Origin of the sequence: Chryseobacterium gleum, from assembly GCF_900636535.1 — a bacterium.
Lineage (GTDB): Bacteria > Bacteroidota > Bacteroidia > Flavobacteriales > Weeksellaceae > Chryseobacterium > Chryseobacterium gleum.
The window spans coordinates 3652267-4575012 of the sequence record NZ_LR134289.1 but is presented as its reverse complement, the minus strand read 5'-3'; the positions used below and the strand labels follow the sequence as shown (position 1 = coordinate 4575012).

General features: G+C 36.7%; 854 protein-coding genes, 32 tRNA genes, 9 rRNA genes, 6 pseudogenes and 3 riboswitches (2 of these 904 cut by a window edge). Of the genes and pseudogenes, 372 read left to right on the top strand and 529 right to left on the bottom strand.

Annotated features, from left to right (window positions below; all coding sequences use genetic code 11):
- The 14 genes from EL165_RS21040 to EL165_RS20975 all read right to left on the bottom strand — a co-directional run.
- Positions 1-684 carry the 5' portion of an SGNH/GDSL hydrolase family protein gene (locus EL165_RS21040; protein WP_002984495.1) on the bottom strand. Its footprint begins 939 nt before the window's first position, so only the first 684 of its 1623 coding nucleotides appear in the window; the start codon lies at positions 682-684; its stop codon lies beyond the left edge, outside the window.
- Between the two features lie 4 nt (positions 685-688).
- A complete protein-coding gene (locus EL165_RS21035; protein WP_002984498.1) occupies positions 689-1705 on the bottom strand; it encodes a phage tail family protein in 1017 nt (338 codons plus the stop codon).
- Positions 1696-2169 (bottom strand): hypothetical protein, encoded by a 474-nt coding sequence (locus tag EL165_RS21030; RefSeq protein ID WP_002984500.1) that lies wholly within the window; start codon positions 2167-2169, stop codon positions 1696-1698. The genes EL165_RS21035 and EL165_RS21030 overlap by 10 nt, the downstream gene beginning before the upstream one ends.
- Complete coding sequence (locus EL165_RS21025; protein ID WP_002984502.1) at positions 2169-6662, bottom strand: tape measure protein; 4494 nt, start codon at positions 6660-6662, stop codon at positions 2169-2171. Before EL165_RS21025 ends, EL165_RS21030 begins: the two co-directional genes overlap by 1 nt.
- Positions 6663-6668: 6 nt before the next feature.
- Complete coding sequence (locus tag EL165_RS21020) at positions 6669-6827, bottom strand: hypothetical protein (RefSeq protein ID WP_228370588.1); 159 nt, start codon at positions 6825-6827, stop codon at positions 6669-6671.
- A 71-nt stretch (positions 6828-6898) separates the two neighbouring features.
- Positions 6899-7393, bottom strand: coding sequence for a hypothetical protein (locus EL165_RS21015; protein ID WP_002984506.1), 495 nt, complete (start codon positions 7391-7393; stop codon positions 6899-6901).
- 65 nt (positions 7394-7458) lie between these two features.
- Complete coding sequence (locus EL165_RS21010) at positions 7459-7968, bottom strand: hypothetical protein (protein WP_002984508.1); 510 nt, start codon at positions 7966-7968, stop codon at positions 7459-7461.
- Positions 7969-7979: 11 nt separating this feature from the next.
- Positions 7980-8387 carry a hypothetical protein gene (locus tag EL165_RS21005; protein ID WP_002984510.1) on the bottom strand — a complete coding sequence of 136 codons (408 nt, stop codon included), beginning with the start codon at positions 8385-8387 and terminating at the stop codon, positions 7980-7982.
- Positions 8384-8833 carry a hypothetical protein gene (locus EL165_RS21000; protein WP_002984512.1) on the bottom strand — a complete coding sequence of 150 codons (450 nt, stop codon included), beginning with the start codon at positions 8831-8833 and terminating at the stop codon, positions 8384-8386. The genes EL165_RS21005 and EL165_RS21000 overlap by 4 nt, the downstream gene beginning before the upstream one ends.
- Positions 8824-9147 (bottom strand): hypothetical protein, encoded by a 324-nt coding sequence (locus EL165_RS20995; protein ID WP_002984513.1) that lies wholly within the window; start codon positions 9145-9147, stop codon positions 8824-8826. Before EL165_RS20995 ends, EL165_RS21000 begins: the two co-directional genes overlap by 10 nt.
- Positions 9148-9471, bottom strand: coding sequence for a DUF6706 family protein (locus EL165_RS20990; protein WP_002984515.1), 324 nt, complete (start codon positions 9469-9471; stop codon positions 9148-9150). It lies immediately after the preceding gene.
- A gap of 3 nt (positions 9472-9474) precedes the next feature.
- A complete protein-coding gene (locus EL165_RS20985) occupies positions 9475-10563 on the bottom strand; it encodes a major capsid protein (protein ID WP_002984517.1) in 1089 nt (362 codons plus the stop codon).
- A gap of 8 nt (positions 10564-10571) precedes the next feature.
- Entirely contained in the window at positions 10572-10913 is a 342-nt protein-coding gene (locus EL165_RS20980; RefSeq protein WP_002984518.1) for a hypothetical protein, read from the bottom strand.
- Positions 10914-10927: 14 nt separating this feature from the next.
- Positions 10928-11521 carry a hypothetical protein gene (locus EL165_RS20975; protein ID WP_041462131.1) on the bottom strand — a complete coding sequence of 198 codons (594 nt, stop codon included), beginning with the start codon at positions 11519-11521 and terminating at the stop codon, positions 10928-10930.
- Between the two features lie 122 nt (positions 11522-11643).
- Here EL165_RS20975 and EL165_RS20970 point away from each other — a divergent pair, with 122 nt between their 5' ends.
- The 6 genes from EL165_RS20970 to EL165_RS20945 all read left to right on the top strand — a co-directional run bounded on the left by EL165_RS20970 (position 11644) and on the right by EL165_RS20945 (position 13828).
- Entirely contained in the window at positions 11644-11913 is a 270-nt protein-coding gene (locus EL165_RS20970; protein ID WP_002984522.1) for a hypothetical protein, read from the top strand.
- Between the two features lie 34 nt (positions 11914-11947).
- On the top strand, positions 11948-12325 hold the full coding sequence (locus tag EL165_RS20965) for a ubiquitin family protein (protein ID WP_002984524.1): 378 nt from the start codon (positions 11948-11950) through the stop codon (positions 12323-12325).
- Positions 12326-12444: 119 nt separating this feature from the next.
- Positions 12445-12699, top strand: a complete 255-nt coding sequence (locus EL165_RS20960; protein ID WP_041462132.1) for a hypothetical protein — start codon at positions 12445-12447, stop codon at positions 12697-12699.
- 1 nt (position 12700) lies between these two features.
- Positions 12701-12994, top strand: a complete 294-nt coding sequence (locus EL165_RS20955) for a hypothetical protein (protein WP_126358688.1) — start codon at positions 12701-12703, stop codon at positions 12992-12994.
- Between the two features lie 212 nt (positions 12995-13206).
- Entirely contained in the window at positions 13207-13488 is a 282-nt protein-coding gene (locus tag EL165_RS20950; RefSeq protein WP_002984530.1) for a hypothetical protein, read from the top strand.
- 76 nt (positions 13489-13564) lie between these two features.
- Entirely contained in the window at positions 13565-13828 is a 264-nt protein-coding gene (locus EL165_RS20945; protein ID WP_002984533.1) for a hypothetical protein, read from the top strand.
- Between the two features lie 13 nt (positions 13829-13841).
- On the opposite strand, the gene EL165_RS20940 is transcribed toward EL165_RS20945, so the two are convergent.
- The gene (locus tag EL165_RS20940) at positions 13842-14351 is read right to left on the bottom strand and encodes a hypothetical protein (protein ID WP_002984535.1); all 510 of its coding nucleotides are present in this window, start codon (positions 14349-14351) and stop codon (positions 13842-13844) included.
- A 72-nt stretch (positions 14352-14423) separates the two neighbouring features.
- Positions 14424-14705, bottom strand: a complete 282-nt coding sequence (locus EL165_RS20935) for a hypothetical protein (RefSeq protein WP_002984536.1) — start codon at positions 14703-14705, stop codon at positions 14424-14426.
- A 187-nt stretch (positions 14706-14892) separates the two neighbouring features.
- On the opposite strand from EL165_RS20935, the gene EL165_RS20930 reads away from it, so the two are divergent.
- A complete protein-coding gene (locus EL165_RS20930; RefSeq protein ID WP_041462133.1) occupies positions 14893-15108 on the top strand; it encodes a hypothetical protein in 216 nt (71 codons plus the stop codon).
- A 1-nt stretch (position 15109) separates the two neighbouring features.
- Here EL165_RS20930 and EL165_RS20925 read toward each other — a convergent pair whose 3' ends face one another.
- The 40 genes from EL165_RS20925 to EL165_RS20760 form a co-directional block, all read right to left on the bottom strand.
- Positions 15110-15424, bottom strand: a complete 315-nt coding sequence (locus tag EL165_RS20925; RefSeq protein WP_126358687.1) for a hypothetical protein — start codon at positions 15422-15424, stop codon at positions 15110-15112.
- A 298-nt stretch (positions 15425-15722) separates the two neighbouring features.
- Complete coding sequence (locus EL165_RS20920; protein ID WP_002984542.1) at positions 15723-16760, bottom strand: hypothetical protein; 1038 nt, start codon at positions 16758-16760, stop codon at positions 15723-15725.
- Positions 16727-16984, bottom strand: coding sequence for a hypothetical protein (locus EL165_RS20915; RefSeq protein WP_002984546.1), 258 nt, complete (start codon positions 16982-16984; stop codon positions 16727-16729). Before EL165_RS20915 ends, EL165_RS20920 begins: the two co-directional genes overlap by 34 nt.
- Positions 16974-17342: a hypothetical protein gene (locus EL165_RS20910; protein WP_002984548.1), complete on the bottom strand. Its 369-nt coding sequence runs from the start codon at positions 17340-17342 to the stop codon at positions 16974-16976. Before EL165_RS20910 ends, EL165_RS20915 begins: the two co-directional genes overlap by 11 nt.
- Positions 17339-18670: a phage portal protein gene (locus EL165_RS20905; protein WP_002984550.1), complete on the bottom strand. Its 1332-nt coding sequence runs from the start codon at positions 18668-18670 to the stop codon at positions 17339-17341. Before EL165_RS20905 ends, EL165_RS20910 begins: the two co-directional genes overlap by 4 nt.
- A gap of 15 nt (positions 18671-18685) precedes the next feature.
- Positions 18686-20113 carry a terminase large subunit domain-containing protein gene (locus tag EL165_RS20900; protein WP_002984552.1) on the bottom strand — a complete coding sequence of 476 codons (1428 nt, stop codon included), beginning with the start codon at positions 20111-20113 and terminating at the stop codon, positions 18686-18688.
- Positions 20103-20564, bottom strand: a complete 462-nt coding sequence (locus EL165_RS20895; protein ID WP_002984554.1) for a hypothetical protein — start codon at positions 20562-20564, stop codon at positions 20103-20105. The genes EL165_RS20900 and EL165_RS20895 overlap by 11 nt, the downstream gene beginning before the upstream one ends.
- Positions 20564-20836, bottom strand: coding sequence for a hypothetical protein (locus EL165_RS20890; RefSeq protein WP_002984556.1), 273 nt, complete (start codon positions 20834-20836; stop codon positions 20564-20566). The genes EL165_RS20895 and EL165_RS20890 overlap by 1 nt, the downstream gene beginning before the upstream one ends.
- 62 nt (positions 20837-20898) lie before the next feature.
- Positions 20899-21165, bottom strand: a complete 267-nt coding sequence (locus EL165_RS20885) for a hypothetical protein (RefSeq protein WP_002984558.1) — start codon at positions 21163-21165, stop codon at positions 20899-20901.
- A gap of 30 nt (positions 21166-21195) precedes the next feature.
- Positions 21196-21495 (bottom strand): hypothetical protein, encoded by a 300-nt coding sequence (locus tag EL165_RS20880; protein ID WP_041462134.1) that lies wholly within the window; start codon positions 21493-21495, stop codon positions 21196-21198.
- Between the two features lie 24 nt (positions 21496-21519).
- Positions 21520-21663 (bottom strand): hypothetical protein, encoded by a 144-nt coding sequence (locus EL165_RS25955; protein ID WP_164720347.1) that lies wholly within the window; start codon positions 21661-21663, stop codon positions 21520-21522.
- Positions 21664-21689: 26 nt separating this feature from the next.
- Positions 21690-22541, bottom strand: coding sequence for a DNA-methyltransferase (locus EL165_RS20875; protein ID WP_228370589.1), 852 nt, complete (start codon positions 22539-22541; stop codon positions 21690-21692).
- Positions 22542-22680: 139 nt separating this feature from the next.
- Positions 22681-22866 (bottom strand): hypothetical protein, encoded by a 186-nt coding sequence (locus tag EL165_RS20870; protein WP_002984566.1) that lies wholly within the window; start codon positions 22864-22866, stop codon positions 22681-22683.
- A gap of 288 nt (positions 22867-23154) precedes the next feature.
- Positions 23155-23316, bottom strand: a complete 162-nt coding sequence (locus EL165_RS25950; protein WP_164720346.1) for a hypothetical protein — start codon at positions 23314-23316, stop codon at positions 23155-23157.
- Between the two features lie 47 nt (positions 23317-23363).
- Positions 23364-23552, bottom strand: coding sequence for a hypothetical protein (locus EL165_RS20865; RefSeq protein WP_126358686.1), 189 nt, complete (start codon positions 23550-23552; stop codon positions 23364-23366).
- A gap of 107 nt (positions 23553-23659) precedes the next feature.
- Positions 23660-24232, bottom strand: coding sequence for a recombination protein NinG (locus EL165_RS20860; protein WP_002984571.1), 573 nt, complete (start codon positions 24230-24232; stop codon positions 23660-23662).
- 149 nt (positions 24233-24381) lie between these two features.
- On the bottom strand, positions 24382-24591 hold the full coding sequence (locus EL165_RS20855; protein WP_126358685.1) for a hypothetical protein: 210 nt from the start codon (positions 24589-24591) through the stop codon (positions 24382-24384).
- Between the two features lie 8 nt (positions 24592-24599).
- Entirely contained in the window at positions 24600-24854 is a 255-nt protein-coding gene (locus EL165_RS20850; protein ID WP_002984575.1) for a hypothetical protein, read from the bottom strand.
- A 397-nt stretch (positions 24855-25251) separates the two neighbouring features.
- On the bottom strand, positions 25252-25728 hold the full coding sequence (locus tag EL165_RS20845; RefSeq protein WP_002984578.1) for a hypothetical protein: 477 nt from the start codon (positions 25726-25728) through the stop codon (positions 25252-25254).
- A 6-nt stretch (positions 25729-25734) separates the two neighbouring features.
- On the bottom strand, positions 25735-25986 hold the full coding sequence (locus EL165_RS20840) for a hypothetical protein (RefSeq protein ID WP_002984580.1): 252 nt from the start codon (positions 25984-25986) through the stop codon (positions 25735-25737).
- 39 nt (positions 25987-26025) lie between these two features.
- Complete coding sequence (locus tag EL165_RS20835) at positions 26026-26229, bottom strand: hypothetical protein (RefSeq protein ID WP_002984582.1); 204 nt, start codon at positions 26227-26229, stop codon at positions 26026-26028.
- A 4-nt stretch (positions 26230-26233) separates the two neighbouring features.
- The gene (locus tag EL165_RS20830; RefSeq protein WP_002984585.1) at positions 26234-26713 is read right to left on the bottom strand and encodes a hypothetical protein; all 480 of its coding nucleotides are present in this window, start codon (positions 26711-26713) and stop codon (positions 26234-26236) included.
- A gap of 283 nt (positions 26714-26996) precedes the next feature.
- A complete protein-coding gene (locus tag EL165_RS20825; RefSeq protein WP_002984587.1) occupies positions 26997-27182 on the bottom strand; it encodes a hypothetical protein in 186 nt (61 codons plus the stop codon).
- Positions 27179-27301 carry a hypothetical protein gene (locus EL165_RS26515; protein ID WP_002984589.1) on the bottom strand — a complete coding sequence of 41 codons (123 nt, stop codon included), beginning with the start codon at positions 27299-27301 and terminating at the stop codon, positions 27179-27181. Before EL165_RS26515 ends, EL165_RS20825 begins: the two co-directional genes overlap by 4 nt.
- A gap of 2 nt (positions 27302-27303) precedes the next feature.
- A complete protein-coding gene (locus tag EL165_RS20820) occupies positions 27304-27618 on the bottom strand; it encodes a hypothetical protein (RefSeq protein WP_002984590.1) in 315 nt (104 codons plus the stop codon).
- Positions 27619-27913: 295 nt separating this feature from the next.
- Complete coding sequence (locus tag EL165_RS20815; protein WP_002984593.1) at positions 27914-28555, bottom strand: helix-turn-helix domain-containing protein; 642 nt, start codon at positions 28553-28555, stop codon at positions 27914-27916.
- Entirely contained in the window at positions 28539-29264 is a 726-nt protein-coding gene (locus EL165_RS20810; RefSeq protein WP_126358684.1) for a hypothetical protein, read from the bottom strand. The genes EL165_RS20815 and EL165_RS20810 overlap by 17 nt, the downstream gene beginning before the upstream one ends.
- 7 nt (positions 29265-29271) lie before the next feature.
- Positions 29272-30183 carry a DUF1376 domain-containing protein gene (locus tag EL165_RS20805; protein ID WP_002984597.1) on the bottom strand — a complete coding sequence of 304 codons (912 nt, stop codon included), beginning with the start codon at positions 30181-30183 and terminating at the stop codon, positions 29272-29274.
- Between the two features lie 75 nt (positions 30184-30258).
- On the bottom strand, positions 30259-30687 hold the full coding sequence (locus EL165_RS20800) for a helix-turn-helix domain-containing protein (RefSeq protein WP_002984599.1): 429 nt from the start codon (positions 30685-30687) through the stop codon (positions 30259-30261).
- The gene (locus tag EL165_RS25945; protein ID WP_002984601.1) at positions 30647-30790 is read right to left on the bottom strand and encodes a hypothetical protein; all 144 of its coding nucleotides are present in this window, start codon (positions 30788-30790) and stop codon (positions 30647-30649) included. Before EL165_RS25945 ends, EL165_RS20800 begins: the two co-directional genes overlap by 41 nt.
- The gene (locus EL165_RS20795) at positions 30790-31707 is read right to left on the bottom strand and encodes a hypothetical protein (protein WP_002984603.1); all 918 of its coding nucleotides are present in this window, start codon (positions 31705-31707) and stop codon (positions 30790-30792) included. The genes EL165_RS25945 and EL165_RS20795 overlap by 1 nt, the downstream gene beginning before the upstream one ends.
- A 2-nt stretch (positions 31708-31709) precedes the next feature.
- A complete protein-coding gene (locus EL165_RS20790; RefSeq protein ID WP_002984605.1) occupies positions 31710-32579 on the bottom strand; it encodes a recombinase RecT in 870 nt (289 codons plus the stop codon).
- A 2-nt stretch (positions 32580-32581) separates the two neighbouring features.
- Positions 32582-32857 carry a hypothetical protein gene (locus EL165_RS20785; protein ID WP_002984607.1) on the bottom strand — a complete coding sequence of 92 codons (276 nt, stop codon included), beginning with the start codon at positions 32855-32857 and terminating at the stop codon, positions 32582-32584.
- Between the two features lie 6 nt (positions 32858-32863).
- Complete coding sequence (locus EL165_RS20780) at positions 32864-33658, bottom strand: pentapeptide repeat-containing protein (protein WP_126358683.1); 795 nt, start codon at positions 33656-33658, stop codon at positions 32864-32866.
- A gap of 2 nt (positions 33659-33660) precedes the next feature.
- Positions 33661-33807, bottom strand: a complete 147-nt coding sequence (locus EL165_RS25940; protein ID WP_002984611.1) for a hypothetical protein — start codon at positions 33805-33807, stop codon at positions 33661-33663.
- 292 nt (positions 33808-34099) lie between these two features.
- The gene (locus EL165_RS20775) at positions 34100-34285 is read right to left on the bottom strand and encodes a hypothetical protein (RefSeq protein ID WP_002984615.1); all 186 of its coding nucleotides are present in this window, start codon (positions 34283-34285) and stop codon (positions 34100-34102) included.
- The gene (locus EL165_RS20770) at positions 34282-34548 is read right to left on the bottom strand and encodes a hypothetical protein (RefSeq protein WP_002984617.1); all 267 of its coding nucleotides are present in this window, start codon (positions 34546-34548) and stop codon (positions 34282-34284) included. The genes EL165_RS20775 and EL165_RS20770 overlap by 4 nt, the downstream gene beginning before the upstream one ends.
- 82 nt (positions 34549-34630) lie before the next feature.
- Positions 34631-35023 (bottom strand): hypothetical protein, encoded by a 393-nt coding sequence (locus tag EL165_RS20765; protein WP_002984619.1) that lies wholly within the window; start codon positions 35021-35023, stop codon positions 34631-34633.
- 61 nt (positions 35024-35084) lie between these two features.
- The gene (locus EL165_RS25935) at positions 35085-35261 is read right to left on the bottom strand and encodes a hypothetical protein (protein WP_002984621.1); all 177 of its coding nucleotides are present in this window, start codon (positions 35259-35261) and stop codon (positions 35085-35087) included.
- Positions 35258-35530 carry a hypothetical protein gene (locus EL165_RS20760; protein ID WP_002984623.1) on the bottom strand — a complete coding sequence of 91 codons (273 nt, stop codon included), beginning with the start codon at positions 35528-35530 and terminating at the stop codon, positions 35258-35260. Before EL165_RS20760 ends, EL165_RS25935 begins: the two co-directional genes overlap by 4 nt.
- Before the next feature lie 182 nt (positions 35531-35712).
- Between EL165_RS20760 and EL165_RS20755 the strand changes: the two genes are divergently transcribed.
- Positions 35713-36183 carry a helix-turn-helix domain-containing protein gene (locus EL165_RS20755; RefSeq protein WP_002984624.1) on the top strand — a complete coding sequence of 157 codons (471 nt, stop codon included), beginning with the start codon at positions 35713-35715 and terminating at the stop codon, positions 36181-36183.
- 238 nt (positions 36184-36421) lie between these two features.
- Here EL165_RS20755 and EL165_RS20750 read toward each other — a convergent pair whose 3' ends face one another.
- Together EL165_RS20750 and EL165_RS20745 are read right to left on the bottom strand one after the other, a co-directional pair.
- On the bottom strand, positions 36422-36919 hold the full coding sequence (locus EL165_RS20750) for a hypothetical protein (RefSeq protein ID WP_126358682.1): 498 nt from the start codon (positions 36917-36919) through the stop codon (positions 36422-36424).
- Positions 36876-37169 carry a hypothetical protein gene (locus EL165_RS20745; protein ID WP_002984630.1) on the bottom strand — a complete coding sequence of 98 codons (294 nt, stop codon included), beginning with the start codon at positions 37167-37169 and terminating at the stop codon, positions 36876-36878. The genes EL165_RS20750 and EL165_RS20745 overlap by 44 nt, the downstream gene beginning before the upstream one ends.
- 192 nt (positions 37170-37361) lie before the next feature.
- Between EL165_RS20745 and EL165_RS20740 the strand changes: the two genes are divergently transcribed.
- The 3 genes from EL165_RS20740 (at position 37362) to EL165_RS20730 (ending at position 39570) form a co-directional block, all read left to right on the top strand.
- The gene (locus EL165_RS20740) at positions 37362-37892 is read left to right on the top strand and encodes a DUF4468 domain-containing protein (RefSeq protein ID WP_002984632.1); all 531 of its coding nucleotides are present in this window, start codon (positions 37362-37364) and stop codon (positions 37890-37892) included.
- Positions 37893-38222: 330 nt separating this feature from the next.
- Positions 38223-38972, top strand: coding sequence for a hypothetical protein (locus tag EL165_RS20735; RefSeq protein ID WP_002984634.1), 750 nt, complete (start codon positions 38223-38225; stop codon positions 38970-38972).
- A complete protein-coding gene (locus tag EL165_RS20730; RefSeq protein WP_002984635.1) occupies positions 38950-39570 on the top strand; it encodes a type II toxin-antitoxin system VapC family toxin in 621 nt (206 codons plus the stop codon). Before EL165_RS20735 ends, EL165_RS20730 begins: the two co-directional genes overlap by 23 nt.
- Positions 39571-39902: 332 nt before the next feature.
- Here the strand turns inward: EL165_RS20730 and EL165_RS20725 are convergent, their stop codons facing one another.
- The gene (locus EL165_RS20725) at positions 39903-40733 is read right to left on the bottom strand and encodes a GLPGLI family protein (RefSeq protein WP_002984637.1); all 831 of its coding nucleotides are present in this window, start codon (positions 40731-40733) and stop codon (positions 39903-39905) included.
- 68 nt (positions 40734-40801) lie between these two features.
- Positions 40802-41104, bottom strand: coding sequence for a hypothetical protein (locus EL165_RS20720; RefSeq protein ID WP_002984639.1), 303 nt, complete (start codon positions 41102-41104; stop codon positions 40802-40804).
- 318 nt (positions 41105-41422) lie between these two features.
- On the opposite strand from EL165_RS20720, the gene EL165_RS20715 reads away from it, so the two are divergent.
- Complete coding sequence (locus EL165_RS20715) at positions 41423-41839, top strand: hypothetical protein (protein ID WP_002984640.1); 417 nt, start codon at positions 41423-41425, stop codon at positions 41837-41839.
- A gap of 129 nt (positions 41840-41968) precedes the next feature.
- Here EL165_RS20715 and EL165_RS20710 read toward each other — a convergent pair whose 3' ends face one another.
- Complete coding sequence (locus EL165_RS20710; RefSeq protein WP_002984642.1) at positions 41969-44437, bottom strand: TonB-dependent receptor; 2469 nt, start codon at positions 44435-44437, stop codon at positions 41969-41971.
- Between the two features lie 451 nt (positions 44438-44888).
- Here EL165_RS20710 and EL165_RS20705 point away from each other — a divergent pair, with 451 nt between their 5' ends.
- Positions 44889-45680 carry a DUF2490 domain-containing protein gene (locus tag EL165_RS20705; protein WP_041462137.1) on the top strand — a complete coding sequence of 264 codons (792 nt, stop codon included), beginning with the start codon at positions 44889-44891 and terminating at the stop codon, positions 45678-45680.
- Positions 45681-45789: 109 nt separating this feature from the next.
- Here EL165_RS20705 and EL165_RS20700 read toward each other — a convergent pair whose 3' ends face one another.
- Positions 45790-46485, bottom strand: coding sequence for a hypothetical protein (locus EL165_RS20700; RefSeq protein ID WP_002984647.1), 696 nt, complete (start codon positions 46483-46485; stop codon positions 45790-45792).
- A 347-nt stretch (positions 46486-46832) separates the two neighbouring features.
- Entirely contained in the window at positions 46833-48365 is a 1533-nt protein-coding gene (locus EL165_RS20695) for a M20/M25/M40 family metallo-hydrolase (RefSeq protein ID WP_002984649.1), read from the bottom strand.
- Between the two features lie 166 nt (positions 48366-48531).
- Between EL165_RS20695 and EL165_RS20690 the strand changes: the two genes are divergently transcribed.
- Positions 48532-49140 (top strand): FMN-dependent NADH-azoreductase, encoded by a 609-nt coding sequence (locus EL165_RS20690; protein WP_002984651.1) that lies wholly within the window; start codon positions 48532-48534, stop codon positions 49138-49140.
- 565 nt (positions 49141-49705) lie between these two features.
- On the opposite strand, the gene map is transcribed toward EL165_RS20690, so the two are convergent.
- On the bottom strand, positions 49706-50470 hold the full coding sequence (gene map / locus EL165_RS20685; protein WP_002984652.1) for a type I methionyl aminopeptidase: 765 nt from the start codon (positions 50468-50470) through the stop codon (positions 49706-49708).
- A 209-nt stretch (positions 50471-50679) separates the two neighbouring features.
- On the opposite strand from map, the gene EL165_RS20680 reads away from it, so the two are divergent.
- The gene (locus EL165_RS20680) at positions 50680-51084 is read left to right on the top strand and encodes a helix-turn-helix domain-containing protein (protein WP_002984654.1); all 405 of its coding nucleotides are present in this window, start codon (positions 50680-50682) and stop codon (positions 51082-51084) included.
- A gap of 160 nt (positions 51085-51244) precedes the next feature.
- Here the strand turns inward: EL165_RS20680 and EL165_RS20675 are convergent, their stop codons facing one another.
- The 21 genes from EL165_RS20675 to EL165_RS20575 form a co-directional block, all read right to left on the bottom strand.
- Positions 51245-51637, bottom strand: coding sequence for a hypothetical protein (locus EL165_RS20675; protein ID WP_002984656.1), 393 nt, complete (start codon positions 51635-51637; stop codon positions 51245-51247).
- 98 nt (positions 51638-51735) lie between these two features.
- Positions 51736-52221: an RHS repeat-associated core domain-containing protein gene (locus EL165_RS20670; RefSeq protein WP_002984658.1), complete on the bottom strand. Its 486-nt coding sequence runs from the start codon at positions 52219-52221 to the stop codon at positions 51736-51738.
- 61 nt (positions 52222-52282) lie between these two features.
- Positions 52283-52807 carry a hypothetical protein gene (locus EL165_RS20665; RefSeq protein ID WP_002984659.1) on the bottom strand — a complete coding sequence of 175 codons (525 nt, stop codon included), beginning with the start codon at positions 52805-52807 and terminating at the stop codon, positions 52283-52285.
- A gap of 43 nt (positions 52808-52850) precedes the next feature.
- The gene (locus EL165_RS20660; protein ID WP_002984661.1) at positions 52851-53105 is read right to left on the bottom strand and encodes a hypothetical protein; all 255 of its coding nucleotides are present in this window, start codon (positions 53103-53105) and stop codon (positions 52851-52853) included.
- A 1007-nt stretch (positions 53106-54112) separates the two neighbouring features.
- Positions 54113-54469, bottom strand: a complete 357-nt coding sequence (locus EL165_RS20655) for an RHS repeat-associated core domain-containing protein (RefSeq protein ID WP_232529198.1) — start codon at positions 54467-54469, stop codon at positions 54113-54115.
- 236 nt (positions 54470-54705) lie between these two features.
- A complete protein-coding gene (locus EL165_RS20650) occupies positions 54706-55191 on the bottom strand; it encodes a hypothetical protein (protein WP_002984667.1) in 486 nt (161 codons plus the stop codon).
- 282 nt (positions 55192-55473) lie between these two features.
- Entirely contained in the window at positions 55474-55854 is a 381-nt protein-coding gene (locus tag EL165_RS20645) for a hypothetical protein (RefSeq protein ID WP_002984670.1), read from the bottom strand.
- 72 nt (positions 55855-55926) lie between these two features.
- Positions 55927-56193 carry a hypothetical protein gene (locus tag EL165_RS20640; protein WP_002984672.1) on the bottom strand — a complete coding sequence of 89 codons (267 nt, stop codon included), beginning with the start codon at positions 56191-56193 and terminating at the stop codon, positions 55927-55929.
- A gap of 138 nt (positions 56194-56331) precedes the next feature.
- The gene (locus EL165_RS20635; protein ID WP_002984675.1) at positions 56332-56682 is read right to left on the bottom strand and encodes a hypothetical protein; all 351 of its coding nucleotides are present in this window, start codon (positions 56680-56682) and stop codon (positions 56332-56334) included.
- Positions 56683-56747: 65 nt separating this feature from the next.
- Positions 56748-57293, bottom strand: coding sequence for a hypothetical protein (locus tag EL165_RS20630; RefSeq protein ID WP_002984676.1), 546 nt, complete (start codon positions 57291-57293; stop codon positions 56748-56750).
- Positions 57294-57295: 2 nt separating this feature from the next.
- Positions 57296-57667 carry a hypothetical protein gene (locus EL165_RS20625; protein ID WP_002984678.1) on the bottom strand — a complete coding sequence of 124 codons (372 nt, stop codon included), beginning with the start codon at positions 57665-57667 and terminating at the stop codon, positions 57296-57298.
- A 206-nt stretch (positions 57668-57873) separates the two neighbouring features.
- Positions 57874-58197: a hypothetical protein gene (locus tag EL165_RS20620; RefSeq protein WP_002984679.1), complete on the bottom strand. Its 324-nt coding sequence runs from the start codon at positions 58195-58197 to the stop codon at positions 57874-57876.
- Between the two features lie 99 nt (positions 58198-58296).
- A complete protein-coding gene (locus EL165_RS20615; RefSeq protein ID WP_002984681.1) occupies positions 58297-58647 on the bottom strand; it encodes a hypothetical protein in 351 nt (116 codons plus the stop codon).
- A gap of 166 nt (positions 58648-58813) precedes the next feature.
- On the bottom strand, positions 58814-59167 hold the full coding sequence (locus EL165_RS20610) for a hypothetical protein (protein WP_002984683.1): 354 nt from the start codon (positions 59165-59167) through the stop codon (positions 58814-58816).
- A gap of 17 nt (positions 59168-59184) precedes the next feature.
- Complete coding sequence (locus tag EL165_RS20605) at positions 59185-62871, bottom strand: DUF6443 domain-containing protein (RefSeq protein WP_228370590.1); 3687 nt, start codon at positions 62869-62871, stop codon at positions 59185-59187.
- 77 nt (positions 62872-62948) lie between these two features.
- Positions 62949-65738, bottom strand: coding sequence for an RHS repeat domain-containing protein (locus EL165_RS20600; protein ID WP_164720345.1), 2790 nt, complete (start codon positions 65736-65738; stop codon positions 62949-62951).
- A gap of 8 nt (positions 65739-65746) precedes the next feature.
- Positions 65747-67390 carry a T9SS type A sorting domain-containing protein gene (locus tag EL165_RS20595; protein ID WP_041462173.1) on the bottom strand — a complete coding sequence of 548 codons (1644 nt, stop codon included), beginning with the start codon at positions 67388-67390 and terminating at the stop codon, positions 65747-65749.
- 461 nt (positions 67391-67851) lie between these two features.
- Positions 67852-69309, bottom strand: a complete 1458-nt coding sequence (locus EL165_RS20590) for a TolC family protein (protein WP_002984690.1) — start codon at positions 69307-69309, stop codon at positions 67852-67854.
- On the bottom strand, positions 69281-72472 hold the full coding sequence (locus tag EL165_RS20585) for an efflux RND transporter permease subunit (RefSeq protein WP_002984692.1): 3192 nt from the start codon (positions 72470-72472) through the stop codon (positions 69281-69283). The genes EL165_RS20590 and EL165_RS20585 overlap by 29 nt, the downstream gene beginning before the upstream one ends.
- 21 nt (positions 72473-72493) lie before the next feature.
- Entirely contained in the window at positions 72494-73576 is a 1083-nt protein-coding gene (locus EL165_RS20580) for an efflux RND transporter periplasmic adaptor subunit (protein WP_041462174.1), read from the bottom strand.
- Between the two features lie 148 nt (positions 73577-73724).
- The gene (locus EL165_RS20575; protein ID WP_002984697.1) at positions 73725-74111 is read right to left on the bottom strand and encodes a hypothetical protein; all 387 of its coding nucleotides are present in this window, start codon (positions 74109-74111) and stop codon (positions 73725-73727) included.
- A 656-nt stretch (positions 74112-74767) separates the two neighbouring features.
- On the opposite strand from EL165_RS20575, the gene EL165_RS20570 reads away from it, so the two are divergent.
- Together EL165_RS20570 and EL165_RS20565 are read left to right on the top strand one after the other, a co-directional pair.
- A complete protein-coding gene (locus EL165_RS20570; RefSeq protein WP_002984701.1) occupies positions 74768-75160 on the top strand; it encodes a multicopper oxidase domain-containing protein in 393 nt (130 codons plus the stop codon).
- Between the two features lie 36 nt (positions 75161-75196).
- The gene (locus EL165_RS20565; RefSeq protein WP_002984703.1) at positions 75197-75631 is read left to right on the top strand and encodes an META domain-containing protein; all 435 of its coding nucleotides are present in this window, start codon (positions 75197-75199) and stop codon (positions 75629-75631) included.
- A 56-nt stretch (positions 75632-75687) separates the two neighbouring features.
- Here the strand turns inward: EL165_RS20565 and EL165_RS20560 are convergent, their stop codons facing one another.
- The 9 genes from EL165_RS20560 to EL165_RS20520 all read right to left on the bottom strand — a co-directional run bounded on the left by EL165_RS20560 (position 75688) and on the right by EL165_RS20520 (position 86362).
- Positions 75688-75951 (bottom strand): SemiSWEET transporter, encoded by a 264-nt coding sequence (locus EL165_RS20560; protein WP_002984706.1) that lies wholly within the window; start codon positions 75949-75951, stop codon positions 75688-75690.
- Positions 75952-75984: 33 nt separating this feature from the next.
- Complete coding sequence (locus tag EL165_RS20555) at positions 75985-77019, bottom strand: NAD(P)/FAD-dependent oxidoreductase (RefSeq protein WP_002984708.1); 1035 nt, start codon at positions 77017-77019, stop codon at positions 75985-75987.
- Positions 77020-77158: 139 nt separating this feature from the next.
- Positions 77159-78097: a type IX secretion system ring subunit PorN/GldN gene (gene porN, locus EL165_RS20550; protein WP_002984710.1), complete on the bottom strand. Its 939-nt coding sequence runs from the start codon at positions 78095-78097 to the stop codon at positions 77159-77161.
- Between the two features lie 22 nt (positions 78098-78119).
- Positions 78120-79712 carry a type IX secretion system motor protein PorM/GldM gene (porM, locus tag EL165_RS20545; protein ID WP_002984711.1) on the bottom strand — a complete coding sequence of 531 codons (1593 nt, stop codon included), beginning with the start codon at positions 79710-79712 and terminating at the stop codon, positions 78120-78122.
- A 51-nt stretch (positions 79713-79763) separates the two neighbouring features.
- Positions 79764-80456: a type IX secretion system motor protein PorL/GldL gene (gene porL / locus EL165_RS20540; RefSeq protein ID WP_002984713.1), complete on the bottom strand. Its 693-nt coding sequence runs from the start codon at positions 80454-80456 to the stop codon at positions 79764-79766.
- Between the two features lie 53 nt (positions 80457-80509).
- Positions 80510-81934, bottom strand: coding sequence for a T9SS ring complex lipoprotein PorK/GldK (gene porK / locus EL165_RS20535; RefSeq protein WP_002984714.1), 1425 nt, complete (start codon positions 81932-81934; stop codon positions 80510-80512).
- 108 nt (positions 81935-82042) lie between these two features.
- Positions 82043-83896, bottom strand: a complete 1854-nt coding sequence (glmS, locus tag EL165_RS20530; RefSeq protein ID WP_002984716.1) for a glutamine--fructose-6-phosphate transaminase (isomerizing) — start codon at positions 83894-83896, stop codon at positions 82043-82045.
- Between the two features lie 39 nt (positions 83897-83935).
- The gene (locus EL165_RS20525) at positions 83936-85579 is read right to left on the bottom strand and encodes a DUF4270 family protein (RefSeq protein ID WP_002984717.1); all 1644 of its coding nucleotides are present in this window, start codon (positions 85577-85579) and stop codon (positions 83936-83938) included.
- A 12-nt stretch (positions 85580-85591) separates the two neighbouring features.
- Positions 85592-86362 (bottom strand): glycogen/starch synthase, encoded by a 771-nt coding sequence (locus EL165_RS20520; protein WP_041462141.1) that lies wholly within the window; start codon positions 86360-86362, stop codon positions 85592-85594.
- Positions 86363-86533: 171 nt separating this feature from the next.
- On the opposite strand from EL165_RS20520, the gene panC reads away from it, so the two are divergent.
- Positions 86534-87382 carry a pantoate--beta-alanine ligase gene (panC, locus tag EL165_RS20515; RefSeq protein WP_002984721.1) on the top strand — a complete coding sequence of 283 codons (849 nt, stop codon included), beginning with the start codon at positions 86534-86536 and terminating at the stop codon, positions 87380-87382.
- A gap of 173 nt (positions 87383-87555) precedes the next feature.
- Here panC and EL165_RS20510 read toward each other — a convergent pair.
- From EL165_RS20510 to EL165_RS20500, 3 genes are all read right to left on the bottom strand, one after another.
- A tRNA-Lys gene (locus EL165_RS20510) sits at positions 87556-87628 on the bottom strand.
- A 55-nt stretch (positions 87629-87683) separates the two neighbouring features.
- Positions 87684-87766: transfer RNA gene (locus tag EL165_RS20505), tRNA-Leu, on the bottom strand.
- Positions 87767-87800: 34 nt separating this feature from the next.
- Positions 87801-87873: transfer RNA gene (locus EL165_RS20500), tRNA-Lys, on the bottom strand.
- 116 nt (positions 87874-87989) lie between these two features.
- On the opposite strand from EL165_RS20500, the gene EL165_RS20495 reads away from it, so the two are divergent.
- On the top strand, positions 87990-88505 hold the full coding sequence (locus EL165_RS20495) for a shikimate kinase (RefSeq protein WP_002984723.1): 516 nt from the start codon (positions 87990-87992) through the stop codon (positions 88503-88505).
- Positions 88506-88521: 16 nt separating this feature from the next.
- Here the strand turns inward: EL165_RS20495 and EL165_RS20490 are convergent, their stop codons facing one another.
- Positions 88522-88959 carry an RNA-binding S4 domain-containing protein gene (locus tag EL165_RS20490; protein ID WP_002984725.1) on the bottom strand — a complete coding sequence of 146 codons (438 nt, stop codon included), beginning with the start codon at positions 88957-88959 and terminating at the stop codon, positions 88522-88524.
- A 55-nt stretch (positions 88960-89014) separates the two neighbouring features.
- On the opposite strand from EL165_RS20490, the gene EL165_RS20485 reads away from it, so the two are divergent.
- Positions 89015-89770 (top strand): hypothetical protein, encoded by a 756-nt coding sequence (locus EL165_RS20485; RefSeq protein ID WP_002984727.1) that lies wholly within the window; start codon positions 89015-89017, stop codon positions 89768-89770.
- Positions 89771-89847: 77 nt separating this feature from the next.
- Here EL165_RS20485 and EL165_RS20480 read toward each other — a convergent pair whose 3' ends face one another.
- The 5 genes from EL165_RS20480 to EL165_RS20460 form a co-directional block, all read right to left on the bottom strand.
- Positions 89848-91365, bottom strand: a complete 1518-nt coding sequence (locus EL165_RS20480; RefSeq protein WP_002984729.1) for an FMN-binding glutamate synthase family protein — start codon at positions 91363-91365, stop codon at positions 89848-89850.
- Between the two features lie 53 nt (positions 91366-91418).
- Positions 91419-92765 (bottom strand): tRNA (N(6)-L-threonylcarbamoyladenosine(37)-C(2))-methylthiotransferase MtaB, encoded by a 1347-nt coding sequence (gene mtaB, locus EL165_RS20475; RefSeq protein WP_002984730.1) that lies wholly within the window; start codon positions 92763-92765, stop codon positions 91419-91421.
- Between the two features lie 66 nt (positions 92766-92831).
- Positions 92832-93422: a DUF1572 domain-containing protein gene (locus EL165_RS20470; protein ID WP_041462142.1), complete on the bottom strand. Its 591-nt coding sequence runs from the start codon at positions 93420-93422 to the stop codon at positions 92832-92834.
- An 84-nt stretch (positions 93423-93506) separates the two neighbouring features.
- Positions 93507-95609: a T9SS type B sorting domain-containing protein gene (locus EL165_RS20465; protein ID WP_002984733.1), complete on the bottom strand. Its 2103-nt coding sequence runs from the start codon at positions 95607-95609 to the stop codon at positions 93507-93509.
- A gap of 198 nt (positions 95610-95807) precedes the next feature.
- Positions 95808-96605 (bottom strand): hypothetical protein, encoded by a 798-nt coding sequence (locus EL165_RS20460; RefSeq protein ID WP_002984735.1) that lies wholly within the window; start codon positions 96603-96605, stop codon positions 95808-95810.
- Between the two features lie 204 nt (positions 96606-96809).
- Between EL165_RS20460 and glgP the strand changes: the two genes are divergently transcribed.
- On the top strand, positions 96810-98474 hold the full coding sequence (glgP, locus tag EL165_RS20455) for an alpha-glucan family phosphorylase (protein ID WP_002984737.1): 1665 nt from the start codon (positions 96810-96812) through the stop codon (positions 98472-98474).
- Positions 98475-98589: 115 nt separating this feature from the next.
- On the opposite strand, the gene EL165_RS20450 is transcribed toward glgP, so the two are convergent.
- Both EL165_RS20450 and EL165_RS20445 read right to left on the bottom strand, forming a co-directional pair.
- Positions 98590-98778: a DUF6496 domain-containing protein gene (locus EL165_RS20450; RefSeq protein ID WP_002984739.1), complete on the bottom strand. Its 189-nt coding sequence runs from the start codon at positions 98776-98778 to the stop codon at positions 98590-98592.
- 12 nt (positions 98779-98790) lie between these two features.
- Positions 98791-99264, bottom strand: a complete 474-nt coding sequence (locus EL165_RS20445) for a hypothetical protein (RefSeq protein WP_002984740.1) — start codon at positions 99262-99264, stop codon at positions 98791-98793.
- 120 nt (positions 99265-99384) lie between these two features.
- On the opposite strand from EL165_RS20445, the gene EL165_RS20440 reads away from it, so the two are divergent.
- Positions 99385-101514, top strand: coding sequence for a S9 family peptidase (locus EL165_RS20440; protein ID WP_041462143.1), 2130 nt, complete (start codon positions 99385-99387; stop codon positions 101512-101514).
- Positions 101515-101642: 128 nt separating this feature from the next.
- Here EL165_RS20440 and EL165_RS20435 read toward each other — a convergent pair whose 3' ends face one another.
- Positions 101643-102449, bottom strand: a complete 807-nt coding sequence (locus EL165_RS20435) for a GLPGLI family protein (RefSeq protein WP_002984744.1) — start codon at positions 102447-102449, stop codon at positions 101643-101645.
- 102 nt (positions 102450-102551) lie between these two features.
- The gene (locus tag EL165_RS20430; RefSeq protein ID WP_002984746.1) at positions 102552-102731 is read right to left on the bottom strand and encodes a bacteriocin-like protein; all 180 of its coding nucleotides are present in this window, start codon (positions 102729-102731) and stop codon (positions 102552-102554) included.
- Positions 102732-102992: 261 nt separating this feature from the next.
- On the opposite strand from EL165_RS20430, the gene EL165_RS20425 reads away from it, so the two are divergent.
- From EL165_RS20425 to recG, 6 genes and pseudogenes are all read left to right on the top strand, one after another.
- Entirely contained in the window at positions 102993-104648 is a 1656-nt protein-coding gene (locus EL165_RS20425; protein WP_041462144.1) for a peptide MFS transporter, read from the top strand.
- Between the two features lie 132 nt (positions 104649-104780).
- Positions 104781-106534: pseudogene (locus tag EL165_RS26590) on the top strand (peptide MFS transporter).
- Positions 106535-106592: 58 nt separating this feature from the next.
- On the top strand, positions 106593-106991 hold the full coding sequence (locus EL165_RS20415; protein ID WP_228370591.1) for a DUF1016 N-terminal domain-containing protein: 399 nt from the start codon (positions 106593-106595) through the stop codon (positions 106989-106991).
- 84 nt (positions 106992-107075) lie between these two features.
- Positions 107076-108587, top strand: coding sequence for a peptide MFS transporter (locus EL165_RS20410; protein WP_002984751.1), 1512 nt, complete (start codon positions 107076-107078; stop codon positions 108585-108587).
- A gap of 41 nt (positions 108588-108628) precedes the next feature.
- The gene (locus EL165_RS20405) at positions 108629-109162 is read left to right on the top strand and encodes a thioredoxin family protein (protein WP_002984752.1); all 534 of its coding nucleotides are present in this window, start codon (positions 108629-108631) and stop codon (positions 109160-109162) included.
- A gap of 131 nt (positions 109163-109293) precedes the next feature.
- Positions 109294-111381, top strand: a complete 2088-nt coding sequence (gene recG / locus EL165_RS20400) for an ATP-dependent DNA helicase RecG (RefSeq protein WP_002984753.1) — start codon at positions 109294-109296, stop codon at positions 111379-111381.
- 604 nt (positions 111382-111985) lie between these two features.
- Here recG and EL165_RS20395 read toward each other — a convergent pair.
- The 4 genes from EL165_RS20395 to dapA all read right to left on the bottom strand — a co-directional run bounded on the left by EL165_RS20395 (position 111986) and on the right by dapA (position 114794).
- Positions 111986-112432, bottom strand: coding sequence for a response regulator (locus EL165_RS20395; RefSeq protein ID WP_002984754.1), 447 nt, complete (start codon positions 112430-112432; stop codon positions 111986-111988).
- Complete coding sequence (locus tag EL165_RS20390) at positions 112425-113006, bottom strand: helix-turn-helix domain-containing protein (RefSeq protein ID WP_002984755.1); 582 nt, start codon at positions 113004-113006, stop codon at positions 112425-112427. Before EL165_RS20390 ends, EL165_RS20395 begins: the two co-directional genes overlap by 8 nt.
- A 296-nt stretch (positions 113007-113302) precedes the next feature.
- Positions 113303-113806 carry a GNAT family N-acetyltransferase gene (locus tag EL165_RS20385; protein ID WP_002984756.1) on the bottom strand — a complete coding sequence of 168 codons (504 nt, stop codon included), beginning with the start codon at positions 113804-113806 and terminating at the stop codon, positions 113303-113305.
- 115 nt (positions 113807-113921) lie between these two features.
- Positions 113922-114794, bottom strand: a complete 873-nt coding sequence (gene dapA, locus EL165_RS20380) for a 4-hydroxy-tetrahydrodipicolinate synthase (RefSeq protein WP_002984758.1) — start codon at positions 114792-114794, stop codon at positions 113922-113924.
- Positions 114795-114899: 105 nt separating this feature from the next.
- Here dapA and EL165_RS20375 point away from each other — a divergent pair, with 105 nt between their 5' ends.
- Genes EL165_RS20375 through recO form a run of 4 tightly spaced genes read left to right on the top strand, consistent with a single transcriptional unit; the run spans position 114900 to position 119557 of the window.
- Positions 114900-115658 (top strand): 5'-nucleotidase C-terminal domain-containing protein, encoded by a 759-nt coding sequence (locus EL165_RS20375; protein WP_002984759.1) that lies wholly within the window; start codon positions 114900-114902, stop codon positions 115656-115658.
- Positions 115658-116608: a bifunctional metallophosphatase/5'-nucleotidase gene (locus EL165_RS20370; RefSeq protein ID WP_002984760.1), complete on the top strand. Its 951-nt coding sequence runs from the start codon at positions 115658-115660 to the stop codon at positions 116606-116608. The genes EL165_RS20375 and EL165_RS20370 overlap by 1 nt, the downstream gene beginning before the upstream one ends.
- A gap of 1 nt (position 116609) precedes the next feature.
- Positions 116610-118871: a type IX secretion system anionic LPS delivery protein PorZ gene (gene porZ, locus EL165_RS20365; protein ID WP_002984762.1), complete on the top strand. Its 2262-nt coding sequence runs from the start codon at positions 116610-116612 to the stop codon at positions 118869-118871.
- Positions 118871-119557, top strand: coding sequence for a DNA repair protein RecO (gene recO, locus EL165_RS20360; RefSeq protein WP_002984764.1), 687 nt, complete (start codon positions 118871-118873; stop codon positions 119555-119557). The genes porZ and recO overlap by 1 nt, the downstream gene beginning before the upstream one ends.
- A 13-nt stretch (positions 119558-119570) precedes the next feature.
- On the opposite strand, the gene EL165_RS20355 is transcribed toward recO, so the two are convergent.
- From EL165_RS20355 to EL165_RS20340, 4 genes are all read right to left on the bottom strand, one after another.
- The gene (locus tag EL165_RS20355) at positions 119571-122246 is read right to left on the bottom strand and encodes an MGH1-like glycoside hydrolase domain-containing protein (RefSeq protein WP_002984766.1); all 2676 of its coding nucleotides are present in this window, start codon (positions 122244-122246) and stop codon (positions 119571-119573) included.
- 112 nt (positions 122247-122358) lie between these two features.
- Positions 122359-123168, bottom strand: coding sequence for a glucose 1-dehydrogenase (locus tag EL165_RS20350; protein ID WP_002984768.1), 810 nt, complete (start codon positions 123166-123168; stop codon positions 122359-122361).
- Positions 123169-123241: 73 nt separating this feature from the next.
- Positions 123242-123715 (bottom strand): GNAT family N-acetyltransferase, encoded by a 474-nt coding sequence (locus EL165_RS20345; RefSeq protein ID WP_041462145.1) that lies wholly within the window; start codon positions 123713-123715, stop codon positions 123242-123244.
- Between the two features lies 1 nt (position 123716).
- Positions 123717-124334, bottom strand: coding sequence for a DUF1684 domain-containing protein (locus EL165_RS20340; RefSeq protein ID WP_002984772.1), 618 nt, complete (start codon positions 124332-124334; stop codon positions 123717-123719).
- Positions 124335-124465: 131 nt separating this feature from the next.
- On the opposite strand from EL165_RS20340, the gene EL165_RS20335 reads away from it, so the two are divergent.
- The gene (locus EL165_RS20335) at positions 124466-126052 is read left to right on the top strand and encodes a GMC family oxidoreductase N-terminal domain-containing protein (protein WP_002984774.1); all 1587 of its coding nucleotides are present in this window, start codon (positions 124466-124468) and stop codon (positions 126050-126052) included.
- 26 nt (positions 126053-126078) lie between these two features.
- Here the strand turns inward: EL165_RS20335 and EL165_RS20330 are convergent, their stop codons facing one another.
- The 3 genes from EL165_RS20330 to EL165_RS20320 all read right to left on the bottom strand — a co-directional run bounded on the left by EL165_RS20330 (position 126079) and on the right by EL165_RS20320 (position 129335).
- Positions 126079-126480: a hypothetical protein gene (locus EL165_RS20330; RefSeq protein ID WP_002984777.1), complete on the bottom strand. Its 402-nt coding sequence runs from the start codon at positions 126478-126480 to the stop codon at positions 126079-126081.
- 64 nt (positions 126481-126544) lie between these two features.
- Positions 126545-128050, bottom strand: coding sequence for a malate dehydrogenase (quinone) (mqo, locus tag EL165_RS20325; RefSeq protein ID WP_041462146.1), 1506 nt, complete (start codon positions 128048-128050; stop codon positions 126545-126547).
- 244 nt (positions 128051-128294) lie between these two features.
- Positions 128295-129335, bottom strand: a complete 1041-nt coding sequence (locus EL165_RS20320; RefSeq protein ID WP_050791187.1) for an NAD(P)H-dependent glycerol-3-phosphate dehydrogenase — start codon at positions 129333-129335, stop codon at positions 128295-128297.
- 225 nt (positions 129336-129560) lie between these two features.
- Between EL165_RS20320 and EL165_RS20315 the strand changes: the two genes are divergently transcribed.
- Complete coding sequence (locus EL165_RS20315) at positions 129561-130589, top strand: peptidoglycan DD-metalloendopeptidase family protein (protein WP_002984782.1); 1029 nt, start codon at positions 129561-129563, stop codon at positions 130587-130589.
- 283 nt (positions 130590-130872) lie between these two features.
- Here the strand turns inward: EL165_RS20315 and EL165_RS20310 are convergent, their stop codons facing one another.
- The 5 genes from EL165_RS20310 to bamJ all read right to left on the bottom strand — a co-directional run bounded on the left by EL165_RS20310 (position 130873) and on the right by bamJ (position 134912).
- Positions 130873-132045, bottom strand: a complete 1173-nt coding sequence (locus EL165_RS20310) for an MBL fold metallo-hydrolase (RefSeq protein ID WP_002984786.1) — start codon at positions 132043-132045, stop codon at positions 130873-130875.
- 17 nt (positions 132046-132062) lie between these two features.
- Positions 132063-132716, bottom strand: coding sequence for an NAD(P)-dependent oxidoreductase (locus tag EL165_RS20305; protein ID WP_002984788.1), 654 nt, complete (start codon positions 132714-132716; stop codon positions 132063-132065).
- Between the two features lie 61 nt (positions 132717-132777).
- Positions 132778-133188 (bottom strand): Rrf2 family transcriptional regulator, encoded by a 411-nt coding sequence (locus EL165_RS20300; protein ID WP_002984789.1) that lies wholly within the window; start codon positions 133186-133188, stop codon positions 132778-132780.
- 65 nt (positions 133189-133253) lie between these two features.
- Complete coding sequence (locus EL165_RS20295; protein WP_002984790.1) at positions 133254-134204, bottom strand: hypothetical protein; 951 nt, start codon at positions 134202-134204, stop codon at positions 133254-133256.
- A 141-nt stretch (positions 134205-134345) separates the two neighbouring features.
- Positions 134346-134912: a BamJ family beta-barrel-assembly machinery protein gene (bamJ, locus tag EL165_RS20290; protein ID WP_002984792.1), complete on the bottom strand. Its 567-nt coding sequence runs from the start codon at positions 134910-134912 to the stop codon at positions 134346-134348.
- A gap of 129 nt (positions 134913-135041) precedes the next feature.
- Here bamJ and EL165_RS20285 point away from each other — a divergent pair, with 129 nt between their 5' ends.
- Positions 135042-136049 carry a catalase family protein gene (locus EL165_RS20285; protein WP_002984793.1) on the top strand — a complete coding sequence of 336 codons (1008 nt, stop codon included), beginning with the start codon at positions 135042-135044 and terminating at the stop codon, positions 136047-136049.
- A gap of 111 nt (positions 136050-136160) precedes the next feature.
- Here the strand turns inward: EL165_RS20285 and EL165_RS20280 are convergent, their stop codons facing one another.
- The 9 genes from EL165_RS20280 to EL165_RS20240 form a co-directional block, all read right to left on the bottom strand.
- Positions 136161-136574: a nuclear transport factor 2 family protein gene (locus tag EL165_RS20280; protein WP_002984795.1), complete on the bottom strand. Its 414-nt coding sequence runs from the start codon at positions 136572-136574 to the stop codon at positions 136161-136163.
- Positions 136575-136577: 3 nt separating this feature from the next.
- Positions 136578-137105 carry a TetR/AcrR family transcriptional regulator gene (locus EL165_RS20275; protein ID WP_041462179.1) on the bottom strand — a complete coding sequence of 176 codons (528 nt, stop codon included), beginning with the start codon at positions 137103-137105 and terminating at the stop codon, positions 136578-136580.
- Between the two features lie 331 nt (positions 137106-137436).
- Positions 137437-138480 (bottom strand): TerC/Alx family metal homeostasis membrane protein, encoded by a 1044-nt coding sequence (locus EL165_RS20270; RefSeq protein ID WP_002984798.1) that lies wholly within the window; start codon positions 138478-138480, stop codon positions 137437-137439.
- Between the two features lie 85 nt (positions 138481-138565).
- Positions 138566-139174 (bottom strand): TerD family protein, encoded by a 609-nt coding sequence (locus EL165_RS20265; RefSeq protein ID WP_002984800.1) that lies wholly within the window; start codon positions 139172-139174, stop codon positions 138566-138568.
- A gap of 100 nt (positions 139175-139274) precedes the next feature.
- Complete coding sequence (locus tag EL165_RS20260; protein ID WP_002984801.1) at positions 139275-140222, bottom strand: hypothetical protein; 948 nt, start codon at positions 140220-140222, stop codon at positions 139275-139277.
- A 16-nt stretch (positions 140223-140238) separates the two neighbouring features.
- A complete protein-coding gene (locus tag EL165_RS20255) occupies positions 140239-141414 on the bottom strand; it encodes a toxic anion resistance protein (protein ID WP_002984802.1) in 1176 nt (391 codons plus the stop codon).
- Between the two features lie 2 nt (positions 141415-141416).
- Entirely contained in the window at positions 141417-141974 is a 558-nt protein-coding gene (locus EL165_RS20250; RefSeq protein ID WP_002984804.1) for a TerD family protein, read from the bottom strand.
- Positions 141964-142788, bottom strand: a complete 825-nt coding sequence (locus tag EL165_RS20245) for a phosphoribosyltransferase family protein (RefSeq protein ID WP_002984806.1) — start codon at positions 142786-142788, stop codon at positions 141964-141966. The genes EL165_RS20250 and EL165_RS20245 overlap by 11 nt, the downstream gene beginning before the upstream one ends.
- Before the next feature lie 8 nt (positions 142789-142796).
- A complete protein-coding gene (locus tag EL165_RS20240; protein WP_002984808.1) occupies positions 142797-143465 on the bottom strand; it encodes an HAD family hydrolase in 669 nt (222 codons plus the stop codon).
- A gap of 614 nt (positions 143466-144079) precedes the next feature.
- Between EL165_RS20240 and fusA (EL165_RS20235) the strand changes: the two genes are divergently transcribed.
- Entirely contained in the window at positions 144080-146146 is a 2067-nt protein-coding gene (gene fusA / locus EL165_RS20235; protein WP_041462182.1) for an elongation factor G, read from the top strand.
- Between the two features lie 174 nt (positions 146147-146320).
- Here fusA (EL165_RS20235) and EL165_RS20230 read toward each other — a convergent pair whose 3' ends face one another.
- Positions 146321-147859: a SulP family inorganic anion transporter gene (locus tag EL165_RS20230; RefSeq protein WP_002984812.1), complete on the bottom strand. Its 1539-nt coding sequence runs from the start codon at positions 147857-147859 to the stop codon at positions 146321-146323.
- Between the two features lie 602 nt (positions 147860-148461).
- On the opposite strand from EL165_RS20230, the gene EL165_RS20225 reads away from it, so the two are divergent.
- From EL165_RS20225 to EL165_RS20210, 4 genes are all read left to right on the top strand, one after another.
- Positions 148462-148890, top strand: coding sequence for a hypothetical protein (locus tag EL165_RS20225; RefSeq protein WP_002984813.1), 429 nt, complete (start codon positions 148462-148464; stop codon positions 148888-148890).
- A gap of 11 nt (positions 148891-148901) precedes the next feature.
- Positions 148902-149240, top strand: a complete 339-nt coding sequence (locus EL165_RS20220; protein WP_002984816.1) for a hypothetical protein — start codon at positions 148902-148904, stop codon at positions 149238-149240.
- Between the two features lie 697 nt (positions 149241-149937).
- Entirely contained in the window at positions 149938-151188 is a 1251-nt protein-coding gene (locus EL165_RS20215; RefSeq protein WP_002984818.1) for a site-specific integrase, read from the top strand.
- Positions 151189-151272: 84 nt separating this feature from the next.
- Positions 151273-151842 carry a hypothetical protein gene (locus tag EL165_RS20210; protein WP_034868166.1) on the top strand — a complete coding sequence of 190 codons (570 nt, stop codon included), beginning with the start codon at positions 151273-151275 and terminating at the stop codon, positions 151840-151842.
- A 77-nt stretch (positions 151843-151919) separates the two neighbouring features.
- Here the strand turns inward: EL165_RS20210 and EL165_RS20205 are convergent, their stop codons facing one another.
- From EL165_RS20205 to EL165_RS20190, 4 genes are all read right to left on the bottom strand, one after another.
- Positions 151920-152201, bottom strand: coding sequence for a helix-turn-helix domain-containing protein (locus tag EL165_RS20205; RefSeq protein ID WP_002984822.1), 282 nt, complete (start codon positions 152199-152201; stop codon positions 151920-151922).
- A complete protein-coding gene (locus EL165_RS20200) occupies positions 152198-152494 on the bottom strand; it encodes a helix-turn-helix domain-containing protein (RefSeq protein ID WP_041462183.1) in 297 nt (98 codons plus the stop codon). The genes EL165_RS20205 and EL165_RS20200 overlap by 4 nt, the downstream gene beginning before the upstream one ends.
- Positions 152495-152665: 171 nt before the next feature.
- Positions 152666-152977, bottom strand: a complete 312-nt coding sequence (locus tag EL165_RS20195; protein ID WP_232529145.1) for a hypothetical protein — start codon at positions 152975-152977, stop codon at positions 152666-152668.
- A 504-nt stretch (positions 152978-153481) separates the two neighbouring features.
- The gene (locus tag EL165_RS20190) at positions 153482-153982 is read right to left on the bottom strand and encodes a DUF3408 domain-containing protein (protein WP_002984828.1); all 501 of its coding nucleotides are present in this window, start codon (positions 153980-153982) and stop codon (positions 153482-153484) included.
- A 548-nt stretch (positions 153983-154530) separates the two neighbouring features.
- Here EL165_RS20190 and mobA point away from each other — a divergent pair.
- Together mobA and mobB are read left to right on the top strand one after the other, a co-directional pair.
- On the top strand, positions 154531-154965 hold the full coding sequence (gene mobA / locus EL165_RS20185; RefSeq protein WP_034868169.1) for a conjugal transfer protein MobA: 435 nt from the start codon (positions 154531-154533) through the stop codon (positions 154963-154965).
- 4 nt (positions 154966-154969) lie between these two features.
- Positions 154970-156232 carry a conjugal transfer protein MobB gene (gene mobB / locus EL165_RS20180; RefSeq protein WP_002984832.1) on the top strand — a complete coding sequence of 421 codons (1263 nt, stop codon included), beginning with the start codon at positions 154970-154972 and terminating at the stop codon, positions 156230-156232.
- Positions 156233-156248: 16 nt separating this feature from the next.
- Here the strand turns inward: mobB and EL165_RS20175 are convergent, their stop codons facing one another.
- Entirely contained in the window at positions 156249-156629 is a 381-nt protein-coding gene (locus EL165_RS20175; protein ID WP_002984834.1) for a Fur family transcriptional regulator, read from the bottom strand.
- Between the two features lie 109 nt (positions 156630-156738).
- On the opposite strand from EL165_RS20175, the gene EL165_RS20170 reads away from it, so the two are divergent.
- Both EL165_RS20170 and EL165_RS20165 read left to right on the top strand, forming a co-directional pair.
- Complete coding sequence (locus EL165_RS20170; protein ID WP_002984835.1) at positions 156739-157014, top strand: hypothetical protein; 276 nt, start codon at positions 156739-156741, stop codon at positions 157012-157014.
- Positions 157015-157022: 8 nt separating this feature from the next.
- Positions 157023-157631, top strand: coding sequence for a class I SAM-dependent methyltransferase (locus EL165_RS20165; protein WP_002984837.1), 609 nt, complete (start codon positions 157023-157025; stop codon positions 157629-157631).
- A gap of 92 nt (positions 157632-157723) precedes the next feature.
- Here the strand turns inward: EL165_RS20165 and EL165_RS20160 are convergent, their stop codons facing one another.
- Positions 157724-158071, bottom strand: a complete 348-nt coding sequence (locus EL165_RS20160) for a winged helix-turn-helix transcriptional regulator (RefSeq protein WP_002984839.1) — start codon at positions 158069-158071, stop codon at positions 157724-157726.
- Between the two features lie 86 nt (positions 158072-158157).
- Between EL165_RS20160 and EL165_RS20155 the strand changes: the two genes are divergently transcribed.
- From EL165_RS20155 to EL165_RS20140, 4 genes are all read left to right on the top strand, one after another.
- Entirely contained in the window at positions 158158-158682 is a 525-nt protein-coding gene (locus EL165_RS20155) for a dihydrofolate reductase family protein (RefSeq protein WP_002984840.1), read from the top strand.
- A 138-nt stretch (positions 158683-158820) separates the two neighbouring features.
- On the top strand, positions 158821-159660 hold the full coding sequence (locus tag EL165_RS20150; RefSeq protein ID WP_002984842.1) for an RteC domain-containing protein: 840 nt from the start codon (positions 158821-158823) through the stop codon (positions 159658-159660).
- A 263-nt stretch (positions 159661-159923) separates the two neighbouring features.
- A complete protein-coding gene (locus EL165_RS20145) occupies positions 159924-161474 on the top strand; it encodes a type I restriction-modification system subunit M (protein ID WP_002984843.1) in 1551 nt (516 codons plus the stop codon).
- A 47-nt stretch (positions 161475-161521) separates the two neighbouring features.
- Positions 161522-162721, top strand: coding sequence for a restriction endonuclease subunit S (locus tag EL165_RS20140; protein ID WP_126358681.1), 1200 nt, complete (start codon positions 161522-161524; stop codon positions 162719-162721).
- 4 nt (positions 162722-162725) lie between these two features.
- Here the strand turns inward: EL165_RS20140 and EL165_RS20135 are convergent, their stop codons facing one another.
- A complete protein-coding gene (locus EL165_RS20135; protein WP_232529195.1) occupies positions 162726-163115 on the bottom strand; it encodes a restriction endonuclease subunit S in 390 nt (129 codons plus the stop codon).
- A gap of 166 nt (positions 163116-163281) precedes the next feature.
- Between EL165_RS20135 and EL165_RS25930 the strand changes: the two genes are divergently transcribed.
- Entirely contained in the window at positions 163282-163836 is a 555-nt protein-coding gene (locus tag EL165_RS25930; protein ID WP_158637601.1) for a restriction endonuclease subunit S, read from the top strand.
- Here the strand turns inward: EL165_RS25930 and EL165_RS25925 are convergent.
- Positions 163829-165019, bottom strand: a complete 1191-nt coding sequence (locus tag EL165_RS25925) for a restriction endonuclease subunit S (RefSeq protein ID WP_164720344.1) — start codon at positions 165017-165019, stop codon at positions 163829-163831. The genes EL165_RS25930 and EL165_RS25925 overlap by 8 nt on opposite strands.
- 91 nt (positions 165020-165110) lie before the next feature.
- Here EL165_RS25925 and EL165_RS20125 point away from each other — a divergent pair, with 91 nt between their 5' ends.
- Positions 165111-166037, top strand: coding sequence for a tyrosine-type recombinase/integrase (locus EL165_RS20125; protein ID WP_002983426.1), 927 nt, complete (start codon positions 165111-165113; stop codon positions 166035-166037).
- Positions 166038-166127: 90 nt separating this feature from the next.
- Complete coding sequence (locus EL165_RS20120; RefSeq protein ID WP_002983427.1) at positions 166128-169007, top strand: type I restriction endonuclease subunit R; 2880 nt, start codon at positions 166128-166130, stop codon at positions 169005-169007.
- A gap of 1096 nt (positions 169008-170103) precedes the next feature.
- Here EL165_RS20120 and EL165_RS20115 read toward each other — a convergent pair.
- From EL165_RS20115 to EL165_RS20100, 4 genes and pseudogenes are all read right to left on the bottom strand, one after another.
- Positions 170104-170325, bottom strand: coding sequence for a hypothetical protein (locus EL165_RS20115; protein ID WP_002983428.1), 222 nt, complete (start codon positions 170323-170325; stop codon positions 170104-170106).
- A gap of 198 nt (positions 170326-170523) precedes the next feature.
- Positions 170524-170613: pseudogene (locus EL165_RS26385) on the bottom strand (type III pantothenate kinase); the annotation flags it as partial.
- Positions 170614-170963: 350 nt separating this feature from the next.
- The gene (locus EL165_RS20105) at positions 170964-171623 is read right to left on the bottom strand and encodes a hypothetical protein (protein ID WP_002983430.1); all 660 of its coding nucleotides are present in this window, start codon (positions 171621-171623) and stop codon (positions 170964-170966) included.
- A gap of 148 nt (positions 171624-171771) precedes the next feature.
- Entirely contained in the window at positions 171772-173289 is a 1518-nt protein-coding gene (locus EL165_RS20100) for a TROVE domain-containing protein (RefSeq protein ID WP_002983433.1), read from the bottom strand.
- Between the two features lie 341 nt (positions 173290-173630).
- Between EL165_RS20100 and EL165_RS20095 the strand changes: the two genes are divergently transcribed.
- Entirely contained in the window at positions 173631-174086 is a 456-nt protein-coding gene (locus EL165_RS20095) for a VOC family protein (protein ID WP_002983434.1), read from the top strand.
- Positions 174087-174204: 118 nt separating this feature from the next.
- Here the strand turns inward: EL165_RS20095 and EL165_RS20090 are convergent, their stop codons facing one another.
- On the bottom strand, positions 174205-176901 hold the full coding sequence (locus EL165_RS20090) for a DUF6493 family protein (RefSeq protein ID WP_002983435.1): 2697 nt from the start codon (positions 176899-176901) through the stop codon (positions 174205-174207).
- 739 nt (positions 176902-177640) lie between these two features.
- On the opposite strand from EL165_RS20090, the gene EL165_RS20085 reads away from it, so the two are divergent.
- The 4 genes from EL165_RS20085 to EL165_RS20070 are packed head-to-tail and all read left to right on the top strand — an operon-like array spanning position 177641 to position 179739.
- Positions 177641-178066 carry a MarR family winged helix-turn-helix transcriptional regulator gene (locus EL165_RS20085; protein WP_002983438.1) on the top strand — a complete coding sequence of 142 codons (426 nt, stop codon included), beginning with the start codon at positions 177641-177643 and terminating at the stop codon, positions 178064-178066.
- 6 nt (positions 178067-178072) lie between these two features.
- Entirely contained in the window at positions 178073-178411 is a 339-nt protein-coding gene (locus EL165_RS20080) for a GIY-YIG nuclease family protein (protein WP_002983440.1), read from the top strand.
- Between the two features lie 4 nt (positions 178412-178415).
- Positions 178416-178853 carry a DUF1330 domain-containing protein gene (locus tag EL165_RS20075; protein WP_041462065.1) on the top strand — a complete coding sequence of 146 codons (438 nt, stop codon included), beginning with the start codon at positions 178416-178418 and terminating at the stop codon, positions 178851-178853.
- Positions 178837-179739: an alpha/beta fold hydrolase gene (locus EL165_RS20070; RefSeq protein ID WP_002983444.1), complete on the top strand. Its 903-nt coding sequence runs from the start codon at positions 178837-178839 to the stop codon at positions 179737-179739. Before EL165_RS20075 ends, EL165_RS20070 begins: the two co-directional genes overlap by 17 nt.
- A 54-nt stretch (positions 179740-179793) precedes the next feature.
- Here EL165_RS20070 and EL165_RS20065 read toward each other — a convergent pair whose 3' ends face one another.
- The 35 genes from EL165_RS20065 to EL165_RS19920 form a co-directional block, all read right to left on the bottom strand.
- Positions 179794-180345 (bottom strand): 3'-5' exonuclease, encoded by a 552-nt coding sequence (locus tag EL165_RS20065; protein ID WP_002983446.1) that lies wholly within the window; start codon positions 180343-180345, stop codon positions 179794-179796.
- A gap of 83 nt (positions 180346-180428) precedes the next feature.
- Positions 180429-180989, bottom strand: coding sequence for a metallophosphoesterase family protein (locus EL165_RS20060; protein WP_002983448.1), 561 nt, complete (start codon positions 180987-180989; stop codon positions 180429-180431).
- A 195-nt stretch (positions 180990-181184) separates the two neighbouring features.
- Entirely contained in the window at positions 181185-182201 is a 1017-nt protein-coding gene (locus tag EL165_RS20055; protein ID WP_002983451.1) for an RNA ligase, Rnl2 family, read from the bottom strand.
- Entirely contained in the window at positions 182198-182575 is a 378-nt protein-coding gene (locus EL165_RS20050; protein WP_002983453.1) for a cyclic-phosphate processing receiver domain-containing protein, read from the bottom strand. The genes EL165_RS20055 and EL165_RS20050 overlap by 4 nt, the downstream gene beginning before the upstream one ends.
- Positions 182576-182586: 11 nt before the next feature.
- On the bottom strand, positions 182587-183363 hold the full coding sequence (locus tag EL165_RS20045) for an ATP-grasp domain-containing protein (protein WP_002983456.1): 777 nt from the start codon (positions 183361-183363) through the stop codon (positions 182587-182589).
- 21 nt (positions 183364-183384) lie between these two features.
- Complete coding sequence (locus EL165_RS20040; RefSeq protein ID WP_002983457.1) at positions 183385-184197, bottom strand: ATP-grasp domain-containing protein; 813 nt, start codon at positions 184195-184197, stop codon at positions 183385-183387.
- A gap of 17 nt (positions 184198-184214) precedes the next feature.
- Positions 184215-184700 carry a ribonuclease H-like YkuK family protein gene (locus EL165_RS20035; protein WP_002983458.1) on the bottom strand — a complete coding sequence of 162 codons (486 nt, stop codon included), beginning with the start codon at positions 184698-184700 and terminating at the stop codon, positions 184215-184217.
- Positions 184701-184798: 98 nt separating this feature from the next.
- Positions 184799-184869 (bottom strand) — tRNA-Trp (locus EL165_RS20030).
- Positions 184870-184876: 7 nt separating this feature from the next.
- A tRNA-Gln gene (locus tag EL165_RS20025) sits at positions 184877-184947 on the bottom strand.
- Positions 184948-185030: 83 nt separating this feature from the next.
- Positions 185031-185103 (bottom strand) — tRNA-Phe (locus EL165_RS20020).
- 83 nt (positions 185104-185186) lie between these two features.
- Positions 185187-185262: transfer RNA gene (locus EL165_RS20015), tRNA-Leu, on the bottom strand.
- 295 nt (positions 185263-185557) lie between these two features.
- Positions 185558-185692 carry a hypothetical protein gene (locus tag EL165_RS26510; RefSeq protein ID WP_283205417.1) on the bottom strand — a complete coding sequence of 45 codons (135 nt, stop codon included), beginning with the start codon at positions 185690-185692 and terminating at the stop codon, positions 185558-185560.
- 93 nt (positions 185693-185785) lie between these two features.
- A tRNA-Glu gene (locus tag EL165_RS20010) sits at positions 185786-185857 on the bottom strand.
- A gap of 78 nt (positions 185858-185935) precedes the next feature.
- Positions 185936-186022: transfer RNA gene (locus EL165_RS20005), tRNA-Tyr, on the bottom strand.
- A 207-nt stretch (positions 186023-186229) separates the two neighbouring features.
- Positions 186230-186311, bottom strand: a tRNA-Cys gene (locus EL165_RS25920).
- A gap of 219 nt (positions 186312-186530) precedes the next feature.
- Positions 186531-186602: transfer RNA gene (locus tag EL165_RS20000), tRNA-Asn, on the bottom strand.
- A gap of 4 nt (positions 186603-186606) precedes the next feature.
- Positions 186607-186680, bottom strand: a tRNA-Ile gene (locus EL165_RS19995).
- Positions 186681-186685: 5 nt separating this feature from the next.
- Positions 186686-186757, bottom strand: a tRNA-Glu gene (locus EL165_RS19990).
- A gap of 3 nt (positions 186758-186760) precedes the next feature.
- A tRNA-Pro gene (locus tag EL165_RS19985) sits at positions 186761-186835 on the bottom strand.
- 65 nt (positions 186836-186900) lie between these two features.
- Positions 186901-186974: transfer RNA gene (locus tag EL165_RS19980), tRNA-Arg, on the bottom strand.
- A gap of 8 nt (positions 186975-186982) precedes the next feature.
- Positions 186983-187056, bottom strand: a tRNA-Lys gene (locus EL165_RS19975).
- Between the two features lie 65 nt (positions 187057-187121).
- Positions 187122-187195: transfer RNA gene (locus tag EL165_RS19970), tRNA-Arg, on the bottom strand.
- A gap of 8 nt (positions 187196-187203) precedes the next feature.
- Positions 187204-187271, bottom strand: a tRNA-His gene (locus EL165_RS19965).
- 577 nt (positions 187272-187848) lie between these two features.
- Complete coding sequence (locus tag EL165_RS19960) at positions 187849-187977, bottom strand: hypothetical protein (protein WP_041462067.1); 129 nt, start codon at positions 187975-187977, stop codon at positions 187849-187851.
- A gap of 290 nt (positions 187978-188267) precedes the next feature.
- Positions 188268-189287 carry a soluble NSF attachment family protein gene (locus tag EL165_RS19955; protein WP_002983461.1) on the bottom strand — a complete coding sequence of 340 codons (1020 nt, stop codon included), beginning with the start codon at positions 189285-189287 and terminating at the stop codon, positions 188268-188270.
- A complete protein-coding gene (locus EL165_RS19950) occupies positions 189280-190974 on the bottom strand; it encodes a hypothetical protein (RefSeq protein WP_002983462.1) in 1695 nt (564 codons plus the stop codon). The genes EL165_RS19955 and EL165_RS19950 overlap by 8 nt, the downstream gene beginning before the upstream one ends.
- Complete coding sequence (locus tag EL165_RS26380) at positions 190964-191572, bottom strand: hypothetical protein (RefSeq protein WP_232529144.1); 609 nt, start codon at positions 191570-191572, stop codon at positions 190964-190966. The genes EL165_RS19950 and EL165_RS26380 overlap by 11 nt, the downstream gene beginning before the upstream one ends.
- On the bottom strand, positions 191569-192597 hold the full coding sequence (locus EL165_RS26375; protein WP_232529143.1) for a hypothetical protein: 1029 nt from the start codon (positions 192595-192597) through the stop codon (positions 191569-191571). The genes EL165_RS26380 and EL165_RS26375 overlap by 4 nt, the downstream gene beginning before the upstream one ends.
- Before the next feature lie 8 nt (positions 192598-192605).
- Positions 192606-193340 (bottom strand): hypothetical protein, encoded by a 735-nt coding sequence (locus EL165_RS26370; protein WP_232529142.1) that lies wholly within the window; start codon positions 193338-193340, stop codon positions 192606-192608.
- On the bottom strand, positions 193331-194074 hold the full coding sequence (locus tag EL165_RS19940) for a hypothetical protein (protein WP_002983464.1): 744 nt from the start codon (positions 194072-194074) through the stop codon (positions 193331-193333). Before EL165_RS19940 ends, EL165_RS26370 begins: the two co-directional genes overlap by 10 nt.
- Positions 194047-195180 carry an AAA family ATPase gene (locus tag EL165_RS19935; protein ID WP_002983465.1) on the bottom strand — a complete coding sequence of 378 codons (1134 nt, stop codon included), beginning with the start codon at positions 195178-195180 and terminating at the stop codon, positions 194047-194049. Before EL165_RS19935 ends, EL165_RS19940 begins: the two co-directional genes overlap by 28 nt.
- Positions 195181-195192: 12 nt before the next feature.
- Positions 195193-195345 (bottom strand): hypothetical protein, encoded by a 153-nt coding sequence (locus tag EL165_RS25915; protein ID WP_164720343.1) that lies wholly within the window; start codon positions 195343-195345, stop codon positions 195193-195195.
- A gap of 17 nt (positions 195346-195362) precedes the next feature.
- On the bottom strand, positions 195363-195773 hold the full coding sequence (locus EL165_RS19930) for a hypothetical protein (protein WP_126358680.1): 411 nt from the start codon (positions 195771-195773) through the stop codon (positions 195363-195365).
- On the bottom strand, positions 195760-196416 hold the full coding sequence (locus tag EL165_RS19925) for a hypothetical protein (protein WP_050791177.1): 657 nt from the start codon (positions 196414-196416) through the stop codon (positions 195760-195762). The genes EL165_RS19930 and EL165_RS19925 overlap by 14 nt, the downstream gene beginning before the upstream one ends.
- Positions 196417-196662: 246 nt before the next feature.
- Positions 196663-197055 (bottom strand): VOC family protein, encoded by a 393-nt coding sequence (locus EL165_RS19920; RefSeq protein ID WP_002983469.1) that lies wholly within the window; start codon positions 197053-197055, stop codon positions 196663-196665.
- Between the two features lie 255 nt (positions 197056-197310).
- Here EL165_RS19920 and EL165_RS19915 point away from each other — a divergent pair, with 255 nt between their 5' ends.
- On the top strand, positions 197311-197916 hold the full coding sequence (locus tag EL165_RS19915; RefSeq protein ID WP_232529141.1) for a phosphorylase family protein: 606 nt from the start codon (positions 197311-197313) through the stop codon (positions 197914-197916).
- A 233-nt stretch (positions 197917-198149) separates the two neighbouring features.
- Here the strand turns inward: EL165_RS19915 and EL165_RS19910 are convergent, their stop codons facing one another.
- The 6 genes from EL165_RS19910 to EL165_RS19885 all read right to left on the bottom strand — a co-directional run bounded on the left by EL165_RS19910 (position 198150) and on the right by EL165_RS19885 (position 202226).
- Positions 198150-198935 carry a TatD family hydrolase gene (locus EL165_RS19910; RefSeq protein WP_002983472.1) on the bottom strand — a complete coding sequence of 262 codons (786 nt, stop codon included), beginning with the start codon at positions 198933-198935 and terminating at the stop codon, positions 198150-198152.
- Positions 198936-199054: 119 nt separating this feature from the next.
- A tRNA-Asp gene (locus tag EL165_RS19905) sits at positions 199055-199128 on the bottom strand.
- A 3-nt stretch (positions 199129-199131) separates the two neighbouring features.
- Positions 199132-199203, bottom strand: a tRNA-Gly gene (locus tag EL165_RS19900).
- A gap of 88 nt (positions 199204-199291) precedes the next feature.
- The gene (locus tag EL165_RS19895; protein WP_002983473.1) at positions 199292-200656 is read right to left on the bottom strand and encodes an SDR family NAD(P)-dependent oxidoreductase; all 1365 of its coding nucleotides are present in this window, start codon (positions 200654-200656) and stop codon (positions 199292-199294) included.
- Positions 200657-200859: 203 nt separating this feature from the next.
- A complete protein-coding gene (locus EL165_RS19890) occupies positions 200860-201510 on the bottom strand; it encodes a hypothetical protein (RefSeq protein WP_002983476.1) in 651 nt (216 codons plus the stop codon).
- Between the two features lie 2 nt (positions 201511-201512).
- Positions 201513-202226: a DUF434 domain-containing protein gene (locus EL165_RS19885; protein WP_041462069.1), complete on the bottom strand. Its 714-nt coding sequence runs from the start codon at positions 202224-202226 to the stop codon at positions 201513-201515.
- Between the two features lie 246 nt (positions 202227-202472).
- Between EL165_RS19885 and EL165_RS19880 the strand changes: the two genes are divergently transcribed.
- Positions 202473-203309: a DUF4822 domain-containing protein gene (locus tag EL165_RS19880; RefSeq protein WP_002983480.1), complete on the top strand. Its 837-nt coding sequence runs from the start codon at positions 202473-202475 to the stop codon at positions 203307-203309.
- 165 nt (positions 203310-203474) lie between these two features.
- Here the strand turns inward: EL165_RS19880 and EL165_RS19875 are convergent, their stop codons facing one another.
- The 10 genes from EL165_RS19875 to EL165_RS19820 all read right to left on the bottom strand — a co-directional run bounded on the left by EL165_RS19875 (position 203475) and on the right by EL165_RS19820 (position 217064).
- Complete coding sequence (locus tag EL165_RS19875) at positions 203475-204524, bottom strand: MBL fold metallo-hydrolase (protein WP_002983482.1); 1050 nt, start codon at positions 204522-204524, stop codon at positions 203475-203477.
- Positions 204525-204535: 11 nt separating this feature from the next.
- Entirely contained in the window at positions 204536-206116 is a 1581-nt protein-coding gene (locus tag EL165_RS19870) for a Na+/H+ antiporter (protein ID WP_002983484.1), read from the bottom strand.
- Between the two features lie 144 nt (positions 206117-206260).
- Positions 206261-206962, bottom strand: a complete 702-nt coding sequence (locus EL165_RS19865; RefSeq protein WP_002983487.1) for a hypothetical protein — start codon at positions 206960-206962, stop codon at positions 206261-206263.
- Between the two features lie 97 nt (positions 206963-207059).
- Positions 207060-208811 carry an alkaline phosphatase D family protein gene (locus EL165_RS19860; RefSeq protein WP_002983489.1) on the bottom strand — a complete coding sequence of 584 codons (1752 nt, stop codon included), beginning with the start codon at positions 208809-208811 and terminating at the stop codon, positions 207060-207062.
- Between the two features lie 226 nt (positions 208812-209037).
- On the bottom strand, positions 209038-211224 hold the full coding sequence (locus EL165_RS19855; protein WP_041462070.1) for a peptidase domain-containing ABC transporter: 2187 nt from the start codon (positions 211222-211224) through the stop codon (positions 209038-209040).
- A 9-nt stretch (positions 211225-211233) separates the two neighbouring features.
- Positions 211234-212151 carry a hypothetical protein gene (locus tag EL165_RS19850; RefSeq protein ID WP_002983495.1) on the bottom strand — a complete coding sequence of 306 codons (918 nt, stop codon included), beginning with the start codon at positions 212149-212151 and terminating at the stop codon, positions 211234-211236.
- Between the two features lie 10 nt (positions 212152-212161).
- The gene (locus tag EL165_RS19845; protein ID WP_002983497.1) at positions 212162-213517 is read right to left on the bottom strand and encodes a radical SAM/SPASM domain-containing protein; all 1356 of its coding nucleotides are present in this window, start codon (positions 213515-213517) and stop codon (positions 212162-212164) included.
- A gap of 348 nt (positions 213518-213865) precedes the next feature.
- Positions 213866-214066, bottom strand: a complete 201-nt coding sequence (locus EL165_RS19835) for a hypothetical protein (RefSeq protein ID WP_002983500.1) — start codon at positions 214064-214066, stop codon at positions 213866-213868.
- 628 nt (positions 214067-214694) lie between these two features.
- A complete protein-coding gene (locus EL165_RS19825; RefSeq protein WP_126358679.1) occupies positions 214695-214886 on the bottom strand; it encodes an ecotin in 192 nt (63 codons plus the stop codon).
- A gap of 51 nt (positions 214887-214937) precedes the next feature.
- Positions 214938-217064: an outer membrane beta-barrel family protein gene (locus EL165_RS19820; protein ID WP_002983506.1), complete on the bottom strand. Its 2127-nt coding sequence runs from the start codon at positions 217062-217064 to the stop codon at positions 214938-214940.
- A gap of 210 nt (positions 217065-217274) precedes the next feature.
- Between EL165_RS19820 and EL165_RS19815 the strand changes: the two genes are divergently transcribed.
- The 5 genes from EL165_RS19815 (at position 217275) to EL165_RS19800 (ending at position 224659) form a co-directional block, all read left to right on the top strand.
- The gene (locus EL165_RS19815; RefSeq protein ID WP_002983507.1) at positions 217275-219005 is read left to right on the top strand and encodes a helix-turn-helix domain-containing protein; all 1731 of its coding nucleotides are present in this window, start codon (positions 217275-217277) and stop codon (positions 219003-219005) included.
- Between the two features lie 148 nt (positions 219006-219153).
- Positions 219154-219324: a hypothetical protein gene (locus EL165_RS25910; protein WP_164720342.1), complete on the top strand. Its 171-nt coding sequence runs from the start codon at positions 219154-219156 to the stop codon at positions 219322-219324.
- A 57-nt stretch (positions 219325-219381) separates the two neighbouring features.
- Complete coding sequence (locus tag EL165_RS19810) at positions 219382-221607, top strand: CocE/NonD family hydrolase (RefSeq protein ID WP_002983510.1); 2226 nt, start codon at positions 219382-219384, stop codon at positions 221605-221607.
- Positions 221607-223802 (top strand): lantibiotic dehydratase family protein, encoded by a 2196-nt coding sequence (locus tag EL165_RS19805; RefSeq protein ID WP_002983512.1) that lies wholly within the window; start codon positions 221607-221609, stop codon positions 223800-223802. Before EL165_RS19810 ends, EL165_RS19805 begins: the two co-directional genes overlap by 1 nt.
- Before the next feature lie 5 nt (positions 223803-223807).
- Positions 223808-224659 (top strand): thiopeptide-type bacteriocin biosynthesis protein, encoded by an 852-nt coding sequence (locus EL165_RS19800; protein ID WP_002983514.1) that lies wholly within the window; start codon positions 223808-223810, stop codon positions 224657-224659.
- A 59-nt stretch (positions 224660-224718) separates the two neighbouring features.
- Here EL165_RS19800 and EL165_RS19795 read toward each other — a convergent pair.
- Together EL165_RS19795 and mce are read right to left on the bottom strand one after the other, a co-directional pair.
- Positions 224719-224792, bottom strand: a tRNA-Ile gene (locus EL165_RS19795).
- 62 nt (positions 224793-224854) lie between these two features.
- Positions 224855-225253: a methylmalonyl-CoA epimerase gene (gene mce / locus EL165_RS19790; protein ID WP_002983516.1), complete on the bottom strand. Its 399-nt coding sequence runs from the start codon at positions 225251-225253 to the stop codon at positions 224855-224857.
- 93 nt (positions 225254-225346) lie between these two features.
- Between mce and rbfA the strand changes: the two genes are divergently transcribed.
- The 7 genes from rbfA to EL165_RS19755 all read left to right on the top strand — a co-directional run bounded on the left by rbfA (position 225347) and on the right by EL165_RS19755 (position 233250).
- Positions 225347-225706 carry a 30S ribosome-binding factor RbfA gene (gene rbfA / locus EL165_RS19785; protein WP_002983518.1) on the top strand — a complete coding sequence of 120 codons (360 nt, stop codon included), beginning with the start codon at positions 225347-225349 and terminating at the stop codon, positions 225704-225706.
- 3 nt (positions 225707-225709) lie between these two features.
- Entirely contained in the window at positions 225710-226915 is a 1206-nt protein-coding gene (locus EL165_RS19780) for an ABC transporter permease (protein ID WP_002983520.1), read from the top strand.
- A 79-nt stretch (positions 226916-226994) separates the two neighbouring features.
- Complete coding sequence (locus EL165_RS19775; RefSeq protein ID WP_002983522.1) at positions 226995-228785, top strand: endonuclease; 1791 nt, start codon at positions 226995-226997, stop codon at positions 228783-228785.
- Positions 228786-228847: 62 nt separating this feature from the next.
- Entirely contained in the window at positions 228848-229585 is a 738-nt protein-coding gene (locus tag EL165_RS19770) for a shikimate dehydrogenase family protein (RefSeq protein ID WP_002983524.1), read from the top strand.
- A 74-nt stretch (positions 229586-229659) separates the two neighbouring features.
- Positions 229660-231462: a DUF349 domain-containing protein gene (locus EL165_RS19765; protein ID WP_002983527.1), complete on the top strand. Its 1803-nt coding sequence runs from the start codon at positions 229660-229662 to the stop codon at positions 231460-231462.
- Positions 231463-231524: 62 nt separating this feature from the next.
- Positions 231525-232550, top strand: coding sequence for a bifunctional diaminohydroxyphosphoribosylaminopyrimidine deaminase/5-amino-6-(5-phosphoribosylamino)uracil reductase RibD (gene ribD / locus EL165_RS19760; RefSeq protein WP_002983529.1), 1026 nt, complete (start codon positions 231525-231527; stop codon positions 232548-232550).
- A gap of 94 nt (positions 232551-232644) precedes the next feature.
- On the top strand, positions 232645-233250 hold the full coding sequence (locus tag EL165_RS19755) for an IMPACT family protein (protein WP_041462071.1): 606 nt from the start codon (positions 232645-232647) through the stop codon (positions 233248-233250).
- On the opposite strand, the gene EL165_RS19750 is transcribed toward EL165_RS19755, so the two are convergent.
- Positions 233247-233957: a zinc metallopeptidase gene (locus EL165_RS19750; RefSeq protein ID WP_002983532.1), complete on the bottom strand. Its 711-nt coding sequence runs from the start codon at positions 233955-233957 to the stop codon at positions 233247-233249. The genes EL165_RS19755 and EL165_RS19750 overlap by 4 nt on opposite strands.
- Positions 233958-234062: 105 nt before the next feature.
- Here EL165_RS19750 and EL165_RS19745 point away from each other — a divergent pair, with 105 nt between their 5' ends.
- From EL165_RS19745 to EL165_RS19665, 17 genes are all read left to right on the top strand, one after another.
- A complete protein-coding gene (locus EL165_RS19745; protein WP_002983533.1) occupies positions 234063-235193 on the top strand; it encodes a GNAT family N-acetyltransferase in 1131 nt (376 codons plus the stop codon).
- Between the two features lie 474 nt (positions 235194-235667).
- On the top strand, positions 235668-236039 hold the full coding sequence (locus tag EL165_RS19740; protein ID WP_002983537.1) for an NADH-quinone oxidoreductase subunit A: 372 nt from the start codon (positions 235668-235670) through the stop codon (positions 236037-236039).
- A 98-nt stretch (positions 236040-236137) separates the two neighbouring features.
- Positions 236138-236698 (top strand): NADH-quinone oxidoreductase subunit B, encoded by a 561-nt coding sequence (locus tag EL165_RS19735; RefSeq protein WP_002983540.1) that lies wholly within the window; start codon positions 236138-236140, stop codon positions 236696-236698.
- Positions 236699-236703: 5 nt separating this feature from the next.
- Entirely contained in the window at positions 236704-237198 is a 495-nt protein-coding gene (locus tag EL165_RS19730) for an NADH-quinone oxidoreductase subunit C (protein WP_002983541.1), read from the top strand.
- Between the two features lie 62 nt (positions 237199-237260).
- Entirely contained in the window at positions 237261-238484 is a 1224-nt protein-coding gene (gene nuoD / locus EL165_RS19725; RefSeq protein WP_002983543.1) for an NADH dehydrogenase (quinone) subunit D, read from the top strand.
- Between the two features lie 103 nt (positions 238485-238587).
- Complete coding sequence (locus EL165_RS19720; protein ID WP_002983545.1) at positions 238588-239097, top strand: NADH-quinone oxidoreductase subunit NuoE family protein; 510 nt, start codon at positions 238588-238590, stop codon at positions 239095-239097.
- Positions 239098-239199: 102 nt separating this feature from the next.
- Positions 239200-240558, top strand: coding sequence for an NADH-quinone oxidoreductase subunit NuoF (nuoF, locus tag EL165_RS19715; protein ID WP_002983547.1), 1359 nt, complete (start codon positions 239200-239202; stop codon positions 240556-240558).
- 5 nt (positions 240559-240563) lie between these two features.
- On the top strand, positions 240564-241439 hold the full coding sequence (locus tag EL165_RS19710; protein WP_002983548.1) for a hypothetical protein: 876 nt from the start codon (positions 240564-240566) through the stop codon (positions 241437-241439).
- Between the two features lie 41 nt (positions 241440-241480).
- A complete protein-coding gene (locus EL165_RS19705; RefSeq protein ID WP_002983549.1) occupies positions 241481-242479 on the top strand; it encodes an NADH-quinone oxidoreductase subunit G in 999 nt (332 codons plus the stop codon).
- A 177-nt stretch (positions 242480-242656) separates the two neighbouring features.
- The gene (gene nuoH / locus EL165_RS19700) at positions 242657-243721 is read left to right on the top strand and encodes an NADH-quinone oxidoreductase subunit NuoH (RefSeq protein ID WP_002983551.1); all 1065 of its coding nucleotides are present in this window, start codon (positions 242657-242659) and stop codon (positions 243719-243721) included.
- Between the two features lie 124 nt (positions 243722-243845).
- The gene (locus EL165_RS19695) at positions 243846-244403 is read left to right on the top strand and encodes a NuoI/complex I 23 kDa subunit family protein (RefSeq protein WP_002983553.1); all 558 of its coding nucleotides are present in this window, start codon (positions 243846-243848) and stop codon (positions 244401-244403) included.
- The gene (locus tag EL165_RS19690; protein WP_002983555.1) at positions 244403-244900 is read left to right on the top strand and encodes an NADH-quinone oxidoreductase subunit J family protein; all 498 of its coding nucleotides are present in this window, start codon (positions 244403-244405) and stop codon (positions 244898-244900) included. The genes EL165_RS19695 and EL165_RS19690 overlap by 1 nt, the downstream gene beginning before the upstream one ends.
- A gap of 4 nt (positions 244901-244904) precedes the next feature.
- The gene (gene nuoK / locus EL165_RS19685; RefSeq protein WP_002983557.1) at positions 244905-245234 is read left to right on the top strand and encodes an NADH-quinone oxidoreductase subunit NuoK; all 330 of its coding nucleotides are present in this window, start codon (positions 244905-244907) and stop codon (positions 245232-245234) included.
- 2 nt (positions 245235-245236) lie between these two features.
- Positions 245237-247150 carry an NADH-quinone oxidoreductase subunit L gene (nuoL, locus tag EL165_RS19680; RefSeq protein WP_002983559.1) on the top strand — a complete coding sequence of 638 codons (1914 nt, stop codon included), beginning with the start codon at positions 245237-245239 and terminating at the stop codon, positions 247148-247150.
- A 2-nt stretch (positions 247151-247152) separates the two neighbouring features.
- Positions 247153-248646 carry a complex I subunit 4 family protein gene (locus EL165_RS19675; protein WP_002983561.1) on the top strand — a complete coding sequence of 498 codons (1494 nt, stop codon included), beginning with the start codon at positions 247153-247155 and terminating at the stop codon, positions 248644-248646.
- Between the two features lie 16 nt (positions 248647-248662).
- Positions 248663-250042 carry an NADH-quinone oxidoreductase subunit N gene (locus tag EL165_RS19670; RefSeq protein ID WP_002983563.1) on the top strand — a complete coding sequence of 460 codons (1380 nt, stop codon included), beginning with the start codon at positions 248663-248665 and terminating at the stop codon, positions 250040-250042.
- Between the two features lie 266 nt (positions 250043-250308).
- The gene (locus tag EL165_RS19665; RefSeq protein ID WP_002983564.1) at positions 250309-252621 is read left to right on the top strand and encodes a GAF domain-containing protein; all 2313 of its coding nucleotides are present in this window, start codon (positions 250309-250311) and stop codon (positions 252619-252621) included.
- Positions 252622-252688: 67 nt separating this feature from the next.
- Here EL165_RS19665 and EL165_RS19660 read toward each other — a convergent pair whose 3' ends face one another.
- Positions 252689-253864 carry a Pycsar system effector family protein gene (locus EL165_RS19660; RefSeq protein ID WP_002983566.1) on the bottom strand — a complete coding sequence of 392 codons (1176 nt, stop codon included), beginning with the start codon at positions 253862-253864 and terminating at the stop codon, positions 252689-252691.
- 26 nt (positions 253865-253890) lie between these two features.
- On the opposite strand from EL165_RS19660, the gene EL165_RS19655 reads away from it, so the two are divergent.
- Together EL165_RS19655 and EL165_RS19650 are read left to right on the top strand one after the other, a co-directional pair.
- A complete protein-coding gene (locus tag EL165_RS19655) occupies positions 253891-257607 on the top strand; it encodes a metallophosphoesterase (protein ID WP_002983567.1) in 3717 nt (1238 codons plus the stop codon).
- Positions 257608-257920: 313 nt separating this feature from the next.
- Complete coding sequence (locus tag EL165_RS19650) at positions 257921-258643, top strand: hypothetical protein (protein ID WP_126358678.1); 723 nt, start codon at positions 257921-257923, stop codon at positions 258641-258643.
- 80 nt (positions 258644-258723) lie between these two features.
- Here the strand turns inward: EL165_RS19650 and EL165_RS19645 are convergent, their stop codons facing one another.
- The 5 genes from EL165_RS19645 to ruvX form a co-directional block, all read right to left on the bottom strand.
- Entirely contained in the window at positions 258724-259596 is an 873-nt protein-coding gene (locus EL165_RS19645) for an SdiA-regulated/phytase-like domain-containing protein (RefSeq protein ID WP_002983571.1), read from the bottom strand.
- Positions 259597-259652: 56 nt separating this feature from the next.
- Positions 259653-260420 carry a nucleoside triphosphate pyrophosphohydrolase gene (mazG, locus tag EL165_RS19640; protein ID WP_002983573.1) on the bottom strand — a complete coding sequence of 256 codons (768 nt, stop codon included), beginning with the start codon at positions 260418-260420 and terminating at the stop codon, positions 259653-259655.
- 237 nt (positions 260421-260657) lie between these two features.
- Positions 260658-261218, bottom strand: a complete 561-nt coding sequence (locus tag EL165_RS19635; protein ID WP_041462097.1) for a DUF5606 family protein — start codon at positions 261216-261218, stop codon at positions 260658-260660.
- Between the two features lie 75 nt (positions 261219-261293).
- The gene (gene def / locus EL165_RS19630; RefSeq protein WP_002983577.1) at positions 261294-261866 is read right to left on the bottom strand and encodes a peptide deformylase; all 573 of its coding nucleotides are present in this window, start codon (positions 261864-261866) and stop codon (positions 261294-261296) included.
- Positions 261863-262279, bottom strand: a complete 417-nt coding sequence (gene ruvX / locus EL165_RS19625; RefSeq protein WP_002983579.1) for a Holliday junction resolvase RuvX — start codon at positions 262277-262279, stop codon at positions 261863-261865. The genes def and ruvX overlap by 4 nt, the downstream gene beginning before the upstream one ends.
- A 115-nt stretch (positions 262280-262394) precedes the next feature.
- On the opposite strand from ruvX, the gene EL165_RS19620 reads away from it, so the two are divergent.
- Positions 262395-262871, top strand: coding sequence for a SixA phosphatase family protein (locus EL165_RS19620; RefSeq protein WP_002983581.1), 477 nt, complete (start codon positions 262395-262397; stop codon positions 262869-262871).
- A complete protein-coding gene (locus EL165_RS19615) occupies positions 262852-263745 on the top strand; it encodes an archaemetzincin (protein WP_002983583.1) in 894 nt (297 codons plus the stop codon). The genes EL165_RS19620 and EL165_RS19615 overlap by 20 nt, the downstream gene beginning before the upstream one ends.
- Before the next feature lie 10 nt (positions 263746-263755).
- Here EL165_RS19615 and EL165_RS19610 read toward each other — a convergent pair whose 3' ends face one another.
- Positions 263756-264964 carry a retropepsin-like aspartic protease gene (locus EL165_RS19610; protein WP_164720341.1) on the bottom strand — a complete coding sequence of 403 codons (1209 nt, stop codon included), beginning with the start codon at positions 264962-264964 and terminating at the stop codon, positions 263756-263758.
- Between the two features lie 120 nt (positions 264965-265084).
- A complete protein-coding gene (locus tag EL165_RS19605; protein WP_002983585.1) occupies positions 265085-266629 on the bottom strand; it encodes a serine hydrolase in 1545 nt (514 codons plus the stop codon).
- Positions 266630-266717: 88 nt separating this feature from the next.
- On the opposite strand from EL165_RS19605, the gene EL165_RS19600 reads away from it, so the two are divergent.
- The 6 genes from EL165_RS19600 to EL165_RS19575 all read left to right on the top strand — a co-directional run bounded on the left by EL165_RS19600 (position 266718) and on the right by EL165_RS19575 (position 270177).
- Positions 266718-267182 (top strand): hypothetical protein, encoded by a 465-nt coding sequence (locus EL165_RS19600; RefSeq protein WP_041462073.1) that lies wholly within the window; start codon positions 266718-266720, stop codon positions 267180-267182.
- Positions 267183-267237: 55 nt separating this feature from the next.
- Positions 267238-267687, top strand: a complete 450-nt coding sequence (locus EL165_RS19595) for a hypothetical protein (RefSeq protein ID WP_041462074.1) — start codon at positions 267238-267240, stop codon at positions 267685-267687.
- Positions 267687-268184: a metallophosphoesterase family protein gene (locus tag EL165_RS19590; RefSeq protein WP_002983590.1), complete on the top strand. Its 498-nt coding sequence runs from the start codon at positions 267687-267689 to the stop codon at positions 268182-268184. Before EL165_RS19595 ends, EL165_RS19590 begins: the two co-directional genes overlap by 1 nt.
- A 112-nt stretch (positions 268185-268296) precedes the next feature.
- The gene (locus EL165_RS19585; protein WP_002983593.1) at positions 268297-268791 is read left to right on the top strand and encodes a Smr/MutS family protein; all 495 of its coding nucleotides are present in this window, start codon (positions 268297-268299) and stop codon (positions 268789-268791) included.
- 18 nt (positions 268792-268809) lie between these two features.
- Positions 268810-269526, top strand: a complete 717-nt coding sequence (locus EL165_RS19580; RefSeq protein ID WP_002983594.1) for a DUF3822 family protein — start codon at positions 268810-268812, stop codon at positions 269524-269526.
- A 78-nt stretch (positions 269527-269604) separates the two neighbouring features.
- Positions 269605-270177, top strand: a complete 573-nt coding sequence (locus EL165_RS19575) for an RsmD family RNA methyltransferase (RefSeq protein WP_002983596.1) — start codon at positions 269605-269607, stop codon at positions 270175-270177.
- On the opposite strand, the gene EL165_RS19570 is transcribed toward EL165_RS19575, so the two are convergent.
- Positions 270174-270521 (bottom strand): winged helix-turn-helix transcriptional regulator, encoded by a 348-nt coding sequence (locus tag EL165_RS19570; RefSeq protein ID WP_041462075.1) that lies wholly within the window; start codon positions 270519-270521, stop codon positions 270174-270176. The genes EL165_RS19575 and EL165_RS19570 overlap by 4 nt on opposite strands.
- A gap of 84 nt (positions 270522-270605) precedes the next feature.
- On the opposite strand from EL165_RS19570, the gene EL165_RS19565 reads away from it, so the two are divergent.
- Positions 270606-271205, top strand: coding sequence for a nitroreductase family protein (locus tag EL165_RS19565; protein ID WP_002983599.1), 600 nt, complete (start codon positions 270606-270608; stop codon positions 271203-271205).
- A gap of 79 nt (positions 271206-271284) precedes the next feature.
- Here EL165_RS19565 and murI read toward each other — a convergent pair whose 3' ends face one another.
- The 5 genes from murI to EL165_RS19540 form a co-directional block, all read right to left on the bottom strand.
- On the bottom strand, positions 271285-272115 hold the full coding sequence (gene murI, locus EL165_RS19560; RefSeq protein WP_002983601.1) for a glutamate racemase: 831 nt from the start codon (positions 272113-272115) through the stop codon (positions 271285-271287).
- A gap of 60 nt (positions 272116-272175) precedes the next feature.
- A complete protein-coding gene (gene hemW / locus EL165_RS19555) occupies positions 272176-273300 on the bottom strand; it encodes a radical SAM family heme chaperone HemW (RefSeq protein WP_002983602.1) in 1125 nt (374 codons plus the stop codon).
- Positions 273301-273351: 51 nt separating this feature from the next.
- Positions 273352-274302, bottom strand: coding sequence for a PorP/SprF family type IX secretion system membrane protein (locus tag EL165_RS19550; RefSeq protein ID WP_002983604.1), 951 nt, complete (start codon positions 274300-274302; stop codon positions 273352-273354).
- Between the two features lie 51 nt (positions 274303-274353).
- Complete coding sequence (locus tag EL165_RS19545; RefSeq protein ID WP_002983606.1) at positions 274354-275427, bottom strand: RluA family pseudouridine synthase; 1074 nt, start codon at positions 275425-275427, stop codon at positions 274354-274356.
- Between the two features lie 73 nt (positions 275428-275500).
- The gene (locus EL165_RS19540; protein ID WP_041462077.1) at positions 275501-276601 is read right to left on the bottom strand and encodes a PASTA domain-containing protein; all 1101 of its coding nucleotides are present in this window, start codon (positions 276599-276601) and stop codon (positions 275501-275503) included.
- A gap of 156 nt (positions 276602-276757) precedes the next feature.
- Here EL165_RS19540 and EL165_RS19535 point away from each other — a divergent pair, with 156 nt between their 5' ends.
- The 4 genes from EL165_RS19535 to EL165_RS19520 all read left to right on the top strand — a co-directional run bounded on the left by EL165_RS19535 (position 276758) and on the right by EL165_RS19520 (position 279374).
- Positions 276758-277741 (top strand): D-alanine--D-alanine ligase, encoded by a 984-nt coding sequence (locus EL165_RS19535; RefSeq protein ID WP_041462099.1) that lies wholly within the window; start codon positions 276758-276760, stop codon positions 277739-277741.
- Positions 277742-277829: 88 nt separating this feature from the next.
- Positions 277830-278294, top strand: a complete 465-nt coding sequence (coaD, locus tag EL165_RS19530; protein ID WP_002983612.1) for a pantetheine-phosphate adenylyltransferase — start codon at positions 277830-277832, stop codon at positions 278292-278294.
- 23 nt (positions 278295-278317) lie between these two features.
- The gene (locus tag EL165_RS19525; protein WP_002983613.1) at positions 278318-278689 is read left to right on the top strand and encodes a four helix bundle protein; all 372 of its coding nucleotides are present in this window, start codon (positions 278318-278320) and stop codon (positions 278687-278689) included.
- A 52-nt stretch (positions 278690-278741) separates the two neighbouring features.
- On the top strand, positions 278742-279374 hold the full coding sequence (locus tag EL165_RS19520) for a trimeric intracellular cation channel family protein (protein ID WP_002983615.1): 633 nt from the start codon (positions 278742-278744) through the stop codon (positions 279372-279374).
- 59 nt (positions 279375-279433) lie between these two features.
- Here the strand turns inward: EL165_RS19520 and EL165_RS19515 are convergent, their stop codons facing one another.
- Positions 279434-280003: a hypothetical protein gene (locus EL165_RS19515; protein ID WP_002983617.1), complete on the bottom strand. Its 570-nt coding sequence runs from the start codon at positions 280001-280003 to the stop codon at positions 279434-279436.
- Positions 280004-280152: 149 nt separating this feature from the next.
- Positions 280153-280650 carry a dihydrofolate reductase gene (locus EL165_RS19510; RefSeq protein ID WP_002983619.1) on the bottom strand — a complete coding sequence of 166 codons (498 nt, stop codon included), beginning with the start codon at positions 280648-280650 and terminating at the stop codon, positions 280153-280155.
- A 73-nt stretch (positions 280651-280723) separates the two neighbouring features.
- Here EL165_RS19510 and EL165_RS19505 point away from each other — a divergent pair, with 73 nt between their 5' ends.
- The 5 genes from EL165_RS19505 (at position 280724) to EL165_RS19485 (ending at position 285161) form a co-directional block, all read left to right on the top strand.
- Complete coding sequence (locus EL165_RS19505; RefSeq protein ID WP_002983620.1) at positions 280724-281329, top strand: LemA family protein; 606 nt, start codon at positions 280724-280726, stop codon at positions 281327-281329.
- 2 nt (positions 281330-281331) lie between these two features.
- Entirely contained in the window at positions 281332-281760 is a 429-nt protein-coding gene (locus tag EL165_RS19500) for a TPM domain-containing protein (protein ID WP_002983621.1), read from the top strand.
- Entirely contained in the window at positions 281741-282553 is an 813-nt protein-coding gene (locus EL165_RS19495; protein WP_002983623.1) for a TPM domain-containing protein, read from the top strand. The genes EL165_RS19500 and EL165_RS19495 overlap by 20 nt, the downstream gene beginning before the upstream one ends.
- A 193-nt stretch (positions 282554-282746) precedes the next feature.
- Positions 282747-283268: an NAD(P)H-dependent oxidoreductase gene (locus EL165_RS19490; protein WP_002983625.1), complete on the top strand. Its 522-nt coding sequence runs from the start codon at positions 282747-282749 to the stop codon at positions 283266-283268.
- 3 nt (positions 283269-283271) lie between these two features.
- Complete coding sequence (locus tag EL165_RS19485; protein ID WP_002983628.1) at positions 283272-285161, top strand: monovalent cation:proton antiporter-2 (CPA2) family protein; 1890 nt, start codon at positions 283272-283274, stop codon at positions 285159-285161.
- A gap of 1 nt (position 285162) precedes the next feature.
- Here the strand turns inward: EL165_RS19485 and EL165_RS19480 are convergent, their stop codons facing one another.
- Positions 285163-285990, bottom strand: a complete 828-nt coding sequence (locus EL165_RS19480) for a GIN domain-containing protein (RefSeq protein ID WP_002983630.1) — start codon at positions 285988-285990, stop codon at positions 285163-285165.
- Between the two features lie 252 nt (positions 285991-286242).
- Between EL165_RS19480 and EL165_RS19475 the strand changes: the two genes are divergently transcribed.
- A complete protein-coding gene (locus tag EL165_RS19475; RefSeq protein WP_002983632.1) occupies positions 286243-288384 on the top strand; it encodes a M3 family metallopeptidase in 2142 nt (713 codons plus the stop codon).
- A gap of 232 nt (positions 288385-288616) precedes the next feature.
- Positions 288617-288994, top strand: coding sequence for a YchJ family protein (locus EL165_RS19470; protein ID WP_002983636.1), 378 nt, complete (start codon positions 288617-288619; stop codon positions 288992-288994).
- 158 nt (positions 288995-289152) lie between these two features.
- On the opposite strand, the gene EL165_RS19465 is transcribed toward EL165_RS19470, so the two are convergent.
- A complete protein-coding gene (locus EL165_RS19465; RefSeq protein WP_041462100.1) occupies positions 289153-289653 on the bottom strand; it encodes an FKBP-type peptidyl-prolyl cis-trans isomerase in 501 nt (166 codons plus the stop codon).
- 138 nt (positions 289654-289791) lie between these two features.
- A complete protein-coding gene (locus tag EL165_RS19460; protein WP_002983640.1) occupies positions 289792-290046 on the bottom strand; it encodes a VF530 family protein in 255 nt (84 codons plus the stop codon).
- A 117-nt stretch (positions 290047-290163) separates the two neighbouring features.
- On the opposite strand from EL165_RS19460, the gene EL165_RS25905 reads away from it, so the two are divergent.
- The 3 genes from EL165_RS25905 (at position 290164) to EL165_RS19450 (ending at position 294708) form a co-directional block, all read left to right on the top strand.
- On the top strand, positions 290164-290316 hold the full coding sequence (locus EL165_RS25905; RefSeq protein WP_002983641.1) for a hypothetical protein: 153 nt from the start codon (positions 290164-290166) through the stop codon (positions 290314-290316).
- A gap of 147 nt (positions 290317-290463) precedes the next feature.
- Positions 290464-291669: a metallophosphoesterase family protein gene (locus EL165_RS19455; RefSeq protein WP_002983643.1), complete on the top strand. Its 1206-nt coding sequence runs from the start codon at positions 290464-290466 to the stop codon at positions 291667-291669.
- 3 nt (positions 291670-291672) lie between these two features.
- Complete coding sequence (locus EL165_RS19450; RefSeq protein WP_002983646.1) at positions 291673-294708, top strand: AAA family ATPase; 3036 nt, start codon at positions 291673-291675, stop codon at positions 294706-294708.
- Positions 294709-294784: 76 nt separating this feature from the next.
- Here the strand turns inward: EL165_RS19450 and EL165_RS19445 are convergent, their stop codons facing one another.
- Together EL165_RS19445 and EL165_RS19440 are read right to left on the bottom strand one after the other, a co-directional pair.
- Positions 294785-295810: an Atu2307/SP_0267 family LLM class monooxygenase gene (locus EL165_RS19445; protein ID WP_002983648.1), complete on the bottom strand. Its 1026-nt coding sequence runs from the start codon at positions 295808-295810 to the stop codon at positions 294785-294787.
- A 383-nt stretch (positions 295811-296193) separates the two neighbouring features.
- On the bottom strand, positions 296194-298332 hold the full coding sequence (locus tag EL165_RS19440) for a S9 family peptidase (protein WP_041462101.1): 2139 nt from the start codon (positions 298330-298332) through the stop codon (positions 296194-296196).
- Between the two features lie 339 nt (positions 298333-298671).
- Here EL165_RS19440 and EL165_RS19435 point away from each other — a divergent pair, with 339 nt between their 5' ends.
- Both EL165_RS19435 and ygiD read left to right on the top strand, forming a co-directional pair.
- Entirely contained in the window at positions 298672-299184 is a 513-nt protein-coding gene (locus EL165_RS19435; protein ID WP_002983653.1) for a YceI family protein, read from the top strand.
- Positions 299185-299263: 79 nt separating this feature from the next.
- On the top strand, positions 299264-300091 hold the full coding sequence (gene ygiD, locus EL165_RS19430; protein ID WP_002983654.1) for a 4,5-DOPA-extradiol-dioxygenase: 828 nt from the start codon (positions 299264-299266) through the stop codon (positions 300089-300091).
- 64 nt (positions 300092-300155) lie between these two features.
- Here ygiD and EL165_RS19425 read toward each other — a convergent pair whose 3' ends face one another.
- The 3 genes from EL165_RS19425 to hutH all read right to left on the bottom strand — a co-directional run bounded on the left by EL165_RS19425 (position 300156) and on the right by hutH (position 303794).
- Entirely contained in the window at positions 300156-301637 is a 1482-nt protein-coding gene (locus EL165_RS19425) for a S8 family peptidase (protein WP_002983656.1), read from the bottom strand.
- Between the two features lie 91 nt (positions 301638-301728).
- Positions 301729-302175, bottom strand: a complete 447-nt coding sequence (locus EL165_RS19420) for a GNAT family N-acetyltransferase (RefSeq protein WP_002983658.1) — start codon at positions 302173-302175, stop codon at positions 301729-301731.
- A gap of 131 nt (positions 302176-302306) precedes the next feature.
- Positions 302307-303794 (bottom strand): histidine ammonia-lyase, encoded by a 1488-nt coding sequence (gene hutH, locus EL165_RS19415; RefSeq protein WP_002983659.1) that lies wholly within the window; start codon positions 303792-303794, stop codon positions 302307-302309.
- Between the two features lie 136 nt (positions 303795-303930).
- Between hutH and EL165_RS19410 the strand changes: the two genes are divergently transcribed.
- Entirely contained in the window at positions 303931-304686 is a 756-nt protein-coding gene (locus tag EL165_RS19410; protein ID WP_041462102.1) for a hypothetical protein, read from the top strand.
- A gap of 86 nt (positions 304687-304772) precedes the next feature.
- A complete protein-coding gene (uvrC, locus tag EL165_RS19405; protein ID WP_002983662.1) occupies positions 304773-306566 on the top strand; it encodes an excinuclease ABC subunit UvrC in 1794 nt (597 codons plus the stop codon).
- 399 nt (positions 306567-306965) lie between these two features.
- On the opposite strand, the gene EL165_RS19400 is transcribed toward uvrC, so the two are convergent.
- From EL165_RS19400 to EL165_RS19390, 3 genes are read right to left on the bottom strand one after another with little or no spacing between them, the layout of a single operon-like run.
- Positions 306966-307709 (bottom strand): hypothetical protein, encoded by a 744-nt coding sequence (locus EL165_RS19400; RefSeq protein ID WP_041462103.1) that lies wholly within the window; start codon positions 307707-307709, stop codon positions 306966-306968.
- A gap of 10 nt (positions 307710-307719) precedes the next feature.
- On the bottom strand, positions 307720-308802 hold the full coding sequence (locus tag EL165_RS19395) for a putative type IX sorting system protein PorV2 (RefSeq protein ID WP_002983666.1): 1083 nt from the start codon (positions 308800-308802) through the stop codon (positions 307720-307722).
- A 13-nt stretch (positions 308803-308815) separates the two neighbouring features.
- On the bottom strand, positions 308816-309694 hold the full coding sequence (locus EL165_RS19390) for a DMT family transporter (protein ID WP_002983668.1): 879 nt from the start codon (positions 309692-309694) through the stop codon (positions 308816-308818).
- Between the two features lie 384 nt (positions 309695-310078).
- Here EL165_RS19390 and EL165_RS19385 point away from each other — a divergent pair, with 384 nt between their 5' ends.
- Positions 310079-311707 carry an acyl-CoA carboxylase subunit beta gene (locus EL165_RS19385; protein WP_002983670.1) on the top strand — a complete coding sequence of 543 codons (1629 nt, stop codon included), beginning with the start codon at positions 310079-310081 and terminating at the stop codon, positions 311705-311707.
- 774 nt (positions 311708-312481) lie between these two features.
- On the opposite strand, the gene rrf (EL165_RS19380) is transcribed toward EL165_RS19385, so the two are convergent.
- The 12 genes from rrf (EL165_RS19380) to EL165_RS26365 form a co-directional block, all read right to left on the bottom strand.
- Positions 312482-312589, bottom strand: a 5S ribosomal RNA gene (gene rrf / locus EL165_RS19380).
- A 167-nt stretch (positions 312590-312756) separates the two neighbouring features.
- Positions 312757-315508: ribosomal RNA gene (locus tag EL165_RS19375) — 23S ribosomal RNA — on the bottom strand.
- A gap of 151 nt (positions 315509-315659) precedes the next feature.
- A tRNA-Ala gene (locus EL165_RS19370) sits at positions 315660-315733 on the bottom strand.
- Between the two features lie 80 nt (positions 315734-315813).
- Positions 315814-315887, bottom strand: a tRNA-Ile gene (locus EL165_RS19365).
- 207 nt (positions 315888-316094) lie between these two features.
- A 16S ribosomal RNA gene (locus tag EL165_RS19360) occupies positions 316095-317611 on the bottom strand.
- The 16S, 23S and 5S rRNA genes sit together here with 2 tRNA genes alongside, the layout of an rRNA operon.
- A 1254-nt stretch (positions 317612-318865) precedes the next feature.
- Positions 318866-319243, bottom strand: a complete 378-nt coding sequence (locus EL165_RS19355; protein WP_002981710.1) for a VanZ family protein — start codon at positions 319241-319243, stop codon at positions 318866-318868.
- The gene (gene gcvH / locus EL165_RS19350) at positions 319218-319595 is read right to left on the bottom strand and encodes a glycine cleavage system protein GcvH (protein ID WP_041461925.1); all 378 of its coding nucleotides are present in this window, start codon (positions 319593-319595) and stop codon (positions 319218-319220) included. Before gcvH ends, EL165_RS19355 begins: the two co-directional genes overlap by 26 nt.
- Before the next feature lie 106 nt (positions 319596-319701).
- Positions 319702-326739, bottom strand: a complete 7038-nt coding sequence (gene sov / locus EL165_RS19345; RefSeq protein WP_002981712.1) for a T9SS outer membrane translocon Sov/SprA — start codon at positions 326737-326739, stop codon at positions 319702-319704.
- 57 nt (positions 326740-326796) lie between these two features.
- Positions 326797-327381 carry a Holliday junction branch migration protein RuvA gene (gene ruvA / locus EL165_RS19340; RefSeq protein ID WP_002981713.1) on the bottom strand — a complete coding sequence of 195 codons (585 nt, stop codon included), beginning with the start codon at positions 327379-327381 and terminating at the stop codon, positions 326797-326799.
- Between the two features lie 227 nt (positions 327382-327608).
- Positions 327609-329897 carry an NADP-dependent malic enzyme gene (locus EL165_RS19335; RefSeq protein WP_002981714.1) on the bottom strand — a complete coding sequence of 763 codons (2289 nt, stop codon included), beginning with the start codon at positions 329895-329897 and terminating at the stop codon, positions 327609-327611.
- Positions 329898-329913: 16 nt separating this feature from the next.
- Complete coding sequence (locus tag EL165_RS19330; RefSeq protein WP_002981715.1) at positions 329914-330765, bottom strand: BadF/BadG/BcrA/BcrD ATPase family protein; 852 nt, start codon at positions 330763-330765, stop codon at positions 329914-329916.
- 84 nt (positions 330766-330849) lie between these two features.
- On the bottom strand, positions 330850-331005 hold the full coding sequence (locus EL165_RS26365; RefSeq protein ID WP_232529140.1) for a hypothetical protein: 156 nt from the start codon (positions 331003-331005) through the stop codon (positions 330850-330852).
- A 471-nt stretch (positions 331006-331476) separates the two neighbouring features.
- On the opposite strand from EL165_RS26365, the gene EL165_RS19320 reads away from it, so the two are divergent.
- From EL165_RS19320 to EL165_RS19290, 7 genes are all read left to right on the top strand, one after another.
- The gene (locus EL165_RS19320) at positions 331477-331935 is read left to right on the top strand and encodes a GtrA family protein (protein WP_002981717.1); all 459 of its coding nucleotides are present in this window, start codon (positions 331477-331479) and stop codon (positions 331933-331935) included.
- Positions 331936-331938: 3 nt separating this feature from the next.
- On the top strand, positions 331939-332676 hold the full coding sequence (locus EL165_RS19315; protein WP_002981718.1) for a lysophospholipid acyltransferase family protein: 738 nt from the start codon (positions 331939-331941) through the stop codon (positions 332674-332676).
- Positions 332677-332706: 30 nt separating this feature from the next.
- Positions 332707-334152 (top strand): MFS transporter, encoded by a 1446-nt coding sequence (locus tag EL165_RS19310; protein WP_002981719.1) that lies wholly within the window; start codon positions 332707-332709, stop codon positions 334150-334152.
- Between the two features lie 91 nt (positions 334153-334243).
- Positions 334244-335203, top strand: coding sequence for a DUF3810 domain-containing protein (locus tag EL165_RS19305; RefSeq protein ID WP_081457792.1), 960 nt, complete (start codon positions 334244-334246; stop codon positions 335201-335203).
- Between the two features lie 699 nt (positions 335204-335902).
- Complete coding sequence (locus EL165_RS19300; protein WP_002981722.1) at positions 335903-337417, top strand: vitamin K epoxide reductase family protein; 1515 nt, start codon at positions 335903-335905, stop codon at positions 337415-337417.
- Between the two features lie 190 nt (positions 337418-337607).
- Positions 337608-339803, top strand: coding sequence for a peptidase domain-containing ABC transporter (locus EL165_RS19295; RefSeq protein ID WP_002981723.1), 2196 nt, complete (start codon positions 337608-337610; stop codon positions 339801-339803).
- Between the two features lie 310 nt (positions 339804-340113).
- Positions 340114-341412 carry an HlyD family secretion protein gene (locus tag EL165_RS19290; RefSeq protein ID WP_002981725.1) on the top strand — a complete coding sequence of 433 codons (1299 nt, stop codon included), beginning with the start codon at positions 340114-340116 and terminating at the stop codon, positions 341410-341412.
- A gap of 384 nt (positions 341413-341796) precedes the next feature.
- On the opposite strand, the gene EL165_RS19285 is transcribed toward EL165_RS19290, so the two are convergent.
- The 7 genes from EL165_RS19285 to greA all read right to left on the bottom strand — a co-directional run bounded on the left by EL165_RS19285 (position 341797) and on the right by greA (position 347715).
- Positions 341797-341870, bottom strand: a tRNA-Met gene (locus EL165_RS19285).
- Between the two features lie 44 nt (positions 341871-341914).
- Entirely contained in the window at positions 341915-343207 is a 1293-nt protein-coding gene (locus tag EL165_RS19280; RefSeq protein ID WP_002981726.1) for a TlpA family protein disulfide reductase, read from the bottom strand.
- Between the two features lie 61 nt (positions 343208-343268).
- A complete protein-coding gene (locus EL165_RS19275) occupies positions 343269-343487 on the bottom strand; it encodes a hypothetical protein (RefSeq protein WP_002981727.1) in 219 nt (72 codons plus the stop codon).
- A gap of 5 nt (positions 343488-343492) precedes the next feature.
- On the bottom strand, positions 343493-345469 hold the full coding sequence (locus tag EL165_RS19270) for a T9SS type A sorting domain-containing protein (protein WP_002981728.1): 1977 nt from the start codon (positions 345467-345469) through the stop codon (positions 343493-343495).
- A 74-nt stretch (positions 345470-345543) separates the two neighbouring features.
- Entirely contained in the window at positions 345544-346731 is a 1188-nt protein-coding gene (gene clpX / locus EL165_RS19265) for an ATP-dependent Clp protease ATP-binding subunit ClpX (protein ID WP_041461926.1), read from the bottom strand.
- Positions 346732-346799: 68 nt separating this feature from the next.
- Positions 346800-347189 carry an HIT family protein gene (locus EL165_RS19260; RefSeq protein WP_002981730.1) on the bottom strand — a complete coding sequence of 130 codons (390 nt, stop codon included), beginning with the start codon at positions 347187-347189 and terminating at the stop codon, positions 346800-346802.
- A 55-nt stretch (positions 347190-347244) separates the two neighbouring features.
- Positions 347245-347715 carry a transcription elongation factor GreA gene (gene greA, locus EL165_RS19255; protein WP_002981731.1) on the bottom strand — a complete coding sequence of 157 codons (471 nt, stop codon included), beginning with the start codon at positions 347713-347715 and terminating at the stop codon, positions 347245-347247.
- 109 nt (positions 347716-347824) lie between these two features.
- Between greA and EL165_RS19250 the strand changes: the two genes are divergently transcribed.
- From EL165_RS19250 to EL165_RS19235, 4 genes are all read left to right on the top strand, one after another.
- Positions 347825-348280: a hypothetical protein gene (locus EL165_RS19250; protein ID WP_002981732.1), complete on the top strand. Its 456-nt coding sequence runs from the start codon at positions 347825-347827 to the stop codon at positions 348278-348280.
- Between the two features lie 8 nt (positions 348281-348288).
- Positions 348289-348738, top strand: coding sequence for a D-aminoacyl-tRNA deacylase (gene dtd, locus EL165_RS19245; RefSeq protein WP_002981733.1), 450 nt, complete (start codon positions 348289-348291; stop codon positions 348736-348738).
- A gap of 9 nt (positions 348739-348747) precedes the next feature.
- Complete coding sequence (locus EL165_RS19240; protein WP_002981734.1) at positions 348748-349344, top strand: hypothetical protein; 597 nt, start codon at positions 348748-348750, stop codon at positions 349342-349344.
- A gap of 195 nt (positions 349345-349539) precedes the next feature.
- The gene (locus tag EL165_RS19235) at positions 349540-351198 is read left to right on the top strand and encodes a S8/S53 family peptidase (RefSeq protein WP_002981735.1); all 1659 of its coding nucleotides are present in this window, start codon (positions 349540-349542) and stop codon (positions 351196-351198) included.
- Between the two features lie 86 nt (positions 351199-351284).
- Here the strand turns inward: EL165_RS19235 and EL165_RS19230 are convergent, their stop codons facing one another.
- The 11 genes from EL165_RS19230 to EL165_RS19180 form a co-directional block, all read right to left on the bottom strand.
- Positions 351285-351797: a hypothetical protein gene (locus EL165_RS19230; RefSeq protein ID WP_002981736.1), complete on the bottom strand. Its 513-nt coding sequence runs from the start codon at positions 351795-351797 to the stop codon at positions 351285-351287.
- Between the two features lie 60 nt (positions 351798-351857).
- Positions 351858-352397 carry a hypothetical protein gene (locus EL165_RS19225; RefSeq protein ID WP_002981737.1) on the bottom strand — a complete coding sequence of 180 codons (540 nt, stop codon included), beginning with the start codon at positions 352395-352397 and terminating at the stop codon, positions 351858-351860.
- A 53-nt stretch (positions 352398-352450) separates the two neighbouring features.
- Positions 352451-353155 (bottom strand): DUF1361 domain-containing protein, encoded by a 705-nt coding sequence (locus EL165_RS19220; protein WP_002981738.1) that lies wholly within the window; start codon positions 353153-353155, stop codon positions 352451-352453.
- Positions 353156-353161: 6 nt separating this feature from the next.
- Positions 353162-354532, bottom strand: coding sequence for a DUF4153 domain-containing protein (locus EL165_RS19215; protein WP_002981739.1), 1371 nt, complete (start codon positions 354530-354532; stop codon positions 353162-353164).
- A 74-nt stretch (positions 354533-354606) separates the two neighbouring features.
- Entirely contained in the window at positions 354607-354918 is a 312-nt protein-coding gene (locus tag EL165_RS19210) for a hypothetical protein (protein ID WP_002981740.1), read from the bottom strand.
- Positions 354919-354928: 10 nt separating this feature from the next.
- Positions 354929-355414, bottom strand: coding sequence for a Coq4 family protein (locus EL165_RS19205; protein ID WP_002981741.1), 486 nt, complete (start codon positions 355412-355414; stop codon positions 354929-354931).
- Positions 355415-355461: 47 nt separating this feature from the next.
- Complete coding sequence (locus EL165_RS19200) at positions 355462-355752, bottom strand: hypothetical protein (RefSeq protein ID WP_002981742.1); 291 nt, start codon at positions 355750-355752, stop codon at positions 355462-355464.
- Between the two features lie 65 nt (positions 355753-355817).
- Positions 355818-356108, bottom strand: a complete 291-nt coding sequence (locus tag EL165_RS19195; RefSeq protein WP_002981743.1) for a winged helix-turn-helix domain-containing protein — start codon at positions 356106-356108, stop codon at positions 355818-355820.
- Between the two features lie 93 nt (positions 356109-356201).
- Positions 356202-356822 (bottom strand): hypothetical protein, encoded by a 621-nt coding sequence (locus EL165_RS19190; RefSeq protein WP_002981744.1) that lies wholly within the window; start codon positions 356820-356822, stop codon positions 356202-356204.
- Positions 356822-357439: a hypothetical protein gene (locus EL165_RS19185; protein ID WP_002981745.1), complete on the bottom strand. Its 618-nt coding sequence runs from the start codon at positions 357437-357439 to the stop codon at positions 356822-356824. The genes EL165_RS19190 and EL165_RS19185 overlap by 1 nt, the downstream gene beginning before the upstream one ends.
- 213 nt (positions 357440-357652) lie before the next feature.
- Entirely contained in the window at positions 357653-358417 is a 765-nt protein-coding gene (locus EL165_RS19180) for an enoyl-CoA hydratase/isomerase family protein (RefSeq protein WP_002981746.1), read from the bottom strand.
- Positions 358418-358670: 253 nt separating this feature from the next.
- Here EL165_RS19180 and EL165_RS19175 point away from each other — a divergent pair, with 253 nt between their 5' ends.
- Positions 358671-359222, top strand: a complete 552-nt coding sequence (locus EL165_RS19175) for a phage tail protein (RefSeq protein ID WP_002981747.1) — start codon at positions 358671-358673, stop codon at positions 359220-359222.
- Positions 359223-359259: 37 nt separating this feature from the next.
- On the top strand, positions 359260-360081 hold the full coding sequence (locus EL165_RS19170) for a T9SS type A sorting domain-containing protein (RefSeq protein WP_002981748.1): 822 nt from the start codon (positions 359260-359262) through the stop codon (positions 360079-360081).
- Positions 360082-360164: 83 nt separating this feature from the next.
- Here EL165_RS19170 and EL165_RS19165 read toward each other — a convergent pair whose 3' ends face one another.
- The 3 genes from EL165_RS19165 to EL165_RS25900 all read right to left on the bottom strand — a co-directional run bounded on the left by EL165_RS19165 (position 360165) and on the right by EL165_RS25900 (position 361929).
- Positions 360165-360851 carry an SMUG2 DNA glycosylase family protein gene (locus EL165_RS19165; RefSeq protein ID WP_002981749.1) on the bottom strand — a complete coding sequence of 229 codons (687 nt, stop codon included), beginning with the start codon at positions 360849-360851 and terminating at the stop codon, positions 360165-360167.
- Positions 360852-360897: 46 nt separating this feature from the next.
- A complete protein-coding gene (locus tag EL165_RS19160; RefSeq protein WP_002981750.1) occupies positions 360898-361629 on the bottom strand; it encodes a DUF4241 domain-containing protein in 732 nt (243 codons plus the stop codon).
- Positions 361630-361767: 138 nt separating this feature from the next.
- The gene (locus tag EL165_RS25900; protein WP_002981751.1) at positions 361768-361929 is read right to left on the bottom strand and encodes a bacteriocin-like protein; all 162 of its coding nucleotides are present in this window, start codon (positions 361927-361929) and stop codon (positions 361768-361770) included.
- Between the two features lie 569 nt (positions 361930-362498).
- On the opposite strand from EL165_RS25900, the gene EL165_RS19155 reads away from it, so the two are divergent.
- Genes EL165_RS19155 through EL165_RS19145 form a run of 3 tightly spaced genes read left to right on the top strand, consistent with a single transcriptional unit; the run spans position 362499 to position 365169 of the window.
- Positions 362499-363392 (top strand): hypothetical protein, encoded by an 894-nt coding sequence (locus tag EL165_RS19155; RefSeq protein WP_002981753.1) that lies wholly within the window; start codon positions 362499-362501, stop codon positions 363390-363392.
- 10 nt (positions 363393-363402) lie between these two features.
- A complete protein-coding gene (locus EL165_RS19150) occupies positions 363403-364248 on the top strand; it encodes a hypothetical protein (RefSeq protein ID WP_002981754.1) in 846 nt (281 codons plus the stop codon).
- A gap of 9 nt (positions 364249-364257) precedes the next feature.
- On the top strand, positions 364258-365169 hold the full coding sequence (locus tag EL165_RS19145) for a hypothetical protein (RefSeq protein ID WP_002981756.1): 912 nt from the start codon (positions 364258-364260) through the stop codon (positions 365167-365169).
- Positions 365170-365285: 116 nt separating this feature from the next.
- Here the strand turns inward: EL165_RS19145 and paaZ are convergent, their stop codons facing one another.
- From paaZ to EL165_RS19045, 20 genes are all read right to left on the bottom strand, one after another.
- Positions 365286-367781: a phenylacetic acid degradation bifunctional protein PaaZ gene (gene paaZ / locus EL165_RS19140; RefSeq protein WP_002981758.1), complete on the bottom strand. Its 2496-nt coding sequence runs from the start codon at positions 367779-367781 to the stop codon at positions 365286-365288.
- An 8-nt stretch (positions 367782-367789) separates the two neighbouring features.
- Positions 367790-368065 (bottom strand): hypothetical protein, encoded by a 276-nt coding sequence (locus EL165_RS19135; protein ID WP_002981760.1) that lies wholly within the window; start codon positions 368063-368065, stop codon positions 367790-367792.
- An 11-nt stretch (positions 368066-368076) separates the two neighbouring features.
- Complete coding sequence (locus EL165_RS19130) at positions 368077-368904, bottom strand: alpha/beta hydrolase (RefSeq protein WP_002981762.1); 828 nt, start codon at positions 368902-368904, stop codon at positions 368077-368079.
- A gap of 18 nt (positions 368905-368922) precedes the next feature.
- Positions 368923-369516, bottom strand: a complete 594-nt coding sequence (locus EL165_RS19125) for an acyltransferase (protein WP_002981764.1) — start codon at positions 369514-369516, stop codon at positions 368923-368925.
- Positions 369517-369612: 96 nt separating this feature from the next.
- Positions 369613-370818: a 3-oxoadipyl-CoA thiolase gene (gene pcaF / locus EL165_RS19120; protein ID WP_002981766.1), complete on the bottom strand. Its 1206-nt coding sequence runs from the start codon at positions 370816-370818 to the stop codon at positions 369613-369615.
- 51 nt (positions 370819-370869) lie between these two features.
- The gene (locus EL165_RS19115) at positions 370870-371565 is read right to left on the bottom strand and encodes a DUF6624 domain-containing protein (RefSeq protein WP_002981767.1); all 696 of its coding nucleotides are present in this window, start codon (positions 371563-371565) and stop codon (positions 370870-370872) included.
- Between the two features lie 30 nt (positions 371566-371595).
- Entirely contained in the window at positions 371596-372009 is a 414-nt protein-coding gene (locus EL165_RS19110; RefSeq protein ID WP_002981769.1) for a PaaI family thioesterase, read from the bottom strand.
- Between the two features lie 9 nt (positions 372010-372018).
- On the bottom strand, positions 372019-372327 hold the full coding sequence (locus EL165_RS19105) for a hypothetical protein (RefSeq protein WP_002981771.1): 309 nt from the start codon (positions 372325-372327) through the stop codon (positions 372019-372021).
- A gap of 11 nt (positions 372328-372338) precedes the next feature.
- The gene (locus EL165_RS19100; protein ID WP_002981773.1) at positions 372339-372806 is read right to left on the bottom strand and encodes a DUF3021 family protein; all 468 of its coding nucleotides are present in this window, start codon (positions 372804-372806) and stop codon (positions 372339-372341) included.
- Position 372807: 1 nt separating this feature from the next.
- Complete coding sequence (locus tag EL165_RS19095; RefSeq protein ID WP_002981776.1) at positions 372808-373938, bottom strand: 3-hydroxyacyl-CoA dehydrogenase NAD-binding domain-containing protein; 1131 nt, start codon at positions 373936-373938, stop codon at positions 372808-372810.
- A 3-nt stretch (positions 373939-373941) separates the two neighbouring features.
- Complete coding sequence (locus EL165_RS19090; RefSeq protein ID WP_002981777.1) at positions 373942-374316, bottom strand: four helix bundle protein; 375 nt, start codon at positions 374314-374316, stop codon at positions 373942-373944.
- 35 nt (positions 374317-374351) lie between these two features.
- Complete coding sequence (locus tag EL165_RS19085) at positions 374352-375152, bottom strand: enoyl-CoA hydratase/isomerase family protein (RefSeq protein WP_002981778.1); 801 nt, start codon at positions 375150-375152, stop codon at positions 374352-374354.
- Between the two features lie 163 nt (positions 375153-375315).
- Positions 375316-375780, bottom strand: coding sequence for a 1,2-phenylacetyl-CoA epoxidase subunit PaaD (paaD, locus tag EL165_RS19080; protein WP_002981779.1), 465 nt, complete (start codon positions 375778-375780; stop codon positions 375316-375318).
- 3 nt (positions 375781-375783) lie between these two features.
- Positions 375784-376593, bottom strand: a complete 810-nt coding sequence (locus EL165_RS19075) for an alpha/beta hydrolase (RefSeq protein WP_002981780.1) — start codon at positions 376591-376593, stop codon at positions 375784-375786.
- 6 nt (positions 376594-376599) lie between these two features.
- Positions 376600-377349 carry a 1,2-phenylacetyl-CoA epoxidase subunit PaaC gene (gene paaC, locus EL165_RS19070; protein ID WP_041461927.1) on the bottom strand — a complete coding sequence of 250 codons (750 nt, stop codon included), beginning with the start codon at positions 377347-377349 and terminating at the stop codon, positions 376600-376602.
- Positions 377350-377418: 69 nt separating this feature from the next.
- A complete protein-coding gene (gene paaB / locus EL165_RS19065) occupies positions 377419-377700 on the bottom strand; it encodes a 1,2-phenylacetyl-CoA epoxidase subunit PaaB (RefSeq protein ID WP_002981782.1) in 282 nt (93 codons plus the stop codon).
- Positions 377701-377811: 111 nt separating this feature from the next.
- Positions 377812-378750, bottom strand: a complete 939-nt coding sequence (paaA, locus tag EL165_RS19060; protein ID WP_002981783.1) for a 1,2-phenylacetyl-CoA epoxidase subunit PaaA — start codon at positions 378748-378750, stop codon at positions 377812-377814.
- Between the two features lie 113 nt (positions 378751-378863).
- Entirely contained in the window at positions 378864-379949 is a 1086-nt protein-coding gene (locus EL165_RS19055; protein WP_002981784.1) for a 2Fe-2S iron-sulfur cluster-binding protein, read from the bottom strand.
- On the bottom strand, positions 379949-381265 hold the full coding sequence (locus EL165_RS19050; RefSeq protein WP_041461928.1) for a phenylacetate--CoA ligase family protein: 1317 nt from the start codon (positions 381263-381265) through the stop codon (positions 379949-379951). The genes EL165_RS19055 and EL165_RS19050 overlap by 1 nt, the downstream gene beginning before the upstream one ends.
- Before the next feature lie 172 nt (positions 381266-381437).
- On the bottom strand, positions 381438-382016 hold the full coding sequence (locus EL165_RS19045) for a TetR/AcrR family transcriptional regulator (protein WP_002981786.1): 579 nt from the start codon (positions 382014-382016) through the stop codon (positions 381438-381440).
- Positions 382017-382403: 387 nt separating this feature from the next.
- On the opposite strand from EL165_RS19045, the gene clpB reads away from it, so the two are divergent.
- The 7 genes from clpB to EL165_RS19010 all read left to right on the top strand — a co-directional run bounded on the left by clpB (position 382404) and on the right by EL165_RS19010 (position 390993).
- Positions 382404-384998: an ATP-dependent chaperone ClpB gene (gene clpB, locus EL165_RS19040; protein WP_002981787.1), complete on the top strand. Its 2595-nt coding sequence runs from the start codon at positions 382404-382406 to the stop codon at positions 384996-384998.
- Between the two features lie 139 nt (positions 384999-385137).
- Entirely contained in the window at positions 385138-385290 is a 153-nt protein-coding gene (locus EL165_RS25895; protein WP_002981788.1) for a hypothetical protein, read from the top strand.
- Positions 385291-385491: 201 nt separating this feature from the next.
- Entirely contained in the window at positions 385492-386022 is a 531-nt protein-coding gene (locus EL165_RS19035) for a hypothetical protein (RefSeq protein WP_002981789.1), read from the top strand.
- Positions 386023-386728: 706 nt separating this feature from the next.
- Positions 386729-387460: a sensor histidine kinase gene (locus tag EL165_RS19025; protein ID WP_228370569.1), complete on the top strand. Its 732-nt coding sequence runs from the start codon at positions 386729-386731 to the stop codon at positions 387458-387460.
- On the top strand, positions 387457-388098 hold the full coding sequence (locus EL165_RS19020) for a response regulator transcription factor (RefSeq protein ID WP_002981792.1): 642 nt from the start codon (positions 387457-387459) through the stop codon (positions 388096-388098). The genes EL165_RS19025 and EL165_RS19020 overlap by 4 nt, the downstream gene beginning before the upstream one ends.
- Before the next feature lie 250 nt (positions 388099-388348).
- Positions 388349-389353, top strand: coding sequence for a zinc metalloprotease (locus EL165_RS19015; protein ID WP_002981793.1), 1005 nt, complete (start codon positions 388349-388351; stop codon positions 389351-389353).
- A gap of 254 nt (positions 389354-389607) precedes the next feature.
- Positions 389608-390993: a phosphatase PAP2 family protein gene (locus tag EL165_RS19010; protein WP_002981794.1), complete on the top strand. Its 1386-nt coding sequence runs from the start codon at positions 389608-389610 to the stop codon at positions 390991-390993.
- A 35-nt stretch (positions 390994-391028) separates the two neighbouring features.
- Here EL165_RS19010 and EL165_RS19005 read toward each other — a convergent pair whose 3' ends face one another.
- On the bottom strand, positions 391029-392894 hold the full coding sequence (locus EL165_RS19005; RefSeq protein WP_041461930.1) for a M1 family metallopeptidase: 1866 nt from the start codon (positions 392892-392894) through the stop codon (positions 391029-391031).
- A gap of 106 nt (positions 392895-393000) precedes the next feature.
- Positions 393001-395370: an outer membrane beta-barrel family protein gene (locus EL165_RS19000; protein ID WP_002981796.1), complete on the bottom strand. Its 2370-nt coding sequence runs from the start codon at positions 395368-395370 to the stop codon at positions 393001-393003.
- A gap of 247 nt (positions 395371-395617) precedes the next feature.
- Here EL165_RS19000 and EL165_RS18995 point away from each other — a divergent pair, with 247 nt between their 5' ends.
- Both EL165_RS18995 and EL165_RS18990 read left to right on the top strand, forming a co-directional pair.
- Positions 395618-396931 carry a sensor histidine kinase gene (locus EL165_RS18995; RefSeq protein ID WP_002981797.1) on the top strand — a complete coding sequence of 438 codons (1314 nt, stop codon included), beginning with the start codon at positions 395618-395620 and terminating at the stop codon, positions 396929-396931.
- A complete protein-coding gene (locus EL165_RS18990; protein WP_002981798.1) occupies positions 396921-397607 on the top strand; it encodes a response regulator transcription factor in 687 nt (228 codons plus the stop codon). The genes EL165_RS18995 and EL165_RS18990 overlap by 11 nt, the downstream gene beginning before the upstream one ends.
- 4 nt (positions 397608-397611) lie before the next feature.
- Here EL165_RS18990 and EL165_RS18985 read toward each other — a convergent pair whose 3' ends face one another.
- The 9 genes from EL165_RS18985 to EL165_RS18945 form a co-directional block, all read right to left on the bottom strand.
- Entirely contained in the window at positions 397612-398439 is an 828-nt protein-coding gene (locus tag EL165_RS18985) for an endonuclease/exonuclease/phosphatase family protein (protein WP_041461931.1), read from the bottom strand.
- Positions 398440-398506: 67 nt separating this feature from the next.
- Positions 398507-398710, bottom strand: a complete 204-nt coding sequence (locus EL165_RS18980; RefSeq protein WP_002981800.1) for a hypothetical protein — start codon at positions 398708-398710, stop codon at positions 398507-398509.
- Positions 398707-399969, bottom strand: a complete 1263-nt coding sequence (locus EL165_RS18975) for a S8 family peptidase (protein WP_002981801.1) — start codon at positions 399967-399969, stop codon at positions 398707-398709. The genes EL165_RS18980 and EL165_RS18975 overlap by 4 nt, the downstream gene beginning before the upstream one ends.
- 11 nt (positions 399970-399980) lie before the next feature.
- Positions 399981-400559, bottom strand: coding sequence for a hypothetical protein (locus EL165_RS18970; protein WP_002981802.1), 579 nt, complete (start codon positions 400557-400559; stop codon positions 399981-399983).
- Positions 400559-401254, bottom strand: a complete 696-nt coding sequence (locus EL165_RS18965; RefSeq protein WP_002981803.1) for a hypothetical protein — start codon at positions 401252-401254, stop codon at positions 400559-400561. Before EL165_RS18965 ends, EL165_RS18970 begins: the two co-directional genes overlap by 1 nt.
- Before the next feature lie 15 nt (positions 401255-401269).
- Positions 401270-402157, bottom strand: coding sequence for a DUF2589 domain-containing protein (locus tag EL165_RS18960; RefSeq protein ID WP_002981804.1), 888 nt, complete (start codon positions 402155-402157; stop codon positions 401270-401272).
- 518 nt (positions 402158-402675) lie between these two features.
- Entirely contained in the window at positions 402676-404613 is a 1938-nt protein-coding gene (locus EL165_RS18955) for a M1 family metallopeptidase (RefSeq protein WP_002981805.1), read from the bottom strand.
- A gap of 85 nt (positions 404614-404698) precedes the next feature.
- Positions 404699-405580: an SDR family oxidoreductase gene (locus EL165_RS18950; RefSeq protein ID WP_002981806.1), complete on the bottom strand. Its 882-nt coding sequence runs from the start codon at positions 405578-405580 to the stop codon at positions 404699-404701.
- 172 nt (positions 405581-405752) lie between these two features.
- On the bottom strand, positions 405753-406166 hold the full coding sequence (locus EL165_RS18945; protein WP_002981807.1) for a DUF1573 domain-containing protein: 414 nt from the start codon (positions 406164-406166) through the stop codon (positions 405753-405755).
- Positions 406167-406325: 159 nt separating this feature from the next.
- Between EL165_RS18945 and EL165_RS18940 the strand changes: the two genes are divergently transcribed.
- The 3 genes from EL165_RS18940 to EL165_RS18930 all read left to right on the top strand — a co-directional run bounded on the left by EL165_RS18940 (position 406326) and on the right by EL165_RS18930 (position 410650).
- Entirely contained in the window at positions 406326-407588 is a 1263-nt protein-coding gene (locus EL165_RS18940; protein ID WP_002981808.1) for a sensor histidine kinase, read from the top strand.
- A 2-nt stretch (positions 407589-407590) separates the two neighbouring features.
- On the top strand, positions 407591-408274 hold the full coding sequence (locus EL165_RS18935; protein WP_002981809.1) for a response regulator transcription factor: 684 nt from the start codon (positions 407591-407593) through the stop codon (positions 408272-408274).
- Between the two features lie 78 nt (positions 408275-408352).
- Positions 408353-410650 carry a GH92 family glycosyl hydrolase gene (locus EL165_RS18930; RefSeq protein ID WP_002981810.1) on the top strand — a complete coding sequence of 766 codons (2298 nt, stop codon included), beginning with the start codon at positions 408353-408355 and terminating at the stop codon, positions 410648-410650.
- 242 nt (positions 410651-410892) lie between these two features.
- Here EL165_RS18930 and EL165_RS18925 read toward each other — a convergent pair whose 3' ends face one another.
- Complete coding sequence (locus EL165_RS18925; protein WP_126358677.1) at positions 410893-412230, bottom strand: dihydroorotase; 1338 nt, start codon at positions 412228-412230, stop codon at positions 410893-410895.
- A 101-nt stretch (positions 412231-412331) separates the two neighbouring features.
- On the opposite strand from EL165_RS18925, the gene EL165_RS18920 reads away from it, so the two are divergent.
- From EL165_RS18920 to ribA, 8 genes are all read left to right on the top strand, one after another.
- Positions 412332-413759: an oligosaccharide flippase family protein gene (locus tag EL165_RS18920; RefSeq protein WP_002981814.1), complete on the top strand. Its 1428-nt coding sequence runs from the start codon at positions 412332-412334 to the stop codon at positions 413757-413759.
- A 153-nt stretch (positions 413760-413912) separates the two neighbouring features.
- On the top strand, positions 413913-414929 hold the full coding sequence (locus EL165_RS18915) for a sugar phosphate nucleotidyltransferase (protein ID WP_002981815.1): 1017 nt from the start codon (positions 413913-413915) through the stop codon (positions 414927-414929).
- A gap of 103 nt (positions 414930-415032) precedes the next feature.
- On the top strand, positions 415033-415884 hold the full coding sequence (gene lolB1, locus EL165_RS18910; RefSeq protein WP_002981816.1) for a lipoprotein insertase outer membrane protein LolB1: 852 nt from the start codon (positions 415033-415035) through the stop codon (positions 415882-415884).
- Positions 415881-417443 carry a peptidoglycan DD-metalloendopeptidase family protein gene (locus EL165_RS18905; protein ID WP_002981817.1) on the top strand — a complete coding sequence of 521 codons (1563 nt, stop codon included), beginning with the start codon at positions 415881-415883 and terminating at the stop codon, positions 417441-417443. The genes lolB1 and EL165_RS18905 overlap by 4 nt, the downstream gene beginning before the upstream one ends.
- Before the next feature lie 31 nt (positions 417444-417474).
- On the top strand, positions 417475-417687 hold the full coding sequence (locus tag EL165_RS18900) for a Sec-independent protein translocase subunit TatA/TatB (RefSeq protein WP_002981818.1): 213 nt from the start codon (positions 417475-417477) through the stop codon (positions 417685-417687).
- 15 nt (positions 417688-417702) lie between these two features.
- A complete protein-coding gene (locus EL165_RS18895; RefSeq protein WP_002981819.1) occupies positions 417703-418317 on the top strand; it encodes a DUF4254 domain-containing protein in 615 nt (204 codons plus the stop codon).
- A complete protein-coding gene (locus tag EL165_RS18890; RefSeq protein WP_002981820.1) occupies positions 418314-418772 on the top strand; it encodes a hypothetical protein in 459 nt (152 codons plus the stop codon). The genes EL165_RS18895 and EL165_RS18890 overlap by 4 nt, the downstream gene beginning before the upstream one ends.
- Positions 418773-418790: 18 nt before the next feature.
- Positions 418791-419387, top strand: a complete 597-nt coding sequence (gene ribA, locus EL165_RS18885; protein WP_002981821.1) for a GTP cyclohydrolase II — start codon at positions 418791-418793, stop codon at positions 419385-419387.
- A gap of 221 nt (positions 419388-419608) precedes the next feature.
- Here ribA and EL165_RS18880 read toward each other — a convergent pair whose 3' ends face one another.
- A complete protein-coding gene (locus tag EL165_RS18880; protein ID WP_002981822.1) occupies positions 419609-420157 on the bottom strand; it encodes a hypothetical protein in 549 nt (182 codons plus the stop codon).
- A 115-nt stretch (positions 420158-420272) separates the two neighbouring features.
- Between EL165_RS18880 and EL165_RS18875 the strand changes: the two genes are divergently transcribed.
- From EL165_RS18875 to EL165_RS18855, 5 genes are all read left to right on the top strand, one after another.
- Positions 420273-421976: a glycoside hydrolase family 3 protein gene (locus tag EL165_RS18875; protein ID WP_002981823.1), complete on the top strand. Its 1704-nt coding sequence runs from the start codon at positions 420273-420275 to the stop codon at positions 421974-421976.
- Positions 421977-422001: 25 nt separating this feature from the next.
- Positions 422002-423150 (top strand): N-acetyl-alpha-D-glucosaminyl L-malate synthase BshA, encoded by a 1149-nt coding sequence (gene bshA, locus EL165_RS18870; RefSeq protein ID WP_002981824.1) that lies wholly within the window; start codon positions 422002-422004, stop codon positions 423148-423150.
- Positions 423151-423177: 27 nt separating this feature from the next.
- Positions 423178-424434, top strand: coding sequence for a DUF2851 family protein (locus EL165_RS18865; RefSeq protein WP_002981825.1), 1257 nt, complete (start codon positions 423178-423180; stop codon positions 424432-424434).
- Between the two features lie 91 nt (positions 424435-424525).
- Positions 424526-424747: a PspC family transcriptional regulator gene (locus EL165_RS18860; RefSeq protein ID WP_002981826.1), complete on the top strand. Its 222-nt coding sequence runs from the start codon at positions 424526-424528 to the stop codon at positions 424745-424747.
- A 3-nt stretch (positions 424748-424750) separates the two neighbouring features.
- Positions 424751-425263: a GNAT family N-acetyltransferase gene (locus tag EL165_RS18855; RefSeq protein ID WP_002981827.1), complete on the top strand. Its 513-nt coding sequence runs from the start codon at positions 424751-424753 to the stop codon at positions 425261-425263.
- A gap of 59 nt (positions 425264-425322) precedes the next feature.
- Here the strand turns inward: EL165_RS18855 and EL165_RS18850 are convergent, their stop codons facing one another.
- The 4 genes from EL165_RS18850 to EL165_RS18835 all read right to left on the bottom strand — a co-directional run bounded on the left by EL165_RS18850 (position 425323) and on the right by EL165_RS18835 (position 428524).
- Positions 425323-426057 carry an SIMPL domain-containing protein gene (locus EL165_RS18850; RefSeq protein WP_002981828.1) on the bottom strand — a complete coding sequence of 245 codons (735 nt, stop codon included), beginning with the start codon at positions 426055-426057 and terminating at the stop codon, positions 425323-425325.
- 77 nt (positions 426058-426134) lie between these two features.
- The gene (locus EL165_RS18845) at positions 426135-426950 is read right to left on the bottom strand and encodes a carboxypeptidase-like regulatory domain-containing protein (protein ID WP_228370568.1); all 816 of its coding nucleotides are present in this window, start codon (positions 426948-426950) and stop codon (positions 426135-426137) included.
- Positions 426951-426969: 19 nt separating this feature from the next.
- The gene (locus EL165_RS18840) at positions 426970-427776 is read right to left on the bottom strand and encodes a hypothetical protein (protein ID WP_002981830.1); all 807 of its coding nucleotides are present in this window, start codon (positions 427774-427776) and stop codon (positions 426970-426972) included.
- A gap of 1 nt (position 427777) precedes the next feature.
- Positions 427778-428524, bottom strand: a complete 747-nt coding sequence (locus EL165_RS18835) for a hypothetical protein (RefSeq protein WP_002981831.1) — start codon at positions 428522-428524, stop codon at positions 427778-427780.
- A gap of 182 nt (positions 428525-428706) precedes the next feature.
- On the opposite strand from EL165_RS18835, the gene EL165_RS18830 reads away from it, so the two are divergent.
- Both EL165_RS18830 and EL165_RS18825 read left to right on the top strand, forming a co-directional pair.
- Positions 428707-431847: a UvrD-helicase domain-containing protein gene (locus tag EL165_RS18830; RefSeq protein WP_002981832.1), complete on the top strand. Its 3141-nt coding sequence runs from the start codon at positions 428707-428709 to the stop codon at positions 431845-431847.
- A gap of 133 nt (positions 431848-431980) precedes the next feature.
- Entirely contained in the window at positions 431981-432205 is a 225-nt protein-coding gene (locus EL165_RS18825; protein ID WP_126358676.1) for a hypothetical protein, read from the top strand.
- 70 nt (positions 432206-432275) lie between these two features.
- Here EL165_RS18825 and EL165_RS18820 read toward each other — a convergent pair whose 3' ends face one another.
- From EL165_RS18820 to folE, 18 genes are all read right to left on the bottom strand, one after another.
- Positions 432276-432785, bottom strand: a complete 510-nt coding sequence (locus EL165_RS18820) for a ferritin (protein WP_002981834.1) — start codon at positions 432783-432785, stop codon at positions 432276-432278.
- A 127-nt stretch (positions 432786-432912) separates the two neighbouring features.
- Positions 432913-433371: a DUF4890 domain-containing protein gene (locus EL165_RS18815; protein ID WP_002981835.1), complete on the bottom strand. Its 459-nt coding sequence runs from the start codon at positions 433369-433371 to the stop codon at positions 432913-432915.
- Positions 433372-433548: 177 nt separating this feature from the next.
- Positions 433549-434538 carry a hypothetical protein gene (locus EL165_RS18810; RefSeq protein WP_002981836.1) on the bottom strand — a complete coding sequence of 330 codons (990 nt, stop codon included), beginning with the start codon at positions 434536-434538 and terminating at the stop codon, positions 433549-433551.
- 139 nt (positions 434539-434677) lie between these two features.
- Positions 434678-437329, bottom strand: a complete 2652-nt coding sequence (locus tag EL165_RS18805; protein ID WP_002981837.1) for a 4-alpha-glucanotransferase — start codon at positions 437327-437329, stop codon at positions 434678-434680.
- 126 nt (positions 437330-437455) lie between these two features.
- On the bottom strand, positions 437456-438619 hold the full coding sequence (locus EL165_RS18800; RefSeq protein ID WP_002981840.1) for a T9SS type A sorting domain-containing protein: 1164 nt from the start codon (positions 438617-438619) through the stop codon (positions 437456-437458).
- A 593-nt stretch (positions 438620-439212) separates the two neighbouring features.
- Positions 439213-439320: ribosomal RNA gene (rrf, locus tag EL165_RS18795) — 5S ribosomal RNA — on the bottom strand.
- 167 nt (positions 439321-439487) lie between these two features.
- A 23S ribosomal RNA gene (locus EL165_RS18790) occupies positions 439488-442239 on the bottom strand.
- A 151-nt stretch (positions 442240-442390) separates the two neighbouring features.
- A tRNA-Ala gene (locus EL165_RS18785) sits at positions 442391-442464 on the bottom strand.
- Positions 442465-442544: 80 nt separating this feature from the next.
- A tRNA-Ile gene (locus EL165_RS18780) sits at positions 442545-442618 on the bottom strand.
- Between the two features lie 207 nt (positions 442619-442825).
- A 16S ribosomal RNA gene (locus tag EL165_RS18775) occupies positions 442826-444342 on the bottom strand.
- Positions 444343-445622: 1280 nt separating this feature from the next.
- A 5S ribosomal RNA gene (gene rrf, locus EL165_RS18770) occupies positions 445623-445730 on the bottom strand.
- A gap of 167 nt (positions 445731-445897) precedes the next feature.
- Positions 445898-448649: ribosomal RNA gene (locus EL165_RS18765) — 23S ribosomal RNA — on the bottom strand.
- 151 nt (positions 448650-448800) lie between these two features.
- A tRNA-Ala gene (locus tag EL165_RS18760) sits at positions 448801-448874 on the bottom strand.
- A gap of 80 nt (positions 448875-448954) precedes the next feature.
- Positions 448955-449028, bottom strand: a tRNA-Ile gene (locus EL165_RS18755).
- 207 nt (positions 449029-449235) lie between these two features.
- Positions 449236-450752, bottom strand: a 16S ribosomal RNA gene (locus EL165_RS18750).
- 1304 nt (positions 450753-452056) lie between these two features.
- On the bottom strand, positions 452057-453523 hold the full coding sequence (cysS, locus tag EL165_RS18745; protein WP_002983396.1) for a cysteine--tRNA ligase: 1467 nt from the start codon (positions 453521-453523) through the stop codon (positions 452057-452059).
- A 121-nt stretch (positions 453524-453644) separates the two neighbouring features.
- The gene (locus tag EL165_RS18740; RefSeq protein WP_002983394.1) at positions 453645-454076 is read right to left on the bottom strand and encodes a DinB family protein; all 432 of its coding nucleotides are present in this window, start codon (positions 454074-454076) and stop codon (positions 453645-453647) included.
- Positions 454077-454081: 5 nt separating this feature from the next.
- Positions 454082-454747 (bottom strand): GTP cyclohydrolase I FolE, encoded by a 666-nt coding sequence (gene folE, locus EL165_RS18735; RefSeq protein WP_002983392.1) that lies wholly within the window; start codon positions 454745-454747, stop codon positions 454082-454084.
- A 102-nt stretch (positions 454748-454849) separates the two neighbouring features.
- On the opposite strand from folE, the gene EL165_RS18730 reads away from it, so the two are divergent.
- Positions 454850-456001, top strand: a complete 1152-nt coding sequence (locus EL165_RS18730) for a hypothetical protein (RefSeq protein ID WP_002983390.1) — start codon at positions 454850-454852, stop codon at positions 455999-456001.
- A gap of 146 nt (positions 456002-456147) precedes the next feature.
- Here the strand turns inward: EL165_RS18730 and metF are convergent, their stop codons facing one another.
- The 7 genes and pseudogenes from metF to EL165_RS18695 form a co-directional block, all read right to left on the bottom strand.
- A complete protein-coding gene (gene metF, locus EL165_RS18725) occupies positions 456148-457107 on the bottom strand; it encodes a methylenetetrahydrofolate reductase [NAD(P)H] (protein WP_002983388.1) in 960 nt (319 codons plus the stop codon).
- A gap of 7 nt (positions 457108-457114) precedes the next feature.
- Positions 457115-459774: pseudogene (gene metH, locus EL165_RS18720) on the bottom strand (methionine synthase).
- 1 nt (position 459775) lies between these two features.
- Positions 459776-460867, bottom strand: coding sequence for a fatty acid desaturase family protein (locus EL165_RS18715; protein WP_002983384.1), 1092 nt, complete (start codon positions 460865-460867; stop codon positions 459776-459778).
- A gap of 82 nt (positions 460868-460949) precedes the next feature.
- Positions 460950-461960, bottom strand: coding sequence for a homocysteine S-methyltransferase family protein (locus EL165_RS18710; protein WP_002983383.1), 1011 nt, complete (start codon positions 461958-461960; stop codon positions 460950-460952).
- A 37-nt stretch (positions 461961-461997) separates the two neighbouring features.
- Positions 461998-463158, bottom strand: coding sequence for an O-succinylhomoserine sulfhydrylase (locus tag EL165_RS18705; RefSeq protein WP_002983382.1), 1161 nt, complete (start codon positions 463156-463158; stop codon positions 461998-462000).
- A gap of 124 nt (positions 463159-463282) precedes the next feature.
- Entirely contained in the window at positions 463283-464821 is a 1539-nt protein-coding gene (locus EL165_RS18700; protein WP_002983380.1) for an ACT domain-containing protein, read from the bottom strand.
- Positions 464818-465765, bottom strand: coding sequence for an alpha/beta fold hydrolase (locus EL165_RS18695; RefSeq protein ID WP_164720340.1), 948 nt, complete (start codon positions 465763-465765; stop codon positions 464818-464820). Before EL165_RS18695 ends, EL165_RS18700 begins: the two co-directional genes overlap by 4 nt.
- 60 nt (positions 465766-465825) lie before the next feature.
- A riboswitch (SAM riboswitch) is annotated at positions 465826-465933 on the bottom strand.
- A gap of 188 nt (positions 465934-466121) precedes the next feature.
- Between EL165_RS18695 and EL165_RS18690 the strand changes: the two genes are divergently transcribed.
- The gene (locus tag EL165_RS18690) at positions 466122-468737 is read left to right on the top strand and encodes an MGH1-like glycoside hydrolase domain-containing protein (protein ID WP_002983377.1); all 2616 of its coding nucleotides are present in this window, start codon (positions 466122-466124) and stop codon (positions 468735-468737) included.
- Positions 468738-468801: 64 nt separating this feature from the next.
- On the opposite strand, the gene EL165_RS18685 is transcribed toward EL165_RS18690, so the two are convergent.
- The 8 genes from EL165_RS18685 to EL165_RS18650 form a co-directional block, all read right to left on the bottom strand.
- On the bottom strand, positions 468802-469221 hold the full coding sequence (locus EL165_RS18685; RefSeq protein WP_002983375.1) for an OsmC family protein: 420 nt from the start codon (positions 469219-469221) through the stop codon (positions 468802-468804).
- Between the two features lie 27 nt (positions 469222-469248).
- Positions 469249-470571 carry a DUF58 domain-containing protein gene (locus EL165_RS18680; RefSeq protein ID WP_002983374.1) on the bottom strand — a complete coding sequence of 441 codons (1323 nt, stop codon included), beginning with the start codon at positions 470569-470571 and terminating at the stop codon, positions 469249-469251.
- 67 nt (positions 470572-470638) lie between these two features.
- Positions 470639-470989 (bottom strand): four helix bundle protein, encoded by a 351-nt coding sequence (locus tag EL165_RS18675; protein ID WP_002983371.1) that lies wholly within the window; start codon positions 470987-470989, stop codon positions 470639-470641.
- Between the two features lie 62 nt (positions 470990-471051).
- Complete coding sequence (locus EL165_RS18670) at positions 471052-472083, bottom strand: AAA family ATPase (protein WP_002983370.1); 1032 nt, start codon at positions 472081-472083, stop codon at positions 471052-471054.
- Positions 472084-472170: 87 nt separating this feature from the next.
- Positions 472171-473328, bottom strand: a complete 1158-nt coding sequence (locus EL165_RS18665; RefSeq protein ID WP_002983368.1) for a DUF4350 domain-containing protein — start codon at positions 473326-473328, stop codon at positions 472171-472173.
- An 11-nt stretch (positions 473329-473339) separates the two neighbouring features.
- Positions 473340-474125 carry a DUF4129 domain-containing protein gene (locus EL165_RS18660; protein WP_002983365.1) on the bottom strand — a complete coding sequence of 262 codons (786 nt, stop codon included), beginning with the start codon at positions 474123-474125 and terminating at the stop codon, positions 473340-473342.
- Complete coding sequence (locus EL165_RS18655; protein WP_002983362.1) at positions 474118-475080, bottom strand: DUF4013 domain-containing protein; 963 nt, start codon at positions 475078-475080, stop codon at positions 474118-474120. Before EL165_RS18655 ends, EL165_RS18660 begins: the two co-directional genes overlap by 8 nt.
- Complete coding sequence (locus tag EL165_RS18650) at positions 475064-476047, bottom strand: stage II sporulation protein M (RefSeq protein WP_002983361.1); 984 nt, start codon at positions 476045-476047, stop codon at positions 475064-475066. Before EL165_RS18650 ends, EL165_RS18655 begins: the two co-directional genes overlap by 17 nt.
- Before the next feature lie 28 nt (positions 476048-476075).
- Between EL165_RS18650 and EL165_RS18645 the strand changes: the two genes are divergently transcribed.
- Positions 476076-476825, top strand: a complete 750-nt coding sequence (locus EL165_RS18645; RefSeq protein WP_002983359.1) for an RDD family protein — start codon at positions 476076-476078, stop codon at positions 476823-476825.
- 147 nt (positions 476826-476972) lie between these two features.
- Positions 476973-477263 carry a GNAT family N-acetyltransferase gene (locus tag EL165_RS18640; protein WP_002983358.1) on the top strand — a complete coding sequence of 97 codons (291 nt, stop codon included), beginning with the start codon at positions 476973-476975 and terminating at the stop codon, positions 477261-477263.
- Here the strand turns inward: EL165_RS18640 and EL165_RS18635 are convergent.
- From EL165_RS18635 to smpB, 5 genes are all read right to left on the bottom strand, one after another.
- Positions 477252-478223, bottom strand: a complete 972-nt coding sequence (locus EL165_RS18635) for a glycosyltransferase family protein (protein ID WP_002983357.1) — start codon at positions 478221-478223, stop codon at positions 477252-477254. The two genes, EL165_RS18640 and EL165_RS18635, sit on opposite strands and share 12 nt — an antisense overlap.
- The gene (locus EL165_RS18630; protein ID WP_002983355.1) at positions 478224-479048 is read right to left on the bottom strand and encodes a UDP-2,3-diacylglucosamine diphosphatase; all 825 of its coding nucleotides are present in this window, start codon (positions 479046-479048) and stop codon (positions 478224-478226) included.
- Between the two features lie 57 nt (positions 479049-479105).
- The gene (locus EL165_RS18625; RefSeq protein ID WP_002983354.1) at positions 479106-479846 is read right to left on the bottom strand and encodes a YebC/PmpR family DNA-binding transcriptional regulator; all 741 of its coding nucleotides are present in this window, start codon (positions 479844-479846) and stop codon (positions 479106-479108) included.
- Positions 479847-479940: 94 nt separating this feature from the next.
- Positions 479941-481452: an OmpA family protein gene (locus EL165_RS18620; protein WP_002983352.1), complete on the bottom strand. Its 1512-nt coding sequence runs from the start codon at positions 481450-481452 to the stop codon at positions 479941-479943.
- A gap of 77 nt (positions 481453-481529) precedes the next feature.
- Complete coding sequence (smpB, locus tag EL165_RS18615; protein WP_041462062.1) at positions 481530-481988, bottom strand: SsrA-binding protein SmpB; 459 nt, start codon at positions 481986-481988, stop codon at positions 481530-481532.
- Between the two features lie 121 nt (positions 481989-482109).
- Between smpB and EL165_RS18610 the strand changes: the two genes are divergently transcribed.
- Positions 482110-483732, top strand: a complete 1623-nt coding sequence (locus EL165_RS18610; RefSeq protein WP_002983348.1) for an ABC-F family ATP-binding cassette domain-containing protein — start codon at positions 482110-482112, stop codon at positions 483730-483732.
- Positions 483733-483803: 71 nt separating this feature from the next.
- Here EL165_RS18610 and EL165_RS18605 read toward each other — a convergent pair whose 3' ends face one another.
- Positions 483804-484601 (bottom strand): SDR family NAD(P)-dependent oxidoreductase, encoded by a 798-nt coding sequence (locus tag EL165_RS18605; protein WP_002983346.1) that lies wholly within the window; start codon positions 484599-484601, stop codon positions 483804-483806.
- Between the two features lie 302 nt (positions 484602-484903).
- On the opposite strand from EL165_RS18605, the gene recJ reads away from it, so the two are divergent.
- The 10 genes from recJ to EL165_RS18570 all read left to right on the top strand — a co-directional run bounded on the left by recJ (position 484904) and on the right by EL165_RS18570 (position 494358).
- On the top strand, positions 484904-486616 hold the full coding sequence (gene recJ, locus EL165_RS18600) for a single-stranded-DNA-specific exonuclease RecJ (RefSeq protein WP_041461986.1): 1713 nt from the start codon (positions 484904-484906) through the stop codon (positions 486614-486616).
- A 132-nt stretch (positions 486617-486748) separates the two neighbouring features.
- Positions 486749-487333: a nicotinate (nicotinamide) nucleotide adenylyltransferase gene (nadD, locus tag EL165_RS18595; protein ID WP_002983342.1), complete on the top strand. Its 585-nt coding sequence runs from the start codon at positions 486749-486751 to the stop codon at positions 487331-487333.
- Between the two features lie 3 nt (positions 487334-487336).
- Positions 487337-488140, top strand: a complete 804-nt coding sequence (locus EL165_RS18590) for a hypothetical protein (protein ID WP_002983340.1) — start codon at positions 487337-487339, stop codon at positions 488138-488140.
- 6 nt (positions 488141-488146) lie between these two features.
- Positions 488147-488485, top strand: coding sequence for a DUF3817 domain-containing protein (locus tag EL165_RS18585; protein ID WP_002983338.1), 339 nt, complete (start codon positions 488147-488149; stop codon positions 488483-488485).
- A gap of 368 nt (positions 488486-488853) precedes the next feature.
- Entirely contained in the window at positions 488854-489315 is a 462-nt protein-coding gene (locus EL165_RS26360) for a TonB-dependent receptor (RefSeq protein ID WP_232529139.1), read from the top strand.
- A gap of 2 nt (positions 489316-489317) precedes the next feature.
- Entirely contained in the window at positions 489318-491114 is a 1797-nt protein-coding gene (locus tag EL165_RS18580; protein WP_232529138.1) for an outer membrane beta-barrel family protein, read from the top strand.
- 46 nt (positions 491115-491160) lie between these two features.
- Positions 491161-491835: a TonB-dependent receptor gene (locus tag EL165_RS26355; protein WP_232529137.1), complete on the top strand. Its 675-nt coding sequence runs from the start codon at positions 491161-491163 to the stop codon at positions 491833-491835.
- Complete coding sequence (locus EL165_RS26350) at positions 491820-492920, top strand: outer membrane beta-barrel family protein (protein ID WP_346724700.1); 1101 nt, start codon at positions 491820-491822, stop codon at positions 492918-492920. The genes EL165_RS26355 and EL165_RS26350 overlap by 16 nt, the downstream gene beginning before the upstream one ends.
- Positions 492841-493419, top strand: a complete 579-nt coding sequence (locus EL165_RS26345) for an outer membrane beta-barrel protein (RefSeq protein WP_232529136.1) — start codon at positions 492841-492843, stop codon at positions 493417-493419. Before EL165_RS26350 ends, EL165_RS26345 begins: the two co-directional genes overlap by 80 nt.
- A 78-nt stretch (positions 493420-493497) precedes the next feature.
- Entirely contained in the window at positions 493498-494358 is an 861-nt protein-coding gene (locus EL165_RS18570; RefSeq protein WP_002983332.1) for an alpha/beta hydrolase, read from the top strand.
- A gap of 49 nt (positions 494359-494407) precedes the next feature.
- On the opposite strand, the gene EL165_RS18565 is transcribed toward EL165_RS18570, so the two are convergent.
- From EL165_RS18565 to EL165_RS18515, 11 genes are all read right to left on the bottom strand, one after another.
- A complete protein-coding gene (locus tag EL165_RS18565) occupies positions 494408-496162 on the bottom strand; it encodes a discoidin domain-containing protein (RefSeq protein ID WP_002983331.1) in 1755 nt (584 codons plus the stop codon).
- Between the two features lie 28 nt (positions 496163-496190).
- Positions 496191-497216 carry a hypothetical protein gene (locus tag EL165_RS18560; RefSeq protein WP_002983330.1) on the bottom strand — a complete coding sequence of 342 codons (1026 nt, stop codon included), beginning with the start codon at positions 497214-497216 and terminating at the stop codon, positions 496191-496193.
- Between the two features lie 9 nt (positions 497217-497225).
- Complete coding sequence (locus EL165_RS18555; RefSeq protein WP_041461984.1) at positions 497226-498752, bottom strand: NAD(P)-binding protein; 1527 nt, start codon at positions 498750-498752, stop codon at positions 497226-497228.
- A gap of 37 nt (positions 498753-498789) precedes the next feature.
- Positions 498790-500304 (bottom strand): polyamine aminopropyltransferase, encoded by a 1515-nt coding sequence (locus tag EL165_RS18550; protein ID WP_002983327.1) that lies wholly within the window; start codon positions 500302-500304, stop codon positions 498790-498792.
- A complete protein-coding gene (locus EL165_RS18545; protein WP_002983326.1) occupies positions 500297-500512 on the bottom strand; it encodes a DUF350 domain-containing protein in 216 nt (71 codons plus the stop codon). Before EL165_RS18545 ends, EL165_RS18550 begins: the two co-directional genes overlap by 8 nt.
- A gap of 13 nt (positions 500513-500525) precedes the next feature.
- Complete coding sequence (locus tag EL165_RS18540) at positions 500526-500708, bottom strand: hypothetical protein (RefSeq protein ID WP_002983324.1); 183 nt, start codon at positions 500706-500708, stop codon at positions 500526-500528.
- A gap of 1 nt (position 500709) precedes the next feature.
- Positions 500710-502176, bottom strand: coding sequence for a DUF4178 domain-containing protein (locus tag EL165_RS18535; RefSeq protein WP_002983322.1), 1467 nt, complete (start codon positions 502174-502176; stop codon positions 500710-500712).
- Between the two features lie 2 nt (positions 502177-502178).
- On the bottom strand, positions 502179-502538 hold the full coding sequence (locus tag EL165_RS18530) for an S-adenosylmethionine decarboxylase family protein (RefSeq protein ID WP_002983320.1): 360 nt from the start codon (positions 502536-502538) through the stop codon (positions 502179-502181).
- Positions 502539-502559: 21 nt separating this feature from the next.
- Positions 502560-503483, bottom strand: a complete 924-nt coding sequence (gene ctlX / locus EL165_RS18525; RefSeq protein WP_002983319.1) for a citrulline utilization hydrolase CtlX — start codon at positions 503481-503483, stop codon at positions 502560-502562.
- 55 nt (positions 503484-503538) lie between these two features.
- Positions 503539-503946 carry a four helix bundle protein gene (locus EL165_RS18520; RefSeq protein WP_041461983.1) on the bottom strand — a complete coding sequence of 136 codons (408 nt, stop codon included), beginning with the start codon at positions 503944-503946 and terminating at the stop codon, positions 503539-503541.
- Between the two features lie 106 nt (positions 503947-504052).
- A complete protein-coding gene (locus EL165_RS18515) occupies positions 504053-504967 on the bottom strand; it encodes a dimethylarginine dimethylaminohydrolase family protein (RefSeq protein WP_002983314.1) in 915 nt (304 codons plus the stop codon).
- A gap of 290 nt (positions 504968-505257) precedes the next feature.
- Between EL165_RS18515 and EL165_RS25890 the strand changes: the two genes are divergently transcribed.
- Positions 505258-505422 (top strand): hypothetical protein, encoded by a 165-nt coding sequence (locus EL165_RS25890; RefSeq protein ID WP_002983311.1) that lies wholly within the window; start codon positions 505258-505260, stop codon positions 505420-505422.
- 35 nt (positions 505423-505457) lie between these two features.
- Here EL165_RS25890 and EL165_RS18510 read toward each other — a convergent pair whose 3' ends face one another.
- The 3 genes from EL165_RS18510 to EL165_RS18500 all read right to left on the bottom strand — a co-directional run bounded on the left by EL165_RS18510 (position 505458) and on the right by EL165_RS18500 (position 509267).
- Positions 505458-507632 (bottom strand): TonB-dependent receptor domain-containing protein, encoded by a 2175-nt coding sequence (locus EL165_RS18510; RefSeq protein WP_002983308.1) that lies wholly within the window; start codon positions 507630-507632, stop codon positions 505458-505460.
- Positions 507633-507712: 80 nt separating this feature from the next.
- Positions 507713-508774 carry a helix-turn-helix domain-containing protein gene (locus EL165_RS18505; protein ID WP_002983305.1) on the bottom strand — a complete coding sequence of 354 codons (1062 nt, stop codon included), beginning with the start codon at positions 508772-508774 and terminating at the stop codon, positions 507713-507715.
- A gap of 115 nt (positions 508775-508889) precedes the next feature.
- Positions 508890-509267 (bottom strand): winged helix-turn-helix transcriptional regulator, encoded by a 378-nt coding sequence (locus EL165_RS18500; RefSeq protein ID WP_002983302.1) that lies wholly within the window; start codon positions 509265-509267, stop codon positions 508890-508892.
- A gap of 76 nt (positions 509268-509343) precedes the next feature.
- Here EL165_RS18500 and EL165_RS18495 point away from each other — a divergent pair, with 76 nt between their 5' ends.
- Positions 509344-510162 carry an alpha/beta hydrolase gene (locus tag EL165_RS18495; RefSeq protein WP_002983299.1) on the top strand — a complete coding sequence of 273 codons (819 nt, stop codon included), beginning with the start codon at positions 509344-509346 and terminating at the stop codon, positions 510160-510162.
- Positions 510163-510209: 47 nt separating this feature from the next.
- On the opposite strand, the gene EL165_RS18490 is transcribed toward EL165_RS18495, so the two are convergent.
- The 8 genes from EL165_RS18490 to EL165_RS18455 form a co-directional block, all read right to left on the bottom strand.
- Positions 510210-511496, bottom strand: a complete 1287-nt coding sequence (locus EL165_RS18490; protein ID WP_002983296.1) for a citrate synthase — start codon at positions 511494-511496, stop codon at positions 510210-510212.
- Between the two features lie 81 nt (positions 511497-511577).
- Positions 511578-512870, bottom strand: a complete 1293-nt coding sequence (gene eno, locus EL165_RS18485; RefSeq protein WP_002983293.1) for a phosphopyruvate hydratase — start codon at positions 512868-512870, stop codon at positions 511578-511580.
- Positions 512871-513114: 244 nt separating this feature from the next.
- Entirely contained in the window at positions 513115-513444 is a 330-nt protein-coding gene (locus EL165_RS18480) for a hypothetical protein (protein ID WP_002983291.1), read from the bottom strand.
- A 50-nt stretch (positions 513445-513494) separates the two neighbouring features.
- Positions 513495-514298 carry a sensor histidine kinase gene (locus EL165_RS18475; protein WP_002983288.1) on the bottom strand — a complete coding sequence of 268 codons (804 nt, stop codon included), beginning with the start codon at positions 514296-514298 and terminating at the stop codon, positions 513495-513497.
- A complete protein-coding gene (locus tag EL165_RS18470; protein WP_002983286.1) occupies positions 514295-514930 on the bottom strand; it encodes a hypothetical protein in 636 nt (211 codons plus the stop codon). The genes EL165_RS18475 and EL165_RS18470 overlap by 4 nt, the downstream gene beginning before the upstream one ends.
- 1 nt (position 514931) lies before the next feature.
- Positions 514932-515717: a hypothetical protein gene (locus EL165_RS18465; RefSeq protein WP_002983283.1), complete on the bottom strand. Its 786-nt coding sequence runs from the start codon at positions 515715-515717 to the stop codon at positions 514932-514934.
- Between the two features lie 6 nt (positions 515718-515723).
- Positions 515724-516356, bottom strand: a complete 633-nt coding sequence (locus EL165_RS18460) for a response regulator (RefSeq protein ID WP_002983279.1) — start codon at positions 516354-516356, stop codon at positions 515724-515726.
- Positions 516357-516573: 217 nt separating this feature from the next.
- The gene (locus EL165_RS18455) at positions 516574-518427 is read right to left on the bottom strand and encodes a glycoside hydrolase family 35 protein (protein ID WP_041462061.1); all 1854 of its coding nucleotides are present in this window, start codon (positions 518425-518427) and stop codon (positions 516574-516576) included.
- Positions 518428-518493: 66 nt separating this feature from the next.
- Between EL165_RS18455 and EL165_RS18450 the strand changes: the two genes are divergently transcribed.
- Positions 518494-518928, top strand: coding sequence for a hypothetical protein (locus tag EL165_RS18450; RefSeq protein ID WP_002983275.1), 435 nt, complete (start codon positions 518494-518496; stop codon positions 518926-518928).
- 68 nt (positions 518929-518996) lie between these two features.
- Here the strand turns inward: EL165_RS18450 and EL165_RS18445 are convergent, their stop codons facing one another.
- The 30 genes and pseudogenes from EL165_RS18445 to EL165_RS18300 form a co-directional block, all read right to left on the bottom strand.
- The gene (locus EL165_RS18445) at positions 518997-520949 is read right to left on the bottom strand and encodes a T9SS type A sorting domain-containing protein (RefSeq protein WP_126358674.1); all 1953 of its coding nucleotides are present in this window, start codon (positions 520947-520949) and stop codon (positions 518997-518999) included.
- Positions 520950-521142: 193 nt separating this feature from the next.
- Complete coding sequence (gene rplQ / locus EL165_RS18440; RefSeq protein ID WP_002983271.1) at positions 521143-521661, bottom strand: 50S ribosomal protein L17; 519 nt, start codon at positions 521659-521661, stop codon at positions 521143-521145.
- Positions 521662-521667: 6 nt separating this feature from the next.
- The gene (locus tag EL165_RS18435; protein ID WP_002983269.1) at positions 521668-522663 is read right to left on the bottom strand and encodes a DNA-directed RNA polymerase subunit alpha; all 996 of its coding nucleotides are present in this window, start codon (positions 522661-522663) and stop codon (positions 521668-521670) included.
- Between the two features lie 33 nt (positions 522664-522696).
- Entirely contained in the window at positions 522697-523305 is a 609-nt protein-coding gene (rpsD, locus tag EL165_RS18430) for a 30S ribosomal protein S4 (protein ID WP_002983266.1), read from the bottom strand.
- A 19-nt stretch (positions 523306-523324) separates the two neighbouring features.
- Entirely contained in the window at positions 523325-523714 is a 390-nt protein-coding gene (gene rpsK / locus EL165_RS18425; protein WP_002983263.1) for a 30S ribosomal protein S11, read from the bottom strand.
- Positions 523715-523726: 12 nt separating this feature from the next.
- Positions 523727-524104, bottom strand: a complete 378-nt coding sequence (gene rpsM / locus EL165_RS18420; protein WP_002983260.1) for a 30S ribosomal protein S13 — start codon at positions 524102-524104, stop codon at positions 523727-523729.
- Positions 524105-524113: 9 nt separating this feature from the next.
- The gene (gene rpmJ / locus EL165_RS18415; RefSeq protein ID WP_007839480.1) at positions 524114-524230 is read right to left on the bottom strand and encodes a 50S ribosomal protein L36; all 117 of its coding nucleotides are present in this window, start codon (positions 524228-524230) and stop codon (positions 524114-524116) included.
- 62 nt (positions 524231-524292) lie between these two features.
- Positions 524293-524508, bottom strand: coding sequence for a translation initiation factor IF-1 (gene infA, locus EL165_RS18410; protein ID WP_002983257.1), 216 nt, complete (start codon positions 524506-524508; stop codon positions 524293-524295).
- 3 nt (positions 524509-524511) lie between these two features.
- On the bottom strand, positions 524512-525891 hold the full coding sequence (secY, locus tag EL165_RS18405) for a preprotein translocase subunit SecY (RefSeq protein WP_002983253.1): 1380 nt from the start codon (positions 525889-525891) through the stop codon (positions 524512-524514).
- Between the two features lie 9 nt (positions 525892-525900).
- Positions 525901-526350: a 50S ribosomal protein L15 gene (rplO, locus tag EL165_RS18400; RefSeq protein WP_002983250.1), complete on the bottom strand. Its 450-nt coding sequence runs from the start codon at positions 526348-526350 to the stop codon at positions 525901-525903.
- 21 nt (positions 526351-526371) lie between these two features.
- The gene (gene rpmD, locus EL165_RS18395) at positions 526372-526548 is read right to left on the bottom strand and encodes a 50S ribosomal protein L30 (RefSeq protein ID WP_002983247.1); all 177 of its coding nucleotides are present in this window, start codon (positions 526546-526548) and stop codon (positions 526372-526374) included.
- Between the two features lie 11 nt (positions 526549-526559).
- On the bottom strand, positions 526560-527081 hold the full coding sequence (gene rpsE / locus EL165_RS18390) for a 30S ribosomal protein S5 (RefSeq protein ID WP_002983245.1): 522 nt from the start codon (positions 527079-527081) through the stop codon (positions 526560-526562).
- A 19-nt stretch (positions 527082-527100) separates the two neighbouring features.
- Positions 527101-527454: a 50S ribosomal protein L18 gene (rplR, locus tag EL165_RS18385; RefSeq protein ID WP_002983242.1), complete on the bottom strand. Its 354-nt coding sequence runs from the start codon at positions 527452-527454 to the stop codon at positions 527101-527103.
- 15 nt (positions 527455-527469) lie between these two features.
- A complete protein-coding gene (gene rplF / locus EL165_RS18380; RefSeq protein ID WP_002983238.1) occupies positions 527470-528015 on the bottom strand; it encodes a 50S ribosomal protein L6 in 546 nt (181 codons plus the stop codon).
- A gap of 17 nt (positions 528016-528032) precedes the next feature.
- A complete protein-coding gene (gene rpsH, locus EL165_RS18375; RefSeq protein WP_002983236.1) occupies positions 528033-528431 on the bottom strand; it encodes a 30S ribosomal protein S8 in 399 nt (132 codons plus the stop codon).
- 146 nt (positions 528432-528577) lie between these two features.
- Positions 528578-528847: a 30S ribosomal protein S14 gene (gene rpsN / locus EL165_RS18370; RefSeq protein WP_002983233.1), complete on the bottom strand. Its 270-nt coding sequence runs from the start codon at positions 528845-528847 to the stop codon at positions 528578-528580.
- A 3-nt stretch (positions 528848-528850) separates the two neighbouring features.
- Positions 528851-529402 carry a 50S ribosomal protein L5 gene (gene rplE, locus EL165_RS18365; protein WP_002983231.1) on the bottom strand — a complete coding sequence of 184 codons (552 nt, stop codon included), beginning with the start codon at positions 529400-529402 and terminating at the stop codon, positions 528851-528853.
- 13 nt (positions 529403-529415) lie between these two features.
- The gene (rplX, locus tag EL165_RS18360; protein ID WP_002983229.1) at positions 529416-529742 is read right to left on the bottom strand and encodes a 50S ribosomal protein L24; all 327 of its coding nucleotides are present in this window, start codon (positions 529740-529742) and stop codon (positions 529416-529418) included.
- Between the two features lie 21 nt (positions 529743-529763).
- Positions 529764-530132: a 50S ribosomal protein L14 gene (gene rplN, locus EL165_RS18355; protein WP_002983226.1), complete on the bottom strand. Its 369-nt coding sequence runs from the start codon at positions 530130-530132 to the stop codon at positions 529764-529766.
- A gap of 2 nt (positions 530133-530134) precedes the next feature.
- A complete protein-coding gene (gene rpsQ, locus EL165_RS18350; RefSeq protein WP_002661338.1) occupies positions 530135-530389 on the bottom strand; it encodes a 30S ribosomal protein S17 in 255 nt (84 codons plus the stop codon).
- Between the two features lie 12 nt (positions 530390-530401).
- Complete coding sequence (rpmC, locus tag EL165_RS18345) at positions 530402-530587, bottom strand: 50S ribosomal protein L29 (protein ID WP_002983223.1); 186 nt, start codon at positions 530585-530587, stop codon at positions 530402-530404.
- A 12-nt stretch (positions 530588-530599) separates the two neighbouring features.
- Complete coding sequence (gene rplP, locus EL165_RS18340) at positions 530600-531025, bottom strand: 50S ribosomal protein L16 (RefSeq protein ID WP_002983219.1); 426 nt, start codon at positions 531023-531025, stop codon at positions 530600-530602.
- 97 nt (positions 531026-531122) lie between these two features.
- Entirely contained in the window at positions 531123-531872 is a 750-nt protein-coding gene (gene rpsC / locus EL165_RS18335) for a 30S ribosomal protein S3 (protein WP_002983216.1), read from the bottom strand.
- 7 nt (positions 531873-531879) lie between these two features.
- Entirely contained in the window at positions 531880-532278 is a 399-nt protein-coding gene (gene rplV, locus EL165_RS18330) for a 50S ribosomal protein L22 (RefSeq protein WP_002983214.1), read from the bottom strand.
- 2 nt (positions 532279-532280) lie between these two features.
- Positions 532281-532559 carry a 30S ribosomal protein S19 gene (gene rpsS, locus EL165_RS18325; protein ID WP_002983209.1) on the bottom strand — a complete coding sequence of 93 codons (279 nt, stop codon included), beginning with the start codon at positions 532557-532559 and terminating at the stop codon, positions 532281-532283.
- A gap of 2 nt (positions 532560-532561) precedes the next feature.
- Positions 532562-533382 (bottom strand): annotated as a pseudogene (gene rplB, locus EL165_RS18320) (50S ribosomal protein L2).
- A 22-nt stretch (positions 533383-533404) separates the two neighbouring features.
- Positions 533405-533695, bottom strand: a complete 291-nt coding sequence (gene rplW / locus EL165_RS18315) for a 50S ribosomal protein L23 (protein WP_002983204.1) — start codon at positions 533693-533695, stop codon at positions 533405-533407.
- Positions 533696-533698: 3 nt separating this feature from the next.
- Entirely contained in the window at positions 533699-534328 is a 630-nt protein-coding gene (rplD, locus tag EL165_RS18310; protein WP_002983197.1) for a 50S ribosomal protein L4, read from the bottom strand.
- The gene (gene rplC / locus EL165_RS18305) at positions 534319-534945 is read right to left on the bottom strand and encodes a 50S ribosomal protein L3 (RefSeq protein WP_002983195.1); all 627 of its coding nucleotides are present in this window, start codon (positions 534943-534945) and stop codon (positions 534319-534321) included. Before rplC ends, rplD begins: the two co-directional genes overlap by 10 nt.
- A 191-nt stretch (positions 534946-535136) precedes the next feature.
- Positions 535137-536033 carry a LysR family transcriptional regulator gene (locus EL165_RS18300; RefSeq protein WP_002983192.1) on the bottom strand — a complete coding sequence of 299 codons (897 nt, stop codon included), beginning with the start codon at positions 536031-536033 and terminating at the stop codon, positions 535137-535139.
- 132 nt (positions 536034-536165) lie between these two features.
- On the opposite strand from EL165_RS18300, the gene EL165_RS18295 reads away from it, so the two are divergent.
- Positions 536166-536558, top strand: coding sequence for a rhodanese-like domain-containing protein (locus tag EL165_RS18295; RefSeq protein WP_002983190.1), 393 nt, complete (start codon positions 536166-536168; stop codon positions 536556-536558).
- A gap of 18 nt (positions 536559-536576) precedes the next feature.
- Positions 536577-537020, top strand: coding sequence for a GNAT family N-acetyltransferase (locus EL165_RS18290; RefSeq protein WP_002983187.1), 444 nt, complete (start codon positions 536577-536579; stop codon positions 537018-537020).
- An 82-nt stretch (positions 537021-537102) separates the two neighbouring features.
- On the opposite strand, the gene EL165_RS18285 is transcribed toward EL165_RS18290, so the two are convergent.
- Complete coding sequence (locus EL165_RS18285; protein ID WP_041462060.1) at positions 537103-537867, bottom strand: DeoR/GlpR family DNA-binding transcription regulator; 765 nt, start codon at positions 537865-537867, stop codon at positions 537103-537105.
- A gap of 116 nt (positions 537868-537983) precedes the next feature.
- Between EL165_RS18285 and EL165_RS18280 the strand changes: the two genes are divergently transcribed.
- The 7 genes from EL165_RS18280 to EL165_RS18250 all read left to right on the top strand — a co-directional run bounded on the left by EL165_RS18280 (position 537984) and on the right by EL165_RS18250 (position 547306).
- Positions 537984-539582, top strand: coding sequence for a glycerol-3-phosphate dehydrogenase/oxidase (locus tag EL165_RS18280; protein WP_002983182.1), 1599 nt, complete (start codon positions 537984-537986; stop codon positions 539580-539582).
- 10 nt (positions 539583-539592) lie between these two features.
- Positions 539593-541089: a glycerol kinase GlpK gene (gene glpK, locus EL165_RS18275; protein WP_002983179.1), complete on the top strand. Its 1497-nt coding sequence runs from the start codon at positions 539593-539595 to the stop codon at positions 541087-541089.
- Positions 541090-541112: 23 nt separating this feature from the next.
- Entirely contained in the window at positions 541113-541844 is a 732-nt protein-coding gene (locus EL165_RS18270) for an MIP/aquaporin family protein (RefSeq protein ID WP_002983176.1), read from the top strand.
- 5 nt (positions 541845-541849) lie between these two features.
- Positions 541850-542662, top strand: a complete 813-nt coding sequence (locus EL165_RS18265) for a hypothetical protein (RefSeq protein ID WP_002983173.1) — start codon at positions 541850-541852, stop codon at positions 542660-542662.
- 191 nt (positions 542663-542853) lie between these two features.
- Positions 542854-543276, top strand: a complete 423-nt coding sequence (locus tag EL165_RS18260; RefSeq protein WP_002983169.1) for a hypothetical protein — start codon at positions 542854-542856, stop codon at positions 543274-543276.
- A 249-nt stretch (positions 543277-543525) separates the two neighbouring features.
- On the top strand, positions 543526-544503 hold the full coding sequence (locus tag EL165_RS18255; RefSeq protein ID WP_002983166.1) for a hypothetical protein: 978 nt from the start codon (positions 543526-543528) through the stop codon (positions 544501-544503).
- Positions 544504-544582: 79 nt separating this feature from the next.
- Positions 544583-547306, top strand: a complete 2724-nt coding sequence (locus tag EL165_RS18250) for a hypothetical protein (RefSeq protein ID WP_002983164.1) — start codon at positions 544583-544585, stop codon at positions 547304-547306.
- Between the two features lie 30 nt (positions 547307-547336).
- On the opposite strand, the gene EL165_RS18245 is transcribed toward EL165_RS18250, so the two are convergent.
- The 7 genes from EL165_RS18245 to rpsL form a co-directional block, all read right to left on the bottom strand.
- Positions 547337-547837: a low affinity iron permease family protein gene (locus EL165_RS18245; protein ID WP_002983161.1), complete on the bottom strand. Its 501-nt coding sequence runs from the start codon at positions 547835-547837 to the stop codon at positions 547337-547339.
- Between the two features lie 134 nt (positions 547838-547971).
- Complete coding sequence (locus EL165_RS18240) at positions 547972-548259, bottom strand: hypothetical protein (RefSeq protein WP_002983160.1); 288 nt, start codon at positions 548257-548259, stop codon at positions 547972-547974.
- A 15-nt stretch (positions 548260-548274) separates the two neighbouring features.
- The gene (locus tag EL165_RS18235; protein ID WP_002983155.1) at positions 548275-550536 is read right to left on the bottom strand and encodes a TonB-dependent siderophore receptor; all 2262 of its coding nucleotides are present in this window, start codon (positions 550534-550536) and stop codon (positions 548275-548277) included.
- 314 nt (positions 550537-550850) lie between these two features.
- Entirely contained in the window at positions 550851-551156 is a 306-nt protein-coding gene (gene rpsJ, locus EL165_RS18230) for a 30S ribosomal protein S10 (RefSeq protein WP_002661363.1), read from the bottom strand.
- Positions 551157-551173: 17 nt separating this feature from the next.
- Positions 551174-553291 (bottom strand): elongation factor G, encoded by a 2118-nt coding sequence (fusA, locus tag EL165_RS18225; RefSeq protein ID WP_002983152.1) that lies wholly within the window; start codon positions 553289-553291, stop codon positions 551174-551176.
- Positions 553292-553297: 6 nt separating this feature from the next.
- Complete coding sequence (gene rpsG, locus EL165_RS18220; protein WP_002983149.1) at positions 553298-553774, bottom strand: 30S ribosomal protein S7; 477 nt, start codon at positions 553772-553774, stop codon at positions 553298-553300.
- A 23-nt stretch (positions 553775-553797) separates the two neighbouring features.
- Complete coding sequence (gene rpsL, locus EL165_RS18215) at positions 553798-554211, bottom strand: 30S ribosomal protein S12 (protein ID WP_002983146.1); 414 nt, start codon at positions 554209-554211, stop codon at positions 553798-553800.
- 448 nt (positions 554212-554659) lie between these two features.
- Here rpsL and EL165_RS18210 point away from each other — a divergent pair, with 448 nt between their 5' ends.
- The 5 genes and pseudogenes from EL165_RS18210 (at position 554660) to EL165_RS18190 (ending at position 558313) form a co-directional block, all read left to right on the top strand.
- Entirely contained in the window at positions 554660-555136 is a 477-nt protein-coding gene (locus tag EL165_RS18210) for a Dps family protein (RefSeq protein WP_002983141.1), read from the top strand.
- Between the two features lie 95 nt (positions 555137-555231).
- Positions 555232-556411, top strand: a pseudogene (gene pncB / locus EL165_RS18205) (nicotinate phosphoribosyltransferase).
- Between the two features lie 124 nt (positions 556412-556535).
- Positions 556536-557006 (top strand): YciI family protein, encoded by a 471-nt coding sequence (locus EL165_RS18200; protein WP_002983136.1) that lies wholly within the window; start codon positions 556536-556538, stop codon positions 557004-557006.
- Positions 556978-557907, top strand: a complete 930-nt coding sequence (locus EL165_RS18195) for a gliding motility protein GldB-related protein (RefSeq protein ID WP_002983134.1) — start codon at positions 556978-556980, stop codon at positions 557905-557907. Before EL165_RS18200 ends, EL165_RS18195 begins: the two co-directional genes overlap by 29 nt.
- Positions 557908-558076: 169 nt before the next feature.
- The gene (locus tag EL165_RS18190) at positions 558077-558313 is read left to right on the top strand and encodes a hypothetical protein (protein WP_002983131.1); all 237 of its coding nucleotides are present in this window, start codon (positions 558077-558079) and stop codon (positions 558311-558313) included.
- Between the two features lie 135 nt (positions 558314-558448).
- Here EL165_RS18190 and EL165_RS18185 read toward each other — a convergent pair whose 3' ends face one another.
- From EL165_RS18185 to EL165_RS18175, 3 genes are all read right to left on the bottom strand, one after another.
- On the bottom strand, positions 558449-558898 hold the full coding sequence (locus tag EL165_RS18185) for a hypothetical protein (RefSeq protein ID WP_126358673.1): 450 nt from the start codon (positions 558896-558898) through the stop codon (positions 558449-558451).
- 68 nt (positions 558899-558966) lie between these two features.
- A complete protein-coding gene (locus EL165_RS18180; protein ID WP_002983127.1) occupies positions 558967-559464 on the bottom strand; it encodes a hypothetical protein in 498 nt (165 codons plus the stop codon).
- Positions 559465-559478: 14 nt separating this feature from the next.
- Positions 559479-561083, bottom strand: coding sequence for a hypothetical protein (locus tag EL165_RS18175; RefSeq protein WP_002983125.1), 1605 nt, complete (start codon positions 561081-561083; stop codon positions 559479-559481).
- 164 nt (positions 561084-561247) lie between these two features.
- Here EL165_RS18175 and EL165_RS18170 point away from each other — a divergent pair, with 164 nt between their 5' ends.
- Positions 561248-561619 (top strand): helix-turn-helix domain-containing protein, encoded by a 372-nt coding sequence (locus tag EL165_RS18170; protein ID WP_002983124.1) that lies wholly within the window; start codon positions 561248-561250, stop codon positions 561617-561619.
- A 92-nt stretch (positions 561620-561711) separates the two neighbouring features.
- On the opposite strand, the gene EL165_RS18165 is transcribed toward EL165_RS18170, so the two are convergent.
- The 5 genes from EL165_RS18165 to EL165_RS18145 form a co-directional block, all read right to left on the bottom strand.
- Complete coding sequence (locus tag EL165_RS18165; protein ID WP_002983121.1) at positions 561712-564810, bottom strand: efflux RND transporter permease subunit; 3099 nt, start codon at positions 564808-564810, stop codon at positions 561712-561714.
- Positions 564810-565925, bottom strand: coding sequence for an efflux RND transporter periplasmic adaptor subunit (locus EL165_RS18160; RefSeq protein WP_002983120.1), 1116 nt, complete (start codon positions 565923-565925; stop codon positions 564810-564812). Before EL165_RS18160 ends, EL165_RS18165 begins: the two co-directional genes overlap by 1 nt.
- A gap of 3 nt (positions 565926-565928) precedes the next feature.
- Positions 565929-567203, bottom strand: coding sequence for a TolC family protein (locus tag EL165_RS18155; RefSeq protein ID WP_050791169.1), 1275 nt, complete (start codon positions 567201-567203; stop codon positions 565929-565931).
- A gap of 246 nt (positions 567204-567449) precedes the next feature.
- Positions 567450-568811, bottom strand: coding sequence for a HAMP domain-containing sensor histidine kinase (locus EL165_RS18150; RefSeq protein WP_002983114.1), 1362 nt, complete (start codon positions 568809-568811; stop codon positions 567450-567452).
- Positions 568812-568813: 2 nt separating this feature from the next.
- A complete protein-coding gene (locus tag EL165_RS18145; RefSeq protein ID WP_002983110.1) occupies positions 568814-569488 on the bottom strand; it encodes a response regulator transcription factor in 675 nt (224 codons plus the stop codon).
- 184 nt (positions 569489-569672) lie between these two features.
- Here EL165_RS18145 and EL165_RS18140 point away from each other — a divergent pair, with 184 nt between their 5' ends.
- The 3 genes from EL165_RS18140 to EL165_RS18130 all read left to right on the top strand — a co-directional run bounded on the left by EL165_RS18140 (position 569673) and on the right by EL165_RS18130 (position 572286).
- A complete protein-coding gene (locus EL165_RS18140) occupies positions 569673-571178 on the top strand; it encodes a DNA recombination protein RmuC (protein WP_041461979.1) in 1506 nt (501 codons plus the stop codon).
- A gap of 5 nt (positions 571179-571183) precedes the next feature.
- Positions 571184-571438 carry a hypothetical protein gene (locus tag EL165_RS18135; RefSeq protein ID WP_002983105.1) on the top strand — a complete coding sequence of 85 codons (255 nt, stop codon included), beginning with the start codon at positions 571184-571186 and terminating at the stop codon, positions 571436-571438.
- An 80-nt stretch (positions 571439-571518) separates the two neighbouring features.
- Positions 571519-572286 (top strand): TrmH family RNA methyltransferase, encoded by a 768-nt coding sequence (locus tag EL165_RS18130; RefSeq protein WP_002983104.1) that lies wholly within the window; start codon positions 571519-571521, stop codon positions 572284-572286.
- A 131-nt stretch (positions 572287-572417) separates the two neighbouring features.
- Here EL165_RS18130 and EL165_RS18125 read toward each other — a convergent pair whose 3' ends face one another.
- Entirely contained in the window at positions 572418-572759 is a 342-nt protein-coding gene (locus tag EL165_RS18125) for a hypothetical protein (protein WP_002983101.1), read from the bottom strand.
- Positions 572760-572942: 183 nt separating this feature from the next.
- Between EL165_RS18125 and EL165_RS18120 the strand changes: the two genes are divergently transcribed.
- A complete protein-coding gene (locus tag EL165_RS18120) occupies positions 572943-574124 on the top strand; it encodes a hypothetical protein (RefSeq protein ID WP_002983099.1) in 1182 nt (393 codons plus the stop codon).
- Entirely contained in the window at positions 574108-574689 is a 582-nt protein-coding gene (locus EL165_RS18115; RefSeq protein ID WP_002983097.1) for a hypothetical protein, read from the top strand. Before EL165_RS18120 ends, EL165_RS18115 begins: the two co-directional genes overlap by 17 nt.
- On the opposite strand, the gene EL165_RS18110 is transcribed toward EL165_RS18115, so the two are convergent.
- Positions 574638-575213 (bottom strand): 5-formyltetrahydrofolate cyclo-ligase, encoded by a 576-nt coding sequence (locus EL165_RS18110; RefSeq protein ID WP_002983095.1) that lies wholly within the window; start codon positions 575211-575213, stop codon positions 574638-574640. The genes EL165_RS18115 and EL165_RS18110 overlap by 52 nt on opposite strands.
- Positions 575214-575263: 50 nt before the next feature.
- On the bottom strand, positions 575264-576625 hold the full coding sequence (trhO, locus tag EL165_RS18105; protein WP_002983092.1) for an oxygen-dependent tRNA uridine(34) hydroxylase TrhO: 1362 nt from the start codon (positions 576623-576625) through the stop codon (positions 575264-575266).
- Positions 576626-576966: 341 nt separating this feature from the next.
- Here trhO and EL165_RS18100 point away from each other — a divergent pair, with 341 nt between their 5' ends.
- A complete protein-coding gene (locus tag EL165_RS18100) occupies positions 576967-578496 on the top strand; it encodes a trypsin-like peptidase domain-containing protein (RefSeq protein ID WP_002983088.1) in 1530 nt (509 codons plus the stop codon).
- A 76-nt stretch (positions 578497-578572) separates the two neighbouring features.
- On the opposite strand, the gene EL165_RS18095 is transcribed toward EL165_RS18100, so the two are convergent.
- From EL165_RS18095 to EL165_RS18085, 3 genes are all read right to left on the bottom strand, one after another.
- Positions 578573-579022 carry a hypothetical protein gene (locus tag EL165_RS18095; protein ID WP_002983085.1) on the bottom strand — a complete coding sequence of 150 codons (450 nt, stop codon included), beginning with the start codon at positions 579020-579022 and terminating at the stop codon, positions 578573-578575.
- Positions 579022-579402: a RidA family protein gene (locus EL165_RS18090; protein WP_041461978.1), complete on the bottom strand. Its 381-nt coding sequence runs from the start codon at positions 579400-579402 to the stop codon at positions 579022-579024. The genes EL165_RS18095 and EL165_RS18090 overlap by 1 nt, the downstream gene beginning before the upstream one ends.
- Positions 579403-579547: 145 nt before the next feature.
- The gene (locus EL165_RS18085; RefSeq protein ID WP_002983081.1) at positions 579548-582133 is read right to left on the bottom strand and encodes a putative LPS assembly protein LptD; all 2586 of its coding nucleotides are present in this window, start codon (positions 582131-582133) and stop codon (positions 579548-579550) included.
- Between the two features lie 53 nt (positions 582134-582186).
- On the opposite strand from EL165_RS18085, the gene EL165_RS18080 reads away from it, so the two are divergent.
- From EL165_RS18080 to EL165_RS18045, 8 genes are all read left to right on the top strand, one after another.
- Positions 582187-583473 carry an N-acetylmuramoyl-L-alanine amidase family protein gene (locus EL165_RS18080; RefSeq protein ID WP_002983078.1) on the top strand — a complete coding sequence of 429 codons (1287 nt, stop codon included), beginning with the start codon at positions 582187-582189 and terminating at the stop codon, positions 583471-583473.
- A 58-nt stretch (positions 583474-583531) separates the two neighbouring features.
- Positions 583532-583603, top strand: a tRNA-Glu gene (locus EL165_RS18075).
- A gap of 344 nt (positions 583604-583947) precedes the next feature.
- Positions 583948-584268, top strand: coding sequence for a hypothetical protein (locus tag EL165_RS18070; RefSeq protein WP_002983076.1), 321 nt, complete (start codon positions 583948-583950; stop codon positions 584266-584268).
- 66 nt (positions 584269-584334) lie between these two features.
- On the top strand, positions 584335-584589 hold the full coding sequence (gene rpsT / locus EL165_RS18065; protein ID WP_002983073.1) for a 30S ribosomal protein S20: 255 nt from the start codon (positions 584335-584337) through the stop codon (positions 584587-584589).
- Between the two features lie 10 nt (positions 584590-584599).
- Positions 584600-584671 (top strand) — tRNA-Glu (locus EL165_RS18060).
- A gap of 81 nt (positions 584672-584752) precedes the next feature.
- A tRNA-Glu gene (locus EL165_RS18055) sits at positions 584753-584824 on the top strand.
- A 63-nt stretch (positions 584825-584887) separates the two neighbouring features.
- Positions 584888-584959 (top strand) — tRNA-Glu (locus EL165_RS18050).
- A gap of 546 nt (positions 584960-585505) precedes the next feature.
- Positions 585506-586294 (top strand): T9SS type A sorting domain-containing protein, encoded by a 789-nt coding sequence (locus tag EL165_RS18045; protein WP_002983071.1) that lies wholly within the window; start codon positions 585506-585508, stop codon positions 586292-586294.
- 133 nt (positions 586295-586427) lie between these two features.
- On the opposite strand, the gene EL165_RS18040 is transcribed toward EL165_RS18045, so the two are convergent.
- The 19 genes from EL165_RS18040 to EL165_RS17950 form a co-directional block, all read right to left on the bottom strand.
- Positions 586428-588686 (bottom strand): DUF5074 domain-containing protein, encoded by a 2259-nt coding sequence (locus EL165_RS18040; RefSeq protein WP_002983068.1) that lies wholly within the window; start codon positions 588684-588686, stop codon positions 586428-586430.
- 36 nt (positions 588687-588722) lie between these two features.
- A complete protein-coding gene (locus EL165_RS18035) occupies positions 588723-589916 on the bottom strand; it encodes a hypothetical protein (protein WP_002983064.1) in 1194 nt (397 codons plus the stop codon).
- A gap of 15 nt (positions 589917-589931) precedes the next feature.
- Positions 589932-591065 (bottom strand): YncE family protein, encoded by a 1134-nt coding sequence (locus EL165_RS18030; RefSeq protein ID WP_002983061.1) that lies wholly within the window; start codon positions 591063-591065, stop codon positions 589932-589934.
- Positions 591062-593095: a TonB-dependent receptor plug domain-containing protein gene (locus tag EL165_RS18025; RefSeq protein ID WP_002983058.1), complete on the bottom strand. Its 2034-nt coding sequence runs from the start codon at positions 593093-593095 to the stop codon at positions 591062-591064. The genes EL165_RS18030 and EL165_RS18025 overlap by 4 nt, the downstream gene beginning before the upstream one ends.
- A 109-nt stretch (positions 593096-593204) precedes the next feature.
- A riboswitch (cobalamin riboswitch) is annotated at positions 593205-593391 on the bottom strand.
- Positions 593392-593482: 91 nt separating this feature from the next.
- Entirely contained in the window at positions 593483-594430 is a 948-nt protein-coding gene (locus EL165_RS18020) for a transporter (protein ID WP_002983054.1), read from the bottom strand.
- Positions 594431-594441: 11 nt separating this feature from the next.
- On the bottom strand, positions 594442-595491 hold the full coding sequence (locus tag EL165_RS18015; RefSeq protein ID WP_002983051.1) for a cytochrome-c peroxidase: 1050 nt from the start codon (positions 595489-595491) through the stop codon (positions 594442-594444).
- Positions 595484-596314 carry an MbnP family protein gene (locus EL165_RS18010; protein ID WP_050791176.1) on the bottom strand — a complete coding sequence of 277 codons (831 nt, stop codon included), beginning with the start codon at positions 596312-596314 and terminating at the stop codon, positions 595484-595486. Before EL165_RS18010 ends, EL165_RS18015 begins: the two co-directional genes overlap by 8 nt.
- Positions 596315-596518: 204 nt before the next feature.
- The gene (locus EL165_RS18005) at positions 596519-596887 is read right to left on the bottom strand and encodes a hypothetical protein (RefSeq protein ID WP_041461976.1); all 369 of its coding nucleotides are present in this window, start codon (positions 596885-596887) and stop codon (positions 596519-596521) included.
- 4 nt (positions 596888-596891) lie between these two features.
- The gene (locus EL165_RS18000) at positions 596892-597566 is read right to left on the bottom strand and encodes a superoxide dismutase (RefSeq protein ID WP_002983042.1); all 675 of its coding nucleotides are present in this window, start codon (positions 597564-597566) and stop codon (positions 596892-596894) included.
- A 180-nt stretch (positions 597567-597746) separates the two neighbouring features.
- Positions 597747-598424 (bottom strand): SCO family protein, encoded by a 678-nt coding sequence (locus tag EL165_RS17995; RefSeq protein WP_002983036.1) that lies wholly within the window; start codon positions 598422-598424, stop codon positions 597747-597749.
- Positions 598411-598686, bottom strand: a complete 276-nt coding sequence (locus tag EL165_RS17990) for a YHS domain-containing protein (protein ID WP_002983034.1) — start codon at positions 598684-598686, stop codon at positions 598411-598413. Before EL165_RS17990 ends, EL165_RS17995 begins: the two co-directional genes overlap by 14 nt.
- A gap of 228 nt (positions 598687-598914) precedes the next feature.
- Positions 598915-599277 carry a hypothetical protein gene (locus EL165_RS17985; protein WP_002983032.1) on the bottom strand — a complete coding sequence of 121 codons (363 nt, stop codon included), beginning with the start codon at positions 599275-599277 and terminating at the stop codon, positions 598915-598917.
- A gap of 596 nt (positions 599278-599873) precedes the next feature.
- Positions 599874-601856 carry a heavy metal translocating P-type ATPase gene (locus EL165_RS17980; RefSeq protein WP_002983027.1) on the bottom strand — a complete coding sequence of 661 codons (1983 nt, stop codon included), beginning with the start codon at positions 601854-601856 and terminating at the stop codon, positions 599874-599876.
- A gap of 44 nt (positions 601857-601900) precedes the next feature.
- A complete protein-coding gene (locus EL165_RS17975) occupies positions 601901-602320 on the bottom strand; it encodes a Fur family transcriptional regulator (protein WP_002983024.1) in 420 nt (139 codons plus the stop codon).
- A 17-nt stretch (positions 602321-602337) separates the two neighbouring features.
- Positions 602338-603234, bottom strand: coding sequence for a cation diffusion facilitator family transporter (locus EL165_RS17970; protein WP_002983020.1), 897 nt, complete (start codon positions 603232-603234; stop codon positions 602338-602340).
- Between the two features lie 15 nt (positions 603235-603249).
- Entirely contained in the window at positions 603250-604131 is an 882-nt protein-coding gene (locus EL165_RS17965) for a bestrophin family protein (RefSeq protein ID WP_002983017.1), read from the bottom strand.
- A gap of 123 nt (positions 604132-604254) precedes the next feature.
- Positions 604255-605484: an efflux RND transporter periplasmic adaptor subunit gene (locus EL165_RS17960; protein WP_002983014.1), complete on the bottom strand. Its 1230-nt coding sequence runs from the start codon at positions 605482-605484 to the stop codon at positions 604255-604257.
- A 1-nt stretch (position 605485) separates the two neighbouring features.
- Positions 605486-609847 carry a CusA/CzcA family heavy metal efflux RND transporter gene (locus EL165_RS17955; protein WP_002983012.1) on the bottom strand — a complete coding sequence of 1454 codons (4362 nt, stop codon included), beginning with the start codon at positions 609845-609847 and terminating at the stop codon, positions 605486-605488.
- A 148-nt stretch (positions 609848-609995) separates the two neighbouring features.
- Positions 609996-610316, bottom strand: a complete 321-nt coding sequence (locus EL165_RS17950; protein ID WP_002983009.1) for a DUF6660 family protein — start codon at positions 610314-610316, stop codon at positions 609996-609998.
- 380 nt (positions 610317-610696) lie between these two features.
- Here EL165_RS17950 and EL165_RS17945 point away from each other — a divergent pair, with 380 nt between their 5' ends.
- The 5 genes from EL165_RS17945 (at position 610697) to EL165_RS17920 (ending at position 620407) form a co-directional block, all read left to right on the top strand.
- Complete coding sequence (locus EL165_RS17945; RefSeq protein WP_002983006.1) at positions 610697-611710, top strand: coiled-coil domain-containing protein; 1014 nt, start codon at positions 610697-610699, stop codon at positions 611708-611710.
- 6 nt (positions 611711-611716) lie between these two features.
- Positions 611717-612184: a T9SS type A sorting domain-containing protein gene (locus EL165_RS17940; protein ID WP_041461975.1), complete on the top strand. Its 468-nt coding sequence runs from the start codon at positions 611717-611719 to the stop codon at positions 612182-612184.
- Positions 612147-619265, top strand: coding sequence for an RHS repeat-associated core domain-containing protein (locus EL165_RS17930; RefSeq protein ID WP_002983001.1), 7119 nt, complete (start codon positions 612147-612149; stop codon positions 619263-619265). The genes EL165_RS17940 and EL165_RS17930 overlap by 38 nt, the downstream gene beginning before the upstream one ends.
- The gene (locus tag EL165_RS17925; protein ID WP_002982999.1) at positions 619262-619813 is read left to right on the top strand and encodes a sel1 repeat family protein; all 552 of its coding nucleotides are present in this window, start codon (positions 619262-619264) and stop codon (positions 619811-619813) included. Before EL165_RS17930 ends, EL165_RS17925 begins: the two co-directional genes overlap by 4 nt.
- A 261-nt stretch (positions 619814-620074) precedes the next feature.
- Entirely contained in the window at positions 620075-620407 is a 333-nt protein-coding gene (locus EL165_RS17920; RefSeq protein ID WP_002982996.1) for a hypothetical protein, read from the top strand.
- Positions 620408-620507: 100 nt separating this feature from the next.
- On the opposite strand, the gene EL165_RS17915 is transcribed toward EL165_RS17920, so the two are convergent.
- Both EL165_RS17915 and EL165_RS17910 read right to left on the bottom strand, forming a co-directional pair.
- Entirely contained in the window at positions 620508-622001 is a 1494-nt protein-coding gene (locus EL165_RS17915) for a RagB/SusD family nutrient uptake outer membrane protein (RefSeq protein ID WP_002982992.1), read from the bottom strand.
- 19 nt (positions 622002-622020) lie between these two features.
- Positions 622021-624954 (bottom strand): SusC/RagA family TonB-linked outer membrane protein, encoded by a 2934-nt coding sequence (locus EL165_RS17910; RefSeq protein ID WP_002982988.1) that lies wholly within the window; start codon positions 624952-624954, stop codon positions 622021-622023.
- 83 nt (positions 624955-625037) lie between these two features.
- Positions 625038-625133: riboswitch (SAM riboswitch) on the bottom strand.
- A gap of 245 nt (positions 625134-625378) precedes the next feature.
- Here EL165_RS17910 and EL165_RS17905 point away from each other — a divergent pair.
- Positions 625379-625786: a type II 3-dehydroquinate dehydratase gene (locus EL165_RS17905; protein ID WP_002982985.1), complete on the top strand. Its 408-nt coding sequence runs from the start codon at positions 625379-625381 to the stop codon at positions 625784-625786.
- A 168-nt stretch (positions 625787-625954) separates the two neighbouring features.
- On the opposite strand, the gene pckA is transcribed toward EL165_RS17905, so the two are convergent.
- The 9 genes from pckA to EL165_RS17860 form a co-directional block, all read right to left on the bottom strand.
- Positions 625955-627571 carry a phosphoenolpyruvate carboxykinase (ATP) gene (gene pckA, locus EL165_RS17900; RefSeq protein ID WP_002982983.1) on the bottom strand — a complete coding sequence of 539 codons (1617 nt, stop codon included), beginning with the start codon at positions 627569-627571 and terminating at the stop codon, positions 625955-625957.
- Between the two features lie 127 nt (positions 627572-627698).
- Complete coding sequence (locus EL165_RS17895; protein WP_002982982.1) at positions 627699-628604, bottom strand: GYDIA family GHMP kinase; 906 nt, start codon at positions 628602-628604, stop codon at positions 627699-627701.
- Positions 628605-628614: 10 nt separating this feature from the next.
- Entirely contained in the window at positions 628615-629490 is an 876-nt protein-coding gene (fabD, locus tag EL165_RS17890) for an ACP S-malonyltransferase (protein WP_002982980.1), read from the bottom strand.
- A gap of 70 nt (positions 629491-629560) precedes the next feature.
- Positions 629561-631531, bottom strand: coding sequence for a LysM peptidoglycan-binding domain-containing protein (locus tag EL165_RS17885; RefSeq protein ID WP_050791168.1), 1971 nt, complete (start codon positions 631529-631531; stop codon positions 629561-629563).
- A 38-nt stretch (positions 631532-631569) separates the two neighbouring features.
- Positions 631570-633156, bottom strand: coding sequence for a bacillithiol biosynthesis cysteine-adding enzyme BshC (bshC, locus tag EL165_RS17880; RefSeq protein ID WP_002982977.1), 1587 nt, complete (start codon positions 633154-633156; stop codon positions 631570-631572).
- Between the two features lie 12 nt (positions 633157-633168).
- Complete coding sequence (locus EL165_RS17875; protein ID WP_002982974.1) at positions 633169-635106, bottom strand: putative porin; 1938 nt, start codon at positions 635104-635106, stop codon at positions 633169-633171.
- 91 nt (positions 635107-635197) lie between these two features.
- On the bottom strand, positions 635198-636004 hold the full coding sequence (locus EL165_RS17870; protein ID WP_002982971.1) for a DUF4843 domain-containing protein: 807 nt from the start codon (positions 636002-636004) through the stop codon (positions 635198-635200).
- A gap of 25 nt (positions 636005-636029) precedes the next feature.
- A complete protein-coding gene (locus EL165_RS17865; protein ID WP_002982968.1) occupies positions 636030-637547 on the bottom strand; it encodes a RagB/SusD family nutrient uptake outer membrane protein in 1518 nt (505 codons plus the stop codon).
- Between the two features lie 13 nt (positions 637548-637560).
- Entirely contained in the window at positions 637561-640434 is a 2874-nt protein-coding gene (locus tag EL165_RS17860) for a SusC/RagA family TonB-linked outer membrane protein (RefSeq protein ID WP_002982966.1), read from the bottom strand.
- Positions 640435-640917: 483 nt separating this feature from the next.
- Here EL165_RS17860 and EL165_RS17855 point away from each other — a divergent pair, with 483 nt between their 5' ends.
- The gene (locus tag EL165_RS17855; RefSeq protein WP_002982964.1) at positions 640918-641586 is read left to right on the top strand and encodes a hypothetical protein; all 669 of its coding nucleotides are present in this window, start codon (positions 640918-640920) and stop codon (positions 641584-641586) included.
- Positions 641587-641767: 181 nt separating this feature from the next.
- Here EL165_RS17855 and infB read toward each other — a convergent pair whose 3' ends face one another.
- The 3 genes from infB to rimP all read right to left on the bottom strand — a co-directional run bounded on the left by infB (position 641768) and on the right by rimP (position 646518).
- Positions 641768-644722: a translation initiation factor IF-2 gene (gene infB / locus EL165_RS17850; protein WP_002982962.1), complete on the bottom strand. Its 2955-nt coding sequence runs from the start codon at positions 644720-644722 to the stop codon at positions 641768-641770.
- 76 nt (positions 644723-644798) lie between these two features.
- On the bottom strand, positions 644799-646034 hold the full coding sequence (nusA, locus tag EL165_RS17845) for a transcription termination factor NusA (protein ID WP_002982960.1): 1236 nt from the start codon (positions 646032-646034) through the stop codon (positions 644799-644801).
- Between the two features lie 16 nt (positions 646035-646050).
- Positions 646051-646518: a ribosome assembly cofactor RimP gene (gene rimP, locus EL165_RS17840; RefSeq protein ID WP_002982957.1), complete on the bottom strand. Its 468-nt coding sequence runs from the start codon at positions 646516-646518 to the stop codon at positions 646051-646053.
- Between the two features lie 214 nt (positions 646519-646732).
- Between rimP and EL165_RS17835 the strand changes: the two genes are divergently transcribed.
- The 20 genes from EL165_RS17835 (at position 646733) to EL165_RS17740 (ending at position 667115) form a co-directional block, all read left to right on the top strand.
- The gene (locus EL165_RS17835; protein ID WP_002982953.1) at positions 646733-648046 is read left to right on the top strand and encodes a UDP-glucose dehydrogenase family protein; all 1314 of its coding nucleotides are present in this window, start codon (positions 646733-646735) and stop codon (positions 648044-648046) included.
- Positions 648047-648050: 4 nt separating this feature from the next.
- Positions 648051-649130, top strand: a complete 1080-nt coding sequence (rfbB, locus tag EL165_RS17830) for a dTDP-glucose 4,6-dehydratase (RefSeq protein WP_002982950.1) — start codon at positions 648051-648053, stop codon at positions 649128-649130.
- A gap of 2 nt (positions 649131-649132) precedes the next feature.
- On the top strand, positions 649133-649582 hold the full coding sequence (locus EL165_RS17825; RefSeq protein ID WP_002982947.1) for a hypothetical protein: 450 nt from the start codon (positions 649133-649135) through the stop codon (positions 649580-649582).
- Positions 649583-649585: 3 nt separating this feature from the next.
- A complete protein-coding gene (gene rfbA, locus EL165_RS17820; RefSeq protein ID WP_002982944.1) occupies positions 649586-650449 on the top strand; it encodes a glucose-1-phosphate thymidylyltransferase RfbA in 864 nt (287 codons plus the stop codon).
- A gap of 173 nt (positions 650450-650622) precedes the next feature.
- A complete protein-coding gene (locus EL165_RS17815; RefSeq protein ID WP_002982942.1) occupies positions 650623-651465 on the top strand; it encodes an ABC transporter permease in 843 nt (280 codons plus the stop codon).
- On the top strand, positions 651465-652661 hold the full coding sequence (locus EL165_RS17810; RefSeq protein ID WP_002982939.1) for an ABC transporter ATP-binding protein: 1197 nt from the start codon (positions 651465-651467) through the stop codon (positions 652659-652661). The genes EL165_RS17815 and EL165_RS17810 overlap by 1 nt, the downstream gene beginning before the upstream one ends.
- Positions 652662-652669: 8 nt before the next feature.
- Positions 652670-653752, top strand: a complete 1083-nt coding sequence (locus EL165_RS17805) for a DegT/DnrJ/EryC1/StrS family aminotransferase (RefSeq protein ID WP_002982936.1) — start codon at positions 652670-652672, stop codon at positions 653750-653752.
- A 1-nt stretch (position 653753) separates the two neighbouring features.
- Positions 653754-654470 (top strand): WbqC family protein, encoded by a 717-nt coding sequence (locus tag EL165_RS17800; protein WP_002982934.1) that lies wholly within the window; start codon positions 653754-653756, stop codon positions 654468-654470.
- Complete coding sequence (locus tag EL165_RS17795) at positions 654470-655156, top strand: hypothetical protein (RefSeq protein ID WP_126358672.1); 687 nt, start codon at positions 654470-654472, stop codon at positions 655154-655156. Before EL165_RS17800 ends, EL165_RS17795 begins: the two co-directional genes overlap by 1 nt.
- Positions 655157-655414: 258 nt before the next feature.
- Complete coding sequence (locus EL165_RS17790; protein ID WP_002982931.1) at positions 655415-656788, top strand: GNAT family N-acetyltransferase; 1374 nt, start codon at positions 655415-655417, stop codon at positions 656786-656788.
- 18 nt (positions 656789-656806) lie between these two features.
- Entirely contained in the window at positions 656807-657406 is a 600-nt protein-coding gene (locus EL165_RS17785; RefSeq protein ID WP_002982929.1) for an acyltransferase, read from the top strand.
- Positions 657399-658586, top strand: coding sequence for a glycosyltransferase family 4 protein (locus EL165_RS17780; protein ID WP_126358671.1), 1188 nt, complete (start codon positions 657399-657401; stop codon positions 658584-658586). Before EL165_RS17785 ends, EL165_RS17780 begins: the two co-directional genes overlap by 8 nt.
- A 4-nt stretch (positions 658587-658590) precedes the next feature.
- Positions 658591-659460: a glycosyltransferase gene (locus EL165_RS17775; protein ID WP_002982923.1), complete on the top strand. Its 870-nt coding sequence runs from the start codon at positions 658591-658593 to the stop codon at positions 659458-659460.
- 22 nt (positions 659461-659482) lie between these two features.
- A complete protein-coding gene (locus EL165_RS17770) occupies positions 659483-660151 on the top strand; it encodes an NAD-dependent epimerase/dehydratase family protein (protein WP_002982920.1) in 669 nt (222 codons plus the stop codon).
- 1 nt (position 660152) lies between these two features.
- On the top strand, positions 660153-661073 hold the full coding sequence (locus EL165_RS17765; protein ID WP_002982919.1) for a glycosyltransferase family 2 protein: 921 nt from the start codon (positions 660153-660155) through the stop codon (positions 661071-661073).
- A gap of 170 nt (positions 661074-661243) precedes the next feature.
- Positions 661244-662167 carry a glycosyltransferase family 2 protein gene (locus EL165_RS17760; protein WP_002982916.1) on the top strand — a complete coding sequence of 308 codons (924 nt, stop codon included), beginning with the start codon at positions 661244-661246 and terminating at the stop codon, positions 662165-662167.
- Positions 662168-662390: 223 nt separating this feature from the next.
- Positions 662391-664187, top strand: coding sequence for an asparagine synthase (glutamine-hydrolyzing) (asnB, locus tag EL165_RS17755; protein WP_002982914.1), 1797 nt, complete (start codon positions 662391-662393; stop codon positions 664185-664187).
- Positions 664187-665125 carry a glycosyltransferase family 2 protein gene (locus tag EL165_RS17750; RefSeq protein WP_002982911.1) on the top strand — a complete coding sequence of 313 codons (939 nt, stop codon included), beginning with the start codon at positions 664187-664189 and terminating at the stop codon, positions 665123-665125. The genes asnB and EL165_RS17750 overlap by 1 nt, the downstream gene beginning before the upstream one ends.
- Positions 665122-666120: an acyltransferase family protein gene (locus tag EL165_RS17745; RefSeq protein ID WP_002982908.1), complete on the top strand. Its 999-nt coding sequence runs from the start codon at positions 665122-665124 to the stop codon at positions 666118-666120. The genes EL165_RS17750 and EL165_RS17745 overlap by 4 nt, the downstream gene beginning before the upstream one ends.
- A gap of 53 nt (positions 666121-666173) precedes the next feature.
- Complete coding sequence (locus tag EL165_RS17740) at positions 666174-667115, top strand: glycosyltransferase family 2 protein (RefSeq protein WP_002982905.1); 942 nt, start codon at positions 666174-666176, stop codon at positions 667113-667115.
- A gap of 8 nt (positions 667116-667123) precedes the next feature.
- On the opposite strand, the gene EL165_RS17735 is transcribed toward EL165_RS17740, so the two are convergent.
- From EL165_RS17735 to EL165_RS17720, 4 genes are all read right to left on the bottom strand, one after another.
- Entirely contained in the window at positions 667124-668041 is a 918-nt protein-coding gene (locus EL165_RS17735) for an SGNH/GDSL hydrolase family protein (protein WP_041462044.1), read from the bottom strand.
- Position 668042: 1 nt separating this feature from the next.
- Positions 668043-669476 (bottom strand): MBOAT family O-acyltransferase, encoded by a 1434-nt coding sequence (locus EL165_RS17730; RefSeq protein WP_002982902.1) that lies wholly within the window; start codon positions 669474-669476, stop codon positions 668043-668045.
- Between the two features lie 127 nt (positions 669477-669603).
- Positions 669604-670632, bottom strand: a complete 1029-nt coding sequence (locus EL165_RS17725) for an acyltransferase family protein (RefSeq protein WP_002982900.1) — start codon at positions 670630-670632, stop codon at positions 669604-669606.
- 30 nt (positions 670633-670662) lie between these two features.
- The gene (locus tag EL165_RS17720; protein ID WP_041462042.1) at positions 670663-671433 is read right to left on the bottom strand and encodes a class I SAM-dependent methyltransferase; all 771 of its coding nucleotides are present in this window, start codon (positions 671431-671433) and stop codon (positions 670663-670665) included.
- 347 nt (positions 671434-671780) lie between these two features.
- Here EL165_RS17720 and EL165_RS17715 point away from each other — a divergent pair, with 347 nt between their 5' ends.
- The 3 genes from EL165_RS17715 to EL165_RS17705 are packed head-to-tail and all read left to right on the top strand — an operon-like array spanning position 671781 to position 674292.
- Positions 671781-672293 carry an acyltransferase gene (locus EL165_RS17715; RefSeq protein WP_228370575.1) on the top strand — a complete coding sequence of 171 codons (513 nt, stop codon included), beginning with the start codon at positions 671781-671783 and terminating at the stop codon, positions 672291-672293.
- Positions 672293-673129: a glycosyltransferase family 2 protein gene (locus EL165_RS17710; protein WP_002982890.1), complete on the top strand. Its 837-nt coding sequence runs from the start codon at positions 672293-672295 to the stop codon at positions 673127-673129. Before EL165_RS17715 ends, EL165_RS17710 begins: the two co-directional genes overlap by 1 nt.
- Before the next feature lie 2 nt (positions 673130-673131).
- Positions 673132-674292 (top strand): glycosyltransferase, encoded by a 1161-nt coding sequence (locus tag EL165_RS17705; RefSeq protein WP_002982887.1) that lies wholly within the window; start codon positions 673132-673134, stop codon positions 674290-674292.
- Position 674293: 1 nt separating this feature from the next.
- On the opposite strand, the gene EL165_RS17700 is transcribed toward EL165_RS17705, so the two are convergent.
- From EL165_RS17700 to EL165_RS17690, 3 genes are read right to left on the bottom strand one after another with little or no spacing between them, the layout of a single operon-like run.
- Positions 674294-675052: an SDR family NAD(P)-dependent oxidoreductase gene (locus tag EL165_RS17700; protein ID WP_002982885.1), complete on the bottom strand. Its 759-nt coding sequence runs from the start codon at positions 675050-675052 to the stop codon at positions 674294-674296.
- Positions 675052-675285: a phosphopantetheine-binding protein gene (locus EL165_RS17695; RefSeq protein ID WP_047422304.1), complete on the bottom strand. Its 234-nt coding sequence runs from the start codon at positions 675283-675285 to the stop codon at positions 675052-675054. Before EL165_RS17695 ends, EL165_RS17700 begins: the two co-directional genes overlap by 1 nt.
- A 26-nt stretch (positions 675286-675311) precedes the next feature.
- Positions 675312-676283: a 3-oxoacyl-ACP synthase III family protein gene (locus EL165_RS17690; protein ID WP_002982878.1), complete on the bottom strand. Its 972-nt coding sequence runs from the start codon at positions 676281-676283 to the stop codon at positions 675312-675314.
- Between the two features lie 53 nt (positions 676284-676336).
- On the opposite strand from EL165_RS17690, the gene EL165_RS17685 reads away from it, so the two are divergent.
- The 10 genes from EL165_RS17685 (at position 676337) to EL165_RS17640 (ending at position 690495) form a co-directional block, all read left to right on the top strand.
- Complete coding sequence (locus EL165_RS17685) at positions 676337-676906, top strand: acyltransferase (RefSeq protein ID WP_002982875.1); 570 nt, start codon at positions 676337-676339, stop codon at positions 676904-676906.
- A gap of 32 nt (positions 676907-676938) precedes the next feature.
- Entirely contained in the window at positions 676939-678087 is a 1149-nt protein-coding gene (locus EL165_RS17680; RefSeq protein ID WP_002982872.1) for a glycosyltransferase, read from the top strand.
- 10 nt (positions 678088-678097) lie between these two features.
- Positions 678098-678652 carry a serine acetyltransferase gene (locus tag EL165_RS17675; protein ID WP_041462041.1) on the top strand — a complete coding sequence of 185 codons (555 nt, stop codon included), beginning with the start codon at positions 678098-678100 and terminating at the stop codon, positions 678650-678652.
- 444 nt (positions 678653-679096) lie between these two features.
- Positions 679097-679765 (top strand): carbonic anhydrase, encoded by a 669-nt coding sequence (locus EL165_RS17670; protein WP_002982867.1) that lies wholly within the window; start codon positions 679097-679099, stop codon positions 679763-679765.
- 21 nt (positions 679766-679786) lie between these two features.
- Entirely contained in the window at positions 679787-680086 is a 300-nt protein-coding gene (locus EL165_RS17665) for a hypothetical protein (RefSeq protein ID WP_002982865.1), read from the top strand.
- A gap of 141 nt (positions 680087-680227) precedes the next feature.
- Positions 680228-681820: a SulP family inorganic anion transporter gene (locus EL165_RS17660; RefSeq protein WP_002982862.1), complete on the top strand. Its 1593-nt coding sequence runs from the start codon at positions 680228-680230 to the stop codon at positions 681818-681820.
- A gap of 51 nt (positions 681821-681871) precedes the next feature.
- On the top strand, positions 681872-682507 hold the full coding sequence (locus tag EL165_RS17655; RefSeq protein WP_002982859.1) for a carbonic anhydrase: 636 nt from the start codon (positions 681872-681874) through the stop codon (positions 682505-682507).
- Positions 682508-683267: 760 nt separating this feature from the next.
- A complete protein-coding gene (locus EL165_RS17650) occupies positions 683268-683789 on the top strand; it encodes a T9SS type A sorting domain-containing protein (RefSeq protein ID WP_002982857.1) in 522 nt (173 codons plus the stop codon).
- A gap of 8 nt (positions 683790-683797) precedes the next feature.
- On the top strand, positions 683798-690148 hold the full coding sequence (locus EL165_RS17645; protein ID WP_002982855.1) for an FG-GAP-like repeat-containing protein: 6351 nt from the start codon (positions 683798-683800) through the stop codon (positions 690146-690148).
- 2 nt (positions 690149-690150) lie between these two features.
- Positions 690151-690495: a hypothetical protein gene (locus EL165_RS17640; protein WP_002982852.1), complete on the top strand. Its 345-nt coding sequence runs from the start codon at positions 690151-690153 to the stop codon at positions 690493-690495.
- Positions 690496-690749: 254 nt separating this feature from the next.
- Here EL165_RS17640 and pth read toward each other — a convergent pair whose 3' ends face one another.
- The 7 genes from pth to mfd all read right to left on the bottom strand — a co-directional run bounded on the left by pth (position 690750) and on the right by mfd (position 699597).
- Entirely contained in the window at positions 690750-691313 is a 564-nt protein-coding gene (gene pth, locus EL165_RS17635; RefSeq protein WP_002982849.1) for an aminoacyl-tRNA hydrolase, read from the bottom strand.
- An 85-nt stretch (positions 691314-691398) separates the two neighbouring features.
- The gene (locus EL165_RS17630; RefSeq protein ID WP_002982846.1) at positions 691399-692340 is read right to left on the bottom strand and encodes a hypothetical protein; all 942 of its coding nucleotides are present in this window, start codon (positions 692338-692340) and stop codon (positions 691399-691401) included.
- A gap of 99 nt (positions 692341-692439) precedes the next feature.
- Positions 692440-693315 (bottom strand): hypothetical protein, encoded by an 876-nt coding sequence (locus tag EL165_RS17625; protein ID WP_002982844.1) that lies wholly within the window; start codon positions 693313-693315, stop codon positions 692440-692442.
- A 152-nt stretch (positions 693316-693467) separates the two neighbouring features.
- A complete protein-coding gene (locus tag EL165_RS17620; protein ID WP_002982841.1) occupies positions 693468-694205 on the bottom strand; it encodes a hypothetical protein in 738 nt (245 codons plus the stop codon).
- An 8-nt stretch (positions 694206-694213) separates the two neighbouring features.
- Positions 694214-695035 (bottom strand): hypothetical protein, encoded by an 822-nt coding sequence (locus EL165_RS17615; RefSeq protein WP_002982838.1) that lies wholly within the window; start codon positions 695033-695035, stop codon positions 694214-694216.
- Positions 695035-695856 (bottom strand): hypothetical protein, encoded by an 822-nt coding sequence (locus tag EL165_RS17610; RefSeq protein WP_002982836.1) that lies wholly within the window; start codon positions 695854-695856, stop codon positions 695035-695037. The genes EL165_RS17615 and EL165_RS17610 overlap by 1 nt, the downstream gene beginning before the upstream one ends.
- 372 nt (positions 695857-696228) lie before the next feature.
- A complete protein-coding gene (gene mfd / locus EL165_RS17605) occupies positions 696229-699597 on the bottom strand; it encodes a transcription-repair coupling factor (RefSeq protein WP_002982832.1) in 3369 nt (1122 codons plus the stop codon).
- A gap of 251 nt (positions 699598-699848) precedes the next feature.
- Between mfd and EL165_RS17600 the strand changes: the two genes are divergently transcribed.
- From EL165_RS17600 to EL165_RS17510, 19 genes are all read left to right on the top strand, one after another.
- Positions 699849-700244, top strand: a complete 396-nt coding sequence (locus tag EL165_RS17600) for a hypothetical protein (protein ID WP_041461973.1) — start codon at positions 699849-699851, stop codon at positions 700242-700244.
- A 181-nt stretch (positions 700245-700425) separates the two neighbouring features.
- On the top strand, positions 700426-700725 hold the full coding sequence (locus EL165_RS17595; RefSeq protein ID WP_002982826.1) for a hypothetical protein: 300 nt from the start codon (positions 700426-700428) through the stop codon (positions 700723-700725).
- A 135-nt stretch (positions 700726-700860) separates the two neighbouring features.
- Positions 700861-702360: a GH3 auxin-responsive promoter family protein gene (locus tag EL165_RS17590; protein ID WP_002982823.1), complete on the top strand. Its 1500-nt coding sequence runs from the start codon at positions 700861-700863 to the stop codon at positions 702358-702360.
- A gap of 69 nt (positions 702361-702429) precedes the next feature.
- Positions 702430-702792, top strand: coding sequence for a hypothetical protein (locus EL165_RS17585; RefSeq protein WP_002982820.1), 363 nt, complete (start codon positions 702430-702432; stop codon positions 702790-702792).
- A gap of 92 nt (positions 702793-702884) precedes the next feature.
- Entirely contained in the window at positions 702885-704120 is a 1236-nt protein-coding gene (locus EL165_RS17580) for an MFS transporter (RefSeq protein WP_002982818.1), read from the top strand.
- A 325-nt stretch (positions 704121-704445) separates the two neighbouring features.
- Entirely contained in the window at positions 704446-705033 is a 588-nt protein-coding gene (locus tag EL165_RS17575) for a hypothetical protein (RefSeq protein ID WP_126358670.1), read from the top strand.
- 68 nt (positions 705034-705101) lie between these two features.
- A complete protein-coding gene (locus tag EL165_RS17570) occupies positions 705102-707156 on the top strand; it encodes a T9SS type B sorting domain-containing protein (protein WP_232529135.1) in 2055 nt (684 codons plus the stop codon).
- A 99-nt stretch (positions 707157-707255) separates the two neighbouring features.
- Positions 707256-709403 (top strand): T9SS type B sorting domain-containing protein, encoded by a 2148-nt coding sequence (locus EL165_RS17565; RefSeq protein WP_041461972.1) that lies wholly within the window; start codon positions 707256-707258, stop codon positions 709401-709403.
- Positions 709404-709557: 154 nt separating this feature from the next.
- Positions 709558-711144, top strand: coding sequence for a replicative DNA helicase (gene dnaB, locus EL165_RS17560; protein ID WP_002982805.1), 1587 nt, complete (start codon positions 709558-709560; stop codon positions 711142-711144).
- Between the two features lie 66 nt (positions 711145-711210).
- Entirely contained in the window at positions 711211-711687 is a 477-nt protein-coding gene (gene rnhA / locus EL165_RS17555) for a ribonuclease HI (RefSeq protein WP_002982803.1), read from the top strand.
- Between the two features lie 164 nt (positions 711688-711851).
- Entirely contained in the window at positions 711852-714110 is a 2259-nt protein-coding gene (locus EL165_RS17550; RefSeq protein ID WP_002982800.1) for a T9SS type B sorting domain-containing protein, read from the top strand.
- Positions 714111-714267: 157 nt separating this feature from the next.
- A complete protein-coding gene (locus EL165_RS17545) occupies positions 714268-716526 on the top strand; it encodes a T9SS type B sorting domain-containing protein (protein ID WP_002982797.1) in 2259 nt (752 codons plus the stop codon).
- A gap of 121 nt (positions 716527-716647) precedes the next feature.
- On the top strand, positions 716648-717274 hold the full coding sequence (locus tag EL165_RS17540) for an NAD(P)H-dependent oxidoreductase (RefSeq protein WP_002982795.1): 627 nt from the start codon (positions 716648-716650) through the stop codon (positions 717272-717274).
- A gap of 31 nt (positions 717275-717305) precedes the next feature.
- Entirely contained in the window at positions 717306-718877 is a 1572-nt protein-coding gene (gene nadB / locus EL165_RS17535) for an L-aspartate oxidase (protein ID WP_002982792.1), read from the top strand.
- A 12-nt stretch (positions 718878-718889) separates the two neighbouring features.
- Entirely contained in the window at positions 718890-719750 is an 861-nt protein-coding gene (nadC, locus tag EL165_RS17530) for a carboxylating nicotinate-nucleotide diphosphorylase (RefSeq protein WP_002982789.1), read from the top strand.
- Between the two features lie 208 nt (positions 719751-719958).
- Positions 719959-722556: a TonB-dependent receptor gene (locus EL165_RS17525; RefSeq protein ID WP_002982785.1), complete on the top strand. Its 2598-nt coding sequence runs from the start codon at positions 719959-719961 to the stop codon at positions 722554-722556.
- A gap of 86 nt (positions 722557-722642) precedes the next feature.
- Complete coding sequence (locus EL165_RS17520) at positions 722643-723074, top strand: hypothetical protein (protein ID WP_002982782.1); 432 nt, start codon at positions 722643-722645, stop codon at positions 723072-723074.
- Positions 723075-723141: 67 nt separating this feature from the next.
- On the top strand, positions 723142-724134 hold the full coding sequence (locus tag EL165_RS17515; protein WP_002982780.1) for an aspartate-semialdehyde dehydrogenase: 993 nt from the start codon (positions 723142-723144) through the stop codon (positions 724132-724134).
- Positions 724135-724191: 57 nt separating this feature from the next.
- Complete coding sequence (locus tag EL165_RS17510; protein WP_002982777.1) at positions 724192-725199, top strand: cation diffusion facilitator family transporter; 1008 nt, start codon at positions 724192-724194, stop codon at positions 725197-725199.
- Positions 725200-725217: 18 nt separating this feature from the next.
- Here EL165_RS17510 and EL165_RS17505 read toward each other — a convergent pair whose 3' ends face one another.
- Both EL165_RS17505 and xrtF read right to left on the bottom strand, forming a co-directional pair.
- Positions 725218-725655: an exosortase F system-associated membrane protein gene (locus EL165_RS17505; RefSeq protein ID WP_002982774.1), complete on the bottom strand. Its 438-nt coding sequence runs from the start codon at positions 725653-725655 to the stop codon at positions 725218-725220.
- Entirely contained in the window at positions 725642-726172 is a 531-nt protein-coding gene (xrtF, locus tag EL165_RS17500) for an exosortase family protein XrtF (RefSeq protein WP_002982771.1), read from the bottom strand. The genes EL165_RS17505 and xrtF overlap by 14 nt, the downstream gene beginning before the upstream one ends.
- 226 nt (positions 726173-726398) lie before the next feature.
- Between xrtF and EL165_RS17495 the strand changes: the two genes are divergently transcribed.
- The 7 genes from EL165_RS17495 to EL165_RS17465 all read left to right on the top strand — a co-directional run bounded on the left by EL165_RS17495 (position 726399) and on the right by EL165_RS17465 (position 731070).
- Positions 726399-727424 carry an aminoglycoside phosphotransferase family protein gene (locus tag EL165_RS17495; protein WP_002982770.1) on the top strand — a complete coding sequence of 342 codons (1026 nt, stop codon included), beginning with the start codon at positions 726399-726401 and terminating at the stop codon, positions 727422-727424.
- Positions 727425-727456: 32 nt separating this feature from the next.
- Positions 727457-727861 carry a GxxExxY protein gene (locus EL165_RS17490; protein ID WP_002982769.1) on the top strand — a complete coding sequence of 135 codons (405 nt, stop codon included), beginning with the start codon at positions 727457-727459 and terminating at the stop codon, positions 727859-727861.
- Between the two features lie 77 nt (positions 727862-727938).
- Entirely contained in the window at positions 727939-728355 is a 417-nt protein-coding gene (locus EL165_RS17485) for a RapZ C-terminal domain-containing protein (RefSeq protein WP_002982767.1), read from the top strand.
- A 70-nt stretch (positions 728356-728425) separates the two neighbouring features.
- Positions 728426-729139 (top strand): nucleotidyltransferase family protein, encoded by a 714-nt coding sequence (locus tag EL165_RS17480; RefSeq protein WP_002982765.1) that lies wholly within the window; start codon positions 728426-728428, stop codon positions 729137-729139.
- A gap of 8 nt (positions 729140-729147) precedes the next feature.
- On the top strand, positions 729148-729900 hold the full coding sequence (locus EL165_RS17475) for an LOG family protein (protein WP_002982762.1): 753 nt from the start codon (positions 729148-729150) through the stop codon (positions 729898-729900).
- Between the two features lie 58 nt (positions 729901-729958).
- The gene (locus EL165_RS17470) at positions 729959-730429 is read left to right on the top strand and encodes a DUF6702 family protein (protein WP_228370574.1); all 471 of its coding nucleotides are present in this window, start codon (positions 729959-729961) and stop codon (positions 730427-730429) included.
- Between the two features lie 182 nt (positions 730430-730611).
- Positions 730612-731070, top strand: a complete 459-nt coding sequence (locus EL165_RS17465) for a hypothetical protein (protein WP_002982757.1) — start codon at positions 730612-730614, stop codon at positions 731068-731070.
- A gap of 111 nt (positions 731071-731181) precedes the next feature.
- Here EL165_RS17465 and EL165_RS17460 read toward each other — a convergent pair whose 3' ends face one another.
- Positions 731182-732588 carry a DUF5689 domain-containing protein gene (locus EL165_RS17460; protein ID WP_002982753.1) on the bottom strand — a complete coding sequence of 469 codons (1407 nt, stop codon included), beginning with the start codon at positions 732586-732588 and terminating at the stop codon, positions 731182-731184.
- Positions 732589-732615: 27 nt separating this feature from the next.
- On the bottom strand, positions 732616-735492 hold the full coding sequence (locus tag EL165_RS17455; RefSeq protein WP_002982750.1) for a carboxypeptidase-like regulatory domain-containing protein: 2877 nt from the start codon (positions 735490-735492) through the stop codon (positions 732616-732618).
- Between the two features lie 245 nt (positions 735493-735737).
- On the opposite strand from EL165_RS17455, the gene EL165_RS17450 reads away from it, so the two are divergent.
- The 4 genes from EL165_RS17450 (at position 735738) to EL165_RS17435 (ending at position 740321) form a co-directional block, all read left to right on the top strand.
- Complete coding sequence (locus EL165_RS17450) at positions 735738-736928, top strand: endonuclease/exonuclease/phosphatase family protein (protein ID WP_002982745.1); 1191 nt, start codon at positions 735738-735740, stop codon at positions 736926-736928.
- A gap of 51 nt (positions 736929-736979) precedes the next feature.
- On the top strand, positions 736980-737402 hold the full coding sequence (locus EL165_RS17445) for a DUF6146 family protein (protein ID WP_002982744.1): 423 nt from the start codon (positions 736980-736982) through the stop codon (positions 737400-737402).
- A 144-nt stretch (positions 737403-737546) separates the two neighbouring features.
- Entirely contained in the window at positions 737547-738446 is a 900-nt protein-coding gene (locus EL165_RS17440; protein ID WP_002982741.1) for a hypothetical protein, read from the top strand.
- Positions 738447-738458: 12 nt separating this feature from the next.
- Positions 738459-740321 (top strand): T9SS type A sorting domain-containing protein, encoded by a 1863-nt coding sequence (locus EL165_RS17435; RefSeq protein WP_002982739.1) that lies wholly within the window; start codon positions 738459-738461, stop codon positions 740319-740321.
- Positions 740322-740373: 52 nt separating this feature from the next.
- Here EL165_RS17435 and EL165_RS17430 read toward each other — a convergent pair whose 3' ends face one another.
- Positions 740374-740970 carry a superoxide dismutase gene (locus EL165_RS17430; RefSeq protein WP_002982736.1) on the bottom strand — a complete coding sequence of 199 codons (597 nt, stop codon included), beginning with the start codon at positions 740968-740970 and terminating at the stop codon, positions 740374-740376.
- Between the two features lie 210 nt (positions 740971-741180).
- A complete protein-coding gene (rho, locus tag EL165_RS17425) occupies positions 741181-742995 on the bottom strand; it encodes a transcription termination factor Rho (protein ID WP_002982733.1) in 1815 nt (604 codons plus the stop codon).
- A 144-nt stretch (positions 742996-743139) separates the two neighbouring features.
- On the opposite strand from rho, the gene EL165_RS17420 reads away from it, so the two are divergent.
- The 4 genes from EL165_RS17420 to EL165_RS17405 all read left to right on the top strand — a co-directional run bounded on the left by EL165_RS17420 (position 743140) and on the right by EL165_RS17405 (position 747031).
- Entirely contained in the window at positions 743140-743529 is a 390-nt protein-coding gene (locus EL165_RS17420; RefSeq protein ID WP_002982730.1) for a DUF4293 family protein, read from the top strand.
- Positions 743530-743671: 142 nt separating this feature from the next.
- Positions 743672-744592 carry a M28 family peptidase gene (locus tag EL165_RS17415; RefSeq protein WP_002982728.1) on the top strand — a complete coding sequence of 307 codons (921 nt, stop codon included), beginning with the start codon at positions 743672-743674 and terminating at the stop codon, positions 744590-744592.
- Positions 744593-744826: 234 nt separating this feature from the next.
- A complete protein-coding gene (locus tag EL165_RS17410) occupies positions 744827-746665 on the top strand; it encodes an ABC transporter ATP-binding protein (RefSeq protein WP_002982726.1) in 1839 nt (612 codons plus the stop codon).
- 18 nt (positions 746666-746683) lie between these two features.
- Positions 746684-747031: a DUF1801 domain-containing protein gene (locus EL165_RS17405; protein ID WP_002982724.1), complete on the top strand. Its 348-nt coding sequence runs from the start codon at positions 746684-746686 to the stop codon at positions 747029-747031.
- A gap of 50 nt (positions 747032-747081) precedes the next feature.
- On the opposite strand, the gene EL165_RS17400 is transcribed toward EL165_RS17405, so the two are convergent.
- The 9 genes from EL165_RS17400 to rsfS form a co-directional block, all read right to left on the bottom strand.
- A complete protein-coding gene (locus EL165_RS17400; RefSeq protein WP_002982721.1) occupies positions 747082-748884 on the bottom strand; it encodes a hypothetical protein in 1803 nt (600 codons plus the stop codon).
- 293 nt (positions 748885-749177) lie between these two features.
- On the bottom strand, positions 749178-749498 hold the full coding sequence (locus EL165_RS17395; protein ID WP_002982718.1) for a hypothetical protein: 321 nt from the start codon (positions 749496-749498) through the stop codon (positions 749178-749180).
- A gap of 1 nt (position 749499) precedes the next feature.
- Positions 749500-749913, bottom strand: a complete 414-nt coding sequence (locus tag EL165_RS17390; protein WP_002982715.1) for a hypothetical protein — start codon at positions 749911-749913, stop codon at positions 749500-749502.
- Positions 749914-750009: 96 nt separating this feature from the next.
- The gene (locus tag EL165_RS17385; RefSeq protein ID WP_002982713.1) at positions 750010-751002 is read right to left on the bottom strand and encodes a helix-turn-helix transcriptional regulator; all 993 of its coding nucleotides are present in this window, start codon (positions 751000-751002) and stop codon (positions 750010-750012) included.
- A 438-nt stretch (positions 751003-751440) separates the two neighbouring features.
- Complete coding sequence (locus tag EL165_RS17380) at positions 751441-752097, bottom strand: phosphatidylserine decarboxylase family protein (protein WP_002982711.1); 657 nt, start codon at positions 752095-752097, stop codon at positions 751441-751443.
- Between the two features lie 4 nt (positions 752098-752101).
- On the bottom strand, positions 752102-752974 hold the full coding sequence (locus EL165_RS17375) for a phosphatidate cytidylyltransferase (RefSeq protein ID WP_002982709.1): 873 nt from the start codon (positions 752972-752974) through the stop codon (positions 752102-752104).
- A gap of 24 nt (positions 752975-752998) precedes the next feature.
- A complete protein-coding gene (locus tag EL165_RS17370) occupies positions 752999-753580 on the bottom strand; it encodes an LUD domain-containing protein (RefSeq protein WP_002982707.1) in 582 nt (193 codons plus the stop codon).
- Between the two features lie 136 nt (positions 753581-753716).
- A complete protein-coding gene (gene ftsH / locus EL165_RS17365) occupies positions 753717-755738 on the bottom strand; it encodes an ATP-dependent zinc metalloprotease FtsH (RefSeq protein ID WP_002982705.1) in 2022 nt (673 codons plus the stop codon).
- Between the two features lie 21 nt (positions 755739-755759).
- A complete protein-coding gene (rsfS, locus tag EL165_RS17360) occupies positions 755760-756125 on the bottom strand; it encodes a ribosome silencing factor (protein WP_002982704.1) in 366 nt (121 codons plus the stop codon).
- 87 nt (positions 756126-756212) lie between these two features.
- On the opposite strand from rsfS, the gene EL165_RS17355 reads away from it, so the two are divergent.
- On the top strand, positions 756213-756926 hold the full coding sequence (locus tag EL165_RS17355; protein WP_002982702.1) for a biotin--[acetyl-CoA-carboxylase] ligase: 714 nt from the start codon (positions 756213-756215) through the stop codon (positions 756924-756926).
- On the opposite strand, the gene EL165_RS17350 is transcribed toward EL165_RS17355, so the two are convergent.
- The 4 genes from EL165_RS17350 to EL165_RS17335 form a co-directional block, all read right to left on the bottom strand.
- Complete coding sequence (locus tag EL165_RS17350; protein WP_002982700.1) at positions 756920-758032, bottom strand: LptF/LptG family permease; 1113 nt, start codon at positions 758030-758032, stop codon at positions 756920-756922. The two genes, EL165_RS17355 and EL165_RS17350, sit on opposite strands and share 7 nt — an antisense overlap.
- Positions 758033-758038: 6 nt before the next feature.
- Positions 758039-759169: a tRNA guanosine(34) transglycosylase Tgt gene (gene tgt / locus EL165_RS17345; RefSeq protein ID WP_002982698.1), complete on the bottom strand. Its 1131-nt coding sequence runs from the start codon at positions 759167-759169 to the stop codon at positions 758039-758041.
- 64 nt (positions 759170-759233) lie between these two features.
- A complete protein-coding gene (locus EL165_RS17340; RefSeq protein ID WP_002982697.1) occupies positions 759234-759635 on the bottom strand; it encodes a DUF4296 domain-containing protein in 402 nt (133 codons plus the stop codon).
- A complete protein-coding gene (locus tag EL165_RS17335) occupies positions 759608-760324 on the bottom strand; it encodes a polyprenol monophosphomannose synthase (protein WP_002982694.1) in 717 nt (238 codons plus the stop codon). The genes EL165_RS17340 and EL165_RS17335 overlap by 28 nt, the downstream gene beginning before the upstream one ends.
- Positions 760325-760666: 342 nt before the next feature.
- Here EL165_RS17335 and EL165_RS17330 point away from each other — a divergent pair, with 342 nt between their 5' ends.
- The 4 genes from EL165_RS17330 (at position 760667) to EL165_RS17315 (ending at position 764550) form a co-directional block, all read left to right on the top strand.
- Positions 760667-761236 carry a DUF4271 domain-containing protein gene (locus EL165_RS17330; protein WP_002982689.1) on the top strand — a complete coding sequence of 190 codons (570 nt, stop codon included), beginning with the start codon at positions 760667-760669 and terminating at the stop codon, positions 761234-761236.
- Between the two features lie 12 nt (positions 761237-761248).
- Complete coding sequence (locus tag EL165_RS17325; protein WP_041461971.1) at positions 761249-761989, top strand: uroporphyrinogen-III synthase; 741 nt, start codon at positions 761249-761251, stop codon at positions 761987-761989.
- Positions 761990-762158: 169 nt separating this feature from the next.
- A complete protein-coding gene (locus EL165_RS17320; protein ID WP_002982684.1) occupies positions 762159-764201 on the top strand; it encodes a S9 family peptidase in 2043 nt (680 codons plus the stop codon).
- Between the two features lie 7 nt (positions 764202-764208).
- Entirely contained in the window at positions 764209-764550 is a 342-nt protein-coding gene (locus EL165_RS17315; protein ID WP_041462031.1) for a hypothetical protein, read from the top strand.
- 112 nt (positions 764551-764662) lie between these two features.
- Here the strand turns inward: EL165_RS17315 and EL165_RS17310 are convergent, their stop codons facing one another.
- On the bottom strand, positions 764663-765148 hold the full coding sequence (locus EL165_RS17310) for an SRPBCC family protein (protein ID WP_002982679.1): 486 nt from the start codon (positions 765146-765148) through the stop codon (positions 764663-764665).
- A gap of 200 nt (positions 765149-765348) precedes the next feature.
- Between EL165_RS17310 and EL165_RS17305 the strand changes: the two genes are divergently transcribed.
- From EL165_RS17305 to EL165_RS17285, 5 genes are all read left to right on the top strand, one after another.
- Entirely contained in the window at positions 765349-766893 is a 1545-nt protein-coding gene (locus EL165_RS17305) for a sensor histidine kinase (protein WP_002982675.1), read from the top strand.
- 162 nt (positions 766894-767055) lie between these two features.
- Positions 767056-767742, top strand: coding sequence for a response regulator transcription factor (locus tag EL165_RS17300; protein ID WP_002982671.1), 687 nt, complete (start codon positions 767056-767058; stop codon positions 767740-767742).
- Positions 767743-767815: 73 nt separating this feature from the next.
- Positions 767816-768466 carry a polyadenylate binding domain-containing protein gene (locus EL165_RS17295; protein ID WP_002982669.1) on the top strand — a complete coding sequence of 217 codons (651 nt, stop codon included), beginning with the start codon at positions 767816-767818 and terminating at the stop codon, positions 768464-768466.
- Positions 768467-768485: 19 nt separating this feature from the next.
- Entirely contained in the window at positions 768486-768848 is a 363-nt protein-coding gene (locus EL165_RS17290; RefSeq protein WP_050791165.1) for a hypothetical protein, read from the top strand.
- Positions 768849-768916: 68 nt separating this feature from the next.
- Positions 768917-771622, top strand: a complete 2706-nt coding sequence (locus EL165_RS17285) for a TonB-dependent receptor domain-containing protein (protein WP_002982664.1) — start codon at positions 768917-768919, stop codon at positions 771620-771622.
- 267 nt (positions 771623-771889) lie between these two features.
- On the opposite strand, the gene EL165_RS17280 is transcribed toward EL165_RS17285, so the two are convergent.
- The 12 genes from EL165_RS17280 to EL165_RS17225 all read right to left on the bottom strand — a co-directional run bounded on the left by EL165_RS17280 (position 771890) and on the right by EL165_RS17225 (position 792582).
- Positions 771890-772387 carry a cupin domain-containing protein gene (locus tag EL165_RS17280; protein ID WP_002982662.1) on the bottom strand — a complete coding sequence of 166 codons (498 nt, stop codon included), beginning with the start codon at positions 772385-772387 and terminating at the stop codon, positions 771890-771892.
- A 24-nt stretch (positions 772388-772411) separates the two neighbouring features.
- The gene (locus tag EL165_RS17275) at positions 772412-774694 is read right to left on the bottom strand and encodes a GH92 family glycosyl hydrolase (RefSeq protein WP_002982659.1); all 2283 of its coding nucleotides are present in this window, start codon (positions 774692-774694) and stop codon (positions 772412-772414) included.
- 21 nt (positions 774695-774715) lie between these two features.
- Positions 774716-775576, bottom strand: coding sequence for an ROK family protein (locus EL165_RS17270; protein WP_002982655.1), 861 nt, complete (start codon positions 775574-775576; stop codon positions 774716-774718).
- A 123-nt stretch (positions 775577-775699) separates the two neighbouring features.
- Complete coding sequence (locus tag EL165_RS17265) at positions 775700-778108, bottom strand: endo-beta-N-acetylglucosaminidase H (RefSeq protein ID WP_002982652.1); 2409 nt, start codon at positions 778106-778108, stop codon at positions 775700-775702.
- Between the two features lie 57 nt (positions 778109-778165).
- Positions 778166-780319: an endo-beta-N-acetylglucosaminidase H gene (locus EL165_RS17260; RefSeq protein WP_002982649.1), complete on the bottom strand. Its 2154-nt coding sequence runs from the start codon at positions 780317-780319 to the stop codon at positions 778166-778168.
- A gap of 109 nt (positions 780320-780428) precedes the next feature.
- On the bottom strand, positions 780429-781856 hold the full coding sequence (locus EL165_RS17255) for a glycoside hydrolase family 125 protein (protein ID WP_002982646.1): 1428 nt from the start codon (positions 781854-781856) through the stop codon (positions 780429-780431).
- A 31-nt stretch (positions 781857-781887) separates the two neighbouring features.
- Positions 781888-784119: a GH92 family glycosyl hydrolase gene (locus tag EL165_RS17250; RefSeq protein WP_041462028.1), complete on the bottom strand. Its 2232-nt coding sequence runs from the start codon at positions 784117-784119 to the stop codon at positions 781888-781890.
- Between the two features lie 129 nt (positions 784120-784248).
- Positions 784249-785220: a glycoside hydrolase family 130 protein gene (locus EL165_RS17245; RefSeq protein WP_002982641.1), complete on the bottom strand. Its 972-nt coding sequence runs from the start codon at positions 785218-785220 to the stop codon at positions 784249-784251.
- A 33-nt stretch (positions 785221-785253) separates the two neighbouring features.
- The gene (locus EL165_RS17240; RefSeq protein WP_002982640.1) at positions 785254-786552 is read right to left on the bottom strand and encodes an MFS transporter; all 1299 of its coding nucleotides are present in this window, start codon (positions 786550-786552) and stop codon (positions 785254-785256) included.
- A gap of 174 nt (positions 786553-786726) precedes the next feature.
- Positions 786727-788349 carry a SusD/RagB family nutrient-binding outer membrane lipoprotein gene (locus EL165_RS17235; protein WP_002982638.1) on the bottom strand — a complete coding sequence of 541 codons (1623 nt, stop codon included), beginning with the start codon at positions 788347-788349 and terminating at the stop codon, positions 786727-786729.
- A 10-nt stretch (positions 788350-788359) separates the two neighbouring features.
- A complete protein-coding gene (locus EL165_RS17230) occupies positions 788360-791317 on the bottom strand; it encodes a SusC/RagA family TonB-linked outer membrane protein (protein WP_002982635.1) in 2958 nt (985 codons plus the stop codon).
- A gap of 386 nt (positions 791318-791703) precedes the next feature.
- The gene (locus EL165_RS17225) at positions 791704-792582 is read right to left on the bottom strand and encodes an AraC family transcriptional regulator (RefSeq protein WP_002982631.1); all 879 of its coding nucleotides are present in this window, start codon (positions 792580-792582) and stop codon (positions 791704-791706) included.
- A 202-nt stretch (positions 792583-792784) separates the two neighbouring features.
- Between EL165_RS17225 and EL165_RS17220 the strand changes: the two genes are divergently transcribed.
- The 6 genes from EL165_RS17220 to fabF all read left to right on the top strand — a co-directional run bounded on the left by EL165_RS17220 (position 792785) and on the right by fabF (position 797901).
- A complete protein-coding gene (locus EL165_RS17220) occupies positions 792785-793651 on the top strand; it encodes a helix-turn-helix domain-containing protein (RefSeq protein ID WP_002982625.1) in 867 nt (288 codons plus the stop codon).
- An 87-nt stretch (positions 793652-793738) separates the two neighbouring features.
- Complete coding sequence (locus tag EL165_RS17215) at positions 793739-794158, top strand: OsmC family protein (protein WP_002982623.1); 420 nt, start codon at positions 793739-793741, stop codon at positions 794156-794158.
- A 178-nt stretch (positions 794159-794336) separates the two neighbouring features.
- A complete protein-coding gene (locus EL165_RS17210) occupies positions 794337-794942 on the top strand; it encodes a TetR/AcrR family transcriptional regulator (protein WP_002982620.1) in 606 nt (201 codons plus the stop codon).
- A gap of 10 nt (positions 794943-794952) precedes the next feature.
- Positions 794953-796221 carry an acetyl-CoA C-acetyltransferase gene (locus EL165_RS17205; RefSeq protein ID WP_002982617.1) on the top strand — a complete coding sequence of 423 codons (1269 nt, stop codon included), beginning with the start codon at positions 794953-794955 and terminating at the stop codon, positions 796219-796221.
- A gap of 10 nt (positions 796222-796231) precedes the next feature.
- Positions 796232-796657: a PaaI family thioesterase gene (locus EL165_RS17200; protein WP_002982612.1), complete on the top strand. Its 426-nt coding sequence runs from the start codon at positions 796232-796234 to the stop codon at positions 796655-796657.
- Positions 796658-796659: 2 nt separating this feature from the next.
- Entirely contained in the window at positions 796660-797901 is a 1242-nt protein-coding gene (gene fabF / locus EL165_RS17195) for a beta-ketoacyl-ACP synthase II (protein WP_002982608.1), read from the top strand.
- 104 nt (positions 797902-798005) lie between these two features.
- Here fabF and EL165_RS17190 read toward each other — a convergent pair whose 3' ends face one another.
- Positions 798006-798761, bottom strand: a complete 756-nt coding sequence (locus EL165_RS17190) for a murein L,D-transpeptidase catalytic domain family protein (RefSeq protein WP_002982605.1) — start codon at positions 798759-798761, stop codon at positions 798006-798008.
- Positions 798762-798888: 127 nt separating this feature from the next.
- Positions 798889-799335, bottom strand: coding sequence for a peptide-methionine (R)-S-oxide reductase MsrB (gene msrB / locus EL165_RS17185; RefSeq protein WP_228370573.1), 447 nt, complete (start codon positions 799333-799335; stop codon positions 798889-798891).
- A 176-nt stretch (positions 799336-799511) separates the two neighbouring features.
- Between msrB and EL165_RS17180 the strand changes: the two genes are divergently transcribed.
- Positions 799512-800756 carry a DUF445 domain-containing protein gene (locus EL165_RS17180; protein ID WP_002982599.1) on the top strand — a complete coding sequence of 415 codons (1245 nt, stop codon included), beginning with the start codon at positions 799512-799514 and terminating at the stop codon, positions 800754-800756.
- Positions 800757-800892: 136 nt separating this feature from the next.
- On the opposite strand, the gene EL165_RS17175 is transcribed toward EL165_RS17180, so the two are convergent.
- Both EL165_RS17175 and EL165_RS17170 read right to left on the bottom strand, forming a co-directional pair.
- Entirely contained in the window at positions 800893-801930 is a 1038-nt protein-coding gene (locus EL165_RS17175) for a quinone-dependent dihydroorotate dehydrogenase (RefSeq protein ID WP_002982595.1), read from the bottom strand.
- Between the two features lie 429 nt (positions 801931-802359).
- A complete protein-coding gene (locus EL165_RS17170) occupies positions 802360-803055 on the bottom strand; it encodes a pseudouridine synthase (protein WP_002982593.1) in 696 nt (231 codons plus the stop codon).
- A gap of 303 nt (positions 803056-803358) precedes the next feature.
- Between EL165_RS17170 and EL165_RS17165 the strand changes: the two genes are divergently transcribed.
- On the top strand, positions 803359-804900 hold the full coding sequence (locus EL165_RS17165) for a glycine--tRNA ligase (RefSeq protein WP_041461970.1): 1542 nt from the start codon (positions 803359-803361) through the stop codon (positions 804898-804900).
- A gap of 81 nt (positions 804901-804981) precedes the next feature.
- A complete protein-coding gene (locus EL165_RS17160) occupies positions 804982-806511 on the top strand; it encodes a hypothetical protein (protein ID WP_002982584.1) in 1530 nt (509 codons plus the stop codon).
- 95 nt (positions 806512-806606) lie between these two features.
- On the opposite strand, the gene EL165_RS17155 is transcribed toward EL165_RS17160, so the two are convergent.
- A complete protein-coding gene (locus tag EL165_RS17155) occupies positions 806607-807935 on the bottom strand; it encodes a M48 family metalloprotease (protein WP_126358667.1) in 1329 nt (442 codons plus the stop codon).
- Positions 807936-808034: 99 nt separating this feature from the next.
- Between EL165_RS17155 and EL165_RS17150 the strand changes: the two genes are divergently transcribed.
- Together EL165_RS17150 and EL165_RS17145 are read left to right on the top strand one after the other, a co-directional pair.
- Entirely contained in the window at positions 808035-809168 is a 1134-nt protein-coding gene (locus EL165_RS17150; protein WP_002982577.1) for a serine hydrolase domain-containing protein, read from the top strand.
- A 5-nt stretch (positions 809169-809173) separates the two neighbouring features.
- On the top strand, positions 809174-809785 hold the full coding sequence (locus tag EL165_RS17145; RefSeq protein WP_002982572.1) for a YdeI/OmpD-associated family protein: 612 nt from the start codon (positions 809174-809176) through the stop codon (positions 809783-809785).
- Between the two features lie 57 nt (positions 809786-809842).
- On the opposite strand, the gene EL165_RS17140 is transcribed toward EL165_RS17145, so the two are convergent.
- Together EL165_RS17140 and EL165_RS17135 are read right to left on the bottom strand one after the other, a co-directional pair.
- Positions 809843-810082 carry a hypothetical protein gene (locus EL165_RS17140; RefSeq protein ID WP_002982568.1) on the bottom strand — a complete coding sequence of 80 codons (240 nt, stop codon included), beginning with the start codon at positions 810080-810082 and terminating at the stop codon, positions 809843-809845.
- A 55-nt stretch (positions 810083-810137) separates the two neighbouring features.
- Positions 810138-811409 (bottom strand): Y-family DNA polymerase, encoded by a 1272-nt coding sequence (locus EL165_RS17135; protein WP_002982566.1) that lies wholly within the window; start codon positions 811407-811409, stop codon positions 810138-810140.
- A 298-nt stretch (positions 811410-811707) separates the two neighbouring features.
- On the opposite strand from EL165_RS17135, the gene EL165_RS17130 reads away from it, so the two are divergent.
- The 26 genes from EL165_RS17130 to EL165_RS17010 all read left to right on the top strand — a co-directional run bounded on the left by EL165_RS17130 (position 811708) and on the right by EL165_RS17010 (position 833873).
- Positions 811708-812208, top strand: coding sequence for a M15 family metallopeptidase (locus EL165_RS17130; RefSeq protein ID WP_002982563.1), 501 nt, complete (start codon positions 811708-811710; stop codon positions 812206-812208).
- A 257-nt stretch (positions 812209-812465) separates the two neighbouring features.
- Entirely contained in the window at positions 812466-813503 is a 1038-nt protein-coding gene (locus tag EL165_RS17125; RefSeq protein ID WP_002982560.1) for a patatin-like phospholipase family protein, read from the top strand.
- A 233-nt stretch (positions 813504-813736) separates the two neighbouring features.
- Positions 813737-813907 carry a hypothetical protein gene (locus EL165_RS25885; protein WP_164720339.1) on the top strand — a complete coding sequence of 57 codons (171 nt, stop codon included), beginning with the start codon at positions 813737-813739 and terminating at the stop codon, positions 813905-813907.
- Positions 813908-814127: 220 nt separating this feature from the next.
- Positions 814128-814760, top strand: coding sequence for a leucine-rich repeat domain-containing protein (locus tag EL165_RS17120; protein ID WP_041461969.1), 633 nt, complete (start codon positions 814128-814130; stop codon positions 814758-814760).
- A 7-nt stretch (positions 814761-814767) separates the two neighbouring features.
- Entirely contained in the window at positions 814768-816951 is a 2184-nt protein-coding gene (locus EL165_RS17115; RefSeq protein ID WP_002982551.1) for a hypothetical protein, read from the top strand.
- Between the two features lie 6 nt (positions 816952-816957).
- A complete protein-coding gene (locus EL165_RS17110) occupies positions 816958-820785 on the top strand; it encodes a hypothetical protein (protein WP_002982549.1) in 3828 nt (1275 codons plus the stop codon).
- Between the two features lie 70 nt (positions 820786-820855).
- A complete protein-coding gene (locus EL165_RS17105; protein ID WP_126358666.1) occupies positions 820856-821137 on the top strand; it encodes a hypothetical protein in 282 nt (93 codons plus the stop codon).
- Between the two features lie 101 nt (positions 821138-821238).
- Positions 821239-821940 carry a hypothetical protein gene (locus tag EL165_RS17100; protein WP_126358665.1) on the top strand — a complete coding sequence of 234 codons (702 nt, stop codon included), beginning with the start codon at positions 821239-821241 and terminating at the stop codon, positions 821938-821940.
- Between the two features lie 3 nt (positions 821941-821943).
- On the top strand, positions 821944-822375 hold the full coding sequence (locus EL165_RS17095) for a hypothetical protein (RefSeq protein ID WP_002982543.1): 432 nt from the start codon (positions 821944-821946) through the stop codon (positions 822373-822375).
- A gap of 444 nt (positions 822376-822819) precedes the next feature.
- A complete protein-coding gene (locus EL165_RS17090) occupies positions 822820-823497 on the top strand; it encodes a hypothetical protein (protein WP_041461968.1) in 678 nt (225 codons plus the stop codon).
- Positions 823494-825368 carry a hypothetical protein gene (locus EL165_RS17085; RefSeq protein WP_002982536.1) on the top strand — a complete coding sequence of 625 codons (1875 nt, stop codon included), beginning with the start codon at positions 823494-823496 and terminating at the stop codon, positions 825366-825368. The genes EL165_RS17090 and EL165_RS17085 overlap by 4 nt, the downstream gene beginning before the upstream one ends.
- A gap of 8 nt (positions 825369-825376) precedes the next feature.
- Positions 825377-825565, top strand: coding sequence for a hypothetical protein (locus EL165_RS17080; protein ID WP_002982534.1), 189 nt, complete (start codon positions 825377-825379; stop codon positions 825563-825565).
- Between the two features lie 4 nt (positions 825566-825569).
- On the top strand, positions 825570-826112 hold the full coding sequence (locus EL165_RS17075; RefSeq protein WP_041461967.1) for a hypothetical protein: 543 nt from the start codon (positions 825570-825572) through the stop codon (positions 826110-826112).
- 166 nt (positions 826113-826278) lie between these two features.
- Entirely contained in the window at positions 826279-826551 is a 273-nt protein-coding gene (locus EL165_RS17070) for a toxin-antitoxin system YwqK family antitoxin (RefSeq protein WP_002982528.1), read from the top strand.
- Between the two features lie 10 nt (positions 826552-826561).
- Complete coding sequence (locus EL165_RS17065) at positions 826562-827050, top strand: SMI1/KNR4 family protein (protein WP_002982525.1); 489 nt, start codon at positions 826562-826564, stop codon at positions 827048-827050.
- Between the two features lie 535 nt (positions 827051-827585).
- Positions 827586-828041 carry a hypothetical protein gene (locus tag EL165_RS17060; protein ID WP_002982522.1) on the top strand — a complete coding sequence of 152 codons (456 nt, stop codon included), beginning with the start codon at positions 827586-827588 and terminating at the stop codon, positions 828039-828041.
- Between the two features lie 25 nt (positions 828042-828066).
- Positions 828067-828387, top strand: a complete 321-nt coding sequence (locus tag EL165_RS17055) for a YrhB family protein (RefSeq protein ID WP_232529134.1) — start codon at positions 828067-828069, stop codon at positions 828385-828387.
- A gap of 191 nt (positions 828388-828578) precedes the next feature.
- Positions 828579-828917, top strand: coding sequence for a YrhB domain-containing protein (locus tag EL165_RS17050; protein ID WP_002982516.1), 339 nt, complete (start codon positions 828579-828581; stop codon positions 828915-828917).
- 152 nt (positions 828918-829069) lie between these two features.
- Positions 829070-829447 (top strand): hypothetical protein, encoded by a 378-nt coding sequence (locus EL165_RS17045; protein WP_002982514.1) that lies wholly within the window; start codon positions 829070-829072, stop codon positions 829445-829447.
- 106 nt (positions 829448-829553) lie between these two features.
- The gene (locus EL165_RS17040) at positions 829554-829958 is read left to right on the top strand and encodes a hypothetical protein (RefSeq protein WP_002982512.1); all 405 of its coding nucleotides are present in this window, start codon (positions 829554-829556) and stop codon (positions 829956-829958) included.
- A 100-nt stretch (positions 829959-830058) separates the two neighbouring features.
- On the top strand, positions 830059-830415 hold the full coding sequence (locus EL165_RS17035) for a hypothetical protein (RefSeq protein ID WP_002982509.1): 357 nt from the start codon (positions 830059-830061) through the stop codon (positions 830413-830415).
- 203 nt (positions 830416-830618) lie between these two features.
- Positions 830619-831083 carry an SMI1/KNR4 family protein gene (locus EL165_RS17030; RefSeq protein ID WP_002982505.1) on the top strand — a complete coding sequence of 155 codons (465 nt, stop codon included), beginning with the start codon at positions 830619-830621 and terminating at the stop codon, positions 831081-831083.
- 187 nt (positions 831084-831270) lie between these two features.
- Positions 831271-831705 (top strand): hypothetical protein, encoded by a 435-nt coding sequence (locus EL165_RS17025; protein ID WP_002982503.1) that lies wholly within the window; start codon positions 831271-831273, stop codon positions 831703-831705.
- Positions 831706-831846: 141 nt separating this feature from the next.
- Entirely contained in the window at positions 831847-832767 is a 921-nt protein-coding gene (locus EL165_RS17020) for a helix-turn-helix transcriptional regulator (RefSeq protein ID WP_002982501.1), read from the top strand.
- Between the two features lie 53 nt (positions 832768-832820).
- A complete protein-coding gene (locus EL165_RS17015; RefSeq protein WP_228370572.1) occupies positions 832821-833441 on the top strand; it encodes a hypothetical protein in 621 nt (206 codons plus the stop codon).
- Positions 833442-833873, top strand: a complete 432-nt coding sequence (locus EL165_RS17010; protein WP_002982498.1) for a nucleoside deaminase — start codon at positions 833442-833444, stop codon at positions 833871-833873.
- A gap of 75 nt (positions 833874-833948) precedes the next feature.
- Here the strand turns inward: EL165_RS17010 and EL165_RS17005 are convergent, their stop codons facing one another.
- Complete coding sequence (locus tag EL165_RS17005; RefSeq protein ID WP_002982496.1) at positions 833949-834476, bottom strand: GNAT family N-acetyltransferase; 528 nt, start codon at positions 834474-834476, stop codon at positions 833949-833951.
- Positions 834477-834546: 70 nt separating this feature from the next.
- Positions 834547-835305 carry a type III pantothenate kinase gene (locus EL165_RS17000; RefSeq protein WP_002982494.1) on the bottom strand — a complete coding sequence of 253 codons (759 nt, stop codon included), beginning with the start codon at positions 835303-835305 and terminating at the stop codon, positions 834547-834549.
- Between the two features lie 115 nt (positions 835306-835420).
- Between EL165_RS17000 and EL165_RS16995 the strand changes: the two genes are divergently transcribed.
- A complete protein-coding gene (locus tag EL165_RS16995) occupies positions 835421-836098 on the top strand; it encodes a hypothetical protein (protein ID WP_002982492.1) in 678 nt (225 codons plus the stop codon).
- Between the two features lie 48 nt (positions 836099-836146).
- On the opposite strand, the gene EL165_RS16990 is transcribed toward EL165_RS16995, so the two are convergent.
- The 3 genes from EL165_RS16990 to EL165_RS16980 all read right to left on the bottom strand — a co-directional run bounded on the left by EL165_RS16990 (position 836147) and on the right by EL165_RS16980 (position 840566).
- The gene (locus EL165_RS16990; RefSeq protein ID WP_002982490.1) at positions 836147-837985 is read right to left on the bottom strand and encodes a M1 family metallopeptidase; all 1839 of its coding nucleotides are present in this window, start codon (positions 837983-837985) and stop codon (positions 836147-836149) included.
- 224 nt (positions 837986-838209) lie between these two features.
- Positions 838210-838680, bottom strand: coding sequence for a DinB family protein (locus EL165_RS16985; protein ID WP_002982487.1), 471 nt, complete (start codon positions 838678-838680; stop codon positions 838210-838212).
- 194 nt (positions 838681-838874) lie between these two features.
- Positions 838875-840566 (bottom strand): DUF6909 family protein, encoded by a 1692-nt coding sequence (locus tag EL165_RS16980; protein WP_041461966.1) that lies wholly within the window; start codon positions 840564-840566, stop codon positions 838875-838877.
- A 303-nt stretch (positions 840567-840869) separates the two neighbouring features.
- Between EL165_RS16980 and EL165_RS16975 the strand changes: the two genes are divergently transcribed.
- The 7 genes from EL165_RS16975 to EL165_RS16945 all read left to right on the top strand — a co-directional run bounded on the left by EL165_RS16975 (position 840870) and on the right by EL165_RS16945 (position 852165).
- Complete coding sequence (locus EL165_RS16975; RefSeq protein ID WP_002982482.1) at positions 840870-843065, top strand: glutamine synthetase III family protein; 2196 nt, start codon at positions 840870-840872, stop codon at positions 843063-843065.
- Positions 843066-843199: 134 nt separating this feature from the next.
- Positions 843200-843892: a response regulator transcription factor gene (locus EL165_RS16970; RefSeq protein WP_002982479.1), complete on the top strand. Its 693-nt coding sequence runs from the start codon at positions 843200-843202 to the stop codon at positions 843890-843892.
- Positions 843889-845241, top strand: coding sequence for a sensor histidine kinase (locus tag EL165_RS16965; RefSeq protein ID WP_002982476.1), 1353 nt, complete (start codon positions 843889-843891; stop codon positions 845239-845241). The genes EL165_RS16970 and EL165_RS16965 overlap by 4 nt, the downstream gene beginning before the upstream one ends.
- Before the next feature lie 79 nt (positions 845242-845320).
- Positions 845321-846712 (top strand): TolC family protein, encoded by a 1392-nt coding sequence (locus EL165_RS16960; RefSeq protein WP_002982473.1) that lies wholly within the window; start codon positions 845321-845323, stop codon positions 846710-846712.
- Between the two features lie 32 nt (positions 846713-846744).
- The gene (locus tag EL165_RS16955) at positions 846745-850014 is read left to right on the top strand and encodes an efflux RND transporter permease subunit (protein ID WP_002982470.1); all 3270 of its coding nucleotides are present in this window, start codon (positions 846745-846747) and stop codon (positions 850012-850014) included.
- A gap of 27 nt (positions 850015-850041) precedes the next feature.
- On the top strand, positions 850042-851148 hold the full coding sequence (locus EL165_RS16950) for an efflux RND transporter periplasmic adaptor subunit (protein ID WP_002982467.1): 1107 nt from the start codon (positions 850042-850044) through the stop codon (positions 851146-851148).
- Positions 851149-851454: 306 nt separating this feature from the next.
- Positions 851455-852165: a C40 family peptidase gene (locus tag EL165_RS16945; protein ID WP_002982464.1), complete on the top strand. Its 711-nt coding sequence runs from the start codon at positions 851455-851457 to the stop codon at positions 852163-852165.
- A 130-nt stretch (positions 852166-852295) separates the two neighbouring features.
- On the opposite strand, the gene EL165_RS16940 is transcribed toward EL165_RS16945, so the two are convergent.
- From EL165_RS16940 to EL165_RS16915, 6 genes are all read right to left on the bottom strand, one after another.
- The gene (locus EL165_RS16940; RefSeq protein ID WP_002982462.1) at positions 852296-852874 is read right to left on the bottom strand and encodes a pentapeptide repeat-containing protein; all 579 of its coding nucleotides are present in this window, start codon (positions 852872-852874) and stop codon (positions 852296-852298) included.
- Between the two features lie 95 nt (positions 852875-852969).
- Complete coding sequence (gene rodA / locus EL165_RS16935; RefSeq protein ID WP_002982459.1) at positions 852970-854199, bottom strand: rod shape-determining protein RodA; 1230 nt, start codon at positions 854197-854199, stop codon at positions 852970-852972.
- Positions 854196-856238 (bottom strand): peptidoglycan D,D-transpeptidase FtsI family protein, encoded by a 2043-nt coding sequence (locus EL165_RS16930; RefSeq protein ID WP_002982457.1) that lies wholly within the window; start codon positions 856236-856238, stop codon positions 854196-854198. The genes rodA and EL165_RS16930 overlap by 4 nt, the downstream gene beginning before the upstream one ends.
- Complete coding sequence (locus tag EL165_RS16925) at positions 856235-856741, bottom strand: hypothetical protein (protein ID WP_002982456.1); 507 nt, start codon at positions 856739-856741, stop codon at positions 856235-856237. Before EL165_RS16925 ends, EL165_RS16930 begins: the two co-directional genes overlap by 4 nt.
- Positions 856734-857588 carry a rod shape-determining protein MreC gene (gene mreC, locus EL165_RS16920; RefSeq protein ID WP_041461965.1) on the bottom strand — a complete coding sequence of 285 codons (855 nt, stop codon included), beginning with the start codon at positions 857586-857588 and terminating at the stop codon, positions 856734-856736. The genes EL165_RS16925 and mreC overlap by 8 nt, the downstream gene beginning before the upstream one ends.
- A 28-nt stretch (positions 857589-857616) precedes the next feature.
- Positions 857617-858642: a rod shape-determining protein gene (locus EL165_RS16915; protein ID WP_002982450.1), complete on the bottom strand. Its 1026-nt coding sequence runs from the start codon at positions 858640-858642 to the stop codon at positions 857617-857619.
- A 391-nt stretch (positions 858643-859033) separates the two neighbouring features.
- On the opposite strand from EL165_RS16915, the gene hemA reads away from it, so the two are divergent.
- The 5 genes from hemA (at position 859034) to EL165_RS16890 (ending at position 863259) form a co-directional block, all read left to right on the top strand.
- On the top strand, positions 859034-860308 hold the full coding sequence (hemA, locus tag EL165_RS16910) for a glutamyl-tRNA reductase (protein ID WP_002982448.1): 1275 nt from the start codon (positions 859034-859036) through the stop codon (positions 860306-860308).
- Positions 860295-861203 carry a hydroxymethylbilane synthase gene (gene hemC, locus EL165_RS16905; protein WP_002982446.1) on the top strand — a complete coding sequence of 303 codons (909 nt, stop codon included), beginning with the start codon at positions 860295-860297 and terminating at the stop codon, positions 861201-861203. Before hemA ends, hemC begins: the two co-directional genes overlap by 14 nt.
- Positions 861204-861258: 55 nt before the next feature.
- Positions 861259-861942 carry a uroporphyrinogen-III synthase gene (locus EL165_RS16900; protein ID WP_002982443.1) on the top strand — a complete coding sequence of 228 codons (684 nt, stop codon included), beginning with the start codon at positions 861259-861261 and terminating at the stop codon, positions 861940-861942.
- A gap of 53 nt (positions 861943-861995) precedes the next feature.
- On the top strand, positions 861996-863027 hold the full coding sequence (gene hemE / locus EL165_RS16895) for a uroporphyrinogen decarboxylase (protein WP_002982440.1): 1032 nt from the start codon (positions 861996-861998) through the stop codon (positions 863025-863027).
- A 106-nt stretch (positions 863028-863133) separates the two neighbouring features.
- Entirely contained in the window at positions 863134-863259 is a 126-nt protein-coding gene (locus tag EL165_RS16890) for a hypothetical protein (RefSeq protein ID WP_002982438.1), read from the top strand.
- 53 nt (positions 863260-863312) lie between these two features.
- On the opposite strand, the gene EL165_RS16885 is transcribed toward EL165_RS16890, so the two are convergent.
- From EL165_RS16885 to EL165_RS16865, 5 genes are all read right to left on the bottom strand, one after another.
- Positions 863313-864533 (bottom strand): cysteine desulfurase, encoded by a 1221-nt coding sequence (locus EL165_RS16885; protein ID WP_002982436.1) that lies wholly within the window; start codon positions 864531-864533, stop codon positions 863313-863315.
- A 246-nt stretch (positions 864534-864779) separates the two neighbouring features.
- Positions 864780-865424 carry a 50S ribosomal protein L25/general stress protein Ctc gene (locus EL165_RS16880; protein WP_002982433.1) on the bottom strand — a complete coding sequence of 215 codons (645 nt, stop codon included), beginning with the start codon at positions 865422-865424 and terminating at the stop codon, positions 864780-864782.
- Between the two features lie 56 nt (positions 865425-865480).
- Positions 865481-866419 carry a ribose-phosphate pyrophosphokinase gene (locus tag EL165_RS16875; protein ID WP_002982430.1) on the bottom strand — a complete coding sequence of 313 codons (939 nt, stop codon included), beginning with the start codon at positions 866417-866419 and terminating at the stop codon, positions 865481-865483.
- Between the two features lie 86 nt (positions 866420-866505).
- Complete coding sequence (locus EL165_RS16870) at positions 866506-868068, bottom strand: SGNH/GDSL hydrolase family protein (protein ID WP_002982428.1); 1563 nt, start codon at positions 868066-868068, stop codon at positions 866506-866508.
- 12 nt (positions 868069-868080) lie between these two features.
- Positions 868081-869319, bottom strand: a complete 1239-nt coding sequence (locus EL165_RS16865; protein ID WP_002982425.1) for an OmpP1/FadL family transporter — start codon at positions 869317-869319, stop codon at positions 868081-868083.
- A gap of 459 nt (positions 869320-869778) precedes the next feature.
- Here EL165_RS16865 and EL165_RS16860 point away from each other — a divergent pair, with 459 nt between their 5' ends.
- The 6 genes from EL165_RS16860 to EL165_RS16835 all read left to right on the top strand — a co-directional run bounded on the left by EL165_RS16860 (position 869779) and on the right by EL165_RS16835 (position 877886).
- Positions 869779-871170 carry a PSP1 domain-containing protein gene (locus EL165_RS16860; protein WP_002982422.1) on the top strand — a complete coding sequence of 464 codons (1392 nt, stop codon included), beginning with the start codon at positions 869779-869781 and terminating at the stop codon, positions 871168-871170.
- Positions 871163-871627, top strand: coding sequence for a gliding motility lipoprotein GldH (locus tag EL165_RS16855; RefSeq protein WP_002982420.1), 465 nt, complete (start codon positions 871163-871165; stop codon positions 871625-871627). The genes EL165_RS16860 and EL165_RS16855 overlap by 8 nt, the downstream gene beginning before the upstream one ends.
- 6 nt (positions 871628-871633) lie before the next feature.
- A complete protein-coding gene (locus tag EL165_RS16850) occupies positions 871634-874012 on the top strand; it encodes a transglycosylase domain-containing protein (protein ID WP_002982417.1) in 2379 nt (792 codons plus the stop codon).
- Positions 874013-874087: 75 nt separating this feature from the next.
- Positions 874088-875635: a protein adenylyltransferase SelO gene (locus tag EL165_RS16845; RefSeq protein ID WP_002982414.1), complete on the top strand. Its 1548-nt coding sequence runs from the start codon at positions 874088-874090 to the stop codon at positions 875633-875635.
- An 85-nt stretch (positions 875636-875720) separates the two neighbouring features.
- Positions 875721-876536 carry a T9SS type A sorting domain-containing protein gene (locus EL165_RS16840; protein ID WP_002982411.1) on the top strand — a complete coding sequence of 272 codons (816 nt, stop codon included), beginning with the start codon at positions 875721-875723 and terminating at the stop codon, positions 876534-876536.
- A gap of 72 nt (positions 876537-876608) precedes the next feature.
- On the top strand, positions 876609-877886 hold the full coding sequence (locus EL165_RS16835) for a DUF6080 domain-containing protein (protein WP_228370570.1): 1278 nt from the start codon (positions 876609-876611) through the stop codon (positions 877884-877886).
- Between the two features lie 53 nt (positions 877887-877939).
- Here EL165_RS16835 and EL165_RS16830 read toward each other — a convergent pair whose 3' ends face one another.
- Positions 877940-878497, bottom strand: coding sequence for a hypothetical protein (locus tag EL165_RS16830; RefSeq protein WP_002982407.1), 558 nt, complete (start codon positions 878495-878497; stop codon positions 877940-877942).
- 184 nt (positions 878498-878681) lie between these two features.
- On the opposite strand from EL165_RS16830, the gene EL165_RS16825 reads away from it, so the two are divergent.
- The 13 genes from EL165_RS16825 (at position 878682) to ypfJ (ending at position 894687) form a co-directional block, all read left to right on the top strand.
- Entirely contained in the window at positions 878682-880040 is a 1359-nt protein-coding gene (locus tag EL165_RS16825; protein WP_002982405.1) for a c-type cytochrome, read from the top strand.
- A 23-nt stretch (positions 880041-880063) separates the two neighbouring features.
- Positions 880064-883126 (top strand): TAT-variant-translocated molybdopterin oxidoreductase, encoded by a 3063-nt coding sequence (locus EL165_RS16820; protein ID WP_002982404.1) that lies wholly within the window; start codon positions 880064-880066, stop codon positions 883124-883126.
- A gap of 25 nt (positions 883127-883151) precedes the next feature.
- Positions 883152-884549, top strand: coding sequence for an NrfD/PsrC family molybdoenzyme membrane anchor subunit (nrfD, locus tag EL165_RS16815; RefSeq protein WP_002982402.1), 1398 nt, complete (start codon positions 883152-883154; stop codon positions 884547-884549).
- Positions 884536-885057: a DUF3341 domain-containing protein gene (locus tag EL165_RS16810; RefSeq protein WP_027371993.1), complete on the top strand. Its 522-nt coding sequence runs from the start codon at positions 884536-884538 to the stop codon at positions 885055-885057. The genes nrfD and EL165_RS16810 overlap by 14 nt, the downstream gene beginning before the upstream one ends.
- A 1-nt stretch (position 885058) precedes the next feature.
- Positions 885059-885748 (top strand): c-type cytochrome, encoded by a 690-nt coding sequence (locus tag EL165_RS16805; RefSeq protein ID WP_002982398.1) that lies wholly within the window; start codon positions 885059-885061, stop codon positions 885746-885748.
- Between the two features lie 8 nt (positions 885749-885756).
- A complete protein-coding gene (locus EL165_RS16800) occupies positions 885757-887088 on the top strand; it encodes a hypothetical protein (RefSeq protein WP_002982396.1) in 1332 nt (443 codons plus the stop codon).
- A gap of 94 nt (positions 887089-887182) precedes the next feature.
- On the top strand, positions 887183-888199 hold the full coding sequence (locus EL165_RS16795; RefSeq protein ID WP_002982394.1) for a hypothetical protein: 1017 nt from the start codon (positions 887183-887185) through the stop codon (positions 888197-888199).
- Between the two features lie 116 nt (positions 888200-888315).
- Complete coding sequence (locus tag EL165_RS16790) at positions 888316-889515, top strand: hypothetical protein (RefSeq protein ID WP_002982392.1); 1200 nt, start codon at positions 888316-888318, stop codon at positions 889513-889515.
- 3 nt (positions 889516-889518) lie between these two features.
- Positions 889519-890055, top strand: coding sequence for an adenine phosphoribosyltransferase (locus EL165_RS16785; protein WP_002982390.1), 537 nt, complete (start codon positions 889519-889521; stop codon positions 890053-890055).
- 227 nt (positions 890056-890282) lie between these two features.
- The gene (locus EL165_RS16780) at positions 890283-890990 is read left to right on the top strand and encodes a YfgM family protein (protein WP_002982387.1); all 708 of its coding nucleotides are present in this window, start codon (positions 890283-890285) and stop codon (positions 890988-890990) included.
- 3 nt (positions 890991-890993) lie between these two features.
- Positions 890994-891512, top strand: coding sequence for a 6,7-dimethyl-8-ribityllumazine synthase (ribH, locus tag EL165_RS16775; RefSeq protein ID WP_002982386.1), 519 nt, complete (start codon positions 890994-890996; stop codon positions 891510-891512).
- Positions 891513-891679: 167 nt separating this feature from the next.
- Entirely contained in the window at positions 891680-893758 is a 2079-nt protein-coding gene (locus tag EL165_RS16770) for an LTA synthase family protein (protein WP_002982383.1), read from the top strand.
- Between the two features lie 65 nt (positions 893759-893823).
- The gene (ypfJ, locus tag EL165_RS16765) at positions 893824-894687 is read left to right on the top strand and encodes a KPN_02809 family neutral zinc metallopeptidase (protein WP_002982380.1); all 864 of its coding nucleotides are present in this window, start codon (positions 893824-893826) and stop codon (positions 894685-894687) included.
- 56 nt (positions 894688-894743) lie between these two features.
- Here the strand turns inward: ypfJ and EL165_RS16760 are convergent, their stop codons facing one another.
- On the bottom strand, positions 894744-895583 hold the full coding sequence (locus EL165_RS16760; RefSeq protein ID WP_002982376.1) for a GLPGLI family protein: 840 nt from the start codon (positions 895581-895583) through the stop codon (positions 894744-894746).
- A gap of 12 nt (positions 895584-895595) precedes the next feature.
- Positions 895596-896522, bottom strand: coding sequence for a GLPGLI family protein (locus tag EL165_RS16755; RefSeq protein ID WP_002982372.1), 927 nt, complete (start codon positions 896520-896522; stop codon positions 895596-895598).
- 213 nt (positions 896523-896735) lie between these two features.
- Between EL165_RS16755 and EL165_RS16750 the strand changes: the two genes are divergently transcribed.
- The 5 genes and pseudogenes from EL165_RS16750 (at position 896736) to sufD (ending at position 901335) form a co-directional block, all read left to right on the top strand.
- A complete protein-coding gene (locus tag EL165_RS16750; protein ID WP_002982371.1) occupies positions 896736-897065 on the top strand; it encodes a HesB/IscA family protein in 330 nt (109 codons plus the stop codon).
- A gap of 83 nt (positions 897066-897148) precedes the next feature.
- Positions 897149-898597: a Fe-S cluster assembly protein SufB gene (sufB, locus tag EL165_RS16745; RefSeq protein WP_002982368.1), complete on the top strand. Its 1449-nt coding sequence runs from the start codon at positions 897149-897151 to the stop codon at positions 898595-898597.
- A gap of 4 nt (positions 898598-898601) precedes the next feature.
- The gene (locus EL165_RS16740) at positions 898602-899108 is read left to right on the top strand and encodes a GNAT family N-acetyltransferase (RefSeq protein ID WP_002982366.1); all 507 of its coding nucleotides are present in this window, start codon (positions 898602-898604) and stop codon (positions 899106-899108) included.
- Positions 899109-899126: 18 nt separating this feature from the next.
- Positions 899127-899869 (top strand): annotated as a pseudogene (gene sufC, locus EL165_RS16735) (Fe-S cluster assembly ATPase SufC).
- A gap of 158 nt (positions 899870-900027) precedes the next feature.
- Positions 900028-901335: a Fe-S cluster assembly protein SufD gene (gene sufD / locus EL165_RS16730; protein WP_041462021.1), complete on the top strand. Its 1308-nt coding sequence runs from the start codon at positions 900028-900030 to the stop codon at positions 901333-901335.
- A gap of 67 nt (positions 901336-901402) precedes the next feature.
- Here the strand turns inward: sufD and EL165_RS16725 are convergent, their stop codons facing one another.
- Together EL165_RS16725 and EL165_RS16720 are read right to left on the bottom strand one after the other, a co-directional pair.
- Complete coding sequence (locus tag EL165_RS16725) at positions 901403-902326, bottom strand: DUF3078 domain-containing protein (RefSeq protein ID WP_002982357.1); 924 nt, start codon at positions 902324-902326, stop codon at positions 901403-901405.
- A gap of 228 nt (positions 902327-902554) precedes the next feature.
- Positions 902555-903481 (bottom strand): DUF3078 domain-containing protein, encoded by a 927-nt coding sequence (locus EL165_RS16720; protein WP_002982354.1) that lies wholly within the window; start codon positions 903479-903481, stop codon positions 902555-902557.
- A gap of 248 nt (positions 903482-903729) precedes the next feature.
- On the opposite strand from EL165_RS16720, the gene EL165_RS16715 reads away from it, so the two are divergent.
- The 3 genes from EL165_RS16715 to gdhA all read left to right on the top strand — a co-directional run bounded on the left by EL165_RS16715 (position 903730) and on the right by gdhA (position 907189).
- The gene (locus tag EL165_RS16715; protein ID WP_002982351.1) at positions 903730-904497 is read left to right on the top strand and encodes a rhomboid family intramembrane serine protease; all 768 of its coding nucleotides are present in this window, start codon (positions 903730-903732) and stop codon (positions 904495-904497) included.
- Between the two features lie 33 nt (positions 904498-904530).
- The gene (gene dprA, locus EL165_RS16710; RefSeq protein ID WP_002982349.1) at positions 904531-905640 is read left to right on the top strand and encodes a DNA-processing protein DprA; all 1110 of its coding nucleotides are present in this window, start codon (positions 904531-904533) and stop codon (positions 905638-905640) included.
- Positions 905641-905830: 190 nt separating this feature from the next.
- On the top strand, positions 905831-907189 hold the full coding sequence (gdhA, locus tag EL165_RS16705) for an NADP-specific glutamate dehydrogenase (protein ID WP_002982346.1): 1359 nt from the start codon (positions 905831-905833) through the stop codon (positions 907187-907189).
- 246 nt (positions 907190-907435) lie between these two features.
- Here the strand turns inward: gdhA and EL165_RS16700 are convergent, their stop codons facing one another.
- From EL165_RS16700 to EL165_RS16690, 3 genes are all read right to left on the bottom strand, one after another.
- Positions 907436-907735, bottom strand: coding sequence for a hypothetical protein (locus EL165_RS16700; protein WP_041461964.1), 300 nt, complete (start codon positions 907733-907735; stop codon positions 907436-907438).
- 266 nt (positions 907736-908001) lie between these two features.
- Entirely contained in the window at positions 908002-908490 is a 489-nt protein-coding gene (locus EL165_RS16695; RefSeq protein ID WP_002982340.1) for a YkgJ family cysteine cluster protein, read from the bottom strand.
- Complete coding sequence (locus EL165_RS16690) at positions 908491-909462, bottom strand: ion channel (protein WP_002982338.1); 972 nt, start codon at positions 909460-909462, stop codon at positions 908491-908493.
- Between the two features lie 110 nt (positions 909463-909572).
- Between EL165_RS16690 and EL165_RS16685 the strand changes: the two genes are divergently transcribed.
- The gene (locus EL165_RS16685; RefSeq protein WP_002982336.1) at positions 909573-909953 is read left to right on the top strand and encodes a group III truncated hemoglobin; all 381 of its coding nucleotides are present in this window, start codon (positions 909573-909575) and stop codon (positions 909951-909953) included.
- Between the two features lie 82 nt (positions 909954-910035).
- Here EL165_RS16685 and EL165_RS16680 read toward each other — a convergent pair whose 3' ends face one another.
- From EL165_RS16680 to hflX, 9 genes are all read right to left on the bottom strand, one after another.
- Entirely contained in the window at positions 910036-911106 is a 1071-nt protein-coding gene (locus EL165_RS16680; RefSeq protein ID WP_002982331.1) for a calcium:cation antiporter, read from the bottom strand.
- 66 nt (positions 911107-911172) lie between these two features.
- Positions 911173-911511, bottom strand: coding sequence for a DUF6122 family protein (locus EL165_RS16675; protein WP_002982328.1), 339 nt, complete (start codon positions 911509-911511; stop codon positions 911173-911175).
- A gap of 23 nt (positions 911512-911534) precedes the next feature.
- A complete protein-coding gene (locus tag EL165_RS16670; protein WP_002982325.1) occupies positions 911535-912773 on the bottom strand; it encodes a hypothetical protein in 1239 nt (412 codons plus the stop codon).
- Positions 912774-914792: a hypothetical protein gene (locus EL165_RS16665; RefSeq protein ID WP_002982321.1), complete on the bottom strand. Its 2019-nt coding sequence runs from the start codon at positions 914790-914792 to the stop codon at positions 912774-912776.
- A 17-nt stretch (positions 914793-914809) separates the two neighbouring features.
- Positions 914810-915478, bottom strand: coding sequence for a hypothetical protein (locus EL165_RS16660; protein WP_002982318.1), 669 nt, complete (start codon positions 915476-915478; stop codon positions 914810-914812).
- Between the two features lie 133 nt (positions 915479-915611).
- Positions 915612-916328 (bottom strand): DNA alkylation repair protein, encoded by a 717-nt coding sequence (locus EL165_RS16655; protein WP_002982315.1) that lies wholly within the window; start codon positions 916326-916328, stop codon positions 915612-915614.
- A gap of 20 nt (positions 916329-916348) precedes the next feature.
- Positions 916349-917635 (bottom strand): cation:proton antiporter, encoded by a 1287-nt coding sequence (locus EL165_RS16650; protein WP_002982311.1) that lies wholly within the window; start codon positions 917633-917635, stop codon positions 916349-916351.
- A gap of 22 nt (positions 917636-917657) precedes the next feature.
- Positions 917658-918293 (bottom strand): DUF4919 domain-containing protein, encoded by a 636-nt coding sequence (locus EL165_RS16645; RefSeq protein ID WP_002982309.1) that lies wholly within the window; start codon positions 918291-918293, stop codon positions 917658-917660.
- Positions 918293-919516, bottom strand: a complete 1224-nt coding sequence (gene hflX / locus EL165_RS16640) for a GTPase HflX (protein ID WP_002982307.1) — start codon at positions 919514-919516, stop codon at positions 918293-918295. Before hflX ends, EL165_RS16645 begins: the two co-directional genes overlap by 1 nt.
- Positions 919517-919709: 193 nt before the next feature.
- Between hflX and EL165_RS16635 the strand changes: the two genes are divergently transcribed.
- The 3 genes from EL165_RS16635 to EL165_RS16625 form a co-directional block, all read left to right on the top strand.
- On the top strand, positions 919710-920417 hold the full coding sequence (locus EL165_RS16635; protein ID WP_041461963.1) for a LytR/AlgR family response regulator transcription factor: 708 nt from the start codon (positions 919710-919712) through the stop codon (positions 920415-920417).
- A 157-nt stretch (positions 920418-920574) separates the two neighbouring features.
- Positions 920575-921048 carry a T9SS type A sorting domain-containing protein gene (locus tag EL165_RS16630; RefSeq protein WP_002982301.1) on the top strand — a complete coding sequence of 158 codons (474 nt, stop codon included), beginning with the start codon at positions 920575-920577 and terminating at the stop codon, positions 921046-921048.
- A 6-nt stretch (positions 921049-921054) separates the two neighbouring features.
- A protein-coding gene (locus EL165_RS16625; protein ID WP_002982298.1) for a beta strand repeat-containing protein crosses the window boundary here: on the top strand, positions 921055-922746 show its 5' portion. The gene runs 831 nt beyond the window's last position; the window shows 1692 of its 2523 coding nt (coding positions 1-1692); its start codon is at positions 921055-921057; the stop codon falls past the right edge of the window.

The following is a 922746-nucleotide window of genomic DNA, read 5'->3' as shown; positions in this document are numbered from 1 at the left end:
GTATCTCCAAATCTCACCGCCTGTTACTGACATCTTTGGCGTGCATCTAAAGTCTACATGTGATGTAAATACTCCTGATGCATTATAATACCCTACAAGAGCTGTAGATGAACTGTACTTTTCATCATAGGTTGTCTCAACAATATAACTTCCTACAATTGGCTGCCAAATAGTTGAATTTATTGAAGGTATATCCGTTGCTGTTGCTTGCTGTCCAGACTTAACGGCCCACATGCTATTGTTATAAACCGTTTGGGTGCCAGCAACTGCAGGAAATTGTAAGGCTTCAAACGCTGTAATATTCTGTGAGGCCTGAGGCATTTCCTCTTCTGATTTAGTCCAAACAGTTCCTTTTTTGTAGAACATCGTTGAAAATCCCTTTATGGCTTTAAGGTTTCCAGCATTGGGATAATTTGTTCCAGGGTCAGCTGAAGAAATTGCTGGTTTGTAGCTTCCGTCTTCTGTCGGAGTCGGGTCAGTTGGCGATATAACTCCCTTGAAATCCGAATCGACCTTCTGTTTTATCTCAGCTAATTTTTTGTCAAAAGCTTCATCTTGATCTTTCTGCCCTTGTGTAAATTGCTCCTTTGAAATAGCATTACCTACTAAACTGTTTTTATCAATAGTAGCAACGTTTTCAGGAGGTATAAAATCTGTAACCACTACATTAACCTGTTCATCCATAGTTTTATATTTTTTCCCAAATTGTTTCCGCCGGTGTTTGAAGGTTTTTCAAGTCTTCGATGTTTCCAGCGATCATTATTATTTTTTCTTTACCTAACATGTTTTGCCATTCTCCAACAACCTCAGCGGTTTCAATGCGTGGATTACTGTAAACTATTCCCGGAATCCCATTCCCTTCAGAATCCAAAACTTTATAAATGAATTTTCCGTAGTCCGACATGTTTACTTCTTGAATTACTGAAACGGTGTTTTTGCCCGTTAACCCTTCGAAAACAGAACTTACAGCAACTGCCTCATATATATTATTTAGCTTTCGCCCGATAACGTAAAGTTTTATATTTTTCGGAGTCTGTAGAGCTACTTCAACAGATAATTGATAGGCTGTTGATTTTTCCGGAACTGAATACACTTCAAAATATTGATCATTTACACCACTTGCACTTACAATTGACAACCCTGAATTCTCATAAGAAGGTGCTGAGTAGTCTTTTGTAAGGCTTACATTTCCCCGGCCGGTTTGCTTGGTTCCGTCACCAAAGAAAATCTCTGTTTCAGAATCTATTTCATACGAAAGTTTAAAAGTGTCCAGTTCAGTTTTAAGAACCTTTTTGATCGGATTTGGCTCAATTAATTTCAAAGTAAAGGAACCAAACATATGGCCGTCTCTAAACTCTTTTGTAAGGTCTGCCGATCCATTCAGCAATACTTCATATGCTAATTCCTTATTACCAAAAGGTTCTATTAAGAATCGTTTTGTTGATTTTGTGTCGAATAAACTTAAAAAGGAATTGAAATTTTCCGTCAGCCTATTAGAATCAGATGCTCTTAACCAGCATTGAAGTTCCATTTCTCGCGCTTCAAAATATGGTTTAGATAGATCTATTTGTTTTCCGTGATATTCAGCCCAAGTGTAAGAATTTCTATCTCGTGGCTTTAATTTATCAAGAACCCCCTTAGACTCTGAAACATTAATTCCAAACTCCGCAAAATCCCTTCCATTAATTGACCACTTTAATCCCATGTTTTTTGTTTTACCACACAATCTCCATTAACCACTCCTCCATATTGGTAAACAAATACCTCAGCATTTTCACTCCTTTCAAGATTCAATTCCGAATCGTCTAAAATCGTCACAAATATTTTAGAATATCCGGATGCTTTTATTGTAATTTTAGACTTTCCACGAATAAAAATCTCTGAAACATCAAATCCCGTGAATTCTATTTCACATTCACTATCAAAGATAGCCAAATTAACAGCCTTGTTTATAGTACTTTGCCTGTAGTAAACACCGTATTTTTCATAATAACCACGGTATTTTTCAAGTACTTCTTTTGACGGGAAATTTTGCCTCAAAGCCCAATCCGAATTGGCAAAAAACAGTTCGCAAAGGCTCTTTATTGAATTGTCTTTGTAAGCTTTTTCAAAGCCCTCTTTACAAGGGCTGAAAGCTTTGATTTCTTTTAAAATATATTCTGTATTCATTAGATTCCGGCTAAGCTGTTTTTAACTTTTGAATTAAGTTCCGATAGATCTTTTCTCATTTGGACAAGATTCCTTGTATTGCTTTCAATTTGAGTTAATTGCATTAACTGATTCTTAAATACATTCTGATTTTCTCGGTGTATCTTCAATGCTTCAGCAACATTTATTCGCATGGCATTAAACTGCCCTTCCAATGCTCCGGCCGTCTTCTCAGTAATTCCTTTAATGTCTCCTTTCAGACCTTGGGCATTTTCAGCGGACTGCCCGAAAAGATCCTGGTATTGTTTCAAGGCCTCCAAGTATTTTTTCATGGCCTCCTCGCCCATTGCTTTTATTTTATCTCTTTCCTCTTTTGTTAATCCATCGAAACTTCCACCCACATCTGATTGGGCTAGTCTTTCTTTTAATTCATTGACTTTTTGTTGTAATTGCATTAGATAACCCTTCGCTCCTTTAACTTCCTGGAAATTTCCTGAGGTATCTATAATTAACTGCGTATCTTCAATTTCTTTTTCAAGTTGCTTAATTTCATTCGTAATCTGAGATGTATCGCCATTCCCATATCCCATTGAAGCATAAAGTTTATCGACCATAGACTGAACAGCTGGCTCAAGAATTTTAATCCTAAGAGCATTCGATACTGCATTTCGCATTACATCATTAACTACATTGTCGAAAGATTTCGCAGCATCTTCTCCCTGAGAAAAGGCGTCAATAAGAGACTGAGCGAGTTGCTTTGAAAGGTCTTTGAATTCTACAGTTGTAACAGACTGTTTGAAATTTTCTACTAAGTCCTCTATCTTTCTATTTATATCGTCTATTTGCTGTGTAAAAGAAGCTATCTTGTCATCATCTCTACGTTTTTTATTAAACTCAGAATCTCTCATCTGGTTTAATGTCTGCTGCTGTTGTTTAAGATTAGCAATTAAAGCTCTTTGTTGTGTTATTGATGCTTCCCCTGCCGTCTTCTCGATTGTTCTTTGAAGGTCTTCATATGCATTTTTCAATCCATCGATTGCCCTTTGCCATTCTCGAATATTTTTTTCTCTTGCATTATCACCGCTGATCAAACTTGAAATAGACATGACCATTTGAACAATTCCGCCAGCCATCTGACCATAGTTGCCACTGAAATACCCCGCTACAGCATTACTAACTCCTTCTACCAACTTTTCAACATCCTTTAAAGCTTGTTGTGATTCTTCTGATAGCATGCCTAAAGCTGATCCAAGTCCTGAAGCAAATCCAGCTACTCCTGAAACTGCTGCAGAAGAAACTTCAAATATTTCCTTAAGCGCTCCATTTGTTTCGTCTAGTTTTTCATTGTATTTATCTCCAGTTTTTCCTGAGGTTTTCTCAATTTCATTTAGTTCTTTCTTTTTTTGTTTATATCTATCTATTGCAACTCCAATTGCTTGGAAAGGATTTCTAGATTTTACAGTTTCATCAAGTTTTGTATAGACATCCTGAACTGTTTTCAGATCATCAGGTCTTAATGCCTTAGCAGCATCTGAATCTAGATAATTTTTAAATTCATCACGCATCTTACGAAGTGTCCTTGGACCGACCCTTTCAAGATCGCCAAAAGCCTTTACCCATAAATCTGTTTTCTGGAAAAGCTCAACTGACATTGAAGAAATATCCTTAGCCTGCGCTTTATTAGCTTCATCAGTTTGTCTTGTCTTTTCTAAATCAGAAACATTTGCTTTCTGAATCTTAAGACGGATGTCATCGTACTTCTTCGTAATTTCTGCCTTGCGCTGTTCAAATGTTTGATGATCATTTATAAATTGAGCATACTGTTCTTTTTGAGATTGTACAGCATTTCTTCTGAGTTCTTCCAGGTATTTTTTTTGATCAAGGAATTGCTTACTATTCCCACCCTCTTTCTGGAATGCATCATCTATTGCTTTATCGATAGCATCGATCTGATCCACATACGATGGCATTAGCTTCAAAGTATTTTCGAACTCACGCTTAAACGCTTCAATCGGTTCTTCAAAACCGTTCAAAGAATCCATTTCCTTTCTGAGCATAACTAAATACTCCTGATCAGATTTGGAAAGTTTTTCACCGGCTTCGATTCGTTTTTCAATAGCATTAACTTCTCCCTCTACATATTGAAGATAATTTCTAGATTTACTAACTAAAGGAGCATATTGTTTATCAGCTATTTCTTTTCCGTAATAGGAAGCAATAGAATAATAGTTTTCAAACTGGGTTTTAGTTTCATCCAGTCTATCTTTGTTAGACTTATACCTTTTCGAATCTATTTCATCCTGTAATTGCTGTAGTCTTCTATAAGCTTCTTCAGTTGAAACAGTTTCGCCAGTTAAAAACGGATTTCCTTTTTTGTCTTTATCATGCCCGAATTTATCTAACTTTCGAAGTTTAACTATACCATTAACCGATGTATCAATTGCATCATTTAGCAACTGAGCTCTTCTTTCAAGTTCTTTTATAGAACCTTCGGGTAATATTTCTGCAAGTTGATTTTCCTGCTTATTTTTTTTTGGATTTAATAATTCATTTAACTTGTCTATTCTGTTCCGAATTGCTTGATATGCTGCTTGAGTAGGTGCTTTTTGCGCCTGTGCTTCCAATTCTTCAATCTGAGCTTTAATCCTTTCAGCCCATCCTTCAGACTTTTTAATTTCTTCAGGTGTTTGAATAATCTGAGGTTTAAATCCACTTAGCTCATATGTAAGTTTTTCAATTTGTTTCTTTTTAAGTTCTAATTGTTCACCACTAAGCTTCCCAAGCTTTACTTCTTGCTCTAACTGTCTTAGAACTTTTGTTTTTTGATTAATTTCCTGCTGGTTACTTCTGATGATTGTGTTAGAAATACCGGTTTTCTCATTAGCTACCTTTCTCTGCTTTTCAAGTTGTTCAAGAAGCTTATCCCTTCTCTTCTCAGCATCATAAGCATTTTTCATGTACTCGAGGCTCGCTTTTCCAGCCTTCCTTGCATCCTCATCCATTTTCTTCCACTTATCAGCTTCTTTCTGAGCAGCATCAGCCTGGACTTTTAATGCATCACGTTTAAATTGCTCCTCAAATGATTGTTCAAGTATTTTCCGTGAAGCTGCAGCCTTTGCCTGAGCCATTGCAAATGCATCAATCTTAGATGTAACAAATTCTAATGCTTGGCCAAGTCTGTTTGTTGCTTTATACTGACCATCTAGAACACCAATGAAAGTCTGATCAATTTTGATTAGCTTTTCATAAGCAGCTTTACGCATTTCAAGAGTAGAAGACTCATTATTTATAATGCTTATTAACTCGGAGATATTAGCTTTAGTTTCATTTACTCCTTTTGCAAAATTTCTGTGATACTCAGACATTACCTCTTCCTGAGCTTTTTGAGAATTTGTTTGCTCTTCTATTAGCCCTGTTAACTCTCCCAGTTCTTGGCGGTAATTATATGTAATAGCGATTAGTGCGCCTATAACAGTAATTATAAGCGTGTAAGGATTAGCTTTTGCGGTAAGATTAAATAATGCCTGCGCATCTGCAGCAGTTCTAATACTTCTAGCCAATGAAATCCATGTCTTAATTGCTTCCACGGCAATTGAAGCTTTCTGAATCGCTGTTGTTACCAATAAAGCAGTTCGGTAAATACCATATATTTCAATAAGCGTTAATAGAACTCTTCCAACCTCCTGATAGTTTTCAATTAAATGGGTGACTGCATCTATTCCACCTTTAAGGATGTTTTCGTTGTTAGTTCCTATTTCATTAAGCATCAATTCAAATTCGTGCTTAAGTCTATTTACAGAGCCGGTCAATGTTGTTGCTTGTTTAGCAATAAGGTTATTGAATTTACCCCCTTCAGATGTAAGCCTATTCATTGCTTTTTCAACTTCTGGGAATCCAACTTTTCCAGCCTCAATTAACCCTTTAAGCTCTGAAACATTTACATTCATCACTTTGGCTAATTCATCCATTAATGGAATACCACGCATTGTAAACTGAAGAATATCCCTTGTATATGCTCTTCCCTGTGTTTTTAAAGTACCATACACGTAAGCAATATCTCCAATTGGGGCAGATACCCCAGAAGCCACATTGGCAAGCATTTCAATATCATGGGTTACCTTATTTACATCTATACCATATGCAAGTAACTGCTTTCCTGCTTGTCCAATTTCAGATAAACGAAATGGAGATCTTAAAGTAAGTTCTTTCCATTCATCCATTAATTTATTCATCTGGGAAGTAGAACCGGTAATTGTCTCAATAGCGTTTTCCATCTGCTGGAATTCCCCGCGTACTGTAATTAGTTCGTTGATAAAATCACGTACAACATGCACCGAAAAGTAACTTGCAACACCAACAGAAAGATTCCGGAAAGCGGTGTCCATTTGCGAGGTCTGTTGCTGTGTTTGTTGATTTAACCCGAGAATATCCCTGCGGATCTGGGTAACATTCCTCCTCCATTCGTCTAAATTCAACGTTGCATTGAAATTTAAAGCTCCTCCTACATTATTCATTCTTCATTATTTATATTGCTCCAATTGTGATAAAAAACTTTCCTGAGATAATTCAGAGTAATTGAATGATTTCCCTTTTTTGGAGTCTTTTTTCACATCTTCATCTTTGTCGTAATCATATGAAGGCGCATCAATAAGCATTCTTTGTAAAAATGCGTAGTCCACCTCTTCAAGTAAATAATCGAGTGTCCATCCAAAGTGGTGGCAAAGCTGACCACATAGACCATAAATAGTTTTTAGGCCGTTTTCTCTACCTTCATCGGATTCGTCACTCTTACTGCGCTTAGTAATGTGGTAGAGATTGTAAAACACTGGTAATCGTTCATTGCAAGAACGTTCTGTGTAAATTCAAGTAGTTCTCTTGAATTGATATTGCTGAATATGTGCTCTGTTAATAGCTTTCGGAAAATCCAGTTATTCCATTTAGTTCCAAGAATTGTAATGGCAATTATTTCAGCACACAGTTTTGCATTGTCAGCAACCGAATTAAACTGAGAGTTTAATATTTCTTGGAAATCATCACTTTCCTGTTTCTCCTGGCTAATTTTAAGTTTAAAAAACCGGTAACTCTGAGCAAACATTACTTTCAATGGGATTTTATTCACCTTCCAAATCAGCTCTTTGCCCCAGAACTTAGTTTTAACAGTAAATCCAACGCTGTTTAAAACCTTTAGCTCCTTTTCTTCTGCAATTAATTTTTCCTCTTCACTTAATATTCTTTCTTCTTCCATAATTGTAAATTTTGTAGTTAAAAAAAAGCGCACCCACCTAAGCAAGTGCGCTGAAAAGAAAAATATTAAGGTGTTGGAATCGGATATTTCACCAATTCAAACGAAGGTGTATTTTCTTTGGTTGGTCTGAGTACCTTTGCATTTACAGACACTCCCAGTAAGTTGTCTTTACCCATATCAGAAGTGAATTTGTAAGTAATAAGAGTTCTTACTACATTGAACCCAAAACCGATTTCAGGTGTGATTTTTAAAGACCTTTCGATAGTAACATTTCCAATAGGTGGAATGTAATTTCCGTCGGCATCTTTTGTCCCGGCTCCAACCTCAACCAGAGTATCAGCGTCCGGATTGGCAACATCAAAGTCAAAAGACATTGCTCCTTTTGTTGTTCTGGTGAAAATTGGCTCATCATATTCTTCAACATTGAAATCAGTAGTCGTACCGTCTTCCATGTTGATTTTTAATGTTCCTAGCATGGTTTCCCCTAATTTTTTAAAGACGGTCCCCATTCCCCCGTCTGCAGCAACTGGTGCTAATTCAATTTTCGCTACACCATTGTTAATCTGTCCTGCCATTTTATTGAATTTTAATTATTATTAAATGCGTTTAATTTTAGTCTGAAGTTGATATAGCAATCGTTACCATCCATAATGGTTTGCTCAAACTCTATATCAACATTGTATTTGTTAGTGAATTTTCTTTCCAGAATTGGTTTTACTTTGTCGGAAACAGCTTTTAAACGAATTTCGTTTGGAACGTTTTGATCTATCGCGTTTATCTTTACTTTTAGGTAAGGCACATAGCAATTCACGTTAAATGCACCGGTCTGAAAGAAAGTACTGTTGAGAGTGATCGCATTTACGACAATATCCTCTTTTGTGCTTCCTGCAGGTCTAAAGTCTTTATATAAATCACCAGTGATAACAGAACTAACACCTCCATTTTTCAACTCATTATAAATCCACTGTTTGGCTTCTATTACTGAATTTCTCACCGTATGCTATTTAGAAATTGATTAAGTTTTAATTTGGCTTTGAGTTCTGCACTGGTTAGTACATTACGTCCTCTACTTTCAACAGTTGATGCGTAGTTCATACCAGCAACAATAACCAATGCTATTTCCGGAAGTGCCTTAGCAATATCAATTGCCAAGTCATAGCCTATTTTCTTACCGTCCTTCGTAGTTTGTTGAGGGCCCTGAATTTTTTCAAAGTCCTCTCCAACTATACTACCATTCAGAGTGATAACATATCCTATAGATGATCTAAGATTTCCGGTTACATCTTGCCAGTCATTCTGCTTAGCGTAAGACCTTGCCTCGTTCACAGCATCTTCGCCAACCACCCGCATAATTCGAATGATATTCTGAATCTTAGCATCCAAAACATCATTGATAAACTGGTTTAAGCCCGGCATGTTGAAGTTTGCTCTTACACCCATATTCTGCTGTGAAATTGATCGTATTTTACTCTCAAAACCTCTCCTGTAAGTCTTGTTTCTCCTTTTAATCCTATGACCCTTATACTCGAACCGACATCAATAGGTTTAAGCTTTTTAGGGCATTGAATAAGCCAGGTATATTCATACTTAATCTGATCATTAGAAATCGTCTTGGTACTTGAAAGACTGTCTTCATCACGACATTTACCGAAGTCCTGCCATTCTTCAGATCCGGGAATCCAGTTTCCGTTTTCATCTTTAACAGCATCTGTTTTCACAAATACTTCTAGTTTATATGGATATTTAATTGCCATTTACCAAAGATTTGAACGATCACGAATTTTGTTTCTTTCCAAATTGTTTGGAAGTCCTAACTGGTCAGCAATCATACTGTAGTAAGCAAGCATGGCATTTTTATCATATTCTATTGTAAACTGCCCTTCTGAAACTCTTTTCGGAGATAATAAAAGCTTAGGGATTAAATTGTAAAACAGCGTATTAGTTTTTACTTCTAATTCGGGTTCGTATTCAGAGTCGCCATTCAATCCTACATTAATCAATTCTGCATCAATAAGCGAATCGGATACTTCAACCGACCATAACTCAAGATTTGCTGACAAATAATCCCTAACTTTCATTTATTATGCTAGTTTTAGTTTTAAATGATAAACAGCATCGATCGCAGTTAATGCCGGAATAGCATGCAACTGTCCTCTTGTGAACTCATTCATTGGTTCAGTTTTAGACCACTTAGCGATCTTAACTTTGTCAACGTTTGCATAAGAATGTCCAGATACTTGCATTAAGTCTCCTTCAACCACAAGACCATTCTTTACAGTCCCTAACTGCCCTTGAGGAACAAATACTATCACATCATCAGCAAATGCTTTGAATGTGGTAATATTTCCGTCCTGCTCAAGTCCAAATAATGAATCTTGAAGTTCAATTGCCGGTAAACCATTGGAAGTAAAGAAATCATTTACTCTGGCAAGTGTTACCAGCGCATAATTATCTTTATTCGAATTTTTGAAAATTGCCTGGATCTCAGCAGAGTCTTTCAGTTTGTTGAAAGTTGGTCTGGTCATGAGAATTTTTGCAAAATCTCCATTGCCTTTTGCCTGTGCTGCAGCAATTACCTTTTCAAAATCATTTGTTGGCTTTGCCGTTGGATCAGTCCAGATTTTATCAGCCGTAAGGATATTGTCCGCAGGAAGCATCATGTCGATTGGACCATAAGCCACACCGTCAGGATTGCCTGCAACACTAAGATCAATTTTACCAGTTGATAGTGCCTGTAAAAACATAACGTCTACTCTGGCGGTACAACCGTCTGCAGCATTTTTTACATCATTGAAAATAAGATCAATGATTTGCTTTTTCTTTGTATCATCAGAAACGTTATTCTGATTTTGTAAAGTAATGTAGTTTCTGTAATCAGAAGCTTTCATCAGGTACTTATGAGAAATAGTAGGAATTTTACCCTCTAACTTCTCAAGTCCTTGTCTGCTTCTTACAGGAGATACGGCATCTTCACCAATTACTGATGCGATAGCTTCAATTCTGCTTCTACCAATGACATCTGCAAATGAAAGATCAACCTGAGGGGTGTCCCAAGAAAGATATTTGGTAAATTCTCTGGTTTTGAATCTATCCATCCTTTTGTCGATAATCGCTTGAAGAGCGCCACTTGTTCCGTATTGTCCGAATATTGATGTTACAATTTCACTCATAGTTTTAATTATTTAGAAAGTGAGAAAATGATTTGTGGCATCTTAGCTTTTAAAGCATCGGTCAACGCTGGAATTCTGTTTGCGTAAACAGTTCCTCTAAGAACAATATCAACAGAAGTTGCAGAGTCAATAACTACATCTTCATACAGTAATCCCTTTGGATTAGTTTGATCAGGCTTTGCCATTCTCGTTGCTTCATCATACGAAAATGCAGTACCTGCAAGTAACTTATCTCCAACAGTAAGCCCTGTTGTATCTAATACGAAACCGCCTAAAGCAGTTTCAAGAACGTGAGCGAAAATTATCTTATCTCCCGCAACTACCGTCTTCTTTAATCCTAATTTGCTCATTTTTGTTTTCGATTTTATCCTAACCTTTCAATGTCTTTCAATACTTGGTTGTTTTGGTCGGTTCCTCCGGTTCCAATAGGCGGTTTTCCACCCTGCGCCCCTTCAGTTGCAAAAGCCTGTTTGAAATCTTCAAATTCAGCCTCCATGGACTTTACTATGTCTTCTTCAGAATATCCTTCTCCATAATCCACAGTCGAAAGAAACTTGTTGTAGTACTTTTCCGGAATGTTTTTCGCAGCAAGTGCTTTTACAAGATTTCCTTTTTTATCGTCCGTAGCTGTTTTGGTTACTAGTGCCTGAACTGATTGCGTAAGCGCTTTAACCTGTTCTGCCAATGTTTGATCCTGAGTGCCTGGTTTAGGTTCCGGATTCGGATTTGGCTGTGTAGTTGGCTTTGGCTTTTCGGGATCCGGCTTTTGTCTTGCCTTATCCAAGCTTGATTGAATAGATTTTAATAATCCCCCTACACCTTCGACTACTCCATCAATAGTTTCATCTGTTGGGCTTCCGGTTAAAATTAAATCTGCTTGCGACCCTAAAATTTCGTCACCAAGACCCAAGTTTGCATACTTGTTTCTCAGCTTTTCAATTATAGTTTCTCTTGTCATATTAAAAGGTTTATTATTAATTACCGTAAATTTCGCCCGTAAAACGTTTATTTTCAATAGCATTTGTTGGTTTTACACTTTCATTTTCGTAATTTTACTATTATAACCACGGTATTATTTTTATGAGGGGAGATTTAGGAAGTATGAGAACGTCGGATATGACACTTAACGAACTTTTGGTAGCATTTAACAGACTGTCAATGGTTCAAAAAATCACAATGGATTTATCGGAGTTTTGCGAAGTAACAGGAAAAGGACAGAAAGAAGTATATGCGCTTCTACGCTGTCAGTATTATCCTGACGAGCTGATCATAGGAGGCTATGAAGGAAGGAGAAGAAAAAAGAAACTATTGTTTGATACTCAAAAGGTTTTGGAATGGATGAGAAGGTGAATAGAGCTATTTTAACAACTTAAAGAATTAACTTATGGATAAAAAAGAACTTAGAATTGGAAACCTCATCAAGTACAATGGATATGAATACACTGTCAAAACGATTGAGGATGATTTAATAACTGTTGAAGAGCTTGAAGAGGCTATTGAGTATTATAAGCCTGTAGAATTAACAAGTGTTTGGTTAGATAAATTTGGGTTTGAAAAATGCTCAAATAGTTGGTACAAATCTCTTAGGCTTACAGACTCGCTGTACATAATGATTGATCGAGAAAACCATACTTGGATAACACAATACGAGGCTATTGACCATTATGCTATTCAAATTGAATCACTGAAATACGTGCATCAATTACAAAATCTTTATTTCTTTATGTCGTTTGGAAACAATGAACTCGAATACTCCAAATAAGTAAAAGCGACAATAAAAGACATGCAGCCGATTAAATGTGGAAACTATTTTATAGTCCAGAATACAAAACTCCTGGACAAATTAACTATCCAGTATTATGTTATAAATTTGAATTGATTATGAGTCAACAAACTAAAGAAGAACATAGCAAATTATTTATTGTAAAATCATATAATTTGCCATTTGAAAGAGAATATACTATCTATAACAATTGGGTATCATCTGATAAATCAGCCTTGATTGAAAAAATAAGAATTGATTTAGAGGAAGAAGTTTTGCTTGATCCCGTTCAGCTTAAATTAAAAAATGACTGGTTATTAGTGAATGATTCTCCTCAAAAATGGCTTAAAATTGTTGAACTTGATGTTATTTAAAATGAATGAATACGAACTTAACGGAAGGCTTATGGAAATTTCACTTGCTTTGGGCTGTGAATTCCTTGAGCTGGTTCAAGTTAAAGAGCAGATTAAGAAAAACGGACTCGGGCCTGATGACGTAATGCGTTTAAAACAATTAGGTTTTCCGGGAAAAATTGAAAACTTCGAAAAGGCAGTATTTGATTTTAGCGAAAAAATTGGGTTTATGTCTTCGCACGAAATAAACACTCTTGATTACAAAACCAAATACCTTTCAAATAGAATAGCATTGAAACGAGTGCAAAGAAATTAAGATGGAAACATACATTAGCAACAAAACTACAGCAGAAATAAAAAAAGAAATTGAGGACTTGAAAACAGCTCTCAAAAGAAACATCGACGAATTTCTAAAATCCGGGGTTAGATCTGAATATTGAACTTGAGAAAGAAACGTTCGGATTTAGAGATGGTAATGCCGTATCAGCTTATAATCCAAAAATTGAAGTAATTTTGAAATAAAACAGCATGATGATACATAGATCAAAGAAATTAAGAATACGCTCTATTAGCCTTAGTCCATTAGAGACTGAAATGAGAGCAAAAGAAATGGAAATTTACAAAAAGAGGTTGGTAAAGGAAATTATAGACGAAATTCCCATTGAATTCCTCGACAAAATGTTTTCGATTACGATAGATGAGGACGATCATGTTACAGAAATAAAGAGCGAGATATTTTTAGATGATTTTATAGATCATCATCTACCTAAAATCGTTGTTGGAAAAAACATATATCCAGCAAAAAAATAGAGTACGCCCTCCAACTCCAAAACCTTTTCTTCGCACTTAAAGGAAAAGAGTTAACTTTGAAATAAAATTTTAATAAATGAGAACAGAAATCCAAACTTATCACAGAATCGAAGAAGATTTGAAACTAGACTATCCAGATCTAACTGATTATGAAAGGCTTTCCATAGCGGTTCAAATACAAAGGAATCAACTTATAGAGAACGGTCTAAATGTTTCAACAGATGATTCTAAACCGTCGGCTTTAGAAGCAATTGCAATTGCGCTTGGTTATACCTCTCCTTCAAGCATCTCGATAAATGATAATTTAGCAGACTTGGTTAAGAATACAGAATCAAAATAAAAATAAAGCCCCATTAAGGGGCTGTTTTATTATCTATCTCTATGATTCTGTTAATGTACTCTTTTGTTGATAAACGGTTTATTATAACTCTGCCATAATCGTCAATAAGAAGAACGGGCATACTAAGATGCGACACATCAATTATTTTACAACTTGCAGGAATTAAAAATTCAGTATTTAAATTTTTATCATAATTTTTGTAAATTTCATTTATAGCAAGCAACTCTTCGCGTTCATTTTCAGTAATTAAGCTACTTGTTATGTATTCCCAACCCTCCATTTCTGTGCAATGATTGAAAGATCCATCTTCGTTCATTTGCAATACTTGAATACCTCCGTTAGCATGTAGAGGCCCTAAAACTAATCCACCATCATTCGCATCCATGATCATATTATTAGCTTTCATCGTTATTATGTCATTTAGTGAGAAATTGTATCCATAGCCTCCATGTTTAGGACTATATAAAACTTTTCCCAGATTAAAAGTCTCACAAAGCTCAATAAATTTTTCGTATCCATCCATAAGTACTTGTTTTCCGTAAATATAACAAAAAGCCCTCTCAAAAAGAAGGCTTTTAAGATTACTAATGATTCATTAATCCCAATCGATCTTTAAGGTATACACCTTAGGCGGTACTTCAAAATGCCATTCAGGAAAATCCCATTTTTTTTCTTGATAAGGCGTTAGTTTAGCCCATGATGGGTCAATGCCCGTTACCGCCGTAATTGTAAACTTATCCTTAATTTCCGCAATCGGCATATCCAAATTTTTTAAGCTACTGCTTAATTCCTCCCCGATCTTACTCATTTCGATTCCTGTACTGAGTAACTTTTCAAAATCCACACCTAAGGTGGCCGTTTCGAATTCCAACTTCATATTTTAATATTTTTAAAATCTGGCAAAAATACCATTATCTCTAATATAATGAATTCGTTTGGCTTATGGAAATTTTTACTAAAAAATATGTTAGAAAAAAGTGGAAAAATGTTAGAAAATAAAGTATCCTCATAAACACCACAATAGGATGTCTGTAATTTTGAATAAATATTTAAATTTTATCAAAATGAAAAAGCAGATCAAAACCAATTTAGATCAGTTTATTAAGCAAAACAATCTAACAAAGAAATCAAATCGAGTAATTAATCCAGAAAGCTTATTGAAGAAAATTCAAATGGCAAATAAGTTTACTATTAACAACATTAACGCTGGTAGAATAACTAAAAAAGAGATTGAAGACTTAGATAAGGCTTACAAAGACATTATGAACAATTATTTGTAAGTCAAACCAAGTACTTTCTAAACTCACTCCTGAATCTTATTTCGGGAGTGTTTTCCACGATCTCCTTCCAGTACGCAATGTTTTTAGCTTCGTATTCCGGCTGTCCTGAATGTGCTAAAGGCTCTCTAAGAACAATAAGTGTGTTCGCTACGTTATCCGATAGCATCTTATGCTGCTGAACTTTATCCAATAATTTCACATGGAACTCACAAAGACTCTCGTATTGTCGTTTCGTGTACGAATACGAATGAAAATGATAGCAGATAAACGGGAATTCCGGGTGAATTTCTCCGGTAAGGTTGCAGTTTTCAACCATTAGTAAAAGCTTGTCCGGAAGGGGCATAAAATTGCATCCTTCCGTTAATTCATCATATAGTTTTTGTTCTTGGCACGAGATCATCCAGTAAAGGTACGTAAATCAATTAAAAAAAAGTGATCACAACTTAATGCAATCACTTAATTCATTTTTTACTGAAGTGAGCAGGACTTAAACCTGCACGCCCTCCACAAGGCTTATTTCAAATGTTATTTATACTCAATTTAGTGGCATCCTATTTAATGAATTTTTAGCGTCTACCAATGCCCGCCCTCACTTCAATACAAATTTAAGAATTCTATTTGATATAACCTTTATTATCCATCATAAAAGACGGTTGAGTTTTCCAACCTTCCATTTTTGCCTTGTTTTCGTCCATATATGTTTTAAACTGTTCTGGAACATCAGAAATATAATTCTCAGATCTTTCCGGCGGTAAATTAAGCCCTTTGTTTATTTCATCAATGATTTCCTTGTCTGTTTTGCGGACTGTAAAGCGTTGACACATGCATCCGATATGCCAGCCTCTCCAAATAAAGTTTTTAGGGTAAAGACCCCTTAAATCATCGCAAATATCAACAATCTTATGACGGTTACTCAGTTCAATTCTATAGCCAACAATGTCATTGTTCTGCATGATGCGAAGCTGGTCCGATTCCCGGTAAGCCAAATTGTTTTCCTCTTTGGTCAAACGCACAGCATTAGCCATACTGCTACGATACACACCTTGTCCCGGTTTATAGGCTTTAGCATTCTTACTCAAAGTCAAATTTCCGTGTTTATCTCGTACTCTTCTGTATAGCCTGTCCGGTTCTCGCAGATACTTTTTAATTTCCCTGGCTAACTGCTGAGCGCTTTTACCTTCAGACAATCCTAAATCAAGCGCAAATTCTAATTCTTTCTTCGTATTCTGAGTAATTGACCATACACGGTCTGAAATAGTAAATTTGCCTGTTTTTCGTTCTTGAAACGCTTTTAAAGCTTCAGCATTACGAGGCATAGGCGCTTCTTTGAGTTTATTTAGTATGTCAGCCGGAATTTTCCCGGAAATACTATTCAGCGTCGCTAGTTTTAAAGCATCATTCTTCAAATCTCCAACATTCCATGAGTAAGCCGTAGAAACCGTTATCAATTCTCGTAAATCCGAGTTGAATTGATTGAAAACATTTTCGATATACTTGGTAATCTTTGGATATTTCCGGAACTGGAAAAGCCCCTCCTTTAAAGTTGCTGGAAGGGATGAAAAAACAATACTTTCAACTAGATCGTTGAAAAGCTTTTCAACTCGTCTTAAGTACTGCTCTACTCTTTTTCTATGTTGCCTGTCGAAGTCCATTCGTATTGCTTGTTACGTCCTATAGTAATTGTTTTACCGCACATTGTTTTAATGTAAATATTTTCATCTGGTTCAGCCTTACAATGCTCATTATGTTCTTCAAATAGTTCTACTGGAACTTCTGAGTATTGATTTAATAGATCAATAATTACGGACCTTAAGTCTTTTTTCCTGCGAGCAATCCAAACGTTTTTCGATTCAATACCTGATTTATTATTTTCCATTTTCAATATTGTTAAAGAATTTTTCTATTTGATCAAAAAACCACCCTGTCATGTAAGCCTGAGCCTCGTCGTTTTCTATATCTAACTTTTGACCACGGTCTTTGAATAGCTTGTTTACAAGATGAACGCATTCATGAGTAATTACACTGTTTTTAGGCCGGTCTTTAAAGCACACCACGTATTTTGAATATCCATTCTGACAATCATCAAAAACAAACGCATCATCTCTTTCGTCGGCCGGTCTATCCCATTGTAAACGATGCTGATAAATGCCGTTTACGTTCTTCCATTCTTCCGGATCTAAAATGATAATGAAATCTCCAAAATAGATAGGTATTTTAACTACTTTCTTTTTCATAATCCAAACGTTTTAGCATTCTCTGTTTCCGCCGAATATTCGTTTTCATCTCTAATCCTTTGCATTTCTTCCACCGGATCATCAATGCCAAGATTCCTCATAGCAGTTTCCACAGACATTATAGCTTGACCCCCAGTTGCATCCATCAAATAACTTATCTTTTCCTTCATATCGTTGATCATGTACGGATTGTAAACAATATCAACTTCGAGTTCTTCTAGCTTTTTAGCGTCTTTGGTGCTGAGTACATTAGCCAGGAATGCCTTGATGATATTGATACGCCTTGTCAAGTAATCATCCCATATTTCACGCTTCATTTCAACTTTCAAATGAATATCCATGAAGTAATACTGTGCAGCAACTCCTGAGATAGCACCCATTGATTTAAGTTTTTCAAATGAAATATCTGGGGTCTGGGTGAGTTTGTATACAAATTCTTTGAGATTATCAAATTCCAATTTTTGAGATTCTGTATTATTATCCCATGTAAGATAGTCTAACTCCGAATCTTTTTCCATTTGGAAAATAGCCCCTTTCTGACCCTTTCTAGCAAAACCAGTTAACTCACCTTTTGCCTTAACTTTTGGATCTGCATGATAGTCATTAGTTTCAGCATGTCCAGAAGCTAACTCTTCCATTCTTTCAATTAAAACCTGCACAATATCCCATTCAGTTTTCTTTTGTGAACCATATACAACAGGAATTTTGCCGATCAAATTACGCTCTCTACCTTCCTCAATCCATTGTGATTCCTTCTTAAGAACGATCTTTTCTTCAGCCGTGTATATCTCACGATATTCAACTTCTTTATCACTATCGTCCTTTAAAATAATTTCACGAACAAAGGCAGTCATATCTCCATTCTCAAAAACAGGGTAGAAAACGTCACCTTCTGTTGGTCGCAATAATTTAACGCGCAATCTATCAGCTTCGGGCGTCAAATACCAAACCTCTGCTACTTTTGTGGTTCCGTAAACTTCCCTTGCTGCATCACGCGTTAAAGAAATGATCTTATTTTGTTTTAAAACATCCTGAACCAATGAGAAACTGTCATTAGTCGGAATGTATGTAACAGGTTTTCCAAAACCAAACGCCACAATTTTATCAACTATTAACTGTTGAAACGCAAAACCAATTCTATTAATAGGCTGTGATGCAGTCCCCTCTTCAGTTTCAACAAGTTTATCCGGGTATTTCGTTTTATTGGTGAAAATCTCGTGGGTTTCCACATTGTACTGCAGAACAGCTTTCGATAAATAGTCTGTGTTCGGTCTTAATTTATCCAGCTTCTTTACTATTTCCTCTGCATCTAATCCTTTTAAATCCATATATAGTAATTTTTATTATCCTAACATTCTGCCTAAAGTTTTAAGGTCTACACGATCAGGGTTTTTAAAGTCAAAATAACACCTCATCAGTATCATATCTCTATAATCTGGAGACCTGCCAATATTTTGTTTTATCTGTGTTTTATCCACTAAAGTAACAATATCAACATCAGGAATTCTTTCTATAGTGTCTAATTCTTCTTTTATATATTCCTTTTGCTTTTCTGATATATCAGCAGAAATATTCATCTTATTTTGATTAATTATTTTTTCAGCCAAATAAACCAATAACTGCGTCTGCATGTTTTTATATTTGGGTGCGTTTTTACTTTGTCCAGTATTTTCCTCAAATGGTTTTGCGTTATTTACAAAACCAATTATGTCAAGATTATCAACTACGCCCCCTCCAACACCATCGGCGTCAGCGATACAATTATGCTTCGGAATTTTATGTTTAATCCGCATTGCTTGAATGCAAGCTTGTATCTCTGTTGTTTTACTGATTTCAAATTCATGAACTTCAATTAAATCCCAGTCCTCCCAAACACCAACCGTAGCCAAATCGGAACCGAAACGAGCAACATCGGCAGTTATATATTTCCGTCCTTTTTTTTCAATATGATCATTTTTCCATAGATCTAGTATTCGATCATAGATTGTAAGTTTATAAGGATTGTCGTCGTACTCCCAATTACCCTTTAATAATCTTTCCCTCTTTGCTTTATCTGTGGTGCTTTCTAGCTGTTCAATATAATCGGTAGTAATAAAAGGGTTTTCCTGAACAAATGCCTGAATAAATTTTTGCTTTAATTTTAATAAACCTTCCTTCATTGGCTTATAAAAATACGAGTACATCCAATTCTTCTTTGGATTACATGTAACAAAAATCTTTGGCTTTAAACCATACTCTTCATTCATATGTCGCCCTATCCTAGTTTTAAGCGTATCATATGCTCCGAAATTAATTTCTCCGCCTTCTTCTATCCAGCCTCCCGTATATTCCAGAGAGCCATAACGCTCATAAAGCTGATCAGATGGCAAGTAGCGTAAATCTAATAGATCTATCCGGCTGCCGTTTGTAAATTGGATATAATGATCCTGCCCATTGTACTTAAAAATATTCTTGGGAATTTTATATGCTTTTGCAACTTTAAAAAATGTTATCAATGTTGATTCTCGTAACCTCTTCAATGATTCCCTGCCAATAAACCATTTTGTATCTGGATAAGCTAAAGCCGAAAGCATGAGCCAAGCAGCGCCCGTCCAAGATTTTGCACCTCCCGCTGCGCCACCATACAAAAATTCTGTGGTAATATCATCTGTCAAAATACGCAATGCCTCATCCTGCTTTTCGTGCCTTTTACCTTCACGAACAGTTATAAAGTCAAAAATCCTTCGCTTGAAGGACTCTACTAAAGCACCAAGTACATCATCATTCTGCATTTAATCCCGCTTGTATAAATTCTTGCAAAGCTTCATCAGATATTTTACTATAGTCGATTTTATTTTTCTGCTCAACCTCCAATTCTTGTTTGTCTCTCCATTTAGCAGGCTGGCGATTCTTAAGCCAGAAAATTGCGCTTGTAGGATCTGGAGGATAAACCTTTCTCACAGGCACTCTCTCAATATCGCCTTCAATAACTTTAATTTCTTCGGAGTCATGCTCGAATCCTAAAGCCCTTTGATAAAGCCGATCGGCAACATTTGCGTCAGCAATTTGTTTTCCTTTTTTTATGGACTCCAAAAATTCCGGATATTCTATTTTCCAATTGTTGATAGTTGCCTCACAAACATTAAAGAATTCAGCAATTTCTTTATCAATGGCGCCAAGCAGACAAAGCTTGTAAACCTGCTCATTGAATACTTCATCATATTTTGTTGGTGCTCCTGCCATTACTTCATTTTTAAGTTTTGTTTTCTATCTTCATTTAGAGACTTGAGGAAATTAATAATCTCATTTAAACATTTAGAATCGAATATTGTATTTGGGTTAGGCTGGAAAGTGTAAGTTCTCCATTGCGGATAAAATATAATATTTCCCAAATTAAAACCACCATTCAAAGACTCAACCATAAAGCGTTTTGTCTTGCCCTCAAATGGCATCTCGTGGAATTTCACATACTCCGGCTTTCTTCCTTCATTCTCTTCACTCTTCTTCTTTGCCATTTCTTTTCATTTATTCATTCACCGCACTCCCTGTCACTCCCTCTGCCATAGAAATTATTACTTTAAATTTTGCTTAGCTGTTCTTCAAGATTTTTTAACTCGTTGTTGTACTCTTGGATAAGATCTTTTAAGAACTTTCTGGAAAACTCTTTTGATGGATAATGATCTCCGTATTCGCTTCTATCATTTACTTCAACCTTTAATCTTAATCTCTTAGTAGATCCTTCGTCAATCTTATCGAATGCTTCAGTTAAATCTTTGATTTGTATTTCCAACCCATGCATTCTATCATAAATATCTTTACCTTTTAAATATTGATACTTTGTCATAGAAAATTAGTTTATAATTTTAGATTTTTTCTACTTGGTTTTTACAATGTGATAGTCAAAATAGTAAGTATTAGAACTTATCTGAACTTCTCTTGCTATTGCATAACTCTCAAACCTCATGCAATTAACTGAATCAGGAAACGGATGCCCTTCCAACCACTCTTCAATTGTCTTATAGCTTTTAGGTATCAAAGAATGCTCTTCCTTGATCTTATCTTCTAATCTCCTAAACTCAGCTAACTCATTATCTTTACTAATTAAAGCTTTCGTTAATTCTGCTTTTTCAGATAATAGCTTTTGAAAATTATATTCGTACTCTTTTCTCTCCATACTCCCTAAATTAAAAACCCACAACTATAATTCAACAACAGTTGCTGTTGTTACTAAATCGCCATGCAAATCATAACCTTTTTGAATTGCTTCCTTTTCGTTATTAGCTTCAAGAATAAATGAAAAGCTATGTGTTTTTGTCCTTACTATAAATCTGTATTTTTTCATAATCATTTCAATAATTAAAAACCCCGCTACCTAAATAATTCAGGCTGCAACGGTTGTAGTTTTTCTATCCTTTCTTTTCCCTTTTCAAAATACTCCTGATCTATCTCACAGGCTATTCCTTTCATTCCCATATTGTGTACAGCTTCCATACAAGACATTGAACCTCCGAAGAAGTCAGCTACTATAATTTCCTCACGAGGTTTTGATTCTGGAATAACAAGTGCTAAAAGCCGTTCTAAAAGACGGACTGGTTTTTCGGTAGGATGAATTGTACCATAATGATTTCTTTTTACATTTATAATACTCTTTTCTTTCATTCCATACACTACCGACTGCATAGTTTTAACCGATCGACATTGTTCTTTACTCACACCTTGTATTGTAGTATTAAACCCTCGTTTTTTATCTTCACCAAACTCTATCATTCTTTTGGTCATAAATAACTCTAAAGCTTCCAGTTCCTTTGTGTTATTAAGTGCTGATTTGATTCTTTTAATATCTTGAATTATGCTAGATATATTTTCTTGCTTAACCTCAAGATAAGGTACCCGTACATTATTTATTCCCGCATCTTTCCCAAATATCACAACGGTTTCATGACACCTGCTAATTGCGTGCATTGAGGAAGTTGTGTAAGATTTGTTCCATATAATTTCCTCTTTGAAGCTAAATTTTAGCTCTGAAAGAATCGTATTCCAACGATAGAAACTTTCACCACGGCCAAACATCACGATAAAACCATTTTTTGTTAAAAGCCTTCTGCATTCTGAGAAAAACTTATGCTCATCAAACGGTCTTTCAAGCTTTTGATTTTTCAAGTACAAATACGGCGGATCTATACAGATCACGTCAATACTTTCATCTGGAAGTCTTTTCATTAATTCCAGGTTGTCTTCATTAAATAATTTAATCCTCTCCATAAAAAATACCCGCTACCTATTACAGCAGCGGGACACCAAATCACAAAATATTAATATGAAAAAAATAGTTCCTACTGCATTAAATCAATCCACATTATTAAGACTCTTTGTATCGCCTTATTAGTTCCGCTATAAGCAAATCAGAATCATACCTATTTGGAGGCACTGTCATTCTGAACTTCTTTCCTCCTTGACATAAGTCGGATAAAATCTGATCTACTTTTTCAATTAGCTCTTCTTTTGGAATAGCTTCAATTTGTTTTCTTAACTCCTCACTTGTCATACTTCATTTTTTTAAAAAAAAGAACAATGGGGTTTTCAGCATACTTTTAAGAGCCTCCTCCCAGCAACACCTCCAAGTGTTTTCAGAGTAATCCACTCGCACCTCACGTGCTAAACGCTACTATCTCATTACTGCGGTCTTACCCGCCACTGTTCTTTGGTTGCCCGTCTTTCCGGGCTGTCATAACTTAATTTAAAACATATACTATGCTTTGCTGATGCTCCCTGTTTCGCTCAGTAACACTTATCTATTGTTAAGGTCGTATATCTCATATACTGGCAACACGTTTTAATATTTTGGTATAACTTTAATCCTACCATTACCCAAATCCTCTATTTCATATTCAGTAAAAGTTTTTACACCTGCTTTTTTGAGCAATTCTTTATGCGGAATTCCAATGTTTGTATTAGAAAATTCAGCTCTTTTTTTAGAATTATTAGTCACTTTCATATTCATTTCTATTTAGCGCATTACCTATATGCTAGCATCACGTTTTATTACTTTTTCTCAAACAATACAATTTTACCGTCCTTACCAAAAATAAAGGCTATAAAGCCAGACATAACTGCAGAAATAAATTCGTAAAAAGTATACTCTTTTACAAATAACAGATACGTTGAACCTACGAATAAAAAAACAGATCCTGAGTATAAAACAACTCTTAAAAATTTAGCCCACTTTGTCATTTTATTATTTTTTATTTTCTCTTTAAAAACACCAAGCACCCTCCTTCATCTAACCAACTCACAACCCCGACCGCACTCATCATCTGTGCTTGGTAATTCAACAACAATTAAATAGTTATAAGATCCTTTTTCATTTCCCTAATCTTTAAGCGGTAATACTCAATCTTTTCTTTTATCTCGGGTATGGACAACTTTAAAACTCCATTTCTAGCTTTGAACTCTAAAGCCTCGAATCTTTCAATTCCAATTTTTTCAATAAGCCTCGGACGATATTCGTTAATGTTTCCGGACTTTTTTAGGTTGCAATTATTGCTACATTGCTTATGGACATTATCTTCATCAAATCTCACGTTAGGAAATCCACCTGTAGTCCAAAAATGCCCCGCGTCGTACTTAATATCTGTTCTCGTAGTTCCACAGCTTATACAAGGCTTATCTCTATCTCTTAAACGAATAAATGTATTGAAGTCTTTTTGCAGGTCCTGCAACCAGTCGCTTTGAGTCTTTAATTTCTCCTTCCTGATCTTCTTCTCTTTTCTCCAAGCTTTAGCGTTTTTCTTGTCTACATCTGATTTAGCATAAGCAAGTGCGCAGGTCAAAGAACAAACTCTTTCAGTTGTCTTAAACGGCATAAAATCCTCCCCACATACTACGCACTCCTTAGGCTTTATATCCTTCATTTCCAACTGCTTTACAGTAAAGTTACGAAAACGAAAATTACAAAACAACACTCAATCTAACTTTTTTTATAGTTTTTACTAACAATTTTTATTTACTATTCTAACAATGAAATTTTGGACAAAAAAATACCCCTGTTAATTCAGGGGCTTTATTTTGGTAACGTAACTCTAATATTATTCAAGCTTTGAAAAATATGTATTTTCTTCTGCTTTGCCATCCGATATAAAAACTCGTTTCTTTCTTGCAATGGCAATTTTAAAATGTGATCAAATGCTCCCATAGTGACGCCGTTTGAACCTCCATCTTTTTTAAACTGTTCGGTAACGATTTCAATTATTTGCTTCTCTATTTCTTCCATGTTTTCCATTAGAATTCATATGCTTCTTTAAGCAGTTCATACGCTTGTTTAATTGAACATCCTACTGTTACTAAATTTATGAATTCTTGGTTATATTCATCAGGAATCAAAAAAAATAGTTCTTCATTATTTTGCAAGTCGTCTGGATCACAAACTTTTTTCAATTCGTTATATTCTAAACTACAGCATTGATACAGTGCTTTATGAAAATCCATAAAAGCATTTGCTGCGCAATTTGCGGATTTCCCTATATTATTTTCCATGGAGTAAAGATACTAAAACAGATAGAAAAGTAAGTACACCACGCATGCAATCCAAAACCACGCAATCGCACCGATTATTCTCAATTCTGTGTCCTTATTCCTGAACAACAAGCATTCGTTAATAAATTCTTTCATTTTACTAATTTAGTTTTGTTATTTGGTTTTGTATTGTGTGTTTCCGTAATTAGACAAGCCATATTCCATTTCTTCTAACAAATTGAGATCGTTCAATCTCAACCACATCTCCCGTATCTTCATCAATATAATCTTCTTTCCATGTGATCTTTATCTGATATAAGTAAAGATTCTAAATATAAATTTCGGTTCTCCTGATTAAGATGTTTTATTTTTTGTTCGTTTTTCTTAATCTTATTTTCAATTTGCTTTCTTGTCATCTTTACAGTATTTCAAAGATTATACATTTTGATGGGTTGAAGGTTCGTGATTCTGATTTCTTCCATTTTTCATGATCTAAATAATACTGAGCAAAGTCAGTTTCGCAATCATCGTTACTATAATCATAATGTGAAGGTTCCGGATTATCTCCCCAATGGTAGTTTTTCGATTGTATGGCAGAAATGAAGGATTCTAAAGCGGTAAGTTTGTACGCTCTTGGATTATGATGATTGTAATCGACAAAATAACCTAAGTCAAAACCATCTACTATTTCATAAGCAATATCCTCCGTAAGATCAGAGCCTTTGCAGATTTCTTTTATTTTTTCAAATCCCACCCTGATAGCTCCATCATTGTATTCATTCTCTTTTTTAAACTTAAAGAATATGAATTCTTTATGATATTTATATACTTCAGGCATTTCTGGGAACTCCACAATAAGGAGTCTTTTATTTGTGGTTATCTCTAACTGTTTCATGATTCTTTAATTTTCTGAATTGGTTATTTTTATAGCTGTGAACTCTATCCATTCACCATAATATTCAACTCCAAAATTGTAAGTATATCCATACTTAGTACATGTATTCTGTAGTAGTTCTTTATTTTCTATTCTAACAGGGAACCCGTCATTTGTTACAACAGGATCACCTTTTTCTATTCTGCCAAACAGCCTACCGTATTCAACACCTGCAGTAAAGCTTTGTGATTGATCTGGAAATTTTATAAATAGTTCCATAATTCTTGTTTTAAAGTGCTACCCTAAGATGGCACGGGGTTAAAATCCATCAAATTCAGGCATTTTATCAATTTCTTCCTGAGTGTGATACTCAATGCCAAATTGAAACTCTAATGTTTCATTATCCTGGCAATTTTCCATAATCTCCACCTTTAAGTTTTCTAGTATTCCATCAATGTCTGTGTCAACAAATTTTGAGTTTCCCATTGAAATACTGTAACATTTAATTTTTTCGTTTTCCATTGTATTATTGTTTTTGAGTTAAAGTTGCTTTGTTGATGTATTCGGATTCTGGAAGGTTGAAGACGTTGAAATGGAATTTCAATAATTTTTCAAATTTCCATTGTGGTAATACGTCTAAGGGATCTTTGTTTTCAACCATTTTTAATGTTTTATTCCTATCTGCTATTGAAGTTGATATATATTCAATTGGTTTTATAATTAAGCAGTTGTGCTCTATCTCCTTGGTTAAATAGGATAGATCGTAGAGAAGTGGTTTAATCTCTGATAATTCATTGAAAGAGAAATAATACTTATCAGACACTTTAAATTCTCCGTATCCAAACTCTCCATTTGATATAGTGAATTCAGTTATTACCCCTGTTTTATTAGCGTGCTCGTTTGGATATTCGCTATCTAAATTATACTTTCCTTCATCTGATAGTCCTACATTAAGTTCATACGGAAGATAAGCTGAGTAAATTTTTAATAGTTCGTCTTTATTCATTGTTTTGTTTTTATAAGTGAGTGAAGGAATTTTATAAGTTCAGGGGATTGGTCTTTGAGATAAGGTTTAGAGAAATTCCATATCGTTAAATGCTCTTGATAATCTCTAGTGTGATTATTTTCACAAAACTCACCAGCTGTATTTACGTAATATTCAGATTCTGGATATAATATAAACAGCCAATCAAGCACATCATGAAGCATTGGGTCAAATTATAAATCTTTTAATGGCTTCAGTCTCGGCAGCTTCTCCCGGATCTCCCGGGTTAGTTCTTCTAGTTCTTTCATGATTTGTTAATATTTTTTTTCTCTTTTTGGAGCATCATTTCAACGAACTTTTTTGTGGTTAATGGCTTTGGGCATTCTTCCTTTGGGACCCCATCTTGTTGAGCACCAAGTTCACATCTATAAACTACAGCGAATTTTCCCCCATCTTCAAGTGCTTTACATTTGTCACATGTCTTTTTCATCTGATTATATTTTCGGGATTAATGATTGATGATTTATCTACTCTTGTCATCATGCCTTTTGGTTCGATACAAGCCTTCTCCGCTATTCTCTTCTGCTGTTCAGCCTCTTGGTGACTCATGGCTAGTTTTTTAAATTATTCAGTCTGTCAATTTCTGCAGCGATCATTGCGCCCGCCTTACAAAGCTGTTTCACTCGGTCATTCGGTGTAAACTTTAGCCATTTAAGCTCAAAAGGCCAGAAATGTAACCACATATCATTGCCCCACTGATGATCAACATAGCTTCTTGTGTCTTCGGTCATAGCATATAGTGCTGCCGCATCTGCAAGTTCCCCGTTTGAATGATGCTTATCATGTTCAGATGTCCATCCTTCAGACTCAATTTGTCTTTTTCTTTCGTCGGCGATTAACTCAATGCCTGTTTTAGTATTTTCCATTGTTGTTATTTTTAAAATTTGACGTAAAGAGTGTGCGTTCGCTGTTTTTTGCGAACTTTTTTTGCACTTAAAATTGTCTTTGATTTTTCCCTCCTTTTGGTCCTAATCTTTTAAATTCGATGATTACTGGAGTCTTTCTGCTCTTATCTGATGAGCTAAAAGACGTTTTTGATTGTGCAGTTAATTTTGCCATAATTTTTTAATTGTTGTTACTTTGATTTGACTTCGCTTCAGATCAGTACGCAGAACACTCTTACAACGAAAATGGAGAGTGGAGAGGGGTTTTAAAGAAAAACTAACCTTTCCTCAAAAGTGACTCCTGGAACTTTATAACGCGCTGTTGTTGTTCTTCAGTCGATGTTAAAAATGTAAATACAAAATCTTCTATTCCAATTTCTTTTTGGTCGAAATTTTCATTTCCGGTGAAGTGCTTGTTTAACTGTTTAAAGGCTGTTATAAGATCAAATACTCCATCCCGGGAATGAATCAAACCTTTGTTTTTTAACATCTTGGTTCCAGTGTCGATGATCGTTGTTCCGATAGCGCAGAAGCTTAACCATTTTTCTACCGCATCCCTGTCTTTATCATTGTAGTTTTGCGGACCAGTTAAAGGCTTTATAAGTGGTTTTTGTTGTACTTGTGCGGAGTTGATGAAAGAAACTGACACCGGCACGTTTGTTCTGTTTTTTAAAAGTTTTGAGTAATTCATTTTCTTTAAAAAATTTTCTTCGTTAAAGTTTTTTATTCTGTTTTTAAATTCCTGATTGAACTGTGATAGCCCTTCATACTTTCGTAAGTGATACATTACTGTTGAGTGATCTTTTTTTACGATTCTAGCAATATTCATCAGCGTATATCCGGCATTTCGTAAGTTGTAAATGAATATCGAAAGATCATCAAGCATATCCGTTGGCGTTCGGTTAACTTTTGTTTTCATGGCCTTTTGATTTTTGATATAGTCTTTTCCAATGCTGTAACCAAACTTCTTCAGATGACTCGTTCAATTTCATATATAGCACATAATTTGTGATCATTTCATTCTGAAATTCTACGTAAACATCTTTTTTTATTACTTTAGGCAATGCAGATCCGTCACTTGACAATTTACCTTCTGCCGTTTCAGGGACATAATTCTTAAGAAAATTCTCAACAAATTGTAGCTTCACCTTATCACCTCTTTCGCTTTTAATTAGATCATAGAAAACCGGTGTTGCAATCACTCTTCCATCGGATTTAAATCTGTGATAATCCTTCTGAATATTATCAAATGTCAAAGCTTCATACTCTTCTTTTGTCATTTTAGGAGGTGGAGGGTTAAGCAAATTGCTAATTTCCTTTTTCCCGTTTTGATGCTTTTGATCTCTTGATTTAAATTCTGAATACCCACGCTCTATTTCAGAAAGGTTTATTTGGTTTATTTCTCGGTATATTTTTACATTCTGATCATCTACCATTAGAATTCCTTTTGAAGCGAAATTTAGTGCCAATATGAACTCGTCCTCGGTTAAATCACATCGCCTTCCAAAGTCTTTTACTTTTGCCTTGGCAATATTGTAATCTGAAAATGGATCTTTTTCTGGATTCTCTCCATTATCAACAAATTTAGGATCGATGAAAAGTATTACTCGGTTAGCCAGTCTTTCCAAAACTTCTTCACTCGACCACTTCAGCTTCGATTGTGACATCTCCGCTTTCACTGTTTCCGGTAGACTGTTCACGAGCTTGTCTGGCAAGTATGGAAGAAGCGGATACTTTCCCGGATGTCGGATTACCTCTGGCGGTATTTCCATTTTGATTACCAAATCCGTTTTGCTGGTTGTTGTTATTTGATTTTCCATAAATTGGTTTTATGTGAGGTATTGTATTTTGAATTTTTAATTTCCAGTTTTCAATCTTTTTGCCATATCCATCTTTCCAACCTGAAGCAACCCATGTATCGTATTTTGATTCTATCTGAGATTGATACTGTTCTTTTTTTCCGATTTTATTTTCTTCGATGTACTCAAGAGCATAATTTGAAAAATCTTCTTTTGATGGAATATCTTTATTTATACTTTTATCTTTATTTATATTTACATCTACATCTTCATTTATATATAGCTTAAGCATTTGCTCAAGCATTTGCTTGTTTTTTGCTTGTTCTATTTCTTCGTCATTCATTTGATATAATGAATCTTTCAATCTCGCTAAATACTTATTATTAAAGCCTTTAATAGTTTTTGCGAGCTTAATTATTACTCCAATATTGCCACTTTTAGCTCGTTTTGACTTAAAGTCCTGGCGTTTTGAAATTATTTCCTCGGCGAAGTTATTTTTCCATTTTCCTTCGCATAGCTTAAACTTTAGCTTAAGCACTTGCTCAAGCATTTGCTCAAGCATTTGATATTCACTTGGTAGTATTCTACATATTCCTGCTATAACATCAGTATCATCCGGAATGCCATCAGGGTTATCATATTGGTAGAATAGCAAGTCCATATACCACGCCCTCAAATGTGCCTTCATTCCATTTGTTGACGAAATCCACTTGTCAAAATAGACAAGAACTGCAGGATCTTTTGCCATATCTTTTTTTTAACTTTTGGTAATTCAATTTGGTTTTACCCATGCTAAAACATCACTAATGCATGGTAGTTTTTTTTAAAGCTTGTCAATAGCTCTTTGTATTCTCACTCTTTCAACTTCTTCTGGTTTGAAGAAAAACCTGCTGCCTATTTTCTTATATTCAATTTCGCCTCTTCGTTTGATATGCTGAAGATTTTTCGTTGTAATTCTGAGTTCTTTGGCAGCTTCTTTGACATTCAACAGTCCAACGCCTATCTTTTCAGGTTTTGGATTTTTTGATCTCTCTTTTTCCAGCTCAATAGTGTACTGGCATTCTCCAGGTTTAGCAAATCTGGCCTTGCGATTTAGAGTTTTAGCGTATATGAGTGTAGCAGTTGCGTCAATTTTTCCTAATTCAATTGAGACTTTACTATTGGGAATTTTGTCTCCTGGCAAATAGCCAAATTCTTTACATAGGCTTGCTTTAATTACCTCTATTTCTGGGATTGGTTTTGGGTTTTTCATTGGTTTTCTTTTTGTCGTTTTCGATTCTTATTAAGCGTTTTTCGTTCCATTTGAAGAGGCCGTTTGAATCACGGCCTGACCAGTATCCGTCTTTTTCTTTCATTATGCCACTTTAAAAAGTTGTGAGGCCATTTCTACGGTCAAACTGTTAAGTCTTTCTCTGCAAAGTCTAATTTGCTCATACAAAGCCTGAATTGCTTCTTTAGAATATTCAAGCTCAAAGACTTTTATTCTCAGTTCTTTCGGAATTTCAAAGAAATCTGTAAACCACTTTTTTTCTATTAACATTGATTCCTGGCAGAATTCATCTAATCCCTGTTCTGTGTAAATCATATTAGATACGGTTTCGACAACTAGAGGAATTCTGTCTTCTTTCACATTTCCGTTGATGTCGTAAATTCCTTGCTTCCAATCTAACCGCCTTAATTCATCAATAATGATTTTATTTGGAGTATCTACCAGAGCATAAACCAGCTCAGCTTCTTTGATTCCGGTTAATTCCATATAACCTTGTAATTGCCACTCATAATCCTTATTTACTATAACCGTTTCATACATTGGGAAGGAATCTAATGACCAGCTATTTTTCATATCGCGAACTTTCTTCTGAACATTATCCGGTGTCCCGTGAATGAATTTGTTTTTGTAATACTTTTGATTCTTCAGAAACAGAGTATTTTTAACTTCAGAGTAAAGTGTGATCGACTTTTCTTCAACTACGATTCCTTTTTCTGTAAACTTATTTGAGATCTGGCGGTCACGCTTCATGAAAAATCCTTTGTGAATATCTGTCAGATGAGTTACGACGCCTTTTGATAGTTCCGGTTTTTCTTCTTTCTTACGGATCAGATCACCCATCTTAATAATCTGTTTGTCGGTAATTTTTCCAGCCAATATTTTTGATCTGAGTTCCGAAAGTTCCTTTTCTTGATTTGCCGTTAAAGCAGGAGAAACTCCTACCATTAACTTTCCTAATTGTGAACATCTGAATAAATGCTCATTAAAATCAACTACTTTCATAATTATGCGGATTGAAGTTCATCTTCTCTGGCCTCGTAGTAGAACATCAGTTGTTCGGGAACACTTTCTTTAAGCTGTTCTAAAGCTTCAAGTGTATCGGCTTTATCAATGAATAGCTTAATACGTTTCTCTTCTTCATTTACATTTTCAGCCTCAATGTCGATAGTGTTTGAGCTATCCACATAATCATAACTTCCCATTTCTTTTTGAACACTTTGATCGGCAAGGTGAGCATTTTGCATTTCTACACTCATTATACCCCATTTAGAAATAAGATTTTTGAGTACTGTTTTTTTTGCCATTGCATGAAATTGTTCCTTATCATTCCACGGAGACATTGAACCTTTGCCATAAGCCTGAGAATACTTTTTAGCATGGGTAATGACTTCTTCTTTACTCCAATATGTTGTTTTTGAAAATCCGGATTTTAATTTCATGTATCCAGCATATCCCACTATTTCTCCTTCACCCTGCACATCAAAGTCGGCTTCTAATTCTTCGGTTAACCTGTTGAATGATTTGAATTGATTTTCATAAACTTCTGTTGTATTTATGTTTTGATACTGATTAGTCCTTAGGGCTAGTTGAACAAAACCCTTCCATCCCATTTGAAACTGCGCTGAACCTTTATAAGGAACAATCCAAGCAAAACCCAAATTCGGATTAATTGGAAGGTCTAAAACAGCGGCTGTTGCTGCGGCATTATAAACCGTCATAGGGTCTGCATTCTGAAGTAACTTATTTCCGTTTACGATTTGAAGGACAGAAGAAATAAATCCTTGTGCTTTTTTTCCTAGTAGCTTTTCAAACTTTTCCTGAACATTAGTTTGGTTGAAAAGTGTTAATGCTGATTTTTGATTTGTTGCTGACATGATTAATTAATTGTTTTTGAATAGACCGCGTAAGACTTACTGCCGATCTTTTTTGATGAGGTTTGATAGATTTTATGTTTTGCTTTTAGCTCTGAGAAGCGTCCGGAAATTGTGTGTATCGGAACTCTCAGTATAGTCGCGATCTCTATTGTTGATCTTTTCCCGTCTACTTCATTTAATACTTTCTCCCACATCTTTGGAATAGTCTCCTTTACTTGTTGGAATGCCAGTTTGGAATTTGCGTTGTTCCTCCCCCGGCTGTAGTCAATTGGCTCCATAATCTTCTATTTCATGAATTCGTAATATGCTTTATATGCTAAGAAAGAAGCTTGAATACGCTTAAAATCTTCAGTATTCCTTTCTGTACTATACTCTTCTGTTCCGGAAAACCACTTTTCCCATTCTTCAAATGTTTTTTCTTTACAACCAATTCGAAGTAAATCTCCTTTTATTGCTATTCCCCACTTCATGTAAATTGGCAAGTAGGCTTTATCTAACTCTTTTGCTCCGTAAAGGTTTGCTCCGTAAAGGTTTGCTCTGAAAAGGTTTGCTCCGTCAAGGTTTGCTCTGAAAAGGTTTGCTCCGTCAAGGTTTGTTCTGACAAGGTTTGCTCCGTAAAGGTTTGCTCCGTCAAGGTTTGCTCCGTCAAGGTTTGCTCCGTCAAGGTTTGCTCCGTCAAGGTTTGCTCCGTAAAGGTTTGCTCCGTCAAGGTTTGCTCCGTCAAGGTTTGCTCTGAAAAGGTTTGCTCCGTCAAGGTTTGCTCTGACAAGGTTTGCTCCGTCAAGGTTTGCTCCGTCAAGGTTTGCTCTGACAAGGTTTGCTCCGTAAAGGTTTGCTCCGTCAAGGTTTGCTCCGTCAAGGTTTGCTCCGTCAAGGTTTGCTCCGTAAAGGTTTGCTCTGACAAGGTTTGCTCCGTCAAGGTTTGCTCTGACAAGGTTTGCTCTGACAAGGTTTGCTCCGTCAAGGTTTGCTCCGTCTTTAACAGCCTGTTGTAATGTTTCTTTTATGGTATTATCTTCTTTTTCTAGTTCAAAGAGTAATTTTCCTAACACTGATTTGATTTGGATTTTTATTTTCATGATTATTGATTTGATTGTTTAAACTCTTTGATGAACTCGTTTAAGGCTGATATTTCAAGGTCTGAAAGTTTATCGTGCCCTAGTCTTTTGTGATTCACATACCAGATGCCGGAATGATTTTCTATTTTAATAATTGCTGAATGTGTCATGATGTTTTAGGTAAATAATGTTTACAATTTTTTCTTATAAAGTCAAAATCCGGATGCACGGGAATTCCTGAATCAGAAAACTTGCATAGATTAGTTTGCCATGTTTGACGATAAGGCTCTTCCATATCATTGTGGTCAATTAAAATACATTTGTGGATGCAAGACAGACATGATCTAAATTTTGGATTCTTCCAGCAAGTACAATTTTGCTCATGATTTAAAGCCTTTTGTTTTTTCCAAAATCCCCTACCGCAATCAGAATAGTATCTAGTTACTTTTTTAGATTTCATGATTATGCTTTTTTAAGTGCCCAGTATTCGTTTATTAAACTTTGATCGAACATTACCGCAAATGGATTAGATAATTTAAAAGCTATCTTAAGTCTCTCAAGCCAAAACTGATCTTTAATCCCTACCGGTTCAGTTACAATTTGTTTTCTTTCGGCAATTGGCTTTTGAAGGTAGTCTGTTAGGTTCATATCTCTGTAGCTTCTTTGATTAACTGAATAATTTCTTTTTGAGTTTCAGATGTAATACATCCTAATAAGTGTTGCTGTTCTACAACTTTCTTAAGCATTTCAAGCATTTTATCAGCTTTACTTTCGGCATTCAAAGGGACAAATACCGGATTTGCGATATTTACTTTACCTTCTTCTCTACAGTATATATATCCTCCTGGCACTCTGGTTATTTTAAAATCTAAACTTCTAGTCCAGTCATGTAAGTTAATTGGTAGATTCATGATTTTTAGTGATATTTTATTAAGTATTCTACGAAGTAATTGTACTGTTGGCCGAACCAACGCATTGTTAATAGTAAGGTTCTCATGATGCTGTAAAATAATGGTTAAATGAAATTTGACCTCTCTCGATCATTTTGATGTTCAAACTGTACTGAGCCTGCTGGCACGCTTCCCTCAACGTTGAGACTCTTTCTCTGAAAAATGATTTACCGCCTTTTCTGTAAGTCTGAAACCAGCGAGCAATCATTCTTTTAATTTGCTTATATCCAGGATTCGATTTTAAAACTATTCCGGAAACCTGCCCGAGGTTATTCAAAATATGATACTGCCCTCTTATTACATGAATCCTTTCTCCATCTTCCAACCACACAAACCCATGAATCATTTCTTTGTTAGTCCTATAATCAGTTTGCTTGTAAAAATCAAAGCTTCTGATCTTCTTTCCTAAAATTGTTTTTTGTACTTTTGCTTCCATGATGTGGTAATTTTTTAATTACTTCGTTTTTGCCGAGTCACCTTTGCCCAGGTGGCTCATTTTATATTTTACCTTTAGCGAATTGAGCATCTAAATAATCCGAATAAAACTTCCCGAGTTCCTTTTTTGATTTTTTCTTCTCCGACACTCCCTCAAGTGTTCTTTTGCATAATTTTACTCTCTCTGCCTCAGGAAGCCTATTCAGATATTCTTTTGCTATTATGTAGTCAGTGTTCATGATTGAAGAATTAAACTAAGTTCCTTTTTACATCTTAAAGCCTCCTTCCTTTTTGCTTCTGCATTTTCTAAAGCTTTCTTTGCCAAACAGATTATCCCTTTCTCATTTCCTTCAGAAACATTGTTCGCTCTTCTTTTTACGTAATTGAGAGTAGAAATACTTACACCTGTTTCAGTGCTTACATTTGCTACATCTTCCTTAGTTGTAAAGTCTCTCAAATAATTCGAAAGTCTTAAACTAATAGGTTGACCGTATTTCAATTTTTCCATACTTTATTTATTTTAATTAAAAAATAGTTTTATCCCTGTTTTTTCACATTGAACAAAAAGACTAACTTTGTGTTGTTGTTTTGTTGAGACAAATATATAACCATTTTAGTTATAAAACAATAAATTATAATCATTTTAGTTATATTTTATGTAACTATTTGATTTTCAAACACAAAATTTTTATGTCGAAAGAGATCGTTAATAGATATTTAGCTAAAGAATTTAAAAAACTTGGCAAATCGCAGAAAGATGTAATAGAGGATTTAAATAAAACACAGCCGTATGTTTCTGCACTAATGTCTGGAAAAAAAAGTGTAGGAAAGGAAGTAGCGGTAGAACTGCATAAACTTTACGGATTCGATCCAGCTAAAATTTTACTTTCAGAACTTGAATATCTGAATATAACCAACGAGGTTATATTTGATAAAGATGAAAATGATATTGAATTAAGTGATTCTGAAAAAATAGATGAGATGTATAATTTTGTTAAAAAATATACAGAAGAAATAGACTCTATTAAATTTAGATTGAGAGTATTGAGCTCAATATCTACGAAAGCGTTTGAATTATTGTTCGAAAATTTCGATATGGAAACGTTAGACACTGAAGCAATAGAAAACCAAGTAAGAAGCGAGCTTAATTCGGAACAATAGTTAATGCGAATATTGCGCTTCGTAGTTTAGAAACATCATTGCTATGTTTGATAGCTTCAATCATTAAAGAAATATCTTCCTCTTTACATATTAAAGTAGACATTCTATTTATTATTTTTACACTATTCGACAAATATTCCTTTTTGGATATTAACTTTTTATCCTTGTATAAATGCCTGTTATGAGCATACAAAGACTCCAAGTGTTTTAATGTATCTTCTTTTTTTTTGAATCATACTTAATATTGGCTTGAATTTTCGTTTGTATACTCCTCGATTGAATCAACTATTACAATGTCTCTAAACTTTAATTTTCTTATGTATCTATTAAGTCGGAAAATAATATAGAATCCTGGAATTAGCATTATTAAGAAGCCTATCCTATGAGACCAATCAGGATTTATTTCATATCCATATCTCATCAATTCGTACATTGCTAAAGAATAGCAGGCAGCATATATAGGAAAGTAATAGCATAAATTATATGCTCTCATTATACGCCCAATACTACATAATACTATTGATAAATATATGCTTTCAATCCATATATCAGACCTAAGTAAAACCCCTCGACCATCTACCATTTTATCAAATTCCGGATAAATCCATGAAATAAGATTATCTGCAAAAGGAACAAGGCCCGATATTATCACTATTATCGAGCCTGTTAATTTTAAATACGTTAGTCTATGTTTACCTCCTAGGCGGGATAGGAACGTCTTTTGGATCTCCTCCATCTATTGGATCTAGATTTGTATCTGGACCATCACTTAATAAACCATTACCACTTTTAATGACAATTGTGTCACTTATTGCTTGCGGTTCCGCTTCACGGCTTTGAATTCCAGATTTGTTTAACTTAATTTTTTCTTGGTTACTCTTTTTCACTGACTCGATTGCTTCCTTTCTTGTTTCTTCATCACGATCTGAACACGCATAAAGTACAACAGCTGCAACTGCAGTCAAGATTATTAGTTTTGTTTTCATAAAATAAAGGTTTTAAATTCTATGTAAAAATACTAATAATTAAAGTGTTACATAAGTTCTTGTAAACTTTATCAGTCCTGCTAATATATACAATTATTTTAATTTATAATGCCGTATTTATACGGATTTTATTACGGGTTTCCGTAATTTTCCAATACTTTTTAATTTATATCTTTGTGGTAAAAATTAATCATGAAAAAGTCACTATCTATACTACTATTTTTAATTAATTGTTTAATATATGCACAGGAACTAAAATTCGAAGATGTTGTAAAAGTAGACTCACTTACGACTAAAGATGAACTATACAATAGGGCTAGAAGCTGGTACGCAGACACATTTCATAGTGAAAAGGATGTAATGAGTATTGACGATAAAATTTTGGGAGAGATTTCCGGGAATGGAGCTATCAGATATGAGCCTAGAGGTTTCTATTTTGGAGCCTTATGTGCAACAGGATATATATCTTATAAAATAAATATATATGTAAAGGATGGAAGATATAAATACAACTTCCATTCATTTATCCATGAAGGAACAAGATGTCCCGGAGGCGGTGGGTTAGTTTCATATGGCCTTTTAACACAAGATAAAGAGCATCCAAAACAACCTAATAAAGGATGGAGAGAAGTTAAAGATTTAGCAAATGCAACTGCTGAAAGATTGATTTCATCATTAAATGAAGCTATGAACAAAAAACACGAAACAAATAACAACTGGTAAAAATAAAGTTATTTTGTATAAGTTGATAGCACTATTACAACACCGACTAACAAGGTATTTGAGCGTAAATTAGTAGCAAAAACTAACGACTTTGATACCCCAATATTGAGTCTATGATCGTTACTATATAATATATATTTAACGTAGATATATGACAGGTTATTATAACTACATCTAAGTAATTTCAAACCTTTTAAAAATTGACAAAACAGGAGCTTTAAAAAAGAGCGAGAACATGAATAATTATTAATGAATACGCTATTTCTTACGGGATTCCGTAATTTTAGATAATTATTTATTTGTATATTGCAATAGTTATTATATAATAATATGTTTAAGTTTTCATTAAAAATAGATGATCATAATCACAGTTTAAATGCTGAGGACGGAATTTCTATTGATACTGTTTCAGACCTATTGAAAACTTTATATAATGCTATTGATGACGGAACAAAGGCTAAATGCACGCTTAGTTCTATTCGAGGTAATTGTTATGCACTTGATTTCAGCACAGAAAATATTAATCAAAAAGAACAATTTATATCTCTTCATAAAAAAATTGAAGAATTTTCAACCCATGAACTGAATAGTTATGAGCAAAAATATGCCACTGTTTTAAATGTTATTTTTAAACAAGGGTTCTACATCAATGCGTATAGTGAGGGTGAAAGAATAGCAAAGTTAAATAAAATTAATGCAGATTCTACACCATATTATTATTATAGACAGAAAACAATATATGGGATAATATCAGAACAAGGTGGAAAAGCTGTTGATTCTGATGTAAAACATATAATTGTTGACGGATATGGAAAAAAAATAAAAATTAATAACGAACTTGATCTTCAATTAAAAAAACATTACCGGACAGATAAACTGGCAATTAAAATTCGTACTAAAGTTTCGATTAAAACTGGAATGGAATTTAGCGCCGAAATTATCAGCTTCAGGGTAATTGGTAAAAATACATTGCTGGAGAATTTAAATGCAGAAGGTCCTGAAGAATTTAACTTCTTAAAGGGTATTAATACTATGGATGATCTTTTAAATTCTATTTATGGTTACCGAAAAGAGAATTAGTGAGTGGGAAAATATCTTAGTTGATACAAGTATTCTATGTGCTTTATTTAAAGCAGTAGACGAGGGTTCTGTTGACGAACAGTTTTTATTCGTTAAAAAGCTAATGCACTATTTATCTAATACAAAAACTGGAAACTCAAAAGATAGACGTTTTTTCATAACATCTATTACAGTATCAGAATTGCTGTCAAAAGAAGATGATAGAGAAAAAATAGCAAAAATTGTTAGAATATTAGATAGTCAAAATGTAGAATTTATTGATTTTGACTTGGGCTCAGCTTTTTTATTAAATAATGATTTCCGGGAATATCTTAGCAGAAAAAAACTAAATAATTTCGCTGCCGAAATGGGTTTTAAAAGTGGTGATTTCATGATGGCGAGAGAGTGGATTTCAAAAGATATGATGATTATTCAGAATGGCAAATTTGCTAATGTCGATGTGATATTGACATGTGATAAAAATACTTTTTATCCTATTTCAGAAAAATGCTCAGTATTTACAGCTTTAGCTTATGAAGAGTACTTTAAACATGATCATGGAATTATGTTAGCATATTTGCATGACATTGCAAAATTAAATTATATCGCACTTAATTAAATAAAGCCCCAACCGGGGCCTTTTTTTGTGGATTTATTTTTATATTTGCGACCTGAACATTTGAGTAAAATGAGTAAGAAATGAGTAAATAACGCCTATTTTTTACGTATTTCGAAAATGTAACTTATTGATAATCAATTACAATATTTTGCATCATGGAATCCCTTCCTTTCTGCAAGAAAAGTCTTAAGTATATACTTAAGACTTTTATATTTTATGCTTTAATTTAAAGGTTACCACTTAGTGTCTTTAAAAGCTAAAACTCACTTTTTACAACACTTTAGACCAATAACAAGTCATTTTTTTGCCATAGCAACAAATTTTACAATGCACTACTCAATCTCCATTGGTTCATATTGAATATTTTGTTGTTTTAATACTATTGGTGTCCCATCTTCATTATAAGCCTTACCAGTATAAAAAGCATTAGGATTCTCTTTATAAGTTCGTTGTACATTTCTAAACTTTTCTCTTGTAGTCCTTAATATACTTTTCTCATTTCTTAGATAAATAAGCTTGGGGGTTTTTGTAATTCCCACTGCTTCAAAAGTATATTTCTTATCAGTATCTTCAACTTCTAAAATTAAACCAGGTAATCCTCCAAAAATATAAGGTCCATTATTAATAGGTATGCCAGTGGTGTACCATGCAATGTAATTTCTTCCTCTATAGCTAACTGTTGCCTTATTACACTCATGCCCTAGTAATATTTTTTCTCCTTTCTCTAAGTTCCAGTTAAGTTTTGGTTGGTCTTCCTCATATTGATATATAGATTTGAACCTCTCCTGAACTGTCATTATATTATTATTTTTGAAGATTATATTATTCCATAAAACTCTTATTTTCATAAACTCACCCATTTCTTTAGAGCCAATCATGTCCTGTTTACTATATTTTTCAGATAGTGAATCCTTTTTCAACTGATTATAATCTAAGAATTTAGAAACATGATCTCCCAACTCAAGAATACACATCACCTCTTTTTTGCTACTAGGAAAGAGGGCATTATCTAAAAAATTTACTTTATAGTATATATTATACGAACTTGTTCCATAATTAGTCACTTCATAAGGAGAAGTTTTAATTGAAAAATTCGGCGAAATAATGCCCTGCCCACTAATGAATACAATAATAAAAGAAAATATAAATAGATAGAATTTCATAATTTCATATAAATAAAGAATCAGCAACTTAACAGTTACTGATTCATGGTTAAAATAATTTTTTAATATTACGTATACTGACCAGTAAATGTAGATGCTCCAGCACATTGTTGATTAGTAAACTGAGTAGCCGCCGCATCTAGCTCCTCAAAACTAGAATAATCACTTGCATCCAGATAAAATACTTTTCCACACCAAGTAGAAACTCCTATCCAATTATAAAAAGCAGCTTTTGCTTTATTAGAAGTATTACTATTAACAGATTTATTATCAGTAGTTTTTGCTTTTCTGATTACTTTGTTATCAGCACTACCTTTAGCACTCATAAATCCTGCTACACCAAGAGCAGCAATAAAGAATATTTTTTTCATCGTTAAAAATTTAATTATTAAATAAATATTTCAGATTGCAATCTGCATCAATTTTATCAAATATTTTTATTATTCACAATAAAAAATATAAATATTTTATTATGTTAAAAAAAATAACTAATTTTAATATACATTTCATAATAATAATTTCACCAAATACAAACAATACTAATTACACTATTAATTAATTTCGATGAGTTAGGATTATTTTATAAGTATTTCTACTCATCCAGATAATTGGTAATTTATACGCTACGCTATTTCCTTTGTTGTTCGTTACTTTGAAGTATAATCTAATCACCAAAAACCGACTTAATTATGACATCAACAAGTGTAAATGCAAATTCTTCAGGTCAGTTAGTACTTGGAAACGGAGCACAATTCTGGGTGTATCTTTCACCGCAAAATGATACCTCTAAAATGATCTCTACATGGCGTGTTACCTTCTCGCAAGGAGACTGGAGTGACTTTATTTCAAGTGAGAATCCAACCAAACAAATCCAAACCCCTAATCTTTCAGGGATTTTTGATATCAGAGTAGAATTACTAAGCGGATCTACCGGTACATGGCGTCAGATCCCTCCTCAAACAGGAAGTCACAATGAAATAGGCTGTAATTCCAACTGTGCCTCTATGGTAGGCATTGTTGCAGACAGCACCAATCCTCCTATCGGAGCCATCAATGCCCATTTCTGGACAACATGGGATGCGATGTGCGGAGTAAGACAAAACTGATAATAAACAGCCCATAAAACAAATTGCCACAATATGTAGAATATTGTGGCAATTTACCTTCAATTTGACGGATGAATATTTACAAAAGAAAGACCGGACTTTTAATCCGGCCCTTATAATTATCTTTATTTAAAACTTTAAAGAAACACTTCCAAGAAAACGCGACGGAGCCTGTGGCGTTAAACGTACAGACCATGCTTTTTCGTTGGTAATATTATCGAATTTCAGGCCTACTCTGTATTTTGGCTGATCATAGAAAATTCCTAAATCAAACATTTTGTAAGATGGAATAATCACTTTAGCTGTTTGTGTATTGGTTTGATAGGAAGAGGATCCCATATTTCCACCACCGCCTATTCCTAAGCCTTTTAATTTTCCTTCAGGAATACGGTAGCTGACCCAGAAGTTGAACATATTCGCAGGTCCGGACAATGCAGGCCTTAAGCCATTTACCGAAGGATTGGCATTGGTAAATTTACTGTCATTATAAGCATATCCTGCAACAACATTGAATCCATCAAAAGGATTGGCAGTCAGCTCAGCTTCGAAACCTTTACTTACCTGTGTTCCATCCTGTATGGAATAGTTGATATCATCAGGATTTGTTCTTAAAATATTATCTACACGGATATTGTAATAACTTAACGTACCTACAAGTCTGTGGTTAAAAATATCTGCTTTTACTCCAAACTCTAACTGATTGGCATATTCAGGTTTGAAGGTATTCCCGTTGATATCCGTTCCGCTTACGTTATTAAAGCCGTTCATATAGTTTCCAAACAGGGAAAGTTTATTTTTCAATATTTCATAAACAATTCCCATTTTGGGTGAAAAAGCGGTCTGTTCATAAGGTCCCGATTGTGCCCCACTGCTACTTAAGCCACCTTTGATTTCTCCTGTTGTTATATCATACACTCCTTTGAACTGAAACCGGTCCACCCTTAAACTCGCCATTACCATAAGCTGATCCGTAATATTAAAAACATCAGAAACATAAGCAGCATAGGTATTATCACTGTTATTTTCCCTTCTGAAGGCTGAAGTAGCGGTAAGCGCATCGATCGTATTGCTATTCACTCTGAAGTCAGCCGAAGGATGAACAAAATTAAATACCTTGGTATTGGTATGGTAACGGTCAAAATGATTGGAGTTATTATAAAAATCCAATCCGACAACCATTCTGTTTCTGAAACGTCCGATACGGAAATCCCCGATGAAGTTCTGTTGAATATTGGTGGCAATAAATGAAGTGGTTCCCACCATGACCTGAGCGCTTGCTGTGGAATCTGTTTTTCCGTTGATGGCAGAAATATATCCGTTAATGGTAGATCTTGCGCGGGAAAGTATTGTTTGAGAAGTCCAGTTTTCTGAAACTTTATAATTCAGCTGGGCGAAGATGTTCAGCATCTCTGTTTCGTAAGCCAGGTCATCACTCAGGAAGTTTTTATAATACGGAAACTTCATATCTGCAATAGACTGGATTTTGTTACTTCCGGTATAAGGATTGAATCGTACAACCGATGTTCCTTTTGCCTGATTGAACTCTACATCCAGCAGGAGCGACATACGGTCATTGATCTGATAAGAAAAACTGGGAGCAATAGCCAGTGAGTTGGTAAATCCGATATCCTGGAAGCTCTTTTCTGTAGTTCCTGCCGCATTAAGGCGGAAAAGAGCTGTTCTGTCCTTATTTACCGGTGTATTGACATCCACAGTCAGCCGGTTATAATTCCAGCTTCCTCCTACATACCCTACTTCACCGCCAAAATTATTGTAAGGTTTTTTCGTTACCCTGTTGTATACTCCTCCGTAACTGCTGGCCACACTTTTCCCAAATAAGGTAGCTGAAGGTCCCTTAATAGCTTCTATACGTTCAAGGTTTACAGGATCAATCACTGAAAATGCAGCTCCTGCGACTCCATTTCGGGCATTGGGTTCTGTTTCAAATCCCCTTGAGCGGAATGTCACTCTTCCCTGGTTGGCAATCATAGGAACTCCGGCACCCGGTACGTTTTTGGAAATACTTCCCAAATCTACAGCAACCTGTTCCTGGAATAATTCTTTGGTAACCGTATTGTATACCTGAGGATTTTCTAAATTTTTCAAAGGCAATCTGGCTACAAAACTGCTTTCTTTTTTCGAAAAACGGTTTGTATTTTTCATTATGACCACTTCCTGTATAGCCTGTATATTTTCCTGGGTAAGCTGATAATCCAGTGTTGTTGTTTCACCAGCTTTTACCTCCACCGGGAGACGAACTTCTTTAGTTCCCAGAATCTGTAACTTCACAGTATAAGAACCTGCGTTCAGGTTTACAAAATGATAATTTCCTTCGTCATCCGTAAGGGTTTGCCGATTCGCTTCCGGCAAGGAGACAGATATTGCCCTTAATGGCTGTCCGTCCACCATATTTACTTTTCCCGAGATTCCGCCCTGCAGATTCTGTGCTTGTATTGCTGTTAAACCGGTTAGTAAGAATAATAAAATAAGAAACGGCTTTACGCATTGCTGATTCTTGGTTGAAATATCATTCTGTCTTGTCTCTACGGAATGAGGCATATGCTTCCCGGGAAACATACATTCATTAGGTTGTATCATTTTTTCAGCCTTATTTAAAGTGATTATAAATAAAGGTGCAAAATAACGGAATTGAAAACTCTCCTACAATATTAATTTGAATTATTCTAAATAAATATAAAACATAGCTTCGACCTTAAGTAAATTTTTATAGACTCCAATAAATGTTTAGGAGATTATTTACTTTTTTAAAAATTGATGAAATTAACTTTTCCACAAACTGCTAACATGTTATCCACATTTTATCCACAATCCGTTTAAAACCCTATTCCTAATTCTATCCTAAATCAAGTTCTTATTTTGTCTCGTTTTTAAACAGTATTGAAAGATTTTGAATAAACATTCTATGAACCAGACTTATAATTTTGCTGTGATAAAGTATTCTCACTATGTAACTGCGGTATTCTCTTCTATCTTATGGTTTCGCAGTCATTTAAAATTAACAGTAAAACGGCTATCCGTCATATTGGGCATGAAGAAAATTTTTGCAGGTATATTCTTATTGGGATGTATAGGAACCACTATCAAGGCACAGATCAGTCCGCCGGGGCTGGGAGACGCCAACAATGCATTCTGGGGTGCCTTTGGAGTTAAACAGCAGCTGGATTCTTTAGGAAAAAAGCAGGCTTTGAGCTATGTTGCCATCGGGAGAAAAAGCAGCCCGGATAACCATAATTTATTTTCAAAGCAGGCTATCATTGTTTTGAATCATGAGGTATACCACTCTTTTGCCCCGCATCAGCAATACAGCTATGCACTGAGTTACCGCAGACAACCCCACTATGAGAATAACGCTCCTTATGAAAAAGAAAATACCGAACAGGAATTCAGGATCTACGGAAGATATGCATACACTTTTGATCTGGGAAAAAAGTGGAAGCTGAAAAATACGGTCCGGCAGGAATTCAGGAAATTTTTTGATGCAGACTTTCATAAGGTGGAAGAGGATTTTCAGTTGAGAACACGGATCAAAAGTCAGCTCACCTATAATTTATCTCCTAAAAATAATCAGAAGCTGGCTTTAAGTGCAGAAGCATTGTTTTCCATAAGTCATCTCAACGAGCCGGATGCTGAATGGAGTGCCTTTGGATATCGTGAAATGCGTATTGCCGCTTATTATATGTTTACAATCCCAAACTCTCCTTTTACAGTAGATGTAGGATATATGGATGATCTGATCAGAGACAGCAGAAGTATTCATCATGGAGGGGTTCATTATCTGGCAGCCGATCTGATATGGAATATTCCTTACAGAAAGAAATAACAAAAAACCACCTTTGTACAAACAAAATCCCGATCATCACTGACCGGGATTTTTGTTGAAACATAAGTTTCCCTGCAATATAATTAAGTATGAATGTTTGGTGTATCGTTTAGTTGCAAAGCTTCAGGAATTCGCGGCTCATCTGTACATTAAATTTGGCTTCCGCTTTGGAACGGGCGTAAATCGTATGTTTAAAAGCATGTACCGTTTTCAGTTTCTGGTCAATAAATTCTGCAATCTGCACTACAGAGAACAGGAAATCCCTGTATACCGCCATATTGACCGTCTGCCCATAATACGGAAGGTATGCTTTTAAAAAGGGTATTGCTTTCTGATGGCGGTTATAGCTGATGCAATATCCTACCCCTTCTACAGAGGTAACAATAGCATAGTTATTAAGATAATCATGAATATTTTTGTTACCGTCCAGAGCCTGAGGATTTTTTGAACAAAACTTATTGATCTTATCAAGAATGTGCTGGGCGTACTCCATCATGGAGATATTTTTAAATTCAAAAACCTGATTCATCCTGTTGGCGGGTGAGGTTTCGTTTTCGCAATCAATACAGAAAGAAATCCCTATTTTTTCATGGTAAGGAAAAAAGCAGTCTTTCACTTCAATGGAGGCATCCGGCTTTAACCTGTCATCTGTAAAATTGTAATAGACATACGGACTGTAAAGTTCAGCAAGCGCATTCAGATAGTCTGTTTCGCTGGTATTATGATATTCTTCAAACCATTTTTCAAGGTTGTCATAATAATTACTTTCGAAGTCGTTAAAGTTTAAGTAAAATGGCAATTCCATAGCTCTGTAATTTTGATATGACAAAGCTATATCCGTAATGCGACAAAACTTGACGCAATATATTTTTTGTGAAAGATTTTTTGGCCAAAGGTCAATTTTTGCTTCGCAAAGTCAATTGTGAATGGGTATTAACGCAAGGTTTGCAAGGTTTATTACTATGCAGAATTTATTTGTTCGCAAACACACTTCGTTCAGCCAGGACATTAGTTTATCCATTGCTGAGTGAAACACCTCTGCGATCGAAAAAAAATAAACATCATAAAAAACTTTGCGAACGCTGCGTTTAATAAGATGCGAAATTATACTAAATTCACAAACACAGCGAACCGACCGTTCACCATTGACATTTATTTATCATAATTCTTCATCACATACTCAAAGTAGTGGATCATTTTCAGATAGTTTTCAATGCTGAGATATTCATTGGTGCTGTGAATGCTTTGCTGTTCGGCACTGTTGATCTTGATCGGCATGAAACGGTAAACGTTTTTACTTACGATTTCATATTTACCTGCATCCGTTCCTGCCATGGTAAGGTATGGCGTAACAATCGCTCCGGGATGAATTTCCTTAACGCCTGCTTCTATTATTTTAAAAGCTTTTGTATTGGTTGGAGAAATAGCGGAAGCTTCTCTGGTATTATCAATTTCTTCTACTTCCACATCAAAACCTTCAGTAGCTTTCGCAATATGATCTTTTACATCTTTCACTGAATTTCCGGGAAGCAGTCTGAAATTAACCACAAATTCCACTTCAGGAGAAAGTACGTTGGTCCCGTCACTTCCTTTCATCATCGTTAATGCTGTGGTGGTTCTTACCAATGCATTGGTGGTATTGTTTTTGGTGAGCTGTGAGATCAATACCGGTTTTAAAAGCCATTGATTGGCCAGCGCCATTCTTGTAGTAAAAGGCATTTCACCGCCAATATTATTAAAGAATTCTTTGATTAACGGGGTAATAACTGGTTTCATCTGATCATCCTCCAAACGCTGCATGATGACAGCTGCTTTCCCGATAGCACTTTCCATAGGAGGCATAGAAGAATGTCCGCCTAGACCTTTTACTTTTATCTTTGCTGACAGGAAGCCTTTTTCAGCACACCCTACTACGGCAACATCAGTATCAATTCCTGCTACATTTCCTTTCCTCATGATCAATCCTCCTTCGTCATAAACAGCATCGAATTTCAATCCTTTCTTTTTAAAATAATCTGCAATCTGAACGGCTCCTTTTTGCCCGCCCACTTCTTCATCAAAACCGAAAGCCAGATAAATATCACGCTGAGGAATCTGTTTGTTTTTAATCATAGAATTCATAGATTCCATCAAGGAGAAAAGCATTCCTTTCATATCTATTGCTCCTCTTCCGTAGATTCTTCCATTGGCTACCGCTCCTGAAAAAGGGGCAAAATCCCAGTCTTCCGCTACTTTTGAAACAGGATCAAGCGGTTTGTCATCCGGCCGGAATACATTTTCTTCATTATTTTTGACATCTGCATCTCCGGGAGGAACAACGTCCATATGGGAAAGGAATAAAATGGGTTCCAGAGCAGGATTGCTTCCTTTAAGCCTGAACACCAATCCATACTGATTCACCTCAACATTTTCTGTATTCTGATAAACTAACGGATAAGATGTTTTTAAATAAGCTTTGAACTGATCAAACGGCGCATAGTCGAATTCACCCAGACTACCTGTAGAAACTGTGGGAACCTTTATTCCTCCTGACAGCCTCATTACCGCAGAGTCATTTTTTACAGGTTTCCAACCTTCTCCTGCTCCGATATTATTTTTCTTAAACGGATAAGTATAGGTTTTAATCAATACAACAGCAGCCAGAACGACAATGATTCCCAGAAGGATTAAAAGAAATTTTTTCATAGTAGATAGTTTGTGAAGTGATTTTATTCAATAAATATAGTAAAGTATCGGGTGTCTGGCAATTTAAAAACCATGCTTTTTCAAACAACCTATATCAATTAATGAGATAAAAATAAACAGATAGGTCCCCTTAATGAAAGCAAGATCGTCATCAGTATAAAAAAGTATGAAGAATATTCTGCACATTATCTCCAGCGCAAGAGGAGAAAAGTCTTATAGTAACCAGCTAAGCTCAGCCATTCTGGAAAAACTGTTACAAAAAGGTAACATCAACAAGATTACTCTACGAAACTTAGTTAAAGATGCCCCTCCATATGCAGATGAAGTGTCCATTCATGAGTTTTATAAACACCCTGAATTATACGATGAACAAAGCGGGCAGCTTCTTTCGTATGCCAATCTGATTGTGGATGAAGTGCGTGAAGCGGATATTATTGTCATTGGAACACCGGTTTTCAACCTTGGAATTTCCACACCTCTGAAAGCCTGGCTTGACCAGCTGATCCGCGTAGGAATTACTTATGTTTTTGATGAACAATGGAATCGCGTGGGCCAGCTTAAAGGGAAAAAAGTATATCTTGCTGTTGCTTCCGGTGGCAGAAGTGCTGAAGGTTCACCGGATTATATTTCAGCTTATCTTGCGGATGTTTTCAGAAGTTATGCAGGAATTACGGACGTAGAAACTTACCGCATTGAGGGAACTATGGAAAACGGTTTTACAGCGGATTATGAAAGTATTTTGAAAGATTTTAATTCCGTCAATGAAATGCTTTAAAAGCGGATGTTATTGTAAACGCAAAGTTTTCTATTCTTAATGCTGAATATAAGGGAGCAAAGATGGAATCAACAAGTTGATTGGATGAAGCTTTATGATTTCAATGGTGTTTATTATTTTGTTTTAACGCAAGGGCGCAAAGGACTTTAAACGATAATATGTTTTTTTTAAGGCGCAAGAAAATTCAAGATTTTCAGCAGGGAAATGATGATGGAAATCTATCATATTGAAGAAGACTTACAGCGGATTATGAGCGTGTGCTGAAAGATTTTAATCTTGTCAATGACATTTCTTAGCAAGTTTTACTGGAAACGCAAAGTTTTCTATTCTTAATGCTGAATATAAGGGAGCAAAGATGGAATCAACAAGTTGATTGGATGAAGCTTTATGATTTCAATAGTGTTTATTATTTTGTTTTAACGCAAGGGCGCAAGGGACTTTAATTATGATACGTTTTTAAGGCGCAAGAAAATCGAAGATTTTCAGCAGGGAAATAATGTGAAAATTTCATCAACAAAACTTTGTCGTCTTTGCGGTTTATCAACTATGAATAAACATCCTTTAATTAATTCAGGATTTCATTCATTTCGGTTAAAATGATGGGTTTTCCGTCGGTAATTACAATGGTATGTTCGTGCTGGGCCATGTAACCGCCTTTATTGCCTACCATGGTCCATCCGTCTTTTAATTCCACAGCAATTGTGGAATCTGTGGAGATAAATGTTTCAATGGCCACCACAGCGTTTTTCTTAAAACGTCTGGAATCAAAACGGTTTCTGTAGTTAAGCAATTCATCAGGCTGCTCATGTAAGCTTCTTCCTACTCCGTGGCCTGCAAGATTCTTAATGACTTTAAGACCTCTTTTCTTCGCTTCGGTTTCCATTAAATGTCCTATGTCTGCTATTCTTACACCGCCTTTTATATTACTGATCGCCTTTCTCAGAATGTCTTTGGATGCCTCCACCAGTTTCTGATGTCCGTGAATATCTTTTCCAATGACAAAAGATCCGCCGTTATCTGCCCAATATCCATCCAGCTCAGCAGAAACATCAATATTGATCAGGTCACCTTCTTTCAACACTCTTTGATCTGTGGGAATACCATGGCAGAATTCATTATCTACGCTGATGCATGTCCAGCCCGGGAATCCATAGGTCAGGTAAGGCGCTGATTTTGCCCCGAAACTTTCCAGTATTTTGGCTCCGTATTCATCAAGATCTTTTGTGGTCATACCGGGTTCAGCATATTCTGTCATCTTTTTCAAAGTAAAGGCAACGGCTTCACTTACTTTTTGCATTCCGAGCATCTGATCTTCGCTGGTGATTGACATATTTGTTTGATTATTGTTGAGAACTACAAAGTTAGGAAATTAAAACGTTCTGAGATAGCCTGTTTCCATAAAGTAGCAGAGAGCGGTTATGGAGTGGCTCGTGATGCTTTAAGAAAAGAGTAACCGCAATGCGAATATTTTACCGGACATTTTTTCACCTTTACTTTACAGAATGTAGTATCTTTGAGTCTTCACAAATTGATTAAAGAATGGATCACAAAATACATCAGGGAAGAAATGTAAAACGTTTCAGAGAAATGCTGGGCATCAAGCAGGAAGCATTGGCACTTGATCTGGGCGACGACTGGAACCAAAAAAAGATCTCTTTACTTGAACAAAGAGAAACCATTGAAAACCAACTGCTGGAAAAAATATCCGAAGTACTGAAAATCCCCGTAGAAGCTTTTCAGAATTTTGATGAGGAACAGGCGGTGAACCTAATTTCCTGTACATTTTCAGATAATGCAATGTTTAATAATAGAATCGAAGTTCAAAATATTAATCCTATTGATAAAATTGTTCAACTTCACGAAGAAAAAATCGCGCTTTACGAAAGAATGCTGAAGGAAAAGGATGAAATGATGAGCAGACTGGAGAAGCTGCTTGATAAGTAAGGCTTTTTGAGATAAAACTTCCAATAAAATGATAAAAACCACTGCAATGCAGTGGTTTTGTTTTATTATCCTACTTTGGGGCATATTGTATTGGAATTACTTTTGTTATTGGCTCAAAGTCAGGAGACTTTGCCAGTTGGGGCTTTGTTCAGTGTTTTTTTTATTCTATAATCTTTTTATAACAATTCTCCCCATCATGGTAGCCAAAGCAAAGTATAATATTCTTATCTTTTTTCTCAAAAAAAGTAGTATAGGTCATATCAGTATCATTCACATCTTCTGGAAAGGCAATTAAATCTTTATCAAAATTTAAATAAAAATCATTAAACTTTATTGTGTTACCTTCTAATTTGTATTTCGAATTGTAATTCAACACTTTCTTCCCTTTTATATTGTAAATTACTCTGTTATAAACCCCATCCTTGTTAATCGTTAAAGTGTCATATGTATTTTTGTATGATATGGGTGAATATTTTCCATATATATCTTCATTACTAATATTTTGGCACGAAAATAAAAAAGGTAATAAAATTAAACTTATACTTTTCTTCATATTTATTAATTTAAGTTGTTCGATTTAAAATCTAGGTCTTGTTAGTATAGATGGTGGTGTTATAGCTTGTTTAAAAACGTTCTTTGAGGTTGGGTTAATTACTTTTTTTTGAATTTCGGAGTTGCTTTCAGTCTATCCTTTTTCATCAAAAAACGATTAGGTTTATTATTAGCATCAATTTTTATTATCTTACCACGATAATCTACAGTAATATCATCTAAAAAAGAATTAAAATCAAAACCAGTAAATATATTACCTCCCGAAGTTTCAGTACTTGTAGACATTATTGCAACATAGGCTTTAAAAGCCTGTTGTGCCGCTTCTCCTGAATAAGAAATATCATTCCCATCCGGATCAATCACCATCACAGGATTGTTGATGGCATAGTTATAAGGACTCCATGCACTGTATTTCTCAGACATGGCATCCATGGAACCCCATCTTCCCAGATCCGGCATCAGCATCCTGGCGCCGTAATCATACATCCCGGTTTCCTGAAGTTCTTTACAATTATTATAATCCAAATAATAAAATACTCCGGTAACGACAGTGAAATTATTATAAAATAATTCATATCCCTTCATCTCTTTTGCTGCTTTCAGAGATTGGTTGATGATGGTAGCATTAATCCAAAGATTTACTATTTCATAAACTTATATTATCATTTCTTTTTCCCCATTTTTGATATAATTGAAACTCATGTACCTGTTTTAATCTATAGCCCGGCGCATGAGAAACTCCTTTTTGGGATCTAACATTAATAACTGAAAAACCTTTTTCAAAGATTGTATTTTTTTTATCAAAATTCCTGTCAATTGTTGACACACAAGGTAACCCTAGGGAATCATGTGGTGGAATAGAAATTGGAGTTAATGCTTCAAAATTTATCTTAAATGTATCTTTTTCATAAATATGTCGATAGTTTGTTTGAAAATCTTTAAGAGAAATTTTAAGGGTATCATTTGTTGGATTCCCAAAAAGTAAAAAAGTTTCTACATTTTTTATCCTTATACTATCTTTTGAATAATCACATACTAAATTTTGGAAAGAACAAACAACATCATCATTCTTTAACATAGGTTTCTTACATGATATAAATAAGATAATCAATAGAAATACATAAATTTTAAATTTACTTTGCCCTGTACGTGTTATAATACCATTTATCATCGTTATAATTTTTTTTCATTAATTTTTGAAATTCAGGTGTCGTTTACTTAAAAAGAGGAGAAGCCATTTGATATTCATAAATTTTAATATGTTCTTTTGCTAAATCTAGTTTAGATATATTAATATCATCAGGATTTACTGTTAAGTGACCTATTTTTCCGCCCTCATGACTTAATGCAGAAATCATATTGTTTTTATCATTATAATATGGATGAGCTTTTCCATTGCCAATCATCAAAGAGACTGTTTTAGATCCCTTATTTGCCCTGCTCTCCGAAGTCTCCTGACTTTGAAGCATATTGCATAGGAATTATTTTTATTATTGGCTCAAAGTCAGGAGACTTTGCGTAGCTGGATGTAAGTCTATATGATGGTAGAATAAAACCTTTGTCTTGCAATTATTCTTAGCAGAAGACATGCTCGAGACGCTCGCACCTGTTTTGTGACACACAATACCAACTGTCCACAGTATCATTAAAATTAGAGTATTGAGTTCAATACTCTAATTTATGACCAGTACATTTATCTGACTTTCTTTTTAAAAATAAATTTATAATATAATAGAACTATACTTGTATAAATAGCTACATTAATTATGAATTGTCCAATACTACTTCCATTAAGCTTTTGACAATCACTTGAATAAAACTCAAAGTAAAATCTTGGTAGGCCTATTGAAAAAGCATTATTAAAAGGTTCTTGGCCAAAAGATTTTTGATATAAAATACTTAAAAACAGATAAGAGAAAAATCCTACTACTATTTTTGTTATTCTTATTATTAACTTCATAACTAGATATTAAATTTATTTTAATGGTACTGTTGCATTTCTATAATATTCAATTGGTTTCAAATATCTTTCACCAATAGGCGCTTCTCTTTCTTCTGCTTCATTTCATATGTCATTTCAAATACAGATTTCTGTATTTTAAATTACCATATATAGGATCTTAAAAAAGTATAAACCAGTATTATCAAACAATCAATATAATCCAGTCAGTTAAAGAATTATTTAAAGATCAAGAATAATGAAATAATAAAAATACAATATAAAAAAGAATAGGAAATAGGGGATAATATATTATATCATAATATCTTTTCTTATAAAGAATTATAAAAACTAATACTGAAATAAAAATATTAACAATTATTAAAATAGGAATTACAGTTGCATGAAACTCATAATATAATTTTCTATTAAAATCATATTTAAATAGAAAATGAAACATTAAATAAATAAAAATATTTATTAACAACAATAATGATGGTATATATTTAATGATATCTTTTTTCATATTCATATTATTTATTTTTTAAAACCTTTAAGATCAAACCCCGTAAAAATATTTCCTCTCGAAGTTTCAGAACTTGTAGACATATTCATTTGCAAAGCTCTTCCAAATGCTACTGCTGCATCCCCTGTATAGGTTTGTATATCATTCCCATCCGGATCAATCACCATCACAGGATTGTTGATGGCATAGTTATAAGGACTCCATGCACTGTATTTCTCAGACATGGCATCCATGGAACCCCATCTTCCCAGATCAGGCATCAGCATCCTGGCGCCGTAATCATACATCCCGGTTTCCTGTAGTTCTTTGCCGTTGTATTTGTAGCTGTAAAAGCTTCCAAAACCTGAAGTACTGAACGGTCCGGAGATATGGTTCAGCCCAAAAGCATAATAATTGTTGGTATCGATAATTTCAGGAGCGCCTGTGCTGTTTTTAAATAAGAAGGGTATAAAACCACTGCAAAAGCAATGATTTTAATTATTTATAAGACACGAAACAAGAAGGAAAACATTCCCCTCCTAATCATCAATAATGTGAAATGTAAAATTATTAGCCGGCATTTGCTATAATATCGTGCAATACTCCTATTGTCAAACTCATTTTTCTATTTAAACAATATCATTAAATTTTCAGGCAAATTTTTGTTATTGACAAAATTATTTAATGTATCTATGTCTAAATTTATTGGAAATGAAAGTTCTTTTAAAGGTATCCATATTTGTTCATTAATTTTGTAATCCTTAACTAATTGTATAAATCTTTTGTTGGCTTGTACCTCAATATCAAATACATTTTGATTTCCAAGCATATCATATCCTCCTAGATAACTAGACTCTAAAGGATTATATTTATTTTTTAAATTATCAAGAATAACATTATCATTAATTTTAAGAAAAGAAAAATCTATGGCAACGAAATAACAGTAATCTATGAATTTAAGATTATTACTTTCGTTTAATTCATGATTCGAAATCCCCAAATTTATATAGGGAATCAATAAATTTTTACCATTTAATAAAACTTTACCAAAATATGCATCTGAGGTATGAATCTCATCTATATTTTTACTGTGTATTAAACTTTCAAACATATTTATCTTATTTTTTTAAGAATAATTTGATTAATCTTGCCGTTAATAGGTGTTCCATTTGATCTTAAATATCCATTATTAACAACATCTTCTGTTTTACTTAAAACTTTATATGCACTTAAACCATCCGCTTTTCCATTCCAAATGGAATTAAAAAATTTATTTGACATCGTACCCCCTGCTCTCCGAAGTCTCCCGACTTTGGAGCATATTGTATAGGAATTACTTTTATTATTGGCTCAAAGTCAAGTGACTTTGCTCAGCTGTGGTGGTGAAAACAGATCAATTTTTATAATAGAGGATATTTTGGTCTGAGTTTGCTTGAATTACAGTTTGTTTGTTTTCATTGTAGATCGGGCAAGAAAATCTGATTAAAAACTTTTTTGCTTGCTCCTCTGTTAAAAAATCAGTCAAATTATAATCCTCGTTATTATAAAAGTTATAAAAAATTATTCTGTTATCATTTAATTCCCAAGTTGAATTCCCCTGGTACATTAGTTTTCCTTGCTTATTGTAGATTTTATGTATATATACATTTTTCTCAATAATAATAGAATCAAGAGTTTGTTTCCCCTTATACTCATATTTTCCTAAAATCTCGTCTGTATTACTAGAACATGAATAAAAAAATAATGAGAGTGCTAAAAATATTATCTTTTTCATTTAAATAAATTGCTTTTTGTTGTCCACCAGATATATGTTTGATGAGTTGTACTTTGGGGAATGGCTATACCTTTACTCCTTGGTATATTTCTTTCTTCCCTTATTAAAAGGATTAAGGGAGTATGATGAAACCGACTTGGAATCAAACGCCATAATTACTACTTTATTTCCAAGTGAATAAAAACTAAAGTTAGTTTTCCCCATAAACTGTCCTTGTATATTAAAATTTTCTCTTAAAAGACCCCACAGTCCAAAAGAAGCTTCATAAGAGGTTTTTTCATTCATTGATGTTTCTGCAAAATCTGTTGCAGCATCTAAATAAATTTGTGTTTTAATCAACTTTTGGACGGCCTTATTATTTTTACCTATAAGTAAACTTTAGTATTAAAACCACTGCAAAAGCAATGGTTTTAATTCATTTAAGATACGAGCGAGACGATCGCGCCAGTTTAGGGTAGATTATTACCAATAATCGATTCAATATATTAAGTTACCATTTTCATCAAATTCACTTTCTAAATACCCAATTACTTTTTCATAGTTACCACTTAGATAATACATTCCAGAATAATTTTTACCTTGAATAGTTACACCCTTTAATACAATTCCAGAATCATTTTTTAATCCAATAAGTAATTGATGTATTTGTTCTGCAAGCTTATAGTTTTTTTGATTGATAGCTATTCCTTCTCTAATACTATATACTCCAATCAGATTTTCTCTTTCAAAATTATTACTATTACTAATCTTAATTTTATATTTTTTAATATCTCCCAAAAATTTTCTTTCTTGTTTAATCAGACTAAAAACTTCTTCAGTGGTTATCATACTTATCTTTTTAATTAAAAACTTTAATAATAATTTTTTAATGTATCAAAAATTAAAATATTTAGCTAGTGGATCTTAAGCCGTATATATTTTTTTATTAATTCGTTATCACCAACGTCTAAATATTTTTCAATATAAAAGTTATCCTTATCAAATTGAAAATATAAATCAACTAATCTGTAGCAGGAAATAATAAACCAACTTGATTCTTCTTTATTTAAGTTTGAGCTTAGAACATTAAAACTTTTTTCAAAGAAAAGTTGTTCGTGTTTTTTTAAAAAAAAATTATTAGTGTATAGAAAGTCTATATAACTGTATATAGAATATTCTTCCTTATTTTTAATAAGATCATCAATTATTTCTAAATACAATGACAATATAAGGTTTCCAACTTTTTTCACAATATCTAACTCTTTCTGAGAACTATCAAATATGTTATATAAATCTACAATATATTGTAGCCTATCATATTCTTTTGAATTATCAACAACGAAATGTGATAATTCAGTAAAAAAATTATTAGGATTATTTAATAATATTTTTTTATAATCTTCAATTTGATCATCATTATCATTATCAATTATTGAAATAAATGAATTAAAATTTTGCATGTTTATTTTTTTATTGAAATAATTTGTGGTAATCCTATAATGATTGAATTAAAAATTGCTGTGTTTCGACCATAAAAGGAAAAGTTATAATCACCATCTTCTCTCTTTTTAATAGGTAATCCTAATTGTTCACTTTGCCTCATTGTTGTTCCTCTGGCAGGAAGAGAAATATTTTTAAATATTTCATAAGTACCTCTTGGGACAGTATATTGAACAATAATATCATATTGATCAGAATATCCAAAGCTAAAACTTGCTTTTTGTGCATATTCTAACCTTCGTATTACGTATGGTCCTTCTCCCATCTCTATTCCTGAATCATTTAATCGTTGTGTTAAATATCCACCTGCTTTACTGTACTCATTATATGACATTGCTCTATAAAAATATTCAAATTCTGGCTCTGATTCATCAGCCGTAGTTGTAATAGGAATATCAATAGCACTCGTAATCGGTTTAGAATTTGCAGAAAAGCCACTGTCTCCATAATGTTTTTAAAATTAGAGCATTGAAAATCAATACTCTAATTTATTAAATACACGTTTGGAACATTACCCAAATATCCATATTTCTTTAATTTCTAATTGGAATTGTTTTCAGTTGGAAATGTAAAATCAAAAAAAACCTTCGAATAATCTTCTGCAAAAACAAATAGCCTACTCGTAACATCATATCTTACAACAACAAATTTTACATATTCAATAGATTCATTTTTAATTAAAAGTAAGTTATTTAAAATATTAGATGTTAATTCTTTTATACTTTCGCTTTTAGCTAATTTATTTCTTCCTTTATAGGACATAATCATATCATCCAACAATAAAGGGTGATTTGAGTATGAGATTTCAAAATCTTCTAATTCAGGATCATATTCTTTTATTTTAGAATAAATTAATTCTTTCATTTCTCTACTAACAATTTATTTTGTTGTCTAACTATAGGATAGCACATTATACTTAAAGACGCAAGTAATATGCTCTTCCTTAACAAAGGATATTATTTTTTATTGATTGATATCCCGCCATAATATTCCTAATATTTGAGTCTCTTTGTCATTGATAAATATGGTAAAATCCTTTTTGTTATAATCAAAATTGCTAATAATTACTTTTTTATTATCAAATTGATTAAGATTATTTAATAAGTCATCATAGCCTTGAATTTTTAGACTTTCATTTACAGTATTATTGATTTCATTTCTTACTGTATATATAGAATTTGCCTTATTTTTATCAATAAGAATATATTCAAGTTTATCTATGGAATTTAAATAATTATATATGGTTGCACATAAATAATTATCACTTTGCTTTTTAAATAAATTTAATATTTTTTGAAAATTGCTTGTTTCCATTTATTTTACGACTATTGGTGTTTCTCCTATTACTATTCCAGGGATCAACATTTTTTGTTCATATTGCCGTTACTTTATAATTTTCAGATTATAAAACCACTGAAAAACAGTGGTTTTAATTAATTTGGAGATAAGCTGTACAAAAATCAGCTTGGAGTAACTATTATTATTTCATTAAATTAAATTCGTTATCATCAATTTCTCTATCTAAATATCCAATAACTTTATCAAAATTTTCACTCAAATAATATATTCCATAATATGTTTTTCCTAATAAGCTCACTAATCTTAATTTATTTCCAGTATAATTTTCCAGGTTTAAGATCAGAGTACCCATTTCATCAGACAACTTATTATTTCCTGTTCGAGTAGCAGTATACTGTCTAATTTTATATACTCCAATCAGATTTTCTCTTTCAAAATTATTACTATTACTAATCTTAACTTTATAGTTTTCAAAAGTTTCTAAAAATTTCCTTTTCTCTTTAATTAAATTAAAAATTTTTTCTTCAGTTAACATATTTTGAGGTTTTATTTTTATCTGGGTAAAACATACTCAACTTTCGCTCCATATACTACGCCTGGAACCAACCATTCCGCTTCTTGTGGATTATACGGATTAGGGAGTACTGTACCAACTTTAAATTGTTTAGAAATGATAATTCCTGGAATTCCATTTTCATACATTGCTACGCCTGTAGCAAAATCTCTAGCAGATTCTTTACTTGTACTCCAACTTGTCCAGATACTTAAATTATCTCCTCCGGCGTGTGCTTCCATGTCACTGTGAGGTCCCCAAGTTGCAGCAACTTGTCTGTAACCATTTGGTATAGCAATACCTTGTGATGCTTCAAAATACATAGAGCCTTTAGCTTTCGACGAAACTCCTCGATACAATGTAATCATTTCTCCTGGCTCTGATTCATCAGCCGTTGTTGTAACAGGTACAGTTAAAGGTAAATCCCTTGTCCAGTTATATTCTGGATCTTTCATCATGACAGGTGTTAACACAGCTCCTAAAGTTACAGCTCCAACCGCTACCGAAGTTGCTTCTAGAGCTGAAAAAAATTCTGCAATTCGTATTGGCTCTCCAACTTCAACTACCCTGGAGACCTCAGCTCCTCTTGTAAGCGTTAAAATATCAGCCCCTTTATTTCTGCCAAACAAACGATCCCACCAATTGCTTACTCTTCCCCAGAAACCAGGTTTTGGATCTTCTCCAAAAGCACGACCAAATCCTGTAAAGGAGCTTCCTCCCGAAGTTTCAGAACTTGTAGACATTGTTGCAACATACGCTCGGAAAGCCTGTTGTGCAGCTTCTCCTGAATAAGAGATATCATTCCCATCCGGATCAATCACCATCACAGGATTGTTGACGGCATAGTTATAGGGACTCCATGCGCTGTATTTCTCAGACATGGCATCCATGGCACCCCATCTTCCCAAATCGGGCATCAGCATCCTGGCGCCGTAATCATACATCCCGGTTTCCTGAAGTTCTTTGCCGTTGTATTTGTAGCTGTAAAAGCTTCCAAAACCTGAAGTACTGAACGCCCCTGAAATATGGTTCAGCCCAAAAGGATAATAGTTGTTGGTATCAATAATTTCAGGAGCGCCTGTACTGCTTTTGGCAAAGGTTACCCTGGCATTTCCAAGGTGGTCTCTGTACTGGTAAATATAGCGGTTTTCCGTGAAACTGTAAAAGCCTTCTGCGGTGGCTACAAAATCCAGTTTCCACTCCGGGGTTAGAGTTCCGGGAAATACGAGGGATGCACTTTTATAGGCCTGCTGTTCATAGGCACTTTCTGTTCTGCATTCCAGGCATATTCCACCTCCTTCCGTGTAGCTGTACTGGAAGCCGTCCAGATAATCTGTGATACGGGTGGTGGTAGATCCCCTTGGCGGAGCACTGGAATAAGTTTTACGGAGCTTGGTTCCATCTGCACGGTAAAGATAGCTCACTGTACTGTTCAGCAGCTGCCCCAATCCGTTGGTCTGCTGCATGCTATAGCTGTTGGAAAGGTTCAGATGGTTGTATTGAATCGACTGGATTCCTTTATCCAGCATATCTTTCATATTACCGTTCAGATCATAGGAAATGGTATTGTTTCCGCCTTCATATCCAGTGTCGTTCAATGCATTTTCTGTCACTTTGGTTAAACGGTTTCCGGTATAATTGTAGATCAGGTCATCTACCTGAGCAGATGTTGTACTACCGCTTGCAGGGAAAGCATTTCTTTTTAATGTTTTAATGTTTCCGTTCAGATCATAGGTCAGGTGTTCATTATAATTATTATTAAAAGGTACAGTGGCATTGGGCTCGGAATATACGGCATCCTGAAGCCTGCCCAGTCCGTCATACGCATAGTTATACCGTTTCAGTACATCTTCGGAAGCATTTTTCCAGTCGATCTCCGTAACATTTCCTGTAAATCTTCCCGGGGCAATATTCGGGTTCACAGGATTGAAATATCTCATTTCATATCCAAACAGCTTCCCATTAAGATGGGAAGGATCATTGATTTTGGTCAGCCAGCCTCTGATATTGTAGGTATAATTAATATTCTGAAGAGGTTGTGAAAGAGTTGTTCCGCCCAGTTTTTTGTTTTTCAGCTGTGACAGTTCATTATACTCGTTCTGTACCAGAATTTCTTCAGGATTGGTATCCACCTGGTGTTTATGCACCAATAACCTGTTTTGGTGGTCATAGGTGAAAGTCTGGGTGATTACTTTTTCAGGATCAGAGGCCAGCCTTTTGTGATACGCTTTGCTCTGTCTGGTGACTCCGGCAAAATCAATATCCAGTTCTGTTCTGGTATATCCTCCAAGGTGATTTTGAGCGTATGATCCTATGGTTCTTCCTTTTTCATCATAATAATTATAGGTTTTTGTCCAGGCATTGTCTTCCACATTTCTGATATAAGAGGCCAGTAAAAGACTTTTCGTCGTTACAGAAGCCGTGCCTTGTCCGGGTTGTTTCAAGACCGGTTTACCCATAATGGAAACGGGGGTCGTGATTCCGGAGGGAAGAGGCGGATAGGTATCATAATAATTAACACTTAAAATAGTCATACCTTCCGTCGGAAAAGCATTTTTTGTGTAATAAATGCTTTCACCATTCTGGATAATCGGGGTTGTATTATTTCTTTTTTCATTATTTCCCGGATTCACAGACATAGTGTTGATCGTGGTCTGTATATCAATTCTGGAAGCTGTACTCGCAAAGAAACCGGTATACACCACTCTTCCGAACTCATCGTATTTGGAGAACATCCAGCCTTTGGCCGCAAAATTATTCTGGGTACTTCCCAGGACAGCATCCTGTGAAGCTACCAGCCTGTTCTGCCTGTCATACACCATGTATTCCCATCCTTTACCGGGAAGTTTTTTTTCTACCAGCCTGTTTTTACTGTCATACTTATACTGATAACATGTATTGTCAACTGCTGAAGAATTCAAAGCTGCAGCTGATGCGAGTGGCGGGATCACATAGGCCAGTTGTTTGTAATCGTTGTATACGTAATAAGTATCGGCATTTTTTACGGCATCTATTACTTTTCTGGAAAGTACGGTCTGGCCGGTGGCATCTTTAAACTCAACCACTTTGTGACCATCTTCATCGGTAACCGTATTTTTAACGAGCTTACCGGCTGCATATTCTGCGGGTGTGTACTGTAATTCGTTTTTGTATAATTTTTCCGTCGGATCCCAGCTGACTGTTACCTGATAATTTTTGACATGATCGGCAGCCGTGTTGAGATCATAACCCAATACTACCGCTTTGCCATTCCAGTCGTTTCCAATTGGTTTCTGTTGTAAGACCCTCTCTAACGGGGAATTTTCAAGATTTTTTTCTGTATAGGTTTTTTCACCCGAATAGATACCAGTAGCATCAGCCACAGGAAAAGGAACCATTCCCGGAGTCTGGGGATAAACAGCTCCATTGGAAGTGGAACTTTGAGGAACCGCAAGATAGGTTCTGGTCTGCCTCCCCAGATCATCATATACAACAGGGGTTACGATGTCTTTTCCTAAAGGCGTTGCTTTCACACTCACAACCTGTCTGGGTCTTCCCAGAAAATCAAAGTATTGTACTGTTTCTGTTTTTTTGCTGCAGTCTTCATTCAGACAGTCTGTCGAGGATATATAGTTTTCCGTGGTTGTTTTCTGAGCCTGTAAAAAGACAGCAGAAAAAAGACCGGATAGTAAGAGTATTTTTTTCATCTTAATAGAAATACAAGGGGTTAGAAATAAGAAGTCAGGATGCAGAATTCTTGTTTTTAAATGCTCATTTTTCATGATCAATGTCCGTAGTTATATTCATATTTCTTCAGTGCTTTTCCTGTTTCATCTTCTATTTTTTGCAATCTTCCTGCTGCATCATACTGGTAAACGGCACGAACTCCCGTAGGAGGGGTCATGGTTTTCATTCTGTTTAAGGAATCAAACAGATAGGTAGTGACCTGGTAATTGCTAAGGTTTGTATTATTCCTGAAAGCATCAAGGGAATTCTGGAGATCCTGTTCGGAAACGATTGCCATATCGGATTTACTGATGATATCGGAAACATAAGGAGCAATCTGGCTGTATGCGGCTCCTTCTATTTTCGCAATTGGCTGTGTTTTGTTGTAGCCCCAGACCACGGAAACCGTTATTCCGTCTTTAGTGGTATACTCTTCCAGGTTTCCCTTTGCATCATAGCGGCTGAAAATTACTTCGGAAGCCACAGAATTCTGAGAATCGTAAGAAACAGCTGAAGAGGGATATTTGTTTCCCGGATTGTCATACTTGGTTTCTGTTCTTGACAGCAATTTTCCTGTATCCGAAGCATTTTTCTTTACTATAGTGGTGATGTCTAACGGAAGACCTACCATATTGGCATCAATGAGCTTTTGATTGTTTTTGTCTAAGGCATACTTATACGTGGTTTCCTGAATACTGCCGTCGAAAGAAGTATTCCTTTCCAGACTTGTTTTATAATTGCTTGTATTTTTTACTGTTTCAGTCGTAGTTTGAATACTCCCCGAATTGAATATGCTTTTTGATGTTACTTTTTGATTTTTGATCCAAGCCGTTTTCAGAAAAAAGTTGGCCCCTAAATTTATGGGTGTTACCAGGTATCTGGGACCAGGGAATTCCTCAAAAGTATAATCGAAATTATCTTCTGTCTGTTTTTGATTGGTAGCATTATATACTTCTTTTTTATCCAGAAGACCTTCCCTCATAATATTATAATTAGGCCATAATGGTCGATTAGGTTCCTCAGTAGGCTGTGTCGGGTAAGCATCTACTGTTTTAAAATAATATTTGGTATATCCTGTATTATTTCCGTGAGAAACTTTTACATTTTTATAAATTGTTACAGGATTAGCAGGAACTACACCACTTTCTGACTTTCCTAATACACTGCCTCCATCTACAAAATAGCCACTTGAAACATCAGGATCATCAAATGTATTGTACTCATATTCTTCAATTCCTGACGGAACTGAAGCATCGTTTACATTATTGTAATCCAGATCAAAGGATTTAATATTTTTAATTCTTAATGCGGATGCAGTAGGAACCTTGATGGTAACCTCAGAAGGAGTCCCATCATAGTAGAATGCCCTGAAATTTACAGAACCACTAAACGTTGCATTGGGAACTGCAGATGATAACGTAATATAATATTCACCTGCGGTAAGTGTTCTGGATTGTACTGTTGGGTAATTTGGGTCTGCATCAACTACAGGTCCTACTGTATAGGGCATTATATTATAATTATCTCCGACTTTTTTAAAAAAAGTTAATGACCAAGGGTAGCCTGAAATCTGATTTGCGTAGATTTCTATATTTAATGCTTTATCCTGGGGAATTGTAAAGAAATATTTTTTTGTATTGGCATTAAACTGATTAAAGGATATATTGGCAATGTCAACCTGCGGAGGCATAACCGTTGTGAGCGAATCTTTAAATGCATAAGGGATTTCTTCAAAATTATATTCAGAAACCCCACCTGTAGGCAGCTTTATTCTTAATTTATTGAAATAACTCTGACTTCCGCCTGAAGGTAAGCTATAACCCTGATAGTCAAAACTTGTTTTTTCAATATCATTTTCATAGCTATCTACTTGAGTAAAAGAATCTAAAGTACGATCGGAATTATATGAATAATTAAATTTATATTTTTTAATAAATGCATTCCTGGTATTCTTCAGAATAATATTATCAATGCTGAAGATGTCATTCTTTTTATTGACGAATTTATTTTTGGTATAATTAATTTCTACAATTCCGCGGTCTTTTACATCTATACGGCTCAGTTTATTGGTTTGGGATTCTGCAGTCTGGGTTCCTGTAATATATTTTATATCTTTCAGATACGTATATTTTACCAGCTCCTGATCATTTTCATCTAATATAGAGGTTAAGTAAAATGCACTTCTATATGTTTTATCAACATAATAGCTGCCCAAATTCGGATGATCCCAACTCCAGACATTCATCATCGAAATATTATAGTCCTGAAACTTATATTTAATTCCCTCATCGCTGGTTATCGTGAAAGAGTCCAGGATTAATGTAGCGCTATTATCTGTTCTAGTATATTCGATCTTGGAAGTATAGGGACTTAATGCTATTATCCCAAACGTATTCCCGGCAACGTTTCTTACAATTCTGAACTTCCCGGATTCTCCCGGGATATTAAAATTATAAATATCATCAAATTCATTTTTTATATAATGATGGAAGGTTGCATCATCAAATACCTCATCAAAGTCATATAAAATCTCTCTGGAAACAACCCCTGATCCCAAAATTGACCATCCTTTTCCTACTTCACTTACCCAGCTGTCTTTGGAAATGTTTCCTACATGATAACTCAGTCCCAGATTGATGTTGACAAATTTATTATTTGTTGGCAGATTAATTAAAGGATATAATATATTGGGAACTCCTGTTTGTAAAGAGACTGGAACATTTTTGTAGGTAGTTAATGACGATACAGAAGGAACTGGCTGGGTAACTCCCACATTGTGGCTTTGTGATTGGCTGTAATATATATTAAAGCTTAATATGCATATTACAAGTAAAAATATTTTCTTCATTATTTGCATTATTTCTTAATCAGTTTAGCATTCGCCGTTTTATTGGTATCCGTTTTTATAGTAATAAGATAAGCCCCCTGAACCAAAGCCTGGGTATTAATCTTAGTCACTTTATTCTTGGTTTTTACACTTTGAAGCTGTCTTCCGCTCATATCATACAACAGAATATCTGCATCTTTAAAGTCAAGACCAATTTCTACATAAGCATAATCTGATACTGGATTAGGATAGATTTTAATATCATACTTTTCAATTAACTGGTCTACTTGTTTGTCTCCCAGCTTTACAATCTTCCAGTTTTCTTTACCCAATTCTTCTGCACTCGTTCCAGCCAGAACAATAGAACCATCTCTGTTCAGCTTTAAATCGGAAAGCCTTTCTTCCTTCTTTCTGGATTCTCCTTTTACATGTTTTCTCCACTGCTCGTTTCCATTCTGGTCAAGGTATAACATCCAGAAGGTTTCATCATCTGTTTCTATTCTTCCTTCTGCCTGGGTATAGCCTCCCAGCAGAATGCCTTTAGACTTCCCGCCTCCATCTTCCTGCTTCCCGCTTATTACACTCATTCCCATCAGGATGTCACGGTTTCCAAAATTGTAAGATTTCTGCCACTGCTCATCTCCTCTCTCATTTAAAGCAATCAGCCAAAGGTCTGTCCCTTCTTCAATGCCTACCGTTTTATTACCTGATCTTTCTGACCTGGATTCTCCACCAATTATAAAGCCAGTTGACGTTAAAGCCAGGTTTCTCAAATGATCATCCCCTTTTCCTCCGAAATTCTTTTCCCATTCTACTTTCCCGTTTTTGTCCAATTTCACAATCCAATAATCACCCTCACCAAAGTTTTCAGTTTGTTTCGAGTTGCGGGATACGGAATTTGGGTTTTGAACGTTTGATGCAGAACCCGCATCTCGCATCCCGGAACCTTGTTCAGAACCAGAAACACGAACCTCGGAACTTCTTGAATAAATCCCCAGTAATGCTCCACCATCTCTCGTTGGAATCATCTTCTCTACTTCGTCTAAACCTTTTCCGCCTAAAATTAATTGGGAGAGTTCTTTTCCGTTTTTATCGAGTCTGATAATCCAGACATCTTTAGAGCCATAGCCTTTTACTGAATTCTGTACGTTTCCGGCAACAAAAAATCCTAAATCAGTAGTCTGGATAACCGCTCTGGCTTCTTCATCAGAAGAACTTCCCAACGTTTTCTGCCATAATTCATCCCCAAATTCATTGATTCTGATCAGCCAGATATCGGAACCGCCTTTGGAATCCTCTTTTTTATCTAAACCTTTTCCGGAATATGAAGTTCCTGCTAAAAGAAATCCACCATCTTGTGTAGTAACAGTGGCGGAAAGATAATCATGGTTTTGTCCTGAGAAATATTTTTCCCAGACCTCTTCTCCCTGCTGGTTCAGTTTGATAAGATGAAAATCGTAACCGTAGTTTTGCTTTTGGCTGCTGGCTGCTGGCGATTGGCTTTTAGACTGTATAGAACTTCCTGTGATAAGATACTGCTGATCGATGGTTGTGGTAACCTGGCTTAGAAAATCCTGGGTAGAGGATTGGATGTCTTTCTGCCATACCACTTCCTGGGCATGGATACCCAAGGCCGTACATAGGATAAATGCACTGAGAGAGATTTTTTTCATTCCCGTGTTTTTTTTAGTTAACATTGTTATTATGATAGATAGATCCGGTTTTTTAATGGTATATTCCTAGGATCAGACTCCATTATATATTGATAATTTTTCAAAACTATTGAAAATTATATTCTTTTAGAGTAAAGAAATATTGTATTTCATATGTATGAAAATGTGTACACATTAAATTGATTTTGAAGACTTTAAAAGTAAATTAAGAATATTCTCCGAATGAATATAATTGAATAAAAATTTCATAGTTATTGTTTTTTAGCCATAATTTGACTGGGTTATAAAACTTTGCAAATTTAACATTTTTTAACAAACCTGTCTGACCATAAATTTAATTTAATACAAAAATATTTCTTTACAGCGACAGAACCTGTCGCATTAAAAATAAAAAAGGGCCAACTCAAAAGAATTGACCCTTCCAAAAAACATTAACTGTTTATTGATAGAATTATGATGTTTTATTTCCAGCCGCCACCTAAACTTTTATAGATGTCAACTACTGTGCTGAGCTGTTTCTGTTTTGCCTCAATAAGTTCCATTTTAGCATCCAGTGCATCTCTTTGGTTCAAAAGAACTTCAAGATAATCTGCTCTGGAATTACGAAACAACTGATTGGCAATATCAATAGACTGATCCAGGGCTTTCGTTTCCTGAGACTTCAGTTGATAATACTGGTCTATATTTTTAACCTTCGACATCAGATTCGCAACGTCCAGATAAGCATTCAGAATAGTTTTGTCATATTCATACAAAGCCTGGATTTGTTTTGCATCTGCTGTCTGGAAATTAGCTTTTATCGCACTTTTGTTGATCAGCGGTCCTGCCAGTTCACCAGCCAGATTGTAAGCAATTGATTCCGGCATTTTAACAAGGTATGAAGGTTTGAAAGCCTCTAAACCTAATGTAGCCGAAATTTCCAGGGAAGGATAAAATTCTTTTCTTGCTGCTTCCACATCCAGTTTTGAAGCCTTTAATTCCAGTTCTGCCTGCTTGATATCCGGACGGTTAGCCAACAGCTGTGACGGAATCCCTGTATATACTGTCTGGGGAATAGTAGACATAAAGTTTTCTTTCGTTCTTACGATAGGCTGTGGATATCTTCCCAGCAAAGCATTAATTTCATTTTCCTTCTCCGTGATCTGCTGACGGATGGTATATTCTGCCGCTTTGGATTTTGCCAGTTCTGCTTCAAATTTCTTCACAGCAAGTTCTGTTGCAGCAGCAGCTTCTTTCTGAATTTTGGAAATTTCCAATGCCCTTTGCTGAAGCTTGATATACTGCTGTATAATATCCAACTGGTTATCAAGTGCCAGCAATTCATAATAATTATCCGCAACTTCTTCAATAAGATTAGACAGGACAAAGTTTTTTCCTTCTACTGTAGAAAGGTAATGAGCTACGGCAGATTCTTTTTCGGTTCTGAGTTTTTTCCAGATATCAATCTCCCAGCTCGCATTTAAGCCTGCTTCAAAATTTCCAAGCGGATCCGGCATTTCCTTACCCGGCTCTATTTCTGTGGTAGCATCTCCGGCTCCTTCGCTGGTATAGCGACCGGATTTTTTCAGCCCGGCTCCTACTCCTGCAGAAACGGTTGGGCTCAATCTTCCCTTTTTAGCTAAAACACCACTTTTAGCAATCTCAATCTCCTGAAGAGTGATCAACAGCTCCTGATTATTTTTTAAAGCCGTTTCAATCAGGGTTACAAGGTTAGGATCCGTAAAAAACTGTCTCCACGGTGTTGTTCCGCTGTTATTGTTAGCATCCTGCTGCTCTTCCTGATTAAAGTTCTGAGGAATATTTTCTTTTACCTCGTCTTTTATAACAGTCGCCATCGGCGCCTTACAGCTTGCAAGTACAAGCGATAAGGCAATGGCTGTGATTATATTTTTAGTCTTCGAATTTTCCATCATGTTCATAAGGTTCAGTTTGTTCTGTTAAAGGATTCTCTTCTTCATATCTCGCCAATCGTGACTTATCAGCAATGGTTCCGAAGATATAATACAATCCAGGGATAATCATCAGCCCGAAAACAGTTCCGATTAACATACCTCCCGCTGCTGCTGTACCAATCGTTCTGTTACCAACTGCTCCCGGCCCCGTTGCAATTACCAACGGAATCAATCCGGCAATGAACGCAAATGAGGTCATTAAGATCGGACGGAAACGTATGGCAGCTCCTTCAATAGCTGCCTGTGCTACAGGAATTCCTTCCTCTGCCTTCTTCTGTACGGCAAATTCAACAATTAATACCGCGTTTTTACCCAGAAGTCCAATCAGCATCACCATTGCCACCTGTGCATAGATATTGTTTTCCAAACCTAAAAGTTTTAAACATAAAAAGGCTCCGAAAATACCTACCGGAAGCGATAAAATAACCGGTAACGGAAGAATAAAGCTTTCATACTGGGCAGAAAGGATCAGGTAAACAAATCCTAAACACACCAGGAAAATAAATACCGCTTCATTTCCACGGCTTACTTCATCTTTGGAAATCCCTGCCCAGTCGATACCAAAACCTCTCGGAAGTGTTTTATCCGCAACTTCCTGAATCGCCTGGATCGCCTGACCACTACTGTATCCAGGAGCAGGTGTTCCACTTACCTGTGCAGAATTATACATATTATGTCTTGTCATTTCAGACAGTCCATACACTTTTTCAAGTCTCATGAAGTCTGAATAAGGAACCATCTGGTCTTTATCATTTTTAACATACAGTTTCAACAGATCTGTCGGTAAAGCCCGGTATTGTGGTCCGGCCTGAACAATCACTTTATATGGTCTGTCGAAACGGATGAAACTCGTCTCATAGTTAGATCCGATCAATGTAGATAGGTTATCCATCGCTTTTTCAATCGTTACTCCTTTTTGCTCCGCAAGATCATTGTCTATCCTAAGCATATACTGCGGGAAACTTGCAGAATAGAAAGTAAATGCCGATCCAAGCTCCGGACGCTTTTTAAGTTCTTTCACAAAGTCGTTACTTACCTGCTCCATTTTGTGATAGTCTCCACTTCCTGCTTTATCTAACAAACGAAGCTCAAAACCTCCTGCAGCTCCATATCCGGGAACGGAAGGCGGCTGGAAGAATTCAATATTGGCTCCCGGAATATTCTTGGCCTTTTCTTCGAGTTTTTCAATGATTTCGGCAGCAGATTCTTTACGCTCCTCCCAACTTTTAAGGTTGATCAGACAGGTTCCTGAGTTGGATCCGGTACCTTCGGTCAGAATCTCGTACCCAGCAAGAGAGGAAACGGACTGTACTCCATCAATATCTTCTGATTCTCTCAAAAGCTCTCTGGCAATCTGATTGGTTCTTTCCAATGTAGATCCCGGAGGTGTCTGAATAATAGCATAGATCATCCCCTGATCTTCAGCCGGAATAAATCCGGATGGTAAAGAGTTGCTGAGGAAGAATGTGCATGCACAGAATGCTAATAGTAATGGTAACGTTATTGTCTTTTTCGTAACTGTTTTGTTCAACAGTTTTTCATATCTCCCTGCTCCTTTTGTAAACAGGTTATTGAATTTATCAAGGAAAAGTGTAACCGGAGTTTTCTTTTTAGCTTTTCCGTGATTATTTTTAAGGATCAAAGCACACAATGCCGGTGTCAAAGTAAGGGCCACAACCCCTGAAAGGATAATGGACGAAGCCATTGTAATGGAGAACTGGCGGTAAAATACCCCAACCGGACCGGACATAAATGCAATCGGAATGAATACGGATGCCATTACCAGTGTAATAGCGATAATTGCTCCACTGATCTCATGCATTGCTTCTTCCGTTGCCTTTAACGGGGAAAGATGCTTTTCTTCCATCTTGGCGTGAACGGCCTCAATTACTACGATCGCATCATCTACTACAACCCCGATCGCCATTACCAGGGCAAAGAGTGAAATCATATTCAGGGTAATTCCGAAGGCAGACATTACCGCAAATGTTCCTACCAATGAAACCGGAACTGCCAGTGCAGGAATCAATGTAGAACGCCAGTCACCCAGGAACAGGAATACTACGATAGCAACCAGAACGAAGGCCTCAAATAAGGTATGAATTACTTTTTCCATAGAGGCATCCAGGAATCTGGAAACGTCATAACTGATCTCGTAATGCATCCCCTTAGGAAAGTTATTTTTCTCAAGATCCTTCATCAATGCTTTTACATTTTTAATAACGTCGCTTGCGTTCGATCCGTATGACTGTTTTACCGTAATCGCTGCAGAAGGTTTTCCGTTCAGTGTAGAATAAATATCATACATGGAACTTCCGAACTCTATATCAGCCACATCTTTCAGCCTTACAGACTCCCCGTTCGGTTTTGCTTTCAGAATGATGTTTCCGTAATCTTTCTCATTATTATAACGTCCCGGATATTTTAATACATATTCAAAGGACTGAGAACGTTTTCCCGAACTTTCTCCCGTTTTACCAGGAGAAGCCTCCAAACTCTGCTCATTCAGAGATTCCATTACTTCATCAGCTGAAATATTATAAGCTGTTAATCTGTCCGGTTTAAGCCAGATACGCATTGCGTATTCACGGGTTCCGAGGATATCAGCAAAACCAACACCACTTACCCTTCTCAACTCAGACATTATATTAATATCTGCATAGTTGAAAAGAAATTTCTGATCGGCTTTCGGATCATCACTATACAGGTTAATGTACATCAACATGTTAGGCTCCTCACGGGTAATTTTCACCCCTTCACGTACTACCAGAGGAGGAAGTTTATTAACAACAGAAGATACACGGTTCTGAACGTTTACTGCCGCTACATTGGGGTCCGTCCCCAGGTCAAATACTACCTGGATAGACGCTTCTCCGTCATTTCCGGCATCTGATGTCATATATTTCATACCGGGAACCCCGTTTAGCCCTCTTTCCAAAGGGATAACAACGGATTTAATCAACAATTCGTTGTTTGCTCCGGGATATTCTGCGGTAATATTTACTTTGGGTGGAGAAATGGATGGAAACTGTGTCACCGGAAGTTTTACCAATGACAATATCCCCATAAATACAATAATCAATGAGATTACTATGGACAGAACTGGTCTGCGAATGAATTTTTTAAACATACTGCTTCATTTTAGAGACCACTACTCTGCTTTTAATTTCAATGATTGAAGAACTTTCTTAGGATCCTGGAACTTTGTTTTCAACTTTTGATCATCCTTTACTTTCTGAACTCCTTCAAGCAGGATCTGATCTCCTTTTGAGATTCCTGAGCCTACCACATAAAGATCCGGAAGTTCATAAGCTACTTTGATATTTCTGGATTTTGCCACTCCGTTTTTGTCAACAACAAATACGTATTTCTGATCCTGAATTTCATAAGTTGCTTTCTGTGGAATGATCAGTGCGTTATGAACAGGCATTGACATCTGTATTTTACCTGTTTCCCCGTTTCTTAAAAGTTTGTCTGGATTAGGGAATTTAGCACGGAACGCAATATTTCCTGTTTCGTTATCAAATTCTCCTTCGATAGTCTGGATTTCTCCTTTCTGTGTGTAGGTTTCTCCGTTTGCAGTAATCAGAGATACCTGGTTGCTGCCTCTGTCTGCTGCATGAGTCTGATAACTTAAGTATTCCGGTTCGGAAACATTGAAATAAGTATAAATGCTTGTGTTATCTGATAAGGAAGTCAACAGATCACCTTCATCCACTAAACTTCCCAGTTTCAGAGGAATTCTGTTGATAACCCCCGAAAACGGTGCTTTAATATCGGTAAAGGAAAGGTGGATCTGAGCCAGCTTCATTTCTGCGTTTGCAGCATCCAGCTTGGCTTTTGCCATTGCTCTTTCGTTTTTAGAAACGATGTTGTTTCCCGCTAATGTACTTGCGTTTTTCAGCTCAATAGAAGCCTGTTCTACTTCTGCTTTTGCTTTTAATAATTCTGCCTGATACAATTTAGGCATAATCCGGAATAGTGTCTGTCCCGCATGCACGTATTGACCTTCATCGACAAAGATTTTTTCCAGGAAACCTTTTTCCTGGGCTCTTACTTCAATGTTCTTTACAGATTGAATCTGGGCTACGTATTCTTTGTTGATTACAGTATCCATGACTACAGGGGATGTCACCGGATATACGGTAACTTCTTCTTTTTCTTCTTTTTTCTTATTGCAGCCAACCGCCAGCAGAAGGGCACTCAGCGCAATTCCCGAAGCAACTCTTTTTATCATAATTCTAGAGTTTATATAAATCGTTAATGTTTTGAATAGAAATAAACGGTAATAAAAGGGGTACGGTGTGCTGATTACCAACAATACACAACGTAAAGTATCTCTACCTGTAAATCAGGCAGAAAAAGAATAAATTGTTTGAATTTTAAATTCTGATGGAACGAATCAGAATAAATCTTTTGGTGGCAAAACCAGGAATAAAGCCATCAATATCGGGTCTGAACCGTTTGTAACTTTTTAATCCAAAAATATAGACCAGGCTGAAAACTCCGGCAAAAACAACAATAGCCTGCCATACATCAGAAAGCTGGAAATCATTTTCGGTAAGTTCTAAAGTGGAATTGTCTACATTGTCGGCCATCTGCTGAACGGAAAGCTTTTCAAAAGTCTGGTTCAGGCGGTTGGCTCTTTTGGGCATATGATGAGAAACATGACCGGTGTAGTCATTTCGGAGAGTTTTAACGTTGAGCCTGCTTTCCACTACAAACAGCAGAAAAAGACCGGTTAAAAAGTATACTATAAAGTTTCTCATTTTGAAGTTGCAAATGTACACCCAGTTTATGATATTATCATAGCAGATTAACAAAATTTAACTCTCCTTTAAATTAGCTGAATAAAAAAGTTTGAAAAATAGTAAACATTTCCTTTATTCAGGCATAATCCGGGCAATTCTGAATATCACCTGTGCATCTTCGAATTTTCAAATATTAAGCCACATTTTTAATTTAAGGAAATTTTAATTTTAAAGTTGTTGCTTTTTTGAACATTCAGAAATCTGTTAAGCTCTGGTTTGAAAATATTTTTTTGAAATTAAAATCAAAAATATTAAAACCTAAACTTTATCATAATTTTAGATTATTAACATTAACTTATTGTTCTTCTCTTCTTTTTGAATTATTTTTGCCGAAAATTGACACACCAATGAGAAATGAAGAAAAAAAATACACTATTCTACTGGAAACAAGTCCGTTAAAAATCCTGAATTAACAATAGCTATACTCAATATTCACTAATAAATTATTACTTCCTGTTTCGTGAATAATGTTCAAAAATCGGTGAGTTAAATTAATATGGATTTAAATTTTACGTTACTTTATGTAAAATTAACACATTTTTATTAAAAATATTTGTAAATTTATATAGCATTAACACCACAATTCATGAAACACTTTAAAATCACTTATCACTATGAAAAAATTATTATTCCCGGTCCTTTTTGGATTGACCATTGTTTCCCTAACAGCATGTAAACATCCCGGAAAGGAAGCTGAAACCATTACTGTTGCTACCCCGGAAAACACAGATGAGATCACAAAAAATGTGTATGTTGACAACTATGGAGAAAAAATAGAAGTAACGATCAACAACACTAAAAATACAGCCACAATACATTTAAACGGCAAAACTTTTGACCTCAAAAAGAGTGATGCATTACCTGAATATACAGCCTCCAATGAAGAGTATCAATACTCTGATATTAAGGGCAATATAACTTTCCTGAAAAAAACTGCAGATATGGTCCTGTTTCATGTTAAACAGTCAAAAAAAGAGTCCGGACCTGCAAAAATGGCATCGTATTAGCATAGGGAAAAGCATTCATATTAAAAAATAAGCATTATGAAAAGTTTATATTATTATTTATCGGCACTTGTTATCGCAACATTTTTGGTTGTTTCCTGTACTACACAAAACGCACAAAAACCAACTAATGATATTACAGGAAAAACCTGGAAACTTACTGAGTTGAACGGCAAACCAATAGAGCTGAAAAATCCTAAAAACAATCCTTATTTCAAGCTTGAAATGAATGGAATGAGATATGAAGGAAATGCAGGATGCAACGGTTTGGGAGGTACGTTTGAAATCAAACCTGAAGTGATGAGAATTAAGTTCAATCAGGGAATGTCTACGATGATGGCTTGTGAAGATCTGGATATTGAAAACCAGTTTACCAAAGCAATTCTTGCTGCTGATAATTATTCTGTAAATGGAAATACTCTTACTTTAAACAAAGCCAGAATGGCTCCTTTAGCTAAATTTGTTCTTCAGTAATTTTATATTATTACATAAAATATAAAGACGCCTCAATGTATGGGGCGTCTTTTTTATTATTTCCTTTTCTTATTGTACAGGATATAACAAACTAAAAGACTTATATTCACCAAAACAGCAAATGAATTTGATAGAATAATAGGAAGCTCATCTTTTTTAAATCCATACCATACCCATAGTGACAGCCCTGAAATAAGGACTAAAAGCATGAGCAACGAGATATCTTCCACATTCTTTTCTCTGATCACTTTTACCAACTGGGGAATCATGGAGACAGAAGTAAGAATCCCGGCCACTATACCTAATACATTTTCATTCATAATTGTAAACTTTGATATCTGTACTAAGATACATTATTGAAATCTGTTCAATGATACTTCTTCATGCAATGGAACATTTTCTTCAATAAAACGGAATAAATCCCTCGAAAAATAGCAGCCATTCAGGATACCACGAGCTCCCAGTCCGTTAAAAACATACAGATTGCTGAATGTCTGATGCCTGCCGATAATTGGTCTTCTGTCTTTTACTGTCGGACGGAATCCGAAATGTACTTCTTCCACTTCAAAATCATACGGATAAAATTCAGAGAGCCCATTGACTAACTGTGCCACCGCAGATTCATCAATATGGTGGTGAAGCTGCTCCCGATCGTATGTTCCTCCGTAAAAATATAACCCATTTCCGGTTGGAAACAAAAAGTGTTTTTTCTTAATAGTGATATTTTCGGGAATCGGTTGAGAAAGTTTCACTTTTATATGGTGTCCTTTGTTCGGATTTACTGTAATTTCAGAAAAATATGGATTATCTTTTACTCCCATGCCTTCGCAGAAGATTATATTTTTGAAGCTAAAATCCTTATAGACCGATTCAGAAGGGTTCAATTTCGTATAATCAAATTTTTCTTTGATCAAATGACCATTTTTTTCAAAATAACTGAATAGACCACTGAAAAAACCATTGACATTAAGTCTGGCAGACTGATTCACCTTTCCGGAGAGAAAATCGTTTTTTACTACGTTTAAGCGATCAAAATTTTTGTCAAGGAAATCTGATAATTCTTCATTTTCCGATTTTTTAAGCCAGAGATTCTGTTCGTTCTCATCATGAAAAATTCTGTGGATTGGAGCATTGATCAGGTAATTTTCTCCGGTATAGGATTCTATTTCCTGAAGACTATCTTTCAGAAAATCTATTTGTTCCTGTGCTTTCCAGAATGTAGTAAACTTTTTTAAAACTACCGGATTGATAATTCCTGCCGAAACCTGAGAAGCACTTTTTCTTCCTTCGGAAAAGATCACAAAAGATTTGTTATTTTTAATTAGCTGATGAGCCAGAAAAAGTCCCGCATATCCGTCTCCAACAATAATATAATCTACATTTTTCATATGAGAAATTTCATTTATTTAAAGGTCATATGTAATCGCCTATTTCATTGATTGTTGATCGGTAATAAACAAAGGGCGATTTCATAATAAAAAAACCTGAGTAAAAATACTCAGGTTTTCTATAAATATCAAGTGAAATCTAGTAATTCCACATATCATTTTCCATTTCAAGAATCTGTGCTTTGATTCTGTCACTTTCTTCCAGCTGCTCATCTGCATTTTTAGGAATATAGTCTTTGATAACACCATCTCCTAAACCGCTTGAAGATTTATAGATAATAGAAGAAAATCTTCTTGCATTAATAACATCATCGAAAGATAGATCAGCAGACGAATTTTTTCTGTTGAAAACATAATTGTTTGCTAAAATATCACGAGCACTTGGGTAATAAATCCAGAATAAATCGATCAATTCATCAGCTCCGGCCAGAGGCTGGCCGTCAGGACCAATTCTTCCGACAGATGTAGGATCCGGACCCATAGCAGCGATACCAAGTGGTCTGTACTTCATCTGACCATCCCTTTTATCGATAAACCACATACCCATTATTTTAAGAACTTTTACTTTATCAGTAGTAGTTCTGATGATATCTGTAAGTCTTTTCTTCTCGTCTTCTGTAAGTGTTCTTCCAGAGTTCAGGATATCGATAGCTTCTTCGTCAAGTCTTACACTTTCCAGTCTTTTCTGAATGGCTTCAGGTGAAAGTCTTGTAACAAAGTTTTCATCATCATAAACTTCTTTGATGTCTCCTTTAAGAGCTCCATCAAGTAATAACTGATATAAAGATCTTGTAGAACTTGAAAGAAGACCATCCGGATTATCATAATAGAACGGCTGGTTGATCTTATCATTCATATCAATGATTTCCCAAACAAACATACTTTTGTAAATATCCTTGTCATCAACGAAACCATATTCAAGAGGCTTTACTTTATTGCTGATAACAGTATCCCCTGCTTTTCTCATTGATTCAGCTCTCATCTGTCTGAATTCCTCAGGAGAAGCAGCATTCAGAATAGTTTGGGAAAATGCGAATCCCGAAACTAAAACGAAAAGGGTGCTAATATATTTTTTCATAATATGATTTTACAAATTAACCTTATTGAACATTAATAATTACAGGTGAAATTTCCTTAAGCCTTTGGATTCCAAGTCCTGTAGCTGTCGCCTGAATATCATAGATCTGAACTACATCACCAGGTCTAAGGTTTCTAAGCATACCTTCTGCTCCTGATAATGAGCTACCCTGAATCAGAGTACCTGCTTTTCCTGGAAGCTTAATAATAAAGCTGTTAACAGTGAATGAAACAGGGAAATCAAAGTCTGGTAAAGTAGCAGTAACAATCTGGTTAGGTATAGAACCTGCCGGCATAAAGTTTACAGCTTTACCTCTGATCTGACCTTGTGGTCTTGGGATATTCTTAATTCTATATTCAAATACCTGAGAAACTGTTTTACCATATGGATCTGTTCCTGATAATGTCAACTTCACTACATTTCCTGTAGTAGGAGTAACATTCCATTTACCCTGACCTGTGCTCTTCACAGTAGCTCCTGCTGCAGATAATGAAAGTTTAGAATTGTCAGCACCTAAGATTGATCCTGAAACAGGGTTCTCAAGTCCTCTATACATTACATTCATCTTATCAGCAGAAAGCAATAATCCTTTTTCAAGTTTTACTTCTCTTGGTCCTGCAATTACATTATAAGTATGTGTCCAAGGGAAAGACTGTGGTTTCCCTGAAGCATCTGTTAATGTAATAGTTCCTCCTAGTTTATGTTCACCGATTCCGGAACCTGAAATCTGCATGATACCTTTACCGTTTTCAACTTTGCTTACTCCAGAAATGCTGATCTTGTTACTGTTAGAATAAGTTCCCAACATTACTTTTACTTCAGCCTGTTTTCCTGCCTGGATATCTACCGGACCTGAAACAATAGGCTCATAGCTTGAGAATTTGATATTCGCATCTACTTTTTCCTGAAGTAATAGTGCCAATGCATCCGACTGAACGTTTCTGGCATCATTTTGGATAATTTCCAGATTAGATATTGCAGCGATTAACGGCTGATGGTAAAATTTATTCTGGAACCATGTCTTTTCATTTGGAGATGTTCCTTTAGGATACTCCGCAATAAGAGACTTATTAGCTCTGGCTACTAAATCCTGTAACTGAGAATTGCTTCCAAAAGTAGTATTGATGTAGTTTCTTACGTCATCAATTTTAGCTTTCAGATCTAATGCATTCTTCGAAGGGGTATTTTCATCTCCTTCTTTAAAGAAGTATTCAGTTGTTGCTTCATTGTTGTTCAATGCAGCAAAGTTCTCACTTACATCAATATCTTTTCCTGTTTTAGGATCTTTGTCATGAAACTCAGATTGTTTCTTCAACAAATCTTTAACATCCTGAGCAGATTTTACTAACGCATCAATTTTGGTTTTCAATACTTTGTACTGAGCCCAAGGCTGTGCGTAGGTATCCGGAACCTGCTGAGCCTTAGCTTCCAAAGTTCTTTCAAAGATCTTCTCGTTTTTTCTTTCTGTTAAAGTTCTGGTTTCATTCAATGCTCTGGTAGAGTCATAGTATGATCTGATGATTTCTGCATCAATATTTAGGGCCATCATCGCGATGAAAACCAAATACATCAGGTTGATCATCTTCTGACGAGGGGTCTGTTTTCCTTGTGCCATTCTCTTTTCTTTGTTTTTAATTAAGTAGTTAAATTTAGAAATGGTTAGGAATTAAGACTTCATAGCAGTTAGCATACCACCATAAACTCTATTTAAGTTATTAAGATTAGTTGTTAAACCCTGTAGCTCTTGATTGAATTTCTCAGACTGCTCTGCAGATTTCTGCATATCCGCAACATACTTGTTAGCAAATTCAGATTGTCTCTTACCGCTTTCAAGCTGCATTGCATAAAGAGCATTCATGCTTTCCATGTGCTGGGCAGCTTTGTTTAATTGCTCATTATATTTATGGGTAGAAGCAGATACGTCAACAGTTTGGTTGATTTGATCGACAGAGCTTGAGAATTTATCAATTCCTGTTCTTAATCTTTCAAATAACTGAACGTCTAATCTTGCGTCTTCAAGCATTTTATCCAATTTGCTGGAAAGAGAGTTTTCTAATTCAGCAAACTGAGCACTTGTATTTTTAGTTGTTACATTAGAATGTAAAGGGTTTGGGTTGGCATGCTTATCCAATAATTCAGGATAAACATTTTCCCAGGCATAAGACTCCTCAGTTTTAGGTGGGTCAAATGCGAAAATGATAAAGATAATCGCTTCAGTAATAAGCCCTACTGTAAGAGCCATATTTCCGTTAATTGGTCCCAGTGTAATGTGAGTAATTTTAAGCCAAGCTCCAAGAATTACAATTGCAGCACCGAATGAATAAAAGAAATTCATCCAAGCATCTTTAGTCTTAAACATATTGAGTTAGTTTTTTTAATATTAAATAAAATTGTTATTGAAAAATTGTCTGATTAGTTTCTGTTAATTCTTCTTGGCTTAACAGCTGCTTCAGGAATATCCTGTACAGTTCTGAATCCGATATAGCTTCTTGCGGAATCTTTTCTTTCCCAATCTCTTGCACCAGTCATTAGCGCATAACCTATATCTTTCCAAGATCCACCTCTTACAGATTTCTTCGTATCTAATTTATCTTTAGTAGAAGGATTTAATGTAGAAGTAAATCCAGCTGAAGAGTTGTTGTATGAAGATGATGTCCACTCAGAAACGTTTCCAGCCATATCAAATAACCCAAATCCATTTTTCTTAAATTTCTTAACTGGAGCTGTATATGTATAAGTACCTTTTTTCTCGTCTTCCATGTAGTTACCTCTCTTAGGTTTGAAGTTGGCAAGGTAGCAACCTCTGTCATCCATTAAATATGGACCACCCCAAGGGTAAGTAGCATTTTGCATTCCGCCTTTTGCAGCGTATTCCCATTCAGTTTCTGTCGGAAGACGGAACTCTAATGGTCTTTGTTTTTTTCTTTTTAAACTTTCGTTGTAATCTGTTTTCAATTTAGATCTGAAGTTACAATAAGCCCTTGCCTGATCCCAGGTAACCCCAACAACAGGATAGTCTTTATAAGCCTTGTGCCAGAAATACTGTTCAAACAATGGCTCATTGTAAGCAAAGTGGAAATCTTTTACCCAAACTGTCGTATCAGGATAGATCGCAATACTTTCGCTTTTCAGGTAATTAGCTCCTCTTTCGTTATCAGCAACTGCAGCATCCATATCTCCCCAACGGTAAGTATATTTAAGCTTGCTTACATCTAAAATTCTTTCGTTTCCGATTCTTGAGGAAGTAGGCAGATACATAGATTCTAAAACTTCTGCGTATTCTACATCCGGATATTTTGATGTGCTCCAGTGTAAAGGAATTTTCCAATCTAATCTTTTGCTTGCATCATAGCCTCCGTCTTCCCGGCCACCCTGGCCTTCCATATATTCTTGATAAGGTGTTAAATTTTCTTCTTTTTTAGCAAGGTATGCATAATCTCCTATGCTTGCCCCTTTACGTCCGCCTTCATCACCACCTTCTCCGGCAGCTTCAGCAAGTAAAGTTCTTGCGATAGAGTCTCTTACATAATTGATAAATACTCTGTATTCTGCATTAGTAGTTTCTGCTTCATCCATGAAGAAAGAAGAAACAGTAACTGTCTTCAATGCTGCTTTTTCAGGTGTATTTGTCGGATCCTGGTCTGCTAAACCAGCAACAAACGAACCTGCAGGAATTGCAACCATTCCGTATGGTCTTTCCGCAACAAATGATTTAGTTTTTTCTCTTGGTATCAATTCTCCTTTTGTTCCTGGCTTCCCTACAGAAGAGCTGCCACCACCTGAACAAGATACCGATGCTACCGACGCAGACAATAATAAAAGAAATATCCTTTTCATGTTAATTTTTATAATTAAGCCGTAAATATATAATTTTTTTAAGAAACTTTTAAGATTTTTTTTGAAATAACGGAAGAAATCTAAATTTATTTTATTTACAACAACTTTTTATTCCACGGTAACAGATTTTGCAAGGTTTCTCGGTTGATCTACGTTGGCTCCTCTATAAACTGCAATATAATAAGCAAGCAGTTGCAGAGGTACGGAAGCAACGATTGGAGAGAAACATTCTGAAGTTTCAGGGATTTCGATAACATAATCTGCCATTTCGCTCACCTGACGGTCTCCTTTATTAACTACAGCGATAATTTTTCCTTTTCTCGCTTTAATTTCCTGAACATTACTTACAATTTTATCATAGTGACCTTTTCTTGGTGCTATAATAACTATCGGCATGTTTTCATCGATCAGGGCAATCGGACCGTGCTTCATTTCTGCAGCCGGGTATCCTTCTGCATGGATATAAGAAATTTCTTTTAATTTTAAGGCTCCTTCTAAGGCTGCAGGATAGTTATATCCTCTTCCTAAATAAAGGAAATTGGTAGCTTTCACAAAATCTTTCGCAATATTCTGTGTAAGCTCATGAGTAGTATTTAACACTTCTTCAATTTTCTTAGGCATAGCATCAAGCTCAGCAATTAAGCTCATGAACTCAGCATTTCCTAAATTTCCGTTGTGTTTTCCTAATTTAAATGCAATTAAAGTAAGAATGGTAAGCTGCGCTGTAAATGCTTTTGTAGAAGCAACTCCAATCTCAGGACCGGCGTGTGTATATGACCCGGCATCTGTAATTCTTGCAATGGAAGAATCTACCACATTACATATACCATATATAAATGCTCCTTTTTCTTTTGCCAGTTTTAAAGCAGCCATCGTATCAGCAGTTTCTCCGGACTGGGAAATGGCAATCACGACATCTTTATCTGTAATGATCGGATTTCTGTATCTGAATTCTGATGCATACTCTACTTCCACTGGAATTCTTGCATATTCTTCAATCAGATATTCTCCGATAAGACCTGCATGCCAAGAAGTACCACACGCGATAATAATAATTCTGTTTGCATTTTTGAATCTCTCCACATGATCCCAGATTCCGGCCATTTTGATAATTCCTTCATCAACAAGAAGTCTACCTCTCATTGTGTCGTGTACAGATTTAGGCTGTTCAAAGATCTCTTTAAGCATGAAGTGCTCGTAACCTCCTTTTTCTATCTGCTCAAGACTCAGCTTAAGCTCCTGAATTTCCGGCTCAATTTTAGAGTTTTCATTGATTGTTCTGATATCTACCCCGTTTTCCAGAGAGATTGTTGCCATATGACCTTCTTCAAGATAAATGGCTTCTTTTGTAAATTCTACGAAAGGAGAAGCATCAGATGCAATAAAGTATTCTTTATCCCCGATTCCGATTGCTAAAGGAGAACCTAATCTTCCTACCACCAATACTCCCGGGTAATCTTCGTGAAGTACAGTAATTGCATAAGCTCCGTATACTTCATTCAATGCATATCTTACTGCTGTCGGGAAATCAATATCAGGATTAAGATCCATAAAATACTGGATAAGATTTACCAATACTTCTGTATCTGTTTCTGATTTGAAGGTAAATCCTTTTTCCGTAAGCATTGTTTTAATGGTATCATAGTTTTCGATGATACCATTATGTACAATTGCTATTTTTCCATTGTTGGACAAATGCGGGTGGGAATTTCTGTCACTAGGAACTCCATGGGTTGCCCAACGGGTGTGCCCCATTCCAATTTTAGACTTTCCTTTTAGTTCTTTGGAAATATTTACCAAATCTTCCACTTTACCTTTTGTTTTTTCTACTTCCAGCTTGTTATCTGGACTTTCCAAAACAATTCCGGCACTGTCATACCCTCTATATTCCAATCTTCTAAGACCATTAATTACAATTTCATAAGCGTCTTGAAATCCTGTATATCCTACTATTCCGCACATATTTTATTTTGTCTAGTGTTGTTTGTTGTTTATTGTCTTCTATTTTTTCGTACCATAAGTCACCAGTAACTGGATTCTTTTTGGATTGGTATTCGTTTTATCTACTCCTGTAAGAATAATTCTGTTCATGTCAAATGCTCTTGTCGTATTACGAACTCCTAAAAGGGTTCCTGTAGCATTGGCAGCAAATGATCCGGCAGTAATTACTAATGGTTTATTAACAATTGGTTTTGTATCATTTCCTACTGTTTCTGTTTTTCCTTCAACAAGATCCTTAATTGTTTTGGTTACGACAAAATCATAATAACCAGGATTTTCTTTATAATAATATAATCCAAGTCCGCTTGTCAGGTCTGATGTGAATTTCAGTGCTGATGTGGAATAATCAATAGCCCCATTATTTAATGTATTGGTTAAAAGAGTAAACCTGCGGTCTTCAGTAGAGCCTGTATTTTTCCATGTATCAGGATCCAGGTACACTCTGATCTTAGCACTTACAATACCTGCTTTATTTTTATTATAAACATCCTTAAGCTCTGCAATTGTTTCATCCTTAATTTTTACGATCACAGAAGGACCACCCATTCCCTGAACAAAAAGTCTGGCATCACCATCATTAGGATTACTTGCAGCCAATGCAGATGCAACAGGGGAACCAGATCTGCTGTATTCATACAGTCCCAGATGCGCATTAGCACTTCCTAAGTTAAAATTAAGGGTTGTCTGCGGTCTTGTAGTTGTTCCGTTGTCTGTTTTATCATATTTATAATACATGATAAGCTGCAGATCATTAGGAGAGAACTGGTAGAGATATTTATCAGTTTCATCTATAGAAATTTTTATTCCTTTAAAATATCTGATAAAGTTAGCAGCATCCTGAAGCTCAGGCTTACCTTTTTTATCAAGAATGTGAGTCTGGAAAAAGTCTGTATTACTTAACTTCATTCTGAATCCAAGGTTTCCTGTAAATACGACTGAGTTGTCAGATTTTTTTGTAATGGAAACGGAACTGATTTTACCATCAAATACTCCTGAACCTAACAGTTCACCAGTACTTATTGATGCGTTGGAACGTTTTAAGGCATCATTATTTGCATCTAAGAACGTAGTCACTTCATGTACATTGATTTTCATTGTTTTTGAAGCCACTTTACCATATTTACGAACCGGATAAGTTTTCTTTTCAATGGAAACCGCTGTAGCTACACCATCTACCGGGAAATCACTTTTATCGAATGTATTTGTTTTCAATGAATCACTTTCAAAGAAATAAGTATTCGCAGTTGTATTTGCTGGTGGTCTTACTACAAGCACCACGGAATCTACTTTTGGATTGGCTCCGTTAAAGTCATAATTATCTACCGGCATTCTCAGCTGAGTAACATAAGAAGCTCTCTGCATCCCGAACTGGTTTTCAGTAAAAGCTCCAAGAACACCAACATAAGTAGCAGCACCTGATTCGTTCAATCCACTGATCAGCCTTGACGCATCACTTTTGATGGAATCTTTATTATCATAATTGTATGCTATAACAGGATATGAAATTTCATTGCCTTGTACTGCATCACCATTAAACAGCTGCTCACCAAGAGAATCCGGATCAGGTTCACAGTTATAAAGGAATGTACTTCCGAAAAACGCCATCAAAAGTATGGCGAATGTCCTTTTAAGATTATGAGTCATTAAAATGTGTTTTTAATAAAGTTGATTTATAGAATCTATGTCAAGATATTCCGACTTTTGGGTTGTTGCTTCGTTGAAGGCCTTATCCAGGTCTTCATCCAGAAACTCGTCACCCTTCACAACGGCGTCCACATAGTTCATACTTTCAATAACAAAACTTTTAATCGTTGGGTTATCTAACGCTTTTAATCCTGAAATATTATCAAATTGCAGTTTTTCACTGATCTTTTTATCCAGATCAGCATCTTTCTCATTGTAAAGAGAAAGTACAATTTTAGCGTCTTTGAAATAAGTATCTGATTCGTAGTAAGTTTTAAGATAAATTGGAACAAAAGAGGACATCCATCCATTTAAATGGATCACATCCGGCACCCAGTTTAGCTTCTTAATGGTTTCAATAACTCCTCTGGCAAAGAAAATAGCTCTTTCGTCATTGTCATCGAAAGGATTTCCTTCATCGTCGAAATAATATTGTTTTCTTTTGAAGTATTCTTCATTGTCAATAAAGTAAACCTGAAGTCTTTCCCCCGGAAGAGACGCTACTTTAATGATCAGAGGCTGGTCCAGGTCATTGATAATAATGTTCATTCCTGAAAGGCGGATTACCTCATGAAGCTGGAACTTTCTCTCACTTATTTGTCCAAATCTTGGCATAAAAACTCTTACATCATTGCCTTCTTGGTGCATCTTAAGTGCCATTTTGTTTACCACTGCAGCCATATTTGTATCTTCCTGATATGGATACATCTCTGTAGTAATGTACAGTATTTTTTGATTCGGCATAAACTTTCTATCTAATTTTTGTAAAAATGCTTTAATGTGCAAAATTACAAAAAAACATCCAACATTATTTTAATTAACATTTTTTTACGATAATTCCCTTTTTCAAATTAATAAAAGCACATATTATTATGCGATATTTTTACTATTTTTGAAATAGTATTAAAATAAACTATGGAAGTTATAAAAAACAGGAAAGTTCTTCAGGATTTCATTGAGAGACAGAAAGAAATGGGAAAGAGAATCGGCTTTGCCCCTACTATGGGAGCCTTACACAAAGGGCATCTTTCTCTGTATGAAGAGGCAAAAAAAGAAAATGACCTTGTTATTTCTTCAATTTTTGTAAATCCAACCCAGTTCAATAATCCTGAAGATCTGGAAAAGTATCCTAGAGATATTAACCGAGATATACTCATTCTTCAGAATTCTGGCCTTGTAGATGCTGTTTATATCCCAGAGGTAGCAGATATTTATCCTGAAAAGGCAGAAAGTAAGCACTATGATTTTGATGGATTGGAAAGTGAGATGGAAGGAAAATCAAGACCCGGACATTTTGACGGGGTGGGAACTGTTGTAGAAGAGCTTTTCAGACAGGTACAGCCAGACAATGCTTATTTTGGTGAAAAGGATTTCCAGCAGCTCGCCATCATAAAAAAAATGGTAGAGAAGAAACACCTTCCTGTTAAAATAACCGGAGTTCCTATTTACAGAGCAGAAAACGGATTGGCACTAAGCTCCAGAAACCAAAGACTTCATGAAGACCGCAAAGAAGCTTCAAAAGTGATCTATGAGACTTTAAAAAAAGTAAACGATTGGTTCAGGACGGTTTCTATTCCGGAAATCAAAGAAAGAGTAACTGACATTTTTGATGACCAGCCGGGAATGAAACTGGAATATTTCCTGATTGCCGATGAAAACACATTACAGGAAACTGATTTTTTCTATAAAGACAGAAATTTCAGAGCCTTTATTGTAGTAGTGGTAGATGGAGTACGATTAATTGACAATATGCATCTGGACTAATCATTCAGAATTTAAATAATATATCCCTGACTTTTAGTTGGGGATTTTTTATTGAAAAAAAGAAAGATAACAAACCTGATTCATACAAAAATCAAAGGCCTCCTGAAGGAAGCCTTTGAAACACCAAATCACAAAATATTAATATGAAAAAAATTTACTTTTCAGTAAACTTGTGACCCGGCTGGGATTCGAACCCAGGACCCATACATTAAAAGTGTATTGCTCTACCAGCTGAGCTACCGAGTCGGCCACAATTAAAATGAAATAAATTTCAATATTAATTATAAATTTTTCTTTGCAGTGCCTGCGACTGGACTCGAACCAGCACATCCTTAGGAAACCACCCCCTCAAGATGGCGTGTCTACCAATTTCACCACGCAGGCAATAAAATCACAAAACAGTAATCTTTATTGCTAGTGACCCGGCTGGGATTCGAACCCAGGACCCATACATTAAAAGTGTATTGCTCTACCAGCTGAGCTACCGAGTCGGCCACTTATTATAACAAGTTTTCATTTAAGTAATGTCCCTTGTTTTAAGTGGTGCAAAGATATGACTTTTTTCTTTATCTCAAAACTTTTTCGCAAATTTGTTTAAAAAAAATTCATGGTAATTTCATTGATCGGATACATGGGAAGTGGCAAATCACACATTTCCAAAATATTAAGCGAAAAAATCGGTTTTAAACTGATTGATCTCGATAAAGAGATTTCCAGACGAAATAAATTAACCATCCCTGAGATTTTTGAAAAAAAGGGAGAGATTTACTTTAGAAAGCTGGAAAGGGAGGCATTGGAAGAGATATTGGCTTCTGAAGAAAATGTGGTTTTAAGCCTTGGCGGAGGAACTCCTGTGTACTATAATAATATGGAGATCATCAACCATAATTCCAAGAGTGTCTTTTTAAGAACAGGAGTAGGAACATTAGTGGAAAGGCTTTCAAAACAGAAAGAGAAAAGACCACTCATTGCCAACATATCAGATGAAGACCTGCCGGAATTCATTGCCAAACATTTATTTGAAAGAAATCAGTTTTACAGCAAAGCACAATTTACTGTAGGAACAGATTCCAGGGAACCAGAAGACATTGTTAACGAAATAATAGAAAAGCTCTATCTCTAGAGCTTTTACTTTTATATTAATCTTCGTTCTCCTCTTCACTGTCTGTCTCTCCAAAAAAATCATCCCAGTCTGTGAAATCTGAGTCGATATCGTTTCCTACATATTCATCCATTTCTCTTCTGTCTTTTTTGGTAGGTCTTCCCTCCCCTTTATTTCTGTAATAATCCTGTGACATCTTGCGAAGTTTCAGCAATTCGTATTGTTCTTTATCGGTCACATCCTGTATGTGAAGGGGTACCAGCTTGGCTCCTATCCTGCTCTTTGGAATTTGAATTACCTTTATTTTATAATCAATCTGATTCTTACGGATTTTAATTGTATCCCCTTCCTTTACCTCTTTAGATGACTTTACGGCAGACGTTCCTATAGAAACTCTGTTCTTTTTAATCTCCTCTGCTGCAATACTTCTCGTCTTATAAAAACGAATGCTCCATAAAAATTTATCTATTCTCATATTTTTTTATACTTTTGCCGTTATATTATTTGTAAAGTAATTAAAGTTTTTTGAAATGAAAAAAATATTTTTATATATCCTTGCAGGATCTTTGTGTTTTTCTGCTTGTAAGAAAGATGATTCGATTGATACCTATGTAGAGCCGGAAGATGTTGCTACACAAAACACATACGATGATCAGGCTATTAAGAAATTCATGGATGAGAATTATCTGGATGCGCAAGGTAATATAAAAGCTTTCAGTTCTACAGATACTGCGGATGACACTGAAAAGAAGCTGTCTGAACTGAGTCCTGTAACACTACCTTCAGGAACAATCTATATTGTCAGAAGCGGAGCTCAGCCAACGCCAGCTGATTCTGCAAAAACCATTAAGGATGATGATATTATCAAAATCATGGGAAGAGCATATTCTTACCTTGCAGTTAATTCTGACGGAAACACTTCATTTACTTCAAAAACTGCATTTTTAAATACCATTGATGGAACAGGCGTTCCAGTTATTGATCCTACGTATTATTATGTAAAGCAATCAATACTGGAAGCTGGTACAACTGATGCGGCAAAACAGCCTGGTTATTATCAAATATCAGGTTTCAGAGAAGCTTTACAGAAATTTAAAGCATTCAATGATCTTTTGAATGAAACTCCTTATAACCTACAGGGAGTCATTATTGTTCCTTCCAGAGCTGCTTTTGCAAGAAACCCTCATTATCCGTATTTAAACATGTCTTACAGAAACAGGTCTTTTGTATTCAACTTTCAGATTTATGGAAGAGCTGACAGACCTGATGGAGAAAAACAAAAGTAACAATAGAATAATACAAAATAAAAATAGCCCCTAAAATGATCATTTTGGGGGCTATTTTTATTTTGTATCAAAGTGAATTACGATCTTGCCTTCTGTTTTACATTTCCTAAAATATCCGGGAAATAAAGGTCTGCAAGATGGTCAAACTCATCTCCTCTCATAAACATGGTAGCATCTACTTCTTCATAAGAACTTCTTCCCGCAGCAGCAATAAGTTCGTTGCAGGTGTGAAGGGTATTTTTATGGAAGTGATATACTCTTTCTGCCTTATCCGTCACATCAAGTCCTTTAATAAGCATTTTATCCTGTGTTGCAACTCCTGTAGGACAGTTGTTTGAGTTACACCTCAACGCCTGTATACATCCTAAAGAGAACATAAATCCTCTGGCATTATTACACATATCTGCTCCCATTGCAATGGCTCTCAGAATATCAAGACTGGTAAGAACTTTACCGCTGGCAATTACTCTTAATTTACTTCTTACATTATAGTTGTTAAGTGTCCTGTTTACAAATATTAAAGCCGGCTCTAACGGCATTCCTACTCCGTCAGAAAATTCCGGTGGTGCTGCACCTGTTCCTCCTTCCGCTCCATCTATGGTGATAAAGTCCGGATAAATTTTAAGAACATTCATCTGTACACAGATATCTTCAAATTCTTTGGTATCACCGATACAAAGTTTAAAACCGACCGGCTTCCCTCCTGAAAGATCTCTCAGCTGCTGTACAAACCTCAACAGTCCTGTAGCATCAGAGAAAGCGGTATGTGACGGTGGAGAAATAACGGTCATTCCCGGTGTTACGTGACGAATTGCTGCAATTTCCGGAGTATTTTTCACTCCCGGAAGCACTCCTCCATGGCCTGGTTTTGCTCCTTGTGATAATTTGATCTCAATCATTTTCACATTAGGAAGGGTTGAATATTTGGTAAACAACTCAGGGTTGAATTTTCCTTCATCATCACGGCAACCAAAATACCCAGTTCCTATCTGCCAGCACAAATCTCCTCCCTCCAGATGATAAGGCGAGATTCCTCCTTCTCCTGTATTATGATAAAAGTTCCCTTTTTTAGCACCTCTGTTCAATGAAATCTGCGCTCTGTCACTCAATGCCCCGAAACTCATTGCTGAGATATTGAATAAGGAAGCGTGGTAAGGTTGTGTACACTGCTCACCGCCAACCCATACTCTGGGAAGTTCTTCTGATGGTGACTTTGCATAAATAGAATGCTTGATTCCTTCGTATTTTCTGTGGTTCACTTCCAGCTGTGTCCCGAAAGCTACCGTATCACTTAAATTTTTTGCACGTCTGTATACTGCAGAACGCTGGTTTCTTGGAAACGGTTTCCCGTCTGTTTCCCTTTCAATAAAGTATTGCTGCATTTCAGGTGAAATACTTTCGAAAAAATACCTGAAATATCCCAATACAGGAAAGTTCCTTAAAATAGCATGTTTCGATTGGTAAGCATTGTAAACACCCAATGCATAAATTGCGGATAACAGCGTCGGTATCCAGTAATGCGCTCTGATCAGTATTGCTATAATCCATGTAGCAACTACTAATACAATTCCCCAAGATAAAAACTTATCTCTCATGAATGTAGTATTTAAAGTTTAAAAATAAATTTAGTAGAATTTTTGCAAAGAGCCTATGCTTTTGCTAAAAAATTTTCGTAGGAAGATTGCACAGAAACCGTGCCATCTGACAGGATTTTTTCTAAATTCAGAAATTCAATTTGGTTTACGGATGCAGGATCAAAGTCTTTCTGGACTCTCACATAGTTTTCTGTGAAGCCAAACATTTTTCCGTCTTTATTTTCATGCTCCCAAAGAACAGGAAGCGTTTTTCCAAGTTGTGTCTGATAAAATGCCATCTTCTTCTTTTCAGAAAGTATTCTCAGCATTTTATTACGTTTTTTTCTTTCCGTTACTGGAACTACTTCGTCCATTGATGCAGCTTCCGTATTTTCTCTTTCAGAATAGGTAAATACGTGAAGATAGGTAATAGGAAGCTCATTCAGGAAATTATAGGTTTCCATAAATCTTTCCTCTGTTTCTCCCGGGAATCCTACAATAACATCTACACCGATAGCCGCATCAGGCATCACCTCGCGGATCTTGTTCACTCTGTCGTTGTAAAGTTTGGTCAGGTAACGACGTTTCATCTTTTTCAAAAGATCATCGCTTCCGGATTGTAACGGGATATGAAAATGCGGAACAAAGCTTCTGCTTTTAGAAACCAGTTCAATACTTTCATCTTTTAAAAGGTTAGGTTCAATAGAAGATATACGGATTCTTTCTATCCCTTCTACTTTATCCAGCTCTGAAATAAGATCAAGAAAAGTGTGCTCGTGTCTTTTATTTCCGAACTCCCCTTTACCGTAGTCACCGATATTCACACCTGTAAGAACAATTTCTTTGATGTCTTTTGCAGCGATTTCCGTGGCATTTCGGAGAACATTTTCGATGGTATCAGAACGTGAAATTCCTCTTGCTAACGGAATGGTACAGTAAGTACATTTGTAATCACAGCCATCCTGTACTTTCAGGAAAGCTCTGGTCCTGTCACCAATAGAATAACTTCCGATAAAGAAGTCGGTTTCTTCAATTTCACATGAATGAACTATTCCTTCGTTTTCAGATTTCTCCAAATCATCAAGGTAGCTTAGAATATTGAATTTTTCTTTAGCTCCCAAAACAAGATCAACGCCTTCAATCTGTGAAATTTCTTCAGGTTTCAGCTGTGCATAACAACCCACGATAACCACCAGACCTTCCGGATTGGCTTTCATTGCTCTTTTTACGTGAAGTTTACATTCGCGGTCAGCATTTTCTGTCACAGAACATGTATTGATAACATACACATTCGCTTTTTCATCAAAACTTACCTTCTCATAACCTGCATCTGTTAATTGACGGGCAATAGTAGATGTTTCTGCAAAGTTTAGTTTGCAGCCAAGTGTATGAAACGCGGCAGTTCTGTGAAAAGTAGACATTTGTTACTCCTGAATTTTATGGGTGCAAAGATAGTAATTTTAATAAGAATGCAAGATTGATTCAATCTATTGTTTATATTCGTCCCTCACTTCAGGACTGTTTTGAAAGCAGACAGGTGATGAATTGTTTTGCTGATCTGTGCTTGAAAATCTGGTTTTCATTTCTGTATTAAACTGTTGGGAACGGTTTCTGGCAATAGAAAGTGTATTCCAGTCTTCATTTTTTATCATTTTGGCGATATAAACAATCTGTCCGATATGATATGGATAATGAGCCAGCTGACGAAAAACTGCGTCCATCACAGAATGCCCTTCGCCTCTGATATATATTGTTGAATAAAGATTCTCATCATTTATTTTGTTAAGAGCATTAAAAAAACAGGCCCACCCTTTTTCCCAATATTCAAGGACTTCTTCTTTAGTTGTAAAAGAGTTGACAAACTCATCATCACGGTTACGATAAGACTTTTCCCCGTCTTCAGTAAGGAAATTGGTCCATCTTGAAAGCATATTTCCGGCAATATGTTTCACTATTACAGCAATAGAATTACTTTCTTCATTATACTGCCAGAACATCTGCTCGTCTGTGAGCTGATCAAAGGTTTTATCCCCAAGTGATTTATAGTATTCAAAACGTTTTATGAACAGGTCTTTCATGCTTTCTATTTTGCTACCTAATTTAAAAACTTTTAAAAATAAAACCACTTCAATATGAAGTGGTTTTTTCTATCTGTTTTATTATTATTCTCTGTTTTTCACTAGAACCCAGCCTGTATATTTAATGGCTGTATTCTTTTTATCATTTTCATTCCATGTGATAGAATACCAGTAAGTTCCTGTAGGTACTCTTCTTCCTCCCTGGGTACCATCCCATTTATAGCCATTTGATCTGTCTGCCTGGAAGATCTTATTTCCATAGCGGTCAAAAACATTCATGATCAGGTTTTGTTTGTTGGCCAGTGCAGAATAATCGATCACATCATTTATTCCGTCTGCATTAGGGGTGATGACGTTGATCAGATTAGGTACAACAATTCCGATTTCTATCGGATCACAGTCATAAGCATCTTTTACATACACTTTATGATCCCCTCTTGAAAGGTTATTGAAAACATTGGAATCCTGCCAGATGATATTATCTATTGAATATTTATAAGCCGGAGTTCCTCCAATTACAGATACTGTGATGGTATTATTCGAAATATCAATACCGGAAACAACCGGCTGTTCTGAAGGGAGCACTTTTACAGTCTGTGTCGTGATACATTCTCCTGTTTTAAGTTTCACCCAGTATACTCCTATCCCTGCTTTGATGGTTTGAGTCGTAGCTCCTGTACTCCATTCATAGCTTTTGAATCCAGGTCCTGCATCCAGAGTTGTCTGGTCCTCGGCACAAATCGTGACATCTTTAAGTTTATCAGAATATACTGGCGGAATAACGACTAAAGTAATTCTGGCAATTGTGTAACATCCCTGGGCATTCGAAACCCTTACATATACAAATCCATTAGGTGCAATATAATTATTGGCATTCAGTATCTCATTAGTTTGATTAAGAGCATCAGTCAATGAAGGATAATATTTTTTTGTCGGATTGGTCTGCCCGGTTACTGAAGCATTGACAAGGTTGAAAGAGGCTGTGGATGGGCTGGATTCGATGAAGCATGATCTTAAGGTTGCTTCATTCACTACCACCACCGGATAAAACTTCAGGGTAATCTGTGCTACAGCGGTACAACCGAATTCGGATATTACCTTCACGTAGATAACGCCTTCTGCAGAAACAAATGCCATTGGATTGGTAATTTCATTAGTGCCGGCATTGAGATCCGCCATCGTGTGATAATATTTTTTGGTGACATTCGGGTTTGCGATAACGTCTGCTGTAGTCAGGTCAAATAAAGCTGTTCCTGCATTATTATTGTTACACTCGGTCAATGTTACATTTTTAACTGTGATAGCACCATTCTTGAATTTAAATGCTCCTACCTGCTTACATTTATTAAGCGGATTAGATGCATTTGTAGGATCGGTATAACTGATACTGTAATAATAAACAGTGGTCGTATTGACAGTGATTGGGGTTGTAATCGGGTTATTCCCTGTTAAGGCATCATTCTGACTTACATGATAACTTACCCCAAAGTTTTGATTCCCGTTAAGAATTCCTGTGGATAATGTAGAAAAATCAAATAAAGCTGTAGGAGAACATATTACCACTTCTCTCGGATCAGCAGGATTGGCTGCCGGAATTCCGGGAGGATTAAATGGCTGAGTCTGGATACTTGGATCCGTGAACGGTGAAGCCAGTGTTGCAGTTCCGCCCCATGTCAGAGAAAACGGAGCCGTAGTAGAACTGGTGCTGCTTACCCAGTTATCAATAAATAAATAATAAGTCTGTCCCGGCAAAACATCAAGATACTTGCAATAAGGGGTTAGCGAACCTCCTGCAGCACTTAAAAGTGTGCTTGTCATGTTCAACCCAGTAGCAGGACCAGGCCCGATAACCGTTGCAGCATTACAACGTATTGGCGAACCTAAACTTCCACACGTTACATTAGGACCAAAAATTGCCCAGTCATAATCGGCATCCGGATTGTTCGGAACGAGGTCGAAAGTGAGTGTTCCTCCTGTAGCAATGGTGATTTTATACCATATTGAGTTGTGCTCTCCGGTAAAGTCTATACAGCTTCCCGAGTTGACCAGTTCTTTTATATTACCATATCCTGTTGGACTGTAAGTGATATTTGAGTTTCCGCAAACGGATAGTGCAGTGGCACAATCAGCTTGGGCATAGAAAGTATGAGAGAGGTATAGAAGTATGAAAAGTAAAATTTTTCTCATAGATTATATGTTTATGGTTATATTAGTTATACATCACATTGATAGTCAATGAACACCAAATATACCTATATTTTAATTAAAAACAATAAAACCATAACAATTTTAAACTATTACAAATTAAAAAACGAAATAATTTAATATTATTTATATTATTTTCAATTAAAACACAAAATATCTAAACATATAAAAACACTCAATTTACTTGATACTTGTAATATTTCCGCAAAGATTCTCAAGGTGGAATATTTTATGGAAAGGGCTTTTCACTTCCTTCAGATGTTCCTTATCCTGAATGAAAGTATATCGTGAAGCAATGGAATTCATATCTGAAACAATAACCAGCCAGCATTCATCCACAGAGGTATCATAATATGGAAATTTTTCGTTCTTTTTTTCAATGAGTTCCAGAATCTTTTCCGAACAAAGTTCATCAAACAGGTTCATGCTGTATTCATGAGTGATAAAAACATTCCTGCGATGAAAAGATTTTCTCAGACTTTTTACACAGCCAACCGGTTTATTTTTTTTAATGCTTTTGTAAATACTGATAATGTTTTCCTGCTGTACTTCCAGGTTATCAAATTTAGTTGCAGGATGGAATTCTAAAAAATAAACACCACGATATTTCGTAGTGTCTTCCTGTTCTAATAATATTTCTGCCTGGCGGAACATTTTATTTAAAGTGCTCTCCACTTTCTTCATTTCCAGATGGTTGATCACTTCAGTAAGTTCTATTCCGATTTTTTTGTCGTTTAATTTTGCGATAAAGTCCGGGCTCTCGCAGGTAAGGTTTTCAAATTTCACTTCGGGGAAGTGGTGCATAAAAGAATTGAGAAGAAGGATCTCAGATTTCTTTCTGTATTTTTCACGGTCATGCAGCGGAGATTCGTCTATGGTACGATGATACTTCTCTATAGGCTTTTTTTTCAAATGCCTGTTCAGGTAATATAAACTCAGATTCTTGATCAGATCTTCATCAGAGAATGTCTTTTTCATGTGTGATTTTTTTATTTAATTAAAGAACACATGCAGCCAATGGCTTTCATCATTAAAAGTTTTTGATAATCAAAAATTTACATTCTTAAAGGTAAGTAAAAAAACAATTCAATGCGTAGTTTTTAAATTAATTTATCTATTAATTAATGTAAAGTTTATTTTCATTATTTATACCTTTGCTTTTTTAAACACAAACCTACATTTATGGATTTTAGGAATTTCAGAATACCCTACAATATCAATCCTCAATATTCCAAAAAAACTGTTTATTTCTCAATGGAGTTTGCTCTTGAGCAGGTACTGAAGATATATTCGGGAGGACTTGGCTTTCTGGCAGGATCTCATATGAGAAGTGCTTACAACCTTAAGCAGGATCTTATCGGAATCGGTATCTTATGGAAGTTCGGTTATTATGACCAGGCAAGAAATCACGATCAGACCTTACAGCCCGTGTGGACAAGAAAGATGTACAGCTTCCTTGAAGACACCGGAATCAAGTTCCAGATTGAAATCCACAGTGCTCCGGTTTGGGTAAAGGTATGGTATCTTGACCCTGAAATTTTCAATACGGCACCTATGTTTTTCCTTTCTACAGACGTTCCGGAAAATGATCATGTTTCCAAAACAATCTGTCACAAATTATATGATGCCAATGAATCCACAAAGCTTGCCCAATATATTTTATTAGGAAAAGGAGGTGCCAAGTTACTGGATGAAATGAATATAGAAAGAGAGGTTTATCACCTTAATGAAGCTCACGGACTGCCAGCAGCTTTCTATCTTTTAAGAAAATATAACGGAGATCTTAATAAGGTTAAAGAAAAACTCGTTTTCACCACCCATACTCCGGAAGAAGCAGGTAACGAAAAGCATAGCTTCAGGTTATGTTATGACATGTCCTATTTTTCAGGATACAGCATGGAAGAAGTAAAAAAGATTGAAGGGTCTGATGATGATCGTTTCAACCATTCTCTCTGTGCATTAAGAATGGCAAGAATGGCCAATGGGGTTTCCCAGTTGCATGGTGTAGTTTCCCGAGCTATGTGGAGCAAGTATCCGGGTATTTGTGAAATAACTTCTATTACCAATGCACAGGAATTTAAATATTGGGCAGATAAGCCTTTATATAACGCAAAGGATGAAAATGATGCCACTGTTTTCGACTTCCGCAAAAAATATTTAAAGAAAAAACTTTTCAGCATTGTCGCAGATCAGACAGGGAATTTATTCAATCCTAATGTCTTTACCATTGTATGGGCCAGAAGATTTGCAGGTTACAAGCGTGCAGAACTTCTTTTACATGATAAAGAAAGATTCTACAAACTTCTGAATAACCCAAAATATCCGGTACAGATCATCTGGGCAGGAAAGCCTTATCCAATGGATTATTCTGCTATTTCTACTTTCAATACGCTGGTTGAAGAAAGTAAAAATCATAAAAACATGGCTGTCCTTACGGGCTATGAACTTTCTTTAAGCAAATCTCTGAAACAAGGTTCTGATGTGTGGCTTAATAATCCAAGAGTTCCAAGGGAAGCTTCAGGAACTTCAGGGATGACGGCTGCAATGAACGGTTCCGTTAATTTATCCACAGATGACGGCTGGATCCCGGAATTTGCAAAACATGGAGAAAACTCTTTTGTAGTTCCCAAAGCAGATTATCTGAATATGAGTATTTATGAACAGGACAATTACGATTTAAACAAATTATATGAAATCCTTGAAAACGAAATACTTCCAACCTATTATGACAGACCTGACGAATGGAGAAAAATCCAGCATAATGCAATGAATGATGTGAAAGATCATTTCAACAGCGACAGGATGGCAGATGAATATTACAAAATACTTTATAATACAACGAACTAGTGATATAGCAAAAAGGCAAATAGCTTAAGACAAGGCGATTAAAAACGAATAACCCATTTGTTATTTTGCTTGTCAATAAAAAAACCGGAAAAATATTCCGGTTTTTTTATTGAGTTTATTTACTTTTTTTCTTGGAAGGCACTTTAAGGCCTTTTTCTCTCGCTTCAGAAATGCCGATGGCTACGGCTTGTTTTCTGCTTGTCACTTTCTTTCCGGAAGAAGATTTCAGTTTTCCTTCCTTGAATTCGTGCATAACTTTTCCTACTTTGTCCTGAGCTTTTTCTGAATATTTAGTCTTGCTCATGATAAGATTTTTTTAAGATTTTGGCAGGGATACCCCTAATTCATAAACACAGGCATGTTTCAAATATTTTGAACGCTCTCTTGATGTTACCGACTCAAAATGATCATTCTTAATCACAATAATCGGGTCTTCCGCATTTTCAATTTCAAAATTAGCTAAATACCTTTCATCCGGTGGAGACTGCTGTTGTTTTGCTTTAATTTTCTGCAGTTCATCCGCGTATTTTCTGAATCCCGGGTCTGAGGAATGGATAAATTTATATTCATCGCCTGCATACACATAGTAATGAAGTTTTTTCTCTATCAAACCCGCTTCATCATTAATTTCGGGATTATCATTCCCGTCTCTGAATACTACTTCCACCAATGTTCCTCCTTTTTTACGGGCGCATTCTTCTGCGTCTTTAAAACTGGAAAAACCTGTATAAACGATTCGATCATTCATTACATAACGGTTCAGTTTCTGGTTGTATGCATTCGTTTCCATAATTATTATTTGATTTGATTATAGTTAATGATATTCAATTTTTTTGCCAAAAAGCGTAATTGAAAAGCTTTTTTACACATTTAATAAAATTATTATCTTTGAAATCCATTAATGCTAGAAATGAAAAAACTACTTTTAACTCTTACTGTGGCGGCAGTATTTCAAAATGTATCAGCGCAGGAAATCACTTTAGATAAAATTTATTCAGGATATTACCGTGGAAAGGGCATTGCAGGAATCTCTTCCATGAAAAACGGGGAGAACTATCTTGTTATTGAACCATCTGGAATTGCCAAATATTCTTACAAAACTTCACAAAAAGAAGGAAATCTTGTAGACGGAAAGTTTGAAAGCTATATTTTTTCTGATGATGAATCTAAAATCCTTCTACAGCTGGGAAGCCAGCCTATTTACAGACATTCTTTCCTTGGAAAATTTGATGTTAAAGATTTAAAATCCGGAAAAGTAATCAGCTTGAATGAAGGAAAGCCGGTTCAGGAACCAACATTCTCGCCTGATGCAACGAAAGTAGCCTTTATTTCTGACAATAATCTGTTCTACCAGGATCTTGGTTCAGGAAAAATCACACAGATTACTACTGATGGTAAAAAGAATTCTATATTGAATGGTCTGGCAGACTGGGTATATGAAGAAGAATTCGGGCACGCAAGACAATACGAATGGACTAAGAATTCTGATGCGATCGTATTTGTAAAATCTGATGAAAGCCAGGTTCCGGAGATCTATATTCCAATCTACGGGAAAACCCTTTACCCTACTGAAATGCGTTATAAATATCCGAAAGCAGGCGAGAAAAACTCTGTAGTTTCAGCACAGCTGTACCGTCTTGACAATGGAAAAACAATGCAGCTGAACTTAGGTTCTTTCAAAAACTACTATATTCCGAATGTCTTCCAGACCGCAAAACCGGATGAAATTGTTTTAATTACTTCCGAAAGAATCCAGAATGCTTCCGACATTTTAAAAGTAAATACCAAAACAGGAGCTGTTCAGAAGTTGTTTACTGAAACGGATGATAAATGGATTGATACAGACAGCCCTACTCTGGAATTTCTTGAAGACGATTCATTCCTCTGGGCTTCTGAAAGAGACGGAAACCGCCACCTTTACTGGTATGACAAAGATGGCAAGCTTAAAAAGCAGATCACAAAAGGAAACTGGGAAGTAACCGATTATTATGGATTCAATCCAAAATCGAAAGAAATTTACGTTCAGACGACTGAGAAAGGAAGTATCAATAAGGTTATTTCTAAAGTAAATATCGAAAACGGAAAAACCCAGCTGATCTCCAATGCGGAAGGAAACAATTCTGCTAATTTCAGCAAGAACTACAATTATTTCATTGAAACTTCTTCTACCGCTGCAAGACCATATACTTATGTTTTAAAGGATGGTAACGGAAAAACAGTAAAAGAACTCCAGAACAACAACGAACAGTTACAGAAGTTAAAGGCTGATAATTTTGTTGAAAAAGAATTCATCACCATTCCCAATACTGTTGGTGATCAGATGAATGCCTGGATCATGAAGCCTAAAAACTTTGATCCGAATAAAAAGTATCCTTTATTTATGTTCCAGTATTCCGGACCGGGATCTCAGCAGGTGGCAAACTCATGGGATAATGGCAATGCAATGTGGTTCAATCATCTTGTGCAAAAAGGATATATTGTTGCTTGTGTAGATGGTCGTGGAACGGGTTATAAAGGAGCAAAATATAAGAAAGTAACCTATATGAACTTAGGAAAATATGAGATTGAAGATCAGATTACTGCAGCGAAGTGGTTCGGAAACCAATCTTATATTGACAAAAACAGAATCGGAATGTTCGGATGGAGCTTTGGTGGGTATATGACCAGTCTGGCCATGACGAAAGGAGCAGATGTTTTCAAGATGGGAATTGCAGTAGCACCGGTAACCAACTGGAGATATTATGACTCAGTCTACACAGAAAGATTTATGAGAACGCCTCAGGAAAATCCTGATGGATATGATAAAAACTCTCCTACAGAATATGCCAATCTGTTGAAAGGAAAATTCCTTTTAATCCACGGAACTGCTGATGATAACGTTCACTTCCAGAACTCTATGGAATTCTCTGAAGCATTAATTCAAAATAAAAAACAATTTGATTTTATGGCTTATCCTGATAAAAACCACGGAATTTATGGTGGACAGACAAGACCACAGCTGTATCAGAAAATGACGGATTTCATTTTGAATAACTTATAATAAAATACTATAAATACCTTTTTTAAAATTTTAGAAAAAAGGGTTATATAATCAAGTAATGGAATAAAAGTGCACTCAGCTGAGTGCATTTTTTATATTCAGGTAGTTTTAAAGCATTTAAAGCCTGTTTAATTATAATTGACTTTATGGTTGAGTTCAATTGGATTATTGTTTTCCCTTATTCGTTTTTGAATACTTTCCGTCATCTGTTTTAAACTTATTTCCACCGGATTTCCTTTTTCATCAGTTACTTTATACTTTATATTTCTTGCCTTGATTTCTGCAAACGGATCCGAATAATAATCCCGTTGTATCTTTTCATAGGTTTCCCAGGTTATTTCTTTTCCCTTTCTCAAATAAAACGTTTTATTTTTATCAATATTTATAGTCTTTATCAAACTAAAATCATAATCATTTTTATCATCAGAAATCTTTATGATCAATCCTGGCAATCCATGAAATATATAAGGCCCTTCCGGTAGGGGTATATTATGACTGAACCATGCTATCCAATTTCTTTCACCATACTTTACTGTGGCTTTCTGACATTCCATATCTCCAATTTTCATTCTTTCGGGCAGAATCTCCCAACTTAGTTTATCATTTATAGTGATGTTATACAAATCATGCATTGATAGAGTTGTTATACATTTGATGATACTTTTATTTATTAAATTCTTAATAATATAAAGCTGATTAAGTGAAGTTTTTGGTCCGCTTTCCCAATATCCGTTTTTTAACATTAATGAATCAGCATCCCTTTCTTTTTTTGACCGGAAAGCAGACTGTCCTCCGATTATATCAAGATAATAGTTGCTGGTTTCAAAAATTTCTTTATCCGGATTTGGCTTATGCTTAATTTCGTAAACAAACGAAATAAGTTGTGCAGATAAACTATTTGAAAGAAAAAGTAAAATAAATAATAATTTTTTCATAGTAAATATTAGGTCCTTGTTCAACAAACTCAATGAAAATATTAAAGCACAGGAACAATATGAGATGCATTATTGCATCTCATATAAAATAACTTTTTAAGTTTACATACAAGCATTATGAGTTAGTGATTCAACTACTTGTCCGTTTTGGACCGTATAATGAAAACCACATTCCAGACCCCATTGTGCACATACATCACCAGCTCCCGGCTGACAAAAATCTTTTAGACCTCCTTGGACACTTTTTAACTTTTCTCTCGAAATCTTTTTTAATTTTTTCATAATAAATGTTTTTAATTATATGTCTTGCGACATCCCGAAACTAAAAAACAAATACCATATAGAAGCAAAATAAACTTGTATATCTGTTGTATAACAATGATTCACAACATGTACATAATCTGTACAAATTAAATTCAGTAACTTAAATCACTCTTTACAATTAAAATTTTATATTTATTTCATTAATCACTTAAGCAAGTATTATTTATTTTATCAATTAAAATTAAAAACCTATTTTTGGGAAATTTGAAAATTGATTATATGAAGACTAAACATCCTAAAGGGCTGCCTTATCTGTTTTTTACAGAAATGTGGGAGCGTTTCGGGTACTACCTGATTCTTGGAATCTTTGTTCTGTATGTTATTGAGCCTACGGGTATGAAAGGCGGACTTGGACTTCCGGATAAAACTGCTGATGACATTTTCGGAACTTATATTGCCTTAACTTATCTGACTCCATTTATCGGAGGATTCCTGGCAGACAGGGTTTTAGGGTATATTAAATCTATTTATCTCGGTGGCTTTTTAATGGCTGCAGGATATATAGGAATGGGTGTTTTTAAGGATTTACCTTTGTTTTATACCTCTCTCGCTTTAATTATTATCGGAAACGGTTTCTTTAAGCCTACTATTTCAACGTTATTAGGAAATCTTTATTCTGAAGAACCTTATAAAGCCAACAAAGATTCCGGGTATAATATTTTCTACATGGGAATCAATATCGGGGCGTTTATCTGTAATATTATTGCGGCTTTCATGCGTAATAAATTCGGTTGGGGTGAAGCTTTTATCACTGCCGGAGTAGGAATGCTTATCGGGATGGTTATATTTACAGTTGGAAGAAAGCATTATATCCACGCAGCACAGATGAAGCCTGTACAGGAAGGTGACACCAAGCTTTCAGAAATTCTGATCAAAGTATTTGTTCCTGCGATCATTGCCGGAGCAATAGGCTGGTTTATTCCTGACAATATTTTTGGAAGCGACAGTACGGATGCCTTTATTTTTGCATGTATCCCTGTTATTTATTTCTATGCTTCTCTTTACTTTAAAGCTAAACCTGATGAAAAAGCCTCTATCGGCGCATTACTTTCCGTATTTCTGATCAGTATGTTCTTCTGGGCGGTTTTCAAACAAAACGGTACAGCGTTAACAAGATGGGCCAATTATTATACGGACAGAAGTGTTCCTGCTTCCCTTGAAAAGCCATTGGAAGGTATTTATATGGTAGATGGGAAGAGCTATGAAGACAAGGAAACTCCTGTTTATGATAATCAGTTCCGTTCCCAGAAAGATGATAACGGAGAGACTAAAAAGGAAATGGGAAAAGATGTTTATTTTAAAAACATATCTCCTGAACAGCGTGCTGCTCTTGAGAAAAACCCTGAAAATAAAGTTTATTTATATAATACGGAATTGTTCCAGTCCATCAATCCGTTCTGGGTCATTGCTTTGACACCGGTTGTTGTAGGATTCTGGGCATTGCTGAGAAGAAAAGGAAAAGAACCTTTAACCCCTACTAAAATTGTTTTAGGGCTGTTTATTTCAGGACTTTCCTGTCTGGTGATGGTTTTAGCAGTAATGGCAGGAGACAATGGTGCTGTAAAGGTATCTCCGTTATGGCTGGTTGCCAGCTATGGAGTAATCACCGTTGGTGAGCTCTGTCTTTCTCCAATGGGACTTTCTTTTGTTTCCAAGCTTTCTCCTGCGAGAATTACGGCCCTGATGATGGGAGGTTTCTTCCTTGCTAACTCTGTTGGAAACAAGCTTTCAGGAATTCTGGCAAGCACATGGTACAATTATGAAAACAAGACAAATTATTTCCTTGTGAACTTCGCTTTGTTAATATTTGCTACACTTTTAGGTCTTTCCATGCTGAAAAGACTGAACAAAATTATGAAGGAAAAAGGACATTAATCCTTGATATTATACAGATTAGCAAGCTGCGGAATAGTTCCGCAGCTTTTTTATTTAAAAATAAAATTAAAACCTTGCCAAAAACCCAAAATAAACTATATTTGTCAGTCTTAACAAAAATTAACAATAGAAATGGATAATATTGAAGCATTGAGTCCGAAACCGGATGAATTTGTAGAGAATAAGAGTTCCAGGCATCCTAAAGGATTATGGGTTCTTTTCGGAACAGAAATGTGGGAGCGTTTCAACTTTTATGGGATGAGAGCACTTTTGACGCTCTTCATGGTAAATTCCTTATTAATAAAAGAAGCTGATGCAGCGATCATCTATGGTGGATTTCTAGCTTTATGTTATTTAACACCTCTTTTGGGAGGATTTATTGCTGATAAATATATCGGAAACAGATACGCTATTATCATTGGTGGATCATTAATGGCTATCGGCCAGTTTCTTTTATTCATCAGTGCCTCTACATTCTCCGCAAATATCGGCAGTGCTAAGCTTATCATGTGGCTGGCGTTATTCGTGATCATTTTTGGTAACGGATTCTTCAAACCGAATATTTCCTCAATGGTAGGAAGCCTTTATCCGAAGCAGGAAAAATCTAAACTGGATTCTGCCTTTACTATTTTCTACATGGGGATTAACATCGGAGCGTTCCTGGGTCAGTTCATCTGTCCGTACGTAGGAGACGTAAAAGATGCTGCAACAGGTGTAAGAGATATCTTTGCTTTCAAATGGGGATTCCTGGCAGCTTCTATTGCGATGGTTATCGGAACGGTAACATTCTTTATCCTTAAAAATAAATATGTGGTAACTCCGGAGGGAAGACCTATCGGGGGATTGCCAAAAAATAATACAAGTGCTGACTTTGAAGAAGGAGAAACACAGACTGCCAAATTCTCTGGTCAGGCTTTAGGAATCACTGGAGGAATATTCGTTATTTTATTCTTTGTATTCAGATACCTTCTTGTAGGTGAGTTTGGATTCAATTCTGTAGAAATGGGGCAACTGATTAAAGGAATCATTTATCCATTCATCTATTCAGCTGGTATTTCTCTTGCCTTCTTAATTATGTCTTCTGCTGAAAATAAGGTTGAAAGACAGAGAATCTGGGTAATCTATATCGTATCATTCTTTATTATTTTCTTCTGGCTGCGTTCGAACAGGCAGGATCTTCATTAACATTTATCGCGGATAACCAAACTGACAGAAACATTTTCGGATGGAATATGCCACCTTCAATGGTTCAGATCTTCAACGGAATCTTCGTTGTTATTCTGGCAGTTCCTTTCAGTTTAATCTGGGATAAATTAAGAGCCAAAGGCAAAGAACCGGTATCTCCATTCAAACAAGCGATGGGATTGGCATTGATCGCGCTTTCTTATTTCATCATTGCACATAACGTAAAAGACCTTGGAAACTCAGGTTTATTGGCCATCAAATGGTTAATGTTGCTATATTTCATCCAGACATGTGGTGAACTTTGTCTTTCTCCGATTGGTTTATCATTGGTTGGTAAACTGGCTCCGAAAAGATTTGCTTCATTACTGTACGGTGTTTTCTTTATTTCCAACGCTGCTGGTTATGCATTGGCAGGTTCCTTAGGAGCACTTATCCCTGCTACAGGTGATAAATTCAAGAAAGCTGAAGAAATGGGTATTAACCTACAGGATGTTTTAGATAAAAAAGTAACCCTTACGGCAGATCAGGCAGCTGCTTTCGATAAAGCTCAGCTTCCATTGCACAACCCTACTTTTGTAGGATTTGAAATCCATAACTTATTTGAATTCTTTATGGTATTCGTAGTACTTTGTGGTATTGCTGCTGTAATCTTAGGTTTGATTTCACCTATCTTAAAGAAAATGATGCACGGTGTAAACTAATTGTGTCAACAAAATATTATAAAACCTCTGCCAAGTCAGAGGTTTTTTTTATTTTCGTATGATGGAAATTTCCGAAGATTCTTTATTCCAATCCGTAAAGGAAATCATTAGACAATCGCGCGAAAAAGTGTTTCGTATAGCGAATTCTACGCTACTGCTCACTTACTGGCAAATTGGAAAATTGATTGTTGAAAATGAACAACAGGGAAAAGAACGGGCAGAATACGGAAAATATACGCTGAAAAAACTTTCTCAGAAGCTTACCTTAGAATTTGGAAAAGGATTTGGTGAAAGTAACTTAAGAAACATGCGCTCTTTTTTTCATGCCTTTCCAATATGTGACGCATTGCGTCACGAATTGAGCGGGTCCCATTACAGATTTTTCCTACTCAAAATGATAAAAACAATTTATTTACCAGCAAATACCTGCTGTACCTCCCAAAAGAAGAAGAATTAAAACAAATTATTGACCAGGACGGAATCCGTTTTGAACTGGATCAGAAAGATAAAAACCCTAATTAGAACTTAATCATATATCATTATGAGCTTAACTTTAGATGAAATACAAAATTTCAAAGGAAAATATCCCAGACAGATCTGGAGCCTTTTTTTCTCTGAAATGTGGGAACGATTCTGTTTCTACGGAATGCGTGGAATGCTGGTCTTCTTTATGATCTCTCAGCTTAATTTCCATGAAAAAGAAGCCAACCTTCAATATGGTGCCACACAGGCATTCGTATATGCCTTTACTTTTGTAGGCGGCCTTTTTGCCGATAAAATTTTAGGATTCCGAAAATCCTTGTTTTGGGGAGGTCTCCTGATGATCGTGGGAAGTTTAATCCTTGCTACAGATCCCCATAAATTCTTTTTCTTAGGAATAGCATTCACCGTAGTTGGGACAGGTTTCTTCAAACCAAACATTTCATCTATGGTTGGACAGCTTTACAAACCGAATGACTCAAGAGCAGATGCGGGATTCTCACTTTTTTATGCAGGAATTAACCTTGGAGCTTTACTAGGTGGTTATTTATGTATTGCCATTGGTAAAGGAGAATTCTTAAGTAATGTTATTGCGGAAGAAATGAGATGGCATATTGCTTTTGGACTGGCTTCAATCGTAATGGTAGTAAGTTTAATAAATTTTGTATTCACACAAAGAACATTAGGTAGTATAGGATTACAGCCGGGACACCCTTTAGCAGAAGTAAAAACAGCTCCGATCCCAAAATGGAAAGAATATGGAGTATACGTTTTATCATTGATTTTTGTCCCTATCATTATGACCATGGTAGCGAAAACAGAATATACGGATTATTTTATGTGGACAATTGGGCCATTAACTTTAATCTATTTATTCTATGAAATGTCAAAAGTAACTGCTTCAGAACGTAAAAAGCTTTGGGCCGCTTTGGTTTTCATTATTTTCTCCATTATATTCTGGGGTATTTACGAACAAAGTGGAGGTTCTTTAAGTATTTTTGCGGCTAAAAACCTGAACAAAGATCTTTTCGGATTAGATCCTAATGGTGTTAATAACTCAGGGGGAGCCTTCTTTATTATTTTCCTTGCTCCACTTGTAGGACTTCTCTGGATCTGGCTGAACAAAAGAAAAATTGAACCCAATACGATTATCAAATTCGGATTAGGATTTATTTTCCTGGGATTAGGATATTATGTTTTATTTGCCACCAGACTATTCGCAGATCTTCAAGGGATTACTTCATTGAACTTCTTCACTCTGGCATTATTAATCATTACCCTTGGAGAATTATGCCTCTCTCCTATCGGGTTATCTATCATGACAAAGCTTTCTACAAAGAATCTTCAGGGAATGATGATGGGAATGTGGTTCCTTGCTTCAGCGTATGGACAGTATGTTGCAGGGATTATCGGAGCCAGCCTTGCGACATCAAAAGGAGGTTCCAGCAACTATGATGCTTTGATCACTTATACTGATGGATATAAACAATTGGGATTATATGCGGTAATTGCCGGAGTGGTACTAATTTTGATATCTCCGTACGTGAAAAAATTAATGCAGGATGTAAAATAGAAAATAAGTAATTATGCTTATTTTTACCTAAATATCACAATATGAAGAAAATTTTAAGCATAGTTCTCTTACTTCTATTAAATTTTCACTTTGCCCAGGTAAAGTGGATGACCATTGAGGAAGCTTTAAAAGCTCAAAAGGAAAATCCTAAAAAGATACTTATTGATTTTTATGCAGACTGGTGTGGTCCCTGCAAGATTATGGATAAAAAAACATATGGGCATTCAGTAATTGCACAGAATCTGAATGAGAATTATTATCCCGTAAAGTTCAATGCAGAAGAAAAAAAGAGTATTGAGATTTTTGGAAGAACATTTTCCAACCCAAATACTGAACATAAGAAAGGAAGAAATTCTCTGCATGAGTTTACACAGTATATGAATGTCGGCGCTGTTCCAAGCACCGTATTTCTGGACGAACATGGTGATCCTATTACCATTCTTCAGGGGGAATTGTCTGCCAAAGAACTGGAACCTTACCTGGAACTGATCTCAAAAGATTTATTCAAAAAGATTAAGACCAGGGAACAATGGGAGGACTACCAGAAAAAGTTCAAATCCAAAATCAAAGAGTAATTACATTTTCAGGTTTAAATTGCTTTATATAAACTAAGACTTTCAATTTTTTTTGGAAGTCTTTTTTATTTTACCGAAATTCGAAACTTTGTTTTTTATACCATATTCGGTTCCCGAATCCCAGATAAGAAATGACTTTAGAAACTTCCATAGAATATGTAAAAGGAATAGGTCCGGAAAGAGCCAAACTCATTAAAAACGTGTTGGGCCTGTCTACTGTAGAAGATATGCTGAACTTCTATCCGATCCGCTATCTGGATAAGAGTAAAATTTATAAAATATCCCAGCTTCAGGAAGAAAGCAGTCAGGAAATACAACTGAAAGGAAAAATCACACAGGTGCAGGAAATCCAGACGGGCAAAACCAAGAGATTATCTGCTAAATTCAATGATGATACCGGCAGTATGGATCTTGTGTGGTTTCAGTATTCAAAATGGCTGAAAGAGCAGCTGCCTGTCAATAAAGAGGTTTATATTTTCGGAAAGATCAATGTTTTCAACCGCCAGTTTTCTATGCCGCATCCGGAAATAGAGGCTGAAGAAAAAAAAGAAGGCGATACCCGTTTGAAACCGATATATCCGAGTTCTGAAAAACTGACAAAAAGAGGATTAAATCAAAGATTTTTTCAGAATGCTCTAAGAAACATCTGTAAAGAAATTCCAGGGCTTATCGAAGAGAATTTTCCGGATTACCTGATGAAAACCTTTAAGTTCATGTCAAGACAGCATGCTTTTCTGAATGTTCATTTTCCAAAGGATATGGAGCATTTTAATAAGGCTGATTACCGGTTGAAATTTGAAGAATCATTTTTCTTTCAGCTAGGATATGGCTTAAAGAAGCTTCATCATAAAACCCAGTCTCATGGTAATCCTTTTCCAATAATTGGAGATCATTTTAATGACTTTTATGAAAATCACCTTCCCTTTGACCTTACCAATGCCCAGAAAAGAGTTTTAAAGGAAATCCGTATGGACATGAAAAGGTCAATTCAAATGAACAGGCTTTTACAGGGAGATGTTGGATCAGGAAAAACAATGGTGGCACTTCTTACCATGCTTATAGCGATGGACAACGGTTTTCAGAGCTGCCTGATGGCTCCAACGGAAATTCTTGCCCAGCAGCACTATAACGGTATTAAGGAACTGTTGGAAAAAACAGGAATTAATATCCGTCTTCTGACAGGTTCAACCAAAGCATCAGAAAGAAGAGTAATCCATGAAGAACTGGAAAACGGAACGCTTTCTATTTTGGTTGGAACGCATGCTGTTTTAGAAGATAAGGTTAAATTTAAAAATCTGGGATTGGCCATTATTGATGAACAGCATAGATTTGGAGTTGCTCAACGCGCCAAGTTATGGGCTAAAAATAAAATTCCTCCGCATATTCTGATAATGACTGCCACTCCTATCCCCAGAACTCTGGCCATGAGTTTTTATTCTGATCTTGATGTTTCCGTGATTGATGAAATGCCTGTGGGAAGAAAACCTATTATTACCGCTCATCGCCGGGAAAAAGACAGGTTGTATGTCTATAATTTCTGTAAAGATGAAATTAAAAAGGGGCGCCAGGTTTATTTTGTATATCCACTTATTGAAGAATCTGAGACATTGGATTATAAAAACCTGATGGAAGGTCTGGAACACGTTATGGATTATTTCTCAGAATATAATGTGACTATGCTTCACGGAAAAATGAAACCGGATGAAAAGGATGCTGCAATGGCTTACTTTGCATCAGGAAAAGCCGAAATTATGGTTGCAACAACGGTAATTGAAGTAGGGGTAAATGTTCCCAATGCTTCTGTGATGGTAATTGAAAGCTCTGAAAGATTCGGGCTGTCACAGCTTCATCAGCTGAGAGGACGCGTGGGAAGAGGCGCCGAACAGAGTTACTGTATTCTAATGACATCTGATAAATTATCTAAGGAAAGCAGAACCCGTATCAGGACAATGACTGAAACCAATGATGGTTTTAAAATTTCTGAGGTAGATATGCAGCTTCGTGGTCCAGGAGATATCCTGGGTACGCAGCAAAGTGGTGTAGTGGATTTTAAAAGATTAGACCTTATCAATGATTCAGCAATTATTAAAACAACAAAAAATACGGTAGAAAAAATACTGGAAGCGGATCCTATGTTGTCCAGACCTGATAATCAGATCATCAAAAATTATTACATCAGGTATTACAAAGGAAAAAATAAGTGGAGTAAAATATCATAAAAAAACCGCAGAAAAAGATTTCCTGCGGCCCCCTTATAAAACTGTTATTTAGAAGAAATTACTTTTTGGTCTCTGTAAAAATTTATTTTAATAGTTTAGACTTAATATTTTGTGATTTGGTGTGAAAATATTTATATAATAATATGATGTAGTCAAAGCCACAACTATTAAAATAAATTATAAAAAACAAAATGAATTATTTTTTCCAACTTGCTTATTATAAAAACTAACTGTGTTTCGATGGAGATGAGGGAATGAAACGAATAAAAATATCTCCAACTACTTATTGAGTTTTCATGATTGTACCGTTTTGTTTAAAGATCTTCTGTGCTTTAAAATTGGAAAATTAATATAATTCATTTTGTTACTAACATCGTGATTTATATAATTTTGTTATAGAAACAATTACTTTTCATTCATCTGTATCTTCCACTTTATAATGAAATTTGTGTCTGAGTTTACTTTTACAAATGTCAGTATATTAATTCAGATCCTTTTTATATTATTTTAATGATTAGTTATAAAATTTTCACCTATTTGTGAATAGTATGCATTAAATATGATTTTTAATCAGTTCACAATAAATTAACAAATCCTTTATCCATCATACTTTCAGAATAAAATTATCTTTATTTAATCCTGAAGTGTGATACTGCCAATTGATCGTTATAACTTCTGTAAGCACCTTTTTCAACTTCTCAAAAGACTCCGGTTTTTTCATAAAAATATTGGCACCTTTTACAAAAATATCTTCAATTTCATTTTCAGGAATCGGTTCAGAAAAAATCGCTGTCACCATATTGCTGAATTTTGGATTTGAATCAATTTCTTCCAGACATACCATGCTTTCTTTTCCGGGAATCATATAGTTAATGAAAACAAGTTCAGGAACTACCGCATCATCATTATTCAGATACTCCATCAGGTTTTTACCGTTATTGAAACATTGAACTTTTATAGAGATTTTCAGCTCTTTCAAAATATCTTTAAAAAAAATCAAGGTGTTTTCATCGCTATCTGCCACTATTACGTTCAGAAATTCTTTATTCATACTGCATTTTAGGGTTTATTACCGTGCTTTGTATTCTTCTTCGTCTGCCAATAATCTTTTGAAACTGTGATGGAGTGATGCCTGTTGTATTTTTAAACTGGGTACTTAAATGCGCCACACTGGAATAATTCAGTTTATGGGCAATTTCTGTAAGGCTTTGCTTGTTTCTTATGATTAGCGCTTTTGCGTGCTCTATCTTTTGCAGAATAATAAAATTCTCGATAGAGGTATAGGCAACTTCTGAAAACAGGTTGGAAAGATATCCGTAGCTATGGTTCAGTTTCTCAGAAATATAGATTGATGCCTTTACGGGAATAATTTCATCAGAGAAAACAAGTTCCACAATAGCATCTTTTATTTTCTGTACAAGAGCGGTTTTCTGGCTTTCTATGATTTCAATCCCATAATCCTCAAGGTTTTTCTTAAAAAGATTGTGCTGTTCCTGGGTTAGGGGCTCATAGAATTCCACCTCGCCGAAGTTCAGCAACCTGTACTTCAGCCCGTGTTCTTTAAGTTTTTCGTCCAATACCTTTTTGCAGAGGGCATTGAAATCAAATTTAACATACATTTTCATCCTAGTATATATAAAGCCAATTTTATTTAGTAAATATAACAAATTATTTCATTTAAAAGTGAAATAGGTGTATATTTTTACATTTTGCTTTATATACGAAAAAACTCCTGTATTATTGAATACAGGAATTTAAACACTAAGGATGAAAAAAATATACTGATAAAAAGCTGAATCAGCTCAAAACCAAGCATATGAATGTATTGTTAAAAGTGATTTGGTTCTGAAACAAAGATGAATCAAAAAAAGAACTCACCTGTTATAGAATTACAGGATAAAGTTACAAAATTTTAAGTCAATCAATTGTGAATTAGAAATTCCATCAGATAATCATCCATTACAAAACCATTCCCGATATCAAAAACTCCCTCGTCGTAAACCTTGTAGCCCTGAGACTCGTAGAAGTTTCTGGCAGAATTGTATTTATTGACATTCAGGATTATTCTGTTGTTTCCATTCTCAGAAACTTTCTCATTCAGAAACTGAAGCGCTTCTTTTCCAAATCCTTTCCCCTTACTTTCGGGAACCAGATAAATACGGTGCAGTTTGGTTGTATTTTCCTCATAATTGTGCTCATATCCGATAAAACCTTCATAGCTGTCATTATGTTCATCCCGAATAAGATAATAATGATAATCCGGGTTTTGAAGATGACTCAGAATCTCAGATTCAGAGTACATTTCGGAGAGCATAAACTCCATTTGTTCTTTCGAAAGAATGTCTGCATATGCATTTTCCCATGACCTTCGGGCAAGATCCTGAATTAAAGGGATATCTGATGCTGTTGCCTGTATTAATTTCATGATTGGATATATTATGATGATTAAAAAAAGTGAAAAGCCTAAACTTTTCACCCTTTATATGTTGTTCAATGATGACTGATGAGTTTTAATAAATGCTCAAAATTCATTTTCATCATTAAATGTTAGCCATTTCAGCCTTAATTTTTGCATGAAGCCCTTCTGATGCTTTTACCAAAGGAAGTCTCAGATAATTTTTAATGATTCCTTTTTCAGCCAGTATGACCTTAATACCGCAAGGGTTTCCTTCAGCAAAAATCAAACGGGTAATATCTACAAGCTTATTGTGGATTTCATAAGCCTCTTTTACTTTACCTTCAAAAGCCAGCTGTACCATCGTTGAGAATTCTTTAGGATACGCCTGTGCGATTACAGAAATCACTCCATCTCCACCTGCTAATGTTACAGGCAAGGTATACTCATCGTCTCCGGATACTAAAGAAAATCCTTCAGGTTTTTTTCTGAGAATATCAAAATACTGTAAAATATTCGGTGCCGCTTCCTTAATCAAAAATAAATTAGGGAATTCTTTTGCAAGGCGAATTGTTGTATCTGCTTCTATATTCTGTCCTGTTCTTGAAGGAACATTATAAATGATAATATTTTTTCCCGTTGATGCTAAAGCTTTATAATGCTGATAAAGCCCTTCCTGATTGGGTTTATTATAATATGGAGATACTGAAAGTACTGCTTCAAATGCAGAAAGATCTGCTTCTTCAATCTGTTTCTTGACCTCAAGAGTATTGTTGCCGCCAATTCCTAAAACCAAAGGAAGACGTTTATTATTCACCTTAATGATATGCTCAATTACCTGTTTCTTCTCCTCTGCAGAAAGCGTTGCGGCTTCTGCCGTAGTTCCCAATACTACTAAATAATTGGTTCCGTTTTCGACATTGTAATCAACCAGTTTTGTTAAACTGTCGAAGTCAACGGATAAATCTTCATTAAAGGGTGTTACCAATGCAACACCTACTCCTTTTAAAATGCTCATCTGTTAGAATTATTTTTGCCAAATTTAATCATTTACAGTAAGAATTTGTAATAAATAATAATGTTTTATTATACATATAGTTATATTTGCATATACTAAAAGATTATGAAAAATAAATTCTTGTTACTAGGAATTGCCCTGGCGTCCCTTACTGCATGCAAAACGGCCTCTGCGCCGCAGCTTGTGAATGTAAAGACCCAGAAAAATATTTCTATTAATAATGAGCTAAAAAATGATGAGGAGTTTGTAAAATTTATTGAGCCCTACAAGCAGAAACTGGATAAAGAAATGAACCAGAAGATCTCCCACACCAATGTAGATCTTACCAAGCAGGGTGATAACAGCAATCTGGGAAATCTTTTAGCAGACTATACGTTTGAAGGAGGTAATGAATGGCTTAAAACTCATCTCAAGCAAAACGTAGACGCTGCATTGATTAATATCGGAGGAATCCGTACCACAATCGGAAAGGGAGATATTTTACTGAAAAATGTATTTGAAGTAATGCCTTTTGAAAATGAGGTTGTGATTGTAAAAATGAAAGGTGCAGATTTACAGGGCCTTTTTGAGTATTACGCAAAAACGCAGGTCAACAATCCCGTTTCTCACTTATATATTGAAACAAAGAACGGACAGGTTATCAAATCGTTAATCAACGGAAAAGCAGCAGATCCGGCTAAAGATTATTATATTGCCACTTCAGATTATCTTGCGCTGGGAGGAGACAATATGAAATTCTTTGCCAAAGGAGAATCCATTGCAACAGGAATTAAAATGAGAGATTTATTTATTGATTATTTTAAAAAGTCTCCTGAAGTTGTAGCCAATTCAGATGTTCGTTTAAATTTTATCGGGAAGAAATAATGGATAGAAAAAGTTTTTTAAAAGCAATAGGAGGTGGATCTTTAGCAATGGCTTTAGCTCCCAATATGATGATGGCGGAAGAATTAAAAATTCTTGATGTAAAATCCGCAAATAAACTGACTATTCTTCACACCAATGACCAGCATAGCAGAATCGAACCTTTTGACTCGAGCTATACCAAAAACCCTAATCAGGGAGGCTTTGCCAGAAGGGCGAGCTTAATTCAGCAAATCAGAAATCAGGAAAGCAATGTGCTTCTTCTGGATTCAGGAGATATTTTCCAGGGAACTCCTTATTTTAATTTCTTCGGAGGAGAGCTGGAGTTCAAATTAATGTCCATGATGAAATATGATGCCTCTACTATGGGAAATCATGATTTCGACAATGGTCTGGACGGATTTTTAAAAGTCCTTCCAAATGCAAAGTTTCCTTTTATCTGTTCCAATTATGATTTTAAGAATACGGTTCTTGATGGGAAAACTTCCCCTTATCAGATATTCAACAAGAACGGAATCAAAGTTGGAATTTTCGGAGTAGGAATTCAGCTGGATGGACTGGTAGGTAAAAAACAATATGGAGAAACCGTTTACTCCAATCCTATTGATGTAGCCCAGCATTATTCAAATTTCCTGAAAAAAGAGCAGAAATGTGATCTGGTAATTTGTCTTTCACACATCGGCTACGATTACAGGGACGAACCGGATAAAATAAGTGATAAAATTTTAGCGGCTAACACAGAAAATATTGATATTATCCTCGGAGGCCATACGCATACATTCTTACCGGAACCTCAATCCTTTACCAACAGACAGGGCAAAAATGTCCTTGTCAATCAGGTGGGATGGGCAGGTCTCCTTTTGGGAAGAATAGATTTTTATTTTGATACAAACAAAAACGTACAGCATATTTCCTGGAACAATCAGGTAATAGATAGCAGCATAACCGCATAATATGAAAAAACTCTCTATAATTTCTCTTGGTATTTTAGCATCCCTGCAGCTGACAAAAGCTCAGGTTATTTCATCCAAAAAGTGGGCAGATCTGTTTTCCTACAACAAGATTCTTGCAATGAAAGAAGACAATGGAAAAATCATTGCAGCCACAGAAAACGGAATATTCTATTATACAATGTCAACGGGAGAAATTACGAAGTTGTCCAAAGCCAATGGTCTGCACAATATCGGGATTACAGCTTTTGATTATAATCCACAGACTAAAACAGGTCTTATCGGTTATGAAAACGGGTCTATGGATGTTATTACCCCACAGGAAATCAAATATATTGTTGATATTCCTATTGCTACGGGTTATAACGGAAATAAAAAGATCAACCACATTTCTATAACCGGAGATCAGGCTGTCATTTCTGTTGGATACGGAGTTTCTATATTTAACCTGCAAAATAAGGAATTTGGCGATTCTGCATTTTTCCTAACCGGTGGGGTTTATCAGGCCAGTAATGAAGCTACGATATTCGGGAATAAAGTATATTCTGTAACTGATACAGGATTGAAAAGCCATCAAATGAACACTACTTTCCCGGTATACTCTACCTGGACAACCGAAATACCCGGAGCTTTTAAACATATAGATTCAGAATCAGAGCTGGCTTATTCAACTGCAACAGCGGCATATGTTTACAACAATGGTGCCCCGATACAGCTCCCGACAACTTTCGAGAATATACGTGATGTTGTGATAAACTCCAATAATGTTGTGGTTACAGATAACAGGGTTTATACTTATGGGCTCAACGGAGTGGCACAAAATGCAATAAGCCTTGGTGAAGAATGCAATACTGCCATAACAGCCGGTGGAAAAATCTTAGGCGGAACAGTATTATCAGGGATAAAGGATGAAAGTAACAATACTTTTAAACCTTCCGGCCCTTATTTTAACTATGCCTATAACATTAATCTTTTCGATAATAATCAGCTTCTGGTTTCTTCCGGCGCCAGAGCAAATAATTATAATCACCCATCTATTCCGGCGCAAAAGCCAAGTCCCGGTTTTTATTACTTTAATGGCACAGAATGGATCTACCCCTCTTTCTTTCTTAAAAATCCTCCAAGCAATGTCAATGTCCTGGATGCTATTATAAGCCCTTACAACAATAATGAGGTACTGTTCACCAATTACACAATGTATGATAATGGTGTCTACAGAATGAAATATAATGCTACAAGCAAAGATTTTGAACTGGTAAAATATTATAATCTGGGGGCCCAGCCTTATTACAGACGCCCTGTAGGTTTTGCTGTTGACCCGCAGAATAACCTGTTTGTATCCTTCGGATTTAATGATGGAAACCCGTCTATGGGAATTTATGATAAAGCGAGCGATGACTTCCTTATCAAGAAAATAATCCTTGCGAGTGATGGAATTCAAAAGACTGTTTATTATGAAAATATGCTGTGGACTCCTCTACCAAGATCCAATAATTTCTGGGTATATGATTATAAAAATGCATTGAACCTTTCCGATGATACGGACTATATCCTGGACAGTTCTAATGGGTTTAATAGTTCGGGAGGAATATTATCAGTAGCATTTGATAAGTCCGGTGATGCCTGGATTGGTACAGACGGAGGTCTAAGGATTATGCCAAACGCTGCATCAGAAATAAAAAGTGCCCAACCTAAAGTAGAACCTATAGTGATAGAGCAAAATGGTTTGGGTGAAGAGCTTTTCAGAGAATCGGCAATTCTTCAGATTGCAGTGGATGCAGGTGATTATAAATGGGTATCAGTTGATGGTGGTGGCGTTTACTACCTGTCTTCGGACGGCCAAAGAACCATAAAGCATTTTACAAAGGAAAATTCACCTCTTCCTACAAACAGTGTTACGGATATAAAAGTTGATAAAAAAACAGGAAAGGTATATTTTGTAACGTATAACGGTATTGTAACCTATCAGGGAGATGTAGCAGATGTCACTTCTAATTTTGGTGATGTTGTGGTATATCCTAATCCTGTTGTGTATTCCAATTTCAAAGGGAAAGTTACCATTAAAGGTCTTGCAGAAAAAACCAATATAAGAATCGTAGATGCAGCAGGAAACGTAGTACATTCTGCCGTAGCACGAGGAGGTTATTATGAATGGGATCTTAATAATCAGAAAGGAACAAGAGTAGCTTCAGGGATTTATTTTGTCCTGATGACCAATGAAGACGGATCTGACAAAGCTACCGCCAAAATAGGAGTAGTTAATTAATGAATTCACAAAACGGATTTTTACTTTCATTTATAAAATACGGAGAAAACGATGCTGTACTGCATTGTTTTACAGAAGAAGAGGGTTTTCAAAGCTATTTCCTCAAAGGAATTTATGCTAAAAGGAATAAGAAAAAGGCTCTGCTTCAGCCGCTGAGCCAGCTCAATTTTTCTGTCAATCCATCACGGGGTAACGGAATCCCGTCTGTTTCAAAGTTTGAACTGGTAAAGAACAATGACATTTATACAGATATAAAGGTCAATACTGTCATTTTCTTTATTTCGGATTTTCTGAGTCATATTCTTAAATATGAGAATAAAAATATTCCGATCTATTCCGGTATAGATGATTTTGTAAGTGAACTGACCAACAAAAATTATCAGGCACACCTGCTTTTTTTACTGGCTATTTTAAAAATACAAGGTGTTGCCCCATTATTAAGTGAGGGAAAATTTTTAGATCCTGAAACGGGAACTTTTTCTACGGGAATATGCCATCAGCTGTTCAATGAGGAAATTTCTACGCTATGGAAAGAAGCGCTTTGTGCAGAAGATTTTTATACCACAAAAATCCATTCTTCATTAAGGAAAGATTTTCTGGACAGTCTTTTAGTGTATTATCACTATCATATCACCGATTTCAAAACTCCTGCCTCACTGGAAATTATCCAGCAGATATTTGAGTAGTTTATAAATAGATCTACTGTTTGCTTTCTTTTGTTTTTTCAGTATCCTCAGGCATTTCAGTTTCCGATTCTGCAATTACCTTTTTGGAAAATCTCGGCTGCAGAATCTTGACAATAAGCCCCGTCCATCCTGTCTGATGGGAAGCTCCTACTCCACGGCCGTTATCTCCATGAAAATATTCATAGAAAAGGATATAATCTTTAAAATCAGGATCGGTCTGAAATCTTTCATACTGACCGTGAACCGGCCTTTTCCCGTTTTCATCTTTTAAAAATATCTTAGCAAGCCTCTTGTTTAGTGCATCTGCAATCTGATCAAGGTTTGAATAATTACCGCTTCCGGTAGGATATTCGACTAAAAAATCAGGACTATAATAGAAGAAAAAACGCTGAAGGCTATCGATAATCAGGAAATTAATTGGAAACCATACAGGGCCCCGCCAGTTGCTGTTTCCACCAAACAGCCCGCTATCACTTTCTGCAGGAGTATATTTTACGGTATAATCCGTTTCATTCAGAGTTAAGGTATAAGGATTATTTTCATATTCTTTTGATAAAGCTCTTACTCCATAATCACTCAAAAATTCATTCGGGTTCAGCATCCGGTTTAAAAGTCTTTTCAGACGGTGGCCACGAAGTAATGATAAAAGGTGTTTGGAATCCTGCCCTTTGACCTCCCATCTTGAGACCAGTGCTGCCAGTTCAGGCTTATTATCCAGTACCCATTTCATTCTTTTCTTGAAATTGGGAAGGTTTTCAATCATTTCATCATCGATGACCTCAACGGCAAACATCGGGATCAGCCCGACGATAGTTCTTAATTTCAGATACATATGAGTTCCGTCACTGGAAGTAATTGCATCATAGAAAAATTCATCCTGCTCATCCCAAAGACTGAAATTCTCATCCCCCATATTATCCAATGAGTGGGCAATCGACAGGAAATGTTCAAAGAATTTCATTGCCATTTCCTCGTATACTTTATTGTAAAGAGCAAGTTCAAGGGCAATTCTCATCATATTCAGAGCAAACATAGCCATCCAGCTTGTTCCATCCGATTGCTCCAGCTGTTCTCCATTGGGCAAAACAGAATTTCTGTCGAAAACACCAATATTATCAAGTCCCAGAAATCCGCCTTCAAAAATATTATTCCCATTAAGGTCTTTTTTGTTAACCCACCAGGTAAAATTCATCAACAGTTTCTGGAAAGCACTTTCCAGAAATTCCAGGTCGGGCTTATCTTTTAAATATTCATCAATTTTAAATACCCTGAAGACCGCCCAGGCGTGTACAGGAGGATTCACATCACTCAAGTCCCATTCGTAAGCAGGAAGCTGCCCGTTGGGATGCATATACCATTCAAACAGGAAAAGCTTAAGCTGATGTTTGGCAAAATCCGGATCTATCAGTGAAAAGCTGATGGTATGAAATGCAAGATCCCATGTTGCATACCAAGGATATTCCCATTTATCCGGCATGGAAATAATATGCTCGTTGTTAAGATGCTTCCAGCCGAAGTTTCTTATTGTTTCCCGGGACTTTGGTGGCGGCATTTCGGCAGGGTCACCTTTCAGCCATTTTTCCACGTTGTAATGGTAAAACATTTTATTCCACAACATTCCCGCAAAGGCCTGTCTTTGTACCAATTTTTCATCATCTGAAGAAATTCCCTTCTGAATTTCCGCGTAAAATTCATCTGCTTCATTCTGCCTTTGCTGAAAAAGTATATCAAAATCTTTAAATGGATCCCGTAAATTTTTGTCGGACAGTCTGAATTCAAATATTTTAGTTTCTCTGGCTTTAAAATCTTCATCAATAAAAAAAGAAGCCTTGGTACCTGTATTTTGTGGATTTACCGACTGGGAATTTCCCGTCATCACAAAATTATTGATTCCGTCTTTGCAATATTTTGATTCATTAGAACTTTGATAAAGCCTTTCATTGTTGGTTTCATTGTTACAGAACAGAGTTTTTAAAGACTGTTTTGCATACACATTTTTAATATCAATATCTTGATGATTTACTGTAATATGGTCAGCATCTTCAGCAGACAGTTGAGGCTTATAGTCATCATACCCCCATTTCCAGGTATTTCTGAACCAGACTGTCGGTAAAATCACAAGAGAAGCTTCTTTCTCAGATTTATTGACAACCGTTAATCTTACCAGAATATCTTGCTGGCTTTCCTTTGCATATTCAATAAAGATGTCAAAATATTCATTAGTATCAAAAATTCCTGTATCAATCAATTCATATTCCGGATCGTCTTTTCCCCTCTCCGCATTGGCTTTTACCAGATCTTCATAAGGAAAAGCATTCTGAGGATACTTATACAGCATCTTCATGTAAGAATGTGTAGGTGTGGAATCCAAGTAGTAGAAATATTCTTTTACATCTTCACCGTGATTTCCCTGCCCGTTGGTCAGCCCAAAGAACCGTTCTTTGACCATTTTATCCTTTTTATTCCAGAATCCCACAGAAAATACCAGCTTCAGAAGATCATCACAGATGCCACATATCCCTTCTTCGCCCCAACGATATGTTTTGGCTTCTGCTGTTTCATGATTGGTATAATTCCAGGCGTCTCCGTTTTCACTGTAATCTTCACGGACAAGGCCCCATTCCCGGTTACTTACATAAGGTCCCCATTTTTTCCAAGAAATATCTGAGATTCTCTGCTGTTCTGACATATGTGTAGTTATGATTAATGAGTAATAAGCAATAAGTAATATTTAGTATTGTTTAAAGCAATGAGAGCAACCTCAAAACATTAAACTTTGAACTGTTAAACCTTGAACTGCACTATCCTCCTGTAGAAAAACTTTCAAACGTAGTCATTCCTCCATCTACAAAAATGCTTGTTCCCGTGATATAATCGGCAAGATCACTGGCAAGGAAGGCAGCTAAATTTCCGATATCCTGCGGCTGTCCGATCCGGTTATAAGGAATAAGGGTAAGAAGTGAATTAAGCGCTTCCGGAGTATCCCAGGCATTCTTGTTAATCGGAGTCTGAATGGCCCCGGGACAAATAGAATTAACACGGATTTTATCTGCACCATATTCCTGGGCAAGAGTCTGCATCAACATTCTTACAGCACCTTTACTGGATGCGTAATTGGCATGTCCGGCCCATGGAATGATTTCATGTACTGAACTGATGTGGATAATCTTTCCGCAAGCGATAGAACGGGATGTATCTATTCCGCGTCTTAGAAATTCTTTAATGGCTTCTCTTGCACATAGAAACTGGCCTGTCAGGTTTACACCTATGACAGCGTTCCACTGATCCATCGTCATTTCGGTAAATTTTGCATCCTTTTGGATTCCGGCATTATTGATCAGGATATCTACGGTTTGATATTCAGCGACTATATCCTGGAACATTTTCACTACCTGATCTTCCTTTGAAACATCACATTGATAAGTCATGCCTTTTCCACCGGCATCTGTTATTTCTTTCAAAACAGCTTTGGCTTCCTCTGCAGATCTTTCTGAAGAATGGTTGACAATGACCGTTGCTCCTGCCGAAGCTAATGATTTTGCTATTCCGGAACCAATTCCGCTGGAAGCTCCTGTAACCAAAGCCACCTGATTTCGAAGTGATATTTCCATGTTTTGTAATTTGATGTTACTCAAAGTTATGGAAAGATATCAGCAGATGAAAAATTATGATTTTAAAATTTTATTAAAGTTTCTTATACATGAGATATTGAGGTCCGCTTCTGCCAATTCTTGTTTTGCCATCGTAAATGTATCCTGCCTTAAGATAAATATGATAAGCTGAATCGTTTTTCTGGTTGACGGCCAGTACAATTTCATCACAGTTCTTAAAACGATCTTTTGCAAAATCGTCGGCTTTCATCATGGCTGCTTTCCCGATTCCTTTTCCCTGCATTTGGGGATTAATGGATAAGGAGCGTAATAAAGCTGAGTTTTCATTATCAGTAAGCTCAAATTTATCTTTTCCAAAATCAAGCACAAAGAAACCTGCAGGCTGATCGTTGTAAAATATAGTCACGGGAAATGCTTTGTTATCATCCCGCTCACTGATGCTTTGTAAGGCTTGCTGAACAGTCGCTGTAAAACGCATCTGATTTTCATCCAAAGCATAACTCAACGCAGAAAGATCCTCTGGTTTAAAGAATTCTAATTGTATCATATTAGTGATGGTAAATATCTTCATACATTACGCCTGCACGGATTTCCACAGGAAGTTTATTTTCCTCCGGGACAACAGGACAATTGTAATCGTAAGCATTATAAGCACAGAAAGGATGATAAGATTTATTAAAATCAAGAACAATCGTGTCTCCTTTCGGAATTTTCAGATCCATATATTTCCCTCCTCCGTAAGTCTCTTTTTCATTGGTAGCGTCGCGGAAAGGAAGGAAGAGATGGTCTTTGTATTTTTCCTGTTTAATCAAAGCAAGACTTTGGTATAACGTAACTGTGTAAGATTTACCATCCAAGGTAAATGTTGCTTTACCATACTCCTGATAAGTCTTTGTTTTCCCCGAGGAAGTAGGAAGCTCAAAGGGTTTTGTATCTTTTGACTTAACAAATTTTGCAGTTATCCTGTATTTGGTATTAAAGGGAAAAAATGGATGTCCTTTGAAATTTTTAAAATTATCACCTCTTAGAGGGGTCTCTTTTGGATTAAAATATTCATCATTAAGTTCCTTCTGAAATTTCTGTACCTCTTTCTCTTCCTTTGAAATCGTTTTCTGAGAAAAAGCCCATAACGGAAGAAGTAAAAAGAGTACTATATATTTTTTCATAAGTATAAATTATAAGTAAAGCTATGAATTTTCATAAACAACAAAAAGTTAAAATTCTGATAAAAAGTATAATCTGTTGTAAATACAACAAGCTTCCGCTGATCTAGCATGCTTTTTGAAAAACAAAGCTCATGGACAGAAAAAAATTCATCAGGACAAGTGCTTTAGCCATTTCAGGCTTTTATTTTCTTCAATCCGGATTGTTGCACGCAACAAACAGAAAAAACAGTCTGGAAAAAGAAAATTCAGATGCTCCAATTGTAATCATTGGAAGCGGATATGGAGGAGCTGTTTCTGCCCTGCGTCTTTGTGAGGCCGGTAAAAAAGTAGTGATGCTGGAAATGGGTCTTAACTGGGAAAAAGCAGGAATACCTTTTTCCAATCTGCTGAAGCCTGGAAAAAGTTCTGCTTGGCTGAAAAAGAAAAGTATTGCCCCTTTTATGAATATTTTTTCTTTGACTCCTTTTACCGGAACATTGGACCGTCTGGATTTTAAACACATCAATATCTGGGTAGGAAGAGGTGTTGGCGGCGGTTCTCTTGTCAACGGCGGAATGGCTGTGACTCCTAAAGAAAGCTATTTCAGAGAAGTTTTTCCGGATCTTGATGCTGAAAGATTTTACAGCCATTACTTTCCACTGGTGCGGGAAGAACTCAAGGTAAATGTTATTGATGAACAGTTTCTGAAAGACTGTCCTTATTACCAATTCACAAGAGTAGGCGAAAAAGAGGCTCATAAAGCTGGTTTTAAAACGATTAGAGTTCCGAACGTGTATGATTTTAAGTATATGGAAAAAGAATTCCGGAATGAAGTTCCCCGTTCAGCTCTTAATACGGAAGTAATCTATGGTAACAATTACGGAAAAAACAGTCTGGATAAAACTTACCTGAGAAAAGCTCTTGAAACCGGAAATCTGGAAATTCTTGATCTTCACCGTGTCCAAACCGTCAAACTTAATGATGATAAAAGTTACACATTACATGTCCGGCAGATTGACACTTCAGGATCTGTGATTGCTGATAAAGTTTTCAATTGTAAAAAACTGATTCTTTCCGCAGGTACTATGGGAACTTTACAAATTCTGTTACAATCAAATGCAGAGAACGGATTTCCTATTCATGAAAAAATCGGGAAAAACTGGGGAAACAATGGAAACTTTATGACCGGAAGAAACTGGGTAAAACCTTTATCAGGCGGTACAGGTGCAAAACAATCCACGATTCCTGTGGGAGGAATTGATAACTGGGATGATCCCGAACATCAGTTTTTCACGGAGATAGCTCCTCTGCCTATGGGAATGGATGTTGCAACAGCTTTATATCTGCTGATCAACAGGGTTGATAAAAAGGGAGAAGTTACTTATAATAAAGCCAGCCAATCCCTGACATTGAACTGGGATGAAAGCAATACCGCTAAAATGAAAGAAAATGCCCAATACTTTATTCGTAAGATGAATAAAGCGAATGGAGGAACCAGAAGCCACTTACTTTTTAATAATGGTTTCGGAGCTGAGATCTGTTATCATCCGCTTGGAGGATGTGTATTAGGCGAAGCTACCAACGAATATGGGAAGCTAAGAGATCATGAAAATTTATATGTGCTGGATGGATCATTGATTCCAGGAACCATCGGTGTGAACCCTTTCGTCACCATTACTGCCATTGCAGAATATTGTATTGAAAACCTGATCCGGCAAAATGAATTTAACCTGGGTTAAGGTTTTGATTGTAATTCTCCGGTTTTTCAATAAGACTCTGATATTTTTACACGATACACGTCAGAAGAATTCCTTTTGATTGATTCTACAAAAAAGCCGCCTTCTTCAGGAATCACTTCTTTCAGATCAAAGCTTTTGCAATCTTTGGGAAGACCAGAAAAAATTAGGGTAAACCAAAAATCTTTCATAAAAGGAACCGGTGTCCAGTACGGTGAAATTGAAATATTTTCTGCGTGGATCAGCTTACTTCTATGGTCAGACTGATTATCAAAAAGATAAGTCGAATGCCAGATCCTGATCAGATTTCCCAAAAACGGAGATGCCGGGAAACAACAGTGCACAATCACCTGCTTCTCTTCTTCTGTTTTCGCCTGAAGAGATTCCAGGATTTCCTTTGCAATGACCGGTTTTACAATTACTTCTTCCACCTTTTTATAAGTAATAGGTAATGAGCAACAAGTAATCGGGATTACTTATTGCTCATTATTGATGTTAATATTCTAATTCTAATTTTTCTTTTGTATAATTTCTTACTTCATGGGTAAGCTCAGGATTTTCTGCCAGTTTCTGCCCATAGGATGGAACCATTTCCAGAAGTTTTGCTTTCCATTCTCCATGAAGTTTTTTCGGGAAGCATTTTTCAAGCACATTCAGCATGGCATAAACTGCCGTAGAAGCACCCGGAGATGCTCCCAGAAGAGAAGCGATTGTTCCGTTTTTGTTCACAACTACTTCAGTTCCGAACTCAAGTTTACCTCCTTCTTTTTCATCTTTCTTAATGATCTGAACTCTCTGTCCTGCTACCTTTAGTTCCCAGTCTTCTTCTTTGGCATCTTTGATGAATTCACGCAAATGCTGCATTCTCTGAGATTTTGTCATGGCAACCTGCTGGATAAGATATTTCGTCAGAGGAATATTGTGCCACCATGCTCCGAAGAGTGATCTCAGATTTTTTGTGTTAACACTTTCAGGCAGATCAAGGTAACTCCCTTCTTTAAGGAATTTGGTGGAGAATCCTGCAAATGGTCCGAAAAGAAGAGCTTTCTTACCATCAATAATTCTAAGGTCAAGGTGTGGAACAGACATTGGCGGTGCATCTACCGTTGCCTGTGTATATACTTTAGCCTGATGTTTTTCTACCAGTTCCTGATTATGACTTACCAGCCACTGCCCGGAAACCGGAAAACCTCCGTATCCTTCACTTTCTTTAATATCCGAACTGTCCAGTAACGGAAGCGCATATCCTCCGGCACCAATGAATACAAAGTCGGCAACCACTTCCTGTTTGTGATTATTGATCCTGTCTTTTACCTTCATTTCCCATTGACCATTCTCTCTGGCATCAATATCTTTTACTTCATGGTACAGGAAAACCTCTACGTTGGAATCTTCCAGGAGATGTCTTCCCATCTTTCTTGTCAGTGTTCCGAAATTTACATCCGTTCCCATATCCATTTTTGTAGCAGCCATTACCTCAGACTGGTTTCTTTTGCTCATCACCAATGGAATCCATTCTCTCAGTTTATCGTGATCTGTAGAAAATTCCATTCCTGAGAACAGAACAGATTCTGTCATTTTATCGTGACGCTTTTTTAAATATTCAGCATCTTTTTCTCCGAATACAAGACTCATATGCGGACATGAATTGATGAATTCTTTCGGCTGATGAATATATCCCTTGGTAATCAGATAAGCCCAGAATTGCTTTGAAATTTCAAACTGTTCTGCAATGCTTTCTGCCTTAGTGATATCAATAGATCCGTCCGGCTTTTCCGGAGTATAATTTAGCTCACAAAAAGCGGAGTGCCCTGTTCCGGCGTTGTTCCATGCTGCTGTACTTTCTTTGGCAAACCTTCCTAGCCTTTCGAAGATTGCAATTTCAAGATTTGGATCAAATTCATGCAGCAGCGTTGCCAAAGTGGCGCTCATGATTCCGCCGCCTATCAGTACAACGTCGTATTTAGGTTTCGGTGTTCTGCTTGTAAGCGATTGTGACATAATTTTAAATTTTACTTCAAATTTCGGGAAAAGTTTTAAAAACCGGAACGCGTTTAACGATTTTAACACCTTATTTTTTGAGTCAGAAACACTTCTTTAGTACACAACAAAAAGCCATCGAAAATTTCAATAAAGTACTATTGAAATCATTGATCATTCTTATATAAAAATGAATAAAAAAACTTAAGCACCGGATGCTTAAGTTTTAATTATTTTACAAACAAGATTTAGTAATAAACCCCGTTTAATTCAGTTTTGCCGTCAGTTTTTTAAACTGCTTCTCAGCATTTTTACCTTCATAAAGGATGGCATATACCGTATCAATAATCGGCAGCTTAAGATTTTTCTGTTTTGCCGTTTTATAAATGGAGTCTGCAGCATAATATCCTTCCGCAACCATGTTCATAGACTGAATGGCAGATTTTACCGTATAACCTTTTCCAATCAGGTTTCCAAGGTTTCTGTTTCTTGAGAAAAGTGAATATGCCGTTACCAGAAGGTCACCCAGATAAGCACTTTCATTCACATCTCTTGGTGCTTCATAAATGGCTTCAAGGAAGGTTTCCATTTCACGGATCGCATTGGAAACAAAGACCGCTGTAAAGTTATCTCCATATCCTAATCCGCTTGCAATACCCGCTCCGATTGCAAAAATATTTTTAAGAATAGCACTGTATTCGTTTCCTAAAATATCTTTGCTTGTATGAACTTTAATAAAGTCTGAGCTGAAAATTCCTTCAAGCTTTTCAGCCGTTTCATCTTCTGCTGCTGCAATCGTAAGATAAGAAAGTCTTTCCATGGCAACCTCTTCAGCATGACAAGGTCCCGCGATAACCGCCTGATTTCTGAAACCGATTTTAAATTCATCCCGCAGATAATGAGCTACCACATCATTTACTTTTGGGATAATCCCTTTAATTGCAGAGACAAAGATCTTATCAGAATAATCACAAGTCATCTTATCCAGTGTATCAGACAGATAGATCGACGGAGTTGCCAGAACGATGACGTCACAGGCAGAAACCAGTTCATTAATATCCGTTGTCAGCTTTAAACTTTTAAGATTAAAATGGGCAGCCGTAAGATAAGTCGGGTTATGTCCGCGAAGCTCAATAGCTCCTTTTACAAATTCATTTCTTACGCACCAGTGTACTACTTTGCAGTTTTCAACAAGCATTTTTACAATAGCGGTTGCAAAACTTCCGCTACCTACAACTCCTACAGAAATATCCTTTTTATTCTTTTTTGGATTCGAAGATTCTGAAATAATTTTCTTTTTAGCCATAATTGGAATGTGAACTGCAAAGATATTAAAACAAAGACGGAACGCAGGCTTTGAAACCATGATAAAAGCCATTTTCTGAAAAAATTAACACTTCAACACAATTAAACAGCTAATTAACCGTTAAATACAGAAAAAACTGAATTTTAATTAAAAATAACTCACAAAACTTATTTTTAATTAAATTTGCAGCTTCAAAACCGTTTTAAATTTACTAAGAGAAGAAATATGAAAAAATTTCTAAACAGCAAGAAGAACGTAAACATTCTCCTGGGAGGACTTTTATTAGTAGTTTTTGCACAAGGTGTCTTCATAGCAAAGCTCTTTTCTGAAAGAGATGATAAAACCTATGAAGTGAATCTTGTAAAGATAAACACTGAAAAAGACAGTGTAGATTACCTGAAAATGAAAACTGATCTTACTCTTGTAGATCAGACTGTTGCACAGCTCAACTCCTTCCTGAAATCCAAAGACATTACCAACGAAAAACTGATGATGCTTAATCAGGACAGTATTTCAAATTCTATTTATCTTTCCAAGCAGGCTAACCGATACAGCCAGTATCTGATGGATCTTCAGAAAAAACTGATGCAGGTTCCATTAGGAATGCCTACAGATGGCTATATTTCTTCTAATTTTGGCGTAAGAAAAAATCCGATTCCGTTCAAAACGGTTTTTGCTTCAGTAAGATCAGGCGCGCCAGCAGAAGCTAAATCGGCAGTTGCTGCGACTCCAAAACCTGAAGTAAAAGCTGAGCCTGTTGAAAAGGTCATAGAACTTACAGACAGCTACGGAAATAAAAGAGAAGTAAAAGTGATGGTTACTCCAAAAGCTGCTCCTGTAGCTTCAACATCAGCACCGGTAACTTCCAAAGCTGCTACGGGCAATACCACAACACAAACAACTGTTGCTGAAAAAAACAATCCACCTGCTGAAGCCGATCAGATGCAATTCCACAAAGGGCTCGATATTGCTGTGGCTTATGGTTCTGATGTAAGAGCTGCCGCTGCCGGAACTGTTATTTTCTCGGGACAGAAAGGCGGTTACGGAAACTGTGTGATTGTTTCCCATAGTAACGGATTGGCTACATTATACGGACATTTATCTGAACTTATCTCAAAAGTGAATGATAAAGTAAAAGTAGGTCAGGTCATTGCTAAATCCGGAAATACCGGACGTTCCACAGGACCTCATCTTCATTATGAAGTACACAAAAACAACACTCCGGTAAACCCGAAATTGTTTATGAATCTATAAAAAGAAAACTGTCTCTCATGAGGCAGTTTTTTTAGCTTTAAAAGATGAAGTTCATAATTTTTTTAAACACAAAAGAGCACAAATAAATGCACAAGTATCACGAATAATTCTCATGCTGCTAGATCGTGAAATCTGTGAGAGGTTATTTTAACGCAAAGTTTTTAATTTGCTTTCTTTTGATTCTAAGGAGGCAAAGTTGGAATCAGCAAGCTGATTTGATAAGCTCTGTTGATATTTTTTAACTATTATGATATAAAAAAACAGCTGCATTGGCAGCTGTTTTTTATTTTAAAATCCTAAGCGTTCCTTTCGGATGGGTGAATGTACCATCGGAACCTGCAATATTTGAATACACAATATTTTTATTGTAATCCTGAATATGGGTAACATTAAAGCCAAGATGAGGCTCATGCCAATAGACCATAAAAACATTCTTCGCTACTTCTACAGCAGTATATTCTACCGTATCGGTACTGTTTTTTGAACTTCCTGCTGTTCCTGTAAATGTCATGGTTTTATTATCTTTAAAATCGAGAACGAATTTTACCCCTCCAAAATCTACTTCCACTTTATGGCCGATGGCCGGATATGGTGATTTTAAATCCCATTCCATTTCTTTAAGGAAAACCTTTACTCCCATCTCCAGTTCTTCTTTTCCCGGAAGATCAGGATATTTTTTAACCATAAAATCAACAATGGAAGATGAAGTTTTGTTCTCTGTCACTGCCTTTTTATAATTTTCCAAGTAACCCTTCACAAAATCCAGAGATTGTGGAGATGTAGACGGTTTTGCAAAATGGGAAGGAATGACCTGCTCCGGATTTAATGCTTTCATGGCATCAATCTGCCCTATCCACTGGTCAATTGCTTTTACATTCTGAGTGTCTGCCATCCATAGATGTGAGTCTACAGAAACTGAAATGCCACCGGCAATGGTTTTAATGGAAGGGATCCAAAGAAAGCTGTGCGCAGGATCTTCCGGATTCTGTCTGATCTCAATTTTGTTTCCTTCAAGATCAGGGATTGAAGCAGCTGCTTCAGGAACTATAATTTCTGACGGAGCATCCGCTTTCAGTTGCGGTTTCCATACTCCCATTTTATCATCTTTTGAAGCTGATATCAGGTAAGCTGTCTGCGCCGTTGAGATAATTTTAGCGTTAGGAAAGGCTTTTTTAATGACATCCAATCCAAAATAAAAATCGGGATCACTGTGCGAAATAAAAACGGTTTTCAGGTTCTTTCCTGTTGCCTTTATTTCTTTCACCAACTGTTCAGCATATTGTTTCTGAAACTGGGCATCTACCAGTATAGCGTCTTTATCTCCGTAAATAATGGTAGAAGTAATCGGGAAAATAGCTTTGGTTCCCGGATTATATACTTTTACTTTGAGATTTCCTGCAAATATGCTGATAAAGCCCAGTATTGCAAGTAACGACCATAATTTTTTTTGTATCATTTCTGTTCTTTTATATATTAGTAAGCTGCTGTGAAACGTTCACGGATGTGGTTGTTCTGTTCTAATTCATCTACCAGAGCTACTGCTACATCTTCTACAGACAGACGGCTTCTTCCGTTTTCATCAAATACCGGAGTTTCCAGTGAAGTTCTGTATTTCCCTGTTCTTTCTCCTACATTAGCCTGATTCATTTCAATTGCAGGACTGAAGAATGTCCAATCCAACGTGTTATTTTCTTTGATTTTATTTAAATAATCTCTTGCTGCTGTTGCACCGGGCTTGTAAGCTTCAGGGAAGTCCGGAGTATCTACAATCTGAACGTTATCCGGTGTGTAAAGGCTTCCCGCTCCACCTACTACAATCAGTCTTTTTACGCCTGACTGTTCTACTGCTTTCTCAATGTTCTGAGAACCGTTTAAGAAGTCGTTGTAAAGATTAGGATTTGTCCATCCTGCATTAAATGTACTGATTACAGCATCATTCCCCTTCAGTACTTCAGCTAATGCATCTACATTGTTTACGTCAACACTTTTAGCGGTTACATTTTCCTGTGTTTTTACCTTCGATGCATCTCTTACCAATGCTTCTACAGCATATCCTCTTTCTGCCAATTCTGTTACTACATGTGATCCTACAAATCCTGTTGCACCAATTACTGCTACTTTTTTCATAATGTTTTATTTTTTAAATTAAATTGTAATAAATTTTGTTACATTTAAGGGTAAAAAAATTTTATTCGAACTGATCGGTAAATTCCTGTAATGATTTGTCTCCTAAAAAATTGATAACCAAATGATCTGTTTCCTCAAATAAGGTATTTAAATGAATATTTATTTCCTTCCCGACACTGCATGCGGGATTGGGATTCTGATTTTTCTTTCCTAATACTTCCGTATTTTTAACTGCTTTATAGATCTCAGAAATTGTGATCATATCTGCATTTTTTGCAAGCTGACTTCCTCCTTCTTTTCCCTGTCTGCTGATAATCAGACCTGCTTCTCTCAATACGCTGATCTCCTTTCGGACGATCACCGGATTCACATTGATACTACCGGCCATCCAATCTGAAGTAAGCCACTCCTGAGGACTCTTTGCCAATAATGTCATTATATGTACTGCCGTAGCAAATCTTGTATTGTTCATTGTAATTACAGGGCAAAGATACACATTTTTTAAATGTAACAAAATTTATTACAGTTAAATTTTTCTTAAAGGATTAATTTGTCCAGATCAAGCAGCAGATAATTGATGTTCTGATTAATGGTACGTGTTGCCGACTGCATCTGATTGAGCATGGCTGCACGGTTATGAAGATCATCTGCCCTGTAATACCCGCCATCACTGAAAATGACAGATTTGTCTGCCGCTTCTTTATTGTCGTCAAACTGGTAGTGAAGCCATCTCATCTTCATATTCCCGATGATGGAATGTTCTTCCCTGTTGGAAAATTTTTTTTCTGTATACATATACCAGATAAAAGGCGGAAAGTTGGGGGATTCCAGCTTTTCCCTCCAGATATCTCTCAAAAGATTTCTCTGATGGATAAACTCTACTTTTTTTCCTTTGGGATTAAGAGTCGCTAAACCAAAGCCCGCTCCTAAAACCCCTCCTCCAATATCAATTGCATTGCTCCAACCCTGATCATGAACAATACCTCCGGCTATAGAAGCTGCTGCTCCGGTAATAATGGAATAAAGAATGAGCTTATTGTTTTTTGATGTGTTCAGGTTATCCACGTAATTTCCGATCTGGGCTACTCTTTCTCCTTCACAGTCAAATTCTGCGGCTACCGCATCCAGTTCTGTCAGGGCAATCGTGATTTTACTGTTTATTTTTGTTTTTAACTGTAAAACTTTGACCTGCGAAGCAAGGGATGAGTCTTTTTTAAGATCAATAATCTGATGGACCTCATCTAAGTTATCCAGTGCATTCAATATCAGGATACTCTGATCGGAAAATATCTCCTTCAATTCTTTATTGGCAGCCAGGATAGAGTCTGCATTATAAGATGGAATTTTATTGCTGTAGTTATACTTGAAAGGTGCTTTACAATAGCTGTCTTTCAGCGTAAGTATATTCTGCTGAATAGCCTGATTCTTCTTTGAGACACAAGAAGTAAGAAGCCCGAAAACAATCAAAAGGTAAAAAAGTTTTTTCATTCAGTCATATTTTTGTGCCGGATTGATCTATTGTAACCCACCGCAATTTGTCTCAGCTTTACAATTCATCAACACGAATATAATACAAATAAAAAAAATTACCTGAAATCAGGTAATTTTTTAATCTATTTTTAAGAAGGTTTACTTAATATCCAGCAATTCAACTTCGAAAACAAGGGTACTGTTTGGCCCGATCTCTTTGCTGATTTCCTGATCTCCATACGCTAAGTGTGGAGGAATAATCAGTCTCCATTTACTGCCAACAGACATTAACTGAAGAGCTTCCGTCCATCCTGAAATTACTCTGTTCAAAGGGAAAGACGCCGGAGTTCCTCTTTTCACGGAACTGTCGAATACTTTCCCGGAAATAGTTGTTCCGTGATAGTGGCATTTTACAGTAGACTTAGGACCTGGTTTCGGACCGTCACCTTCTGTAATGATTTCATATTGCAAGCCGCTTGGTAACTGTACTACACTTTCTCTTTTACCATACTCTTCCATATATTCTTTACCGTCTTTCAGGTTCTTTTCTGCCAATTCTTTTTTACGTTTAAATAACATATCTGCTACTCCCATATTATAATTTTTTACAAAGATAAGTCTTTTTAGGGTTGAAAGATGGAAATGAGAGAATGGAAGTTTAAAATCCAAAATTCCCATAAAAACAATCATACCTTTAACAATCAGTAAGTTAAATATCTTATTCATTCGAATTCAACAATCATATTATTTTACATTTATTAGCTTAAAAGGTTTTTTCCACAAAATTCAAATAATTGTAATACTTGCTTAACACAGATTTCGAAACTTGGCGTTATAATTGGATTTAAAAACTAAATGCCAAATCCAATAAAATATAATAAGAAGTTTGATGAACTGAATGAAGAGGAAAAAAAACTTCTGGAAATCAATAAAAAAACAATTGCAGATTTTGTTGAACAATCCTCTTCCATCAGTGATGTCAATTATGCTACAAGGAACGCTCACGCCAAAACCTATGCAGCAGCAAAAGGTACGTTCGTTATAGAACCTGACCTTCCGGAATTACTGAAGCCTTTTTTTGACAGGGAAAAATTTGACCTGATCATACGATTTTCCAATGCCCGGCTGAAAATCAAAAATTCGGGAAAAGATATTCCTGCCTATGGTTTTGCGGTACAGATCATGGATGAAAACGGAGGTTTACTAGCCAATTATCCATTAGTCAATTTTCCTTTGTTTCCTCTTAACTCTGTTTCAACTTTTCTGAAACTTTTTACTGCTGTCAATACGTTTTATATGAAAAAATGGAGGAGCCTATTACCGATGTTTTTTCAGATAATCAAAATGTTCCCTTATGTTTGTACCGGTGATATGCTGCGTAATATAATAAAGCTCTTCAGAAAAAGAAATGACTTTATTCTGTCGTTTGATTATTACTCGGTAGGTGCTTACCGTCTGGGAGATCAGATCATTAAAATAAAGCTATCTCCTCAATCTGTGGATAAAAATACAGGAAGAAAGCAAAAGATAGGAGACGCTTTAAAAAGTTATCTGCAGACGCATGATTTTAAAGCCGATGTTTTAGTACAGATTTGTTATGACCTGAAAGATCAGCCAATCAACAGACTGAATGTAGAATGGAAAAACTCTCCTTTTATTAAAATCGGTGAGGTCAGAATCAATAAAAATTCTTTGCTGGATGCAAGGGACTGTACCAATGAATTGCTTTCATTCAACCCTTTCGAAAGTAAAATATTTTTTCAGCCTGTAGGAAAAATACAGAAACTGCGTGATGAAGCTTATAAGGTTTCGCTGCAGACGAGAAGGAAGATTAATAAATTGCTGCATGGAAAAAACAGCTAAAATAATGATGAATTGTGAGTGATGAATGATCATTTATTAAATTGACGTTTCAGTTTCCTTTAAAAAGCTTTTAAAAACAAAAATGACTGTTGTACTAACAGTCATTCTATTTTATCTGAATTTTCTTTCTTCTTCTTTGATTGCCAGATCATTGATGCTTGCATATCTTTTTGCCATCAGGCCGTTTTCATCGAACTCCCAGTTTTCATTTCCATAAGCCCTGAACCAGTTTCCCTCTTTGGTCTGATATTCATATTCAAAGCGGACAGCAATACGATTGTCTGTGTGTGCCCAATATTCTTTCTTAAGCTTATAATGAAGTTCTTTTTCCCATTTTTTCTGAAGAAATGTTACGATTTCTTCTCTTCCATTTACAAAGGTATCTCTGTTTCTCCATTCACTGTCAATAGTATATGCTTTGGAAACCTTTTCGGGATCCTGACTGTTCCAGGCATCTTCTGCCAACTGAATTTTTTCAAGTGCCGTTTCAAGAGTGAAAGGCGGAAGCGGATGTTTCTGTTCCATAACTTACTGTATTAGATTGGTAACTATTTTTTTTGATTTTTCAATCAATTCATTGGATTTGAAAAGCTGGCTTTCTATAATGCTGCTCTCAAAAAGCATGTAAATATGATCGGAAAGCTCATCATTATTAAGCAATTCTAAAAAGAAGTTCCTGAGATCTGCTTTATGGGATTGGATAACACTAAGGATTTTGAGATTATCCATGGGAATTTCCGATAAAATATTCAGGAAACTGCAACCCCGGAAGTTTTCCTTAGCATTCATGTACACCAGAAAATCAAAAGCTTTGATGAGTTTAGATTTTGGATTTTTTTCTTTTGATAAAAAACTATTGAGTTCATGAAACCAATATTGATGTCTTACATTCAGAAATTCCACACACAGGTCTTCCTTGGATTTAAAATGCTGATAAAAACTTGCTTTGGCTACTTCTGCTTCGGAAATAATCTGGTTGATACCGGTAGAATTGTATCCTTGTCTGGTAAACAATTGAAATGTGGTTTCTATGATTCTTTCTCTTGGAGATTTCATATCGGATTTCTTTTCTGGAACAAATGTATGAAAAAAAATAACATACAGACCAGTCTGTATGTTTAGTTTTTTCATAATATCTTTTAGAAAACCAAAAGGCACGAAAAATTAATGGATACTGTGTAGTAAGGCGCAAGGATTTTATCTCCGATAAAATTTAATGTCTCTAAAAAAGAGAATAATTATTGTTGAAAATCTTTGTTTTTTTTTGCGCCTTAAAAACGACACAGCGCTTATCCTTTTTGCGCCTTTGCGTTTCCCAACAAAAGCTTCATCAACAAAAAAGCCCCTAGAGCTAAACTCCAGAGGCTTTCATTTATTTTAATTATGATTATTTTTCTTCTAATTCTTCTTTCTTCTCTTCTTCTTTTTCAGGGAAGATGATGGATAAAAGAACTGAGATTACCAGCACTCCCCCTACAATTCCCAATGAAACCGGAGACGGAATATGAATCCAAGGTGCAATCAACATTTTAACTCCAATAAAGGACAGGATAATCGCCAATCCGTATGGAAGTTTGCTGAACATGTGAATAAAGTTTGCCAGCAGGAAGTATAATGATCTTAATCCCAGAATGGCAAAAATATTTGATGTATAAAGGATAAACGGATCATTTGAAATCGCAAAGATCGCAGGAATAGAGTCTACAGCGAAAAGAACGTCTGTAAATTCGATAACCCCTACTACCACTAAAAGAGGAGTCGCCATTTTGATTCCGTTCTGAATGGTGAAGAATTTATCTCCGTCATAGTTATCGGAAACTTTCCAGAAGCTTTTGATCAGTCTTGCACCTGCTGTATTGCTGTAGTCTTCATCTTCATCATCGCCACCGTCTCCCCATGATTTGATCCCTGCATAAACAAGGAATAATCCGAACAGTGTCATTACAACGTTGATTTTTACTGCTTCCCCAAAGATATTCATTTCAGGAAGATAGGTAAGATTAATCAATCCTACTCCCGCAAATATAAATATGGCCCTGAAGATCAGTGCACCGATGATTCCCCAGAAAAGGACCTTATGATGAAGGTATTTCGGAACCTTGAAGAAACCAAAAACCAGGATAAAGACAAATAAGTTATCCACCGAGAGCGCTTTTTCAATCCAGTAAGCAGCCTGATATTGTGTGAATTTTTCTACTGCCAGAGCATTGCTTTCAGGGCTTCCATCGGTATTGAATACCCAATATACCACTCCTGAAAATACCATAGAAAGTGAGATCCATACAACTGACCATATGGTGGCTTCTTTGGAAGATACTTCGTGACTTTTCTTGTTAAATACCCCTAAGTCCAGGAGCAGCATGATAACGACTGTTACTGCAAATCCCCACACCAGACCAGGGTGCAGTTCTAAAATACTTTGATGTTCCACTTGAGTTATGTTATAATATGATAAAAGCAATAGATGTACATTGTACAAATATTGCTATTTTATTTATTTTCCGACTGACAATTGATTATAGATAATTCATCTGTACCGTCTGGATTGTCTGCTCCAGTTTTTTGTCAGCTGTAGGGTCTCCGATAGCATTGAATTTCCATTCTCCGTTTCTCTTATAGAAAACTCCCATTACCATAGCGACATGCCCTTTGAAAGAAGCATCGTTTGCAATATCATATTTTGCAAAAACTTCTCTTACATTAGTAGGTGTCCCTTCATAAATACGGATAGAAGCAAAAGGAATAGTTCCGAAATCCTGACCTCTGTAGCTGTTCAGCACCATTGCCACATGCTCTACATTGGGTTCCAGATTACTGAAGTCTACCGTAATCACCTCGTTATCCAATCCGTCATCGCCGTCTACATCACCGGTAAGGTCATCTCCACTGTGTCTTACAGAACCGTTTTTGGATTTAAGATTTCCAAAATAGATAACTTCCGTAACGTTTTTGTTTGAATCATATAAAATACAGCTTCCGTCCAGGTCTACTGCTTCTTTTTTAGTTCCGAAAAATCCTTTCTTTACAATTGCTCCCCAGTTGATTCCTACGCAAGCCTGGGATAGTACAGCTCCATTTTCTTTTTTAAGGTTAATTCTCTGACCTTTTTGTAAGTTGATAGCCATTTTTTTATGTTTAGTTGTTATTTATTTTTTAGCAAAAGGGCGAAAAAGCCAGATTGCGAAAAAAGCAAATTTGCGATTTTGCTGTTCTGCAATTTTGCCTTTAATTATTATTCAAATTCAAATTAAGCATTGCCCGCAGGATATTTGTCTCTTCATTGAAATCAAATATCTTGCTCATGATATCTATATTTTCCAGGTTTCTGATATAATCTTTCAAAACGGCTTCCACTTCTGTTGGCAGGAAACGTTTTCTTTCGTTCATGGTGTGCTCCAACTGTTCATTTTTGCTTTTCAGCTGATCAATAATGGAACTTTGGTTAGACTGATTTTCGGAAATATCCAACTTATCCAGTTCTTTATCGAAAAGATACAATTTCTTTTCATCCACGCTGAAAATAAAATAATCATCAGTCTGAAAGATCCTGAAAAGCTCATAATCATAGGTTCCGATAAGGTAGCCACATACAAAACGGACTTTAAAACCTTGTATATTGAGCCTTCCCAATAATTTCCTTTCAATAGAATAATCTTTGTACTGATATGAGGGGAAAGAATCAGATTTCAGCAGAGTTTCATCTGCATCCGTTCTGTAAAATTCCCTGGCATATTTTTTATGAAAGTACAATACATTATCCCAATTGGCTGTAAAGCGATCTTCCGTAAGATCCTGATACAAGGTTTTCAGATGTTGGGAAAATACACCACTGTACATTTTCCTGTCGGTCTGAAAGCTGTCTACCCGTCTTTCTTCAAAACCTGAAATATATTTATTGTTGATGTTAATTTCGTTAATAACAGCCAGCATATCATTTTCTTTCTGCTTTTTAATTTTGGTCAGAAGTTCTATGAGACTGTCAGTATACTGCAGGTGGAAAAGTTCCAGTTTATTATAATCCAAAGCTGTATTTTCCTGGAACAGATTGTGGATAATATCAGTTTTGATATAAATTGATATGATGTCAATATGTTCAAAAAAATTAGCAAGAAGCTTAAGCCTGGTTAACCTTCTTTTGCTTTGTGACAATATGGTTGCTGCATCATCTCCCACCTTTGTATCCTATAAATTAACCTCTGACATTCGCTTTAAGTTCATGCTCCAATGTCTGAAGATCCTGATCCAGTTTTCTCCTGTTATCTGCACCCTGTTTCTGGATTTGCTTCACTTCATTCAATGTATTGATCAGCATTGATGTTGTTTCTCTCAAAGTTTCCACAGATACGATAGTCTGCTCGTTTGCTCTGGCAACATTCACAGAATTCTGGCCTAGACGCTCCGCATTCTTTCTTAAGATTTCTTCAGTAGTAGAAGATACTTTTTGCTGAATTTCAATATTCTGCTGCTGTCTGTACATTGCCACAGCTAGCGAAAGCTGATTTTTCCAGACCGGAAGTGTAGTGGTAAGGATCGTCTGAGCTTTTTCAGCAATTGATACGTTGTTATTTTGTACCAGCCTGATCTGCGGAAGTGATTGCATCATAATCACACGCACCACTTTAAGGTCAGCCATTCTTCTGTCTAATCTTGCAATGAAATCTCTCTTATCCGCAATCTGATAATCCTGATAATTCTGCGGATTGGCTTCCATTACAGCAAGCTCGCCTGCAGCTCTTTCCATTCTGATATTTCCTGCAATGACAAGCTCTTCAATCTGCTTAATAGAATTCACATTGCTTTCAAAAATAGTCTGAAGCACAGCATTGTCTTTTGTAGACGTGATCATTCCTGCATTTACTTTATACGAGATCTGCTCAATATTATTGATGATCTTATCATATTTTGCAAAAAGATTTTCCACCTGAGTCATTACCTTTTTCATAAATGGTAATTTGCTCAGGAAGCTTTTCACTTTATTTCCGTTAAGCTCGTCTACATCTACATAATTAAGCTCCACCAAAAGGTCATTGATAAGCCCTCCTACTTCTCCTGAGTTTGATCTTCTTACATTCCCCAGGAAGCTGTCACTCTGGTTGGATAATGTTTTCTGAAGATCAGCTCCGAAATTTACGATGGAACCCGGATTGGTCTCATCAATAGAATTGGCAAGAACTTCATATTTCTGGCGTTCTTCTGACTGCAGCTGCGTCAGGTTTACATTTCCCTCTCTGTCCACAAGAACTCCCGGCGCTGCATTTTGAACAGGCTGAGAAGGAGTTGGAGGAACCATTGGAGTTGGTTCAAAGGTTTTAAGAGGCTCTATTGATCCTAGCGGATCTATGGGTTGATTTTCCTGATTGTCCATGATTACTTCTGATAAATTGATACAAATTTCTCAAGGCCCTCTCTTTGGCCTGCCCCTACAGCCTCAAATTTCCATTCTCCGTTTCTGTTGTAGATTCTTCCGAATTCTACAGCGGTTTCGATGGAGAAATCTTCGTCTAATTCATATTTTAAGATCTCTTCATTCGTATCTGTATTAAAAATTCTGATGAAAGAATTTCTTACCTGCCCAAAGTTTTGCTTTCTTGAATCTGCTTCATGAATTGTTACCACTACTGTAATTTCTTTGACCGCATTATCAATTTTTGTAAGATCAATCTTGATCTGCTCATCATCACCTGCTCCTTCTCCTGTAAGATTATCTCCCGTGTGGATTACAGACTTGTCCGGAGACTCAAGGTTATTATAGAAAATGAAATGATTATCTGAAATTAATTTTTTGTCCTCTCCTAGCAAAAATAATGAGGCATCAAGATCGAAAGCCGTTCCTGTAGAAGTATTATTGATATCCCATCCTAAACCTACAGTAAATTTAGGTGCGTTGATATTTTCTCTTTGTCCTTTTTGTAAGTTAATAGCCATAATATAATTCAGTTTGTATTAAAGTATTGATGTTGTTTTCGTATTCTTTTATTAAATGATAATTGTTACTGATGGCAAGCTCCAGAAGAAGATCCATCTGTTCCTTTTTTACTTTAGACGTAAGATAATCAAAATTACCTGAATCCAGACCTAAAATATATTTTACAATCCTTGTATTAAACTGAAAACTTTCCTTATTCATCACTTCTGCGACGTGATTTACATTTTTTACTGCATAGTAATTGAAAAAGTTTTCAATCTTTGGGTCAAGGTCAAAATTCATCAGTTCTGCATAATACAGAAACATAAAGTCTGCTTCAACCTTATATTCATCAAGAATTCTGTTCACTGTATATTCATGGCTACCGGTTATTTTGATATCGTCTATAAAAATACAAAGTTTTCCTCTCAAAAAATCCTTATCGATATAATACGTATCATTGGCAATCAGATTTTTGCGGTCTTCAAAATTAAGATTCCCATAATCTGTAATGTATGTATGATTACGATTAATTTTCGATAAGACGCTGGACTTCTTTCCTTGTTGAAACAAATAAAAGTCCAGATGTTTTTTAAAATAAAAGCATAAAAAATTGGAAGCTGTAGGAATCGCCATATAAGGGCTTGGAAGCACTACAATTTCTCTATCAGTCTTGAGAAGCTGTTCGTTTTCGGAAATAAACCCGTCAAATAATTCTCTTGCAAATTTTTCAGCATACGACTTATCGCCATATTTGAAATAACTGTATTCCGCAGGTGAGAACGTAAACTCATCCGCCGAATGAATGTGGTGTAAGCTGTATCTTGTATTCATGTTTATAGTTAGTGTTTAAGTAAATGTGCACTGAAGCCGAAGTTCTTCGCTCCCTGATAATCTGCTACCGGATTGTCTCCGATATGCAGGATCCGGTTCATAGGCAAATCCTGATCTTTAATATTCTTCTTCACTTCCTGAAAAATAAGCGGATTAGGTTTGGAACAGTTCATTTCATCGGAATAGATATGGAAATCGATGTACTGGTCCAGATTTTCATGAATCAGAAATTTTCTCATGGTAGTTCCTTTGATAAATCCGGTATTGCTCAGAATATTAATAGTTTTTCCCTGATTTTTGATATTTTCAAAAAAGTCATGAATATTCTCGAAAATCACAACCGGCCTGTACTCCAGAAACAATTCTTCACTTTTATTGTAAAACTCATTGAGTTTTTCTCTATCCAAAGATTTTATATCAACATTCAGAGCTCCGAGAATCATCAGGTAAATTTCAAAAGTATCTATATTTCCACCTGTAACTTCATTAATGGTATTGCAAAGATCATCATAATATTTTACGGTTTTCGCAACTTCTTCTATCGGTTTATCTACGTTAAAAAATGAGGAGAACAGCTCAACTCTTTTTGTTTTAAATTCAGGATGAGATTTGATTAAGGTGAGCCACAGGTCAAAGGAAAAATGACAGTGATTGTGGATGTCGATATCTGTTTTCAATAGTTTTAAGTTAAAAGTTTTTATTTAGCTTCTTGAAAAAGATTTAAAATTTTCTAATCATCAAAAAGTGTTTACGATACTATTCTTCCCAAAGATAAAATATTTATTATAAAAGCATTATGTCTGTTGTCTGTTTTAAGATATTTTTATGAAAATTCAAAGTTTTGTGTGGATCTTCAGAAGGTGTTTTTCATGAGGTATTTAAAAAAAATTTCAAAAATTCTTTGAAAATCAAAAAAAAATTATAATTTCGCAACCGATTAAAAATCAACAATGTCAACAAAAATGATAAATATTATAACTTTAAGCAATCCTGTCAGAGCTGTGTTCTTTGGCAGCACTGAATATTTATCTGAATAGTTTTATAGATCTTTTATACCCAAAAATATATTGAAGACCTGTCTATTCGGATAGGTCTTTTTTGCTGCCCTGATTTCAGACTTTAACAATTCAACGAATTTGTGTTATTTGTTAAGATCTCTGAAAATTTTCCATTGTTACAAAATACAAAAATGTTTTGCCGGCTTTATGAGACCGGAGGGTATTTTGCGCTCTTTTTTCTGAGAATCTTTTATAATCACAGATCTAAAAATCAACAATTTAAAACAAACAAAATGAAATATAACACACGAAATATAGGGATTATAGCACATGTAGATGCAGGAAAAACAACGTTATCTGAACGGCTTCTTTATTACACGGGGCTCATTCATAAAATCGGTAACGTAGATGATGGAAACACCACCATGGATAAAGATATTCAGGAAAGGAACAGAGGAATTACCATTTCATCAGCGGCGGTTTCTACCCAATGGAAAAAAGACAGTAAGGTTTATAATATTAACATTATTGATACACCGGGCCACATTGATTTTGCAGTGGAAGTAGAACGTTCTTTAAGAGTTCTGGATAGTGTTGTAGCCGTTTTCTGCGCTTCTTCAGGAGTTCAGCCACAGACTGAAAATGTTTGGTTTCAAGCTGAAAAACACGGAACATCCAAAATATGTTTCATCAATAAAATGGACAGAATTGGTGCAGACTTTTTTGCCGTTCTTGAAGAGATAAAAACCAAGCTGAATGCTTTTCCTCTCGCCCTTCAGATTCCGATTGGGGCTGAAATACATTTTGAAGGAGTTATTGATCTTGTCAAAATGAAAGCGCTATACTGGACCGATGAAAACGGCGAAATCATTGTGGAAAAGGAAATTCCTGATCATTATATTGCTGAAGCCGACGAATACAGAGTAAAATTAATGGAAACTCTTGCAGAAAATGATGAACAGTTCTTTGAAACATTTATGGATACTGAAGAAACAGTAATTCCCGGAATGATCACAGAAGCCATTCAAAGAGTCTGCAGATCCGGTTCAGCGGTTCCTGTTTTATGTGGTGCTGCTTTTAAGAATAAGGGAATCCAGCCTCTGCTTGATGCTGTGGTGACTTATCTTCCTGCTCCGGATCAACTTGCTGACCTGCAGGGTAAAGATCCTCATACAGAAGGAACTGTAACATTGAAAAGAAATGAAATGGCTTCTTTTTCAGGGCTTGTCTTCAAGGTTGTGATTGATAAACATATGGGAAGACTGGCGATGTTGCGTGTATATTCCGGAGTGATTAAATCTGGTGATACCATATTGAATGTAAGAACAGGCGAAAGTTACAGAGTTTCGAGAATTTTACAGATGCAGTCGGATAAGACGTTGTCCATGGATGATGCTAAGGCAGGGGATATTGTTGCTTTGACAGGAATAAAGGACGCCAAAACCGGAGATTCTTTATCATCCCCTGATCAGCCGATATTACTGGAAGCAATCACGATTCCGACTCCTGTGATCCGAGTTGCCATTGAGCCTAAAACCAATGGAGATGAGAAATCTTTCGGTTTGGTGCTGGCCAAGATCCAGGAAGAGGATCCTTCTTTGGTGGTGGAAAGAAATCCGCAAACAGGAGAAACCTTACTGAGTGGATTGGGAGAGCTACATCTTGAAGTTACTTTGGAGAAAATCCGTCTGAACCATGGTATTGAAATCAATCAGGGAAAACCTAAGGTTTCTTACCGTGAGGTCTTAACAACAACCAAAGTTCACAGAGAAAAGCTTTCCAAGCAAAACGGAGGAAGCGGTCAGTTCGCTGATATTACTTTTGAAATTGGACCAGGAAATGGTAATGAACCAGGATTAGAGTTCATTACTATGATTAAAGGCGGAGTTATTCCGACTGAATTCATTCCTTCTGTTGAAAAAGGATTCAGAGAAGCTATGGAACACGGTCCATTGAAAGGATATCCTTTAGAAAACATGAAAATTACTCTTCTGGATGGTTCTTTCCACGCTCAGGACTCTGCAGCCTTTGACTTTGAAATTGCTGCGAGAGAAGGATTTAAAGCGGCTGCAAAAGGATGCTCCCCTAAACTGATGGAGCCTATCATGCAGGTAGAAATCCAGAGTATTGAGGAATACACAGGTGCTGTTACTGCAGATATCAACAGAAGAAGGGGAATTATCACTTCTATTGATGAAAAATCCGGAAGAAAGATTTTTGCAGCAGAAGTTCCATTAGCCTCAACTTTTGGATACATTTCTGATCTTCGCACACTGACAAGTGGAAGAGCTTCCATCAGCATGAAATTATCACACTACGCTTTAGTGCCTGATTTCATCGCGAATACATTAATAACCTAAACAAGCAAGGACTGTAGATTTTTCTTACAGTCCTTGTCTGGTTATGGGATGTATATTGTGAATAGTCAATCGTCAATCGTCAATCGTCAATACGCTGCGCTTGTCAATTCTTTTATGCTATAAAGAACTCACGATTCACTTGCGAAGCAAAATTCACTTATTGAGACTTCTCCCCTATTTCTCCGGCATCACCTTATAAGTCGGGTCTTCCTGAATATTAATTTCTACTACAGCTTCTGCATTTTTCAGTATTTTCCGGCAGTCTTCACTGAGATGACGCAGATGCAAGGTTTTATTCTGTTGTTTGTAACGTCTGGATAACTTGTCCAGTGCATCTATAGCACTCATATCTACAATGCGGCTTTCTTTAAAATCTACAACCACTTGTTCAGGATCATTCAAAGGATCAAATTTATCTGTAAATGCCGTTACTGAACCAAAGAACAGCGGTCCGTATATTTCGTAAAACTTCACTCCATTTTCATCAATATATTTTCTTGCGCGGATTCTTTTGGCATTATCCCAGGCAAAAACCAATGCGGAAATGATTACTCCAACCAAAACAGCCAAAGCCAGGTTATGTAAAATTACCGTAATCAATGCTACAGTAACTCCAACGAAGATATCAGACTTCGGCATTTTATTCACAATCCTGATAGATACCCATTGGAATGTACTGATGGCAACCATCATCATTACTCCGACCAAAGCAGCCATAGGAATTTTCTCTATCACCGGAGCTCCAACCAGAATGATTATCAAAATAAGCACAGATGCCACAATTCCTGATAATCTCGCTCTGGAACCTGCGTTCAGATTTACCAAAGTCTGTGCTACCATTGCACAGCCTCCCATTCCGCCAAAGAAACCATTGGTAATATTTGCCAATCCCTGTGCCACTGATTCTTTGTTGGCGCTTCCCTTTGTATTGGTAATTTCATCCACCATGGATAGCGTCAGAAGAGATTCTATAAGACCTACTCCTGCCATAATCAAGGCATAAGGAAAAATAATCTGTAAAGTTTCCAGGGAAAAAGGAATCTTGGGAATATGAAAACCCGGGAGGTTCCCACTGATATGAGCAATATCTGCAACTGTTTTTGTTGGAATATTAAATCCAAGAACAACAGCAAATACAATTATAATAGCTACGAGAGAAGCAGGAACAACTTTTGTAATTTTGGGAAAGAAATAAACGATGGCAATCGTCAGAGCTGTCAAACCACCCATTATATATAGAGGCATCCCTTGCAACCAGCTTACAGCTCCGCTGCTGTCTGTTATTTTAAACTGTTCAACCTGCGCCATAAAAATAATAATAGCTAAACCATTCAGGAACCCGTACATAACAGGCTGTGGGATAAGTCTCACAAATTTTCCCAACTTAAAGATTCCTACCATCATTTGCAATATCCCGGCTAATGCAACTGTAGCAAAGAGATATTCTACTCCATGCGACTTTATCAAAGCAATCAACACCACGATGGTTGCTCCGGCTCCACCGGAAACCATACCGGGACGCCCTCCTAAAACTGCAGTCACAAGTCCCATCATAAAAGCTGCATACAAACCTGTAAGAGGAGACAGCCCGGCAAGAATAGCAAATGAAAGAGATTCGGGAATCATCGTCATTGCTACAGTAAAACCTGCCAGCAGTTCATTTTTATAATTGATTTTTTTTGAAAAATCGAATAAGCTTAGTGTATTCTTCATTGATATGCAAAGGTATGTACTGTGCGGATGGTATACAATTTTTTCTTTTTATGATTTTATGATAAGGAAGTTATTGTTTTAAATAATTCACACATCAGCCCTTATAATATGTTAATTTTAATTAAAATAAATAGATAAAGTGTAATTTTTGTATTTATGACTGTTTTTACATTTTATTTTTGTCTACATTTGAAAGCAAATAAGCAATTATTTGGTACTAATTAAAGATTCAATGTGTATAAAGCTGCTTATCAATCCATCTGCAGCTTTCACTCAAAGAATTGTGTAAAAACCTTAATAGGTTATATATTATTTCACACAAATGGCAGGAAAAAGAAGTTTGAAAAGAAGAAGAAAACCATTGAAAAGAATATATCAATATATTAAGGTAATTCCTACCTGCCTGTTTTATTGATAGTTAAAAGTCATTTTTTAAGATAGATAATTTTATTGAATATTTTTAGCTATTCTTCAAACATAATTTTCATTTCTTATAAATTTCAAATTTTCGACAACAATTTCCTACTATATAAATAATATAAATTACCTATTCTCGTTTTTTTATATATAAGTTTAAATAAAAGAATAATATTCAAGTAAAAATGTTATATAAAGAAATCCATATTGGGAAATTTATTAAGGAAAGGGTTGATGAAATTGAAATAGCAATTGAGAGAATCTGCAAGTTTTTAAACAAAGATGAAGAAACGGTTGAAATGATGTATGAAAGCAGATCAATGGATACGGATCTTCTTTTAAGATGGAGTAAGTTGCTGGAATATGATTTTTTCAGGCTCTACAGCTCCCATTTGATTTTATATGCACCACCCTCTGCCGTTAACAAAAGCAATCAAAAGTCCGAGAAAACACCTTATTTCAGGAAAAATATTTATACTCAGGAAATCAAAGACTTCATTATGAAAAGGATTCTTTCCGGTGAAATGACCCAAAGTGAGGTCATTAAAGAATATTCTATTCCTAAAAGTACACTGCACAGATGGCTTCAGAAGAGTGATAATGTAAACGGATAAACAGATAAGACATGCGCCCAAATTACAAAAGAATTTATCAGGATATGCTGAAGATGGAATATCCTGAAAAGCTGAAAGATCCAAAAATCAAGGAACTTCTTGAAAAGCTTAACACGAGTGAGGATGTCCTTAAGTTTAATGAAAAACTGTTCAAGCAGTCCAGGGAAAATCAAAAACTCAAAACCTATGACAGACAGACTATGCTAAAACTGCTTCAGTACCAGAAAAAGCACGGGCATTCCACAAGCTATATGTCGAGAAAATATAAAATAAGCAGAACAACGCTTTCAAAATGGAAAGTCATGTTTGAAGAAGAGCTTGAAGACACAATGAAAAATGCCGGTAAATAATTTACCGGCAATTTTTTAAAGGTAATAGTAAGGAAAAAACGGGCTGTACGTATGCCGGAGTCGAACCGGATAGCCTTGCCGGAATTACCGGCTTCGCTATTCCTCCCATGATTGTGTTACGATGAATTTTTTCCTGACGACACTTCAAACGGGTCATATAAAGAAGCTGGAAGTGGAAAGAAGAAAAATGGCAAGTCTGAGATTCCTCCGACTTAATAGAAAATTATGATACAAAGATCTTTCAACGTTCCACTTCCGGCTTCTTATATGATGAAAACAAGGCAATAAGCAAAAAATGCAGTCGTGCTCTAACCAGCTGAGCTACTCTTCCTATATAGACTGTGTTTTTTTGCTGTGGAAGAGACGGGATTCGAACCCGTGACCCCGTCGTAATGAGCGAAGTAACATTTTTCTACGGCACTTGTTTGTTTTTAAAATAAATTTTCAGTAAAAATACATCAAAGATTAATAACAGGTAAAACGATTGTAAATAAAGGCTTTACAATCGTTTTTGATTTTTTGGTAATGATGTAAAAAGCAGAAAAAAGCGAGGTTAGGCAAAAGTAAGGTTACTAAAACGTTACTTTTAAATATTCGAAACAATCGATATAAAACACTGTATTTCAGCTTTCTGCATATTTTTTCATATTGTTCCGTAGCTCACATAGGTTTAATTTTATCATTAAGAATTGTGAGTATGGAAACGACAAAAAAATCAACGTTTAAGGTTCTTTTCTACCTTAAAAAGAATGCCCCGAAGAAGAACGGGAAAGTTACGGTTATGTGCAGAATTACCATAAACGGTAATCAGTCTGCATTCAGTACCAAGCTGGATATTTCTGCATCAAATTGGGATTTGAAGTACGGCAGGGTTTTAGGTAAAAGCCGAGAAGCCCAAGATGTGAACGGCAAGCTTGATAAAATTCGTTTGGGCATTGAGGAATGCTATTCCAAAATTCTGAAGAACGAGGGGGCTGTAAACAGTACTAAACTTAAAAATGCCTTCCTCGGTATGGAAAGCGGAGAAATGACCTTTTTCAAGTTCTATGAACAGTTTCTTTCCGACTATGAGAAAAAGGTCAATAGCGGGCTTCGGGTAAATGGAACACGAAGTAAGTATAAAACACTATTAAGACATCTTCGCAATTTTGTACTTACAAAATACGGTTACTCCGATGTGTCTTTTAACGACCTTACTCCTGAATTTGTACAGGACTTTGATTACTACCTACGTGATGACCAAAGCTTGACACATAACACGATTTGGCTGTATATGATTGGCTTTACCACACTTTGCCGATTGGCAATGAGCAGAAAGCATCTTGCTTTTAATCCGTTCAGCGAGTATAAGAACACCAAAAAGGACAAAGACAGAGGTTATCTGTTGCGGAACGAGTTAGAACAGCTTGTAACGTTCAACTGCGAGAAAAAGAAAGACGAATTGGTTAAAGACCTGTTTGTTTTCAGTTGCTTTACTGGTCTTTCCTATTCAGATATGAAAGGGCTTAGAAACAGCAATATTCAGGATTTCTTTGACAGTAACCAGTGGATTATCATACGTAGAAAAAAAACAGCCACATCGTCAAATGTTATGCTGTTGGATATTCCCAAAATGATTATCGAAAAATATGCAGGATTTTCAAAGGATGGAAAGGTATTTCCTGTTCCATCAAATACAGTCTGTAATGATAGCCTAAAGAGAATATCACAACAGATTGAATGCCTGAAAGAAAAGAAAGTAACCTTTCATTTAGCACGCCATACGTTTGCCACGCTGTTTTTGAGCGAGGGCGTTCCGCTCGAGAGTTTGAGCAAAATGTTAGGGCATAAAAATATTGCTACCACACAAATTTACGCCAAGATACTCAACGAGAAAGTTGGTAAGGATATGCAAAAAGTATCGCATAAATTTAAAGGTATGGAACGCTCTTTTGTTTCGCAACTCTGAAATCTATAAAGTAACCAAGGAAAGTCAATGATATAAGCATTGGCTTTTTTTGTACTTTAGCTATTAGAAAAAATGCTTCAAATAATGGCGGATATAAGACAAAAATATATTTCACTAATTCAGAATAGAAGTGAAGAAAATAAAAAAGCATTGACACTTTTATTTTCACAAGGATTATTTGGCAACTGCGTTTCTATATTAAGACAAGAGTTGGACTCTTTTATCAGAGTAATGTATTTAGGTAGAATATCCGATTTCGATGAACGAGAAAGAATGATGAACCAGACTTTGTCAGGAGAGAAATGGACCGTTTTAACGTCAAATAACAAATGGAAACAAATAACAGATAAAGATATGGTTGGGAAGGCAAATGAATTTTATGGGTATATTCAATATGTATATAAATTTGGTTGTGCTTCCATTCATTTGTCAGATTTCCACAACTACACGGCTCAAAACCCCTTTGAAAAACTCAATGATACGGAGAAATATGATATAAAAAACTACCTTAATACATATCATAATTATCCTATCGAAAAGGAATTGACTGTTGAAAATATATCAGACTATATTCCTAATGTCTTTGAAAAAATTTCATCAAATTTGACTTGCTATTTTGGTAGTATATTAAATAATGGAATGATAGAAATGTAATAATACCAAAGCCCACTGCTTTAGACAGTGGGCTGTTTCTTCGATTGACCGATACGGTTACAGTTTCACACAATCAGCTAACGCTGATAGTTATTTTCCAACACCTTGATAATATCGCTTTCTCGGAAAAGGATTTTCCGTTCGAGCTTGATAAAGGGTATCAGTCCGTCATCTCTGTACTGTTGCAACGTCCGTTTGCTGATATGCAACATCTTGCAAACCTGTTCGCCTGACAGATAGATTTCCCCTTTTAAAAGTGGGTGGAAATATTCCCTGATATACAGCAGTTCATTTTTGATGCCTACCACAGCTTCGAGCAAGGCAAGCATATCCTCGTCTGAATTTCCAATCTGTTTCATTTCTTTTGCTTTTTTAATGGTCGCTCTCCCTGCATTAGTAACTGCACTTCGGACAATCTGAAATATGTTTTCCGATTGATTTGCGTTGCTCCAAGAATACCCTTTGCCCTATACGTTTGTAACGTTCGTTTGCTAATGTTCAGCAGTTGGCAGGCTTCCTGTTGGTCGAGCCATTTCGTTGCCTGTTGCAATGCTTTGTAGGGTGCTGTCATTTCTGCTATCAAATTGGAAACTTCCTTAACTTCCCTATGCAATGCTTTTAAAATCTGAATGTCTAAAACTGTTATTTCCATATCTGCATCATTTAAACCCCGAAAATAAAAGCTATTTACATAGGTCATTCCAATGTTGCCGTCAGAGGTAGCATTTGGCGTTCAGATGTAAAATACTCGGCTATAATCCCAACTTTGGCTTATTGTTTTTCTTCTGGAGAGCTTGTTGTGGTTTGATTGCGTTGTCTACCTTCAAGGCAGGCTTATTGTTTTTCTGTACAATCTGACTTTTTCATCGTTTTTGAAATCCGAAAGTATAACCGTTTTTGTTGCACCTATTATGCTTTCAGGTTCGGTAGTTTGTTTTTGTTGTTCAACAAGCTTGCCACCGAACAGCTTGCCCAGACCTAAGCCCTTTGTATCTTTGAATTGACGTTTAAAGTTAGTAATGAAATTGGAAATCGGGTCGCTATGCTTATCGACCTGCATAAAAGGAGTGTTCTTCTTCTTCTCGGATAGCTCGTTTTCTTTACGCTCTTTTTCGGTAATTGTTTTTTGTGCCATAGGTTCAAAATTTCCCCTAATTTAGAACACAAGGAATGTATTATTTTAATTTGACATTACGTGGCAGTATTTGGCTTGTGTTGGCACAATATAAATGGAAAGCAATCCTCAAAACACTTTAAATTTTCCTCGCAAAGCCCCTTCACATTTAAAAAGTTTTGTACGGATAAGAGAAAGCATCCAAAAAACACCCAATATTTATCCCATACGTGTTTTTTGTATCCTTTCTTTGATTGGAATGGATTAAAAAAAGAACAAAAGATAGCAAAGATAAGGCGGACAGCCACCGCACCACCCAACCAAAAGCTTACGGCATAATGGCAGGGCAAATATGGTGGCTTCGCCCAGTTGTTGTGTGATTGCCCTGCCACCCTTCGGGACTTATTCCGTTTCCTTTTGGTTTTCCGCTTGTCCGCCTTGATAAAATGGCTTTCTTTTTTTTCTGTTTTTTTGTTTTGGAAACAATTTTAAAAGGAGTTACGCATCCTTACCAAAGGACAGTTATCAAAACAACGGCTTGTGCTTATCGTTATAAATTTCCTTAATCAGCTCTCCGAACTCCTGAAAGTGGTATTCGATAATGTTATCCAGATACGCATAAATCGTCAACTTGTCGATACCCATAATACTTGTAAGCCTATTAAATCTATCGTGGTGTTCCTGCCGTACATACACCGATTTGCCTTTGCTTGCAGTACTGTTCGGAATTTTAAAGAACTGTCCGCAGTAGTCCTGTTTGGTCAGCTTCTTAGGCTTGGAGGTACTTTTTTTCGTACTGTTCGCTGACGGTTTAGTTTGTTCCGTTTCTATTGCTATTTCCTCGGGTTCTTTTCCTGCCATTACACGCATAATAGCTTCCTCATCCACATCAGGTTTGGCAAAGTCTTCCCGATGTGTTATTCCTTGTTGTTTCATCAAAGGTTGTTTCTTTTCATCAGTTAGGAAATTTTCAATAGAAAAATCCTCTTTTTCAGGTTGCTGATTTTTGTTTTCTTCGTGTATCATTATCTCTAAATTTTAATATTATATCCAATTAGCTGTTTGACTAGCTAAGCAGTCAGTTGTATGTACGATTGCACCTATGTAACAACCTATCTACCTATGCACCTGCATACCCTTAATTAGCTGTTTCGTTAACTGAAAAGTGTATAATTCGTTTTCATTCAATCACGCAGATTTGCTGTCGGGCTTTATGCCGATTGGCTACATAGTTAAGGTTATAACCAATCAGCCAGATAACCAGTTACAAAGGAAATAAAAGCAATTCCAATCCCCATAAAGGTGGTAGTATTTGGCGTTTATTGGCTTTGTTTGGCGTGATTGTAAGTTGTTGTTATTCAAATAGTCTTATGGAACTTTGTAATGGAAGCGACTGCTTTTTTCGGCTAACTCCAATCCGTTTGCAAAACGGATTTTTCTGAACTCCTGTTCAGAGCAAGTTATCTCTTGAGGTCCTCGAAATGAATTTCCGTACCTCAAGAGCACTTGCCCTTGCAGGGGGGCTGGAAACGGCTCCGAAGTCGCTCGTTTGTTTAATATTAAAATGGATTATTATGGAAGAGAAAAACAGAAAACAGATTAAGAAATCAGGAAGAAAACCAAAGATTGACCCTGCGGTACATCGGTATTCCATCAACCTGAATGCACAGGATAATGCCAAATTTCTTGCCCTCTTTGACCAATCGGGTATGAACGTAAAGGCACATTTCATTACAGCCTGCATCTTTCAGAAGACGGTAAAGACCGTTAAAATTGATATGGATGCTATCGAATATCACGAAAAATTGACCCGATTTTTTAGCCAGTTCCGATCAATCGGAACAAATTACAATCAGATTGTGAAGGTATTGTATCGCAATTTTTCCGAGAAAAAAGCAGGAACATATCTTTTTAAATTGGAAAAGGAAACTATAGAATTGGTACAAGTTACTAAAGAGGTTATCCGTTTGACACAGGAATTTGAAGAAAAACATCTGAAAAGAGAGTAAAGTTATGATTGCAAAAATTGGAAAGGGAAGCAATATGTATGGAGCGATTTTGTACAATCAACAGAAAGTAGATAAAGAAAACGGAGCGGTTCTGCTCTTGAACAAGATACCTGACACAGTTGACAACAAGTATTCTGTAGCCTATTTTAACAAATGCTTTGAGCCGTATTTATCGGTAAATATCAAAACGGAAAAAACAGTAAGGCATATATCGTTGAACCCAGATCCTTCGGATAAGGTCAACGATGAACAATTTATGGAAATGGCACAGGAGTATATGGAACGTATGGGCTATGGCAACCAACCGTACATAGTTTTCAAACATACGGACATTGATCGCACGCACATTCATATCGTTTCAACCTGCGTAGGTATTGACGGAAAGAAAATCCCCGATGATTACGACCATCCACGTTCAATGGCAATCTGTCGGGATTTGGAACAGAAGTATAATCTGCAAAAGGCTACTGAACAAGAGCAGAAACAAGCCAATAAAGTTTTCAAGCCTGTAAATCATAAAAATGGCGACATCAAAAGTCAGATTGCTTCGGTAGTACGGCATCTGCCAAAGTATTATAGCTTTTCAACTATGGGTAGCTACAATGCGTTACTTTCTCTTTTCAACATCACAGTGGAGGAAGTCAAAGGTGAACGGAACGGACAACCTGTAAACGGATTGGTGTATGTAGCATTGGACGAGAATGGAAACAAGGTTAGCAATCCGTTCAAAGCATCGCTATTCGGAAAAGATGCAGGCGTTGTACAACTTCAAAAACACCTTGAACAGTCCAAAGAGAAAATGAAAACCAATACTGCAAGGTCTGTTCTGAAAAACATGGTTGAACTTGCCATTCATACGACAAGCAACGAAACGGATTTTAAAAAGCAATTGTCCGAGCAGGGCATCAATACAGTTGTCCGTAGGAACGACAGCGGACGGATTTACGGTATGACATTTATTGACCACGAAAGCCGTAGCGTTTGGAACGGTTCGCAATTGGATAAAAACCTCTCGGCAAACGTGTTCAATGATTGGTGGAACAATGGAAACAAACCCGAATTGAAGATACAGAATAACCCTGTTTCTAAAGCAAATAAAATAGACAGCGTACCGACAAAAGACCTTTTTGAATTTCTTTCAAAAGAGCATTCGTCCAATTCCGATTTAGGATTGCTCAGCTTATTACCCGATGCACAGGGCGAGGACTACGAGGAAAAACAGTTTGCCAAACGAATGAAAAAAAAGAAGAAAGGGAGGAGATTGTAATAATCTGTTTTTCTTACTATAAAATCGAACAATCCTTGCAAATTCCCGTGAGTACACAATTCACACTTTCAACATTGTAGCCATTGGGAACAGAAAAATTAACAGCTTCGGGTAAACACTCTATTGTCTGACATTTGACACAGCGAAAATGAAAATGATTATCGGCAAAACTTTTTTCATCACATTTTATACATATGGCAAAATATTGTTTTCCGTCTTCGGCTACAATTTTATGCACTAACCCATCCTCACAAAAACGATTTAATATTCTGTAAATAGTAGCCCTGTCAATTTCTACATCTATTTTTTGTTCAATCGCATCACGGCTCATTGCTTTTCCTGTATTTGCCAACAAGTTAAAAATAACTTCTTTTGACGGTGTATTTCTACGTTTCATATCTACTATTTCTCTTTGGCAAAGTTAATGCAAATAATTTGCATTAACTTATTGCTACATTGTCGCAATAATAGAAACTTTTTTATCTTTGCCAAAAGATTTGAATAAAATGACAGCAGAAAAAACCTTAAAATTTGATGGAATAGAAGTTTTCACTACAAATATCAAAAGCAAAATTCAGGCAGAACGCATTGTACAAATACTTGAAAGCAGTTTTCCAAAATTGAAAATCAATTTTGATTTATGCGAAACCGAATTACCTTATCCTTGTGGACATACGATTTTACGAGTTGAAGACAACGAAATAAATTCAGAAAATATAATTTCAATCATAAAGCAATCGGGGTTTATGTGCGATATTTTAGAAGATAAAGTCTGTAAATAATAAAGAATATGACAGAATTTTGGGAAGAAGCATTTAAAGACAAACAAGAAATGTGGGGCTTAGAACCTGCAAAATCTGCCGTTTTGACAAAGGACATTTTTCTTGAACATAATATCAAGAATGTCCTTATCCCAGGAATTGGGTATGGACGTAATGCACAAATTTTTATTGAGAAGGGAATGACCGTAACAGGTATTGAAATCTCGCAGACAGCCATTGATTTGGCTCAAAAACATTTTGGAAGCGGATTGAAAATTTATCACGGTTCTGTTACAGATATGCCTTTTGACAACAATTTATATGACGGAATATTTTGCTACGGTTTAATTTACTTGTTGGATAAGGACGAAAGAGCAAAATTGATCCAAGACTGTTTTAGTCAATTGACCAAAGATGGATTAATCATTTTTACAGCAATAACTAAGGACGCTCAAAGTTATGGACAAGGAACGCTAATAGGCAAAGATCGTTATGAAATGTTTGGTGGAGTTAAAATCTTCTTTTATGATAGGCAAACCATTGAAGAAGAATTTGCCGATACAGGACTTCTTGAAATAACCGAAGTGACAGAAAACTATCCGTTTTACTTAATCAAATGCAAGAAAAGAACACTATAACGAAGAAGAACTTATCCGTTATATAGATAGGCAATTGTTCTATTGCCTGAATATTTTTTCAGAAATGACAAACTGAACTCAATATAGAAAAACTATTTCCCTTTTATCTTCTTTCTATGCTTTAGTCCAAAATCAATTAAAGCATTGACAACTGTTTCAGTTTCTTTGGCGTGTGCGGTAAGTGCATAAGAAACGGTAACAGGTTTGGTATTATTAACCGTTCGGGTAATCAATAAATTATCTTCCAATTCCTGAAGCTCTTTAGATAGAACTTTTGGTGATATTCCCAGAGCCATTTCTTGCAAATCTTTAAACCTCATTGTACCATAGTTCTGCAAATTGTGCAGGATACAAAATTTCCATTTGCCACTCAACAGTTCAATGCCATCTTTTAACGCCAATATGCTTTCTTTATTGATGTTATTTTTTTTATCTTCCATAAAATAGTTACTTTCCTAAAGGTAATGAATAACAAATATAAATCGAATATCTGATAGTTTTGTAGTCAGAAATAATATAATTCATTATGAAAGTAACAGTAATAGCAAACATTTCGGCTAATGGAAGAATTTTAATAGCTGATAATCCTCATCATCAGTTACCACCAGAAGCTATGGAATTTTACGTGCAATTTGTAAGACAAGTTGGTAACATTGTGATAGGATTGAAAACCTTTGAAAATTTTCTAAAATTCCCAAAAGAAGTAAAAGAGCTTTTTAAAGGGGTAGAAATCATCATATTGTCTGATAAACCTTATACAGTTGATGGCTACAAGACCGTAAGTAGTCCGGAGGAGGCAGTTGAATATATGTCTGGAAAAGATGTGCAGGAAATTGCCATTGGAGGCGGAGCAGGTACTTTCAATGCATTTATAGACAAAGATTTGGTTACAGATATTTATTTTAACGTTAACCCAATAATCACTGGAGCTGGAGCTATTTTAGGAAACAACAGCGAGTTACATTCAAAATTTAAGTATAAAGAACAGATACTTAAAAACGGTTTTGTTCAGCTACATCTAGCTAAAGAAGGAATAAAAACGAACCTATAGCCCTGGAAAACAGGAGTTGAACCGATTCCTGAATTTTTATTTGTAATAACAAGACAGAAATGAGTTTAAAGAAATTGTGAAATAGATGGACATTATCTTTTGTTTTAGCGTTTGCAAGTTATCCATTATATAAACTGAATGATATCTTCATTAAATCATATTATCTCAAAGATACAGCGAAAAGAAAATGCTATTTCGCTGTCTGCACCTAATGCAATTGATGAAGCATATCAAATGACTATATACCTAAAAGAATACTTATGGTCTATACGAGAGGATGTTACAAAGCAAGGTTTTAAAAACCATTGGGAGGAGATCAATTTCTTTCGCAATATCAAGCCATATATTCTCTCCAAGCTCATTTATCACAATAAGATATTTCGCATACAGACAGCTTGCCCTGTTGATGGTGGGAAAATGTATGCGAGTTATTTTTTGGAACAGTTGAAGGAATTAAAACAGGAATACAGGGAGCATATCTACAATTCAGATTTTTACAGATATTACCGTTCAGGAAGAACCGATCGTGATGAAACTTACTTTAGGTTAGGCAACATCAATTTCCACGATGGTTTGAACAGTTTTGTCTTTGAAATTGACCCTCTGTTTTCAACTTATTATGATAACAAAGTGGCTCGGATAATAGCCAATGAACTACTCTATACCTACATTCTCCAAAAAATCAATGATGATGAAATGGCAGATTTTTCTGCGAGGGATATATCTGATAGCATCCTTTGGACGGATACCAAAAATGCCTTGATAGAACTGATTTATGCTCTTTACGCAAATAGCTCTCTTTCTAATGGTAAAATAGGTATACGCAAAATCAGTTTGGCTTTAGAAAGAATGTTTCAAATTTCTTTAGGAGATTTGCATCATTCTTTCCACCGAATGAAATATCGTGCTGGATCCCGAACAGCATTTTTAGACCAACTGAAATCTTCTTTGGAAGAATATATGGACAAAGATTTATAAAAAATACTTCTAAGATATCCTTGTCAAAAACAGATGAATAAAACGAAAGAGAAAAAAATGTTCTTTAAATTCTTATAGAAAGAAATAGCTGATTTCTTCTAGTATTACTTGTAACAAATGCATTTTCAAAATTTTCTAAACCAAATTTGTCTATTCAAACAACTACCTTTTTTACAGCCTAAATAATGTTTAGTAGCTAAAAGTTTACTATTTTAGTGGATTCTTAAGGATTAAAAATCCCTAATCAAATAACGCTTATTTCAATGTCAGAAGAACAGAAGAAAATATTAGAGCAACAGCTCTGGAATATAGCCAATACATTACGTGGAAAAATGAACGCCGATGAATTCCGAGATTATATTTTGGGATTTATTTTTTATAAATACTTGGCTGAAAAAATGGAAATCTATGCAAATTCCATTTTGGAAGAAGATCAAATTCAATTCAGAGATATCAAAGAAGATACGCCTAAAGGTTTAGAATATATTGAAGCCATTCGAGAAGAAGCTCTGGAAACATTAGGGTATTTTTTAAAACCTTCTGAGCTATTTAGCGAAATTACCAAAAGAGGTGATAACAATTTTATTCTTGAAGATTTACAAAAAATCCTGACCAATATCCAGCTCAGTACAATGGGTACACAAAGTGAAGAAGACTTTGAGGACTTGTTCTCTGATATGGATTTGAATAGTAATAATCTGGGTAGAACTGCTGATGCTAGAAATACACTTATTGTAAAAGTTCTAAAGCATCTCGATGAAATTGACTTCAAATTGAATGATACAGAATTGGATGTTTTAGGAGATGCTTATGAGTATTTGATCGGTCAGTTTGCCAGCGGTGCAGGAAAAAAAGCGGGAGAGTTTTATACGCCTCAAGAAGTATCCAAAATTCTTGCAAAAATTGTTACAACAGGTAAAAATCGTTTAAAATCGGTATATGACCCAACTTGTGGTTCAGGATCATTACTATTACGTGTTGCAAGAGAAGTAAAAGATGTCAATAATTTCTACGGACAAGAAATGAACCGTACAACGTACAATCTTGCTCGCATGAATATGATCTTGCATGGAGTGCATTATCGTCAGTTCGATATAAAACAAGAGGATACACTAGAACATCCACAGCATTTAAACGATATGCCATTTGAAGCAATTGTCGCAAATCCTCCTTTTTCAGCGAAATGGAGTGCCAATCCATTATTTTTAAACGATGACCGTTTTAGTCAATATGGAAAATTAGCACCATCAAGCAAGGCTGACTTTGCATTTGTGCAACACATGATTTATCATTTGGCAGAGAATGGAACAATGGCTATTGTTCTTCCTCATGGTGTGTTGTTCCGTGGAGCAGCAGAATTACACATCCGTAAATACCTGATTGAACAGAAAAATTATTTGGATGCAGTCATCGGCTTGCCTGCCAATATTTTCTACGGAACCAGTATTCCGACTTGTATTCTGGTGTTTAAAAAGTGTAAGGAAGATCCTGACCATATTTTATTTATCGATGCTAGTAAGGAATTTGAAAAGGTAAAGAACCAAAATATGTTGCGGGAAGAACATATTGATAAGATTGTTGAAACCTATCGTAACAGAACGACTATTGAAAAATACAGTCACTTAGCTACTTTGAAAGAAGTTGAAGAGAATGACTACAATCTTAATATTCCAAGATATGTGGACACTTTTGAAGCCGAAGAAGAAATCGATATCCAAGCCGTAATGCAGGAAATCAAATCTTTAGAAGCAAAACGAGCAGAACTGGACAAAGAAATCGACGTGTATTTCAAAGAATTGGGACTTGTTTTTTAATTTTTTACATCCTTAATGTTTTTACTAACGAAAATTGAATCATCGAGATGATAAATAAAAAATTAAAAGTAGGTAACGTTCCCAATTTGAGATTTCCTGAATTTATGGAGGAGTGGGAAACTAAGAAGTTGGGGGAGATTGCTACGTTTTCAAAGGGAAAGGGAATTTCTAAAAGTGATATAGAAGAAAATGGAATTATTGAATGTATAAGATATGGCGAACTCTATACGCATTATAGAGAGGTTATCAACGAGATAAAATCCAAGACTAATGTAAATCCATCGACTTTAGTCTTAAGTGAAAAGAATGACGTCATAATTCCTGCTTCTGGCGAAACAACAATCGATATTGCAACAGCTTCCTGTGTCTTGAAATCTGGCATTGCACTAGGGGGTGATTTGAATATTATTAAGACTAATATTAATGGAATCTTTTTGTCTTATTATCTAAACAGTAAAAAGAAAATGGAAATAGCTAATTTAGCACAAGGTATTTCCGTAGTACATCTATATTCAAGTCAACTAGCTTCTCTTTCTTTAAGTCTGCCAAAGCTCAATGAGCAAAATAGAATTTCTTCATTTTTGGCTTTAATTGACGAAAGAATTCAAACCCAAAACAAAATAATTGAACAATTAGAAACCTTAATTAAAGGGCTTTGTCAGAATTTAGCAAATAACAAACAATGGGAAAAACAATATTTACGAAATATACTTACTGAACGTAAAGAAACGAATAAAGACAATTTGCCAATTTTTTCTGTTTCGGTTAGTAAAGGTGTTATTAATCAAATAGAATATCTTGGGCGTTCTTTTGCGTCAAAAAATACAACTAATTACAATGTAGTACATTTTGGCGATGTTGTTTATACTAAAAGTCCAACGGGTGAATTTCCGTATGGAATAATAAAACAAAGTTTTATTAGTGAAAATGTTGCAGTTTCTCCACTATATGGAGTTTATGAACCCAAAAATGTATGTATTGGAAATATTCTCCACTATTATTTCAATAGTCCGATCAATGCTAATAACTACCTGCATAGTCTAGTGCAGAAAGGTGCAAAAAATACTATAAATATTACCAACCAAAGATTTTTAGATAATACGATTTTTTTACCAACCGATGAAAAGGAAGTAGAAAATATTGCATCATTGTTAAATAATATTGATCAAAAAATCCAAACCGAAGAAGCAATTTTAACACAGTTTGAAAATCAAAAAAAATACCTTCTGAATCAAATGTTTGTATAGATTTTTATACAAACATTTGTTGAAATAAAAACGTTTTCTGTTCCTTCAGCTCTTTTATATATTGAGTTTCGATATTAATTTTTGAATCGATTGAAGATAATAAACTTTCTATTTTATTTTGTTCTTCCAAAGGGGGGCAATAAATAAATGTTTCTCCATAATCTTTGAAATAGATATGTGGAATCCCAGAACCAACTTTGTATTTCTCAAAGTTGAAGTATTTTAAACAGAAAAAAATATATTTCAAATTAACATCTGGTTTTACAGTCAGATAGTTCAAAGTACCAATAACCGAAAACTTATCTGATGCGTATTGAACCTTTCCAACTCCAGATCCATCTTTGATTATTAAAATTGCATCTTCATTAATTTGAGGATTTTCCGTAAATGCAATAATACCTGTAGCTCCATAAACTGGGTAAATCCCATTTTTATCAATTACATCGGATTCTGTTAATGATGATGAATAGGAAGAAACACAATTATTTATTTTCTTATTTGGTACTTGATTTAGAATTAGCTTCTGACAAAGCCCTTTAATTAAGGATTTTATTTCCTATGTGATTACGCTTCGCTATCAACTATACGAACAAATTCTTAATCACGAAAATGAATATGTTCAAGTTAAGGATACTTTAAACTATGAACAGCCAACTAAATATTTGGTTACAAATACGGATTATTCATCTGATATTTCGCTAATTCCAGTTCTAACTGCAAATAAAGCTTTTGTATTAGGATATACCGATGAAGAATTTGGTATTTATGACAAAGGTCAATGTATCATTTTCGATGATTTTACAATGGATATAAAGTTTGTTAATTTTCCATTCAAAGTAAAATCTTCAGCAATTAAAATACTGACAGCGAAACCAAATGTGAACCTAAAATTTATATTTGAGTATTTGTCATTTTTAAATCTATCATCAAATGAACACAAACGGCATTATATCTCCGAAATTGAGACTATGGAAATGCAATTACCAAATTATATTCAACAAACATATGTTGCAGATTTTCTAGCAAGTATTGACGATAAAATAAAAACTGAATTTGAAATTCATACGCTATTACTTAAGCAGAAACAATACTTGTTAGCTAATTTATTTATATAAATAAATTAGCTAACAAGTATCTCTTTTGTTTTTCAAATTTATGCAATAGTTGGCTTTCAATATCAATCTTTGAATCTATAGATGAAAGGTAATCAGCAATCTTTTTTTGCTCTTCAATACAAGGTAAACCAAATTTAATTCTCGCAAAATTGTCGTAGAAAAGATAATCTCTTACTCCTCCTTCAACATTTCTTAAAACTTCTCTATTAAAAAAATCTGTCTTTAGATATTGATATAGAAAGTTGTCATTTACGGTGTTATCTGTTTTAAAACAAACATACAATGAACTGATAATAATATTCTCTAAGTTTTCACTATAGCCAATAGACCCCACATTAATTCTTGCTGGATTATAGGCAAAGGTGTTCGTGTCAATTATTTTGTATAGTTTAATATCGTAGCCTCTATCTTCGCTATCAACTCCCTCGAATTGCTCACTTTGCGGAACGAATCCTAATTTGTTATTTATAGAATAAACAGGAAGCTTTTCGTTATTTTTATTTCTCTTATTTACAAGAGTTGTAACCTCTCCCAACTTTTTAGTATTCCAATCTATATAGTTTTCATTGTTTCCATTTTTAAATCTCAATTGACGTGAGAATAATTTCTTACTAATCGTAATCTTTAATAATTTCAACTCCTCAATTATTTTGTTTTGGGTTTGGATTCGAGAGTCTATTAAGGATAGAAATGACGAAATCTTTTCTTGTTCTTGGATTGACGGAATGACTATTGGTAACAATTTATATTCTTCCGCATTAATTCCTGGTTGCCCTGAGCGCATTGACATTGTTAGTACCCATCTTTGATATTTTTCGGTCAGTGTTTGTGAAAAAATAAAATATGGGTCTTCGGCTCTCACATTAAGACGAATTAAAAAACCTGCAAAGTAAATCTTACCATCCTTATCATTATATAGATAAGACTTTCCGACACTCGCTCCTGTCCTTGCAAAAAGTATATCTCCCTTATGTAATAAGTATTTATTGTCTAACTCTCCATCTGGAGATGATAAAGGATTAGGACAAAATAATCTAGTTTGTTCGTCGATATCTGTGATTCGTATATACTGATTTTCGCCATCGTAATTAGTTGCAGCAGCATTCATACCGTACATAACATTTGTTGCTACTTCCCCCAACTTCTTAGTTTCCCACTCCTCCGTAAATTCAGGAAATCTCAAATTGGGAACCTTAGTTCCAAATCTATTCGAAAGATTAATAATCCTTAATCTTCAATTGCTTTCCTTTGAGATTTTAAAAAATTAAATTATAATGAATGAACAAAAACAACTCTCAGAAGTTATCGATCTATGGAAAATAGACAAAAAACAGTATGTAAAAAAATCAAGTTTCTCAGCTTATACGCTATTGATTGAAAATCATCTACTGCCTAATTTCGGGAACAAAATTGCGATTGAGGAAGCTGATGTTCAAAGCTTTGTTTTTCAAAAATTGGAAACGGGTTTAAGTCATAAAACAATTAAGGATATTTTAATTGTTCTGAAAATGATTTTGAAATTTGGAGCTAAAAACAAATGGTTACAGTATACCCCTTTTGATATTCAGTTTCCTACTGAACGAGAAAAGCATAATATTGAAGTGCTAACCAAGACTGATCAGAAAAAAATAATGAACTATATACAAGAACATTTTACATTTAGAAATTTAGGTGTATATATATGTTTAAGTGCAGGAATGCGTATTGGGGAAGTATGTGCCTTAACTTGGGAAGATATTGATACCGATAACGGAATTATCAGTATTAACAGAACTATCCAGCGTATTTATGTGATAGAGGATGGAACTCGTAGAACGGAATTGATTCTGGATACCCCGAAAACTAAAAATTCTATTCGTGAAATTCCGATAAGTAAGGATTTATTAAGAATATTGAAACCATTTAAAAAGATTGTAAATCAATCATTCTTTGTATTGACAAACGATGCTAAACCAACGGAGCCAAGAACCTACAGAAGCTATTACAAAAATTTAATGAAAGAATTAAAAATGCCTGAACTTAAATTTCACGGGTTAAGACATAGTTTCGCAACCCGATGTATTGAAAGTAATTGCGATTATAAAACGGTAAGTGTACTATTAGGGCATTCCAACATCAGCACCACGTTAAATCTTTATGTACATCCTAATATGGAACAAAAGAAGAAAGCTATTGAGCAGATGTTTAAGGCTCTTAGATAAGTTTTAGATTATGGATTAGGAGAACATTTTATTTTGTTAAATTTGTACATAGATGAAAAGAACAAGATAAACTCCTAATTCATAATTATTTTGAGCAAACAGTCCGAACAAATTTTAGAAGAGCAACTCGTTGCCCAATTACAAAAATTGGGATATAAATACGCTTTTATTGCTGATGAAAAAGCTTTACTGGCAAACCTGAAAACACAATTAGAAAAGCACAATCATATACAATTTAGCGATAGTGAATTTGAAAAAGTGTTGAACATACTCAACAAAGGTTCTGTATTTGAAAAAGCCAAGATATTGCGTGAAAAGAAACATCATATTATTCGGGATAATGGTGATAACCTCTATTTTGAATTTCTCAATGTAGAACATTGGTGTCAGAACGAATATCAGGTAACTAATCAAATCACGCAGGAGGGGAAATATGAAAACCGCTATGATGTTACCTTACTGGTGAATGGTTTGCCTTTGGTACAAATCGAGCTGAAACGAAGAGGTTTGGAAATGAAAGAAGCATTCAACCAAATCAACCGCTATCAAAAACATAGCTTTGGTGCAGGAAAGGGTTTGTTTCATTTTGTACAGTTATTCATTATTAGCAATGGTGTAAATACCAAATATTTCAGCAATTTTGGAACACATAAACAGGAATATCTTCAAACTTTTCATTGGACAGACGAACAAAATAATCCATTAAATAATATTTTAAACGGCTTTACCGATTCTTTTTTAGAACCTTGTCATATCAGTAAAATGATCTGTAAATATATCGTTCTGAATGAAACTGATAAACGTCTGATGGTACTTCGTCCATATCAGTATTATGCGGTAGAAAGTATTATCAAAAAGGTAAAAGAAAACGAAATTCTGAATGGCTATAACATCGAAAAAAATGGCTACATCTGGCATACAACTGGAAGTGGAAAAACTTTAACGAGCTTTAAAGCCAGTCAAATTCTATCTAAAATTCCAGCTATCAAAAAAGTGGTTTTTGTGGTAGATAGAAAAGATTTAGACTATCAAACCAATCAAGAGTATGATAAGTTCAGTAAAGGATCCGTAAGTTCTGCAACGAATACGGATGACCTTATTCGCAAATTAAACGACCCGAATGTTCGCATTATCGTTACGACCATTCAAAAGCTGAATAATGCGATTTCAGGAAGAAACTTATCAAAAATGAAATCCATTCAGAACGAAAGGATGGTTTTTATCTTTGACGAATGCCATCGTTCGCAATTTGGTGATACCCATAAAAATATCGTCAATTATTTTACCAATATTCAACTATTTGGCTTCACAGGTACACCTATCTTGGCAGAGAATGCAGATGGAGAAAAAACAACCGCAAGCTTGTTTGGGAAATGTCTACATAAATATGTAATTACAGATGCCATACGTGATGAGAATGTACTGAAGTTTTCTGTAGAATACATTCAGACTTTCAAACAGAAAGAACATATCATTGATTTAAAAGTAGAGGAAATCAATGAAACTGAAGTTTTTGAGGCTCCTGAACGAAAGGAAGCCATTGTCGATTACATCATTCAATACCACGATCAGAAAACGCAAAACAGGAAATTTTGTGCCATGATGTGTGTACAGGACATTGATTCGGTCATTCAATACTATGAAATCTTTAAACGTAAAAAACAAGAGGGACAACACGATTTAAAAATAGCGACTATTTTTAGCTTTGCTCAGAACGAAGAGGAGATGAAAGAGCAAGTATATGCCCCGCTAAATATGGTCGCAGAGCCGGAGGTGGAATACGAAAGTCGTTATGTACCCCATCGCAGGGAACTGTTGGAAACTTATGTAGCGGATTTTAACGAACTATTTGGTGAAAAGCACAGCATCAAAGACACGGAAGGATTTTACAACTATTACAATGCCGTAGCTAAAAAATCAAAACATCCTAAGCCAGAAACAGATATTCTGTTAGTCGCCAATATGTTTTTGACAGGATTCGATAGCAAGAACTTAAATACCTTATACGTTGATAAAAATCTGAAATATCATGGATTGATACAAGCTTTTAGCCGTACCAATCGTATCCTGGATAAGAATAAAACACAGGGAAATATTGTATGTTTCCGAAACCTTAAAGACGAGACAGACGAAGCGATCGCTTTATTCAGCAATAAAGAAGCAATTGACGAAATCATAGTTGAACCCTACGAAGTGTATGTAGAAAAGTTCAACGAAGCCACGCAGAAATTATTAGAAATTGTTCCAGAAATAGTGTCTGTTGATGGCTTATATTCGGAAGAAGATCAGCTACAATTTATTTTGGCTTTCCGCGCCATGATGCGTTTGCACAAGAAAATGAGTCATTATACAGAATTTACTTGGGATGATTTACAGATGGAAGAACAGCTTTTTGCAGATTATACCAGTAAATATTTGGATTTAAAGGAAAGACTTGATCCTACTGACCCGTCTAAAAAAGCGTCTATTCTTAATGATATAGATTTTGAATTGGAATTGATTAGGCGTGATACAATCAATGTAACTTACATACTCCAGTTATTGATTAAATTTAAGTCGAAACATAGTGCAAAAGACAAAGAAAGTATTGAAAAAGACATATTCAATTTACTGAACACCGAAGTATCATTAAGAAGCAAAAGGGAATTAATTGAAAAATTTATTCAGGAAAGTTTACCACATATTGAAGATACGGATACCATTCCTGAGGAGTTTGAAAAATTCTGGACTGTAGAGCAAGAAAAGGCACTTCAGGAATTAGTCAATACAGAAAATCTTTCCGAAGAAAAAACAGAAAGACTTATAGAGAATTATTTGTTTACAGAACGTGAACCTTTGCGAAAAGAAATTTTAGATTTACGGAAAGAAGGAAGACCAAGTGTATTAAAATCTAAGGAAATCGGAGATCGTATTCTAAATAAAATCATAGGTTTCGTAGATACTTTTGTTAATGGAATATCAGGAAATTAATGTTTTATTCTAGTAGCTATTAATAAGAATCAAAAATATTTAAGAGTGATAAATAAAGGATAGGTTTTAATTTTCCTATCCTTCTATTTTTGTATATTTGCCTTGAGCTAACGGAAGTACGTTGAAAAGCAAAGCAGTAAGCACCGTTACCAAATCGTTACCTGACTTTTTTGATAATCTTTATAAAAGCTTAGTATTCAACCTCTACAGCTTTTCCCTGAAAACTTTAAAATAAAAAAGAGGCTAGATTCGAAAAGACTTGTACAAGATCATTTTCATGACCTTCTGGAGTCGAACCAAATTAAACCGAAGTAGGCCTTTTCTACGGCACTCTTTATGCAAATCAAGGTAATATTTTTCAGAATCTTCCGTGCATTTGCTCTACCCGCTGAGCTACTCTCCTTTTCGAGGGAAAAGGCAGGATTCGAACCTGCGACCCAATGTTTACTCAATCTCGAAGTATGATTCTAAGACGACACTTGATTTTTATTTTTATTCATAGTTATTAGTTTTCTTTTTACGAAATTATATCGCTACTGCGCAATCTTTTTACGTAGATTATTTTTTTAAAATATTTGTTCGTTTTGCCTTGAAGCAAAAGAACCAAAAGTTCAAGACCTGGAAATTCCGGCTAAAAATAACCTACACTCTCTAAAAATTCTAAAACTTGCGCGAATGTTATATTAGTTCTTCGTTTCACTTTCTGTGTCGCGCTTCAAACAATAGAATTTTCTTAACGTTCGTATAACTTATTTTCTTAACGCCTCCATTTCCTATGTCATATTTTATAGTTCTCATTGATGGAAATTCTGACCTTTTATTATCTTTTCATTGATGTGAATTAAATAAAAGAGGCTAGATTCAAAAAGACTTTGACAAGAACACTTTCGTGATCTGTTATGGAGTCGAACCAATATTATACCGAAGTAAGCCTTTTCTACGGCACTCTTTTATAGTATCAGGGCAAAACGGCGGAATCTTTTCTTTTTCTCCTGCTCTATCTTTTGAGCTACATTCCGTTTACAACAGGAATGGCAGGAATTGAACCTACATCTGAAGACTTAACTCGAAGTATGACTCCAAAACGGCACCTGATTTAATTTTTCCATCGGTTTTTTCTATATTTCTTCCAGTTTCTCTGGAACTTTGTATACTTTGCATTCACTACTTCATAACCGTGTGGAAAACAGAATGAGCATCCCATTTCATTTCCATACATCAATCTTGAAATCTGTGTTCCGGAAATTTTCTTTGGAAAGTCAATGAGTCCATATTCATTGAATCCAAATTTTTGTCTTAATGGTTTATTTTTTTTCATAAGTATTGAGTATTAACCTCAATACAATGCTTCTTTTAAATTGGATTTATAATTTTTCATAGTTATTAGTTTTCTTTTTACAAAATTACACCTCTACTGCGCAATCTTTTTACGCAGTTGTTTTTTTTATTAAAAACCAAGTAAAAATGTATAAGAGTTTTTGATTCTAGTCAAATTAAAAGTTTGATGATGGAACTCTTATGAACGACCAAGGAAATAAAGTCCTTTCAGGGTGTGAAGCCTGTCCATCACATGAATTTTATCTGTCAAAGGTTTATAGATATGAGAATTGGTTTACTACCGGGTAATCTCTTGAAAGACTCTTTCAGTTTGGAATCAAAACAGGTCTTTCTAACGGCACCGATATTATTAACATTGCAAAATTATATGGTAAGTACGCAATCTTTTTACGTAGTTTGATTTTTTTAAATTTTGTTCGTTTTGCCTTGAAGCAAAAGAACCAAAAGTTCAAGACCTGGAAACTCCGGCTAAAAATAACCTACACGCTCTAAAAATTCTAAAACTTGCGCGAATTTGCTATTACTTCTTCGTTTCGCTTTCTGTGTCGCACTTCAAACAGTAGAATTTTCTTAACGTTTGTATAGCTTATTTTCTTAACGCCTCCATTTCCTATGTCATTATTTAATTCCAGCCAATTGTTTTGAAATTTTCTCGGGATATTTACAATTCATTGTTTTTAAACCAGATAATATTCTGCTTTTTAAATTGACTTGCTGTGTGATTACTTTTTCCAACTCAGTTTTAAGTTCGGATTCTTCTACTTCTGCAACAATTTTTATATTTTCAACATCCTCAACATTGGATTCTGTATATTCTGAGAAGAAGACTTTCCCATTTTCTCTTTTGTAAAACACCCACGGATGCCCTATCCATAGCATTCTCCATTCTGAAGTTGGTGTCTTAAAAATATTTTCCCAATCTTCAATATTACTTATATCACTACAACAGTTAGGTTGTATCAGTATTTTATCTTCTATTTTTAATACAATTCCGCCGTCAAAGGCCATGATACTAATATCTTCTTCAGATTCGTCTGATTCCATGTCTTCCATTTTGTTTTCTACAATCATCTTCAGATTTTCATCATCGATGGTTTCAATATCCACCAGGTAAGATCCTTTCTCAATGGTCTCAAAATTAAAATTCAGCTGAGAAACTGCTTCTTCCCATTTGGTAAACCATTCTTCGGGATCGGGATAATCTGAAATTTCCGGCAATTCGAATTCTTCCTTAGAATATCGTAACGGACTAATTTCAATGGTATTAATGAGTTTCATAGTATATTGTTTAATTCTAGCCCCGATTGCAACGACATCCTTTTTCTGAATGGCTTGAAAAAAGCTTTGGCGAAAAAGATAAAGTGGAAAGCGGGAGTAAGCTTCTGAATATATTAATAGTTTTTCTATATTTTAAAAGCAGTGCCTTTTACAGCACTACTTTATGAATCATTTCTACAGCTGACTTTTTATCTTCCAATGCGTTCAGCACATCGAAAATTTTATCTGACCAGCCTGCAATAAGATATACATCATTTTTTCTGATATCAATCGGCTGTCTGCCATAACCTGCCAGGTCAAAAATATACAGTTTTGCATGAGGAGTGATAGCCTTGTATTTGTTCCACAGATCTTCAAAAGAGTTTCTGCTTCCAGTACTATCCCACATTTGGGTATCGGTGAATAACATTACTTTGTTCACTTTTTCACCTCTTTTAATCAGATCCTCAATCACTTTGTAGCCATTGGTAGCATATCCTACTTCACCTTCACGTTTGTAGAAAGCGTCTACATTTCTTAAAATACCGTTTTTAGGCATTGGAACTCTCAGCCAGCGGTCACCGAAAATACCTGTCACCACATTTTTACACTGTGACTGAAGAATCATCGACATCAGCAAACCAATATCATACAGCAGTATTTTGCTTTTATGAGAAACCCGTTTCTGCATAGAGCCTGAGACATCTGCAGCAATTACCACTGAAGTATCAAAACCAAAACCTTTAATGTTTTTAGCACTCACCACAACAGCTTCTTCCAGTGCTTCCAATACGGATGACAGATAAGGAGAATCTATAGTTTTCAATTCTCTGTAAGCCGCCAGAAATCTGAATGGAAGCTGTTTTGAATTGGAGACGGCTCTTTCATCGGAAAGATATTTACAGACTTTATCCATTGCATCAGCAGACACTCCGGCATCCAGAATATTTCTCAGGTTTCGCATGGTTGCCATATAACCTAATTTATTGCTGAAAATCAGTTCTTCCCATTTGTTTTTGAAAGCAAGCTTTCTTTCTGCATCATCAGCAAATTTTGTCTGTCCCAGAACAGAAAGTTCCACTTCCCAGGTATAAGGAGTTTCTAATGTATTATTTGCAATTTTATTGAAGACCATTTGCTGGTTTTCGTCTTTTGCTTTCGGGTGAACCAGAAAAAGTGCGTCTTTCAGGGTTACCTCTGCTTTCCTGTTGTATTTTGCAAACTGGTATTCATCAAACTTGTTGAATGATTTCACCAGACCTTTCTGAATCTGCTTGGATAGTTTGTTCAGTTTTTTAGTTTCCGTCCTTTTATTGGCAAGTTGATAATAAGCCAGCAATTCTGTGATTTCATCAGCTCTCTGAATGACTTCATCTACTGTTTTGCTCACCAGATCTGTTCCGGAAGTCTGTTTTGCCAATTCGGTAGTTAGAACCAAAGGAATGGAACGCAGGTACATATCTTTCCTTGCGTACACCGCCAGTTTTGCCACAAATTCAGGATTATTTTTTTTGATCAGAGACCGGATTCTCTCCAATCTGTCATTTCCTTTTTCATAGTTGGCATCCGACAGTCCTGTTGTAACAACAGCACTATACAATTCTTCCGCAGGTGTCATTGCATATGCTTTTGCACCCTCGTAGTTCAGTACTACTTTATTTTCTTTTTTTAAAAAATTAAATTTCATGGTTACTGTTTTAATTTGTTAAACATGGAGAAGGATCGATAATTCCTCCCTGATTTCTGATGCAAAGTAAAAACAGTATTACGCAATCTTTTTGCGTAGCAAATTTTTCTTTGTTTTTTATTTTTTAGCTTAGGCAGTTCCAAATGAAACACAACTGCATTCATCATTCATCATTCATCATTCATCATTCATCATTCATTATTCATTATTCATTATTTATTATTCATCAATAGTCATTTACAATCATAAAATCCTTCTATCATTGAATTTCATTAAAGAAATCGTTTACATCGTTTTTTTCATGCATGGTTGTCTAGCTTTGTCTTATTAAAATTAAAGCTATGATTAAAGGACTATATGAAACCCATGTTCAGGTGAGTGATCTGGAAAATGCAATACAGTTTTATACTGAAGTATTAGGACTAAAATTGGCTCACAGAGATGAAACCAGACCAATTGCTTTTCTATGGGTTGGAGAAGGAAAAGAATTTATGTTGGGATTATGGGAGCAGAAGGAAAACCTTCAAACGAGACATTTTGCTTTCTCCAGCAGTAAGGAGGATGTTTTAAATTACTCAGTGGAATTTTTAGAAAATAAAAACTTAAAACCATATAATTTCCTGAAAAACGGCAGTGTTGAGCCTATGGTATTTGCATGGATGCCTGCACTGGCTATCTACTTTAATGACCCGGACGGAAACCAGCTTGAATTTATTTCTATCCTTGAAGGAGAAAGTAAACCTGAATTAGGAGTGCTTAGCTATGACGAATGGATGAAGCAGACAAACAATTTATAACAGAACTCCTTCAGATTGGATAAAAAGAGACGCAAGAACCCGGTCAAAGTTTTCATTAACAAAACCTGGTTTTTGCGTCTTTGTATTTTCAATAACAAGATATGTATCAAAAATCTTATTATTTTTTCAGAAGGAGATTACAGATTTTTTTCAAACTGGAGTTTTCTTTCCAACTGTTAATTTTCTCTGTTATCTTGTGATGAACTTGCGAATGGTTGAGTGCAAGAACTTCATGATAGATTTCCAGAATTTTTTTCAGATTGGTGACTGGTGTATCCATTTGAATCAATATATTGAAAATCAGCTCTTCCAATGCAATATTATGATTTTTACTGACATTCAGCATATGATGCTGTATAACATCTGTTAATCTTTTAACGGGTGCCCACTCCAATCTTTCGTGGAGCCCGATCACCCTTCCTAAACGGGCATTATCCATTATTTGGCCAGACACATGTTCAAGCCACATATGAGCCGCCGTTTCGCGGATAGTTTTATCACTGTCAAGGAAAATAGTTCCCAGGAACAGATACCCGATTTCATCCAGCGGTTTTTTGGTCTGATAAAGTGCATTGGCTGTATTCAGAACCAGACTTCTTTCATAAACTTCAGCAATTCCTGAATAGAAAAGGCAGTGTTTCATTACTTTTACCAGAGCATTTGCCGGGGTATTCGGAAAACACAGCATCAGGGCAGGTATTTCATTAAGCTCTTTCTGTTCTGCCACAAAGTATTCCATAAACAAGGGATCTTTCCTTTTTTCAAGATGGTATTTTGGAATGGTAATGTTAAGTTCCGCGGGATAATAAGAATTTTTCCTGCTGTCAATAGTTCTCCACGTGTATTCTCCTGAAAGGAATTCTACAGGAATATTGTCATATCCAAAACTGCTGAATTTTTCAAATACAGTTTCCGGTGAACGTGTAATCCCCGCTGTCATCCACCATGAAGGATGTTTACATTCACCTTCAGGTTCAGCATTTTTGCCAAAGAAGAAAAGTAATAAGTCTTTATATTCCCCTTTCAGTCTTTTCTCCACCTCTATGATAGCTTCTGAAGTATTGTCTAAAGCACAACGCTGCAATGCCAGCTGAATATCAAGATGATGCGGTTCAATACCGGCATTCTGATATGCCTCCAATCTTTCCACCAGTGTAACAGGTGAGATCCAGCATGGCGCATGGGTAATGGGAAACAACAGAGGAATATTGTTTCCGGTTTTAATTTTTTGAAAGACATAGATCGCAATCTCTTTAAATGCGCTTTTGGCAGGACAATCTGCTCCTACATTTTCTATTGGTCCCAGTTTTTTCTGATAGTTTAAGTAAGACTCTCTTTCAGCTTCTTCTTCTTGTGTCTTCCGGTAGATTTTTTCCAGATTTTTAAGCTGAACAGGATATTGCTCAAGCAGCTCTAAACCATAATTGATAATGGCATTGCACAATAAAACATTCAGAAAGGGAACCTCCCACTTAGAAATTGTCTTACAGGCTTTCAGAAATACAGGTTCTACCAACTTCACCGAACCGGCATCAACATCGCCGGCGAAACGGATAAATCCTGACAGAGCAACATCACAATGATGGCTGTATGGGTCATCCATAGCCAAAGGCAGATAAAGCATCAGATCTTCAAAATTCTCAAGGACTTTGACTGCATTTTCGGGTGTTGTCAAATATAATTTTTCCGAAGCTATCGCCTCCAGCTGCGGTTGTTTCTGTTCAATATATTTTGACAAAAGAGGACGTATATTTGTCAGTATATTATCGGAATAATGAGAAAGCGCCTCAATCATATTTTCAGAAACAGGAATGTATTTCAAGATAATCTTAGCTGCCTTTGACTGTATGCCATTGTCTTTACTTACAAATGCCGTACATAAAGCCATTCCCAGCAGTTCCGGGTTTATTTTTCTTCTCTGGAATATTTTTTCAGTAAGCCCTAAGCTTGAAACGACTACTGTTTTCACTTCTGTGCTCAGGAGATTCGGGAGGTAATGCGAAAATTCCTCACTTTTGAAATCAGCAATTCCTGCAATTTTTTTAAGATGTGATAAGATGGTATTCACCGCTTTCGACTGGGAAGATGTCAGGCCAGCAAGCAATTCTTCCTGCAGATCAGACAATTCTTCTTCCGTTGGCTTTAAGGAAGTAAATGCATCCATAAACCAGCCTGTCACATTTTTATTAAAGTTTCTGTTGGAGGCCAGAAGACATTCTCTCAGAAATCTTTTTCTATCAATTTTTTTGTCTGCAATGAGCTTCTGAACAATAGGAAACCATTCTTTACGAAAAGGTAAGGATTTGGAAGGATATTTACACAGATACCAGAAATGGGTATTCAGGGTTTCAGGATAATGATCAAGATCAGCCGGATAATTGCTCAGGTGGTGTCCCAGCAATTGAGGTTTCGGTTGTACATAGCCTTTTTCTGTCCATCCTAAAATATCTTTATAATTAAATGCGGTAAAGTCAGCTTCTACAGATTCGTTGATAAAGTCTGAAAACCATTCGGGACAGCCCCACTCCAAAATCTGTTCGGTCTGTTCTGCATTCCGGAAAAGACTCCAGTAATTTTTACCGAAATTTTTCTTATCCATGCAGACAAATGAAGCAATATTAATAATAGAGTGCTGATTGACAGAACCTGCGGTGTGGTAAGAGTTTTTAGTCATTACGATCTTGCTGATCTCCCGGTCCATTTTCTTTATAGACGGCACCAGTGTTTTTCTTTCCTCAATGCTAAGCTGCTTCAGAAAAGGGATAATCTCATGTATTTTTTCCTCATTAAGGATCTCATAAAGTCTTTCTTTCATGTGCTTTCAATTTGATATATAGTTGTTTTCAGGTTATTTGTTATCCATTAAAGTTTCAAAGCTATGCCACAAGTTGCCGTCTTAAGTTTCGATTCATTTATGCATCAAAAGACGTATACTTTTTTACAGAGTACGATGTCACATCTGAAATGTTTTGTTGCAAACGGAACCCGAAAAAAAAGATACCCGATACATGAACCTGATCAAATCACGATGATAAACATCCTGATAAGATCACCTTTTGATTCCGTTCTTTATTGATATATTTTTTGAAAAGAGCAGTATCTTCTTTTTTATTTTTTGAAAGTTTTTTTAAAAACAGCACAATTTCATTTATTTTGCAGTTTAAAAATTTTGTCCTAAAATCTCCTTCAATAAGCATAAATTCATTCTTATCAGCTAAATTAAAAAATATTGGCTGACAGACAGTAAATTATCCCTTAAAAGTGACTTTTTTAACAAAATATTAAGTTAATAAAACGGCTGTTATAATATATTTGATTACATAAAAATAATTCTCTGTTTAAAGATATAATGATAAAAAATTGGTTAAAAGCCCTGTACTTTGATATTTACACAACATTTGGTGTCTTAATTTTAAAAATTATACAGTCACATCATAAAATCATTTACCTACACTGATACGTTAATTTTTTCTAAAATATTAAAACATGCATTGTAATTCATTTAATTTAATATATTTGCAAAATAAAATACTTGACTAATCAAATACTTTTCAATGATAAGCAATGAATTATTATTTTTAATCAACCTTAATAAACTGCAATCTGAAATTGCCAGAAGGTTTGATTCTCTGGGTGCTCATGGTTTGGGACTCAATGACTTTGTTATACTTTATCTTCTCAGTTCTTCTCCTCAGGGTAAGATGCGGAGGATAGATCTTGCCGAAAAAACCGGACTTACGGCATCTGGAGTGACCCGTTTATTGAATCCTCTTGAAAAAATAGGTTTGGTAGCAAGAGAAGCCAACGAAAGAGATGCCCGCGTCAGCTATGTTGTAATTACAGCTAATGGTAAAAAGATATTTGAAGAAGCTACACTAAGCGCCGAATATATTACAAAAGAAATCCTTCCTTCCAGAAAGAGTAAATCTTTAAAAACAGTAAATGAATTTTTATTTGATCTTGGAGGAAATATACAATAATCATCAATGAAAAATGCAGCAAAAAAACAGCTAAGGGAAAAAGCAAAAGACCATAAAACAACGATGGGGGTACTTGCGGTTACTAATACTACAAATGGGAAACAGTATATCCAGGGATCCTTACATCTTGAGGCTTTGATGAATAAAATGAAATTCCTTTTAAATGGCGGAATGTTCACTAATCTTCAGCTACAAAGGGAATGGACAGAATTGGGAAGTGAAGCCTTTATCTTTGAATTTGTCATGATTGTTCCTGATCAGAACAATGAATATATCAACTATCGTAAGGAGATACAGAAAGCGGAAGAAGCTTATATTTCCGGGTCCGATGCACAATTATACTAGAAAGATGTCAGAAAAATACTTGTCACCAACTTTTGAAGCCGGAAAGCATCTGTTCATGAAAAATATACAAGGAGCAGTCATTAATCTGAATCTGATTAAACTGAAGAAAGAAGCAGATTATTCAGCACATCCGGACCTGAAGCCTGATGAAAAGATCAGTGGATGGGATGCTTATTTTACTTATATCAGGGAAACCGAGCCATTTTTAAAGGAAAGTGGTGGCGAAATTTTGTTCATTGGGAAAGGAGATATGTTTCTGATAGGTCCTGAAAATGAGTATTGGGATCTTTGCATGCTGATCAGACAGAAAAGTGTAAATGATTTTTTCAGTTTTGAACAGAATGAAGCGTATATGAAAATTATAGGACACAGAATGGCCGCTATTGAAGATTCGAGGCTTTTACCGCTGGAAGAAATACTGTTGAATGGAAAAAGATATTAAAATGGAGATAGTCAGAATTGGTGAAGCAGATCTTTGTTATGAGATCTTTGGTGAGAAAAATACAGAAAATATAATCCTGATTTCCGGATTAGGAAGTCAGATGATTCGTTGGGATATTGCTTTCTGTAATCTTCTGGTTGAAAAAGGATTCAGGGTGATTCGTTTTGATAACAGGGATTCGGGATGTTCTGTCTATAATGCAAAGCGGGAAATTCCTGCAGATAAAAGCATTGAAGAGGTTTTTGCTGCTCTCAGTAAAGAAGGTATTCCTTATTCATTAATGGATATGGCTAATGATGTGATCGGGCTGCTTGATTATTTAAAGATTGAAAAAGCTCATATTGCAGGCCGTTCAATGGGTGGAATTATTGCACAGCTTTTAGGTTCAAATTATCCCGAAAGAGTTTTGTCATTAACCATCATCATGTCAACCTCTTTAAACCCTTCTCTTCCTAAGCCGGACCCTGAAATTATGGCGATGATGACTCAGCCTGCTGCTGATCCAAATGTTGACAGGGAAGGATATTTAAGAGCAAAAATACATTTTGCAGAAAAAATATCGGGACAAGGAGATCTGTTTGATCCGGATCAGGAAAAAGCTTTGCTTGAAGAAGAGCTTATCCGTTCCAGCACAAAAAACGGCATCATACGGCAACTTTTGGCGATGGGCTCTTTTCAATATAATTCTGACTTATTGAAAAAGATAACTGCTCCAACCATGATTATTCATGGAACAGATGATCTGATCTTTCACTCTGATTGCGGAAAAGATATTGCGGATTCTATTTCTGGTTCTGAATTAATAGTAATTGAAGGAATGGGACATTCTATTCCGGTGGAACTTTATGATTCTATCAGTACTAAAATATATGGTTTAACAAAATAAAAGACTGCCTCATTATTTGGGACAGTCTCATTTGCAAATCTATTCTATTCAGGATTAATAATTCTTCAGGCACCAATGCAGAATTTTTGCAATATTCCTTGCATCATCTACTCCTCTGTGGTGTGTACCTTCCAATGTAAAGCCCAATTCTCCCAAAGCCCTTTGCATTCCTACACTTTTTCTGATAGTAGGGTGAATTTCACCGAATAGTGTCTTCACATTGATGTGGTCATCACTCATCGGATAATCTGTGTAGAATCTTCTTGCCTGGTTTTGAAGCATATTCAGATCATAATTTCCGTAGCTGGCCCATGTAAGTTCTTCCGAATCATATTCTGCTCTCAGGATATCGAAGGCATCATCCAGCATAATTCCTTCATGATCCAGCATACTTTGGGTAATGGTGGTCAGCTCGGTACAGAACGGGCTTACTTTTGAATGCTGTGGTTTTATTAAAATTCCTTCACTTTTGGAGATCTTTCCGGTTTTTGCATTCATGATACACACACCGATTTCGATGATCTCACTTTCCTGACCTCTTGGCGGACGGTTTTCCCAACACGTTGCTTCAAGGTCTACGATTAATATATTTTCTGTTGTTTTCACTTGTTTATAATTTAATTGTTAAAAGGTGGAAGATGGAAGTCTTCTACCGTGTCATCTGCTTCCGGATTTAGTTTAATTTCCAATCACCTCGAAGCAAATGGAGCCACCCATTTTTTCTTTTTCATCAATTCTTTGACTTCCTCGTAGGAAACCGGATAAAAATTGTGACAGTCTACCCCAACATCAAAACTCAGAGCTTTCTCATCATCCGGTAATGTTCCGTGTGAATGGCCGTATAATTGCCATACTCCGCGGTGTGAGTCATTCCAGGTGCGCATCGCGTAGTGGAAAAGAATAATTTTCTGCTTTCCATTACTGTTATCCGGTTCATCAATTTTCAGTTCATGGTAATCTCTGATAGAAGTAAATCGTTTGGGATACGTTAAAGCGGCTCCTTCATGATTGCCTTTAATCAAATGGATATTGCCATGTAACTGATCTAAAACTTCTTTTGTAAAATCCGGTTTTCCTAAACTCATATCTCCTAAATGGTAGACCGTATCACCGGGTTCAACTTTCTCGTTCCACCTTTTTATGAGTTCTTCATTCATATGGTCCAATGATTCAAAAGGTCTCTCTGAAAATTTTATAATATTCTCATGACCAAAATGATGGTCTGCTGTAAAAAATATATTGGGTTTCATTTTTTTAATTGTTTTTTTCTTTTTAAAACCACCCCGTCAAAAAATTCTTTGAATTTCGCCACCCCTCCAAAGGATAGGAATTGTCACACTTTCAGTAGTTCTATTTCTCTTAACTACAATGAAGTGTTTTCGTTCTTCTGACTTTGATAGTTACGTTTATACATAAAAAAGTTCCGGTAAAATGAATTACCGAAACTACACTTTAAGAGTCAACAACTCTTCTTTTATAAAATCAATCACAAAAGAATTCAACTTTTTGTTGATCCTTTTCTGTTCCTCTTTTTCAATGCTGGTGAAAGCCACCGGAAAGTCTTTCTCGAAGTCTTCCAAAATATCCTGAGCAAAAAGGCCAATTACCTTACCTATTATTTTAGGTTCGAATTCACCGATTTTGCTGACCACATTATTTAATCTGTTGACAGTCGCATATTTTTGAATTTCTTCCCATATTTCCTGCGCCTTTTCACTGAAATGAACCTGCTTATGAATAGCTTTCGCCTGTTTTTTAACCATTTTGGATTTTTCGATCCATTTTTCATTCTTATTTTTCAGAATGACTCTTGCGCCGTTTCCAAAATATCTGGTTTTCAAAGTTTTCACGATGGTACCTTCACACATATTGTCTTCTAAATCAGGTAGTCCAAGCCAGGCTGGAATGTATGAATTAAAAGCATTGGGAAATTTCAAAGCTTCTTCCAGAGTCCCTTGAAACAAGGTTTTAGCATAGAAAAATCCTGTTTCTTCAAAAATCTGATTGACAACTTCTGTATCCATATAGGTAATTCCATTCAACTTGACATCGAAAGCGTAAAATTCGTTGTAAGGGGCATACTCAATGCCATTCTGCACTTTCACTGCATCTTTTACAGGTTCTACCTCTTTATGTTTGTAGCCACCACCGAACAATTCACCGTAGATTACGACAGTTTCTACATCCGGGTGGATGGTTCTCACTTTTTGAAATACTGCCATTACATTTTTTCTGTAGCGTTCCAACATCTGATGGGCATTGAAAAATTTCTCATCTTTTTCGATGAAAGCAGTTCTCTTCGCGATTTTAATTTTCTTTCCGTCGGTAAAGAAAGAGAAATTAGCGCCGTGAACTTTTTCCTGTACTATGAAAACCTCATCCCCAAAACCCTGCATCCTGATCTGTTCGATCACGCGGGCCTGGTAAACATTTTCTATAGAATTATATGTTTTGAAAATCATTTTGTTTTAGTTTTTAAAGTTTTTAAAAGGGAAAGAATATTTTTCTTACCTACCGGATTCATGGAATGACAGTAAAATTCTGGAAGGTCCAGATAATAATCCATACAATATTCTACCAGCCATTTGGCACAGTCGTATCCTGTTTTTTCAACAAATTCCTGAGAATCCTGTTTCAGATAATGTTCATCAGCCAGATCATGGTCAAAAGAGATCATCACCGGAAGTCCTTTTTCCAAAATCCTGTTGACAAACTGCTCGTAATTCCGAACAATGTGCCAGTCACTTCTGAGGAAAATATCCTGTTTCGTATAATGATAAGCCTCGATCGGATACCTTATATCATCCAGAAATAATAATCTTTTTGTTTTTTCCATGATTTATTTTTTTAATTTGAAAAATAAATGTTTAGTGCTTTAATCACACTTTTCACATTCGTGTTCGGATAAAATCCAGAACTGTTCATGCAATTTATTTCCACTATTTTCCAGCCTTCTTCCGTTAAACAGATATCCATTACAAAAGCTTCTTCAAGATTAAAAAGCTTAATCATTTCATGAGCGAAGCTTAATCCATCTTCTGAAACTTTTTCTTCAAAAGGAGCATTATCATTAAATTTATAATAGCCTCCATCGATAATCTGCCCTCCAACTATCCAAAGTCTTGCTTCTTTTATTGTTCGTTTTGCTTTAGAAACCTGTATCAACGAATCTTCATTAATTCTATTATTTTGAGATTCCAAAGCTTCAAATACAAAATCTTTCCATTCTGTTTCCGTGAAAACTTTTCCTGTAAAAATTTTTGCTTCATTATATGGTTTAATGAATTTTATTTCATCTTTTTCCCAATTCAACTGTCCGGAAATTGTATGAACAGAAACATTGTAGTTAAGGAGGTTTTCACCATAATATTTTGAATATACTTCATACAGATGATTTCCTCCGTAAAAAGAACCCGGAAACCAGTCTGTATTTTGTTTCGCTAATCTTGCAATTGTCACCGAACCGTATACAAAAACATCTTTTCTATCTGTTTTGAAATCTATTTTCTCTGCGGCTGGAGGAATGTTAATTACGTCATAATCTATATTCAATTCTTCCAATGCATCAAAGATTTTATAGTGATCCGGATCTAAATAGACATTAGCCTGAATTAAAAAATACATATTCTTTGATTTTAAGATTCTTTATTTACTTTTTACTGTCATTGATAACTCCAACTTTGCGTCTTCGGGAAACCCCGATAGACCTGGAATATCATTATATTCTAAAATTACTTTTTCTCCATTCTTTGTTTCCAATACATCAATGGCAACTATATCAGCTTTGACATGTTTCTGTAAAAGTTGTACTTTTTCAATCCATTCATCTTCCGGATTTAGAAGTTGGTATTCCTGAGTTAAAGAATTGGCTTTCCAATATTTTCCTCTTCTTTTCATGGCCCAAACTTTATCATTTATGGCCAGATATCGAATATCATATGTATAATCAATGAATTTTTCGATGGTCACATAATCCTGGTGAATGAATAATAGATCTTTCAGTTCCTCCCACTGCTCTTCAGTTGAAACCAGACTTTTCCCATATCCTCCATGGTGGTTTCCTACTTTAGCGACGAAAGGAAATTTCATTTCTAGGTTCTTCAAATGATGAGTACTTGTCGCAACATTAAATTTGATAACTGGTAAACCTAATTTTTTAAGGGTGTTCAGCATTGTCAACCTTTCATATCCCATCAATAATGTGGAAGCTGAATTAACACAAGGCACTCCAGAATAGTTAATCAATTCTAAAATATTTCTGTATTTGGGGTCGGGATTAATCGCTCCCAATCTCCAGAAGATAATATCCGGCTTGCAAACTCCATCTGTATCTGTTACATATAATGAAGAATCTTTTATGATAAATTCGGATGTCTGAACTCTCTTCTGAATCACATCAAATCCAGCAAAGTATTCCTTCCAGTAATTTTCTCCATTGATAATTAAAATTGTTTTCATTTTCTTGATTAAAAAGGTTACACCATCATATCAGCACAGTTAGAACTTGCAAAAGCGTAAGGCTTTGCCTTAAACACATACCCCATTCCCAGAATATATCCCATGGCATCCTTTAATGCTACATTGGATTTAAAATCCGGGTCGGTATTAATGTCTGCGTGTACCTCCATTTCCACACCATAAGCATCCAGAACAGAGCAGATTGCGTATGCAATTTCAACGGATTTGTTGACTTCATTCAGCATTCGCTCCTTGATACTGATACTCTGTATTTCTCTTTCTTTTCTTATAAAGGTAAACGCTCCTTTTCCCTCACGAATAAACACTACTGCCGTAGCATAACTGATGGCATCCCCATATACATGAGAGTCTGATCCCACACATACTTTCAGACGGTGTCCGTTGGCCTGTTCGCGAATGATGGCTTCTTCTACCAACTGTGTGATAGAGTGCTGGAAAATTTTTCCACTCATATTCTGCCATGTTTGCTGTTGCGTTTCCATTTTTTCTACATTTTTAATTCATAAATGATTGTTGATAATTGATAAATGATTACTAGCAGTCCTATTTTTTAACTCTAGTTTCTACTTCCTATTTTTTGCACTCCGAACCGGACTCGAACCGATACCATCAGTTTTGGAGACTGAGATGCTGCCATTACACCATCAGAGTAAAATTGTTGATTCATTAGGACTCGAACCTAAACTCCAAGAATCAAAATCTTGTGTGCTGCCATTACACTATGAATCAATTTTATAATTGATAAATGTTGAATGATAATTGATGAAGTGCTCAGCAATCACTGATCATTAATCAATTATCATTCATATTTGTGGAACAGACAGGAATTGAACCTGTACCTTTAGTTTTTCAGACTAACGTGCAGACCTTCTACACCACTCTTCCATCTTATAATTGATCAATGATGGTTGATAATTGATGAATTGCTCAGTAATCATTTATCATTGATTTCTTATCATTCATATTTTTGGTACGGAAAGAGGGATTCGAACCCCCAAAAGCTTGATCCTAAATCAAGAGTGTCTGCCATTCCACCATTCCCGCAGGTTTTTTATAAGTAATGAGTAATTGGTAATGAGTAATATTTTTTATTTTCATTATTACTCATCGCTCATTACTTATTTCTCATATTCTGTACCTCTCCCCAGATTCGAACTGGGACTTTACGGGGTTTAAAGCCGTTTTCTCTGCCTATTGGAATAGAGAGGCGTAACTTATTAGTAATGAGTAATCGGTAATGAGTAATATGAAAATCTATGGTTATTACTTATTGCTCATTGCTCATTACTTATGTCATGCTAGGTTTGAGAAAGCTCTGTCTGTTAATAAACTATGCCTGTTAGTGTTTGTAAAGATCTTCTGCGCCGGACAGACCTTTCTCATTTCCTAATGTTGTATTTAAAAAAGTAAAAGGCTGTCTGTTTTTATTGACTAAAGATCTTCTGCTCCTGACAGTCCTTTTTCTTTTTTTCATTTTTTGTGTGAATGGTAACTGGCCAATTTTTTTAAAAATCTGAACTTTCATGGTATTATATTCATTCAATATTGACCAGCTATTCACATCCAGTACTCTATAAGGGAATCGAACCCTTGTTTTCTGCTCGAAAGGCAGGCGTCCTCACCGTTAGACGAATAGAGCGTTAAAACCACTAACCGGGAATCGAACCCGGACAACAAGAGTACAGTTCCTGCATGCTGCCATTACATTATCAGTGGTTGGTGGAAGTAGTAGGATTCGAACCTACTCAGCAATGAAGCAACAGATTTACAGTCTGCCCCGACTCTCCAACTTCGGCGTACTTCCGGATTTTTATGAGCAATTAATCATATTCATAAGTAATTCCTCATTTTACTGTTAAAAAGAAAAAGGTCTGTCTTTATATTGAATGTTTGGTTAAAGATCTTCTGCGCTCGACAGCCTTTTTCTTTTATTAATAAAGGATATTCTTTGCTATAGATGATAAAAGATCATTGATAAAAGATGCTTATATTTCCTATAGTTTTTACTTTGAGATGGCTATGGGATTCAAACCCACTCAGTTGACACAACGGTTTTGCAGACCGCCCCGACTCTTCCACTTCGGCGAACCATCAGATTAAAAAATAAAGTCTGTCTAAAATTTTTTGATATAAGAACTTCTGCGCTCAACAAACTCTATTTTTACCTAAAATTTATAAATGATATTTTTTAATTTTTAATTAATCCGGAGAGAAGAAAAGCCTGTCTGTATTTTTCGTGTTTGGCGTAAAGATCTTCTGCTCTCGACAAACTTTTACTTTTTCTCCTGAAACAATTAACAATTAGTTACCTGCGATTCCGGAAAGACTCGAACTTTCAACTTCCGGTTTAACAGACCGGTGCTCTGCCATTGAGCTACAAAATCATTGTAATTCCGGAAGGACTCGAACCTTCAACCTTCGGCGTATCAGACCGACACTCTAACCACTTGAGCTACGAAATCATTAGTATTCCATAAGGGAATCGAACCCTTGTCGTTCGGTAGAAAGCCGAATGCACTCACCATTATGCTAATGGAACAATTGGTCTGGAAAGCAAGATTCGAACTTGCGACCTCCCGCGTCCAAGACGGGTAAACAACCACCGTTATCTTTCCAGCTTTGGGGTCCACTTCTGTTTCTTTTCCGGGAGACAGCCGGATGGGAAATTTCCATGAACCTTTGTGATTCCGAGAGGATTCGAACCTCTAACCCTGGGTTTAGAAAACCCATGCTCTATCCGGTTGAGCTACGGAACCATTTTTTGTAATCCCAGAAAGATTTGAACTTTCAACCCCCGGTTTAAAAGACCGGTGCTCTAACCATTTGAGCTATGAGATTGTTTTAAAGTGGTGAATAGTCAATAATCAATTCGTTTCGCTTGTCAATCACTATTCATTTTTTTGTAATCTCAGAAGGACTCGAACCCTCAACCTTCGGTGTCGTAAACCGACGCTCTATCCAATTGAGCCATGAGATTATCTATTTTGGGTATCTCCGGGGATCGAACCCTGTTCTCCGGTTCCACAGACCGGCGCTTTACCAAATAAGCTAAAGAAACCATAAAAAAAGCGCCTCTTTTCGGGAGGCGCTTCATCTATTTAAACGTAAGAGATCATTAGCTGACCCACGTATATAAGCACCTTTTATCCACAATTCCACTTTCAAGAATACATGCAACACCTGTCGGCTCCTGTCCGAATAGTCTTGAATATTGATTGAATATGTTGTGTAATTGTTTCATTTTATTTTTTGTTTGTTTCTAAATTATTTTTAACTGAATCCTGAAAACCTGTTGCTTTCAATTTTCGGTTGCAAAGTAAATATGAATTTTTGAAATCCGCAAATAAATTTTCAAATTAAGTTATTGACAATCAGTCAATTATATCTAATTTTCAGAATAGAGAATTTCTGTCCGCAATGTTTTTGCAGATCTATTAATTACCTAAATGACTGTCTCTCACCGGGTTGCTTATCACTCTATTTTATCGTATTAAAGTTTCATTGTTGATTAAAAAATTTTCATGTTTATGGTTATTTTTTTTCATTCTAAATAATTTCTGACCTAAAAAACAAAAAACGCCTCGAAAAATCGAGGCGTTTCTGTCGTATTTTGATTAATTTTTTACAAGTTTACAGTAAATAATTTCCAAAGTCAGCACATTTCGCCTCATTCCATATCACCTCATCATACCCGAATAACCCTTTGCTAGAAGGACTTTCGCATAGTTCTGCATTGATATGTGCTCTTTGTATTGTCATAATTTTCTGGCGCAAAGATAAATCTTTTTTGATATTATTTTATAATATTCACCATTACCGGGAGGTTTTTATATACTTAAAGGCGCAAAATAATATCAAAAAATGGTGTTTTAAGGAGCAAGGATTTTATCTGCGATAAAATTTAATCGTATATATAATTACAATATCTCTTAACGCAAAGCTTTTATTTTCGCAGATGATTATTTAAGGGTGCTAAGGTGAATCAATTAAAATTGATTTGATGAAGCAGCAGGGTTTTTAAATATTTAAATTCTTCAATCTTTGAATATTTAATTCCTGAACATTTTATTTCTTCCGGTTTTGAATCTTGAAATATCTTTCAGGATTACCTGATCGTCCGGATTGAAATATTTCAGTTCATTGACAATTTCAGAGCGGGTCGCTACCTTTTCGGATATGATTTCATAAGCTATATTCCTTGTGACCATATGGAGCTTCGGATCTTTTTTGAATTCATATTTCATAGCATCCAGATACGTAATCTTTTTGTGAGCCGGAGTCTTTTCATACAGATCCTGTATTTCTGATTCCAGTCTTTTAATATCAACAATATTGGCAAAATAGTTATTCAGACAGTTGAATGCATCTTTGTCCTCTTCCCATCCTTTTAGCAGTACTTTCTGTGCCTCCTCAGGTTTTTCCATTTTGTTGCGGTATACCAAAGAAGCTTTCACCATTTGATTATTTCCTGTATAGTCATCTGCTACGATCTGATAATAATAATGGGCATTTTTAAGATCGTTGATTTCTTTATAAAGATCTCCTACTTTTTCTTTCTGCTCCATTTCTTTGTAAAGATCAATTGCCTTTTTGTACTGTTTTGCCTTTTCATAACAATGTGCAGCATCGGATTTATTATGCAGTTTTTTAAGATATACTACGGCTGCTTCGTTGTAAAATCCTCCGTTTTCCAATGTTTTTGCCCCTCTGTAATTATCCTGCAGAAGATTCATATACACCTTTGCTGCTTTTTTATAATCATTTTCAGCGATGTATTTCTCGGCAAGTTCTTCGTATTTGCTTCGGATTCTGTCAAAAAGTGAGTTTTCGAGATAAAAGCTGCCTCCACTTCCTTTTCTTCCTGCTGCATTTCTCTTATTTTGTTCTTTATCTTTTAAAGAGGTAATGACAAGAAGAATGATAAAGGCTACAATTAAGAAAATACCTAATGTTCCCACCACACTCCAGAAACTTTCATGGAACAGCTGTGCAACAATCCCGATAACCTTAAACATCGCCAGCAGTACGAATGCTGCCATGAATTTGTCAATAAATTTCTGTTTATTCATCGTCATCAGATTTTAAAATAGTCTTATCTTCCCTGAAGAGGTGGTAAAGGATCAGCATCACTCCGATTACCAACACCCAAACAAACCAGTTGTATCCAAACATTTCTACCAATGGATAAAATAGGTATACCAGCATTGCTACAAGAATTGTAATGAGAATAAATTTCACCCAGACAGGTACATTATCTCCACCAACATTGAGGGATTTATTTTTAAACAGGAATGAATAGAGTCCTACTCCGGCAATCATCAGGATTATCATATACAAAATATCTGAAACGGGAGCTTTTTCCTCCATAGGAGTTCCCTCTGTTCCTATACCTTTTACTTTCGATTTGTCAATTGAGGCGGAGGAAGGATCCACAATATCCAGAGTTCCATAGAGTTTTCCAAGAGAATCTGCCATCAAAGCCTTCTTCTTTTTCAGAAGATATTTTACAACATCACCATTTACCGGTTTACCTTTAGTATATTGCTTCAGTGAATCTGAGATTTTATGTTTCAGTTTTTCCGTTTTCTGTTCAAGATGTTTTGTAATTTTTTTAGTATAAATGGTTTTTAGAGAATCCCTGCTCTGCTTTTCTTTGTTAACAAGCCTTTCAATATCTTTTCCTATCTCACCTACATCTCTGCCACCTGCTTTTTTATAGTTTTCTTTGTCTTTTTTTGTTTTGGATTCTATAATACCGGCATTGATAAGTTCCTTGGATAATCCTTTTCGCTCCTGATGATACATTGAATCAATCTTAAGATCAATTTCCGAAGTTCCAGACTGAAAAGCAATCATATCAGAAGGCGCTTTTACTGCATTGTTCACAATTGTTCCTGAGGAAGGGCCGGTTTCTTGCTGTTCATTGCTCTTTTTATCTGAAGGCAAAGCAATCCTCAGCACAATGGCCGCAATAATGACTGCCCAGAAGGCTCTGCGGAAATTTCTTGTTCCCGCATTTTCCTTTTTTCCATTGGATCCTCCAAACAATCCTTCCAGCCAGGTAAATTTCCCGAAGCCATCTCCTCTGGAAGTTCCCATAATGTCAAGAGGTATTCCTAATTCTACTGCCCGTTCAGGATATTTTTCAATATACTGTAAATACTTTTCTATTTCTTTTTTATTCCCGGCCATTACTTTTTTAAGGTCAAAAGGCAGGTTATTCATCCACTCTTCTTCGGTTTGTTTGGGCTGTAAAGTTTCCATAACTTTTTCGTCATCCATTTCAACCGTGTAGCTTTTTATTTTTTGGGGAATAGAAACGCCGTTCAAAGGTCTTCTGACACTTTTATTAATCGTTCCGGGGTGTTGAATTATTGAAATCCAGTCGATTTCTTCCGAAAGTTTTACCAATCCGAATTCAGGGTGCATAATCAGGAAACGTGAATCAAGCTGTGCCCAGTCTTCCTGATTGATCTCAGGATAAAAAGTAGTGTTTTCAGGGATGAAAAGTCTGTCATCTACACATTGAAAATAAGCGTTCCTTCCTATTTCCTGTGGAGCATAATCATTGAAAATAAGAAAACAGCCATACAGCACATTGGGACTGTTAGCCGGAATAGCGAAAGATCTTACCAGATTTAAATCTATACCCAATATTTCCATTTCCTGCAGCCACACCACGGGTGAAGAGCCTCTGATCAGAAGTCCTTTTTTAGGATAGTTATTTTTCGGGAAAGGTTTTATTCTAAGCTCCATAATCCAGAATCTGTTCTATAAACGGTTTCAAAAACCTGTCACACATATCATCCATTGTTCTTACCTTCAGCAGCGAATGCTCCGGAAGATAATATTCTGATCCTCCGAATTCCGTATAGGTAGCCAGCGACAGGAAGCCGCCAAGTGTAGAGGGAATAAAAAATTCTTCAATACTCTTGTTACTGCTTCGGAAGGTCAGCATCCCACGGGAATCTGTAATCATTTCACTTCCATCGGGAAATGTAAATTTATTTTTGTTCTGCTCGGCAAAAACTTGAAAATCATATTTATTTTTGGAAAATCCCAGCGTATTTTCAGAAGCACTGTACAATTCATTACCGGAAATAACCAGATTTCTGTACTGGTTGATTCCGATCTTATTGAAATTATTGATCATCCGCAATCCGCTTCCTTTTAGTTTGGCAACTTCGGCTTCTGCTTTTACTGTATTTTTTTCCAGTTCTTTCTCTTTTGAAGTGATAGTCTCCACAGAAATATTCCCATCGATATTGATTTTGTAATGAGTTGCATGATCCGGGTGATGCAGATAAAAGCTTCGTCCAAAATAAATCAGTTTATAAAACATAGGAATGTTCATCCCGTGAGGTTCTGTTCGGAATATTCTCCGGTATTGAGATTAAGCTTTGATATCAACCTCTTATCATACTGATACTGGCACAGAATAAAGTGCTGCTGTCTGTTTTTTGCCAGAGCAAACTGTCCTCTGGGTTTTATGGAAATCTTATCAAATAATACTTCACAACCATGATGTGTTTTGTAATAATCGTAAGAATGCCTGTCGTAATAGTTATCAGAAAGGTAAGTCTTCAGTAATTGTTTTTTCGAGCTCAGAATGAAAAATTCTCCTTCATACAGAAACTCGGCGATCTTATTAACGGGCGCCGGGAATAGAATCGGATAGTTTTGCGGAAGGTCTGTTTTCTTTCCGTTGGAAGTGTTAACATTTTGTTTTTGTTGCGGCGGATTGGCCCACAGTTCCTGCAATGGAAGTTTTATTTTCTGAATATGCTTTCTTGCTCCTTTGTGGTGTTTGTAAAAATTAATCTCACCATCTGAGGTTGTGGTCACCAGAAACTTCAGTCTGTCTCTGTTTTGATGGATCACCCGCTGCATTTTTTCATCCTCCATATTATCCTGATGGGTAATGAAAAATACTTCAATATCCTTTTCTGAATGATTTTCGTTAAAAAACTTTTCCAGCGCAGCTGAAACTTCCAGAGATGAGCTTACCTGATTAAGGCTTTCCACCACATCTTCCACTTTATTAAGTGAAACAGGAACAGCCGTCTGTCCTAAGGTAAAAACTTTACATTCAGAATGGGCTTTCGGATGTTTGATCACGGCTATGGCAGAAGCAAAAGCCAATACTTTTGGGGTTCCCCAGTTTCTGAGGGAAGTATCTATCAGGATAATTCTTTCAAAAATATTTTCTTCCGGTGGAATTTCCCTTTGAATATAAAGCGCTTCATTATTCGCTACACGGTTCATGAAGACATCATCTTCGTTAGCAAATTCGGAAAGAAGCATCCTGTGAAAATCTCCTTTATTGGTCATATCAGAAATTCCTCCAATAGGCTGCTCTCCGGGAGAAAGATGACGCATCGGGATTTTCAGTCCGCTCCAGATTCTTTGATCAGGCTTCCTACCTGAAATGTTTTGGGTTCTTCAATTAATTCTTTGATAAAGTCTTTATCTGTATCTGCTGTTGTTTCTTCTTCCAGCACTTCATCATCCAGTTCCGGCTCATCAATCAGACCTTTCATGGCATCAATGATAGACTGTACTGTAGGAAATTTTTCATTCAGATTCAATGCGCTCAGATCTTTATTCAGAACTGATGGGGTTGCCTCTTGTTTTTCTGCACTAATGGCAAGCTCCTGCGGTCTTTTATAATAGATTCTTAAATTAACATCTGCTAAAAGAGTAGCCACTCTGTTATGACCATCACCGAATAAAGTCTGCAGCAATACAATCCTGTTCTGTTTTTGTTTATAAACTTTGGGAAGAGCGTGTATTTTTTCAAGAAATTCAATTTGTTTTTCCACATTGAACTCAAAATCTTCACCGCTGTAGAACTCTGCTGTACGTCTTAAAGGTCCTGCGAAATCTGCGTAACCGTCCTGCATTGCATACAGAACCATAAGCAATGCCCCGAACGGAGGCCAGCCCTGCGGCTGAAGCTCTTTCAGTATCTCCATGACATAAGGCCTGTAAGCAATGGCTCCTACTCCGGGGATGGAGAGGAGATTATTCTCATGATAACCGGAATCTCCGGGAACATCTTCATCAGTTTTCCATTCCCAAAAGTAATTTTCATAGGACTGGAAATAAGCCTTTAATTCCATTCTCTTGATTTTTCTGTTAGACGGAATGAGCTTACGGATAGGGTACGGAAATCAGTATCTTTTATTGAAAGATAATTTCCGTTTTCATCCCACAGCAGCCATCCTTCCGGCTCATTGTTATATTTTTGCTGTAACAGTGTACTTAGGTTTTTAAACTCAAAATCCAGCCCTGCCGGCAGTAAATGCCTGTCTTTGGTCCAATAGGTTTTTCCGGGAAAGCTCAACAATGGAGCTCCTATAAACAATGCTTTATCCTCCAACATCGTCCATTTTATTTTTTCAAGCTTAAATTTTGGTAATGCAACGATATTTTCTTTAATATCAGCTATATTGCCCAGCAAAGCGATTACCGGCTGCTCTTCATTACTTTCTTTTAATCTTACCGGAACTTGTTCCTGAATTCCAAAATAGTTTTGATTGGAAGGAGGCAAAGTAAGCTGTAATGCTTTATCTATAGGAGCCCAGAGTAATGCTGTTCTTATTTTTTTGGTGGGAACCAAAGCTTCTTTCCTGAATAAAAGGCCATCCCGGAGTTCATACAGGATAAAATCCGGTAATTGCTGTATTTCCGGAGCTTCGGCCTGTACATCAGTAAAGCCTTTGAGCCAGATTGCTTCTTCTTCTACGGCAATCTGAATATTTTTCCAGTCTCTGATTGAGCCCAGAAAATCTTCATCCGCACGGGGAAGTTCCGCCCAGAATTCTTTTAAACGCTTTGAAGAATCTTCTGCCATAAGCTTTCAATTTCCTGCTGTATATACTGCTTTTGTTCCGGGTTTCTAATCCAGTCGCAACGGGTCTGCAGATACCTCAGTTTATCTTTTATTACATTCTGCTCTTCAAAACTCAATGCTCCTCCATTCCATTTTTCAACAAGAATTTTTACGTCTTTCATGACTTCTTCAGGATTAGGAGTTTTATTCTGCATGGCCTGTGGATGGGAATCCGGATGATCATCTTTTTCAATCGTCCTGTTGATGATTCCTTCCAGAATTTCAATCTGCTCTTCCGTATCCCAGATGTGTTTCAATACCCACAGATCGGAAAGCACGGCTTCTTTTCTTCCGCAGATCAGAGCACTTGCTGCAATGAGATTCTGAAGTTTTACGGCTCTACGGTCCGAAATAGCAATTCCTGTATTTCTAAGCGTCATGATCGTATTCAGGTACACTTCATAAATCGGTTTAAGATCTATTGTTCTGCACAGGTTTTGTAACTGCCTGATTTCGTCAGCATGAATTTCCGGAATTTCCGTTTCTTCTTCATTTTCCAGTTTTCTTCCTGCCAGAAGGACTTGTTGTAAAAGTTCGGGATTCACATAATCGACATTAATTCTTACCAGAAAACGATCAAATAATGCATTCAGCGCTTCATCTTCCGGAAGAACATTACTTGCTCCTACAAACATCAGTGCAGGTAAGTGTTTGGTTTCCTTTCCTCGTTTAAAGATTTTTTCGTTAAGCGCCATCAGAAGGGAATTCAGAATTGCAGAGTTCGCATTGAAAATCTCATCCAGGAAAACCATGGAAGCTTCAGGCATCATTCCTTCCGTATTGGTCAAAAGTTCTCCTTCTTTCAGCTTTCTGATATCAAAAGGACCGAAGATCTCGTTCGGTTCTGTAAAGCGGGTCAATAAATATTCAAAGTTTTTCCCGTCTTTCACTGTTTTCGCCAGCGTTCTGACAATAGCTGATTTTGCAGTTCCCGGAGGTCCGTACAGAAAGGCATTTTCTCTTGCCAAAAGGCAGATTCCCAGCAGATCTACGACATCATTTTTACCTACAAAAGTATCTTTTACGTAGTTTAGGACTGTATTGAGTTGATTGATATTCTGATTCATTGATTTAAAAAATTAAAATTTCCACCACTTCTTCTTCTGTGGCTTCTCTTCTGCTTTATTTTCTGCCTGTTCATTTCTTTTGCTGAATGAAAAAGCAAGTCTCTGATAAGGCACCCCGATATCGAAGTATAGCTGTGTACCATCATCCAGCGTAAGTGCATCCATTATTTTATCTCCGTCCTTTACCAGACTTTGTGATACATCCTGTTTATTGAAGTGATGCCTGATGAGATCCCTTTCATCAGAAATTCTTGTAATAATATAGGGTGAATCTTTGGTTCCGTCTCCTGTTTTTTCAAGACATTCAAAATAATCTGTGATATTGTCATTTCAATGCTCCTGCCTTTTTCATCACCCAATTCCTTATAAGCAAAATATTTATAGATATGGGCTCTCGGGCTCAGCAGAATATTGACATTGACGTATTGCACAACTTCTTCAAATTTTCCTTCATTGAGCCAATCCTGTAAGTTTTCAAGGTCTTCGGAATAAGGGTCATATTCAGGATCACTGATTACCAGTTCACGGCATTTCAGGAATGTTTCCTTTGTCGGATCTGTTAAAAATTCAAATACTTTCTCATACGTTTTCATTGTTATCTTCGGTTATAGTTTTTAGTTCTCGCCAGAATGCGTCTTTGTGCATTCCGAATTCGGCTGTTAGCAGTTTATTGATAAACGGAATTTCTGCCAGTTTATACTCTCTTTTTTCAACAATTCTTTCCAGGTATAGTTTTCTATAAGTATTGTCTGCCAGTTCTTCCTTCCAGTTTATATTTTTAAGATCAAGGTCATACCCTATTCCGGAGTAGTGAAACTGCATCAGAATATTTTCCAGCATAGCAATCAAAGGATCTTCAGGATCAACCGTATTTAAAGCAATAATCACCTGTGGTAAAAACCTCAGCGATAAATCTGCCGATAAGATAGAAGAAATATCTCTTGTTCCTTTGAATCCGGGAATAAGCTTTTCAATATTTTTTTCTGTATTTTCCCTGATGAGATAAAGCTGAGTACTGTGATAGAGAACTTTAGCAGCCCAAACAGCAGCTTCTTTGTTGCAGGTTAGCCGGTCAGATAAAAACTCAAGGCGTTCTTTTTCGAATTCTGTTTCAAAATAATCTCCTGCTTCCGACTCTTCCTGAGGGGAGATTTGCTGTAAGCTTGAAAAAAGAGTAATGCATTCTTCCTTACGAAGCAAAAAGATCGTGTCTAAAAACGGTGACTTGGTTTCCATGATCTAACAAAAATAAAATTATTTCGTTGAGAATAAAATTTTTGTTGGGAAGATTCTTGTTAAATATGGATTCTTTATGTCGGTTACGAGGTTGGAAAAACGCAAAGGCGCGAAGAGAATAAGTCTTGTAATTCTTTTTAAGGCGCAAGAAAATCAAAAATTTTCAGCAAGGCTATTCCTTTTTGCGTCTTTGCGTTTTTAAAATCATCAATAGATTGCTTCGTCGCTTAAGCTCCTCGCAATGACTTACTGTGATACAATTTCAATGATATTATTTTCCGGATCCAGAATGACACTTTCATAATAACCGTCTCCTGTTGTACGTGGTTCTCCGGCAACTGTATAGCCGTCTTTTCTTAACACTTCCGTAAGTTCATCTACTTTTTCTTTACTGTTTACCGAAAATGCAAGATGGATGATTCCGTACTGCTGGGATTCGTATGAGTTTTCACTTTCTTTGATATCCGGTCTGGTCATGATTTCAAGACGGCAGCCCTTATCAAAACTTAGAAAATAGGATTGAAAGTTTTTAGCAGGGTTATGGTATTTTTCATTGGAAACCGCTCCAAAATATTTCTGATAAAATGCTCTGGATTGTTCAAGATCTTTCACCCAAATGGCAATATGTTCAATTTTCATTTGCTAAATATTTACTATACACAAAAGTAAACAGGCCGTGTTCACTATACCTGCTCCTTATTATTATTTTATTGTTCTGTATTTACCGGATTATATTTTGAATAATGTAAAAGACTTTTTATATCATCTCATTTATAGCACTTATTGCTAACATCTTATGTATTCTGATCATGACAGGCAACATCATTGTTTACATTGATGCAATACCTGAAACAATCTAAAAGTTATTATCTTTGCCCCATTCAAAATAACATTATGAGTATTCACATCAGTGCAAAAAAAGGAGAAATTGCCAAAGTAGTATTGCAGCCGGGGGATCCGCTTCGTGCACAGTATATTGCTGAAAATTATTTAGAAAATGCAAAACTGGTTAGCAAAACCAGAGGAATTTTTTATTATACGGGTCTTTATAAAGGAAAAGAAATCACTGTAGGAGCAAGTGGAATGGGTTTCCCAAGTATCGGAATCTATTCTTTTGAGCTGTTTACAGAATATGAAGTAGATACCATCATCAGAATCGGTACTTGCGGTGCTTACAATACGGATCTTAAACTTTTTGATATTTTAAATATTGATAAAGCTGCCAGTGAAAGTACTTATGCTAAATACGCATGGGGAATTGAAGACGAAATCCTTTCTCACCAGGGAAATATCTTCAATACCATTAATGAAACGGCTAAAGAACTATCCTTAAACGCAAAAGCAATCAATATCCACAGTAGTGACATTTTCTACAGAAAAGATCCTGCTACTCCGGAAATTGCTACAAAATATAACTGTCCTGCAGTAGAAATGGAAGCTTTCGGTTTATTTGCCAATGCCCAGCATTTAGGAAAAATGCAGCAACTATTCTTACGGTGACGGATATTATCCCAACGCACGAAAAAATCTCTGCTGATGAGAGAGAAAAAGCTTTGAATCCAATGATGGAGCTGGCTTTGGAATCGGCAATTAAGAGTTTGTAAAAAGGTTTAAGAGCAAAACGGCGAAAAAGTGAATTTGCAATTTGTTTTTTAGCTATACTATATATCAGCCTTTTGCGGTTTAGCAATTTTGCTAAAAAAAGAGCTTTACTTCGTCAGTAGAGCTCTTTTTTATAGTCTGAAAAAATTTCCGGCAGTTTCTGTAGTTTCGTCTGCCACTTCGGAAATGCTGATCTTCTTTAAGTGAGCAATTGTCTGTGCCACATAAGGTAAGAATGAAGGTTCATTTCGTCTGTTCTGAGTTCTGGGCATATTTTTAGGAAGCATAAAAGGAGCGTCTGTTTCAATCATCATCCTGTCCAGAGGTACATATTTTATAACATCTTCGAGATGTCTAAATCTTTTTTTGTCACTGATGGCTCCTGTAAATCCTAAATAAAATCCTTTATCCAGATAGTTTTTTGCTTCGTTCAATGTTCCGGTAAAACAGTGTACAACTGCTTCCGGTAGTTGGGAAAGATATTCATCTGTAATCTCATTAAATCTTTTAAATGCAGATCTTTCATGAAGAAAAAGCGGTTTATTGACTTCTATCGCAAGCTCCAACTGGGCTTTATAGCATTTTTCCTGTACAGGTCTCGGCGAGAAATCCCGATCAAAATCCAGTCCGCACTCTCCTACTGAAACTACATAATCGTGTCTCAATAATTTCCTGAGTTCAGCGATACTTTCTCCGTTAAATGATTTGGCATCATGAGGATGAATTCCGGCTGTTGAAAATAGAATTTCCGGATATTCTTCTGCAATTCCGGCAGATTCTTTACTTCCTCTTACACTTGTTCCGGTAAGAATCATATGCTCAACCCCGTGATCCAAAGCACGGTTGATAATTTCTTCGTGTTCATGATAGAACTGTTTATTGGTTAGATTAATGCCAATATCAATATAAGTGTTCATTTTGTTTTTTACTTTTTTATTATAAGTTATTTTAGGGAGATAAGCGTGATTCGAACACGCAACTATTCTGGGCAGGAATTATTTTTCCATTTAAACTATTATCTCCATTATTTAAGTTGGGAGTACAGCAGGACTCGAACCTGCAACCTCGTCCGTGACAGGGACGCATTCTTCACTGTTGAACTATGTACTCCTGTGAAACGAGCGGGAATCGAACCCGCAGCCTCTGGCGTGGAAGGCCAACGCTCTTCCGTTGAGCTACCGTTTCAAGAGTTGGGAGATAAGCAGGAATCGAACCTGCAACTCATTTTAGCAAAATGTATTTTTCCATTATTACTATTATCTCCGTATGGATTTTACCAGGTATGAACTTTATAATTTTTCAATAAAACTCTACTGAAATAATTTCCTTTTATTCCTTCCATCACAGGATGCAGAATTCTGGCTGCACCATCCACAGAATCCAACGGCGGAATGTAGCCCATCTCAAACTGTTTCTTTCTGAGACTTTCTTTCGCTCCTGTGGAAATCCATCCCACATCTACGGCACTCATATAGATCTGATCATTCTCAAATTCTTTTGCAGACGTTAGAGTCATCATATTCAAAGCCGCTTTTGTCATATTGGTATGCGGGTGAAAAATGGTTTTATTTTCATAGCTGAAAATTCCTTCTGATGAGGTTACATTGATGATGAATTTTTCTTTAAACACTGAGTTTTTCATCAATGGTTTCAGTTCTTTGATCAGAAAATAAGGCGCAATATGATTGATGAGATTAACCTCTACCAATTCGTACATGGAAACTTCTTCCAGCGTGGAATTCCAGCTTGTTTTTTCTCTGTTATCAACAGGCTGTCCAAAACGGGTAAGTTCTACTTGTGTTTCTTCATGATAAGCATATTCCAGTTTTGCAATTTCACTTGAAATTTCAGTCTGATTCGGGATCAGGGTATTAATATTCTTAAATTCTACCAGTTTTTCTTTTTCACGCTTTATTATCGGAAGGTAATATTCATCGGGATATTTTATGGTCTGTGCAGCATTATTGATCAGGATATCCAGCGTATCAAAATTGAATGTATAAAAATTGATAAAATCCTGAATAGCCTTTAGATTTCTCAAATCCAAACCGTAAATCCACAATCTGTCTTTCCATTCGTTATAGTCTGCTTCCTGCTGCATCAATTCCATCGCCAGTGCCGGAAAACGGGTTGTCAAAACCAGATTGGCCCCGCCTCTTAATACCTTCAATGCGGTGGCAAAACCTACTTTCACTCTTCCTCCTGTCAGAATTACATTTCTTCCGGTAAGATCTGCCGTTTCAAAACGCTTTTCGTAGTTTTCTTCAGCACAGACAGGACATAATCTGGAATAGAAAGAATGTGCATACTGATAACTTTGGTTACAGCAGTAGCAGTTTTTGGGAATCTGAAGCTTTGTAAGTTTCACTTCTTCCTTTTCATCATCATAAAAAGCAGAAACGCCAGCCAATGCTTTCTGCATTAATACTGAATTGGAATTTACTGCCAGGTCATGGGATTTCATTTCTGAATAATTCTCATTACGGCTTTGTTTTTTTGCACCTTTATGAATTTTGGTAATCAGCCCTGAAAATGTTTTATTATCGGGATTCAGAAAAGGGTTTTCCTTCAAAGCATTCAAAACTTTGAGGCAGGTTTCCCATTCTTCATTTGAAAATTTTTGATCTGATTGATTCATAGCTTCTGTTTTATATCTGCAAAACTAGAAGCTCAGTGCGCAATGTTTTTACGTAGTAAAAAAGAAGATAAAAAAGGTGGAAAAGTAAAATCTTCTATTAAGGGCAACGACTAAGGAAATGCTGCTATTGCTTAAAGGAACCTGCAAAATCTGCGAGAGTTTTATTTTCCCACGAATTTCACAGATGCCACAGAGGTTTGTGTTTATTCATTGATAAATTTTTCCAGAAAGCCGATCAGCTTTGTTCCTCCGTGGCTCCACCGGATCCCATGGCCCTGTTTTTCCCTGACTTCAAAAACAAGTTCATGTTTATAGTGGAAGAAAACATTCCACCAGGTTTTATTTTCTAAAATTTCATAGATTTTCTCCATTACTTTTTCCTGCTTCTGCTGATTGTTTCCTTTGATTTCTCCCCAGAACTTATCATCCATTCTTCCGATATGTTTTTCCCAGGCTCTCTGGGCAATGGTGATTTCGTTATTGAAGGGCTCCTGACAAGCTTTGATAAGACAGGCTTTCAAAGGTGGAATAGCGTTTTCATCACGAATGCTCGCTGAGGTTAATCTCTGTCCTAAAACATTCAGCCAATGTTCAAACGGAATTGCTTCCAGAAGTTTTGTCTTCACCTCATCTGAATTGTTACTTTCAAGAATGGTAATCAGTTTTTCAAAACTTTCTTCACGGTTGATTATTACTTCTTCGTTAAAATAAGGCGCATCCACTTCCAGATTATTCTTCTTAAACTTAAAAATATTTTCTTCCAGATGTTCCAGATGCTCTCTTTCTAAAATGGCTTTGTATTTACTTTTCCATGCTTCAGAAAAAAGGGAAATATAAGGCTCAAACAGATTCATATTCACATCATTTTGATCAGATTAACAGAGAGGTTTTCTTCTTTGATCAGATGTCCGATCAGGTTAAACCATGCTTTACAATGATCCAGAATCCACGCATCGGAGGAAATAATGATTTCTGAACTCTCTGCCAGTATTTTATCCGGATTATATTGCAGATCCGCTTCCCAATTGAGGTGGTGCTGCTCTGCAAAATCAAGGACAATCTGTTTGATCCGTCCGCTGTTGGAAACAGGTTTGTCAAAGATCCATACCAGTTTTTCAATTTGATTTTGCCTGTAAAAAGAAGCAACCAATTCCACGGCTCTCACAGTTTGATTCACTCTTTTATAGGTTCCATGAACTCCGGAAAGATCACGGAAACAGCCATCCAGTCCTTCAAAAATATAGGCTTCGGAGAGCAGACTTTCCAGCAAAATCAGAACATTGAAACCGTCAAGATATACGGTCTCTCCTTTTAACGATGAAGAATTTACATGCTTCAACTGCCTGTTTTGAAGCTGTACAGCAGAGGCGGATGCACCCCGTAAAGCCTGTATCTGCCGGGTTTTAAGTCTGTATCTGTTTCCTACGAGTTCAGAAGCTGCTTTTTCCGGATAGTCTCTGGTCAGCAGATAATGCATGTCTTCAACAGCGAGTTTCAGCTTGCTGATCTGTTTTTCTGAACCAAACAGAGTGTCATCACCTGTATTTTTTCCGCGGTTTCTGTTATTCATGCTCAAAAATAGAGTTTTTACGGTAAGAAATATTTTTTATCTGAGAATATTAAACCATCCCGTCAAAAATTCTTTGAATTTTCGCCCCTCCAAGGGGGGAATTGAATGCTTCAATATTAAGCCTTTCAATTATATGATCTTCTTCTTAATTCATGATGTGTTATATTTACTACAACAAAAGAGATATTTTGTACAATGTATTGATATTTATTAGGGATAAGTTTGCAAAGACTTAAAAATTCCCTTATGAATACACTGAAAAAATTATGTTACCTGTCTGCAGCTGTATTGCTAACAGCATCTTTCGTTTCATGTTCAAGCGATGATAATGAAATAAGTATTGAACAGCAGACTCCCTCACAGGTTCTTTCTTCCACTCCATGGGAAACTACCGGAGCAAAAGATAACAACGGAAAAAATGTGGCGTTAACCGATGCTAACGTGGCAGGATATGTAGGTTTTGCCTATTTCAAAGCCAATGGAAACTTTGCCATCTACGGATTGAATGATGTATTGAGATCAATGGGAACATGGTCTGTAGATCCCCAGGGAAAAACAAGAACGATCAACTTATTAAACCCAGACGGAACCACCATTCTCACTCGTGATGTTGAAATTCTTGTTTTAAATAGAAATGAATTTACCTACAGAATCCATCCTAATGCTGCTGATCTATCCGTTTATTATGACATCATCCATACAAGAACTGCTCATACCGAGCCAAGTAATGGACAGCTTACTTTGGCATCTACACCTTGGGAAACAACAGGAGCTAAAGATAAAGACGGAAACAATGTCCCATTAGATAATAATAATGTAGCCGGCTATGTGGGATATTCCTATTTTAAAGCTAATGGAACCTTCAAAATCTTTGGATTAAATGATGTTCTTCGTTCTGAAGGTACATGGTCTATTTCTCCGGATGGAAAAAAGAGAACACTTACAACTCCAACATTTACCCGTGTTGTTGATATCCTTGTTCTGAATGAAACTACATTCACTTACAGAATTACCGATACTACCAATCCGGCTGTATTTTACGACATCATCCATACGAAGGTAAACCATAAGGAGCCTTTGTAATGATTATTTTTTTATAATAAGGAAGAACCTGCTCAGTGATGGGCAGGTTTTTATATTAATTTACAAAACCACAAGCCTTTATTTAAAATACTTTAGTTTACTTAAGTAAATTAAATGGGTAAAAATGATCGATATGAAAATTCAGACAACTTCTGATTATTTCATTTATCTATATTCTTCCCACCATTTTTTCCAGTTTGCTGATTCTAACTGATCCAGATTTACTTTTTCTCCAATCATTGGGAGTGTTATCGGAATATTATTTTTTTCCGCATGCTGTGCTGCCAGCTCCAAAGGTTCATACCATGCATGCTGTGCCAGCTTGAATTTGGAATTGTGTACAGGAATGAAATTTCTGGCTTTCAGTTCTTTTATTTCTGTTATCAACTGATCAGGCAAAGTATGTATGTAGGGCCACTTTTCATTATACTGCCCGTTTTCCATGATGGCCAGATCAAACGGACCATATTTGTCTCCGATTTCTGTAAAATGATTACCATAACCGCTGTCACCACCTAAAAACAGAGTTTTTGACAGAGTTTTTAAAACGAAAGATGTCCAGAGGGAGATATTACGATTCAGTAATCTTCCTGAAAAATGTCTTGCAGGAGTAAGAGTGATTCTGAAACCTTCAGCAATGTCTATGCTTTCCCACCAGTTTTTCTCAATGATTTTGTCAAAACTCCAGCCCCAGTATTCAAAATGTTGTCCGGTTCCCAGCCCACAAATGACTTTACCCACTTTATCTTTTAATTCCTGAACGGTTTTATAATCCAGATGATCCCAGTGGTCATGGGAGATAAGCAGGAAATCTATCTCCGGCATATGTTCAGGCTTATAATAATCGGCTCCCTGAAAAGCTTTTACTGAGCCTGGCATCGGTGAAGCATTACCACTGAAAACAGGATCTATCAGAAATTTCTTTCCATCCACCTGAATGAAGTAGGAACTGTGCCCGAACCATACCAAAACATTTTCCTCGGGCTGAAGATTTTTAAGATCAGTTACCACAAACGGAAGTGCCGTTTTGGGTGAGGTATTTTCTACTTTGCATAAGCTCTGGAGAAGCAGTTTGGTCATACTTTCACCTTCCAATAAGGCAGGTGTCGTCAATATATTCTGAAACCTCCCATTGAGATAATTGGGAAGCGTACTGAAATATTCTTTTCTTTTTTCATCGGGAAACTGCCCGAGCTGCTTTTTTAAATTTTTCATTCGCTTGATTTTTACATTCTGAGTCGTTCTTCTTCCAGATCAAGCCTGGTTAAATAATGTCTTATATATTCTTCGTCAATATTAGGATTGCGTCTGTTTTCTTCCCGAAGCCAGATTCTTTGCTGCTCAAGGGTTTCGAAATAAATTTCTTTGGCTTCTTCGGACAGCTTATGGATAGAGTCTTCTTTATCTTCCTGCTCCCAGCGGTCCATCAATTTGCTAAAATATTCATTTTCTGTTCTTCTCTCTTTATAATTTTCATTGAGATACCTGAAGGCTACCCGTCGCATTTCTCTTCTCAAAAATTGTTCAGATTCTTCCCCGGACATATATCCTCCTCCGGAATCGGATAAATTAAGCTTTTTAATCAGTGCCGGTAATGTCAATCCCTGAATAATCAAAGTAGCAAGAATTACAATAAATGTAATGAAGAGAATAAGGTCACGGTGCGGAAAAGGTTGTCCGTTTTCCATGACAACAGGAATAGATAGTGCAGCAGCCAGTGAAACTACCCCACGCATTCCTGTCCAGCCCATCAATACGGGAGCTTTCATTCCCGGATTTCTGTCTGCTACATTGATGAAATTCCTCATAATCAAGGTTACAAAAACAGCACCGAAAGAGGAGATAAAGCGGACCAGAATCAATACAACAGTAATCAGCAATCCATAACCTACTGCATCGGATAAACTTATACCCTCTTTACGTAAGCCTACCAAAATTTCCGGCAGATCAAGACCTATCAGTAAGAATACAATTCCGTTGATCAGAAATACAAAGCTTTCCCATACGTTGGAGCCTCTTAATCTGGATTGTGAAGTTCTGAAAATCTGATGTCTTCTCACGGAAAGGAATAAACCACCGCTTACCACGGCCAATACTCCCGAGGAATGCATTTCTTCTGCTGCAATATACATCACATATGGCGCAACCAGACTAAGGATCGCATCCATATTGACATCTGTAGGAAATATTTTTTCTATTTCAAGGAATATAAAAGCCAATACGACTCCAATTCCCAACCCTCCAAACACCATCCATCCAAAACTCAATGCCGCATCCTGCCATAAGAACTGTCCTGTAGCCACGGCCACCATTGCAAATCTGAAAATAATCAGTGAAGAAGCATCATTAAATAAGCTTTCCCCTTCCAGAACGGTTGAAAGGTTTTTAGGAACTTTCACAAACTTCAAAATAGCTCCAGCACTTACCGCATCCGGTGGTGATACAATTCCTCCCAGCACAAAGCCTAATGCCAGCGAAAAACCGGGAATGTATAAGTTCGCCGCAAAAGCTACCGATATTGCTGTAAGGAAAACTACAATGAAGGCAAAACTGGTAATAATCCGCCTCATTTTCCAGATTTCCTTCCAGGATACGGCAAATGCTGCTTCATATAAAAGCGGAGGCAGGAAAATAATAAAGATCAGTTCAGGATCAATTTTCAACAACGGTAATCCGGGGATAAAACTGATCAGGAGTCCTGCAATAACCAATATGATAGGATAGGCCACTTTCAACCGATTGGCCAGCATAATGGACCCGATAATAACAAGGACCAGTCCCAAATAATAAATAAAATTTTCCACCATTGTATTTTCAATTAACTTAAATCAAATTTCTATTTTTTGACCACAAAATTTAATAGAAAAATAAATATAAGCATAAGATTCTGAGATGTGAAACATAAATTACAAACAGTGAAAATTTTAATCAATGATTTTGGAGTAAATACATTAATATTCAGAAAACCATCCAACCAGTCCCAACAGAATTAATCCCAGTATTGAGCCTGAGAGAATTAATACAGCTAATGTCTTCGCAAAAGTTAGCCAATATGTCTTTCCTGCAAATGTGAAATCTGCGGGATTGATATTGTATGCAGAATAAACGGAAGGATTGATACGCAGATCCGGCCTGAAGTAAACAATTCCCTGAATATATCTTCTCTGTAAAGCTTTGAGATTTCCGATATAGCAACTGTAACCTGCATCTACTCCATCAAAATCTACGTTTATTACGAAACCGTTATAGTTTACTTTCAATACATCAATTTTATTTCTCGGGCTGAGATTTATATCATATTCATCTGAAAGGCCAGATTTTTCCAGACCATGATAAAGGATTCTATCAATTGTTCCATCTCTTCTTTCGTAATGAACGCCTGTATCATCCACAACAATCTTTCTAATTTCTCTTTTTCTAACCCTCTTCTGATAAAGGATAAAATGATATAAACCAAACCCTAAAACCGGATAGTAAACCAAGGCTGCTATAACAAATATTGTAATTGTTTTGCACAGTATTAAAGGTAATACCATCAGAATTAAAAACATCATCAATAATACAAGCACTCCCAACGTTCTGGTAAGCCATGTCATGAACCACCATGGTTTGGAAACTAATGGTAAAAAATCTTTTCGCACATTCTCCTGCATTTGTTGAAGATACGGAAAAAATTAACAATGCTAAAGAGCCATAGTAGTATACCATGGCTCTTTTACTCAATTGAAATAAGATATAATTAAACTGAAACTATGAAATTGTATATGTTTTTTCTGTCGTTATATTGTATGTATCGGAAATGACATTATCTACAAATCTCCATTCTGTAACAGAACTACCTGAAGTAAATTTCACATGCAGATATCCTCTTTTATAAAGATTGGCATATTCCAGATCATCAATCAACAGGGAAAATGCCTGTGCCAGTTCTATTGCTTTTGCAGGATCTGAAGTGATTCCCAGATATCCTTCTAAGCCTGGAGAAGAAACGGAGCTGCACGCCAGTTCTGTCCCGATAAATTTTCCCTGGGCATCGGTAAGTTTTCCTAACCATGCATTGTGCGTATCGCCTGCCAGTACTACCACATTCTTTCCTGCAAGAACAGAATAAAGCTGCTCTCTTTCCATGAAATAACCATCCCATGCATCCAGATTGTATGGTAAAGTAGTGGTGATTCTTGCAATTTCCTGCGGTGTTAATGTAGGATCCTGCTGTTTGTATCTTGTTTTAAGGACTATTAGTTGGGTGATGGTATTCTGAAGTGCCTGCATCGTAGCCGGTTGAGCGCTTCCATGTTGTTTGATCTCTGCAAGAATCTGGTTCAGTAACATAAGAAGTTCTGCAGGAACCATCATTTTCGTCATTAAAATCTGCTGACCAAGAACTTTCCATTTTGCCGTATCACCATTGATCTGCGAATTTAGCCATGACATTTGCTCGCTCCCGATCAGTTTTCTGCTTGTGCTTAGAAAATCTGTTTTAAACTGTACCTGATTAAAGTTCCCGGCTGCATCCAGATAATCCGAGTATTCCATCTGTTTATCTCTTGCAATCACTCTTGTATCCATCATATAAAGAGAAACTATATTTCCGAAGTTGAAACTTCTGTAAATTCTCATATCTTTCCCCGTTTTAAGAGGAATATATTCACTGTATGCCTGGAACGCTGCCATTTTTCTTGCCTGAAAATCTCCTTCGTTCGGCTGATGGTTTTCGGCTCCGGATTTATAGGTATCATTGGCAAACTCATGGTCATCCCAAACACAGATGAACGGTTTTCTCTGATGAAGAAGCTGAAGATTTTTATCTCCTCTGTATTGTCTGTACCGCTCTCTGTAATCAGTGAGGTTAAGAATTTCTTTTGCGGGTTGATGAGCTCTGCCCAACTGATTGGTGTAAGGATTTGTTCCATATTCTCCCGGAGCATATTCATAAATATAATCTCCAAGGTGCACCACTACATCAGCTTCAGATTTTGCAATGGCTCCATATACATTAAAAAGTCCTGCAGGAAAATTAGAACAAGACACTACTGCCATCTTCACTTCACTTATAGCATCTGATTTTGAAGGTAAAGTAAGCGTTTCTCCTGTTACGCTGACTTCTTTAGTTTTACTGTTATAGAATCTGTAGTAATACTTTGTGTTGGAAGAAATATTCTGTACATCCACCGCTACCGTAAAATCATTCACTACTGTCGCATTCACCTGCCCTCTTCTCACAACTTCTGAAAAGCTGCTATTTTTACTGATTTCCCATGTAATCTCTGCATCAGTTCCTTTTGAATACCTGGTCCAGATAATAATTCCCGTAGCACTTGGGTCAAAACTCGCGACACCGGATTCGAAACCTCCGTTTTTAAGATCATCAGGTGCATTTCCATTTTCAGTAAAATCATCGCTGCAGCTTTCAATTAAAGGAGCAATAAAAAATCCTCCTGCCGCTAATAGTGAATTTTTAAGAAATCTTCTTCTGTTGAATTGGTTATTGTTTTCCATCATTACTTTTTTTGCAAAGCAACGGTATCTCGGGAAGAAGAATGTTAATTGTGTTTTAAATATATTTTATGATTTTTTAAACATATGTTTAATGTTATGCATAGGAAATCGTCATGATACGTATTACTCTAATGAGCAAACACAAAAGGAAACCTTTCCGGCTTCCTTTTTCAACAAGTTCCATAGAAGAAACTTTGTTTTCATCAAATATATTATTTAAGGTCTTCTTTTATTCTCCTAATTCCAGCTGGTTTCTGACCAAATTAAAATATTCTCCTTTTTTGGATACTAATTCCTGGTGGTTACCCTGCTCTACAACTTCGCCCTTTTTCAAAACAATGATATTGTCTGCACTTTTTACTGTGGATAAACGGTGTGCAATGATAACAACGGTTCTTCCTTTAAAAAACTCCTGTAAATTATCATGTATAATTTTTTCATTTTCTGCATCCAGTGCAGAAGTAGCTTCATCAAAGAAAATAAAATCCGGATTTTTGTATACAGCCCTTGCAATAAGAATACGTTGTTTCTGTCCTCCGCTCAAATCATCTCCTGCGGCTCCTATTTTAGTGTCAAATCCTAAAGGAAGACTTTGAATCATTTCGTATATATTGGCTAATTTACAGGCACTGATCAATAATTTTTCATCTGCGTCTTCCTGCATGGAAATATTCTCCCTTATGGTTCCGCTGAATATGTATGAGTCCTGAAGAACAACTCCACAATTGCTTCTCCACCAATCATGATTGATCTGAAACAGCTCTTCTTGCCCGATGTTCAGATCTCCTTCTGAAGAAGGATAAAATCCCAGAAGAAGTTTGGATAATGTGGTTTTTCCACTCCCACTTTCTCCAACTATGGCAAGAACTTTCCCGTTAGGAATTTTAAAATTGATATTTTTTAAAACATAGGGCTGATGTCCCCCCGGATATTTGAACCATACATTATTTAAACTAATATCCTTACTCAGCAAAGCCTGATTTCCCTCTTTTAAATTGAGGTTTTCATCGGTTTGCTGTAGAATTTCCTGAACTCTTTTATACACTAAACTTGAATCCTGAAATGAGCGGAAAAACGCGACCAGATTTTCTATGGGTGCGGAAGCAATACCTATAATATATCCTATACTCAGCATCTCACCAACCGTCATTTTCCCAAGTGATACCCAATACACGCAAAAAAAGGTAGTTGAAAATATAAATAACTGTTTAATAATGCTGGTAACATTGGTTTGATAAATATCCAAGATAAGACTTTTTACTTTGGTTTTATATATCTTTTTCTGCAGCTCTTCCCACTTTGATATCCTTGAAATATGAGCATTACTAATTTTAACGGAAACCATCCCGGTAATCATCTCAACAAGATGATTTTTGCTTTCTGAATTTAATTTAAAGGCATAATAATCTATAATCCTTCTTTTATTATGAAACAAATAAATCCATATAGTGGAAAAAACCGCAATTCCCAGAAACCCCAATGCGATATACTGGTTATATATTAAAAGCCTTATTATAAGTACAATCAATAAAAAAACTGATAAAATATTCGATAGCAATTGCCTGGTTAATAACTGTTCTATTTTTGACTGTTCTTCTATTTTCTGTAATAGGTCTGTATATAATCTGTTTTCGAAAAAAGAGACCGGAAGTCTGACTGTTTTCTGCAGCAAGTCATTCAGCATTTTAATGCTTACCTGTGAGCTAAAGTGTACTCCTACAAAATTCTGAAGGATATTGATGAGTATCTGTCCACCATACAAAAGCATCTGAAATCCAAAAATTCCAATGATCACTTTTCCTTCTTTCGACTTCATTCCTTCGTCAAACATCTTCTGAATCAGCTGAGGAAAGATATAGGAAATAACGGAACTTATCGTAATTAAAAAAATCAGCAGTCCAATTTTGAAATTTTGTTTTTCTAAAACTGAACGAATATAGCTTTTGAAAATTTTTAAATCCTGCTGTTCAAAAGGAGGTTTAAACTCAACAAACTCTTCTTTCGGGATTAATTGTAGTCCAATCCCTTCATTATCTGTGGACGAAATCCAAAGCTTTACAAACTGCTCTTTTTTAAGCTTTAGTCTGCCATATTTGGGATCTGAGATATAATAAAAATTATTTTTGATTTTATAGAGTACAACAAAATGCTCCTGCTCCCAATGTAAAATGCAGGGTAAATGAACATCCTCGTTCAGTGTAGACAAAGGAACCTTAAAAGGAGTTGTATGAAAATACAGCTTTTTACCGGCATCATTAATATCTGCCAGAGTAACCCCGGATCGGGTAACTTCAGTAAGGTTTCTCAGATATACCAGATCACAATCTTTGCCGTAATATTTTAGAATAATCTTAAGGCAAACCGGACCGCAATCCATCTGTTCTATTTGGGAATAAAAAGGAAATTTGTTGAACACAATAATAAGTTAAATTGTTATGCCTAGTGTTTTTAGCTTTTTAGTAAATTCTTCGTCATTAACTAATTGCTGGTTATTGGATATTTTATCTAAATAATTTTCTATTATAATTTTTACTAATTTTTGTGGAGAACTTTTGATATGAGAAAAATTCTCATTCAGATAATCTAAAAAATCTTCATCTCCAATTTTGTCGATACAGCGCATGGCTATCAGTAAATTTTCCTGATCGCCTGAAAATTCATTTTGCTTTAGCAGGGTGTTAAAGATCTGCTGAAATATCAGTCTTGTTTTTTTCTCATTCTGCGAAGATTTAAGAATGGCGATATAAGAGTTGTTTATAATATGTTTTAGCATCCCCTGCTTATCAATAAGGGGAAGATCTTCAGCCAGATTTTTGCAGCTCTCATTTTCATGTTGGTTAAACATGAAAAAAGCCAATATCTTCACAACTTCTGTCTTGTACCGCTCTTCATTTTGAGTACGTGCAAAAATTCTGATTTTATTAAGTGATTGTTCTCCAATAATTATGGCAAAATAAGGAAACGTATTACTCTGAACTAAAGCACTTTCAATAGCCCTGTCAATATTTTCCTCTGCCAGTACAAAATCATTTTCCACGTAATTTTTATACGCAAGCAAAGCATAGTCTAAGCTTATCATCCCCTGATGAATAGGCTCTATGAAATATGTATTCATACTTTGCATTTTTGAATAAAGGTAATTTCCTAGGGTGGTATTGCCTGTACGAAAAGCAGAAAGTGATTTTTCAGACAGATTCATATAGTAAAACAATCCTGCCTGGATATCTTCCGGAATATCTTTTCTAAATTCTTCAATCAGATTTTCGAAAATATGTCTTGGCTTTTTCACCTCATATTCCCTGAATTCTACTGTTTTTATTTTGTCTAAAATTATTGTTTCCATACATCATCTATTAAGAAAGCACAGCTTGTTCATTAATATATCTTTGAAGAAGAATTCTGTCGTCAATATTAAATTTGAAAGAAGGACACGCCGGGATATTATCATACCAGTTTTTCGGACATGCTCCACCACACAGAGGAAGGAATTTACAGCTTTTGCACCATGAGTTGTTGTCCGGTATTTCATTAAACCAGTTTCTCATGACAACATTTTTGCTGTCTACATCTTTATCTTTCACAATGTTTCCGGCATAAAACTCAGAGTTATCATATTTTGGAGTGTACGGAATTTCCCAACATGTGGAGACATTTCCAAAAGCGTCAAATACTTCTGAGGTCTGGCTTACTACCATACAAGGTTTAGTAACTCTTTCAGGAATAATCTGTGTTTTAAATTTCGCTTTTGATTGCAGAAGCTTCATATAAACTTCTATTTCAAGCTCAGCAAATTCTTCTTTTGACACGCCTTTAATAGTAGCTTTGTTATCACCCCAATCGTGGATAGGAGCAAGATAGAAACTTACATGCTGAAGAATTCCTTCTGCTTCCAGATAATCAATAAAATCTATCACATTGTAGCTGTTTTCTTTATCCACATTACATCTGATATTGAAACTTGCTTCTTTTTGATATAATTCGGAATTAACAATTTCTTTGATATTTTTAATGATAATATCAAAACTGTTAGACCCATTTTTCAGATATCTTCTCTTATCATGGAATTCCTGAGTTCCGTCAATGGTGATCTGATATTCTGTAACCCTGTAATTTTTTACCAGTTTTTCAAAAAGAGAATATTTAAGGCTTAAAGCATTTGTAATAATTCTTGAAGAATATTTTAAATTTTTCTCTTCACAAAGGCTGATTAAACGGGTGGATAAATTAGAGATAGCCGAAAGACCTGTTAACGGCTCTCCTCCATACCATGTAATACTCAAATGTTCCAGATCGTTTGACAAACTTTCCATTTTAGTAATGATTCTGTCGTATGTAAGATCTAAAACTTCTTTTGACATACTTTTGTTAGTATGCAGCTGGCCGCAATAGTGACATCCCAGCTGGCAGTTTCCTGAAGGCTGAATCACATAAGAAAGTGTTTTCAGATCCTGATGATCTACAGACATGATGTTGTCTGAAAGGATTTCTCTTAACTCATCTTCAAACTCAGGTACATAAAATTCATTTTTTATCAGGTTGATAAAAATTTCTTCGGGAATCTGAGTGGTTTCAAGATTACATATTTTTTCATATAACCCTTTTTTCACTTCAATGGATGTTCCGGAACGGGTAGAAAAAAGAATGACATGATCATCTAAAATTTCCTCGTTTTCTATGGTATGGATATATCTTGATAATTTGTATTTCATAATTATTTTATTTTACTATTAAATAGAGTAGCACGAATGCTACTCTACTTTTTACTTTAGTTGTAACTCCAACATTCGTTACCACTGCAAGTTTGTGTACCTCCGAATCCCCAGCAGTCATTCTGACTTGTGCACGTTGCCGCTAGTTCTAAAGGTAACTTACCTCCTTTGATTGTCTTTACTGAACTTTCGCTCATTCCCTGTAGCTTGTTTTCAGTGATTTTTTTAGACAATTCAAACAATTTTTTGTTTTTCATCACAATAAATCTTAGGTTAATTTTTTCTCTTGTAAAGTTTTAATTCCACACAAGACCCTGCAGAACATAAGTTTGTGGAATCAGAGTTCTATTAGTTATAACTCCAGCAGCTGTTACCACTGCAAGTAGCTGTACCTCCGAATCCCCAGCAGCTGTTCTGACTTGTACAGTCTGCTGCTAATTCCAAAGGAAGTCTACCTCCTTTGATTGTCTTTACTGAATTCTCGCTCATTCCCTGTAGCTTGTTTTCAGTAATTTTTTTAGACAATTCAAACAATTTTTTGTTTTTCATGACAATAAATTTTCATGGTTAATAATTCTCCTGAACAGTTTTAATTCCACACAGGACTATACAGAATACAAATTTCTTTATGAAAAGCTCCAGCAATTAGGATCTACGTGCAGATCCGGCCTGCACCAACTACAGGTACATTGGCTACAATGGTAAGCGAGTAAGCCACCGGTAATAAATACAAGGCCCTCTTTTTGCAGTTTTTTCATTTTGACATTTGTGATTTTCTGAGAAATCATTTTAAGCTTTTTGTTTTTCATAGAAGTAAGTTTTTTATGTTTATTACGAATCTTAACTCTATAAAAATTAATCAAGCCTAATAGATTATGATTTTAAAGAACTAATTTTCTTTTGTCATAAAATACCAACACTCGTTCTTGGAACAATCGCCGGCAGTACCCCCATATCCCCAGCATTCGTTTTCAAGGCCGCATTCATTGGGTAATAATTCGAGAGATACGTTTCCCCCAGTAATAGTTCTTATTGAGTGGGCATCAGCTCCTAATAACTTGTTTTGCGTTATTTTTTTGGATAATTCATGTAATTTTTTGTTCTTCACTACAATAAGTTTTCATGGTTAATAGTTTGCTGAAAAGTTCTGGCTTCAGAGAAGGCTCAGTAAAAATTTTTATGAAAAGCTCCAACAATCATTCGTCGAGCAGATAAACGGACCACAGTATGAATTACAATCAGGATGTCCATAGCAATCTCCAGTAATATCCTTTCCTGCGTAGATTGTTAAAACTTCTTGTTTTTCTAATTTTTTGATCTTACCAAGGGTTATCTTTTTGGATAACTCCACAAGTTTTTTGTTTTTCATGGTTACTAGTTTTTATTCTTAGTGTATTAATTTTGTAGTAAAAAAACAGGATTACAGCCGGGGGTTTTCATTTTGAGTTCTCCCCTTGTCTATATCTCCGGTATTCACCTTTTTTACTTTGTTGTTTCCAAATGTTTTGGATATGCTGATTGATATGGATCTTAAATTGGATTGCGAAAGAGTTTCAATATATCCGTCATTATTATATAGTGTATTACGGGAGTTTGAAAGATTCAACAGATCTTTTACAGAAAGCTTGAACTTAAAATCTTTATAACTCTTTGAAACCTCAAGCTGATTATTGATAAAATAACCGTTTTTCTTATTAACTAATGTATATGGAGAGGTGTAACCAAAGTTATAGCTTATGTTCCAGCCTTTATTCCAAAGATTATTTCCACTAATTGTAACGGAAGAGTTATTATACCAAGAACTAGGATGAACATCATAGATATCTGCATTATTGATATAATACATTCCTGTAGACAGATTGAACATCCATTTGTTTTCAAACAATGGTTTATTATAGTTCAATCCCACATAAAGACGTTTTACATTACCTTCAAAGTTTTTGGGTCTTGTAATGGAAACATTATCTACAACCTCTGTATAAGGAAGAATAGGATTTTTTACAATTCCGAAATTACTTACAAACACCCAGGTTCTTTTTATACTGTAGCTCGCATTGAATAAATACATCTTTGCCACATTAAGGTCAGGATTTCCGGTTTCCCACCAGGTTTCATTATTCTTATAAATAAACGGGTTCAAATCATCTACATAAGGTCTCCATAATGCAGTTCTGTATCCCAGAGAAACTCTGTTGTTCTTATTGATCATATAAGAAAGGTTGATGCTGGGTACAATATTGTTGTAACTTCTGGAAAAGTTCTCGCTAACTGTATTTTGTTTTGCGTTGATATTTGTGTTTTCATAACGCAACCCTAAGTTGACATCCAACACAGAAAAGATTTTTTTCTTAATATTAGTATATAACGCGTTTATATTTTCATGATACGTGAAATTATTAGAAAATAGGGTATTCAATGTACCATCTGCGTTGTAATAAGCATAAGGGTTATCCGTAGAAAGCCAATTAAGCTTTCCTCCCGCTTCAAGACTAATCTTTAGTTTTTCTAAAGTTTTGGAGTAATCTACTCTTACCGTATAATTGTCCTTCTGATAATCATTATATATTAAATTAGAATATGGGTTTGTCAAATTAAAAAACTCTGTCGTATTATCTCTGTGATGGGTATAATAATCAAAGTTGATATCCAATCGCTTGGATTTTTTATCATCATTAAAACTGTAATAAATATTTCCTCCGAAAAGGTTCAGCTTATCATTTTGTGTATTTACCGTTCTGTTTTCAAAAATTCCTCCTGTAGTATCATAATAGATATTCCTGTTTTCAAGGGAAGATTCCGGTGTTTTGTGATAATATTCCAGAATACCTCCTATGCTGCTTCTTTCATTAAGCTCATAATCAAAACCTGTATTTCCTCCAAAGTTGGTTTCTTTAACCAGCGTACTTCCTATAATCTGATTTCTGCTGAATTTTGAGCTATAGTTATCAATACTGTTTCTTTGCAGGTCATTATTATTTTCAAAAAACAACATGGTATTATTTGAAAATCTGTTTTTATGATAATTTAAAGCAATATTCGTCTGCTGGCTGTTTTTTCTGTTTTGTTTATCTGTAATGGTAAAACTTCCTTTCAGTCCATCTGTTTCCAGCTTCTTCAGCTTCAGATTAATAATCATGGCATCCTCCAGATCATATTTTGAGGAAGGATTGGTAATCAGCTCTATCTTTACCAGATTAGAAGCCGGCATAGCATTAAGATATTGTATTAAGTCTTTGCCTTTAAGAATTGATTTTCTGTCATTGATGTAAACAGAGGCGTTTGTTCCCAGAAGAGTTATTTTATTATCATCTACTTTTAACAATGGTGTTTGAGAGAGAACTTCAGATATGTGATTTCCTACAACCAAATCGCTATTTTCAACATTAAAAACAAAACGGTCATCCTTTTGTTCAAAAAAAGGTTTTTTACCATTCACTTTTATTTCTGCAATTTGTTTTTCTATAACTGTTTTAATGGAATCTTTCTTCTCTTGAGAGAAACCAAACAACGGAAGCAAAACACTTACACATATTACTATTTTCCTCATTTACTTTCAATATTTCTGATGCAAACATCATGATTATACCTAAGGTCTACAAGATTAGTAATCCGAGATTGATCAATATCGGTATATCTTTTTCCAAAAATTTACAAATTCACGATTAAAAGAGATCAATACACAACTGATAAACAACCATTTATACTTCCATGATAAAAATCCGATGATAATTCATAAATTTGCAGTGTATTTAGAAATATGAAGAAGTTTCATTTAATTTTTTTAACCGTTTTCCCTGTTTTTTTCTTTTCTCAAAGCATAAAGGGAATAAAAATTCCAGACTCGTTAAAGAATAAAAGTTATAAGTATATTAATGATGCTTACAATAAAGTATTCCAGGTTGACAACGATAAAGCTGAGCTTTTAGCCAATTACATTCTATTAAAAGGAAAGAAAGAAAATAATAGGGACATCCTGTTTGATGGATATTATAATATAGCGCGGGTAAAAAATCTGAAGAATGAAAACGGGCATCCCTTTGCAGACTCACTCATCTCTGCCTCAAAAAACGTTAATAACTACGATTACCCGGCAAAATCTTATATATTAAAAGGTATTTTATTCAACAATGAAGGGAAATACAAAGAAGCTTTAGATAAATATACTATAGCTATTAATCACAACAGGGCTGACAATAAAGAACAGTTTTTTTATATAAACAAGCTTATTGCCATCCTAAAAACAGCTACAGAAGAATATCAGGAAGCACTCCCTCTCTTTTTGAAATACTATAAGTATGAAAAAGATAAAATAAAAAACAACAATGTAGATGCTAAAAACTATATTGCTTCTATTTTTTCTTTAGCTAATATTTATACCAAATGTAAGGACTATAAAAAAGGTATTGAATTTGCAGATCTGGGGCTTACAGAATGTAAGAAATACAATAATTATTCTTATTACAGCTATCTGCTTATGATAAAAGGGATTAGCCTCTTTTATGTAAAAGATTATTCGCTGTCTTATAAAATCCTGCTGGAAGTAGAAAAAGGATTGATAACAAATAAAGATTATAGTAATCTGGGAGTATTATATTACTATCTGGGAAAAATAAAATATGCAACCCGCAGTGAAAACGAAGCTATAGAATTTTTTAAAAAGGCAGATTCAATTTCTTTTACCTTTAACAGTTTTGAACCTATAAAAAGAGAGGGATATGAAATTCTGATAGACTTTTATAAAAAGAAAGGCGATTTAAAAAACCAGCTAAAATACATTGACAACCTGATGTATAGTGACAGTATAATAGCTGTGAACCGAAAAAATCTTTCAAAAGAAATTCTGAAAAAATATGACACCCCTTTGCTTATGAAAGAAAAGGTAAGTGTAATTGAAAGACTGAACCATCAGAATGCCTGGCTGATAGCGTGTTTGCTTCTGATTACTTTAGCTTTCATATTTGTAATCAGGAAAAATAGGAAGAAAATAAAAGAATACGAAAAGCAGGCAAAAGTATTATCAGAAAAACCTTTGAGTACCCCTGTGCTGGAAAAAGAGCAAAAGACTGAAACTCCCATTACAGATAATCCTTCCATTACCATTGAAAGAAAGGAAAAAGCTACGAAAAGTGACCTTTCTTCTAATCCAAAATTTAAAATACTCATTGATAAAATAGAACAGTTTGAAAAGACTAATAGTTTTCTAAATAAAAACATTACTTTAGATTCTCTGTCAAAAGAATTTGATACTAACAGAGATTATCTCTCAAAACTAGTCAATGAATTAAAGGGTAAAAACTTTTCCCAATATCTGAACGAGCTTAGGATCAACTATATTGTTGAAGAATTAAAATCTAACGAAAAAATAAGAAAGCATACCATTGCTGCTATTGCTGATGATATTGGCTACAACAATGCTGAGTCTTTCACGAATGCCTTCAAAAAAATAACAGGAACACTTCCTTCTTATTATATAAAAGCACTCAATTAAAACAAAATTACAAAATGCTGAAAATTAATATTTTACATGTAAATCTCACCGAAATTTATCAATTTCGGTATATATAAATTCTTTATTTACAGGAATAGAATTTCCTTTGTACTTCAATTTATTTAAAAATCTTAAAACTACTTTAGCAGTGAAAAAAATTAAAAAAACAGAAAAAAGATTATCCCTAAACAAAGTTCAAATGTCTAAAATAAAAGGAGGGATTAGCTCCGGAGGAGGTGATCAAATGCTTTTGAATGATGGTAATGATACGGTCTTAGACAAAACATTAGATACTCTGGATGTGACAGTAAAAAATTAATGACTATTTTAACATTTTATCAGTAATTTTGAGAAAAATTACTGATTTTTTATTTTTATGAAGTACCTGTTAACCCTATCATTTTTCCTTACATTCAATATTTCTTTTTCTCAGAAAATAAGTATTAAACATTTTAATGAATACAATATTGAAAAACTGCAGCCTTTAATTTCTTATTTAAATTCTGAAATACAAAAGAATTATAAAGAAAAAGACAAGGCGGTAAAGTATGATAATCTTTTCAGAGTGAGTATGGCAGCACAAAACTATGATACTGCTTTAAGTCAACTTGATTCAGTACGCAGTGTTTACAGAACAAGTAATCCTATTATTTCATACGCTATGGGAACACAGTATGAAATTTACATAAATGCTCAAAAAAATAAAAATTCATACAAAAATTTTCAGGAAAAATATAAAGAAGAATTTCTGAAAAAATATGAAAGTCTTCCTATAAAAACACAGATCATTCTTCCACGTTATTTCAATGGTGATACCGAGAAAACAAAAAAGGAAATTCTGGCTACTCTTAAAAATGATTTTGAGAACAAAGACAGCATAGATCTGAAAAAAGCTTTACAGCTATGCAGAAGTTATAACTCATATATAACAGGACCTACATTTGATATCGCTAAAAATTATTTAAAAGAGCTCGACTCCAGGAACTTTGAGGTAAAAGACAGTTTATTAATCAATAATAATATAAGTATAAGAGTTGTTTTAAATAAAAAAATTGCTACTCCGGAATCTACCATCCTGGTCAATTCCATCTATCCTGATGCAGAAGATGCCAATGATCAAAAAGTACAAGCAAGCTATGGTTATCATTCTGTTTACATATATCCCAGAGGAAAATATGCGAGTAACGCTGCCATAGAACCTTTTGAACATGAGCAGGAAGATATTAATAAGGTCATTGACTGGATTACGAAACAGTCCTGGAGCAATGGCAAAGTAGGAATGGTTGGAGGCAGTTATCTGGGTTTCAGCCAATGGGCAGCCGCTAAAAATTTTCATCCAGCTCTAAAAACTATTATTCCACAGGCTTCTGTAGGAATTGGCGTAGTAGATTTCCCTATGAATAATAACATTTTTGCCTCTTATTCTCTTCGTTGGATTAACTATGTTACCAATAATAAAATGCTTGATGCAGGCTTCAAAGATGAAGATCATTGGAATTCTGTTTTTAAAAAATGGTATGAAGGTGGTGAGGCATTTAACAAGTTGGATTCTATTGCAGGTAAAAAAAATATAATATTTCAGCGCTGGTTAAAGCATCCGGCATTTGACAGCTATTGGCAGAAAATGATACCTTACAAAAAGGAATATTCTAATATCAACATCCCGGTTTTAACTATTACGGGATATTATGATTCTGATCAGCTGGGAGCCTTATACTATTTCAAAAATCACCATAAATACAACAAAAGCGCCAATCATTATTTGATTATCGGACCTTATGATCATTCAGGATCCCAGGGGTATATTAAAAATAACCTAAAAGGATATACAATTGATTCTGTGGCCAATATGGATATCACAAATATAACAATGGAATGGTTTGATTATATTCTGAAGGGTAAATTAAAACCAACTTTCTTAAAAGATAAAATTAATTATCAGGTAATGGGAACCAATGAATGGAAAAGTACCTCCAGCATTGATGATTTTGATAAAAATAAATTAAAATTCTATATCACAAACCAACATCAGCTTTCTCTAACAAAAGATAGAGATAAAGACTTCACACCACTTACGGTAGATTTAAAAGACCGTACCAATGCAGATGAGCTTTTTAAGCAAAAAGATAACGTGCTCGATAGTAAAATTTACAGTCCAGACGCTGTTGTATTTTCATCAGAGCCATTTGAAAAACCAGTGGAATTTACAGGAAATTTTGTGGGTAATCTGAAATTATCTGTTAATAAAAAAGATGTTGATGTATATATGAAACTTTATGAAAAGACCAAAGAAGGTAAATATTTTCTGTTATCCACCTATTATGGAAGAGCAAGCTATGCTAAAAGCTCAGAGAAAAGAAAATTGCTGCGTGAAAATAAACAAACGGATATAGCTGCTGTCAATAATGAATTTGTAAGCAAAAAAATAGAAAAAGGCAGTACACTTGTCTTGGTCCTGGGAGTTATAAAAAATCCGCTTATGCAGATCAACTATGGAACCGGAAAAGATGTGAGCGAAGAAACCATCAAGGATGCTGCAGTTCCTGTGGAAATAAAATTTTACAATAACAGTTTTATAGAAATTCCTATTTCACTTAATTAATGCCACGTTTTCCATTTCAGTTTTTTGACACATTTGTTGTCAGATCTCCAATTTTTTCCTACAAAGAATTTCAGGATCATTTCTCTGGTGAAAACATCACCAATGGATCTTTAGAAAAATATTGCAACCATACAATTTTTAGAGAAGCCATTTATTTAGCTTCTCTTTCCTTATATGATGAGATAGAGAAATTGACGGATCGTGAACATACAACGTCTAATTTACCAAATGAAAAAACAAAGATTTCATTATTTAAATATTATAACCGCTCAAGTACCCGCTGTACCCCATTTGGTTTATTTTCAGGAGTAAGTACAGGAAAATTTGAAAAAGAGACTCTATTTCCGATATTCTCAGAGCCTACAAAAGTAAGAGATACAAAGCTGGATATGCATTTTTTAGTGGCACTATCAGAGCAGATTCTTTTAATTCCGGCCATTAAAAACAGTATCTCTTTTTTTCCTAACAACAGTATTCATAAGGTTGGAAATAAAATTCGCTTTGTAGAATATGAAAATACAGGAGGAAAAAGAGATTACATCATTTCTTCCGCTCCATTTTCCAAAGAGTTGGAACTTATACTACAATTTTCAGAAACAGGTAAAACAATTGACCAGCTTGCCACCTTTCTCGTTCATGAAGATATATCTTTTGAAGAAGCCCGGGAATTTATTGATGAGCTTATCGGAAATCAGGTTTTGATAAGTGAAATTAATCCTACAGTTTCGGGAGGAGATTTTCTGGAACGATTAATTTACATGCTAAACAAAATTGGCAGATATCAGGAAAAAGATATTTTAGTGGCTATTAAAAACAAGATCAGTGAACTTGATTTACATTTTGGAAATACGGCAGAAGCATATTCTGAAATTGAGGAACTCATCAAAAAGCTGAATGTACAATATGAAAAGAAATATCTTTTTCAGACAGATCTTTATTTTGAAGATGAAACAAATTTATCCTATCAATGGAAAAAAGAACTGAAGAAAGGAATCTCTTTTCTGAATAAAATTGCTGTTCCTTACAAAGAATCTGCTTTAGAAAAATTCAAAAAAGCCTTTTATGAAAGATTTGAAAACGAAGAAGTTCCATTATCTTATGCTTTAGATCCGGAAATAGGAATTGGCTATTTACAAGATATTCCGGCCAAAGGGGTTCATCCTTATATTGAAGATTTAATCCTGCCCTATTCTAATCAGAAAAAAGAAATTCGGGTAAATCTTAATCCGGTACACATTATTCTCAATCGGAAATTACAAAAAGCTTATTGGAATAAAGATCATGTAATACATTTAACTGATGATGATTTTAATGGTTTTGAGGAACAGTGGAATCAACTGCCAGATACATTGTCTGTTATGGCCGAAATCATTTCAGAAAATCAGCAGGAAAAATTATTTTTAAAATCTGCCGGTGGAAATGCCGGAAAATTATTGGGCAGATTCTGTTCAGAAAAATCATCTATAAAAGATTTGGTGAAAGCCATTGCTGAAAAAGAACAGGAACTTAATCCGGACAAAATTTTAGCAGAAATTGTACACTTACCCGAATCCAGAATTGGAAATGTGATCAGAAGACCTTCTATAAGAGAATATGAAATTCCTTATCTGGCGAGCTCTGCATTAGAAAAAGACAATCAAATTTTTGTGGAAGACTTGTACCTGTCCATAAAGAATAGCCAGTTATTTCTAAGGTCAAAGAAGCACAATAAAGAAATTATTCCTCATCTTACGAATGCCCATAATTATTTAAACAACTCTTTACCTGTCTACCATTTTTTATGCGATTATAATAATCAGAATGTAAAACCTTATTTATCATTTAGCTGGGGGGGATTATCCCAAATTTATGACTTCCTTCCAAGAATTGAATATCAAAATATAATTCTGTCTAAAGCACAGTGGAAAATTGATCCAGAACAAATTCATTATTTTGATTCCATTCTTCAATCTGGTAAAAGAGATCTTCTGTTTCAAAATATTGAAGAGTGGAGAGAATTAAAACAAATTCCACAATGGATACAGTGGGTAAAAGGAGATAATACACTGGCGGTCAACCTGAAAAATTACGATTTAATTCAAATGTTTTTATCATCCGTAAAAAATGAGAAACTAATTTTTATTGAGGAGTTCCTGTATAATGATCAGTCAGATTATATTCATCAATTCGTTTTCTCTCTTTATAAAGATCTATAAATAAGATGATAACCAGAAAATTTCATCCGGGCAGTGAATGGCTTTATTTCAAAGTTTACACCGGGATCAAAACTTCAGATACTATTTTACAGGAAGTTATAGAACCATTAGTTGAACAATTACAAATTCAAAACCTTATTGATCAATGGTTTTTTATACGATATAACGATCCTAAACCCCACCTGAGAATAAGATTAAACCTTAAAAATATAACTGCCTGTAGTATGATCCTGGGAATGATCAATTCCTTATTTAAGGACTATCTGGAATCGGGAGAAGTCGCTTCTATCATTATGGATACCTACTCAAGAGAACTTGAGCGTTATGGTGAAAACACGATAGAATACGCTGAAGACCTCTTTTTTAAAAGCAGCCAATTGATTTTAAACTTTCTGGAATACAGTGATGAAGAAAAGATCATTACTTCTTTATTTTACATAAATCAAATTTTATCAGCATTCAACCTATCTCCTGAAGAGAAAATAGAGTTCGCAAAGCGTTCTGAAAATGCTTTCAAATCAGAATTCAATGCAGATAAGAACTTAAATAATCAGTTAAAGAAAAAGTATAATGAGTTTTATCCTCATTACTTTGAATTTATTACCTCTGAGGAATATGAAGAAATCAGAAATTTAATAAAAAGTAATATCACTGAAATTGCATTAAAGCCTGAAGAATTTTCAAAATTGGAAAAAGATGATTTATTAGAAATAAAACTAAAAGATTTCTTGAAAAGCATTTTTCATATGCATATTAACCGGTTGTTTACTTCCCATCAAAGACTATTTGAAATGGTAATTTATGATCACTTATTCCGCTTTTATAAAACCAATAGAGGTCATTCTCTGAAAAAATAAATTTGAATATTGTAAAAAATAAAAAACCGCTCACATTTCTGTAAGCGGTTGATTTTCTGTGGTCCCACCTGGGCTCGAACCAGGGACCACCTGATTATGAGTCAGGTGCTCTAACCAACTGAGCTATAGGACCTCAAAACTTGGTTAAATTTTGTGTTTGCAAAAATAGTAAAATTTCTTTCACTACAAAATTTTTTATCGCTTTTCTTGGCAAAGTTCTACGAGTACGCCGTTGGTAGACTTTGGATGAAGGAATACAACTAATTTGTTATCAGCACCTTCTTTCGGTTCTTCGGAGATAAACTGAAATCCTTCTTTTTTTAATCTTTCTACTTCCTCCAGGATATTTTCAACTCCAAAAGCCAGATGATGGATCCCTTCCCCTTTTTTGTCAATAAATTTTGAGATTGGGCTTTCAGGATTACTGGCTTCCAGAAGCTCGATTTTACTTTCTCCTGTCTCATAAAAAGAAGTCACAACACCTTCCCTTTCCACAGTTTCTTTTTTATAGGATTCTTTCCCTAATAATTTCGCAAAAAGTTCATCAGAAACGCCTAAAGATTTTACGGCAATACCAATATGTTCTAGCTTCATAAATAGTAATCAATATAATTAAATCGTAAATTTGATACTACAGTCGAATTTCAAAGTATCAATTCAAACAAAAGTACTAAATTTGCAGAAATTATGGAAAGTAACAGACAAAGAAAAGTAGCACAGATCATTCAGGAAGACTTCGCGGAGCTTTTCCGCAAACAGGCTGCAGAAAGCAAACAGAGCATATTGGTATCTGTTTCAGATGTAAAAGTAACTGCTGACTTAGGAATTGCCAAGATTTATTTAAGCATTTTCCCACAGGAATTCCGTACTGCTGTAATGAAGGAAATTGAAGAAAACAAGCCTCAATACAGAAACTTTATTGGCCAGAAGATGGCAAAGCAGGTGCGTATTATTCCACAGCTTAACTTTTACCTGGATACCGCTCTTGATGATGTTGAAAGACTGGAAAGAGAATTAAGAGGCGAAGGCGACAATCCTGTTTTATAGATCTTGAAGAATATTGCATTTTACATAGCATCCAGATACCTTTTGGCTAAAAAGGGAAGTACTGCCGTTACGTTCATTACGTGGCTGGCTGTGGGTGCCATGACGGTTGCTGTGGCTGCAATGTTCGTCATTATTTCCGTCTTTTCAGGACTTGAAGACCTGAACAAGGATCTTATTTCAAATCTGCATGCAGATCTTACTTTAAAAAGCACTTCGGGAAAAACGATCAAAAATCTGGATAATGTTACTCGGATTCTGAGTAAGAATAAAGAGATCAGCAGTTTCTCCCGTGTTATTGAAGAAAAAGTATACATCAGCTTCAATGGAAAAGGTGATATTGCCTATTTAAGAGGTGTTGATTCTGCTTATGTCAACGTAAATCCTATTAATAAAGAAGTATTCTACGGAACTTATCCGAGTTTCAAATATTCTAATGAGGTATTGATGGAAAACAGCCTGGATAACAGACTTTCAATTCCTGTAGATTCCTCCAATCATTATGCAACCATCTTTATGCCCAAACCGGGTACGGGGATCATCAGTAAGGAAGAAGACATTTATAATAAAAGAGATATTCTGGTAACAGGAGTTTTCCCTGGGAAAGATCAGCTGGACAATTACATTATCTCTCCCATCGAACTTGCAGAAGAGCTACTTAGCCTTCCCAAAAAATCAGCTTATCAGATTGTTATTAAACTGAAAAATCCGGAAAATGCAGATGCCGTAAAACAAAGCTTGCTTTCTTCAATCGGAAAAAATATTGAGATCAAAACCAAGGAAGAAGAAAATGCTGCTTTCTGGAAAATGATCAATACTGAAAAACTTTTTATTTACCTGATCTTTGCACTGGTTATCTTTATTACCACCTTTAATCTTGCCGGAGCAATTATTATCCTTCAACTTGATAAAAAAGAGCAGGCAAAATCATTGATATCACTGGGCTTCCCTTTAAGTCATTTAAGAATGACCTATTTCTATACCGGACTCCTTATTGTTGTTTCCGGCGTAATTACAGGATTGATTCTTGGAACAGCACTTTGCTACTTCCAGCTTTATACAGAATTCTTCAGAGCTAATGAGGTATTGCCGTTCCCGGTAAAAATTGTAGGCAAAAATTATCTTATCGTAGCACTCACAGCTTCCCTGTTCGGAATTGCAATTTCATGGTTATTTTCAAAAATCAGCAAAGAATATATTACTAAAAACTAATATATTAACTTCATATATTACATACAATTAATATACTTCAGTTTCATTTTTTCGTACCTTTACGCCCCAATTTTAAAAAATGAAACAAATTTTATCTTTTTTTCTTGTAAGCGTGACTTTCATAAGCGCTTTGGCACAGGCTCCGGCAGGATATTATAATCAATCGCCAGGATTAACAGGTGCTGCTCTTAAAACAGCTCTTAAAAACATTATCAGCAATGGACATGTAGATCATGGCTATGGCGGTTTATGGACAGGCTATGCAACAACTGACCGTGATTATTTTTACGAAAATGACGGAACCATTCTGGATATTTATTCTGAAAATCCCAATGGACCTGATCAATACAGCTATACATTAGGAACTAACCAGTGTGGAACATACTCTACAGAAGGGCAATGCTATAACAGAGAACATGTTATTCCACAAAGTTTATTCAACAGTGCTTCTCCTATGGTCGCTGACATACACTTTATCCGTCCTACCGATGGAAAAGTAAACGGAATGAGATCAAATTATCCGTACGGAGTAGTTGGTAACATTTCTTTCTTATCTAAAAACGGATCAAAATTAGGAACATCGGTATCTCCGGGATATTCGGGAACAGTATTTGAGCCAATTGATGCATTTAAAGGTGATATTGCCAGAATGATCCTTTATTTTGTGACAAGATATGAAGACAACCTTCCCAATTTCTCTACTGGAGACATGCTTGCCAACACAGCATACCCTGGACTGCAGCCATGGGCACTTAACCAGTATTTAGCATGGAATGCTATGGATCCTGTATCTCCAGAAGAAATTGCAAGAAATAATGCATCTTATACGTATCAGGGAAACAGAAACCCTTTCATTGATCACCCTGAATATGTTACTCAGATCTGGGGAACTCCGGTTATTGATACACAGGCTCCTACGGCCGCAACAAACGTTGTAGCCAACAATCCTACTTCAAACTCTATCACCGTAAGCTGGACGGCTGCTACGGATAACATAGGAATAGCATCTTATCTTGTTTATGCAAACGGTGCCCTAAAAGCTACCGTATCAGGCACAACTACCTCTACTGTAATTTCAGGATTATCTCCGCTTACCCAATATACATTCTATGTAATTGCTAAAGATGCAGCAGGAAATTCATCTCCACAAAGTACAACAGCTACAGAGACAACTCTTGACGGACCTGCAGGAGGCGGAAGCTGCGGAACGGAAGATTTCAGCACCATGCTGGATGGCTCATCTTCACCGTCTTCATATGCCACAAGAACATGGACAAACAATAATATCACTTGGACAGCCACTTCGGCAAGAACCGACGAAACCATTAATGGTAAAGCTGTTTGTACTAAAGGATCTTTAACAAGTTCTGTTATTTCAGGCGGTGTTCAGTCTCTGACATTGACCACACAGAGAAAATACAACGGTAACAATGGTAACCTCAACGTATTGATAAATGATGTTACAGTAGGAACCATCCCATACAGCAGTACCGTAACAACGACTACCATCAATGTAAATGTAAGCGGTGATGTAACGATTAAAATCGTAAACCCAAACAGTAGCGACAGAGTTGCTATGGATGATCTGAGTTGGACATGTTTCGGTAGTACGTTAGCTACTGCTGAAAACCAAAAAGGTAAATCAGAATTCACAGTTTACCCTAACCCGGTAAGAAATAATGAATTATCCGTAAAAGGAGAAAATCTCAGCAAAATTTCAAAAGCTGACATCTATGACCTTTCTGGAAAATTAATTGAAACAATTGCTAATCCTTTCAGACATTCAAACAAGATTAACCTTAAAGGTATGGTAAAAGGAACTTACATCCTGAAAACAGACAGTTTCTCTACTAAATTTATTGTAGATTAATTATTAAAAAATATTTAAAACCAAAGGCCGGATTTATCCGGTCTTTTTTTTATTTTTGATATATGGATTCCAACAAAAAATTAGGATTAATAGGACGAAATATTTCTTATTCCTTTTCTAAAAAATTCTTCGAAAATAAGTTCCAGAAGCTCATGCTGAAGAACTTTTCCTACGACATTTTTGATCTGAACGAAATCAATGAAGTAGAAAATCTTTTTGCTTCTCCGGAGCTGTTAGGATTTAATGTTACCATTCCTTATAAAGAAAAAATAATTGATTTTCTTGATGAATTAAGTGATGAAGCCGAAAAAATAGGCGCTGTTAACTGTGTTCTTATTCATGATGGTAAAAAGACAGGCTATAATACGGATGCTTTCGGTTTTGAAAAGACACTTCTTTTACACAAAAAACCTTCACAGGATAAAGCACTCATCTTAGGAAACGGAGGAGCCGCAAAAGCAGTCAAGTATGCACTTGATAAACACAATATTCCTTCAATAACTATTTCCAGAAGTACAGAAATCAATTTTGAAAACCTTGATAAGGAAACAGTTTCAGAACATAAAATTATTGTTCAATGTACGCCGGTAGGCACCTTTCCAAATGTTAAAGACTGTCTCAACTTTCCTTTTGACGGACTTTCGTCAGATCATCTGGTTATTGATCTGATTTACAATCCCAACTACACCCAATTCATCCTCAATGCCTCTGAAAAAGGAGCAAAAACAGTAAATGGGTATTATATGCTTGAACAGCAAGCAGAAAAAGCCTGGGAAATTTGGAATTTTCAAAAAAAATAACATAAATTAGTGCTTTAATTGGCCTTACAGCTATATTTAAAGGATATTAACGCCACTCACATAAAAGATTTGCTATGACTACAGAAAACAATCTTTCTGAAAACGAAGAAAAGAAAAATCCTAACGAAGTATCTCAGGACACATCAGAAAACGCGGTTTCTCATGATGCAAACCCGCATGAAGATGATGCAGAACACCTGGAAGAACATGAAGAGGAAGAGATCTCTCTTGCCGATGCTTTAAAGGAAATGGAAAAAATCATCAACACTCCTAATGCCGGTGAAAACTTCAAAAGATTCAACCAACTGAAGGAAAAAGCAAGTCATTACATCCATGATGAAGTGGAGGACAAAAAGCACGAATACATAGAAGCCGGAAACGCTGCTGAAAATTTCAGCTACGAACACCCTTCTCAGGCTAAGTATTCTGCATTAGTCAATATTTTCAAGGAAAAACATGACGACTTCCAGAAAGGACAGGAAGAAGAACAGAAGAAAAACCTTGAACACCGCCAGAATATTATTGAAAGACTTAAAAATCTTTATACCAGCTCGGAGCCGGGAATCAATCTTTTCAAATCCATCCGTGAGATAAAAGAAGACTGGTCAAAGGCCGGACAGGTTGCAAAATCTGAATTTAAAATTCTTAATAATAACTATTTCCATCACCTGAATCAGTTCTACCAGATGCTGGATCTGAACAAAGAATTTCTGGAGCAGGAATACAGCCATAACCTGGAAAAAAGAGAGCATATCATTGCCCGTGCCAAAGAACTGGAAAACGAACCGGTAATCCAGAAAGCACTGAATGAACTTCAATACCTTCATAAACTCTGGAAAGAAGAAGCTGAACCCGTTGCAGAAGAATTCCGTGAAAAAACATGGGAAGAATTCAAAGAAATCTCTAACAAAATTCACGAAAGGAAATCTGAACTTTCTGCTTCTATTGAAAAAGAACAGAACGAAAACCTTGAAAAGAAGAATCAGATCATTGCTGAAATCAAAAAACTATCCGAGCCTTCAGAAACACCTAACCACAATTACTGGCAAAATGCCATCAAAAGAGTGGAAGACCTGCGATCTGACTTTTTGAAAACAGGAAGTGTTCCAAGAAAACTTTCCAACCAGAACTGGAATGACTTCAAAACAACACTAAGAGCTTTTAATACAACGAAAAACAATTATTATAAATCGTTGAAAGGATCTCAGCAAGCCAATCTTGAAGAAAAACTGAAATTGATTCAGACCGCTCAGGACAATATGAACAATGAGGAATGGGATATCTCGGTACCTCTATTCAAAAAGCTTCAGGAAGACTGGAAAAAAATTGGTCACGTACCAAAAAGCATGACCAATAAGATCTGGGATGAGTTCCGTGATGCATGTAACGCATTCTTCAACAATTACAGAGAGAAAAGCAATACTTCAACCGACAACTGGAAGGAGAACTATAAAAACAAAAAAGCTCTTCTTGATGAACTGAAGGAAGTTTCCAATGACGAAGGAAGCATCGAAAGAATTGAGCAGATCAAAACTTCATGGAATAATATCGGAAAAGTTCCAAGAGATAAAATTTCAATCAACTCTGAATTCAATAAAACATTAAGAGAGAAATTGAAAATAAACAAGATCAATGAGCTTGAGCTGAAAGAAGAAGGCTTATCTGAAAATCAGCTTACCGACAAAGCGAGAAAGATCAAAAATCAGATCTCTGATCTTGAAGCAGAAATCGTGAAGCTGGAAAACAACCTTTCTTTCTTCAACAAGCCGTCAAGAGAAAATCCTCTTTTAAAGGATACTTACAATACCATTGATGAGAAAAAAGCTCATCTGGAAACGTTAAAACAAAATCTCCACAACATTATCAGCGGAGAATAATACATAACAAAATACATAAAGGCGGAGCAAAGTAATTTGTCTTCGCTTTTTCTTTTTACAATATGAACAACGACGAACTTTATATCAAAAGATGCATAGAACTGGCCCAAAAAGCACTCGGTAAAACATACCCCAATCCTCTTGTAGGGAGTGTGATTGTCCACAACGGGGAAATTATTGGTGAAGGATACCATCATAAGGCAGGGGAAAACCATGCTGAAATCAATGCCATCAATTCAGTTAAAAATAAGGATCTTATCCCGGAATCAACAATTTATGTATCCCTGGAGCCTTGTGCGCATTACGGAAAAACTCCACCTTGTGCTTTAAAAATTAGAGAACTCGGATTTAAAAAGGTGGTGATCGGAGCGATGGATTCTCATGATAAAGTGAACGGCAAAGGAAAAAAAATTATTCAGGAGGCAGGCATTGAAGCCGTTTCAGGAATTCTGGAAAAAGAATGTATCGAACTCAACAAAAGATTTTTCACTTATCACGAAAAGAAAAGGCCTTATATCATTTTAAAATGGGCAGAATCCGGTGATGGATTTCTGGATAAGGATTTTAAACCAACTGCTGTTTCCAACACCCTTGTGAATCAATTTGTTCATCAACTGAGAGCCGATGAACATGCTATTTTAGTAGGAACACAAACCGCTTTGAATGATAATCCTAGCCTTACCGTAAGAAATGCAGAAGGAGTGAACCCAGTAAGAATTTTAATCGACTTTGACTTAAAAGTTCCGGCTCATTTCAACATTTACAACAATGACGCAAAAACTCTGGTTTTAAACTCGGTAAAAGAAGGCATTGAAAATCATATCCAGTTCATTAAGATCAACAAGGATGATTTTCTACCGGAATTAATGAAAGCATTGTACAAAGAACAGATACAGTCCATCATCATTGAAGGCGGTCGCTTTACACTCCAACAGTTTATCGATGCCAACCTCTGGGATGAAGCCATAGTAATTAAAAATGAAAACCTTAAACTGGAAAACGGAACAAAGGCACCTGAATTTAATTACACAGCCGATAGACTTGAAAATTTCAGAGATAATACCGTCTCATTTTACAGACAAAAATAAAATTAAGCCGTCAGAATAGACAGCTTAATTGATGATCGTGATGCAAAATAGTGAAGCATTTAATACTTTTGCATCCATAAAGCCGGAATACACGATGACGTTTGAGTACAAAACCATAGAAAAACCCATAGAAAACACTCTTTTAAAAGAAAAAGGAAGCAAGTTTATCGGATTTGCTTACCCGGTAAATAATGAAAAAGAGTTAAAGGCAGCTTTGGAAAAGATCAGGGAAGAACATCCGAAAGCGACCCACCATTGCTATGCTTTCAGAATGGGATTGAATGGTGAAAACTATCGGGCCAATGATGACGGCGAACCTTCCGGAAGTGCCGGGTTACCTATTTACAACCAATTATTGGCCAATGAAATTACGAATGTACTTGTAATTGTTGTTCGTTATTATGGAGGAACCAAACTGGGAGTTTCCGGACTGGTAAAAACTTACAAAGAATCTGCGAAGATTACATTGGAGGAAGCCAATATTATTACCCGTGAGCTGGAAACAGAAATTGAGATCCGGTTTAATTTCAATCAACAGAACACTATTTTCACCCTGCTTTCAAAATTTGACGCCAAAGTCCTGAATTTCGACGCCAATGAAAACTGTATCCTTACCGCATCACTGAAACTAGCCCAAAAAGAAAGCATCTCGGAAAAACTTTCCGAGATGCAGTATGTTTCATTTGAATTTAACGATTAATCCCTTCTTCCTCCAAGGAGCAAAGATGCCCAGTACAGAAGCTGTGCCAGTGACCCTAAAGCAGCTACCACATAGGTTCTCGCCGCCCATTTCAAACTGTCCTGTACCCCAACAAATTCTTCTGCAGTTACTGTTCCTGTATCTTTAAGCCATTTCATCGCTCTGTTACTCGCATCATATTCCACCGGAAGTGTTACAAAAGCAAAAAGCGTTGTCACAGCAAACATGGCAACTCCGATGGCAAGAACGGTCGTATTTCCATTGGGATTCTCAATTGTTCTTGATGCTGCCATTACTGCGATGCCCGCAATCAGAACAAACTGCATCAGATTGGAACTTATATTAACAATAGGAACCAGTTTTGAACGTAAATTCAACATAGAATATCCTACCGCGTGTTGTACTGCATGGCCGCATTCGTGAGCTGCTACTGCCGCTGCCGCTGCGTTTCTCTGCATATAAACTGCCTCAGAAAGGTTAACTGTTTTATCTGCCGGATTATAGTGGTCCGTCAACTGCCCGGGTACTGATATTACCTGAACATCATTTATCCCGTTATCTCTCAACATCTTTTCCGCTACTTCTTTCCCCGAAAGGCCATTTCGAAGGCGTACATTGGAATAATATTCAAATTTCGATTTCAATCTGGAAGAAACCCACCAGCTCACCAACATTGAAATACCAATAATGATATAATAACCCACCATTTTATATAAATTTTGTGTTTAAATTTTACCCATAATCAAATAAAAACTGTGCCAAAGTATACGATATTATTATTTATATTTGTCCTTTAATTCTTCTCAAAAAACATGTCTACAATTTCAATTATTGAAGTAAAAACTGCGGGTCAGCTGAAGCAATTCGTAAGATTTCCAATGGATCTGTATAAAAACAATCCTTACTATGTTCCGTCCTTTATTAATGACGAAATCAACATTTGGAATGCTGATGAAAATCCTGCCCTTCAATATTCGGAGGCCAGACAATATCTCGCTTACAGGAATGATAAAATTGTAGGGAGAATTGCTGTTCTTATTAACCACAAAGAAGAGAAAGAGTTAGGAATTAAAAAAGTACGCTTTGGGTGGATCGACTTTATTGATGATGCTGAAGTTTCAAAAGCATTAATTCAGAAAGCGGTTGATTATGCCAGAGAAAAAAATATTGACAAAATTGAAGGCCCTATGGGGTTTACCAATCTTGATAAAGCAGGAATGCTGATAAAAGGCTTCGATCAGTTGGCTACAATGATCGGAATTTACAACCACGAATACTATCCGAAACATCTGGAAAACCTGGGATTGACCAAAGAAAAAGAATGGGTAGAATTTGAAATCATCTTCCCTGAAACCCTGCCTGAAAAAATCCATAAATTTAATCAGCTTATTTCCGAAAAATACAAGCTGAAAGTTTTAAAATTCAAAACAAAGGAAGAAATCATTCAGTATGTGGATCCTATGTTTGATCTTTTGGATGAAACTTACAAACACCTTTCCACCTACACTCCTATTTCCGACGAACAGCGTAAAACCTATAAAGAGAAATATTTCAAACTCATTGACAAAGATTTTATTGTATGCATTGCTGATGAGCATAACAATCTGATCTCTTTTGCGATTACGATGCCTTCTTATTCCAAAGCCCTTCAAAAATCTGGTGGAAAACTGCTTCCTTTTGGCTGGTGGCATTTCTTACAAGCAGGAAAGAAGAATGACAGAGCCAACTTCTATCTGATCGGAATTCATCCGGATTATCAGAGAAGAGGTGTGACTTCTATCATCTTCAAAGAAATCTGGGATATATTCAGAAAAAAAGGAGTCAAATATCTGGAAACCAACCCTGAACTGGAAGAAAACAAAAGTATTCAGCTGTTATGGCAGGATTATAATCCGGTAAATCATAAGAGAAGAAGAACCTATTCTATGGAAATCAATAACTGATGCTGTATTTTGTGCCAGGTAATAATTTAAAATCTAAAAATTTATGAAACCACAGCTTATCATATTTGCTATTTTAATTGTAGGATTTATCAGTTACAATTTCTTTTTTCAGTCACCGGATGATAAAACAAATACAGTAATAAATATTCTTTTTGCCAGTATTCTTTTTGGGTATATTTCATTTATGGCTTACACTCTCTTGAAAAAAATGAAAAAATAAAAGCAGTGCTTTTAACAAGTTATTTTGATTGGTAGTAATCATTCAAAATACCCTCAATATACCTGACAGAATGTATTTTTTCATATTCGCTACAAAAAACGGGAAAAAACCAGGCAAAAAAACGAAGACAAAAAGCTAATTTTTATTGATTCTAAATTACTGATTTAACTCATTTTCATCCTACTTTTAAGCTGATAAATTTCATGCTTTCTTGTTTATTCGCTAAATTTGCAAATTGAGATAATAATGCAAAAATGAATTTACCTGAAAGTTATATTCCAATCCTTATCCAGGCTGGTGTAGCAGTAGGATTTGTAGCGGTTTCTTTGCTTGGTGCACATTTCTTAGGCCCACAGCAGAAAAAAGGAAACTCTGTAAAAAACCAAAGCTGGGAATGTGGGGTTCCTGTAGAAGGAAACGCCAGAACACCGTTTTCTATCAAGTACTTCCTGACTGCGGTATTGTTCGTACTATTCGATATTGAAATCGTATTCTTTTATCCTTACGCTGTAAACTTCAGAGAATTCGGTATGGAAGGATTCCTTGCCGTACTTACGTTCGTAGCCATCTTCTTCATGGCGTTTTTCTATGTATGGAAACGCGGTGCATTAGATTGGGATAAATAAATTTTAATTAAAAGATTCAATGTATTTAAGTAAATTGAAGATTTTCAAGATCTTATTTTTTAATCTTAAATATTTTAATCTTTAAATATTTACTAAAAATGTCAGATAAAAAACCAGTAATAAGAACAGATGCACCTGCTCCTGAAGGCTATGAAGGAGAAGGGTTTTTCGCAACGAAACTGAGCAGTGTAATCGGGATGGCAAGAAAGTTTTCACTTTGGCCGTTACCATTTGCAACCTCTTGTTGTGGTATCGAGTTTATGGCTACCCTGAACCCGACTTATGATGCTTCAAGATTTGGAATGGAAAGAAACTCTTTCTCTCCAAGACAAGCAGATATGCTGATGGTTTGCGGAACTATATCAAAGAAATTGGGACCAGTCCTGAAAGAAGTGTACACTCAGATGGCTGAGCCAAAATGGGTGGTAGCAGTTGGAGCCTGTGCTTCCAGCGGTGGTATTTTTGATACGTATTCTGTACTTCAGGGAATTGATAAAATTATTCCGGTAGATGTTTACGTTCCGGGATGTCCTCCAAGACCTGAACAGATCATTGAAGGAGTAATGCAGGTACAGGCTCTGGCAGAAAGCGAAAGCATCAGAAGAAGAGACATGCCTGAGTATCAGAAATTATTAGATTCTTACAACATAAGCAACTAACGGAAATGACAAACGAATTTGTATTAGAAGCTATCACCAGAGAATTTCCGGAATCTGTCATTTCAAGCTCTGAGCCTTATGGAATGCTGACGATAGAAGTAAAGAAAGAAGATATTAAGAAAATCATTCACTATCTTAAAGATTCATCTCTGGAAATCAATTTCCTTACAGATATCTGCGGAATTCATTATCCTGAGTTCCCGGAAAAGGAAATAGGTGTTGTCTACCATTTACATAATATGATGACCAATTTCAGATTACGTCTGAAAATCTTCATGTCCAGAGAAAATATTGAGGTAGATTCCCTTACGGATCTATATGCGGGAGCAAACTGGATGGAAAGAGAAACGTATGATTTCTATGGGATTAAATTTAAAGGACACCCGGATCTCAGACCTATTCTGAATATGGAAGATCTTGGATACCACCCAATGTTGAAAGAATATCGCCTTGAAGACGGTACAAGAACCGACAAGAACGATAGTATGTTCGGAAGATAAAAAAGCGAATGGCCAATGGCAGCTAGCCAATGGCCAGAAGCAAATAGCTAAAAGCAATCATTATGAAAGATAACTCATTATCTAATATACTAAACCAGTACGAAAGTAAGGAACAGATTGACGGGCAATTATATACCCTGAACTTAGGACCTACCCACCCTGCTACTCACGGGATTTTCCAGAATATCTTAACGATGGACGGAGAAAGAATCCTTCATGCTGAACAAACAGTGGGATATATCCACAGAGCATTTGAGAAAATTTCTGAAAGAAGAAACTATTCTCAGATCACTACCCTTACAGACCGTATGAATTACTGTTCTGCGCCAATCAATAACTTGGGCTGGCATATGACAGTAGAAAAACTGATCGGCGTAGAAGTTCCAAAACGTGTAGATTATATGCGTGTTATCCTGATGGAGCTTGCCAGAATCGGTGACCACCTGATTTGTAACGGGGTAACCGGGATGGACTCAGGAGCGATTACAGGTCTTACCTATATGTTCATCGAAAGAGAGCGTATTTACGATATGTATGAGCAGATCTGCGGAGCCAGAATGACAACCAATATGGGAAGAATCGGAGGATTTGAAAGAGATTTCACTCCTAAATTCCATGAGCTGATCAAAGATTTCTTAAAGACATTCCCTCCAAGATTCAAAGAATTCTGTACTTTATTAGAAAGAAACAGGATTTTCATGGACAGAACCATCGGTACAGGAGCTATTTCTGCCGAAAGAGCATTAAGCTACGGTTTCACAGGTCCAAACTTACGTGCAGCAGGGGTAGATTACGATGTAAGAGTTGCACAGCCTTATTCTTCATACCAGGACTTCGACTTTATTATTCCTGTAGGAACTTCAGGAGATACTTACGACCGTTTCATGGTTCGTCAACAGGAAGTCTGGGAATCCATCAAAATTATCAAACAAGCATACGAAAATCTTCCGGAAGGACCATTCCATGCGGATGTTCCTGATTTCTATCTTCCTGAAAAGGCAGATGTATATCAAAAAATGGAAGCATTGATCTACCATTTCAAAATCGTAATGGGAGAAACTGATGTACCGAAAGGAGAAGTTTATCATGCTGTAGAAGGTGGAAACGGAGAATTAGGTTTCTATCTTGTGAGTGACGGAGGAAGAAGCCCTTACAGACTTCACTTCAGAAGACCATGCTTCATCTACTATCAGGCATACCCTGAAATGATTACAGGTTCTGTAATTTCAGATGCCATTGTAACGATGTGTAGTATGAATATTATTGCGGGAGAATTAGACGCATAAGAATTGTAAAAAGTACCATTGTAAAATGTATTCATGATTTTACAATGATCAAATAAATAAGTCATTAGTAAATTGTACACTGTACAATAATACATTAAAAAAAATGAGCGAAACAATAGCTTTTAAACCGGAAAGTTTAGCACAGGTACACAAAATTATCGCAAGATATCCTGAAGGAAGACAGAAGTCTGCTCTTCTTCCTGTACTTCACCTGGCACAGAAAGAGTTCGGAGGATGGTTAGATGTTCCTGTAATGGATTATGTTGCCGGACTGTTAAGTATCAAACCGATCGAAGTATATGAAGTGGCTACTTTCTATACGATGTTCAATATGAAGCCGGTAGGTAAATATGTTCTGGAAGTTTGCAGAACAGGACCTTGCATGGTTTGCGGAAGCGAAAAAATCCTGGATCATATAAGAACCAAGCTGAACATTAAAGACGGAGAGACTACTGAAGACGGGATGTTCACATTGAAACCTGCTGAATGTCTTGGAGCATGTGGATACGCACCGATGATGCAGTTGGGAAAATTCTTTCATGAAAATTTAACGATAGAAAAAGTAGACGAAATCCTTGATCTTTGCAGACAGGGACAGGTTGCTTTAGACTAATAGAAATTTTAAACTCTAAATTTTAGATTTTAAATTATTCACTTAACGTTTAATCATAATTAATGCAAGGCACCAAAAGCCAATTGCAATAAGCAAATAACAATGAGTAAAAAACTTTTACTTAAAGACGCACATATAGAAGGTATCCGTTACTTTGAAACCTACCGTAAACAAGGAGGTTACACAGCAGCTGAAAAGGCCTTGAAAATGACTCCTGACGAAATTCTTGAAGAAGTAAAAGCTTCAGGATTAAGAGGTCGTGGTGGAGCTGGATTCCCGACAGGAATGAAATGGAGCTTTCTGGCAAAACCTGAAGGTGTTCCAAGACACCTTGTTGTGAATGCGGATGAATCTGAGCCCGGAACATTCAAGGACAGATATCTGATGGAATTCCTTCCTCATTTACTGATCGAGGGAATGCTGATTTCTTCTTACTGTTTAGGTTCCAATACTTCTTATATCTACATCCGTGGAGAGTATTCATGGATTCCGGATATCCTTGAAGAAGCTATTGAAGAAGCCAAAGCAGCAGGATTTTTAGGTAAAAATATTTTAGGAACCGGTTTCGATCTTGAAATCTACGTACAGAGAGGTGGTGGAGCATACATCTGCGGTGAAGAAACTGCATTGCTTGAATCCCTTGAAGGAAAAAGAGGTAACCCAAGATTAAAACCACCATTCCCGGCTGTAAAAGGTCTTTGGGAGAGACCAACGGTGGTAAACAACGTTGAGTCTATTGCGGCAGTGGTTCCGATCATTGATATTACAGGTGCTGAATACGCTAAAATCGGGGTGGGAAGATCCACAGGTACCAAGCTGATTTCTGCTTGTGGAAATATCAACAAACCTGGTGTATACGAAATCGATATGACAATCACTGTAGAAGAATTTATCTATTCTGATGAATATTGCGGTGGTATTAAAGATGGTAAAAGATTAAAGGCTTGTATCCCTGGAGGAAGTTCTGTTCCGATTGTTCCTGCAAATCTATTGCTGAGAACTGTGAACGGAGAGCCAAGATATATGAACTATGAGTCATTGGCAGACGGTGGTTTCGCTACCGGAACCATGATGGGTTCAGGAGGTTTCATCGTTTTGGATGAAGACCAGTGTATTGTAGAACATACCATGACTTTGGCAAGATTCTACAATCATGAAAGTTGCGGACAATGTACTCCTTGCCGTGAAGGAACGGGATGGATGTACAAGATTTTAAAGAAAATCGAGAAAGGAGAAGGAAAAATGGAAGATATCGATCTGCTTTGGGATATCCAGAGAAAAATCGAAGGAAATACGATTTGTCCGTTGGGTGATGCAGCAGCCTGGCCGGTTGCAGCAGCGATCCGTCACTTCAGAGATGAATTTGAGTGGCACGTGAAAAACCCAGAGCTGTCTCAGACACAAAATTATGGATTGGCACATTATGCAGATCCTATCCCGGCTGTAGAAAAGAACGCATAGTTGAAATGAAAAAATTGTTGGTTGTCGGCTTAATGATGTCGAGTTTTGTTTTCGGACAAAATAAAGAGAAGGATTCTTTAATAGATAGAAGTTCAGATAAAGGGGCATTGGTTTCCAGAAAGAAACCGGAACCTTTAAGCAAAAAAGGTCAGATGTTCGTTTTCTTCGGATGGAACAGAGCGGCTTTCAGTAACTCTGATATCCGTTTCACAGGAAATGGCTACGACTTTCAGCTGAATAATGTATCTGCACAGGACAGACCTACCAAATTTGGTATTGTTTATATCAATCCGGGATGGTTTACAGTGGTTCAGTACAACTTCAGAGCGGGATATTTTATTAAAGATAACTTAGCCCTGGTTTTAGGAATAGACCACATGAAATATGTGATGGATCAAAACCAGACCGTAAATTTCAAAGGCCATATTTCAGACCCTGAATATGCAGCAATGGTGCAAAACGGACAGGTGAACCTGGCAGATGAGAAGTTCCTTACTTTTGAACATACTGACGGACTTAATTATGAAAATTTAGGTCTTGAAAGATATCAGAATCTGATCAATAAGAAAAATGTTGATCTGGTTTGGTCTTATGGAGCCGGTATCGGATTCATGTTCCCGAAAAGTAATGTAAAGCTTTTCGGAAATGAAAGAAGCGACCGTTTTCACGTGGCAGGTATGGGTACAGACGTAAGAGCCAGTCTTAACCTTGTTCTTTGGGACCATGTAATGGTAAGATTAGAAGGAAAAGCGGGTTACATCAATATGTGGGATATCAAGACTACATTGAATAATAAGCCGGACAAAGCCCAACAGGATTTCGTTTTCGGACAGGTCCTTGCAGGAATCGGATATACATTTAATACTAAGAAATATAAATAACAAAGCCTATTGCTTAATGCATAAAGCTTAAAGCATACAATATGAGCGAAGAAGTTAAAAAATTCAAAATAACTATAGACGGACAGACTACTGAAGTGTTGCCAGGAACTTCTATCCTTGAAGCTGCAAGACAAATCGGTGGTAAATCTGTACCTCCTGCTATGTGCTACTACAGCAAATTAGAGACCAGTGGAGGGAGATGCAGAACTTGTCTGGTAGAAGTTTCTAAAGGATCTGAAGCAGATCCGCGTCCTATGCCAAAACTGGTAGCAAGCTGCAGAACTAATGTAATGGACGGGATGGAAGTAAAAAACCTTACTTCTGAGAAAGCTCAGGAAGGAAGAAAAGCGGTTACCGAATTCCTTTTGGTAAACCACCCGCTGGACTGCCCTATCTGTGACCAGGCCGGAGAATGTCATCTTCAGGATTTAGGTTATGAGCACGGTGTAGAAAATACAAGAACAGAATTCGAAAGAAATACTTACGAAGCCGATGACCTTGGTCCACATATCAAATTGAACATGAACCGTTGTATTCTTTGTGCAAGATGTGTATTGGCAGCCAATCAATTGACAGGTGAAAGAGAGCACGGTATCCTTTTCAGAGGAGATCATGCTGAAATTTCAACATACCTAAATAAAGCTTTGGATAATGACTTCATCGGAAATGTTATTGATGTTTGCCCGGTTGGAGCATTAACGGACAGAACGGCCCGTTTTGCCAGCAGAGTATGGTTTACAAAACCTATGAACGCTTCCTGCAAATGTGATAAATGTTCCGGTAAAGCTGTAGTTTGGATGAAAGGTGACGAAATTGTAAGAGTTACCGCAAGAAAAGACCAGTGGGGCGAAGTGGAAGAATTCATCTGTGATACATGTCGTTTTGAGAGAAAGTCATTATCAGACTGGAATATCGAAGGTCCTAGACATATCGACAGACACTCTGTAATTTCATTGAACCACTACGAAAAGCCAAAAGATGAGCTAAGAGTCTTAGACAATCCGATGGCGAAAGAAATCAGTGAAAAAGACGAAAAATAGAATAGTTGGAAGTTAGGAAGCTGGAAGCTGGGAGCTTAATAAATACCCTAAATTTCAGTTTTAATTTTAGCTGTTTTAATAATATATAAAAAATTTGGTAATGTGATGAAGAGTTGATGCCACGACGTGATAAACTTCCAGCTTCCAGCTCCCATCTTCAAACATTTAAAATAAAAAATGGATTTACTTACATTTAAACTTATACTTGTACTAGCACTTTTCCTGCTATCACTGACGATTGCCGCCTACTCTACCTGGGCAGAAAGAAAAGTAGCCTCTATCATGCAGGATAGAATTGGTCCGAACAGAGCGGGACCTTTCGGATTGCTGCAGCCGCTTGCTGACGGTGGAAAGTTTTTCTTCAAAGAAGACTTTACACCTGCCAATGCAGAAAAATTCCTTTTCGTATTAGGACCAGCTTTGGTAATGTTTATTTCATTGATTACAGGAGCTGTTATTCCTTGGGGTAAAAGTTTAAATATTGCAGGTACTTCTTTTGATCTTCAGGTGGCAAACATCGATGTTGGAGTACTTTTCATCATCGGAATGGCTTCCATCGGAGTTTACGGAATCATGATCGGAGGTTGGGCTTCGAACAACAAATATTCATTATTAGGTGCTATCCGTGCTTCTTCTCAGATGATTTCTTATGAATTGGCAATGGGATTAGCGCTTCTTTCTATCATTATGATGTCAGGAAGCTTAGACTTAAAAGAAATCACTGAAAGTCAGACTACCGGCAAATTATGGGGTGTAATTCCTTGGGTTTCCGGATTGAACTGGAATATTTTCTACCAGCCGGTTGCCTTCCTTGTTTTCTTTGTAGCCGCCTTGGCAGAAACCAACAGACACCCGTTCGATTTACCTGAGTGTGAATCTGAATTGGTAACAGGATATTCTACAGAATACTCTTCTATGAAGTTAGGTTTATATATGTTCGGGGAATACGTGAACATGTTTATCTCAAACGCTTTCATGGTAGTTCTTTTCTTCGGAGGTTATAACTATCCTGGTATTGAATGGGTAACTCAGAACTGGGGTGAAAACACTGCAGGGATTTTAAGTATTGTAGCATTCCTTACGAAAACAGTAATTGGAATTCTGATCTTCATGTGGATCAGATGGACCCTTCCAAGGTTCAGATATGACCAGTTAATGCACTTAGGATGGAAAACATTAATCCCAATGGCATTGGTAAACCTGTTAATTACAGGTGCTGTAATTTTAGCGTTTGGAAATTAAATTATCTAAACCTAACAGGTTTTAAAAACCTGTTAGGTTTGTGTGAATATTGAATATTAAAAATTAAGATAACAGACAAGATTAGTCTAAAATCTGGTGTCTAACATCTAATATCTATAATTAAATGAAATTAACTAACAGATCAAAAGTTGTTTCCAATAAAGAAATGACCCTTGCTGAAAAAATCTACCTTCCTGCCATCTTTACAGGAATGGGGATTACATTTAAGCATGCTGTAAGAACCGTGATAAAGGGTGCTCCCGCAGTATATTCATATCCGGAAGTACAGAAGCCAAGAACCACCATCTGGAGAGGCCAGCACGTTCTGAAAAGAGACGAGGAAGGCAGAGAAAGATGTACAGCTTGCGGACTTTGTGCGGTAGCTTGTCCTGCAGAAGCCATTACGATGACTGCTGCTGAAAGAACTAAAGAGGAAAAACATCTTTACAGAGAAGAAAAATATGCTTCAGTATATGAAATCAATATGCTGAGATGTATTTTCTGTGGTATGTGTGAAGAAGCTTGTCCTAAATCTGCCATCTACCTTACTGACAGATTGGTGGACGTAGAAACCAACAGAGGTTCTTTCATTTACGGAAAAGATAAATTAGTTGAAAAAATAAATGAAAGGATTGATATCACGACAAGACAATCCGAGAAACAAAAAAATGCGGTAAAATAATGGATCAGTTTTTATTTTTCTTGGTGGCGTTTTTAGCAGTGGCAAGTGCGGTTTACTTTGTATTTGCAAAAAATCCTTTATATGCTATTTTGTCATTAATTGTTACAATGTTTTCAATTGCGGGAATGTACATTCTTCTCAATGCACAGTTCCTTGCAATTATCCAGATTATAGTATACGCAGGTGCCATCATGGTACTTTTCCTTTACATCTTAATGATGCTTAATCTTAATAAAGCAGACGAAAGTAAGAAGAACAATACTTTAAAATTTGTTGGAGTTTTTACTGCGGGGCTTTTATTAATTGGAGTTTTAGGAGTATTCAGAGGGATTCAGGACAATCACATCGTTGTTGAAAATGTAGACAGAGGGGTTGGTCTTACGAAAAACCTGGGTAGACTTTTGTTTAATGAATATGTTTTACCGTTTGAGCTTGCTTCCATCCTAATTCTGGCAGGTATTGTAGGCGCGGTATTAATCGGTAAAAAAGATTTATAAAATTATGGGAGAAGTAAATACATTTATACAAAGCATCCCTTTGGACTACTTCATCATTCTTTCATCAGTATTGTTCTGTCTGGGAGTAATGGGAGTATTGCTTAGAAAAAATGCTATTGTGATTCTGGGCTGTGTAGAGCTTATGCTGAATTCTGTAAACCTTTTATTGGCAGCCTTTTCAGCATACAAAGGCAACGGCGACGGACAACTTTTAGTTTTCTTCATTATGGTGGTAGCTGCTGCTGAAGTAGCGGTAGGTCTGGCAATTATTGCTATGCTGTATAGAAACACCCGTTCTGTAGATGTGAGTATATTTAATAAATTAAGAGGATAAGAATGGAGAATCTAGTATATGCAATAGTACTTTTACCACTTTTAGGGTTTCTTATTAACGGGCTGTTCGGAAAAAATCTTCCAAAAATATTGGTTGGATCTCTGGCTACTGCGGTAGTTTTCGGATCTTTCTGTATCGCGGTAAGCCTTTTCATGAATTTCAATTCCGAAAGTCAGCCTGTCATTGTAAAAGCTTTTGAATGGTTTAGAGTAAACGGAGTTCAGATCAATTTTGGATTCCAGATTGATCAGCTTTCTTTAATGATGGTTATGATCATCACGGGTATCGGTTCACTGATCCACTTATACTCTATCGGATATATGAGTCATGATAAAGGATTCTACAAGTTTTTTACTTACCTGAATCTTTTCATCTTCTCCATGTTACTTTTGGTAATGGGAAGCAACTACCTTATTCTGTTCATCGGATGGGAAGGTGTAGGTCTTTGTTCTTACCTGTTGATCGGGTTCTGGTATACCAACGAGGAATACGGTAAAGCAGCAAGAAAAGCTTTCATCATGAACAGAATTGGTGACCTTGCGTTATTGATCGGTATCTTCATGATCGCTTCTCAGACCAATGCTGTAGATTATCTTTCTGTAGCAGAAAACGCTTCAAAATTTGAATTAGACGGAACAGTGATCATCTTTATCACAGCGAGTTTATTCATCGGTGCTACCGGTAAATCAGCTCAGGTTCCATTATATACATGGTTACCGGATGCGATGGCCGGGCCAACTCCTGTATCAGCGTTAATTCACGCGGCAACGATGGTAACTGCAGGTATTTATTTAGTAGTAAGATCTAACTTCTTATTTACTTTGGCGCCTACCGTACAGGGAGTAATTTTATTCATCGGATTCTTAACGGCAGCTTTGGCGGGATTCTATGCACTTCGTCAGAACGATATCAAAAAAGTATTGGCATACTCTACTGTTTCACAACTTGGATTTATGTTCATTGCTTTAGGTCTTGGAGCATATACAACAGCAATGTTCCACGTAATGACGCATGCATTCTTCAAGGCTTTATTATTCTTAGGCGCAGGTTCTGTAATCCACGCTATGAGTAACGAGCAGGATATGCGTTTCATGGGAGGTCTTAAAAAATATATTCCTCTTACGCACGCTACATTCCTGATCGGAACATTAGCTATTTCAGGTTTCCCTTTATTATCAGGGATGATCTCAAAAGACGAAATTTTAGTAGCAGCTTTCGCTAAAAACCCTGTTTACTGGGTAATCCTATTTGTTTTAGCGGCAATCACTGCAACGTATATGTTCAGACTGTACTATCTTACATTCCACGGAGAATTCAGAGGTACTGAAGAACAAAAACACCACTTACACGAAAGTCCTTCAAATATGACATTACCATTGATCGTATTGGCTGTTCTTTCTGTAATCGGAGGTTTTATTAACCTGCCTCACTTCATCGGTCATGGTCACTATGCCAAACTGATGGAATGGTTAAAGCCAGTTCTTACAGAACAAAGCTATAGCCAGATGGAAGCTACTCTTTCAGGAGTACCTTTCAACACTGAAATGATCTTATTGGCAGCTACAGTAATTATGTTCTTCTCTGTTTGGTTTATCGTAAGAAATACCTACGTGAAAAAGAAAAAAATGGCTGTGGCAGAAGAAAGCTATACCGGATGGGAGAGACTTTCTGCTAAGAAATTATATGTAGACGAACTTTACAACGCATTGATTGTAAAAACTGTTGAAGGATTAGGACGCGGAGGAAAAATGTTTGATAAGGGTATCTTAGACCGTTTCGTAAACTTTGTAGGTGATGGTGCTGAAGACAGCGGAAAAGCTATGAAGCGTGTACAGAACGGAAATGTAGAGACATATATCCTTATCATGTCTTTAGCGGTGGGAATTATATTAATTGTTAACTTTTTATTACAATAATAATGTCTTGTTTGTTATTAACATTATTACTATTACCTCTAGTAGGTTCGGGATTAGTTTTTGCCTGGAAGAATAGTTCCAGCAAATATTTGGCGCTTGGAATTGCATTGGTACAGATGCTCCTTACCTTCTATATGCTTTCGGATTTCAATTTTGGACCGACAGTAGACAGTAAGCTTCAGTACGAAATCACTTATCCTTGGTCTCAATTTATTAAAAGTACGCTTCATTTCGGTGTTGACGGAATGAGTATGCTGCTTTTATTACTGACCAATATTCTGGCTCCAATCATCATTTTATCATCTTTCAACGAAAATGTAAGCTACAGAAATACATTCTACGGATTGATTCTGCTGATGCAGTTCGGGCTTGTAGGAGTGTTCACTTCTCTAGACGGATTGTTATTCTACATTTTCTGGGAAGTAACTTTGATTCCAATTTGGTTCATTGCCGGACTGTGGGGACAAGAAAATAAAAGGTTCGAATTCACTACGAAATTCTTCGTATATACATTTGTTGGATCATTATTTATGTTAGCCGGACTGATCTATGTGTACAATCACTCTGCATCATTCGCTTTAACAGATCTATATAATGCACAACTGAACGAAACGCAGCAGACTGTGGTATTCTGGTTCATCTTCTTTGCATTTGCAGTGAAATTACCGGTGTTCCCTTTCCATACATGGCAACCTGATACCTATACCTACTCTCCCACTCAGGGATCGATGTTATTATCAGGAATCATGCTTAAGATGGCAGTATATGGTGTAATGCGTTACTTACTTCCAATCACTCCGATTCCGATTGCCGGAATTTCCGGACAGATTGTAATCATCCTTGCTATTGTGGGTATTGTTCACGGAGCTTTGATTGCCATCATCCAGACGGATATGAAGAGAATCATTGCCTATTCATCTTTCTCTCACGTAGGATTGATGGTAGCGGGTATCTTTGCTTCTGCAGTAGTTACTCTCAGAGGAACGTTCAACGTAGAAGGTGCTGAAGGAGCTTTGGTACAGACTTTTGCTCACGGTATTAACGTAGTGGGATTATTCTACTGTTGTGATATTTTATACAAGAGATTTAAATCAAGAGACATCAGACAAATGGGTGGTTTAGCGAAAGTAGCACCTAAATTTGCAGTGTTGTTCCTGATTATTATATTAGGTTCTATGGGAGTTCCATTAACGAATGGATTTATCGGGGAATTTATTTTGTTGAAATCAGTTTATGATTTTAACGGAACAGCAGCAGTAATTGCTGGTCTCACAGTAATTCTTTGTGCGGTGTATTTATTGAGATTCTACGGAAAAGCAATGTTTGGTGAAGGAGATGCAGCAGTTCTAAGTACAGCAAAAGATTTATCAGGTGTAGAATTTTCTGTATTGGCAAGTTTAGCGGTTTTTGTGATTTTACTAGGTATTTTCCCACAACCGGTAATTGAAATGGTGAGTAGTTCGGTGAAGTTTATCTACCAATCAATGGTAAGTTAATTTGATATTTTAAGAAATGAGTGTTTTAATTATTGTTTTCCTAACGGCAGTTATTGCGTTATTTTCAGGAGTTTTTGAACAAGGAAAATTCGCAAGATACATTGGGATTTTGGGATTAATCATCGCATTGTACGTAAGTTTTATGCCGGAATGTTCGTTCTTCGATCATTACAAGCATATGTATGAGTACAGTGGCAATACTGCATTATTCACTAAAATATCAATCGTAACGACTTTATTATTATTCTTCCTTGGAGGTTTTGCTTTCAGCAATCACAGAAGCCACCAGTCAGAATTATATGCATTAATGCTGTTTGCATTATGCGGAGGGATTATCCTTTTCGGATATCAGAACCTGGTGACGATGTTCTTAGGAGTTGAAATCCTTTCTATTCCATTATATGTAATGGCTGGAGCTAATAAAACGGATCTCAGATCAAACGAAGCTTCTATCAAATATTTCCTTATGGGGGCTTTTGCAACAGGTTTTTTACTGTTCGGTATTGCATTCATCTATGGAAGTGCGGGAAGTTTTGATCTTTACAAGATTCATGATTTTGGAATAGCCAATTCAGGAAATGTAATGTTCATCTTAGGAGTATTATTGATTCTTTGCGCATTGGCATTTAAAGTAGCATTAGCCCCTTTCCATATGTGGAGTCCTGATGTATATGCAGGTTCACCATCATTAATCACAGCTTTCATGGCGAGTGTGGTAAAGATCTCCGGATTCTTTGCCCTGTTCAGATTGATGACGCTTGGTTTTACCGGAGTTACGCACGAATGGATCAATGTTTTAGGAGTATTCCTAATCATTACTTTACTTTTAGCAAACGTTATGGGTCTTGCTCAGACAAATGCAAAAAGAATGTTAGCTTACTCTTCAGTATCTCACGCAGGATATATCGGATTGGTATTCTTCGGAATGACAAGCCTTTCTACTTATAACCTGGCATTCTATTTATTTGCTTATTCTTTATCTACAGTAGGTGTTTTCATGTGTCTGATCTGGGTAGAGAAATTAAAGAGAGAAACTTCTTTCGGAGCATTCAAAGGATTGGCGAAAACTGAACCTTTATTAGCAACAGCAGCAACAATCTCTATGCTTTCAATGGCAGGAGTTCCTTTAACAGCTGGGTTTATGGGGAAATTTGCTTTATTCTCCCAGGCTATGAATGGTGCAGCTTTCCTTGTATTGGTAGCAGTATTAGGTTCTGCCCTGTCTATCGCTTACTATTTAAGACTGATCATCGCAATGTTCTTTTTTAAAGAGTCAACATTCAAATCATCAGAAAAAGTAACCCTTACTTACAACATCATTGCAGTAGTGGTTATTGCTTTGATTATCATCCTGGGAATTTTCCCGGATCTTTTCGCAAGAATGTTCGGAATGTAATATCTGAATTCACAATATCAAAAAGCACAACTTTAAGTTGTGCTTTTTTGTTTTTATTTTAGATTAAAAATAATATTTATTGTCCCCAAAAGCTATAAAATATATTAATCAATAATTTAGTTATATATCTTTTTAAAAAACAACAAAAAAATACAAAATATGTTGTAAAATTTCAGGAAGTACCGTTAAATTATGCACAATAAAATAACATAGCTATCCTAGTAATATTCAGCTTTTTTCATAACTTTACTTTTAAAATTCAGCTCTTGGCTAATCTCTATAAAAAAGACTCCCCTTTTCAGGTTTATATATCATTCAAAAAATATTTGGATGTTCTGGAGCATATCCGGTATAATGACAGACTGGAATACAGGGTGAACTATGCAGAGTCTTTGATTGAGAGTACAAAAAACTTTAAAGAGTTCAGGGAAGGTTTTCAGGACACAGCGCTCCTCGAAAAATATGAAGACCTCATCAGGCTTCTTCTTGCCGATCTTTTCCCGACCGGACTTACCAAAAATGAGATAAAAGCAGCCAGCATTCCTCTTTCCAATATTACCTTCAATTATACCGAAAGGTTTAAAGACATTCTGAAAGATGCAGGGAAAGACTTCGAAATAGAGCTGAGAAATATTTCAGATAATGAATTTTATGTGTTCTGCTGCTGCCTGATTCTTCAGAGCTATTTCAAAAAGGATATTAAAAGTACAATCCCGTTTTATTATGATATTCCCAACAAACAGGGAATCATGAAGCATTACAAGATTACTGTTAATTCAGATTTTACTGAAATTATCCCTACAGAAGACGCTAAGATTCCATCCGATGATATTCTGGACATGCTTCTGGAAAATCTGGACGATTTTAAACTGTGGAAAAAATACTTTCCTTCTCAATCCTGGATCTTAAAAGGATTTACGATTATTTCACTGGTAGACTGCACTTCTGAAGTGGCTCTTTCTGATTTGAAATCAAGCATGATCGAAATTGATCCCGAAGATTTGAATCCTAATGAAAATCTTACCGAAATCTTTAAATCCTATTTTGATGTTCCGGAACTAAGCTTTGGATTGATGACCTTCAACAAGAAGGAACAGAAGCTGGATAAACTTCCGATTTACGAGAGCCTTCTCACTAATCATATTCTCGATTTCTGGATCAATGCCTTTGATGAAGAAATCCGTAAGAGCACTTTTAATAACCTTAATCATAATTCAAAACCTGTTGTTGTTTCCAATGTCAACAATCTTGATGAAAGTGTTAAAAAACTGCCTTCTTTCAGTATTTTAAAGGATAATAATGTCAACAGTTTCATGGTAATACCTATCATGAAAGACGGTGAGCTTCTGGCCATCATGGAATTTACGTCTCCTATTGCCGGCAGCTTTAATGGCTTAAAACTTAAAAAACTTGAATTTTTCACCGATATGGTTCTTTTCTCCCTGAACAGATTCTATTTTGAGAAAAACTATCAGATAGAAGCCATTATACAGCGTGAATATACCACCATCCATGACAGTGTAGTGTGGAAGTTCAGAAATGAAGCTGAAAAATATTTTACGGCATCACTGGGAAAGAAGATATATACTTTAAAACAGATTTCATTTAAAAATCTGACTCCATTGTTTGGGGTTTCAGATATCCGCTCTTCATCAGAAAAACGTTTTAATCTGATGCTGCAGGACCTTAACCAGCAGATTGAATCACTGAACGAAATTTTAACGCTTACTAATTCAGATTCAGAAAAGTTTCTGCTGGCACTGGATGTTTTTGAAAATGAACTCAACAATGAAATAAAAGCTGATACGGAACAACGTTTTCAGAGATTGCTGAGGGAAGAAATTCATCCTTTTTTACAGGGGAAGCTGGAAATTAAAACCTCCAGAGCCATAAAGTCAAAGATCAAAGATTATTTTTCCCAGATCTTTTCATCAACTGAGCTGTTTTACAGCTATAGAAAAAAACTGGATGACTCTATTACGCTGGTTAACCGTAAGCTGGCAGATATGCTGGACGAAAGCCAGGTAAAAGCTCAGGAAATTTTCCCGCATTATTATGAAAGGTTCAAATCAGACGGTGTAGAGCATAATCTGTACATTGGCCCTACCATTGCGCCTGATCTTCACTATACTTCTAAAGTTGTTCATAAGCTGAGATATTGGCAGCTGAAAACCATCTGTAAAATGGAACTTGATTTCCAGTCTTTCAAAAAGGATCTTCCTATACAGCTGGATATTGCCTCTCTCATCTTTGTTTACAATGAAAAAATAGATATCCGCTTCAGAATGGATGAAAAGCGCTTTGATGTAGACGGAGCGTACAATTCTTATTATGAGATTATCAAGAAGCGTCTGGATAAAGCCCATATTAAAGATTCTTCGGAACGTATTACAGCGCCCGGAAAAATCACCATTGTCTATTTCGGAATGGAAAACCAGAAGGAATATCTCGACTACATTTCAAAACTTCAGAAAAAGGGGGTTTTACAACATGATGTAGAATTTTTGAGGGTTGAAGATCTTCAGGGAATTACAGGATTGCTGGCACTGAGGGTTTCTTTTACTCTTCCACAGGAATAAAAAATCCGGAACAAGAATTCCGGATGTATTTATATTTGATTTTCAAGAAAATTGATCTTGAATGCTATTAAAGACTTAGAAAAGCCACTCCAAAGGATAAAACAGAAATAATAATTCCTGCCATAAAAATTTTATAGGTAATAGATAAAAGTTTATACTTTCTGTTAAGAACTTTTCCAAGATAATATAAATCTTTCACCATAGAATCGTAGATGTAATCCCTGTCTTTGATCAGGTCTTTCATGGCGTTGTGATAGTCATCGAATAACATTTGCTGAAAGTTTCCGAAGAAAAGAAGATTCACTTTTCTGTTGACAATATCCTGAGAAGTAAATGTAGTTTTTGTCACATTCGGTTTTGTGGACAGAATTGCAAAGATAATGGTCAGTACACTTGACAACAGTAAAATAAAACTCGGAAGAATCAGGTGTGAATTTTTAGGAGCATCCAGCTTCGGAACCAACACGGAAAGACACACTGAAATAATAATGGCATTTACAGATAAAAGAATATTGGCTTTACTGTCTGCAATATCGCTCAATCTTGTATGGTTATTAAGTGTTACCCTGAATAAGGTATCTACACTTCTGTCTGATTTTTCTTTGTCTTTTTTACCTTCTGAGTTATCCTTTTTACTTTCCTTTTTTTCCTCCTCTTTTTCCAGTTTCTTTTCTATCTTTTTGATGTTTTTCTTTTTCAAAGGCTCCCAGTTTTCTTTGGCATAATCAGTATAAAAAGTATGCTTGTTTTTCAGCATATCAAGATTTCCCGCATTCCATTCTTCATTGGAAAAACATCTTACATTGGTCAGCTCCCATTCCTTTCTCAAAGCATCTGAAATATCAGTATAATCATGTCCTGCAAAATGACTAAAATCTGCATCTTTTACAATTTTTTCCAGTAAGTTCTGAGGTTCATAGTGTATTTTCGTAGCCAGAATCAGCTTTTCAACATCAGCAATATAACTTTCAGGATAATTTTCCTGCTGCAAAAAAGCCTTCATTACTTCCACACTTCGCTCCTCATGATTCAGAGCACACTCTATATACCCTGTATCATGAAACCATAGCGCAACGAGAACTTTCTCCTGATCTTCTTCAGAAACAGGGGTGTTCTTCATAATTTCTTCAGCCTTATTTACCGTATAGGCAGTATGGATAAAATTATGATAAAAATATACCGAAGATAACTTATCTTTGAATAAGATTTCAACATAATTTTTAGCTTTGTCTAGAATGTTCATTCCTGAAATTTTGTTAATGTAAATTTATGAATTTATCCTTTAAAACTCATCTTAAAAATACTTCTATTGTTCTGAGAACAGTAATGTCCGCAGGAGTCCTGTATTCCTGTGCTACATATAACGTACAAAAGGGCAAAAACTTATTTGAAGTAAAAGATTCCGAAATAAAATCAGAAAACGATTTTAAACTTTTTCTGATTGGAGATGCAGGAAATGCAGATGAACCTCAGGCACAAAAAACTCTGAATTTACTGAAAAGCAAACTGGATTCAGCAGATAGCAATTCCATGCTGATCTTTCTGGGAGACAATATCTATCCTAACGGAATGCCCAAAGAAACAGACAAAGATTATGCATTAGCAAAACAGAAGCTGGAAAACCAGTTAGCCATTACAAAAAACTTTAAGGGAAAAACATTAGTCATTCCTGGAAATCACGACTGGTATAACGGGCTGGAGGGTTTAAATGCTCAGGAAGGGCTGGTAAAAAAATATCTCGATGATAAAAAAGCTTTTCTACCGAAAAACGGCTGTCCTATTGATGACATCAACGTTTCTAAAGACATTAAGCTAATTGCCATCGATACAGAATGGGTGATCGCCAACTGGGATAATTATCCTGGAATCAACAAAAACTGTAATATCAAAACCCGCGAAGATTTTTTTACAGAGTTTAAGGACCTTATTATTAAAAATCAAGGTAAAAAAATAATTGTTGCCTTACATCATCCTATCATAAGCAGCGGAACTCATGCAGGTTTTACCTCTGCTAAATCTCACCTGTTTCCTTTAAATAGTAAAGTCCCTGTTCCTGTGGTTGCAAGTGTGATCAATATTTTAAGGAGCTCATCAGGAGCAAGTCCGGAAGATATTAACAATCAACATTATGCAGATCTCGCCAACCGGCTGAAAAGTATTGTACAGGATAAGGAAAATATTATTTTCGTATCAGGTCATGATCATAACCTTCAATATCATGAAGATGGAAACCTGAGGCAGATCATCAGTGGTGCTGGCTCTAAAACAGATCCATCCACTATTGTAGAAAAAACAGACTTCTCCTACGGAGGCAGTGGTTTTGCTGTTTTAAATTTCAGAAAAGACGAAAGCACAGATGTTGAGTATTTTTCAACCCGGGATGCCCGGCTTCAAAAACTGACACATGTTTCCGTGATTTCAAAACCGGATGTATTTGTGAATAACTTTCCCAATTCATTTCCGGCAACTTTCTCTTCCACTATTTATCCCGTACAGCTTACAGAAAAAAGAAAATTTTACAGATGGCTCTGGGGAGATCATTACAGAAAATATTATGGAATCCCGATTGAAGCTCCAACCGCTAATCTTTCAGAACTGAACGGAGGATATATTCCTTTCAGAGAAGGAGGAGGAAACCAATCAAACAGTTTACGTCTGAAGTCTGCAGACGGACAGGAGTTTGTTATGCGCGGTGTGAAAAAAAGTGCGATCCGTTTCCTTAACAACATGGCTTTCCAGAAAAGTACATTAGGAGAAGAGCTTGCCGATACATTTCCTGAAAAATTCCTGCTGGATTTTTACACAACCAATCATCCGTTTACCCCTTTTACGATTGGAAACATGTCGGAAAAGCTTGGCATTTTCCACAGTAATCCAAAACTGTATTACATTCCTAAGCAGCAAGCTTTGGGAAGGTATAATGAAAACTACGGGGATGAGATGTACATGATCGAAGAACGTTTTTCTTCCGATCCGAAAACACTGGCTTATCTGGACAATGCAAAAGATATTGTCTCTACAGATGATGTATTAAAAAACCTCAGCAAAAGCAATAAATATTCTGTAGATAGAGAATCTTATATCAGAGCAAGATTATTTGATATGCTTATCGGTGACTGGGACAGACATTCAGACCAATGGAAATGGGCAGAATATGAAGAAGGCGATAAAGTAATCTATAAGCCTATTCCGAAAGACAGGGACCAGGCCTTCAGTAAATATGACGGTGCCGCATTTAAACTTATTATGAATGTTCCTGCCATCCGCCATATGAAAACCTTTACAGAAGATATCAGCAGTGTGAAATGGCTTGCCATGGAACCTTACCCAATGGATCTTGTTTTCTTGAAAGGAGCAGATCAGGGTGAATGGGAAGCTCAGGCAAAATACATACAGGAGCATCTTACCGATGCAGATATTGATGACGCATTCCATAATCTTCCGAAAGAAGTACAGGACGATACCATTGCGGAAATTCAGAGAAAGCTGAAAATAAGAAAAACAAAGCTTCAGACCTATGCAGCTCAGTATTATGATGTACTGCAGAAAAAAGTACCTCTGGCAGGAACTGTAAATCCTGATAAGTTTGTCATTACGAAAAACGGACATTCTGTACTTGTGCAGCAATATAAGCTGGGTAAGAATAAAGATAAGAATGAGCTGGTTTTTGAAAAGACTTATCATGATTCGAAAACAAAAGAATTGTGGATCTATGGACTGGAGGATGATGACATCTATGAAGTAACGGGAACAGGAAATCCAAAGATGAATATCAGGCTGATCGGCGGATATAATCATGACACCTATACTGTGGGTGATGGAAGAAAAGTGAAGATTTATGATTTTAAATCTCAGAAAAACACCTATAATGCCAGTAATGCAACCAAGAATATTACGGATGATTATGACATTAACAGCTATAATTATAAACATCCTAAATATAATTCTGTAGCAGGATATCCAAATCTGGATTACAACCCAGATGACGGTGTTATTGTAGGCGTTCTGGCTAATTATACGGTAAACAATTTTATCCGCGATCCTTTTACTCAAAGACATAGCTTAAAAGCTAATTTTTACACCGCCACAGCAGGATTCAGCCTTACGTATAAAGGTGTATTTAAAAAAGCCATCTCAGGTTGGGATATCAATCTTGATGCATTTTATACGACTCCAAGATTTTCTCAGAACTTCTTCGGACTTTCCAATGAAAGTGATTATGATAAAGAAAATACCGAAAGGGAATACAACAGAGCCAGAATTTCCAAATTCAACTTTTCTCCTTCCATCTCACAGAAAAGCTGGATGAATCTCAGCCATCAGTTTCAATTGACTTTTGAAGATAATAAAGTACAGAGAAAAGCTGACCGCTTCATCAATCAGTCTCCGGATGTAAGACCTGGTGTATTTAATAGCCAGCAGTTTGTGGGAGCCAATTATACATTTGGCTATAAAAATGCTGATAACGCAGCCTTCCCTACTCTTGGGCTGGAATTTATGCTTAATGCAGACTGGAAAGCAACCCTTTCTGATTTTAATAAAAACTTTGTGACTCTAAAAGGAAGACTTGCCATTGATCACAGAATTGATAAAAAAGGAAAATTTGTATTTGCCAACGCCAGCAATGTTATGTGGATAAATAATAATAACTTTGAGTTCTACCAGGCTGCTGCTATCGGCGGCAACAACGGAATGAGAGCTTTCAGAAATGAAAGATTCTCAGGAAGGTCCTATTTTACAAATAATTCTGAGATCCGATGGGACTTTGGAAGAATAAGAAATAATATTGCTCCGGCAAACATGGGGATTCTTATCGGATATGATGTCGGACGGGTTTGGAATGATAATGAAAATTCCAGAAAATGGCATCAGTCAGCCGGTGCCGGGGTATGGCTGAGTATTGTAGAAATGATGTCTGCAAGGTTAAATTATTTCTATGGTTCAGATGGCGGAAGACTATCTGCAGGGATAGGAATGAAGTTTTAAACAGATTCGTCTGTAAAGAAATTATTCCAAACTTACTTTTGGATTAAAATTTAAATTAATATAAAGTACTGTTTAATAAGATTTTAAAGTATAATTTAAAATAAATATTAAAAAAATCCAATTTAAATAAAATTTAATATTTCAAATTTTCAACTCACATTTTTTAATGATAAAATAAATATGGCTTTTAAATAAAAGCCATATTTTCAGCTATATAAGTCAAAAACACACATAGTTTAATATGATTATCAATTATTTAAAAATTTGACATTTTAAAAACATTTTATATTTGCCGCAACAAAAAAATCAGCAAATGATGAAAAAGAAGCTATTGTATATGGTATTATTTATCATATTCGTAAACTTAAATGCACAGATAGGGATTAAAACATCAACACCTCAAAATACACTGCATGTCAACGGTTCCCTTCAGGTTGTTAAAGATCTTAATGTAGGAGGAGATGACAGAACAAAAGGAAATTCCGGAAACAAAGGTGAGGTCTTAATGTCAAACGGAGCAGGTAATGCACCGGTTTGGAAGACCATTGAATCTGAAAACTTTCTGAAGGTAGTATTTGTTGGAAACAAGACTGATATCAGTCCGGCAAGTGGTAGCTATACGGGAACACATTCTACTCCGGTAAGTACTCACGAAAGTTATTCACAGACGTATGTTTTTAATGTAAGTAATAAAATTGATACAGCTTATTTAACATATAATTCAACCACTGGACTTTTCACAGTAGTAAAGCCCGGGTTCTATAATATTGTGCCTTATGCAACCTATGATCTTAATTTAAATCCATCCGGACAGACGGCAGGTACAGCCAATTCTTATATACAAAAGGTTTCTCCGGCACTTACAACACTTGCAGGCATATCTACCGGTCATGGTGAGCGTACGACAGGATTGAATCATAATCTTTCATCCATTAACTTTTTTAATGCAGGCGAGACCTTCAGAATACGCTGCCGGTATACTCAGGATTTCAGATTATCAAGTGGTAATATTCATATTTCTTACCTTACTCCCTAGTCTATAAAACGTCAATCACTTTAATACTTTCATATATTTAAAAGCCCCGCAGATTTTCTCTTCGGGGTTTTATTTATTTTTTATAAAGAAAAAGTATACACATTTCCCCCTTCATCTTTCACTTTCTCATCTGCAATCATTAATGTTTTATCATCTAGGAAAACAACAGCTTCTTTCTGGGAATTATGATTCAATGGAATTTTCTGAATCTTGGCTGAATTAAAATCATCAGCTGTAAATCCTGTAAGAACATGAACATTTTTATGGGTCATCAATACAATTTTATCTTTAGTACTGTTGATAGTGGCAGATGTAATGGCTGCATCATTATAACCTCCCTGAAGTTTCAATGTTCCTACCAGCTTTGCTTCAAAATCGCCAGCTTTATTAGGCACCTGGAATACAAGGAAAGTTCCGTCGAAGCCTTTGCTTCTGTTTTTAGTAAACAGGTAGAAATTTCCATTCATCTCAACAAAAGCTTCACAGTCATAAAGCAGATATGATTTTTTCGGAGGAAATTCCGTCTGTCCCTGATAATGAAATTTTGTTGTCTGAACAACTTTGGTAACAGTTTGTCGACTGTCTTTTAAATCTGTTTTTAAGATTGCCAGATCCTGTCTGTTATTATCATTATTTCCAAAGTCTCCAATATAAATATTTCCTTCAGGGTCAGAAATGATATCTTCCCAGTCTGTATTTTCTGCATTTTCTACCGGAATTTTTGCCTGCATATCTCCCTGATCACTCAAGCCGTATATTGCATTTTTATTTCCTCTGTCTTCAATTACCCAGATCGTTTTCTTATCTTTTGACAAAGTAATTCCGGAAACCTCCTTCAACTTTTTAGGTAAGGAGAACTGTATTTTTAGTTTATCTTCTTTAGCAGAGGAATTCTGAGCTTTTGGATTACAGCTCATTAAAAGCAATGCAGGTAACATAAGAAAACGTAACATATTATTTTTATTTTTTGTAATTGAATGTAAGAAGCATTAATTGTTCCAATCGGGAATTATGAAAGTTTTTTCGCTTTTTCCCAAAGAACATCCATTTCTTCCAGAGACAGATCTGCAAGTTTCAGATCCTGTTCCTCTGCAAGTCCTTCCATCTTTTGAAACCTTGAAATAAACTTAAGATTGGTTCTTTCTAAAGCCGAATCCGGATTGATTCCTGAAATCCTGGCATAATTAATCAAAGAGAAAAAAACATCACCAAGTTCCTGTTCTTTTTTATCCAGATCTGTCTCAGCATGAAACTCCTGAATCTCCTCATCTACCTTTTTCCAGGCATCTTCTGCATCATGAAACTCAAAACCGATTCCTTTTACCTTATCCTGGATTCTGTAAGCCTTTACCAGACTTGGCAGACTTTTCGGAACACCTCCTAAAATAGACTTATTCCCTTCTTTCAGTTTTAATTTTTCCCAGTTCTGCTTCACTTCTTCTTCATCTTTTACTTCAGTATCTCCGTAGATATGGGGATGGCGGAAGATCAATTTTTCATTCAAAGAATTGATAACATCTGCAATATCAAAACTTTCTTTTTCAGAACCGATTTTAGCATAGAAAACAAGATGAAGCAGGACATCGCCCAGTTCTTTCTTTATCTCCTGTAAATCGTTCTGCAAAATAGCATCTGAAAGTTCATAGGTCTCTTCAAGGGTAAGATGACGAAGGGATTCTAACGTCTGCTTCTGATCCCACGGACATTTTTCACGCAAATCGTCCATAATATCCAGTAATCTTCCGAATGCTTCTAGTTTCTCCTGTTTCGTATTCATAAATAATGGGAAATTCAATCTTATACAAATGTAAGGGTTATTCGGGCATCATTACAAACGTTGGAAGTAAAAGTTACGGAGTGCAGAATTTAGGATAAATTAGGCGGTAAACCTAACAGGTTTCGAAAACCTGTTAGGTTTGAAAATATTAGCATGCAATTATCTTTTGTCTGAAAAAACGAAAAAACCTTGTCCGGAAATTCCAGACAAGGTTTTATATTTTTAATTCAGAATGAATTATCCTTGTTTTCTGTGTGTGCTCTTCGGAGCTGATTTTGCAGCTGAAGTCGCTTTTACTTTTGGAGCAGCTGGCTTTTCAGTTTTTGGAGCCGCTTTCTTAGCTTCTTTTTCAATGCTTACTTCTTCTGTTGCAGGCTCACCTTCTAAAGTTTCAGGTTCTGCTTTTACAAAGCTTTCAGGAGTAATATATCCAGCTTTTTGAAGGATGTTGTACCACTGAGCTAATTTCTTGATGTCAGAAGAATATACTCTTTCTGTATCATAGTTAGGAAGAGACGCCAGCATGAAATCTTTCAGTTCTGCCTCAGAAGATTTGTGAGAAATTGTTTCCTTATAATCATTGTTCTTAGCAATATTTTCAAATACTTCAAACAAAGGAACTTCTTTCTCGAATGTAAACATGGCAATATTGTCCAGTAAACTTACCTGGCTTGAGTTTCCAATGCTTACTTTTTTCTTTGAGGTAACATCTTCAATAATGAATCCGTTTCTTAATTGAGAAACTAATTTGAAAAGTCCTGGTTTTCCAGAAATTGAAATTATTTTTTCTAACAGCATAATTTTATTTTTTGTAAATTCTGCAATCAGCACTAGCTTTTTGCTTTTTATTATTCTTTTTAATCCTTGTTTAAATTATTTTGGAAATCTCATTTTGTAACCGATGCTTACATCACCCTGAGAGATTTTTGTCAGCTTACCTTTCACCAGTTTCTTCTTCAGAGCACTCAGGTGGTCAGTAAACAGAATCCCTTCAATATGGTCATATTCATGCTGAATTACGCGGGCTCTAATATCGGAAAAAGTTTCTGTATGTTTCACAAAATTTTCGTCATAATATTCAATAACGATTGTGCCTTTTCTTTTCACATCTTCTCTTACATCCGGAATAGAAAGACAGCCCTCATTGAACTTCCATTCTTCACCTGATTCTTCAAGAATCTGAGCATTGATGAAAACTTTTTTAAACTCTGCCAGCTCATCCTTAATATCTTCATAATCCTCATCTTCTGCAAGAGGTGTCACATCTATTACAAACAGACGGATATCCAAACCAATCTGTGGCGCAGCAAGACCTATGCCATTTGCACTGTACATGGTTTCGAACATATTATCTATCAGTTCCTGTAATCCGGGATAATCTTTGTCTATATCTTTTCCTACTTTTCTCAAAACAGGATCCCCAAAAGCTCTTATCGGTAAAATCATCTTAATCTTTGTTCTAAAAAATTCTGCAATATGATAGTTGCGCTTACTTTATCTATTAATCCTTTTTCCTGCCTCTTCTTCTTATTCTTTCCACTTTGGGAAATAAAAAATGAAGCCATTTTTGAGGTAAATCTTTCATCAAAGCGGTGAACTGCAATATCCGAAAATTCTTTTTTAAATTCTTCAATGAATTTTAAAATATCGGTTTCCACTTCTGAAATATTTCCTTTCAAATCTATGGGAAGCCCAATGACTACCTCATCAACCTTGTTTTCACTGAAATATTTTTTCAAAAATTCCATCAAAGAACGGTTCTCTACAGTCTCCAGTCCGCTGGCTATAATCTGCATGTCATCTGTTGCAGCGATGCCACAACGAGCCTTTCCGTAGTCTATTGCAAGGATTTGTCCCATAAGTCTGCAAATTTAGTAAAATTTACTGATTTTATTCATAACGCAGTTTTTTTATGTAAATCATGTTTTATTCCATTATTTTTTTTATAATTTTAATCTTCCAAAAAACAATTATATGAAGAAACTCATCCTCGTAAGACATGCGAAAAGCGACTGGCCGGAGGAAACGGAGGACTTTGACAGACCTTTGGCAGACAAGGGTCTGGAGGATGCTATGCACATGTCCAGATTTCTGAAAAGCAATAATATTTCCATTGACTATTTTGTGTCCAGCCCTGCGGTACGCGCACTGAATACCTGTAAGATTTTTAATCAGACCTATCAGCTAGATTGTTCTACTGATGAAAAACTATATAACCCATCGGAAAGAAGCTTTGAATCTGTAATTTATGACCTGGATGACAATCTGAATTCCGTTGCGCTCTTCTCTCACAATAACGGAATTTCCAATTTTGCCAATTCCATTTCTGAGGATATTTTCCATTTTCCCACCTGCGGAGTTGCCGGTTTTGAAGTAGACTGCCAATCGTGGTCAGAATTTGACGGAGCCAAAAAGAAACTTCTGTTCTTTTATGAGCCCGGGAAAATATAACTTTACTTTTCTGTTTTTTTATGCTGTCCTATCCGTTCTTCTTTTCTCCTGCCAGAAACAGAAGAGAACTTATTTTGAATCTATTGCACTGAATGATATAAAGCTTTCTGCGTCCCCAAAACCCGGAAGCTGGCGGTATAATCATGATGAACATTTTCAGACATTTGAAGATTTTAAGAAATCAAAAAAGATAAAGCCCACACGTGGAAAAAATACGATTTACCTTCAACCCATCGGAACATTTGATGATCTGCAGAAAAAAGAAATAGCCCTTACAAAAGAATATTTAAAAATATATTTCCAGCTGGAAACAAAGATACTTCCTGTTTTACCTAACAGCATTTTCCCTAAAAAGGTTAAAAGAATTTCAAAAGAAGGGCAGGAACAAATATGGGCGGGTTATGTATTGGATAGTTTTTTAATCAAAAGAAAACCCAAAGATGCAGTAGTGTTCATGGGAATTACAGAAAGAGACCTTTACCCGATACCTGAATGGAACTATGTTTTTGGATTAGCATCCTATGAAAACGGCGTTGGAGTTACTTCAATATACAGATTTGCAAATGGACATTTAACAGATTCTAATTTTAATGAAAGTCTGTTAAGGCTTATGAAGATCAGTTCTCATGAAATCGGACATATGTTTGGAATCACTCACTGTCTCAATGCCAATTGTGTAATGAACGGAACCAATACTCTTTCCGAAACTGATTTTCATTATGCAAGAGCCTGCTCACTCTGCCAGAGAAAACTCAACTCCAGCATTCCTTATAACAACAAAAAGAGATTGCTTGAATTAAAAGGGTTCTTTGAAAAGCATCATCTTAATTCAGAGCTCTCTCTTGCTGAAAAGGATATCAACCTACTACCCTGAAAGTTATTCTCTACTCCTTTTTATTAGATATCTCTTTCAGATACCGATTATAGTTCATATAAGGTTCATTAATTCTGTTATTGGGTTTTAAATAAAGTATTCCCTCTTTATTATCCAAAATTACATTAAACTGACTGAGAATCTGATTTCCGAATAAAGTTGGTCGGCCTGTCGGTTTTAAAGGATCTGCAGCATTTGTTACAATATCTTTAAATTCTCTTCCTGCCATAAAAGCATTGAGCCGAATTAGTTTTCTTTCATTCACCATTTGCAGTTCTTTCAGATTTTTCCAGTTTTCCCCTTGGCTTGTAAAATCATCCCCAATAAGCATCGTTCCTTCTCTTCCTGTATCAAAAAGAAACCAAAAAGAATATTTTTTATTGTCCTGAGTAAAATCAACTTTGAATTTTGGACGGTTTTGTTCATAGAATACTTCCTGCTTCTTAAACTCTTTAGCTTTAGCAGGTAATTGATTATGAATGACCATCATTTTCCTATCGTAATCGATCTCAATAATTTTATCCCTGAAAAAGCCATTCCCTACAATCAAGTCTTCATCCTGTTTCATATTTCCCACTTCAGTAAGAGGAACATCTCTCCAAACCGCATCTCCAATTTGTAATTTGTTTCCAGAACTTTTACGAGCTTCATTTACCCCTTGTGTATTACTTATTGTTGTTTTATCTGTAAAAGAAAGTTGAAGTTTCTCTGAAGAAAGTTTATTAACACATGATGTTCCAGCTCCCAGATCAAATTGTATATTTACTTCTTCTTTTTCATTCAGAAGTCCTTTAAAATAAATTCTGGACCCTGTTATTGTAAAGGGGATTTCCAGAGGAGAAGGTTTATTTTCATTTTGTTTAAGAGAGATAAAGGAAGGATCTTCTTTAGCCATAATACGAACGAAGCAACTGTCTTTCTCATTAAGCAGCACTATTAAATCATAGCTTTTCCCATACTGAGTATTAAAACTTTGTTTTCCCTGATCTGTAATCAGTACTATCTTGCTTTTTTTATAGGGCAAATTGGTATAATAGATATCAGGTTTTATTCTGGGATCCAGTTTCCAATTTACTTTAACATGGGTTCCATCATAAATAATACTCTTATCACTTGTTGCCCTTATAACAGGAATCCGCTTTTGTGCAGATATCACTTCCAAGCATCCTGTTGAAAAGAAAAGAAGTATAAAAGTGATTGTAAAAAATTTGTTTTCCATAGCTATAATAGTTAATTCACAACCAACACAACACATTCATTTACAAAACAATAAATCCATATTATTTTACATTTAAAGTTATAAAATAATATGGATTTATTTATTCTTCCTTAAAAAAGTTTATTTTCTCTTCAGATCCAGATCATCAAAATCAAAACTAAAGTCTGTTACATCTGAAATTGCCTTCAATCTTGCAGACTCTGCCTTTCCGTTTTCATCATAACTGAAAATAATATAAGCATCAGCATCATAGCTTCTGTCATCCCACTTTATAATGAATGAATTATTGGAGTAAGGAAGCAGCTCTCCTTTTAATCTTGGAGAATTCTTGCACGAAATTCTGTAGGTATCTCCCTGTTGTGCAATTTCTACATCACCAAACCATACATCATTGTATGTTCCTGTAAACTGTTCTGCTTTGGGCTGCAGTCCTTTTTCTTTTTTAAATGCTTCAGATTTAGCATAAGCATCTTTCTTTTGTTTATTGAATTCAGCCTCCATTTTAGACATTCTTTCTCCATAGGTTTTCAGCCAGTTTCTGTCTGCTACGCCAAGATAAGAATCTTTTACCGTATTCGTAATGGTATTGAAAGCTGCTCCAGATTGCTGGTTCGTCAATACTACAATTCCCAGTTTCATATCCGGAATTAAAGTAAACTGGGTAACCGTTCCGATTAATCCTCCCGTATGCTGTACCTGCTTGTGCCCTTTAACGTCACTTAAGAACCACCCTAAACCATATCCGTAGAAACTGGTATCATAAGGATTTTTTGCCGCTACTCTGTCCGGAATCTGTAAACTCCACAATTGTTGAGCATTCTTATCTGAAACCAGTTTTTTTCCATCTTTAGTAGTGAAATTATTTAGAAGGCATTCAGCCCATGTAGTCATGTCTTTAATGTTACTCATAATTCCTCCTGCAGCATTGGCGGTTTCGTTCCAGTCATGAGGAACAGCTATTGCTTTTCCTTCTACAGGTGCGTGCGCATCAATTTTATTCGCTACAGATTTTGCTCTGTTGTAGCTTCCAAAACTTGAGGTCATTCCTACAGGTTTCATAATTCTTTGCTCAATAAATTCAGCCCAGCTTAATCCGGAGATCCTGTGAATCACTTCTCCAGCCACAATGAACATGATGTTATTATAATCCAGTTTCGTTCTGAAAGGATTTTCGGGTTTCAGATATCTCACATTGTGAACGATATCGTTAACCGTTAAATTTCCTCCTTCCGGAAAGAACATAAGATCTCCCTGGCCAAGTCCTAATCCTGCTCTGTGGGTAATAAGATCTTTGATCGTTACATTTTGAGAAACGTAGGGATCATACATTTGAAACTCAGGAATATATTTTGAAACTTTATCGTCCCAGTTCAACTTTCCTTCATCTGCCAGGATTGCTAATGCCGTACACGTAAAACCTTTTGAGTTGGAAGCAATTCCTACCAACGTATTATCATCCATTGGCTGTTTGCTGGTAAGAGAACGCACACCAAACCCTTTGGAATAGATCACTTTACCGTCTTTTACAATTCCCACCGACATTCCCGGTACATCAAAAGTTTTCAGGGTATTCTGGATCAGTTCGTCCAGCTTTTTTTCTTCTACCTGCGCATTGACCAATCCTACAGTTAAAAGAAAAATGAAAAAAGAAAGTTTCTGTTTCATTGTTTATTTTAATTTTCCCAAATTTACTAAATAATAAGCGATGCTAATTTTAGCCGCGTTAAAACTTTACAATAAATCAGTTGTATTCATGAAAAAGCCTATTTGTATCTGTATTTTCTCCCTTTTTGCTGCCACCACAATTAAAGCTCAGGACAAAACAGCCAATCCATTGCTGTTACAAACCTGGAATTTGAATAAAATGGACACCTATATTTATACTTATGAAAAACAGGATGGTTTTGAGGCCAGAAGAGAAGGAATCAGATTTCAGAAAAACGGAAAGATCACAGGAAATCTGATCAAATCTACCTTAAAATATGATGCTCTGGAAGAACCTGTGACTAAAAACGAAAAGGCAGACCGCTACATCGGAAGCTGGAAAAAAGCTTCAGATTCTACAGTGACCATTGTATTTCCTTCCAATACCAATATGACAGGCACTTTTGTTATTACAAAACTTACGGAGAATCAGCTGAAACTAAAAAAGGTTTTCAGTGCGGATATAGAAAAGAAAATGGATTCTATCCGAAAAACAAAAAATATTACAGATTAAGAGCCCGACTCAGTTTATGAAGCTTCTTTATATTTGCAATCTTAAAAATAGTAAAATGACACTAAACAGATTATTGGCTTTCTTCTTACTGATGATAAGCTGTAATTTATATTTTTCCCAGGACGTATCCATTAAAGATGATAAAGTTTTACTGGATGGGAAACAGATTCTGAAAGCAGAAAAGATCAATGTAGCCCAGTATTCCTTTTTCTCTATGAAAGATGATGAAGAAGTTCTTCTTTACCGGTATATGGATAATGAAACGCCAAGGTATGTAAATGATGATTATTTTATCCTGAATTTTCTTACTGAAAAAACAAAAGTAGAATCGACGGATATGACCAAAATATCCAATTTTATGAATTCGAAAAAAGGAATGGAAAAACTGGTAAAATGGTTACTGAAAGAAAGAGTGATCAATCACGACGGGGAACTTAATCCTGAGCGTGTAGCCATATTCAAAGATAAATATCACGAAAATATTACTGAAAGAACCTTTAGATAATGACCAAAATCCTTCTCCTCTCCGACTCTCACTCCTATATTGATCACAGGATCCTGGAATATGCTTCTCAGGCCGATGAAATCTGGCATTGTGGAGATTTCGGAAGTCTGGATGTGATTGAACAGCTTGAAAAAATAAAACCTCTGAAGGGAGTTTACGGAAATATTGATAATTCCAAAATTCAGGCAGAGTTTCCCGAGGTTAACCGTTTCTTTTGTGAAAAACTGGAAGTTCTGATGATTCATATCGGAGGATATCCCGGGAAATACTCACCTCTTGCGAAGAAAGAAATTGCAGAACAGCCCCCGAAGTTATTTATTTCAGGACATTCTCATATTCTGAAAGCAATGTACGATGAGAAAAACAAGCTTCTTCACCTCAATCCCGGTGCGTGTGGAAAACAGGGCTGGCATAAAGTAAGAACAATGATGCGCTTTGTAGTAGATGGTGAAGAGATCAGGGATCTGGAAGTTATTGAATTGGGGCCGAGGGTGTGATAAAGCACGTAAAAGTTGGAGTGTTTGAGAGTTTGAGAGTAAAGGAGTTTGTTTTCTATATCTTTTACTTTCTACCTTTGTACAATAATTGACTCAGAGGAGACTTGAAAATATGAAAATCGGCGATAAGGTTTCGGTAGTAGACGAAGATTTAAGCGGAATAGTAACTTCCGTGAAGGGAAATATTGTCGTTTTTAAAGATGAATATGGCTTTACCCATCAGTATCCCAAAGAAAAGCTGGTTCCGAAAGATGCTGATCTGTATGAAAATATAAGAATTTTAAGGAAAGCAGAACCCAAAAAAATTATTTCTAAGAAACATCAGAAAAATCATTTGGTTCTGGACCTGCATTTTCATAATTTGGTAAAGAATCCCAATGACTATGACAGCTTTGAAAGACTGTTTATTCAAAAGGAAAAACTGATTGAAGTACTGGAGTTTTGCAGGAAAAATAACCTGAAGAGGCTGGAAATTGTTCATGGTATTGGTGATGGTACTTTACAGCGGATGGTTCGGGATGTACTGGAAAGCCAGGTCAATATTGATTTTTATAATAAGGAAATACTTCACCATCAATCAGGTGCGGTAATGGTAGAATTTCACTAAATTTGCAGGAATTGAAATATGAACGTACTTAATTTACTTTTTACCAAAGACGGATTAATCTGCCAGATTGTTAAAAACAAAAACATCCTGGAGGAAAAGTCTTATTTCGTTACTGAAGAGACACCAGCCAATCTTATTGAACAGAAGCTGGACGAAGTTCTTATCAAGCAGCGCTATGAAGAAATCCATGTGATTTCAGCATTTAATCACTTTACCCTGATGCCGGAAGGTTTTTCCGAGCATGATGCAGGATTTGATCTGATTGCCTTCAATGCTCCGGCTGACAGAGAGAAGGAGGAACTGATGCTCTCCATCAACAAAAAATTCAATATTCAGTTTTATTATACTTTCCCGAAAAGCTATTATAAAAAAATAAAGGAACTTGCCGTGCCTGCCCATTTTAATTTCTCAGGTGAAAAGTTTTTAAGCTCAATCAATAATAAAACCAGTAAAGAAATTCACATCAACCTCTATCATAATCAGTGTGAATTTTTTGCGATTGACAATAAGAAAATTATTCTTTATAATAATCTGGATGTCAATTCAGAAGTAGATTTTCTTTACTTCATTATGTTTACATTAAGCAAAATCGGTTTCGGAATTAATGAAACCAGCTTTTATGCTTATGGAGAAACTACGGAAAATGAAACATTTATTTCTGAACTTCAGAAGTTTGTTAAAAACCTGAAAATTGTTTTTGACAACATTCCCAACAAGAATTTTATACTTAATTAGGTTGCAGGCAAAAGGTAATAGAAATTAAAACACATTCACCTGCCACCTATAATCTACCACCTAACCTCTAACAAAAATATGTTCAGAATAATATCAGGCAAATGGAAAGCCAAAAAAATTGCCGCTCCCAAGAACTTTGAAGTAAGACCTACCACCGATTTTGCGAAAGAGGCTTTATTCAGCATTCTGGAAAACAAATACGATATGCAGTCGATCTCCGTGCTTGATCTTTTTGCCGGAATTGGCTCTATTACCCTGGAATTTGCTTCCAGAGGAGGTCAGAATATAACTTCTGTGGAAATGAATCCAAAGCATACGGCATTCATCAACGCTACTGCTTCCGAGCTTGATATGGCACTCCAGATCAATGTACAGAGAGGAGATGTTTTTGACTGGCTTAAAAAATTCAGAAATAAAAAGTCATTTGAGATTGTTTTCTCTGATGCGCCTTTCGAAATGGAAGAGAAAAAATATCACGAGCTTATCTCTCTGGTCTTAAACAATAAATACCTGAAAGAAAATGGAGTTCTGATTGTAGAGCACCAAAGCCGTATGAAATTCGATCACCCTAATTTAATAGACACCCGAAAATACGGAAACGTAAGTTTCAGTTTTTTTGAACCGAATAAAGAAGATAATCAGGAACTCTAATTCCTGATTATTTTTTTTGAGATAACCGGAGCTTCTTCACCCCATTTTGTAATGGCTTCCAGAACAGGCAATAAGGTTCTTCCGAAGTCTGTTAATTCATATTCCACCACTAAAGGAGGTTTCTCTGTAAAAACTTTTCGGTCAACAATTCCATCTTCTTCCAGTTGCTTTAGCTGTAGGCTGAGGGTTCTTTCTGTAATGGTAGGAATTGACTTTCTTAATTCATTATATCGCTTAGCGCCATCAATCAAATGGTGTAAAATTACTGCTTTCCATTTGCCTCCTATAAATTTCATCGTAACACTGGTACAGCACGGGTAGGATTTATTATCTATGGTATACATTTTTATACTATCATTTTTTACCGTTATTGCAAAGTTAGGAAACTTAAATTAATTTTGTAACTATAAAAATGATAGTATAAAATTATGAACTTTTTAGAGCAAATGAAAAACAGGTATACTGTAAAAAAGTATAACCCACAGGGAAAAGTTACTGAACAGCAGGTTGCAGAGCTTAAACAAATTTTAAACCTCAGTCCGTCTTCTATCAACAGCCAGCCATGGAATTTTATATTTGTAAATGATCCGGAGCTGAAGCAGCAATTAGGGGACAAATCTTATTTTAATAAGGAAAAAGTATTGGAAAGCAACTACATCATTGTTTTCCAGGTGATCAAAGATATAGAGAACTTTGAAAAACAAATAGAAGAAAATCTTCCGGAAGGTGCTGTTAATTATTACCGGACGATGGTAAAACCTAAAGGTGAAGAGGCTGTAAAATCCTGGCTGCGTCATCAGGTGTATTTGTCATTGGGAGTACTTTTATCTGCCTGTGCTGCCATGGGTATAGATTCCACTCCAATGGAAGGAATTGAACCTGATGGATATGATGCCGTGCTGAATAATGAAAAATATGAAACCTTATTCGCAGTAGCGATCGGGGAAAGAGACGAGACAGATGCCAATCAGCCTAAATTCAATCCAAAAAAAAGACTGAATGCTGAGAAAGTAATTGTGGAAGCATAATTAAAACACAAGTTTCACAAATTATTTCCCCCATGACACTAAGAAAAAAGTCTGCTTCGATGTGAGGCAGACTTTTTATTTATAATACTTTCAATTCTAAATCAATTGTTTTCCCGAAGAACTTTTTAGAGATCTTTTCAAAATTCTTGGTAAGATCTGAAAGATAGAAATGATAATTCGGTTTGGGATTGTTCTCGTTTAAAAGATGGTACTTATCCATGATAATCTTCAGATGATTGGCAACAATATTTGGAGAGTCTATTACCCGTACCCTGTTTCCGTAATACTGCTTGATTTCATCTATTAAAAGAGGATAATGGGTACAGCCCAGAATCAACGTTTCAATATTTTTAAGCTTACTGTTGCTTAAATAATTGTAAATAATAGCATGGGTAATCGGATGGTTTTTAAAACCTTCTTCAATGGCAGGTACCAGCAATGGTGTTGCCAACTCGTCCACTTTGATCCATTTATTATGCTTGCGGATACTCTTTTTATACAGTCCTGAATTTACAGTCGCTTTAGTTGCAATAACTCCAACATTATTGTGGATTTCGTAAGATACTTTTTCAGCTACAGGATTGATAACGTCTATTACAGGCACTCTTCCTGCAACAGACTGCATTACTTCATTCAAAGCATTAGCGGTTGCCGTATTACAGGCAATTACAATTGCTTTGCAGTTCTGTTCCAGCAGAAAATTGGTAATCTTTGTAGAATATTCAATGATGGCTTCCCTGGATTTTTCTCCGTAAGGAAGGTGCTTTGTATCTCCAAAGTAAATCAGATCTTCATTAGGAAGAAGTCTTTTGATTTCTTTGGCAACGGTAAGACCTCCTACTCCACTGTCGAAAATTCCGATAGGCTGGCTTGGTGAAAGATGTGAATAATCTTGTTTTTTCGTTTTCAAATGAGTTGAAATTTTATACAAAAATAGTGAATTTTATGGCATACTGTATACATGCAGACATTATACAATAAACAAATCTGAAGCAATTCCATCTGCCATAAACCAATGCTTCTCCGGAATTTTCAAATGATCATTTTCAATGATTAAAATACCTTCTTGCATTTTTGGTTTGATTTCCGTTTGAAAATGTTCCAGAAGTCTATCCGAAAATTTGGTTTTCAGACTTTCAATATCTACTCCCCAAATGGTACGCAGGCCGATCATGATCATTTCATTAAACTGATCTTCCATAGAAAGAATTTCTTCTTCCTTAGCCAGTAATTTATCATTAAGCTTCTTAATATACTGCTGATTGTTGGCAACATTCCAGCTTCTGACATCAAATCCGTTGTAGGAATGTGCCGAAGGGCCTATTCCCAGATATTCTTGATACTTCCAGTATGAGGAATTGTGCCGAGAATAGAAACCGGGTTTTGCAAAATTGGAAACTTCGTAATGTTCAAAACCATGATCTTTTAAAAAGTCTGATAAATAATAGAATTCTTTATTTTGTTCTTCTTCTTTAGGACTTTTTACCTTTCCTTTTGCAATCCAGTTTTCCAAAGCAGTTTTAGGCTCTACGGTCAAAGCATACGACGAAATATGAGGAACTTCTAAAGCGATAGTTTTGTTAAGGTTTTCTTTCCAGATCTCAAGATTGGAAGTGGGCGAACCATAGATCAGATCAATACTAAGGTTTTCAAAGCCGAAATCCTGGGCGCGCTTGATAGAGCTTTCGGCCTCTGACGCATTGTGAGCTCTGTTCATTAATTTTAAATCCTCTTCAAAAAAACTTTGTGTACCGATGGAAAGCCTGTTTACGGGTGTTCCCGCAAGCTGTTTTAAAAAGTTTTTATCCAGATCATCAGGATTGGCTTCCAGTGTAATTTCTATATCTTTTTCAAAGCTGAAATAACGTAATGTTTCATCTATTAAAGAACTGATTTCATCCACAGAAAGAATAGAAGGGGTTCCGCCTCCGAAATAAAGGGATTTCAGATTTTTGTTTTGCAATTCATCTTTTCTCAGCAATATTTCAGTTTTCATGGCACGAAGCATTTCATCCTTAAAATTCAGGGATGTTGAAAAATGAAAGTTACAATAACTGCATTTTTGCTTACAGAACGGAATGTGAATGTATATCATAAAAAAAGCTCTGAAATTTTTCAGAGCTCAAATTTATTTAAATTAAATTGATTAGTATCTAAATCCTCTCACATTAATAAAGTTGTCGAAGTTATATCCCAGACCAATCATGAAGCTGTTTCCTCCATAACTTTGGATATCAGATAATCCAAGGTTATAGGTAGCTCCGATCATGAATTTATTGAATCTTACTTTTACAATTGGAGAAATACTCAGGTCCTGATTGTCAAATCTGTTCTGAACCGTTCTGTAGCTTACCCCGAAAGAGAATGCGTTGATATCATTGGAGAATGTCGCCATCAGGTTCCAGTCGATCATTCTTGTTGAGTTTGTATTAAGGTTGATCAATGCTGACGGTGCAATTGTAATATTATCAGCAATGTTCCAGTTGTATCCTAAGTTTAGGAAGAATTTAATTGGAGAAGGTTCGTAGTTGTTTACGATAGAAGCATCATTACTTAATGCAATGTCATTTACGGAAACACCTCCGAATAAACCTCTGTAGGTAGCAGCCAAACCGAAGTTCGCATATACCATGAAGATATTACTTTCCTCCCCTCTTAATAACGGGTCACCTCCTTCTTCAGTATTGATTTTTGAATAGTCAAAATTCATGTTATAGAAGTTAACACTTGTACCAAAAGAGAACTGGTCTTTTCTGTCTCCTTCGCTACTTAGCGGAATAAAATATGAAGCACCAGCCGTAATACCACCCGCAGAGATCGGTCCGTTACTGTCTCTGAATACGGAAATACCAGCACCTACTCTATCAAAGATATTCGCATTGATCCCGATTGACTGTACATTCGGAGAATTACTGAATTTTGAAAATTGTTGTTGATAATTGGCGTTGAGCTGTACGTAATCTGTTTTTCCGTATTGAGCTGGGTTGAACAGGAACTCACCATCCAAAAGATATTGCTGATAGTATGGTAGTGATTCTTGTGCTTTGTATGCATTTGACAAAAGAGCTAAACATACGATAGCATATAGTTTTCTCATAACAAATCTTGATTTCAATTCAACAAATATAAAAAAATTCTCAATATATTTTTAGTTTTCCAAATAATTTCTCCATTTTTTTACAGCATCCGCCATATCTTTGGGCATTGGGCTCTCAAAATATAATTCCTTCTTTGTTGTTGGGTGTATAAATCCGAGGGTATGTGCATGAAGGGCATGTCTTGGCAAAATTTCAAAAACATTTTTAATAAATTGCTTGTATTTCGGAAGATTTACCCCTCTTAAAGGAGTATGTCCTTCATATCTTTCATCATTAAACAAAGTATGCCCTATATGTCTGAAGTGCGCTCTGATCTGGTGTGTTCTTCCCGTCTCCAGCTTACACTCTACCCAGGTCATGTATTTGAATCTTTCCAACACTTTATAATGCGTTACTGCGTGTTTTCCCTGGCTGCCGTCTTCATAAACAGACATTTGCATCCTGTTTTTAGGATGCCTTCCGATATGGCCTCTTATGGTTCCTTCATCTTCCTGAAGATTTCCCCATACAAAAGCCCAGTATAACCTCTTCGTGGTCCGGTTAAAGAATTGTTTTGCCAAAAAGCTCAGAGCATATTCATTCTTGGCAATGACCAGCAGTCCTGATGTATCTTTATCAATCCTGTGAACAAGCCCTACCCTGTCAAGATCGGATTTCTCACCATTCTTTTCAAAATGATACGCCAGCGCATTCACCAATGTTCCGTCCCAGTTTCCGAATCCCGGATGCACCACCATTCCTGCTTCCTTATCCACAACAACAAGGTCATCATCTTCATAAATAATATTCACAGGAATATCCTGCGGGATAATGACATTCTCTCTCGGAGGGTGCGCAAGCAGTACAGAGATCTGATCGCCGGGCTTCACACGGTAATTCTGCTTTACTGCAACTCCGTTCACGATCACGTTTCCGGCTCTGCAGGTTTGTGAAATTTTATTTCTTGAAGAATTCTGTCTGTATATTAAAAGGAACTTATCGATTCTTAAAGGTTCCTGTTTGCTGTCAACAGTGATATTAAGATGTTCATACAATCCTTTATTTTCCTCATCAATATCGATGTTTTCAATACTGTTGGAATCTAATAATTCTTCATCTAAAAAATCGTCGTTATCTTCTGACATTGTTTTATATTTTTTTACACAAAAGGCCTCAACATTTGCAGTTGAAGCCTGTATTTTTGATATTAATCTGATCTTATTCTACGACAACCTTCTTGGCTTTCGGCTTTTGCGCAGGCTGTTGTGTTGTTGTGGATGCAGCCGGCTTGGCTGTATTATTTGCCGTAGCATGAGTACCATTCCCTGCAGAAGTTTTAGGCTTTTCTGCTGTTGAAGCAGCTGGTTTAACAGCTGTAGTCTGAGTTTTAGGAGTCTCTGTTTTCGGTACTTCAGGCTTTGGGGTTTCTCTTCTTGGGGCAGGAGCAGGCACTGCGGGAGCTTCATAACTTGGCTCGCTATGAACTTCTTCATATCGTACCGGAGGAAGTGAAGTATCTACTTTCATACGGTAGATAGAATTCAGCTGTTCCACTTTAGCTCTTAATTCAGCAGGAGTTTTCTTACTTGCCCAAAGGTCAATCTGCATGCCCTGGTCACGAACATCTCCGGCAGCAGGATCCTGATAATAAATGATATCAGATTCATCATTACTGCCATCTTCATGTTCTACCAATCCTACTTCAAACATACTCTTGGTAATGACAGCTCTTGCTTCTTTTACCGTAAGTCCGACAACGTTAGGAATAGAAATATTTCTCATTGGTCCGGAACCTACCACGACATCAATTACTGAGAATCTTGGTAAACGGGTACCCGGATTTACAGCATTTCCTTTATATAATATTCTTAAAAGAGCATCTTTCTGAATACTAGGCTCATAAATTGTATCACCGATTTTAAGACCTACCTGATCCAGTCTCTGGAAAGCCAGCCCGGAATATTTATTGATAACATTCGGAACAGCAATAGGAGCCCATGTTCTGGGATTTACTTTAAGCGTTACAGTTCTTCCGTCTTTTACACGGGAACCTGGCGCAGGATAAACCTGCAAAACCTGAAATGGTCTGTATTTAGGATCGTAATTGGCACTGTCTACCTCATATTCCAACCCTGTATCGTCTAATATTTTAACAGCATCATGTACTGATTTGTTTACAACATTGGGAACAGGAATTTCCTGACCATGATTAGTATGGTACTCCAACCAGCGAAATGTGAGCCATACCAACCCAACGAAAACACCGATGGCTACTACTAAATTCAGTAAAACTTTCCAATTGAAAAGTGATTTAAGCATACTTAAAAATACTTTAATTATAACCGCAAATATAGCTAATAATTTTAGAATGGACTTTTTATTTAACACAATTCATTTTTGATTTTAAAATTTGCCGATTTCCCGTATTGCATTATATAAAATGATTAAATTTGCCTTAATTGATACTATATGGTTATGAATAAAAAAAGTGTTGCCGTAGTAATGGGAGGCTATTCTGATGAATATGTCGTTTCCTTAAAAAGCGGACAATTGATTTATGATTCTCTGGACAGAAATCTCTATGACGTATATAAAGTAGTAGTTCTTAAAGATGAATGGTATTTTTTAGGAGAAAATGATAAAAAATATGCCATCAACAGAGGTGATTTTTCTGTGACTTTGGATAATGGAGAGACCTTACAATTTGATGTCTGCTTCAATATCATCCACGGAACACCGGGAGAAAACGGAATTCTTCAGGCATACTGGGACGCCATAGGTCAAAAATATACAGGCTGCGGTTTTTACCAGAGCGCGCTTACATTCAATAAAAAAGATACACTGGCTGTACTTTCAAAATATGGGATTCCTTCTGCGAAAAGCATTTATTTAAGAAAAGGTGAAGACATTAATGTAGATGAAATCGTATCAGAGCTGAAGCTTCCTTTATTTGTAAAACCTAATCAATCCGGATCTTCTCTGGGAATTTCAAAAGTAAAAGAAAAATCTGAGCTGATTGCTGCTACTGAAATTGCCTTCAAAGAAGATGATGAAATTCTGATCGAAAGTTTCTTAAACGGAATGGAAGTATCTGTAGGAGTTATTGATTTTAAAGGAGAAACCATTGTTTTAGGAATCACAGAAATTGTTCCTACCAATGAGTTCTTCGATTATGAGGCAAAATATGAAGGTGCTTCTGAAGAAATTACACCGGCTAGAATTGACGAAGAAACCACAAAAAGAGTGGAGGAAATTGCAAAAAGAGCTTACAATTCATTAGGAATGAGTGGTTTTTCAAGAAGCGAATATATTCTGATGGACGGTATTCCTTACATGCTGGAAATGAACACCAACCCTGGGTTCTCTCCTGCAAGTATTCTCCCTCAGCAGGCAAAACATTATGGAATTTCCATCATGGATCTTTGTGGAAATGAAGTAGAAAAAGCGCTTAATAAATAATAAGAAGTTAGAAATTAGAGGTTAGAAGTTAGAGATTGAATACACTTTTAACAAATAATTCACTACTCAAAATCATAACTCGTACAACATGAAAATTGCTGTTTTCCCAGGGTCTTTTGACCCGATTACACTAGGACATTACGATATTATAGAAAGAGCAGCTCCGCTATTTGATAAATTAATTATCGCTATCGGACAGAACTCTCAGAAAAAATATATGTTCCCTCTTGAAAAAAGAATGGAATTTATCCAGAATTCAGTCGCTGAATTTCCCAATGTGGAGGTAGATTATTTTGAAGGACTTACTGTGGATTACTGTTTTGAAAAAAACGCACAATACATCATCAGAGGTCTTAGAAATCCGGCCGATTTCGAGTTTGAAAAAGCAATTGCCCATACCAACAGGACTTTAGCCCACAAAAAACTGGAAACGGTATTCTTACTGACTTCTTCAGGAAAATCTTTCATCAGCAGCAGTATTGTAAGAGAGATCATTAATCACGGAGGTGAATACGAATTATTGGTTCCTGAATCCGTGAGAGTGGAGCGATAAGTATAAGCAATGAGCAATAAGTAATGAGTAATTTTGATAGAGTAGATTTTAACCAAATTTTCCGCGAAAGAACCAAAAGTTTTTCTATTGCTATCATTAGAGCGCTATCTTCATTACCTTATTCGGATGATATTTCAATAATAAGGAAACAAATTATCAGATCCGCAACTTCTGTGGCAGCCAATTACAGAGCAGTATCCAGAGCAAGATCAGATAAAGAAAAGTTTGCTAAAATGTGTATCGTAGTCGAAGAAATTGATGAAACTCAGCTTTGGCTTGAAATTATTGAAGAATTAGAATATGTAAGTCCGGAAAAAATTTTACATTTAAAAACAGAATGTGAAGAACTTGTAAAAGTTATGACGACATATAAATTTAAGCTATCGCAAATTTAATGGCATAATTTTTATTACTCATTGCTCATTATTTATTACTCATCCTGAATATATGCACGAACAGTTCAATTTTGCAATAGAAGTCCTGGGGACCATTGCCTTTTCCATGTCTGGAAGTTTTGCAGCGATGCAGAAACGGCTGGATCCGTTCGGGGTACTTATTATCGCATTTGTAACCTCTGTGGGAGGAGGAACTGTAAGAGACCTGCTTCTTGATATTCCTGTATTCTGGATGCATGATCTGCTCACATGTGGGCTGATTCTGGTAACCAGCATTTTTTCAATGGTTTTCAAATCCCTTGAAAAAAATTTCAAGGTAACCTTGTTTATTTTCGACAGCTTTGGTCTTGGCTTATTTACTATTATCGGAGTTCAGAAGGGTTTAAATGCAGGTATTCATCCCATGATCTGTATTGCATTGGGAACCATAACCGGGTGTTTCGGAGGGATAATCCGGGATATACTGCTTAACAGAATTCCATTGATTTTCAGAAAGGAAATTTACGCTACAGCATGTATTGTAGGAGGAGCAGCATTTCTTCTGATGACCAGGTATGCACCGTTTTCCTATACTTTTGTGCAGGTCTTCACTATTTTACTGATTGTTGCCATACGAACATTTGCTGTCAAATACCATTGGCAGATCCCAAAGTTCTATGGTCATGATCACAGTTCGGAAATGTAGAATCAATCTTCACAGATATAAAAAAAGCACCTCTAAGGGTGCTTTATATTTTTAAGTGACTAGAAGAATTTTCCTCTGTTTCTCATATGAGGATTATGCATATGTTTCTGCATCGTTGGCATTTTCAACTGCTCTTTCATCATTTTGATCTGATCAGTCATCATTCCTGCACTGTCTAATCTCTTTGCTTCTTCCAACAGCTTCTGCCCTTCCTGTTTTCTCCCTTTGGAAATAGCGGCTGCAGCAAGATTTAAAGTAGCCATTGCTCTGTCATGCTTCATATTCAAACCGTATTCCAATGCCTTTTTCATGAAAGGCTCTACTTTTGCAGGGTGATCCTGAGCCTGGGTCAAACCAGACAAATAGTGAAAATATCCGTATTGAGTCTTATGAAGCTGTGTTTTATAGTCTGTAATTTTTGATAACCATTCTCCGGCTTTCTCCATATTCTGCTTTCTTAATTGCCAGAATGCCAAAAGGATATATTCATTTTTAAAGAATAGCAGGATTGGAAATGCAGCCAAAAGGAATACAACAATACCCCACCCAAGATTTCTCGTGAAGAACATCATATAAAGTCCCAGTAAAATAAGGACTGCTGCTACTGCAATTTTTATGTATTTATTCATTATTAAATTTTAGAAGTGCAAAGATAATAAATTTAAGGCTTAAAGTTCAAAAAGTCAATAGTGAATGGTCAATTCGCTGTGCCTGTTAATTTTTATACCTGTGAGAAATTCACGATTCACTTTGCAAAGCAAAAATTGACTATTGACCCCTATACTTCTTTTTTTATTCTTTCAAACGTCTGGAAACAGAAATCATAACCGTTCTTTTCATCTTTTTCATGACAGATTTCATTGGTCATTTTCCAGATTTTAGGATCTATTTTCGGGAAAAATGTATCCGCTTCAAGATCTGCTTTCACTAAGGTAACTTCAAGTCTGTCTACCACATCCATAGTCTGCTCATAGATATTTCCACCTCCGATCACGAAAACTTCTTCATCAATCTTTTTTGCAAATTTCAATGCTTCCTTGATGCTTCCTACAATTAGAATTCCTTCCTCAAACCAGTCTTTTTTTCTTGACACAACAATGTTGGTACGGTTTGGAAGGGCTTTTCCGATACTTTCATATGTTTTTCTTCCCATAATAACCGGATGCCCTGAAGTAATTTCCTTAAAATGTTTCAAATCTTTGGGAAGATGCCAAAGCAACTGGTTTTCAAAACCAATCTCATTTTTCTCTCCCATCGCCACCACTATTGTTGTCATTCAAATAATTTTTTACAAAATTAGCACATAATTTGTATATTTGGTTAGCACAAAAAATTTAAAAAAATAAACTATGAAAAATAAAGGATGTCTGGGTGCAGGAACCATTGGTATCGCCCTCCTTATTATTGTTGCTGTTCTATTCTTCTGGGGAAAAAGCGGCTATAACAATTTTGTTAACAAAGAACAGACTGTGAACGCAAAATGGTCTAATGTAGAAACAGTATATCAGAAGAGAGCCAACCTTATCCCTAACCTTGAAAGAACCGTAAAATCGTATTCAAAATTTGAGCAGGAAACTTTAACACAGGTTGTGGAAGCACGTTCCAAAGCTACTTCTATCAATATTGATCCAACGAATATGACTGAAGCTGATCTGGCAAAATTTCAGGCTGCACAGGGAGAACTATCCGGAGCATTGAGCAGATTGATGGCTGTGGTAGAGTCTTATCCTAACTTAAAAGCGGACCAGCAGTATATCAATTTTCAGAGAGAGTACACTGCTATCGAAAACAGCATCAGAACTGAAACTGTTTATTACAACGATGCTGCACAGGATTACAACACGTCTATCAAGACTTTCCCGAATAATATTCTGGCGAATTTCACCAACTTTAAAGAAAAACCTTATTTCAAAGCTGATGCAGGAGCTCAGAAAGCCCCTGAAGTATTCAAATAATAATGGGTAATTTCCTAACAAATCAACAGATCGCTTCCCTTGTGGAAGCGATTCAGTCTGCGGAAGATCATTCTACGGGAGAGATCAGGGTGCATATTGATTCCAATACGGAAAACCGCGATGCCAAAACAGCTTTTGAGGTTTTCAAAAAACTCGGTATGGACAAAACCACTGACAGAAATGCGGTTCTTTTCCATGTCAATTTTGAACAGAAATATCTTACTATCATTGGCGATATAGGAATCCATGAAAAGGTAAAGCAGAGTTACTGGGATCATCTTCACGATTACATTACCGCTGAATTTGCCAAAGGAAATTATTACAAAGCACTGAAAAGTGCTATCCTGGAAACAGGACTTGAACTCAAAAAACATTTTCCTGTAAAAGGAGAAAATCCAAACCAACTCCCAAATGAAATTACGTTCTCTTAAAATAGTATTTTCATTTTTATTACTATGCTTTTACACATTTGTATCAGCACAGTATACTATTCCCGAAAAACCTGCAGTGCTGTATCCTGTTTTTGATGAAGCCGGACTGCTTTCACAGCAGGAAAAGGATGCGCTCAATAATAAACTGATCAAGTTTGCAGATTCTACCTCAACGGAAATTGAAGTGGTGATCATCCGCTCTACCAAAGGGGAAGATGTCAACTTTCTGGCAACCATGTTTGGTGAGAAATGGAAAATCGGGAAGAAAGATGTGGATAACGGAGTGGTTTTCCTGATTGCAACAGAAGACAGAACAATGTCTATCCAGCAGGGACGTGCCGTGGAACAATATCTTACAGCTTCAGTAGCTGGACAGATCCTGGATTATATCGTCACTCCAAATTTCAAGAAAGGACTTTGGTATGAGGGAATCAATGGAGGAACCTCAGCCATTATGGAGGCAGTTCAGGGAAAATTCAAACCGGTAGCGACAACGGCTCCTTCCGGTAACGGAAGTGCTTTTAAAGTTCTGATCATCGCTTTTGTTATTTTCATCATTATTGCCATTCTTTTTGGAAACAGAGGCGGCGGACGCGGTGGAAACAATGACGACGACGATGATGTAATTATCACCAGAAGAGGACGCAGAAATTATCCTGGTGGTTTCTTCCCATTCCCTGGAAGCTTCGGAGGAGGTGGCTTTGGAGGCGGAAGTTCCGGCGGTGGCGGCGGATTCGGAGGCTTCGGCGGTGGCGGAAGCTTTGGAGGCGGTGGTGCATCCGGAGGCTGGTAACAAATACATTTTAAAAATCATATAAATCAGGTCATTAACGATCTGATTTTTTTATTTAAAACACTAAAATAATACCAATTCTTTAACTTTTCTTAATGTTAAATTGATCTTTAGATATTAAAAAATTAATAAAACCATACAAAAACCGTCTTTAATTCAATATTTTTTCACTATATTTACTGAAAACAGGATTATGAAGAAGACGCTGGTAGTATTTGCACACCCTTATCTGGAGCACTCCAATTCGAATGTAGAGCTCATCAATTTCTACGTTCGCCACCAGCATTATACCTTAAGAGATCTTTATGAAGAATATCCTGACTTTCATATCGCTGCCTTCAGAGAAAGGAAACGTCTTAAAAATTACGATAGGTTTATTTTCCAGTTTCCCCTGATATGGTTCGGAATGCCGCCTCTCCTCAGGTTATGGATTGATGAAGTATTCGACAGAGACTGGCTTAAAGAGGGCGAATACAATCCACTGGAAGGAAAAGAAGTTTATATTCTGGTCACTACCGGAGGAAAAGAAAGATCTTTCAGTAAAACCGGCACATACCAGTATACCATAGATGAACTGATCAGCGGACTGATAGTTTCTTTAAAAGTTTTCAAAGCAGATATTAAGCATATCAAAATCGTTTACGAGGCCAACAAATTATCCAAAAAAGAAATTATTTTACATAAAAAAGAATTCACAGAACTCCTTAATCAATAACATATGGAATCCAGCTTAGCGATGAACACATTAATTTTTCTGGGTGTAGCCATTATCATGGTTCCATTGGCCAGGAAATTAGGGCTGAGCTCTGTGATTGGTTATATCCTGGGTGGAATTATTATAGGTCCATATGTACTCAGGCTTACAGGAAAAAATGTAGATGATATCATGCACGCCAGTGAATTTGGTGTTATCATGCTTTTGTTTCTTGTAGGATTAGAACTGGAACCCCGGAAATTCTGGGAAATGCGGAAGAAAATAATGGGACTGGGACTTTCCCAGATGGTACTTACGATTGCATTATTATTCGTTGTATTCATCAGTGCAGGATGGAGAATAGACAAAGCGGTTGCCATTGCTATGTGTTTTGCGCTATCTTCCACGGCAATTGTTCTGCAGACCTTACAGGAAAAAAATAACCTCAAGACCACTGCCGGAGAAGCCTCATTCTCCACCCTCCTTTTTCAGGACATTTCAGTGATTCCTATTCTGGCAATACTTCCAATTATAGCCAATTACAAGGCCAAGCATCACGATAATGAAATCCAGATTCTGATTCAGAAACTGCCGGAATGGCTTCAGGCAGGAACTGTAATTTTCGGTGTTGCCTTGCTTATTTTATTAGGAAGATATGTTTTTGTTCCCTTTCTTCGTTATGTTTCAAAATCGGGTATGACAGAGCTGCTGACGGCTTCTTCTCTATTCCTCGTTATCGGGGTTTCAGAGCTGATGGTTGTTATTGGTCTTTCACCCGCTCTGGGAGCTTTCCTTGCCGGGGTGATGCTGGCCAACAGTGAATTCCGTCATGAGCTGGAAGCACAGATTGATCCGTTCAAGGGACTTTTACTGGCTGTATTTTTTGTCAGTGTAGGTTCTACTATTAATTTTAATATTATTCAGAAAGATCCCTTGTTTATATTCAGTACTGTTTTTGCTGTACTGGTTGTAAAATTTATCGTTTTATACACCATCGGAAAATTTTTCAGAATAGATACTCCTCAAAGTCTTTTTTATGCATTTGCGCTTTCCCAGGTAGGAGAATTTGCTTTTGTACTGCTTAATTATGCATCTGATCTTTATCTGTTAGGTCCCGAGATGAATGCACAGATGATGGCCGTTACGGCAATTACCATGTGTATCACTCCTATCCTGCTTATTATCAATGATAAATTTATTACTCCGAAATTCATTAAAGAAATTCCGGAAGAAGAGCACGATTTTAATATCCTTGGAAGTGAAGTTACCCAAAAGAAAATTATCATTGTAGGTTTTGGTCATTTCGGAAGTACCGTGGGACGTCTTTTAAAAGCTAATAAAATACCAGCAACAGTTCTGGACCGTGATTCTGATCGTGTAAAACTGCTCAGAAGCTACGGCTTTAAAGTATATTATGGTGATGCTACCAGAATTCCTATTCTAAGGGCAGCAGGAATTGAAGATGCCGAGATTCTTGTTTTATGTCTGGATGATCCGGATGATAATAAGTTTATTGCGGAACTGGTACGCGAACATTATCCCGATGTGAAAATTTTTGTAAGGGCTAAAAACAGGATTGATGCTTATGACTATCTCAATAACGGGATCAATCATATCTACCGTGAAACCTTAGGAACAGCAGTTGATATGGCTGTGGATGTTCTTCATGAAACAGGAATGAGAAAATATGCAGCAAGACGTCTGGGACAAAGGTTTATGGCTATTGATAAAGCCTCAATCCGGAAGCTGGCAAAAATGAAAGAAGAAGATGACGACATTACCCTCTTTACCACAAAAGAAATCCTCCAGCGTGAGGAGGAATTGTTAGCTTACGATAATCTTAATTTTGATAATAAAAACTGGGAAGGTTCCTCATCCGCTGATGAAGAAGATGAGGAAGAATCCCAGGATTAGTTTATTGGATGTTTACGCTTCCACCACTGCTTTCCTCCTTGATTACATTCTTAAGTTCTCCTTTTTTGGAGATATCCACACTTCCTCCGGATGAAGCACCGGCTTTCACACTGGAAACAGCACTGATGTGAACACTTGCCCCGCTGGAAGCATCTGCTTCTACATCATCTGCAATTACTCCTTTGGCTGAAACACTGCTGCCTGAAGAGGCACTGATATCTGCTTTTTTTGCTTTTCCTGAAAGATCAAGAGTAGATCCTGAAGAAGATTCAATATCAAGGTTTATGGCCCATATTTTACCATCAAAGCTACTGCTGCTGCTTACGTTGATATCCATATCGTTAGCCTCCAGATCTCCGGAAATACTTCCTGCACTTGAAGCTTCGATGTCTGTTTTTTCCTGGGTAAATTTATCTTTTACAATAATTCGCGCGGCTGAATCTGCTAAAAGTTTTTTAAAATCCTTTGCATAAATTTTCGCAGTCACTTTGCTGATGTTCATTACTCTGATCCCCGGTTTATAATGAATGTGAAGTTTTCCGCCATCATTATCTATAAGAATTTCATCAATGATACTTTGAGGTGCCGAAATTTCTACTTTTTCCGTTTCAGATTTTATAACCTCAGCTTCAATAGCCTGTGAAACCTGAATTTCATCAAAGTCTCCTGTAAATTCTTTATGCTGCATCGGGCCGGTTTCTTTGCTTACCACTTTTTCTACCCAATTACCTCTGTCGCCTTCCCTGTCTCTGTTTCTGTTCTCATGTTTATCATTACATGAAGTCAATGCCACTAAGGCTGAAAAAATAAATAAAGTCCCTGTTTTCATGTTTATTTCTTTTGTCAATTATTTGTTTGATTTCTTTATATTTAAATAACAACTAATTTATAAAAAATATTACATTACCATTGAAAATACTGTAACAGCTTATCCATTCCCTTTCAAACAGCTTTTTTGAACATTTTCTGAATTATGCAGTACAAAAAATATTCACAAAGCGGCTTCAATAAATACATTTTCGAATATATATTCTATGATATAAGTTTTTAATATCTTTATGGTTTAATAACAATTATATTTATGAAGAATATTTCATCGGTATTATTAATTTCTGCCTTGGCGTTCAATCAATCTTGTACTACAATGAAACAGACCGATATTCAACAGGAGCTTCCTGCCCCTGATCCCTCTTTATCTTCAAATCCTTTTATGAAGAAGAGCAAGCTTCAATACGAAGCTCCGGAGTTTGACAAAATTAAAAACGAACATTTCAAACCTGCTTTTGACTTTGGTTTAAAGCAACATGAAGCTGAAATCATCAAAATTGCCAACAATCCGGCAGCCCCTACTTTTGAAAATACCATCGTAGCATTGGAAAAAAGCGGTGAAGTATTGAGAAGAGCACAAATTGTTTTCTCTAATCTTACCAGTGCCAATACGAACCCTACTTTGCAGGCTTTGGATGAAGAATATGCTCCTGTTTTCGCAGCACATTCTGATAAAATGTACCTTAATGAAAATCTTTACAAAAGAATACAATCCATTAAAGAAGACGGCCTTGATTCTGAAAGTAAGAGACTGGTTCAGTTTTATAAGCAAAACTTTGAAATTGCAGGTGCCAATCTTTCTGCAGCTGACAAAGAAAAATTAAAGCAGATCAATCAGGAACTGGCTTCTCTTTCTACCCAATATGCCAACAAATTACTGGAAGCAAGAAAGCAGGGAGGTGTATTTTTCTCAGATGCAAAAGAACTTGACGGACTTTCCGCTGATGAAATTGCAGCGGCTGCATCTGATGCCAAAACGGCAGGCCAGCCGGGAAAATATCTTCTGGCTTTACAAAATACTACGCAGCAACCTCTTTTACAAAATTTAAAAAACAGAGCAACCAGAGAAAAGCTGTTCAAAGCTTCATGGACAAGAGCTGAAAAAGGGGATGCTAATGATACAAGAGCAACTATTGAACAACTCGCTAAACTGAGACTGAAAAAAGCTCAGATTCTGGGAAAGAAAAATTTTGCAGAGTGGAAACTTCAGGATCAGATGGCAAAAACTCCTGAAGCAGCAACAAAGCTGATGAACCAGATTGCTACTCCGGCAGTGGAAACAGCCAGACGTGAAGCAAAAGACATTCAGGATCTTATCGACCAGCAAAAAGGAGGTTTTAAAGTAGAGCCATGGGACTGGAATTTCTATGCTGAACAGGTAAGAAAAGCAAAGTTTGACCTGGACGAAAGTGAAATAAAACCTTATTTTGAAATTACAACCGTTCTTGAAAAAGGAGTTTTCTTCGCTGCCGAAAAATTCTATGGATTAACTTTCAAAAAGAGAACAGATCTTCCGGTTTATCACCCTGACGTAGTAACGTATGAAGTTTTTGATCATGATGGAAAATCTATCGCCATCTATTATCTGGATTTCTATACAAGAGATTCTAAAAACGGAGGGGCATGGATGAGTAATTTTGTTGAGCAGTCTTATCTATTAGGAACAAAACCTGTAATCGTTAATTGCTACAATTATCAGAAACCGGCTCCGGGGAAACCTTCACTGATCAGTTATGATGATGTTTCAACCATCTTCCATGAATTCGGACATTCTATTCACGGAATGTTTGCCAGCCAGAAATATCCTTCGCTTTCAGGAACGAATGTACCGAGAGACTTTGTGGAATTCCCTTCTCAGATCAACGAGCATTGGGCTTTAGATCCTGTCGTTCTGAAAAACTATGCCGTTCATTATGAAACAAAACAGCCTATTCCACAGGCTTTGGTAGAAAAAATCAAAAAGGCAGCTACATTCAATCAGGGCTATATGACTACTGAATTGGTTTCTGCGGCTGAACTTGATATGGATTGGCATACTGTAAGCAATGAAAGCCAGTTTATTCCTGTTCTTGATTTTGAAAAGCAGTCATTAGCCAATCATGGATTCAATTTAGCAACGGTTCCACCAAGGTATCACACACCTTATTTCGCCCACATCTGGGGAGGTGGATATTCTGCAGGATATTATGCTTACTTATGGTCTGAAACACTGGACAATGATGCATGGGAATGGATCAGCAAAAATGGCGGATTGACCAGAGAAAATGGTGACCGTTTCAGAAAATATATTCTATCAGTAGGAAATTCTGTAGATCTCAACCAGGCATTCAGAGACTTTACAGGACACGATCCGGATATCAAACCTTTATTGAGAAACAGAGGGTTTATTAAATAAATCAAACGGAAGCATTCTTTAATCAGAGTGCTTCTTTTTTTATACATATTTTCGATAAATAAAATTCTCTATGTTTCGGCTGAAGCCGGTGTATTTTTGTTTATTATTTTTAACGGGCTAAAGCCCGTTTCTATTGAAAATATAATAATTTAACATTATAAAAATTCATATAGGCAGAAGTCGTTTCTATTGATATTGATTATTTTTGCATTCAAAATTTAAAATTCAATATATGGACTGTCCATGCTGTTCAGGAAAATCCTACGAAGAATGCTGTAAACCTTATCACACCGGAGAAAAACATGCGCCTACCGCTGAAGCTCTGATGCGTTCAAGATTCTCCGCCTTTGCCATTCCGAATGGTGAATATCTGATGGAAACTACCCTTCCGGGAAAAAGAAAGTATCACAATAAGAAAGATCTTCAGGAATGGGGAGAAATTAACCAATGGACAAAACTGGAAATTATAAGAACGCCTGCACTTAACCATGTAGAGTTTAAGGCTTATTATACAGATCAGGACGGCCATCCGCAGATTCATCACGAATTCTCTGTCTTTCAGAAAATGCATGACCGCTGGTATTATGTTTCAGGAGAGTTTTTAGATTAGGACATATAATGTCGTGTGATGCTTTGCGCATAGAATCACCCCGTTAAAAATTCTTTGAATTTTCGCCATCACTCCGGTGGAGGGGAATGTCAAACAATCAATAACTGTTATATCCTTATAAATAAAAAATGTCCGACAAGATCGGACATTTTTATTTTTTAGTGAGCATCTGTTCCGTCAATTCCGTGAGCGTGACCGTGTGCCAATTCTTCTTCTGTAGCCGGACGGGTATTTAAAACTTCTACCTGGAAGTCTAAAACTTTCCCTGCCATTGGGTGGTTAAGATCTGCTACCACAACTTCAGGAGTAATTTCTACTACAAATGCCTGGAAGTTGTTTCCCTGATTGTCAGATAAAGGCAAAATAGCTCCTACCGGCGGAAGTCCTGATTCTTTAAACATCTCCACTGGTAATTGTGCAATAGCATCCGGCTGTCTTTCACCGTAAGCTTCTTCAGGCTGAATCACAAAAGCAGCCTTGTCGCCAGCTTTTAAGCCTAAGATATTTTGTTCAAATTTTGGAATCATCATTCCCACACCATACAAAAATGTAAGCGGATTTTCTGTTGTTGTCTCTTCTACAAGAATCTTACTTCCATCTGGTTCGATAGTGTGAAGTATATACTTTACAGCTACAACGTGATTGTTTTCAATTGTCATATTTTTCTTTTTTTCGTGATTTTGTCTCACGATTAATGATACAAATATACTGTTTTTGAAATGATTCAGTGAGCTAGGAAGATGGGAGATGGAAGAAGGAAGCTATGAAAGGCATAAAGAAAAATCTTTCTCTCTTTTTTAGCCTTTATTTTTTCGGGCCTCCTCTCTCTTTTTCTGTCTCAGGACAAAAAGATATAAGCTTTCCACCTTTGTTCTGGCCCAAGGTGTTTTTCGCAGAAACTTCAGGGAAGAGTTGATACTTGGATTATCTGTAAAACATTTTATATTGATCTGTTCGCCAAGCCTTTCGAAACCTTCATAATATTCTACCAGTTCCTCAAGGATAGCATCCAGCCTTTTTCCGTGTAAAGGATCTTTGGACTGTTGTTCCATATTTTTTCTGCAAAATTAATTTATTATAAGTTTATATGGAAATCCACAATCCTTCTTCCCTTTTTGTTATTTTTGAAGAAGCTATTTCTCATCCATAAAAATTATCCGTTATCAAACATGAGCAAAAATAACGAAGCAAACAGGAAAAAAAATAAAAAGAAAATTGATCAGAAAAAACGTAAAATACAAAATGCAGAAGCAGAAAGGAAAGCGAGGTTAAAACAAATCCGGGAAGATTTCAAAGCAAGAGAAGCTGATAATAAGCCATAAATTGTTTTTAACCGAATTAAGGAAAACCTTATTTTTTAAAATTAAGTATTCTCTATCTTTACATGGTAATAGCTGCAAAATAATTCTTTACGAAGCAAGTTGAAAATTATGCAGCAAATATTCTTTTTTAATTCTCAAATTTAAATTATGAAAATCCTCCATACTGCCGACTGGCATTTGGGTAAACGTCTAGACCGTTTTTCAAGACTGGAAGAACAGGTTCTGGTGATGAATGAAATTGTTCAGATTGCTGATGAGCAAAACGTTGATTTAGTTTTAATTGCCGGTGATCTTTTTGATAATTTTAATCCAGGTGTAGAGGCAGTTGAACTTTTTTATAAAACACTGAAGCGTCTATCTCTGAATGGAAAACGGCCGGTGATTGCGATTTCCGGCAATCATGATTCTCCAAGTTTAATTAATGCTCCTGATCCTCTGGCGCGGGAATGCGGAATTATTTTAATCGGCCATCCCAAGACGGAAATTACTCCTTTCGGAACAGAATATTTTAACATAACCAACTCAAAAGAAGGTTTTATAGAACTGAAAATTGACGGGATAGATTTCCCTGTAAGAATCCTTCATACTCCTTTTGCCAATGAAATCCGTTTAAAGGAATATTTCGGCGAAAATAAAGAAGAAGAAATCAACAAAGTACTTTCTCAAAAATGGAAAGATCTTGCAGATCAGTTTTGCGATGATTCCGGAGTTAATCTTCTGACCGCTCATTTGTATATGAATAAAAGAGGAGCTGAAATTTTAGAAGAACCTGAAGGAGAAAAACCAATTAAAATAGGTAATGCAGATCTCATTTTCTCTGACAGCATTCCTGAACAGATTCAATATACAGCATTGGGTCATCTGCATGGTTTTCAGAATATCGGTACGAAGGAAAAGCCTGTGATTTATTCGTCTTCTCCTCTATGCTACAGTTTCAGTGAAGCCGGGCAGACAAAATATGTTTCTATTATTGATGCGGAGCCGGGAAAATCGGTTACCTATGAAAAAAAGACTTTAAAAAACGGAAGAGTCCTTGTCAGAAAAACTTTCACGTCTGTAGAAGATACGGTTCAGTGGCTGGGTGAAAACCCCAATACATTTATAGAACTCACATTGGAAAGTGAAACTTTTTTAACGGCTGATGAAAGAAGATTGATTTATCAGTCTCACAACGGAATTGTTCACCTTATTCCAAAAGTAAAAAATAAAGAATTTACCGAAGAACAGGCTCATGAAATCAATTTAAATCAAAATATTGAGCTGCTGTTCAAAGATTATTTTAAATCAAAAAACGGCGGGCAGGAAGCCAATGAAGAACTGATGAATTTGTTTAACGAAATTTTAAATGCATAAGCCATGATCCCTGTTCAATTAACTATCGAAGGACTTTACTCGTACCGGGAACGCCAGACCATTGATTTCAGAAATCTCACTGAGGCGGGGCTGTTTGGGATTTTCGGTGCGGTTGGTTCCGGGAAATCTTCAGTTCTTGAAGCAATTTCGTTTGCCTTATACGGTGAAACGGAGCGTCTGAATATGCGTGATAAAAGGGCTTATAACATGATGAATCTAAAATCAAACAGTTCTTACATAGAATTTGATTTTGTGAATTATGAGAATAAACTCTTCCGTGCCACCCGTGATTTTAAACGAAACTCCAAAAAATTCGAAGAGGTAAAGCCTAATGCTGTTACTTTTTATGAAAATATAGATGGAAAATGGATTCCTTTGGAGCACTCAAATGCAGAAGCTATCATAGGTTTAAGCTATTCCAATTTTAAGAGAACCATCATTATTCCGCAGGGACAGTTTAAAGAATTCCTTGAGCTGGGTGCCGCAGAAAGAACGAATATGATGAAGGAAATTTTTAACCTTCAGAAATTTGATCTTCAGAACAATGTTTCTGCACTCAATGTAAAAAACAGATCTGAACTGGATCAGCTTGAAGGGCAATTAAAAGGCTTTGAAGATATCAATGAAGAGAAAATCAAAATTCAGAAAGAGGAACTTACAGAGGAACAGAAAAAACTCTCGGAAGCCAATAAAAAACTGGAAAAGATTTCCCAGACCTATCAACAGCTGAAAAACCTGAAAAGTGATTTTGAAAGTTTGCAGCTGAATAAGGAAAAATTCAGTAAGCTCTCTGAAGAAAAGCCTCAAATGGATGCTTTGGAAGCAAAAGCAGAATTATATGACCATATTTTCAGAATCTTCAATCCGCTGATTATTGAGAAAAATAAGCTTTCCAAAGAAATTGCTGATAAACGGAACGAGAAAGAACAGCAAATTAAAATATGGCAGGAAACTGAAAAGGCTTTTACTGTTATAAAGAAAAAACTCGCTGCTCTTGAACCACAATTTAAGGCATTGGAGCAATCAAAAATTCAGGAAAATGATATGAACCTCATCGTTCAGATCCTGAAATTTTCTGAAGAAATAAAGACTTTAAATGAAAGAACCCGGAAAGGCTCTGAAAAGGTAAAAGAAGTAGATCTTAATAAGGAGAATATTCAAAAAACCATTGATGAACTTGCCGTACAGATTAAAACTTTAAAAGAACAAAAACTTGATTCAGCCTTACTTTCTGAAGTAGGCAACTGGTTTATCCAACAAAAGAACTTAAAAAAAATACAACAGCAGCAGGTTGAAAAAGTCGTGCAGCAGCAAAAACAGATTTCAGAAATTGGTGAGGAATTAAAACCTTTTGGCTATCATGAAAATTACAAAGACGATTTCAGAATCAGGAAGGAAACTTTAGAAGCTAAAAGAAAAGAGCTTTCCCTAAAACTGGATCATCTTAAAATACAAAAAGAGCTTTCCCGTTTTGCCGCTGAACTTCATGACGGCGAAAACTGCCCTCTCTGCGGTTCCAAAGAACATCCGCATATTGTGGAATTTCATGATGTGAATATTGAATTACAGGAGATTCAGGAGAATATTACAACCGTTGAGCAGGAATTGACTGCCGTTCAAAAACAGGAATCCGAAATTGAGAAAATCCTGGACCGCAAAAAAATCTTTGAAGAACAGCTTACTTCAGAGCAAAAAACGTTGCTCCGGATTCAGAAAGATATAGAGCATCATATCCTGAGTTTCACCTGGAAGCAATTTTCTCATGATCTGGAAGAGGAATTTGAGAAAAAACGTTCAGACTCATTTACACTGGAGAAAAAGATTGAAGAAACGGAGCGGAATATAGCATTGGAAAGAGAAGCGCTGGAAAAAGAAAACAAAACGCTGGAGAAATATAAGAGCGCACTAGAGGCTTTCAGGCTGGAAGAAGTTTCAAAACAGGAACAGATCAATATCAGCCGTTCCGGTCTTAAAATCCTGGACTGGAATCTGTATGCTCAAAAAACGACCTCAGAAATTGAAGATGCTTATCAAAAGCTGGTGCAGTCCAACAAAGAAACCGAAGAAAATTATAATAAAGCATCAGAGCAGGAAAAGATTCTTTCTCCAAAACTGACAGAACAAAAAACCATTGTCAGCCAAACTGAAAAACAAATTACAGAACTCGAGAAAGAGATTTCCGCAAATGAATCAGCTATAGCTAAGGCCTTGGCAGATCAAAATTTCACAGAATTTAAAGAAGTTGAAAATATTTTACTTCAGGAAATTAATATTCAGGTTGTGAGAACTCAAATTCAGAATTTCAAGATTGAATTTGAAGCTTTAAAGAAATTCATCGGAGAACTGGAATTAAAATTGAAAGGACTTTCATTTGACAGTAACCAGTTTTCGTTGGCTGAACAACAGCTTACTCAAGCACAGAACGAGCAAAAACAGATCAGCGATTCTGTGGTGACAAAGGCTGCAGAAATAGAGCGTCTGGAAAAAGAGTTCGTAAAAAAAGAAGAGCTGCTGAAGGCACTTGCAAAGCTTCAGAAACGTTCCGAAAATTTAAAGGTCATGATGAACCTGTTTAAAGGAGCTGGTTTTGTACAATATGTATCATCCATTTATCTTAGACAGCTTTGTGATCATGCCAATGTACGTTTCCACAGAATGACCAGAAACCAGCTGAGTCTGCAGCTTAATGAAAATAATGATTTCGAAATCATTGATTACCTCAACGAAGGGAAAAGCAGAAGTGTAAAAACGCTTTCGGGAGGACAAGCTTTTCAGGTATCGTTGAGTCTGGCTCTCGCACTGGCAGAAAGTGTTCAGGCCAACGCGCAGGCAGATAAAAACTTTTTCTTTATCGATGAAGGCTTTGGAACCCAGGATACGGAATCTGTGAATATTGTCTTTGAAACGCTTACCAACCTGATGAAAGAAAACAGGATTGTAGGTATTATTTCGCATGTTGAAGAACTGAAAGAGAAGATTCCTACCGCCCTCAATATTATCAAGGATGAAGAAAGAGGAAGTATCATTGAAATTATTTAATTCAATATATTGTAAATAACAAAAGCCACAAAAGAAACAAATCTTTCGTGGCTTTCACACCTCACAAACTTTCCTGTTACAGTCCTTTTATAACAGGCTTCACTTCATTTCCAAACAATTCTATAGATTTCATCATCACATCATGAGCAGGATCTCCCACATCCATATGCCCGATAAATCTTGTGATTCCAAAAATTTCTTTCATATAAGCAATTTTATCTGCTACCTCAGCCGGACTTCCAATAAACAGTGCACCGTCTTTACTTCTTCCGCCTTCATACTGTGCTTTTGTGTAAGGAGCCCAACCTCTGGAAGCACCTATTCTGTCCATCTGCGATTTATAATTATGAAAATATCCATCCACCACTTTCTGATCATCACTTACAAAGGTATGGGAGTGAATGGCGATCTGCATTTTCGAAGCATCATGTCCTGCTTTCTGATATTCCTGTTTATAGAATTCGATCAGATTTCTAAACTGAATCGGCATTCCTCCAATAATGGCTACCACTAAGGGCATTCCCAATTGTGCCGCACTTAAAACAGACTGCGGAGTTCCTCCTACCGCTCTCCAGATGGAAAGTTTTCCGTCATTTTTTGCTCGTGGATATACCGTTTGGTTCTGCATCGGAGCACGAAGTTTTCCAGACCAGCTTACATTTTCTTCAGAATTGATTTTCAACAATAATTCTAATTTTTCGTCAAATAGCTGTTCATAGTCATTCAATGAATAACCATACAGCGGAAATGATTCAATGAAACTTCCACGTCCCACAAATATCTCTGCTCTTCCGTCTGAAATAAGATCCAGTGTTGAAAAATCTTCATATACTTTTACCGGCTCCGAAGAACTTAAAACAGTCACTCCACTGGCCAGTTTTATATTTTTGGTAATACTTGCCGCGGCTGCCAAAACTATTTCCGGAGAAGAAACAGCATAATCCGGACGGTGGTGCTCTCCCATGGCGAAAACATCAATTCCTACCTCATCCATTAATTTTACCTGATCCAGTATTTCACGGATCTTAGTTCCTGCATCTCTATATTTTCCGGTTGACTGGTCAAAAGCCAGGTCACCGAACATTCCTATTCCTAATTCCATATTGTTGATTTTAGTGATACAAAGTTACCACTATGGAAAATCAAAAACATTGATGTTTGTTAAGATCGAAAAGTTACTTTTTTAAAACACAAATAACACTAATGTATCACTAATAACACGAAAGTGTCATTGCGAGCAAAGCGAATTTTGTTGGAAAACGCAAAGACGCGAAAGGATCTTTATCTTCATTCTGTTTAAGGCGCAAGAAAATCGAAGATTTTCAGCAAAGATTAGTTCTTATAGTATTAAGGATTATAAAATTTTATCGCAGATAAAATCTTTGCGCCTTACGAGATAATCCATTAATAATCTTGCGCCTTTGCATTTTCCAAAAGATTAGCAAAAACAAAAAATCCAGCCTAAAACCAGGCTGGATTCTATTATTATTTCTTCAGATACAAATCAAAATAATCTGTAATTTTCTGCATCAGGTGAACCCTGTCTTTCCCGATCACATTATGCGGATGCCCCGGATAAGTAAAGTAATCCAGCTGAACTCCGTTATCCACAGCAGACTTGATGAATTTGATAGAATGCTGCCATACTACCACATCATCCTGCGCTCCGTGAATCATCAGTAATTTTCCTTTCAGGTTCTGAACTTTATCCAGAAGATTAGCAGCAGCATATCCCTGAGGATTTTCCTGCGGGGTATCCATATATCTTTCCCCATACATGATCTCGTACATGCTCCAGTCGATTACCGGTCCTCCTGCTACTCCTACTTTAAATACATCCGGCTTGCGAAGCATGAAACTTGTCGTCATAAATCCTCCGAAACTCCACCCATGGATTCCCATTCTGTCTCCATCTACATAAGGAAGAGATTTTAAGTACTCTACACCTTTCATCTGGTCATTCATTTCTGTAGTTCCCAGATTTCTGAATACAGCCTGCTCAAACTTTAACCCACGGTTGGAAGAACCTCTTCCGTCCATTGTGAAAATGATGTATCCGTTCTGAGCCATGTACTCATACCAAAGGTTTCCTGAAGCCGGGAAGCTGTTGGTGATCAGCTGTAAATGTGGTCCGTTGTACAGATAAACAATGGTCGGATATTTTTTATTGGGATCAAAATTTGTCGGAAGAATGATTTTCCCATACAAAAGAGTACCGTCGTCTGCCTTTAATTCTACATTTTTGATTTCCGGTCTCTGATAATTCTTTAATGGATTTTCAGAAGTAAGAATATTGGTAGTCTTTAAATTGGCTGTATTGATGATATTGGCAACTCTAGGTGAATTGGCATTGCTGTAGGCATCATACAGGTAGTTTCCGTCACTGCTCAAAGTTCCGGCATGCATACCTTCAGCACTGTCAAGTCTCTGCATTTTGAAATTCGTCCAGTTGATTCTGTATAAATGTCTTTCCAAAGGAGTCTCTTTCGTAGAGGTAAAATAAATTTCCTTTTTCTTTTCATTAAATCCTAAAATATCTGTTACCAGCCAATCTCCTTTGGTAATTTGTGCTACCAATCCTTTCTCAAGACTGTAATGGAACAGATGATTATATCCTGTTCTCTGGCTCTGCCAGATAAAATCTGTGTTGGAGTTCGGGAAGAAAGTAAGCGGATGTTGTGGTTCTACATATTTACTGTCTGTTTCTTCAAACAGCGTTTTCACCAATTCTCCTGTAACAGCGTCATACTGATTCATTTTCATATGATTCTGACCTCTGTTCAGAACGCCTACAAAAATGTATTTTGAGTCCGGGCTCCAGGTAACGGCTGTGAGGTACTGATCTTTTTCCCCTTCAATTTTTAAGAAAGTAGTAGATTGTGTCTTAATATTGAAAACGCCTAATGTTACCTGATGAGAAGTCCGGCCAGCCATCGGGTATTTGATGTTATGATTGACAGCAGGAGTTACGGACCAGTCAATGATCGGATAATCTGCTACCATACTCTGATCCATCTTATAGAATGCTACACTCTCAGAATTGGGCGCAGGGAAAATTCCTGTATCAATTCCGAATTCATTTCTGTGAACTGCCTGACCGCTGATGATATTTTCATTGGCTTCGTTAGTTACAACAATCGTTTTTCCGTTCTTATTTACAAATAAATTATTCTTTACCGTGAAAGCAAAGGTCTGGTTATCTCCAAACATTTTTACGTTGGCTGCATCCTGATCAATGACAGCTGTACTCTTTACTTTCCAGTCATTTCCTGATTTTTCAATCCACGACATTTTACCGCCAGTAATAAAATAGCCATTGGAATTTCCTGTGAATCTGATGGCAGGAACAGCTTTCAATTTATCATTCGCAAACTGTTTATTCAATTGGGTAAGAGATACCAGAGTATCCTGCTTATTGGTTTTCAGATCTGTAATCAGATAACCGCCTTTCACAGCCTGTATGTAAGACTTTCCATCTGCAGCCCACGAAAACTGGGAGATATTTTTCACAGCAAGGTTGGTCCTCATTCCATTTACAGCCTCCGCCATGGTGAACTTCTGGGTCTGGGCAAATGCTGAACTGCCTAAAACCAGCATCAATAAAGAAAATTTATGTAATTTCATCGTATAAAATTGAATCCTCCAAAAATAAGAAATAAAAACCATTCGTTAAGAAATGTTAAATTAAAACATTCATAAATTGGAATTCATTCATTGAAAGAAATTATTTCTTAACTTAATAGTAGATTTTTTAAAGGGGATTAAATAAGTCAATTGTGAATAGTCAATTCGCTGCGCTTGTTAATTTTAATTTATTGGAAGATGATAGTATTGACCATTCACTTGCGAAGCAAAATTGACGATTGACAAAAAAAGTTCATTTCTTATCCTATATCAATGACTTGTATAGGTACGCTATCCTAAATTTGCATCATTAATAACAAACAAAAAATATAAAATACAATGGCAACAAAATGGATTTTAGACCCTACGCATAGTGAAATTACTTTCAAAGTAAAACACATGATGATCTCTAACGTAAAAGGAAGTTTCAGAACTTTCACTGCTGAAATTGACTCTGAAGACGAATTCTTTGCAAATGCAAAAACTACGGCTACTATTCAGACGGATTCTGTATTTACAAACAATACGGACAGAGACAACCATTTAAAGTCAGCTGAGTTTTTCAACGCTGAAGTACACCCTACAATTACTTTTGAATCACAGGCATTAAACAATACTGTTGTAGGTAATCTTACCATCAACGGAATTACAAAGCCAGTAACGCTTGATGTAGATTTCGGAGGAATTAATGTAGACCCATGGGGAAATACAAAAGCAGGTTTCTCTTTTGAAGGGAAAATCAGCAGAAAAGACTTCGGATTAAACTGGAATGCAGCTCTTGAAGCGGGAGGTGTAATGGTAAGTGACGATGTAAAAGTAGCTGGTGAATTACAGTTTGTAAAACAAGCATAATTAACAACATATAATATAAAAGGTTCAGGGATTTGTCTAAAAGCCTTGAACCTTTATTCTTTTTATAATCTTCAATATTATGAACCTCAATGATCTTCAAAACATAAGCGACGGTTTTAAAAACACTCAGAGAATGCCTGTTTTATTTCTTGGACATGGTTCGCCTATGAATGCCATTGAAGAAAACCAATTTGTACAGGGATTCCGGAAAGCGGCTTCAGAAATTCCAAAACCAAATGCAATCCTTTGTATTTCTGCCCACTGGTATACAGATGGAACTTTTGTAACGGCAATGGATATGCCGAAAACCATCCACGATTTTTATGGTTTTCCAAAAGCACTTTTTGATGTACAGTATCCTGCTCCGGGAAGTCCTGAGCTGGCAAAGGAAACAGCGGAACTTCTTCTCCCTGTTGATGTAGAGGAAGATCACAGTTGGGGACTGGATCATGGCGCATGGTCTGTGATCAAGCATATGTATCCGGATGCGGATATTCCTGTGATCCAGCTGAGCATCGATTATACAAAGTCTCCACAGTATCATTATGACCTCGCTAAAAGGCTTAATAAACTTCGTGAAAAAGGCATTCTGATCATCGGAAGCGGAAATATCGTTCATAACCTTCGTCTTATCGACTGGAAAAACATCAATACAGTAGGAGCCGGCTGGGATTGGGCAGTGGAGGCACGGGAAAAAACCAACAACTGGCTTCTGGACGGTAATTTTCAGAATATCATCGATTATCAGAAACAGGGAACTTTCTTACAATATGCCGTTCCTACTCCTGATCATTATCTTCCGTTGCTTTATACTTTAGGATTAAAAGATCAGTCTGAAGAGCTTACTTTATTCAATGATGAACTTATCGGTGGCTCACTGAGTATGACAAGTGTAAGGATCGGATAATATGAATATTAAATAAAAAAAGAAATACCTCAGCCGAGGTATTTCTTTTTTTATGACTGTTTTTTTATTGTACAGCTTTTAAAGCATTGATGTTTCCGTAGCCATAGCTTGAATTTACACTGGAATAATAGGTGGAAGCCTGTCTCATTTTAGTAAGTACCTGCTCTCTTGTCCATGACGGATTTTTAGCCCAAACCAATGCCGCAATTCCTGCTGTTGCTGCCGTTGCCACGGAAGAACCGCCCACATAATCTGCCTGCCCGTTGTAATAGCTAAGCACCGGAACGGTATTTCCTGAAGACCTTTCCATCTGGAAGGTAAAATCGATCTGGCTTCCTGAATGGCAGACATCACATCTCTGATTGGAAGTATTTTCTTTTACGCCTGTAATGGCTTGTGTTTCCGGCATAGATGCAGGGAAAATTACACCCACAAAATTAGTGAAGCTGGTAGAAGTTCCTCCCGCACAGAAAATCAGTTTTCCTTTTGAATACGCATACTTAACTCCATCTTCAATTTTTCCAACGGAAAAAATATGCCCCATCGACATAGAAATGATCTTCACATTGGTATTATTACCTAATTCTGTGAAAGCCGTTTTTACTGCCGTCTGCTCGCTGGAAGTTTCCAGAACAACATTTTCTGCTGCCCTGTATGCAATAAGATTGGCGTTATAAGCCACCCCCACCGGTAATCCTGCATTATTTCTGGGAGCTGCCATTACAGAAGCCATTTTGGTTCCATGACCGCACTGATCTCCAGAACCGTCTGAATTATACACCCCGTATTTACTGATTGTTCTTCCTGAAGAAGCTCCGTTGTTAAAGCTGCTGCCCAGTAAAGTCTGTTCCGGAGAAACTCCTGTGTCGATAAGTCCGATAGTCACCCCAGCTCCTGTGCTGTAGCTCCAGGCTTCAGGAATACTGTGTTTGGTGAAAGCCCATGGAATTTTTGCGCCAGGCGTTGTTGAGGTATAATCTGCTGTACTCAATGTTGCAGAAGAAAAACCACATCCGGAAGAACCACTTCCGGAAGACTTTGCAGCAGTATTATATTGAGCTTCAAATTCAAAATAATGATAATCTGCCGGTTCTACATATCGGATTGTTTTCATTTGCCGGAGAGCCGTGATAGTTTCCTCGTTTTCAATGACAACATCCATCTGATTCAGATATTGATCTGAAAGGAGAAGAAAATTTCTTTCGTCTTTTCCTTCATATTTTCTGATCACAGAAAGAACTTCTTTCTCCATATCACTGCTGTTTGGAGATTTACTTCTGTCAAAATCATCCTTTGAAACTCCGAAACCGATGGAAACCATTTTGTTTCCACGGAAAGCAGCACTCCATACAAAATGATCGGATTCATTCTTCCAGTTAAAAGTACCATCTTTTTTTATAGCCTGGTTGATCCTTTCATTGATCTGTTTTGCAGTCAAAGGATCTTTCTGAGCCATTTCTGTTTTTACATTTTCATTCTGAAGTTCTTCTCTGGTACACGAGTTTAGGCCAAAAAATATTGCCAGTAGGAATACAGTTTTTTTCATATGTTATAATTTTGGTTGGAGCCACAATATAACACTTTAACGGGAATTAAAAACTTAAAAAGAGTGAATTTAGCATTACAGGAATATTAAATTACAGTACTTTTTCATAGCAGACACTCTGCTCAACGCCAATATATTGTCCATAATTGGGTATTCTGTTAAATCCGCTTTTTTCGTATACTGAAATTGCATTTTTAAGATCCCTGGAGGTTTCCAGGACTGCTTTTTTAAAATTCAGTTCTGCAGCCCAGTTTTCAAGTTCTTTTACAACAGCAGAGCCAAGTCCTTTTTTTCTGAATTCCGGATTGGTAAACATTCTTTTAATCTCTACGGTATCTTCCGAAAGCGGTTTAAATGCACCGCAGGCTGCCGGAATATTATCAATGTAGGCTACAATACAGTTTTTGATGGTATCAATTTTATTGAATTGAGCAAAGAAATCATCATTTTCACCATTATGTTCCGATAAAGTGGCGTCAAGGGATTTTACAAGAGTTTGAAAATCTGTATTGGCAGAATCTGTTCTGATTATATACATTTTGTTTGGTTTAAAGATTAATGCGGATAGAATCAAACCTTATAGGTTTTTGAAACCTATAAGGTTTAAGCCTAACCATTTTTATTACAAAGTAAAAAGCTCCCTTTCAGAAGCCTTTGTTTTATTTTATATTAGTTTACAATAAATTTTCTTTCATTAATTAACTCAGCAATTGCGAGCATATCTTTACCGATCAGTCTGTCATCTTCAAGCTTAGCTACTCTAGAACGAAGAATCGCGAAGTTTTCTTCAATTATTTTCGAGCATTTGGCAGGTCTTCTGAACTCAAGACCCTGAGCGGCAAACATCAGCTCAACAGACAAAATATTCACAAGATTTCCAAGAACCTGATTGAATTTTCTTCCTGAGATACTTCCCATAGAAACATGATCTTCCTGGCCTAAACTTGTAGGAATAGAGTCTGCCGATGCCGGGAAACATAATGTTTTATTTTCTGTAACCAACGCTGCAGAAGTATACTGAGGGATCATAAATCCGGAATTTAATCCTGAGCTTTCCGTTAATAATCTTGGGAGCCCATATTTTCCTTCTAATAATAAGTAACTTCTTCTGTCAGAAATATTCCCCAATTCTGCTGCAGCTAATGTAGCATAGTCTAAAGGCAGTGCCATCAGCTGTCCGTGGAAGTTTCCTCCTGAAATAGATTCTTCAGCACTTAGAACAATCGGGTTATCTGTTACGGAATTCAGTTCCGTTTCCGCCATACTTCTGAGATGTTCAAAAGCATTTCTGCTGGCTCCGTGAACCTGTGGTACACATCTCATAGAATAAGGATCCTGAACTCTCTCACAATCTTCGTGAGCTTTCAGGTTTTCTGATCCTTTTAAGAATTTAAGCATTCTTGCGGCTACTTTTTTACTGCCTTCAAATGGTCTGATCTCGTGAAGTTCTTTTTTGAAAGGGCTGGCAGAACCTCTGTAAGCTTCAATACTCATGGCTGCAGTCATATCTGCAAGGTCTAATAAATATTCAAATTTTTCAAGTCCTTTGATCGCATGAGCAAGAATAAACTGAGTTCCGTTGATCAATCCCAATCCTTCTTTAGGCCCTAAAGCCAATGGTTCAAGGTCATGTTTCTTCAGAACCTCCATAGTATCAGACACCTGCTCTCCTTCCCAAACCTGTCCTAAGCCAAGTAAAGGCAATACAAGATGCGCTAATGGAGCAAGGTCTCCGGAAGCTCCTACAGATCCCTGCTCAGGAACTACCGGAATGATATCTTTTTCAAGCATCAGAATCATTCTTTCAATCACTTCCAGAGAAACTCCTGAAAATCCTTTTGAAAGGGCATGAACCTTAGCAATCATCATAATTTTGGAAAGTTCTTTATCTATAGGCTTTCCAACACCCACCGCATGAGAAATGATCAGGTTATATTGTAACTGAGCGGTCTCGTCAGCCGAAATTTTAGTATCACACAATGGCCCGAAACCTGTATTGATTCCATATACACATCGGTCTGACTCTACTATTTTCTGTACGTTTTTCTGAGATTTTAAAATTTGTTCTTTGGCAGCCTTGTTCAGCTTGGCTTTATTAGGTTTTTTACATATTTCCAGAACATCATGGAATGTAAAGACATCTACCCCGTATATCATTTCTAAAAAATTTCCTTAAAATTACGCATTTAACAATAATTGGAAAAGCTAAATTTCAATCTTCTATATTTTTATAAAGCAAGCGAATTAATTTACTATTTTTAGCCCCGAAAATTAAAAACAATAATACATGAGAATGAAAACTCTATTCCTTGCTTTATGTGTAGCAAGCACAGCCACTTTCGCCCAGAAAGTAAAATATTCTAAAGAAGAAAGAAAAGAAATGAACCGTTATCTGTTTAATGAAGGTTTCGATACGGCAACAGATAAAAAAGTTTCTACCATTATATTGAAAGATAATACTGAGCATCAGGGTTACAGTAAATCATGGGAAAAGCAAAAAGGGCAGATTCTTTCTATCACCATTGAGGATGTTGACACCAGAAAGCCTATGAAATTTGCAGCAGCAGATATTGCTGAAATGTACTTATACGCAACTGAGACTGAAAAATCGATGAAAGCGGCAAAGTTTATTTCCAATATGAGAAATTACAGTACTAAAAAATACAGCAAATCTGTAACTGATGACGCAATTCCGTATGAAAACCAGATTGTTTCTCTAAAAAATAAAAAGGAACCTAAGGCCTTTTTAATGCAGGTAATCAACCCTGAATTTAATGAACTTATTACAGTTTATCACGATCCGTTTGCTTCAGAGACTGTATCCACAGGCTTTGCCAGCGCTCCTGCATTTGGAGGTGGTGTTATCAAATCTTATTATGTAAGAAAAGGAGATAAAGTAATGTGGCTTCACAAAGATGATTTTGAAGACAACTATGATTTTCTGTTTGGAGACAATGCCGAATTTATGAAAAAGTATCCTAAAAACTCTGTAGAATGGAATTATCTTAGCTTTCTGATCTATCAGTATACTGAAATGAGCCACGGATAAAATAGACATTCATCATACAAAAGCCTGTAGAATTATCTGCAGGTTTTTCTTTTTTTAAATAGGGAAAGTTTCCTTAATTTTGTTATATGAATCCTTCTTTAGAACTACAGCTCAAAACCTTACCATCCGAACCCGGCGTTTATCGTTATTATGATAAAAATGAACAGCTATTGTATGTGGGGAAAGCTAAAAATCTGAAAAAGAGGGTTCTCTCTTATTTCAACAAAAATCTTTCCGGATACAGGATCAAAATAATGGTCAGTAAAATCCAGCGTCTGGAGACGACCATTGTAAACAGCGAATATGATGCTCTTCTATTGGAAAACAATCTGATTAAGGAACATCAGCCGTTTTATAACGTCATGCTGAAAGATGACAAGACTTATCCATGGATCTGTATTAAAAATGAAGATTTTCCAAGAATTTTCCTGACCAGAAATGTGATTAAAGACGGATCCGAATACTATGGTCCATATGCAAAAGTGCGTCCTGCAAAGATTTTATTGGATACCATTAAGCATATTTACAAACTCAGAACCTGTAACCTGAATCTTTCTCCGGCCAAGATCGCAGAAGGAAAATATAAAGTGTGTCTGGAATATCATATCAAAAACTGTGAAGGCCCGTGCGAAGACGTTGAAAGCAAAGAAGATTATGATGAAAAGATAGATGCTATCCGCGGAATTATTAAAGGAGATTTCCGAAAAGCTAAGGAGTATCTGGTGAATCAGATGATGAAGCTGGCCTCCAATCTTAAATTCGAAGAAGCTCAGATCATTAAGGAAAGGCTGGATATTCTTGAGGATTATCAGGCTAAAAACACCGTTGTAAACCCGAATATTGATGATGTAGATGTATTTGGAATGACCAGTGATGAAACGGCCGCTTACGTTAACTTCTTTAAAATCCGAAACGGAAATATCATACAGAGTTTCACTACGGAAATCAAAAAGATCCTTGAAGAAACTGATGAGGATATCATGGAAGAAGCTTTGATAGAAATCCGTCAGAAGTTTTCTTCCGATTCTAAAGAAGTTCTTTTACCTTTCCATTTGTCTGTGGAAATTCCTAATGTAAAACTGATTGTTCCTAAAGTAGGAGACAAAAAAAGAATTGTAGAGCTTTCTGAAAAGAATGCTAAAGAATACCGTCTGGAAAAACTGAAACAGGTTCAGATTGTAGATCCGGAAAGGCATACCAACAGAATCATGGCTGAAATGCAGAAGCTTCTTAGAATGCCTGTAGAGCCAAGACATATTGAAGGTTTTGATAACTCAAACATCCAGGGAACAAACCCTGTATCAGCATGTGTTGTTTTCAAAGACGGAAGGCCAAGTAAAGCAGATTACCGGATTTTCCATCCGAAAACAGTAGAAGGACCTAATGACTTTGCCACAATGGAAGAGGTCATTTATCGACGTTATAAAAGAATGCTTGATGAGGGTGAAAACCTTCCACAGCTGATTCTTATAGACGGTGGAAAAGGACAGCTGTCTTCTGCAGTAAAAAGCCTGAGATTACTGGGACTTTACGGAAAAATTACCATTGTAGGCATCGCCAAAAGACTGGAAGAGATTTTCTTCCCGGAAGATCCTATACCATTGTACCTTGATAAAAAATCTGAAACACTGAAAATCCTTCAGCGTGTACGTGATGAGGCTCACCGGTTTGGGGTAAAACATCACAGAACGAGAAGGAAAAACTCTACCATCAAATCTGAACTGGAAGAAATTCCCGGAGTGGGAGAAAAAACCATTGAACTGCTTCTGTCTAAACTGAAGTCTGTAAAACGCATCAAAGAAGCCAATCTGGAAACCCTTGAAGAAATTCTGGGGAAAAGTAAAGCTAAAGTGATTTGGGAATTTTTTAATGCCAACTAATTGTACAGTGTCATAGTTAATTTTCTGACAGAAGACAGAATCATTCTTATCCGATTTTATATGATTTCTCATTTTATCAATATGAGACAAAAAAACAACACTTCTTTAATTACAAAGAAAATCCGTCAACAAAATACACCAATAAATAAATATTTTATTTAAAAATAGTATTATATATATTTTTTTCATAAATTAGTATTATCAACTAATAACAATAATACTATGAAATTTTTTCCTGTTTTATAAATTCTATCACATTCTCACAACCTTTTATAAATAACCAGAAATTTTATTAAGAAGTAATGTTTCTGCTATCAAAATTGAAAAACACATCAGCATATATATTATTAAAGGCTCTTTTTCAAGAGCCTTTATACTTATTGTTTATGGTATTTTTTATTATTTTGCTGCAAAAACTTCTTTAGCATATTTACCATCTGCCTGAGGAATATCAATCACGATATTTCCGTTTTCAAAATAGCCTATGGTAGTACTTCCATCAGATAACTTTACAAGGAAAACAGAATTCTTAGAAGTTGCCTTGAAAACTGCAAACGGCACTGAGCTGCCAGACTTTGCCAGAATAAACTGATTTAGATCAAGCTGTATTTTCTGAAGATCAAGTTTACCATTTGAGTAATTACTAACTTCCGGATTTATTGTTGAAGTTGAGGATACAGCAGTTTCAAGAGATGTACGCTGAGCAATATTATCAGATGCCGGTAGCAGCGCTACAGGATTAGCAACCGGGACTTTAATCATTGCCTCTTTTAATGCATCTTGCAAACCTTCTTCAAACTCTTTGATTTTTGAGCCTCCTTTTGACTCTAGAATCATGTTATTATTACAATCTTTAAACTGTACTATTACTTTATTTTTAAACAAATTTTTATCATTAATAACATCAGCAGTAACCACATTACAGAAATTACTTTTAGCTTCTGCAGGCCAGTTATCTTTAATGGCAGGCAGAATTATATATTTTTTTCCACTCAAAGCTTTGGTGAAAAAGTTTTTCAACCCATAATCCTCCTTAAATGTTTCAAACTTTTCGGGAATAGCTACATATTTATAATCTGAAACCTTTTGTGCAAAAGCCATTGTAGAACATACGGCTAACACTAACATTGATAACTTTTTCATTTTAATTATTTTAATCATTTCTGAATGCTCCCATATCAAGTTTTAAGGAGAAGAAATTGGAATAAAAATTAGATCCGCCTATCCCTGAATTCGTAATCGCATAATCCAGTGTAAGCCCTCTGTATCTTATTCCAAGACCTGCACTTGGCTGGAAAGAAACTTTTCTTTTAAGATCCTCTATATCTGTTATCGATTGAAATCTGTTAATCCCCAATCTCACAAAAATCATTTTCTGATATCCTAATTCAGCTCCTGCATAAGGACTGATACTTGCAAAATCTGTAGAAATCAATGAAGCGGTTTTAGCAAAATCTACATTCAGACCAGCTTCCGGAAGTACATATACACTGCTGTTGATTTCAAATAGTTTACTGGCTCCCACATTTAGTTTGGGCATGGTAAGCTCCATTTTATCTTTTGGCGCCGGGTTGAATTCTTCTCCGTTGACAACCGTTGAAAGTTCTTTTTGATTTACACTCCAGAAGTTAACAGTTGTGGTGATGTCCCTCACCATTCCCCCGAATTTCCATCCGTTATCTGCTTTGTAAATGGCGCCCACATCGAAACCGAAACCATAACCATTGGCAAATTTCCCAACATTTCTATAAACAATTTTTGCGTTTACCCCGACATCTAATTTCGGATTTCCACCTGGCCTGAAGGCATAGGATAAAATAGCCGCATAATCGGATTGGGAGAATTTTGTAATTTTATCATAATCAATATTCCCTTCAGAATCGATCATCTGAGTGGTATTCAAAATATTATCTACTCCAAGCCTTACTACTGAAACACCAAAAACACCTTCTTCAAGAACCTTTGCATAAGCCAGATAATCATATTTTGCAATGGATTCAAAGTATTCCGCATGCATTGCTGCCCCTTGCCAATCCCTTTCCACAGACATCAAACCCGCAGGGTTCCACATTGGAGCGTATACATCATCCTGATTGGAAATGACGGCTCCTCCCATTGCAAGTCCTCTTGCTCCGGCTCCGATATTTAAAAATTCATTGGAGTATTTTCTGATAATCTGAGATTGGGAGAGCCCAAAAAGCAGTGAAAATGCAAATAAAAAATATTTTTTCATCATATAAATTTGATGCTTAGTTTAAGTTTTTAGTTTTTCTGGCTTTAATTAGTCCATTTGCAATGATTGCCAGTATCATAACACCTGAAGCAATATAAAATATGGGGCTCATATGTTCTGATTCCCCAAAGATAAAAAAAGCTAGTATAATTCCGTAGACAGGTTCCAAATTAACTGTTAAAATTAAAGTAAAAGGTGATATATACTTCATTAATTTCACTGACTCCAGCATTGGAAAAGCCGTAAAAACACTGGCTAACAAGCATATTAACGCCAAATCCCTGTAATTTATTTCATTTATCTGAAAAATCTGCCCCGAAAGTAAATAAAATATCATTAAAATAAACCAACCACAGAATATTTCATAAAAAATAATATTTCCCGAACTTGTTTTTCCAAACATTTTCCCGTTAAAAACAGAAAAAACAGTCCCGAATATAGCACAGAGAATTCCGTAAATAATCCCTTCTTTAAAGTGAAATTCTGTTTTAAAGATCAGTAAGATGCAAGCCACAATGACTGCTCCCATTACCACCTCAGATATATCAATTTTTCTTTTGAAAATAATAGGTTCCAGAATCGAAGCAAAAAGTGTAGATAAAGAAAGACAGCTCAGTGCAATAGAGACATTGGAAACTTTAATAGAATAAAAGAAACAATACCAGTGCAACGCCATCGCAAAACCTATGGCAGCCAGCTGAAAAAATATTTTTTTGGAAACCTTTATACTTTCTTTCTTAAAAACACGAATAAATATGAAAAGAAAAACAGAAGCGAACAACATTCTGTAAAATACCAGGATCTGAGCATTGGCATGGATTAACTTTCCTAAAATTGCAGTGAATCCCCATAAAAAAACTATTAAATGCAGCCTGAAAAGTGCCAATTTATGCATACCCTATCTCCTTTTAATTTTAACCCTGCAAATTTACAAATCACAAACCCAAATATTGATAAAAAGATAAGTTTAATCTAAAAAAAGTTAATAAAAATTAAATTGGTACCTAATTCATAAAAAAACCCTGAAAATTTGTTAAACTTTCAGGGCCTTCAAATAATAAACTATTAAAAAAATAAACTAGGAACTTAGAGTATTTTGCAGAGAATATCACCTCTGTTACTCTAGTGTAAAGTTAGAAAAAATATAAATTATTTAAAAATATTTTTTAGTTAAAAATTTCACAATTTACTAGAAACCAAACTATTAAACACTTGTTTTACTTCCTATTTATATTCCTCATAAAAATAGTATCTTTAAGCGTAAAAAATTGAAAATTTTATGGACATCGAATTCAATAAACGTGAAGATCAGAACAGACTAAAATTATCTGAAATAAATCGCTTACTTACTGAGATCAAAAAAGGAGGAGGTGAGAAGAGGCTACAAAAGCTTCGTGATGAAGGAAAAATGACAGCAAGAGAAAGAATAGATTATCTTCTCGATAAAGATTCTGATTCCATAGAAGTAGGGGCATTTGCAGGATATGAAATGTACAAGGAGCACGGAGGATGCCCTAGCGGCGGAGTTGTAGTAGTTATTGGCTACGTTTCCGGAAGACAATGTATTATTGTTGCTAATGATGCTTCTGTGAAGGCTGGCGCTTGGTTTCCTATCACGGGAAAGAAAAACCTGAGAGCCCAGGAAATTGCCATGGAAAACAGGCTTCCAATCATTTATCTGGTCGACTCTGCAGGTGTTTATCTTCCTATGCAGGATGAGATCTTCCCGGATAAAGAACATTTTGGAAGAATCTTCAGAAATAATGCTAAAATGAGTTCCATGGGAATCATCCAGATCTCTGCTGTTATGGGAAGTTGTGTGGCCGGGGGTGCTTACCTTCCCATCATGAGTGATGAAGCTATGATTGTAGATAAGACAGGTTCTATTTTCCTTGCCGGAAGCTATCTTGTAAAAGCCGCTATCGGAGAAAGTATAGATAACGAAACATTAGGCGGCGCTACCACTCACTGCTCTATCTCAGGCGTTACCGATTATAAAGCGAAAGATGACAAGGATGCTTTGAACAGAATCAAAAATATCATGAAATCTATCGGAACAACTGAAAAAGCGGGTTTCGATAGAATAGAAAGCTTCCCGCCAAAGGAAAATCCTGAAAATATCTTTGGGATCATGCCGGTTTCCAGAGCTGAGCAATATGACACCTACGAAATCATCAAATGTATTGTGGATAACTCCGAATATGAGGAATATAAACCTGATTATGGTAAAAGTATTATCTGCGCAACGGCAAGAGTTGACGGCTGGTCTGTAGGAATTGTAGCCAATCAGAGAAAACTGGTAAAAAGCGGTAAAGGCGAAATGCAGTTTGGTGGAGTAATCTACTCTGATTCTGCTGATAAAGCTACAAGGTTTATTGCCAACTGTAATCAAAGAAAGATCCCCTTGATCTTCTTACAGGATGTTACCGGATTTATGGTAGGTTCCAAGTCAGAACATGGCGGAATCATCAAAGACGGAGCTAAAATGGTAAATGCAGTTTCCAATTCTGTAGTTCCTAAATTTACTATTATCACTGGTAATTCTTACGGGGCAGGAAATTATGCAATGTGTGGGAAAGCTTATGACCCGAGATTAATTGTTGCATGGCCCTGGGCTGATCTGGCTGTAATGGGTGGAGCACAAGCTGCAAAAGTATTAGCCCAGATTCAGGAATCAACATTAAAGAAACAAGGGAAAGAAATTTCAGAAGAAGAGCACAACGAAATTCTGGACACGATCTCAAAGAAATATCAGAAACAAACCGAGGCGACCTATGCAGCGGCAAGATTATGGACAGATGCTATTATCAATCCGGCAGATACAAGAAAATGGATTTCTATGGGAATTGAAGTAGCAAACCATTCTCCTATTACAGAAAAATTCAATCTGGGAGTAATTCAGGTCTGATAAATCTATATAACAAAATAAATACGGCTATCTCAGTTTGAGATAGCCGTATTTTTTATACTTAAAAACAAGCAATATAAGTTTTACTTTTAGGAGCTATTTCCCGCTATCCATTCATACTCCTCGCGCCTGCACCCTCCCACGCTCAAACCCTCCCGCACTCCAGCTCCTGCTGCGGGGTAACCATTCCTATCGGGGCTAGGAGTGAATGAGTGATGGATGATAAGTTATAAATGATGTGACGAGATTCGGGATATGGGTTCAGTGGCTATAGGTTCCTGAGCTTTGGATTGGTAGTAGTAAGAAAGTAATAAAGTTACACATCGTGAGTTATAAATCTCCTCTGTATTAATGCCCTTACTCCTATTCCAATTGGGGTCATAAAGCATCCCTTCCCAATTGTACTGTGGTTCAATTAGCCTCTTTCTTTTCATTTGTATCTCTTCTTTCTACTGTGTCATTCGGCAGGAATCCAAGCTCTTTTATTAGAGTTTTAAACGATTTAAAAAGGTAAAAGTAATACTTGTGTTATTTTCTAATACTTTGCCGAGACTCCTGCGGAGTGACAATGGGGTATGTGATGAATGATGAATGTTAAGTGATAAGTGATAATTGATAAATGATTGATGTATCGTTTATCATTTATCATTTATCAATTATTACTCATTACTCATTACTCATTACTCATTACTCATTACTCATTACTTATAAGTTCGGTATAAAGCAAAAAAAATCCTTTATCAAATGATAAAGGATTTTTAAAAATAAAATAAAAACTGGCGGCGGCCTACTCTCCCGCGTTAGCAGTACCATCGGCGCTGGTGGGCTTAACTTCTGTGTTCGGAATGGGAACAGGTGAGCCCCACCGCTAAAACCACCCTAAAGAAGGTATATAGCATCCGGCTATTGGCTGCTGGCTATTGGCTTTATTGCCATTCGCTAACTGCTATCCGCCATCTGCGTTTTAAGCGATAAAAACTTTCACAAAGACAAAACCTTTACTGCGCATAAAGTACTTGTCATTTTATATTACTGATACAGTAACCATAGACTATAAATCTACGGGTAATTAGTACTACTCGGCTATGACATTACTGTCTTTACACCTGTAGCCTATCAACGTCGTCATCTACAACGACCCTTAAAAGATGTCTCATCTTGAGGCGAGTTTCGCACTTATATGCTTTCAGTGCTTATCTCTTCCAAACGTAGCTACTCAGCGGTGCACCTGGCGGTACAACTGATACACCAGAGGTTTGTTCAATTCGGTCCTCTCGTACTAGAATCAAGCCCTCTCAAACATCTAACGCCCGCAATAGATAGAGACCGAACTGTCTCACGACGTTCTGAACCCAGCTCGCGTGCCACTTTAATGGGCGAACAGCCCAACCCTTGGGACCTTCTCCAGCCCCAGGATGTGACGAGCCGACATCGAGGTGCCGAACCTCCCCGTCGATGTGAGCTCTTGGGGGAGACTAGCCTGTTATCCCCGGAGTACCTTTTATCCTATGAGCGATGGCCCTTCCATACGGAACCACCGGATCACTATGTCCTGCTTTCGCACCTGATCGACTTGTGGGTCTCACAGTCAAGCACCCTTATGCCATTACACTCTACGCACGGTTACCAAGCGTGCTGAGGGTACCTTTGAAAGCCTCCGTTACTCTTTTGGAGGCGACCACCCCAGTCAAACTACCCACCACGCAATGTCCTTCTGAAAGAAGTTAGGCTCCAAGTAAGTAAAGGGTGGTATTTCAACGGCGGCTCCACAAACACTAGCGTGCCTGCTTCAAAGCCTCCCACCTATCCTACACATTACTTACTCAAAGTCAATACGAAGTTATAGTAAAGGTTCACAGGGTCTTTTCGTCCCATTGCGGGTAATCGGCATCTTCACCGATACTACAATTTCACCGAGCTCGTGGCTGAGACAGTGCCCAGATCGTTACACCATTCGTGCAGGTCGGAACTTACCCGACAAGGAATTTCGCTACCTTAGGACCGTTATAGTTACGGCCGCCGTTTACTGGGGCTTCAGTCAATGCCTTCGCTTACGCTAAGCACCTTCCTTAACCTTCCAGCACCGGGCAGGTGTCAGACCCTATACAGCATCTTTCGATTTAGCAGAGTCCTGTGTTTTTGATAAACAGTCGCCTGGGCCTCTTCACTGCGGCCACCATTGCTGATGGCGTCTCTTCTTCCGAAGTTACGAGACTATTTTGCCTAGTTCCTTAGCCACGACTCACTCGAGCACCTTAGGATTCTCTCCTCGACCACCTGTGTCGGTTTTGGTACGGGTTGCTTCACTTCGGCTTTTCTTGGATCAGATTACTCTACAGCAGCTTCGCCCGAAGGCTAAGCCTTGACTATTCCGTCAGTCTCCAGCAGATACATCCAACCGTCCCCTTTTATCGTGAGCAAGTCAGGGAATATTAACCCTGTGTCCATCCACTACCCCTCTCGGGTTCGCGTTAGGTCCCGACTAACCCTCAGCTGATTAGCATGGCTGAGGAAGCCTTGGTCTTTCGGTGAGCAGGTTTCTCGCCTGCTTTATCGTTACTTATGCCTACATTTTCTTTTCTATCCGCTCCACAATACCTCACAGTACTGCTTCGGCGCAAATAGAATGCTCTCCTACCAGATGTATAAATACAAATCCATAGCTTCGGTAATATGTTTATGCCCGATTATTATCCATGCCGGACCGCTCGACTAGTGAGCTGTTACGCACTCTTTAAATGAATGGCTGCTTCCAAGCCAACATCCTAGCTGTCAATGCAGTCCAACCGCGTTGTTTCAACTTAACATATATTTGGGGACCTTAGCTGTTGGTCTGGGTTCTTTCCCTCTCGGACATGGACCTTAGCACCCATGCCCTCACTGCCGACGAACATTTATTAGCATTCGGAGTTTGTCAGGAATTGGTAGGCGGTGAAACCCCCGCATCCAATCAGTAGCTCTACCTCTAATAAACTTAACATCGACGCTGCACCTAAATGCATTTCGGAGAGTACGAGCTATCTCCCAGTTTGATTGGCCTTTCACCCCTACCCACAGGTCATCCGAAGACTTTTCAACGTCAACCGGTTCGGTCCTCCACTCTGTGTTACCAGAGCTTCAACCTGCCCATGGGTAGATCACAAGGTTTCGCGTCTAATCCTACTAACTAAGCGCCCTATTCAGACTCGCTTTCGCTCCGGCTCCGGTACTTAATACCTTAACCTCGCTAGTAAAATTAACTCGTAGGCTCATTATGCAAAAGGCACGCCGTCACAGCATTACGCTGCTCCGACCGCTTGTAGGCGTACGGTTTCAGGTTCTATTTCACCCTTCTATTCGAAGTGCTTTTCACCTTTCCTTCACAGTACTTGTTCACTATCGGTCTTTCAGGAGTATTTAGCCTTGGAGGATGGTCCCCCCATATTCAGACAGGATTTCACGTGTCCCGCCCTACTCATTTATCACTCAAATATGCCTTTCATATACGGGGCTATCACCCTCTATGGCTGTTCTTTCCAGAACATTCTATTAAACATATAAAAGCTTTTGGGCTAATCCGCTTTCGCTCGCCACTACTTACGGAATCTCTTCGATTTCTTTTCCTCCGGGTACTTAGATGTTTCAGTTCTCCGGGTTTGCTCCTCTTACGAGGTAATACATCTTCAATGTATTGGGTTGCCCCATTCGGATATCTGCGGATCAATTCGTGTGTGCCAATCCCCGCAGCTTTTCGCAGCTTACCACGTCCTTCGTCGCCTCTGAAAGCCTAGGCATCCGCCATACGCCCTTAACGATTTCTTTCCTATTGGTTACTCAAGCGCTTTATGCGCTCGGTTTTCTCTTTGTGATGTCTTTACCGTTAATGTCAATGATCTTAAATCTATTTCTGATTTAATTCGCAAATATTGTTTTTGGCTCTATTTGCTTTTTTAAAACTAAACCATCCACTCTGTGGAGAATAAGGGAGTCGAACCCTTGACCTCCTGCGTGCAAGGCAGGCGCTCTAGCCAGCTGAGCTAATTCCCCTCTAGTGCTTTTAGCTTATGGCTTCCTGCTTTTGGCTAGTGGCCAGAAGATAGTCCCTATTTGCTATCCGCTTTAATTAGTAGTCTCGGGCAGGCTCGAACTGCCGACCTCTACATTATCAGTGTAGCGCTCTAACCAGCTGAGCTACGAGACTCTATTATGAGTGATGAGTAATGAGCGATAAGTAATTATTTTCATATACCTTACAACTCTACTTCTTACTCGTTTTCTCTTCCCGTTTACTAATTTCTAGTGGGTTTTATTTTTAATATAAATCAACCAAACAAAAAACTAAAGCTTGAACTTTAAGTAAGTTCTGTATCTTGCGATACTAATTTTTTTATCGTCTAACGACGCTCTAAAATGAGATGTTCCAGCCGCACCTTCCGGTACGGCTACCTTGTTACGACTTAGCCCTAGTTACCTGTTTTACCCTAGGCAGCTCCTGTTACGGTCACCGACTTCAGGTACCCCAGACTTCCATGGCTTGACGGGCGGTGTGTACAAGGCCCGGGAACGTATTCACCGCGCCATGGCTGATGCGCGATTACTAGCGATTCCAGCTTCATAGAGTCGAGTTGCAGACTCCAATCCGAACTGAGACCGGCTTTCGAGATTTGCATCACTTCGCAGTGTAGCTGCCCTCTGTACCGGCCATTGTATTACGTGTGTGGCCCAAGGCGTAAGGGCCGTGATGATTTGACGTCATCCCCACCTTCCTCTCTACTTGCGTAGGCAGTCTCACTAGAGTCCCCAACTTAATGATGGCAACTAGTGACAGGGGTTGCGCTCGTTGCAGGACTTAACCTAACACCTCACGGCACGAGCTGACGACAACCATGCAGCACCTTGAAAAATGTCCGAAGAAAAGCCTATTTCTAAGCCTGTCATTTCCCATTTAAGCCTTGGTAAGGTTCCTCGCGTATCATCGAATTAAACCACATAATCCACCGCTTGTGCGGGCCCCCGTCAATTCCTTTGAGTTTCAAACTTGCGTTCGTACTCCCCAGGTGGCTAACTTATCACTTTCGCTTAGTCTCTGAACCCGAAAGCCCAAAAACGAGTTAGCATCGTTTACGGCGTGGACTACCAGGGTATCTAATCCTGTTCGCTCCCCACGCTTTCGTCCATCAGCGTCAGTTGTTGCTTAGTAACCTGCCTTCGCAATTGGTGTTCTAAGTAATATCTATGCATTTCACCGCTACACTACTTATTCCAGCTACTTCAACAACACTCAAGACCTGCAGTATCAATGGCAGTTTCACAGTTAAGCTGTGAGATTTCACCACTGACTTACAGATCCGCCTACGGACCCTTTAAACCCAATAAATCCGGATAACGCTTGCACCCTCCGTATTACCGCGGCTGCTGGCACGGAGTTAGCCGGTGCTTATTCGTATAGTACCTTCAGCTACTCTCACGAGAGTAGGTTTATCCCTATACAAAAGAAGTTTACAACCCATAGGGCCGTCGTCCTTCACGCGGGATGGCTGGATCAGGCTCGCACCCATTGTCCAATATTCCTCACTGCTGCCTCCCGTAGGAGTCTGGTCCGTGTCTCAGTACCAGTGTGGGGGATCACCCTCTCAGGCCCCCTAAAGATCGCAGACTTGGTGAGCCGTTACCTCACCAACTATCTAATCTTGCGCGTGCCCATCTCTATCCACCGGAGTTTTCAATATTAAGTGATGCCACTCAATATATTATGGGGTATTAATCTTCCTTTCGAAAGGCTATCCCCCTGATAAAGGCAGGTTGCACACGTGTTCCGCACCCGTACGCCGCTCTCAAGATCCCGAAAGATCTCTACCGCTCGGCTTGCATGTGTTAGGCCTCCCGCTAGCGTTCATCCTGAGCCAGGATCAAACTCTCCATTGTATGTTTGTCTGACTCACTCAAAGTTTTTAACGCTTTAGTTTTTCCTTACTTGGTTGTTATATTGTATGTCAATGATCTTTATATCTTCCGCTTTTCCCGAAGCACGCTCTCTGTCAGTGGCGCTCCGTATTTGCGAGTGCAAAAGTAAAACTTTATTTTTTAATGACCAAATGTTTTTGAAGAAAATTTTAAAGTTTTTTAAGTAACCTTAATCCTTCTCAAACCCTCAATCTCTCTACTCCTGCGCTCCGATTTATTCGGACTGCAAAGATACAAACTCTTTTTTATCTCACAACTCTTTTCGCAAAAAGTTTTAAAGTTTTTTTTCGTCTGTCTCTTATGAAGTAAATAATGTTCCTGCTTAGCTAAAAGCTCTTCTGCGCTTACTGATCTACTCTCGTTTTCAGTGGGGCAAAGATAGTAACTTCTCACAACGCAAAACAAGTTTATTTAACATAAATTTTACCGTTTCGTAATATTTACACTTAAAGCACTGGATTGCAGGGAGAAAAATTTTAAACATTTGTTTGGGGTATTGGGTTGGAGGGTATGAGCGTTTGAGCGTGGGAGGGTTTGAGGGTGAGAGAAAGAGAGAATGGTGATGCGGGATGCGGGGATACGGGGTGTGAATAGTGTATATATTATATAATAGAGAACAGACTATATAAGAAAACAGGGTTTCTTCGAAAAATTAAGAATTATGCCTGGCTCCGATTGAATTGATGATACACCATATTATATAGCAAACACAGCACTCTCACTCCGCAGGAGTCCGGACAAAACTTTTCCGTAGCATGACAAGGCTAATGTCAACTGTTAAAAAAAAGCTTAGACATTATCCCTCCAACTTACATCCTTTAAGGGCTCTGGTCAAGAGGTTTGGATTCCTGTGGAATGACACAAGGGAAATAAAGGCTTGTTTTCACTAACCCGAAGCTCGCAACACAATAACCCGAACCACTATATTCTCCACCATGAAATTCATCATTCATCATTCATCATTAACGACTCCTTCCCTAGCCCTGATAGAAATGGTTACCCCGCAGCAGGAGTTGGAGGGCGAGAGGGTTTGAGCGTGGGAGAGTGCAGGCGCGAGGAGTATGAATGGATAGCAGGATTAAGCTCCGAAATAAAGTAGGAGTGTGAGAGAGTGAGAATATAAAAGTATTGAGAAACTGAAGTGGCTCGCTTATATTATCTCGCTTATAATATAAAGATGGAGGTAGAGTGCTTAGCAGTCTTTCGAAACTGGGATCAGAAAAAACGCTTTATCAATAGCTTATAGACATAGTAGCCTAACAGGCATCCGATAGAATCTGCAACGATATCTAAGGTTTCCATAGATCTTCCCAGTCCCATTTCTTCCTGCAGAATTTCAGTAAGGAATGCATAAATAAGGATGATCTGAAAGAAGTAGGAGAATTTTATTTTAGGAAATGTGGCAATGAAAGAAAATCCCAAAGCTGCAAAGATACTGAGATGCAAAACTTTGTCGATACCATTGAACATAAACCAATATTCATGGTTTTCTTCTCCGGGTTTGAGAAGCATATAAGTAAGAAATGCCCAATAAATGGGCAGTATCTTACTAAATATTTTTGAAATCTTATCCAATGATCGCTTTGTAATCATCTGCAGAAAGTAACTCTGACTGATCTGCTCCATCAGCAATTTCCAATTTGATGATCCATCCGTTTCCATAAGGATCTGTGTTTAACAGCTCAGGCTGATCTTCTAAGTCTGAATTAAATTCAATAACCTTCCCTGAAACAGGCAAGAATAGATCTGAAACAGTCTTTACCGCTTCTACACTTCCGAAAACGTCTCCCCCATTAAGGTCATCATCTACAGTATCTACATCTACGTATACGATGTCTCCAAGTTCTCCCTGAGCGAAGTCTGTAATACCGATTGTAGCAACGTTACCTTCGATTCTGATCCATTCGTGATCTTTGGTGTACTTTAATTCTGATGGTGTGTTCATTTTTAAATTTTTATTTTGTACAAATGTATTCAAAAATATAGTAGCTTCAAATATCGGATATAAAAAAAGTCCTTCAAAACTGAAGGACTTTTAGGTTTGTATTATTTTAGAATCCACCTCCGGATTCACCGAATGTAAATGTAGCTGAGATGCCGGCTCTGATTGTAGACAGCGGGAATGCTGTGGAAATCTTATACTTTGAGGTCATCTGTTCGTAGAATACCCTCAGGTTCAGATTCTCAGAAACATTGTAGTCTGCAGAAAGTTTAATGTTCATCAATCTTTGTCCTCCCGTAACCTGAGCGTCATTCAACAGGATATTCATAATGGAGGTTTTACTGTCTCTTAATGAAATATCTCCTCTGATGTTAAGATCACTTCCTTTTCCTCTTGTTCCTCTTCCTCTGATATTAGCTGTTCCCAATCTGAAGTTTCTGACAATATATCCAAGTCTTACCACATATTCTGTATTGGCATCTTCAGTAAGCGTCTGGTTTACCAATCCCAGCACCATCATTCTGGTTCTGTTATACTGTATCCCAAACTGCATATTATTTCTCATGGTAACATCTATTCCAATAAGCGGCGAGAAGGATTCTACATATCCAACCTGTGCAAATGTATAAGGATTGATCTTGTCTCCTGCATTTTTGATTACATTACCAGCATCATCTACAGTCTGATAATATCCGTTCGGATTATCATGATAATCTACATTGCTTTGGATCCCCGTTGCAGTATAGGTCGCGGTATAAGCATGTAAAATATCAAACTTCGTGAACTGTCCGCTGATGATCGGAATATTTTTTAATCCTGAATACGTAATTCTCCAGTTTGGTAAAGGGAATCCTGATTTTTTAGGATTGGTCATCGGTGTCACTGACTTTCCTTCCATAGCTGCTCTAAAGGCTGGAATCAATACATAGGCGTTTCCGATGCTATAATGCTGAGCAAATCCATTGTTATCCAATACTGCTCCAGGGCCTCCCAATTGCTGGGAAAGCGCTCTTGCATTTTCTCTGATAGCCTGATAAACTGCCTGTCCATCTTTAAACGATGTGCTAAGAAGCGTTGTCGTATTGGAATAGGTTGTCAATTCGCTGGCAAATGTAAAGTCCGGATCAGGAACTCCGTTATTGGTATAGTTAAATCCTGTATGTGAGAAGTTACTGTTAAAAGTATGCAATACATTCAGATCAACTCTTAAATCGTTCATCGGCATTACCTGTAAGTCTGCCCTCAATTCCTTGGTAGACATTCTTACGTATGGATCTGTCATATAGTTAGAACCACTCACCCATCCGTTCTCCATTACCGTTCTTCTGATATCTGCCTGCGATCCTAAAAGGAACCCAAGTGTAGGACCTCCCAGTGTCTGTCCGTATCCATACCAGTTTGGTGCTGATATTAATCCAGGAAGCACTGTTCCGTTTGTTTCATTATAACTTACATTCAACTGCTTGAAAGAAGTCAGGAAGAATGCTGCGCTTTGCAGTGGAGTAAGTCTGTTTTTAAATTTATACTTTTTGTATCTGTATCTGTTCTTTTCCCATTGTTTTGCATACACATTATTCAGAGAGTCCATCTCCTGTCTGCGCTTCTGCAGTTTTGCATTGATGTTTTTAAAATAGTTAAACTGGCCAAAGAACTTAGGAAGATCTGCTGAAGCCGTTGCCTGAATAACATTTGTATTCTGACCCACTGATCCTAAACTTGCCGGCTGATTCGTATTAGGATCCACAAATCCAAGCAATGAAGTAGACCTTGCTGCCCAGTTATAAGTAAATCCATATCCTACTTCCGCATCAATGAAATCCAGGTAAGGAAGATACTGGAATGGCAGCTTATAATTCAACTGTGCTCTGTGATTATACAATACCGGTCTTCCTGCTCTGAATACATTTCCGAAGATCGACTTATTATCCATAGAATTCACATCCAGGTTATCATTAAGGGTTCTGGTTGCTGAGTTGATTTCCAGTTTTAATGATTTTGTGAAATTAAATCCTAATCCATACTGCCATCCAAAGAAGAAGTTTCTGTTTTTGATGGCATCAAAGTCACTGTTCATATTTCCGTTCAGAATTGCTTCCACGTTTCTGAACTCAAGCTCGTTATAATTTCTGTCGATTTCAGTTCTGAAAGATATTCTTGTAGGTATTGGATTAAAGTTGAATTCCTTCACCCATCTCAGATACTTTGTAGATTTTGCGGTATCGCTGATCATTTTGTTGAAAGGTTTGATCACCCACGGCTTAAATGTATAGTTGTAATCAATATATCCTCTCAGATACTGTCTGTAGTTTCTCTTGGTATAAATGTCTCTGTAATAGTCATCGTTATAAACAGCAGTTACAGAAACGTTTTCTATATCATAGAATTTGGGTTTCTTATTTGGATTTACTCTTTCCTTATGCATATTCACAACTCCTATACTTCTCTGCTGGGTATAAGTTCTCGCTACTTTTTTCAGCTGATCTTTATTAGGCGCCTTGCTGAACTCCACATCGGTGTCCAAAGGATTGTATTTCGGATCTTCAATGGTCTGTGAGTAAGAATAATTTAACGGAATTTTCACTCCGGTTTTTTCAGGAAGGAATTTGTCTACATTAATCGCAGTATTAATACTGAATGCTGATTGGGTAGACTGGGTTCTTTCTGCAGGTTTAGAATCGATATTCCCGAAACCAACCGATGTATAGGAAGCATTAGCGTTCACTGTTGCCAAGTCTCCCATATTGAAGTTTAAGCTTGCATTTCCTGCATATCCTCCATCGTTTTCAATTTCAGATAGACGGATTTCGTTAACCCAAAGAACTCTTGTTATAGTGGATGCCCCTCTTGGATCAGAGTTTCTTACCCCAATCATAATGGTGGTAATATTTCCTAAACTAGGCCGTCCTTTGATATAGATATTTTTATAAGGTTCCTGATATGTAAGGTCTTTTGTTCTTTCAGTGATTTTCACTCCTGACTTATCTCTTCTTATTTTTGCATCTACAAAATTCTGAACATCAAAATCAACTTCATTTTCCATTGGCCAGATCTCCATAGGAGCTGTTGCTGTAGTAGGAGTCATTTTTAAAGATGATTCATATTCATAATAGTTGTCAGTAGCATCGCTTCCGAAACGTATAAAAAATTTCGTTTTCTCATCAATTCCTGTGATAGTATTAGATGGATCATGAGCATGCACAAACAGCTTCAGCTTTTTGTATCTTCTCATATCCAACGTTGTATTTTTAAACACACCTCTTGCCTCAGTCTTAAGATCTTTCACTTTCATGTAAAGTGAGGCTTCATTCTGTCTCTGAGCTCCTGCATTTCCACTTAACACTTGTCTGTCAATTCCCGGAGGTAATACATACGGAGGCTGGTTCAGTGCATTCTCTTCAATATTCACACTTCCTACCTCAAAATTCGGGTCTGTAACAACCCCTATACCCTCTCCTGAACCTGGAATATTTGTACTGGCAATGTTACTATTATATTTTCTCCAGTCTGATCTTACAAGATCCATTGTTCCGAATCTTAAAGTAGACGTTTGATCAAATCCTGTCAGCATTAATCTCGCAAATCTTACGTTATTTAACACAGATGGATCTGCTGTTCCTTCAGATGGATCATAATTCGCCACAGGGATTCTGAACAAATACCATTTAACATCTGAAGTCTGCCCGTTCTGAAATGTTGCTTTTACTGTTTTTACATCTACAATATTATTATTTGCCCCAAGTGATAAACTTGGCTGGTCAAGCTTTATAACATATTGGTTATAGTTTTCAGTCTGGTCAAGGTTATAATCTTTGTTGATATCTTCAGCATCCGGAGTTTGTGAAGCTACATTCAGAGAGTTTGCTTCGGAGTTTCCTTCCGGGTTTCTGAAATATTTATATCGTTCTACCACTGAAGCAGCCTGACTTCCTGTAAATTTATCAGAAAGATAGAATACGAAGTCATCCACTGCCGGGTCAGCAATATTGGTTACCGGGTTTACAAAGGTATTCCCGAACCTCATGGCTTCCTGATCAGAAGTAAGACCGTCATATCCTGCATCCTGAATTCTTCTGTCATCTCCTTCTGTAGAGAATGCATATAAAATTGGCGGCTGTTTTGGCTGTACTCCCCAGTTTGAATTTGTTGTAGAAGAAGGTGTTCCCGGAGTAGGAAGTCCGTTTTCATACTGCATTTTACCATCTTTCAGAACATCTTCGGAAACGTTTCCTAAGTGAAGTAAAAGCTTTGGATCAGCACCCAGGGTTTTACCATCTGCATAAGGATCCATCATCCAGAATTCAACATATTCAATATTTGAACTCACAAAGTTCGGAACGCTGATGGATCTCATAATCCCAGCCCATCTGCTTTGTGTCTGTTCTGTTAAAGGATTAACGTTATACGGTCCTTTTTCTTTAGGGAAATAAGAAATATCGAAAGTATTCGTAAAGGTTTGTTCTCCTGCTACGAAATCTCTGTTGTTATAAATTTCAGAATATTGCACCCTTCTGGAAGCGTGATTGGATACAGACTGTGGTGTGATCCCTGCGGGAGCTTTCCCTCCGACACCCCAGAATCTTGGATCAATGTTATACCATGTCAGCAATCCTCTTCCATATCCACTCGTTATATCATCATCCGCCGGTATTGTATTAAATGGCGGTAACTTATTTTTTTCGGGTTTTGATGCAAGGCTCCATGCTGCAGGTTCTTTTAATGATATTTTAGAAGTTGTCTGTTCAAAATCGTCAATATAAGACTGGTTATTGGTTCCTTTATTCAATCCCGGTAATAAATAGGCAGCTTCCATCTTGAAGTTTAAGTTGGATGGAGCTTCGGTTTTTACCATCGGAAGTTTATTGGTAAGTCTTGTAAGGTAAGGAGCCTGATTGTTATACATCAGGTTGATCCCAGCCATAGTATTATTTACTGCTTCCTGCCCGAAGTTTACTTTCTGAGTCAATGGAGATTCAGAATAATTGATTACTGTTCCACCCAGGATAAAGTTTTCACTGAATCTTCTTTCTAAGTTTAATCCTAAGAATCTTTTTCTTTGGGTATTAAATGTAAGTTGGTTTTCCAGTGAAATATTGATGGCCTGTCCGGACTGCTTTACATTTTCATTGATGATGGTAACCGTTCCCAGCATATAGTCTACGGTATAGTCTACACCTTCAGTAAGCTGTACCCCGTTTGCAGCGACTTTCACCGATCCCTGAGGAACGTTTACTGCCCCCAGAGAAATACCTTGTCCCTGAACACCTTTATAACGACCTTCCATGGTATACCTTTGCGAAAGGTTACTGGAAGAAGCTTCTAGTTTTTGCTTGGTATAAAGATCCTGGAAAACATATTGAGGATCAAAGGTTCCACCTAAAGCCTTTTGCATATAAGCACCAAAGGGTTGTACTTTGGTAAAAATGACTCTTCCGGTTTCCGGTCTGATGGTAATCCCATTGACAAAGTCGAAGATACCATCTCCTTTACTTCCATCTTTATTGTTCTGGATATCACCGTTCATATTAAGGCGGTCCCAGTTAAATAATTTCAGTAAGTTCTGATCTTTTACAGGCGTGTCCGGAAGGTAGTTTACCTTACCTCCTGTTTTGGGATCTCTGTAGTATACATTAAGGATAAATCCATCCGGCGCTACCTGTCCTGCATCTATAGAATAGATATTTTTCATCATCAGATCCCACATCGGAGACTGAGTGTTTATCTTGTTATTTACTCTCAATACTTTAGTAACCAGTACAGGGCTTTCTTCAGAAAATTCCCCTACTTTGTATACTTTATTACTTCCGTTAACGGTATAAGAGTATGAAACGGCTAAAAGCTGCTGGTCATTAAGTTTTTGGTTTAATGAAATATACCCAAGCTGTGGCTGAAAGGTAAATTCATTAGCATTCAGTTTTCTTGCTTTTGTTGCAAGAATAAATTCTTCTCCGTTACTATAGGGAGAAGAATTTCCCGGAAAGACATGCCCCTGAAAAAGAGCATTGTAATTTTTCCCCGCTTCTCTGGTTCCGGCTACTTTTGATACTTCATCATACAATCCATTCAATGAGTTATCTGGCAGAGTAATTCCTCCCGGACCTTCTCCCAGGTCTCTGATCCCGATAATACTTTTCTGATAGGCCAGATTACTGTTCCCTTGATCAAGTACCCAAACTTCCATTCTGGTAATATTGATGGTTGAGTTGATCTGTGGGTAATTAAGGAGGGCATCATCATACTTGTTCAGGAAATAATGTCCTATAAAAAAGTGCTGGTTTTCTTCATAGTCAATAGCATTGACTTTAAAGTTATTCATCACACCACCACCCTGTACTACAATATTACGGGCTTCACCTTGCTGCTGGGAAAGGACAACTGTTCCGAATGTTTTTCCTAACTGAAACTCTGTCTTCACCCCGAACAATGACTGGGAACCACGGATAAGACTGGTTGAAAGCGGCATGTTTACGTTACCGAATTCAACTCTTTTGATGATTTTATCTTCTCCTCCTTCGTTAGGTTTATCTACATTTCCAAGGCCTTTGCTTTGAAGATCTTTCCAGCTTCCTTTTGCCTGCCAAACAAGGTTCATCCTGTTTTCGAAAGCAAAACCACTCTGGGTATCATAATTGGCCTTTAACTGTAAGTTTTCCCCTACCTTCCCCAATAATCCCAGCTGAATTCTCTGATCTATATCAAAGGTAAAGCTGGTCCTGTTTTGTGGCAGGATCATCGGGTTATCTATTTTCTGGTAAAGTCCTGCAAAATCCAGGGATGCATACCCCGAAGGAATAATTTCAATTTTGTTACCACCAAAAATGGTTTCAAAAAGCCTGTTGTTGATCTGTAATGAAGGAATAAGCCCTTTCTTTCTGGCATCAGTTCTGTCTCTTCTGAAGAGAAGGTTATATTTATCAGATTTCTCCTTATAATAGGCCTTTGTCTGGCTGGCAAGCATATATTCTTTATATTCTTCCGGAGACATGGCTGTAGGAGGACCTGTAATGGTATTTCCGATTTTGGGATACACGTAGTACATCCCGGTTTTTATATCGTAATAGGCTTCGTACCTCGTAGGGTCGGCCACTTCATATTGTTTTCTTATAATCGCTGTATCTTTCTGTGCCTGCGCGAAAGCACTGACAGACATGCAAAGGAACGACAGGAACAAAAATATGTTAAGATGCTTAATATTCGCCACCAAATGTTAAATGTTTTTTAAGATTTGTTTTACCAATTCTTCTACCGAGATGCTTGGATTTTGTTTTATAATTTTATCCGCAATCTTCTCACTGGTTCGTTTAGGAATGCCTAAAACTTCTAATGCAGATAACGATTCTTCCTTAATTTTATTATCTACCATCACAGAAATATTCGCGTTAGGATCACTGTATTTCTGCACTTTATCTTTAAGATCTACGATAATTCTTTCCGCAGTTTTTGCCCCGATTCCTTTAGCTTTCTGGATCAATGCACTGTTTCCTGAAAGTATGGCTGAAGCAATCTCATCCAGGCTCAAAGTTGACAAAAGTATAAGTGCTGAGACAGCCCCCACTCCATTAACACTTATTAACAGATTAAACATTTCTTTTTCTGAACGTGTGTTAAATCCAAAGAGAAGATGAGCATCCTCACGAATGATCTGCTGAATAAATAAAAAGGTCTGCTGATTCAAAACCAACGTCTGTGAGGTCATCAAACTGATTCCCACATAGTAACCAACTCCTTGCACATTGATGACAGCGTAGGTAGGTGTAAGTTCCTGAACTATGCCTTGTAAAGAAAATATCATTATTAATTTTTAAAACTCCCAAATATAGCAATTTAAACTAATTAATGTTTTCATTTGATCTGAGAATGATTTTTAACTTAAATTTCAAATAAGAATTCAAGGAATTAACAGAAAAACAAAAGACTCCAAAATATGGAGTCTTTTTACTATCTGGAACACTGTTTACAGTGTCATTTTTTAAATAAGAAAGATGAATTACTGTTTCCAGTTATGCCACTCATTCTATATTACGATTTTTTTTCTCTTCTTTGAGCATCAAGAACGGCAATGGTAGCAAGGTTTACAATTTCATCTACGCTTGAACGCATCTGAAGTACATGTACCGGTTGTTTTAATCCCATTAAGATAGGTCCGATTACCTGTGCTACCTTCATACCTCTCAGGATTTTATAAGAAAGGTTGGCACTTTCAAGGTTCGGGAAGATGAATGTATTGGCCGGAGTTGTTCCTAATTTTGAGAATGGATAATCACTCAGGTGGTCTGCATTCATTGCAAAATCAGGCTGAATTTCACCATCCACAACCATTTTAGGATATTTTTCATGAAGGATTCCTACTGCTTTCGCAACTTTCTTGGAAGTTTCAGAGATAGCAGCAAAATTTTCAAATCCAAGCATTGCGATTCTTGGTTCAATAGCAAAAGATTTTACTGTAAATTCTGCCATTTTAGCAATATTCACCAGGTCTTCAGCTGTAGGGTTCTGGTTGATGGAAGTATCTGCAAAGAAAATAGGTTTCTTTTCAGACAGGATCATCATCATTGCCGCTACTTTGTCTACGCCTTTATCTTTTTCAATAACTTCTAAAACAGGACGTAAAACGGAAGTATAATTTTTAGAGAATCCTACGATAAGTCCGTCAGTATCTCCATGCTTCAGCATCAAAGGTCCGAAATAATCTCTCTGACGAACATATCTCTTCGCTTTGTACTCGTTCATTCCTTTTCTCTGACGAAGCTTCCAAAGGGTTTCTCTGTATTTTTTTCTATTTTCTTTCTGATCATCATCACTTGGATCAATGATAGGGACATCCAGAGTAATTCCGTAACGTTCCATCTGTTCCTTGATGTACTTTTTATCCCCTAAAAGGCTTGGGTATGCAATTCCTTCTTCACAAAGGATCTGAGCAGCTTTCAATACATTGTATTCTTCAGCGTTTCCAAGGGTGATTCTTTTCGGATTGGATTTCGCACGGCTCTGCATCATTCTTACCAATCTTTCATCTCTGCCCATTCTGTCTAAAAGCTGGTGCTCATATTCATCAAAATCCGTAATGGTTTTTCTGGCAACACCACTTTCAATAGCTGCTTTTGCCACAGCGCTTGATACTTTTGTGATCAATCTGTTATCAAATGGTTTCGGAATAAAGTATTCTCTTCCAAACTGAAGGTTCTGAACGTTATATGCTAAGATTACAGCTTCCGGCACCGGTTCTTTTGCAAGGTCAGCAATGGCATGTACCGCAGCCAGTTTCATGGCTTCATTAATTCCTGTTGCCTGTACATCCAATGCACCACGGAAAATGTAAGGGAATCCCAGTACGTTATTAACCTGGTTAGGATAATCACTTCTTCCTGTAGCCATGATCACATCTTTACGGGTTTCAATTGCAAGATCGTAAGCAATTTCCGGATCAGGATTAGCCAAAGCAAATACGATAGGATTATCGTTCATGCTTAACAGCATTTCAGGAGTCATTACGTTTCCTTTTGATAATCCAACAAAAACATCAGATCCTTTTACAGCATCTTCCAATGTTTCGATATCAGTCTGAGCGATAAAATCCAGTTTTTCAGGAGTAAGGTTTTCTCTTTTATGGTTGATTACTCCCTTACTGTCGCACATCAGGACGTTTTCTTTTTTCAATCCTAATGAAATATAAAGCTTAGTACATGCAATAGCTGCAGCACCCGCTCCGTTTACCACCATTTTCACTTTATCAATATCCTTGTTAGCAATCTGCAGAGAGTTGATCAATGCAGCAGCTGAGATAATGGCTGTTCCGTGCTGGTCGTCATGCATCAAAGGAATATTCAATTCCTCTTTCAGTCTTTGTTCTATATAAAAAGCTTCGGGAGCTTTAATATCTTCAAGGTTAATTCCTCCGAAAGTAGGAGCAATCCCTTTCACGATTTCAATAAATTTATCCGGATCCTTTTCATCAATCTCAATATCAAAAACGTTGATATCTGCAAAGATCTTGAACAAAAGTCCTTTCCCTTCCATTACCGGTTTTGAAGCTTCAGCACCGATATCTCCCAATCCAAGTACGGCAGTACCGTTAGAAATTACTGCTACCAGATTTCCTTTTCCTGTGTAATCATAAACTGTTTCCGGCTTATCATGAATTTCCATACAAGGTACTGCTACTCCAGGAGAATATGCCAATGACAGATCTCTTTGGGAAGAGTGCGGCTTTGATGGTATTACTTCAATTTTTCCTTTGGGTTCTGCTTTATGATAATCCAGTGCGGCCTGGCTAAAGTTCTTTTCGTCACGATTGTTGTTACTTGACATAAAATTTTGTTTTTTGTTAAAGTATATATTTAATGTGGTAATCTACTAAACTTTCAATTGGTTTCTGAACTACATGTCCCACATTTAAATTAAGTTCTGTTGCTACAGAACGTAGTGTATTTTCATAATAATAAGCGATGGAGCCGATGAAATTAATCTCAGCTTCATACGCTTCCTCATAAGGGAGAACCTGGTATTCGAAGAAATTCTTCATTTCGTCAAAAACCATATCCCTGAAGTAAGGATGATCTTTTCTTTCGATTACAAATTTGGTAAAATTTGCCAGATAAGCATTGGGTCTTGGGGTATGGTACATGTTTTTCAATGCATCCTCCACTGTAAGCTGATAGTCTGCTTCAAATTCTTTATGAAGGTCTGCAGGCAGCTTTTTCATAAAATATCTGCGCACCAGCTGCTTTCCGATAGCGCTTCCGCTTCCCTCATCCCCTATCAGGAATCCGAGTGAAGGTAATTCTATCTTTACATTTTTACCGTCAAAAAAACAGGAATTTGACCCTGTGCCCAAGATGCACACGATAGCAGGTTTTCCGCTGTAAGCCGCATACGCAGCAGCCATCAGATCTTCCTTCACAATAATCTCTGCTTTTCCAAAAACTTTTTTCAGTTCTTCCTCTATGGTTTCGCAGTTTTTTTTCACCCCGCATCCTGAACCATAAAAAAATACTTTGGTAATTGAATTTTTAACCGATATCAGATTGCTATTTTTCTGGATTTCCGGAGCAATAAGCTCCCTGTTGATAAAATTCGGATTGAAACCGATTGTTTCTGTTTTCAGAAAAACTTTTTTAAAGTCATCAAGAATTACCCAATCCGTTTTAGTAGAACCACTATCTACAATAGCAACCATATTTTAGATTTTAATTTAAGGATGCTAAATTATGAATTTATCTTCAATTAGCATTTAAAACAACCTGGAAGCTGTCTAAAATCATTAATGCTTGATTTGTGTTTTTTTTTCATTGAATTGTAAAAGCCAATCTTCTATTTCATCTTCAAGATAGGAAGTCTGCAATTCCATCGCATTGATAAAATCATCAGGTACCGGCTCACCAGTGGAGTTTTCAAGATTCCACAATTCGTTTGACATATTTTCATATTCGGAATACACTCTTTTGAAGCGGGAATTTTCTTTTTCAAGAGCCTCAATATTTTCTGTTGAAGCTGGAATTTTCTGTATTTGTTTTGACGTTTCATACAAATATTATTAATAATTGGGTCATAAAATGTAGGAGGATATGCTCTTAGCTGCACACTACAAGATAGAAAAAACCATCAACACAAGGCGTTGAAAATGAATTTATTATCAGGTCTTAATTACATCATTCTGAATATTAAAATTAGACATATTTTTTATTAAAAAAAATATTTTAACAACTTTTTTCAGTGTTTAACATATAGTTATAAATTTGCATATTCATATTGTGGGGCCGTATAATTTTGGGTACTATAAAACCATTATGGCAAGGCAGGAATCCGTAAGATGTTTATCTGCTGAGAAGTATCTCATTTCAGTACGCTATACAATATGTACAAACATGTTTAGTTTTATAATCATTAAATGAAAGAAATACTCTTACGCCAGAAGCAGGTTTTGTTCTTCATCATTGCAGGAGGACTGAGTGCTATTGTAGAGATAGGCAGCTTTAAAATTTTCAGCACTTATCTTCCGCACTTCATTGTAAAAGAAACCAACTTTTATGGTGTGCATTATCCTCTGAGTAATATTTTCTCTACCAGCTGCGGGATTATTACCAATTATTTTCTGAGTATATGGTTTGTATTTGAAAGAGGAAAGCATTCGAAGAGAAAAGAGTTTGCTTACTTTATGATAGTATCCTTTTTTTCGACAATGCTCAGCTTAGGATTTTTCCAGATTTTCTACAGTTTCATATTTAAAGATAATATCAATTTATTTTTTTATACCTTGAGCCCGGAAATGATCAGTAAAATTGCTGCAATATTGCTGGTGTCCATTCTGAATTATTCAATTAAAAAGAAAGTAATTTTTAACGGTTAGGCTGTGACAAAAATTTTAAACTATCTCTGGAGATTCTGGTTGCTGCTGCTGGCATTTTTTCTGACCGTTACACTCGGAATCCCGGTATATATTTTATCTTTTAATAAAAAACATTATAAATACGGTTATAAGCTTGTCAGGCTCTGGTGTTTCGGAATGTTCTACGGAATGGGTTTCCGGTATGACCTTATTAAGCTCTCCACCCAGGAAAAAGATAAAAATATACCATACGTTTTTATCTCTAACCACACCTCTATCATGGATATTATGCTTGTCTGCATTTTGTTTCCTGATCATCCGATTTGTTTTGTAGGTAAAAAAGAACTGGTAAAGATTCCGATTTTCGGAACTATATATAAAAGGATATGTGTCATGGTAGACAGGGCAAGTGCGCGAAGCCGTGCTGATGTGTACCGCAGATGTGCTGAAAAAATGGAAGAAGGTAACAGCATTGCCATTTTTCCGGAAGGCGGCGTACCCGATGATACTTCTGTTATCCTGGATGATTTTAAGGACGGAGCTTTTATGCTGTCCTCAAAACATCACTCCCCTATTGCTGTTTATACCTTTATCGGACTCAAGGAAATGTTTCCTTTTGAAAACTCAAAAGGCTATCCCGGAAGAGTAAAGGTTTATTTCAATGGAATTATTGAACCTACTGATTCGCCCAAAGACCTGAAGGCAGAGGCTTATGAGGAAATAAAAAAAACCTTAATCAGGTATTCCGTTGAAAGTAAATAGTTATATTTGTTTGTGAAATCTATAATAAATATGTCAAATTATTCTAAGCAAACCAATTGGGCCCAATTCATTCCGTTGGTTACTGTATTCTTCTTTTGGGGATTTGTAGCAGCCAGCAATGATATTCTGATCCCGGTTTTTCAAAAAGCCTTCAATCTATCTCAAACTGAAAGTATGCTGGTCCAGATATGCTTTTATGTAGCGTATACTGTAGGATCCTTAATTTATATGATTGTATCCAAGAGTCTGAAACAGGACCTGATCAACAAAATCGGATACAAAAACGGTCTTATTGTAGGACTTTTGATTTCTGCACTGGGAACACTGTTGTTCTACCCTGCTGCCAATATGCATTCTTTTCCTTTAATGATCTCCGGATTATTTATTGTAGGTTTAGGATTCTCTCTTCAGCAGATTGTTGCCAATCCACTCGCTATTGAGGTAGGTCCTACGGAAACAGGATCACAAAGGTTAACAATGGCGGGAGGAATCAATAACTTAGGAACTACTATCGGACCACTTATTGTTTCGTTTGCCATCTTTGGTTCTGCAAGTGCTGCCAATACGGAAGCGAGTGTGGAAAGTGTAAAAATACCTTATCTAATACTGGGAGCAGCTTTTGCGCTTGTGGCTTTAATGCTTAAATTTTCATCACTTCCTGCAATCACTCCAACCAACACTGAGAATACGGATGATGTAATTCCGGGAGAACACAGAACTTCTGCATTCCAGTATCCTCAATTGGTTATGGGAATGATCGCCATCTTCGTGTATGTAGGAGTAGAGGTTTCTACAGCAAGTAACCTTCCTGCTTATATGGAAAAAAGCCTTGGATTTGAAACGAAAGAAGTAGCTCCTTATATTTCGTTGTATTGGGCGTCATTAATGATTGGCCGTTGGACAGGTGCTGTAGAAGCATTTGATGTGAATGCAGGTTTCAAAAAAATCTTAAGATTCCTGGCTCCTTATCTGGCGTTCGGCGTATTTTTATTGGTAAACGCTATTGCCAACCATGATCTTTCTCCTTTCTATGTATATGGATTTATCATTGTTGCTATGATTATCTGTGATATTTTAAGTAAAGGAAACCCGGCAAGGATGCTTTTAATCTTCTCTTTAGCAGGAATTACAGCTCTGCTTATAGGAATGTTCACTACAGGAATGATATCTGTGTATGCATTTACCAGTGTAGGTCTTTTCTGTTCTACTCTGTGGCCATGTATCTTTGCATTGGCAATCAACGGACTTGGAAAGTATACCAACCAGGGATCCGGATTCCTTATTATGATGATTATGGGAGGCGGAATCGTAAGTATATTACAAGGGTATATTGCAGATATCACAAATATTCACTTCAGTTATATCGTGGGGGTTATTTGTTTTGCTTATCTTGCATTCTATGCGATCCGTGTGAGTGGAATCTTAAAAGCTCAGGGCATTGATCTTGATAAAATATCTAAAGGCAGTGGTCATTAATATAACAAAAACAATATATAAGAAGAAAAGATTTTGGGCAGGTGTATTACTTGCCCAATTTCTTTTATTTTATGGTTTCTCTAAATCCAAAATGATGGTTTCTTTTTTTGAAAGTTTTTTTGAACTTCAAAAAGGAATCCACCAGGTGTTGTTCAGCTGGATTTCGTTTTCTGTTGGAGATTTGATTTATATTGTAGTAAGCATTTTTCTTTTATATTGGGTTATAGCTTTATTCAGGAAGCAGCGGAGGCATGAAGCGATGATGAAAATCCTCATCTTCATTAATGCTTTTTATTTCACTTATCAGGTGTTTTGGGGAATGCTGTATTTCCAGACTCCTGTTATTAAAAAGCTCTTAAGCCAGGATGAGCCTAATGTGAACAAGGCAAAAAAACTGGCTCTTATTTATCTTGAAAAGTGTAAGGTTACCAGACAATCTGTTCATGAAGATAATAAAGGTGTCTTTATGATCACAGACTTGACCTCTATACAAAAGGAAATCCTGCATCAACAAGCAAAATTACCTTCTTATATTTCCAATAAAAAAGCGCCTCAGATTTTAAATATTAAACCCAGCTTGTTCAAAAATGTAATGAACTTCACGGGAATACTCGGATACTACAATCCTTTTACTGCCGAAGCCCAGTATAACTCTGAACTGCCTCACACTTTTATCCCCTTCACCACTGCTCATGAAAGTTCTCACCAACTGGGATTTGCCAGAGAACAGGAGGCTAATTTTGTGGGATATTTAATAGGAATTCATTCCAGCAATCCGGAACTGAGATACAGTACGGAGTTTTTCACTTTAAAAAGTCTTTTAAGATTCATTGTGGAGGAAGATCCTGAGTTTGTAAAGAATATTCTTCATCACTATTCTCCGGCTATGCAAAGAGACCGTGCTTATGAAAAGAGCTTTATTTATCGCCATCAGGGCTGGCTGGATGACTTCTTTGGATTTACTAATAATCTGTTTCTGAAAAGTAATCAGCAGGAAGGCGCTGTTACGTATTCTTACTTTATAGATCTTCTCCTAAACTATGAAAAATAGATAAAAAAAGAATCGTATCAGGCGATACGATTCTAAAAACACAAATGATGAAAAAAAATTTATTACCTTGACTTGTTCCCTCATTCAAGGCGATGTAAAAGTACGACATATTTTATAAATACAAAAAAAATTCCGTCCTTTTTTAAAACTTTATGAAAACTTTATGATTTTTTAAGTTTTTTTGAGTTTATATGTTCTTGTCACAAATTAAATCAAACATCTTTATTTACAGCCAAAACAGCATTAAAAGCACATACAGGCTATTAAATACTCAAAAATCTAAACAAATGTTTAAATAAAAAATATTCGTTTTCTATCAGGTTTTTCTCATTTAAAAATTGGAGTTATTGCTGTATTATGATATGATATCTCTAAAAATTGCGATTCTAAAATTCTGGAAATTGTGAATATAAAAACGAATGGAGTTTTATATCCATTCTGTTTATTGTCCCAAACTAAGAATTTATATTTTATGCAATTGAGATCCGCTACTCATTATCAAACCTTATTTTCTACAGGATCATATCCGGAAATTATTTCTGAGAAGAGATAAAAAAACATGATTCTAACAATACATTATAGAAAATAAAATACTGAGGATCAAATAAAATCCAACAACAATCGTTTATATCTCACTAATAAAGGAGATTTTTTTTTGTATATTTAAAACATCTGTGTATTTTAGATAAAAATATTAATATGATTTTTGACAAACTAATTAACCACCTTAAACTAGATAAACAGGAATTTATTTTCCAGTTCAACTCACATCCCAATTACCCATCTGCATTGGCATTCAGTGATACGCTGAACTTTATGGGGGTAAAAAATGACGCCTATGAACTTGACAAAGAATATTGGGACGAACTTCCGGAAGAATTTATCGCTATTGTTGAAAATTCATTTTCCCTTGTAAAAAAGTCAGGAAACAATTATTCAGTATATTCTGAGAAAGCAAAGACCTTTGGAAAAGAAGAGCTTTATAATAAATCAACCGACTTTGTACTTCTGTTTGAGAAAACGGAGAATGCAGAAAACAAACTGACATTCAATTTCAAACCGGTTCTGTACATTATTTTCGCTGTTGTTCTTGCTTATTCATTTATAAGTCAAACCATTTATGCGGCCGTATTCAATCTTCTTTCGTTAGCCGGAGTTTATATTTCTCTGGAAATTTTCAACCAGAAATTTGGAAATACATCTACCGTTATCGGAAGTATATGCGGAGGCGGAAATACTGCTGCCAGCCAGACAGCCAACTCGTGTGATAAGATTATAAAACAGGATAAAACAAGCATTTTAGGCTTAAAATTCGCGGACTTTTCCCTGATTTATTTCACAGGACTTACAGTATTGGGTTTATTCTTACCGGCTACAGCTTATATTGTAAAAGGATTTACATTCGTTTCTGTACTTGCAATCGGGTATTCATTATATATCCAGGCATTTGTAGAAAAAACATTTTGTAGAGTATGCCTGTTAATTATTTCAATCCTTGCAGGGCAAATTGTAATAAGCAGTTTACTTTTTGATAACCTTTCTTTCAGTGTGGGAGCACTTTTACTGACAGTTATCCTGTGGGCGCTTGTTTTCTCTGCTGTTATTTATTTCAACACTCTTCTTGAGCAAAAAGAAGCGCTTCAAAAATCGAATGCGAAAAATCTCAGATTCAAAAGAAATTATGAGCTTTTCAAAGATCAAATGATGCAAAATCCAAAAATAGAATTCCAGGATACCGAAACCTTTGCTGTTGGAAAAAGAGATTCCAAACTTCGCATATCAATTGTTTCCAATCCATATTGTGGTTTCTGTAAAGATGCTCATAAACTGGTAGAAGGCCTTTTGGAGAAATATCCAGATAATCTCTCGTTGCAGATGAGATTCAATTACAGTCCTGACAGAGCTCCTGAAAAATATACTCAGCTTATTTCAGACTTAACTCATATTTATCATAACAAACCTGAAAACGAGTTTTTACATGCGGTAGAAGAATGGTTTGAAACCAAAGATGAAAATAAAATTAATGCTCTTGCAGGAGAAAAAGTAACATCCGAAAATCTGAACCCATTAGTAGAAATGTCTAAGGAAAACAGTAATGCAGGATTAAGCTTTACCCCTATCTTTATTATCAACGGATATCAGTTTCCAGACAAGTATGATCGTGAAGATATTTTATTCTTTATTGATGAATTAATAGAGGATGATGAGATTTAGTAATTAAATTTTATGCATTTGAAAATTTCACTATCTTAGGAAAAACAAAATAACCATCTGAAAAGATGTAAAAGAGTAGAAAAACGGTGACAAATGGGACTATTTCCAGTGTACCATTTCATTGAATTATAATTGAATTAAAGCAAAAATGTCGCCATTCACCGGCGGCATTTTATAATGAGTAGTAGTTTTGAAAAAAAAGTTTCCTTTTTATAAGCAGCCAGATACCAAAGACTGCGGCCCTACATGCCTCAGGATTGTAAGTAAGTATTATGGTAAAAGCATATCCCTGCAGCAGATTCGTAACCTTTCCGAGACAACGCGTGAAGGAAGCAGCCTTCTTGGACTGAGTGATGCGGCAGAAAACCTTGGATTCAGGTCAATGGGAGTCCAGATCGATTTCAATACCCTTACAGAAGAGGTTCCTTTTCCTTGTATAGCACACTGGAATAAAAATCATTTTGTTGTCGTATATAAAATTGATAAGAATAATAAAGTATATATTTCAGATCCCAGTTACGGACTCATCACTTACACACGGGAAGAGTTCATCAGATCCTGGATCGGAGAAAATGCAAATGAAAATACAGAAGAAGGAATTGTTCTTATCCTTGAAACAACTCCGGCATTCTTCCAGACAGAATTTGATGCTGAAGAAAGTAAGGCAAGTTTTACATTCCTTTCCAAATATCTTCTTAAGTATAAAACACTTGTCATTCAGCTTGCTATCGGGCTTTTGGGAGGAAGTTTACTTTCCCTGATATTTCCGTTTCTGACCCAAAGTATAGTAGACGTCGGAATCCAGAACCAGGATATTAATTTTATCTATGTGGTTTTACTTGCACAGATCATGCTATTCCTGGGAAGAATGGGAATTGAGACTATCCGAAGCTGGATTCTTCTTCACCTTTCCGCAAGAATCAATATTTCCATCATCTCCGATTTCTTTATCAAACTCATGAAACTTCCTATAAGTTTCTTTGATACAAGGATGACTGGAGATATCATGCAGCGAATAAATGACCACCACAGAATTGAACAGCTTCTTACAAGTTCTTCACTGAATACTTTATTCTCACTGGTCAATCTTATTATTTTCAGTATTGTATTGTTATTTTATGATTACAGGCTTTTCCTTGTTTACCTTGTAGGAGCTGTATTATATGTTGGCTGGATCAGTTTCTTCCTGAAAAAAAGAAAAGAACTCGATTATAAAAGATTCTCCCAGGTATCTCAGGAGCAGAGTAAAGTGATCGAGCTCATCAACGGTATGCAGGAAATTAAAATGCATAATGCCGAAAAACAAAAACGATGGGATTGGGAATTTCTTCAGGTAAAACTGTTTAAAATCCGGATAAAATCTCTTTCACTGGAGCAATGGCAATCCGTGGGAGGTAACTTTATTAACCAGATGAAAGATATTCTGGTAAGTTTCCTTTCTGCAAAACTTGTGTTAAGCGGAAATCTTACCTTAGGGATGATGCTTTCCGTTCAATATATCATTGGGCAGCTGAACAGTCCGCTTCTTCAGCTTATCGATTTTATCAAACAGACTCAGGATGCTAAAATTTCCCTTGAAAGATTGGGCGAAATCCATGATAAAGATGATGAAGAAGATAAGAATGAACAATACGTTATGGATATCCCGAAAAAAGATATTGAAATCAAAGATATGTCGTTCAGATACATCGGTTCCGATGTTCCTGTTTTTGAAAACTTAAATCTTACGATACCTTATCAGCAGACAACTGCTATTGTAGGCGCCAGCGGAAGCGGAAAAACAACTTTATTGAAACTGTTGATGAAGTTCTATGATCCTGACCAGGGTGAAATCAGAATCGGGAATACCAATATGAAAAATATTTCCCCGAGATACTGGAGAGATCACTGCGGAGTAGTAATGCAGGAAGGTTATGTATTCAATGATACTATTGCCAACAACATTGCTGTTGGTGAAGATCATATTGATAAGCAAAAATTAAGACGCGCCGTAGAAATTGCCAATATCAAAGAATTCATAGAAAGTCTTCCATTGAGTTATAATACGAAAATCGGGAATGAAGGTGTGGGAGTCAGCGGTGGCCAGAAGCAAAGGTTATTCATTGCAAGGGCTGTTTATAAAGCTCCGGAATACATTTTATTTGATGAAGCTACTTCTGCACTGGATGCCAACAATGAAAAAGTGATTATGGAAAATCTTGAACAGTTCTTCAAAGGCAAAACGGCTGTAGTTATTGCCCACAGACTCTCCACAGTAAGGCATGCCGATAAGATTATTGTGCTTGATCAGGGAAGGGTGGTAGAAGAAGGAAGCCACGCTGAGCTGGTAGATTTAAGAGGAGAATATTACAGACTGGTAAGAAACCAGCTTGAATTAGGAAATTAAATAAGATAAAGTCACCTATAGCGGAATCCGAAAAGCTTACAGAGTAGGAAAAATAAAAACTAATATTAATTATGAAAAATCTTAAAAAACTTTCGAGAAAAGATTTGACATTTGTCAGCGGCGGTGTTATCATTCCGGACAACAACTGCTGTGGATCGTGGTGTCTTGGCAGCTGGGTACCATGCCACATAAAGCATTTTGAATGCCCGCCGGATGCAGACACTTCGCCACCATCATGGTATGACGGGAACTGCCCAATTATTTAAATTATATTCCCCCTGAAATATTGGGGGAAATTTACCTCAGAACAATGAAAGAAGACGTTTTAGACAATATTGAACTCCGCTCAGAAAGCGTACAGGATATTCTTACCCAGCCTCCGCATTGGATGATCCGCTGGGGAAATACCGTTATATTTGTTATTCTCCTGCTTATCCTTCTGATGAGCTACATTATAAAATATCCGGAATTTGTACCTGCTCCTATTATTGTAACTTCTCAGAATCCTCCTGAGAAAATAGAAGCAAGGACCAGTTCTAAAATTGAAAAAATATTCATAAAAGACCACCAGGAAGTTAAAAAGAATGATGTACTGATGGTGATGCAGTCTGCAGCCAATTATAAGGATATTTTAGAGCTGAAAAAACTGGTGGATTCTATTACACCTGATAAATTATACACCTTCCCTATTGCCCAGGCTTCAAGGTTTAAACTGGGTGAACTACAGGGTGAATATAACAGTTTTGCCAAAGCATTTCAGGATGAAGCACTCTTTACAAGGTTACAACCTTATGCGCCTGAAAACCTCGCTGCCAACCAAAGTATTTCTGAATATAGAGTGAGAATTGCTACTTTAAAGCAGCAGAAAAACCTTGAATCCATTAAATATGACCTGACTAAGAAAAACTTCAACAGATCTCAGGAGCTATTCAACCAGGGTGTTATTTCAGCGATGGAACTTGAAAATGAAAAGATCAAATATCTTCAGGCTCAGCAAAACCTTGAGAATATTAAAATCTCCATATCACAAATGGATGAAGGGATCTCCAACCTGAATAAAACCAAAAGCGGAACTGCCATTAATACAGAAAAAGACAGAATTACATACTCTTCACAGACTTTACAACTTCTTGAACAGCTGAGAAAATCGTTAAAACAGTGGGAACTGAACTATCTGGTGATCTCATCCACAGATGGTGTTGCCAGTTTTCAGCAGTTTTTCGGCGAGAATCAGTTCGTAAAGGTAGGTGAACCTATCCTTTCTATTCTTCCTAAAAATAAAGAGCAGTTGGTAGGCAGAATGTCTGTTCCTACAACAAACTCAGGAAAAATAACTCCGGGTGAAAAAGTACTGATCAAACTGGACAATTATCGATTCCAGGAATATGGTATCATTGAAGGAAAAGTACAGAATATCTCTCTTATTCCTGATGAAAAAGGGAATTATTATGTAGACGTTATTTTACCAAAAGGATTAAAAACAAGTTATAACAAAACACTCACGTTTGATAAAGAACTCCGGGGCAGTGCAGAGATCGTGACACAAGACCTGCGACTGATTGAAAGATTTTTCTATCAGATCAGAAAACTCCTTGGATATCAGCTTTAATAAACCAATAGGAAAAAGGTAAGAGCCGTTCTGCAAATTGCAGAACGGCTCTTACTTTATATTTTAATTACTACAGATACTGAAAATTACCGTCGATTGTTTAAACAAGCCATTACACGCATTATCCGACTCAATGAAATATCTTCTATCATGAAAATCCAGATATTCCAAAAATAAGCTATAGAAAAGCGAATATGAGGAAATAGCTGTACATAGTTAATGCATAAAACTGTAACAAAAATAAACAACGGATATTCCCTGGATTTTATTCTAAGAAGCCAAAATATTTAAAAAAGGAAATCTTTTAGAAGAATTAAAAGATACAGTTATGATACTTTTAAAATTAAAAACCGCAATCATTAAATCAATGATTGCGGTTTATTGTAGCGAAGACGGGAATTGAACCCGTGACCTCAGGGTTATGAATCCTGCGCTCTAACCAACTGAGCTACCTCGCCGTTTTGGTGGTGCAAATATAGAAAATATTTCTTTACCTCCAAAATTATTTTACCTTAAAATATTCCAAAACATCACCAACATGATCTGGTTTGCTGATTATCTTATTGTTAGCATCTAAAATAAAATACGTCGGAGTTGCATGAATATTGTACGTATCTGTATAACTGCTGTTCCATCCTCTCAATTCCGAGTCATTCACCCATGGAAATGCGGCAATCTTTTTGGTATAAGAATTCTTATCCACATCTAAAGACAATCCTACAACCTGAATATTTTTTGATTTAAGATCATTGTATTTTTCAAGAAGCTTAGGAAGCTCAGTTTCACAATGTGAACAGGTGGATGACCAGAATACGATAACCTTCTTATCTGCTTTTATATCATGTAAAGATTTTGCGGTGGTATTCACAGCTGACTGAAACTTATAATTAGGGAAAACAGCTCCTATTTCAGTGTTTGCATTCGATTTTAAGGTAGAAGCAAGCCTGTCAGTAATGGTACATTTAAGATTTTTAGCAAGAGACAAATATTTGCTCTTGTACTCATCCATCTGATATGCATCAAAGATATCAATCAATTCGGATAATACGGTTTGCCCTCTTGGCGTCTCTACTTTTAAACGGTCTAAAAGCTTATCAACAGAAGCTGTAACATTTGTATTTCCTCCTGCGTTAAGATAAGCCACCAAAACCGGTCTCAATAATGATGAGCTTTCAAGCATATCTCCTGATTTGTCCAGAAAGTTGATGATCTCTTCCTGATCTACTTTTTTGACTGAATCTGGTGAGTTAGAAATAAATTTACTGTAGTTCGTATTATAATAAGCAATAAACGGATGTTGTGCTGCATCAATAGTGCTTGAAGTCCCGGAAAGCCTGTCAATTTCGGTTTTCAGGGCTTTTCCAAAGTCCGTATTGTCTTTATAGTATTCTTTGATTTGTGTTAAAGCCGGCAAAATAAGCTCTTTCTTTTGTGAACCTTCCTGCTGTTTGCTCATCAGGCTATTTGCCTCATCAAGATAAATAACATCTTTAACTTTATTATTCTGGACATCCAGTTTAAAGTTTACGTTCTTATTCTCAGAAATAAAGCTTACCGTATTGTTAGAACCGGGAAAATAAACTTTCATCATCCCCATGTAGTTACCCGGATATTTAAAAGTCCACGTACCATTCTTACTTTGTTCTTTAGTAACAATAATATCTTTTGAGCCGTTTAATGTATATAGAATTGCGTCCTGATCTTTAAAATCTGCAGGAGTCTGGATTGTGACCGTAAATTGAGCCTGCAAAGCAAATGCAGCTAAAACCGCAGATAGCGTATAAATTTTTTTCATAGAGTAAAAATAAAAAAACTCCCTGAGTAATCAGAGAGTTTAATATTATTTTAATAAAATTTTATGCTTTTACGCTTTTGTACTTTTTTGTAAAGTAGACAATAAATACAATTGCTACGATACCAAGTACATATACATACATATCAATTGGTGAGGCTGGTGATGGTGATCCGGTACCATTTCCCCCGTTTCCTCCTCCTCCCGGAATTGGTGGAGCTGCATTTACTAGAGATATAGCAAAGAGAAAAAACGCCAGGACTAGTTTATTAATAGTTTTCATGTGGTTTATTTTAAGATTTTAGTGTTAACAGTTTCTCCCTTATCAGAAACGATTTTTACAATGTAAGAGTTTTTAACTGAGCCATCAAGCTCAATTACAAAATCTCTGGATGTTTCAACCGCTTTTTTAGAGATTACCAGTTTACCGCTCATATCATAAACTTGAATGTCCGCTTTTTTCCATTTTGGATCAAATCTAACAATGTAATTTGTAACAGATGGATCGTAAACAACAAGTGTTCTCGAAATACTAGGAGCTGCCTTATCTACAGCCAGAGTAATATTACTTGGCTCACCATAATACAAGTTAGCTTCCTCATTTGTTACAGGTACAATATCACCTTGTTTAGCCTGTAGTAAATTTCCATTTTCCGCTTTATAGTAGAAACCAATTCCTGAAGATAACTGGTGTGCACCGGCAGGAATAAGTTCTGCATTTTCTCTGATCTCGAACTTATAAGATTTAACCTGATCAAGCTTATAGTTAACTAACTTAACATTTTTACCTTGGAAGTTATTCTCATTAGCTTCATTAATATATAACCAATAGTTGGTATAGTTGTTATCATACCCACCATTCAATGCTTCTTCGTAAGTACCAATAATTCTTGTACCTGCTGAACTTTGAACTGTTGTAGCTGCAGAAACCTGGTGCCCTGTTGTAAATGATGGAGAAACCACATAATATGTTCTGGAAATCTCATTACCATTAGCATCAAGACCGATTACTCCAAGCTGCTTCACTGTATTGGATGTGTTCTTACCAGCCATTCTAGCTGCATTTACACCGTTAGGAGTACCTGCAGTTCTTGCTGTTGATTTAAATCTTCTTAGAGGATTAAAGTCTAAAGTCTGAACTGTATTGTCTCTTAACTTTATTTTAAATGACTGCATAGGTTTAATCACCATTTTATCTAAGTTGACATCACCAACTGCCGGAGCTACTCCGTCACCTGTCGGCACGTAAGTAACCACCTGAGCACCTGTAGCATAAGTAGAACCTCCAGGAAGTGTAACAATAGTACCAGGGTTATATTCAATACCCCAGATGTTTCTTACCGCATTTCCATCTGACCCTGTAACGCTTTCAGTGTATCCGATATTAGATAAATCTATATTAGTTAGATAAGGGTTACCAAATTGATAGAAGTTCTGACCAAATGTTCCAGCCCATGGGCTTAGAGTAAATTCAAATGAATCATCAAGGTAAGTATTATACTTTTCGCTGTAAGAATTCAAAGCGTTACCACCATTTCCAAATACGACATTGGAAGGGCCAACGTTAGATTTTCCTGCATTCTGCAATGAAGCAGTTCCAGCCAACGGGGCAAATGGTCTACCGTTAATATTGAAAACTGTTCCTGTAGCAGGTGCACTTGGATTCCAATCATTGTTGGTAACTTTCAGCATATAATACCCTGAACCATCAGCTGTAGTAGTTGCTAAATCTGTAAAATGTGCAGAAACTGCATTACCGTTATCCCACTTTAGAATTGGATTGCTGTATCTACCTGTATTGAAGGTTTTACCAACCTCTGTAGATAATGAACCTAAAGCTTTACCATAGAAAGGCAAAGCGACTTGCTGGAAATAATTACCACTACCATTACTTGTAGTTCTGTATTCTTTAGTTACAATACCTGTAATATTGGACTGGGATAGTCCATCGATGTACAGCTGGCCATACGTGGAAGTAGCAAAGGAAGCAGGGGTATTTAGTCTTAAGATGATATTACCGCCATCTGTCTTATCAGAACCTGCAGCGTCTATTGTCTTAAAAGCATCTGTACCAGATCCTACAATCATTATATTTCCATGTACGTCCAAAAGGCCATTACCTTTTGTTTGTACACCTCCACCACTATAAACTAGGGTGCCTTCGCTCACATACATATTAGCATTAGTGTCAACATGACATAGTATCTGCGCCTGAACAGAATAACTAATTGCTAAAAGACCTATAGCAAATAAACTTTTTCTCATTGTATAAATTATTTGTGTGTTAATACAATCTTCACCCGCAAAGGTATTATTATTTTTCTTAAAAAAAAAATTTTTTATCTATTAATCAAAACATTATCCTCCGTTAAGATGATCTCTTTCTCCTCTCCTATTGAAAACATATAGTCTTCTAGAACTTTTTCGGTAGTACCTCTCAGACCTCTTGCTCCCAATCCTTTTTCAATAGTTTCCTCTACGATTTTTTCAATTGCTCCGTCTGTAATAACCAAATTTGTGCCATCCATTTTGAAAAGTTCCACAAATTGATTCACGATAGAGTTTTTAGGTTCCTTCATAATTCTTACCAAAGTCTCTTTTGTGAGTTTATCGAGGTAAGTGATAATCGGAAATCTTCCTAAAAGTTCCGGAATTAATCCGAAAGTACGAAGATCAATCGCATTAATATTTGTTAATATATACTCATCTTCATCAGTTTTATTGATTTTTTCAGAGCTGAAGCCGATGGCCTGCTTGTTCATTCTTCTTTCGATGATCTCTTTGATCCCATCAAAAGCTCCTCCTGCAATAAAAAGGATGTTCTGTGTATTTACCTGGATATATTTCTGGTCCGGGTGTTTTCTTCCTCCCTGAGGCGGAACATTTACGATACTTCCTTCCAATAGCTTCAGCAATCCCTGCTGCACTCCTTCTCCGGAAACATCTCTGGTGATACTCGGGTTATCTGATTTTCTGGCAATTTTATCAATCTCATCGATGAAAACAATTCCTTTTTCAGCTTTTTCAACGTCATAATCCGCCACCATCAGAAGTCTGGAAAGGATACTTTCAACATCTTCCCCCACATACCCTGCTTCTGTTAAAATAGTAGCATCCACAATGCAGAAAGGTACATTAAGTTCTCTTGCAATCGTTTTTGCCAAAAGGGTTTTACCTGTTCCGGTTTCCCCTATCATGATGATATTTGACTTTTCCAGCTCTACTTCCCTGTTTTCGTCCTGAGCATGAAGTAATCTTTTATAGTGGTTATACACAGCAATTGAAAGCTGTTTCTTTGCCTGATCCTGACCAATTACATACTGATCAAGAAATTCTTTGATCTCTTTTGGTTTTTTAAGCTCGTCCATGCTTTCTGCAGGCGAGTATCCTGTTTTGGATGCACTGTCTTTTACAATAGCATGTGCCTGCTCTATACAATTTTCACAAATAAAACCATTCTGCCCGGAAATCAGCATCTGTACTTCACTTCTTTTTCTGCCGCAGAAAGAACATTGGTTTGAGTTCATATGATATAATATATATGTATATGTTAAAGAAAATCGTAAAAAATTACTTTTTTACGATTTTCCGGTTGTTAAGAATTAATAATTGAGTTTTGAATCTCTGTATATTCTTCGTTCGTTAATTTTAATCTTTCATTTCTGAAATTCATATCTTCCATCTTATTTAAAGGAATCAGATGGATGTGTGCATGCGGAACTTCAAGTCCTACCACCGCTACTCCTACTCTTACACATGGAATTGCAGTTTTGATCTTCTTGGCTACCTCTTGGGCAAATCCCCAAAGGTTTTTGTATTCTTCACTTTCAAGATCAAAAATCAAATCCACTTCTTTCTTAGGGACTACTAAAGTATGCCCCTTCACCAAAGGCATTGCGTCTAAGAATGCGATAAAGTTTTCATTTTCTGCAATCTTATAAGAGGGAATTTCGCCATTGATGATTTTTGTGAATATAGTGCTCATTTTATCAGAAGTTTGGTTAGATGTTTTAGAAGTTAGAAATAAAAGAAATATCAGACTATAAAGAAATGTCTAATACTTCAAAAGACAGTTTGTTTCCGTTCGGTAAAGTAATTTCAGCTGTTTCGCCGATAGCTTTTCCTAACAGACCCTTTGCAATAGGTGTGTTCACAGAAATCTTTCCTGTCTTCAGGTCGCTTTCATTATCCGGTACCAATGTAAATACCTGTTCCTGCTTGGTAGCATTATTTTTAAGTTTCACTGTTGTTAAGATTGAAACTTTTGAAGTATCTAATTGGCTTTCGTCTATAATTTTAGAAGTAGAGATGACATCTTTCAGCTTGGAAATTCTCATTTCAAGCATACCCTGAGCCTCTTTGGCCGCATCATATTCTGCATTTTCAGACAAATCTCCTTTGTCTCTAGCTTCTGCGATCTGCTGAGTAATTTTTGGTCTCTCCACAGTTTCCAACTGTTCCAGCTCAGCTTTCATTTTCTCTAAGCCCTCCTTAGTTACATAGCTTGCCATAATTTTCAAAATTTAGTTTTAGTATAAAAAAATAATCCGACATTTGCCGGACAATGTTTTCGTGTTGTAATCGTTTAATTTTTACAAATATATAAAAATTTAAATTGAAATGAAAAAAACTTTTTCAATCTTATCTATTTTCAGCTTATTGATTTTCAGTAATTTAACTATAAACTCATGTGGAAGCAGAGAAGATACGGTGAACTGCTTCCCGAATGTTCCTATCAATGTATCGCTTAACCTGAACCTTCCGGCGTACTACCCTTTGAACAATATCAACGGCTGGATCTACGTCAACGAGCAACAGTCCGGAACGAGAGGATTAATTATTGTCCGAACAGCAAACGGATTTAAAGTATATGACAGAAATGCTCCCCATATATGCCCTGACAGCAATACCACTTTGGAGGTGAAAGACAATATTTCTATTATATGTCCTCAGGATAATACAAGATGGATTTTAAGTACGGGACAGCCGGAATCAGGAGCTAAAACATCTCTTCCTCCCAAAACTTATCCGTACAGCTATGATACACCAAGCAAAACTTTAAATGTTTATTATTAGAATATAAAATGAAGATCGTTATACAAAGAGTCTCTGAAGCTAATGTAAAAGTGGAAGGAAAGATTGTAGGTGAAATCGGTAAAGGGCTGATGCTGCTGGTAGGTGTAGATGAGAATGATGAAAAAACAGATGCAGACTGGCTTGTACAGAAGGTTTTAAATCTAAGAATCTTCGGGGATGAAGAAGATAAGCTCAATCTTTCTGTGAAGGATATTTCCGGAGAAATCCTTTGCATCAGCCAGTTTACATTGATTGCCGATTATAAGAAAGGAAACCGCCCTTCTTTTATAAAAGCAGCGAAACCTGATAAAGCGGTTCCTCTTTTTGATTATTTTAAAGAAGAAATAAGCAAATCCGGATTGAAAACAGAAAGCGGAATCTTCGGGGCAGATATGAAAGTATCCCTGATCAACGACGGACCTGTAACCATTGTAATGGATTCTATTACCAAAAGCTAGGCTTGAAAGATGAGTAACAAAAATATAGTCATTGCTTATCTGGCAGTGACTTTAATTTTTCTGTTCGGGATCATAATAAGCCTGAACCACTATAGTCTTGCTGGCTATTATACAGACAAGATAATTAACTGGCTTTGGCTTGCAATGACTGTTTTTATTATTATCCGCTTCTGGAAGAAAAAAGGAGTTAAAGTATATTTTGGTGTTTTGATATCAGGAATTATTCTGAGCATACTGCCCATGATGATCCCTTTTTTCAATATTCTTCTGTATTTTTCTACCCTGGGCTGTGATCAGCAAATTAAGCTCAATGATATTTACAGAATGGAAAGAGGCCGTCCGGGAGCGCTATATAATCCTATGATCACGATTTACAAAAAAGAGGGGATTTTTGAAAAGCAAACAGCAAGGGTTCTTTACAGAGATATAACGGAAGACATTTTGCCACCATCACTGCAGAGAATTACAGATGAGAGAGAGCTACCCATTCAGGAGGCTAAACTGGTGAATGTGAACAACGACAGCATTGGTATTGAATACCACATTAAGAATAAGAAGAAAGTGATTTATCACAAAAATAAATTAAACTGGTTTGATGATCTGTAAAGATTCAATTGATAAACCTCAACAATGCCATTCAGTGATTCTGGATGGTTTTTTATTGTTTAACCTTTAAAAGCTCCTGCACAAAAGGCAAAGAAAAAAATCAAAAAATAAACTCACAAAAATGTGATTTGTTTTTATTTTATTACTACTTTTGATGTAAATCAAATCTGATTTACAACCATTTAACAAAATAGTATGAAAACAAAAATCAACCTTTTCGCATTGTTTGCGTTCTGTGCTTCCCTGTCTTTTGGGCAGGACAGCCAGCACAGGATGGCTAATGATCAAAATTCAATTATGTATGTATGCTTTTCAAAAGGCATTAATTCAGAAAAAACAGCATTCAGCCGAAATGCTGATCTGGAAAAGTTTTCAAGAGAGAATCACATTTCGTTCAGGTATGATCTTGATTTTACGGACAGTAAGCTTGATGAAATGGCCAGAAACAGTAAAGCCATCGGAAATTCCACAGAGTCTGTAGAAAAGCTGAAAAGAATTTATAAGGCTGATCTTCCACTTCAGAACACAGAAACAACAGAGAAAATTATCCGCACTCTGGAAAGGTTTCCAGAAATAGAATATGTGTCTGTCATGAGTGCTGATCCTGTTGAACCTCCTTTGGTCAATGCTTTTGTGGCTACACCGGATCTGGAAAGCCTTCAGACTTACCTGAACGACAATCCGGGTATTAATGCAAAATATGCATGGTCAAGAGGAATTACCGGACAGAATATCCGTGTAAGGGATGTGGAATATGGTTTTTACAAAACACATGAAATGCTTTCCAATCAAAACGCTATACAGCTTGAGCCCGGATATTCTCCTAATGCAGGATTAGCGAATAATAATTACCGTGACCACGGGACTGCAGTAGTGAGTATTTTAGGTTCAGTTAAAGATAATATCGGACTTACAGGAGCTGCCTACAATACTTCTGAAATAAAAGGCTATATGGAATGGACCACTGTGGGATACAACAGAGCTTCTGCAGTGAGCAGATCTATCAACGCATCTCAGGCTGGCGATATTATTTTATATGAAATGCAGACCGGTGGCAAAGATGGCCAGTATTGCCCTGCTGAGTATGACCAGGTCATCTGGGATCTTACAAAAGCGGCTACTGATTCAGGAATTATTGTTATTGCTGCTGCAGGTAATGGTAACCAGAATCTCGATGATCCGTTTTATGCCAACTATCTTGCGAGAGGAAACAGTGGAGCTATCATCGTAGGTGCGGGATCTCCCAATACCACCCATTCAAAACTGAGCTTCAGTACTTATGGAAACAGAGTGGATGTTCAGGGTTGGGGAAGCAGTGTACTGGCAGCAGGCTACGGATCTTACGCGAAATATGACAATGATAATAACAGAACCTATAATTATTTCAGTGGTACGAGTTCTGCTACGCCGGTGGTGTCTTCTGCAGCTATTCTGATCCAGTCTTTTTATCGCCAGACAACAGGACAATATTTAACACCTACGGCGATGAAGAATCTTTTGATTTCTACGGGAATTCCGCAGGGAGGAACTGTAACGGGACAGAAGATAGGCCCTCTTCCTAATGTGAAGAATGCCATACTTCAACTGGAAAGTAAATTTGCCACCCCTGTTAAAACCTTAGCTGCATTAGAAGTTAAAATTTATCCTAACCCATCCAGCAGCAGCATTGCTATTCAAAGTAATGAAAATAAAAAGCTGGATATTGAAATCATTAATTTTCAAGGACGTACAGTAATTAAAAGTTCAGTTTTACCTGATGAAAAAATTGATATTTCCCAACTGCCTACAGGTCAGTATATCATTAATATCAATGAAGGTCAGAGAAGAGTTGTTGAGAAATTAACCAAAATATAGTTTTAAAATTTTACATCATTTTACTTCACATTAAACCCTCTTCCGGAATACTGAAAGAGGGTTTTTAATATCAATTTTTATAGGTCTTATTGTGCAGGAACGCTGTTGAAGTTAAGCGCTACTTTTATATTCATATCTGAAGAGGTTTGATTCTTCAATTCATAAACTGTTCTTACTGTCAATCCGGAACTTTTTACAATTTCATCAAGAAATCCTGTATCATTCAAATCCAGATTTAAGCTGGAAGAATTGGTGGAGATATTGGAACGTGATGCAACCAGTCTTTCTCCTGTTCCGTTGGATGAAACATAGATCTTCACGCTTTTAAATGCACTCAGATTGCCTCCCGAAGGAGAAGCTACAGAAATTTTTGCATCTGATATTCTTACATCTTTAATTTTTGCATTATTATTACCTCCAAACCAGGTCTGCACATTGGTAGCTGTTGCAGTGGAAGAAATTTCTTTATCAGCAGGTACTCCCGTAGATACCAAGACATTCGTTGTGTATGGAAATGTATTCTGAACCAGCGACTGTACGGTTCCGCAACTTACGAGTACAGCTGAGGCGGCCATTGCTGTTAGAACTATATTTTTCATAATTGTAAATTTTTAAATTTCAGAATTTAGTTTGCAGAAATTGTACCAAATTGATTGGTTTTATTCTACAGTTACTGTAAAGCTTCCTTTGGTATTTCCGGAAGCCATATTACTTTTACCGATAATCAGCCATACTTCTCCTTTTCCGGGAGTGTCATAAGTAATTTCCCTTCCGAAAGGTCCATCATAGTTCCCGTTCGGTAATCTGATCTGATTGAATCTGATATTGAAGTCTTTTTCTTTTGTAGAAATTTTTGCTTTAATATTCGGACGGTCATAATGGGTTAGTTTTAAAACAAAGTCCTGATCATCTTTTGTAAATTCTTCCCCTATAGTAAAAGGCAACTGGTTGGCATCAGCCGTTCTTATAATCTGGCCCTCTTTTTCATCTCTCATGACACCTTTACGAAGAACTTCTTTGGTAGCCGGTGCATTGTTAATAATTGAATCTCTTTTTATCAATGCAGCAGAATCACTTTTCACAGAAGAGTCCGGCATTTCTGTTACGACTGTGGAATCTTTCTCCGGAACGCTGGTCACGGCAGGCTCTTTTTTACAGGCAACAATCATCAAAGGGATTAACAATAAGCTTTTTTTCATAATAATTAATTTTAAAAGTGATCAACCAATATTCTGTTGAGCTCAATTAAATGCTAAAACTGTTCCAATTCATGCAACGGTTTATTTTCCGGCTGTATTACTTTTTCATGATTTGTTCCTGCCCATTTGAATGTGAAGTACATAAAGTTGAGCATCATCCCTATCAGGGCAGTAATGCCCCAAGTCTTGGTATATTCCATCGGATAGATGAACCTTACTACAATATCTGAGAAAAGACCAAAAGGATTATTGAGCACATCCCAGCTGTTCCATCTCAGAAATCTTCCCAGATAGACTCCAAAGCTGCTCATAAAAAGGAAAAATATAATTAAACCGGTAATGAAATTTCTTCTGGCATAATCTGAAAGACGCTGTTCAATATCTTTAAGGCTGATAAAGCCACAGATCAGACCCGTCCAGGCATAAGAAAGAATCACAACCAGATCATACCAGATCGGAATCTCGTTTCTTGCTCTCAGATGAAAAAGATCTGTAAGAATATAGGGCGAATTGGGAAAAAACAAAATCCAGATTATAATAATAAATGCCAGCGAGATTCTACTTCTGATATTAAAAGCCAGAACCAAAGAACTTAATAATAAAGGGATCCATGCCAGAAAGAGGTTCCAGTTGAGAAATAAAAATACTTTTGTTTCACTGATATAATATCTGAAAACAGAGAGGCTGAAACAAAATACAGTCATCAATATAAGGAGCATACTGATTGTAAATCTTGAAGATTCTGTGAGCTTTTTCATAATCAGTTATTGAATGGTTTGATAATAGATAATTTTGGAAAGAAACGTTTTGGATGTTTCATTTTTTACCTTTTTCTGCAGTGTCTTTTTAAGCTTTTGATCATTTTTTGCATCTGCATACTTCAACAGCGCTTTTTCACTGAAATTGACAGACGTTAAATAATAGTTCACTGCAAAATCTTTTCTTTTCATATTCTGAGCAGTAATAAAACCGCCCCAATTGAAATAGCTGCACAATAAAATGGTTCCGTAAACGTACCAGATCATGGTATTGATAAGGAAAATATTTCTTTTTTTCTTTTGAATTTTAATAAAAGTTAAAGCCAGACCGATCATTGATAAAACAAGGAAAGCAAAAACTCCCAGTCTTTTATAGGTAAATCCGTAATTAACGATATACTCATAATTTTTAAGGACCGCAGACAAAACAAGAGCAGCATTAAGGAAAATCCAGATTTTAGCTAATGTTTTTAACAGACCAGCTTTCGGATCAAAATTAAATCCTGACTTAAAGTAGAACATGATTACCAGGATGGCCATGACAATAGACATGATCACAGCATTTACTCTTTCATGGGTTTCTTCTGACAGCTGAACAGGAGTTTTTACCGCTTCATAAAACTGTTCGTAGTTGTACGTAATAATAAAGAATACCAATAGTATATTCAGCAAAATAAAAGAAATCACTCCACTCATTCTTTCTGCATCAATATCAAGAAAAGAATAAGTAGCCTTTGGGATCCGGGCATCTTTGCTAAACTCATTATCCAGAACATGATTGTTTTTATAGATCAGCTTTTCTACAGCATAATTCCAGTAATTGAAGGCAATAAAGAATCCTAAAACAGACAGACAGAATACCTGCCACAGATTAATATCCAGCTCATAATCTGTGAAAAGAGCTGCAAAATGATTGCTTCCTGCAGAATAAATTCCAAAGAAAACGGAAACCAGGATCAGCGGGATCAAAATGAAAGCCAGCGTTTTTTGCCATAATCCGGGAATATTTTTCTTTGGCAGCCACTCATCAAAACTGAAAAAACGGCAGAATGAAGTACAGCAATTAACGACAAAAACCGGAATTAAAAAAACGATTTTTAATCTTTTGTTCTTCGACTTATATCCCAGTAAAAGCAATGAACTTACGACAGCAATAAAAGACGGGAAGTCTCCGAACCAGGCAAACGCAATGCCGGACAGGATGCTTGTCACAAAAAGGGTGTACAAAGTTCCGGTTCTGTTTTTTTGCTGTGTTCTGAACAGGGTCAGTACGGCATAGGCAATTCCAAGAATTCCAAGGTTCAGCCCTACTTCCTGATCATAGAAGACAATGACAAACAAGAGGGCTGTAAGAAATATATAATGATGTGTTTTCATGAGGTTAATTATTGAAAGATTTAAAATTTAAAGGATTGAAACACTTGATCTATAGATACAGAGATTAGCAAAAATTAAAATTTGGAAACATTGGAAAGAAACTCAAAGTATACGATGAAATAGATTAAAGCAATAGGGATATTAAGCAATAACAGAAGCACAGAGTTCCCGTTTCTTTTCTTTCCGGAGATATCACTCAGAAACTCCATCAATTCATATAAAGTGATTAACAGATTCACTACAGCTGCAATCATCACATAATAAAATCCCAATACAATGAGAAATTCGGCTCTTGTAATCCAAAACAAAAGCAGTAAAGATGTACCCAACAAAAAGGAGATTAAAAATGTCTTCTCCCCCAATGGACTGAATTTTATTTTTCTCATTATCTTAATTTTAATGTAGAACTGCCGTTTCTTTCTGTTGAATAAAATCTTTCACATGTTCAAAATTCTGCCAGAGCAGCCCTTCAAAATCCCAATCGTGAAAGGCTCTCATGTTCTGCCCTTTTTTGTAGGCTTTAATATAAATTTTCACGTATTCCGGAAGGATAATTGTTCCCAATACGATTGCAGCCAGAAGGTGTGCATTAAGCTTGCCGTTCCCAAGAAGCAGGTACTGCATGGCAATTTCATCTTCGAAGTTGGTTCCACAGCCGGTTATCAGATGGTGAACGTCGTGGTTTTCCATTTTGGGAATCATTGAAAACCCATGTTTCCTGTAAAATTCCCCGAGCTTTCTCCCCAAAGAATCTTCCTGGAATTCCAGCAGCTGTTTTTCATTGAACTGCCATTGTCTTTTTTTCTTTTTAAAATATTTTCTGTAGAGCTTTTGAGTTTTATCATACACAAATAGCAGAAACTGAACGCGTATTTTTTTCATAATGTATTTATTAACAATAATCAGCTTAAATGTTGTATAATTCTGTGCTAGCTTCCCGCAATCGGGCTTCCAAAAATCCCTACTGCCAGTTCGAGCCAGATTAATGCAAGGGCTAGCAAAATGAAAATGCAGATCAGAATTTTCTGACTTTGTTTTTTGATTTTGTTCCTGACTAGATTGATCAGAAATGCTGTTGTAAACAGTAAAATTGCTGCGATCAGAAAATCTGAAGGCGACCAGTTTACTTCTTTAGAAAACAGATTTCCCAGCAACGGAATACTTAGCAAAGCCACTGGTAGAGCATAAATTGCAACTGTTGTTTGTTTTTGTGTCATCATTTTATTTGATTTTAAAATTATAAAGTACTTTGTATTTCAAAGTTAATTTTCAAAAAAATATAGGACTATCGTCCCAATAATTTTTCAAGAGCATTCAGATGCTCAGTAAAAGCCTGTCTCCCACTCTGCGTAACACGATAAGATGTTTTAGGCTTTTTCCCTACAAATTCTTTTTTCACTTCAATGTATCCTGCTTTTTCGAGTGCGTTGCTATGGCTGGCAAGATTTCCGTCTGTAATTTCGAGCAGGCTTTTCATTTCAGAAAAATCAACCCAGTCGTTGACCATCAGAACGGACATAATGCCCAGTCTTACACGGCTTTCGAATTCTTTATTGAGTTGATTTATTTTGATCATTTTACTTTATCTTATTTATTCTGAAACAGTCAAATCTGACTATCTCTCATTTTTTTTAATTCTTTATAACTTTAGTATGATATTATTTCATAACTAAAAAATTAATATTAATTTCCAAATGTACACCGCTCCAACACTAATAATAAAAGATAAAAACATTATCAGTAAAGGCCAATAACCCATAATATCTTTCTTCCTTTCTGAATAGAATTCAGTTACATCTATTAGATTGAGTTTTTTAGATGTAGATAAAAAACTCAACTCTTTCTCTGTTTGAAAAGTTTTTACATCATTTGTCTTTAAATCAACGAAAAAATATTCATTATCTAATGTCTTTCCAAAAATATGGTTACCAGATTCCTCTATTTTAGCAACCGACGAGATCAATGTCAGTCCATTCCCATTATTTATACTTGCTTGTTCGGGCAAATCAATAAATAATAGTTGATGATCATTTTTAAGAGGAACGTACCAGGAATCACCAATTCCCACATCCACTTTTTTATTATTAGACACCATGGATAAACCAATAACTCCGACAATATAAAAGGTATAAAAAGCTACAAAAGGAGCTATTAATGCTAATATTATTTTCCGTCTTCTATTTTCTTTTTTGCTGATAAAATAAGTGAAAGTACAACTTATCACAGCGAAGATAAAACTGAGAGCAGCAATAATGAAAAGATGGATTAATATGACAAAACCAACTCCCATTATTTGTACTTCTTATGCATAATCAATCCATAGATAATATGCAAAACCCCAAAACCAATTGCCCAAAACACTAACCCCCAACCTAAAATGAATAAAGAAATAAGTCCTAAAACAATCTCAAAATATCCAAGATACTTTATGTCCGTTAATGTATACCGTTCTGCCGCCACCAGAGCCAATCCGTAAAAAATGAGTGTAACCGGAGCAATAAAAACGAAAAGATGATGATAGAGAAGCGCAAGACAGAAAACTCCTCCAGCAATCAAAGGGACTGCAAAGGTAATCAAAAGTCGCTTTGTTGTGGCATCCCAGATCTTCAAACCTTTCTTTTTGCTTTTATGGGCTGTAAAAATATAACCACTAAGAATAGCTACAACCAAAATTACAATTCCAATCAGAACAAGTTCTTTAACCAAAGCAGGTCCCAGAATATTTCTATCTCCATCAAAATAACTGATCCCTTCCCTCAGGAAAACAAAATACACATAAACAGCTCCGATAATTGCCGTTAGCCCCGCAACAACTCCGGATAATCCGCTTAATGAAATAAATCTGGAAGAACGCTCCATCATAGAACGGATATGAGATAAGTCTTCGTGATAGTTTTTTGCATCCATAAAAAGAACTTTGAATTACAAAGTTATAATTTATTTTTAATCTGCCAAGTTTTTATTTTAAAATTTTGGAGTTGTACTTATCGATATACTCATATATTATTAAAATGCAGAACAGTCGTATAATAATATTATACAGAACAAAAAAATCCGTAGAAAATAAAATATTTCTACGGATTATATATTGTATTAAAATCCTAAAAGCTAAAAAAAGAACTATTTCGCTCTCAATCTTTCTTTAATTGATTCAATATTTTTCTTTGCAGAATCTTCAAGAATAAGACTGGCACTCATGTGAATTCTTGCAGGCATTAATTCATTGAAATGATCTGTCCCCTCCCATGAAACTTTTTTAATTAATGCTAAGGCATCACTACTTCTTGAAGCCAAAGTTTGTAAAAATTTTTCCAGTTTTTCATCCATTTCCTGAATGGTATCTGAAACTGAATGGTAGATATTATGCTGCTCAGCCCATTCAGCAGACCTGAAATCAGCATCAATAGCCATTGCAGAAAATTGTGATTTTCCGATTTTTCTTTCTACGTAAGGACCGATAACAAAGGGACCAATTCCAAGATTGATTTCTGTAAGTGCCAACGCTGAATCTTTTGTGGCAAAACAATAGTCTGCTCCACAGGCAATTCCAACACCACCACCGGTAGTTTTACCCTGAACTCTTACCACTATAATCTTTCCGCAGTTTCTCATCGCATTCAAAACTTTAGCAAAGCCGCCAAAGAATTGTGTGGAAGCTTCAAGTTCTTCAATTGCTAAAAGCTCATCAAAACTTGCTCCTGCACAGAATGCTTTCTCACCTTCACTTTTTACCAAAATAGCTTTCACCTCATCTTTCGCGCCTTCTTCAAGGATAGTTGCTGCCAGTTTTTCTAAAATTGCTCCCGGCAAAGAATTACTTTTAGGAGTTCCGAAACTGATCTCAGCAATATTATTTTTAATTTCTGATGCTACAAATTCGCTCATTTTTATTTTTATTGGATTCTTACAAAAATACGAAATACAGCTCGTTCAGAGAAACTTAAATCTTATATTTTCTTTTTAACCCTGCCTAATACGAGACATTATTACGTAGAAATACGGAGTTTTTAATTTGGTATTTTCTACTCTAGTACCTACCTGCTATTAATCGTTCCTTTGAAATAAGAAATAATAACCCATGGCGGCATCTGAAAAGCCATTAAAAGAGTAAGAAATTAAAAACTAAAAAAATATTATCATGGACGAGTACATTGGAATTGTAAAATTATTTGCAGGAAATTTCGCGCCGAGAGGCTGGATGTTTTGCGACGGAAGCTTATTAAGCATCTCAAGAAATTCTGCCTTATTTTCTATTTTAGGAACCACTTATGGCGGAGATGGCATCACTACTTTTGCTCTTCCCAACTTAAAAGGACGTATGGCTTTGGGTGCGGGGAATGTAAACTCCGGTGAAAATTATCCTTTGGGAATAGTATCCGGTACAACACAAAATACTCTTTTATCGTCAAACCTTCCAAGTATAGGAGCCGGATTCCAGCTTAAAGTAGCCAATAAGAATGCCAATTCGTCTACTCCGACAGCGACCTCAACAATTGCCATTTCAGGAACGCAGGTAGGAAGAGATTTCAATGCAGTACCGAGTTTCGTGAATGATGCCAACCCTGACACAACAATTAATCCATTAAGTATTTCTTTTACAGGACAAGGTTTACCGTTAAATAATATGCCACCATATCTTGGCTTAAATTATATTATTTGTGTTGAAGGAATTTATCCGCCGAGGGATTAATACCCTTTTAACCAACCTAACATTTAAAACAAACATCATGAAAAGCACTACTTTTTTAGCCATCTGTAGTCTGCTCATTTCAATTTTCTCATTCGGGCAGACCAGTACAGAACTATTTGAAACAGAATCGAACGGGAGTACAAGCTTCACCGACAATGGAGTCATTTTCAATATCATTTCACATGTAAGTGTTTTTGACATCCAGGCGAATTTCCCGGGAACAGGCTGGAGCGGAACATCAAATGATAACCGGTATATTGATAATTCCAATGATTCTCAGTTTCCGCCGTCATTCAGTATTAAAACTACCTCTAACCTGTTTAAGGTAAACCGATTCTGGATGTACCTTTCTGCATTGAATCTGGACCTCAATGTAGCAGGAACCCTGACCGTTACCGGAAAACTGAGCGGAGTAACAAAATTTACACAAACGAAAACTACCGGATTTGCAACAGGCTTAGGATCCACTAATGGGTATACCCTGATAGATCTTACCAACCTAAACGGCCAGAATTATTCAAATATCGTGATTGATGAATTGCAGATCACTGCTGGCGGAGCCTTTCGTTATGTAGGTTTTGATGCCTTTACCTGGGTAAAAGACAGCAATCTGGTATTAGGTACCTCAGAAGCTAAAAGCACTCAAAAAAACCTGACTGTTTATCCTAACCCAACCAACGGTCCTCTTTCTATCACCGCTGAAAAGGCTAATGAAGCTAAAGTATACAGCCTTGACGGTAAATTGCTGAAAACGGTACAAACCCAGAAAGGGAAAAATGAAATCAATATTTCAGAGCTTCCGAAAGGGATTTATATTATCAAAACAGCAACAGAATCCACCAAAGTCATTAAAAACTAATATCAGGAAATTGCACATAAGTTCCATATCCCTTAAAGATTCTAATTCATAAATGACAAATCCCTTCATCGAAAGGGATTTGGTCATTTTTTCAAGGCCAAAATGTATTTGTCTATGTAAAGCTGTTTATCTTTTGATTTGTACTGCTGGATATATCTTGGATGCTCCAGAACGGTCATAGTATCGAAGAGTTTGGCTTCTTTATTTAGTTTTGAAAGAAAATCTGCATTCTTTTTACCGAGGACAAAAACTTCTGAAGTGTCCAGATTAAGACTGATATGCTTCTTCAGAGTTTCGATCATAAAGTCTTTTACAAAATTGAAGAGCTCCCTGTCATCATAATAATTGGCATTGAGCCATCCGTTTTTTGTTTTTCTCACAATCGCCAACGGAAAAGGAGAGTTGATATAAATGTCTTTATAAAAAAGATCTGCGCCGCCATATTCTTCAATCATATCATACATGAATACGGAAGATACTTCATGGGTGTACGCTGACTTCATTTTGATTCCGCAAACACTTTTAAGTCTTTTGGTATCGGTAAACGGAACTCCCGTAACTCCTGCTCCATGACGGCTTGGATTAATTCCAATCATAAATTTCCTGCGGATTGAGTCATCATAATATTTATGATAAAATTCCTGCATGACCGTCAATGTTTCCGGATTATCCAGATATGGATTCAGGACTTCAAAACCCTCCGGTAAATTTCCAGTATAGCTAAGATTCTTATTGAAATCAATGACATGCTCTGCAAAAGTTGTATTCATAAGATTATTGCTTTAAAAATATAAAATTATCCGGCTGTTCAGAATCCTAATCATTGTCTTCTTCCTCTTCTTCGGATAGCATAAGTTCAATATCAATAAAGTGAATATAAAGTCCTGATATTTTTCCCTGAGCATCATAAGCAAAGTAAACAGGGTACAGGCCATCTCCTAAACCGCTTGCAAAGAAGGGAATATGATATTCGGTATTGGGAACCTTCCAGTTGATCCAGTCACCAAGATCTCTTTGATTTTTAGGGTTTTCTTTGTAGCTTTCAGCAAAGAGTTCTGCAAAATAATCATCGTAAATATTATCAACATTCAATTCTGAAAGAAACTTCTCAACAAAAGGCACTACCTCAGGATCCGTGATACAGCCTAATCCTGCATCTACTGCAAAACCGAAATACTCCTCTTCATTGACACCTTCAAGATTTTCGATTCCAATCAATGCTTCCTGGTAAAGTACAGGTTTTTCTTTTGTAAATTCTACTTTCACTGCAGCATACCGGTCTCCCCATCCTTCTAATTTTGCTACGGCAACCGTTACGGGAAAGTCTCCTTTGGGAACTTCCACAAAATAAGGTTTCTCGCCTACATTCAGATATACCAGCGGATCCCTCACGATTACTTTTCCTGAAGGCAGGGAAACTTTTCCAATTTCCATGGCTTCCATACTCTGTCCCATAATCACCTCTGAAGTAAAATAAGTATCAATATCTACAGGAGATGTGAGAATTTCTTTTACTTCTTCCCATTTTTGCATCCAGCTTTCGTTCATTATTGAATTGATTTTAAGTCTGAAAATAATGAATAAATTTCACGGCATCAAACTCAAAAGAATTTTTAACAAAAGATTATAAGAAAAGCTGCAAACTCATGGAATTGCAGCTTTTTGTATTGTTTGAAATTATAAAATCTAAGAATCAGCACATATATAACATGCTCTGGCAATATCCGGCCATCTTCCCGGAAGGCAGCAGGTGCCTGGAGGACAAGGATTAAGGGTACAAGACCAGTTTGGTCCGGCTCCTTTAAGTGATCTCAACTCATGTCTTGAAAGTTTTTTAAAATTTTTCATAATAATCAGTTTTGATGTTTTCTCCTACTCTACATGCTTTTCGGAATGCGCTTATTAAAGTTAATAATTTTCATCCGGAAACCTACATAATAAACTGATTAAAAGCAGTTCCCTACATTTTCAATAATAAATCATCTCATATTTAGTCATCGTAGAAAAAAATCTATCAGTCTATCGATGTATATCTTAACACTATTTTTTGTAAGTATTTTAAAAATTTTCACTTTTGACAAAAATTTAAACACTTTGGTTGCGCACATCTATTATTATCGAAAATTCTAAAAACACATTAATGATGAGAAATTAAACTATTGTTATGAAAGTGATTTTTTTCAAATTTGATCTGTAGCCAATTATTTGGTTGAAAATTGAGAAATTCTAATTTTTGCAAATCCTTCAAAAGCAAAAACTTAAGAACCAGCAGTTTTCTGATCATTATGACATTAATTGTCAATTTCCCTAAGACATTGTTTACTTTTTAAATTCCAAACTCATTTTTAGAATGTCATTGCTCTTTAAAAATAATGACTTACTACATTGTATTTATAGCCTAAAATTCTAATTAAAATATGATTAAAAAACACAAATTATTAATACTTCCTTTTTGTTTCTTTACCTATGTATTTAATGCACAAATAGGTATAGGAACAAATAACCCTTTAGGAAGTTTACATGTAGATGGTGCTAAAGACAATCCCGCTTCAGGTGTACCGACATCAGCACAGCTTTCTAATGATGTTATTATAAATAAAACAACAGGTTTTATTGGAGCAGGAGTTCTTAATCCTCTGGTTCAGTTGGATATGAGATCAGCAGGAAGTGAAAATTCACTTGGTTTAGGGACGACCAGCATGTCGGCAGTGGCAGCAGGTGCGGGTGCTACACGGTATGATGTAAACAATATACCTGTAGGAGCTAAAATTCAGGTATCTGATGGTGCAGTATGGAACAAGGTTTATCTTGCCCCTCAAAAAGCAGTTGTTGTGGTCCGTAAAATAGTAAGCCAGTCGATACCAACAGCCACTCCCACAACTATCACTAACTGGAGTGAAGTTCGTGATATGAGCAATAGCTTTGATCCCAGCACCGGTGAATTTACAGCTCCCCGAAACGGAACTTATACCTTTCTGTTAACATTCAATTTCACAGGTGCAGTTATTAATGATGGTTCCAGAGTTGAATCCCAGTTTTATAATCCCGCTACAGGTATTGTTCTTGCCAGCGTATATAAAACTTTTGGCCAATCTATGACTGGTACAGCTGATGATGCAAATGCTACACGTTCAACACAGGCTGGAGGATCAAGTACTGTTACCCTTACTTTAACTGCAGGTACTAAGGTAAGTGCGAGATTGTATCAGAACCTTACTTCAGGTGCTATTCCACTCAGAGTTACAAGTAATTCTTCAGATCCTGCCAATCCGGATGATGGATTTAACAATCTAACTATAATAGAACATTAAGATATAGATCATGAAAAAGAAAATCAATATAACTTATAAACTATTTTCTTCTCTTTTATTTCTTTTCGCCATTAAAACAACTGCTCAGGTTGGTTTTTTCACCCCTGATCCTGCACAACCCTTGCATATAGATGCCGGAAAAGATAACGGTTCTTCCCCTGATGCGACAAAAATATCCAATGATGTTGTCATTACATCAGAAGGTCAGATAGGGGTTGGAGTTTTAAATCCGGTTACCAGGGTTGATCTCAGATCTTCAAGTGATCAAAGAATTATTGGTTTGGGTAGCAATACACAGAGCCCTTCTTCAGCTGGCGGAGGAGCAATACGTTACAACACCGGCGGATATCTGGAATATTCTGATGGTGAGCAATGGATAGCTTTGCCCCTTACTCCTCCTACCAAAGCACTTGTAAATGCAAGTAACAGTTCTGCACAAAGTATTCCCAGTGGAACGACGACAACCATTACAGGCTGGACAGAAACAGTGGACCTAGGTGCAGGAGGTGGAGATTTTGATCCGATTACCGGGCTTTTTAAAGCTCCGCGTGATGGTTTTTATCTTGTTTCTTTCAATATTACTCTGGCTAACGGAAATATCCCTAAAAATACCTTTATAGAAACCGCAATAGAAAGCAGCCAAAGCATCAATAATATTCCTGTATTTAAAACAGTAAACTCTTATCCTGCTTTTCAGGCCGGTGCAGTAAGTAATTTTATAAGCGGTAATTGTAATGCTATTTTCAATCTTAAAAAAGATGATACCATAAAATTCACCGTGAAGCATAATATAGGCAGTGCGAGAAGCATTCTCAATGACAGCAAATTGAATAATTTAAGTATCAGTGAATTGTAATAATATATAATGATGAAATCAAAGAATAAAATAAAAAGATTGATTAGTATTTTTATTGCTTTATCATTCAACATAAACTATATCAATGCTCAAATAGGAATAGGATTATCCAATCCAACCAACCCTGTGGAAGTTAAGACAGATGCAGGTAACATTATCATTGATAATTCCGGAAAAATAGGCACATTAGTTACTAATCCAAAAGTAGCACTGGATCTGCGCAGCAATGTAAATGGTTCTGTAGCTATCGGAAATACTACTAAAACAGCAGCCCAAGCGGGTGCAGGTGCATTACGCTATGTAGCAAGCCCTGCGATTGGTGTGAAAGGCTATCTGGAGTTTTCCGACGGTTCAAACTGGGTGAGCTTTTTTCCTAAAGGGAAACCGCGTATCATTGTAATGGCAAGCAAAACAACTCAGGATACTTATGTATTTGAAAGTGTTACGCCTTCAGAAATAGGAACTAAATCCGGCATTGTTCAAAGAAGATCTTCTTATTTAACTAACTGGACTGAGAAATTAGACTCGGATTCCGGGGTTCCTACCTCAAATTTCAATCCGGCTACCGGTGAATTTGTGGCTCCGCGTGATGGTGTCTATTTTGCAACTTTTACTTTCGCATTACAATCAAGCCAGGTAAATACAGGATCTAACAATCAAACTGAAGCAATCTGGGAAGTGAGAAATCCGAGTGGCACAATCACACAAAGGATAAAGACAAATAATGGATATTCTTCTGATACAGGTGCAAGTCCCAATGCTGTACCCGTAGGGTCTGCCTGTACCGTAAGTGTATATTTAAATAAAGGGGACAAATTAAGACCTTTTACCTGGATTACCGTAGCATTTGATGGCACAATCAGTCAGTTTGATACTTCAGGAAACGGAGCCTATAATTCACTTACAATAGTTGAACAGTAATCGATTCATATTTGATATTTGATATTTGATATTTGATATTTGATATTTGATATTTAATTACATAAAAAACAGCAGTTTACTTAAACTGCTGTTTTTTATTTTATAATCAGATGTAACTAAATCAATCCAAACTGCTGGAAGTGGTGAGTAAAATGCTTTCTGTGCATCAGTTCCCACATTTCTTTATTCAGCTTTCCAAATACATAATTCATGTGTTCTGCCTGTGGATTCTCTTTGTAATAGATCACAAATTTCTTCAGATTATCCATGAATGACTGCTTTGCTGCTTCCAGGTTTTTGTGGACAGGCTCAGGAAGTGAACCATCCTGCGGAAGGAAAGGAGCTGTGAATTCTTTTGGCATCGCTCTGTGATTATAAAGCGAGTCCTGCCATTTTTCAATATTTTCTTCGGGAGTGAAACATTTTTCTGCTTCAGGTTCTCCAAAGCTTACCAATACTGCTTTTTCCAAATGTTCAATCATCTGCTGAGGAGACATTTTTCCCCAAAGCGCAGGAGTGCTTTCTGTTAATCCGCTCAGTATTTTGTGAACATTCTTCACATTCAGATCAATGAAAGGAGATTGCTTAGCAACCAATGTCAGGATTGTTGCCACGCAAACCACCTCATCTCTTTGGTTCACTACTTCTACCAGCCATTTTACAACACCGGAAGGAATATTTCTACCCTTGACTCCTCTGTTTATTTTTTCTTTAGCTGTTAAATAAACCGTAATGGTATCTCCTGCGTATACCGGTTTGAAGAAGCTGCAGTCTTCCAATCCGTAATTAGCAATAACAGGTCCTTTTTTGCCTGAAACAAATAATCCTGCAGCAGCTGAAAGAATGAAATATCCGTGAGCTACGGTTTTATCGAAGATAGTACCTGTTAAACTTGTAGCATCCGTATGCGCATAGAAGTGATCCCAGGAAACATTGGAGAAGTTTACGATATCTGCCTCTGTAACGGTTCTACCTGCAGTTTCTAAAGAGTCTCCTACTTCCACTTCCTCAAAATATTTCTGGAAAGGATGTTTGTCTGAGAATTTTTTCTCTGCTCCCTGCTGGTAGATTTTGGTAATAGCTTTCAGTACATCCGGTGATCCCTGGATAGCTGTTTTCTGCAGGAAGAAATGAAGGCCGCTCAATCCACCCATTTCCTCACCGCCGCCTGCTCTACCAGGACCTCCGTGCATCAATGTCGGAAGTGGAGAACCGTGGCCGGTACTTTCCTTGGCGTTATCTCTGTTCAATACAAAGATTCTTCCGTGCTGGGAAGCCATTTTCCATGAAGTTTCAGCGATGAAGTTCTCATCTTGAGAAACAATAGATCCTACCAAACTTCCTTTTCCTCTTTTTGCCAGTGCAGCCGCCTCCTCAGCATCTCTGTAAGGCATTAATGTAGATACAGGCCCGAAAGCTTCTACATCGTGAGAGATATTTTTTTCGAAAGGCTTGTCATTCAGGAATAGTTTAGGGCTCATAAATGCTCCGTTTTCATAGTTCGCATCTACCAGTTCGTGTTTTCCGTCATAGACCAGTTCCGTTTCTGATTTTAATAAGTTTACTTTTCTCAGAACTTCTTCGTACTGCTGTCTTCCTACCAAAGATCCCATTCTGGTTTCTCTGCTTAAAGGGTTTCCGATTTTTGTCTGATCCAAAGCTTTAGACAAAGCATTCTGAACATCACCAATTAAGTGCTCAGGAACGATAATTCTTCTGATTGCAGTACATTTCTGACCAGCTTTTGTGGTCATTTCGTTTCTTACTTCTTTGATGAAAAGATCGAATTCAGGAGTTCCCGGTTTTGCTTCCAATCCTAAGATAGAACAGTTCAATGAATCTGCTTCCATATTGAAACGAACGGCATTTCCTGCGATAGAAGGAAGCGATTTTAACTTTCTTCCTGTATGGGCAGAACCTGTAAACAATACAGAATCTCCATCCTGTACATAATCTAAAATATTTCCTGGCTCTCCGCACACTAACTGAACAGCACCTTCAGGCAATACTCCACTTTCAATCATATCCTGGAACACCGCATTGGTAAGATAAGATCCGAAAGGAGATGGCTTTACAATGGAAGGAACACCTGCCAGTAAGGAAGTGGAAAGCTTTTCCAGCATTCCCCACACCGGAAAGTTATATGCGTTAATTTGTATGGAAACGCCTTCGCTTGGTGTTAAAATATGGGTTCCCAAATGAGTCCCGTTTGCAGAGATTTTTTGTGTATCTCCATCTACCCAGAACGGAGTATTGGGAAGCATTCTTTTTGCCAATCCGGAATAGGTGAAGAAAGTTCCAAAACCTCCTTCAATATCTACCCATGAATCTACGTGCGTAGCTCCTGTTTTGTAGGATAGTTCGTAATATTTTTTCTTTCTTTCCAACAGGTAAAGAGCCACTTTTTTCAACATTTCCCCACGGTCGTAGAAAGTCATTGAAGAAAGGTTTTTGTATCCTACTGTTCTTCCATAGTCAAGAGCCTGTTCAAAATTGAGCCCTTCAGTATCGGAAACAGCTACCTGCTCTCCTGTAACAGCGTTGTACAAAGGGACTCCGTTTCCGGTACCTTCTACCCATTGTCCGTAAATATAATTTTTTAACTTTTCCATATAGTTTTTTACTTTTTGCTTAGATTATTCTTTTTAATAAAATTACTGATGAACAGATAAGGAATAAAAAGTACCAGCCAGCAATCTAAAATAAAGACAACTTCAACAAATAATGTGTAGAAATAGTCTTTGCGTTTTAGACGAGCAATGACCTCATCCAACTCAGCATGTTCCAAAGTATCTGAAATTCCTATTGACTCTTTTGCAAAGTGAAATCCCAAAGCATTTATAAAGATTATAACAATCAATACTACAAGCCAGTACTTTTTCAGAAGACTTATCATTGGAAACTGATTTACTTCTGTTCCTGATAAGGAAACATTTTTACCAATCCTTCATATAAGCTTCTGTGAAGAATGGTTGCATGGTTGTCTGTTTCCATCATTTTATATTCTAATATCCAGTTTTTCTTTCCTGCTTTTTCCAAAACATCATAGAAAGCCTCTGCATCTTTTATCATCACCGGATGTTCTCCTTTTCCTACGGAGACATAAACAAACTTTTTGGTATCCGGAGATTTTGAAAGTAATTGAGGAGCCTGTTTTAAAAGGCTTTCGTCATCCCACCACAAACTTGGACTGATAATAAAATAGTTATTGAACATTTCCGGTTTTTTCAAAAGGATTTCTGTCGCCAAAAGCCCACCCAGAGACTGACCGAAAAGGTATTTATCTGTAGTTTTGAACTGGCTTTCAACATATGGTTTTAACTCCTTTTCCATGAATTCAATAAACTTATCAGAATGTCCTGTTGTAGGGTAATCTTTCTGCAGATCTTTTAAATCCGTATGAAACGTAAAGTCCCTTTTTCTGTCTACATTAGCAACTCCCACCACAATGGTTTCCGGCATGGAATACATCTGATTAAAGAACTGTACTAATCCTGTCACGTGAATAAAGTCTTCGTTTATACTTCCATCCAGCAGATAGATTACCGGGTACGATTTTGTTTTGTCATATCCCTGTGGAAGATAAATATTCAGAGTCCTGTCTTCATTTAATGTTTTGGACTTAAGCGTCCTCACTTCTCCTATTATAAGCGGTTTTGTAGTAACTGTCTGTGCTGTTAGTGTACAGCCTACCGCCAACATTATGCTGCATGCAAGTGCAATTTTTTTAATCATACTTAATTTCAATGGTCATTATTTTATATCATCCCAGATACTGTAATCAACAACTTTAGTTGGGATCTGCTGTACATATTCCGTAAATGGCTCACAAGGCAGAATAGCTTCTTTTCCTTCTCTCGCCAGCTCTTGATATAGTTTAGTTCCTTCTGTTTTCCAGTGAATCATTTCATCAGAAACATCACGGATAATTTTCGCAGGGCTTCCTACCACTAATTTTCTTGGTTCACATCTGAAATTAGCAGGTACAAAAGCCAATGCTCCAACGATACTTTCATCACCGATATAAGCTTTATCCATTACCACAGAATTCATTCCGATCAGACAGTTTTTTCCAATATGCCCTGAATGAATGATAGCACCATGTCCGATATGTGCAGATTCTTCCAATATGGTTTCTATATTTGGGAAAACGTGGAGGGTACAGTTTTCCTGTACATTGGCTCCATCTTTAATGATAATTTTCCCCCAGTCCCCACGGATTACCGCATTGGGACCAATATATACTTCTTCACCTATTTCTACATTCCCGATAATAACTGCCTGCGGATGAATGTATGCAGTAGGTTTTATAATGGGACGAATCCCGTGGTATGAGTAGATGTTCATTTTTTTTAATTTTAAAATCTGAGAATGAGCTAATTTGAAAATTAATAATGTCTTTCATCATTTTCAAATTCTCAAATTAGCTCACTTTCAAATTAATTATACTTTTTCAATGACCATCGCATATCCTTGTCCGACACCGATACAAAGGGTACACAATGCATATTTTTTATCCTGCTTCTGAAGTTCCATGGCTGCAGAGCCTACAATTCTTGCTCCGGATACTCCCAGCGGGTGACCGATTGCAATGGCACCTCCATTCGGATTTATTCTTTCATCATCATCTTTTAAACCTAAGCTTCTTGTTACAGCCAGTGCCTGTGCTGCGAATGCTTCATTTAATTCGATGATATCCATATCCTCAAGGGATAGATTTAATCTTTTCAACAATTTTTGAGTAGCTTCCACCGGTCCGATTCCCATAATTCTTGGTTCGACACCTGCCACAGAAGATCCCAGAATTTTTGCTTTAGGTTTTAAACTATATTTTTTTACCGCTTCTTCGCTCGCTAAAATCAAAGCAGCAGCTCCGTCATTCATTCCTGAAGCATTTCCTGCAGTTACCGTTCCTTCTTTTCGGAAAGCCGGACGAAGTTTTGCCAACCCTTCCATCGATGAAGAAGGTTTAATAAATTCATCTTTTTCGAAAATGATTGGATCGCCTTTTCTCTGAGGAATTTCAACTTTTACAATTTCTTCTGCCAGTCTTCCGCTTTCCTGAGCTTTTGTTGCTTTCTGCTGAGACCAAAGAGCAAATTTATCCTGATCCTCCCTGTTGATCTGGTGAATATCTGCTAAATTTTCAGCGGTTTCTCCCATCCCGTCAACCCCGTACATTTCTTTCATTTTAGGATTGATAAAACGCCATCCGAAAGTTGTATCAAACATCTGGCTGTCTCTTCCGAAAGCAGCGCTGGGCTTTGACATTACATAAGGAGAACGCGTCATATGCTCCACTCCTCCTGCAATATAAATTTCTCCTTCTCCTGCAGCAATTGAACGGAATGCATTGGCTACCGCAGACATTCCTGAAGCGCATAGTCTGTTGACAGTTTCGCCACCAATTTTATAAGGAAGACCAGCCAATAAAAGTCCCATTCTTGCAACGTTTCTGTTATCTTCTCCAGCCTGATTGGCACAACCGAAAATAACATCTTCAATTTCCTCCACAGGAACTTCAGGATTTCTTGCTACTACTTCTTTGATTACAATAGCAGCCAGATCATCGGCTCTTACTTCTGATAATCCTCCCTGTAATTTTGAGATGGGAGTTCTGACATAGTCTATGATGTATACGTTGTTCATAATTATTTTAATATAACAATCTGATAATGTAACAGTATAACAATACCGGATTTATTTGTTTTTATTTCTTAATTCTAAAGCCTGTTTTAAAGTATAAGGTTCATATTTAAAGTCCGGTCCGAACATTCTTTTGGCATTTTCTTCAAGGGTAGAATCGAAACCTGCTTCTTTTCTTCTTTTATTAACATTTTTAAGATCTTGTACCGGCCATACAAAATTGACAAACACCTGTTTACCATCTTTATCTTTTGTCATTTCACCTTTTCCCTGTGTTCCATAGATCTGTTCTTTATCTTGCTGCATCAGGTACCTGTCCTCCATCATAGCAACCCAGGTGAAAGGAATTTCCTTCTTTTTTCCAGCTTCTTTAATGAGAGGCAGGTATTTTCCAATTTTTGTTGAATGCTGAATTACATACCAGGCCGCCTGATTGGTAGGTTCTCCTACCAGGGTTTTCCCGGGATAGCCATATTGAGCAATAATTTTTTCAATCTTCTGCATGTTCAGACTATCGTGTTCCGCCACCAACATCCAGTTTTTCTTTTTGAATTCTTCTTGGTCAATATTCAGGTCTTTCAAGAGTTGCTCTTTTTTCTCGGGAGTGATCTCAGTATCAAAAAGCATTCTATACCCCTGATCCACCTTCATAATAGCATCAAGTTCTTTTTTCAACACTTCGTTCACTTTCTTCTGGGCATTAACGAGAAGGGTTGAAATCCCAAAAAGTAACATAAATATTTTTCTCATTTTGGTTAATCTGGTGTTTGGTATTAAGTTTTATAAGTCGGTTACTTTTTTCCCTATTTTGTAGACTGTTCCTACAAATTTTGCAATCAGCTCGCTGTTTTGATTTGTGATCTGAATGTCATACACTGCTGTTTTCCTTGTATCATTAACCAAAACACTTTCTGCTCTGAAAACATCACCTGCCTTTCCTGCCTTGGTAAAATTGATGATGCAGTTCAAGGCTACAGCAGCATCTCCGGTATTATTGGAAGAAAATGCCAGCGCAGAGTCTGCAAATGCAAAGGTAACACCACCATGAACTGTCTTAAGGCCGTTCAGCATATCCTTCTTGATCGGCATTTCTATTAAACAGTAATTTTCTTTTACTTCAATCATCCTGATATTCATCCACTGGGAAAAATAATCCTGATTGAACATATAATCTGCTACTTGTCTTGGATTCATTTCTATTAATTATATGTTTGTTATTTCTTCATACAGCTCATCGGATAATCTGTCGTAAACATTCATTGTTTTACCCAGAATGATCTGCCCGTATGAAAGATTTTCTGAATCTGATGAATTTTCAGAGGGATAGGATGCGTTTAAATCAATTCCATTTTCGTTGGCTAATCTTTTGATCAGCTCTTTATATTTTTCATTAAACTTTCCCAGTAACTCGAGTCTTTCCTGCTCATTAACAGAGGATGCTTCCTGAGTTAAATACTGTTTCTCAATCAGAAGCCTGGTTTCCAGTTCAGCCCTGAATTCATCTATATTCATTATAAGTTAATTTATTCATTAATAATCCTATTCAAATCTTTAATTCCATTTTCATAAGATCTTTTGAAATAAAATTTAATTACGAAATAGATTATTGTATAAAACATAGCAAGTGGTAATAATAATGCTAATGCAATTGCTCCAGTTTGAAAGCAATTAACAATTATCGCAAAAACCGGAAGAATACCCCAAACAAATAACATTATTCTAAAAGTTCTATGAAATTTTGAATTCAACTTTATTATTGTCTCATGTTCCTTTTGAAACAATTGACCTTCAAAAACACACAAAGCTCCCAATGGTACCTCGGCACTTATTACTTTAAAAAAATTTTTCTCCGTATATCCTCTTAAAAATTTTCTAGTACGGTTCATTGTTAGAGAATAACTTTTCTCACTATTGCTATTTATATTTGATAAAATCTTTTCAACAGAGTTTAAAGATTTTATTTCATCATATCTTTCAGGAAAATATTTCATATTACATTTTCTTCAACAAAGGACTTTGCCTGTATCTTTCTTCCTGATATTCTTCGTAAAGGTTTTGTAAAGTTTCGGAGATTTTTGCATATCCGATCTCTTTACCCCAGCTTAATAATCCTTTCGGATAGTTGACGCCTTTCTGCATGGCCAACTCAATATCTTCGTCATTGGCTACTCCTAATCTTTTCGCTTCAACAGCCTCATTAATCAACATGGAAATGATTCTTAAAAAGATCTGCTGGTATAAAGCATCGTCTTTCTGAGCAACAGGTTTTTCTGCTCCTTCACTGTAATCGTAGAAGCCTTTTCCTGTTTTTCTGCCGTGAAGTTTGGCTTCAGACATTCTTTGCTGAAGTAAGGATGGTTTGTATTTCGGATCGTAGAAATAGTCTTTGTAAACAGTTGTTGTTACAGCAAAATTTACATCCACTCCGATAAGATCCATCAATTCGAAAGGTCCCATTTTGAAGTTTCCTAAAGTTTTCATGGCATCATCTACCTGTTCCGGTGTTGCAATATTTTCTTCAACAATTCTCAAGCCTTCCCCATAATAAGGTCTGGCAATTCTGTTGACGATGAATCCGGGAATATCTTTGGCAATAACAGGAGTCTTCCCCCATTCTTTCATGAGGTTGTAGATTTTTTCTGCTAATGTTTTTTCTGTTAATAAGGATGGAATAACTTCCACTAAAGGCATAAACGGAGCCGGATTGAAAAAGTGAATTCCGATGAAACGCTCCGGTTTCTTTAGTTCTGCACCCAGAGAGGTGATAGAGATAGATGAGGTATTGGAACTAAGAATACAGCTTTCTGAAACATAATTTTCAAGCTCTGTAAAAACTTTTGTCTTGATCTCTTTGTTTTCGATAATGGCTTCAATAATCAGCTCACAATCTTTGAAATCTCTCAGTTCTGTAGCAATGGAAATGTTGGCTAAAATTTCAGTCATTTTCTCCGCTGAAATTTTTTGTTTATCCACCAATTTGGTCAATGTTTTTTCCAAACCTACCGTGGCCGTTTCTACTTGTTTTGCATTGGCGTCATACACCCATACTTTGCATCCGTTCGTTGCGGCTACCTGTGCAATGCCGATTCCCATTGTTCCGGCACCGATAATTCCTACATTCATATTTTAAATTTGAAAATTTGAAAATGAGTTAATTTGAAAATTACTTAATTTTGAACTTGAAATAATTTTAGACAGGATTAATAAAATTTCTTTTAAATCAGATAGTAATTTTTCGTTTGGAGATTTCAAATATGGAGACTTTAAGCACAGCAAAAGCCAATACTCTTTAGCTGCAATTTTTAATTTATGAATAAAATCTGCCTTACTTTCTGCATTTTGAGCTTCTCTTACATTCGCTCCAATTGAAGTTCCTGATTTAAAAATTTGATTTGCCAAAGGAATTTTTTTCGCATCGTATAAATATTCTGAAAATTCAATGATATTGAGTGCAAAATCAAAAGTCTTATTTACAATAATATTTTCTTTGTCATTCCTCATTTTCAAATTCTCAAATTAACTCATTTTCAAATTAATTATTTTCCTTTATAATTAGGTTTTCTTTTCTGTAAAAAGGCGTTTACACCTTCAATAAAGTCTTCTGTTTCTGCAGCTTCCTGCTGAAGATCACCTTCCAGTTCCAGTTGTTCTTTCAATGTATTGTTATAAGAATGGGCAAATGCTTTTTTCGTAAGCTTTATGGCTGCTGTCGGCATGTTTGCCATTCTTTCAAGGATTTCCATAGATTTTGGAACAAATTCTTCTTCACTGAAAACTTCCGCTACAAGGCCATAAGATTTGGATTCTTCTGCAGATAATTTTTTACCTGTAAATGCTAAATAATTAGCCAATTGTCTGCCTAAAAGTTTAGGTAAGAAGTAAGTTCCTCCGGTATCAGGAATCAAACCGATATTTGAAAATGCCTGAGCAAAATATGCTTTTTCATTTGCTAAAACGAAATCAGAGATCAATGCCAACATCGCTCCAGCTCCTACTGCAGGACCATTGACTAAAGCAATAACCGGCTTTTTGCAACGGGTAACTTCCAAAACCAGTGGATTATAATAATCGACCACAATTTTTCTGATGATGTCATGATCGTGATGTTCTTTGCCTACCACAAAAGCTTCATCCAGATTCTGACCTGAGCAGAACGCTCTTCCTCTTCCGGAAATAGCAACACATCTTACGGTTTCGTCTTCACTGCATTCTTTGACAAAATCTCTAAGATCCGCTAAAGCCGGCTTGGTAAGGGCATTCATGGTTTCCGGTTGATTAAGATATGCGATTTTAAGCTTCCCGTCAAAATGCGTTTCAATATCGAGTTGTGTATACATAGTTTTTATTAATTTATTATTTAACAATGCACTAATTTAACAATATAAATTCATGTAACCACCTAAGATTTTAACAATCTAGCAATACCATCGTTATGCTCTGCATATTCGTCAATTTTATTGATGGGCTATGGTTAATTCATTGTTTACAGTTATCGCATTATTAATGACATTTAAAATAATCAAAAGGCTCCAGGCAGTCTAAACATTGATACGAGGCCTTACACAAAGTAGACCCGAATCTGCTGATCTGCTTGGTATTCTCAGAACCACAGCGTGGACATTTTTTCGGTTTCCCGATGTGATGTTCGTCTGCTCCTTTTTCGGGAGGAGTGATTCCGTACGCACGGAGTTTTTCTCTCGCTTCATCTGTTAACCAGTCTGTTGTCCAGATCGGAAACATTTTGGTTACTACTTTTGCTTCCCATCCATTTTCTTTCATCATTTTGATAATATCCTCTTCGATGGTAAACATAGCAGGACAGGCAGAATAAGTAGGAGTAATGATCACTTCACAGGTGTTTTCACCTGTAACCTTTGCATCTCTTACAATTCCCAATTCTACAATGTTGATTACCGGAATTTCCGGATCTGGGATTGTTTTTAATAAATCTAAAAGCTGATTCATATTTTATTTTTTATCAGAATCAAGAATTATTTTCATTGCTTTCTGATAATCTAAATTATCTGTTATGCCGTTGTGATACTGATCTTTTAATATAATCAGGCTATCATCTTTTTTAAAATTATTCTTAAGTTTTAAAGATGCCTTGTAATTAATAACCTCATCTTTATCGCCATGAAAAATAATTATCGGTGACTTAACTGTTTCTAAATATTTACCGGTTTCAAAATTATATTTCAGTAAAAATCTCGGAAGAAATGAAAATTTCTGGCTCATTTCATCTTCTGTGCTATAATATGGAGCCTGTAAAATAAGCAATTTTGCTTGATGCTCTGACGCCAGTTTTGCAGCCAGTCCTGTTCCTACAGAATATCCTAAAATAATAATCCTATTCTCCGGATATCGTTTCAAAAGTTCTTTATACGCAGCATCAACATCCGAAAAAATCTGATCTTTACTGCTAATTTTATCTTCACTTTTTCCATAGCCCCGGTAATCAAGTATAAACGTATCATAGTTCATACTTCTGTATAACTGAGCTACTTCTCCCCAGCCCTTTATTGACCCTCCGTTTCCATGAAGATATAAGATGACTCCTTTTGGATTTTGTGCTTTAAATAATACAGCATTTAAATTCTTATTATCTTTTGTTCTGATCGTTACTTCTTCAAAATCATTATCAAATTTAAATTTGTAATTATCCGGCAGCTTTTCCGGATAAAAAATAATTTTCTCCTGATAGAAATAAAGACCAATACATAATATCACATAGACCGCAAGAAAAAAAGCCAATATTCCCAGAAGCAATTTTTTCATGACTTTTTACCAAGTACATCCAGGATATGCTCTCTGCATATACTGAAGCTCACAAAGGATATATCCGAAATATTCCGTGTGATATCCTGTTCTGGATTTTGGCTGCATGAAAGGATTCTGCGGATATTCTAAACCGAAATCTACAAAATCTTTCTTTGTAATCGCAAGGAATTCTCCATAAAGGACATCTGTATCCGGAGCAATATTCAAAGCTACCAAGTCTTCCTCTCCTTCTGTTTTCGCAAAAAGACCTTTTGTATATTCCCAGATATTTTCAACAGCTTTTACTAAACGGGACTTACTTTCTTCTGTTCCCTGGGCAAAGATTTTCATCCATGATGCGGCGTGCGTATAATGATATCTTACTTCTTTTAATGATTTCTGGGCTATGGCGCTCAATTCTTCATTAGCAGAGTTTGATAATGCTTCATACATCAGTTTCTGATATACTGCAAAAACATAAACTTTCAGAATGGTTTGGGCATAATCTTCATTGGGAAGTTCTGTCCAGTGGGCGTTCAGATATTCGTGCTCATATCTTAAAAACGCAATATCATCTTCACTTTTACCGTTATCAATCACTCTTGAAGCATAAACATAAAAGTTATTCGCTTGTCCCAGCTCATCCAATGCAATATTCGTCAATGCAATATCTTCCTCTAAGTAAGGACCTTCACCGCACCATTCAGACAGACGTTGCCCCATAATGAAACTGTCATCTGCTAGTTTTAATAAATAATTATATAATGGGTTCATTATTTTAGCTTTTGGCTTTTGGCATATAGCTTTTAGCAAATTGCAAGCAGCTAATAGCCATTAGCGTTTTTACATATTTTTTACATCGTTTGGAATCTCGTAGAAAGTTGGATGACGGTATAGTTTATCGTCTGCCGGATCAAAGAAAGCTTCTTTATCCACTCCTTCCGAAGTCACAATATATTTGCTTGGAACAACCCAAACAGAAGTCCCTTCTTTTCTTCTTGTATAAACGTCTCTTGCGTTCTGCAAAGCCATTTCTGCTGTTGGTGCCTGCACAATTCCAACGTGTTTGTGGGATAATCCCGGTTTAGTCTGAATAAACACTTCCCACATATCTAAATTTGCCATAGTCAAATTAATTTAACAATGTATCAATGTACCAATTTAACAATGAGATGCTTCGACAAGCTCAGCATAACAATGATTGTTACATTTCTACATTGGTATATTGTTACATTATTATATTACTTCTTTTTGTTGTTTCTCCGCAAAAGCTACTGCGGCTTCTTTTACCCAAGCATTCTCTCTCTGAGCTTTTCTCTTCGTCTCGATACGCTTCTTGTTACAAGGTCCGTTTCCTTTCAAAATTTCCATGAATTCGTCCCAAGGAAGTTCCCCGAAATCGTAATGCTGTCTTTCCTCATTCCATTTCAGATCTTTATCAGGAATAGTTAATCCTAAAAATTCAGCCTGAGGAACGGTAACGTCGATAAATCTCTGACGAAGACTGTCGTTACTTTCTCTTTTTACTCTGTAATTCATAGAAATTTTAGAGTTTGGTGAGCTGTCATCATTAGGTCCGAACATCATCAGAGCCGGCCACCAGAAACGGTTTAATGAAGCCTGAGCCATTTCTTTCTGCTGTTTTGTACCACGGCAAAGTGCCATCAGGATCTCATATCCCTGTCTTTGGTGGAAAGATTCTTCTTTACAGATCTTCACCATCGCTCTTGAATACGGGCCATAAGAATTTCCCATCAGCATTACCTGGTTCATAATGGCAGCTCCGTCTACCAGCCAACCGATAGCTCCTATATCTGCCCAGCTTAGGGTAGGATAATTGAAGATACTTGAGTACTTTGCTTTTCCTTCCAGCATATCATCATAAGTAGCATCTCTGTCTGCCCTGATACTTCCGTCTCCTAGAGTTTCAGTAGCAGAGTAAAGGTATAAACCATGACCTGCCTCATCCTGAACTTTCGCCAAGAGAGCCATTTTTCTTCTCAATGAAGGGGCTCTGGAGATCCAGTTGGCTTCCGGCAGCATTCCCACAATTTCAGAATGGGCGTGCTGTGAAATCTGACGAACCAATAATTTCCTGTAATCATCAGGCATTACATCTTTTGGCTCTACTTTATTTTCTTCGTGAACGTATTGAACAAATTTTTCTAAGTCCATAATTTTTTAATTTGAAAATTTGAGAATTAGTTAATTTGAAAATTATTTTGAGAAACTGAGAATAAGTTATTACTCATTTTCAAATTTCCAAATTAGCACATTTTCAAATTGAATTAAACATCATAATTAAGCATCACCACATTCGTTGTCGGGTGACATTGACAGGTAAGAACATAGCCTCTGGCTACTTCTTCTTCGGTAAGCGCATAGTTTTTCTCCATGAAAACTTCTCCTTCCAGAACTTGTGCTTTACACGTACAACAAACGCCTCCTTTACATGCAAAAGGTACAGGAAGATTGTCTTTCAATGCTTTATCTAAGATACTCTCTTTTTTGGAATTAAGGTGGAATGAATATTCATCATCATCAATGATTACCGTTACCATACTTTCAATATTGGCAATGGCTTTGAATTCTTCACTCATTTCCTCCGTATTTTCTTCATCCGGAGCGGTGAAATATTCAAACAATACCTGGATAGCAGGAACCTTTTTATCTTTTTTCAGATAATCCGCAATTCCTTTGATCATTTCTGAAGGTCCGCAGATGAAATAAGTTGCTTCTCTTACATCAATATCTGCATATCTTTCAAATAACTGCTCCAGTTTTTCAGCAGAAATCCTTCCTTCGAAAACAGGATCTTCGTGCTTTTCACGGCTTACCAGGTAAACTACTTTAAGCCTTCCGTTGAACTGTTCTACCAGCTTATCAATTTCAGCTTTTCTTAAAACATGATTCATACTTCTGTTGCTATAGAACAGATATGCATTACTGTTAGGTTCCTGATAAAGACTTTCTTTAATATTGGATAAAACAGGAGTGATTCCGCTTCCTGCTGCCAATCCAACATAGGTTTTCACATTTGTCGGATGATAAGATGTATTGAAACCACCCATCGGAGGCATTACTTCCAATACTTCATCCATATGAAGATGCTCATTGAAATAGCCTGATACTTTTCCGCCTTCAAGCAATTTCACCAATACTTCCAGTGTATTGCTTTTTTCACTGGGCGCATTACAGATAGAATAAGAACGTCTTTCCTCATTCCCGTTGATCATCATCCGGAAATTCAGGTACTGCCCCTGTTTGAACCTGAACTTATCTTTCAGCTCTTCAGGAATTTCCACCGCTACATTTACTGCATCGGGAGTGTCTTTCTGAACCTTAACTGTTTTAAGTTTATAAAATGAATTCATTATTTTTTTAGTATTCTGTTAATTTTTCCACCTTCGCACTTTGGCAGGCTGTCCTGGGCATGAACTTTCACTTTTGTAGTGATGCCTACCCGTTTTTTTATTTCGTTTTCTATGTTTTTTCCAAAATTCCCGACAAAATTAAAATAATCATCGGTATTGGCTTCTATTTTCTGAGATTTCACCAGGTCATCATCTATTTCAACATCAATATCCAAAGCGATGCACATGTGCTCTTTTTCTACAGGCGTCAGATAATAGTTAGGAACCACTCCTTTTACATAGGAGAAAGCATCTTCAATCTGACTTGGATAAACATTTACTCCTCTTACAATCAGCATATCATCTGCCCTTCCAACAATGGGTTTCATTTTCACCATTGTCCTTTTAGCATTTTCGTCATAGTAAAGACTTGTAATATCATTGGTCCAGTAACGCAAAAGCGGCATTGCTTTTTTTGTTAATGTTGTAATCACCAATACCCCTTCTTCTCCGAAAGGAACAGGATGCTTCGTGATCGGATCTAAAATTTCAGGATAGAAATGATCTTCCCAGATATAAGCTCCGCCTTTTTCCTCAAAATCCTCCATGGAAACTCCAGGTCCGATAATTTCACTCAATCCGTAGATATTGGTTGCATGAACTCCTAATCTTTCTTCGATGTGCCCTCTGATAATTTCAGTCCACGGCTCTGAACCTAAAACAGCATATTTAAGACTGATTTCATCTGCTGAAATTCCTCTTTTTGCAAATTCATCCGCAATCGTTAAAGCATATGATGGCGAGCAGCAGATTACTTCCGGCTTAAAATCCACAATCAGATCCACCTGTCTTGCCGTCATTCCACCGGAAATAGGAAGAACACTCATTCCCAGCATTTCTGCTCCATAATGAAGTCCTAATCCACCGGTAAAAATCCCGTAACCGTAAGCATTATGTAACTGCATTCCCGGCTTGGCACCAGCAGCATTCAATGATCTTGCCACTACTTCACTGAAAAGATCAACATCTTCTTTGGTATATCCTACCACAGTCGGTTTTCCTGTCGTTCCGCTTGAGCAATGAATACGCTGAAGCTCGCTTTTAGGAACGGTAAATAATCCGAATGGATAGTTATCTCTTAAATCCTGTTTGTAAGTAATGGGAAGTTTCGTGATATCCTCAATCGACCTTATATCCTGTGGAGATATTTGCAGTTCATCAAATTTCTTTTTATAAAATTCCGACTTCTCCCCCAAATAGCTGATCAGGCTGATCAACCGGTCGGATTGAAGCTGTCTCAACTGATCCAGCTTCAGATATTCAACTGAAAAATCCATAAAACTAACTAACATTTGTTAGGTGTAAATTTAAAAAGATTTTGGAAGCTGGCAAAATTTTTATGACTTTTGTCATATTTTGAATGATTCTAAATAAAAAAATAAAAGCTCAAATGCTTTTTGTTGTAAAAAGTATAATGTAAAATGTATTAATAATTCTTCTTGTCAAGACCTATGAATGTTGGTTTCCCAACAGGCCGAAAAGAATCTTTTCCCTTATTTCATCTGTGATTTCATCCGTGGAATCACTACTTCTTTTGAACCAGAAATAGGAGTTATTTAAAGTATGAAGGATAAATCTTGTGGTAAACGACGGAGATTTCAGTTCCCAGTTTTCAGCTTTATAAATTTCAGAAATCAGCTCTTCAACCTCCTGCTGATAATTTTTTCTCAATTCAACAAATTCGGGAAGCCTTTCTTCAAGATGCTTCCATTCATTGGAATAAATATGGGTAACGTCACGGTTTTTAAGAACTACGGAAAGGTGCCTGTCCAGCAATAAATTCAATTTTTCCCTTGGAGCTACATCTGTATTTTTTACTTCCTGAAGCTCATCAAAAAAATCCTGGGCAATACCAAAACAAATCCATTCCAAAATTTCTTCCTTTGAACGGATATGCGCATACAATGAAGCTGCTTTAATATTGAGTTTAGTAGCCAGATCTCTTACCGAGCTTCCCATATAGCCTTTTTCTTTGAAAAGCTCTACTGCTACATCTAGTATTTTTCTCTGTTTTTCTTTTAGTTCCATCTGGTAAAATGCAAAAGTAATTATTCTGAATTAAACTGCTTGTTTTTTGATCATAAAAGATTAATCCATCCGAACCAATTCAATCCGTGCATTTACCTTCTGTTGTTAGCTGCTATAATTATAATATGACTATTTGTTCATAGATTTTAAATAAATAATTACGAAATCGGAAATTTTGTCAAGTTAAATTTCCGTTAAAAATGCAAAATCCGGAAATTTTGTCTATATTTTTTGTAAATTTAATAATTGAACAGTTTTTGCGATACAGTCATCGATTAAATGATTAAATAATTGATTGGCATTAAGAAACTGAGCCTCAGAATTTGGTTTCTTGATGTTTTTTAAAAACTAAACTTTAAACGAATCATTACCAAAAATATATAAAATATGAACTTAAACCAATATACTGTAAAATCACAGGAAGCCATCCAGGCAGCGCAACAGGTTGCGATGGAATTTGGCAACCAAAGCATTGAACCCCAACATCTCCTTGAAGGAATTTTTCAGGTAGATGAAAATATTTCGCCTTTCTTATTAAAAAAGTCTGAAGCAGATGCTGCATTAGTAAGAGAGCGCAATCGTGAAAACTTAGAAAAGCTTCCTAAAGTACAGGGAGGAAATATTTATCTTTCACAACCTGCCAACAAAGTATTGCTGGACGCACCCAATATTGCCAAGAAAATGGGTGATGAATATGTAACGATTGAGCATTTATGGCTATCACTTCTGGAAACCACTTCAGAAGTATCCAAAATGTTGAAAGATATGGGTGTAACCAAAAATCTCCTGGAAGGTGCTATCAAAGAATTAAGAAAAGGAAGCAAAGCGACTTCTGCAAGTTCGGAAGAAACGTATCAATCCTTAAACAAATATGCTAAGAACTTTAACGAATTAGCAGCAGAAGGCAAGCTGGATCCTGTTATCGGGCGTGATGAAGAAATCAGAAGAGTTCTGCAGATCCTTTCAAGAAGAACCAAAAATAATCCGATTCTTATCGGGGAGCCGGGTGTAGGTAAAACAGCGATTGCTGAGGGAATCGCTCATAGAATTATCAGCGGTGATGTTCCTGAAAACCTTATGGATAAAACATTATATTCATTGGATATGGGAGCTTTGATCGCCGGAGCAAAATATAAAGGTGAATTTGAAGAGCGTCTGAAATCGGTTGTCAACGAGGTTATCAAATCGGATGGTCAGATTATTCTTTTCATTGACGAGATTCACACATTGGTTGGTGCCGGAGGTGGTGAAGGAGCCATGGATGCAGCCAACATCTTAAAACCCGCTCTGGCAAGAGGAGAATTAAGAGCCATTGGGGCAACAACCTTGAACGAATATCAAAAGTATTTTGAAAAGGACAAAGCGTTAGAAAGACGTTTCCAGAAAGTGATGGTGGAAGAACCAGATACTGAATCTGCAATTTCTATCCTTCGTGGTATTAAAGATAAATATGAGGCTCACCACAAAGTAAGAATCAAAGATGAGGCAATTATTGCCGCTGTGGAAATGTCTCAAAGATATATTTCAGACCGTTTTTTACCGGATAAAGCCATCGACCTTATTGATGAGGCTTCGGCTAAACTGAGAATGGAAATCAATTCAAAGCCTGAAGAACTGGACGTATTGGACAGAAAACTGATGCAGATGGAAATTGAGCTGGCTGCTATCTCAAGAGAAGGCAACCAAACCAAAATTGATCACCTTAAAGAAGATATTGCCAAAATATCCGAACAGAGAAATGAGATCAATGCCAAATGGCTAAAAGAAAAACAGAAAAGTGAAGATCTTACACAGATTAAAAAAGATATTGAGTCTCTGAAATTGGAAGCAGAAAGAGCTTCCAGAGCCGGAGATTATGCCAAAGTAGCGGAGATCCAGTACGGAAAACTCCGTGAAAAGGAAGAAGAGCTCAGCAAAGTGGAGCTTGAAATGCAGAATCATCAGAATGAACTGATCAAAGAGGAGGTTACTGCAGAAAATATTTCTGAAGTCATTGCTAAATGGACAGGTATTCCTGTAACCAAATTACTTCAGTCTGAAAGAGATAAATTATTAAATCTGGAGACTGAACTCCACCATAGAGTTGTTGGACAGGATGAAGCGATCCAGGCAGTTGCAGATGCGATCAGAAGAAACAGAGCCGGATTGAGTGATGACAAAAAACCTATCGGATCTTTCCTATTCCTGGGAACAACCGGAGTGGGTAAAACCGAGCTTGCAAAAGCACTGGCAGAATTCTTATTCGATGATGAAAACAATATGACCAGAATCGATATGAGTGAATATCAGGAACGTCACAGCGTTTCAAGATTGGTAGGAGCGCCTCCGGGATATGTAGGATATGATGAAGGCGGACAATTGACTGAAGCGGTAAGAAGAAGACCTTACTCAGTGGTACTGCTGGATGAGATTGAAAAAGCACACCCGGATGTTTTCAACACTTTGCTTCAGGTTCTTGATGATGGACGTCTGACTGATAATAAAGGACGTGTGGTTAATTTCAAAAATTCAATCATTATTATGACCTCGAATTTAGGTTCACACCTGATTCAGGAAAATTTTGAGAATCTTACGGAGGAAAACCAGGATGAGATTGTGGATAAGACCAAAGAAGAAGTTTTTGATCTTCTTAAACAAACCCTTCGTCCGGAATTCCTGAACAGAATTGATGAAATTGTACTGTTCCAGCCATTAAGAAAAAAAGAAATCGGAAAAATCGTTCAGTACCAGTTGAGAGGTTTCAATGAAATGTTATCTAAAAGAAACATCATTATGACTTTCACTCAGGACGCAGTGGATTATCTGATGGATAAAGGTTATGATCCTGCCTTCGGAGCAAGACCATTGAAAAGAGTGATCCAGCAGGAAGTATTGAATAAATTATCAAAAGAGATTCTTGCAGGAAATGTGAATGATGGAGACAGAATCACTTTAGATTATTTTGAAGAAACAGGACTGGTTTTCAGACCTACTGAACAATAAAATAGTTTTTTTTCATATACATTATTTTTGTGAATAAGTGCTGTAGATTACTCTGCGGCACTTATTTTTTACGAACTCACTTCCTTACTATGTGAAATATTGTTATCTTTATTCAACTAATAACTAAAATAGAATCAATATGAAAAAGCTTAAAAGAAATGATCTTAAGAAAATTGATGGCGGACTTATCGCTCCAATCATCATGTGTGATGAAAACATGAACTGCCCGCCTAACCTTTGCTGCACATCAGGATATATCTGCAGAGACTGGAGAAAATACCCCTGCATTTAGACAAGAACGGAGAAAAAACATATTTCTCCGTTTTTTATAATATAAATTCAAGCTTGTTATCAGTATAAGTTACTGTGATTATTACAATCCGTAAAAACACGGAAAAATAACAGTATAATTCCCGATTCACAGATGCCCTTTCTACCATAATTTTTACGAAATTTGCATATTAATTAAGTTTTATCTGCAAAACACTAAGCTATGAATACAGAATCCAACAATCCGCTGCAACCTGGAACAATGTCAAACAGTCTTATCCAGGCGTTGATCAACAATTACCGTCAAAATCACCTAAGTGCTATCAATACGGCTTTAGGAATAGAAGATGCACATTCCATCTGGTTTGACCTTCCGAAATTAAAAAATTTCATCGCAAATATTGAGGCAGAGGCTGCCAAGGTAAATCCTGCGGCATCTGCAGAAGATTTAGGAGTCAGATTTTATTATTCTGCGTATCCGAAAGAGGAAAACTGGTCTATCATGGAATCTCACCCGGTTCCGATTGAATATGCAGGAAGACATACCTTAGTCATGGTTCCAACATTAAAAAAAGCTAATGAAACAGGAGAACTTATTGATTATGATTTTAATCCTTTCCAAAGCGCTGAAGGAAAGTCTCTAGCCCTGTCCAACAAATCCGCTAAAAACACGGGAGAAGATGATGATACAGGTCTTGGAGAAAATAGTGGAACACTTATTCCGCCATCACCGCCGATGGGCACATCTTATTAATTATCATTCATATTCTTAAACACAATATGACTGAGATTCAAAAAATTTTTTCGTCATTTATGTATTGGGGAGAAGCTTTTTCAGCTATAGTCTCCCTGATTTATTATAACCGCGTAAAAAAACAACCCTGGAAATATCTGGCAATTTACCTCATACTTATTTTTCTGTGTGAATCAGCAGTAAAATGGGGAGAAAAACCACTCAAAATTGATAGAATAAACTTTCACAACTACTTTGTGATTCCATTGCAGTTTATATTTTTTTATTGGCTGTACGCCAAAGAATCTTTAAAAAAAGTTAAGTTGTTCTATGTCATGACGGGAATATACCTTTTAACATATATTGTCAGGGCACTTTTTTTCCCGGAAAAGAAAGTAATATTTTCCTTCAATTATAACATAGGTTGTTTGCTCTTAATGGCTCTTGTCATTATGGAATATTATAAACAAGTTAATTCATCTGAAATTCTTAATTTCAGTAAAAACAAAATGTTTTATATCAATCTTGGGGTAACACTTTTTTATATAGCAAACATACCATTTATGACATTTAACTCTCTTCTTTGGAAATATATAGATATCTGGGATATGTATTTTATATATTTTCAGGTTTCAGGAGCAGTGATGTATATTTTATTTGCAAGTTCATTTATATGGGGAAAACAGAGCTCTTAATAACTATTATTTCATTCAATATCTTTTTTTTGATGTTTGTAATAGCTGTATTTATTTACATACGCAATTACAGACAGAGAAAAAAAGAATATCTGAATGAAATCGAAATGAAAAATGAACTTCATCAGCGAGAGCTTCTGGCTACTCAACTCGAAATACAGCAGGCCACCATGCAGCAGATCGGAAGAGAATTGCATGATAATATTGGTCAAAAACTTACCCTGGTAAGCCTCTATGTTCAGCAAATGCTTTATGAAAACAAAGTTCCGGAGGCAAGTGAAAGAATAGATCAGGTTTCACAGATTATTAATCAATCTTTACAGGACTTGAGGAGCTTGTCAAAAACATTAACCGATGACAATATCAACCAAAAGGAAATTGTAACTTTGATACAGGAGGAAGTAGACAATACCAATTCTTTTAAAAAGTGTAAAGTAAGTTTTGAGCATAATTTTAAACAGCTGGATTTGGGTTTTGTTCATAAAAATATGCTGCTAAGAATTACGCAGGAGTTTATTCAGAACAGCATAAAACATTCCCGTTGTAAAAATATTTTTATAACTCTGAATACTACTGAAGACATACTTTGGGAACTTGATATCCGTGATGACGGAATCGGGTTTGATACATCACAAATCAAATCCAACGGAATAGGTCTTACCAATATGAAAAACAGAGCTGAAATCATAGGAGCCAGCTTTCATATGGAAAGTAAAGAAAATGAGGGAACCCAACTTAATATTATCTTAAAAAAACAGTCATGAAAAAAAGCATCGTAATCGTTGACGACCATATACTCATTGCTAAAGCCCTGGAAGGCATTATTGGTAATTTTAATGAATTTGAAGTCATTTATGTCTGTGAGAATGGCAAAGATCTTATTCAAAAATTTGAAGAAGGAAACGCTATTCCAGATATTATTCTTCTGGATATCAGCATGCCTATTATGGATGGTTTTGAAACAGCAGTATGGCTTACAAAAAATCATCCCGGTATTAAAATCATGGCTCTGAGCATGCAGGGAGATGACAACAGCGTGATTAAGATGATCAAAAGCGGGGCAAAAGGCTATCTTTTGAAAAATACACATCCGAGAGATCTGGAGACTGCTCTTACACGACTGAACAGTGACGGCTTCTTTTACCCGGACTGGGCTTCCAAAATCATATTCACCAACCTTAATAAAGAAACTGAATCTGAAATTGTTGTGAAAATTTCAGACAGGGAAAAAGAATTCCTGAAATACACTGTGACTGAGCTTAGCTATAAGGAAATTGCAGACAGGATGTGCTGCAGCCCAAGAACAGTGGAAAGCTACCGCGACCAGCTGTGTGAAAAACTCGATCTGAAAACCCGTGTAGGCCTGGCAGTTTTTGCTATCAAAAACGGTTTTGCCAATTAAGATTCAGTGCGAAAATTTTATTTTAAAAATTAAATTCAAACGAAAAGTTTTCATTCAAAATCAGTAAAAAAAATAAAAATACACAAACACAACTTGAAATTAATTAAAATTCAAAACATATTCAATAACATTAAATTTAATTCAAATAAAAAGACAGATATTTGATAATATCTTAAATATTTTTAAAAAAAATTTGCATATCAATTTCAAATAATATAATTTCACATCCTCAACCTAAACGATTTTTGATATGAAAAAACTATTATTCGGAGCTTTTATGCTCACTGTAATGGCTGCGTGTAACAATGACAGCATCACCAATCAAAACGAAAATCCGACTGACGAATCAGTTACCACTCCAGGATTAGTTCAAAGAGGCTGTGCTTCTGAGGAAATCAGACAGGAGGCATTGAAAAAAAGTCCTGAACTTCAGCAAAGATTTGCTGCTCTGGAGACCAACACAGAAAAATTTGCCAACGATCTTAAAGTAGGAAAAGTTCTTGCGGACGGCAGTGTAGAAATTCCTGTGATTGTAAACGTTTTATACAGAACTACTGCAGAAAATGTTTCTGATGCAAGAATTGCTGAGCAAATTGCCGTATTGAATGCTGACTATTCAGGCACCAATAGTGATGTCAGTAAAATTCCTACTGAATTCCAATCCGTAAGCTCCGGTGATACAAAAGTAAAATTCAGACTGGTAAATACGGTTAGAAAATCTACTACAAAAACGAGCTGGGCTACTAATGATGATATGAAAAAAGCCTCAAAAGGAGGTATTGATGCTACTAATCCTACCAATTATTTAAACATCTGGGTAGTTGGTAAAATGACCAGCCAGGGACAAACTATTCTTGGATATGCAACTTTCCCGGAGTCTGCAGGATTATGGAACGATGGTGTAGTTATCGGTGCTCCGTATTTTGGAAAAACTGGAGCTTCTTCACCTTTCAATCTTGGAAGAACCGCTACGCATGAAGTTGGCCACTACTTAAACTTAAGACACATCTGGGGAGATGCCAATTGCGGAAATGACCTGGTAAGCGATACTCCTACACAAACTACTGCTAATTACGGAAAACCTTCTTATCCGCTATACAATACATGCAGCGGTGTACAAAGATCTGTAATGTTCATGAACTATATGGACTATGTAGATGATGCAGCTATGTTTATGTTCTCTGCAGGACAGAAAACAAGAATGCAGTCTGTAGTAGCTTCTTCTGGTGCAAGATCCGGATTAAGAGTTTATTAGAATATATTTTTAAATTATATTAAATCTATCCCAAACCAATGGGGTAGATTTTTTTTATACTCTTTAGCCTGGCAAAATGTTTACAAACTCTATGATGGCAACTTTATAGGCAGTATCAGCATTTGATCAAAAGCCAGATAATATGATAAACTGCACAGCTGGAATATTATAAAAACATTAAAATAGTCTGTCTCAATTTTTCGGATAGATTTTTTTAATATTTTTACCCGATTTTAATTTCAGCACCACTACCGATGAAAAAAACAGCATTAGCATCCGGAATACTATTGCAATTATATTGTATTAAAGCACAGGATACTATCCAATCCAGAAACCTCAATGAAGATCTGGCACTCATCAATTCAGGGTATACAATTCAGGAGAAGACTCCGTTTTTCAAAAAAGAATGGGTTAAAAAATCAGTGGCTCCTGCAATTCTTTTTACTGCCGCTGCAGCAACATGGGGAGAGAAAGAGAATATCCGTGAGGTAAGAAACCGTTATCTTCCCAACTTCAAAGTCAAATATGATGATTATCTTCAGTATGCTCCTGCTGTCGCTGTTTACGGATTAAAGCTCTCAGGTGTAAAGGGCCGGAACAATATAGGAAGAGCAACCTTATCCTATGGTACAAGTTTAGCCATCATGGCTATTTTAGTTAACTCTATCAAATATACAGCAAAAGTTGAACGACCTGACGGATCCAAAAATAATTCTTTCCCATCAGGACATGCCGCTATGGCTTTTACCAATGCAAGTTTTCTTCACAAAGAATACGGAATGGTAAACCCGGCTTACAGTATTGCAGGGTATGGATCTGCTACTTTAACAGGTCTTGGACGAAATTTAAATAACAGACACTGGGTTCCGGATATTCTTGCCGGTGCCGGTATCGGAATAATATCAACAGAACTCGGATATTTCTTTATTGATAAGATTTATAAGAACAAAGGGGATAATTTGAGTCTTTTATCCAGGATACAGGGAAATGACTATCCTTCTTTTCTTGCTCTGAAGATGGGTACAGCATTAGGTACAACCAACTTCCTTAAAGAGTCTGAGCTTGATGACAAAAAACAAACCGGGTTTGAGGGCGGACTGGAAGGCGCTTATTTTTTCTCTAAAAAATGGGGTGTCGGTGCAGATATAGCTTTCAGCAGCTTCCCAATTAAATCTCAAAGAATAACATTTGATGACGGGCAGGATTTTGGTGATCATGAAATCAAAACACAATCTATGGGATTCCTGGCTGCAGGCATTGGTCCCTATTTTTCCCATGAATTATCAGATAAATGGCAGCTTACCTTAAAGTTAACCGGAGGATATGCCGCAACTGCAAGTGGAAAAGTATTTGTAAAAGGAAACGAAATAGATACTCCTAATCACGAACTGCAGATAGCCAGATATAAACCTAAACCCGCCTTCCGATGGAATACAGGAGCTTCCATGACTTATAAATTTAATCCGGGATTAGGTCTTACCTTTTATACAGATTATAATCAGATCAACTCTACCATTCGTTATTACTTCAGTGATGAGATTAAAGAAAGCGCTGAACTGGACCAGGAACTTAATAACCTGATTGCAAAAGAAAAAGTTAATTATATCACATTAGGTTTAAGATTAACAGCCTATTTTTAAAATACAAAAGCCTTCAAAATCTGAAGGCTTTTATATTATAAATTTTTGCGGTTATTTTCCGGAGTATAATCCATAAACAGGTCACCATCCAGCTGCACCGATTTTACTTTCTTCTTAATGGGAATCACAAGATCAGTCATCTTCTGATCTTTTTCCCAGACAGACGGTGAAAAATGTAACTTTTCTGTACTTCCGTCTTCATAAGACAGTATTGCATCAAACGGAATAGCAAAGCCTCCAACATTGGTAACATTTACGGTAAGCATATCATTCATCTGGGATGCCCCTGATACTTTTAAGTCAATATAATTATTGGTATAAAACCAGTTCTGGAAGAACCAGTTCAGGTTTTTACCTGAACCTGTATTCATGGAATTGAAATAATCCCATGGAACCGGATGCTTCCCGTTCCAGTTATTCATATAATGATGTAATGCTTTTTTGAACAGCTCGTCTCCCAGATAATCTTTCAGAGCCAGATAAGACAAGGATGCTTTCACATAGGAATTGTTTCCGTACCCGGCACCACTCACCTGAGTACTCATTGTAATCACCGGCTGATCCTGTTCGGCAGATGGATCATTAATCCATTTTTTAACGCGGAAGTTTTTATAAAATTCTTTAGCTGCAGGTTCTCCGTTTTCATCAATTCCTATAAGATATTCCAGTGTAGTAGCCCAGCCTTCATCCATAAAAGCATATCTTGTTTCGTTGATTCCCATGTAAAAAGGGAAATATGTATGGGCAATTTCATGATCAGCTGTCAACCTCGCATCCTGAAGATCATCAGGAATACTTGTATCATTAATCATCATCGGATATTCCATATCTGCATACCCCTGAATAGCTGTCATTACATTGTAAGGATATTCTACGCCGGGCCAGTTCTTAGAGAACCAATCCAGATTATAACGCATCCAGTCTACATAGTGTTCAAAATCTTTCGCTCCGGATTTATATCCTGCCTGAACGCTTGCTCTTTTTGTTTTTAACTGAACACTTGCAGCATCCCAAACATAATGATTACTCAGTGCAAAACAGAAATCTGTGATATGGTTAGCCTTAAATTTCCATACATTCCATTTATTAGGTTTGGTCACTTTTCCGGACCTCATTTCCTGTTCTGTCGCGATGCGTACTAGCTTATCGCTTTTTAACGAAGCTTTATACCGTTTTAAATATTCCGGCTGAAGAACAGCTTCCGGATTAAGGAAATCACCTGTTGCCCAGACCACATAATTCTTTGGAGCTATAATACTGAAACTGTAATCATTAAAATCATTATAGAACTCCTGCCTATCCGAATGCTGAATCATATCCCATCCGTTATAATCATCATATACGGAAATTCTCGGAAAAGAATAAGCCACATAGAATGTTTCGGGATCAATCTGACCTTCTCTTCCACTCTGTACGGACAACGGATACTCCCATTCTATTTTAACCTCAGCTTTGGATTTTGATTTCAAAGCTGTTTTCAGTTTTACTTTTTCAACGGTACTCCAATCGTCACTGTTGATATCATATTTTGCACCGTTTACGATAAAAGATTTAATCTTAAGCCCTGAAGACAGGAAATCTTTGGATACAAACCCTGATCTTGGCGACTGCGGCTTATGAAGGTTATTCACAAAACGTATAGCCAGCTCATTCAGACTATCAGGACTGTTGTTGGTATAGACAATCGTTTCTTTTCCGGAAACTATTTTTGTACTGGCATCCACTTTTACCTCTACATTATACACTCCTTTGTTCTGCCAGTAATTTTTACCCGGTGCTCCGGAGATATCACGGGTTCCTCTTTCGTATGCTTTTTTAATATTCCTCGGCATATACAATTCCTGTGCTGATAATTGCAGCAAAGAAACTGCTACCAGCATCATGGAAAAAATTTTCTTCATAACGATCTTTTTAAAGATTGGCATCAAAAATAGCGAAAATCTGACATCGGTAGATCATTTGTTGTATAATAATATTTTATTGTAACGATTCTTATATTAAATTTGCTTACAATCTTTCCTGTTCTGCAGTTTTCTTTATTGTTTTTGCATTTTTCACAGACTGATTCCCAAAATTGAATTTCAAAGAAAGTGTGAAACTCTGGGTATCCCGGTAATCTATAAAATAATTATCCTGATTAGCATATTTTGTACTTATTTTTTCCTGTGAAGTTTTAAAAATATCATTAAACAAAAGGCTTGCTTCCAGTTTTTTATTAAAGAATTTTTTATTGACCACCAGATATGTTGCAGAAGATTCTGAGATCCTGAAAGTTCCCTGTATCCCCGGAGAATAATAGCGGTGTCCGATTTCCATTTTCCAATCGCTGTTTTTATCGAGTGTAAAACTCGTTGAGATATTGGATGCTAAGTTCCAGACTCTGTTTTTATAGATTACTCCATCGATTCCCTTGAAATAATTCTCATTATGCTCAAGATTTTCAGACACAATAATATTCCACCATGGCTTGACCTGAAAGTTTTTGTAAAGGCTTAATCCAAAAGCTTCTCCTTTCTCAATATTTGTAAAATAATAGATAAGGCTGTTGGTACTCGGCTCCTGATAGGAGATTTCCATGGATGGATAGATTTCTTTTCGGTAATATAAATCCACATTCCACTCTTTCCAGGAATAGGTGAGATTCAGATTGTGCGTGATGGTAGCCTTTAACTTTGGATCGCCCTGATAGTAGGAAAACAGGTTATAATAAGATTTCGCAGGATTCAGCCATGAATAAGAAGGTCTGCTGATTCTTTTCCCATAAGAAAATCCGAATTCCTGCTTATTTTCTGTGGTATACTGTACATAAAAAGTAGGAAAAAACTTCCAGTAATTGTTTTTATTCAGCTCATAGGGCTCAGAGACCACCCCTTCAAGATCTGTCATTTCTGCACGGAGACCTCCTTTGAAATTCCACTTTCCAATATTGTAGGCTAATGAAGAGTACAGGGCAAAATTATGTTCTTTATAATCAAAAACACTGCTCTTTTCCGGTCTGTATTGCAATTCTCCATTCTCGTTATCTGAGAAATCAAGCTTACTGTTTGTCTTTACAAAACTGTACTTTGCTCCAGATTCCAGCTCCAGTTGATCTCCTTTCCACTGATAATCGAATTGAGTGGAATACAGCTGGACATCTGCTTTATTCTTTGTAATAAAATTATCTTCTTTTGGAACCTGTCCTGCGAAGTTCAGATAGGTTATTACATTCTGATATTTATCTGCATTGTTACCTGTAAAATAATTGATCCAGGTAAGGCTGCTTTTCTTATTCAACTTACGGTCTATCTGAAAACTTACGGCGTTATTGATGGAACGTGAACGGTGATCACTGATCGTGGTATAATTTGATTCTACGATATCCTGCTGATTATAGATTAAAGTAGGCACATTGTAGACCCCGAAGGATTTTGGAGAAAAATACCCTGAGTAGTTGAGGCTAATATTGGTCAGGCTGTCCAATTCATATTCCGCATTAAAATTCAGGGTATTCTGGTTATTGTTTTTATCCTTCCTGTTCATTGTACTGATCCATCGGGTTTGACTTTCCGGGTAGTTCACATAATCTGTTCCTTCCCGGTAGTATGTCCCCAATCCTCTATAATAGCTTCCCATAAGAGAAAGTTTATTCTTTTTATAATATTGGGAAATCCCAAAGACACCTTTCGCATATTGTGTCTGTATATATTTGGAGGAGAGAATTCCGCGATAGCCTTCAATTTTATTTTTCTTCAGGACGATATTCAGTACAGCACTCCCTGACGCTTCATATTTTGCAGGCGGATTGGTAATCACCTCCACCGATTTCACTTCGTCTCCCTGCGTATTTTCCAGGAGGTTTTTGAGCTCATCCCCCGTCAACATTACTTTTTTATCATTAATGGTCACCAGAATTCCCGTACTTCCCTTTACACTTAATGCACTGTTGCTGATCGTAACACCGGGTGTATTTTTTAAGATTTCCCAGGCATTGAGCGAAGAAATATTACTGTTTTCCACATTAAATTCCAGACGGTCTACCTTTCTTTTCACCAGAGGTTTACGTTTCGTCATAACCACTCCTTCTATTTCGTGAGATTCTTTTTTAAGAATGATATTCAGAGGTTCAGGTTCTTTTAAATCCAGTTTTTTCTCAAATAAAGAATATCCCTGATTTTTAACTATCAGTTTTGCATCCTGTTTTTCTATGCCCTCCAGTACAAACTTCCCGTTTTCATCCGTTTTTAATTCTTTGATCAATGCATTCTGAGAGTTATATACTTCTATCTTTACGAAAGAAAGTTTTTCATTTTCGGTGTTCATCACTATACCTTCAGCTTTTTGTTGCTGGGCAGAAATCAAAGCCGGGAAACACAGAAGAAAAAGAATTTTATACATGGTTGTTTTTTTTATCCGCTCAAACAAAAACTATTGTTCCGTTCTATGGGTACAAAATTCTATATTGGCTGTGAAAAATACGGTTAATAGAAGGTTAATGATGGGTTAATGCATTTCTGTCCTACCATCACGGGCCTCAGATAAAGGGATGAAACTGTTTTTTTGAGGATTTAAGCCTATGGTTAATGGAAGGTTAATAATAAAATAATCAATTCCTGAAAATGACTAAAGTTTTATCTTTGTTTTAATGATAGCCAAGAGTAAAATTCTGATTCCGGTTTTTGCCACTCTGTTCCTTCTTTTACTGGGAATACAGGTTTACTTTATGTATAAAACCTATCAGGTAAAAGAGAGAGAAATCTACAGGACAATACAGTCTCCTCTCAGAGATTATACTGATGAACTGGAAGATAACGGCGGTGCAAAAAAAACTGACGATGATTCTTTACAATCTTTTTTCATCCGCTACAACAATAAGGAAATCAGTAAAAAAGATTTTCTGAATTTTTTCGAAGAAAACAGAAAGCAGACGATGGAAATATTCAGTAATCATGTTGACAGTATGTTTAGAAAAGAAGGGTACAGAATTGCTGTAAAAATAGAATACCTGTCTGTTTCTTTCATGCCGGATAATATCAATCTTCTGGACAACCCCATTGTGCTGTATGAAACGAAAAACAAAATAATAAATCCCGAAATTTTAAGCCGGGGAAAATGGGAAACAACTTCAACTTCAAAAATCAATCGTAAGACCAGAAAAAATAATGTTTTCCTGGTAAGAAGCAGAACCAGTATTGAAATATTAAATATTAAAAGTATTGTTTTCAAAGAACAGGCATTGCTCTTTCTGTCTTGTATTGCGATTTTATCCTTTGTTCTGATGCTGTATATTTTTACAGTTAAAAATCTGGCTGCCCAGCAAAAACAGGTGGAAGTTCTCCACAACATTGTGGATAATATTTCACACGAGTTTAAAACTCCGATAGCTACTTTAAAAATAGCATCAAGAGCATTAAAGAAAGAGTGGAATCCGGAAACACTTCCTCTTATTGACCGCCAGATTTCAAGGCTGGAAAGCCTGATGTCTCAGCTTCACAAGGACGAAATACCTGATGAAATGGTTGAAATACAACCTGAAGACTGGAGTTTTTTCATTCAGGATCTTGCGGTTACTTATCCTGATACTGATTTTAGAGTTAAAAACTCCATCTTACAAAAGCTGCCTTTTGATAAAAACCTGATGGAAACGGTGATTAAAAACCTGTGTGAAAACAGTGTAAAATATGGCGCTTCTGTTGTTGCAATAAATCTTAAGTCAAATTTCCAACATCTGGAAATCGAGGTTTCTGACAATGGTCAGGGCATAGAAAAGAAAGAGCTCAATAATATTTTTGAAAAATTCTACAGAATACAGCACAAAAACATTCACAACAGCAAGGGGCTTGGATTAGGGCTTTATTTCGTAAAAAAAATCATTGCTTATTACGGTGGAAAGATTGATGTTTCCAGCCAGCTTCATACAAGCAGTACTTTTAAAATATCAATTCCTTATGAAAACTAAAATCCTTCTGGCAGAAGATGATCCAGATTTCGGAATGATCCTGAAGCAGTATCTTGAACTGGAAGATTTTGAAGTCATTTGGTTTCAGAATCCGAAAGATGTCATTCCATTACTTCATAATGATTTTCCTTTTCATATAGGAATTCTGGATGTGATGATGCCGAATATAGATGGTTTCTCACTGGCAAAAATGATTTTGAATAAAAAAAATAATTTCCCATTGTTGTTTTTAACAGCCAAAAACCAAAAAATAGACCGTCTGACCGGGTTGAAAATAGGAGCTGATGATTATATTGCCAAACCCTGCGATCCTGAAGAGCTCGTTTTACGGATCAGAAATATTCTGAAGAGAAGTCTTCCTGGTGTTGCAGAAACCCAAATAAAAATAGGGGAATTTTCCCTGGATACTACCAAACTTCTGTTGTCACATCCTAACGGAAACAACCGCCTGACCATACGGGAACAGGAATTACTGCTGTATCTTCTAAAGCACAACCGAGCTATTATTACAAGGGATGATATACTGGACAATCTTTGGGAAACCAATGATTATTTTACCGGCAGGAGTCTTGATGTGTTCATCAGCAGGCTGCGTAAGTACTTCAACAGTGATCCCCAAATAAAAATCCAATCCCTGAGAGGAATTGGATTTGAAGTTGATTTTCCAACCAAGTGATTTTTTATAGCGACAGATGTACAATCACCGGGAAATGGTCTGACGGGTACAAAAGATTTTCTCTTCTGTCATTGATGTGTCGGTGAGATCTTATTGTAAAGCCTTGCGTAAAAATATAATCGATTCTGTCTTTCGGGACTGTATTGACATCAAAAGCAGTGAAAGTTCCTACCGGACCATAATGTTTCGTTTCAGAATGGTAAAAAGTATCTTTCATATTCTGGGAAAGAATTTTAATCGGTTCTGAATCATCTGTCAGGTTAAAATCTCCGCTCAGTGTCACCGGAAGGTTCTTTGGATTGAGTTCTTTGATCTTTTTCAGGATCAATTCGGAAGATTTCACTCTTGCCACATTTCCAATATGATCGAAATGAAGATTCATTGCAAGGAATTCTTTTTTCGATTTTTTATCTTTAAATACTGCATAGGTGCAGATTCTGTTCAGTGCAGCATCCCAGCCTTTTGAAGGTTTTTCCGGAGTTTCAGATAACCAGAATGTGCCTGATTTTACGACATCAAGTCTGTTGGTATCATAAAAAATAGCTGAAAACTCTCCTTTTTCTTTACCATCGTCTCTTCCTACTCCTATATAATCATAATTCTTTAATCCTGCCTTAATATCTTTCATCTGCTCAGGAAGTGCTTCCTGTACGCCGAAATAATCAGGATGGTAATAGGTTAGTAAATCTGCAACGTCCTGCTTCCTCTTCGGCCATGCATTGTCTTTATCTGACTCTACATTCAGCCTGATGTTAAAACTCATTACGGTAAGGTCCTGTGAAAATCCCAATGCAAAAAGCATCAGGAATACCATTGAAAATCTGAAATTCATATGTTATGTTATCAATAAGAAAACAAAAATAAAACTTCTCTTTGACAGAGAAGCCTGATTTATATGATTATATTGTTAAATTATCTTTTTCTTCTTCTACAGATATAAAATATGCCTGAAATTCAGTTTCAGAAACCGGCAATGCACTTTCAAGTTTCACAACGCCAATGGTTTTATAATGGGCCGCAAGTTTGATCTCTTTATTTTTAAGAAGGATTTCAAGCTCTTTAAAATTGATGTCTTTTTTTAAAACTGCCAGATAAGTTTTCATAAGTATACCTGTATTAAACCATTTCCTATATCTCTGTATTTTATGCCTTCAACCGGCCTTGCTTTATGTTCAATAAGCTCCCAGATTTCTTTGGCTGATTTTTCAGGAAACTGCTCCATATATAAGGCTGCAAGCCCTGAAACATGTGGTGCAGCCATACTGGTACCGCTCATTGTATAATAAAAATTGTTTTTGTTCTTTGCATTTTTAGGATAGGCGCTTACAATATCCACTCCGGGAGCACAGACATTGATACTTCCACCGGTAGATGGGTTAAGCCCTGCATTTGAAAATCTTGCGATCTTCATCTGGCTGTCAATAGCTCCTACAGCCATAATCGATTTTGAATTGGCAGGCATTGAAACGGGCTGTGGAATCTGCGGTCTGTTGCTGTCATTTCCTGCAGCTGCTATAATAAGACAGTTATTTTCCAACGCTCTTTCCCCAATGGTTTCAAAAAGAACAGAAGGCTGGTCGTCAAGCTTCACCGGACATGCCAGCGATAATGACAGTATTCTGAACTTCTTCGTAATCGCCCAGTCTATTGCATCAATCACACTGCTGGTAGTACCTCTTCCGTTATCAGCCAATACTTTTGCTATTTTCAGGTTGGAATCCTTAGCTACTCCATAACGTTTTCCGGTATCACTTCTTACGTTTCCGGTGGCAATTCCTGCACAGTGTGTACCATGTCCGTTAGGATCCCTGTTCCAGTCTTCACCATCTATGAAAGATTTGCCTTCAATTTCTTCAGATGAAAAATCGGGATGGGAGGTTTCAAGGCCTGTATCAAGAATACAGATATCAATTCCTTTTCCTGTGTAATGAGTATTTTCTAAACCTATTGCCTGTAATCCCCATTCCATCTCAGTGAATGATTTTTGAGGTAAAGGCTTGCTGGTCATATATTTTTCAAGCTCTGAAATTTTTTCTGCCAGCCCTGCAGACTGTTTTTTAAGTTCGTTGATCAGCTGCAGTTCATCTGCCGGAAAAAACTCACGTTCTTTTTCATAGTAAACTATAGAATTGGATTCATCTTTAACGGCGCTTTTCAATTGTTCTTCATCCATATGATCCACGACAAGAACTCCAAGATTTTTATAAAGCACACTGTTATCCTGATCGATCACTTCATAGGAACGGTTTTCTTTGGAAAGAAATTCTGATGAAGTAATACTCACTTCCAGTTCTTTCTCTATTTTTTTGAGCGATGTCTTCTGCTGATCTTTCAGCAATACAATATATCTTCCGGTTTCCATAAGGTTCTTTTTTAAATTAACTTCAGAAATATTTTTTCCAGAATAAGGAAAATATCTTCAGGAATAATGGTCAGCCTGAGCTTCTTATTAATTCCGGATATGGCTGTATTCTGCTCAGCCAGCGAAGTCCAGAAACGTTCAATTTTAGGAACAGAATTCATTTCTTTTAATTTTTCATCATCAAGAATCCCGTTCTGATACAGGGATACAATGATTCCCGAAATAAGCTCTTCCGCCTCCTCAAGCTTTTTATTTTCCCTGGTATATATTTCCATCAGAATTCCATAAATACTTTCCATTCCGTTGAATGAAAATCCTCCGAGAATTTCACGTCTTCCAGTTAGTATTTTCTCCATTTTTATAGGATTAAAACCTCTTTTAACGGTTGCAATCATATTCATAATTTTCAGCACTTCAGATTCGTGGCTGGTGTTTCCTTTTGTACGGAAATACTCCAGCACTTCGTTGAGAAATACATCAAGACGGGCATCAAAGTCAAATGATTTCGACAGATAGAGCGTCTGAATTTCATTGAAATGCTCCAGCAGTTCTTTGATTTTCTGTACCGTAAAGTGAATAAGTTCCTGCATTACTCAAAAGTTATCTGTTCTATTTCATTACCGTCTTTATCTTTGTAGGAGACAATCCTGATTCCTTCTTCTTCCATTTCCACATGGAGATTGATAAACAGCTTATCTTTATCTTCCGCTGCGCTGGTATTGGGATCTATGTAAATATTATTCAGCTTCGCATTCACCAGCGTATATTTATTCAGGAGAACCTTTGAAAAAATTTCTTTCAGCTCATCAGTTTCTTCTGTTGTTCCTTCCTGAGGCCTGAAGATTCCGGAATTAAGAAGCTGGACTTTTTTCCTGAGATCCAGCTTTAGAACTTCTGCAGAAGGGAGCTTACCGAATTTCTGATCATTTTTTTCCAGTGTATTGAACAGCGTTTTGAACTCCTCGGTCTGGAGCTGTCTTTTACTGATTTCAGGAATATTCAGGTTTTTCTCTTTGTTTGCCAGGTGGATTCTCTCATTTATTTCGGTAACGAACTGATCCTGGTTCAGCTTAAAATTATATTTGGAATCTGAATCGATATCCGTTATTTTGATGGGAATATCCATCTTTACACTGGGCAGTGCATATCTCGGGACCTTAAAATACTTAAGATATTCATGACGGGCATATTCTTTGGCAATAAGAACAGCATTCTCGTCAGCTTTTTTACGAGCCTGAATTATCTCATTGTTGAGATAATCCAGGTAATCTGATAATTTTATCATTTTTCGTAAAATGTTTTATTGTGAAAGAAGTCCAAGTACTTTTTCAAGTCCTGCAGGCATTTCATCATTGGTTGCGCGTACTTTTACCCCAAGAGAATATTCTTTTTCCACTTTGATTCCTGTACTGGAAGTTCTTTTATAGGAAACATCCACTTTGAATTTCACAGGCCCCCAGCCACCGGATACTCCTGCATTGATACCGAACTCGTCACTTACATCTTTGGTGTATGTAGAATTAAGTTTCACATTAAAGTCTACTTCACAGGTTTCAATTCTGAAGCTCGGAACATTCAGCAGCGCAATAAAAGGCACTGAAATTTCCACATCATTAGGAATCGTCTTAGGGTTGGTATCACTTACTGGCTCATCTTCTTTAAAATCCGGATTGGGAATATTTTTTTTGTATTTGAACTCTGCCATTCTCAGTTTTTTAGCACTTGCTGCATTGGCAGGATCTGTAAGCTCAAAACCGACTTCATTGATGAAATTAACGGTAGCTATAGAAGCGTTGGACTGCGCTTTTACACAGGCATCCAAAGGTCCGCCAATAATGGTGGCAAAGTCAATACTTCCCAGTTCTGCAGCAAAATCTGCGCTGGCAGCATCTGAAGTTCTGAAGATCTCATCATCGGCAGCCATTTTTCCGGCAATAAGCTTCATAATTTCTGAAGAGGCACCGGAAAAAGATTTTTCCCACTTTTCATCATAATTCTTTTTGAATTCATCTACAATCGCTAACAACTCCTTATTGGTTAATGAACTCAATTCTGAAGTTTCGATTCCTGATACTTTTTCATAGACCGCTGGGGTCAGTACTTTTTCTACTCCTGATAAGAGATCAATTAACTCATTTTTTGTTTTTTTAGCGTGGCTTGCTTCAAGCACTGATTTTAATGTTTCCATGTTTTTTGTTTTTGATTAATATTGTGGGACAAAATTATATCACTGATAGACAAAACATTTCAGGAGAACACCTCTACTTGTTCAGGAAAAACACCCTAAAAAATAAAAGCCTGAACTTACGGTTGTAAATTCAGGCTTTTGTGATGCATATTACATATGTCTATTTGTATAAACGCAAAGATGATAATGAATTCTTATTATTCTTAAGTAAGCTAAGAAAGCAACAAAGTTGCTGATGAAGCTGTATGGATATGCTTACGCTTAGAAAGAATCAATAAAGTTGATTCCATCTTTGCTCCCTTAAAAATTCAGCATTAAATTTTAATCTTTGCGTTAAATTTAAAGGTAATTATATACAATTTTACATTAATCTGCTATCTTACTTATTATTATCACTCTGTCATTCTGAATGTAACGCAGTGAAATGAAGAATCCAGGTTTTATGTGAGATTCTTCCTTCGTCAGAATGACAATGGCGTAATTGTATATAGTCGGCAATTTAAATAGATTCAACGTTTCTATGCCGGCTTTTTACTGTTGTTTTCCAGATTGACATCAGGAACTACGGAATCCGGATCAAGCTTTACCTCATCTATTTCCTTTTTAGAATCCACTTTGAATGTCCATTCCGTATTTCTTTTCCAAACCTCAACAGGAATTTTCACGATCTGGGCTGTTCCATCTTTGAATCTGATCTGTACTGTTGTAGGCATTGGCAGCTGACCAATATTTTCAACCGTAATCTGAACTCCGTTTTTAAAGTCTCCGTTAACATATTGTACATTTTTAACCGACTGATCAATTTTCCATCTATTAAAGAACCATCCTCTCCAGAACCAGTTCAGCTCTTCTCCGGAAACATTTTCCATCGTGTGGAAGAAATCCCATGGTGTTGGATGTTTAAAAGCCCAGCGGTCTATATAGGTTCTGAATGCTTTGTCAAACTTTTCAGGTCCCAGAATGGCTTCTCTTAGAACTTCTAATCCTGTTCCCGGTTTAAAATAAGCCAAGGCTCCGATGCTTCTTTCTTTCATATTATCCGGTCCTACCATTACAGGTTCCAGATTGTCATTCAGAAGGTAAACTCCTGATCTTGCCAGATTTGGTTTACGGTAATATTCCCCTTTATTGAAGGCTTCGGTGGAAAGTCCGTTGATAAAAGTGTTAAATCCTTCATCCATCCATGCAAACAATCTTTCATTAGAACCAACAATCATAGGGAACCAGTTGTGTCCGAACTCATGATCCGTAACGCCCCAAAGATCTTCCCCTTTGGAATCCATATGACAGAAAACAATTCCCGGATATTCCATTCCGCCTTCGTTTCCTGCTATATTGGTGGCTGCAGGATAAGTATATTCATACCATTTTTTTGAGTAATGTTCTATAGCTGCCTTTGTATATTCTGTAGATCTTCCCCATGCTTTATCACCGGCACTTTCTACAGGATAAGCTGAAATAGCCAAAGATTTCTTGCCACTTGGCAAATTGATTTTTGCAGCATCTAAAATGAATCCTGCAGATGAAGCCCATGCAAAATCTCTGGTCTGATTAATTTTAAATTTCCAGGTCTTTGTGCCGGATGCTTTATTTTTACCGATTTCAGACTCGGGACGGATCATTACCGTTTTATCACTGTTTCTGGCCTCATTCCATCTGCTGATTTCTTCTTTGCTATACACCTCTTTTTCATTCAGAAGTTCTCCGGATGCTACGACATAATGATTAGCCGGAACGGTAATATTGGCTGTGATATTTCCATATTCCAGATAAAACTCCGAAGCTCCAAGGTACGGAAGCGTATTCCAGCCCATCACATCATCATACACGCACATTCTCGGATACCATTGTGCGATGGTAAAAATTTTACCATTTTTGGTCTCCTGAACTCCCATCCTGTCCGAACCGTAATCCGGAGAAACAAAAGAGTATTCGATTTCTATTTTGGCAACTCCTCCATTGGCTTTTAGCTCTTTCGGAAGATCAATCTGCATTCTTGTATCGGTAATGGTATATTTTATTTCTTTACCATCAAGCCTGACTGATTTAATCGTATATCCACCATTAAATTCTTCTCCATGAGCACCATTTCTGCTACCTGAAAGCGGAACTACACCATTTCCTCTGGAATCTTTTGCAAACAGATTCTGATCCAGCTGCAGCCAGAGAAAACCTAATTTATCAGGACTGTTGTTGGTATAGGTAATCTGCGCTGTACCGGTAATCTCTTTTTTGTCTTCATTCAGGCTTACATTCAAATGGTAATCTGCTGAATTCTGCCAGTAAGCATGTCCCGGCTGCCCACTTGCGGAACGGGTTGCCGTACCCGTCTGCGGGTAGAAGAATGGCTTAAATGCTTCTACATAATCGTATTTCGGAGTCTGCTGTGCATAGGCAGATCCTGTGAACAGTACTACTGCAAGCGTCGAAACAAGGGTTGGAAGTTTAAAATTCATTTTGAAAAAGTATTATTTACTGTATAGGTAAAAAAAAATCCCGGATTTGTTACATATCCGGGAACTTTTTTAATATAAATTTAATTTAATTTGACTTTTTTGCTTTAATCATGGCTTCCAAAGCATCCCACATTTCACGAGGAATTGCTTCAAGCATATTGAATTCTCCGGCACCCTGAAGCCATTCGCCTCCATCAATGGTTACCACTTCACCATTCATATAGGCTGAATAATCAGAAACCAGATAAGCGGCAAGGTTGGCCAGCTCCTGATGTTCTCCTACTCTTCTCAACGGAACTTTCTTTTTCATATCAAATTTCTCCTGAAGGTCTCCCGGAAGAAGTCTGTCCCAGGCTCCTTTTGTTGGGAAAGGTCCCGGAGCAATGGCATTGAAACGGATTCCGTATTTTGCCCATTCTACAGCCAGTGATCTGGTCATCGCCAGAACTCCTGCCTTTGCACAGGCTGATGGCACTACATAGGCAGAACCTGTCCATGCATATGTTGTTACAATGTTCAGTACAGTTCCCGGAGTTTTAGAATCTATCCAGTGTTTTCCTACAGAAAGTGTACAGTTTTTCGTTCCTTTTAAAACAATATCAAGGATAGAGTCAAAAGCAGAGTGAGTGAGTTTTTCTGTTGGAGAGATGAAGTTTCCGGCAGCATTATTCAATAAAATATCAATCTTCCCGAATTCTTTCAATGTGGCCTCTTTCATGGCTTCCACCTCATCCCAGTTTCTAACATCACAAGCTACACAAAGAACTTTACCTCCTGTTTCGTCTTCCAGTTCCTTAGCTGTAGCCTGCAGCTTTTCCAGGTTTCTGGAGGTAATCACTACTTTGGCACCCAGTTCAAGAAAGTATTTTGTCATCGCTTTTCCAAGACCGCTTCCGCCTCCTGTTACAATTGCTACTTTATCTTTCAGTGCACCTTCGCGCAGCATAGGTTGTGTATATAGACTCATAAAATATTTTTTCTTAAAAATAATAAATATTGAAATGCAATCCCTTAAAACAGGTTGATAAATAATGCTACAAATAATTATTCTTTACATTATTCATCAAATCATCACTTTGTTTAAAAAAAATAGCCTGATAATTTCTACCAGACTATTTTTTATTTTCTAAAACAATATATTAAGATGCTGTAACCACTCCTTTGAACGAAAGTGTTTTAGGAGTTTTACTGTCACTGGTCGTAACGTTTACAGTCTTCATAAACGGACCTGCCGCTGCTGCGTTATAACTGGCTTCTACAAATCCTTTTTTTCCCGGCTGGATAGGTGTTTTTGTATAGTCTGCTGTAGTACATCCGCATGAAGGGGCTACGTTTTGTATAATAATCGGCTTTGAACTTGTGTTGGTGAATTCAAATCTGATCAGTTTCGGTTTTCCCTGAGGAATATTTCCCACATCAATAGATTCTGATTTCCATTTAATAGCATCAGCTACCATTTTTACAATGGAAGGTGCATCTGTAGAAAGTACATTTGCATAAAACGGAGAGAATGCCAAAACTGCTAAAAGAGCTGTAATTTTTAATTTTTTCATGAGTATAAATTTTAATATTTAAAACTGATTGTTTTCTTTCGGTATCACAAATGTAAAACAGACCGTGATTACAACTTGTTAACCGCTGTCTAACATTTGTTAACGAGTTGTTAATGATAAAAAATAAATAGATATTTTTGGATAATATTGTTTCAGGAAATGAAAATAAAAAGACTCAATATTATAATAACGCTGGGATTTGTTGCTATTATCGGAATTTTAATAGCACAGCTGATGTGGACGATACAGGCTTATAATCTTGAAGATAAAAAATTTAATCAGAAGGTCAACATCGCCTTAATGGAGGTTGCAGAAAAGCTCTCTGGCGGAAAGACATCCTATACAGAAAATCCTGTGCAGAATATTGCGAATGATTATTATGTAGTTAATATTAATAATGAATTTCATCCCGTGGTTCTGGAATATTATCTGAAGACAGAATTTACCCGCTTCCAGATCAATACAGATTATGTATATGCATTGTACAACTGTCACAGTGATAAAATGGTGTACGGAAAATATATGACATCCCATCAGGAAAAACCGGGCAACAAAGTGATCAATTTTCCGAAGCATAAAAACCTGATCTATTACTTTTCCATACGCTTTCCTGATAAGACGACTTATCTGATCAGCTCCTTAAGATTCTGGTACCTTCTTACATTTGCTCTTATTATCATTCTTCTGGTATATGTATATTCTATCTATACCATTATTCAGCAAAAGAAGTTTTCAGAATTGCAGCGTGATTTTATCAACAATATGACTCACGAATTTAAAACGCCTTTATCATCCATTTTGCTGGCGTCAGAAGCACTTAATAAACAGGATCAGGTACAGGATAATTCAAAACTGCAGACCTACACTTCCATTATTATCGACCAAAGTCATAAACTTAATAATCACATTGAAAAAATATTGAATATTGCTAAAAACGATGCCGCAGGATTATCGTTAAAACCTCAGAAAATTCTATTGCTTCCTTTTATTCAGGAAATTGCAGACAATATTCAGCATAAGAATAAAGACCTTAACATTGAGATTGATATTGAAAACAGCACTTCGGTAATGGCTGATGAATTTCACTTCACCAATATTATTTACAACCTTTTGGATAACTCTGTCAAATATTGTGAAACAAAACCTGTTATTAAAATTTCAGCTTATAAAGATTCAAAAGGATTATATTTAAAGTTTAAAGACAACGGAATGGGAATTCCTGCTAAAAATATTCCTCATATTTTTGATAAATTTTATCGGGTACATACCAAAAGGAGTGAAGAGGTTACTGGTTTTGGACTAGGATTATTTTATGTAAAAAAAATTGTGCAGCAGCACCACTGGAAAATTTTTGTGGAGAATAATGAAGATAAAGGAATAACCACTACGCTTTTCTTTCCGTTTTCAAATAATCATGTGTAAGTATGGAGAAATCTAAAATTTTATATGCAGAAGATGATAAAACAATAGCATTCCTGGTTGAGGACAGCCTGGAAAGTTATTATGACATCAGCTGTTATTCTGACGGTGAATCTGCATTGGAAGCATTTAACAGTCAGAATTTTGACATCTGCCTGCTGGATATTATGATGCCCGGCATGAACGGATTTGAGGTAGCACAACAGATCCGCAGCAAAAATGCTGAAATACCTATTATTTTTATTTCTGCAAAGGCATTAAAAGAAGACAGGATCAAAGGACTTAAAATTGGTGCTGATGATTATCTGGTAAAACCTTTCAGCATTGAAGAGCTGATGCTGAAAATTGAAGTCTTTCTCAAACGCACAAAAAAAACAGATATAGCACCTGCGAAATATAAAGTCGGAAAATATGATTTTGATCCTAAAAATTATACTCTTCAAGGTGTGGAAAATAATATTACCCTTACCCAAAGAGAGTCTGATCTTCTTTTATATTTTATCCGCCATAAAAACCTGGTCGTCAAAAGGCAGGATATCCTGAAGGCAATCTGGGGTGATGACGATTATTTTATGGGAAGGAGCCTCGATGTATTTATTTCCCGATTGCGGAAGGTATTGGCGGAAGAACAGGATGTATTGATTGAAAACCTTCACGGAATAGGCTTCCGTTTTTCCGAGAAAAAGTAATAATAACTCAATTCAAATAAAATAAAGAACAGCAAATGATGATTTTAATTAATTTTAAACTTTGAAAATTGATCATTAATGAAAAATCATAAATATACTGTTTTTCTATTCCTTTTATTTTTAAGTGTACATTTTAAGGCTCAGAAATTCGAGAAATTAATCAGGTATGTCAACCCTCTGATCGGAACCGAAAAAATGGGGCATACCTATCCGGGAGCTACTGTTCCTTTTGGTGCTGTACAGCTAAGTCCTGAAACAGACACTATCTCTTACGAGCTTAATGGAAAATACAATGGTGAGGTTTATAAATACTGTGCCGGTTACCGTTATGAAGATAAAACCATTGTAGGCTTCAGCTCTACTCATTTCAGCGGTACAGGACATTCTGATCTCGGAGATTTTCTGGTAATGCCTACGGTAGGAAAACTCCAGCTGAATCCGGGAACTGCTTCCCATCCTGAAAATGGTTACAGAAGCAGATTTTCGCATCAGAACGAAACTGCAGAAGCCGGATACTACAAAGTAAAACTGGATGATCACAATATTCTTGCAGAGCTGACAGCAACACCAAGAGTGGGAATTCACCGTTATACTTTCCCAAAATCTGACCAGGCTCACATTATTCTGGATCTGATGGCCGGAATTTATAATTATGACGGAAAAAATGTCTGGACCTACGTTCGTGTGGAAAATGGAAATACTATCACAGGTTACAGGCAGACCAATGGCTGGGCAAGAACCAGAACAGTTTATTTCGCCATGAAATTTTCAAAACCTTTTAAATCTTACGGTCAGCAGAACTATGATGAAAAACAGGTTTACAAAGGATTCTGGAGAAAATTCGACCAGAATAAGAACTTCCCTGAAATTGCAGGTAAGAACCTAAAAATGTATTTTGATTTTGACACCAATGAAAATGAAGCGATCGAAATAAAGCTTGCTATTTCGCCGGTAAGCCAGACCAATGCTTTAGAAAACATGGACAAAGAAGCGGGCAATATTACCTTTGATCAGGCTAAAGCTCAAGCCCAGGAAAATTGGAATAAGGAATTAAATAAAATTCTCATCAAAGGTTCTGATACAGAAAAGACAAATTTTTATACAGCCATGTATCATACCTTTATTAATCCTACGACTTATATGGATGTCAATGGTGAATATAAAGGACTGGATCAGAATGTTCATAAAGCAGATGGCTTTACCAACTATACAACCTTTTCTCTGTGGGATACATACCGTACACTTCATCCTTTCTTTAATATCATCCAGCCTAAAAGAAATGGCGATATGGTAAAATCCATGATGGCTCATTATAATCAATTTTCAATGAAAATGCTGCCAATATGGTCACATTATGCGAATGATAACTGGTGTATGAGCGGCTACCACAGTGTAAGTGTAGTGGCTGACGCTATTATTAAAGGAAATTATGACGGTGATCCTGAAGAAGCCTTAAAAGCCTGCATAGAAACAGCTAACAAAAGAAATTACGAGGGTATCGGGCAGTATATTGATCTCGGATATATTCCGGCCGAGAAAAACGGAACTTCTGTTTCCAATACATTAGAATATGCCTATGATGACTGGGCAATTGCTCAGCTGGCAAAGCATTTAAACAAAACAGAAATCTACAATCAGTTTATAAAACGGTCTGAAAACTGGAAAAATAATTTTGACAAAACCATCGGCTTTATGCGCCCACGTCTGGCAGACGGAAGTTTTAAGAAAGATTTTGATGTCTTAAGTACCCATGGGCAAGGCTTTATTGAAGGAAATTCCTGGAACTACAGTTTCTTTGTTCCGCAAAATCCGGATGAGCTGATTACGATGATGGGCGGAAAGAAAAAATTTGCGTCCAAACTGGATGAACTGTTTACCATGCATTTACCTGATGAATTCTTTGCAGATACTGAAGATATTACCCGTGAAGGAATTATTGGTGGATATGTTCACGGAAATGAACCGGCTCACCATGTTGCGTATTTTTATAACTGGGCCGGACAACCATGGAAAGCACAGGCACAGATCCGCCGTATTCTGGAAATGCAGTACAAAGCAACACCGGATGGCCTGGGCGGAAATGATGATGCCGGACAAATGAGCGCCTGGTATATTTTAAGTTCATTAGGCTTTTATCCTGTTGCTCCGGGATCAGAAAACTATTCTATCGGAAGCCCTGCCATTGATCATGCTGTACTGAATCTGGAAAACGGAAAAACTTTTGAAATTGAAGCGATTAATCAAAGTCCGGAAAATGTGTATGTTCAGAAAGTTCTTTTGAATGGAAAAGAAATAAAGAATTTTACACTGAAGCATTCTGAAATTATGAATGGTGGGAAACTTACGTTTTATATGGGAGGTAAGGCAAAAAAGTAAAAAGGCGAGAAAGCAAAAGAAAAACGCTCTACGGCGAAACTGTCGATCAGCGAGATTGCTTATGAGCCGGGATTTTAACATTCACAGTCTTTTAATTAAAATAGGTTTTGGCTAAAGCCAATGGAAGGTTAAATATAAAGTGAGCGGGCTTTAGCCCGCTCTTATTAATCATTATAGTTTCTATTTTGTATGAAGAGAGTTTTTGCGATTTTACCATTTCGCTTTTTTGCCTTTTTACCCTATTAATCCCTCGCTTCAAAAAGCAACCTCTCTCCGAATTTATCTTCTGCAATTTTACCATTATCATACACCAGATGTCCATTGACAAAAGTATGGGTAACTTTCGAATGAAAATTTGTTCCTTCTAATGGACTCCAGCCGCATTTGTACAGTAAATTGTCTTTTGAAACCGTCCAGTCCTGATTTAAATCTACCAAAACAAGATCTGCTTTATAACCTTCCCTTACAAAACCTCTTTTTTCAATTTTAAAAAGAATCGCAGGATTATGAGCCATCTTTTCAACAATTTTCTCAAGGGATATTTTACCGTTCTTATAGTTTTCAAGCATCACCACCAATGAATGCTGTACCAAAGGTGCCCCTGATGGACATTTAGTATACACATTATTTTTTTCCTCTGCCGTATGCGGAGCGTGGTCCGTAGCGATAACATCAATTCTGTCATCCAGTAATGCTTCCCAAAGTGCATCTTTATCTTTTTGAGTTTTTACAGCCGGATTCCATTTGATAAGTCCTCCTTTTTTTTCGTAATCCTCGTTGGTAAAAGTCAGGTGGTGCACACATACCTCAGCAGTGATCTTTTTATCTTTCAAAGGAATATCATTTCGGAAAAGTTCCATTTCTTTTGCTGTCGAAAGATGAAAAACGTGAAGTCTCGCCCCTGTTTTTTTCGCAAGTTCAATAGCTTTGGATGAAGATTTATAGCATGCTTCCTCGCTTCTGATCAGGTGATGGAATTTTACAGGAATATCATCCCCATATTCATCCATATATTTTTGGGTATTGGCTCTGATGGTAGCTTCATCTTCACAGTGAACAGCAATCAGCATTTTGGTATTACTAAAAATATTTTCCAGCGTTTCCGGATTATCAACGAGCATATTTCCTGTAGATGAACCTAAAAATAATTTGATTCCCGGAACATTTCTAGGGTTTGTCTTCAAAACTTCCTCCAGATTATCATTTGTTCCTCCCATCATAAAACCATAGTTGGCATACGCTTTTTGAGAAGCAATCTCATATTTGTCTGCTAATAACTCCTGAGTAACAGCATTGGGAACTGTATTCGGCTGATCGATAAAACTCGTTACCCCACCCGCGATGGCAGCGCGTGATTCACTTTCAATATCTCCTTTATGAGTAAGTCCGGGTTCACGGAAATGTACCTGATCATCAATAACTCCGGGAATAAGATATTTACCTGAACCGTCAATGATCTGATCTGCTTCTTCAGAAATACCAACTCCTATTTTAGAGATTAAATCATTTTCTATTAAGATATCACTTTCAAAAATTTTTCCCTCGTTAACGATATTTACGTTTTTTATAAGAACTTTCATTTCAATTTATTTCCCTGTAAAATTAAGATTTTAAGTTTTAATTCACTCCAAAATCGCAAAACGAATGCTTAAAGTTTTACATTTGCAAAAAAATTTCGACTTTGTATAAGAAACTATTAGGACAGACAATCATCTACGGAGTGGGAGCAATAGCGCCAAGGATTATCCTGTTCATCCTTAATCCGCTTTTGATCTATAAGATTCCCAATGAAGGTTTTGCGATTTTTACGCAGCTGTATGCATGGATCTCATTTGTTAACATTATCCTTTCTTTTGGTTTTGAAACAGCGTATTTCAGGTTTTCAGCGGAAGAGGATAACGAAAAAAAGACTTTCAATACCTCGTTCTGGTTTTTATTTTCAACTTCCACTATTTTTCTGGCATTGTGTTATTTATTCAACCAGCCCATTGCAGATTATGCAGGATACCATGACAATCCTGAATACATCAGATGGTTTGCGCTGATTGCCTTTTTTGACAATTTACTGGTCATCCCTTTTGCGTGGCTGCGTTTTCATAATAAACCTATCAAATACTCTGCAGTAAGAATTGTTCAGTCTACATTTCAGGCCGTTTTTACCGCCGCATTATTTTTCTGGATCCCGGAAAATATATCAAAAAGTATAGGACTGGATCAAAATGTAGATTATCCTTTCTTCAGTAATCTCGCAGGAAGTGCACTTGGTTTTTTATTATTGTTCCCTATTATATTAAAGGTAAGGTTCCAGTTTGTGACTTCTCTATTCGGGCGCATGATCAAATACTCCTTCCCTCTTATGCTGGCAGGTCTTGCCTTCATGGTAAATGAAAACTTTGACAAGTCTATCCAGAGGAATCATATTTCAGATGAAGAAGCCGGCGCTTACGGAGGCTGCTATAAACTGGCCGTACTGATGACATTATTTGTTACCGCTTACCGAATGGGTATTGAACCTTTCTTTTTTAAGCAAATGGATAAAGGTGATGCTAAAAAGACTTATGCCAACGTAGCTGAATACTTTGCCTTTTTTGCATGTGCTGTTGCTTTAGGGATTATTGCCAATATATCCTGGCTGAAAGCCGTTTTTATTCCTAATAAATCCTATTGGATTGCTATAGACATCATCCCGATTATCGTTATTGCCAACCTTTGCTTCGGAATATACTATAACTTTTCAACCTGGTATAAAGTAACGGACAGAACCAGTATGGGAACGGTTATTTCATGGCTTGGAGCAGGAATTAATATCGTTCTCAATCTGGTAGCGCTGAATTACTATCACAGTATGATTGGCTCTGCATGGGCAACATTTGGAGCGTATGTGATTATGATGATTGTTTCTTATCTGCTGGGACAGAAGTACTATCCTATTCCTTACAGAATGAAGAAAATGTCTTTCTTTCTGATACTGCTCGGAGTTTTTAGCTTTATCATTGTAAAGTATCTCAACTATAATCTTCTGACAAGTAATCTGCTGTTTCTGATCTTCACCGGAATTTTGATTTATTCTGAGAAAAACCTGATTTTATCAAGAATCAGAAAGAATTAAACTTTGGTCTTTATTTTGCTTGTAAACAAACCTATTGTTAATTTAAACAAATATTTAAAAAGATATAAATTATACCACATCAAATGTTTTAATTATTATCTTTAGCCTTAATATAAATAACAACTAATAAAACATCTTTTATACATATAATTTATGAAAATTATTGTCCCTATGGCTGGACGTGGTTCCAGATTACGTCCACATACACTGACAGTTCCAAAACCCCTTATTCCTATTGCAGGAAAACCCATCGTACAGAGATTGGTGGAAGATATTGCTAAAGTTGCAGGAGAAAATATTGAAGAGGTAGCTTTTATCATCGGAGATTTTGGTCCTGAGATCGAAAGATCCCTTATTCAGATTGCTGAAAAGCTGGGAGCAAAGGGGAGTATTTATTATCAGAACGATCCTCTGGGAACCGCTCACGCTATTAAATGTGCTGAGCAGTCTATGCAGGGAGATGTCGTTATTGCTTTTGCAGATACTCTTTTCCGTGCAGATTTCCAGCTGGACAAAAATTCTGACGGTGTAATCTGGGTGAAAAGTGTTGAAGATCCATCTGCTTTCGGAGTAGTAAAACTGGATAATTACGGTTTCATTACCGACTTTGTTGAAAAGCCTCAGACTTTTGTTTCAGATCTTGCCATCATCGGTATCTATTATTTCAACAGTGCAGAAAAACTGATGGATGAGATCAATTATATCATGGATAATGATATTAAAAACGGTGGTGAATATCAATTGACTACAGCACTTGAGAACCTTAGATCCAAAGGCGCTAAGTTTACTCTAGGAAAAGTAAACGACTGGATGGATTGCGGTAACAAAAATGCTACGGTAGAGACCAACAGCAAAATCCTTGAATATGAAAGAGAAGCAATGACTCATTATCCTGCTTCTGCTGTGATTGAAAATTCTTTGATCATTCAGCCTTGCTTTATTGGAGAAAATGTAAAAATTTCCAATTCAAAAGTGGGACCTGGCGTTTCTTTAGGAAACAATACTACTGTTGTCAATTCCAATATTGAAAACTCGCTGATTCAGGAAAATACAAGAATCAATCATGGAAACCTGTCCAACTCTATGATCGGTAATTCTGCACAGTATTTCGGAGTTGCCAGAGAAATTTCATTAGGTGATTATTCCGTTTTAGATTTTTTATCTAAATAGGAAAGAAAATATTTAACTTAAACAATCTATGATCAGGCCACACAAAACATTTTGTGTGGTTTGGCGTTAATATTGCAACGTATTTTTAATTAAAGATAAATACATGAAAAACTGGATCCCTTTACTTTTGTTACTTCTAGCCTTATCATCCTGTAAGACCCGTAATGCTGCTCAAAATGATACAAATCATACACAGGACAGTATTAACGCTACAAAAGATAAAGATTATGGAAATCCAAAGGATGCCAATGAACCAGTGAGAGACAAGCTCACTTTTTATGAACATGTACTGATCCCGCCAAAATTTGAACAAATTAAAATAGACAGTAAAGTAAGAGTAGAAACAGGAAGCTATGTTCCTACGCTGGATGCAACTATCTATATTGAAAATGATAAAAAGGTGTGGATGAATCTCAGAGCTTTGTTCATCAATGCTGCAAGAGGTATTGCAACTCCAGAGGGAATAAAAGGACAGGATAAAATCAATAAAACCTATATAGATTCGGATTTTGATTATCTTAATAATTTACTGAATGTTAACTTCATTGATTACAAATCACTGGAAAAAATTTTACTGGGAAGAACTTTTGTAAAAATCAATGACAGACAGTTTGACCTTACCCAAAATGCACAGGGTTTTAAAATGGTTTCCAATACCAATCAGAAAATTGTAACGGATGAAAAAAACAGAGAGTATAAAGTAGCTCTCCAATATGATACCAACTATGATTTGCTGAATGTCAACTTAAAAGATATTCTCTCTTCAGATGAGCTGGATGTTTCTTACAGTGACTGGAATGAATACGCAGGAATCCGCCTTCCGAAAAATGTTAAAATAATTATAAAAGGCTCAAAATCTAGTCAGATTTTACTGGAAAATACGAAATTTGACTTTTCGAGGATGGAAACACCTTATTCTGTACCATCCAGTTATAAGAAAATTGAGATTAAATGATTAAAAAATTTAGCTTTTTAATAGGTGTTTTGATGTTTGGACTTCACCATGGACAGCAGAACAAAGAACAACTGCAGAAGCAGAATGCCGAACTTAAAAAACAAATTGCCCAGATAAATAACGATTTAGCCAAAACCAGAAGTGAATCTAAACTTTCTATCGCCTATCTTTCCAGTGTTAATCAAAAACTGGTTTTAAGAGAAAAGGTTTATAATAATACCCAGAAAGAAAAAAGATTCATTGAGGACGACATTTATTTACGTCAGCTGGAAATCAACCGTCAGAATAAAGAGCTGGCTGTTTTAAGAAAAAACTATGCTGAGGTTTTAGTGAATGCTTACAAAAACAAAGGAGTACAGAATAAAGTAACGTTTATCCTTTCTGCTAAAAATCTTGGAGAAGCTATACGAAGAGTACAGTATCTGAAACAGTATTCAGATTATCAGGATAAAAAAGCTGCTGAAATCACCAACGCAGCTAATCTCATCAAAAAAACCATCGCACAAAAACAAAATTCTATAAAAGCAAAAGAGACCCTTTTGATCAACCAGCAGAAAGAGCTGGCAACCATTAATGCTGAAAGAGCTCAAAAAGAACAGTTAGTCGCAGAATTCAAGAAAAATGAATCCAAACTGACTGCAGAACTTAAGCAAAAACAGGTTCAGTCTAAAGCATTAGAAGGACAGATCAGGGCTATTATTGCTGAAGAGATCAGAATCGCAAAGGCTGAAGAAGAAGCCAGAAAGAAAGCAGAAGCCGAAAAAATACGTTTGGCAAAATTAGCTGCTGAAAGAGAGAAAGCAAGAATTGAAGCAGAGGCTAAAGCAAGAGCAGAAGCCCTGGAAAGAGAAAGAAGACTTGCAGAAGCAGAAGCCAAAAGAGCTGCAGATCTTGCCGCAAAAAGAGCAGAAGAAGAAAGAAAACGTAATGAAGAGGCCGCGAAAGCAGAAGCTAATGCAAGAGATGAAGCAAGAAGAGTAGCTGCTAAAAAAGCTTCGGATGAAGCTAATGCAAAAGCCAAAGAAGCTGCAGATAAACTGGCAGCAGCAAGAGCAGCAGAAGCAGCACTTACCAAGAGAAAAGAAGACGAGAAAAAGGCAGCTGAAACAAAAGCGATGACAAGCTACGGAGTTTCTACTGCAACGGGAAGCAGTTTTGCAGACAACAGAGGGAGACTTGGTTATCCTGCAGACAGAGCCGGACAAATCACCCACCGTTTCGGAAGACAGCCGCACCCGGTTTTCAAAAATATTACTGAAGAAAATAACGGGATTAAAATTTCCGTCCCATCAGGTACACGTGCAAAATCAGTGTTCCCGGGATCAGTATCTTCGGTACTGGCAAACAATGACGGAACAAAGACTGTCATTATCAAACACGGAAGCTATTTTACCATTTATTCCAACTTAGGAAATGTAAGTGTTTCCAAAGGACAGCAGGTTTCCTCAGGAACTCCTGTAGGAACAATAGCTCAGGATTTTGATGGCGCCTATACCCTTGATTTCCAAGTATGGAACGGAAGTACACCAGTTGATCCGTTAGGTTGGATTTCATATTAAAAAAAGTGTACCTTTGTAGAAATTTTAAGAGATGAATACATTAACAATACTTGCCTTATCTTGGCAGCATATCCTTATCGTTGCAATCATTTTGGTATTGCTTTTCGGAGGAAAGAAAATTCCGGAATTAATGAGAGGAGTAGGTTCAGGAATCAAGGAATTTAAAGATGCAGTAAAAGAAGAAGACAAACCAGGTTCTGAGAATAAATCGGCTTCCAACAATAACAATTCTTCAAGCAACTAAAATTCCTTAGAATTAATGAAATTTACTGAGACTGCATGGAAAGTCTTCAATCAAGCTATTGAAGACTATCACGTGTCTGATGACGTTAACACTCTAATTAATAACCCGTTCGAAAAAGATAGTTTGGAACGGATTTTGTATGCAAAGAACTGGATTGATACCGTTCAATGGCATTTGGAAGATATAATTAGAGATGAAAATATTGATCCGGCTGAAGCTCTTCAACTCAAGAGAACGATAGATGCCTCCAATCAGAAAAGAACTGATCTGGTAGAATATATTGATGGCTGGTTCCTTAATAAGTTTGAAAATATAACTCCTAAACCGGAAGCAAAAATAAATACGGAAACTCCCGCTTGGGCAGTAGACAGACTCTCCATTCTTGCACTAAAGGTTTATCATATGTCGTTAGAAGCTAACAGAGAATCCGCTTCTGAAGAACACAGAAACAACTGCCAGGCTAAACTGGATGTTCTGCTTACTCAGAAAGAAGATTTATCAACTTCTATAGATCAGTTGCTTGCTGATATTGAAAACGGTAACGTTAAGATGAAAGTGTACAAACAAATGAAAATGTACAACGATGAAAGTCTTAACCCAATCCTTTATCAAAAAGGGCAACAAAAATGAAACGACTATTTTTCTTTGGAGTACTTATCATATTAACATCTTCCTGTGCAACGGAAAAACTTAATCTTTCTCCGTTGTCAAGTAATTTTTATAGCGATGCCAAAGGTTCAGATTCCGACAGAGGCTCAAAGAAGAATTTCAATATCAATATAAAGCAGAATGTAAATGCTTCTGAAATTTCAAATATGATCTCAACTTTTCCCAAGTTTAAAAACAACGGATTAAATGATGAGATTACCAGCATGAAATACAGTCTTCAGAATTATTTATATGCTATTGATGCCAGCAATTCTGCAGGAAAGAGCAGAGCCCTGAAAAGCTTCGAAAAATCATACAAAAAAATACAGAAGCTAAGGCAGAATCTTGACAGAGATGAAGATGAAGTTCTTAACAGATATCTTGTTCGTTTAAAAACAAATGTTTCTGTTATTGAAGATACTTTGCCAGGAAGTTAAAAACTAATTGAACTATCAATGATTAAAATTCAGGCGGAAGCCAATGTTCCTACAGAGCACGGTACTTTCCGAATGATAGCTTTCTCCGAAAACGAAAATGACTGGATGCCTCATATGGCCATTATTGCGGAAAACACAGATTTCTCAAAGCCTGTCAATGTTCGTTTCCACTCAGAATGTATTACCGGGGAAGTTTTCCATTCAAAAAAATGTGAATGCGGCCAGCAACTGGATGCTGCAATGAAATATATCCATGAAAACGGTGGAATTATCATCTACCTTCGTCAGGAAGGAAGAAACATCGGGATTATCAACAAGCTGAAAGCTTACTCACTACAGGAAAAAGGATTGGATACCGTACAGGCCAATCTTCAGCTTGGTCTTCCTGCAGACGACAGAAACTTTGGAGTAGCCATTGAAATTCTTAATCTGTTGGATGTAAAAGATATCAATCTTTTGACCAATAATCCTGAAAAGGTAAAATATGTTGTAGACAGCAATATTCACCTTAATTCGAGAGTACCACTACAGATTCCTGCGAATGAAATAAGCAAAGGATACCTGCAGACAAAAAAAGACTTCTTTGGACATCTTCTGGATGACAATGATAACTAAATAGAATAAAGCTTCAGAATATTTCTGAAGCTTTTTTATTTAATAGTTGAACATCTATATTTAATAATATCGCCGAAGTTCATTCGTCCAAAGAAACTTCACAAATTCTCCATTACTTGTTAAGGACTTGATTTGTTTTAATTTCTTATAAATCAAAAGCCCCGGAAGATATTTCTCCCGGGACTTTTTTAATTATAAAAAACTGAAAAGATATTTCTAAATTATTTAGTCTTGATTTTAGACTCGTCAATATTGTAATATTTGATTACGCTCTTATAATCGTTATAATCTACAGGAGCACCTTTAGCCATTTTTGCACCACCTGTTCCTGTACTGTTTGCAGGAAGAATCAGAACTCTGAAATTTTTGTTCTGATAGTAAGATGGATTAGCTGTTAAACTAAATGTAGAAGTAGAGTTAATATTGATAGTAACACCCGTTTTACTGAAATCATTAATATAATCCACAGCATCATTATTTGCATTACCTACATAATAAGTAAATGGTAAAAGCCTCCAGACAGGAGAACCTCCATTAGTGTCTACCTGCATATAAACAAGCACCATATCGGATTGTACTAGTGGGCTCTTAAAACTATCGCTCCATCTGTAAAGATTGTCACTGACTTTTGTAAAAGTAGGAGATATATCAAATGACTGGCTTATTGTATCATAATCTGTTCCCTGTACTACAGTATCATCACTATTATCACAGCTATAAGCTGTAAAACCTACAGCGCCCAGGAATAAGAAGAGAAGTATTTTTTTCATTTCTATTAAAGTTTAGTTATTATTTATATTGCGTATTCAAATCATATACCAAAAATTTCAAAAACTTTGTTTTCATCATTTTTTTAATTGTATTTTTGTTCTTATTCAAAAAGTCATGAAGAAATTAATATATACTTCACTCTTTATTGTTGCATTGATAAGCCCTAAAGTTAAGGCGCAGTACCAGCCTAAAAATGCATCCAAAGAAGATTTGAAAAAGGCTCAGCAATGGGTTGATAAAACTTACAAAAATCTTTCTCAGGATGAAAAACTAGGACAGCTTTTTATTGTTGCACTGTATACCAATAAAGGAGAAGACTATATCAGCCAGGTAAGAAATATTGTTACAAATGATAAAATAGGCGGTCTGATTTTAATGCAGGATGATGCTGCAAGGGAAATCAATCTGGTGAATGAATTTCAGCAAAAATCTAAAGTTCCTCTCATGATCGGTATGGATGCAGAATGGGGATTGTATCAGAGAATTGCAACAGCTCACAAATTTCCATGGGCAATGACGTTAGGTGCCATTCAGGATAAAAACCTTGTCTACCAGATGGCAGCAAAAATTGCTGAAGATTGCCACAGGATGGGAATCAACTGGGATTTTGCTCCTGTAGTAGATGTGAATACCAACCCTGATAACCCGATTATCGGTAACAGAAGTTTCGGATCTGAAGTGAGCAATGTAATCAGCTCTGCTCTATCCTACTCTAACGGTCTTCAGGATAACAATATATTAGCCGCTATCAAACATTTCCCGGGTCATGGGGATACCAGCACAGATTCTCATCTTGATCTTCCTGTAGTTTCTCATAATATTGACAGACTTAATACAGTAGAGCTGGCACCATTCAAAGCTCTGATGGACAAAGGAATTGGCGGTGTAATGGTTGCTCATTTATACGTTCCGAATTTAGAATCAGGAAAAGGGATTCCCGCTTCTGTTTCCAAGAATATCATTACCGGTTTACTTAAGGACAAACTGGGCTTCAAAGGCTTAATCATTACAGATGCATTAAATATGGGTGCTGTAGCCAACAAATATAAACCAGGTGAACTGGATGCTATGGCCTTTAAAGCAGGAAATGATATTATGCTTTTCTCACAAGGGGTTTCTGAAGGTAAAAAACTAATTCAGAAAGCTATAGATAAGGGTGAGATCCCTCAATCCAGAGTAGAGGAAAGTGTGAAAAAGATCTTACTGACCAAGTATTTCCTTGGTCTGACTCAATATACTCCTAAAAATCCTGAAAACATCAATACAGATCTTAATAATAATTCTCATACCGAATTGGTACAGAATCTTTATTCCAATGCTTTGACTTTATTAAAGGATGAAAAGAAACTGCTGCCTCTTACCGGAAAGCAAATATATTACGTTCCTCTGGAAGAAGCACCTTACCAGACTTTTGCCAACAGACTAGGGAATAATGTGATCATTAAAAAAGCCGGAGAAATTACTACTATTCCGGCAGGTTCTACAGTAATCGTAGGTTTACATAAAGATAATTCAACAGCTTATAAGCCTTATAAAATTTCTTCAGAATCTAAAAAAATACTTTCTGATCTTACTCAGAATCAAAATGTAATTCTGAATGTTTTCGGAAGCGCTTATGCATTGAAGGATATTGATATTTCCAAAGTTTCAACAGTTCTTGTCTCTTATGAAAACAATGACGATTCTATGAATGCCACTGCTGATGCTTTAAATGGGAAAACAAAAATATGGGGAAAACTTCCGGTACTGGTTAACGACCAATTAAAACCGGGAATGGGCATAGAGCTTAATGCAGTAACCTCTGCAAACACCAAATAATACAATATCAAACAACAATAATCTAATGAAAATAGGCATACTTTGCTATCCGACATACGGAGGAAGCGGAATTGTAGCAACAGAATTAGGAATGTCACTTGCCAATAAAGGATATGAAGTACATTTCATCAGTTCTGCACTTCCTGCAAGATTAGACATCACCAACCCGAATATTTTCTTTCACAGGGTAAATGTTCAGACTTATCCGCTTTTCCAGTATCAGCCTTATGATATTGCACTGAGTTCGATGATCTACAGGGTTGTCAATCTTTATAAACTGGATCTTCTGCACGCACATTATGCTATTCCTTACGCATATGCAGCATTTACCGCAAAACAAATGCTTAAGGAAGACAATAATGATGTTCCTTTGGTAACGACCTTACATGGTACGGATATTACCCTTGTAGGCCAGCATCCAAGTTATAAGCATGCTGTAGAATTTTCGATCAATCAGTCTGATGCGATTACCTCAGTTTCTGAAAGCCTGAAAAAAGATACCCTTCAGTTTTTCAATATCAAAAAAGAAATTCAGGTGATTACCAATTTTATCGACAATTCTGAATTTGATGACTGCACTGAGTGCCAGAGAACACAGTTTGCCAATCCTGATGAAAAGATCCTGATTCATGTATCTAACCTTCGTCCTGTAAAGCGTGTGGATGAAGTACTTCAGATTTTTAAAAATGTGGAGAAAAAGGTAAAATCCAAACTGATCATTATTGGTGAAGGTCCTGATATGGAAAAGGTCAATCAGTTCCTGGAAGAAAACCCGGATCTTATTTCCAAAATCCGTCTTTTAGGAAAAGTTAATGATCTTTATAAAATCTTACAGCTTTCAGACGTATTTTTACTTCCTTCCGAGCAGGAAAGCTTTGGTCTTGCAGCGCTGGAAGCCATGGCAGCTTATACTCCGGTCATCAGCTCTAACGCTGGAGGAATTCCTGAGGTAAACATTCAGGGAGAAACGGGATATCTTGCTGAAATCGGAAATGTGGAAGCGATGAGTAATTACACTATCAAACTGTTGAGCAATGATGAACTTTTAGCCAAAATGAAGCAAAATGCGAAAGATCAGGCAATAAAATTCGATTTGAAAAACATTCTTCCTATCTATGAGAAAATGTATAGAACAACCATAGAAAATTTTAATAAGGAGCTGACGAAAGTATAATATTTCTATTATATTTACGTCACACTTATGACGGAAAAATTACTTCAATATCTTTGGAACTATAAGGTTTTCAAAAATTTTGACTTCAAGGATATTGAAGGAAATTCCGTTGAGATCATCCATTCCGGTAAATGGAATAAAAATGCCGGCCCTGATTTTCTTGATACCACAATCAGGATCAACGGATTACTTCTCGCAGGAAATACAGAACTGCATGTCCGTTCCTCAGACTGGATTTTTCACAATCATTCACAGGATCCCAATTATCAGAATATCATTCTTCATGTTGTCTTTCAGCATGACATGGAAATTCATGAACATACCGGAAAGCATATTCCCACTTTGGAACTTAAAAATTATATTGATGAAAATATCCTTTGGAAGTATGAAAAGCTTATCAACGGAGACGAATTTATTCCCTGTGAAAAAATCTTTGATCCGAAAAAAATCCCGGTCAACTTTCATGAAGAGAATATTCTGCAAAAGCTGGATGAGAAATCCTCTCAGCTTGAGCAAAGCTTAGATCAATACAAAAATAATTTTGAGGCTGTCTTATTCCACAGCTTTGCCTATTCATTTGGGTTAAAGGTAAACGCTCATATTTTCCGGCAAATGGCAGAAAGTATCGATTACAGCATTATTAATAAAATCCGTCAGAACCCGCTTCAGCTTGAAGCCCTGTTATTCGGAGTTTCCGGGTGGCTTGATGATCCTCAGGATGGTCAGATGAAAATATGGAAAAGAGAGTTTAATTTCATTAAAGCCAAATTTTCTATTCCTGATTTAAAATTTCATCCGAAATTTTTAAGGTTAAGACCTCCCAATTTCCCCACCATCCGATTGTCACAATTAGCAGACCTGTATAAACATCAGAATTTATTTTCAAAGATTATGGAAGCTAAGAATGCAGATCAGCTATATGCTGTTTTCAAATCTGTAAAAGCTTCAGAATACTGGGACTTTCATTTCAATTTCGGAAATATTTCCAAAGTGCAGCCTAAAACATTGAGTAAAGATTTTGTTGATCTTCTTATTCTGAACACTGTACTTCCTTTAAAGTATACTTACTATAAATATCATCATGAGGAAACTGCAGATGAAATCATTGAATTGTACAGAACTATTTCTGCGGAGAAAAACATAATTATTACAGGTTGGAAAAAGCTTGGATTAAATGTGACCAATGCTTTGGAAAGCCAAAGTCTGATTTACCATCACAAGACCTGTTGTGAATTCAAAAACTGTCTGGCCTGCGGCATAGGATTTAAACTTTTAAAGGAATAATCTTATCCGGACAGGTTTGTCAATTAAAATCTTTGTCAAAAAAAATTCTTACCTTGCAGTATTGGATTAAACTTTTAAATACAATCTGAAAATGCTGAGTAATATCCGTCATAAAATGGAAAGAGAATGGTTTGGTGTACTGACAAGAATGGGTGCCAAGCTGGGAATTCCTGTTTCTAAACTGAGAGTTTTCTTCATCTACTCTACTTTTGCTACCGCCGGTTTTTTCTTTCTGATTTATCTGGGATTGGCATTTACCCTTTGGATTAAAGACATTTTCATCACCAGAAGGCCTAGTGTCTTTGATTTATAAATTATGGAATTTTTACCGATTACTTCTGCTGAAGACCCAAGAGTTCAGGAAATCTATGCTTCTTACATAGCCACTTTTCCTGTAGATGAGCAAAGAGATAAAGATCAGTTTATGGGCTTGTTTTCAAATCCCTATGTAAAATTCATGTCTGTTATTCATGAGTCGGAAGCTATTGGATACCTCATCCTTTGGGAATTGAGTTCTTTTGCTTTTGTGGAACATTTTGAAGTATTTGAAGCATTCAGAAGTAAAAAGCTGGGTTCTCATATTATGAATCATTTATCAGAAAACTATCCAAGCATTATCCTGGAAATTGAACCTGCAGAGTTGAGTGAAGATGCCTCAAGACGATATTCTTTTTATCAGAGAAATAATTTCAGTCTGATAGATACCACTCATGTACAGCCTAGTTATGGTGAAGGAAAAAAATCTCTGAACTTATGGCTGCTTGCCAACTACACTCCTGAAAATATAGAGGAAGCTAAAAATGAAATTCATAAAATTATTTATGCTTAAAATATAAAACGCCGGAATTGTTTTTCCGGCGTTTTTTTATAATATCTTTGATAGGCTTGTTAATTTACTTCGTACTCAAGCTTTATTGTAATACTGGCTTCTTTTTCTTTGGACGAAGTATTGAAAGTTCCTCCGTAAGAATAATCCTCGTTAGAGTTAGGTGCTGTAATCTGGATCACTCCCATGGTTGCTTTCTTCAGATTTCCCAGGCTGCTTCCTGAATTTTCTGCGATTTTTTCAGCACGTTCTTTTGCATCCTTAGTTGCGCTGGCAATCATTTCCTGTTTTACAGTTGCCAGTTTAGTATAGAAATAAGCAGGAGAAGAAGACGTGAATTCAATGCCACGGTTGATGATTTCGGTAATATTTCTGGATAGGTTTTCTATTTTACCTACTTCCTTACTTTCAATAGAAACTTTTTGGGTAAGGTTATAGCCGGAGAATTCTCCCTGCACATAATTTCCGTTTGAATCATTATAGCTTCTGAACTGTTTTTGAATATCTACGGAAGAAAATACGATTTCTTTTTGCTGTATCCCTTTGGAAAGCAGATAATCATTGATTACCTTTCTATCTGTTGCCAGTTCATCATAAGCAGATTTCAGATCTACATTATTCTTGGAGAAACTCCCGGACCAGGTAATCAGATCTGAAGTAAATTGTTTCGTTCCTAAACCCGTTACGGAAATGGTGTTCTCGGATTTATTCCTGTTCTTAATGGCATTTCCTAAAAAGCCGAGGCCAATAACAAAACCAAGCGCTGCAATAGCTACGGCAAGAATGTTTTTATTCATAAAACTTGTGAATTGAGTTGGTTACAGTATGACTGCATCAATTTCCATTCCAATAGTTTAAGATTTTATTAACATTTCTATTTGCTTTGATTCTGCTTCAGTCTTTCCAGAAAAAGAGGTACCGTTTCTTCCAGCCTCAGCATTACGCCGGAAAGATTTCTTGCTTTTACATAGGTCCGTACCTGTGGTTTTGCTAAAAATGAAAACTGAATAAACTCTGAAATCCTGTCGCCAGGAATTCCTGCTTTGATAAAATAGTCATCACTTATTCTGTCCCTTACCCAGGCAATATGCTCCTGAAGATCATCATACCTGTACTGTCTTTTCTGTCTCCTTGCTTTACCACTGATCAGGTCATATACTCCCTGAACATTAAGGTTTCCTAAAAGTATCGGCAGAAGAACGCTTTTTACCTCAGCTGGTTTTTCCCTCATTTTCCCAACCGGCTGCGGAAGCCCCACAGCATCTCTTACCTGTTCTCCTTTATCTGCTTTTGCTACAATGCGGGAATCCACTTCCAGGTCTCCAGTGAGTTTTTTAACAATCTTTACTTCTCCCACATCTTTCGGAATCTGATAAAGAGTGATAAACAATGGTAAATTGCTTCCGTTGGTAAGAACCCTTCTTGAAGTTCTGTTGAAATCTTCCTTTACAAATCTTAATTCATCATTAGGATTGGCATCAATAGAGAATATACCTTCTGTATCAGAATATACTTTTTTATCGGTAGACATGTTAATAACAATTACTTTACTCAGATTTTCTCCGTTATCATCCACTATCCGCCCCGTCACGGTCTGTTGGGAAAAAATAAAAATACTGCACAGAAGCATCAGGAAAAGAAAAATTTTCCGCCTTCCAAATACGTCCATATTTTCAGTACTATAACTCAACTTTTAGTTTTAATAAGAATTATTCTTTACCTCCTTCTAATTTATTCATTTTACTGTATTCCCCGAACGCTATTTTAAGCTCATATTCAATAACATCAATACTAAAATCCTTCCGGTATCTTTTTGCCAGTGAACGGGTTTTATCTGCATAGAGAAGAAATATATCAATCTGCTCTTCATCCATTCCATATTTCTTCAGAAAGCTCAGATTCACTTCATTCCTTACTCTTTTGAGAAAATCCTGAGTTTCATTATAATTCGCTTTGGTGACCTTAGGCTTCGCTAATTTTTTTACAGCATTAAAGACACCAAACAGGTTAACCTGCCCTGCATTAAAATCGTGTCCGGTAAAAGTTTTAGATATGGCATTGCTTGGTAAAGGCTGATTAAGCGGGCTCTTCATATACTCTTCCATATCTGATTTCAATGCCTGAAGTTTTCTGGATTCATTCAAATGCTGATTATCTTTCGCAAGATTTCCGGTAGGCCTGTATTGGATTTTCACTTCGGGAATCTGAATCTCCATTTTTCTCAGAATGATATTGAACGGAGAACTGATATCTTCTTTGGTAATTTTCTTATCAACCCGGTAATATCCTTCTTTTACAAATCTTATTTCATCATTTTCCCTGGCTTCGATTTCAAATGTTCCTGACATATCGCTCAATATGCTTTTGCCTGCTGAAATATTAACAATGAGAACAGGAGCTAGGTCCATTTCATCTCCTGTGATTACCTTTCCTGATACTTTCTGCTGTCCCCACAATACTGAATTGATACAAAAAAGCACAATAAGAAAAGTTCTGCTGATATATTTTGCTTCCATTTTATCTTTGAGTTTGCGGAGCACGATAAGATGAAATTCTTGTCAGGACAAAACGCTGAAACCTGTTCAGGTCTGCATCACTGCAAAATCCGTATTTCAGTATTTTTTTTCTTTCAAAACCGCCTGCAAAAACATAATAAATAAAATGGTCTATCAGGGGCTTTTCTATTTTAAGATTGGTAAAATAATCGTCTCCCAGACTTACTCTTATATATTTCATTAAATCTACGTCGTCCCATTTATCTTTAACTTTCCCAATAGAGAATCCCTGGCCTTTTGGCTGTACAAATTCTCCAGGTTTTGCAGCCAGGATTCTGGGATCTGATTTCTGAGCAATATACCGATCCATATCTTTGAGCAGTTTTTCAACCTTTTTAGGTTTATTATAGAGTTTTGAATCAATCTTCAGGTTTCCGGTCAGTCCTTGTTTTACTTCTACTTCAGGAATCTGAATGGTCTGGCGCACCATATTTATATTTATCGGAGATTGTGTATTTTCCTGAGAAACTATTTTGGTGATACGTTCATAACCCGCTTTTAAAAAACGTAATTCATCACCCTGCCTTCCGGAAATCATAAAGTGTCCGTCCCGGTTTGAAACTACAATCTCATTTGTTCTGATATTAATGACATTCACATCCTGCATTTCAGCACCGTTTTCTGAAACAATCTTACCAAAGATATAGCTTTGGGCATGGGTATGAATAAAAAGAATGAAGGATAGAAAAAAGAATAGTTTGAGTTTCACGGGCTATTTTTTATAAAGCAAAGCTAAAATTATTTTTAATTTATACCATAAGTTTAACCACAGTTAACGCGTTTTAATATTTCTTTTTGAATTTTGCCTTGTAAACTGTTAAATAGGCTGATCAAATTGTTAAAGTTTCTTTCAAATTTTAGCTAACTTGCAGTCTCAATTCTCTTTCAACAATGCAAAATTCTTATACAGTCATCAATGCTTCTGCCGGATCAGGGAAAACGTATGCTCTGGTGCAAAGACTCCTGATGATCTGTCTCCGGTATCCTAATCAGCAGCAGTCGATCAGGAATATTCTCGCACTGACTTTTACCAATAAAGCAGCCAACGAGATGAAGGAGAGAATTTTATCGTGGCTGGGCAATTTTTCAGCAAAAGATTATGCAGAGAATGCGGATCTGAAAAATATCCAGAAAGCATTTGAAGAACAGGGATTGAAAATTACCATTGATGATCTTCACCAGCGTTCCAAAAAATTACTGGATTACGTTCTCCACAATTATTCCACATTGAATATCGGAACGATTGACCGCTTTAATTCAAGGTTAGTAAGAAGCTTTTCCTATGAGCTGGGACTGGCTAAGAATTTTAATCTTGAAATTGAAGCAGAACCGTTTCTGATAGAAGCGGTTGATAAAATGCTTGACCAAATTGGAGAAAATGAAACCATCTCCAATTCTTTCATGGATTATGTAGATTACAGTCTTGAAAATAATGAAAGAATTAATCTCAACAAAAATCTGTATGATTCTGCAAAGGAATTTGTAAAGGATATTCATTACGAGCATCTGAAAAGCAATAAAAGTTTTGATGATGCCAATTATGAAAATATAAAAAATGCGCTCCGTAAAGAGATCGTGCAGAATAAAAAACAGTCTGGGGAACTGGCAGCTGCTTCTATTGAGTTATTCAAATCAAGAAATATAGATATTGAAGACTTTGCCCAGGGCAAAAATGGAATCGGAGGTTTCTTTACTAAAGTGATCGATTTTTATCAGCAAAAAAGGCCTGGCTTTCCTTTTCCAACTACTTTGGAGGAATCTGTTATTAACAATTACAGGAAAGGAGCTTCCTCAAAGTCAAAACATAAGGAATCCGAAATTTTTGAAATCCTTGATCAGCTTCTGGAAAACAGGATGAAACTGATTCTTCTGTATATTGAAACTCAAAAGAAAGAGAAAGTTTTATCAGCGCTTCTTCCTTTAAAGGTCAACAAGGACATCCAGGATGAACTTCAAAAAATTGAGGAAGAAAATGATCTTGTTCTTCTTTCCAAGTTTAATATCCTTATTAATGAAAACCTGAAAAATGAGCCTTCTGCTTTTATTTATGAAAAGGTAGGTTCACAGTTTCAGCATTATTTCTTTGATGAGTTTCAGGATACTTCAGAGCTGCAGTGGCAGAATTTTGTTCCACTGAGAGATCACAGCGTGTCTACAGAATATACTTCTTTTACACTGGTAGGGGATCCCAAGCAGAGTATTTACCGTTTCCGTGGCGGGGAAAGTAAACTGATGCTTGATATTATCAACAAAAAAGAATTCTCACCAAAAGAAGCAGACCTTCTTGTTTTAAAGGACAACTGGAGAAGTGCCAGAAACATTGTACAGTTCAACAATGAATTGTACCGTTTCCATTCTGAAGGACTTCTGGAAGAGCATAAAAACATCTTCGGTGCTGATGCTGAACAAAGTGCCAGATCAAAGATTGAAGGGCGCGTAAAGATCAACCTGATCGACAATCTTACGAACGAAGATTTTTATACCGATACTTCCGCACGGATGCAGAAAGACATCCAGGAATGTCTGGACAATGGTTTTAAGTTCTCCGATATTACGATCCTTTGCCGGGGGAATTTTGATATTTTCAGTTATTCCCAAAAGCTTGGAAGCTTAAAAGTTAATTATAAAGGAGAAGAAACCAATATTAAAACGATCTCTGATAAAGGTCTTACCCTTGAGCTTTCCAATACTGTAAAAGCTGTCATTGAATTTCTGAGATGGGAACTTAACCCAAAGAATAAGCCTTGTCTGATCATGATGATGTACCATCTGAATACACTAGGGAAAATTCATATGCCGGATTTTACTTCAGGTATGAAAGAAATTCTGGATATTGACGGCCACGAGGAAATATTGCAGTTCATTCAGGAGAGATATTCAATTCAGCTTAAACAGGATAATTTTCCAAGATTTAATCTTTATAATTTTATTGAATATTATATCAACGAATTTTCTGTTGAAAACAAGGAAACTGATTTCTTGTTGAATTTCCTGGAAATGCTTTTCAACTTTACACAAAATGCCGGAGCTAGTACCAAAGAGTTTCTGAAATATTGGGATGAAGAAGCATCGTCGTACACCATTCAGGCTTCGGAAAACATTGATGCTATCCAGATCATGACCATTCACAAATCCAAAGGGCTGGAATTCCCCATCGTTTTTATTCCTATGATGAACAAAAACCGTGACAGTGAATTTACCAACTGGTTTGACACGAATGAAAATAAAACACTAAAATCTGTGAATATCAACCAGTTCAGTAAAAATCTGGAGGCTTATGATGAAGAAATTCTTTTTTTCAACACAAAAAATGCCTATAAAAATCTGATTGACAGGCTTTGTTTACAATATGTTGCTACCACAAGACCCGTTGAACAGCTGTTCTTCTATCTACAGAAGCCTAATAAGACGTCTAACAATCTTGAGCTTCTGGAATTCCTTCAAACAAAAAATCCGGAACAGGCCGATGAATTTGATGTGTATCCTGTACATCCTGAAATGCTGAAGAAACATTCCAGGGATAAAACTTCTTCTTTTAAAACCCAGAATATCCGGCATCTGAAGAACATTAGTGAAAAAAGTACATCCATCAAGATTGCTACTCCGTCTAAAAACTATCAGGTACGGAATGAAAAGGTAAGAATCGGACTTTTTGTACATGAGCTTTTATCAAAGATCAATACAGAAAAGGATATCATTAAGGTATTGGAAGGATATGCTTTGGAAGGACAGATTACATTAGAGGAAAAAAATGAAATACAGGCTACACTACAGGAAATAGTAAGAACTTATGCAGAATTCTTCGATGAGAAATGGGAAGTGATCAATGAAAAAGATATTATGATCACTGAAAGAGGAGAAAGCCATATATTCAGGCCTGACCGTATATTAAAAGGTGAAGAAGGGTATATTATTGTGGATTTTAAGACCGGTGAGCCAAAGGCGAAGGATGAGGCACAGGTAGAAGGTTATAAAAACATACTTGAACGCCTGGGCAAAAAAGTACTCAAAACTCAGATCATTTATCTATAATCTGAACATTTCCAAAATATTACTATAAAAATTTCTATAAAAAATCTTTCAAAATATAAAAGGTTTTATTATTTTTAATTAAAGACGAATACAATACAGTCTTTGATTATATTTTGATTACAACTAACCAACCATGAGAATATACTTAAACTCCTTTTTAATAAGTCTGATCATCATGTTATTTTCTACAATGGTCACTTACAATATTGTTGATTGTTTAGATCCACCCGTTACAGCAGATGGTCGCCATTATATGCCTGCTGAAAACATTGCCAATTCTTTATTTCTGGGTTTTGTATTGGGAGCAGTAGTCTTTATTTTCGCTGTGAGGATCCAAAGACAGCCGTACAGGAAATAACTATATCATCTCAACAAAAAAACCGCTATCCCAGAAGATAACGGTTTTATATTTTGAATGTTTTTCAATCTTAAGCTGTTGTATCAGGAGTAAACACTCTCTGAGACAATTCCTGGTCAAAAAGGTATAATGCTGATGGATTATCGCATACCATTTTGATTTTCGTTACATATTGAGAGGCACTTGCTTCCTCTTCTACCTGCTCATTGATAAACCATTGAAGGAATGATGTCGTTGCAAAATCTCCTTCCTCATTTGCATTTTTTACAATATTGAAAATACTTTTAGTTACGATTTTCTCATGTGCCAGTGCTTTCTCAAAAATATCTGTTGCGTTTTCGAACTCATGCGGAGGTTTTGGAATCTCCCCAATGATAATTTCCCCACCTACATCATTCAGATAATCAAACATTTTATCTGCGTGCATCAATTCTTCTTTGCTCTGTACTCTGAAATAGTTGGCAATTCCATCCAGATCTTTTCCTGAAAACCATGCAGACATTGAAAGATAATATTGAGCAGCGTATTGTTCGTGGGCAATTTGTTCGTTAATTAATTTCGCAATTTTTTCGCTAACCATAAGTATTAAATTTATAGTCAAAAATAGGGAATAAAAGCCCGAAATCAAAAGTTTTAGGGAAAATTAATACAAAAAGGATGGAAATATATCCACCCTTAACACATTAAAAAACTAAAATTACAAACTGTTATTTTACATCAGCAGTTCCTGTATTCATAGGCTTTTTCATCATTCTTCTTTCTTTCATTGCCATTTTCATTTTCTCTGCTTTTGCTTTTCTGTCAGCCTGCCATTTATCGTATTGATCAGGAGTAAGGATTTTTTTCATGTCAGCATCCATTTGTGCTCTTTTAGCCTGCATTTCCTGCATTTTAGCTTGTCTGTCCATTTTATTTTTGTCAAACTCTGCCTTCATTTCAGCTTTTCTTTTATCCTGAAGAGCCTTTATCTGAGCTACCTGAGAGGCATCAAGGTTAAGATCTTTCTGCATCTGGTCTAAGCGTTCCTGTTGTTTCTGTTCCATTCTCTGCTTCATTTCAACAGCTCTGGCCTGTCTGTCCTGTGGGGTTTGTGAGGTTGTAGTTTGTTGTGCCATTGCAAAACTTCCCATTCCGATAAATGCTATTGCTAAAACTAATTTTTTCATCTTTTTAAAATTTAATTAATTGTTATATGTCTTTTTGATTATGAATTAAAACATAAGTTAAATTAACAAATTCATAAATAATGTTAATTTTTAACAAAAATAAACCAACAGAAAACAAAAAAAAGGACAGATTATAAAAACCTGCCCTTCACACCACTTAAATATAATATATGAAAATTAATTCCTTACTAAGCTGCCTCTAAAGCCGCCACCGCCACCACGGTTTTCTTGTCTCGGAGCAGACGTTTCAGATCTTTGTCTGAATCCACCCCCGTTGTTTCCTCTGAAACCGCCATTGTCTTCTCTTTTAGGAGCTTCTCTTCTTACTTCACTGTTTCCTCTGAAACCACCGCCGTTATTCCTGAAGCCACCGGCATCTACATTTCCTCTGTTTCCTCCATTATCAGAATTCCCTCTGAAACCGCCACCATTGCTGTTTCTGAAACCTCCGTTATTATCATTTCTGAATCCGGAATTATTGTTATTTCCGTTATTACCACGGAATCCTCCTGAATTCTCATTTCTTGTATTTCTGAAACCATTGTCTGGTCTGCTGTCTCTTCTGATAATATTAAAAGTAGGGTTATCCATTCTGCGGAATCTTGAACGGTCTACTCTGTAGATATTAACATTGATATTTCTGTATCTTGGCATTACAGTATACCTTGGCACATAATACGTTCTTCTGTAATTCTGGAAGTATACAACCGGGTTGTAACCTCTGTAGTAATTATTCTGAAAAACAACAAATACTCTTGGTCCAAGGATTCTTTGCAGTGCATAAAATCTGTCATAGTACCATCTGTCCGGATTATATCTGTAGAAATTATTCCATGCTGCAAAACTTGCATACAGATTATTCAATCTCATGATCTGATCTACCTGCCATCTGCTTAATCTGTTCTGTACAAAAAATCCGTTCCAGTCTATATTAATAATACTTCCTCTGTAGTCGTTATAATAGCTCTGATAATAATCATTTGGATAATAGTCCTGAGGATAATTGTAGTAATAATCGTCAGGAAAATAATTTCTGTCATCTTCATCGCTGTAATAGCCTCCGTCATTCTGATAATAACCGTCATCATTCCAACCATTATTCGGATATTGCTGAGCAGACGTCAAAACGCCCAACCCAAAAGCTAATCCCAAAAATATTTTTTTCATCTCTATAGTCGTTAATTGGTTAATATATAGCAGAATATCTTAATTCTATCTCTTTGATATAAATAAAAAAAAGAAGTTAAATCCTAAAATCAAACTTCTTTTAAAATATTATTAACTAATTGATAATCAATTATTAAATTTACACTCTTCCACTATCTTTTATCCAATGGGCGATTTTTTTATTGAAAGATGTTCTTTCTTTCAGGTCTTCCAGTTTTATATGCATCCTGTAACGCCAGTAATGTGGAAAGACTGCGGGATTATTAATTCTTTCATTATCAATTTCCTTATTGGCAAGTTCTGCATCGGTTGCCAGGAATTCCTGAATCGGAAAAATAGCAAGCATAGCCTCATTATACAGATGCTGTTTCATAATAATTTCTGCAAGGTGAGGATTCAGGTCTTCAGGTGCTTTGCCATACTGTATCAGCTGTTCATTATAATATCTTTGTGTAAGAACCGGATCTTCTTTCCACCATTGCCTTAATGTTGAGCTGTCATGAGAAGAAGCTGTTACCACATTCATATAATTGGCATATTTAGGATTATAGAATGGTATATTTTCAGAAGGCATTCTTTGCACTTTAAGAGCTATAATGGCCAATTCGTCCATTACAACAGGAACACATGCCGGTACCATTCCCAGATCTTCTCCACAGATCAGCATTTTGGTAGCATTCAGAATAACGGGAAGTTTCTCCATGGCTTTTTCATACCACAAATGATCCTGTCTTCTGAAGAAATAGTCATGGTATAGGTCATAAATATTTTTCTGCTCAGATTCCGGAAGGTACTTATAAGATTCTGTATTGTATACATTGAATCTTGGATGGTAAACCGTTTTCCCTTTTCTTTCCTCTGGAAGGAATAAAACGTTGGCACATAGAGAAATCAGCTTTTCTTCCAACGGACCATATGATTTTTTCTTAAAGAAATTAACCAGCTTTCTCTGGGTATCAAACTCTTCTTTAAAAGCGTAGGTCCCGTCATCATTACGATTCATAAATTCAAGAGCCTTTCCGCTTTCCTCTCCAAAATAATCCCATAAGATCTTGTTGTTGATAAACGGCTTACAATACCTGTCAAAATTGAACGGAATCTGCCAGGCTTTAAATTCATCCGCGACAATAGGAACAGCAGGATAAAAGTACCCTAAAATTCCTTGTACAGCTGAAACAGGCATTCTCCATATTCTGAAGAAACCTAAAATATGATCGATTCTCATGGCATCGAAATATTGTTCCAATGCTTTGAATCTGTTTTTCCACCACCTGTAGTCATCTGCTTTCATAGCTTCCCAATTGTAAGTCGGGAATTCCCAGTTCTGACCCAGTTCTGTAAACTGATCCGGTGGTGCCCCTGCCTGAAAATCCATACCGAATAACTCGGGTTCCGTCCAGGCTTCCACAGAGTATCTGTAAATACCGATCGGGAGGTCTCCTTTCAACGAAATTCCCAGGTTATGGGTATAATCTACGGCATCCTTCAGCTGCAGGTGTAATTGATACTGTACCCAGGCATGGAGCATTGAAGTATCATAATCTTTGCTTTTCGTGCTAAAAAACTGTGAAATTTTACCGGCAATATACTTTTTGTGGGTTTTCCACTCATTAAAATTCGGTGTCTTATATTTATCCCTCAAAACACAGAATGCTGAATAGGGTACGAGCCAGTATTCATTATCCTTAATGAATTTCTTGAAGTTTCTGTCCCTATAAATTTTATCTTTTTCCTTATTGAAAACAGCGGTAAGATATTTCCATTTCCCCGCAATCATCTTTTCATAGTCGATCAGATCTAAGGCGTTTAAATCCTCTTTTTCATACAGATACTCTTCGACTAATTCTTTCGGTATAGAGTAATCAAGGTTTTCTAAAGAGATATACTGTGGATGTAAAGCATAAACGGATACTGCAGCATATGGATACGAATCTGTCCAGGAATAATTGGCTGTCGTATCATTAATCGGAAGAATCTGAATAATACCAAGATTGGTTTCTTTCGTCCAGTCTGCCAGTTTTTTTAAATCCGTAAATTCCCCTACTCCGAAGCCATCTTCACTTCTCAAAGAAAATACCGGAACTGCCACACCAGCATCATGGTACATCTGGTATCCTTTAAACCTGAAATAATGATTGGAAACAATCTGCAGTACATCATTAAACAGATTGGGAGCCGTGGATCTGTTTCCACCGGTTTCCACATCTATGACCCTGCTTTCTTTGGTATCATATATACAATATTTAAACTCGATAAATTCATTCTCCGGAATTTCTACAGAAGCTTCCCACATTCCAAAATCGGTTTGCTGCAGGTGAATAACCTTGTCATAGTTCCAGTTTCCCAAAGATGCTGTACTTCCAAAAAGAACAATTCTCCAATCCGGATTATAAATAGGAGCTTCTATTCTGAAGAGATGGGTATGTTTTTTTAAAACCGTTATTCTTTCAGGAACAAAATCATGCAGCTTGTTATAGAGAATTTTGTTGTTTAAATAATTTTCGGGAAAGTTTTTATTGTTCCATTCGTCAAAAATGATAAACTCCTTATAATTATGAGGAAAACTTAAATGATGAGGAACGAATTCTTCTCTTAAAACATTTCCTTTTTCATTAACAACCCTATATCGATAAGTAATGGATTTTGAGAAATAGTCTACTTCGCATTTCCATAACCCATTTTCTGCATAAAACATAGTATGGACGTGTAAGGCATGTTCATCTTCACCAAATACCAGCTGCAAATTCTCTCCCGCCTTTACAATATATCCTACATTAAAGTATAGTTTCATCTATATTTTTTTATAAAAGTACATTTTAATATCGAAAAATAAAACTTATTGAATATCAAATAATCATTAAAAAACCTTCTCAAAACATATTGAAAAGGTTTTTATATATTGATTTACAGCAATCTGCTATTTGGTTACAAGAATCTTTTTATTGAATATTACTTTTCCTGATTCATCAGTAATATTTACAATATAAGCACCGGTCACCAGTCCTTTAAGGTATACTTTTTCATCTGATGAGCCTTCTTTTACTGAAACATTCTGAGTCATAACATTCTTACCTGCCATATCAAAGATATTCAGCTTAACAGTGCCTTTTATTTTGTTGCCAGCATGAACATTAATATAATGTTCATCAACTCTTGTTGGATAAATATCAAGATCTGCAAAAGTGTTTACTGTTGAAGGTTTATCATTCACAAAATATTTACTCGCTAAATCATAAATATGAAGCCCTTCCTCTCCCGGAATCTGTTCTGCCTGTAAAGTTGCAAGATCTACTTCATATAGAGCCCCTCCTTTTGCACTGGCTATTACAACTTTTCCCTGAGCATTTACAGCTGATCCGTTTACAGAATAGTTATCCGGAATGCCTGCAATCTTACCAATAAATTTAGCTTTTAAATCTTTCGTCAGGACTTTGAAAACATTTCCCGAAGCCGAAAAAATATAAAAATTATTATCTGCATCTGCTACCATATCCCCTCCAAAACCAGTTTCCATAGCGGTAAATAAATTTCGCCCATTAGAAGTATCATCTTTGATGATTCCCAAATCATTCACAAGATATTGTCCATCTTTTCTGCTGATTTCTAAAAATTGCGTTCCGGCATTATTTACAGCATAAATTTTACCGTTATATCCGGCTGCCATCCTGGTAATATGAGAATTTATATCACATGACGACACTCTTGCCACATTATTTTCCACCAAAGTGATTTCTTTTGTTTTCGGGTTTAAAATATAGATATTCGAGGAAAACATAGGCATGTATACCAGGTTATTATTCGAAGTATCATATGCAAGCGCAGCTAATGTTACAGCCTGTGAATTGCTATAAGAATTTTTGTCTTCTGTTACAACTCCTCTTTTTGTCTGTGAAAACACTTTTGCAGAAGAATCTGCCGTAAAAAACTTCTCACCAGAAGTTCCGTTTGTACCGTCAATAGCACGGAAATCATTGAAAGTAATACTTTGAGTATCTTTTCCGGTAATCGCAAAGAAATCCTGCTGTGCCTGTGCATTTACACCTAATAGCAGTAAAAATAGAGGGAATAAATGTTTTTTCATATGATATATTTTTAGATTCGTAATGAATTTGATCTTACTAAGTTACACAATTTTAGAATTCTAAAAACAAAAATCTCTTGTAAATGAATAAAGTTAATTACAAATTAAAATGTACCAGCTATCATCAAGAGTGAGGTATATCATTTATTTCTGTTGTTCAATATGCTGTGATGGACATCAGGATCATAAATGATAAATGATAAGTTATAAATGATGTGGCGAGATTCGGGATATGGGTTCAGTGGTATTGTTTTCATTTGCATTGGCTCCTTTCCTACTGTGTCATTCCGCAGGAATCCAGACTCTTTTATTAGAGTTTTAAACGATTTAAAAGGGTAAAGTAATACTTGTGTTATTTTCTAATACTTTGCCGAGACTCCTGCGGAGTGACAATGGGGTATGTGATGAATGATGAATGTTAAGTGATAAGTGATAATTGATAATTGATTCCTGTATCGTTTATCATTTATCAATTATTACTCATTACTCATTACTCATTACTCATTACTCATTACTCATTGCTTATACGTTCAGTATAAAGCAAAAAAAAAATCCTTTATCAAATGATAAAGGATTTTTAAAAATAAAATAAAAACTGGCGGCGGCCTACTCTCCCGCGTTAGCAGTACCATCGGCGCTGGTGGGCTTAACTTCTGTGTTCGGAATGGGAACAGGTGAGCCCCACCGCTAAAACCACCCTAAAGAAGGTATATAGCATCCGGCTATTGGCTGCTGGCTATTGGCTTTATTGCCATTCGCTAACTGCTATCCGCCATCTGCGTTTTAAGCGATAAAAACTTTCACAAAGACAAAACCTTTACTGCGCATAAAGTACTTGTCATTTTATATTACTGATACAGTAACCATAGACTATAAATCTACGGGTAATTAGTACTACTCGGCTATGACATTACTGTCTTTACACCTGTAGCCTATCAACGTCGTCATCTACAACGACCCTTAAAAGATGTCTCATCTTGAGGCGAGTTTCGCACTTATATGCTTTCAGTGCTTATCTCTTCCAAACGTAGCTACTCAGCGGTGCACCTGGCGGTACAACTGATACACCAGAGGTTTGTTCAATTCGGTCCTCTCGTACTAGAATCAAGCCCTCTCAAACATCTAACGCCCGCAATAGATAGAGACCGAACTGTCTCACGACGTTCTGAACCCAGCTCGCGTGCCACTTTAATGGGCGAACAGCCCAACCCTTGGGACCTTCTCCAGCCCCAGGATGTGACGAGCCGACATCGAGGTGCCGAACCTCCCCGTCGATGTGAGCTCTTGGGGGAGACTAGCCTGTTATCCCCGGAGTACCTTTTATCCTATGAGCGATGGCCCTTCCATACGGAACCACCGGATCACTATGTCCTGCTTTCGCACCTGATCGACTTGTGGGTCTCACAGTCAAGCACCCTTATGCCATTACACTCTACGCACGGTTACCAAGCGTGCTGAGGGTACCTTTGAAAGCCTCCGTTACTCTTTTGGAGGCGACCACCCCAGTCAAACTACCCACCACGCAATGTCCTTCTGAAAGAAGTTAGGCTCCAAGTAAGTAAAGGGTGGTATTTCAACGGCGGCTCCACAAACACTAGCGTGCCTGCTTCAAAGCCTCCCACCTATCCTACACATTACTTACTCAAAGTCAATACGAAGTTATAGTAAAGGTTCACAGGGTCTTTTCGTCCCATTGCGGGTAATCGGCATCTTCACCGATACTACAATTTCACCGAGCTCGTGGCTGAGACAGTGCCCAGATCGTTACACCATTCGTGCAGGTCGGAACTTACCCGACAAGGAATTTCGCTACCTTAGGACCGTTATAGTTACGGCCGCCGTTTACTGGGGCTTCAGTCAATGCCTTCGCTTACGCTAAGCACCTTCCTTAACCTTCCAGCACCGGGCAGGTGTCAGACCCTATACAGCATCTTTCGATTTAGCAGAGTCCTGTGTTTTTGATAAACAGTCGCCTGGGCCTCTTCACTGCGGCCACCATTGCTGATGGCGTCTCTTCTTCCGAAGTTACGAGACTATTTTGCCTAGTTCCTTAGCCACGACTCACTCGAGCACCTTAGGATTCTCTCCTCGACCACCTGTGTCGGTTTTGGTACGGGTTGCTTCACTTCGGCTTTTCTTGGATCAGATTACTCTACAGCAGCTTCGCCCGAAGGCTAAGCCTTGACTATTCCGTCAGTCTCCAGCAGATACATCCAACCGTCCCCTTTTATCGTGAGCAAGTCAGGGAATATTAACCCTGTGTCCATCCACTACCCCTCTCGGGTTCGCGTTAGGTCCCGACTAACCCTCAGCTGATTAGCATGGCTGAGGAAGCCTTGGTCTTTCGGTGAGCAGGTTTCTCGCCTGCTTTATCGTTACTTATGCCTACATTTTCTTTTCTATCCGCTCCACAATACCTCACAGTACTGCTTCGGCGCAAATAGAATGCTCTCCTACCAGATGTATAAATACAAATCCATAGCTTCGGTAATATGTTTATGCCCGATTATTATCCATGCCGGACCGCTCGACTAGTGAGCTGTTACGCACTCTTTAAATGAATGGCTGCTTCCAAGCCAACATCCTAGCTGTCAATGCAGTCCAACCGCGTTGTTTCAACTTAACATATATTTGGGGACCTTAGCTGTTGGTCTGGGTTCTTTCCCTCTCGGACATGGACCTTAGCACCCATGCCCTCACTGCCGACGAACATTTATTAGCATTCGGAGTTTGTCAGGAATTGGTAGGCGGTGAAACCCCCGCATCCAATCAGTAGCTCTACCTCTAATAAACTTAACATCGACGCTGCACCTAAATGCATTTCGGAGAGTACGAGCTATCTCCCAGTTTGATTGGCCTTTCACCCCTACCCACAGGTCATCCGAAGACTTTTCAACGTCAACCGGTTCGGTCCTCCACTCTGTGTTACCAGAGCTTCAACCTGCCCATGGGTAGATCACAAGGTTTCGCGTCTAATCCTACTAACTAAGCGCCCTATTCAGACTCGCTTTCGCTCCGGCTCCGGTACTTAATACCTTAACCTCGCTAGTAAAATTAACTCGTAGGCTCATTATGCAAAAGGCACGCCGTCACAGCATTACGCTGCTCCGACCGCTTGTAGGCGTACGGTTTCAGGTTCTATTTCACCCTTCTATTCGAAGTGCTTTTCACCTTTCCTTCACAGTACTTGTTCACTATCGGTCTTTCAGGAGTATTTAGCCTTGGAGGATGGTCCCCCCATATTCAGACAGGATTTCACGTGTCCCGCCCTACTCATTTATCACTCAAATATGCCTTTCATATACGGGGCTATCACCCTCTATGGCTGTTCTTTCCAGAACATTCTATTAAACATATAAAAGCTTTTGGGCTAATCCGCTTTCGCTCGCCACTACTTACGGAATCTCTTCGATTTCTTTTCCTCCGGGTACTTAGATGTTTCAGTTCTCCGGGTTTGCTCCTCTTACGAGGTAATACATCTTCAATGTATTGGGTTGCCCCATTCGGATATCTGCGGATCAATTCGTGTGTGCCAATCCCCGCAGCTTTTCGCAGCTTACCACGTCCTTCGTCGCCTCTGAAAGCCTAGGCATCCGCCATACGCCCTTAACGATTTCTTTCCTATTGGTTACTCAAGCGCTTTATGCGCTCGGTTTTCTCTTTGTGATGTCTTTACCGTTAATGTCAATGATCTTAAATCTATTTCTGATTTAATTCGCAAATATTGTTTTTGGCTCTATTTGCTTTTTTAAAACTAAACCATCCACTCTGTGGAGAATAAGGGAGTCGAACCCTTGACCTCCTGCGTGCAAGGCAGGCGCTCTAGCCAGCTGAGCTAATTCCCCTCTAGTGCTTTTAGCTTATGGCTTCCTGCTTTTGGCTAGTGGCCAGAAGATAGTCCCTATTTGCTATCCGCTTTAATTAGTAGTCTCGGGCAGGCTCGAACTGCCGACCTCTACATTATCAGTGTAGCGCTCTAACCAGCTGAGCTACGAGACTCTATTATGAGTGATGAGTAATGAGCGATAAGTAATTATTTTCATATACCTTACAACTCTACTTCTTACTCGTTTTCTCTTCCCGTTTACTAATTTCTAGTGGGTTTTATTTTTAATATAAATCAACCAAACAAAAAACTAAAGCTTGAACTTTAAGTAAGTTCTGTATCTTGCGATACTAATTTTTTTATCGTCTAACGACGCTCTAAAATGAGATGTTCCAGCCGCACCTTCCGGTACGGCTACCTTGTTACGACTTAGCCCTAGTTACCTGTTTTACCCTAGGCAGCTCCTGTTACGGTCACCGACTTCAGGTACCCCAGACTTCCATGGCTTGACGGGCGGTGTGTACAAGGCCCGGGAACGTATTCACCGCGCCATGGCTGATGCGCGATTACTAGCGATTCCAGCTTCATAGAGTCGAGTTGCAGACTCCAATCCGAACTGAGACCGGCTTTCGAGATTTGCATCACTTCGCAGTGTAGCTGCCCTCTGTACCGGCCATTGTATTACGTGTGTGGCCCAAGGCGTAAGGGCCGTGATGATTTGACGTCATCCCCACCTTCCTCTCTACTTGCGTAGGCAGTCTCACTAGAGTCCCCAACTTAATGATGGCAACTAGTGACAGGGGTTGCGCTCGTTGCAGGACTTAACCTAACACCTCACGGCACGAGCTGACGACAACCATGCAGCACCTTGAAAAATGTCCGAAGAAAAGCCTATTTCTAAGCCTGTCATTTCCCATTTAAGCCTTGGTAAGGTTCCTCGCGTATCATCGAATTAAACCACATAATCCACCGCTTGTGCGGGCCCCCGTCAATTCCTTTGAGTTTCAAACTTGCGTTCGTACTCCCCAGGTGGCTAACTTATCACTTTCGCTTAGTCTCTGAACCCGAAAGCCCAAAAACGAGTTAGCATCGTTTACGGCGTGGACTACCAGGGTATCTAATCCTGTTCGCTCCCCACGCTTTCGTCCATCAGCGTCAGTTGTTGCTTAGTAACCTGCCTTCGCAATTGGTGTTCTAAGTAATATCTATGCATTTCACCGCTACACTACTTATTCCAGCTACTTCAACAACACTCAAGACCTGCAGTATCAATGGCAGTTTCACAGTTAAGCTGTGAGATTTCACCACTGACTTACAGATCCGCCTACGGACCCTTTAAACCCAATAAATCCGGATAACGCTTGCACCCTCCGTATTACCGCGGCTGCTGGCACGGAGTTAGCCGGTGCTTATTCGTATAGTACCTTCAGCTACTCTCACGAGAGTAGGTTTATCCCTATACAAAAGAAGTTTACAACCCATAGGGCCGTCGTCCTTCACGCGGGATGGCTGGATCAGGCTCGCACCCATTGTCCAATATTCCTCACTGCTGCCTCCCGTAGGAGTCTGGTCCGTGTCTCAGTACCAGTGTGGGGGATCACCCTCTCAGGCCCCCTAAAGATCGCAGACTTGGTGAGCCGTTACCTCACCAACTATCTAATCTTGCGCGTGCCCATCTCTATCCACCGGAGTTTTCAATATTAAGTGATGCCACTCAATATATTATGGGGTATTAATCTTCCTTTCGAAAGGCTATCTCCCTGATAAAGGCAGGTTGCACACGTGTTCCGCACCCGTACGCCGCTCTCAAGATCCCGAAAGATCTCTACCGCTCGGCTTGCATGTGTTAGGCCTCCCGCTAGCGTTCATCCTGAGCCAGGATCAAACTCTCCATTGTATGTTTGTCTGACTCACTCAAAGTTTTTAACGCTTTAGTTTTTCCTTACTTGGTTGTTATATTGTATGTCAATGATCTTTATATCTTCCGCTTTCCCGAAGCACGCTCTCTGTCAGTGGCGCTCCGTATTTGCGAGTGCAAAAGTAAAACTTTATTTTTTAATGACCAAATGTTTTTGAAGAAAATTTTAAAGTTTTTTTTAAGTAACCTTAATCCTTCTCAAACCCTCAATCTCTCTACTCCTGCGCTCCGATTTATTCGGACTGCAAAGATACAAACTCTTTTTTATCTCACAACTCTTTTTGCAAAAAGTTTTAAAGTTTTTTTTTCGTCTGTCTCTTGTGAAGTAAATAATGTTCCTGCTTAGCTAAAAGCTCTTCTGCGCTTACTGTTCTACTCTCGTTTTCAGTGGGGCAAAGATAGCAACTTCCTACAACGCAAAACAAGTTTATTTAACATAAATTTTACAATATTAAAATCATTGTGAGTAACTATATGATTTAATTTATTGATATATTTATAGTTATATACAAACTAATACTTATCCACAATGAGTATTAATAAATTTTAAATCGAATAATTACTATGCTAATGTTATGAAACTATTACAAAATCTCATAGTTTTTTTAGCTGAGTAATATATTTGAAAAAATATGAGAAAATTGAGATTAACCATTTGCTGCATCTCCAAAAGCATAGAATATGAAAGCAATAGATTACAGAAAAAATTATAGTGGAATTTTATGTTCAATCTTATTTCAGCAGATCAAGTTCAGGGATGATGAATAATATTTTATAGTAAGAGAGCAAGTTATAAATGAAGGAATTCGTGATTCGGGATATGGGTTCAGTGGTATGGATTTCTGGGATTAGAGCCCAGCCAGAAATAATAAAGAATAAACCTTGAGTAATTATAATACCTTTTGTTTTGATGGTCTTAATCCTGTTTCACTTGTGTCATTCCGCAGGAATCCAGACTCTTTTATTAGAGTTTTAAACGATTTAAAAGGGTAAAGTAATACTTGTGTTATTTTCTAATACTTTGCTGAGACTCCTACGGAGTGACAATGGGGTATGTGATGAATGATGAATGTTAAGTGATAAGTGATAATTGATAATTGATAAATGATTGATGTATCGTTTATCATTTATCATTTATCAATTATTACTCATTACTCATTACTCATTACTCATTACTCATTACTCATTACTTATAAGTTCGGTATAAAGCAAAAAAAATCCTTTATCAAATGATAAAGGATTTTTAAAAATAAAATAAAAACTGGCGGCGGCCTACTCTCCCGCGTTAGCAGTACCATCGGCGCTGGTGGGCTTAACTTCTGTGTTCGGAATGGGAACAGGTGAGCCCCACCGCTAAAACCACCCTAAAGAAGGTATATAGCATCCGGCTATTGGCTGCTGGCTATTGGCTTTATTGCCATTCGCTAACTGCTATCCGCCATCTGCGTTTTAAGCGATAAAAACTTTCACAAAGACAAAACCTTTACTGCGCATAAAGTACTTGTCATTTTATATTACTGATACAGTAACCATAGACTATAAATCTACGGGTAATTAGTACTACTCGGCTATGACATTACTGTCTTTACACCTGTAGCCTATCAACGTCGTCATCTACAACGACCCTTAAAAGATGTCTCATCTTGAGGCGAGTTTCGCACTTATATGCTTTCAGTGCTTATCTCTTCCAAACGTAGCTACTCAGCGGTGCACCTGGCGGTACAACTGATACACCAGAGGTTTGTTCAATTCGGTCCTCTCGTACTAGAATCAAGCCCTCTCAAACATCTAACGCCCGCAATAGATAGAGACCGAACTGTCTCACGACGTTCTGAACCCAGCTCGCGTGCCACTTTAATGGGCGAACAGCCCAACCCTTGGGACCTTCTCCAGCCCCAGGATGTGACGAGCCGACATCGAGGTGCCGAACCTCCCCGTCGATGTGAGCTCTTGGGGGAGACTAGCCTGTTATCCCCGGAGTACCTTTTATCCTATGAGCGATGGCCCTTCCATACGGAACCACCGGATCACTATGTCCTGCTTTCGCACCTGATCGACTTGTGGGTCTCACAGTCAAGCACCCTTATGCCATTACACTCTACGCACGGTTACCAAGCGTGCTGAGGGTACCTTTGAAAGCCTCCGTTACTCTTTTGGAGGCGACCACCCCAGTCAAACTACCCACCACGCAATGTCCTTCTGAAAGAAGTTAGGCTCCAAGTAAGTAAAGGGTGGTATTTCAACGGCGGCTCCACAAACACTAGCGTGCCTGCTTCAAAGCCTCCCACCTATCCTACACATTACTTACTCAAAGTCAATACGAAGTTATAGTAAAGGTTCACAGGGTCTTTTCGTCCCATTGCGGGTAATCGGCATCTTCACCGATACTACAATTTCACCGAGCTCGTGGCTGAGACAGTGCCCAGATCGTTACACCATTCGTGCAGGTCGGAACTTACCCGACAAGGAATTTCGCTACCTTAGGACCGTTATAGTTACGGCCGCCGTTTACTGGGGCTTCAGTCAATGCCTTCGCTTACGCTAAGCACCTTCCTTAACCTTCCAGCACCGGGCAGGTGTCAGACCCTATACAGCATCTTTCGATTTAGCAGAGTCCTGTGTTTTTGATAAACAGTCGCCTGGGCCTCTTCACTGCGGCCACCATTGCTGATGGCGTCTCTTCTTCCGAAGTTACGAGACTATTTTGCCTAGTTCCTTAGCCACGACTCACTCGAGCACCTTAGGATTCTCTCCTCGACCACCTGTGTCGGTTTTGGTACGGGTTGCTTCACTTCGGCTTTTCTTGGATCAGATTACTCTACAGCAGCTTCGCCCGAAGGCTAAGCCTTGACTATTCCGTCAGTCTCCAGCAGATACATCCAACCGTCCCCTTTTATCGTGAGCAAGTCAGGGAATATTAACCCTGTGTCCATCCACTACCCCTCTCGGGTTCGCGTTAGGTCCCGACTAACCCTCAGCTGATTAGCATGGCTGAGGAAGCCTTGGTCTTTCGGTGAGCAGGTTTCTCGCCTGCTTTATCGTTACTTATGCCTACATTTTCTTTTCTATCCGCTCCACAATACCTCACAGTACTGCTTCGGCGCAAATAGAATGCTCTCCTACCAGATGTATAAATACAAATCCATAGCTTCGGTAATATGTTTATGCCCGATTATTATCCATGCCGGACCGCTCGACTAGTGAGCTGTTACGCACTCTTTAAATGAATGGCTGCTTCCAAGCCAACATCCTAGCTGTCAATGCAGTCCAACCGCGTTGTTTCAACTTAACATATATTTGGGGACCTTAGCTGTTGGTCTGGGTTCTTTCCCTCTCGGACATGGACCTTAGCACCCATGCCCTCACTGCCGACGAACATTTATTAGCATTCGGAGTTTGTCAGGAATTGGTAGGCGGTGAAACCCCCGCATCCAATCAGTAGCTCTACCTCTAATAAACTTAACATCGACGCTGCACCTAAATGCATTTCGGAGAGTACGAGCTATCTCCCAGTTTGATTGGCCTTTCACCCCTACCCACAGGTCATCCGAAGACTTTTCAACGTCAACCGGTTCGGTCCTCCACTCTGTGTTACCAGAGCTTCAACCTGCCCATGGGTAGATCACAAGGTTTCGCGTCTAATCCTACTAACTAAGCGCCCTATTCAGACTCGCTTTCGCTCCGGCTCCGGTACTTAATACCTTAACCTCGCTAGTAAAATTAACTCGTAGGCTCATTATGCAAAAGGCACGCCGTCACAGCATTACGCTGCTCCGACCGCTTGTAGGCGTACGGTTTCAGGTTCTATTTCACCCTTCTATTCGAAGTGCTTTTCACCTTTCCTTCACAGTACTTGTTCACTATCGGTCTTTCAGGAGTATTTAGCCTTGGAGGATGGTCCCCCCATATTCAGACAGGATTTCACGTGTCCCGCCCTACTCATTTATCACTCAAATATGCCTTTCATATACGGGGCTATCACCCTCTATGGCTGTTCTTTCCAGAACATTCTATTAAACATATAAAAGCTTTTGGGCTAATCCGCTTTCGCTCGCCACTACTTACGGAATCTCTTCGATTTCTTTTCCTCCGGGTACTTAGATGTTTCAGTTCTCCGGGTTTGCTCCTCTTACGAGGTAATACATCTTCAATGTATTGGGTTGCCCCATTCGGATATCTGCGGATCAATTCGTGTGTGCCAATCCCCGCAGCTTTTCGCAGCTTACCACGTCCTTCGTCGCCTCTGAAAGCCTAGGCATCCGCCATACGCCCTTAACGATTTCTTTCCTATTGGTTACTCAAGCGCTTTATGCGCTCGGTTTTCTCTTTGTGATGTCTTTACCGTTAATGTCAATGATCTTAAATCTATTTCTGATTTAATTCGCAAATATTGTTTTTGGCTCTATTTGCTTTTTTAAAACTAAACCATCCACTCTGTGGAGAATAAGGGAGTCGAACCCTTGACCTCCTGCGTGCAAGGCAGGCGCTCTAGCCAGCTGAGCTAATTCCCCTCTAGTGCTTTTAGCTTATGGCTTCCTGCTTTTGGCTAGTGGCCAGAAGATAGTCCCTATTTGCTATCCGCTTTAATTAGTAGTCTCGGGCAGGCTCGAACTGCCGACCTCTACATTATCAGTGTAGCGCTCTAACCAGCTGAGCTACGAGACTCTATTATGAGTGATGAGTAATGAGCGATAAGTAATTATTTTCATATACCTTACAACTCTACTTCTTACTCGTTTTCTCTTCCCGTTTACTAATTTCTAGTGGGTTTTATTTTTAATATAAATCAACCAAACAAAAAACTAAAGCTTGAACTTTAAGTAAGTTCTGTATCTTGCGATACTAATTTTTTTATCGTCTAACGACGCTCTAAAATGAGATGTTCCAGCCGCACCTTCCGGTACGGCTACCTTGTTACGACTTAGCCCTAGTTACCTGTTTTACCCTAGGCAGCTCCTGTTACGGTCACCGACTTCAGGTACCCCAGACTTCCATGGCTTGACGGGCGGTGTGTACAAGGCCCGGGAACGTATTCACCGCGCCATGGCTGATGCGCGATTACTAGCGATTCCAGCTTCATAGAGTCGAGTTGCAGACTCCAATCCGAACTGAGACCGGCTTTCGAGATTTGCATCACTTCGCAGTGTAGCTGCCCTCTGTACCGGCCATTGTATTACGTGTGTGGCCCAAGGCGTAAGGGCCGTGATGATTTGACGTCATCCCCACCTTCCTCTCTACTTGCGTAGGCAGTCTCACTAGAGTCCCCAACTTAATGATGGCAACTAGTGACAGGGGTTGCGCTCGTTGCAGGACTTAACCTAACACCTCACGGCACGAGCTGACGACAACCATGCAGCACCTTGAAAAATGTCCGAAGAAAAGCCTATTTCTAAGCCTGTCATTTCCCATTTAAGCCTTGGTAAGGTTCCTCGCGTATCATCGAATTAAACCACATAATCCACCGCTTGTGCGGGCCCCCGTCAATTCCTTTGAGTTTCAAACTTGCGTTCGTACTCCCCAGGTGGCTAACTTATCACTTTCGCTTAGTCTCTGAACCCGAAAGCCCAAAAACGAGTTAGCATCGTTTACGGCGTGGACTACCAGGGTATCTAATCCTGTTCGCTCCCCACGCTTTCGTCCATCAGCGTCAGTTGTTGCTTAGTAACCTGCCTTCGCAATTGGTGTTCTAAGTAATATCTATGCATTTCACCGCTACACTACTTATTCCAGCTACTTCAACAACACTCAAGACCTGCAGTATCAATGGCAGTTTCACAGTTAAGCTGTGAGATTTCACCACTGACTTACAGATCCGCCTACGGACCCTTTAAACCCAATAAATCCGGATAACGCTTGCACCCTCCGTATTACCGCGGCTGCTGGCACGGAGTTAGCCGGTGCTTATTCGTATAGTACCTTCAGCTACTCTCACGAGAGTAGGTTTATCCCTATACAAAAGAAGTTTACAACCCATAGGGCCGTCGTCCTTCACGCGGGATGGCTGGATCAGGCTCGCACCCATTGTCCAATATTCCTCACTGCTGCCTCCCGTAGGAGTCTGGTCCGTGTCTCAGTACCAGTGTGGGGGATCACCCTCTCAGGCCCCCTAAAGATCGCAGACTTGGTGAGCCGTTACCTCACCAACTATCTAATCTTGCGCGTGCCCATCTCTATCCACCGGAGTTTTCAATATTAAGTGATGCCACTCAATATATTATGGGGTATTAATCTTCCTTTCGAAAGGCTATCCCCCTGATAAAGGCAGGTTGCACACGTGTTCCGCACCCGTACGCCGCTCTCAAGACCCCGAAAGATCTCTACCGCTCGGCTTGCATGTGTTAGGCCTCCCGCTAGCGTTCATCCTGAGCCAGGATCAAACTCTCCATTGTATGTTTGTCTGACTCACTCAAAGTTTTTAACGCTTTAGTTTTTCCTTACTTGGTTGTTATATTGTATGTCAATGATCTTTATATCTTTCGCTTTTCCTGAAGCAATCTCTCTGTCAGTGTCGCTCCGTATTTGCGAGTGCAAAAGTAAAACTTTATTTTTTAATGACCAAATGTTTTTGAAGAAAATTTTAAAGTTTTTTAAGTAACCTTAATCCTTCTCAAACCCTCAATCCCTCTACTCCTGCGCTCCGATTTATTCGGACTGCAAAGATACAAACTCTTTTTTATCCCGCAACTCTTTTTGCAAAAAGTTTTAAAGTTTTTTTTCGTCTGTCTCTTGTGAAGTAAATAATGTTCCTGCTTACCTAAAAGCTCTTCTGCGCTTACTGATCTACTCTCGTTTTCAGTGGGGCAAAGATAGCAACTTCTAACAACGCAAAACAAGTTTATTTAACATAAATTTTACCGTTTCGTAATATTTACGCTTAAAGCACTGGATTGCAGAGAGAAAAATTTTAAACATTTGTTTGGGGGATTGGGCTGGAGGGTTGGAGTGTATGAGAGTTTGAGCGTGGGAGGGTTTGAGGGTGGGAGAAAGAGAATGGATACGGGATGCGGGGGTACGGGGTGTGGGGTTGGCCATTGATCAAAATAGTGTATATATTATATAATAGAGAACAGACTATATAAGAAACAGGGTTTCTTCGAAAAATTAAGAATTATACCTGGCTCCGATTGAATTGATGATATACCATATTATATAGCAAACACAGCATTGTTACTCAGCAGGAGTCCGGACAAAACTTTCCGTAGCATGACTCAGCTAATACCAACTGTTAAAAAATCTTAGACATTATCCCACCAACTTACATCCTTTAAGGGCTCTGGCCAGGAAGTTTGGATTCCTGCGGAATGACACAAGGGGAATAAAGGCTTGTACCCACTAACCCGAAGCTCGCAACGCAATAACCACTATATTCTCCTACCATGAAATTCATCATTCATCATTAACGACTCCTTCCCTAGCCCTGATAGCAATGGTTACCCCACAGCAGGAGTTGGAGTGCGGGAGAGCGCTGGCGCGAGGAGTATGAATGGATAGCAGGATTAAGCTCCATAATAAAGTGGGAGTGTGGGAGAGTGAGAGAGTTGGAGTGTGAAAAAGGTTTAAGAGTATTGGTGAAGAGATATAAAAAAGAGGAATATGAAATTCTGATGGATTTTCTGCTGTATCTAAAAAAACATTCCGTAAGAATCTTAGTAATAGTAATTCTTACGGAATGGGGATAAAACGAAGTTATATTTTAGTTCAGAACGTATGATGTTCCGTCTCTTCCGTCTTTTAATTCGATTCCTTCTGCAAGCAGCTTGTCCCTGATCTGGTCTGAAAGCTCGAAGTTTTTGGATTTTCTTGCCTGATTTCTCAATTCGATCAAAACTTTTAGGGTCTGATCAAGTTTCTCATTGTTATTTTCTTCTACGGTCTGTAATCCTAAAACATCAAAGATAAAGGCGTTAAGCGTAGTTTTTAAATCCTCAAGATCAGCAGTTGAAATCGTTTCTTTACCATCATTCAAAGCAAAGATGTATTTTACCGCTTCAAAGAGGTGGGCAATCAGGATTGGTGAATTGAAGTCATCAGTTAAAGCGTCATATGCTTTATTTTTCCATTCCTGCAGATTGAAACCGGATTGTTTTGTATCATCCGGAGTAATAGAATTCAATACTTTCACTGCTTCCATTAATCTGATGAATCCTTTTTCACTCGCTATCATGGCATCGTTTGAAATATCCAGAACACTTCTGTAGTGTGCCTGCAGGAAGCAGAAACGTACTATTGAGGGATGGAATGGTTTTTCAAAGAAGTCATTATCTCCTGTAACCAGCTGCATCGGAAGGATATAGTTTCCTGTAGATTTGCTCATACGCTGAGAATTCATCGTCAGCATATTGGCATGCATCCAGTAATTCACCGGCGCAGCATCATTGCAAGCTTTTCCTTGTGCAATTTCACATTCGTGGTGAGGAAACTTAAGGTCCATTCCTCCTCCATGGATATCAAATGTTTCACCAAGGTATTTTGTACTCATTGCAGTACATTCAAGGTGCCATCCCGGGAAACCTTCTCCCCAAGGGGAATTCCATCTCATAATATGAGCTGGAGATGCTTTTTTCCATAAGGCAAAATCCTGTGGATTTTTCTTTTCTCCTTGTCCGTCCAGGTCTCTGGTATTGGCAAAAAGTTCTTCTATATTACGTTTTGAAAGTTCACCATAGTTCAGGCCTCTTTTGTTGTATTCTAATACATCGAAGTATACTGAACCGTTACTTTCGTAAGCAAAGCCTCTTTCAATCAGTTTTTGAGTCAATTCGATCTGTTCTACAATATGTCCGGTAGCTGTAGGTTCGATATTCGGGGGTAACAGATTGAACATATCCAATACCTTGTGGAAATCTACGGTGTATTTCTGTACGATTTCCATAGGCTCCAGTTTCTCAAGTCTGGTCTGTTTAACGAACCTGTCGTTATCTACATTCCCATCATCGGTAAGGTGGCCTGCATCGGTAATATTTCTTACATATCTTACTTTATACCCCAAATGCATCAGGGTACGGTAGATAAAATCGAAGGAAAGGAAAGTTCTTACATTTCCCAAATGCACATTGCTGTACACCGTGGGTCCGCAGACATACATTCCGACATTTCCTTCCAAGATAGGTTTGAATATTTCTTTTTCCGCTGTAAGGGAGTTATATATTTTTAATTGCATTTATTTTAAGTTAAAGATTTAATAATTCTAAAGATTCAAAATTGAGTTAAAATACTTTTGTCACAACAAATAATTGTCGTGATAAAAATTTTATCTGAAACTTTTTTAAATTTTATCATAATTAAACCGCTTTTAAATGATGCTGCAGATGGTCTACATAATCATTGATAATAAACTCTAGCGTAAAAACCTGAGGTGTTGTTTTGGTAGTATCACAGGTTCTTTGTAATGCTTCATCCGGAATATTTTCAACTACATGAACAATCTGATAGTTCAAAGATTTCCACAGATCGATAAGGTCTGTAGTAGGAACATTCTGATAGTTCTGAGCTTTCACCCAAAAGTTTTGATCATAAACAATATTCTCGTTCTCTTTGTATTGGGTAACAACAAATCTACGGATATTTGTTAAAGCACTGTCACAAAGATGGCCAATAATTTCTTTTTTGGACCATTTTTCCGGTGTACTCTTGTGATTCCATTCTTCTTCAGATATATTTTGAAATCTCTGAAGTTCAGTATCAATAATATTTTTGAGAATCTGGTAGTTCATTTTTATCAATCTAGTTTTGCGTGACTTCCTACGTAATGTAAGAATTCTTGTCTTGTAATAGGGTTGGTTCTGAAAATACCACTTAGTTCTGCTGTAATTGTAGAACTTGCAGTATCTTTTATTCCTCTGCAATTAACACAGAGGTGTTTTGCATCAATGATACAGGCTACATCTTTTGTTCCTAAAGCTTCTTTCAAAGCGTCTACAATCTGCATGGTAAGCCTTTCCTGAACCTGAGGTCTTTTTGCATAGTAATCAACAATCCTGTTAATTTTTGAAAGACCAATTACTTCCCCATTGGAAATATAAGCAACATGAGCTCTTCCTATGATGGGTAAAAAGTGGTGCTCGCAGAAAGAATATACGGTGATATCTTTTTCCACCAACATCTGGCGGTATTTGTATTTATTGGAGAAAGTGGAGATCCCTGGTTTGTTTTCAGGAAGAAGTCCTCCGAAAATCTCATTCACATACATTTTGGCTACACGTCTTGGGGAATCTTTCAAAGAATCATCCGTCATATCCAATCCCAGCGTTTCCATAATCTCGCCAAAAAGCTCAGTAATTTTTTCAATTTTTTCCTGTGGCGATTTATCAAAAGCATCTTCCCTTATAGGCGTATGTTCTTTTCCTGTGAAAATATCATCGTCGTTATCAGTAAAATCAACCATTTTTATTTAATTTGCAGCAAAAATACGGATAATATCTGTTCATCTCTATTCAATGAGGATGAAAAACATTATCTTTTATAACTAGTTCTGATTAAAAAGCCTATGATTATTGTCGAAGAAGTACAAAACCACCTCCATAAAAGGGAATTTCTGGAATTCCCGGCCCGCCTTTACCGGGATGACAAAAATTATATCCGGCCTTTAGATAAGTATATTGAGGAAATTTTTGATCCTGAAAAGAATAAATTCTTTAAAAATGGAGAATGCAAAAGGTTTCTGTTTAAAAGGGATAATAAAACAGTTGGTAAAGTGGCTGTTTTTATCAATAGCTGTTATGAGCAAAAGCAACCTACCGGAGGAATTGGTTTTTTCGACTGCATCAATGATCAGGTAACAGCGAATTTCATTTTTGACCATTGCAAAAGCTGGCTTCAGGAAAAAGGAATGGAAGCAATGGACGGCCCTATTAATTTTGGAGAAAGAGATAAATTCTGGGGACTTTTAATTGAAGGATTTATTGAACCTTTGTTTGGGATGAACTACAATTTCCCTTATTATAAAGATCTTTTTGAAAATTACGGATTTAAGATTTATTTTGAACAGCTTTGTTTTACCAGACCGGTTTTTGCAGAAGTTTCACGGATTTTTAAAATTGCTCATGAAAAGAACAGAAGGAATCCTGCAATTTCTGCACAACCTATGAAAAAAAATAATCTGCCAAAGTTTGCAAAGGATTTTACAGAAATTTATAATAGAGCATGGGCGTCTCATGGGGAAGGAAAACATCTGGAAGAAGTAAAGGTTCTGAAAATGTTCAATACGATGACACCTATTATCAATGAGCATATTTCCTGGTTTGTCTATGAAAACGAGAAACCTATTGCGATGTGGATCAATATTCCGGACCTCAACCAGTGGTTTAAATATCTGAATGGAAAATTCGGAATTTTGGAAAAACTCAAATTTCTGTTTTTAAAGAGGTTTAAGAAAAATGAGAAAATGGTGGGACTTGTTTTTGGCATCGTTCCTGAATGGCAGAAGAAAGGGATTGACGGATATATGATCTGGGAAGGAACCCAACATTTGAGAAAACATACTGACTTTACGATTACAGAATTACAGTGGATCGGTGATTTTAATCCTAAAATGATCAAGATTGCAGAAACTCTTGATACAACAGTTACCCGAAAGCTGGCAACTTACCGGTATTTGTTTGACAGAAGTAAGGAGTTTGAGAGACATCCTATTCTTTGAGTAAGGAAGATGGAAGTTTTTTTCTGGATGATTTAGGATATTTGCCACAAAGTTTTTATTTGCTTGTATTACATTTCTGCGGAAATTATGATTAAAATAAAAACCCTGCTTAAAAAAGCAGGGTTCCTTCATTTTTGGTACTTTTATTAGAATAGCTCACCAGCTACTTTTTTAATATTATCACTTTTTCCCATTGAATAGAAGTGCAGAACAGGAACTCCGAAGTCCAATAGTTCTTTGCATTGGGTAATGGCCCACTCTATTCCGATCTGTTTTACTGCTTCATTATTTTTTGCATTTTCCACTTCATTAATCAGTTCTTCAGGCAGATCTATTTTGAATACCTGTGGCAGAATTTTCAAGTGCTTTTTTGTTGCGATAGGTTTGATTCCCGGAATAATTGGAACCGTTATTCCCATTTCTCTTGCTTTCTGAACGAATTCCATATACTTTTTATTGTCAAAGAACATTTGGGTAACGATATAATCTGCTCCGGCATCTACTTTTTGTTTCAGCCATTTCAGGTCATAATTCATAGAAGGGGCTTCCATATGTTTTTCCGGATATCCGGCAACACCGATGCAGAATTTATTCAACTCATCACTGACCTGTTCTTCGTTATGAAGATATTTTCCTCTTCCGATATCATTAATCTGATTGACAAGATCCATCGCACTTGCATGGCCTCCCTGGGTAGGCTCAAAATACTGATGTCCTTTCATCGCATCACCTCTTAAAGCCATTACATTGTCTATCCCAAGATACATACAGTCTACCAACAGATATTCTGTTTCTTCTTTTGTGAATCCTCCGCAAAGAAGATGTGGAACCGTATCTACATTGTATTTATGCTGAATAGCCGCACAAATTCCTAAGGTTCCCGGGCGCATTCTTGTAATACGGCGCTCCATAAGGCCATTTCCTTTGTCGATGTATATATACTCTTCCCTGGATGTCGTAACGTCAATGAAAGGTGGCTTGAATTCCATTAACGGATCTATATTCGTGTACAGATCTTCAATCCCGATTCCTTTCTGTGGCGGAACAACTTCTAAAGAGAATAAAGTTTTTCCATTTGCATTTTTAATATGTTCTGTTATCTTCATGTCAATGTTAATCTGCTAAGTTGGGTGACAACCATTTTTTTGCTTCCTGGATGCTACAGCCTCTTCTTGCTGCATAATCTTCAAGCTGGTCTTCTGTAATTTTTCCTAATCCGAAATATTTGGCATGCGGGCTTCCGAAATAATATCCGGAAACAGATGCCGTTGGGAACATCGCAAGACTTTCTGTAAGGAAAACACCTGTATTTTCTTCTACTTTTAACAGTTCCCATATTGTTTTCTTTTCCAGGTGGTCCGGACAAGCCGGATATCCCGGCGCCGGGCGGATTCCTTTATATTTTTCGGCAATAAGCTCTTCATTGCTTAAATTTTCCTGATTAGCATATCCCCAGTATTCTGTTCTGACTTTTTTATGCAGGAATTCAGCATAGGCTTCTGCAAAACGGTCAGCTAAAGCTTTTACCATAATGGAATTGTAATCATCATTTGCTTTTTCATATTCAGCGGACAGTTCATCGGTTCCAAAACCTGTTGTTACACAGAATGCTCCCACGTAATCAGTTTTTCCCGAGCTTTGAGGAGCGATAAAATCACTTAATGCCAGATAGTCTTTTCCTTTTGATCTTTGAGCCTGCTGTCTTAAGGTTAAAAATTTCGCCTGTTCATTATTGTTTTCGTCAAAATCAAAATATCATCAGAATCATTGGAATTGGCTTTAAAGATTCCGAAGATGGCTTTTGCGGTTAACAGTTTTTCATCCAGAATTCTTTTCAGAATCACCTGAGCATCCTTAAATAATTCTTTGGCCTGAACACCCACAACCTCATCTTCCAGAATATTCGGGTATTTCCCGTGCAGATCCCAGCTTCTGAAAAACGGAGACCAGTCGATAAAAGGAACCAGTTCATTCAGATCCTGATTTTCGATTATTTGTATTCCTAAATTATTCGGAGTGAAAATTTCTTCGTTTTCCCAATCAATTTTAAAACGGTTTTCTCTTGCCTCTCCGATCGAAACATAATCTTTATCCACCTGTCTGTTCAGGAACTTCTCTCTGAATTCAGAGTAGTCATTCTTTAAAGCCGAAACATATTCTTTATTTCTGTCTCCTAGCAATGCGCTTACCACATTTACAGCTCTTGAAGCATCATTTACGTGAACAACAGCATTTTTATATTTCAAATCGATTTTCACGGCCGTATGTGCCTTTGACGTTGTAGCACCGCCAATCAATAAAGGAAAATCTAAATTCTGTCTTTCCAATTCTGATGCGATATACACCATTTCATCCAGACTTGGGGTAATCAGCCCACTTAATCCTATAACGTCTACTTTTTCTTCAATGGCAGTCTGGATAATCTTTTCCGCAGGCACCATTACTCCAAGGTCGACAATTTCATAGTTGTTGCAACCCAAAACAACGCTCACAATATTTTTACCGATATCATGAACGTCTCCTTTTACTGTTGCCATTAATATTTTTCCGTTGGCTGGTTTTGTTCCGTCTTTTTCTGCTTCAATAAAAGGCTGTAAATAAGCCACCGCTTTTTTCATTACTCTTGCTGACTTTACCACCTGTGGAAGAAACATTTTTCCGCTTCCGAATAAATCTCCTACCACTCCCATTCCTGTCATCAGATTCACTTCAATAACGTGAAGGGGTCTTTCTGCCAATAGCCTTGCTTCTTCAACATCTTCTTCAATAAAACGATCGATTCCTTTTACCAAGGCATGAGTAATTCTTTCCTGCAACGGATTATTTCTCCACTCTAAGTCTTCAGTCTTTTCTTTTTTTACGGATTTATGCTTTTCGGAATAATCAAGAAGCCTTTCTGTTGCATCATCTCTTCTATCCAGGATTACATCTTCTACCAGCTCCAGCAATTCTTTATTGATTTCATCATAAACTTCCAGCATGGCCGGGTTTACAATACCTATATTCATTCCTGCCTGAATGGCGTGATAAAGAAATACAGAGTGCATTGCTTCTCTTACGGTATCATTTCCGCGGAAGGAGAAGGAAACATTACTCACTCCCCCACTTACAGAGGCATAAGGAAGGTTTTGTCTTACCCATCGCGTGGCTTCAATAAAGTCGATAGCATTTCTCCTGTGCTCTTCCATTCCTGTTGCTACAGGGAAGATATTCAAGTCAAAAATGATATCTTCAGCAGGAAAACCAATCTGATTTACCAGAATGTCATAGGATCTTTTTGAGATTTCAATTCTTCGCTCAAGGTTGTCCGCTTGTCCTACCTCATCAAATGCCATTACAATGACTGCCGCTCCGTATCTTTTAATTGCTTTTGCATGTTTGATAAATTCTTCCTCTCCTTCCTTTAAACTGATAGAATTTACTACGCACTTTCCCTGAGCTACCTGAAGGCCTGCTTCAAGAATTTCCCATTTGGAGGAATCTACCATAATCGGGATTCTTGCGATATCCGGTTCAGAGGCAATTAAGTTCAGGAATTTAATCATGGAAGCTTTTCCATCAATCAATCCATCATCAAAGTTCACGTCCAGGATCTGGGCGCCTCCTTCTACCTGATGGCGGGCAATATCTAATGCTTCGGAGAATTTCTCCTCTTTGATGAGTCTTAAAAACTTTTTGGATCCGGCAACGTTCGTCCTTTCACCAACATTGATGAAATTACTCTCCGGTGTTATGATAAGAGGCTCAAGGCCTGATAATCTTAAATACTTCATTTTATTCTTCTAAAATATAGTAGGCATTATTGGCATTCTGCCTCAATAAATCCCTATGCTTACTTAAAGCTGTAATCAGCGGAAATCTTTTATACGCTAAATTGTGCTCTTTAGCAAATTCCTCAATTTCCTCAGTAATTTCGTTATAATACATATAACTGTAGTTTGGAAACAGATGATGGGCCACATGAAAATTAAAGTTTCCCAATACATTTCTTACAAACCAGTTATTTTCTTTTAAATCATTGGTCACCTCCAATTGGTGACGAAGCCAGCTGAACGGAAGGCCGTTCTCTTTATTTAACTTCGGAAAGGCATTATCAGGAAGCGGGTGCAAAGGCAACAGTACAAACAATGCAAAAATGCTTGCTGAAATTACCTGTAAAAACCATGCTCCTAAAGCTAATCCTATTGATACTTTAAAGAACACAACAGGAACCACAATCTGATAAAAGAAATAGAACAGCTTATAACTCACCATTTTCACTTTTTCAACAACCGGTATTCTTCCCTGGGTTTTTAAAATCACTCTTTCCTTATCAAAGAAATCCCGAAAGTCTCTTATAAACATCCAATTGAACAAATACAGCGGATATACTAGAAAGAAAAACTTATGCTGATACTTCTGAATCCCTTTCGCCTTGATCCATGGAACGATCAGGAGCAATCCGCTCTGTTCGATATCTGTATCCCATCCATCTACATTTGGGTAAGCATGGTGACTTGCGATATGTCTTTTTTTCCAGATATAGGAATTGGCTCCTATAAAATCAAAAATGTGGAGAACTAAGGCATTCAGTTTTTTACTTTTATAGATGTTGTTATGGGCTGCTTCGTGGATTAAGTTTAAATAAATCAAAACCAGAGAAATGCCCATTAAAACAAAACTCAGAATATAGACCCAATGTTTTTCAGCATTCAAAACAGCCAGAAAATATAAGCCAATATAAACCAGTGGGAGTATTACCGCTTTGATCTGAATATAGATATCCCTGTTTTCAGGAATGGCTTCTACTCTTTTGTTCACTTTCTTTCTTAGCTCATTAAACAATCTGACATCTTCCGAATCTTTTAAGTAAATTGGCTTTTCCATATATTTAACTTTGTGGTTTACTTAAAGTTAACATTTATAATCCAGCCTTCATTCTTGATTTTAATTAAAAAAATCTATCAAATCACACAAATTCCTTCAATTTCCTCGGTGGATAATCTTTCACCAGCTCCGCAATTGCTTTAATATGTTCGGGCGTTGTTCCACAGCATCCTCCGATAATATTGATCAATCCTTTCTCAACATATTCTCTGATCTGTCTTGCCATATCTTTGGGTGTTTCATCATATTTTCCGAAAGCATTCGGTAAGCCGGCATTCGGATATGCTGAAACATAGAATTCTGAATTATGGGCCAGTGTTTCAAGATAAGGAGTAAGCTGATCTGCGCCCAATGCACAGTTAAAACCTACGCTTAGTAAATTCAGGTGTGAGACAGAAATCAAAAAAGCTTCTGCCGTCTGTCCGCTCAATGTTCTTCCTGAAGCATCGGTAATGGTTCCTGAAACCATGATCGGAATTTTAATTCCTCTTTCATCCTGTAATTCATCAATGGCAAACAAAGCTGCTTTTGCATTCAAGGTATCAAAGATGGTTTCTACCAGAAGGATATCTGAACCTCCATCCAGTAATGCTTCACATTGCTGTTTGTATGCTACTCTTAATTCTTCAAAAGTAATAGCTCTGTATCCGGGATCATTAACATCAGGACTTAAACTTGCTGTTCTGTTCGTAGGTCCTATAGATCCTGCCACAAATCTCGGTTTGTCAGGATTTTTTGCTGTGTATTCATCACAGGCTTTTCTGGCAATTTTTGCCGACTCATAGTTCAGTTCATATACCAGATCTTCCATATGATAATCTGCCATCGCAATGGTAGTTCCTGAAAACGTATTGGTCTCAATAATGTCTGCCCCTGCTTCAAGATATTTCTTATGAACTTCCTCAATGGCCTGAGGCTGTGTCAGAGAAAGCAGGTCATTGTTTCCTTTTACTGGATGTTCCCAATCTTTGAAACGCTCTCCACGGTAATCTTCTTCTTCAAACTTATACCTCTGAAGCATCGTTCCCATAGCACCGTCAAGAATTAAAATTCTTTCGGATAGAGCTTTATATAATTGTTCTGAATTTTTCATTTTTATCTATTTTGAGTAAAGCCAGTAATTGTTTGAATTAATCCAACGCCTGCTTAAGGTCCGCAATGATATCCTCTACATTTTCCAACCCTACAGAGCAACGTACTAATCCTGCTGTAATACCTACTTCATTCCTTTCTTCATCTGATAATTTGGAATGCGTTGTAGAAGCCGGATGCGTAACGATCGTTCTTGTATCACCTAAATTGGCAGACAGTGAACACATTTGTATCTTATCTAAAAAGTTTCTTCCTCCTTCTATTCCACCTTTTATTTCAAAGGCTACGATGTTTCCACCAAGTTTCATTTGTCTTTTGGCTACTTCATAGCTTGGATGGGATTTAAGAAATGGGTATTTTACTAACTCTACATTCGGATGGTTTTCTAAGAACTCTGCTACCTTCAATGCATTCTCGCAGTGTTTTTCTACGCGGATTGCCAATGTTTCTAAACTTTTTGATAATACCCAGGCATTAAAAGGAGACAATGCAGGTCCTGTATTTCTTGCAAAAAGATAGATTTCTCTGATCAGATCTTCTTTTCCTACGGCTATTCCTCCTAGTACTCTTCCCTGTCCGTCAATCAGCTTTGTTGCTGAATGTACAACAATATCTGCACCATATCTGATGGGCTGCTGAAGATAAGGTGTTGCAAAACAGTTATCTACAATAAATATAAGATTATGCTTTTTGGCGATCTGACCGAAAAACTCAAGATCCAGGATTTCAATTGCCGGATTGGTAGGAGTTTCAAGGTATAAGATCTTTGTATTAGGTTTGATATATTGTTCAACATTCACTGCATCTTCTGCTTTGAAATAAGAGGTTTCAATATTCCATTTCGGGAAATATTTGGTAAACAAAGTATGTGTAGACCCGAAAACCGACTGGCAGCTTACGATATGATCCCCAGCATTTAACAAAGCTGCAAATGTAGAATAGATGGCTGCCATTCCTGTCGCAAATGCATATCCTGCTTCTGCACCTTCCATTTTAGCAATCTTATCTGTAAATTCTGTTACATTAGGATTGGAAAAACGGCTGTATAAATTTTTAGGTTTTTCTTCTGCAAAGCTTGCTCTCATATCTTCCGCATCCTGAAATATAAAGCTGGAGGTTAGATATAATGGCGTAGAATGTTCATCAAACTGGGTTCTTTCAGTCTGGGTTCTTATTGCTGATGTTTCAAAATTTTCCATATAGTTTTAATTTGTCAATTTAACAGTGTATCAATGTAACAGTTTACCAATAAGGTTCTTCGCTATGTTCAGAATAGCAATTGCAGTAATTGTTACACTGCTAGATTGGTAGATTGTTACATTATTATTTAGTTTCACTTACTCTTAAAATATCTCCAAATACCCCTCTGGCTGTTACCTGTGCTCCGGCTCCGGCTCCCATAATAACGATCGGATTTTCTCCGTAACTTTCTGTATAGATTTCAAAAATTGAATCTGAACCTTTCAGCTGCCCTAATGCAGAAGTTGCAGGTACAGAAATCAGTTTTACATCCAGTTCACCTTTATCTTTCTGTAAATCGCCATGTAAATCGCCTACATATCTCAGCACATGTCCAGGCTCCTGGTTTTCTTTTATTTTCTGATATTCTTCATCCAGCTCTTCAAGTCTGGAAAGGAATTCTGATTTTGAAACCTCAAGTAAGCTTTCCGGAACAAGATTCTGAATACTGATATCTTCGAATTCATTGATCAGATCCAATTCTCTGGCGAGGATCAGTAATTTTCTTGCCACATCATTTCCTGACAGATCTTCTCTCGGATCCGGTTCTGTATATCCTTTTTCCAGAGCTTCATTGATGATGGTTGAAAATTTATCGTCCCTCAAAGAAAAATTGTTGAAAACATAGCTTAATGTTCCGGAGAATACTCCTTTGATTCTGGTGATGTTCTCTCCTGAAAGGTGCAATAATTTGATGGTGTCAATTAACGGTAATCCAGCGCCAACATTGGTTTCATACAGATAACGTCTGTTATTTTTGTTCAACGTATATCTTAGTTTTCTGTACTCTTCTATTGGAAGGGTATTGAAAATTTTATTGGAAGAAACGAGATCAAATCCGTTTTCTGCCAGGGCATGATAGTTTTTAACAAAATCCTTGCTTGCCGTGTTATCCACAACAATCAGATTTTCCAGTTGATTTTCGTTGGAAAAGTTGATCAGTTCTTCAACATTTGACGGTCTCTCTGCTGTTAAAACCTCATCTCCCCAATTGGCATCAAACCCTTTTTTATTGAAGGCAATTTTCTTTGAGTTGGCTACAGCAACTACTTTAAGGTCTATTTTTTTACGTTTTTTAATTTCTTGTGCAGATTCAAGTACCTGCTCTATCAGGGTTTTTCCTACGTTTCCGTGACCAATGATTGCCAGATGAACTGTCTTTGGTTTTTTAAAAATTTCAGATTCTATGATATTTCTTGTTTTCTCATCCTGCGAAGAGGTCACTACGATATTGACTCTGTTTTCTCCTGCCACCTGATTTAAAAGTAACGGGAAAACATTATTTCTTGCCAGCTCAGCAAAGACTTTATTGAAATCTTCTGCTACAAAGCCAATCACGGAAACATTATTGATACTATAGATCTGGGAAACTTTTCCTGACTTTCTTTCCGCCTCAAATTCATCGATAAGACAAGCGACTGCTTTCTCTGCATCGTTTTCATGAACCAAAATGGAAATTCCGTTTTCTACCGCTTGTTGAGAGATTACTCCTACACTGATACGCGCTAAGGTAAGCGCTTTAAAAATTCGTCCGTCAATCCCGATTTCTCCTAAGAAATCTTCTCCTTCAAATTTGACGATTGATCTGTTCTTCAAAAATTTTATTTCGTTAGCATTTTTCATTTTTCCTGTAAAATGTTTTTTATGATATTATTTAATTGTTGATATTCCATTAGGAAGGCATCATGCCCGTGTATAGATTGGATCTCGTGATAAGAAACATCCTTATTTTTCTCTTTTAAGTTTTCAAAACACATCCGGATTTCAGAAGCCGGGAAAAATAAGTCTGAATCTACGGAGATCATGCGCATTCGTGCCTGTATATTCTCCAGTACTGTTTCATCAGCATTTATATTCATCAGGAGATGATTCATCAATTTATAAGCTTTTAAACTAAACCTTTCGTTTAGAGCATTACCATGATAAATCAGCCAGTCTTCTGATTCCAGGCGTTGTTTTTTCCTGGTTATATTGGTTTTGAAATCTGTCATTGAGCGACTGTGGAGTTCTATAACACAACATGGCATGAATTCTCGCTTTTGTAATGGTTCTTCTTTATCATTTAACAAGAATTTCTGAACCAGACATTGCGCATGAAGCCAATCGTGTGTTCTGTAATCGCAGGCAATGGGAATAAATATCTCTGCAAGATCCGGCTGCTGGGCAAGCATTTCCCAGGCAATTCCTCCTCCCAGAGAGCCTCCGATAATGGCATATAGTTTTTTGATCTGCAAAGTTTCAAGCCCTTTCAGGAATATCGCAGCGATATCTGAAGGGGTAAAGTCTTCATAGTCTTCAATTAAAAAATTGTCATAACCGTTTCCGGGTATGTTGAAACACAGAACTGTGTATTGATCGGTATCAACAATCTGATTTTCTCCTACCAGCTGCTTCCACCAGCCTTTATCTCCGGATACATTCGAGTTTCCGGTAAGAGCGTGATTGATTAAAATGACAGGTGCTGTAAACAGATCTTTCCCAAAAAGCTGATAGCTTAGCGGGATATGGTATTCCTTTTGGGAATTTGTTTGATACGTAAGATTAATATAGTTTAGTTCTGTTTTCAATTCTATTATATTTAAATACAATTGAAAATGCCACAGGAAATGGCTGAAAAGAACTTCAGTAAGTTATCTGTCCAAAATTATTTTGGTAGAACGTAGCACCTTCTTTACTTGCGCAAAGGGTTGCTAAGGTTTCACAGGGTCTAATCCCTCAACCTTTCTTGATAACATTTTCAATATTTGAATGAACGAATGGTGCAAAGGTAGTTCTTTTCTTTTAAATTCAAAAAAAAATTATTTTAATATTTAAAAGAGCCCTTAAATACAGGCGTTTCAAGGTCATATTAATAATTATTCAGATGAAAAAAATTGGAATTACTTTGCAAAAAAACTAACTTCGTGTGGAAAAATGTTGACATATGACCGCCGAAAAAGAAAGATTACAAGATACCAAATGGAAAAACTGGGGACCTTATGTAAGCAACCGGCAGTGGGGAAATGTACGCGAAGATTATAGCCCGAACGGGAATGCCTGGAATTTTACCAATCATAATAATGCAGAAAGCTATGCTTACCGCTGGGGCGAAGAAGGTATTGCCGGAATTTCTGATGTAAAGCAGCTTTTATGTTTTGCTTTTTCATTCTGGAACAAAAAAGATAAAATGGTAAAAGAAAGGTTCTTCGGATTGAGCAATCCTCAGGGAAATCATGGAGAAGATATCAAAGAAATCTTTTATTATCTGGATAATACACCTACTCATAGCTATATGAAGATGGTATATAAATATCCGATCAATGAGTTTCCGTATGATGATATTCTTAGTGAGAATGGAAAACGCAGCAAAAAGGAACCTGAATATGAGCTTTTCGATACCGGGATTTTTGATAACGATGAGTATTTCGATATTTTCATTGAATACTGTAAGGCAGATCATAATGATATTCTGGCCAGAGTGACAGTCTGCAACCGAAGCCAGCATGAAGCTCCTATCGTGGTGGCTCCTACTGCATGGTTCAGAAACAACTGGAAATGGGGATATAATACCTACAAGGCAGAGCTGAGTGCTTCTCAGGATGGAAGTATTACCATTGGCCACGACAGTATTTCAATTAAAAAACTGTATTCCAGAAATACAAATGCACAAAGTGTATTCTGTGAAAACGAAACAAATACTCCAAAACTTTACGGTACTCCTAAAACAGAGAATACTTATTTTAAAGACGGAATCAATGATTTTATAATTCACGGCCGAGATACTGTAAATCCTGAAAAAAGAGGAACCAAAGCTTCTTTTCTTATAGATGAAGTTATAGCAGCAGGTGAATCAAAAGTTTTTGAATTCAGATTATGTCCTGAAGAAAACGATGAACCTTTTGAAAAATTTGATGAAATTTTCAATACCCGAAAGGCCGAAGCTGAAGAGTTTTATCAGGAAATTCAGAGTGATACCGTGAATGAAGATGAAAGAAATGTGCAGCGACAGGCATTTGCCGGACTTCTCTGGAACAAACAGTTCTATCATTATAATATCGGGAAATGGCTGAAAGGTGATCCGAACTTTGAAGCGCCAAGAAACTTCAGTGAATATGTAAGAAATACGGAATGGAATCATCTTCATAATAAAGATATTATTTCTATGCCCGACAAATGGGAATATCCGTGGTATGCCACATGGGATCTTGCATTTCACTGCGTTCCATTTTCCATCATCGATGCAGAGTTTGCGAAAGGACAGCTGTTATTACTTACGAAAGAATGGTATATGCACCCTAACGGCCAGCTTCCCGCTTATGAATGGAATATGAGTGACGTGAATCCACCCGTGCATGCATGGTCATGCTTCCGTGTTTTTAAGATAGATGAAAAGAACAACGGAAAACCGGATTTATTATTCTTAGAAAAAGTTTTCCAGAAACTGCTGCTTAATTTTACATGGTGGGTGAACCGAAAGGATAAAAACGGTAAAAATATTTTTGGCGGAGGTTTCCTTGGTCTCGATAATATTGGAGCTTTTGACCGAAATATGGTTTTGAAGGACGGCCAGCATCTTGAACAGGCAGACGGAACCAGCTGGATGGCCATGTATGCATTGAATATGATGCGTATTGCGATGGAACTTGCCCAGTATTACCAGGTGTATGAAGATATGGCGATCAAGTTCTTTGAACATTATCTTTACATCGCTGAAGCTATGGAAAATCTGGGTGAAGGAACGAAAGGTCTGTGGAATGAGGAAGACGGATTCTTTTATGATGTATTGCAGCTTGGAAACGGAGACAGCGTTTCTTTGAGGTTAAGAAGTATTGTTGGTTTGATTCCAATGTTTGCCGTTGAGATTGTAGACCACCGCTTACTGGAAAAGATGCCGAATTTCAGAAGCAGAATGGAATGGATCTTAAAAAATAAGCCGGAGCTTACCAAGCTTGTTTCTCATTGGGATGAGGAAGGACATGGAAGAAAACATCTGATGAGCATCCTCCGCAAGAACAGACTGACCAAAGTTCTGACCAGAATGCTTGACGAAAAAGAATTTTTAAGTACTTACGGAATCCGTGCCATGTCTAAGGTATACGAAGAAAATCCGTTTGTATTTTCTGTGCATGGAACGGAAAACATGGTCTATTATACTCCGGCAGAAAGTGACAGCCGTATGTTCGGCGGAAACAGCAACTGGCGTGGCCCCATCTGGTTTCCTATCAACTTCCTGATTGTTGAAAGTCTGCAGCGATTCCATTATTATTATGGAAACAGTCTGAAAGTAGAGTTCCCGACAGGTAGCGGAGATAAGAGAAACCTTGATGAAGTAGCTCAAAACATCAGCAAAAGACTTTGTTCTATATTTTTAAAGGATAAAAATGGAAAAAGAGCGTTCAATGGAGATAATCCAAAATTCAATTACGATGAACATTTCAGAGATTATATTACATTTTTTGAATATTTCCATGGAGATAACGGCCGGGGCGTTGGAGCTTCCCACCAAACCGGTTGGACTGCTACTGTAGCCAAACTGATAAAGCCAAGACTCACCTTTTAGATGAGTAATGAGTAATAAAAAGGCCGGATGAATCATCCGGCTTTCTATATTTTTAAGTAAGAGATTAAATTTTTTCTCCGTTCACATAGACTTCGTATCCGATTTCTACATTCGGTTCCAGAGTTTTTGACACTGAACAATATTTTTCAAAAGAAAGTTCTGCAGCCTTTAGTGCTTTTTTAGGATCAATTTCTCCTTCCAAAAGAAATTTAACATTAATTGATTTAAAAGGTTTTGCATCTTCTACCTGTACTCTTTCTCCTTCTACCTCTGCCTGAAAACTTTTGATCTCCTGACGCTGCTTCTTTAAAATGGAAACTACATCAATTCCGCTACATCCCGCTACTGCCATCAGTACACTTTCCATTGGAGAAACTCCTTTTGCTCCCGGCTGGGAAGTATTATCCAAAAGAATAGAATTTCCCTGAGCATTGGTACATTCAAATAAAAAATCGTCGTTTATTCTGTTAAGTGTAATTTTCATTATGTATTGCTTATTGCTTCTGCAAAGTTATAAAATTCCTCTCGCTTTTATCTCCAGATATTTATTGATAACATCGATATTCAAATTTTCCGGAAGGGTATAAACGGTATAAATTCCGTATTTACGGAGTTCCTGGATAATCAGTTTCTTTTCAAACTCAAATTTTTCAGCAATGATTTCGTCATAGATTTCCTGCATATTTTCAGGATTTTTGTTGATCAGTGTCTGCAATTCTGAATTTTTGAAGAATACAACGACCAGTAAATGGTTTTTAGCAATTCCGCGAAGATATTTCAATTGGCGGTTCAATCCATCCAATGTCTCAAAATTGGTAAAAAGCAGAATCAAGCTTCTTTGATTGATAGAATATTTTACATCCTGATACAAACGGTTAAAATCACTTTCAAAGAAATCTGTTTTGATATTATAAAGGGCTTCGGAGATTTTCTTCAGTTGGCCGGACTTATTATCGGCAGCAATTTTATTTTCAGCTTTCTTGGAAAAGGTCATCATTCCGGCTCTGTCTCCCTTTCTCAAAATAATATGAGACAACGCCATTGTTGCATTAATAGAATAATCCAGCAGACTTAATCCGTTGAAAGGCATTTTCATGGTTCTTCCTTTATCAATCAGCATAAAAATACGCTGTGACTTCTCATCCTGAAACTGGTTGACCATAAGACGGTTTGTTTTCGAAGTGGCTTTCCAGTTGATCGTCCTGATATCGTCTCCGGCAACATATTCTTTGATCTGCTCAAATTCCATGGTATGTCCCAGCTTTCTGACTTTCTTGATTCCGCCTAATAAAAATTCACTCTGAATAGCCATCAGTTCATATTTTCTGAGATGGATAAAAGACGGATAAGAAGGCAGCATAGCATCTTTCTGGAAAATAAATCTTTTTGAAATGAAGCCCAATGGTGATGATCCATAGACATTCAGACCTCCGAAATGATATTCACCCCTTTCTTTAGGTTCTAAAGAATATTGAAAAAAGGTATTTGCTCCCGAAGCGATCTGTTTTTTGATCAGGAAATCTCTTTTCTGAAACTGGAACGGTATTTCATCAATAATCTTAGTGGATATGGTAAAGCTATAATTATTTTTGATGTCAATTTTTACAAAATTCTCATCTCCGTTGGACAGTTTTTCAGGCAAAATTCTTTGCACCTGTAAGGCGTTCTTTTGATTAAAAAGCAGCAGAAAATCTACCATTGCTGCCAGAAAACAAATCAACAGTGTAATATGGGCAACCCACATCAACACCTGAAAGAAAAATGCCAGAACATACAGTATCCCCACTCCAACGAGCGTAAAAAAGAAACGGGTATTGATGTATAAGTTTTTCATTGGTTAGGTTGCAGGTTGCAGATGAAAGGTTTTAGATGGTCGTTTATTAGCTTTTTTATATTCATTATTATTGTAGGGAATTAATGAGTCCATTCAACATTTTAGATATTTCTATAATCTTCTGGTTTAGTTTGAAATAATCATCTTCATTTAAAAAACCGAGATTTTTTGAAATTATCAATTGTGTTTCTACTTCTGCACAACTGCCTCTTGATATTTTTAAAAATTGCAGATAATCAGGTTTACTTCTTCTTGAGTTCCCTTCTGCAATATTGGAGGGTATAGAAATGGCGGCTCGTCTGATTTGTGATATTAATCCATACATTTCGGTTTTGGGAAATACTTCAGTAATCCTATAAATTTCAGTAACAAAGTCAATCGATTTCTGCCAAACTAAAAGCGCTTTAAAATTTGCCATATATGATAATTTTGTAACTATTAAACATTCACCGCTATCACCTCCTACCTGCCAACTATTATCTACCTAGGTATTTCTATTCCTTCTAAAATCTGACGGATAATTTCATCTGCTGTAAGGCCTTCCATTTCTCTTTCGGGAGATACAATTACTCTGTGTCTCAGAACTGCGTAACAAGACTCTTTGATATCTTCAGGAGTTACAAAATCTCTTCCTCTGATGGCTGCAAATGCTTTTGAAGCTGTAAGAAGCGCCAATGAAGCTCTAGGAGAAGCACCAAGATATAAAAACTGGTTTTCTCTGGTGTTAATGATAATTTTAGCAATATATTCCATCAACTGGGCTTCCACAATGATTTCTTTTACCAGATGCTGATAATTTTTTAATTGTTCAGCGGTGATAACACGGTGTATGCCTTCTGTTTTATCTTCTTTTTTACTTTCGTGCTGATTTTTAATAATGGCGATTTCCTGCTCAAGATTAGGGTAACCTACATTAATTTTGAACAGAAAACGGTCCAGCTGAGCTTCCGGAAGACGGTATGTTCCTTCATGCTCAATGGGGTTCTGTGTTGCTATCACCAGAAAAGGTTCTTCCATTGTATAGCGTGTGCCATCCATTGTGATCTGTCTTTCTTCCATTACCTCAAATAATGCTGACTGGGTTTTTGCCGGCGATCTGTTGATTTCATCAATCAGGATAAAGTTAGAAAAAACAGGTCCTTTTTTAAATTCAAACTCTGAATTTTTTACATTAAATACAGATGTTCCCAGGATATCAGAAGGCATCAGGTCCGGCGTAAACTGGATTCTGCTGAAGCCAACATCGATGGTCTTAGCCAATAATTTTGCTGTAATTGTCTTGGCTACTCCCGGAACACCTTCAATCAGAACGTGTCCGTTTGAAAGTAAAGCAGCCAAAAGATGTTCAATCATCTTCTCCTGTCCTACAATTACTTTTCCGATCTCAGATTTTACTTTCTCTAAGCTTGCGCGAAGCTCTATCATATCAATTCTCGACTGGAACTGCTCTTCCTGTTTATTAAGGTCTATAGAGCCTTGGTTTTCTATATTGGGGTTATCAAAGTTTTCCATAATAAATTTTTATTTACCAATCTAGCAATGTATCAATATAACAATTATTGGGAAACTGCTATCTCGTCATATTATTATTTTGTTATATTATCTAAGTATTTCATCAAGAAGCTTATTAATTCTTGTAAGATCTTCCTTCATTACGCTGGCATAGGGATCCTGAGCTTTTTTAATAAGCATTATCGCCTCATTGATCATCTCCATGGTTTTCCCGGTCTTCAGTTGTAATTTTTTAGCAAATTCCTCATCCAGATGCTGAGTATCAATCAGCAGATCCATTCTTACTTTATTCAGAAAATACTGGGCTTTTTTTGCCATCATATCATGAAAATCACCTTCCTGAAGATAAAGATTTCCAATACTTTTTACAAAATCCAGGGAAGTATTTCTTAATGGCTCCGTTACAGGTACTATTCTCTGTTTTCTTTTGGCATTAAAGAAAATAAAAAGAACAAGCCCTCCTAAAAACACCCACCATGCATATTTTAAAGCCGGATTTGACAATACAAACCGCATAAAGAAACGTGATGTTGAACTTTTATTTGAAACGAACCAAAGCGTTTCTCTATCCGGAAGATAGGAGAATACATCCTGTGCGTATTTTGCATTTCCCGGTTTCAGCAGATAATAATTGGTCAGAAAAAGCGGTTCTGTGTGTGCATAGATATTTCCTTTTCCAAACTTAACTTTAATAAAGTTGGCCTGATCCGTATTCTTTTTCTCCACAGTTTTCCCAAGTACTTCTACTTTAGGTTTGATGAAGGAAAATCCTCTTCCTGACGGAAATTTATCCATCTTAATAAAATCATTCTGAAATTTTTTGTCGGTAAGCTTCAGAACATTCTCTTCTTCAAAAGAGATTTCCGAATCATAATATCCGATACTGTCTGAAACTTCTTTCGGCATTCGGGTTACCATCAGAAAGGCATCTGACCCTTCGGAGACCTGGGTCAGGATTTTTTTCCACGATTCGCCGTCAAGGTTGTTTTCAATAACAATAATATTGTGAACATCTTTTTTATGCTGGCTGTAATATTCATAAGGCGTCTGCTCCACCTTTTTCAGATTGTTCTTAAAAAGATATTTGGCTTCATTATTAAAAACAAACAGTCCGAACGGCGACTTTTCATTGATATCAAAATTCTTCCGCCAGTCTGTCGTTTCTTTTTTGTTAACTTCAAGCAATGCCAGAATAATCATCACAATGATGAAAATTGCAGCATATGTTTTGAAAGTTTTATTCATGGTTACTGTTGTTATGGTTTAAATGCCTGATATTGGTTTTTAAATTTCTGATAGCTTTCTTCTTCAATGTTGAATTCGCCATACCAGACATAATCAAAAATATAAGACAGGTTTGAAAAATCGTTTTTCAGATGAGGAGTTTTTAACTCTGCAGCATAATCTTTATTTGTTTTTTCAGGATTCCAGCTGATCAGTTTTTTGTCACTCAACTTTTTAAGAATAAACAGGAACTGATAACGTATTGCAGAACGGTAATCTCCTGACAGCTCAAATTGGGCAATACTTTCAGGAAAATTGATCTCGTGGATATTCTCATGAAGTTCCTGCACATTGATATCCAGTTTTTTATTCCTTTTACCGAAAATAAAATTCCCGTCCTTTCCCATGATGTATTTAATGATGAAATACAGCAGGAAGCCTACCAGAATAATTGCAAAAAGGCGGATAAGAATGGTAGTGAATTCTGCAGACTTAGTCATAGCTGTTTCACCAAAAATCCCCTGGATAATCTGGTTGATTTTTCTCATCAGCTTTTGAAAGAAAGATTCTCTCGGTTTTGACACCGAATAATCGAACTCATTTCCTTTATATCTTGAAGGAATATTTTCTTTAAAAGTTTTCGGATAAACCTCATTCTCCGATACCGGATTTTTCATCAATACAGAGTCTGCACGCAGCATATTTCTGTAATGCCCGGTTGTATATAATGAATCTACCAGATCATCAGAAGTATCATCCTGAGCATGAACCAGCCCAGAAGAAAAGAAAAGCAGTAAGAAAAAAAGAATTCTATTCATTGATTCCGATAGTGTCTATTTCCGCAAGTTCTACTTTCTGGTGAAGATCTGTTCTGCTGTCATAATACATCAATCCCGCATTAACATACATCAGATTGGAAAGGAAAAAAGAAAGCAGCATTGAAATTCCATAGAATACAAAAAACAAAATGCCTGCAGTTCCTGTAAAAGGATTCTGTTCAAAGTTTCCATCCGGTGTAGTGGTAAGAAGAGATCCGTAAAAAAACATTATCGGAATGAATGTAAAAATTGACGTGATCATGTAAATAATAATGAACATGACAAATGCAGCTCCCCAGTATTTCCAGTAGGGAGATTTTTCACTGCCATTCGGATAGGAAAACTGCGATCTTAAAGCATAGCTCAAGCTTCCCCAAAAACCTCTGTCCGAATTAAAGTGATCATACATCAGAAATGTAGTGAAATTAAATATTGTGGGATAAAGAAGCAGTATCAAAAAAAATCCGATAATAATAAAAATCAGAATATAAGAAAAGCCTAACACAAATAAAATTGCCGGTGTGACGATAAAGATCATTCCAAGGCATAATTTAGCTATTCTCCCGGCATTGTTTTTAAAATCACTCAGAATTTCATCTGTTTTTATCTTTTCTGCTCCCTGTGCAATTCTTTTTAAATAAAAAACCGGATACAGGTAATTCACGATCATTAAAACCATGAAAAGAAGGAAAGTCAGTAATCCGACCGTAATCAGCATTCCGGAATTTTCTGAAAAATACTGTTCAAAATAATAGGTTTCACCGCCCAGATTAGATCCGAATATCTGGGAAAAAAGCTCTTTATAACCGAAAATCACAACAGTGACCATTAAGATCAAAAGCAAACCATTGATCAGGATGTAGTTTTTAAAGTAATTCTTACCGTATAATTTGAAAAAATTGAAGCTATCACTTATAAAAGTTCCAAAATCTCTTTTTTTATAAAATTGTATCATTGATCAGTTTATTAGTTTTTTTGTAAACAACAGACGGATACACAAAATAGTAGTATCCAATAATTGCCAGTGAGCCAAAAATAATGATAAGGTTCAAAATTAAAGGCATCTTCAATGCGTGTCTGGTGACATATCCTTCTATAATTCCTGCACAGATAGTGAAAGGAACCGTACTCAAAAATATTTTAAATGAATCTTTAAATCCTTTTTTAAAAGAATTAAACCTTGAAAAGGTTCTTGGAAATAAAATAGAGGCTCCCAGAATCAATCCACACATGGCTTCCACCACCATGGCAAAAATTTCAAAAACCCCGTGAAGCCATATTCCCCTGGCGCTGTCTTTCAAAGCTCCATAATCATAGAAAAAGTATTGAAAAGCTCCCAGCATGACACTGTTCGAGAGCAGTGCATATAACGTCCCTACTCCACCCGCAATTCCGTAAATATATAACTTTGCACCTACCTGAATATTATTAAATATAATCCCGATGGTGCTTCCCCATGTACTTCCATTCTGATAAACCCCTACAGCATTATTACTTTTAATATTTTCAATGGTTTCATTCACATATCCTTCGCCCAGAATGATATTGACAAAGTCTTTATCATAAACTGCAGAAAGAACACCAATTAAAGTAAATAATATGAAAAAGAGAAAGGCATACATAAGATATCTCCGGTAATGGTATATCAGCAGCGGAACTTCAGTTTTGAAAAAGTAAACCAGCCTGTTCTCTTCTACCCTTTTGGTTTTATAAATCTTCTGAAAAATCTGTGCAGACAAATGATTCAGGTAAACTGTTGTGTTACTTTTGGGATAATAGGTCTGGGCAAAAGAAAGATCATTGATCAGGTTTATATACAACGAAGACAGGTCATCAGGATTTTTTTTAATTTTCCCTTGAATAACCTGTTCTATTCCCAACCATTTTTCTTTATTTTGTTTAATGAAATAAACTTCTCTCATAATTGTTAAGGCTAAAATAATAAAAAATATGTCTCAAATCGCGATAAATACCTCACAAAATGTAAATATTAATTTTAATATTGCAGGTGTAGGAGAAAGGATGCTCGCCTTCATTATTGATCTTCTGATCAGGATTGCCTATGTAATGATCATTCTGTATCTGTTCTTCAATATTTTCGATCTGGGATATTTATTAGATGGCCTTGATGAGTGGTCTGTAAGAGCTGTATATCTTATTCTTACATTTCCTATCTACATTTATCCTCTTGTACTGGAAAGCCTTATGGAAGGCCAGACTCCCGGCAAAAAGCTCATGAAAATCAAAGTAGTGAAGATTGACGGTTACCAGGCAAGTTTTGCGGATTATATGATTCGCTGGATATTCAGAATTGTTGATGTTTCCTTTGCTGGAGTGGTAGGACTTATCTCTATGATTGTTTCTAAAAACAATCAGCGTTTAGGGGACATTGCTTCCGGAACAGCTGTTATTTCTCTAAAAAACAACATTAATATCTCCCATACCATTTTAGAAAATATCCACGAAGATTACATTCCTTCCTTCCCACAGGTGATTGCCCTGAGTGATAATGATATGAGAATCATCAAAGATAATTACACCAAAGCGTTAAAAGCGGATGACCGCCAGATCATCAGTAAACTGTCTGATAAGATCAAAAGTATTCTGAAGCTGGAAATAGATCCTACAAAAATGACGGAAAGGCAGTTCATCGGTGTAATTATCAAAGATTATAATTATTATACAGGAAAAGATAATTAGGTAGGTCAATGGTCAATTTTGCTTCGCAAGTGAATGGTCAATTTGAAAAGTATTGAGCGAGATTGACAGCAACACTTATTGCTTATTGCTTATTACTTATGCAAAGGTCGGTTCAATTTTTGTATATTAACCATAAAGTTCAGAATCATGAAATTTGAAAACAATAAATCCGGAAACGGCGGAGTTCTTACTTTAAATAATGAAATAAAAGAAGTCGGCAGACTTACCTATACTATTTTCCCTGAAGACCACAAATTGATTATCTCTTTTGTATTGGTACATCCGGAATTTGAAGGCAGGGGAATGGGAAAATTTTTAGTAGAAGAAGCTATCAGATTTGCCAGAGAAAACAATTGGAAAGTATATCCACACTGTTCGTATGCAAGATCTGTGATGATGAGAATGAGTGATGTGGACGATATCTTTTTAAAGAATTAAAACTTCATTGACCAGGATATCTTCAATATCATCCGGATAATCCACTTTAAGATGATGATCAGAAGCTACCCATTCCATAATTTCATTAAGATTTAAAACTTTGGAATTCGGGATGCCCATTTGATCAAGGGCACATGCGTTACATTCCTGTTCATATTGATTATGAATAGGAATTACAAACAATTTTTTGTCCATAAATAATGCTTCTGCAGGAGTCTCAAAACCTGCATTACACAAAATTCCGTCACAGCCTTCAAAATACTTCAGATACTGCATTTCATCAATTGGAAATACCTCCACATTTTTTACTTTAACCTGTACTGTGCTGTATTTTGAAAAGACTTTCCATTCTACAGGAATTTTCCTTAATACTTTAATGATGTTTTCATCCGCAAAACTCGGAAGATAAACAAGATAATATCCCTGTTTATAAGGATTAAGATTTCTTATTTTTCTTCTGATCACAGGCTTTTTGATCTGTGGATGATAATTTTCAAAATGAAACCCTATTTTTCTTTCACTGGGAACATAATATTTTAAAATCATTTCTCCCAGAAAGTCTCTTTTCTTTGGTTTTGGTGTTTCCGGAAAGCTCATGGAAGCCTGATGGCTGAGTTCTATCATGGGAAGTTTTTTCAGCCTGGAAGCCCACCCTGTCAAAGGCTCATAATCATTGATGATTAAATCATACTGTGAAAGTTCCAATTCTCTGATTGTTTTCGCAGCTTCAATAAATTTATTCTCTGTAAACGTTTTCCGATAGGATAAACCGCCTGTTTTATTATATAGTAGGGAAATACCTCTGTACTGGAAATCAATGTCAAAATCAGCTTTTAACTGCGATTGGTGTCCACTGATCAATGTATCAACCGATGCATGCTTTTTGAGGAGAGGAATTATTTCCTGTGCTCTGGCTACATGTCCGTTTCCGGTACCCTGGAATGCATATAAAATCTTCATCTAAGAGAAATTCGTTACGATTTTTAAAAGTGCAGAATTATCCATTTCAGGAATTTCTTCCGCTTCATCATCTTTCAGCAAATGTTTATGCTCGTCATAATAAAAAATCTTCCATTCTTTATCATGATATTCCAAAGCAGAGAGATTTTCAATCCAGTCACCCGAATTCAGATAAGTACATGAACCTTTTTTAGTAACAACCTCCCGGATTTGCGGCTGATGAATATGTCCGCAAACAACATAGTCATAATGATTATCAATAGCCAGTTCAGAAGCTGTGAGTTCAAAATCGCCGATGTATTTTACTGCTTTTTTCACATTGTTCTTGATCTTTTTAGAAAATGAATACTTCTCCTTCCCCATCTTCTCTAAGAACCAATTTACAACATTATTGATAATAATTAATAGATCGTAGCCTTTTCCGCCAAGTTTGGCAATCCATTTTGAATGCTGGACTGATGCATCGAAAACATCACCGTGAAAAATCCAGGTTTTTTTCTGATCGATATTCAGACAGATTTTGTTACAGACTTTAAGCTTTCCCAGTTCAAAATCTGTGAACTTACGGAACATTTCATCATGATTGCCTGTAATGTAAAAGACATCTGTGTTTTTGGTAGCGAATGAAAGTATCTTTCTGATTACTTTCAAGTGAGGTTTAGGGAAGTAAGACTTTTTAAACTGCCAGATATCAATAATATCACCGTTTAAAACTAAAGTTTTAGGCTGTATAGAATTGAGATATCTCAACAGTTCTTTAGCCTTACATCCATAAGTTCCCAAATGAACATCCGATATAACAACTAATTCAACGTTTCTTTTCATAGTTTTATACAAAGAAACTAATTGAAAGTTAACTATATATGAATGCTATATTATTTTTTATAAAGAGTTCATCAGCTCTTCTGTGATTTCCATGTTGTGGTAAACGTTTTGCACATCATCGTCCTCTTCAAAACGCTCAAGCATTTTCATATTCGCTTTGAACTGTTCTGCGTTTACTTCTTTTGTATTGTTTGGAATTCTTTGTAATTCTGCACTTTTTGCTTCAATTCCAAGCTCATCCAGTTTGTGAGACAGAGAACCGAAATCTTCAAAAGCTGTTGTAATCATTACTTCTTCTTCATCTTTTTCCACATCTTCTGCTCCTCCGTCAATCATTTCCATTTCAAAATCATCCCAATCCATTTTGATCTGTGCAAGATCGATTGTGAAAATTCCTTTTCTATCAAAGATAAATGCCAGCTCTCCATTTTTCCCAAGGTTACCATCAAACTTATTGAAAACCGCTCTTACGTTCGCAACAGTTCTTGTTGTATTGTTTGTAGTACATTCTACAAAAAAAGCAACGCCACCCTGCCCGTAGCCTTCATAAGTGATTTCTTCATAGTTTTCTGCGTCTGCACCACTTGCTTTTTTAATTGCTCTTTCTACGTTATCCTTAGGCATATTGGCACCTTTTGCATTCTGGATACATCTTCTCAATGCCGGGTTAGATTCCGGATCAGGTCCGCCAGCCTTTACAGCCAATGCAATATCTTTTCCTATTTTAGAGAATGTTTTGGCCATTTTATCCCATCTGGCCATTTTAGAAGCTTTTCTATATTCAAATGCTCTTCCCATTTTAATTTTTTAATTTACAGCAAAATTACTTAAAAGTCAACAAAAAAAAAATACCTCCAAAAAATTGGAGGTATTCATTATTTAGAAAAATTAATTATTTTTTCTTTTTAGCAGCAGCTTTTTTCTTAGCTGGAGCTTTTTTAGTAGCCTTTTTAGTAGCTTTTTTCGCTGGAGCTACAACATCAGATTTCTGATATTTGTTCCACTCACTGTCATCACCAATGTATCTAACAGTTACTTTTCTATCAGATTGTCTTTCAGCGTCAGATGCAGATTCTGCAACTTTAGCATTTTGCTCTCCAATACCGATTGATTTCAATACGTTAGTATCTACACCTCTCGCATCTAAAGCAGCAACTACAGAAGCAGCTCTTTCTTTAGATAACTTCAAGTTGTAAGCATCACTTCCTTTTTTGTCAGTTTCACCAACTAATAGGAATCTACCTCCATCTTTCTTAATGATTTCAGCAGCTGTATCTAAAGCTCCTTTAGATTCAGGCTTGATTGTAGCTTTGTTGAAATCGAAGTATACGCTCTTAAGGTTTTTCTCAACATCAGTAGCTGTTACTTCTTTTGGTTTAGGACATCCGTTGTATTCTGGAAGACCTGGAACAGTAGGACAAGCATCATCTTTATCTAGGATACCGTCACCGTCTGTATCTGGCCAAGGACAACCGTTGTTTTCAGCAGGACCTGCTACTGTAGGACAAGCATCATCTTTGTCGATTACACCGTCACCGTCAGTATCTGGCCAAGGGCATCCGTTGTTTTCAACTGGACCAGCCACATCTGGACATTGATCGTCTTTATCTGGAACTCCGTCACCGTCAGTATCAGGACATCCTTGGAATTCTGGTAAACCTGGAGTATCTGGACAAAGGTCATCTTTATCTAGGATACCATCCTTATCTCTATCTCTGTTTCCGAATCTGAATAAGATGGAAGCAGAAGCTTGCCAGAAGTTAGCAACAGTAGATTTGTCACCTGGAGTTGATACGTAATCTCCCTGAATACCAAGACCGAAGTTCTTAGTTACCCAGAAGTTAGCACCAGCACCTGTAGCTACAGTGAAGTGGTTAGCTTTACCGTTTTCGTTACCATCCTTACCGTTTGTTACAGTTTCGATTGGGTTACCGTTAGCATCAACAGATGTTCTAGGGAAAGTAAGAGCTGTATAGTCATGTCTTAAGTAGTTAGCACCAACTCTTAAATATGGATCAAACCAAGATTCTTCGTTCCATAAAAGACCTGCAGCGTGAGCCTGGAAACCAAGACCTGTCATTAGGAAAAATTCTTTCCCCATGTTGAATCTTTTGTTTTCAACATTTCCAACAGAAGTTTGCCAGTCAATTACTAAACCTTTACCAACGTTTCTAGCAACTGTTAACTTAGATAGTGGAGGTGTAATAGAAAAGTTGTTCACATTGAACATACTTTTTGTCAAATTGTTAGCAGAGAACGTATTACTGAAGTTACTTCTTGCTGCTACGTGGTTTTCAGCATGAGCACCAACTCCGATCAACCACGGATTGTTGGTAGTCTGCGCGAAAACAGTAGAGGCAACAGTAAGCGCCAATGCTGAAATTCCTAATTTTAGATTTTTCATAGAATTAAATGATTAAATAATTGATAATGCAAAATAAATATAATTTTTCTTTATATACAAAGTTTTTCAAATGATTTTTAACTTTTCTTTAATATTCTGTCCAGGTTCCGTTTATTTTCTCTATCTTTTATCGCCTCTCTTTTATCGAAAAGCTTTTTCCCTCTACCCAGCGCTATCAGCACCTTTGCTTTACCTCGGTCAGTGATATATAATTTTAAAGGTATGATGGTGTTCCCGGCATCCTTTAACTTTTTTTCAAGTTTTTGTAATTCTTTTTTGTGCAAGAGCAATTTCCGTTCCCTTTTTGTTTTATGGTTGTAAAAAGTTCCCAATTTATACTCATCAATCATCATGTTGATGATGTACAATTCCCCATCAATAAACTGACAGAACGATTCTGTGATAGATGCTTTTGATGAACGCAAAGATTTTATTTCTGTACCCGTCAAAACCATTCCGGCTTCGTATTCTTCCAGAATTTCATATTCAAAACGGGCTCTTCTGTTTAATATATTAACTGTTTTCTCAATCTTCATCATTTTAAAATTTCGTTAATGAAATGTATAAAAAATACCGTACATTTAAAAACTTGACTATTATATTATTACAAAATACCCAAATTCTTTTCGTATTTTTGCGCCAAATTTACAAAACTATATGTTAACAGTATCTAACTTATCTTTACAATTCGGGAAAAGAGTTCTTTTTGACGAGGTAAATATTATGTTTACCAAAGGAAACTGCTACGGGATCATCGGAGCAAACGGTGCGGGAAAGTCTACATTCCTGAAAATACTAACAGGAAAGCAGGATCCTACAACAGGGCATGTATCTCTGGAACCAGGGAAAAGGATGTCAGTTTTGGAACAGGATCACTTTGCTTATGACCAGTTTACTGTTCTTGAAGCGGTTTTAAGAGGTAATAAGAAATTATTTGAGATAAAAGAGGAAATGGATGCGTTATACGCAAAAGAAGATTTCTCTGACGAAGACGGTATTAAAGCCGGTGAACTAGGTGTAATCTATGATGAAATGGGTGGATGGACTGCAGAATCTGATGCGCAAACCATGCTTTCTAACGTAGGAATCACTGAAGACATGCACTGGCAGCTAATGGGTGAGCTTGAAAACAAAGACAAAGTAAAGGTTCTTTTGGCTCAGGCACTTTTCGGTAATCCCGATGTATTGATTCTGGATGAGCCTACCAACGACCTTGACATTGATACCATCTCATGGCTGGAAGATTTCCTTGCTGATTATGAAAACACTGTAATCGTTGTATCTCACGACCGTCACTTCCTGGACACTGTTTGTACACACATTGGTGACCTTGATTATTCTAAACTTAACCTTTACACAGGTAACTATTCTTTCTGGTACCAGGCATCTCAGCTGGCAACCAAACAGAGAGCCCAGGCAAACAAAAAGGCTGAAGAGAAGAAGAAAGAACTTCAGGACTTCATTGCAAGATTCAGTTCTAACGTAGCGAAGGCGAAACAGGCTACTGCAAGAAAGAAAATGATCGATAAATTAAACATCGATGACATCAAACCAACATCAAGAAGATACCCTGCAATCATTTTCGAAATGGAGAGAGAAGCAGGAGATCAGATCCTTGACGTAAAAGGTCTTGAGAAAACAAAAGACGGAGAATTATTATTCTCTAACATTGATTTAAATCTTAAAAAAGGAGATAAAGTAGCCGTACTTTCTAAAAACTCTTTGGCGATCACAGAATTTTTCGAAATTCTTGCCGGAAATGTTGAAGCAGATAAAGGAACAGTTGCATGGGGAGTTACAACTACCCAATCTCACATGCCGCTAGACAATACAAACTTCTTCCAGGAAGACCTGAGTCTGGTTGACTGGCTGAGACAATTTACAAAGAACGATGAGGAACGTCATGAAGAATTCGTAAGAGGATTCTTAGGCAGAATGTTATTCTCCGGTGATGAAGCTTTGAAATCCTGTAAAGTACTTTCAGGGGGTGAAAAAATGAGATGTATGTTCAGCAGAATGATGCTTCAGAAAGCAAACGTTCTTTTACTGGACGAACCTACCAACCACTTAGACCTTGAGAGTATCACGACCTTAAATAACTCTTTGTCTAATTTCAAAGGAAACATTCTGTTGTCATCTCATGACCACGAAATGCTTTCAACAGTCTGTAACAGAATCATTGAGCTGACTCCTAACGGAATCATCGACAGAGAAATGAATTATGACGAGTATCTTGCTGATAAAAAGGTAAAAGAATTAAGAGAAAAAATGTATTCTTAATTTTTAAGAACATCAGATAAAAATCAAAGGCTGTCCTGAAAGACAGCCTTTTTTATATAACCATATTTGTTTTATAAGCACCGGATGGTACCGCCATCAACCCTAAGTACAGAACCACTGATATAATCAGCAAAAGGGCTGCAAAGATAGGCCACAGCTCCTGCAATTTCTTCAGGCTCCCCAAATCTGCCCGTATCATTAGGAATGAGCTCCTGTACAGCCTTATATCTGATTTCCTCCGGATCGGTACCCCAGTTAAATTTCGGGGCTGCATTTTTAAGCCACTCTTCAACCATTGGATTCATAATTGCTCCCGGTGAAACCACATTTGAGGTAATTCCTGTATCTTTAAGTGATCTGGCAAGAGAAACTGACATATTGTGACGGGCCGCCAAAGTTGCATTGTAATGAGGCTGCTCTTTTATGGGCTGTATGCCCAGCCCTCCACCGATATGTATTACTCTTCCCCAACCTAAATTTTTCATCTGAGGAACAATACGCTGAATCATGCGGACATAGGAAACTACATTAGTATTGTAAATATCCAGCCAGTCATCGGCACTTGCTTCTCCCCATGATTTATGAGAAGTTGCTCCTACATTATTAACGAGAATATCAATCTGCCCGGACTTTAAAGCTTCAGCTGCAACCTGATCCGCGCCTTCATCCGTTGAAAGATCACCTACAGCAACTTCTGCAACGCCTCCTTTCTCTAATATGGAATACATCACTTTCTCTGCACGTTCTTTATCCCTGCCATGAATAATTACAGAAGCTCCTTCATCTGCCAGCATTTTTGCTATTGCTTCGCCCAAACCTGAGCTTGAGCCGGTAACGAGAGCCCTTTTTCCTTTTAATTGTAAATCCATTTTGAACTAGTTTTAATTATTTTATTTAATTTTTACTGAGAGCTTACGCGAAAGCTATTTTTATTTTATTCAGTATTTTGATAAAGCAAAATTACACAGCACATCGTGATCTGGTTTTGTTGGAAAGCTCAAATCGTTTTGTTGAAAGGCCCATTCCTACTGGAAACATTGAAAAGAAATCAGGAAAGTTGAGATCATAATCCAAGTTGATCGTATTGCAGGGTCTTTTTTTAACATTTACAAAGTCAAAACTTCGTTACGCTTCTGTTCGGAATGCTATTTTTTTTCCTTATTTTTGTGAAATGAGTCAAAAATGGATTTACAAGCCTGAACCCGATGAGGAAGTTGTGGACAGACTAAGTTCGTCACTTGGTTTTGGTACTTTTGAATCTAAAATCCTCGTTCTAAGGGGAATTGACAATTATCAAAAGGCCAGAGAATTCTTCAAACCGAACCTTAACGATATCCACAACCCGTTTTTAATGGCAGATATGCAAAAAGCTGTAGAGCGTATTGCCACCGCTATTGAAAATGGTGAAAAAATACTGGTATATGGTGACTATGATGTGGACGGAACCACAGCCGTTGCTTTAATGTACCTTTACCTGAGCAAGATTGTTGAGAAAAAATATCTGGACTACTACATTCCGGATAGAAATTCTGAAGGCTACGGAATTTCTACTGAAGGAATTGATTTCGCCAAAGAAAATGGCTTTTCACTAATCATTGCTCTTGACTGTGGAATCAAGGCACTTGACATGATCAATTATGCCTCTAATCTCGGTATTGATTTTATTATCTGTGATCACCACCTTCCGGGCGAAGAGATTCCTAATGCTGCAGCTGTACTTGACCCTAAAAGAAGTGACTGCCGATATCCTTTCAAAGAACTTTCAGGATGCGGGGTTGGCTTTAAGCTTTGCCAGGGTTTGAATACTATTTATAAATTACCGGAAGCTGAGTTATTTGAACTGACCGATCTTCTTGCGATCTCCATTGCAGCAGATATTGTTTCCATGACAGGAGAAAACAGAGTCCTGGCAAAAATGGGATTAAAAACTCTACGGAAGACCAGAAATCTTGGTTTAAGATTATTGATTCCTGAAGACAAGCTTTCTCATTTTGAAATCTCCAATATCGTTTTTGAAATAGCTCCTAAAATTAATGCTGCTGGAAGAATTTCCCATGGTAAAGCAGCTGTGGAGCTTATGGTTTCTGACAATCTGAAGCATGCCAACCAGATTGTAAATGACATTATGAACCTCAACGATGAAAGACGAGAACTGGATATGAACTCCACCCTTTCTGCCTTGAATCAGATTATAGAATCACAGCAGGAAACCAAACATACTACGATCGTTTATCATCCTGAATGGAATAAAGGAGTAATCGGTATTGTAGCCTCAAGACTTATTGAAACGTATTATAAACCGACACTTGTATTTACCGATGGTAATAATGGTGAAATGGTAGCTTCCGCAAGGTCAGTTTCCGATTTTGATGTACATGAAGCTCTTGATATGTGTTCTGAATATTTCCTTAAATTCGGGGGCCATCATGCTGCTGCCGGACTTTCAATGGAGAAAGACAAGTTTGATGCTTTCAAGGAAAAATTTGAAAGAATTGTTTCTGAAAAAATCCAGGAACATCAGAAAGAACCTTCGATTACCATTGATACGGAAATCAAAATTGATGAGATCAACAGAGAATTTATCAATTTCCACAGAAAACTGGCTCCATTCGGACCTCACAATATGAAACCTATTTTTACATTAACCAATCAGAAGCTTTCAGGATATGTGAAAACCATGGGAAAAGATAACAATCATCTGAAGTTTTATATCAAGCAGGAATCTACGGGACGAAATATTGAATGTGTAGGTTTCAAACTTGGACAGTTCGTGGAGGATTTTAAAAATAAAAATTTTGATCTGGCTTTTACTCTGGAAGAAAACCATTGGAAAGGCAATGTTACCCATTATCTTAATATCAAGGATGTGAAGTTCAGGGATTAACTAAGGTTGCAGAATTCAGGTTGCAGGTAAAAGCAGAACCATTATAAAATTCTGTCAGCCTAAAAAACTTGATATTGCCCTCTACACTAAAATACTGTCAACTGTTATCAGCTACCTACTACCTAACAAAACATGAAAAAAATCGGTTTATTTTTCGGATCATTCAATCCTATTCATATCGGACATCTTATTCTGGCTAATTATATCCTGGAAAACTCTGATATGGATGAACTTTGGTTTGTAGTAAGCCCGCAAAATCCGTTTAAAGACAAGAAATCTTTACTGAATGACCATAACAGACTGGATATGGTACAGCTGGCAGTAAAGAATTATCCCAATATGAGAGCTTCCAATGTGGAATTTTCTCTTCCAAAGCCAAGCTATACTATTGATACTTTAACATATCTTCACGAAAAATATCCTTATTATTCTTTCAGTTTAATCATGGGAGAAGATAATCTCAAAGGCCTGCACAAATGGAAAAATTCTGATGTCCTGATCAAAAATCATCATATCATTGTTTATCCGAGAGTATTTGAAGGTGAGAAAAAAGATTCGGAATATCTACAACATGAAAATATTTCGCTGATCAAAGCTCCGGTTATAGAGCTTTCTGCCACCGAAATCCGTAACATGATCAAAAATGGTAAAAATGTAAGACCTATGCTTCCGCCTGAAGTTTTTGAATATTTGGATGGTAGTAATTTTTATCAATAAGCAATGAAGCTATACTTATTCTTATTCTCTGTTTTCTTGCAAGGCTTTCTATGCGGTCAGGAATCAACTACTTTAAAAAGTGACTCTCTTAAAGAATTACAGAAAATTGCTTTTGCCGAAAGGATAAGCTATAATAAAAAGCGTTGCAGTGAAGATTCAATCAGGGCTGTAAAAGCTTCGCAAATTCAAAATAAATATTTTATCAATATTGCTGCTCCCAATGGTGATAAGTTTTTGCCCGGTGAAGAACTCAGAATAATTTTAAAAAAGCATAATATCATTTGGGGCGGAGAATGGATGGGCAGTGATATAGGTGGCTATTCAGGTGAATGCTATTATTCTGTAATGACTGAAATGACTGAAAAAAAATTTGGTAAAGATTTTATTGACGGTCTCGTTAAAGAATCTGTGGCCATGTATGTAAAAAAACACCCGAATAAAATCTTTGATAATGATGAACATTGTGAATGGACTTATAAAGGGACCTACCTCAGTTATACAGATGATAATGATCAGTTAAACAAAGATTTCTTCCATAGTTTTATTTATCCGGAAGGTTATGAAAATTACAATCCTTCTTTTCAGAAATACCGCTCAAGCACTGTGGTTACGCTCATTTTAGATCAAAATGGAAAGGTTTTGAAGGATCAATTCAGCCATCGTATTTATAATGATCACAATTTGAAGTATATTCCTTATTTTGAAAAAGAAATCAAAAAGTTTATAAAATACACTAAATTTGAGCCTGTAAAATACAGAGGATATCCTGTAAAAAGCGAAACATCCTTTTTTATCTTCTATAAATAATTATTCATGAACTTTATTGAAAAATTTTTCTCAAAATATTCTCAGGAAAAAATCATCAGATGGTTTAAGCAAATTTGTCTTGCAGAAGCCGTTTCATGTCTCTTACTGTATTGCGTTGCGATGATCTGGATCCGGTATGATGAAAATGTATATTCTATTATCTTCATCAGTGTTATTGGTAGTTTACATGGATTATTTTTTACACTTTACCTTTTACTCTGCCTTCCTGCCAGAAAAATTTATAACTGGGATGATGAAGATTTTGTTTTTGCCTTATTATCTGCCTTCTTTCCTTTTGCAACGGTTTGGGTAGATAAAAAGCTTGCCCGATTCGACAGAGAATAAATATATAATAAGAATAATCAAAGGACCTTTCGGTCCTTTTTATTTTTATGGTCAGTACAAACCTCGTTTAGCAAGTGCTTTTAATTCCTGAACTATAGGAATAAGCTCCAGATTCGGTTATCTTTTTTCAAAAAATTCTTCAATATTTTTTGATTTGGTGTAACATTTAACATCTTTCATTTGTCTTATTATACAGAAAGTTCAAATAATCAATATTTTAAACTAAATTTTTATTAACTGATAATCAATTGGTTACAATAATTAAAAAATATTTTTAAGTACTTTGTATTGCATAATACTAAATTTATTATATATCTTTGTAATGTTAAATAACAAACCATACAAGCTATTAATTAAAAAATAATATCATGAAAACTCAAATTCTTATTGCAGCTCTATTTTTCGGCGGACTTATAACTGCCCAGCAGAAAAAAGACAGTTTGAAAGTAAATGCCATTGATGCAGTGACTCTCAAGAAGCAGGTTTTCAAAAAACAAGGTGACCGCTTGGTATATGATGTAGCTTCTTCATCTATTGCTAAAGGAACCAATACTTTTAATCTTTTAAAGCAGACGCCGATGATTTCCAGTATTGATGGAAAAACATTAAAGATTCTGGGAAAAAATGACGCAGTAATTTATATCAACAATAAGAAAACCAATATGGATTCTGAAGCATTGATTGAAATGTTGAAGTCTACTCCATCCGAAGATATTCAGAAAATCGAAGTGATTACAGTTCCCGGAAGCGAATTTCAGGTTGAATCTAAAGAAGGTGTCATTAATATTGTAATGAAAAAAGCAAAAACAACGGTTACAACGGAACGTTGAAAATGCAGAACGAGCAGGCTTATTACAATAATCCCAATGCCGGAGCTTCTTTTAACTTCAGACAAGGTAAATGGTCGGGGAACTCCAATTTCAGAACGGGAAGCTGGACAGACAGACAAAGATATACGCTTTCCAACGGAGATTCTACTTTCAAAAATGAATCATTTGGATTTAATGATGATCCTAACAAAAATTTTGGTGGAGGCTTCAATATCGATTATGAGATCAATAAGAAACACAGTCTTGGATTCTCCTACAACATGAGATACAATAAAAGTTTCAATTCTGTACTGGACATTACCAACTTGCAAAACGGAGTATTGAATAACAGAACAGTCAATTATGAAGATGCACAGACCAGAAATCACTCTTTCAATCTGAATTATGAGATGAAAACAGATTCTTTAGGGAGTAAACTTACCTCAAACATTTCTTATCTATGGTTCAACAGGGATAAAGTAAGCTTTAATGAGAGTTTACCTTTAACAAATGATACGATTAATAAATATTCTGCATTGCATCAAGCGGTACCACAGATCATCAACAATTATGCAGCCAATATCGATTATCTGAAAAAGACAGCTAAAGGAGCCACATGGTTAATGGGAATCAGTTACAATCACACCAACACAGATAACGATACCCGGCAGGATAAGCTGAAAAACGGAGAGTTTATCATAGATCCCAATCAAACCAACCACTTCATTTATAAGGAAAATATATTGGGAATTTATCTGAATTATGAAAGAAAACTGACTGAAAAAATATCCGGAAAAATTGGTGCCCGCTACGAAATGACCAGAAGCACCGGAGACATTGTTGATAAAACAGGTTTTGAAAGAAATTACAACAATCTGCTGCCTTATCTTAATTTAAATTACGCTATCAATTCCGATCATAATCTGAGCTACACTTTTTCCAGCAGAATCAGAAGACCGAGATTCTGGGAGCTGAATCCTTCAAGAACCTACTTTACTCCAACCAATTATACACAGAACAATCCATTTATACTGGCATCAAAGTATTATAATCAGGAGTTAAATTATATGTACAAAAATGCATTCTATGCCAATCTTAGTTTCAATATGGTGGAAGATGCAGCGGCTTCAGACCTGATTCCATTGCAGGGAACTGTAACGGCTCCCCAAAAAGATGCTAAGGGGAACATCATAAAGGACATCAAAGGTAATCCGATTATGGAAACCACAAGATTTTTAAGGTATATCAGAACCAATTATGGTAAAAACAGGGAGATTGCTTTAACTCTTGGAATGAACAAATCCTGGTTTAAAGACATATGGACCACCAACTATTCTGTCAATTTAGGATATATTGCCTACAAAGGCGGAGTATTTGAAGATCCTACTGCCATGCCGGCCCCGGGAGAAACTGAAGTTATAGATCCTTATATCATTGATGTAAAAAACTACAATATGTCTGTAACCATCAATAATGTTATAAGACTTTCTTCAAAAAAAGACTGGTTCCTGGGAGTGAATTACTTCTTTGCCAGCCAGACCGCTATGGAAGCTGGAATGATAGGTGCAAGACAGAGTTTTGACTTCAGTCTGAAAAAAATTGCGGGAGATTGGACTATCGTAGCAGAAGTAAGCGATCTGTTTAACCAAAGCTTTTACAGCATTAAAGGAGTTCAGCCTAATGGAAAATTTAACAATATCACCAATTTCAACTATCCAAGGTTAATGAGCATAGGTGTTACTTACAATTTCGGAAATCAGAAACTGAAAAAAGCCAGGGAAATGAAATCAGCTAATGATGCTGTAAAATCAAGAACCTAATCAATAAAAACTTATTTCACTAAATCCACTCTTAAATAAAAACAACATGAAACGTATAATTTTGTCAATGGCTATTGTATTCGGTACCTGCGCATTTGCTCAGGAGAAGAAATCTGATACGGCAAAAACAAAAAATATAGAAGGGGTAACCATCACAAAACAGGTTTTTAAAAAGCAAAGCGACCGTTTTGTATATGATGTGGCAGCATCACCTGTTGCCAAAGGAAATACCACTTTTGACCTTCTGAAGCAGACTCCTTTATTATCTTCCACGGATGATAAAACATTGAAAATCGCAGGGAAAAATAATGCGCTGATCTATATCAACGGAAGAAAAAGCAATATGGATTCTGAGTCTCTGGTTCAGTTCCTGAAAAATACTCCGGCAGAAAATATCCAGAAAATTGAAGTGATCACGGTTCCCGGAAGTGAATATCAGGTTGAATCATCAGATGGGATCATCAATATCGTTTTAAAGAAAAAAATGAGCGACGGTCTCAACGGAAACATGAGAATGTCTAACACCACCAATAAGTACAACGGAAGTCAGGCGAGTTTCTCGGCTAACTACCGAAAGGACAAGCTTGGAATAAGCGCCAGCCTTAGCGGCGGTGAGAATATTGAAGCACAAACGTATACTCTGAGAAACGGTACAGCCAAAACATCCAACGAATCTACAGGTGATATTGATGATCCGAACAAAATATCGGGGGGTATCTGAATATTGATTATCAGCTTAATGATAAAAGCAACCTCGCATTATCATGGAATACCTGGGCGAATAAAAGCTATAACTCAACGGTAGATTTATTCAATACCATTAAAAAAACAGATACGGAATATACATGGTCCAAAAACAGAGAAGATTCAAGGTCCTACAACAATTCTGTCAATTTGAATTATGAACTGAAAACAGATTCACTAGGCAGTAAACTGAATGTAAATGCTGCTTACCTCAACTATAGAAGATTCCAGTTTACAGATAATCAAACTTTTGCTTCAGATATCAACAGAAATGTGGGAGGAAGGAAAACACAGGTGCTTCAGGATCTTCCGCAGATCATTAATAATTTCTCCGGAATGGTAGATTACAATCAGAAATTTAAAAATGATCTTACCGTTTCAGTTGGAGGAAACTACAATAAAACCAAAACAGACAACGATTCTAAAAACATTACTTATTCTTTTGATCCCCTGACATCCCCGGATTCAAGACCCAACCATTTTATTTATGATGAAAACATCTACGGAATGTATCTTACCGTTGAGAAAAAGATCTCTGACAAACTTTCAGGAAAAATAGGAGCCCGATACGAGATCACAAACAGTTTGGGAACTTCTGACAATGCTCCTACAGAAGCGCTTAAAAGGATTGAAAGAAACTACAATAACTTACTTCCTTACCTGAGCCTGAATTATGCGATTAATGATAAAAATAATATTTCATACTCTTTTTCAAGCAGAATGAGAAGACCGAGTTTCTGGGAACTTAATCCTGTAAGAAACATCCTGACGGAAGATAATTACACTCAGAATGACCCGTTTGTAAAAGCTTCCTCTACCTACAATCAGGAACTTACATACATGTACAGAAATTCCTATTTTTTGATTTTAAACCATTCTTACATTCAGGACGTGATTACGCAGGTTCCGCTTCAGGGATATCCGGTATCGCCGGATGGTAAGATTGGAGATAATCCGGCATTAAGATATATCAGAACCAATTTTGGAAATAAGCAGGAAATGTCTGCCATGGTGGGTATCCAGAAGTCGTTTTTTCAAACAATACTGGACGACCAACTTTAATATCGGAGTACAGCATAACATCAACAATGGAAGTCTTGATACCGATCCTACTACGGGAGACCGCTTTAAGAATGATAAAGGACCTAACGGAAATTTTATTACCTACACCAATAAAACGAATTCTACCAGTCTTCTGATCCAGACCAACAACACCATCCGTCTTGATAAAAAGAAAACATGGTTCTTCGGAGTTAATTATTTCTTTGTAGACAAGCAGCAGATTGAGCTTGGTTCCCTGAAAAACTTAATGAGCTTAGATCTCAGCCTTAAGAAAATGTGGAACGACTGGACTTTTGCAGTGAATGTAAATGATGTCCTGAATACCAACATCGTGAAAATTGAAGATTTTCAGGAAAACGGGAATTACAATTATATCCACCAAAACCGCTATAACAGAAGTCTCATAGTAAGCCTTACCTATAATTTCGGAAACCAGAAAGTGAAAAAGGTAAGAGACATCGAAGGGGCCTCAGATGCCATCAAAAGCAGAACAAGATAAAGATTATCTTTCTTCATATTTAATTATTCTTACGGTATCCGCTGATTCTTTTCAGCGGATTTTTTATATTTAATCATTATGAAAAAAAATATAAAGATTATTTTGATATCCCTCTGCCTTCTTTTTCTATTGACAGGCTGCAAAGAAAAAAAGATAAAACTTAGCCATGATATCCATTTTGATAAAGAAGAAAATATTCATTATGGAAAGAGTGCTGAACAGGTTATGGATCTCTATCTTCCATCTACAGGAACAAATAAAGAAAAGGAAGTTTTTATTATAATTCATGGTGGAGGTTGGAGAGCAGGGACTAAATCGCAATTAACCTTTTTCACGCTCTCTATAATGCAGAAATTTCCCGATCATATTTTCGTTAATATGAATTACAGACTAGCTTCAGCTACTAACTTTGGACTTCCAAACCAAACCGATGATATTAAAAAAGTAACTGAATTATTAAAAAATAAGCTAGGCTACAATCCAAGTGTGGTTTTATTAGGCAACAGCGCCGGAGCCCATTTATCGATGCTGTATGCCTACAAGTTTGATGCAGATAAAAAAGTAAAAGCTGTAATTAATATTGTTGGCCCGGCAGACCTCTCTGATCCGGGTTTCAAAAATTATCAGGAGTATTCTTTTGTGGAAAGCAGACTTGTAGATCCTGAAACAATTAAAACCGGAATATCAAAGATCGATTTTGCCAGCCCTGTGAAATGGATAAAAAGTGATTCCCCTCCTACTTTGTCTTACTATGGAAGTTCGGATGGTGTAATTCCTTCTACACAGGAAAAAAGACTGGATTCAGCCTTGATAGCCAATCATATCCTCCATGAATCTTATCAATTCAATGGAGGACATCTGGATTGGGATAAACATCCAAATGATGTATTTCTTATTGATAAAATTGAAACCTTCATTAAAGAAATTGACAAAAAATAACACGCTCTGATTCTTCAAAACGTGTTATTTTTTATTTTAAAATTGAATTTTATTCAGATTTTGCAACGGCTGTTCTTTCTGAAACTCCATTGGCATTGAAAGCTTCAATCTGGAAATAGTAAGCATCTGTTCTGTCTGCACCTGTAAAGAAGTATTCATTCTTTCCGTACACCATGATGCTTCCGTACAATTTATCCGGAGACTTCCCAAAATAAATTACATAGCCGTCTGCATCAGGATTCTGTTGCCATTTCATCCAGATACTTCTTCTTTCCCCATATTTCTTTGGATCGGCTCTTAAAGGTACAAACCCCTCAACCTTTGAAGGTTGTTTCCCCGCTCCTTTTCCAAACACTCTGAAACCGCTTAATGCAAATTTTCCGGTAGGCATTTTCAGGTTTTCCATTTTCAGGAAACGGGCTTTTACCGGTTGTTCCAACTCAACATAGTCGTGAGGAACATCTTTAGTATTTTTGCTTTTATCCACAATCACATTCCATTTCTTGCCATCATTAGAACCGTAGATTTTATACTGATGCATTTTTCCAAAGGTTTTCCCCATGAACTCAGCATCCTGATCCGCGTAATTGATCTGAATGGCATTAATCGTAGAAACTTCACCCAGATCCGTCTGGAACCATTCCCCGGAATTTCCGGTCTTAGCACTCCAATACGTTTTGATATCCTCATCTACCGCATAGTTAGGCTGATATCCACCTAAAGTAGATGAAACCTGAACCGGTTTATTATAATTCAATAGCATCCATCCGGCAAAAAGACCTTTCGTAAAATCTTTTCCCTGTGCATACTGCGGAAGGTAAGTAGGATAATCGCCATAAGCGGTATTACAGTACATCACATCATCTTTATCGAAACCTGCCGGCCATATTCCCAGTCTTCTTTCAAAATTATTTTTAGTAGAAATAAAAATTGTGGAAACGTGCCACCAGTTCTTGTAATTGTCTTCAAACGTTGCGCCGTGCCCTGCGCCTCTGGCAAATCCTCCCGGTTTATAAGAGAACGGATTATGCTGCTGATATTCGAAGCCTTCCAAAGGATTTTTACTCACATACACTCCATCAGAATACCCACTGAATTCTGTTGCCGGAGCGCCATACTGCATATAATATTTCCCGTTATGCTTCGTCATCCATGCTCCTTCTACAAAAGGCTGAAGAAAAACATTATCATTGTATTCCCCAAACCTTTCCCAACCATGATCTTCAGGTTTTAGCTTAATAATAGGCTTTACGAAACCTTCGGACTGAAGGTTTTTCACTTTTACCTCTGTTCCCAGCAACGGCCATTCGTTACTTGAGCCCCAGTACAAGTACAGTTTATTCTTGTCTTCATCATAATGGAATGCAGGATCCCATGCTCCTACTTTTAAAGTATCCACTGCTATTTTCCAGTCATCTTTGGTTGGGTTGGTACTTTTCCAGATCGGAAAATCCTGTTCCCAGGTTGAGCCATACACGTATAAAGTATCTTTCATGGCCCAAACTGCCGGAGCATTAAGATCGTGAATGTATTTATTATCTCTGAGAAATTTCCTTTTCACAAACTTCCAGTCAAGCATATCATCACTGTACCAATATCCTTCCTGGTTGGTGGAAAAAAGGAAGAGTTTATTTTTAAAGTTAACAATCACCGGATCTGCTGTTGCACGGTGTTTTCCCTGTTTTGAAAAAACTTCGAAGGGAGTATAACCATAATCAATATTGATAGGATTACAGAATGTTTTCTGCTGGGCCCCTGCAATCATTCCAAGAAAGATTGCTAATGACAGAAAATATTGTCTCATTTTCAGATTTTAAACGTTCCGGGCAAAGTTAATTAACTTTTTTCGGTTTTCTCCAAATAAAGCCATCCAGAAGATAATGAGTAAGCTGCGGAACAACCAATAAGGGAATCATGAATTGAAACAGATTTTCTGAAAGCATTACATTCATGGAAAAGTGCTCATTCCAAACCAGAGTTTCCCATAAAAACTCTTCCAGAAAAGCGAACAATAAAATGACGCCGACAAATAGAAATATCCCTGAAAAAGATTTAAAAATCTGCATCCCGTTTAGCTGATGATTTTCTTTTTGCTGTATTTCCCGGATATAAATCAATGCGATATAAGGAATGCCATGAGAAACCACGTTCAGAAAAGTAAACAAAAGATCATTGTTGAAATAAACAATTCCAAAATACCAGGAAAGAAAAGTTCCGGTGATCAACGCTGTTTTAGGAATATTAACCCGATTGGATTTAAAAGCTCCAAAAGCAGTTTTAAAAAGCCAAATGATCAGGATGGCAAAGTAGATTACAGTAAGTAAAGGAATATAATCAGGAAGATTCTGAAGCCAGTCAAACTCATTGTTGACAAACCAGGTAAAGGCACGGGGTGTTTTAAACCAATACAACATCGGATAAATCGTTGCGGAGTAAACAGCAATCTCATCTATTTTTTTACTCCAGTTGTTTGGTTCAAAACGGGCATAGATTCGCATAAAGCCGTACTGCTGCCTTATAAAATGAAAAACGGCAATCAATGCCAGTACTGACCAGAATGTCAGGCTGCCCAACTGGAACAGGATCATTCCCAAGATCCAGCTCAAAACAGGAATTCCCAGATACAGCAGCTTATTTCTCTGTACCTCTCCTTTTACAAAATAAGTTTTAAACAGTGTGGAATAAACGTGGGCAACATCAACAAAAACAATCAGGAAAAGCCATGTGTAAAAGGAATAATGATTTTCCAGTATCTGAATCTGTTTCTGAAAAAAGAAGATAATCAGCAGCACCAGAAAAGGTGGTGATAAAATAAACCACCAGTCTGTTTTTGCATTATGTATCCACGGCTGTTTCATAGTATTATTTTACATCATTTTTTCTGCAGTTCGGAGCCCCTGATAGAAGGCTTCTTCAAAAATAGAAATTCCCGACAGATCGGAATGGGCAAAGAAAATTTTACTTTCTATCGGTTCTTTTGCTTTCCTGGTTTCTTCTCCAAAAATCTGGTTAGGAACAGGAGCGATCATCGCATGCCCTATTTTGTGAAACTGCATCTCCAGAATGAAATCTTCTATCAACGGATGTGCTTTCTTCAGATCATCCAAAACTAAATCCTTCAGTTCAGATTCCTTCATGCCGTAGAGTTTTTTCCTTGCTTTTTTACAGTCTGAAGTTGAAAAACTCTTATAGTGGGTAATCACCTTTTCACCAATAATCTGGTTGAGATTCTGATGCTGATCAAAAATATACCCCAATCCTGAAGAACCATAGATCACATTATCCCAGGCCAGCTCTTCATCTCCTCCGAATTCATTTTTCAGTGTAATGGTGGTTAAAAGCCAGGGCACGTAATGAAAGGAATATACTTTTTTATGACTAAAAATTCTCTTATTCACAAATTGAGGTGTGGCAAACAGTACTTTATCGGCAATGATCTTCCTGGTTTTCTTTTGGGTATTATCAAAACTTAATACCTCAACTTTATCATTGATTTTTACATCAAAAACCAGATTTCCCGGCATATGTTTTCCCTCGGTGTATTTTGAAAGATGTTTTGCCAGTCTTGCATTTCCTTCCGGCCATGTGAATACCTGATCTTTATATCTTGTGCTCCAGTTATTCTTTCTTCCGGCAAAATAATGTATTCCTGCCCATGCAGAAACGTAGTCTATTCCTAATCCGAAATCGTCCCTGCAGGAATAATCCAGAAGCCAGAGAAATTCTTCCGACCGGTAGTTATTTTCTTTCAGCCATTCTTTAAAAATAATTTTTTCAAGCTTTACAACCTCATCTTCTCTGCTGGAATCATGTACAGGAATAGCAAACCAATATTTTCCCTCCGCATCCTTCTTTACACGGAACTCATCCATCAGCTTAAAAAAGCGGGTAAGCTCCTGCTGAGTTTGTGCTGAAATACCTCTTTGGGGAACAATGTCGTTTTGCCAGGAATTTTTATAAAATAATCTTTCCTGCTGAGGAAAAGTCATTTGGTATTCATCAAGAACGGGTTCTTCGTTTTCTTCTGCTCCCAGGCAGATTTTACATTCTTTCAGGAATTCTATGATTTCTGTATTCTCTTTGTTCGGTAACGGTAAATAATGGGCGCCTAAAGGAAATTTTGAAAATGAGTTTTCTCCGTTGGAAGAATTGCCGCCAAGATGATTTTCCATTTCCAGAAGAAGATAATCATTTTCATGATGCTGACTGAAAAATCTACACGCAGAAAGACCAGAGATTCCACCCCCGACAATAAGATATTTAGTGTGGATAACTTCTGAAAACTGTGGAAAATCTTTTGCCCAAAGTTTATGCCCTAGGACATGATTCGTTCCGGTGACCTTGAGCAGCAAAGCTTTAACTTTCTTTCCACAATACTGCAAAAAGGGAAGCATAAGACTACCTAAAAATATAGTTGTGAGAAAATCTTTTCTACTGTACTTTCCCCCACTCTTCATCGAAATATCGGACTAATATCTGGTTATCCAGACGGTTAACTTCTACGTCTTTCACCTTCATATCTTTATTGAAATAAGACATCTGTGAAAAGTTGTAATCATAGTATCTCAAACCGGGAAGCTTCCTGTAGATTCTGTTGTTGACGGGTTCAAATGAAGCCATAGAAAATCCCCATTCCCCAAAAGACGGAACGTAAGTGTGATATGCTGCTGTAAAAGGAAAAATCTGATGGATTGTTTTTTCGATACACCAGAAAGATTTCGGAGCAAAATACGGAGAGGTGGTCTGAACTACAATCTTGGTATCAAGAGTTGTCAATCTCTCCAGTTCTTTATAAAACTGTAAGGAATAAAGTTTTCCGAGGCTGTAATTGGACGGATCCGGAAAGTCTATGATAATGACATCAAACTTCTTTTTGTTCTCTTTTACCCAAATGTAAGCATCTTTATTGATCACTTCCACTTTAGGATTGGAAAAAGAACTTTGATTCAGCCTGCGCATGGTTTCATTGGTTTTGAAAAACTGGGTCATCTCGCCGTCAAGATCTACAAGCGTTACTTTTTTAACATCTTTATATTTTAATACTTCCCTTGCTGCAAAACCATCACCACCTCCAAGAATCAGGACATTATCTATATTTTTTGCCATGGACATTGCAGGATGTACCAAAGCCTCATGATAACGGTATTCGTCTGTGGATGAAAACTGCAGGTTGTTATTTAGATATAAACGGAATTCATGAGTATTTCTAGTTAAAACAATTCTCTGATAAGGAGAGCTTTTGGTATATACGACATTTTCACCATATAATTTTTCTTCTGAATAGGATAAAATAGTATCTGAGAAAATGAAAAGTCCCAGAAGAAATGCAAATGCTGTAAGAGATTTTACTTTGAGCGATAGCGGCTTTGATAATTCCTTTGTAAGATAATAGCACAGGAATATCGCAATGGAAATATTAATCAAGCCGAAAAACAAAGGGGTTTTGACAATTCCCAGCTTCGGAATCAAAACCAATGGAAAGAGAATAGATGCCAGTAATGCCCCGATATAATCGAATGCAAAGACATTTGAAACTAAATCTTTAAACTGCACCCTGTCTTTTAAAATATTCATCAGAAGCGGGATTTCCACCCCAACCAGACATCCGGTGAAGAATACAAACAGATAAAGAACACTTTCAAAATGGGCGAGCGTATTAAACAGAATGAACAGCACAACAGAGCTGATTCCCCCCACAATTCCTACCAGGATTTCGATCTCAATGAATTTATCAATAAGATTTCCTTTGATGAATTTCGCAAGGTAAGATCCCACTCCCATTGAGAACAGGTATACTCCGATAATGAAGGAAAACTGCTTTACAGAGTCTCCTAAAAGATAGCTTGCCAGCGCTCCTGCCACCAGCTCATAAATCAGTCCACATGTAGCAATGACGAATACTGAAAACAATAAAAGCAGCTCAAGAGGAATCCTCTTCTTATCCATGAATTGCCGCGCTTATAATCATTGAAATTCCGATAATAAATGCCCCGAAGACAATAGCAATTGCTATATTTTTATTCCGGGCGATCTCATGCCATGTTTTTTCAGGAGTCAGTTTTTCAATAATGAAATAACATGCAAGCAAAATAGCGATTCCTAAAAATGAATAAAGAACCGAGTTTAGTATGGGTAAGAAATTGATGTTGTCCATAGTTTTATATTTTTTATTTGTGATAATATCTGTAGAATCCTACTCTGGAATGGCTTCTTGTGGTTCCGTCGCGGTATGTTTCTGTCTTGGCGCAGTCGCAGACCTGATTTCCCTGGTATGTAAGGTATACAAACCAGGTAAGGCAGAATCCTCCGATCAGGCAGAGTATCCAGTTTTTTCTTATGTAATTGACCATATTAGTTATCATCATTTGCAGGATAAGGTGAGTTTGAACTATTCTTCCATTTATTTACATTAAAGTAATGTTTTCCTATCCACATTGCCACAAACACAGCAATCATTATGAATAAAATAATCCCGAAGTTCCAGAATGAAACGGGAAGCCATGTAGCTTTGAGCTGTACATAAGTATTGCTTGAAATGAGGTCTGTGGTAAGTTTAAGTGCTTCAGAATTAATCAGGGAGTCCAGCTTTTGAGTTCCGAACGATGCTTTGGCAAGTCTGATCACTTCCGAGGTATCTTTTTCCAGCGTCTGCCCGTCTGTAAAAGTTTTGGTCTGCACCTTGAATATGTCAGTAACCTCAATTGTTCCTGATTTATCCCGTGATATCATAACCTTTGAATCAGGTGATGTAAGACCTGAAAATGACGGCAAGCCTCCTTCTTTTTCAGCGGAAATAATGAAATGATATTTTCCGGAGCCTACCCCACACAGGTTAAAATCTTCAGACTGGCTTCCTTCCGTCCAGCTTTCCCCGTCTTCGTACCCATGATACTGCTCAATATCTTTGGAGGTATAGATAATTTCGTTGGTATTCTCGTTTACAAGGCTTAGCTGAACATTCGCCCAGGAATTATCAACACCTGAAAAAGCATTCACCTTTAATGGAGCTGAACCGCCGGAAAGGGTAAAGCTTTTGCTGACCAATTCTTTATCTTTTACATCTGCAAAATTGATGGTCTCTGCAAAAACGGTTTCGTTGGTTCTTGAAGTGTAGACATACATCTGGAGCAAACAAATCATTAATGCCGCCACACAAAAGATGTTTACAGCCTGTCTGATATCGAAATAGTAGGGCTGAACAATCCCTATTCCTGTATAATTGGGCAGATTAGCTATTTTAAAAGCTTTCTTAACTTCATATTTTGAAATGTGAACTCCATAGAAATACTGGCTTTTCCTGCTGGTCTTCTCCTGAGAGATCATGCGGGTTCCGTTGACATATTCTTTGTAGGTAGCAATACTGAAATCCAGCTGCTCATCAAAAAAACCGGCTGCGGCTTCAATACTGCATTGAGAGTTTTCGTACCATCGATAGGTTCGCCCAAGATAGGTTGGGAATGCCGAATCTTTACTTTTAAAATCATCAGCATGTATAGGAATCAGAAAGACCCAATGCCCGTCACTTTCACTCAGGAAAGCATCATTTCCTTTACTGTCTTTTAAATAATATTCGCGCCAGAAAATACTGGAACCATATTTCCTGACGATAATGGCAGCAACAGTATATTCTACCTCTCCGATTTTTCCTTTTTGTCCGACATCTAAAACAACATTTTCCGTAGGAACTTTCAGATGTTTAATTTTTTTGTTTCCGGCAACCTCAATGAGATAAGAACAGGTACCGCAAACATATTCTTCAACAGGAAAGGTGAGATCTAATTTATTTTCTGATTCGCATGCTGGGCAGACATAGTGCATTTTTATCTGTAAATTTTGTGTTTTTGAATGGTATTAGCTTTAAAATACTGAACCACCTCATCTGCAATCTGCTCTACTTTCTCCGTATTGTCCTGAGTATAATTACAAAGAAATACATCAAAGGTAAGCTGTTTAAATTCCGGCCACGTGTGGATACAAAGGTGAGATTCTTTAAGGATCACGGCGGAAGTAAAGCTGTTATTTTCAAAAATATGATTGGTTACTCCTACAATTTCCACCTCTCTGGTTTTCAGAATTTCTTCTGTAAACATCAGAAAACCTTTGCTGTCTAATAACAAATCTTCTGACTCTGTTTCCAAAGTCAGAAGAATATGTAAACCTTTACTTGATAATGGGTTCAATTAATTTTTTTGGTAAATATATTATTTTTTTGGAAGAAAAACCTCGGCAAGCATACATCTTGCACTTCCTCCACCATTTACTTCAATGGTATTCAGATCTGAATAGATAATTTCGCAGTATTTTTCAATAGCTGCTACCTGTTCTGGAGTGAGAGACTGATAAGCGGTCTGGCTCATCACCAAAAATTTCTCACCCTCTTTGTTCTGAACCTGAAGCATGTTTCCTGCAAACTGCTGCATCTGTTCTTCTGAGATCTCGATGATTTCTTTCCCTGAGCCTTTAATGGTTTCCACTACTTTTTCTCTTTCAAGCTCATCGTCGATACAATCAAGGCAGATTACGACAAATTGATCCGCCACACACATCATTACGTTGGTGTGATAGATCGGAAGTCTTTCTGTTCCTACGGTCTGGAATGAATGAAATACAACAGGGGTGAATCCATATTTTGCACAGAATTCTCTGAACAGTTTTTCATCCAGCCTCAAAGAAACAGAACCATATGCAATTTTATTATCGTGATCGAAAATCATACTTCCTGTTCCTTCCAGAAAATGTCCCTGGGTTTCAGGAAAAGACCAGTCATCAATTTCAGTAACTTCAAACCCCTGATCTTTGATACTTTCAATAATATCTTCTCTTCTTTCCACTCTTCTGTTGGAAGCGAACATCGGATATAAAACCACTTTTCCGTCTTTATGGAAACTTACCCAGTTATTGGGAAAAATAGAATCCGGAGTATGCGGATCCGGAGTATCTTTTATAGTGATCACATTGATTCCTTTTCCTCTCAGCTTTCCGACAAAGGTATTGAACTCTGCCAAAGCTTTTGACTGGATATCAGAACCTGTCTGTTCTACCTGGAAATAATTGTTTTTTGCTGTTTCTGCGTTGTAACCGAATGCAATCGGCTCTATCATTAATACGGTATCTGTTGTTTGCATTTTTATTAAGTTTGAGAGTGTTAGTGTATTAGAGTTTGAGTGCCTGAACAGCATTTTACAAATTATTCTCTTCTTTATTCATTGAAGAAAATGAACACCATTTTTCTGACTGGCTCATCATATTAACTAACATTCCTATTATTTGGTTGTATTTGTTGTGCAAATTATTGTATTGCTCGTCATTCATATAATTGCAGGCAAAGGCAAACTGAAGCCATGTTTGGGTTTCTCTTGCTTCTCCTTCCGAATCTGTAAGTTTAGAGATGAAGGATTTTTCATATTTTCTTTTTCCCCAGGCCTCGCTAATATTAGCTGTTACAGATCTTGATGATCTTCTTATCTGATCTGTAAGTGAGTAAAGTTCTTCTTTTGGAAAGGATTTTGAGAGTTCATAAATCAGCTGTGCTGTTTCAAATGATTGTTGAAAAACTTTTAAATCCTGATGAAATTTAATTGTTGACATACCCAAATATTTTTTTAAAATTAAAAAAATATTCAAACCCACCAACACTCTAACTCTCAGACTCTAAAACGCCTTCACTCTCAAACACTAAAACTCTCCCTCTCAATTATTCTCTCACAAGCGGCATTGTAGAACATCTCAACAATCCACCCATTTTGGAGATTTCTCTGTAAGGGATTTCTTCTACTGTCATTCCCCACTCGTTTCTCAGGTGGTTATTCATTCTCGTAAATGCTTTGTCTGAAACTACAACATCCGGTGAAATGGAGAAAATATTAGGGAACATTTCAAACATTTCTTCATCATTGATATGGAAACAGTTTTCTTCTCCGAAAATATCAATGATTAGGCGGTAATCGCTTTCATCCACAAATCCGTTTTTATAAATGATACATTTGTCTTCACCTACCGGATTAAATGTACAATCCAGATGCAGAATACCTTCAAACGGAACTTTATCATTTTTCTTCAGCTCCAGATCGATGATTCTTTTCTTCGGAAAATATTCTTTTAAGATTTCAATGGCATATTCATTGGTTCTTGCCGTTTTATAGTTTCGGTAATCTTCGCTGAAGCACGTCCCGATGAAAAGGAAATCATCCCATACGATTACATCTCCTCCTTCAATATGTGCAGTTTCGGGAAGGTTGATGATCTTTCTCCATGCAACTTTTTCAAAAACACTTTTGTATGCCTCCTGCTCATCTGCCCTGTCTGCGATCACATTGGAAATGATCATTTTGTCATCAATTACAAAAGCTACATCTCTGGAAAAAACCTGGTTGTAGTCTTTGATGATGCTTGGGCGCAATACTTCAACATCATACTTTTTTAAAACCGCTTCAAAAGCGTTCATTTCTTTAATAACATCCTCTTCTTTAGGATAAATATTGTGTTCGATTGAGTAATATGACTTTGCGTCATAACTTTCCTCTAGTGTGGGAACCGGCCCCAATGAATTAGGCTGGCCTAGAACTACTGACTTCAGCCTACCCGTTTCGTTTTTAATGTTTAGTCTCATAAAGATTTATGCAATACTACAAATATAAGTAAAGGTCTCTACCTGTAAAACTTTTGGATTATTTTATGCATTAAATTTGTTTGGCAAAATCACCGCTCTTCAACAAAATTTCCCTGTATTTTAGCCAACTGTAGTGAATAGTTCCAAAAACCTCTGCAACTTGCTATTTTCCATCTGCATAAGAAAAGAAAAACAGATAATCATATTATTTAATTTCCTATATTAGTGATATAATTTTCGCGAAATTATAAACAATAAAAACTTAACTATTAACACCAAAAATCAAAGTCATGAACAAGAACAATCCGGTGCTGAAAAATGCACAAAAATTAGGAAGAGATCAACAAAAATCTGTAATGGGAGGCGCTCCAATCTCAACAGCCAGAAGATGCTGTGAATGGGATGATGCAGGAAACTGTTATATCTGGACATGTGACAGATGTGTATGTCCTTAATAAAAAAGAAGACCTGCTTTTTCAAGCAGGTTTTCTTATCTTGTTCTGTTTTCTTCGTCTGTCTTCTGGGTTTCTTTCACCTGATATTTTGAACTTCCTATGTTATAACTAAGCGAAAATACCAGCCTGCTGCTGTCCCACCAGTGCGTAAAACGGTTATCCATAATCTGCTTATGCCTGAATTCCAGTCTCTGATCGTAAGAATCGAAAAGATTATTAAAACCTATTTTTGTGTTCAGTTTATTATCAAACCATGCCTTTTGCACTGATACATCTACAGTATACCTCGGTTTAATACTATAAAGACTGTTTCCTGTTTTAGATTCGTAAACACCAAATACATTTACAGTAAATCCTCTAGGAAGTGAAAATACCTGGTTGATTCTCACTTCGTAATTATAAATGTTCAATGCAAAAACCTCATCCAGATAAGGTCTGAATTCATAATTATAATAGCCCGCAATCTGACTGGTGATATTCCACCATTTTGTAACTCTTACCGGAAAGCTTGTTTCCAGCACAGCAAAGTTCCGGTAGGGAAGATTCGTTCCTAAATATTCCAGTACATTTGTCTGCGGATTGTAAAGGGGATACCGTGTCATAACATCCTTTTCTTTCCCGATGGTAAAGCTTGTCACCCAGTTTTTATACCGATAGGTTGCTTTAATCTGACTGGTAAAGGAAGGCAACAGATATGGATTCCCTATCCAGTAATTTAACGGACTGAAATAAAATCTGAACGGATTAAGCTGCGAAAACGCTGGTCTCGTTATTTTTCTGCTATAGGAAAGAGAAAGCTCACTGGATTTATTAAAAGTATAGCTGGCGCTTAAAGACGGCAGCCACTTCAGATAGTTTCTGGAAACCACAGAGTCTATTGTAATTGCATTGGAAATACTGTTTGTGTTCTCAAATCTTAATCCTGCAATGATCTGAAGATTTCCCATTTTTTGTCTGTATGCCACATAACCTGCCCAAATCTTTTCTTTGTATGAAAATATATTGCTCCTCGAAGGATCAAAAACGAAATGATTGCCAACAGATAATGTATCATACCTGATATTGTTTTGAGTGTCTGAATTGCTGTATTTTACTCCTGCTTCAAGATCTGCATTACCCATTTTCTGTGAAACATCTATCTGAGCAGTATAGATATTTATTTTATTAATCAAGTCAGATTTCCAATACGAGAGAAGATTTTCTGTAACACTGTCTTTATTGATGAAATCATCATTCTGCTTATTTTTAACTGAAAGATAATTTCCTAAGAAACTAAGCTTAAATCCCTTATTTTGGAAAGAATAATCGGTTGTCACTCCATAGTTGTCCTGAGAATAATCTGTAGGGTTTTCACTGACTGTATTCAATACCAATTGGGTTCCGGTTTTATCAGTTGTATAAAGTGATCCGGTGCGTATTCTGTCATTATTCCGGAAATTACCTCTCAGATTAAGGCCAAACCGGTTTTTATCATTCAGATTAAAATCTGCACCTGCCTGAAGACTGTAAACTTTTCCAGCATCTTCCTGATAGGTTTGAGTACGCATAATATTGGTATTGGCCAATCGCTGCAATGCATGATAACGATAAGTTGAAATTCCATCATTATAACCCGCCTGCAGATTGTATGTCACTCTCCCTGTATGATAAGAAATATTGAACGCATTTTCCCGATAGTTGAATTTATTAATGTATATATTGCCATTATAAATTGCTTTCAAGCCAAGGTTGACATTCCTTTTCAGTTTGATATCAATAATTCCTTTAAATTCTGCATCGTATTTAGAAGGTGGATTGGTAATCACTTCCACCGATTCTACCATTTCCGGAGATAAAGACCGCAAATAGGACTGTAGCTCCTGATTGCTCATAACAACAGGTTTCCCATCAATAAAAACAGCGGGAGTGATTCTGCCCCCAATAAAAATTCCATCTTCCTGATCTACTGTAACACCAGGTGTTTTTCTTAAAACATCAAGGAGATGCAAGGAAGTTTTAAAGTCTTTATTTCCGGCAACAGACAGTACAAGATTGCCTTCATTCAGTTTCATTTTTCGTGGAGCTGACTGGATAATGACTTCTGAAATATCTGTTGTTGAAGATTTTACCTCAGCCAGAGAATCCGGGATTTTTTCTTTGACGGCTTCCTGAGCTTTTCCAAAAATTGACAGGAACAGCAGAAGCAGCAAGAGCCATAATTTGAAGATCATAGATTTTAAATTTTATGACATCAAAAGTATCGGCCTGGAGCAGAAAAGCGGTTTTGAAATTAAAATTCCGCAGTACTGAATTATAAATTTGAACTCTGAAACCTTGATTCAGTAAGGGTTTGAGACTGTTTATACAAAAGAGGTGTTGTATTTTTAATTTTCTTGAACGTAGAAAAGAAAGTCGATTTGGAATTGAATCCTACTTCATATCCTATCTCTTCAATTTTTAAATAAGAGCCATTTTCTATCTTTTCACAGGCTTCATGAATACGATATTCATTGATATAAGTGGAAAAGCTTTTACCAAGATTATCATTCAGCAGCTGGGAAAGCTGATGGGCAGAGATATTCATTTTAGATGCCACATCACTTAATTTCAGATTGGGATTTTTATAAAGCTCTTCAGTATTCATCAGCCGCTCTAATCTGGACGAAAAACTGTCTGCCTGTTCTCCGGAGATCTTTTTATTGGAATATTTTTCAGTTTCCTTTACCGGAAGCTGCTGATATTTTTTATTGAATAAAATCAAAAAGTTGGCATACAGTACAAATGAAAATACAAGACTTCCTCCTGCACAGTAGATTTGCACCCAGCCTGTTGAGATCAGCTGATAGGTCAGAAAGATAATGATATTACTGATCAGAACCGGAAGAACAAACTGGTTGGGATTTTTAAGCTTCTGCCTGGAAAAATTGTAGTACTGATACACTGTAAGGAATACAAATATAGACCAGACAGTATAAATAAAGGTTCCGAAATAATGCTCCCATGTAACAGGGAAAAGGAGATATAATAAACCGACTGTCCCCAAAATGATCGTCAGTATTCCAAACCATTTCCGGCAGTTCTTCCAGTCAAAGTGTTCCTGCTGAAAGGAAGATTTCACATAATAGTATAGCGCCGGTCCGGTATAAAATAAGGCAGACAATCCCAAATGCGGAATAATTCTTGGCAGATCCGGATAAAAGTAAATGCATACAGCAATGCCCACTCTGGTGCTCAGCATCAGCAAGAGAAGTCCGAGGAAAAAATCCGGGAGGTATTTCAGTTTCTTAACAAACAGCAGATAAATTCCCAGCAGAAGTCCGTTGAATGCTCCTACCGCACTGAAGAAAAATAACATCTGTTGTCCGAAAGTCATAATAATTTATTTATTTTTTATAACGATCACCATTCGGCTTTGACCATATCAATAATTTCATAAAAGTAAAATTAATAAATTATTGAATTCAATTTCAGCAATATATACATTTTTTCTAAGAAATATTGCAGACCGATATCTCTTTTCCATCTGCATATTCTTTGCCCCATTCACATAAGTTTTTCAGAATCGGAATAAGATCCTGCCCTTTGTTGGTCAGTATATATTCTATTCCTGCAGGAATGGTATCAGGAATTTCTTTTTTAATGATAAGTTTATGAGTTTCCAGTTCTTTAAGTTGTCTCCCTAAAACCTGTTCAGAAATATTAGACAGTTCCTTTTTCAAAAGATGAAACCGGTTATTTCCCTCCGATATCGAATAAATAATCTGTGACTTCCAACGCCCACTGATGATACTTACTGCGGAATTCAGTTCACAGATACCGAACAGAAACTGTTCGTTTGCCGCATTGGTTGAAGTTTCTTTTCTCATAATGATCACTCACAATTTTGTTCGTTATTGCAATTCACACACAGCCTGCAGAAATTTACATTAAAATTACAAAATTATGAGTACAAAAAACATCCTGTCGATTATGGGTCTTGTAATAAGCCTGCAGCTGTTCAAGGCACAGGAAAGATGGGTTCTGAAATCCGGGTTTATGTCAAAACCGGATACGGTATTGATTTTTAAACCCAAAACCTACATGAAGACAGAAAAATATCCATTAGTCTATTTATTACACGGGTATAGTGAAAACTACCGTCAATGGTCCCGGACAACAGATCTTCAGAAGTTTTCTGATCAATATAAAATGATTATTGTATGCCCGGACGGATTTACAACATGGTATGTAAACAGTCCTTATGATAAAGGGGCAAGAACTGAAGATTTCTTTTTTAAGGAGCTGGTTCCCAAGGTTCATAACAATTTCAATATTGACAAAAAGAATATTTTCATCAGCGGATTGAGCATGGGAGGATATGGTGCTATCCGATATTTTCTACTTCATCAGGATTATTTTAATACTGCAGGAAGTACAAGCGGCGCTTTTTCTCTGGATCCTGACATTATGAGGAATGCAAGCTTGCAATTCTTTAAAACAGAAAGGATTACTGATGACCTGAACAAAATACTTGGTTCTCCGGACGAATGGAAGCAGTATAATATTTCAACACTGTTAAAAACCTACAATAAAGGGAATCCTTTTTTAATAGATTGCGGTTCGGAAGATATACTTTATCCTTCCACCATTGAAATCAAAGGTATTGCCGATAGTCTGAAAATTCCCATTACATTTATTTCCCAACCCGGGAATCATAATACCGAATATTGGAAAAACTCCATTGAACATCATTTTATTTTTTTCAGACAACATTTTAAATAAAAAATCCCAAAGCGTGCTTTGGGATTTTTTTATGATGTAAGCAAATATTATCTGCTTGCAATATCGATGTAGTTTCTTTGCTGAGCACCTTGGTAAACCTGTCTTGGTCTTCCGATCGGGTCTCCTTTCAATCTCATTTCTTTCCACTGAGAAATCCATCCCGGAAGTCTTCCTAATGCAAACATTACCGTGAACATTTCTGTAGGAATTCCTAATGCTCTGTAGATGATACCTGAATAGAAGTCTACGTTTGGATATAGTTTTCTTTCTACGAAGTATTCGTCTTCCAGTGCTACTCTTTCTAACTGCATTGCAATGTCAAGAGCTTTATCCTGGATTCCTAATGCTTTAAGGATATCGTCAGCAGCTTTTTTGATGATTTTCGCTCTTGGGTCGAAGTTTTTGTATACTCTGTGTCCGAATCCCATTAGACGGAAGTTATCATTCTTATCTTTAGCTTTAGCAACATATTTAGATACGTCACCACCATCTTTCTCGATAAGCTCAAGCATTTCGATTACAGCCTGGTTAGCACCACCGTGAAGTGGGCCCCAAAGTGCAGATACCCCAGCAGAGATAGAAGCGAAAAGACCTGTGTGAGCAGAACCTACCATTCTTACTGTAGAAGTAGAACAGTTTTGCTCGTGGTCTGCGTGAAGGATTAATAATTTATCTAGAGCATTTACTACTACCGGATCGATTTCGAAATCAGCGTTTGGTAATCTGAATGCCATTTTGTAGAAGTTCTCTACGTAGTTTAAGTTGTTATCTCCGTGGTTTAATGGTAAACCTTGAGTTTTTCTGTAAGTCCATGCACAAAGGTGAGAGAACTTAGCGATCATAAGCTCAGCAGCATGATCCATTTCTTCTTTAGAGTTTACATTAACGGCTTTCGGGTTGAAGGCTGTCAAAGCAGAAGTTAAAGAAGATAAAACGCCCATAGGGTGAGCAGAGCGAGGGAAAACGTCGATGATTTTTTTCATCTCGTCTGCAATAAAGTTATATTTTTTAATGTTGTTTTCGAAAGAAGTATACTGATCCTGAGTAGGCAATTCTCCATGTAATAAAAGATACATTACTTCAGTGAAGTTAGATTTTTCAGCAATCTGCTCGATTGGATAACCTCTGTAGAATAATTCTCCTTTATCTCCGTCTAAGTAAGTGATGTCGCTAATAGTAGCTCCTGTATTTTTGTAACCTAAATCCAGAGTGATCAAACCTGTCTGGTCTCTTAATTTTGAAATATCAATCCCTCTGTCTCCGATAGTACTATCCACAATTGGATATTCATATGAATTACCTGCGTAATTCAATATTACTTTGTTGTCTGACATTATTTATTTTTTTTTAAATATACTACTTTCCATAAAATACGGCAAACAAAAATTATCGCTTGCCGTTATTTATAAATTCGATTATCTTTTGATTTTAAATGCGCCTAAACCAGGGAAAATTGCAGTCTCACCAAGAGCTTCTTCAATTCTTAATAACTGGTTGTATTTTGCCATTCTGTCTGATCTTGAAGCGGAACCGGTTTTGATCTGTCCGCAGTTCATAGCTACTGCTAAATCAGCAATGGTAGAATCTTCAGTTTCTCCTGATCTGTGAGACATTACTGAAGTGAATTTGTTGTTCTGAGCCATCTGTACAGCCGCCATTGTTTCAGAAAGAGAACCGATCTGGTTTACTTTTACAAGGATTGAGTTGGCAATACCTTCTGTTACTCCTCTTGATAATCTGTCTACGTTGGTTACGAATAAATCGTCACCTACCAGCTGTACTCTGTCACCGATTTTGTCCGTTAACATTTTCCATCCTTCCCAGTCATCTTCCTGCATACCGTCTTCGATAGAAATGATCGGATATTTAGCAGCCAGCTCGGCAAGGTAAGAAACCTGCTCTTCTCTTGACCTGTGAGCTCCTTTATCGCCTTCAAATTTTCTGTAATCGTAAGTTCCGTCTTTGTAGAATTCTGAAGCGGCACAGTCTAATGCCAGCATAATGTCATCACCAGGCTTATAACCTGCTTTTTCAATTGCCTGAAGCAATGTATCCAAAGCATCTTCAGTTCCGTTGAAAGTAGGAGCAAAACCTCCTTCATCTCCTACTGCTGTAGAAAGACCTCTTCCTTTAAGGATTGACTTCAGATTGTGGAAAATTTCAGTTCCTTTTCTCAATGCATGAGAGAAAGAATCTGCTTTTACCGGCATGATCATGAATTCCTGGAATGCGATAGGAGCATCTGAATGAGATCCACCGTTGATTACGTTCATCATTGGAACAGGAAGTGTGTTGGCATTTACACCACCAACATATTTATAAAGAGGCATTCCCAATTCTGCAGCTGCAGCTCTTGCTACCGCCAGAGAAACACCAAGAATAGCATTAGCACCAAGATTTCCTTTGTTAGCCGTTCCGTCAAGATCAATCATAATCTGATCGATATAATTTTGTTCGAAAACCGGCTGTCCAACCAAATTCTCTGCAATTACTTCTTTTACATTTTCAACAGCTTTCAGGACTCCTTTACCCTGATATTCTGAACCGCCATCACGTAATTCTACCGCTTCGTGTTCTCCTGTAGATGCTCCTGAAGGAACTGCTGCACGGCCCATTGCCCCGCTTTCTGTAAATACATCTACTTCAATGGTAGGATTTCCTCTGGAATCTAAAATCTGTCTTGCTTCTATGTAAGAAATTGCACTCATTTTTTAATTTTTTTAGTTTAGACAAATTTAATCAAAATTTAACTTTCAGGCGTATTTCACGGGATTTTTTTGAGATAATTCCAAGTTAAATTTTAGTTAATTTATATTATGATAATTGTGCAATTTCTTTATTACAATTCAATGGGTTAAAACGGAAGAGTGCTGAAGCCCGGACATTGTAAAATGCCGGAGCTTGATGATTGATTTCAGGCCTGATTGGTTTTCAGTATAATGTAAAAAATCTTTATTTCCTGGGTGAAGGAGACAGCAGTCCGGCTAAAGCACCTATTGCTCCTGAGGAAATCGTTGCAAAAATAGTGACCAGCTGGCTATCGGGAGTTTTCCCATTACCCCAGAAAGATATAAGAATCAAACCAATTATAATCGCAATAATGGCAAAACCAAGCATGAGCACTATGATTCTGTAGATCCAGCAATCGGTGTCTTTCGGACTTCTTATTTCCACTTCTTTAATAGCTTCTATGGGATTGGTCCTGAATTTTTCCTGAAGATCAGTATCATTTTTTAAAGCTGCTTCCAAATCTCCGATACTGTCATTAATAAGAGTTTTCATGGCTTTTAATTTTATATACCAAATTTCTTATGAATAAGTATAACAGTCAATTACACAAAAGGGGTATTTACAGCTATGCGGAACACCAGGCAGGTTCCATGATTTTCGGGTATTATACTAAATTCACCTGACAATTCATTCATTCTTCTTTTCATATTTCTAAGTCCGTTTCCTTCTTTCTGACCGTCAGGAATACCAGTTCCGTTGTCGGATATTTTCATTGAGAAGCTATTTTTTTCCTGTAAGAAAGAAAGATTCAAAGTATCTGCATGGCTGTGCTTATAAACATTATTGACGGCTTCTTTTAAGCAGAGAAAAAGATTACGCCTCATTTCTGTGGAAATGGATGTTTCCGCTATGATATCTTCGCTTTCTGAATACACCATTATTTTTGTTTTCTTTAAAAAATTTGTGGTATAGAGGATTGCATAGTCAATAAACCTTCCCAGGGTATCATTTCCGGCATTCAGGCTCCAGAGCATTTCACGCATAGAGATATTCATTTCTTCTGAAGTCTTCAGGAGCTCTTCGATATCGCTTTGCAGATCATCATTTTCTGCTTTCTGCTTCAGAAATTCTGCCTGAAGCTTCAGTGCGGAGATTCCTGCCCCAAGGTCATCATGCATATCATGTGAGATTCGTTCCCGTTCCTGTTCAAGAATTTTTTGTTTTTCCAGTTCTTTCTGAAGGAGCTGGTTTTGATGTTCAGCTTCTTTGAGCTGTTGCTGTTGAATAAAAAAAAGCTGTCTTTTATTATACAGAACAACTATTAATACAATAAATATGACAAAAGTTATTAACAAAATAACAGCAATAATATAAGCCAATCGTATTGTGTCCGGTAGTTGCTTCATATGGTGTTTTTGTTTTCAAATTTCCCTAACGCAATATAGAACATTCCATACATAATGATATTGACACAATACTGCATTACTTTTAGAATTTGCAGAAGCCCGGGATCATTATCCCGAAGGAAAAACATCGGAATAGATCTGAAAATAAAGAAAATGCTCCAGAAAAGCAACCCACAGGAAACCCAGAAATGCGGATCATCCAGAATTTTTATTTCTTCAAAGTTTTTCAGTCTGACATACAGCCAAACCAACACATTAATGATGAAATAAAAACATGCTAATATTCCTAATGTATTTTCGTAGTTCTCACCATAAAACTTTACAAACAGAATAATATAAGCTAATATGCTCATCAGAACGTACCGGAAAAATACTCTAACTTTCCGGGGGAAGATTTTAGCATAGTAGATGTTAAAGAAAATAATCAAAAAGATGCTGTAGTAATTAAACAAATAAGCAAAGTCAAATTCTTTATTCAATATTTTATAATGTCCATACAGCTCCAGACAAAGCGACAGAAACAAAAATACCGCAAAATAGTTTTGGCTGGAAAGGCCTTTTTTTCCAGCTAAAACTACAGACTTTACAGTAGCCGCCAAAAGTACTGCGATATAGATTATCTGGATTACCATTTTACGGATATAATGAACCCATATCGTAATATCCCTGGTCTGTATTAAAAACCAGCGTCATTTGTTTTTCGTGGTTTTCAAAGTGTTTTTTATATTGATCTTCCCGAAATCGATCTCCAAGATTATTTTCAAAAATCACTTTCTTCACATCACTGATCTCGCATAGATTGATGATAAATGTATCACTACGATCTTTTGACAGGGTATCTATCAAATCAACGATATGATAACTGATATAAAATGTATTATTTCGTCCTAAATAATTATTCAATACCCGATGTCCGTTATTAAGATAAAAATCATTAAGCTCTCTTAAACTTTCATCGGAGATTTTCAGATCTTTGAGTGTAAGATCATGATTGGCATTGATGATAAGGTAATTATTCTCATCTATAGTATTTTTCTCCTGTGTCTGCAGCGAGGCTACCATATACATCATTCTGTTTTCAGAATAAGGTGTAAGTCTTAACCTTCCATCCTGAGGATCTATCTGCACGAAAGTAAATGTTAGATAGGTCGCCCTAATTTCTTTCATGATCTCACAAATATCTTGCAGGAGAGAATGCTGTACAGCATAAATACCTCCGAGATTGAAATTCACATTCTGATTTTGCATAAATGGCAAAACACCTTTTCTAGCACTATCAATAAAGCTTTCTGCCAGAATACGGCTGATTGGCATCATTTCCAGCCCATCCACTAACTGCTCAAGCTTATTACCAATAGGACCTTCTCTGTACGCTATATGATCATCAAGGACCTGACTTGTTGGATTTGAATTTTCCATAATTTCTTAGTTTTTTGATTGATTAAATTTATTGACAGCCTCCACTTTGTTATTTACGTGAAGTTTTCTGTAGATATTTCCGACATGCTTTTTCACAGTATCGATGCTGATAAATTTTTTGTCTGCGATTTCTTTGTACAGAAGGCCTTGTGAAAGAAGCTCAAGAATTTCCTTTTCACGTTCCGTCAGTTCATCAAAGCCTTCGACTTCCGGAAGTTTGTTTTCGAAATGTTTCAGTACTCTTCTCGCGATAGAAAAACTCATCGGAGCACCACCGCTGTATACATCCCGTATCGAAGAAAGAATCTTATCCATGCTTTCTCCCTTTACAAGATATCCCATAGCACCGGCTTTCAAAGAATTGAAGATTTTTTCGTCATCATCAAAACTGGTACACATGATAAATTGTGTATCGGGCATTTCTTTTCGCAGCTTTTCTATGATCTCGATTCCAAGCATATCCTGCAACTGGATATCCATCATCACAACGTCGGGAGAAATACCGGGCAGATTCATCATTGCGTCATTTCCATCAAAGAACTGAGCGATAACCTTCATATCCTTCTGATAATTGATGACCTTCTTCAACGCATTGTTGTAGTTTTTCTCATCTTCTACTATGGCTATGGAAATGCTCATGTCTTTGTTTGTTTGAAGCAAATTTCAACAGAAAACAATTTGAAATCAATTACACCTTCGGGTAATATTAAGGGTTGAGTTTGTGGTTATGGTTCAGTTTTTTAGCTGTTATTAAATTTAATCAATTTTTCATTTTAAAAACAATATTTACCTGACTATTTTATAGCAAATTAAAATAAAACCAAAAAAATTGAGATAAATATTACAATATCGATTATTATTTCGCAAGCTGATCGAGAATGGGATGGTCAATACCACTTATCTTATTATGAAATTTGATCTGTTCAAAAATCTGAATCTTGTTTCTGCCTTTTTTCAACCATACACCGGGAATATAAAGTGTTTGTTGAGGGCCTACAGTACTCCAGTATCTTCCTGCATTTCTTCCGTTGATGAAAACAATTCCTTTTCCAAAATTTCTCATATCAAGAAAAGTATCTCCCGTTTCATTAAGGGTAAATTCTGCTTCCTGAATCACAGGTGAATGGTCTTCAATATTTTTATTTTTAAAATGATGTTTTGGAAAGGTATCAAAAGGCAGCGGAAGCATTTCCCAGTTTCCGGAAACTTCAGTTCCGTTTATTTTCACAGGGCTGATAATTCCTTTCAGGTTATGAACGATCTCTGCTCCATAATTGATCCTGCCCATATTTTCAACCAGAATTTCCAGGCGGTCTCCGGATTTGATTTCAATATCCAGATCATATTTTTTATTTACCCTGTTTAGTTCTCCTTTCCATTTTCCGTTGATATAAACATTCGCATAATCACGCAATCCTTTTACCTCCAGTAATCCTTTCTGGTCTGTATCAAATTTTTTTCTGTAGAGTATATAGCCGTTTCCTATATTCAGATCTTCGAACGTAAGCGGCATATCACTTTTAACAGGTTTCATACGATCAGTAAGGTCAAGAAGGCTGCTTACTTTTGAAAATTCAATTTCAGGAATTGTGATCACTTTTATCGGCTTTGGAACATCCGGAAGTTTATTCTTATGTATTTTCTGAAAAATTTTTCTCAACGCATTATATTTTGGGGTAGCCCACCCTGCTTCACTGATGGGAGCATCATAATCATAACTCGTAAGATCCGGTTGAATGTCATGATCCTTATCGTAATTGGCGCCACTTGTAAATCCGAAATTGGTTCCGCCATGGATCATATAATAATTGAAAGAAACTCCATTTTCTATATATAAATTGGTTTGCTTTACGACTTCTTCTGTAGAAACTTTAACAAAAGGCTCTGCCCAATGATCAAGCCATCCCGGGTAGTATTCTGCAATCATGTAGGGACCTTTGCCTCCATTATATTCATTGATACTTTTCTTTAAAACATCAATATCACTTTCTCCATTTGCTGTTGGCAAAGCACCTTCAACAGAACCTCCTTTAAAAAGTGAACTTCCATCTGAAGTAAATAACGGCACCGAAATTCCACTTTTCAACAGCATTTCTTTAATTTTATGGCTGTATTTCCTGTGCTCTTCGAGCGGGATATCTTTCCTCTGAGCCACATAAGAACCAAATTCATTTTCTGCCTGTACCATAATCACTGGGCCGCCATTCGTGATCTGCATGGGTGTAATCTGTTTTGCCAGCTGACTGATATATTTCCAGCATTCTTCTGAGAAGGCTTTATTATCTCTTCTTATTTCAAGCTCTTTATTTTTTTGCAGCCACCATGGATATCCGCCAAATTCCCATTCTGCACAAACATAAGGTCCGGGGCGGATAATGACATACAATCCGGTTTCCTGTGCTGTTTTTATAAACTTCTGCAGGTCTTTTTCACCAGAAAAATTCCACTTTCCCGGAGCTTCTTCATGATAATTCCAGAAAACGTAAGTAGTAACCGTGTTTAAACCCATTGCTTTCATCATCTCCAAACGATGTTTCCAGTATGCTGACGGAACTCTCGGATAGTGTATTTCTCCAGAATATATGGTAAACGGTTTTCCATTTAAGAGGAAATGTCCATCTCTGATTTCAAATTTCCCTTTTTGAGAAAACACAGTATTCAAAGAGAAAAATAAAAGAATTATGCTAAAATAACGGTTGAAATTTCTCATATTGTAAGGCATGATTTTTGTAAAATTTAAAATATAAAAATCAATTGAATATCAAATAATATAATCATGAAAAAAAGTCTTTTAGCACTGGGTGCTGTATTGGCACTGACAGTAGTCAGCTGCAAAAAAAGTGAAAGCGGAAACAAGAGCGTTATTAAAACAGACAGCTCAGAAACTGTAGTTACAGATAATAACGGAAAGATAGATTCGGTAACACAAAGTTCTTCTACTGTAGACATCAACGGACAGAAAACAGAGAAAACAGATTTTGTTTATAAAGCTACTGACGGAACACTGGTGAAAGTAGTATTTAAAAACGATCCGAAAGAAAGTACGGTAGCCATTACCAGCAACAAAAAAACATTCACTTTGCCTAAATCGGAAACCAAAGGTGATGAAACCATTTATAAGAAAGATGATATGACTGCAAGGGTAAAAGGAGACAGCCTTCACCTTGAACAAGGAAATAATATTATTGAGCTGAAAAGAACAAAGATATAAAATAAAAATGTCCCTCCAATGTTGAGGGACATTTACTTTATAATCATTAAATATTTTAGTACCTGTATTTAATTTTTAATTACCTTTTTTACGTAAGTTGTATTCTCCGAAATAATCTTTATGAAATAAATTCCTTTTGCTAAATCGGAAATATCAATAGTATTTGATTTAGAATTTTCTATATTTTTAAAAATTTTTCCAGAAATATCAAACACAATAATATTTTTGACTTGATCTTTACTCTCGAAAAACAGAATTGAAGAGGTTGGATTAGGATAAACCTTCATCATATTTTCCGTTTTAATGGTAGAATCATTTGTTGAAAGATTTGTTGTTACAAAATCCACTACATAAAAGCCGGTACCCCCCACTGCTACCATATAATTTTTTGCAAAAGCTACCTTGTTGATTGTACTTCCTGGTGTAAGCAGCAATTGTGTTGTTATAATTTTCTGCCATGAAGCCCCATAATTTACTGTCTTATATACATTTCTATCTATATCCATACCATATCCGGTACCATCTGAAAAGATATCATAATCTTTAAACAATGACATCGGCGAAGGAACAGCTGTCCATGAACTTCCTAAATTCGTGGTATAATATTTTCCAAAATAAATTCTTGAAGAGTTTCCAAAGACAATATTCCTAACATCCGCAATTGCTCCGGGAAAATTACTAACCGCAGTCCATGTTAATCCACCATCTACCGTTTTCATAATCTTAGTTTGATTGACAAGAAAACCTACATTGTTATCGATAAACTTCATTGAAGTCACTTCAGATTCTACATTTACCTGCGGAGACCAGCCGGTTGAAGCAGAATATGTTGAAACAAAACCGGTGAATGCAGATGAATTGGCTCCCATGTTTGCAATTGCATAATCTCCATTCGGTTTCATAGCCGGAACTCTTAAAAATAAATTAGGCGTTGTTTGTTGAGTCCATGTAAGTCCGTTATCATTTGTTATCCAGAAGTGTGATAATCCCAGGGCAATTCCTTTACCATTAGGTAATATATTCATTGGCCCCACCGGATAAGGATTATTTAGAGCAGCTCCCCAAGTATACCCTCTATCCTGAGAAAAATACCCAAAATCAGGCACAACAGCTAAGTTATCACTCGCGTACACCTTTTTATAAAGAGTCGGGTATACCCATTTTATAATTAATGGATTCCATGTTTGTAAGTCTGTACTTTTAAAAATTGTATGACGCAAAGCACTGCTGCCAGACTCATTATTTGTTCCTGCCAGAATAAAGTCAGGACTTGTTGCAAGACAGGTAAAAGCATGAAAGGAAGACGGATACATTATTGTATTTGTCCAGGACTGCCCGTTTGCTGATCTATATAATTTGTTCGGGTTTCCTATTGCAATAAATTCATTATTATAAACTTTGACATCATTCAAAGTTCCAATACCTGTTACTTCATCCCAGGTATTTCCACCATCTGATGTATAGAGAGGATCTCCATTTGCTCTTGTAGCAACTCCATTAAGAGCATCTTTAAACAGAATTTTTATAAATTCTTTAGAACTTGTACTCACTATATTCCATGTTTGTCCCCCATCTGTAGTTTTGAAAATAAAACTATTTCCAACTGTAGCATCCGAAACACAATAACCAATATTGGCATCGGTAAAATATACACTCATGATTTTATCCTGATACACTGTCGGAATAATTGTAGTAGTCCAGGTTGCCCCTCCATTAACTGATTTATACATCCTGCTATTTTGCGAAGCTATAAAAATCGTAGTATCGTTTAAAACGAAAATTGATTTTGCACTTCCCGGAATAGGATATGAAACGCCCGGAGTGGAAAATTTTGGATCAGTAACTCTAAGACTTCCTCCTATTACAGCATATCCTTTATTATTGTGAACTGTAAAATCATAGACCGTTTTTGCATTGTCATTGATCTGCCTCCATGTTTTGCCATTATTTTCAGTAATGATCAGGTCATCATTATTATTATTTTTATGAGCAAGATAACTTCCATCAGGCAAGATTTCCATTTTTAAAATAGATTCTTTCTGAAGAAAAGGAGTACGAGCTCCCAATCAGGATTTTGAGCCTGACAAAAATTTAAAGTGCAGAATTGTGCCAGAATAAAAAATAAAATTGTTCTCATAGTTAAAGGTTAAAAGTTTTTACGAAAAAAGAGCCTATAATTATATAGGCTCTTTAAAATATCTTGAAGTATATATATTATTCTTCAGTTTTTTCTTCAGTAGTATCAGCTTTAGCTTCTTCTACTTTCTCTTCTACTGCAGGAGCTTCAGCAACTACTGCTTCAGCTTTTTTAGCAGTTGTAGATCTTCTGCTTCTTCTTGTAGCTTTTTTCTCTTCAGCATTAGGGTTGTAAAGCTCGTTGAAATCTACTAATTCGATAAGAGCAGTATCAGCAGCATCACCTGGTCTGAATCCTGTCTTGATGATTCTTGTATAACCACCGTTTCTTTCAGCGATTTTAGGAGCTACAGTTCTGAATAATTCAGCAACCGCATATTTATTTTGAAGGTAAGAGAATACTACTCTTCTGTTGTGTGTAGTATCTTCTTTTGCTTTTGTTAATAGAGGCTCAACATATACTCTTAAAGCTTTAGCTTTAGCTACAGTAGTGTTGATTCTTTTATGCTCAATTAGAGAACAAGCCATATTAGAAAGTAAAGCACTTCTGTGAGAAGCTGTTCTTCCTAAGTGATTGAATTTTTTACCGTGTCTCATTATTAATTATTTATCAGCGTCTAACTTATATTTTGCAACGTCGAAACCGAAGTTAAGACCTTTTGAATGCACTAATTCTTCTAGTTCTGTCAAAGATTTTTTACCAAAATTTCTGAATTTCATCAAATCAGACTTACTGTAAGAAACCAATTCTCCAAGAGTTTCTACTTCAGCTGCTTTCAGACAGTTAAGGGCTCTTACAGAAAGATCCATATCTGCTAATTTAGATTTAAGAAGTTGTCTTGTGTGAAGAGTTTCTTCATCGTACTGGATAGATGCTTTTACAGCTTCAGTTTCAAGAGTGATTCTCTCATCAGAGAATAACATGAAGTGATAAATTAATATCTTAGAAGCTTCAGTTAAAGCATTCTGAGGGCTGATAGACCCATCAGTTTCTATATCTAATACAAGTTTTTCGTAGTCTGTTTTTTGCTCTACACGATAATTTTCAATGCTGTATTGTACTTTCTTGATTGGCGTGAAAATAGAGTCAATAGCAATAGTACCTACAGGTGCATTGTTTGACTTATTTTGTTCTGAAGGAACATATCCTCTACCTTTTTCAATATTGAAAGTAATTTCGAAAGTTACATCAGTGTTTAGGTTGCAGATCACCAAATCCGGGTTAAGAACCTCAAATCCGTTGATAGACTTTCCTAAATCACCAGCAGTAATAACCGTTTGACCTGAAACTTTAGCAACAACCTGCTCGTTAGCCTGGCCTTCTGCTGCAGCTTTTAATCTTACCTGCTTAAGGTTAAGAATAATTTCGGTAACGTCTTCGATTACTCCTGGAATAGTTGAAAATTCGTGCTCTACACCTTCTATTTTGATAGATGAAATAGCGTATCCTTCCAGAGAAGAAAGCAACACTCTTCTCAAAGCATTACCGATTGTAAGCCCGAAACCTGGTTCTAAAGGTCTGAATTCAAATTGACCTTTAAATTCATCAGAGTTAAGTAAAATTACTTTATCGGGTTTTATGAATTGTAAAATTGCCATATTATTGGGTTGAGCAAAAATTTGATTAAAAAATTATTTAGAGTAAAGTTCGACGATAAGGTTTTCCTTAATGTCCTCCGGAATCTGGATTCTTTCAGGAGCAGAAACGAAAGTTCCTTCTTTTTTCTCATCGTTGAATTGTAACCACTCATAGTTTGACTTAGAAGCCAATGCATTGGTAACAACTTCAAGAGACTTAGACTTTTCTCTTACGGCGATTACATCACCAGCTTTTACCAAGTAAGAAGGGATATTAAGAATCTCTCCGTTCACAGTGATGTGTCTGTGAGAAACCAATTGTCTAGCAGCAGATCTTGTTTTAGCAAAACCGAATCTGTATACTACGTTATCCAATCTTGATTCACAAAGTTGTAATAGAACTTCCCCTGTTACACCTTTACTTCTGTGTGCTTTGTCAAATAAGTTAGCAAACTGTCTTTCTAAAATACCATAAGTATATTTAGCTTTTTGTTTTTCAGCTAACTGAACTGCATATTCTGATTTTTTAGCACCTCTTCTTTTGTTAGGACCGTGTTGTCCTGGCGGTTGGTTTTTTCTTTTTTCGAAGTTTTTATCATCTCCGTAGATTGCAGCACCAAACTTTCTAGCAATCTTAGTTTTAGGTCCAATATATCTTGCCATAATGGGTAAATTCTAAAAATTAAACTCTTCTTCTTTTTGGTGGTCTACATCCATTGTGTGGCATAGGAGTCACATCAATGATTTCGCTAACTTCAATTCCTGAATTGTGGATAGATCTGATCGCAGATTCTCTACCTGCACCTGGACCTTTCACAAACACCTTTACTCTTCTTAAACCAGCTTCGTGAGCTACAGCAGAGCAATTTTCAGCTGCCATCTGAGCAGCAAATGGAGTATTCTTTTTAGAACCTCTGAATCCCATTTTACCGGCAGAAGCCCAAGAGATAACCTCTCCGTTTTTATTTGTTAAAGAAATGATGATGTTATTGAAAGAAGCCTGAATATGAGCTTCACCAATAGCTTCAACTTTTACTTTTCTTTTCTTAACTACTTTAGTTTGTTTTGCCATAATTCCTAACGATTATTTACTAGCTTTTTTCTTGTTAGCAACAGTTTTTCTCTTCCCTTTACGTGTTCTAGAGTTGTTTTTCGTTCTCTGGCCTCTTAAAGGTAATCCAAGTCTGTGACGTATTCCTCGTTGGCATCCTATGTCCATCAATCTCTTGATGTTCAATTGCACTTCAGATCTCAATTCTCCTTCTACTTTTACGTTTTCAGAGATATATGTTCTGATTGCAGCCAATTCATCGTCATTCCATTCGTTGACTTTCTTGTCTTCGCTGATACCGGCAGCTTTAAGGATTTCAGAAGAAGTACTTCTTCCTACTCCATAGATGTAAGTTAAACCGATAACACCTCTTTTGTTTTTTGGTAAATCAATACCTGCAATTCTCGCCATAATTTAATGTTAACCTTGTCTTTGTTTAAATTTTGGGTTCTTCTTGTTGATTACGAACAGTACACCTTTTCTGCGTACGATTTTGCAATCAGCGCTTCTTTTTTTAATTGATGCTCTTACTTTCATTTTGATAGTATTTATTTTTTACAAATGCCAAATGGAATGGGTATTCCATTTGGCTAATTGTTTTAATATCTAAATGTGATCCTCCCTTTTGTCAAATCATAGGGAGACATTTCTAGTTTTACCTTATCTCCAGGTAAAAGTTTAATATAATGCATTCTCATTTTGCCGGAGATATGAGCAATAAGGATATGCCCGTTTTCCAGCTCTACACGGAACATGGCGTTAGAAAGTGCTTCCACGATCACGCCATCTTGTTCAATATGTTTTTGTTTTGCCATAAATTAATATCCAGTCGTTCTTGATAATTTAGACTGCATTAAGCCATCATAATGATGGTTCAGCAGATAAGTATTAATCTGTTGAACTGTATCTAAAATTACACCCACCATAATTAATAGGGACGTTCCCCCGAAAAATAGGGCAAACGCATCTGTCTGAACAAAGCTTCCATGCACAATTGCCGGAAGGACTGCAAAGATAGATAAAAAAATTGCACCTGGCAAGGTAATTTTTGATAAAATATCATCTAAATAATCAGCGGTCTCTTTACCGGGTCTTACTTTCGGTACTAAACCTCCATTTCTCTTCAAGTCATCAGCCATCTGGTTTACCGGAATTGTAATCGCAGTATAGAAAAATGAGAAGATAATAATTAATAGCGCAAACAATACGTTGTACTGCCAGCTAAAAACATTCTTGAAACCTGCAAGAAAAGTATTAGACTCATCGAATTTTGTTAATAATCCTGGTACGAACATCAATGCCTGGGCAAAGATAATCGGCATTACACCAGCAGCATTTACTTTCAATGGAATCCATTGTCTTGCTCCCTGCATAAGATTTCTGTTTACACCTCCTCTTGCTTGAGCTCTGCTTACATACTGAATCGGAATTTTTCTAACAGCTACTGATAAGATTACTGCTAAAAGAACTACCAACATCCAGAATAATACTTCAATAAGGATCATGATAGATCCCATTCCTCCTTTACCGTTCTGCACGGCCATCTCCTGTACGAATGCTTCAGGTAATCTTGAAAGGATTCCCACCATAATAAGGATAGAAATACCGTTTCCGATACCTTTGTCAGTGATTTTTTCACCTAACCACATTGCGAATACTGAACCGGCAACCAGGATAACAATACTTGGCAACCAGAACATGATAGAATTTGGCTCTACATAATATGCAGACTGGAACTGAGCATACGGTAAGAATAATTGAGTAATAGAAGTTAAGTAAGAAGGTGCCTGTACTAGACAAACTCCAATCGTTAACCATCTTGTAATTTGGTTCAATGTATTTCTACCTGACTCTCCATCTTTCTGAAGCTTCTGAAGATAAGGAATAGCCATCCCCATCAACTGAACAATAATAGAAGCAGAAATATAAGGCATGATTCCTAACGCCATTACGGAAGCGTGGCTGAAAGCTCCCCCCGTAAACGACGAAAGCAAGCCAAGGAGACCTGCTCCTTGCTTGTTACCGCCTTGATTTTTATAATGCTCTAAGAGATCTCCCACCTCTGCAAGGTTAATTGCCGGAAGTGAGATATAAGATGCGAATCTATACACAAGGATTATACCTAAAGTAAAGAGAATTTTATCTCTAAGTTCTTTAAGACTCCAAATATTTTTAAGTGTTTGTATAAATTCTTTCATTAGTAAGTATTATAAGGTAATTGCTTTTCCACCTGCCTTAGCAATAAGCTCTTCAGCAGATTTAGTGAATTTGTCAGCAGAGATTGAAACCGCAGATTTCAATTCTCCTCTACCCATAATTTTCACTAATTCGTTTTTAGAAACTAAACCGTTTTCTACTAAAACTTCTTTCGTGATATCTCCTGTGATGGATTTGTTCTCGATTAAAGTTTGGATTGTATCAAGGTTTACTCCTCTAAACTCTTTTCTGTTTACGTTTTTGAATCCGAATTTAGGTAATCTTCTTTGTAAAGGCATTTGTCCACCTTCGAAACCGATTTTCTGAGAATAACCAGCTCTAGACTTCTGACCTTTGTGTCCTTTTGTTGAAGTACCTCCTTTTCCACTACCTTGACCTCTACCAATTCTCTTTGAGTTGAAAGTAGATCCTGCAGCAGGTTTTATGTTATTTAAATTCATTTTAATTTCTCTTTTATAAAATTATTTTTGAACTTCAAGTAAGTGATTTACTGCAGCGATCATTCCTAAGATAGAAGGAGTAGCTTCGTGTTCTACAACTTGGTGAAGTTTTTTTAATCCTAATGCTTCAAGCGTTCTCTTTTGGGTTTTTGTTCTACCAATAGCGCTTCTTACTTGCTTTACTTTAATTGTTGCCATTGTTTTAATTATTAACCGTTAAACACTTTACTTAGAGAAATTCCTCTCATTCTAGCGATCTCTTCAGGTCTTCTGATGTCTAATAACGCTTTGAAAGTAGCTTTCACCACGTTGTGAGGGTTAGAAGATCCTTTAGATTTTGAAAGGATATCGTGAATACCAGCAGATTCCAATACCGCTCTTACCGCACCTCCGGCGATAAGTCCTGTACCGTGAGAAGCAGGTCTTAGGAAGATATCTGCACCACCGTATCTAGCAGTAGTTTGGTGAGGAATAGTGTGGTTCATTACAGGAACTTTCACAAGGTTTTTCTTAGCGTCTTCAACTGCTTTAGCAATTGCAGAAGCAACCTCTTTAGATTTTCCTAAACCGAAACCGATAACACCTTCTTCGTTTCCTACTACAACGATAGCAGAAAATCCGAAAGCTCTACCCCCTTTTGTTACTTTTGTTACTCTGTTAACAGCTACGAGACGATCTTTTAATTCTAATCCTCCCGGTTTTACTCTTTCTATATTATCTAGTCCTAACATATTTTCCGAAATTTAATGATTAGAATTTAAGTCCACCTTCTCTTGCACCATCAGCCAGAGCTTTTACTCTACCGTGGTATACGAATCCGTTTCTGTCAAATACAATACTTTCGATTCCTGCAGCGATAGCTTTAGCAGCGATAGCTTTACCAACAGCAGCAGAAACTTCAGTCTTAGTACCTTTAGCGTCTACACCTTTCTCTCTTGAAGAAGCAGATACTAAAGTTTTACCATTTTTATCATCGATTAACTGAGCGTAAATTTCCTTATTACTTTTATATACAGATAATCTTGGCAATTCAGAAGATCCAGAGATTTTCCCTCTTACTCTTCTTTTGATTCTTATTCTTTTTTCTAATTTACTTAATGCCATAATACTTATAATTTATTAAGCAGATTTACCAGCTTTACGTCTAACATTTTCACCAACGAATCTTACACCTTTTCCTTTGTATGGCTCAGGCTTTCTGAAAGAACGGATCTTTGCAGTAACCATTCCTAGAAGTTGCTTGTCATGAGACGTTAAAGTAATAATTGGGTTTTTACCTTTTTCAGTCAATGTATCAACTTTTACTTCATTTGGAAGTTCTAATACGATACCGTGAGAGAATCCTAAAGCTAATTCAAGTTTTTGACCTGAGTGAGAAGCTCTGTATCCTACCCCTACTAGTTCTAGTTTCTTTTCGAAACCTTCTGATACACCAACGATCATGTTAGCGATCAACGCTCTGTATAAACCGTGAAGCGCTTTGTGTTGTTTAGAATCAGATGGTCTGTTTACGTTAAGTTCACCATCTTTTTGTTCTAAAGTAATTCCTGCTGTAAGCTCCTGAGAAAGTTCTCCTTTAGCCCCTTTTACAGTTACTACACCATTGTTTTCAGTGATTGTAACTCCTGCTGGAATTGTTATAATTGCTTTACCAATTCTTGACATTTTCCTGTGATTAAAAATTAATAAACATAGCAGATTACTTCACCGCCTACTTTCTCTTCTCTAGCTTTCTTGTCAGTCATTACTCCTTTTGAAGTAGAGATGATAGAAATACCCAAACCGTTTAGTACTCTTGGAAGCTCAGCTGAACCTTTGTACTGTCTCAAACCTGGTCTAGAAGCTCTTTGGATAGACTTGATAGCCGGTTTGTTAGTTTGCTTATCGTACTTTAAAGCGATTTTGATCACTCCCTGAACAGCGTTATCTTCAAACTTGTAGTTTAAGATATACCCCTGATCAAATAAGATCTTAGTAATCTCCTTTTTGATTTTCGATGCAGGAATTTCCACCACTTTGTGGCCTGCGCTTTGTGCGTTCCTTACTCTTGTTAGGAAATCTGAAATTGGATCTGTTACCATTTTTCTTTTATAAATTATTGGTTAAAGAACAATCAGTTTTGCAAAGACTTGAAGAGTAAAATATCAGACTTCAGAAATCTTCAGTCTGATATTTTTATCTTTAGTATCTGAACAACTTAATTGTCCCGATTTTTAATTAGTAATTATTACCAACTAGCTTTTCTTACACCTGGGATAAGACCGTTGTTTGCCATTTCTCTGAAAGTTACTCTGGAAATACCGAACGTTCTCATGTATCCTCTTGGTCTACCTGTCAGTTTACATCTGTTGTGCAATCTTACAGGAGAAGCATTTTTAGGCAATTTTTGAAGTCCTTCGTAATCACCAGCTTCTTTAAGAGCTTGTCTTTTAGCAGCGTATTTAGCAACTAGTGCTTCTCTTTTGCGCTCACGCGCTTTCATTGATTCTTTAGCCATTTCTTAGTTCTTTTTAAATGGTAAACCGAAGTGAGTTAATAATGCTTTAGCTTCTTTATCTGTTTTCGCAGTAGTTACGAAAGTGATGTCCATCCCTTGGATTTTTTTCACTTTGTCAATTACGATTTCAGGGAAGATAATCTGCTCAGTAATACCTAAGTTGTAGTTACCTCTACCATCGAAACCATCTGCTTTGATTCCAGAGAAATCTCTGATACGAGGTAAAGCAGAAGAAGTAAGTCTGTCTAAGAATTCATACATTCTGTCAGCTCTCAATGTTACTTTAGCACCTACAGGCATTCCTTTTCTCAATTTGAAAGCAGCTTCGTCTTTTTTAGAGATTGTACCAACAGCCTTTTGACCTGTGATATTTGTAAGCTCTTCTACAGCATAATCAATGATTTTTTTGTCTGCAGTAGCATCACCTAAACCTTGTGATACAACGATTTTCTCTAATTTAGGTACTTGCATTACTGACTTATACCCGAATTCTTCCATCATTGCAGGAACAATTGTCTCTTTATATGCTTTTTTGGGTCTTGCTATATATTCCATGTGTTATTTAAAATTATAAAGTTTCACCCGTTTTTTTGTTGATTCTTACTTTCTTATCTCCTTCGATTTTGTAACCTACTTTGATAGCTTTTCCGTCTTTACCAACTAAAGCTACGTTTGAGATATGAATAGAAGCTTCTCTTTCAACGATTCCTCCTTGAGGATTTGAAGCTGAAGGCTTAACGTGCTTTTTGATGATGTTAAGTCCTGCAACAACTACTCTAGGGTCTCTACCTTCTTTCTTGATCACTTCAATAACTTCACCAGTCTTACCTTTGATATCTTTCTTACCAGTAGTAATGATTACGTTATCTCCTCTTTTTATTTTTAACTTTGACATTTCTTTAAAAAATTTTAAAAATTAAAGTACTTCAGGAGCTAATGAAATGATTTTCATATATTCTTTGTCTCTCAACTCACGAGCAACTGGTCCGAAAACACGAGTTCCTCTCATTTCTCCTGCTGCGTTTAGTAATACACAAGCATTGTCGTCGAACTTGATGTATGAACCATCTTTTCTTCTTACTGCTTTTTTAGTTCTTACTACTACAGCTTTAGATACCTGACCTTTTTTAGCGTTTCCTGATGGTGTAGAATCCTTGATAGTAACAACGATTTTATCACCAACTGAAGCATATCTTCTTCTGGTTCCTCCCAGAACTCTGATAACTAGTACTTCTTTCGCACCTGTGTTATCAGCAACTTTTAATCTTGATTCTGTTTGTAACATTATTACTTAGCTTTTTCAATGATTCTTACTAATCTCCATCTCTTGTTCTTGCTCAAAGGTCTAGTTTCCTGGATTAAAACTGTATCTCCCTCGTTGCATTCGTTGTTCTCGTCGTGTGCAGTATATTTTTTCGTCTTTAATACGAATTTACCATACATCGGGTGCTTCATTCTCATCGTTTCACTAACAACAATGGTCTTTTCCATTTTATTGCTGGAAACAACTCCGATTCTTTCTTTTCTTAAATTTCTTTCCATTGTAAAATGAAATTATTGTTTGTTAGTTAACTCAGTGTTTAGTCTTGCGATTGTCTTTCTCAAATCTTTGATTTGAATCGGGTTTTCAATTGGGCTGATTGCATGAGCCAATTTCAATTTAGAATATTGAGCTTTTGCTTCAGTTAATTGAGCTTGAATATCACCCGCGCTTAAATTTTTAATATCAGCTTTTTTCATTGTATTCAAAGATTATAGAGGTTTAACAAAATCGTTAGCAACGATGAATTTAGTAACTACTGGTAATTTTTGTGCAGCAAGTCTAAGAGCTTCTTTCGCTACTTCGTAAGGAACACCTCCAACTTCGAACATAATTTTACCTGGTTTTACTACAGCTACCCAATATTCAACAGCACCTTTACCTTTACCCATACGTACTTCCGCTGGTTTCTTAGTAATTGGCTTATCTGGGAAGATTTTGATCCATAGCTGACCTTCTCTCTTCATATATCTTGTTGCAGCGATACGCGCAGCTTCAATTTGTCTGGCAGTGATCCAAGCACCTTCCGTTGCTTTAATCCCGAAAGTTCCGTAAGCAAGTTGACTACCTCTCTGGGCATTCCCCTTCATCTTCATCTTATGAACTCTACGGAATTTGGTTCTTTTTGGTTGTAACATAATTTCTAAATTTTAGATTTTAGATTTTAGATTTTAGATTTTTTTTTATTTTAAAAAAGTAACGGTAATTTAAAACTCAAAACTCTAATCTAAAATTTTAATTATTATTGTTATTGTTGTTGTTTTTTCTAGGTCTTCTGTTGTCTCTGTCTCCTCCTCTGTTTCCTCTTTCAGACTGACCTCCTTTTTTCTGTTGTCCCACTAGTGGAGAAAGTTCTCTTTTACCGTAAACTTCACCTTTCATGATCCAAACTTTTACCCCTAGTCTACCGTAAGTAGTGTGAGCTTCTGCCCAGTGGTAATCGATATCAGCTCTGAAAGTTGACAATGGAATTCTTCCTTCTTTGAAAGATTCTGATCTTGCCATTTCAGCTCCGTTTAATCTACCAGAAATTTGAACTTTGATACCTTCAGCACCCATTCTCATAGTACTTGCCATTGCCATTTTAACAGCTCTTCTGTAAGAAATTCTGTTTTCAATTTGCTTAGAAATACTATCAGCAACCAATACAGCATCTAATTCAGGTCTTTTGATTTCGAAAATGTTGATTTGAATATCCTTACCAGTCAATTTCTTCAACTCTTCTTTCAATTTATCAACTTCCTGACCTCCTTTACCGATGATAAGTCCCGGTCTAGCAGTAGTAATAGTTACTGTAACTAATTTTAAAGTTCTTTCAATATAAATTTTTGAAATACCACCTTTAGATAATCTAGCTTCAAGGTATCTTCTGATTTTGTAGTCTTCAGCGATTCTGTCTCCATAATCGTTTCCACCAAACCAGTTAGAATCCCATCCTCTGATGATACCTAATCTGTTACCAATTGGATTTGTCTTCTGTCCCATACCTTGATTAATTTTCTTTGTTACCTAAGATTAATGTAACGTGGTTAGATCTTTTTCTGATTCTATACCCTCTACCTTGTGGAGCTGGTCTTAGTCTCTTCAATTGTCTTGCACTATCCACAAATATTTCTTTAACGATAAGGTTTGCTTCCTCAATGTCAGCACCTTCGTTTTTCACTTGCCAGTTAGCCATAGCAGAAAGAAGTAATTTTTCTAACTTGTTAGAAGCATCTTTCTTAGAATATTTTAGGATATAAAGTGCTTTGTCTACCTGCTCTCCTCTAATGATATCAGCAACTAATCTCATTTTTCTTGGAGAAGACGGGCAATTATTTAATGAAGCTTTTACAACGTCTTTGTTAGCTTCTTTTCTTGCGATTGAACTATCTTGTTTTCTTGATCCCATGATTATCTGCTTCCTTTGTTTTTGTTACCACCATGACCTCTGAAAGATCTTGTTGGAGAAAATTCGCCTAACTTGTGACCAACCATGTTTTCTGTAACATATACAGGGATAAAAGATTTCCCGTTGTGTACAGCAATAGTTTGTCCTACGAAGTCCGGAGAGATCATAGATGCTCTAGACCAAGTTTTGATAACTGTCTTCTTACCAGACTCTATATTTGCCTGAACCTTCTTATCTAAAGTATGATGAATGAACGGTCCTTTTTTAAGTGATCTTGCCATAATTATTTTCTTTTAGATACGATGTAACGGTTAGACACTTTGTTTTTCTTTCTAGTTTTGTAACCTTTAGCCGGTTTACCGTTTCTAGATCTTGGGTGACCTCCTGAAGAACGTCCTTCACCACCACCCATTGGGTGATCTACTGGGTTCATTACAACCGCTCTTGTTCTTGGTCTTCTACCTAACCATCTGCTTCTACCAGCCTTACCTGATACAGTTAATTGGTGATCTGAGTTGGAAACAGAACCAATCATTGCCATACATTCAGTAAGGATCATTCTTGATTCTCCTGAAGGTAACTTGATGATTGCATATTTACCATCTCTTGAAGTTAATTGAGCTGAAGAACCAGCACTTCTTGCTAAAATCGCCCCTTGTCCAGGCTTCATTTCAACACAAGAAATTACAGTACCCAATGGAATGTTTTTCAATTTCATTGCGTTACCTACGTTTGGTTCAACGCTTTCTCCTGATACTACTTTCTGATCTACTTTGATACCGTTTGGAGCGATGATATATCTCTTCTCTCCGTCTGCGTATTCTAATAAAGCGATAAATGCAGTTCTGTTTGGATCGTATTCTACAGATTTTACAGTAGCTTCAACGTTTGCTTTGTTTCTTTTGAAGTCAATAATTCTGTATTTCTTTTTGTGTCCACCTCCGGTGTAACGCATGGTCATTTTACCTGTATTGTTACGTCCACCTGACTTTTAATACCAACTACTAGAGATTTCTCTGGTTTGTTAGTAGTAATTTCCTCAAAATTGTTTACAATTCTGAATCTCTGTCCCGGGGTGATAGGTTTTAATTTTCTAACAGACATTACTATTATTTATAATTAATAATTAATTTACAGCAAAAATATCGATAACCTCACCTTCAGCAAGTTTGATTACCGCTTTTTTCAATTTGTTTGTCTTTCCTACTTGAAGACCTTTTTTAGTGTATTTTGAAGAAACCTTCGGAGCATAAATCATTGTGTTAACGTCTGCTACTTTTACACCGTAAGCTGCTTCAACAGCTTTTTTGATCTCGATTTTATTCGCCTTAGGATTCACTAAGAAAGAATAAGAACCTCTTAAATCTGTAAGGTAATTAGCCTTTTCTGAAATAACTGGTTTAATAATAACTGACATGATTTATTTCTTTAAATTTTCCTGGAATTTTTCAACTGCACCTTCGAAGAAAATGATCTCACCAGCGTTTACTAAATCGTAAGAACTGATTTCGTTGAAGTTCATTACTTTAGCTTTAGGTAAGTTTCTTGAAGATAAATATACATTCTTGTTAGCTTCAGGAAGAACGAATAAAGATTTTTTACCGTTAAGTTCCAATGCATTTAATACATTGATGAAATCTTTAGTCTTAGGAGCAGCAAAGCTCATATCTTCTAAAACTTTAATGCTGTTGTCTCTCATTTTCTGAGATAATACAGATTTTTTAGCTAATCTCTTAAGAGCTTTGTTCAATTTGAATCTGTAGTCTCTTGGTTTTGGTCCGAATACTCTACCTCCACCTCTGAATACCGGAGATTTGATATCACCGTATCTAGCAGATCCTGATCCTTTTTGCTTCTTAAGCTTTTTAGTAGAAGCAGTAATTTCGCTTCTTTCTTTTGCTTTATGAGTACCTTGTCTTTGAGCAGCAAGATACTGTTTAACTTCTAAGTAAACCGCGTGCTGATTTGGCTCAATTCCGAATACTGTTTCGTCTAGAGTTACTTTTCTTCCGGTCTCTTTTCCTGATGTATTTAATACTACTAGTTCCATTTTCTGATAATTACATAAGAATTTTTAGCTCCCGGAACAGCACCTTTTACTACTAAAAGATTTTGTTCTTGATCAACTTTTAACACTTGAAGGTTTTGAACAGTTACCTGCTTACCTCCCATTCTTCCAGCCATTCTCATCCCTTTGAATACTCTTGAAGGGTCTGAACCAGCACCGATAGAACCTGGAGCTCTAAGTCTGTTGTGCTGACCATGAGTTGCCTGCATTACACCTCCAAATCCGTGTCTTTTAACAACACCCTGGAAGCCTTTACCTTTTGAAGTTCCTGTTACGTCAACATATTCACCTTCTGCGAATAGATCAACTTTTACTTCTTCTCCTACTTTTACTTCATCAACGAATTCTCTGTAGAATTCAACTAATTTAGCTTTAGGAGCAGAACCAGCCTTTTTAAAATGACCAGCTAACGCTTTACCAACGTTCTTCTCACTCTTGTCATCGAAACCTAACTGAACAGCTTTATAACCGTCTTTTTCTAAGGTTCTGACCTGTAAAACCGAGCATGGACCAGCTTGGATAACTGTACAAGGAATGTTTTTTCCTTCTTCGTTAAACAAAGATGTCATACCGATTTTTTTACCAATAATACCTGACATTGTTTATATTATAATAAAATTTATCCTTTAATTATCACCATTTTTCGGAAGTCTGAGGTAATTTCTACTTTTGATATAGGCATACCACGCCCCTAAAATGAGTGTGCAAATCTACGAATAATTTTGTAACTGACAAATATTTCGACTAAAATATTTTGATTTTTAATCATTTAGCGATTTCAGAAAAAAAACTATCCGAAATTTTGAAAATGTTCTTTGAAGTTTAAAAGAAAGTCATTAATATATTTTTTTCCAACATCCGATTTCCTTACTACCAAATAATGTTTTCTTTTTAAACCGTTATTGCCGATTTTTTTAAAACTTAATTCATCAGACAGCCTGAATGAATTTAACGCCCATTTCGGCATACAGGTAATCCCCATATTGGCCTGGACCATTTCCAAAGTAACTTCCGTTAAAGGAACTGCAGAAATTTTCACAGGCATTATTCCGTTAGGATTCAGAAATTGCTCATAAACAGAAACCGTTTTTAAGGGAAAAGAATGAATAATCAAATGAGCATCCAGAAAATCTTCAGCAACAAGATATTCGGTATTGTTCAAAATATTTTCCTCATGAATAACAGCAAAAATTTCATCCTCAAAAATCTCAATACTCACCAAGTCTTTATTACCGGAAGGTTTTGAAGTAACCACAGCAATATCAATTTCATTGGATATGACTTTTTCAACAGGTCTATGGGTCGCCTCCAACACCAGATCCACTTCAATTTCAGGATATAAAACTTTCATTTTCTGAATAAACAAAGGCAGCCCCTGATAAAATGAATAACATTCCGTACTGATTTTGATAGTACCCGCCGCTCCGGCTCTTATCTGCTGAATGGTATTCAAACCGTTCCCGATACTTTCTATTACCGTACATGCAGTTTTATAAAGAATACTTCCCTCATCCGTCAGCTCCCATTTGTTCCTAGTTCTGTAAAACACCTTAAAACCAAGCTGGATTTCCAGATCCTTAAGCTGATGGCTCAACGCCGACTGTGTCAAAAAAAGCTTTTCGGAAGAACCCGCAATACTCCCTTCCTCCGCAATTGTTTTAATAAGCTTTAAAAACTTGATTTCCATTATGCAAAGTTAACAATATAACGCAAGACAATGTTTGAAAATATTTCATTTAAAACTGCAGAGCATTCAATTTCAATCTTTGGAAAAGAACAAACCCGAACATAGTTTTGCATCGTAAACAATTTAAAAATTATGCAAGAACAAATTGAATTCTACCAGAAAAAATTAATGTATGAAATGGACCCTTCAGATCTGTATGATGCATTTCAAAACAGTACAGATTATATAGCAGTAGATACCAGAAGACCAAATGGCTACAGCAAAGAGCACATTCCATCCGCAATTAATCTTCCCCATCGGGAAATGACAGAAGAGAGCACACAGCACCTTGACAAGTCAAAAATATATGTCTGCTATTGTGACGGGATTGGCTGTAATGCTTCCACGAAAGGGGCTTTAAAAATGACTCAATTAGGTTTTAAAGTCGTTGAATTAATTGGAGGAATCGAATGGTGGAAATTTGACGGCTACGCCACAGCAGGAACCGAGCCTACCAATGGTTCCACTTTTGTATGCGCCTGCTAACCCAAGAATAAGAGAGACATGAAAATACGATTTGCCGAAGAAAAAGACCTGAGTTCCATTATTGAATTATGTAAAGCCCATGCGCAGTACGAAAGAAGCTCTTTTAAAGAAGAAAACAAAAAGGAACAGCTATCTAAACACATTCTCAATCCGGATTCTGAAATAAAATGCCTGATTGCAGAATCTAATACTGAAATAATAGGATATGCAACATTTTTCAGACAGTTCTCCACCTGGGACGCCGGCTATTATATGTACGTTGACTGTCTGTTTTTAAAAGAAAATGCAAGGGGAAACGGAACAGGAAAACAAATAATGGAATTAATAAAAAGTTACTCAAAAGAACAAGGCTGCCCGATAATCCAGTGGCAGACTCCAGGTTTTAATAGAAGGGCCATCAAATTCTACACTTTGCTTGGAGCGGAAAGAAAAAACAAAGAAAGGTTTTTCTGGAAAGTATAACATAAATGATTCTTGATTAAAACAGAGACATTCTGAAGTCAAAATGTCTCTGTTTTAACTATTTGATCAAGCTAAATGTAGCTTATTTTACAATAACTGTAACTCCCCTTTCTTCCAATGCGGACTTATCTTCCTTACCTATGCCATCATCTGTAATCAGATAATCTACTTCATCCAGTGAAGCGATCTTCCCGAAACCTTTCTTATTTAATTTTGAGGAATCCGCCAAAACCACGGTCTTATCCGCACATTCGATCATAACCTGATTAAGATGTGCCTCTGCAGCATTGGAAGTACTGATTCCAAATTCAAGATCAATCCCGTCTACACCCAGAAAAAGTTTATTGCAGGAAAACTGTTTGAGAATTCCTTCTGAAATAGACCCTACAATGGAAGTTGAGCTTTTCCTCACTTCCCCTCCCAACTGGATCACATTAATATTAGGATTATTGCAAAGCTCAATTGCCACCCGTAAAGAGGATGTCAACACTGTAAGCGGACCGAAGTTCATCAACATTCTCGCAAGATAATGCATTGTAGTTCCTGACGCCAATATAATACAGTCATTCTCCTGGATCAATGGAAGTGCAGCCCTTGCAATAGCCTGCTTCGCCTCTACATTAATATTTTCTTTCTCCCCTACATTCTTTTCATAAGCATACCTTACCTGCTTACTTGCTCCTCCATGATTCCTGAAAAGAAGCCCCAGACTTTCGAGATAGTTCAGATCCTTTCGAATCGTAACCGAAGATACATTGAGCTTTTCACACAAATCCTGCACAAGCACATGCCCTTTATCATCCAGCTCTTTAAGTATTTCATCCTGCCTTGGTAATAGCTTTTCCATTTTATTCGTTTCCTCAAAATTACCGATTTTTTCCGACATCTTAAAATTTCATTTATTTTCTTTTTGCTTTCATTTTTAATTTATATATTTGAAAACGAAACATAAACGAAACATTTATGAAACGAAACGAAGAACTCAGTAAATTAACCAATGTAAAAGAATGGGACTTTATTGTCATAGGAGGAGGAGCCAGTGGTTTAGGTTCAGCATTAGATGCGGTAAGCAGGGGATTCAAAACTTTATTGCTTGAATCTCACGATTTCGCAAAAGCAACTTCCAGCAGAAGTACCAAATTGGTACACGGTGGAGTAAGATATCTTGCCCAGGGAGATGTCGGATTGGTAAAAGAAGCATTAAAGGAAAGAGGACTTCTGGCAAAAAATGCAGCACATATCGTAAAAAATCAGTCTTTTATTATTCCCAACTACACATGGTGGGGAGGAATCTATTATAAAATAGGATTGTCTGTTTATGATTTCCTTGCCGGAAAGCTGAGTTTGGGTAAAACAAAATACATCAGCAAATCAAAGACAGTCGAAAAGCTTCCTACTATTGAACAAAACCACTTAATGAGCGGTGTTGTTTACCAGGACGGACAGTTTGACGATGCAAGACTTGCGATCAACCTTACCCAAACTATTATTGAAAAAGGCGGAAGTGCAGTCAACTATGTAAAAGTAATCAACCTTTTAAAAGACGCTTCTGATAAAATAATCGGTGTTGTTGCAGAAGACCAGTTTTCCAAACAGCAATATCAGATTCATGGTAAAGTAGTTATCAATGCAACCGGCGTATTCACGAATGATATCCTGAATATGAACAACCCTAAGCATGGTAAACTTGTTGTACCAAGCCAGGGGATCCATCTCGTACTGGACAAATCCTTCCTGAAAAGTGATGATGCGATCATGATTCCGAAAACTTCAGACGGCAGGGTTTTATTTGTTGTGCCATGGCATGACCGGGCTTTAGTGGGAACCACAGACACTCTTCTTGAAAATGAAAGCTTTGAACCTCGAGCACTGGAAGAGGAAATAAGCTTCGTTTTAAATACAGCCAGACAATATCTTGCTAAAAAACCAACACGTGAAGATGTTAAATCTGTTTTCGCAGGCCTTCGTCCTCTTGCCGCTCCCAAAGACGGAAGCAAAAGCACAAAAGAAGTTTCCCGAAGCCACAAAGTGATTACTTCAGAAACAGGATTGGTTTCCATTATCGGAGGAAAGTGGACCACCTACCGTAAAATGGCGGAAGATACCGTAGATGAAGCTATGAAAGTTCACAGGTTGGGAAACAGCCCATCAAAAACAGAGCATATGTCCATCCACGGAAATGTAAAACCTGAACAGGTAGACAGAACCAACCACCTTTATGTGTATGGATCTGACATTCCAGCCATAAAAGCATTGCAGGAAAGCAACCCTCGTTATGCACAAAAGATCCACCCGGACCACCCTTTCACTGTAGCTGAAATTGTATGGGCAGTGAGAGCAGAAATGGCAGAAACGATTGAAGATATCCTGGCAAGAAGAGTCCGTTTGTTGTTCCTGGATGCGAGAGCAGCAATAGACAGTGCTCATAATGTAGCAAGAATTATTGCTGAAGAAAAAGGATATTCTGAAGAATGGGCTCAGCAGCAGGAAAATGAATTCATTGAACTGGCAAAAGGATATTTACTGACTCCTTATTCACCTAAAGTTATCAACCTAAATTAGCACTATATACATGAATGAAAAGCTTATCCTCGCTCTAGACCAGGGGACAACTTCCTCCAGAGCGATTCTCTTCAACCATAGTGGAGAAATCAAATATGTATCTCAGAAAGATTTCAGACAGATATTCCCTACTCCGGGATGGGTAGAACACGATCCGAATGAAATCTGGTCTTCACAGATCTCCGTAGCAGCAGAAGTGATAGCGAAAGCAGGGATCTCCGGACTGGAAGTTGCTGCTATCGGAATTACCAATCAGCGTGAAACCACCATTGTATGGGATAAAGAAACCGGTGAACCGATCTACAATGCCATTGTATGGCAGGACCGCAGAACTTCAAAATACTGCGATGAACTGAAAGAACAGGGACACACTGAAACCATCAAAGAAAAAACAGGACTTGTTTTGGATGCCTACTTTTCAGCCACCAAGCTAAAATGGATTCTTGATCATGTAGAAGGAGCAAGACAAAAAGCTGAAGAAGGAAAATTGTGTTTCGGAACTGTTGATACCTGGCTTGTTTGGAAACTTACCCGTGGAAAAATGTTCATCACAGACGTTTCCAATGCCAGCAGAACCATGCTTCTGAATATTCACACTCTGGAATGGGATAATGACTTATTAGAGCTATTTGATATTCCTAAAAATATTCTCCCGGAAGTGAAGCAAAGCAGCGAAATATATGGAGAGACCGCTACTACCCTGTTCTCTACCAAAATTCCGATCGCAGGTATTGCCGGAGACCAGCAGGCAGCCTTATTCGGGCAGATGTGCACCACTCCGGGTATGGTAAAAAATACTTACGGAACAGGATGCTTCCTGCTAATGAACACAGGAACGGAAGCTGTTTCTTCTAAAAACAACCTTCTTACTACTGTAGCATGGAAAATTAATGGAGAGGTTAACTATGCACTGGAAGGAAGTGTATTCGTAGGAGGTGCCGCTATTCAATGGCTGAGAGATGGTCTTAAGCTTATTCATTCTTCCGAGCAGGTAAACGAACTGGCTGCTTCTGTAGAAGATAATGGCGGTGTTTATTTCGTTCCTGCATTAACCGGTCTTGGTGCTCCTTACTGGGATCAGTATGCGCGCGGAACGATTGTAGGGATTACCCGCGGAACTACCGATGCCCATATCGCCAGAGCTACCCTGGAAGGGATTGCATTTCAGGTATACGAGATTGTAAAAGCAATGGAAGCTGATTCCGGAAGAGCCAGCCTTGAATTAAGAGTAGACGGCGGTGCCTCTGCAAGTGATCTTCTGATGCAGATCCAGTCTGATCTTTTCGGATTCAAAATTACAAGACCCAAAACATTGGAAACTACAGCTCTTGGAGCAGCCTACCTTGCAGGACTTGCAGTAGGATATTGGAAAAGTATTGACGAAATCCAGGAACAATGGATTGTAGATAAAGACTTCCACCCTCAACTGGACAGAGAGAAGGTAAATAAAATGACCCACTTCTGGAAGAAAGCTGTAAAAAGCGCTCAAAGCTGGATTGAAGATTAACTCACTTATTAAAAAAAACTTATATGACCCCATTTATTGCAGAAGTTATCGGTACGATGCTTCTTATATTGTTAGGCAACGGTGTTGTAGCCAATGTTGTCTTAAAAGATACGAAAGGAAATAATTCCGGATGGATTGTTATTACTACCGCGTGGGCATTGGCCGTTTTTGTGGGAGTAACCGTTGCAGGGCCAATAAGTGGGGCCCACCTGAATCCGGCAGTAACCATTGGCCTTGCTGTTGCAGGAAAATTCTCATGGGACCTTGTTCCTTCCTATATCGCAGCGCAAATGATAGGAGGAATGCTGGGTGCATTTTTAGTATGGCTGTTTCATAAAGATCATTTTGCTATTACGGAGGACGAAGGTGCGAAGCTGGCATGCTTCAGTACCGGGCCTGCGATAAGAAAAACATCTTCCAATCTTATCAGTGAGATCATCGGAACGTTTGTACTGGTATTCTGCGTATTTTACTTTGCAGATCCAAGTATTTCCCTGCAGGCAGATCCAACGGCCAAAGTAGGCCTTGGTTCCATCGGAGCGATTCCTGTTACCTTTGTAGTTTGGGCAATCGGTTTATCTCTGGGAGGAACTACAGGATATGCCATTAACCCGGCAAGAGATCTTGCTCCAAGAATCATGCATTCCATTTTACCTGTAAAGGGAAGCAGTGATTGGGGATATGCGTGGATTCCTGTAGTAGGTCCTATTACAGGAGCTATTATCGCAGCAGTATTATATGGATTTTTAAAATAAGACAAATGATGAGAAAAATCTTAAAGGGAATCTTCGTTCTTGCTTTAGGCACAGGAAGATTATTTTCACAGGAAAATGGTGAAACCAAGGATACCAGAGAAGGAAGACTTGATTTTACGGCCAACATTCAGAACAATCACTTATGGAGAGGGCTTATCATTACGGATAAACCTGTCGTGATGGGGAATCTTTCTTACGCCCTGGATGCAGAGAAAAAATGGAAGGTAGGAATCTGGGGAGCTTCTGCATTAGCCGATGATAAGGACAACACCCATTATAAAGAGATCAATTATTATGTTCAATATTCTGACGGACGTTTTTATATTGGATTATGGGATCTTTATAATTCCAGGAACATCAATACCGCAGTGGCGGCAGATGACATTTTCAGTTATTCACAGAGAAGAACTGCCCATATTATTGATTTAAGAACCAATTATACTTTCGGGCCTTCATTCCCGATCAATATTGAAGCGGATATCATGCTGTACGGAGGGGCCAATGCCGGAGAAGTAATTCTGGAACCTGACGGAAGCTACAAGAAAAACAGATACTCTACTTACGTTCAGGCAAGCTATCCTGTTATTAAGGGACAGAAAGTCAATCTGGATGCATTTGTGGGGGCCGGATTTGCTCTTAATGATAAAACCTTTTTGTACGGCAACGGCAAAAACAGTTTTGACATTGTCAATGTAGGAGTAAAAGCAGGAAAAGTTGTTAAGATTACAGATCATTACAGTCTTCCGGTATCAATGATGGCGATGTGGAATCCTTCTAATAGATTTGCAAGAATTCAGCTTGCAGCAACTATTTTTTAAACTGATTCATACGCAATGATAGAAAGCCACTTCTTTTAGGAGTGGTTTGTTTTTATAAAAAACATGCATCAAATCAAAATTCACAACTCATTTTATCAAAGAGATTTCTTTTACAATTTTTTAATTTTAAACAACAGTGTTTTTACGGTGAATGCTTTGCTTAAAAATTTTTACTTTTGAAAAAAATAGATATGAAAAAATTTTTCAGTTTAATAGTTCTGTGCATCAGTATTTTTACATGGGCACAACAAACGGATGTTCCTTTTATCGGATACAGGAATTTTGATATTTTGAAAGGATATAGCGGCACCGGTACTCCTCATTATTATCTGGATGTAAAAAGTAATGGTGATGTACATTTTGGCTATGTTCAGATCAATCAGGCCAATGGGGAAGAAACAACGGAAGACATCAATGCAGGAAAATATGCACCTAATAAGGTAATGAAAGTAGTCTTTAAAAAATATGAGGAAACCTTTTTTGTGAAATTCGACAAAGAAAAAATCTACCTTACCGATGAAAAAGGAAATGTAAAGAATCTTGATGGCTGCTGTTCATCCAGTGAAAGTATCACTAAAGAGACCTGCACCTGTGAAAGTGAATTTTTCAAGTAGTAAATAATATATTAAAAAGCCACACTATTTGGGTGGTTTTATTATTATTTGTCAAAACCACCCCGTCAAATTATAAATTTGACACCCCTCCATAGGAGGGGAATAGTTATACAACCTACTGCATTTGAACAAATCATAATATTACAATACAAATTTCTTTGCTTATCTACCCTATAATTTCCAATCACCGGGATTTTACGGTTTATTTTCTGCTAAAATATCTTTAATTTTGAAGGGTGATTTACACCAATGAAACATTTAAAAATTTTATTTCTATTTCTTCTCTTTCTTATGGTATCATGCAGCAGGAAAGAAAATCATCCTTATACATTTTATTACTGGAAAACCAAACTGAAGCTTGACCATGCAGAAAAGAAAGCATTGGAAAAAGCAACAGTTCCTTATTTATATACCAGATTCTTTGATGTAGATAAAGTCAATGGGAAATTTCAGCCGGTAGCAGTGATTACCAAAGATGTGAGTTTTCAGACAGAAAAACAGGTTGTTCCTACGGTTTTTATCACCAATCAGACTTTGCTGGGCATTTCTGCAGAAGAAATCGGATTTCTGGCTGAAAGTATTCATCTTTTAGTTCAGAAGAAAGCTGAAGAATATAAACTGAAAACCAATAATGAAATTCAGATCGACTGCGACTGGACCGCCGGAACAAGAAATGATTATTTCAAATTTCTGAAGGAACTCAACAGAATCTCAGGAAAACAAATAACCTGTACGCTTCGCCTTCATCAGGTTAAAGATAAAAAACAAACCGGCATTCCTCCCGTAGAGAAAGTATATCTAATGTGTTACTCTACTTCATCACCCCTTGAAAAGTCTGATAAAAATTCTATCCTGGATGTGAATATCCTGAAAAGCTATCTTTCAAAAATGGAAGACTATCCAATCAGGAAAATTGAAGTGGCGCTTCCTATTTACTCATGGGGAATTATCACCAACCATTTAGGCAAGCACAAACTGATTAATGCTTTATCAAAACGAGATTTGGAGAATCCTGATTTTAAGAGGATATCCGATCATGAAGCTGAAGTTCTGAAAGACGGTTTCTACTTTGGAAGTTATTTAAACAAAGGCTTTAAAATAAAGGTTGAGGAAATATCTGAAGAACAGCTTAACGACGTTATTGACTTTTTACAGAAAAAAATACCACATTTTAATATTATTTATTATCAATTAGATAGTAAATTTGTGTCAGACCGTAAATTTTAATCTCCGGCAAATGGAGATCAGCCAGCCTGAACCTTATCATACAATATTATAAACTTTTAAAAAAAACACTACAAACCCTATGAAAAAGTATATTCTTTCACTTGCGGTTGTATCACTTTTCTATACCCAATCTGATGCCTGTGCATGGTCGGATCCTGATTATGATTACTTCAACCTTTTTACACAAACGATCATTAAAGACAAAGCTTATCTTCCCTTTCTGCACAACTATTCAAGCAGGTTTTATGGAGGTTACAATCCGGCATTGATTCCTGATGACAACGTTGAAACATGGAAAAAGTTTTTCAACAATCAGCTTAGCTATACTGAGACTCAGAATCTGGTCTATAAAGTGAGTATGAACGACCTGAATGCCTTAAAGAACGGAAATCCGACCAATCCTCTTTTACAAAAGCTTGGAACCGGATTTTACCAGAAGTATAAGGAAGGCATTGATTATTTGATTGAAGCCAAATATCTTGAGCCTTATATGAGCATCAATTATATCGAAAGTGAAAATTCATTTTACTACGACAGAGATGCCAACAGGAAAAATGCAACAGCTCTGGATTACAATAAAACCATTGCAGCTTTAACGTCTTTATATAATGCAGCGAGAAATCCTGAAATCAAGCAGCGCTACGGATACCAGCTGGTACGTCTGAATCATTATACCAGAAATTACGATTCTGCTGTACAGGCTTTCAAAACTTATGTTGCGCCTGTCAAATTAAAAGGAACGGTATATTTCATGGCTCTTGATCAGCTTGCCGGGGCACAAAGAGGGCTGGAAATGAACAGCGATGCCAACTGGAATTTCTTTCAGGTATTCATGAACAGCAAAGACCGCAAGGAATCTGCATTTGTCTCTATGAAGCTTTCAGATACTGCCTCTTTCAGCAATATCATGAAAAGAGCCGGAACGAATGAAGAAAAGAATATGGCTTATTTCCTTTTAGGGTATGAAGATTTCAACAACCCGATTCCTACGATGGAAAAGATGTATGAGATCAATCCTGATTCTGAGATCCTGAAGGTAATGGCTGCAAGAAGCATCAATGAGCTGGAAAGGAGTTACCTTCCAGTGTATTATTACAATTCTGATGCGGCTAAAAGTCCTTACGTACAAAGAGGAAAAGCAGATAACAATGTCTCTTCAAAGGATGACAAAGCTACCTCCACAACTGAAGTAAAGGAAGAAAAGCTTTCATTCTGGCAAAAAATTGTGAGATTCTTTAAAAACCTGTTCGGGGGATCTAAAAAAGAAACCGCTGATGGAAGTAAAACAGATCAGAGTGATGATGAGTTACTGGATAACCCAAACAGAATTCCGTTCTATACTACTTCCGGTTATGGTTATGATGATAAAATGAAGGACTATCTTGACGACCTTCAGAAGTTCACTGACAAAACCAAAGAAAAGTCTAAGGATGAGTTCTGGCAGATTGCAGATGCTTACCTTAAATTCCTTAAAAAAGATTACAAAGGAAGTACGGAAATCCTTACCGATATCAAAACTACCAATCCGGAATATCTGGAAGAAATCAAAAGAATGAAGGTTCTGAATGATATCGTTTCCCAGCCAAGAATTGACGCAGCATATGAAGACCGCCTGATGAAAGATTATGCGGAGTATTTTGTAGAGAAAAAGGTAGAAAAGGATACTGCCACAACTGATAATTTTGATTATTACGGTGAAGTACCGTCTACTGCTGATTTCCTTAAAGATGTGCTCGCCAACCGTTATTTCCTTCAGGGCGAAGATGGAAAATCATTCCTGATGAACAACAAACTTTCGGATCTGCAATATAACCCTAACTCAAGCCTTGTGAAGAGTGTGGAAGCATTTTACAGAAAACCTAATAAAACCCAGTTTGAACAGCAGATCATTGCTAAAAATATGGACAGTGTAGGTGATATTGATGCCTTTTTCAATACAATTTACGGAGACAGAGCCATGAGACTTGCGGACTTTGAAAAGGCGAAGTCTTATTATGAAAAAGCAAAAAACTTTGCCGGTATTCCAAGACAGAATTATGAATGGACAGAAAAAGAAGGACAGACTGTTACAGCTAAACAGTATGCTCCTGCTGAATACAACGGATTTAAAAATATTTCAAATCTTGTATTCGGGCATAATGTATGGGAAAGTTTTGGAAGTCCTGAAAACGAAAGTATGGAAGCCGAAAATTATACCGACTTCCCTTTCATCAAAACAAGCATGAATAAACTTGAGCTTGCCGATGCATTGATTCAGCTTAAGAAGATTGGATCCGGTACGGACGAAAAGGCAGCAAAAGCGAATCAGCTTATCGGAAACCTGTTGTACAATACTTCTATCTTAGGATATTACCGTCAGTTATTTGTGATGGATATTGATAACAGTAACGGAGGTAAATATGACTTCTGGAATACGGACAGAAAGAATCCTTATCAGTATTATTATAAAAACTTCCTGGATACTTCATATATTGAACCTGATAATTTTGATCTTTCAATTAATTATTATCAAAAAGCCCTTAAGCTTTCAAATAACAAGGAAGAAAAAGCAAGAATCCTGTTCCAGATGGCAAGTGCTGAACAAGGCAAATATTACCAATATGAAGCGAAGGCACCAAAAGATTTTGATTATTCTGATCCGAAATGGTCTGAGAAAGAAGATGCACGCCAAAAGGAAATGGACCAACTTAAAAATCAAAAATACAGAACCTATTTCGCTCAGCTGAAAGCGCAGTATTCCGATACCGAAACAACGAAGAGTTTAATGGGAAGCTGTAGTTATTTTAATTATTTCATGAGATAACTATTGTAAAGTATAGAAATAAAAAAGGAATCAATTCGATTCCTTTTTTTGTTCCTGCTTCTGAATCCATTCTTCGTGTTTTCTTTTGAAGAATTCATACTTGTAATCCTGATTTCTCTGGGCAGCATCAATAGAATGGGAAGTATGGATATCATAATCTTTTTTCGCCAGTTGGGCAAGTCTTTCATAATAGCAATGAAGCTGATCCAGCTCTGCTTCTGTAAGATCTTCAATATCTACAATTCTGTTACTGGCTTTTTCATGAGCAGCAATAATCTCATTCAGCTTAATCTGTATTGCCTTTGAATCTTTATTCTGAGCCTTCTGAATAAGGAATACCATCAGAAATGTAATAATGGTGGTTCCGGTGTTGATGACCAGCTGCCATGTTTCAGAATAGTCAAAGAAAGGACCGGTAACCGCCCATACCACAACGATGATGAAAGCTCCCATAAAAGCATGTGGACTTCCTGTAAATTTTACAGCCCAGTTTGAAAATTTTTCAAAAAAATGATTTCCCGTATGTCCCATAATCTTGGTTTTTAACATAATAAATGTATAAAATTAAGAGGAATAAGAGGTAACAAATACCTACAAAAAAGCATTAAGACAACTTACTGTCTTAATGCTTTCAATTAAAATTGATATGAATGATTGAAACTATGCTATTTAATTTTTTCCGAGAAATGATTTTCCAGGTTTTGCTTTTCTTCTGCGATCATACTCTTTCCAATTTGATCAGGTGAAAAAGCTTTTGGATAAAATGTATTATTCCAGTGATCCTTCCATGGAGAAATGTTACCCCATGAGTATATACTTTTAGGATTATTGTAATTTTTTTCGATATTTTCTCTGGCAGTTTTCAGTTCTTCTTCGGACAAATGTTCTTCGGAACATGACGCTACACCAGCTCCTGCAATCAATATTAAGAGTATTGCTCTAATAATTTTCATACAATTTTTTTTGAGTTAGAATTTATAGTTTACCTGTACTGCAAAGTTTCTCGGCTGGATCTGATCGATATATCCACCTCTGAAATAAGAGCTGTAACCAACACTATCAAAAATATTATTAAAGAATACTCTTACTCCCATTCCGTTTTTCATAGAATATCCAACCTGCGCATCTACTGTTGTATACTGTGGCATATCGAAAGGCTGATCTCCCGGTTTTACACTATTAATGTGGCCTGCGCTGAATGTCTTTTGTGTCCACTCATCTACAGGACGCTGTCCCACGTAGTAAATCCCTGCTCCAACATCTACCCTGTCTAATATTCCTTTGTTAAATTTGTAATTCAGCCATGCATTTGCTGTATGCTTTGGAGCATTCATCGGCCTTGAACCATTGATATATGCCGGACTGTCCTGATACTGGGCATCCAGATATGCCCATCCTGACATTACCTGAAGGTTTGGTAAAATTCTTCCGATAAGTTCTACCTCTACTCCTTTTCTTCTTAAATTACCTGCTAATCCGTAAAGGATATTTTTATTGGCATCTTTAATCGGATTATAGTTGGCATCCAGAATCTGGAATGAAAGATTATCTGTATTAATGTCAAACCAGGTAACATTAAATCTCAAACGTTCATTAAACCAATCAGATTTAATTCCTGCTTCCCACTGTTTTGTATGGGATGGCCCTACCAAACCTCCGGCCTGGAGAATGTTATTGGAAGATCTTAATGAAGTTGTTGTGGTATAGGATCCGAAAACATTAATATTTTCAATTGGAGAAATGATCAATCCGAAATTAGGATTCCATGTATCTACAGATTCATTGGCAGAGCCGTTCAGTCTGCTGTATCTGATTCCCAGATGTGCTTTTACATATTTACCGATTGACATCACGTCCTGAGCCATTGCTCCGATACTTGGAGTCAATACAGCGTTAGAACGTCCAAGATTTTTATAAATAACGTTTACAGGAAGTGTATTCGGAATAGATCCGTTTACTACATCAAATATATCAAGCGGATTAGCGGCGTACTTCACACCTGCAATCTCCGTAGGTCTTGCTGTAATTAAATTTCCGGGTGCTATAGAGTTTTTGTATGCTTCATAGGTTACAGAAGATGTTTCAGTTTCTCTCCAATCAAATCCAACCTGGAAAGTATGATTAATAATTCCTGTTTTTACGTTTTCACCAATGAAATCCAGCTGCAAAACCCTGTTGACATCTAATGACTCGGATTTTCCAATGGTACGCTGTCTGATATTATAATTTGTTCCTCCGGTTGGTAAAGAGATGGATGAGGCCTCGCTATCTGAATTCGTTACAGAATTTATAAAAGCAGCCCTCACTTTAAACTTGTCATTTAGCTGGCGAATAGCTGTAGTGGCAAAATTATATGTTTCCGTCATGGAATAATCAGAAGTATATCCCAGGAACTTGCCTTTTGGCATATGATATAATGCTTCTATATTTCCAGGTGCCAGGTTAATAGTTCCTCTGTCCGGAGTTCTTTTATCATGTAAATAATCCATCTCTACATTAATGTAAGTTTTATCGTCCGGACGGAAAGCGATAGACGGGTTCACATAAATTCTCTCTCCTTTTACATGGCTCCTGAATGAATTGTTGTTCTGATATGCTCCATTGAATCTAACCGCTACTTTCCCCTGCTGGTCCAATACTCTCTGGAAGTCCACTGTAGGTCTGTAAAAATCCCAGCTTCCGTACCGGAATCCTACATTGGTCTGATCAATAAACTGAGGTCTTTTGGTCACTACATTAATGACTCCTCCTGCAGATCCTAACCCATTTCCAATTCCCTGGCTTACGGCTGCAGAACCTTTAATAACCTGGATACTTTCTACTCCCTGCATATCTGTCATCATCCCTGCAGTACGGAAATCCGAATCCATCTGAACTCCGTTCTTCAATACAGGAACTCCTCGATACCCTCTGATAGACATACTTTCACTTCCCCCTCCGTAACTTGAAAACAGCGTTACACCAGGTACATTTTTGGCAACATCGGTAACGGTAAGAGCTCCTAATTCTTCAATTGCTTTGTGAGAGATCACAGAAATACTCTGAATCTGATCTCTGGTTTTCAATGGCAGCCTTGTGATGGCTTCCAAACCTTGCGGCTGCTTTTTTCTTTCACCGAATAATTCCACTTCGTCAATTTCCTTCGACTTTTTAATAGAATCATTAATTTTCTGTGCATTTACAAAAACCCCACCCAATACAAGCAGAGAAAAGGATACTACTTTATTCATCTGTTAATTTTTTGTAAAATTATTATTTTTATTAATTCTAAATAAACAAATGAATGTGACTTATGTCACCCTAAAGAGTACTGTAATTATCAGATCATTAATCAGCAATGAGGAGCCTTTAAAACATTGAAACAGTAATCGTCAATCGTTATAAGTACTATTCTTCAGACTTGATATGGTTAAAAAAAGTACAATACAAAAAAAGCAGATTTGCCAGCCACAAATCTGCCCTATTCTGTAAAATAATATCATAAAAAAATCCGCCCCTAAAAAAGGGACGGCGGACTGTATAATCATTGCAAAGTATGCATTTATCACACTTTAATTTCAACGTCTACACCTGAAGGAAGTTCTAATTTCATTAGAGCATCAACAGTCTTAGAAGAAGAAGAGTAGATATCCATTAGTCTCTTGTGAGCTGAAAGTTGGAACTGCTCTCTTGCTTTCTTGTTTACGTGCGGAGATCTCAACACTGTGAAGATTCTCTTATTTGTTGGTAATGGAATAGGACCGTTTACAACAGCACCAGTAGCCTTTACCGTTTTTACGATTTTCTCTGCAGATTTATCTACCAAGTTGTAATCGTAAGACTTAAGTTTTATTCTGATTCTTTGTGACATTTTAATCTAATTTAATATTAACCTTTAGCTTTAGCGATTACTTCTTCAGCAACGTTTTGCGGAGCAGCTTCATATCTTTCAAACTCCATAGAAGATGTAGCTCTACCAGAAGATAATGTTCTTAGTGAAGTTACATAACCAAACATTTCAGAAAGTGGAACGAAAGCTTTGATCACTTTAGCATTGTTTCTGTCATCCATACCGTTTACAGTACCTCTTCTTCTGTTAAGGTCACCTACGATATCCCCCATGTATTCTTCAGGCGTTACAACCTCAAGTTTCATGATTGGCTCCATGATAACAGCTTTAGCAGCTCTACCGGATTCTTTGAATCCTAATTTAGCAGCTAATTCGAATGATAACTGGTCAGAGTCAACTGCGTGGAAAGATCCATCTTTCAATGTAACTTTCATTGATTCAACCTCGAATCCAGCTAATGGACCATTCTTCATTGCTTCTCTGAATCCTTTTTCAACTGAAGGAACGAATTCCTTAGGGATGTTACCACCCTTAATTTCGTTGATGAATTCAAGACCTACTTTACCTTCGTCAGCCGGACCAATTTCGAATACGATATCTGCGAACTTACCTCTACCTCCAGACTGCTTTTTGTAAACTTCTCTGTGGTTAGCTTTTTGAGTAAGAGCTTCTTTGTATTCTACCTGCGGCTGTCCTTGGTTAACTTCTACTTTAAACTCTCTTCTCATACGGTCAACGATGATGTCAAGGTGAAGCTCACCCATACCAGAGATGATAGTTTGTCCTGAAGCCTCGTCAGTTTTAACCTGGAAAGTTGGATCTTCTTCAGCTAATTTAGCCAAAGCGTTACCCATTTTATCCTGGTCAGCTTTAGTTTTAGGCTCAACAGCGATACCGATTACCGGATCTGGGAAGATCATAGATTCAAGAACGATTGGGTTCTTTTCATCAGATAATGTATCTCCTGTTTTGATATCTTTAAATCCTACAGCTGCACCAATATCTCCAGCTTCAATATATTCTACTGGATTTTGCTTGTTAGCGTGCATCTGATAGATTCTGGAAATTCTTTCTTTGTTTCCAGATCTTGTGTTAAGAACATAAGAACCTGCATCAAGTCTTCCTGAATAAGCTCTGAAGAATGCTAATCTACCTACGAACGGGTCAGTAGCAATCTTAAATGCTAATGCAGAGAAAGGCTCTTCTACAGATGGTTTTCTTTCAATATCAGCATCAGTTCTTGGGTCTGTTCCTTTGATATTATCCTTATCTAGTGGAGAAGGAAGATATTTACAAACAGCATCAAGCATGAACTGTACTCCTTTGTTCTTGAATGAAGAACCACAAGTCATAGGAATGATAGAAAGGTCGATAGTAGCTTTTCTAAGAGCTTCGTTGATTTCTTCTTCAGAAATTGAATCCGGATCTTCGAAGAATTTCTCCATCAAAGTCTCATCGTAATCAGCAACAGCTTCTACTAATTTCTCTCTATATTCAAGAACTTCATCTTTCATGTCTTCAGGAATTGGAACTACTTCATAAGTAGCACCTTGTCCAGCTTCATCCCAGATGATCGCTCTGTTTTTAATTAAGTCTACAACCCCTTTGAAATCTTCTTCAGCACCGATTGGTAAAACGATTGGAACTGCATTAGATCCTAACATTTCTTTTACTTGTTTTACAACGTTCAAGAAGTCAGCACCTTGTCTGTCCATTTTGTTTACGAATCCCATTCTGGCAACTTTGTAGTTGTCTGCAAGTCTCCAGTTTGTTTCAGACTGAGGCTCTACTCCATCTACTGCAGAGAAAAGGAATACCAATCCATCCAATACTCTCAAAGATCTGTTAACTTCTACTGTAAAGTCAACGTGTCCCGGTGTATCGATGATGTTGAAGTGGTAAGGTTTTGTTTCAGGTAATTTCTTACCTTGATCTGTTGGGAAATTCCAGTTACAAGTAGTTGCAGCAGAAGTAATAGTAATACCTCTTTCTGCTTCCTGTTCCATCCAGTCCATTGTAGAAGCACCATCGTGAACTTCTCCAATTTTGTGGTTTACACCTGTATAGAATAAAATCCTTTCTGTAGTGGTAGTCTTACCTGCATCAATGTGAGCAGCAATACCAATATTTCTTGTAAATTTAAGATCTCTTCCCATTTCAGATTAGAATTTGAAGTGTGAGAAAGCCTTGTTAGCTTCCGCCATTTTGTGAGTATCAGTTTTCTTTTTGAAAGCTGCACCTTCTTCTCTTGAAGCAGCTACAACTTCGTTAGCTAATTTCAAAGCCATAGACTTATCATTTCTAGCTTTAGAATATTTGATTAACCATTTCATTGCCATAGAAATTTTTCTATCAGCTCTGATTGGCATAGGGATCTGGAAGTTAGCTCCACCTACTCTTCTAGAACGTACTTCTACGTGAGGCATTACATTTGTAAGTGCATCTTTCCAAATTTCAAGTGCAGTTTTCTCGTTATCTCCTTTTTTAGTTTCTACGATATCTAATGCATCATAGAAAATTTTGAATGCGATTGACTTCTTACCGTCAAGCATTAAGTTGTTTACGAATCTCGTTACCAATTGATCATTAAATTTCGGATCTGGTAACAACGGTCTTTTTTTCGCTTTTGTCTTTCTCATTGCTTTTGTACCTTATTTAATGATTACTTTTTCTTTCCTTTTGCAGGCGCAGCAGCTGCTTGTCCTGGTTTAGGTCTCTTAGCTCCGTACTTAGATCTTCTCTGTGTTCTTCCATTTACACCAGCTGTGTCTAATGCACCTCTTACGATGTGGTAACGTACTCCCGGTAGGTCTTTCACCCTTCCGCCTCTAACCAATACTATCGAGTGCTCTTGAAGATTGTGTCCTTCGCCCGGGATATAGGCATTAACTTCTTTACCGTTAGAAAGTCTTACCCTTGCTACTTTTCTAAGTGCAGAGTTAGGTTTCTTAGGTGTAGTTGTATATACTCTCGTACATACACCACGTCTTTGTGGACAAGAATCAAGGGCAGCCGATTTGCTCTTCTTGGCAAGCGTGGCTCTTCCTTTTCTTACTAATTGTTGAATAGTAGGCATTTAATTGCTTTTTATTTTAGGGTGCAAAAATAGGAATATTTTTTTAATCTGCAAACACTTATATAAAAATTAAAATCAAATACTTACATCAAAAACAGAAGACGTTTCGGTATGACAATCGGTGAAGTATAATATACAGGCGAAAAATCCAAAGAAGTACATCTGTTTTTACACTTAAAAAATGAATATTAAATAATTATGAAATTTATCCTGTGAGAGATTTTTCATAATTTTTTAGTTCTCCAACAGATTTCAGGAGTAAATTCGATACATCCAAACTCTTTTAAAAAACTTTCTTATAGTTATCATCTATTAATAATCAACCGTGTTCGGCACGATATTTCGTAAATTTGAAAGACAAATGATAAACGCATTGAATCACCACACACTTTTCGCTTTTAACTGAAGCCGGTGATTGAATTTAACTTTAAAAAATAAATATATACATATGAAAAATGCTAGTATTATCGGTCTTAAAGAAGCCGACTGCAAAAAGATCTCAGAAAAATTAAATGTACTGTTAGCCAACTACTCTGTATTTTATCAGAATACAAGAGGCTCCCACTGGAACATCAAAGGAGAGCAGTTCTTTACCCTTCATCCCAAATTCGAAGAATTATACAACAGTCTTGTGTTAAAAATTGACGAAATTGCAGAAAGAATTCTGACATTAGGAGCAACACCGGCTCATAACTATTCAGATTATTTAAAGGTAGCAACCATCAAAGAAAGCAAAGAAGTAACAGATGCCACCAAAAGTGTTGAGCAGATTTTAAGTTCATTTAAAGTAGTTATTGATCTGCAGAGAGAACTTTTGGATATCACCGATGAAGCAGGAGATGAAGGTACTAACTCGCAAATGAGCGATTATATTACAGAACAGGAGAAAGAAGTTTGGATGTACAATTCTTATCTTGGAAAATAACTCCGGCAAAAGCATGGAAATAATTCAAAAAAATCGCCTTACATTTAGGCGATTTTATTTTTTATTTTTATATTTGCGTTAAAATTACACATATCATGAACGACGTCAGATTAAACTCTATCCTTGATAATGACTTCTATAAAATAACCATGCAGAATGCCGTGGTAAAACTATTCCCGAGTTCTATTGTAAAATACGAATTTATTAACAGGGGAAAACACCACTTTCCGGAAGGATTTGACGTTGCTTTAAGGGAGGCCGTAAATAAAATGGCTGAACTTAAACTTACGAAAGATGAAAAAAAGTTCATGGCGAGAACCTGTCCTTATATAGATCTACCCTACCTTGATTTTTTAGAAGGCTATCATTACGACCCGTCTGAAGTGAAAATTCATCAGGAGGGAGGCGATCTTTCTGTTATTGTTGAAGGACTTTGGTACAGAACCATCCTTTGGGAAGTTCCGCTGCTTGCTTTGATCAGTGAACTGCATTATGAAATGAACCACATGGAAAGAGATTCTAATGAAGTGGTCATGAGCAAAACGATTGAAAAAGCCGACTCACTGGGAAGACTTGGGGTAACTTTTGCTGAGTTCGGAACCAGAAGAAGACATTCTTATAAGGTACAGAATCTTGTAATGGAAGCTTTGACTCAAAAAAAGGATTCTACTTTTATCGGAAGCTCGAATGTTCACTTTGCCATGAAGTATGGGGTTAAGCCTATCGGAACTCATGCTCACGAATGGTTCATGTTCCATGCCGCAGAATATGGATTCAAAATGGCTAATGAACTGGCTCTGGAACATTGGGTAGATGTTTACAGAGGAGATCTTGGAGTGGCTTTGTCTGATACTTATACCACGGATGTTTTCTTCCAGCAGTTCGACAAAAAATTTGCAAAGCTTTTTGATGGTGTACGTCATGACAGTGGTGATGCACTGGAATTTGCAGATAAGACTATTGCCCACTATCAAAAAAATGGTATCAATCCTATGTTTAAATATATCATTTTCTCTGACGCCTTAAATCTTGAAAAGGTAGAAGAAATTACCAAACTATTGCAGAGGAAAAATTGGTATTTCATTCGGAATCGGAACCAACCTTACCAATGATGTGGGACTGAAACCAATGAATATCGTCATGAAGCTTATTGGCGTTCAGGCTCCCAATAAAGAATGGATTCCAACAGTAAAACTTTCTGATGAACATGGTAAATATACCGGAGATCCAAAGATGATCGAATTAGCTAAAGAATTTTTAAGAATTAAAAATTAGTAATCTCATCAGAATAATCAGATAAGACCTCGTAGCCATCGAGGTTTTTTTGTTTCATATCACCGTTTGAAATTCAGCTTACAGAAATCTGTAAGGATTTATTATATTTATCAAAATAAACAAGATGAAATCAAAAACGTTACTACTTACATGCCTTCTCATATCAGTATTGTCTTTTGCTCAGGAAAAGAAACCAGAAAAAACTAAATATAATCAGGAACTGGCAACATCTTTAGGAGCAGATAAATACGGCATGAAACCATATACTATCGTCATGCTGACAACAGGCACTACCCATATTGAGGATAAAGCTCAAATGAGTGAACTTATGAAAGGACACATGAACAATATCGGTAAGCTGGCCAATGAAGGCAAAATTGTTGTTGCCGGACCTTTTCTTGAAAAAAATAAAGAGAACTACCGAGGTATGTTTATCTTCAACACCAAATCTAAGGAAGAAGCTGAACAGTGGGTAAAAACAGATCCTGCAGTTCAGGCCGGCATTTTCAGCTATGAAATTTTTCCTTGGTACGGATCCGCTGCTTTACCTTTATACCTTAAGCATCATGATGAAATTGCAAAACAAAAACCTTAAAACATTGAATGTGAAAAAATATCTTTCAATCTTCCTTATCATTTTCCTCCAGAGTCTTCCTGCGCAAAAAAGTATCAACACAATTGATGTTTCTACAGTACAAATCAGAATATTAAAGAAGTATAGAAATTCGGATTCTATCCAGAGAAATAGGATATATGCAGATTCTATTTATACTCCCTATCAAAAGCTATGGAATGGATATCTTGGAAATTCTGCTAAAGTTGTACAGTGGCTCAATGACAATCAGTCTCAAACAGATAAATGGATTGAAAAAAGCAAAGATGTGAACGGAAAACAAATCACCAGATCTCTTCAAAAGTTTTCTAAAGGCATGAAAGCTCTGACCGGCTATGATACTAAAGGTGACTGGTACATACTATTCGGCCCTGCATGGACTGATTTAGGGGGATTAGGCAGATACGCGATGGTGATTGACTTATCTCATGAAAACAATAAGTCCACAGAAAGCATTGAGCAAATTCTACCTCATGAAATTACCCATCAAATTATGATGGAAACAAACCAACACAATGACAAGACAGCACTGGAACCAATCATCGGAGAAGGGTTTGCCGTTTGGGTCAATCAAAAATACTGGAATAAAAAATATACTCTTGCCCAACATCTTGGTTACACAGATTCAGAATTAAAGTTATGCGAAAAAAATATAGAATTAATTAAATCTTTTTTTGAAAAAAATAAATTTTCAGAGGACAATAACATTATAGATGTTTTCAGGAGCAGAGAGACAAAACTTAATGAAAAACTTCCCGGTGCAATAGGGTATTATATTGGCTACAAAATTATTGAGCAATATGTGCTAAAGAATGGCAAAGATTCGTGGAAAGATGTTTTTACAAAATCACCCCGAGAAATTTATGAAAAAAGTGGATTCTGATTTTTTCTGTGCGATTCTGAAAAGGAAATTACTTATAAGAAATTAAATTTTGAAACATATTTCTTTATATAATGAATTAATTTAATTAATTTAGTTATTAAGCAACCAGCTTACTTATTTAATTGTGAGCGAGTTACCAACAACCAAATTATAATTAAAAATTAATCTCATGAAAAAAAAGAATTTTACAAAACTCTCGAGAACAGAACTGAAAGATGTATTCGGAGGGACACTGTACCCGGCACAATGCCCCGGAGGATGTCATGGTGAAGCGATGATCAGATGTCCTGACGGAACTACCACAATGACTAATTTTATATGCATTGGGGGAACCTGTCAGCCGGCAGCCATGTGCAAGCCATTGATTCTAGAACCATTTCCTGATCCGATCATTATCACCCCATAATCTGATGAATAAAAAAGTGAGCTTTCCGGCTCACTTTTTTAGTATATTTAATTAAACAAAACCACCTAATTAGTGGTTTTGTTTATCAAAGTTTATTTATATAATCTTATCAATCTAGTCAGTTGTTTGTTTTTATTATTTATTTTCTATAAAAATACTTATTTCAAACTGTTCCTTTACCGGAATACCATACATCTTTGCTGATTTCCATGTATTGAGTTCTTTTACTTTAAAAACTTCTTCAAGAGCTTTTTTTGTATTTTTATCAGTATACTTTAGAATCTCTATCTTTTCTAAATTATCATTAATACCTAGAATTATACGAATCCTATTTTCTCCTTCTCTTACATTTTTGGGAAGCTCAAATTTTTCAAATAAAACATTTCTAAAGTTACTTATACCTTTTGGAAATTCTGCATTCAAAATCATTGCACCTAAATCATTTATACATACTACATTCTTTTCTCTATAACATTTTTCTAAAGATCCTTTTGTATTTATATTTATAATATTTATTCTGGCAGAATCTATTTTATTAGCAGGGAAAAGTTTTACATTTTCAATTCCTGTTGAAAGATAAACCATATATTTTGGTTTCACAGTACAAGCACTAAGAAAATAAAGCATTAAAAAAAAAGAAAAAACAAATTTCATCACTTTGGAGCTTGAGCTTTATTTGTTAATCCCCTTACATACCAAAACTCTATCTTTTTGATTACTAAATTTTTATAGAAATTTTCTACTGTAGAATTCCAAAACCAATGATATTGATTTAAAATTGTGGTTGCTTGCTGAAAATCAAAAGGTTGCTGAAATGTTATTGCTATATGAGGTTGAACATATCCATTTTGATAAATAACTGAAGAGCTTTCTGCATCATTAATAAACATAAGTGTTAAAAAATTATTATCGAATGGTCCCGGATCATAAGCTTTTATAGCAATATTATTTTGATCTAATGCCTGGAGGAAAACTGAGAGCGGCTGATTATAATAGTTAGTCTTATTTGGCATAAGATTATTTAATTTAGAAACAGTCTGATTATAAAAATTGGGATAATCTGTTATGTTTATAGGTTGGCTTGTTTGTGATTTATAATGTGTAAAAATAATTACAGTAATAAAAAATGTAAGTAAAATATTTGTTTTCATAATAGTATTTTTAGTTAAGGACAAGGTTCTGCTCTATAGCCTGTTATTTTTTTACCACCTGATGCTGGGATTTCATATTGAAAAGATACTGATCTAAGTGGTTTCAAATTTCCATTAGCATCTGTTTTTGCAAAACTGATACCTGCATCATATTTTTCCAAAATTTGCGCATACGCTGATTCCATTCCATCATTTTGGCTGCTTCCCGAATACGATGGTAAACTTCCTTGCATATAATAGTTGTAGATAGTGTTAAAATCACTTCCAACAGCATAATTTTTATTAAATATTCTTCCTTCATTGGTTGTATTAGTTAAAAAAGGATAAGCAACTAAAAAAGCCTCGGCTTTTGCTCTGTCAGTTACTACTAAAGCATATTTAGTCCCATTACTACTAAAAACAAATGATGCCTGAAAAGTTGGTCTTTCTTTAGCATATTGGAGCGTTACATAGAGATCTTTTGCAGACGGAGGGGATGCCCCATGGCTTGGATGGGTATGTGCCATGGCAAGAAGATCACCAACAGAAGGTATACTGATTGAAACATGGCCAGGATCATTAGGATCATTACTTGAATAAGGATCTTGTGCTATTGGTGTTGTACTCGTACTGATGATGGCAGTTCCATATTCATAATGGTCATTTTTAGCATGATTTTCCAGCGCGCTTAGCTCTGTAGATATTGTTGGCGCATGTAACAAAGTATTTACTATATTTACAGGAATACTTGCTTTAGCACAAGGGTCTCCATTATTAGAGCCTCCCCCTACATTGGGTTCAGTAGGCACCCCATAGCAACTTTCATCACCTAAATCTGAGCCTGGTTGTTGAGGTCCTGTTAAAACTTTGGGATCAGGACACACCCAGGTAATCGGCGGACCATCTCCACCACCTCCATCTCCGGTACTACTTCCACCTCCACCACTTCCGCTTCCATCATCTACGCTGGTACAAACATATAATAAAACTGTTATTATGTGTGATTTTTCATCTGCAGTACAATCAGTTTCGCCATTGTGATGCACCCCTTCACTACACCAAGTATAAGCTTCCGCTGTTACGTACCCGCAGCTTTGTGTAGACCCTTTACCCAATGTTTGTGGCAATATGCCTACCCCCAATTCTGTGACAGTAGATTTTCCTTTAGTATTAACATATCCTCCGTTCATTAGAATTTCCTTTTCCTGAGGAGTAAAATTATAGGTAATTAATAATTTTCTATAAGTCCCATCTGATAAAGGAGTAAAAACCAAATTTTCTACAGAAGCATTTCCCTCTTCAGTATTTCTTATAACCCGGAAAGTATATGTATGATAATGAGAACCGTTTTCCATAAAGACAATATGATCAGTATCTATTATAAAATTATCATAATCAATAGTTTTTCCCACAAAAAATTGTTTGGTTTTCTTTAAATCAATTTCTACCTTTTGCAGTTCAGAAATCAGTTTGGATTTATGCTTGCTTTCATTCAGCGTAATTATTTTTGAGTAAAGTTTAAACTGATTGCTGTTGTCATAAGTTTCATCATGACCAGGAAGAAGGTCATTTCTACAAGACTGTAAAGTAAAACCGAAGACTGCCAGCAATAGCAGCACCATAATAAATCTTTTTTTCATTCATTTGAGTTTTAATTGTTAAATATAATATTTTATCTATTCACTTCGACGAGAACTATCACAAAACTAAAATTTAATCTCAAACTGCACAACAACCTACAGTTATAAATTTAATAGCCTATAGTTATCATTCTAAAATATTTTATATTTGTAAAAAACATCCAATGAGTTTAGGAACCAAATTGAAGCAATTAAGACAACGTAATAATTGGTCTCAGGCTGAAGTAGCCTATAAATTAGATATTTCCCAACCTGCTTATAATAAATGGGAATCAGATCAGGGAAAGCCTTCTTTGGATAAATTGGGAAAAATTGCTGAGGTTTTTGAGATCGAAATACAGGATTTATTTGAAAGTGAAGGGAATGTTATTATTTCAAATAATACTTTTGAAAATTCTAACATAGTCTATCCTAAAGACTCAACTGTTAATATTCAGTCACCTGAATTATTACAAAGTATCATAAAAAATCAGGAACAGATTACAAAGCTTCTGGAAGCTCAAAGCAAACTTATAGAAAACTTACTAAAAAAATAAATCAATCTTATTACAAAACAAAGAGTTTATAATAAAAAAGGCCGGGATCTTCCTCACGGATCCCGGCCTCATAATGAACAAAATAAAAGAAACTATATTGTTTCCTTATGCTTTTTGCGATAGGCATAATGAAAAATAATAGGTAGTATTGTAAATGAAAGCAGCATACAGATGATCAATCCTCCTACAATCATGATGGCCAAAGGCTTCTGAATTTCCGAGCCCATCCCATTCGACATCGCTGCAGGGAGAAGTCCCATAGAACCCATCAAAGCAATCATCACCACAGGGCGGATTCTACTCTTCACTCCTTCTGCAATGGATTCTTTGAGAGAAAGTCTGTTTTGGAGATTTTCTTTCATCACTCCAATCAGGACAATACCATCTATTGTTGCCACTCCGAAAAGGATAATAAACCCGATTCCTGCTGAAATTCCGAAGATGGTTCCCGTAAACCAAAGGGATAAAAACCCTCCGATAAACGCAAATGCCAATGTAATGGAAGAAATCAAGGTATCTTTAATATTCCCGAAGTTGAAATACAACAGCATCAGAATAAGAACTAAAGAAATCGGTACTACCATAGCCAGCTGTTTTGCTGCTCTTTCTTTGCTTTCAAATTCTCCGGCCCAGGTCATTTTATGATTTTTCGGAAGCTTCACTTCTTTCTCTACTTTTTCTTTTGCTTCTTTGATGGTACTTCCGAGATCACGCCCTTCAATATTAAATCCAACTCCGATATATCTGCTGTTTCCTTCCCGGTAAATAAATGACGGTCCGGTATGATAATCAATAGTGGCGATTTCCTTCAGTGGAACTTTTTTGTTATCCTGAGTCGGGATAAGAATATTCCCCATTTTTTCAGGGGTGTCCCGGTATTGTTTTTCAAACCTGAGCATGACATCAAACATTCTTTCCTCTTCATAAAATTTCGTAGCAGCCTGCCCTCCGATTGTCATTTCGATTACGGCCTGTGCATCTGCTGTAGAGACTCCATATTTGGCCATTTTGGAATCATGAAGCTGTATTCTTAATTCCGGAAGTCCGATATTTTTGAAAACGTTTACATCTGATATTCCCGGAACGGTTCTGATGGAATTGGCTACTTTATTGGCATAGTTTTCAAGCTCGAAAAGATCATTTCCAAAAATTTTAATAACCAGCGGAGCTTTCACCCCTGCTACATATTCTTCCACATTATCCTGTATCGGCTGACTGAATCCAAAATTAATACCCGGATATTTCTCAAGAGAAACTCTCATTTCTTCAAGAAGTTCTTCTTTGGATATTTTTTTCTTCCACTCATTTTCAGGTTTCAGCTGAATATTAAATTCGATATTAAAAAAACCTGTAGGATCTGTCCCATCATTCGGGCGGCCAGTCTGGGTCATAACAAATTTTACTTCATCATACTTCATGAGAATCTCTTTCATCTCCTTCGTCAATCGTACAGACTCATCGAGATTAACACTGTTTGGAAGGGTAGCTCTTACGTAGATTGCACCTTCGTTTAGTTTAGGTAAAAATTCAGATCCGTAATTGGAGAATCTCCATCCACATACTGCGAGCAAAGCAACGAAACCAATAATGAAGCCTTTTTTATGACGGTCACTGAATTCGTAAATCTTGTAAATATTAACTCTGAAAAATCTGGAAATAAAATTTTCTTTCTCTTCAATATTCTTAGTCAGGAGCAGTTTACACATTGCCGGAACATAGGTCAAACTTAAGATCAAAGATCCTAACAATGCATATCCCAATGTAAATGCCAATGGAGAGAACATTTTTCCTTCAACCTTCTGGAAAGAGAAAATCGGCATCAGGGCAACGATAAGGATCAGCAGGGCAAAGAAAATATAACTTGCGACACTTCCAGCGCTTTTCTTGATAATTCCCAGCTTCGAAATTTTGTTGAATCTCCGCAGTCCTATCTTTTTCGCTTTGTGCTCGAGGGCGACAAAGACGTGTTCTACAATGACAAGCGTTCCTTCCAGAAGTAATCCGAAATCCAGTGCTCCCATGGAAATCAGGTTGGCAGGCAATCCCTGAATTTTCAACATAATAATAGCAAACAGAAAAGCTAACGGAATTACTGATGCTACAATGAAAGTTGTTCTCCAGTTGTAAAGGAAAATAAATACAATGATGGAAACCAGAATAACTCCCTCAATAAGGTTTTTGGAAACGGTATGAACCGTTGTATTCACAAGCTCTGTACGGTCAATGATCGGAACAATCTGTACGTCACCGGGAAGTTCTCCCCCGTTCAGTTGTTCAATTCTGTCTTTCAGCCTTGCAATCACTTCACTCGGGTTTTCTCCACGAAGCATGATTACAATTCCTTCTACAACATCATTTTCTTTGTTATACCCTACCTGTCCCAATCTAGGCTTTGCAGAAACTTTTACTTCGGCAACATGTTTCACCAGAATAGGCGTAGAACCTTTTACTTCAATCTGAATATTCTCAATATCTTCTTTTTTCTCCAAAAGACCGATCCCCCGCACTACATAAGCCTGATCACCTTTTGCCACTACATCTCCACCTACATTGATATTACTCTTCGAAACCGCTTCATACACATCCAGGGGGGAAAGGTCATAATTATGTAATTCTGTAGGATTAATTTTTATTTCATATATTTTTTCTTCACCACCAAAACTTACAACATCTGCAACACCAGGAACGGCAAGCAATTCTCTTTCTACCACCCAATCCTGAATAGAGGTAACTTCTTTGATAGGAAGCATACTTTTAATGATATACCGGTAAATTTCACCGGTTGCACCGGAAGGAGGCTCAATACTGTAGTCTGCTCCGGCAGGAAGCTCTACATTCCCGAGTTTATTGGAAGCATATTGCTGTGCATAGAAATCATTGACATGATCATCAAAAATCACAGTGACCACAGATAATCCAAACAAGGAAATAGAACGCACCGAAGTTTTGTTCGGGATGGCATTCATTTCCTTTGAAATGGGTAAGGTGACAAATTTTTCTATTTCTTCCGCACTTCTTCCCGGCCACTGGGTAATGACTCTTACCCTCGTATTGGTAACATCCGGAAATGCTTCAATGGGAGTATGTATATAGGAATAGATTCCTCCGGCCAGCAATAGAAAAGTTCCCAAAAGAACGATCAATGAGTTTTTTAAAGAGAAGGAAACTATATTCTGTACAAATTTTCGCATTACTTCTTGGAATTGTTTAATTGATTTTTCAGGTTTTCATAGATCAGCAGCCCATTGGAAGCAATGACATTTTCACCTGGTTTTAAATTTCCTTCTACATAAATATACCGGCTGTTGGAAGCAATCTCGGTAACAGGTCTTATTTCCAACTCACAGTCTTTTTTGTAAACCACTACATAACTTTGGTTGTTATCAAAGATCAGGGCCTTTGCAGGAATAGCCAGAGCGCTTTTGTTTTGTGAATTAATTGGCAGTACAACATCTGCAGACATCCCCGGTCTCAGCTTCATTCCATTATTGTCCATAATGATTTTCGCTTTGAGTACTCTTTCATTTTCATTGAAAACCTGGGAAATATTATCAATCTTTCCGGAGAAACTGTCATCAGGATATGCAAGCGTTTTTACTACTACAGGTTGATTTACATAAACATGCCTCATGTTGGTAGCATAGACATTCGCCATTACCCATACCTTATCCAGGTTTGAAATGGTAAAAAGCTGATCTCCACCCGTGGTAACAGGCATTCCTTTGGAGATATTCTTTGAAATAACATATCCGTCAGCCGGGGCTTTGATCTGAATGGTATTCCCTCCCGCTGAATACAGCTGCATATTTTTCTGTGTCTTGGAAATATTAGATTGGAGTATGGCAACTTCCGAACGTGCTTCCTGTAAATCTTTCTGAGAAGCAATATCATCTTTATACATCGCTTCTACAGAAGACAGCTTTCTTTTTGCCACTGCCAGCTGAGCCTGCAAAGTCTGGGTATCATCCTGCATTTCATTCACAGCTGTACTTTTTACACTGGCCAGCGTCTGTCCCTTTTTCACGTAATCACCAAGGGAAAAATAAGTATCCATCACCACTCCGTCCACAAGGCTTACAAAAGGCACTGTCTTATCAGAATTACTTTCCACTTCTCCGGTAAGGGTTATACTTTCTTCTATGGGAAGCATTTCTGCCTTAGCCAGTTTAATATCTTTCTTTAGCTCTTTGCTGATGCAATATCCTTTTTCGGCTTCCTTATTTTCTGCTTTACCGGCACAACCTGTAAAAATAATGAGGGAAGAAAGGTAAGCCGCAGCAATGTACTTGGTCAAATTTTTGTTCATATCTTATAAATCTTGTCCTACAACATACTGCAGGTTTTCGTAGTATTGATTAAGTTCTTTTTTGGTATCCAGGATGATCATTTTGTTCCCGATGTAGGTATCCAGAAAATCCATATATTCCAGCATGCTGATATTCCTCAGTCTGAAGTTTTTTTCATGGCTTACCAGCAAACCGTCCAGTGTAGACTCATAATTTTCATCGATTTCTTCTGATACCTGCTGTGTCCGGATATAGTTTCTGAAAACAGAGACAATTTCATTCTCAGATTTCAGCATGGCTTTACGGGTTTCAAGTTTGTTTTTCTCAATTTCCAGTTTAGCTTCCTGAATATTTCCTTTATTACGGTCGAAGATCGGCAGATCCATAGAAACCCCTAGTCCTATAAAATCTTTCATTATATTCCCTCCGCGGTCGTATTCGATAGAAACAGCAACATCGGGAGTTTTCATAGCATTTTGAATTTCCAGGTTTTTGGCGGCATGCCTCTCTTTATTTTTTGCGATCATGATATCCGGGCGGTTTTCTTTAGCCTTTTCTATCCATTGATTTACTTCGAGCTCTGAAATTTGTTTTTCAGGCATAGAGAATGAATCTGAAATCATCAGATAAGATTGTGATGGCAGCATCAGCAAAGCTTTTAACTCCACCTGTTGATCTTCAATTTCCTGTTTTAATGAAATAAGTTTCTTTTTGAATTCAATTTCCTGAGCCTTTAAGCGTACATATTCAGCTTTACTGATGTTTCCAAGGTTTAATTGATTATTATAGGATTTTGTTAATTTCTCAATGGAAGCAATCTGGCCCTGATAGATTTTCTGCTGTTCCTGATTGTAAAGAATTTCAGTGATTGTATTTCTGAGTATTTTCTTAAGCTCACGCAGAACCTCCTGCAGTTCATACTTTTCACCTTCCACTTCTATTTTCTGAAGTTCAATATTTTTTCGTCTTTTACCTGCTGTCTGAATCACCTGCTCTATTTCAGCGGCAACCTGCGTGTTTTGCCCCCAGTTTCCAATCAGTTTTGGCTGCTCTTCAATATCATAGGTTCTCCACAGATTGATTTCACTGATACTTAATTTGGGATTGGGCCAGTATTTAGCCTGAACTGCTCTTGCTTCGGCTTGTGAAATCTCAAGCTTCTGAGCAATAAGATCAAGGTTTTTTGCCAGAAAGATAGTTTCAGCTTCCCTTCTGCTTATTTTCAGGGTATCTGAAATCTGTGCAGAAAAGAAACTGAAACAATGAATATAAAATAGGGTAAAAAATAGCTTCTTCAAGGTCTCATATTTTAAGACCACAAAGCTATTTGTCTAAGATTAGAGGGAATTTTAAAGAAAATTAAAATTCGGTTAGTTCAACATTAGAGTTTGATTAGAATGATTTTTATTCCTGCGAATTTTGTTTGAAGAGTTATGTTTTGGCTAAAGCCGAAGAATTTTGAATGCATTTTGTAAGCGGGTTAAAACCCGCTCCTATTGAATTTTAAAACACGAAAAGCACAAATAATTTCACAAATAACACGATTACGAGTGAACCGGAAATTTAAGAAGGACAGTTGTTCCGACATTGACAGCAGAATCAATTTTCATGACAATATGATGATGATCAAAAATACTTTTTGACAACGATAAGCCAATTCCACTTCCTTTAATCGTATTTACATTTTTCCCTCTGTAAAATGTTTCAGATATTTTCATCAGATCATCGGACGGAATTCCTCTTCCTTCGTCTCTTACTTCAATATACAGCTGAGCATTTTTTTCTGACAGAGTAATGATTACAGGTTTATCATAAGAATACTTGATGGCATTTTCTACAATATTATATAAAGCCAGATACAGCAGCGTTTCGTTTCCGGGAAATTCAAGCAAAGCGGGTTGCGTTACCTGAAGCTGAATTTTAATGGAGGAATGATTTTCTTTGGCTTTAGGTTCTAATTTCTCATAGATTTTCCAGACCAGTTCATCTACTCTCATTGATTGATGTGAAGATTCAAGTTTGGTCATTCCTGACATCAGTAAAAGGTTATTGAGAATATTTTCGATTTCATATACATTTTCCAGAGACTCTTTTGCTACCTTTTTATATTCTTCCGGTGTACGGTCCTTTTGGGCAAAAACTTCAAGATTCCCGGAGATAGCTGCTAACGGAGTTTTAAATTCATGAGAAACGTAGTTGATAAAATTCTGCTGTAAGAGTACATTTTCAGAAATTCTGCCCAGCAGTTTATTGTAGGATTTAATAAGATCTTCAACTTCATCATTGGTATTGGTAGAAGTAATTGCTGTAGAAATATTATTATAATCCACTTTATTGATGCGTTCCACAACATTGGAAATAGGTTTATAAACCACTTTAGAAAGATACCGGCTCAGAAAATAAATCGCAAGCAAACCAATGACCAGCACTGAAAGCATAATAATGGAAAGCCTTAATATCTGGGATTGAAATGAATCGTTGGAAGACTTTACAAAAACAACAAAATCACCCTGGTTATCCGGATAAAAAATACCATAGTAAAATTGGTTATCAGACATAAACTGTATTCCTTTATTATTCCGGACAGCCTGTAAATGGGAAGGTTTTATATTCTTATCATTAAGGTTATGCCCAAAGGTAACCTCGTTATTCTGATTATACACCGCTACCCTGTTATTCTGAATCAGATGATTATATTCCTTTTTGATCTGGGCATGGCGGTCTTTCGGAAGTTCGTCTTTTTCGAGATAATAAATAGCAGAAATAAGAGCCGTATTGCGAAGTTTTTCAAAATAAAAAATTTTGGTACTGTCATAATAGGCAAAGAATATCACCGCAGATGTGATGATAGAAACAATGCCGAATGAAAGGCTTGAAATAAGGGTAAACCTGTTTCTGAGTGTCATGATCAGTCTTTAATCAAATAGCCGGTTCCTTTCACCGTATGGATAATCTTCTGTTCTGTCTCGTCAATCTTATTACGGATGTAGGAAATATAAACATCCACTACATTTGTTGTATTATCAAAATCAATTCCCCACACATTATGTAAAATCTGGGTTCTGCTGAGCACCTTATTTTTATTCTCCATCAGGAAAGTAAAAAGTTTGTATTCAGTGGGAGAAAATTCTATTTCTTTATCATTCTGCGTCACCTTATGAAGATCTGTGTCAATAGTGATATTGCCGCATGATAAATATTGATCTTCCTTCTTATAGCTTAATTTATTTCTTCTGGTTAAAGCTTTAATTCTTGATATCAGCTCTTCAAAATGAAAAGGCTTTGATAAATAATCATCTGCTCCCATATCCAGCATCTTAATCTTATCGTCAGGACTGTTCAGGGCACTCAAGACCAAAATAGGAGTATAATTTCCTTTAAATCTTATAATTTGTGTAAGCTGCATTCCGTCCAGCCCGGGAAGCATGATATCCATTAAAATAATATCAAAATCATAGGTATGAAGAAGTTCACGTGCTTTTTCTCCTGAATCGGCAAGGGTTATATTGTAACCGGCCTCAGAAAGGCCTTTTATCAGAAAATTGCTGATTCTTTGATCATCTTCTACCAACAAAATATTCATAAGTCTCTGAAATTTCCCATAAATATAGGTATTCTAATTCAGAAAGGAAGCCGGGAGGCCGGAAGAGAGAAGTAATGGAGCTCTGGTAAATCTTCTCAGACATTTTATCAATATTTAAAATAGTAGAACAAACAACTATTATTTTGCCCATACAGCTTCCAGCCTTTTTTCATAATTTTGGAAGATGGAGATGATATATTTAATTATTGGCTTTGTTGCCGGCGGCTTACTGGGAGCCATTATACTGTATTTTGCACTGAAATCATCAACAGTATCAAGGAGTTCTTATGATACACTGAACGCCTTATCTATTAAAGCTCAGTCTGAGCTTGAAAACTCCAACCTGAAAATTCAGGAACTTACGCAGAACATCAGTAAAGAAAAAGAAGTCAATATGCTGCAGCAGGATTTAATGGATGATCTGAAAAATGAGTTTTCTAAAATCTCTGCTGAATATTCTTCTTTAAACATCCAGTTTCAGGAATTAAAACAAATCAATCAGAGACAAATCTCACAGATTGAAACCCATATCCTTGAAAAACAAACGCTTTTTGCTAAAAACTCTGAACTTCTGGCAAAAAATGAAGGCCTTCAAAAGTCTCTTGATACCCAGAAAGAAGAAATCATCAAAATTCAGGAGGAGTCTAAACTCCAGTTTGAAAACCTGGCCAATAAAATTTTAGAAGAGAAAACTGAAAAGTTTACTACTTTAAATCAAAATAACTTAAAAAATATCCTTGAGCCTTTTCAGGAGAAAATTGCTGATTTAAAGAACAAAGTCAATGAAGCTTATGAAAAGGAAAACAAAGAACGTTTCTCTCTGGCGGAAAAAGTAAAAGAGCTTGCAGAACTGAACCAGCAGATTTCTGAAGATGCCAAAAAACTCACCCGCGCTCTGAAAGGAGAAAGTAAAACCCAGGGAAACTGGGGAGAAATGATCCTTGAAAGTATTCTTGAAAAATCAGGGCTGGTAAAAGGAAGGGAATATTTCCTGGAACATGAATTACGTGACGAAGATAATAATGCTTTATTCTCGGAATTCTCCGGAAAAAAAATGCGTCCGGATGCTGTTGTAAAATATCCTGATGAAAGAAACGTGATTATTGACTCTAAAGTTTCTCTTACAGCTTTCACAGAATTGGTAGATGAAACCGATGTCGATGTTTATGCCATAAAGCTAAGCCAGCACCTTGGATCCATAAAAAACCACATTAACCAGCTAAGTCAGAAAGCATATGATGACTATGGAAAATCATTAGATTTCGTGATGATGTTTATTCCTAGCGAACCTGCTTATATCGCAGCAATGCAGGCAGATCAGAATCTTTGGAATTATGCTTATGAAAGAAGAATCCTGCTTCTTAATCCAAGCAATCTGATCACTTCCCTGAAGCTGATTGCCGATCTTTGGAAACGGGAATATCAAAACCGAAATTCTATGGAAATTGCCGAACGCGGAGCCAAGCTCTATGACAAATTCGTAGGATTCGTAGACAATCTGGAAAAAGTGGGACGAAATCTTGACCAGGCAAAGAACGTCTATAATGAGGCTTATAAACAGCTTCATACCGGAAATGACAACCTTGTCATCCAGACCCAAAAACTGAAGTCATTAGGAATTAAAAATAAAAAAGACCTGCCGCAGAGTCTCATTGACAACAGCAATCTTATTGAACCATCAGAAAGCTAAGTGCCATGAAAAAGCCATTTGCCATCATCATTATAAGTATCTTTATTTTTATACTTTCCCTTCCCTTTACAGCAGTATATACGGAACCTCATAATTTGGATGGCTTGACTTGTCTGTTATTAGGATGGGTAGAAATGAATGGTGGAGGCATCGCATGGATGGCCAATCCTCTTCTTATTACAGCAACTTGCTGTATTTCAATGATCTTAGGAAATACTATTTTTATTAGAACTGCTAAGCAAACTCATATTTCCCAATAAAGTTCTGTTCAAAATTAACTGGGAAACCTTTTTATCAAAGACAGGGAAGTTCAATCATAAATTTTGCATAATTTTGCAGCATGTTGATAGAAAGTTTCCAGAACGATAAAATAAAAAATGTCACTAAGCTCCTTACTGACAACAGATTTCGTAAAAAATCAAAAGTTTTTGTAGTAGAAGGCCAGCAGGAAAATGAAAGAGCCCTTCAGTATGATTTTGAACCCCTGGAGTTCTTTATCTGTGAAAGTATTTTCAAAGGAGCCGTTCCCGATGGAAAAATTCATTACGTAAGCGAGAAAGTATATGAGAAAATAGCTTACAGAGGAAGTTCAGAAGGAATTATCGGGGTTTACCACACAAAGGAAATTCCTCTTTCATCTTTTACTCCCCAAAAAGATTCTACCGTTATTATTGTTGAAGGTGTAGAAAAACCAGGAAATCTTGGGGCAATTTTAAGAAGCTGCGAAGCATTTGGAATTGATGCACTGATTGTTGCTGACGGAAAAACGGACTTCTATAACCCCAATGTCATCAGATCAAGTGTGGGATGCCTTTTCGGAATGGAAGTGTATCAGGCTGAAAATAAAGAGACATTGGAATTTTTGCAAAAAAACAGCTTCAATATCTATACAACGCTTATGGATGAAAGTGCTGAAGATCTTTATAAGAGAGATTTCAGACAACGCTCTGCTGTGTTATTCGGTACAGAACATTCCGGATTAAGTGACTTCTGGATCGGAAAAGGAAAAAATACCCTGATCCCTATGGCAGGAAGTATTGATTCTTTGAATCTGAGCAATGCCGTAGCGATTACCTGTTATGAATCTTTGAGACAGAAGAAAGGCTAATTATCTTTGGCTATTCTTGTTTAATTTTGTTATAAATGAAATTGCTTCTGCCTTTGGCAGGCAATGACTAAGCATAAAAAAACCGCTTCACTGGGTGAAACGGTTCTTTTATTATTAAGCGTATGCTAAAATTATTTCTTAGCAGCGTCTTTTGCAGCATCTTTAGCAGCGTCAGCAGCACCTTTAGCAGCATCAGCAGCTCCTTTAGCAGCTTCTCCAGCTCCTTTAGCAGCATCTTTAGCAACTTCAGCACCAGCAGCAGTTGTAGCAGCAGCAGCATCTTTAGTAGCTTCTACAGCAGTAGTTGCAGCAGAATCAACAACTTTAGCAGCAGAATCAGAAACTACAGCAGCAGAATCAGCTACGTTAGCAGCAGCAGAATCAGCATTACCTTCAGTAGAAGTAGCTTCAGTTTTTTTACAAGCAACTAGAGAGATTGCAGCGATAGCAGCTACGAATAATGACTTTTTCATAATAAATTAAATTTAATTTTGTTAATATTGTTTTATAAAATTTTCTTCTGTTCTGTTATTTGAACAAGACAAAGGTAGAGCAGTTAGAAAGTTTGTCTATGAAAAATAATTGTAATACCTTTGTAAAATCGTTTTACAAAAAAACATAGCTGATAATCAACAATTTAATTATTTTTTGAAAAATTGACAGATTTAGATCTATTACACTTTGAGCAACTGAAAAAGGAAGTTCAGAGTCAATACTTAAAAGAATATACCCCTTCCCACGATGATATTTCCAAGTGGAAGGGTATAGATATTATATATTTTCAGGAAGACCTGCGAAAAAAAGCAAAAGGTAACATCAGTGAAAAGTCATTTTATACTTATTTTAAAACTTCGCCGGTTACCAAATTACCAAGAATAGATATGCTCAATTTACTGAGTATTTATGCGGGTTACGACTCCTGGTATGAATTCAAAAAACAGCATCTTTTTGCCGGCGAATTATTGCAGGAAAATGAAAATCCTGACGAAGAAGAAATCGAAGAACTGGAGAAAACGGTTTCTGAAGCTCCTGAACTTCCAAAAACTGAAATTCAGCCTAAAAAAATCGAAATCAGTACCCCGGAAAACGCTGATTTACAAAAATCAATTACTGAAAATCAAATAGTTAAACAAAATAACATTACAACAAATGAAGTTGAAATTTCATCTGTTCCGCCAAAGAAAAATTTCTTTAAAAAGAATGCCTGGGCACTTGTTACCTCAGTTTTGATTACCATTACCGGTATTTTAGGTTTTAAAGATGTACTTTTTTCGAAAACATATAAATATTGTTTCATTGATAAAGACAGGGGAGTTTCTGTGATCAATACTTTAGAGATAATGGTAGTGAAAGAAAATGAATCTCCACTGATGTATAAAATAAAGCCGGGCGAGTGTTTTTACTATTCTACGAAGGATAAAAATTTAAAAATGCGGATCAGCGCTCCTTTCTACGAGCCTCTGGAAGTAAACAGAAACCTTGAAAATGCTCCCGAAGAAGAAAAAATAGAATTAAAGCCAGATGATTATAAGATGGCTGTCTATTATTTCTCTATAAAAGATATCAAGGGGGGAAATCCTGATGAACAAGTTGCTCTTATCAAGCAGAAAAGAAGTCAGCTTGAGAATCTGATTAGCAGCAATGCGGTAATCTATCAGGTGTACGATAACGATACTTATGGAATAGAAAGACTGGATAAACAGAAATATATCACTCTTGTAACCACTCCAACGACCTCACTGAAAAACCTGAATGTAATAGAAATGAAAAAGGATAACAAAGGTAAGATTGTATCCATCAAATTTAAAATTGCTACCACAGATGAAAAGAATAAATAATTTTTTAATTTTCTCCGTGCTTCTGACTTTATTTATTGCCTGCAATAATAAGACTTCAGAGGTAAGCGACCTCGATAAACTACGAAACAGCAACAATGAAAAAAGTTATCCTGCCGTACAGATGGACAGTATGCAGGCCATTAACTCCATCACTAAACAAAAAGTCCAGGAGCTTCTCGACCTGTCGACTCTTTACCTGAGTGGAAACAGAAATACAGAAATAGACACGCTGATCTATTCCCAGATGGAAAGCTACTTCCACAAGCCTGATTCCCTTACTTTTAAAAGGCTGCTGAAAGAACTGGACAGTATGAAAGTGAAAACAGCAAAGGTGAGCAACCTGAATGTTTATAAAGAATTTTATAAAAAAGACACATTGGATTATGCTAAATTCAATGTAGAATACTTCGATAATAAAAACAAGTCTCTGGGAAGCTTTGAAAAGAATGCACAATACATCTTATTGTCTACTTCAAAACTGAAGAAAGAATTTAAATTCTACTTTTTAGATTTTTATTCCAAACCGCTTAAGAAAGACAGCACTTCTGTAGGAGTAACCAAATAGTCAAGGGGAATATCATTTTCCCAGACATCATCCACATATTCATCGGGATCAAAATAATTGATTCCGATTTTTTTTGTCTCAGGAGAAATACTTTGAAACAGACCATCATAAAATCCTTTTCCATATCCTACCCGATTTCCATTTCTGTCACAATACAGTAAGGGTGTAATGACGTAATGAAAGTAATTTTCACCGGAATCTTCATTGGAAACAGGTTCTGTAATGCCCCAACTATTGGTTTCATAAACAGTATCCTCGAAGATTTCTATATTAATCAGTTTATCAGCAACAATCTTAGGAACATAAACCCTGATATTTCGCTCTAAAAAAAACTTTATGAAGATTTGGGTATCAATTTCCTTTCTAGCCGGAATCGGGATGAAAATGTGTACTTTTTCCCTCTCTTTCGGCTTGAAATACTTAATAAAGTTTTCAAAAATCTTCTGCGATAACAAGAAAGCCTCATCATCAGACAAGGCTTTTCTTTTTTGGGTATATTTTTTTCTAAGCTCAGCTTTCAGCATAATTATCAAGTTGTTTTAACTGAAATAATTGTTACAAGACAGGCTTTGGATTATGCGTTCTCCAAAATTCTATACAGTTTATCAGACAGACGAACTCTGAACGGAAGCTCGAAAGTAACCTGATCTCCCGGTTTTGCAGTTTCACAAGGACCTCCGTTGGCGTAGATCTGATTAACAGTAATTTCCTGCTCTCCCGTTGTAGGACCTGAAATCAATATTCTATCTCCTACTGACAGGTCTTTGTTTTCAATTAAGAACTGTGCAATTTTTGATTTTGAATAGTAATGTTCCGCTTTTCCGATCAGCTCTTTTTTAACAGCAATTTTCTGACGGATATTTTTTGTTTCAGCTTTTGCCAGAGGCTTGTCCGGTAAGTCACCTGATTTTTTAAACTTCAAAGCATCCGATTTTCCTTTTCTGAATACTTTATTGCCAACCTGCAGTCCTTTTCTCAGTTTTACCTGCTCATCCCAAGGCAAATGTATGGTATCCAGGCATTCTGTAGAACAGCAGTTTTCCATGGCAGCTTTACATTCTTCACATTGGATAAATAACAAATGGCAAGCGTCATTAGCACAGTTCGTATGATTATCACAAGGCTTACCACACTGGTGGCACTGTGCGATAATATCATCTGTAATTCTTTCTCCCAAACGGTGGTCAAATACAAAGTTTTTACCAATGAACTTACTTTTGATACCTTCTTCTTTTATCTGTCGCGTGTATTCAATGATTCCACCTTCCAGCTGATAAACATTTTTGAAGCCCTGATGTTTGAAGTAAGCACTGGCTTTTTCACAACGGATACCACCGGTACAATACATCAACAGGTTTTTATCTTCTTTAAAATCCTGCAGTTGTTCATTAATAATCGGTAGACTTTCCCTGAAGTTTTCCACATCCGGCGTAATGGCTCCTTCAAAGTGCCCCACTTCACTCTCGTAATGGTTTCTGAAGTCTACTACAATCGTATTAGGATCTTCCAGCATATTATTGAACTCCTTAGCTTTAAGATGAATACCTTTATTGGTAACATCAAAAGTTTCGTCATTCAGACCGTCAGCAACAATTTTGTTTCTGACTTTTATGGTTAATTTTAAAAAAGAATAATTGTCCTGATCTACCGCTACATTCAAGCGGATTCCTTTCATGAAGTCATAAGCTTCCAGCGTATCACGAAAAGCCTCAAACTGATCTGCAGGAACACTCATCTGAGCATTAATTCCTTCAGTAGCAACATAAATACGGCCAAGTGCATCCAGTGCATTCCAGGCTATAAATAATTCGTCGCGAAATTTTTTGGGATCTTCAATTTTGGCATACGCATAGAAAGACAAAGTAAGGCGGTCTTTACCGGCTTCATCAATAAGTTTAGCTCTTTCTTCTGCGCTTAAGGTGTTATACAGTTGCATGCTATAAACGTTTTAAGTGAGAATAAAATTTTTGCAAAGATAATCATTTAGAATTAAATTGATTGATGATAAGAATCACAGCTATATTCAATAAGTGATAAGCAATGAATATTAAATAATACCTTATCTTGAGAAAGTCTGACATATTTTCCTTAATTTTTTTTTAAGTTTTGTTAACTGTGACATTAACAATTATGATTTAAGACACAAAATGATATAATAGCCGTTAAATTTTAGTTAAAATTGAAACATAGCATACTAATTGCTTACTTATTTAACATTAAATTTGTTTACTCAAAAACATAAAAAAGAAATTAATTAATAAACAAGAAAGATATACAATGAAGAGTACTTTAAAAAAACTATTACCATTTGCAGTAGTTGGGGTAATTTCCGGAGCTACTACCGTTGGAGCTTTACAATATTTCGGACCTGGTTCCAACAATGGAGATCAATCTTATTTCACAACAGCCGCACCAAACACGTCGTTCGCAGGAATGAATACGGCAGCTGTAGGTGATGACTTTGTAAAAGCAGCTAAAACAACCGTTCCGGCTGTAGTTACCATTAAAAATTATCAAAGCAGAACTTCAAGCAGAGCTTCAGAGCAGGATTTGTTTGACTTTTTCTTCGGAGATCCTTTCGGGGGAAGAGGCCAGCAGAGACAGAAGCAGCAGCAGGCTCCTGATAATATGCCATCAGGAATGGGTTCAGGGGTAATCATCTCGCCGGATGGTTATATTATTTCAAATAACCACGTTGTGGCCGGAGCTAATAAGCTGGAAGTCGTATTAAGCAACAAAAAATCATATATTGCTACCTTGGTAGGTACAGACCCTAACACAGATATCTCTTTACTAAAGATTGAAGAAAAAGGTCTGCCTTATCTGAATTTTGCCAACTCTGACAATATTGATGTAGGACAATGGGTGCTTGCAGTAGGAAATCCGCTGGGGTTAAACTCTACAGTAACGGCCGGTATTGTTTCTGCGAAAGGAAGAGGTATCGGAATTTTAGGAAGCCAGGGAAAAGCGGCTAACCCTATCGAAAGTTTCATTCAGACGGATGCAGCCATCAACCCGGGTAACTCCGGAGGTGCTTTGGTGAATACTAATGGAGAGCTTATCGGGATTAACTCGGCAATTCAATCTACTACAGGATATTACCAGGGATACGGATTTGCAGTTCCTTCCAACCTGGCAAGAAAAATCGTTGAGGATATCAAGAAATTCGGTATTGTACAGCGTGGATTCTTAGGAGTTCAGTCTCTGGATCTTTCAAATGATCAATTGGTAAGTTCATACAATCAGCAATATAAAACGAACCTAAAAGTAGGGTCCGGAATCTATATTACAGGATTTGGTGAAAACAGCGGTGCTGAAGATGCAGGTTTGAAAAAAGGAGATATTATTACGAAAGTAGACAGCTATGACATTACTGATTTCGCAGATCTTTCTATGTCTATCGGAAGCAAGCGTCCGGGTGATAAAGTACAGGTGACGTATGTGAGAAATGGTAAAGAAGGAACAACGAATGTGACGCTTAGAGATCAAAAAGGAGGAACTTCCACAAGAACAAAAGCAGATCTTAGCGTAACTGAAAAAATCGGAGCAGAGTTCCAGAGCATTGATGACAGAACAAAAGCATATTACGGCCTGAATAGCGGCGTTGTTGCCAAAAATGTCATAGAGGGAGGAGAAATGGCCAAAGCAGGAATTGTAGACGGTTATATCATTACAGAAATCAATGGTAAGCCTATAAACTCTCAGAAAGACGTAGAAAGTTTATTAAATAAGTTCTCCGGAACCGCACAAATAAAATATATGGACGACTACGGAAGAAATTATCAGAGAGGGTTTAAAATGCCTTAATTAAGAAACTAAATTAGTTTTTCATATCAACAAAAAACGCTGCAGAAATCTGCAGCGTTTTTTATTTACTTATTTATTACTTATTCATTTTTTCAGCAATTCTTTTCTTCTTATTGCGCTCGTAGATTACTTCTACAATCTTACCCCCGATCCAGGAAAAAGGAAAGAATGTAAGGAAAATAGAAATTTTATAAAATGTAGGATGATAAGGAAAAATAATTACATCCAGCATTGCGATAAAGAGCATAATAAAACCGATCAGAATAGCATAGGCTACTTTAGCATATTTAACGATGATTGCAGTCGCAACTCCTCCTATTGTAGTTCCCAGTCCGGAAATAAACAAAAGGAAGCCGAAGAATGCCTTATCGTCTTTCATGCTGAAAAGAAACCTCTGCCAGTGCTCAAACGGAGCAAAAGCCTCAAAAGTTACCCATTGCGGAAAAGCCCTTATACCAAGAGTGATTATAAGCCCTGCAATACCAAGGCCTATCAGAACCGCAATTGTATTTCTTATAAAGTTCATTAATCCTGATGTGCAATCATAGAAATTTCGATATCCACATTTTTAGGCAAGCATGAAACCTGTACTGTTTCACGGGCAGGATAGCTTTCAGAGTCCAGGTAAGAAGCATAGATATCATTCATTACAGCGAAATCATCCATATTCTTTAAGAAGATTGTAGCTTTTACAACGTTTTTGAAAGTCATGCCGGCTTCAGTAAGGATCGCTTCAAGGTTTTTCATTACCTGGTGCGTTTCTTTTTCAATTCCTTCAACCAATTTTCCAGTTGCAGGGTCCACAGGAATCTGTCCGGAGATATACAAAACCCCGTTTGCCATATTAGCTTGTGAATAAGGCCCGATAGCTGCAGGTGCATTAACTGTGTTGATTACTTGTTTCATATGTGGATATTTAATTTTTTTTCTAAATTCATAGACTGTCACTGCCTTTTAAATTCTTCGGTATTCGAATCTGCCGGCAGTGGCTGCATCAGAAATTCTTTTGGTTGCAAATATAAAATTTATATTCACAAATGCCAATCTGATATTAGAAAGGCGCATTAGGCTGGGTAAAGCTTCTGTCTTTGTACTTCAGTGCATCACTTAAGATATTGGCTTTGATGCCGATAAAGAAGTCGTATACTTTATACTGTCCGAACGGAACCCAGTTGAAATTGATTGTAAAACTTCGCTGATCTCTTGAAAAACCAATTCTTGTATATGCCAATTCTTTGGTCACCATATCATAATGGGTACTTCCGTTAATATTCCAGTAAGGCGTCAGCTTGATGCTGCCATCTAATCCTAGGGATGCAATTTTATTACCAAATCTGCTCAGTCCTTTAGAATATGCGTAATTGGCGCTGATATTTAAAGTCCATGCCTGATCAAAATGTGCATAATGATCATCATCAAAATAATAATTTTCATTTCGGACCTCTCCCTTAGAAGAATACTTTTTGGCATAATCTGTTTTTTCTCCAAAAATCTCACTGCTTAAAGGATAAGATAACTGAACGTTGAATCCCTGTACACTGAAGTGCCCGAACTGCTCTGTTCTTATTCCTGTGTCCTGTCCTGGTAAGAAATCAATCTTATAAGGTTCAAGTGCAAGACTGGTATTAACCGTTAATTTATTATTGAAAAAAGAAGACTGCCCGTTGATTGAAAATACAGACCAAGGGTGGTCTTTAGCTGCGAAATTATAGCTTCCCGCAAGGTTTAAGGATTCAAAGATTTTGATTTTCTTCACTCCTGTAGAATCGCTCTTAGACTTTATTTTCATCTCGATATTGTTACCAATATTGAAACCTAAAGCTCCCTGCATTCCGCTTGACGGACTTCCGATAATCCCTTTTTCAAAGATAGAATAAGGCGTCAATGCTCCTGTAGCATTATAATAGTTTCTATAGTATCCGAAATTAGGACTTGAGAAATCCGGAGAATATGTGAAGCTTACACTTGGAGTCATCATGTGTCTTACAGCTTCCACCGCTGAACCTTTTTTAAACTTCAGCATTCCGTACAATGTAGTCTGAAGACTGGCTGAAGTAGAGAATGTAGAGTATCCGCTAAAATTTTTCTGAATCTCATCAACAGTTACATTTTTTACAGGATCATAATACCTGTTCAGTGTTTTTGTAGTCAGAGCATTGTCAATATTGGCACTTAAGCTGAATGTAAAGTATTTAGCCACCGTTGTATTGGTTGCCAATGCGATATTATTTTTAAGTCCGGTCTGCATTTTATCCCACATTTCTTTTTTAAACAGCTCATTTTCCTGAGTATTTACGAAATTGGTAAGGTTAAATCCGGTATTTACCGTGATATTTTCAAGAAGTCCCTGTCTGATCCCTGTTCTTGATTTAAACAGATAGAACTGATTGATCGCTACGTTCATCTGTGGAAGACGAAGGTCTGCCAATCCCGTTGCAAAGTTCTGAGAATAAGAAGCTGTTCCTGTAATAGTCATCGGAAGCTTCAGAAATCTTTTGGTAAGGGTTACCGTAGAGTTCTGCTGGGTATTCAGTACATTCTGGTTGAAAATGTAATTGTTGTTAAGCGGGTTATTATAGAACTTGGTACTTACAATATCCACAGAAGCACTGAATGTAAGGAAAGGATTGGCTTTAGAATCCTGAGAGTGGGTCCAGTTGATTCTGTATGTACTGTTTTTGGTATAATCATCCAGACCTTTAATTCCTCTTACCATGGTACCAATATCTGCCGTAAAGTTTCCTGAGTAACGGTATTTCTTCTGGTAATTCACCTGAGGACGCAGGTTCCAGCTTCCTTTGGTATAAATGTCTGCTAAAACTTTAAGGTCAAAGTGTTCCCCGATAGGCTGATAATATCCTATCCCGTTCAGGAAGAAACCTACATCTTCCCTTTCCCCGAAACTCGGGATCAGAATACCTGCAGCTCTTTTATCAGAGAATGGTAAAATGGCAAACGGAAGATAAAGGGGTGTAGGAACCTGCTCAATAAACATCTGGATAGGCCCTGTTACGATCTGGGATTTTGTTTTGGTTTTAATCAGCTTAATATTATAAGCTCTCATAAAGTAATCCGCTGCCGTATCTTTTTTCTTGATAAAATAATCATCCGTTGTATAATCCGCTTTTCTCATCGCGAATACGGAGTCATTGTATTTTTTTGTTTTCTGTGCTATAATTACTCCTTCACTTTCTTCTGTTCTTGCATTGAAAGCGATAGCCTGTTTCGTTTTTGTATTATAGCTGAACTCGTTGGTTTCGTATTTTTTTCCGGCCTGTGTTGTAATGACAGGTTCAATAATCTTTCCCAATGAGTCCTGTTTTCCTCTGGCGTAGATCAGGTTTTTGTTATCATCAATAGAGATATAATCTGCATCAATCTGCATATCCTGGTATTTTACCTGCGCATTTTTATTCAGGAATGTCATTTTTTTCGGAACATCTCTCCTCTGATCGTCTGCTTTTGTACGAAGAACATCATTTAAAGCTTCCTTTTTTACAACTATGGTATCCTTTTTGGAAATAGTATCATTAACCGCATTTTTAGGCAATTTTTCAGGAGTTTTCTGTGCTAAAAAATTGTTAAAAATTAGGATAATTAAAATTTGTAATATATTTTTGAAGACGGTTTTGGCCAATTTTATACTATATAATTAAGGCCCAAAATTAATATAATTTTTATAACTGTAAGATGCACAAACAAAATTTTAAAATAATTTTATCATTTCTCCTTATCCTTGCCAGTAACTTTATTTTCTCTCAGAAGAAGTTTACGATCGTTTTAGATGCCGGACACGGAGGAAGTGATCACGGGGCCAACAGGACCTATTCCGATATCGGAAGAATTGCCGAAAAAGACATTACACTTGCTATCACCTTAAAAGTGGGTGCCATGTTAGAAAAGAACAAGGATTTCAAAGTAATTTATACCCGAAAAATAGACGAGTATCCATCTCTTTCCGACAGGACCAACCTGGCCAACAGGAGCAAAGCAGATCTTTTCATATCTATTCACTGTAACTCTTCCCAGAGACCTACAGCTTATGGTACAGAAACTTATGTACAGGGACCCAACCAGAATAACGAAAACCTGGAGGTAGCCAAAAGGGAAAATGATGTGATCTTCCTGGATGAAAAGGATAAGCAGATCTTTGGTTCTTATAATCCTGATTCCCCGGAATCTCTGATTGCTTTGAAACTTCAGCAGAGTAAATATCTGGAATCAAGTCTTCTTTTGGGAGGATTGGTGGAAGATAACTTTGTAAATAAGGACAAAAGATCTTCAAGAGGAGTATTCCAGAAAAACCTTCACGTTCTGCGTATGAATGCGATGCCATCTGTACTGATAGAAACAGGATTTATCAATCATCCTGAGGAAAGTCACTATATTGCTTCTGACAAAGGACAGACTGAGATTGCAGAAAGTATCTACAATGCTGTTATTGACTATAAAAAAGCAATTGACAGAAAATCCGGAGGTTCTATTGCTGTCAGAAAACCTGAGCCTGAAAAACCAGCAGAAGTTCCCCTGAAAAATGACTTCAGAATCCTTCTGATGAGCTCTCCTATGAAATACAATGAAAATGATCCTGCACTTAAAGGTCTGAATTATATTCTTACCCTTAAAGAAAACGGACAATATAAGTATTACTATGCTGTGACCAATCTGGCGTCTGTAAAAGATATTAATCTTAAGACCGCCAAGGATGCAGGATTCAGAAATGCTTTTGCTGTTGGATTTATGCCAAATCAGAGAATCAATATGGGTTATTATACAATAGAAGTATATGCCGGAGATAAGCTGAATGGTAATTCTTATATTCTTCAGAATCTGAAAGATGTGGAAAGAGAAAAAGACAATGGAGTATTCTATTATACCTATGGAAAAGTGTACACATTAGAAGATGCAGTGAAGCTTCAGAAGGAGCTTGAGGCTAAAGGCATCAAAAATACAGTGATACAAAAAGTCTACAAATAAATCCGGAAATAATTTTGAAGTTAAAAAGTTAATTATTACTTTTGCAACCTCAAAATTTGGCCTATTCGTCTAGTGGTCAGGACTCAAGATTTTCATTCTTGCAACAGGGGTTCGATTCCCCTATAGGCTACGAAAATATAAAACCTTTAGCTATGCAGTTAAAGGTTTTTTTATGGGCTGCTTTTTCTCATTTTCCCATTAAAATCTTCTAAATACATTTCAGATGGCGTGATTGTAATTAAAATATTGCAGTCAAATGATAGCAGACAACAATACTGAAAATTACTATAATCATATTAAAACTACATTTACTTTTTGCCTGAAAAAGGTATTCTATATATGTTATATGTAACAAAAGCATTATATTTGCAAAAATTTTAGCCATAGTTGGTCACACAATATGGTCACACTGATGAAAAATAATATTGATAAATCATTGTTTGTAGTTTGCTACAGGCTATCAAATTTTATATCATGCCGGATTTAAAAATACAAGAAGCGAAATTGCTTTTTAAGAAAATCCACTCTAACCCAAAAAGTTATGATTTACAAATCAATGAAGACGGGATTACAGGCAAAGATGATAAAATCAGTTTCAGACTTTACAGGACTGGAGAAAGGGTTGCTTTTGAAGTAACAATTGACGGACTTACTTTCACCAATACTACTGGAGAATGGAACAATGCACTGATCATGCTCGGAAATACGATCAAAAAATTAGAAAAAGAACAAGAAAATTTAAAAATAGAACAGGCAATAAATAAACTCAGAAAGTACCTATCAGAAGAAAATTAATTTTTTTAAAAATAAATTTGGTAGTTTAAAAAAAAGTTTATAGTTTTGCACTCACATTTAAACGATATGGCAAATCATAAATCAGCACTAAAGAGAATCAGACAAAACGAAACTAGAAGACTTCGTAACAGATATTACCACAAGACTGCTAGAACAGCTTTAAAAGCTTTAAGAAATGAAGAGAACAAAGCTGCTGCTACAGAACAATTGCCAAAAGTTATCGCTTTATTGGATAAATTAGCTAAGAAAAATATTATCCACAAAAACAAAGCGGCTAACTTGAAAAGCAAATTAACAAAGCACGTTAATAAATTAGCGTAACAATATAGCCGGCCCGTTCGTCTATCGGTTAGGACCTCAGATTTTCATTCTGGTAAGAGGGGTTCGATTCCCCTACGGGCTACTTACATCTTGAAAAACCACTGTATAACATCAGTGGTTTTTTAAAGACAATGTAGTAAAGCTATATAAAACATAACTAACCGGCCCGTTCGTCTATCGGTTAGGACCTCAGATTTTCATTCTGGTAAGAGGGGTTCGATTCCCCTACGGGCTACAATAAGAGTTGATACTTATAAAAACAAAAACTAACCTATTACTCCGGTAATAGAAGATAGAGGGCCCGTTCGTCTATCGGTTAGGACCTCAGATTTTCATTCTGGTAAGAGGGGTTCGATTCCCCTACGGGCTACAAAAGGACTTTTTCGGAAGTCCTTTTTTCGTTTTCATACATCTATATTCAGCTATTATTTCAAACTATAGATAGATGGTAACTTCTGGATATCTTCTGATCTCAGATTACGCAATAACTTTCTCAATTATCATTCCATTACTCAAACCAATAATGCTATTTCATTTTCAATGAGAAAGCTATATTAAATTTCATTAAAAATATCACCATTTGTGGAAATATTATTTTCTTTTTACTCCTATTATACTTATATTTGATTAAACTATTCACTGTAAAATATGTAAAGCGCAATAAAGAAAACCTGTTTATTAAATTGTAATTAAAAAATTTAATCGTAATAATATAAGTACGATATATTTTTAAACTGCGTATTTTTCATTCATTTTCAAAGTGATACGAAAAGAAAACCACTATTAAATAAAATAAATTCATAATCACAAATATCAATAAATTATTAACAAATCACACAAATATGAAATAAATTAGCCAACATAATCATTTTATTTATAAATTTACAAAAAAGCTAAAACCCAAAATTTTCTACATATGAAAACTTATTTATTACTTAGCCAACGCGCGATGAAAGCCGCAATTTTGGCATCGTTCTTATTTTTAACAAGCGCAATGTCTTTTGCACAGATTGTAAAAACTTATGCAAGCAGTCAGACCAATCAGGTCCTTGGAATATGTCTTGGTTGCGGTGTATTGAATCCACAGAATGCTGTAGGGAGCAACGAGAATGACTACTCTACTTTGCAAGTTTCAGTGGGGCTCCTGGCGAGAACAGAGCAGACATTGATCTTCCCTACTACCAACATTGCAAATAATACCAATAAGCTTGTTCTGGCGATTGGTTCAAATGGCACGCCTTTATCTGCTCAGGTGTTAGGTGGCGTTTCTATTGAAACATTTAATGGAGATGTTTCCAATAATGATTACAAAACGCTTGACACACAAATTATCACCCTTGGCGCAGGAGATCCAAGCAAAGGTGAAATTGAGCTTACAATGAACATCCCTTTTGACCGTATTAAAATTAATGTGAATTCAGGATTATTGAATATTGGTGGTGAACTTAGAGTATACTATGCTTATCAGTACAAAGATCCATACATCAATTTTATGGCTCATAACCAAAACGGACAGTTTACTCTTGATAAAAATATTTCAACAGCCGGTTCAGAAGTAACGCTTACGAATACTTCAGGAAAAGAGGTATTCCGTTCCAAGCTGACATCAAATACTTTTGAAACCAAGCAGCCACAGGGAGTATACATTCTGAACATCACTACAAAAGAAGGAAAAACATATTCTAAAAAAGTGACCATTAAGTAACAAAAAATACATAATAGATCGGGCCCGGCAAGCTTAAAAGCTTGCCGGGCTTTTATTTACAATTCATGCTTATAAAAAACCCTGACCAATTTGGCCAGGGTTAGACTAACAAGATTAACTATCTAAATAGTTATTAGTTTTTGATAACTTTTTGCTGATATACCGCTTTATCTGTTACTGCTTTTACAATATAAATCCCCTTTGGAAGAGCACTTACATTGATTTGCCCATTATTCAGCTGTGCATTGATGACTCTGCCCGAAGCATCATAAATGGAAACATTCTGAATTTTCTCATGTGTTTTTATGGTAAGAATATCAGTAACCGGATTAGGATAGATACTGAACTCAAGTTTCTTCACCTCAGCAGTAGCTAAAGTGGACGTTGTACTAGTTACCGTAAGTGTCTTCTCCACTAATTTACCGTTAGAGTTAAAGCTGATCACAATATCAGATGTTCCTGAAACCAGTGGTGTCAAAATAAGTTCATCATTATTATTAATTACTGCAGAAACGGCTGTAGGATTGCTGTTTGATTTTATAGTTTTAACAACGGATACCGCCATATTGTCTGCATCAGAAATTACTGATTTCAGATCGATTGAAGTCGTATTTGCTGCTGTAATCTGTGAAGGTAAAATATTGCTTACAACAGGAACCGAATTATTGGTAAATACCGTCAACGCAGGGAACCAATAATAATCATTCAATGTTTTGGTATTGGTAAGCGTTCCGCTCATATTGTAGGTATGAATCCAGTTTTTCTGGAAGTGTGCACCATACCCGCTTTCTGTGGTATTCAGAACAAGTTCACCGGTAACTGGGTTTACACGAAGAGCTGCCCCATAAGGAATTTGCTTAAACTGTCCTGTCTGTCCCGGAATTGCGGCAAAGTTTTCATTAAACGTTTTTGTTGTAACATCAAATCTTACAATCTGTGTTCCTGAACTAAAGCTGCTGATTGAATTAATCCAGTATAAAGCATTTTCTTTGCTACTCGCTGTAAATCTACCTGCATTCCATGCTCCCCAGTCCCCAATGTATTTAGTGGTAGGAATATTGTAAACCTGTGTTGCAAAAGTGGTAGGGTTAATGCTGATCAGCTTCTGATCCTGAATTCCCCATACACTCCCGTCTTTAGCCTGAACTACTGAATAGAATCCTCCGGCAACAGTGCTCACGATGGTATCCGTATTGGGATCGATTACTAAAATTCCGACACCCTGCTTTACTGCAAATACATATTGTGAAGTACGGATCATGTTTCCAATCTGGCCGGTCCCGCCGGTTCCGGCAATCAGAGAACCTACCTGCAGATTATCAATATTGAAAAGGACAATTCCGGTAGAAGTACCGATATAACCTTTATGTACATTCACCCCTACAAAAGATCTTCCATCACCACCTCCGATGTTATTAAATCCTGCAATTTTCTGCATGGTCTGCGCATTGGCAACAACCAGTCTTCCACCCGGAGTATACTGAGTATCTCCTCCATCGGCAGCCTGCTTTGATACGAAGTAAAATTTATCCCCGTAGATTGTTCCATATTGTGTAGTGGCACCGAAAGCCTGGTTATTATTGGCATTACTGTACACTCGGTAATTGATCTGACCATTATTGTCAATGAAGTTTACAGAACCGTTGGTATGACCAAACCATTCTTCGTTCACCATAAAATATCCGTTGGTATAGTTCGTAGAAGCTATATATGGAGAAACCGGAGTAATGGTAGAGGAAACAGGTGTTTCATTAAATCCTACATTGAAATTCCATACATCCCATGAACCATTTTGCAATGTACGTGAGGAAGCTCCAACACTGGAATATCCGAAATCTGCATCAGCCGGATTTTTCACCCAATACGCCCAGTATCCGTTAACGGTCCATCCTGACTGCCAGTGATCATTGGCAGCGTCTACAATTGTATAGCTGTCAAAATCATAAGCCGTTGTGTTTACAAAACCGTTTACAGGATATAACGGATATGTGGTATTTCCGTTTTTAATGAGAGCATTGGTACCTTGACCGTTAAGATCAAAACCTATTCCCCCGACTGCTGATCCGAACTGTGTTCCCTGATACAGCAATGTGTACAGCCTGTGATCTGCTTTAGCAATGGCTTTCAGCATGTCTTCTCCTGTGGCATTTCCATCCCATTTGAATCCCCAGACCATAGCATCAGGATTTTTAGCGTCATTCCACTGTACTACAAAAGCAGCCTGGTTGGCTCCTGATCCTACCCAATACTGAATATCAGAAAAACTGATCGTAGTGGTATTAAGTTGACTGATCCCTGAAATATCATTTCTGGGTACACCCTGAACTTTTATCTGTGCATTGGATAAACATGCAAACAGAAAAAGCATCATAAAAAGATAAAACTTTTTCATTTTTTATTAATTTAAATAGATTGTATTATTGACTTATTATTTAAAATGTAAATCGTAAGCTCCTGCCACTTCTGTAGAAACTTCTCCAAGCCAGCCGGCTTCCTGATTGACTCCTGTATATATTTTCATAAAATCAATTCCGGGAAGTTTTACATATTTTCCGCTTCTGTCTACTGCCCAGGAAATATCGATATTGGAAGCTTCATCATTATTCGGAGCATTATCAGCATATCCAAACTCATACGATTTTCCTACCCAATAGGAACCGTCTCCATTCTGATCGAAGAAATTATTTGCAAGCCTTGTTCCCGAAAAGCCGTAAGAACTATCGGTAAACCACAAAGGATAATAGCTTTGTGCGTGAAAGGTATTTTTGGTTTTAAATCCCTGATTCCCCAGATTGTCACTCCACCTGATATATTCCACATCCGTCTGCCAGAATTCAGTTCCGGCTACAGGTGTTTTATTTTCGTTAGGTTTATAATAGGTTATGCTGTAATCTTTTACGGTTGTGTTTTTAAAATATTCACTGCCAGCAATTTCATACCATTCATCATTATCCGGTTTCCCATTTTTATTTCTGTCGTAGGCTACCATAATAATTCCCGGTTCGCAAGATCCAGAACGTTGATCCGCGGCATCATTTCCAAAGAATGCATTTCCGAGTATTTTAAAATCACGTCCATTTAAATTCGGAATGGTATGATCAAAACCGAACACTACATATCCTCCATATCCTCCCAGGCTGATCATGGTAGAATTTCCTCCCACCAAAGATTCATTGGCTTTCTGAAGCATATTCGCAGCAGTATTTCCTGGTAAATATTCCGGGATTTCATTCATGAACTGCCCTACCGCAGGACGGAACTCCAATACTTTTGAAATGTATTTACTATAAGGTGTTTTTTCTTTGGTAACAATGATTTTAGAATGAAAAACCTGTTCGTTTCCTTTACTGTTAATCTTTAAAGTCAGAGGATAAGCATCTGCATTCAGACTTATAAATTCAAGCTCAGGGTTTTGAGAAATAATAGAATCGTTAATACTCCACGTAACCGATCCTGATGCATTCGTAGGAATACTTAATACTTTCAAGCGTTCAATAGTGTAAGAATCATCAAGCCCTTTAAATATAAATTCATCTTCGTCATCGTGTTTACACGCTATTACTCCTATAAGGAAGCATGATAGGATTCCGGCTTTTAAATAAGTAAAGCTATTTCTGTTCATTTCTTTAATGTTTGGTTATTTGTATAAAAAAGCGAAATGGGCAGGGATATTTCCCCCTTCCGTTTTCCATTTAAAGTGTCCGTTTTTATCAAAGCAGTACACAAATCCCATGGAAACGTAATTTCTGGCATCTGTGATGTAGATATCTTTTGTAATGGGGTTTACGGCTATTCCGTAAGGGGTTTTAATAGCGGTTTCATATTCTTTATCAAAAATACTGTTGGCGATGATCTCTTCTGTTTTCACATCAATGATCCCGAATGATTTTTTATAGCTGTGGGTATTGTAATTGAATTCATTGCCGTAGAAATAGAGTTTATCATTAACAATTGTCATTTCACTGATTGAGAGATGAAAATTTTTCTTGACAGCTCCTGTTGATGCATCTATTACATAAAGGTTGGAAGGAACATTATAATAGTCTCCTCTGGAGCTCACATACAGATCACCGTAATTGTCTTTTTTAATGTGATGAAGATTAATGGCAACTTCTATTCTTTTAATTTCTGTAAAAGTATTCAGATCGACTACGGAAACTGTATTGTCATAATCAGGCGCTTTGTATCCTCCGGAATTGGCTACAAATAATGTATTTCCTACAATTTCCATTTCTTCAGGCTGGTATCCTACTACAACTTCACGCTTGATAGTGAGAGATGTTGTGTCAATTTCCACTACTTTTCCTTTTGGGGCTTTCGGGTTAATCGCTACCGGGCCGGCATAGCTGCTGGCATAAGCTTTCCCGTTTTTGAAAGTAAGATATCTGCAGTTTTGCAAAGGAATTGAAGTAATACGTTTCGCGGTTCTGGCATCCAGCACTTCAATTTTGTTGGAAACGTTAACAACAATATAGAGTTTGCTACCATAGATTTTAATATCATTTCCCACATCTCCCAGTTCTTTTACCACATTGGGATTGATTTCCGCATAAATATTTCTGAAATAAGTTCCCTTCGTATAATCAAAAAAATCGAGGGTACATTTGTTACTTCCCATATTGCCCTCATTCAGCATATAAAAACCTTTTATGGCTGTATTTTCTGAGGGAAGCCCTTCCACCACTTCCTGGCGTACAATAATATCATCTGTACGGCATGACGTAAGAAAAGCTAAGACAAGAAATAAAAAATAAAAGTTTAGTTTTCTCATAGGGTGAAGTTTAGAATTAGTTTAAAGTTTCTTCCGGGCATCGGATAATTGATGACCACATCATAGTATTGATTGAAAATATTATTCATCTCAAGGCTTACTTTAAATTGATGATTCGCCCAGTTGAATTTTTTCTGAACAGAGAGATCATGCGTATACCAGGGCTGCACATAATTGTACTGAATATTGTCCTGGTTCACATCATATCTTTCTCCCACGTACATTGCACTGTAATTGAAACTCCAGTCTTTATAATCTGCCATCAGACTGAAAGATCCGCTATGCCATGGTGTGTAAGGAATCTGATTTTTGTAGAAAGTATCTTCAGGATCACTCACATCTCTTGCACTCTGATAAGTATAGGAAAGCAAAGGTCTAAGAGTTACTTTTCCCAGCTGAAGTTCTGTCTGTACATTCACATCAGCACCAATGATTTCAACCATTCCAAGGTTCATCATCAGCCAGCGGAACATGCTTCCGTTGGGAGCGGCTACAATTTTATCCTGTACTTTATTGTAGTAACCATCTACTTTAGCATAAAAGGTTTTAAAGAAACGATTGGTATAATTCTTCTGATAGGTAAATCCAAGGTCATACTGATTGGTAAATTCAGGTTTTAAATACGTGTTCCCGATATTGGTATAATACAGATCATTAAAGGTTGGAAGTCTGAAGATTCTTTTATAAAATGCTCTAAGGGTAAGCTCAGGAATGATCTCCGGCTGATAACTCATAAATACGGCTGGCGTCCATTCTCTGGCATCTCCCGGCCTTTTGTTTTTCCTTACTTCTTCAAATGTAAAGGTTCCCAACAGGCTTCCCAGAATTTTGAATCTGTTCCACTGATAGGTTGTTGCCAGGGCTACCAATGTGGTATACCGTGTAGGATAAGAAAAGTTATCCAGATTAGCATCCAGATTATTGTACTGAAAATCCCCACTCAGACTGACATCCCAATTGGGAGTAATTGAATAAATATTAGATGAAGAAAGATAAAGCTCCCTTTGAATATAGGTGTTATCAGTATGAATAATAGACTGCGAACGAACCGTATCCATAAAATGGGTATAATCATAAGCGAATTTAGCTTTTAGCTGAGTTTCGAATTTCGGGAACAGCTTTTTCCTAAGATTGGCCTGTACAAAATAATTCTCATCGGAAAGTCTCGCTCCTCTTCCTCCAAAACGGCCATTCACAATGGGAGCCGGCATTCCACGGTCTGAAATATAACCATACCCTCTGATATTCCAACTTCCGTTATTTAAAGTTCCGTTGAGAGAAGTTTCAAAACGTTTTGCTTTGATATCTGAGTCCTGTCTCTTTGCGATGGTATCATATGCCTGCTGGCCGTCCGGGTATTTCTTGGCATACCGGAACCTGTAAATTCCGTCACTCTGCATAAATTCTCCGCTGAAGCTGGCAGAAACTCTGTCTGAAATCTTCTGTTCCAGCCTGAATGAAGGATTAAAGAGATCTATGGAAGCACTTTTGGCTCTTATCACAAGATTGGTTTTTCTTGTTCCTTTAAACAGAGGAGTTTTAGGCTGTAAATAAATAGATCCTGAAGAACCGAAATCTTTTGCAGGTTGAAAAATCTCACTTTTCTGTCCGTTGTATAATGATATTTCTTCAAGATCATCCAGAGAATATCTTCCGAGATCAACAAGTCCGTTCTGGGCATTCCCCAATTGAATTCCATCATAGAAAACCCCTACATGCTGGCTTCCCATACTCCGGATATTAATGGTTTTTAAACCACCTAATCCGCCGTAGTCTTTAATCTGGACACCTGAAAAATACCGTAAAGCGTCAGCAACAGAGTGACTATTCAACCTTTCCAGCTGCTCGCCTTGTAATGTTTGTGCAGGAAGGATTTCTTTAAAATTCTTTTTATAAAGATTGATTCCTTTAATAGTCTCCTCCTGAAGACTGTCTTTTTTCTTAGTTTGGGAAAACAAAAGCTGAGATGTTAACACCAGTATGGTGAAAACAGCTTTATGAATTGCAGAAGTAGTTAGTTTTGCCACCATTAGCTCATTTAGGATAATGATGACGCTAATGGATATAAGAATACAACGATAAAGCACAGCTGTCACTGCACAGAATCATTGATGTCCTAAGCTTTATTCCACGAAAGCGTCAAACGATTATTATCTGGCAGGTCTTCTGACTTACTCCATTTTTGAAATCCTTCCCATTCCTAAAAACAGTGGATATATTCTTCAAAAACTTTGGTGCGGAGCTTACAGCAGCGGGTCTGTCCCGGATTTGCACCGGATTCCCTTTTAAGAGCTTTTTACGGCTCACCAAATTCCGGCAAAGATAAATAATTATTCCTAATACCCAACTAAAATCATGATTTATAAACAATTAAAGCTCCCGAAGGAGCTTTAACATGATTCAACAAGAGTTTCTTTTTAAATTCCAATATTCAGAAAAATACTGAATCTTGATTTGGCTTCAATATCTCCTCCTGCCAGATGAGTGTACATGGGAAGCATGATTTCACTTCCCAGGCTCAGCTTTTTGTAGGAAGCTTCAAAGCCTAATTTTCCGTACAAGGCACTTCCTGCAGTATTCGGTAGCGCTTCATCAAACTGTTTATTCTGAGCATAAACTTCTCCCTGAACTCCGGTTTTTACAGAGAATATAGATTTTTCGTTTTCGGCAACCTGATAAAAACCTGTCGCAGCATAGTTCCATTGGTTGCCGAAACGGTAATTTTTCTTGTTCTCTGTTTTGATCGTATAGTCTGTATTAACCAATACTGCTACCTTATTTTTCTGAAATTTGTAATTCAAAGCGGCCTGATAATCCCAGCTTCCGGTCCCCAATTGAAAACTTGGATTGACACCGGATGCTCCTTTCTCATCAAATTTTCCCAGAGGAATTTTCACACCCAAGCCTCCGCTCAGATGATGGAAATTATCTTTAGAACTCATCAGCTGATAAATTCCCATCAGATTCAGGTCTCCTATCCCATTGATTTTAATATCTCCCTGCATCGTTTTCTTTTCATGGAAATGGAAGGGCAGACTCGCATAAACACTCAGTTTTTTCGTCAATGGAATCTTCCCCCAAAGCTGCAGGGTATTAAAATAATGATCCTGCGTAAGGTCTTTTACAAATAAATTCTCTTTGGCTTTGTAATGCTGGGCGAAGTATTTGATTCCAATAAACTGTGGATTCAGCAAAGATTCAAAACCGGAAGATCCGTTTCCTGCAGCACAACCACAAGCATCACAATCATCATCAAAATCGAATCTGCTAAAGGTCTCCGGAGTGCTATAAGCACTGTCTCTTATGGTTTTTGCCTGATACTGATTCAACAGGATCAAACTTAGTATCATTATAATCTTCTTCATGTTTCTATAAATTATTCTGCAAATTTTGAATTGGATATAAAACTTTTATCCGATAATGTTTTCAGGAATGCAATGATCGATTGTTTTTCCTGACTGTTCATGGCAATTCCTACATGACCGTTCTGTTTCAAACGGGGATCAAGATTGGGATTATCTTCCACCTGATCTGAATAGAAATTGAGTACTGCTTCCAAAGTGTAAAACCTTCCGTCATGCATATAAGGTGCAGTATATTCCACATTTCTTAAACTTGGAACCCGGAATTTCATCCAGTCGACCTGATTGAGAGTAACCCTGTAACGTCCGGCATCCTTGAATTCTGTATTGTAATACATTCCTGTATTTCGAAAACTTTCATCAGTAAATAGTTCTCCGCTATGACAGGAAGCACATTTCTGATTAAACACTGCCATTCCCTGAGATTCCGTTGCTGTCAGCTGTTCTTTTCCCTGTCTGAATCTGTCATATTTTGAATCTGCAGAGATTAAAGAAGCCATAAACTGTGATAATGCCTTTAGAATTCTTTCACCGGTAATGGTTTCGTCTCCATATGCTTCTCTGAACAGTTTTTTATATTTCTGATCGTCTTTTATTTTCGAAATGGCTTCCGGTATAGAGCTGTCCATTTCGTTCACGTCGGTAATCGGGCTGATGGGCTGTTCATTCAGATTATGAATCACACCGTCCCACATATATCGTTTCAAAAAAGCCATATTCTGAATAGGTGGAGCATTCCGGATTCCTATTCGGTCATCCACGCCATGGCTTACAGTATGGCCGTGGTGGGTAAAAGCATTTTCCTGGATATGGCAGAAGCCGCATGAAATGGTATTATTCCTGGAAAGCCTGCCTTCATAGAAGAGTTTTCGTCCCAGCTCCACTCCGTTTTTTGTCACCGGATTGGCTGATTGATTAAAAGTCATTTCCGGAAAATAAGACGGAAACTGCAGGTTGTAGGCTTCATCCTTTTCCAATGGCTGGATTACCTCATCGGAACATGAAATACAGCTTAATACAAATACAAGCAGAACCAGTATCGTTTTGATAAAAAAATTAATCATTGTGAACGTGGTCTACTTTGAACATTTTTGTAAGATTATTGGTAACGTCTACCAGATGCTGGTTTGAACCCATCAGCATGTCATTGGCTGCAGTAAGAGTAAGTGCTTTATCTCCGCTCAGAAATTGGTTCAGGTCCGCCAGAATGTGAACAGATGGACGAATCTGTCCTGTAACTCTTGCTGTTGTAGGAAAGCTCAATGTGATTTCCCGATAAAGGTCCGGTGTATTATTGGCTGCAGTATTGCCCATATTTCCGGTATGATTCATGAATTCTTTAGCTGGAGCATCCGTACCATATTTCCCTTCCAGCTTTACAAAAACGTAGCCGGCAGCCCATGACCAGGACATTCCTTTCTGCTTGGCTTTCGTCCAGAATTCAGCCTGCCCGTCCTGGCCTAATAAGTAGGCTTTCTGACTGATTCCCAATCCGAATCTTATTTTTTTATAATTGTTTTTCGGAATACCATCCAGATTAAGATAGATAATTCCGGCTACGGCATCTGCCTGATCGACAATAAATGCACCTTTATCAGGATTGTTTTCATTGTATTTAAACTCGTTTCCGTTCTCGTCTATCAGTGCTATATTACTGATGACGTATTTCAAAGCAGAAAAATTATGTTTCTGACCGTTGGAAGAGGTCTGAACAGTCTGATTCAGGACGATGTCTCCTACGTTATTAAATCCGTTTTCAAACTTGATCTGAAGTTTTCCGGGCGTAGTATCCTGTGAATTTTCGTCATCCCTGCTACTTTCGCAGGCTGTAAAGGATAATAAAATAAAGGCACTAAAGAATAGTGATAAAAATTGAGAAATTTTCATTGTTGATTTTTTAAGTTGAATTAATTTGAATTGCTGCAACAGCATCGTTTTTACTGTAAAAGGCACAAAAATTCCCACACTTAAGCTATATTAAGTGATAAGCTTTATGCAGAATAACAAGAACACTTAAGCTTTTAAAAATCAAAGATTTATAATTTAAATAAGCTTTTGTGACTTTTACGATTGAATAGTGATAGTTTTAACTTAAAAAACCGGTGGTTTGAAAATATGGGTTAGAAACAGGAAAGAATAGGCTGTTTCGTAAGTGAAATTAAAACTGAAAAACGGACGTCTTTCCGTAGTATTGATCGCTGTAGTTTCAGGAAGAATATAAGTATCTAGTATTTTCTGTCCTGAGTTTTTGAGTTTCTGAAAAGGGGAAGATTCTGAGTCATTGGTTTTAGCCAATTCTTTACTCAGATAACATTTTCCATTACAGTGAATCTCCGGTCTGTTTTTATTAATACAGAGAACTTTAGCGATATAATCATAATTTACAGCATACTCTACTACGGGCACCAAAGGTCTTAGCACCATGTAACAAGTAAAAAGTATGCTGTAAAATAATTTCATCAGATTATTTCTTGCTTAGAGCTTCGTCATATCTTCTGCTGATTTCTTTCCAGTTGGTAACATTCCAGATTGCGGTAAGATAATCTGCTCTTTTATTCTGATATTTTAAATAGTAGGCATGTTCCCAGACATCAATTCCGAAGATAGGAGTTCCTTTTTCTTCTACGACATCCATCAGAGGGTTGTCCTGATTTGGCGTTGAGGAAACGAATAGTCTTCCGTTTTTATCTACAGAAAGCCATGCCCAACCGGAACCGAAACGGTCTGCTCCTGCTTTTGCCATTTTTTCTTTAAAAGCATCCATACTTCCGAAAGTTTCATTGATTGCTTTTGCCAATTTTGCAGAAGGCTGTGTATTTTTCTGAGGCGTAAGAACCGTCCAGAACAACTCGTGGTTATAATGCCCTCCAGCATTATTTCTTACTGCCGCAGGCAATTTTGATACATTGGAAAGAATCTGAAACAACGTTTCTTTTTCCTGTGGAGTTCCTGCAATAGCTTTATTTAAATTGGCTGTATAACCTGCACCGTGCTTCGAATAATGGATTTCCATAGTCTGTGCATCAATAGAGCCTTCCAGTGCATTATAAGCATATGGCAGAGGGGTCTGCTTAAACTGAGCCAGTGCAAACTGAGCCGCAAAAACTGCACTTAAGGCAGCTATTTTCATAATCTTCATAACTTTTTTGTTTATGGTTGAACAATGTTTTATTTTTAAGCTGGAAGATGGGAGATGGAAGCTGGAAGTAATCAATGTCATAACATCAATTCATCACTTCTATTTATCTTTACAGCCATCTCAAAAATCGCCAGCGCTGCATCGTCTGGAATAACTTCCAGCTTCCGGCTTCCCTCTTCTCTATTTTAATAATTTCTTAATATCCTCAATCAGGATTTCCCTGTCCGGATGGTATTTTCCCGTCAGCATAGGTTTTTTACCTTCCGGATCTTCATAATTTAATCCTGAGTAATAAAGGATCGGCATATTTTCTTTATTATATCTGCACCGGATGTTTCCTTGCTGATCTACCAGAGCAATCATTCCGCTGTGATTCAGGCTTTCTCCTTCGTCTTCTTTATCACCAACGTAGATATTAAATTTATCTGCGAGATCACCAATATAGGTACGGTCCCCGGTCAGGAAATGCCAGTTCGGGGATTTAGCCCCTATTCTTTCAGAATGTTCTTTCAGTGTTGCAGGAGTATCATTTTCCGGATCAATACTGATGGAGATAATACCGAAGCCGGGATCGTTGATCTGATTCTGGATCGCCTTCATATTGGTATTCATCACCGGACATATGGTAGGGCATTTGCTGTAAAAAAACTCAACGAGATATACTTTTCCCAGCATGTCTTTATTGGTAATTTTTTTACTATTCTGATCTGTAAGTTCAAAGTCCGGAACTTTCATCACGGTATAAAGATTCTTTTTAAAATAGCCCATTCCTACCCCTATTCCAAGGAAAAGCAATGCAAATACCGCAATGGGTATGATTACTTTACTTTTATTTGTGGTCTTCTTATTTTTGGGCATATTTCTCAGGACTTTTTTTAAATTCACCTTTGCAGTACACACTGCAAAAACCGTACGTTTTATTTTTATATACCGCAGTATCTTTAAGAGATCCGGCAGTTTTCATGTGGCAGATAGGATCTTCTTCGTTCACTACCTGTACATTTTCTATTTTCTTCCCTGAGGAGTCCATGTGGCTTGCATGCTTTACCTTAGGCGTTTCTTTCGCACATGACAGTAATGAGATCGACAGCACAGCAGCCGAAATAATGAGAGATTTCATTTTAATCTTAAATTGAAATTTATAATGTTAAAAATTTGTAACACAAAGACACGAGCTTAAACTTACGAAATGGTTAAGTCTGAAAAACACAGAACTTCTTAAAAAGAACTATGTATTCTGTACAGCTTGCAATTGTTATTGTAGACATGCGGCGTGCCTTTTATGATGTATTGGTGGATGTTTATGAAAACTTCAACCAATAAACTAAAAATATAGTTTAAAATAAAATTAAGCTAAAGGAGGATGAAATATCCTTGAAAAATATTCTGAAGAATGAGAATTAAAGTAGCTTGAATCCGGAACCTCTGTCACTAATTCTGAGTTCAGCTGTGTGGAAAATGAAAGAATATCATGAGAGATAAAGACATCTAGCCCTGCAATCTTTATGGTTTGAGAGCTATTGGACTGTTTTTCTGTTTTGGCCAGTTCTTTTTCCACATAGCATTTCCCGTTACAGGTTGATTGCGGTACATTTCTGTTCTCACAAAGGTTTTTAACAATATAATCATAGTTCACGGCATAGTTTACCAGTGGCAAAACAGGACGTAATGCAATGGTAAAAATGATGAATATGGAAAGTATTATCCTCAATGATGTATTCTCTGTTACAAATATACTACTTCAAAATTGTTTTATAACAGATTTATGATGAATGTCATTATGGTTATCTACTGTTACCTATAAAAATAACAAAACTGTGCCTGTCACCGGTATTATATTATTCCGAACTTTGAGTAAGACTTTAGACCTAAATAAAAATTTAGTTCTTTATATACAATTTAATCTTGTTGATAAAAGCTTTGCTGATGTTTTTGGCAGAGCTTTTTTTATGTTTTGTTGGGTAGACGCAAAGACGCAAGTTTTTTCAATGTTTACTGTTTTAAGGCACAAAGATTTTATCTCCGATAAAATTGAATACTCGTTTGATTTCTCTTTGTAGAGATTCCTACGAAATGACAAGCTGTGTGTATTATTTTTGTAATAGCTGCAATTGTCAGCCATATAGTTTAATCATATAGTTTATACAGAAAGTAAAGGCTGTCCCTTTGTCAATCCGTAGGAGTCTCAACTGCATAATACAGATTTATACGGAATGGCTGACATGATATGTAATTAAAAACAAAGCCCTGCTGAAAATTCAGCAAAGCTTTATTAAATATAATTGAGTTGTGTTTATTATTTGCTTCTTAAAATTTCATTCTCTGAATCCTTACCGCATTTAAAATGGCAAGCAGCGCTACTCCTACATCTGCAAAAACAGCTTCCCACATGGTTGCCAGCCCTCCGGCTCCAAGAACAAGAACAACTGCTTTTACCGCAAAGGCAAGAATAATATTCTGCCAAACTATCTTTTTTGTTTGTTTCCCGATATTGATTGCCATTGGAATTTTACTCGGCTTATCATCCTGAATGACGACGTCTGCTGTTTCAATAGTGGCATCACTTCCCAATCCTCCCATTGCAATTCCTACATCACTTAAAGCAACTACCGGAGCATCATTTACTCCATCTCCTACGAAAGCTACGGTTTGGTTTTTAGCTTTGATTTCTTTAACCTTATTGACTTTATCTTCAGGCAGCAGATCGCCAAAAGCGTTATCAATACTCAGCTGTTCTGCTACATATTTCACAACAGTACCTTTGTCACCGCTCAGCATTGTTGCCTTAACATTCATTTTATGCAGCTTGTCTACAGTTTCTTTGGCATCTTCTTTTATACTGTCTGCAATCGTGATATAGCCTGCAAATTTTTTATCATATGCTACCGCAATTAGCGTGTAGACAATATTGGTATGGTTGAGATCATAACTGATATTGAATTTATCCATCAGCTTAAAATTCCCTACCAGAAGTTCTTTACCGTTAATGGTTGCTTTCAGTCCGTGACCGGCAATTTCTTCAACATTTTCCAGAGGAATAGAATGATTGATATCTCCTACAAAATTATGAATGGCCGTTGCAACCGGGTGTGTACTTTTACTTTCAAGGACATTTACCATCTGGAGGATTTCTTCTTTATTAAATTCAGGGCTTATGCTTACTTCCTGAACTTTGAACACTCCTTCTGTCATCGTTCCTGTTTTATCCATCACTACATTCTGAATTTCTGCAATGCTGTCCAGGAAATTACTTCCTTTAAATAAGATCCCGTTTCGGCTGGCTGCCCCAATTCCTCCGAAATATCCTAACGGAATTGAGATCACAAGCGCACAAGGACAAGAAATCACAAGGAAAATCAATGCTCTGTACAGCCAGTCTCTGAACTGATAATCGTTCACAAAGAAGTACGGCAATAAGCAGATTCCTATGGCAAGAAATACCACAATAGGAGTATATACTTTGGCAAATTTCCTGATGAACAATTCTGTCGGTGCTTTCTGCGCTGTAGCATTCTGAACGAGTTCGAGAATTTTACTCAGTTTGCTGTCTTCGTAGGCTGTATTAACTTTTACCAGAGCAATACTGTTCATGTTAATCATCCCGGCAAGAACTACTTCTCCTTTATTTTTGGTGTCGGGTTTACTTTCTCCCGTTAAAGCTGCAGTGTTAAATGAAGCCGAATCTGACAGCAATTCGCCATCCAATGCCAGCTTCTCACCTGGTTTCAGCTGTATAATGTCTCCAATTTTAGCTTCTTTAGCCTTTATGGTCTTTGGCTGGTTGTTTTCCATTACCGTTACCTCATCAGGACGCTGGTCCAATAATGCCTTTATGTTTCCTTTGGCTCTGGTGACTGCCATAGACTGGAATACTTCTCCTACCGCATAAAACAGCATCACCGCTACTCCTTCAGGATATTCTCTGATGGCAAAAGCACCAATGGTTGCAATACTCATCAGAAAGAATTCTGAGAATACATCTCCCTTAATGATACTTTTATAAGCATCTTTCAATACCGGAAACCCTACGGGAATGTAAGCCGCCAGATACCAGACCAAACGCACCCAGCCTGTAAACCATGCTGGTTTTATATAGTTATCAAAGGCAATTCCCAATAATAAGATCACAAAGGATATAATAGCCGGAAGAAACATCTGAAAGACCGTTTGATCTCCTGAATCATGAGAGTGATCATGGCCATCGTGGTCATGTCCGTCTCCTTCTTCATGGTCATGTTTGTGCCCTTTTGTATCGGGTTTTTCCGGGGTTGTACTACAGCATTTTTCCATAACTGATATTTTTATACAAATGTAAAGATGAGAATGATGCAATGCTATTGCAAACTTTCAAGACAGTTTTCACAGATTCCTTTGGCAAACAGCCTTATTTCGTCAATCCTGAAATTGGTCTGTATGTTTTCAGGAAAGGAAATATCTTCTTTGCAGGTGGTTTGCTTGCAAATCTTACAGTAGAAATGCAGATGCCAGTCTTTATGTGTTTTTTCATCGCAATCATCTTCACACAGTTTGTATTTCGTAGTGGTATTTTCCTGAATGCTGTGAACAATTCCTTTTTCTTCAAAGGTTTTCAATGTTCTGTAAATGGTAATTCGGTCAGCATTGTCAAAATGATTTTCTATTTCAGAAAGGGATAGAGCCGCTTCCTGAGAACTTAAGAAATCATATACCAGAATCCTCATACTGGTAGGTTTGGTATTTTTATCAATGAGTTTGTGTTCTATATCTTTTTTCATTATACTCTTTTAAATGGTTACAGATGGACTTCATTTTCTTCATAGCCTTCTTCTTCTATCTGAAAAGTGGTATGACTTATTTTAAAATTATTCACAGTAGTATCCTTCAATATTTTTAATAACTGATTCTGTGAATATCCGTTCTCTTTTACAACATGTACGCTCATCGCATTCACACTGGATGTTAGCGACCATACATGCAGATCATGAACATCTTTCACACCAGGAGTTTTCTCCAATGATTCACGAAGTTCATGGATATCAACATCTTTTGGAGTTCCTTCCAGCAGAACATTAATGGCTTCTTTCAGGAGTCTCCATGTTCTCGGGAAGATCAGTAGTCCGATGGCAGCTGAAATTAAAGGATCAGCATAGTACCAGCCGGTTGTCAGCATAATTATTCCGGCAATCATTACTCCTACAGAAGTAAGCATATCTGAAAGGACTTCAAAATAAGCACCTTTCATATTAAGACTGCTTTCTGAATCTTTTCTCAGGATTACCATTCCGACGATATTGACAATCAACCCAATTCCTGCTACAATCAGCATTGATTTACTTTGTACTTCAGGCGGATTCTGAAACCGCTGATAAGCTTCAAATAAAACATAGACTGAAATTCCCAGCAATACAACAGCATTGATTACTGCTGCCAATATTTCTGTACGGTAATATCCATATGTTTTGGAAGGATCTGCTTTTCTTTCTCCTATTTTAATGGCTATAAATGCCAACAATAATCCTACCACATCGGTCAGCATATGAGCTGCATCGGCCAGCAGCGCAAGACTGTTGGTTACTATTCCTCCTATTACCTCAGCAATGAGATAAGTTCCGCTAAGGCAGAGTACAATGAGCAGGTTCTTTTTATGCCGGCTCCCTGCAGAAACTGTTTGTGTTGGTATATTTTCCATAGGGTGTATGGTTATTTACATTTCATAATAAGATGTATTCTCTTTTTTGGGCGGAACATTCTGCTCTCCCATCATCTGTCTGATATTGATTTCTATAGTTTGCGCCAGAGAAGTCATCGGAGTATCTACAGGACCATTCTCAAAAGGATCCTGCATAATGATGGATGTTTTTTCAATCGCAATGAAAGTCACCGGAACCAGAAAAGTCACTGCAATTTCTACCAACAGCTGTGAATCATCAAGTCCAAACGGAAGGATGGCCGCAAAAACATAGATCAGAATATGTACTAAAACACTGTAAGAACGTGGAAAAACTGTATTCTTCAATCTTTCACATTTTCCCATACTGTCGCAGAGTCTTGTGAGGATATCATTCAGCTGCATCTGCTGAAAATCCGTTAATCCTTTCGAAGCTGCAATTTCTTTCAGTTGTCTGGAGTGTTCGTCCAGAATTGCATTGGGAATATTGACAGCTTTGATCTGATGTTTATCCAGATATTGCTGAACTTTTTCAGAAAATGGTAGTTTTCTCAGAGATTCTCCAAGAGCATAGTTCCAGATGATCTGTCTTTCTGCGAATTCTTTGATTATTTTATCATTACCTGCCGGCATAAACTGGATAATCAGTCTTACAAAAGTTCGGGAATCATTTACAATAGCTCCCCAGACTGTTCTGGCTTCCCACCATCTTTCATAGGACTGGGAAGTACGGAACGCCAGCAGCAATGATACCGCTGTTCCCAATAATGCCGGAATATTCAAAGGCAGTGAGATTTTGCGGAACCATGGCAATTCGTCCAAAAGACCAATGGCTATAGCAAATATTCCGATCAGCAGAATTTGGGTTTTTATTTCACGGATGAAATACCAGACTGATATTTTTTTGTTTAGTAACATAATCAGGTCATTTATTAAAAATTCGGTGAGATACTCTTTACTTTTTCCTGCCGTTTTTAAATTCCGTAAACAGCTCTAATGTAAGGATAAAAATCGACATTTTACGGGTTCCGGCTGCTTTCATTAATGTTCGTGCTCCCCGGAATTTACCAGTTTTGCGTTCACAAAAAAGGCTCCTTTCACTACAATTTTTGCATTGTCAGGAATATTTCCCACTGGAGTTATCGCAGTATATCCCATATCCGTTGTTCCTTTTACTATTTCTATTTTTTCAAAGTTTAAGGTTTTCGGATGTGGTTTTCCTTTTTCCTCATGTTCTTCTTCTACTTTTTTATCAGTCTGAATAAACACATAATACTTCCCGTCTGCTTCTACAATGGCTTCTGTAGGGACGGCTGGTGTTGTACTTTTATCAAGGCTTACAATTCCCGTAATATTCATTCCATCGATCAGTCCGGATTTGTTTCCAATCACTTCGCAATGCATAGAAATGGTTTTACTTTCGTTCTCAAAAGAAGATCCTATGCTGTAAATTTTTGCATCATATTCAGTTTCCGGATTGTTGGTCAGTTTAAAATGAACAATCTGCCCTACCCTCATTTTAGGAAGGTCTTTTTCAAATACCTGAAGATCAAGATGAATAGAACCGTTATCAATGACTGTTGCCACCGGAGAAGAAATATCAACATAGCTTCCTATCTGTGCAGTAATACTGCTGATTGTTCCACTGATAGGTGCTGTGATCACAAGACCGGATTTCATATTGCCATTGCTGACTTTTCCCGGGCTTATTCCCATCATCTGAAGCTGTTTCAAAAGAGAAGCTCTTTTTGTTCTTAATGTTTTAAGTTCTGCATCGGCACTCTGAAGGTTTTTCTTCGCCCCTGCATCATTATCAAAAAGTTCTCTCTGTCTTCTGTATTCCTGCTCTGCATAGGTAATTCTGCTGTTGGTGGTAAGATAATCCTCCTGAAGCTGGATGTATTCCGGGTTAGCAATAGTAGCAATTACCTGCCCTTTTTTTACAATACTTCCTACCTGAATATTTATGGTTTTAATAATTCCACCATAAAGAGATGTGATGGTAGCCTTATTGCTGTTGGGTACACTCAGCAAACCATTTGCTTTTATCGTAGAAGTAAGTTCTTTCATTTCTACAGTTCCCAAAGCAACTCCTACAGATTTCATTTGTTCTTCTGTAAGAGAAGCTATGTTTTGGGGCTCTTCGTCATGGCCTTTTTCGGACTGCTCAGTTTTTACATCAGCATTTTCCGTTTCTTTTTCCTGTTTTCCGCAGCTTATGATCGACAGGGCCGTGACTGCAAGATATATGATATTGTGTTTTAGTTTCATGTTATTTATTGATGATTGAATTAATAGTAACGACAGATTGGTTTACCTGCTGGATAGATTCCAGGTATTTTAACTGAATATTGGTGGCAGTCTGCAGGGCAAAAAGATATTCTACATAGGAAATTTCGCCTGTTTTATATCCTAATTGTGCTGCTTTTACAATTTTTTCAGCGTTAGGAAGCGCCTGACCTGTGTAATATTCATATTGCTGGATATCCTGCTGATATTGGCTAAAAGCATTTTCCAATTGTGCAGAAAGCTGTTTTTGCTGCATTTTAGCATTGGTTTCAGCAACCTGCCTTTCATATTCCAATGCCTGGATTCTTGCTTTTGTAGCTCCAAATGTCAACGGAATCGCTACTCCTACTGTTGCTGACTGAAAACGCTTTCCGGAATTATAAAAATTCTCCTGCCCGTTGATGGTATGGAAACCTATCAACGATTGATTGGTATATCCCAGACTGAAATCGGGAAGCCCAAGCGATTTTTCAACTTTTTTGTTTTTTTCGGCAATTTCCATTTGCTGATAAAAAGCTTTTACAGCAGGATTGTTGGCAACAACTGTACTGTCGAGTACACTTTCCGCTTTCAGAGGAATATAGTCTTTATTAAACGGGACTTCAATATCTTCTGAAGTGTTCATAAGGGTTTTTAAATTCTTATACGCATTGTTCAGAAAGACTTCATTTTGTCTGAGCAGCAGATCAATTTCTCCTTTTTGTGTTTCTGCAGTACTGATTTCAATCTTTTTGATATCGCCTGCTTTGAATCTCACGGAAGCAATTCTTATAAATTCCTCATAGTATTGGGCCAGGCTGGTCAGCTCGGCTTTATTATATTGGAGATATTCAATCTGATAATAGTAGGTACGCACCTGTTTTATCAGTTCATTCGCTGTGATTTCCTTATCAATCTGTTTGCTTTTAATATTCTCATTGATTAAGTCTTTTCTTGCTTTAAATAGTGTTGGAAAAGGAATACTTTGTGAGATTGCAAATGACTGGTCAAATTTCGGACTGTTGTATTGCCCAAGCTGAGCTTCAAAACTTAACTTAGGAAGTTCTTTTGCCGTAGGTCTTAATGCTTCAGCGGATTTAATGCTTAAGTCTTTTGACTGCAAAGTCAGATTATTATTCAAAGCCTGCTCTACTGCCTGTTCTACAGAAACCGTTCTGGACTGTGCTTTGAAGGTCTGTCCCAGCATCATAAACCCTACGACAAGGATCGCAGTATACATTCCTGTATTATTCTTTTTTCTTTTCAAAATCTTTGTGTTAAAAATGATGTACAGCATCGGCAAAACAAATAGCGTAAGGAAAGTTGCTGTTACCAAACCTCCGATCACTACTGTAGCAAGAGGTTTCTGTACTTCTGCTCCTGCTCCGGTGGAAATAGCCATCGGTAAGAATCCTAACGAAGCTACTGTAGCGGTCATTAATACAGGTCTTAATCTGGTTTTTGTTCCTTCAAATACTCTTTTCAGAATATCGGTTTCACCCTCTTTTTCTAATTGGTTGAATGTCCCGATCAAAACAATTCCGTTCAGTACTGCTACCCCGAAAAGTGCAATAAACCCGATTCCGGCACTGATACTGAATGGCATATCTCTTAATAAAAGCGCAAATATTCCACCTATAGCACTCATAGGAATCGCAGTAAAGATCAATGCAGCCTGTTTAAATGAGCGGAATGTAAAATACAGCAGCATAAAAATAAGAAGCAACGATACGGGAACAGCAATCATCAGACGCTTGCTCGCTTCCTGCAGATTTTCAAACTGCCCTCCATAGGTGAAGTAGTATCCGGAAGGAAGTTTCATTTTATCCAGTTTTGCCTGAATATCTTTCACCACACTTTCCACATCCCTGTCTTTCACATTGAATCCGATCACAATTCTACGCTTTCCCTGTTCACGGCTGATCTGTGCCGGTCCAAGTTTGTAGCTAATATTAGCCACCTGCGATAATGGAATCTGTGCTCCGCTGGCAGATGTAATCATCAGGTTATTCACGTCTGAAATGTCTGTTCTGTGAAGACTGTCGAGACGAACTACCAGGTCAAAGCGTCTCTCATTTTCAAAGACCTGACCCGCAGCTTTTCCGGCAAAGGCCGTGCTTACTGCATTATTGACATCTTCGATATTCAATCCATAATTGGCAATTCTTGTTCTGTCATACTGTACATTGATCTGCGGAAGACCACTCACTCTTTCAATCTGAGGAGCTGTAGCCCCATCAACAGTCTGAATGACTTTCCCAACTTTATCTGCATATATGGCAAGAGAATCAAGGTTTTCCCCGAAGATCTTTACGGCAACATCCTGTCTGATTCCGGTCATCAGCTCATTGAAACGCATCTGGATAGGTTGATTTTTTTCAAAGAATACTCCAGGAATCGTTTCCAGTTTTTCACTGATCTCATCAGCCAGTTCATTATAAGATTTTTTGGTTTTCCATTCGCTTTGTGGTTTTAACACAACAATCATATCGGTTGCTTCAGGTGGCATTGGGTCTGTAGGTACCTCAGCAGAACCTGTTTTACCGACGACCATTTTCACCTCATCAAACTGTTTGATAATTCTTGATGCCTGCATGGAGGTTTCTATACTCTGACTCAATGAGCTACCCTGCGGTAAAATACAGTGGAAAGCAAAATCTCCTTCCTGCAGCTGCGGGATAAACTCCCCACCCATATTTTTAAAGATAAAAGCAGAGATAAGAAAGACTACAGCAGTTGCGGAAACAATGATATATTTTACTTTGATTGCTTTCTGCAATAATGGCTGATAGATCTTCTGCAGGCGGTTCATCATTTTATCAGAGAAAGTTTCTTTATGGGATATTTTCTTGGATAAAAACAGGGCACTCATCATCGGAATGTAGGTTAGTGACAGAATCAATGCTCCCAGAATGGCAAATCCTACTGTTTTAGCCATTGGAGTAAACATTTTTCCTTCTACGCCGGCCAATGTAAGAATCGGAATGTATACAATAAGGATGATGATTTCTCCAAAAGCGGCACTGCTTCTGATTTTTGATGCAGAAAGGAATACTTCTTCATCCATTTCGGACTGCGTCAAAGCGCGGACAGATTTTCTGACACCCAAATGATGTAAAGTAGCTTCTACAATAATTACCGCTCCGTCTACAATCAATCCGAAGTCTATAGCTCCAAGACTCATCAGATTGGCACTTACCCCAAAAACGTTCATCATTCCCAAAGCAAACAATAAGGAAAGCGGAATGGCCGAAGCCACGATAAGTCCTGCTCTCAGGTTTCCAAGAAAAATCACCAGAACGAAAATAACGATCAGGGCTCCTTCGATGAGGTTTTTCTCTACAGTATTGATTGCCCTATCTACCAAATCTGTTCTGTCAAGGAATGGTTCTATCACCACATCATCCGGAAGAGATTTCTGAATGGTGGGAATTTTTGCTTTAATATTGCTTACTACTTCATTACTGTTGGCCCCTTTAAGCATCATCACCACACCACCTACAGCATCTACTTTTCCGTCATATGTTAATGCCCCGTAACGAACGGCGCTGCCTAAACGGACATCGGCAACATCCTTTATAAAAATCGGGACGCTCCCTGTTTCATTTTTAACAGCAATGTTTTTGATATCCTCAAGTGAAGTTACCAAACCAATTCCACGGATGAAATAGGCGTTGGGCTTTTTATCAATATAAGCTCCTCCGGTATTTTGATTATTTTTTTCAAGTGCTGTAAAAATTTCGGTGATGCTGGTTCCCATTGCTTTTAAACGATTGGGATCAATAGCGACTTCATACTGTTTTAATTCACCTCCGAAACTATTGATTTCCGCCACTCCCGGCGTTCCGTTCAGCTGTCTTCGGACAATCCAGTCCTGCATGGTACGAAGTTCCTTGGCATTGTATTTCTTCTCGCTTCCTTTTTTAGGGTGAAGAATATACTGATACACTTCTCCAAGGCCCGTACTTACGGGAGCAAGTTCAGGAGTTCCTACTCCTTTGGGAATTTCTTCCACTGCATTTTTCAGCTGTTCATTAATGAGCTGTCTCGCAAAGTACACATCTACATTTTCTTTGAACACCACGGTAATTACAGAGAGGCCGAATCTTGAAATACTTCTTGTCTCCTGAATATCGGGAACATTGGCAATGCTCTGTTCAATTGGAAAGGTAACCAGCTGTTCCACTTCCTGTCCTGCCAATGTAGGACATACGGTAATAATCTGTACCTGGTTATTGGTAATATCCGGTACAGCATCTATCGGTAATCTGGTGGCACTCCATGTTCCCCAGATGATCAGCACCAGGGTCATCAATCCAATGATCACCTTGTTTTTGATACTGAATTTTATAATTTTATCTAACACGATTTGTATTTAATTTTTATTGAAAAGTGAATGCATACAGCGTAAAATGCTGCAGCAAAAATATCCTGAAAACCTCTGCAATGGTATTGCAAAGTTTTAAGCACAGATAACTATCAGAAAGCAAAACTTTCTGAAAAATCAATAAAAATTAAACTTTAGGAGGCTGCCAGATAGGATCATAAACCTGGTAAGCAAAATCGTTTTTATGGAATAAGATCTTCTTTGAAAAGTAAGCCGGGACCTGCTCCGGAATTTCCAATAACGGATCCATCTTAAATGCTGAAACCGTCATCTGGCAACAGCTGCAGGCACACAGCGGAGAACAGATATCTCCTTTTTCATTTGAGTGATTTTCCTGAACACTCAGGGAAGCTACTTTCCCTGAATTCTGCGGATGAGACACGTCAGCACATGGCATTAATGATAACGCCATAAAGTAAATTGCCAGTATCCATCTTAAGAGATTCATTGTTACAAAGATAGAGATTTTTTGTAAAGTCGAGATCTTTTTTATATAACCGGCTCATAAAAAGCCTAAATTTTTAGCTACAGTTAATTTGATAAAACAGATTTTGGCTAAAAAAATTCACCATATAGGCATTTGTCACCATAAAAAAAACAACAAAACAAAATATTCATTAAATAAAATATAAAAGTAAACGATTTATATTAAAATATATTAATATGTAAATCTAAAACCAAAAATACCCTATAAATTTTATAAATTTGCAAATAAAACAATAACCCATTAAAAGGTATTTATCAATTGCTGATAAAATTATTATTAAACACGACACCAATTGTCGCCTTGCAGATATAGTTTTACAAAATAAATTTTAATTAATAATTATGAAAACACAATTATTTTCGATTGCACTTTTAGTGTCATCATTTACTTTCGCACAAAATGCAGCAGGTCTAACCATTCATGATACTAGAACTATCAATGATTTACCCTCAGCCTATAGTAATATAGTTAAGGCAGAATTTAAATTCAGAGATGTAGTAGGAGTTCCTGGAACAGGAAACTATTCAGGTATGTTAACAATTGCCCCTTGGTCTGATAATTCAGGGAATAAACGTCATCAGCTTAACTTTAATGATGGAGGTATTTTTTATAGAAATGGTTTATTTACAAATACCCAATGGGGAAACTGGAGCAAACTGCTCATACAATCAAGTGAAGGAAAAGTGAAAATTGGTAATAATGATCCTGATACAAATACTGCTGCTTTATTAAGGATATATGATAAAGATGATGTTATGATGGAAGTTGCCAATTCATATGGAACATTTCAAATTGCCAAATCTGGATGTAATGGTTGCTACGGAGGGACGACAGGTGATACGGTTTTAAGAAATCTAGGACAGACTCATAATATTATTATTGCTCAGCCTAATAATAATAATGATGGAAATTCCTTCGTAGGATTTCAGGATGCTTACCGAGGAATATGGATTAAGTTTCTCAACAATGGAATCGCCAAATTTGATGGTAAAATCCACGCTAAAGAAATTGAAGTGAAAGCCAATGTATGGGCAGATTATGTCTTTAAAAAAGATTATCAATTAAAATCTTTAGAGGATGTTGAGAAACATATTACTGAAAAAGGACATTTGCCTAATATTCCGGCTGCCCAGGAAATACTCGAAAACGGAATTAACGTTGCTGAAATGAATTCCAAGCTTCTTGAGAAGATTGAAGAATTAACACTTTATTCAATTGACCAGAATAAACAAATAAAGCATCAGGCAGCACAACTAAAGCAACTTCAAGATGAAAATAAAACTTTAAAAGTTCAGTCTGCAAAAATTGAAAAACTGGAACAACAGGTTCAACAACTTTTATCAACACAAAAATAACCACAAATGAAAAGAAAAATACTCTCACTATCATCATTGATGATAGGATTCTTCGGCTTTTCCCAAACCGAAGTTTACTTTAAATATGATGAAGCAGGAAACCAGAGATACAGAGGAATCGACGCAGCTGGTAAAAAGGCTGAAGAAATCGTTTCAAAAGATTCAAAAGTAGCAGCTGTTACCAGACAAACTCCTGTTATTGATGAAAAAACATTCCTGAAACAAATACGCCTCTACCCGGTTCCCGTTAATGACTATCTTACGATAGATTGGACAGAAGAGGTGGATGGACTCATAGAATCCGTTTCATTGTATCAGCACAGTACAGTTCACTGGAAATTCCAGCAACAGAATATCCCGGACTTAAACCGTCAGGTTAAAATCAATATGACAGGGTATGACTGGGGAGTGTATGTTGTACGCTTTACGCTAAAAGATGGCAGAATTTTCAGTAAAAACATTACCAAACGATAAGATCATGAAACTTTACTATAAGAAAATACAACTATTTTCATCATTCATACTGTCTTTATGTTCAGTATTGGGCTTTTCACAGACCATACTATATCAGGCAGAAAGTACCTCAAGAACGGTTCAGGATCCACAAACAGTGGTACTGGCACCGGGATTTCGTGCTTCTTCAAGTTCATCGAATCCATTCGTAGCTAAAATTGGCCCAGCTACAGAGAATCCGGGCGGTGGTCCCACAGATTCAAATGCGGGAGCAACTAATCCATCGGGAACGACAGCTCCAGATGGAAAGAGTTTTCATGATACCAAGGGTAATATTGAAGTTAACGGAGCCGGGCAATTACAATTTACTTTACCTATTGCTTTGCCTCCTGGGGTGAAAAGCGTAGCACCTCAGGTTAATTTAGTGTATACCAGCGGTTCTTCTAATGGGATTGCAGGATATTCTTGGAATCTTTCCGGGGTTACGACAATCTCAAGAGTTGGCAAGAATATTGAAAAGGATGGAGAGGTAAAAGGAATACAATTGGATTATTCTGATTATTATAGTTTTAATGGACAGCGATTGATATTAAAATCTGGAGAATATGGCAAAGACGGCGCAGAATATGTGACTGAGAAATATTCCAATATCAAGATAAAATCATTTGGAGCAATTACAGGGCAATTATGGAAAGGACCTGAATACTGGGAAGTCACTTTTGAAGACGGAACCCAAGCATGGTATGGAGCTATAACATCAGGGAACAGCACATCAATCACTCCTGTTGATTATAATATTGTAAAATGGAAAGATATAAATGGAAATTATATCACTTATAACTATTCTCAAGAAGTATCAACCAATGTTAGTTTAATCTCTTCTATAGAATGGGGAGGAAATGAAAAGATAACCAAGCCACATTTCAATAAAATTGAATTCAATTATTTTAATGAAAGATTTTTAAAAGAAACAAATTATTTAAACGGTGTTAAGTTTATACAAAATAAATTACTAAAAGAGGTTATTGTAAAAACTAATGAAACCCAATTTAAAAGATATGCAATTACCTATGCAGATAATGGAACAAGTTATCAGTTTGTAAGCAAAGTAACAGAATACAATTCCAATGATCAATTTGCCAATCCAATCACCATAGAATACGAACCTTATCAAGCAAGCAATGAGGAAACAACTAAAGAAAACAATATTGCAAATACAAATACAAAAAAATATGGTGATTTTGACATGGATGGTATTACTGACTATCTTGAATATATTCCTACCCCTGGAACTGCCGGCTCTGTGCAGGTAGGGGTTATTAACTTCAGGAATTCAGTATATAAAGATGTGCCAATTATGCCGTTAAAATATGAGCTTAATCGGTTTACATCAAGTGAATTTGCAAAAGCAGCAACTATAACTTTTAAGAAAGATGGCTATGTGAAAAATAAATTAGGTGTTGTAATACCACATAAAGTAGCAACTTCAGATCCTAAGAAACCCAACTATGAGCTTCTGGTATATTCAATAGACGTTTCTGGTCTAAATTTTAAACTAGAATTCTCAAAATTAATACCATATAATATATACAATCCTGGAGGAGAATTAAGTGGAGGCACTGAATGTATAGAAACATCACAACTAAGTGTAAACTATTTAGACAGCTATGATTATGATGGAGATGGTATTTCCGAACTAATGATAGGATTTGGCAAACGAAATCGTTGTACAAGCCCGCCACTAGAACCAAATTCCATTTCTAGCAGCAGTATAAGTCCCATCAGTGAAACACCATCTCTTCTGCATCCTTCCATTAATTCTTCAAATGTAGAATACGGAAGCGATATTCTTGCTGAAATGGAATCAGAAAATTCTCCCAATTATATTATCCCTCCCGATGGTGGCACTGTAGATAATTTCACATACTATTCATCATTTATTATGGATATTGATGAAAATACAGATGTTAGCAATAGTATTTACAAATATGATGAAGGAGTTAGTGTTAATGGTTCAGGAGACCCTAACAAAGACAACCACTATATTGATTTGAATGGAGATGGTATACAAGATATTGTACAAATAAAATTTGATGGTACTATTACCGGTGTCTATAATTTCCGTAAACAAACTGCTGGAGCTTATACGAAAGTAAATATTGGAGAATTTTCCGGACAGAAACTGGAAGGTATATCTTCCGGCACTCTATATGGTGACTTTAATGGAGACAATAAGGTAGATGCTTTAGTTCCTCAAGCTAATAAGTCCTATAACTGGAATTTATTTCTTTCGGATGGAAAGAAGTTTAATCAATCCTATATCAATAATTTCATTTACTATAGTTCCGGGACAGAAGTACTGAAGGAAACAAGTCACCATGTAGTGGAATCAGGAGGAGGTTGTTCATATTCAGATAGCAGATATTTTCAATATAATGTTGCAGACTTAGATGCAGATGGCAAATCAGATATTATTGTTAGTTACATATTTTTGACAAACCATGAATGGAATCAACACCATGATGAAGAAAAAACGGTTTTACGTACTTTTGTTTATTCAGTTAATAAGACAACAACGGATAATACTGCAAATTTTGCCAAAGCTTTCTATTCAAGCGCAGGAGGAGACAGTGCTTTTTTACAAAGTTCACCTATTCAAACCAATGGAGATTTAAATTTTTATAGAGTTAGGGATTGGAGGAGAGAATATGCCCAAAAAGTTATTCCCTTCGGAACATTAAGTTTAAATAAAACGAATCAGCAAATTATATCAATAGGAAAGCCTGATGACTGCTCAGGTGTAATAGGATGTCCTTACAATTATGTTACTCAATATGGATATTCATATACCCCTTCATTAGCAAGAATTAAATTTATTAAACAGAGTGATATTACAACTGAAGTTTCTTATCAAGAACTTAATTCTAATGTTGATGCAAACTTCTACAAGCCAGTAAAAAAAGAGTTGTTCCCTTATTTTGAATTAGAACAGATTCCATTATCTTTTGTTGTATCCCAGCTTAAACAAGAAGGTAGGAAGCAGGACTTCAGATACAGAGGATTCTTAAGCCATTTGCAAGGCAAAGGAATGATTGGCTTCCGTCAGTCTTCCCGTTCTTCATGGTATGGCGATGGTTTTGAAAATACTAAGATATGGTCAGGAATTGAAATGGATCCATTAAATGATGGCGCAACAATAAAAGAATGGAGCATCAGAACTAATAATGAAAACAATATCTTCCCGGCAGATATTTCAGAGAATAATACGCAGCTTTTAAGCTTTAAATCTACAATTTATCAGACCGATAAATTATTAAACGGACAAATCGTAACTGGGGTAATCGCTGATACCGACAAACCAAAGGTGATAACAGCTCTTGTTCCAAAAAGTACAAAAAGTAAAGATTTTTTAACAGGGATTATCACAACTGGAAGTATTACCTATGGGGATTATTATCTTCCGAAGCAAAGTATAACGAATGTTAGTAATGGTTATGCTATAACGACTTCTACTTTTGATTATAGTCATAACCCTTCAGGAGTTGGAGCAGATTATTATATAGGTCGCCTTCAATCTAAAATAGATGCAGTTCAAGCATATGGTGACACCAAATCAGCTAAGGAAGAATACACGTATGAACATAATCTTTTAAAAACACAGAAAACGTGGAATAGGGATAATACAGGATATTTGCTGGAAACTTATAATTATGATGGTTTTGGAAATATCACCGGAAAAACGACCAGCAATAGTGTAGATTCCCAAACCCAAACCAATAGCACTTTGTATGATCCCAAAGGTAGATTTGTAATACAAAAAACAGATAATTTAGGATTAGAAACTAATATTGAATACAATGATTGGGGACAAATAAAAAAACAAACCGATCCTTTAGGAAATACCCTTATCAATACTTATGATACTTGGGGAAAACTATTGACTTCTAAAACCAACTTAGGAGGAACAACCACTTATGAATATAAAAGAGACGATAATGCAAATATTACTGTTATTCAATACGACTCTGATGGAGATATTTCAAAGAAATATACCAATAAACTAGGACAGGAATACAAGTCTTCTACCAAAGCATTCGGACAAGGACAATATGTTTCCCAAGAGACTCAGTATGATGTTTTAGGAAGAAAAATTAAAGAATCAGAACCTTATTTTGAAGGGCAAAGTGCTTCGGGGTGGAATATTTTGGCTTACGATGATTCCGTATTCCCAGCAAAAATAACAACTACGGCATATACTGGAAAGCAAATGGAGACTTCGGTATCAGGTTTGACAACAACAGTAAAAGAATCAAACCTTGCTGATTATGGAAGAATAACAACCAAAACAACCGATGCCTTAGGAAATGTAATTTCTTCAACAGATAAAGGCGGAACGATACAATTTTCTTACAATGCAGCCGGAGAACAGATTAAAGCTCAGTATGCAGAAAATATTGTCACCACAAAATATGATTCTTGGGGAAGAAAATCAGAGTTCAATGATCCTTCCAACGGATTATATAAATATGAATATGATTGTTTCGGACAACCAAAGAAAACAATAAGTCCAAAAGGAACTAAAGAATATACGTACAATAATCTTGGTCAATTAATCTCTCTAAAAGAATTGTCCACTGCTGATGGCGGGGAAGCAACCAATAAGTTGATTTCTTTCTCCTATGATGATAAAGGAAGACTCATTTCCAAAGCAGGAACTTCGAAAGGAAAATCATTCAGTTCAAATATTTCTTATGATCCACAGGGAAGGGTGTTATCATCTTCTGAAAACAGCAACGGGAAATATTTTATTCAGAAAGGTGTTACCTATGATGATAAAGCGAGGGTAATTTCCTATGAAAAACAGCTGTATTCTTCCGGTGTTCTTACAAAAGTTCAGATTGAAAATGTGTACAGCGCATGGAATGGAGAGCTTACACAAATAAAAGACAAAATAACGGGTAAGAGCCTGTGGGAACTTAAGGAAACCAATGCCAAAGGTCAGGTTGTGAGAGCTAAATTAGGAGCATCGGATATTAATAACACATATAATACTGCTACTGGTTTCTTAACGGAAATCAAGCATGTTTCTCCTGTACAAGGGATTTTAAATATTCGATATACTTTCGATGCTATTAAAAACGAGCTTAAGCTTAGGCAAACTTTAGGAGATTTTAATATTATTGAATCGTTTGATTATGATACAAACAACAGATTGATCAACTGGACGAATCCTGTAACAGGTATTAAACCTTCTTCAAACAGAAATATTTATGATGTGAAAGGAAGGATCATGGAAAACGATCAGGTAGGAACGATGAAGTATGAAAATTCGGCTAAAATTTATCAGCCAACAGGAATGACATTAAATGCCGCAGGAACTCAGAATTATAACAATGACCTAATCCAAAGCATTGTTTATAATGAAAATAATGACCCTGTTTTCATTGATGGAATGAAAGGAGATGTTGCCTTCCAGTATGGCTTGACCAGCATGAGACAAAGAGTGACGTATGGAGGGAACTTCAGCATTGACGGAGATGGGAAATTCACCAAGTTCTATAGTGAGGATGGAAGCTATGAAATTGTAAGAGATAATACAACCGGAAAAGAAAAGCATATTCTGTATATCGGAGGAAATCCTTATGAAAGCAATATCATCTATCTTAAAAATTATAATGAAACGGGAGGTTCTTATAAATTCTTGCACAAAGATTATATTGGCAGTATCTTAGCGATCAGTGATGAAGCTGGAAACAAGCTAGAGCAGAGACATTTTGATGCATGGGGAAACTTCACTCATCTACAAATTGGAAGCGGAGCAATTATTACCGATAAAAATATAATTGATAGCACTTCGTTATTAGTAGAAAGAGGTTACACTTCACATGAACATTTTGCAGAAGTAGGCATTATCCACATGAACGGGAGACTGTATGATCCGTTATTAAGAAGGTTCTTAAATGCTGATGAAAATATACAGGATCCTTATAATACCCAAAATTACAATAAGTATGGGTATGTGTTCAATAATCCATTGATGTTTAACGACCCTAGTGGAGAATGGATCGTTGAATCTGCATTTTTATCAGCAGTGATTATCGGAGCTATGGTAGCATCATTCAGCTATACGATTATGACTTCGATTAGTGGACAAGACTGGGATCTGGGCGGCTTCTTTAAATCTACATTATTTGGTGCAGCCTCTGCGGCTGTTACCTATGGTATAGGAAGTGTGTTTGTCACCTCGGCTGGTACTGCTACCCAAATTGCAACAGAGCTTGGGAAATTGGGAACTATTTTGGTACAGGGAACGGCACATGCTTTAGCACAGGGAATCATATCCTTAGTACAGGGACAAGGTTTTGAAAGCGCTTTTGTTTCAGGGCTTTTGGGAAGCTACGGTGCATCGGCATTTAGTGCTGTTGCTGGTAAATTTGCTAGCAGCGCAGTAGGAACGATTGCTTCTGGTGCTATTTTAGGAGGTGTAGGTTCTGAACTTACTGGAGGAAACTTCTGGCAAGGAGTTGCTATTGGAGGGTTTGTTGCTGGGTTTAGTCATGTAATGAATAGAATTGATACAGGATTAGATTATGCTGATGCTGATAGTAGTTCTGGAAGAGCAACTAATGATAATAAAGGAGATGTATTAAATTGGTTTAATGAGGGAGATGGCGGTTTATATAAAGTTGCACAAAACGATCCGGGTGTTCCAAAAGGAACGATTAGGATTTATGCACATGGAAATGCAAAAGGTATACAAGGAGCAGACAGATATTGGATTGATACACCGGAGAAATTTGATCGAGTTTTAATGGAACGAAGCCCAACATGGAGAAACTACAGAGAAAATGGAGGTGCTATAAAAATAGAATTAATGTCTTGTAACACTGGTGGAAAAAGTAATGGTATTGCAAGTAGAATTTCGAAATCTTTTATGTTTTCTACAGTTATGGCACCGAATAATTATTATGTTGCTGCGAGAAATGGGTCATGGAGCGGAGTTGCAGGTCAATATAATTTAATTAAGCCAGGAAGATGGAATTATTTTGTCAATGGGCAAAATATAAGAGGGATATATGATAAATACTTTTATAAAAAATGAGAAAAATAATAATCAATTCATTGCTTTTAATTTTCATAATTAGTTGTAGCAATAAGAATAAAAAAAATATTATAGAAAATACAGATTCAACATTAATGGTTAAACCCGATACAGCGAAAATCATAATAGATACAACTTCAGCATTTAATAGGCTTCAAATAGAAGAATATAAAAAAAATGTGATTAATAAAGGGGATCCTGATTCGTTTGTTAAGCTTATTATTCATTATGGCAATCTTTCTGATTATAAAGAATTATATAAATACGCCCTTATTATGGCAAACGAATATAATAGTGGGGATGGATATAATATGGTTTTTGAATCTATAATTGCAATGAATAACAATAATGAGTATTATGATATTACAGATTTCGCAAAAATTAATGAAAAGGCAAAGTCTGAGGCTTTAAAATATTTGGAAAAGGGAGCTAATTTAAATGATATTAATTGTATGTCCAAGCTTCAAGAGATTTATAGGAACGGAATTGGTATTGAGAAAGATGTTAAAAAAGCTGACGAGTTGAAGAAAAAAATAGAAAGATTATAGTAGTGTAATCTTGGAATTAGTACCAATTTCTAAAAATTAGCAACTCCTGAAGACAAAGGAATTATCTGTGGGGTTGGAGTAAAAAGAAACTATAATACTAAAACCCAATATAGAAAAAGTCTTTTATAGTTTAGTAAACAAATATTAACCCTCTCCCGCAAAGTTCCCTAATCTTGTGGTAATTAAAAATTTCTTTAAAGAGATGCTCCAAAGTCGAAAGACTCCGGAGAGCAGGGGATTAATCAATTATTTAATAATCCAATGGAAAATAATAAGCCCGAATTAAAAAAAGCAGACATTAAAAAACTTATTGAGGCTTTGCTTAATAAGTTAGAAAAATTAAATGATTCAACCTCTTTTACTTTTAATAATGACTTGCATTGGAATATTACTGATGAAGAATTATATAACCCATATGAGGATCCTAAAGAATTAACAATGGGAAGCTTAATTGAGGATTGGGAGTTTTTGCAAAAAGTTTTAGATGGAAAACGAGAGATAATAGGTTATGATTTATATAAAATTGCATCTCTTCTAAGATTTCTAGGGAAAAGTATGATTATTACAAAAGCTCAGAATATAAGTAATCCTTAAAATTTAAAATAAAACCGTTGCTCTTTTAGCAACGGTTTTTTAATAAAAAACCACCGCAAAAGCAGTGGCTAAAAAAATCAATCTAATTATGGACTATATCTCATAAATTCGGGTTATTCTCAAATTCCCTCTGTGGAATACTGAATAAATAATAGTTGCTGTTCGGTACAAAAGCAGATTTATCCGGAAAATCAAGAACAGAATGCCCTTTACCGTCTACTGTTTTCACGGTACCATCCGGTGTAGTTACCTGAACTTTTATCGGTTTACCGTCAGCATCTACAAACGGCTTTCTTATTACTGTGCCCTGTGTTCTGATAATATCTGAAAGGGAGAATCCTTCTCCGAATAATTCTTTTCTTCTTTCAATCAAAACTGCATCTACTACTGCATTCTGTGACAATGATCCAGAATAAATATTGGCATTTCTGGCAGATTTCAACTGGTTCAGTACGGTTACCGCCTGAGAAACATTTCCGCTTCTTGCTTCAGCTTCAGCTTCGATCAGATACATTTCTGCAGCTCTCATATAAACAATATCTGCAATAAGGGTAGGTTTAAATTTAAACTTGGCATACCTCAGCAATCCTTCTCTTCCTTTCTGCCCGTCCCATGAAAACAACTGGTATCTGATGTCATTGGTATCAAAAAGGTCTTTAAAATAAGGATCTGCCATAAAGCTGTAATAATAACTTCCTGAGGAAGATACATCCAGATAATGGAAGGCATAACTTTCATCAGACTGTTCCTGAGTCTGTGCATGTCCCCAGATCCACTCGACATTGTTGATATCATTGAAACCTTCTTTATACTTTTCCGGATCCATCAACGGGAAACCTTCTCTTGCAATTTTGGCTGATGCTGCAGCTTTACTCCACTCGCCCGTATTCAGGTAAGTTCTTGCTAAAAGCCCATTCACTACAGAACGGTTGATTTTATCTTTATTATTTCTTGTATAATTTTTCAACAGATTATCGGCGTCGGTAAGATCACTTTTAATCAATGTATAGATTTCTTCAAGGCTTGCTCTTTTCTTCCCTACCGTGCTTGTTGTGGAAGGTTCTGTATAAATAGGCGCAGTCAAAGCTGATTTGTCTTTGAGATAGCTGAACTGATAAAAGCTCGCCAGATTCAGATAACAGAAAGCACGTAATGCTTTTGCCTGTCCCTTCACCTGATCTTTTTTCTCCTGGCTGCCTTCTGTGCCATCAATTCTTGTAATCACATTGTTCATATTATTGATGGTGGAATACAACAGAGACCAGATAAACAAAGGCCGGCTAGCCGTATTATTCACCATTTCTGTAAAAGCATAAGTAGAAGCAAAACCATATTTATTGGTCAATACTGCCACATCACTTCCCATCGCATCACTGGCTCTTAACACAGTGGAATACCCGATATTGGCATAGGTTGTCCCGTCATTATTAAACTTTGCCCAGGTACCGTTCACAACTGTTTCAGCACTTTCGGCGGTTTTGAAAACTTCTACGCTGTTAGCCTGATCAGTCGGAGCAGTGTCCAGATCACTTTCACAGCTTGCCAGTGACAAAAATCCAATGATTGCAAACGATATGTATTTTATTTTTTTCATTATTTCAATTTTAAAAAGGTTAAAGCGTTGCCTGAAGACCAAAAGTGATCGTTCTCATTGCAGGATATCTGTAATATGTTGTTCCGTCCAAAGCCTGTTCAGGATCCATCCCCGTATGTTTATAGAAAGTCAGAAGGTTTTCCGCCTGAATATATATTCTGAATTTTTTAAGTCCTATTTTCTCAAAATAATCCTCAGGAAGTGTATATCCTAAACTCACATTTTTCAGTCTTGCATACGTACCGGAATACAGGAATCTTGAAGACGTTGATGTCCAGTTATTCGTTGTTGTACTTAATGCAGGAACATCCGTATTAGGATTATCAGGCGTCCATCTGTTCAATATTTCCGAACTCCATGCGCGTCCTCCGGCACTTCCGTTATGCATGATGGAAGTATAATCGGTATCCAGAATTTTACCTCCGATTTTGAATGTCAATAATCCTGAAAAATCAAAATTCTTATAAGTAATACTGGTACTGATTCCTCCTGTCAGTTTAGGCAATGCGGAACCCTGCAGCAATTTTGTAGCTTTTGAATATTCTGAAGTCGTTCCTTCTACTGAGTTTCCGCTGGCATCGGTAGTCACCGTTTTCCACAAAGGCTTTCCGTTGCTTGGATCTACTCCTGCCCATTCCGGAATAAAGAAATCATATACTGAACCTCCCACTGTCAGTAACTTAGTTCCTACTACCAAAGAACCTCCGGGAAGTTTGGTTACTTTATTGTTTAAAGTACTTAGATTCACATCCACATTCCACTGGAAATCATCATTTTTAACCGGTGTTGTGAATAATGAAAATTCAAACCCTGTATTCTGAATCGTTCCGATATTGGCTGGATAATCACTGATTCCCAACGATGGAGCCACCGGCATATTAAACAGAAGATCCTGACTTTTCCTTTTAAAATATTCAATATTTCCTTTAACTCTGTTATTTAGAATTGCGAATTCCAATCCCACATTTAAATTAAGGTTGGTTTCCCACTTCACATTATTGGTATACGTTTTTTCCAGGGTTGTTCCCGGTTCTCCACCAAGACTGATAAACCTGTACAACTCCTGATAAGCATAATAAAGTGGCTGACCATTTGGACGAAGTAATTTATCATTCCCCTGCCCCCCATAGCTGGCACGTAATGTCAACTGATTGAAAACATTTAAGCTTTTGATGAATTCTTCATTGGATATTTTCCATGAACCTCCAACTGACCAGAATCTTCCCCACCTGTTATCTTTTGCAAATCTTGAAGAACTGTCTGCTCTTCCTGATGCAGATAAGAAGTAAGTATTATTGTAGTCATACTCTACTTTTCCCAGGAAACTCAACAAACTTAATTTATTGCTGTTTCCACTGAAACTTCCCAGCAGTGAGGCAGCATCCGGCTCATAATAATAAGGCAGTGAAAACTGGCTTCTTGTTCCGGAAATTGTCTGATAATCGTATTTATAGAATTCATGTCCTGCTAACGCATTAATGTGGTGTTTTCCAAACTTTTTATCATACGTCAGAATATTACTGGTTGTATACGAAAGCGTTCTGGTATTTGTTTTCGTTACCGAACCTCCAATTTCTGCTCCCTGACCAAGTAATGGATTTGAATAATAATGTCCGTTATAATTCACAAGGTCAACAGAAAAGCTTGTCTTGAATTTTAATTCCGGTAAGAAAGTAAATTCCATGAATCCCTTTCCTGAAAAGTTATCTTCTTTATTTTCGTTTTTATCTAATGGAAGGGTTGCAGCGGCATTTTGATTCTGTAAAGCATTGGTAGGCCTGTATTTTCCAAAATCATAAACCGGATTTCCATCAGCACCCAAAACGTAAGTTCCATCTGCATTCCTTTCATAATAAGGATAGAATGAAGGAATAAACCTTGCCGCATTGATGATATTGCTCGCCTTGGAATCTGAAGAAGTAGGTGCCTGCTGAATGCTGTTGGTATAACTTAAGTTTACTCCAACATTCAACCATTTCTTAACTTCAGAATTAATTTTCAGCCTGGTATTATATCTTTTAAAGCCAGATTCAATAGCCATACCTTTATCATCCAGATAACCAAGGGAAAAGAAGTAATTGCTTTTCTCACTTCCCCCGCTGATATCAAGATCCACCTGATTTCTTGATGCTACTCTCTGTAAAATATCTCTCCAGTCATCATTCCAGAGTGGTGAAGCACCAGCTAATAACTTTCCATCTGTTCCTACAGGTTTTGGATAAGCTGTTCCATATGGGTTGATTCCAAGGGTAGAAACAAGATTATCTGTAGCCATCTGAGCTGCCTGCTGGGAAGAAACTTTTCCGGACTGATATCCATTTCTCAACGCCTCCCAATATAATTGAAAGTACTGATCGGTATTGACCTGCTCGTAATCTTTCACTGCTCTTCCGGAGAAACCCTGGCTGATATTAAAATTAACTTTTGCTTCTCCTTTTTTCCCTGATTTTGTGGTAATGATAATAATCCCGTTTGCTCCTCTTGAACCATAGAGTGCACTTGCCGTTGCATCTTTCAAAACACTGATAGATTCGATGTCGCTTGGACTGATAGAGTTCAGGTTACCATCAAAAGGAATTCCATCCACTACATACAATGGATCGCTGGAAGCACTTATTGAACCAATTCCTCTAATTCTGATGGTAGAAACCGCACCCGGCTGACCTGATGCACTTGTCGTCTGAATACCCGCTACCTGTCCTTCCAATGCTTTGGTAATGTTGGTAACAGGCCTGTTATTGATCTTATCACTGGAAATTGTCGCCACAGAACCGGTATAGCTGTTTCTTTTCGCTTTTCCATAGGCTACCACTACCACTTCATCAAGCTCCTTTTCGTGAAGACTGTCTTTTTTGGGTTTTGAATTCTGCGCATTTACATTAGCCACTCCCAAAAAAAATGCAGCTACCGGTGGTATCCATATTTTAGAATTGAATAAATTTTTGCTAATCATAATCAATTTTATTTATCATATATTAAAATTTCACCCTTTGCAGAAAAGTCAGCAAAGGGCATCAATAAATACGATAAACCAAATGCTTATTTTTCCATAAAAGGCTGAATGTAACACCTTGCACGGGTAGGTTGTTAAGATTTCACGGGGTCAGTTCCCTCCATCTTTCTTTATAAGCCGATCGAAATATGGTTGCAAAGCTAAAAACTTTTAGTCTACAAAACAAGTAGACTGATTAATATTTAATGATAAATTTTTAATAATTAACATAAAATTTTAATAAAACCCATTACAGTAAGGAGTTATAGCAGTTACACTATTTTCAAACATGACAAATATCATTATTAATAATTCAATAATGTAAAAATTCAGCACAGTTTAATTTCTATGTGATTTTATTGGAAAAACTTTTTAATTTTATAGTATGAAAGTTTTAATTATAAACGGACCAAATCTTAACCTTTTAGGTACCAGAGAGCCGGAAATCTATGGAAGCATTTCTATGGAGAGTTATTTGGAAATTTTAAAAACCGAATTTCACTCTCACGAATTAAAATATTATCAGTCCAATATTGAAGGGGAACTTATCAACAGACTTCAGGAAGATGATTTTGATGCTATAATTATTAATCCGGGAGCTTATACCCATTATTCTTATGCGATTGCGGATTGTTTAAAGAATATTCGTAAACCCAAGATTGAAGTTCATATCAGCAATATCTATCAAAGAGAAGAATTCAGGCAAAAATCTGTAACAGCAGCTAATACGGATGCTGTTTTATCTGGTTTTGGGATGGATGGATATAGACTAGCTTTATTAAGCTTGAAGTGATTTTTCGCTTATATTCCCACAGATCGCACTGATTCTCATAGATAATTATGCATACAGGAGAATAATTTATGAATAAAGAATCAAATTTATTTCAATAAAATACTCCTATTACTAAAAAATAAAAAGCCTCATCAATGATGAGGCTTTTTGTATGTTGATTGGTAACTATTAGATAGTCTGTTCCTGCAATTGAGGTCCTGAAGCAACTAATTTCTTTCCTTCTTCAGTATCACAGTACTGCTCAAAGTTCTTGATATATCTTGAAGCAAGATCTTTTGCTTTCTCTTCCCATTCTGAAGCATTTTCATACGTATCTCTTGGATCTAAGATTCCTGCAGAAACATTTGGCAATTCAGTAGGAATTTCAAGGTTCATGATCGGAACCTGAGTCTTAGGAGCATTGTCAATAGAACCGTCGATGATTGAATCGATAATTGCTCTCGTATCTTTCAGAGAAATTCTCTTTCCGGTACCATTCCAACCTGTATTTACCAAATAAGCTTTAGCTCCGTGTTCTTTCATTTTACCGATCAATGTTTTAGAATACATTGTTGGGTGCAATGTAAGGAATGCTTCGCCAAATGCAGGAGAGAAAGATGGTTCTGGTTCTGTAATTCCTCTTTCTGTTCCGGCTAATTTGGAAGTATATCCGCAAAGGAAGTGGTATTGAGCCTGATCTTCATTCAGAATAGAAACCGGAGGAAGTACTCCGAATGCATCTGCTGAAAGGTAAACAATCTTCTTAGCGTGACCTGCTTTAGAAGGTAATACAATTTTGTTGATATGATAGATTGGATAGGAAACTCTTGTATTTTCAGTAATTGATCCGTCTGTATAATCTGCTACTCCATTGTTCACCACAACATTTTCAAGAAGCGCATCTCTCTTGATGGCAGCGAAAATATCCGGTTCCTTTTCTGCAGATAAGTCGATAACTTTAGCGTAGCATCCGCCCTCATAGTTGAATACTCCGTTGTTATCCCATCCGTGCTCGTCATCACCGATAAGATATCTCTTAGGATCTGCTGATAAAGTTGTTTTACCAGTTCCTGAAAGACCAAAGAATAAAGCTACATCACCTTTTTCCCCTACGTTAGCGGAACAGTGCATTGAAGCCATACCCTTTAATGGAAGATAGTAGTTCATCATTGCGAACATCCCTTTTTTCATCTCACCTCCATACCATGTACCTCCGATGATCTGTAGTTTTTCAGTAAGGTTGAACATGATGAAGTTCTCAGAATTTAATCCCTGAGCTTCCCAGTTCGGGTTGGTAGTTTTTGACCCGTTGATTACTGTGAAATCCGGCTCACCGAAGTTTTCAAGCTCATAGTGAGAAGGACGGATGAACATGTTGGTAACAAAATGCGCCTGCCATGCTACTTCAACAATAAATCTTACCTTAAGTCGTGTATCTGCATTCGTACCACAGAAAGCATCTACAACATAAATTTTCTTAGCTTCGGAAAGCTGATTCATCACTAGTTCTTTACAAGACCCGAAAATTTCCGCGGTTGTAGGTAAATTTACTTTACCATCCCAGAAAATAGTATCTCTTGTAACATCATCCTGAACAATATATCTGTCTTTAGGTGAACGACCTGTGAAAATTCCTGTTTTTACTGATACTGCGCCTGATTCTGTAAGCTCAGCTTTCTCAAACCCCTGATTTTCAGGAGAAACTTCAGCCTGATATAATTCTTCATAAGAAGGATTATACACTACTTCATAGTTTCCTTTAATCCCTAATTTCTCTAAATCCTGGATGATTTTAGTGTTTTTCATTTTACTTATATTTTCTATTTCTTTATTGCTTTCAACAAAAATAATATTAATTATTTGTTAAAGGTGGTTTAAATATACTGATATAAGTCAGAATGGCAAACAAAAAAACGGTTTTGTAAATTACTGATTATGAACTAATTATTTCAGACCATTCAAAAACAGCAGGAAAACCTTTCTCCCAAAAATAGTTCTTATAGTCCCCAAATTTGGCACTCATCACAAAATCTCCGCCCCATGCGCCTAAACTTTTGACAAATGAAGGACAATCTGAGAACAATCTCTCTTTAACTGTGAGAATTTCAAGAAAATCCGCTATTTTTCGCTCATGAATCATCATTAATTCGGAAAAAGTTTCCAATTCATTGCATAACATTATTTTCTTTGTGATTTCCGAAAATTCATTTACCAGTTCCGGAGACTTCTTTTTTGATTTGTAAAAACTGATTCCTTCCCGGCTGTCCTGTTTCTGATTTAAGTGGATAAAAATCAGTTCATTTTTAAAAGAAGGATTAAAGTTTACCTTTTCATATTTAATCTCAGGTTTACTTTGGAAAAGAACTGCAGATTTTTCTTTTGCAACCGCAATATCATATCCACTTCCTCCCAGGCTTATCGTATTCAGATAAAAAGGATCAATCTCCGCCCATTCCGCAAGATTGGTCATCAGGGTAGAACTGCTTCCCAAACCATAGTCTGCGGGAAATTGAAGGTTGGTTTTTAAATGGTAAGTAAAGTTAGTTTTGAATTTAGTATGGGAAAGCTGCTGAACATTCTTCAATGTTTTCGTAATAAATTCAGCGCTTGATGGAATATTGGTTTCCAGAATCTGCCATGTTTGATAATCAATGACAGCTTTTAGCCATAATGTATTCTGATGATAAGCTTCCCAAAGAATAAGAGATTTTCCATCTTCTTTTTCTTCAAAGAAAAACTCTTGTCCCAGCCTGGTAGGTACCGCTAAGACAAGAGCTCCATCAATTGCGAAATATTCTGAAGTAAGCATAAGCTTGCCCGGTGAAAATATCGCGTTCATATATTTTTTATTAGATTGCAGAAGTTGCTTCTACTGATCCGTCAATTTTCTTGATTAATCCCTGAAGGGTTTTCCCTGGCCCTACTTCTACGAAGTTAGACGCACCGTCTTTAATCATATTCTGAACAGATTGTGTCCATTTTACAGGACCTGTAAGCTGATCAATCAGATTTTGTTTGATCTCATCAGGATTTGTTACAGCTGTCGTAGTGATATTCTGATATACAGGAATCGTTGCTTTTCTGAATTTGGTTTTTTCGATCGCTGCCGCCAGTCTTTCCTGTGCAGGCTGCATCAATGGTGAATGGAAAGCTCCGTTTACCGGTAAAAGTAAAGCTCTTTTTGCTCCTGCTTCTTTCAACTTTGCACAAGCTTCTTCTACTGCCGGTGTTTCTCCTGAAATTACCAATTGTCCCGGACAGTTATAATTTGCAGGAACAACAATACCGCTGATCTGTGCGCAGATTTCTTCAACTTTTGCATCGTCTAATCCTAAGATTGCCGCCATAGAACTTGGATTTGCATCGCAAGCCTCCTGCATAGCTTTTGCTCTTTCGGAAACTAATTTCAAACCATCATCAAAGGATAAAACCCCGTTGGCTACCAAAGCTGAAAACTCTCCTAAAGAGTGTCCTGCTACCATTTCAGCACCAAGGCCATTTACGGCTTTTAATGCTGCTACTGAATGTATAAATATAGAAGGCTGGGTAACCTCTGTTTTCTTAAGATCCGCATCTGTTCCGTTAAACATAATGGAAAGAATATCGAAACCTAAAATTTCATTGGCAGATTCCATCAGATCTTTAATATCTTTTCTAGAATCATACAATTCTTTTCCCATTCCTACGAACTGAGAACCCTGCCCTGGAAATACAAGTGCTTTCATGTATTGAATTAAATATTATGCAAATATAACTATAATGTTAACAATATTCGTTTTAAGTGCTATGAATCATTTATGGTACTAACCTGATTACTCTGTAACCTGTATTTACATAAGCACCGTTAGCTTTGGATTTTACAAACTCAAATTTGGTAGCAAGCTGAGTCTGCACTTTATTCATTTGTTTAAAGATTTCTCCTTTTTTATTTTCTCTGGTTAACATGTCATTTACTACATCAAAACCTACGATAGCATATTTTGGCGGAGTTTTACAGTATTTGCTCTTATAGGCAGCCAGAATTTCTTTTTCAAAGCTACCATCTGTATTGATTTTTCTATCCATCAGATAAACCAGATTTGCCTGGCTTAATTCATCCACTTTCTTCTCAAAAACCGGAGCGTAGAACATACTGAAAGCCTTCACTCCCTGAACTTCTTTAGAAATAGCAATGATTCTGTTGGCAAAAGCATCCCCTACTGCATTATCATCATTTGCCAGAATAGCAATAACCGGAGCAGACTGTCCTGTCATCATATTCTGGTCCAGCTGAATATCTGCCGGAGAATTAACTATAATAATATTAGGATTTTTTACTGCTTTTTCAAGTCCTGCCTTGATATAATTGGCATTTTCTTTCTTGGCATCTGCCACTACATATATTTTCTGATCTGAATAGATTCCTTTTACCTCTTCTACAATTTTATCAGCATACGTCTGATTATTGGTTTCTACGATAATAAGGTTACTGTAATTATAGAGTTCCGGAGTGTTGGCAAATGGTGCTACTACCGGGATTTTCTGATTTTTTGTAAAATCAAGAACATCAATTACGTTTGATTTAAAGAAGGGTCCGATAATAAGGTCTGTATTATCAGGATTGATCTGCGTAAGAGAATTTTTAAATGAAGCTTCATTTCCTGAGTCTACTACTTTAATATCCAGCTTTTGTCCTCCTCTTGCATTTCTTTCAATGGCAAGTTTAGCTCCTGTTAAAAAGTCTAGTGCCATTCCTCTGTACTGAGTTTCGTTGGTACTGTATCCGAAAGGAAGCATTAAGATGACACTTAAGGCATCACCATTTTTCTTTACGTATGCCGCATCTTGTTTTTTAATTTTCAAAACCATTCCGGTTTTCAAACCATGTGAAAGATCCGGGTTCAGAGCAATAAGCTCATCTATAGACACTCCAAATTTGTTAACAATAGAGAAAACAGTGTCTCCCTGCTGCACGGTATAGGTAACGTAATCATCTCCCGCTACAACATTGGAAGAGGTTGTTGATTTTTCGTTTCCGGAATCCATTTTTGCTTTTGGATTGGCCGGTTCAGCAGCGGCGTCAGTATTTGTATTGTTAGTATTGGATGTTTTTACTTTAATTGTATCACCAGGCTTAAGTCCTTTTTCTTCCAATCCGGGATTTAAAGCGAAAAGATCCTGCTGGCTGATACCAAACTGTTTTGTGATTCTGTAATAATTATCTTTTGACTGGATGACATAAGATTCTCCTTCCACAGCAGTGGTAACCGTTGTAGGCGTAATCGTAGTTATATTTTTTTCTACAGCAGGTTCAGCATGCTTTCCTACTGCTACTGCCTGTTGTTCACCACCATATTTCTTAATACTGGCAAGAGGTAAGGTAATTTCATCTCCGATTTTCATATGAGAATCGAGTTCAGGATTCAGTTTTCTCAAATCCGTTTCAGAAATTCTGTATTGCTTTGTAATACCATAGATGGTTTGCTTTGGAAGTAAAACAATTTTACCTAAAGCAGAAGCACTTGTGTTTGAAGTTACTTTTTCTGCCGGAGCTGATTTTGTCACAACCGGAGTGGCTGCTTTATCTGATTTTATGGTTAAAACATCTCCGATCGCCAGTTTGCCATCTTTATGTTTTGGGTTTAGCTTCAGCAATTCATCTACAGTCATTCCATACTTTTTTGCAATGTTGTAAGGATTGTCACCTTGCACAACCGTATGTGATTTCTGGGCTGAAACTCCCAAAACCATACATAAACTGGATAGAATAAAAAACCTCTTTATCATATTCGATAATTATAATTTACAAAAATACTTCTTTAAAATTAAATGGCAACAATTATTAATTTGGAATCTTGAACCACCATTTCTTCCAAACAATTTTCAAGCCATGAATAGCCATAATCTGAAAAGAATACGCTAAAGTTATACACCCTTTCCTGCCATGTTTTAGCCGGGTGAACATCTAAAAACAGATTTTCAAGTCTTTCCAGCAATTCATTCTGTTTTATTTTTTCGGCATGAAGCAAGCGTTTTTTCATTCTTTTAAATGATTTCAACTGTCGTACTTCTTCTGCTTTCACCATATTTCCGAAAGATTTCTCAGTAGTTTCTGCCGCAGCCTTCAATGCTGAAAAATTACTAACCAGCAATTCTTCTTTTTCTTCCAGTAATTGTAAAATGAGACTATCTTTTAAAATCTTCTGATTAGTCAAAACCGTAAAATTGTGAAAGAAATCTTCTATTTTCAGATCCAATTTCTCAATTTTCCCCAGAGTTTTTTCTTTCAGAAAAAGCATAGAGTTTCTTGGAATAAGGATCGGAAAGGGAGTGTTGATTTTTAAGAAGTAATCTTTCAACTCCAGCCAATACATAATTTCGGCATTTCCTCCGATATAAGCCAGATTAGGAAGTACATTTTCCTGATATACCGGCCGCATCAAAGCATTCGGACTGAATTTTTCAGGATGATTTTCCAACTCCGTCAGAATTTCTTCTTCTGTAAAGTGAATTCCTTTATCTACAATGATATATTTTTGTCCGTCAAATTCAATTCTGTCTCTGGTTTCAGAAAGGTAAAAAAGGTTTATTTCACGGGGATTTACCTGAACCTTACCATATTTTTCTGTAAGAAAATTCACTTTAGCTTCAGAAGCTTGATGTAAACTGAAATGAAGAAGCTCATCTTTAAAAATCTCCTTCATCTGATTTTTAAGTTCCACGGAATCTCCATCCAGAATCAAAAGCCCGAATTCTGAAAAAAGACGATTGACAAGGATTTTAATAGCTTCCGTCAACGTGTTTCCCTGTTTGTAAGCTTCCTTCATCATCAGGATAAGTTCCGTACCGAAAATAGAATCTTTGAATTCTTTTTCAAATTCAGAAATAAAATAGGTATCACTGATTTCAATTCGTCCTACCGGGCCTCCCGATTTTTCATTGGTTTCGTAATAGTTATTTTCGGTTTTAAAATGATTGATCTCTGCAAAGTCATGATCTTCCGAAGCCATCCAGTACATCGGAACAAAATTAAAATCCGGAAAATTTTCTTTCAGATAAGTACATGTCTTAATGGTCTGAAGAATTTTATATACAAAGAAAACAGGCCCTGAAAACAGGTTCAGCTGATGCCCTGTCGTAATGGTAAATGTGTTGGGCAATTTAAGATTCTCAAGGTTTTCTTTCTGCCTTGCAGAAAGAGAAAGGCTTGTTAACTGGCTTTCGAATACTTCAGCTAAAATATTTCTCTTCTCTGATGCGAAAGAATCTTTTTTCAGATGAATCTGCTGCCTGAAATGCTCTAAGGAAAATGTATTATTTTCAAAACCTTCGATTTTCTGATTTAAAAAATCTTTTACTAATTGAGGAATGCTTTCTATATCGTTAAATGATATTTTATTAATTGTTTTCAACCTGTACAGTTTTTAGTTGAACAAATACCACACGATCCCGATGTTCAATCTGAAATCATATACCGGATAATGTGGAAATGCGTATGCTTTGTTATTGGAAATAACAGTCCCGATCTGCTGACCTTCTATGAAAAAGAACATTTTTTTCACTTTCATATTAATATAAATATCGGCAATAGGCTGTCCTCCAATTGAAAATGAATCTGCTCTTGGAAGAATATATTCGTTAAGAATAGGGAAATATTCTCTTGAAGCGAATTTAGAGAAGTAATATACTTTAACACCAGCCTGAATTTCTGCTGCTTTTTTAAACGCTTGTGTCTGGTAGAAGAAATTAGCTCTACCAACAAAGCTTGGTAACGGAAGTAGTTCTTTGTTAGTTAAAGTATTCTGGAAGTGTAATCTTGTATTCAAATGGAATTTATTGAAACTGAACGTCGCATCTCCTCCAATCTGAGAAATATTTACAGAATTATCACTTTGCTTCGGGTCTCCGTTGCTGTCAAAGTAAGTATAGTTATCGATCCTGAAGTAATTGGCAAAAATTTCAGTTTTAAACCATTTCAAGTTGATACTTCCTCCCACTTCCATGACAGATTGGTTCTTCGCATTTTCAAGATAATAGTTGAAATTGTTATAAACGGAAGTATTTAATAAGTAATTAAATGATGGATATGCACTTTGGAAATTCACCTTAGCATTAACGAAATAATCTTTAACAGGTTCAAATTTCAGATTGTTGGTTGTTTTCAGATAGCTTTTAAACTGGCTTCCGTTTGAGAATTCCAGGAATGAATTCAATTGAATTTTATCCCAAAGTTTTACCTGCAGATTTCCTACAGCACCAATTCTGTTTTCTTTAAGTTCATTTGGGAAAGGAAATCCATTATTAATAGACGCAATATCTGTTACCCCAAACTTAATGATCTGATAACGCACACCTGCATCCAGTTTGAATTTTTCATTATTAAAGATCAGGCTTACCGTATTGCTGAAATTTTCAGAATATTTTTTGGTTGTCAGCGGAAAGCCATTCACCAAATCTGTAGGAGCACTATACCAATATGCTTCAGGAGTTGTCTGGTTATAATAATATTTATTTCCCTGATGAGAAATAGTATGCCTTATACTGAAAGGAAACTTTTCAGCATTGAATGGAGTAAACTGGTGACTAAGATAGTATCTTCTGTAAGAAAACTGAGAGCTGGAAGAGGCTAAACTTACCTGAGCATTTTGTCTGTTGCTATAATTGCTGTCACCACTCTGAAACAGATTATCTTCAGTAATACCACCACTTTCCTGATTGTTTACATTCTGGTGAAGATAGTGGGCAAAAAGCTCATAATTCCCGCTTTTTGAAACATAGTGTCCAGAAAATAAGGTATTGTTATTCGCCGCTAATGAATTTCTGTAAAGTCCCTGAGAACGTAGCCCCATGTATTCAAGAGCAAAATTGAATCTCTTTCCTATATTCTGGGTATAAGTAGATTTCAGAGCTGCACCGTTACGCATTGCATTATGATAAATAAATGATGCGGTAGGTGTTTTTACGTCATAATACTTCACATCGTTGGCACCAATGATCATGTAAGATTTATTGGAAGGCAGTAAGGAAAGATTTTGCTCGTCGTTCACTTCAAAAATAAGAGGATTGAACCCCGAACCAATATTGGCAGGCTGTACTCTCCCAAAGTTATCTTTATTATTTTGCTGTGAAAAAATGTATGTTTTATCAAAAGTCATTACGGTATCAAAAACTTTCTTTTCAGAAAACTGAGTCTGATACTGGTAATCATTAATCGTAGGCTTGAAAATTTTCAGAGAATCTTTTTTCCCGGAGTCTATCACCAGCGTGTCTTGTTTTTTGGGTTGCTTCACATCGGCTTTATTTACGACCTGAGCCCTGGCTACAAAACTTAAAGAGAAGAGTATGAAAAGGATGTACTTCATTATTCATTATTGTACAGCAAAAATAAGAAATAAAAGGACATAAAAAACCCCACAGAAAATGTGGGGTCTAAGATATTTTGTTAGAAAAACTTTAGTTTTTCACTAAGACAAATTTATTACCACTGGAAGTACCCGCAGCACCTGAGAAAGTAAGTGCTGAGATATTTATGCCATTAGTACAGAAGTTAACGCTCCCTGTACCACTTACATTCATATTACCTGTAGTTCCACCGTAACTAAACGCCTCATTAGAAGCTACTGTAATGTTACCATTAGTTTGAACTGTTACAAGCATGTAAGATGTATTTGGATTGCTAATATAAGGATTGTTGGTTGACAATATCTTAAACTGATTAGCAGCAGGACCTGGCTGTATAGTAATTAGTGCTCCTGGTGAATAATCTTCCCAAGTATCTGTTACTACCTTATACGTTCCAGTGAAACCAGACATGTTAAATGGACATTCTAATGAATATTTCAATGTGTGAGTCTGATTGAATGTAGCATTAGCAACTGAAGGAGAAGAAATCTTAAAAGTAATTGTTTTTTGAGTTTCCTTAGCTCCACTTTCTAATAACTGTATTTTAAAGTTACCAACCTTTTGCCCTGCAGCAAGATTATCGGTTTTATTTAGAATCTTAAAATCTACACCTTCTACTGCTGTAGAATTAGCGGCATCAACAGCAATTTTTACTTCAGTATTTTGCTTTGCTTCACTTAAAGTGGTATATACTACTGCAACCTCTTTTGATGTTGTTCCTTTTACTACTGTTGCTTCAGAGCTTTCAGCACCAAAACTCACAAAATTATCACCATCATACACAGCATCATCTCTCTCTGAACAAGCAGAGATAATTAATGCAAAAATCGGAATACTTAAATATTTTAAAATTTTCATAGCTAAAATTCGCTTTTAATTAATATTAATAACCAGGGTTTTGTTGGATTTGAGGATTTAAATTAATCTCCTGAACAGGAATAGGTAAAGTATACTTATAGCTATTATTTGGAAGATTTGTAACCGTAACAACGTCATCCGTTTGGTTTCTATCCATGGTAACACCCGCAGCATTAGCCAATCTTTTTAAATCGATATATCTGTGCCCTTCTAAAGCAAGATCTACTCTTCTTTCTTTCAAAATATCAGCATAAGCAGCTGTTGATGAAGCATATACCGGAAGAGGAGCTGTTCCAGTAGTATTTCTTTTCGCTCTTACTTGTTGAATCAATGCTGCTGCACCTGCAAAATTGTTAGCTGCAGTTTCACATTCCGCTAAAATGAAATACATTTCTGATAATCTAAATACCTTCAAATCGTTTCTTGTAGCAGCACTTGTCTTACCGGGATATTTATCTATTACTAGTTGATCAGTATCCCTAGGAGAAGTACTTGTTAAATAATTAGGATCAATTATAGATGAAGGATCAATATACACTGTTCTTCTAATATCCCCTGGGGTTGTGTTAATAATATTAAACAGGTTTCTGCCTAAAGCCCACATTGGATTTCCGGTAATACTAGAACTGTTGGTATTCCATCTTGTTCCTATTGAACTTCCATTTCCTGTAGCCAATCTGTTTAATGCAAAAATAATTTCTCCCTCACTTGTATCATTCCACATATTTGGATATGCTGAAGCAGCAGTTAATGATAATCCAGAGTTAGATATTACATCCTGCGCATATTGTTTTGCCAAAACATAATTTCCTCTGTATAAATTAAATCTTGCAGCTACAGCATTTACAAACCTTTTATTGACATAATATCTATTTAAAGGAGTAGCCGGAGTAGTTGGATAAGGCAGAGTTGCATAAGAAGTTAAAATACTTCTAGCGTAATCTAAATCTGCCTCAATAAAATCATAAACATCTTGGTTCTTGCTTCTTGGAAGTTTTATATCAACTGCCGGTACATCTTTTAGAAGCAGAACTCCCAGACCATTAGGATCTTTCATATCCGGAGCAAAAAAAGTTTCCAATTGCAGGTAACAGAAAGCCCTTATCGCTCTCGCCTGAGCAACTACATAATTATATTGTTTTGTCTCTTCAGCATTAGCAGGCTTAATATTTGCAGCTCCTGCAAGTAACCTATTTACACGATTAATTACCAAATAATGTTGTGCCCAAATTCCAGTTGTTAATCCTGTAGTAGGATCTATAAAATAGCGGTGAATTTCATATTCCTGACCACCACTACCTGCTCCGGGTTTTACCTCATCAGTAAATACTGCAGAGAAATAAATATCATTATTAGTATCCATGTTGGCATACACAGATCCAACTAAATAATCGTTAAGATTTGATACGCTTGTAAATAAAGTTGCATCATCTAGCAATCCAGGCTGCTCTATATCAATAGCATCCTTACAACTGTTTAAAGTAAAACCGACTGACGATAGACATACTGCTATCACTAATGCTTTTTTATATATTTTATTCATTTTTTCTTTTTTTTTAAAAATCTACATTAACTCCTACAGAATATGTTTTTGGGTTTGGATACACGTTAAGTGAATACGTTGTGATAGGCTCCACATCAAAGCCTTTCCATCCTGTGAAAGTATATACGTTTTCAGCTTGTGCAAAAACTTTAATAGAGTTTACCGGCAAATTACCTAATACATTTTTGCTAAAAGTATATCCAACGCTTACATTCTTTAATCTAACAAAATCAGATTTGAAAAGGAATCTATCAGAAGAACCTTCTAGTGTTGCGTTCACAGCTGATAGGCTTGGTACTGTAGCATTTGGGTTATTGGGAGTCCAGGCATTCAACAAGTCAGAAGACACGTTAAGTCCAGAAGCAGCATAGGAAGGATTCATTACCCAAGAATATAGGTTATCATAGATATATCCTCCTTTCTGATAAGAAAATAATGCATCCACAAAGAACCCGTCATGTTGGAAATTAAATCCAAATCCACCCGTATATTTAGGCATAGGGCTTTTCCCTGTAAGTCTTCTATCACCTGCTGTTGGTGTTTGAGTTACATTTCCATTTTTATCTAAGAATAACTGTTCTCCGTTAGCAGGATTAACTCCTAAATAAGGATAAAGCTGCCATTGATCTGCAGGTCCTCCAACTCCGTCAACAAAATCACCTGTAAGATCATTCGCTTCCATACTTACAATCTTGTTAGAGTTATAACCAATATTTCCAAATACAGATAGTTTTGTATTGGCTTTTCTTAGTATATGAACTCTTAGGGATCCTTCAACCCCTTTATTATCCATAACACCATTGTTACCTCTTAAAGAACCTTGACCTGTAACATATGTTACCGGAATAGAGTTAAATAATCTTGAAGTTCTTTTTTGATAATAATCAAATGTACCTTCTACTAGCCCTTTATAATTAAAATCCACTCCAAAATCAAGTTGTTTTACCTCTTCCCATTTTAGATTCTTATTTCCTAGATTTGCCAAATAATATCCTGGTAAACTCTGGTAGGCAGGGGCACTAGTAGGATTTGGTCCGTTATAATCTAAGTATGAAGAAGGACCTACTGTTAGTACATTGGTATTATTAGCAACCGTAAATAAGTTCTGGTTACCTGTTGTTCCAAGGGAAGCTCTAAGTTTTAATAAATTGAACCCAGATCCTTCCATAAAGCTTTCTTTATCAATATTCCATCTTGCTGCTACTGACCAGAAAGTTTCCCATCTGTTATCTTTAGGGAATCTATATGAGCCATCTCTTCTTATAACACCTGATACACCATATTTTCCTTGGTAGTCATAATCTAGTGTACCAAAATATGCCAGCGTTCCTGCAGTCACTTTCAATGCACTTGCAGACGGTCGATAAAGGTTTGGTGTAGCCGGATTAAAAGGAACATACCCTGTTCCTGCACCGAATTCCCAAACTAAAGGATCAAGACCGTTCTGTTGTTGAGTATAACTCTGCCAGTTTACCTTAATATAATCTAGATAAGCAGCAGCAGTAATAGTATGATCCCCAAATGAATGGTTATATGTAATGTTTGTAGTTGTGTTAAAAGTTAAATCGTTTATCGTATTAAACTGCTCAAAACCACCGTATTTTGCTCCCTGACCTGCAGCTACTACTAAAGATAAGTAACCGTTTGCCGCTCTTGCAAATTGTCTTTGATAGTTTTTATAATCAACACCAGTTCTGTTTCCGATGCTTAAGTCTGATGTAAGTTTGTAGTTAGCACTTACGTTAGCTGTTAAGCTGGTTTCCGTAAACTGGTTTCTGATACCTCCCATGATGTTATCATAAAGAATGTACGCCCCGTTTCCGTTACCACTAGCTTGCCCGATCTGATTGAATAATCCCAATCCATTGGTAAATGTAGGCGCTGGTAAGTAAGGTGCAGAAAGCACAGTTCCGAATAGCGGGTTCTGTACTGTGTTTGCATTAATAGCAGTGTTGGTTTCGTCATCCAACTGATTTCTTTTTGAAAATCCTAACCCTAAGATTGCACCGAAAGTTAATCTTCCATCACTGCTTTTTCCGTTAAGGTTATTTCTTAAAGTAAATCTTTTAAAATCTGTTCCACGAATGTTACCTTCACTATCAACATATCCTAAAGAAACAAAATTACTTATATTTTCTCCACCTGCACTAACTGACAACGTATGCTGCTGGCTCATACCGACTCTAGAAAACAAATCTCTCCAGTCTGTATTAGTAGTGAAGTTATTTATATCATTTTGAGACATAGTGGATCCTTTTCCAGCTCCTGCATTCTTCTGAACCTGTAATAGTTCTCTTCCAGATGACATGTTGTAATCTGTTTTCGGCAGCACAGAAAAAGAAGTTAATGCATCATAGGAAATTCTAAGTTTTGAATTAAACTTACCTCCTTTAGTAGTTATTACTACAACTCCGTTAGCCGCTCTGTTTCCATAAATTGCAGTAGCCTGGGCATCCTTAAGAATACTGAATGTATCAATATCATTAGGGTTCAAGTTTCTAAACTGTGATCCCGATGTAATGATTCCATCAATAACATACAATGGATCTGTAGATCCATTTAGTGAACTAAGCCCTCTGATAATAATATTAAATTTACCAGATCCCGGAGAGCCGGATGCAGAGTTCGCTACAATACCAGGTGCTGTACCCTGTATAGAGTTAAGAACAGAAATATTAGGTCTATTTTCCAATGTTTCAGACCCAATGGTTACTGAAGAAGCACTAGATTTAGCCTTGGTAGATGTTTTGCTATAACCCAAGACAACAATTTCTTCAATTTTCTGTTCCTTGTCTTTTTTAGAACCTGTGGAGTCTTTTTGAGCAAATACTACCTGCCCTGTGAAAAATAACACACCAGCTGTCAGTACACGTAATTTAACATTCATATTAACAAATTTTAATATATTTAATGGGCAAATATGTTAATAAATATTAATATCCACAAATTAAACCTTTGTTTAAACTACGCTTTTTTTCGATATTTAATTTAAATTTTACACAAATCAAATAACATTCCCTAATGATAGACAGTTTTTATTATATAAAAACTATTTTCAGCGCGCTGTGAATCTATTTTAACAAATTATTAATAACATAAAAAAAATTATTTAGAATAATTATAAATTATGTCAATTCATAAATAAAACTTATAATTATAAAAAAGTGGTTTTCACTTATTTAGGAAATATTATTCAATTTAATTTTACATCATTACATTTCAAACAGCATAACAATGTGATTAACTCTTACTAACAAATCTCTAAATTGTTATTTATATAAAATACTTAATAAGTATAGATAATAAATCATAGTATTAATCATTTTTCACTAACTTTACCATTAATAACCATTTAAAAAATTAGCTTAAAATGAAAAAAGCATTATTTACCGCTCTATTTTTATCATTTGCATTTATGGAGGCACAACAGTCTTTAAATATTAATAATATAACCGGTAGTCAGTCTGTCTTTGAAAGTGTAGCATCAGGAACAGGAGCTCCTTTAAAATACGAAGATATACAAGGTTCACCATATCAATCACCACTTTTCCAAAAAGCTTCTGTTGGAGAAAAATATGGAAATATTGATGTAAGATATAATGCTTACACTGACGATATAGAGTTTTTAAACAATGGAAAAACAGAGGTTTTACCTAAACAAGATGATTTTTTCAGAATTGAAGTACTTCCATCTAAACAAGTTTTTGTATACTTAAAAAACAGTTCAGAGCCCAAAGGCTATCTTATCGAAATAGTAAAGGGTAAAAATTCAGTATACAAAAAGGAAAAAGTTATTTTTAAGGATGCCACTCCCGCTCCTAATACCTATCAAACTGGCAAGCCTGCCATGTTTGTAAAACAAGATCCTGTTTATTATATAAAAACAACTTCTGGAAATATAAGTAAAGTATCGTCGTTAAAAAAAATAACAGATCTATTTCCAGAAAAAGAAAAAGAGTATAATGTGTACATTAAATCTAATAATTTAAAATTCAATGATACTGATATAGCTAAACTAGTGAATTTTATCAATCAATAATTATACATTTAATTACTTTTAAATTTTATAAAAATCCGAGCACATTTAAATTGTACTCGGATTTTATATATTGAGTACTTTACATTTTAACAACCATTGATAATAAAAGAAAAAACCATCTCAGAAATAGAGATGGTTTTTTTATCACTCATGATCAATAGTTAGTGACCAATATAATTTATTATTTCAGTTTTTTCTTAACCGCTACTTCCTCGTATACTTCAAGAATATCTCCGATTTCGATATCGTTATAACCTTTCAGGTTCAGACCACATTCGTAGCCTTTTGTGACTTCTTTAACATCATCTTTGAAACGCTTCAAGCTTTCAAGTTCTCCGTCAAATTTCACGATACCGTCTCTTAGCAAACGTACTTTAGACTGTCTTGTTACTTTTCCGGTAAGAACCATACAACCTGCTATTGTTCCTACTTTAGAAATCTTGAATACCTCACGGATTTCAACGTTACCGATGACCTGCTCCTGAATTTCCGGAGAAAGCATTCCTTCCATTGCTTCTTTTACCTCATCAATTGCTTTATAGATGACAGAATACGTTCTGATCTCAATTTCTTCACGATCTGCAAGTTCTTTTGCATTGGCACCTGCTCTTACATTAAATCCAATAATAATTGCATCTGAGGCTGCTGCTAAGTTGATATCAGATTCAGTGATCTGACCTACACCTGAGTGAAGAATCTTAACACTGATTTCTTCTGTTGATAATCTTTGTAACTGATCGGAAAGAGCTTCCACAGAACCATCCACGTCTCCTTTAAGGATAATATTCAATTCTTTGAATTCTCCTAAGGCAATACGTCTACCCAATTCTTCAAGCGTCGTATGCTTCTTGGTTCTGATTGATAATTCTCTCTGTAACTGTTCTCTCTTATTGGCAATAGCTTTACCTTCACTTTCATCAGCATATACACGGAATTTATCCCCTGCAGTAGGCGCTCCGTCCAAACCTAAAATGGTTGCAGGAATTGACGGGCCTGCTTCTTTAAGATTTTTCCCTCTTTCATCAAGCAAAGCTTTTACTTTACCATGGTTTTTACCTGCTACCACATAATCTCCGACTCTTAAAGTTCCGGACTGTACCAACATAGTTGCCACATAACCTCTACCTTTATCTAAAGATGCTTCAATAACAACTCCATTTGCTGAACGGTCAGGATTAGCTTTTAACTCAAGCATTTCAGCCTGCAATAAAACCTTCTCCAATAATACGTCTACATTATTACCGAACTTAGCCGAGATCTCTTGTGCCTGAACATTTCCACCCCACTCTTCTACAAGAACCGGAGGATTCAAACCAGAAAGCTGTTGACGGATGTTGTCAGGGTTTGCGTTAGGCTTATCAACCTTATTGATTGCAATAATCATTGGAACCTGTGCAGCCTGTGCGTGGGCAATAGCTTCTTTTGTCTGTGGCATTACATCGTCATCGGCTGCAATTACAATAATTGCAATATCCGTGATCTGTGCCCCTCTTGCTCTCATCGCTGTAAAGGCTTCGTGACCAGGAGTATCTAAGAAAGTAATTCTCTGACCATTCTCCAATTTCACGTTATAAGCACCAATGTGCTGAGTAATTCCACCGGACTCACCAGCAATTACGTTTGTTTTTCTAATGTAATCCAGTAATGAAGTCTTACCGTGGTCAACGTGTCCCATTACAGTAACTACAGGAGCTCTTGATACAAGGCTTTCTTCTGTATCTACCTCATCTTCTGAATCTGTATCTTCAAGATCAGCATCTGAGAATTCGATTTTATATCCAAATTCATCTGCTACTAATAATAAAGTATCAGCCTCAAGTCTTTGGTTCATGGTAACCATTACCCCTAATGAGAAACAAGCAGAGATTACTTCAGTTGGAGAAACATTCATCAAACTTGCCAATTCACCTACTGTGATGAATTCTGTTACTTTAAGAGTTCTGTCTTGTGCTTCAAGCTCCTGCTGACGCTCATCCTGCTCTCTACGGAAGGTTCTTTTATCTTTTCTGTGTTTTGCAGATTTAGATTTACCTCCTTTATTAGTAAGTTTTTCTAGTGTTTCCTTGATCTGATTCTTAACTTGTTCATCAGTCAGTTCAACCGGCATAACTCTTTGACCAGGTCTGTTGTTCTGACCTCCTTTTTTGAAGCCACCACCTTGTCCCTGGCGGTTTCCACCACCCTGGTTATTTCCAAAACGGTTTCCACCCTGGCCACCCTGACCTTGAGGACGGTTTCCTTGGCCGCCCTGACCTTGACGGTTTCCACCTTGTCCACCGTTATTATGCTGACGGTTTCCTTGGCCCTGACCACCCTGGTTGTTATTTCCTGAGTTTTGATTATTCCCCTGACCTTGCTGGTTATTCTGGCCACCAGGTTTTTCAATTCTCTTTCTTTTCTTTTTTGCTCCGGCACCTGGTTTTGGCGCAAACTGGGTTAAGTCTATCTTTTCTCCAACGATCTTTGGACCATCAAGTTTCTGATAAACTGTTTCAATTTTCTGTGGTTCCTGAGATTCAGACTCAGTCTCTACTTTTGGAGTTTCTTCTTTTTTCTCCTCTGCAATCACTGGTTTTGGAGTTTCTTTTACCGGTTCTGCCGGTTTAACTTCTTCTTTTTTCTCCTCCATTTTTGGTTTGTCTTTTTTCACAGGTCTGTTTCTAGATTCTATTTGAGACAAATCAATCTTATCCAAAACCTTAAATTCCTGTTTTTCAGGCGCTACTTTAACTTCCGGCTGTTCTTCTTTCACGATTTCTTCTTTCTTTTCTTCAACCGGTGTCGCAACAGGAGCCACAGGAGCTTCTTCAACTTCAGGCTTCTTAGTTTCTAAGTCTATTTTACCTAAAATTCTAGTTTCTGGTTTATTTGCTTTAGCTCTTATCACTTCAGGGGTTTTCTTTTCTTCAATTTCCAGTTTTTCTTCCGGAACTTTAGTGATCACCACCTCATGGGAAGCCTTTCTCTGTTCGCCGTCTTTAGCAAACTCAGCTTCCAATGCAGAATATGCCGCTTCTTCCAATTGAGCGTTAGGATTGCTTTCAACCTCGAAACCCCTTGACTGTAAAAATTCTACTAATCTGGACATCGAAATGTTGAATTCCTTAACCGCTTTATTTAATCTAATTTTTGGCATTTATATTATTTACTGTTTTTTAATTTTTAAAATTAAAGTATTTCCTTTTTACTGTTTATTAAAATTTATTTAAATCTTAATCTTCAAATTCTTCTCTCAGAATACGTTTAACCTCTTCGATTGTTTCTTCTTCAAGGTCTACCATATTTAAAAGACTCTCAGTTTCTTTATCCAATACTGATTTTGCAGTCGTAAGTCCTACTTTCTTAAACTCATCCAAAATCCACTGCTCGATATCATCGTTAAATTCTTTCAATTCAACATCATCATCCTCGCTGGACTCTCTGTATACATCAATCTCATATCCTGTCAACCAAGAAGCCAGTCTGATATTCTGACCTTGTTTTCCGATAACTTTAGAAATTTCCTCAACCGGAGTATATACCAAAGCGTAGTTGGTCTCCTCATTGATTTCAATTTTGTTAATGGTAACGTTTCCTAATGCTCTCTTCACCAAGATCTCAGGGTTTTTAGACCACTGAATAACATCGATGTTTTCATTTCTCAACTCTCTTACAACGCCATGAATTCTGGATCCTTTTACTCCAACACAAGCTCCTACCGGATCAATTCTGTCATCATAAGCATCTACTGCGATCTTCGCCTTTTCACCAGGAATTCTTACTACCTTTTTCAAGATAATGGTACCGTCCTGGATCTCAGGAATTTCCAGCTCTAATAACTTCTCAAGGAATTTAGGTGCAGTTCTGGAAATAATAATCTGCGGTTTAGAACCTTTAAAATCTACTGTCTCAACAATAGCTCTGATATTCTCACCCTTTTTAAAGAAATCGGATGGGATCTGGTTTTCTTTCGGTAAAATAAATTCATTTCCTTCATCATCCAGCAAAATCACGTGTTTATGACGGATGTGGTGGATTTCCCCTACAACTATTTCCCCAATTTTATCTCTGAACTGTTCGTACAGCATTGCATTATTATGCTCCTGAAGTTTTGTAGCCAGAATCTGCTTCAGGGTAAGAATATTTCTTCTTCCCAACTGAGCAACAGGAATTTCCATTGTAAAGTCTTCCCCTACTTCGAAGGTAGGGTCTATCTTTTTCGCTTCAGAAATTTCAATTTCCAGGTCATCATCTTCAGACATTTCGTCCTCTACAATTGTTTTATTTAAAAATATCTGAAAATCTCCTTTATCCGGGTTTACAATCACGTCAAAATGATCATCTGAATCAAATCTCTTTCTTAAAAGAGTTTTCAGTGAATCTTCAATAATTGCCATAAGATCAATCTTACTGATCCCTTTTTCGTCTTTAAAATCACCAAAGGATTCAATCAACGCTATATTATCCATCTATTCTTTTTTCTTTTTAAAATTTAATTACTACTAATGCTTTTTTGATCTCAGAGTAAGGAATCTCTTTTTCCTCCTCTACATCTACTTTTCCTTTTCCGATATCTTTCGGCTTACGGTAACGCAAAACAAGTGTGATCTTCTCATCATCTACTTTTGACAATTCCCCTTCAATTTTAGAAGAATCCTCCAGCATCACCTCAATCTCTCTTCCAATGTTTTTACTGAACTGTCTTGGTGTGGACAATGGCTCACTCAGTCCGGCAGACATCACCTGAAGGCTGAAGTCGTGCTCTTCACGATCCATATTGAATTCTATTGCACGGCTCGCATCAAGGCAATCCTGCAAAGAAACTCCGTTATCACCATCTAAAATCACTGTAATATCATCCCCTGCAGAAATTTTAAGATCAATAAGAAACAGATCTTTTCTGGTCTCAAGGAATTCATTTAATAATTCTTCAATTCTTTTTCTAAACTCCATATATTTTTATCTTGATTTACAGTACGAAAAAAGGCTTTCTTCCGAAGCCTTCCCATTTTTTCCGTAAATCCATTGCAAATATAAGCTTTTTTTCTAAAAATGCAAAATTATCTTAAGTATCAAGCAAATAGCGTAAGATTCATTTACCATAAATTAAAAGAATATGTCCCGGGATTTTTATTACTTTTGTCTTTAGAATTTAAAAACATACATTTTGAATATAACGATTGTAGGAACAGGCTACGTAGGATTAGTTACAGGAACTACTCTGGCAGAGCTTGGCAATTCAGTATACTGTGTTGATATTGATGAAAAAAAAGTAGAAGGTATGAAAAACGGCATTGTTCCCATCTATGAGCCGAATCTTGAAGAAATGTTTTTGAGAAACATTCAGTCTGAAAGATTATTTTTCACAACCAATCTTAAAGAAGCTTTAGACAAAAGCGAAGTTATTTATCTGGCATTACCTACTCCTCCGGGAGAAGATGGGTCTGCAGATCTGTCTTACGTACTTAAGGTAGCTCAAGATATTGGTGAACTGATGACTGAATATAAAGTCATTGTCAATAAAAGTACTGTCCCTGTAGGAACTGCTGAAAGAGTAAGAGAAACGATCTCTTCCAGAACAGACATTCCTTTTGATGTGGTATCAAATCCTGAATTCTTAAGAGAAGGCTTTGCTGTTGAAGACTCTATGAACCCTTCGAGAGTAGTTGTAGGAGCCAGCTCAGAAAAAGCAAAAGACATTATGTCTAAAATCTACCAGCCTTTTACCAATACCGGGATTCCCATCATCTTTATGGATGAAAAATCATCGGAACTCACCAAGTACGCTGCCAATTCATTTTTGGCGGTAAAAATTACCTTTATGAATGAAATTGCCAACTACTGTGAAAAAGTAGGGGCAGATGTGGATAAGGTAAGACTTGGAATGGGTAGTGACGACAGAATTGGGCACAGATTTCTGTTTCCGGGAATCGGATATGGCGGGAGCTGTTTTCCTAAAGATGTAAAAGCACTTATAAAATCGGGGAAACAGGAAGATTTTAATTTCCAGATCCTGGAAGCAACTGAAAAGGTAAATACAAACCAGAAAGTAATTTTAGTATCTGAAATTGAAAAATATTTCGGAGGAAATATTGAAGGGAAGAAAATTGCCATGTGGGGACTTGCCTTTAAAGCCAATACAGATGACATCAGAGAAGCTTCATCTTTAGATAATATTGCTCTTTTATTGGAAAAAGGCGCAGAAATTGTAGCATATGACGCTGTTGCAGAAAGCAATGTTCAAAAACTTTTAGGTGATAAAATACAATACGCTAAAGGGATGTATGATGCACTGGAGAATGTAGACGCACTGTTTATTGCTACAGAATGGCCGGAATTCAAAAATCCGAATTTTGAACTTATGGCTAAAAAAATGAAAAACAAAGTCATTTTTGACGGTAGAAACATGTATCCATTGGAAATCCCTGAGCAAAACGGATTTCATTATAAAAGTATAGGAAGAAAGACCATCTCAAAATAAATCAATGAAAAACATTATCATTACAGGAGGTGCCGGATTCATCGGCTCCCATGTTGTAAGAGAATTTGTAAAAAACAATCCGGACACTACAATCATCAACCTTGATGCCCTCACCTACGCCGGAAATCTGGAAAACTTAAAGGACATAGAAAATGAACCTAATTATGTTTTCGAAAAAGCAGACATCACAAAACCTGAGGAGCTTAGACGTATTTTCGAAAAATACAAGCCGGATGCTGTTGTGCATTTAGCTGCAGAAAGTCATGTTGACAGAAGTATTACTGATCCGATGGCATTTATCAATACCAATGTAAACGGAACAGCAAATCTTCTGAACCTGTGTAAAGAGTTCTGGACATTAAATCCTGATCACACTCACGGCAGATTCCCGGATGAAAAAAGAACAAATCTTTTTTATCATGTTTCAACGGATGAAGTCTATGGAAGCTTAGGTGAAACAGGATTCTTTCTGGAAACAACACCATATGATCCCCAATCTCCATATTCTGCTTCAAAAGCTGCTTCTGACCATTTGGTAAGAGCTTATGGAAATACATATGGAATGCCATTCATCGTATCCAACTGTTCCAATAACTATGGACCTAATCATTTCCCGGAAAAACTGATTCCGCTTTGTATTTCGAATATCATCAATGAAAAACCTCTTCCAATTTATGGCGACGGAAAGTATACCAGAGACTGGTTATTTGTAATTGACCATGCAAGAGCAATTCATCAGATCTTTAAAGAAGCAAAAACCGGAGAAACTTATAATATCGGGGGCTTTAATGAGTGGCAGAATATTGATCTTGTAAAAGAACTGATCAAACAAATGGACGCTAAACTGGAAAGACCGGAAGGCTATTCTGAAAAACTGATTACTTTTGTAAAAGACAGACCGGGGCATGATAAACGTTACGCCATTGATGCAACAAAATTGAATAAAGATCTGGGATGGAAACCATCCGTGACTTTTGAAGAAGGACTGGGAAAAACCATTGACTGGTATCTTGAAAATAAGGAATGGCTGGAGCATGTAACAAGCGGAGATTATCAGAAATACTACGAGACTCAATATAATTAATCATGAAGCTGGTTTTTCTATTGCTATTTGTCATGTCTTCTCTTTTTAATGCTCAGGCACTCCCTCCGCCTCCGGCAATGGCAAACTCTTCACAGCAAAAGCTGATTGATGAGTTTATAGAAGTTTCCCATTATAAGGAAGCATTGATTAATTATGCAAAAGATTATCTGGAACTGAAAATGTTTGATTACAGTGTGGATCCGCCCAAAGAACTGATTACAAAGGAACAGGCAAGATCTATTATCAACGGTTTTAATTTTGATGAGTTTAAAATTTCACTATACAGCTCATTCTCTTTTATTCCGGAAAAAAATTTAAAAGAACTTATACAATTTCACAAAGGCATAGGAGGAAAATTATCCAAAGACAATTCGGTATTCCTCATAACTCCCACCATAGATTTAAATATTAAAAATCAAATGGATTATGCCATAGAAAACATACAAAAATAAAAGATGAAAGGAATAATATTAGCCGGAGGATCCGGAACAAGACTTTACCCTCTAACGATTGCAGTAAGCAAGCAGCTGATGCCTGTTTATGACAAACCTATGATCTATTATCCGCTTTCCACATTACTTTTGGCGGGAATCAAGGATATTCTGATCATCACTACCCCGCATGACCAGGAAGGTTTCATTAAACTTCTGGGCGATGGTTCTCAAATCGGGTGCAATATAGAATACGTTGTACAGCCAAGCCCTGATGGTTTGGCACAGGCTTTTATTTTGGGCGACCAGTTTATCGGCAGTGATTCTGCTGCATTAGTGCTGGGTGATAATATTTTTTACGGTTCTGAAATGGGAACTTTGCTGAAAAATAAAACCAACCCGGACGGAGGTGTTGTTTTTGCCTATCACGTGGCTGATCCTGAAAGATATGGTGTTGTAGAATTTGACAAAGATCTGAAAGCGGTTTCTATTGAAGAAAAACCTTTAAGCCCTAAATCAAATTACGCTGTACCCGGACTTTACTTTTATGATAACAATGTAGTCGAAATTGCCAAAAACATCAAACCTTCTGCAAGAGGCGAACTGGAAATTACCGATATTAACAATGTTTATTTGAAGAATGGAAAACTTGAGGTGGCTGTTCTTGACAGAGGTACCGCATGGCTGGATACAGGAACTTTTGACTCTCTTCATGATGCTTCAGAATTTGTAAGCGTTATTGAAAAAAGACAAGGATTTAAAATAGGCTGTATCGAAGAAATTGCATTCAGAAATAAATTCATTAATGAAGAAAAACTGCTTGAAACGGCTATCAAATATGGTAAAAGCGGATACGGTAAATACTTGAAACAGCTGGTAATAAAATAATAAATTCATCTACAAAAATCAAAAGCTATTTCTATAAAAATGTTAATAGCTTTTGATTATAATACAACTATTAATATATTAGTTGTAATTTTCCTGTTGTATGTAAATAATATTTCCTAATACATAAAAATCAGGATAAGATTAATTATTATAAATTTGAAAAAAAATCTACTTTGAAAACCGTAGTATACACATCTGATAAAAAAACACATTTCTTCCAAGAACTCAAATCAATTTTTCGGGATATAAAATCATCTAATTTTCTGGCCTATCAAATGACAAAAAGAGATATACAATCTCAACACAGACAGTCTTTATTAGGTTTCTTTTGGATATTAGCACCCGTAATTATAAATTCTTTAATCTGGTTATTTTTGAATGGTTCTGGAGTCGTAAATGTAAATATACCGGGAGGAATACCTTATCCTGTTTTCGTTATTTTAGGTACCACAATCTGGAATATTTTTGCAGAAGCAGTACAAAGTCCTATAAATTCGGTAAACTCCGGAAAAGCAATCATATCCAAAATCAATTTCCCAAAAGAAGCATTACTGATGAAAGGGATATACACCACTCTCTTTAATATGCTAATAAAGATGATTCCTGCCGTTGCTATTTTGATAATTTATCAGGTTACGCCATCAGCGAGTCTGCTCCTTTTTCCATTTTATATTGTGGCCTTAATCATTTTTGCTTTTGCGATAGGATTAATTATTACTCCACTGGGATTAATTTATACAGATATAAGCAAAGTTCTCATTACAGGTATTCCTTTATTAATGTATATGACGCCTGTTGTTTATGCTGTACCGAGATCAGGAATTTTTAAGGTTTTATTCAATTTAAATCCTTTAACTTATATAATTAACGACACCCGAAATACACTGGTAGGATTGGAAACTCAGTCATTAATGTTTACAATGATATTAACGGCTGTTAGCTTTATTGTTTTATTGATAGGCTTGGTTATTTTTCGAAAGTCAATGCCAATAGTTATTGAAAAAATCGCAGGATAATGGAAAAAGATAGAGAGGTATTAGTTTCAGTACAGAATGTATCTAAAAAATTCAGCAAAAATCTGAAAAGCTCTCTGAAATATGGAGCTTCAGATATTATCCGTAGTACACTGGGATTATCAATAAAGAAAGAATTACGGCCTCAGGAATTTTGGGCTGTGCATGATGTAAGCTTTGAGCTGAGAAGAGGAGAATGTATTGGCTTGATTGGTCATAATGGTGCAGGGAAGTCTACTCTTTTAAAAGTCCTGAACGGATTATACACTCCTGATAAAGGGCAAATTGTAATGAAAGGAAAAATAGGTGCCCTGATAGAATTAGGCGCCGGTTTTAATCCTATCCTTACAGGTAGGGAAAATATTTATAATAATGCGTCCATTTTAGGATTTACTAAAAAAGAAGTTGAAAAGAAATTAAATTCTATAATAGATTTTTCCGAGATCAGAGAATTTATAGATACTCCTGTACAAAATTATTCTTCAGGGATGAAAGTTCGTTTGGGATTTGCTGTTGCAGCTCATCTTGAACCGGATATATTAATTATTGACGAAGTATTAGCCGTTGGAGATCTGGGCTTTATTTTAAAGTGCTTCAGTAAAATTGATGAATTGCTTCCTCATACTGCGGTTATCTTTGTTTCTCACAGTATGCCAATGGTATCACGAATATGTAATGAAATAATTTTAATGGATCATGGCAAAGTTGAATATCAGGGAAAAGAAATAGGAAAAGGCATACAACTTTATTACAGCAAGTTTTCAAATAATAGCGAAAATAAAGTATATGATAATGGTATATTAGAATTGATATCCTTACAAACTGATCTGGTGAACAATGAAATACACCGTCATCAGGACTTTAATCTTACTTTTGAATTCAAAATTAATAAACCTGTTGATGAATTACCTACTCTATATCTTGAATTTAAAGATAAGGAGCAAAAGCCAATTGCCGGAATTTCTGTTCAGGAATACAGAGAGGATATAAACCAATCTGCAAAAATTGTTTATAAAACAACTGTAAAAAATCCTCTTTTCACTTTAGGAAAGTATATTATGGATGTAGGATTATATAACCCTGCCACAGAATCCCCTTATCTTCGAATCAATAACATTCTGGAGTTTACAGTAGGTGGAGAAAAAGAACAATGGATACCATTTGAGCTTGATAGCGAAAATATCATAACTTTACACTAAAATTTATTATGATTCCCGTAACACAACCCTTTCTTCCACCTCAGGAAGAATATGAAAAATACATAGATGGCATCTGGAAGAGAAACTGGCTCACCAATATGGGACCACTAGCCAGTCAGCTTGAAATGGAACTTAAAGATCATTTAAAGCTTAATCATCTGCTGTTTGTAACCAACGGAACCGTTGCCATTCAGATGGCAATAAAAGCATTGGGAATTTCAGGTGAAGTAATTACTACTCCATTTTCTTTTATTGCAACCACCAGCTCAATTGTCTGGGAAGGATGCACCCCTGTTTTTGTTGATATCGATGCTAAAAGCTTATGTATAGATCCTAAAAAAATTGAAGATGCTATCACGGAAAAAACCAGCGCAATTCTCGCAACCCATGTTTATGGAAACCCGTGTGACGTAGAAGCAATAGAAGCAATTGCAAAAAAACATAATTTAAAAGTAATTTATGATGCAGCACATGCTTTTGGAGTGGAAGTGAACGGAAAATCCATTTTTGAATATGGTGATATTTCGACCTGCTCGCTGCATGCAACAAAACTTTATCATAGTGTTGAAGGAGGTTTATTGATAACAAAAGATCCTGAGTTGCTAAAAAAACTGGCCTATATCAGAAACTTTGGAATTTCAGGCTTTGATTCATTCTCGGAATTGGGCCTTAATGGTAAAAATTCAGAATTTCATGCCGCAATGGGACTTGTTAATCTAAAATACATTTCTCAGATACATGAAAAAAGAAAAGCACTCGCAGAACTCTATGATGAAAAACTTAAAAATTTACACGCTGTAAAGCCCCTCTGGCATTTAAAAGCTAACAATAATCATGCTTACTATCCTGTTGTTTTGGAAAGTGAAGAATTATTACTGAAATTAAAAAATGAGATGGATAAACAGGAAATTTTTACAAGAAGATATTTTTATCCAAGTTTAGCTTCCGCATTGCCGTATTTGCCAAAACTGGAACTTTCTGTTACTGAAGATATTGCCAAACGAGTGTTATGTCTTCCGTTTTATTATGATCTCACTTTTGAAGAGGTTGAATATATTGCAAGATTAATGTTAAGAATACAAAATAATTAGTATGAAAGTAGCAATAATGCAGCCCTATTTTTTACCATATCTTGGCTATATAAGTCTTATTAAGCATTCTGATCTTTTCATTCTTTTTGATCCTGTTCAATTTATAAAACATGGCTGGATAGAGAGAAATAGAATCTTGAAACAAAATGAAGGTTGGTTATATGTACAAGTACCTTTAGTAAAAAGTCCCCGGGAAACTCTTATAAAAGATTGTTTTATTGATAATTCGCAAAACTGGAAAAACAAAATTTTATCTCAGTTGGAAATTTACAAGAAAAAAGCTCCTTATTATTACAAAACACTTAAGGTAATACATCAAATATTTGATGAAGATTACAATGATATTGTCAGCCTAAATAAAAATTCATTAGAAAAAATATGTGAATATTTAGGTTTCTACAAAGATCTTCCTGTATTTTCCAGGATGAATCTTGAAATTGAAAAACCTACTGCACCTGATGAATGGGCTTTAAATATCTGTAAAAAACTTCCGGTAAATGGTAATTTACACTATATAAATCCTATTGGTGGAATGGATTTTTTTGATAGAGATAAATATAAAGCTAATAATATAGATATTTCTTTTCAAAAAATGGAACTTCCTCATTATGATCAAAAAAGAGAGTCTTTTGAAAGTGGCTTATCTATAATTGATCTTATGATGTTTAATTCTCCGGAGGAAATAAATGATATGTTGGACCAGTTTGAATTAATTTAATGAGTACGAAATCAATAGGAGGATATTTTGAGCTGGAACTTCCCAATACAGTAAATAATTGGGATAAGGATTTCATTGAGTTAAATTCAGCTAGAAACTGTTTGGAGTATATCCTATTGGCGAGAAAAAGCACAAAAATTTATCTTGCATATTATACTTGTGATGTTCTCTTAGAACCCATCAAAAAACTTAATATTAACTACGAATTCTATGATATAGATTTCAACCTGGAACCAATATTTGATTATTCTAAAATAAAAGATTCGGAAATATTTTTGTACACTAATTATTTTGGGATAAAAGATAAGTTTATCAATATTCTGTGCGAAAGACTTTTTGATAAAATAATAATAGATAATGCTCAGGCGTTTTTCTCTTTACCAATAACAGGCGTTGATACTTTTTATTCTCCAAGGAAATTTGTAGGGGTAGCTGATGGAGGTCTTTTAAGCAGTAATAAAAGAATTAATTTGGATTTTGAAAAAGATGAAAGCTATAATAGAATGAGCCATCTTTTGAAAAGAATTGATCTGTCTGCCGAAGAAGCATACCTTGATTTTTGTACAAATGATAGGTCATTGGAAAACCAGCCTATAAAATTAATGTCCAATCTTACCAAAAAAATTCTTTCTACCTTAAATTTTGATGATATAAAAAAAGAAGAAAAGAAAATTTCGCATTTCTAAATGAAAAATTAAAAGAAAATAATCTTTTAAAAATTGATATTTCAGAAGATTCAGTCCCTATGGTTTATCCTTTCAGAACTAAAAATAAAGATCTCAAAAAGCAACTTATCAATAGGAAAATTTATTGTGCCACTTATTGGCCCAATGTTTTTGAATGGTGTAGTGAAGAAACCAACTCCTACATTTTGGCAGAGGAAATTATAGCACTTCCCATAGATCAGCGATACTCTATTAATGATATGAGAAAAATTTTAGAAAATGTATAATGTTTTAATCAGACCTCTTCAAAAAGAAGATGCGCTTATTTCATATCAGTGGAGAAACGATCCGGAAGTTTGGAAATTTACAGGCTCCCGTCCCGATATAGAAATTACTAAAGAAATAGAATTCGAATGGATTGTAAAAGTTCTTCAGGATGAAAAAAGCAAAAGATTTGCTATTTTATGTGACAGCGAATATATCGGAAATGTTCACCTTAATAATATTGAAAATAATACTGCAGAGTTTCATATTTTCATCGGCAATAAAGACTTTTGGGGGAAAGGAATCTCTCAATTAGCAACATACCAGATACTTTATTATGCTAAAGAAGTATTGAAGTTTTCTGAAATATACTTATATGTAAAGCCTGAAAATATTGCAGCTGTAGAATCTTATAAAAGAAATAATTTTGTAGTTACTGAAGAGAATCCAGGCAATGTTAAGATGTCATTACAGCTATCTCAACTTAAAAAAACTACCGTTAGCATTTTTGTAATGGTATATAACCATGGACAATACTTAAAAGATTGCCTTGATAGTTTATTAGAGCAAAAAACAAATTTCAACTATGATATTGTAGTTGGAGAAGATTGCTCAAAAGATAATTCCAGAGAAATACTGCTAAATTATCAAAAATTATATCCAGGGAAATTTAAGCTTTTACTTCATCCTAATAATATAGGAGCAGTAGATAATCAAAATATGACTTATGAAAACTGTTCCGGAAAATATATTGCAATTTGTGAAGGTGACGATTACTGGATTGATGCTTTAAAACTTCAAAAACAGATTGACTTTCTAGAAAAAAATCCGGAATACAGTCTTACTTTTCATAAAATCAAGGAAATCACAACAAGAGAAGAGAGATTTTCTTATGATAATCCAAATGAGGAAAAAACATACACTTTAGAAGATTTATCAAAAGAAAATTTTATCGTTACTGTTTCAGTTGTATTCAGAAAAAATTTTGAAAAACTTCCGGAATGGATGAAGTATTCTCCTATCGGCGATTACCCTTTGCACTTACTGAACGCTTCTTTTGGTCTTATAAAATATTTCCCAGAGGAAATGGCAGCTTACAGAGTTGGAAGCGGGATATGGAGTACACAAAATACAGTTGACCAGATTGTAAACACAATGTTCTCTCTGAAGTTTTTATTACAGCATTTTAAAAATAATAAAGATGTTTTCGATAACCTGAAAACGCAATACATCACTTGCCAACAAGCACTTTTAAGACCTTTCGAAGAAAAAAGAGCATTAGAAATAAAAATAAAGGATTATAACTATTTAGAGAAAAATATTAGCTTAAATTACCTTTTAAAAATGTTACAAACTAAATTCTTAAAAAAATTGAGGCTAAAGAACTAAAAAAATAAATACAATCTGATGTTCAAAAAGATAAAAAATTACCTTCATAAAAAAATCTTCACTATTGTCAGCAATTTTGGAGAACTTGAGAAAAAGAAAATGTGGTGGCGTTTTACAGCATTGCCCAACATTAATATTCATCATACTTTTGCCCCTAAGGATGTAACTATTTTCAAAGGAAATGAAGGTAAATTTGGAAATATTACAATTGGTGAAACCTTTTTTGTAAGAGACTATTGCAATATTTCGGTTCTGCCCGGAGCAAATCTCATTATTGGGAACGGAGTTTTCTTCAACAATTATTCTTCTGTGAACTGTATTGATACAATTACTATTGGAGATAATACAATATTTGGTGAAGGAGTAAAATTATACGATCATAATCATAAATACGGATTTAATGCTGATTTTTTTGTTGATAAAACAGCATTTAAAACAGGTGCAATAACAATCGGAAAAAACTGTTGGATTGGAAGTAACACTGTTATATTAAAAGGTGTTGAAATCGGCGACAATTGTATTATTGGAGCAGGATGTGTAATACACAAGTCTGTTCCATCAAATACTATTATTAAAAATAGTCAATATTTAATCTCAGAATCTTTACAAAATGAGTGAAACAAAAAAAATATTATTAATATCCCACGAAGCATCCTTATCAGGAGCTCCAATTCTTGTTTTAAGTGTCTTGAAAAAGCTTAGACAAGAAAGGAAAAACTATAAAGTTGATGTTTTATTACTAAGACCAGGTCAGCTTTATGAAGATTTTGCTAAACTTTCTGATAATAAAATCATTGTTGCCAACTATTACAACCAATCTTTATCGTTTGTAAACCGAAATTTCAAAAAAATTCAGAATGCTTTTTTCCCAAAAACAGAAAGCAAAGAAGAACAGATTGAAAAAATAACAGGAAGACTTCTTCAGAATAACTATGATCTGGTTTATGCAAACACTGCAGAAACATTAATCTGGACAATACCTTTTTATAAAAAAAACATTCCTACCGTTGTTGCAATCCATGAGCTTACTTTTGGAATTGAAAGCGCATATTCACCAGATTTTATCAAAGAAAACATATCAAATGTTTCAACAATTATTGCAGGGTCTAATGCTGTAGCCAATAACCTTATTAATAGATATAATGCAGATCCTAAAAAAGTAAAAGCAATCCATTCATTTGTTGATGAAAAACTTGAGATTCAAAAAAATCAGATTCAAATAAAGAAAGAATTAAACATTGCGGAATCGGACATTATTATGGGAATAGCAAGTTCTCAGGAATTAAGAAAGGGAACGGATTTAGTGCCGCTTCTTGTCAAAAAAATCGCAGATAAAACAGATATTAATTTTAAATTCATTAATCTGGGAGGTTCTTCAAGCATTGGTCCGGTAAAATGTTCAAAATTAGATGCAGAGAAGTTGGGGGTTCTGGATAAAATTATATATGTAGATCATAACAAGTTCCCGAATGATTACATAAATATATTTGATATTTTTTTACTGTTATCCAGAGAAGATCCATTCCCTTTGGTAATGCTTACTGCCGCTAAGCTTAAGAAACCCATTGTTGCATTTGAAAATAGTGGAGGTGCGGTAGAATTTCTTGAAAACGGTTTTGGAGTTTTAGCCCCTTACCTTGATCTTGATGTCATGGCCTCAGAAATAGTAAAACTTTTACAAAACAAGGAATTAAGAGAAAACTATGGGTTGAAGATTCACAACAGATTGGAAAAAGAATATTCTGAAGGCAAGCTTACATCCGAGATTTTCCAAATTATTGATGATCTTATAAATTAATTAAATGATCTCCATCATAATCTCATCATACCTTCCTGACTATTTTTCTGCACTGGAAAAAAACATTGCGGAAACAATTGGAGTGTCTTATGAAATCATTAAAATAGACAATCCTGGATTGATGGGAATTTGTGAAGCTTATAACAAAGGTGCAGAAAAAGCCGGTTTTGATTATTTGCTTTTCATCCATGAAGACATTTTATTCAAAAATGAAGATTGGGGCAATACGCTCATAAATCATTTAAACCAGAAAAATACGGGAATTATAGGACTGGCAGGGTCATCTTATGTTCCCTCTGCTCCATCAAGCTGGACCGTTACAGAGAAATATAATTCTGTCAATATTTTACAGGGAAATAAAGAGAACACATTGTATTTTCCTATTCAAACAACAAAGGAAAACAGAAATAAAGTCTTTGCAGTTGACGGCGTTTTTCTGGGAATTAAAAAAGAAATATTTAATCAGTTTAAATTCAACGAAAATCTGCTGAAAGGCTTCCACGGCTATGATCTTGATTTTAGTTTGAGAGTTTCTAAAAAAAAACAGAATTATGTAGTTAACGATATTCTGATTCAGCATTTCTCTGGCGGTAATCTGGATAAAAACTGGTTAGATGCCAATATCAAAGTAAGGGAAAGTATAGGATCAGATTTTCAAAAAGAAATCGACCCTGAAGCTGAAAAGAAAATATTTATAGGGTTTTTGCACAATTTTTTCAAATATTACCCTGTTAATAAAAAAAACATATTTCTCACATTAAAATTTTATCCAAGAAAACTTAATTTTAATGAGCATTTGGAAATAGCAAAAAAATATTATGCCTACATACGATACGCCGGAAGTATCAATAAAAAACACAACACAAAGAATTAAAATTATTTAAAATTGTTTAAAAATGATCATAGGAAACGGACTTATTGCCAATTCATTAAAAAATATAGACTCCGAGGAAAATCTTTTTTTTGCCTCCGGTGTTTCAAATTCTCTGGAAACGAGAAGTTCAGAGTTTGAAAGAGAATTTGCTCTTTTGGATAAATGTATTGAGAGTAATAGTAATCACAAATTAATTTATTTTTCTACTCTAAGCATTCATGATCAATCAAAACAAAACAGCCTTTACGTTTTACATAAAAAGGAAATTGAAAATTACATCAAAAATAAGTGTAGCAACTACCTCATTCTCAGAATCGGGAATATTGTAGGAAGTGGAGGAAATCCTAATACTTTATTCAATTTTCTTAAAAATCAGATTAAAAATTCAAACCAGTTTACAGTTCATACAAAGGCAAGAAGGCTATTGCTGGATATAGAAGATATTTCTAAGTTTTTAGAGTCTCACTGCCTGCATCTTCCTAATAAGGTTATTAACTTTTCTTTCCCCTATAATTTTGATTTAAAAGAAATTATTGGCGCCATTGAAAAAGAAACCCTTCAAAAAGCCTTCTATTCAGAAGTTAATGAAGGGGACTTCTATAAAGTAGATTTTGATGAAGAAGTTCACGCCTTCTTCTCAGGTATAAGTCCTGAAAATTACCTGGAAATGTTAACCCGAAAGTATATTTAAAATGGCGGCTATTCATGTAATCATTGTTACTTATAATGCCATGAAGTGGGCAGAAAGATGTTTTTCAAGTTTAAGAACCTCTTCAGTTCCTGTAAAATGTATTGTAATAGATAACGGATCCACAGACGGCACTCAGGAATATATTAAAACGTATTTTCCTGAAGTAGACTTCACTCAATCTCCACAAAATCTAGGTTTTGGAAAAGCGAATAATACAGGGATAGAAAAAGCGTATAAAGAAGGAGCAGATTTTTTCTACCTGATGAATCAGGATGCATGGATTTACCCGGACAGCTTTCAAAAACTATTGGATGTTTACAACGCATACCCAGACAAAAATCAGCTGGGAATTTTAAGTCCGATACATATGGATGGCAGCGAAAAGAAGCTCGATATTTTTTTCGAACGTTATCTGGCAAGAAATACACCTGATAACAGAATATTTTCAGACAGTTTTACCAATAGTCTGAAAGATTATTATGAAATAGACTTTGTAAATGCTGCCCATTGGTTACTTCCCAAAGCTACCATTGAAGAAATTGGTGGTTTTAATCCTTACTTCTTTCATTATTCCGAAGACTATGAATATGTACAACGTATTTCATTTTTCGGGAAAAAAATTATCGTCTGTCCGCCTAGTAGAGTTGTACATGATGGTAAACAGGATTTCCATAAAACCAGCCATATTAATGCCCTGAGAGTGCAACGGGAACAGCGCTATCTGAATCCGGCGCTCGCGTTTGATTCCAAAATGTTGAACAGAGATTTCATTCCTAAAATGATAAAGCAGGCTCTCCAATTGCAGTTTTCTGCTGCTTCCGATACTTTGAAAGAATATCAATATCAGAAAGACAGATTTAATGAAATCATAAACGCAAGAAACCTCATTAAAAATAAAGGTGCTGCTTTTCTCAATATATAAAAGTATCCCACTGATGAAATATTAATTCAAATTGACACAAATGAACAGAGCCAGTCTTATTAACAACACAATACAAAAGGGAAATCTTAAATATAATCCCCAGGAATTAATAAATTTGAGACCTAAAGACATTCTTTCATCTTTTATTAACAGATTTCATTACTAAATCAATGAAGCCAGAAATATCGGTCATTATGCTCACTTACAATCACGCCTCTTATTTAAAGGAGGCTATTGAAGGTGTGCTTTCTCAAAAAACAGACTTTCCGTTTGAGTTGATTATTTGTAATGACAATTCACCGGATGATTCTGACAGGATTATTTCAGAATTTGCAACGCAATACCCGAATATCATACGGTATTTTAATCATAAGACCAATATCGGTTTTGTGGAAAATCAAAGATTTGCATTCGCTCAGGCTAAAGGAAAGTATTTGGCCTACTGTGAAGGGGATGATTACTGGACTGATCCGGAAAAACTACAGTTTCAGTATGATTTCCTTGAAAACAATTCAGAATACGTCATGGTGACTGCCAGAAATTTACTGTTTCATCAGGATGAAAATAAGATGACAGAAGATGGAAAAGACTCCATGTTCAACGGACGGGAATATATTGACTATACCCAGGACAGCTTTTTTGTACAGCGCCCTACCCAAACTTTCACTTATCTGATCAGAAAAGACTGTATTGATGAGAAGTGGATTGACATTTATCCCAATTACAGAGATCTTTACTATTTTTACCATGCCCTTGAATTCGGGAAAGGCAGAAGCTTTAATAAAGTAGTGGGAGTCTACAGGCTTCACAGCGGTGGTGTATACAGCTCATTAGAAACAGAAAAGCAATACCGCACTTCCATTGATATTTTTAAAAATATTAAAAGGATTAATAATGATCCGAGAGCAGATCAGCAGATATTAAAAACCTTAGATCAGCTTATCAATAAATATTATTATGAAAAGGAATTTGTTTCACCTTTATGGAACAGGAATCTTTATGCAGCCATCTTTGAACGCTTTTCCATTTCAAAAAATATAGGAACAGGGATAAGCCAGCTGTTAAAGATTATAAAATATACTTTCACCAGATAATCAACACCTGTAATGGCTGATATGTATGGTGAATATCATCCCGCTCTTTTTCATTATGAATGTGGATAATGAATATATCAGCCGTATTCATTTTTCAACAATTTCAACATAATAGATTCAAATAGTTTGAGGGATCAGCTGATGTAAACCGATCATACTTTCCTTAATTTATCGTAATTTAGCTGTACAAAATGATAAAATTAATGATGAAAAATAAAAGCATATGTGCGGAATAGCCGGAATTATAAGCAATAATGCAGCAAATTATCAGCAGGAAATCAAAAGAATGACAGATTCTCTGATTCATCGCGGACCGGATGCTTCAGACTTTGAGTTCTATGATAATGCTATATTAGGCCACCGCAGACTTTCCATTATAGACTTGTCTGAAAACGGGAAGCAGCCGATGTTCTCCAATACAAAAAACGAATGTATTGTCCTTAACGGAGAAATCTATGGATATCTGGATCTCAAAAGACAATATGCGGAATATCCATACCATGGAGGTTCCGATACGGAAGTGATTCTTGCAATGTATCAGAGAAAACAGCAGAACCTCATCCATGATCTTCCGGGAATGTTTGCTTTTGCCATCTGGGATGACCGTGAACAGCAGTTGTTCTCTGCCAGAGACCGTTTTGGTGAAAAACCGTTCTACTATGCCATCGGAAATAATAATGAATTTATTTTTGCTTCAGAAATCAAAGCGATTCTGGCGTCCGGATTAATTCATCCTAAAGTAAATCCTGAAGCCATTTCCAACTATCTTCAATATGGCTACGTAAGTACCTATCAAAGCATTTACAGCAATATATATACTTTACCACCTGCTCATCAGCTGATCTGGAAAGATGGGAAGATTACTGTTTCAAGGTATTACAGTCTGCCGTCAAAAGACAGGGTGATCAGCCTGTCCGATGCTAAGGAAGAATTTCTGTACCTTCTGAAAAATGCTGTTAAAAAACAGCTTATAGCAGATGTACAGGTCGGAAGTTTTCTGAGCGGCGGTCTGGATTCTTCGTCTATAGTTGCTCTGGTAGATGAGTTCCTGCCCCATCAGACAACAATCAGTTTCGGATATGATCATAAAGACAGCGAGCTCAAATATGCCAAAGAAATTGCAGAGAAATACAATACCAATCATATAGAAGTTCATGAGCAAAAAAAGGACCTGGCTGAATCATTACTGCATGTTTCTCCTTTCTTTGACGAACCTTTTGCTGATACTTCTTACCTTCCACATTATGAGATTTGTAAAAATGCAAGAAAAAATCTGACCGTAACCCTTTCAGGTGATGTTGGAGATGAGCTGTTCGGCGGATATCATTTTTATACGGTTGAAAATATGATGAAAAATCATTTCAGTTATAAAAATTTAATCGCCAAATTCGGACTTAACCTTTATAAAAAAGCAAAAACGGTTTCGTTTGTAACCCAACAGAATTTAAAGTATGACTCTATTCTGGATTTTCATCTGAATTCTGTCAGAAATGTATTTAATAAATCGGAACGTAGTCTTTTGGGATGTTCAACGGATTATCAGCAGGGATACAGCTTTACTCCAAATCCTGATTCATTAAATGACATCATGAGAGTAGATCTGGAAAATTATGTTCCTGGCAATATGATGGTCAAATCAGACAGAATGGCGATGGCAAATTCATTAGAAATAAGAACTCCTTTTCTTGATGTCGATTTTGCAGAATTCTGTATTCAGCTACCTGATCAGCTGAAAATCACCAATGAAAACGATAAAATAATTCTTCGTGAATCCATGAATAATTATTGGACCGATACAATTAGAAAACGTCACAAACAAGGTTTCGGGCTCAGCGTTAAGAACTGGTTTGATGAAGAAAACCTTATAAAGCTCTCCAACGATCTTCTAAAAGATTCGTCTCAAAAGGTTTTTAACTATATTGATTTTGATATCACCCAAAAATTTTTGAACAAGGACCATAAGCACTGGAATTTATTGCAGCTTGCTCTTTGGGCTCATAATAATAAATCGGTTCTCTGATGCTTGATATTTCTGTCATTATCCCTGTATACAATGCTGCTGATTTTCTAAAGAAATCAGTACAGTCTGCCCTGCAATTTGAAGAAGTGAAAGAAGTTATTTTAGTTGAAGATAAATCTTCTGATCATTCCCTGGAAGTTTGTAAAGAATTAGCAGGTGAAGATCAAAGAGTTCAATTATTCCAGCATCCTGACAAAGGAAACCATGGTGCTGCTGCTTCAAGAAATCTGGGTATTGAAAAAGCCACCTCAAGCTTCATTACATTTCTGGATGCTGATGATTATTACCTACCCAATAGGTTTGATGCGGAGAAAGAACTTTTTAAAGAGCCTCATGTAGATGGAATCTTCAATGCCATAGGGGTTGAATATCTCACTGAAAAAGGGAAAAAGGAATTTCAGTCGAAGTTCAGTGACAATACATTGACAACAGTAAATTATCCGGCAGAAGGAAAGGAAGTATTCAGAGGGCTTCTCGGGCTTACACCGAAAACTTTCGGTACATTTTTCCATTTGAATGGATTAACCGTCAGAAAATCTGCTCTGGAACGGAATAATCTGAGATTTAATAATATTCTCCGCGTACACCAGGACTCTGATTTTATCATTAAACTGGCTTACCACTGCCATCTGAAATCAGGTAGTATAGACCAGGCCGTTGCGATGAGAGGAATACATGATGATAACAGAATTACCAAGATTGTCCGATATTCGCCACAATACAACAGGAGACAATTCCTTTTCTGGAATTCATTATATGAGTGGTCCAGATCTGTGTCCATGGATACAGATGCCGCAAATCACCTTTATTTACAGAAAAAAGCATTTGAACTTTCTGAGAAAAAAGGAGTTTCCAAAATGGTGAATCTATTGACTGCCATTCTAAAAAATCCAGATATCCTGAAAACGCAATACCGCTTTACGTACATCCGCTCATGAAGCTTAATAACCTACAAATATTAAGAGGAATATCAGCATTACTGGTATGCTGTTTTCACTTTGCTGATTATATTAATTTTCAGGATCTACGGTTGGGTGAAATTTTATTCAGTAAAGGAAGTATCGGTGTTAATATTTTTTTTGTAATCAGTGGGTTTATCATCACTTTTACTACCTATAAAAAGAAATTCACAGCAAACCAATCTTCCGAATTAACTTTGTTTTATAAAAGAAGGATAATCAGAATTATTCCTTTATATTTTATATTAACTTTAGCCTGGATTGTACTTGGTGGAAATTTTATGTCTTATTTTCATGGCGAGGGAGCCAAGAGACTTATTCATTCGGTATTTTTTCTCCCCCAAAAGGATACTTTTCCCGTTCTGTATCTTGGGTGGTCGCTTAATTACGAGATGTTTTTCTACCTTATTTTCGGAATCTCTCTCTTATTTAATACAAAAAAATATTCTTTTATTGTTCTTTTATTTATTTGTACTTATATCCTGGGAATCATTTATCCATTCGAAGGAGCTTATTTGCAACTGGTAACCAGTTCACTTAATCTCTATTTTGTTATGGGAATATTATTGGCTGTATTTTTTAATAGATTCACAGTTAATAAAAGCCGGGCAAGCTTTATCAGTATCATAGGAATATCGTTTTTCTTACTCTATTTATTCGGGTTTTTGAAGATCACAAATCCGCTCATCACCTTAATGGTAGTCTCACTATTGGTATTTTCTTTTCTACTTTTTGATTTTACCTTTCATTATAAAGGAAACCGTTTTCTGATATTTCTGGGGGATATTTCTTATTCTCTCTATCTATCCCATCCTTTTGTAGAAATATTCTTCAGAAAGTTCAAAGTAGCAGGATATTTTAATATTCCCTATTTTATATTTAAAATACTTGTGGTAATTGCAGTAGCCGCATTCCTATATCACTTTGTAGAAAAAAAGATAACTCATTACTTAAAAATAAAATTAAAAGCTTAAATTCTTGCAGTAAGAAATAACGTATAAACACAATAAAATTTCCAATTGAAAAAATGAAAATCTCAGTCATCATTCCCGTTTATAATGCAGAAAAATATGTCTCCCAAGCAGTAGAATCTGCGCTTCAATTTGATGAAGTTCATGAGGTTATATTAGTAGAGGACAAATCTCCCGACAACGCTTTGGAGGTCTGTCAGCAACTTACTGAAAAATATAGCAGAGTTCAGCTTTACCAGCACCCCGACAAAGGCAACCACGGTGCAGGCCCTACCAGAAATCTTGGGATAGAAAAATCAACCGGGGATTTTATTGCTTTCTTAGATGCCGACGATTATTACCTTCCGAATAGATTTGATGCTGAAAGAGAATTATTTAAAAATCCTGAAATAGAAGGTGTTTATGGTGCGTTGGGTGTACATTATTACTCGGAAAAGGCAAAAGAACAGTATTATAAACTTTTTCAGGACCGCTTAACGACGGTATATAAAATTCATGACCCTAAGGATGTATTCCCAGGACAAATGAATATGTTGGGAAGCTTTGGTTTATTTAGTATTGACGCTTTAACGATCAGGAAAGAATCTATGCTGCGCAAGATGAATCCTTTATTTAAAACAAATTTAAGATTGCACCAGGATACCGAATTTTTATTCCGTTTATCCTATTACCTTGATCTTTATCCTGGTATTTTAGACAAAGCAGTTGCGGTAAGGGGTGTACATGAAGACAACAGGATTACAAAGGTAGATTCTAAGAAAATAAAACCTTCCACTACAAGAGTTTTGCTTTGGAAAGAAGTGAAAGACTGGTCAGAAAACGAAGATACAATTCCAGCTCATATGAAACTCCACATTAAAAGAATGCATCGTAGTTTTGAAATTGCCAATGCTCCCTTCTTCAAAAAATGGAATATGATTCTGAAATATCTTGTCACAGATTATCCAAGCATCCGCTCCGGATTGTATAATATTAATTTCAGGAAATATCTATTCTGATTTAGATCTTATCTTTTTGTTTTGGACAGAATCGAATCCGCTATTTGTGTAGTAAATACTTTTCCGGATTCTTTATACATATGATTTCCATCTGTATATTGATATTCCTTGGCTTTAGAAGAGAAATCGAAGAAATAAACACCATATTTTTTGGAGATCTCTTTCATTTTTTCATTAAAATCAGGCGAATAGGAATGTTCCAGTGCTACCATTTTTTCTGAAGCAGGAATTCTTACAAGATAGACAGTCCCTTTACTTTTAAGGAATCTGATAATGTCTTCTAAGGCATTGAACCTGGCTTGCGAAATATTCTGGTTCTGAGCCAATTGTTTATAGAAATTTATTTTCTCAATTTCCCTCTTGGCTATAGAATCTTTTTGCATGTTTACCGTTACTTCCATCCAACCATTTTTATGCAGATAAGTGTTTGATCTTCCTGCTTCCTCTCTCTCCGTGTAAAGCTTAAACCAGCTTCGGGTGTAATTTCTCAGCAGATATTCATAATTCGGGGACAGATCATAAAAATGCATATTCTTTAACGGAGAATGATTTTCCGGAAAGTCCTCTTCTTTTTTCACATTCTTATCTAAGGATAGATTCCAGGGGTCCACGGTTATAATGAATAATCCGTTTTTGGTTTCCGGGTCCAGTTTTCTTTGTAACGCCTTATAATAGATTTGTCCGTACGGAGACTGTACAACGTTCAATGCAAAATTATCAAAATCTCTTCCTAATTTTTGATTTAAAAGCTGTGGAAGAACTGCCTGAGCCCCTCTTGAATCTCCCAGAATAATATTCTGTGGTTTTTTTACGGCGAAGTGCATATAATTATCATCTGTATTTCCATCCGCAAACCATCCCAAAACCCCGAATACGATTAGGACTCCGACGATATAAAATGATATTTTAAATAAAAATTTTTTCATGTTAAAACTGAAAATAAATAAATTCATTATTTCCGAAATTGGCATACCGCAGAATAATATAGATGATAACCAGATATAGAATTCTTCTTATCCACGGCCTGAATTGGTCAATTTCCAACCCATGGTTCTTCCCTCTGTTGATCCACTCAATGACAAACATGACGGCAACCAGCGAAAAGACTTTAAAAGGAAACGGTTTGGGAATTATAAATAAAGCCGGGTCAATGATCCTTTTAATGTATAAAACAGCCTGAGTAACAGACTCTGCCCGGAAGAAAATCCATGCAAAACAAGTAAGACCGAAGGTGAGTAATATTTTAAAAAATTCTTTAAAAGAGGGCAAAAGTCTGTCCATTGCAACTACTTCTAAGTTCTGACGATTTTTATCGGCAAGCAGCAATGGCATAAAATATAAGGCATTCAACCCTCCCCAAATGATAAAGGTCCAGTTAGCTCCATGCCAGAATCCGGAAACAAGAAAGATAATGAATGTATTTCTGACCTTCATCATCAGCCCTCCTTTACTTCCTCCTAAAGGAATATAAAGATAATCTCTGAACCATGAAGACAATGAAATATGCCACCTTCTCCAAAACTCAGCAATATCCCTTGAGAAATAAGGAAAGGCAAAGTTCTTCAGAAGTTCTATTCCAAACAGCCTTGAAACACCCAATGCAATATCTGAATATCCTGAAAAATCCCCATAAATCTGAAAGGCAAACAAAACAGCTCCCATTAAGAGATTAGCAGGACTTTCAGTTTGATAATTAGTAAAAATCTCATTAACTAATGGTGCACAATTATCTGCAATTACCATTTTCTTGAAGAATCCCCATAAAATCTGTCTCATCCCATCTGCAGCCTGCTCATAATTGAACACTCTTTTCTTTTGTATCTGCGGTAAAAGATGGGTAGCTCTTTCAATAGGTCCCGCAACAAGTAACGGGAAATAGCTTACAAACAGAGCGTAATCTATAAAATTGGTCTCTGCTTTGATCCTTTTTTTATAAATATCGATCACGTAAGAAAGACCATGGAATGTATAAAAAGAGATCCCGACAGGAAGCACAATATTGAGTAACCAGACATTTACCGTAAACCCGAATCCGCTTAACAGATCGGCAAAACTTTCAGCAAAGAAGTTGTAATATTTAAAAAAGCCAAGAAAGCCTAAATTGATTACAATACTTAGGGTCAACCAGAATGTCGCTTCTTTTTTTGTTTTACTTTTTTCTATCTGGAGCCCGGACACAAAATCCAGTCCTATAGAAAACATCAGCAAAAATAAAAATCTCCAGTCCCAGCAGGCATAGAAATAGAAGCTTGCTACCAGTAGCATCAGGTTCTGATGCTGGTATTTTTTCCTGAAAACAAACCAATATAATATAAATACAATCGGCAGGAAAATTAAAAAGCCAATGGAATTAAATAACATAGATATTCTTCAATGCGTTAATACTAACTTAGATTTTCAGCAGTTAAAAAATATCCGGAAAAGATGGGAACTATTAATTCATTCATGTGTTTATATATTTGTGTAATTATAGCAAAAGTAAATATTTTCAGCCTATTTTTAGTTTTTTCAGGTAATCTCTTAAAGGCTTTTCAATCCACTGATAGAACAAAGCAGATATAATAAGCAAAACAGCTATATATATCCAGAAAACCGTATCAATGTCAAGCAACATATGCTGCCATTTCAAAATCTCCCTTATGATATACAAAACCGGAATATGCACAATATAGATTGCATAACTTATTTCTCCAAGATATTCCAAAGGTTTTAAAGAGAAAAGCTTGGTGAGTACCCCATTATTATAAGAGATCAGAATAATTAATGGGATGAAAAGCACTGCCATAAGGCCATTATGAAAATTAAGCGGAATAAAAATAAGAGCCAGCAATACTGCCATAAATAAAATAATAACAGGAACGTCATAGTTCTTTTGCTTAAAATTCTTCACAAAATACATTCCTGCCAGATTTCCTATTAAAAATTCATTAAGGTGCATGAGTGGAAAATAAAATCCAAATTCATGGCTTTTTGTATGAGGTCCTTCATACCATAAAGATTTTACATAAAAATTCGAGAATACCTGTGTGATCAGCCATATTAAGATTGTAATCACCCAAATGCTCTTATTCTTTTTCGAATAATATCTGTTGTATAATAGAGGAAACAGCAAATAGAAAAGGAATTCTACAGAAATAGACCATCCGGGAAAATTCAGGACTAAAGCTTCGCCAGGGATCCAGCTTTGAATGCCAAACAGATACAATATCAGTTTATATAAACTGAAGTCGGAGGACCTGGTAACAAGATATAACAAAAGCCCTACAACATATAAAGGATAAATCCTGGCGAATCTGTTCCGGTAAAAATCCAGGTAATCAATGGAATTCTTTTTATGGTAGGCAACCATCATAATGAATCCCGAAAGAATAAAAAAGTAGCTTACGCCAACATTGGCCCGCAGGAAAATATCTGACAGATAATTGATCTGATATAAAAATAAGTCTTTATTAAAATGCGAAATGACAATCGCAATAGCTGCTACAAATCTCGTAAAGGTAATCTGACTTATTTTCACTGATCATTCAATGCTGTATAACTTTAAAGTTTATTTGATAAAGACACCTACGTATTTGCCTTCAAACTCTACTACAGTTGTGTTAATATTATTTTTTTCACAAAAATCCTGGTAAGCGGAATTATCACCAATATCATCACTAATGAAAACCCCTCCTTTTCTCAAATGCTTATAAAGCTCATCATAAGCCCATATTCTTCCATTATAGCTTTTATCAGAATCATAATGAAGAACATCAAATACAGCATTTTCAGCGAAGATTTTCGGAAGTGATTCTTTATCGGCAAAACGAAATAATTTCCAATTACTTTTTAGCTTTTCAGGAACTACATATCCTACATATTGATCTCCATCCTGTGCCAGATAAGGCATGTCCGAGCTATACAAACGTCCTCCTCTTTTTGCAAGAGATAAAAGAGATGCCAGTGAAGACCATCCGTAAGCGACCCCTGTTTCCACTACATGCTGTGCTTTTGTAAATTCACAGGCATAATAAATAAGCTCCAATGCTCCAGGCCCACCCATTTTTACAGGACATTCTTTTTCTCTTTGTTCTGCAAAACTTAAAATTTCATGGTATTCAACGCGAAAAGGTTTAATATCAAGTCCAAAAAGTCTGGACACTGCCTCTTCTTGTGAAATGCATCTTTCTGCGGCCCAGGAATTTGTTTTTTCCTTTCCTTTAAAGGCATTACCTCTATTAACTGTGTTTTTAATAATTTTTCGGCCTAATTCGGGATAAAGATCAGGTCTTTTCAAATAGCCGATAAAAGTTTTGAGAACTCTTGTAATTTCACCCATTGTGTTGTCTTTGATAAGAGGCAAAAATAAAGATTTTTTTTTTATTTTTATAAAAAAACCTTCTACCTGTCCGAAACATTATAGGTTAATTTACAATTGAATAAATCATTTTTAAACAATTGGTAGAGGTTTTTATAATAACTTCCAAAAAGAGAAATGAAAAAAGTAATCTGCTATTTTTCTTTGTATAAACAAAAACATTGTAAGGCTGGTATTTTTATTGGCCATATCCGGATAGATAAAGGAGATATTGTTTTTGATTTCTACAAAAACAGATTATATTTGTAAAGCTCAAATGATCAAAAAGATAGGATATGATCTATGATTTTTTCGAAAAAATAAGCAGAATGAAGCAATTATTTCTTCTGAAAAGACATCCAAATGTTTATTTTGAAGACCTTAAATTAGGTGTTGGTAATCGTTTTATTCTGGATAAAGACTTAAAAAAATTAAGTATTGGTCCCGCTGCAGACTTCAGAAACTATACCAGTATTCTGATCTCTAAAAACGCTACTTTAGAAATAGGCAGCCACTTTTTCATGAATAATTTCTGCTCTATAAACTGCCTGGAATATATATCAATTGGTAACAACACCTTGTTTGGCGAAAACGTTAAACTTTATGATCATAACCATTTATACGAAACCTCTCCTACTATGAAAGTATATCCCTCCTTATTTTCTAAAGCACCTATAAAAATAGGGAGCAATTGCTGGCTCGGGAGCAATGTAACTGTTTTAAAAGGAGTCACTATTGGTGATAACTGTATCATTGGTGCCGGATGTACCATTTATAAGGACGTTCCTCCCAATACTCAGGTGATAAACAAACAGGACCTTTTATTCAGAGATTTTAAATAATGAAATTTTCGGTACTCATTGCTCATTATAACAATGCAGCTTTATTCAGGGATTGTTATGACTATTTAATTAAACAAACGTATCCCAATTGGGAAGCTATTATTCTGGATGATGCTTCCACAGAAAAAGAGAAAAAAGAGATTCTGGATATTATTCACGGAGACGAAAGGTTTAAATTTTTTGAAAATGAAAAAAATTCCGGGGTCGGAATTACAAAAAGTAAACTTATTGAGCTTGCTGCAGGAGAAATATGTGGTTTTGTAGATCCGGACGATGCTATTCTTCCGACTGCCATTGAAACTGCGATTCGGGTTTATGAACAAAAAAAGGATGTTGTTCTTACCTATTCCAGATTAATGATTTGTGATAAAGACCTTAAGCCTATTAAGCCCTTCAAGTCCCCAAAGCAGGTCATCAACAATGATATGTTTTTTTTCAATTTTCCTATTCAGATTGCACATTTTGTAACTTTCAGAAAAAGTATTTATGAGCAAACTGAAAAAATGAATCCGGAGCTTAAAATTGCTGAAGATCAGGATCTTTACCTTAAGATGTACGAAAAAGGTAATACTTACTTTATTAACGATGTCAACTATCTCTATAGAACTCATGACAAAGGTATTTCACAAAATGATAATAAAGGAAAATCTTACGACTATTTCGCACAGGTCATTTTTAAGGCCATGAAACGCAGAAACCTTAAAAAAATCAATGGAAAAAAAATCCCGGAGCAATACTCTGACAGCAAAGAAATCTTTGATCTTCTGGAATATCAAACTAAATTTGTGTATAGGCTAAAGAAAAAAATCTTCATTACTTTACATAAAATTTTCTGATAATGTCGGCAAACAATAAAATAAAAGTTCTTTTTAGACATCGTTCTATGGAAATGGGCGGGGTAGAAAAAGTAATATTAAGTATACTTAACAATCTTAATCCTGACAAATTTGAAATTACGGTTTGTCTTAACCTCAACCAGGGTGAACTTCGGGATGAGTTTCCAAATCACGTAAAGAAAGTCTTTCTTACTGATGGCAAAGAAGAGTTTTCTCAGAATCCATTCCTTCATAAACTACAGCTATTGCGAAGGAGGATAAAGCTATCGAGGGCATTAAAAAATCATGCAATTTCTGACCGTATTTTAGGAAATCAAAAATTTGATATTGAAATTGCTCCTACATACAGTGCATTTTCATCCGTAATCAATTCCAGCAATAAAGCTTCAAAAAAAATAGGATGGTTCCATTCTGAGATTAATATTCCAGGCATGAAAACTTTAATCCCGGACATTCTTAAAAATTTTCCAAAGTTTGATCACATGATTTACTGCTCGCAAAAAATCAAAGATATCATGCATCAGTGTTACCCGGAACTTAAATATCCCGCCGAAAGTGTAATCATCAATGCAATTCCTATTGAAGAAATTAAAAAGAAAGCGGAAGAGCAAATAGAAGATTTCCCGGAAGGACCAGTATTCGTTTCTGTTGGGCGTCTTCATAGCAGAAAAGGCTACCACAAACTAATTGAGGCTCATACACGACTTATTAGTGAAGGTTTTCACCATAATATTATAATTATAGGAAATGGTGAAGAAATGAAAAACCTGACTGAGCAGATCCAACGTAACAATGTAACGAAAAGCTTTATCCTGGCTGGAAACAAGATGAATCCTTATCCTTACATTAAAAAGGCAGATTATTTTATTCTTCCTTCCGAATCTGAAGCATGGCCATTGGTCATTGCTGAAGCATTAATACTTCAGAAGCCTATTATTGCCACCAATGTTGGGGATGTTGGTTTCATGATTAAAGACAGGGAAACGGGATACCTCATTAATTATGACATCGATGAAATGTATTCGGCTATGAAAAAATTTCTTACTGATCCCGGCCTTGTTCTCCATATCAGGGAGAACCTCAAAACTATTGAAAGTCAGTTTGATAATAAGAAAATATTTGACAGTGTGGAAAACATCATAGAGACGTTACACAAAAAATAAATTACTGTGCGGCATATCCTCCGTCAATCACAAGATTGGAACCCGTAACCCATCTTGAGGCATCAGACAGCAGAAAAATACAGGCATTCGCTACATCTTTAGGTTCACCTATTCCCAGCGGATGCTTTTTTATGATCTCTGATGAAGCTTCTTCACCAATATCTTCAAACATTTTTTCTAAAATCGGAGTGTTTACCATGGCTGGGCTTACACTGTTAACCCGGATATTACTTCTTGAAAGCTCCATAGCCAACGAACGGGCTGCGGAAATTACCGCTCCTTTACTCGCAGAGTATGCAGCTTTTCCTGCCTCTCCTACCATTCCTGCAACTGAAGAAATAAATACAAAACTGGAGGTTTCGTCTTTATATTTTTTTAAGGATAAAATTTTAGCAATTTCGAGTCCTGCAATGACATTTACAGCAAATATCTCCTGATACAGCTGCGGATTATGCTTTTTTAGCGGTAATGTTTTTTCGATACCGGCACAGTGTATAAATCCTGCTATCTTACCCAAAGCCGAAACTTTCTCTGCTATAATTGCTTCAAGATTTTCAGACTGAGTAATATCTTCAGTAACCGTTTCCACTTTTGTTTCAGGATCCAGCATGGAGACGGTTTTCATAAGTTCTTCATGATTTCTACCCACAAGGATCAGGTCTGCACCGCTTTTGCTGCATTCTACAGAACAGCTTCTCCCGATGCCGGAAGAAGCGCCTGTAATGAGAATAATTTTATTTTTTAATGAGAAAGCATCCATTAATCTTCAAAATTTTCTTTCCCTATAACATCCATTAAATCTGATACGGTTTCGATATCTTTAAAGTGCTTGGTATCAATTTTCTTGCTGAAATTTTCATCTACAAACGCAATAACAGAAAGTAAACTGATAGAATCGTAGCTTTCCAGAGACTTCAGATTCGTTTCAGTAGTTAATGTTTCATCTTCTTCTAATTCCTCTTGTAGTTTTTCTAAAAAAACGGATGTTTTCATATTGTATAATTTTAAATGTTTGTTTATTAAATTTCCATAATTGTAGCTCCCCATGAATATCCTACTCCAAATCCTGCCATTAAAACTTTATCTCCCTCTTTGAGCATTCCTTTATCCATCATATTTTTAAGAGCAATAGGAATGGTTGCAGAAACTGTATTCCCGGTTTTTTCCATATCAATATAAAACTTTTCCGCCGGAATTTTCGTTTTCTTTCTCAAATAATTCAACATAAAAGAATTGGCCTGATGAAAAACAAAATGGTCAATATCATCCATCGTCATTCCATTCACCTCCAACGTCTCTTTTACCAACCCGGGAATGTTTTCAATCGTGAAATTAAAAATTTCAGGACCATTCATATAAATATTTTCAGGGCTGAATTCATGCTCAGGATTCAGTTTAAAATCTTTTTTGAAAGCTCCTTTCTTCACAATAAGATTTTCCGCTCCGCTTCCATCTGTTCCCAGACAGAATTGATAATCATTACCTTCAGACTTCTCAATAATGGCAGAAGCAGAGGCATCCCCAAATATGCTTCGGTTTCCTTTATCGTCAGGGTGAATGTGCTTGGTATATGTTTCTGAAGTAACCAAAAGAATACTCTTTGCAATTCCTGCAGAGATCAATCCTTTTGCAAAAGCCAGCCCGTACACAAATCCTGAACAGCCCAGGTTAAAATCTATGGCTCCGATATTTTTTCTAAGCCCTAATCTGTCCTGCAAAAGACAGGCCGTTGTAGGCAGAAAATATTCGGGACTCTGGGTACAGAACAAAATAAAATCTACTTTGCTCCTGTCGTAGTTTTCGAAAATTTTTTCTGAAGATTGTACTGCCATATCCAGTACGGTTTCATTATCAGAAGAGATGTGTCGCTGGGAAATGCCTACTTTCTCCTGGATACGTTCTGAGCTCCATTCAGGGAACTGTTTTTCAAGATCGTCGTTAGTTAACACCTGCTGAGGCAGATAATATTCTATTTTTGAAATTTTCATCATATTAATAAATTCTCTTTCTTTGCAAAAGTAACGAAAACAAATTTACACTTGTGATGATTTTTATATTCAGAATCTTGTTAAAAATAGACGCTCTCTATCATTCTTTTTTGAACAGAGCCAGTCTTGAAGTGGCAAAATACAGAGGGATGAAGGTAGGTAAAAACTTCAACATGCCTGACAAAGTGTATTTCGGAACAGAACCTTACCTTATCGAAATTGGTGATAATGTGAATATTGCCGGAGATGTAAGGTTTGTAAATCACGGGGGAACCACTACTCTTCTCAGAAAACTTCCGGGCTATGAAGATGCAAGAATACTGGGAAGAATAAAAATCGGAAATAACTGTACCATAGGACTTAATTGTGTAATCATGCAGGATGTACAGATTGGAAACAACTGTATTCTGGGAGCTAATTCTGTACTATCACAGTCTATGCCGGACAATACGGTCTTTATTGGAAACCCGGCACAATTTCTCTGCACCATTGAAGATTATGGAGATATTGTTCTTAAAAACAACCCGGAATATCCCCGTGAACTTGAGAAAGACAGAAAAAAGCTGGATGCTTATATCAAAGAAAATCTTCCTTACAAGTATAAAAAAGCAAGAAAAATTAAATAAATTAATCTTGTAAAATCATAAAATAAACAAATTTGAAAAAGAAAAAACTCCTCATTCGTATAGGTTCATTACGTCATGGTGGTGCTGAGAAAGTATTAATCAATTTTTTGAAAAATCTTCCTCCGGATAAATATGAAGTAGACCTTTTAGTAAATCTCTATTCGGGATTATACATAAAAGAGGTTCCGTCATGGGTGACGCTGTACTATTTGACAAAAGGAGAAATGATCACAACCAACAGGCCGCAGGATATTCCAGTGAAAGCTTACAGAGTGCTTTATCAGAAAATGTTTCTTTGGTTTCCTTCTCTTCTTTATAAATTTGTTTTAAAAAATAAAAAATACGATGTAGAAATTGCTGCTATCCATGCAATGCATCAGGAAATTCTCTCCAGCCCTCAAAAAGATTCAAAAAAAATTATCTGGGTACAGAATGACATTTTTAATCTGAAAGGATACACTCCTGAGCTGATCAGACAGTTTTTTAAGTTTGACAAAATTCTGGTGATTTCCAATAAGCTGCAGGAAGGCATGTTTGAACTGGCAAAAAATGAAGCTGAAAAAGCATCTGTAATTAAGATTTACAACCCGATTGACAAAAATGATACATTAAGAAAGGCAGATATTGAAGTTGAGGATTATCCTTTCAACAATGATCTTCCTACTTTTGTAACGGTAGGAACCGTATATCCCCAGAAAGGCTACGACAGATTGCTTAATGTGCATAAAAGACTTATTGATGAAGGATTTAAACATCAACTTCTGATTATTGGAGACGGGTATGATTTCAATAATATTCAGGATCAGCTCAATAAGCTTGGACTTCAGGAAACTGCAAAAATGCTTGGTTTCAGCAGTAATCCATATCCATACATGAAAAAGGCGGATTTTTATATTATGTCTTCACGGCATGAGGGGTTTCCTACAATTATTGCTGAAGCTCTTATTCTTAACAAACCTATTTCGGCAACAGACATTTCCGGAATCCGGGATCTTCTGCAGGATGGAAAACTGGGAAATATTACCCCGAATTCTGAAGAAGGAATATATGAAGGAATGAAAAAGTTTCTTACGAATAAAAATATCACTGAAGAATACAAAAAACGAATCTCCGAAACCGAGCTTCCTTTTGTTCTGGAAAAATCCGTGGAACACCTTCAGAAAATAATTGATGAAGTATAAAACATTGACAATGGCTGATTATTCGATTATTCAAAAAGACTTTTACAGGGAAAGCGGAAAATGGCTTTCAACATTTCAGATCTGGAAAAAGTGCATCAACCCCAATCTTCATTTTGTCTACATTTTGAGAAAAGCTCAGAAATATCAGAAAACCCCTGTTCTGAATTTTTTCTGGAAAATCGTACTCAGACATTATCAGATCAAATATGGTTTTCAGATTTATCCGGAGACCCAGATTGGCGAAGGTTTTTATTTAGGACATTTCGGAAGCCTTGTCATCAACCCGAAAACAGTGATCGGTAAAAACTGCAATATCGCTCATGGAGTCACTATTGGCCAGCAAAACCGCGGAAAAAATGAAGGTTCTCCTGTTATTGGGGATGAAGTTTGGATAGGCACCAATGCTGTAGTCGTAGGAGGTATTACTATTGGCAATAATGTACTTATTGTTCCGAATTCTTATGTTAATTTCGATGTACCACAGGATTCTATAGTAATGGGAAACCCTGGAAAAATCTTTCCAAATTCAAAAGCGACACAGGGTTATATCAACAATAAGATATAAATCCGTCAATAGCAAAAGATATTAATTTCAGATCTACAGCTTTTTCCAAACAGGCAGACCGGCATCTTCTTTGGTATCCGGAGCGGATCAACAATGTGCAGAGACTAATTGAAATTATTAAGGAACAATCATTCTCGGTATTCTTATGATTGTTTATTGAAAATTTAGAATATTTTAATTCACAAGTCTCAGATTTTGATTTATACTTTGTAATTTTATACTGTTTTTTAAACGTTTGGATTAAACTTATAGATCTCAATAGTTTCAAAATAAAAGTATACTGGAATATTGAATATGATTTTAAGCATATTTTAATATTAAACTTTGTTAAAAGTGATTGATTCTTTAACAAAAATTATATTTTTGCATAATTATTGATTTGGTCTATTGATTTTGAAAATAATTTAAACGAAATAAATAATTATAAACCTTAAAATTTAAATTATGGCACAATCGTACGAAGTTATTTTCGAAAACAACAAAAAATGGGTAGAGTCCAAATTAGCTGAGGATGCTGACTTCTTTCATGAACTTGCAAAAACTCAGCATCCGGATTATCTGTATATCGGATGTTCGGATAGCAGAGCCACTGCAGAAGAACTGATGGGGGCAAAACCAGGTGAGGTATTTGTTTACAGAAACATTGCCAATGTGGTCAATACGTTAGATATGAGTTCCACAGCCGTTATTCAGTATGCTGTAGAACATTTGAAAGTAAAACACATTATTGTTTGCGGACATTACAACTGCGGTGGTGTGAAAGCAGCAATGACTCCTCAGGATCTGGGATTACTGAATCCATGGCTGAGAACCATCCGTGATGTGTACAGACTGCACCAGGCAGAGCTGGATTCTATTGAAGATGAAAGCAAGCGTTATGACAGACTTGTAGAGCTTAACGTTCAGGAGCAGTGCATCAATGTGATCAAAATGGCCTGTGTGCAGGAAAGATACATTTTAGAAGAGTATCCTATTGTGCATGGCTGGGTATTTGACCTTAGAACAGGTAAAATTATTGATCTGGAGATTGATTTTGAGAAAATCCTGAAAGACATCCAAAAGATCTACAATCTTACAAGTTCTGATTGGGTAATGAGCAGAAAGACTAAATAGTTTTTCTAAAAAGAAGGTAAAATGAAATTCTGGAGTATTATTGTATTAACGTTTTTTCTGAATTTTACAGCGCTGCCAGGCATTGCTGCGGTTGCGGGCTGGGATATTGCAAGAACGAATGTAATAATCAATGAAGAAGAACCTCATTCTCACCCATCCTCATTCATTGTTTACGAAAAGACTATTCCGAAACCTTTAGATGTTTTCGATTATCTGAAGTTTTCCGAACCTGATACTCAGGGCGTGTCTTTTGTTCTGATTGATGATTCTTTTCATCTATCACCTTTACTTACTATATTTTCTCCCCCTCCGGAAGCGTAATTCTATAGTTAGATTTTTTGATACTATTTCCATATCATTTTTGATATCGGATACACACGTACTTTAAAAAATTATTTTTTCAACTTTTATAACAGACTTATTTAAAGCAGATAAGCCGGTTATACCTTACAGCTTCACATTATGAAAAAGACATCATTAATAGGAGGAATCAAGGAGAATTTTCCTTCAGGACTCGTGGTATTTTTAGTAGCACTTCCGTTGTGTTTAGGAATTGCTTTAGCATCAGGCGCCCCACCCTTATCCGGTATTATTTCCGGTATCGTAGGCGGTCTGGTAGTAGGAACAATCAGTAATTCAAATATTTCAGTATCAGGTCCCGCAGCAGGTCTGACAGCTATCGTTTTAACAGCAATAACAGATCTTGGCGCATTTGAGCTTTTTCTTTGTGCAGGGATTATTGCAGGACTTATTCAATTGGTTTTAGGGTTTGTGAGAGCCGGAAGCATCTCCAACTATTTTCCGAATAATGTCATTGAAGGAATGCTGGCAGCCATAGGAATCATTATTATTTTAAAACAGATTCCGCATGCATTGGGATTTGATAAAGATTATGAAGGGCACGAATCCATTTTTGATAACGGCCTGAATTTCGGATATTTTACAGAATTGTTTGGAGCGATTCATCCCGGTGCGGTTGTTATTACTTTAATTTCTGTAGCGATACTTATCGCATGGGATAAAATCCACGTTCTGAAAAGGATGAAAATGCTTCCTGGAGCATTGGTTGCCGTCATTGTAAGCATTCTTTTGAACCAATTGTTTAAGATGTCCGGAAGCTCATTGGCTATCGAAACCCAGCATTTGGTTTCTTTACCGGTACCAAAGTCTTTTGATGACTTTAAGAACCTGATTACGACTCCTGATCTTAACGGCTTTACCAATCCTAAAGTATGGATTGTAGGGGCAACAATTGCGATTGTAGCTTCTATTGAAACCTTGCTTTGTATTGAAGCTTCAGATCGTCTGGACAGACAGAGAAGGATTACGGATACCAATCTTGAGCTTAAGGCGCAGGGAATCGGAAACCTTGTAAGTTCATTCATTGGTGGGCTTCCAATGACTTCTGTTGTCGTAAGAAGTTCTGCCAATGCCAATGCAGGAGCGACCTCCAAAATGTCCACCATTATTCATGGTGTCTTCTTATTGATCTGCGTATTGTCTATTCCTGTTGTTTTAAATTTAATTCCGCTAGCAACATTGGCTGCGGTGTTAATTCTGGTAGGATATAAACTGGCAAAGCCGGCCACATTCAAACATTTCTGGCATTTGGGAAAATTTCAGTTTATTCCGTTTGTAGCAACGGTGGTAGCCGTAGTGGCAACAGATCTTTTAAAAGGGGTGGGAATTGGTCTCGCAATCTCTATTTTCTATATCCTTCAGGGAAATATGAAAAGAGCGTATTATTTAAGCAGAGAAAGGCTGGATGATGCAGACGGGATCAATATCAAGCTGGCTGAAGAAGTATCATTTTTAAATAAGGCAGCTATCAAAAAAACACTTAAAAACATAAAACCTAACTCTACAGTAATCATTGATGCAAGAAGCACTTCCTACATTGCAACCGATGTACTGGAAATGATTCAGGACTTTGCCAATATCCGCGCCAAGGAACAAGACATCAATGTAGAACTGATAGGCTTTAAAACTTCATACAGAGATTACGAAAGAAGTCAGGATTCCCATATTCTGGTTACCCACAAAAGGGCTATGTAATCTCCATTATTAATTAATTTTTTTAACTTTAAATTCGAAAACAATAAAAATATGAAAGCACATACACACGAAACCCAATCTACTATTACCCCTGAGAAAGCGTTAGAGTTCTTAAAAGAAGGAAACCAGAGATTTGTGAACAATCTTAAAGCAAACAGAGACCTTCTTGAACAGGTGAATGCAACCCGTGAGGGACAGTGGCCTTTTGCTGTAGTATTAAGCTGTATAGACAGCCGTACCTCTGCAGAGCTTATCTTTGATCAGGGATTAGGAGACATCTTCAGTATCAGAATTGCCGGTAACTTTGTGAATCAGGACATTCTGGGATCTATGGAATTTGGGTGTAATGTTGCAGGGTCCAAACTTATTGTCGTATTAGGGCATACCAAGTGTGGAGCTTTGAAAGGAGGTCTTGACGCTGCAAAAATTGAAGGTATGGGAATGGACAACCTGAACCACCTTATCAATCACTTCAATCCAATCATCAATGAAATTATTGAAGAGAATGAAGAGCGTTCATCTAACAACAGCTCTCTTCTTGAAAGGCTTAATCAGCAAAATGTAAGAAGTGCGATTGAAGATATCCGCAAGCAAAGTTCAACACTTAAAAATCTTGAAGCTGAAGGTAAAATTAAAATCGTTGGCGCCAATTACGATGTTGAAACAGGTGCTGTAACCTGGTTATAAGAAGCAAATTCATTTAATTCCAATTATAGTTTACAGAAATGCCATCGGAATCCGATGGCATTTATTTTTTATTACGTTATATATATTATAAAAGTAAATATTTAAAAAGAAATTGTGTTGAACTGACAAGATCAACGATATATTTCATTTTAAAGAGATTTAATTTTCATTATCAAATGATTAATTATATATTGCAATATTATTTTTTTTAATAAAGAAGCTTTTAAAAATCAATACTAGAAAGATAGTTAATGTAATTATTCGTAATTACACTGTTTCAATAGTATTAGTAATTTTTCTTCTTATATATTTTAGTATAAAGAGAAAAAAAATACGATATGATTTGTTGCTATGCTCTATTACTGAGAAAGACTAAAATACCAAGATCTCAAATGAACAGAAAATGAACATAATAAGGATAATTATTACAAAAAAAGGGAATTTAATTGATTGATAAGGTGAGACAATAAGTCAGCCGAATAAAAACTATAACAGATGAATAAGAGAAATTATGTTTCTATACTTAATTTCTTATATGCACAGAATCTCCTTATATCTTACGTGCAGGGCTTATAAAGCCTAAGGTCCTTAGACTATTTATTTGATGCACTGATTGAAATCAGGCTATACCATTAACCTAAAAACAAAAGCTATGAAAAGTTTCTATCGCTCAGGATAATAATTTTCTGTCACTCAAGATACTATTAAGTAATTCGATATAGGATGGCAAATCTAATTTTAATTTTAAAAACAATACACAATGAAGAAACTTTATATGGATACACCTTCTGGATATGTCACTCTGGGTATGTCGGCTCAGAGAATTTTATTACAAAGGAAAATCTTTCCATTAATTTGTTTAATGATCGGAATTTGGGGATATTCCCAAACGGAAGTTTATTTCAAATATGACGAAGCAGGCAGCCAGAAATACCGTGGACCTGAAGACATTGCAGGAAAATCTTCGTCACAACTAAAAACCGCCTCACTGTTCACAACACAGATGATGGATGAAAAAACATTTTGGAAGCAGGTTCGTTTATATCCGGTTCCTGTTAATGATGTTTTAACCATCGATTGGACAGAGGAAACAGACAAACTCATAGAATCTGTTTCTCTTTATCAGCATAGCACAATTCACTGGAAATTTCAACAACAAAATATTCCTGGCCTTAACAGGCAGTTGAAAATTAACATGACAGGTTACGATTGGGGTGTATACGTACTACGCTTTACTCTGAAAGACGGAAGGATATTCAGTAAAAACATCACTAAAAGATAAAGTGCATCATGAAAAAAACTAATAATAAGAAGATACAGATATTTTCTGCGTTGCTATTATCTTTCACTTCGATATTCTGCTTTTCACAGAATTTTCATGATACTAAGGGAAATATTGAAGTCAACAGAGTTGGACAGTTAGAGTTCTCTTTACCACTGGACTTACCTCCTGGCATTAAAACAGTATCACCCCAGATAGGTTTAGTGTATAACAGTGAATCTGGTAATGGTATAGCCGGTTATGGATGGAGTATTTCCGGAATAACTACTATCAGCAGAACAGGTAAGAATATTGAAAACGAAGGAGAGGTAAAGGGAGTTCAGATGGATTTCTCTGATTATTACAGTTTTAACGGTAAAAGACTGGTACTAAAATCAGGTGTATACGGCAAAGACGGTGCTGAGTATGTTACAGAAAAATATTCCAATACAAAATTTAGATCTATAGGAACTGCTGCCGGATGGTATGGCCCGGAATATTGGGAAGTTACTTTTGAGGATGGTTCTCAGGCGTGGTATGGCCGTAATCCAGTTGCCAGAGTACCAAATGAATATAATATAAGCGAATGGAAAGATCCGCAAGGAAATTACATTACTTACAGTTATGTCCAGGGAACCCGTACTGCCATGATAAGCAGCATCAGCTGGGGTGGGAATATGGATCTGAATACCCCTCATATGAACACCATCCAGTTCTCCTATAATGACAGAGAATTGAAAGAAGAATCTTATGTGCAGGGCCTCAAATCTTACCAAAGCAAGATTCTTTCTGAGGTAAAGGTACTTACCAATAATAGTCAATTTAAGCGGTACAGCATAGAGTATACTGGCAATGGAACCAATTATCAGTTTGTGGGAAAAATTACCGAGTATAACGCCAATAATGAAGCGGCTAATCCGGTTACTTTCGGTTACCCATCTATGGTCAATTCTTCTTATGCAGAATATACGGCAGAGCCTGATCCCTTTAATGACGTTAAATTGGTAGCAGATTTTAATGGAGATTCTTATCTGGACTTCCTGATGAATAACGGTACAGTAAAGCTAGGGGCTTTTAACGAAACTTTTACAACCGTTTCTACAGGTAAAACTTTTGCTGGTAATGCTAAAGTAGTTAGTACACTATTAGACGAAGAAGGTCAGGTCTATAATGGAAATGGAATTGTTGAATATAAAGACAGTAGAATTTATGGATATATTTTTAGAAACAATGATTTTGTAAAAGTATTCGATAAAAGTCTGGGGAATACTGTTTTTAACGGACAAGGTGATAATTTAATTCTTGAAGTAGGCGATTTTAATGGGGATGGTATACCCGATGCTTTTCTTGATGATGGTGCCCCGACAGGGTTTAATGTAAAAGGTATTGTAGACCTAAAAAACCCGGCTACTCCTTTAATTGGATTGCTGCTTGATGCCGGAATTAATGAAAGCGGATATAAGGATCGGAAGTATTTGGATATAGATGGAGACGGAAAGGTAGAAATTATTAGCGTAGCAGATTCACAATATACCGTTTTTGAATTTGTAAAATACAGTACTAATACATACCTGCAGAAAATAAAATTTTCCGGAAACCTGCTGGAAGCCAAAGATCCAGAATTTCCTGTGTTATATGGAGATTATAATGGAGATGGAAAACTCGATTTTGCTATTCCTATTACTGATTATGCTATAGGAAAACCTGATGACTGGAGGTTTTACATGGGAACCGATAAAGGGTTTAATCCTTTCTTAAAACAGGAATTTTTTACCTACAGAAAGTTCCAGAAAGAGATGACTAGTAATTATGCAAAATTTGTTAAAGAATATTTCTTTTCGGTTACCGATATGAACAAGGATGGAAAATCTGATATTGTACAAGTATTTTCCTATAACCAGATCAATATGTTCAACGCAGGTGGATCAAGGGATTTCGGTTATGTTGTAAGTGCGAAGATGGCTAATGGATCAGATGTTAACGGAACACCGGGCTTTACTCCCAACTGGTCATTTCAAAGTCCAACATATAGCACACAGGACCTGCTTGATCTTACCTTGTTTACTCCCATTACCAATTCAATAAAGTCCGGGAATAACTATTATAATGTCTTTTTATACTGGAAGCAGTTCCTGAAAAAAATAAAAGGGCCTACTCCTGTTTCTGAATTGGCCAGGATGACTTCTATTACACAAGGAGGAGTAACTACCAATGTAAAATACCTGGAAGTAGTTCCAGGCAATACCATAACTCCTGACTTCTACAAGAAAGAAAAGAAAGAAATTTATCCTAATTATGCCATGACAAGGGTAGATCAAGCTTATGCCGTGTCTCAGCTTATAGAAGAAGGCAGAAAGCAGGATTTCCGTTACAGGGGGCTTGTAGGAAACCTGCAGGGAAAAAAATTATTAGGCTTTCAGCAGATTGCCCGCTCTTCCTGGTATGCTGACGGATTTGAAAATACTAAAATCTGGTCTGGATCAGAAATAGATCCAAACTTAGATGGAGCGCCAGTAAAAGAATGGAGTATCAGGACCAACAATGAAAGTAATATTTTCCCGGCAGATATTTCAGAGAATAATACCCAGCTGTTGAGTTTTGAATCCGTACAATACAAAGTAGATAAGCTGCTAAACGGGCAAGTCGTTACCTCTATACCTTCAGGATATCAATCCAAAATTGTTACTGCGATTGTTCCCAAGTTTACAAAAACTAAAGATTTTTTAACCGGAACATTCACTCAGAAAGTAACGACCTATGAGAACTATTACCTTCCTGCCAAAATTGAAATCAATACCAACAATGGTTACGGAGTATCTACCACTGAGTTCGACTACACCCATAATATTGGAGGAACAGGAAATAATTATTACGTTGGAAGACCAACAAACAAGGCTGAAAAGATAGAAGCATATGGTGATGTACAGAGTACTTTTACAACTTATACCTATGACAATAACCTTTTGCAAAACAGCCAGTTTTTCCCAGGAAATAATGCGACTCAAGCATTAACAGAAGAATATTCGTATGATGGCTTTGGGAATATTACGAGTAAAAAGACAATTTCAGGCTTAGATGGAAATTCAAAAACTCAGAAAGATGAGTATGATCCTACGGGAAGATTTATCATTAAAAAAACGGATAATCTCGGACTGGAAACCGGGTTTACCTATAACAGCCTGGGACAGGTCCTGACCCAAACAGATCCGAGTGGAAATACCCTCACCAATATCTATGATGTATGGGGTAAACTCCTGAGTTCTGCATCCAGCTTAGCAGGAACAACAACTTACCAGTATGCTAAAGACAACCAATACAATGAAACCATTACCCGCAATGATCCTGATGGAGATATAGCAAAAGTTTTTACCAACAAGCTTGGACAGGAATACAAAACATCTTCCAAAGCCTTTGCTCAGGGACAGTATGTTTCTAAGGATGCGCAGTATGACGTACTTGGGAGAATGATCAAGGAATCTGAACCTTATTTTGACGGCCAGGGAGCCACTCAGTGGAACACTTTTGTATATGATGATACGGTATTTCCTGCTAAGGTTAAAGCTACAGCATTTACCGGCAAGCAGACAGAGACCATTATATCTGGGCTTACCACAACAGTGAAAGAAACCAGTCCGTTGGATTACGGCAGGACAACTTCCCGGACACTTGATGCTTTAGGAAATGTACTATCATCCACCGATAAAGGCGGAACAGTACAATTTTCTTATAATGCAGTAGGTCAGCAAATCCAAGCAAAATATGCGGAGCATATTGTGACTACCCTATACGATGACTGGGGCAATAAAATACGGGTAGAAGATCCTTCAACCGGTGTATATGAATACCAATATCTTGGTTATATGGGGGCTTTGTCAAGAGTAATAAGCCCAAAAGGTGAAAAAAGGTTTCAATACAACAGTCTTGGGCAGCTTATCCTACAGAATGAAAAGTCTACCACTGGAAGCGAAACTGATAAAGCGATAAATTTCTCCTATAACAATAAGGGAAGACTTACTGTAAAAGAAGGAACCTCCAATGGAAAAAAATATTCGTATACCATAAATTATGATCCGCAAGGACGGACAATTGCTTCTTTCCAGGAAACTCCTGAAGCCTACTTTTCACACAAGAATGTTGTCTATGACAGCAAGGGAAGAGTAAGTTCCTATGAAAAGGCAATACAAACATCTACCGGAACAACTAATGTTTCTATTGAAAATCTGTACAATGCCTGGAATGGTGAGCTCTACCAGGTTAAGGAAAAGACATCAGGAAAAGTTTTATGGGAACTTAAAGAAACCAATGCAAAAGGACTGCTAGTAAAAGCTAAGCTGGGTGCAGCAGAGATAGTGAATGCTTATGATTCTAACGGATTTTTGATCAATGTTAATCATTCTTCCACAGTTAAGCCAGATATCCTTAAAATCTCTTATTCTTTTGATGCAATTAAAAATGAGCTTAAGAATAGAAAATCAGGTAGCCTTACTACGGAATACTTTTATTATGATGATAACAACCGCCTAGTAAATTGGATAGATCCGATAACAGGAAATATGCCTTCAACAAACAGAAATATCTATGATGTAAAAGGCAGAATCTTGGTAAATGATCAGGTGGGGACTATTAAATATGAAAATGCAGACAAGATTTACCAAGCTACTGGTATGACTCTGAACAATGAAGGGATACAAAATTATGATCAGGATTTAGTGCAAACTGTACTTTATAATGAGAATAATGACCCAGTATTCATTAATGGGGAAAGAGGCGATGTTGCATTTGAGTACGGATTAACCGGGATGAGACAAAGAGTTACCTATGGAGGAAACTTTAATGCAGATGACAGTGGGAAATTTACCCGGTTGTATAGTGAGGAAGGAAGCTTTGAAGTGGTAAAAAATAATCTTACCGGAGAAGAAAAACGCATCATTTATATTGAGGGAAGCCCATATGAAAGCAATATTGTATTTTTGAAAAACTTTGATGAGATCACAGGATCATTTAAATTCCTACATAAGGATTATCTCGGAAGTATATTAGCCATCAGTGATGAGGAAGGCTATGTACAGGAACAAAGGCATTATGATGCGTGGGGAAACTTTACCCACTTACAGATTGGGACCAGTATAATAGCTGTTGGTAAAGCCAATATTGAAGAAACTTTAGAGGCGTGGGGAACACCACTTCTGATAGACAGAGGCTATACCGGTCACGAGCATTTTATGGAAGTAGGCATCATCCACATGAATGGAAGGCTCTATGATCCGCTTCTCAGAAGGTTCCTGAATGCGGATGAAAATATCCAGGACCCATTCAATACTCAGATCTATAACAGGTATGGGTATGTGATGAATAATCCACTAATCTACAATGATCCAAATGGAGAATTTGCATGGATTGTTGTAGGAGCAATTGTAGGTGGCTATTTAACAGGAGTAAAAGCGAATGGTTCATGGAATCCAGTAAAATGGAACTGGGGAGCGACCTGGGGAAAAATTGCGATGGGAGCTGCTGTAGGGGCATTCACCGGAGGTGTTGGAGCAGCTGTTGGTTCAGCATCCCTTGCTGCCGCAGGCGCCTATGGAATCCAGGGCGGTCTTCTGGGAGGAGCTATTGCAGGAGCTTCAGGAGGAGCCGTTGCAGGAGCTATTAACGGATTTGCCACTGCCGTAATGTTTGGAGAAGATGTGATAGAGGGAACGGTAATGGGCGGCTTATCCGGTGCTGCTATAGGAGGAGCTGCAGGTGCAATCACTGGAGGTATTGGCCAAATTCTCCAAAATGCAAAGGCAGCTCAAATAGGAGCTCCACAAGGAACAATCTTAAAAGGTGCTCCAATTGAAGTAGGAAGAACTCAATGGACTCTAAACAATACACCAAAAACTACCACTGTTGGAGCAACTCCTGTGAAAACTACCCCTATAGAAATTGGGGATATTGGTGTCAGTACTGATCAATATGTAGCGACAAAGATTGTGAACGAACAACCAGTAAAAGTTTATGAGGAAGGGCCACAAAAAATATTCAAAGGAAATTATGCTAGTAATGAAGGAGCATCAAAGACAACCACTTCATTACGCAAAGTTGGCACAGTTTTAGAAAGTGTTGATGATGTTATGGCTAACCCTAATCTTTTAGATGGAAAATCCTATGGATATGTACGTAGCATTTTAGGTAATTCAAAGAATTGGGTTAATGATGTTATGAGACGAAGTACTCGAGCAAATGGTTGGGTACTTCGTGAAATGAATCAGACAGGTAATGATTTTACAGGAAGAATGATACAATATCATCCAGGTACCCCAAGACATTTCAATGGTATGCCATATTGGAAAGTATCATCAGGAAATGGAACTTTTAGAATACCCTTAAATCCATAAATATGAAAAATCAATATAAAAAAATAGTAGAAAGTTTAAAATTATTAGCATCTTCGTTAGAGGAACAGGAGAAATATTTACCCGATTTTGCAGATGTTCCAGATGATGTTACATCAAGTTTTGAAAATGTCTTTTTATTATTACCTTCTCTTATCGAAAATAATAAATTTTCCAACGCTTCAATAGCATCGATTTTACGTTTGAATATTAAAATACAATGGTGTTTAAGAAATGTTGATTTGGATGATTTTTCAAATTCAGAGTGGAATAAAGTAAGAGAAATGGCAAAAAATACTCTTCAAATAATGGGGGAACCTTTTGGAAAACCCGATCTCAATTATATATGAAAAAACTTATAAAAAATTCACAAGTTTAGCAAAATAATATTATAAATGATTTGAAGAGTCAAACATTTTAGCAAAGTGGAAAAAATTGATATTTCTAAATCAGAAGATTTTACCTAAGATTTTAGGAAATCCAGTATAGATTTGGCTAATAAATCACTCTTAAAATGATCAAAGATGACTACCTCTTTTTTGAGGTAGTCATTCTTTTAAATAAAATATTATTATATTTAGCTCCTCTTGATTCTAATTCTGAATTATTTTCCGTTAAAAGCAGACATCGTATTATTCAATCCGGCAAAAACGAAAGAAAGAGCGGCTTTGGAAAAGGTTTCAATTCTTTCGGTAAGCTTTTCAGCTTCTTCTTCATTCCAGGTTCCTAATACATAATCTACCTGTCGACCGGCAGCAAAGTCTGCAGAGATCCCGAAGCGAAGCCTGGCGTAGTTTTGAGTCTGCAATACTTCATTGATATTTTTAAGTCCGTTATGACCCGCATCAGATCCTTTTCCTTTCAATCTTAAAGTTCCGAAAGGAAGGGCAAGGTCATCGGTAACAATGAGCACATTCTCCAAAGGAATGTTTTCTTTCTGCATCCAGTACTTCACAGCATTTCCCGAAAGATTCATATAAGTATCAGGTTTAAGGACAAAAACTTTTCTTCCTTTATGTTTTCCTTCTGCCAGACATCCGAAATTCGATGTATTGAATGATACTTCAAGGGTTTCTGCTATTTTATCGGCTACTTTAAAGCCTATATTATGTCGTGTATTTTCATATTCTGAGCCTTTGTTCCCAAGCCCTACGATTAAATATTTCATCAGAAATTTTTTGCAAAATTAAGGGATAAAAAATAAAAAACTCAATCCTAGTAAGATTGAGTTTGAATATTGTTAAAAAAATTCTTTATTGTGGTTTGTAGATGTAATTAACGCCATATCCTTTTGTCATATAAGTCTGAGGATCGTAAACGTAATTTGTACTCTTAACAATCGGAGTCGGAATTGGTGGCGTAAGATCTGTCACCGACCATCTCTTAGGATTGTTTGGAGATAAGATAAGACTTTCTTTGTCATTGATTTCTGTAGATAATAATCTTGAAATCTTATAGACATGTGGTAATAATGTGAATGGGCTCACCTGTTCATCATAGGCATAATATTCGTAGCTATATTTTCCTGTAGCAGCTCCAAAATTATTTCCAGAAGTACCAATTATTTTACCATAATATCTTATTACTTTAGATACGTTATCTCCCACATAAGTATAAGCTGTTCTGGAATAATCAGTAAAGATAAACTGCGCTCCAGGGGCATCAGGTCCATTTCTCATAATTATTGAATCCAATTTCCCAGTAGAAGTGCTGTAGTATGTTTCATAAGATGTTTTCTCTTTTCTCAGCAAAGTCTGTGGCCCTGGAGTTGTTGCAGGCGGAACAGGTGGGGGTCTTCTGAAGATAGAACGGTTTTCAGAAATCTTCTGCAGCTTGTTATTATTGGCATAAGTGAATAATTGAGTGTATGATACACTGTCTTTATCCAGCTTCCCGTTTCCGTCAAGATCAAGAAAACCATTGAAGTTAATCTGGCTGATTTTATCACCACTGTACATAATATCAGTAACAGAAGCACTGTCTGTGATTACTTTGGTCACAAGAAGTCCGCTGTAACGATATTCTGCGATAGTATCTTTATCTGTAATTTCTCTGTATAATGCTCTGGGACCGCTTAATCCTCCTGTATCGTTAAGATCCAACAATGGATTTCCATCCTCATCCAACATGTCCTTGCAGGAATGAATTGAGGAAAACCCTGCGATCAGTAAAATAAAATAGAAAATTTGTTTCATTTCCTTGTAATTGATTATTTTTTTGACAAATATAATTTTTTTTTGCCTAAAAATTGTATTATTATTTATATTATGGTAAGATTAATAACTATATTTCTCCTATAAATTTTTATAGGTAAAAGTTAAATTCTGGTTTTTTTCAACGGTTACATACCCCTGATTATCATATGAATAACTTTGGGCTGTATTTACAGGTGTAGCCGGTGACGGCAGTTCTATGAACATTGAAGTAGGATTGTTCGGAGATATTTTATAGAACTGGGCCGGATTGATCAGGCTTCGTGTGATAAAATATACTGACGGAAGTGTTGAATACGGGCTTTTCTGGGCATCATAGTTCTGGAAGCTGTACTTACTAATCACAGCTGTGCTCATATTCGGGTTTCCGTTGATATCCAGTATACCTTTGGAACAAACCACCTGTATAACATTATCACCATTGTATACAAAACTATAGTCAATAAATCTGTTATAGGCACTGATTCCTCCTTCTTTTCTCTTCTCAAGAATTTTGGTAAGCTTATCAGTAGTTGCGCTATAAGTAAATGCATAGTCACTTACAACAGATACAGACGGGGTTGCTCCTGTTGCTGTAGAAGTAGCATTGTAAATCTTTTTACCGGTAGCATCAGGAACAATGTTGAATTCATACACAAGACTGGATGACGCAGAACTTACATATTTAATTTTAGTAATATTCTTATCCGTATAGGTTACTGTTCCGGTAAAATAAGCACTTCCCGAAGCAAATTCATCTTTAGACACGGCAGTCTGCAAGTCTCCGGTTACTGCTGTAGTAGTATATTCTTCCTGAGTAAAATTATTGGAGCTGACCTTTGCCAAAATCTTTTTAGGCGGTGGACCATCATCAGGATTCGGGATGGATTCTGTAGGATCCGAGGTAGTATTACATGCTGTCAGCATCCCAAGAAAAGCAATACCAGCAAACATTTTAAAAAAATAGTTTTTTACCATATAGAATTTTTTTAGCTTGTCCAAATATAATTCAATTTTCGATAATACACTTTACTTTATCTGAACAAATTCACAATAAACAGAGTTAATAAACAAAAAAAATCTAAAAACATAACGTTTTTAGATTTCCAAATATTGTATCATTATGAAAATTAATAAGGCTGCAATATTGATGTCGTCAAAACAGACTGTGACATATCACTATTGAGGAAAGTAGCGTCTACAGCTCTTCCTATCCCAAGCACTGTTCCGGCAATAGCTCTTTTTATACAGGCTACTTTAACAGAATACTGATTTTGAGGGGTAAGATTGGTAAGGGTAGCATTAAGGTTAAAAATCTTATAAGCCCCGCTGTCTCCCAGAAGCACATCTGTTCTCACCGCTCTAAGTGCATCATTTACAAAAACACCACAGGCAAAACTTGCAGAATTTGTTCCTGTTTTCTGAACAGTTGTCTGAAATGAAAAAGTAGCTTTGTTTGTACCGTTGGTAACAGAAAATGTATCTACCGTCCCAGGGATTACAGTCCAGCCTCCCGTCAGAGGATCTCCATTGCTATAAGGATTAGTAGAACCACTGGCACCAGAAAAGCTTATTCCGGTTTTATCCGAAACAGTATTGATGGAAAACAAAGACATACTTCCCTGTCCATCAGCAATTTTAATAGCTTTCCAGTCGTTTGTACTTAAATCTGCATTATTGTGAAATATATCACCGGCTGTACCAGCAGAACCTTTCAGTAAATCAGTACCTCCTGTTCTTAATTCTTTCCCAACATTAAGATCTCCGTTCACATCCAGCATATTAGTCGGATTAGGAGTATTGATACCCACCTGGGCATTTGTTGCAGCTGCTAACAAAAGAGATGTAACAAATAATATTTTTTTCATAATCCTTCTTAATTTATAATATTGTTAAATACCTCCGGAACTTCATATACGTCTATTTTAAGAGAAGACTGGGCAATAAACTTATTGATATTACTATATACATTGGTGCCTATGCTCAGCGTATTTCCTGAACCTCCATAAGAACCTAATCTTGTACATGCAACACTTACCGTATGGTTTCCTTTGGAAAGATTATCTACAATACCGATCTGGGTGTGGGTAAGGAAAGGATATGAGGTAGTAATGGCCTTTAGGTTTCGCTGTCTCAGGTTGACCAGTTTGTCATCCACAAAAATTCCACAAGCATAATCTATTGAATTATCTGTACTTCCTGCTCCCCCAAAATCTGCCTGTACAACAGTTTCAAACTGAAAATAGGCCTTACTTTGGGTACTGAATACACTGATTACTTGTGAAAGCCCATTTATTTTTTTGAAGTTGGTAAGAGTACTATATTGTTTTCCTTGTGTAAATGTTCCTCCTCTGGAAGCCATACTTACTGAAGAATCTTCCGAAGAGGTAAAGGTAATCCCTACATCATCCGAGAAAGAATTGTTATAAATCAGGTAAAATTTATTAGGCTCGTATTCAGGAATTCGGAGTGATTTCCACACCGGCGGAAAACCTTCCCCCTGAGAAACCAGCAACTGGTCATTATTTCCATGGAAAACGGAGTTATCAGTAGAATTAAAAACCCCGATTTTATTTCTGAAATTCACATCTCCGTTTACATCAAGTTTGGCTTTTGGAGACTCTGTTTTTATTCCTACCTGAGCTGATATTAAAAGTCCCATGGTAAGAAGCAGCGTGGATAATAGTTTTTTCATCATTAGTTGTTTTTATAGCTCACGTATTCGATAACATCTATTTTCATTGTAGATTCCAGCGTAAACGCACTGGAAGCACCATTTGAAGACTGCACATTACGTCCGATCGCAAATTGTGAAGATGCACTTGAAGTATCAATCTTTCTGCATGCAATGTCAATATTATGAACGCCTACAGGAACGTTCTGCTCAGTATAATTGAGCGTAAAGATATAATCCTGAAGCCCTGCTTTTCCGCTGTTATTATTGGAAGCTATTCTATCCGGACGTACAGCTACCAGTGCTCCGTTTCTGAAAACACCACAGGCAAATCTTACACTCTGTACTGTAGTAGATGTGGAAGCCTTCATTTCAATACCAGTCTGGAACTGATACGTAAGCCTGTTCTTACCGTTTTTGATGGTAAAAGTATTGCTAAGCCCGTTAATTTTCTTCCAGTTTCCTTTGGTAATATCCGTGATATCGTCCCCAACTTTGTTGGTGTAGATCCCATCACCTGCAACTCCATCGGTAAGTGATATAATACCCGTTTGATCCGACGACAGATAAGAATCAATCAGCTTATACTGTCCCTCTTCCATAAAGGAAACATTCAAAGATTTCCACACAGGAGGTAAGCCCTCACCCTGAGAAACCAAAACCTGGCCGTTCAATCCAGCATCTCCAGCCTGGGTTGAAGTCCCGCCTACTCTAAGTTCTTTTCTTAAGGTGGTTTTTCCGTTCACATCAAGAACGGACTTCGGTTTAGCAGTACCGATTCCCACCTGTGCGTTGGCATAGAATGATAGAAGTCCAGCCACGCAGCAATATATAATTTTTTTCATAATAAGGACTGCAAAGGTACACAATGAAGTCCAAAAAATTCCAGTTATATATCGGTAAACCTATAGAAATAAACACATTACAGAATAGAATTAATCACACATAAAAGTAGAATTATTTCTACATAACTCCACTTTTTATATTCAAAAAATATTACATAAGGTCTCAAACCCTTACTGTACGGGGATTTACAAAACTTCTTTACTCATTAAAGAGTGATTTTATAGCCTCAAAACAGGCCTTAATTCTCTTCATCAGGAATATTGCAAAAGAAAAACATGATAACAATCACAAAAAAACGTATAAAAATTTAAAGCTTTTATACGTTTTTCACAATTTTTATAAAGTTGTTCCTAAAGAACAAATCGTAAAATTTAATTATGCTCAATGATAGCTTTCAACAGTAGATTTACCTCATCTACATTTTTAACCTTTTCCTTCCTCATCATCAGCTGATTGCCTTCTTTTCCTGACTTTTCTTTCAGCTGAGCTTCAGCAGGGTTTCTGGTCAGATAATTAATAATATGCCTGAATCTGTCTGTCTGATAAAACTTGTCCTGAGGATTTCCCGGAAAGTACCCTAAAAAGACACCGTTTTTCATAACAATTTTTTCAAAACCGATCTCTGCCGCAAGCCATTTCAGGGAAACACTCTTCAACAGATTTATTGCTTCTTTAGGCAATGGTCCGAAACGGTCAATCAACTCCAGCTCAAACTGATGAAGATCCGCCTCATTATTGATCTCGGCAATTTTCTGATATAATAACAGCCTTTCTTCCGTATTGGATATATATGAATCCGGCAGCATCAACTCTAAATCTGTATCGATATTGACATCCTTCACAGATTTGAAAAGCTTCTGCCTGTCTTCTTCATTTTCAAACAGGTTTTCAAAATCAGCATCATCTTTTAACTCTTCCAATGCTTCCTGCATTAACTTCTGATACGTTTCAAATCCCATTTCGTTGATAAAACCACTCTGCTCAGCCCCCAGAAGATCACCGGCTCCACGGATTTCAAGGTCTTTCATTGCAATCTGGAAACCACTTCCAAGATCAGAAAACTGCTCTATCGCTTCCAGACGTTTCCTCGCATCGGAAGTCATCATATCATAAGGAGGAGTAATCAGGTAGCAGAAAGCCTTTCTGTTGCTTCGCCCTACCCTTCCTCTCATCTGGTGCAGGTCTGCCATACCGAATCTCTGCGCATCATTGATGAAAATAGTATTGGCATTGGGTACATCTACTCCACTTTCTACAATGGTGGTAGATACAAGGACGTCATATTTTCCTTCCATAAAATCCAGGACATTTTTTTCAAGCTGTTTCCCTTCCATCTGTCCGTGTCCTGTAATCACTCTTGCATCCGGAACCAACCTCTGGATAAGACCAGCAATATCTTTAAGGTTTTCAATCCTGTTATTAATAAAATACACCTGTCCATCTCTCTGTAGTTCATAAGAAACAGCATCACGAAGGGTTTCTTCATTGAATCCGATCAGTTGTGTCTCTACAGGCTGCCTGTTTGGTGGTGGCGTTTTGATAACAGATAAATCTCTTGCCGCCATTAATGAAAACTGTAAGGTTCTCGGAATAGGAGTTGCCGTAAGCGTAAGAGTATCAACATTATTCTTTAAAGTTTTCAGTTTATCTTTTACTGATACCCCGAATTTGTGCTCTTCATCAATAATCAGCAATCCAAGATCTTTAAATTTAACAGAACTGCTTACCAATTGATGCGTACCAATAATAATGTCTACCTTCCCATTCTTCAGTGCTTCCAAAGTCTCTGATTTCTGCTTCGCCGTTCTGAATCTGTTGACATAAGCAACATTTACCGGAAAATCTTTTAGCCTTTCTTTAAAGCTTCTGTAATGCTGGAAAGCCAGAATAGTTGTAGGCACCAACACTGCTACCTGCTTGCCATCCGTAGCCGCTTTAAATGCTGCCCGTATTGCTACTTCCGTTTTTCCGAAACCAACATCCCCACAAACAAGCCTGTCCATCACCGTATCAGCCTCCATATCTCTTTTTACATCGATAGTCGCTTTTTCCTGATCCGGCGTATCTTCGTAAATAAAGCTCGCTTCCAGCTCGTTCTGCAGATAAGAATCCGGTGTATATGCAAAACCTTTGGCCGTTTTTCTCTGAGCATATAATTTAATAAGGTCAAAAGCAATCTGCTTAACCTTCGCTTTCGTTTTCTGCTTTAAGGATTTCCAGGTTGGAGATCCAAGCTTGCTCAGTACAACCTCTCTTCCATCTGGTCCGTTGTACTTCGAAATTTTATGTAAAGAGTGAATACTTACATACAATAAGTCTCCGTTTTTATAGGTCAGTTTAAAACATTCCTGGATTTTCCCGTCATTGTTCACTTTTACCAAACCCATAAATTTTCCGATCCCATGATCGATATGGGCGATATAATCTCCGATTTTCAGAGACATCAGATCCTTCAGAGTGAGCTGTTCAGATTTGGCAAAAGTATTTTTAGCTTTGTACCTCTGGTAACGGTCAAAGATCTGGTGATCCGTATAAACCATCAGTTTATGTCCGTTATCTACAAATCCTTCATGAAGTTCAGATTTAAAACTTTTAAAAGGAAGCTCATGCTCAAGTTCTTCAAAAATAGATTCCAGTCTTTCTTTCTGTTTTTCTGTTGAAAAGGAAATCCAGGTATCGAATCCATTGTTCTGCTTTTCCTCAATATCTTCAATCAATAACTCAAAGTTTTTATGAAAAGATGGTTGTGGAAGCTGATCCATTTTTACTTCAGTAACTTCTTTCAGCCCTTCAATCACCACTCCTCCAAAATCAACTGTTTTGAATTTTTTATAATCAAATAAAAACTCCTGGTCAGAAATAAAAAGTTCCTGCGGAGTTCTGTGAGCGATATCTTTACTCAGTGTATCATACTTTTCCAGGGACTTTTCATAGAATGTTCTGATCTTCTGCATTCCTACCATGCCGTTTTTAGAAACAACAAAGCTTTCATGAGGCAATAATTGCAGCAAAGACACCCTTGTTCCTGTCACTGAAAAGTTCATATTGGAAACCAATTGGAAATCCTTTACTTTATCTACAGAAAGCTGTGTTTCAATATCAAAAGTTTTGATGCTTTCCACTTCATTACCGAAGAACGTAATCCTATACGGCTTTTCATGCGAATAGGAAAAGACATCCACAATACCGCCTCTTACAGAAAATTCTCCCGGTTCAGAAACAAAATCAGCCTGCTGGAAATGATAATGATTAAGCAGTTCATCCACAAAATCAAAATCCAGCTGATCACCCACTTTAATATGATGGGATATTGCTTTAAAATCTTCCTTTTTCAAAACCTTTTCAGATAAGGCTCCAGCATAGGCAACAATCACTTTGGGAGACCTCCCGGAATTGATTTTATTTAAAACCTCAGTTCTTAAAACCAGATTGGCATTCTGTGTTTTTTCTACCTGGTAAGGTTCAAGATGGGTTGCCGGAAAGTATAACACTTTATCTTTACCCAAAAGATCCTCCATCTCCGTATTGGCATACAAAGCATCCTCCTTATCATCTACCAGATAAAGAATATTTTTCTTCTGGACCAAAAAGAGCTCAGCCACAAAAATAGAAACCGAAGATCCGGCACTTCCTTTTACGGCAATATGCTGATTATTTTCTAGCTTGGTAAAAATTTCTTTTCCAAATTCTTTCTGTAAAAGGTCTGGAAGGAACTTTTCATTGATGGATTTTAACTGCATAAATAGTAATGGTATAAACGACAAAAGCGATTTCGGGAGTTTTCCGAAACCGTTTATGATATACAAAGGTACGGATATTTTTTGTGTTCCTCTGAAAAACAGAAAGACTGATAGTTTAAAATGAATAACTTACATTAATTATTCTTAATTTTTTACAATTTTATTTAATAACCTGTTAAAAAAATTCAAGTATTTTCTCCGTGGCACAGTGTTTGGCTTTTAAGTCAGAACCAAACATTAAGAATAGTATTATGAAAAAAGCAATTAAAATCTTAGGAGTTATGATGCTGTTGGTATTTACAGCATTATCTTTTTCGTCGTGCAGCAAAGATGACGACCCTGTTAACAATGAATTTTTTGCAGGAACCTACAAGGGAAGTGTCTCTTATAATGACGGAGGCTCTACCAACATCAGTACGGACAACGGAAGTGTATTTGTAACAAAGATAGCAAGTGGTACCAAATACAACTTTGCTTTCTCAAACAGCATTCCTGACATTAATGGAGTAGAGTTTAATCAGGAAGGAGATCATACGCTTGTGATGATTGGTTCTACTGCGACCTCTTACATCAGAATTGACAACAATACTTTAAAAATATTATTTGCAAAGGACGGCAAAACGTGGACAGCCAACTGTACACGCTAGATTTGTCTATTTATATATTATGCAAGCCTGCCTTCATCTTTTGAAGGCAGGCTTTTTAATTGTAAATGAAGTGTTTTAATCTTTTTTTAAGCTGTAATAAACTTTAGTTAAGTTTGAAAATCCTAATTTTCTAGCCTGCTTTTTGTATATCTTTATTCAACAAAAACAAACAATAATTCTTATGAAAAAATTATTATCTGCAATGTCATTGATCCTTGGATTAGGACTTGCAACTGCCCAGCAGACTGCTCCCGCTAAAAGCACAACAACACATCCACCTGTAAAAGCAACTGCTGTAAAGGCTGCTGCTAAACCGGCAGAAGTAAAAGCTGCCAAACCTGCAATGGATGCAAAAGCAGCAAAACCTGCACAACCGGCTGCCAAAATGAAAAAAGACGGTACTCCGGACAAGAGGTATAAACAAAACAAACACTTGAAAAAAGACGGTACTCCTGATAAAAGATATAAGGAGAACAAATAAGCATAACATCAACATATAGTTGTTATTTTCATAATCAAATTTCGAAAAGCCGGTGGAATCTGTTCCATCGGTTTTTTTATGTGATGCTTTATAAAAAATGATTCCAGATTCTCTACTTATTTATAAATTTGACCCATGTTAAACTTCTTCAAGAAAAATGCAGCACTGATCTGGGCAAAGAAACATGTCCGAAAAGCAGAGGATTTCAAAAAAAATGCTGAAAGAGACCAGGAGAACCTGTTACTATCTCTTGTAAATACAGCTCAAAAAACACTTTTTGGGCGTGAGCATGATTTTGAAAACATCCATACTGTAAAAGAGTTTCAGGATAGAGTTCCGGTAGCCGATTATGAAGATCTGAAACCTTATATTGAAAGAGTAAAGAAAGGACAGGCAAATATTCTCTGGACAGAAACTCCTGAATACTTTGCCAAAACTTCGGGGACAACTTCAGGTTCTAAATACATTCCTATTTCCAAAGAAGGAATGCCATTTCAGATTGCCGGTGCGCAAAGTGCTCTTTTCCATTACATCAGCAAAAAAAATAATGCAGATTTTGTAAACGGAAAAATGATTTTTCTTCAGGGCAGCCCTGAACTGGAGGAAGTATTCGGAATAAAAACAGGAAGGTTATCCGGCATTGTAGCGCATCATATCCCCAATTACCTTCAGAAAAACCGCCTGCCAAGCTGGGAAACCAATATTATGGAAGACTGGGAAGCCAAGGTAGACAAAATCATAGAGGAAACGGAACATGAAAATATGACGCTGATCTCCGGAATTCCGCCATGGCTGATCATGTATTTTGAGAAGCTGACGGAAAAACATGGTAAAAAGATCAAACAGCTTTTCCCGAACCTTCAGCTTATTGTTACCGGAGGAGTCAATTACGAGCCTTATCGTGATAAAATGGAAGAACTTTTGGGAAGCAAAGTAGATATCATCCAGACCTTTCCGGCGTCTGAAGGCTTCTTTGCTTTTCAGGATGATTATAGCAGAGAAGGACTGCTGCTCCTTACTAACCATGGAATTTTCTATGAATTTATCCCCCTGGAGGAATATGGCAAGCCCGAAGCAAGAAGATTAACGTTAAAAGAAATTGAGCTGCATAAAGATTATGCACTGATCCTTACCACCAATTCCGGATTATGGGCTTACTCCATAGGAGATGTTGTAAGGTTTATCAGCAAAGATCCATACAGAATTCTGGTAAGTGGAAGAACCAAACATTTCACTTCTGCTTTTGGGGAACACGTAATTGCTTTTGAAGTGGAAGAAGCAATGAAAGCAACCCTTGAAAAATATCCGGCACAGATTACAGAGTTTCATCTTGCACCTCAGGTAAATCCAACTGAAGGACTTCCTTATCATGAATGGCTGATAGAGTTTGAAAAGGAACCTGAGCATTTGGATGTATTCAGAAATGAGCTTGATCAGCAGCTAAGGGCAAGAAACACTTACTATGACGATCTGATTTCGGGAAATATTTTACAGAAACTACAGATCACCAGGCTTAAAAGGAATGCTTTTCATGAGTATGCCAAATCCCAGGGAAAATTGGGCGGCCAAAACAAGACCCCAAGATTGGCTAATGACAGGAAGATTGCAGATCTCTTAGAAATTTACAAACTTTAATCATATTTTTTCAATTCCAGAAACGTATATTCGAAAAAAATTATAAATTTGAAAAACTAAAAGAAAATAATGAAAGCATCTGTACTGTTGAAATCATCCTTACTAACGTCTTTATTTGTTATTACATCTTGTGCTACGACAAAATACAGCGAAGATATTTCAAAAAACAATTACTCTAATCTTGAAGCCGGAAAAATTTACAAAGTCACCATGAGGGATGGTTCTCCGAAACAGACCATTTTATTCAGAAACGTCGTTGGTGAAAATCTTGTAGGCACAGCGGGTAAAAAAGACAGTACAGAGGTAATTATTCCTAAAGCAAATGTAGCTGCCGTAAAAGACAGAAGAAAGGCCAGAATTGCTGCGGGCGCTACTCTTATCGGCGCTGCAGGTGTTGCTGCAATTGTATTGAGTTCCACAAGAGCCGACTAAAATAGATTTTATCTTTTGGGATATATTTACTATATCTTTTAAAAATCAGCATATGAATAGTCCTAAATAAATTTTTAGGGCTATTTTTGTTCATGATTTCCTTTACCCCGTTACAAACATTACAAAATGTTGAGTTCAGAAATCTTCTCACCGGGAGATTTTTTATTGTTTTAGCCTTCAGAATGCTTGCCACTTTATTGGGATGGTGGGTATATCAGTTAACAAAAGATCCTTTTTCAATTGGCCTTATCGGTCTTTCAGAAGTAATTCCTGCCGTAAGCTGTGCGCTGTATGCAGGACATGTTATTGATATGAATGAGAAAAAGAGGCTGCTCCTCATTTGTAATTATGCTTATATTTTTCTGATCGGACTTCTGCTGATTCCTGCGTTTTTTAATGTAGAAATGCATTTTACCGGCCATCAGATTACTTATTTTATTTATGGAGTTATCTTTTTTACAGGGATTGCAAGAGCTTTTATCGGGCCTATTGTTCCTTCCATGATTCCTAAAATTGTAAAGAAGGAAAATCTTCCCAATGCTGTAACTCTGAACCAGGCTACATTCCTTATATCTTCTGTTTGCGGGCACGCTATTGGAGGTGTCCTTATTGGATTTATCGGTGTAAAATGGACCCTGGTTGTTATTTTATCATTGATATTTGTTGCTTCATTATTTTTCTGGCAGCTTCATAAACAGCATTCAGAATACAAAAAAGAAACGGTAAATGTTGTGGAAAGTATGCGTGAAGGAATTTCTTATATCTTTAAAACTAAAGAAATCCTGGGAGCGTTATGCCTTGATATGTTTGCTGTACTTTTTGGTGGTGCAGTGGCTATGATCCCTGTATTTGCTACGGATATTTTAAAGTCAGGAGCGGAAGGCTTCGGATTGCTGAATGCAGCCTCTGATATTGGCTCTATGTGTATCATTACTATTTTATCTATTGTTCCGCTTCGAAAAAATCAAGGAAAAATTCTACTTGCTGTTGTTACCGGATTCGGGCTTTGTATCATTGGATTTGGCCTGTCCAAAATATACTGGCTGTCTTTTATGTTTTTGGTAATGAGCGGAATGCTGGATGGGATATCCGTCGTTATCCGCGGTACCATTGTGCAGCTTAAAACTCCCGATCATATAAGAGGCCGTGTTCTGAGTGTGAATTCAATTTTCATCATGTCCAGCAATGAAATGGGACAGTTTGAAAGCGGGCTTATGGCTAAACTACTGGGGGTTGTACGCTCTGTTGTATTCGGAGGATGTATGACTGTCCTGGTTGCATTGGTGGTAGGGAGCACCAATCCTAAACTGAGAAAAATGCAATATTAATTTATTGTTTATCAATTGTTTTAAAATACCGATATATCAAAAACCGGAATTCGAAATACTTAAAATCAGAATAGAACGTTTTCTATTCTGATTTTTATTTTATAGCCATTTTTTTTAAATTAATAAAAGAATTAAATCTCAAAAATTTATAAAAACCGCTCATATCTTTACGATGTCCGCATAATTTAAACCCAAGAATAAAATACCACATTTAAAACCAATACATTACTTTCATTAAATATATCTCAAAATCTTTAATTTAACGTTAATAATTTTTTATATTTGCCTCATAAACTATCCCCCTATGACTAAACTTTTACTAATTATGAGCTTTCTCATTGTAAATTATTGGGCAGAAGCCCAGATTTTCTCTGACAAAGCGTTAAACCAAGCTGTATTGCAGCTCAACGCTTCCAAAACAGCCAATGATTACGACAATCTTTTCAATAAATTTTCCGGAGCAAAAACGTCAGAAACATGGCCGTCCAATTATTACGCAGCCGTTGCTTTATACCTTAAAAACGAAACCTTGCTAAAGAAATCATCCGGAGCAAGTCTTATGGACGACAATGCTTTAGCAAGAAAAATAGCCACAGGAGTATGGACTGCACAAAGAGACAATGCTGAGATCAACATATTACTAGGCTTACTGTATGTTCAGAAAATGCAGATAGACAATTCTCAAAGCAGCCAGCCGGACCAGAATGTTATCTCTCAAAGTATAGCAAAAGCTGAAGCCAACGCTGTCAATAACCCGAGGCTGACCGTTCTTCAGGCAAAAATCAAAGAAAAATCAGGTGATAAATCTAATGCCGACATTTTATACCGTAAAGCTTTAAACGAATTTTCCAACCCAAGCTCTTCAGACAGTAAATCTCCAACATGGGGAAAGCAGCTGATACCTTTCCAATAATCTGAAGACAAAATTAAAATGATCAACATGAAAAATATCTACTCGTTTTTCTATTTTTTATAGCTCAAGTGGCTTTTGCACAGCAGGACTGTGCTACTGCCATACCGATATGCAGCGATGCCGCCATTTCTCTTACACCTAATGGCTGGGGAAATGTGAAAGAAGGTCAGGTGGGCTGTCTTGGTCCTAACGGAGAGAGTAATTCCATATGGCTTACTTTCAGCATAGAAACAGCCGGAACACTTACTTTTTTAGTAACTCCAACGGGTCCTAATGCTGTGGGTATTGACTATGATTTTGCCCTGTATGGCCCCAATCATAACTGTGCGAATACAACAGCTACTCCATTGAGATGTTCTTACGCTGGCGTTAACTCAACCATCATCAATCCTACCGGTCTTAATATGACCTCCACAGACACAACTGAAGGAGCTGGTGGCGATGGTTATGTAAAATATATCGACGTACTTCCCGGACAAGTATACCATCTTCTTTTAAATAATTATTCGACACAAATTGCTCCATTTAACTTAACTTTCGGGGGGACAGCTAAGCTCCTTACACCGTTTGACCATAATTCAGCGCACGTTTATCAACCTAATCCGTTTTTACAGCCTGGTCCTACGCAAAACGGCGAGATCCCGGTATGTGGAAAAATTGTAAGCTATGATTTTTCTACACTTTCCTCACAAATCTTAAATGCTAACCCTAATTTTATAGTAAAGTATTATGCTTCTGCAACAGATGCATTAGACGATACAAACGCAATTACTACACCTACGAACATTAATGTAGCGACCACTTATACTTATGCAATCAGCTATGTTGATCCAAACAGCCCAACCAGCTTCTTAAACCAGTGTAGAGAATATGGACAGATAAAATTCCTTGATAAATCTTTTACGCTTAATCCCGCAACACTGACTTCTTGCAGCAACAACAATTCAGGGACGGCAATGTATGATCTATCTACAGCAACTGTAGGAGCTGCTCCTAATCATATATTAAAGTATTATCCTTCTATGTATGATCTTAATAACGGAACCAATGAGATCACCAATCCTTACATGTTTGTTTCGGCAGAAGGTTCAGTTTTTGTAAAAGCAATCAACGAATTTGGATGTACTGCATCTGCAGAAATTACTCTTAAATTCTATCCTTTGGTTACAGCAACAGATGCTTCATTAAGATCCTGTTTTATAGAATCCAACCCGGCTACTGCTCTATTCAATCTTGCAAATGCACCGGTGACAAGCCCTACGGGAACTACAACCAAGAAATATTTCCCATCACTGACAGATGCTATAGATGCAACAAACGAAATTTTAGGATTTAATAATTATATAGCGCCGAACGGATTTGTGTATGTGAGAGTATCAGACACAAGAGGATGCTATACCGTTGCAAAAATCACTTTAACAGTAATCCCTCCTGTGACATCAAGTGTTCTGAAAGACAAGATCATCTGTATGGAGGACACTACAACTCTTGATGCAGGACCAGGATTCAACGGTTACGAGTGGAGCACTGGAGCAACTACCCAGTCAATCAAAAATGTAGGGGTAGGAGTCTACTGGGTAAAACTGAAAACAGGAGATTGTATCGCAACACAGAAAGTCACTGTATATCCTTCTGAACAACCTGTAGTAAACGGTGTTGATGTTTCCAATACAACTCTTACAATAAACGTTATAGGAGGAACACCGGATTATCAGTATTCAATGGATAAAATCACATGGCAGAACTCAAATATTTTCACAAATGTTGCCAGAGGCACTTATAAAGTATATGTAAAAGATGCTTATGACTGTGATCCTATTGAAGTTACAGTAGTTGTTCCAAACCTTATCAATATGATTACTCCAAATGGTGATGGTGTGAATGATGTTGTAGATTATTCTGCTATGGCAGATAAACAAAATCTTATTTTGAGTATATTTGACAGATACGGAACAAAAATCCACCAGGGAGATAAATCAAACGGTTACAAATGGGACGGAACTATTGCAGGGAAGAAAATTCCAACAGGTACATACTGGTATTCTGTAACTTGGAATGAGAATGATAAAAAGAACACTCCTTTCAAGTTTTCAGGTTGGATTGTGGTAAAAAACAGAGAATAATCTTTACATAAAAAAGCCGCTTTGGCGGCTTTTTCTTTTACAAATAGTGATAAAAAATTTATTGATTTTCTAACTTGTTTAACAAAAATAGTTTTAACAATGAAAAAAATATTACTTCTTTTTATTTTATTGATAACTCAAATGGCCTACTCACAGTCAGACTGTGTCACAGCAATCCCTATCTGTGGTAACTCTGACATTTCTTATACCCCGTCAGGCCCGGGGAGCATCATAGAAATTCTTAATCAAAACGGAGGCTGCCTCAGCACCAATGAAAGATTTACTGTTTGGTATACCTTCACTGTATCTACACCAGGCACCCTAGCGTTTACAATAAAACCTAACGACCAGAGTGATGATTACGATTTCGCTGTCTATGGTCCAACTACAAACGGCTGTGCTTCTTTACAGGACGCAAATCATGTTTTCATACAGCCAATAAGATGTAACTATAGCGGTACTCCGGGAGACACAGGACTGGATCTTGCTCTTGCTCCACCAGCAGTATTCCCAACCAATCCTCCTGGTACCACAGCGAGTATGAATAATGGAAAATGGAGTCCTTATATGAATGTACTGGTAGGTCAGACTTACTATCTGGTTATTGACAACTTCAGTAGATCCGTTAATGGTTTTTCTTTAGAATGGACAGGTACTGCCAGCTTAAGTTCAGCATTTAACGATCCTGTACTTTCACCTCACCCATTTATTACTCCGGGAATTCCGGGAACTAATCCTAATGATCCAAGCCAGGTGATGGTTTGTTCATTACCAACTCAGTTTGATTTTACAACACTGACAGCATCTATTATTAACGGTAACAGCTCTAACTTCTCCGTTACTTATCACAAAACTACCAATGACGCCCTTACAGGCGCCAACCCTCTTACAGTAACTACTGTAGACGGAACAACAACTTACTATTACCGAATTGTATACCATGATCCAAGCAATCCGAATAACCCAATCAACGGGTGCTTCATTACCGGGAAGTTCAAGTTTGTCAATGTCGGTATTACAGCTAATTCAGCCACTTTATATTCCTGTAACAACAATGGAGCCGGTACCGCAAAATACAATTTAACAACAGCCAATATATTCGGAGGCTCTGGAGCAACAATTAAGTATTATACTTCGGTTGCCGATATGAATGCAGACATCAATGAAATTACTGATCCTGCCAACTACGTTTCTGCTGAAACTACTATATATGCAAAAATTGTTTCTAACTTCGGATGTATTGCAACTACTACGATCAGATTGCTATTCTATCCAACAGTTGTATTAAAAGATGCTGTACTTCAGAACTGCTATATTGAAAATGATGTTACCCGTTCAACATTTGATCTTTCCAAAGCTGATATCGGGGTAGCCGTTCCAACTCCTACAGGAACTATTATTAAATATTATACCTCGATAGCCGATGCCAAAGCTCAGGCAAATCCTATTGTAGGAGCATTAAATTATCTTTCAGAAAGCAAAACGGTATATGCAAGAGTAGACAATGACAAACAATGTTATTCAATTGCCAAGATAGAACTGGTGGTATTGCCTCCGGTAAAATCAGCCGTACTAAAAGACAAAACAATTTGTGCAGAAGCCAAAACCACTCTGGATGCAGGACCTGGATTTGTAAGCTACGAATGGAGCACAGGTGAAACTACACAATCTATCAGCAACGTGGGAGTTGGTGCTTATTGGGTAAAACTTCAGACCGGGAAATGTTTCACACTTCAGGAAGTACGTGTGCACCCAAGCCTTCAGCCGGTGATTTCAGGAATAGAAATTACCAACAACAACATCACTGTAACAGCTACGGGAGGCGTTCCTCCTTACAAGTATTCTGTAGATGGCGTTACATGGCAGGATTCCAATATATTTACAGGACTTCCAAGAGGTGAGAACACAATATATGTAAAGGATACTTACAACTGTACTCCTATTCAGGTGACTGTAACGGTTCCTAACCTTATTAACGCTATCACTCCGAACGGAGATAATGTAAATGATGTTATCGACTACTCTGCATTAGCATACAAGAAGAACCTTATCTTCATCGTGTATGACAGATATGGAAACAAGCTTCACGAAGCCAATAAAATGAGAAACTTTACCTGGGACGGAACAGCCTTCGGTAAGAAAATTCCAACCGGAACTTACTGGTACACGATCTCATGGAATGAAAATAATAAAAACAATACCGAAACCAAATATTCAGGATGGGTATTGGTAAAAAACAGAGAATAAACTCCGTTAAAACTATTTTATAAAATCACCTCGGTTTGAGGTGATTTTTTTATCAACAGATTCAACCTCCTGTTTACAGCATTTTCCGAAAGACTGCTAATAATTTGTTGAATACTATTTTTTAATTATTTTTTAAATAAACTATCTTTGCATCATGGCGCAGAAAGAAACATTATCATCCCTGACACACGGAAACTTTGCAAAAGAATTGTCTATTGCGGATGGAAAAATGCCTCCCAATGCAGTGGACTTTGAAAGACTTGTTATCGGAACTTTTTTGATTGACAAAAAAGGTCTTGATCATTCCATTGACCTCCTTACCCCGGAGGTATTTTATGACCCGAGACATCAGGTCATCTTTTCTACTATCCTGAAACTTTATGAAGGCAACCATCCGGTAGACTTAATGACGATTATTCAGGATCTAAAAAAAGAAGACAAACTAAGCCAGGCAGGTGGAGATCACTACATCATTGATCTTACAATGGGAGTAAGCTCATCTGCTCATATTGAATACCATGTACGCGTTATTCTTGAAAAATATATTTTAAGAAGCCTTATCAACGTTTCTGCCAATGTTATTGATTCTTCCTACAAAGAATCAACAGATGTTTTTGAACTTCTGGACAAAGCAGAGCAGTCTTTCTTCGAAATCACCAACGGAACAATTAAGAAGGGATTCGACACTGCCAATTCATTGGTAAAGCAGGCTATCGATACCATTAAATCTTTAAAAGATAAACAGGGACTTTCAGGAGTTCCATCAGGATTCAGAGATGTGGATAAGGAAACCGGTGGATGGCAGAACTCTGACCTCATTATTATTGCCGCCCGTCCGGCGATGGGTAAAACCGCATTCCTTCTTTCCATGGCAAGAAATATTGCAGTGGGTCACAAAATTCCTATGGCACTGTTCTCCCTCGAGATGGCGTCTGTACAGCTTATCACCAGAATGATTGCTTCGGAAACAAGAATTTCTTCTGAGAAATTAAGAAAAGGAACACTGGATGATGAAGAATGGCAAAGACTGTTCTCCAATGTATCTGAACTGGAGAATGCTCCTTTATATATTGACGAAACCCCTTCCCTTTCAATATTCGACTTCCGTGCAAAATGCCGAAGACTGGTAATGCAGCACGGCGTGAGACTTATCATGGTCGACTACCTTCAGCTGATGACTGCTGGCGGTGGCGGTAAAGGAGTCGGAAACCGTGAGCAGGAAATCTCCATGATTTCACGTTCATTAAAGGCGATTGCGAAAGAACTTAATGTACCCGTAATTGCTCTTTCCCAGCTTTCAAGAAGCGTGGAAGCCCGTCCCGGAAAAAGACCTCAGCTCTCAGACCTGAGGGAATCCGGAGCGATTGAGCAGGATGCGGATATTGTATCTTTCATCTTCAGACCGGAATATTATAAAATTTCTGTTTGGGATAATGATGAAGAAGGACAGGAAACATCTACTGAAAACCAGGCTGAACTTATTATTGCAAAACACAGAAATGGTGCTACTGCAGATGTCAGATTATCATTCTTAAAACATTTTGCAAAATTCGGTGATATAGAAGCAGCGTTTGATGGCGGAGCCGGAGGAGGATATCCTTCCAATTTCGGGGAGCCAAGCGGATTTGACAGGATCAAAACAACAATTCAGCCAGGAGCCGCATTTGACCTTCCGGACAGCTCAAAACTTTCGGGATCATCAATGAATGATTTCGACGATGATGATGATTTTCCGTTTTAAGGAAGATTGAAATTCAAACCAGATCAGTTTAATGTACTGTCAATAAATCATTTTTAAAAAGCAGATTTGAGAATCGAAATTTATACCGATGGCGCTTGCAGCGGAAATCCGGGGAAAGGCGGATACGGAATCCTCATGCGTGTTCCGGAAAAAAATTACCAGAAAACTTTTTCCAGGGGTTTCAGGAAAACTACCAATAACAGAATGGAACTTCTGGCTGTCATCACAGCATTGGAAAAACTGAAGTCAACAGAAAATGAGATCCATATTTATACAGACAGCAAATACGTATCTGATGCGATCAATCAAAACTGGATTGCAGGTTGGATCAAAAGAGGATGGAAAAATGTAAAAAACCCGGATCTCTGGAAAAAATTCGTTGAGCTTTACAATAAACACAATCCTAAAATGCATTGGATAAAAGGTCACGCCGGGCACTTTGAGAACGAACTTTGTGATAAATTAGCGGTTGCGGCTGCCAATTCTTCCGACCTCGAAATTGATACTTATTTTGAGAATCTTGACAATAATTCCTTATTCTAGCTTAATTAGTACAAATACGTAATCACTACTAGAATATTCACCATTATATCATAATAAGCGATAAATTTTTAAAAAATTATTAAAATTTTAGCAAAATTAACATTAAATACATATTAATTGATTGGGATTTAATATCTTTACATATTAAATAAGTCCCATTATAAATGAATAAAAATCTATTATTGTATTTATCTGTTTTTTTACTCTGTATAGCCGGGAAGTCCTTTGCCCAGACTTATCAGCTTGTGGGAAACCCTGTAACAACGACCGGTTGGACAATGGTTTCTCCCACCGTGGTAAACACAGATTTTATTCAGCTTACTCCGGATACCAACAACCAATCCGGCTCCATCAGGCTGAATGACCCTATCAATCTAAAATATTGCGACAAATGGAGAGTGGAATTTGACTTCAGAATGGACTCCAACCAAACCTCCAACGGAGATGGAATCGCCTTCTGGTATCTTGCCAATCCGCCTGTTGCCAGCGTATTAGGTTCCGGTCTTGGAGTTTCTCAGAATGCAGTTGGCCTTATCGTAGGGCTGGACACTTATAACAATACCACTACAGCTACTATGAGTAAGGTACATGTAGCTTACGGGCAGGTTCAAAATACAACAGATACCAATAACGTTGAATTCTTCAATGTTCCCGGAAGCTCCTTTCACTCACCGGATTTAAATACGACACAGCCTTTTCAGGGAACTACCTTTAAGCACGTTGAAGTAACGGCACAGGTAGATCCTGCTGCTCCAACCAGCTGGATTATAAAAATAACAATAGATGGTAATGTAATATGCAATCAGTCTTTTGCCCCTTCCGGAACGGCTGCTGCAATGACAGTAGGATATTTTGGATTTTCAGCATCTACAGGAGGTGCAAGATCAAGACATTCCATTAAAAATGTAAAAATTTATACGGATAAAGTTCCTATTTTACAGAATTCAGCAACCCAGTCGTTCTGCCCCAATCCCACTACAGGATATGGCTCCGTAAACCTGACTTCTTTCAATTCGCAGTTTGTCAGCAATCCTTCCAATTATACATTCACTTACTATCCTTTTGGAAGCTCAACGCCTATCGCAAACCCAGCCAATTATCAGTTTAATGCCAACACCACTGTTACCGTTGTTGTTAAAGATAACGCAGGACTGCTCTGTGATAACCCGGATGGGAAAATATTACTGGTTCTTGCCCCTTTCAAAGCTGAAGACAAAACGATTACAGCATGTAATAACAACAAAGCCGGAACCGCTACATTCAACCTGAATACCGCGAATGTTACGGATGTTCCCGGCGTCATTAAAAAATATTATAAAACGCTGGCCGACCTCAATGCTGATAGTAATGAGATTCAAAATCCAACCAATTATATATCTGCACCGGGAGTTGTTTATGTAAAAGTAACGACGCCTCAGGGATGTACAGGCACAGCAAAAATCACACTGGCATTTTACCCTGACACCCCTGTGAAAGAGGCTACCCTTAGATCATGTTTCATTGAAAATAATATTACCAGTGCTATTTTTAATCTGACTACTGCAGATGTTACCACTTTGGGAACAGGAGCCGCAAAAAAATATTATACTTCAATAGCAAATGCTTTAGACGGAACCAATGAGATCATGAATCCTCTTCAGTATTTATCAACAAGTACAGCCGTGTATGCAAAAGTAACAGATGCCAACGGATGCTTTAATATTGCTAAAATCAACCTTATCGTATTACCTCCTGTAACGTCCTCTGTTCTGAAAGACAAAATCATTTGTATTGGCGAAAAAACAGATCTGGATGCAGGTCCCGGATTCGATGGTTATGAATGGAGCACCGGAGAAACAACCTCATCTATTAAGGATGTAGGCGTGGGGCCTTATTGGGTAAAACTTAAAACCGGCAACTGTATTACTACACAGATTGTCAATGTAAAAGCATCTGCAAACCCTGTGATTTCCAGCATCAATATTGACAACAACACAATCACTGTAAATGTAGCGGGCGGAACCCCTCCTTATCAGTTTTCTGTAGATGGAGTTAACTGGCAGACCAGCAATATATTCACAGGCCTTGCAAGAGGAGAGGTAAGAGTTTATGTAAAAGATGTTTATGACTGTACACCTGTTGAAGTTCAGATTACAGTACCTAACCTTATCAATGCCATCACGCCAAACGGCGATAATGTAAATGACTTTATTGACTACTCAGCACTTGCCTACAAGAAAAACCTGCTGTTCATTGTTTATGACAGATATGGCAACAAACTTTATGAGGCTGGAAAAATGAGAAACTTCACATGGGACGGAACTGCTTCCGGTAAAAAAGTCCTCACAGGGACTTACTGGTACACCATCTCATGGAATGAAAACAACAAAGACAATACTGAAACCAAATACTCAGGCTGGGTATTGGTAAAAAACAGAGAATAAAATTTACTATCTGAAACTACCTCCTTTGGGGTAGTTTCGGTATTAAAGGAGACTTTATTCTATCCGAAATTGAAACCATACATTACGTTCGTAATTAATATAAACATAAAAGAAACAATTTATAACCAAGAACAAATAACATCATAATCCATCCACTATGAAAAAAGATATACTCATTTTATTTTTGGCTATCTTACTCTGTCTTCCGGGAAGATTATTTTCACAAACCTATCAATTAACAGGAAACCCTGTAAATACAACTGGCTGGGATCTGGTCTCTGACGCTGTGGTAAGCGGAGACTTTGTAAGACTTACGAGTGATCAGACCAGCAGATACGGGGCTATAAAACTATCCACTCCAATCACCCTGAGCTACTGTGATAAATGGAAAGTGGAATTCGATTTCAGAATTGATGGGAACGGAACCGCACAGTTTGGAAGAGGAGACGGCTTTACTTTCTGGTACCTTGCAAATCCGCCAACAGGATTCGTCTCAGGAGGAGGATTGGGTATTCCGGCCAATGCCTCAGGACTGATGGTTGGTTTTGATATCTTCAACAATACAACTGAAGGGCAGATGAGTAAAGTTCATATTCTTTACGGCACCAATAATACAGCAGGTAATAATATCGAATACAACACAACTCCGGGAAGTACTTTTCATTCACCGGATCTTATTGCTACCAATCCATTTGTAGGAGATACTTACAGACATGTTGAAGTAAACGGAGAAACAGACCTTAGCAATCCTACCAACTGGATTATCAAAGTAAGGATAAATGGTGCTCTTATTGTAGATCAGTCTTTTGCTCCTTCCGGAGGCGCTGTGGGAATGTCACAGGGATATTTCGGTTTCTCTGCAGCAACGGGAGGCGCCAGTGCAAGACATTCCATTAAAAATGTTAAAGTTTTTGTGGATAAAGTTCCTATCTTAAGCAACACCGTAACACCGTTCGTATGTACCAATCCAGCTACCGGAAATGGAGTTGTAGATCTTACTTCTTATAATTCTCAATTTGTAAATAATCCCGGTAACTATATTTTTACTTATTATTTACTGGGAAGTTCCACTCCTATTGCCAATCCTGCAAGCTTTCAGTATTCAGGAAATACTACAATTAAAGTAGTCATCAAAGACCCTACTTCTACTCTTTGTGATAACGGTGATGGAGTTATCCAGCTAAACCCTACTCCATTTGCAGCAACTGATGCCAGTCTTACCGGGTGTAATAATAACAATGCCGGGACAGCAACCTTCGATCTTAATACAGCTGCCGTAACTAATGTTGCAGGAGTTACCAAAGAATTCTATCCTACTTTATATGATCTTAATAATGGAACCAACCAGATTACCAATCCTTCTGCTTACGCATCTGCAGCAGCAACAATATATGTAAAAGTAACCACTCCTCAGGGTTGTGTGAGTATAGCTAAAATTACATTGAATATTTACCCTGTTGTGGTTGTCAATGATATTGAAATCAAATCCTGCTTTATTGAAAGCAATCCGTCTATGGCCTCCTTTAATCTGGTAGGAGCCGTCGTTTCACAGGGTGGACTTACAAAGGAATATTATCCTTCATTAACTGATGCTATCAGTGGAACTAATGCAATATCTACTCCGGCAGCATACATTGCTCCTAATGGAGTGGCTTATATTAAAGTGTTCAGTGCAAACGGTTGCTACTCTATTGCTAAAGTTACATTAACCGTAATACCACCTGTTTACTCAAGAACTTTACTTGACAAAACAATTTGTATAGAAAATACAACCACTTTAGATGCCGGAGCAGGTTTCAAAAGCTACGAATGGAGCACAGGAGCGACTACCCAATCTATAAAGAATGTAGGAGTTGGCACTTATTGGGTAAAACTTAAAACAGGCGATTGTATTGCAACGCAAAAAGTAACGGTATATCCTTCCGACAATCCGGTTATTACCACGATTGATATTGCAGGAAGCACTGTAACAGTATACGCCAATGGCGGAACTCCTCCGTACCAGTATTCAATGGATAATATCAACTGGCAGGATTCCAATGTCTTTACCAATATTGCAAGAGGAGAAGCAAAAGTATATGTAAGAGATGGGTATAACTGCGTCCCTGTTGAAGTCAATATCACAGTACCTAATCTGATCAATGTAATTACGCCAAATGATGACGGCAAGAATGATTTTATTGATTATTCAGCGCTTGCCAATAAACAGAATCTGGAAATAGCAATTTTCGACCGATATGGCTACAAAATGTTCCAGGCAGATAAAACCAATGGTTACAAATGGACAGGAACCACTAACGGAAGCAAAAAAGTTCCTACAGGAAATTACTGGTATTCTATTTCATGGAATGAAAATAATAAAAACAGTACTCCGATAAAATTCTCAGGCTGGATTGTTGTCAAGAACAGAGAATAATTACACTTTCCAACACATCAAAAGAATCACTCCGCTGGCCGGGGTGATTTTTTGTATTAACAACAAGGAGATATTTCATTTTAAAGACCCTTTATTCATATTCAATTCTTAAATTTGTCCTATGAATTATTTGGAAGCTTTAAGCAGAAGATATTCTGTAAAAAAATTCAATCATCAGATTATTCCTCAGGAAACCCTTCACAACATTCTTGAGTCAGGAAAGCTGTCTGCCAGTTCGCTGGGACTTCAGCCTTACAAGATCATCGTTGTTGAGAGTGAGGAGATGAAACAGAAACTGATTCCTGCCTTCTATAATCCATCACAGATTTCCACCTGTTCTCATCTTATTGTTATTATTTCGAAGAAAACAATTGAAGAGAATTATATCCGTGGTTATTTTAATCATATTTCTGAAGTACGGGATACTCCCATTGAAAAACTGGATCCCTTCAGAAACAGCATTAATCAGCATATCAGCCAGAAAACACATGAGGAAATTTTCAACTGGGCAGAAAAGCAGTCCTATATAGTATTGGCCAATCTTATGTATGCCGCTGCTATTGAAAATATAGACTCATGTCCCATGGAAGGTTTCCGTCAGGATATTATTGAAGAAATTCTGGATATCAATCCTGAAACAGAAAAAGTAACCGTTACCCTCGCTTTAGGCTACCGTTCTGAAGAAGATCATTTCCAGCACATGAAAAAAGTAAGAAAACCAAACGAAAAATTGTTTAAATTTATTTAATATTTTAAACGATTGTACCTAAAGCCAGCATATGATAAAAGCGGATGTATTAGTAATCGGTTCCGGCATTTCCGGACTTTCCTATGCCATTAAAGTTTCTGAACAGCTCCCTGATGCCAAAATCATTATCGTAACCAAGTCTGACGAAGACGAAAGCAACACCAAATATGCACAGGGCGGTCTCGCTGTTGTTACAGATTTCCAGAATGACAATTTCCAAAAGCATATTGACGATACAATGCGTGCCGGCGACGGGGAAAACAAACGCGATGTCGTAGAAATGGTAGTAAGAGAGGCTCCGGCGAGGTTTAATGAAATCGTTGAGTGGGGAGCTCAGTTTGATATGAAGAATGGTAAATTCGCTTTAGGAAGAGAAGGAGGCCATACTGAAAACAGAATCGTCCATCATAAAGATATCACAGGTTTTGAAATTGAAAGAGCTCTTTTGCAAACAGCCAACAACAGCCCGAATATTGAAATTCTTGATCATCACTATGTCATTGATATCATTACCCAGCACCATGTTCCGGGAAAAGAGCTCAATGAAGGGGACATCCACTGCTATGGAGCCTACATTCTGGATGAAAAATCCAAGACCATCAAAAAAATTACTTCGAAAATAACACTGGTGGCCACAGGAGGTGCCGGACATGTATATAAAAACACCACCAACCCTACAATTGCAACAGGAGACGGAATTGCTTTCGTAGCCCGTGCCAAAGGTAAGGTTTCCAATATGCAGTATTACCAGTTCCATCCAACAGCTTTATACAGCAAAATGGACGGAATGCTATTTCTAATTTCAGAGGCGGTACGTGGAGACGGAGCAAAACTAAGAACAAAAAAGGGGGAAAAATTCATGCACAAATATGATGAACGTGAAGAATTGGCCTCCAGAGATATTGTAGCAAGAGCTATCGACGCTGAAATGAAAATTACCGGAGATGAATTTGTTGGTTTAGACTGTAAGGAAATGAATCATGAAAAATTTTTAGAACATTTCCCGAATATTTATAAAAAATGCAAAGATGAAGGAATTGATCCTTTCACCCAGCTGATTCCTGTTGTACCTGCCTGCCACTATCTGATGGGAGGTATTGAAGTAGACAGGGACGGACAGTCTTCCATCAGAAACCTTTTCGCCGTAGGAGAATGTACCAACTCAGGACTTCACGGTGCCAACAGACTTGCTTCAAATTCACTTCTTGAAGGTTTGGTTTTCGGACACAATGCTGCCATGAAAACCGTAGATCTTCTGAACGAAAACAACTTCAACTTCGATGATCTGAAAGCCGTTCCTGAATGGGATGAAGAAGGAATGAAAATCATGGATGAAATGGTCATCATCAGTTATCTGAGAAAACAGCTTCAGGAAATGATGAGTGACCTGGTAGGTATTGTAAGGAGCAACCGACGTTTGAATATGGCTCTGCAAAAACACCAGGAGATTGCCGCTGCCGTTGATGAAATATACCACTACTCTATTCTTTCCCCGCAATTATCAGAATTAAGAAACTTAACAACCGTTGCGCACCTCATCATTACTCAATCTATGGAAATGACAGAGAATAAGGGAGCATTTTATAATAAAGATTTAGCCTAAAAGCAAAATATAATGAAAAGACCAAGCTACGTTACAGATAAAGCATTAAAGACATTTATAAAAAATGCCCTTGAAGAGGATATTCAGGATGGAGACCACTCTACCCTGTCTACCATTCCACAGGATCTTGTACAAAGTGCCAAGCTTTTGGTAAAACAGGATTGTATTCTTGCAGGTGTTGAACTGGCAGAAATCATTTTCCACACTTTTGACAAAAACTTAAAAGTTGAAGTTTTTATTAAAGACGGAACTCCTTGTAAAGTCGGGGATGTGGCACTTATTGTAACCGGAAGCGCAAGATCTATCCTGTCTACTGAAAGATTTGTTCTTAACTGCATGCAAAGAATGAGCGGCATTGCTACGCTTACCCACGATTGGGATTCCAGATTGGTAGGTACTAAAACTAAACTTCTAGATACAAGAAAAACGACTCCCAACTTCAGAATGTGTGAAAAATGGGCAGTAGCTATTGGTGGAGGAACCAATCACAGATATGGTCTTTATGATATGATTATGCTGAAGGACAACCATATTGATTATAATGGAAGTATCTCCAATGCTGTGGCAATGGCGAAAGACTATGTTAAAAGGAATAAGAAAAAGTTAAAAATAGAGGTTGAAACGAGGAATCTTGAAGAAGTTCAGGAAGCCATCAACGCTAAGGTTGACAGAATTATGCTTGATAATATGGATGTGAAAACCATGAAAGAAGCTGTAAAAATGATCAACGGCTCCTGTGAGTCTGAAGCTTCAGGTGGAATTACCCGTGATATGCTGAAAGATATTGCAGCAACAGGCGTTACTTACATCTCCGTAGGAGCCCTTACACACTCTGCAGAGAATATAGATTTGAGTCTCAAAGCAGTGAAATAGCGTTGAATTTTTAACAAAAACACCCCCACTTTGTTAAAAATTCAATAACATGACTTTTTTCATACAAAAATTCAATTTTTAGCCATAGCACTGATTTTTAACACTTTAAGATTATTAAGACTGATTAAAAATTAACATTGAGTTAATAATAGTTAAATTTAATTTTGCGAATTTTGCAGAAAATTAAATCTAATTATTACTAACGATTATGAAATTAATCAACAAATCAATACTAACTGCGGTAATTACATTATCTACAGCTAGTGTTTATTACGCTCAACAAGTTCAGGACACAGTACAAACTAAGTCCAAAGATATTGAAGAGGTAATCTTAAGAGGTGTTACGGATATCGCTAAAGATAGAAAGACACCTGTTGCTGCATCTACCATTAAAGCAGCACAACTTGCAGAAAGATTAGGTAACCAGGAATTACCTGAGATTTTGAACACTACTCCATCTGTTTATGCTACAAAATCCGGAGGTGGTTTTGGTGATGGAGGTCTTACAATCAGAGGTTTCGAATCAAGAAACATCGCTGTAATGGTAAACGGTATGCCTGTAAATGATATGGAAGGTGGTACTGTTTATTTCTCAAACTGGACTGGATTATCTGATGTTACAAGTACACTACAGGTTCAGAGAGGTTTAGGTTCATCTAAATTAGCTATTGCTTCTGTAGGAGGAACAGTAAACTTCCTTACCCGCTCTGCAGATATGAAAAAAGGAGGGGTAATCAGATTAGGTGTTGGAAATAATGATTATTTAAAAACTTCATTTTCTTATAATACAGGAAAATCTAAAGATGGAGTTTCTGCATCATTCTTAATGAGCAGACAAGCCGGAGGTACTTATATTGAAAATACAGATTATGAATCTTATGCATATTTCTTTGCATTAGGTTATGAAATCAATAAAAAACATAACTTACAGTTTACCATAACTTCTGCTCCTCAGTGGCACGATCAAAGAACTTTTGCTCCAACAATTCAAAATTACATCAACTATAACCCTGAATATGATGGAAAAAGTCCTTACAGAAGATATAACTCTGACTTCGGATATTATACTGATGCTTCAGGAAATAAAGTTGCTTTAGCAAACAGATCTAACTATTATTCTAAGCCGGTAATGATGTTAAACTGGGATTGGACGATGAGTGAGAAGTCTAAGTTAAGTACAGTTTTATACATGTCAAATGGTAGAGGTGGTGGAACAGGTGATTTAGGTAAAGTAGGAGGAAAAGGAATGACTGATTTCTATGATACAGCTGGTCACTTTAACTATGATGCTATTTTCGCGGCTAATGCAGCTGTTAACTTAAATACTGCAGGTGCTGGAAGTACTCTAATTCGTAGATCAAGTATCAACTCTCACAACTGGTATGGTATCTTGGCAAACTTCCAACATAAAATCAATGACAACTGGAATTTCTCAGTAGGAACAGATGATAGATATTACTATGGTTACCACTATCAGGTTGTTAGTGACCTTTATGGAGCAGCAGGATATAAAGACAAAGCGAACCAAAATTTAGCTCCAAGAATCGTAAGCAATACTTATGATTATAAAAAGCTTAGCTGGAATCCTTTTGGAGGTAAATTAGCTCCATCTGAAGACCAGATTGGATATAGCAATGACGGAGAAGTTCTTTGGTACAGTGGATTTGCGCAAGTAGAGTATACTAAAGATAACTTATCTGCATTCTTACAAGGTTCCGTATCTAACCAAGGTTACCAGAGAATTGATAACTTCGTAGTAGATGGAAGCACAGTAAAAGGTCAGACAATAAACACTAAAACTGGATTTAAAAATATTTTCGGATACAATATTAAAGGGGGGGCTAACTATAACATTAATGAACAACATAATGTTTTTGCTAATTTAGGTTATTATAGCAAGCAGCCATTCCTTAACACTGTTTACCCAAGTAACCAACAGCTTATTAACCCTTATCTAACTAATGAGAAAATTTCTTCTGCTGAAGTTGGATATGGATTCAGATCCGCAAAATTCACTGCAAATGTTAACGTATATAGAACACAGTGGAAAGACAGATGGTTAAGAAAAACAGGTCAGACTTTCACTTTAGCAGACGGTTCAACGACTACAGGTTATTCTGAAATCAATGGTATTACCGAAATTCACCAGGGAGTAGAATTTGATGGAGTATACAGACCTAACCGTTTCTTGGAAGTTCAGGGGATGTTCTCTTGGGGAGATTACTATTATAAAGGAAATGCTAGTGTAGCTTCTTTCGATGATAACAACAACCCTGTTACTTTAGCTGGTTCAGCAGGTAACGAACTATACTTGGATAAAGTAAAAGTAGGAGGTTCAAGCAATAACAGTATTCCTCAGATGACAGCATCATTAGGTCTTACAGTAAAACCGGTAAAAGATCTTAATATCTTCGGAACCTGGAGATATGTAGGTAAACTTTATTCTACTATTGATGCTGGAACATTTACTAACGTTTCTGCACAGGATAGAGGAGTATTGAAATTACCTGACTTCAACTTATTCGATATAGGTTTCTCCTACAAAATCAGATTGCAAAACGAAGCTCAGTATTTCACAATCGGAGCTAACGTTTACAACCTATTTGATACTGTATATATTTCTGATTCTGCTACAAGTGTATTTGCTGATGATAAACCAAAATATCTGGCTGATGGAAAAACACTTAATTCTCAAAATCAGACTTACGAACAGCTTGGTATGATGTACAAAGGTCTAGCAACTGGTAACCGTGCTTATTTCGGTTTCGGAACTACCTGGGCAGCAACATTATCATTCAACTTCTAATAATATCACAATATTAGATTTTCTCAATATCATTCCCGGCTTTGAGCCGGGATTTTTGTTATCTTTGTGTACAAAAAAATAGGATTATGGATTTTTACAACATTTTACTTAATGCCCACAAAGGATTCGGGTATCTTGAGATTCTTTTGGTAACATTATTTATCATTGCACTTTTAGCTACCATGTTCGGTTACAGTGGAAAAGTGAACAAATTTTTGAAGAAAACGACTCTTTTTACAATGATTTTCTTCCATGTTCAGTTTTTATTGGGGATCATTATGTTAATCACCACTTTCAGCAAAGGATTAAATATGGGAGAAGTAATGAAAAATGCAGCATTAAGATTTCAATATGTTGAACATCCATTCTCTATGCTTATTGCTGCGGTTTTGATGACCATTGTCAACAAAAAAGTAAAATCCAACGATACTATTTCTTTAGGAGTAGTTATTATGGGACTGATTGCAGTAGGTTTATTTGCATTCGCATTCCCTTGGACAAGAGTCTTTGGGGCTTAAAAAAGATAAAGAAATTATATGCGTTATAATTTATAAATAGTTTAATCTTAAATTTTTAATTAAATCAATGAAAGTAGCTGTAGTAGGTTCAACAGGAATGGTTGGACAAGTCATGCTTAAAGTTTTGGAGGAGAGAAACTTCCCTGTAACAGAATTAATTCCGGTAGCATCCGAAAAATCTGTAGGTAAGAAGGTGAAGTATAAACAGAAGGAATTTACGATTGTAAGCATGAAGGACGCTATAGCTGCCAAACCGGATATTGCCATCTTCTCTGCAGGAGGTTCTACTTCCCTTGAATTCGCTCCTCTGTTTGCAGAAGCAGGAACAACAGTAATTGATAATTCTTCTGCATGGAGAATGGATCCTGATAAAAAATTAGTCGTTCCTGAGATCAATGCTGATGTTTTAACAAAAGAAGATAAAATCATCGCCAATCCGAATTGTTCTACCATCCAATTGGTAATGGTTCTTGGACCATTGAACAAGAAATATGATTTAAAAAGAGTAATCGTTTCTACGTATCAATCTGTAACAGGAACAGGTAAAGCTGCTGTAGACCAGTTAAACGGTGAGATTAGTGGAAATGAATCTACTGAAAAAGTATACCCTTATCAGATCTTCAAAAATGCATTGCCACACTGTGATGTATTTGCTGATGATGATTACACGAAAGAAGAGATCAAACTGATGAAAGAGCCTAAGAAAATTTTAGGAGATGATACTTTCAACCTGACAGCAACTGCTGTAAGAGTACCTGTTCAGGGAGGACATTCTGAAAGTGTAAATATCGAATTCGAAAATGAATTTGAACTGGATGAAGTAAGAAAAATCTTATCTGAAACACCTGGCGTAATTGTAATGGATGATGTAAAAAACAACCACTACCCTATGCCTCTGTACTCAGAAGGAAAAGACGAAGTTTTTGTGGGAAGAATCAGAAGGGATTTATCACAGCCGAAAACACTCAATCTCTGGATCGTAGCAGACAACCTGAGGAAAGGAGCGGCAACAAACGCTGTACAAATCGCAGAGTACCTTGTAGCAAACAACTTAGTATAAACTAACAAAATAAAAAGAGTCTCAGAATTGAGATTCTTTTTTTTATCAAACACATTTATGAATACCCAGAAAAATGCCCATCAGGAGAAAATAGGATTTCAAAAGCTCATCGCCATATTTGGAATCATCCTTTTTGTCGGAAAAATTATTGCATGGAAGCTTACCAGTTCTGATGCGGTCTTTTCCGATGCCATGGAAAGTATCGTCAATGTCATTAGTGCGTTCATGGGGCTTTATTCATTGCACCTTGCTGCCAAACCCAAAGATGAAGACCATCCGTACGGCCATGGAAAGGTAGAATTTGTAACATCCGGTATTGAAGGCGCCCTTATTGCTATTGCCGGTGTTATGATCATTTATGAAGGAGTTCATAGCCTTATTGTAGGAAAAACGCTAAGCAAGATTGATCTAGGAATCTGGATTATTGCAGGCACCGCAGTTGTGAATTATCTTCTGGGATATATCTCCATAAAAAAAGGAGAAAGAGAAAATTCTCTGGTTCTTATTTCATCCGGAAAACATCTTCAGTCCGATACCATTACAACGCTTGGTGTGGTTGCCAGTTTAGTTATTGTTTATTTTACTAAAATCTATTGGCTGGATTCTGCAGTAGCATTAAGTTTTGGGCTTTATATCATATTTGTAGGCTATAAAATCGTCCGAAAGTCATTAAGCGGTATTATGGACGAACAGGATCCTGAAATATTAAATCAGATCATTAAAATCCTCGAAGAAAACAGACATACAGAATGGATTGACGTACACAATATGAAAATCCAGCAGTTCGGGTCTTCTTTGCATATTGATGCTCATATTACCCTTCCCTGGTATTACGATCTGCGTGATGCACATAGTGAAATGGAAAACGTCATTCTACTTCTTGCCGGAAATATAAAACGCAGTATTGAGTTCAATTTCCATATGGATGACTGCAAACCAATCTCATGCCCGATCTGCCAGATCAAAGAATGCCCTGTCCGGGAAAAAGATTTCATTAAACGCGTCGAATGGACTCCGGAAAATGTAACCAGTGTGGATAAACACACAGCAACTGAAGATGAGTAAGAAATAAATAGGTCTGGTTCAGCTTTCTTTACTAACCATTTGTTTTCTGTAATAGAACATCGGTACAATCAGAAGTATGATTAACGGCTGGATTACGAATCGCCTCATATAAAAAGAAAAAAGATACCCTACTTCAAATCTGTCATGAATACAATACAGATAAATAGGCAATGTAATGACAAAAACAACAGTCATCATTATTGCTCCCTGTATTGTCCATCCCTTATTTTTAAATAAACCGTAAATAATCAGACAGGAAAAAAATAAGTTTAAAATAAATCTGAAAACATGTCCGGCAATCAGTTTGCCCCATTCAAATGCAGGAAAATCAATATTCTTATTGGCCTCATGAAAGTAATCAAGGAAAGGATCATAAAAAATAGTTCCTTCCAGGATTCTTACCCCAATCAACCCGCAGATCCCTGCGATAACCAGAAGCCAGTTAAGAATTTTCATGTTTTAAAGCAAAAAATTTAATCCAGATCAGCCAAAGAACAACAACACTCCCATAAATAACAGCAGGAAAAACAAAATCGTGAAATATTTTTCCATACTCTTTATGATCGGTCATCACGATATTTAATCCCATAATTCTCAAGAGATTCATAATATACAGGATTACCAATCCTGCACCCACAAAAACAAAAGTCTTTATTCCTTTATAGAAGGCAAATACAAAAGACACAAATAAAATGATGACAGAAACCGCATTACAGCCTTCTACCATTCTTGTTGCATAATTTTGTTTAACATAAAACCAAACCTGTTCGTTTTTTACATCATCATAGATTTCTGTAGGATATCCTATGGCGTTCTGCAGGGAAGTCACCTGATTGGCAATCATCCTTGAAAACAAATCCAGCCCGGAATCTTTCCCACTGTTCAGATAGAACTGATAAGCGAAAAGCAACACCAGATAAATAACAATAAAGCGCAATAAAATACCTAAAACAGGTTTAAAGTCTTTCAGCATAATGCAAAGATAAAAATTAGCATGTAATATCCTGAATCTGAATCAGAAAACTTAAGAATAATAGAATAAAGTCTACAATTATGGAGTTAAAAGGAAAAATTCCCACTAATACATTCAATAAAAGTAGTATCCTACAGATTTATTATAAGAGACTTCCCTGTTGATATTCAATTCCTTAAACTATAATTTCCAACTCATGTTAATTTAGTATATTTGTTTCCATATTATGACTTCTGAAAACGCAAAACGATTTTTTGAAAACCAGTTAGGTAAAAAATCTTCTGAATTCGTCACATTAGCTCAAAGCGGCTCTGCGAGGGTAAATTTCCTGGCCACTGCCGGTACAGAAAAATACATCATTACGTACAATGAAAATATTCCGGAAAATGAAAGTTTTCTTTACTATTCTGAAATATTTTCGGGCCTGAATCTTAATACTCCTTCTATTCTTGCCGTTTCAGAAGACCGGAAGATGTATATCCAGGAATTTTTAGGACAGCATACCCTTTCTGAAGTGATTGCAAAAGAACAGCAGTCTCCCGCTGTAAGATCTTTGGTGCAGCAAACGTTAGAAAAGCTTTACCAGCTGCAGATCCAGACTCGGGGGAAAATTGATTTTTCAAAAACCTTTGAGTATGAAAGTTATGATGAACTTCCCGTGATTCATGATCTTTATTATTTTAAAAACTTTGTAGCAGATTTTCTGGAGATTGAATATAATAAGTCGGCTCTTCTGAAAGAATTCAAAAAAATTGCAGTCCTTATTGAGAATCTTGAACCTAAAGGAATTATGATCCGTGATTTCCAGGCAAGAAACATCATGGTCAATGAACAGAATGAAGTCTCTTTTATCGATTATCAGTCAGCAATGAAAGGTCCGTTGATGTATGATGTCATCTCTTTCCTTTTTCAGGCCAAAGCCAATTTTCCTGAAGATTTCAAACAAGAAATGCTGGATTTTTATATTGAGCAGTTTGATGATCCTGCAACAAGAATTCAGTTGAAAAATGCAGTGATGCCTATTCAGATGATGAGATTTTTACAGGTTTTAGGTGCTTACGGATTCAGAGGTTTGATACAGAGGAAACAGCATTTCATGGCCAGCCTGGAAAAAGGAATCCGGAATATCATACAGTTTTCAAATTCCTGGGAACACATGAAGGATTATCCTGAATTGAATAAGGTTATTCAGCAATTGGCATCGGAAAAGGCACAACAAAAAGTTGAAGAAATTATAAATTTAAACCATTAAGAATGCTTTAAGTCATTAAGAACATTAAGGTTATGACCAAAAAAGAAATTACTCAACTGTCATATGAAATTACTGGCTTTGCTATCAAAGTCCATAAGACTCTTGGTCCTGGTCTACTTGAAAGCGTTTATGAAGAGTGCTTAAAAATTGAGCTTGTTAAAAATGGGTATGATGTTAAACAACAATTATATTTTCCCATCAATTATGAAGGAGTAGAAATTGAGACAAAACTTGTTGTAGATCTCCTAGTAAATGATACAATTATTATAGAGTTAAAAGCTGTGGAAGACGTATTACCAATCCACGAAGCACAATTACTCACTTACATGAAAGTTCTTAAAAAACCACAAGGTCTTCTTATTAATTTTTTTACTAACAATATTACAAAGTCAATGAAACCCTTTATTAATGAATTTTTCAAAGAACTTCCTGACTAAATTTTGATTTATCAAAATCTTAACTTACCTTAAAAACTAAATAAGCCTTAATGGTTTAAAAATTTAAAAGAAAGAATATGCTACACATCGAGATACACAGTTTTTCTTACAAAAAAGGAGGAATTCCCAAAGATAATTCCGGAAATGGAGGAGGTTTTGCCTTTGACTGCCGTGGAATTTTAAATCCGGGAAGAATTGAAGAATATAAAAGCCAGACCGGAAATGATATAGGAGTTCAGGAGTATCTGGAAACAAAAACAGAAATGCCAAAGTTTCTGGAACTCGTAAAATCTCTTGTTTCAATTAATATCGACAATTATTTAGAAAGAGGCTTTGAGCATCTGCAGATCAATTTCGGATGTACCGGCGGACAGCACAGATCGGTATACTGCGCAATAAAAATCGCTGAATTTATCCAAGAAAAATATCCTGACGGGACTGAGATCACCCTTCAACACGATGAACAGCCACAACTCAATATTAGTAATCAGTAATGAGCAATAAGTAATTTTCATATTACAGCTATTCATTACTCATTATTCATCACTCATTACTTACACTATTATGAAAGCTCTAATTTTCGCAGCAGGGAAAGGTACCAGACTTAAACCGTTTACCGACCATCATCCTAAAGCACTGGCAAAAGTAAATGAAGTTCCGCTTCTGGAAAGAAATATCAATTATCTGAAAAGTTTCGGAATAACGGATTTTGTGATCAACATCCATCACTTTGGAGATCAGATTGTTGATTTTTTAAATAAAAATAATAATTTCGGGTGTAAGATCGAAATTTCGGATGAAACCCACGAACTTCTGGAGACCGGTGGCGGCTTGATTTTTGCAAGAAAATTTCTTGATCACGGAGAAGATTTTTTAATCATGAATGCTGATATTCTGACTGACCTGAATATCAACACTTTGGTAGAATACCACAAAAAGATAAAAGATTTTGCTACTTTAGCGGTTTCGGACAGAGAAAGTTCGAGAAAACTCCTTTTCAATGATGATATGGTATTAAGAGGCTGGCTGAATGTCCAAACCGGAGAACAAAGGCTTGCAGAATTCAACAAAGGCTTTAAAGCACTAGCTTTCAGCGGCATCCATTGTATCAATCCTATCATCTTTGAAAAAATAAAAAGAACAGGCAAATTTTCTGTTATGGAAGAATATCTGGATCTGATGCAGACCGAGCATATACATGGCTTTGTGCATGACAGTATTCTTATTGATGTCGGAAGACCTTCATCCATAATAGAAGCCGAAAAACATTTTAAATAAATTTTGCAATGGAAATTGATGGAACCAGAGATGAAAGTTTGGTAAATCCAGAACTTGATATTAACGAAACAAAACTACATAATAGCTTCAGACAAAAAACATGGGATGAAACGATCACTAAAGACAGCTGGATGGTCTTTAAGATAATGGCTGAATTTGTAGACGGTTATGAAAAACTAGCTAAAATTGGTCCGTGCGTTTCAATATTTGGTTCTGCCCGATTGAAGCCGGAGAACAAATATTATGAAATGGCTGTTGATATTGCTGAAAAAATTACCAAACTTGGCTTCGGAATTATTACCGGAGGCGGGCCCGGAATTATGGAAGCAGGAAATAAAGGAGCTTTCAATGCTAAGGGAAAATCTATCGGACTTAATATTGATCTTCCGTTTGAACAGCATTTTAATCCTTACATCAACAAATCCTATTCTATGAATTTCGATTACTTTTTCGTGAGAAAAGTAATGTTTGTAAAATATTCTCAGGGGTTTGTGGTAATGCCCGGAGGTTTCGGGACACTGGATGAGCTCACTGAGGCGATGACTCTTATTCAGACCAATAAAATCGGGAAATTCCCGATTGTTCTTGTAGGAAGTGAATTCTGGGGAGGACTGCTGGATTGGTTTAAGGCAACGCTGTTAAAAGAAGGAATGATTGCTGAAGATGATCTGGATCTTTATCGTGTGGTAGACAGTGCTGACGAGGCGGTGGCACATATTAAGGCCTTTTATGATAAATATTCTGTGAATGTAAATTTTTAATTGGCATATTATTTGTGACTTATAACGAACAAGTATGATTGTAAATCTATTAATTAAGATGAAAAAACTTTTATATATATCAGGAATTTTAACATTTTTTGTGTTAATGAGTTTTATGTATGTAGACTTTTTCTCTTCAATGACCAAAGTGGATTATATTGATGGAAGCAAGACATTGAAGTTTACCACAAAAATGAATACAAGCCATATCTCTGATGCTATTAAAATAAACCCTAACACGGCTGGATTTGAAGCGGAGGTAAAAAAATATGTGAACAATAATTTTGATGTATTTGTCAATGGGGCTCCTAAAACGATAACCTTCACAGGAAGTCAGGTCAGCGGAGAAACTGTATGGGTGTATTTTGAAACCGGAGGCGTTTCAGATATCAACACCTTAAAAATTAAAAATACGATCCTTTTAAGCGCTTTTCCTAAGCAGATCAACATTGTTAACATTGCCTATAAAGGCAGCCAGAAAACGATGAACTTCCAAAGAGGAAAAGAAGTGAATGAGGTTTCTTTTTAAAATGTAAATTAGATTTAACCATTATAAATGGGTACCCTGGAAAGTTAAATTTTTCAGGGTATTTTTTTAAATAGGTGAACAATAATTTTAATATACTTCTTAATGGAACTCCTAAAATGATTACCTTCACAGGATGTTGCAAACAAAATTCTTACATCAGCAAGTAAAATAATTTTTATTCAATGAAGAGAGAGAATAAGATTTTATTAATAATCATAATATGTGGTATAGGCTGGATCATCTATTTTTTAAAGTATAAGGCTATAAGCCCACCAACGGCATTAATAATTAAAAATGCCAAATATACTGTGGGAGAAGTTACTTCTGCTTATTATGGTGACAGAGCACATGGAAAGGGAAATGATTTTACATTTAGTTATAAGGAAGGCGTTATTAGAAAAGCACATCAAGACGGAGAATTTATTTATGGGCGAAAATATCTCGTTGTTTACGATTCTGTGAATATTAGAAATGGATATTTGATATTAGACAAATTTGATATTACTGATTCTTTAAATAAATACCACATTTATAAAAATTATGATCATTATGATGTAGGATGGTCATTATCTGGAATACCATTTAAATGTGATAAAAGTGATATTGAGCAAGAAGTAAAGATGCATCTGAGAAGTGAATAAGTTTATAGTTTGATAAACCAAAAAACCTCAAAATGATAAAAAAGGCTATCTTCAATTGTGAAGACAGCCTTTTTATTTGGACTAATCAGTTGTTTTTAATAAAAAAATTTATTACTCAATTGTGATATTGTCAATCTGAACATCATATACTCCACCATTTCCGGTTTTGATGGCAAACATATCTTTTCCGGCTGTAGTGTTAACGTCTGCAATACCTGTAAGGGTAAGCTCAACTAGTCTCCATTGTCCGTTTGTATTGATAGAACCGTTGTAAGAGTTAGCACTTTCTACTCCTAAAGTAGCACCAGTAGAGAATGTCCCTAAGTTAAATACGTAGAAACCTCCACCTGCTTTATATACGTTGAAAGACAGTGATTTTCCTGTTGCATTACCTTTGATATACATTGTAATTCTTTTTGGTACAGCTGGTATTCCTGTAGCAGCAACAGATGTAAATACATAATCATTAGCTGTAGGAGTACCTTTGATCTGAAGTGAATTTGTACCGTTATATCCTAAACCAAGACCTTGTGTAGCGTAAGGCTTAAGTCCGAAACCGTTTACACTTGATAAGAAAGTTGCCCAGTTTTCAAAATCTGAACCAGCAAAAAGGTTTACAGCAGAAGCTGAAGGAGCATCTGGTTCACCCGGATTGAATCTTGGGTTCGGGAAGTTAATATCATCAAGAGTTCTGATATAAGCCTGATCTGTGAAAATAGTTGCGTTACTTGAACTTGTAAAACGGCTCAAAAGAAGAACGATATCACCACTTTTTTCATATTTAGGAGAGATCGGAGATTTTGCAAAAGTTGCATAGTTACTGAAACGAAGATCCAATCTTCCTGCTTTTTTATCCGTAATATAACGGTCACCTGTAGCTGATTCATCAGCAAAAGTTTTTGTCAGTTCCGGTTCTTCAAACTGAACGTTTTTAATTTTTACAAGCTGATTGATGTGAGCTCCATTTTTAAGGGCATCAGCAATAGAATTAAACTCTAATGGCTTTATTGCAGTTACTACAGCCTTTTGTCCGTCACAAACCCTTGCCATGTAATTGGATAGTTTATTAGGGTTGATTCTACCGATAGGATAATTAGGATCAAAAGAACCTACTTTAATGTTTCCATTAACTCCCTGAACGATCAATCCTTTCAGGTTGATTCTTACTAAAGATCCGATAGGATAATCAAGATACTGATTTCCACCATCGATGTCAATTTCAATCCCTTGTGTCGGGTTTTCAGGTTTATCCTGAAGGAACATCATTTTATAGATATTTCCTGATTCATCGCTTGAGGAAACATATGCTTCAACAATGTAATCTTCTTTAATGATATCAGCTTCAGTTGGTTTTGCTTTTGCAATCGCAGCAAGGTCAGTCAGAGGGTGATTTGCCGCTGCAAATTTATTGGTACACTTGATTTCCGGCACCTCATAATCATCAGTTTTTACACAAGATGAGAAGGTCAGCATTGAAATAGCACTGAAAATCGCCGCTTTAAAATATATATTTTTCATTGTTTTCGATTTTTAATTTAATTTTTTTTAGAATCTGAATTGAAGGTTAACAAAATAAGATCTCCCCTGATTATACCAATATTTAGGAGCGAATACCATATTTCCGCTGTCATAATCATTAGCATAATCAATATAGTTAACGTTTCTGGTCTGTTCAAATCCTCCTGTAATATAATTTCTGTTATTAAGGATATTATTGACAGATGCAGACACCAGCACATAATACTTACCGATCATCCACGATTTCCCTGCATTCACATTGAAGAAGAATGCTGAAGGCAGTTTTGTAGGTGTAAGAACTCTTGCTAGTTCTTCATCATTTACCTGATCATAAGGTACTCCCGGCGTATTAGGATTTGTGTAGAATCTTTCTGTTCTGGTTACAGGAGAAGGATCCAGGAATGAATGTCCGAAATAGTTCCATGTTGCTCCTAACCACCAGTATTTAGGGCTGCTGTAACGAAGACCTAGCGTATATGCCTCCTGAGGAGTTCCGCCCTGTCTGTAGTTTTTAAGCGTTGCTTCCCCCATATTGGTATAAGATCTTGAAACGATATTTCCGTTCCCGTCAAGCTCTCTGAAAGTTCCAACAGCATCAGATGCAAAATAAACGGTAGGATTATTAGTATAAGTATACTGTCCTAAGCTTAATAATCCACTGGCTGCTAAAGTAGGAGTAAGTTTCACCTGTGCACCAAGCTCAACACCCATATTTCTTTTGTTGGCACCTGCCAGAACCTGAGTAATGAAAGCACCATCCTGAATAGGAGCCTGATCTCCGCTTTCAGTAAGATTGGTCAGTTTAACTCCCTGTGCGAAGTATCTCTGTACACTTGTTTCGTTTTGTGTATTAACAAGATAACCTGTCAGTCTAAGTTTAATAATCGGAGTAGAAATTACATAACTCAGATCATTGGCATCAACAACAACATTTTTGATTCCCGGCGTTGTAACGCCACTTACTCTTGTATTAAAATAAATATCATTCAGGAAAGGAGACTGTGAAAAGTAAGCTCCGTTATAAACAAGGAAGTTTCTACCATTGATTTTATAGGTAACCTGTCCTTTGATACCTGCATTCCAGAAGTTTTGATCTGCACCTTTTCCATAAGAAGATTCATACAGATAGTGCTGGAACAATCCTTCTCTGCTGTTTGTCGTATACCCGAATAATCCGGAAACAAACACATCAAACTTTCCTGTTGAGAATTTAAAAGCAGGATTTATTTTGAATTCCTGTCTTCTGAAAATATAGCTGTATCCGATTTTATCACCTTCTCTTTTGGCAACATCAGTATCGCTTTCTCTTGTATTGAATTTTCCCCAAACACTTCCAGCATTCGTATTGGATGCAAACGGGTCCATATTAAGAGCAAAATCAGCACCCAAAAGATCATTTACTTCTCTGTACTGTTCAGATCTGTAGTTCTGGTAAGATAAGTTTAAGATAAATCGGGAAGTATCGGTGAAGTTATAAGTATAGTGCGTAGATACATTCCATACTTTATCATCTTTTACATCATCAACAAGATAATAAGCTGCTCTTCTTCCCCCTAATAACGCATTGTATTCTACGTTTCGGTTGGCATTATAAAGATTATCCCAGTTGATCTGTGTGTGTGACTGATCATCATTCGTCCACCAGTCTCTCGTAATTCCGATGTTAGCAGCCTGTTCCGGAGAAGGATCTTTATAATTTAACCAGTAACTCGGCAAATTACGGTAATAAGTTGGTGATGGGTTATTCGCTCTGTACCAGTCTAATCGGGAACTGTATTCTTTTCCAAACTGATAAGAAACAGAGGTCCATAATTGAGAGTTTTTATTAATTTTCCAGAAATCCTGTAATTGGATCATCGGCTGGAATCCTCTTTTTACCCTTTCATTTCTTTTATCTCCATTCTGCCATCCCCAGTAAGAGTTATAATGAACTCCTCTGAAGTCGTATACTTCCTGTGTACTAGGACTTGAAGAGCTTCTTGCGTATTTAGATCCAATAGCATTTAAAGTCATCGTATGGCTATCGCTGAATTTCTTCTCAATACCAATATACCCACTGTATGCATCATAAGCAGTACCATCCTGGATCCCTTCCTGTGCCCATCTTCTGGCGATCATTCCTGTAAATGCCCATCCGTTCTTATTCATCCCGGAAGAGAATCTGTAGGATAATCTGTTTCTATAATTTCTGTTGGTAAGAGAGTATGTCAGCTGGCTTCCTTTTCTGTACTCGCTGGCTTTTGTATTCTTATAAAATACTCCGGTAGTTCCTCCGAAAGCATATTCTGAAGGAGCATGGTTAGCTGAAATTTCCGGGTAACGGGTAATTTCGTTCAATCCTCCCCACGTACTGAAGTCTACGTCCCCATTATCTGCAGCGGCCATAGAAACCCCATTGATCATATTCTCACCTGTTCTGCTATCAATTCCTCTCGGACGGAACCAGTATGGTCCTAAATCGAAACTTGCAATTCTGTTGAAAACATCTTGTGAAGACTGTAATAATCCTACAGTCGCCGTTTGCTGTGCACCACCGCTGTCACTCTCTCCGGAATCTTCTACAATAGCTAATCCCTGGTCTGCACCATTCAATGCAGAATAAAGAGTAATTACTCCAAGATCTTTTCTTTTCTCATCACTGGTTACATCAAATTCAAACATTTTAGTTTCAAAATTGGGTTTTGTAACCATAATCTGATAATGTCCGGGCATCAAATCCGTAAATTGGAAATATCCGATTTTGTCTGCCTTTGCATCATTTCCTGCTCCTTTTAAATCTACATTTGCTTGCTCAACAGGCTTACCGTCTGCATCCTTAAGATACGCAAACACTGTTGTCTGCGCATAATAATATGAAGCAGGCAGCAAAGTAAATAAAGAGATCAATGATAGTTTTTTAATCATGAGTATATTTATTTTTTAATACTTTTCTTGTTAATTTTCAACAGTTTAAAAGTTGGGGGCACAAATTTAATCAAATTTTGTAATTCAGAACTTTTTTAACATTATTTTTTCTTAACATTGCAATCTTTTAAGAATCATTATAAAAGAGTGATTCGGATTACTGCTTTTAAATTTACAAATATTTAAAACGCAGTGAATTAAAAAAAGGTAAATTTGCAATTAATAGTATAATAAAACTCTAAGAGATGAAGAGATTTTCGAGTCTGTTTGCCCTATTTCTTTCAATTGTGGCATTCTCACAACAACAGGGAAAACTGAGAAAAGTAGCTACCGTTGGTTTTTTAAATGTAGAAAACCTTTGGGACACTATCCGCTCAGCAGATTATATTGACGGAACCAAAGACATTAAAAATCCTGCTTTTCACAGAAGTATCCCTATGGATTCTATCCAATTTCTGGAAGCAGAAAAATATGACGGCCCATGGAGTGATGGAGCTTTAAAAGGGAAAAAAGCAGTAAGACTACAAAGTGGTTCTGAAGAATTCACCCCAAAAAGTGCAAAAAACTACGGAACTAAAATTTATAAAGCAAAGCTGGCCAATGAAGCTAAAGTAATTTCTGAAATGGGAGCACAGTATACCAAAACAGCTCCTGCAGTAGTTGGCCTTATTGAGGTTGAAAACAGACAGGTAATCCAGGATCTTGTCAATGAACCTGCTTTAAAAAAATATGATTATGGAATTATTCACTACAATTCTTATGATTACAGAGGAATTGACGTTGCACTGATCTATCAGAAACGAAGATTCACTCCCACCAATTCATTAAAAAAGGAGCTGGTCATTTACGGTGACAACGGGAAAAGAGAATATACGAGAGATATCCTTGTGGTAACAGGATTTTTAGACAATGAAAAAGTAGCTTTCTTCATGAATCACTGGCCATCAAGAAGAGGCGGTGAAGCAATTTCCTTACCCAAAAGAAATGCAGCCGCTGCATTATTAAAACAACAAATGGACAGCGTAAGAGCAGCCGACCCAACAACAAAGCTTTTTGCGATGGGTGACTTTAATGATGATCCTGTAAGTCCCAGTTTAAAAAACCATCTGAAGGCACAGGCTAATCCAAAAGATTTAAGTGAAGAAACACCATACCTTAATCTGATGTATCCTTTATATAAAAAAGGAGTTGCTTCTCTGGCTTATCAGGATGCTCCCAATCTGTTTGACCAGATTATTGTTTCTAAAAACCTAATTTCAGATCAGGTAACAAAAGAATATTCCGTATATAAGACAGAAATCTTTGCACCGGCGTATCTGGTGAATAAAGAAGGTAATTATAAAGGCTATCCTTTCAGATCCTGGAACGGAGACCAGTTTACAGGAGGCTACAGTGACCACTTTCCGGCGTTTGTAGTTCTCCAGAAAGAACCATAAAAAAGTTAGGCACTCTTATTGGAGTGCTTTTTTTATACAAATATCTCAATCATGAAAAATATTATTTTATTAGTAATGATTGCATTGATTCCTTTTAGCTGTTTTTCTCAGGAAACACCAAAGAAAGACAAAGAGCAGCATGAGATGAAGCCTTCCAAAAATGAAGACGGAGAATGGGATCTTACAGTCATTGATACGCAGTTTGATTATTTTCTGAGTGCTGTGGCTAAACCTATCAGCCAATACTCAGAATCTTATCTGAAGACAAAAAACACATTTCTGGTCAACGAATGGAACAGTTATTACTATTCCGGCAGATATAGAAATATTATTGAATCAGGAATAGATTATGATCCAAAAGAGAATTACGGGATCAAGTTTGAATATAAATTATACCAGGTTTTTGTATATGTCAACTGGAAGTATGGAATTAAAATGAATGGGCTATCCATGACTGATACTGCGAGACAATAAAAATATTTTAAAACCATTTTCTATTACAAGATGTTAATCAAAATTCATAGATAATTTTAACATCTGCTTAAAGTTTTAATTATATTTGTAAAATCACAGGTTAATAAACCGTGACCAATAAACTAATAGTTCAAAATTAAACTCATGAGAAAAACTTTTCTTGCGGTAAGTCTTTTTGCTGCAACTGCTCTATCTGCACAAACTCCTATAACTACATCATCAGTAACAATTCAAGCCTACTCACCCCTTCTCTACTTACAAAGAAATCAAAGTACCGGGGGCTATATTCAGGGAGTTCAATCTCAATTATTGGATGGAACAAATAACTGGTTCTCTGGAAATATTGGAACAGATCTTTGGACGATAGGAAAAGGAGATTATCAAAACCGGCAATTTACTGTAACTTCCACAGGAAATGTTGCAATAGGAACCAGCGATTATCCCCAATACAGACTTCAGGTAAATGATGGGATGATTACTGCAAAAATTGCAGATACAAATGTCACTCCCACCAATAAAGTAGGCTATTTAATTAATGAGCTAGGAGCAGATGTCTTTGAGCTTTCATTTGCAAGAGATAATCTGGGAACGTTAAATATGAAAACATTTTTAGACCGTCCTATCGTTATTGGAACTGATAATATTGAGAGAATGAGAATAGCAGCAAATGGTAACGTAGGTATAGGTTCCAAAAATCCGGACGCTCCGTTAACAGTAAAAGGACTCATTCATGCTACAGAAGTAAAAATAGATCTTAATGTACCTGCCGATTATGTATTTCAGAAGCACTACACTGGAGTTTCACATTTAAAGCCTGAATATATAATGCCGACACTTGATGAGGTAGAAAAATTTACCAAAGAAAACAATCATCTTCCCGGTATTCCTTCAGCAAAGGAAATACAAGAAAAAGGATTAAATATTGGAGAAATTTCCAATTTACTACTTCAAAAAATAGAAGAGCTTACTCTTTATACAATCGAGCAAAATAAGCTTATTAAGGAGCAGCAAAAGAGAATTGAAGCTTTGGAGAATAAAAACTAAATCGCTACTTCCGTGAAATTTTTTTTAATAATAGCAGCTTTCTTTTTTACTTTTATAAAGATTGCTGCACAAAGCTATGAAGAAACCTATCTTCAGAGTGAGAAGGAGCGTCTAGAAAAAGTAAAAACAACAGAAATTGATATTGATAATTTTATAAACCTCAACATAAATACGTTTGATTTTACAAATATTATCAATAAAATAGATAAGATTAAGGCAGAGAATGGGAATCCTCTTACAGAAAATGATTACCAAAAAGCTTTGTTATATGCTAAAAAAGAACAATTAAGGGATTATTACTTTCAAAAGAACCCCGAGAAAATTTCATATTATTTTGCAAAAATTATGCAACAATGTGTGAACGGAGGTTTTGAAGATGGAACAGCCAGTGGAGGCTATAGCTTTATGACTAAAAAGTTTAACGGACAAAATTATAATGCTCCATTCAACTATACATCAAATCCACTTTGGTTTGAATTTAATAATAATCCTTTGACAACTATAACACCTTCCGCAAATGGCTTTGCCACGGTAGTCAATAATTCTGTTGTAGATCCTATAGTAGGTATTCCCCGTACGCATAGTGGGAAATATGCCATTAGGCTTAATAAAGACGATGGGGATTTTGACGTAACTAAAATGACAAGACAATTTGTAGTCAATCAGAACTCCATCAGCTTTGCATTTGCTTTGGTAATGGAAAATGCCGGACATATAAACAGCCCTGGAATTTCTGGAAAAAATAAAAATCCATACTACCAGGTGATTTTGCGGGACTTGTCAAACAATATTCTTTTCCAGAGAAATATAATTGCTGATCCTGCCAATACAACACTTTTCAATGGGGCTAATGGAAACAGTATTTTATATACTAACTGGCTCTGTGAAAAAATTCCTACCGCAAGATTTATGGGCCAAACAGTGACCCTTGAAATTATTCTTGCAGATTGTGGAGAAGGAGGCCATTTTGGATACGGCTACTTTGACGATTTCTGCGGATTTGAATGTGACAAATCTTCTCTAGATGGGAATTTAAGTCTGAATCCCATAAAGACTGAAAAATGTCCTACTACTCCAATCCCGGTTTCCGGAAATTATATTCTTCCTGCTGGAGCGACCTACAACAGTTTGGAGCTTGACATATTAGATGCTGTAACTGGAAATCTTGTTACAACGGTATTATACCCTACTACGTCAGGAACAAACTTTGTATTCAACCTATCCGATTATTACTTTTACAATGGATTTATAAACTCCATCACAAAATTTAACTTCAAGGTTCGTCTTCTTTATTCAATCGGTAGTACCCAATATGTGATGCAAGCCACCACTAATAACCCTTCTGGACCGGATATTTCTTTTGAAGGCTGTACAACACCATGCTTTGAATTTATTGAAATTAATCAAAATCAACCGGTAACATCATCACAAAATTTTCAAGCTTATACAATTAATGCCAGCTCTGCAATTCATCCCAATCTCTTGGTGAACTATAGAGCTGTTCTTGAAATACAACTTAAAGAGGGCTTTTATGCATCAGGAACGGATGTGGGGATTTTTCATGCTTATATTGCACCATGTGAACAAACTCAAATTCCTAAAGGAAATATTGCAAAAATGACAGAAAAGAGTTCTGAGTCAGCAATACTTTTAGAACCGGAAATAAAGATATATCCTAACCCTGCTACTAATAATATTAATATTAATCCAGGTAATCAAAAACTGGTTTCATGGGAGCTATATGATATGTCAGGAAAATCCGTTTTAAAAGGTAGCACTTCACCAATAGATGTTCGGTCTATCTTAAGAGGTAGCTATCTATTAAAAATTAATTTAGAGAAAACGCAAGCCTCAAAAATTATAATTGTTAGATAAAACAAAAAGGTTCAGAATAATTCTGAACCTTTTATTTTATAATAGCTGAAAATTATTTATTGAATAATTCTTCTACTTTATCCCAGTTTACTACATCGAAGAAAGCAGAAACATAGTCAGGTCTTCTGTTCTGGTAGTTTAAATAATAAGCATGCTCCCAAACGTCTAATCCTAAAACCGGAGTTCCTTTAACGTCTGCTACAGGCATTAATGGGTTATCCTGGTTGGGTGTAGAAGAAACAGATACAGAACCATCAGCATTTTTTACCAACCAAGCCCATCCTGAACCGAATCTTGTTTTAGCAGCTTCAGAAAAATCAGTTTTGAATTTATCAAAACCTCCATAGTTTTCGATGGCAGCTTTTACATTTCCTACAGGTTCTTTGCTTCCTCCAGGTATTAAAATTTCCCAGAATAAAGAGTGGTTGAAGTGGCCTCCTCCGTTATTTCTTACTGCTGGCTTATCAGTTCCTGTCTGGCAGATTTCTTCAATTGTTTTTCCTGCTAGTTCAGTACCTTCAATTGCTTTATTTAAATTGTCAATGTATGCCTGGTGGTGTTTTGTATGGTGGATTTCCATAGTTCTTGCATCAATAGTTGGCTCTAATGCATCATATGCATATCCTAATTTTGGTAATTCAAATGACATAATTTTTATTTTTAATGTTATACCCAAAAATAGCCAATATTTAAGGTATTATCAAAGATTGGGGATTACTTTAATAAATCTTTAACATTGATACATTGATTTAGAATGAATTAATTTTTGGATCAATAAGTTTGAAGATAAAAGAAGAAGTTAAAAAAAGCACGAACCGAAATCAGTCCGTGCTTTCCATTTAACAATAATTAAATTAATTTATTTATTCATAGACATCAGGAATTCCTCATTATTAAGGGTTCCTTTAATGTTTTTATCTACAAATTCCATTGCTTCTACAGGATTCATCTCAGAAAGATATTTTCTAAGAATCCACATTCTCTGTGAAGTTACTTCATCCAGAAGAAGATCATCTCTACGGGTGCTTGATGCTACAAGGTCAATAGCAGGATAAATTCTTCTGTTAGCAATTTTTCTGTCCAGCTGAAGTTCCATGTTACCTGTACCTTTAAATTCTTCAAAGATTACTTCATCCATTTTGGATCCTGTATCAATCAATGCAGTAGCAATAATTGTAAGAGACCCTCCGCCTTCGATTTTTCTTGCTGCTCCGAAGAATCTTTTCGGTTTATGAAGAGCATTCGCATCTACCCCACCGGAAAGAACTTTACCTGATGCAGGTGTTACGGTGTTGTATGCTCTTGCCAGTCTTGTAATAGAGTCCAGTAAGATGACTACATCATGTCCGCACTCAACCATTCTTTGTGCTTTTGCAAGAACAAGGTTAGCTACTTTTACATGTTTTTCAGCGGCTTCGTCAAATGTAGAAGCAATTACTTCTGCATTCACACTTCTTTCCATGTCAGTAACCTCTTCCGGACGTTCATCGATCAGAAGAACCATCATATATACTTCCGGGTGATTCGCTGCAATAGAATTGGCAATGTCTTTAAGCAACATTGTCTTACCTGTCTTAGGCTGTGCAACAATCATTGCTCTCTGACCTTTTCCGATAGGTGCAAATAAATCTACAATTCTTGTGGACACTGTAGAACCGCTTCCCGCAAGGTTAAATTTTTCTTCAGGGAAAAGTGGTGTCAGATATTCAAAAGCTACACGGTCTTTGATAAATGCAAGATCACGTCCGTTAACTTCTGTAGGTCTTAATAATGAGAAGTATTTCTCCCCTTCTTTAGGAAGTCTTACAATTCCTTTCACTGTATCTCCGGTTTTCAAACCGAAATTTCTGATCTGTGCTGTAGAAACATACACATCATCAGGAGAAGAGATATAACTGAAATCTGAGGAACGTAAAAATCCGTAGTTATCCGGTAGGATTTCCAAAACCCCTTCAATACTTACCAATCCATCGAAATTAAATTCTTTTTTAGGATCGTTCTGCTCCTCTGCCTTTTCAGAATGTCTGTTCTGATTCTGGTTTTGGTGCTGTTGGTGCTGGTTTTGGTTTTTATGCTGGTTTCCACTGTTCTGTGGGTGGTTTTGTCCTTTTTGAGGTCTGTTAGCCTGTGGTTGTTGAGAATTGTTAGGCTTTTCTTCAGCCTGGGCAGGCTCTGGGGATTCTGTGTTTTTGGGAACTTCTGTTCTTTCCTGGGCTGTTTCTGAACTAGCTGTATTGGCAGAAACTCTTTTTCTTTTCTTTTTTGCCTGGGCTGTTGCTGTGGGTTCTTCTGTTACTGCAGCAGCTTCAGCTTTTGGTTCTTCCTGTTTTACTTCTTCGGAAGCCGGCACCTTTTCTTCTGTTTTTTCCTCTGCATCAGGTTCTACCGGAGCTTTTGCATTTGCTTTTGGCTTGGCTGCCGTTTTTTTCGGGGCAGCTTTTTTTGCCGGGGCTTTGGCAGGTTTTTCTGCCGGAGCCTCTTCAGTAGTTATACTGGCGGTTTCAGTGGCGTTGAAATAATCTTTTGCAACTTTAGGGTTAGAAGCCTGAAAGTCAAGAATAGCAAAGATCTTGTCATTTTCATTGCTGTTTCTTGCAACTTTAACGCCTAAATCTTTTAAGATTTTAGTCAGTTCCGTTACGGATTTTGACCTTAACGTTTCTATGTTAAACATATTTAATGTAAAAATGTAATTAATTGTGAGTAAGAAAAGTAAGTCCGGTGACTTTTGTTTTCAAGTACATTGTATAATGCAAATCTACACTTATTTTTGAATTGTGCAAAATTTATATTATTTTTGCCAAGAATTTAATATTCAATGCTACAGAGAATACAAACTATATGGACTTTATTAGCAGTTTTGGCTGCTGTTTTCCTTTTCATAACAGGTCAGGATGTTGTCATTTCAGACAGTATTCCTTTGCTTAATATCGGCTGTATAGTCCTTGTTATTATTGGAGCATTAAGTATTTTCAGTTTCAAAAACAGAAAAAGACAAATTTTGCTGAATATCATCAGCATCATTATAAACGCTTTGTTGATTGGTGTATTGGCGTACTGGTTACTAAACTTATCCGGAGGAATTCAGTTTCCTGAGAAGGGTATTGAGCCGATTTTCCCATTGATGGCGGTGATCTGTCTGCTTATTGCAAACGTTTACATCCGCAAAGATGAGAGGCTCGTAAAATCTGTAGACAGACTTCGATAGCCTTACAACGATTTTTTGAGTGAGAACAGCTTCTTTTCAGGAGCTGTTTTTTATTTTTCATACTTTCTTATTAATTTATGTAAATTCATTGCAACTTTTTAGTCAGAAATACGACAGATCATATAACTTTTAATAAAAGACAATGAAAAAGCTAACGTATCTTACCTTATCATTATTCTCCATATTTACTTTTGCACAGGAAGTTTCCAGGGAAAGAGTAAAAACAGTTCTCTCCACTCTTGCCTCAGATGAAATGAAAGGCCGTGAAATAGGAACCCAGGAAAATGAAAATGCAGCTCATTATATCGCTAAACTTTTTAAAGAAAATAATCTGGAATATTGTACAGGAAATTCTTACCTGGTGCCATTTGACTACAATGGAAAAACAGTATACAACGTTTGTGGAATTAAAAAAGGAAAATCTGATCAGTATCTTGGGTTTTCAGGGCATTTCGACCATATCGGAACCAGTAATAAAAGTGGTGATAATATTTACAACGGAGCAGACGATGATGCCAGCGGAATCACCACACTCGTAGGTATTGCCGATTATTTTAAAAATAAAAAGTCTGATTTTTCTATGGTTTTTATGGCATTCAATGGAGAGGAAAAAGGGATGCTGGGTTCAAGAGCTATTTCAACAGATTCTAATCTGGATCATATTTATAATAAAATGACTGCTCTTTTCAATTTTGAAATGGTAGCTACAGAATCCCAATGGGGTAAAAATACATTATATATGACAGGAGACGGATTCTCAGATCTTGATGAGCTTTTCAATAAAAATGCAGTAAACGGATTAAAAATTAATGCTGATCCTTATGCAAAACAGCAGCTGTTTTACCGTTCGGACAATGTAAGTTTTGTAAAAAAGAAAATTATTGCCCATTCATTCTCTACGGTTGATATGACGAAAGCTTCTCATTATCACCACGAAAATGACGACATCAATATTGTTGATTTTGATAATATGACACAGATCATCAATAATTTTGGAAAGACATTGGATAAACTGAGTCCTAAAAATTTTGCTCCAAAATATAATGACCAGGTGAAATTTTAAGGAAACCACTATAAAAGGAACCGCTGAATAAGCGGTTTTTTTATTAGACTGCTTTGCTGTTTTACCTCTTGTTCCGGTACGAAACTTTCCTTTATTTATTTTAAAAATAAAGTTTAACAGCCCTGAGCTGTAACAAAAAAACGATTTTTGGAACATATCCATTAAAGTAAAACAGGATTAAGAACGTCTTATCTTTTAATTTTACGTAATTTTGCTATCCAATTTTTTCATTGAATGAACGAATATAAAAAAATCTTAAAGTTCGCGAGGCCGCATCAAAAATATATCTACGGAAGTTTATTTTTCAATATACTGTATTCTGTATTTCAGATTGCTTCCCTGGGGACTATTCTACCGGTTCTGGGAATGCTTTTTGGCACTATAAAACCTGAAAAATATGAGAAAGCACCAGTATATTCCGGTGATATTGTTGATTTTTTCTCTTATGTAAAAGAATATTCCAATTATTATGTACAGACACTGGTGAGCAATTACGGAGCACTTACTGTTCTTGCCTGGCTGTGTATCATTACTGCATTCATGTTCTTTTTAAGAAATGCATTCCGTTATTTCGGTTCTTTATTACTGATCAATTACCGTGTAGGAGTAACCAAAGACCTGCGTGGAGCGATGTACAGAAAAATACTTTCTCTTCCAGTTTCATTCTTTACAGAGAGCAGAAAAGGAGATATGATGTCCCGCATGTCCAATGACGTAGGAGAAGTGGAAGGAAATATTTTAGGAAGCTTGATTGAACTGATAAATGCACCTTTTATGCTGATCAGTACATTGGTTACCTTATTTTTCCTGAGTCCGGAAATGACTCTTTTCTCGCTATTGGTTCTTCCTGTGATGGGAACAATGATTGCATTGATCGGAAAAAGCCTTAAGAAAGACTCACACGAAGCACAAAGCGAACTGGGAACCATCTTCTCTATTGTGGATGAAACATTGAAATCTTCAAAGGTTATTAAAATATTCAATGGGGAGAAAATCATGAATAACAGATTCATGCATTCTATGAATAAATGGATCTCAAGTTCTATCAATTTGGGTAAAAAGAAAGAATTGGCATCTCCAATGAGCGAATTCTTAGGTTCTATTACCTTCCTGATTATTGCATGGTACGGTGGGAAACAAATTATTGTTGAGCAGAGTATTTCTCCGGCAGATTTCCTTGTATTTTTAGGAATGTTCTTCCAGATCCTTCCTCCTGCAAAAAGTTTATCTACTTCTATTTCCAATGTACAGAAAGGAGAAGCTTCCCTGAAAAGAGTATTGGAAATCCTTGAAGCCGATGTGAAAATTGAAGAAATTGCAGAGCCTGTTTCTATTACAACACTTAAGAACAACATTGAATTCAAGGATATTGGGTTCTATTATGACAAAGCAAATCTTATTCTTAAAAATTTTAACTTAACCATTCCTAAAGGAAAAACGGTTGCTTTGGTAGGGCAAAGCGGAAGTGGTAAAACAACAATCGCCAATCTGTTAGCGAGATTCTATGACGTTTCAGAAGGTGAAATCCTGATTGATGGGACAAATATTAAACATTTAAAATTACAGGAATACCGCCAGCTGCTGGGAATGGTAACACAGGAATCTGTATTATTCAACGATTCTGTATACAACAATATCCTGATGGGTAAACCTGATGCCACCAAAGAAGAAGTAATTGCCGCTGCTAAAATTGCCAATGCAGATTCTTTTATTTCTAATCTTTCCGAAGGATACGATACCAATATCGGTGATGATGGAAACAAGCTTTCCGGAGGCCAGAAACAGAGGGTTTCTATAGCAAGAGCCGTATTGAAAAACCCACCGATTATGATCCTTGACGAAGCCACATCTGCCCTGGATACGGAATCTGAAAGATTCGTACAGGATGCCCTGGAGAAAATGATGGAAAACAGGACTTCTTTAGTGATTGCCCACCGTCTTTCGACCATTCAGAAAGCAGACTGGATTGTGGTGATGGAAAAAGGTGATATCGTGGAACAGGGAACCCACCACGACCTGATTGCAAAAAGAGGAATGTATCACAAACTTGTTGAACTTCAAAACTTCGACTAATCTTTTAATCAAATTAAAATGAACCCTATACAAGAGTATTTCTACAGAATCGGAGAGCCTGAAAGAAGTACTCTTTTGTTTTTGCGCGATAAGATCCTGGCTTCTGATCCGGAAAACATTACAGAAACCTTCAGTTTCGGACTTCCGTTTATCAAATACAAAAAGAAAATGCTGTGTTATTTCTACTACAGCAAAAAATACCAAAAACATTATCTGAGTTTTTATCATGGTGACAGGCTTGATTACCCTGAACTGATCCAGGATGGCAGAAAGAAGTTCAAAATCCTTCTCATTGATGCGGCAGAAGACATTCCTGTAGAATTTATATTAAACCTGATACAGGAGATTAAAAAGCATATAAAATAAAAAACTCCGGCACGAATCATCGTGCCGGAGCCATCTTTAAAAAACTTTTATCATTGTGTGTTTATTCCGTTGAATTCCGCCTGCTTAATTGCCCAGGCAATCATATTAGCAAAAAGGATTGAATTCTGAACCTGCATTCCACCTGCTGTATATCCGTTTCCTGCGTATCCGTAAGAAGACTTCTGAACCGGGAAGTACCCTCCTGAACTTGGCGCTACAAAAGGCTCGATAGTATTACTTGGGTACTGATTTCCATTGGCATTTTCATTACTTAAGAATCCACCGTCACCAAACCATATAAAGTTTAGGCTGGTATTTCTTAATCCTGAAATTCCTGTTCTGGCAGTTGTACTGTTGATTGGCTGCGCGTAGCTGTAAGGAACAAATCCACTTGTCAACCCTGAAATATTTACTGTGGTAGAAGCATCTTCACCCCAGTTTTTCCCTCTTACGTCTCCAAAAGGCCCGTTAAGGATGGGATCATCAGAATTGGTAAGAGCATACACAGAACCTGCACCGCCTCCATATGATGCTGAAATGGTAGGATCGGAGAATATTCCTCTGAATAAATTCTGTGCAGTGCCCGTATCATCTGTCATCGCAATGACAACTCCTTTTTTATTAAGATAGGAAGCAATATAACCTGCATCTGTAGCATTAGGTGTATAGTTGTAACCAATGATAACAATATCCGGTTTATTATTAAGAGCCGTCTGAAGAGCAGCTGAAGAAGGTGAGTTCCCTAACGAGGTATGCGTAAAGCCTTCATATTTAACAATACTTGAAGCAGTAGTACCGAAATTTGTCGGAGAATCCATCAGACTTCTTGACGGACCGGTATAGGCACTATAACCGTAAGCTGTTTCTAATCCGATATGAAGAACCGTTTTCTTAGGAATAACAACTACTACATTTACAGAACATGTTGTAGACACTCCACCCTGGCTGTCCGAAGTAATTGTAATTGTTTTCACCGAGGTAGAAGTTGGAGTTCCTTTTCCGCTCAATGTAACATTCTGATTTCCAGTGGAAGTAAATGTTCCTGACCCACTGAAAGAAATTCCGTCAACAGTATTAGTTGTAACAGTATAACTTCCCAGTGCTGCTACATTAACTGGAAGAGTAATTGTATTGGAAGCTGTTAAAGCTGTACCAACCTTGTATACTCCGTTTACCGTTGCACTTCCGCAACTCATGGTATAGGTTCCTGCAGGACTTAATACATTCACTGTAACAGCAGGTGTACATGTAACATCTGTCCCGTTGGCATTTAGTCCTACGGTATCCACCTGTATCGCAGCAGGTGTTCCCTGTCCCGGAACTTGGATAGTTTGCGTTCCTGTATTAAGAAAAACACCTGTTCCGTAGAAATTATATCCATTTGTTGTAGTACCTGTAATCGTATAATTTCCAACTTTAGTTACGTTTACAGACACACTTAAATAATTGGATGCTGTAAGCTCTTTTGTCTGAACATAGGTTCCCATTGCTTTTGTACTGGCACAGTCGACCGTAAAAACAGCTTTGCCTATTTGTCCGCAGACACTTTTCCATTCGTTATCAGCAAGACTCCAGTAATTAATACAGTCCTCAGTAATGTTATAAATTGTCAAACCATCATCCTTGGCAGTATTAATTACAATAGCATTTCTCTGGGTTTCAGTAAGCCTTGGAATAAGAACTCCTTTGTTATTATTGCCTGAAACAACATCCAAAACGGAATTTGAATTGGGTGTGGTAGTATTGATCCCAACGGCACCGTTATTAGTCTGTGAAAAAAATTTTCCAAAAACAAAGAGCATTGCAATCAGCAAGACTTTGATCCGGGGCAGTGTAAATTTTGTGTCCATCATTGTATATTTATAATTGTTTAATGATTAAAATTTTCAACTAAGTCATTTAACCGTCACAAAATTATCACCCACAGACAATTACAGATCAATTCACACTACGCAATACTACTCACGCGTAGTAAAACTCACAAAACATTAATAATTACAATCACAAAATAGCATTAATAAAAAACAGAATTATTCAACAAACACTAACCATAAATTCAAAAACACAAACAAAAACAATTTAAAAATCATTATTACCCATTTATTTTAAACAATAAAACAGAAGAATTAACTAAACGTAATTCTGGTTATAATTTAAAAATAGTTTTCCATTTGGTGATTGTATTCCGGCTTATCTTAAAATGATGGCTGAGCTGAAGATTGGTAAGCTCATTCTTTTTCTGATATCTGAGAATTTTTAAAATAGATTCTTCGTCATAAGATCGCAGCCTTTGATTATTGAACCCGACTGTAAATTCCGGTTCACCAAAAATCAGCTGATTAAATTTCAGAATATCAATAGCAGAATGTAAGGATTCCAGTTTAAGCCTGATAGCTGTATCAATTAATTTTTCTGGAAACTTTTCTTTGAGAATATCAGTGTAAATCTGTTTGTAATCAGGTATCATGTTATATTTTTTTCAACCATTTATATAAAGTTGTCTTCGGAATTTTATACCTATCCACCACTTCGCTGGCTGTCATTGTTCCACGTTCTATTTTTTCAAGGATGAAATCTTTCACTTCCTGTGTGTAGATGCTTTTCCGAAAAACCATTGTATTTCCGTTTTTGCCGGTTGTGTTATCAATTCTCGCCTGTGGGGCGTATAAAATCAGATGACCGGTATAAAATCTGAAGAAATCAAATTTTAAAAGCTTACACCATTTCAGCAGAACATCGGTATCAATACTTTTTGCCTGATACATCATTTCTATTTCATCATCTGTCCTGTTTAAAAACCGGGAAATTCTTTCTATTGAAATCTGATGCTCTTCCACTTTGCATCTGATCATATTTCCAATATGAATGTTCTTAATATTCATCACAATATTTTTACTTAAAAATATTGACTAGAATGACAAAAAATATCATCAGACACTACTCAACACTACGTATAAGTAACAAAAATCAGAATTTATTTAAATTTTAATAAGAAAGCTGTTGATATTGATCTCAGAAGAGATATTCAGCTTTTTTCTTATCCTGTATTTTTTGCTCTCTACAGCACGAATACTATTGTTAGTACACTGTGCTATTTTCTTGGTATCAAAATCAAGCTTCATCAAAGCACAGAAATACAGTTCAGAATGAATAAGGTTGGGATTTATTTTTAATATATCCGGGATAAAATGAGGAAAAAATACCTGGAATTTTTCAAAAAACACCGGAGAGTTATTTTCTGCCAGACTTAAGATTTCCTGGATATTTTCTTCAGAAAGATGGTTAATCAACATCTGATGTTTCATCAGTTCCGAATTTGTTTTTACCAGATCCTTGATGGTAGAATCCTTCACTTTCCTGTCGGTAATCAAGCCATGAATAAGCCCATCCTTCTGGGTAATAAAAACGATATCCATCAGAAAAGAGGCTATGGAAAATAAAATATTTAACAGCTTTATAGTTTTAAAATCCTCTTTTTCTATGAATCTGCTTTTTGGCAGGAAATCAAAATCAAAATACAGACAGGCAATAAAATTGATACTGATGATAAATGTAATAAAAAAGATTGTAAGAGAGTCCTGTTTATATTTCAGAAAGAACGGAACAGCAAACAGAAGACAAAAGTAAAAGTATTCTACACCTGCGTTTTTGTAAGTATAAATATGAAAAAAACTTACGATAAATGTGAGTAAAACAAATATCCCGATAATGAAAGGTTTTAAAACCTTTCTGAACCGTTTGGTTTTTCCTTTGATGGCCATGAGGAGTAACCAGAAGAAGGTAATAATGGTAAGAAATATGGAGATCAGCATATCCCCAAAAAAAGTAATAATAAAAATGGAGTAAAACAGAAATATGAAAAACAATAAAAGCAAATACCGGTTAATAAGATGAAGATAACTACTTTCAAAATCATCATCCATCTTCTCAGTTTCGTCGTTAATCATCTTAAAGAAAAACTTATAAATCATCTTGTTGTTTTTTTATGCTCTCACAAGCTTAAGTTGGCATTTGTACTCCTGAAAGTATAAATTTTCCAATATTAACAGCCTTTCATGCAAAATAGAAATCTACAAAACGAAATGTATCAGTCTTTTTCAGCATTAAAAAGAAGATGAGTAAGGTGTTTTTCTAGCTACAATTTACTAAAATCCGATGTTAAAATTATCAAATGAAATACCATTTTTGACAATAAATTAACAATCATTTACCTTCAATCACTTACAAAGCATGAGCTTGTGTTTTTAAGCATGCAAAATTATTGTTCCTTATGGAAAAGTATAACTCTTCCAGTACGCAATAATACTCATGCGTAATTAAACTCAAACAACAAAATATTACCTTTATACCTCAAATAAAAAAGAGAGCTTTAAAAGCTCTCTTTTGGTTTTTTATCTACGATAAGGATTTTAATTTTCTTTCAGTTTGGCAATTACATCCAGACCTCCTTTTGTAATATCTCCGATCTTACAGATAATTTCAGTATCTAAAGGAAGGAATACATCCATTCTGGAACCGAATTTGATAAATCCGAACTCATGTCCGGCTTTTGCTTTATCTCCTTCATTACAATAGAAAACAATCCTTCTGGCCACGTATCCTGCAATCTGTCTGAAAACCACTTTATGATTGGTCAGAGTCTGAATTGCTACCGTAGTTCTTTCATTCTCTGTAGAAGACTTTTCATGCCATGCTACCAGATATTTTCCGGGATGGTATTTTTTGTAAATCACTTCTCCCGAAACCGGATATCTGCAGATATGAACATTCAATGGAGACATGAAAATGGAAACCTGGATTGCTTTTCCTTTTATAAATTCATCTTCTTCCACTTCTTTGATCATTACCACTTTTCCGTCCACCGGAGCAATTACGTTTTCTCTGTGGTCAAGAATGGTACGGTCCGGAACTCTGAAAAACCAGAAGACTAAACTGTAAATAACCAACAAAGGCATAATGATCAGCAGGGACCATATTTTAAGGAAATAAATCGCTAAAGCTCCCAGAATGATAAAAAGTATGGTAGCAACGGTTATCGTTCCTTTTGATTCTCTATGTAATTTCATGAGATTAAATAAATTTTTCTAAAATAAAGTACAAATATACGACAGGAACGCAGATAATAAAACTATCCAGTCTGTCTAAAACTCCTCCATGCCCCGGAATGATGTTTCCACTGTCCTTCACACCGAAGTTTCTCTTCAACTGACTTTCTACAAGATCCCCTAATGGAGCAAAGGCTGCAACCAGAAATCCGACGATCATCCAGTTTCCTCTCAATTCAGGCTGATAATGTTCAATAAAGTAAGATAAAACCAGTGTCAAGACAACTCCTCCTGCATATCCTTCCCATGTTTTTTTGGGAGAGATTTTGGGAGCCATTTTATGTTTACCGAAGAATTTCCCTACCAGATAGGCAAAAGTATCACTGCTCCAGATCAGAATAAACAGGAACAGAACCTCGAGAGAAAAATGATCACTATAACTGGAGAACTTAGGCAAACCTAAAGCAAAACTGAACGGCAGAGCCACATAAATGACCGTAAAAATAAGTTTCCCGCTGTCAAAGTATAATTCGTTAGGATATTTGAATAAAGTCACCACAGCAATCCCAATCAGAGCGAGCGCCAGTATTTCACTAAGCCTGAAATCAAAAAAGAAATCGTGGTTGAAATATCTTTTGGAGAACATATAAAAAATGAAGATGACCAGTGGATATACCACCCACTTTTCATACCCGTTTCCAAATTTCATAATTTTAACACATTCCCAGGTCCCTACGATCAGAAGTAAGCTCATTAGGCCATGATAAAGATATTGCTGTTTGATCAAACCAGGAGCAATACTGTTCAGCAATTGCGCTCCTAAGGGAGTAGAACAAAGAATAATAATGGCTACATAAACAATACCTGATACGGTTCTTTGAATGAGATTTTTGTCCAAAATTTAAAATTTAGAAGTGGTTGCTTAATCTTCAAGCAGCAATAAAAACAGTTTTGTACTGGAATTGGAAGAACTGTCCATTTTAGACTGGCTTCCGCTGATGGAAGTAAGGTTCTTGATATTTCCGTTTCTTTTTATTTTTCCCATAGCATCATTCAGGTTGTTTACAATCTGAGAAACATTGGCAATGATGATAATTTTATCCGGAAGCCTGGAAGAATGATAATGAAGGATATTATTATGAGAAAGCATGATTCTGCCGTCATAGGCAATGAGGTACTCACAGGTAATGAATGCGGCATCATTAGACTGCTGCAGTTCTGAAGTGTAAGAAGTCTTCACAACGTTCAGAAAGTTCTGAAGTTCTTTATCCCAGCAGAATAAATTGTGGATGCCTTCTATTTTGATAATTTGATTTAAAGTTTGTAGAGCCTCCGCTTCATCTGCACAATAATTAAAAAATCCCCCCGAATGCGTAAATAATTGCGCAAACTTATAGTCAAGATCCGCATTTTTCAGCGAATCCCCAAGCTTCTCCAGGCTCTGTTTTTCCTCTTCTTCAGGCTGGTTGGTAAGTTTGCTTACAATCCTCTTGAATAAATTCAACTTAATCTATTTTTAGTCAACTTTATACAAAAATAGAAAATAAATTACAATAGTATTCAAAATATCTCTTGAAATATGAAAAAACCTGGCAATTTTACAGTTGCCAGGTTTTTGATAATTCTATTTTTTAAGAGTCTTAAAGCTGCGTTGGGCTTTCAGGAGCCTGAATTTCGCTTTCTTCTTCTTTTTCTTTGATCTGAGGTGCTACCTCTGCTATTGGCTGATCTTTTTCAGGAATAGTGTTGGTAACAGGCTTCTCTGTCAATTCCGGATCCCAAGCTCTCTTTCCGAAAATTTCTTCAAGATCTTCGCGGAAGATTACTTCTTTTTCAAGAAGTTTATTAGCTAAAGCATCCAGCTTATCTTTATTATCTGCAAGGATTCTTACAGCTCTGTCATATTGATTCTCAATAATTGACTTGATCTCTGCATCAATTTTTGTAGCTGTTTCCTCAGAATAAGGCTTTCCGAAATTATATTCAGATTGGCCTGAGCTGTCATAGTAAGAAATATTACCGATATTCGGGCTTAATCCGTAGATCGTTACCATAGCCTGAGCTCTCTTCGTTACTGTTTCAAGATCAGAAAGTGCTCCTGTGGAAATATTATTGAATATTACCTGCTCTGCAGCTCTTCCTCCCAGTGTTGCACACATTTCGTCCAGCATCTGCTCAGTAGTGGTAAGCTGTCTTTCTTCAGGAAGATACCATGCTGCTCCTAATGAACGTCCTCTCGGAACAATCGTTACTTTTAAAAGTGGAGATGCATGCTCTACCAGCCAGGAAATTGTTGCATGTCCTGCTTCGTGATAAGCAACTCTTCTTTTTTCAGAAGGTTTAATAGCCTTATTTTTCTTCTCAAGACCTCCGATGATTCTGTCTACAGCATCAAGGAAATCCTGTTTTGTAACTGAAGTATGGTTATTTCTTGCTGCGATAAGCGCTGCTTCGTTACAAACGTTTGCAATGTCCGCTCCACTGAATCCAGGGGTTTGCTTAGCAAGGAATTCTCTGTCTACATTATCATCAAGTTTGATCTTTTTCAAATGAACATCAAAGATCTGTCTTCTTTCGTGAAGTTCCGGAAGATCTACGAAAATAGAACGGTCAAAACGTCCTGCTCTCATCAAAGCTTTATCAAGGATATCTGCTCTGTTGGTTGCAGCCATTACGATAACATTTGTATCGGTTCCGAAACCATCCATTTCAGTAAGAAGCTGATTCAATGTATTTTCTCTTTCGTCATTTCCGCCTGAGAAATTATTTTTTCCTCTTGCACGTCCGATAGCATCAATCTCATCAATGAAGATGATCGCAGGAGATTTGGCTTTAGCCTGAGCAAAAAGGTCTCTAACCCTTGAAGCTCCTACCCCAACAAACATTTCAACGAAATCAGAACCTGAAAGTGAGAAAAACGGAACTTTAGCTTCCCCTGCAACAGCTTTTGCCAATAAGGTTTTACCGGTTCCCGGAGGCCCTACCAATAGAACTCCTTTAGGAATTTTACCTCCCAGTTTAGTATATTTTTCAGAGTTTTTAAGGAAATCCACAACCTCCTGAACTTCTTCTTTCGCTCCTTCCAATCCTGCAACATCTTTAAATGTCACCTGAATTCTTTCTTTTTCATCAAAAAGTTTCGCTTTGGATTTTCCGATAGAGAAAATTTGTCCACCGGGACCTCCGCCACCTCCCATCTTTCTGAAAAGAAGGAAATAGAATAGTCCTAAAATTGAAATCCAAACCAGCGCTGGAACTAAAATATCCATTAAGGCACTTTTACCTGTTCCGTAATCTTTGGTTGTTTTGATTGCCGGGTTGGTCGCTTTGATCTGTTCAAATTTTTGAAGGAAAAGCTGAAGGTCTCCATATTTTACAGAAAAATCTGCTTTAGGAGCCATATCTAACGCCGAAAAAGGGTTGTTTTCTTTTCCGGCTTTGGAAACCATTGCCGATTTTGCTTCTTTTGTCAGGAAAACATCAGCTTTCTCTATGTCTTTGTATATAATTATATTCTGGACTTTCCCCGCCTGCATTTCTCTAAAGAAACCATCTTCATCAATAGATTTTGCACTGTCACCTCCAAGGAAATTGGAGCCAAAGAATAGCAAAAGAGCTATGATTGCAATAGGAAAGAACCAGTTGAATCCTTTATTATTCATTTAAACTTTTTAAAATTTTTATTATTCATTTTCAATTCTGGTAATGACTGCGTCACCCCAAAGCTCTTCTATATCGTAGTACTCACGTACCTGTTTCTGGAATATATGAACCACCACTGAAACGTAATCTACCAGTACCCACATCGCATTTTCAGCACCTTCTACGTGCCAAGGTCTGTCGTGCAACTCGTTTCTTACTTTTTTCTCAACACTTCCTGCCAATGCAGCCACCTGTGTATTTGAGTTTCCACTACATATTACGAATGTTTCTGCTACGGAGTTTTCGATGTTGGAAAGATCAAAGATCATAATATCTTCACCTTTTACGTCCTGGATAGCTTCAACGATTTTATCTATTAATGCTTGTTTTTCTGCTGTTTTATTCATTAAAAAAATACTATAATCTGCAAATTTATTGTTTTTTCTTTACTTTAACCTTACTTTTACCCTCTTAATGTCTTAAAGTTTTCTTAAATGAGCCAACTCTTCTACCTGAAAGAATGTTCTTCTACTAATGACGAAATATCAAAGTTTTTACTTTACGGAAATTCAGATTTTACAGGGCTTCATACTTTTAATCAGACTAAAGGCCGTGGTCAGTATGGAAATACCTGGACTCAGACTGCCGGTAAAAACCTGGCGTATACGCTGGCAGTGAATACTCAGAACATCTTGTGCTCTGACTTTATATTCAATTACTATACCGCAATGATAATCCGGGATTTCCTTGCCAAATTGTCTGACTCAGAGGTAAAAATCAAATGGCCGAATGATATTATCCTTAAAGGTAAAAAAATCGTTGGAATTTTAATAGAAAAGAAAAAATTTAATCAAAATAATTATTTCATCATAGGAGCCGGAATCAATATTCTGCAGGAAAATTTTGATGAAATATCCAACGCAGGATCACTCCTGACGCAAACAGGAATAGAATTTGACCTTGAAGACTTTGCCCAAAACCTTCATGAATTCCTTACTGAAAAACTGAAAGACATTCCATCTGATCAGGAAATACTGGACGGATTCAATACCAACCTTTTCAGAAAAGATCAGATATCAGTCTTTGAAATTGAAAAAGAGCGACAAAATGGCATCATCCGAAAAGCAGACGAAAAAGGTGAACTCTGGATTGAGCTGGAAGACGGGATGCATTCCTTTTACCACAAGGAAGTAAAATTACTTTACTGATTGGCTCTTTTGATATAAAGATAAAGAGTAAGCGGAAGGAATACAAGATTGGGCAGCCACATTGCTAATGCCGGAGACAAACTTTTATTTTCCGAAACTACCTTTAAGGCTTCAAATGAAAACACAAAAATAAAGGCTAATGAAATCCCTATCGCCAGGTTAATTCCCAATCCACCTCTTTTCTTTTGTGATGACAGGGAAAGGGCCAGGAACGTCAGAATGATGATTGATACAGGCATTGAAGTTCTTTGATGAAGCTCATTCAGATAAGAATTGAGATTGCTGTTTCCTCTTGCCTTTTCTCTTTCAATAAATTTTAAAAGTTCCGGAGTGGTTTTATTTTGGCCCAAAAGCTCGTTCGGGAAAAGCTCTTCCGGGGAATGCCCATAGTTTTTCCTTAATTCTATTCCGTTATTAAGCTTTTCAGAATTGTCTTTATTGATTGTTTTTTCCAAATAATTATTTAAGACAAACTGCTTTTTGGCTTTGTCCCAATATACTTCACTGGCTTTTAGCTCGTAGGTCATTTTTCTGTCTTTATCATATTTCTGATAGACAAAACTTGATCCTCTTTTTTCTCTTTTATTCCAGGAATCAATGAAGATATATTCGGTTTTACTCAGCTGTGAAGAAGCAGGTGCTGTTCCTAAAATCTTTTCTTTATTGGCTGCATTATACGTATACGCTTCCAATTCATTTTTCTTGATATTGGCCCATGGCAGCACCATATGGTACACCACAAGGGCGATCAATCCAATAAAAATGGAAGTAACCAGATAAGGCTTGGAAAATCTGTGGAAGCTGGCTCCACTACTGATGATGGCGACAATTTCGGTATTATTTGCCATTCTGGAGGTAAAATAAATCACCGAAATAAAAACCAGGATGGAAAGAAAGGTCACCACCAGATTAATAATCCAGAAGGGATAGAAATGGATCAGGAAATACATCAGATCCAGTTTCGGATCAATGGCTTTGGCATTTTCTATCCTTGGAATTTTCTGCTGTACATCAATTACCAGGACAACTATAGACAACAATACAAGCATGAAACTGAAAGTTCCAAGGTATTTTTTTATGATATATCTGTCTACAATTTTAAGCATATTTTCTTATAGTCTTTGTCTGAGAACCGGTACCACAGAGTTTTTCCATTCATAGAAGTCACCTGCAATGATATGTTCTCTGGCTACTTTTACCAGATCCAGATAGAATGCAAGATTATGAATTGAAGCAATCTGTTTTGCCAGATATTCTTTAGATACAAACAAGTGACGAAGATACGCTTTTGAATATTCACGATCTACAAAGCTGGTCCCGAATTCATCCAAAGGAGAAAAGTCACGCTTCCATTTTTCATTTTTAAGATTCATCACCCCCTGCCATGTGAAAAGCATTGCATTTCTTGCATTTCTTGTTGGCATTACGCAATCCATCATATCAATCCCCAACCCTATAGATTCAAGGATATTCCAAGGAGTTCCCACTCCCATCAGGTATCTTGGTTTTTCTTTAGGAAGAATATCTGTTACTTCATCTGTGATTCTGTACATTTCTTCTTCAGGCTCTCCAACGGAAAGTCCTCCGATAGCATTTCCTTCTGCTCCTGCTTCGGAAATCACTTCTGCAGAAATTTTTCTAAGATCGGAATAGGTAGATCCCTGAACAATCGGAAAAAGTCTTTGCTTATGTCCGTATAATTCAGGATTATTGTTGGTCCATTCAATACATCTCTTTAGCCATCGGTGGGTAAGCTCCATAGATGATTTTGCCTGGTTATAATCGCACGGATAAGGAGTACATTCATCGAAAGCCATGAAAATATCGGCTCCGATCTGTCTTTGAATTTCCATTGATCTCTCCGGGGAAAACATGTGATAACTTCCGTCGATATGAGACTTGAATCTTGCCCCTTCTTCCGTCATCTTTCTGTTACTGGCCAGTGAAAATACCTGAAAACCTCCTGAATCGGTAAGAATAGGAAGGTCCCAGTTCATGAATTTATGTAAACCACCCGCATCCTGCATCGTCTCCATACCGGGACGAAGGTAAAGGTGATAAGTATTTCCCAGAATGATCTGGGCTTTAATGTCTTCTTTTAATTCTCTCTGATGAACTGTTTTTACACTTGCTACAGTTCCCACAGGCATAAAAATAGGCGTCTGTATCTTCCCGTGATCTGTGGTAATTTCCCCTGCTCTTGCTTTTCCTTCAGAGGTTTTTTCTATATTAAAAAATTTCATCTCTATACTTTTTTAATGCACTGTTTTATCAGTGATTCCTTGCGGACAGAACCTGTATGCCCTTTTACCTTACTAAAGGCATTACAGCACCATTCTGTTTTATTTTATCCTTTACGTATTTATCTGCTTTGGGATCTTTTTTCAGTAATATTTCCTGTGCATCATTGGCAATCCCATCCATTTCTTCTTTAATTACATAGTATTTGAAACTGTCTACAAAATCATCAGGCTTTACCTTATATGATTTCAGGACAGCTCTTGTACCTGCTTCCATATTTTTGTCAGGATATACATAGATAGCCTGATCATTGATCGCAAGATCGGCAATTATTTCTGCCATCATACCTTTATCAATAAGATTTTTAGGCTTATCAATATAATCGCCACACGAAAACAGCCCCAGCAAAACGAAAATAAGGATCAGCTTTTTCATCAGTTTCATAGTCTGTTGATGATTGATTTCCATTTTAAGTTCAATACTCCGAAAACGGCCTCATGGATAATTCCGCCGTTCATTTTGCTCTCTCCTAAAATTCTGTTGGTAAATATAATGGGAACTTCTACAATTCTGAAGCCTTTTTTAAATGCTCTGAATTTCATTTCTATCTGAAACCCATAACCTTTTAATTTTACATTATCCAACCCTATTTCTTCCAATACCTTTCTTGAAAAGCAGACAAATCCTGCTGTCGTATCATGAATTGGCAGTCCCAGCACAAACCTTACATATTTTGAGGCAAAGTAAGAAAGCAATACTCTTCCCATAGGCCAGTTCACCACATTTACCCCTTTTGAGTAGCGGGAACCGATGGCCATATCGGCATTTAAACAGGCTTCGAAAAGCCTTGGCAGGTCATTCGGATTATGTGAAAAATCGGCATCCATTTCAAAAATATAATCGTATTTATTTTCAATAGCCCATTTAAACCCATGAATATATGCTTTTCCCAGACCATCTTTCACATGCCTTACTGACAGGTGGAGATAATGCGGATATTTCTTCTGCAATTCCTTTACAACCTCTGCTGTTCCGTCCGGAGAAGTATCGTCTACTACTAAAATATGAAAGTCATCTTCCAAAGCAAAAACCGCGGAAATAATATTTTCAATATTTTCCTTTTCGTTATAGGTTGGGATGATGACGAGTTTTTTCATTTCAGTTTGCAAAGATAGTTTATTTAACCTTTTTATTTTATACAAAATAATCTATAATTTTGCAAAAATATTTCTCGGGGATTAAGCGGATGAAACAGAAACTTTTATTCAACAGATCTGAACAATACGTAAAATCGATGAGAGCAAATATTTTAACTGCAGATTCATGGATCAGGTGATAGGAAAATCTATGCCGCACTGTGTAATCCGAAGTTAAATAATAAATAAAAAACTTAAATTTTGCCATCATCACAACAACACTTCATCAATCACGTAAGAATACCTGAGAATAATGATTGGGTAATCTTCATCCTTGTGGGCTGTATCTTTTTGTATGTTTTTATGATGAACGTCATAGAAAGGGATGCCAGTCTCAAAGATTTTCTGCTTCAGAAATATTTTGATGCAAGTAATAACCTTCCCAGCTGGATAATTACATCCTGTGTAACCACCCTTACCCTTTCTGTATTAATCTCACAATATGTTCCTGTTGTACCGAAATTTATTGCGGATCTTCAGCTTTTAGGATATCAGCTTAATAAATTCGGGTATACTTTGCTGGTTGTGATGTTTTTTTATTTAATAAAATCCACATTAGGGTTTTTATTTTATCAAAGTATAGGGGATGGAAAAAAATGGACTATTTTTTATTTTACCTCCACAAAATTTTATTTCATTCTTTCTTTTTTGCTAATAATTCTTTGTGTAGCCCACTATTACTTCCCGATAGACAGAAATAAAATGTTTTTATATTATTTCTGCTTCTTTTCTTTTGTATTCATTTTCAAGGTTTTTTTCTATTTATTTCACAAGAACAAGATTCTTCCGGAGAAATGGTATTATAAATTTTTGTATATTTGCACCCTCCAAATTGCACCATTATTATTGCTTTGGAAGTTGTTATTTTTTTAATAAAAGTCAATGATGAGAATAAAGTCTATATTGGTTTCTCAACCAGCGCCTAGTGAGTCTTCTCCATATCTGGATATAGCGAAGAAGGAAAAAATAAAGATTGATTTCCGTCCATTTATCCACGTCGAAGGGGTTGACAATAAAGAGCTCAGAACACAGAAAATAGATCTGACGCAGTATACCGGTATTATTTTTACCAGTAAAAATGCGATTGACCATTACTTCAGACTCGCAGAGGAATTGCGTTTTGCCGTTCCGGACACGATGAGATACATCTGCCAGTCGGAAGCAATTGCCAACTATCTTCAAAAGCATATTGTGTACAGAAAAAGAAAAATCAGCTTTGGGGAGAAAAATTTCTCAGACCTGCTTCCTCTTTTCAAAAAATTCCCTACTGAAAAATATCTGTTGCCATCTTCAGATGTTCTAAGTCCGGATATTGTAAAAACCATGGATGCATCTAATGTAGACTGGACAAGAGCAATTATGTACCGCACCGTATGCAGCGACCTTACAGATATCAACGTCAAAGATTATGACATGTTGATTTTCTTCAGTCCGCAGGGAATCAAATCACTGCAACAAAATTTCCCTGACTTCAAGCAGGAAGAAACCAAAATCGGAGTTTTTGGAAACACGACTTTGGCAGCGGCGGAAGAAGCAGGATTAAAAGTAGATTTAATGGCGCCTACGAAGGAAACTCCTTCCATGACAATGGCCCTGGAAAAGTATATTAAAGCACTTCACAAATAGTCTTTACTATAAAAATACAATCAACCATCTTTTCAATAAAGGGAAGATGGTTTTTTTTTACCTAAATTTGAACAAAAATTAATATTGAATTGATTTATACTTAAATTACTTAGTTTCAGAAGAAAAAAGTATAGAATTCCAATTCGATAAAAAAAATAAAATACCCCGGATGAAAGCTCCACAGGCAAAAAAAATTGAAAAAATACTAGAAACCCACGGCGATAAAAGAATTGATAATTATTTCTGGCTGAATGAAAGAGAAAACCCTGAAGTTATCAAATACATTGAGGAAGAAAATGCCTACGCGGAATTTATCATGAAAGATACTGAAGCTCTTCAGGAAGAGCTTTTCGAAGAAATGAAGGCACGCTATAAAAAAGATGATGAATCTCTGCCTTATTTCTTTAATGAATACTGGTATATTGTGCGTTATGAAGAAGGCAAAGAATATCCTATCTTCTGCAGAAAGTATAAAAGCCTTGAAAATGAAGAGGAAATTGTACTTGATGTTAATATCCTGGCAGAAGGAGAAAACTTCTTTGAAGTAGGAAGTGTAGCCGTAAGTCCCAATAACGAACTTGCTTCTTTTTCATCAGATAATGTAGGAAGGAGAATTTACACGTTGAATTTCAAAAACTTAAAAACCGGAGAAATTCTTCCTGATACAATTCCAAATACTACAGGAAAAGCTGTCTGGGCTAATGACAACCAGCATATTTTTTATATCAGAAAAGATAAGAATCTTCGTGCATTTCAGGTGTACAGACATCAATTGGGGACAGATTCAGCGGAAGATGTTCTGATCTTCCATGAAGAGGATGAAACGTTTGATGTAAATGTGTTTAAGACAAAATCTTTACAATATATTTTTATTGCAAGCTCAAGTACTATTTCTGATGAGCACCGCTTTATTCCTTCTGACGATGTATTTGCAGAATGGACGGTGATCCAGCCAAGAATAGACGACCTTGAATATTCAGTAGAACATTATGAAGATGAGTTTTATATCATCACCAACGCCGATGACGCCATCAATTTCAAAATTGTAAAAACAAAAATTGACAATTGTGGTATGGAAAACTGGGTGAATGTCATTCCACACCGTGCAGAAGTTTTGCTGGAAGGTTTTGAAATCTTTAAAGATTATCTTGTTCTTGAAGAAAGAGAAAAAGGATTGCTTCAGATCAAAATCATTGATGAGACCACACAGGAATCTCATTATTTGCCTTTTTCTGATCCTACATACACGGCTTATATTGGTGTCAATCTGGAATTCGATACAGAAATTTTACGTTACGGTTATACTTCTCTTACCCAGCCAAGCTCAACTTATGAGTATAACATGAAGGATAAGACTACAAAACTGCTGAAGCAGCAGGAAGTCCTGGGGGGAAAATTTGTTCCTGAAAACTATGTTTCGGAAAGAATATGGGCAGATTCAAGGGACGGTAAGACAAAAATTCCTATTTCTTTAGTGTATCATAAAAACACCAAAAAATCAGCTGACACTCCTCTTCTTCTGTATGGATACGGAAGTTATGGACATACCGTGGACGCAAGCTTCTCAAATGTAAGATTATCGATTCTTGATCGGGGATTTATTTATGCTATTGCTCATATCCGCGGTGGAGAATATCTGGGAAGAGAATGGTACGAAGACGGAAAAATGCTGTTCAAGAAAAATACATTCTTCGATTTCATTGATGCAGGAAAATATCTGATCAGGGAAAATTATACTTCTTCAAGACATATGTATGCGATGGGGGGAAGCGCAGGAGGACTGCTGGTAGGTGCTGTGGTCAATTATGAGCCTCAGTTATTTAACGGAATTGTAGCACAGGTTCCTTTTGTAGATGTTGTTACCACCATGCTGGATGATACTATTCCTTTGACAACCGGAGAATATGACGAATGGGGAAATCCCAATGATAAGGAATACTATCAGTATATGAAAGAGTACTCTCCTTATGATAATGTAGAAGCAAAAGATTATCCGCATATGCTTATCACTACAGGATTCCATGATTCTCAGGTGCAGTATTGGGAACCGGCAAAATGGACCGCAAAACTTAGAGAGCTAAAAACAGATGATAATATATTAATTTTTAAAACGGATATGAGCTCCGGGCACGGAGGGGCAAGCGGAAGATTTGAATCCCTGAAAGAAGATGCATTGGAGTATGCATTTCTTTTAAAAATAAATGGTAATTGATAAAACTATGATTAACGAGTCCGAATATTGGAAAAAAATAGAACAGTTCTTCGAAGACAACTTTCAGACAGAGAAGAACCCTCCCATTGAAACCCTTTTATTTCTGATTGGGTTACAGGAGCTGGGAAGCGGTCAGCAAAAATATACAAAAGACGACAAAGTAAACCTGATTCACATTGCTGTGTGCAGGCTGCTTGAGCCTTTTGGATATTATAAATTCACCCATTATGAAGACGGATGGCCGCAGTTTGATAAACTGGAAGAACTTCCGGAATTAAAGCCAAATGAGCAAACCCTGCTGATGAAAAAGGCTATTATTCAGTATTTTCAGGAGGAAGAGCTCTTGTAAAAGCAGGAAGCGTGAAGATGGAAGCAGGAAGTTAATCCCTGTTGATAAATAAAAAGAGGATTTTCCATGGGAAATCCTCTTTTTTATAAATAAGTATTTTTACATCTTCAATTCATCCAATCAATTCTTCCAGTTGGTTCAACCCCATAGTAAATCCCTGTTCAAAACCCATATCCAGCATCTTTTTCATTACTTCCTCAGACTGGTAGTGAATATTAATAGTTACTTTGGTTCCCTCTTCCACTCCTGTAAAGCCGATCAGCCATTTTGATTTTGGAAAATCTTCATTAACATTTCCTTTCTCATCACAGAAAGCACTCATCCAGTCAAGACTTCTGTGCTCTGTAATTTCTCCGTATTCAGAACGGGAATATCCCTTTTCTCCGTTAGGCCCTACCATGGCGTAAAACCAGATCCCTCCTTCCCTGAAGTCCTGACTTACTGTCTCACATCTCCAGGGTTTAGGTCCCCACCATTGATCCAATAACTCTGCCTTCGTAAAATGATTCCATACCGTTGAAACATCAGCCTTATAAATTTTCATGACATAAGTACTGAGTGCATCAAAATCTTTGTTGAAAATAATATTAGATTCCATACATAATAATTTTTATTAAAGTTAGGACTTTATTTATTGAAAGGACTTTTCATATGACAAGTAAAGGATAATTCATAAATAATTGTTAAAAAACACTCTTTTAAGAAAAAAAAGACAATTTTTTGGCTCGTTTTTTGTTTACGTAGTCTTAAAACAATTAATTTTAACATTCATATTTCCAAAACATATATAATTAAATAATGAATAACAAATTCATCCCAATAATTTCGGTGTTTATGACAATCTCACTGATTGTCTTTGTGACGCTCCAATTTTATTGGTTGAAAGGCTATTACGGCGTACTGGAACAGGATTTTTCAAATAAAGTGTATGCGGTTTTGGAAAGTACTTCAAAAAGTATTGAAGAGATTGAAGCTGACAAATACCTGAATCAGGATTACAAAGATTTCAGAAAAAATATTATTGCCAACAGTAAGCAGCCATCCTTAACTACGATTCAGCAGGTGGAGGACTCCGGCACCCAGAGACAGATCATCTACTCCAAAAATATTATTGAAAAAACGCAGCTTCCGATTTCTCAAAAAGGAGATTCTATTAAGCTGACAACGCTATATACAGACGAGGCAGCCTACAAAATAAAGAGAGATACGACCAATCGCGAACTTCTTACCACGGATATTAACCAGGAAATTGAAACCGGTGATTATTCCATGAAGGAGTTTGTAAAGGTATACGGAAATAATCTTCCCATTACCAAAAGAGTTGATTCGAAAACGCTTGATTCCGTTATTGCGAAGGAGCTTAAAATAAGAGGAATTACAGCTAAATTCGGATACGGAGTTCTTGACCGTAACAACAAGCTTACAAGTATAGCAAACAAAGCTTACAAAGAGAAAAAAGACAGCAATACCTACAGCTTCCCTTTATTTGCAGATAAGAAAAATACCTTATACAGCCTTGCATTGGTATTCCCTAAAAAAGAATATTCCCTGGCGATGAACAACTGGCCAATGCTGCTCGGAACATTCCTTTCTCTTCTTACAATTCTTGGGATTTACATTATTTCCATCAATTATATGATGAGGCAGAAGAAGCTTGCTGAAGTAAAAACCGACTTCATCAACAATATGTCCCATGAATTTAAAACACCATTGGCAACCATTTCTGTCGCAACAGATTCATTGGCTAATGACAAAATTGCTACCAATCCGGATAAGGTGAAATATTATTCCGAACTGATCAAACAGGAGAATCTGAGGATGAAAAAGCAGGTGGAAAATGTGCTTAATATGTCTAAGCTTGAAAGAAATGAAGTAGAGCTTTTCCTAAAAGAAACCAATGTCAGGGAACTTATCAAAAAAACTACAGAATCTTTCAATCTGATTGTACAGCAAAGAAACGGTACCCTTACACAGGAGTTCAATGCCAATCATTATAATTTTAAAATAGACGAATTCCATATCTCAAACATGCTGGTCAACTTACTGGATAATGCCAATAAATATTCTCCTGAAGCACCGGAAATACATGTGAAAACAAGAAATGAAGGACACTGGTATGTGATTGAAATTTCTGATAAAGGAATGGGAATGGATACTCAGAATAAAACCAAAATTTTCGAGAAATTCTTCAGGGAAGAAACCGGAAATATACACAACGTAAAGGGACAGGGATTAGGACTTTCCTACGTTAAAAAAATTGTAGAACTGCACAAAGGACAGATTATCGTGGACTCCCATAAAGGAAAAGGAAGTACGTTTACGATCAAGCTGCCGATGAGCTAGAAAGATAAATGACAGGTGATAAGCGATAAATGATAAAAAATCTCTTTTACATCAATTATCAACGATCATTCATCAATTATAAAAAGTAAAACCAAATATCAAAATATAGAAGATAGAGTGAGAAAGTTCATTCTTAATTGTTAATTTTTAATTATTAAAATTATGAGCAACAGAATATTATTAGTAGAGGACGATCAGAGTTTCGGGGCGGTGCTTAAAGATTATTTGACCATCAATAATTTTGAAGTAACTCTTGCCACTGACGGGGAGCAGGGACTTAAAGAATTTACAGAAAATGAATTCGACATCTGCATATTTGATGTAATGATGCCTAAAAAAGACGGGTTTTCATTAGCAGAAGACGTAAAAAAGATTGATAAAAATACACCGATCATATTCCTTACCGCAAGAAATATGAGAGAAGATATCTTAAAGGGATACCAGTTAGGCGCTGATGATTATATCACAAAACCTTTCGATACTGAGCTTCTTTTATACAAAATCAAGGCAATTCTTCAGAGAAGTTCCACTTTGGAAAATGAAGAACAGGAGCAGTTTAAGATCAGTAACATTTTCTTCGACTCTATGCTGAGACAGCTGAAAGTAGGAGATAAAGAATACAAACTTTCTCCTAAAGAAAATGAATTATTGAAGCTTCTTTGCATTCACAGAAATGATTTCATGCCGAGAGATCTTGCTTTAAGAAAGATCTGGAAAAAAGAAAATTATTTTACTGCAAGAAGTATGGACGTATATATTGCAAAACTTCGTAAGCTGTTAAAAGATGACGAGGGATTGGAAATCATCAATGTTCACGGAGAAGGATTTAGACTTTTGGTAAAAAATTAATCCAAAAATCAAATTATAAGTATAAAATTAGCAAAACAATTGAAAATGTTTTGCTAATTTTGTTTTCATACCCATGGATATGAAGAATACATTTATAGGTTTGATCGCCGTATCACTATTAGCTGCATCCTGTAAAAAGGATGAAAGAGCTACCTATTTAAAAGAAGAAGCTAACGCCGGACAACCGAACGTAGCCTTTAATACCACCTCAAAAACAACGCTGATGGATCAGGCGGGCATTCAGTCTAATCCGACCCCCGCTCCTATGGCTACAGCTCCGGGGATGAATCCTCCACACGGACAGCCGGGACACCGATGCGATATTCCTGTGGGACAACCTTTGAACGGACAACCTGCTGCAGCTGCTCCTTCAACACAAAATGTAAATGTGAACGGAGGCAACACCATACAGATTGACCCGAATGCTTTATCACCTGGAAAAATTACCCTTGATAACAACGGAAAACAGGTAAAAACGGCTCCGGGAATGAATCCGCCCCACGGGCAGCCCGGACATCGGTGTGATATTCCTGTAGGACAACCATTAAACAGCAAGCCTGCTCCGGCTCCTCAACCTGCTCAAAATGCAGTACAGACAACTTCGGCCCCAGCTCCTGCACCTGCTGCACAGAATCTCGCAATGGGAGAAAAACCAAAATTAAATCCTGCCCATGGTGAACCGTGGCACAGCTGTTCTCTGAAAGTTGGTGATCCTTTGCCATAAATTTCTTATTTTTGCAGATATGAAGCTGTTTCACCTACTTGCAATAGTATTTTGTCTGGGAATCTTTCTGGTTCCCAAGGATAATTTCTATGCGCAGGGAATGCAGGAAACATGCTGTAAAGCAGAGTCTTCCAAGAAAATGGACTGCTGTAAAAACCATTCTTCAAAAAAGGAAAGCAAACATGATAAAACAAAATCATGTAATGATGACTGCTGCTCATCATGTGTTGCCTGCTACACTTTTATTGAAACCCCTTTCTCAAAAAATCTACGTTTGGAACTGTCTTATTACAAAGCCAATAAGAATCCTCAGTTTCAATATTCAGACCCTTATCTCTCAGACCGTTTAAAAGAAATCTGGCAGCCGCCCAAGATAGGTTAATTAAAATATCCAGGGTTCATTATGTCGTATAGTGAACTGTTTTTTAATTAATTAAAACTTTAAACAAAATGAAATTATATATTTCCAGGTTGATACTTGGTGCATTATTCTTATTTACACAATTGATATCTGCTCAAACACTTTCAAAAAATCAGTTCAAGGTAAAAGGGAACTGTGAAATGTGCAAAACAAGAATTGAGAGTGCAGCTAAAAAAGCAGGTGCCAAAACAGCAGTTTACTCCATTGATCTGCAAACATTAACATTAGAAACAGACAAGGTATCTGCTGATGATATTTTAAAAAAAGTAGCAGAAGCCGGCCATGATAATGAGAAGTTCAAAGCTTCTGATACAACATACGAAGGGCTTCCTGGATGCTGTCATTATGATAGAGATCTGCAGCCTTCAAAGGCAGAAACTCATCATGAACATCATTCGGACACCAAGATTTCCGGTAAAAAAGAAAATGAATTCTATGTAAGAGGAAACTGTGCGTCATGTAAAGCCAGAATTGAAAAAGCAGCAAGAGAAGCCGGTGCCGATACTGCTGAATGGGATGCAGAGAAACAAACAGTTATTTTAAACTTTGATCCGTCAAAAACCTCATCAGATAAAATTTTAAAGGCTATTGCCGATGCTGGTCACGACAATGAAAAATATAAAGCTTCGGATGCTGTTTACAACGCACTTCCGGCATGTTGTCTGTACGACAGGGATTTTACTTTTGGTGAACCTAATCCAAAAGCACATTACGAAGAAGAAACAAAGCATGAAGATCATAAAAACAATGAAACCTCATCAGCTAAAGAAGATCATTCCCAGCATGAAAAGAATATTGATGGAGTTGTCGTAACCGGTTCCAAGGCGTCAACAGCTTTAAGTAAGAAAGAAGCCGGACTTGTTTTTAATATTGATAAAAAAGAGCTGTTAAAGGCAGCTTGTTGTAATCTTTCTGAAAGTTTCGAAACCAATGCAACAGTGGACGTTTCTTTCAGTAATGCCGTTACAGGAACAAAACAGCTGAAAATGCTTGGTCTGGATCAGAAATATACCAGCTTAACAAAAGAACAATTGCCAGAAATCAGAGGATTGGCTTCTGCCTATGGTCTAAATTTTATCCCGGGCAGATGGATTGAAAGCATCCAGCTTACCAAGGGAGGAAGTACTGTAACAAACGGATATGAAAGTATCACAGGGCAGATCAATACTGAACTTTTGAAGAATGCAAAGACGCCGGAAACATCCCTGAATCTTTTTTCCGATTTCAATGGAAGGGCTGAAATCAATATTACCAATGTTTCTCCTATCAATGATAAATGGTCACAGACGTTCCTCCTGCACGGAAACGGAACTTTCGGAAATACGGATATGAATCATGACGGTTTTCTGGACAGACCAAAAGGAACGCAGATCAACGCAGCATATCTGCTGAATTATAACGATCTTGAAAAGTCGGGGTTCGGGTCTCATTTCGGAATTAACTTTATCAGAGATGAAAGAACGGCAGGAGAAATTGGTTTTGATAAAAAATTAGGCCAGGACAAACAGCCTTTTTATGGGGTAGGCATTGATATTTCAAGATTTCAGGTCTGGAATAAAACAGGATATATTTTTAAAGGAAAACCTTATCAAAGTATCGGCTGGATGAATCAGTACGTTTATCATCAGCAGGACAGCTTTTTTGGATTGAGAAATTATTCCGGACAGCAGCATACCTATTATTCCAATTTAATCTTTGAAAGCATCATTGGAAATACCAATCATAAGTATAAAGCAGGGGCAAGTTTCTTATATGACGGTTATAAAGAAACGTATTTATTGAACGATTTGAGAAGAAACGAAATTGTACCGGGTATTTTTGCCGAATATACTTTAACAGGTTTAAAATATACTTTGGTAGCAGGTTCAAGAGTAGATTTTCATAATCTGGCAGGAACTCAGTTTACACCAAGACTTAATTTCAAATATGACTTCACGCCTCAGACAATTTTAAGACTTTCTGCGGGAAGAGGTTTCAGAACAGCAAATGTATTTGCGGAAAGCCAGCAGTATTTTGCATCAAACAGGGCTATCAATATTTTATCTAACGGAGGAAATATTTATGGATTAAAACCTGAAATTGCATGGAACTACGGAGCAAGTTTACAGCAGGAATTTAAGTTATTCGGAAGGAAATCAAGCATTATTGCGGACTTCTTCAGAACAGACTTCCAGGATCAGGTATTGGTAGATCTGGATCAGTCTCCTCAACAGCTGACATTCTATAATCTGGATGGGAAATCTTTTGCGAATTCATTCCAGACCCAATGGGATTTCATGCCTGTAAAAAACCTTGAGGTAAGACTGGCTTATAAATATTATAATGTACAGGCAGATTATATCCGTGGAAGAAGAGAAGTTCCTTTTATGGCGAAGCACAGAGGGTTTGTAAACTTAGCGTATTCAACCAATAAAAATAATAATGGAGGATTCTGGAGTTTTGATACTACTTTAAACTGGGTAGGAAAACAGAGACTTCCGGACACATCAGCGAATCCGGCAGAGTTTCAGCTGCCAGCCTATTCTGAATCTTACGCTGTGCTGAATGCTCAGATTTCAAGAAATTTCAATAAAAAGATCAGAGCATACCTGGGAGGAGAAAACCTGACTTCTTATTATCAGAAAAATGCGATTGTAGATTTTAAAAATCCTTTCGGAAGTTATTTTGACGGCGGGATGGTATATGCACCGATTATGAAGGCCAACTTCTATGTGGGGCTGGATGTGACGTTTTAAAGGCGGGAAGATGGAAGAATGAAGCTGGAAGTACTGGTAGCCACTAAAGTTCTTATTGGGTATAATAATTACTGAAATGTTCTCTGAATAAACAAAACCTTATAGATCTTTGAGACCTATAAGGTTTGATTTTTACCATCAGCAGGTAAAATTTATCAGTAATAACGGAGGAGAATAAAAACTTCTGATCACTTCCAGAAACTTCCCTCTTCCAACCTCGAGCTTCCTTACCAATAAAAATCCGCTTCAATGAAGCGGATTTTTTATTTATCTTCCAAAGTCGTCCTGTACTCTTACGATATCATCTTCATCTGAAGGATTGGACGCATCGGTATGCTGCCAGATTTCAGCTACAATTCCCCAGCCTGCAAGACCGATTAATCTGTGTCTTTCTCCTTGCTGAAGTTTCACCTGATCTTTTGGACCATATTCTCCTAATTCTCCTTCTTCATCGGTATTACTTCTTTTGATGCCTACAGTTCCTTCCACTACCTGCCAGATTTCGGCTCTTCTGTGGTGGTACTGCCAGCTTAATCTTGCTTCAGGGGCAACAATAAGAATTTTCGGGCTCAGCTTCCCTCCTATTCTAAGGTTGTCTACATCAATTCCATCGAAATATTGGTTGGCAAAATCCTGTGCCTGTGTTTCATCGATCACAAAGAAACCTCCCCATGGTCTTGTATCATCTTTTGCTGCGATGTTAAAACCTTGTGTCTGCAGCATATTCTCTACTCTCTCGAATATTTCTTTTTTTTCTGTACTCATACAGCTATATTTTTAATTTAAAGTTTATTTATTTGATTCTTCTTTTGACATTGAATATGGGAAATCTTTTTCCTGCGAACCTCTTTCTTTATTGGGTTTGCTGTCCATTTTAAAGTCTAAAACAGCTCCTTTCATCAGTTCTTTATGACTTAGCCAGTTTTTGGAATAAGGCTGCTGATTTACATTCAATGATTTTACATATAAGTTTTCAGCAGTATTTTCCGGAGCTTTTATTTCAATTTTCTTACCATTTTCCAAATGGATGGTAGCTTCTTTAAACAAAGGTGCTCCTAATACATACTGATCTGTTGCCGGTGTTACCGGGTAAAATCCAAGGGCTGAGAAAATATACCACGCAGAAGTCTGTCCGTTGTCTTCATCACCGCAATATCCATCAGGTGTAGCATGATACAACTTATTCATCACCTGTCTTGCCCAATATTGGGTTTTGTAAGGTGCTCCTGCATAATTGTACAGATAGATCATGTGCTGAATAGGCTGGTTTCCGTGGGCATACTGTCCCATATTCATGATCTGCATTTCTCTGATTTCATGGATCACACCTCCATAGTAACTGTCATCAAAAACCGGAGGCAATGAAAATACTTCATCTAATTTGGCTTCAAATTTCTTTTTCCCACCCATCAGTTCTGCCAGACCATCAATGTCCTGAAAAACTGACCAAGTGTAATGCCAGCTGTTTCCTTCTGTGAAAGCATCTCCCCATTTGAAAGGATTGAAAGGCTTCTGGAAATTACCGTCTTTATTTTTACCACGCATTAAGCCTGTCTCCTTGTCGAATACATTTTTATAATTATAAGCTCTTTTCTTATAGATATCAATTTCTGAAGCAGGTTTTCCTAATGCTTTTCCTAACTGATAGATTGAAAAATCATCATAAGCGTATTCTAATGTTCTTGCTGCATTTTCATTGATATTTACATCGTAAGGGACATAACCCAGTTCATTATAATACTTTACTCCTGCACGTCCTACAGCTTCTATAGGTCCTTCATTATTCGCTCCGTGTTTTACAGCCTGCCAAAGTGTTTCCGCATCATACCCGCGAAGTCCTTTGATGTAAGCGTCTGCTACTACGGATGCGGAATTGTTTCCAATCATAATATCGGAATATCCCGGGCTACTCCACTCTGGCAAGAATCCTCCTTCTTTGTAAGCATTGGCCAATCCTTCCTGCATTTCTATATTGATGCTTGGGTAAACAAGGTTCAGGAAAGGGTACAAAGCACGGAAAGTATCCCAGAAACCGGTTCCTGCAAACATTCTTCCGTCAACAATTTTACCATTATAAGGGCTCCAGTGTTTTATTTTGTTTTGAGCATCAATTTCATATAACTTTTGCGGGAAGAATAAAGTTCTGTATAAAGAAGAGTAAAAGGTTCTCATCTGCTGATCTGTTCCTCCTTTTACGTCTATTTTTCCTAGAGTTTTGTTCCAGATATTTTTCGCATCGGTTTTTACCTGCTCAAAGTTTCTGGTTCCGATCTCTCTTTTAAGGTTAAGTTCTGCCTGTTCAAAGCTGATGAAAGAAGAGGCTACTTTTGCATAAACCGTTTCTTTATTTTTAAGTTTAAACCCTACTACAGCACCGGTGTGATCGCTGGTAATTTCCAATTGATCATTCACCAGTTTATCATCTTTCCAGGTTTTCGTCAGTTCAAAGTCTTTATCAAACTGAATGACAAAGTAGTTTTTAAAATTCTCATATTTCCCGGTAGAATATCTCGTTGTGTATCCAAGGATCTTTCTTTCTTTTGGTAAAATTTTGATGTAAGAGCCTTTGTTCAAAGCGTCGACAACTACATAAGCACTGTCTGTTTTGGGAAAATCAAATTTAAAATAAGAAGCTCTTTCCGTAGGGGTAAATTCTGTCGTGACGTTGATGTCAGCCAGATAAACACTATAAAAGTAAGGTGTGGTAACCTCAGCTTTATGACTGAACCAGCTTGCTCTTTCGTCTTCTTTAAATTTCACTTTTCCAACTCCCGGCATGATGGTAAATGCGCCATAATCATTCATCCATGGAGAGGGTTGGTGGGTTTGTTTAAATCCTTTTATTTTATCTGCATCGTAGGTATATGCCCATCCGTCACCCATTTTACCGGTCTGTGGCGTCCAGATATTCATTCCCCATGGAAGTCCTACAGCAGGATAGGTATTTCCATTAGATAATGAAGGTTTGGATTGTGTTCCCATCAAAGGATTCACATAATCTACGGGAGATACATTCTGACCTAACGCCCAGGCCTGTAATAGCAGTAAGCAAGTGGAAAATATAAACTTCATTGTATCTTTTCGTTTGTTAATTTATAAAAGCTTTTTTAATGCATAGCTGGCAGCTCCAAGAATGGCCGCATCTTCAAATATGGCTGAAATTTTAACCTGCAAGTTAATATTATTCTTTGTTAAATTCTGAATAAATCTTTGTTCAAAATGAGGATAAGCCTTGGCAATATTTCCTCCTATAACTAAAACTTCCGGTTTGTAATAATCCACATATTTCACAATAAATTCAGAGAAAGAGTCTGCATATTCATCAAACATTCTTTTCTGTATTTCCGCCGGTTTATTCAGAAGGTCTTTTGTTCCTGAAATTTCTTCACCAGTCAGTTCTTTATAACGATTCACGAACCATCGCGTCGCCAGATATTCTTCACTGATAGAGTCTTTAAAAGGCGAATCCCACAGGTCTTCATCGGTAGCCAATTCTCCGTTATAGAAAGTTGTTCCCAATCCTGTTCCAAGAGTGACCCCAAATATCCTGTTGAATCCCTGAGCACACCCTCCGAATACTTCACCTTCCATAAAGGCTGCCGCATCGTTTACAAAATGAATCTGTTTCTGAGAAATAGCCAGTCTTTTCGCCAGTTCTTCCTTAATATTCACCTGATAGATATCGATAAATTTTCCATGCTGCATAAGGGATATCCCGTTTTCATAATCGAAAGGTCCCGGCATTGCGATACCAATCAGAAGATCTTCTTTTACCAGATCATGAGCCACTTTATGAATGGCTGAAACCCATGCTTCAAAAATAACTTCTTTATTTTCGAAAGCATCTACATGTTCTCTTACATAAGTGGAAGAAATGATTTCACGTTTTTCCGGATCTACCTGAGCCAGCGTAATGTGCGACCCTCCAATATCAATTCCTACTATATTCTGCATTATTTTTTATTTTTAATTTCCTGTGACTGAAAAAACAGACAAACAGAAGCATCCCCCTGTCTGTCTGCTTTGTATTTCAGACTTTATATTTTCAATTCTGATAACTACATCATTATCTGAATTTTACTTCACGATTACTTTACCCGTTGATAGTACTTTACTGTTTGAGGATGTAATTTTGTAAATATAAGTACCACTGATTAAATCCTGCGTATTGACTGCATTATTATTTTGATTAATATTCTGTTTTTTAAATAATTTTCCTGAAACATCATACAAGGCCACTTCAGTTGCAGCGTTGTCGTTAATGACAAAATGAATATCATTTCCGCGTTTGACAGGATTCGGATAGGCCGCACTGTTCTCTTTTACAGATTCAAGATCTTTTACCGCAAGAGATGAAGTACAGGCAACGTCTGTTCTCCAGTTTGCGTCTGTCATATTGATCAGGGTTGCAAAATGGGTATTTGCCGTAGCATCCAAGGCTCCCATTCCACTGCCTTCATCCATTTTCCAGTTGGCTTCAAGCCCCGTGGAATTGGCAGGAACATTACAGCTGTTACTTAAAATTTCCTGTGGGGTCAGTGCTCGTTTCCAAACTCTGAATTCATCAAGGAAGCCGTTGAGTGTACGGGAATTGTCATAGTTTCTTCCCAGATAAAGAATTCCGTTTGCCGTAAAGTTTCCTGTCACCGCAAAGGTTGCATCAAGATTACCGTTGACATAAATTTTCATGGCTGTACCATCATAAGTGGCTGCTATATGATACCATGTATTGGTGTTGAATGCTGTATTCGTATTCAATTTCACCTGTGATGAACCAAAGCTCAATATGAATTGAAGCTTATTATTCGCGAGGTTGCCGTCTCCGAAACGAAGCATCGCAGAGTTATTATCTCCTACTTCCACTCCTAACACTGATGAAATGTAAGGGAAAGCTGTTTTGAAAGCATTTACTTTTACCCAGCCCTCAAAGCTCACTGCATTTCCACTCAGGTTAAATTGTCCTGCATTAAGATAGTGTGTGCTTCCGTTAAAAGAAAGTGACCTTGCTCCGGGACTTGTAACCGGTGCGAAACCACTATTAAATGATCCTTCTCCTGAATAGGTACTTGCAGTTCCTCCCGCACATGAAGCCTGTACTTTCCATACATAGTTTGTGTTAGGCGTTAAATTCTGTAATGAGTAGGAGTTGGTGGTAATATTCGGAATTTCAGACCATGTTGTTGCTGAAGCTGTTTTGTATTGCAGTGTATATGAAGTGGCATTTCCTGCATCCCATGACAGTTGTGCCGTATTACCAAGGAAACCTCCGGAAGTTAATCCTGATGGTGTAGTGCAACCACTTCCGGAGTTAAACCTTGGTGCAAAAATATAAGTACTTGTTAATGTCGGTGAGCAATTGGACTGAATTCTCCAGTCATAATCTGTATTCAGGGTAAGATTATTGATCACAATATTATTTCCTGAATAATTGCTGGCTACATTCGTCCATACTGTTGAGTTGACCGGCTTGTAATCAATATTATAAGATTGGGAAGCATTGGAAGTCCAGTTCAGTTTTGCTGAAGTTCCTGTTACATTGGAAACATCAAGTCCCAATGGCGGATCACAGGTTTGCCCCTGAGACCATGAATATAGCTGACCGCTTAAGAGCGTATTTTCGTTGTAAAGGATATTGGAACCTGTGCTCAGATAACTGGCTACATTGGTTCCCGGCAAATCATACCACATAAATACTCCATATTGGTCATTCTTGGTGCTGGTCGCTAAGCTTGCCAATATTGTTGCAGATGTAGAACCTGGATTCGAGTTTTGGATCCATGTTGCTGCAGCAGAAATTTTAGATTTATCAAGAGGTGGAACAACCGGAGCATTGTAGGTGCTGTACATCGCATTCCATGTATAATTGATATAATTTCCTGCTAAATCTCCGTTATAACTCTGCCTTGTGGTAGCCGGACCGTAGTAATAAAAAGTTATCAATTTATCCGGCATTGCGGCTTTCAATTCCTGCAAAAGCATTACAAAAGAACTGTTATTAGGCTGTCCTGTTCCGTTATTTCCGTATCCTGCATATTCATCATCAAGGTCCACCCCATCCAGTCCGTAGGTATAAACAGTATGAGCCACCTGCATTGCGAAATCTTTTGCCGCTGCACGGTCAGGAAAATTGGAGATTCCTGCTCCCTGGTGGTTTCCTAAAAGATCCAGCAATACTTTTATTCCTTTTTGTTGTAAAGGTTTTACGTAGGTATTAACATCGTTCAGGACTTTGGTAACGTTGTTATTGTTTGAGATGTAAGCTCTGTTTTTGGAAACATCATAATTGATATTAGCTGCAAAGATAATCGCAACATCAAAAAGCTGTCTGTTCGTATTCTGCAAGGTATATGAACCTGCATTCAGCATATTATTGTTGTTCACTTCCACATAGCAGACTCCCAAAGGATCAAGCTGCTGTGCTTTGAGCAATGGAGCAGATTGAAGCATGAGTGCCATTAAGGGAATAAAAAAGGATTTTTTTCTCATAGTATATCAATTTTATAGTAGAAAAAATCATTGGGCCGAAGCCCAATGACCTGGTTATTATTTTACAATTAGTTTTTCTGACTGTTTCAGGTTTCCGTCATGAGATTCAAACTGAACAATGTAGTTTCCTGCTGAAATTCTGTTCAATTCATATTGATTGTTTCCTGAGTTCAGTGATTGGGTGTCTACAATTCTTCCGTTATAATCATAAACCGTTAATTTTCCTTTACTATATTCATCCGGAACAGAGACCGTAAGTGATGAAGATTTGCTTACCGGATTAGGATATAATTTGATTTGATTTTTACCATTTATCTGCCCTTCACTTATTGTCTTTTGGCTCGAAGCATTTCTTGCCAATAGGGAACTTCCCGTTGCACATGGCAGATCTGTTCCCCAATTAGAAGAGTCTACGCCTGTCAACGTTAAAGTCACTCCGTTTCCTGAAGTATCCTGAACGGTAGAACCACTTCCTTCGTTAAACTTCCAGTAAGCAGCCAGTGAAGTAGCCGGAACAGATACATTACACATATTCTGACTGATTTCCGTTTGGCTTAGTGCACGTTTCCATACTCTTACCTCATCTATTTTTCCATTGAAGTTCCTTGACGTGTTGTATAAATATCCTACATTGAATGCTCCTGTTGAATTTACACTTCCGGTTTGTGCTTTAGTGGCATCCAGAACACCATTGATATAGATTTTCATATTGGCTCCATCATACGTTGCAGCTACATGATACCATGTATTGGCATTTAAAGCTGTTGCAGAGGCCAGTTTTTGCTGTACATTATTAATACTGACTACAAATTGCAGTTTATTATTGGCCAGACCGGCGTCTCCTAATCGTAAGAACGCAGAATTGCTGTCGCTTACTTCAGTTCCCATAATAGAAGAAATATATGGAGAAGCCGATTTGAATGAAGAAGGTTTGATCCAACCTTCAAAAGACAATGCTGAACCGCTTAGATTCATACTTCCGGCAGCTCCTGATTCTGTACTTCCATCCAGAGACAAAGCATAAGATCCTGTAGGAGTGGTTCCTGAGGCACTGGTAAATCTTGGCGCAAACATATAGGCACTTTTCACGCTGCAATTGGTTCTGATTCTCCAGTCGTAATCAGTATTAGCTGTTAATCCGGAAATCGTTACAGAAGTAGAACTTGTTGCTGTTACTGCATTTGTCCAGGTAGTTGAAGAAGCGGGTTTATAATCAACATCATAGGTATTGGTTCCTACAGCTGACCAATTCAGTTTCGCGCTTGTTCCTGTAAGATTGCTTGTATATAATCCGATAGGGGCATCACAATTGGTTCCCTGTGTCCAGGACTGTAAAGTACCGCTTAAAACAGTAGGTTCTCCGTACAATGTCTGAGTTCCTGCTGAAAGCTGTGCTGTTTCATTGGTTCCATGCAAATCATACCACATGAATACGCCGTATCCGCCGTTTTTAGTTTGAGTGGCCAGGCTGGTGGTGGTAGAATTGGAAGTATTTCCCATCCAAACCGCTGCAGGAGAAATTTGTGCTTTGGTGAGAGGAGGTACATTGGGAGCGGAGAAGGTTCCATACATCGCATTCCAGCTGTAGTTAACATTATCTCCTACTCTGGCTCCGTTCCAGGAAAGTCTTGAAGCTGCGGGACCATAATAGTAGAATGAAATAATCTTATTCGGTAATAATGCTCTGAGTTCCTGAACAAGCATTACAAAGGAACTGTCATTAGGCTGCCCTGTTCCGTTATTTCCATATTCTGAGTATTCATCATCAAAATCAATTCCATCAAGACCGTAAGTATTCACTGTATTGGCAAGCTGTAATGCAAAGTCTTTTGCTGCTTCACGGGTAGGAAAATTACAGATTCCCGCTCCCTGATGGTTCCCCAAAATAGTGAGTACTACTTTCATTCCTTTCTGCTGAAGGGGCTTTATGTAGGTATCTGCATTGGTAAGAACCTTGGTAACATTATTATTGGAATAGAGATAGGCTCTTCCACGGCTGGTATCATAATTAATATTGGCCGCAAAGATATTCACAACATTAAACAGGTAGCTGTTTGATGTCTGCAGTTTGTACGCTCCCGCATTCAGGAGGTTGTTGTTATTCACTTCCACATAGCATATCCCTGTAGGGCTAAGCTGCTGTGCGTTGATCAGAGAACCTGACTGAAGCATCATGGCAATCAGTGTGGCAAAGATGGATTTTTTTTTCATTGTATAATTTTTTTAAGGTGTTTTGGTGTCTGAATTTTATATAGCATTCCCCTGATACCTTCTTTTTCGGAAAGGAATCTCAGATAAATATGCCATATAAAAGGGTGTGCTATGTCAGTAGCTCAGGGTTTTCGTTAAAGGTTTTCCATAGCAATTCACCGAATAATGTATTGGCCCATGCAAACCATTCTCTGGTGAATTTTTTGGCATCGTCTTTATGGAAGGATTCATGCATAAAGCCTGTCCCGCCGTGCGTTTTCTGTAGAGTATCAATACACCATCTGATCTCACTTTTATCTTTGGTAGTGAGTGCCTTCATGATGATACTCATTGGCCAGATCATGTCAAGTCCGATATGCGGACCTCCTATTCCCTCTGCCAGCTTACCTTTGAAGAAGAACGGGTTGTTTTCTGACCACACAAATTTTCTTGTATTCAAATATACAGGGTCATCAGCTTTCACCGCATCCAGATAAGGTAGTCCCAGCAAGCTTGGACAGTTCGCGTCATCCATCAGGTTGTAGCTTCCGAAGCCATTTACTTCAAAAGCATAAATTTTTCCAAATTCAGGATGATTATAAATTCCATATTTTTTGATGGCTGCCTCTACCTCATCAGCAAGGCTGTTCAACTGCTGAGCCAACGTTCTTTCATTTTTAATCTGTGAAACCATTTCCGCAGCCTGGCGTAAGCTTACCACTGCAAATAAGTTGGAAGGGATCAGGAATCCGTAAATGGTAGCATCATCACTTGGACGGAACATAGAGCTGATCAACCCCACAGGTTTTGTTGGGTAACCATATCCTCCCATAGGAACGCCGTCTGTTGCCCAAGCCGTTGTACGCTCGAATTTGTAAGGCCCTAGGTCATGTTTTCTCTGCTGTTCTGTAAAGGTCTGCAGGGTAAGTTGAATTCCTTTCAGCCAGTTGGCATCAAAAGGTTTTGTATCTCCTGTTGTTTTCCAGAAGTGGTATGCAAGGCGGATAGGATAGCAAAGGGAGTCGATTTCCCATTTTCTTTCATGGGTTCCCGGCTTCATATCGGTATGGTCATATTCTTTCCATTTGCTGATCTTTTGGTCATCGTTGTAGAAAGCGTTCGCATAAGGATCTTTCAGGATGAAAGTCGTCTGTTTGTGGATAACTCCCGAGATCAGCTTGTGTAGCTTTTCATCTTTCTTAGAGAACTGCAGGTAAGGAAAAACCTGTGCCGAGCTATCACGAAGCCACATGGCATCAATGTCCCCGGTGATGACGTAAGTATCCGGAGCTCCATTGGTTTCTGTATAGTAAACAGTAGTATCTAATGTATTCGGGAAGCAGTTTTCAAAAAGCCAGCTCAGCTCTTTGTTTTTTACTTTCTTCTTAAACGCTGCAATAGCACTTTCTACGGATTCGCTGGTAAAATGTCTTTTATCTTTAGGAACACGGACAACAGGAAAATCGTCCAGCACTAAATTTTTAGCAAAAACATTTTGGGTAAACAGCAGTCCGGCTCCTGCCAGTGCACTTGTTTTAATAAAATTTCTCCTTTCCATTGATACTTTTATTTCGTTTATTTTATGATTCTTATTTTACCGGTTTACTTCCCATTACGAATCTCAGTTCGCCACCGTTCATGATGTCGCTGTGGTTCAGCTCCCAGCTTTTGTATTCTTTTCCGTTCAGGAACATTTTCTGAACATAGATATTCTTGTCAGAGATCTTGTCAGCGATTACAGTAAAAGTTTTCCCATTTTCTAATTTTAAAGAAGCTTTCGTGAATTGTGGGGCTCCGATGGCATAAACAGGTTTCCCAGGTGTTACAGGATAGAATCCTAATGATGAGAAGATATACCATGCTGACATTTGACCGCAGTCTTCGTTATTCACAATTCCATCAGGTTTTGCTGCATACATATTGTCACGGATGTATTTTACCATTTTCTGAGTCTTATAAGGACTTCCTGCATAGTTATACAGGTACGGAACATGATGTCCCGGTTCATCCCCAAATCCCAAAGATCCAATGAATCCTGAAATATCTACGTGCTGTTCACCTTCCATATGAAGTGCTTCTGTGAAGGTTTTATCCAGTTTTTCTTCAAATCCTTTTTTCCCGCCATACAGATTCATCATTTCATCAATCTGGTGCGGAACAAAGAAATCATAGGCCCAGATATTCCCGGAAACCCAGTGTGGCTGCAGTTTTTTCCAGTCATTAAGAACAAAATCCGCTAAGAATTTTCCGTCTTTTTGTCTTGGCCAGAAGTGATTATTTTCTTTATTAAAAGTATTCAGGAAGTTCATAGAACGTTTTTTATACACTTCCGACTCTTCTTTTTTACCCAATTTTTCTGCCAGCTGTTGAATACACCAGTCATCATAGGCATATTCCAGCGTTGCTGAAACTGAAGCTCCGTTTTCTGATGGTGTGTATCCTAATCTGATATAATCATTAAGACCTCCGCCACCGTCGCTGCTGCTCATTTTATCCGTTAAAGAAGCATCTTTCATTGCAGCAAATGCTTTTTCGGCATCAATGCCGGGAACCCCTTTTGAAATCGCATCCCAGATTACCGAGGCACTGTGATATCCTAACATACAGAAGTTATCATATCCGCAAAGCTCCCAGATTGGCATGTGATCTTTACGATCTGTGTATCTGCTGATCAGAGAATTGGCAAATTCTTTTGTATGTTTCTGATCCATAATGGTCAATAATGGATGTGTCGCTCTGAATCCATCCCAGTAAGAATACGTGCTGTAGTTGGTGAACCATTTGGTATTCATGTTTTCCTGAGCGGCAACATAATCTCCATTCACGTCCATGTATAAATTTGGTGCAATGAAGGTATGGTAAACTCCCGTGTAGAAAATTTTTCTCTGGCTATCCGTTCCTCCTGTCACCTGAAATCTGCCGATCAGATCTCTCCAGGTTTTTTGTGCTGTTTCTTTCGCTTTCGCAAAATCAATATTTTTTGCTTCGGTATCGAAATTTTCCTGTGCATTTTCTGTGCTTACCGGAGATAAAGATACTTTTACTTCAATGCTTTCCTGATCTTCTGTGGAAAATCTTACAAAAGCTTTAGCATCTTTGGCAAGGGCAATTTTTTCATCATTTTTGATTTTTCCGTCAGCATAAACGCCATAAGACTTAAACGGTTTGGAAAACTCCATCACAAAGTAAGCAAACCGTTTACCTCCCCAGCCGTTGCTGTAGCAGTATCCTTTGATTTTATTATTGCCTTCCACACTCACTAAAGTATGGTAGATATTTCCGAAGATCTTATTGGTAGGATCAATAATGATATTGGCTTCACTACTCTTTGGGAAAGTATATTTATGAAATCCGACTCTTGGAGAAGCAGTGAGCTCTGCTTTAATTCCATAGCTATCCAGCATTACAGAGTAATATCCGGGAGACGCTACTTCTTTATCATGGGTAAATTTTGAACGATAACCTGTTTCCGGTTGGTCTTCTGATCCCGGAACCATTTTTACCTGTCCTACCGTTGGCATTACTAGAATATCTCCAAGGTCTGCCCAACCTGTTCCGCTAAGATGGTTATGACTGAATCCCATGATCGTTTTGCTGCTGTAGTGGTATCCTGAGCACCAGTCCCAGTCGCCACTTTTTGTATTCTGATCCGGGCTTAACTGAATCATCCCGAATGGTGTGGTTGCCCCGGGAAATGTATGTCCATGACCTCCTGTTCCTATGAAAGGATCTACCCATGATAAAACATCATTTTTATTTTGCTGGGCATTAGCTACAGAAATCAAGGTGGTAAAAAAGCAGATTAACAGTTCTTTTTTCATGATAAGAGAGGTATCGGAATTTTTTTGTTTTAAAGTTGGTTTAAAAATAGGAAAACCATTATACAATTCCCAGAAAACAAAGGAAAATTAAAATGATTAACCTATTTTTCCTAAACTTATATTACTGTATTAAATTGAATTCTTTTTCATAAAATCAATGATTTCTGAGATATATCCAAAAGCAATAGCAACCACAGTATCAGCAGCACCGTAATATACCGCTACTTTATCTCCTTCTGTCAATGCGGCGCAAGGGAAAACCACATTCGGTACATCTCCTGTCAGTTCATATGACTCTGCCGGAGCTAATAGATAAGGCTTCGTTCTGTACAATACTTTCGTAGGATCTTCAAGATCAAGCAAAGCTGCTCCCATTGAATATCTGAATCCCCTGCAGGTATTGATCACTCCATGATAGAAAAGCAGCCATCCTTCTTCTGTTTTGATAGGAACCGGTCCACCTCCGATTTTTGTACACTGCCATGCACTGTCTTCAAAAGGCGTTACTTTCATCACGCAACGGTGTTCTCCCCAGTACTTCATATCAGGGCTGTAGCTGATATAAATATCTCCGAAAGGTGTATGTCCGTTATCACTGGGACGGCTCAACATGGCATATTTACCATTGATTTTTTCAGGGAATAAAACCCCGTTTCTGTTGAAGGGAAGAAAGGCATTTTCGCACTGGAAAAATTCTTTAAAATCAAAAGTATACCCGATTCCGATGGTTGGACCGTTGTATCCGTTGCACCATGTGATCCAGTAACGGTCTTCAATGAAAGTTACGCGGGGATCATATTTGTAATCGGATTCAATCATATCCGTATTTCCTGCCTGCATTTCAATAGGGTCATGGTTGATATCCCAATTGATTCCATCTTTACTGAAACCGGCAAAAATATTCATTTGTACTGCTTTGTTATCACAACGGAATACTCCGGCAAATCCATCTTCAAAAGGAATTACCGCACTGTTGAATATACTGTTGGATGTTGGTATCGCGTATCTGTTAATGATCGGGTTTTCGGAAAACCTCCACATAATATCACTGCAACCTTCCGGGCGATCCTGCCAAGGGATCATTACTGATTGAGCTGTCATAAAGTTTTTAACTTTTTATTTAAAATTTGTTTATTAATTGTGTTCTTGTTCTTTCTGATTTTCAGGATAAGGGAAAGGAACAAATAGGGTGACCAAAAATGCGGGTATGGTAGCAATCAACACCCAGATAAAGAACATTTTATATCCGATCCAGTCACTGATCGTTCCGCTGAACATTCCGGGAATCATGACACCAAGGTTCATAATTCCTGTTGCAAATGCATAATGCGCTGTTTTGTGTTTTCCGGGAGCAATCTGCTGCATCATGTAGAGCATTAATCCTACAAAACCAAATCCATATCCAAAATATTCCACTACTACAGCAATTCCTACAGGTAAAAGGTCAGCCGGCTGATAATAAGCCAGTAAAGCATATACCACAAACGGAATATTGAATGCACAGCACAGCCATATCAAAGATCTTTTCAGTCCGCGGGCTGAGATAAAATATCCGGCCAGTACAGAACCTAAAATAAATGCTGCAGAACCATAAGTTCCATACACAAGCCCTATATCTGATGTTGATAAGCCTAACCCTCCGGAAGTTCTTGGAGCTTTAAAAAATAATGGGGCAATTTTGATCGCGAATCCTTCTGCAAAACGGTACAGAATAATGAAAAGCACAGACCATACAATATTTTTTTTGGTAAAGAAAGAGGTAATGACTTCCAATAATTCTCTACGGACATTTCCGGCTGTTTTTTCTTTTTTCTGCTCTTCTTTATTCTCGTTCGGCAGAATGAAATAGTGATAAATGGCTAATGCAAAAAACAGTAAGGCATAAATCACCATAATGATCATCCAGGCATTGGTAACTCCTTTCGTTTTTTCCAAAACTCCGGCAAAATAAACGAGCGCCCCACTGCTGATAATCTTGGCCAGATTATAAAAAGCACCCTGCCAGCCGATATATCTTGCCTGTTCTTTATTGGTCAGGAAGCCAATATACGTTCCATCTGCTACAACATCATGGGTCGCTCCGCAAAATGCCACTACTGCAAAAAGGGCAATACTGTATTTGAAAAAGTCGTGCATCGGCAGACTTAAAGCAATCAGAGCAAACAGAATTCCTATGGCAAACTGGGTAAAAACAACAAAGAACTTTTTAGTTTTATAGATCTCCAGAAAAGGGCTCCAAAGCGGCTTCAATGTCCATGCAAACAGAATAAGAGCTGTCCAGAATGTGATCTGCGAATCCGAAACACCCATATCTTTATACATAATTCCTGAAACCGCATTAATGGTTACAAAGGGAACTCCCATTGCAAAATATAATGTGGATATCCAGAGAATTGGCTGGATCCGACGGGTTCCGGAATTGTTTTTTCCCATATTTAAAAGTAAGATTCTAAAGAAAAAGAGAACATCTCAAAAGATTCATTCAGGCTTAAAAAACGAAACTATAAATTTTTCGGAGGTTCTACTCTATCCTCCCGCCTCAATGTTTGTTTCAGAAAAAAACTGATTTTGAGATGTCTCTTTATTAATGAGTGATTCTGAATATTTTTATTTCTTATCCCACCAAAGCTTGGTTCCTCCGGTATCAGGGCCGTTCAGCATTTGAGCAGCCTGCTGGTAATTATACAATGATGTTTTGGTATCAATAGTGAAAGGAATTCTTCTGATCATTGCCTCTGTACTGATGGCTCCTCCACTGTCATTTTTTCTTACCTTGAAAAGAACCGGATATCCTGTTCTTCTCTGCTCTGCCCAGGCTTCCGGTCCGTTTGGATAAAGGGAAAGCCATTTCTGGGTAATAATTCTTTCTAATTTTCTTTCGTTAGTATCACTGTTATTCCATGCAATGGTAATGGTACTTAACTGTGGATTTCCAACAGGTACGTTATTATCCGGATTTTTCGGATCAATATAAGGAGCTTCAGTAGAAGTTGTATCAGCAAGGTAAGCAGCAACGCTTGCACTTTTCCCCCATTCGCCGAAAGATTGCTGAACCCCTGTGGTATAGTTCGTTTGAATATCGCCCGCTCCTGCATATCCTCTCAAAGCAGCTTCTGCTTTAAGGAACCATGTTTCTGCAGCGGTGAATAATTTCATTTTACCATCTGTAGCAGAGAAATAATCTCCGTTAGCAGATTTTGCCTGTGGCTGTGAGAACCCTCCGTATGTTGATTTACCATTTAATAAATCTATTCCCTGACGGATTCCTATATATTTTCCCTGTAAGCTTGGATCAGATGCCGGAATAGCATACGCAGGAAGCCTTGGATCATTATATCCGTTCATATAAGCCATCAAAGGTGCTCCAATTAAACAATCTCCCCATGAGTAAATGATAAAACTCAATTCTGATTGTCCTACACTGATCAAGGCATTATCCGCATTATCAGTAATCAATCCTGCAGATGAAGCTAATGCCTCTTCAGCATATTGCTTAGATTTTGCCGGATCTGCATAACTCATTCTCATCGCTAATCTCAGCTTTAGTGAATTCGCAAGCTTGGCCCATTGAGAAATATTTCCATTAAATACCAGATCAGCTTTTTTCAATGCAGCCTTATCACCTTCATTTTGGTTAGCTGGCATATTCTGTACCTTTTGAAGGTCTATAATAGCAGCACTAAGATCATTAATAAAATGCAGGTAAGCCTCCTGTTGAGAGTCAAAATCAGTGACACCGTTTGCATTAGGTGTCTCATATTTGCTGTACACTACCGGACCATGGCTATCTGATACTCTGGCCGCTGTGATTACTTTTAATATTTTCTTTACCGCAAATGTAGCTGTAAAGTCTACGTCAGGATAAAAGTTTTTAGCTGCATTATCTATGATGATGGAATAATTGAAAATATCCTGTTGTCTGGCAATAATTCTGTTGTTCCAACCATCCATCATAAAATATGTCAAATTGTTCTTGCCTCCATTAAAAGGAGTTGCTGTGCTGAACATACCACTGAACATATCTGCACTTAAATTAGGATATAACTGATAGTCTGACTGTAATCCTCTTTGAATAGATTTTAAAGGATTAACAACCGCATTATAATCAGCATAAAAAATCTCAGGATTTCCAAGTTTCTCCTGGTTATATTGATCAAGATCACCGCATCCTGAAGCTGTCATCAGAACTACCGCACCTAATACCAGTATTTTAATATTTTTGAATTTCATTTTCGTTAAATTAGAAGTTAGCCTTTAATGATAGTCCGATAGATCGTGTAATTGGAAGTCCAAATGAATCAACTCCTACCCCACCTGGTGTATTTCCGGATACTTGTTCCGGATCGAATGGAGCTTTTTTATAAAAGAAGAATAAATTGGTTCCAACAAGACTTACTGTAGCATTTCTCATATATTTGGAATTAATATCAAAGCTATATGAAATTGATGCCTGACGTAGACGAACTGTTGTTGCGCTATACAGATAAGCTTCATCAATTCCTGTCCCGATACCACCGGCACCACCTGTTCTTTTATAATAAGCTTTTGCATCAGTAACTCCATTATAAGCCTGTCCAGCATTAGGAGTGCCTGGAGCATATACAGCATTTGGAATAGATACTCCGCCGGCGTCTCTTGCATCAGCAGTAGCCTGGCTCACTCCGTATAAATCATTTGCTTTCTCCGTAAGAGACAATACTTTGCCTCCAAATTTACCATCGATAAGGAAAGATATTCCCAGTTTACCAATATTAAAAGAGTTATTAAAACCCAGAATAAACTTAGGATTCGGGTTGCCCAAATACTGAGGATCTCCTGTAGTACCCAGAGGAACACCATTTTCATCTACCAAGATTCGCCCCTGATCATCTCTTTTGAATTTAACTCCGTAGAGATCTCCAAATGATCCACCTAACCTCAGTTTTGTAAAGTCTCCTCCTCCTGTTAATGCAAACAGCTGACTTTCTGATATGGGCAGACTTGATGGAAATAATTCTACAATCGTATTCTTATTCGCTGAAGCATTCAATGTAGTTGTCCAGCCGAATTTTTCGCCACCAAAGATTTTGTATGATAATGAAGCTTCAAAGCCTGTGTTACGTATTTTCCCGGCATTAATATAATATGAACCTGACGGAATTCCTCCAAAGTTTGACCCTATAGTAGTTTCTAACAACTGATTAGTTGCATTGGAATTATAATAAGTAATGTCAAAATTTAATCTGTTATTGAGCATTCTCAACTCAGTTCCTGCCTCAAAAGTTTTATTAAGCTCCGGTCGTGGAATAAGGTCTGGACGGCTGGTAACAAATGAACTTTTTGGATATACAATAGTTCCTGCATCTACTCCATACGAATATGCATTGTAATATGCCACCATTGCATTAGAAATATTGGCAGGTAATCCTAACCCTACAGTTGCATAAGAACCTCTCACCTTCCAGAAATTAATTACTTCCGGAAGTTTAAAAATAGAAGATAAGATCGCATTAGCTCCTACAGACTCATAATCAAATCCGCTTCTTCCTGTTAATGCCAAAGTAGAATCCCAATCATTTCTAAAGGTCATATCTACATAAAACATATTTTTATATCCTACGGAAGCACTTGCAAATACCGATCGTACTTGTTTTTTTAAATTCCAATAGATATTGTGGTATCCATCTCCCGGACTTCTTTCTACGTTCCATTGAAGGTTGTTTAATGCAAACAAATTAGGGTTAGACAGATATGCATTGTCAACCTGTGTTACTTTATTACTGGTTGTATTCACACTTCCTCCAAGCGTAAAATCTAAAGAAATAGATTCGCTTAATTTTGGGCTACCAACAAGCAAAACATCACCGTAGGTAGAAGAATTTTCATAAACATTTTTAAGCATTCTTCCATTTTGTCCACCTGCTAATAAACTTGGTGCTGAGTATGCAGAAATATCACGCTGGCTGTCTGAAATATTCCAGCTGTAATTACCTCTTACTCTCGCTGTCAGCCATGGATTAATTTCATAAGATAACGTAACAGCACTATATGCATTTTTATTTTTAACCGTAACCGGATTTCTGTTTAAAATCCAATATGGGTTTTGGGTTTCCGGGTTTCCTTTGAAACTTCCGTCAGGTTTCACTTCCCACCAGTTTTGTGCAGGTAAAAGTCTTTTCTTATCAAGGTAAGAGTAGTTATCCGGTCCGTATTGATCAAAATCTACTCCTCTTGGTAACCAGTATAAGCTTGTCAAAGGTGAAAAAGAAGCTCCCGGTGTTTGTCTGTTTTTACTGTCCTGCAAAGAACCTATAAAGTTGGCATCCAATGTTAATTTATCATCCAGGAACTTACTTGAGTTTCTGAAAGAAATATTATATTGATCAAAATAAGACATCGGAATTATCCCCTTGTTTGTCGTATTTCCAACGGAAAAATAATTGGTTGATTTTTCATTTCCCGATTGGAAAGAAAGGCTATTTACCCATGTTGTTCCGGTTTGCAGAAAGTCTTTAAGATAGTCCTTCGATGCTCCTTTTGCTCCCCAGCTCTCAATGTTATCGCCTGGAGATTGATTAGGCACAGAGGGATCATAAGACAGATAACTGTGCTGCAGTTTTGGAAGACTATAAGCTCTGTCTACTGTTAAACTTGTACTGTAAGAAATAGAACTCTTGCCTAATTTCCCTTTTCTTGTTGTGATCAGGATGGCACCGTTTCCCCCCGCAGATCCATACAATGCAGAAGCAGAAGCTCCTTTCAGAAAGTTGATGCTTTCAATATCATCAGGATTAATGGAACTTAGCACGTCGCCTGGATCCGGCATATTGGAATACTGACTTATATCAGCAGATTTCCCTGTGCCATTGATAATTGGAATTCCGTCAATTACATACAGTGGCTGACTGTTTGATACAGACTTATTTCCTCTCATAATCACCCTTACGGAGCTACCTACACCATTGGTTCTGTTGATCTGCACATTGGAAACTTTTCCGTTGATCGAATTTAATAGATTGGGAGTTTTTACTTCTGTAAGCTCATCCCCGCCAATCTGCTGACTGGAATACGTTAAAGAGCGGGCCTGCCTTTTTATCCCCAAAGAGGTGACCACGACCTCCTCAATACTGGTTGTCTTCGTAGTGTCGGCTGTTTTTTTCTCCTGTGCATTCGCAGTAAGTGAAAAAACGAACAGAACGGGTATAACTGCTTTTCTCATAAGGTATAGATTCGTTAGATTTAATTGAGAATCAGTGACATTACTTTATTTTTTAATACAAAAAAAATTATTGTTTTTTCAGCAAAATTTTTCCGTTTATGTATTAAATTATTTAAAGTTTTGTTAAGATTTAATTCACATTCACAAATCTAAATTTTGTATCCAGTCTGATATAATACTATTTTATCATAAAACGATATTATTTTTTCAGTATTTTTATTTTAATACAACTAACAGGCTACATATCAATATAATACACTACTTTATCAACAATGAGAAAAATAGGATTTATCTTAGTTTTCGCCAAAATAAAACTGGATACGAATACCCGGTTTTCATTACGTTTTATGCTGAATTAATTACTATCAAAAAGCAAATTCCAAAAATCACTCGATTTTTTTCACTCCTTTAAATTGTTCTTTAAATTCAGTTGGTGTTGTCTTTTTGATGGACTTAAATACCTTATTGAAATTGGCAATATTATTAAAACCTGCTTCAAAAGCAATCTCGAAAACAGTAAGATTTTTTTCCATCAGCCAGCGTGCAGCATAGCTGATCCTTATTTCATTCAGATAATTGACAAAGGTTTTCCCTGTTCTTTTTTTAATAAACCTGTTGAAAGTAACATTACTCATATTCACCAATGACGCTACTTTGTCCAGTGTTATTTTATTTTCAAAGTTCTTGTGCACAAAGTCATGTATAATCTTCATCTTGTCATTATCATCAAAAGTTTCAAGCTCAATACTGTATGATGAAAGAAGCGTTTTATTTTCTGCAATAGCAAGTTCATTCAGAATTTTCATAATTTCTATGAAAGATTCAAAACTGTTCATTTTCGACAGGTTGAGAAACGAGTCTTTTAGTTTTTCAGCTGTTTCCTCAGAAAAAAGAATCCCTCTGATAGAGTCTTTCATCAGGTTATTGATGGGTTTCAGGATATTTTTCTGCATCATGGACTGATTAAAGAAATCCTGATTGAACTGTATGGTGATTTCGTGGGTTTTTCTGTTTTTACACCGGTAGTTTGCCCAGCAATGCGGTAAATTGGGCCCTACAAGAACCAATTCCAGATTACCAATTTCTCCTGTATGATCACCTATCATCCTACGATAACCCTTTCCTTTATAAACAAAATTAATTTCAATCTCAGGATGGTAATGGTAAGGAAAGTCAAAAGAAGCTTTAATCCTGTCAAATACGAGAAAGCTATCCTCGGGAGATAGTGGAGTTATTTCTCTCAGAATATTTTCTAATTTGCTCATACAGGCAGTTTTGAAAAAAGGGTTTACGAATAGGGATCACAGTACAAATCTTTGTAAAAATGATAAAATAATATCAATGTAAAAACTTATTTTCGATTTATTTTGTTCCAAATTCTGTAGATCAGATATCAGAAATTTGGGTTTCAGTAATTTAATATCGTTCAAATCCTGCATTTTTGTATCTTTAAACTAAAGTTAAAGTATGCCGCAACCGCTTATTTTTGAAGATCATTATAAAAGACTCGGACTGGAGATATTTTCAGAGGGAAGCCTGAAGGATTTCAGCGGGGATCGGTTCAGAACAGATATTAAAATATTTTTTATTCCTGCCGGATATGAACTTACGGTCGATTTTAACCATTACAAAACCCAAAAACCTTCCCTGTTTTTTCTAACCAACCAGCATCTAAGCATACAAAAAGGGAAAGAGGAATCAATTCTTCTCTTTTATAACCGCGATTTTTACTGCATCCAGATTCATGATAAAGAAGTGGCTTGTGACGGGCTACTCTTTCATAATGTATTTGAAATTCCTTTTGTGGAGCTTGATCATTCTGAAACGGCTCTTATAAAATCCCTGTTTCAGAATATTCAGGATGAACTTGAATGGAAAGATTCCTCAGCAGAAGAAATGATAAGAACCTATGTAAAACAGATTATCATCCGGGCTACGCGGAAATGGAAAAAACAAAATTTAGATAATGATAGCTTCAGAATTCCTGGCAGCGAGCTTGATATTTTCAGGGATTTCAGCAGGCTTCTTGAAATTCATTTCAGGGAAAAGCATAACGTCGCTGATTATGCAGAACTGCTTCATATGGCTCCGAAAACTTTAACCCATAAATTTAAACATCTAAATCTCGAATCTCCCAATCAGTTTATCATCAACAGAATTTTACTGGAAGCAAAACGATTGCTTTTTTATACAGACAAGCCTGTAAAAGAAATTGCCTACGACCTGGGATATGAAGATCCTGCTTATTTCAACCGCCTTTTCACCAACAAAACAGGAAATACACCGGCCAATTTTAAAAAAAATTACACTTCGGGAAAAAAGTACAATATTTAAGTCTTTTTATCTATTGAATACGCCCAACCTCTGACCTACCTTTGTAACATCAAAATCAAACAATATTAAAAATAAAAAACAAACATTATGAGACGTAACGCAACAGCCGTTTGGAACGGTACTATCAAAGAAGGAAAAGGACACTTAACTACTCAGAGTACAACTTTAAACCAGACTCAATATTCTTTCAACAGCCGTTTTGCAGATGGTGTAGGGACAAATCCTGAAGAATTGCTGGCAGCAGCCCATGCAGGATGTTTCACTATGAAACTGGATGCAGAGCTTTCACAAGCCGGATATAACCCTGAAGAATTAAAAACAACTTCTGTCATCACTTTAGATCCCAACATTGGAAAGATTACAAAATCTGAACTGACATTAACCGCTAAGGTTCCTGGAATCTCAGAAGAAGAATTCCAGAAATTCGCTAAAATTGCAGAAGAAGGATGCCCTGTAAGTGCTGCATTCAACTTTGAAATTACATTGAATGCTACTTTGGAAAACTAATCCAGGTTTTCATTCAACATCATAAGGAACGGGCTTTAGCCCGTTTTTTATTTAAAACAAGAATCCATTGACTTTGGCCAAAGCCTATAAGCTAAATATTTATCGGAATAAACTTTTTCAGATAAAATATACCGAATGGTATATTTTTGTATATTTGCAGCATATTTAAACATTTATAATGTCGAAGGCAGAAAAAACAAAACAGCATATCATTGAGAAAACAGCAACTCTTTTTAATACCAAGGGTTACATTTCCACATCGCTGTCAGACATTACCCAGGCAACCGGACTGACGAAAGGCAGTATTTACGGAAATTTTGAAAATAAAGATGAAGTGGCCATTGAGGTTTATAAATATAATGCCGGAGTATTGAGTAAAACGCTCAGCCGTTCCTTTGGTGATGAATTCCCCACGTCTCTGGATAAACTTCATGCATTTGTAGATTTCTACAGAAAAAACTGGAAGTTTGTCTTTGCGAACGGAGGATGTCCTTTGATGAATGCTGCAACAGAAGCAGATGATTCCTTTCCAGCCTTAAGAGCCCAGGTAAAAAGGTCTTTTGAGCAGTGGATGATAAAAATATCAGATACAATTGCAGCAGGACAAAGTAAGGGGGAAATTGATAAAAGGATCAGTGCTGAGCAGTATGCTTCCCTTTTCATTATGCTTATTGAAGGCGGCATTCTGCTGTCAAAAACAATGGGTGATCAAAGTTATCTCAACCATGCTTTAGATAAAGTTGCCCAAATGATTGATCATGAACTCAACATTCTTCCATCATAAATTATACCATATGGAAACAAAAAAAGTGGCTATTGTAGGATACAACAGAATTCCTTTTGCCAGAATGAATACCGCTTATTCGGAACAGGGGAACCAGGATCTCCTTCTTGCTTCTCTGAACGGATTGATAGACCGTTATCGTCTTAAAGGAAAACGACTCGGGGAAGTGGCCGGCGGTGCTGTAATTAAACACATTTCTGAAAGCAACCTCATCAGAGAAACCGTGATGAATACAACGCTGGATCCTGCAACTCCTGCATGTGATCTTCAACAGGCATGCGACACTGGAATTGAGGCAGCTATTTATATTGGAAATAAAATTGCCCTGGGCCAGATAGACTGTGGTATTGCATGTGGTGTGGAAGCCATGAGCAATATTCCTTTTGAATCTTCACCCCGTTTGAGAAAAGCCCTGCTGAAGGCTAACAAAGAAAAGTCAGCATTCGGAAAATTAAAACAATTACTGAGCCCGAAACTGAAAGACTGGATGCCTATTCCCTATAAAGGACAGGAACCCAAGACAGGCCTTGTTATGGGTGAACATACAGAAATTACTGCAAAATATTACAATATATCAAGACAGGAACAGGATGAATTAGCATTAAAAAGCCACCAGAATATGGCAAAAGCTTATGATGAAGGATTCTTTGATGATATGGTCACTCCAGCTTTCGGTCTGGATAAAGATAATAACCTAAGACGTGACAGCAGTATTGAAAAGCTTTCACAGCTGAAACCTGCTTTCGACAAGCAGAACGGAACTTTAACGGCCGGAAATTCAACTCCATTTACAGACGGAGCTTCAGCAGTTTTGCTGGCCAGTGAGGAATGGGCAAAAGCCAATGATCTTCCTGTTTTAGCTTATATCAGCTTTTCAGAGCTTGCCGGAATAGAATATGTTGAAAATAAACAGGATCTGCTCCTGGCGCCGGTTTTTGCAGCAGAAAGAATGCTGAAAAAAGCAGGTATGAATCTTTCTGATTTCGATTATTATGAAATTCATGAAGCATTTGCCGCACAGGTTTTAGCTACCATAAAGATTTGGGAAAATGATGAGCTTGCCAAAAAATTCGGACTGGAGAAAGCCCTAGGAAAAATAGACAGAAGTAAACTGAATGTAAAAGGAGGAAGTCTTGCAGCCGCGCATCCTTTTGCCGCAACAGGTGGAAGAATTATTGCAACCCTGGCAAAATTACTTCATGAAAAAGGCAGCGGAAAAGGGTTTATATCCATCTGTGCCGCCCGTGGACAGGGAGTAACGATGATTTTAGAAAAATAAAAACGTAAGTATGGATAGATTAGCACAATTAAAACAATTCATCGGAAAAGAATTTGACCAGTCACCCTCTCCTTTTATGAAATGGCTTAATCCTGTTGTTATTTCTGCTGAAGAAGGTCAGCTGGAGTTTCAATATACCGTAAGACCGGAATGGCTGAACCCTGTCGGAAACCTTCACGGTGGAGTTACCGCTGCTATTGTAGATGATATCATTGGTGCCACCATGTTTTCTTTAAATGAAAATTCTTTCATTACCACTATAAATAATGTCATCGATTATTTTTCAACTGCAAAAGAAAATGATAATATTGTAGCCGAAACTAAAATCATTAAAAGAGGTAAGCAATTCGTCAATGCACAATGCGAAATATGGAACGCAGACAAAACAAGATTAATCGCAAGAGGAACCTCAAATTTATTCAAAATCAATAACTAAGTATGAAGAGAGTTGTCATTACAGGTCTGGGCGCAGTGACGCCTTTGGGAAATAATGTCGAAGAATTTTGGCAAAACAGTATTAAAGGAGTCAGCGGAGCAGGACTCATTACCCATTTTGACACAGAAAAATTTAAAGTACATTTTGCCTGTGAGGTAAAAGGCTTTGATCCAAAAGTATATCTGAACCATAACGAAATCAAAAGAAGCGATCTGTTTACGCAATATGCAATGTATGCTTCTGCGGAAGCGATTCAGGATTCCGGACTGGAACTTGAAAAAATAGATCCGTTCGATACCGGAGTTATCTGGGGAACAGGACAAGGTGGAATGTGGACCTTCGAAAAAGAAGTGATGGATTTTGCTGCAGGTGATGGTACACCACGTTTTAATCCGTTCTTTGTACCAAAGTTCATTGCCAATATGGCATCAGGAATGATTTCTATGAAATATGGCCTTCAGGGAATCAATTATACTACGGTATCTGCCTGTGCTACAGGAAATACGGCATTAATGGATGCTTTCAACTATATCCGTCTCGGAAAAGCCAAAGTTATCATCAGCGGTGGTTCTGAGGCAGCTATTACACCGGCTTCCATCGGAGGATTTTCTATTATGAAGGCCATGTCTACAAGAAATGATGATTTTGCGACAGCCAGCCGTCCTTATGATACAGACAGAGACGGATTTGTAATGGGTGAAGGCGCAGGAGCATTGGTGCTTGAGGAATATGAGCATGCTGTTGCCAGAGGAGCAAAAATCTATGCAGAATTAGCCGGAGCAGCCATGACTGCGGATGCTTACCATATGACAGCACCTCATCCTGACGGTGTCGGAGCTATTAAAGCAATGCAGCTGGCAGTGAAAGAAGCAGGAGCCAATATGGAAGATATTGATTACATTAATCCGCACGCTACGTCTACACCGATTGGAGATACAATTGAATTAACAGCTATCAACAAAGCATTTAAAGGAAGTAAAAATCTTGACATCAGTGCCACAAAATCCATGACCGGCCATTTGCTCGGTGCTGCCGGTGCGGTAGAAGCCATCCTCTCAATCAAAGCGATTCAGAATGGGATCATTCCACCAACGATCAATCTTCACAATATTGATGAGAGTATTCCTAAGGATATCAATATTGTATTTGGTGAGGCGAAAGAAAAGAATATTAATTTTGCATTGAGCAATGCCTTTGGATTCGGAGGACATAATGCGACTGTAGTATTTAAGAAATTCAGCTAATCTGATTAAATAATTATTCAAAATCCCTGTATGAAAACCATGCAGGGATTCTTTTATAGTTTAAAACTTAAAAAAGCAGCCAAAAACTGACTGCTTTTTTATTTTTATGCTTTCAACCATTCTGAAGAAGAAAGATAGTTCTGATCGGGATAATAGATGAAGAGGCAGTTTCGTCCTTTAATGGTATTAATGATAGACTGCGTCAGCTCTCTTGGTACAGCCGGACATCCCCAGCTTCTTCCGATTCTTTTGTGCATGGCTGCAAATGCATCACTTACGTAATCTGCTCCATGAAGTACAATTGCTCTTCTGTAGGCAGCATCATTAAAGCCTTTGTCCATTCCAAGCAATTTCAAAGAATATCCGTTATCTCCCTGATAGGTTGCATCTGTGATATAAAATCCAAGGCTGCTCTGCAGCGAACTTTCCCTGTTAGAAAAATTCGTCGCAAATTCTTCGCCTGTGTTTTTTCCGTGTGCCACTAATGAGTTAAACAGAACTTTCTTGTCTTCAAGATCAATTACCCAAAGTCTTTTCATGTTAGAAGACATAGAAAAATCGCAGATAGTCAATAAATGCGAGTCCTGGGTAAGCAATCCTGCTTTTTTTAAATTTTCATAGCCAGTCAATGCTTTTGAGAACACTTCATAATTCAGCTCATGTTCAGGGTCAAATGCGATTGATTGGTATAGTGCTTCTGATGAAGATATGGCTGTTGTGCCCTTCTCAGATTTCGTGTCAGCTGCTTTTACAGTTTTCGTTGTTTTGACATTCTCACTTTTCACCATCACTCTTGGAGAAATGTAGAATGAAGTCGTCACCATGTAAACAAGGCCTAGTACGCTATAAAATCCTTTCATTCAATAATATATAAATCCAAATTAGTGGGGCAAAATTATAAAAACATAATTACCAGGGGGTTATAACTCTAAAAAGTTTAACGCTATTTAAGAAACTTTAACGTCCTGATTTTGTGAATTAAAGTGGTTATTTTTGAGAATCCGGAACAAATTCCAGACTTATAGAATTCATACAATATCTTAATCCGGTGGGCTTCGGACCGTCATCAAAGACATGCCCAAGATGGGAATCACATCTTTTGCAAAGTACCTCTACCCTGTCCATTCCATAAGACTGGTCTCTTTTGTAATAAACGCCCTCCTTATCTGCTTCAAAGAAACTGGGCCAGCCGCAACTGCTGGAAAATTTTGAGGTAGAACGGAACAAATGATTTCCACATACAGCACAATAATACTCTCCTATCTCATCAAATTCGTTATATTTTCCGGTGAAAGCTCTTTCGGTAGCGGCTTCCCTTGCGATTGCATATAATTCCGGCGCAAGGATTTTTTTCCATTCTTCATTGGAAACATTAAGTTTTGTGGTATCAGTTCTGGAATAGTATGGATTGCTTTTTGCTTCTGTATTTTCCATAAGAGTTTTTTTAATGGGTTCATATTTCTGCGTACATGCCTGCAGAAAGAATAATAAGGTGAGTGAAACTAAAAATTTCATTACAAATTTTATGGTTTAACCGCAAAAGTTTTGAAGCTTAAAAGCTTTTTTTAAGATTAAACGGTTTCATAACCAAATTTAGTAAATTTGAGAATATGAATGACGAAGCAAAAAGAAAACAGCTCAGAAAATATAAAGCGTTTGCCACAGGGTTATTTGTCCTGATGGCCGTTATTTTTATCGTTACCACTATTTTACAGAAGTCTGACAACTCCCATTGGGTCGGCTATGTACGGGCTTTTGCCGAAGCAGCAATGGTGGGTGCGCTGGCCGATTGGTTTGCAGTAACCGCGCTGTTCCGTCATCCTCTGGGGCTTCCGATTCCTCACACCAACCTTATTGAAAACAGCAAACAAAGGTTAGGAGATAATCTGGGAAGTTTTGTAGTGAGTAATTTTCTTTCCCCACAGAATATCCGTCCTTATATTCAAAAACTCAAAGTATCCAATTTCGCCGGCGAATGGCTTGGAAAAGAGAAAAACCAGGAAATATTACTGAGAAACCTGTCCGATATTGTACTGGATATTCTTAATAAACTGGACGATTCTACGGTGAGCCAGTTTATCAGCAAAAAAGTATCGGAAATGACAGATGATATTAAGCTTAATAAGGTTGTCGGAAACGGGATTCACTATATTCTTGAAAAAAATGATCACCAAAGGATCATCACCAACCTTTCCAAACAGATCAAAGAATATATCCTAGAAAACGATGAAATGATTAAAGACCGCGTAAAGAAAGGTAGCTACTCCTTCATTCCTTCTTTTGTAGATAATAAAATTGCGGATAAAATTGCCGACGGGCTTTCTGATTTTTTCAAAGAGATAGAAGAAGATCCTCAGCATGAAGTAAGGTCATTGATTACCCAGAAAATTCATGAATTCTCTGTTGATCTGAAAGAAGATCCTAAGTGGGATGAAGAATTCAAAACCATCAAAAACGGTCTCCTGAAAAATGATAAACTGGATGAATATTCCAATGACATCTGGGTTTCTATCAAAAAAACGCTGATCAAAGAACTTCAGGAAGAAAATTCTGCATTGAAGAACTACCTTTCAAAAAACCTGAATGAGTTTGCTCAAAACTTAAAGACAGATGAAAGCCTTCAGAATAAAATTGACCATTGGGTTCGTGTGACGGCTTATAAATACATTCTGAAAAACACACATCAGTTCGGAAACCTCATCAGTACTACTGTCGGTAACTGGCAGGGAAAAGAACTCAGTGAAAAACTGGAGCTGGAAGTAGGAAAAGACCTTCAGTTTATCCGGGTCAACGGAACCCTTGTAGGCGGTCTGGTAGGACTGATCATCTATACCATTGCTCACTTTTTCATTTAAATAAAATAGATTCTCAGAACCATTATTTTGTCATTCTGACAAGGAAGAATTTTACCAGTCAATACTCTGTATTCTTCACTACATTCCACAATTAAGTCCGCTGACCTTAATCTGTGTTAAGATAACACTTTTATTTTTACCTTGGTAATCTGCCAGCTCTTTTCAGAAGCTCCTGATTGATATCGTTGATCAATTGGGGACCTTCATAAATAAATCCGGTGTACAACTGAACTAATGCAGCTCCTGCATCCAGCTTTTCCATAGCATCTTTAGCAGAGTGAATTCCTCCTACTCCAATAATTGGAAATGCTCTGTTGCTTTTATCAGAAAGGTATCTGATCATTTTCGTACTTCTCTCACGGATAGGTTTTCCGCTCAGTCCTCCGTTTCCGATCTGTTCTAAAACTTCCGGAGAAGTTTTCAGACCTTCCCGGTTCACTGATGTATTGGAAACTACGATACCATCAATCTTCGTTTCAGCAATCAGCTCAATGATTTCGTCCAACTGATTGTTATTAAGATCCGGGGCAATTTTCAGGAGTATAGGCTTCTGTACAGCTTTTGACTGATTTATTTTTTTCACTTCTGTAATAAGTTCTCTCAGATAGTCTACATCTTCCAGTTTCGCGTGACTTCCTACATTAGGGCAGCTTACATTCAGTACAAAATAGTCTACATAAGGATGAAGACCTTCAAAACAATCCAGATAATCCTGGGTATAGTTTTCAGGGCTTGTATCCGTATTTTTTCCGATGTTTCCACCGATAATTATTTTTCCTTTATTGGATTTCAGTTTTTCAATAGCGGCTTCAAGACCATCATTATTGAATCCCATTCTGTTGATGATTCCGCCATCTTCAATAAGACGAAATAATCTTTTTTTAGGATTTCCGGCCTGCGCTCTCGGGGTTACGGTTCCGATTTCCACAAATCCGAAACCTAAATCTGCCAGTTCATTGAACAATACTGCATTTTTATCGAAACCGGCAGCCAGTCCTACAGGATTTTTAAATTTCAATCCGAAAACTTCTCTTTCCAGACGTTTGTCTTCAACAGGTTTCGGGAAGAATAATCTGGTGAGAAATCCAAAATTCTTAAGTACCGAAAAGGTAAAGTGATGAACATCTTCGGGATCAAATTTAAAAAGAATAGGACGAATGAGCGATTTGTACATTGAAAAAAAGTTTTACAAAATTACTCATTTTAAAATTAATGCTCGATAGATGTATGATATTTTATCGAAATGGCTCATCTATAGTATCTATAAATTGGAAAAATAACTATATATGCAACAAATCAGTGTTTTTTTTTAACGCTGCGACCGCAAAGAAAGATGACCATCCTGAAAACATTTTGGTTCGCAAAGGCGTTCCACTAAGCAAATTACACGCTATCAGCCTTTGCTGAATGAAGTGCCCTTGTGATCGGAAATAAAAAGCAGACATAATTAAACTTTGCGAACATTGCGTTAAAAACAACAGATACAGAGAAATCTGCGTTATCTGTTAAATGGAATGGGATACTTTTTTTAATATAATTATAAACACCATCCTTGTCAAGGTTTAAAACCTTGACAAGGATATTTAAAATCTTGATGTTTTAATTAAGAATAGGCACTCAGATCGAATTTCAGGATGTCTCCTACCCTTTTGAACTCTTCATCTATAGTGGCATTTACCGTAATTCTTTCGTTGGAAACAGGATGATTAAAAATCAACTGATGGGCGTGAAGTGTCATTTTGTTGATTTCAAAAGTCTGAAGCCACAACTTATTCTGTTTATTGCAACCGTGTTTCCTGCAGCCTAAAATAGGATGCAGAATATGTTTAAAATGCTTTCTCAGCTGATGAAATCTTCCCGTTTCAGGAATAGCTTCTACCAAAGAGTATCTTGAAGTCTGATGTTTTAAAAAAGGTAAGTCTATTTCAGAAGTCTGCAAACGGCGATAGTTTGTAACTGCATTTTGCCTGACTTCATTTTCATTTATTAAATCATAATCAATAGTTTCCTCTTCTTTTGTCCAGCCACGTAGAATGGCCAGATATTTTTTCTCTACTTCTCGTGATGAAAACTGCTCGCTCATGATTCTGAGAGTATCTTTATCTAAAGTAAACAACAGAACGCCGGATGTTTTCCTATCTAACCGATGTACCGGATACACTTTTTGCCCAATCTGTTTCTTCAGCTCCTGAATAGCATACGTATCGGCTTCTCCGGCATAAAAAGATTTATGAACCAGTAGTCCGCTGGGCTTGTTGATGGCAATAAGATGTTCATCGCGATAAAGAATTTCTAACATGGGGCAAAAGTAAAGATTTTTCGACTGATATTATATGCTGCCGTATTTGTAAACCTAACAGATTTTGAAAACCTGTTAGGTTTAAACATTCCTTTATCAATAGCCCCGATCAAAGAGAAAATCCCACAGTGAGGCGGCGGCGCGAAGCAGAGCCGCCGAGCGAGGAATTGCAACGGAGAGCGGGTTCCCGGCTCCTTAAAAATTAAATTGTAAATATTTGTCTGTTTATTAATGCTTTTTTTATTGAATCTCATGATTTTGGATCCAAATTGCTATTTTTGCATTTCAGACGTTAAAAAAATTATGGCAAAGCAAGAAGATGTTTTCAAGAAAGTGATTTCTCACGCTAAAGAGTATGGTTTTATTTTCCCATCGAGTGAGATCTATGATGGTTTATCCGCTGTTTATGATTATGGACAGAACGGTGCCGAACTAAAAAATAATATCAAACAATACTGGTGGAAAGCTATGGTACAGCTTAACGAAAATATTGTAGGTATTGATTCGGCAATTTTGATGCACCCGACAACATGGAAGGCATCCGGCCACGTAGACGCTTTCAACGATCCATTGATTGACAATAAAGATTCCAAGAAACGTTTCAGAGCAGACGTTCTGGTAGAGGATTACTGTGCTAAAATTGAAGATAAAGAGAATAAAGAGATAGAAAAGGCTGCGAAGAGATTCGGTGATGCTTTCGATAAAGATCAGTTTGTTGCTACCAATCCAAAAGTTCTGGAATACAGGGCAAAAAGAGAGGCTATTCTTTCAAGACTGGCAAAATCTCTGGAAAATGAAGATCTTGCTGATGTAAAAGCTTTGATTGAAGAGCTTGAGATTGCGGACCCGGATACTGGTTCTAAAAACTGGACAGAAGTGAGACAGTTCAACCTGATGTTCGGAACTAAGTTGGGAGCTTCTGCAGACAACGCTATGGACCTTTACCTTAGACCTGAAACAGCTCAGGGTATCTTCGTTAACTTCTTAAACGTACAAAAAACTTCACGTCATAAGCTTCCTTTCGGGATTGCACAGATTGGTAAGGCATTCAGAAATGAGATTGTGGCAAGACAATTTATCTTCAGAATGCGTGAATTCGAACAGATGGAAATGCAGTTCTTTGTAGCTCCGGGAACAGAACTTGAATTCTACGAACAGTGGAAGCAAAAACGTCTGAACTGGCACAGAGCTTTAGGTTTGGGAGACGAGAACTACAGATTCCACGATCATGAGAAGCTTGCTCACTACGCGAATGCTGCTGCTGATATTGAATTTAATTTCCCATTCGGATTTAAAGAACTTGAAGGTATCCACTCAAGAACGGATTTCGACCTAAAGGCACACGAAGAGTTCTCAGGAAGAAAGCTTCAGTTCTTTGACCCTGAAAGAAATGAAAACTATGTTCCTTACGTAGTAGAAACATCTGTAGGTTTGGACAGATTATTCCTTTCTATTTTCTCTCATTGTTTAAGAGACGAAGTATTGGAAGACGGTTCAGAAAGAACTGTTTTATCTTTACCTCCTGCATTGGCGCCAATTAAAGCTGCTATTCTTCCATTGATGAAGAAAGACGGTTTGGCAGAATATGCGGAAAAGATCTTCAATGACCTGAAATATGATTTCAACTTATTCTACGAAGAAAAAGATGCGATCGGAAAACGTTACAGAAGACAGGATGCCATCGGTACTCCATACTGTATCACGGTTGATCACGACTCTCTTACTGATCACACGGTAACCATCAGGGACAGAGATACAATGCAGCAGGAAAGAGTTCCTGTTTCAGAGTTGAGAAGAATCATTGATGAGAAGACGAACTTCAGAAATTTACTTTCTCAGTTATAGTTTAAAAGCCCTGTTTTCAGGGCTTTTATTTTTTATTATCATATCTGTTAATTTATTATTTTTATCCCTCAAATTTTAACCATGAAAAAAATAACACTAATGATGTTTGGGCTGATCCAAACCTTTGCATTTTCCCAGACTCAGGACCTGACGGCACTTGCTGCAGGCGATCATGTAGGAATGAATGCTCTATTCGATGATAAAGACAATCTCTACGGTTACGTTTCTCTATATTCTTACGGAAAATCCGGTGACAAGACCAAAAAGTTCGAGTATGTAATTCTGGACAAAAACCTCAACCCTGTTGCCAATAAAGAATTTGAAGGAGACATCACAGCAGCTTCTTATTTGGGATATGTTGATTTCAAAGGGCAGATTATCCTAAAGCCATCCATGATGGATTATTCCCTTGTAAAAAGCAAAGAAATATTTACTCCGGTTTCTATGGTGATCGATCCAAAGACAAACTCTATTACCAGAAAGGTCTATTATGATTATCTTGAAAACGGTACTTTCAAAGAGATCAACGAACCGAAAAGCTGGAAAGAACAGCGTAAGGAAAACCGTGACGAGAAGAAAGAAAAAGGTTACAACTATGTTTCTGCCGTTGGAGAACTGAAAGAAGGCGGTTATTTTGCTATTGAATACAAAGATTACGGAAAGTATGAGAACAGCAACAGCCTGATGAAGTTTGATGAGAACAAAAAGGAAGTCTGGAGATACAAATACAATACAGACGGAAGCAAAAAAATTCACACTTCTTTATCTGTTCTTGAAAGAGATGAGAACTATATGTACTGCATCATGAAAAAGGTCAACGACAAGCAGAAAACATTCAGTCTGATGGTTCTGGATATGAAAACAGGTAAAGAAAAATCCAACAAACCCGTTACAGGATTATCTGATGAAACGATAGACAATATTGAATCCTTCTACTCCAATTACAGAAAGCTTGATAATGATAAAACTTTTGAGGATAAAGTAGTCCTGTTAGGAAGAAATTATGATGATTCCCAATCTGTAGGATTTGCAAGAATGATCCTCAATAAATCTGACTTTTCCGTTGATACGAAAACCATCAATTATGAGCCCAATATCTCTGCTTTTCTTCCCAAAGTGGACAAATATGGAATGGTGGAAAGCGGTTATATGCTTCAGACCAAAGACATGTATTTTATGAATGATGGAAGTGTAGGTATTTTATCAGAAAAATATAAGCCTGCAGGCCAGTACAACGCACCGAAAACCACCGATCTTGTTTACATCTATACCGATAAGGATTTCAAGGTGAAAAATGTTCAGGTCTTTGAAAAGGAAAAATCAAAGTGGGTAAACAGTGATTATCTGTTTTCACAATACCTCAACGGGGGTAAAGATGTGGTATTTTTCTACCGTGACTATCAAAAAGATGAAGTAACGAAACAGAAAAGATGGAATCTGTTTATCAATACTATTATTGACGGAAAATTCAAACAGGAGATTATCCCGATTTCTGAAAAAGACAATTATGCCGTAACTCCGTATGTAGGAAAGGAAGGCTATATCCTGCTTCGTGAGTATAATGAAAAGGAAAAATTCAATAAGATCCGTCTGGAGAAATTAAATTACTAAAATAATAAGAACCCTGACGAAACATCAGGGTTCTTTCTTTTATGTTTTGGCTAAAGCCCGTTTTCTATTGATATTTCAATCACTTATAATAAAAATCAATTCACCTTTGCTATAGTCTCGTTTGTCTGGTAATAGTCTGCTATATTCTTTATTTCTTCAAGGCTTAAATTCCACATAAAGTTCAGAAACTGCTGGTAACTTTCGCTTTGATTTTTAGGTTCTATTCTGTCAAGATACCGGTTCAGGTTATAATTTTTTCTCGCCTCGTATATTTTGGCAAAGCATTTTCCCAGCCAGCTTTTATAATATTTTTCCTCCTCTTCATCCTGCAAAAACTGCATGGCAGCATAAATCCCTAATCCATAATCTTCTGAATGGAAATAACTGGGTAAAATCTCCATCCTTGCTGTTTTCTGTAATGCGACAAACAGATCAGAAGGTTTTTCAGAAGCAGCGGGTGTTTTCAGTTCAGCAAATGTTCTTTTAAGCATTTCTATTCTTCTGGAAACCTCAGGGTGTGATGCCAGGGAATCTTTGTTCAGCTTTTCTTTGTAAAAGTTGTAGTTATACAGTGAGAAGTCTTCCTTTTTCATCCATTTTTCATTGAATGCCTGCTTGGGAAGATTGAAAAGTTTTTTGTAGGTTTCCACCTTTAATTCCCTTGGAGAGATGGTATCAAAATCCTGTAATCTCTGAAGAGCATTTACAAATTCGGCTTTTTTAAAATCACTGTTTCTAAAAATAACATATCCCAAAGAATCCGCCTGCATTTCACTTTGTCTCCTCTCCACTCCTTTCTTATAGACTGTATTTTTAAAAATATCAAAAGCCTTCTGATTCTGGCTCTGGCTTCTGCTTGTAGTAGTGGATTTTATATTCTCAACCACGATTTTATCCTGCTTATCCTGTTCAATGATTTTTAAAAAGGTTTTCAGGGAATGTTCTTCTATTTTGTGCCCGAGTTCATGGGAAATTACCGCAGCAATCTGCTCCTCATTATTCAGCCAGCTGTACAATCCCATATTGATAACAAACGTTCCGTCAGCAAGGCAATAAGCATTGGGAGTATTGTCTTTTGCAATCAGAATCTTCAGATCTTGTGGAATTTTAGGGTTATTCTTTTTCAGACGTTGAATCATAGATTGTATGCTGGCTTCAAATTCAGATTTGAAAATGAAATCCTTATTCTTCACCTGTTTTTCAAAATCAGTTCCGAATTCTTTATAAATTTTGGATAGTTCTGAGCCTGTTTTCCCGGAATATTGTGCCCTCAATCTTTTTACAGTAGCTTCATTATTCCCTTCAAAATACTTTAAAAATGCTTTTCTCTGTATATAATCTGCAGTATCTATCGGCTTATACATTTGGGTCATTCCCATAATCGAAAATAGAAAGCAACCCAATACAAAAAGTTTTCTGGTCATAGTTTTCATCAATAAGAACAAAAATAACTTATTTGTAGGTTCATTTTAAATTTTGTAGTCAAATTATTCTAAATTTGTTAAAGACCCATTCATGAAAAAATGAGAATACTGAAGTATATGATAGGCGGAGCTGTAGCAGGTGCAGCGGCTGCTTATTTTCTGGGATATGATTATTTATTTAGTGGTATTTCAAAAACTTATCTTAAAGGAAGATCAAGTGCGCATATTGATGACGGAAATCTTTTCCCAGGCAATCCTGTTGCTACCGTGGAACCCAAACTCTGGGAAGAAGATCCTGACTATAATAAAACTGAACTACCTAAACATTTAGTTGAGAACTTAAAACATTCCCGGACAGCAGCTTTTGTGGTGATCAGGAATGGGAAAATCCTTCATGAACAGTATTGGGGCGGCTACAATCAGCTATCACAAACCAATTCTTTTTCGATGGCCAAAGCAGTGACGGTAATGCTATTGGGAAAGGCTCTGGAAGAAGGCATTATTCCGGATATTGACAAAAGGCTTTCAGATTTTTATCCGGAATTTAAAAATAAAACATTCGGAAGCCAGGTTACGCTTAAAAACTTAGCGCAGATGGAAGCCGGACTGGACTGGGATGAAAATTACAACAATCCCTTTCTTCCCAATGCCAGGGCTTATTATGGGAAAAGCCTTGTAAAAGCAGTATTCTCAAGAAAATTTAAAGAAGAACCAGGAACCAGATTCGAGTACCAGAGCGGTTCTACGCAGCTTCTTGGCTTTGCTCTGCGAAAAGCACTGAATCAACCATTGGCAAGCTACTTATCAGAGAAATTCTGGGTCCCTTTGGGAATGGAACAAAATGCCAAATGGAGCACAGATGATTACGGTATGGAAAAAACCTATTGCTGTATTCATTCCAATGCAAGAGATTTTGCCAAACTTGGGCAGCTGTTTCTTGATAATGGGAAAGCCGGTGATCATCAAATCCTTAATGCAGACTTCATTGAAAAGATGAGAACTCCTACAGCAAAGTCTGAAAACATTTATGGAATGGGACTTTGGATTAATCATGACAATCCGGTTAAACATTATTATTTCCTGGGGCTACAGGGGCAATATATTATTATGGTGCCGGATCATAATATGGTTATTGTAAAAACCGGAAGCTATGCTAACAATCCTAAGAATGACAGAGGAAGGCCTGATCAGGTAAAATTCCTTGTAAACGAAATTGTACAATTATTCCAGTAAATGCTATGGAGAAATACAGCCCGAAAATAGATACCTATATTGAAAAATCACAGGATTTTGCCAAGCCTGTTCTGCATTATATCCGTGAAACGGTTCATGAGTTCTGCCCTGATGCTGAAGAAACCATGAAATGGAGTTTTCCTCATTTTATCTATAAAGGGAAAAACCTGTGTGCTATGGCTTCCTTCAAGCAGCACTGTACTTTTGGATTCTGGCTGGAAAAGGAAATGAAGACCATGCAGGAGATGGCTCAGGATATTGAGAAAAATTCAATGTTCAGCTTGGGAAAAATTACCAGAATTGAAGACCTCCCATCCAAACCTCAGCTGAAAAAGGCTATTAAAGAAGCGATGGAGCTTACGGATATGGGAGTTACCATGAAGAAAGCTGCTCCTTCTAAAACAGAAATGGAGGTCCCTGATTATTTTCAGTCAGCTCTCAATTCGCAGCCAAAAGCGCTGGAAGTTTTTAGAAAAGCTTCACCATCCTTCAGAAAGGAATATATTTCCTGGATCACGGAAGCCAAAACAGAAGCCACCAGAAATAAAAGAATGGAACAGGCTCTGGAATGGATTGCCGAAGGTAAAGGAAGAAACTGGAAATATGAAAAAAAGTAGATCTGATTACACCAAATTATTCTGAATCCTCAAAATTCCTGAAGGTAAGCAACAAGCTCAGTATATGATATATTGCCCTTCCTTCAATATTTTGCTGGTTTCAGATTCCTCAATAATGATATCATAATGCCCGGTTTGAGAAAAATCAAATGTTGAAATATAGATAACAACATTTCCTTTTTGCAGTCCTAAAGCTTCAGTATCTGCATCCCAATAGTCAACAAGTTTATATCCATAAAAGTCTTCCCGGGAAAGTTCATCTAATAAATAACTGATTTTAAATGTTTTACTTTCCATTCAAAAAAACAGTAAAAAGGGAAAAATAAGCAGAATTTTTGAATTAAAATAATTCCTAATGAAATCTGAAATTAGCTTCCGGTAATGTATTCTTTTTCAGGAACGCTTCATATTCCGGGGACAGCTTTGCACGCCCAAAGGTGTTATCTCCACTCATGCTTCCCAGACGAACTTTGTCTTTCCCAAATTTCCGGTTCATGGCATCCATTGCTTTCATTACGGGAAGATGCTGATTTTGTATATCTTCTTCAAAAAGGCTGATCTGTCTCTGATCTTCTGGTACAAAGTCATTCACCATCACTCCTGCCCTTTTATAATGAAATCCTTCTCTGTAAATAGCTTCAAAAAGCTCATTAACCACTCTCCCAATCAGAATGGATGAATTCGTAGGATTGGAAAGAATCCTTGTCATAGCATTTTTATACTCAGGCAGATCTTTTCTGAAACGATTGGTCTGTACAAAAACAGTAATCATTTTACAGCAGGTATTCTGCTTTCTCAGCCTTTCTGAGCAATACATTCCAAAAGTTTCTACCCGTTCTCTTACTTCTTCTTTATTCGTAAGCATCTGCATAAAGCTTCGGGTAACTGCTATTGATTTTTTAGGGGATGGTGCATCTAGTTCCAGCTGACGAATTCCCTTCAGCTCATTGATCATTCTTACTCCGTGAATTCCCATGATCTTCCGAACCCACATTTCAGGTTTCTGAAGAAGATCCCAGGCTTTATACACTCCGCTGTCATTCATTTTGGCGGCAAGCCTTCTCCCGATTCCCCATACATCTCCTATATTAAGCCATTTCAAAGCTTTTTCTATCTTTTCAGGAGTATCTAAAATATAAACTCCGTTAAAATTCTCCGGGAACTCTTTTACAATCCTGTTGGCTACTTTACATAAAGTCTTGGTAGGTGCAATTCCTATACTTACGGGAATGCTTTCCTTATCCTTGATTTCCTCTTTAATTTTAAGGCAGTATTCATAGATATCGATATACTTAAATCCTGTTAAATCAAGAAAAAGCTCGTCAATACTGTAAACTTCATGATCAAGAACGTAGGATTTAGCAATATTGATGACCTGCTGGCTTTTATAATTATATAATTCAAATTTTGCAGAAAAGCTTTTTACATCATGCTTCTGAAAAAGCTCTTTGTACTTGAATGCAGGAGCTGCCATAGGAATTCCCAGGTCTTTTGCCTCCTTACTTCTGGATACAACACATCCATCGTTGTTGGAGAGAACCACAACGGGTCTGCCTTCAAGATCAGGATCCAAAGTCCTTTCACAGGAAACAAAAAAATTGTTACAGTCTACCAGAGCATACATGACAATTGTATCGTAAATATTTGTACAAAATTATAGTTTTTAAAGAATAAAATAATCTTTTAGTTCATAATTAACATCATATTTAACAACCTGAAAAACAAATGGATATTTTTTTATAATACGACATGTTTTGTCGCATAGGCACTTTAATTTTGTTTTCAAAAACTTATTCTTTAAACAGCATTGTTCGAATAAATCATTTAACTTCTTTGTTATTGTTTGAACTAAAATTTAAATAAAACACGTCAAGTTTCGTCGCTTTCGTGCTATACTTTTGTCCTGTAACAAAATAAGAAATATGGACAAAGTAACCTTAGAACGAATTCAGAAACTTCACCCGTTGGTAAGAGATGAAGTAAAGCAAATTATCCAGGAATGTGACGAAGCACTGACCGGCAGAGCCAAGATACGGATCACTCAGGGATTAAGATCTTTTGAAGAACAGGAAAAACTTTATGCAATAGGAAGAATTACTTCAGGAAAAAAGGTGACCAACGCTAAAGCAGGGCAAAGCATCCACAATTATGGTCTTGCTGTAGACATCTGCCTGATGATTGACGGAAAAACAGCAAGCTGGGATACCGTAAAAGACTGGGATAATGATAAGGTTGCAGACTGGTACGAATGTGTAAAGATTTTTGCCCGTTATGGCTGGGACTGGGGCGGAAACTGGAAGACGTTTAAAGACCTTCCCCATTTTGAAAAAAAGAATATTCCATCTAAAAAAGGAACTGTAAAAACAAGCTGGAGAACGCTTTTAAAAATGCAAAGAGATAAGCAGGGTTATGTGATTTTATAACTCTCATCGATTTAAGATTAAAAAAGCCCGCCAACACATAACCCCCTGTTTTACAATACTATTTTTCAACAAAAATAATTAAAAATATTTATAATACGACAAGTTCTGACGCTTCCTCCATCTATATTTGCTTTATAAGAAAAACACCAAAAGCATCCTTATAATAAGCTTAAAACCAATAGACATTTTTTCGGAAATCTATTGGTTTTACTTGTCTAAAGTTGCTAAATGTTTCTTCTAAAAAATGAAAAAATAACATGAAAAAGACAACCATTCTTTCTTTGGACGGAGGCGGAATAAGAGGAATCATCACCTGTATTATTCTGCGTTACATAGAAGAACAGCTCCAGTATTATGATAAACCCACTGCAAAACTCGGGGATTATTTTGATCTGGTAGCAGGCAGCAGCACCGGAGGTCTGATTGCTTCTATTATTCTATGTCCCGACGAAACCCGAAAAGCAAAATATTCTATCCAGAAAGGATTGGAATTGTATGCGGAAAAGGGCGGCGATATCTTCCAGGTTTCCTTTTGGGAAAAACTGGTTAATCCATTCGGATTATTGAATGAAAAAATTCCACAGGAATCACTTGAAAGGAATTTAAATGACTTTTTTGGAAATTTAGAATTAAAAGAATTAATAAAACCATGTTTAATAACAAGTTATGATATAGAGAACAGAAGGGCAAAGCTTTTCAACTCATGGAAAGCCAATCTCAGCACAGATAATTTTTACGTGAAAGATGTCTGCAGGGCAACCTCGGCTGCTCCCACCTACTTCTGCCCCGTTCAGATTAAATCTATGTATGGACAGATCTTCAGCCTGATAGATGGTGGTATGTTTGCTAATAATCCAGCGCTATGTGCTTATGCAGAAGCCAGAAAAATTCCTTTTGCAGAAGTGTTAAAAAACCATCAGAAAGACAATCATCCGGGAGTAAATGATATGATAATTGTTTCCATCGGAACAGGAATAGAAGCAAGACCTTACTCTTTTAAAAAACTGCAGAAAGCTGGAAAAATAGGTTGGGTAAATCCTATTATTGATATCTTGATGTCTGCCAATGCAGAAACGGTAGATTATCAGCTGGGACAAATGTTTCAGACGTTGGGATTCAGAAATCAAAAAAATTATTACCGTTTGAACCCATCATTGAAAAATGCTTCCCCGGCAATGGATAATGTAAGAAGATCCAATATTGAGAACCTGATACAAGCAGGATTAAGTTATATTGATGATAACAGAGATACCCTGAACCAGATTGTTCAGAAACTCATTAAAAATAAAATATAAGCTTTTTACCTTATAATAACCCTATATAAGCTTTAAAGATTATATTTTAAAATTAGAAAATCTTTTTTAAATACGTCAAGTTTTGTCGTTTCGCCCCGCTACCTTTGGAGTATCAAAAAAGACGCAAAACAAACATCCATAAAAACTTTAAAAAGCCTTTGAATTCAACATTTCCCTATGCTGAACAGCCTGAAATATGTTCAAAATATAACCAACACCCAATTACACAAAACATGGAAACACCAGATCACAAAACAGATACCCTCTTCGATGAAGACCTTTATACCATAGAATGGAGCGATATCGAAAATGCTGAGATGGATTATGAAAACTATCTCAATGACATTGAAAACTTCTTCAGAGAAGATTTTGAAGAAGGAATACTTGAAGAAGATATTTTTTAAGTAAAAATTTAAAACACGACAAGTTCTGACGCTGTCCGACATTACCTTTATGATCTACAAACAGCAATCTCATTAATCATTTCCAACACCTTTGAATTCACCATTCACAAAATGCTGGACAGCCAGAACTATGTCTGAAAATTATAGCAATTATAAGCCTGTTATACCAAAATACAGGACATATAATCAATTTATTAACCAACAAATCACACAACGTTTTATGAAAACAAAAGAAGAACTAAAAAAATATTTCGAAAACGGAGATATCCCGGTACAGGAAGATTTCTGGGCTTTGATGGACTCTTATTGGCATAAGAATGAAAAAATTTCTGAAGGCGCTATTGAAAACTATGAGAAAGTAGTTCCATTTTTCAATGATAGCGGACTACTCAGTTCAGCAGTTATACTTACTATTCCTGTTGCTACAAATAAAATCCATGATGGTGCATTTGCGTACACAGGAATGTCATATCAAATCATAAAAGTAATTTTGAATGAAGGACTTGAGGAAATAGGATACTCTGCTTTCTTAGGACAAAATATTAAAAGTATCAAAACCCCTTCAACATTAAAAATTATTAGAGATCAAGCTTTTTGGGATCAAAAAAATATTATTAATGGACCAGATTCATTGGAAGAAATTATACTAAATGAGGGCTTGACAACTATTGGGGCACAAGCATTTTATTGCCCTAGAGCAACTGTTATTAAAGACTTATACATTCCCGATTCAGTAAAATCTGTTGGACAAAATGCTTTTGCAATTCCTTCGCTAAAAACAGTTTCAGCGCCGTCCGGTCTGGATTTAAGTAATACAGGAATTCCTTCTACTGCTACAATCACCTATAGATAGAACAAATATGAAGACAAAACAAGAATTAAAGCAATATTTCGAAAACGGAGATATTCCGGTACAGGAAGAATTCTGGGAGTGGCAGGAGTCATACTGGCATAAAGATGAGAAAATTCCGGCTGATAAACTAGACTATGATCTCACTCAAAAAGCAGATGTAACGGCATCTAATATAACTCCGCAAAATGCACAGCTCTGGAAAGATAAAATTGAAACTCAGACCTCTATTCAGGCTCCGCAATTGAACGGAAATGTCTTAACAGTATTTTATACAGGTGAGAATGGTGTTCAGCAAAGCAAATCGGTAGATTTAAGCAGCTTAGTAACACGTGATATAAGCATTCAAAACGCAGTATATGACGCCTCTCAAAATATTATTACCATTACCCAGAATGATGGTTCAGCCTTTCAGATTAATCTTTCGGAATTCAGTATCATTCCCAACACCAATGCAGATGGAAGTGTAACATTGTCACAGGAAGGACAGGAAAAAGTTATCCTGAAAAAAGTAGCTGTAACAGGCAGTTATAATGACCTTTCTGATAAGCCCACTTTTAGCGGGAATGATAATTTACAAAATGTCATCGACAGAGGTAACGGAACAACCAAGCCTATTATTTTTCAGCCAAGCCAGGGCAGAGCAGGCGAAATTAATTTCAGTCCTACAACCTATTCATTCTGGTTTGGAAATTTAAATACAGATCACACCGGAGCTTACGGACTGGGAATTGGTTATAATACATTATCAAAATTAACCACTGGAGCAAATAACGTAGCACTCGGGTCTTATGCTTTAAATGAAACCACCACAGGAAGATGGAATACCGCAACTGGTGTGTCAAGCGGAACTAAACTTACAACAGGTAATTTTAATGCCTTTTTCGGAACACAGGCGGGAACTGAAACAACAACAGGAAATGGAAATACGTATATCGGAGATGAGGCAGGAAACAAAAATATTGCCGGCTCCAATAACACTGCGCTGGGCCTTGGAGCCGCTTATTCCTTAACTAATGGAACCCAGAATACTTTTTTAGGTGCTTTTGCCGGAAATGTTCATGGTAAAACAACAGGATCCGGCGCATGGGGTTACAATACTTTCATTGGATACAATGCCGCTTCTACTACTCATGCTATGGGAGTTTGGGGTGACAACAATGTTGTTATTGGCTGTAATGCCCCGTTAGGAGGTTCAACATCTAACAAACTGGTTATTGAATCAAATCCGGTAGCAAGACGCCATGATCTTGTAACTCCTTTAATTGGTGGTGACTTTGCGGCAAGAACCTTGGATTTTGACGCTGTTGTTTCTGCGAAAAGGACCCCTTTAGCAGATAACACTTATACAAAAGTAGCGGTTCTGAATTCCGGTAATGTATTGGGATATAAAAACCTTTCCGACTTCCAAAACTGCATTCCTCTCACAGGAACAGAAGTGAACAATCCCGTTTCCGGTCATATCCAGTTTGAGAATTCCGAAGCACCGGAAATTGAATCTCTTCTTTATAAAATCAATACTCAGGACGGAATTAAAAACCAGGTAGGTTTCTTTCCAAGCGGAGTTTTGATCACATCAGGCAGTGTAGATAATTCTATACAATCGAATTTAGATGTCAGTAAAGATTACGGTATATTGGCAAGAGCATATGGTGCAAAACTTAGTTTAAGTAATGCCGGAGCCTCTTTAACGAGCTTTGCCGATCATTCTGACGGAAAAGGAATCATGGTAAGCAATTATCCAGATGAACCTGTTATGGTAGAACATCAAGTCTCTAATGCCAGAGGATTAAGTTCTAAAACTTATTTTGGAGACAATGCACAGGAAAATGACTACATCCAGAAACAATATGCAGATAAGCAACATTCTTACAGCACCAAAGAAGAACTGACAGGCGGAAAGTGGATCAATGGCAAGCCTGTTTATAAAAAAACCTTGTATCTGGATCAGATTCCGAGAACAGGTGAAATCGATTTGAGACCTGAATTCCCGGACCTTGAAACCATTATCTCCAATGAAATGTTTACAGAATGGTATGATCTTAAAACCGCATTTGCAGGTAACCAATGGCGAACAAAAGCCTACATCACCATCGAAAGGGAAATGGCTATCATCGAACTATTGAACATACCTGATTATGACTATTCCCGTATCAACTCATTTACTCTAACCCTTGAGTATACAAAAAAATAAACAAAGATGCCAACAAATAATACATCAGCAAAATCCGCATTTACTGTCGGAAAATCCTTAATAGGAGAAGGAATTATTAACTACAAAGAAACAAACCCTATGAATACCAATAACGCATCACAATCACTTTTCAGATTTGTAAGTCTGAGAAACCCGCAATTAACAGAAATTAAAGACAAAAACTTAGGATTTATCCACAGACCTAAAGGGGTAACCGGTCTTTTTGACACAGCAGTCGTTGGAAGACCTGCCAAAACTTTAAAATTTACAGCGATGAAAAGAGCTGCCGGTGAGTTTAACAATTCCGGATTCGAAAGTGAAAAGAAAATCGAAGAAGGAGCATTTAAAGACCTTCTGGTAATCGGAAGAAAGCTTTCTAAAAAAGAAACATTAGAAAGCGCTGACTGGACATTCGTTACCGATTATTACAAAAGCCTTATTAACACCAACAGACAGCTAAACGCAGAAGGGATTGCTATATTTTCCCAGCTTTGGAATAATTATATCTATCAGATTGTTACCCAGGGAGATTTCTATATTAAAGAAGCAATCAGCCACATTTTAATGGCTATTCAGCTCGGTTTTGCCAGCAATCAGGATCTTACGGATCCGGAAATCATCAAAATTAATGGGGAAAAACCATTGGAAAAAGCAATGGATGGAAAAATCATACTTCCTACTATTCTATTTTCAGAAGATACGGAAACGGCTTCTTTAGTTTCATCTGTAAACGCTGAAGGTTCTGAACCCGCTTTGGCAGCAAGAACAGTTCAGAGATTAGAATCTGAAGCAAGAGCTTCTTTTGTATCCAGTAAAGCCATCCACAGAAAAGAATCTCTGAACACACTGAATTCCGAGCTGGAAAAACTTCAGAAAAAGTTCTATAAATCCAGATATCAAGCCTACCAGGCCGAGTATTCCAAATATATGGCAGAAAACAAAGAACGTTTGGAACTGTATGACAGAAAGTTGGCCGAAGTAGACAGTAAAATCACTCCGGACATGTCCGAAGAAGAAAAAGAACGTCTTTACAGCACTTTGAAAGAATATGAAGTTGCTCCTTTCGTATTTACGTACAAAAATGAAATCAATTTGGAAGATTTGCAGGCAAAGCTTTCTCCGGAATCTTTCGACCTTTTTGTAGAACTTTTCGGTGAATCTACAACCAGCCTAACTTCTTTGGCAGAAGATACAGACAGCCTACAGATCCTTTCCCATGATACCTTAAGAATGGGAGCTCAGACCATTGTTCTTGATGATGAAATTGAAAGCTATGCTGATGCTTTACTTGTTGTAAGAAGCAATATCTCTGCTTCCATGGAGACGGCACTTCAAAACAGCCCTCTTCCGGAACAGCAGTATGCCAATATCGGCGGAGCTTCAATACCTTTGGTTCAGAATACAGCCAGAACACCAATGGCATACAGTTTATATGCGCACAGTGCTTATATCGTAGCAGGCAGCAGAGGATTTGTTAATTTTTCTTTTGAGGTTGAAGATGTTTCGTGGAGTGTTGCCAATGCTAAAATTACGGCTACAACAGATGCTGCCGGAACTTTCGAAGAAAACTACAGCAATATTCCTGTGGTAGATAATAAGATTACTTTACCTGCGACTTTGGTAAACAGATTCAGAACCAGCTTTAGTTTCAAAATAGAAATCATTTTTGATAACGGAAGCCAGGCTTATGGAGAGATTGCCACACAATATCTGAAAGAAGACCTAAACCTTACCGGAATACTGACTCTGAAGCGTGCAGCAGTGGAAAACCCAGGAACACCTGAACCAGGTACAACCCAAAAACGTAAAAATTTCGGGATCAAAAGATTGGGAGTAGCAGATTATATGAAAGTAGTGCAAAGTGTTCATGCTTATGTTCCGGGAGAAGTGTCCAATATTGAGAACGTTATGGCAAGCGAACTGAGACATAAGTCTTCCGTTTCCAGAGAATATTCTGAAGTTACAGATACCACTTCCAAATCTCAGGAAACAGAGAAAATGTCAGACACTTCCAAAACTTCCAGAACGGATATGCAGACCGAGGTTGCGAAAGAAATTGAGAAGCAGCAAAGTATTTCTGCGTACACAAGATTCAGCTATGGAAATGACAGCGCTATGAAGTTTGAAATCGGAGCGGACTATGCCAATAATACCGCTCAGCACGACAGTACAAGACAGGCTGTGATGAAATCTCAGGAAATTACAGAAAGGGCAATGGAAAGAGTTCTTACCAAAATTTCAGAAGAAAGAGTTCAGAAAATTATCAAGGAATATACAGAAACCAACGTTCATGAATATGATAACAGAGGAAAAGTAACCAATACTGATAACGCTGAGGCAGCACAGCCTAAGCACATTACCGGAGTTTACAGATGGATCGACAAGAAAATGAAGAACCAGATCTACAACTATGGCAAGCGTACGATGCTTGAATTTATGGTTCCTGAACCTTCAAGATTACACCGTCTGGCTCTTACTGTTGCCAAAGCTCAGGTGCTTAAGGCTCCTGTAGATCCAAGAAAAGCACCGGAACCATGGTTAATGGCAGATCCAAAATCCGCAACGATTGTACAGATCCAGCATTGGGCTCAGGAATATGGAGTAGCTTTAGAAGCATTCCCGGAAGCAACCAAACAGGTTATTCATACAGCTTCCAGCGTTCCTCAGACAAATGATGATTTCGGAATTGATTATACACAGTTTACCATCCCGGACAATTATGCCGGAAAAAACGCAAGTTTCAATTGCGTATCAACAAGAAACAGAGGCGGAGGATGGTCAGGGTCTCGTTATTCTGAAGTATTCTTCTCTAATTTTAAAGGAGATATGATTGGCCGTTCTGAACGTGGTGGAGACCTTGTTTTTGGCGAAGGATCATCTGGTTTCAATATCACAGGTAATGTATCTTTCCAGGTGAAGGGCCACAACGTAAGAAGTTATACCATCAAAGTCGTTGTGAACTGTGAGCTGAGCGATGCCTTTATCAACAAATGGAAAACAGACAGTTTTAATGATATTATTAAAGCCTATGAAGCTGCTTATGCCAAATTCCAGGAAGATCAGGCAAGACTGGACGCAGAGCAAAAAGAAAAAGAAGCTCAGCTTAAAGAAAGACAGGATACGTTCTACCGTTATATGGAACATGATGTCTTAAAGCACAACTGTATCGCTTATTTATTACAGGATTACCTTTATACACTAGGCCAGGAAACAACCAACGGTGCTGATGAGAAAACAACCATGGATAATTTCCAGGTATACCTGAATGAAAATCTGGACAGATATACAGCCCTTGCCAAGTTTATGGAACAGGCATTTGAATGGGAAATCATGGATTACACCTTCTATCCTTACTATTGGGCCAACCGCAAGAGCTGGCAGGAATTCTATATCAGCGAGAGTATGGACCCATTGTTCAGAAGTTTCTTACAGGCGGGTATGGCAAGGATTATCGTTACCGTAAAACCAGGTTTCGAAACAGCCGTTCAGTTCTTCCTTGAAACAGGATTGATCTGGAATGGCGGATCTGTTCCGGTAATCGGCGACCCAATGTACATGAGTATCGTGGACGAAATGAGACAGCCTACCGGAGAACCTCAGGGCAAATACTGGATTACCAGAGTGCCTACTACGCTTACTATTCTTCAAGATAAGTCTACAGGGCTTGCAGTGGATCAGCCATTGCCAATTTTCCCGGAAACAAATCCGGATAATTGTGAAAACCCTAAAGAACTGGAGTTTGAAACAAGTTTTGAGCAGAGAGATACACAATTAAATCATAGTACAGATCCAACAACTTTGCCAAAAGAATTAACAACAATTATCAATAAATAATAATGTTTAACCACTTTCTCAACAAATTCCTCTTTTTAAGAGGAGTTTGAGGGAAAGTTAAAAATGAATTATGTATAATTATAGACCAATAGGAATAAATTCAGCCAAAATAATAGCGGATGAAGAGAGAGAGGAGAGGGCTAATATCCCAAATGCTCAAAAATATAAAGGGACAATAAATAATTTATTTAAAGATGATAAAAAATTTTCACAGATAGCAAACAATATTGTAAGCAGGAATCCTTATATAAAAATAGAGCGTATAAAAGAATTTTATGATCAAATTATTAAAGGCAATGAAGAGCTTCTAAAAGTTGAAGATAATATTAAACAATATATGTCAAACTATTAAATTTTCAAGTTCCTAAAAAAGCAGTTGATCGGTTAACTGCAATTAATGGAAAACTTCAATTCATTAAAGGCAACGACGAGAAACAAAGTAAAAATGTTAATATGGATTATTTTTCAGTACGAATTGATAAAATGCCTACTTTTGGAGGACAATTATCTGATGCAGGAATGTTATATAAAAAAATTAGGGATAATTTTTTAACTTTATCAAAAGGAACTGTATCTTTTGAATCTAATTGTAGAGAAATAACAATAGGTGGAAATTGGGAATTTATACCATACCCTAATCAACCCAAAGAAGAACTAAGGCGATGGGAAAAACAACTTGGAGGAGCAATTTTTGAAATTAAAGCAGGAGGTGATTTTATTGCTAGAACAACAGGTGATGATGGTGCAGTTCTTGAAAGTGAATCTTCACAAGATAGTTGGATTTTTACTACGGTTTTTACCCCTGAAAGTGATACACAACCATTTTCTGGTCACAGACAGTTTGGAATACATAAAGATAAAGAAGGAAACTATCGATTTTTTGCTCGAGCTATAGATAGAGTTTGGCCTAAAGATTTTATATCATTTTGGAACGGTAAAGAATGTACGGTTTTAGATTATTTGAACATAGCAGATGCTACATGGAATAATTTAATGAATAATGTATCAAAATTCGTAAATGGTAATGGAGGAAAAACAACTATAATGCCTGCAGATATTAAGAGAGTCAACTTTAATATCTTTTTTAAAAAATTTAGGTCTAACAAGCCTGTTAACTTTGTCGGAAATGTAGATCAGTTTAAAACCTATAATTAAAATATGAATAACTTAAAATTAAAAAGCATTTCAATTTCTTCTATTGTAATTTACCTACTTAAAGTATGGATTTTCACCAATATAATTTCGTCGTTCTGCTTAATAATTATTGAAAAATTGACAATTGAAGAAAAATTAAATAAAAATTTTTTATTTCAAAGTGTTTTTTGGGAGCTTGCTTTTTATATAACAATTATCGGATTAGTTCTATCCATTCCAACAATAATAATTTTGGCTTTATTGATGAAAATGATAACCAATAATAAATTAATAATAATTTTAGTTTCTATACTCTTGATAAGTGTAACTTTTTACTTTACAGGATCAATGTCAATGAAAAATACGAAAATGATTATTCCATTACCTCCATTCATTTATTCGATAATCAGTGCATTTTTAATTTTAATAATAAATTTTAGAAAAAATTCCAATTAGCCTAACTTAGATCCGTCTTATAAATAATTATCTATACTAGCAAAATTGTAAGGCAAAGGTTTACTTCTATCTCCCAACAAGATTAAGAATAAATTTTAACCGCAACTGTGAGGGTTGCGGTTTTTAATGTTTGAAAGAGTTAGATATAAAACTACAAGAAGTACCTTAGAGAAAATACTGGATCACTAGAATCCCTACTACCTTAACGATCCTTCAGGATAAATCCACAGGACTTCCGGTAAATCAGCCATTACCGATTTTCCCTGAAAATGCCCCTGAGAATTGTGAAAACCCTTCAGAATTGGAGTTTGAAACAAGTTTCAGATTGGATGAAGATGCACAATTACAGCATGGAGATAAGGAAACAAGCACCTTAGATTAAAATATTTAATGAAATTGTGGCATAAAGCCGCCATTTCTTTTTTAACACTTAACACTTATAAAATGAAATCAATAAAAGCATTAGGATCTCATGATATAGCTTCATTAAAGATGCCTAAAATAACCAAAATAAGTGGCTTGGGACTTTCTCCGGAAAATAAATATGGTCTTTTAAATGGAAGCGGCCTTACCTACTACCACAAGTTTTTAGCTTATGGAGATATAAATAAATTGGTGGATGAATATAACGATCCCAAATTTCTAAAAACTCATACCGATGCTGATCTATTAATATTTTACTTACTTGGAAGCAAAAATGAATTATATATTACCATTACCGGGAGATCAAAAGATTACAATAAATTATTAAGCTCTCAACAAGAATTTAAATATGAAGGATTTAAGAATAATATAACATTTAAAGAATATGTTATCAATAATATCATTAATGACAGACAACAAGGGTTTTCTTTTTCTCACGATGAAATTTCAACAGCTATTGATGATGCGATATCAGATTATCAATTTATTATAAGCGAACAAAATACCAAGCAGGAATCCAGATTTGCCATTCCAAGCCAGGTTTTAAAAAACAAAGTAAATTTAAAAGAGCAAGGTACTATAAAAGCTTTACAGGAAGTAAACAGAACCATTGCCAAAATGAGAGCGGAAGAAAAACATGCCTATAATGAATGGATCATTTCTAAAGCGGACCCCATAATTATTTTGGAATTCATTTGAACAATAATAAAGATATTTCTCTAAAAGATTTAAAACAGCTTATTACTCAATTGAAAGATTATAAAAAGAATATGGGTGGGCTTAAAGACGGAAGAATCACCAATATTGAAGATATGAATTCCTTCGTAGAGCAAAACCTTACTGCTGGAGGAAGTATGTTCAAATGGTTCATTGATGCTCCTTTCTTCAGTTTGGATATGGAAACCAGGAAAAAATACATCGAAATGTATTGTGGAGAAGAATCTGCTTTCCCAAGATTCAGTATTTCAGGAGGAATCTCTAATGGAGATATTGTTGCCGCATTATTTAAAACCTGTTCTAATAAGCAGGAGCTTTTTGATATTATAATCTGCTTAGAGCAAGATGGAAAACTCTTTCATTTGCTTAATAACTTAAAATTTCAGGTATTTTCCCAAGTATGTACTATTATCACAGGAGTTTATATGACCTACATTAAAAAGGGAGAAATGAACAAAAAGTATGCGGATTCCCTGGAATTTGGCAGACAGGTTTTATTTGATAACAGAACTTTCGGGAATCGTAATATTGAAGAATTTGATACAAAACACAACAAATTAAAATTCACAACAGATCTCAATCTTTTTGTAAAAGTTGGAAAAATGAGTCTTGCTGCTCCTTTTCTATCAAATATGACAAGAGAAGATCTGCAAAAACCTATTTCCTGTAATCCTCTTGACATCATAAGCGTAACTCCAGTAGAAGATATTGAAAAATATAAACTGAAAAAAGGTGAAATCTATTTACTTCCTGCTTGTTTTGTGTATCTCTTATATAATGAAGAAACATGGGAAACCAATATACTTGCTGCAGAAGTTACGATACAATTAGCCTTCTGCCTTCTTGGAGTGGTAGAAATTATGGCCGCAGTAGAAGCAGGAAGTACAATAGGAGTTGCTTATTCTACCGGAGTGATAATTGATGCCAGCTTTGGAGCTACTATGTTCCAAACATTCACTAAAGATCATCCCGTAATTACAAAATACATCCATTATGCAATGTGGGCACGCTTAGTAACCGATTTCATTAATATCAAAGGATTATCACAAGAACTCAAGGCTTCAATAAATGCAAAGAAAATTAATTTTGAACCTTATGAGGCAACAATAGATGGAGTGAAAATTATAAAAGGAACAAAAAAAACCTATCAGCCCCTTTCTATTGGAGCCCTCAGTATTATTCCCCCCGCTATCCCTGCATTTTATACATTACAGGGAGGGAGAAAATTATTATTTTATTTACAAGGAATAAAGGAATCAATAACAGATGTTACCATTTTCTTTAAAGGAGCTGAAGTTTTTTCAGGCAGTAAATCCGCCGCAAAAGAATTTATGGATGCAGCTGTAGTAGTTTATAAAAATGAGGGAAAGACAGCCATGGAAGACTTCTTTTTTGCAAGACGAGCATCCGAAGATTCTAGACTTTTGCATTCGCAAACTGGAGAAACTAAAGTAGGTAAACTTATAAAAAAGAAAAAAATTACAGCATATTATTATGAGTTACACGATTACCAATTCGGCAAAAGAACGTGGCAAAAAACAGGTCTTGAAGCCCATCCCAAGGATGCATTTGAATGTAAAATACAACTAGCAAATCCTCAGGACTTCCCTTTAATTGGTAATAAAAATTATTTATATGGGGATCTTTTTATTCCTTATGATCTTACATCTGCAATACAGGCAAATAAAACAGGGCTTACTGATCTTAGTCTTGGAGAAATTATGCTTAATGATGGTTACATGACATTAAGAAAAGATTTAGGACATGATATGGACGGTATTATGGGACAATGGCAAAAAAATGATGCATATATTGATTATCCTGACCAACAATCCGTAATTTATCCCAGTTAAAATATGAAATGTTGGGAAAACCTATCACTAAAGAAAATCTGGAGGCAGCAGCACTAACTACCTTTACAGGTAAATGGGCAAAAAGTAAAGGTTTTGTAAAACCAGAGCTTTATAATTCTGCAGAGCAATTAGGTGAAATACAACCGCTAGGAGATATTGACAAAGTAACTAATATTGTATTTATCTTTAAAAAATAAAATTATGTCAGAAGAAAAACAACAAATTATTTTAGTTTCAACAAAGAACTATATTACTGAAGGTATAAAAAGTACAGAAGGCAACCGTAAGATATTATTTGTAAATCCTCAATTAAAAGATCATACTTTTTTAGAAAAAGAAGTTTTTAAATCTATTTTCGGAGAAAATTTAGGCAAAGAAGATTTATTTTTAGAGCCTGGTTCTTATGAGAATATTGTTAAGGCATATGAACATATATTACAAAACCTTTTAAAGGACGAACATAGAATACCTGAAGAATATACTAATGATAGAATAAACTATTTTAGAGAATATATAAAAGAACAGTGGGCAAATGACAATTTAACTTTGGAGGAGCAAAATAATGCTAAATATAGTGACATCTATGAAGCATTAGGTGAGTATTACATTGTATTTATGCGATCTCCTAAAAGCATGATTCCTTACAAGTTTAATAACAATTATCTACATTTTAAATCTCTTTACAACAGTGGCGCTCCACTATACATTAGTAAACTTTTAGATTATAATGATTTAGAATCTTAAAAAACTTATTATTTAAGACTTTTTTAGGATAAGTAACCACATATACTTTCTCATAAAGATTTTCTTCCCATAGATAATAAGCCACAGCGTGCTGTGGCTTATATTTTTTTAAATTAAAAGCCAGCCATATTCTTGTTATATTAGTCACATGTAAAAATTGAAGAGAGTGAAAGAAAAAGATTTAACATGTAACCGTTTAGATGGCGGAGGAGTTCCTATATATTATCACAATGGCAGCCCTTTTACAGGTATTGTTTTACGGTACTATGACACTGGCGAGCTTTTTTGCGAAGAGGAATATAAAGACGGCTATCAGGAAGGACGGTTCAGATCTTATCATAAAAACGGTAAAAAATATACAGAATATAAAGCCCATAACAACGTAGAATACGACGGAACTTATAAAAAATGGGATGAAAATGGTAATTTGACGGCATAAATAATAACATATGGAAATAGTATATTTAAAAAAGTACGCACGTTACAAACAAAATGGAGCAAGCAAAAGAATTTCTGCATTCGGGCCCCCTGTAGGGCTAAGCGAAGCAGATATCACACAGCTAGAACTTGAAATGAACGGCGGTTCTCCTTTTCCTAAAGTTTATAAAGAATTTCTCTCTATTGGAGGTGAATTCAGCTGTATTTCATTAAATCATGTGGGGAGAAATGCAGGAAAACTGGTTGTAAAGTACAAACAGGCTCTGCAAAAAAGAAAATCCGGTATTGCCCGGCCAATCGCAATACTTAATACATTAGAGGGGCAATGTGGTACATTTATTTATCTAGACAATGGAGATAATCCGCAGCCTTGGCTTTTTTCCATTAATGAAGACTATAACAGTGATAACGGTGACGTAATATGGAAATCCCCTTTTAAAACTTTGAAAGATATGATTGATGAATTAGTAGATATTTCTGAAAGCAATCTCGCCATCTAATCCAATTCATTTTTTATAAAAAATAAAACACGACACGTTTTGTCGCATGAACCGCATATATTTGTCTTATAAAACTTTACCATGAATCGCAGCACTGCTGCGCCCTATTGTACTTAATAAATACCAAAAATAAATCCATTTTATTTATTATTTGAAAATAAAAATTCATTTTTAACTGAAGATATAAAAAGCTGCTTTAATTATGGAATCTTATTAAGTGGTTTATTTTATGAACCCGAAAAACATATTAAGGAGTTACTTGAAGACACAAACCTAAATACTCCAATTTTATAAAATTTCAAATAGTCTAAAACCTCAAGGGTGCCAACAAAGGCTATGTGATCCTGATCACTATTTTGTATTGCTTTAAAAGTTGCACAGTTTGTTAATTTTATCGAGAGTAAATCTAAAAGTAAAGCTCTCAGAATTGACAATATGGGAGAGTCATTGATTCAAGGATTATATAAGAAGCATGCGCAAGTTGTAATCCAATGCTAAAATATTTTAATATTACTGAAATTCGTTAAAAAAATATATGAAATTTAAATCAAATGTTCAAACACAATTTGAAAAAGCAGGTTGGTTTGAAAATAGAAATATTGAAACTGCTCTAAATCAAAAAATTAATAATTTTGGTGAACTACCCAATCATCTTAAAGAATTTTTAATTTTTTATGGAGATTTAGTTATTGAAGATTGTAAACCATATAAATCTGATGTAGTTAATACTTTAAACACTAAAATAGATTTTTTAAAAAATAATGTAAGTGCAAACCTACCATTTCCTGGTATATATTATAAAGTTGGTTATTTTTATCCTGATCATTATATGATTTATACAGACTTAAAAAGTAGTGTCTATTTAGTTGGGGATAGTTATTTTAAAATGAATACTATTTTTATTAAAGGTATTGAAAATCTTATTGAAGACAATTGGGATCAATGTTTAGAATGGAATCCAGACACTAAAGAATGGGTAAAAGAGTATTGATAAGCTAATGTTAACAGACAAAGAAATGCTAAAAATAGCAGAACTTTTTATAAAAAGAATTGTTGCAAAGAATATTGAGCCAATGATTATTCCTAATGCCACATTAAACAAACCATATGGCAATATTTATTTTTTCAATTCTAAAAAACATATATTAACAGGAGATCCTACTGCATCTCTAGTTGGTTCTGGCCCTTTTATAGTAGAAAAAGAAACTGGAAGAGTCGTAAGTTTTGGTTCTCTTGGTACTTTAGAGGATAATATAAAATCTTATGAAAATGGAACAATGACTCCAAGTTTAGACCTTTATTGGTATCCTCACGAAGACAGATTTGATTATAAATAATCATTATATTTTACAATAATAAAACAAAAGAAGTATAACTCCTGAGTAAAACAGCAGTATCTTTATTGCTGTTTTGCCCAATAATATTTACATTATTACTTGATTGATCATACTTTAAAATCAACAAACATAAAATATTTACAAGACCAGGCCAGAAAAATCATCACTAATCGTAAGGAAAAATATAAAATATGTTAACAGAAAAAGAAATGCTCATCATCGCAGAACGTTTTTTAAAAAAACTAGGTGAAGGAGGAGAAAATATCGAAGTAGTTATAGATAAAGTTATTATAACGCCACATGGTAATGTATACTCTTATGATTCTAAAGAATATCTTTTAACAGGTGATTTTAATAAGTCATTAGTAGGTAATGGACCATTTTTAGTAGAAAAAAAAGCGGGAAGGGTGGTTACTTTTAGTACGTCAGGCAATCTGGAAGACCAATTAAAAGCTTATGAAAATAATGCTTTACCATTATGTTTAACAGGTTATTGGTATCCAGACGAAGATCGTTTTGATTATAAATAATCAGAACACTTTACAAATATAAAATACAAGAACTAAAAAAGAGGAGATCTTCTAAAGTTGCAAAAGCAATTTCTCGATTGGGAAATAGACGGATTAAAAGAAGTTATTTACATAACCAAGCAAGGAGATATTAACTATTTAAAAATAAAATCATGTCAATTACATATCATTTAAAGTTCCGAAAAAATTTAGAACAAAAAAAAGAACTTACTCAACTTATCAATGAGTATAAAAATAGTATATTTTTGGTCTCAAATTTATATTCAGCTCAACATGGCTATGAAGGAGGAAAATTTCAAGATGAATATTTAGGTATTGATTTAAAAAATTCTTCTCAAATATCTTTCGAACTTTTACAAAAAGATGCAGAGCCGCAATATTGGAAGACAATGCTCAATGAGATTATTCATAAAATCACTAATGACATATACCCCAAAGAAGATTATTTTTTTGATTTTCAAGGTGATATCGTTTACGAAATGAGAGAAAAAGGAGTAATTAAAAAAAATAGTATTGACAAGTTTCTTTAATTTCTTTGTTAAACTGATTATAATTGAAAGTATTAATACCCTTAATGAAAGGTTGTCTCAAAAAGGTTAACTTGCTACTACTGGCTTTTTTATATCTTAGAGGAAAATGAGAAAACTATATACATACGACAATAAAAGAATCACTGTCTGTAATGATTTTGAATTAAAATTCCAAGATTTTTTATATTTTATGAAAAATAAGGATGAAAAAACCTATTTACTTCTATCCAGTAATTCTGACTTTAATGTAAGCAGAAAAATATTTTTGGAAAAATTCAAAGACTTTTTCGAAAATTGGTTAAAAGAAAATTTCGAATTAAAGCAATCTTTGTCGCCTAGTAGCTTGGAAAATATTTATAACAGCATTAAAATGACTGATAACAACTATGAGGGATTTTTTTCATATTACATCTTTTATAAAAAGCTAGTTGAATCGGAAGATCCCACATTATTCTTTTATGATTCTAAATCCAAAACTCCTCATAACCATTTTAAAAAATATGAAGATTAGTTTTTATTAGTCTTATTATAAAGTTTCGCCGGCTACCCTCGCAATTGGATAACCCTCTTTTAAACTCTTTGAATTCAACAATACAGAAACAATTTACATTGTGAAACATATTAAAAGTAGCCAATTTTTATTTATAGATGACGATGGTCAAGAGAAAATCTTTTTAAGAGAAAAGTATTTTGAATTTGTTTGTCTACTCATTACTGATTTTTTCAACAAGAAGATTATTGAGAATGAATTTCACTATTACTTTATCTCTTTATTAAATAATCTTGAAGATTATGAAAGTGTGGATTACATAAATCACCAAATTCCCTATCATTGGGCTTTATCTATTATTCAAAACAAACATACCACAGATTCTTATACACCAGAAGAGTTAGAGCAATTACTTGAATTTTCATCAAAATTTGATAAGCAAAATAATCTCAATTCTTTTATAATTGCGTGTCCCTGACCTTCATATTTTAAGTTCTCCCGCTACCTATTCCCAGCTGGAAGACTATCTTTTAAACTCCTTTTGAATTACAGAATGCGGACTACCAAAAGCTTATCATCTAAATTACAGGAATCTTAAGAAATTAAGTTAGCAATATACTTTCAATCTCCATAAAACCGTATTAATAAAGGAGATGAGTTTATTAATAAAATCAAATAGCTATGACAATAGAATATATGACAGCAGTGAAAGATAATCTAAAAATTAATAATTTTATTAATAGAGGATTTTCAGAAGAAAAAATTCAAAAGATAGAATCAGAATATAATAAAGGAAATAAATTTCCAAAAGCATTTAGAGAGTTTTTATACTTAGCTGGGGATTTTAATAATTTTGGATTCGATGATATTGAAGGTATATTAAAACTCCAGGAATTAGCTAAAGAAGAATTGGAAATTACAGGAGCAAAAATTGAAAGACCTTTTTTCGCATTTCACCAACTATCTGGTTGTGAATATTTTACATTCATTTATTTAGATGAAAATACAGCTGATCCTAAAACCTACATTTGTTCACCTTATTATAAATCTACTCCGGGGGAAGAGTTTATTAAGTATAATGGTTTTACATTTACAGCATTAGTAAACGAAAGTATTCATCGAGTAAAGAATAACATTCCGTTTTAATAGTATCCGCCTCAATAAGAGGCGGTTTTATTGACTAGTTATTCGAGAAATTATGGCCTATGCACCTCTTGAGAAAGAGAAATCTGGGCAATTGCAAATTATTATAAAGTTGGTTATTTTTATCCTGATCATTATATGATTTATACAGATTTAAAAGGTCCATTTAGTTGGGGATAATTATTTTAAAATGAATAATATTTTTATTAAAGGTATTGAAAATCTTATTAAAGACAATATGAAACCGACAAAAGAACAAATCATACAAATAGGATTAAAAGTAGTTGATGATGTCTTTAAAGAAGCTTATAATTTGCAAACGGCTTCAGCAACAAAAGATAAAGTAAAAGTATATTCATTAGGCAATGATGGATATTATGAACATGACGGATGGCATTTTAGTGTGAATAGTAAAGAAAAATATGATAATGAATATAAATCTTTTTTTATATACTTTTTAGATAGTGGAGTTCCTCTTCATATGACCTCTTTTTTAGGAGATGACAAACCGAGGTTTGTTTATGCTATAAAAGATAAAAATAATAAATACACTGTTGTTGATGAAGATAAATATTTTAAACATCAAAATTTTGACTTTAAAAATTTTGTAAGGAAGAATTTTTAACACACTTCCAATAATTGTTATATAACAAAACTTTACTATAAAAAAATAAAACACGACACGTTTTGTCGCATGAACCGCATATATTTGTCTTATAAAACTTTACCATGAATCGCAGCGCTGCTGCACCCTAAAAATAGAGAAATGAAGAAAGATTTTTATCTGACAAGATATGCCTTAATAATTAAAAGATTAGAAAGCTCTCCGGCTACTTATTCTCAGCTGGAGGACTATCTCTTAAACTCTTTTGAATTCCAGGATGCAGGAATCAAGAGCTACTCTATCCGTACTTTGCAAAGGGATATCCGGGAGATTTCAGATCTTTTCAATCTCTCCATTCATAACAAAAAAAAGGGTGACAACCGGTATTATATTGAGAGCCGCCCGATTATGGAAGTGGATGAATATAATCAGAAGCTTCTTGAGTCCTTCCAGGTGAGCAATGCCCTGAACCTTCACCCGGATTTTTCAGATTTTATCTTTTTTGAAAGCCGAAAACCAACCGGTGTGGAACATTTTTATGACCTGTTCTTTGCTATCCGGAATAAAAGAGTAGTGACTTTTGAGCACTACAATTACAAGAACAAACTGATGACTTCCAGAAAAGTGCATCCTTTGGCTTTAAAAGAATCTAAAGATCGATGGTACCTTATTGCTATCGATACAAAAGATAAAGTTTTAAAATCGTTCGGGCTTGACAGGATCAATTATCTTGATGTGGCCAAAAATCAGTTCAGGGAGAAATACAAATACAACTTCAGAGAGCATTTTAAAAATGCATTCGGGGTCATGAATCTGGCAGAACAGAAGCCACAGAATATCGTATTGAAATGCAGCCGCCATCAGGGAGAATATATCAGAAGTTTCCCACTTCATCAATCTCAGAAAGAGACCAGAGAAACCCCTGAGGAAATTTATTTTGAGTTCTTCCTTCATCCTACTTATGACTTTATGCAGGAGATTCTTTCTTATGGAAAAGAAGTAACCGTTCTGGAACCGAAAACCTTAGTTGAAGAAATTCGCAATCATTTACAGGAATCTTTAAACCGTTATCTTGAAAGCTGATCATAAATAACTTATTTCATATTTTTTGTTATATTTACATAAATATACCCTTATTGAAAACTTTATTCATTGGCATCAGCTGTTTTATTTCTACCTTTTTTCTCGCACAGCAGAAAGAAGAGTTCAGGCTTGTAAAGAGCTATTATAACCAGCACAGAAACATGCTGAACAAAGAATTCAAAAAGAAATTTGATGCAGAGTCCAATGCCGTAAAAAAAGCAGAGATTAAAGGTGATTTTCTTTTTTTCATGAAAAAAATGGACAGCATTGAAAATAATGCGATGATCGGAGCTTTATTAAAAGTCAGAAATCTGGAAGACCTTCAGACCATCAGAAATCCTGAACGTAAACCCTCATCTGAAAACTTTTCAAGTGCTGAAAAGATGGCAGATTACCCGGGCGGGATTAATTCTTTAAGGCAGGAAGTCGCCAATCTGCTGTATGTTGACGGGGTATATTCTAAAGAAAAAACGATAAAAACGGATGTGGATTTTATTGTTGAAAAAGATGGAACAGTCAGCAATGTTCATGCCCAGGGTGAGAATTTCACCTTCAACAGGCAGGCAGAAATTGCCTTATATTCTCTTGCAGAAAAATTTTCTCCGGCCATGATAAAAGGAGATCCGACAACTTATCGTTTTAAACTTCCTTTAACTTTAACGATAACAGACTAAATGTTTACCGACGAATATTACATGAAAATGGCACTGCAGGAAGCAGAAGCCGCTTTAGAAAAAGATGAGGTCCCGATCGGATGTGTAGTGGTTTCCAACAACCGGATTATTGCAAGAGCCCATAATCTCACTGAAACACTGAACGATGTGACTGCCCATGCAGAAATGCAGGCTATAACTTCAGCAGCTAACTTTCTTGGAGGAAAATATTTAAAAGACTGCACATTGTATGTCACCATGGAGCCATGTGTCATGTGTTCAGGAGCGCTTTCCTGGTCTCAGATTTCCAAGGTAGTCATTGGAGCGCGTGATGAACAGAGAGGTTTTATCAATAAACATCTTTCTCTTCATCCGAAAACAGAAGTTATCACAGGCATTATGGAAGCAGAATGCTCTTCTATTGTTAAACAATTCTTTAAAAGTAAAAGATAATTTAAAAACACAAAGCCGGAGAATAATTAAATATTCCCGGCTTTTATCTTATAATTTATCCTGTTAAGATTTCTTCTATTCTTTTACAATACAATATCTCACCAAATCAAAATATTCTCCATCCTTTTTCACCTCCTGTACGAGAACAGCCTCCTGCTCCATTCCTATTTTCTCCATAATTCTTCCGGAAGCAGGATTGTGAGGGAAATGAGTAGCAAAGATTTTATGAAAATTCAATTCATTAAATCCAAAATCGATCAGGGCTTTTGCAGCCTCTGTTACATATCCTTTATTCCAGTAAGGAATTCCTATCCAGTAGCCTAATTCCGCTTTATCATCATCTCGGTCATGGAGACCGATCGCTCCGATGATTTGTCCTTCTTTATTCCTGATTCCGAAAGTATATCCGGTATCATTATCAAAAGCTTCCTTAGACATTTCCAGCCACATCCGGGCATCATTTTCCATGTAGGGATAAGGAATATTAGAAGTAAGATCAGAAAAAATTCTGTGCTGAAGGTATTCAACGATAAAAGGAATATCCTTCTCCTCCAGTTGCGATAGAATAAGTCTTTCTGTCTGTATAATTGGAAATTTTTTCATTATTTTAACATTAAGGTTGAGGTGAAGACTAAGGTATTACCCGGATTCAACCTGAACCTTAATCTTTTATTTATAAATCTTTCCCAAGGAAATAAAGTCCTTTCAGGGTGTGAAGCCTGTCCATCACATGAATTTTATCTGTCAAAGGCTTGTAGATATGAGAGACTCCTCCCGTTGCGACGACAAAGCAATCATCATTTACTTCTTCATTGATACGGCTGACAAACCCTTCTACCATTCCCAGGAAGCCATATACCATTCCACTTTGCATACAGGTTACAGTGTCCAATCCCAGAACAGATTTGGGCTTTTTCAGTTCAATATCCGGAAGCTGTGCAGTTTGGTTAATCAGAGAATTCAGAGAAGTAACAATTCCCGGAGCAATAATTACACCCAGAGTTTCTCCGTTTTCCGCTACACAACTTGCCGTAAGAGCAGTCCCGAAATCGATAATAATCTTTTTCTTACCAGGATATAAATTATGAGCGGCAACAAGGTTTGCATAGATATCCGTACCCATTTGTTTGGATTTAGCCTGCACTCCTGAAGGTGTATTCCTGTCAACAATTACAGGGTTGGTCCCGTGGATTTTTTTAATTCCTGAGCTCATGACTTTGGTAAGCTGAGGTACTACTGACCCGATAATAACTTTATCAATTTCTTTCGGTTCAATTTTATACGTCTGATAAAGCATCAGCATCTGTACATACAGCTCATCTGCCGTTCTGTAAGGCTTTGTATTGATTACCCACGAAATATCACAATTATCACCATTGAAAAGTCCAAATCTGATATTGCTGTTCCCTACGTTGATTACGATTGAATTCATTGACATATTTTTCAGAAGAAATTCATTATATATAATTGAAATTCCTGCTTGATTTTGAGGGCTTAAATTTAATCATTTTAAAAAAAAGAACCTGCCATTATCCAATTAAATTACAATGACACACTTATTTTTTCTTTCTCCGGAACAATTCAGTATATTTAAAACACAATATTATTATTCTGACTATCTCATGAAAAAACTGATCCTTGTTACTTTACTATGCTTCGGTATCTGTATTTTTGCGCAATCCGGCAACTCAATGGCAAGCGTTTTACAAAAAATAAAGAGTCAGTCAAAAATTGATCCTCAGGATAAGGTAGTTTATGATCTGATGGATGAATTTTATCAAAAAAATCTTCAGGCTGATAATGATGAAGTAACTCCCGAACTTACACACAGAATTCAAAAAGCAGTTTCTGATCCCAATACCAAAAATATACACCTGCTTTATCTTCTTCTGATGTATCAGCAGCATATCAGCCAGACTGTCGCAGAAGGAAAAAATTCAAATCCTGAATTTCAGATTGAAACCATGAATCTCCTTGAAAGCGAAACTAAGGAAGTATATGGAAAGCTTCCGGCAATCATCTACATTTTTAAAGCGGAGGCCTTAGACAGCGGCTCCCAGAAAGAAAAAGCAAAAATTACGGTTGCAAACGGTTTAAAAGAATATCCGGACTCTATTCCTTTAAAAGTTTATAGTTATTTAAACACCAAAGATGAGACTTTGAGGCAGGATCTCATCCAAAATCATCCCAATCACTGGATGGTACAGCAATTTGAAATAAAATAAAAAAATCCACAGATTAATCTGTGGATTTTTCTTTGTATATGCTTATCGTTATTTCACCTCTACAAAATTATTTTCCATATTCACATCTGCAATTCTCTGGCTGAAATCAATTCCGAGAACAGATAGCTGAGATTTGGTATAAGGAATAGTAAGGGTATATTCTTTCTGAGTCCATGGCCAGTAAGGCATTGTTTTGAAATCACCATACACATCTTTTTCTTTCCACGTATGCGTCATATTCATCGGGATCTGATAAGTAATGATTTTCTTATCCGTTGTCATCACTCCGAAATCAATCGGCATTGGCACCTGACCATTATTAACCAGAGTAATAGTAGTTGACTTTGCATCGTACTTAACATCCTTAATTCCGTAATCGATGGTTTTTGTCGTATTGATCCAGTAATTGTGGAACCATTTCAGATCCATCCCGGAAACTTTTTGCGCAATGTGAAGGAAATCCCTGTCCGAAGGATGCTTCATACTCCACTGATCATAATATTGCTTTAAAGTTTCGGCAAGATTCTGCTCTCCCATAATGTATCCAAGCTGTACCAGGTATAATTCACCTTTTACATAAGAAGCAAAGGTATAAGATGTACCGTTATCATGATGATCCCCTAGCCAAACTGCAGGTTCTTCAATTCCTTTTTTAACGAACTTTCTGTAAGCATCTAATCTTTCAACAAAAGGATTCGGAAGATCTTCAGGAAATAGCTGATACATTGTATAACCTTCTGCATAACTGGTGAAGCCTTCATCCATCCATGGACGTACAGATTCGTTAGTAGCAAGCATTTGCTGATACCATGAGTGGGATCCTTCGTGAGCCATTAAACCCATTAAATCTTTAATGCTTTTAGCTTCCCCTAAAATCATGGTACACATTCCGTATTCCATTCCGCCGTCTCCTCCCTGGATAAATGCATAAGTAGGATATACATATTTTCCGAAGTGGGAATTCATAATCTGGAAATACTTGGTGATATAAGGCTGTGCCTCACCCCATGCTTTTGTTTTATCATTTTTCTGATAAACAAGATATACTTTCGGGCCTTCCTGAACATTGAAGCTTTCCACAGAATAATCTCTGTCTGCACTCCATGCAAAGTCAAGGATATTTTTTGCTGTCCATTTCCAGACCGCTTTTTTATCTTTTTCTGTTTTTATTTTGGCATTGGCATCGTAGCCTTTTACTTCTGTTGGGTTTTCCAGAATTCCTCCTGCTCCTACGACATAATCTTTATTGATTTTAATAGTAACATCAAAATCAGAGAACGGTGCATGAAATTCTCTTCCCAGATAATCAAAAGTTGCCCAACCGTCATAATCGTATTCTGCAATTTTCGGATACCATTGCGTCATTGTCATGTCAACTCCTTCTTTGTTGTTCCTTCCGCTTCTTCTGATCTGCTGGGGGATCACGGAATCCCAATCCATTGTAAACGTAGTGGTAGAATTCGGCTTGATGGGTTCAGCCAGATACACTTTCATAATGGTTTCCTGAACTTCAAATTTCACGTCTTTCCCATTCTGCTTAATCCAGTGAATGTTCTGAGCTCCTTCCTGATCTTTTGGAATGGACGCCAGTCTCGAAATGCCATCTTTCTGCAGTCTTGAATCTCCATTTTTCCCCTGGGAAGCCACTCTCTGATCCATCATGGAATTAGGTTTGAAAGCATTCCAGTATAAGTGGAAATAAACCACATTCAGCTCATCCGGTGAATTGTTGGTATATTCTATCGTTTGTTTTCCCTGGTAGGTAAATTTTTCAGCATTGACATCTATATCCATCTTGTACTTTGCAGCCTGCTGATAATAAGCTCCTTGCTGAGCCTGAAATTGTGAAATGATAAACGCAAAAATGATTGCAGCCGATTTTCTCATTTAAAATTTTATTTTTTCTAAAGGTAGGTAATTTAAATAAGAACCTCAAATAGGAGTTATTTTGAGATTTTATTCTGTTTATTATGGTTTTAGATGAATTTTAATCAGAGTTGTTAAAATAGAAATTCATAAAGATGAAGTGACTTATTTTTACGAACCACAGATGACACGGATTTTCCTAGACTATTATGAGTCGTTTTTTGATACGGTGAGCATTGATATGCCTATTCGTTCTTCAACAGTTTTTTGATTAAAGTAATCTGTCCCAGGTGATAGTAGCTATGCTCGATCATTCCATCAATGTTTCTCCGGTAAGTTCCGTATTTTTCATCAACAAAAACCTCATCAAGTTTAGAATCAGGCATCTGTTCCAGCAATACTGCAAATTTTTCAGCATCTTTCCAGAGTTTATTCAACAGTTCTTCCCATTGTTGCTGAGATTCTATGGGAGGAAGATCAAAACTGAATTTATCTTTGATTTCAAGATCACCACCCTCAAAAACATTGATAATTCCTGCAATATAATAATCAATATGAAAAGTAAGCATTGCGATCGTATTCAGAGAATCAATTTTTGCCACTGCCTGTTCCCAGCTTACATCTGAAAGCTGATCTTTAAAATTGGTATTGGCGATCCAGAGACCATCCAGCAAAACCTCTCTGAACCTTTTTGATAATTGTGATACTGAACTCATGGGTACAATATTATTTATGTTTCCTAAAGATAGGTTTTTATTTAAACACAAATCTCACCAATGAAAACCACTATTTTAAACACAATAAAATAAAGCAGTTCGTGCAAATAAATATGTGATATTCGTGTTAAATAAGTATAAAAAACCTCAGACACAAAAGTACCTGAGGTTGATATTATAACGTTAAATTACAATTATTTTTTTGCAGAAGCTTCTTTTTTTCCGCTTCTCAAAATCTTTTCAAGGATTCTTAGAGTAATCAGGTATGTTGGCTTCACTCCTGTAAGCCCAAGACCACCCGAAGATAATGTACTTCCTGTTTCCAGCGGGTTATCTGATGCGTAATAAGCGTAGCACACGAACAGATCCGGTGAAATATGATGTCTGATCTTGGAAGCTACCTGGATGGCTTTCTGATAATGTGCTCCTTCCATTTCAAGACCAATTGCCTTCCATGAAGTGTTCATAAAGTAAGAAAGAATATCCTTATTCTGAAGAGAAGTTCCCAGAACAGTAATCATTGGTCCTTCGAAAGCTTTCAGTTCATCATCGATGAAATCTTCCAGTTTTAAAGCATTTTCAAAAGGATAATTGTCTGCAGTCCCTTCAAAAATATGAGAAGTAGGGATCATAATATCTCCTTTCGCTCCGGTAAGAATACCTGCTTTCCCCATGATGGAAACGGATTTTACATGCATCATGTATACTTCTCCTTTATGTTCAAAAGGTCTCAGCAATTCATCCATCACCTCGAAAGCCTGCTCTCCGAAAGCATAATCAAAAACCATTACAACATCATCTCCTGAGAACTTGATGTCTGCAAACGGAGTATTCTTCAGATCTGTTTTGCTGAGGTCTATGATCTGAACGTCAATATTACTTCCACTCTTGTCCGCAATATGAATCATGCCTTCCTCCAAAGCATATTTTAAAACTTTATCACGAAGTTCTTTCTTGTTTGAAATCTCTTCATACAGTTTATAATCAACTTCATGATGCTGTTTCTTTTTAAGTGCATGGTTGGCATACAGCATATTTTTTACTGAATGCATATTAGCAGAAATGATATGCAGGGGACGCATGTGAAGGTTATTTTCAAATAAAACCTCTTTTACCTTATTCGCCCATTTCTCTCCAAAATAATGGTGTCCCACTCTTTCTTTTAATATAGAGCTGAAATAAATTTCTCTTTCTCTGCTTCCTTTTGCATCCTCAAGACTTACCTTTCCTAAGTTGTAAATAATTTTGAAAAGACGGTCAGGATTATGATCATCACCAAAAGTATTGTAAGCTCTTAAAGTTTCATCAAAAGATCTTCCTATTAAAGAAGAAAGATGAATAAGCGCCACTTCTTTTTCTTTTCTGCTGAATTTCTTTTCCCCCTTCACCACTTCTTCAATAATTTTGAAAGCACGTGTCGGTTTCCAGTTTTCATCCTGGATGAATGCCAGGTTACGGATTTTATCAGCTTCTATAAACAGGAATGTCAGGTGGGTAAGAATGTCATAAATTTCAGAACGGCCCAAAAGAACCTCAATATTCATCTGGTGTTCGTCTATTCTATAACAGTTTCTTCTTCTTTTCTTTGGAACAATAGGTTCGAAACTTCCTTTATCAAACCCTTCATCAGATGTAAGATGAATAAAAGCACATTCTTCAATTCCTTCCGGAAGCCTGTCTAAAACATACATCAAACCGTCCAATTCCAATTTGCTCGGAATATTCATGGTTCCGTAAATTTCCGGATTGATGGTTTTCAACAAACTTCTGATACTCTCTCCTGAAACTCCTCCCGGCTTGAAAAATCCTCTATAAAATAAGTGTCTCATAGAGATGTATAGTCTTTCAATAGCCTCTGTTGTTTCTCTTGCTCTAGAATTTGTCATAAAATAAATTTCACACAAATATACAAAATCTTTACCCACTTTACTTTAACTGTCTTTTAACAAGTATTTTAATCATTCAGTATGATTGTTTATTGCATAATAAATAGTATATTTACTCTGTATTCTATAAAACAGGCTTAAAATCTCATTTTTTAAACATTAAATCACCAAACACCCCTGTTAAAAACACCAAACATTTGTTTAAATTATATAAATTTTCAGAATACCCCTTAAATTTTTAGGGTTAAAATGTTTTCAATTCATTTTTTTTGTAAATTTGCCCTGTAAAAAATCAACCCATTTATGTCAACCTTAAGATTCAAAGCGTTAGAAACCCTACCATTTAAGGATTTCAGAAGAGATAACTCTGTTGAAGTTCCTGTAAAATTATCAGAATTATTCTGCCAGAATGTTTTCTCAGAAGAAACAATGAGAGAATATTTAACGAAAGAAGCATTCCAGTCTATTATGGATGCAGTAAAAAAAGGGACTAAAATCCAGAGACACATTGCAGATCAGGTAGCTGTAGCAATGAAAGACTGGGCAATGAGCAAAGGAGTAACTCACTATACTCACTGGTTTCAGCCTTTGACAGGGACAACCGCAGAAAAGCACGATTCTTTCTTCACCCCTATCGAAGGAGGAAGAGCTATTGAAAGATTCAGCGGAAATTTATTGATCCAGCAGGAGCCGGATGCCTCTTCTTTCCCGAACGGAGGAATCAGAAACACGTTCGAGGCAAGAGGTTATACCGCATGGGATCCTACTTCTCCGGCTTTCATCATGGGAACTACATTGTGTATCCCATCTATCTTCATCTCTTATACAGGAGAAACTTTAGATTATAAAGCCCCCCTTTTAAGAGCTTTGAACGCTGTAGACGAGGCTGCAACCAACGTAATGCAGTATTTCGACAAAAATGTAACAAAAGTAACTCCTACTTTAGGTTGGGAGCAGGAATATTTCCTTGTAGATTCAGCATTATACCAATCCCGTCCGGACCTTGTATTAACAGGTAAGACATTATTAGGACATTCTCCTGCAAAAGGACAGCAGCTGGATGATCACTATTTCGGTTCAATTCCTACAAGAGTAATGAACTTCATGAAGGAGCTGGAAATCGAATGTATGAAATTAGGTATTCCTGTAACTACAAGACACAACGAGGTAGCTCCGAACCAATTTGAGCTGGCTCCAATGTTTGAGGAAGTAAACGTTGCCGTAGACCACAACTCTTTGTTGATGGATATCATGGCAAGAATTGCTCACAGACACCACTTCCACATTTTATTCCACGAAAAACCATTCGCAGGAGTAAACGGAAGCGGAAAGCACAACAACTGGTCTTTAGCTACAGATACAGGTGAAAACTTATTAAGCCCGGGAAAAAATCCTAAGAAAAACTTACAATTCCTGACTTTCTTTGTTAACACTATTAAAGCAGTTCACGAGTATGCTGATCTTTTAAGAGCAAGTATCGCATCTGCAAGCAATGACCACAGATTAGGTGCTAATGAAGCTCCGCCGGCAATTATCTCCGTATTCATCGGAAGCCAGCTGTTCAGCGTTTTGGAAGAGCTTGAAAAAGTAACCAACGGAAAATTATCTCCGGAAGAAAAAACAGAATTAAAATTAAATGTAGTAGGAAAGATTCCTGAAATTTTATTAGACAATACTGATAGAAACAGAACTTCTCCATTTGCATTTACAGGAAATAAATTTGAGATCAGAGCGGTAGGTTCTTCTGCAAACTGTGCAGAGTCTATGACGGTAATGAATACCATCGCAGCAAAACAATTGAACGATTTCAAGAAAGAAGTTGATGCTTTAATTGAAACCGGACTTAAGAAAGACGAAGCCATCTTTAATGTATTGAGAGAGTACATCAAGCAGTGTAAAAACATTATGTTTGAAGGTGACGGATATTCTGATGACTGGGCAAAAGAAGCTAAGAAAAGAGGATTAAACAACCTTAAAACAACTCCTGAAGCTTTAAAACAGGAAATGGATAAGAAATTCCTGGACCTTTATGAAGAGATGGGAATTTTCACCCACAGAGAAGTTGAGGCAAGAAATGAAATTAAGTTAGAAAAATATTCTACTGTTATTGATATCGAAGCAAGAGTATTAAGTGATATTGCAAGAAACCACATCATTCCTTCTGCATTAAACTATCAGAACAGATTAATTGAAAACGTAAAAGGTCTTAAAGAAATCTTTGGAGATAAAGAATTCAAATCACTGGCTAAAGAACAAATGAGTTTAATTACAAGCATTTCTGAAAATGTTTCTACAATTAAGCTTGGTGTTGAAGATCTTATCAAAGCCAGAGAAGCAGCCAAAAGCATATCAGACAGCCAAAAACAGGCAGAAAGCTATTGTAATAAAGTAAAACCATTATTTGATACCATCAGAGAAGCTTCTGATGCATTGGAAATGATGGTTGACGATGAGCTTTGGCCGATGACAAAATACAGAGAAATGTTGTTTACAAAATAACACCTGTAAAGTTCCATATTAGTTTAAATTCCCCGTTTTCCGGGGAATTTTTTATTTAACCTAAAACATTCATAGACAAAGACTTCTACAACTTCAAATTTGATACAGAATTTAATTTTACCTTTGTTTCCGTTATGAAAATCCTGATCATAGAAGACAACCATGAACTTGCCCAGAGCATGAAATATTATCTTGAAGGCGAGAACTATATCTGTGAATGTTCCCATCATTACAATGAAGCCCTGGAAAAACTCAGCTTTAATTCGTACGATTGCATTTTGCTGGATATTATGCTGCCTGACGGAAACGGATTAAACATTCTGAATTACATTAAAACCGAAAAAATCAGCAGTGGAATTCTCATTATTTCAGCAAAAAATGCATTAGATGATAAGATCAACGGACTGGAACGGGGTGCTGATGACTATATTACAAAACCTTTCCATTTACCGGAACTCCATGCCAGATTAAGAGCCGTTTACCGTAGAAAAAAAATGGAAGGCTACAGTGAAGTTAAGTTCAATGAGATCATTTTAAATACAGACACTTACGAAGTTATTATTAACGAGACAAGATTGGAAGTTACCCAGAAAGAATTTGAACTCTTGCTGTACTTTCTTGTCAACAAAAACCGTGTATTATCAAAACAATCAATTGCCAATCATCTCTGGGGTGATTATACGGATAATTTATCCAATTTCGATTTTGTTTATCAGCATGTTAAAAATCTCAGAAAAAAAATTGGTGCTGCCCAGGGAAAAGATTATATTGAAACGATCTACGGATTAGGCTACAAGTTCAATGCTTTAAAATATAGTGGCTCATGAATTTATTGAATAAAATATCAGTCTGGTTTATCGCCATTGTATTGCTGGTTACCCCCGTAAGCATGTACATATCATATACCGGTATCAAAAAAAGACTGGATAATGTTGAGATAGAAAGGTTAAAAACTGTCAACAATTACGTTATCAATCAGCTCCGGAAAGGAGAACCCCCGGCAAAAACCTCACAGGGGCTGCCTATTACCGTAAGTTTATTCCAGGGTAAAAACATTCCTTCAGAACCACAAGTCATACACACCTGCCTTGAAGATCAGGGAGTTTCCAGAAATGAATGTAAAATCCAGATCAATTCTTTTGCAGACATCGGCAGTAAAATTTATAAAATTTCTTCATACGGTTACATCACAGCTACAAAAGAAATAATGGGCGGAATGCTCATTGCCCTTTTCTGGAAGCTTTTATTAATCACAGCTGTTGTTTTTATTACAGCACGAATCCTGTCCAAATTTATATTAAAGCCTTTTCATCATGCAATTGACAGGCTTCAGAAATTCAATATTCAGAAAAAAGAAAGGCTTGACCTTTTACCCACCAGCACAAAAGAGTTTAAAAAATTAAATGAGTTTCTGAAAACAATGACAGACAAGGCTCTGGAGGATTATGCTTCCGTCAAAGAGTTTTCCGAAAATGCCTCGCATGAAGTTCAGACTCCTCTAGCCATCATTCAAAGTAAAATTGAGCTGCTGGCAGAAACAGACATCAATGAAAATCAAGCGGTTTTATTAACGGACATTCAAAATTCCATCGATAAATTGAGCAGAATAAACCGCTCACTAATTCTTCTTACCAAACTGAATAACAATGAATTTCTCACGAACGAAGAATTGAAGTTCTGTCGTGTGGAAAGAGAAGCACTGTGCATGTATTCCGATCATTTAGCGTTAAAAAATATTACTTTACACAGAAACTGTGAAAAGAATGTTTATATTAAGATCCACCCTACTTTAGCAGAAATTCTGTTAAGCAATCTTCTTTCAAATGCCATTCGTCATAATCTTGAAGGAGGAAAAATTGAAATAAATTTAACCAGGAATTACTTTCAGATCAATAATACCGGTCTTCCTCCTCATGTTCCCACACAGGAACTATTTAAAAGGTTCAAGAAAAGCAATCAGTCACAGGAAAGTATTGGCCTGGGACTTTCCATTGTGAAACAAATCTGTGAGGTAAATGATTTTGCTGTTCATTATGATTTTGCAGACGGATGGCACAGCATAACGGTATATTTTGACGGTAATAAACTGCACGGAACTTCAATTTCCGAAAAAATACCAGATGAAAATGAAATTCTGTTTGAATCCGTAGAGCAGATAGTAAATTTTGCTAAATAATTACCAACAACATTAATTTTTCAACTTCAAATTTGCTTCAAAATGTATTATTTACTTTGAAAAAAGAAAAATACGTTAGATGCTTTCAAGAATTTTTATTCTCGCCTTATCATCCGTTTTTTTGGTCAACACAGCAAAAGCACAGAAGGTCCTCACGCTGCAATCTGCACTGGAAACTGCTGTTCACAATTACGGAACTATTAAAGCCAAAGAATCTTACCGGTTATCATCGCAGGAATCGATAGAGTTGGCAAAACGGCAATACCTGCCTAACCTTAATATCAGCCTGCAGCAGGATTATGGAACCGTCAACGGACAAAACGGTCCATTGTATGGATTCGGAGGCTACGGAGTGGCTTCATCCGGACTTCCTCTACCTGATCAAAACTGGAATGCTTCTTTCGGAGCTTTGTACCTGGCTAATGTCAACTGGGAATTTTTCGCTTTCGGAAAAGCCAGGCAAAGAGTGAAAGTTGCAGAAACTAAAAACCAGAGGGATGCCAAAGATTTATCTGATGAAATCTTTCAGCACAAAATAAAAGTTACCGCCGCTTACCTGAATGTTTTAGCTGCAAAAAAATTAAAACTTTCTTACGCCCGGAATCTCGGAAGGACTGATACCATCAGAAGAATCGTTGAGGTTAAAGAAAAAAACGGGCTCGTTCCCGGCGTAGATCTATCACTTGCAAAAGCGGATTACGCCAATGCTATGATCACTTACACCAAAGCAAAAGATAACGAACAGGAGCAGGAAAATAAACTTGCCCAGCTATTGGGAATTCCCGCTCAGGAATTTGTACTGGACAGTACTTTACTGAAAAGAATTCCGGCAGGTTTCCCAACAGAAAAGAGTTCTTCTCTAGACAGTCATCCATTATTGGCTTTATACAAAAGCAGAATTGATGTAAGCGAGCAGGAAAAACAGTTTCTAAAGACACAGTATTATCCGTCATTCTCCATGGTAGGGATCTTTCAGACGAGAGGCTCAGGATTCGGAAGCAACTATGCACAAAACCAGAATGATTATTCCTCCTCCTACTGGGATGGGGTTCACCCTACAAGAAGCAACTACCTCTTTGGAATTGGCGTTTCCTGGAATTTTACACAAACCTACAGGCTCTCAAAGGAAATAAGCGCTCAGGATTATGTAAGCCAGGGTTTGAAACATGAATATGATCTCGCAGAACAACAGTTAAAAGCCCAGCTGGATTTATCCGATAACAAGTGGCAAAATGCCCTCCGGATTTATGATCAGGTTCCGGTTCAGCTCAAATCTGCCAGTGACGCCTATATCCAAAGATCTGTTCTATATAAAAACGGACTGACTGATCTTGTGGATCTGTCCCAGGCTATTTACGCTCTGGTAAGAGCAGAAACCGACAGGGATATCGCCATCAGCAATGTATGGAACGCCTTACTGTTAAAAGCAGCCGCTATGGGAGACTTCTCTGTATTTGAAAATGAACTGTAAGATTAATATCAATTATAATCAATAGTATCTCAATGAACTTAATAAGATTTGCATTAAGAAAACCCATTACGATCTTAGTGATTGTTGCCGGACTGTTTTTCTTTGGAATACGGTCGGTGAACTCCATTAAAGTCGATATCTTTCCCAAACTGGATTTACCGGTAATCTATGTTTCCCATCCTTTCAGCGGATATACTCCTCAGCAGATGGAAGCATTTTTCGCCAAACAATATATTAACATTTTTCTATTCGTCAACGGAATCAAAAGTATTGAAACTAAAAACATCCAGGGGCTGACGTTAATGAAAATTAATTTCTATCCCGGAACCGATATGGCTCAGGCGGCGGCAGAATTGAATTCATTTTCCACCAGAATTCAGGCCGCTTTTCCTCCGGGATCGAATCCTCCTTTTATCATTCGCTTTGATGCCTCCACACTTCCGGTCGGACAGCTTGTTCTAAGCAGTGATAAAAGATCAAACAATGAACTGCTTGATCTTGCCAACGTTTATGTTCGTTCCACATTTACTTCAATTCCGGGAATTGTTTCATCACCTCCTTTCGGAGGAAATATCCGGACAGTGGTGATTAATGCCAATCCTGATTTGCTTCGTCAACATAACATGACACCAGACCAGCTCGTAGAAGCACTGAGGCTGAACAACCAGACCGCACCGTCAGGAAACGTAAGAATAGGTGATAAATACTATATTACCCCAACCAATACGATGATTAAAAATGTAAAGGATTTTGGAAATATTCCCCTCTATAAAGGCAGCGTTCAGAATCTATACTTAAGAGATGTTGCTACAGTAACCGACGGGGCAGATATGACCTCTGGCTATGCTCTGGTCAACGGACGCCGTTCGGTATATCTGAGTATTGCTAAAAGTGCCGATGCCTCTACCTGGGATGTGGTTCAGAATCTGAAAAAACAACTGCCACAGATTCAGTCCAACCTTCCGGATGATGTAAAGGTCAGCTTTGAATTTGACCAGTCTACCTATGTCATCAATTCTGTTAAGAGTTTATTGAGTGAAGGAACCATCGGAGCTATTCTTACCGGATTGATGGTTATATTATTCCTTGGGGATATCAGAGGTGCACTGATTGTAATTCTTACAATTCCGACCTCTATTATTTCAGCCGTTTTATTTTTAAATCTTTTCGGCCAGACTATTAATATCATGACTTTAAGCGGGCTCGCCCTCGCCATTGGAATCCTCGTTGATGAAAGTACCGTTACCATAGAAAATATTCACCAGCATCTGGATATGGGAAAACCTAAATCTCTTGCCGTCTGGGATGCCTGTAAAGAAATTGCTTTTCCCAAACTGTTAATTCTATTCTGTATTCTGGCTGTTTTTGCTCCTGCATTTACGATGGGTGGAATTCCGGGATCATTATTCCTGCCTCTTGCATTGGCCATCGGTTTCAGCATGATTGTTTCTTACTTTCTTGCACAGACCTTTGTTCCTGTAATGGCAAACTGGATTATGAAAGTAAAACACCACAAAGCAAAAGACGGCCATGTTCTGACAGACTCTGAAGAACTTCAGCAAGCTGGACTAAGCGATGAAAATGATACATGGAGCCAGAAAGAAATCTTATTACAAAACGAAGACAGCAACCGTGACGGGAAAGTAAGTATGTTTGAAAAAATCCGGTTCCGTTACCTGAAGTTTTTAGACAGAATCATGCCCTACAGAAAAATATTGGTTTCCGCCTATATTATCTTGATGATGGTAATGGTAGCCTTATTCTTAAACAGTATCGGGCGGGATGTTTTACCTCAGGTAAATGGGAGTCAGTTTCAGGTAAGAATGCGTATTCCGGACGGAACGAGAATTGAAAAAACAGAGCTGCAGACCTTAAAATTATTAGATGGCATCAAAGAAATTGTCGGAAAAGACAATGTTTCAATTACATCTGCATATGTAGGTACCCATCCTACCCTTTTTTCCGTAAGCCCTATTTATCTTTGGATGGCAGGCTCACATGAAACCGTTTTACAGGTGGGACTAAATGAGGATTACCATACCAATATGGATGATTTAAAAGATAAAATCAGAGAAAAAGCCAAAAGTATTAATCCTGATATGAAATTGTCTTTTGAACCCATTGAACTGACAGAAAAAATTCTTAGCCAGGGATCACCTACTCCTATTGAAGTAAGATTATCAGGAAGGGATAAAAGCGTGAATGAAGCGTATGCCAAAAAAATAGAAACTGAACTTAAAAAAATACCATATTTAAGAGATGTTCAAATAGGGCAGTCTATAAAATATCCAGCTCTTGACATCAATGTCGATCGTATTCGTGCGGCCCAGCTTGGTGTGGACATGTCAGACGTTTCCCGTTCATTGGTAGCATCCACCTCATCATCAAGATTTACCGAAAAAAATATCTGGACGGATGAAAAAGCAGGTTACAGTTATAACGTACAGGTTCAGATTCCGGAAAATAAAATGAACAGCAAAGAAGAAATAGCAGGAATTCCATTGCAGAAAAATTCAAACAGACCGAATCTGGGTGATGTGGCAACGATTAAAAACAGTTTCACATACGGGGAAACTGACAACCTGGGGGCAATGCCAACACTTACTGTTACAGCCAACCTTAACCATACCGATTTAGGAACTGCTTCAAAAGATGTTCAAAAAGTCATTGATAACATGGGAGAGCTTCCAAGAGGACTCAATGTACAACTGATTGGTTTAAGCCAGACGTTAAATGAGACACTGAGCAGCTTACAAAGCAGCCTGATCATTGCTATTGTTGTGATATTCCTAATGCTTGCGGCTAACTTTCAGTCTTTTAAAGTTTCTGGGGTAGTATTGGTAACCGCACCGGCAGTTCTTGTAGGATCTCTAGCATTATTGATCATCAGCGGATCTACATTAAACCTTCAATCCTATATGGGAATCATTATGTCTGTAGGGGTTTCAATTTCAAATGCCGTGCTGTTAATTACCAACGCAGAACAGCTAAGAAAACATAATGGAAATGCTTTACTTTCCGCAAGAGAAGCTGCCGCCCTGAGGCTAAGACCTATTGTGATGACTGCTTTAGCAATGGTGGTGGGAATGATCCCAATGGCATTAGGACTGGGAGAAGCCGGAGATCAGGTTTCACCGTTGGGCAGAGCTGTAATCGGTGGTTTGGTTGCCTCTACATTTGCCGCCCTTTTTATCCTTCCTCTGGCATTTGCATGGGGACAGGGAAAAGCTACTACCCAAAGTGTTTCCCTTGACCCTGAAGATGAGGAAAGCATTCACTTTATGCCTGAAATTGTTAAATAAATAACCTTTAGCTACTAAAAATAAAATATGAACCGACTATATAAATATTTAATTCCGGCAATACTTATTGTCAGCCTTCAAAGCTGTAGCCATGCGGAAAAGAAAGAAACTAAAAAGGCAGAAGACCCTGCATCCCCGGAAATCGAAACGGTTAATCCCAAACAGGATGATTTTTCTTCATCCACCGCAATTCCCGGAGAATTGCAGCCTTATCAGAAAGTAGATATCTATGCCAAGGTCAGCAGTTTTGTTAAAAAGTTATATGTAGATGTAGGGAACGAGGTGAAAGCAGGTCAGTTACTGGCTACCTTAGAAGCTCCTGAAATCAGTTCTCAGCAGAGCGCAGCCTCATCAGCTTTAAAATCAAAAGAAGCCCTTTATATTGCCAGCAAAGCGAAATATGATCGTTTAAAAGAAACGAGTAAAACTCCCGGAACCATTTCAGCTCTTGATCTGGAGCAGGCTTTAGCAGCGCAAAAATCTGACCTTGCGCAACTGGAGGCTGCAAAAGCATCCTATCGGGAAGTTGCAGATGTTAAAAACTATCTGCAGATCAGGGCTCCGTTCAGTGGTAATATTGCAACAAGAAATGTAAGTGCAGGAGCTTATGTAGGACCATCAGGAAAAGGCTCCGATCTTCCTATGTTCAGCCTTGTACAGCAGGACAGATTACGCTTGGTGGTTAATGTTCCTGAATCTTATACCGGACTGTTGAATAAAAATGGAGATATTAAGTTCTCCATTCAATCTATTCCCGGAGAGACTTTTACTGCAAAAGTATCAAGATTTGCAGGAGCACTAGACAGCAAATTACGCTCTCAGTGGGTAGAAATGGATGTCTATAACAAAGACAAAAGGCTTTTACCGGGAATGGTAGCCAATGTTATTCTTCCTTTAAGCGAAAACAGTAAATCCTTGTCCGTCCCTTCTTCTGCTGTACTTAATTCCACCCTTGGAGTATTTGTAATTAAAGTAGAAAAAAATACTGCCCATTGGATCCCTGTCACATCAGGAATTGCCAATGGCGAGACCACAACAATTATAGGACCTGTATCTTCAAATGATGTAATTGTAAAGACCGCAACAGAAGAAATCCGCGATGGACAGAATATTAGAATTAAAGCCCCAAAATAGGCTTATAGTCAAACATTTATTAACAAAATTTATACTGGCTTTTTTAGACTTAAAAATTTAAAAAACATACTGATTCAGGATAAACTGAAATAAGTTTGTTAAAGAATCTTAATAAAAAAAACCGCATACTGACCAAAAATAGGCTGTTGCGGTTTATTTTTCTTTAACATATGTAAATAATATGTTAAATAGTGTTAAAATAAGATCCTGATAATTATCATAACAGGGGTCTTTTGCTCGGAATCTCTACTTTTGTAATGCTTTTGAAAATAAATATTCCTTTTTAACACGGATAATCAAATATATATGAAGAAAAGAGTTTTGTTTTATTTAGTTGCTTTAGTTTCTACAGTTTCATTACAATCGTGTGCTACAAATTATGTGGTTTCAAAACCAGCAACTTACACAAAAGAATACAAAACAGATGCCAAACTAGCTTCTATAGATAACAAAAAAATGGAGCAGGATAAGCAAAGACTTATTGACTCTTTCCTTGCTGAAAAGGCGGCATCTATATCCAATGCTAAAAAAGCAATTAAGAATTCTGAGATTGCAAAAGCAGTCAAACATAATAAAACCATTGATGGTATCCTTGAAGAAGCTGAAACATACCTTGGAACTCCTTATAGATATGGAGGAACTACAAGAAACGGTATAGATTGTTCAGCTTTTGTTCTTTCCGTATTCGGAGCAGCAGCAGGTCTTAGCTTACCAAGAGTAGCAGCATCTCAGGCTCAGGAAGGAGAAAGAGTAGAAAGAGGAGAACTACAGAAGGGAGATCTTATTTTCTTTTCTCATGGAAGAAGAATTTCTCACGTAGGTATTGTAGAAAGTGTTTCTGAAGATGGTGAGATCAAATTTATCCACGCAGCAACATCAAAAGGAGTAATGATTTCTTCACTGAATGATTCTTATTGGGGTCCTAAATTCAGATTTGCCAAGAGGGTAATCAACGAAGAAGGAGAAGCTTACAACAATCTTGCCGCTGTTACTCCAGCTACACCAGCAAATTTTTAATTTTATAAATAATTGATTTAAATAATGAAGCCATCAGAATTCTGATGGCTTTTTTATTTGTGATATTTCACGATAAATTCAGGCTAAATCCGAGTCATATAATATCAACTCACCGAATAGTCATGAGTTCTCAACTGTTCTTATCAATTTCAATATCCAGTTTATACAATAGTCCACATATTTCAGACAGCGAAAATTTAGCTTTTTTAAGCCTGTTTAAAGCCGGATCTATAGAATAATTGACCGAAGTTCTGAAATCTGCTTTTTCGAGGTTTGTACCATCGAAAACAGCGCCCGACAGATCGCAGTTATTGAAGACAGCATTTGATAAATCAGATTCAGCGAAATCGGCTTCAATTAATCTGGAATTTTTGAAAACCGTTTTCTTAAGAGAAGTCTGATAAAAAACTGAATTGTTTAAAGCACATCCGTCAAATCTGAAAGATAATCCAAATGGATTACAATCATTAAACTGTAGCCCAAACATTTTACAATCTTTGAAAAGCACCTCATGGAAAGCTGTCTTAGTAAGTTTTACCATGCTGAGGTTACATTCAATAAATTCACAGTCTGTAAAACTGAACCCAGACAGATCTGCATATTCAAAATTACAGTTGTTGAAAGTACAGTTCTCGTACTCTCCTTTTTCTATTTGAGAACCGTCTGTATTTACGAAATCCTGATCAGAGACATAAGCTTCTTTCATCATGTAATGATTTATAAAACGACAATATACTCTGCAATGTGCAGATTTACAAAACAGGCATATCAACCTTTTGCGATTTATATCACCGCTTAAAAGATTTACACCAAACTGTTTTTATCGGAATAATTAAGTTTAAAGAAAATAAATGTCATTATTGAGAAGGCAAGTAAAGAACTTCCTCCATAACTGAAATACGGAAGAGGGATCCCAACCGTAGGGAAAAGCCCCATAACCATCCCTAAATTGATCGAAAAGTGCATCAGCAGGATCGAGGCAAAGCAATACCCAAATACACGGTTAAATGTGGATTTCTGCTTCTCTGCAAGGTAATATATTCTGCTGATATAAACCATGTAGCATAAAATAAGAATTGCACTTCCTAAAAAGCCCCATTCTTCTCCTACTGTACAAAAGATATAATCGGTTTCCTGCTCCGGTACAAATTTGCCCTGGGTAACAGATCCTTCACGATATCCTTTCCCCCAAAGACCTCCTGATCCGATAGCTGTTTTTGAATACAGCAGGTTGTATCCTGAAGTATCCCTGAACGCCTTCTCTCCTTTGTAAAGAACCTCAATTCTTTCTCTCTGGTGTTTAGGAAGTTTTTCTAAAATGTAAGGAGATCCGAAAGCCAGACCGCACAGCAAAAGAACAGAACCTGCAATACCTGAGATAGAAATGACATCCCATGACATTCTGTGATAATTCATGGCAATCAGAACACCGGCAATAACTAAAACTGCCACCGCAACATAAACCGGAGGAACAGCCAGTGAAATCAGAAAAACGCCTGCAAAAATAAATCCTATCCCGAACAAAAGCCCACTCAGACCTTCTCTGTATAAAGCAATAAAGAATGCGATAAACACAAGCATGGAACCAACATCCGGAATAGCAAGAACAACTGCAGCCGGAATTCCTATAATGGCAAGAGCTGTCCAGAGGGACTTTTTATTTTTAAGATTAAAATCCGGACTTGAAACATAATTGGCCAGCATTAATGCCGTTCCGATTTTTGCAAACTCCACAGGCTGCATAGTAAAACTACCGAACTTATACCAGTTCTTCTGCCCGAGAATCTCTTTACCAAACGGAAAAAGTCCTATCAAAAGCAGAACACCTCCAATGTAAATAATACCGGCCATATTCTCAAAGAATTTGCTTCTTCCCACGAATATAACAAGACCAACAACAAGAGAGATACAGAAGAAGACCAATTGTTTTTCTCCCAGTTTCTGATCAACACTGTAAATATTTGCAATCGCAAAAACGCAAAGCAGGAAATACAGCCCGAGGCCCAGTTTATCTATTCCTTCCGTCCATTTCATTGCTTCACAGTTTTTTTAGCAGTGTTATTTTTTTTAGCTTCTTCTATTTTCTTTTGCAGCTTTGCTTTTTGTTGTTTTACCAACTCAAGGCTATCCTTAATTCTCTTTTGTTTAATAGAATCAGGTTTAGGGTCAACATATAAACCTTTACGTTTCAGGTCTGCAATCCATTGCCTTTTATACTCAGGCATGAAACTTGAGGTGATCATTTTTTTGTAAAGATTTTCTCTTTTTAAATCACCTGTAATATATTTTTCAGCAATCACCGTACAGGCCGGCCCTGCCCATGTAGCACCGAATCCTGCGTGTTCCATTACTGCCACTACCACAATTTTAGGTTTTTCTGCAGGAGCAATCAATACAAAAATTGAGTTATCTTTTCCTTGCGGTACCTGTGCAGTACCCGTTTTGGCTAATTGTGTAAAATCATTGGATTTCAAACCACGGGCTGTACCTCTCAAAACTACGGCCTCCATTCCTTTCAGAACTGGTTCGAAATACTTTGGATCTACAAGTGTTTTATGTTTTACTTTGAATCTTGGATCTGGGTTTGGCTTCCCGTCAATTGCTTTTACAATATGAGGAGTATAATACCATCCTCTGTTAGCAATAGCTGCCACATAATTAGCCAGCTGAATAGGCGTTACCAAAACATCTCCCTGCCCCATCCCATTATAAATAGCACCGGTTGACATCTCATCCCAGTTTTTGAAATCGGTTCTCTGGGACCCGCTGGCCTTCATGATCGCCTTAAATCTTCTTTCGTAAAAATCTCCTGAAGGGATTCTGCCTCTTGCCCCAACAGCAAAATCATTATTTAAAAACTCCCCAACCCCGAAGCTGCTCATGATCTTTTTCCATTCATCAACACCTTTTGAAGGATTTCCCGGGTATTTTTTGATAATCGCAATAAATGCATAAGTAAAGAAACAGTTACTAGAAACCTGGATAGAAGGAATAAGCGGATCAGCTCCACCATGACCTTTGATTCTTTTACCTTTATAGAAGAATCCTCCACCGCAAGGGAAAATAGTTTTTTCATCCATCACTCCCATCTGCATTGCCGCTAAGGCAGTCAACAGTTTAAAAGTGGATCCCGGCGGATATCCTGCCTGTAATGCACGGTCAAAAGTAGGTTTATTTTCGTAAAGCGTGTCTTTTGACAGCGCATATAAATTTTTGGATTTGTTGGGTCCGGTAAAAAGATTCGGATCAATATCCGGTCCGGTTGCAGAAACCAGCACTTCCCCGTTATTAGGATCTAAGGCTACAATTGCCCCGTGTTTATTGACGAGCATTTCTTCAGCTGTTCTCTGAAGGTCGTAATCAATCGTTAATGTGATATCTTTACCTGTAATGACGTCTTTATCAAGCGCACCATTTTTATAGGAACCAATATTCCGGAGCCTGATATCTTTCTGGATATATTTTACTCCTTTTACCCCACGAAGTTCTTTTTCGTAGGATTTTTCAACACCTGTTTTCCCGATGAAGTCTCCCGGTAAGTAGTAGGTAGAATCTTTTTTAATGTCTCTTTCATTTACCTCACTCGTATATCCCAAAAGATTTCCGGATGTGGAAACTTCATACTGACGCTGGGGTCTCGATACGATATTAAATGCGGGATACTTAAAAATAATTTCCTGAACTCTTGCAATATCTTCTCTGCTGAGGTCTTTAATAAAAGTCATCGGGGTCAGCTTAGAATAATATTTCTCCTTTTTGATAACATTGATTCTATTGATAAAATCCTGTTTTGTAATTTTCATTAAACTGCAAAACGCCAGAGTATCAAAATCAGGTTTCATTAGAGCCTGCGTAAACGAAATTTCATAAGCAGGCTGGTTACCTACCATGATTTTACCATTTCTGTCAAAAATAACCCCACGCTGTGGAATTACATATTCTGTTTTAATGGAAGTATTGGCAGCATTCAGTGCATAACGGTCTGTAAACAACTGCAAATAAGCAAGCCTCGCCACAAAAATAAGGGCGATCGTAACAAGGATGGAAAAAATTTTTAAATAACGTGTGTTCAAACTTTTTGTTTGATTTTAAATATTAATGCGTAAATAACTATAAAGATAAATGAAATTACACTTGTCACCAACACATTAAATAATATTTCAAAAAACCTGCTAAACTTAAAGAATTCAATATACTGAACTAGAAGCTGATGCAGGAAAATACTTGAAAATAAAAACAGCAAAAACTGCGCCCACTGAAGGGACTGAAAAGAGAAAAAGTCTGTTGACGTATCTGTGGAAGTCCTGAAGATCAACGTTCTGAAGTAAGCTATCAACGTTGTTGCAAATGCATTGATTCCCCATGAATAAAGAAAGCCGTCGATAGACAGCCCTATTAAAAAGCTTAATGCCAGGAACTGAAATTTATTTCTGAAAAACGGATAGAACATAACGAACACGGGATATAATACCGGCGTATATTTCCCGAAAAGTGTAATCCTGTTGAGTACAAAAATCTGTAATGCAACAAGAAAGATCATGATCAATATATCTGTAAATAAAGTTCTGCTAATCATTTTCTTTTTTTATTACAGCCTGCATAGTGTCCTGAATCTTCTGCACTTCTGCTTTCTTAAGATTCTTCACTACATACACTTTATTCAACGCTCCCATTTTTTCACTCAGCTCCACGGAAATATCCCAGAAGCCGGTTTTGTTATCCACAGAATATCCTGCAATGGTACCGATGGTTACTCCTTTAGGGAAAATAGCAGACTTACCATCTGTAACAACGGTATCTCCTATCTTTAATGCAACATATTTCGGAATATCTGCCAGGTGCATTACCCTTGAGTTATCTCCGTTCCATGTTAAAGTACCAAAATATCCTGAATTTTTAAGCGCTGCATTAATCCTGATCTTGTTTACGCTTAACACGGATTGAACTAATGCATAACTGTCTGTAGAATTGATTACAATTCCTGCGATTCCTCTCGGCGCCATCACTCCCATTTGAGGAAAGACTCCGTCTCTTCGTCCGCGGTTGATTGTAAAATAGTTATTTCTTCTGTTGATACTGTTGAAAACAATTTCTCCATCAACGAAAGTATAAATCTGCCCACCACCAATGGTATCATGAACTCTTTTAAAAACAGGATTCTTTGAACCGTCTTTTCCGTAGAGTTCAGTCATAAGGGCTTTATTCTGAGCCACAAGATCTTCATTGATCTGTTTTAGCTTCAGATAAGAAACTCCTTCATCAATATATCCGGAAACCCATGAATTGAACGCTGCCGTCTGGCCCGCAATCCAGGATCTCTGCATGGCATTTCTTGAGAATATCAAAACCAGAGCAATAATTTGCAGGAATATAAAGAAGACGAAAAGAGTATTCTTCGAAAATAATCTCAGCAAAAATCCCATTCAGATATATAGTCGTAAAAAGTTAAAATTATTTAATTAAGAAATTGAACTTATCCATATTCTTAAGCGCAATACCTGTTCCGCGAACTACAGCTCTCAACGGATCTTCAGCAACAAATACAGGAAGACCTGTCTTTTTGTGGATTCTGTCCGCAAGGCCTCTTAATAATGCTCCTCCTCCGGCAAGATAAATACCTGTTTTGTAAATATCAGCTGCCAGCTCCGGTGGTGTAAGAGAAAGGGTTTCCATTACGGCATCTTCAATTCTGATGATAGATTTGTCTAATGCACGTGCAATCTCTTTGTATCCAACCATAATTTCTTTAGGCTTCCCTGTGATAAGGTCTCTACCTTGTACCGGGATGTCTTCGATATCTACATCAAGATCTTCTACTGCAGAACCTACTTCGATTTTGATTCTTTCAGCTGTTCTTTCTCCGATATAAAGGTTATGGTGAGTTCTTAAGTAATAAGCAATATCATTGGTAAACACGTCTCCTGCAATCTTTACAGACTTATCACATACGATACCACCTAAAGCTACTACAGCAATTTCCGTAGTACCTCCACCTATATCGATGATCATATTTCCTTCAGGCTTTTGTACATCAATACCTACTCCTATTGCCGCTGCCATTGGCTCATAAATAAGCCTTACTTCTTTTGCATTTACTTTTTGAGCAGAGTCTCTTACCGCTCTTTTTTCAACTTCAGTGATACCAGAAGGGATACAGATTACAATTCGTAATGCCGGTTGGATGAATTTACCTTTGATGCCAGGAATTTTTTTGATAAACTCCTTAATCATGTGTTCAGAAGCATGGAAATCAGCAATAACCCCATCTTTCAAAGGACGGATGGTTTTGATATCCTCATGAGTTTTACCCTGCATATGTTTAGCCTGCTCTCCGACGGCAATCGGCTTACCCGATGAACGTTCAATTGCAACAATTGAAGGTTGATCAATAACAATTTTATTATTATGGATGATTAGGGTATTAGCAGTTCCAAGGTCTATCGCAATTTCTTGCGTAAACATATCAAATAAACTCATATTTTTCTTCTGATTTTAAGTTTACAAAGATATAAATTTAACACTACTAAAGAAATTTCCCACCAACTTAATTTGGTTAAAATTTTATTAAAATTTATAATTCTTTATTAACTTTCAATTTAGAGGTTTACAGACTTTGAGTTCAACTAAAATTCATGGAGTGTTAAAAGGGCTGAAAAGCGAAATAGCAAAAGGGTAGAAAGACTAAGAAAGCACAACAATGAAGACAGAAATAAAACTTAAAAACAGTAAAAACTTTCTATACAATATCAATTATGCCATTTTACAGTTTTGCCTTTTATGACATTCGCTTTTATAGTTTTTTACGATAATTATCATATATACTATCTGAGATAGGTTAATTAAAAAAATCGTAAATTTGCGACTGCTTATGTTACAGTATTCCAATATTCATCAAACGTCAAATTTCGCCGTGCTTTCAATAAGCTACGAGAAAGCCGACGTAGAAACAAGAGGAAAGTTTGCATTCTTTGATGAGAACATCAAAAACTTTGTTTCCAGGGTCCACCAGGAAGATCTTGGAGATGCATTTGTGGTTTCTACCTGTAACAGAACTGAGATTTATACTACTTCTCCCAATTATCTTTTAGTTGCTGAAGAATATTGCAAAACCATCGGAGTACAGCTTACTGATTTTCTTCAGTTTGCCAATATTCTTACGAAAGAGGAAGCCCTGATTCATCTTTTCAGGGTAGCAGCCGGCCTTGAAAGCCAGATTATTGGTGATTTTGAAATCATCGGACAGATTAAAAAAGCATACAACCGTTTCAAAAAAGAAAGACAAAATTCGAATCCTTACCTGGAGAGAGCCATCAATGCGGCTATTCAGATTTCGAAAAGAATAAAAAACGAAACCGGTATTTCCAATGGAGCGGCATCAGTATCTTATGCGGCAGTTCATTATATTCTGAACAGCCAGAAAAGAATTGCTGAAAAAAACATTCTTCTTTTGGGAGTAGGTGAAATAGGACAAAATACGGTTGAGAATCTGGTAAAGCATGTTTATCAGCCAAAAATTAAAATTGCCAACAGAACTCAGGAGAAAGCTGAAAAGATTTCCCAGAAATATAATATTCCTCACGTTGATTATTCTGATTTTGAACAGGAATTAAAAAATACTGACATTCTTATTGTGGCAACAGGGGCCAAGCATCCTATTGTCAACCAGTCACATTTCCCGAACGGAAAAGAAACGCTTGTTATTGACCTTTCTATTCCTCATAACGTTGAAAAGAATGTTACAGAAAATAAAAATGTAACCTTAATAGATGTAGATGAGCTTTCAAAACAGATCCAGGAAACCATTCAGCAACGCGAAAAAGAAATTCCGAAAGCTGAAAAAATCATAAAGGAGCTGATGAAAGATTTTATTGAATGGGAGAAAAAGAGAAAACTGGCACCTAATATTCATCATTTCAAAGCGGTTTTAAAGAACATGGAACGCAATGAAATGCATAATTTTTATAAAAAGAATAAATACATAAATATCACGGATATGGAACTTTCTGACAAAATGATCCAGAAAATCACCAACCGTTTTGCAAAATATATCATCGATAACCCTTTAAAAGCCGAAGAAATTAGTAAATTAATGCACGAAATATTAGTTGAACAACCAAACAACGAATTCAATGAAAAGCATTAGAATCGGAACGAGAAATTCCGCACTTGCACTTTGGCAGGCTAGAGAGGTTGCGAGGCACCTTCAGAACAATAATTATTTAACGGAAATTGTTCCTATCGTTTCTTCCGGCGATAAGAACCTTAATCAACCACTTTATTCTTTAGGAATTACCGGGGTTTTCACAAGAGACCTTGATATTGCCTTATTGAATGATGAGATTGACATTGCGGTACATTCCTTAAAAGACGTTCCAACCCAATTGCCTCAGAATATTGAGATGATTGCTTACCTGGAAAGGGATTATCCGCAGGATATTCTGATCAGAAAAGAATCTTCGAGAAATAAAGAGTTTCATGAACTTAAACTGGCAACCAGCAGTTTGAGAAGAAGAGCTTTCTGGCTGAGAAATTATCCTACTGCTGAATTTTCGGATATCCGTGGAAATATTCAGACCAGGCTTCAAAAACTGGAGGAAGGAGATTTTGATGCAACAATTCTGTCTCTTGCAGGAATTAAAAGAATGAAAATGGAAATCGATTATGAGATGCTTCCATTAATGATCTCTGCTCCGTCACAAGGGGTTATTTCCGTAGCCGGACATACTGACAAACCGGAGATCAATGAAATTGTACGCCAGATCAATCACCAGGAGACTCAGATCTGTGTAGAAATAGAAAGAAACTTCCTGAGCACTTTAGAAGGAGGTTGTACTGCTCCTATCGGAGCTTTTGCAGAAATCATTGGCGATCAGATCCGATTCAAAGCTGCACTTTGCTCTCTGGATGGAAAAAACTGCATCGCTGTAGATGAAAACTTTGTCTATACTCCAGCTGAGAATTTCGGAGAAAAGTATGCAAAAGTAGTTCTTGAAAACGGAGGAAAAGAATTAATGGCCGAAATCAAAAGCCAGATCTGATATTTCAGATTGTAGATTCTTACCTGTTCTTTTTCATCTTCTTAATTTTACAGACATGAAAATCTTATTTACCAAAAATATAGACCCATCTATTATATCCAAAGAATTAGGAGAGGATATTTTGGTTGACTGTGTTGAGGTGATTAAGACCAATCCTATCATGATCAGTCCTTTTGATCTGAAAAATTACTCTCTGATTTTTACCAGCGTCAATGGTGTTACAGCTTTTTTTAAAAACAGGTTTAGACCCAATGAGGATTTTACTGCAAAAAACTACAATAAGATCTATTGTGTAGGCGAAAAGACAAAGAGAGAATTAAGAAAACATGGCTTTGGTACATTTAAGGTGTTGAAAAATGCTGAAACGCTTTCCAGATTTATTATAGGAAAATGCCAGCATGAGCAGTTTCTTCATTTCTGCGGTAATCTTGCCATCAATGTTTTGGATAAAGATCTTCCGCTTCAAAACATTAAATACAAAAAAGTTACGATTTACAACACTGAGGAAATCAATCCTGTAATAACTGAAAAATATCATGCTGCGGTATTTTTTAGTCCGAGCGGAGTTCGTAGTTTTGCAAAGCGAAATTCACTGGAAGGAATGAAACTTTTTTCAATTGGCGAAACCACTTCCGGTGAGCTCAGAACGTATACGCAGGAAGAAATTTTTACTTCTGAAGAAAATACGCTGAGCTCCATCTTTGCATTGATAAGAAAAGAGATCAAAAGCAGGATTTAGAATACCTGTTACCGACATATGACATATTGCCGGTACTATTATTTAAAAAGATTATGATTAAAAACGACCTATATTTAAAAGCACTTCGCGGAGAAACCGTTGAAAGACCTCCTGTCTGGATGATGAGGCAGGCTGGAAGATATCTGCCGGAATTCATTGCTTTAAGAGATCAGTATGATTTCTTTACAAGATGTCAGACTCCTGAACTTGCCGCTGAAATTACGCTGCAGCCTATCCGCAGATTTCCTTTGGATGCTGCGATTCTGTTTTCTGATATCCTGGTAGTTCCACAGGCAATGGGAATTGATTTCAAAATGAAAGAATCCGTTGGACCATGGTTAGATACTCCTATCAGAACGATGGAACAGGTTCAGAATATTGAAACTCCGGATGTGAATGACACTTTAGGTTACGTTTTTGATGCTATTGAACTTACACTTCAGAAGCTGGACAATGATATTCCATTGATCGGTTTTGCCGGTTCTCCATGGACTATTCTTTGCTACTGTGTAGAAGGAAAAGGAAGTAAAGCGTTTGATATTGCAAAATCTTTCTGTTTCCAGCAGCCTGAAGCTGCTCATTTATTACTGCAAAAAATCACTGATACTACGATTGCTTATCTAAAAAGAAAAGTAGAAAAAGGAGTTTCTGCAGTACAGGTTTTTGATTCGTGGGGAGGCATGCTTTCTCCTACGGATTATCAGGAGTTCTCATGGCAGTATATTGACCAGATTATTGAGGCATTAAGTCCGCTTACCCATGTCGTAGTATTTGGGAAAGGATGCTGGTTTGCTTTGGAAGATATGACGATGTCCAAAGCTTCTGCACTTGGTGTAGACTGGACTATTAAGCCGGAATTCGCAAGAACGCTGACTAATCATACAATGACGCTTCAGGGGAATTTTGACCCTGCAAGGCTTCATTCGACTCCTGAAACCATCAAAAAAATGGTAAATGAAATGATTAACCGTTTCGGAAAAGACAGATATATTGCAAACTTAGGACACGGAATTCTTCCTAATGTTCCTGTAGAAAATGCTGAGGCATTCATCAGAGCTGTAGTAGACTGGAAACCGACTTTATAAGATTATTCTCTTAAAAAACATAATAGCCTTGTTATCCGTTAACAGGGCTTTTTTATTGTAATTAATTTTATTTACCTTTGATTATTAACACTTTAAATCACATCCTATGAAAAAATTAAACAAAGACAAAATGAAAAGTATTATGGCAGGAGGAGAAATCTGCCTTGAGTGTGCTATTGGATATTACCAGGTTATTATTGATGGCCATTGTTACTGTGTTCCGATAGACTAATAAAAAAAGCAGCTTAACAGCTGCTTTAATTTATATAAGTAATATTGTATTGGTTAGCTCAACATTCTCTGAGCTTTTTTAACTCCTTCAACTAAAATATCAATTTCTTCGAAAGTATTGTAAACAGCAAAACTCGCTCTTACCGTTCCCGCAATATTAAAGAAATCCATAATAGGTTGTGTACAGTGATGCCCTGTTCTTACAGCAATTCCCATTTTATCAAGGATCATTCCTACATCAGAGGCAATCCCCACTCCCTCAAGATTAAAGGAAACAACTCCGGTTCTCTTTGCTTTTTCACCATAGATCTTAATACCCTCTAATTCCAAAAGCTGTCTTTGGGCATATTCCAATAAAGCGTTTTCATGATTCTGAATATTGGTATGACCTATTCTGTTTATAAAGTCAACAGCGGCTCCTAAAGCAATATTTCCACCTACGTTCGGTGTTCCTGCTTCATATTTAAATGGAAGACCTGCATAAGTGGTTCCTTCGAAAGAACATGTTGCAATCATCTCACCTCCTCCATGGAATGGCGGCAAAGCTTCCAGGATTTCACGCTTTCCATATAAAACACCTGTACCCATAGGAGCATACATTTTATGACCAGAGAATACAAAGAAATCACAATCCAGCTTCTGAACATCAATATTGAAATGCGGAGCAGACTGTGCCCCGTCAATAACGATATAGGCATCAGTATTTTTTCTTGTCTTTGCAATAATCTCCTCAACAGGGTTTACAATTCCCAATGCATTGGAAACCTGATTGACAGAAACAACCTTCGTTTTTTCACTTAAAAACTGATCAAAACGATCCATCTGAAGGATTCCGTTTTCATCAATAGGAATCACACGCAGTTTTGCCCCGGTTCTTTCACAAAGCATCTGCCATGGGACAATATTGGAATGGTGCTCCAGATATGAAATGATGATCTCATCATCTTTCTTCAGTTTCTGGGTTAAAATATAAGCGATGAGGTTTAATCCTTCCGTGGTTCCTTTTGTAAAGATTACTTCAAAATCTTGTTCAGCATTAATGAATTTCTGGATTTTCCTTCTTGAAAGCTCCATTTCTTCTGTTGCCAGCTGGCTCAGGGTATGAATTCCTCTGTGAACATTAGCATTAAGTTCTGTATAATATGCGTGACAGACTTCCAAAACTGAATTTGGTTTTTGAGATGTAGCTGCATTATCCAGATAAACCAGCGGTTTACCGTTCACTTCTCTGTCCAGTATAGAAAACTGGCTTCTTATTTCCTGAATGTCAAACATTTATTTATTTTTTAATTAAAACGTTCTTATTTAGAACTCTTCAAATTTACGGCTTTTTTTCCGAAAGGAAGCATGAGGTTGACGGCTGATAGTTGTCAGTTGATAGAAATATTCAATGAGTTATAATGAAGACAGTATATTAAAGAAAAATAGTGAAGATGATTCATCTGAGGTTTAAAGATTTATTCCAAACAAAAAAACCCGTCAAAAATTGACGGGTTTCTATATTGTTTAAATAAGCAATTCTTATTCTGCTGCTGTTTCTGCTGCTTCAGGAGCTGCTCCTTCTTCAGTTGCAACTTCTTCTTCATCTTCATCATCCATTGCAGCTGCACCTCCTTTCATTGCATTTCTAGACATCTTAACAGCTACTACTACTGCGTTGTCCGGGTGCATGAAAGAATATCCTTCTGTTTTGATACCACCGATGTAAAGTTTGTTACCAATTCTTAATGGAGTAACATCTACAACGATTTCGTCAGGTAGGTTAGCAGGGATAGCTTTTACTTTTAGTTTTCTGAAAGACTGACGTAAAACACCACCAGCAACAACACCTTTAGAACGTCCTGTAATTCTTACCGGAACTTCCATGATAACTGGCTTATCGTCTGATAACTGATAGAAATCAGCGTGAAGAATTTTGTCTGTGATTGGGTGAAACTGGATGTCCTGAAGAACAGCTGGAATTGTTTTTCCGTCAACTTCAATAGATACCGTGTGTGCTTCAGGAGTGTATACTAGACCTTTGAAAGCTTTCTCTTCAGCAGAGAAGTTCAAAGGAGCTCCACCTCCATAAACAACACAAGGAACTAATTCAGCATCACGTAAAGCTTTTGTAGACTTTTTGCCCACGCTTTCTCTTTTTGTACCTTGAATTGTAATAGATTTCATTTATAAAAAATTTAAAAAATTGTTCTCATTTTAATTTTCAACCCGCTTAAAATCAATTAAATAACAAATTTACTACTAATTGATTTGTGCTCATGAACCATAGTCATAACGTCTGCAAATAATGGGGCGCAAGATAGTACTTTTATTTTAGATGACAAATTATTTTTAACAGGAATTGAGTCAGTTACAATAACTTCCAGAATTTTTGAGTTCTCAATATTCTCGTAAGCCTTTCCTGAAAGCACTCCGTGAGTTGCCATAGCTCTTACTGTTTTTGCTCCTTTTTCAATTAAGATATCTGCTGCTTTACAAAGTGTACCTGCAGTATCAATCATATCATCAATAAGGATTACGTTCTTACCTGTAACATCACCGATAAGGAACATTTCTTCTACAACATTTGCCTTTTTTCTTTCTTTATAAGCAATTACCACTTCAGCACCTAAGTGACCTGCGTAGTTCTTAGCTCTTTTTGCACCTCCCATATCCGGAGAAGCAATGGTAAGATTATCAAGGTTCAGAGATCTGATATAGTCTACGAAAATAGTTGAAGCATAAAGATGATCCACCGGAATTTCGAAGAATCCCTGAATCTGATCTGCGTGAAGATCCATAGTCATGATTCTTGTTGCTCCTGCTGCAGTAAGAAGGTTGGCAACTAATTTTGCACCGATCGGCGCCCTTGGTTTGTCTTTTCTGTCTTGTCTGGCAAGTCCGAAGTAAGGGATTACTACGGTAATGCTCTTTGCAGAAGCTCTTTTTGCTGCATCAATCATTAGAAGAAGTTCCAAAAGATTGTCTGCAGGAGGGAATGTAGATCCAATCAGGAAAACTCTTCCTCCTCTTACAGATTCGTCCAAAACAGGTTCAAATTCCCCGTCGCTGAACTCCTGAAAGTTGATTTTTCCTAATTCTTTCCCATAATTCTGGGCAATTTTCTCTGCCAAGTCCCTGCTGGTTCTTGTACAAAATAGATAACTTAACTGATCGGCCATTTTTACTTTTTAAAAGATTTTGCAAATTTAAAAAAAAAACCACAAGATTTACTCCTGTGGTTTCTAAGTTTTTATTTTATCAATTATTAAGGGAATTTAACTCCTGAATATTTGTTTGGATCTACCTGCGGAAGCGTAGAGTTGTATTTGGCATTGATAGACTTAATAAATTCATTAGCCACAATTCCGTATCCACGTCCTGTAAGGTGAACTCCATCTAAAGAGAAAGCTCCTCCTGTTACAAATTTCGCAGTATATCTTACACCGTCAAATAAAATTCCTGACTGGGCATTCAATTCAACCATCTTGGAATTTGCATCTACAAATGCAAGTCCATAGGAATCTGCAAGTGATTTTATGGAAGCATTATATGCATTTGTTGCGGTTTTCACATAACCAGCTTCTGTTTTTGTTAATACATGCTGGTTTTGTAGCGGGTAAGAAATTCCATAAACATTTACCGGAGCAGGAACTCCTGCCGCAGTACTTCCAATTACAGAGCTTGTCGTAAGTAAAATATAATCATCCGGCGTTGCTTGTCTTGCCTGACCGAAGATCTGACCAAAAGCTGTAGCGGTAGGTAATCCTAAAGAAGGAGTAAGTGCAACCGTAAGCTGTGCCGATAAATCTGTAAGCGCAACATCTTTAATCAGAACCGGATTCGGACCTGTTGCAGAAAGTAAATTAATTCTATCTCCTGCACCAAAAGCGGTAAGTGCTTGTTTCAAAGGTCCGTACAGACTTGTATTAAGAGTTGTCAAATTTGATCCTAAAGCAGCAGGTGTTAAAGGGTTATATGGAACCGTAGTGAAAAAAGGTACGGAAGTAACTGAAGGAATGTTAGCAATAACACCTTTCGTTGTTCCCACACTTTTCAGACCATCTAAGATTGCTTTAATAGAGCCGGCAACAAGTGCAGGATCAGAAATATCATTTGATCTATAAGTTGTAGGATTTGTATTTCCTGTCTGAACCGTAGCAGGCGTATAAGTTGTAACTCCTCCTACTGTCTGGGAATTTGTACCTCCATTGGTTGCGTAGGACAATACATCATTATTTCCTATCCAAAGAGAGAAGAATGTCGCTTTTTGAGCCATAGCATCAGCCAACACACTTGTTGTAGCGGAAGAAGCAAATCTTACAAAATAAGGATTAGCTGTTCCTGTTGCAAGGCCTGCCTGGCTACCATAACCCGGAGCCACCAAGTGGAATGATTTTGCACCAGGTACACCCATATTATTATAGGTACCCCCACCGGATAAAATATCTAATGCAGCCGCAGGAGCACTTGGAACCGGAGATAAAGACCCGTTAACCACCTGTAGGGTTAGTTTTCCGGCAAATCCCGGAAGATTATTGAATCCACCTACATCATTAGGCATCAACGGTTGTTTAAAGTCTCCTCCACCAGCAAGCTTCATCTGCGCAGCAATCATGCTTGGATACGATTCATTCTGGCCGCTGCTGTACAGGGCGCCATCGCGGTATCCGGAAGTAAGGGAATTTCCCAGTGATATGTATTTTGTAAAATCAGCATCTCCTTTTGTTACCGGGATATCTCTCACATCCGTATCGAAATCCGTATTACAGCTTGTTACCGTAAAAAGAAGTGCAGAAACTGCAATTGTCGATATTATAATTTTTTTCATAGTCTTCTAAAATTAAAATGGATTATATGAGAAACCTAAGCCCAGGTAGAAAGCTGTTGCTTTAGACTGTCCGTTAAGTCCAATATTAGCGTTGTTTACCTTTCTGTACTGAGGCATTGCATATCCTCCTGCTATATCAATTCCGAATTGTTTCAGTTTGAAACCTACCCCACCTGTAACCACATAAGTATCGTATGAAGGTGTCTCCGGAATAAAGTTATCAGTAGTATAAGGTGCTTCATCATAATAAGCTCCCAAACGTCCGTAGATCATATTCGTGAACGCATATTGAGTTCCCAGTCTGAATGTTTTGGAGTTTTTGAAATTCTTAGGATTGGTAAGAATTGTTGGGTCTGACGGATTGTTTCCGATAGGTGCATTATCAAAATCCAATGTCAGCTTACTATATCTCTCCCATCCATGATAGTTAAAGTCTGCAGAAACCTGCCACTTTGGTGTAACTTTATAAGTTAAACCAATAGTATATTCTTCAACCAGTGGAAGTGTTGCTGAAAAACCATCTTGCCCGGCCGCATTCAATCTTAGCTGATTATAAACAGATTGTGACGGGAACTGGAAGGAAGCAGTTCCGTTTTTAGCTTTCATATCTACCGGTGAACGGTAAGCAATACTTACATCTAACTTAGGATCAGGTCTGAAATAGAAACCGAAACCATACCCGTGTCCGCTTGCTTTTTTATCATTGATGTTAACTTTCCCATCAAATTGAGTAACAGCTTTATCCCAATCTACCACTCCTCGTGCATAGATATAGCTTGCCCCGAAAGCAAGCCACGGAGCCAGCTTCACAGAAACCATAGGCTGGAAGTAAAAACTCTTCAGCTCCAGCTTCTGTACCAATTCTTTACCTTCCCAGTTATCAGGCCATTTGATTGTACTTCCAAAAGGTGTGGTAACACTAAGACCTACGGTAAGTTTTTCTATGGGTCTATAAGTAATCGCTGCGTAAAAAGGAGTTCCTACAGGGTTATCTGTTTCTGCACTTTGTAAAGTGTTGAAATTCTGAAAAGTAACCTTGTTACTTGCAGCAAACCCTCCTGCCACTACACTCAGTTTGGAAGGGATAAATGACATACCCGCCGGGTTAAAGAATGTCACACTCGCATCTTCAGCATGAGCACTAGTATGCGCCATTGCCAATTGTTTTACCCCCTGCAGGGAAACTCTGAAGCCTCCTGCGTAAGATAGAACGCCCGCCAATAAAGCAGTTGATACTAATATTTTTTTCATAGACTATTATTATATAAGCCAAATATAAAATTATTTTGAATACATCTGTTAATATTTGCCAATATTTTAAACAATATCCCAAAAGAAAACTATGTTTGAAATAATATATTACAGAAAACAAACTATAAAAGACTTATTATTAAACATTTAAAACAATACAAAATCTACAGTATTCATATTGTTTAATTTTAAACAAATGTTTAACCATCAAGTTATAATGCTCTAAAAACCCCTATGTAAAAACAAAATGATAATAAATGTTAAATTAAACAGTAATTGAAAAGTAATGAATTTAGCACATCTGTTTTATTCTGCATAAAGGCTTTGTCCGGCCTTTAGCATTCATTTTTACTCAAAATACAGAAATGTTTTAACCTGAATTCAGGTTATTTGAGTATTTTAGAATCGCATAAAGATAAAAATACATAAATTTGCAGATTATAAATAAACAATAGTACTATGAGTTGTGGATGTAAAACATCCGGCGATTCTGCACATTCTTGCGGCCCTAAGAAAACCGCAAATGGCTGTGAAAATGTAAATACCTGCGGGAATAGTTATAAATTAAGTGTTTTTGACTGGCTTTCTAACATCAACAATCCGGCACCAAACAGGTGTGATTTTGTAGAAGTTAGATTTAAAAATGACAGAAAATCGTTTTATAAGAATGTAAATAATATTCCTTTACATATCGGTAGTGTAGTTACAGTAGAATCAAGTCCGGGACACGATGTAGGCGTGGTAAGCCTTACGGGAGAATTAGTAAAGATTCAGATGAAAAAGAAAAAGTTTTCTGAAGAATCAGCACTTAAAATATACAGACAGGCCAACCAAAAAGATCTTGAGGTATGGCAGGAAGCAAGAAAAAAAGAAGACGGGGTAAAGCTCGAAGCAAGAAAAATTGCCCAGAGATTAGGCCTTGAAATGAAAGTTACTGATGTGGAATATCAGGGTGATGCTTCAAAAATCACCTTTTATTACACCGCTGATAACCGTGTGGACTTCAGACAGTTAATTAAAGATTACGCCGGAGCTTTCCGTACTAAAATCGACATGAAACAAATCGGTTTCAGACAGGAGGCAGCCAAAGTGGGCGGAATCGGATCTTGCGGGCGTGAACTTTGCTGTTCTACATGGCTTACAGATTTCAGATCTGTAAACACCAATGTGGCAAGATATCAGCAATTAAGTATCAATCCTCAGAAACTGGCAGGACAGTGTGGTAAGCTTAAATGCTGCCTGAACTATGAACTGGACAGCTACCTGGACGCACTCAGCAACTTCCCTTCTTCTTCAACAACGTTGGAAACTGAAAAAGGAAAAGCATTCTGCATTAAAATCGATGTTTTCAAAAAGAAAATGTGGTTTGCTTATGTAGACAGTTCTATCGCATGGTATGATTTCGATATTGACCTTGTTAAAAAGCTGATTTCAAAAAACAAAAGAGGAGAGAAAACACTTCCCCTTGAAGATCTGAAACAACCTGAAACTTCTATCCATACCATTGATCTGATCCAGGAAAACAATGTGGATCGTTTTGAAAAGAAGAACAGAGGAAACAGGAACAGAAACAACCAGAATAAGCAGAATAACAATCAACAGGGCCAGGGGCCGGGACAAAAAAGAAACAGACCGGAGAAACAGGAAAGACCGGAAAGGACTCAGAAAAACGAGAACCCAAATGCTCATTCAGCCAATCAGCCTAAACCCCAGAAGCAGCAACCACAGCAAAAAGCACCTGTGGAAAAAGCAGTGAGTAATGCTGATATTGATAAAAAGCCGCAGGGCAATAACCCAAACAAGAAGAAATTCAAAAAGAAATATCCTCCAAAAAAAGATAATAATGCATAAAATTTTAGGATTACTTTCACTTATCCTTTTCTTTAGCTGTAACTCTTCCTCAGGAGGAGATGTTATAATGAATTCCGTTGATAACAAATGGAATAAGAAAAGTGAGCAAAAATTTAATCTTGAAATTTCAGATCCTCAGAATCCTAAAAATATTATATTTGTTGTAAGAAATAACAACAGTTATCCTTACAGTAATATAAGGTTTATAGTGAATTTCACCAATCTTCAGAACAAAAAAAAGGAGACAGATACCTTGAATTATGTACTGGCAAAACCAAACGGAGAATGGCTTGGTACAGGGTTTGGTGATACGAAGGAAACTTTATTTCAGTATAAATTAAATTATAAATTTCCGGGAAAAGGAAAGTATGAAATCGGTTTAATTCAGGCGATGAGAAACGACAACCTTCCTGGAATTGAGGACATTGGTGTAAAAATAGAAACGGCTAAACCGTAACCATAAATGGAAGAGAACAAAAAAAATGCAGGAAATAAGGGGAAAACATTTCCTCTGCCTCCCAAGAAAAAGAAAGATACCTCCTGGAAAAAATGGGTTTCATTTATCTGGATCGGACTCATTGCAGTAGTTCTGGGAATTTCAGGACTTTTCTTTTCAGTTTCTCAAGGATTCCTTGGGGAAATGCCTGATGTAAAAGAACTTGAAAACCCCGATATCTTTGTTGCTTCTGAGATCATTTCTTCAGACGGAGTAACTCTGGGTAAATTCGAAAAGGAAAAAACCCAGCCAATTGTTTATAAAGACCTTCCTCCTTATCTTATTTATGCCCTACAGGCTAAAGAAGATGAGCGTTTCAAAGAACACTCAGGAATCGATTTATATTCTGTTGCCAGAGCCGTCGCTTATGGTGGTGGACGTGGTGGAGGTTCTACGATTACACAGCAGCTTGCCAAGCTTCTTTTTACAGGAAATGCTTCCCAGAATAAAATCCAGAGAGCATTTCAGAAACTGAAAGAATGGGTTGTAGCGGTAAGTCTTGAGAAAAGATATACTAAGGAAGAAATCATCACTCTTTATTTCAATAAGTTTGATTTCCTTTTCAATGCCAATGGTATTGAAATGGCTTCCAGAGTTTACTTTAACAAGAAAACTTCTGAACTTACATTACCTGAAGCGGCAACATTTGTAGCCATGCTTGAAAATCCAAGAAAAAACAATCCTTACAGATATCCTGAAAAGGCGAAAGAAAGAAGAAATGTAGTATTGGATCAGATGCAGAAAACAGGGTATATTGATGCTGCAACTTACGAAAAGGCAGCTAATACTCCGATTGAGGTGGATTTTCATCCAATCAAGAGCATCACTGACGGATACTCTGCTTATTATAAATTTTACCTGAGAAAAGAGATTGATAAATATCTTGAAACTCACGAAAAAGAAACTGGAAAGAAGCTGAACCTTTACAAGGACGGTTTAAAGATATATGTAACCCTTGATTCTAAAATGCAGAAATACGCGGAGGAAGCTATCAAGGAACACTTAACAGATCTTCAAAAGAGATTTGACGCAGAACAACGAGGAAGAAAAAACAGACCTTTCTACTATCTTACTGACAAGCAGATCAATGATGTAATGGTTCAGGCGATGAAAAGAACCGGCCGTTATAAGCTTTTGAAAGCAGACGGAATGCCTGAAGATTCTATTATGATGGAATTCAAGAAGCCTATCAAGACTTCACGATTCACCTGGAACGGAGAAGAAGAAGTGGAAATGTCTCCATGGGATTCTATCAGATATCATAAACAAATTGCACAGGCAGGTCTGATGTCTATGGTTCCGGGAACCGGAGAGATCAAAGCCTGGGTAGGTGGTATCGACTGGCAGCACTTCCAATATGACCACATCAAGCAAGGTAAGAGACAGGTAGGATCTACCTTTAAGCCTTTCGTATATGCAACTGCTATTATGAAGCTGGGAATGACACCTTGTTCGACTGTTTCTAACGGAACTTATGATCATAACGGATGGCATGTACCGGGAAGAGGAGGAATGCTTACTTTAAAAGATGCATTGGCACATTCTCAAAACCCTGTTGCAGCAAGACTTATTGAAATGACAGGAGTAGATGCTGTAATCCAGACTGCAAGAGATCTGGGAGTAACAGAAGATATTCCAAGAAACAATACAATCGCCTTAGGTTCATCAGACATTACGATTTACGAAATGCTTGGTGCTTACAGTACTTTTGCCAACTATGGTAACTACAACAAACCGGAAATGATCTGGAGAATTGAAGATGCCAACGGTAGAGTCATCAAGGAAGTAAACGTAGAACCTAAGGAAGTAATGAACCCAATGTACGCCTACACCATGATTGAACTGATGAAAGGTGTTGCACAATACGGAACTGCTTCCGGAGAGCTTAGTAGAAGAGGCATCTCAAAAGCCGTAGAAATTGCTGCTAAAACAGGTACCACTCAGAACAACTCCGATGGATGGTTTATGGGAATCACTCCAAAACTGGCAACCGGAGCATGGGTTGGATGGGAAGACAGAGCAACTCACTTCTTTGGAACAGGAGAAGGTCAGGGAGCAAGAATGGCATTACCGATCTGGGCAATTTTCATGAAGAAAGTATGGGCAGACAAGAGTTTAGGAGTTACTCCTGATGATAAGTTTGTTAAACCTTCAGACTGGAAAGACGGCTGTTCAAACCTTAAAGGCCTTGGCGGAGGATATGGAGACGATGGAAGTCTTCAGACTATCGATGAGATTAAAAATCCAAGACCGGTAGATCCTACTCCTAAAAAACCTACAGAGAAGAAAGAGGATAATATCAACGAAAATCTTCATACCAATGATGAAGTAGATTTCAATAAATAAATTCTCTTTTAGAAATACATAAGACCTTTCAATAATTTGGAAGGTCTTTTCTTTTATAATTAATACCTTTGAAAGATGAATATCGAACGTATCAGACAGCCATTTATTGAAAATTTTCCCGGTGATTTCTCCAACAACCCTATGCAAAGAAATACGCCAAAGGTTTTATTTGCCACTATCCGGCCTGCCGGTTTTGACAAGCCTGAACTGATCGCTTTTAACGAAGCCTTATCAGAAGAAATCGGTTTGGGAAAATATGAAGATAAAGACCTGGACTTTCTGGTTGGCAATAACCTTCCCGAAAATGTTCAATCCTATGCTACAGCTTATGCAGGCCATCAGTTCGGAAACTGGGCAGGGCAGCTTGGTGATGGAAGAGCCATTCTGGCAGGTGAGATAACTAATGAGAAAGGAAAAAAGACAGAAATCCAGTGGAAAGGTGCAGGAGCCACACCTTACTCCAGACATGCCGATGGAAGAGCAGTATTAAGATCTTCTGTCCGTGAATACCTGATGAGTGAGGCCATGTATCATTTGGGCGTTCCTACTACAAGAGCACTCAGTCTCGCTTTTACCGGAGAAGATGTAATGCGTGACATCATGTATAACGGAAATCCGGAGCTGGAAAAAGGCGCAGTAGTAATCAGAACCGCTGAAAGTTTTTTACGCTTCGGCCATTTTGAACTGATGTCTGCCCAAAGAGAATACAATAGCCTTCAGGAGCTTGCTGACTTTACCATTGAAAATTATTACCCGGAAATTACATCCACTGACAGTAAGAAGTACAAAGACTTTTTTGAAAGGATCTGCACCCGAACGGCTGATTTAATGGTTGAATGGTTCAGGGTAGGTTTTGTACACGGGGTTATGAATACAGATAATATGTCAGTGCTGGGATTAACTATTGATTACGGGCCCTATTCCATGATGGATGAATATGATTTGAATTTCACACCCAATACAACCGACCTTCCTGGAAGAAGATATGCATTTGGAAAGCAGGGACAGATTGCTCAGTGGAATCTTTGGCAGCTGGCCAACGCCCTCCATCCGTTAATTAAGAATGAAAAATTTTTAGAAGATACATTAAATAATTTCGGCACCTATTTCTGGGAAGCCCATGACAGGATGCTTTGTAAAAAATTCGGTTTTGATCAGCTTAAGAAAGAGGACGAAGAATTTTTCACCAACTGGCAGGGGTTGATGCAGGAACTCCAGTTGGATTATACTTTATTTTTCAATCAGCTGGAAAAAATAAACCAAAACACAAATATTATAGAACATTTTAAAGATATCTCTTATATTAATATTAATCTGAATGAAGAAAAGATAGCTAAACTTGAACATTTTATCCGTAATTATGAAACCAGAATAGCATTAAACTCCATTTCAAAAGAAGCCTCTTTGGCAATGATGGAAAAATCAAATCCAAAATTTATTCTGCGGAATTATCTTCTTTATCAATGTATTGAAGAGATTAGCAACGGTAAAAGAGATATGCTGGAAAAACTTATCAAAGCTCTTGAAAATCCCTACCGGGAATTATATCCTGAATTTTCTGCCAAAAGGCCATCCGACTATGATGACATTGCAGGATGCTCTACACTTTCGTGCAGTTCGTAATTAATAATATTCATAAAATATTAAATAATTAGTAATTATTTTCATTTTTTTATTACATTTACTATCAACTTTAAACGTAAACCAAATGAAAACAAAATTACTATTCATTTTCTTAGTCTCTTCTATATGGGGAAATGCACAGATTCTCACAGAGACTTTTCAGGGTACGATATTCCCTCCGACAGGATGGACAACAGGAACAAATGTAGCATCAAGACCTTGGGGGTTCACAACAACAATATTCAATGCAACCGGTCAGGCCACATTTAACATTACAGGTGGAAAATCTGCAGGTATCGGGTGGATTGCTCAGGCACAGGATGCCCATTTAACAAGCCCTTCCTTCAGTTTGGCAGGAACAACAAATCCGGTGTTAAAATTTAAGGCCAAAATAGGATATGAATATATGGTTGATCCTAATCCTAACGGAGACTTAAAAGTAGAAGTATCCACAGATGGGGGAACTACATGGAACCAGGTATGGGTTGAAGAAAACTATGGAGTTTATACAGATTACGAAACATTGGCTATTACGGTTAGTTTAGCTCAATACGCCGGACAGGCTAATGTAAAATTCAGATTCCATTACGTAGCTAATGATGCGGACAGCCTTTCAATAGATGATGTTGAGGTTTGGGCAAATGGCACATTATCCACTCAGGAAACAAATGCCAAAGTAAAAGACGTTACTAATATCTATCCTAACCCAACAAAAGGAGAAATAAACATCAAAACAGATAAAAAAATCAAATCTGCTACAGTATTTGATGTAAGCGGAAAATCTCTGCTCAACAATTCTTCTGAGAGACTGGATATTTCTTCACTTCCAAAAGGAACATACTTACTAAAAGTAGACTTCTCAGACGGAACTTCCAAAACGGAAAAAGTAATGAAACAATAACACCATTTATATAAACTTATAGAACCACCAGCTTTGGTGGTTTTTTTATTTACTTTTGCAAAAAATTTGGCAGTGTCTTTTATCAAAACAAAAATCATCAGTTTTTTCAAACTGATCTTTCCTTCCTCTTATACAGAAGTGGCAGTATTTCTGTTCTTTATCACCTGTTATGGAATTCTGGGATCTTATATTGCCCTTCATTACAGGATCATTTTCGACAGCAGAATTCCCTGGGATGCATATTTCAGTTTTGATAATAAATCGATCCTGATGACCGGAGGAAGCTTTGAGAGACATCCCCTGTCCTACTATTTTTTCAACTGGGTACGAGAATTCTCATTATTCATTTCAGGAGGAAAAATGGATGCTAATTTCAGACTTACCCTGGCATGGCTGAGCAATATTATCATCTCATTGAATATTATTCAGGTTTTCAAATATTTAAAGAATATTATTCACCTTCCTTTGGGGTTAAGCATCTTGATTATTCTCTTCTTTGGAGCTTTTTCAACCAACATTGTTCTCTCTTTTACTCCGGAGAATTTCACATATACTTTATTTTTGCTTTCTCTATACAATCACTATGCAGCCATTAAATTAAAAAAAGAAGAAAAGACACCTGCTGTCGCATTATCACTCGCGGGTATTACGATCGGAGGACTTACTATAACTAATTTTATAAAGGTTTTTATCCCGCTCCTTTTTGAAAAAGATCTTTTCAAAAGCTGGAAAAAATTCGCGAATGCTGCGCTTAGGGTCGTTGTTGCTGTGATCTGTTTTGTACTTCTTTACCTGAACAGGATTGATTTTAAATACCAGAATATCTTTTCAAAAACCAATCAGCAATATGAAAAGTTCTCAAATGTAGAATCGATGCCGACATGGGATATGATTTTGTCCTTCTTTTTTGGGGGAAATATTCTTTTCCCAGGCTTTATTATGTCTGATAAACATAATATGAAGGGATTCAATTTCAAAGGGCTTTATATGGATCTTTATTCATCCGCTCTGCCTTACTTTTTTATAGCAATATTATTGATTCTGATAAGTTGGAGTTATTTTAAAAATTTCAGGAATAAATGGGTCCAGATCATCACTATTTCATTTGCAGTTGATATCATCATCCATTGTGTGATGAGGTTCGGACTTCATACTTCCTATATCTATGGGGGGCATTTTGTTTTCGTGTATCCTATCCTGTTAGGATGGCTGTTTTACGCTTACAGATCCTCACCTAAAATCATGTCATTTTTAACATTGACACTGGTGATATTATTCACTTACCTGTTGGTCAATAATATCTTTAGAATGACAGAATTTTTCTGGTTCATGGAAAATTATTATCAATAAAAAAAGCTGAGAAAATTTCTCAGCTTTTGTTTTTTATGTTGAATAAATCGTTCTTATTTTGCTTCAGCACAAAAAATTCTATACTGCACTGCTACTGCAGATTTGAAATATTCTCTGATTCTGGAAAGGTCACTTGCTGCACTTTGTTTTGTGAAATAACTTCCTGCTAAAATTTTATAATTTGGTCTTAAAGAAGCATCAGTTTCCACTTTCAAATTAGGAAATCTCTTTCTGAAATAAGATTTTACCTCATTAGCTTCCTCATTACTTTTCACTGTCGTAATCTGGATTTTGAACCCTAAAATTCTAGGATTTTTTCTACAAATTTCAGCATTGGTAAGCTCTCTGCTCGGCACAAAGATTTTAGGAGGTTTTGTATTTATTCCGGTAGAAATTCCACTATCATTATTGCTGAAATCCTTAGTGGAATTTGTTGGGACAGCTTTAGCACATTTCCCTTCAACTCCCTCCAAAGCAGCATTAATTTTGGAATCCATCGTCATGACAAGCTCCGTTCCCGATAGGGTATCTTTTTTAACAACCTGCTGTGCCTCAATATTATAAAATCCAAATAATGATAATATCGAAAATATTTTGATTAGATTTCTCATTTAAACTTGTTTCCGCAAATTTATACAAATTAAAAAACTATACCAAACAGGTTATTTAGAATCAATACAAATTAACCTTAAATGACATTTTCCCCTTTTTATATGCCGTTAAATTTCTGTTAAAAATATTATTTTTGCCGAATTGATTGAATGTTCAATAATTTACTAACATAAGATAATTTAAATGATTAGTTGGAGAAAGCATTATAAAAAAACGTTGATCGCGATAGGCTTATTGCTATCAACCAGTGCTTCATTTTACGGGCAAGACGGCGATCCTAAAAACGGAGAGAAACTTTTCAAAGCGAATTGTACTGCATGTCACGCGCTGGACAAACAGGTTGTAGGACCACCTTTAAAAGGGGTTGTAGAACGTGTAAAGACAGAAGGTGGTGTAGACAAAGACTGGCTTCACAAGTGGATCAAAGACAACAAAGCTCTTAGAGCTTCTGGGGATAAATACGCCAATGAGATTTTTGAAAAGTTTAATAAGACTGAAATGCAGGTCTTTCCGAATCTTACAGACAAGGATATTGACGACATTTTAGCTTTCACAACTAACCCTCCTGCTCCGGAGGAGAAAAAACCGGAAGCAACTCCTGCAACTGACGCTACTGCGGCAGCTCCTGCAGACAAAACTACTACAAACGTTGTCATCATTTCACTTTTAGCGATCGCAGCTTTACTGGTTTGGATCTTGGTAAAACTAAGACAATTGGTAAAATTGGGTCAATCTGAAGATTTAGCAGGACTTAACGAAACAAGAGTTCGTTCGTTCAGTGAAATGTATGAGAAGTTCCACTACATTGGAAAAGGTTTATTAGCAATTCTTGCTATTCTGGCCGCTTACGGAGTATGGAACTGGTTGATGTGGATTGGGGTTTACAAAGGGTACAAGCCTGAACAGCCTATCTACTTCTCTCACAAAATCCACGCTGGAGAACAGAAAATTGACTGTCAGTTATGTCACTCCAGTGCTAAATACGGAAAAGTATCTGAAATCCCTTCTATGAACGTTTGTATGAACTGTCACAGAACAATTTCTGAATACAACGCAGATCACTACATGGAGCCAGGAAAAGACAAGGCATTCTATGACGGTGAAATCCAGAAGATCTACGCTGCAACAGGTTGGGATCCTGCAAAACAACAGTACACAGGAAAAACACAACCGGTTGAATGGACAAGAATCCACAACATGCCAGACTTCGTTTACTTCAACCACTCTCAGCACGTTATTGCTGGAGAACAGGCAATCATCAATTCTTTCAACAAAAAGAATCCTAACAACAAAATTGATGTTGTATGTAAAGCTTGTCACGGTAAAATTGATACAATGAATGTTGTTCAGATGGCTAACGACTTTACTATGGGATGGTGTATCGAGTGCCACAGAACTACTGAAGTTGATATGAACAACGGTTATAATAAAGAGTACTTCAAGAATCTACATGACAAGTTGAAAAAACAATATCCACAAGATGGAGGTAAAATCACTGTAGATGCAATTGGAGGTCTTGAGTGTGGTAAATGTCATTATTAATAACTAAAAAATTAGAAGTATAAATGGCTTCAAACAAAATACAATTCAGAAGTATTCATGAACTTAAAGATCCAGCTTTGAATAATAAGCTGGCTCAGAAAGAGTTTCAGGAAGAAATTCCGGTAGAAGATTTCCTTGGAGATGCTGAGAAAAACGGATCAAGTACTTCAAGAAGAGATTTCCTTAAATTACTAGGATTCTCTACAGCAGCAGTAACATTAGCTGCCTGCGAAGCTCCGGTAATCAAAACGATTCCTTATGTGGTAAAGCCACATGATATTATTCCGGGAATCCCTAACTATTACGCTTCAACTTATTTTGACGGTTTCGATTTTGCTAGTGTTTTAGTAAAAACCCGTGAAGGAAGACCTATCAAAATTGAACCAAACCCGGCTGGCGGCGATTTAGGTAAAACTAACGCAAGAGCTCAGGCAAGTGTACTTTCTCTTTATGATAACGATAAAGTAAAACAGCCTAAACTGGACGGAAAAGACGAAACTTTCGATAAAGTAGACAGTTTTGTTATTAAAGGTTTGGAAGAAGCTAAAGCGTCAGGCAAAAAGATTGTGGTTTTATCACACTCTTTTGCTTCACCAACTTTCAAAAAGTTATTCGCTGAATTCAAAGCTAAATATCCTACAGCAGAATTAGTAACTTATGATGCCTTCCCTTACTCTGCACAATTAGATGCAGCGCAGGAAGTATTCGGACAAAGAGCATTACCTGTTTATGACCTTAGAGGTTCTGAGCTGGTAGTTTCTTTCCAGGCTGATTTCTTAGGAGATTATAACGCTTCAAGCTTAGAGACTTCTTACGCAGCAGCAAGAAAGCCAGGACCAAACATGTTAAGACACATCCAGGTGGAGTCTAACATGTCATTAACCGGTGCTAACGCTGACTCAAGATACAGATTAAAACCAAGTGCTGTAAACAAGACTTTAGTTGAAGTTTACAATGCAATCGTGGGTGGTGGTACTTCTGATAAGACTGCTGCTGAAATTGCTAACGAATTGAAAGCAAAAGGAAGCAAAGCTGTTGTTTTTGCTGACGGTTCTAAAGGAGCACAGGTTTTAGCACACTTAATCAACCAGAAATTAGGTTCAGTAGCTTTCACAGGTAAAGCCAACTTACTGAAAGAATTCGATGGTGCAAGATACCAGGAATTCCTTGGATGGGTAAACGGTGGACAGGTTGGTGTTTTAGTTACCAACAATGTAGATCCTATCTACTCTCATCCAAAAGGAGAAGATTTCAAAAAATCTTTATCTAAAGTTCCTTACGTAATTGCTGTAGCAGATAAGAAAAATGAAATGTACAAAGCAGCGAAAGCTGTAATTCCGGTTGCTAACTGGTTAGAGTCTTGGGGAGATATCGAACCACAGACAGGAGTATATTCATTAATGCAGCCTACCATCCAGAAAATCTACAAATCAAGACAGATTGAAGAATCTCTATTGGTTTGGAAGAACGGGAAAAACAATGCAGCAAACAACTACTACGATTATTTAAAAGCAAGCTCTGCTTCTCTTTTAGGTGGTACTTCTTTCAACAAAGCATTGTATAACGGTATCAACGCATCTACTAATTCAACAACATTATCTTACGCAGGCGGAAACGCTGCTCAGGCTGTTGCTGAACTAGGAAACTTTAAACCTTCTGAATTAGAATTAGTATTATACACTAAGACTTCAATGGGAGACGGTACTCAGGCAAACAACCCTTGGTTACAAGAATTACCTGATCCAATCACAAGAATGTCTTGGGATAACTATTTGACAATTTCTCCAAAAGACGCAGAAAAGTTCGGAATTGATAACGATCTTAACGCAAGAATGCAGTTAGATGGTTCTATCGTAAACCTTACTGTAAACGGAGTAACAATAAAAGATGTTCCTGTATTCGTACAACCAGGACAAGCTGAAGGATCTGTAGGTCTTGCACTTGGTTATGGTAAGAAAAACTCAGGAGCAACTGCTGATACTGGTGTAAATGCTTATCCTTTATTTGACGGTTCTAATCTTGTTCTTTCAGGTGTTAAAATCGAGAAAACAGGAGAAGATCACGAATTTGCAGGGATCCAGCTTCAAAATACATTGATGGGTCGTTATGAGATCGCGAAAGAAGTTCCTTTGGCAGATTTCATCAACGTAGCTTTCGATGATGAGCACAAAGGATGGAATAAGCCTTTGGAATACCACACGATCAGCGGAGCTCTTCCAGCAAGAAAAATCGACCTTTGGGATGCTTTCGATGATACAGACGGTCCTCACTTCAACTTATCTATTGACCTGAACTCTTGTACAGGTTGTGGAGCTTGTATCATTGCTTGTCAGGCAGAAAACAACGTTCCTGTAGTAGGTAAAGAAGAGGTAAGAATGTCAAGAGATATGTACTGGTTAAGAATTGACCGTTACTATTCTTCAAGACAAACGGTAGAAGTATACGAAGGATTAAAAGACGGAATGGCTGTACCAGAATTATACGGTACTGCATTCAACAAAGAGGGAGGTGCATTGAACCACCCAGCTGATAATCCGGATGTAATCTTCCAGCCGGTAATGTGTCAGCACTGTAACCACGCTCCATGTGAAACGGTATGTCCGGTAGCGGCTACTTCACACGGTAAGCAAGGTCAAAACCATATGGCTTACAACAGATGTATCGGTACAAGATATTGTGCAAACAACTGTCCGTACAAAGTAAGACGTTTCAACTGGTTTACTTATAACCTAAATGACAAGTTCGATTTCAACATGAACAATGATTTAGGAAGAATGGTACTTAACCCGGATGTAGTTGTAAGAACTAGAGGGGTAATGGAGAAATGTTCAATGTGTATCCAAATGACTCAGAATACAATTCTTGAGGCTAAGAAAGAAGGAAGAAGAGTGAAGGATGGAGAATTCCAGACTGCTTGTTCTAAAGCTTGTTCTACCGGAGCAATGACATTTGGAGATATGAATGATAAAGATTCTGAAATTAGAAAGGTATATGCCTCTAACAGAAGATATTATTTACTAGAGGAGATCGGAACAAAACCAAACGTGTTCTATCACACTAAAGTAAGAAACAGAGTAGAAAAATAAAGTTTAAATAATAAATAGGTAAAAAATGTCAGGACATTACGAAGCTCCGATAAGGGAACCTCTAATTATTGGTCACAAAACTTATCACGATATTACAGAAGATATCGCACGACCTATCGAAGAAAGAGCAGGTAAATTATGGTGGATCTCATTATATGCTGCGCTAGTTCTATTCCTCTATGGATTCGGCTGTATCGCTTACACTATCGGGACAGGTATTGGAGCATGGGGGCTTAACAGAACTATTAACTGGGGTTGGGATATTACCAACTTCGTATGGTGGGTAGGTATCGGTCACGCCGGGACCCTAATCTCCGCAGTATTATTATTATTTAGACAGAGATGGAGAATGTCTGTAAACAGATCTGCAGAGGCGATGACGATCTTTGCAGTTGTACAGGCGGCAATCTTCCCTGTAATCCACATGGGTAGAGTTTGGGTTGGATACTGGGTATTCCCTTTACCAAACCAATTCGGTTCTCTTTGGGGGAACTTCAACTCTCCTCTACTTTGGGACGTATTTGCGATCTCTACGTATTTCTCAGTATCAACTGTATTCTGGTTCATGGGTCTAATCCCTGACTTTGCAATGATCAGAGATAGAGCTAAAACTCCTTGGACTAAGAAAATTTATACATTCCTTGCATTCGGTTGGGGTGGTAAAGCAAAACACTGGCAAAGATTCGAAGAACTTTCTTTGGTTCTTGCAGGTTTGGCAACTCCACTTGTATTCTCAGTACACACAACCGTATCCTTCGACTTCGCGACTTCAGTAATTAAAGGATGGCACTCAACTATCTACCCTCCTTACTTCGTTGCTGGTGCGATCTTCTCAGGATTTGCAATGGTACAGACCCTATTGTTGGTTGCAAGAAAAGTTTGTCACTTAGAAGAATATATTACAATGTATCATATCGAAATTATGAACATCGTAATTATCTTAACTGGTGGTATGGTAACGGTAGCTTACGCCACTGAATATTTCATCGGATGGTACTCAGGTTCAAGATTCGAAGATTTCACATATCTTTCTCCGGGTGCTGCTGTAGGACCTTACTGGTGGGCATTCTGGTCATTGATCATCTGTAACCTTGTTGTTCCTGCTTCTTTCTGGTTCAAGAGACTAAGAACGAACATTATCTGGACATTCATTGTTGCATTAATCATCAACATCGGTATGTGGTTCGAGCGTTTTGATATCATCGTTATCAACCTTTCAAGAGACTACTTACCAGGATCATGGACTATGTTTAAGCCAACGATCATTGATGTGGGTGTATACTTAGGAACAATCGGATTCTTCTCTGTATTATTCCTATTATACGCAAGAACGTTCCCTGTAATTGCACAGGCTGAATTAAAATCGATTTTGAAAATCTCAGGTGAAACTTATAAAGCAAAAGAAGGAGATGAGCACCACTAAAATTGTATACGGACTTTATGCTGACGACGACGATTTAATGAACGGCGTTAAAGCATTCAACGATAAAGGAATCGCAATCAACGAAGTTTATACTCCGTTTCCGGTTCACGGACTAGACAAAGCTTTAGGTTTAAAGAAAACCAGAATTTCTGATGCTGCTTTCATCTACGCTTGTTATGGTGTAACTATCGGTGCTACTCTTACCTGGTATGTGATGAATCACGACTGGCCTCAGAATATCGGTGGTAAGCCAGCTTTTGACTGGGGACACAACATGCCTGCATTCGTAGTTCCAATGTTCGAATTAATGGTATTCTGTGCAGCTCACATGATGTCTTTAACTTTCTTGGTTAGAAACAAAATGTATCCGGGAGCTCCGGCTCAGAACCCAGATCCTAGAACTACTGATGATAAATTCATGATGGAATTCGTAACTGAAGATGTAGAATCTGTAAAGCAGTTGCTTATTGAAACTGGAGTTGAAGAAATAACTGTTAAAGACGCTTAAAATGAAAAAGAATGTATTAAAGATTACAGCAGTTTTAGGTTTAACAACAGTTTTACTTAACTCTTGCGGACCAAAGGAGAACACTCCGTTGGTATATTTCCCGGACATGTATTTTCCGGTAGCTTATGATCCATTGATGAAGGCTCAGGATGCGTATTCAGATCATGAAAATGAAATTCCTGCTTTTGTTAAAAATAATGGAGCAACAGGTCTTTCTCCTGTAGAAGGATCAGTTCCTCAGAATAAAGACGGAGTTTTTGAAGAAAGCTTATTACCTAAAAATGTTGACGAGTACAACGCAGGGTATGAAGCTTCTAAAAAACTTACAGTATCTCCTTTGAACCCGGCTAACGCAGCGAAGGACCTTGAAAGAGGTAAAATATTGTTTGATCACACTTGTGCTGCATGCCACGGAACAGGAGGTGATGGGCAAGGACCTATCGTACAAAGTGGAGCATTCTCCGGAGTACCGAACTATGCTGACAGAGAAATTACTGTAGGATCTGTTCATTACGTATTAACAAACGGTAGAAATGCCATGGGATCTTATGCGGGACAACTGAACGCAGGAGACAGATGGAGAGTAGCAATGTATGTGATGAGTGCTTTCAAAAAAGGAGCAGCAGCACCGGCAGCAGCTACAGCGGCGGCACCAGCAACAACTGAAACGACTACCGAAACTAAAAAATAAGAAAAGAAATGTATAGTTTTTCACCAAAATTAAAATCAACTTCTATAATACTTCTTGTTGTAGGTTTAGTTCTTTTCGGTATTGGTTTCTTTTTGAACAAAGGAATTTCTACTGAGAAAATAGAACAAATGATGGAAGCTGTTCATGCTTCAGGTCATACGGCTCCTACACACTCAAGTGAAATGGTTGGACCTCAGGATCACGCGGCTCACCTTGAGCACGCTACATTGCAGGTACACAACCAGCCTTTAGCAGCAATACATTTTGTAGCTGTATTTTTCTTTGGAGTTAGCTGCTGCGTATTATTCTTCTATTCTATTCAGCACGCTGCACACGCAGGATGGCCTATCATCATTACAAGAGTAATGGAAGCTATTGCTTCTTATATCCCTTACGGTGGTGCAATCCTGGTAATCCTGATGATCTTAAACATCACTCATAATGGTCACCTATTCCACTGGATGGACCCTGAATTGACAAACCCGGATTCTCCGCATTTTGATGTGATCTTATTCGAAAAGAAAAAATTCTTGAATATTCCTTTCTACGCAGTAAGAACTTTAATCTATGTGATTGGTGCTTCTTTCTTCGCATGGAAATTGAAAGCTCAGTCTAAGAAAGTAGATGAAACGAAGTCTAAAGTAGAGTACCAGATGCTTTACAGATGGTCAGTAGGATACATCGCATTCTTCGGATTTGCTTCTGCAGCATGGGCTTGGGACTGGTTGATGTCTATTGACCCTCACTGGTATTCTACAATGTATATCTGGTATTCAATGGTTAGCTGCCTTTCAAGTGGTATTGCCGTAATCATTTTATTAAGTGTTTACCTTAAGAAAAATGGTTTCTTACCACAGTTCAATGATAACCACTTACACGATTTAGGAGTATTCCTTTTCGCTACAAGTATGCTTTGGACATATACATGGTTTGCTCAGTTCATGTTGTACTGGTACGCCAACGTTCCAGAAGAGGTTAACTACTTCTTCGGTAGATTCCAGCACTACTCTCCTACTTTCTTACCAATGTTGATCATCAACTTCTTATTACCATTATTGGTATTAGTAAGCAGCAGCATCAAGAGAAATTACAAAGTAGTTACTACAATGGCAGTAGTTGTGATCTTAGGACACATCTTAGATTACTTTAACATGGTAATGCCAGGAACAGTAGGACCATACTGGAACACTCCTGAAGTATTCCTTTTAATCCTTGGAGCTATCCTGTTTGTAGTTGGATTATTTATGTTTACTGTACTTTCAGCTTTATCTAAACTGAAGTTGATCCCTACAGGAAACCCATTCTTACACGAATCTGAAATTTATGAGTATCCTTTCTAAGGACTTGTAACAAAATAAAATGATAAAAGACTGATTGTTAAAACGATCAGTCTTTTTTTATGCATTTTGATCAACCGCTAAAACAAATCTTATTATGAAAACAAAACTTTTCCTCTATTCACTATTCTTTTTTTTAGTCAGCTTTATCCAGGCTCAGACCATTACTTTCGTTTCTGAAAAAAATAATATTCCTCTTCCCAGAGTTTCAGTATTTGGAAAAGACGGAACCATCTTAGCCTATTCAGATATTGAAGGTAAGATTGATAAACAGTCATTGTCGCCTTCCCAGGAAAAGTTTCAGCTTGTTTATAATAATTTTCCGGTAGCTACTTTATCATATTCGGACTTTGACCAATCGGTTATAAAAATTAATGATCAGGTAAAAGAAATTGAAACAGTAGTTATCAAGAACAGTAAGCCTGCCAAGTATATTTTTATCAAAGGAAATTTTAATGCCTATGTTACGGTAAATAATAAGCTGAACAGTTATGCAGACGGAATTGTAACCTATATTTTCGACAACAAAACAAAAAAACTGAAAAGTACCCACGTAGAGCAGTACCGAGTATTCAGAATGGCAGAATCTAAAAACGAAAAGAAAGAAACTTCATCATGGGATTATGGCAACTCACTGAATCTTCCAAAGCTTAAAAATGTAGGGAATCCCGAAGAATATAAAAACTCAAAAAATACGATCAGAGAATTGAAAGGAGATCGCAGAGATCAGATTGAAGTAACAGGAGGAATTCTTCAGGAAAAAGAATTTTCATTTTTCGGATACAGATTTTATGATATAAGAACTATTTTAAATATGTCGTTTGAAAAAGGATCTGAAAAAACATTAAAAGATTTTCTGGAATATAACGAACTTGTTTTTGTTAAGCTAAAACACAAAAGTGAACCTGAATATAATCAGATTGCCGTTTATAATAATTTCTATCCTACAGAATTAAGCTTCAACAATGACAACGATATAGAAAAAGTAAAATTTGATAAGGACAACAGCAATTATAAAACCCCTTACTGGCAGGATGCATCATTTCCCAATATGCAGACGATCTTCAGTAACTTTTTCAAAGGAGATCTGAAAGAACAGCCTAACAAAAAGTAAAAATTTACGATTATGCCTACTGTGAACAGGAATATAACAGTCTATAAAACATAAAGTGAAAATAAAAATCCAGTATTAATAAAGGTTTTATTAAATTTGCAACAAACCAAATAAAAATGAAAAAGTTTTCTTTTCTACTTGTTTTCAGTCTGTTGCTTTTTACAGCATGCAAGAAAGATCATGTAGATGCTACGAATACTAAAACACTGCAGTCAAGTATCAACGATATGACTTCCAGTTTACCTACCATTAAACAAATTAAGTTTAATGAAGCTCTTTATATCCTTAAAACTTTTGGAGTAGAAGCTGATGGTGATATCAATGAGCTGAAGGCCCTGGGAAAACTGATCAATGGGAAAAAAGTTCCTGAGATCATGGCTATGGCTGACGAAGTTGCACAGAAAAACGGAATCGAATGGGCAAGTACTGCCCCTCCATCACTGGGAGAAATGAATATCTTCGGGGATGATAAAGCTAAAGAAAGCGATCCAAATGATGTAAAAGCAGGATCATTAAGCCTTGTGACAAGACCTACAGGTGATGACGGAACCGGAGCGCCTACAGCTATTCAGATTGTTCCGAGACTTGTAGACGCAGCAGGAAATCCTGTATCATTTACAGGAGCCGGCCTCGAAGCTACTCTTGAAGTATTCAGTAACGGTGTAAGACTGGCAACAGCCAAAAACCTGATGCAGGATAACAACTTCAAAGGTTTCAACCTGAAATTCTCCTCTATCCCTGCTTCTAAAGTAGTGGACAATAAAATAGACATTACAGTTTCTGTAAAGACAACAGCTAAAACTTTCAAAATGTCAAAAATCGGGCTTGATGTGAATGCAGCAGCCCTGAAAGTGCCTGTTGTTCCAAAAACCGATTCTACAGCTGTATCGGAACAGCCAAGCGCAGTGGTAGATCCAAATAACCCAACAGCTCCTTCCGGAACTACTACAGATCCTGCAGCTGCTACTCCTGCAGCACCAGCTGCACCAAAACAGCCGACCACAGATCCTAAAAATACAGTAAGCAAATTTTTGAACAGCGTAAGCTCTCAGAATTTGAAAGCAGCCTATGAAACATCCAGCAATCCTAGCTGGGGTAGCTACGAATCTTTCTCAAACCCTACTTCAGGTTTCGGGTCTGTGAAAAACGTGAGCGTAAAGAATATTACGACTAGCGGCGCTACAGCCAACAGCGCCAGCGTAAATGCTACTTATGATGTAACGGATAAAAGCGGAAAGACTACTTCCCTAAAAGTAACTTTCGGGCTTAAAAATGTAAACGGAGACTGGAAAATTTCCAGTTATAAAATCAATTAATAAATGACTTCAGCAGAACTGATCAACAAATTAGAAGAAACAATTGAAAACATCCCTGATTTTCCGATTCCGGGAATACAGTTTAAGGATATTTCACCTATCTTTTTAAACCCAAAACTTTACGAAGAGGTAATTGCAGATCTTGCAGCCTTCAGTAAAGGAAAAATAGATGCAGTCTGCGGAATAGAAAGCCGTGGTTACCTTTTTGGAATTGCTATTGCTGTGGCATTGGAAGTTCCGTTTATTCTGATCAGAAAAGCCGGAAAACTTCCCCCTCCCATCATTTCAGAAGAATATGATTTGGAATATGGAAGCGCCATTATCGAAACCCGGGAAGGACAGTTAAAGCCAGGACAAAGAGTCTTAATTCACGACGATCTTTTAGCAACAGGAGGAACCACAGAGGCGGCTGCCAAACTGGTAGAAAAACAAGGTGCTACCGTTTCACAATTCAGCTTTCTGATCGGCCTAAAAGGATTGGGAGGTGATGAAAAGTTAAAAAAATTCGGTGCTGAAGTCTACCATATTTTAGAATATTAAGATTTAATATATATGCTTCGACATGCTCAGCATGACAACCCTAATAAATTACTGTGAGATTTGAACAGGTCATATTAGAAGTGTCATCCTGATTCTGTCGAAGCATCTTTTTTTAATTAATTCATCATTCACAACTACAATTCATAAAATTTCATTAATAATACTCAGAAAGTATTTTGTAAATCATTCAGAAACAATTAAATTTGCATTTCAATTTTTAAAAACTTATGGCAAAATTGGGAAAGAGTGCTCAGAATGAGCAAGAAGGTAAAGAAACGGTTGAGTTCTTTAAAGACCTTGACAGAGAAGCATTAAACACTGAGAGATTTGTTGAAAAATATTCAAAACCGTTGGGATTAATATTTGGAGCATTGCTTTTAGGGGTTTTAGGATTCTTTGCTTATAAGCAATTTGTAATTGCTCCAAAGAACGCTGAAGCTGTAAAAAGTTTCCTTGCTGCTCAAAAAAACCTTACAGAAGGTAAAGATAAAGATGCTTTAGGCGGAAAATCTGCGGCTAATCCAGGCTTTATCGGTACTGCTAATGAATATTCTTCTACTGAAATTGGTAAACTTTCTGCTTACAATGCCGGTTTATTAAAATTCAAAGAAGGAAAATTCCAGGAAGCTTACGATCTTTTGGATAAATTCTCTTCCAAAAACAAAACTCTGATGGCAATGAAGTATGGAGCTATGGCTGATGCAAAATCAGGTCTTAACAAAAATGACGAAGCTCTTTCTTTATTAGATCAGGCAGCATCTGCATCAGATGATCCTTATACTACTTATTATTTCACAAGAAAAGCAGGTATCGTTGCATTAGGATTAAAGAAAAATGCAGAAGCTAAAAAATACTTCGCTACAATTGACGAAAAATATCAGGACTACGACAACGGAATGTCTGATTCTTATATTGAAATGACTAAATATTATTAAAAAATGGCAACAGTTAATCTTTCCGATTACAAGCCACTTCATATAACTAATGCCGAAGATTTTTCTATCGGCATTGTTTTTTCTGAGTGGAATGATTTTGTAACGTACAATCTTCGTGATGCAGCTTTGGAAATTCTTGAAAAAGAAGGCGTAAAATCTGAAAACATCAAGCTTTTCCCTGTTCCGGGCGCTTTTGAATTAAGCTATGCAAGTATGCAGCTTTGCAAAGAAAGGAAGTATGACGCAGTAATCTCTATCGGATGTGTAATCCGTGGAGAAACACCGCATTTTGATTATGTATGTTCTGCAGTAGCACAGGGAATCAAGGATTGTAATATTATGACTGATACTCCAACTATTTTCTGTGTATTGACAGATGATACCAAAGAACAATCTATTGCAAGAAGCGGTGGAGATCTTGGAAACAAAGGGGTGGAAGCAGCCGTAACGGCTCTTAGAATGATTGATTTCAAAAAGAAATTATCTGATAAAAAAGGGAATATCGGTTTCGGACACTCTTAACCGGAGATTCTCTTTCAAAATATCATGGACTATTTATTAATAGTCCTTTTTTATTGGAATATTAATAAATCATAAATCTCATTAATAAAAAGGATGTTTTTGTTTTTTTCCACCAAAAGTTCTCTACAAAAACTATCTTTGTGAAAACTAATAAAAACAGACAATACATGTTTTTAAAAAAAATAAAACCCTTCCTTTATTTAGGAATTTTCTATCTTATTATTTCATTGATAATAAGAACAATATTCTTTTTTCATCCTATTACAACGGCTAGTTTTGGATTTTTCGAAGTCGTAAAGGTTCTGCTCATAGGTCTGGTAAATGACGTTTTTGTCTTCATTCTGGCCAGCTCCATTCTCGCCCTTTATTTCCTCTTCCTTTCCAATTCGAAATATAAAAAACCTTACGGCTACATTATTTTGGGAGCATTGGTTCTGTTCTTCCTTTATATATGGCTTGTGCCGAACAATATTTTCAAGCAATACGGCGGCTCTGTAATGGAAATCGCTCTTGTCTTCGTAGGAATAAAAACTCTTTTCTTCGGATTGATGCTTTTCCTTCCTGCACAAAGAATTAAAATCCGTAATACCCTGTATTTCATCACGCTATTATTATACGTTCTTTTGATTATTTTCAACGGCGTAAGTGAATATTTCTTCTACAATGAATTCGGGGTACGTTATAATTTTATTGCAGTAGATTATCTTATTTATACGAATGAGGTGATCGGAAATATCATGGAAAGTTATCCTGTTATTCCATTGTTTTCCGCAATTATGATCGTTACACTTGCCATTACATGGTTTATTTATAGGAAAACGAAAGATGAACTTCTGGACCTTCCTGATTTTAAACAAAAAATGGTGCTTCTCGGTAGTTTTATGGTGCTTTGTGCTCTCAGTGCATTGGCTATACCTTCTTTAATGCAGATCAGATCAGACAATGTTTTTGCTGATGAAATTGAAGCGAACGGACTTCCTAAGTTCTATTGGGCATTTACTCATAATGAGCTGGATTATTTCCAGTTTTATTCACAGATTAACCAGCAGCAGGCTGAAAAGAATTTCCTGAGCCAGTACCCGCAGCATACCTTATCAAGAGCAATTGTTGCTGAACAGCCGGAAATGAAGAAAAATGTAGTATTGATTTCTATCGAAAGCCTTTCCGCAGATTTCATGGAGCATTATGGAAATACACAGAAAATTACTCCTTTCCTGGATAGCCTTGCAGAAAAGTCTCTGATGTTTACCAATCTTTATGCTACCGGAAACCGAACTGTACGCGGCCTGGAAGCTTTAACATTGTGTATTCCTCCAACTGCGGGAGAAAGTATCATCAAAAGAGATGACAATAAGAATAAATTCACAACCGGAAATGTTTTTAAATCCAAAGGATATGATGTCAAATTTTTATACGGAGGGTACAGCTATTTCGACAATATGCAGGATTTCTTCGGAGGAAACGGATATGGTATTGTAGACAGAAACAGCTTTAAACCTGAAGAAATTACTTTTTCCAATGTTTGGGGTGTTGCTGATGAAGATATGGCCAGAAAAGCCATTCAGGTAATGAATGCTGAAGCGAAATCAGGAAAGCCATTTTTCAATCACTGGATGACTGTTTCCAACCACAGACCGTTTACTTATCCTGACGGAAGAATCGATATTCCGGGAACAGCAAAATCCCGTGAAGGAGGTGTAAAATATACAGACTACTCACTTAAACTGTTCTTTGAGATGGCTAAAAAGCAGGATTGGTATAAAAACACGGTTTTTGTAATCATTGCAGACCACTGCGCATCAAGTGCCGGGAAAACAGAGCTTCCGATGGATAAATACAGAATTCCTGCGATGGTATTCTCAGAAGGGTTTATCCAGCCGCAGAAATTCAATGGGTTGATGTCTCAGATTGATGTGATGCCTACACTTTTCGGATTGTTGAATTTCAGCTATCAGTCTAAATTCCTGGGCCAGGATGTGTTCAAACCGGAATTCCAGCCTAAAGCTTATGTGGCAACCTATCAGGACCTGGGCCTTATAAAAGACGGACATCTGACTATTATTTCTCCGGTAAAAAAGGTAAAACAATATTTTCTGGAACTGGAAAAAAGTGATCTGGCGCCTGAGTTTAAGCTGTATTACGATGAAAAACTATTAAAAAATCCAGATCAGAAACTAGTAGATGACGCTGTATCAGCATATCAGTCCACTTCTTACTGGTTAAAAACGAAGCAACTTAACAGATAAATATCTAAATATTTTCGCTCATAATCTGGTGTAAAATATTTAAATTAACCGATAAATTTATTAATATGAAATGGACAGACGACAGAGGCGGAAACGTTGATGACCGCCGTGGTTCAGGAGGCGGAAGTGGCGGTATGATTGTAGGAGGCGGGCTCGGAACCTTAATTATAGCAGCCATCGTGTTCTTTTTAGGAGGTGACCCGTCCGGTATTTTGAATTCCGGAAGCATGCAGCCTTCAGGCAATACTGGAGAACAAAGAGAACTGACTGCCGGTGAAAAGCAGATTGGTGAAATGGTAAAAATGATGGATGCCTGGAATAGCCAGACCTGGACTCAGATTTTTAAAGAAAACGGCATGACATATACCGATCCGGGTATTGTTCTTTTCGAAAATACAACTTCTTCAGCATGTGGTACAGCTCAGTCTGCCATGGGACCATTCTATTGCCCGGCTGATCAGAAAGTCTATATGGATATGAGTTTTTTTGGTGAACTTCAGCAAAAATTCGGAGCTAAAGTAACAGAATTTACGGTAGCTTATGTTCTTGCGCATGAAGTAGGACACCATGTTCAGACTCTTTTGGGAACTACTCAAAAAGTAGATGCGTTAAGAAGAAGCGGAAGATATTCTGAAGAGCAAATGAACAGAGTTTCCGTTGCTACAGAATTACAGGCAGATTTCTATGCAGGAGTATGGGCAAAAAGAACCAATGACAGCAAACATATTCTGGAGCCCGGAGACATTGAATCTGCAATAGATGCTGCAGAAGCTGTTGGAGATGATAATATCCAGAGAAGAGCACAGGGATATGTAAATCAGGAAAGCTTTACTCACGGATCTTCTGCACAGCGTAAAGAATGGTTTATGAAAGGATACAATACCGGAGATATCAGACAGGGTGATACTTTCAACCAGTTGTTGAAATAATTTATAAAACTTTAAATAATAAAAATGCGATCTCAGTGTGAGACCGCATTTTTTTATTATTGTAATTCGATCGGATTAGAATTTCTCTTTGCTTCTTCTTTTATCCGCTCCTCCATTCTCTTTCTCATATCGGCAGGATTCTGATTTCCTCCCCCTCCAGGGCCTCCAGTTCTCATGGGTGCAGCTACACCACCACCCTGATTCATAAATGACATTGGATCTGTTTTAAACTTTTGCTGCTGTTTTACAAAATCGGCTCTTTTCACTTTTAAAGTGTTCCCAAACTGGTTCAAAGTCGGAAATTCTGCGATTTTGTAATTCTTCATGAGATCAAAAGAATAATCTCCTTTGTCATCTTCTATTTTTACAATTAATCCCGGAAGTCCGCCAAACTTGTATGGTCCGTCCTGATAAGGAAGATCTGTGGTAAACCAGGCAGTCCATTTTCTGCCTCCAAAATCGGTTTCTGCTTTCTGAACTTTGTATTCGCCAATTTTTCTTGTTTCTGACTCTATTTTCCAGTTCAGCGGTCTGTCTTCTTCGTATGAATAAATATCACGTCCGATTCTGTCTTTGAAGTAGGTCTTTTGGTTTGTCTTATCCTTTTCTACGGAATAGTTGATATTGGACCTCAGACTTTCCATCTGATCTCTGTTGATACTTCCTCTTCCTCCTCCACCTTGAAATGCTTTTTGCATGATAGAATCTCTTTTGATTCTGTTTTCAGAATAAAAAACTGATTTTTCCGGAGAAATATCCAGATAAGCATTTTCTGTCTTGATATCTGTTTTATTTTCTGCATCCGGTTTCATAGTCACCTGATACACAAACCTGTTTGTCTGTGCAGAAACATTCTGTATGAAGAGTGCCAATGCGATAATACCTAATTTTTTCATTTATATTTTTATTTATTTTAATTCAATTGGATTCTGGGCTGTATGGGTCAAAGAAGGAACTTCTCCAGACGAATCTGTTGAGACAGGAATTCCTTGATTTTCACCACCCATTCCTCTGTGCATTCCGCCACCGCCATGGCCACCGCCTCTCATTCCTCCGCCACTCATTCCACCCATGCCACCATGTTTTCCTCCTCCAAAATTCATATTTCCAGCCATTGCTTTTCTGCTTTTACCAAACTCCAGCTCCAACGCTGCTTTATCGCCATGGAAATTTATCCTTGTACTTTGTTTGGCATCCGGCTGAATCTGTTCTTCAAAAGCATTTTTAATATTAATCTTTTTAACAAGATCAAATTTATAATCTCCTTTGTCATCTTCCAGCTTTACAATAAGTCCTGGCAGTCCTGAAAATTTATAAGGTCCATCAGAAAAAGGAATCTCTTTGGTAAACCATGCCGTCCAGGTTCTTCCTCCAAATTCAGTGACTGCTTTTTGAGCAGAATATCCATTCTGTTTCTCAATTACATTGGTCACTTCCCATTTTACAGGTCTGTCTTCCTGATAGTAAATTTGTTTTCCGGCAGCCTTTTCATAGTAATACACTTTCTGTTCCGGAATAGCTTTGGTAATAAAATATTCAAAAAAAGTAGGCTCAAAATGTTTTCTCCCTTCCATTTTTGAAAAATCTTTTTCTTCTTTTTTCGTTTCTTTCGCTTCTGATCTTACAGAAGTAAAAAGAGAATCTCTTTTTAGTTTATTTTCACTGATAAATAAGGAATGTCCTTCTTTAATATCCAGAAAAGTTCTCTCACTTTTCATGCTTACCAGATTGATTGAATCCGGGTTTACCAGCGTTTCATAAACGAATCTTGTGGTTTGCCCATAAGATATTGCAGTAAAAAACAACACAAAAAAAGTTATGATTTTTTGTCCCATTACCAATTTTCTTTATAGATCGGAAATACCTCAGAAGGTTAAAATTACAAATGAAATCTTCACATAAAGAGAAGAAATTTATCTGTTTTTAACATAAATCTTTGCCTTTAAAATCCCTATTAATATCAGAATCATTAAAATAGATATCTTCGATTTGAGATTGCGGAAATTAGTTCGTATTTTTGCATCATTAAATCATTCTAAATAAATACAATGATAAAAGTATCAGACCATGCAAAGGAAAAAGCCATCCAGTTGATGACGGAAGATGGTTTTAACCCTGCTGAAGATTATATAAGAGTAGGGGTAAAAAGCGGCGGATGCTCTGGTTTAGAGTATGTTTTAAAGTTTGACAACGAAAAAACAGACGCAGATCAGATTTTTGAAGATAATAACATTAAAATTATTATAGATAAAAAATCCATCCTTTATTTAGCAGGAACAACTCTTGAATATTCAGGAGGATTGAACGGAAAAGGGTTTGTTTTTAACAACCCGAATGCATCCAGAACATGTGGATGCGGGGAATCATTTAGTCTTTAGAGAAAAGACATTAGATCCTAGATTTCAGACCTCAGAGCTATTCTGAATTCTGAAATCTAACATCTGAAATCTAAAAAATTATAATGAGTAAATATACAGAAGACGATTTAAGAGTCGATCTAGAAAATAAAAAATACGAATTCGGTTGGGAAACCAAAATAGACTATGAAGATTTCCCGATTGGTTTAAACGAGGATATCATCCGTGCCATCTCCGCTAAGAAAGAGGAGCCGGAATGGATGACTGAATGGCGACTGGAATCTTTCAAAATCTGGCAGAAAATGGTAGAGCCTACATGGGCTAATATCAAATATGAAAAACCAGATTTTCAGGCAATCCGTTACTACGCTGCTCCTAAAGTAAAGCCTGAGTTGGCAAGTCTTGATGAAGTAGATCCTGAATTATTGAAAACATTCGAAAAGCTAGGGATTAATATCGAAGAGCAAAAAAGACTTTCGGGCGTTGCCGTAGATATCGTAATGGACTCAGTTTCTGTGAAAACCACTTTCCAAGATACATTGGCAGAAAAAGGAATTATTTTCTGTTCAATTTCTGAGGCTATTAAAAACCATCCTGATTTAGTAAGAAAATATCTTGGAAAAGTAGTTCCGAGAGGAGATAACTTTTATGCAGCATTGAATTCCGCAGTATTCTCTGACGGAAGTTTCTGTTATATTCCCAAAGGAGTAAAATGCCCAATGGAGCTTTCCACTTATTTCCGTATCAATCAGGCAGGAACAGGACAGTTTGAGAGAACCCTTGTGATTGCAGATGAAGGAAGTTATGTTTCTTATCTTGAAGGGTGTACAGCTCCGTCAAGAGATGAAAACCAGCTTCACGCAGCAGTGGTTGAGCTTATTGCTTTAGACAATGCTGAAATTAAATATTCAACGGTACAGAACTGGTACCCTGGTAATGAAGAAGGAAAAGGTGGAGTATTCAACTTTGTAACCAAAAGAGGGCTTTGCGAAAGAAATGCGAAAATCTCATGGACGCAGGTAGAAACAGGTTCTGCAGTGACATGGAAATATCCGTCTTGCATCCTTAAAGGAGACAATGCAATCGGAGAGTTCTACTCTATCGCAGTAACAAACAACCACCAATACGCAGATACAGGAACAAAAATGATCCACATTGGAAAAAATACCAAATCAACAATCATTTCCAAAGGTATTTCTGCAGGAAAATCCCAGAACTCATACAGAGGACTGGTGAAAGTAATGCCTTCTGCAAAAGGGGCCAGAAACTTCTCCCAGTGTGATTCTCTGTTGATGGGTAATGAATGTGGAGCACACACTTTCCCTTATATTGAAATTAAAGATCCTTCCGCACAACTGGAGCACGAGGCAACGACTTCAAAAATCGGAGAAGATCAGATTTTCTACTGTAACCAGAGAGGTATTGATACTGAAAGAGCTATTGCCTTAATCGTAAATGGTTTCAGTAAAGAGGTTTTAAATAAACTTCCAATGGAGTTTGCTATTGAAGCTCAGAAACTACTTGAAATTTCATTAGAAGGATCAGTAGGATAAAGATATGTTAGCTACAGAAAGATTAATTTTAAGAAAACCAGCAAAAGAAGATTTTGAAAAATTCTTTGAAATTAATCATGACCCTGAAACCAATGTTCATAATCCAGCCGGACCCATGAGTTTTCAAAAAGCAGAAAGTACATTTACCAGAATGCTTGAACACTGGGAAAGGTATCATTTCGGAAGCTGGGCAATTGCTGAAAAGGAAAGCCCTGAAAATATATTAGGTTTTGGAGGTCTGAGCTATAAACTCTACGGAGAAGAAGAAAAATTGAATTTAGGCTATCGTTTTGCTTCCCAGGCATGGGGGAAAGGATATGCCACAGAATTCACCAGGAAAGCTATAGATTTTGGGCTTAATGAGGGCAACAATAAAGAAATTTTTGCTATTGTCCGCCCCAGCAATATAGCTTCTGTTAAAGTTTTGGAAAAGGCAGGTATGATCAACATCGGGACCCTTAATGACGTTCCTGGTCAACCTGAAAGTTTAGTATATAGAATTCAAAAATAATTTGTTTAAGCAAATAAAATGTTAGAAATTAAAAACCTTCACGCCAAAATTGAAGATGGCGCAGAAATATTAAAAGGGATCAATCTTGAAATAAAGCCAGGCGAAGTTCACGCTATCATGGGGCCAAACGGAGCCGGTAAATCTACCCTTTCTTCTGTAATCGCAGGAAAAGAAGATTACGAAGTGACTGGTGGAGAGATTCTTTTCGAAGGACAAGACATCAGCGAAGATGCTCCTGAAGATAGAGCTCACAAAGGAATTTTCCTTTCTTTCCAGTATCCGGTGGAAATTCCGGGGGTTTCCGTAACCAACTTTATCAAAGCTGCTTTGAACGAAACAAGAAAAGCAAACGGACTGGAAGAAATGCCTGCAAAAGAAATGCTTGCCTTAATCCGTGAGAAATCTGAAAAACTGGGCATCAAAAAGATTTTCTTTCAAGATCTCTGAACGAAGGATTTTCAGGAGGTGAGAAGAAAAGAAACGAAATCTTCCAGATGATGATGCTTAATCCTAAATTAGCTATTCTTGATGAAACCGATTCAGGACTTGATATCGATGCTTTAAGAATTGTAGCAGACGGAGTAAATTATTTTAAAAACGAAGGAAACGCAGTTCTTTTGATTACGCACTATCAAAGATTACTTAATTATATTCAGCCTGACTTCGTTCACGTGTTAGCAGACGGGAAAATCATCAAAACAGGTGATAAGTCTTTAGCCTTAGAACTTGAAGAAAAAGGTTACGACTGGCTTTTAAATTAATTTGAAATTTACTATTTGAGATTTGAAATTATGCCAACCATTCATGAAATGCAGCAAGTATGAATCTCTAAAGTAAAAATTGGATTCCTATTCCTCGGAATAACAATATTTTAGTTCAAAAAAAAGAAAAAATGGTGCAAACCACAGATATACCAGTAATGGCATTAAAAGAACAAATTATAGAGAACCATAATGAGTTTTTGGAGAGTCTTCGTCACAGATTTCTGGATGATGAAAGAAAAACGGCGCTTCAAAGATTTAACAATATTGGTTTTCCCACTAAAAAAGACGAAGAATATAAATATACCAATCTAAAGGAGATCACGGAAAAAAGCTACAACTTCTTCCCGAAAGAGAACCATAATATCACTAAAGAGCAGTTTGATGAGTTGCATCTTGGAGAAGAAAATTTTGATTGGATCGTTTTTGTAAACGGCAAACTTCACAAAGAACTTTCAAAAGTTTCTATTGAAAACGTAGAGTTCCTTTCTTTCAACTACGCATTGAATGATGAGAAGCACAAAGAGGTTTTTGAAAAATACTTCAATACTATTGCGTCTAAAGAACAGGCCTTCACAAACTTAAACCTTGCTTACTGCAAATATGGTTTCTTTTTGAAAGTACCTAAAAATGTAGTCATTGAAAAGCCAATTCACGTTTTTTACATTTCCCAGAACCAGGAGGAAAATACATTTTACAATACCAGAAATCTTTTGATCGTAGAAGAAGGTGCAAAAGTAGAAGTGATTGAAAGCCATCATAATTTTGACAGCTCTTATGTATTGACCAACTCTGTTACAGAGATCTTTACTTATCCTAATGCAAAAGCTGACTGGCATAAACTTCAGAACGATAACAATACAACTTACCTTATCGATAATACTTTCGCAAAACAGGAGAAAGACAGTTTAACCACTGTAAACACATTCTCTTTCGGAGGTAAACTGGTAAGAAATAACCTTGACTTTATTCATAACGGATCGAATATCAATTCATTCATGAACGGAATCACCATCATCGGAAAAGATCAGCTGGTAGACCACCATACAGCGGTTCACCACAACTTCCCGAACTGTGAAAGCTACCAGAACTATAAAGGAATCTTCGATGGCAATGCCCACGGAGTTTTCAACGGAAAAGTTTTTGTTGATAAAATCGCTCAGAAAACAAACGCTTACCAGCAGAACAATAACGTTTTGCTAAGTGAAGGAGCGAGTATCGATACTAAACCTCAATTAGAAATCTTTGCTGATGACGTAAAATGTTCTCACGGCTGTACCGTAGGCCAATTGAATGAGGATGCATTATTCTACCTGAGAGCAAGAGGGATCTCTAAAAAAGAGGCCCAGGCATTACTTCTATATGCATTCGCAAATGATGCAATGCAGAACATTGACATAGAACCTCTGAAAGAAAAAATTTCAAAGCTGCTGGCTGAGAAACTGGAAGTTGATATAGAATTTTAAGACTTATATATATATTGATACACAAAAGCACTTCAAATGAAGTGCTTTTTATTTTGTGATAGTCGTCTTATTTTTTTAACCAGCTTTGATTGTCCTTATTATCTGAACGCTTTTTGCCATTATCTATATTATAGGCAAGACCTACCCCTAATGTCTGTTTCAACTGTGTTTTCCATATCTGATTATGGTCATACAACAGATCAAGGGTAACGTTGGTAGAAATGTATTTATTGATCTTCATGCTTAAAACTCCGCTATATCCGAGAACAAGCCTGTCCGGGTGATCAAGGTAGTTTGAGAAGACAGATGCTGTATTTAACAGGGTGATGTTCTCCATAATTTTCAGCTTATACATAGCAGTACCCAAAAAACCGAACTGGAAAAGGGAAGAATCTCCATCATTTTTAAGACCATACGTTCCTGCTTTCTGAAGGTCTTTGTCTAAAACAAATGTCCATCTGGCATTGGCCGGACGTAAGGTTACCGTAAGATTATCATTGGGACGGTATGTGACACCAGCTCCTAAATTCAAATAACCAGGCGCCATAAAGTTCGAAATTTTGGCAGCATCCGGATTATTTCCATCTTCATATCCGGGAGCAAACTGGGTCTGAAGACCTGCACCCGCAGAGAAATACCAGTGTTTGGCAAATTCTCTACCATAATTGGTTGAAAGATTAATAACGTCCTGTGTTTTTCTTACTCCTGTTCCCTGAGTATTATTTTGTCCATAACCCAGAATAATAATATTCTCCCAAAGATCCTTTCCTTTTTCGTAAGTAAGATTGTAATTAATACCGGCAAGCCATCCTACGTTGTTGGCTCCACCTCCTACCCAGTTGGAAAAGGCAGCCTGATTAAGCATTAATGTATTTTGTCCCTGAATAGACCAGGCTTTCACAGTGTCTGATGCCGGTGCATCTGTTTTAGTCTCCTGAGCAAGCGCTAAAGCTCCGAAAGAGATAGAGCTGATCAATAAAAGTTTTTTCATAATGTTGATTTATTACAAATGTATAAATAATAATCTACGTCTTTATAAAATTCACTTTAAAATGAATTTAATACCACCGGATTTACCCCTATAACATTATGAAAATAAATCATTTAACTGTAAACACAGTATATCTCAAACTTAAGTCAACTTAAAATTACAATCTTTTAAAAACAAAAAACACCTCATTTCTGAAGTGCTTTCTTATAATGGATAATTAATTCTTTGTTACTTTTTGATCCACCACTGACTGTCTTTCCGGTCAGAACGTTTTACACCGTTGTCCAGCGTATAAGCGAACCCTATTCCCAAGGTTTGTTTCAGCTGTGTCTTTTCTATCTGATTATGATCGTACAGCAAATCTAAGGTCACATTAGAGGAAATATATTTGTTTACTTTCAGGTTCAGCAAAGCTCCGTAAGCCAGAACCAATCTGTCCGGATGGTCAAGGTAATTCGAGAAGACAGACGCTGTATTGGTAAGATAAATATCTTCCATGATTTTTAATTTGTATATTGCCGTTCCCAGAAAACCGAATTGCAGTAATGAAGTATCGCCATCATTCTTTAAACCGTAGCTTCCCGCTGTCTGAAGGTCTTTGTCCAATACAAACGTCCATCTGGCGTTGGTTGGACGTAAGGTGACTGTAAGATCATCATTGGGTCTGTACGTGATCCCCATCCCGACATTCAGGTAACCTGGTGCCATAAAATTAGATATTTTTTTTGCTTCAGGATTATTTCCATCCTCATATCCTGCAGCAAACTGTGATTGAAATCCTGCTCCCATAGAGAAATACCAACTTTTTGAGAATTTTTGCCCATAATTGGTAGAAACGTTAATGATGTCCTGTGTTTTTCTAATTCCCTGCCCTTTTGTATCATTCTGTCCATATCCAAGAATGATGATATTTTCCCAAAGGTCTTTATCCTTTTCATAGGTCAGATTGTAATTGACACCGGCAAGCCACCCTACATTGTTGGCTCCCCCTCCAACCCAGTTTGAAAACGCAGCCTGGTTAATCATCAATGTGTTTTTTCCTATTACTGACCAGTATTTTACGGTGTCTGTCACCACGGAATCTTTCTTTAATTCTTCTTGAGCACTTGCATACATTCCTACAAAAAAGGAAAGAATCAATAAAAACTTCTTCATTACTCTAAATAATTTTCAATACAAAAGTATTAATATAATTTTTTAAACGATATATTCAGCTTCAAAGAATTCCATTTCAATAAAGTTTAATTAACTAACAACAAGGTATTTCAGTAAAATCAATGTCAAATAATAAGTTTAAAAATTAAATTTGATACCTTTTGTCTTAAAATCAGGTAACTAGAAGCCCATTCATCGACAAATTTTCCGAAATTTATCATTGGCTTTTGATTTGACGTAAAATCCCCATGTTTAAGAATGTAATTTCCAAAAGAGCGATTATATACCCGCTGCTGATGCTTTCGGCAATGTGGTTCGGGTATTTTTTACAAATGCAGGGCTTCTTTCAAAGCTGTTTTGGAGCCATTATTCCTCTTTTACCTGAGGGATTGCTTGGTATCATTACATCTCCTCTTTTACATGGAAATATTGACCATATCATAGGAAACTCCATTCCGATTGCAGCACTAATGTTTCTGCTGTATCAGTTCTATCCATTGGTCGCCAACAAGGTTTTTATTATCGGATGGCTGGCAACGGGGCTTTTGGTTTGGCTTCTTCCTCCCATTGACATTCTCACCGGAGAATATATGTATACCTGTACCATCGGAGCCAGTGGTGTGGTATATGTACTTGCTTTTTTCCTTTTTTTCAGTGGGGTATTCAAGTGGAATACGAAACTTCTGACCATTTCGATGCTTGTTGTGCTGTATTATGGAAGTTTGGTATGGGGAATGCTTCCGGAAGAGCTTTTCTACAATATGGAGGAGCCCAGTAAGATTTCATGGCAGGCACACCTTTCCGGAGCGGTAGTGGGAAGTATCATCGCCTTTGCTTTTAAAAATGTTGGCGAAAAAAAGAAAAAATTCATCTGGGAGTTCCCGAATTACTATAGTGAAAAGGATGATAAGTTGTGGCAGGAATACAAGGAAAATCATCCTGAAGATTTTATGGAGCTTCCGTACAAGAAAAAAGATGATATCTGGGATCATTTGGATGAATTGAGGAAAAGATAAAAGTTATTTCACTACATTTGAAAAAAAACACAGATGATCTCCGAAGAATACTTATATGCTATCGCCCTCCGCGAGTGCAGCCAGATTGGCGATATTCAATTTCATAAACTTGTCCGTACTTTCGGAAGCGCCCGGGAAGCATGGAAAAGAGCAAAAAAAGAGTATAAGAAGCTCGAAGGAATAGGACAAAAAACCGTTTCCGATATTGGAAATGCAGCTCATTTGAAATTCGCAGAAGAAGAATTAAATTTTTGCGAAAAAAATAATATCAGAATCAGGCTGAAACATCATAGGGAACTCCCTTTCCTGCTTAATGAATGTAATGATGCACCTGCTATTCTTTATCAAAAAGGAGAACTTAATAATATACTGCCAAAAGTAAGTATTGTAGGCACCCGGAATATGACAGAATATGGCCGGCTGTTTATTGAAAATTTCTTTGAAGCAACCCAATTTTCAAAATACGCCTCTGTAAGCGGTCTCGCTTTAGGCGTTGATAAAGAAGTTCATGAACAGTCCCTTCATTACCGGAAACCAACTATAGCGGTTCTTGCACATGGTTTTCAATATTTATATCCTGCAAAAAACAGAAGGCTTTCTGAGAAAATTTTAAATGAAGGAGGTGCACTCATAACGGAGTTCAGTTCTTCAAGAAAACCAGACCGGGAGAACTTCATTCAGAGAAACAGAATTGTTGCCGGATTATCTCCTTCTACAATCGTAGTGGAAACCGGTTTTGGCGGCGGTTCCGTAAGCACAGCATCCTTTGCCAATGATTACAACCGCGATGTTTTTGCGCTGCCTGGAAAAATTACAGAGGTGTCTAGTCAGGGATGTAATCAGTTGATTTTCCATAATAAAGCAACAGCAATTTCTACCATCAAAGATCTTGTCCGTCTATTGGGGTTTAATGATCCTAAAGAAAAAACAGAAGAGTTATTTCCTTATAGCGAGACCATTACGCAACTATCTGAAAATCAAAACACAATATATCAATCCATTAAAGACAACCCACATATTTCTTTGGATGATCTTGCACAAAAGATTGATATTTCTACTCACAAAATCTTACCGATAATTTTGGAATTGGAGCTTTTAGGGAAAGTAAAATCGTTTTCCGGGAGGCAATTCATAGCGATTTGATATTTAACGATTTCTTAATATTGCATTATTTCACACATAACATTTCATTTTTAATAAAATTTAAAGACAAATTATCAATTTAATAATATTACGAAACATTATTATTTAATTTTTAACAATGTTAAAATATAGTGTTGTGAATCTTGAAAAAAAAATTAAATTTGTTGACAATAATATTCAACCTTAATATATGGAACAATATAATATTGACCAGAAAATCCAAGAGTTTATTGCAAAAATTGAAGCAAAAAATCCTAACGAACCGGAGTTTTTACAGGCTGTAAAAGAAGTTGCCGTAACAGTAATTCCATTCATTGCTACGAAAAAAGAATATACCGGAATGAAGCTGCTTGAAAGAATGGCTGAAGCTGAAAGAATCATTATTTTCAGAGTTCCATGGGTTGATGACAAAGGAGAAATTCAGGTTAACAGAGGTTTCAGAATTCAGATGAACTCTGCTATTGGACCATATAAAGGAGGAATCCGTTTCCACCCTACTGTAAACTTATCCGTTCTTAAGTTCTTAGCTTTCGAGCAGGTATTTAAAAACTCTTTAACAACGCTTCCAATGGGAGGTGGTAAAGGAGGTTCAGATTTCGATCCGCAAGGAAAATCTGATATGGAGGTAATGCGTTTCTGCCAGGCCTTCATGACAGAATTATGTAAGCACGTTGGTCCTGAAACAGACGTTCCTGCAGGAGATATCGGAGTTGGAGCAAGAGAAATCGGATATTTATTCGGACAATACAAGAAAATCAGAAATGAATTTACCGGAGTTCTTACAGGAAAAGGTCTTGCTTACGGAGGTTCACTGATCCGTCCTGAAGCTACTGGATATGGTGTAGTATACTTCGCTGAGCAGATGCTTAAAACAATCGGACAAGATTTCCAGGGAAAAACTGTAACCGTGTCAGGTTTCGGAAACGTTGCATGGGGAGTTATCAAAAAAGCAACTGAACTGGGTGCTAAAGTTGTAACAATCTCTGGTCCTGACGGATATATCTATGATAAAGATGGTATCAGCGGAGAAAAGATCGATTATTTATTAGAACTTAGATCTTCAGGAAACAACAGAGCTGAGGATTATGCTAAAAAATATCCATCTGCTGAATTCCACTCCGGAAAACGTCCTTGGGAAGTAAAATGTGATGTTGCATTCCCTTCTGCAACCCAAAACGAATTGGATTTAGATGATGCAAGAAAATTAGTTGAAAACGGATGTATCTGTGTTACTGAAGCAGCTAACATGCCTTCTACATTAGATGCCATCAACTATTTCTTAGATAATAAAGTATTATTCTCTCCTGGTAAAGCTTCCAATGCCGGAGGTGTTGCAACATCAGGATTAGAAATGACTCAGAACTCTATCCGTCTTAACTGGACTTCTGAAGAAGTTGATGCAAGATTAAAGGAAATCATGATTGGTATCCATAAGGCTTGCAGAGACTACGGAAAAGACGAAGACGGTTATGTAAACTACGTAAAAGGTGCAAATATTGCCGGCTTCGTAAAAGTAGCAGAAGCAATGTTGGCTCAAGGAGTGGTGTAACAAAAAATACAAAGGTTGGGAGAAATTCCCGACCTTTTTTGATATAGCCTGTTCCCGGGATAATGGGAAAAAAGTAAAAAGTGAAAGGAGAAAGCGCTGCTATATGCAGCGCTTTTTTTATTGTGCAATGAAAGGCACTGGTCCATATTTTCATCTTTAAAATGCGCCCAGTTGATAAAATAAAATAAACAAAAAATCCTGAAATACAAGATTTCAGGATTCCGACTAGTGTTTGCTAAAGTGCTTTTACTTTTTCTTTTTCTTATCTTTCTTTTCCTCTTTAGGAGTATCTGCAGGCTTGGTTGCATCAGTAGGTGTTGTACTTACTGACGGATCTGTTGCAGGCGCTGTCTCCGTTGTAGTTGCAGGTGATTTTTCCTGAGTTTTCGGATCCGAAGGACTTGTAGTCTGGGTATTCGGTTGTTGAGTTTGAGTTGTCGTAGTGTTATTAGTAGAAGTATCGGCCGGCTTCTGAGTGGTTGATTGTGCTGATACTGCGATTACTCCGACTAAGGTAAACGCTGCCGTTAAAAATAACTTTTTCATAATGATAATATTTAAATGATTGTTTAACTTAAACGAAGCATCATTTATAAAATTATGCATAAATAGCTTATTTAACGGACTTTATGATTATTTAAGAGGAATTTACAAATATAAATTTGTTTGGTTTGGCTGGAAGAGTGACGCTGGAAGCTGGAAGCTTTTTAGATTAGAAATAACAACCTAACAGAAGATTCGTTAAGTTTAAAATCAAAAAATAACAGTTTTATTATCAACAATGATTGCCTTCCATCTTCCTTCCCACAAGGCTATTTCGCAATATTCTTCATCATCTTTTCTACAAATTCAAATGCTGCCGGGCAGATCACTGTATTTTTCAGCATTAAATTATTAATCTGATAGATTTTTTTCCGGTCTGTATGCGGATATTCACGACAGGCTTTTGGTCTTACATCGTAAATAGAGCAGGTATTATCATTATTCAGGAAAAAACAAGGAAGATTCTGCAGTACTTTATCATTGTCCTCATCCACTCTTAAAAATTTTGCTTCAAAGTCTGCAGGTTTCATTCGCAGATGTTTGGCAATGCGTTCAATATCTTTCTCTGTATAAAGAGGGCCGGTTGTCTTACAGCAATTAGCACACTGCAGGCAATCTATCTCTTCAAAAACTTCATCATGGGTTTCCTGCACTATATAATCGAGATTTTTGGGCGGTTTTTTCTTTAATCCGTCCAGAAATTTTTTGTGTTCTTTCTGCTTTTGTATAGCCTGTTTTTTATAAAAATCTAAGTTCATCTATTCTTTATTTCTTACGAAATCCGGGAGCTCTTCTTTCCTGTATTCATTAATTTTATCCAGATCCAGTATCGTTGAAAGATTTTCTTTATTGGGGTAATACATCGGGACAAATTTTGCACCGTATACAATTTCCCCTGTAGTATACGAAGACCTTTGTACTACAGTATTTGAAAACACTTCATCAAATGCACGCACCTGCACAATAAGTTCAATATCCGTATTTTTAAAATCCTCTTCGGAAAAACCGTAAAACGGCGAATTCTCATCAATTTTATGCACTACAGTCCAGTTGAGTGCTAAGGTATTAATCTTACTTAATTGGGTTTCAAGCCTGTAAAAATTGCTTTTGGCTACTCCATTTTCTATAACTTCAATAGCTGCAGACAGGATAACATCAGCATCCGTTAATGCATTATTTTTATAGGGGGCAAGCCTGAACATTAATGCGGAAGATTCCTGAAAAGGAGCAATAAGCGCAATATCCGAGAATCTAAGATAGGCCCGCGGCCTTGAAAACCTTCCGTAAAAAAGACCTGTTGCGATGGCAAAGGTAAGCAATCCCAGAAAAGCTTCAAAGGTCGCCACAAGGCTCGCCAAAAAGCCTACCGGTGCTATTCTTCCGTACCCGACTGTGGTAAAGGTCTGGGAACTGAAGAAAAAAACATCAATAAACTCGTTTAGCGGATCACTTTTGTCGATGCCGGTAAGATGTTCCACTCCTATCAGATAATAGATCATGGCGAAAGCCAGGTTTACCAGAACATAAGCAATAACCAGATAGGAAATGAAACGGAATGAAGAAAGATTCAGCATGGTGTGATACCAGCTTAACCTGTTGAAGACGTTCACACCTCTTCTCTGGACATTCGGGAGACCGTCCTTATTGATGAATCTTCCGGATGCATTGGTTCCGAAACCACTGTTCTCCGCATTTTTCTGACGGATCTTTTTTCTGAATCCTCCTGTCATTTTTATAGCATTTTCTTACCGTTTGTGGTGCAAAGATAAAATATTGTTTTGATGAATTTTATCAATTGATTCATTTGAGTTTTAAATCGATTTTGGAGTACATTTGAAGTATGAAAAAACTGGAATCAAGAGAGGACATTGAACGCCTTGTCAACTCATTTTACGCAAAGGTAGTTAAAGATGAAACCATAGGATTCTTTTTTAATGATATTGCTAAAGTAGATTGGGATAAACATCTTCCTAAGATGTACTCTTTCTGGGAATCTATCCTTTTTGGACAGATGACTTATAAAGGAAATCCGATGGGAGTCCACTTCCCGATTAATGAGATACAGGCCATGGAACAGAAACATTTTAACAGATGGCTCGAACTCTGGAGAACTACGATTGAAGAAAACTTTGTGGGAGAAAATGCTGACATGGCGATTTACAAATCAGAAAATATAGCAAAGCTGATGGCTTTCAAAATGGATCTGGCCAGAAGACTGTAAGGGAAATATATTCGGGATGCGGGATACTAAATAAACAGATTCACTTTACTTTTCTGCGATTTGTCCTTTTGCCTTTTCTCTTTTAAGGAACGATTACTGTAAAGATATAAGCAGCCAGATTCACTAATAATACGGTCCCATACAGAATGTTGGTTTTTCCGCGACTAAGGGAAAGCATTACGATAAACACGGATAAAGAGAGCAAAATAACGTCTTTTTTATCCAGACCAAGCACCAATGGTATATCATACATAATACACACCACTGAAACTGCAGGAATCGTTAATCCTATACTTGCCAACGCAGATCCTAATGCCAGGTTTAAGCTGGACTGAATCTGATTTGCACGTGCTGCCCGGATAGCAGCTACACCTTCAGGAAGGAGAACAACAGCTGCAATAATTACCCCTACAAGAGATTTGGGTGCTCCCAAGCTTCTTACCATACTCTCAATCGTATCTGATAATCCTTTTGCCATAAGCACTACAATTGCCAGACAAACAAGCAGGAAAACAAAGCTTATCAGTGTTTTGGCCAAGGTAGGAATATAATGCTCTTCCGGATGTTCATCGGGAACAATAAAGTAGCTTCTGTGACGCACCGTCTGAACCATCAGGAAGATCCCATAAATGATAAGACAGGCGATGGATATAAAAATAAGCTGAGCTTCGTTATAGAAAGGTCCGTTAACACTTGAAGTAAAATTGGGAAGGACCAGTGTAAGCACCAGAATGGAAACAATACTTACCAGATAAGTAGTGGCTGAGGTTCTTGCAAAAAACTGCTCGTGGTATTTAACGCCCCCAACAAGAATACATATTCCCAGAATTCCGTTAAGAATAAGCATTACGGCAGCAAAAACGGTATCTCTGGCCAGCGTGATCGCCTGATCTCCGCCGGCAACCATCAGCGAGATGATCAACGCTACTTCAATAATGGTGATACAAAGAGCAAGGATAATAGTCCCAAAAGGCTCACCTACTTTATGGGCTACAACTTCAGCATGATGTACTGCTGATAAAACACTTCCGATTAACAAAATACCGGCAAGTATATCATAAAAAACTCCCGTTCCCATCAATCCGGAAAAGTAGTACCCTACCGCAAGGAGAGGAAAAATATAAGTGTAATGTAAGAATTCTTTAAGTCTCATAAAGTGACTACAAAATACAAAAAATCTATAATATTTTCAATATCAAAAGAAATTATTAATGTTATTTTAATGAGGCCAGAAGTTAAAGTCCTGATAATCTGTTAACATATGAAACAGAAGACCAATTCCTATAATTCTGATATTGCCTCTGAAAAACAACATCAAAAAATACACCGCAATGGCATAATAAGAATGTAAAAAATGGAAACCAATACTTTCCCTTGACGGGTCAAAAACAGGATTGGCAAAAAGATGGTCCAGATCTACCAGCATTGTTGCCAATAAAATGAGATACACTTTTTTCCAGTGTTTAGGATAAAAAATCAATGCTATAAATACCGGAAATACAAAATGTAAAAAATAATGTATACACGTTTTAAGCAGAGCAATTTCGGATGGAGCCATTAATGCTATATTTTCAGTTTAGATTACCACCGTAAAATTAGGGGTAAATCTCCTTTCTTTGCTTTTATTTTTACCCAATAATTCTGTGCTTTATTTCCATACAGGATATAGTCAATATCTGAAATGATCTTTTTCTCACTGTCAGTCAATGATTTTAAAGATGAATACAGCAAGGCATTATTCCTGATCAGGAAATAATTTTCGTTTAACTGAGGTGATAACTTTACTGGTTTCCTGGTCGATTGTATGACAATTTCATTATTATTTGAGCTGATCTTATTGGGCTGAAAAGGAATAGCCGTGAATTCGTTTTCGCTATTAATCCATTTCTTAGATTGGAAATACTCCCACATTTTTACGGAATTATCACTTTCAATATCAATAAGATAATTAGGCTGCGTAATCTTCTGAAAGGTCTTTTTTTCCACTTCATTAAAGTTGTCATCATATTCATAACTGATAATGGTATCGTTGACCTGCTCCAGATCAGCGATAGCTTTCAGGGAATTTGCCTGTAAGGAATCCGCAATGCCTTTTTTGAAAAAACGGGTAAAATTTCTGATGTTTTCTTTGTCCAGTTCCAGTTCAAGAAAATGATTTTCTTTCTGAAGTTTTGAAAATATTGCGTCAAATATTTCAATATCTGGATTATTCCTGATCTCAATTTCATCATCATTCAGTTCAATAGAAAAATTTTGAATTTTCTGCCCGGAAATGAATGAAATACTTCCCAATGTATTGTGAATAAACTGATCTGCATCCCAAATATGATTTGCAGAAGGTTGAAGAACCTGTTTCCGAATGATTTTAAAAGCAGAATCAGAAGTTCCTGCAATACAAATGTTATTTTCTATCCTAAAGAAAATCTGCCCCTTCTGAAAGCTGTTATTTCCTTTATCCGTAAACTTTTTCTTCTTTAAACTGGCAATGAATTTCTGTGAATCTTTAAGTTCTAAAATGGTATACCATTCAGAGAATCTGGTATTTTTAATGTGGAAAATCTGTAAAAAATCAGGAATTCTGATTCCTGAGTCTCTGGCAGGGCCGGAGCTTTTGCTTTTTGCTCTACTCCCGGACCATACTGAGGGATGTGTAAGCCAGCTGAAGAGATATTGTCCCGTTAATTTCTTAGTGTCAATTAAAACAACTGCATCTACATTCTGAGGAATATATCTTAGTCTTTTATCCTTATGAAAAACTATAAAATATACTGCAACAGCCAGCAATAAAAGTAATGGGACAATAATCTTCTTTTTATTCATCTATAAAATTTGTGGCTTCTTTTCTGTTTCTTTTGTTTTAAAAACCTGATCGAATATATCAAAGAAATACATTAAACTGTTTTCTGAAGAATCTTTGATATTATAATCCATTTCGGTCTGGATGCTTTCTCCTTTTACTTCTGTTTTATAATACAACTCTCCCACATTTTTTCTGACAGCATCCAATGCTCTTCTTTCTTTCGCGCTCTTGAATTCTTTATCTAATCCCGTCAAAAGCTTCCTGATATCCAGTCTTCCTGACAAAGGATATTTCGCCGAGTCTTTTGCCCATTTTCTGGAAATATCAGATTGGTTTACAGATAAAATATTGTCGGCAGAGCTCATCAGGTATACTACCCCATCTTTTACCGTAAAAAACAGCTGGTCGATATATCCTCCGTCTTTTTCTTCTTTGAAAGTGTACAGATTTCCTTTTTTAGAGAATCTTTTGGAAAATTTCTTGTTGGTCGCCAGCACATCAAAAATACGGTTCCAGTATCCTTCATTTTCCGTTGCAAAGGCGAAAGTGAAGTTAGGAACAGCGATCTCCTTGGTTTTCTTTACTTCTTTTTCATTGAAGTCAGCATCATATTCGTAATCTGTATATTCTACTGTCTTGGATTTCAGTTCATTCAAAACGAATATTCCGTTTCCGGGAGCTATTTTCGTAATAGCTTCTTCATCCAGAACAATCTTCATGGTTTCCATGATCAGCTCCATTTCTTTTTTGTACTCATTTTCTCCGGAACTCTGAAGAAGGCTGTACATCATATCAAAGCATTTTGCCCCATTGACGTTCATGGCATAGTAACCAACACTTTTTTCATTGATCAGCTCCAGCAGCTTTTTGTTTTTCTTACCTTTATAAACGGCCTCTATATTCTTTTGAATATCAGTATTTTTATGCTGATAATTATTAACCAGCCTTACTTTATCTTTGTCGAAATACAGATTGTAAGAATAATTGGAATCATACATATTCCTGAAAAACTTATCATAGCTATAGAACTTTGTCATCTTGCCATAGATGCCTTCATTCACAATTCTTCCGTAATCCGTGTACACAAAAACATCAGAATTGGAGTCCCGGAATTTCAACATTTCTTTAGGAACTTCAATTTCTAAATTGGAACTGAAGTATTGATCAAACCTTTCTTCCGCATTCTTTTTAATGACCATGAAGTTTTCTCTACGGATAGAATCCTGCTCTTTTTGATAGGCTTTTTCTTCTTCCTCATCATAAGCGGTATCAGGCATTTCTTCTCCATTTTCAGGACTTTCAGCGTTTTCCTTTTCTTCAGGATATTTATGATGCTTTTGCAGATATTTGATATCCTTCTGAATTCTTGCGATTTCGTTGTTGTTATCTTTAATACTTTCTTTCAGATACTTAATATCCTCTTTCAGGTTTTTGATTTCCTCTTTATAATCAAATGGTTTTTCCGGTTCATCCGTATAAGCTGTATCCCCGGCATCTACAGCAACGCTGTCTGCAACTGCCACCGAAGTACTGTCTGCAACGGCTTCTGTAGCCCAGATATCTTTATATGGCCTGGTATAGCTGATCATGCTGAGAACCGCACGGCTTCCGTTCCATGCCACAAAAACATCATCATTGATATCAACATAAGAATAGTTTTTTCTGCTGGAGACTTCCTGTCCTTTTTTCTTCACTGAATTAATGAATTCCCGGAACTTTTCTTTATTATCAATGATAAAGTGGGTATTATAGGTCTTAATAGAATCATTAAAACTTGCATAATGGTATTGTACAGCGTCATATTTGATTCCTGTTTTGGAATAATCCGTCCATGAAAGGTTTTCTTTGCTTTTTTTGCTGAGCTCATGCAGCAAAGGATTCAGTTTATTCCAGTTGATTTTATTATTCAGCTGCTTTCCGTTGACCTCCATATAAAATACGGCATCAGTCGGGATTTTCATGCTGTTCTGGGCTAAGCACAACGTAAAGCCAAAAAGTACGAAAATAATTTTTTGTATTTTTAATAAGATAGATTTCATGACTATAGTTTAGAAATTTATTGAAAAAGAATTGTGTTTTGGATTTGTTTTTTCTGAAGGATCAGATCCAGGATATCAGCATCCAGTTTGAGTGCTTTTTTATTCGGTGAAAGTATATAATTATTATTGCTTTGGGATTTCACCGGAGTTTCAAATTGGATGATGGAAGTATATTTCGCATCATTAAAAACTTCTTTGTCTGCCTTACTCAGTTTGTCGTAATCGGCTTTGAAAGTATTCACTTTATTTCTGGTGAATGTCTTTTTTTCAAGATTCTGACCATAAACTTGTGTAGGGATCATTTTACCTAAAATTTTCTGAGCTTTAAGTTTTTCCAGGCCGGCATTGATGTTTTCAATTTTTTTAAAATTACAGCTGAGTCTGATGATGTAATTATCAAAATCCATGGATGTTTTCACATTGCTGATTCCGGGAGTTGCTTTAAAAATTTTTGCGGCTTCATTGATCTTGTTTTCAATCTCCGCTTTTTTGGGAACCTTTTTTCCGTTGATGGTTTCCATTTTGGAAATTGATGCGAGTCTTGTTTTGCTTTTGCTGGCGTTAAGAATTATGGTATATTCTCCCGTACCGTCGGCTTTCACGTTCACTTTATCAAGAATATCGAAGCAGCTTGTCAGAAATAATAAAGGTACAAATAGAAGAAATAATCTGAGAAAATTTTTCATGATTGGGTTTAAAAGCACAAAATTACTCAATTCCGGCCTTACATCCTTACAATCTTTGATTTTTTGGGCATAAAATAGCTGTTTCCCGGTACTTTTTCAGGGGAAATACGGTATTGCTTCCGTATATTATTTTTTAAACACGTCCTTTGAGATAGTCCAGACGAAGATCTTCGTCCAGTTTTTCAATAGCATACCGAAGGCAGGTTCTCGGCATTTCTTTGTAATATGAATTCAGATAGCTGATCAGTTCGCCTTCATTCTTATTTCCCATTTCTCTAAGCAGCCATCCGTTTGCCTTATGCATCAGGTCATGAGGATGCTTCATATTTCTGGTTACGAATTCTTTTGTAAGGTCAAATGAACCTTTTTTTATATAATGCATCGTCCCAACAACAGCGATTCTCTTATGCCACATTTCTTCAGATTCTGAAAGTTCCCTAAGGAGATTTTCTTTCTGATTTTCAAAAGCATACCTGCCTAAAATTTTGTAACAGGTAGAATCTACCAGATCCCAGTTATTGACATAAGGAAGATGATCAAGATAAAAAGCGACCACTTCTTCTTTTACAGCTTTATCTTTTGTTTTTTCAAATTTTGAAATCAGCATAAAAAGAGCTGTTAATCTATGCTCATGGTATTCTGAAGAAAGTAAGATGCTGAGTTCCTGCAGGCTTATTTTATGATAATATTCCTTTGCCACTGAGCGCTGGTCCGGAACTTTTACGCCCAAAAACAAATCCCCTTCGCCATATTCTCCTTTTCCGGTTTTAAAAAATCTCGGAAAGAATGCTGCCTTTTCAGGAATGGAAAGAACAGCTAATGCTTCCTGTATCTCTTTTACAATACTCATATTCCGAATAGCTGTTATGTTTAAGCTTTCTCTTCTACAGCAATATTCTCCTGCTCTTCTTCCTCCTTGGCAATCTTATTAGGATTGGCCACTTTAGCAATGGTAAGTCCCTGAACAATGATTGAGAAGACCACGACACAGTAGGTAATACTTAAAATAATCTGGCTGTATTCACTTTTAGGAATAGACATCGCCAATGCAATAGACACGCCTCCACGGATTCCTCCCCAAACCAGTACTTTTACGGTCTGCGGACTGAAACTTCTTCTCAGAGAAGTAAATTTTGAAGGTCCCCAGATAGAAATAAATCTTGCCAATAAAACGACCACAATAGCAACCAGACCAGGAATCATGAAATGTCTGAGGTCCTTAATCATCAGAAGCTCAAAACCGATGAACAGGAATAATACGGCATTCAGGATTTCATCTATCAGTTCCCAGAATTTGATCAGGTAGTCCTGAGTAATGGATTTCATTTTAAATCTCACATTAAAATTCCCCATAAATAATCCGGCGGCAACCATCGTCAGTGGCCCTGAGATATGCATTTGTCTTGCAATAAGATAACCTCCCATCACAACGGAAAGTGTTACCAGTACGGAGATAATATAATCATCCACTTCACGCATCAGTCTGGAAGTCACCCATCCAAGCAATCCTCCCAGTAAAACCCCTCCTCCGGCTTCTCTCAGCAGCAGCAAACCAATGTTTTCAACTCCAAGATCCACTTCATTTCCAATGGCAAGCTGCAGGACAACAGTGAAAACCACTACGGCCATACCATCATTGAAAAGGGATTCTCCGGCAACCTTTGTCTCCAATGATTTGGAAACATTTGCCTGTTTCAGGACACTCAGAACCGCAACAGGATCTGTAGGCGAAATCAGCGCTCCAAAAACGAGACAGTAGATGAAAGGAAGATTAATCCCTACATAAGGTAATAAATAAAACATCCCGAAACCTACTACAAAAGTGGAAATAACAACACCTACCGTAGAAAATATCAATACCGGCCGGAACTGCTCCTTCAGGTCGTTAATGTTAATATGGATTCCTCCCGCAAAAAGAAGAAAATTAAGCATAGCTCCCATCAAAACCTCTGTAAAGTCGATGCTGTTCATCAGGTTGTGAAGGTGTCCGAAAGTTCTCGGAAGTACTGTTTCCCCGAACATTACCAGGAAAATGGAAACCACGATAGCGATCACCATAATTCCGATAGTACTCGGAAGTTTTAAAAACCTGTAGTTAAGATAGGCAAATATTGATGCTAATACGATTAATGCTGAAAATGAATAATATAATTCCACTAAGTGTTTTTTTATTTTGAGATTAATTGGTTAGTTCCAAATAAAGTATTTTAATATAAATCTGCTTCCCATCTTTTTCCCAGATGTCAAACATGCCATCTTTGGCCGGCTTTGAGCTTCTTTTATAATACTGTCCTACATTCAGGATGTTGAGCAGGATATATTCGTCCCCTACAGAATTGACAATATAAGCTGTCTTTTCAGATTTCCCATCTCCTGAACCTTTTATGCCTTCAGTAAGTGCACGAAACTGATTCAGGTGATGGATAAAGTTATTTCCATCCTTTAAAGAATCATATGCTCTGAGTAGGATAAGCAAAATGTCCAGGTTGGTAGGATCTTTGTCATACAATGCTTTTCCCTGCTTGATGCAGTCTGCAAAGTTATTCTGCTTAAAAGCATCCACAAGATTTTTAAAGCTGTCTTCTGATGTGCTTATCTTATCATTTCTGAAGTTTCTTCCGTAGTACAGATATTGTGATTCTATACTGTCTAAAGACTTCGGATATCCTTTAAATTTAAAAATAAGTTTCTCGTAATTGTATGGAGAATCAGGATTTTTGAGACTTTTCTCAATAGCTTTTAAATCAATTTTTGATTTCTGGCTGAACCCAAAAACCGAAAACAGTAGGAATAAAAGGAAAAAGTGATATTTCATTAATTGTTGCTTTCTTCTTCCTCATCATCGAAATATTCGAAAAGGAAATCATTGTACGGGAATCTGGAAATATGAATTTTCATGACCTCATCGTAGATCATTTTCTTCATTTCCGGGAAATTTTCCTTCGTTAAGGCAGAAATGAAAACCGTTGGGTATTTTGATTTTGCCATCCATGTTTTTTTCCATTCTTCCAGTGAAATATTTTTACGGGTTGAAGGTGTAAGATCATCTTCATCCTTTTTCTCATAGCTGAAATCATCAATTTTATTGAAAACCATAATCATTGGTTTCTGATGTGCGTTGATTTCCATCAGGATATGATTTACAGATTCAATATGATCTTCAAAACTTTCATGAGAAATGTCTACCACATGAATCAGAAGATCTGCTTCACGAACCTCATCCAGAGTAGATTTAAATGATTCTACCAGCTGAGTAGGTAATTTCCTAATGAATCCTACCGTATCTGTAAGAAGAAACGGCAGATTTCCGATCACTACTTTTCTTACTGTGGTATCCAGTGTTGCAAATAATTTGTTTTCTGCAAAAACTTCAGATTTTGAAATAGAATTCATCAAAGTAGATTTTCCTACGTTGGTATATCCCACCAGAGCGGCACGAACTACCTTTCCACGGTTGTTACGCTGGGTAGCCATCTGCTTGTCAATGGTCTTAAGTTTATCTTTCAGTAAGGTAATTCTGTCACGGATAATACGACGGTCAGTCTCAATTTCGGTCTCACCAGGACCTCTCATCCCAATCCCCCCTTTCTGACGCTCAAGGTGGGTCCACATTCTTGTTAATCGTGGTAAAAGATATTGATACTGGGCTAATTCTACCTGAGTTCTTGCGTAAGAAGTCTGTGCTCTCTGGGCAAAAATATCAAGAATAAGGTTGGTACGATCAAGGATTTTAACTTCCATTTCTCTTTCAAGGTTTTTAAGCTGTGAAGGTGAAAGTTCATCATCGAAAATGACTGTTCCTATCTCGTTTTCTTTTACGTATTCTTTTATCTCAATGGCTTTTCCGCTTCCGATAAAGGTTTTGGAGTCAGGCTGAGTCAGTTTTTGGGTAAAACGTTTTTGTACGGTTGCTCCTGCTGTGAAAGCTAAAAACTCAAGTTCATCTAAATACTCCGTCAGTTTTTCTTCGTCCTGATTCTGGGTAATAACACCCACCAGGACCGCTTTCTCATAGTTATGTTCTTTCTTTTCTAGCATTAAGTTCTGTCTATGTTTATGATTTTTACAAGTTAATATTTTTCAGAAAAAAAACAAAATCAATTTTTATTTAATAACATATTTTAATATAAATTTAAGTTAGCTGATGGAAGATGTATAAAAAAACCATAACTTTATATAATAAATTTCTGATTTTTAATCATTTAAATTAAAAACTAATCTCCGGAATATCATGATTACGCATATCAGATGTATGATTATTGATGATGATGAACTGGACAGGCTGGTTCTTCAGCATTATATCAGGCAATATCAGAATATTGAAGTTGTTGCCTCTTTTGACTCTGCAGAAAAGGCTATTCCTTATCTTGACCTCCCTATTGATTTTCTCATTACCGAAACCAATTTAGGCGGCATGAACGGACTAGAATTCAGAAAACTGGCTCACAAGATCCCCGCGTGTATTTTCGTAAGCTCTCATCCTGAGCTGGCAGCGGGCGCCTTTGAAATCAATACTTTAGATTTTATTACCAAACCCCTTACGGCAGAACGCTTTCATTACTCTATGGAGAAGCTTTTTGATTTTTTTGAAGTAAAGGAAAAATGCGCCTGCTATGATGCCATGATAGGTGAAAACTGCATTAAAATAAAAGAAGGTGGACATATTTTCCAGATTAAAATGAAAGATATCCTGTACCTGGAAGCTCTGAAAGATTATACAAGGATCATTACTCTTGAAAAAAAACACTGTATCTTAAATTCCCTGGGAAACCTTCTGCAAAAAAACTGTTTTGATTCCTTTGTCAGAATCCACAGAAGCTATGCCGTCCCCCGCCATCTTATCCGTGGTAAAAGCTGTCATGAAATAGAACTTACCCATCAAATAAAACTACCTATCGGCCGAACCTACAAGGATAATCTCTCCTTTTTCAATCCTTAAAAGTTTATACAAAAACCCAGCGTTCATTCATAAAAATGCCATTGGTCGATTATTTCTGCCGTTGGTCTATTTTCCTGTCATATGATTGAGATAGGTACTAATTTAGTCTTCCCAAATTCCCCTCAGAAAACACATTAATCACCAAAAACTGTTATCCATGGAAAGAATATCTATTTACTGTATTATTCTGTCTGTCTTTTCCATCCCCATACTGCACGCTCAATCTGCAGTGTTGGCAACCGGATTGGATGCATCAGCAGCTAATGGTTTTGTTTCTTACAGCGTAGGCCAGACGGCCTATCTGGAAAAAGGAACAGGGCAAGTACTGGAAGGCGTTCAACAGCCTTACGAAATCATCACCCTTACCACTATTGAAAATCCTTCTGAATTGTCTGGCATTTTGCTATACCCTAATCCTTTCAGGGATTATCTGTATCTGGATTTCACCTCAAATAATTTTAAAGGATCAGAATATCAGCTCTTCGATGGCCAGGGAAAACTGGTAAAAAAAGACAAGATTTCACAATCAAAATCTGAGCTTAATTTCTCCTCACTGTCTTCCGCTATGTACATCATCAGGATTACGCAAAATGGAGAAAATATTAAAACTTTCAAAGTCATTAAAAAATAAAACGCCATGAAAAAAATATTATCACTGTTCTGGATCCTGACCGGTTTCTTCATGGGACTGTCTCAGGCTCCGGAAAAAATGAGCTACCAGGCTGTCATGAGAAATGGTTCCGGACAACTTTTAGCCAACCAGGCTGTTGCTGTGAAAGTAAGTATTTTACAGGGATCACCTGCCGGAGCCGCAGTTTACTCTGAAAGACTTACCGGAAACACCAATGCTAACGGGCTTATCAGTCTTGAAATAGGAACGGGAACTGTACTTACCGGAACATTCTCTACTATTGACTGGCCTGCGGGAAGCTATTATTTAAAAACAGAAACAGATCCTGCCGGAGGAACCAATTATACCATATCAGGAACCAGCCAGTTACTGAGTGTTCCTTATGCCATGTATGCCAAATCTGCCGGTGGAGGAGGAGGAAGCTTCACAATCCCCTATACCAATACCGTCAATAATGCCTCAACTTTATTTTCATTAACCAATGATGGTGACGGAACATCTCTGGAAGGCAATAATAGTACTACAACTTCCAATATTGCAGCAGTACGAGGTGTTGTTACCAATACAGCACCTGGGGGTTTTTCTTCAGCTGTTCGTGGAATCAATAACGGTACCGGAGGATTAGGCATAGGAGTTTATGGAAGCCAGGCCGGAAGCGGCTGGGGTGTATATGGTGTTACTCCAAATGGTTTAGGAGTATATGGTAATGCCAGCGCCAACGGAACCGGGGTTTATGCCAACAGTAATACAGGAACCGGTCTTACTGCTACCAGTAATAACGGAATTCCTGCAAGCATTTCAATTTTCAACAATGCAAATAATAATGTTGCCCTCAGTGCATCCAGTGTAGGGAATGGTACGGTTATAAATGTTACCACTTCAGGAAACGGAGCCGGAGTAAGAAGCTCTACAGGAGCAGGATTCGGACTGCACGGAATAACTTCTGCACAGACTTCTGCCGGTGTCGTAGGTGATAACAACGGAGGAGGCGAAGCAATAGTGGGTAGAACTACCAGTGACATTGCCGGAGCCGTTGTGGGAAGAAATGACGGAGGCGGATATGGTGTGAGAGGTTTTGTTGCCACCAGCACATCCGGAACCGGTATCGGTGTTTACGGACAGGTAGGAATAAACAACAGTACCGGACGTGCCGGAAGATTTGAAAATTTCAACAATACAAATATTGATGCCAATACTTTTGAAGTGACATCTAACGGAAATGGAAACATCCCTGATAATACCAAAGGTAATGCTGCTTCTTTTATACTCAATAATACCAATAGTGTGGGAGCAGCGGTAAGAGGGGAAGTCAATACTATTTTCGGGAATTTCGGGGCGGCCGCTATTTTTGGAGTTTCTTCAGGTACCGGGGGACGTGCAGGTTTATTTTATGCATCAAACCCTGCCGGAAACGGAGCTTCATTAATTGCGCTTACAGACGGGAACAGAAATGCGATCACTGCCAATGCGGGTAAAGACGGAAATGGAGTCGAGACCAATATTGATGGAGCCGGAAATGCCCTCTATGCATGGGTTCCTTCTTTTTCTACAGGACGTGCCGGAAGATTTGAAATTTTCAACGACGCTAATACAAGCGATGTCATAACAGTGAAGACAGTGGGAAACGGTATAGCAGGGAACTTTAAGGTAGATAAAGTGACCGGAACTTCGGCTGCGGTAAGAGGTGAAGTCAATTCA

Excerpts from the sequence above, each read along its gene's own strand:
- EL165_RS20485 (WP_002984727.1), top strand. The coding sequence starts at position 89,015 with ATGAAAAAAATATTTTTATATATCCTTGCAGGATCTTTGTGTTTTTCT.
- EL165_RS17485 (WP_002982767.1), top strand. The coding sequence starts at position 727,939 with ATGCTACACATCGAGATACACAGTTTTTCTTACAAAAAAGGAGGAATT.
- EL165_RS18110 (WP_002983095.1), bottom strand. The coding sequence starts at position 575,213 with ATGCTGAAAGCTGAGCTTAGAAAAAAATATACCCAAAAAAGAAAAGCC.
- EL165_RS18970 (WP_002981802.1), bottom strand. The coding sequence starts at position 400,559 with ATGCAGGAACTTATTCACTTTACGGTACAGAAAATCAAAGAACTGCTG.
- EL165_RS20730 (WP_002984635.1), top strand. The coding sequence starts at position 38,950 with ATGGTTACCGAAAAGAGAATTAGTGAGTGGGAAAATATCTTAGTTGAT.
- EL165_RS17645 (WP_002982855.1), top strand. The coding sequence starts at position 683,798 with ATGAAAAAAACTAATAATAAGAAGATACAGATATTTTCTGCGTTGCTA.
- EL165_RS19320 (WP_002981717.1), top strand. The coding sequence starts at position 331,477 with ATGAAAGAAATACTCTTACGCCAGAAGCAGGTTTTGTTCTTCATCATT.
- EL165_RS16785 (WP_002982390.1), top strand. The coding sequence starts at position 889,519 with ATGACTTCAGCAGAACTGATCAACAAATTAGAAGAAACAATTGAAAAC.
- EL165_RS20980 (WP_002984518.1), bottom strand. The coding sequence starts at position 10,913 with ATGAGCAAATTAGGATTAAAGAAGACGGTAGTTGCGGGAGATAAGATA.
- EL165_RS25935 (WP_002984621.1), bottom strand. The coding sequence starts at position 35,261 with ATGAACACTGACTACATAATAGCAAAAGAATATCTGAATAGGCTTCCT.
- EL165_RS17240 (WP_002982640.1), bottom strand. The coding sequence starts at position 786,552 with ATGGGAAAAAACAATTCCGGAACCCGTCGGATCCAGCCAATTCTCTGG.
- EL165_RS20895 (WP_002984554.1), bottom strand. The coding sequence starts at position 20,564 with ATGGCAGGAGCACCAACAAAATATGATGAAGTATTCAATGAGCAGGTT.
- EL165_RS17200 (WP_002982612.1), top strand. The coding sequence starts at position 796,232 with ATGGATAGATTAGCACAATTAAAACAATTCATCGGAAAAGAATTTGAC.
- EL165_RS19585 (WP_002983593.1), top strand. The coding sequence starts at position 268,297 with ATGAAAATCGGCGATAAGGTTTCGGTAGTAGACGAAGATTTAAGCGGA.
- EL165_RS20570 (WP_002984701.1), top strand. The coding sequence starts at position 74,768 with ATGAAAAAATTATTATTCCCGGTCCTTTTTGGATTGACCATTGTTTCC.
- paaA (WP_002981783.1), bottom strand. The coding sequence starts at position 378,750 with ATGGACTTAGAAAAATTTGTTCAATACGTTCACGAAGAAAATAAAGTA.
- EL165_RS19185 (WP_002981745.1), bottom strand. The coding sequence starts at position 357,439 with ATGGATGCAAAAAACTATCACGAAGACTTATCTCATATCCGTTCTATG.
- EL165_RS18115 (WP_002983097.1), top strand. The coding sequence starts at position 574,108 with ATGAAAAGAATAAATAATTTTTTAATTTTCTCCGTGCTTCTGACTTTA.
- EL165_RS17110 (WP_002982549.1), top strand. The coding sequence starts at position 816,958 with ATGCCAACAAATAATACATCAGCAAAATCCGCATTTACTGTCGGAAAA.
- EL165_RS17520 (WP_002982782.1), top strand. The coding sequence starts at position 722,643 with ATGGATTTTTACAACATTTTACTTAATGCCCACAAAGGATTCGGGTAT.
- EL165_RS19270 (WP_002981728.1), bottom strand. The coding sequence starts at position 345,469 with ATGAGAAAAAGTTTATTTGCTATAGGTCTTTTAGCAATTAGTTATTCT.
- EL165_RS17860 (WP_002982966.1), bottom strand. The coding sequence starts at position 640,434 with ATGAATGTTAAATTACGTGTACTGACAGCTGGTGTGTTATTTTTCACA.
- EL165_RS19425 (WP_002983656.1), bottom strand. The coding sequence starts at position 301,637 with ATGAAAAAAACTGTATTCCTACTGGCAATATTTTTTGGCCTAAACTCG.
- EL165_RS18240 (WP_002983160.1), bottom strand. The coding sequence starts at position 548,259 with ATGAAAATTATTAGAGCAATACTCTTAATATTGATTGCAGGAGCTGGT.
- EL165_RS20230 (WP_002984812.1), bottom strand. The coding sequence starts at position 147,859 with ATGAAGAATACACTAAGCTTATTCGATTTTTCAAAAAAAATCAATTAT.
- EL165_RS20105 (WP_002983430.1), bottom strand. The coding sequence starts at position 171,623 with ATGAAACTCATTAATACCATTGAAATTAGTCCGTTACGATATTCTAAG.
- EL165_RS17710 (WP_002982890.1), top strand. The coding sequence starts at position 672,293 with ATGAAATTTTCGGTACTCATTGCTCATTATAACAATGCAGCTTTATTC.
- EL165_RS20860 (WP_002984571.1), bottom strand. The coding sequence starts at position 24,232 with ATGAAGGATATAAAGCCTAAGGAGTGCGTAGTATGTGGGGAGGATTTT.
- EL165_RS17480 (WP_002982765.1), top strand. The coding sequence starts at position 728,426 with ATGAAAGCTCTAATTTTCGCAGCAGGGAAAGGTACCAGACTTAAACCG.
- fabD (WP_002982980.1), bottom strand. The coding sequence starts at position 629,490 with ATGAAAGCACTTGTATTTCCAGGGCAGGGTTCTCAGTTCGTAGGAATG.
- EL165_RS20150 (WP_002984842.1), top strand. The coding sequence starts at position 158,821 with ATGATATCTTCATTAAATCATATTATCTCAAAGATACAGCGAAAAGAA.
- EL165_RS17540 (WP_002982795.1), top strand. The coding sequence starts at position 716,648 with ATGAATTATTTGGAAGCTTTAAGCAGAAGATATTCTGTAAAAAAATTC.
- EL165_RS16760 (WP_002982376.1), bottom strand. The coding sequence starts at position 895,583 with ATGAAAAAATTAGGTATTATCGCATTGGCACTCTTCATACAGAATGTT.
- EL165_RS18260 (WP_002983169.1), top strand. The coding sequence starts at position 542,854 with ATGAAAAAATTTTTCAGTTTAATAGTTCTGTGCATCAGTATTTTTACA.
- fabF (WP_002982608.1), top strand. The coding sequence starts at position 796,660 with ATGAAGAGAGTTGTCATTACAGGTCTGGGCGCAGTGACGCCTTTGGGA.
- EL165_RS17335 (WP_002982694.1), bottom strand. The coding sequence starts at position 760,324 with ATGAAAAAACTCGTCATCATCCCAACCTATAACGAAAAGGAAAATATT.
- EL165_RS19385 (WP_002983670.1), top strand. The coding sequence starts at position 310,079 with ATGGACATCGAATTCAATAAACGTGAAGATCAGAACAGACTAAAATTA.
- EL165_RS20160 (WP_002984839.1), bottom strand. The coding sequence starts at position 158,071 with ATGGAAGATAAAAAAAATAACATCAATAAAGAAAGCATATTGGCGTTA.
- EL165_RS19445 (WP_002983648.1), bottom strand. The coding sequence starts at position 295,810 with ATGGAATTAGGAATAGGAATGTTCGGTGACCTGGCTTTTGACCAGTCA.
- EL165_RS18805 (WP_002981837.1), bottom strand. The coding sequence starts at position 437,329 with ATGAAACTATACTTTAATGTAGGATATATTGTAAAGGCGGGAGAGAAT.
- porM (WP_002984711.1), bottom strand. The coding sequence starts at position 79,712 with ATGGCACAAGGAAAACAGACCCCTCGTCAGAAGATGATCAACCTGATG.
- EL165_RS19355 (WP_002981710.1), bottom strand. The coding sequence starts at position 319,243 with ATGATTACAAAGCGATCATTGGATAAGATTTCAAAAATATTTAGTAAG.
- EL165_RS19020 (WP_002981792.1), top strand. The coding sequence starts at position 387,457 with ATGAAAAAAAGCATCGTAATCGTTGACGACCATATACTCATTGCTAAA.
- asnB (WP_002982914.1), top strand. The coding sequence starts at position 662,391 with ATGTGCGGAATAGCCGGAATTATAAGCAATAATGCAGCAAATTATCAG.
- def (WP_002983577.1), bottom strand. The coding sequence starts at position 261,866 with ATGATTTTACCGATAAGAGCTTTTGGGGATCCTGTTTTGAGAAAAGTA.
- EL165_RS19005 (WP_041461930.1), bottom strand. The coding sequence starts at position 392,894 with ATGAAGAAAATTTTTTCCATGATGCTGGTAGCAGTTTCTTTGCTGCAA.
- EL165_RS19150 (WP_002981754.1), top strand. The coding sequence starts at position 363,403 with ATGAAAAAGAAAATCAATATAACTTATAAACTATTTTCTTCTCTTTTA.
- EL165_RS18475 (WP_002983288.1), bottom strand. The coding sequence starts at position 514,298 with ATGAAGCAACTACCGGACACAATACGATTGGCTTATATTATTGCTGTT.
- EL165_RS17875 (WP_002982974.1), bottom strand. The coding sequence starts at position 635,106 with ATGAAGTACATCCTTTTCATACTCTTCTCTTTAAGTTTTGTAGCCAGG.
- EL165_RS18585 (WP_002983338.1), top strand. The coding sequence starts at position 488,147 with ATGAACTTTATTGAAAAATTTTTCTCAAAATATTCTCAGGAAAAAATC.
- fusA (WP_041462182.1), top strand. The coding sequence starts at position 144,080 with ATGAAATATAACACACGAAATATAGGGATTATAGCACATGTAGATGCA.
- EL165_RS20820 (WP_002984590.1), bottom strand. The coding sequence starts at position 27,618 with ATGGAAAATACTAAAACAGGCATTGAGTTAATCGCCGACGAAAGAAAA.
- EL165_RS17105 (WP_126358666.1), top strand. The coding sequence starts at position 820,856 with ATGTATAATTATAGACCAATAGGAATAAATTCAGCCAAAATAATAGCG.
- EL165_RS19635 (WP_041462097.1), bottom strand. The coding sequence starts at position 261,218 with ATGCTGTTAGAAAAAATAATTTCAATTTCTGGAAAACCAGGACTTTTC.
- EL165_RS17585 (WP_002982820.1), top strand. The coding sequence starts at position 702,430 with ATGAAAGCATCTGTACTGTTGAAATCATCCTTACTAACGTCTTTATTT.
- EL165_RS17915 (WP_002982992.1), bottom strand. The coding sequence starts at position 622,001 with ATGAAAAAAATAAAATACATATCGTTTGCAATCATTGGATTTTTGTCA.
- EL165_RS20775 (WP_002984615.1), bottom strand. The coding sequence starts at position 34,285 with ATGAACCTAACAGACTACCTTCAAAAGCCAATTGCCGAAAGAAAACAA.
- EL165_RS20875 (WP_228370589.1), bottom strand. The coding sequence starts at position 22,541 with ATGAAAAGACTTCCAGATGAAAGTATTGACGTGATCTGTATAGATCCG.
- EL165_RS16700 (WP_041461964.1), bottom strand. The coding sequence starts at position 907,735 with ATGAAAAAGTTATTTTTAACGGCAGCGTTTACCTTAGTCGGAGTAATC.
- rpmC (WP_002983223.1), bottom strand. The coding sequence starts at position 530,587 with ATGAAAAAAGCTGATATTAAAAATTTAAGCGCGGGTGATATTCAAGCT.
- EL165_RS20795 (WP_002984603.1), bottom strand. The coding sequence starts at position 31,707 with ATGAAAGTAGTTGATTTTAATGAGCATTTATTCAGATGTTCACAATTA.
- EL165_RS17950 (WP_002983009.1), bottom strand. The coding sequence starts at position 610,316 with ATGAATCTCTTAAGATGGATACTGGCAATTTACTTTATGGCGTTATCA.
- EL165_RS18160 (WP_002983120.1), bottom strand. The coding sequence starts at position 565,925 with ATGAACAAAAATTTGACCAAGTACATTGCTGCGGCTTACCTTTCTTCC.
- EL165_RS20170 (WP_002984835.1), top strand. The coding sequence starts at position 156,739 with ATGACAGCAGAAAAAACCTTAAAATTTGATGGAATAGAAGTTTTCACT.
- EL165_RS19910 (WP_002983472.1), bottom strand. The coding sequence starts at position 198,935 with ATGAACACTTATATTGATATTGGCATTAATCTAACCAATAAACAGTTC.
- nuoK (WP_002983557.1), top strand. The coding sequence starts at position 244,905 with ATGGGAGAAGTAAATACATTTATACAAAGCATCCCTTTGGACTACTTC.
- EL165_RS18875 (WP_002981823.1), top strand. The coding sequence starts at position 420,273 with ATGAAGAAATTAATATATACTTCACTCTTTATTGTTGCATTGATAAGC.
- EL165_RS20335 (WP_002984774.1), top strand. The coding sequence starts at position 124,466 with ATGGACAGAAAAAAATTCATCAGGACAAGTGCTTTAGCCATTTCAGGC.
- EL165_RS20830 (WP_002984585.1), bottom strand. The coding sequence starts at position 26,713 with ATGAATAAAGACGAACTATTAAAAATTTACTCAGCTTATCTTCCGTAT.
- EL165_RS20930 (WP_041462133.1), top strand. The coding sequence starts at position 14,893 with ATGAAAAAGCAGATCAAAACCAATTTAGATCAGTTTATTAAGCAAAAC.
- EL165_RS18295 (WP_002983190.1), top strand. The coding sequence starts at position 536,166 with ATGCAAGAACAAATTGAATTCTACCAGAAAAAATTAATGTATGAAATG.
- EL165_RS18090 (WP_041461978.1), bottom strand. The coding sequence starts at position 579,402 with ATGAAACAAGTAATCAACACAGTTAATGCACCTGCAGCTATCGGGCCT.
- EL165_RS17805 (WP_002982936.1), top strand. The coding sequence starts at position 652,670 with ATGATTCCCGTAACACAACCCTTTCTTCCACCTCAGGAAGAATATGAA.
- EL165_RS19110 (WP_002981769.1), bottom strand. The coding sequence starts at position 372,009 with ATGAATCCAAGACAAGTAGCAGATTATATGTTCAATCAGGATTATTTT.
- EL165_RS18045 (WP_002983071.1), top strand. The coding sequence starts at position 585,506 with ATGAAAACTTATTTATTACTTAGCCAACGCGCGATGAAAGCCGCAATT.
- rodA (WP_002982459.1), bottom strand. The coding sequence starts at position 854,199 with ATGAAATGGACGGAAGGAATAGATAAACTGGGCCTCGGGCTGTATTTC.
- EL165_RS26355 (WP_232529137.1), top strand. The coding sequence starts at position 491,161 with ATGAAACGTATAATTTTGTCAATGGCTATTGTATTCGGTACCTGCGCA.
- paaC (WP_041461927.1), bottom strand. The coding sequence starts at position 377,349 with ATGAACCCATTATATAATTATTTATTAAAACTAGCAGATGACAGTTTC.
- EL165_RS17190 (WP_002982605.1), bottom strand. The coding sequence starts at position 798,761 with ATGAAAGGATTTTATAGCGTACTAGGCCTTGTTTACATGGTGACGACT.
- EL165_RS17115 (WP_002982551.1), top strand. The coding sequence starts at position 814,768 with ATGAAGACAAAACAAGAATTAAAGCAATATTTCGAAAACGGAGATATT.
- EL165_RS20145 (WP_002984843.1), top strand. The coding sequence starts at position 159,924 with ATGTCAGAAGAACAGAAGAAAATATTAGAGCAACAGCTCTGGAATATA.
- EL165_RS16840 (WP_002982411.1), top strand. The coding sequence starts at position 875,721 with ATGAAAACAAAATTACTATTCATTTTCTTAGTCTCTTCTATATGGGGA.
- EL165_RS18435 (WP_002983269.1), bottom strand. The coding sequence starts at position 522,663 with ATGGCAATTTTACAATTCATAAAACCCGATAAAGTAATTTTACTTAAC.
- EL165_RS20900 (WP_002984552.1), bottom strand. The coding sequence starts at position 20,113 with ATGCAGAATGATGATGTACTTGGTGCTTTAGTAGAGTCCTTCAAGCGA.
- EL165_RS16690 (WP_002982338.1), bottom strand. The coding sequence starts at position 909,462 with ATGACAGGAGGATTCAGAAAAAAGATCCGTCAGAAAAATGCGGAGAAC.
- EL165_RS26380 (WP_232529144.1), bottom strand. The coding sequence starts at position 191,572 with ATGAACATTCCTATGTTTTATAAACTGATTTATTTTGGACGAAGCTTT.
- EL165_RS20295 (WP_002984790.1), bottom strand. The coding sequence starts at position 134,204 with ATGAAAAAACTTTTTTACCTTTTGATTGTTTTCGGGCTTCTTACTTCT.
- EL165_RS20220 (WP_002984816.1), top strand. The coding sequence starts at position 148,902 with ATGCGCCCAAATTACAAAAGAATTTATCAGGATATGCTGAAGATGGAA.
- EL165_RS20390 (WP_002984755.1), bottom strand. The coding sequence starts at position 113,006 with ATGAAAATGTATGTTAAATTTGATTTCAATGCCCTCTGCAAAAAGGTA.
- porN (WP_002984710.1), bottom strand. The coding sequence starts at position 78,097 with ATGAAAAAATATATTAGCACCCTTTTCGTTTTAGTTTCGGGATTCGCA.
- EL165_RS18680 (WP_002983374.1), bottom strand. The coding sequence starts at position 470,571 with ATGAAAAACTTATACATCAATACCCGTTTCTTTTTTACGCTCGTTGGA.
- EL165_RS18890 (WP_002981820.1), top strand. The coding sequence starts at position 418,314 with ATGAAACGACTATTTTTCTTTGGAGTACTTATCATATTAACATCTTCC.
- EL165_RS25885 (WP_164720339.1), top strand. The coding sequence starts at position 813,737 with ATGGAAACACCAGATCACAAAACAGATACCCTCTTCGATGAAGACCTT.
- EL165_RS26510 (WP_283205417.1), bottom strand. The coding sequence starts at position 185,692 with ATGAAAAAAAGAAAAAGGACTGTCAGGAGCAGAAGATCTTTAGTCAAT.
- EL165_RS16855 (WP_002982420.1), top strand. The coding sequence starts at position 871,163 with ATGCATAAAATTTTAGGATTACTTTCACTTATCCTTTTCTTTAGCTGT.
- EL165_RS25955 (WP_164720347.1), bottom strand. The coding sequence starts at position 21,663 with ATGAAAAAATACAGATTTATAGTAAGGACAAAAACACATAGCTTTTCA.
- rplD (WP_002983197.1), bottom strand. The coding sequence starts at position 534,328 with ATGGAACTAGTAGTATTAAATACATCAGGAAAAGAGACCGGAAGAAAA.
- EL165_RS19735 (WP_002983540.1), top strand. The coding sequence starts at position 236,138 with ATGTCAGATAAAAAACCAGTAATAAGAACAGATGCACCTGCTCCTGAA.
- EL165_RS19055 (WP_002981784.1), bottom strand. The coding sequence starts at position 379,949 with ATGAATTCATTTTATAAACTTAAAACAGTTAAGGTTCAGAAAGACACT.
- EL165_RS18825 (WP_126358676.1), top strand. The coding sequence starts at position 431,981 with ATGAGAATATACTTAAACTCCTTTTTAATAAGTCTGATCATCATGTTA.
- EL165_RS20370 (WP_002984760.1), top strand. The coding sequence starts at position 115,658 with ATGGATAGAAAAAGTTTTTTAAAAGCAATAGGAGGTGGATCTTTAGCA.
- EL165_RS20590 (WP_002984690.1), bottom strand. The coding sequence starts at position 69,309 with ATGAACATGATGGAAAATTCGAAGACTAAAAATATAATCACAGCCATT.
- EL165_RS20375 (WP_002984759.1), top strand. The coding sequence starts at position 114,900 with ATGAAAAATAAATTCTTGTTACTAGGAATTGCCCTGGCGTCCCTTACT.
- EL165_RS16865 (WP_002982425.1), bottom strand. The coding sequence starts at position 869,319 with ATGAAAAAAATATTAGTATCAACTGCTTTATTGGCGGGCGTTCTATCT.
- EL165_RS19420 (WP_002983658.1), bottom strand. The coding sequence starts at position 302,175 with ATGTATATAATCAGAACAGATTCTGCCAATACAGATTTTCAAACTCTT.
- EL165_RS18925 (WP_126358677.1), bottom strand. The coding sequence starts at position 412,230 with ATGAAAGTTCTTATAAAAAACGTAAATATCGTTAACGAGGGAAAAATT.
- EL165_RS18605 (WP_002983346.1), bottom strand. The coding sequence starts at position 484,601 with ATGGATTTACAATTAAAAGGAAAAAGGGCTCTCGTTACCGGCTCAAGC.
- EL165_RS16740 (WP_002982366.1), top strand. The coding sequence starts at position 898,602 with ATGTTAGCTACAGAAAGATTAATTTTAAGAAAACCAGCAAAAGAAGAT.
- EL165_RS20265 (WP_002984800.1), bottom strand. The coding sequence starts at position 139,174 with ATGGCTATCAACTTACAAAAAGGTCAGAGAATTAACCTTAAAAAAGAA.
- EL165_RS19145 (WP_002981756.1), top strand. The coding sequence starts at position 364,258 with ATGATGAAATCAAAGAATAAAATAAAAAGATTGATTAGTATTTTTATT.
- rpsK (WP_002983263.1), bottom strand. The coding sequence starts at position 523,714 with ATGGCAAAACAAACTAAAGTAGTTAAGAAAAGAAAAGTAAAAGTTGAA.
- smpB (WP_041462062.1), bottom strand. The coding sequence starts at position 481,988 with ATGAAGATTGAGAAAACAGTTAATATATTAAACAGAAGAGCCCGTTTT.
- dtd (WP_002981733.1), top strand. The coding sequence starts at position 348,289 with ATGAAGATCGTTATACAAAGAGTCTCTGAAGCTAATGTAAAAGTGGAA.
- EL165_RS18195 (WP_002983134.1), top strand. The coding sequence starts at position 556,978 with ATGATGAAATTGCAAAACAAAAACCTTAAAACATTGAATGTGAAAAAA.
- EL165_RS20435 (WP_002984744.1), bottom strand. The coding sequence starts at position 102,449 with ATGAAAAAATTATTATTTATTTTACTTTTTCTTTCAAATAGTTTATCT.
- EL165_RS17125 (WP_002982560.1), top strand. The coding sequence starts at position 812,466 with ATGAAAAAGACAACCATTCTTTCTTTGGACGGAGGCGGAATAAGAGGA.
- EL165_RS18015 (WP_002983051.1), bottom strand. The coding sequence starts at position 595,491 with ATGATTAATTTTTTTATCAAAACGATACTGGTTCTGCTTGTATTTGTA.
- EL165_RS20470 (WP_041462142.1), bottom strand. The coding sequence starts at position 93,422 with ATGAAAGACCTGTTCATAAAACGTTTTGAATACTATAAATCACTTGGG.
- EL165_RS16830 (WP_002982407.1), bottom strand. The coding sequence starts at position 878,497 with ATGAGAAATCTAATCAAAATATTTTCGATATTATCATTATTTGGATTT.
- panC (WP_002984721.1), top strand. The coding sequence starts at position 86,534 with ATGGAAGTTATAAAAAACAGGAAAGTTCTTCAGGATTTCATTGAGAGA.
- EL165_RS19015 (WP_002981793.1), top strand. The coding sequence starts at position 388,349 with ATGAAAAAACTATTATTCGGAGCTTTTATGCTCACTGTAATGGCTGCG.
- EL165_RS17140 (WP_002982568.1), bottom strand. The coding sequence starts at position 810,082 with ATGGAAAGTAAAACATTTAAAATCAGTTATTTATTAGATGAACTTTCC.
- EL165_RS17165 (WP_041461970.1), top strand. The coding sequence starts at position 803,359 with ATGGCAAAGCAAGAAGATGTTTTCAAGAAAGTGATTTCTCACGCTAAA.
- rplX (WP_002983229.1), bottom strand. The coding sequence starts at position 529,742 with ATGTCAAAGTTAAAAATAAAAAGAGGAGATAACGTAATCATTACTACT.
- EL165_RS20575 (WP_002984697.1), bottom strand. The coding sequence starts at position 74,111 with ATGAGAAACTTTATAGTATACTTTTTAACCGGTCTTTTTCTGCTGTTT.
- EL165_RS19510 (WP_002983619.1), bottom strand. The coding sequence starts at position 280,650 with ATGACAACAATAGTGGTGGCGATGGGAGAGAAAAATGAGATTGGTTTT.
- EL165_RS18985 (WP_041461931.1), bottom strand. The coding sequence starts at position 398,439 with ATGAATTTCAGATTTTCAATGGTATTCCTGATGCTTTTTGCATTGGGA.
- EL165_RS20200 (WP_041462183.1), bottom strand. The coding sequence starts at position 152,494 with ATGGAAATAACAGTTTTAGACATTCAGATTTTAAAAGCATTGCATAGG.
- EL165_RS16925 (WP_002982456.1), bottom strand. The coding sequence starts at position 856,741 with ATGATTAGCAGAACTTTATTTACAGATATATTGATCATGATCTTTCTT.
- nadB (WP_002982792.1), top strand. The coding sequence starts at position 717,306 with ATGATAAAAGCGGATGTATTAGTAATCGGTTCCGGCATTTCCGGACTT.
- EL165_RS17525 (WP_002982785.1), top strand. The coding sequence starts at position 719,959 with ATGAAATTAATCAACAAATCAATACTAACTGCGGTAATTACATTATCT.
- EL165_RS16670 (WP_002982325.1), bottom strand. The coding sequence starts at position 912,773 with ATGAATAAAAAGAAGATTATTGTCCCATTACTTTTATTGCTGGCTGTT.
- EL165_RS17490 (WP_002982769.1), top strand. The coding sequence starts at position 727,457 with ATGACCAAAAAAGAAATTACTCAACTGTCATATGAAATTACTGGCTTT.
- EL165_RS17455 (WP_002982750.1), bottom strand. The coding sequence starts at position 735,492 with ATGATTAAAAAACTATCATTGATCTCTTTATTTACTTTGCTGCCTGCT.
- EL165_RS16825 (WP_002982405.1), top strand. The coding sequence starts at position 878,682 with ATGATTAGTTGGAGAAAGCATTATAAAAAAACGTTGATCGCGATAGGC.
- EL165_RS19925 (WP_050791177.1), bottom strand. The coding sequence starts at position 196,416 with ATGGAAACCAAGTCACCGTTTTTAGACACGATCTTTTTGCTTCGTAAG.
- EL165_RS19330 (WP_002981715.1), bottom strand. The coding sequence starts at position 330,765 with ATGGTTGCTATTGTAGATAGTGGTTCTACTAAAACGGATTGGGTAATT.
- EL165_RS17545 (WP_002982797.1), top strand. The coding sequence starts at position 714,268 with ATGAAAAAAGATATACTCATTTTATTTTTGGCTATCTTACTCTGTCTT.
- EL165_RS19720 (WP_002983545.1), top strand. The coding sequence starts at position 238,588 with ATGAGCGAAACAATAGCTTTTAAACCGGAAAGTTTAGCACAGGTACAC.
- EL165_RS17910 (WP_002982988.1), bottom strand. The coding sequence starts at position 624,954 with ATGATTAGCAAAAATTTATTCAATTCTAAAATATGGATACCACCGGTA.
- EL165_RS19475 (WP_002983632.1), top strand. The coding sequence starts at position 286,243 with ATGAAGAATATTTCATCGGTATTATTAATTTCTGCCTTGGCGTTCAAT.
- EL165_RS17630 (WP_002982846.1), bottom strand. The coding sequence starts at position 692,340 with ATGAAACAAATTTTCTATTTTATTTTACTGATCGCAGGGTTTTCCTCA.
- EL165_RS17315 (WP_041462031.1), top strand. The coding sequence starts at position 764,209 with ATGATTAACGAGTCCGAATATTGGAAAAAAATAGAACAGTTCTTCGAA.
- EL165_RS19605 (WP_002983585.1), bottom strand. The coding sequence starts at position 266,629 with ATGAAACAGAAACTTTCTTTTTTCATTTTTCTTTTAACTGTAGGATTG.
- EL165_RS16955 (WP_002982470.1), top strand. The coding sequence starts at position 846,745 with ATGAACTTAATAAGATTTGCATTAAGAAAACCCATTACGATCTTAGTG.
- EL165_RS19775 (WP_002983522.1), top strand. The coding sequence starts at position 226,995 with ATGAAACAAATTTTATCTTTTTTTCTTGTAAGCGTGACTTTCATAAGC.
- EL165_RS18660 (WP_002983365.1), bottom strand. The coding sequence starts at position 474,125 with ATGAATAGAATTCTTTTTTTCTTACTGCTTTTCTTTTCTTCTGGGCTG.
- EL165_RS20085 (WP_002983438.1), top strand. The coding sequence starts at position 177,641 with ATGATAAGCAATGAATTATTATTTTTAATCAACCTTAATAAACTGCAA.
- EL165_RS17090 (WP_041461968.1), top strand. The coding sequence starts at position 822,820 with ATGAAATCAATAAAAGCATTAGGATCTCATGATATAGCTTCATTAAAG.
- EL165_RS19085 (WP_002981778.1), bottom strand. The coding sequence starts at position 375,152 with ATGTATACACAACTCGATATTGAAACGCATTTTGACGGGAAGCTTAAA.
- EL165_RS20070 (WP_002983444.1), top strand. The coding sequence starts at position 178,837 with ATGGAAAAAGATATTAAAATGGAGATAGTCAGAATTGGTGAAGCAGAT.
- EL165_RS18190 (WP_002983131.1), top strand. The coding sequence starts at position 558,077 with ATGAAAAAAAAGAATTTTACAAAACTCTCGAGAACAGAACTGAAAGAT.
- EL165_RS19485 (WP_002983628.1), top strand. The coding sequence starts at position 283,272 with ATGGAATCCAGCTTAGCGATGAACACATTAATTTTTCTGGGTGTAGCC.
- EL165_RS16965 (WP_002982476.1), top strand. The coding sequence starts at position 843,889 with ATGAATTTATTGAATAAAATATCAGTCTGGTTTATCGCCATTGTATTG.
- EL165_RS17305 (WP_002982675.1), top strand. The coding sequence starts at position 765,349 with ATGAATAACAAATTCATCCCAATAATTTCGGTGTTTATGACAATCTCA.
- EL165_RS18880 (WP_002981822.1), bottom strand. The coding sequence starts at position 420,157 with ATGAAAAAAATACTTCTCTTCTTATTCCTGGGCGCTGTAGGTTTTACA.
- mobB (WP_002984832.1), top strand. The coding sequence starts at position 154,970 with ATGATTGCAAAAATTGGAAAGGGAAGCAATATGTATGGAGCGATTTTG.
- EL165_RS19570 (WP_041462075.1), bottom strand. The coding sequence starts at position 270,521 with ATGTATACCATAGATAATAAATCCTACCCGTGCTGTACCAGTGTTACG.
- EL165_RS18655 (WP_002983362.1), bottom strand. The coding sequence starts at position 475,080 with ATGATACAATTTTATAAAAAAAGAGATTTTGGAACTTTTATAAGTGAT.
- bshA (WP_002981824.1), top strand. The coding sequence starts at position 422,002 with ATGAAAATAGGCATACTTTGCTATCCGACATACGGAGGAAGCGGAATT.
- EL165_RS18460 (WP_002983279.1), bottom strand. The coding sequence starts at position 516,356 with ATGAGCATTTCCATAGCCATAGTAGAAGATGAGAAAAACTACAACAAT.
- EL165_RS19750 (WP_002983532.1), bottom strand. The coding sequence starts at position 233,957 with ATGGTGGGTTATTATATCATTATTGGTATTTCAATGTTGGTGAGCTGG.
- EL165_RS18025 (WP_002983058.1), bottom strand. The coding sequence starts at position 593,095 with ATGGTGGCAAAACTAACTACTTCTGCAATTCATAAAGCTGTTTTCACC.
- EL165_RS20440 (WP_041462143.1), top strand. The coding sequence starts at position 99,385 with ATGAAAAAACTACTTTTAACTCTTACTGTGGCGGCAGTATTTCAAAAT.
- EL165_RS20790 (WP_002984605.1), bottom strand. The coding sequence starts at position 32,579 with ATGTCAGCAACAAATCAAAAATCAGCATTAACACTTTTCAACCAAACT.
- EL165_RS18095 (WP_002983085.1), bottom strand. The coding sequence starts at position 579,022 with ATGAACTTTATAAGAAATACAATTGCGGTTCTGATAGGCCTTGGTATT.
- EL165_RS20425 (WP_041462144.1), top strand. The coding sequence starts at position 102,993 with ATGAAGACTAAACATCCTAAAGGGCTGCCTTATCTGTTTTTTACAGAA.
- EL165_RS18560 (WP_002983330.1), bottom strand. The coding sequence starts at position 497,216 with ATGAAACAGCCGTGGATACATAATGCAAAAACAGACTGGTGGTTTATT.
- paaD (WP_002981779.1), bottom strand. The coding sequence starts at position 375,780 with ATGAATCAGCTTTTAGATTTATTAAAAACAATCCCAGATCCGGAAATT.
- EL165_RS18710 (WP_002983383.1), bottom strand. The coding sequence starts at position 461,960 with ATGAAAAATTCAGAACAATTATATAAAGCTCTATCCGAAAGAATTTTA.
- EL165_RS20310 (WP_002984786.1), bottom strand. The coding sequence starts at position 132,045 with ATGATACAAAAAAAATTATGGTCGTTACTTGCAATACTGGGCTTTATC.
- EL165_RS16655 (WP_002982315.1), bottom strand. The coding sequence starts at position 916,328 with ATGAGTATTGTAAAAGAGATACAGGAAGCATTAGCTGTTCTTTCCATT.
- rplC (WP_002983195.1), bottom strand. The coding sequence starts at position 534,945 with ATGTCAGGTATTATTGGTAAAAAAATCGGTATGACATCTTTGTTTAAC.
- EL165_RS19440 (WP_041462101.1), bottom strand. The coding sequence starts at position 298,332 with ATGAAATTACATAAATTTTCTTTATTGATGCTGGTTTTAGGCAGTTCA.
- EL165_RS17445 (WP_002982744.1), top strand. The coding sequence starts at position 736,980 with ATGAAAAATATTATTTTATTAGTAATGATTGCATTGATTCCTTTTAGC.
- EL165_RS17045 (WP_002982514.1), top strand. The coding sequence starts at position 829,070 with ATGTCAATTACATATCATTTAAAGTTCCGAAAAAATTTAGAACAAAAA.
- EL165_RS20205 (WP_002984822.1), bottom strand. The coding sequence starts at position 152,201 with ATGAAACAGATTGGAAATTCAGACGAGGATATGCTTGCCTTGCTCGAA.
- EL165_RS17055 (WP_232529134.1), top strand. The coding sequence starts at position 828,067 with ATGCTAAAAATAGCAGAACTTTTTATAAAAAGAATTGTTGCAAAGAAT.
- EL165_RS17705 (WP_002982887.1), top strand. The coding sequence starts at position 673,132 with ATGTCGGCAAACAATAAAATAAAAGTTCTTTTTAGACATCGTTCTATG.
- EL165_RS25890 (WP_002983311.1), top strand. The coding sequence starts at position 505,258 with ATGAACAAGAACAATCCGGTGCTGAAAAATGCACAAAAATTAGGAAGA.
- EL165_RS25915 (WP_164720343.1), bottom strand. The coding sequence starts at position 195,345 with ATGGATGCACTTACGCTGGATGATGGTACACAGCTATACTTCGATATC.
- EL165_RS20190 (WP_002984828.1), bottom strand. The coding sequence starts at position 153,982 with ATGATACACGAAGAAAACAAAAATCAGCAACCTGAAAAAGAGGATTTT.
- EL165_RS20905 (WP_002984550.1), bottom strand. The coding sequence starts at position 18,670 with ATGGATTTAAAAGGATTAGATGCAGAGGAAATAGTAAAGAAGCTGGAT.
- EL165_RS19025 (WP_228370569.1), top strand. The coding sequence starts at position 386,729 with ATGTTTGTAATAGCTGTATTTATTTACATACGCAATTACAGACAGAGA.
- EL165_RS19915 (WP_232529141.1), top strand. The coding sequence starts at position 197,311 with ATGAGTATTCACATCAGTGCAAAAAAAGGAGAAATTGCCAAAGTAGTA.
- EL165_RS17970 (WP_002983020.1), bottom strand. The coding sequence starts at position 603,234 with ATGGAAAATATACCAACACAAACAGTTTCTGCAGGGAGCCGGCATAAA.
- recO (WP_002984764.1), top strand. The coding sequence starts at position 118,871 with ATGAATTCACAAAACGGATTTTTACTTTCATTTATAAAATACGGAGAA.
- EL165_RS17225 (WP_002982631.1), bottom strand. The coding sequence starts at position 792,582 with ATGAGCAAATTAGAAAATATTCTGAGAGAAATAACTCCACTATCTCCC.
- EL165_RS18900 (WP_002981818.1), top strand. The coding sequence starts at position 417,475 with ATGAATACATTAACAATACTTGCCTTATCTTGGCAGCATATCCTTATC.
- EL165_RS20345 (WP_041462145.1), bottom strand. The coding sequence starts at position 123,715 with ATGATACAATTAGAATTCTTTAAACCAGAGGATCTTTCTGCGTTGAGT.
- EL165_RS17810 (WP_002982939.1), top strand. The coding sequence starts at position 651,465 with ATGGAAAAAGATAGAGAGGTATTAGTTTCAGTACAGAATGTATCTAAA.
- EL165_RS19240 (WP_002981734.1), top strand. The coding sequence starts at position 348,748 with ATGAGTAACAAAAATATAGTCATTGCTTATCTGGCAGTGACTTTAATT.
- EL165_RS20460 (WP_002984735.1), bottom strand. The coding sequence starts at position 96,605 with ATGAAAAAGACATTCTCTGATGAAGATCTGATCAAGAATCTGAGTTTA.
- EL165_RS19745 (WP_002983533.1), top strand. The coding sequence starts at position 234,063 with ATGTCTACAATTTCAATTATTGAAGTAAAAACTGCGGGTCAGCTGAAG.
- rplN (WP_002983226.1), bottom strand. The coding sequence starts at position 530,132 with ATGTTACAAACAGAATCAAGATTAAAAGTTGCTGATAACACAGGTGCG.
- EL165_RS20725 (WP_002984637.1), bottom strand. The coding sequence starts at position 40,733 with ATGAAATTCTATCTATTTATATTTTCTTTTATTATTGTATTCATTAGT.
- infB (WP_002982962.1), bottom strand. The coding sequence starts at position 644,722 with ATGCCAAAAATTAGATTAAATAAAGCGGTTAAGGAATTCAACATTTCG.
- EL165_RS16820 (WP_002982404.1), top strand. The coding sequence starts at position 880,064 with ATGGCTTCAAACAAAATACAATTCAGAAGTATTCATGAACTTAAAGAT.
- EL165_RS16685 (WP_002982336.1), top strand. The coding sequence starts at position 909,573 with ATGAAAAAACTGGAATCAAGAGAGGACATTGAACGCCTTGTCAACTCA.
- EL165_RS17330 (WP_002982689.1), top strand. The coding sequence starts at position 760,667 with ATGATGAACGTCATAGAAAGGGATGCCAGTCTCAAAGATTTTCTGCTT.
- EL165_RS20955 (WP_126358688.1), top strand. The coding sequence starts at position 12,701 with ATGAATGAATACGAACTTAACGGAAGGCTTATGGAAATTTCACTTGCT.
- EL165_RS20925 (WP_126358687.1), bottom strand. The coding sequence starts at position 15,424 with ATGGTTGAAAACTGCAACCTTACCGGAGAAATTCACCCGGAATTCCCG.
- rplO (WP_002983250.1), bottom strand. The coding sequence starts at position 526,350 with ATGAATTTAAATAACATAAAACCTGCTGCAGGATCTACTTTCAACTCA.
- rpsT (WP_002983073.1), top strand. The coding sequence starts at position 584,335 with ATGGCAAATCATAAATCAGCACTAAAGAGAATCAGACAAAACGAAACT.
- EL165_RS18965 (WP_002981803.1), bottom strand. The coding sequence starts at position 401,254 with ATGATAAAATTATCAGATTACCTGGATTATCTCAACAATGAGATAATT.
- EL165_RS17685 (WP_002982875.1), top strand. The coding sequence starts at position 676,337 with ATGATTTTTATATTCAGAATCTTGTTAAAAATAGACGCTCTCTATCAT.
- EL165_RS17505 (WP_002982774.1), bottom strand. The coding sequence starts at position 725,655 with ATGAAAATTCTTAACTGGCTTCTGGTTATCGCAGGGATCTGCGGGTTG.
- EL165_RS17245 (WP_002982641.1), bottom strand. The coding sequence starts at position 785,220 with ATGACAGCTCAATCAGTAATGATCCCTTGGCAGGATCGCCCGGAAGGT.
- EL165_RS17080 (WP_002982534.1), top strand. The coding sequence starts at position 825,377 with ATGTTGGGAAAACCTATCACTAAAGAAAATCTGGAGGCAGCAGCACTA.
- EL165_RS20700 (WP_002984647.1), bottom strand. The coding sequence starts at position 46,485 with ATGGAATTGCCATTTTACTTAAACTTTAACGACTTCGAAAGTAATTAT.
- EL165_RS20870 (WP_002984566.1), bottom strand. The coding sequence starts at position 22,866 with ATGACAAGTGAGGAGTTAAGAAAACAAATTGAAGCTATTCCAAAAGAA.
- EL165_RS17785 (WP_002982929.1), top strand. The coding sequence starts at position 656,807 with ATGTTCAAAAAGATAAAAAATTACCTTCATAAAAAAATCTTCACTATT.
- EL165_RS18675 (WP_002983371.1), bottom strand. The coding sequence starts at position 470,989 with ATGGCAAATTTTAAAGCGCTTTTAGTTTGGCAGAAATCGATTGACTTT.
- EL165_RS19805 (WP_002983512.1), top strand. The coding sequence starts at position 221,607 with ATGCCACGTTTTCCATTTCAGTTTTTTGACACATTTGTTGTCAGATCT.
- EL165_RS17470 (WP_228370574.1), top strand. The coding sequence starts at position 729,959 with ATGAAAAAACTTTTATATATATCAGGAATTTTAACATTTTTTGTGTTA.
- EL165_RS18285 (WP_041462060.1), bottom strand. The coding sequence starts at position 537,867 with ATGGAAAAGCTATTACCAAGGCAGGATGAAATACTTAAAGAGCTGGAT.
- greA (WP_002981731.1), bottom strand. The coding sequence starts at position 347,715 with ATGGCAAGCTATGTAACTAAGGAGGGCTTAGAGAAAATGAAAGCTGAG.
- EL165_RS17600 (WP_041461973.1), top strand. The coding sequence starts at position 699,849 with ATGAAAAAAGCAATTAAAATCTTAGGAGTTATGATGCTGTTGGTATTT.
- EL165_RS19740 (WP_002983537.1), top strand. The coding sequence starts at position 235,668 with ATGAATTTACCTGAAAGTTATATTCCAATCCTTATCCAGGCTGGTGTA.
- EL165_RS17440 (WP_002982741.1), top strand. The coding sequence starts at position 737,547 with ATGAGAAAAACTTTTCTTGCGGTAAGTCTTTTTGCTGCAACTGCTCTA.
- msrB (WP_228370573.1), bottom strand. The coding sequence starts at position 799,335 with ATGGAAAATACAGAAGCAAAAAGCAATCCATACTATTCCAGAACTGAT.
- EL165_RS16770 (WP_002982383.1), top strand. The coding sequence starts at position 891,680 with ATGTTTTTAAAAAAAATAAAACCCTTCCTTTATTTAGGAATTTTCTAT.
- rfbA (WP_002982944.1), top strand. The coding sequence starts at position 649,586 with ATGAAAGGAATAATATTAGCCGGAGGATCCGGAACAAGACTTTACCCT.
- EL165_RS17990 (WP_002983034.1), bottom strand. The coding sequence starts at position 598,686 with ATGAAATCTCTCATTATTTCGGCTGCTGTGCTGTCGATCTCATTACTG.
- EL165_RS18005 (WP_041461976.1), bottom strand. The coding sequence starts at position 596,887 with ATGAAATTATTTTACAGCATACTTTTTACTTGTTACATGGTGCTAAGA.
- gdhA (WP_002982346.1), top strand. The coding sequence starts at position 905,831 with ATGGAACAATATAATATTGACCAGAAAATCCAAGAGTTTATTGCAAAA.
- EL165_RS17615 (WP_002982838.1), bottom strand. The coding sequence starts at position 695,035 with ATGATGAAAAAACTATTATCCACGCTGCTTCTTACCATGGGACTTTTA.
- EL165_RS19815 (WP_002983507.1), top strand. The coding sequence starts at position 217,275 with ATGAAGAAGTTTCATTTAATTTTTTTAACCGTTTTCCCTGTTTTTTTC.
- EL165_RS17380 (WP_002982711.1), bottom strand. The coding sequence starts at position 752,097 with ATGAAATTACATAGAGAATCAAAAGGAACGATAACCGTTGCTACCATA.
- rplQ (WP_002983271.1), bottom strand. The coding sequence starts at position 521,661 with ATGAGACACGGTAAAAAATTCAATCACTTAGGAAGAACAGCTTCTCAC.
- EL165_RS17160 (WP_002982584.1), top strand. The coding sequence starts at position 804,982 with ATGAAAAAAATAACACTAATGATGTTTGGGCTGATCCAAACCTTTGCA.
- EL165_RS18865 (WP_002981825.1), top strand. The coding sequence starts at position 423,178 with ATGACGGAAAAATTACTTCAATATCTTTGGAACTATAAGGTTTTCAAA.
- EL165_RS18820 (WP_002981834.1), bottom strand. The coding sequence starts at position 432,785 with ATGGTTAGCGAAAAAATTGCGAAATTAATTAACGAACAAATTGCCCAC.
- EL165_RS16660 (WP_002982318.1), bottom strand. The coding sequence starts at position 915,478 with ATGAAAAATTTTCTCAGATTATTTCTTCTATTTGTACCTTTATTATTT.
- EL165_RS17155 (WP_126358667.1), bottom strand. The coding sequence starts at position 807,935 with ATGACCAGAAAACTTTTTGTATTGGGTTGCTTTCTATTTTCGATTATG.
- porL (WP_002984713.1), bottom strand. The coding sequence starts at position 80,456 with ATGTTTAAGACTAAAGATGCTTGGATGAATTTCTTTTATTCATTCGGT.
- EL165_RS18555 (WP_041461984.1), bottom strand. The coding sequence starts at position 498,752 with ATGCTTCCCTTTTTGCAGTATTGTGGAAAGAAAGTTAAAGCTTTGCTG.
- EL165_RS17065 (WP_002982525.1), top strand. The coding sequence starts at position 826,562 with ATGGAAATAGTATATTTAAAAAAGTACGCACGTTACAAACAAAATGGA.
- rplW (WP_002983204.1), bottom strand. The coding sequence starts at position 533,695 with ATGTCAGTTATTATTAAACCAGTTATTTCAGAAAAGGCTAATTACCTT.
- clpB (WP_002981787.1), top strand. The coding sequence starts at position 382,404 with ATGAACTTAAACCAATATACTGTAAAATCACAGGAAGCCATCCAGGCA.
- EL165_RS17020 (WP_002982501.1), top strand. The coding sequence starts at position 831,847 with ATGAAGAAAGATTTTTATCTGACAAGATATGCCTTAATAATTAAAAGA.
- EL165_RS17920 (WP_002982996.1), top strand. The coding sequence starts at position 620,075 with ATGGAAAATAATAAGCCCGAATTAAAAAAAGCAGACATTAAAAAACTT.
- mqo (WP_041462146.1), bottom strand. The coding sequence starts at position 128,050 with ATGTCACAATCGCTTACAAGCAGAACACCGAAACCTAAATACGACGTT.
- EL165_RS19465 (WP_041462100.1), bottom strand. The coding sequence starts at position 289,653 with ATGACAATTGAAAACAATCACGTTGTAGCTGTAAAGTATATACTTCAC.
- EL165_RS20140 (WP_126358681.1), top strand. The coding sequence starts at position 161,522 with ATGATAAATAAAAAATTAAAAGTAGGTAACGTTCCCAATTTGAGATTT.
- EL165_RS18515 (WP_002983314.1), bottom strand. The coding sequence starts at position 504,967 with ATGAGACTAAACATTAAAAACGAAACGGGTAGGCTGAAGTCAGTAGTT.
- EL165_RS20785 (WP_002984607.1), bottom strand. The coding sequence starts at position 32,857 with ATGGAGCCAATTGACTACAGCCGGGGGAGGAACAACGCAAATTCCAAA.
- EL165_RS16990 (WP_002982490.1), bottom strand. The coding sequence starts at position 837,985 with ATGAGAAAATCGGCTGCAATCATTTTTGCGTTTATCATTTCACAATTT.
- EL165_RS19950 (WP_002983462.1), bottom strand. The coding sequence starts at position 190,974 with ATGGAGCTTAGAATAAAACCTTTCCCGAAAAATAACTATCCTAAAAAA.
- rpsQ (WP_002661338.1), bottom strand. The coding sequence starts at position 530,389 with ATGGAAAGAAATTTAAGAAAAGAAAGAATCGGAGTTGTTTCCAGCAAT.
- EL165_RS17250 (WP_041462028.1), bottom strand. The coding sequence starts at position 784,119 with ATGAAAAAAGAACTGTTAATCTGCTTTTTTACCACCTTGATTTCTGTA.
- EL165_RS19310 (WP_002981719.1), top strand. The coding sequence starts at position 332,707 with ATGTCAAATTATTCTAAGCAAACCAATTGGGCCCAATTCATTCCGTTG.
- EL165_RS17280 (WP_002982662.1), bottom strand. The coding sequence starts at position 772,387 with ATGAGTACAGAAAAAAAAGAAATATTCGAGAGAGTAGAGAATATGCTG.
- EL165_RS17320 (WP_002982684.1), top strand. The coding sequence starts at position 762,159 with ATGAAAGCTCCACAGGCAAAAAAAATTGAAAAAATACTAGAAACCCAC.
- EL165_RS16695 (WP_002982340.1), bottom strand. The coding sequence starts at position 908,490 with ATGAACTTAGATTTTTATAAAAAACAGGCTATACAAAAGCAGAAAGAA.
- EL165_RS17350 (WP_002982700.1), bottom strand. The coding sequence starts at position 758,032 with ATGCTTAAAATTGTAGACAGATATATCATAAAAAAATACCTTGGAACT.
- EL165_RS18730 (WP_002983390.1), top strand. The coding sequence starts at position 454,850 with ATGATTATTGTCGAAGAAGTACAAAACCACCTCCATAAAAGGGAATTT.
- EL165_RS20710 (WP_002984642.1), bottom strand. The coding sequence starts at position 44,437 with ATGATACAACCTAATGAATGTATGTTTCCCGGGAAGCATATGCCTCAT.
- glgP (WP_002984737.1), top strand. The coding sequence starts at position 96,810 with ATGGATTTTAGGAATTTCAGAATACCCTACAATATCAATCCTCAATAT.
- EL165_RS18815 (WP_002981835.1), bottom strand. The coding sequence starts at position 433,371 with ATGAAAAAATTAGTTTTAGCAATAGCATTTATCGGAATGGGAAGTTTT.
- EL165_RS20885 (WP_002984558.1), bottom strand. The coding sequence starts at position 21,165 with ATGACAAAGTATCAATATTTAAAAGGTAAAGATATTTATGATAGAATG.
- EL165_RS20695 (WP_002984649.1), bottom strand. The coding sequence starts at position 48,365 with ATGAAAAAATTTCTTTTAATCCTTCTGGGAATCATTGTCGTTCTGGCT.
- EL165_RS18175 (WP_002983125.1), bottom strand. The coding sequence starts at position 561,083 with ATGAAAAAAAGATTTATTATGGTGCTGCTATTGCTGGCAGTCTTCGGT.
- EL165_RS18270 (WP_002983176.1), top strand. The coding sequence starts at position 541,113 with ATGACCCCATTTATTGCAGAAGTTATCGGTACGATGCTTCTTATATTG.
- EL165_RS20995 (WP_002984513.1), bottom strand. The coding sequence starts at position 9,147 with ATGGCAATTAAATATCCATATAAACTAGAAGTATTTGTGAAAACAGAT.
- EL165_RS26515 (WP_002984589.1), bottom strand. The coding sequence starts at position 27,301 with ATGAGTCACCAAGAGGCTGAACAGCAGAAGAGAATAGCGGAGAAGGCT.
- EL165_RS18145 (WP_002983110.1), bottom strand. The coding sequence starts at position 569,488 with ATGAATATTTTGTTGGTAGAAGATGATCAAAGAATCAGCAATTTTCTG.
- EL165_RS20560 (WP_002984706.1), bottom strand. The coding sequence starts at position 75,951 with ATGAATGAAAATGTATTAGGTATAGTGGCCGGGATTCTTACTTCTGTC.
- EL165_RS18840 (WP_002981830.1), bottom strand. The coding sequence starts at position 427,776 with ATGGAAGCAAAATATATCAGCAGAACTTTTCTTATTGTGCTTTTTTGT.
- EL165_RS20735 (WP_002984634.1), top strand. The coding sequence starts at position 38,223 with ATGTTTAAGTTTTCATTAAAAATAGATGATCATAATCACAGTTTAAAT.
- EL165_RS18200 (WP_002983136.1), top strand. The coding sequence starts at position 556,536 with ATGAAATCAAAAACGTTACTACTTACATGCCTTCTCATATCAGTATTG.
- EL165_RS17235 (WP_002982638.1), bottom strand. The coding sequence starts at position 788,349 with ATGAAATTCAAAAATATTAAAATACTGGTATTAGGTGCGGTAGTTCTG.
- recG (WP_002984753.1), top strand. The coding sequence starts at position 109,294 with ATGACTTTAGAAACTTCCATAGAATATGTAAAAGGAATAGGTCCGGAA.
- EL165_RS19165 (WP_002981749.1), bottom strand. The coding sequence starts at position 360,851 with ATGAATACAACTTTTGCAGAGCATGTCATTGATTTCAATAAGAATCTT.
- EL165_RS19075 (WP_002981780.1), bottom strand. The coding sequence starts at position 376,593 with ATGAAAAAATTGCTTCTGGGAATATTGGCTTTTTTTCTTGCGGTCTAT.
- EL165_RS16940 (WP_002982462.1), bottom strand. The coding sequence starts at position 852,874 with ATGATGAAAGAAGCTTATGTCTCTGATCAGGATTTCGTAAATACAGAC.
- EL165_RS18510 (WP_002983308.1), bottom strand. The coding sequence starts at position 507,632 with ATGATCTTCAAATTATGGCTCTTGCTGCTTCTGCTGTTCCTGTCAATT.
- EL165_RS17800 (WP_002982934.1), top strand. The coding sequence starts at position 653,754 with ATGAAAGTAGCAATAATGCAGCCCTATTTTTTACCATATCTTGGCTAT.
- EL165_RS20175 (WP_002984834.1), bottom strand. The coding sequence starts at position 156,629 with ATGAAACGTAGAAATACACCGTCAAAAGAAGTTATTTTTAACTTGTTG.
- EL165_RS21025 (WP_002984502.1), bottom strand. The coding sequence starts at position 6,662 with ATGAATAATGTAGGAGGAGCTTTAAATTTCAATGCAACGTTGAATTTA.
- ruvX (WP_002983579.1), bottom strand. The coding sequence starts at position 262,279 with ATGGGACAAATCCTTGCAATAGACTACGGAAAGGCTCGTTGTGGCATC.
- EL165_RS19895 (WP_002983473.1), bottom strand. The coding sequence starts at position 200,656 with ATGAATCAATCAGATCAAAAATTTTCAAATGAAGAATGGGAAACCTGC.
- EL165_RS26365 (WP_232529140.1), bottom strand. The coding sequence starts at position 331,005 with ATGTCAAACGAATTGTGGAATCTTGAAAACTCCACTGGTGAGCCGGTA.
- EL165_RS25905 (WP_002983641.1), top strand. The coding sequence starts at position 290,164 with ATGAGCAAAAATAACGAAGCAAACAGGAAAAAAAATAAAAAGAAAATT.
- EL165_RS16645 (WP_002982309.1), bottom strand. The coding sequence starts at position 918,293 with ATGAAATATCACTTTTTCCTTTTATTCCTACTGTTTTCGGTTTTTGGG.
- EL165_RS20915 (WP_002984546.1), bottom strand. The coding sequence starts at position 16,984 with ATGGAAAATAATAAATCAGGTATTGAATCGAAAAACGTTTGGATTGCT.
- EL165_RS17590 (WP_002982823.1), top strand. The coding sequence starts at position 700,861 with ATGTTAAACTTCTTCAAGAAAAATGCAGCACTGATCTGGGCAAAGAAA.
- ftsH (WP_002982705.1), bottom strand. The coding sequence starts at position 755,738 with ATGAATAATAAAGGATTCAACTGGTTCTTTCCTATTGCAATCATAGCT.
- EL165_RS20275 (WP_041462179.1), bottom strand. The coding sequence starts at position 137,105 with ATGAAATCTCCAAGAGAAAGAATCATAGAAACCACATTTCAATTGTTT.
- EL165_RS20050 (WP_002983453.1), bottom strand. The coding sequence starts at position 182,575 with ATGGAAAAAACAAAAAGATTATTATTTCTGGATGATATAAGGTATCCG.
- ctlX (WP_002983319.1), bottom strand. The coding sequence starts at position 503,483 with ATGCAAACAACAGATACCGTATTAATGATAGAGCCGATTGCATTCGGT.
- sufD (WP_041462021.1), top strand. The coding sequence starts at position 900,028 with ATGGCATTAAAAGAACAAATTATAGAGAACCATAATGAGTTTTTGGAG.
- EL165_RS19525 (WP_002983613.1), top strand. The coding sequence starts at position 278,318 with ATGAGTAATTTTGATAGAGTAGATTTTAACCAAATTTTCCGCGAAAGA.
- EL165_RS18830 (WP_002981832.1), top strand. The coding sequence starts at position 428,707 with ATGCAAAATTCTTATACAGTCATCAATGCTTCTGCCGGATCAGGGAAA.
- EL165_RS17565 (WP_041461972.1), top strand. The coding sequence starts at position 707,256 with ATGAAAAAAATATTACTTCTTTTTATTTTATTGATAACTCAAATGGCC.
- EL165_RS17230 (WP_002982635.1), bottom strand. The coding sequence starts at position 791,317 with ATGAGAAAAGCAGTTATACCCGTTCTGTTCGTTTTTTCACTTACTGCG.
- EL165_RS17965 (WP_002983017.1), bottom strand. The coding sequence starts at position 604,131 with ATGTTACTAAACAAAAAAATATCAGTCTGGTATTTCATCCGTGAAATA.
- clpX (WP_041461926.1), bottom strand. The coding sequence starts at position 346,731 with ATGAACTCAAACCAATGTTCTTTCTGCGGCAGAAAAAGAAGTGAAGTA.
- eno (WP_002983293.1), bottom strand. The coding sequence starts at position 512,870 with ATGAGTGCAATTTCTTACATAGAAGCAAGACAGATTTTAGATTCCAGA.
- dprA (WP_002982349.1), top strand. The coding sequence starts at position 904,531 with ATGATCTCCGAAGAATACTTATATGCTATCGCCCTCCGCGAGTGCAGC.
- EL165_RS20225 (WP_002984813.1), top strand. The coding sequence starts at position 148,462 with ATGTTATATAAAGAAATCCATATTGGGAAATTTATTAAGGAAAGGGTT.
- EL165_RS16980 (WP_041461966.1), bottom strand. The coding sequence starts at position 840,566 with ATGACAAATTCTAGAGCAAGAGAAACAACAGAGGCTATTGAAAGACTA.
- EL165_RS16810 (WP_027371993.1), top strand. The coding sequence starts at position 884,536 with ATGAGCACCACTAAAATTGTATACGGACTTTATGCTGACGACGACGAT.
- EL165_RS18020 (WP_002983054.1), bottom strand. The coding sequence starts at position 594,430 with ATGAAGAAGATTATAATGATACTAAGTTTGATCCTGTTGAATCAGTAT.
- EL165_RS20865 (WP_126358686.1), bottom strand. The coding sequence starts at position 23,552 with ATGACAAAGTGGGCTAAATTTTTAAGAGTTGTTTTATACTCAGGATCT.
- EL165_RS17775 (WP_002982923.1), top strand. The coding sequence starts at position 658,591 with ATGATCTCCATCATAATCTCATCATACCTTCCTGACTATTTTTCTGCA.
- EL165_RS20040 (WP_002983457.1), bottom strand. The coding sequence starts at position 184,197 with ATGAAAACAATTTTAATTATCAATGGAGAAAATTACTGGAAGGAATAC.
- EL165_RS20100 (WP_002983433.1), bottom strand. The coding sequence starts at position 173,289 with ATGAAATTTAATTTTTTAAAAAAAGAAAATAAAGTAGTACTGAACTAC.
- EL165_RS18250 (WP_002983164.1), top strand. The coding sequence starts at position 544,583 with ATGAAAAAGTATATTCTTTCACTTGCGGTTGTATCACTTTTCTATACC.
- EL165_RS19200 (WP_002981742.1), bottom strand. The coding sequence starts at position 355,752 with ATGATGACACAAAAACAAACAACAGTTGCAATTTATGCTCTACCAGTG.
- EL165_RS17355 (WP_002982702.1), top strand. The coding sequence starts at position 756,213 with ATGAGCCAACTCTTCTACCTGAAAGAATGTTCTTCTACTAATGACGAA.
- EL165_RS17170 (WP_002982593.1), bottom strand. The coding sequence starts at position 803,055 with ATGTTAGAAATTCTTTATCGCGATGAACATCTTATTGCCATCAACAAG.
- EL165_RS16790 (WP_002982392.1), top strand. The coding sequence starts at position 888,316 with ATGAAAAAGTTTTCTTTTCTACTTGTTTTCAGTCTGTTGCTTTTTACA.
- EL165_RS20095 (WP_002983434.1), top strand. The coding sequence starts at position 173,631 with ATGATTAAAGGACTATATGAAACCCATGTTCAGGTGAGTGATCTGGAA.
- EL165_RS18540 (WP_002983324.1), bottom strand. The coding sequence starts at position 500,708 with ATGGTCAATTACATAAGAAAAAACTGGATACTCTGCCTGATCGGAGGA.
- EL165_RS19920 (WP_002983469.1), bottom strand. The coding sequence starts at position 197,055 with ATGAAAATTGAACATATTGCCATTTGGGTGAAAGATCTTGAACAATCC.
- EL165_RS20800 (WP_002984599.1), bottom strand. The coding sequence starts at position 30,687 with ATGAAAAACCCAAAACCAATCCCAGAAATAGAGGTAATTAAAGCAAGC.
- EL165_RS20975 (WP_041462131.1), bottom strand. The coding sequence starts at position 11,521 with ATGACAAGAGAAACTATAATTGAAAAGCTGAGAAACAAGTATGCAAAC.
- EL165_RS19825 (WP_126358679.1), bottom strand. The coding sequence starts at position 214,886 with ATGAAAAACAAAAAACTTGTGGAGTTATCCAAAAAGATAACCCTTGGT.
- rpsH (WP_002983236.1), bottom strand. The coding sequence starts at position 528,431 with ATGGTAACAGATCCAATTTCAGATTTCCTAACAAGAGTAAGGAACGCA.
- EL165_RS19470 (WP_002983636.1), top strand. The coding sequence starts at position 288,617 with ATGGACTGTCCATGCTGTTCAGGAAAATCCTACGAAGAATGCTGTAAA.
- EL165_RS20305 (WP_002984788.1), bottom strand. The coding sequence starts at position 132,716 with ATGAAAAAAGTAGCAGTAATTGGTGCAACAGGATTTGTAGGATCACAT.
- EL165_RS20615 (WP_002984681.1), bottom strand. The coding sequence starts at position 58,647 with ATGGAAACAAGCAATTTTCAAAAAATATTAAATTTATTTAAAAAGCAA.
- EL165_RS19600 (WP_041462073.1), top strand. The coding sequence starts at position 266,718 with ATGAAAAAGCCTATTTGTATCTGTATTTTCTCCCTTTTTGCTGCCACC.
- EL165_RS17150 (WP_002982577.1), top strand. The coding sequence starts at position 808,035 with ATGAGAATACTGAAGTATATGATAGGCGGAGCTGTAGCAGGTGCAGCG.
- EL165_RS18245 (WP_002983161.1), bottom strand. The coding sequence starts at position 547,837 with ATGGGACATACGGGAAATCATTTTTTTGAAAAATTTTCAAACTGGGCT.
- EL165_RS19865 (WP_002983487.1), bottom strand. The coding sequence starts at position 206,962 with ATGCAGGAGAATGTGCGAAAAGATTTTTTACCATTAGTTTCCAAACCA.
- EL165_RS20770 (WP_002984617.1), bottom strand. The coding sequence starts at position 34,548 with ATGAATCTACCAATTAACTTACATGACTGGACTAGAAGTTTAGATTTT.
- EL165_RS17030 (WP_002982505.1), top strand. The coding sequence starts at position 830,619 with ATGACAATAGAATATATGACAGCAGTGAAAGATAATCTAAAAATTAAT.
- lolB1 (WP_002981816.1), top strand. The coding sequence starts at position 415,033 with ATGAAAAACTGGATCCCTTTACTTTTGTTACTTCTAGCCTTATCATCC.
- EL165_RS19480 (WP_002983630.1), bottom strand. The coding sequence starts at position 285,990 with ATGAAAACAGGGACTTTATTTATTTTTTCAGCCTTAGTGGCATTGACT.
- EL165_RS20060 (WP_002983448.1), bottom strand. The coding sequence starts at position 180,989 with ATGAAACCCAATATATTTTTTACAGCAGACCATCATTTTGGTCATGAG.
- EL165_RS19520 (WP_002983615.1), top strand. The coding sequence starts at position 278,742 with ATGCACGAACAGTTCAATTTTGCAATAGAAGTCCTGGGGACCATTGCC.
- EL165_RS21030 (WP_002984500.1), bottom strand. The coding sequence starts at position 2,169 with ATGAATACAGAATATATTTTAAAAGAAATCAAAGCTTTCAGCCCTTGT.
- rplF (WP_002983238.1), bottom strand. The coding sequence starts at position 528,015 with ATGTCAAGAATTGGTAAAGCAATTATAACAATTCCAGCAGGAGTTACA.
- EL165_RS20675 (WP_002984656.1), bottom strand. The coding sequence starts at position 51,637 with ATGAAGAAAAGTATAAGTTTAATTTTATTACCTTTTTTATTTTCGTGC.
- nuoD (WP_002983543.1), top strand. The coding sequence starts at position 237,261 with ATGAAAGATAACTCATTATCTAATATACTAAACCAGTACGAAAGTAAG.
- EL165_RS20280 (WP_002984795.1), bottom strand. The coding sequence starts at position 136,574 with ATGGAACAGAAACATCCGCTTCCGCCTTTCACTCTTGAAACGGCACTT.
- EL165_RS18945 (WP_002981807.1), bottom strand. The coding sequence starts at position 406,166 with ATGAAAAAATTAAAAATTACAGCTCTTTTAGCAGTTTTGGCATTCTCT.
- EL165_RS16890 (WP_002982438.1), top strand. The coding sequence starts at position 863,134 with ATGAAAAAATTAAACAAAGACAAAATGAAAAGTATTATGGCAGGAGGA.
- EL165_RS19235 (WP_002981735.1), top strand. The coding sequence starts at position 349,540 with ATGAAAACAAAAATCAACCTTTTCGCATTGTTTGCGTTCTGTGCTTCC.
- EL165_RS16675 (WP_002982328.1), bottom strand. The coding sequence starts at position 911,511 with ATGGCTCCATCCGAAATTGCTCTGCTTAAAACGTGTATACATTATTTT.
- EL165_RS17415 (WP_002982728.1), top strand. The coding sequence starts at position 743,672 with ATGAAAAAGCTAACGTATCTTACCTTATCATTATTCTCCATATTTACT.
- EL165_RS16805 (WP_002982398.1), top strand. The coding sequence starts at position 885,059 with ATGAAAAAGAATGTATTAAAGATTACAGCAGTTTTAGGTTTAACAACA.
- rpsM (WP_002983260.1), bottom strand. The coding sequence starts at position 524,104 with ATGGCGAGAATTGCAGGTATTGATTTACCAAAAAACAAAAGAGGTGTT.
- rpsN (WP_002983233.1), bottom strand. The coding sequence starts at position 528,847 with ATGGCTAAAGAATCAATGAAAGCGCGTGAGCGCAAAAGAGAAGCACTA.
- EL165_RS19455 (WP_002983643.1), top strand. The coding sequence starts at position 290,464 with ATGAAAATCCTCCATACTGCCGACTGGCATTTGGGTAAACGTCTAGAC.
- EL165_RS17930 (WP_002983001.1), top strand. The coding sequence starts at position 612,147 with ATGGCAGAATTTTCAGTAAAAACATTACCAAACGATAAGATCATGAAA.
- EL165_RS17495 (WP_002982770.1), top strand. The coding sequence starts at position 726,399 with ATGACTTCTGAAAACGCAAAACGATTTTTTGAAAACCAGTTAGGTAAA.
- EL165_RS18940 (WP_002981808.1), top strand. The coding sequence starts at position 406,326 with ATGAAAATAAAAAGACTCAATATTATAATAACGCTGGGATTTGTTGCT.
- EL165_RS18950 (WP_002981806.1), bottom strand. The coding sequence starts at position 405,580 with ATGAGTCTATATACACAACCTATGCTGCGCGAAGGTGCACTGAAAGAT.
- EL165_RS19960 (WP_041462067.1), bottom strand. The coding sequence starts at position 187,977 with ATGACAATACAAAGAGCACATATCAATGCAGAACTATGCGAAAGTCCT.
- EL165_RS18935 (WP_002981809.1), top strand. The coding sequence starts at position 407,591 with ATGGAGAAATCTAAAATTTTATATGCAGAAGATGATAAAACAATAGCA.
- EL165_RS16860 (WP_002982422.1), top strand. The coding sequence starts at position 869,779 with ATGAGTTGTGGATGTAAAACATCCGGCGATTCTGCACATTCTTGCGGC.
- EL165_RS20255 (WP_002984802.1), bottom strand. The coding sequence starts at position 141,414 with ATGGACAATCAGGAAAATCAACCCATAGATCCGCTAGGATCAATAGAG.
- EL165_RS20245 (WP_002984806.1), bottom strand. The coding sequence starts at position 142,788 with ATGAATACAAGATACAGCTTACACCACATTCATTCGGCGGATGAGTTT.
- EL165_RS19730 (WP_002983541.1), top strand. The coding sequence starts at position 236,704 with ATGACAAACGAATTTGTATTAGAAGCTATCACCAGAGAATTTCCGGAA.
- EL165_RS19505 (WP_002983620.1), top strand. The coding sequence starts at position 280,724 with ATGAAAAATAAAGGATGTCTGGGTGCAGGAACCATTGGTATCGCCCTC.
- EL165_RS20350 (WP_002984768.1), bottom strand. The coding sequence starts at position 123,168 with ATGGAAATATCACTTCGAAATCAGGTGGCTTTGGTTACAGGAGCTTCC.
- EL165_RS18930 (WP_002981810.1), top strand. The coding sequence starts at position 408,353 with ATGAAAAATCATAAATATACTGTTTTTCTATTCCTTTTATTTTTAAGT.
- EL165_RS18125 (WP_002983101.1), bottom strand. The coding sequence starts at position 572,759 with ATGAAAAAGTCATTATTCGTAGCTGCTATCGCTGCAATCTCTCTAGTT.
- EL165_RS18505 (WP_002983305.1), bottom strand. The coding sequence starts at position 508,774 with ATGACTTTCGGACAACAGATGTTATTTTTCTTCAGTGCGGTAGGAGCA.
- EL165_RS19450 (WP_002983646.1), top strand. The coding sequence starts at position 291,673 with ATGATCCCTGTTCAATTAACTATCGAAGGACTTTACTCGTACCGGGAA.
- EL165_RS17745 (WP_002982908.1), top strand. The coding sequence starts at position 665,122 with ATGAAGCTTAATAACCTACAAATATTAAGAGGAATATCAGCATTACTG.
- sov (WP_002981712.1), bottom strand. The coding sequence starts at position 326,739 with ATGTCTGTCAGTGCTTTCGCGCAGGCACAGAAAGATACAGCGATTATA.
- EL165_RS17515 (WP_002982780.1), top strand. The coding sequence starts at position 723,142 with ATGAAAGTAGCTGTAGTAGGTTCAACAGGAATGGTTGGACAAGTCATG.
- EL165_RS16960 (WP_002982473.1), top strand. The coding sequence starts at position 845,321 with ATGCTTTCAAGAATTTTTATTCTCGCCTTATCATCCGTTTTTTTGGTC.
- EL165_RS20825 (WP_002984587.1), bottom strand. The coding sequence starts at position 27,182 with ATGAAAAAGACATGTGACAAATGTAAAGCACTTGAAGATGGGGGAAAA.
- EL165_RS17025 (WP_002982503.1), top strand. The coding sequence starts at position 831,271 with ATGAATAATATTTTTATTAAAGGTATTGAAAATCTTATTAAAGACAAT.
- EL165_RS18300 (WP_002983192.1), bottom strand. The coding sequence starts at position 536,033 with ATGGAAATCAAGTTTTTAAAGCTTATTAAAACAATTGCGGAGGAAGGG.
- EL165_RS20320 (WP_050791187.1), bottom strand. The coding sequence starts at position 129,335 with ATGGCTAAAAAGAAAATTATTTCAGAATCTTCGAATCCAAAAAAGAAT.
- EL165_RS19710 (WP_002983548.1), top strand. The coding sequence starts at position 240,564 with ATGAAAAAATTGTTGGTTGTCGGCTTAATGATGTCGAGTTTTGTTTTC.
- EL165_RS17130 (WP_002982563.1), top strand. The coding sequence starts at position 811,708 with ATGGACAAAGTAACCTTAGAACGAATTCAGAAACTTCACCCGTTGGTA.
- EL165_RS17575 (WP_126358670.1), top strand. The coding sequence starts at position 704,446 with ATGAGCTTTCTCATTGTAAATTATTGGGCAGAAGCCCAGATTTTCTCT.
- EL165_RS20755 (WP_002984624.1), top strand. The coding sequence starts at position 35,713 with ATGTCGAAAGAGATCGTTAATAGATATTTAGCTAAAGAATTTAAAAAA.
- dnaB (WP_002982805.1), top strand. The coding sequence starts at position 709,558 with ATGGCGCAGAAAGAAACATTATCATCCCTGACACACGGAAACTTTGCA.
- EL165_RS19220 (WP_002981738.1), bottom strand. The coding sequence starts at position 353,155 with ATGAAAAAGCTCACAGAATCTTCAAGATTTACAATCAGTATGCTCCTT.
- EL165_RS20465 (WP_002984733.1), bottom strand. The coding sequence starts at position 95,609 with ATGAGAAAAATTTTACTTTTCATACTTCTATACCTCTCTCATACTTTC.
- EL165_RS17395 (WP_002982718.1), bottom strand. The coding sequence starts at position 749,498 with ATGATACCTGATTACAAACAGATTTACACTGATATTCTCAAAGAAAAG.
- EL165_RS20075 (WP_041462065.1), top strand. The coding sequence starts at position 178,416 with ATGTCAGAAAAATACTTGTCACCAACTTTTGAAGCCGGAAAGCATCTG.
- EL165_RS20045 (WP_002983456.1), bottom strand. The coding sequence starts at position 183,363 with ATGTATTTTTTAATTCAGGCTAATGTCTATTTAGATCCGGATCACTAT.
- EL165_RS17285 (WP_002982664.1), top strand. The coding sequence starts at position 768,917 with ATGAAATTATATATTTCCAGGTTGATACTTGGTGCATTATTCTTATTT.
- EL165_RS16945 (WP_002982464.1), top strand. The coding sequence starts at position 851,455 with ATGAAGAAAAGAGTTTTGTTTTATTTAGTTGCTTTAGTTTCTACAGTT.
- EL165_RS19160 (WP_002981750.1), bottom strand. The coding sequence starts at position 361,629 with ATGAACGAAAGCTGGATGCAAAAATGGGAAGAAGTAAAAGAAATTCTC.
- EL165_RS17825 (WP_002982947.1), top strand. The coding sequence starts at position 649,133 with ATGAAGCTGGTTTTTCTATTGCTATTTGTCATGTCTTCTCTTTTTAAT.
- EL165_RS19250 (WP_002981732.1), top strand. The coding sequence starts at position 347,825 with ATGAAAAAAACTTTTTCAATCTTATCTATTTTCAGCTTATTGATTTTC.
- ribH (WP_002982386.1), top strand. The coding sequence starts at position 890,994 with ATGGCAACAGTTAATCTTTCCGATTACAAGCCACTTCATATAACTAAT.
- fusA (WP_002983152.1), bottom strand. The coding sequence starts at position 553,291 with ATGGGAAGAGATCTTAAATTTACAAGAAATATTGGTATTGCTGCTCAC.
- EL165_RS17700 (WP_002982885.1), bottom strand. The coding sequence starts at position 675,052 with ATGGATGCTTTCTCATTAAAAAATAAAATTATTCTCATTACAGGCGCT.
- EL165_RS20750 (WP_126358682.1), bottom strand. The coding sequence starts at position 36,919 with ATGGAGGAGATCCAAAAGACGTTCCTATCCCGCCTAGGAGGTAAACAT.
- EL165_RS18495 (WP_002983299.1), top strand. The coding sequence starts at position 509,344 with ATGAGTACAAAAAACATCCTGTCGATTATGGGTCTTGTAATAAGCCTG.
- EL165_RS19010 (WP_002981794.1), top strand. The coding sequence starts at position 389,608 with ATGAAAAAAACAGCATTAGCATCCGGAATACTATTGCAATTATATTGT.
- EL165_RS17180 (WP_002982599.1), top strand. The coding sequence starts at position 799,512 with ATGAATGACGAAGCAAAAAGAAAACAGCTCAGAAAATATAAAGCGTTT.
- EL165_RS17450 (WP_002982745.1), top strand. The coding sequence starts at position 735,738 with ATGAAGAGATTTTCGAGTCTGTTTGCCCTATTTCTTTCAATTGTGGCA.
- EL165_RS17655 (WP_002982859.1), top strand. The coding sequence starts at position 681,872 with ATGAAAGCACATACACACGAAACCCAATCTACTATTACCCCTGAGAAA.
- EL165_RS18290 (WP_002983187.1), top strand. The coding sequence starts at position 536,577 with ATGAAAATACGATTTGCCGAAGAAAAAGACCTGAGTTCCATTATTGAA.
- rplV (WP_002983214.1), bottom strand. The coding sequence starts at position 532,278 with ATGGGATCAAGAAAACAAGATAGTTCAATCGCAAGAAAAGAAGCTAAC.
- EL165_RS20705 (WP_041462137.1), top strand. The coding sequence starts at position 44,889 with ATGAAGAAAATTTTTGCAGGTATATTCTTATTGGGATGTATAGGAACC.
- EL165_RS17905 (WP_002982985.1), top strand. The coding sequence starts at position 625,379 with ATGAAAGTTTTAATTATAAACGGACCAAATCTTAACCTTTTAGGTACC.
- EL165_RS19835 (WP_002983500.1), bottom strand. The coding sequence starts at position 214,066 with ATGAAAAACAAAAAATTGTTTGAATTGTCTAAAAAAATTACTGAAAAC.
- EL165_RS17075 (WP_041461967.1), top strand. The coding sequence starts at position 825,570 with ATGTCAGAAGAAAAACAACAAATTATTTTAGTTTCAACAAAGAACTAT.
- EL165_RS17465 (WP_002982757.1), top strand. The coding sequence starts at position 730,612 with ATGAAGAGAGAGAATAAGATTTTATTAATAATCATAATATGTGGTATA.
- EL165_RS18895 (WP_002981819.1), top strand. The coding sequence starts at position 417,703 with ATGAAATTTACTGAGACTGCATGGAAAGTCTTCAATCAAGCTATTGAA.
- EL165_RS20250 (WP_002984804.1), bottom strand. The coding sequence starts at position 141,974 with ATGGCTATTAACTTACAAAAAGGACAAAGAGAAAATATCAACGCACCT.
- EL165_RS20340 (WP_002984772.1), bottom strand. The coding sequence starts at position 124,334 with ATGAAAAAATATATAGTACTCTTTTTACTTCTTCCGTTATGGGCTTTT.
- EL165_RS19495 (WP_002983623.1), top strand. The coding sequence starts at position 281,741 with ATGAAATTACGTTCTCTTAAAATAGTATTTTCATTTTTATTACTATGC.
- pth (WP_002982849.1), bottom strand. The coding sequence starts at position 691,313 with ATGAAATATTTAATCGTAGGGCTTGGGAACAAAGGCTCAGAATATGAA.
- EL165_RS19195 (WP_002981743.1), bottom strand. The coding sequence starts at position 356,108 with ATGATCAAAATAAATCAACTCAATAAAGAATTCGAAAGCCGTGTAAGA.
- EL165_RS18255 (WP_002983166.1), top strand. The coding sequence starts at position 543,526 with ATGAAACATTTAAAAATTTTATTTCTATTTCTTCTCTTTCTTATGGTA.
- EL165_RS18185 (WP_126358673.1), bottom strand. The coding sequence starts at position 558,898 with ATGGTTTATCTTTCAACAGGAATTGAAAATGTAAAACTTTTCCCTGCT.
- dapA (WP_002984758.1), bottom strand. The coding sequence starts at position 114,794 with ATGAGCATTTTAAAAGGAGTAGGTGTTGCATTGGTAACACCCTTTAAT.
- EL165_RS17735 (WP_041462044.1), bottom strand. The coding sequence starts at position 668,041 with ATGAAAAAATTTTTATTTAAAATATCATTTTATATCGTCGGAGTCCTA.
- EL165_RS17300 (WP_002982671.1), top strand. The coding sequence starts at position 767,056 with ATGAGCAACAGAATATTATTAGTAGAGGACGATCAGAGTTTCGGGGCG.
- EL165_RS18535 (WP_002983322.1), bottom strand. The coding sequence starts at position 502,176 with ATGCACTATGTCTGCCCAGCATGCGAATCAGAAAATAAATTAGATCTC.
- EL165_RS19565 (WP_002983599.1), top strand. The coding sequence starts at position 270,606 with ATGAACTTTTTAGAGCAAATGAAAAACAGGTATACTGTAAAAAAGTAT.
- glpK (WP_002983179.1), top strand. The coding sequence starts at position 539,593 with ATGAATGAAAAGCTTATCCTCGCTCTAGACCAGGGGACAACTTCCTCC.
- EL165_RS18165 (WP_002983121.1), bottom strand. The coding sequence starts at position 564,810 with ATGCGAAAATTTGTACAGAATATAGTTTCCTTCTCTTTAAAAAACTCA.
- EL165_RS17795 (WP_126358672.1), top strand. The coding sequence starts at position 654,470 with ATGAGTACGAAATCAATAGGAGGATATTTTGAGCTGGAACTTCCCAAT.
- secY (WP_002983253.1), bottom strand. The coding sequence starts at position 525,891 with ATGAAAGAATTTATACAAACACTTAAAAATATTTGGAGTCTTAAAGAA.
- EL165_RS17550 (WP_002982800.1), top strand. The coding sequence starts at position 711,852 with ATGAATAAAAATCTATTATTGTATTTATCTGTTTTTTTACTCTGTATA.
- EL165_RS16970 (WP_002982479.1), top strand. The coding sequence starts at position 843,200 with ATGAAAATCCTGATCATAGAAGACAACCATGAACTTGCCCAGAGCATG.
- EL165_RS19155 (WP_002981753.1), top strand. The coding sequence starts at position 362,499 with ATGATTAAAAAACACAAATTATTAATACTTCCTTTTTGTTTCTTTACC.
- EL165_RS19540 (WP_041462077.1), bottom strand. The coding sequence starts at position 276,601 with ATGCTTAAATCACTTTTCAATTGGAAAGTTTTACTGAATTTAGTAGTA.
- ypfJ (WP_002982380.1), top strand. The coding sequence starts at position 893,824 with ATGAAATGGACAGACGACAGAGGCGGAAACGTTGATGACCGCCGTGGT.
- EL165_RS17100 (WP_126358665.1), top strand. The coding sequence starts at position 821,239 with ATGGATTATTTTTCAGTACGAATTGATAAAATGCCTACTTTTGGAGGA.
- uvrC (WP_002983662.1), top strand. The coding sequence starts at position 304,773 with ATGAATCCTTCTTTAGAACTACAGCTCAAAACCTTACCATCCGAACCC.
- EL165_RS19230 (WP_002981736.1), bottom strand. The coding sequence starts at position 351,797 with ATGAAAAATATAGTTCTAACAGCAATGGCCGCCTCAGCTGTACTCGTA.
- rpsS (WP_002983209.1), bottom strand. The coding sequence starts at position 532,559 with ATGGCAAGATCACTTAAAAAAGGACCGTTCATTCATCATACTTTAGAT.
- EL165_RS17135 (WP_002982566.1), bottom strand. The coding sequence starts at position 811,409 with ATGTATGCTCTGGTAGACTGTAACAATTTTTTTGTTTCCTGTGAAAGG.
- EL165_RS17385 (WP_002982713.1), bottom strand. The coding sequence starts at position 751,002 with ATGATTTATAAGTTTTTCTTTAAGATGATTAACGACGAAACTGAGAAG.
- EL165_RS17510 (WP_002982777.1), top strand. The coding sequence starts at position 724,192 with ATGAATACCCAGAAAAATGCCCATCAGGAGAAAATAGGATTTCAAAAG.
- EL165_RS18135 (WP_002983105.1), top strand. The coding sequence starts at position 571,184 with ATGAAAAAGCCATTTGCCATCATCATTATAAGTATCTTTATTTTTATA.
- EL165_RS20405 (WP_002984752.1), top strand. The coding sequence starts at position 108,629 with ATGAAGAAAATTTTAAGCATAGTTCTCTTACTTCTATTAAATTTTCAC.
- EL165_RS18650 (WP_002983361.1), bottom strand. The coding sequence starts at position 476,047 with ATGAGAGAAGTTTATTTCATTAAACAAAATAAAGAAAAATGGTTGGGA.
- EL165_RS18080 (WP_002983078.1), top strand. The coding sequence starts at position 582,187 with ATGCACAAACAAAATTTTAAAATAATTTTATCATTTCTCCTTATCCTT.
- EL165_RS20845 (WP_002984578.1), bottom strand. The coding sequence starts at position 25,728 with ATGAAACAGTTAGAGATAACCACAAATAAAAGACTCCTTATTGTGGAG.
- bamJ (WP_002984792.1), bottom strand. The coding sequence starts at position 134,912 with ATGAATAAGATATTTAACTTACTGATTGTTAAAGGTATGATTGTTTTT.
- nuoF (WP_002983547.1), top strand. The coding sequence starts at position 239,200 with ATGAGTAAAAAACTTTTACTTAAAGACGCACATATAGAAGGTATCCGT.
- EL165_RS16795 (WP_002982394.1), top strand. The coding sequence starts at position 887,183 with ATGAAAACAAAACTTTTCCTCTATTCACTATTCTTTTTTTTAGTCAGC.
- EL165_RS20690 (WP_002984651.1), top strand. The coding sequence starts at position 48,532 with ATGAAGAATATTCTGCACATTATCTCCAGCGCAAGAGGAGAAAAGTCT.
- EL165_RS20490 (WP_002984725.1), bottom strand. The coding sequence starts at position 88,959 with ATGAGAATAGATAAATTTTTATGGAGCATTCGTTTTTATAAGACGAGA.
- nusA (WP_002982960.1), bottom strand. The coding sequence starts at position 646,034 with ATGGATAATATAGCGTTGATTGAATCCTTTGGTGATTTTAAAGACGAA.
- EL165_RS17010 (WP_002982498.1), top strand. The coding sequence starts at position 833,442 with ATGTTTACCGACGAATATTACATGAAAATGGCACTGCAGGAAGCAGAA.
- EL165_RS20605 (WP_228370590.1), bottom strand. The coding sequence starts at position 62,871 with ATGAAAAAAATACTCTTACTATCCGGTCTTTTTTCTGCTGTCTTTTTA.
- EL165_RS16985 (WP_002982487.1), bottom strand. The coding sequence starts at position 838,680 with ATGAGTTCAGTATCACAATTATCAAAAAGGTTCAGAGAGGTTTTGCTG.
- EL165_RS26370 (WP_232529142.1), bottom strand. The coding sequence starts at position 193,340 with ATGGAATTAAAGGCTTATTTCCAGTCCTATGAAAATTACTTTTGGGAA.
- EL165_RS17050 (WP_002982516.1), top strand. The coding sequence starts at position 828,579 with ATGTTAACAGAAAAAGAAATGCTCATCATCGCAGAACGTTTTTTAAAA.
- EL165_RS18810 (WP_002981836.1), bottom strand. The coding sequence starts at position 434,538 with ATGAAAAAAATATTTTTGGGATTAGCTTTTGGGTTGGGCGTTTTGACG.
- EL165_RS16885 (WP_002982436.1), bottom strand. The coding sequence starts at position 864,533 with ATGTTTGACATTCAGGAAATAAGAAGCCAGTTTTCTATACTGGACAGA.
- EL165_RS18565 (WP_002983331.1), bottom strand. The coding sequence starts at position 496,162 with ATGAGACAATATTTTCTGTCATTAGCAATCTTTCTTGGAATGATTGCA.
- EL165_RS20520 (WP_041462141.1), bottom strand. The coding sequence starts at position 86,362 with ATGCCGAATCAAAAAATACTGTACATTACTACAGAGATGTATCCATAT.
- EL165_RS17730 (WP_002982902.1), bottom strand. The coding sequence starts at position 669,476 with ATGTTATTTAATTCCATTGGCTTTTTAATTTTCCTGCCGATTGTATTT.
- ribD (WP_002983529.1), top strand. The coding sequence starts at position 231,525 with ATGAACAACGACGAACTTTATATCAAAAGATGCATAGAACTGGCCCAA.
- EL165_RS17670 (WP_002982867.1), top strand. The coding sequence starts at position 679,097 with ATGGCACAATCGTACGAAGTTATTTTCGAAAACAACAAAAAATGGGTA.
- hemA (WP_002982448.1), top strand. The coding sequence starts at position 859,034 with ATGTTACAGTATTCCAATATTCATCAAACGTCAAATTTCGCCGTGCTT.
- glmS (WP_002984716.1), bottom strand. The coding sequence starts at position 83,896 with ATGTGCGGAATAGTAGGATATACAGGATTTCAAGACGCTTATGAAATT.
- EL165_RS19675 (WP_002983561.1), top strand. The coding sequence starts at position 247,153 with ATGTCTTGTTTGTTATTAACATTATTACTATTACCTCTAGTAGGTTCG.
- EL165_RS19180 (WP_002981746.1), bottom strand. The coding sequence starts at position 358,417 with ATGAGCGAATTTGTAGCATCAGAAATTAAAAATAATATTGCTGAGATC.
- EL165_RS17620 (WP_002982841.1), bottom strand. The coding sequence starts at position 694,205 with ATGAAAAAAATATTATTTGTTACATCTCTTTTGTTAGCAGCTGCAACA.
- EL165_RS18265 (WP_002983173.1), top strand. The coding sequence starts at position 541,850 with ATGATGAGAAAAATCTTAAAGGGAATCTTCGTTCTTGCTTTAGGCACA.
- EL165_RS19400 (WP_041462103.1), bottom strand. The coding sequence starts at position 307,709 with ATGAAAAAGTTATCAATGTTAGTGTTAGCCGTATGTTCTACAATGGCT.
- EL165_RS18520 (WP_041461983.1), bottom strand. The coding sequence starts at position 503,946 with ATGTCAACAATTAAATTTCATCAGGATTTAAAAGTTTTTCAACAATCA.
- EL165_RS20985 (WP_002984517.1), bottom strand. The coding sequence starts at position 10,563 with ATGAGTGAAATTGTAACATCAATATTCGGACAATACGGAACAAGTGGC.
- EL165_RS19190 (WP_002981744.1), bottom strand. The coding sequence starts at position 356,822 with ATGGGAGTTGGTTTTGTCATATTAATCCATCTTTTCATTATTGCTGCT.
- EL165_RS19225 (WP_002981737.1), bottom strand. The coding sequence starts at position 352,397 with ATGAAAAAAAGCTTATTGTTAATCCCTTTGATGATTGTTGCCTGTAAA.
- EL165_RS17870 (WP_002982971.1), bottom strand. The coding sequence starts at position 636,004 with ATGAAAATTTTAAAATATTTAAGTATTCCGATTTTTGCATTAATTATC.
- EL165_RS20080 (WP_002983440.1), top strand. The coding sequence starts at position 178,073 with ATGAAAAATGCAGCAAAAAAACAGCTAAGGGAAAAAGCAAAAGACCAT.
- EL165_RS19590 (WP_002983590.1), top strand. The coding sequence starts at position 267,687 with ATGACCAAAATCCTTCTCCTCTCCGACTCTCACTCCTATATTGATCAC.
- nadC (WP_002982789.1), top strand. The coding sequence starts at position 718,890 with ATGAAAAGACCAAGCTACGTTACAGATAAAGCATTAAAGACATTTATA.
- mobA (WP_034868169.1), top strand. The coding sequence starts at position 154,531 with ATGGAAGAGAAAAACAGAAAACAGATTAAGAAATCAGGAAGAAAACCA.
- EL165_RS20835 (WP_002984582.1), bottom strand. The coding sequence starts at position 26,229 with ATGGAAAACGAAAAAATTAAATGTTACAGTATTTCAATGGGAAACTCA.
- EL165_RS16800 (WP_002982396.1), top strand. The coding sequence starts at position 885,757 with ATGTATAGTTTTTCACCAAAATTAAAATCAACTTCTATAATACTTCTT.
- EL165_RS26360 (WP_232529139.1), top strand. The coding sequence starts at position 488,854 with ATGAAAACTCAAATTCTTATTGCAGCTCTATTTTTCGGCGGACTTATA.
- EL165_RS19210 (WP_002981740.1), bottom strand. The coding sequence starts at position 354,918 with ATGAGAAAAATAAAATTCAGTCCATTGGGGGAGAAGACATTTTTAATC.
- EL165_RS20720 (WP_002984639.1), bottom strand. The coding sequence starts at position 41,104 with ATGAAAAAAATATTCTTTATTGCTGCTCTTGGTGTAGCAGGATTTATG.
- rpsE (WP_002983245.1), bottom strand. The coding sequence starts at position 527,081 with ATGTTAGGACTAGATAATATAGAAAGAGTAAAACCGGGAGGATTAGAA.
- EL165_RS19650 (WP_126358678.1), top strand. The coding sequence starts at position 257,921 with ATGATGAAAAAGAAGCTATTGTATATGGTATTATTTATCATATTCGTA.
- EL165_RS25895 (WP_002981788.1), top strand. The coding sequence starts at position 385,138 with ATGAAAAAGCTTAAAAGAAATGATCTTAAGAAAATTGATGGCGGACTT.
- EL165_RS17310 (WP_002982679.1), bottom strand. The coding sequence starts at position 765,148 with ATGGAATCTAATATTATTTTCAACAAAGATTTTGATGCACTCAGTACT.
- EL165_RS19000 (WP_002981796.1), bottom strand. The coding sequence starts at position 395,370 with ATGTATAAAATTCTTTTTCTTCTGTGTTTCCCGGCTTTGATTTCTGCC.
- EL165_RS17660 (WP_002982862.1), top strand. The coding sequence starts at position 680,228 with ATGAAAAAGACATCATTAATAGGAGGAATCAAGGAGAATTTTCCTTCA.
- EL165_RS19490 (WP_002983625.1), top strand. The coding sequence starts at position 282,747 with ATGAAGAAGACGCTGGTAGTATTTGCACACCCTTATCTGGAGCACTCC.
- EL165_RS20585 (WP_002984692.1), bottom strand. The coding sequence starts at position 72,472 with ATGTTTAAAAAATTCATTCGCAGACCAGTTCTGTCCATAGTAATCTCA.
- EL165_RS17780 (WP_126358671.1), top strand. The coding sequence starts at position 657,399 with ATGAGTGAAACAAAAAAAATATTATTAATATCCCACGAAGCATCCTTA.
- EL165_RS18740 (WP_002983394.1), bottom strand. The coding sequence starts at position 454,076 with ATGAACTACCAGATTCTCAAAAATATTATTGATACTGAACTTCAGAGA.
- EL165_RS19885 (WP_041462069.1), bottom strand. The coding sequence starts at position 202,226 with ATGAATAACAGAAACCGCGGAAAAAATACAGGTGATGACACTCTGTTT.
- nuoL (WP_002983559.1), top strand. The coding sequence starts at position 245,237 with ATGGAGAATCTAGTATATGCAATAGTACTTTTACCACTTTTAGGGTTT.
- EL165_RS19215 (WP_002981739.1), bottom strand. The coding sequence starts at position 354,532 with ATGAAAACACATCATTATATATTTCTTACAGCCCTCTTGTTTGTCATT.
- EL165_RS18000 (WP_002983042.1), bottom strand. The coding sequence starts at position 597,566 with ATGAAGATTATGAAAATAGCTGCCTTAAGTGCAGTTTTTGCGGCTCAG.
- EL165_RS17175 (WP_002982595.1), bottom strand. The coding sequence starts at position 801,930 with ATGTACAAATCGCTCATTCGTCCTATTCTTTTTAAATTTGATCCCGAA.
- EL165_RS19460 (WP_002983640.1), bottom strand. The coding sequence starts at position 290,046 with ATGGAACAACAGTCCAAAGATCCTTTACACGGAAAAAGGCTGGATGCT.
- EL165_RS19955 (WP_002983461.1), bottom strand. The coding sequence starts at position 189,287 with ATGAATAAACAGAAATTTATTGACAAATTCATGGCAGCATTCGTACTG.
- EL165_RS20660 (WP_002984661.1), bottom strand. The coding sequence starts at position 53,105 with ATGCTTCAAAGTCAGGAGACTTCGGAGAGCAGGGCAAATAAGGGATCT.
- map (WP_002984652.1), bottom strand. The coding sequence starts at position 50,470 with ATGTCAATCACCAGCGAAGATCAGATGCTCGGAATGCAAAAAGTAAGT.
- EL165_RS17980 (WP_002983027.1), bottom strand. The coding sequence starts at position 601,856 with ATGGAAAAATGCTGTAGTACAACCCCGGAAAAACCCGATACAAAAGGG.
- EL165_RS17940 (WP_041461975.1), top strand. The coding sequence starts at position 611,717 with ATGAAAAGAAAAATACTCTCACTATCATCATTGATGATAGGATTCTTC.
- EL165_RS19275 (WP_002981727.1), bottom strand. The coding sequence starts at position 343,487 with ATGAAAACTATTAATAAACTAGTCCTGGCGTTTTTTCTCTTTGCTATA.
- EL165_RS20940 (WP_002984535.1), bottom strand. The coding sequence starts at position 14,351 with ATGGATGGATACGAAAAATTTATTGAGCTTTGTGAGACTTTTAATCTG.
- EL165_RS19940 (WP_002983464.1), bottom strand. The coding sequence starts at position 194,074 with ATGGCAGAAGATTCTTCAAAGCGTTTAAAAGAATTCTGGGCGGAACTT.
- EL165_RS17770 (WP_002982920.1), top strand. The coding sequence starts at position 659,483 with ATGATCATAGGAAACGGACTTATTGCCAATTCATTAAAAAATATAGAC.
- mfd (WP_002982832.1), bottom strand. The coding sequence starts at position 699,597 with ATGCAGTTAAAATCCATCAATGAAAAGTTCCTTCCAGACCTTTTACAG.
- EL165_RS25940 (WP_002984611.1), bottom strand. The coding sequence starts at position 33,807 with ATGACACATTCAGCAATTATTAAAATAGAAAATCATTCCGGCATCTGG.
- EL165_RS19870 (WP_002983484.1), bottom strand. The coding sequence starts at position 206,116 with ATGGTGGAAAATTTTATTTATTATTTGGGACTGGTCCTTGTTATTATC.
- EL165_RS20645 (WP_002984670.1), bottom strand. The coding sequence starts at position 55,854 with ATGAAAAAGATAATATTTTTAGCACTCTCATTATTTTTTTATTCATGT.
- EL165_RS17260 (WP_002982649.1), bottom strand. The coding sequence starts at position 780,319 with ATGAAAAAAAAATCCATCTTTGCCACACTGATTGCCATGATGCTTCAG.
- EL165_RS20965 (WP_002984524.1), top strand. The coding sequence starts at position 11,948 with ATGGATAAAAAAGAACTTAGAATTGGAAACCTCATCAAGTACAATGGA.
- EL165_RS17095 (WP_002982543.1), top strand. The coding sequence starts at position 821,944 with ATGAATAACTTAAAATTAAAAAGCATTTCAATTTCTTCTATTGTAATT.
- EL165_RS16975 (WP_002982482.1), top strand. The coding sequence starts at position 840,870 with ATGTCAACCTTAAGATTCAAAGCGTTAGAAACCCTACCATTTAAGGAT.
- EL165_RS18800 (WP_002981840.1), bottom strand. The coding sequence starts at position 438,619 with ATGAAAAAACATTTATTCCCTCTATTTTTACTGCTATTAGGTGTAAAT.
- EL165_RS18980 (WP_002981800.1), bottom strand. The coding sequence starts at position 398,710 with ATGAAAACTTATCTGGCAGTTTTAAAAAAAGACATCAATTTTAAAGAG.
- EL165_RS20850 (WP_002984575.1), bottom strand. The coding sequence starts at position 24,854 with ATGGAAAATAATATAGGGAAATCCGCAAATTGCGCAGCAAATGCTTTT.
- EL165_RS18455 (WP_041462061.1), bottom strand. The coding sequence starts at position 518,427 with ATGAGAAATTTCAACCGTTATTTTAGCATAATTCTTTTATTTTTCTCT.
- EL165_RS18640 (WP_002983358.1), top strand. The coding sequence starts at position 476,973 with ATGAAATTTGAAAACAATAAATCCGGAAACGGCGGAGTTCTTACTTTA.
- EL165_RS17220 (WP_002982625.1), top strand. The coding sequence starts at position 792,785 with ATGCCGCAACCGCTTATTTTTGAAGATCATTATAAAAGACTCGGACTG.
- EL165_RS20215 (WP_002984818.1), top strand. The coding sequence starts at position 149,938 with ATGGAAACGACAAAAAAATCAACGTTTAAGGTTCTTTTCTACCTTAAA.
- EL165_RS19515 (WP_002983617.1), bottom strand. The coding sequence starts at position 280,003 with ATGAATAAATACATAAAAATTGCAGTAGCAGCAGTCCTTATTTTACTG.
- EL165_RS19800 (WP_002983514.1), top strand. The coding sequence starts at position 223,808 with ATGATAACCAGAAAATTTCATCCGGGCAGTGAATGGCTTTATTTCAAA.
- EL165_RS18620 (WP_002983352.1), bottom strand. The coding sequence starts at position 481,452 with ATGAAAAATCTAAAATTAGGAATTTCAGCATTGGCGCTTACTGTTGCC.
- EL165_RS17060 (WP_002982522.1), top strand. The coding sequence starts at position 827,586 with ATGAAATTTAAATCAAATGTTCAAACACAATTTGAAAAAGCAGGTTGG.
- EL165_RS17720 (WP_041462042.1), bottom strand. The coding sequence starts at position 671,433 with ATGGGTGAAATTACAAGAGTTCTCAAAACTTTTATCGGCTATTTGAAA.
- EL165_RS19125 (WP_002981764.1), bottom strand. The coding sequence starts at position 369,516 with ATGAACATCTACTCATACCACGGGATTCGTCCCATTATAAAACCTACT.
- hutH (WP_002983659.1), bottom strand. The coding sequence starts at position 303,794 with ATGATATACGGGGTAGATGTCTTTACATTCCATGATGTTCTGGAAATA.
- recJ (WP_041461986.1), top strand. The coding sequence starts at position 484,904 with ATGAGTCAAAAATGGATTTACAAGCCTGAACCCGATGAGGAAGTTGTG.
- EL165_RS19050 (WP_041461928.1), bottom strand. The coding sequence starts at position 381,265 with ATGGATTTTTCAGTTGAATATCTGAAGCTGGATCAGTTGAGACAGCTT.
- EL165_RS20910 (WP_002984548.1), bottom strand. The coding sequence starts at position 17,342 with ATGAAAAAGAAAGTAGTTAAAATACCTATCTATTTTGGAGATTTCATT.
- EL165_RS20740 (WP_002984632.1), top strand. The coding sequence starts at position 37,362 with ATGAAAAAGTCACTATCTATACTACTATTTTTAATTAATTGTTTAATA.
- EL165_RS20395 (WP_002984754.1), bottom strand. The coding sequence starts at position 112,432 with ATGAATAAAGAATTTCTGAACGTAATAGTGGCAGATAGCGATGAAAAC.
- EL165_RS16755 (WP_002982372.1), bottom strand. The coding sequence starts at position 896,522 with ATGGGACAAAAAATCATAACTTTTTTTGTGTTGTTTTTTACTGCAATA.
- EL165_RS19850 (WP_002983495.1), bottom strand. The coding sequence starts at position 212,151 with ATGGAAACAATAATTTTAGACAAAATAAAAACAGTAGAATTCAGGGAA.
- EL165_RS17040 (WP_002982512.1), top strand. The coding sequence starts at position 829,554 with ATGAGAAAACTATATACATACGACAATAAAAGAATCACTGTCTGTAAT.
- EL165_RS20300 (WP_002984789.1), bottom strand. The coding sequence starts at position 133,188 with ATGAACAATACAAGATTTGCTACGGCAGTACATATAATGACATTATTG.
- EL165_RS19845 (WP_002983497.1), bottom strand. The coding sequence starts at position 213,517 with ATGAAATACAAATTATCAAGATATATCCATACCATAGAAAACGAGGAA.
- EL165_RS16880 (WP_002982433.1), bottom strand. The coding sequence starts at position 865,424 with ATGAAATCTATTACAATTCAAGGTACAAAAAGAGAAAGCGTGGGCAAA.
- EL165_RS19500 (WP_002983621.1), top strand. The coding sequence starts at position 281,332 with ATGGGTAATTTCCTAACAAATCAACAGATCGCTTCCCTTGTGGAAGCG.
- EL165_RS19755 (WP_041462071.1), top strand. The coding sequence starts at position 232,645 with ATGACGTTTGAGTACAAAACCATAGAAAAACCCATAGAAAACACTCTT.
- EL165_RS18630 (WP_002983355.1), bottom strand. The coding sequence starts at position 479,048 with ATGAAAAGAAACGTTGAATTAGTTGTTATATCGGATGTTCATTTGGGA.
- tgt (WP_002982698.1), bottom strand. The coding sequence starts at position 759,169 with ATGAAATTTTTTAATATAGAAAAAACCTCTGAAGGAAAAGCAAGAGCA.
- EL165_RS18705 (WP_002983382.1), bottom strand. The coding sequence starts at position 463,158 with ATGGAAAATTTTGAAACATCAGCAATAAGAACCCAGACTGAAAGAACC.
- rpmJ (WP_007839480.1), bottom strand. The coding sequence starts at position 524,230 with ATGAAAGTAAGAGCATCAATTAAAAAAAGAAGCGCTGATTGCAAAATC.
- EL165_RS17430 (WP_002982736.1), bottom strand. The coding sequence starts at position 740,970 with ATGTCATTTGAATTACCAAAATTAGGATATGCATATGATGCATTAGAG.
- EL165_RS18610 (WP_002983348.1), top strand. The coding sequence starts at position 482,110 with ATGTTAACAGTATCTAACTTATCTTTACAATTCGGGAAAAGAGTTCTT.
- EL165_RS20855 (WP_126358685.1), bottom strand. The coding sequence starts at position 24,591 with ATGGAAGAAATAGAGAAGCAAATAATTGAAATCGTTACCGAACAGTTT.
- EL165_RS19860 (WP_002983489.1), bottom strand. The coding sequence starts at position 208,811 with ATGATGGAAAACAATAACCAATTCAACAGAAGAAGATTTCTTAAAAAT.
- EL165_RS16875 (WP_002982430.1), bottom strand. The coding sequence starts at position 866,419 with ATGGCCGATCAGTTAAGTTATCTATTTTGTACAAGAACCAGCAGGGAC.
- EL165_RS18490 (WP_002983296.1), bottom strand. The coding sequence starts at position 511,496 with ATGTCAGACAACAAAGTAATATTGAATTACGCAGGTAATTCATATGAA.
- EL165_RS19090 (WP_002981777.1), bottom strand. The coding sequence starts at position 374,316 with ATGAGGAATGACAAAGAAAATATTATTGTAAATAAGACTTTTGATTTT.
- EL165_RS19695 (WP_002983553.1), top strand. The coding sequence starts at position 243,846 with ATGAAATTAACTAACAGATCAAAAGTTGTTTCCAATAAAGAAATGACC.
- EL165_RS18995 (WP_002981797.1), top strand. The coding sequence starts at position 395,618 with ATGATAGCCAAGAGTAAAATTCTGATTCCGGTTTTTGCCACTCTGTTC.
- mtaB (WP_002984730.1), bottom strand. The coding sequence starts at position 92,765 with ATGTCTACTTTTCACAGAACTGCCGCGTTTCATACACTTGGCTGCAAA.
- EL165_RS16635 (WP_041461963.1), top strand. The coding sequence starts at position 919,710 with ATGATTACGCATATCAGATGTATGATTATTGATGATGATGAACTGGAC.
- EL165_RS19115 (WP_002981767.1), bottom strand. The coding sequence starts at position 371,565 with ATGAGAAAAATATTTATGTTACTTTTTGGGATTTCAACCCTTCTCGTT.
- EL165_RS17205 (WP_002982617.1), top strand. The coding sequence starts at position 794,953 with ATGGAAACAAAAAAAGTGGCTATTGTAGGATACAACAGAATTCCTTTT.
- pckA (WP_002982983.1), bottom strand. The coding sequence starts at position 627,571 with ATGAAAAACACTAAAATCATCCAGGATTTAGAGAAATTAGGGATTAAA.
- rplP (WP_002983219.1), bottom strand. The coding sequence starts at position 531,025 with ATGTTACAACCAAAAAGAACCAAATTCCGTAGAGTTCATAAGATGAAG.
- EL165_RS19580 (WP_002983594.1), top strand. The coding sequence starts at position 268,810 with ATGAACGTACTTAATTTACTTTTTACCAAAGACGGATTAATCTGCCAG.
- rho (WP_002982733.1), bottom strand. The coding sequence starts at position 742,995 with ATGTTTAACATAGAAACGTTAAGGTCAAAATCCGTAACGGAACTGACT.
- rpsG (WP_002983149.1), bottom strand. The coding sequence starts at position 553,774 with ATGAGAAAGACAAAAGCGAAAAAAAGACCGTTGTTACCAGATCCGAAA.
- EL165_RS17925 (WP_002982999.1), top strand. The coding sequence starts at position 619,262 with ATGAGAAAAATAATAATCAATTCATTGCTTTTAATTTTCATAATTAGT.
- EL165_RS20815 (WP_002984593.1), bottom strand. The coding sequence starts at position 28,555 with ATGAAAACAAAAGTTAACCGAACGCCAACGGATATGCTTGATGATCTT.
- EL165_RS18470 (WP_002983286.1), bottom strand. The coding sequence starts at position 514,930 with ATGGTAATCCAGATAATCTATATCGCAGTACTTTTGGCGGCTACTGTA.
- EL165_RS19765 (WP_002983527.1), top strand. The coding sequence starts at position 229,660 with ATGACTACAGAAAACAATCTTTCTGAAAACGAAGAAAAGAAAAATCCT.
- EL165_RS17420 (WP_002982730.1), top strand. The coding sequence starts at position 743,140 with ATGCTACAGAGAATACAAACTATATGGACTTTATTAGCAGTTTTGGCT.
- EL165_RS20195 (WP_232529145.1), bottom strand. The coding sequence starts at position 152,977 with ATGGCACAAAAAACAATTACCGAAAAAGAGCGTAAAGAAAACGAGCTA.
- EL165_RS18570 (WP_002983332.1), top strand. The coding sequence starts at position 493,498 with ATGAAAAAAAATATAAAGATTATTTTGATATCCCTCTGCCTTCTTTTT.
- EL165_RS16950 (WP_002982467.1), top strand. The coding sequence starts at position 850,042 with ATGAACCGACTATATAAATATTTAATTCCGGCAATACTTATTGTCAGC.
- EL165_RS16720 (WP_002982354.1), bottom strand. The coding sequence starts at position 903,481 with ATGAAGAAGTTTTTATTGATTCTTTCCTTTTTTGTAGGAATGTATGCA.
- coaD (WP_002983612.1), top strand. The coding sequence starts at position 277,830 with ATGAAAATTGCTGTTTTCCCAGGGTCTTTTGACCCGATTACACTAGGA.
- EL165_RS16995 (WP_002982492.1), top strand. The coding sequence starts at position 835,421 with ATGACACACTTATTTTTTCTTTCTCCGGAACAATTCAGTATATTTAAA.
- EL165_RS18140 (WP_041461979.1), top strand. The coding sequence starts at position 569,673 with ATGGAGATGATATATTTAATTATTGGCTTTGTTGCCGGCGGCTTACTG.
- EL165_RS17855 (WP_002982964.1), top strand. The coding sequence starts at position 640,918 with ATGAAAAAAGCATTATTTACCGCTCTATTTTTATCATTTGCATTTATG.
- EL165_RS17400 (WP_002982721.1), bottom strand. The coding sequence starts at position 748,884 with ATGATGGACACAAAATTTACACTGCCCCGGATCAAAGTCTTGCTGATT.
- EL165_RS18635 (WP_002983357.1), bottom strand. The coding sequence starts at position 478,223 with ATGAAGATTTTATATGCATTCCAGGGTACCGGAAACGGACATGTAGCC.
- EL165_RS17120 (WP_041461969.1), top strand. The coding sequence starts at position 814,128 with ATGAAAACAAAAGAAGAACTAAAAAAATATTTCGAAAACGGAGATATC.
- hemW (WP_002983602.1), bottom strand. The coding sequence starts at position 273,300 with ATGATATACATTCACATTCCGTTCTGTAAGCAAAAATGCAGTTATTGT.
- EL165_RS18545 (WP_002983326.1), bottom strand. The coding sequence starts at position 500,512 with ATGGACAACATCAATTTCTTACCCATACTAAACTCGGTTCTTTATTCA.
- EL165_RS18150 (WP_002983114.1), bottom strand. The coding sequence starts at position 568,811 with ATGACACTCAGAAACAGGTTTACCCTTATTTCAAGCCTTTCATTCGGC.
- EL165_RS19930 (WP_126358680.1), bottom strand. The coding sequence starts at position 195,773 with ATGAAAACGTATGAGAAAGTATTTGAATTTTTAACAGATCCGACAAAG.
- EL165_RS20315 (WP_002984782.1), top strand. The coding sequence starts at position 129,561 with ATGAAAAAATTTCTAAACAGCAAGAAGAACGTAAACATTCTCCTGGGA.
- EL165_RS20670 (WP_002984658.1), bottom strand. The coding sequence starts at position 52,221 with ATGAAGGGATATGAATTATTTTATAATAATTTCACTGTCGTTACCGGA.
- EL165_RS19660 (WP_002983566.1), bottom strand. The coding sequence starts at position 253,864 with ATGAACATTCTAGACAAAGCTAAAAATTATGTTGAAATCTTATTCAAA.
- EL165_RS20765 (WP_002984619.1), bottom strand. The coding sequence starts at position 35,023 with ATGGAAGCAAAAGTACAAAAAACAATTTTAGGAAAGAAGATCAGAAGC.
- hemC (WP_002982446.1), top strand. The coding sequence starts at position 860,295 with ATGAAAAGCATTAGAATCGGAACGAGAAATTCCGCACTTGCACTTTGG.
- porK (WP_002984714.1), bottom strand. The coding sequence starts at position 81,934 with ATGAAAAGGATATTTCTTTTATTATTGTCTGCGTCGGTAGCATCGGTA.
- EL165_RS20525 (WP_002984717.1), bottom strand. The coding sequence starts at position 85,579 with ATGACTCATAATCTTAAAAGGACATTCGCCATACTTTTGATGGCGTTT.
- EL165_RS18905 (WP_002981817.1), top strand. The coding sequence starts at position 415,881 with ATGATTAAAAAATTTAGCTTTTTAATAGGTGTTTTGATGTTTGGACTT.
- EL165_RS18590 (WP_002983340.1), top strand. The coding sequence starts at position 487,337 with ATGAAGCTATACTTATTCTTATTCTCTGTTTTCTTGCAAGGCTTTCTA.
- EL165_RS16900 (WP_002982443.1), top strand. The coding sequence starts at position 861,259 with ATGAAAATCTTATTTACCAAAAATATAGACCCATCTATTATATCCAAA.
- EL165_RS19045 (WP_002981786.1), bottom strand. The coding sequence starts at position 382,016 with ATGGAACTAAAAGAAAAACAGAGAAAAATACTAGATGTAGCAGTAGAG.
- EL165_RS17210 (WP_002982620.1), top strand. The coding sequence starts at position 794,337 with ATGTCGAAGGCAGAAAAAACAAAACAGCATATCATTGAGAAAACAGCA.
- EL165_RS20805 (WP_002984597.1), bottom strand. The coding sequence starts at position 30,183 with ATGGCAAAAGATCCTGCAGTTCTTGTCTATTTTGACAAGTGGATTTCG.
- EL165_RS19645 (WP_002983571.1), bottom strand. The coding sequence starts at position 259,596 with ATGTTACGTTTTCTTATGTTACCTGCATTGCTTTTAATGAGCTGTAAT.
- EL165_RS19705 (WP_002983549.1), top strand. The coding sequence starts at position 241,481 with ATGAGCGAAGAAGTTAAAAAATTCAAAATAACTATAGACGGACAGACT.
- EL165_RS20155 (WP_002984840.1), top strand. The coding sequence starts at position 158,158 with ATGAAAGTAACAGTAATAGCAAACATTTCGGCTAATGGAAGAATTTTA.
- EL165_RS18280 (WP_002983182.1), top strand. The coding sequence starts at position 537,984 with ATGAAACGAAACGAAGAACTCAGTAAATTAACCAATGTAAAAGAATGG.
- xrtF (WP_002982771.1), bottom strand. The coding sequence starts at position 726,172 with ATGCTGAAAGACTTTAAACCTGTTTTAGGTATTTTATTGCGCTTTATT.
- EL165_RS19280 (WP_002981726.1), bottom strand. The coding sequence starts at position 343,207 with ATGAAAAAAATTTATACGCTATCTGCGGTTTTAGCTGCATTTGCTTTG.
- EL165_RS17760 (WP_002982916.1), top strand. The coding sequence starts at position 661,244 with ATGAAGCCAGAAATATCGGTCATTATGCTCACTTACAATCACGCCTCT.
- EL165_RS19260 (WP_002981730.1), bottom strand. The coding sequence starts at position 347,189 with ATGAGCACTATATTCACAAAAATCATCAATGGCGAAATTCCCTCTTAT.
- EL165_RS19435 (WP_002983653.1), top strand. The coding sequence starts at position 298,672 with ATGGCAACAAAATGGATTTTAGACCCTACGCATAGTGAAATTACTTTC.
- rpsJ (WP_002661363.1), bottom strand. The coding sequence starts at position 551,156 with ATGTCACAAAGAATCAGAATAAAACTTAAGTCTTACGATTACAACTTG.
- EL165_RS19390 (WP_002983668.1), bottom strand. The coding sequence starts at position 309,694 with ATGCATAAATTGGCACTTTTCAGGCTGCATTTAATAGTTTTTTTATGG.
- EL165_RS18855 (WP_002981827.1), top strand. The coding sequence starts at position 424,751 with ATGGAATTTTTACCGATTACTTCTGCTGAAGACCCAAGAGTTCAGGAA.
- paaZ (WP_002981758.1), bottom strand. The coding sequence starts at position 367,781 with ATGGAAAAGTTAAAAAATTATATTTACGGACAATGGGTAGAAGGTACC.
- EL165_RS17270 (WP_002982655.1), bottom strand. The coding sequence starts at position 775,576 with ATGCAGAATATAGTAGGAATTGATATTGGAGGGTCGCACATTACGCTG.
- EL165_RS20970 (WP_002984522.1), top strand. The coding sequence starts at position 11,644 with ATGAGGGGAGATTTAGGAAGTATGAGAACGTCGGATATGACACTTAAC.
- EL165_RS18990 (WP_002981798.1), top strand. The coding sequence starts at position 396,921 with ATGAAAACTAAAATCCTTCTGGCAGAAGATGATCCAGATTTCGGAATG.
- EL165_RS17740 (WP_002982905.1), top strand. The coding sequence starts at position 666,174 with ATGAAAATCTCAGTCATCATTCCCGTTTATAATGCAGAAAAATATGTC.
- EL165_RS20745 (WP_002984630.1), bottom strand. The coding sequence starts at position 37,169 with ATGAAAACAAAACTAATAATCTTGACTGCAGTTGCAGCTGTTGTACTT.
- nadD (WP_002983342.1), top strand. The coding sequence starts at position 486,749 with ATGAAAAAAATCGGTTTATTTTTCGGATCATTCAATCCTATTCATATC.
- EL165_RS21000 (WP_002984512.1), bottom strand. The coding sequence starts at position 8,833 with ATGGGTGTAAGAGCAAACTTCAACATGCCGGGCTTAAACCAGTTTATC.
- EL165_RS18500 (WP_002983302.1), bottom strand. The coding sequence starts at position 509,267 with ATGAGAAAAGAAACTTCAACCAATGCGGCAAACGAACAGTTTCTGTTC.
- EL165_RS18850 (WP_002981828.1), bottom strand. The coding sequence starts at position 426,057 with ATGAATAAAAACATTCTTGCCGTAGCTATTGCAGCGCTTGGTTTTGTT.
- sufB (WP_002982368.1), top strand. The coding sequence starts at position 897,149 with ATGAGTAAATATACAGAAGACGATTTAAGAGTCGATCTAGAAAATAAA.
- pcaF (WP_002981766.1), bottom strand. The coding sequence starts at position 370,818 with ATGAACAACGTATACATCATAGACTATGTCAGAACTCCCATCTCAAAA.
- EL165_RS17960 (WP_002983014.1), bottom strand. The coding sequence starts at position 605,484 with ATGAAACTAAAACACAATATCATATATCTTGCAGTCACGGCCCTGTCG.
- EL165_RS18915 (WP_002981815.1), top strand. The coding sequence starts at position 413,913 with ATGAAAATTATTGTCCCTATGGCTGGACGTGGTTCCAGATTACGTCCA.
- EL165_RS25945 (WP_002984601.1), bottom strand. The coding sequence starts at position 30,790 with ATGAAAGAAAAAGACGGATACTGGTCAGGCCGTGATTCAAACGGCCTC.
- EL165_RS20840 (WP_002984580.1), bottom strand. The coding sequence starts at position 25,986 with ATGGAACTATTTATAAAATTTCCAGATCAATCACAAAGCTTTACTGCA.
- EL165_RS20650 (WP_002984667.1), bottom strand. The coding sequence starts at position 55,191 with ATGTTTGAAAGTTTAATACACAGTAAAAATATAGATGAGATTCATACC.
- EL165_RS26375 (WP_232529143.1), bottom strand. The coding sequence starts at position 192,597 with ATGCGTCATCTTTCTCCCGGAGAGCAGCCTATTGGAGGAATTTCTGAT.
- rsfS (WP_002982704.1), bottom strand. The coding sequence starts at position 756,125 with ATGAATAAAACAGCAGAAAAACAAGCATTAATAGATAAAATCGTTGAA.
- EL165_RS17145 (WP_002982572.1), top strand. The coding sequence starts at position 809,174 with ATGGAGAAATACAGCCCGAAAATAGATACCTATATTGAAAAATCACAG.
- hemE (WP_002982440.1), top strand. The coding sequence starts at position 861,996 with ATGATTAAAAACGACCTATATTTAAAAGCACTTCGCGGAGAAACCGTT.
- EL165_RS19335 (WP_002981714.1), bottom strand. The coding sequence starts at position 329,897 with ATGTCAAGTAACAACAATCGTGACGAAAAGAACTTTAGCCAGGCCGCA.
- EL165_RS19290 (WP_002981725.1), top strand. The coding sequence starts at position 340,114 with ATGAAAGAAGACGTTTTAGACAATATTGAACTCCGCTCAGAAAGCGTA.
- EL165_RS19410 (WP_041462102.1), top strand. The coding sequence starts at position 303,931 with ATGAAAACTCTATTCCTTGCTTTATGTGTAGCAAGCACAGCCACTTTC.
- EL165_RS18860 (WP_002981826.1), top strand. The coding sequence starts at position 424,526 with ATGCTGAGTAATATCCGTCATAAAATGGAAAGAGAATGGTTTGGTGTA.
- EL165_RS17865 (WP_002982968.1), bottom strand. The coding sequence starts at position 637,547 with ATGAATAAAATATATAAAAAAGCATTAGTGATAGCAGTATGTCTATCG.
- EL165_RS19170 (WP_002981748.1), top strand. The coding sequence starts at position 359,260 with ATGAAAAGCACTACTTTTTTAGCCATCTGTAGTCTGCTCATTTCAATT.
- EL165_RS18040 (WP_002983068.1), bottom strand. The coding sequence starts at position 588,686 with ATGAAAAAGTTTTATCTTTTTATGATGCTTTTTCTGTTTGCATGTTTA.
- EL165_RS18010 (WP_050791176.1), bottom strand. The coding sequence starts at position 596,314 with ATGAAAATTTCTCAATTTTTATCACTATTCTTTAGTGCCTTTATTTTA.
- EL165_RS19205 (WP_002981741.1), bottom strand. The coding sequence starts at position 355,414 with ATGAAAAAAATACGCGTTCAGTTTCTGCTATTTGTGTATGATAAAACT.
- EL165_RS16870 (WP_002982428.1), bottom strand. The coding sequence starts at position 868,068 with ATGAAAAAAATTATAATATCGACAATTGCAGTTTCTGCACTTCTTTTT.
- mce (WP_002983516.1), bottom strand. The coding sequence starts at position 225,253 with ATGAAGCTAGAACATATTGGTATTGCCGTAAAATCTTTAGGCGTTTCT.
- EL165_RS19655 (WP_002983567.1), top strand. The coding sequence starts at position 253,891 with ATGAATTTATCCTTTAAAACTCATCTTAAAAATACTTCTATTGTTCTG.
- EL165_RS17975 (WP_002983024.1), bottom strand. The coding sequence starts at position 602,320 with ATGAAAAAAGATATAGAACACAAACTCATTGATAAAAATACCAAACCT.
- EL165_RS18975 (WP_002981801.1), bottom strand. The coding sequence starts at position 399,969 with ATGGAAACCGGAAGATATATTGTATTGCTGAAAGATCAGCAGAAGACA.
- EL165_RS20880 (WP_041462134.1), bottom strand. The coding sequence starts at position 21,495 with ATGGAGAGAAAAGAGTACGAATATAATTTTCAAAAGCTATTATCTGAA.
- EL165_RS19880 (WP_002983480.1), top strand. The coding sequence starts at position 202,473 with ATGAATACACTGAAAAAATTATGTTACCTGTCTGCAGCTGTATTGCTA.
- EL165_RS18645 (WP_002983359.1), top strand. The coding sequence starts at position 476,076 with ATGTCTCAAATCGCGATAAATACCTCACAAAATGTAAATATTAATTTT.
- infA (WP_002983257.1), bottom strand. The coding sequence starts at position 524,508 with ATGGCAAAACAAAAACATATTGAACAAGATGGCGTGATCGTGGAAGCA.
- EL165_RS16630 (WP_002982301.1), top strand. The coding sequence starts at position 920,575 with ATGGAAAGAATATCTATTTACTGTATTATTCTGTCTGTCTTTTCCATC.
- EL165_RS19810 (WP_002983510.1), top strand. The coding sequence starts at position 219,382 with ATGAAGTACCTGTTAACCCTATCATTTTTCCTTACATTCAATATTTCT.
- EL165_RS17255 (WP_002982646.1), bottom strand. The coding sequence starts at position 781,856 with ATGGAAAGGAGAAATTTTATTAAAACAAGTGCACTGGCAGGAGCCGGA.
- EL165_RS20090 (WP_002983435.1), bottom strand. The coding sequence starts at position 176,901 with ATGAAAGAAAGACTTTATGAGATCCTTAATGAGGAAAAAATACATGAG.
- EL165_RS18580 (WP_232529138.1), top strand. The coding sequence starts at position 489,318 with ATGCAGAACGAGCAGGCTTATTACAATAATCCCAATGCCGGAGCTTCT.
- EL165_RS25900 (WP_002981751.1), bottom strand. The coding sequence starts at position 361,929 with ATGAAAAATTTTAAAAAACTTTCAAGACATGAGTTGAGATCACTTAAA.
- EL165_RS17475 (WP_002982762.1), top strand. The coding sequence starts at position 729,148 with ATGGAAATTGATGGAACCAGAGATGAAAGTTTGGTAAATCCAGAACTT.
- rbfA (WP_002983518.1), top strand. The coding sequence starts at position 225,347 with ATGGAAAGTAACAGACAAAGAAAAGTAGCACAGATCATTCAGGAAGAC.
- EL165_RS20920 (WP_002984542.1), bottom strand. The coding sequence starts at position 16,760 with ATGGACTTCGACAGGCAACATAGAAAAAGAGTAGAGCAGTACTTAAGA.
- EL165_RS18210 (WP_002983141.1), top strand. The coding sequence starts at position 554,660 with ATGAAAAATGCTAGTATTATCGGTCTTAAAGAAGCCGACTGCAAAAAG.
- EL165_RS18960 (WP_002981804.1), bottom strand. The coding sequence starts at position 402,157 with ATGGAAACATTAAAATCAGTGCTTGAAGCAAGCCACGCTAAAAAAACA.
- EL165_RS19100 (WP_002981773.1), bottom strand. The coding sequence starts at position 372,806 with ATGAAATATTTTCCTGAAAGATATGATGAAATAAAATCTTTAAACTCT.
- EL165_RS16665 (WP_002982321.1), bottom strand. The coding sequence starts at position 914,792 with ATGAAATCTATCTTATTAAAAATACAAAAAATTATTTTCGTACTTTTT.
- EL165_RS17595 (WP_002982826.1), top strand. The coding sequence starts at position 700,426 with ATGAAAAAATTATTATCTGCAATGTCATTGATCCTTGGATTAGGACTT.
- EL165_RS19035 (WP_002981789.1), top strand. The coding sequence starts at position 385,492 with ATGAATACAGAATCCAACAATCCGCTGCAACCTGGAACAATGTCAAAC.
- EL165_RS17765 (WP_002982919.1), top strand. The coding sequence starts at position 660,153 with ATGGCGGCTATTCATGTAATCATTGTTACTTATAATGCCATGAAGTGG.
- EL165_RS20115 (WP_002983428.1), bottom strand. The coding sequence starts at position 170,325 with ATGAAAAAAAATAAACCATTAAGACAAAAATTTGGATTCAATGAATAT.
- rfbB (WP_002982950.1), top strand. The coding sequence starts at position 648,051 with ATGAAAAACATTATCATTACAGGAGGTGCCGGATTCATCGGCTCCCAT.
- EL165_RS16845 (WP_002982414.1), top strand. The coding sequence starts at position 874,088 with ATGAATATCGAACGTATCAGACAGCCATTTATTGAAAATTTTCCCGGT.
- EL165_RS17000 (WP_002982494.1), bottom strand. The coding sequence starts at position 835,305 with ATGAATTCAATCGTAATCAACGTAGGGAACAGCAATATCAGATTTGGA.
- EL165_RS17005 (WP_002982496.1), bottom strand. The coding sequence starts at position 834,476 with ATGAAAAAATTTCCAATTATACAGACAGAAAGACTTATTCTATCGCAA.
- EL165_RS19175 (WP_002981747.1), top strand. The coding sequence starts at position 358,671 with ATGGACGAGTACATTGGAATTGTAAAATTATTTGCAGGAAATTTCGCG.
- EL165_RS20565 (WP_002984703.1), top strand. The coding sequence starts at position 75,197 with ATGAAAAGTTTATATTATTATTTATCGGCACTTGTTATCGCAACATTT.
- EL165_RS17790 (WP_002982931.1), top strand. The coding sequence starts at position 655,415 with ATGTATAATGTTTTAATCAGACCTCTTCAAAAAGAAGATGCGCTTATT.
- rimP (WP_002982957.1), bottom strand. The coding sequence starts at position 646,518 with ATGGAGTTTAGAAAAAGAATTGAAGAATTATTAAATGAATTCCTTGAG.
- EL165_RS20450 (WP_002984739.1), bottom strand. The coding sequence starts at position 98,778 with ATGAGCAAGACTAAATATTCAGAAAAAGCTCAGGACAAAGTAGGAAAA.
- EL165_RS16850 (WP_002982417.1), top strand. The coding sequence starts at position 871,634 with ATGGAAGAGAACAAAAAAAATGCAGGAAATAAGGGGAAAACATTTCCT.
- EL165_RS18685 (WP_002983375.1), bottom strand. The coding sequence starts at position 469,221 with ATGAAAATTACACTTAACAGAATAAACGACGATTTTTTATTTGAATGT.
- EL165_RS19770 (WP_002983524.1), top strand. The coding sequence starts at position 228,848 with ATGGATTCCAACAAAAAATTAGGATTAATAGGACGAAATATTTCTTAT.
- EL165_RS19690 (WP_002983555.1), top strand. The coding sequence starts at position 244,403 with ATGGATCAGTTTTTATTTTTCTTGGTGGCGTTTTTAGCAGTGGCAAGT.
- EL165_RS19550 (WP_002983604.1), bottom strand. The coding sequence starts at position 274,302 with ATGAGAAAACTATATGCTATCGTATGTTTAGCTCTTTTGTCAAATGCA.
- EL165_RS21035 (WP_002984498.1), bottom strand. The coding sequence starts at position 1,705 with ATGGGATTAAAGTGGTCAATTAATGGAAGGGATTTTGCGGAGTTTGGA.
- EL165_RS20630 (WP_002984676.1), bottom strand. The coding sequence starts at position 57,293 with ATGCAAAATTTTAATTCATTTATTTCAATAATTGATAATGATAATGAT.
- hflX (WP_002982307.1), bottom strand. The coding sequence starts at position 919,516 with ATGCTAGAAAAGAAAGAACATAACTATGAGAAAGCGGTCCTGGTGGGT.
- EL165_RS19135 (WP_002981760.1), bottom strand. The coding sequence starts at position 368,065 with ATGATAAGTCTTCTGAAAAAGTACTGGCTTGTAGTATTGATTGTTATA.
- EL165_RS20355 (WP_002984766.1), bottom strand. The coding sequence starts at position 122,246 with ATGTCAGAACAGCAGAGAATCTCAGATATTTCTTGGAAAAAATGGGGA.
- EL165_RS20165 (WP_002984837.1), top strand. The coding sequence starts at position 157,023 with ATGACAGAATTTTGGGAAGAAGCATTTAAAGACAAACAAGAAATGTGG.
- gcvH (WP_041461925.1), bottom strand. The coding sequence starts at position 319,595 with ATGAACACACCATCAGAATTAAAGTACACCAAAGATCACGAATGGATC.
- porZ (WP_002984762.1), top strand. The coding sequence starts at position 116,610 with ATGAAAAAACTCTCTATAATTTCTCTTGGTATTTTAGCATCCCTGCAG.
- EL165_RS18235 (WP_002983155.1), bottom strand. The coding sequence starts at position 550,536 with ATGAATAAAGTAGTATCCTTTTCTCTGCTTGTATTGGGTGGGGTTTTT.
- rpsC (WP_002983216.1), bottom strand. The coding sequence starts at position 531,872 with ATGGGACAGAAGACAAATCCAATTGGTAACAGATTAGGTATCATCAGA.
- EL165_RS17695 (WP_047422304.1), bottom strand. The coding sequence starts at position 675,285 with ATGAAAACATCCGTTTTTTTAGAAAAACTACAAGAGGAATTAGAAGAA.
- EL165_RS16750 (WP_002982371.1), top strand. The coding sequence starts at position 896,736 with ATGATAAAAGTATCAGACCATGCAAAGGAAAAAGCCATCCAGTTGATG.
- EL165_RS19615 (WP_002983583.1), top strand. The coding sequence starts at position 262,852 with ATGAGCCCGGGAAAATATAACTTTACTTTTCTGTTTTTTTATGCTGTC.
- EL165_RS20480 (WP_002984729.1), bottom strand. The coding sequence starts at position 91,365 with ATGAGAGATAAGTTTTTATCTTGGGGAATTGTATTAGTAGTTGCTACA.
- EL165_RS18625 (WP_002983354.1), bottom strand. The coding sequence starts at position 479,846 with ATGGGAAGAGCATTTGAATATAGAAAAGCTTCTAAAATGGCCAGATGG.
- EL165_RS17390 (WP_002982715.1), bottom strand. The coding sequence starts at position 749,913 with ATGAATATTAAGAACATTCATATTGGAAATATGATCAGATGCAAAGTG.
- EL165_RS17405 (WP_002982724.1), top strand. The coding sequence starts at position 746,684 with ATGAACCCTATACAAGAGTATTTCTACAGAATCGGAGAGCCTGAAAGA.
- EL165_RS20555 (WP_002984708.1), bottom strand. The coding sequence starts at position 77,019 with ATGAAAAATGTAGATTATATTATTGTTGGAGACGGATATGCGGGACTT.
- EL165_RS18480 (WP_002983291.1), bottom strand. The coding sequence starts at position 513,444 with ATGAAAACTCTTATTAATGACAGTATCGGAGATTTGGAAGCAGCTTTA.
- EL165_RS16780 (WP_002982387.1), top strand. The coding sequence starts at position 890,283 with ATGGCAAAATTGGGAAAGAGTGCTCAGAATGAGCAAGAAGGTAAAGAA.
- EL165_RS20035 (WP_002983458.1), bottom strand. The coding sequence starts at position 184,700 with ATGGAAACGCAACAGCAAACATGGCAGAATATGAGTGGAAAAATTTTC.
- EL165_RS17460 (WP_002982753.1), bottom strand. The coding sequence starts at position 732,588 with ATGAAAAATATATATTTTAAAGCGGCGATTTTCAGTGCTATTTCAATG.
- cysS (WP_002983396.1), bottom strand. The coding sequence starts at position 453,523 with ATGCAATTAAAAATATATAACTCCCTTACAGCGGAAAAAGAAATATTC.
- trhO (WP_002983092.1), bottom strand. The coding sequence starts at position 576,625 with ATGCAACTGTATAACACCTTAAGCGCAGAAGAAAGAGCTAAACTTATT.
- metF (WP_002983388.1), bottom strand. The coding sequence starts at position 457,107 with ATGAAGATAACAGAACATATTAAAAATGCAAATGGAAAAACTTTATTC.
- EL165_RS17640 (WP_002982852.1), top strand. The coding sequence starts at position 690,151 with ATGAAAAATCAATATAAAAAAATAGTAGAAAGTTTAAAATTATTAGCA.
- EL165_RS20945 (WP_002984533.1), top strand. The coding sequence starts at position 13,565 with ATGAGAACAGAAATCCAAACTTATCACAGAATCGAAGAAGATTTGAAA.
- EL165_RS16680 (WP_002982331.1), bottom strand. The coding sequence starts at position 911,106 with ATGAGACTTAAAGAATTCTTACATTACACTTATATTTTTCCTCTCCTT.
- EL165_RS17895 (WP_002982982.1), bottom strand. The coding sequence starts at position 628,604 with ATGAACGCGATATTTTCACCGGGCAAGCTTATGCTTACTTCAGAATAT.
- EL165_RS17580 (WP_002982818.1), top strand. The coding sequence starts at position 702,885 with ATGATTTCCTTTACCCCGTTACAAACATTACAAAATGTTGAGTTCAGA.
- rplR (WP_002983242.1), bottom strand. The coding sequence starts at position 527,454 with ATGGCATTAAGTAAATTAGAAAAAAGAATAAGAATCAAAAGAAGAGTA.
- EL165_RS19395 (WP_002983666.1), bottom strand. The coding sequence starts at position 308,802 with ATGATGAAAAAATATTTTTTATTTGCATTTTCACTGCTTTTTGGGCTC.
- EL165_RS18665 (WP_002983368.1), bottom strand. The coding sequence starts at position 473,328 with ATGAATAAAACTTTCAAAACATATGCTGCAATTTTCATCATTGTGATG.
- ribA (WP_002981821.1), top strand. The coding sequence starts at position 418,791 with ATGATTAAAATTCAGGCGGAAGCCAATGTTCCTACAGAGCACGGTACT.
- EL165_RS17690 (WP_002982878.1), bottom strand. The coding sequence starts at position 676,283 with ATGATGAAAATTTCAAAAATAGAATATTATCTGCCTCAGCAGGTGTTA.
- paaB (WP_002981782.1), bottom strand. The coding sequence starts at position 377,700 with ATGGCAAATTTAGATATGTGGGAAGTGTTTATTCAGACTAAACCGGGA.
- EL165_RS18690 (WP_002983377.1), top strand. The coding sequence starts at position 466,122 with ATGACCGCCGAAAAAGAAAGATTACAAGATACCAAATGGAAAAACTGG.
- EL165_RS18550 (WP_002983327.1), bottom strand. The coding sequence starts at position 500,304 with ATGGATAAGAAGAGGATTCCTCTTGAGCTGCTTTTATTGTTTTCAGTA.
- EL165_RS19610 (WP_164720341.1), bottom strand. The coding sequence starts at position 264,964 with ATGGAAAACAAATTTTTTACAATCACTTTTATACTTCTTTTCTTTTCA.
- rpmD (WP_002983247.1), bottom strand. The coding sequence starts at position 526,548 with ATGGCAACAATTAAAGTAAAGCAAGTAAGAAGCGCTATTGGTAGAACA.
- EL165_RS20210 (WP_034868166.1), top strand. The coding sequence starts at position 151,273 with ATGGCGGATATAAGACAAAAATATATTTCACTAATTCAGAATAGAAGT.
- EL165_RS17650 (WP_002982857.1), top strand. The coding sequence starts at position 683,268 with ATGAAGAAACTTTATATGGATACACCTTCTGGATATGTCACTCTGGGT.
- EL165_RS21010 (WP_002984508.1), bottom strand. The coding sequence starts at position 7,968 with ATGGCAGGACAGATTAACAATGGTGTAGCGAAAATTGAATTAGCACCA.
- EL165_RS20495 (WP_002984723.1), top strand. The coding sequence starts at position 87,990 with ATGGTAATTTCATTGATCGGATACATGGGAAGTGGCAAATCACACATT.
- EL165_RS20625 (WP_002984678.1), bottom strand. The coding sequence starts at position 57,667 with ATGTCATATAATGAGTACAGTAAAGCAGGTGGATATTTAACACAACGA.
- folE (WP_002983392.1), bottom strand. The coding sequence starts at position 454,747 with ATGGTTGATTTTACTGATAACGACGATGATATTTTCACAGGAAAAGAA.
- EL165_RS17295 (WP_002982669.1), top strand. The coding sequence starts at position 767,816 with ATGGATATGAAGAATACATTTATAGGTTTGATCGCCGTATCACTATTA.
- EL165_RS18670 (WP_002983370.1), bottom strand. The coding sequence starts at position 472,083 with ATGGAAAACTTTGATAACCCCAATATAGAAAACCAAGGCTCTATAGAC.
- EL165_RS20285 (WP_002984793.1), top strand. The coding sequence starts at position 135,042 with ATGCCAAATCCAATAAAATATAATAAGAAGTTTGATGAACTGAATGAA.
- mazG (WP_002983573.1), bottom strand. The coding sequence starts at position 260,420 with ATGAATACGAAACAGGAGAAACTAGAAGCATTCGGAAGATTACTGGAT.
- nrfD (WP_002982402.1), top strand. The coding sequence starts at position 883,152 with ATGTCAGGACATTACGAAGCTCCGATAAGGGAACCTCTAATTATTGGT.
- rpsD (WP_002983266.1), bottom strand. The coding sequence starts at position 523,305 with ATGGCAAGATATATTGGACCTAAAACTAAGATTGCTAGAAAGTTTGGT.
- EL165_RS20600 (WP_164720345.1), bottom strand. The coding sequence starts at position 65,738 with ATGAAGAAAATATTTTTACTTGTAATATGCATATTAAGCTTTAATATA.
- EL165_RS19595 (WP_041462074.1), top strand. The coding sequence starts at position 267,238 with ATGACACTAAACAGATTATTGGCTTTCTTCTTACTGATGATAAGCTGT.
- EL165_RS17675 (WP_041462041.1), top strand. The coding sequence starts at position 678,098 with ATGGCTGATTATTCGATTATTCAAAAAGACTTTTACAGGGAAAGCGGA.
- EL165_RS19935 (WP_002983465.1), bottom strand. The coding sequence starts at position 195,180 with ATGAATCAGAATATCAATCAACTCAATACAGTCCTAAACTACGTAAAA.
- EL165_RS20760 (WP_002984623.1), bottom strand. The coding sequence starts at position 35,530 with ATGGAAAAATTGAAATACGGTCAACCTATTAGTTTAAGACTTTCGAAT.
- EL165_RS17290 (WP_050791165.1), top strand. The coding sequence starts at position 768,486 with ATGAAGCTGTTTCACCTACTTGCAATAGTATTTTGTCTGGGAATCTTT.
- EL165_RS17945 (WP_002983006.1), top strand. The coding sequence starts at position 610,697 with ATGAAAACACAATTATTTTCGATTGCACTTTTAGTGTCATCATTTACT.
- EL165_RS20715 (WP_002984640.1), top strand. The coding sequence starts at position 41,423 with ATGACATCAACAAGTGTAAATGCAAATTCTTCAGGTCAGTTAGTACTT.
- EL165_RS18180 (WP_002983127.1), bottom strand. The coding sequence starts at position 559,464 with ATGAAAACAAATATTTTACTTACATTTTTTATTACTGTAATTATTTTT.
- EL165_RS17715 (WP_228370575.1), top strand. The coding sequence starts at position 671,781 with ATGAAGCAATTATTTCTTCTGAAAAGACATCCAAATGTTTATTTTGAA.
- EL165_RS19820 (WP_002983506.1), bottom strand. The coding sequence starts at position 217,064 with ATGAGGAAAATAGTAATATGTGTAAGTGTTTTGCTTCCGTTGTTTGGT.
- EL165_RS21015 (WP_002984506.1), bottom strand. The coding sequence starts at position 7,393 with ATGGAAGAAGAAAGAATATTAAGTGAAGAGGAAAAATTAATTGCAGAA.
- EL165_RS16715 (WP_002982351.1), top strand. The coding sequence starts at position 903,730 with ATGTTTAAGAATGTAATTTCCAAAAGAGCGATTATATACCCGCTGCTG.
- EL165_RS20960 (WP_041462132.1), top strand. The coding sequence starts at position 12,445 with ATGAGTCAACAAACTAAAGAAGAACATAGCAAATTATTTATTGTAAAA.
- EL165_RS19105 (WP_002981771.1), bottom strand. The coding sequence starts at position 372,327 with ATGAATATAGATGAATTCAGGGCTGAACTGGAAACCAGGCTTCTGATT.
- EL165_RS17410 (WP_002982726.1), top strand. The coding sequence starts at position 744,827 with ATGAACGAATATAAAAAAATCTTAAAGTTCGCGAGGCCGCATCAAAAA.
- EL165_RS19095 (WP_002981776.1), bottom strand. The coding sequence starts at position 373,938 with ATGAATGTAGGAATTATCGGTGCCGGAACAATGGGAATCGGCATTGCA.
- EL165_RS20445 (WP_002984740.1), bottom strand. The coding sequence starts at position 99,264 with ATGGAAACGAATGCATACAACCAGAAACTGAACCGTTATGTAATGAAT.
- EL165_RS20665 (WP_002984659.1), bottom strand. The coding sequence starts at position 52,807 with ATGATAAATGGTATTATAACACGTACAGGGCAAAGTAAATTTAAAATT.
- EL165_RS19575 (WP_002983596.1), top strand. The coding sequence starts at position 269,605 with ATGTTCAGAATAATATCAGGCAAATGGAAAGCCAAAAAAATTGCCGCT.
- EL165_RS18130 (WP_002983104.1), top strand. The coding sequence starts at position 571,519 with ATGTTGATAGAAAGTTTCCAGAACGATAAAATAAAAAATGTCACTAAG.
- EL165_RS20430 (WP_002984746.1), bottom strand. The coding sequence starts at position 102,731 with ATGAAAAAATTAAAAAAGATTTCGAGAGAAAAGTTAAAAAGTGTCCAA.
- rpsL (WP_002983146.1), bottom strand. The coding sequence starts at position 554,211 with ATGCCTACTATTCAACAATTAGTAAGAAAAGGAAGAGCCACGCTTGCC.
- EL165_RS19620 (WP_002983581.1), top strand. The coding sequence starts at position 262,395 with ATGAAGAAACTCATCCTCGTAAGACATGCGAAAAGCGACTGGCCGGAG.
- EL165_RS19890 (WP_002983476.1), bottom strand. The coding sequence starts at position 201,510 with ATGAATCTGTTTGAGCCTTATATTTCCCTTTTTTCTGAAGCATGGAAA.
- EL165_RS18955 (WP_002981805.1), bottom strand. The coding sequence starts at position 404,613 with ATGAATTTTAAACTTCCAACCCTTGTTTCGACGCTTGCAGTAGTACTG.
- EL165_RS17665 (WP_002982865.1), top strand. The coding sequence starts at position 679,787 with ATGAAATTCTGGAGTATTATTGTATTAACGTTTTTTCTGAATTTTACA.
- EL165_RS20950 (WP_002984530.1), top strand. The coding sequence starts at position 13,207 with ATGATGATACATAGATCAAAGAAATTAAGAATACGCTCTATTAGCCTT.
- EL165_RS19875 (WP_002983482.1), bottom strand. The coding sequence starts at position 204,524 with ATGAAAAATTTAAAAAAGCAGCTCGGGCAGTTTCCCGATGAAAAAAGA.
- EL165_RS18700 (WP_002983380.1), bottom strand. The coding sequence starts at position 464,821 with ATGAAAAATGCTAACGAAATAAAATTTTTGAAGAACAGATCAATCGTC.
- EL165_RS17275 (WP_002982659.1), bottom strand. The coding sequence starts at position 774,694 with ATGAAGTTTATATTTTCCACTTGCTTACTGCTATTACAGGCCTGGGCG.
- EL165_RS20780 (WP_126358683.1), bottom strand. The coding sequence starts at position 33,658 with ATGAAAATAAAAATCCAAATCAAATCAGTGTTAGGAAAATTACTCTTT.
- EL165_RS20415 (WP_228370591.1), top strand. The coding sequence starts at position 106,593 with ATGATGGAAATTTCCGAAGATTCTTTATTCCAATCCGTAAAGGAAATC.
- nuoH (WP_002983551.1), top strand. The coding sequence starts at position 242,657 with ATGGATTTACTTACATTTAAACTTATACTTGTACTAGCACTTTTCCTG.
- EL165_RS20595 (WP_041462173.1), bottom strand. The coding sequence starts at position 67,390 with ATGAAAAAAATCTCTCTCAGTGCATTTATCCTATGTACGGCCTTGGGT.
- EL165_RS17340 (WP_002982697.1), bottom strand. The coding sequence starts at position 759,635 with ATGGAAATCAATCATCAACAGACTATGAAACTGATGAAAAAGCTGATC.
- EL165_RS20620 (WP_002984679.1), bottom strand. The coding sequence starts at position 58,197 with ATGAAAGAATTAATTTATTCTAAAATAAAAGAATATGATCCTGAATTA.
- EL165_RS17885 (WP_050791168.1), bottom strand. The coding sequence starts at position 631,531 with ATGATAAAGAGGTTTTTTATTCTATCCAGTTTATGTATGGTTTTGGGA.
- EL165_RS20680 (WP_002984654.1), top strand. The coding sequence starts at position 50,680 with ATGGATCACAAAATACATCAGGGAAGAAATGTAAAACGTTTCAGAGAA.
- EL165_RS20935 (WP_002984536.1), bottom strand. The coding sequence starts at position 14,705 with ATGAAGTTGGAATTCGAAACGGCCACCTTAGGTGTGGATTTTGAAAAG.
- EL165_RS20055 (WP_002983451.1), bottom strand. The coding sequence starts at position 182,201 with ATGATTTTCAAAACATATAATTCTATAGAAAATGTTTACCAGGCCCGC.
- EL165_RS19305 (WP_081457792.1), top strand. The coding sequence starts at position 334,244 with ATGATGGTTTCTTTTTTTGAAAGTTTTTTTGAACTTCAAAAAGGAATC.
- EL165_RS17265 (WP_002982652.1), bottom strand. The coding sequence starts at position 778,108 with ATGAGAAAAAAATCCTTTTTTATTCCCTTAATGGCACTCATGCTTCAA.
- EL165_RS17995 (WP_002983036.1), bottom strand. The coding sequence starts at position 598,424 with ATGCCCAAAAATAAGAAGACCACAAATAAAAGTAAAGTAATCATACCC.
- ruvA (WP_002981713.1), bottom strand. The coding sequence starts at position 327,381 with ATGATATTTTCTTTACAAGGCATAGTTCAGGAACTTACACCTACCTAC.
- EL165_RS18100 (WP_002983088.1), top strand. The coding sequence starts at position 576,967 with ATGAAGAGTACTTTAAAAAAACTATTACCATTTGCAGTAGTTGGGGTA.
- rplE (WP_002983231.1), bottom strand. The coding sequence starts at position 529,402 with ATGGAATATATAGCAAGACCCAAAAAAGCATATAAAGAGACAATTGTT.
- EL165_RS20610 (WP_002984683.1), bottom strand. The coding sequence starts at position 59,167 with ATGTTAACTGAAGAAAAAATTTTTAATTTAATTAAAGAGAAAAGGAAA.
- EL165_RS20125 (WP_002983426.1), top strand. The coding sequence starts at position 165,111 with ATGAATGAACAAAAACAACTCTCAGAAGTTATCGATCTATGGAAAATA.
- EL165_RS17215 (WP_002982623.1), top strand. The coding sequence starts at position 793,739 with ATGAGACGTAACGCAACAGCCGTTTGGAACGGTACTATCAAAGAAGGA.
- mreC (WP_041461965.1), bottom strand. The coding sequence starts at position 857,588 with ATGGGATTTTTGCTGAGATTATTTTCGAAGAATACTCTTTTCGTCTTC.
- EL165_RS19535 (WP_041462099.1), top strand. The coding sequence starts at position 276,758 with ATGAATAAAAAAAGTGTTGCCGTAGTAATGGGAGGCTATTCTGATGAA.
- EL165_RS19130 (WP_002981762.1), bottom strand. The coding sequence starts at position 368,904 with ATGATTAAAAAAATTGCACTTGCATGCAGCATAATGTTGGCGGTAGGC.
- EL165_RS18035 (WP_002983064.1), bottom strand. The coding sequence starts at position 589,916 with ATGAACAGAAATAGCTTTACTTATTTAAAAGCCGGAATCCTATCATGC.
- EL165_RS16915 (WP_002982450.1), bottom strand. The coding sequence starts at position 858,642 with ATGAGTTTATTTGATATGTTTACGCAAGAAATTGCGATAGACCTTGGA.
- EL165_RS19545 (WP_002983606.1), bottom strand. The coding sequence starts at position 275,427 with ATGTCAGAAGATAACGACGATTTTTTAGATGAAGAATTATTAGATTCC.
- ygiD (WP_002983654.1), top strand. The coding sequence starts at position 299,264 with ATGAACCTCAATGATCTTCAAAACATAAGCGACGGTTTTAAAAACACT.
- EL165_RS17610 (WP_002982836.1), bottom strand. The coding sequence starts at position 695,856 with ATGAAAAAAATTATATATTGCTGCGTGGCTGGACTTCTATCATTCTAT.
- EL165_RS20410 (WP_002984751.1), top strand. The coding sequence starts at position 107,076 with ATGAGCTTAACTTTAGATGAAATACAAAATTTCAAAGGAAAATATCCC.
- EL165_RS20385 (WP_002984756.1), bottom strand. The coding sequence starts at position 113,806 with ATGAAATTAATACAGGCAACAGCATCAGATATCCCTTTAATTCAGGAT.
- EL165_RS18445 (WP_126358674.1), bottom strand. The coding sequence starts at position 520,949 with ATGGAAATCTTGCCTGATGGAAGTTATCTTGCTCATAAAAATAATAAT.
- EL165_RS18170 (WP_002983124.1), top strand. The coding sequence starts at position 561,248 with ATGAGTTTAGGAACCAAATTGAAGCAATTAAGACAACGTAATAATTGG.
- EL165_RS25950 (WP_164720346.1), bottom strand. The coding sequence starts at position 23,316 with ATGAAAGTGACTAATAATTCTAAAAAAAGAGCTGAATTTTCTAATACA.
- EL165_RS20635 (WP_002984675.1), bottom strand. The coding sequence starts at position 56,682 with ATGATAACCACTGAAGAAGTTTTTAGTCTGATTAAACAAGAAAGAAAA.
- EL165_RS17625 (WP_002982844.1), bottom strand. The coding sequence starts at position 693,315 with ATGGTAAAAAACTATTTTTTTAAAATGTTTGCTGGTATTGCTTTTCTT.
- EL165_RS19670 (WP_002983563.1), top strand. The coding sequence starts at position 248,663 with ATGAGTGTTTTAATTATTGTTTTCCTAACGGCAGTTATTGCGTTATTT.
- EL165_RS18715 (WP_002983384.1), bottom strand. The coding sequence starts at position 460,867 with ATGGAAAAGCCAATTTACTTAAAAGATTCGGAAGATGTCAGATTGTTT.
- EL165_RS17750 (WP_002982911.1), top strand. The coding sequence starts at position 664,187 with ATGCTTGATATTTCTGTCATTATCCCTGTATACAATGCTGCTGATTTT.
- EL165_RS18465 (WP_002983283.1), bottom strand. The coding sequence starts at position 515,717 with ATGGAAAATTCAAATCCAACAAGTCAGGTCCTTGATGATCATATAGCG.
- EL165_RS17325 (WP_041461971.1), top strand. The coding sequence starts at position 761,249 with ATGAGAATAAAGTCTATATTGGTTTCTCAACCAGCGCCTAGTGAGTCT.
- EL165_RS20990 (WP_002984515.1), bottom strand. The coding sequence starts at position 9,471 with ATGAAAGTTAGGGATTATTTGTCAGCAAATCTTGAGTTATGGTCGGTT.
- EL165_RS18030 (WP_002983061.1), bottom strand. The coding sequence starts at position 591,065 with ATGAGAAAACTAAACTTTTATTTTTTATTTCTTGTCTTAGCTTTTCTT.
- EL165_RS18070 (WP_002983076.1), top strand. The coding sequence starts at position 583,948 with ATGCCGGATTTAAAAATACAAGAAGCGAAATTGCTTTTTAAGAAAATC.
- EL165_RS18450 (WP_002983275.1), top strand. The coding sequence starts at position 518,494 with ATGAAAAAAAGTCTTTTAGCACTGGGTGCTGTATTGGCACTGACAGTA.
- EL165_RS19300 (WP_002981722.1), top strand. The coding sequence starts at position 335,903 with ATGATTTTTGACAAACTAATTAACCACCTTAAACTAGATAAACAGGAA.
- EL165_RS20890 (WP_002984556.1), bottom strand. The coding sequence starts at position 20,836 with ATGGCAAAGAAGAAGAGTGAAGAGAATGAAGGAAGAAAGCCGGAGTAT.
- EL165_RS16725 (WP_002982357.1), bottom strand. The coding sequence starts at position 902,326 with ATGAAAAAACTTTTATTGATCAGCTCTATCTCTTTCGGAGCTTTAGCG.